The sequence below is a fragment of the Pseudomonas sp. WP18 genome (genome assembly GCF_036689585.1).
GTDB lineage: Bacteria > Pseudomonadota > Gammaproteobacteria > Pseudomonadales > Pseudomonadaceae > Aquipseudomonas > Aquipseudomonas chlororaphis_E.
The window spans coordinates 2,381,116-3,303,861 of record NZ_CP144758.1; the positions used below are offsets into that span (position 1 = coordinate 2,381,116).

Sequence of the window (922,746 nt, forward strand, 5' to 3'; positions counted from 1 at the left end):
CGGTGCGTCCTTGCTCATTTCTTGAGTGGATAATCCTTGCCCCACAACCGCACGGCGGTCATCGCTTCGTTCATGCCTTCGAACACGAACTTCTGCCGCACGGCGGTTTTCGGCGGGATGGTGACTTCGTCCGGGTTGTCCAGGCCAGTGAGTTTGTTGGCGTAACCGGCCTGGTCGATGGCCAGCAGCACACCGGTCTGGCCGAGATTGATCAGGCGCAGCTGGGTGTCGGTGCTGTTCTTGAAACCAAGGGTAATGGTGTAGATGTCTTCGCTGGATTCCAGTTTCAGCACCTCCACCTGGATACGGTCCTTCATCTGCTCGCCAGAGGAAACGATCGCCGCGCCGTCAGTGCCCTGGACCGATTCTCGACCATCGAGCACGCCTTCGCTGACACCGCCCAACAGGTTCTTTCCCGCCGTGATGAACGTCGAGACGGCGGACTTGGTGGAGTCCTTGATGACGCTGTCCGTCGACTCGCCTTCGGCCAGGCACAGCGAGCTGAACAGGAGACTGGAAACGAGGAGGGTGGCGCGTGACGGTGGAAGGGTCATACCTGGGTCCTTGAGGTGGTCTGCAACGCCCGTGAGCAGGGCGAAAGGCATGATAGCCGCGACAGGTGCGGCTAGCGATCCACGTCCTTGAGTTTTTCCGACATTTTGACCAGGGTTGCCAACGAATCCGCATTCATCTTGCGCATCAGGGCGCCACGCCGCACTTTCACGGTCACCTCGCTCACGCCCAGCCGGGCGGCCACCTGCTTGTTCAACAAACCTGATACCACCAACGCCATGACCTCGCGTTCCCCGTCATTCAGGGTGCCATGGCGGCGCCTGAGTTCGTCCAGGGTCGCCGCCGTCTGGCGTCGTTGCTGATCACGGTCCAGCCCCTGGCTGATCGCGTCGAGCAGGTCCTGCTCGCGAAAGGGCTTGGTCAGGAACTCCAGCGCGCCAGCCTTCATGGCTTTGACCGACATCGGGATGTCGCCGTGGGCGGTGATGAATATCACCGGGACCAGGATGTTCAAACGGGCCATGTCCTGCTGGAAATCCAGCCCGCTCACGCCCGGCATGCGCACGTCGAGGACCAGGCAGGCCGGTGCGTCCGGCAACCGGGCTTGCATGAACTCGCGGGCCGAACCAAAGGCCATGCTTGCCAGGCCCACCGAGGCCAGCAGATCTTGCAGCGAGGCACGCACCGAACTGTCGTCGTCGACGATGTAGATCATCGGTTCGGCGGTGTCGTGGACGTCAGTTCTGCTCATCGGGCTCCCGTGTCACGGCAGGCAAGGTGAAATGAAAGGTCGCGCCCGATTGCGGGTTGCTGGCGACCCAGATCCGTCCGTCATGGGCCTCGATGATGGAGCGACTGATGGCCAGGCCCATCCCCATGCCGTCCGGCTTGGTGCTGTAGAAAGCGTCGAACACCCGTTCGTGGTCGTTGCCGACGAGGCCCTTGCCCTGGTCGGACACGGAAAAATGCAGTTGACCCGCTTCCAGCCCGGCACGGACATCGAGGGTCCGGCGATCGTCGTCATCGACCTGGCGCAGGGCGTCGATGGCGTTCATTGCCAGGTTCAGGAGCACTTGCTGGATCTGCACCTCGTCCACCAGCATCGGCGGCAGTCCTTCCTGGATCTGCACGCGCAAATGGATGTTCTGCTCATTCAACTCGCCGGCCAACAGCCGCAGCGCGGCGTTCACCGTGTCGGCCACGTTCAACCACTGCTTGGTCGGCGCCTGGTGACGGGCCATGCCGCGCAACCGGGCAATGATGTCACTGGCCCGATGGGTGTCGGCGAGGATGCGTTCCACGGCTTGTCGGGCCTTGGGCAGGTTGGGCGGGTCATTGGCCATCCAGCGCAGGCACGCGCTGCTGCTGTTGGCGACGGCGGCCAGTGGCTGGTTCACTTCGTGGGCGATGGAGGCCGCCAGTTCGCCGAGCATGTTCACGCGGGCAATGTGCGCCAGGTGCGCTCGGGTCCGATGCACGGTGCCGATGGCGGCCGACAGGCGCAGCGCCAGGTAGGTCGTGCCGGCGATGGCCGCGAGGCTGATCAGCACGTTGATCAGGCCGGCTTCCGAGTCACCGAAGCGGGTGTACCGGTAGCTTAAGATCGTCAGCACCATGCAGGCGACCGACACGCCTGCCACCGCTCGCGCCGGCAGGAGCCTCACGGCGATCAGCACCACCACGATCTGGAACACGCCCACCGCGATTTCCAGGTCGGTGACGGTGTCTATCGCGGCGATGCCGAGCGCCAGGCCCAGCAACAGCAGCAAGCGAAGCGTCAGCTGGGTTCTTCTCATTAACGGTTCATCCCACGGTTGTGTCGGCTGCCAAGGCTTCAGTGACGCAGTGTATACCGCCCAAAACGCTTCAGGAGGGGTTGTCCAGGCTGAACTGGTCGGCCACTTCATCGTAGGCGAACAGCTCGGCGTAGCGTCCCCATTGGGTGACACAGTCCAGGGTATGGACGGCGTCGTGCTCGGACATGAAGTCCTCCAACTGGTCACGGAAGCGCCGGGCCGGTGCGGTACGGGTGGGCCGGTCATCCAGCACCCGGCGCACGTGCCCCGCCAGCGGCACATACCGGAGCAGGTGCTGGGCGAACAATTGCTTGCGCTCATCGACGGTCGAGTCTGCATAGCGGTGCCCGGCCGGCAGCAGGGTGATGTGGCCGTCGTGCATGTTGGCGAAGCGCATCAGTTGCAGCACCTCGGCCACCGGGAAAAGATCGCTGGCGTTGTAGCGCAACGCCTTGGCCAGTTCACGCAAATCCGCCTGGCCGTCGTAAGGGTGATCCTGGACCGCCTCCATCAACCCGGCCAACGCGTTGGTGGAAATCGACGGCAGGACCATGCCCACGCCGCTGCCCGCAAACACGTCCCGGCGCGCGGAACCTGTCGCGCCGCCGCCGGCCATTTGCACGTAGATGTGCTCGACCAGCGCCTGGAAGGCCGGGTCGCTGCGGTTGCGTGGTTGGCTGAGGTCCACGTTGATGTGCGTCATCACCCGCCCCGGGTTGGAGGAAAAGATCAGGATCCGATCACACATCAGCACCGCTTCTTCGATGTTGTGGGTGACCATCAGTATCGATTTGATCGGCATGCGCTTTTCTCGCCACAGGTCCAGGAGGTCGGTGCGCAGGGTCTCGGCCGTCAGCACGTCCAGGGCGGAAAACGGCTCGTCCATCAACAGCACATCCGGCGCCACCACCAATGCACGCGCCAGGCCGACGCGCTGGCGCATGCCGCCTGACAGCTCCTTCGGGAAAGCGCTTTCGAACCCGTCGAGGCCAATCAGGTCGATGGCGGCCAGGGCCCGGCGCCGTCGCTCAGGGGCCGCCACGTGCAAGGCTTCGAGGCCGATCTCGACGTTTTGCAACACCGTCAGCCAGGGGAACAGGGCAAAGCTTTGGAACACCATGCGCACCGAACTCGCATCCCCTTGTGCATCCGCCGGGAAGTCGACCACGCCCGCGGTGGGGGCAATCAACCCGGCGATGGCGCGCAGCAAGGTCGACTTCCCGGACCCCGAGCGCCCCAGCAGGCCGACGATCTCCCCTTCGTCCAGGCGCAGGCAGACGTCGTCCAGCACCAGTCGCTCGGCACTGCCTGCCGTACCGTATACGTGCCCCAGTTGCCGCACATCGACGAGGCAACGTTTGTCGATCACATGCATCGCTCTCTCCTCAATCAATTCGAAGCCGGCGTTCGGCGTAGCCGTACAAGGGACGCCACAGCAGCCGGTTGAAGCCCACCACGAACATCGCCATGACCGACACCCCCAGGGCCACGCGCTGCAAATCCCCCGCCGAGGTGGCCAGGGCGATGAACGACCCCAGGCCCGAGGCATACAGGTGCTCATGACCCCAGGACACAGCTTCGGCGACGATGCTGGCGTTCCAGGATCCGCCTGCCGCCGTCAAGGCGCCGGTGACGTAGTAGGGGAATACCCCCGGCAGCGCGACCTGGCGCCACCACTGCCAACCGCGCACCTGGAAGCTGCGCGCCGCTTCCCGCAGGTCGGTCGGCAAGGCGCTGGCGCCGGCGATCACGTTGAACAGGATGTACCACTGCGTGCCCAGGACCATCAGCGGCGACAGCCAGACATTGGGGTTGAGCTTCAGGGCAACAATGGCGACCACCGCGAACGGGAACAGCACGTTGGCCGGGAACGCCGCCAGCAACTGTGCGATGGGTTGCAAGCGCTCGGCCCAGCGCGGGTTCAGGCCGATCCAGACGCCGATGGGCACCCAGACCACGCTGGCAAGCACGATGAGTACGGCGACGCGCAACAGGGTCGCCAGGCCCAGGCCGAAGACCTCGATCACGTCGCCCAGGCCCAGGGTGCTGCCAATGAAGCGCGACAGTTGCACCGCGCCGACCAGGCAAGCGACCGCCACCAGGCTCTTCCAGGCCAGGTCGACCAGGCGGTTGAAGCGGGCGCCGGGGTGGAAGCGGAGGCGGCGGGCAAACCGTGCAAGCCTGTCCAGCGGCAACGCGGCCATGAGGTCTTCCAGCACGAGCAACACCCATGGCACCAGTCGGGTCGCGCGCAGCAGGTCGTAGACCCTGGAGCGTGGGCGTTTTTGCGAGGCGGTCTGTTCGAAGCGAAAGCGGTCCGCCCAGGCGACGATGGGGCGGAAGAACAGCAGGTCATAGAGGATGATCACCACGGCCATGGCGAATACCGCCCAGGCGATCGCCACGGTGTTTTTCTGCGCGATCGCCAAGGCCAGCCATGAGCCGATACCCGGCAAGCTGACGGTGGTGTCGCCGACGGTGATGGCTTCGGACGCGACCACGAAAAACCAGCCGCCGGACATGGACATCATCATGTTCCACACCAGGCCAGGCGTGGCGAAAGGCAACTCGAGCCTGACAAAGCGTTGCCAGGGTGAAAGCGCGAACTGCCGGCTGACTTCCTGGAGGTCGTGGGGCACGGTTCTCAGCGACTGATAGACGCTGAACGTCATGTTCCAGACCTGGCTGGTGAAGATGGCAAAGATCGCCGCGCATTCCACGCCTGTTTCCTTGCCCGGAAACAGGCCCATGAAGAACACCACGGTAAAGGTCAGGAAACCCAGCACCGGCACTGACTGAAGGATGTCCAGCGCCGGCAGGATAACGACGGCCGCCTTGCGGCTCTTGGCGGCCAATGTGGCGACGACCAGGGAAAAGACCAGCGAGGCGAAGAGGGCGATGAACATGCGCAGGGTGGTGCGCAAGGTGTAGGCCGGCAGGTGACTCAGGTCCAGGGACAACGGCGATGAAACCAGGGCGCCGAGAGGCTGGTTCATCTGTTCGACGCCATAGAAAATGAACGCCGCCAGCAAGGCGATGAGGCTGAGCAGGGTGACGTCGGCCCACCAGGATGCGTGCTCGTTGTCGTTCAGGGAGGGCAATGCGGGGGCACGGAATGAAGAGCGCATCGAGCACCTCGTTCAGGGTGTCGGTATTGACGTGCGCTGAGGTTAAGGCGGGGCCCGGGCGATGACCACTGAGATTAAGGGCGCGAAACGATACCTTGGTATAGCCGTGGCGAAGGCCTGCGTTCTGATCCGGTTTTTTTGCCGGCAGGTGGCCCTGTCATGCAACGGCAGGCCCACGCCAGAATAGGGCAGGCACGCGGTGCCCAATTCACACGTTCATTGGTTGCAATTCTTTCAGGAGGGCTCATGGCGAAGATGGCGATGTTCTTGGGTGGTTTTTTGGCACTGACCTTGTTGATCGGTGTGCTTGCGACGATTTCGCCGGTGTGAGCCGGCGAGGGTAAGGGCTGCCGTGGCTAGCGGTGCAGGATCACCTGGGCGATATCCTGCAAGCCGATGATGCGCTGGGCGGCGTTGAGCTTGATGGCTTCCTTGGGCATGCCGAAGACCACGCAACTGGCTTCGTCCTGGGCCACGGTGCTGCTGCCGGCGTCGAGCATTTCCTTCAGGCCGCGGGCGCCGTCGTCGCCCATGCCGGTCATGATCACGCCGGTGGCGTTGCGTCCGGCGAACTTGGCCACGGAGCGAAACAACACGTCCACCGACGGCCGGTGACGGTTGACCAGCGGGCCGTCCACCACCTGCACGTGATAGAACGCGCCGCTGCGGGTCACCATCATGTGTTTGCCGCCCGGAGCGATCAACGCCAGGCCCGGGTGGATGCGGTCGTTGTTGCGCGCCTCGCGCACTTCGATCTGGCACAGGCTGTTGAGCCGGGCGGCGAACGAAGCGGTGAACTTTTCCGGCATGTGCTGGACGATCACGATGCCCGGGCACACGCGAGGCAGGGCGGTGAGCACCGCTTCCAGGGCCTGGGTGCCGCCGGTGGAGGTGCCGAGGGCGACGATGCGCTCGGTGGTCTGCGCCATGGCGTGGCCATTGGCGGCGGGCAGCATGGCGTCGGCCGTGAGTTTGGTGGCGGGCGTTAGTGCGACCGGGGCGGCGCGCTTGCCCAGGTTGCGTACATTGACCTGGGCGGCGGCGCGGATCGCCGCCACCAGTTCCGGTGCCGATTCCAGCAGGAAATTCTTCAGGCCGGTGGTGGGCTTGGTGATGATTTCCACTGCCCCGGCGGCCATCGCCTGCAAGGTGGTTTCCGCGCCCCTGGGGGTCAGGGACGAGCAGATCACCACGGGCGTGGGGCGTTCGCTCATGATTTTCTTGAGGAAGGTGATGCCGTCCATGCGTGGCATTTCCACGTCCAGTACGATCACATCGGGCCACTCACGGGCCAGTTTGTCCATGGCAAAAATCGGGTCGGACGCGGCGCCCATGACGTGGATATCCGGGGTGTCGCTGAGGATCGCCAGCAACACCTGGCGGACCACGGCCGAGTCATCCACCAGCAGTACATTGATCTTTTTTGACATGGTTAATGCCGAGTCCTTATCGGTTGGTGCCTGACCCACACATCGCCATTGCACAGGTCGAAGATGATGCTTCGGTAGCCGGTGCTGCCCATGTCCTGGGCAATCAGGTCGAGGCGGTAGAGGGCGGTCATTTCCAGGGCGGCGTTGATGTTCAGCCGTGCCACATCACCGTAGGGAATGTGGCGTTGCAGTTCGGGGAACATCTCGCCGCCGCCGAACAGCTTCAGTTGGTAGTCTTCGGGGTCGGTCCGGTGGGCCCGCGCCTGGCGAATGAACAGCTCGATGGCCTCGTCGGCGTACAGGCCGTTGAGGGCCGTGGAGCAGCGTGAGCGGCTGGGCAACATGAAATGGCACATGGCGCCGATTTTGCGTACGGGGTGCCACAGGGTGATTGCCACGCAGGAACCGAGGATCGTGCGCAGCCGGGTCGGGCAGGTGGCGAAGCGGAATTCCCCCGGCGCCAGGTACACCTCCTGCACTTCCCTCATCAAGGCGCTCATGGCTTGCGATAGATCGAGGGGGCCACCAGTTTCAACGCATCGGACACGCCGTTGAGGCTTTCCGAATGGCTGATGATGAAGTAGCCGCCGGGCTTGAGTCGGGGAATCAGGCGGGCGACGACCTTGCTCTTGGTGGCTTGATCGAAATAGATCATGACGTTGCGCAGGAAGATCACGTCGAACTCTCCCAGGTCGGGCAACGTGTCGTTGAGGTTGACCTGGATAAAGTGGACCCGGCTGCGCAACGTCCTGTCGATGAGGAACGTGCCTTGCTGGCTGCCGGTGCCCTTGAGGCAATATTTCACCAGCAGTGGATGGGGCAGGGTGCGTGCCCGTTCCATCGGGTAATGCCCGGAACGGGCCTTGGCCAGTACTTGGCTGCTGATGTCCGAACCGATGACTTCCCAAGGCGTGGTCCCCAGCCCTTCGGCCAGGGTCATCGCCAGGCTGTAGGGTTCTTCTCCCGACGAACTGGCGGCGCTCCACAGGCGGAACGTCTTGCCCGGCGTGGCGTTGGGCAGCACCTGCTGGCGCAGGAAGTCGAAATGCTTGGGCTCGCGGAAGAAGTAGGTTTCGTTGGTGGTGAGCAGGTCCAGCGCCACCTGCAATTCATCGGTGCGCTGGCCGTTCATGATCAGCTTGAAATAGTCACCGTAGCTGTCCAGCTCATAATGCTTGAGGCGCTTGAACAGGCGCCCGGCGACCAGGGCTTTCTTGGCCTCGGACAGGTTGATGCCGGCGGCCTGGTACAACCAGGACTGGAACTGGCTGAACTCCCGATCGCTGAGGGCCACTGAATTCACGGTGCGTTCCTTGCAACTGTCGACGTTCACGGGGCCTCGACTTCCAGCGCGCTCGGGCTGGCTTCGGCGAGTTGCGACATTTCGTCGATGGACAGCACGCGCCCTACCTCCAGCACGATGACGAACTTGCCATCGACCTTGGCCATGCCGCTGATGAAGTCGGCGCGGATCTTCGCCCCGAAGCTGGGTGGCGGTTCGATCTGCGACGACGGGATTTCCAGGACGGCCGACACCGTGTCCACCAGCAGGCCGATGTCCTGGGCGTGGCCGTCCTCGGTGTTGGCCTCGATGATCACCACGCACGAGCGCCGGGTGATCGTCGAGTTCTGCCGGCTGAACCGCGCCGACAGGTCCACCACCGGCACGACCGCGCCGCGCAGGTTGATCACCCCGCGCACGAAAGCCGGCATCATCGGCACGACCGTGAGGTTGCCGTACTCGATGATTTCCTTGATGCACAGGATGCCGATGGCGAACATCTCCGTGCCGAGCATGAATGTCAGGTACTGCGCTTCTTCCTCGACCGCGGCGGCGGTCTGACGTGTCGTAGCGATGGCGCCCATGCCTGTATCTCCTTTAAGCGAGCTTGTGAAAACCGACCGTCAGAACCGGGTGAATTCGGATTCGTCCGGAGCGCTCGCCATGCTGTAGGCAAAGGCCTTGGGCAGGGCGGGCACGGCGGCGCGCGCCGGTTTGCGGCTGGACGGGCCCGGGGTGTTGTCGACTTTCAGCGGCTGGCTGGCCGACTTGGGCGGCGTGTCCAGGGTGAAGAAGCTCATGGCCTGCTGCAGTTGTTCGGCCTGGCTACTCATCTCCTCGGCGGTGGCGGCCAGCTCTTCGCTGCTGGACGCGTTCTGTTGGGTCACCTGGTTGAGTTGGGTCATGGCGGTGTTGATCTGCGCCACGCCAGCGGCTTGTTCCTCGGAGGCCGCGCTGATTTCCTGCACCAGGTCCGAGGTCTTGTTGATGGACGGGACCATCTCGTTGAGCAAGTGCCCGGCAGTCTCGGCCATGTCGACGCTGCTGGAGGACAGCTCGCCGATTTCCTGGGCCGCCACCTGGCTGCGTTCGGCCAGTTTGCGCACCTCGGCGGCGACGACGGCAAAGCCCTTGCCGTGTTCGCCGGCGCGAGCGGCTTCGATGGCGGCGTTGAGGGCCAGCAGGTTGGTCTGGTAGGCAATGTCGTCGATGATGCTGATGCGCTGGGCGATTTTCTTCATCGCCACCACGGTCTGCTGCACCGAGTCGCCGCCTTCGGTGGCTTCCTTGGCGGCCTTGCTGGCCATGCCATCGGTGACCTTGGCGTTCTCGGTGTTCTGGTTGATGCTGGCGCTCATCTGTTCGATGGACGCGCTGGTTTCCTCGACGCTGGCCGCTTGTTCGCTGGTGGCCTGGCTCATGGATTGGGCCGTGGCACTGACCTCTTCGGAGGCGCTGGCCAGGTTGTCCGCGGCGTTGCGCACTTCACCGATGATATGGGAGAGCTTGCCCACCATGTTCTGCATGGCGTTGAGCACCATGCCGGTTTCGTCCTTGGAGCCGGCTTCGATTTTCGCGTTCAGGTTGCCTTCGGCCAGTTGTTCGGCCACCGATGCGGCTTGCTTCAGGGGGCGGGAAATGATCCGCGAGATGAACAGCGCCAGGCCCAGGCCGGTCAGCAGGGCAGCCGCCAGCACGGCAATGATCGACAGGCGCGATTTCTCGAACAGCGCGGTGCCGCGTTCGCTGGCCGCCCCGGCACCGGTGTCATTGAGGTCCACCAGTTTCTGCAGGTCGGCGGTCACCAAATCGAAGCGACGCTTGGACTCGCCCCGCAGCAGGGCATGGGCTTGGTCCGACAGGTTCTGCCGGGACAGTGCCATCAGGTCCTTGCTGACCGCCAGGTAAGCCACCCAGTCAGAGCGGGTGGTCTCGAACAGCTGGCGGTCTTCGGCGTTGGAGAGCAGTTTTTCGTATGTCGCCAGACGGGTCTCGAAGGCCTTTTTGGATTCTTCGGCTTCCTGTTCGACGGTGTTGCGTTCCTGCTCGGAATCGGCGGTGATGTGACGGTTTTCCTTGAGGCGATAGTTCGCCGCGAAGAACCGCATGCCCGAAGCGGCGCGCATCGACGGCATCCAGTTGTCGCGGATCTCCTGGGTGGTGCCGTTCACCTCGCCCAGCTGGATGATCGAGAACACACCCATGGCAGCGGTCAGGGCCAGCACCATCAGAAATGACGTGATCAGTTTGGTGGCGATTCTAAGATCGTAGAACCATTTCATCGGGAAGTACCTCTCCATGGAATTGCTAAAGCGTCAGCGAGCAGTGGCTTGTTGAAATTGAGTGGTGTAGCGGTTTTCTATCTGGGCGATCTGGGTCAGCAGCGCGGGAATGTCGAGAATCAACGCCACGGCGCCGCTGCCCAGGATGGTCGAGCCGCTGATGCCGCGCAGGGCGCCGAACAGCTTGCCCAAGGGCTTGATGACGGTCTGGAATTCACCCAGCAGGTCATCCACCACCAGCCCGGCCTTGAGTTCGGCGTAGCGCACCACCACCACGTTCTGCCGGCGCGAAGCCGGGCCTTCGTGGTTGAAGTGGTCGCGCAGGTAGACCAGCGGCAGGACTTCACCGCGCAGGTCCAGGTAACCCTGCTCGCGGCTGGCGATCCCGTCGTCCTCGCTCAGTTCGACGCACTCCTGGACCATGTCCAGCGGGATGACGTAGGTGGACTGGTCGATGCCCACCAGAAAGCCGTTGATGATTGCCAGGGTCAGCGGCAGGCGGATGCGCACCACGGTGCCTTGGCCTGGCTGGCTGTCCAGGTCGACGGTGCCGCGCAGCAGGGTGATGTTGCGCTTGACCACATCCATGCCCACGCCCCGTCCCGACAGGCTGGTAACGGCCTGGGCGGTGGAGAAGCCCGGTTCGAAGATCAGGTTGTAGATCTCCTGGTCGGTGGGGTTGGCGCCGGGGGACACCAGCCCGCGTTCCTGGGCTTTTTCCAGGATTCGGTCGCGGTTCAGGCCTGCACCGTCGTCGGCGATTTCCAGCACGATGTTGCCCGAGTCGTGGTAGGCGTTGAGGTGCAAGTGCCCCTTGGCCGGCTTGCCGGCCGCCAACCGCGCCTCGGCGGTTTCGATGCCGTGGTCCATGGCGTTGCGCAACAGGTGCATGAGCGGGTCGCCGATCTTTTCCACCACGGTCTTGTCCAGCTCGGTTTCGGCGCCGTTGATGATCAGGTCGATGTCCTTGCCCAGTTCCTGGCTGACGTCGCGCACCACCCGGCGGAAGCGGTTGAAGGTCTCGCCAATGGGGATCATGCGCAGGCGCAGGGCACCGTCGAGGATCTCCTCCACCAGGGCGGACACGCTGGAGGTGGATTCCTGCAACGGTGCGTTATGGCAGGTGCGCGCCAGCAGGCTTGCGCCGGCGCTGGCGATGACCAGTTCGCCCACCAGGTTGATCAACTCGTCCAGCTTGTCGGCGTTGACCCGCACATAGGCGCCGTCCTTGGCCTTGTTGTCGGTTGTCGTCGGTTGTTTGTCGAGGGCGACCCGGGAGGCCGTCCGCGGGGTCTTGCGCTGGTCCGGCAACAGCTCGCCGGTGGTGACCAGCGCGGTGTTTTCCTCGGGCTGTTCCGGCTGGGTCGTGACCAGGCCGGTATTCGCCGCAGGCGCGGCATCTTCAAGGGCGATGATTTCGATGACGCAATCTTCGCGGACAAAATCGAAGACTTCGTTGATCGCCTGATGGCTGGCCGCCGAGCTGAATTCGATGTCGAAGCCCAGGTAGCAGGATTCGGCGTCCCAGGCTTCGATGGCAGGCAGGGCGTCCGTCAGGGTGCTGATCTCGACGACTTCACCGAGGGTTTGCAGATAACGCAGGAACGACAGCGGGTCCATGCCATTGCGAAATACCTCCTGGCCGAAGCGCAGGGAAATGTGCCAGAGGCGCAGTTCGCCGGAGGCGTGCGCGGCGCTGCTGCTGGCTGCCGTGGGTGTGTCGGTGGAGGGAGGCGCCTGGTATTCCTGCAGCACCTGGCACAGCTCCATCTCGCGTTTCAACGCTGGGGGCGTCAGTGTCCCGCCCTGGTTGGCCACCACGTTGATCAGCTCCAGCATGTGATCGCTGGACTTGAGCAACACGGCGATCAGGCCGGTGTCCACCTCGACGCTGCCATTGCGCAGGCGATCGAGCACGTCTTCGACGATGTGGGTGAAGCTGACGATCGGTTCCAGGCCAAACAGCCCGGCCGAGCCCTTGATGGTGTGGGCTGCGCGAAAGATCGCGCCGATGGCGTCATCGTCGCCCGGGTTGGTTTCCAGTTGCAGCAACGACTCCTCCATCGCCTGCAACTGTTCCCGTGCCTCGACGATGAAGGTCTGTTGTGCCTGATCGAGATTGATGCTCACGCTCATATCCTTTGTCGTGTCGGGCCGCAATGCAGGGGCCTAGGCCGGCAGGTTGCACAGCTCGAGTGTTTCGGTGACGGCTTTGCTGCGACCGGTAACGGTCAGGTGGGTGCCGGCCTTCGGCGCCTCGCGCAGCACCATCAGCAGCAGTTGCAGACCGGCGCCGTCCATTTCAGTGACCTGTGACAGATCCACCTCCATGCGCGGCGTGGCCCCCAGGTGGGGCAGCCACTGTGCGGACAGGTCGGCGGCGGTGTAGATCGTCAGCTCACCGTCAATCTGCACCTGCGCGGTGTCATCGACGGTTTCGTACAACAACGGCATTGCAGCCTCCGGCCCTCAGGGCAGAATCAGTTTGGACACCGCCGCCAGCATCTGCGCCGGTTGGAACGGCTTGACCACCCAGGCCTTGGCCCCGGCCGCCTGGCCTTCCTGCTTCTTCGATTCCTGGGACTCGGTGGTCAGCATGATGATCGGCGTGAACTTGTAGCTGGCCAGCTTCTTGACCTCCTTGACGAAGGTGATGCCGTCCATGTTCGGCATGTTCACGTCGCTGATGATCAGGTGGACTTTCTGACCGGTCAGCTTGCCCAGCGCGTCCTTGCCATCGCTGGCCTCGATCACGTCGTAGCCGGCACTTTTCAACGCGATGCCGACGACTTGCCGAACGCTCGCCGAGTCGTCGACAACCAATACACTTTTAGCCATGAACGGCTCTCCTAGAAGAAGGTTATTTCCTGTGAAGCTTGCTGCACGCTCGAGTCGCCGTGGTGGTTGCGGCGTTGCTCGTCGGTGGCATAAGTGGTTTCCATGCGCGCCAGCCATTGGCGGGCATCGATGGCGACGGCTTGGTCGGGCGACTGGCTGGCCTGCTGCAGGTGCACATGCAGGTCTTCGATGTTGTCGCGCACGTGGCTGAGGATCTGGCTGACCCGATCCTGGAATTGCAGGCTGACCAGCACTTCGGTGAGTTCGTCGCGGATCCCGAAGCTTTCCTGTTGCAGCAGCTCGGCCGAATCGGCCAGACGTCCGGTCACGCTCTTGAAGCGCTCCAGCACGCGCTGGATGCTTTGCTCGGAGGCACTGACCGAATGGCTGTCCTGGTCTGCGCCGCTGGAGGCGGCCTGGACCAGTTGGGTAATGGCGGTGTTGATGATGTCGACCTTGGCCGACATCTGCTGGCCGGTCTCGCTGGACTTGCTCGACAGGCTGCGCACGGCGTCGGCCACCACCGCAAAACCACGCCCGGCTTCACCGGCACGGGCGGCTTCGATGGCGGCGTTGAGGGCCAGCAGGTTGGTCTGGGCGGCAATCGCCGCGACGTCGGCGGCCATGGTCCGCAGCTCGCCAGTGTAGGCGGTCAGGTTGCGCACCTGGGCCAGGGTTTCATCGCGGCTGGTCTGGGCCGTTCTCAAGATGTCGATGAGTTGGACCAGCTCGCTTTCACTTTGGGCGAGCACCTGCACGGCACCGCCGCTGCCACTGCCGGCCAGTTCGCCGGCGGCTTGCTGCGAGGCTTGCACGGTGTCTTCCAGGCGGGAGGAGATACCGGTGAAGCGGCTGGTCAGCGAGACGATCGCGGTTTCGGTCTGCTGCCGGGAGCTCTCCACTTGCTTGGCCCAGATCGGCATGGCGCCCAGGACCACTTCGTTGAGTTGCGTGTTGGAGTGGTGGGAGCGCTGCTCGCTGGCGTGCCGTTCATGCTGGGCAGTGGCCGCGGCGAATGCACGGTCGAACTGCCGGCGCTGCGTCCGCGCGCCCCACACGCCCGCGGCAATACCCAAGGCCAGGATCACCGCGCTCAACGCAATGTTCTGCCCGCTCAGGCCATTGAGCAGCAGCACGCCGATGCTTGCGACGGCGGCCACGAGCACGGGGTTCCAGAGCAGGCGTGGTTGGATAGAGGTAAAGGAATGACCGTGTGAATACGACGTCATGGTTCGGTCCTTGAACAGTGTTGCTACAGGTTATTGGCGAATAACTGGTTATCTGCGACCCCTGGTCAGACTTGAAGACCAGTCGTCCGATTCCGACCGCTGTAGGCAATGACCTACGCAGCGCGTGGCACTGTGCTATCTCAGACTAGACGCTGTCTCCCAATTGTCGAGTCGGACCGACGAAGCCATTTGTGCACGCGATCCCCTGTGGCGAGGGGATTTATCCCCGATGGGCTGCGAAGCGGCCCCACACCTGACGACTCGGTACGAGAGATGTATTGATTTCAGCTTGTCAGGGTCGCTTCGCAACCCAACGGGGATAAATCCCCTCGCCACAAGTGCCGATTGCGCTAAATTACCTGGCATTGGATTTTGAACCTGCCCTCATGAGTTCCCATGCTGCCAACCCCGCCCCTCTGGAAAACCTACCTGCTGTTCCTGGCCCCCATGGTCCTGTCCAACTTCCTGCAATCGATGTCCGGCACGTTCAACAGCATCTACATTGGCCAGATGCTGGGCACCCAGTCCCTGGCGGCGGTGTCGGGGATGTTCCCTATCGTGTTTTTCTTCATTGCGCTGGTGATTGGCCTGGGTGCGGGGGCAGGGGTGCTGATCGGGCAGGCCTATGGCGCCGGCGAAACCGGAACGGTCAAGGCGGTGGCCGGTTCGACGTTGCTGCTGGGGGCGATCATCGGCTTGGCGGCGGCGGTGCTCGGCAGTGTTTTCGCGCGCCAGGCGTTGCAGGGGTTGGGGACCCCGGCGGATGTGCTGGACGAGGCCGTTTCGTATGCCCGAGTGATGATGTGGCTGTTGCCGATGCTGCTGGTGTTCGTGCTGTTCACCCAATTGCTGCGTGGCGTGAGCGATACGCTGTCGCCGCTGTTGGCGTTGCTGGTGTCCACCGGCGTCGGGCTGCTGCTGACCCCGGCATTGATCCGGGGCTGGCTGGGGTTGCCGCAGATGGGCATCCAGAGTGCGGCCCTGGCGGGCCTGGTGGGCACGGCCTCGGCCATGGTTATGCTGGCCTGGCGCCTGAACCGCCGTGAGCACCCTTTGGCGCCGGATCGCGCGTTGTTCGCGGCAATGCGCCTGGACCGCGAGATCCTCGGCAAAGTGTTGGGCATCGGTTTGCCCACCGGGTTGCAGATGGTGGTGATCTCGGTGTCGGAGCTGGTGATCCTGGCGCTGGTCAATCGCCACGGTTCCCAGGCCACGGCGGCGTATGGCGCGGTGACGCAGATCGTCAATTACGTGCAGTTCCCGGCGCTGTCGATCGCCATCACCGCGACGATCCTGGGCGCCCAGGCCATCGGCGCCGGTCGGCTGGAGCGGCTTGGGCCGATCCTGCGCACCGGGCTGCTGGTCAACGTCTGGCTCACCGGCGGGCTGGTGGTGCTGGGGTATCTGTTGTCCCATTGGCTGCTGGGGTTGTTCATCACCGATCCGGCGGCGCGGGTCCAGGCCGAACACCTGTTGCACATCATGCTTTGGAGTTTGCTGGTGTTCGGCTTCCAGGCGGTGGTCGGCGGCATCATGCGCGCCAGCGGCACGGTGCTGGTGCCCGTGGCGATCTCGATCTTCTGCATCGTCGGGGTGGAGGTGCCGGTGGCTTACCTGCTGGACGCACACTTCGGCCTGCAAGGCGTATGGATGGCATTTCCGGTGGCTTACCTGAGCATGCTGTTGCTGCAAACGGTGTACTACAAGCGGGTCTGGCAGCATCAGCGAATCGAGCGGCTGGTATAGCCCAGGCAACCCAAGGCCCCCACAAGGGCGGCGCTTTTTTTTGCAGTTTGATAACCCAAGGATTCCCATGTCTGTACAGCACTCATCCACGGCCTACCGCGCATTCCTTTTCGACATGGATGGCACGCTGCTCAATTCTATTGCCGCCGCCGAGCGGATCTGGACCCGCTGGGCCCAACGTCACGGTGTGGACGTGGCCACGTTCCTGCCGACGATCCATGGGGTGCGCGCCGTCGACACCATCGCCCGCCAGCACCTGCCGGGCGTGGACGCGGCGGCCGAGGCCGAGCAGATCACCCGGGAGGAAATCGAGGACGTCGAGGGCGTGGTGCCCGTGCCCGGTGCGCTGGCGTTCCTGCAAAGCCTGCCGCCGGCGCAATGGGCAATCGTCACTTCGGCGCCCATGGCGTTGGCCTTGCGCCGCATGGAAGCGGCCGGGATACCGCGTCCGGCGGTGATGGTCACCGCCGAAGACGTAAGCGATGGCAAGCCCGACCCCACCTGCTACCGACTGGCCGCAGAACGGCTCCAGGTGAAGCCAGGGGAGTGCCTGGTGTTCGAGGACGCCGAGGCCGGCATTCGCGCGGGCGAGGCGGCGGGAGCGAACGTGATGGTGGTGACGGCGACCCATACGCACCCGATGGACACTGTCCACGGGCAGATCCGCGACTATCGCGGGCTGGGCGTTCTCCTGGAGGACAACGGATCGATGCGCCTGAGCACCACCCCATAACCCACAGAGGCAGGATCATCGTTCCCATTGTTCGAGCAGGATCGAGACGAATTTTTCCGCCGCCGGTGACAGCGATGCTCCCCGTCGATACACCAGCCCCAGCGACCGGTTCACCACCGGTTCGATCAGCGGGACACTGACCAGCGTGGGGTGATCCTCGGCCGGCATCGCCAGGCTCGGCATGGCCGAGACGCCGAGCCCGGCCTCCACCAGGCCCAGCGATGTCGACAGGTGCTGGACCTCATAGAACCACTGCGGGCGCCAGCTCAAGCCCGATAGCGCGTGGTCCAGCAGCATCCGGTTGCCGCTGAGGCGACCGACACCGATAAGGCGGTAATGACTCAGTTCCGACCAGGTCACCGCGCTGCGCTTGGCCAATTCATGATCGCGGCGGCACGCCAGGACAAAGGGCTCGTTGACCAATGGCACGAACTCTATGTCGGGGTGCTGGCCGCTCATCATGTTGATGCCGAAATCGGCTTCGCCCCGCAGGACCGCCTCCAGCCCTTCGTTGGCGCTGAGATCCAGCAGGCGGATGCGGATCTGCGGATAGCGTTCGTTGTAGAGACGGATGACCGAGGGCAGGAAGTAGAAGGCCGCGGTCGGGATGCAGGCGAGGGTAACCCGGCCACTCTGCCGCTCGGCGAGTTCGCGGATGTTGAGGATCGAGTCGTCGAAATCATCCAGCAAGCGCCGGGCCTTGGGCAAAAAGTCCCGGCCCACGCTGGTGAGGCTGACCCGTCTTGTGGTGCGGTCGAGCAGGGCGGTGCCCAATCCTTCCTCGAGTTTTTTCATCCGGCGGCTTAACGCCGGCTGGGACAGGTGCAACGCATCGGCGGCTTCATGAAAGCTTCCCAGTTCGGCGATTTTTACGAAAGAACGAATGTCGTTGAGTTCATATTGCATCGTTTTGTCCCGCTGAAAAGAACTTGTTCGCGCGTGGGAGAATCGCCAGTAGTCATGCATGAAATGAAATAATGGCGCTGATATTTGCATTGGAAACAATTTTTAAAGGCTGCGACTCTTGCAATCAAGACATCAATTGCTCCGATTGATCAACAAGAGTCTGTGTTATGCAACGAATTCCCTGTGTGCTGATGCGCGGTGGTACCTCCAAGGGCCCGGTGTTCCTTGCCTGGGATCTGCCCGTGGCGATCGAAGAACGTGACGAGCTGCTGCTCAATCTGATGGGCTCCGGCCACGAGCTGGAGATCGACGGTATCGGCGGTGGCAGCCCGCAAACCAGCAAGGTCGCCATCGTCAGCCCCTCGCTTCACCCTGACGCCGATGTCGATTACCTGTTCGTCCAGGTGATGGTCTCCCAGCGGCGGGTCGACACGGCGCCCAATTGCGGCAACATGCTGTGCGCCGTCGGCCCGTTTGCTGTGGAGCAGGGGTTGGTGAAGGCGTCTCAGGAGCGTACCCAAGTGCGCATTCGCAACCTCAACACCGGCACGTTCGTGAACGCCGAAGTGCTGACCCCCGGCGGGAAAGTCAGCTACGAAGGCGACACCGCCATCGACGGCGTCCCTGGCACGGCTGCGCCGGTGCAGCTGACGTTCCTCGATGCGGCGGGCAGCAAGACCGGTAAGTTGTTCCCGACCGGAAACAAACAGGACGTGATCGACGGTATCCCCGTGACCTGCATCGACATGGCCATGCCGATGATGATTGTCGAAGCGGGCCAATTGGGTAAGCGCGGCGACGAAAGCCCGGCAGAACTGGATGCCGACAAGGAGTTCCTGCGCCGCCTGGAGTCCCTGCGCCTGCAAGCGGGTCTGGCGATGGGTCTGGGTGATGTCAGTGACAAGGTCATCCCCAAGCCGGTGCTGGTCTCGCCGGCCAAGGCGGGCGGCACCGTCCAGGTGCGCTACTTCATGCCACACAACTGCCATCGGGCGCTGGCGATCACGGGCTCCATTGGCCTGGCCACCGCTTGCGTCACCGAGGGCAGCGTGGTTGCGCAGTTGCTCGGCGAGGCCCGCGAGCCGCGCTTGAAGCACGTGCGCATTGAACACCCCAGTGGCGGTATCGACGTTGTATTGTCCTACACCGGCGCCCGGGGTGAGACGATTCGTGCCTCGGTGGTGCGGACGTCACGCAGGCTGTTTTCCGGTTATGTCTACGCCACGGCGCCTCAACGACTCGTCGGATAGCTTCCCCGATCGTTGCCGTTTCCTGCATCAGCACAATTCTAAAAATGGGTGATGCCATGAAAGTTGTAAAATCGCTCTACTTCCAGATTCTGCTCGCCGTGCTGTTGGGTGTGCTGGTCGGACATTTCTGGTCGCAGCAGGCGATCGCCCTGAAGCCGCTGGGGGATGCCTTCATCAAGTTGATCAAGATGATGATCGCGCCCGTGGTGTTCTGCACGATCGTCACCGGCATCGCCGGCATGAGCGATAAACGCTCCCTGGGTCGCTTGTTGAGCAAGACCATGCTGCTGTTCCTGGGTCTGACCGTGATCAGCCTGATCATCGGCCTGGTGGCGGTGTACCTGTTCAAGCCCGGCGTGGGCATGAACATCGACCCGACCCAACTGAGCACCAAGGGTCTGTCGCAGTACACCGATTCCGCTGCGAAGCTGGGCGTCGTCGAGTTTTTCATGCACATCATTCCCGACACGTTCCTCGGCGCCTTCAACAAGGGTGAAGTGCTGCCGGTGCTGTTCATCGCGGTGCTCTCGGGTTTTGCCTTGTCGGCCATCGGCGAGCGCGGCAAGCCGGTACTGGACGTGCTGGAATCCGCCTCGCACATGGTGTTCAAGATTTTTTCCTACCTGATGCGCTTCGCCCCGATAGGTGCCTTCGGCGCGCTGGCGTTCACCGTTGGCCAATACGGCATCACCTCGCTGGGTTCCCTGGCCAAGCTGATCATGACGCTGTACATCGCCTGTGCGTTCTTCGTCATCGTGGTGCTGGGGGGCATCTGCCGCGCCCACGGGTTCACTCTCTGGAAACTGCTGCGCTACTTGCGCGAAGAATTCCTGGTGGTGCTCGGGACATCTTCCACCGAACCGGTCATGCCGCGGATGCTGGAAAAACTGCAGGCGCTGGGGTGCAAGAAAGGCGTGGTGGGCCTGGTGCTGCCAACCGGGTACTCGTTCAACCTCGACGGCACGGCGATTTACCTGTCCCTGGCGGCGGTGTTCATTGCCCAGGCCTGCAACATCGACCTCACGCTCGGGCAGACCGTGACGATGCTCGCGATCATGCTGTTGTCCTCCAAGGGCGCGGCCGGCGTGACCGGTTCCGGTTTCGTCGCCCTGGCGTCGACCCTGACGGTGATCCACGACATTCCCTTGGCGGGCCTGGCCTTGCTGATCGGCATCGATCGCTTCATGTCGGAAGCCCGGGCTTTGACCAGCCTGGCCAGCAACGCGGTCGCCACGGTGGTCATCTCCATCAGCGAAAACGCCTGCGATCGCGACCGGTTGCTTCGCACGCTGGACGGTAAGCCGGGAGCCTCGGTCGGCCAGGTCCAGGCTCACACCTGGGAACAGCCGAAGGTCACCAAACCCGTCTAGCCGTTTCCGCTAGCCCTTCACCCTGCCTCATAAAACTTCCGCCAGGCGCCGTTCATCGTGCCGCCTGGCGGGTTAGGGGCCGTGCGCCTTGGCGTCGGCCACGCTACTCATAAGAACAAGAGATCAAACCTATGCTCGCATTGCTTGGCTTGGCCATGGTGGTCGTCTTCACCGTTTTGATCATGACCAAACGGCTGTCACCGATTGTCGCCCTGACCGTGGTGCCCATCGTTTTCGCTGTCCTGGGTGGGTTTGGCGGCACCACCGGCAAGATGATGCTCGACGGCCTGAAAATGGTCGCTCCGTCGGCGGCGCTGCTGCTGTTCGCGATTCTGTTCTTCGGCCTGATGATCGACGCCGGACTGTTCGATCCGCTGATCCGCAAGATCCTCAAGCGGGTCAACGGCGACCCGATGAAAATTGCCGTCGGCACTGCGCTGCTGTCGTTGATGGTGGCCCTGGACGGCGATGGCACCACCACCTACATGATCACCTGCGCGGCCATGCTGCCGCTCTACAAGCGCATCGGGATGAACCCGATGATCCTGGCGACCATTGCCATGCTGTCGCTGAGCATCATGAGCGGCATGACGCCCTGGGGTGGGCCTGCCACCCGCGCGATTGCAGCGCTGGGTCTGGATGCCGGCGAATACTTCGTGCCCTTGCTGCCCACCATGATCGGCGGAGCGATGTGGGTGGTCTTCACCGCATTCCTGCTGGGGCGCGCCGAGCGCAAACGCATCGGCAATATCCAGTTGGAGAGCGGCGGCGGTAACTGCTACATCAAGGCGATCCTCGAGGACACTCCTTACAAGCGCCCGAAATTGGCCTACGTCAACCTGCTGCTGGTCATCGCGGTGATGGTGGCGTTGGTGATGGGGATCATGCATTCGGCGATCCTGTTCCTGATCGGCTTCGTGCTGACGCTGATGATCAACTACCCGCAGCTGGATATTCAGAAAGAACGCATCCTGGCCCATTCGGGCAATGCCATGACCGTGGTGCTGCTGGTGTTTGCGGCAGGCATCTTCGCCGGCATCTTCTCCGGCACCAAGATGGTCGATTCCCTGGCACAAACCCTGGTCGACTGGATCCCACCGTCCTGGGGTCACCTGTTCCCGCTGGTGGTGGCGATTACCAGCATGCCGTTGACCTTTGTGCTGTCCAACGACGCCTATTACTTCGGTGTGGTGCCGATCCTGGCCAACGCGGCGGCGGCCTATGGCATCGATCCGGTGGAAATCGCCCGGGCCTCGATCCTCGGCCAACCGGTGCACCTGATGAGCCCGCTGGTGGCGTCGACCCTGTTGTTGGTCGGTATGGTCGACCGCGACATCGGCGACTTCCAGAAAGCCACCGTCAAGTGGGCCGTGCTGACCTCACTGGTCATTACCGCGCTGGCCCTGCTGACCGGAGCGATCAGCCTCTTCACCTGATTCACCCAACCTGCTGTTTTTTCTGCGCGCCTGCCCGGTCAGGCGCGTGCTGTCCTGCACCCCAAATAACAACAATGAGTAGTGAGCCATGAGCACTTTGCATACCCAACGGGCGCTGTTTTCCCTTCTTGGCCTGTTGCCGCTGGCGAGCGCCAGCGCCGAAGGATTGATCGATGACAGCAAGCTCAAGCTGCAACTGCGCAACGTCTATTTCAATGAAAATTTCCGCGACGAACACGGCATGAGCGCGCGCGCGGCGAGGACGGCGAAAAGCGAGCGAACCGAATGGGCCCAGGGGTTTTTGCTGGACTACCAGTCAGGGTTCACCCCCGGCACCCTCGGGGTGGGTGTTGATGCTTTGGGGCTGCTCGGGGTCAAGCTGGATTCCGGTCGCGGCCGCAGCGGCACCGGCTTGTTGCCCGTGCATGACGATGGCCGCGCGGCTGACGAATTCGCCAGCCTCGGCCTGACGGCCAAAGCGCGCCTGGCCAAGACCACGATCAAGTACGGCACGCTGTTGCCGAAGACGCCAGTGCTGATCTACAACGATGCGCGCCTGTTGCCGCAGACCTACCGGGGCACCCAGGTCAGCAGCGTCGACATCCAGGACCTGACGCTCACTGGCGGCTACCTGGATCGATTCAAGTTGCGTGATTCCAGCGACAGCATGCCGATCGTCCCCGACGGCTATAGCGGCGACAAATCGGGCGACTTCAGCTACGCCGGCGCCGAATACAAGCTCGGGAAGAACGTTCGCCTGAGTTACTTCTACGGTGAGCTGGAAAACTTCTACCGACAGCACTTCGCCGGGATCCAGCACGACCTGCCCTTGGGGTGCGGTGTGCTGACCAGCGACCTGCGCTATTTCAACAGTGTCGACAGCGGTTCTGCCTACGGCGGCAAGATCGACAACACGATGCTGAGCGGGCAATTGTCCTATGCGATCGCAGGCCATACCGTGGGCGGCGGCTACCAGGTGCTCAATGGCGATGCCGGCCTGCCGTACATCAGCGGTGCCACGGTCTATTCGTTCAGCAACGCAGGCATCGGGAAGTTCATCGAAGAGGATGAAAAGACCTGGATGCTCAACTACGGCTACAACTTCGCCGCACTCGGCGTCCCTGGCCTGACCTTTTCGACACGCTACCTGAGTGGCAACGACGGCCAGTCCGACACGGCGATCAAAGAGTGGGAACGAGACGCCGAACTGGCTTATGTCGTGCAGCAAGGTACGTTCAAAGGCCTGGGCGTGCGGTTGCGCAATTACGTCTACCACGCCGACTACGCCCGTGGACGAGACAGCAACCGGATCTACTTCACCTACGACATTGCACTCTGGTGAATGCGTTGCGGCCCGCGACGCCGGCGGGCCGTGATTACGCTGTCATTCGGCCTCCCGCAACGCCCCTCGGATAAGCGAAGCGAATGCCTGCGTCACGTCATCCTTGTCATGCCGTCCTCGTACCAGGGCCCCCGCCAGCGCTTCGCCCGCGCCGACCAGCCCGGTGCAGCGACGCTCCAGCTCAACGGCTGACAGCGCGGCGTGGGGCTTGAGCACGCTCGTGAACATCTGCACGCAGTTATCCAGCAGCTCCTGGAAAACCGCTGCCTTTTCGTCGCTGCCTGCCAGCGCCGCGCCCACGGCATAAAATTCGTCAGTGTTGTCAGCCGCGCACTGGATGTAGGCACTGGCCAGCAGTTGGGCAGTGTCTTCCAGCGTCCGGGCGGAACCGGCCATGGCGTCACGGAATGCATTGACCCGTTCGGTATCGATCCATTTATAGAGTTCGATCAGCAGGAGCGAACGGGTACTGAAATGATCGTAGACCACCGGTTTCGACACCCCCGCACGCACCGCCAGATGCCCCAGGGTCAGGCGGTCGGCGCCTTCCTCGCGCACGATCAGTAAGGCGGTATCCAGCAACTGTCGCCGTCGTTCGGCCTTCGAAAGCCGGCGGGTGGAAGACGTGGCCGGGGGCTCGATGTCTGTTTGCACTTCGTCGCTCCAGGTGAAAAAACCTACCAATGGTAGGTGGTGAGGTGTAAGGTCATGGTTGTTCGCCTACCAATGGTAGGTTTGGTTCCCAACGCTAGGAGAACATACCATGTCTATTGATCCTATTCTGTTTATGGGCGGCTCTGGCGCCATCGGCCATCATTCTGCCCAAGCACTGCGCGCGGCCCATCCCGGCGTACCGCTGCTGATCGGAGGGCGCGACCTGGGCAGGGCCCAGCGGGCCGCAGAGCAGATCGGCGGGGCCCAGGGCGTGCTGATCGACGCTGCTGCGGATGACCTGGGACTCGGCGATCGTCCCGTGAGCGCGGTCGTGGTGTTCTACATGGATCATGCCCTTGCGGGGTTGCGCTTCGCCCAGCAACGGGGTGTGCCGCACCTGAGCATATCGTCCGGCATCTTCGAGATCGCCCCGGAAATAGCCACCTACATGCACAGGCCTGATGCCGCGCCCATCGTCCTCGGATACGAGTGGATGGCCGGCGCCACGACAGTGTCGACCTTGAGTGTCGCCAAGGGGTTCAGCCGCGTACGCGACATCAGGATCAGCGCGTTGATCGATGAGCAGGACACTGGCGGCCCGACGGTGGCAACCGACTTCGAACACTTGAACAGGATGCTGCCAGCCGCACTGACACGGCGCGAAGGGGTGTACGTCTGGCGTGAAGGCGAAAAGGCCAAGGCGCGTTTTCAAGCGGTGGACGGCAGGGCGATCGACGGCAGCGGTTTTTCATCCATCGACGTCGTCGGTCTGGCGGCTGCCACGGGCGCAGCCGATGTGCAATTCAACATGGCCATCGGCACGAGTTCGACCCGGCACCAGGGCGGTCCGATGTCGACCGAAATCATCATCGAACTGGCGGGCGAGGATCAGCAGGGCAAGGCGCTGCGTACCCGGCATGCGCTCGTGCACCCGGCGGGCACTGCACCGCTGACTGGCCTCAGCGTGGCCTTGCTCCTGGAACGGCTGTTGGGGCTCGATGGGCAACCACCCACTGCGCCCGGCCTCTATTTCCCTTATCAACTGCTGGACGCCGTGACGTACCGGCAGCGCCTGGAGAAGGAGGGCGCAACGCTGCGAGAGTTGCCCTTGTAACGGCTGTCTGGGGACGGGGCAACCTGGAGACACCTTGAGGCCGCTTGCCGCCCCATGAAGCTGTCAGTGCTGCCTGATAGCGTGGGTTGGCGGCTAACGCTGCCCAGGGGCAATAGTACAGTTGGACTATTGCCGGACTGGGAGTGGTCTGGCCTGATGGAGCGCCCATCTCTCGACCTGAGGTCAGGACAAGGATATGGCAGCACGCCGGACATCGCCGATTTCGGCCAGGTGCCATTCTGGAGCGGCCAGCGCCTGGAACCCGTGCAAGGCTGGGTCTGGTCGCCGCATATCAGCACCGCACCAGACAAGGCATTCTCGGACCTGGAGTTGGCTGCTTGCACGCTGAACCCAACAAGGAAACGTTCTTGAAAAACTCACCTGCCAAACAATCTGATCTGGATGCTGCTCACTCCAAGCGTACCTCGACGGCATTGGTCTGCTTCGCCCTTGCCGTTTGCGGCGCGGGAATCCCTGGCCTCGTCATGGCTGATGCGACAGCGACGTCGACTGATTCATCTTCGGCCGCGTGTGTGAACGAAGCAGACTTTCGTGCCGGTACGGTGGTGGAGTCTGAAAGCCGTGACAACCTGTCGCCCGCGCTCAGCCGCAGCAAGACCGAGACGCTGGGGCCGCAAGCGTTTGCCGGGGTCACGCCGGTGGCTTCCTCACACACGTCATACCTGAACGGCGCGCCGTTCTTCTTGACGACGACATTTGCCGAAGTCAGGGACGGCCAGCTGATTCGCTATGGCGATCGGCATAGCGCGGGCGCCTCGCTGGTGACCACCACCTACCATCCCGCAGCCGCCGTGCCGATTGATCTGCAACCCGGGCAGACGGTCGACGTTCGCTACAAGAGCCAGGCAGTCAGTGCCGGCGCGACGGTTGAGTATGACGTCACGGAGCAACTGACCTACAGCGGCCGTGAGACCCTCACCACGGCACTCGGCACGTTCAACACCTGCAAGTTCACCAATCGGATTTCGGTGGGCTCGGCGGCGGGAGCACAACCCGCGCCGGTCGTCGTCCATAACTGGTTTCCTGCCGAGGGGCCTTATCGAGGACAATCGATCAGGGCTGTCACGCCCGCGGCCAATGGCGTGACGGAGCGGATCACTGAAGTTGTAAAGATGCAGTATCGAGCGCAATGACTTTGGCTTGCCCCAAGGCTGAATTATCTAACGGTCACTTCACTGGATTAACAACGCTATTCGCCTCGACCGGGTGTTGTGAACTGAACAACAACCGGTAAAAGGAATGCCCCCGGTCTGCGCAATGATAGGGCAATAATGCGAGCGGATAATCAATTGCCTGGACGGCATGATGGCACTTTAAGTTCATGTCGTTTCACTAATTGAAAGCCTGACTAGTACAAGTGTGCTAGTTCAGGTGTTCTATATCTTAAGTCACAAGACTCGGACATCATCGGATCGTTTTTCTATTCGAATGGATGTCGTGTGTTGTGTGATATGAATTGCCGAATTATCGTGGCAGATGAGCATCCGCTGTTTCGCGAAGGCCTGATGGTATTGCTTGAACGTTTGATACCCGCTGCAATGATCGAGCAAGCAGGTAATCTGGAAGAAGTACGAACGTTGATCGCGCAAGGGCGTCCCGTCGATACATTAATTCTTGAAATTCGTCTTCCCGGATTAAACGCCATTAGTGAGTTGGCTCAACTGCGTCAGGAGTTGAGACATGTCAAATTAATAGTGGTGTCGACCATTGATGACGGTGATGTCGTTGGCCAAGTCATGGATGCCGGCGTAGATGGGTTTGTTGGCAAGAGCCTCTCTTCGGAAGAGGTGGGCAAGGCCATTGTCGACATCCTGGAAGGCAAAGTGTTGGTCAAGTACGAGTCCTCCAGCCTGCTGCCCCTGGATGTGAACGATGATATGAGCCGACTGACCTCCCGGCAGAGGGAAGTCTGGCGGCTGATCGCCCAAGGCAAGACCAACAAGCAGATCGCCGCGCTGCTTGAAATCTCGCCTTTCACGGTGCGAATCCACGTTTCGTCCCTTATCCGTGCGTTGAACGTTCCCAACCGGGCGGTGGCCGCCGCCCGTTATGCCGGGCGCCAGACGCAGGACGCTTCGCCTTAGCCGAGGGGTAGGCCTTGAGTCGTCTTTGGCGCCCACAAGCCCGGGGCCGCCACCGGCCAGCTGACTAGGGGCGCATCGGACTCCCGTCCTGGCGATCCATGAGCTTGACCAGTTCGAGCAAGACAGCGCGCAGCTCCGGCGGGCGCACGGGCTTGGCCATCACCGAGATGTTCAGGTTGTGCAGCGACTGGCGTATCCGCTCGATCTCATGCCCGGTGATGACCAGCGCCGGGACTTCCCAGCCGCGCTGCTCGCGTATGGCGGCGATGCATTCTGAGCCGGAGATTTTCGTCCCGAGGTCAAAGTCGGCAATGATGATGTCGCAGTCACTGGTCAGCCCCTCGCCATCGCTGTGGCTTTCCACCTGGCAGCCCCATTTCTCCAGCAGCGCCGAGGTCGCCATCAGGACGTTGGCGTCATCCTCCACCAGGCAGACCCGCAATCCATTCAGGCGCTCATGCAATGGGGCCGCCCTGGGTGTGTTCGGGGTCTTGGGCGTGGCGGGCTCCAGGCCGCCGATGGTCACCCTGGTGCCTTGTCCCACGCGGGAACGGATGTGGATGTCGACATCGAGCAATTGGCTGATTCGCTTGACGATGGACAGGCCCAGGCCGAGGCCTTCGACGTCCTTGTCGCGGACATGGCGCACGCGATAGAACTCGTCGAACACGTGGGCCAGGTGCTCGCTGGCGATGCCGCGCCCCTTGTCGTAGATGACCACCGCCAGGCGGCTGGCCTGGCGTCGCACGCCGATCAATACGGGCTGGCCGGGGGCATATTTGAGGGCGTTGGACAAGACGTTCTGGACCATCGTCGTGAGCAGCCCGGGATTCACCGCGACCCAGTAAGGGCAGGGGCGCAACCGCAACTCGACGCCCGCCCAGCGTGCGGCTTCGGTGTTCTGCTTGACGACATCCTGCAACAACGCTCCCAGGTGGACGGTGTCCGCCTGGGGCACCAACTTGCCGTGATCCAGGGTGTAGATGTCCAGGATCGAACGAAACAGCTGCGACACGGTATGCAATGAGCGGTCGATGTTATCGACCAGGCGCAGCTCTTCCAGCCCCAGTTTGGCGTCGCGCAGGCAGGCGGTGAACAGGCCGATCGAGTGGATCGGCTGGCGCAGGTCATGGCTGGCCTGGGCCAGGAATCGGGATTTTTCCTGGTTGGCTGTGATCGCTTCCTCCGAGGCGATGCGCGTGCGCTTGAGCAGGATGTGCGCATAGGCGGGTACCACGATGGTGGTCACGATCAACATCAGGAACATGTACGGCTGGGTGCGCCAGAAGGCGTTGAGCCAGAAAATCAACACCAGGGTCAACAGCGCGATGGCCGTGGCGAGCGCCAGGTAGCGGGAGCCGAAGCGCATGCCGTTGCCCAGGGTCACCCAGAGCAGTGCCGCATAAATAGGCAAGGCGCCTTCGCCGCCCAGCACCATGGCGAAGGCGATGCCGGCGTAATCGTGCAGCATCGTGAAAAGGCGCCGCCAGAAGAAGTGCCCCGGCCAGCGCTTGATGATCATGCGCAGGAAGATCGAGACGACGAAGAACGTCGAGATGTAGATGATGATGGGGATGTAGCGCGCATTCCCTCCGCCATCCAGTCCCTCCAGGACGACGATGTACAACCAGGCGCAGGCACTGACGACCAGGCGGAGCGTGGCTTGGTCGAGTTCGCTGTTTTTTTCCATTGGCCTTGATCCCCTCATGAACATCGACAGGTGCGTTCGGCGATGCTCGGCATTATGGTTTAGCCATGGTCGATGCAGGTAGGCGCACGGGGCCGCGGATGGACAGCCGGCGTCATGACCCGGACTGGTCGGGGGAGGCTGGCCAGTGGTTCGGCTGCCAGATGTGCGGTTGGAGACGGCAGGTTCGCCGTCCCCAACGTTCGATGAGGGTGCTGACGGATACCGGTCGTTCGGGGGCGGGGCCCGAACAGGTCACTCCTTAATAGACCCGGTAGTACTTCACGACATCGTCGATGAAGTAGATGATCAAGGTCGAACCTTGGCTTTGGCTCTGTGGCTTCTTGTTGCCGGTCACGCTGGTGACATCATTGGCCACGCCTTGGGCTTTCGAGAGCTGCGCCGAGGTGTCGTACATTTTCAAGCTGGTTTCGGTGGAAACGTATTTATGGGCCAGCTTCATGTACTTATCCAGACCCTCTTCGCTCTTTTCGTATGTCCAGTTCGACTCGTTGCTGGTACTGGTCGAGTTGAGCTCTTCACTGCTCGGAGCGCCAAACATTTGATTGATCTGATTTTTTGTTGTCTTGCCCGGCGTGATCTTTTGCTTGAGGTAAGCAATGTCATATTTATTAGCGCCCGAGTTCAAGGAGTTCATCGAACTCATCAGGTCACCGGTGTTGGCGCAACCGTGGAGGGCGCCGACCAACACGCACAGGGCTATTCCGTTCTTTAATGTTTTTCCATACGTGAGGGACATAATACTTACCTTAGTGATTGCAGCCTTTCCATTTGAACCGGGTAGGCGTTCAAGTTACGCCAGGCGTGCGAACCTGGCATCGATTGTGATTAATCGAATTTGCCCGACCTAACGTTTTAATCGCGCAGCACCGCGCGCCACGATCATCAGTGCGTTGATTGGTTTTTATACGCGGTTGACTGTTTGGCAGCGCGTTGCGGAGCCTTTACAGCTTAGGGGGGGAGATAGGCCTGGCGCCATAGTACAAGTGTGCTATGGGACGAGGCAGGGGGAGGGAAAACAATATCCTGGCCAGGCGTCTTTCACGCTTGAAGTTGCATGGCCATTAAAGTGCTAGTTATCAGGTTGTTGTGTGAGTAATCCAGTATGCATGGAGCGTGAGTATGCTGGCGATCAAAGACAAAGCGTGTTGGCGTCGCACCGGTATCTTCGTCTTGCCGCGGCGCTGCTGTCCGTGGGACAACCCTCAAGCGAGACGGCCGATGGCGCGCGCCAGATTGGCCCGTGCCTGCTGCTCGAACGCATCGAAGTACGCCGCGTTGGTGTAGATGCGCTCGCGCGCCAGAAACCCTTCCAGGACCTGACGCCGCTTCCGGCGGTATAAAAACGAGGGCACATGGCGGTATTCGCGCCGCACTTGTTGGTCGTATTCCTCGAAGCGCTCGAACGGGGCGCCAAGGATCGCCAGGTCCGTGTCCACCAGCACCGCTTCGTCGACCGTCGCGGGGGCGCCGTCGTGTCGCGTCACCATGATCAGGTCTTGAAGCCTGCGTCGGGTGGCTTCGTCCAGACCGCTATCGCGTGCCACCGTGTCCAGCCATTGCGCGCTGCGCAGTTCGTTGTCGTGGCGAAGAGGGTCGTAGATCGCGTCGTGGAACCACAAGGCGAGGTCAACCTCGGCAGGGGCCTGACAGGCCGCGTCCACGCAATCGCGCACTTGAAGGCATTCCTCCAGATGCTGGCAACTGTGGTACGCGCGGTGCGGTTCGCGGTAGTGGCGAATGAGCGCTTCGTGCGTCTGGCGCGACGCGCATTCGACCCCAAGCTGCGCCCAGACACGGGCCCAGGCGGCAAAACCCAAACGCTCGGACACGTCGGGCTCGGCGCTTGCCTGACCAGAAGTCGATGGCGGCTTCAATCCAGTGTCACCAGGGATTTTACGATGGAGATGATGCCGTCGATCTCAAAAGGCTTGGCGACGACACGGGCAAACAGATCGGCACGCTCCAACCCCAGGTGAGCCTGTGCACCGCTCATCAATATGATCGGTATGGCGGTGAGGTGCGCTCTGTTTTTAACGGACTCGGCAAACTCGATCCCGGTCATGGCCGGCATCATGAAGTCCGTGATGATCAAGTCCGGCCGTTCCCTTTCCAGGATTTCCAGTGCCTTGACCGCGCTACCCGCGGTAATCGCAGCAAACCCTTCGTCCTCAAGGGCAAAGCTGAGGATGTCGGCGATCAAGTACTCATCATCGATAATCAGGATCGTCTTCATTTTTCAACCACGCGCCAAGGCCACCCTCGAAACCTGGAGCGAAACACATGCGTTGATCGCCAGCTCGTTGCCACTCGCATTTTTCAGACCTTTCTGACGACGATTCCGGCATTGCCCATGACCACCTCAAGCAACGAGAGGTCATAGGGGTTATCCCTGATCTTGAGAATCGAGAGTTGCCGTTGAAGTTCAGTACCGTTGCGTCCGAACTGGATGAGTAACAGGTTATCCATCACGCTGGAAAGTTCGGGCACTGCCAGGACGAACTGATCACTGAACATGCGCTGGATTTCCCACGACGCGATGACCGTCACCCCGCGAGAGCGCAATTCGCCCAGCACGGCGGTGAAGACTTCGAGCACGCGTGTTTGATCGACGGCGACCCTGCCCATGGCCACCAGGCTGTCGAGGAACACACGCCTGATTCGCTTCTGCTCGACGAGGGCGAGCAGTTCGTACGCCACGCGGTCGATCAGGCCCGTCGAAGCGGAGTTCCACACCAGGTGCAATGCCCCGGTTTCTTCCATCCCGGCAAAATCGTGGCCGAGCGCCCTGGCCTTCATGCGCATGCGTTGCGGAGATTCGTGGAAGCCAAAATACAGGCCTGGTTCCTGGGGGGTGGAGCCGGCCAGGAATTGCGCGCCGACGGAGGTTTTGCCCGCACCGGACGGGCCCATGATCAGCGTGACCGACGACGTCATCAGCCCACCGCCGATCTGCGTGTCCAGCGATGGAATTCCGCTGCTGATCGTCTCCATGTGGTCGCTGTCCCTGAGGGCGGGGTGGGTCAGGACACTTTCGATGCGAGGGTAGATGGTGATGCCTTTCTCGGTGATCTCGAATTCGTGGGGACCGGTGATCGCGCCGCTGCCACGGGTCTTGCGCAGTTTTATCCGGCGAACGGATTTGCAGTCGATGATCTCTTCGCCCATTTCGATGACACCGTCGACCATGGTGTGTTCGGGGCTGCCGTCGTCGAGCTGGGAACTGGTGAGGAACAGTACGGTGCAGCCGGCAAAGGCTGCATGCCCTTGCAGCTCGGAGATGAACTGCTTGGTGTCCAATGGCGTTTCCGCTTTCGAGCGGGCGTTGAGCAAGCCATCGAGGATCAGCAGGCTGGATTTCTGCCGGCTGATTTCCCGGCGCAACAGCTTGACCACTTCGTCCAGCCCTTCGTTTTCCAGCGTATCGAACGCGCTGACGAACTGGATGTTTTGGTTGACCTCTTCCTTTTTGTAGAAGGTCAGCGTGGACAGGAACTGGAAGAGCCGGTCATGGGGTTCGGCCAGCAACGTGGCGAAAAGCACGCGGCCGCCATGGTCGATATGGTTGAAGCCGATCTGGTTTGCCAGGATGGTCTTGCCCGACCCTGGCCGCCCTTGAATGATGTAGGACGAGCCGGCGATGAGGCCTCCCTTCAACAGCGTATCGAGGCCATCAATCCCGCTCTCAAGGCGTTTAAGCTGTTTCAACTCTGGTCCCTCTGCGCTGATCTTCATCGAGATTCGGATGGTGCGCCGCTCATTCACGGCGCGTCTCGTATGCAAAGGTTGTAGTGTAACCCTGCCACACGGTTTTACGGCTCAATGTTTATGGATATGCATGGAGACTGCCGGGGCTGTGAAGAGTTCGCGGAAAGCGAGGGGAGGTTTCAACGTGCAGGTTCGGAAAAAACCACTCAGTGAGTGGTTTTTTTCAACGCGTGCACCGCTGGGGTAATCGTCGGCATGACCAGTCCGAAGGCCGCCGCTGCACCGACGGCCTGTTGGCGGTTCACCGAGCCGAGCTTGCGTCGGGCGTTGAGCAGGTGGAAGTCGATGGTCCGTTCCGAACACGTCAGGATGTGGCTGATTTCCCAAGTGGTCTTGCCGGCGCTGGCCCAATACAGACAGTCCAGTTCCTTGGGCGTCAGGTCCTGGCGGGGAGGGGCCGGCCCGCGCAACTGATGGCTCATCCCGGCGAGCAGGTAGGGGATGAGCATGAACAGTTGGTAGACGGCGGGGTTGGAAAACGCGTCCGGCTCGGTGATGTCGGTGTCATCGAGGGCCACGCTCAATGTCCCCCTGAGCAGTTCGTAGCGCAGCGGAATGCTCAGGCCGCTGCGCAGGCCATAGAGCTCGCGCTGCTGCCAGAAGTGCCGGGAGCGCCCCCGGGCACGCCGGCGTTCGCGGTCCCAGAAAAACGGCACCAGCTCGCGTCGGCAATGCCTGAGTATCGGGTCGATGTCGATCAGCCCGTCGCCGCGATACTGGTCAAGCCAGCGTTTGGGAAAGGTGGTAATGAGGCCGGCGAGCGGGTCGGTGTCCCTCGGCGTCGCCGGGCCCAGGCTGATGAGGTAGCTGCTGAAGCCGAGTTGGCGCAGCACTTTGTTCAACTGGCGCTCCCAATCGCAACGGTGGGCATCCTTGGCGAGATTCATGAAGGCGGCCAGCGGTGCGGTACGCCCGGCCGGCGGCCGGGGGGCGTTGTGTTTGTCCATAAACGAGTCGCTCTTGTCATAGCGGGAATGAAACGGCTGCGGCACGGGAAGAAGGGGCGCGTGCCCCTTCGAGCGGATCACTGGCGCACGTAACACTTGATGAAGCTGCGGAACAGGTCCAGGCCGTTTTCGGTCAGGATGCTCTCCGGGTGGAACTGCACCCCTTCCACCGGCAGGTGACGATGGCGCACGCCCATGACATAGCCATCGTCCGTGGACCTGGACGTCACTTCCAGGCAATCGGGCAGTTGTTGGTCGCTGATCATCAACGAATGATAACGAGTGGCTTGTATGGCACGTGCGTCGGTGTGGTCATAAACGCCCTTGCCGTCGTTCTCGATCGTGCTCACCTTGCCGTGCATCACGTGCGGGGCCCTGCACACCTGGGCGCCGAAGGCCAGGCCGATGGCCTGGTGGCCCAGGCAGACGCCCAGCAGCGGCAGGCGGCCCTGGAAATGATTGATCACCTCTATGTAGCCGACATCGGCCGGATGCCCAGGGCCAGGGCCCAGCACGCAGAAATCCGGGGAGAACGCCTCGATGCGCTGGAGAAGGTCTGGCACGTCGTGACGCTCGACGCGGGTTTCCAGCCCCAATTGTTCCAGGTATTGGCTGATGATGAAGACGAAGCTGTCATAGGCGTCGATGAGGAATACTTTCACAGTCCGATCTCCTGTCCGGTTACCGCTCGGTACACGGAACCCATTTTGTACAACGTTTCTTTCCATTCCATCTCGGGGACCGAGTCGGCGACCACGCCGGCGGAGGCCCGCAGGTGGTAGGTGCCTTCATCGAAGACCGTCGAGCGGATGCACAAGGCGGTGTTGACGCTGCCGTCGAAACCGACCAGGCCCAGGGCCCCGGCATAGATGCCACGGCGGTTGCTTTCCATGCCCTCGATCAGTTCCATCGCCCGGACCTTGGGCGCGCCGGACATGGTGCCGGCGGGGAACGAAGCCTTGATCACGTCGTAGGCGTCGAGCCCGGGACGCAACAGGCCGCGGACGTTCGAGACCATGTGATAGAGGTGCGAATACTCTTCCACCAGCATGAACTCATCGACCTCCAGCGAGCCGGCCTGGCAGACGCGGCCGATGTCGTTGCGGCACAGGTCGATGAGCATCAGGTGCTCGGCGCGCTCCTTCTCCGAGCGCGTCAGCTCCAGGACCAGTTCGGTGGGGTCCACGCCGGGTTTCTTGCCGACGGTGCCGGCGATCGGGCGCATCTCGATCAGGTCGTCCCTGATCCGGACGAACAGCTCGGGGCTGGCGCCGATCAGGTCGATACCGCCCACGTGGGCCAGGTACATGTAGGGCGACGGGTTGCGAAGCCTCAGGTTCTGGTACACCTCGAACGGCGTGACCTGCGAGCGAATGCGGATCTCATGGCCGAGCTGGATCTGGTAAACGTCACCGGCGCGGATGTGCTCCATCGCCACTTCGACGCGCTGGTGAAACTGCTCCGGGGACACCGTGCGGGTTTCCTCGAAGGTCGCTGGGTACGCCGGCAACTCCGGCGTTTGCGCGGGCTCGGCGGCGCTCAGAAAGGGGTAGTCTTGCACGGTGCGGGCCGCCCACAAGGGGTGGTTGTTGATCAGGGTTTCGACGATGCCGTTGCTGTGCAGATACACCAGGGTCTGGTAGACCGACAGGGCGATGAGCGGGTAGTCGTAGGTTTGCTCGGCCAGGTCGGGAAGCCGCTCGATCAGGCGAACGCAGTCGTAGGAAAAATAGCCGAAGAACGCCAGGCTGGAAGGAGCATTGGCCGCCGGCTGGAACGTCGCCTGGATGGCCCGCAGCAGGTTCCAAGCCGCCTCGCTGTCCGGCAGGTGGATCTTGTGTTCGTGATCGATCTGCACGCCGTCTTGTTGCAGGTGCTCGCGCAGGTGCTCGCAAAGCGCAGGGCAACCGCGCAATTGTGCCTGGCCTTCATCGATGCATACTTCGAAGAGCGGGTCGAGCCCGATGATCGTCGCGCGGCGGTCGCGGCTCGGGCCGGAGAGTGATTCAAGAATAAAGACAGACTCACGACCTCGTTGAGCCGCGGCACTTGCATATATACCCAATGCGTCCATGGGTCGACGTTCTTCACGGCGAGTTACTTTGACGTCAATTAATTTTCTGTTCACGGTTAATACCATTTTCGAGGTGCAGCGATTCAGGCACTCCATTAAAAGAGCGCCACGGAAATATAAAGTGCGTAAACACTTTAAATAGGAATGGACGAATATCCTGAATGTTCGGGACGAACGCTGTTTATGCCGCGCGCAATACCAGGCCGGCCACGGATTGCGGCCAGTCAACGTGCAGGGCACAAGGCGCGAACGCTTTCGAGTTCAAGGATGAAGAGTCAGGATGTTGCTGGCAGGCAGCAGACAGGCGCTGGTCTTCGCTGGATTAGCGACGCCAGATATTGCTTTTGAAGATGGCCAGAATGGCCCGGGAACAGCTGTCGGGGCAGCTGTGGGAGGAACTGATAGCAGAAAGGTGATAGTACATTTTAGACATCCCAGTCTTGGCTAGGCACTGCGGGAAATAAACGGCAGTGCGGCGAAATTACCAGTGCCCCCCTGGGCTGTCAACCGTAAACCGGGACGGATATTCATCTTTCATTCATTGCTTAATGTTGATCAGCGCAAACGCTGTCCCTGTCCATTATGTAAACGCGCGTGCTCATAACAAGAAACGCGTGTGCGCACAACTGTGTAATCGCTCAGCTGGGTATTTGTAACTTCAGTCACTAACGTAGCGGCCGTTGAGTTCCAGTAACCCATCAACCCTGAGCGGCTGACATGAAAGAGCATCTAGAGACATTCAAGAAACGGTACGATCCGATCCACCAGGCCTATTGGACCGACGTCCTCAGCGACGCCGCGCTGGCGGCATGGCACCAGGAACAGTTGCGGGAAGTGATCGGCCATGTGAAGCGTTCCTCGCCGTTTTACTCCAGGCACCTCGCCCAGGTCGACGAGCGTTCGCTGACTCTGGATGACCTTGCCAGCGTGCCTTTCACCACCAAGGATGACCTGCGCGAGGCCGGTTTCGACATCTTGTCCGGCCCCCTCGAAGACAGCATCTTCTACTACGAGACCACGGGCACCACCGGGCCTGCCACGCCATGCCCACGGGACCGCAAGGAAAGCTACGCGAGCAATCGCCAACTGGCCATGGCCTACCAGGCCGTGATCGAAAAGCATTTTCCGGGGGAGAAGACGGTCGTCGGCATCATGGGCCCGACCGAGGTCCATTCCTTCGGTGACACCCTGGGCGATGTCTGCACCCAGCTCGACCTGTGCAATGCCAAGATCTGGCCGCACTCGCCGGTGATCGGCTGGGCCAAGTCCCTGCAGTTGCTCAAGGACCTGCGCATCGGCGTGCTCGCATCTGCGCCGGGGTTGTTGCTGGCCATGGCGAAGGAAGCCGAGCGCCAGGGCTTCAATCCGCGCGAGGATTTCGCCTTGCGTGCCTTCATGATGAGCGGCGAACTGTGCACGCCGGCGTTGAAGAACAACCTCTACAGCCTGTGGGGCGCGCAGGCCTACAACAGCCTGTATGGCTCCCAGGAAGCGATGATCATCGCGGCCTGCAACGCCAACGACCAACTGGTTCCCCATCGCCTCAACTACATCATCGAAGTGCTCGACCCCAAGTCCGGGCAAAGCCTGGGCAGCACCGGCGATGGCGAGCTGTGCGTGACCATGTTGATTCCCGGCAGCAAGCCTTTGGTTCGCTACCGCACCGGTGACCTGGTCTCGATCCAGTCGCGGCCCGGCTACCCGCAATCGATGCGCCAGACCGTCAAGGTGGTCGGCCGGGTGAAGGACGCGGTGCAACTGAATGATCGTGCCTTCTCGGCCGCGCAGATCGAGCAGGCGCTGCTTGAAGGCGTCGAGCAGTGCCTTGGCTACCAGATCGTCCTCAGTCGCGCCAATGATCGCGATACCGTCATCGCCAAGCTGGAAATGTCGCGCTTCTTCGAGGGCGACCGCGGCCGCCTGGTGCTGCTGATCAAGGAACGCCTGCGCGAACGGCTGGGGGTCGAGGCCACGGTCATGGTGGTGAGCGACCTGGCCGATCACGTGAACCTCGGCAGTTGGTTCAGCTGGAAAGAAGCGCGCATCGTCGATCAGCGTCAAGGCCAGTGAGGTCAGCGATGAGCCTGTCTGTTCGCGTGATCGACCACGCCAATGAGCTGTTCGAGTCTGTCCGGCAACTGCGCAACCGTTACCTGGGGACCAACCCGGCCAGGGAGGATGACTTCGAGCGACGAGAGCAGTTGCGCGACGCCTTGTCCTATCACCTGGTCTACCTGGACAACGACGAAGTGGTCGGGACCCTGCGCGTCACGCCCCTGGGCCATGGCCTGAGTTTCGTCGAGCGGGCCGTCAACGTGCACGCCTATTTCCAGCAATCGACCGATGCCTTCGATGCCAATCGCCTGGTGCTGGATGAGCGCTATCGCGGGGGACGGCACCTGCGCCTGTTTCTCTTGCAAGCGGCCATCTGGCTGAGGGCCAACACCCATCTGCGGTTCATCTCGGCACTGTGCCGCGGCCCGTTGGCCGCGCTGTATGTCGGCCTGGGCGGGCGCGTGCTGGTGGATGACGTGACCTGGACCGGAGAGCAGGTCGAGCGGCGCTACAGCCTCGTGTACCTGGAACTCGAAAATGTTTACCACACCGTTAAAGGAGCCATTTGAAATGCATGCATTCTTCAAGGAACTCGACGCCATCGTCGACGCGGGCTGGGCCCAGATCAAGCAGGGCGCCTACTGGAAATTCAGTCAGGAAAACCCGACATCGCCCGCGCTCTATCAGCAGTTGATGCTGCAGGTGTACCACTACACCCGCTACAACTCGGTCAACCAGGCCGCGTGTGCCTTCAGCGCCGATCCGGAAGAAACGACCCTGCTGCGTTTCGTCTACAAGCACGCCCTGGAAGAGCTGGGCCACGAGCGCATGGTGCTGCGCGACCTCGAATCGGTCGGGCTGCTGCCGCAGGAAATGCCGGCGCCCCTGGCGCCGACCCAGGCGCTGATTGCGTTCCTCAACGACGTGGCGATCCGCAAAGGGCCGATTGCGCGGCTGGGCTACAGCTACTGGGCCGAGGACGTCTACGAGCACATCCAGCCGATCCTGGAACGGTTCCGCGCCGACCTGGGCCTGAAGGACGAGCAGATGACCTTCTTCGTCGCTCACTCGACCATTGATGAGAAGCATGCCGAGGAAGTGCGCGTGGCCATGCAACGAGCGGTGAAGACCGAAGAGCATCGCCGCCAGATCAAGGAAGTGGCGCGTGTCACGTTGTGGCTGACCGGGCAACTGATGGAGGAGGCGTTACGCGCTTACCTGGTGAGTGAAGAAGGGCTGCGGGAGGCGTCCTGAATCATGAACCTGACCATCATTGTCGGTTCCAGCCGACCTTGTGGGGTCAGTGCACGGGTGGTGGCGCTGGTGCGCCGCCACCTGGGCGAGGAGGTCGAGGTCGATGCCATCTGGCTCAAGGACTACCGGATCGACTACTGCGACGCCGATAACGCCTGCTCGGAACAGGACTGCGCGGTGCAGGACGACGTCGGGCAGTTGGTGGCGCGGCTGGATCGCGCCGATGCGGTGCTCTACCTCCCCGTCATGCACGCCTACGGTACCAACAGTCGCTTCCAGGCGTTCCTGGAGCGGGTCGGCTACGGCTTCCTGCGGCCGCGCCAGCGGCCCTTGCGCGACAAGCTCGCGGCGATTGCGGTCGTCGGCCGGCGCTATGGGCACACGGCCGTTTTCTCCCAGGTCGCGTTGAACGTGCTGCTCAACAAAATGATCCTGGTGGGCTCGGGCTTTCCACCGTGCTTCCAGACACAACTGGCCCACGACCCCGAAGCGGAGCAGGCCTTGTGCGAGACGCTGGACCGGCTCTGCGAGCACCACCGTCGACTTCACCCCACGGGGCTCGTGCCGGCCAAGCCGGAACGGATCCTGCGCCCCATTCAGTTTCAGAAGGGATAACCGTCATGCCATTGAAAGATTCATTGCTGGCGCTGCTGGTCGCGCTGCTCTGGGGCGCGCAGGTCACCGCCGTGAAGATCGGCGGCGCCGAGTTGCCACCGATCCTCATGGTCGCCATGCGCTACGCGATCATGGCGCTGTTTCTCCTGCCGTTGCTCAAGCGTCTCAAGCGCGAACAATTCGGGACCGTGGCGCTGGTCGCGACGATCACCGGCACCTTGCACTTTGGCTTGCTGTATTGCGGCATCGCCCGGGTAGATGCCTCGACCTCGGCGATCATCTACCAGTTGGCGGCCCCCTTTACCCTGATCCTGGCGTTCGCGTTGTTGGGCGAAGTGCTCAAGGTGCAGGTGCTGGTGGGCATCGTGCTGGCGTTCGCCGGGGTGCTGGTGCTGCTGGCCAAACCGTCGGCGAGCGGGAGTGTCGTGGGCATGCTGCTGGTGGCGCTGGCGGCCCTGGCCTTCGCGCTCGGGTCGGTATTGACCAAGCGCCTCGGGCCGTTGGCCCCGCTGGCGTTGAGTGCCTGGACCGCTGTGATTGCCGCACCGCAACTGCTGCTGTGGTCGTTCATCCAGGAAGGCGGGCAATGGGCAAGTGTCCAGGCGGCCAGCGCCCAGGCCTGGTGGGCGGTCGTGTATACGGCGCTCAGTGGCGGCCTGCTGGGGTTCGGCCTGTGGTTCTGGTTGCTGGGGCGCAATTCGATGCAGCAACTGAGCCCGTACCTGCTCCTGGTGCCGTTGTTCGCGATCGCCGTCAGCCAGATCCTGCTCGCTGAAGGGATCAGCCAGCGCCTGGTGATCGGTGCCGCGTTGACGCTGTCGGGCGTGGCGTTGTGCCAACTGCGCGTGGCGCAACGGCTTTTTTCCAGGCTCGCGGGGCGCAAGCGGCAAGAGGTGGCGGATGAACAGCGTTGATCGGCTGTTGCTCGGCACCTTGCGCCTGGTCCACCGCTGGCAGTTCGGCCTGAAGCTGCGCTGGCACACGAGTGAGCAGGGACGCCTGGCGTACCTGCAAAGCACCGGCGAGCGGACAGGCCCGACCCTGGTCATCCTGCACGGCCTGGGCGCCAGCAAGGATCAGTGGGGGCCTGCGATCCTGGGCATGGCGCGCCGTCACCCGTGTCTCTTCGTCGATCTGCCGGGCCATGGCCAGTCTTTGTACGCGCCGTCCGCGGGTTACGGGCCGCAGGCCTTGCTGGCAGCGCTTGAGGGCCTGTTGGATAAGGTCGTCGAGGGGCCTTTCGTGCTGGTCGGCAGCTCCCTGGGCGGTTGCGTAGCCGGCCTGTACGCCGCCAGGCATCCCCAGCGGGTCAGTCACCTGGTCCTGCTGGCGCCGGCGGGACTGGGCCCGAACGCGCTCGGCCCGGCGTTGCAAGCAGGCCTGCAAGGGCAGGGCAGCGTCTTTGGTTATCGCACGGTCGAGGAAATGCGGCAGTTCTGGCGCTTGTTGTTCCGCCAGCCGCCCCGGGTAGGCGGGCGCCTGGCGCAGGCCATGGCCGCCAGCGGCAGGGCGAGGTTCGCGGCGGTACAGCGAGTGGTCGAGGACTTTCGCCGCGAAGGCTTGGATGTGCTGCTCGATCGGCTTCCGCAAATCGTTTCGAGAACGTTGGTGATCTGGGGGCAGCATGACCAGGTGTTCCTTCCCGCGACACTGGATCACCTGCTCCAGCAATTGCCCGATGCCCGTGGCCAGTTGATCGAAGACTCAGGGCATGTGCCCTACCTTGAGCGGGGCGCCGAGGTCGTCACGGCCATCACCGGCTTCATCTCGGCCCCCGGGCCTGCGCGCTGACCGTGGCGCGCCTGGGCATCAGATCTGCTCCAGCAACCAGCTACGGAACGCCCGCAGCGACGGCAGCATTTCGTTGCGGGGCGGGTAGGTCAGGTAATAGCTGCGGCGGCTGGCGACCGGCAGGTCAAGGCTGATCAGTTCGGCGTTGGCCAGCTCATCGGCCACCAGGATGCGCGGTACCAGGCCGATGCCGATGTCCGCCTTCACCGCCTGGATCAGGTGAGAGGTGAGTTCGAAGCTGGGGCCCAGGCGCATCATGCGGTGGGGCAGGTTGTAATGGCTGAACCAGTCGCCCCAGACGGTGGGGTTGTTCGCCACGTTGAGCAGCATCTGTTCGCTGATCCGCTGTGGGGTCCACGTCTCATGGACCTTGGCCGCTTGCGCGGAAATGACCACGGTCAGTTCTTCGGCGTGCAGGCGATGGCTGATCAGGCCGGGCATGTCGGCATGGCCGACGACGATGGCGGCATCGATGTCGCTGGTGTCGAAGTCGATGGCATCGATCCGGGAGTTGATGTGCACCAGGATGCCGGGGTGGGTCTTGTAGAACGCATGCAGCCGCGGCAGCAGCCACTTCGAACCGAACGTCGGCAATGTCGCCAGGCGCAAGGTGCCACTGCCGGACTGATACGCCATCGCCTGCAACGTCGCGCTACGGATGCGCCCGAGCGCCTCACTCATTTCCCGCTGGTACAGGCGTCCGACGTCGGTCAGCCGGACCTGCCGGCCTTCACGACGAAACAGCGTCAGCCCCAATTGTTCTTCCAGGGCCTGCACCTGCCGGCTGACGGCGCTTTGGGTCAGCGACAGCTCCACGGCGGCGCGGGTATAGCTTTCATGCCGGGCCGCGGCTTCAAATGCCAGCAGCAGCGACATGGACGGTGTGAGGTGGCGATAATTCATTCGTAAAAGTCATCGATAGCGGCAGGATTATCCGTTTGTCTGGCCGCAGAGCCTAAGGGAACATTGGCTAAAATGCCGGTCCGAGCCTGACCGATTCATGCGCCGGCGACAAGTATGACCTGATGAGACCCTTGAGAGGCCATTAAATGATCGCCCAATTGCCGGCCGTTGCCCCTGCGGCCCATTACCCGGAATTTCTCGAGGCCCTGCGCGCCAGCGGCTTTCGTGGCCACTTGAGTGCCGACTACGCCACCCGTACCGTGCTGGCGACCGACAACTCGATCTACCAGCGCCTGCCGCAAGCCGCGGTCTTTCCCCTGGACGCCGATGACGTCGCGCGCATTGCCCGGCTGATGGCCGAACCGCGCTTTCGCCAGATCAAACTGACGCCACGAGGGGGAGGCACTGGCACCAACGGCCAGTCCCTCACCGACGGCCTCGTGGTCGACCTGTCGCGGCACATGAACACCATCCTTGAGATCAACGTGGCCGAGCGCTGGGTGCGGGTGCAGGCGGGCGTGGTCAAGGACCAGCTCAACGCTGCGCTCAAGCCCCATGGGTTGTTCTTCGCCCCGGAGCTGTCCACCTCCAACCGCGCCACCGTGGGCGGCATGATCAACACCGATGCCAGCGGCCAGGGCAGTTGCACCTACGGCAAGACCCGCGATCATGTGCTGGAACTGCACAGCGTGCTGCTCGGCGGTGAGCGCCTGCACAGCCAGCCGCTGTCCGACGCCGAGCTGACGCAGGCCTGCGCCGAGCCCGGGCGCATCGGCGAGGTGTACCGCACCGCGCGGCAGATCCACGACACCCAGGCCGACTTGATCGAGTCGGTGTTCCCCAAGCTCAACCGTTGCCTGACCGGTTACGACCTGGCGCATCTGCGCGATGAGCAGGGGCGTTTCAACCTCAACAGCGTGCTGTGCGGCGCCGAAGGCTCGCTGGGTTTCGTGGTCGAGGCCAAGCTCAACGTGCTGCCGATTCCCCACTATTCGGTGCTGGTGAACGTGCGCTACGGCAGCTTCATGGACGCCCTGCGCGATGCCAATGCGTTGCTGGCCCACGAGCCGCTGTCGATCGAAACCGTGGATTCGCGGGTGCTGATGCTGGCGATGAAGGACATCGTCTGGCACAGCGTCGCCGAATACTTTCCGGCAGACGCCGAGCGCCCGACCCTGGGCATCAACCTGGTGGAATTCAGCGGCGACGACGCCGCCCAGGTGAATGCTCGCGTGGCGGCGTTCGTGGAGCACCTGCAAAGCGACAAGACCATCGAGCGCCTGGGCCATACGCTGGCCGAAGGCGCCGCGGCGGTGAACCGCGTCTATGCCATGCGCAAGCGCTCGGTGGGCTTGCTGGGCAACGTCGAGGGTGAAGTTCGCCCGCAACCGTTCGTGGAGGACACGGCGGTCCCGCCGGAGCGGCTCGCCGACTACATCGCCGAGTTCCGTGCATTGCTTGACAGCCACGGCTTGAGCTACGGCATGTTCGGCCACGTCGACGCCGGGGTGCTGCACGTACGCCCGGCCCTGGACATGAAGGACCCGGCCCAGGCTGCGCTGGTCAAGCCGATTTCCGATGCCGTGGCCGCACTCACCCAACGCTACGGTGGCTTGCTGTGGGGTGAGCATGGCAAGGGCCTGCGCTCGGAATACGTGCCGGCGTTCTTTGGCGAACTGTACCCGGCGTTGCAATCGCTCAAGGGCGCATTCGACCCTCACAACCAGTTCAACCCCGGCAAGATCTGCACGCCGCCGGACGCCAGCGAAGGCCTGCTCAAGGTCAACGAAGTGACCCTGCGCGGTGAACTGGATCGGCAAATCGACGAGCGCGTGTGGCAAAGCTACGGCACCGCCATGCACTGCAATGGCAACGGCGCCTGCTACAACTTCGACCCCGACGACGCCATGTGCCCGTCGTGGAAAGCCACCCGCGAACGCCAGCATTCGCCCAAGGGCCGGGCGTCGTTGATGCGCGAGTGGTTGCGCCTGCAAGGCGCGGCCAATGTCGATGTACTGGAGGCGGCACGTGACGGAGCGTCCTGGCTCAAAGGCTTGCCGACGCGGTTGCGCAACAACCGTGCGCGGTCACAGGGCGAGGCGGATTTCTCCCATGAAGTCTACGACGCCATGGCCGGCTGCCTGGCCTGCAAATCCTGCGCGGGGCAGTGCCCGGTCAAGGTCAACGTGCCGGAGTTCCGCTCGCGTTTCCTGCAGCTCTACCATGGCCGCTACCAACGGCCGCTGCGCGACTACCTCATCGGCTCGCTGGAATTCACCATCCCCTACATGGCCTACGCACCGGGTCTGTACAACGCGGTAATGGGCTCCAAATGGCTGAGCCGGCTGCTCGCGCGCCAGGTCGGCATGGTCGACAGTCCGCTGATCAGTCGCTACAACCTCCAGGCCACCTTGACCCGCTGCAAGGTCGCCGTCGCCAGCGTGCCCGCCCTGCGTGAGTTGAGTGCCGCACAACGTGAGCGCAGCGTGGTGCTGGTGCAGGACGCCTTCACCCGCTACTTCGAAACACCGCTGCTGGCGGCCTTCATCGAGCTGGCTCACCGCTTGGGCTACCGGGTTTTCCTTGCACCCTACAGCGCCAATGGCAAGCCGTTGCACGTGCAGGGTTTCCTCGGTGCCTTCAACCAGGCGGCGATCCGCAACGCCACCCAGCTCCAGGCCCTTGCCGACTGCGCGGTGCCCCTGGTGGGCCTCGACCCGGCCATGACCCTGGTCTATCGCCAGGAATACCAGAAGGTGCCGGGGCTCGACGCGTGCCCGAAGGTCTTGCTGCCCCAGGAGTGGCTCGTCGATGCGGTGGCGCCGCAGACGGCGCCCGTGGCGCGCACGTTCCGCTTGCTCGCACACTGCACGGAAAAGACCAACGCGCCCGCCAGCACGGCCCAATGGCAGACCGTGTTCGCCCAGTTGGGGCTCAAGCTGGTGACCGAGGCGACCGGCTGCTGCGGCATGTCCGGCACCTACGGGCATGAGGTTCGCAACCAGGACAGCTCGCGAACCATTTTCGAGCAGTCCTGGGCCGATAAGCTGGACAAGGAAGACGAAGCCTTGGCCACGGGCTATTCCTGCCGCAGCCAGGTGAAGCGCCTGGCGGACAAGCAGCTGCGTCACCCGCTGGAGGTGGTCTTGGAGCAGGTGTTGGCCGGGCAGGCGCAGAAGGCTGGCTGAGTCCGGTGGGCTCAGCCGGGGATCTATTCTCTGGCTGGGCCTGCGCTTTCGCGAGCAAGCTCCCACACGCGGATTTGCCGGTGTGTGTGAACCTTCCGTGCATGCAACGCTCACTTGTTAAGCCGTCGCGCCGAGTGATCGTGCTGTCTCATCGCCGATAAGGAATTCGCATGCTCCACACCTCGCCACCGAATCCCCTCGACAGCCCTGTGCAACGCGAGCTCAGCCTACGAGCGGTCACGACCGGGATCGTGCTTGGGATCCTGTTGACGCCTTCCAATGTGTACGCCGGGTTGAAGATCGGCTGGTCGTTCAACATGTCGATCATTGCCCTGCTGATCAGCTACGGCATCTGGCAAGGCCTGGCCCGGCGTTCCGGCGCCGGGGTGCCGTGGACGCTGCACGAAAGCAACATCAACCAGACCGTGGCGTCTGCCGCGGCCTCGATCATTTCCGGTGGATTGGTGGCGCCGATTCCGGCGTACACCTTGCTGACCGGGCAGCAATTGGATGCCCTGCCGATGGTGGCCTGGGTGTTCTCGGTGAGTTTTCTCGGGATCTGGATTGCCTGGTACCTGCGACCGTCGTTGCTCAATGACAAGGCGCTGAAGTTTCCCGAGGGGATGGCGACGCTGGAAACCCTGTTGCACATCTACAACCACGGCCATGAGGCAGCAACGCGCCTTAAGGTGTTGCTCGGCGCCGCGTTCGTGTCCGGGCTGGCCAAGTGGATCGACACATTTATGTGGGCCTTGCCACGCTGGGCGCCGACGGGCCAGTTGGAGCGCCTGACCTTCACCGCTGACCCCTCGCTGCTGTTGCTGGGGTTCGGCGGCATTATCGGGATTCGTGTCGGCCTGAGCCTGCTGCTGGGGGCGTTGCTGGCCTGGGGCGGGTTGGCGCCGTGGTTGCTGGGGCAAGGCCTGGTGCAGTTGCCCCCTGGCAGCAGCGGTCCGCAGTTCGCGGCGCTGGTGGAGTGGTTGTTGTGGCCGGGCGTGAGTCTGATGGTCTGCTCGACGCTGGCCTCCCTGGCGATTCGCCTGTGGTCGTTGCACGCGTCCACCCAGGCCGGTGGCGGGGCGCTCTGGCGGGTGCCCAAGGTGGGGCCAGCCGCCGGTTTCGGGCTGGCGATTGTCCTGGTGGTGAGCCTGCAAGCGCTGCTGTTCGGCATCAACCTGTGGATGGCCTTGCTGACCATTCCCCTGGCCATCTGCCTGGCCGCCGTGGCCGCCCGGGTGGTCGGCGCCACGGGTATTCCGCCCATCGGGGCCATCGGGCAACTGTCACAGCTGAGCTTCGGCATCGTGGCACCTGGGCAGGTGCCGATCAACCTGATGAGCGCCAACACCGCCGGCGGCTCGGCCGGACAGTGCACCGACCTGATGAACGATTTCAAGGTGGGCCGGGCGATCGGCGCGACGCCGCGCAAGCAGTTGATCGCCCAGACCCTGGGGATTTTCGTTGGCAGCATCGTCGGGGTACTGGCCTATCTGGCCTTGATCCCGGACCCACAGGCCATGCTGCTCTCCGAAGAATGGCCGGCCCCGGCGGTCGCCACCTGGAAAGCCGTGGCGCAAACCCTGACCCATGGCCTGGATTCCCTGTCGACGAGCATCCGTTGGTCGATTTTCGTCGGCGGCCTGGCCGGCTTGCTGCTGGGCATACTCGACAGCATGTTGCCCGAACGCCATGCCCGGCTGCTGCCCAGCACGGCGGCCCTGGGCCTGGCGTTTGTACTGCCGGCATCGGTGTCGTTGATGATGGCTTTCGGCGCCGTGCTCACCTGGCTGGTGAGCTGCCGCTGGCCGACCGTCACGGAACGGTTCGCCATCACCGCGGCAGCGGGGTTGATTGCCGGGGAAAGTATCACTGGGGTCGGGGCGTCACTGTGGGCGATGCTGGGCAACGGAGGATAGGCCTACCCCACACGGGGGCGCCGTCATCTCTTTGTGGGAGCGGGCTTGCCCGCGAAGGCGGAGGGTCAGTTTGCTCCGGTGCTGGATGGGCCACCGCCTTCGCGAGCAAGCTCGCTCCCACAAGGGGATCTGTGGCGGACACACCTCTCCAGTCCGCCAAATGACTCTGTGGGAGCGGGCTTGCCCGCGAATGCGGTGGGTCAGTCGCTGGGTTGGCTGGATGAAATGACGCCTCGCTCCCGTCGTCTGACGGTTTGACTGAATGAAGAAGGGACCTTAGGGTCGCCTTGCGCTTGCGGCATTTGAGCGTCAGTGCCGCTGTCAATTATCTTCGGGCCAATGCCCTTGCCGAGGCCTACGTGGATCGACACCTGGATCGCCGCAATAACCTGTCCCTGGACAGCCTGAACTTCTTCCTCGCCGACGTCCGCGACGGGCTGGGGCCATACCTGGCCATCTATCTATTGGCCGTGCATCAATGGCAACCCTCCAGCATCGGCATGGTCATGACCCTGGCGGCCGTCGCCGGGCTCATCACCCAGGGCCCCGCCGGCGCGTTGATCGACCGCGTTCGCAGCAAGCGCGCGGTGGTGGCGGTCGCGGCCTTGCTGGTGACGCTGGGGTGCCTGGTGTTGCCATTCACCTCTTCGTTTGGTCTGGTGGCGTTGACCCAGGCCCTCAGTGCCGTGGCGGCGTCGGTGTTCGCCCCGGCCATCGCGGCCATTTCCCTGGGCATCACCGGGGCGAAAGCCTTTACCCGGCGGACCGGGCGCAACGAAACCTTCAATCATGCGGGCAACGCCTGCGCCGCGTTGCTGGCCGGTGGTTTCGCCTGGCTGTTCGGTCCCATCGCGGTGTTCTACCTGATGGCGGCGATGGCCTTGGCCAGCATCATCGCGGTCAGTTGCGTGTCCGCCGAAGCCATCGACCATGATGTGGCCCGCGGCCTGGAGACCGGCCAGACCGTCACCGGCGAGATGCCTTCGGCGTTACGGATCCTGCTGGATAACCGCACGCTGTTGCTCTTCGCCATGTGCTGCGCGCTGTTCCACCTGGCCAATGCGGCGATGCTGCCGCTGGTCAGTCAGAAACTCGCTCAGGCCAACGCGCACCTGGCCACGCCGCTGACCTCGGCGTGCATTGTGGCGGCGCAACTGGTGATGGTGCCGATGGCCTGGCTGGTGGGCCTCAAGGCCGACATCTGGGGGCGAAAGCCACTGCTGCTGGCCGGATTCCTGATCCTGCCGATTCGCGGCGTGCTGTACGTGCTTTCGGACGATCTTTACTGGCTGGTGGCGGTGCAATTGCTCGACGGCATCGGCGCCGGGCTGTTTGGCGCGCTGTTTCCGCTGGTGGTCAAGGACCTGACCCAGGGCACGGGACGGTTCAACGTCAGCCTCGGCGTGCTGTCCACTGTGTTCGGCCTCGGCGCCGCGTTGAGCAACAGCCTGGCGGGCTTCGTAGTCGAAGGGGCGGGCTACAGCGCGGCATTCCTGACACTTGCCGCGATTGCTGCGCTGGCCTTCGGCTTGCTGTTGGCCATGCCGGAGACCTGCCTGTCACGGCGTGCCCCACGGCCCGATGCCGCCGTGGCGGGGGCCATGGAGTGACTTGACGTCAGCCCGCTCCTGCACGGAAGTGCCCGACCAGTTGCTGCTGATGGTTTGCCATGTCGTACAGCGAATGGCTGGCTTGCGAGGCGTCCTGCATGCGGCTGGTCAATGTCTCGCTGATAACTCGGATGTCGCTGACGCGATGGCTGATGTCTTCCACCACGGTGCTTTGCTCCAGGGCCGCGCTGGCGATCTGCTGATTCATGTGTTCGATCACTTCCACGGCGTTGGCGATGTGTTGCAGCGCGCCATGGGTCTGTTCGACATGGATGACGCTGCCCCGGGCCAGTTCGCGGCTCTGTTGCGTGCTCTGCACCACCTCCAGGCTGAGTTGTTGCAGTGCTTCGATGACACTGCGTATCTGCTCGACCGAGGCCTGGGTATTGCTGGCCAGGTGGCGAACTTCGTCCGCCACCACGGCGAAGCCGCGTCCCTGTTCACCCGCCCGGGCGGCTTCGATGGCGGCGTTCAAGGCCAGCAGGTTGGTCTGTTGAGCGATGGCGCAGATCACATCCAGCACCTGGTTGATCTGCTGGCTGTTATCGGCAAGCGCCTTCACTTGCCCGAGCGTCGTCTCCAGGCGCCGGTCGAGGGTCTCGATGCTGCCGGCGGCGTTGGCGAACAGTTCCTGGCCTGATCGGCTGGCGTGATCGGCCGCCGCGGCGGCGTCGGCTGCCTGGTGGGAATGGCGCGCAACTTCCTGGGCGCTGACGCTCATCTGATGCAGCGCGGTGGCGGCCAGTTCCACTTCCTGGTACTGCTGGCGCATGCCGGCGCTGACTTCCTCGGCCACCCTTGCCGAGGTGTCGGCGTTATCTCGCGTGTCTTGGGACGCTTGCTGGATGTTGCGGATAATGGGCTGCAGCGTGTCGAGAAACCGGTTGAAGCCCCGTGCCAGTTGGCCCAGTTCGTCGTGGCGCTCATGGGGCAGGCGCCGGGTCAGGTCGCCGTCGCCCTCGGCAATGGCGTCGAGTAAGCGCACGACGTTGAGCAACGGGCGGGTGACGCCGTAGGCGCTGAGCCAGATCAGCAGCAATCCGCAGCCGCCGGCCAGCAGGCCCAAGCCGAGGTTGAACCAGTTCTCCTGGCGCCGCTTGTCGTCCAGTTGTGCCTGCATTTTCAGCGCGGGTGCTTGCACCTGTTCTTGCGGCACGCGTATCTGCAATTGCCAGGGCGCGTTGCCGGTGACCGTTTGCACGGCTTGGCGGACGTCGATGCTGGCGGCCGACACCGTGCCACCTTGCCCGGCCACCTGGCCGGAGGCGGACAGGATCCTGATTTCACTCTGCCCGGCATACAGGTCCGCGGCGAGATGGGCCGCGAGTTCCTGCAGCGTACTGAGACTGATGTCCATGCCCACGACACCGAGGGTCTTGCCGTCGACGACCAGGGGCACCGAAATGCTGCTCATAAGGGTCTTGTGCCCCTCGACTTCGACGGCGTAGGGCTCCGTGACGCAGACGCGACCTTGCGTCTGCGGACACACGAACCAGGCGTTGGCTGGTTCGCTGCCGGCCGGTGCGGTGTCGGCAAAGATCTGGGCTTCGCTGAGTACTTCCTGCACCAGGCGCCCAGGCTGGCTTTGCGACCAATACAGGGCAAAGCGCCCGATCTCGTTGCCGGCCAGATCACGCCTCCCGGAAAAGCCGGCATCTGCATCGCCCAGTGCGTTGGGGAGCAACACGACATACAAGCCGAGGATCTTCTCGTGTCGCGCGAGCGCCTGGCGCGTCACGCCGAGCAGGTCATGACGCAGTTGCTCGACCGTCAGTCGCCCGTCCCTGGCCTGGGCGTGCAGTTGAAGAATCGTCTGGGCAAGCCCCTCGCCGTACAACGCTGTTTCATTGAAAAAACGCTCGACTCGCTGACCATGGAACGAGGCTTGGGCCTGCAAGCGTTCCAAGGCCGCTTGCCCCAGCAACTCACTGCTCTGGCGTTTCAGCAATGCGGCACTCTGTTGGTTCTGATACAGCGCCGCCGCGGTCAGGGCCCCGACGACGACCAGCAGGACCAGGCCACTCAGGAGGGTGATCCGCCATTGGATGGTGAGGCGATTCATTTCATGTCCCTGGCTTGGACCCACAGCACCGCGTCCTGGGACAGCGGCTTGCCCTTGTGGGTTTTCGTGGTGCCGATGTCGAGGGCGGCAATGCCCCACCAACCGGCCCGGGGTAGGCCGATGGTGATGATGCCCTGGGCATCGGCGTATGTGCTCGTGGCGTTGAAAGAAGCCTGTGGGGCCGTGACGTCGGCATGTTGGCCGAAAGTGTTGTTGTCGATCTCGACGGCGTGGTTGAGGTATTCGACTTCCACCTCGGCGAACGGCACAGGCTTGCCGTCGGCCAGCACGACAGCGCGGAACACGCCGCCCGTCCAGTTTGCATAAGGCTTGCTCAGTGGCTGGATCTCCACCGGCAGGCCCTGTGGCTCAGCCCAGTTGCCGGGCACGCCGCCGATGTTCACGACCAGCTTGGTGAACTGCTGGATGTAGACGTCTTCTTCGGTTTCCAGGTAAGGCTCGGGTTCGAGTACGAAGATATGGTCACCCAGTGATCGCACCACTTCACGGGGAATTGAGGCGCGGTAGGCGGTTGCCCGGTTCTCGCGGCTTTGCCACTGGACAGGCCGCAGGTACTGGCGCAGGTCGATTTTTTCCCCGCCATGGGCGCTGGTGTGACTGAAGGCGCGGGGCGTTTCCATGACCATGGTGGGGCCACCGGCGAACGGGTGCGTGAAGACGACCGCGAACTCCAAGGGTTCGCCGCGTGCCAGGGCGGTGTCCTTGACGTAGAGCATCTGGAAATGCGCCTGCGCGGCGCCGGTCATGCCGATGAGCATCGCCGCGACGAGGCCTTGGAGCAGCGTTCTTGGATGGGGCATGGTCGATTCACTGTGTGATTTCGGAGGACTGGATCGAGACGTCATGGCCGTCTCCGCCAAGGAACGACACCGAGTAGCTGCCGGTGGGGGGCTGGAACCTGTAGGTGTTGTCATGGCCGACACTGCCTTCGAGCAGCACTTTGCCGCTGGCGTCCCGGACGTAGACTTTCCTGCCGGCGGCGGAGCTGCCGTCGGTGAAGCCAGCCTCGCATTTCACCTGGTCATTGGCCTCGATGTAGCAGTCGAAGACCGGCCCATGGGCAAGGACCGCCTGGCAGAACAGCAGGGCACCGGCGATGGCTGGTCGGTGCATCGAACAGGGCATTTTCATAGGGGGCAGTCTCCAGGGGCCGAGTGAGTCATTGGTGTGGGTCGGTGGCGGCGAACGCCGTGAGCAAGGCGTCCAGGTTCACGCGCACGAGTGCGTCATAGGCGACGGTTCCCTTGGCGAGTATTCCTGGGTTGCCCGCGTCCAGTATCAGCAAGCGAGCGCCGCCATCCTCGATGGCCTTGGCGATCCTGGCGTCCGGCGCCCATTTGTGGACCACCACGTGGATGTCTCGCTCGCGCAGGTAGCGGCTCAGCGCGGCGCGGTCGTCGTCGCTCCAGTCGACGTCCTGGCAGACAAACCAGCCGTCGACAAAAATGTCGAACTCGCCGAACAGGTAGATGAACTCATCGGCCAGCGACAACACGCGCAGGTCCGGCCGCTGCGCGAGCCGGTCGCCGTATTCGGCCTTGAGTTGGCGCAAGCCGCCTTCGAGTGTGGCGAGGTTGCGTTGTATTTGCGGGGCGTCGGCGGGGGCCAGGCGTATCAGGTCGGCGGCGATGTTCGCCGACAGGCGCATGGCATTGATGGGACCGAGCCAGGCGTAAGGCGACGGGCCGCCGTTGCCGTTCCGTGCACCGGCCCAGGGCACGTCGTTCGCGGGTGTGCGGGCCACGGCGACGCCGGGCCTGATCGAGTCCCAGGAGCGCGAGGCGTCGATCTCGACGGTGCGCAGATTGTGACGACGGGCCGCGGCAAACAAGGGGTCGGCGCGCCAGAGACTGCCGAGGGTGATCACCGCATCGGCCTGCTGGAACACGCTGGCGTCCAGGCGCGCCAGTGCGTTGGCCTGGCTCTCCATAGGCGTGGCGGCATCCGGCGGCAGACGGACGACTTCGATGCCGGTGTCGGCGCTGAGGGCTGAAGTCAATGCCTGTAACGCCGGCAGCGCGACCAGCACCCGGGGGCCGGCGAAGGCGGCCGGCGGAGTGCCCAGCAGCAGGACCAGCAGCGCGAGCCAGGAGCGAGACGACCGGCCAAGCCTCTTCATAGGCTGGCCCCCCGGAATCGGGCCGCGGTCGCACGCAGCACGGCGGTCACGATGAACACCAGGGCAGCGACGATCACGATCGCACCACCGGTGGGTACGGGAATCTGGAACTGCATGGGTGCCAGGATGCCGACGATGCAGGCAAAGGTGGCAATCAGGACGGCAAGCGTGACCAGCCCCGGGAGCGAGCGGCTGACATTGCGCGCCGCTGCGGCCGGTATCAACAGCAGGGCCTCGACCAGCACGGCGCCGATGATCTTCAGGCAAGCCACCGTCACCAGGGTCACCAGTATGACGAACAGGTACTCGACGCTGCGCACCGGGACGCCCCGGGCGTGTGCCAGGCTCGGATTGAGGCTGCTCAGCAGCATGCCGTTGTACAGCGGCAGCCCGACGAGCGCACAGGTCGCTGTGACGGCGAGCAGCACGTTCATGTCGGTGTGGTCCACCGCCAGAATGGAACCGAACAACACGCTTTCCATCACATGGGTGTTGATTTTTGCCGACACGAACAGCAGCAACGATGCCCCGACCGCCAGCGAGATCGACAGGAACACGCCGATCAGCGTGTCGTTGGACAGTGCCGTGCGATGCTGGGTGTACTTGAGGGTCAGCGCAAACAACACGCAGAAGCCGAACATTGACCAGTAGGGCGAGGTGTAGGACTCGCCGATCAGCACGCCAATGGCAACCCCGGTCATGGCCGCATTGCCGACGGCCTGGCTGAAGAAGGCCATGCGCTTGATCATCACCATCGAGCCCAGCACGCCCAGCAACGGCCCTATGAGCAGTGCGCAGAGCAACGCATTGATCACGAACTCGTATTCGAACGGTTGCGGCAGGAAGTGGTTCGCCGCAAGCGCCTGGAGATGGTCGCGAATGAACGTGTAGAAGGCGCTCATCGGGACATCTCCAACTGGCCGGCGACCTGATGCGGGTCTCCATGGAACATCACCTGCCGGTTGATCCCGGTGACCGACTGGGCAATGCGCCTGACCTGTTCGAGGTCGTGATTGACCCAGAGGATGGTGGTGCCCGTGCGGTGCAGCTCGACCACCAGTGCCTCCACCAGGCGTATGCCGGCTTCGTCGATGCCCGCCGTTGGCTCGTCGAGGATCAACAAGCGGGGCGCCGGGGTGATCGCCTGGGCTAGCAGCACGCGCTGGCGTTCGCCACCGGACAGGCCACCAAAGGGCTTGTCTCCCATACCGGCAACGCCGGTACGCGCGAGGGCCTGGGTCGTCGCCGCACGGTTGGACCGGGTTGCCCCCAGGAACGCCGGCTTGCGCTGGCCGAGCAGGGCCATGACATCGTTGACCGTCATGGGCAGGTTGTGGTCGAAATCCAGCCGCTGCGGGACATAGCCCATGGGCCTGGCGCACTCGCCTTCGAGGCGGATGGTCCCTGAGTGCGGCATCTGGCCGAGCAGGGCGCGCACCAGCGAGGTCTTGCCACCGCCATTGGGCCCCACCAGGCAGTGGAGCGCTCCGGCTTCGACCCGCAAGCTCACCCCGTCCAGTGCTTGCGTGCCTCCCAGTTGCAGCGAGACGTTATCGAACACGACAGCGGGTCCACGCATCAGGTTTTTCTCCTTCATTTTGGCTGGGTGAATTCGACGGCCTCGGCCAGGGTCTCGAGGTTTTCGCTCATCGCCACCTCGAACTCGTCCGCGCTGTAGGCGCCGCCGGTGATGTGGGACAGGGCGAAGACTTTCACCCCGGTCGCAGCCTCGATCGGCTGGGCCAGGTCGATGGAGAAGTACTTTTCGGCGAACAGCACGCGGACATTGGCTTTCTTGATCGCGTCGAGGGTATTGGCCAACTGCCGCGCGGTCGGCGCGACGCCATGGCGCGGCTCGATCACGGCACTGACGAACAGCCCGAACTCCTGCATCAGGTAGTCGTAGCCGGCGTGCGTCGTGGCACAGCGGAACGAAGACAGGTCCAGGTTGGCGAAGCGGTTCATGAAGCGTGCCCGTAGCGCGCGGATGCGCCCGGCGTAGGCCAGGGCATTGCGTCGATAGGCCGGCGCGTTGTCCGGGTCCAGCTCGCCCAACCGGCGGGCGATCTCGAACACCTGCTGTATCGCGGCGGTGGTGGAGACAAAGGTATGCGGGTTGACCACCTTGGCACCGCCCTGGTCGCCGGCGATGGGAATGAGGGCGACCGTGGCATTGGCCTGGATGATGGGCAGGTTCTCGGCGCGGCCGGCGGCCTTGACGATCTCGAAGGCCCATTGGTCGTGGCCGATACCGTTGACGACCAGGGCGTCGAGCGTCATCGCCCGGGTGATGTCGGCGGGCAGCGGCTGGTAGTTGTGCGGGTTCGCCTGCGCCGGAATGAGCGCCACCACCTGCGCCTGGTCACCAACGATGTTGGCCACGAAGCTGTAGTAGGGATGCAGGGTGACACCGATCTTGAGCTTCTTGCCCTGGGCATGGGCCTGGCCGACGAGTGCGATGGCAGGGAGGAGCATCAGCAGCGCGATACACCGGCGCAGCCGGGCGCGGCAGCTTGCAGGGACGATCATGGCAAGGTTCCTTTTACGCGTTCGATTTCGCGGCTGCCGTCATAGGCAATGACCTGGCGCCAGCCTTTGCTGACCAGCGACTCGGGCTTGACGATGCCGGGGTAGCGCGCGTCCGGGTCGCGGTGGACCCAGATCGTGGCCTGGTTGGCCCACATGACGCCGGCATGGGCATGCCCGATCACCAGCAGGTAGGCGCTCTGGCCTGGCGCGCTGCCACCGGCGCCGTAATAGACCGTCGCGCCCTGGCCTTGGGTGGCTTGCGACACGCTGGCAGTGCCCGGGGCCGGCGCAGGAGCATCGGCGTGACCTTCGGTGTGCGTGTCGCCGGCAACGGCATGGGGTTGGTGGGTGCCTGGCAGGATCAATTGCCAGCGCACCTTGCCGTTGGCCTTCCAGAAGGCATCGCGGTAGAACGGCGGCAGCACGAGCTTCTGCGCCTGCTCCAGGGTGATCCAGCCGCCGGTGTCGTTGTTGAACCAGATGATTTCCTCGCCGGCCGGCAGCAGTGCGCCGTGGATCGCCTGGTCGACCGCACCCAGGCCGTCGAAGGAGCGGACCTGCCAGCTCAAGGCGGTGGGCGGGACGGCTTTCTGGGGTCGCAACAGTACATAACCGGCGACGCTGGCGATGACCGCCAGGGTCATCAGCAGCAGGGCCACCGACTCCCATCGGCCCGAGCGCGGGCTCACCAGCCTGGTCGCGGCGCCTGTGGGGCTGCGTGGCAACAGGCGAGCCATCAGAAAAAAGCGATCCAGCGGCCGAGGCACACCACCCCGGCCCACAACACCATCGAGCTGAAGCCGGCGACGCGCGCCTGGCCGGGGGGCGGTAGCGTCGCGTCCCATTCCTCGATCCGGCGAAAGACCCCCAGGTGGAATATGCCCATGTTGATGCCCGCCAGCAGCAACAGCCCCATCTTCCACCAGAAGATCGGGTTCTGCGCATAGGTGGAAGCGTTGGAAGCGAACATGAGCAGGCCGGTGATCACACACGTCGCAAAGGCGACCCAGGTGAATGGCAGCAGCTCCTGGATCAGCCGCAACGCGCTGCGGCGATGGGCAGCGATGCCGAGCAGGCGCAAGTCCACCACGGCGATGGTGCCGAACACCAGGGCGATGCCGATCACGTGCACCGATTCGAGGGTGGGGAAAGCCGAGCCCGATTCCCTGATCCAACTGGCGACAGTGGTGGCTTCGAGGGCTTGCAGGGCGGATTGAATGTCCATGGCGAATACCTGAGAGCTGTGGGTTGGAAGCGTTAGATCGTGTAGGCGATCCAGCGGCCGCAGAAAATCACCACGCACCACAGGGCGATCGACAGCCAGGCAAGTGGCTTGACCAGACGGCTGGCACCCTCCGGGGGTTGCCCAGCAGGGCGCAGCAAGGGGCGTCGGATCCACCAGGCCAGGGTGAACGCGGCCACTACCAGGGCCATCTTCAGCCAGAACGTCGAGTTGACGAGGACACGGTCGGGTTCGCCGATGGACATCACCAGGCCTGTGGCGAGCAGGACGATGAGAGCGTTACGCATCCACGGGTAGTAACGGCGCACGACGCTGCCCAAGGGCTCGTCCGTGGCGAACAGGCCGGCCAGCCGCAGATCGGAGATGAAGGCGCAACCAAAGATCACTGCGATAGCCAGGATATGGATGGACTGGACAGTGGGTACGACCCAGAGCATGTCCCGGATGGCTGTGCTCACCGGTGTCGCGTAGAGCCAGGCAATGATCGGTGCTGATGACATCGGTTTTCTCCCGTGTTGGGTCAGGGGGGTTAGAAGTCTTGGGGGCGCGCCACCGGACGCAGGTCCGGCGCATCTTCCGGCAGCAGATAGCCTTGCTGGATCGCCGTGGCCTTGGCCTCTTCGAACTGCTGTTGGTACTGGCTGAAGCTTCCATAGCGCTTGCCGAGGCGCTCCTTGGAATAAGGCGCCTTGGTGTCGTAGATCAGGCCGCAGCCGGTTTCCTGGTCGGTGAGATAGGTCGCGCTGGGCACCTGGATCCACGGCGGGCGTACGCCGCCTTGGAGGTTGCCGGTCACCGGGTCGCGCGCGGCGGTCTTGCCGGCGCGCAGCACACGTTGGGCCCTGGGCATCGGCTTGCCTTCGCGAACCCATTGGTCCATGCCGTCCAGCAGCGCCGCGACGACCAACTCCGCCGGCTCGTCATACAGCGTTCGGCACTGTGGCTCGTCACCCTTGCCAATGTCGGCGGCGACCTTCTCGGTGTGCTCCGTGCCGAGGTCGGCCAATCGCAGGTGCGGCATGCCGGTCACTTCGTAATAGCGGATCTGCGGGTTGTCGGTGTCCGGTGGCAGGTCGATGCCTTCGATAACGTCGTGCATCAGTTCCGACTGGCTGTAGACGGTCACGAAAGGCACGCCGGCAGGCATCTGGCGCGGCATCCGGATCACGTCGCCGCCCACTTCGCCATAGGCCATGCGGCCAGTCATGTAGGCATCGATCAGGGGCGTTGCGTCGGGCATGCGCCATTGCTGGTGCCGACCCTGGTCGAGGTAGTCCATCCAGACCTGCGCGGTTACCGCCCAACTGTTGACATAGATTCGGCGCACATCGAGGCCGGCCAGCGGACTTTGCGCCGATGGGGTTTTGAGCAGCAACGCCAGTTGCGCCCCGATACCCTGGGATTGCGGCGCGAATGGGTCGGGCGCGTTACCGCGGGTGAAGCGTTCGGGGTCGTAGTAGCTGGCCAACGGTGCGTAGCGTGCATAATCGAAGTGACGCATGAATTCGAAGTTGACGATGCGCCCGTATTGAGCAATCTGCTCGGCCTCGGCGGCCGGGGTGTCCGAGAGGAACTTGGGGTCGACCGGCGGCCGGTTGATGTTCAGCGTGTAGCCGACGTATGCGTAGCCGCGGCGCAGCAGATAGTCGCGAGTGAGGATCCATCCGGCGCCGCGCTCGCCGAACCAACTGAAAGGCTCGATCACTACGGTGCCATTGAAACGCGCCGGGTCCGCTGGTTTACGCACCAGAATGCGTGTGGTGTAGGGCGCATCGAAGAGCTGCTGGCCGTTGGCGGTGATGGCCGGTGCCACGCCTTGCAGGTAGAACTCTTGCTCGACGTAGCGTTGCCCATCCAGGTCGCTGTACTCGGTGCCCGGATAGTTTGCCGAAGAGAGCGGTGGCTTGCCGGACGGTGGCACGGCGATCACCGTGGGCATGCGGGGCACCTCGGCGAAGGCGCTCGACATCAGCAGCAGCGACATGCAGGCGCCCAGTCTCGTCGGTCGCAGGCAATGGGAGGCGATCAGTCGTTCCATCCGGGCACTCTCCAGAAGTTGTGGGCCAAGTGGTGATTGAAGGGCGTCGCGTCAGTCGCGCCGCAGGCTGGTCTTGCCCTCGCTGTCGATCACGATCTGGTTGTTTTCGCAGACGTATTCCTGGATGCGGTAGTCGGACCGCTTGTACTCGAAGGTGAAGCGATAAGGGCGGTTGAGTACTTGGGGGTCTTCGATCAACACCTCATCCACCAGATGGTCCGGTGTCGTCAGCCTGATGCGTTCGGTGATCTTCATGTCCTTGCCGTGGGGAACGTCGTAGAAAGCCACGTCCGTGCGCACCGCGAGTGTTTCCACCACCAGGGTGTCGTCTTCCCAATGGCCCCGCGAGTGGCCCTGGTAGGTGGGGTCCAGTTTCTCCTTCGGCGGCATCGCTTCGTTCAGGAGGATCCGGCGGACTTGCTGGAGGTACTCGCCGAGGACCACCACCTGCTGGTCGTCGTGGATGATCTGGATGGGAAACAGCGCCGCCATCAACACCGGCATGCCCTCTGGCAAGCATCGGGCGCTGGTGGTTGCCAAGGGTGTCCCGGCCTCGTTCGCCGCGGCTTCGCGCTTCTTCAGCGCGGCGTATTCACTGGCATAGGGTTCCTTCAGGTCCATCGGTCCGCCCGGGTGCACCGGGTTGTCCGGGTTCTCGCCGAACCAGTCGTCCGGGGTTCTTTCCCAGGTGCCGCTGATGTCGGGGCGTGTGGCCGTGCCTTGGCTCTTGGGCGTTGCCGCCGCGTTCATCCCGGCGAACGCCATGAGGGCGACGCCGAGCAACATCGTTGCCGGGTTCAAGGTTCGTGTCGGTTTCATTCAAGCGTCTCCACCCTGTTGATCTGTGTGCTGTCGAGTACTCATGAAGCCGGGGCGCGATGGGTTTCAGCCGCCGCCCGTGAGCACGACATCACCGATCTTGATTTCCACCAGCAACCCGCCCGGCTCACCGTTTTTCAGCGGTTTGTAAGTGACCTCGGCGTCCTCGCCGGCCTTGATCGAGTCGGCCGTCCAGCCTGTGCGGCTCAACGCATTGACACTGCCGGTCTCGATCTTGATCTGCTGAGGCGGTGGGCCGGGGGTGTCGAGGTAAATGGCGATATGGGGGTTGGTCCAGGCAAAGCGCTGGACCACGCCCTTGACCGTGATCGTCCGGGTCTGGTCGAAGATCGCGAACGAATGGTGGGCCGTGACCGCGGTGGGCAGTGCGCTGCTGGCAACGAGGGCCAGCAGGCAAAGCCCCTGGCGCAATAACGGGGATGGGGATATGGGAGTCATGGCGGTGCCTCGGTTCTTATACGTTCTTATGGCCCCAGCATAAGGTCGGCGCTGACCGAGGCCGTAACCCAAAACGGCAACCTCTCGGGTCTCGCAAGTGTTTTTGCAGTGCGATGTCCAGCCGTTTCCTGCGACTGCTGCGCGCCCCGGAGCGCAAGAGCGAACCATTGCATTGCACTTGCTGATTTGGGTTACCGCATGGGCAACCCCGGCCGAAACACTCCTGGCTCGCCTCATAAATATAAAAACAGGAGAGACGTCATGCGCACCCCCCCATACGCCCCAATGTTTTCACTGGTCGCCCTCTGCACGTTCGAGCCCCAGGCCCTGGGCTACGAGCTGTACAACGAGAATGAAGGCGCCACCGTCCTGAACGCCGACCTGTGGGCCGGGTTCGGCTGGTTCGGCAGCCAGGAAAACTACCTCGGTGACCCGCAGAAGCAGCCCGGCAGCATGCGCTGGCAGGAAGGTTTCGTGAAATATGGCTTGAGCGGTACGACGGACAAGCTCACGGATGGTTCGGTCTATGGCGGCTTGAGCATGATCAGCTCGGGAACGTGGGGCGATGGGGATCCGGGGTCGAACACGGACGGGAGCGAAAGGGACACCGCGCTGGAAGATGCCTACCTGGGATGGAAATCAGGTGAGTCGGTACCGGCGCTGGGCCAGGATGGAGTCGACTTCTCTTTCGGTCGACAGCTGGTGACGGTAGACGGTTTCCTGATCACCGACGACGGGTTCAACCCCGGTAGGGCCTTCAACCCTATCGAGGGCGTTGTCGATGGCCGATTCGATCGCGGCGGTGCCTTCTACCTGGGCTCGCGTCTGGCGTTTGGCAACACCGCTGTTTTGAAGCTGGGAGGGACGCAGGGGCTTCACGGCAGCCTGATGTGGCTGAAGTCGGATAACCCAGGGCAGTCCAAGACCGAAGTGGCGGCCGCCACCGTCGACTACACAACGTCTGTCGGCTCGATCGGCTCGACCTATATCCGCGGCCTGGATGTTGAGAAACGCTACGCCTTCGCCGACCGGATGGAGCGTAAGGGCATGGACATTTACAGTGTTCGCGGGCAGGGCAACGCCGGGATCGAGAATGCCGATTTCGCCTTCGAGGTGGCGCGTCAGGAAAAGCGCTCGGGGTCGCAACGGGCCATGTTCTTCGATGCCGGCTACACCTTCGCCGATATCAAGTGGCAGCCGACCGTGAGTTATCGATATGCGCGCTATTCCGAAGGCTGGGACTTCCTGTTCCAGGGTGGCTACCGCAAACGCTACCAGGGTGAAGTGGCGGTCAACTACGCCGGTTCGCTGACCTCGAACATGGTCACCAACGACGTGCTCCTCTCGGTCAAGCCGACCGATAAACTGACCCTTAACGCGATGGCCTTCGACTTCCGCCAGCTCTCGGATCGACAGGAGCGCGACTACAGCGCGCGGGAGGTGGACCTGTTCCTGGATTGGATGGTGACGGACACCATCACGCTCTCGCCGCTGCTGGGTTTCTACAAGCCCGACAAGTGGCTCGGCAACGGCGGGCTGCAAAGTGGCAGTGCCGCGACCAACACGTACTTCCAGTTCATCGTCTGGGTAACGTTCTAGGGGGCACGACAAAAAAAGGCGCCACGAATCGTGGCGCCTGCTTGCAAAAGGGGGGAGGAGGTACCGCGCCTGTTCAGAGCATGCGGCGCATCACATCCTTGCGAGGGTCGCGGTCAAGGAAACGGTGCTTGAGAGCACCAACGATGTGCAGCACGATCAAGGCGAGCAGGGTGTAGGCGAGCACCTTGTGCAGCCATTGGAAGACGACGAACCAGTCGTCGTTCTTCGAGAGCAGTTCGGGCAGGTTCACCCCGAAGAAGAACACCCCGTCGCTCATGGTGTAGGTGCTCGACATGGAGTACCCCATCAACGGCACGACGACCAGCAGCCCATACATGGCGCGCTGCACCAGGTTCGACAGGATCTGTTCATGTCGGTCCAGGGTGCTCAATGGCCTGGGCAGGTCGACGGTTCGCGAGCGCAGGACGATCTGGACCAGTACCAGCAGGAACGCCAGCACCCCGAAGGACTTGTGCCAGGGGTAATAGAGTTCGTACTTGCTCGCCACTTCATCAGCCAGGCCGGTCATGTGCCAGCCGGCCCAGAGCAGGCCGGTGACGAGCACGGCGCGCACCCAGTGCAGTAACCGCAAGGACGTCGGATACCGATCAATTGTCGCTTGATTTGTGCTGTTCATCGCAGTCTCTTCATTGATCATCAAGGCATCGGGGCTGCATGTCCGGCCGGCCAGTGTCCAGGCCTTGCGCGGCCTGGACGCTGGTTCGGTCCGGTGCAGTGAGTGTTTTCAGGTCGGCAACAGTACGGTGATGACTTTCTCCTCGGTGTAGGCCAGCGCGCCGGTAATCCCGCCTTCACGGCCAATCCCGCTGGCCTTGACGCCACCCCACGGCAGGTTGGCGTCCAACGGGCTCCAGCAGTTGACGCCCACGGCGCCGGCCTTCACTGCCGCCGCGACGCGATGGGCGCGCACCAGGTCGCTGGTCCACACGGTGGCGGCCAGGCCGTAGCTGGAGTCGTTGGCCAGCGTCACGGCTTCTTCTTCGCTGTCGAACGTTATCACCGTGCCGACCGGGCCGAAGATTTCGTCTCGGGCGATCGCCATGTCATTGCGGGCATTGGCGAAGATCGTCGGCCGGACGAACCAGCCTTTTCCGGGGTTCGACACGCCGCCGGCCAGCAGTGTGGCGCCCTGGTCGATCCCCAGTTGGATGTAACGGTTGACGCGTTCGAACTGGGCTTTCTTGGCGACCGGGCCCATCTGCACATCGGGCAGGCGCGGATCGCCCACCTTGACCGTGCGCGCGGCTTGCGCAAGGGCGGCGGCGAAGCGTTCCGCGAGGCTGCGGTGCACCAGGATGCGTGAGCCGGCCGCACAGACCTGGCCCTGGTTGGCGAACAGGCCGAGTGTGCAGCCACGCAGCGCGTCGTCAAAAGGCGCATCGGCAAAAACGATCTGCGGGCTCTTACCTCCCAGCTCCAGGGCCACGCGCTTGAACAGCACACCGGCGGTGCGCTGGATCTCGCGTCCGGCCTCGGGGCTGCCGGTGAAGCTGATTTTGGCGACATGCGGGTGTTCGCACAGCGCCCGACCCACTTCGGCACCTACGCCGGTGACTACGTTGATCACGCCGTCGGGGAATCCGGCTTCCTGGGCCAGCGCGGCCAGGTGCAAGGCCGACTGTGGCGTTTCTTCCGACGGTTTGATGACCACCGTGCAGCCCGCGGCGAGCAGGGCGGCGAGTTTCCAGACGGTGATCATCAGGGGCGAGTTCCAGGGCACGATGGCGCCCACGACACCCACCGGCTCGCGCACGGTGTACGAGAGGGTGCGGGTGCCGAAGTAGCCGCCGGAGGGGATGGTGCGACCCTCCAGTTGGTTGGCCCAGCCGGCGGCGGTACGCAGGTTGGCGAGCACGTTGGGTATGTCCAGGCGCCGCGGCTCGATGGGCGAGCGGCCGATGGCATTGGCGTCCAGGTCGGCCAGCCGATCGGTGTCGCGCTCCACCAGGTCCGCCAGTTTCAACAGCAGCCGTGCACGCTGGGCGCCGTCGAGCTGGCTCCAGGCGCCGCCTTCCAGTTGGGCGTGGGCCGCTTCCACGGCGCGATCCACGTCCTCGCGGGTGCCACGGGCGCAGCTGCCGTATTGTTGCTCGGTCACAGGGTCGATGAGGGGCAGGCGCCCACCGTCGGAGGCTTCGAAGGTCGCGCCTGCGATGAAGTGATTCAGGTGCTGGGTCATGTTAAAGGCCTTGAATGATAGGGAGTGTTGGGCGAGACAGCCTCAAGCCTCGAGGGAGGCCAGGGCGTCGCCGAAGATGTCCAGTGCCTTGAAGAACAGCGCCCGTGAGATCGTCAGCGAAGGCATGACGCGCATCACGTTGCTGTAGCGACCGCAGGGGATCATCAGCACGCCGTGGTTCAGCAGGTAGCCCATGAGCTGGCCGATCTTCGCGCCTTCCAGCGGCGCCTTGGTGACCGGGTCCGCAACCAGTTCGATACCGATCATCAGGCCGCGTCCGCGGACCTCGCCGACCAGCGGGCTGTTGAAACCGCGGATGCGCGCCTGGGCTTCGAGCCCCAGGGTGTGGGCGCGGTTGAGCAGGTCGAGGTCCGGGTCCTGCAGGATGCTGATGTTGGTCAGGGCCACCGCGGCGGACAGGGAGTTGGCGGCGAAGGTATTGGGCATCGAACCGTCAGGAATGGCGGCCGCCAGGTCCGAGCGCATGATCAGTCCGGCCATCGGCAGGTCGCTGCCGATCCCCTTGCCGAAGGTCAGCATGTCGGGTTTGACGCCGGAGTGCTCCACCGCCCACATCTTGCCGGTGCGCCCGGCGCCGGATTGCACTTCGTCGACGATCAGCAGCGTACCGCTGCGGTCGCAGGCCTTGCGCAACAGTTGCAGGAATTCCGGCGAGGGCGGCACGTAGCCGCCTTCGCCCTGCACCGGCTCCACGATCACCGCGGCCACGTCGTCGGCGGCGGTATAGGGTGTGTTCAGCAGGTAGTCCACGTAATCGCCGGCGATCTGCTCGGCGCTCTTGTGCGTGGTGTCGAATGGGAAGCGGTAGGCATACGGGTAGGGCGCATGGATCACGCCGCCCATCATGGCCCCGTAGCCCTTGCGGTAGGCGGTGCCCGTGGTCAGCGCGCCCGAGGCGTTCCACACGCCGTGGTAGCCGCCGTGGAAGGCGATGATCTGGTGCCGCCCGGTGATACGCTTGGCAAACTTGATCGCCGCTTCCAGTGCATCGCTGCCACTTTGCGTGAAGAAGGTGATGCAGTCGCCGCGCAGGCCTTCGGGAGCGATCTCGGAAAGCTTGGCCGCCAGTTCGGTGCGGCGGGTGCTGTTGACTTCCAGGGCATGCATCAGCACTTCGGACTGGTCGCGAATGGCCTGCACCACTTTCGGGTGGCAACGGCCTACGCTGCTGACGCCTACGCCGGCGGACAGGTCGATGTAGGTGTTGCCGTCCGTGTCCTTGAAGGTTGCGCCAAACGCACGGTCCATGGCCACGGGCATGCGACCGCCGCCGCGCGCCATCGACTCGGTACGCGCCGACAACGCGAGGGCTTCGGCGGCCATCGGGCCGGGCAGGGTGCTGGAAGTGATTCGCGGGGCATCGGCGAAGTGGAGGGATTCAAGCTTGGCTTCACTCATGACGGTCTCTCTGGATGTCGGTTGTAGTATGTCGATCATCCCCAGAGTGCGATCCTGGCCGGTAGCCCGAATCGGCACATGGATACACTGAGCGAATGCCAGTGGCCACGCGTTGAAGTCACGTGATGGAATTTGCAGAATCTGATCTTTGTGAGAATATCGCCCGGGAAGGCAGGATAAAAACAATAATATTGAACGGGGCTTTCGCGAAATATGAGAAACATAAACATAAGTCACTTCAAGGACGTCCATGTCCACGCGGCCACGGTCCAGGAATGGAGCCAGGATTACAACCAGCTCACCGCCGGTTCGGCCGAGAGTTCGCTCATGCAGTTGAGCACCGCCCGTTGTCATGTTTTCTGCGAGCAGATCAACCAGCGTGTCGTGCAGCACGGCGTGGCCCCGGCCGGCAAGATGTGCTTCGCGGTGCCGATCAACGTCCCGGGTTCGATCCGGATGCAGGGGCGTGACGTGGACGACAGCAGCCTGTTCTTCCTCCACGGTGGCGAGGAGTTCATGTTCCATATGCCGATGGGCATGGAGCTGCTGTCCATCACCTTCGAGCGTGAGCTGTTCGAGGAGGCCTTGGTGCAGACCGCGTCGGCGAAGGACATCAGCCAACTGCTCCGACAGCCGGTGATCAGGGTGTCCACCCAGCGCTTCGCGGACGCCCGGCGTCGGTTGCTGGCGGTCTTCTCCCAGGCACTGGTGAGCGAAGAGCTCGACAGCGCCCGCGACCGGGAGCTGGAGCAGGCCATGCTCGGCGAGTTGCTGCAACTGATGACCGATCCGGCCTGCGACAAGCGCCAGCGCAGCCCCAGTTCCACCCGCAGCTTCATCGTCGAGAAATGCCATCGCCTGGCGACCGCCGAGATGAACCACGTGCCCAGCGTGAGTGAGTTGTGCCAACGACTCCAGGTGAGCCGGCGAACCATGCAGAACAGTTTTCGCGCCGTGGCGGAGACGACGCCGCTCAATTACCTGCGCTCCGTACGCCTCAACGGCGTGCGCCGGACCTTGATGTCCACTCCGGCATCCCATCTTTCGATTGGCGATGCCGCCGCCCAGTGGGGCTTCTATCACCTGAGCCACTTTGCGGCGGAGTACCAGGCGCTGTTCGCCGAACTGCCGTCCCATACCGCCCGCGCGACCATCGCCCACTGCGCCCACGCTTGAACGGCGCGGCGGCGCCCCACGAGCGGGGAGCAGCGCCGGACATTGGCGCGAAATAAACCCTTTGCCTGGACGGGATCACTCCCGTGCACCCCGAATCGGCAGGCGCTCGCGGAGCGTCTTGACCTGTTTTGGGGCAAGCCTGCCGATGTTACCAATTTGGGATAGCGAGGCGTTCATGGGCCGGCATAGGATCGAATCCAGCGTGCGACAAGAACGACAAGCTGTTCGGTGCCGGTGAGTGGTTGACCGCGCCGATCCTGCAGCGACTGCCTCATACAATAAGGTCAAGAAAATGAGTGTATCTATCCCGATCAACAGCTCGACAGATCTGAAACGTGGTGCCCTGGGCGTCGGCTTCATCATCTTTTTCGTGGTTTCGGCCGCGAGCCCGCTGAGTGTGATCGCCGGCGGCTTTCCCATTGGCATCATGCTGGGCAACGGCGCCGGCACACCGGCATTGCTGATCCTGGCCTTGATGGTGTTGCTGGCGTTCTCGGTGGGCTATACCACCATGTCCCGCCATGTCACCAACGCCGGTGGCTTCTATGCCTTCACCGCCCGAGGCCTGGGTGGCCTGGCCGGCGGGGCGGCGGGGGTGCTGGCGATGTTCGCCTACAACATCCTCCAGGTCGGCCTCTATGGCATGTTCGGGGGCGTCGTCAGCGGCACCATGGCCAGTGTCTTCGGCCTGGTGCTGCCCTGGTGGTCGTATTCGTTGATGGCGATGATCAGCGTCGCGATCCTGGGGTATCGCAAGATCGATCTCTCGGCCCGGTTGCTCTCGGTGGTGGTCATCGCCGAGTACCTGGCCATCCTGACCCTGGACTTCGCCATCCTCAAGACCGGCGGGGACAGCGGCATCAATCTCGATTCGTTCGATCGCACCCATGTGCTCAGCGGTACGCCGTCCATCGGCCTGCTGTTCTGCTTCGCGGCGTTCATCGGTTTCGAGGCCACGACCATCTACGGTGAAGAAGCCAAGAACCCGCAACGCACGATCCCGATTGCCACTTACTGTTCGGTCCTGCTGATCGGCGGGTTCTACGCCCTGTCGGTCTGGGCGATGGTGGTGGGCGTCGGCGCGGACAAGATCGTCCCGACGCTGCAAGCCTTGCAAGACCCGACCACCTTCATCTATGGCATGTCTGACCACTTTGTCGGCCCGTACCTGACGCAAATCATCCGCGTGCTGTTCATGGTCAGCATCTATGCCGGGCTGCTGGCTTTCCACAACGCCGCGGCGCGCTACTTCTATGCCATTGGGCGTGACGGCCTGCTGCCGCGCCAGTTGGGCACGACCCACCGCGTCCACCAGAGCCCTCATATGGGTTCGGCGTTGCAGAGCCTGATCTCTGCGGTGATCGTGCTGATCTTTGCCGCCATGGACGCCGACCCGATCCTGCAACTCTTTGCCTGGCTGTCCAACCTGGCCACGCTTTGTGTGATCCTGCTGATGGCGATCACGTCGGCGGCGGTGCTGGTCTTCTTCCGGCGCCACCCCGAGCTCAAACTGGGCATCTGGCGCGGGCGGATCTTCCCTGGTTTTTCCTGCCTGGCGCTGCTGGCGGTCCTGGTCCTGGCAGTGGTTCATTTCGATGTCCTGACGGGTGCCAGCGTGGCCTTGTCCTACGGCCTCTGCGCCATCATCCCCGCGGCCCTGCTGGGCGGCGTGCTCCTGGCCGCGCGACTGCGCAAGACCGCGCCGCAGCGATACCAGGCACTGGGTAGCCATAAGCTCTAAGCCCCGCGGCCCCGTTCAACCCCTACGAAAAATACCGACCCGTCCGTGTACCGGACGGCTTGTCGGTGCGCGAAAGGAAAGTGTCATGCACGATTATCAAATGCTCATCAACGGCCAGCCGGTGGACGGCGAGGACGGTCACTTCGAGGTGATCAACCCGGCGACCGGCAGAGCATTCGCCCGCTGCCCCGCCGGCTCGCTGGCCCAGCTGGACCAGGCCGTCGACGCTGCCCAGCGGGCGTTTGGCTCCTGGCGTTGCACCGCCCATGAGGACCGTTGCGAGCGCCTGTTGGCCATTGCCGCGGACATCGAGCGCGACGCCGAAGCACTGGCTCGCCTGATCGTTCTGGAGCAAGGCAAGCCCATGGCGCTGGCGTTCTCCGAAGTCATGGGGGCCGCGGCCTGGACACGCTACGCCGGGCAACAGCAGATCCCGGTAGAACTGGTGGAAGAAACCCCCGCCCAGCGTGTCGAGTTGCACCGCAAGCCCTTGGGCGTGGTGGCGTCGATCACGCCCTGGAACTGGCCTTTCATGATCGCCGTATGGCACATCATGCCGGCCCTGCGCGCCGGCAACTGCGTGATCAGCAAACCCTCGAGCCTGACGCCCCTGAGCACGTTACGACTGGTCGGGATCATCGCCCGGCATGTCCCCCAGGGCGTGATCAACATCGTCACCGGCGAGCAGGGGTTCGGCCGTGCAATCGCTCGGCACCCGGGCATTCACAAAGTGGTCTTCACCGGCTCGACCGACACCGGCATGAGTGTGATGCGCGGTGCGGCTGACAATCTCAAGCGCCTGACGCTGGAGTTGGGTGGCAACGACGCGGCGATCGTGTTGCCGGGCACGCCAGTGGAACAGGTGGTCGAAGACATCTTCCAGGCGGCCTTCCTCAACATGGGGCAGACCTGCGCCGCGCTGAAGCGGCTGTACGTGCACCAATCCCAGTACGTGGCCTTCGCAGAGGCCTTGGCGGCCATCGCCCGGCGTCAGGTGGTCGGCGACGGCCTGGAGCCTGGCGTGAGTTTCGGCCCGGTACAGAACCTTGAGCAACTGGAGCTTGTCGCCGGGCTGGTAAGCGACGCCCAGGCCCAGGGAGCCCGTGTGTTGTGTGGCGGTGCGCGGCTGGACCGCCCGGGCTTTTTCTATCCGCCGACGGTGGTGATGGATGTCACCGACGGCCAGCGCCTGGTCGACGAAGAACAGTTTGGCCCGGTGTTGCCGGTCATCGCCTACCAGGATGTCGAGGACGCCCTGCGCCGCGCCAATGCCAGCGACATGGGCTTGGGCGGGTCGGTCTGGGGTACGGATCTGGCCCAGGCGCAGGCTCTTGCCAGTCGCCTGGAATGCGGTGTGGCCTGGGTCAACTGTCACGCGCAAATTCAACCGAACACGCCTTTCGGTGGCTGCAAGCTGTCCGGCTTTGGCGTCGAGTTCGGGCTGGAAGGGTTGCTGGAATTCACCTCCCAGCAGTTGGTGTACGTACGCAAGCTTGAAACCGAGTGAGGGCAACAGTCATGTACGAGAAATATAAGACAGCACCCAAGAAGTTCTGGCATCCGATGAGTTCATCGGCCCCGGCGAACCGGGCCCGGACCTTGATCATCGCCAGCGGCGACGGCAACTACATCACGGACATCGACGGCCACCGCATGCTCGACGGCGTAGGCGGCTTGTGGAACGTCAATATCGGCCACAACCGCGCCTCGGTGAAGGCCGCCATTGCCGCGCAACTGGATGAGCTGGCGTATTACCAGACGTTCGACGGCATTGCCCATCCACGGGTATTCGACCTGGCCGAGCGCCTGACGTCGATGTTCGCCCAGGAAAAAATGGCGCGGGTGCTGTTCAGTTCCGGCGGTTCCGATGCCGTCGAGACCGCCCTGAAAATGGCCCGCCAGTACTGGATCGCCAGCGGCGAACCGGGCCGCACGCGCTTCCTGTCGCTGCGCAATGGTTATCACGGCGTGCACATGGGCGGCACTTCGGTGGGCGGCAACGGCGTGTACCACTACAACCACGGTCCGTTGCTGGCCGGCTGTCATCTGCTCGACACTCCCTGGCTGTATCGCAATCCCTGGGATTGCCGCGACCCCGAGGCGTTGACGGAGCACTGTATCCGCCAGCTCGAAGACCAGATTGCCTTGTTGGGCGCGCAGACCATTGCTGCAATGGTGGCCGAGCCTGTGCAGGGGGCGGGGGGCGTGATCGTGCCGCCGGCGCACTACTGGAAGCGCCTGCGGGAGGTTTGTGATCGCCACGCGATCCTGTTGATTGCCGATGAAGTGGTCACCGGTTTCGGTCGCTCCGGCTGCATGCTCGGCAGTCGCGGCTGGGGTGTCGCCCCGGACGTCCTGTGCCTGGCCAAAGGCATCACCGCCGGCTACATCCCCATGGGCGCGACGGTCTTCAACCAGCGCATGGCCGATGCGATCGAGAACGGCCCGGGCTTCAGCAACGTCATCATGCACGGCTACACCTACAGCGGCCACCCGACGGCCTGCGCCGCGGCCCTGGCGGTGCTGGATATCGTCGAGGCCGAGGACCTGCCGGGCAATGCGGCCACCGTCGGCGCCCAGTTGCTGGCGCAACTGCAGCCGCTGGTCGAGCGCCACGCAGTGGTCGGCGAGGTGCGCGGCAAGGGCCTGATGATCGCCCTGGACCTGGTGGCCGACAAGGCCACCCGCGAGCCGCTCGATCCGGCGTCCGGCCGTGCCTCGCGCATCGCCGACGAGGCACGACGCGCCGGAGTGCTGGTGCGGCCGATCGGCAACAAGATCGTCCTTTCGCCGCCCCTGACCCTCACGGCCGATGAGGCGGGCCAGATGGTCTCTGCCCTCGACATGGCCCTAACCGACTGCCGCTAGTCGGCGTCCGTTCCACCGACGCAGCCAGGTTGCGTCGGTTCGCGCCTGAGCATCAGGCGCCCCCTCAGGAGCTTCAACCATGCGCTATCCATCGTGGGTTTCACGTACAAGGGACAGTCTCGTCTGCGCCTTGACGCTGTCGGTCATCAGCCAGGCCCAGGCATACGAACTGTACGCCGATGAAAACAGCCACCTCAACGCCGACGCCGTGGCGGTGTTCGGGATGTTCAACAGTCGCAAGAATTACGACGGCACGCCGGGGGGATCGACCTGGCGAGAAGGGTTTATCAAGTACGGTTTGAGTGGCGACCAGGGATTGGCCGGCCATGGCACTGCCTACGGTGCGTTCAACCTGGTCAGCTCCGCCACCTGGGGGGACGGCGACCCGGCCGGCAACTCGGTTGGATCCGAGCGCACCACCAAGATCGAAGAGGCTTATCTGGGCTGGCGCTCCGGCGACCTGTTCCCGGCGTTGGGCCAGGATGGCGTCGATGTCTCTGGCGGCCGCCAGGTGGTCAAGCTGGGGCGAGGCTTCCTCATCAACGACGACGGGCCGAATCTGGGTAAAGGACCGGCCGACGGCCGCCTGAACCGTGGCGGTGCCTATTACATGGCGGCCCGGCATGCCTTCGACCAGACCGCGGTGGTGCGGCTGGGAGGGCAGGACGGGGTGCACGGCAGCGTGGTGTGGCTCAAGTCCGACAACCGTGCCCAGGCCGAGACCGAACTCGCGGCCGGTACGCTGGACTACACCGCCAAGGCCGGCACGCTGGGGCTGACCTGGGTGCACGGTATTGACGTCGATGATCGGTGGGCCAGCGACTTCCAGCGCCAACGCAAGGGGCTGGACGTCTACAGCCTGCGCGGCGAGGGCGACGCTGGCATCGAGAACGCCAGCTTCGCCTTCGAGTACGCCTGGCAGGACAAAGACGCCGGCACCGAGAATGCCTGGTACGCCGAGGCCGGGTATACCTTCGCGGACGTTGCCTGGGCGCCGAAGCTGACGTACCGCTACACCCGCTACTCGTCCCGGTGGGATTCGCTGTTCACCGGCCAGAGCACTGGCTACGGCACTTGGTTCCAGGGCGAGGTGGCCGGTAACTACGCCGGGCCGTTCAACACCAACACGGGTATCCATCATGTCGGCCTGAAGGCCACGCCCTTGGAGAATCTGACCCTCGGTGCGCTGTTCTTCGACTACAACACCGTGCGCAAAGAAAACGCCGTCAACCTCGACGCCCGGGAGCTGGATTTCTATGCCGAGTGGGCTGTCAGCGAGCACCTGATCGTCACCCCGTTGATCGGCCTCTACAAACCGGACCGGGATGCCGCGACAGGGGGTAACCAGGTGGGCGGCAACGGGACCAACCTGTACAGCCAGGTCACCGTCGCCGTTCCATTCTGATCCGGCGCCGCTGCGGGCGGATGGCACCGCAGCGTCTGTCTTGGCGAGGTTGTCTAGCCCTGGCCGGAGACCGGCGGATGCTTCATCCGCTCGGCGATTCGCCGGGTGGTCTCCATCACCATTTCCACCACGGTGTCTTGGCGTAGCAGCTTGAAGCTCTGGGTACTGCCGACCGCCGAGAGGCTGCCGACCACCTCGTCGAGCGCCGGGTTGATGATCGGCGCCGCGATACCGGTCAGGCCTTGGTTGAGCTCGTCGTGGGTCAGGCAATAGCCATCCTTGCGGATCTTCTTCGCCGCCTTGGAAAAACCGGCCCAGTCGTAAGGGCTGTCGGGGTCGTTGGCCATGTGTTCATCGAACAGGCGTTGCAGGCGCCGGCCTTTCTGGAAGGCGATCAGCACCTTGGATTGCGCGCCGCGGAAGAACGGCAGCGGATGACCTCGGCCAAAGGAAAACTGGTAGGTGTCATCGGGTTCGGCAATGTACGTGTTGATGATGTGGCCGTCGTAGAAAACGCTGGCGAAGACCGCCAGTCCGGTTTCCTCGGACAGCGTATGCATCAGTTCGCGACCGGCCACGAGGATCGGGTCGTACTGACGCATCATCCAGTCCAGCTCGATGATCCGTGGCCCCAGGCCATAGCTGCCGGCGTCCACCCGGACCAGCAGGCCGGCGTCACACAGGTCCTTGACGTAGCGGTACACCGTCGCCCGCGACAACCCCATGCGTTCGGCAATGGTGTCGGGGTCGATCTTCAGCTGTTGCGGGCCGAACAGGTCCAGGACGCTCAGCATTTTACTCAGACTGCTCATTTGACTCCTAAGGAGGGAGGGCGCGTGGATGGCCGATGGGTGAGCACTATAGGTAGACGCGCCAGGGATGGAAAGCCTGCCCATGGCAGGGATAACCCGCCATCACGGTACTCCTGTGGCTGAGAAAAACAAGCATATGGATGGCGTTTTTAAGTTTAAAAATACAATAAAATCTCAAAATACGAGTTTTTCGTTAAAAAATAGCTTGTTGATCCAGATTTTCTGTGTGATAAATCTCAGCCACTGCAAACGCTCGATCAAGAGGGCTGGAAATGAATGGTGCGCAACTGATAGTGAAGGCGGCGGTGGCAAGCGGTATCGAGTACTGCTTTGCCAATCCCGGAACGACGGAGATTCCCCTGGTGGCCGCGATGGCCAGTGCGCCGGCCCTCAAACCGGTCCTGTCGCTGTTCGAGGGCGTGTGCACCGGGGCCGCGGACGGCTATGGCCGGATCGCCGGCAAACCGGCCATGACCTTGACGCACCTGGGGCCAGGCTTTGCCAATGGCATCGCCAACCTGCACAACGCCCGGCGGGCCAACACGCCTATCGTCAATGTCATCGGCGATCACGCCTCCTGGCACGTCAACTACGATCCGCCCTTGGCCAGCGATATCCAGGCCCTGGCCGGCAGTGTTTCCGGTTGGGTGCGGACTTCGCGCACGGCGGCCGGCGTCGGGGAAGACCTGCAGGAAGCGGTGCGTGCCGCCTGGCAGGCCAAGGGACAAATCGCCAGCCTGATCCTGCCGATGGATTTACAGGCCAACAGCGTGGCGATTGAACGTCCGTTCAGCGCCTTGCAGGCCCCGGTCCGGCGTATGGCCGGTGATCGGATCGAAGCCGTGGCCCAGGCCCTGCGCGACGGGCGCCGGCTGGTGTTCATCGTCGGTGACGAGGGCTTGTCCGTGGACGGACTCCAGGCGGCGGGGCGCCTGGCCCAACTGCCGGGTGTACGGATGTTCGCCGAGACGTTCCCGCGCCTGAGCTACCGTGGCGGTGGCTTGCCGGACCTGGATCGCCTGCCGTATTTCCCCGAGGTGGCGATCGAGATCCTCGACCAGTACGACGCCGTCGTGTGTGCCGGCGTCCCGGATCCGATCAGTTACTTCGGCTATGAGGGCATCGCCTCGCGTTTGGCCGAGCGTGAACGCCTGCTGTGCCTGGCCGAGGTGGGGGACGATGTCGCCGGCGCGCTCACCGCGCTTGCCGATGCCTTGCAGGCACCGGCCTTCCAGCCGACCCCGATGGGCATCGAGTTGCCGCCGGGCGAAGCCGAGCTGACTCCGCAATCGATCGGTCAGGTCCTGGCTGCCTCACTGCCGGACGACTGCATCGTTTCCGTGGAGGGTGGCACGTGTGGCTACCCGTTCTTCACTGCCTCGGCCCATGCCGCGCGGCACCGGGTACTGACCAATACCGGAGGCGCCATCGGCCAGGGCATTCCGGTGGGGTTTGGCGCGGCCCTGGCCGAGCGTGGCAACCGGGTGTTCTGCCTGCAATCGGACGGCAGCGCCCAGTACACCATCCAGACCTTGTGGAGCATCGCCCGCGAGCAATTGCCGGTGGTGATTCTGATTGCCGCCAACCATCGCTACGCGATCCTGCAGAACGAATTGCGCCGTTTCGGCATGACCGAGCTGGGGCCCGAAGCCCTGAGCCTGACCGTCCTGGACCGCCCACGCGTCGACTGGAAGGCCCTGGCCAAGGGCTACGGCCTGCCGGCCTGCACCGTCTGCACCAACGCCGAACTGCAACGGGCCCTGGCCAATGCCAAGGCTGACGGCGGTCCTTGCCTGATCGAAATGGCCCTGTGAAGGAGGGGATATGAGTCAGATCCAATTACTGCCCGCCGTCGAGCAATTCCTGGCACAACCCGGCCGGCTGTTCATCGGGGGGGCCTGGCAGGACGCAGCCAGTGGCCGTCGGTTTGCCGTGGAAAATCCGGCGGACGAACGCAGCGTGGCGCACGTGGCCGAAGGTGACAAGCGCGATATAGAAGCCGCCGTCGCTGCCGCCCGCGCGGCCTTCACCGGACCCTGGGCCACGCATTCACCGGCCCAGCGTGGCCTGCTGCTGTTGCGCCTGGCGGAACTGCTCGACCAGCACCGTGAAGAATTGGCCCAACTGATCACGCTGGAGAACGGCAAGCCGATCGCAATGGCCCGGGGCGAAGCGGCAAGCGCGGCCAACATCGTGCGCTACTTTGCCGGTTGGCCGACCAAGATCGAAGGCAGCACGCTGCCGGTGTCGCCCGCCAGCGGCGCGCCGATGCTCAACTACACCCTGCGCGAACCGGTGGGTGTCTGCGCCTTGATCGTGCCGTGGAATTTCCCGCTGACCATGTGCGTGTGGAAGCTCGGCCCGGCGCTGGCGACCGGTTGCGTCGCGGTGCTCAAGCCTGCCGAGCAGACGCCCCTGGTTGCGATTCGCCTGGTGCAGTTGATCGAGGCCGCCGGCTTCCCGGCCGGGGTGGTCAACCTGGTCACCGGCCTGGGTGCCGACACCGGTGCGCCGCTGGCCCAGCACCCGGACGTGGACAAGATCGCGTTCACAGGTTCCACCCAGGTGGGCCGGCTGATCGCCCAGGCCGCCACCGGCAACATGAAGAAGGTGTCCCTGGAGCTGGGCGGCAAGTCACCGAACATCATCCTGCCCGACGCCGACATCGTGCGGGCAGCCAAGGGCGCCGCCGACGGCATTTTCTACAACCAGGGCCAGGTTTGCACCGCCGGGTCACGCCTGTATGTACACGCCAGTGTCCTCGACCAGGTGCTCGAAGAGCTCCAGCGCCATGCCGCCGCCCACTCGCTGGGCCCTGGGCTGGACCCGGGCAGCAGCATGGGGCCGCTGGTATCGGCCCGGCAGTTGAACTCGGTGCGTGGCTACCTGCAACGCGGCCAGGAAGAGGGTGCCGAGCTGGTGTGCGGCGGCGCGCGTCCCGAGCACCTGGAGCGCGGCCACTTCATCCAGCCCAGCGTGTTTCTCGACCGCGCCGAACGCGCCTGTGTCGCCCGCGAGGAAATCTTCGGGCCGGTGCTGACGGTCATGAGCTGGACCGAGATCGACGAACTGGTGCTGCGCGCCAACGACTCGCCCTATGGCCTGGCAGCGGGCCTGTGGACCCGGGACCTGCGCTCCGCCCACCGGGTGGCCGCACAGTTGAAAGCCGGATCGGTGTGGATCAACTGCTGGAACGTCGTCGACCCGGCGTCGCCGTTCGGTGGCTACAAACAATCCGGCTGGGGCCGGGAAATGAGCAAGCACGTGATCGATGCCTACACCGAGACCAAGAGTGTCTTTGTCGATCTGGCCTGAACCGAATAAACACAAGAGGAACTGCTATGGATCTGGAATTGCAAGGCCGCGTGGCAATCGTCACCGGCGGTGGGATGGGCATCGGCAAGGAAGTCGCACGTTTTCTTTCCCAGGAAGGCTGCAAGGTGGCGATCTGCGCCCGGCGCATGGAGTTCTTGCAGCAGGCTGCCGAGGAAATCAGCGCCGAGACCGGTAACGAGGTACTGCCGCTGTACTGCGACACCAACCAGATGTCGGCCGTGACGGACATGGTGCAGGCCGCCTACAAGCACTTTGGCCGCATCGACATCCTGGTCAATGGCGCCGCGGCGCCGTCCGGGGTGGTTCGCAATGACATCGAGCACGCCGGCGACGACGAGCTGCTGTCGGACCTCAACACCAAGGTGATCGGTTACTTCCGCTGCGCCAAGGCCGTGACCCCGCACATGAAGGCCGGTGGCTTCGGTCGCATCATCAACATCGGTGGCCTGACCGGGCGTGGCAGCAAGGTGCTCTCGGGCATGCGCAACCTCGCCATTGCCCACATGACCAAGACCCTCTCCGACCAACTGGGCCCGGCCGGTATCACCGTCAACCTGATTCACCCCGGCGTGGTGGACACCCCGCACATCCAGGAGCTGTACGAGCGCGAAGGGATCAAGCAGGGCAAGACCCCTGGGCAGGTGGAGCAGGGCTACATCGACGCGACGCCGATTCGCCGCACCCTGGCGCCCATCGAAATGGGCTGGCTGATCGGTTTCCTGGCGTCCCCCAAGGCCGGCGCCGTAACGGGCGAGTCCATCGGCATCGACGGTGGCCTGACCCGTGGCATCTTCATTTGAGGAGCAACAGCGATGAGTAACGGAACCCTTTTGGTCGCCACCGTGGGGCAGGCGGTCATCCGCAGTGCCGATGACGGGCGCACCTGGCACCGCCTCGGCCTGGGGCAAGACCTTGAGTTCGATGCGATCACCCGATCCTTGAGTGTTCATCCCGAGGCGCCTGAAGTGATCTACGCCGGCACCGATGTCGGCCTGTGCGTCAGCCGCGACACTGGCGGGCACTGGCAGCGGGTGGACTCACCGTTCAACGGGCAGACGGTGTGGAAGGTCGCCGTGGATCCGCAGGATGCCCAGCGCATTTTCGTCGGCACCGGGGCACCGTCCCGTGCCGTCCTGTGGCGCACCCTCGACGGCGGCCAGCACTGGGACCGGGCGCCAGTGGAGATTCCCGAGTTCTGCGAAGGTGTCAGCCGGCCGCGCCTGTTGGCGTTCGCCTATGACCCGACGGACCGCAACCAGCTCTGGTTCGGCCTCGAAGAGGGCGGCCTGTTCCACAGCCGCGATGGCGGCGACAGCTGGACTCGTGTCGACGACCGGCTGTTGTGGGACTACAACTCAGACATCCACAACATCCTGGTACTGCCCAACCACGGCCAGAAAGTCATCGTCGTGGTGTGCGTCAACGCCGTCTACCGCAGCCTCGATGAGGGCCAGACCTGGACCGGCATAGAAGCCCGCGAAACCTTCGGCCTGTACTACGTGCGCGCCATGAATGCGCCGCTGGGCAGCCAGGACACCCTGTACCTGAGCATTTCCGATGGCACGCCGGGTACCACCAGCAAGGTGCTCGTCTCCCGGGACGCGGCCATCAGTTGGGAGGTGCTGCCGCTGTCACAGCAACCCAACTCCTGTGTCTGGGCAATTGCCCTGAACCCGGCCAACCCGCGCCAGATCGTCGCCGGCACCAAGTATGGCCATTTGTTCACCTCCGAGAACGGCGGTGACGGCTGGCAGAAACAGTGGCGCGAGTTCAGTGAAATCGCTGATGTGCTCTGGACGCCAGCCGTGGCGCAGATCAAGTCCGGGCATCAATCCATCATCAAGAAGAACTGAGGTATCGCGCGATGAAAGTCGAGGTCGTTCGTACGCATCTGTCGCTGTTCGTCAAGGACCCGGAAACGTCGGCACGCTGGTACGCCGACGTGCTGGGCATGCACGAAAGTGCCCGGGGTGAAAGCTGGATCATGATGGCCTTCGGTGCCAAGCACCACGACATCGCCCTGATCCGCGCAGAACCGGGTGCCCACCAAGGTGGACTGGGCCTGCAGCACTACGGGCTGGAGATCGCCGGCGACATGACCACCCTGCGCCAGCTCTACGGCATGTTGCTTGGCAAAGGGATCGAGGTGGTGAAGATCACCGATCATGAAATCGGCAACGGCGTGTATTTCAACGACCCCGACGGTAATCGCATGGAGTTTTTCCTCGAGACCGAACACGACGACGAGCGCGGCAAGGAACGTTTCAAGTCGGCCGGCGCGCCCAGTCGTCACTTCGATCTCGACCCACTTTGAACAAGAGGCATGTCTGATGAAAACCGCTAATTTCGCCCGTTATCACATCCGCAAGTGGTACAGCTTCGTCGAGGAAACCCTGGCCAACGAAACCGGCCAGTTGGCCGACGGCGAGCCGTTGTTCAAGTACGCCATTGGCGCCGTGATCGCCAACCCGTATGCCGGTCGCTTCAGCGAGAGCCTGGCCGAGTTGGTCGAACCCTCGCCGTTGCTGGGCCAGGAGTTCGGCCGGCGTATCCAGGCCCTGGCGGGCGGGCGCGAGATCGTCAGCTATGGCAAGGCCTGCCTGGTGGGCAGCGCGGGCGAGTACGAGCACGGCAATGCCTTGCTCACCAACCCGGCGGCGGACCCGATCCGGGTCGCGCTGGGCGGTGGCAAGTCCTGGGTGCCTTCCACCGGCAAGCGTGGCGGGCCGGGTGCGACCATCGACGTGCCGTTGGCCCACAAGGATGCGCTGTATGTGCGTTCGCACTACGACAGCATTTCGCTTTCGTTCAGTGACGGCCCGTCCGCCGATGAACTGGTAATCATCTGGGCGTTTGCCACGCGCGGACGCCTGCATGCGCGACTCGGTGGCCTCCAGGCCGCCGACGTCAAGGGCAACGATGGCCTGTACTGAGGGGCGTTGACCGTGGGAGCCAAACGAATGTCTGCGAACAGCCACTTCTTCACCAATCGATCGTCGATGCACCTGCACTACGTGTCCTGGGGCAACGAGTCGGGCATCCCCGTGCTGCTGCTCCACGGCCTGCGCTCTTATGCCCGGACCTGGGAGTCGCTGGCCAATGCGCTGGGCGACCGGTACTGCTGCCATGCCCTCGACCAACGCGGCCGTGGCTTCAGCGACTGGGCGTCGGCCAGCAGCTACCGGACCGAGGCCTATGTCAGTGACGTCGAGGATTGGGTGGTGCACCTGGGGCTGCGGCAGTTCATCCTGGTGGGGCATTCCCTCGGCGGCACCAACGCACTGGAGTACGCGCGGCTCAATCCCGGACGGCTACAGGCGCTGGTGATCGAGGACATTGGCCCAGGCTCTTCTGTCAGTGGCGACGGAGCCGCGCGTATCCGCCGCGAGATGAGCGAGACGCCGCTGGTGTTTCCCGATTGGCCGAGTGCCGCCCAGTTCTGGCAGCAGTCGCGCCCCGGCCTGTCCCAGGAGGGGCTGGCCTCCCGGCTGATGCATTCGATGAAGGAAACGCTGGCGGGCATCGAGTGGCGTCACGACCAGCAAGGCATCGCCCAGGCACGCCTGACCATCACGCCCACCGACCTGTGGCCGGCGGTACGCAGCCTGGATTGCCCGACGCTGTTCATTCGTGGCGCGCGCTCCGATTTCCTGCCGCTGGCGACCCTTGAGGCAATCAGGCAAGCCAATGCTCGGGTGCAGACGACGGAAGTCGCCGATGCCAGTCATTACGTCCATGATGACCAGAGCGAGATCTTCAACCGTGTCGTCAAGGACTATCTGGACGGCCAGGGCTTGCAACCACAACAAAAACAATGCGGTGAATCGTGATGAAGCAGGACAAGACCCAGGTTGTCATCGTCGGCGGTGGCCCGAACGGGATCACCGCCGCGCATTACATGGGGCTGTACGGGATCGAATGCGTTGTCCTCGAGTTGGCGGACGGCATCCTGCCGTATCCCCGCGCGGTGGGCATGGACGATGAGGCGCTGCGGGTGCTGCAAGGCATCGGCATCGCCGAGCTGGCCGTCCGCGACATGATCTGCGACGTGCCGCTGCGCTACTACAATGCGCGGGGCGTGTGCTTTGCCGAGGTCAAGCCGAGCACCGCCCGCTACGGCTGGCCGATGCGCAATATCTTCATGCAGCAATTGCTCGAAGCGACCCTGCGCGAACAGCTCGGCACGCGCGCCGGCGTCGACCTGCGCCAGGGCCATGAAATGCTCGACCTGGAGCAGGATGACCGCGGCGTGACGTTGCAGGTGCGCGACGCCCAGGGTGAGTTGTATCAATTGCAGGCGCAGTACGTCATCGGGGCGGACGGTGGTCGTTCCGCCGTGCGCAAGAAACTCGGCATCGAGTTGCTGGGCCTGACCCACCCGCGCAAATGGGTGGTAATCGACACCTGTAACGACACCCTCGATGCGCCTTACACGGCCTTGCATGCCGATCCGCAGCGACCCTTCGTCTGCATCTATTTGCCGTACCAGCAACGGCGTTGGGAGTTCATGTTGCTGGAAGGCGAGGACGAGGCGAGGATGTGCGAGGAGGGCACCATCCGGGCGTTGATCCGGGAGCACATTGGTGATGCGGTCGATCAACTGGACATCATCCGTATCCGGGCGTACACCCACAACTCCCGGGTTGCGGCCCGCTTTGTCGAAGGGCGCGTGGCGCTGGTGGGGGATGCGGCGCATATTTCCCCACCCTGGGCCGGCCAGGGCCTGAACTCAGGCCTGCGTGACGTGGCCAACGTCGCCTGGAAGATCGCGGCCATCATCCAGGGGCGGGCATCGGCGTCGATCCTGGCCAGCTACGACCAGGAGCGGCGCGGGCACGCCACCGACCTGATCGCCCTGGCCGACAACATGGGCGCGGTGCTGGGCCTGACCAACCCGTTGATGGCCGGGGTACGGGACTGGTTGTTCCAGGCCGTCAACAGCGTCGACAACCTGCGCTCGCACCTGCTGGAGTTCAAGTTCAAGCCCAAGGCGACCATCACCAAGGGCCTGGTCCATCATGAGCGGGCAGAACTGCATGAGGACGATCTGGTCGGCCAACTGTTCATCCAGCCGGCCATCGAGGATGCTCAGGGGCAGCGGCGTCGTCTTGACGAGGTGTTGGGGCATTCCTACGCGGTGCTGGGGTATAGGGTCAACCCGCGCGAGGCGCTCAGCGAGCAGAGCGCCGCCTATTGGGCGCGTTGGGACACGCGCTTCATCCAGGTCAACCGTTCACGCAGTGGCAAGGCGGCCGGCCAACCGTTGACGGCCAGCGGCGCCATCAGTGTCGAGGACGTCGACAACCGGCTGGGGGAATGGTTTGCCAAGGTGCGCGACTGCATCGTGGTGGTGCGCCCGGACCGCTTCGTTGCCGCGATCACCACGCCGGAACGGCTCGACGGTGTGTTGCGCAAATTGGCGGAGCAGCACTCATGAACCCGCTCGACGATCTGGTGGTTCGACTCCACCACGCCGGGTTGGGCGCCGAGGCCTTGCCACCGTTGCCGCCCCTGGCACTGGATGTGCCCGCCGGTTATGCCTTGCAGCGAGAGGCCCTGCGCCAACGCGAAGTGCGCGGCGAGCAACTGTCCGGCTGGAAAGTCGCGTTTGCCGGCAGCGCGGCCCAGCGCCGGTTCGGCCTCCACGAGCCGGTGCTGGGAGCGCTCACCCAAGCGATGGCCGTCAAGCCGAGTAGTACGGTGGCGTTGGCGCAGTTGATCCAGCCCAAGCTGGAAGTTGAACTGGCGTTCGTGCTGGGACGGACACTGGTGCCGGGTGACTACAGTGACGAAGCCATCCTGGCTGCCGTGTCCATGGTCGCACCGGCCTTCGAGATCGCCGACTGCCGTTGGCTGGGCTGGCAGTTCGGCGTGGGCGCGTTCCTGGCGGACAATGCCGCGGCCGCGCGCTACTGCCTCGGTTCGCCGGTGGTATTCGATCCGGTCTTGCACGCCAGTGTGGCCTATCGCCTCACCTGCGACGGGGTCTCCTGTGGCAGCGGTGACACCCAGGCACGGGAAGACGCGCCGACGAGCAATCTGTGCTGGCTGGTGCGGCGACTGCTGGCCGACGGACAGGCGCTGGAGGCGGGCCAGGTGGTGCTGTCCGGTGCATTACTGGCACCCCTGGCCATCCAGGCCGGCGAGTACCGCTTGCAGATGCTTGGCACGGAACTGGCTTTGGTTTTCCAGGCGGGTACCGACGCCGCGTGAAGCCAGCCACCGTCAGGGAGGACCGGGCAGCCCATGAAGGGCTGGGAATTACAACGGGGCCACCGAGGAACGATGATCATGCTTGCCGAAGTCCGTACCTTCAATGATCCCCAGCAACACGCCGGCTCCATACGGGGCTGGCAACAAGTCTATGATCAACTCGGTCGTGGCAGCCTGAGCAGCGAATTGCGGCAGGTGTATGCCGACCGTTTTCAGATTTTCCAGGAAGTGCTGGACAAGCGCGTGGTGCAGCGCGGCAGCGCGCCAAAAGGCCGCTTATGTATCGCCATGTCGCTGGGCAGCGCACCAGTGGTCCAGGGGCATCGGGTGGACGCCCGCAGCGTGGTGCTGCTGCGCGACAGCGAGGACTTCGTCCTGCATGCCCCGGAAGGCACGCACTTTTTCGCGGTCAACGTCGACACGGTGCGTTTCGCCAAGCTGGCGGCCTGCGAGTTGTCGAACGAACAGCTCAGGCGCCTGAAAAGCGAATCGCAGATCAGCGTGGATGAAGCGGTACTGCTCAGGGTGCAGCAGCGGATCCATCCGCTGTTCCGACACCTCCTGGAGCAGACGGACGCCATCCATCCGGCTGCGGAGAAGATGCTCGAAGACGTGCTGCTCGATGCGTTCCTCGACCTGTTCAGCAATGCCTCGGATGAAGTGCGTGGCCGCCGCGGCAATTGCACCGTCAGCGCCTACCTGGTCAAACGCTGCCAGGAACTGGTCGCCGCCAGCGGTGACACGCCGTTGAGCATTCTCGATTTGTGCGGGCAACTGCGGGTGAGCCGCAAGACCCTGCAGAACAGTTTCCAGGCCGTGACCGGGATGCGTCCGGTCGAGTACCTGCGCAATCTGAGGCTCAACGCCGTGCGGCGACGCCTGATCAGCACTTGTGCGACCACACTGAACGTTGGTGATATCGCCGTCGCCATGGGCTTCTTTCACCTGAGCCACTTCGCCGCGCATTACCGGGCGTTGTTCGGCGAATCACCCTCGGATACCCCACGGGCCGGCTGACCTTGCCAAGCATTCTTCAGGTGCAGCGTCCTCTTGATGTCCATGGAACGTCTGGCCCGGCACAACCTCTGAACCTTAAGCAAGGCGACACGCGCCTTGCCTTTGATCTTCGGAGGAGCGGTTAAGATGAACATTCTAATGGTCCTTACATCTCACGATCAGTTGGGCGATACCGGCAAGAAAACCGGCTTCTGGCTGGAGGAGTTCGCCGCGCCCTACTATGTGTTCGTCGACGCCGGGATGGACGTCACGCTGGCTTCTCCCCAGGGCGGGCAGCCGCCGCTGGACCCCAAGAGCAATGAAGAGGACGCCCAGACCGACGCCACCCGCCGGTTCCGCACGGACACCGAGGCCCAGGCTGCCTTGGCCAGCACGGTGCTGCTGGGCGAAGTGGATCCCTATGACTTCGACGCGGTGTTCTATCCCGGCGGCCATGGCCCGCTCTGGGACCTCGCCGAGGACCGGGACTCGAAGATCCTCATCGAGGCGATGTACGCCGCGAACAAACCCGTCGCCGCCGTTTGCCATGCCCCCGGCGTGTTCAAGAACGTCGTCGCCCCCGATGGCCAGCCGCTGGTCAAGGGTAAGAAAGTCACTGGCTTCACCAATTCCGAGGAAGACGCGGTGGGCCTGACCCAGGTGGTGCCGTTCCTGGTGGAAGACATGCTCAAGGCCAAGGGCGGCGAGTACTCCAAGGCGGCGGACTGGGCGGTCTATGTGGTCGAGGACGGACACCTGATCACCGGCCAGAACCCGGCGTCTTCCGAGGCCGTCGCCGAGGCACTGCTCAAGCGGTTGGAGCAGGAACAGACGGCCTAGCGCGGCCGAGGCCGAACGGCTGGGCAACCGCCTGAGCGCCGGTGGCTGCGTGCACAGGCGGCTTGGCGCCGTGGTCCGGGCCAGGGTCTTTTAATGAACCCGGGCCCGTCCATCAGGTCACTCCTGTGTCAGGAACGACACTACGATGGAGCTGCCTATGCGACCTATGGATTTCACCAGCCTGTCTTTCGCCGCACTGTTGTGCGCCGCTTGTTCGAGTCAACCGCCTGCCACATGGAGCTATGAAGACGCCAAGGAACGTACCCCTCTTGCACCTGACCACGCGTACCCGGAGCTGTTTGAAGCGGTGCAGCGCCAGGGGATCTTCACCGACCAGAAACACTTCGTCGATGCGCTGCCCAAGCGCGATCCCGCGAAGATCCGCGCCGATTATCTTGCCCTTCATGAGCGCGACGGTTTCGACCTGAAGGGCTTCGTCCAAGACAACTTCATCGAATCCGGCGAAGCGCAAAGCCCACCGCCCAAGCCTGGCGCGCCGATCGAGGCGCACATCGATTCGCTCTGGCCGGTATTGAGCCGCACCTACCGCGAGGTGCCACAGTACAGCAGCCTGTTGCCGCTGCCGCAGCCCTACGTGGTGCCGGGCGGACGCTTTCGCGAGATGTACTACTGGGACTCGTATTTCACCATGCTGGGCCTCGAACACAGCGGCGACAAGGATCAGGTCCGGCAGATGACCGACAACTTCGCCTACATGATCGACACCTACGGTCATATCCCCAATGGCAATCGCACGTACTACCTGAGCCGGTCGCAGCCGCCGTTCTTCGCCTACATGGTGGAGCTGCAGGCTCGCATCGAAGGCGACCAGGCCTACGCTCGTTACCTTCCCCAACTGCAACGCGAGTACGCCTATTGGATGGACGGCGCGCAGGCACTCAAGCCCGGCGCAGCCACCCGGCATGTCGTCAAGCTGGCCGACGGCAGCGTGCTCAATCGTTACTGGGACGCCAGCGCGACACCCCGCCAAGAGTCCTGGCTGCAAGACATCAAGACCGCCGCCCAGGCGCCGGACCGGACGCGCCAGGAGGTCTGGCGCGACTTGCGCGCCGGCGCCGAAAGCGGCTGGGATTTCAGTTCGCGCTGGCTGGGTGACGGCAAGCGCCTGGAGACGATACGCACCACCGCCATCGTGCCGGTGGACTTGAACAGCCTCATGTATCACCTGGAGCGCACCATCGCCAAGGGCTGCGAGACCCTCCGCGACGTGTCGTGCGTCCAGGCTTACGGCCAGCGCGCCGACCGGCGTCAGCAGGCCATCGAACGGCACTTGTGGAAGGCCGATGGCGGTTACTACGTCGATTACGATTGGCAGCTCGACCGACAGCGTCCGGACCTGACGGCTGCGGCGCTGTTCCCGCTGTACACCGGGCTGGCGTCCAACGAGCACGCCAGGCGCACGGCCGAGGCAGTGCGCGGCGGCCTGCTGCGTGCTGGCGGGCTTGCCACGACCCAGGTCAGCAATGGCCAGCAATGGGACGAACCCAATGGCTGGGCGCCGTTGCAGTGGGTGGCGGTGGAAGGGCTGGACCGCTACCAGCAAGGCGACCTCGCGGCACAGATTGGCCAGCGCTTTCTCCAGCAGGTCCAAAACCTTTACCGCAAGGAGGACAAACTCGTGGAGAAATACAACGTGTCTGGCCAGGGGCAGGGCGGTGGCGGCGGTGAATACGCGTTGCAGGACGGCTTCGGCTGGACCAACGGCGTGACACTCAAGTTGCTGGAAAAATATGGAGCGAACGCCTCCAAAGCCCGCACAGGTGAATGACAGATTGAGCTGGTCTAATAGCCCCGGACACCTCAATGGGTGAAACTACACTCATTGAGGAATATTCCATGACTAAGAAGTACAGAAAATTCGACGCCGAGTTCAAGCTGAAGGTCTGCAAGATGGTTGTTGATCAAGGTCTGAGCGTGAACTCGGTTTGTACCGATTTAGGCCTGAGCGATACCGCCGTGCGCCGCTGGGTTCAGCAGTATCAAACCGAGCAGTCGGGCGGTACGGGGATTGGCAAACCATTGACCAGCGACCAGCAGCGTATTCGCCAGCTTGAACAGCAAGTCCGCGAACTGAAGACGGATAATGACATATTAAAAAAAGCTACGGCCTTCTTTGCCCGCGAGTTGAAGTGATCCACCAGTTGGTTCACCAAGTCCAATGCAAGGCCTACCCGGTGGCGCGTATCTGCCGGGTGTTGCGGATCAGTCGTTCGGGGTTTTACGAAGCTCGTCAGCGGCGTTTGAAGCCAAAACCTGTGTGCTCGGTTTCCGCTCAGCTCAAGGCTGCCTTCGTGTCCAATGAACACTGTTATGGCAGCCGTCGTTTGGTGAAAGCGCTGCGTGACACTGGCGTCTCCGTTGGACGGAACAAGGTCCGCCGCCTGATGAAACAACAGGATTTGCGTCCGATTTGGAAGCGCAAGTTCGTTCATACCACTGACAGCAATCACAATTTTCCGGTGGCTGAGAACCTGCTCAATCGCCAGTTCAATCCCGAGCGCATCAACCAGTCGTGGGTCGCTGACATCACCTACATCCGTACCCGCAGCGGCTGGCTGTACCTGGCGGCCGTCATGGACCTGTACTCACGCAAAATCGTGGGCTGGGCCATGGCACCCCACATGCGAGCAGAGTTGGTATGCAGTGCGATGCAACTGGCCATCGCGCAGAGACAACCTGAACCGGGCTTGATCGCTCATTCGGATCGAGGCAGCCAGTATGCCGGTACGGATTACCAGAACTTGCTGACGCGACATGGAATGCGTTGCAGCATGAGTCGCAAGGGCAACTGCTGGGACAATGCGGTCATGGAGCGCTTCTTCTTGAATCTGAAGAGGGAGCGTGTTTGGCGCAAGGATTACGCCAACCATGGCGAAGCGATCAAAGACATCACGGACTACATCGTGCGGTTCTATAACGGAAGGCGAATCCATTCATCCTTGGGCTACTTGCCGCCCAATCAGTATGAGCGGCAAGCAGCCTGAAAAACACCGATTGAGGTGTCCGGAAAAAATTGACCACCTCACTGTGGTGGACACACCTCTCCAGTCCGCCAAACAACCCTGTGGGAGCGGGCTTGCCCGCGAATGCGGTGGGTCAGTTTGCCCCGATGCTGGATGGACCATCGTCTTCGCGAGCAAGCTCGCTCCCACAAGGGATCTGTGGTGGACACACCTCTCCAGTCCGCCAAACAACCCTGTGGGAGCGGGCTTGCCCGCGAATGCGGTGGGTCAGTTTGCCCCGATGCTGGATGGACCATCGTCTTCGCGAGCAAGCTCGCTCCCACAAGTGGATCTGTGGTGGACACACCTCTCCAGTCCGCCAAACAACCCTGTGGGAGCGGGCTTGCCCGCGAATGCGGTGGGTCAGTTTGCCCCGATGCTGGATGGACCATCGTCTTCGCGAGCAAGCTCGCTCCCACAAGTGGATCTGTGGTGGACACACCTCTTCAGTCCGCCAAACAACCCTGTGGGAGCGGGCTTGCCCGCGAATGCGGTGGGTCAGTTTGCCCCGATGCTGGATGGACCATCGTCTTCGCGAGCGAGCCCGCTCCCACAAGTGGATCTGTGGTGGACACACCTCTCCAGTCCGCCAAACAACCCTGTGGGAGCGGGCTTGCCAGCGAATGCGGTGGGTCAGTTTGCCCCGATGCTGGATGGACCATCGTCTTCGCGAGCAAGCTCGCTCCCACAAGTGGATCTGTGGTGGACACACCTCTCCAGTCCGCCAAACAACCCTGTGGGAGCGGGCTTGCCCGCGAAGGCGGTGGGTCAGTTTGCCCCGATGCTGGATGGACCATCGTCTTCGCGAGCAAGCTCGCTCCCACAAGGGATCTGTGGTGGGCACACATTTCCAGTCCACCCCATAACACTGTGGGAGGCGGCTTTAGGTCCCCAGCGCCAGGGCCGGGCCGTCGCCCTCTGGCACTGCGATGGCTGAGTCGCCGGGGGTCAGGATGACCTTGCGGCAATCTTCCTGTTTTTTGTCAAAGATCTTGTAGCCCTCGGCCGCCTGCTCCAGGGCCATTCGATGGCTGATGATGACCTCGGGTGCCAGGCGGCCGGTCTCGATGTGTTCGAGCAATTCGGGAAGGTAACGCTGCACGTGGGTCTGGCCCATTTTGAAGGTCAGCCCTTTGTCGAACGCGTCGCCAAACAGAAAACCGTGGATGAACCCGGAATACACCCCTGGCACACTCACGACCCCACCACGGCGTACGGCGGCAATGCACTGGCGCAAGGCCTTGCCACTGCTGCCTTCGAGCTTCAATGTGGCGAGCACGGTTTCGGTGGTGCTGCCCTTGGCTTCGAAGCCGACCGCGTCCACTACACCGTCGACCCCGCGCATGCCTTGGGTCTGGCGAATGATCGTGTCGGCGGGGTCATCGTCTTCATCGAAGTTGATCGGAATCACACCGTAGGTGCGTTGTGCGTAGGCCAGTCGATAGGGGTGATGATCGACCATGAAAATCCGCTCGGCCCCCAACATTCTCGCGCACGCCGCACTCAACAGACCGACCGGCCCGGCACCGTAGATCGCGATGCTCGAACCGTTGCCGATGCCCGTGTTGGTGACGGCTTGAAACGCGGTGGGCAAGATGTCCGAGAGGAACAGCACTTTCTCGTCCGCGAGGGTGCCCGGCACCTTGAACGGGCCGGTGTTGGCCTTTGGCACTCGCACATACTCGGCCTGGCCACCGGGGACGCCGCCGTACAGGTGGCTGAAGCCGAACAGTGCCGCTCCCGGTGGAATGGACTTCTTGTTCAGGATCGCGCCGCGGCCGGTGTTGGTGGTTTCACAGGCGGCAAACAAATCCATCTGGCAGAAAAAGCAGCTGCCGCAGGCGATCACGAATGGGATCACCACGCGGTCGCCGGGTTGTACGGCGGTCACCGCAGAACCCGTTTCTTCGACGATCCCCATGAACTCGTGGCCGAAGATATCGCCATGCTCGACCGTGGGGATCTTGCCGCGATACAGGTGCAGGTCCGAGCCACAGATGGCTGTTGCCGTTACACGCAGGATGATGTCGTCGCTGTCCACCAGAACCGGGTCCGGGACCGTGTCGACCTTGACGCTGTGCGCGCCGTGATAAGTAAGTGCTCTCATGACGTCCTGCCTTTTTAATCGGGTGATGGTAAAGGGCAGAGACGCAAGGTCGGATGGAAGTTCAGAGAGATCTCGTGGGCGCAGGACTGGCGGTTGTTCTGGGCTGGGGGACCTTGTGGTGGGTTGGAGAGGGCTTGCCGGCCTCTTCGCGAGCAAGCCCGCTCCCACAAAGAGATCTATGGCGAAAACACCTCTCCAGTCCGCCAAACAACCCTGTGGGAGCGGGCTTGCCCGCGAAGGCGGTAGCGGGGTCAGCCCAGAGGGATGGCTGCTTGCCGGGCTTTGCGCTGGACCCACTGGGCCTCGTCCTTGAGTTCGAGGACTTGCCAGTGAATCTGTTCCAGCGAGGTGTTGTGCCCGACGCTGATCAGGATCGATTCCGGCAGGGCCTGCTTGAGCAGTTGGTAGCAGCGCTGTTCGTTGGCCGCATCCAGGGCCGAGCTGCTTTCGTCGAGGAACAGCACCGTGGGCCGGGCCAGCAGGGCGCGGACGAAGGCGCAGCGTTGCTGTTCGCCGATGCTGAGGGTCTGGGCCCAGTCCCGTTCCTGGTCCAACTGATCGCCCAGGTGCTGCAGGCCGATGTGCTCCATGGCCTGGCGCAGCGCCGCGTCTTCCTCACGCCTTGGCGGGTTGGGGTACCACAGGGCTTCGCGCAGGCTGCCCAGCGGCAGGTAGGGTTTTTGCGACAGCGTCAGTGCCCGTTCACGGTCATAGTGGCTGCTGCCCGTGGCGTGGGGCCAGAGCCCGGTGATGGTGCGGATCAGCGTCGATTTGCCGTAGCCCGACGGCGCACTGATCATGAGGCTGTCACCGGGCTTGAGAGACAGATTGAAGCCCTTGAACAATTGCCGGCCGTTCGGCAGCCAGACGTCCAGGTCCTTGATGTCGAGGCCGCTGGCCTGCTGTTCGAGGCGCACCGCAGACTTGACCTCGACGTTGTCCAGGCGCTCCTGGAACCCGTTCAAACGATCGATCACCGATTTCCATTCCGACAGCTCCGGAAACACGCTGACCAGATAGGCGATGGCCGCGTGCACTTCGCCGAAGGCTGCGCTGATCTGGGTCAGGCGTCCGAGGGGAAAGGCACCGGCGAAGAATTGCGGCGCCATGATGAACATGGGAATGACCGTGGCGCTGCGCAGGTAGAACGTCGAGTAGCCCATGATCAGCTTTTGCTTCTTGACCAGCGCCCAGAAGTTTTCCAGCGCCGCCTCCAGGCGTCGGTTGAAGCGTTCGTTCTCCACCGCCTCACCGCGGTATTGGGCCACCGAGTCGGCGTTTTCCCGCAGGCGAATCAGCGAGAAACGAAAGTCCGCCTCGCGCCGCTGTTGCATGAAGTTGAGGCTGGGCAGGGCGCGCCCCAGCCAGAACGCCAGGCCTGTGCCCAGCAGCGCGTACACCAGGGCAATCCACACCAGCAGGCCGGGGATGACCACCGACTGGTCGTTGAACGGCACGCTCACCAGGCTGGAGGCCTGCCAGAGAATGTTCAGGAACGAAAACAGCGACACCACCGACGTCAGCAAGCCCAGGCTCAACTTCAGCGACTTGACGATGAACAGGTCGATGTCCTCGGCGATCCGCTGGTCAGGGTTATCGACCTCGGTCTCGGTCAGCTTCAGCTTCTGGTAGCGCTGGCTGCCCAGCCATTGGTCGAGCATGTTGCGCGTGGCCCAGCGCCGCCAGCGTATGGTCAGCTTCTGCTGGAAGTGGAACGCGCCCACGGTAAAGGCGGCCGTGCCGACCTGCAGCAGGATGAATTGCAGGCTGCCAACGAGAAAACCGTGGTAGTCCAGGGCCTGCAAGGCGTTGTAGAAATGCAGGTTCCAGAAATTGTTGAGGATGTTGACGCCCACCAGGCACAGGGTCATCAGCACGGTACCCAGCAGCAGCAACAGGGCCGGGTACTTTTCCTCGGATGCCCAGAAAGGCCGTGCGAGGCGCCAGAAATTGCGAAGTGTGTGCATGAGGTCTTTGGTAAGCCTGGTCGCTGACGACGTTGAGTTTACAGGGGCGGGAGGATAGGATCAGCCAATGCTAATCGTTTGCATTAATTAGGGAAAGTCACGGGAGCCCGTTATCGAATTTCCAGAATGGCTGAACCAGGCCTGGCCGCCGATAAAGCGCGTGATCCGACAGGGGCCTGGCGATCAGCCTTGCATCGCGTTGAACCAACTGGCCAACCCCGAGGTGCTGCAGCCTTTGCTGGCCCGCTTCGCGCTGCGCTACCCCGGCGTGAACCGCGCGGCCGTGGTCTCGCAATGGTCGATGAACTACATGAGCATCGTCCTGCCGGCCACCCTGGCCTGTGTGTTGACCCGTCACTGCGCCATCGACTTCTGGGGCGAGCAAGCACAGTTGCTGCACGATGATGGCCAACCGTCGGCGCTGGGCCTGCCGAGCCGCCTGCCGGCCCTGGGCGCGCAAGAGCGCGCGGCCTACTGGTCGCGGTTGGTCCATGAGCACCTGGCGCCGTTGTTCATCCCCCTGGCGGCTGCCGGTGGCCTGGCACCGAAAATACTCTGGGGCAACATGGTTGCCATCTGGGACGGCGCTTTCGCGAGAATGGACCCCGACCTCTCCCGGGACGGGTTCGCCGAGGCGCACCGTTGGCTGGAGCAAGCTACGGTCAACGACGGGCGCCTGAAGTTGCGGGGCCTGCAACGCATGGTCGAGTCACCCGCGCCGCAGATCTGCCCAACCTTGCCCTTGCGCCGGCATTGCTGCCTGCACTATCAGTTGCACGAGCCCGTCGAAGGCCAGCCACCGGTGCTCTGCGAGTCCTGCCCGAAACTGCATCGCCTGCCCCTGGCGGAGCAGGTGAGCTATCTGCATTACATCTATGGATAGGCGTGAGCCCCGGTAACGGGGCTCGCCAGATTATCCACGGGTCTGTCGACGACCTCAGGACAACACCGCCGAGGCCTTCGCCGCAGCCTGGGGCGCCACTTCGCTGAGCGTGCCGTGCTCGATGCGGATCAGCCGGTCGGCCAGGCCGAAGTAGGCGTCGTCGTGGGAAATGACGATCAGCAATTTGCCCCGCTCGCGCAGGTCCGGCAGGATCCGGGTGTAGAAGAAATGCTTGAACACCGGGTCCTGGTCGGCCGCCCATTCGTCGAACAGGTAGCACGGGCGATCGTCCAGGTAGGCACTGAGCAGCGCCAGGCGCTTGCGTTGCCCGGTGGACAGGGCCAGGGTCGTCAGCTTGCCTTCCTCGATTTGCACCTTGTGATCAAGCTGCAGCTGGATCAGGTAGTCCTGCGCCTGCTTCACCAGGTGCGGATCGTCGCCGTCGAACAGGTTCTCGAACAGGCAGAAGTCGGTGAAGATCGCCGAGAAGTGCTGGCGGTAATGGTGGTTGTCGTGGCTGGAGGAGACTTGCTCGTCGAGTACGATGTCGCCGTTTTCCGGCCGGTAGAGGCCCGTCAGTAACAACGCCAGGGTGGTCTTGCCGCTGCCGTTGCCACCGGTGATGAACACCACTTCGCCGGCATTGAGCGTAAGGTCGATGGGGCCCAGCGTGAAATGGCCGTCCTCGCGCTCGCGGTAGTAGGTATGGCTGACCTGCCGGCACACCAGGCTGCGCACCTGGGTCGGGGTGATCGTCTCGATGGCCCCGTCGGCGGCCTGCATCTCGCCTTCCAGGGCGCGAATCTTGTTCAGCGCGACACTGGCCCGGCCCAGGGTCGGCAGGGCGTGCATCAGCTCCGACAGCGGCGTGATCATGTAGAGGATCGCCAGGATGTAGCCGGTGACCAGGCTGACCTGCAGCTCGATAAAGTGCGGCGCGGCGAACAGCACCACGCCGATCAGCAGGTAGAACACCGCATTGCCCCAGTTCATCACCAGCGCATAGATGCTCATGCCCCGCACGAAATCCCGGCGATATTGCTGGCTCACCGGAATCAGCAACCGAGTGAAGAAGTGTTGCCGGCGCGGGTGGTTGAGTTGCAGTTCCTTGCTGCCGTCGGTGAGCAGGCGGTACTGGTCGAACAACTGGTCCTTGAGCTCACGGGCCCGTGAGATCGAGGTCAGTGCCCGGCGTTGCGGCCAGTTGAAGCTGAGGCTGCCCAGGGCGATCAGCAACAGCGTCAGGCCGAGCAACGGCAGGCTCAGCCAGCCCAGGTAGGCCAGGCAGGCGGCGATGATCCCGGCGTTGACCAGCAGGATCGGCACCAGCTCCACCGCCTGGCTGATGGTTTGCGTATCGTCGGTCAGCATCGCCAGCAGGCGGTGCTTGCCCAGGCGCTGCAACTGCGCGTACGGCGTGTCGATCAGCTTGGCGCTCAGGTGCAGGCGCATGTCATTGACCGCTGCTTGGCCCAGGCGCAGCAGGCTGACGTCGGAGATCACCCGCGACACCGCCACCAGCGCTACCAGGGCGCCGAAGTACACGCCATCCATCGGCCGCAGTTGGTCGAACACCGTCAGGCTGTGGTTGATGTTGGCGATCAGGCCAGCCGCCGCAAGGCCGCAGATCAGGCCCGTCAAGGTCGCCACCAGCAGGGCGCGCCATGAACGTTTGGCCATGAGTAACAACAGATCCATTTCAAACCGCTCCGTGTGTCGCAAGGGCCTCGAGACGCGCCGCCAGTTGCTGCTGGAAGGCGGGCTGTTCGAGGACAGTGAGGTGCTGTGCCGGGATGACGTCGCGGGTCAGCGAACCGCTGCTCAGGCGTTCCCAGTGTGGATCGGCAAAGTCAGCCTGGGCCAGGGTGTCGCTGGCCCACCAGACATGCACCGGGCAGCTCAGCCGGGCCGGCTTGAAGCTGGCCAGCAAGTGCTGGGTATGCTGCTGGTAGCGCAGCCGCGTCTGCAAATGTTCCCAGCTGTCGCCATCGAGTTGCAAGCCTTGCTGGCGCGCCCACTGCACCAGTTCCGGCAGTCTCGCCGCCGGGGGCAGGGCATCCAGTTGCGCGGTCAACGCGCTCATCAGCGGCGCCGGCAATTGGCGCATCAGCGCCTGGCTGTCGGGGGTCAAGGCCTCGACCGCCGATTCCAGCAGCGCTTGGACGCTGTCCTCCGGCGCCTGGTGCTGGTATTGCGAGTCGATGATGCCCAGGAAGGCGACCTGTTCGCCCAGGCTTTCCAGGCGCGCCGCCGCGGCGATCGCCAGCAGTCCACCGAGGGAGAAGCCCAGCAGGTGATAAGGCCCGTGGGGTTGCTGTTGGCGCAGGTGTTCGACGTAGAGCGCGGCGAGGCTCTCGATGTCGCCTCCCAGCGCCGTGCTGTCCTCGGCCAGGTAGGCCGCCTGCAAGCCCCAGAGGTTCCAGGCCTGCAACGGCGTCAACAGCGCGCGGTAGTCCTGCACATGGCCGGTGGACGGGTGGAAGCAGAACAGGTTGGCCGCTTCGACGCCGGGCGGCGACAGCCTGACCAGCGGCGACAGTTTCAACTCGGCCTGCACCAGCGCCGCGAACGCCGAGACGCTGGGCGCGTTGAACACGGCGTTGACGGTCACTGGCGCCGACAGGGCGGTCTGCAAGCGGCTGGCCAGCGTTACCGCCGCCAGGGAATGGCCGCCCAGCTCGAAGAAGTTATCGTCGATGCCCACCCGCTCCAGGCCCAGGACCTGTGCCCAGACCTCGGCGAGCAGGGCCTCCAGCGGTGTGCGCGGCAAGGCACTGCCGACCGTGTCGAGCACTTTGTCGGCCCATTGCTGCAAAGTCTTGCGGTCGAGCTTGCCGTTGCCCATCAGCGGCAACGCTTCGACGATCCGCAGGGTCGGCAGCATGTAGTCCGGCAGGCAATCCTGGGCCTGGCCGTGCAAGCGCGCGACGCTGGTCGAATGCCCGGGTGCCAGGGTCATGAAGGCGAACAATTGCTGGCCGAGTTCGCCACGGGGAATGCACTCCACCGCCGCTTGGGCCACACCGGGCAGGCCGGCCAGTTGGGCCTGTATCTCGTCGAGTTCCACGCGAAAGCCGCGGATCTTCACCTGGCGGTCCGCACGCCCGGCGATCTCCAGGCTGCCGTCGTGGAGGTAGCGCGCCACGTCGCCGGTGCGATACAGGCGCTCGCCGGGCCCTTGCGCCGGCTCGATGAACCGTCCGGCGTCCTGTTGTGCGTCCAGGTAACCCCGCGCCAATTGCGGGCCGGCGATGTACAGCTCGGCACTCTGGCCGGGGGCGACGGGCGCCAGTTGCTCGTCCAGCAGGTGCAGGCGCATGCCGTCGAGACGGTCGCCGAGGGGCAGGCGGCGATAGTCCACGGCCGGTTCGAGCTGGTGCATCACCACCCCGACCGTGGTTTCGGTGGGGCCGTAATGGTTGAAGATCGTCAGGGCCGGCGCGTGTTCGCGAACGCTGCGCAGCAAGCGGGGCGAGCAGTTTTCACCGCCGAGGATCAGTTGCTTGCGCGGCAGCACGGCGGCGCTTTGGGCGTGAATCAGCCAGGCGTCGAGCAACGACGGTACGACCTTCAAGTGATCGACCGGATGCTGCGCCTGCCACGTGGCCCAGGCCTGGGCATCCATGGCGGTTTCCTTGTCCAGCAGGTGCAGTTCACCGCCGCTGAGCAGCGCCGGGAACAGCAAGGTGTAGCCCAGGTCGGCGGCCAGCGAGGTGACCACCGCGCTGCGCTCGCCGGCCGCCAGTGACAGGCGCCGGGAGACACTGGCGACGTAGCTGGCAAGCTGGCGGTGCTCGACGATGACGCCTTTGGGCGTGCCGGTGCTGCCGGAAGTGAACAGCACGTAGGCGGCGTCTGCGGGCTGGACCTCGTGCTCCGGTGCGTGGCTCGGACCTTGCTGCCAGAGCGTTTCCTCGCGCAAATCGAGGCTGGCGACGGCGGGCAGGGCGGGTGCCGGGCCCGCCGCGCCGCTGAGGATGAACGCCGGTCGCGCCTGTTGCAGGATGGCCAGGGAGCGTTGGGCGGGTTGATGCACGTCCAGCGGCACGAACGCGGCACCGCTTTTCAGCACGGCGAGCATCGCCAGCACCATCGGCGCCGAGCGATCCAGGTACAGCGCCACGCGGTCTTCGCGACCGATACCCTGGGCCCGCAGGTAATGCGCCAGCTGGTTGCTGCGTGCGTCCAGCTCGGCGTAGTCCAGATGCCCATGGTGGTCGCGCAGGGCCACGTGAAGAGGGTATTGGCTGGCGCAGGCGCTGAAGCGCGCCGGTACGCTGGCCAACACCGCTGCGCTGTCGAGTGGGCCCTGTAGCGCCGCCAGCGTTGCGGCGAAGCTCGGGGCCTGCAACGACAGCGCCGACAGCGGCGTGGCAGGGTTGGCGAGGGCATCGAGCAGCAGCGACTGCAGCTGTTCCAGCAGCATCGCGGCGGCCTGTTCGCTGTAGCGGTTCGGCAGGTGAGACAGGCTCAGGCGATAACCACTGCCCGTCGTTTCAGCCACCAACAGCAGCTCCATGCCTGTCGGGATGGCGTGGGCGTCCAGTACCGTGAGCGTCGAGGCGCTGCTGCCCAGGACGTCGAGCCGCTCGGGCAGTTGCGCGCCCCACTGGAAGCCGTAGTGCGACGCTTCGACTGCCTGGGCGGTGCTGACGCCGCAGTATTCCTGCCATTCGGTGGCTTGCTCGCAGAGGTTTTGCAGGTGTGCCAGGGCCTGGGCGAACGAGCTCTCGGGGGCCGGTTGCCAGCGCAGGGGCAGGGGCTTGGCGAACAGGCCCCAGCAGTCGGCGAGTTCTTCGTAGTCGTCGCGGCAATCATGGACCCAGTTCAAGGTCAGGGCCGGGCTGTCGCCGCTGCTCAAGCGTTGCAGCAACACGGCCCAGGCGGTCATCAGCACCTGCTCGGCAGATGCATCGTGGCGCTGGCAAAAGCTGTCCAGGGCCGCGTTCAACAGCGGGCTGGCGAGCAGGCGAGTGGTCACCGGGGTGGCGGCGCGGTCGCTGCGCACCTGGCGGTAGAACAGCTCGCCGGTGGCCGCTGGGTCCACCGCCTGGGTGGCCCAGAAACGCCGGCCATGCTCGGCGTCTTCGTCGGCCTGCAATTCGTAGAGCCAGGCGCTGTATTGGGTGTAGGTCATGGCTTCGTCGTCGACCGTCGGCGCCTGCGCGCAAGCCAAGGCCTGGGCCAGGCGCAGCAAGGTCCCGCGGTCCGCGCCCAGGGCTGGCAGTTGCAGGCTGAGCCGATGCCGATCGGCCCCCACCGATTGCACCTCGACACGGATGGCGTCGTGTGCGGTGACGGCCGACTCCACCACCTGCAACGGCAGCAACAGGCCCGGCTCGGGCCGTACCCGCAGGCGTAGCGCTTCGTGGCAGGCGCTCAGCGCGGCGAGCCGTTGCTGCACGCGCTCCAGGGCCAGCGCGCCGCTGATCTCCAGCTCCAGGCGCGCCGACGGCAAACCGCCCAGCCACTGGCTGCGTTGCTGTGGCGAGAGGGCGAACGCTTCTTCACGCTTTTCGTAGGCGCTCATGCCTGCACCTCCGCCGCCGGCTGCGGCGGCACGTCGGGCAAAGCCCCCTTCAATTGGTCACGACGCATCATCTGGCCCATGGCGACACAGATCTTGCGCTCGCCTTCGAACGGGTCGCGGGCGTGGGCCACCAGCATGTTGTCGAGCATCACCATGTCACCTTTTTGCCAGGCGAACCGCACGGCGCAGTCTTCGTACGCCGCACCGATCACGTCCATCACCGCGTCTTCGATCACGCTGCCGTCGCCGTAATAGACGTTGCGCGGCAGGTGTTGCGGGCCGAACAGATTGATCAGGTTGCTGCGCACTTCAGGCTCCAGGCAGGCGGTGTGGTGCAATTGCACCTGGTTGAAGAACGACAGCTCGCCGGTCTCGGGATGCTCGACAATGGCCGGGCAGTGCTGGGCGATGCGCAGGTTATCGGCCCCCAGCCATTCCCAGCGCATGCCCGATGCCTGGCATTGGCGCTCGACTTCCTCGCGCTGTTGGGTCTTGAAGAAGTCCTGCCAGCGCACGTCCAGCTTGTCGGTGAAGTGGCGCACGTAGAGCAGGCCCTGGCTCTTCAAGCGGGCAACGATGTCGTCCGGCAGGCGCGCCAGCACCTGGCGGCAATCGACGATCGGCGTGCAGCCGCCCACCGGCGAAGGTGTTTCGCAATAGAACCACTGCTTGCGCGGCCACTGCGGCAGGTGCGAGCTCTCGTTGTGGAAGAGAATCATGTGTTGTTCCGGGTACGGCGTGGAGTGGTAGATGTTCTTGCCGGAGGTGTTCTTCGGCAGGTCACCGTAGGTCCCGTAGAGGTCCGGTTCGATGGCCTGGGCGAACTGCTCGAAAGCGGCGGCGTCCGGCAGGTTGAAGCCGCGGAACAGCAGCCCGCCGTGGGTGCGCAATTGCTCGTTGATCCATGCCCGGGCTTGCAGCGCCCAGTGCGCCGGGTCGAGGTCGCCCAGCAGCGGTTCGATGACCAGCGGCAGGGGCTGCCCGGCGATCAGCGTGCGGGTGCGCACCTGTTCGTGGGCCAACTGGCTGACGGCGGTGGCCCGGGTCTGCTTGAGCTTGCTCAGCTTGGACAGCTTGCGCGCGCTGCGTGCCGTCGCGTCGTCGGCCGGTGCTTCAGGCTGGGCCGGCGCGCTGCTGTCCTGAGGGTGCGCCAAGCGCCAGGACCAATCGTCCAGTGCTTGCCCGGAAGCCGAGGCGATCCGCTCCACCAGGCTTTCGAAGCCCTGTTCGAGGCGCTTGACGGTCGCTTCCTGCAGCACGCCGGTGCGGTACACCCAACGCACATTCAGGCCTTGGGCTTCGTCTTCCTCGACAAACACGGCGAGGTCGAACTTGCTGCTTTCCTGGCGCGGCGCCAGGTGCTCCACCGCAAGATCGGCCAGGCTGGCATTGCCGGTGGGCGTGTTCTGCATGACGAACAGCACCTGGACCAGCGGGTTCACCCCTGGCGTACGGGGCGGTTGCAGTTCCTCGACCAGTTTGTCGAACGGCACCTGCTGGTGCTGGAAGGCTGACAGGCAGTCTTCACGCAGGCGTTGCAGGCGCTCGTCGAACCCTTCGCCTTCGCTCAGGCGTGCGCGGATTGGCAGCACGTTGACGAAGAAGCCGATGAGGTGTTCCAGCGCCGGGTGTTCGCGGTTGGCCAGGTCGGTGCCGACGATGAAGTCGTTGGCCCCGGTGGCGCGCTGCATCAGGCTGTTGAAGGCGTTCAGCAGGACCATGAACAGCGTCGCTCGCTGCTGTTGCGCATAGGCCTTGAGCACCTGCGCCTGGGCCGGGCTGAACCGTTGCTCCAGGGCCGCGCCCTGGTAGTCGGGACGCGCCGGGCGCGGGTAGTCGAGCGGCAGCGGGATCAGCGTCGGTGCACCGTCCAGTTGGCGGCGCCAGTAGTCGATGGCCCGCGCCAGTTGGCGTTGCTGCGCTTCGCTGCGTTGCCAGTAGGCGTAGTCGGCGTACTGGACCGGCAACACCGGCAACACCGGCAAGTCCGGGGTCGCACCACGGGTGTAGGCCTGGTAGCCGGTGATCAGCTCCTGCACCAGGATGCCCATGGACCAGGCGTCGGTGGCGATGTGGTGCAGCACCAGTTGCAGCACGTGATCGTCCGCGCCCAGGCGCAGCAACCGTGCGCGCAGCATCGGCGCCTGTTGCAGGTCGAATGGGGTGCCGGCCTGCTCGTCGATCAGGCGTTGCAGGGTGTGCGCTTGCTGCTCGCCGTCGAGCGGGGCCAGCTCGGTCGGCGTCAGGTCGACCACGGGGGCCGGGCTGATCACTTGGCAAGGCTGGTCGCCGTTGAGCTGGAAGGCGGTGCGCAGTGATTCATGGCGCTCCAGCACGGTTTGCAACGCCGCTTGCAGCGCCGGGATGTCCAGCGCACCGCGCAGCCGCACCACGCTGCTCATGTTGTAGGCGGCGCTCGGGCCTTCGAAACGATCGAGGAACCACAAGCGTTGCTGGCTGAACGACAACGGCAACGGCTGGTGCCGTGGCGCCAGGGCGATGTCGCTGTCGCCCGCGGACTCGACCGGGGCCTCGCGCTGGCGGTCCACCGCGGCGGCCAACTGCTCCAGGGTGCCGCGCTCGAACAGCGTGCGCAGCGGCAGGTTCACGTTCAGGCGTCGACGAATCCGCGACAGCACCTGGGTCGCCAACAGCGAGTGACCGCCGATGGCGAAGAAGTCGTCGTGCACGCCGACCGTGTCCAGGCCGAGAATCTCCTGCCACAGTTGCGCCAGGACCTGTTCGGTTTCGGTGCGCGGGGCCACGCACAATGCTTCGTTGGTCTCGGCCTGGGGCACACCGCGGGCGGCGAGGGCGCGGCGGTCGACCTTGCCGTTGGCGTTCAGCGGCAATTGTTCCAGCGCCAGCCAGCGCGCCGGCACCATGTAGCTCGCCAGTTGCGCGCCCAGGTAAGCGGCCAGCACCTGTGGCGCGGGCTCGTCGCCCAGGTCGGCGGTGCTGTCCAGCACGTACCAGGCGACCAGTTGCAGGGCTCCCCGGGTGTCGGGCAGCGCCAGGACGGCCGCGCTGTTCACTGCCGGGTGTTGCATCAGGCGGTTTTCGATCTCGCCGAGTTCGATCCGGTGGCCGCGGATCTTCACTTGCTGATCGCGGCGGCCGAGGTATTCGAGCACGCCATCGGCGCGCAGCCGGCCGATGTCACCGCTGCGGTACAGCCGCGCATCCGCCTGGAACGGGTGCGGGACGAAGGCTTCGCGGGTGCGCTGTGGGTCGCGCAGGTAACCGCGCCCCACGCCGACGCCACCGATGCACAATTCACCGGGAACACCGATGGGCACCATGCGCAGTGCTGAATCGAGCACGAACACCTGGTTGTTGGCGGTGGGTTTGCCGATAGGCATGTGCAGGCAGTCGTCGGCCGGGGCTTGGGTGATTGGGTGGAAGGCCACATCGTCCGAGCATTCCGCCGGGCCGTAGGCGTTCATCAGGGCGATGGTCGGGAAGCGTGCGAACCAGTCCCGCGCCAGGGCCGGTGGCAAGGCTTCACCGGTGGGCAGCAACCAGCGCAGGCTTGCCAGGGTATGGTGCGCCTGGCTTTCCTGGAGCATGCCGCGGATCAGCGCCGGCACGGTTTCCAGAAGCGTCAGCCCGTGCGCCTGGACGGCGTCGAGCAGGGCCACCGGGTCATGGGCCTGGGTGTCGGGAAGAATCTGCACGGTGGCGCCGAACAGCGGTGCGGCGAGGAACTGCCACACGCAGATATCGAACGCCGCCGACGCGGTCTGGGCAATCCGGTCGTGCTCGCCCAGGCCCAGGCTCGGGACCTTGCCGAACATGTTGTTGAGCATCCCGCGTTGCTCGACCATGACCCCTTTCGGTGTGCCGGTGGAGCCCGAGGTGAAGATCACGTAGGCCAGTTGGTCGGGGTCGTGGACATAGGTGACCGCCGGTGCCTCGCTGCCTTGCCAGAGCGCCTGGGCGATCAGGCAGGTGGGTTGCCGACGCAGTTGTGGCAGGACGTTGTCCAGGGTCGCGCTGGCGCTGTCGCACACCAGCAGCAGCGGGGCTTCGCCGAGGTCCAGCAGCTCCGCCAGGCGGGCCGGCGGCTGCTGGATGTCGAGGGCCTGGAACGCGGCGCCGGCCTTGAGTGTGGCGATCATCATCGTCAGCAGGGCCAGGCCACGCTCGGCAAACAGCGCCACCAGGGTTTCCGGGCCGGCGCCAGCCTGTTGCAGCGCGTGGGCGATGGCGTTGGTGCGGCGGTCCAGTTCGGCGTAGGTCAGCGATTGGTCCTGGCAGACCGCGGCGATGTGCTGCGGGCGGCGACGGACCTGGTCGGCGAACAGCGAGGCATAGCCACGCTCCAGCGGGAAGTCGACGGTGCTTGGGTTGCACTCGACCTGCAAGTGACGGCGCTCCGCTTCGGGGAGCATCTGCAAGCTGCCCAGCGGTGCCTGTGGCTGGTCGAGCATGCTGGAAAGCAATTGCACCAGATGGCCGAGCATGCGCTGCACGGTGTCGGTGGTGAAGCGCTGGCTGTCATAGGACAGGCGAATGCCCAGGCGATCGCCGGGGTAGAGCACCACGGTCATCGGGAAGTTGGTGTGCACCCGGTCTTCATAGATGTCGATGCTGAAGGCATCCAGTTGCACGCTGCTGATGTCCAGCGGGGCGTTCTCGAACACCACCAGGCTGTCGAACAGTTGCTGGCCGCGGGGTACTTCGCTGCAACGCTGGATGTCCACCAGCGACGCGCTTTCGTGCTCGCGCAATTGCGCGTTGTGCGACAGCAGCGCTTGCAGCCAGTCGGCGACCGGCGCTTGCGGGTCGACGTCCACCCGCAGCGGCAGGCTGTTGATGAACAGCCCGACCATTTCCTCGACGCCGGCAAGGTCGGTGGGACGACCGGCCACGGTGACGCCAAACAGCACGTCGCGGTTGCCGCTGTAGCGCGACAGCAACAGCGCCCAGGCACCCTGGATCCAGGTGTTCGGCGTCAGTTGGTATTGCTGGCACAGCTGCTGCAAACGTTGGGTCTGGGCGATGCTCAGGGTCTGGTCGAAGTCACCCACCTGTTCCGGCGCCTGTTCGGGGCGCGCCACGGGGCTGTCCACGTGCAGTGGCGTCGGTTCGCTGAAACCGGCCATCTGCGCCTGCCAGAAAGCGTGGGCGGCGGCCATGTCATGGCGCTCCAGCCAGCTCATGTAGCCACGGAACGAACGCAGGCGCGGACGGGCTACCGGCTCCTCGCGCACGATGGCTTGGTAGATCGCCAGCAGGTCTTCCATCAGCAGGCCGAAGCACCAGGCGTCGGTGAGGATGTGGTGGAAGCTGCGCACCACGGCGAAGCGACGCTCATCCAGTTGGAATACCCGCAGGTGGGTCAGGGGCGCACACGCCATGTCGAAGCCTTGCAGACGCTGGGTTTCCAGGGCCTGGTCCATCGCCAGGCGTTGCTGCTCGGCATCGAGATGGCGCAGGTCCTGCCAGTCGAACGCCGCATGGGTCTGGCGGTAGACGCATTGCAGCGGTTCGTGGTCGTCCTGCCACCAGAATGCGGTGCGCATCATCGGGTGGCGTTGCAGGAACAGTTGCCAAGCCGCTTCCATCGCCGGGCGTTGCAACACGCCGTCCCAGCTGTAGCGCTGTTGCATCAGGTAGATCCCGCTGTGGGGTTGCAGCAGGGTGTGCAGCAGCATGCCCTGTTGCATCGACGACAGCGGGTAGACGTCTTCGATGTTCAGCCAGTCCAGCGGCTCGGCCGCCAGGGTCGCCGCTTGCTTGTGGCACAGCGGGAAGGCCTGGCTGGCGGGGCGCAGGTCGGCGGCGTTGATCAGCCCGGCCAGTTCGCCCAAGCGTTGCACGAGCTGCGGCGCCCAGGTGGCGGCGAGGGCACCCTGGCAGCGCACGTGCAGGCAACCGTCCTGCCACCAGGCGTCCAGGGTCAGCGGGCAGCTCGTTGCCGGCAATGGGCTCGCAGCCTCGATCTGGGCCAGGATGCCGTGTGCTTCGCGGTGACTGTCGCGGTTGCCCTGCCAGCGAATGGCGACGGCTGCCGGCGGCAGGTCACGCAGGGGTTCTTGCAGGTACGCGTTGTCCGACAGGTAGCGCAGGGCACCGTAGTCGACGCCGTGCTGCGGGTAGGCCCGCCACTGCGCGGCCAGCGCCTGCACGCGTTGCAGCAGGTTGTCGCCTTCGGCCTGGAGGAAGTACGGCACCGCCAGGTCCAACGGGCCGAGGATGCGGGCCGGTTCCAGGTCGGCCACGGCAATCGGCGCATTGACGGGCAAGCGTTCGGCGGCGGGGCGCCCACCCTGTACGCTCAGCGCCAGCAGGCCGGCGCCGCCGTGCTCACGGCACTGTTCGGCCACGGCAGCGGCCAACAGGCTGTTCCAGTCCAGTTGCAGCACTTGGGCCACGCGCTTGAGGTCGCTGGAGAGGCTGGCCGGCAGCGCCTGTTCGACCAGGTCGGCCGATGCCTGGCTAGCAGGCAGTTGCAGGGTATCGGCACCGGCGTATTGCAGCCAGTGCTCCCAGGCCTCGTCCAGGGCATCCCCTTGGGCGTGGTCCTGCTGGTGCCGGGTCCACTGGGTGAAGTCGCCGCCACCATAGGACAGGCGCACCGGCCGTTGATAGCGCAGTTGCGCCAGCGCCAGGTTGAGGTCGCTCAGCAGCAGTGACCAAGAGGCTTCGTCGACGCTCAGTGGGTGAGCGGCCAACAGCAAGAATGGCTTGCCGGCCACGTCCAGCAGTCGGGCATGCAAGGTCTGGCCGGCGTCCAGCTCCAGGGCATCGACACCGGCCTGGGCCAGGCGCTGCAACTGCACCGGCGTGCAGGCGGCCAGGGTTTCGCTGCCGATGACCGACGCCTTGGCCGCGCCCAGCACCCGTTGTTGCCATTGGCCTTCGGGCAGGGCCTTGAGCGCCAGACGCAAAGCCTGGTGGTGTTGCTGCAACGCACTGATCGCCTGGCCCAGCAATTCGCTGTCAAGGGCCTGGGCCAGCGCCACGCAGCGCCAGGTGGCGTCCAGCGGCCCCTGTTCCAGGCGGGCCCGTTGGCCGGCGCCCAGGGGCAGTTCGTAGCCTTCGGCGAGGTTGTCCGTCATTCCCTGGCTGGCGTCGGCACCCAGTACCCGGGCGATGTCAGCGATGGTGCGGTTCTCGAACAGTTGACGCGGGGTGAGTTTCAGCCCTTGTTGGTTGGCGCGGGCGATGATCTGCAGGTTGATGATCGAGTCGCCGCCAAGGGCGAAGAAGTTGTCGTGCACGCTGACCCGTTCCAGCTTCAGGACGTCCTGCCAGATCTCGGCCAGCAGCGCCTCGACGTCGTTGCGCGGGGCCACGTGGCTGGCGCTGTCTTCGGTAGGCTTTTGCGGGGTCGGCAGGCGTTGGACGTCGACCTTGCCGTTGCGGGTGAGGGGCAGTTCATCGAGGGTGATGAAGTGCGCCGGGACCATGTAGTCCGGCACGCGGGCACTGAGGTCGTTGCGCAGCTTAGTGGCGGACAGCGATTGGCTGGCGACCAGCCAGGCCACCAGGCGCAGGGTGCCGTCCAGTTCCACGGCACGCACCAGGGCCTGCTCGATCAGCGGCGACAGGCGCTTGATCTGTGCCTCGACTTCCCCCAGCTCCAGGCGGTTGCCGCGAATCTTCACCTGGCTGTCGACGCGGCCGAGGAACGCCAGTTGGCCGTCCACTTGCCAGCGCACGCGGTCACCGGTGCGATACCAGCGCTGCTGTTGCGCATCCAGGTGGAAACGTTCGGCGGTGAGGTCGTCGCGGTGCAGGTAACCCCGGGCCAGGGCGCCGCTGATCAGCAGCTCACCGCTGACGCCGGTGGCGGTCAGGCGACCGTCGCCATCGACCACTTGCAAGTGGCGGTTGGGCAGCGGTCGGCCGAGGGCAATGCTGCGCAGGCCTGGGGTCAGTTCGGTGGCAATCGCGCCGACCGTCGCTTCGCTCGGGCCGTAGTGGTTGAACACCCTCAGCCCCGGCGCCAGGTGATTCACCTGCTCCAGGAGCGCCGGGCTGAGGGCGTCACCGCCGAAGACCAGCAGCGAGCGCGGCAACAGCCGCGCATCGGGCAGCGCCTGCAACAGGCCGGCGAGGTGGCTTGGGGTGATCTTCAGCACATCCACCGGGTGCCGGTCGAAGAGCTCGGCCAGGGCCAGCGGGCTGAAACCGCTGTCCTCGTCCACCAACAACAGGCTGGCGCCGCTGCACAGGGCACCGAACAGCTGGGTGTGGCCGAGGTCGGCGGCAATGCTCGACAGCAAGCCGTAGGTGGCGGCCGACGGCGGGTTGAGCACGGCGTGCACCGCCGTGAGGTAGTCGACAATGGCGCGGTGCTCGACCACCACGCCTTTCGGCGTGCCGGTGGAACCCGAGGTGTAGATCACGTAGGCCGCATCGGTCGGGCTGTGGGCCACGGCCGGTGGCGTGTCGGGTTGACGGGCGAGGGTGTCGGCCTGTTCCGCCAGCCACAACGCCTGGGTATGTTCGGCCAGTTGCTTGAGCAAGGGCGACGGTGTGGCGCCAAGCAGCAGCGCCGCGCGGCTGTCCACCAGCACGTCGACCAGACGCCCGGCGGGTTGCTTGATATCCAAGGGCAGGTACGCCGCGCCGGCCTTGAGGGTGGCGAGCAGGGCGATCACGAAATCGGCGCTGCGCTCGAAGGCCAGTGCGACCACGCTGCCCTGGTCGATGCCTTGGGCGCGCAGGCAGTGGGCGAGGCGGTTGGCCTGCTGATCGAGTTCACGGTAGGTCAATGCGACCTGGTGATCGCGAACCGCCAGGTGCTCGGGGCAACGGGCAGCCTGCTGTTCGAAGCGCTGGTGCAGGCATTCGAGGGGCACGGGCAGTTGCGCGCCACGGCCTTGCGCCAACAATTGCTGGCGTTCTTCGGCGTCCAGCCATTCCAGGCGGTTGACCTGGCATTGGGCTTGGCTGGTCATCGCCAGCAGGATCGCGCGCAACTGCGTGGACAACACCGCGACTTCGGCGTCGCTGAAGCGGCTGCGGTCGTAGCTGATCAGGTAGTGCAGTTGGGTGTCCGGCATCACGATCAGCGACAACGGGAAGTGGTTGCGGCCCTGGGTGAGGGTGAGGCCGTCGACCTGCTGGTCGTTGGCCGGGGCGCTGAAGCTCAAGCCACCGGTGTCCTGGTTGAGGGCATCGGTCACCGGGAAGTTCTCGAACACCAGGATCGAGTCGAACAACGCCTGCTCGGCGGCAATGCGGGTCATCGCCTTGAGTTTGCCCAACGGCAGGTAGGCGTGGTGGCGCAGGTCGCTGTTGGCGTGCTGCAACTGTTGCAGCCAGTCCACCAGCGTCGGGCTCTCGGCCCACTGCACCCGCAGCGGCAGGGTGTTGATGAACAGCCCGACGGTGCTGTCCACCGCTGCCAGGTTCTCCGGCCGGCCGGCGACCGTGACGCCGTACACCACGTCGTCGCGTCCGGCGTGCTGGCCCAGCAACAACGCCCAGGCGCCTTGGATCAGGGTGTTGATGGTCAGGTCATGGCGCCGGGCGAACTGGGTCAGTTGCTCGGTTTCACCTGAGTCCAGGCGGCTTTCCCACTCGGCGAACGGCGCGCCCGACGGCGCGGCCTGGCGGGTGGCGAAGGACGGCAGTGGGGTCGGTTCGCTCAGGTCCTGCAACTGTTCACGCCAGAACTGTTCGGTGACGGCCATGTCCTGTTCCGCCAGCCAGGCGATGTAGTCGCGGTAAGGGCGGGTGGCTGCCAGGTGGGCCGGGCGGCCGTGGGCTTGTTCGTAGTACAGCGCCAGCCATTCCTGGACCGCGATGCCGACGCTCCAGCCGTCCATGAGGATGTGATGGAAGGTCCAGATCAGGTGCCAGCGCTCGGGCGCCAGGCGCACCAGGCACACGCGCATCAGCGGCGACTCGTTCAGTTCCAGCGGTTGGGCCCGTTGCTCCAGGCCCAGTTGCTCCAGGGCCGCTTGCGTGTCGGCGCGGCCCTGCCAGTCCAGTTCGGTCAGGGGCAGGTCGACGTCCTGCTGCACCACCTGATAGGCATCGTCCAGCTCTTCCCACAGGAACGCACTGCGCAGCACCGCGTGGCGTTGCATCAGCGCCTGCCAGGCCCCGCGAAAGGCGCCCAGTTGCAGCGGGCCGTTCATTTCCAGGGTCAGTTGCTGGTAGTACACCCGCGAGTCCGGTTCAAAGACACTGTGAAACAGCAGGCCGTGCTGGGTCGGCGAAAGGGAGTAGATGTCTTCGATGTTGTTCATGCTTGCTTGGTCCATTTCAAAGGCTTGAAAACAGTGAGCGTCGGTCTGGCGCCCCGCTGGGGTCAGGTGATGACCCCGCGGGCGCTGCGCCACTCACTGGCTTTGGGAGTTCGGTTTGGTCTTGAGCTTGCCCAGCAACTTGTCCAGGGATTTCTGGTTCAGCGCCTTGGCCAGCGGGAAGTCCGAAGGCATCAGTGCGCCGGCTTGCGGGTCGAGGCAGTGTTCGACCAGCGCTTGCAGGTGTTCGAGCAAGCGGGCGGGCAAGCGACTGTCGGTGTCCGGCGTGACGCTGTGCCATTCGACACGCAACACACCGTCCTCCAGCCAGGCCACCACTTCGCGGGCGTGAGTCACCCGGTTCGCCGGCGCCACGTCCGGCGGTGGTGTCAGGCCGCTGGCGCGTAACCAGCCTGCCGGTGCCTGTTCATGCCCAAGGTAGTTGAACAGCACATCGCCGTGACCGGCCGGCAGTTGACCGCGTTGGCGCAACAGGCCGTAGCCAAGCCCCTGGCCCGGTACCGCGCGCAGCGCCTCCTTGGCCTGGCGCACCTGCTCGCCACGGGCGCCGCTGGCGCTGACCCGCAGCGGGAACAGCGTGGTGAACCAACCGACGGTGCGGCCGACGTCAAGGCCGTCGAGGGGCGCATCGCGACCGTGGCGTTCGAGGTCCACGACGATGTCGCTGCGGCCGTCGGCCTCCGCCAGGGTGGCGGCCAGGGCGGCGATCAGCAGCTCTTCCGGTTGCGTGCGGTAGGCCGCCTGGGACTCGGTCAGCCATTGATGGGTGCGGGTCGCTTCCCAGCGGGCCGACAGGGTCTGGCGCTCGGCGACTGTCGCCAGCGGCGCCGGGTTCGTGCCGCCCTGGGTGCTCCAGTAGCGCTGTTCGCCGGTGACCTTGGCGGCGTGGGCGTGCAGTTGCTCGGACCACTGCCGGTAGGCGGTGGTTTTCGCCGGCAACGTCGGCGTCTCGCCGCGTTCCAGGGCTGCGTACAGCTGTTGGAAGTCTTCCAGCAGCGGGGTCCAGGACACGGCATCCACCACCAGGTGATGCGCCACCAGGTACAGGCGTTGCGGCTCACCTTCCAGCAGCGCGGCGGCAAACAACGGGCCGTGTTGCAGGTCCAGGCTTTGCGCGACCGCGGCCAGTTGATCGGCGTGAGTGCAGCAGGTCAGTTGTGCAGGCGCCACGGCGGCGATCTGCGCTTGCCATTGCACCTCGGCTTGCCCGGCGATCTGGCTGAAACGCAGGCGCAAGGCGTCGTGGTGCGCCACCAGCCGATCCAGTGCGGCCTGCACGAGGGCCGGTTCCAGGCGCCGGTCGCTGTCGGCCAGCACCGATTGGTTCCAGTGCGCGGGCTGCGGTTGCTGTTGGTCGAAGAACCACTGGTGCAACGGCATCAGCGGCATCGCGCCGGTGATCTCGCCCTGTTCGGCCTGGCTCAGCAGCGCGGTGGTCACTTGGGCCAGCGCCGCCGGGGTCGGCGAGCGGAACAGGTCGCGTGGGGTGAGCGAGTAGCCCTGCTCCCGCAAGCGGCTGATCAGCTTCAGGCCGAGAATCGAGTCACCGCCCAAGGCGAAGAAACTGTCTGTGGTGCCGACCTCACGGCCGCCGGTCAGGCTTTCCCCGAGCAGTTCGCCGAACAGTTGGCACAACAGGCTTTCCAGGGCGTTGCGCGGTGCGGCGTAGTCCTTTTGGGTTTGCGGCAACGGCAGGGCGGCGAGGGCCTTGCGGTCGATCTTGCCGTTGCTGTTGAGCGGCAGCGCCGGCACCTGGACCCACACCGCCGGCACCATGTAGGCCGGTAGCTCGGCGGCGAGCAGGTTGTCGAGGCCCGATTGCGCGGTGGCGCTGCTGTAGAACGCCACCAGGCGGTTGTCGATCACCAGGGTGCAGGCCGCGGTGATGGCCGGAAGGTTCAACAGCGCCGCGTCGATCTCACCCAGTTCGATACGCTGGCCACGCAGCTTGACCTGATGGTCGAGGCGCCCGAGGTATTCGATGTTGCCGTCGGCGAGGAAGCGGCAACGGTCGCCGGTGCGGTACAGGCGATCACCGTTGATGAACGGGCTGGCCAGGAAACGCTCCTCGGTCAGGTCCGGGCGCTTGAGGTAACCGCGGGCCACGCCGACGCCACCGATGTACAGCTCGCCGATGCTGCCGATCGGCAACGGTTGCAGGGTTTCGTCGAGGATGTACAGGCGCAGGTTGGCAATGGGCTTGCCGATCGGCACGATCGTATCGTCCGCCGAGCAACGCCATACCGAGACGTCGATGGCCGCTTCGGTCGGGCCGTAGAGGTTGACCAGCGCCGCCGGGTGTTGGCCCATGAAACGCCGCACCAGGTCCACCGGCAACGCTTCGCCGCTGGCGAACACCTGGCGCAGGCTGTGGCAGTCGGCCAGGCTCGGCTCCTCGACAAAGGCGCGCAGCATCGACGGCACGAAGTGCAGCGTGGTGACCTGTTCCTGCTGGATCAACCGGCTGAGGTAGGCCGGGTCGCGATGGCCGTCCGGACGGGCGACCACCAGGGTCGCACCGGTGATCAGCGGCCAGAAAAACTCCCACACCGAGACGTCGAAGCTGTACGGGGTTTTCTGCAATACACGGTCGTTCGGGCCAATCGGGAAGGCGTCCTGCATCCAGTACAGGCGGTTCATCAGGGCGCCGTGTTCATTCATCACGCCTTTCGGCTGGCCGGTGGAGCCGGAGGTGTAGAGCACGTAGGCCAGGTCGTTGGCCTGCACGCTGATCGGTTCGAACGCAGGGGCCTCGGGCAGGGCGTCGAGGGTCCAGGCCGAATGCCCGGCCGGCAGTTTCGGCAGCCATTGGGCTTGGGTCAGGGTGACCTTGGCGTCGGCGTCCTCGATCAGGAACGCCAGGCGCGCGGCGGGCAGTTCCGGGTCCAGCGGCAGCCAGGCGGCGCCGGCGTGGACGATGCCGAGCAGGGCGACGACCATGTCCACGGAACGCTCCATGCACACCGGGACGATGGTGTCGGCGCCGACGCCGGCTGCGCGCAGGGCACGGGCAACGGCTTGGGCGCGCAGGTCCAGTTCGGCGTAGCTCAGGCGTTGACCTTCGAACACCAGCGCCGGGGCGTTGGGGCTCAGGGCCGCTTGTTGGCTCAGGGCGGTGTGCAGGTCACGGGGGCCGCTGTAGTGACGCTCGGTGGCGTTCCAGCGGTCCAGTTGCTGCTGGTCCTGCTGCTGCGGGAACAGCTCGATCAGCGTGCGTGTCGGCGCCGCCACCCATGCATCCAGCAGCGCACACCATTGCGCGCTCCAGCGTTGCATCGTCGCTTCGTCGAACAGCGCTGCCTGGTACTCCAGCGCCAGCGTCATGTCGCTGCCGTCGTCCTGGACTTCCCAGCTCTGCTCGAACTTGGCGTCGATCACTGGCAAGGCCTGCTCTTCGACGTTCAGCCCTGGCCACTGGCGGCTGTCCACCCGACCGTAGTTGAGGGAGAACAGCACCTGGAACAGCGGCGTGCGGTTCAGGTCGCGGTGTTGGGCGACCGCGCCAACCAGGGTGGCGAAGGGCAGGTCGGCGTGCGCTTGGGCCGCGCGCAGGTCGGCTTCGAGGTTGGCGAGCAACTGTTCGGCCGGGGCACGCGGATCGACTTCGCTGCGGATCACCAGGGTGTTGACCAGGCAGGCGAGCAGCGCCTGGGATTGCGCCTGTTCACGCTGGTCGGCCGGGGTGCCGAGACGAATCTCGCGCTGGCCGCTATAACGCGCCAGCAGTGCACTCAGGGCCGCGGCCAGGACCACGTACGGGGTCGTGCCGCGCTGGCGGGCGAACTGGCGGATCGCCTCGGCCCGCTGGGCGCCGAGGCTGACGATCAGTTGGCGGGCTCGTCGATCCGCTTCGGCGCCACGAGGATGGTCCACAGGCAGGTCGAGTTGATAGTCGTCCTGGCCCAGGTGGTTTTTCCAGTAGTCCAGGCTGGCATTGCGTCGGGCCTGGGTGTCCGGGTGTTGTTGCCACAGGGCGAAGTCGACGTAGTCGATGTCCAGCGGCGCCCAGGTCGGCGATTGCCCTTCGAGACCGGCAGCGTAGGCCTGGGTCAGTTCATCGATGAGCAATTGCATGGCCCAGCCGTCGGTGGCGCTGTGGTGCAGGCAGACCAGCAGGAGATTCTCGTCGCTGCCCTGGCGTTGCAGCAGGTGCGCCCGCCAAGGCGCGGCGCGGGCCAGGTCGAACGGGCGCATCAACTCGGCCTGGGCCGTGGCGCAGGCGCCGGCCCAGTCTTGGGTGGTGACGGACGTGACCGTGAGCGCCGGCCCATGGTCGTCGATCAGCAGTTGCGGCTCGCCTTCGACCTCGACAATGCGGCTGCGCAGCACCAGGTGACGTTGGCTGACCTGTTCGAACGCTTCGCCCAGGACGCTGACCTGAAGCGCGCCGCGCAAGGTCAGGGCGAACGGCATGTGGTACTCGCGCGAATCCGGCACCAGGCGGCTGAGCAGCCAGAAGCGTTTTTGCGCCAGGCCCAACGGCAGTACGTCCGGACGTGGCTGCGGCGTGATCGACTCGCCTGGCAATGCGGCGCGCAGGTGTTCGGCCAGGGCCGCCACCGTGGGCTGGGCGAACACCAGTGCCAGGGGCAAGGCTACCCCAAGGCGCTCACGTACCCGGCTGACCAGGCGCGTGGCCAGCAGGGAGTGGCCGCCGAGCTGGAAGAAGTGATCGTCGACACTGACGCAGTCGCACGCCAGCACTTCGCTGAACACTTCGCAGAGCACGGCTTCGGTGGCGTTGCGCGGTGCCGTGTGAGGGCGTTCGCGCTGGCTTTGCGGCAACGGCAGGGCGGCCAGGGCCTTGCGGTCGAGTTTGCCGTTGCTGTTGAGCGGCAGGCGTTCGAGCTGAACGAAGAGGCCGGGCAACATGTGCGCGGGCAGGCTGGCGCCCAAGGCGCTGCGCAAGGCGGCTTCATCCGCGTCACCGCACCAGAAGCTCACCAGGCGTTGGTCGAGCAGCACGGTCGCGGCATCGCGAACGCCGTCCTGGGCCAGCAGCACCGAGTCGATCTCACCCAGCTCGATACGCTGGCCACGCAGCTTGACCTGATGGTCGAGGCGCCCGAGGTATTCGACGTTGCCGTCGGCGAGGAAGCGGCAGCGGTCGCCGGTGCGGTACAGGCGATCACCGTCGATGAACGGGCTGGCCAGGAAACGCTCCTTGGTCAGGTCCGGGCGCTTGAGGTAACCGCGGGCCACGCCGACGCCACCGATGTACAGCTCGCCGATGCTGCCGATCGGCAACGGTTGCAGGGTTTCGTCAAGGATGTACAGGCGCAGGTTGGCGATGGGCTTGCCGATCGGCACGATCGTATCGTTCACCGAGCAGCGCCACACCGAGACGTCGATGGCCGCTTCGGTCGGGCCGTAGAGGTTGACCAGCGCGGCCGGATGTTGGCCCATGAAGCGCCGCACCAGGTCCACCGGCAACGCTTCGCCGCTGGCGAACACCTGGCGCAGGCTGTGGCAGTCGGCCAGGCTCGGTTCCTCGACGAAGGCGCGCAGCATCGACGGCACGAAGTGCAGCGTGGTGACCTGTTCCTGCTGGATCAACCGGCTGAGGTAGGCCGGGTCGCGATGGCCGTCCGGACGGGCGACCACCAGGGTCGCGCCGGTGATCAGCGGCCAGAAGAACTCCCATACCGAGACGTCGAAGCTGTACGGGGTTTTCTGCAATACGCGGTCGTTCGGGCCAATCGGGAAGGCGTCCTGCATCCAGTACAGGCGGTTCATCAGGGCGCCGTGTTCGTTCATCACGCCTTTCGGCTGGCCGGTGGAGCCGGAGGTGTAGAGCACGTAGGCCAGGTCGTTGGCCTGCACGCTGATCGGTTCGAACGTAGGGGCCTCGGGCAGGGCATCGAGGGTCCAGGCCGAATGCCCGGCCGGCAGCTTCGGCAACCATTGGGCTTGGGTCAGGGTGACCTTGGCGTCGGCGTCCTCGATCAGGAACGCCAGGCGCGCGGCGGGCAGTTCCGGATCCAGCGGCAGCCAGGCGGCGCCGGCGTGGACGATGCCGAGCAGGGCGACGACCATGTCCACGGAACGCTCCATGCACACCGGCACGATGGTGTCGGCGCCGATGCCGGCTGCGCGCAGGGCACGAGCAACGGCTTGGGCGCGCAGGTCCAGTTCGGCGTAGCTCAGGCGTTGGCCTTCGAACACCAGCGCCGGGGCGTTGGGGCTCAGGGCCGCTTGCTGGCTCAGGGCAGTGTGCAAGTCACGGGGGCCGCTGTAGTGACGCTCGGTGGCGTTCCACTCGACCAGTTGCCGTTGGCGCTCGGCCGTTGGCAGTGGCGACCAGTCGCCAAGACGGGTGCGGGGGGCTTCGAGCAGGGTCTCAAGCAACTGCTGCCACTGTTCCAGCCAGCGCCGGGCAGTGGTTTCGCTGAACAGCGCGGTGCGGTACTCCAGCAACACCGACAGCACTTCACCGTCGTGCACTTCCCAGTTCAGGTCGAACTTGGTCGCCTGGGCGCTCACCGCCCGTTCGCTGACCTGCAGCGGCGACCACGACTGGCTCGACGCCTCGGCGTTCTGCATGGCGAACAGCACTTGGAACAACGGCGTCTGGCCGAGGCTGCGGGCCGGCTTGAGGTGTTCGACGACCTGGTCGAACGGCACGTCCTGATGCTGCTGGGCGTCCAGCACGGTGCCGCGGACCTGATTCAGCAGGCCTTCGAAATCCAGGTTCGGGTCGAGGTCGGCACGCATCACCACGGTGTTGACGAAGCAACCGATCAGCGGTTGCAGCTCGGCGAACGGACGTTGGGCCACCGGGCTGCCGACCCGCACATCGCGCTGGTTGGCGTAGCGGCCCAGAAGCAACTGCGCCGCCGCGAGCATCAGCATGTACAGCGTGGCGCCGCGTTGCTGGGCGAATTGCCGCAGGCGACCGACCAGGGCCGGTGGCAGTTGCCATTGCACGGCGCCGGCCGCTGGGGCGAGTTGGTCGGGACGACCGTGCTCGGTGGGCAGGTCCAGCAGGTAATCACCGTCCTCCAGCTGGTTGCGCCAGTAGTTCAGCTGGCTGCTGAACGCGGCCTGCTGAGCGGGCTCGCGTTGCCAGAGCGCGTAGTCGGGGTATTGCAGCGCCAGGTCCGGCAATGTGGCGCGGGTGCCCTGGCCATGGGCGCTGTAGCAGCGGCCCAGCTCATCCAGCAGGTTCTGGCTGGAGGCATCATCGGTGGCGCAGTGATGCACGCTGAGCAGCAACAACGACTGGGCACGGCGGCTGCGTTGCAGCAGCGTGGCGCGGATCGGTTGTTCGCGGGCGAGGTCGAAACGGCGCCCGGTCTCGGTGTGGACGGCGGCGTCGGTCAACTGCTGCCAGTGAGTGTCGTCGGTCGCGTCCAGGGTGCTGACGCCCAAGGTGAGGTTGGCCTGGGGGTCGATGACCAGTGCCAACTCGCCGTCGTCGGCGCGCACGATGCGGCTGCGCAGGATTTCGTGACGCTGGGCCACTTGCTCAAGGGCTGCTTGCAGGGCGCGCGTGTCGAGTTCGCCGTCCAGTTGCACGGCGCTGACCACGTTGTACTCGCCACCGCCGGCACTCAATTGTTCAAGGAACCACAGGCGCTGTTGTTCGAACGACAGCGGCAGGCGTGCCGGGCGAGGCGCCGGTTGGAATGTCGCGGCGGGTGCTTGCAACGGGTCGTCCAGCAGCGCGGCCAGGGCTTGGAGGGTCGGGTGCTCGAACACCGCGCGCAGCGGCGGCACCGTGGCGAACTGTTGGCGCAGGCGGGCAAACAGCGCCGCCGCCAGCAGCGAATGGCCGCCGAGGTAGAAGAAGTGGCTGTCGCGACCGATCTGGGCCGCCGGCACGTTGAGCAGTTCCGACCACAGCGCGGCGAGTTGCTGTTCGGCGGCGCTGCGGGGCGGATCGAGGGCGTCCGGGGCGGCCTGGATGTCCGGTGCCGGCAAGGCCTTGCGGTTGAGCTTGCCGTTGTCGGTCAGCGGCAGTTCATCCAGCAGCACGAACGCCGAAGGCACCATGTAGTCGGGCAGGGCAGCGCCGAGGGTCTTGCGCCAGGCATGGATGTCGGCCTGTTCGTCACAGGTCACGTAGGCCACCAGGCGCTTGTCGCCGGGCACGTCCTCGCGGGCCAGCACCACGGCCTGGCGCACGCCCGGCTGGGCGCCGATCAGGGTTTCGATTTCCCCCAGTTCGACGCGGAAGCCACGGATCTTGACCTGGTGATCCATGCGTCCCAGGTATTCGAGCTGGCCGTCGGGCAACCAGCGCACCAGGTCGCCGGACTTGTACATCCGGGCGCCTTCGACCGGCGAGAACGGGTCGTCGATGAACACCTTGGCGGTCTGCTCGGCGCGGTTGAGGTAGCCCAGGGTCACGCCGGCGCCGCCGATGTGCAGTTCGCCCGGTACGCCCACCGGCATCGGGTTGAGAAACCCATCGAGGACGTAGGTGCGCACGTTGGCAATCGGCCGGCCAATGATCGGGCGCTGGGGGAAATCATCGACCGCACAACCGGTGGCGTCCACGGTGCATTCGGTCGGGCCGTAGGTGTTGAAGAAGCGGCTGCCGGCAATCGATGGCAGGCGTTGCCACAGTTGCGCGTCCACCGCGTCGCCGCCGAACAGCACGAAGCGCGGCAGGTACACCTCGCCACGGCGCACGCCGTCGCTTTCGAGCAGGGCCTTGAGTTGGGCCGGAGTGCATTCGAAAGCGTCCAGGCGGGTTTCGGCGAAGAACTGCGCCAGCGCCTGTGGGTCGTAGCGCACGTCTTCCGGGGTCAGGTACAGGCTGTGGCCGTCGAGCAGCAGGATGAGCTCGGCCACCGAACTGTCGAAGGCGAACGAGTAGTTGAAGCTGGTGCGCATCGGCTGGTCGGTGTAGCGGCGATACAGGCCATGGATGCGCGCCCAGGCCAGGTTGACCACCGAGCCGTTGGTGACCAGGGTGCCCTTGGGCTTACCGGTCGAGCCAGAGGTGTACATGATGTAGGCCAGGTCGTTCGGCCCGGCGAGCGCCGGCAGGTTGTCGTCCGGCAGGTCGGCCAAGTGTGCCGCGTCGCTGTCCAGGCGCACGCGGGGCAGGTCGGCGCCCAACTGCTCCAACAGCCCTTTTTGGCCGAGGAACAGCGCCGGTTGCGCGTCTTCGAGCATGTACGCCAGGCGATCCACCGGGTAGGTCGGGTCCAGCGGCACGTAGGCGCCGCCGGCCTTGAGGATGCCCAGCAGGCCGACCAACAGGTCCAACGAGCGCTCGACACACAGCGCCACCGGACGATTGGCGACCACGCCACGGCTGCGCAGGTAATGGGCCAACTGGTTGGCTCGACGGTTCAGCTCGTCGTAGCTCAGGCGGCGGCCCTCGAAGCACAGTGCATCGCGCTCCGGGGTCCGCTCGGCCTGTTGTTCGAACAGTTGGGCGAAGGTCAGGTGGCTGGGCACCTGCATCTCGGTCCTGTTCCACTCCACCACGGTGCGTTGCCATTCCGCATCCATCAACAGCGGCAAGGCCGCCACCGGGCGTTGCGGCTCGGCGAGCATGTGTTCGAGCAGGTGCTCAAGGCGGGCGAGGGTCTGGCGGGCGCTGTCGGCGGTGAACAGGTCAAGGGCGAACATCAGCTCCAGCTGGATCGGCGCATTGGCCGGGCACAGCACGTGCAAGTCCAGGTCGCATTCCGAGTGCCGCAGCGGCGTGTCCAGCGCTTCGAATTCCAGCCCGGGGAAGCGCAGCCGCGATTCCATGGCCAACTGTTGCGCCACCATCACCTGGTACAACGGCGCGTGGCTGAGGCTGCGGGGCAGTTGCAGGCTGTCCACCAGTTGCTCGAAAGGCAGGTCCTGGTGTTGCAGGCCACTGCGCAGGCGTTCGGCCACTTGTTTGACCAGGGCGGTGAAGTCTGCCTGGGGGGCAAAGTCGGCCCGGATCGCCAGGTTGTTCAGCAGGATGCCGAGCAGGCCTTCGGTGCCCGGTTGCTCGCGATGGGTCACCGGGGTGCCGACCAGCACCGTGGCATCGCCGCTCAGGCGGTGCATCAGCACGGCGAAACCGGCGAACAGCACCGTGAACGGCGTGGTGCCCAGGCGGCTGGCAAAGGCTTGTACCCGGTCACTGAGGTCGGTGGTCAGTTCACGCTGAACGATCCCGGCGCGGTAGCTTTGCACAGACGGCCGTGGATGGTCGGTCGGCAGCGCCAGCAACGGGCTGCCTTCGCTGTCGCGGCGATCCAGGGCGGTGGTCCAGTAGTCGAGCTGGCGCTTGAGTTCGGCGCCTTGCAGGTGTTCGCGCTGCCAGAGGGCGAAGTCGGCGTATTGCAGCGCCAGGGCTGGCAGTTGGGCGGCGCCGCCGTTGCAGCGGGCTTCATAACCCAGGGCCAGTTCGCGCAGGGCGATGGTGGCCGACCAGGCGTCCGACACCAGGTGGTGCAGGGCGATGCCCAGCACGTGTTCCTGCGGCGCCAGGCGTAGCAGGCGAGCGCGCAGCAGCGGCGGGGTGGCCAGGTCGAACGGCTGCTCGAAGGTGTCTTGCAGGGCCGTGAACTGCGCGCCCTCGCGCGCCGTGGTGGAAAGTCCGGAAAGGTCGTCGAAGGGCAGGGCGATGGTCAGTGATGGGCTGATGCATTGGCTCGGCACGCCGTCGCGGCTGTCGATGCCGGTGCGCAGGATTTCATGGCGCGCCAGCAGGTCATTCAAGCTGGCGTGCAGGGCCTCGACATTGAGCGCGCCCTTGAGGTGCAGGGCGAACGGGATGTTGAACAGCGTCGTGCCCGGGGTCAGTTGCTCGATGAACCACAGGCGTTGCTGCGAGAACGACAGCGGCAGCAAGGCCGGGCGCGGTCGGGCGGTCGGCGCCGCGAGGGCGGTGGCCTGCGGCGCGGCGGCGTCGGCTTGGCGTGCGGCGATGGCGTCGGCCAGCAGGGCCACGGTCGGCTGTTCGAACAGCGTGCGCAGCGGCAGCTCCAGTTTGAAGTGGCTGCGCAGCCGCGCGACGATCTGGGTCGCCAGCAGCGAGTGGCCGCCGAGGGTGAAGAAGTTGTCCTCCACGCCAATGCTGTCGCGCCCCAGGACCTCGGCCCAGATGGCGGCCACGGCGCTTTCCAGCGCGTTGCGCGGGGCGATGCTTTGCCGGGTGTCGACCTGCCAGTCCAGCTCCCGGGCGGCCAGGGCCTTGCGGTCGACCTTGCCGTTGTTGTTCAGCGGCAGGCGCTCCAGGCAGACGAACGCCGCCGGCACCATGTACGGCGGCAACTGCGCCCGCAGGTGGTCGCTCAGCCCATCGCTGCCCAGTGTGTCGTCATGGGCCGACCAGTACGCCACCAGCCAGGCTTCGCCCGCGGTGTTTTCCCGCAGCAGCACGGCGGCTTCGCGCACGTTGGCATGCTGGGCGAGGCGGTGTTCGATTTCGGTCAGTTCGATCCGGTGGCCGCGCAGTTTTACCTGCTGGTCGCGTCGGCCGAGGTATTCGATCACCCCGTCGGCACGCCAGCGTCCCAGGTCACCGGTGCGGTACACGCGAGCGTTGAGTGATGGGTGGTCGATGAAGGCATCGGCGGTGCGCTTAGGGTCGTGCAGGTAGCCGCGGCCGACACCGACGCCACCGACGCAGATCTCCCCGGCCACGCCGACCGGCACCGGGCGCAGGCTTTCGTCCAGCACATACAGGCGGTTGTTGGCGGTCGGCTGGCCGATGGGCATGTGGCTGACGTTGGCATCGGGTGCGGCAAAGATCGGCTGGAACGCCACGTCGTCGGCGCACTCGGCCGGCCCGTAGGCGTTCATCAGGGCAATGTCGGGGAAGCGCGCGAACCAGTCCCGGGCCACGGTGGGCGGCAGGGCTTCACCGGTGGGCAGGACCCAGCGCAGGTCGGGCAGTTGCAGGTCGCACGGGCACAGGGCGAGCAAGGTGCGCATCAGGCTCGGGACGATTTCCAGCACGCTCAGGCGCTCGCTGGCGAGCACGTGCAGCAGGCGCTGCGGGTCGTGGGCGATTTCGTCCGCAAGGATGTGCACGGTGGCACCGAGCACCGGGGCGGCGAGGAACTGCCACACCGAAATGTCGAACGCCACCGAGGCGGTCTGGGGAATCCGGTCCTCGGCACCCAGCCCCAGGGCCGGGACCTTGCCGAAGATGTTGTTGAGCATGCCGCGCTGTTCGATCATCACGCCCTTTGGCGTACCGGTCGAACCCGAGGTGAACAGCACGTAGGCCAGGCTCTGCGGACGACCGAGCAGGGGCAGCGGCGCGTCGTTGCCGGATTTCCAGCAGGCTTCGGCGAACAACGCCGCAGGGGGTTGGTCGAGGCCACTGAGCAAGGGCTCGAGCAAGCCGCCGGCCGCTTCGCTGACCACCAGCAACGGCGCGCGGGCCAGGCCGAGGATTTCCCGCAGGCGCTCGGGCGGGTGGTTGACTTCCAACGGCAGCATGGCGGCGCCGGCCTTGAACACGGCGATCATCATGGTCAGGAGTGCCAGGCCACGGGGAGCGACCAGGGCGACCAGTTGATCTTCTCCGGCACCAGCGTCGCGCAAGGCGTGGGCCAGGCGGGTGGAGCGCCGGTCCAGCTCGGCATAGGTCAGCGACTCGTCGTCACAGCGCGCGACAACCTGATCACCGCGCTGGGCGACCTGGGCGGCGAACAACTGGGCGTAGCTCTGGTCGAGGGGGAAGTCGTGTGGGTTGACCGCCCAATCGCCCAGCAATTGCTGGCGTTCTTCGACGGCGAGCAGTTCAAAGCTGCCCAGGGGCGCGTCCGGCGCCGCCAGCATGCCTTCGACCAGGCTGGCGATATGCCCGAGCAGGCGTTGCACGGTAGACGCTTCGAAGCGTTCGCGGTCATAGGACACGCGGATGCCCAGTTGCTCGCCGGGCAGGATCACCACGGTCAGGCCGTAGTGGGTGTGCACGCTGTGGTCCATGCCTTCAAGGCTGAACTGGAAGCCGCCCTCGAGGATTTGCTCGTCGATGGGCGCGTTTTCAAACACCAGGATGCTGTCGAACAGGGTTTCGCCGCGAGGGAAATCGCTCCAGCCCTGGATGTCGGTCAACGGCGTGTGCTCGAAGTCGCGCATGTCGACGTTGAGCCCCTGCAGGGCACCCAGCCAATCGCCAAGGGTAGCGTTCGGGTCAACCGAGACCCGCAGCGGCAGGGTGTTGATGAACAGGCCGATCATTTCCGCCACGCCGGTCAGGTCCGCCGGACGGCCGGCCACGGTGACGCCGAAGACCACGTCCTGCTGCCCGCTGTAGCGCGACAGCAGCAACGACCAGACGCCCTGGAAGAAGGTGTTCGGGGTGATCCGGCGGCTGCGGCAGAACGCGGCCAGCGCCTGGGTCTGCGTGGCGCTGAGGTGAATCAGTTGATCGTCTACCAGCACCGCGTCGGTGTAGCGGTCGCGGGCCACGCCGTTGTCCACGGTCAATGGCGTGGGCGCATTGAGGCCTTGCAGTTGGCCACGCCAGAACTGTTCGGCCTTGCTCGCGTCCTGGCGTTGCAGCCACTGGATGTAGTCGCGAAACGGCCGTGGGCTTTTCAGCTCGGGAGTGCGGTCGTTGCACAGCGCTTCGTAGACCTTGAGGAAGTCCACCGTCACCAGGGAAATGCACCAGGCATCCATCAGGATGTGGTGGAAGCTGCGAATGAATTCGTACGACTCGTCGGCCAGGCGCACCAGGCGGAAGCGAATCAGCGGCGGCTTCGACAGGTTGAAGCCGACTTTCTGTTCGTCTTCGAGCAGGGTGCGGATGCGTGCCTCCTGTTCGTGAGGGGCAAGGTCGCGCAGATCGAGGGTATCCAGGGGCACCTTGACCTCGCGGTGGATCACCTGCACCGGTTGCTTCTGGCTTTTCCATTGGAAACTGGCGCGCAGGGACGGGTGCAGCGCCACCACCTGGCGCCACGATTCGAGGAACAGCGCTTCGTCGATGGCCCCGCCGATGCGGTAGCGATCCTGCATCAGGTAGACACCGGAGTCTTCGTGGAGCAGGGAATGGAACAGCATCCCCTGTTGCAGCGGCGACAGCGGGTAGATGTCTTCGATCGGGTTGCCGGTGGTCTTTGCGGTGGTCATTGAAAGCGTCCTGCGTAAAAAGGGGCGACGGTGATGGCCTGGCGACGGGTGAAACCGCTCACAGGTCGGCCTCGTTCAGTTCAGCCATCAGCGCTTGCATTTCGTCATCGGACAGGCCCGAGGCGCTGAACTCGGTGCTCTGGGCGAGCGGTTCGGCGGCGGACTCGGCCAGCGGTTGCGCGACGTCGGCCATGGCGGCGATGGTCTGGCGCTCGAAGACCTGCTTGGCCGAGAGCGCGATGCCTTGCTCGTGGGCCTGGGCCACCACTTGCAGGCTCAGGATCGAGTCGCCGCCAATGGCGAAGAAGTTGTCGGTGACACTGACCGACGCCAGTTTCAGCACCTTGGCAACGATGGCTTGCAAGGCGGTTTCCATGGCGTTGCGCGGCGCCACATGAGTGCTTTCGTCGAACTGATCCGGGTCGGGCAGTTGCCGGGCGTCGAGCTTGCCGTTGGGGGTGCGCGGAAAGGTCGCCAGGGTCAGCACCCGGGCCGGCACCATGTACGAGGGCAGGCGTTCGCCCAGGAAACGCTTGAGCGCTTCGGAGTCCGGTGCATAGCCGTGGGCGGCGAGGATGTAGGCCAGCAGGCGCTTGCCGGCGGCGTGTTCCTGCACGATCACCGCGGCTTCGCGCACGTCGCTGTGAAGGCACAGCTGGCGTTCGATTTCACCCAGTTCGATGCGGTAGCCGCGGACTTTCACCTGGTGGTCCTTGCGCCCGAGGAACGCCAGGCGCCCGTCCGCCAGCCAGCAGGCCAGGTCGCCGGTGCGGTAGGCGCGGGTGCCGTCGGCCAGGGTGACGAAAGCCTTGGCGGTTTCGTCGGGTTTGTTGCGGTAGCCGCGGGCCAGGGTCGGGCCGGCGAGGACGATCTCGCCCGGTTCGCCGATGCCGCAGGCCTGGTCGAATTCGTTCAGCAGGCGCAGGTCCATGCCGGCGATGGGGCGGCCGATGCTGACGCTGCGGTTGGGCTCCAGCACGTCGTAGCTGGCCCAGACCGTGGCTTCGGTGGGGCCGTATTCGTTCACCAGGCGCGCCTGGGGCAGGGCCTTGTGGTGCTGGCTGACCAGCGTCGGCGGGCAGGCCTCGCCGGCGACGATCCAGCATTGCAGGCTTTCGCTGCCACCGGCCCGTTGCAACTGCTCCAGCAACGCTTGGTAGAGCGACGGCAGCGACAGGCCGTGACTGACGTGATGCTGGGTTACCAGTTGCGCCAGGCGCGCCATCTCCAGTTCTTCCCCTGGCGCCGGCAGCACCAGTCGCCCGCCTTGGGCCAGGGTCCAGAAAATCCCCGCGACCGAGCTGTCGAAGGCAAACGATGACAGCAGCAGGTAGGCGCGCACTGGCGTTTCATAGGCGGCCATGCGCACCTGGGTCGAGAAACTCAGCGCGCCGTGGCTGATTTCCACGGCCTTCGGAGCGCCGGTGGAACCGGAGGTGTAGATCAGGTAAGCGAGGGCGTCCGGGTCCGGTTGGGGCAGGGGCGGCAGGTCGGCGTGGCCTTGCTCTTGCAAGTCATCGAGGACGAAGCGTTGCAGGCTGGCCGGCACGCTGTCGGCCAGGTCGGCGCTGACGACGATGTGGGCGATGGCGCTGTCGGCGAGCATGTAGGCACGGCGTTCGGCCGGGTACGTCGGGTCGATCGGCACGTAGGCGCCACCGGCCTTCAACACCGCCAGCATGGCGACGATGGCGGCGTTGCCACGGGGGAAGAGGATGCCCACCGGCACGTCGCGACCGATGCCGGCAGCCACCAGTTGATGGGCCAGGCGCGTGGCGCAGGCATCGAGGCGGGCGTAGCTGAGGTCGCCGGCCTGGTCGCTGAGGGCGATGGCGTCCGGTTGCTGGCGAACCTGGCGGGCGATGAGTTCAACCAGCGTCACGGGTTCGATCACCGGCAGGTGGGCGCCGGTATCCAGCAGTTGCGATTGCAGTGGGCCGCCCAAGGGCAATTGCGCCCAGGCTCGCTGCGGTTCGGCCAGGGCGCCCAGCAGCAGTTGCAGCCACTGCTCGCCGAGGCAACGCACGGCTTCGGCGCTCAGCACGTGGCGATCGTACGTCAGGTCTGCCAACAGTTGGCCGGGCAACTGGCGCACGTTCAGACAGGCCTTGAGCGGGTTCATCCGCGCGTCGGCGTAGCGTTCCCGGGCGTCGCCCGAGCGCCATGCGAAGGCGTAGCCGGTGCTGAAGCCCTCGGTGTAATAGTCTTGCCAGCCGGTGCCGTGCTCGACGCTGGCGCGTACCTGCTGGCTCTGCTGGGCCAGGGTGGCCTGGGCATCCAGGTCGATGTTCAGGGGCAGGCCCTGTTCGAACAGGCCGAGGGCGCTTTCCAGCTCGACGCCACGGCTTTCATGGATCAGCGTGACCGGGACCTGTTGCTGGCCCGCCAACCGGCCGAGCACCGCTGCCCAGGCCGCCAATAGCAGGTCTGCGTTCAGGCTCGGGTGACGGCTGAGGTCGTCCGGCAGCGCCAGCGTGTGCCGTGCTGGGGCAAAACCGCTGCCGCAGGGCGCCTCAAGGGACAGCTGCAAGGTGGGCTGCTCGGTCTGGCCCAGGGTTTTCCAGAAGCGCGTGCCCGGGTGGTCCGGTTCGTCTTCAACCAGGCTCCAGCGCCATTCGGCGTAGTCGGCGTACTGCAGGGTCTCGGACAGGTCCGGCGGAGTGTTCTGCAACAGGGCGTTCGCCACCAGCCTGAGGCTGGCGAGGTCGAAATGGCTGCTGGCGCCGGCCAGGTCCAGCACGGCGCGGTCATCGGACAGGTGCACCACGGTCACGGCCAGCGGCGTGGTCCAGTCCCGCGGCTGCGATGCCAGGCGCGCCAGTTCGGCCTCCTGCTCGGCGACAGGACGTTGGCGCAGGTCCACCGACGTCACCGCCAGCGAGCCGCTGTCGTCGATCACTTGCACCGGGTGGCGCAGGCCGGGCACCGGCATCAGGCGCGTGCGCAGGATCTCGCAGTCGGCCAGCAGCGTGCGCAGGCGGTTGTCCAGCGCGTCGACGTCCGTCGGGCCGGACAGCGTCCATTGCAGGTGACAGCCGTAAGGGTGCGCGGCGGCGCCATTGAGGTGTGGGTAGAGGGCTGCCTGTTGCGGCGAGATACGAAAACCTTGAAGTCCGCTCATGTTCAACTCGTCTGGAAAGGGGGCTTGGATCGGGGTGACACCGCGCCCGCCGGGGCTCGCTGACCGAGAGTCGAGCGAGCCGCTGGCAAGCGGTGGGTGGACCCGTTGGAAGTCAAACGGCGACGTCGCTCGACAGCAGGGCTTCGGCCATGCCGGTCATGATTGCGCGCTTGCCGGTAAAGGGTTCGCGACCGTGCACCGCGAGCATGTTGTCGATGAACAACACGTCGCCCGGCTGCCAGCTGAATCGCACCAGCGAGTCGAGGTAGGCCGCTCGCAGCGACTCCAGTACCTGCGGCTCGATCGGTTCGCCGTCGCCGTAGAAGGTGTTGGTGGGCAGGTCCAGGTCGCTGAAGTTGCTTTGCAGCGAATCCCGGATGCGCGGTGGCAAGGTGCTGATGTGAAAGAAGGTCGCGTGGTTGAACCAGACTTCTTCGCCGGTGCGCGGATGACGCACCACGGCCGGCCCGCGCTGACGGGTGCGCAGGCGATTGTTGTCCTTCCATTCCACTTCGATGCCGACGCTGGCGCAGTAGGTTTCCACTTCGCTGCGATCTTCGGACTGGAACACGCTCTGCCAGGGCAGGCCGAAACCGTCGCCATAGTTGCGCACGTACAACACGCCTTTTTCCCGGAAGCGTGCTTCGATTTCCGGGCTGATGCGGGCCTTGACCGCGCGGGTCGAGCCGATCGGCGTTTCGCCACCGGTCTCGGAAGCGAGCTGACAGTAGAAGAACAATCGCAGCGGGAAGCGTGGCGAATAGGAGTGTTCGTTGTGGGGGAAAATCATCTGGTCGGCCGGGTAGTCGGTCGAGGTATAGATGTTGCCGCCGACCCGGGTTCGGGGCGAGGCGCGGAACATGTATTCGAGGGCGCCAGGGGAGAGCGCGGCGATCACCTGGTCGAACTGCTCGACCGACGCCACGTTGAACCCGCGAAACAACAAGGCGCCGTATTGCAGCAGTTTTTGCTCCAGAGACTCGCGTTCGCGGGCGGCCCAGGCGACCAGGTCAACGCCGCTGACCGCCGGTTCGATCACCAGCGGCAGGGCGTGTTCGGGGCTGAGCAGGCGCTCGGTGACCAGTCGCTGTTCCGAGACGTTCATGGCTTTGCGACGCACGGCGCCTAGGGCGCGGGGCGATGGGGGCACGATAGACATAACGGCATCCGACTCGGTTAAAGGGGCATGGAACGACGTTTGGCTTGCAGCATCTGGCTGCGTCCGGTCTGCGCCTGGGCCTGCTGGCGCTCACGCTGGAACGCCTGGTCCCAGGCGTCGACGCGCGCAGCCAGCGCCGGCAGCGGCTCGTCCAGCTGCTGGCGGGTGTCTTCCAGCAGGCGCGTCCACAGGTGTTGCAGGCGCAAGGCACGGTCCTGGTCGAAGTATTCGCCGCGGTACTTGAGGGTCGCTTCCAGGCCATCGGTGCCGTGCACCAGGTCCAGCACCAGGTGAAAATCCCCCGGCGCCTGCGCCACTTCCAGCGTGTCCAACTGCGCACCGGCGATGCTGGCGGGTGTGACGCGGGACGGTTGATAGTTGAGCTTGACCTGGAACAGCGGCGAGTGGCCGGGCAGGCGTTGCGGCGCCAGGGCCGAAACCACCAGGTCGAACGGCAGGCCCTGGTGGGCATACGCCAGACGCGCTTCATCGCGGACCCGCTCAAGAAAACCGGCCAGCGTCGGCTCACCGTGCAGGTCGCAGCGCAGGGTCAGTTGGTTGACGAAGAAACCGATCACGTCGTGGTGCTCCGCCAACGGTCGACCGCTGACGTCGGTGCCGAGCAGGAACCGTTGCTGGCCGCCCAGTTGCTTGAGCACCAGTTGGTAGTGGGCCAGCAACAGCATGAACAGGGTCATGCCGCGCTCGCGGGCCAATGCCGAGAGTTGTTCGCAGGTGGCCTGGGGCACGTTGAAGTGCAGGCTGTGTTCACCCTGGGCCTGGCCGCTGCCGCCCAGTTCGAGGGTCTGCGGCAGGCCGGCCAGGTGGGCGCGCCAGAAGTCCTGCTCGGTGGCGATCCGCTGTTCGCTCCAGTGGGTCGCTTCCCACTGGGCGAAATCGAGGTATTGCACCGGTTGTTGGGCGTTCGCTACACCGGCCAACTCCGCCAGCAGCACTTGCGCCGAACGCCCGTCAAAGGCGATGTGGTGCAGGGTCAGCAGCAGGTCGTGTTGCTGCGCGTCACGGCTCAGCAGTTGGGCGCGCAGCAGCGGCCCCTCGGTGAGATTGACCGGGGTGGCGTGTTCGCGTGCCAGGGCGTCGCGCAGCGCTTGCCGTTGCTGCGCCTCACTCTGCCCTTGCAGGTCGTGCCAGTCCAATGCGACCGGCGTGGCTGGCTGCACCTGTTGCTGCGGGCCGTCGATGCCATCGCGGTAGACCGTGCGCAATACGCTGTGTCGGTTGACCAAGGCGCTCAAGCGCTCGGCCAGCACCTCGATTTCAAGTGGACCTCGCAGGCTCAGGTGCAGCACCAGGTTGTGCCGGGTGTCGTCCGGGTTGAGTTGGCGCAGGAACCACAGGCGGCGCTGGGCGAAGGATTGGCGATGTTCGCTGGCGTTGTCGCGCGCCGTCGAGGGTCGCTCGGCCGCTGGCGGCTCACTGAGGAAATCCAGCAGGGCCTTGGCCCATTGCGCCAGGGTCTGCTCGCCGAACAGGTCCTGGGTGTCGAGGTTCCAACCCAGGTCCCGGTGCAGGCGTGCGGCGAAATCGGCGACGCTGATGGAGTCCAGTCCCTGGCCTACCAGGCTCTGTTGGAAATCCACGGCCAGGTACGGATTGACCTCGTGCAAGGTCTGCGCGAGCCATTGGCGGCAGGCGCCTTGGGCCTCGTGTTTCGACGCCTGGACCAGGGCCTTGAGCTGGCCTGCATCAAGGGTTTCACGCGGGGAAGGCGCCGGCCCGCCGCTCTGGGCGATGATGCTCAACGTGCCCGCCGCCAGTTGCTTGCGTGCGCCCTGGCGGGCGATCTTGCCGCTGGTGGTCATCGGGATGGTGCCGGCTTCCACCAGCACGATCTGGTCGATGCCACAGTCAGCGGCTTCACGCACGGCGTTCTGCATCGACGCGAACAGCGCCGGATGCCGCGCCGGGTCGACGAACTTGCGCTGCGGCTCGGCGACGATCACCAGTTTCTCGCGGCCCAGGACCGGGTCCATTTCCGAGAACGCGGCGATGCGCCCGGTGCGGATGCCGGGCTCGGCATCGGTGATGGCGAACTCGATGTCGTGGGGGTAGAGGTTGCGCCCGTTGAGGATCAACAGGTCCTTGAGCCGTCCGCAGATCACCACCTGGCCTTCGTGCATGAAACCCAGGTCGCCGGAGCGCAGGTAGTGCTCGGAGGAACCGACGATCTGTGCTTCAAAGGCTTCGCGGGTGGCCTCGGGGTTTTTCCAATAGGACTCGGCGTTGCTCGGGCCCTTGAGCCAGACTTCGCCGATGCGATCAGCGGCGCAACGCTCGTGGGTCTGCGGGTCGACGATGGCGATGCTGTGCAAGGCCTGCGGGAAGCCACAGGCGACGAATTCGACGGCGGCGGCATCGGCGTTCGCCAGGGCCGCGCGGCCGGTTTCCAGCACAGCCTTGTCCAGGCGCAACACCACCGGCAGCACATCCGCCGGGGTGGCGCTGACACACAGCGTCGCTTCGGCCTGGCCATAACCGGGGCTGATCGCCAGCGGGTTGAGGCCGCAGGCGGCAAAGCGCTGGGCGAAGGCATCCAGTGTGCCGGGGTGGATCGGCTCGGCGCCGTTGATGGCGTGTTTCCAGGCGCTCAGGTCGAGTTGGGCGATCAGGTTGTCGCTGACCACCCGGTTGCACAGGGCGTAGGCGAAATTGGGGGCGAAACTCACGGTGCCACGGTAGCGACTCAAGGCCTGCAACCAGGTGGACGGTGCGTTGACGAAGGTCTGCGAAGCCATCAGGTAGCAGGGCATGCCACTGTAGAGCGGCGCCAGGAGGCCGCCGATCAGGCCCATGTCGTGGTACAGCGGCAGCCAGTTGACCATGGCGCCGTGCTCATCGAAACCGTAGGCCTGGCGCATCAGCTCGACGTTGGCGATCAGGTTGCGCTGACGCACCTCGACGCCTTTGGGCGAGCCGGTGGAGCCTGAGGTGTATTGCAGGAAGGCCACGGTCGAACCGTCGATGGCCGGGCGTTGCCACTGGCTGGCGGCTGGCGTGCCCAGGTGCTGGACCGTCAGCACGTCGACCCGGCCTTGCACCAGTTCTCGCAAGCCTTCGCAATGCTCCGCCGGGGCCAGGATCAGCGCCGGCTCGGCGTCCACCACCACGTTTCGCACGCGTTCGAGGTGACGCGGTTTACGTGACGGCGGCGGGAACAGCGGCACCGCGATCATGCCTGCGTACAGGCAGGCACAGAATGCGCGGGCGTAGTCGAGGCTGCTGGGCAGCATCAGCAACACCCGGTCACCCGGCGCGTAGCGTGCCTGCAACGCGGCGGCCAGGGACTGGGACTGCTCGTGCAATTGGGAAAAGGTCAGGGTTTCGCCGATCTCTACGCCGTCCGGCAAAAAGTGCAGGGCCGCACGCTCTGGAAAATGCCGGGCGTTGGACTCCAGCACTTCGATCCACTGTTTGAATGAAAACATCTGCAATTCACGCCATGGCCACGATGACCTTGCGGTCACCGGTATAAGGATTGCGACCGTGTGCCACCAGTCGGTTATCGAGCATCAGAACGTCGCCGGGCTGCCAGGGGAAGCTGATGGCGGTCTGGCGATAGACTTCGCGCACGGTGTCGAGCATGGCGTCGGGGATGGCCGAGCCATCGCCGAAATAGACATGGCGCGGCAGGTTCTCTTCACCCACCGCCGCCAGCAGGCTGGCGCGCACGCTCGGCTCGATGGCCGACACATGGAACAGGTGCGCCTGGTTGAACCAGACCCATTCGCCGGTATCGGGGTGCTGTTGCACCGCCGCGCAGCGCTGGCGGGTGCGCAGGTCGCCGTCGGCTTTCCATTCCCACTCGATGTCGTTGTCCTGGCAGTAACGCTCGACCTGGGCCCGATCCTGGGTGTTGAAGACCTTCTCCCAGGGCAGGTCCAGGGCGCCGCTGTAGTTGCGCACGTAAAGCAGCTCGCGGCGGGCGAACAGCTCACGGATTCCGTCGGGTATGCGCTGGTAGATCAGGCGACTGTCGGCGATCGGCGTTTCGCCGCCGGTCTCGCTGGCCTTGATGCAGTGGAACCAGATGCGCGAAGGCCAGGGCCGGGTGTAGGCCTGTTCGTTGTGCAGGGGGATGAACTGGTGGGCCGGGTATTCAGTGGAGCTGTAGACCCCGGCAAAGACTTTACTGCGGGGCGTGGAGCCGAATTCGTAGCTGGCCAGCGGCGCGCCGAAGCTGGCGGCGAAGCGCTTGAAGTCGATCGGGGTGGGCACGCCGAATCCGCGAAACAGGACACCGCCAACGGTCGCCAGCAGGTGGGGCAGGCGTTCGCGAATCGAAGCTTCCAGGTCGTGGATCGACTGCCCTGGTGTGGCCTGTACCAGCACGGGTAACGCCGTTGCGCTGCCATCCGTGCAAGCCAATGGAACAGGCTCGGAACGCCCGTTCAGGTGTTCGATTGAGGTCATCCTTGCGCATCCTCTTATAACTTTTTCGACCCGTCACGACCGGAACAGCAAGGCAGTGGTCGCAGATGTAGGACGGGTCTGTAAATGTATGCAAAACAATACAGGACGGCATATTAGGTACAAATGAGAGAGATTATCAATACTATTTATTTAAATAATTTTTTGGATTAGACTCCGCTCCGCTGGCACCGAACAGCCTTCAGCCAGCTCGAAGAAAACCAAAAATATCTGTCGCAGGGGAGCGGGGCGTGAATTTCAAAAAGACTACAATTGCGTTGGCTGTGGGGTCGGCGTTGGGCCTGAGCAGCGGTGCGTGGGCGGCTGAAGAGGCCGGCAAGATGGAGATCGCTCCGATCACCGTCACCGGTGAAAAAATTGACCGTACCCTGGACCAGACCCAGTCCAGCGTGGTGGTCATGACTGACAAGAGCCTGCGTGAACACGCCGACAAAGACCTGGTGGATGTGTTTGCCCGCACGCCAGGCGTCTACAGCCAGGCTGGCAACGAAAACTGGGGCATTCGTGGCGTGCCGGTATCCGGTTTCGATGACCAGGGCCCGGCGGCCCTGAACGGTGCGGTGTCGGTGTATGTCGACGGTGCCGTACAGCCGAACCGCGCGCTGACCTTGAGCCCGGTTCCGCTGTGGGACGCCGAGCAGGTCGAAGTCTTCCTCGGCCCGCAATCCACCACCCAGGGCCGCAACTCCCTGGCCGGTGCGGTGGTAATCCGCACCAAGAATCCAACCTTCGAACCAAGCTTCTCGGCGCAAACCAACGTTGGTAACTACGGTGAGCATGGGGCCGCGGTTGCCGGTGGCGGCGCCATCGTCGACGACAAGATCGCCGGTCGTATCGCCGTGGACTATTCCGACGGTGACGGCTACATCCGCAACACCACGCTCGACAAGGATGCCAACCCGCACCGCACCAGCAACGCCCGCGGCAAATTGCTGATCCTGCCCAATGACGACACCGACGTCCTGCTGACCTACGCCCACAACGAACACCGCCAGGGTGATCGCTCGACCATGCGTGGTTCCGACGGCAAGCCCAGCTATTACGACATTTCATCCAACACCGAAGCCTTCGACAACCTCAAGCAGGACACCGTCAGCGCCAAGGTGGATCATCGTCTGAACGATGCCTGGTCGTTGACGAGCATGACCGCCAACACCAGCTCGGACTACAGCAACCGCCTGGACTTCGATCAGAATGCCGTGGACAACGAGGTCGTTCTGCGTAAACAGGACGGTAACCTGTTCAGCCAGGAGTTGCGTCTGAATTACGACTCGGACACGGTGAAGAGTTTCATCGGTGCCTATTACGGCCACAACACCAACAAGTTCCATGACCGGCTGTTGTTCGACAACGTGCTGGCTCGCACGGTCAAGGGTGATACCAAGATTGAAAACAAGGCGGTGTTCGGTGAAGTCAACTGGACGTTCGCGCCGCGCTGGACATTGATCACCGGCCTGCGTTACGACCACGAGACGAACGATACCGACATCGAGGCAGACGGCCGTTTCGTTCCCGAGAAAATCAAAAAGTCGTTTGATGCCGTGTTGCCGAAACTCGGTATCGACTACGAGCTGGCAACGGATCAGTACCTTGGCTTCATGGTGCAGAAGGGTTATCGCGGCGGCGGTGTCAACCTGCGCTCCGGTAGCGGTCACCAAGCCTACGACCCGGAATACACCACCAACTACGAGCTGTCCTATCGCGGTTCGTTCTTCGACAAGAGCCTGCGTGCCCGCGCCAACCTGTACTACACCGACTGGAAAGATCAGCAGGTCAGCGTTCGGCAGCCCGGCAGCACCGTCATTGATATCTACAACGCCGGTCGCAGTGACATCAAGGGGCTGGAAGTCTTCGTCGAGAAAGACATCACCGAGCAGCTGACCCTGAATTTCGGCGGCGCCGTTACCGATAGCAAATACAAGGACTTCGTTGCTGACAATGGCCAGGACAGGAGCGGCGAGTCGTTCCTCTATTCGCCGAAATACAAGGCGTCGGTGGGCGGTGTCTATCGCTTCGATGATCGCCTGATGTTCGGCACGGACATTGTCTATCAGAGCACTGCGCCCTCGGAGTACGAGTTCGACTCCAACGGCAAGGTCAGTGGGGAGCGTAAGAGCGACGCTTATGTGCTGGTCAACTTCAATACCGAGTACAAAGTCACCAAGAATGTCGCTGTGTCTGCCTACGTCAAGAATGCGTTCGACAAGGAATACATCACCAACAACCGCGACGACACCATCATCGACGTCGGCGCACCGCGCACGGTGGGGATGATCCTGCGCTACGACATGTAAAACCGAAGGCGCGGGGAGGCAATCTCCCCGCGCTCGAGGGTGCAGGTCAGCGATGTGTTTCCAGGCTGCAGTTCCCTTCCAAACCCAGCCTCCATGGAGGAAATCATGAGTGCTTTTTCGAATGTCACAGCGGGTGGCGCGCAACAGCTACGCCTGTTGCATACCGGTCTGTCGAGCCCTTACTGCCTCGATCCGACGCCGCTGCTGGAACGCCAGCAACAACAGGAATCCAACGCCCGCAGTTACCCGCGGCGCATTCCGCTGGTGCTCGAAAGGGCCCATGGCATTTATGTCCAGGACAGCCGCGGGCAAGTGTTCGTCGACTGCCTGGCAGGGGCTGGCACCCTGGCCCTGGGGCACAATCATCCGGTGATCATCGAAGCCATCACCCAGGTCATGGCCGCGGGCGTGCCGATGCACACCCTGGACCTCATGACGCCGGTCAAGGACGCGTTCGTCCAGGAAATTTTCGGTTGCTTGCCTGCCGAGTTCGCTCGCAACGCACGCATCCAGTTTTGCGGCCCAAGCGGGGCCGATGCGGTGGAGGCGGCCCTCAAGCTGACCCGCACCGCGACTGGCCGGCACTCGGTGCTGGCATTCGAAGGGGCCTACCACGGGATGACCCTGGGCACGCTGGCCATCAGCGGCAACCTGTCGCCGAAGAATGCCCTCGGTGCGTTGATGCCGGGTGTACAGCGCCTGCCGTTCCCCCACGACTACCGTTGCCCGTTCGGTGTGGCCGGCGACCAGGCGGTCACCTTGAACGTGCGTTACCTCGAACACTTGCTCAACGACCCGGAGAGCGGCGTGACCGCGCCGGCGGCGATGATCCTGGAACCGATCCAGGGCGAGGGCGGGGTGATTGCCGCGCCGGATCGCTGGTTGCAGGAACTGCGCCGACTGACCCACGCCCATGGCATCCCGTTGATCGTCGACGAGATCCAGTGCGGCATCGCCCGTAGCGGCCGGATGTTCGGTTTCGAGCAGTCGGGCATCACCCCGGATGTCATCACGTTGTCCAAGGCCATTGGCGGTGGCTTGCCGTTGTCGGTCATGGTCTACAACGATTCGCTGGACGTCTGGCAGCCGGGCGCTCACGCCGGCACCTTCCGCGGCAATCAGCTGGCGATGGCGGCGGGCACCGCGACCTTGCGCTTTATCCGCGATGAAGGCCTGGTCAAGCACGCCGAAACGGTGGGTGCGCAACTGCGCAAACAGCTTGAGGCGTTGCAGAGCGAATTCGCCTGGGTGGGCGATGTTCGCGGCCGTGGCCTGATGCTTGGCATGGAAATCGTCGATCCTCAGGGGGCGCCGGATGCCCAGGGCCATCCACCAGTGGACACGGCCAGGGCCAAGGCCTTCCAGCAGGCTTGCCTGCGACACGGCTTGATCGTCGAACTCGGTGGGCGGCACGGTGCGACAGTGCGCTTGCTGCCGCCGTTGATCATCACCGAGCAGGAGGTCGACTTCGTGGCGAAGATCCTGTTCCAGGCAGCGAGCAGCCTCAACGAGCGTTCAGCGCGTTGATTGAGCGTTTTCGCTGCTTGCTCGCGAAAGCGTTGGGTCAGTTAGAAGTGATGTTGGATGGGATGACGCCTTCGCGAGCGAGCCCGCTCCCACAGGGGTTGGGTGGGGATTGCACGTGATGTGTTCGCCGACATTACCTGTGGGAGCGGGCTTGCCCGCGAAAGCGGTGGGTCAGCTTGAAGTGATGCTGGATGGGATGACGCTTTCGCGAGCGAGCCCATTCCCACGGGGTATTGGGGCCTGTCGATTGCCATCGGCGGGCCTTTTTTCATTGGGCAGGGAGTGACCATGCAGAAGATTTTCGCCGCGATGGCACCCGCCTGGGTGTTGCTGGGCTTGCTGGGTTTAAGCGCGTGCGGCGACGGGCAGACACCGGCCAAACCGGCCGCGGCGGTGCCGCAAGTGAAGACGCTGACGGTGCAGCCTCGGGCGTTCGCCATGACCACGGACTTGCCTGGACGGATCGAGCCGGTGCGCATCGCCGAGGTGCGCGCGCGGGTGGCCGGGGTGGTGCTGACCCGGCATTTCCAGGAAGGCAGCGACGTCAAGGCCGGCCAGTTGTTGTTCAGCATCGACCCGGCGCCGCTCAAGGCTGCGCTGATGCGCACCGAGGGTGCCTTGGCGCGGGCCGAGGCCGATGTCTATCGGGCCAACGCCCAGGTGCAGCGTTTCAAGCAACTGGTGGCGATCAACGCCGTCAGCCCGCAAGCCTTCGACGAAGCCATGTCCGACCTCAAGAGCGCCCAGGCCAATCGCCTGGCGGCCCAGGCCGACGTGGCCAGTGCGCGGCTCAACCTTGGTTACTGCCAGGTGCGTGCGCCGATCAGCGGGCGTATCGGTCGGGCCCTGGTCAGCGAAGGCTCGCTGGTGGGGCAGGACGAGGCGACGCAAATGGCGCGAGTCCAGCAACTGGACCCGATCTACGCTGACTTCACCCAGTCCGCCGACCAGGTGGTGGCCTTGCAGCAGGCACTGGCCAGCGGACGCCTGAGCCTCGATGGCAACGGTACGGCGCAGGTGACGGTGCAAGTGGGCAATCCTCCCCAGTTACGCCGTGGCACCTTGATGTTTTCCGACATCTCCGTGGACCGGAGCACTGGCCAGGTGACCTTGCGCGGTGAGTTTCCCAACCCGGACAACCTCCTGCTGCCCGGCATGTACGTGCGGGTGATCGCGCCGGCCGGTGTCGACCGGCAAGCGTTGTTCGTGCCGCAGCAGGCCGTGCAGCGCGGCGCCGACGGCCAGGCCCGGTTGATGCTGGTGGACGACCGTGGCGTGGTCCGTGAGCGGGTGGTCAGCACCGGCGCCATGCTCGGTTCCGACTGGCAGATCACCCAGGGCCTGGTGGCCGGCGAGCAGGTGGTGATCGAGCGGGCCGACAAGCTCAGCGCGGGGACGCAGGTCCACGTTGTCACTCTGGCCGGGCAGCAAGCTCGCCACTGACCGACCTTGGGAAGCACACCATGCCGGATTTTTTCATCAACCGTCCGAACTTCGCCTGGGTCATCGCACTGCTGATCGCCCTGGCGGGTGCGCTGACCCTGGGGCGTCTGCCGGTCAACCAGTACCCGGACGTGGCGCCGCCGCAAATCAACGTCAGTGTCGATTACCCAGGGGCGTCGGCACAGATCGTCAGCCAGAACGTCACCAGCCTGATCGAAGAAGAGCTCAACGGCCTCAAAGGCCTGCTTTACTACGAGTCCAACAGTGCCAACGGCGGTGCCGAAACCACCATTACCTTCAAGCCGGGCACCGACCCGGACATGGCCCAGGTCGACGTGCAGAATCGCCTGCAACGGGTGGTCGGTCGCTTGCCCCAGGCGGTGATCGAGCAAGGCCTGGAGGTGGAGCAGGCCCGCTCCAATTTCCTGTTGGTGTATGCCTTGTCCTACACCGACGACCAGCAGGACTCCGTCGGGTTGGCGGACTATGCCGCTCGCGCGATCAACAATGAAATCCGTCGGGTGGCCGGGGTCGGGCGGGTGCAGATGTACACCGCCGAGCGGGCGATGCGGATCTGGGTCGATCCGGCGCGCCTGGTGGGTTATGACCTGTCGATGAGCGATGTGGGCAGGGCCATCGCCGGGCAGAACATCCAGGTGCCGGCCGGCAGCATGGGCGAGCGGCCCGGGCCGGCGGACCAGCACATTACCGCCACCGTCATGGTGCAAGGGCAGTTGGACTCGGTGGAGGCTTTCGGCAACATCGTGCTGCGGGCCAATGACGACGGCTCCAGCGTGCGGATTCGCGACGTGGCGCGGGTTGAACTGGGGCGCAAGGACTACCGCTTCGACGCGCGGCTGAACGGCAAGCCGGCGGCGGCCATGTCGGTGCAACTGGCACCGGGCGCCAACGCGCTGGAAACCGCGGAGGCGATCAAGCTGCGGCTGGATCAACTGTCGAGCACCTTGCCGGCGAACATGGCCCTGAGCGTGCCCTACGACACCTCGTATTTTGTCGAGGTGGCGATCAAGCAAGTCCTCTACACGCTGATCGAAGCCATGGTCCTGGTGTTCCTGGTGATGCTGCTGTTCCTGCAGAAACTGCGCTATACGCTGATCCCGGCGGTGGTGGTGCCGGTCTGTCTGTTGGGCACGATGGCGGTCATGGCGCCGCTGGGCTTCTCGATCAATATGATGACGCTGTTCGGCATGGTGCTGGCGATCGGGATCCTGGTGGACGACGCCATTGTCGTGGTGGAAAACGTCGAGCGGCTGATCAGCGAGGAACACCTGTCGCCCAAGGCCGCGACCCGCAAGGCCATGCAGCAGATCAGCGGGGCGATTGTCGGCATCACCCTGGTGCTGTCGGCGGTGTTCCTGCCCCTGGCATTCATGGGCGGTTCGGTGGGGGTGATCTACCAGCAGTTCGCGATGACCCTGTCGGTGTCGATCCTGTTCTCCGGTTTTCTCGCGCTGAGCCTGACGCCGGCCTTGTGCGCGACCCTGCTCAAGCCGGTTGACCCGACGCGCCCGGTGCGCGTGCCGCGTTGGGCCCAGGGCTTCAATCGCCACTTCCAGGCCCTGGCCCGGCGCTATGACCGGCTGGGCGAACGCTGGTTGCGCCGCCGTGCCCGCAGCCTGTGCCTGTACCTGGCGTTGCTGCTGGTGCTGGCCTTCGCCTATGCCCGGTTGCCGTCCTCGTTCCTGCCCGAGGAAGACCAGGGCTACATCGTGACCGATATCCAGCTGCCGCCCGCCGCCTCGGCCTCGCGCTCGGACGTGACGGTCCAGGCGTGGGAAAAATATGCCCTGGCCCAACCGGCCACCGATCAGGTGCTGGCGATCATGGGCTTCAGCTTTTCCGGGGAAGGGGCCAACGCAGCGTTGTCCTACGTCACCCTCAAGGACTGGTCGTTGCGCGGCAGTGGCCAGACCAGCGAAGAGGTGGCCCGGCGGGCGAACGCCGCCTTCGAGGACGTGGCCGATGGCACGCTGTACAGCGTCGTGCCGCCGCCGGTGGACGGCCTCGGCACCTCCAGCGGCTTCGATTTGCGCTTGCAGGACCTCGCAGGGCAGGGGCACGAGGCTCTGCTGGCGGCGCGTCGCCAATTGCTGGAGGCGGCCAAGGCCTCGCCCGTGATCGCACACTTGAGGGAGGATGGCCTGGCTGATGCGCCGCAAATCAAGGTCAGCATCGACCGCGAGAAGGCCGAGGCCCTGGGCGTGGGTTTCGAGGTGATCAGCGCGGCGTTGTCTTCGGCGCTGGGGTCGGAGCAGGTCAACGAATTCGTCAACCAGGGACGCATGCAACGGGTGATCATCCAGGCCGACGGCGCCAGCCGGCAGACCCCGCAAGCGCTGCTGCGCCTGCAGGTGCCCAATCGCCAAGGCCGTCTGGTGCCGCTGGAAGCCTTCAGTCGGTTCGAGTGGCAGGTCGGGCCGTTGCAGATCGGTCGCTACAACGGCTCGGCATCGCTGCGTTTTTCCGGGGATGCCGCGCCGGGCTACAGCACCGGCCAGGCAATGGCCGCGTTGCAGGCGATTGCCCGGCAGTTGCCGGCCGGCTTCAGTCTTGAGTGGGCAGGGCTGTCGTTGCAAGAGCAGCAGGCCAGCGATCAGGTGCCGCTGTTGGTGGGTCTGTCGTTGACGATGGTGTTGCTGGTGTTGGTTGCGCTCTATGAGAGCTGGGCGATCCCGTTCGCGGTGCTGCTGATCGTACCGGTGGGTGTGCTCGGTGCGGTACTGGCGGTGACGGTGATGGGCTTGCCCAACGATGTCTACTTCAAGGTCGGCTTGATCACCATCATCGGCTTGTCCGCGAAGAACGCGATCCTCATCGTCGAGTTCGCCAGGGCGTTGCACGCCGAAGGGGCAAGCCTGGCGCAGGCCGCGGCACAGGCGGCGCGCTTGCGGTTCCGGCCGATTGTCATGACCTCGCTGGCGTTCATCCTGGGCGTGCTGCCCCTGGCGCTTGCCAGCGATGCCGGTGCGGCCAGCCAGCGCGCGATCGGCACCGGGGTGATCGGCGGAATGCTGGCCGCGACCGTGCTCGGGGTGCTGTGGGTGCCGGTGTTCTATGTCGCGGTGCTGTCCCTGGTGGAACGCATGCGGGGCCGGCGCGCGGTGGTGCCTGAATCCGCCTCCGGGGAGGGGGCTTGCACCCGGCACAAGACTCAGGCGTGACGTACCGCCACTCATCAACTAAATGCCAGGTTATTGATCTTGATCAAGGCAAATTCAAATTCTGCACTTGGCGCTTAGATAAACGCTGTACGGTAGGATATTAGGGGTGATGGCCATTTGATATTGGGTTAATATCACCCCACGATCAGCGTGTACAAAATCCCTTCTTACAACAGCGCCGCGCGTCAACTAATCGAGTATGGAATGAGGCTTGAACGAATATGCTCAGGAATGCACCGCTACGTCTGAAACTTTTATTGATTCTTTTACTGCCGTTATTAGGATTCCTGACCCTGGCCGGTATTTTTGTCGGCGATAACTACCGAACGCTGCGCGACATGGACGCGACGGTGACCGCCAGCGCCACCGCCCAGAAACTCAGCCTGCTCATCACCACCCTCCAGCGCGAACGCGGTGTCAGCGGGGTTTTCCTCGGTAGCGGCGGTAAATCCATGGGTGACCGGCTGGCCCAGATGCGCCGGGATGCCGACACATCGGTCGCTGTGATTCGTGAATTGCCGGTGTCGGGGAACAATCAACTCACCAAGGTCATTAGTGCCTTGGATGAGTTGTCCAGTGTGCGTGCACAAGTCGACAAGTTAAATATCAGCAGCACCGAATCCGGTGTTCGCTACACCGACATTATTCAAGTATTGATCGGTTACACCCACTCCCTGGAAGCGACCATCAATAACGCGACCATTGTTCATGCGCTCGGCGCACTCAATCAATTCATCGAAATGAAAGAACGGGCCGGGCGCGAGCGCGTCGTGCTCGGCCTGGTGTTCGCCCAGGACCGCTTCGACGAAGGGCTGTTGTCACGGTTCAGCCGCAACTGGGGTGAATTTACCGCCTACCTGGACGCTTTCCGTCGCAAGGCCCCACCCGTCTTGTTGCAGCAGTTCGATGATCAGATGCGCGAGCCGGCGGCCGTCGATGTTGCCCGGTTGCAGCGCCTGGCATTCGAGGTGCCGCTGGGCCAGTCGCTGGGCATCAAGCCGCAAGACTGGTTTGAAACCGCGACCCAACGGATCGACCTGATGGGCCAGGTGGAAGAAGCCCTCGGTCAGAGTGTCAGCCGCCTGGCCATGCACGAGCGCGATAGCGCCAGCCGTGCCCTGTGGCTGACGCTCGGTGCCGTGGTCGTTGCGTTGTTGGCGGTGGCGGTGCTGTCGTACCTGATCATCCGCATGATCGACCTGGCGGTGCGCGACGTGAATCAGGTCCTCAATGACCTGGCGGAGCGTGATCTCACTGCCCGGGCAAGTCACGAAGGCAAGGACGAGTTCGGCCAGATCTCCCGCAACCTCAACCGCATGGCCCAGGAGATCAGCGGGGTGGTGCAGGAAATCGGCAACGCCACGGCACAAGTGGCGACGGCGGCGGAAGAGTCTTCCACGGTGACGATCCAGACCAGCCAGAGTGTCGAGCAACAACGCCAGGGCACTGAACTGGTCGCCACGGCGATCAACCAGATGAGCGCAACGGTGCGAGAGGTGGCGCAAAGCACCAACGATGCGGCGCACATGTCGCAGCAGGTCAATATCAGCACCGCTCAGGGCCGGGTCGAGATTGAAAGCACCATCGGGCTGATCCGCCAGTTGTCCGGCCAGGCCGAGGAGACTGCAGCGATCATCGGGGACCTCAAAGAGGAAAGCGATGCCATTTCCTCGGTACTGGATGTGATTCGTGGCATTGCCGAGCAGACCAACCTGTTGGCCCTCAATGCGGCGATCGAGGCTGCGCGTGCCGGCGATCACGGTCGCGGGTTCGCGGTGGTGGCCTCGGAAGTGCGTACCCTGGCGCAAAAGACGCAAGAGTCCACGGGCAGCATCCAGCAGATGATCAGCAACTTGCAGGCCGGTTCGGACCGCGCGGCGCTGTCCATGCAGCAGACCCTGGGCAAGGCTCAGGACGGCGCGAGCAAAGTCGAGCGGGCGGGTGAGTTGCTGGTGGAAATTGCCGAGGGCGTGGCGACCATCAGCGACCGTAACATCCAGATCGCTTCGGCGGCGGAAGAACAGAGTGCGGTGTCCGAAGACATCAATCGCAATGTCAACGAGATCAATGACCTGGTGATCCAGGTCAGCGCCGGGGCCGAGCAGACGGCAATCACCAGCCAGGAACTGGCGCGCCTGGCGGAGTACCAGCAGCAGTTGGTCAGTCGTTTCAAGGTGGCCTGAAGGGGGGCGGCTGCGGATCGAACTTCGATCCGCAGCCGCTCGTTCGATTCAGACCTGATTGGTCGGCATCACGAACAACTCGGCAATGTTGACGTTGCGGGGGGCCGAGACCGCGAACAGGACCGTGTCGGCAATGTCTTCCGGCGACAGGAACTGCAACTGCCCCGAGAAGCCGGCAATCATCTGCACATACTCTTCGCTGGTCGTGTGCTGCGTCAATTCCGTGGCCGTCGCACCGGGTTGGATGCTGGTCACGCGGATATTGTGCTTGTGCCCGACCTCCATGCGCAGGCCTTCGGTGAAGGCGCTCACGGCGAACTTGGTGGCTGAGTACACGGCGAAACCCTGGCCGAACACCTTGCGACCGGCGACCGATGACGTGTTGATGATGTGGCCGGAATGCTGCTCGATCATCTGTGGAAGTACCGCCGCCGACACGTTCAATACGCCCTTGATGTTGACGTCCACCATGCGATCCCACTCGTCGGTCTTGAATTCATCGACGCTCGACAACGGCATCAGCCCGGCATTGTTGAAGGCCACGTCGATCCTGCCGTAGGTGTCGAGCAGTTTCCTCACGCCAGCGTCGACGGAGGCCTTGTCGGCGACGTCCATTTCCAGGACCAGGGCCTGGCCACCTTGTTGTTCAATCTCAGCGTGCAACGCGTGAAGGCGATCGGCCCGGCGCGCCGCAAGACCCACCCTCGCGCCCGCGGCGGCGAGTTTCTTCGCGGTGGCTTCGCCAATGCCGCTCGATGCACCGGTAATCAGTACGACTTGTCCAGTCAGTGCGTTCATGACCCATCCTCTTGTGCTCATCGTGAGGATTCACGACGAGATTTACGGTTGAGTCGCCATGGTATACATCGGATACTAGGTTGCAATTACGCACCTTAAGGGTACTAGATATGCTCGACGATACTGCAAAGCCCGAATGCACCCCGCAACGGCTGGAGCAAACGCGCCTGGTCCTGGACCAGATCGCCAACAAATGGTCGATCATGATCATGACCCGGCTGGCCGACGGGCCCGTCCGTTTCAATGAACTGCGCAGACTGCTGGGGAACATCACCCACAAATCGCTGACCGAGGCCCTCAGGCGCCTCGAACGCCACAAGTTGATCCGCCGCGAGGTGATCTGCTCCTCGCCCGTGGCCGTTCAATACGAAGTAACCGACCTTGGCAGAACACTCGAAACCCCCGTGACGGCCCTGGTACGCTGGGCTGAAGACCACGCCGGGGAGATGCTGGATGTGCAGAGCAGTGAGGAGGTTGAGGGCTAGCTGTCCCGAGCGTTCGGTGGTTGGAGTTGTCTGATTCTGGCGCCTGGTTTTCGAAAAACTCCAATGATCTGGCGCAGCATGATCTCACTGCCATAGTCGTCCGCAGCCAGGAGTACCGGCAGCCGTTAGGTCGGTCAGTTCAAGGTGGTTTGGTGGGGAAGCCGGTTTCGGAGAATCAGGAACCAGGCGACAGCATCCGATCCACGATGGTGTAGATCGCTTTTTCCATTGCCTGGTTTTCAAGCATGGTTTCAGCCACTTTTTTCGATATGCTGCCGAATTCAGGGTGCTCCAGAATGCTCTCGCCAAACTCCCAGCGCAGGATTTCCTGCACCGTGATGACCGGCGCAGCTGCGTGAAAGCCTTCAGTGTCTTTAAGGTCCCTAAGGCGATTTTGCAGGTGTGTTCGCAGCACTTCGAGCTCTTTTGCGTCTTTCCTTGATGTGGCGGCAGGAGCGGAATTGGCTGCGTTCGATACCACTCGCTCCTTGGGCTTGGCCAGCGCGGCCAGGACCTGTGACAGCCGAGTCGAATCGATCTTACTCATCGGTAGTCTCGAAACTGTTGCGGTAGGCGCCAAGGAACGCGGCGGGTTCAGTCAGATTGGAGGTGGAGGGCGGAGTGCTTGAGAGGCTTGCCAGTACCCGTTCCATGTCAGCCTTCAGTGCCGGATTGGAGCAATCGATCAGGCCTTGAGCCAATCGCGTGGCGGCGTTCTGCGGGCGCTCATCCAGCAGCTCCAGATAGGCACTGGAAAATTCCCGCAAGCTCATATCTTGCGACATGTCCTGGAGGGTGAGGAACGTACTGCGGGCTTCGTCCAACTTCGCAAGCTGAAGGCCAAGTAAACCCAGTTGGAAGCGAGCGATGTCCATCCCAGGGTCGAGTTCGAGTGCTTCTATCATTTCCGCATATGCACGCTCCATCAGGCCCAGTTCGGCATGTTCGGCGGCGCGAAAATAATGCACGGCGGCATTATTTGGCTCCAGTTCAAGGGCGGTGTTCAGATAACTCAATGCCGCGTGGTGGTCACCGTTCTGGCTGGCGTTGATAGCCAAGTGCAAATATTCCGGCGCGTCCAGCATGTAGAGGCTCCCTGTGAGCGATGACTTAGTGTTGGTCTGGATGACGGTCTGGGATTTTGTTCTGGTGTGTTCTCAACCAGTTTTCCATCAGGACGCGACCGGTGATGTCGCTGTCAGGGCGGGTCCGGTCAAGCACCTGGCCGATCAGTTGAACTGCCTTTTCGGGTTGGCCTGCGTCCTGGAGCAAGAGCGCTTCGGCATACTGCACCGACAGACCCAGCGGATTGAGTTTGAGGGCTCGGCGTATGCTTTTCTGGGCGCGTTCTTTCATTCCATCCAGGATGTCGACGATGGCCAGTCCTCCATGGGTCTCGCCAAAATTGCGGTCCAGCACATAGGAGGCATCAAGCGCCTGGCGAGCTTGAACGCTGTCCCGACGCAGAATGTAGATCCAGGCCAGTAGATGCCAGGTGCCGATATGGTCCGGCATGAAGCGGACAGCCATTTTCAGGTGTTCTTCGGCCTGGTCGAACTCCAGTTCGTTGAACTCCAGTCGTGCCAGGCCGGACCATGCCCGGCCGCATTCCGGATGTTGCTTGATCGTATGAAGCCACGCGTTGCGTGATGCGACGATGTTGTTTTGCTCGAAGTGGACCGAGGCGCAGGCAATCAGTGCATCGAGTTGATCGGGATCTTCGGCCAGCGTTTCGTGCGCCGTGATCAATGCCGGCGAGTAGTTGTCGTTCTCATATTGCAACAGCGCGAGCAGGCCGCGCGTGTTGGTGTTCTCCGGTTCCAGTTGCCGGGCCCTGGTCACCAGACGCTCGGCTTCTTCCGTTTCTTCCAACTGGTGTAGTGCACGTGCATGCATCACCAGCAGATGGGCAGGGCTTTGGGGGTCGTTGCTCAGCCGGGAGAGCAGGGTGTGGGTCGCCCCGTAGTCGCCGCTGTGAAAGTGGCCAAGGGCAGTATTGAAAAGAACGGCCGCGTGATGGATGCCTCCTTCGATTGCCTTGTCGCCGAACGCCGCGGCCGCGGCATATCGTCCTGCCTGCAATGATGCATGCGCTGCCAGTGCGTAAGTATGGGGTTGCTCGATACCCTGCGCTTGCATGTGCGCGATCAGTTGCTGGCCAGCGGCAATGTCGCCCAAGTCAATGGCCAATGACAGCGCATCCGCCAAAAGCGACAAATTACCGGGATCCTGCACCAGGTAAGAGAGCAGGCGCGCCAAGCGATTCTGTTCAGCGGGCGTGTGGTCAGCGGTCATGAATGGGCACTTTGTCGGCGATTGGAAAAGGAGTGAAGCGGTTCCGTCGGCTGATTATTGCCTCGGGAGTTGCGGTCTGTCATGCGTTAACAGCCGATTTACGTCGCTCATAAAATATTTTTCGTTCGCCCTAAACTTTATTAAAAAAACGAGCATAAGCCCTGACAGTAGCGCTGCTTGGCGGTTGGGCCAGCAGCAATGTTTTTAGCCGCGCGGACGGCTCAGCTTCGTCGGGGAGTTCAGGAAATCATGGTCGCCATCGTCGCCGGTAATGGATTAGGGCTGTTCAATGCCTCGTTGAATTCACTCGGAGGCAGCGGTGTTGGTGGCCAGGGCATTCTGGGCCAGGCCGGGGGGCAGGCGCTGGTCAATGTCAGTAATGGCAACCTGGTGTTGCGCTTCACCGACGAGCAGTTGTCCGGCTTGGGTCAGGATTTGCTACATACCCGCACCTATAACACCCAGGGCGGTCTGAGCGACGGTGATGCCGACGGCTGGCGTTGGGATGGCGAGCGCAGACTGTCGTTGAGCGGTTCAGTGAACACCTCAGGCAACCAAGTGACCCGCACGACAGGTGATGGCCATCAGACGGTTTATCAATGGAACGGCACTCGATACCAATCAACCGAAGGTGATGGCGCTCATGACACAGTCAGTTGGGATGCTGGTAACGGCCAGATGGTCTGGACGGATGGTTCGAGGCGTCTTGTCGAGCGCTACGACAGTAATGGCAAGCTGTTGTCGGTTACCGATGCCAACGGCACTCAGATCAGCTATGGCTATGACGCCAACGGGCGCCTGAACTCGGTCAAGGACAGCTCTGGCCAGGAATTGGTACTGATCTACAACGCGTCCGGCAAGCTCGATCGCCTGGATACCCTTAGCGCGTCTGGCGGTGCGCTGACTCGCCAGGTGTACTACGGTTATGACGCCCAGGGTCGGTTGATCAATGTCAGTACTGATCTGAGTCCTGAGGACAACAGCATCGTCGACGGTAACGTCTATCGAACCGACTATACCTATGACGCGGACAGTTTCCGCATTGCCAGTGTCGCGCAAAGCGATGGCACATCGACCAGCTTCACGTATCAGTTGCTCGATGGCGAGTATCGGGTCAAGACCGTATCCGATGGGTCCGGCATTACCACGTTCACCTATGACACCGCTAATAACCGCACTGATGTGGTCAATGGCACGGGCCAGCAGTGGAGCTACTTCTACGATGCCGATGATCGGTTGATCGAAGTGCAAACCCCCGCGGTGGATGGCCAACGGCTGTCCACGCGTTATGCCTATGACTTGGACGGCAATGTCATCAAGGTTACGGATGGGCGTGGCAACGCCATCACCTACCAGTACGACGCGAACGGTAATGCTCTGCTGGAGCGCGATGGGGCGGGTACTACCGTCGTTCGTACTTACAGTGCCGACAACCAGTTGCTCAACGAGATTCGCTACAGCGCCTCGGCAATCCTGAACAGTTCTACCGGGCTCTGGACCGAGCCGCCGGCCAGCACCGCGCAAGTTACTCGATTGGCCTACGACAGTAACAATCGGGTGCGTTTCATGGTCGATGGACGAGGCCAGGTCGTGGAATATCGCTACAACGCCCAGGGGTTGAGAAACCAGGAGATCAGCTACGGTGACGCGCTGTTCTCGTTGAGCGGGCTCTCGCCCCAGGCCGAATTGACAGAATCGCAACTGGTCACCTGGGTCGGGGCGCGTGACCGGACCCGCTCGACCTTGACCGAGCTGAGTTACGATTTGCGCGGTAACTTGAGCCGTCGAGTGACTTACAGCGTGGTCAATGCAGCAGGCGTTGGTACGCAGGAAAGCAGTACCAGCGTCACCGAGTACGTTTACAGCCAGTATGGCCAGCTGTTGCAGACGCTCGTGGCGCGCGGGGCGGACCGCAGTCAGAAAACCATCCTGAGCTCTGTCGTTTACGATGGCCTGGGTCGCGTGGTCAGTCAGACCGATTCGGCCGGAACACGAACAACCGTCTACAACGGCATTAATCGTACGGTGGCGGTCACCAACAGCGCGGGAATGACCGTTGCCCAGGCCTACGACAGCAAGGGGCGGCTGATCAGCCTGACGCAAACAGCAACTGGCCAGGTAGTGCGTACCACTTCGTATGTCTATGATAATGCTGGTCGCCAGGTCATGGTCCAGGATGCGACCGGCGCGCGCAGTTATACGTTCTACGACGAGGCCGGGCGAGTCAGTGCGCTGGTCGATGGTGTCGGAGCGGTGGTGGAGTACAGCTACAATGCTGGCGGCCAGCGCGTCCAGGAAAAACGCTATGCGACCCTTGTCGATACCTCGGGTTGGTACGACGGTACGGCAGTGCTCAAAAAACGGGTGGGCGATGTTCGTCCGGCGAGTACCTCAGCGGATCGCCTGTTGACGTTTTCATACGACACGGCGGGTCGACTGATGACCTCGGCCGACGGGGTGGGAACGCTGACGACGTTCACCTATGACGGTCGTGGGCAGTTGATCAAGCAGCAGACCGGCGATCGAATCACTCGGTTTTTCTATGACGCCACTGGGCACCAGAACGGTCAACTGGACGCTGAAGGCTATCTGCGCGAAAACCGCTACGACGCAGCAGGGCGGTTGACGCAAAGCATTCGCTACGCGAGCGTGGCACCGGCGGCCAGTCGGCTTGGCGGCAGCCTTGACCAGTTGCGTCAGCCATCCGCTGATGATCTGTCGACCTGGTATTACTACGACACGGCCGGCCGCCAGATCGCGAGTGTCGATGAGGAACAGTTCGTCACTGAAACGGTGTACGACGAAGCGAGCAATACACAGAAGACGATTAGTTATGGTACGGCCTTTACCGCGACGATATCGGACGCAACGGTATTCGCAACGATCAAGGCCGTGGTGGCTACGGGGGTAGCACAGACAACGACCACGACCTTTGATGGCCAGGGGCGCGTTGCTCGGCGCGTCGCTACCGATGGTACGGTCACCGCGTATGAGTACGATACGGCCGGGCGATTGGTACGTGAAGTCCAGGCCCAGGGAGCCACCGAGGAGCGTAGCGTCCGTACTCAGTACGATGCCTTCGGACAAACCATTGGCAAGCTATTGGGTGAAGCGTCGGCGCGCATCACCGCGGGCATGAGCGATACCCAGGTCGCTGCGATTTATACGCAGTACGGCCTGACCTACCGCTACGATGCTGCTGGCAGAGTAGCAAGTGCCAGTGACGCATCGGGCAACCGGACCTTGTCCTACTATGATGCGGCAGGACGCCTGACTCACGTGGTCAACGCGATGGGTGAGGTCAGTGAGACGGTGTACAGCGCGTTTGGCGAAGCCCGCGAACGAACGGATTTCACCGCGCGACTGGCGGCTTCGGACGTTGCCGCTCTCTCGGGCGGGGTTCTGGACGCACCCTTGAAAACCCTGGTGCAAGCGATCCGCAACGCGACCAATGACAATCGGCGCGTGTATGAATATGACAACCGAGGCCTGCTGGCTTCCAGCACCGATGCGCTGGGCTATGTCACTTCTTATGGGTACAACGCCTTCGGTAATCAAACCTCCGTGACTCGGTCCCTTTCCGCGAACAACACGGTTATCAGCAACACCACCTATAACAAGCGAGGCGAGCAGACAGGCCGCATCGACGATGTCGGTGGCTTGGCCCGCAGCAGTGCCACGGTCTACGATGCCTTTGGTCGAGTGATCAGCCAGACCGATGGTCGAGGCCAGACCAGCACGACCACCTATGCCAGCAATGGTCGGGTGATTACCCTCAAGAATCCGCTCAATCAAGGGCAAACCAGCGAGTACGACGCCTTTGGTCGAGTGCTCACGCAAACGGATGCCCTGGGCAAGATCACGACTTACGGCTACAACGACAGCGCGCGAAGCTTGACGGTAACCACCCCAGATGGGGTCAGTGTCGTAACTGTAAAGGATCGTCATGGTCAGACATTGACGATCACCGATGGTACCGGAGCGGTGACACGCCATAGCTACAACAAGGACGGTCAGCTTCTTACACGTCAGGATGGCCTGAACCAGGTCACCACCAATGCCTACGATACGGCTGGGCGCCTGCTGACGGTAACGGACGCCCTGGGACGGGTCACCCGCTATGGCTACGATGCGGTCAATCGCGTACTGACCCGAACCGATGCCACCAATGGCGTGACCCGCTATAGCTTCGATGGCCAAGGACGCCAGGTGCGGGTGGTAGACGCGGAAGGAAAGGCCGAGCAGCGTATTACCGATTATGCCTACGACCGTAAAGGTCAGTTGTTGAGGGTGACCCAAGACCCTGGCGGCCTGAATATCACCACCAGCTACAGTTATGACGGCGTTGGCCAGCAAGTTCAGGTCATGCGCGGCACCGGTGCCAGCCCCAACCAACAGGTCACCCTGTATGCATTCGACAAGCTGGGCCGACGCATCAGTGAGCGTCAGGACCCGAGCGGGCTGAACCTGACAACCCAATACCGCTACGACGGTAACGATCAAGTCACACGCAAAATCGATGCGACGGGGAACAGCACCTGGTACGTCTACGATGCCGCCGGCCGCCTGAGCGCCACCGTCGATGCCCTCGGCTACGTCAGCGAGAATAAATACGATGCCAATGGACGGGTGATCGAGACGGTGCGTCGTGCCAGCCCGATACAGATACCTACGATCGGCGGCAACGATGGCCGGACCCTTACTCTGGGCGGTAACACGAGCAGACTGAATTCGGTGGAAAAAATCCCCATCGATCCGGCCAAGACTTACACCGTCCGTGTCAGGCTTCGTCAACTGACAGGGGAGGGCCAAGTTTATGCCGGTGTATTGACTCATGACAGCGCGGGCAAGTGGCTTTCCAGCGCAGCCGGCAGCTCCTATGCCTATAGTGCGGTAGCGGGTGTAAAGCTGACGCCGGAAATGGGTTGGCAGACGTTTGAGGGAACCATCAGCGGCACCAACCCGATCAATGCGAGCGCCAGCCCCAACAAGTTCTTTGAGGGTAGTGTCGGTGCACTGCCCCTGCTGCTGTACAACTACGGTGTCGACACCAGTGGCGAGGGGAGCCGCCTGGTCGAGGTGGATTCGCTGGAGTTGATCGACACCGCGACCGGCCAGGTTCTCAACGCCAATGGAAATGCGAGGGCCGGCCAGACGAACTGGTACTCGGCCGGTCTCGTCGGGGCAAATGGCCCAAGCGATGCCCTCGGCGCCGAGCAGTTGCAAACGCTGCTGCGTCAGGACAGCAACGATCGTCGCACCCAGTTCGTTTACGATGCTATGGGCCGTCAGCGCTATGTGATCGACGCCCAGGGTGCGGTTACCGAAAACAGGTACGACGCCAATGGCCGTCTCACCGAAACCGTGCAATACGCCAAGGGCATACAACTGCCAGCGGACGGCAGCAGCGACGGCCGGACGCTTACCTTGAGCGGTGATACCCGTTCAATGACCGCTATAGGGAAAGTGGCCATCGATCCAGCCAAGACCTACACCGTGCGTATCAAGGTGCGCCAGGTGACGGGGGAAGGGCTTATCTATGCCGGTGTAGTGACTCATGACAGCACCGGCAAAGAGATCTTCAATCCATTCGGTGGCTCCTACGCCTATAACGCCGCGGCAGGGGTGAAACTGACCCCAGAGATGGGTTGGCGTACCTTCGAGGGCACCATCAGCGGCACCAATCCGATCAATGCGAGCGCCAGCCCCAACAAGTTTTTCGAGGGCAGTGTCAGCGCGGTGCCTTTGCTCTTGTACAACTATGGCGCCAACGGCAGCGGTGATCCGAGCCGGCAGATCGAAGTGGATTCACTGGAACTGGTCGACACGGCCACCGGCCAGGTGCTCAATGCCAATTCGAGCGTCGGTGCAGGCCTGGCGAATTGGGCCTCGGCTGGACTTGTCGGCGCAAACAACGCAAGCGATACCCTCAGTGCCGAGCGCCTGCAAACGCTGTTGCGCCCGGACAGCAGCAATGACCGTAGCACCCGGTACACCTACGATGCCGTCGGCCAACGGAAAACCGTTACTGACGCTGCCGGCAAGGTAGAGACGTACACCTATGATGCGGTGGGCAACCGCAAGACGCTGACCAACAAGAACGGCGACGTCTGGACCTACAACTACGACGCGTTCAATCGGCTGGTGGAGGAGATTACCCCGGCGGTCACTGTAGCCAGCATCACCGAGGCCGGCGTGGTCACGGCCGCGTCTCGCTATCTGGTGACCAGCACCACTTACGATGCTTTGGGTAATGTGACCCGTCGTACCGAAGGTCGCCTGCGGGCCGGCGTAACGGCCGACCCGGCATTGGACGAGGTGAGTGACGCACGTACCACGGCCTATGCCTACGATGCCGTTGGACGGCAGATTCGGATCACCAGCCCCGGTTGGTACAACAAGCTCAACGGTCGCTACCAGCAGAGTTCGGACGGTACCGCCAACACATTCCAGATCACCACCGAGGTGACCTACGACTCGGTTGGCAATGCCGTGCGCAACCGCGTTCGAGTGAACAACACGGGTGTTGCAACGACCGATTTTGTCGACACCTATAAGGTTTATGACGTGTTGGGTCGAGTCAGCCATGACGTCGACGCACTCAAGGGCGTCACTTCCTATGACTATGATGCGCTCGGTCAGAACATCCGCACCGTGCGTTACGCGAACGCACTGACGTTGGCTGCGCCAGCCAGGGGTTATTACCTCTGGACTGATATGACCGGCACCAACCTCGTGCCTGATGCGACTCAGGATCGCACCCTGATCACCCGATACGACGCCCTCGGGCGTAAGACGGCGGTGCAGAAGAACCTGGTCGGCCTCTACACCTTCACTGGCAACATCGCTACCTCAACCCAGAATACCCTGGCACCCACCACGCTCTATAGCTACGACGCTTTCGGTCAGTTGGTACGCGAGACCCAGACCGCGCGTAACGCCAGCGGTGCCACCGTGCAAACCGGCGCCAGCAGCATGTATTTCTACAATAAAGGCGGCCAGCGTATCGGCACGGTGGATGCCCTGGGCTACTACAGCCGCATGGAGTATGACGCCCTCGGCCAGTTGACCCGGCAGATCGACTACGCCAACAAACTCACCAGTTGGACCGAGAACGCGCTTCCGGCCGCACCGACGGCCAGCGCCACTGATCGCCGCGTTCGTTTCACTTACGACGCCATGGGGCGCCAGAGCCAGACCACCATTGAGGGCGCGCGTTTCTGGCAACAGAGCATTAACGCCAGCACTGGCGCGGTCAGCGCCACCCTGGTGACTGCCGATCTGCTGCTTGGCCGCAGCACTTATGATGGTGTAGGCAACGTCAAGACTGTTACCGACGCCCAGGGCAACGTGGTCAGCACCGACTACAACACCCTTGGTCAGGTGCTCAAAGTTACCGAGCCCGCACGGGCTACCGCCAAGAACGGCGCTGTCGACCCCTTTGCCAGCGCTACCGTCACAGCGTCGCCAACCACGACCTACCTGCTCAATGCGTTCGGGCAGCAGATCCGTGAGATTCGGGCTGCAGGCACTGATGGCGCAGGTACCGTGCAGGCCGGCCTGGATCAGATTACCCGTACCCGTTACGACGCTGTCGGGCATGAGATCCAGGAAATTGACGCGGCCGGTTCGTCGCAGAATTACAAGGTCGATATCGCCGGCCGACGGGTTGAGGAAAGCCGACAGATTAATGTCACGATGAATGCATGGATGACGGCATTTGGCGTACCGATGCCGATGAATCACACCATTCGCCGTACCTTTGAATACGACATGCTCGGTCAGCAGATCGCCACGGTGGATTGGTATACGGAAGGCCTGAGCACCCAAGCGTCCGCTCGTGAAGGCGCGTTGTATAACCGCTTCGGCGAAGTGACCCGTAAGCAGGTCAACGGCGCCGTCGTGGAAATCTTCAATTATGATCAGGTCGGTCGACTTGAATCCTACGGCAACGCAACCGGCGTGACCGCGTTCCAGTATGACCTTTCCGAAAAAGTCAGCCGAAGCACGGTGTTGGGTGACTGGAGCATCACCACCGATGACCGCATCACCTACATGCGCAACGACTTGCTCGGTCGCACTGTCGAACAACACTTGCCGGCGTTCGAAGCCAATCTGAGGACTGACACCCTCAACAGCCCGACACTGACCTTGAGCACGCCGATCATCCGGCAGACCGTGGACCGTTGGGGCAACGTCCTCAGCCGCACTGACGCCCGCGGCTACGTCACCAGCTATAGCTATAACCACGCCAACCAGGTGCTTACCGAAACGCTGCCGGTGACCGACATCCTGCGTGAGAACGGCACCAGCTACCGGGCCAGCCTGATCCATGAGAAGCGCTACGATGCCCTTGGCCGGCTGATTCAGGAGGCCGACCTGGTCGGGCCATACACCGGCATGGCCAGCAATACCCTATTGCGTACCCGCCAGCACGTCTACAACCAGGTGGGCCAACTGACTCGCGATGTCGACGCGCTGGGCAACTCGCGGCAGTACCGGTACGACATCCATGGCAACCGTGTCGCCACCCAGGATGCCTTGGGTACGGTGTTGGTCGACGGTTACGATGCCATGGATCGGCAGATCAACCACGGCGTTATTCGTAGTGGCGCCCAGGTCACTTTATTGACCAATAAGTACGACCAGGCCGGGCGTCTGTATGCCGAGATCAGTGGCACTGTCGAGACGGCGGAGACGTTAAAGAACGTGGAGGATGGCCGTCAAGGCAATTCCTATATGTCAGGGGTAGCGGGGACAACCCGGTATACCGTTTATAACGAGCGTGGCGATATCACCCACAGCATGAACGAATCCGGGGTGATGTTCAGCTATGCGTACGATGCCCTCAAACGCAAGACGCTCGAACAGGATGAGATGGGAAGCACCAAAACTTGGACATATTCAACTGGGGACGTTTCTCGGCTGGTTGGGTATAAGGATTGGGGCGGACATACCTATACCTATACTTACAATGCTTTTGGTGAGGTGGAGAAAGAGCAGGTTGCTGATGGCCCTGACAAAACTTATCAATACTTTGCCAATGGTCTGACCAAGTTTGTAATCGAGGGTAGTACTGATAACTGGGCGGTCACTGGCTCGGAATATGATTTGGTCGGCAATAAAGTGCGTGAATTCAACTCTACTATCATTACGTCGGGGGCAGCCGCTGGTGGCGCCAGTTTTGAAACGTTCTACAAATACGATGCGCAGGGGCGATTAGCTGGCGTAAGGGCGCCCGCCGGTACTCAGCACATAGGCTTGCGCGATATGATGAGCAATACCGCTCGAATTGACGCTCTTGCTTATAGTTATGATGAGTTAGGTAACCGACGCCGAGTCAACTTGGATACTACCAATCAGTCGGGTGTTCGCACGGTCCTCGATAACTGGTTCAAGTATGACTTGGAAGGGCGAGTACTCGTTGAGGACGGTTTTCTAAATGGCGTCGGTCAAATTGCCGCAGGCGTCATCAGCGGTAGAGGTAAGGGGCTGGTGTATACGTATGATGCACAGGGTAGGCGTACGTCTTCCGAAGAATACGTAAAAACGATTGATTTTTTCGGGTATCCAAGCCATGAATATGTACTGAAAAACTATACATATAACGATCTTGGTGCACTCTTAACCACTACTAGCCGAGCTTCGGTGCGAAATCTGGCGACTAATCCCGACACATCTTATGCTTCGTTGCTGGCGGATGCTGCACAGATATTCAATGCTCAATATGATGTTCGTAATAATAGAATTTCCCAAGAGGATGTCATTGGTGGCGAGCGTACGCGCACCACATATACATATCGCGGAGATGGAAAACTCAATAATCAGTTGGTGACCCGTTGGAATGGTAGTAACTGGATCGCATACCAGTACACCTTTTTCAATGAAACGAGAAAAATCGGTGTTGATGGCATAGAGCGTGATTCTACTGTTGGATATGACGCTGCGGGCCGCTCTAATCACTATCGTTATACAGTCTATGACAAGAACGGTACTGCAGCTATGTGGGGGGAAAATCTCACTACCTTCACGGGTTTTGACTCATGGAAAGAACTCCTCGTCCAGGCAAATATTAATAGCGGAAGTAATGCCCTGACCACTATGCTCTATAGCGCTCGTGGTGAGCTGATAGTGTCGTTTGCGACAGGAAAAACACCTTTCACTCGCCGTTTTGCCTCAGACCGTAGTGGCCAGCTAACTGTGCGTTCGGAGGGTGTTAATAACAATTTTACTCAATGCTACATTTTCCATGACGGTAATATGTTGGTCAGTACCGGAAACAATAGTGCACCGGAAATCTACGACACCATTGCGTCAAACTCATCCGATGAAATAGCGCGTACACCGAGCAATTACGTGATCGTCGATGGCGATACGCTGCGAGGCATTGCTCAAAAAACCTGGGGCGACTCGAGCATGTGGTATCTCATCGCCGATGCTAATGGGTTAAGCGGTGATGACTCCTTGATACGCGGTACAAGCTTAGTCATTCCAAACGTGTCCGGCAGCAACGCTAATAACGCTGATACTTTCAAGGCTTATGATCAAAGCGAAGTGACCGGCGACCTCAACCCTGTGCCGATCTATAAACCACCAAAGCCTAAGAAAAAGAAAAGCAAAGGGCTGGCCAGCGTCGTAATGGTGGTGGTGGCTGTGGTCGCGACGATATTTACGGCAGGCGCAGCGTTGGTGGCCGTGGGGGCTGCTGGAGGTGCGACTATTGCTGGGGCCGGGGTCGCCGCGCTCAGCGGTGCGGCAGGGTGGGCTGGTTTTGGAGCTGCGATAGTAGGTGGCATGGCCGGTAGCGCTGCCGCCCAACTCGCTGGTAATGCCATGGGCGTGACCGACGGTTTTTCCTGGGGACAAGTCGCCATGGGGGGACTCGCCGCAGGTATTGGCGCTGGAGTTGGTAATCTGGTCTCGGGCGGGCAGACCGTCCAGGAACTGGCAAAGGTGGGTAGCTATGGCAAAATCGCTACTGCCGCTGTACTGAACTCTTTTGGCAACTACGGAGCCAGTAAAATTGTCGGCCTGGACACCAGCTTCAGCTGGCGTTCAATCGCTACGTCAGCGTTGGCTTCCGTAGCCACCGCTCGGATCAGCAAAGGGTTGGGCCTGACTACCGATAACTTCAAATCCAACTTCATGAACGGGATCATTGGTGCTCAGGTCGGTTCCAGTGTTCAGGCCTTGATTGGAAAAGGCGGCAAGCTGGATTATGTAGACGTAGCGGCAGATGCCTTTGGTAACGCGATAGGGAATGGTTTGATTGAAGCGTCGTTGGGGGGCGATTTCTTTGGCCCTGAGTCGGGCGCGATGAGTAAGCGGCAGGGAATCGTCGCTGATGCTTTTGAGCGAGCGGCTCGGATTAGCTATGCAGAAAAGTATGATGCTGCGTTGAAGGAAGTGGCTGATGAGAATTCTCGTGTAGAGCGAGCCTCTAAAGATCTCGCTGATCCCGCCAAACTGGAGGAGTTGAAGAAGAATGGACTGGATGCATCGGCACTCCGGAAAGCATACATATCGGATCTGATGGCTGATGACGTTTATCTAGACTATGATTCTGATGATCCGATTAATAAACTTAGAGTCGAGAGTATGCGAAAGAATCTAAGCAGGTTTGGAATACATCGTCTTGATGCTAATGAGGTTCGAGTTGTTGGGCTGAGTCCAGATGACTTTGTAAATAAAAAATCAGATTTTTTTGCTGCTCTTTACAAAGATGAGAGTGAGGGGGGTTATTATCTTGCCAATCGAGGCACAGAAAGTGGTGCAGACGCCTGGACTGACGCGGTTAATAACTTTGGGTATGTAGATGGGCAGTTCGAAACTGCGGTATCGTTGGCGGTAGGTGTTTACGAGGCGCTTGAAGGAAATGTGACATTTGTCGGACATTCACTTGGTGGTGGATTGGCCTCAGTACAAGCTACCTCGGTTGGAGGACGAGCAATTACGTTCAATGCGGCGGGTGTGCATCCCCGTGTTGCAACAATGCTTAAGCTAGATATTTTGCCTGCAAAAGCTAATGTGATGGCATATCATGTTGCGGGGGATCTGGTTTCCATTGCACAAGACAGTTTAGGGTATGACGTAGCGGCCGCTCTGCTGGGTACACTACCCGTCGCTGGCATAGAGGCAGGACGGCTGCTCTCAGGTAATAAATTCGCTTCGAATATCGGCTTTGCCTACGCTCCGGAAGCTTTAGGTCGACGAATTGAGCTACCTTCTGTACAGAGCGGAAGGCCTATGTCGCGTTCGGAGCGGCTCAATCCATTAAATCAGTTGCAGCAACATAAAAATGGATCTGTACTACGGTCTTTGGAATATTTGATTGGTGCTTCAGCGCGATGAGTATTTCGAGAGTGAAATCAAGAATTATTCTATTAGTGTGGTTTGTTTTTATGAATATAGGAGTTGCTCAGGCTTCCTTACGGCTTGGTGGCAATACGACGTCTCAGGTTTTCGGGGATGCTGCGGTTGTCGCTCTGATTGACGCCGCAATGGAGGGTCGTGTCGGTGATGTGAATCGACTGGCTGCCCAAGGAGTCAACGTAGATGAAGTGGGGAGTGATGGAACGACTCCACTCATCTGGGCACTTAACGCTCGTAACGCTAAAGGTGTCGAAGCATTATTGAAAGCTGGGGCAAATCCCAACCTAGTGTCTGAAAAGCTCGGTGGTCTCTCGGCCATGGCCCTTCTTGCGGGGGGAAATAGTTTGGAGCTATTGGAACTAATACTTCGTTACGGAGGTGATGCTAAAGGGACTGGGCTCAAAAGGAGCATGAAACCTTTGGATCGCGCTGCGCGAGAAGGACGATTGCAGAACGTCATGCTAATCGTCGCCGCCGGAGCAGACGTTAATGACCATGATGAATATGGTAAGTCGGCGGCCATTGCTGCTGCTGCGTTGGCAAATTTTGAGGTGATCGCTTGGCTGTTGGAGCATGGCTACACCTATGACCTGCGCAAGTTGGCAATAAGTGTTGAAGTACGTCAGGTACCACCAGACTCCGAAGCACAGCGTTGGAAAAATACTGTCATAGATATGCTGAAGGTGAGGGGAGTTAAATTTCCTGCCTTTATCAAAAAAACATCCTGAGGATATAGGGGCCAGACCTTAAGGGAGCCCCACAAATCTGCTCCAACGATTGGTGCCTGTTTGATGGATCCCCTCTCGGAAGGCAGACGTTCCCCGTTTCGTTCCCCCCATCCCTTTTGGCAAGAAACGAGAGTTAGCGCAGGCGGAAGAAGGCTCGCGGGCGCGTACCTTATAGGAAGTGCGCGAAGTCCTTTGAATTAGTGCTGACCCTCCGGTAAGCCAAGCAACCCTACCATTTGTCCCCGCCTCGTAACATCCTGTTGCATCCACTGACACTAAATCGCTACCATGGCGAAATCATGGCGATCTGCCATTCAGGCTATGGCGCGCCCAGAGCGCACCTTGGATCAAGCTCAGTTGGGGTTATGGATGACGCAGGATTTCATGCTCTACGCGCTCAAGGAAGCGCTTCTGACCTCCGCAATGGTGGCTGCTCCGCTACTCCTGGCCATCCTGATCGTCGGCCTTCTGGTCAGCATTCTGCAAGTCGCGACCCAGATCCAGGAAATGACCCTGACCTTCATCCCCAAGCTGATCGTGACGGTCGTCATGTTGCTGGTCTTCGGTGGCTGGATGCTGACGGTCCTCAAACAATTCGCACTCATTGCATTAACTCAGGCCGCTAGCTTCTAGCAGCGTTTTTGGTGTGAGTTTGTGCTGACATCCTTCTTCCTCAATGCGCTTCTCGTATCGGTCAGGTTGATTCCGCTCGTGGTGGTTTCGCCGATCCTGTTTTTTTCGCGCATTCCATTGACTGTCCGGTTGATCCTGGCACTGGCGTTGTCCGCCGTGTTGGTCGGCAGCATGACGCTCACTCAGGCGCCTGTTTTCACGCTGCCCGTGGTGTTGGGCGAGTTGCTGCTGGGTGTGTTGATGGCCTTCGGTTTTCATGCCGCTCATGCCGGTGTCGATATGGCTGGCAAGTTGATTGACACTCAAATCGGTTTGAATGCGGCCGGGGTATTTGATCCGGGTACCTCGAACATGGCGGGCTTGTTGGCCGAGCTGTTGGGCTGGTCGTTGGCTGCGTTGTTTGTCGTGCTCAATCTGCATCACGATTTGCTCCGGGTGTTCGCTCAGTTGCTGGTGGCCGTTCCGCCCGGCAGTGTGTCGTTGACCACGTTGTCCTTGTCTCTGGCGACGGTCATGACGCAGCAGTTCTTGCTGGCGTTCATGATTGTCGTGCCGGTGATTCTCGGGCTGTGGCTGATCGATGTGGCGTTTGCGTTTCTGTCCCGTTCCATGCCCCAGGCCAATGTCTATTTCCTGTCCTTGCCCCTCAAGTTGGGCGTGGGCATGTTCATTTTTATCCTGACCTTGCCGATGATCGTCCAGCGTTTGCCGCTGCTGATTGAAAGCGCCTTGCGGTTTGCCCTGTCGCCGGCGGGTGTGCAATGAGCGATCAACAGGACAAGAGCGAAGAGGCAACACCCTACAAGCTCGAAGAGGCGCGCAAGAAAGGGCAGGTGCCCCGCAGCCCCGATCTGTTGTCCTTCATCATGTTGTTGACCTTCCTGATGGCCTTTTCGGCCATCGCCTACCCGTTGGCGAGTGTCATTGCTGCTCACACCCATTGGTGGCTGGGTAACGCCGGGCAACTGGGGCAAGGCTTTGGTTACCTGGGCGAGCAGGGCGGCTATAGCCTGCGACAGGTGGTGTACGGGTTGTTGCCGTTGATTGGTGCGCTGGTGCTGATGGCGATCCTGACGAACCTGTTGTTCAGCGGCCCGGTATTTTCAATGACGGCGTTGAAACCCGATTTCAAACGACTCCATCCGATCCAGGGCCTCAAGAAACTCTTTTCGCGACGCATGTTCGTCGAGCTGATCAAGGTGCTGGTCAAGGGCGCGCTGTTCTCGCTGGTCTTGTATTACCTGTTCCAAAGCGTGCTGCCGCAATTGTTGGGCATGGCGACGATATCGCCCCTGGCGTTGCCCCAGGCCGGCAAGCAATTGCTGATGCAATTGGGGTTTACGGTATTGGCGGTGATGGCGGCAGCGGCGCTGTTTGATATCTGGTATTCGCGACGCGAGTTCGGGCGGCAGATGCGTATGAGTCGTCGGGAAACGAAGGACGAACATCGCCGCCGCGAAGGCGATCCTGAAGTGCGTGCCAAGCGCAAAGGCATCCAGCAGGCGCTGCTGAAAAAAGCCGCTGCGCTGGGTCAGGTCAAGGATGCCGACGTCATCATCACCAACCCGACCCATTACGCGGTGGCTTTGCAATACCGACCGTCCAGCATGCTAGCACCCAAGGTGCTGGCCATGGGGCGCGGCCTGCATGCCCGACGTATCTGCCATGTTGCCAGGAAACACCAGGTACCGATTTTGCGTCGTCCCCCTTTGGCGCGGGCGCTGCATGCCCTGGCACGGGTCGATTCGGCGATTCCGGATTCGACGCAGGCCGACGTGGCGCGGATTTATCGCTGGGTCATCGCACTGCCAGGCAATAAGGTGCTTTCGCCATGAAACCACTCTTGTCACGCCTGCTTTCCGAGGGCAGCGATCTGCTGCTGGCTGTGGCGGTTATCGGCATTTTGCTGGTGTTGTTCACGCCGATCCCCACCTGGCTATTGGACTTGCTGCTGCTGACCAACTTTGCCGTTGCGTTGATGGTGTTGCTGGTGACCTTCGACATCGATAAGCCGTTGAGCTTCTCGACCTTTCCGTCGCTGTTGCTGATGACCACCTTGTTTCGCCTGGCCCTGAATATCTCCGCGACGCGGCTGATCCTCACCGATGGTGATGCGGGGCTGGTCATCGCCGCTGTGGGCACCCATGTCGTGGGCGGCAACTACGTGATTGGCTTCGTGGTTTTCCTGATTCTGGTGGTGGTGCAGTACGTCGTGGTCACCAGTGGTGCCCAGCGTGTGGCCGAAGTAGCTGCCCGGTTTACCCTGGACTCCTTGCCGGGTAAGCAGATGAGCATCGACGCCGACTTGAACATGGGCATCATCGACCAGGAAGAGGCCAAGCGCCGACGTAGCCAGTTGGAGCGCGAATCGAACTTCTATGGCGCCATGGATGGCGCATCCAAGTTCGTCAAGGGCGATGCGATTGCGGGCATTGTGATCATCGCGATCAACATCATTGGCGGCCTGTCGGTCGGCATCCTGCAAAAAGGGCAGAGCTGGGGTGATGCGCTGCACCACTACACCTTGTTGACCGTGGGCGACGGCATCGTCACGCAGATCCCTTCACTGATCATTGCGGTGGCAGCTGGCATCATTATTACCCGGGCCGCCACCGATGCACGGCTGGGACCCGAGCTGGGACGGCAAGTGTCGGCTTATCCAAAGACTTTGGCGGTGGTGGCGCTGGTAACGCTGTTCCTGGCGATGATGCCGGGGTTGCCGCTGATTCCGCTGTTGATGCTGTTTTTTGCTTTTTTCGCGGCGGCTTGGTTTTCCTACCGAAAGTTGCGACGCAAGGCCAACAAAGATGATGACTCGCAAAAATCGGATCTGCTGACGGGGCAAGACAACGAGTCCAATGACGTCTACGCGTTGATGAGTACCGATCCGTTCGAGTTGCGTTTAAGTGCGGACCTGGCCGTGCATGTCCTTGCCGCCACCAGCACGCTGAGCCTGCGCATCGACAACCTGCGTAAGCAATTTGCCAGGGATTACGGTTTCGCATTACCGCAGCTCAATGTGCATGCCGACAAGAAGCTGGCCACTGGTACCTATCAGGTTTGTGTACAGGGCGCGGCGATTGCCGCCGGGGAGCTGGAGTTCGACAAGTTGCTGGCGATCAATCCGGGCGGTGTGACGCTGGCGCTGGAAGGACGAGCCACCAAGGAACCTACCTACGGGCTCAAGGCGCTATGGATTGAAGTCGCGCAACGGGGCCAGGCGCGAACGGCAGGCTACACCCTGGTTGAGCCTGACACGGTGTTGCTGACTCATCTGTCCGAGCTGGCGCGCCGTTATGCGCCGGAGTTCCTGACGCGCGCCGAGACCGAGCGATTGATCGAGAAAAAGCGCGCGAGCCTGGGCAGCCTGGTGGATGAGCTGGTGCCCCAGGTCCTCAGTTATTCGGATATCCAGCGGGTCCTGCAGTTTCTGCTGCGTGAGCAAGTGTCCATCCGCAATCTTGAAACCATTCTCGAAGTGCTGGTGGATGCAGGGCGCACCAACAAGAACGCCGAAGATCTCGTGGAGCGAGTCCGCGAGCGCCTGGGCGCGGCGCTGTATGAGCGTCTGGTCGATAAGAACGGCGAGCTCAACGTCTTCACGATTGCACCGCAGTTGGAGGGTTACATGCTCGCCGCTGCCCGCCCACGCGAAGGCTTGCAGGCGGCGTTGTTGCCGGCTCAGGAGCTGGAGCGGTTTGTCACCACTCTGGCGAGAGAGGCCGAACGGCAACTCAGTGGCAACAAGCAGCCGGTGCTGTTGTGTGCGGCACCGTTACGCCGGCTCCTGCGTGCGTTCATGTCGCGAGCCGTGCCGCACATGGCGGTGTTGTCGGTCACTGAAGTCGGGCAGCACGCCCGCGTTACCTCGGCAGGCATGATTGATTTGCCCGGTTTCCCCAGCCTGGAGTCCCAATGAGTGATCTGATCATGCAACTGGCTGGCGTCATTCAGCGTGATGTCGACAGTCTCAAAGGCGTGTCGCAGAACGTCGCCAACGCCAACACCTATGGCTACAAGGCCGAGCGCACGTTCAACGTCATGGGCACGGATGCGACTGGCATTGGCGTGCAGGGTGGGCTCGATGACATCCAGGCACAGACTTCGATCAATGCCGATGGCGGTGCGCTGCAATTTACGGGACGGGTGACCGACTTGTCGCTTTCGGGGGATGCCTGGTTTGCCATGAAGACACCGGACGGGGTCGTGCTCAGCCGAGATGGACGCTTTCAGGTCGACAACGCCGGCTATCTGGTCAGCAAGGCGGGTTATCCGGTCCTGGCCGAGGGTGGGCCATTGCAGGTGTCGGGCGGGGTGTTGAAGGTCGACGCTGGCGGCCAGGTCAGTGTTGATGATCGGCCGATAGGACGCCTGGATATTGTGCGCGTCGATCAACCCCGGCAGCTGCTTCCCATCGGTGCAGGGCTCTATGTGGCTACATCAAAAGTGATTCCCGCCAGGGATTACGTGGTGCATCAAGGATTGCTGGAGCGTTCGAATGCAGCCATGAGCACCGACATGGTGAAAATGATGGAAGTGTCACGGCATGTCGAAACCATGCAGCGAGCGTTATCGGCCTACGACGGCATGCTCAATAGCGGTATTAACCAAATCGGCAAGAACTGATCAGGGAATGTTGTTGTGATTGACTCATTAAGCATCGCCAGCTCTGGCCTGGCAGCGAACCAGGCGTGGATCGACAGCATTTCCAACAATGTCGCCAACATGCAGACCATTGGCTACAAACGTAGTCAGGTGGATTTCCATGACATGGTTCGTGAAGTCGGCACGCGCGATGACGGTGGAGGCATGACCGAGAGCTTGCTGACCGGCGCGGGTATCCAGGCTTCGCAGCCGAGCCAGGTCTTCAGCCCGGGGACCGTAAGGGAAAGCGGCAATGCATTGGACCTGGCCATTCAGGGCGATGGCTTTTTCGAGGTGGCGTTGCCTACCGGCGAACTGGCCTATACCCGTGCCGGACGTTTTCATCTGGACAGCGAAGGTCAATTGGCAATGCCGGACGGGCAGACGCTGACTGCTGATCTGCGCGTACCGCCGGATGCGCGCAACTTGGTGATCAAACAGAACGGCGAGGTTCAGGCGACGATCACCGAAACGGGAGAGGTCATCAATGTCGGACAGGTGCAGTTGGCCAAATTCGCCAGCGCCGAAGCATTGAGCAAACTCAGCGACGGCCTCTATCGACCGACCCAGGCCAGCGGTGAAGCCATCTATGCAGAGCCGGGACGGGACGGGCAGGGGGTGCTGCTGCAGGGTTATGTCGAAATGTCGAACGTCAACCTGATCGACGAAATGAGCGGTTTGGTGCTGGCTCAACGGGCTTACCAGATGAATGCGTGATTGCTGCAGGCCAGTGATCAGATTCTGGAAACCATCAATAACCTGCGCCGTTGATCATGATGATTATTCGTTGCCTGGCCGGGCTCGGGCTGTGGGTCGCAAGTGGTTGCTATGCCTATTCGGCGTCGGGCACGGGTTGTGACGTGGCTGCAGGCCATGCAATGACGGCGGCTCTGCAGGTGCTCCAGGCTCAACTGGCGGCGCCCGATACCGAACTTCAGTTCACACCCATGGGGGAGCTGCCGGCAATGGAACATCCACAGGTCAGGCTGTCGAGCCAAGGGATTCGCAGCCGGGTCCCGGTTTCATTTTCAGGCACCGTCTGCGGCCATGATCGACCTAGTGTGATGACCGTGTGGTTCAAGGTTCAGGCCTGGAGGCAAGCGTGGGTCTATGGCCGCAATGGACGTGCCGAACAGGCCGTCGCCGATGTCCAGCCGCGTCTTGAGCGAGTGGACCTGGCGGCGGCGCAACTTGCTCCGGGCGACCTGCCCACTGATGTGGCAGGGCAGTGGCTGAATCAGTCGGTCAATGCCGGCATGCCTGTGCTCAAGCGTCATCTGAAGGCTGAGCCGCTGGTGTATCGCGACGCTCCGGTGACCGTGGTGGTCTACGGGCCGGGATTGATGTTGCGTACCGAAGGCAGGGCGCTGCGTCCTGGCGTCCTGGGAGAACGTGTCCCGGTGATTCTGGACGGTGCCGAGTCGAGCCTGCTGGCGGTGGTCGCCGGCAAAGGAGAGGTTCATGTGGATAGATGACATCCGCGGCGCGTTGCTGGCAATGCTGCTGTTACCCGGGGTGGTTGGTGCCCAGAGCCTGATCGATCCCGATGGCTATAGGTCCCTGACTGGTGACCGTCGTGGCTACCATCTGGGCGATACCCTGACGGTCCTGGTGGTGGAGTCCACCTCGGCCCAGAGTGCGGCCGGTACAGGAGCCGACAGCAACACCGACATATCCGCGCGCACGGGCCTGGACAGCAATACCCATCAGGCCAGCCTGGGTCTGAAAGGCGACACCAATGGCTCGGGGCAAACCAATCGCAGCGGACAGATCCGCACCAATGTCTCGGTACGGATCATTGAACAACTGCCCGAAGGCCTGCTGCGTGTCAGTGGAGAGCAGCGGGTGACGGTCAATGACGAGAAACAACAGGTGAGAATCACCGGGCTGGTCAGGCCAGATGACATCGCTTACAACAACACGGTGCTCTCCTATCGCCTGGCGGACGCACAGATCGACATCGTCGGGGATGGTGTAGTGACCGATGCGCAGAAGCAGAACATCGTTTTCCGGGTGCTCAAGTGGATGCGTATCTTATGAAAACCGTTGCTCGACTGCTGTCGGGGCTGTTGCTTGCCCTATGGCTGCAACCTGCATGGTCGGATGTCCGGATCAAGGAACTGACCCGCATCCAGGGTGTTCGCGACTACTCCATCATTGGCTATGGCCTGGTGGTGGGCCTGGCCGGGACAGGTGATACCGACCGTAACCGGGCCACGCGACAGTCGTTGGTCAACACGTTGAAGAACTTCAGCGTGAACGTCGCCGATGGAGATCTCAATACCCGCAACACCGCGGCTGTAATGGTCACGGGCAGCCTGCGTTCGTTCAGCGAATCGGGGGACAAACTGGACGTCGAGGTCTCTTCGCTGGGTGACGCTCGCAGTCTGCTTGGGGGCACCTTGTTGATGACACCTCTGTACGGTCCTGACGAGAAGTTGTATGCCCTTGCCCAAGGGCCAATGTCGGTGGGTGGGTACGTCTTTGAAGCCAATGCCAACTCCGTCCAGAAGAATCATCCAACGGTGGGCCGCGTCCCACGGGGCGCCAGTGTCGAGCGCTCGGCTTTTGCAGACAACGGTGAGGTTTCGAAAAGCCTCGTGTTGATTCTCAATGAACCGGACTACACCACTGCCCAGCGCATCGCCGATGCCTTGACTCGGGAGTTGGGCGTGCCCGGTGTGCGAGTGGTGCACGCAGCCAAGGTCGAGGTGCCTGTTGCAGCGGGGATGAGCATGCCTCGACTGATCGCACGGGTGCAGGACATTGCCGTCGCACCGGATTATGCCGCTCGCGTCGTCGTCAACGAGCGCACCGGTACGGTGGTGGCGGGTGCCAACGTTCAATTGGGAGAGGTGAGTATTTCCCAGGGCTCGTTGAGTGTTGTGATCAGCACCAAGTACCAGGTTTCGCAGCCGTCCTGGGTCGCACGTACTGGGCCGGGCGTGGGTACCGTGGTCGTGCCTGACACCGAACTGACCGTAAATGAAGAAGAGCATGGCCCCGTGAAGTTAGCCGAAGGGGCGACGGTGGGCGATCTGGTGAAAGCGCTCAATCAGGTTCGATTGAGTACACGAGAAGTGATCACTGTGTTGCAAGCCATTAAACAGGCGGGCGCTTTGCACGCCGAACTTATCGTTCAATAAGGAAGATTGATGTCAGCTGATATGAGTCTTGCAATAGAAACGGTGCGCTTTGCCATGGACCTGGAGCAAATGCAGGCCAAGGTGGCGGCCCACAATATTGCCATGGCCAACGTTCCGGGAAGCAAGGCCATGCGCCTCAACCGTTTCGAGCCGATGGCTGCCTTGCATGGCTTGCGCAACGATCCGGAGCTGCTTGGCCAGGCGTTGCGTGCGATGCAAGACAGTGAATTAACGCCGTACCTACAAAGCTATACGCCGCTGTCGCCTCTGGCCCTGGACGGCGAAGTTGCACAGATGTCCGCCGCGAGCGGCCGCTATCAGGCCCTGGCTGACGGCGTCTCTCGGCAGTTCGCACTGATGCAGTTGGCGATCAAGGGAGGCCGCTGAGAGTGCCTCTGGACAACATCAGCGAAACCGTTCGCGCAAGCATGGCTTATGAGCGTTCCAGGGTGGAGGTCGCCAGTTACAACCTGGCGATCGCCAACGTGGCGATCGCTCCAGGCCAGCGCTCTCCGTTGCTCGGCGTATCGCCTCCGGCCAGCTTTGCCAGCCAGATGGGTTTGCCACAACCAATGGTTCACGCTCAGGCACGCAGCGACACCCGGCTGGTTCACGACCCTGCCCACCCGCTGGCTGACCATAACGGCATGGTGCACTACCCGAACATCGAGGCCGCCAGGGAGATGGCCACCCTGGTATCGGCAACCCGCGCCTATGAAGCCAACATTCGTGCTTACAACAGCTTGCGTGAAATGACGCTCAAAGCCTTTGAGATTGGAAAGTGACATGACCGCCGCCATCGCGCCTATTGCATTAACCAAGGATCTTTCGCCGACCGCCGCTTTGACGGACGGCCCGATGGGTCCCCAGGCTACTGATTTCGCAGGTTTGTTGGAAACTGGCGCAACTCGATTGAACGAGCAGACCGGACAAGCCGGCGAGTTGCTCTCGGCATATGCCTTGGGCGAAAACATTGCGCCCCATGACCTGGTCATGGCGATGGAGCAAGCGAAATTGTCGCTTCAGTTGGCCGTAGAAGTGCGCAATCGCCTGGTAGATGCCTACCAGGAACTCTCTCGGTTGCAGATCTAAGTTATGGAGAATCAACCGGTGTCCTCGTTCCTTGCTGGTCGTACCCGCGTCTTTCTCGCCGGTGCTTTGTTGGTCATCGGCTTGCTGGCCGTGTCGGCGTGGTGGGTAATCCGACCGCAGTACGTGGCGTTGTACAGGAATGCCGATGAAGCTTCCCAGGCGCAGATCCTGGCCACATTGAGCCAGCGTCATGTGCCTTATCGGATCAATACACAGCAAGGCGCGATTGAAGTGCTGGCCGATCATGCAGCGTCTGCCCGAATGTACCTGGCGGAGGCGGGGATTCCGACCCGTGGCGGTACCGGGTTCGAACTGTTCGATAAAGCTGACTACGGCATGTCGGAGTTCAGTCAGAAAATCAATTACCAGCGGGCCATGGAAGGCGAACTGGCTCGCACGATCATGAGCCTCTCGGAAGTCGATTATGCGCGTGTTCATCTGACGTTCAAGAAAACCAGCCTCTACCAACAGGCAGAGGAGCCTCCAAAGGCCTCGGTGATCGTGCGCGTGCGTTCTGCGGGAACATTGATGCCGCAACGCGTCAGGGGCATCCAACAGTTGGTGTCGTCGGCGGTGGAGGGCATGACGCTCGAACGTGTGTCGGTGCTCAACGAAGATGGCCAGGTACTCAGTGCCTCCGATGGCGCTGCGGCCGCACCCGAACATCTGCAGTTGACCTCTCAGGTCGAGCAGGCTCTTAAATTGAAGGCTGAGGAACTGCTCGCGCGCCCGCTCGGTCATCGGGGTGTCGATGTGTCTGTGCGCGTGCTGATGAACTTCGATCGGGTCAAGTCAGTCAGTGAGCAACCGCTCACCAATAAGATACGCCGCGAAAAACGCACGGAGTCCACTGAGAACTCCAGTGGTGAGTCGACGAGCAAGCGCCTGCAGAATAATCGGGAAATCGATTACGAGGTGGGCAAGGCGCGTGCAGAGACGGAGCATGCGACAGGCACGATCGAGCGTATCACCGTCGGCGTGGTGCTCAGTACGCCGGTAACGGATACCCAGATGAAGGATATCCAGGCCTTGCTAGAGGCCGCGTTGGGGCTGGACCTAAAACGCGGTGATCGCCTGGTCATGGTGTATATCCCCGATATGCCTGTGCCACAGACCACTTCGGTGGCGCCGATTGCCGCACAACCGATGCCGGCCAGCCGTGCCGAGGTGCCTGCGCCGGTCAACGAAAGCGGGGCGCTGCCATGGCCTCGCTGGTTTGCCGGCGCGCTGATGGCCGTTCTGGCGATCGCTCTGTTGTTGCTCTGGGCAAAAGGGCGTCGCAAGGTCGTGGTTGCCCCGATGACGGTGCCTAGACTGACATCGGTAGAGCGCGAGCAATTGCTGGTCGACTTGCGCCGCTGGCTGCTGGAGGGGCGTTAACGTGGAGTTTTCTGCGCTTCGCAAAGCGGCTATCCGCTTGGCCTGCTCCCATGCCGAGGACCGTGACTGGATTCTTGCGCGGCTGGAAACTGACGAGCGTCGACAGGTTGAGGTGCTACTGGAGGAGATCAATCTGCTGGGCCTGGCCAACGATCCCGCGATTGTTGCTGCCCTGATGGATGAGATGGCAGCAACGCCGTCCGCTGCGCGCACGATGCCCGACCATTCGCGTCTCAAGGCGTGCCTCTCGAGAGCAACGCATCCGTTCTGGAGCGCACTGGTACTTCAGCTGGAAACGCCGGCGGTGCGTCGTGAAGTGCTGGGCAGCCAGGCCAATAGTGCCGATATCCGTCGATGGGATGGCAAGTTCGCCCGGCAGGTCCTGCCGGTTGAGTTGATGAAAAGCTTGAAAGCCCGGATGGACGCGCAGGAGGCTGGCCATGAGTAACTCTAAGCCGCCGGTGTCATCCACGGTGTTGCGTCAACCTTTCCAGAATCAGGGAGCACGGCGCCTGCCGGGGCTCGGCGGGGATGTTCAACCTGCGAGGCTCGCCAGTGAGGCCCGCCAACCCGATGTAAAAGCGATGCTGCGCGAAACCTTCGCGCAGGAGCTCGCAGAGATGGAGCGGGAACGTCGCGAAGAAGGAGCACTGGAAGCCAGCAAACAGGCTCGTGCGCAATTGACTGAAGCGTTGGCCCGACAAGAACAGCAATGGCTGAAGACAGAGGCCTCCCTGCGCACCGCGCTCGAAGCGGAACGCCTGCAGATCGCGCGACTGGTTGAAGCGCTGGAAGCGCAACAAGAACAGTTGTTGTCGTCCATGGAGCCCTTGGTTGGACGTTTCGCGCTCGCCGTGGTTGAGCGCCTGTTGGGCACGCATGCCGAGACACGTCCATTGATTGCCGATCTGGCGAAGCAGGCAATCGAAACCTACCAACTGACAGCGCCACTGCGCATTCGCGTGGCTCGCGCGGACTACGAGACCTTGCTTCGACTGGCTCCGGACGACCCGCTGATAAGGTCGTTCCTGGTCGATCCTCAGGCGTCGGCGGGCAGCTGTCTGATCGATTTTGAGGGGGGGCAACTGGACGCCGCTGTGCAGACACAATTGGCGAATGTCGCATCGGTGTTGACCGCGAAAGGAGATGGCCGTGTGGCAGGGGCTTGAGCACCGACTGCTGACGCGGCTTGATCAGGCTCGGCTGTGTCGACGGATGGGACGTTTGAGCTCGATTCAGGGGCTGGTGCTTCACGCCACTGGACTGGACGTGCGACTGGGCGAGTTGGTGGACATTCACCCGGCTCGTGGAGGCGAAGTTGTCGTCGCGGAGGTGGTCGGCTTACGCAGTGACTCCACCCTGTTGATGCCTTACGGTCCGGTGGATGGGTTGTGCCTTGCCAGTGGAGTCCACGCACGTGGAGCCCCTTATACGGTTCCTGTCGGAGAGAGTCTGTTGGGGCGTGTACTCGACGCGACTTGCGAGCCGTTGGATGACATGCCAGCCCCCGAAGGTCTCAAGCGCATGCCCCGGTTCGTGGCGCCGATCAATCCTTTGCATCGTTCGCCGATCAACACCACGTTAGTCACAGGGGTGAAGGCAGTCGATGTTTTCACACCGTTGGGACGTGGCCAACGAATCGGGATTTTTGCCGGCAGCGGCGTGGGGAAAAGCACGTTGCTCGGGATGATGAGCCAATACGCAGAGGCTGATGTGATCGTGATCGCGTTGATTGGCGAGCGCGGCCGCGAAGTCGGGGATTTCATTCGCGACAGCCTGGGGCCGACAGGTTTGCAGAAGGCCGTGGTAATCGCGGCTGCGGCCGAGCAACCTGCGGTGCTGCGACGTCAGGCGGCTTATACAGCAACAACCATCGCCGAATGGTTTCGTGCTCAAGGCAAGCACGTGCTGCTGATCATGGACTCGATCACCCGCTTTGCCCTTGCGCAACGTGAGATCGGTCTCTCAACGGGTGAGCCCATGGGGAGCCGAGGCTATACGCCTTCGGTATTTGGCCTGCTGCCTCCTCTGATGGAACGTGCCGGAGCGCTGAGCGGGCAAGGCTCCATCACCGGGGTGTATACCGTACTGGTCGAAGGCGACGATATGAATGAGCCAGTGGCTGATCACATGCGCGCCATTCTCGATGGGCATATTGTTTTGAGTCGCAATGTCGCTGCCCGCGGTCATTGGCCGGCCATTGATGTTTTGCACAGTATCAGTCGGCTGACCGGCGCGTTGCATAGCCAGGAACAGAAAGGCCAGGTCGAGCGTCTTCGCTCGGCACTGGGCTGCTACCAGAACAGCGTGGACCTGATTGAATTGGGCGCGTATGAAAAGGGTTCACAGCCTCTGCTGGATACCATGATTGAGTTGAAACCTGCGTTCGATGGACTGTTGCAGCAAACCCCTCAGGAACATTTTCCGGCATCACACACCTGGCAAGCGATTGCCCAGTTGGTCCAGCGCCTGGACAAGGGGGTAGGTTATGCACGATGAATGGCGCAAGTCCCGGCAGTTGGACGCGGCGTCTCGTTTGCGTGTCATGCAGCGGGAAAAGGCGGAACTGGTCTACAACCGCAGTCGCCATGATCTGGTGAAAGCCCAGCGTCTATTAGGTGAGGAACAGCTTCGCTACGACGCGCTGCAGGCTGGCTTTGAGGCATTGGGGCGCATAGGAACTCCGCTTGATCCTTCCCAGCACGAACAACGGTTACTGGCGCACACCGCGGCGTTCCAGCGACTTGCGGCTGCGTATCAGCCTGTCGTTGAAGCGCGGCAGACCTCGCGCTCAGCCATGGCGCAACTGCTCAAATGCAAAGTGAACGAAGACTTGATCGCCAAGGCAAAGGAACGGCTCGAGGTGCTGTTGGACAAGGCTGTACTCGAATACGAAAGCGTTGACATTTTTGATGCACAACAAGCGCTGGGAGCGGGCCATGGCCGTTAAGGTAGAAGCATCGTTGTGGACCATGACGGCTGACCATCGTGCTCCCGTACGCGAAACAAAGGCCAGGGACTTCGAGCGCAAACTTGGCTTGAGTGATCATGCATCCACGCCAAACGACAGCACAGGGTGGCAGCGTGATGTACAGGCATCCCCGCAGCAGCACCCGCACTCTGTCGTGCCCGATGCGGACCTGACCCGCATTCTGCGCCCCCGCCCAGCCGATGCATCAGACCCCAGGAGCGCTTGCGCGCTTGAGTTGTATGCATTGGGGGCTCGGGCCGGACACCATCTTTCATACCGGCCCGATGCATTCCTGGCTGGTCCGGACATTCGGAGTGTTGCAACGGTTGACGCGATGCAAGGCTATTCGGTGCCTTTGAGTGCCGTACCGTTCCCGTCGACGACTTCACTCATGTCCATAGCGGTGGCAACGGCAGGCCCCGTTGCCCTTTGGGACGTTGCCGTTGGATCGCAGCAGCAGGGCCTTGAAGGGACTAGCCAGGTGCAGTTCTTGAGTTATCTGACCCGGAAATGGCCGGACCGGCACTTTCAGTTCCTGCCCCGGGATAAGGGCATTGAGTTGGTAGTTCGGGACTACCGGCTCACATCGCTAGAGCACGACGAATTGGTTGAAGAGTTATCACGGCGGGCGGCATCGATGTCGGAGCGCCCGCAGCAGATCTGGCTCAATGGCCGGGAAGTCTGGCGGGCAGCGAGTCTTTCAAACGAAGGTGAACACCATGGCCGTTGAAGCGATTGGTAATGAGCTTAGTACCACCACTTCCGAGTTGGCCCAGAGCCGATTGGGGCAGGAAGATTTCATCAAGCTGTTTTTGACCGAGCTGACATTCCAAGACCCGCTGGAGCCGATCAACAACCGTGAGTTCCTGGCACAGATGGCACAGTTCGCCAACCTTGAACAGACCCGGATTACCAACGAAAACACTGAAAACCTCGTGTCCATGAATGCCACTTCACAGTCCCTGGGCCTGTTGGGGCGCCAGGTTGAGGTCAGTATCACCAGTGGTGGGTCGGTGATCGGCTCGGTGACGGCGATTGCATTTTCATCGACGGGGCCGGTGCTTTCCGTCAAACGAACCGACGGTACGGTCCTCACGGACGTGCGGTTGTCACAAATCAAACTGGTCAGGCAGGGGGCGTGATGCTGCAAGCTTTCTTTAACGGAATGAGTGGCCTGTTTTCCTTCTCCAAGGGCTTGGATAACGTTTCCAACAACGTGTCGAACATGAACACGCCTGGCTACAGAGGCAGCGATACCTTTTATCGCGCCGTCAATGGACAGGATGGTCAGAGTTTCGGTTCGGGGATTGCGGGTACCGAGGTTCGTATCAAGCCGGGCGAGAACCGTCAGACCGGCAATAACACCAATGTGGCGATCAACGGTGCGGGCTATTTCGTTCTACGCGATGAGCAGGGGGCATTGTCGTATACCCGCGCCGGGCAATTCGAGGTCGACAAGGATGGCTATCTGGTCGACACCATCAGTCAGCGTCGTGTCGCGGGTATAGATTCGGCAGGAAACCTGCTGGATATCAATATCCAAGGCCAGCGCACGCTGCCGCCAAAGGCGACCACCCGGGTCGAAATGGTCGGTGCATTGGCGCGTAGCGGCCCTACGGAGGCGTCCCACCAGATCAGTTCGATACAAGTGTTCGATGCGACGGGCGCCAGTCATGCCTTGACTGTCAAATTCGTGCCGCAAGTGACACCGGTCAATAGCTGGAGTGCCACGGTATCGGATGCGAGCGGTGCCCAATTGGTGACCGGCACTATCGCCTTTGGAACCGACGGTAGCCCCGTTGCAGGTTTCAACAGCTTGTCTGTTCCCCTGTCTGTCAATGGCGTGGTTCAAAACATCCTGCTGGATTTCGGAACGCCGGGCAGCTTTAACCTGGCGACCCAGGTCGCCAGCGGCCCGAGTCATACACTGGGCGCGCGGGTGGTCGACGGGAGTGCGGTCGCTGGCCTTAATACGTTCACCTTTGATGAGCGGGGCATTCTCAACTTCAGCTACGCCAATGGCGAAAAACGCAGCGCAAATCAACTGGCGTTGGCGGATTTTGCGGATGAAAGTGCCCTTATTGCAGGTGCCAATTCGCTTTACCACACGCCGTCCTCCATGCAGGCAGAGTTTGGTCGGGCAGGGGAGAAGCAGTTCGGTCGTATCCAGGGGGGCTACCTGGAACTGTCGAACGTCGATCTTGCTCAGGAGTTCGGGGACATCCTGATCATTCAACGAGGGTATCAGGCCAGTTCGAGAGTGATGACCGTCTCCAATGAGATGCTTGAGCAGTTGTACAACGGAACGCGGGGAGGCTGAACGATGAGGATGTTGGGATGGGTCGGCGTCACTCGGCTGCGGATGGCCTGCGACCGTTTACCGCCTGTGGCCAGGCACTGGTACGAGCAGTGGTGTATTCGTGACGAGCGCCAGGCGTGCGAAGTGAGTTGCTCGACCTTGAGCGACTCAAGCGGGTTGACACCCGCGTTGGTCTGGCAGCGTGCCAGATCAACGAATGGCTCGATCAGCCTGGCGGGAGATTGGCGCTCGATCATATTCGGTTCTTTCAACCAGGAAACGCCCGACGATGAAATGTCCAGGTATTTGCTGGGCGAAGCGCAGTTGGCGTTGGTCAACCATGTGCTTGAGACTATTGGGCAACCTCCCGTCACCCTCTTGACCGACGAACCGTCCTGTCCCTTTTCCACTGTGCTCAATGCTCAGGTTCTGTTGCAACTGCGCATGGGCTCATCGACGCTTTATCTGTCGCTGGATGCAGCGCTGTTCAATGCCGCCCTTGAGCCGTCGGCTCCCCGCAAGCCTTTGATCGAACGCAAGCAAGCGTTGGGCAGCGCCCGAGTGAAGCTGTCCGTGCGCCTTCCCTTGGCCAGTCTCTCCATTGGGGAGATGAGAGACCTGCGCCCGGGAGATACCTTGCGCGCTGGCGCATTGTTAGCCGATCCGGTTTCGTTACAACTGGCCGAAGGCCCCGTAGTGGCCGGCGGATACCTGGCCAGGCAGCACGATCATCTGGCCGTGCAGTTGATTTCCCATGAATAAGTCAGGAGTTTTGGTGTGACCGCAACAGTAGATGCAATTGAATTGGAAGAGGCCGCGGCCGTGGTCAATGCCGGACAGTCGCCGTTGATCAAACGGGACATGAATCTGATCAAGCACGTGGTTGTAGAACTGGTGGTTCAGATCGGCAACGCGTCGATGAGTGTAGATGAATTGTTCGCGCTCAAGGCCGGTGATGTCGTCAGGTTGTTGGAGCAGGTTCACGAGCCTGCGTCGCTGTGCCTCGATGGCAAACCTGTTGCGCGAGGCAACCTGGTGGCGGTGGATGATAATTTTGGCATTCAGTTGACGGAAATATTGTGACACCTGAAACCGTAGCCCAACCTATGGGATTGCCGTTGCGGCAGGACGATCCACTGTCGTTCATTCTGATGATCAAGGTGATGTTGATCACGGCATTGTTACTGGCAGTAGTTTACCTCGTCATGCGCTGGTACGCGCGACGTCATGTGACCCCTCTAGGCACTTCACTCAGTCCGGTCGACTTGCAATGCGTACGTGCGTTGCGATTGTCAACCAAGACCAAGGTGTACCTGCTCAAGACAGAAACCTCGCAGGTTCTGGTCACTGAGTCCTCCAACGGCGCCACAGTGACCATCCTGTCGCCACATTCCCCAACTTCCCCGTTGGATGCTCGCTCTTGAAGTATTCGTCATGACTCGCCGGTTGCTGTTTATCGTGCTCAGTTGCTTTTCCTGTGTCGCGACCGCGGCAGATGATTTCTCTGAATGGGGAAGCTTGCACATCAACCAGATCCAATCACCGGTCAGCGTCGTGGCGTTGCTGACGGCGCTGTCGTTCCTGCCCTTCCTGATCATCGCCCTGACCACATTTACCCGCAACATCGTGGTGTTGTCGCTAACCCGGCAAGCATTGGGATTGCAGCAGACGCCACCGAATATCGTCTTGATCGTGCTGTCGATGTTCCTGACGCTGTTTGCCATGGCGCCAACCCTGGAAAAAGCCTATGACGCAGGCATCAAACCGTTCCTGGCGAACAAGGTGGGCCTCGATGGCGCAGCGCTGCAAGGCTGGACGCCGATACGTGATTTCATGATCAGGCAAACCCATGAAGAAGACCTGCGGCTGATCTATGAATTGGCCAAGGCTCCGCTGCCACAGGAGCCAGAGGGGTTGTCCCCGGTAAAGCTGGTGCCGGCCTTCATGCTGAGTGAGCTGAAGCTGGCCTTTCAGATCGGCTTCATGATTTTCCTGCCATTCCTGATCATCGATCTGGTCGTAGCGTCCATCCTGATGTCCCTGGGGATGATCATGGTGCCGCCCATTACCATCTCCTTGCCTTTGAAAATCATGCTGTTTCTGTTGATCGACGGCTGGGGCCTGATTGCCCAGACGTTGATGCGCAATCTCGGGTAGGCCACGGGTGGAACCTGTCGTGGCCAGGGATGGCATCAACAGTGACGGCGATCATGAGCAAGTCTTGTGGCGCGATTGGCTGGACAGCAAGGCAGAAGTAGCCAGGAGCCGGCTGTTCTTTTTCTACGGCCAATGGCTGCGGATGGTTGTCGGACTTTTGTATTCCCGTTATCCGCACCCCCTGGCGGAGTGGGGGGATTATGTGAATCTGGCTTCGATTGGCTTGCTGCAAGCTATTGATCGGTTCAATCCCGACCTCGGTACCCGCTTCCAGTCTTATGCCGAGCCCTATGTGAAGGGCAACGTGCTCAAGGGGCTGTCTTGTTATGTGAGCGATCAGCGTCGTTACTACCGAGAACGGCTGGAGAGTATTTCAGGGGCGCAGGAAGAGGGGCGTATTGAGTCCGATCTGGAGCAGGTGGCGAACGTCGCTATCGGCTTGGCGTTCGGGTTGTTCCTGGAGTCCGGGATCGTTGACCAGGAGCCGGGGAACAACAATCCGCTCAGCCTTTACGAAGCGGAGCGTGAGAGCGATGCGCTGAACGAGTGCGTGAAGCTGCTTTCGGCGAATGAACGGCAAGTCATCCAGGGGCATTACCACCAGCATCTGAGTTTCACGCAAATCAGTGAACTCATGGGCATCTCGAAATCGCGCATTTCACAATTACACGCTCAGGCACTGAGAAACATTCGGTTGAACCATGAACGGTTGATGGCGGGAGGCAACTGGTAATGTCGATGGAGCGAAAAGTGTTCTCGAAAAGAACTTCAGGCGCCTTGGCTACCTTGCATTGACCGCTACCGCCATTGCCTAATACACCTCGGTCAACGGCGTGGGAGCATCGCCGGAGATTGTGAAACAACCACTACAAAAAGAGCAATCAATTGACGTTACAGCACAGAACACCGCCTCTCGAACCTGCTGAGTTATCGATCTCGAGCTCATCGCAATCGTTCGACACCGTAACAGGGGCGATGAAAAAAACTCAGGCGTACGGGCTCGTTAATCTGCTGCCATTGCTGATTGGCGCGTTGGCTTTCTTCCTGATCATCGGTCCGCGTGTGCTGGACCCGCAGAACATCGCCTGGTTGGGGGACGGTGATCCGGCAACTCACTATCTGGGCTGGTTGTTTTTCAGGCACTCGCCCTGGTCGTTCCCCATTGGCCTGAATCCAGCCTATGGGCTCGAACTGAGCAACAGCATTATCTTTTCGGATTCCAATCCGCTTTTCGCTTTCCTGTTCAAGCCGTTTTCGTCGATTCTTCCCGAGACTTTTCAGTATTTTGGTCTCTGGCTGCTGACTTGTTTCTTGCTACAGGCCTGGTTTGCCTGGCAACTGGTGGGCCTGGTCACGCCCAATATTGCTATCCGTGCCCTCGGTGCGGCGCTGTTCGTTGTGGTCCCGCCCATGATCATGCGTATGACCGTACACCTGTCTCTGGGTGGGCATTTTCTGGTCCTTGCGGCGCTGTACCTGAATCTCCATCCGGCATTGCCCAGGAGACGCCTGGCCTGGGGCATGTTGTTGGCGGCGGCTGCGCTGGTCCATGCGTATATCCTGGCAATGATTGCGGTCATCTGGCTGGCCGACCTGGCCGCCAAATGCTTTAAGCGCAGCCTGACCATCGGTATGGCGATCGTCGAGCTGGGTGTGCTGTTTTGCGTAGTGACCCTGTGTTGCTGGCAGGCCGGGTATTTCACAGTGGAGCGTGCCGGGATCATTTCCGGCGGGTTTGGTCTGTTCCGTGCAAACATCCTGACCTTGGTCAATCCGCAGAACTGGTCCCATGCCTTGAAAAATCTTCCGGCGGCGTTGGGCGACAGCGATGGTTTCGCGTTTCTCGGGTTGGGCCTGATGATGCTGGCGATCTGTGCCTTCGCTGGATGGTTACGCGGCAGCACAGGCCTGGGAGCTGCGCTGCGTAAGCGGCCCTTGCTCGGACTGGCGCTGTTCGGGCTGGCCTTGTTTTCATTTTCAAATCACATCGCGATCGGCTCGTTCGAGCTTGTGTACCCGCTGCCCCCGGAAGTGATTTCCATTGCAAACATCTTCCGTGCATCGGGACGAATGTTCTGGCCGGTTTATTACGCAGTGATCTTTGCCATTGTTTTCTTGGTCATTCGCGCCAATACACCCGGCGTCGCAATAGCCTTGCTAGGAACGGCGTTGCTGATTCAGGTTGTCGACACCCATGGTGGTTGGTCGGACGCCAGGAAGAAGTTTATGGCCAAGCCGTCATCTGAATGGGCGACGCCCTTTGTCGATCCGTTCTGGAAAAACGCTGCATCCCATTACCAAAAGGTGCGGTGGATTGTGCCGCAGAACCTTTCTCTACATTGGATTTCGGTTTCTGCCTATGCCGGGCTCCATCACCTGTCAACGGATGCTGTTTATCTGGGACGAATGAGTACGGAGCAGTGGCGACTGTCTGATGCAAAGGCGTCCCTGGCCCTGGCTTCGGGCAAGTACGACCCCGACTCGCTGTATCTGATGGATCAGCGAGCAATGTTGCGCGCTGTGGGGAACGTTGACACATCGTCCGATCTTTTCGCCCGGATTGACGGTTTTACCGTGCTCGCGCCGGGCTGGAAACAGTGTGGCAGTTGCCCCCAGTTGGCCAACGAGCAGACGCCGATAAATGCTGTTCCCTCCCTGGAGCCCGGACAGACCGTGTCATTTAACCTAGGTGATTCCGGTGCAGCTTATATGGCTAAAGGCTGGGCTGATCCGGAGCAGTGGGGGACCTGGTCCGAGGGGAGCGAGGCGCAAATGGTATTTCGAGCATCGGCATCCGTGCGCTCCATCCGTCTGGGCGTCTCGGCGTTTCTTGCGTCCGGTCATGCACAGCAGAAAGTTACGATCCTTATCAATGGCATAGAGGCTTCCACCTACACCCTTGAAAAAGCGGACGGCAATGTACTCGATATACCGGTGACATCCCTGATGCACCAGCGCGCCGCAGAACAAGGATTCTCAAGAATGCAGCTGTTGCTTGCCGATGCGATCAGCCCACAGCAACTTGGCTTGAATGATGATGCCCGGGTGTTGGCGATAGGCTTGAGGTCCTTGAGCGTCGAGTAGTGTGGAGTGGCGGCTATCCTGGTCCGGCCCGGGCCCTGGAAAAATCAGCTCGCCGACGCCTGGACGCCCCAGCGGCACCCGCTATGCTTCGGCGATGGCCTCTGGCCATTTACCCTGAATACTCCATCGATTTCATGGCGACAGACGAGACGTCAGCTTGTCATCGCCTTTGCTGAGACAACCCATGAATAAATACAAGAAAGTGGCGGCAATTGCCTGGGGCGTTTGGTTGGGTTGCGTTGGGCAGGCCGGGGCGTTTCAGCTCTCGCCGAGCGGTACCGAGGCCGAGCGGGAGATGGCCAAGAAGTATGGGGTTTCCTATAAGGCGTCGGTGCCTCTCATGAGTTTCGCGCTGCACAGCTTCGGCGATTCCGCCCATGAGGCCTTGACGCAGAAAATCTATGGGTGTGACGGGGATTGGCAGTATTGCAACAACCCCAACCTCGAAGATGCCGGTGCGTATGTCATTGCCGGTGTTCGCTGGAACGACGATCCAGTGTTCATGCCCAGCGCCGAAGATGCCAAGACCAAGGGGTGCGATGGTCGTTATTCGGTGGGGTTCATTTCCCAGACCCGGTGTTGGGTGAACCTTTTCGAAGAGGCAGAGGACAAGAGCGCCGTGGACCCGATGGCCTTCATGGGCACGGGAAACTACATCGCACGTTCGCATTTCGGCGACCTGCAGTTTCTGCATGCAATGGCCTCCCAGGAGGGCGATCCCGCGGAGAAGACCAAACGGGAGATCATGATGTGGGCGGAGTTCGCCTGGGGTGTTGCGGATGGTACTTACCCCATCAATACCTACTTGAAGGACATCAGGATCGACGGCTGGGACCAGCATTTCAATAATGGGCAGACCGTGCAGGACCTGTTTGCCGTCGGCCGCCCCTGGCTGCGTACCAACGTGGACAAGGTGGCCTTGGGCAGCCTGTTGCACCTGGTGGAGGACAGTTTTGCCGGCGGCCACGTCCAGCGCCGGGAGGAAATTCTCGGCGACAAGTGCATGGACGGTACCCAAGCGGTCCTGGCTCGCATCGAGGAGTTCCATTCCTACGCCAGGCAGAACCACACCAAGCACAAGGACGCCGACGCCAGTGCGGTGGCCAGGCTCATGCTGATGAAACATGAGCCTGACGTGGTGGACGCCGGCAAGAAGCTGCGAGGGTTTGCCGTCGATGGCAAGAAATGGGCGGACGTCAGGCCCTATCTGGATGAGTGTGTGTTTGCCCTGGCGAAGCAGACCAGTCCGGCGTCGGCGGGGGATCAGTACAAGTAGACCCTCGCACCTTCAGTCCAGGTCTTCAGCCCGATGCCGCTCCGGCACCTGGCTGGCCTCATCACCCCAGGTCCGGTTGACACGTTGTCCTCGCAGGACGGCGGGGCGGTTGGCGATGGCTTCGGCCCAGCGTTGCACGTGGGTGTAGCGCTGGGCGTCGAGGAATTCGGCGGCCGAATAGACGTTGTTGCGCACCAGTTGGCCGTACCACGGCCAGACCGCGATGTCGGCGATGGTGTAGTGGTCGCCGGCCAGGTACGGGCTTTCGCCCAGGCGGCGGTCGAGGACGTCGAGTTGGCGCTTGGTTTCCATGGTGAAGCGATTGATCGGGTACTCGAGTTTTTCCGGTGCGTAGGCGTAGAAGTGCCCGAAGCCGCCACCCAGGTAAGGTGCCGAACCCATCTGCCAGAACAGCCAGTTCAGCGTCTCGGTGCGCCCGGTCGGGTCGGTGGGCAGGAAGGCGCCGAATTTTTCCGCCAGGTACAACAGGATCGAGCCTGATTCGAACACGCGGATCGGCGGTTCCACGCTGCGGTCGAGCAGGGCCGGGATCTTCGAATTGGGGTTGATCTCGACGAAGCCGCTGGAGAACTGATCGCCTTCGCTGATGCGGATCAGCCAGGCGTCGTACTCGGCGCCCGTGTGCCCCAGGGCCAGCAGTTCCTCGAGCAGGATGGTGACCTTGACCCCATTGGGCGTGGCCAGGGAGTAGAGCTGCAGTGGCTGCTTGCCCGTCGGCAGGGTTTTTTCGTGGGTCGGCCCGGCGACCGGGCGGTTGATGCTGGCGAACTGGCCGCCAGACGGGGCTTCATGAGTCCAGACTTTAGGCGGAACATAGGACGCTTTGCTCATAGGGACTGACCTCCTGGGTGGTTGGCACGCGGGCGTGCCGATTCCCAGAGCTTACCGCTTTTCGCCCATGATTCGCGCCACTTCGCCAGATGCCTTGAGTTGTTCGAAGGCGCGCTGGGCCTTGGCGACGATGTCGTCCGGTGTGCTCAGGCTGAAGGCCAGGTAGACCCGATGGGGTTGTTCGTCGAGGGAATAGACCTCTTCCAGGCTGTTGAAGTCCACGTGGGTGTCCTGGCTCATCAGGCGCGCGGCGTTCTCCGGCATCGGCAACAACTGGATCTGATGGTTCAGCAGTTTCTGGAAGTTATCGTGATTGTCAGCCGACACCACCAGGCGGGTGAAGCCGCGCTGTTGCAGGTAGATCTGCTTGGCGTCGTTGCGTACCACCCCGATGCTGTACTGCTTGGCATCGTCGAGGACCTTGACGGCGATGCTGTCATCGCCGCGAAGCTTGTAGAGCTTGCTCGGCACCCGGAGGATCTCGCCCACCCATTTGAACGACTGCTCGCGAGCCGGCGTGCGGTCCAGGGGGAAAATCAGCACGTTGGGTTCGTGCAGCGCCTTTTCGTAGGCCCGGGCCCAGGGATAGAGCAGCACGCTGTAGTCGTTGAGGGCCGCGGCCTTGAGGGTTTCTTCGGCGATCTGCGTGCCGGGCCCGGCCACCTTGTCTTCACGCAGGTAGGCGTACAGGGAGTCTTCGGTCACGACTTCGATGGCCCCGGCCTGGCTTTTCAGGCTGAAGAGGGCGAGGAGCAGGCATAAGCAGAGTGTCAGGCGATTAGGCATACAGACCTCGTTGGCCGCGTGGTGTTAAAGAGCGACGCAATCGCGCCCCTGGTGTTTGGCCCGGTACAGCGCCTGGTCGGCGCGCTGCAACAGTTGATCGAAGTGGTCCATGCTCTCGGGGTCCAACTCGGCGATGCCGATGCTCAGCGTGACGAAGCGCGAGACGCTGGAGCCGCTATGGGGCAGCTCACGCTCGGCCAGGCTGGCGCGCAGCCGATGGGCGGCTTCGCTGGCCTGCCGGGCGTCGACGTTGGGCAGCACCACGACGAATTCCTCGCCGCCCAGGCGAGCGGCCAGTTCACCCGAGCGGCCGAAGACGCTGCGCAGGGTTTCGGCGATCTGCTTCAAGCACTGGTCGCCTTGCATGTGCCCGTAGGTGTCGTTGTAGATCTTGAAGAAGTCGACGTCGCACATCAGCACCGCCAGCGGTGTCTTGTGGCGGATGGCCCGGCGGAATTCGACCTCCTTGAGTTCGTCGAAATAGCGCCGGTTGGCCAGGCCCGTCAGGGCATCGTGACGCGACAGGGCTTCGAGCGCCTGGTTGGCGGCCTTGAGTTCGGCGGTCCGTGCCTCCACCAGTTGGGCCAATTGGTCGCGGCTGGCGGCGAGGGCCAGTTCATCGGAACGCTGGCGTTCCAGGTGGGCGTGGAGGTTGTCCTGGAGTTCGTTGACCTGGCATTCGAGCAGGCTCAGCTCGTCCTGGCGGTGCACCGCCCGTTGCAATCGCAGGTGGCGCTTGAGGGTCTGTGGCGCGACTTCGCCCAGGTGACGGGCGATATGGACCACATGCACGGTCACCAGGCGGTTGAACATGGTCATGACCAACCCGGCCAGCAGCAACGACTGGATGACCTGGGTGATGACGATGCTGCGGGCTTCGTCCCAGAGGCGTTCCCACAGCAGGCGGTTATCGCCTTCGATGGTCAACTCGCCGACCTTTTCGTGCGCTCCGGCGTAGGGCTGTGCAACGAGTTGACGATGCAGCACCGGCGCGGTACCGGAAGACTCGACGGTGTATCGGTTGAGTTCGATGATTTCCGGCGGTTGGCCCGGCCGCACGATGTTCAGTACCACGCGCCCCACTGGCGCGGCTGTCGCGACGCTGGCGATCTGCTGGTCAAGGGATTCACGGTCCATTTCCCAGATGGCGTGGGCCAGGGTGTTCTGGAACACCTGGTCGATCAGCACCAGCTCCGAGTTCATCTCCGCCAGGTTGTTCTCCCAGGCCAACCAGGTGCGCCAGGTGACCATCGCCAGGGTGAAGACCAGACTGAACAACAGGGTCGCGAGCACCAGGCGGCGGCCGAGGGAACTGAATGCCCCGGTACGCGGTTGCGCGCTGGACACGGCCCTGAAGTTGCCGGTCATGTCATAGCCATTTGCGAACGATGGCATCGTAAACACCGTTGCGGCGGATCGCTTCCAGGCCGGCCCGGAACTTCTCGACCGTCTCGACCGGCGTGTTGCGGCTGAACGCCATGTTGAGGCCTTCGCTGCTCAAGTCGGGTAGCGCCAATGAGCGGATCAGCACTTTGTCCGGGTCTTCGCCGTTCTGGCGGGTCAGGTACAGGGCGTTGAGTTCGTTGGAAATCCACAGCTCCACGTGGTCGACCTTGAGCTTGCGGTAGTTGTGCTCGTATTTGGTGCTCGACTGCAGCTCCTCGCCGATGCGAAAACCTTTCGACACCAGGTATTGCTCGCCGACGTCCTGGTTGACCGTGGCGATCTGGTGACCATGGGCGTCGGCCAGCGAGTTGAGTTTCACCGGGCGGTCGGCCAGCGAGTAGATGTACCACTTGGTCGGCGCAATCGCGCCGACCCACTGGAACAGTGATTCACGCGTGGGCGTGCGCACGATGGAATAGATCAGTACGTTGCTTTCATTGAGCGCCAGCTCATACGCGCGGGCCCAGGGCATGGGATGGATCGGTGCGTCCATGCCGACTTCCTTGAGCACCGCCTCGACCACTTCGGTGCTCATGCCCGTCACCCGGCCATTTTCCGTCATGTTGTAGGGCGGCAGTTCCTCGGTGACGATGCGCAACGGGGCCTCGGCCGCGCAAGCGTTCGCAGCCAGGGCCAGCAGGACACCACACAACAGGCGGTTAAGCGCAGAATGCATCGATCATTACCCTAAGTAACCCGCAAGGCCTGGTCAGGCCCAAGCGTTATCACTTAACGCTCATCAGGCTATCGGCGGGTTTGGCAGCGGCTTGAGCGTAACGGGCCGCTGCCTGGGGCCTGCGCCTGACGATGGGCTCAACCGTCGAGCAGCGTCATGGTCGCGGCTGCATAGCGGTCGCCCGCCACCGCGCCCTCGGCGGTGAAGATCCCGTCCAGCCGTGCCAGCTCGTCAGCGCTCAAGGCAATCGAGCTCGCCGCCACGTTGCTTTCCAGGTACTTGCGTTGCTTGGTCCCCGGGATCGGGATCAGGTATTCGCCCTGAGCCAGGACCCAGGCCAGGGCCAATTGGGCGGCGCTGATGCCCTTGTCCGCGGCCAATGCCTTGACCCGTTCCACCAGGGCCAGGTTGTGGTTGAAGTTGTCTGCCTGGAAGCGTGGATTGGTGCGGCGATAGTCATCGGCGGCAAAATCCTGCGCGGACGTCTGGGTGCCGGTCAAAAAGCCTCGGCCCAGCGGGCTGTACGCGACGAAGGCGATGCCCAGGCGCTGGCAGGTCTGGAGCACGCCATTGCGCTCCGGTTCCCGTGACCACAACGAGTACTCGCTTTGCACGGCCGCCAGCGGATGCACGGCATGGGCGCGCTGGATGGTGTCGGCGCTGGCTTCCGACAGGCCGATGTGGCGGACCTTGCCGGCCTTGACCAGCTCGGCCATGGCGCCGACGGATTCTTCCACCGGCACCTGCGGATCGATGCGGTGCTGGTAGTAGAGGTCCAGGTAATCCGTTTGCAGGCGCTGGAGGCTGCCGTCGATCGATTGCCTGATGTACTCGGGGCGGCCATTGACGCCACGGGCATGGGGATCGCTGCTGCGCACCAGGCCGAATTTGCTCGCCAGGTAAAGACCCTCGCGCTTGCCCCGCAGCACACGCCCCAGCAGCGCTTCGTTGGTGTGCGGCCCATACATGTCGGCGGTGTCGAACAAAGTCACGCCCAGCTCAACGGCGCGGTGGAGGGTGGCGATGGCTTCCTGCTCATCCACGCCCGTGGTGTAGAAATCGGACATGCCCATGCAGCCCAGGCCGATGGAGGAAACGTGGGGGCCGTGATGGCCGAGTTGACGGGTGTTCATGGTGAGGTTTCCCTGGTGTTGAATGACGAGTTCAGTGTCCAGTAAACGGTTGGGTGGATAAATCCGTGATTATTGGTTTAACTATTCGTCATTTCTAAACAGTGAGCCCGATGATGGATCGACTACAGGCCATGCAGGTGTTCCGGCGTATCGTCGAGCTGGGCGGCTTTGGCAAGGCGGCCGACGACCTCAAGCTGCCGCGCGCCACCGTCAGCCTGTTGATCCAGCAACTGGAAGCGCACCTCGGGGTGCAGTTGTTGCACCGCACCACCCGGCAGGTGCGCGCAACGCTCGACGGCGAGGCCTATTACCAGCGCAGCGGCCAGTTGCTGGACGACCTCGACGACCTGGAAAGTTCGTTGTCGGTGCAGCGCAGCCAACCCCATGGCACGTTGCGCGTGGACATGCCCATTGCCTTTGGCTGCGCCTGGATCGTGCCTCGGTTGCCGACGTTCTATGCGCGCTACCCGGCGTTGCAACTGGACATCGGTTTCCATGACTGGCAGGTCCACCTGCAACGCGAAGGCGTGGATTGTGCAATCCGCGCCGGCAACATCGTCGACCAGGGCTTGGTGGCGCGGCCCATCGTGCGCCTGCCACAACTGACCTGTGCCAGCCCCGGCTACCTTGCCCGCGCGGGCACGCCCCAGGTGCCGGAGGATCTGGCGTCACACCGGGTCATCCGGTTCGCGTCCGGCAATGGGCGGTTCTTTCCGTTCGAATTCGAAGTGGCGGGGCAGGTGCACGAGAGGCAATTGCCTGGTGAGCTGACCGTCAACAATGCCGACGCCTATGTCGCGGCCTGCGAAGCTGGCTTCGGCTTGATCCAGGTGCCGCGCTACCACGTTCAGCGGCAGTTGGCCGAGGGCACGCTGGTCCAGGTGTTGGGTGAGTACCCGGTGCCGCTGTGGCCGATCTCTGCGGTGTACCCGCCCCATCGACAGCTGTCGCCACGGGTGCGGGTGTTTATCGACTGGGTGGTGGAGCTGTTGCAGGGTGTCGCCGATGAACAGGGTGCGGTGATGGAGAGGATCTAGTCGACGTCACGGCCGCGGCCAGGCATGAACATCGCCTGGCCACGCCGGCCATCAGACGATGTCGTCGATGAGGATGTGTCGCTCGCCACGGCTGCACTGCTCGATCCGTGCCTGCACCTTGTAGACCTGGCGCAGCATCGACTCGGTGATCACCTCATGGCTCGGGCCGCTGCCCTGGGTGGTGCCGTCGGCAATGACCAGCACCTGGTCGGCAAAGCGCAGTGCCTGGTTGAGGTCATGGATGGCAATGAACACGATGACCTTGCGCTCGCGGGCCAGGGCGCGCATGAACTTCAGGACCTGGACTTGCCGGTGCATGTCCAGGGCGCTGGTCGGCTCATCCATCAGCAGGATTTCCGGTTCACGCACCAGGGTTTGTGCAATCGACACCAATTGCTGCTGCCCGCCGCTGAGCTCGCCGAGGTTGCGAAAGGACAACCCGGTGATGCCGAGCGCGGCGAGGATGTCGTCCACCCGTCGCAGTTCATCGTCGTGGACGACCCAGCCTTGGGTCAGTTGTTTACGCGCCAGCAGCACCGACTCGTACACCGTCAAGCGAGCGCTGGCATTCAAGCCCTGGGGCATGTAGCTGATGCCTTGCGGCCCTTTTTCCGAATCCTGCAGCACCACCTGGCCGGGGCCGTCGATCAGGCCGGCCATCCGTTTGAACAAGGTGGATTTGCCCGCCGCGTTCGGGCCGACCACCGCCACGACCTGGCCGCCGACAAAGGCCGCGGTGGTGACGCCCTCGATGACGGTGCGCTGGCCGTAGCGGGCCCCCAGGTTGTCCAGTTGGAGCTTCACCATGTGTTTTTCTTCCCGCCCAGGATCAGTGATATGAAGAACGGCACGCCGATCAACGACGTGACCACGCCGATGGGAAAGATCGCGCCGGGAATCAGCGTCTTGCTGACTACCGAGCTGGCGGACAGGATCAATGCGCCGGTGAGCAGGGACGCCGGCAGGAAGAACCGTTGGTCTTCACCGATCAGCATCCGCGCGATGTGCGGCCCGACCAGGCCGATGAAGCCGATGGTGCCGACGAAGGCCACGGGGAACGAGGCGAGCAGGCTGACCATGATCAGCGTTTGAAAGCGCAGGCTGCGCACATTGACGCCGAAGCTTGCCGCCTTGTCGTCGCCCAGTCGCAACGCCGTCAGGGCCCAAGCGCGCCTGGCGAAGATCGGCAGGGTGACGAGGATCACCAGGCAAATGACCCCCAGTTTTGGCCAGGTGGCCTTGGTCAGGCTGCCCATCGTCCAGAACACCACGGCCGCCACCGCTTGCTCGGTGGCGAAAAACTGCACCAGCGCCAGCAGGGCATTGAAGGTGAAGACCAGGGCAATGCCCAGCAGCACGATGGTTTCGGCGGTGACGCCGCGGCGCATGCTCAAAAAGTGGATCAACAGGGCCGATAGCATCGCCATGATGAAGGCGTTCAGCGGCACCATGTACTGCGCCGCCAGGGGAAACAACGCGACGCCGAACGCCAGTCCCAACGCGGCGCCGAAACCGGCGGCCGCGGAAATGCCCAGGGTGAACGGACTGGCGAGGGGGTTGTTGAGGATCGTCTGCATCTGTGCGCCAGCCAGGGACAATGCCGCGCCAACCGCGACAGCCATCAAGGCCACCGGCAGGCGGATGTCCCACATCACCACCCGAACTTGCGGGGACGCGCTGTCCGGCGACAGCAGGGCGCCGAGCACTTCTTCGAGGCTGTAGCGCGCCGGCCCGAGGGCCAGGTCCAGCAGCACGCTGCCCATCAGCAACACCACCAGCGCGCCGAGGATCAAGCGTTTGCGCAGCACCAGGCGTCGATAGGTTTCCCGCTGGACCTCCAGGGTCTCGTTCATCGAGCTCATGGCTGGGCCTGCGGGGCGTGCAGGCTGACGAAATAGCCCGGTTCGTACGGCACCGGCAGGAATCGCTCATGCAACTCGCGGAAGGCGGCATCCGGGTCAAGGTCGGCAAACAAGTCCGGGTGAAACCACTTGGCCAGTTGCTGGATCGCCACGAACTGATAGGGGCTGTTGTAGAACTGATGCCAGATGGCGTGGAACGCTTGGTTGTCCTGGGCCTTGATGCCCGCATAGGCCGGGCGTTGGGTATACCACGCCAGTTTGCGCCGCGCCTGGGCCATGTCCGCGCCGGGGCCGACGCCGACCCAATGGCCGCCAGGGGCGAAGGCTTCCCAGTTGGCGCTGGTGACCACCACCTGATCGGGGTTGGCGACAATCACCTGCTCGGCGTTCAACTGGCCGAACGTGGTGGGGATGATGCCTTTGGCAATGTTGTTGCCACCGGCCAGCTCGACGAACAGCCCGAAGTTCTCGTTGCCGAAGCTCAGGCAGCAGTCATCGGTGTAGCCGCCGATGCGCTCGATGAACACATTGGGACGGGCAGGGTGGCGGGCTTCAATCACATCGGTCACGCGCCGGATCTGTTGGTTGCGAAAATCGATGAGCGCCTCGGCCTGCGCTTGCTTGCCAAACAATTGGCCGAACAGGCGCATGGTGGGCTCGGTGTTCTGCATCGGGTTATTGCGGAAGTCGACGTAGACCACGGGAATGCCCAGCGCGTCGAGTTTCTCGATGTAGCGGGCGTCCTCGGTGGCGTGTTGGGCTTCGATGTTGAGGATGATCACGTCCGGGCGTTGGGAGATGGCCTGCTCGATGTCGAAGGTGCCGTCCTCGAAGCCGCCAAAGGTCGGGATCCTGGCGATGGCGGGAAACTTGCGCAGGTAGGCGCCGTAGGTGTCCGGGTCGGACTGGATCAGGTCCTTGCGCCATCCGACGATGCGTTCGAGGGGGTTCTGGGTGTCCAGCGCCGCGACCAGGTACAACTGCCGCCCTTCGCCCAGGATCACCCGCCGGACCGGAAGGTGGACCTTGACCTTGCGCCCGAGCAGGTCGGTCACGGTGCTCAAGGCGGGCGCCGGGTCGGCGGCCAGGGCTTCGCGCGGTGCCAGTGAGCCTAGCGAGAGGCCCAGCAGACCTGTGAACAGCAACGCGGCGAGCGTTCGGGTGCGGCGAAAAACGGTAACCATGGTTTATGCCTTTACAGAAGCCAGGCCGGACAACGACGCCTGTCGTTGCGACGGACCGGACGTTTCAGAAATCAACGGTGGCAGACAGCAGCAGGGTGCGCGGCGCCCCCTGGGAAAACGCGCCGTAGGAGGCGACTCCCGACCAGTACTCGCGGTCGAACACGTTCTGCACGGTGGCGCGCAGGGTGGTCGGTCGTTGCGCGATGCGCGTGGTGTAGCGGGCACCGACGTCGAAGCGGGTCCAGGCATCCAGCGCCTGGGTGTTGGCCTGGTCGACGTACTGGCGACTGGTGTAGATCGCGCCGCTGGTCAGCGTCAGGCCTTCGATGCCGGGTGTGTCCCACTCCGCCCAGAGGTTGGCCTGGACTCGCGGAACACCCACCGGTGTGTTGCCACGGTTGGCGGCGACGCGGCTTTTGGTCAGTTGGCCATCCAGCAGGGTCGTGCCGGCCAGCAGGCGCGTGCCCCGGGCGATCTCGCCGGCCAGGTTCAGCTCGACGCCCCGGTTGCGTTGTTCGCCCTGGACCGAGAACACCCCGGAGGCCAGTTCTCCGTTGGGCTTCTTGATCTGGAACAGCGCCAGCGTGGCCATGAAGCTGTCGTAGTCGAGCTTGAGCCCGACTTCCTGCTGCCGGGAAACGTAGGGCGAAAAAACCTCGCCTGCGTTCGAGGCGGCGGACGGCGCGATGTCGCCCTTGCTCAAGCCTTCGACGTAGTTGTAGTAGAGCGAGACATGCTCCCAGGGCTTGGCGACGACGCCGAAAAGCGGCGTGTTCTTGCCTTGGTCGTACTCGGCGGTGACCGCTCCCGTGGCGTTGTAGTTGTGCGACTCGATGGTTTGTCGGCGCAGGCCGGCGGTCACCTGCAGGCGCCCGTCGAGCACGGACAGGGTATCGGCGAGGGCGATGCCGGACAGTTCGCTCGCGGAAACCTTCGGCGTGCTCGGCTCGGCGATCGAAGGCTTGGGCCGGTCGATCGGGTGGTAGATGTTCGACAGCAGCGGCGCGCCGGAATTGATGCCCCGGGACAGCTCATCGCGGTAACGGCTCGCTTGCAGCACCGTGCTGTGGCTGACCGGCCCGGTATCGAAGCCCAGTCGCGCGCCGATGTCGACGGTGTAGCGCTGGACTTCGAATTTGTAATAGCCGGGAATCGAGGAGGTATCGCCAGCGGCATTGATGAGGGTTGGGGTCTGGTCCGACAGACGTTCGACCGCCGATTGGCCGCCGCCGGCGTGGGCGAACACCGTCAACGCATCGCTGAGGTCATACTCGCCGCTCAGCAGCGCGGACCGGTCCCGGGTCTTGGACCGGCCCCAGTCCTGGCTGACACTGGTGCGTCCGTTGGCGGCGGACGGAATCTGCACGCCCGGCGCGATCAGGAAGGGTCGGGACGCGGCGTCGAGCTCCTCTTGCTGGTCGATCAGGTCCAGCGTGGTCCGCAGGCGTTCTCCCTGGTAGTCCAGGGAGAGGGCGCCGATCCCCAGGTCCCGGGATTGCTGGTCGATGGCCGTGTCCCCTTGCTGGAGGCTGCCGTTGAGCCTGACGCCGAACCGGCGTTCCTCGCCGAACCGGCGGCTGACGTCGAGGTGGCCCCCCAGTTGCGAGTTCATCGCGTAGCGGCTCGTGAAGCGGGTCAGGTCCTCGTCGAGCGGCCGCTTGGGCACCACGTTGATCACGCCACCGACGGCGCTGTTGGGCGACATGCCGTAGAGCAGGGCGCCCGGACCCTTGACCAGTTCGATGCGCTCGGCGTAGTCGGCGAACACCCGGTAGTTGGACGCCACGCCGTAGACACCGTCGAATGCCAGTTCGCCGAGATTGCCTTCCCCTACCGGAAAACCACGGATGAAGAACGAGTCGACGATTCCGCCTGCCTGCCCGGTGGAGCGCACCGAAGAATCACGTTCGAGCACATCGCCGACGGTGACCGCCTGCTGGTCCTTGACCAGGGTCGAGGTGTAGCTGCTGATGCTGAAGGGGGCGTCCATCGCATCCTTGTTGCCCAACAGGCCGAGACGCGCACCGCGAGCGACCTGGCCGCCGGGGTAGGTTGGCGGCAGGCTGTCGACGGGCTTGCCCAGGGTCTCGATGTTGATGGGCGGCAGCGCTACTCGACGCAGCACCAGGGTATAGCTGCCATCGTCGCGCCTGATCATGTCCACGCCACTGTCGGCCAGCAGACGGCCCAGGGCTTGCTGGGTCGTATACGTGCCGGACAGCCCGGGGCTGAGCAAGCCTTCGGTGATTGCCGGCTGGAACGACAGGGCCAGACCGGCTTGCGCGGCAAAACTCGACAAGGCGGGGCCGAGCGGGCCGGGCGCGATGTTGTAGGCGCGGACTGCGACCGTATCGAGTCGAGTCGGCGGGGCGGCCAAGGCCAGCGACCCGCTGTCCGCGCCCAGGACCAGGCCGAGCAACACACTGCGAAAGACGGGCTTGGTCAGACGATCCGGACGCCGGGGCCGCGCAACAAGCATGGATGGATGACCCTATGGACGAGGAAAAATGGTTATTCCTTTCTTTGCCAGCCGAGGCGAAAAAAAGTATCACCCTCGCGATGATTTTTTTCGTCGGGTCAGGCGGGGGAAAGGGTCACCCAGTAGCCGCTCAGGTGGCCGCTGACCAGGATCGGGTAGGTTTGCACCAGCATGTTCAACGTGCGTTGCGTGTCACTGACCGGGAAGGCGCCGGAAATGCGTAGCCCGGCGATGGCCGGGTCGCAGCGCAGGAAGCCGCGGCGATAGCGCGCCAGCTCGCTGACGAAATCCGCCAGGCGCATCTTGTCGACCACCAGCATGCCTTGGGTCCAGGCGCTGGCGTTGCGATCGGTCGGGGTCAATTGGCCAATGTCATGGCTGGAAAAATCGGTGCGCTGCCCGGCCGCGACGATCAACGGCGCCTGCTGGGTGCTTTGCGCCAACTCGACCCGCACGGCGCCGTCGAGCACCGCCAGGTGAGTGCGCGCCTGAAGCTCGCGGACGATGAACTGCGTGCCCAGGGCCTGCATCCGACCCTGGCCGGTGTCGACCCGGAACGGGCGGGCCAGGACGGCGGTGTCCGGGGCGGTCTGCACCAGGATTTCCCCTTCGCGCAGCCTGACAAGGCGTTGCCGGGTGTCGAACAGCACGTCGATGGCCGAGTCGGTATTGAGGGTGATCCGGGAACCGTCCGCCAGGCTCAATTCGCGGCGCTCGCCGACGGCGGTGCGGTAGTCGGCGGACCATTGCTGCTGTTGCGCGAGTTTCCAGGTGCCCCACCCGGTGGGCACTGCCGCCAGCAGCAAGGCCAGCTTGCCGAGCGCCCGGCGACGGTCGGGGTGGCTGGGACGGTCCAGCGTCGACATCGCCAGCGTCGCCGGTAACCCGCCGAGCTTGCTTTGCAGCAATTGCGCGCGGTTCCAGGCCCGATCCCGCTCGGGGCTGCTGACTTTCCAGCACTCCCATTCGGCGCGCTCGGTGTCGCTGAGCTCGCTTTCGCTCAAGCGCATCAGCCACTCGGCCGCCTCCTCGAGGACCTTGGGGTCCAGGGGAGGCTCATGGCGATGGGTCAGCATTCATTCCACCAGCATCAGGCACTGGATGAAGGCTTGCTTCATGTAGCGCTTGACGGTGATGAGCGAGACGTTCAACTGTTCGGCGATATCGTCGTACTTCAGGCCGCCGATCTGCGACAGCAGGAATGCCCGGCGGACCAGCGGGGCCAGGCTGTCGAGCATGGCGTCGATTTCGTGCAGGGTTTCGAGCACCATCCAGCGCAACTCGGGCGATGGGACGTCCTGGACGGGCAGGTGCGCGAGGGCTTCCAGGTAGGCGCGTTCGAGGGCCTTGCGCTGGTACCAGTTGATCAGGATGCCCTTGGCCACGCAGCTCAGGTAGGCCCGTGGCTGTTCGATGGTGGTGACCTGGGACGCGAGGATGCGGGTAAAGGTGTCCTGGGCCAGGTCCGCTGCATCCATGGCGTTGCCGAGCTTTTTCTTCAGCGTGGCGTACAGCCAGCCGTGATGACCGGCATACAGCGCCTCGATCACGCGCAGATGGTTGTCGTTGTTCGCGGGCAGGGATTGGCTCATGGCTGCAGTTTTTTGCAATTGAGAAGTATTCCCAATGCTAATTGACAACCCGCCTGCGACGCAAGCGTGATTCCACCTGCGCCTTTCAGCGGCCGGGCAGGCGCCTGAGGGCGTGTACCAGGGCGTCGATTTCAGCGTGGGTGTTGTACGCGTGGACGGACGCGCGACTGACTTCTGGCAGGCCGCGCTGCTGCATGTCCAGCAACGTCGAGCCGGCCCGGGAGGTGCTGACGTTGATGCGTCTGGCTTGCTGCGCCAACCACTGCTGGAGCTGGGTCGCGTCGCTCTGGTGATGGGTGAACGTCACGATGCCTGACTTGAGCGCGCCCAGGTCCTGGACGGTTACCCCGGGAACCGTCGCCAATTGTGTGCGCAAGTGGCTGGCCAGTTGCTGGATGCGTTGCCACATCGGTTCGATACCCTGGGCGAGGGCGTACTCCACGGCGGCACCGAGGCCCAGCTTCGCCGCCACGTTGCATTCCCAGTTTTCGAAGCGTCTGGCGTCGTCGCGGATGGCGAAGGTTTCGGGTGTCAGCAGCGACGCGGCGTGAAGGTCGAGGAACGTCGGCTCAAGGGTCTGGCACAACGCGTGTTCGACGTACAGAAAGCCCATGCCCCGGGGGCCCCGCAGATACTTGCGGCTGGTGGCGGCGAGCATGTGGCAGCCGATCTTCTTCACGTCGATGGGCATCTGCCCGACGCCCTGGCAGGCGTCCAGCAGGAACAGCTTGCCGGCTGCCCGCGTCAATGCGCCGATCTGTTCGATGGGTTGGACCGGGCCGCCGTTGGTGGCGATCACCGGAAGCGACACCAGCGCCACGCGTTCATCGTCCAGAAGGGTCTTGAGCGCCGACAGGCAGACCTGGCCGTGCTCATCGTTGGGCAGGACCCGAAGCTCGATCCCGCGCTGGCGTTGCAGTTGCAGGTAGGGAATGTAGTTGCCGGCGTATTCGGTGGTGGACGTCAGCACCACGTCGCCCGGCCTCAATGGCAAGGAGTAGAAGGCCATGTCCCAGGCGCGGGTGGCGTTTTCGATCACGGCGATTTCATCGGCCCGGGCGTTGATCAGACGGCCAATGGCGCCATAGACGTTCTCCAGTGCCTGCGCCTGTTCTGCGGCGGCTTCGTAGCCTCCCAGGCAGGCCTCGCGCTGCAAGTGGCCGGTGATGGCGTCGAGCACCGGCTGGGGCATCAGCGCTGCGCCGGCATTGTTGAAGTGGATCAGCTCCGCGGCACCGGGCGTGTCGGCGCGCAGTTGTTCAATGTCCAAAGCGAAACTCCTTGATCATTCCCCCGGCGGTGCGGGGCTGGCTTGCAGGCTGGCGGGCCAGTAGCGCAACGCGACGACCGGGATCAGCGCCAGTGCATACGCCAGGCAGACGAACAGATAGGTGTACTGCAAACCATAGACCTGGCTGAGCAGGCCGCCCACGCAGATCCCCGCGATCGATGCAAACTGCGTGCTGCCCTGGGCGATCCCGAGCACATGGCCTTGCTGGCTGCTGTCGGCCGCTTTCGAAATCAGCGCCATCAGCACCGGTGTGGTGGCACCGAGCAGCACGCCCCAGATGAAATAGGCCACCACGAACACCAGGGCGTTGCGCGTGACGCCCGCCACGGCGGTCAGCGCGATACAACCCAGCACGACGTAGGTGATGCGTTGCAGGGTGTCCTGCTGGGAGCGGTGTTCGAAGTAGCGTGACCAGGCCGTGGCCGACAGGATGAAACCCAGGGCCAACAGGCCGTAACACAAGCCGACGACGGCGTTGCTGACCTCGAATACCGTGCTCACGTACAGGGAAAATGAGGTCTGCGGCAGCATCCGCGCCAGCAGCAGGATGCCCATCACGCACAGCAACGACAACAGCGGCGATCCCTGCCAGGGGCTGCTGCCGCGTCCGGTGGCCGCACTGGCGGTCTGAGCGGTTGGCTTTTTCACCGGCGGCACGTCCGGCAGGGTCACGGCAGCCACCACCGTGCAGACTGCGCACAGTACCGCCGCGATCATGTTGATCCAGAAGAACGTGGCGTAATCGAGGATCAGGCCGCCGACCACCGCGCCGAGCAACGACCCCACGTTGGTCGATATCTGCAGGATCGCGAACAGCCGCGCCCGGCGCGAAGGGGCTTCGATGCTGACGCCGTAGGCCTGCGCCGGGGCAATGTAGCCGGCGAAGGCGCCTTGCAGGAAGCGCAACACCAGGATCACCCAGATGTCCCCGGCCAGCGCCAGGCCCAGTTGGGTCAAGGACAGCCCGGCAAGGGCGCGGATCATCATCAACTTGTGGCCATAGCGGTCGCCGATACGGCCCCAGAAGGCACTGGTCAGGATGATGCCCAGCATCGGCCCGACGTACACGGCGATGCTGGCGAAGCTGAAAACCGACTCCGAGGACGTCAGCCCACGCAGGTGGACCGGCCAGAACGGCCCGCTCATTTCCATCGCGCCCATGGAGACGAGCTGGATCGCGAACAGAAGATAAATCAGGATTCTTACGTTCAAACCCTGGGTGACACCTGCGTGGGACATGACTCAGCCTCGGTGGTTAGGCGCTGGCAAGCGGGTTGGTCAGCGTGTGCTGCAAACGATAGTTGGAATACTGCAGCAAATGCATGCGCAGCAGCGATCGTGTTGGCCACGGGTCTTCAAGGAAGGCCTGGCGTTCGACTTCCCACAGCGGCGCCGCGACACGGTCGCGCACGGCCTCGAAGGCACTTTCGGTTTCCTCCCGCAGCACGGTCCACAGCCGGGTGTCGTCCAGCGCATATTCCGTGCTCAGCCACAGCGCGACTTCGTGCAGGTGGGTCAGGAACGCGGCGTCCAGCACAAACATGCGCACCGGCTCGATATCCTCCACGAACACCGTCGGCAAGATGCCGGGCTGGACATGGGGCTGCAAGGTATAGCCACGCGCTTCCAGCAGCGGCGCGTAGGTACGGCCGTCGCCAAAATCGCGGATCAGCAGACTACGCGCTTTGCCATCGGGGGAAAACAGCACCATGGTGTTTTGCTGGTGGGCCTCCAGCCCGATACCGTACATCAGGTAGATCGCCACCACCGGGTGCGTGACCACCCTGGCGTACTGGCGGAACCAGTCCTCCACATTGCGGGCGCTGGCGCGCAAGCCGTCGCGTTCGATCAGGTCGGTGAACAACGGACGAGCACTGCCGGGCAGGCGCGTGAACAACGACGCGACGGTGATGGGCAGGCAGTCGTCGTTGCGCTGGAAGGCCTGCCTGCTGGCGCGATAGACCACCGACAGGTGCCGACCGGGGGCATCGTCCTGGGTGATCGCGTTGCGGTAGCGCACGCCGATCTCCTCCGGGAAGATTTCCAGGCGCTGGCCAAAGCCGTTTTCGGCGGCAAGGATCTGCGTGATCACCGTGCTGATGCGCGGGCCCATGTGGATCGACTTGGCTTGCAGGCTGCGCAGCTCACTGGTCATCCACACCGCGATGGGCAGTTTGATCAGCGGCGCGGCTTCTTGCTGCGCGGGCATCATGGTCCGATAGGACATGGTGGGCAGGGTGAGGATGTCCGGGCCGTCAGTGATCAGGATGCCTTGTTCAATTTCCGCGGCGAAATGCTTCAGCACATAAGCCTGCAAATGCCAGGCGTGGATCGGCAGCGGCAGCCACTGTTTTTCATCCAGGCCTCTGTCGTTGAGCGCGGTTTTCCATTGCTCCCAGTGCGCCGGGAAGTTCGCCGCGAACCAGCCCAGGTAATCGGTGACGTGGGGCATGCTCTCGCTGATGGCCATGTCGGCGCGCAATGCCGCGATACGCAGGGGCACCTGGGCATTGAACTCGGGCGACAGTTGCTCGACTTCTGCATCGCTGAGGCCCGGGCGGGATTTCCACGTGGGGTAATACGGGTGGCCTTCCAGTGAACCCCATTGGTCCAGCAGGATCGCCGCGTCCTGGGTGCTGGCGTGTTGGCGCAGATAGTCGGTCAGGCTGGCGAGGCCTCGACCCTGGCTGGCCTCGGCCAGCCGGGCGTTCCATTGCTGGCGATGCCGGCGGGCGTGGGCATCGTTCATCAGGCTGTTCTCCATGTCGGCCTTGAGCCCGGCCACGCCTTCGTCGGTGGGCGCGAAATCGAAGCTGTCCCGCAGCACATCCAGCAGGTCCTGGTGGCTGTCGACCACCTGGCGCACACCTTCGTCGGTGACCAGCACCACTTCACCGTCGTGGATCAGGGTATCGGCCGGGGCCAGGGTGATGTGCGAAAAAAACAGATGTCCCCGGGCGTTCTTGAGCGGGTAGGTGGCCTGCGTGCCGTCGGCGCAAAACACCAGGGCGCGGCGATCCAGGATGTTCTCGGCAAACAGGCAACGCACCAGGCGGCGCATGGCGTTTTTGCGGGAGTAAGCGATCAGTGTCTTGAAGTCATCCATATCGGCTGTCTGCTCGTCGATGAGTAAAGAGGAGGTTGGGCTCATGCCGCGTGGGGCCAGTGGCGGGGGAAGTAGTCCAGCGCCGAGTCGCGCAAGCCCTGCATGTAGGCCACGCTCCACTGCAATACTTCCTCGATGTAGGGCACCTTCAGGTCGAAGCGCCTGGCCATTTCCACCAGCAACACCAGGCCGTAGGCGACGTCTTCGTTGAAGGCGCGGCTCTGGCGCTCGATCACGTAGCCGGCGCGGTTGTTATCGGCGGGCACCATCGGCGCGAGGATGTCGTTGTAGGCCTGGTTGGTGCGCAGGATCGACAACATGCTGCTGCGGTCACGGATCTGCTCGCCGTAGGCGTCGACGATTTCCTGTTTCAAGGACTTGACCGAAGACAGGTCCACGCCCAGGCGTTCGCTGATGACGGCGCAGAGCCGTTGGCTTTCCTCGTCCATGCGCTCCAGGAAGTAGGCCCCCAGTTCCGGGCACTCCGTCCACCAGCACAGCGGCTGCGGGAAGATCTTGCGATGCCACTGGCCGTAGGGCCCGATCAGCCCGTAGATCACCGAGCTGTGCATGATCGGATTGCCGGGCGTCAGGGTGATTTCCAGGTAGTTGTCGAGCAACGTCACGCATGGGCCGTACAAGCGGCTGAGCAGTTCGCCGAGCTGTTGGCGAGAGGCCTGCGATTCACGGGCGTGGGTCGCGACGTACAGCTGGCTTTTGCCGCCGCCCATGCGGATCGACCGCCCGGGCTTGAGATCGAACGCCGTGTGCGGGACATCCTTCATGCCCCAGATCACCAGGTTGGGTCGCTGCGCCAGCGCGGCTTCGGCCAGCCAATCGAACCCGCAGAAGCCCGGGATGGCACCGATGTACACCGGTTTGTCCGTGCTCAGGTGCGCGGCGATGCTTTGCAGGGTTTGCGGGCGGACGTGGGCCGGCACCGTGATGATCACGATGTCGGCGTCCTCGACCGCGGCCTTGGCGTCCGTGGTCACTCGGTCCAGTTGCGCGCTCAGCGTCGAGCCGTCCGGCATCAGTGCCTGTATCGGCGTCCGACGGAGGTGTTGCTCGACGACCTGCGCATTGCGGGTGAGCAGCGAGACCTGGACATCGGGCAGTTGCTTGAACAGGACTGCGTTCAGGTGGCCGGTCCTGCCACCGCCACAGATGGCGACTTTCAGCACATTCATTCAGAGGCGTTCCTGTGTGGGGTGAAGGTTACGCAACGCTCAGTTGCAGGGGCGCCGAGCTGGACTCCAGCCATTGGGTCTTGCCCAGCCAGGTGTCCAACTGCGCGCCAACGTTCGGGTCGAGCAAGCCACGCTCTTGCAGCCATTGTTCGTTGAAGACGGTGTGCAGGTACTTTTCGCCGCCATCTGCGATCGGCACCACGACGTTGCCGGTCAGCACGCCGGCGTGGATCAGCTCCAGGGCCTTGAAAATCGCACCACCGGTCGAACCGCCCACCAGCAGCGCCAGGTTGCGGGCGATGTAGCGTGCGGTTTCGAAGGCCTGGCTGTCGGTGACCTGCACGCCCAGGTCGATGCAGCTGTAGTCGAGCACCAGGCCGACCGTGTCGCCGGCCGGGGTGCCCGTGCCGGACTGGTAGTACGGATAACCGGGATGGCCGAACACAATCGAACCGGCGGGCTCGACCCCGACGGTCACCGTCTCGGGGTCATGCACTTTCAGGCCGCGGGCGATGCCGGTCATCGAGCCACCGGTGCCGACACAGCCGACATAGGCACCGATCGTGCCGTGCGCCTGGGCGATGGTTTCGCGCACGAAGTCGCTGTAGCCACCGGCGTTGGCGGCGTTGTCCGACTGGTTCATGAACACGGCACCGGGAATCTGCGTCGCCAGTTCGGCGGCCATCCGCTGGCGCTCGACCACGGCGACTTCATCTTCGCGGTAGTTGCCGGCGACGAATCGAACATCGGCGCCCAAAGCTTTCATGACCGCGATCTTGTCTTGTGCCGCGTGATGATCGACCACCGCAATGAACTGCAGGCCGAACTCCACGGCCGCCATGGCCAGGCCGATGCCCGTGTTGCCGGAAGACGACTCCACGACCACGCCACCGGGCTTCAAGCGTCCTGACTTGAGGGCCGCCAGCACCATGTTCCTGGCCATGCGGTCTTTTATGCTGCCACCGGGGTTGTTCTTTTCGATCTTCAGCAGCAGCCGTGCATTGGTATCAGGCACATCGATGCCCAACATGGGCGTGTTGCCAATCAGTTCTGAAACTTTGCCAAGTATCATGAGTAAGACTCCCTTTTTAGCAGTCAGGTAAAAATGTGTAGTGGCCTTGCGTACAACAAGTGGCGGTAATACGCCGGGGCAGGGGATGGCGATGGAATTCATTTTCCAGCAGGTCCATCTGATAACCGGCGGTGTTGGCGTAGATCAATAAGTCACCGGCCTGGGGTGAGGTTTCAAAGTTGATCAGGCGATAAGTAATGACGTCATCGTCCAGGCAACTATGTCCGGCGATATAGGCGTGTGTCGGGGTGTGCGGTGGCGCGCTTGCACTGATCAGGATCGGGTCCACCAGGTATTCGGATGAAAACCATGTTTCACAGGCACTGAAACTGCTGCCCTCGACGAAAATAACGGTTTTGTCATTGGCCAGTTTTTTACAGCGAGTCACCCGGAACACTGAAATGGCGGCCTGGTCGACCAAACTTCGGCCGGGTTCCAGGGCCAAGGTCATGTTTTGCGATTGCAGATAATGGGCAATCGTTTGGCCGGGTAAACAATCGGACTCCAGGAACAATGCCAACCATTGGCTGGCGGTGAGTTGACTGCCGTAGGGGTAAAAAGCCTCGGGCACTGTGTGGTTGTAATAATGGCTGGGGTTATTGTCGTTGCGCAGGAAACTGTCATAGCGCTGCGGGTCGACATATCGGATGGGCAGGCCTCCACCGATGTCGATCATGACGGGGGCCAGCCCCATTTCCCGGGCGGCGTCGACATACGCCACCACTTCGCCAAACGCCTGGACGCGCGATTCATGACCGTAGCCGCCGAGGTGGAAATGAAAACCTTCGAAGTGAAAATGCTGTCGTTCCTGCGCCAACTGTTGCAGGCACCCGAGCACATCGTCGGCGCCCATGCCAAAGCGGCTCGTCGGGCAGCTTTTTGGCCGGTAACGCAACAGGATTCTGGCTTTTCTTGACGCTGTTCTGGACGCCAGCAGCGTTGCCAGGTGGCCGATTTCTTCCCGTGAGTCCACACAGATGAGGGCGCCGACGTCCACCAGGGCTTGATGGAATACTGTCGTTTTCGCCGGTCCCGTTGCGCATAAATGCTGTCCTGGAATACCGGCCCGTAACGCGGCGTGCAACTCGTGAAGGCTCGAAACATCGACACCAATGCCCATCGCCGCTGCCGCCGCCAGCAGGCTCTGGGACTTGTTGGCCTTGGCGCCGTAAAACAGCGTGTGGGCGACGTTGTAGTGTTTCAGCACGCCCTGAAGCGCCGCCGCGTTGAGCTTGAATGCGTGGGGCCATACCAGGTTCAGCGGCGATCCATAGTGGTCGACCAGTGCTGAAAGTTTGCCTGGACAGTGCTGGATGAACTGCGCGATTAGCGGGTCGAGCAATGGCGCCAACAGGGTCGGTTGATGCACTTCAGTTACATTGTTAAATGTTGGCGTCATTACATTAGGCATAGTTAACCCCTGGCGTATAAATCAACACCCATCAAGTTTTCGATAACTTGGTGTTATCGAAGAATATGAATTTGCCGTTTTTCAGGCATGAACGATTTAAACGCCTGGCGGTGCGTGCCAAACGAAACCCGGCCTCACTATCGTGACGTCAGGTTTTATCAATACTTCACAAAGATATTGCATAGAAATCCATTCCATGAGGTTTTGCCTGGGCGTGAAGAGGCCGTTATCGAGTCTGCGGCTTATTCTCGAACAGGGTCATTAGCTGACATTCAAATGACATCACTGCACTGCACTTCCTTGGGGAGTACGAAAACTTCCTTTGTTGTGTGAGAGATATCTTCGATGGCGAGAACCATATTGCTAACGCGAACGATTATCAAGTAAGGTTTTCAAATATTTTGAATATTTACTCGTTGGCTGAACGTGTGCAAACGCTTGTTTGCTCACGTTTGCAGGTGCCCATCCGTACTTGGAAGAGCGCCTTAATACCTTGATCAACAAGGAATTAACCGACGTTGTAAGGGGCTGTTGCAGGACCGCGATGGCCCCGCCCGAAATCGATGAAATTTCGCTTGAACCACGACAGTTGCATGCCTAGGAGAGCTTTATGACCACTGAACGTCCCGGTACCACCCCCACGCTTCCCATCAGCTACCTGTTCGTCCCGGGGAACCGCCCCGAGCGTTTCGCCAAGGCCGTCGCGGCGGCTCCGGATGCGATCATCCTCGACCTCGAGGACGCGGTTCATCCCGACAGCAAAGCCGCGGCCCGCGCCGCGATCTGGGCCTGGCAGGAGAGTTCGCCCAACGTTTCCTGCCAGCGCTACATCCGCCTGAACAGCGTTGGCAGTGAGTTCTTCCGCCAGGACCTCAAGTGGCTCGAAGACATGCGCTACCCGCAGCGCTGCTCGGGAATCTTCCTGCCCAAGGCGCAGTATGGCGAGGGGTTATCCGAGGTGGTCGAGCGCTTGCTGGCGTGGAGGCCCGGGCTCAAGGTTGTCGCCATCATCGAGACCGCCAGGGGCTTGCATGAGGTCGAGTCGATCGCCGGCATCGCCGGGCTCTCGCGGCTGGCGTTCGGCTCCCTGGATTTTTCCCTGGACATCAACTGCAGCCAGGTGCCCGAGGCGTTTCTCTTCGCCCGCAATCGCATCGTGCTGGCGTCGCGAACCGCCGGCTTGCCGGCACCGGTCGACGGCGTGACCCCGGCGATCAGCGACCTGGCGGCGGTCAAGCACGAGGCGCACTACGCCAGGTCCCTGGGCTTTGGCGCCAAGCTCTGCATCCACCCCGGCCAGTTGCGTACGGTCCAGCAGGCCTTCCTGCCCGATGCCCACCAGTTGGCGTGGGCGGACCGGGTGATGCAGGCCGTGGCCAGTGGCAGCCATGCCGTGCAGGTGGACGGCGAGATGGTGGATCTGCCCCTCATCGAGCATGCGCAACGGCTGCTGGACGTGGCCAGTCTCTACGGGGAACCCGCCAAGGCGGATGCCTGCTGAACCGGCCATCAATCAGGGGAAATGCCATGGAACAGGGTTATCAGATTTCGCTCCGACCGTTGTGCGAGGTGCTGCAATCGGAGCACGTCGATCCGGCCAACGTGGAGTCGGTCCGGCAGTCGATCGTCCGGGCCGGCCATTGGCTGGAACCGATCATTGTCGAGCGCTCCCGAGGCATCGTGATGGACGGCAACCACCGGCTGAACGCGGCGCTGCAGTTGGGGTTGAAGCGAGTGCCGTGCATCCAGCTCGACTATGCCGATCCTCGGGTGCGCGTGCGCCACTGGCAGACCGGTCAGGCGTTCGAGGTGGCGCGGATTTTCACCACCATCGAGCGCGGCGAACTGTTCCCGTACAAGACTACGCGGCACGCGTTCGACCCGGCCCTGCCGGTCATCGCGATCCCGCTGGAGCGCCTGTATGGGTAGGCGGCTCGCCAGGGCGGGCAGGGTGCGGAAAAAAATAACGCCCGTGGGGTGATACTTTTCCGCAGGTCGGCTGGCAATAGGAGTGATTACCATTTTCTCTTGCTGAAAAGGATCCTTACGTCATGTCTGTTGCACGTCGACCTTGCGGTGAATCCGCGCTTTCATTCGCGATTCGTTGCGCCACGCTGGGCATTGTTCTGGTCGCAGGGAGCGCCAACAGCTGGGCTGCAACCTCCACGTCGCCGGCCAGTGCCGACGCGAACGCCGACGCTTCGGCGCCGGCGGATACCCAGGGCCTGACCCTCGATGAGATCAACATCACCGGTGCCTACAACGGCGCGACCGCGCTGCCGCCGGCGCTCGCGGGCGGGCAGGTGGCCCGTGGGGCGCGTCTGGGCATGATGGGCAACAAGGACGTGATGGACACCCCCTTCAACGTGACCAGCTACACCGCCAAGACGTTGGCCGATCTGCAGACCGTGACCGTGGCCGACGCCTTGCAGAGGGATCCCTCGGTGCGCTCGACGGGGCAGACGGGCGGCATCGTCGATTCGTTCTTCATCCGTGGCTTTCCGATCGGCGAGGGCAACATCGGCGAGCTGGCCTACGACGGCGTCTACGGCGTGGCACCCAACTATCGGGTGTTTACCGAGTACGCCGAACGGGTTGAAGTCCTCAAGGGGCCGGGCGCCCTGATGTACGGGATTTCACCGAACAGTGGCATCGGCGGGGTGATCAATATCGTCCCCAAGCGCCCGCTGGACGAAGACCTAACGCGCTTGACCACCACCTACGAATCCGATTCCCAGGTAGGCGGTCATCTTGATCTCAGTCGCCGCTTCGGTTCCGAGAACCAGTTTGGCGTGCGCTTCAATGGCAGCCTGCGGGGCGGCGATACTGTCGTGGACGATCAGGAGCGTGAGCTGAACATCGGCGCCATTGCCCTCGATTACCGAGGCGAGCGGTTGCGCTTGAACCTCGATTTCATCAGCCAGAAAGAAAGCTTCGAAGGTGCCTCGCGGCCCTTCACGATCGCACCGGGCGTGGAGGTGCCGTCCGCGCCCAACGGCCGGACCAACCTGCCGCAGAAGTGGGGCTGGTCGGACACCCGTGAACAGTCGGCCCTGCTGGGCGGCGAGTATGACCTGAACGATTCGCTCACTGTGTTCGCTCATGCCGGCGGTGGCCGCTCGGACGTCGATCGGATGTCCGACCAGGTGCCCAGGATCCTCAACAGTGCCGGGGATACCAGCAACGTGCCGGGGCACTATAAGTTCAACGTCGATCGTTCGACCGCCGACGTCGGCTTGCGCGGCGTGTTCGCCACCGGCCCCGTCACCCACACCACCACGGTGATGGCGACCACCTATCAGGATGAATTGTCCCGGGGGATCACCAACGGTACGGCGATTACCTCGAACATCTACCACCCCGTGGATGCCCCCAAGCAGTACCTGCGTTCGCCCAAGGTCCAACGGGTGTCCGAATCGGAGCTGTCCGGCGTCGCCGTGACCGACACGCTGTCGGTGCTCGACGACCGGTTGCAACTGACCCTGGGCCTGCGCCGGCAAAACGTGGAGTCGCGCAATTACAGCAACGGCGCGGTCAGCTCCCGCTATGACGACAGCGCGACCAACCCGATGGTGGGCGTGGTGGTCAAGCCCTGGGACGACGTGTCCTTCTACTACAACTATGTCGAGGGCCTGAGCAAAGGCGATACCGCGCCGAGTGGGGCAAGCAACAGCGGCATGACGTTCGCCCCCTACGAGTCCAAGCAGCACGAGCTCGGCGTCAAGTATGAGCATGGCACCTTCATGACCACCCTGGCGTTGTTCCAGATCGAGAAGCCGGGTGGCGAGCTGGGCGCGGATGGCGTGTTCTCGGTGCAGGCCGAGCAACGCAACCGCGGTGTCGAGCTGAGCATGTTCGGCGAAGTTGCCCCCGGCACCCGGCTGATGGGCGGCGTGACGCTGCTCGATGGCGAGTTGACGGAGTCGGCCACCGCCGCCAACCGGGGCAACAAACCCGTAGGCGTGCCGGACGTCCAGGCCAACCTCTGGGCCGAATGGGACACCCCATGGGTGCAAGGCTTTACCCTCACCGGCGGGGCGATCTATACCGACAAGCAGTACGTCAACCAGGCCAACACCCAGTCGCTGGATGCCTGGACCCGCTTCGATGCAGGAGCCCGCTACGCCACCAAAATCGAAGGCCGGCCGACGACGTTCCGGGCCACGGTGCAAAACGTGTTCGATCGCGAGTACTGGTCGGGCGTCGCCTCGTATGGTGCGTTTTCCGCCGGTTCGCCACGCACGTTGCAGTTGTCGGCCACGGTCGATTTCTAGACTGTGTACGAAATAGTTTGAAACGCAGGTTAGGCAAGGCAAAAACCGGCGAGGAAGCGCAGTTGACTGGTTGTCAATGAGCATTCCGAGCCGGTTTTTAACGCCGCATAACCAAGTTTCAGGCTATTTCGTACATAGCCTAGACGCACAACAACGGGTGGCCGCCGTACCGGGCCACCCCCGTTCGATCACCCTCTGAAAAGGACTTTTCATATGCAAGGCAATCCAGGCATGACGCCCTCCAATGCGCGCGCGCCATTGCGCCCGGCGGCAGAGCCGCAGGCCCACGATCCCGACCGGTGCGCCAACGAACCGATTCGCGACCTGCTGCGTTGTTATGGACTGCGCACCAGCCTGATCCGCTTCAAGGTGATCAACGCGTTGCTGGCGGCCGCCCAGGACGGCCGCACGATGGGCGTGCGCGGCGTGCATGCTTATTTGGCGAAAACGTCTGCCGACCTGTCGTTCGTCAGTGTGCGCGAAGTGCTCAGGCGACTTTGCGAAGAGGGACTCATCCTGTTCCAGGCAGACAAGACCTACTGCTTCACCGCCGAGGCTTGGGCGATGCTCGAACAGCACCTCGATGACGGACGGTGACCCGCAAGGGCAAGGATTCAAAAAAGGGGGTAGGTGCGCGGCAGTTGCGAACCGCGCACCGGACGATCAACGCAAGGTGTAGCCGTTGTCCACGATCCAGTCCTGGCCATACACGCCGCGTGCACCCCGGCTCAACTGGAAGAGAATGACGTCGGCCACGGCTTGCGGCTCAAGAAACTGGCCCGTCAATAACCGCTGGTTGACCGTGTTGGCCACGGAGCCCAAGGCCTGTTCATCAAGGCCCAGGGTGCCCCAGATCGGCGTGGCGGTTGGCCCCGGTGAGACCATGTTGAGGCGCACGCCGTGGGGCGCCAGTTCTACCGCCAGGGTGCGCATCTGCGCGCGCAATGCGGCCTTGGAGGCAATGTACGCGGCCAACCCGGCAAAGGTGGCCTGTTCCAGGAAGGTCCCGATGAAGACCACCGATGCCTCAGGGGCCAGATGCTCGCGCAGGCTGCTCAAGGTGTTGAGCGCGCCCGCGCCATTGACTGCCCATTGACGGTCGAAGGCCGCCAGGTCCAGGCCATCGGCCAGTTGTGCGATGCCGGCGTTGGGCACCAGGCAATCCACCTGGCCCAGGGTGCCGACCCGTTGCGCCAGCCTGGCCTGGTCCGCGACCTGCGTGACGTCGCCAGGCAACCAGGACAGCATGTCGCCGAAGCGCTCGACCAGTTCGCCGAGGCCGCCGATCTGGCGCGACATCGCCACCACCTTCGAACCGCTTTCCAGCAGGCGCCGGGTGACGGCCAGGCCGATGCCCGAACTGGCACCGGTGACTACGCTGAGGTTGGGCTTGAATTCATTGCGCATGGGGCTTCTTCCTAGGTTCGCCAAAAGGGGCGAGTGACCTGATCAGAAACCGTGCCAATCGGTAACACTATATAAATCAATGACTTGAAACTGATCGTGTCAATTTGACTCGCGCTGGCCAGGGTCAAAACAACCTTCACGTTGGTCGTTATGACTCGTATGGCGTGCCCTATCCTGCTGCTGCGCAGATCGTCGCTCAAGGTCCCATCCGTGGGGCCTTGGCGCTAAAGGCATCAGAACAGCCGGGTGAACAACCAGTACAGGCTCCCGGACAACAGGATCGCGGCAGGCAGCGTCAGGACCCAGGCCATTACCAGGTTGCGGATCGTGCGCATTTGCAAGCCGGCCCCGTTGGCCACCATGGTCCCGGCCACGCCCGACGACAGGACGTGGGTGGTGGACACCGGCAGGCCGAACATGTCGGCGGCGCCGATGGTCAGCATCGCGACGGTTTCGGCCGAGGCGCCCTGGGCGTAGGTCAGGTGGCTCTTGCCGATTTTTTCACCCACCGTCACCACAATGCGTTTCCAGCCGACCATGGTGCCCAGGCCGAGGGCGATGGCCACGGCGATCTTCACCCACAGCGGGATGAAGCGTGTGGAATTGTCGATCTGCTGCTTGAACAGTTGCAGCTTGGCGCTGGTGTCGGCGTCGAAGTGGCCGACCTTGTTCTTGTCCATCAGACGGATGGTTTCGCTGGTCAGGTACATGTCGTTGCGCACGTTGCCCACGGCCTCGGCTGGCACCCTGGCCAGCGAGCCGTAGCCCTTGACCTCGGCGCCGATACTGCCGGTCAGGGCAGCGAGGGCCGGAACCAGTTGCGGCGTCGCCTCCTTGGTGCCGACGTAGGTGGTCAGGATCGCGCGTGGATCTGCCGGTGCCGGCAGCGGCGAGTTCTTCACCAGGGCCTGTTGAGTGACTTCGGCCACGGCGGCGAATTGCAGCGCCTGGTCGGCGGGCATGGCGCGGTTCAGCGCGTAAGCCATGGGCAGGGTGCCGACCAGGATCAACATGATCAGGCCCATGCCTTTCTGCCCGTCGTTGGAACCGTGGGCGAAGGACACGCCAGTGCAGGTCAGGATCAGCATGCCGCGAATCCACCACGGCGGCGGCGTGTTGCCTTCGGGTGCCTTGTACAGCGCGCGATTCTTGACGAAGGCGCGCAGCGCCAGGAGCAGCAACGCGGCGCAGCCGAAACCCACCAGTGGCGACAGCAGCAACGCGTAGCCGATCTTGGTGGCCTGGGCCCAGTCCACGCCGCTGGTGCCGTCGCGGCCATGCATCAGCGCGTTGGCGACCCCGACACCAATGATCGAGCCAATCAGGGTGTGGGACGAGGAGGCCGGCAAGCCCAGCCACCAAGTGCCCAGGTTCCACAGGATGGCGGCGATCAACAGGGCGAAGATCATGGCGAAACCGGCGGAAGAGCCGACCTGCAGGATCAGTTCCACCGGCAGCAGCGCAATGATGCCGAAGGCCACCGCGCCGCTGGACAGCAGCACCCCGAGGAAGTTGAAGAAGCCCGACCAGGCCACGGCGAAATTCGGTGCCATGGAGTTGGTGTAGATGACCGTGGCGACGGCATTGGCGGTGTCATGGAAGCCGTTGACGAACTCGAAGCCCAGGGCGATCAGCAGGGCTACGCCCAACAGCAGAAATGGCGTCCAGGTGGTCACCACCGTGCCCAGTTCGTTCATGTCGTGCATCAGGCTGTAGGCGGTGAACAGCAGCCCGCTGCCCAGCACGGCGAAAAACACCACCAGGGTGATCACGCTCGGCTTGCGGTTGAGTTGCGGTCTTGAGCTGTGGGCGACTGAACTCGGTGAGTCCATGGCCAGGGTCGGGTTCGTCATGATGAAATCCGCTTCTAATAATAAGCTGTTGAGGGAAGGCTCGAGGTCGGGTGCCCGATCAGGTCCGGATCAATAGACCTGCGGCACGATGAGCTCCGGTGGCGTCGGGCTGCGGGTGTAATCTTCCTGTCGCACCCGTTGTGGCAACTCGATTGCCGGCACTTCCACCTCTTCGTAGGGCATCTGCCCCAGCAGGTGATGAATGCAATTGAGTCGGGCCTTTTTCTTGTCGTCGGCTTGCACCACCCACCACGGGGCCTCGGCGATGTGGGTGCGTTCGAGCATGATTTCCTTGGCCTTGGTATAGGCTTCCCAGCGCCGGCGGGACTCCAGGTCCATGGGGCTGAGCTTCCATTGCTTGAGCGGGTCGTGGAGGCGACTGAGAAAACGCAGGTGCTGTTCCTGGTCGGAAATCGAGAACCAGTACTTGATCAGCTGGATGCCCGAGCGGGCGAGCATCCGCTCGAATTCCGGCACGGTCCGAAAGAACTCTTCGTACTGGTCGGCGGTGCAGAACCCCATGACCTGCTCGACCCCGGCGCGGTTGTACCAACTGCGGTCGAACAGCACGATTTCGCCTGCTGCCGGCAGATGGGAGACGTAGCGCTGGAAGTACCATTGCGTCCGTTCACGGTCGTTGGGCGCGGGCAGGGCGGCGACCCGGCAGACCCGTGGGTTGAGTCGCTGGGTGATGCGCTTGATGACGCCACCCTTGCCGGCGGCATCGCGGCCTTCGAACAGGATCACCACCTTGTGCCCGGTCTTGACCACCCAGCTCTGCAGCTTCACCAGTTCGCCTTGCAAGCGAAACAGCTCGCTGAAGTAACGCCGGCGACTGTCCTTTTCGCTGCCCGGCGGCGTGTGCTCGTCGAAGAAGGTGTCCATGTCATGCCCGTCTTCGGATAACTCCAGTTCCAGCTCTTCGTCGGTGTGATCGAGCAGCTCGCGGTGGATGCGCTGGATCAAGATGTCCTGGCTAAGCATGGGGGGGAACTCGCGTCGTGGAGAGGCGAATTCGACGCTAGTCGCAATTTGTTACATGTGCGTGACGGTCATCTGCGCTTCACGCGATCGCCATGGGCTAAACCGTTTATCTACGCTCGATGCCCGCACGTTCCACTGGAGATCGAAGAACACGCCGCGCTGTCATCCAGGTGTCATCGACCCTGTGGCAAGCTTTTTGGCAAACCCGCACCGGGTGATCCGACCCGTTGGCAGATGAATGTGCAAGGAACACCGCGATGAAAGGCGACGCCCCCCTGTTTGCGGCCATTGACCTGGGTTCCAACGCGTTTCGCTTGATGATTGGCCAGACGGTCAAGCGCAACCGGCGCCTGGTGATCCAGGAAGTGAAGACCCTGCGTGAACCGGTCCGCCTGGCCGAAGGCTTGCAGGCCGGGGCGCTGGATGAGTTGGCACTGGATCGGGGATGGCAGGCGCTGGCACGGTTTGGCAAGAAACTGCGAGGTTTTGAAGCCGGCCGGGTGCGGGCGGTGGCGACCAGCGCGGTGCGTGAAGCGGCTAACGCTCAACTGTTCCTAGATAGCGCCCAGCGCCACCTGGGCTTTCGGATCGACGTGCTGTCGGGGCAGGAAGAAGCCCGTCTCGTCTACGCCGGGGTCGCTCATACGGTGCCGGGTGTCGAGGACACGCGGCTGGTGGTGGACATCGGCGGCGGCTCATCCGAGCTGATCCTGGGGCGGGGCGACCAGCCACTGTTGACCGAGAGCCTTGCCATAGGCAGCGGTACCTTTGGCACGCGCTATTTCCGTGACGGACACATCACGGCCCCGGCGTTGCTGGAGGCCGAGCGCGTGGCCAGCCTGGCCTTTGAAAAAGTCGCGATGGGTTTTCGTGCCCAGGGTTGGCAACTGGCGATCGGTTCGTCCGGCACGGCGCGGATGCTGGCCAAGGTGCTCAAGGCCAATGGCCTGAACGACCTGGGACAAAGCGGCATCACTTACACCGGGTTGTTGCGCCTGTCGTTGCGCCTGCTGGAAGTCCGGCATGTCGAACAACTACGCCTGGCCGGCCTGCAAGCCCATCGCCTGGGCAGCTTGCCCGGCGGCCTGGCGATCATGCTGGCGGCCTTCAAGGCTTTCGGGATCACCCAGATGATCGCTTCCGAACCGGGTTTGCGCTTTGGCGTTCTCCATGACCTGATCCACAAGCGCTGATCCGGCGCTGTCACGCCCGTCTTCCCATACTGGCAGCGGCTCTATCCAGAGCGCTCGCCACCGTTGTTCCATCCAACCGCGAATGCACTGGGCTGTCGCCAGCGACGGCCTGGGCCCGAGTGATTGCGCGAACGGGGCTTTTCGCTCTTTCGATATGCATTCAGTGAAGGCACAATGCGCATCCTTTTTTGGCTCGCCTTGCCGGAGGCCGCGAAAATGATCAAGACGCCGTACTACCTCATCGACAAACAAAAGCTGCTGGCGAACATGCAGAAGATCGCCTACGTGCGCGAGCAGTCCGGGGCCAAGGCCTTGCTGGCACTCAAGTGCTTCGCCACCTGGTCGGTGTTCGACCTGATGCAGCAGTACATGGACGGCACCACGTCGTCGTCGCTCTACGAGCTCAAGCTCGGCCGCCAGAAGTTCGCGGGCGAGACCCACGCCTACAGCGTTGCCTGGGCCGACGACGAAATCGAAGAGATGCTCGCCAACTGCGACAAGATCATCTTCAACTCCATCGGCCAGTTGCAGCGCTACACCCAAGCCTCGGCCGGCAAGGTCCGTGGCCTGCGGGTCAATCCGCAAGTGAGCAGCTCGGACTACCTGCTGGCCGATCCGGCGCGACCGTTCAGCCGCCTGGGCGAATGGGATCCGGAGAAGATCGAGCAGGTCATCGAGCAGATCTCTGGCTTCATGTTCCACAACAACTGCGAGAACGGCGATTTCGGTCTATTCGACCAGATGCTCGGCACTATCGAGGAACGCTTCGGTCATCTGCTGCATAAGGTCGAGTGGGTCAGCCTCGGCGGCGGCATCCATTTCACCGGCGAGGGCTATGCCCTTGATGCCTTCTGCGCGCGGCTCAAAGCCTTCTCGCAGAAGTATGGCGTGCAGGTCTACCTGGAGCCGGGCGAAGCGGCGATCACCCAGAGCGCTTCTTTGGAAGTCACCGTGCTCGACACACTCTACAACGGCAAGCACCTGGCTGTGGTGGACAGCTCCATCGAGGCGCACATGCTCGACCTGCTGATCTATCGCCTGAACGCCAAGCTGGCACCGAGCGAGGGCGAACACACCTACATGGTGTGCGGCAAGTCCTGCCTGGCCGGAGACATCTTCGGCGAGTATCAATTCGATCGTCCGCTGTCCATCGGCGATCGGCTGTCGTTCATCGACGCAGCGGGCTACACCATGGTCAAGAAGAACTGGTTCAACGGCCTGAAAATGCCGTCCATCGTAGTGAAACAACTCGACGGTAGTGTCGAGCTGGTTCGCGAATTTGTTTACGACGACTACCTGTCCAGCCTCTCTTGAGCGGACAGAAGGAGACTTGAAGAAATTGAAGAAGAACGTACTTATCATTGGTGCAGGAGGTGTCGCCAAGGTGGTGGCCCACAAGTGCGCGCAGCACAACGACGAACTCGGTCGTATTGCTATCGCGTCGCGCAACATCTCCAAATGCCAGGCCATCATCGACAGCGTCAAGGCCAAGGGTAGCCTCAAGCAACCCGCCGACATCAAGGCCTTTGCACTGAACGCCCTGGACGTCGAAGCGACCAAGGCGCTGATTCGCGAAACCGAGTCGCAGATCGTGATCAACGTCGGCTCCGCTTTTCTCAACATGTCGGTGCTGCGTGCCTGCATCGATACCGGCGTGGCCTATCTGGACACCGCCATCCACGAAGAACCGGGCAAGGTCTGCGAGACGCCGCCCTGGTATGGCAACTACGAGTGGAAGCATCTGCAAGAGTGCCAAGAGAAGAACATCACCGCCATTCTCGGCGTCGGCTTCGACCCGGGTGTGGTCAATGCCTATGCGGCCCTGGCGCAACAACAGTATTTCGACCGCATTGATTCGATCGACATCCTCGACGTCAATGCCGGCTCCCACGGCAAATATTTCGCCACCAATTTCGATCCGGAAATCAATTTCCGTGAGTTCACCGGACAGGTGTGGAGCTGGCAGGACAGCCAGTGGACCAGCAACACCATGTTCGAGGTCAAGCGCACCGACGACCTGCCGGTCGTAGGCTCGCAGAACCTGTACCTGACCGGCCACGACGAAGTGCACTCGCTGTCGAAGAACCTCGACGTGCCCAACGTGCGCTTCTGGATGAGCTTCGGCGAACACTACATCAACGTGTTCACGGTACTGCGTAACCTGGGCCTGCTCTCCGAGCAACCGGTCAAGACCGCCGAGGGCCTGGAAGTGGTGCCGCTGAAAGTGGTCAAGGCCGTGCTGCCTGACCCGAGTTCGCTGGCGCCTGGCTACACCGGCAAGACCTGCATCGGCGACCTGGTCAAGGGCGTCAAGGACGGCCAGCCACGCGAAGTGTTCATCTATAACGTGGCCGACCACGAAGATGCCTTCGCGGAAACCGACAGCCAGGGCATCTCCTACACCGCCGGCGTGCCACCCGTGGCTGCCGCGCTGCTGGTCGCCCGTGGCCAGTGGGACGTGCAGCGCATGGTCAACGTCGAGGAGTTGCCGGCCGAGGCGTTCCTCGAAGCGTTGGACGTGATGGGCCTGCCGACGCGCATCAAGGATGAGCAGGGAGACCGTCCCTGGAACCAACAGGCCTGAACGGCTTGGGTAACCGGTAGGTAGCGTTTCGCGTTCCAGAAAAAATGCCCCGTGTCGCAAGATGCGGGGCATTTTTCGTTTTGCAGGGTCGGCGAGGGGTCGCGGTCATTCTGGCTCCTGGCCGCCAAACTCGGATACTCTCTCAGGCGCCGGGGGAATGAGCCCGGCGCCAAACATGCGTTTTCCCGCCAGCCGCCACAGGACATCCAGCGCTCACGTATGGTCAAGCACATCGATCCCGATCTGACGTTGCTGAAAATGCCGTCGCTCAAGGCCGTCAAGTCATTCGTGGCGGCCGCCAAATACCAAAGCTTCACTCGGGCGGCGGAGGCATTGTGCGTCACCCAGGCGGCCATCAGCCGACAGATCCGCGAGCTTGAGGCCTACCTTGAGGTCGATCTGTTCAAAAGGGTGGGGCGGGCGGTCGAGCTGACGGAAGCCGGGGTGATTTTCTTCGACGCGGCGCAGATGTCGTTCGTCAATATCTCCCAGGCGGCCGAGCGCATTCGTACCCACAATGCCGGCAAACGCGTCCTGACACTGTGCTGTTCCCCGGCGTTTTCCGCACTATGGCTGTCGGCGAGGCTGCCGACGTTTTTCAGCCAGAACCCGGACATCGACCTGAACCTGATCACCACGCAGAACTTCCTGTCCATGGAGCCCGGCATTCGCCCGGACATCTTCATTACCAAGATGGCCAAGATCCAGGATGGCTACCAGTGCTACCCACTGTTCCATGACGTGATCTATCCGGTCTGCACGCCCCAGTACAAGGCCGCGCACCCCGAGCTTTCAAGCCTGGAGGGGTTGCGCGACGGCGTCCTGCTGAACCTGAGCCCCTATGGGCGCTCTCAGGTCGCGGAGCACGTGGACTGGGGTGTCTGGCTGGCCTTCAACGACATCGACATCAACGACCGCCCGTTCGACAGCCCTCATGTGCTCAATGCCAATGACTACAACCTCATCATCACCATGGTGCTGACACACCAGGGGGTGGCGCTGGGGTGGAATCATCTGGTGGAGAAGTTGGTGGAGGACGGCACGTTGATTCGTCCGGTGAGTGAGGAGGTGGTGCTCAGGGAGAGTTTGCATTATCTGACCTTTCGCCAGGATCGGCAGAATGATGAGGCGTGTTGTCGGCTGCGCGATTGGATGCTTGCGCAGTTGGCTTGAGTCTCCCTGTGGCGTGGCGCTCGCGGCCATATCTCAATCCCCTGTGGGAGCGGGCTTGCTGGTGCATGCAAAGGCTTCGTACACCCCAAATCCCTTGTGGGAGCGGGCTTGCCCGCGAAAGCGGTGTGTCTGTCATGAAAATGTTGGATGTGCCGCCGTCTTCGCGAGCAAGCCCGCTCCCACAGGTCTTGCTGGTGCATGCAAAGGCGGCATACACCCCAAAATCTCGTGTGGGGTCAGGGCACACCCAAACCCGCATTTTGCCCCCTTTTTTCCAAGCTCAACCCCCTAAAACCGACTGATTGATAACACTAGGTTATGCATTGCTCGGAATAAATGTTTCTTGTTGAGAAATGATTTTGACACGTACTCTTCACCCAAGCCGTAAGCGTTTATGAAGACGGTATGTTGAACAAGCGGGCCCTCGAACAGCTGTAACTAAGGGGCGTTGTTTTGTCAGGTAAGTTTCTAAAAATAAGATCGTGGTACGTCGTTTGGTGCCTGCCAAACGATTAGACATTGTTTCAGTGGATGCTTTTTCGCGTTGTATTCGTGCCGTGTCTGTATGAGCGAGTGCAGGGCGAAGAAGGGCTTTCGCAGATAACTGAAAGATGTGCGCTGGTCAGTTTAGGTTTTTATTTTCATTAATCGGTCCCGTTCACACGGGGAATTTATATCGTGCGCCGCCGGACTTGGCTCGAGGCGCTTGTTGATACTTCCGGCCATTTGAAATCGGAGAAACCGTCTTGAGATTCGAAGGTATTTATACACCGGCGGTGACGCCGCATACGCCCGATGGCGATATCGACTGGAATGTGTTCGATGACGTTCTGGAGTCGCTGGTCGAGGCGAAAGTACACGGCATTATTATTGGCGGCTCGACCGGCGAATATTATGCGCAGACCGCTGAAGAGCGTCTGGAACTGGCCGCCCGGGCCAAGGATGTCATCGGTTCGCGGGTTCAACTGATCATCGGCACCGGCGCCATCCGTACCGAAGACGCGGTGTTGTTCGCCAAGGATGCCAAGGCCATCAAGGCTGACGCGATCCTGGTCACCACGCCGCCCTATGCGCTGCCGACCGACCAGGAGAACGCGATCCACGCGTTGACCATCGACCGTGCGGCAAACCTGCCGATCATGCTTTACAACTACCCAGGCCGCATGTGCGTGCAAATGAACGAGGATTATCTCGCTCGCGTGGGTAAGTCGAAGAATGTCGTCGCCATCAAGGAAAGTTCCGGTGACATGGGCCGGGTTCACTTGTTGGCGCGGGAGTTTCCGCATATCGCGTTGTCGTGTGGCTGGGACGATCAGGCCCTGGAGTTCTTTGCCTGGGGTGCGCGCAGTTGGGTGTGTGCCGGTTCCAACTTCCTGCCCAGGGAACATGTCGCGTTGTATGAAGCCTGTGTGCTGGAAAAGAACTTTGATAAAGGCCGCCAGATCATGTCGGCAATGATGCCGCTGATGAATGCACTGGACGGTGGAAAGTTCGTGCAGTCGATCAAGTTCGGCTGCGAATTGAATGGATTGAAAGTAGGTGATGTGCGTGCGCCACTGCGTCCGTTGAATGCGGGTGATAAACGAAGTCTGCAAACCGTTATCGCCAACGTGAAACGCACCGTCGCACACATTACCTCGGGAGCCAACCATGCGTGATCTGCTTACTGCGGCTGAATATGCCGCTATCGCCAAATCCATTTCATTTGCGTCCAATGCGTTTATCGACGGGGCTTTCAAACCGGCGATTGACGGCAAGACATTTGCCACCCATAACCCCGCCACCGGCGCATTCCTCGCGGACATCGCCGCCTGCACCGTCGAGGATGTCGACTACGCGGTGAGCAAGGCCCGGGAAGCGTTCGAGGACGGGCGCTGGAGGCTGTTGGCGCCGGGCGAACGCAAGGCCGTGCTGTTGAAGTTCGCCAAGTTGCTGGAGGACAACCGTCACGAATTGGCGGTGCTGGAAAGCCTGGACAGCGGCAAGCCTGTGCGCGAGTGCCAATGCGTGGATGTGCCGGACACGATTCACACCCTGCGCTGGCACGCTGAAGTCATCGACAAGCTTTACGACCATACCGCCCCGGTGGGCAATGATGCCCTGACCATGGTCGTGCGCGAGCCGATCGGGGTGGTGGGGTGTGTGCTGCCCTGGAACTTCCCGCTGCTGATGCTCGCCTGGAAAATCGGCCCGGCGCTGGCCGCCGGCTGCTCGGTGATTGTCAAGCCGGCCGAGCAGACCACACTCACCACGTTGCGCGTCGCCGAGTTGGCGTTTGAAGCGGGCGTTCCAGCCGGTGTGCTGAACATCGTGACGGGCACCGGCAAGGACGTTGGCGAACCCATCGGCCTGCACAAAGACGTCGATATGGTCAGTTTCACCGGTTCCACCGCCACCGGCCGCCGCTTCCTGCATTACGCCGCCGACTCCAACCTCAAGCGCGTGGTGCTGGAATGCGGCGGCAAGAACCCCGCCGTGGTGATGGATGACGCCGAGGACCTGGACCTGGTGGCCGAACAAGTGGTCAACGGCGCCTTCTGGAACATGGGCGAGAACTGCTCGGCAACGTCGCGCCTGCTGGTGCACGCATCGGTCAAGGATGAACTGTTCCAACGCATGGGCGCCTACCTCAATGAGTGGAAGATGGGCGATCCCCTCGACCCGCACAACCGCGTGGGGGCCTTGGTCAGCACTGATCATTTCGAGAAAGTGAAGTCGTACCTCGACTACGCGAACGGCGACAAGCTCGCCGTCGTGTACGGCGGCGACACCCAGGATGGCGCCTTCGTGCAGCCGACCGTGATCGACGGCGTCGACCGTGACAGCCGCTTGTTCCAGGAAGAAATTTTCGGCCCGGTGTTGTCCGTGACCTCGTTCACGTCGATCTGCGAAGCCATCGCCCTGGCCAACGACACGGCCTACGGCCTGGCGGCGTCGGTGTACACCGGCAGCCTGCGCAAGGCGATCAAGCTGTCACGGGAGATTCGCGCCGGCATCGTCACCGTCAATTGCTTCGGTGAAGGTGACGCCTCGACGCCGTTCGGCGGGTACAAGGAGTCGGGGTTCGGTGGTCGGGACAAATCGGTCTTCGCCCATGACCAGTACACCGAGATCAAGACCATCTGGATCGATGTGTCCGATCGGTCGGTTGACGAGACCGTAAGATGAGCGCCCATACCATCAAGCGTCTACCGGTAGACACCGGCGTTTCGGGTTGGGAGGCCATTTCGACGCGCTCGACGCCCGTGCGCATGCTTGATGGGCAGGTGACCGCCGATTGGGTGATCATCGGCGCCGGTTTTGCCGGCCTTTCCGCCGCGCGCAGGCTGTCGCAGCTGCGCCCGGGCGAGCGCATCGTGGTGCTGGATGCGCACGAAGTGGCGAAGGGGCCCGCCGGCCGGAACTCAGGCTTCATGATCGACGTGCCGCATAACCTGTCGTCGGGCGAGTACTCCGTGGCTGGTGAGTCGGCCACCGCCCTGGAGATTGCGCAAAATCGGTTTGCGATCGATTTTGCCTCCCAGGCCGCGCATGAATACGGCATGAGTGCGCACACGTTCGATCCTTCCGGCAAGATCAACGCGGCGGCCACCGAGCGCGGGCTCAAGCTCAATGACAACTACGCCAAGTCGCTGCATGGTATTGGCGAGCGGTATGAGTTGTTCGATGCCGCGCAGATGCGCGAAATCACTGGTTCGACTTACTACCACGGCGGGTTGTACACCCCCGGCGCGGTCATGATCCAGCCGGCGCAATACATCCGCGACCTGGCGGCCGGGCTGGCGGACAAGGTGACGCTGCTGGAGCGCTCGCCAGTCATCGAGTTGTCCAGGACCGGCGGCGACTGGGTCGCTCGCTCGCATCGCGGTACCGTCACTGCGCCCAAGGTGATTCTGGCGGTCAACGGCCATATCGAGGATTTCGGCCACTTCAAGGGCCGCCTGTTGCACGTGTTCACCTACGCGTCGATGACGGCCGGCTACCGGGATGAGCAGTTCGACAAGACGTTGCCCGGCAGGGACCGGTGGGCGTTGCTGCCGGCCGATCCCATGGGCGCCACGCTGCGCAAGATAACCTCGGACGGTTTGTCGCGAATCGTCATCCGGACCAAATTCACCTACGACCCTAGCATCCAGGTAACCCCCAAGCGGGTCGCGGCCGTTGCGCAAGAGCAGCGGCACTCGCTGGACCTGCGCTTCCCTGAATTGAAGGACACGCCGTTCGAATTCAGTTGGGCGGGGCGGCTCTGCCTGAGTCGCAACAGCGCACCGGCGTTTGGCGAAATTGAACCGAACCTCTACAGCGCTTGCTGTGAGAACGGCCTGGGCACCGTCAAGAGCACCCTGGCCGGGGTCATGGCCGCTGAGTTGGCCACGGGCACCGACTCGAAGTTCCTTGAGAGTTTCAGTCATGCCCCGGGGCCGAGCAGGCTGCCGCCCAGGTTGTTGACGCAATGGGGGGTGCGCTCGGTCATTCGTTGGCAGGCATTCAAAGCGGGAAAAGAAGGTTGAAGCAGTTGTAAAAAAAGAAGCGGCTTTCAAAAGCCGGAGCCAGTTCCATAAACGTAGAACGGGGAAACGCCATGAACAAGATCTGGAAGACAGTCTGCGCCGTCGCCATCGCCGGCATGATGAGTCTGCAAGCTCACGCTGAAGAAAAGACCATCACCATGGGGACGATGAACTGGGAGGACCTGACGCCCATCACCGGTATCACCAAGAAGGTGCTCGAAGACTCCGGCTACACCGTGAAAGTCGTCGAGTTTTCCGAGTGGGGCATTGCCTACGCGGCGTTGACCAAGGGTGACGTCCAGGTGCTGGCGTCCCAGACCGACTATGCAGCCTCCGACTACTGGAACAAGAACAAGAACAAGCTCGAAAAACTGTCGCCGGTGTCCTTCGGCCTGTACCAGGGGCTGGCCGTACCGAGCTACGTCGACATCGATTCGATCGACCAGTTGAACGCCAACGCGGACAAGTTCGGCGGCAAGATCATCGGCATCGAACCCGGTTCGGGCCTGATGAGCGACGCCACCAACGTGGTCAAGGCCTACGACCTCAAGCTCAAGTTGATCGAGGGCAGCACCTCGGCCATGACCGCCGCACTGAAGTCGGCTGTCGACCGCAAGGAATGGGTTGCAGTGACCGTCTGGGATCCGTCCTGGATGACCAAGAAATTCGACCTGAAATTCCTCAAGGATCCAAAAGCGATCTTCCCACCGCTGCAAGGCTACTACTGGATTGGCCACAAAGGCTTTGCCGAAGCCAACCCTCGTGCGCGTGAACTGATGGCCAGTGTCTATGTGCCGATTGCCGACATCACCTCGATGAACGCCGAGGTCAAGGACGGCAAGACCATGGAGCAGGCCGTGAAGGGTTGGACCGACAGCCACAGCGATCTGTTGAAGCGCTGGGGAAACATCAAGAACTGATACGCCTTGCGTGCTTGCCACTGCCGCCCTTTGATTAATGAGAGAAGCCGGTACGAACCGGCTCGATGGGTTACGAAATGACAACGGCCAAAATAGACACTCACGAAGTGCTGGTGGATTGCCAGTCGGTCTGGAAAATCTTCGGTAAGAGCGCGCCCGCGGCGATCGATGCGGTCGCCCAGCGCGGACTCACCAAGACCCAGATACTGCAAGAATACAGCTGCGTAGTCGGCGTCTCGGATGTCAATCTCCAGGTTCGGCGTGGAGAGATCTTCTGCATCATGGGGTTGTCTGGCAGTGGTAAATCCACGCTGATCAGGCTGCTCAACAAACTCATCACCCCCAGCGCGGGCAAGGTCCTGGTCAAGGGCAAGGACCTGTCTGCGTTGTCACCCAAGGCGTTGCGCGAGGTGAGGGCGCGGCACATCGGCATGGTCTTCCAGAGCGTGGCCCTGTTGCCGAACCGCACCGTGCTGGAAAACACCGCCTTTGGCCTGGAGGTCCAGGGCGTCGGCAAGGCCGAGCGCTACAAGGTGGCCGAGCGGGCGCTGGCGAAGGTGGGGTTGAGTGAGTGGGCTTCGCGCTATCCGACCGAACTGTCCGGCGGGATGCAGCAGCGGGTCGGCCTGGCCCGGGCGATCACCGCCGACCCGGAAGTGATCCTCATGGACGAGCCGTTCAGCGCGCTCGACCCGCTGATTCGCCGCCAGTTGCAGGACGAGTTCCGCCAACTGACCAAGGACCTGGGCAAGTCGGCGGTCTTCATCACCCACGACCTGGACGAGGCGATACGCATCGGCGACCGCATCGCGATCATGAAGGACGGTGTGATCATCCAGGTCGGCACGGCCGAAGAGATTGTCTTGAACCCGGCCGATGACTACGTGGCCGAGTTTGTCGCCGGCATTTCCCGGCTGCACCTGGTCAAGGCGCATTCGGTGATGACGCCGGTGGAGCCGTTCAAGGCGGCCAATCCCGGTTGTGATATCGCCAAGCTGGCCAAGACCACGCCGGACGCGGACATCGATGAGTTGATCGGCCTGACCATGAAGTCCGAGCGCGATGCCCTGGCGGTGGTCGATAACGGCGTGGTGGTTGGCGTCATTACACCCCGTGACTTGCTGCGTGGCGTGCAGGGTACTGCTAGCGAGTTCATTGCACCGTCGGCCGTCGATGCGCTGGAGGCGGCGACATGAGTACACCTGATTTCTCCGGCCAGTTCGACGCGGCCATCGACGCCACCCTGGAGTGGTTGTCGGAGCATGGCGAGTTTCTTTTCGACGCTGCCAACGGGGCACTGACCAGTGTCTACAAAGGTGTGCTGTGGTGCATCGCGTACCCGCCGTCCTGGGTTGTCGCGCTGATCGTGGCCCTGGTCGGCTGGCGAATGATCGGTGCGCGTTTTGCGCTGCTGGCAGGCCTGGCGCTGATGTTCTGCGCCTTGATCGGCCTGTGGCCGGAAACGGTCAGCACCCTGGCCCTGGTGCTCACCGCGACGGTGCTGGCCTTGCTGGTGGCCATCCCCCTTGGGGTTGTCGCCGGCCTGACCCCGGCGTTCGATCGCGTGGTGGACCCTTGCCTTGACCTGGTGCAGACCATGCCGCCGTACATCTACCTGTTGCCGGCGATTGCGCTGCTCGGCTACGGGCCGGCCACGGCGCTGCTGGCGACGTTCATCGTCGCGGTGCCGCCGGCCATGCGGTTGACCTCGCTGGGCATCCGCATGACGCCCAACGAGTTCATCGAACTGGGCAATGCCAGCGGCGTCACCGGCCTGCAGATGTTCTTCAAGATCCGCTTGCCGTTCGCCATGCCCAGCATCATGGCCGGGGTCAACCAGAGCCTGATGATGGCGTTCGGCATGGTGGTCATCGCCGGCATCGTCGGTTCGGGCGGGTTGGGCGAAGCCATCTACGGCGCGGTGCGCACGTTGGACATCGCCAAATCCATCAACGCCGCCATCGCCATCGTGATCCTCACCATGATTCTCGATCGTCTCGCGCAGGCCGCCGCCCGTACGCGAGTGGGAGACAGCCAATGAGTATGTCGGACATGCGTTTTTCACCGGGCCAATTCCTTGCGCCCGGCGTGGATTGGCTGAACGCCAACCTGCACGGTCTGTTTGTCGCCATCAGCCAGGTCGTCGAAGCGGTACTGGGCTTTGTCGAGCATGCGCTGCTGGCACCGCACCCCTATGTGCTCATCGGCATCGTCGTGGCCGCAGCGTTCTTTTTCGCCAATCGGCGGGTGGCGCTGTTTGCCGCGTTGATGTTGGCGTTCTGCCTGTTTTCCGGCCTGTGGGTGGCGTCCATGCAAACCATCGCGCTGGTCTCGGTGGCGGTGCTGATCTCGGTGTCGGTGGCGTTCCCGTTGGGCGTCCTGGCCGCTCGGGTGAAGAAAGTCGAGGACGCTTTCCTGCCGATCCTGAACATCATGCAGACCGTGCCGCCCTGGGTGTACCTGATCCCGGCGGTGATGCTGTTCAGCCTCGGGCGTGTACCGGCGATCATCGCGACGATTGTCTACGGCATCCCGCCGATGCTCAGGCTCACCACCCTGGCCTTCAAGCAACTGCCCAAGGACCTGCTCGAACTGGGCCAGGCATCGGGGGCTTCGCCTCGGGACATCCTGTTCAAGATCGAACTGCCCACGGCGGCGCCAACCCTGTTGGTTGGCCTGAACCAATGCATCCTCATGTCCCTGGCCATGGTGGTCCTGGCGGGGTTGGTGGGGGCCGGTGGCCTGGGGGCCGAAGTGACCCGGGGCCTGTCCCGGATGGAGATGGGCCTGGGGCTGCGGGCTGGCCTGGCCATCGTCGCGGTCGCCTTGCTGATGGACCGACTGTCACGTGGGGCGTTGCAGCGTCACGCGCCGGCCAAACTGGTTTAGGAGGAGCCTGCATGAGACGCAGTTTTTTCTGTATCGATTCCCACGCCTGCGGCAACCCCGTGCGCGTGGTGGCCGGAGGCGGGCCGCTGTTGCCCGCCGTTTCCATGGCCGAGCGCCGGGAGATATTTGTCCGCGACCACGATTGGGTGCGCACGGCGTTGATGTTCGAGCCCCGGGGCCACGACATCATGTCCGGCGTGATCATCTATCCCTCAGTGCGGGACGATTGCGACTTCGGCGCGCTGTTCATCGAAGTCAGCGGCTGCCTGCCGATGTGCGGTGCCGGCACCATTGGGCTGTCGACGGTGGTCATCGAAGAGGGTCTGATCGTTCCTCGCGTACCGGGCACCCTGGCCATCGAAACGCCGGCGGGCCGGGTCGATGTGGCGTATACGCTGGAGGGCGAGACGGTCGATGCGATTCGGTTGTTCAACGTCGCCAGTTACCTGCACAGCGCTGATGTATCGGTCGAGGTCCCCGGTGTCGGCGTGCTCACGGTGGACATCGCCTATGGCGGCAACTTCTACGCGGTGGTCGAACCCCAGGCGAACTGGGCAGGCTTCGACGGGTTGAATGCCGCGGATATCGTCGGCCTGAGCCAGAAACTTCGCGATGCCCTGGCGGACATCTGCGACCCCGTCCACCCCGAGAACAGCCGGATCCGCGGCGTCCACCACATCATCTGGTGCGATGCGCCGCACAACGCCACAGCCGATGGTCGCTGCGCGGTGTTCTACGGCGATAAAGCCATCGACCGCTCGCCCGGCGGCACCGGCACTTCGGCCAGGATGGCTCAGCTGTTCGGCAAGGGCCGCTTGAAGGTCGGCGACACGTTCCGCAACGAAAGCCTGATCGGCACGGTATTCGAAGGGAAGGTCGAAGCCGCCGTCGCTGTCGGCGCCTTCGCCGGCATCCGGCCGAGCATCAGTGGCTGGGCACAGATCATTGGCCACAACACGATCTTCGTCGACGACAAGGATCCGCTGGCCCATGGGTTTCAGTTGGCCTGAGGACGAAAAGGCCGAGGTTGGGTGTCGGTTTGTGCTTTCGATGCCCAGCCGTTAGACGCCGTTTTTTTCTTGCTTGTGCAGCATCTCCAGTGTTCGCACATCGACACTCACCGTGCTGTCCAGCGCCCGCGCATACACGGAGCCCGCTTCGGCAGCGGCGCGGAACAGCGTCATGCACGACGCGAACTTCATGGCATCGAGCTCCCCCAGCAGTCGCTGGACCGGCACTGACGAGTCCAGCACGGTGCGAGTCGCCCGTTCCAGACGTGGTCCCAGCAGGGGGTGCTGCAGGTAATCGCGCGCTTCTTCAATGTCCCGCAGCCCATAGTAGGCGGCGTTTTCACTGCGACCCAGGCCGCGCAGTTGGGGAAAGATGAACCATATCCAGTGGCTTTGCTTGCGCCCGCGCTCAAGCTCAGCCATGGCGGTTTCAAAGGTGGAGGTTTGGGCCTGGACGAAACGTTCCAGTGATTCAGTCATGGGATGCCCCCCGCAGGCAAGTTAATCCCGGTCAGTTAAGCGGATCCCTGAAGAACACACAAACCGTGGCGAGGGAGCTTGCTCCCGCTGGGCTGCGAAGCGGCCCTCCTATCTACTCTGACACCTCGCGATATCAATCGTGTCCAACAGGGGCCGCTTCGCGTCCCAGCGGGAGCCAGCTCCCTCGCCACCAGGCATTGCTCGGCCGTGCAGGCCTTGGTTACAGCCGCTCAGCCTCGAGGCCCGTCAGCGCAGCTCCAACGCCTCATGAAACTTCGCCTGGGACTTGCCCGCACGCTTGGCCCGATAAAGGGCTTCATCAGCCTGGGCCAGGGCTTCGCTGAACGCGCCGCCGGTCCATAGGGCGCCGCCGATGCTGCAGCCGATCTGGAGCGTTTCTCCGGCCAGCAGCATCGGTTCGGCCAGTTTGGCAACGATGCGCTGGGCGGCGCCCTGGATGTTGGTCAGGGTTTCTCCCGAGCGCAGGCGCAGCAGGAGGACGAACTCATCGCCGCCATGGCGCACGGCGATGTCGCCGTCGCGCACCGTTGTGAGGAGGCGATTGCCGACTTCCTGCAGCAGCGCGTCGCCCATGGCATGGCCGAAGCGATCGTTGACGGGCTTGAACCCGTCGAGGTCCAGGCATAGCACGCCGAAATCAGGCCGCTCGCCGCTTTCGCTGGCCACTGCCTCGACGTATTTGTCCAGCGCCGCCCGGTTGGGCAAGCCGGTGACGGTATCGCGGTAGGCCATGCCTTCGGCCACGGCCAGTTGGCTTCTTTTTCGGGTCAGGCTGTCGACGAGGTGGCGGATCGCGAGGCTCAACGTCTCGACCTCACGGCTGCCCTTGAGCAGCGGGATGCGCACATCAGCGCCTTGGGACAGGCGCGCGGCCGCGTCGGCGATCTGGTTCACCGGCCCGGTGATGATGCCTGCCACGAACCAGCCAACCAACGCGAATACCACCGAAAGCACGATGCCCCAGATCAGGATCTCATCGCGCAACTGATGCGCTTCGGCAAAGGCTGCGTCGGCCGGCTGTCGGGTAATGACCGTCCAGCCCAGGCCACGGTAGTCGTCAACGCCGGTGCTCTGGGCGAAACCGGCCAGGTAGAGGTTGCCGTCCTGCCAGCGCGCCACCGACCAGTTTTGTCCGCTGCCGTCGTCGAGCTGGATGCCCAGGGGCTTGCCGATCATCGCCTTGGGACCCAGCAGCACGGTGCCGTCCTTGCTGACCACCAGGAACTCCAGGCCAGGTAAGCGCTTCTGCAACGGCTCGAACAGGGATCGGCCAACCTCGGCGGCCCACTTCCAGGACAGGTGGGTCGCCAGCACGCCCATGAACTGGCCGGCGTTGTCACGGACCGGCATGCTGATGTCGACGAACTTCATCGCTTCGCCGGAAGGGTTGGGCAGCAGCTTGGCCAGCATGACCGCGTCGTGGACGTCGCCGATGAAGGTTGTGTCCTTGCCTTGGAGGAAGACCGGGCGCGCCGAAATGTCCGCGCCTTCCAGCAGTTTGTCGGTGGAGGCCACCACCGTGCCGTGCGCGTCGGTCAGGCCGATCCACGAGTAGCTGGGAAACTGGTCGCTGAGGTGGTTGAGCAGCGACCGGGCCTCGCCGGTGTTCGCCGGGTCGCGCAGGGCTTGCAGCTGGCTCAGGACCGTGAGCGACTTGGAGCGACTGCTCATGTCGCGGTCCAGGCGATCGATCATCGAGTAGGCGTACTCGCTCAACTGCAGCCCGTTGTGCTCCTTGAGCCTGGAGATGGAGGACTCGCCGATAGCGGCCCCGAACAGGCAACTGAGGACCAGCACAACCGAGGCCACTGCGATGGCGAAGCGCGCCCGGAGGCTGTTGAAAGGAAGGAAATGCATCGTTTGTCGCCATGGATTGAGTCGCAAAGCCAGGGTCCTTGGCGTTTTATTTCGCTTATCGTCGCAGAATTCCTTGATCTAGGGTACTGGGTGGTCGGTTGTAGACCTTTGAGGGCCGCTACCAGCCTTTCACGCCGCTCATGTCCGGCAGTTTGTGGGCGATGCCTTTGTGGCAGTCGATGCAGGTGGCTTCGCCATTGGCCAGTGACGTCGAGTGCATGGCGGCGGCTCGCTTGCCCTGGCGGGTGAAATCCATGAATTCGAAGTTGTGGCAGTTGCGGCACTCACGTGAATCGTTGGCCTTGAGCCTGTCCCATTCGTGTTCGGCCAGCTCGCGGCGCATGGCGAGGAATTTGTCGCGGGTGTCGATGGTGCCGAAGAGCTTGCCCCAGACCTCTTTGGACGCCTGCATCTTGCGTGCGATCTTGTGCGTCCATTCGTGGGGAACGTGGCAATCCGGGCAACTGGCGCGTACGCCTGAGCGATTGGTGTAGTGGATCGTGTCCTTGAGTTCGACGAACACGTTGTCGCGCATTTCATGGCAGGAGACGCAGAACGTCTCGGTGTTGGTGGCCTCCAGCGCGGTGTTGAAACCGCCCCAGAAGATGATCCCGGCGACAAACCCTCCCAGCGTCAGGAAACCCAGGCTGTAGTACAGGCTGGGGCGACGCAGGACACCCCAGTAATCCTTGAGCAGGGCGAACAGTGCTTTCATGTTGCCTCCTCAGGGCTTGCGGGTGGCCGCGTTGGCGTCGTCTTGCAGGATCTTGTCGATGGTCTCGAACGTGTTGCCCACCAGCGGCTTGGCATCGGTCTGCGGCACGTGGCACTGGTTGCAGAAGTACCGGCGCGGTGAAACGGCCGCCAGGGCCTGGCCGTCGCGGTCCATGTAGTGGGTGATGCTGATCATGGTTGCCTGGGTCCGTGCGCTGTTGGCGCGGCTGTGGCAGGTCAGGCATTTGTTGCCGTTCTTGTCGATCTGGTAACCGCGAATGGTGTGGGGGATGGTCGGCGGTTGGTCGGGGTAATTGCGTTCGCGCTTGAGGTCTTTGTTTTCTTCCTCGGCGATGGGAGGCGCCGGCAGGCTTTGGGAGAGGGTGCCACCGGGACGGCGGCCGTCCATCGCGGGTGCGTCCAAGGGGTAATCGACGTCGGCGGCGATCGCGATCCCCATGATCGCGAGCAGGAGCAACGGCAGGGTGCGAAAAAGCATGACGGTTCTCCTCAGGCCACGCTGATCAACTCGATGCGTATCGCGCATTTTTTATAGTCGGTCTGCTTGGAGATCGGGTCGGTGGCATCGAGCGTGACTTTGTTGATCAGCTTGTTGGCATCGAAAAACGGCACGAAGACCAACCCCTGGGGCGGTTTGTTGCGACCGCGGGTTTCGATGCGGGCGCGGATCTCGCCGCGACGGCTGACCAGCTTCACTTCGCTGCCGCGACGCGCCTTCAGAGCCTTGGCGTCGTCGGGGTGCATGTAGACCAATGCATCCGGCACGGCCTTGTGCAGCTCTTCGACACGCTGGGTCATGCTGCCGGTGTGCCAATGTTCAAGGACGCGGCCGGTGGACAGCCAGAACGGGTAGTCGGCGTCCGGGGCTTCGGCGGGCGGCTCGTAGGGCAGGGCGAAGATGATCGCTTTCTTGTCCGGGTAGCCGTAGAACTGCACCCCACTGCCTTTCTCCACATAAGGGTCGAGCCCTTCGCGGTAGCGCCAGCGGGTTTCCTTGCCCTCGACCACCGGCCAGCGCAGCCCACGTTCGCTGTGGTAGCGGTCGAAGGTCGCCAGGTCATGCCCGTGGCCGCGACCGAACTGGGCGTACTCCTCGAACAGCCCTTTCTGCGGGTAGAAACCAAAGGCCTTGGCTTCATCGTTCTTGTAGCCGGCCTCCATCTGTTCGACGGGAAACTGGTCGACCTGGCCATTCCTGAACAGCACTTCGAAGAGGGTCTTGCCCTTGAGTTCGGGGGCCTGGGCCAGTAGTTCGGCGGGCCAGGTTTCATCGGTGGTGAAGCGCTTGGAAAATTCCATCAGTTGCCACAGGTCCGAGCGGGCATCGCCCGGCGCGCTTACCAACTGGTGCCAGAACTGGGTGCGCCGTTCGGCGTTGCCGAAGGCACCTTCCTTTTCCACCCACATGGCGCTGGGCAGGATCAGGTCGGCGGCCTGGGCGGAAACGGTCGGGTAGACGTCGGAAACGATCATGAAATTGTCCGGGTTGCGCCATCCCGGCAGGACTTCCTGCATGATGTTCGGCCCGGCCTGCATGTTGTTGCTGGCCTGGGTCCAGCAGACATTGAGCACACTGTCCTTGAGCATGCGGCTTTGTTCCACCGCGTGGAAACCGGGCTTTTCCTGGAGGGTGCCGGCGGGCAGCTTCCAGATTCTTTCGGCGGTGGCGCGGTGCTTGGGGTTGGTCACCACCAGGTCGGCAGGCAAGCGATGGGAGAATGTACCCACCTCCCGTGCCGTACCGCAGGCCGATGGCTGGCCCGTCAGCGAGAAGGGACTGTTGCCCGGTTCGCTGATCTTGCCGGTGAGCAAATGGATGTTGTAGATCAGGTTGTTGGCCCACACCCCGCGCGTGTGCTGGTTGAAGCCCATGGTCCAGAACGATACGACCTTGCGCTTGGGGTCGGCATACAGCTCGGCAAGGCTTTTCAGGCGCTCGGCGGGAACCCCGGTTTCCCTGGCGGTGCGCTCCAGCGTGTAGGGCTTGACGAAGGCGGCGTACTGCTCGAAGGAGATGTCCGTCCAGGTGTTGGCCTTGGTGGCGTTGGCGGCTTTCTGCTCCCTTGGATCGTCGGGGCGCAGGCCGTAGCCGATGTCATCCGCGCCCTTGGCGAAGCGGGTGTGCTTGCTGATGAAATCCTGATTGACGGCGCCGCTTTCGATGATGTGATTGGCGATGTAGTTGAGGATCATCAGGTCGGTTTGCGGCTTGAACACCATGGGAATATCGGCGAGTTCGAAGCTGCGGTGCTCGAAGGTGGACAGCACCGCGACTTTCACGGTCGGCTGGCTGAGGCGCCGGTCGGTGACCCGACTCCAGAGTATCGGGTGCATCTCGGCCATGTTCGAGCCCCAGAGCACGAAGGCGTCGGTGGCTTCGATGTCGTCGTAGCACCCCATCGGCTCGTCCGCGCCAAACGTACGCATGAAGCCCATCACCGCCGAGGCCATGCAGTGACGGGCGTTGGGGTCGATGTTGTTGGAGCGCAAGCCTGCCTTCATCAGCTTGTTGGCGGCGTAGCCTTCCCATACCGTCCATTGCCCGGAACCGAACATGCCGACCGAGCCGGGACCTTTGTCTTTCAGGGCCTGCTTGAATTTCAACGCCATGATGTCGAAGGCCTTCTCCCAACTGATCGGTTGGAATTCGCCTTGTTTGTCGTACTGGCCGTTCTTCATGCGCAGCAGCGGCTGGGTCAGGCGGTCGGAGCCATACATGATTTTCGACAGGAAATAGCCCTTCACACAGTTCAGCCCGCGATTGACCTCGGCCTTGATGTCGCCGTGGGTGGCGACCACCCGGTTGTCCCGGGTCGCGACCATGACGCTGCAACCGGTGCCGCAGAACCGGCAGGGTGCCTTGTTCCAGTCCAGGGTGACCATGTCGGCTTCGGTCACCAGGTTGCTGGCCGACGTCATGATCGGAAGACCGGCAGCGGCGGCGGCAATGGCGGCGGCCTGGGACTTGACGAACGCTCGGCGGGTCAGGCTCATTCGGGGTCACCTTCGGGTTCGAGGAGCTCGTGATAGATCAGCGCGGCATTGAGAACGCCTGGCAGGCTGTTGATCTGTTGAATGCGCTGCAGAATCTGGTCTTCATCCACGGCCTCCAGCACCACCACCAGTTTTCCGGCAGCACTTTGCTGATGAATTTCCAGGCCTTCGAGCAAGCACAGGTTCGCCTTGACCGCTTCGAACAACGAGGGCCGGGCGAGTACGACAAGACTGGCAATGTGCAGGGCTTCGTCCATGAACGGGCTCCAGCGCGTTGAGCAAAAGTCATCCGTCAGTTAGGCGGACCGGGCGGGCCGTAGAGCATCTGGAAAAACCAGACGAGAAACCCGTAGCCGCCGACGATGGCGACCGATAACAACGGAAAGAGACAGACAACAAGGAACAGGAACAGCCGAGTTTCCTTGCGGCGTTCGGGTTTGCGATCTTCAGCCAATGACATGGGCAATCTCCAGCCGACCTGGATTGATACTAGCCCATGATGTTTGTGTGGTTTATTGGGTCGGTATTATCCGACCAGCGGTCAAGAGGCTGTGGAGCCGGCCGCAATTTCGATACCTGGCCCAAAAAACTGTGGGAGTAAACCTGCTCGCGAAAGCGGTCGATCAGCCAGCAAACCAGCCAGCTGAACCAACGCCTTCGCGAGCAGGCTCACGCCCACCAAGGGGACTTTGGTGTTCGGTGTCGGCTTACAACCAGTAACGCAGGCCGAGCATCAGGGACTGGGCCTTGTACTCGGTTTTCACATCACCCTGGGGCAGGTTCTGGATGTCGCCGAAATGGGCTTCACGCGTCTTGAAGTAGCGGTAGTCCAGGGACATGGACCAGTGCTCGGCGAGTTCGAAACCGACCCCGGCACCGAGCTGGTAGGCCGGGACCGTGTCGCGGTGGCTGTTGCCGAACTGGACGCCACCGGCTTCCAGGCCGCTGATGGTCAACACCGCATAGCCCAGGCCGCCGCCGACGTAAGGCGTGACCCGGTTCAACGGCGCTGGCAGGTTCGAGACGTCGTACCAGAGGTTGGCCATCAGGCTGCTGGCTTCCTCTTTCCCTTCGCCGTCGATGCTGCCGCCGCCTTCATAGACCCGGTGATTGAACTGGGTCAGGGTGTTCTTGCGGTAGCTCAGTTCCAGTTCGGGTCGCAGCCCGATCGGCAAGCCCCAGCCCAGCGCCAACCCGGTGGCGTAGCCGGAATGCAGCGGTTGGTTGTATTGCATCTCGACGAAATCGAGGTCGTTCTGGTTGAGGTCCTGGTCGGCGACCCAGTTCAGGCCACCCATGGCACTGACATAAGGGCCAAGCGTGTCAGCGAAACTGGACGCGGGGGCGATCAGGCCCAGGCCGATGATGCCCATGACGAAAGAGTGAGTGGTTTGCTTTAGGTTCATGCTCGATCCGAAGTGTTCTGTGATTGAAAAGTCAACGAAGCGTGTCCGGGGACCGGCGCACGGCCCCCGGCGTACTCATACGAGGTGCAGGTGCGCTGCGATTTTCTCGGCTGGGCTTCGGGAGGCGTTCGTCCGCTGCTCAGCCAGGGAGCAGAGGTTGTCCAGCGCCTTGGTCATCGCCGCCGTCAGTGCTTTGCGCAGCAGCCCCCGGTAGAGAAAGCTCAATGGACCGGAGATCCTCGCGCTATGGATGACATGGGTCTCTTCGGATGAAAGCCTGCGCATCCGATGATCGAACTCAAGGTCGATCCACAGCAGCTTCGCGGTGTTGCGGTAGCTCTCGTGCAGGCTCACGGCCTCCAGTTTCAGGGGCATGTTCAACCCGTTCTTGAGAACACATTTGCCGTGCGTCCCGGCCTGGAATGGACCCTCGAGTTCGCAGTGGCGAACGTCGGTGTCCCACAGCGGCGCTTGGGAGAAATCGCTCCAGATCTTCCAGATCTCGGAAGGCGGCGATTTGACTACGATTTGCACGTTTACATCGTTCACGGCGTCACCTTGGTTGGGGGCTCGATGAGGTTCAGGGAAGCGGTCATTCAACATTCTCAGGCGGCGGGCGCGGACTGGCTCAGCACCTGGGCGGTGATGCTGGCCTGACCGATTTTTTCGCCACGGTTGAACAGGTCGATGTAGATGCGGTTGGTCTTGAACGACCGCAACTGCGCATCGAACCCGGGTTGTGGCGCCAGCGACAGCGGACTGTTGCGCGCAATGGGCCGCTCCAGGGTGAAGCTCAAAGCCAGCAGGTTCATGGGGGTCTTGAGCGGGATATGCAGGTGACTGTGGGCAATCTGCATGTAGCACTGGCGGGCCACTTCGAGGAAATACACCATCGAATGGTGGTGCGGATCGCCCTCATGGAAGAAGTGCCGGTCCGGCAGTTCCACCGTGTCCACGCTCAAGCCCTGGGCGATCCCGCTCATCTCACTGACGATGACGTTTTCTGCGCGAGCCTTGTGCAGCAGCGCCTTGTCGCGGCAGGGCGCGGCGGTGAACGCCACGGCCGGCGAGGTCTCGAACGCCGAGCTGTGGGCCATTTCGAGCACGCAGGTGCACATCAACTGGCCGCCCTGCATGACTTTGGCGGTGAACGCCTGCGCATCCTGGCCCTGTTCCAGGTGCAATTGAATCGGCGTTTCTTTTTGCACGTACTGCTGGAACTTGATGCTCAGGCGTTTGATGTAGGCGGCGCGGCCACCCGGCGGCGTGGCGAGTTCGAGCAATTGCAGCACGCCTTCGATCAACAGGATGCCGGGGACGTGGTCCAGCGGGTGATCGAAGAAGTAAGGGTGGGCCTCGTTGACCACCAGCTGCGCCTGCAAGGCATGCGGACCTCGCCGGACGTCGGCGATCACGATATTTTCCTCGCGACGCGGCCGCAGCGCCGGACGCTGGGCGTCAGCCCCCCGGTGCAGGGCGAAGAGGCCTTCCATGGCGCGGACCCGGACCCGTAGCCCGGTCAGCAGCGTGCTGGTGAGCATGTCGCTGAGCTGCAACACATCGACACCGTCGTGCTGCGGCTCGCGCACCAGGTTGACCGGCCGCACGGGTGGGATGAGTTGCTGCAGTTCGTGGGACGCTGAATGGGCGAACCGCAGCATGAACGGCAATTTGATGGGGGCGGTCGTGGCGTCTGCGCCCTGGTGCCATTCGCGAAGTTTTTCGGTGAACAACCACATCACTGTCTTGCCGGCGTCGCGCACCTCGATCACGGTGTGGCTCGCCTTGCGCAACATCACCGCCAACAGGGTTTCGATGCCCGTGGCTTCAGCCAGGAAACCGGTCATGTCCCGCAGCGAATCCTGTGCAGGCGCTGGATCGGGTTGCAGTTCGCAGACCTCGACATGGGGGTATTGATCGCGCGGCTTGCCGGCCAGGCGGCAGGCTTCGTCCAGCGAACGGGCAGCGTGGGCCAGCACGGCCGCGCGAATCACCAGCAAGGGTTTTTCGCGGGCGCCTGCCTGATGACGGCGCAGGGCAAATACACCCAGCCCTTCACCTTGCAAGACCGGGGAGCGCTGGGCCCGTTCGACCTCGATCTCGCCGCTGATAAAGCGTCCGGCCCCGAGCAGCAGCGTGGTGATGCCGTCGTTGAACCATTGCGGGGAAGCCAGCAGGGTTTGCCAGAACAGGCCCGTGGTGCCCACCAGGGTCTGATGGAAACCCCTGAAGTCAAAGATCTGCGCCGGGTACCCGGACAGCATGTTCGGCAGCATGGTTGCCACGTCCGTGACCTCGACACCCGGTGGCGTCCCTTCGGCATGGCCGTAGAAATGATGGGCGCTGCTGTACGCGTTGCTGAAACGCTCGCCGCCCATGTTGCAGCACATGACCATCGCCGTGTCGGGCGAGCCGGCGACACCTGGCAGGCGGCGCAGCAGGTGATTGACGCGGTCGGTGATCAACAACTTGAACGGATCGACATGGGCCAATGGCTTGGGGCCCATGCCGAAACCGTCGATGTCGATGAGCTGGTCTCGGGCAAGGAATTTCCCCTGCAGCAACGGTTGCTCGGGCGTCACGGTGTAATCCACGAAACGCCCGTAGGGGAACACCACCGAAGGGGCCGCCGGCTGGTCGAACTGTTGCTGGAAGGCGTGCAAGGAACTGTGGCTGCCCAGCGCGGCTTCGGCTTCGACAATCGCAAGGTCCAGCATCAGCACGCCGGGAGCAACCCGAGGGGCGGCGAGCGCGTGGCCGGGCACGTACTCATCCACCACCAGGTGAGCGTTGGCCCCGCCAAAGCCGAAGCTGGAAATGCCGACGCGGATCGCCGAGGAGCGCTCCGCCAGCGGCTGCACCTGCCCGGTGGCAAGCCGCAGGCACGTCTCGTCGACCTTGGCACTGGGGCGGTAGCCAGGTTGGGGAGGAATGCCTTTGTGGCGCAGGATCATCAAGGCCTTGGCCAGCGAAGGACCCCCGGCGGCCGCCAGCGGGTGGCCAATGACCGACTTGATCGAGCCGATGGTGATTTTCCGGTCGTCGGGGCGGTGGCCTGCGAAGAAACTGTTCAGCGAAGCCAGCTCGGTGGCATCACCCAGCGGGGTGCCGGTGCCGTGGGTTTCGATGTAGTCGACGTCGCTCGGGTCGAGGTCCGCGTAGGCGCGCTGGTAAGCGGTGAACTGCGCCTGTTTTCCGGGCGCGAACACTGAGCCTTCGGCGCCGTCGGCGGACAATCCCAGGGCCCGCAGGACCCCCAACGGTTGGCGCTGGGCAAGCAAGGCCTGGGCGACGGGCTCGACCAGAAAGGCTACCGCGCACTCGCCCGGCACGATGCCGTCGGCATCCTGGCCGAAGGCTTCCATTTGGGCGCGGGCAGAGAAGGCCGTCAGTTGAGAGAAGCCGAGGAACAATGCCGGCGGCAATACCGTGTTGAGTGCCATGACGATGGCGTTGTCGGCCTGTCCACTGTTGACCAGCGCCTGGGCCATGTCGATGGCGTAGGGAAACGAACTGCAAGCGGTGTCGACTGACAGCGCCGGGCCGCCCAGGCCAACCGCCGCGGCGAGTTCCGCCACCTGTTCGCCCGGCGTATAGCCTTGCTCTGCAGCGGCTTTGGCGGCTATGCCGCTGACGAAGAAGCTCTCGTCGCTCCAAGACGTCGCCACCACCAGGGCCGTGCGCTCGCAGGTCAGGGCCGAACCTTGAGCGGCGAGTTGGCCGAGCAGTGTCTGGAGGACTTTCTGGCCGATAGCGACTTGTCGCCCTTCATGTCGCGAAGGGGTTTCGGGGGCATCGGTCAGGCAAAAGGCGCTGTCCAGGTAGACGCGATTGCGTTCCCCCGGTTTTGCCGAATAGATCGACGCCTTGTCCAGTTCCCAACGGGCCGGCATCGATTCGATGGGCGCTATCTGCCCCTGGGACAGCAGGTGCCAGAGCGCGTCGATGGACGACGCCCCAGGAAATTCACCGGCCATCGCACTGAAGCAGAAATCGCCTGCTGTGGTCACTGCGCCACTCATACCTTGTCTCCTGATCGCCAAAATGCTGGGTGATCGGCTCGATCACCCGGATTCCATTCCTGTATTGCGCAGCGTGTTTCAGCCCAGCCTTGCCAGCAGTGACAGGGCGTCCTGGGGCGTGCGACGGGACATCAGCGCTTCGCCGGCAAACTCACTGGCCGAGCAGTGTTGGGCCATGGATTGGCAGAGCGTTTCGCGGCTGAAGCCATTGAGGCCCAATTGGGCGAAAGGTGTCTGGACATCGATCGACTGCGCGGTGTCCGCGACCAGCGGCGACAGTGTGTCGAGCAGCAGGTTGTGGGCCGGCGCCGGCGTCTCGGCCGTGACCGCCGCCGGGGCGGGTTCGCAGGCCTCGGGCCCTGGGCCGGCAAGGGCGGCATCGATCAGGGCGATGGTCGCCTGCGGGTACTTGGCGTTGGCCAACTCGGAGCTGTTGGCCTTGAGCTGTGGCCACGTGGCGACCACGGATTCGAGGAAGTCCAGTTGCACCAGCGAGTCGAGGCCCAGGCCTTCGTAGGTTTGGTTCAGGTCGATCTGCTCGGCCGAAAAACCGGTGATGGTCGCCAGTTGCGCCAGTACCCAGGCTTGCACATCCACCGCGGGCGCTTGTGGGTCGGCTTCAAGGCGAGCCAGCAGGGCCGTCGGGGTGGGCGCATCGAACAGCTGCGAGGTTTGCGCCTGCTTTTCCGGGAAGTGCTGGGCGAGGGATTCGAAGATGTCCACCAGCCCCAGGGAGTCGATGCCCAGGCTCTCGAAACTTTGATCGAAGTCGATCTGCTCCTGCTTGAAGCCGGTGGCCGAGGCGATCTCGGCGCGCAACCATTGGGCGTAGTCGAGTGCCGCAGGTGCTTCGACGACGGGCGCCGCGGCCAAGATCGGCGCCGTGGCGTGGACCGTTTCGAGCACCGCAACCGGCTTGTTCACCGGGGCATCGATGCCTTGGGCATAGACCCCTTCGATGACTTGCTTGTGCGCGCTGAAGTAATGCGCGGTGACGGACTCGGCCTGCTCCAGCAGGCGCATCAGGATCGATTCCTTGGCGACATTGGATTCGCACAGTGAATCGATGATCTTTTCCGAAAGGGAAAAATAGCTGTGGGCTATTTTTCCATTGGACACGATGAATTCCTGCACAACATCGTTAAGTTGCAAGCGCATGAGGTTCTCCTAACCGAAGTCGGTAGACGTTTCTGTCAATAAGAAAAATCAAAAAGTCATGGCCCAGGGCCGGGCCTTGGGTGAATCCACCCATCAAACGGGCAGTAGTCGACAGGGCGACTTAAAGTTGGAGTTCTACTGCGTCAACCTCGGACGGTGTTGTTCTTGTGGCACCCTTGAGTAACCCGGACCTCAGGTTCAGATACGCCACCAGGGTCATGGCGTCGGCGCCCTGGAAGGCAATGTAGCCATCAGGACGAATCAGCATCAGCGTGCCCTCGCTGGCGTGGTAGCGCTTGTGCAGCCGCCAGTCAGGGTCGAGCAACGTCGAATGCCAGGCGGGCAATCCGGCGCTGCTGAGGGCGTCGATCACGCAATAGGCCTTGATGCCCGGGTAGTCTTTTTCCACGGTCTGGGCCAGGGTGTAATAGCCCGGCAGCAGCGGTGAAAACTGATCGGCCCCGGTGAACACCAGCAGCGTGAAAGTGCCGTGGAACAGGTCGATCAAGCGTTTTGCCGGCAGCCCTTGCAGTTGCCACAGCTCGACATCCGGCGCCAATTGCCCCGCGCGCGGCGCCGCGCTCTGGAACTCGGGCTTCTGGCCTTTGCGGTACCAGTTCTTGCGCTGTTTTTTCGTCAGCGACTCCTGGATGTAATCGCTTTTAGCGTAGTGGTATTGGTGACCGGAAATCATCGACGGCAGCTTGCGCTGGACCTTCTTGCGGTTGCTCAACAGCGGCAGGACATTGTCCCGCAGCCAGACCAGGGCGCGTTGGCGGACGGTGATCAGGCCGGTCAGGCGGTGGGCGGTGTTCTCGACTTCGAGGGCGACCGGGTAGCGCTCGTCGTTATAGCTGTCGAGCAGGGAGGGCTCCGCCAGGCCCTGCTCGACGTAGGCCATCTTCCACGCCAGGTTGTAGGCCTCGGAAACCCCCAGGTTCATCCATTGCCCGCCGATCGGGCTGCCGATGTGCGCGGAGTCGCCCACCAGGAATACCGAACCCTGCTGCATGGTCTGCACGCGGCGATGCTGGAACGAGGCGATAGTGGTCGACGAGATGTTGGACAGCGTCATCTTCTGCCCGCGTCCTTCGCACAACCGCTGGAAGTTTTCCAGGCTCAGGGAAGGGCGCTCGCCTTCCGGCGGCAGGTTGTAAGGCATCTCGATGAACAGGCGATAGCGGGATTGGGCGCTGATCGGCGCGACCGCCACGTAACCGTCCTGCGCGCCGAGGAAGAAGGCGCCTTCGTCCTTGCTGCCGGACCACTCGATGTCGGCGTCGGCCAGCATGAAGAAGCGGTCGTAGGACGAACCTTCGAACGTCATGTCCAGGCGTTTGCGGATGTTGCTGCGCGCGCCGTCGCAGGCGGCCACCCAGCGGGTGGTCAGCGTTTCTTCGTGGCCGTCGGCGTGCCGCAGGGTCATGTTCACGGCGTCGGGCTGGTTTTGCAGGTCCACCAGCTCGGTGTTCCACTCGACCTGCGCGCCCAGTTCATTGAGCCGCTCCAGCAGCAGTTTCTCGGTCTGCGGCTGCGGCAGGCTCAGCAGCAACGGGTACGTCGCATCCAGGTAGGAGAAGTTGTAGTTCAACACCCGCTTGGCGTTCGACTGCACCGAAAACTGGTTGATGGTGAACCCATCCCTGACGGCTTGATCGGCGATGCCCAGGTCGCGGAAGATTTCCAGGGTGCGCGAATGGATCGCCATGGCCTTGGTCGCGGTGGAAGGGCCGGCGTTCTTTTCGATGATGCGAAAGCCAACCCCCCACTTTTTCAGCATGATCGCCAGAGACAGGCCAATCGGGCCGGCGCCTGCGATCATGACGGTGGGGGCGCTGCCAGGGCGCTTGAAATACGTGGGGGCCAACGTGCTCAGAGTGTTCATCGGTCAGTACCAATTTCTGTAGAAGGGAGAGTGAGCGATGCCGAGCAGGGCATCGTCGCCAGATGAGTCGCCGTAGGCATAAATGTAGAAGTCATCGAGGTTGCTCAAGCAGCCCTTGAGCCGTGTGACTTTCTCTCTCTCAACGCAATTGGTGCCGCAAATGCCGCCCGTCAGTTTGTTTTTCGCTGTGGCCAGGCGAGTGCCGCAGACGTAGTCGAAACCCACCGCCTGGCCCCAGGGGATCAGGTAATTCTCGGGCGAGTTACTGACCAGCGCGGTGACGTGGCCCATGGACTGGTGCCATTGCAACCGGCGCAGGGCCTCGGGGCGCAGCCACAGTGGCAACAGTTCGGTGATGAAGTACTTGGCGTGCTCGCGCTCATCGTCCACGGACAGGCCGCCCAGATAACAGGCGATGAAGGCCAGCCGGGCTTGCATCAATGGGGTGATCCCGACGACCACGCTGAGCATTTTCGGCAACAGGGGAATGATCCTGAGCCAGAACGACCGGGTGCCGGCGATGTAGCGCATGTAGCGCCAGAACGTGTGCCGGTCGGTCAACGTGCCGTCGAAATCGAAGACGGCCAGTACCGGTTGGGTGTTGTCAGCTTGCATGAGCCACTTCCTTGAGCGCGATGATTTCGATGGTCCTGGGCAGCTTGAAGCCCGACAGGTAGCGCGAAAGCATGGTGGCGATCGCGTTCTGGGTCAGGTCGGCACTGCCTTCCACGCACAGATGCAAGACGTTCACTTCCTTGTTGTCCGGGACGATGTAGGCCTTGGCGCGCGTTACGCCAGGGTGTTTCAGGGCGATGGATTCGATTTCCGTCAGGTCGACCATTTGCGCCTTGATCTTCGAGATCCGCAGGCGCTGGCAATAAAAGAACACATGGCCGTCTTCGTTCTGCCACACCAGGTCTCCGGTGTGGAACCAGCCATCACGCCAGAACCGGGCGTTGGCGTCATCGGCATCCAGGTAACCGTCGATCACCATCGAACCGCGGATCAGCAGTTCCCCGATGCGTCCGCGGGCAACGTCACGGCCCTCGGCGTCGACGACTCGCAGGTCCACACCGCTGATCGCGCGTCCCATGGCACCGCGGTGGACTTGGCCAATCGAGCTCTGGACGATCACCGGCATGCTTTCGGTCAAGCCATAGCCTTGCAGCACTGCGTTGCAGCCGAGCAACTTGCCCAGCTTCTCGGCTTCGTCGGCCGGCAGGTGGCTGCCGCCGGAATAGACCATCAATTTCGGGTGCATCGGCAACAGCGCGCCCTTGCGCTTGGCCAGGCGCGTGTTGAAGTAGCGGATGACGTCGGGCACCAGGCAGGCGAAGCTGACCTGATGTTCGGACAGGACTTCAGCCAGGTCGCGGTTAAGCAGCGTGTTGGTCATCAGCAGGGTGGCGCCGATGCTCAACGGAAACACCATCATCACGGACAACCCGAAAATGGCGTAGAGCGGCAGCGTCACCAGATGGACCGACCCGACGCCTTGCAGATGGAATTGCTCGTGCAGCCCGTCGCTCGATTGCGTCAGGTCGAGATAGCGGTGGGCCACGGCCAGGGGCTTGCCCAGGCCCCGATAAGTGAACTGCACCGAGACCACCGGGTTGTCCTCGGGCAACATCAGGGGTTCGGCCTCGTGCGGCACCTGAGCGACGGCAGTCGCATGGGCTGGCAGCGCCGCCGCCGGCTCGTCCCCCACCTCCAGCACCAAGGTATGGCGGATGCCGGAGTCCGGGTGGAACAGCTCGCTGTGCTGCACCGCCAGCGCGGCAGTCGTGACCACCAGCGTTGGCCCGGCCAGGCCGATGACGTTGGACATCTCGAACGGCGTCAGCTTGTGGTTGAGGATGACCGGCACCGCGCCGCGACCGATGATCGCCAGGTAATAAGCGATGAACGCCACGCTATTGGGCAGCACTAACGCAACGTTATCGCCGGGGACAACATCGAGCGCTTTAAGCACACCATTACAGCCCTGTGCCATGTTTCGCAATTGACGGTAAGTGACGGTCTGTTCTTCCGCGTCCAGATACTTGATGGCTATCTGATCGGGGAAAGATTCCGAAAAACCGACAAAACGATGCAGAAAACCTTCTTTACTGGAAAGGCTTTTCATATACCAACCTCTTTCAATCCTTGGATGTATGGCGTGTCTGAAAAGTGCTACAGAGGCAGGCTATAGTTGTTTTATGTCAATCAAGCATCTAGGTAGTTATTGTTTCGATACCAGTTCAGCGTATCGGTCAGGGTTTCACTGACAGGGCGGAACTTGCAGTCCAGCTCCCTTGAACTCTTTTGATGGCTGAAGTGTGTGCGGCCTTGCTCTTGTTCCATGAGTTTGACCGTGGAAGTGCTGATCAACACCGGTTTCTTGGTAAGACGGTAATAACCTTCGTAGACCAGGGCGATGATGCGCAACATGAGCAAAGGTACTTTGCGTTCCGGTGCCTTGATTCCACTGACACTGGCGAGCGCCTGGAAAATACTCTTCATGTCCATGTGGTTGCCGGCGGCCAGATAACGTTCGCCGGAACGACCGCGGGTGATGGCTGCGATCTGATGCTCAGCCACGTCACGGGCGTCGACCACGGAAAAACTTCCAGGAAGAACACCAGGGAGTTTTTGTCCTACAAAATCGAGCAGGAACTGTCCCGAGGAGGTCGGGCCAATATCACCGGGACCAAACATCCAGCCCGGCAATACCATGGCGATGAACATGTCGGGGTGCTGCATTAGAAACGCTTGGACCTTCTGCTCGGACAATATCTTGCTCAAGTAGTAATCGTCCGCTTCCTGCTCACTGCGAGACATGGTTTCGTCGATGACTTGATCCCGGTTGCCCTTGAGCACGGCAATGGAAGAGGTATGCACGGCACGACGGATGCCGGCGGCATAAGCGACTTGCAGCAGACGTTCGGTGCCGGTGACGTTGGTGTCGTAGAGTTTTTGCCAGTGCTTTCCGCCTTTGTAGCTGTCGCGGAAATAGGCGGCCGTATGGAACAGGGCGTCGCAACCTTGCAGGGCATGGCTGAAAGCGTCGACATCGAGCATGTCGCCTTCCACCAGTTCAACGGGCAGGTCGCCGAACTGCTTGCGCCCCTTTTCAAGGGAGCGAACCAGCGCTTTCACCTTGATTTTGCGCTGTAGCAGCGCATGGACGACGTTGTTCCCAAGCAGGCCCGTAGCGCCTGTAACGAAGGCATATTCCATTAAGATCCAGCTCCTTTGGGGTGACCCTGGCGTTGCATCGGGATGGCTGTCGCTGACGCGATGCGCGGACCAGGCGTTGGGCTTCACCAACGGCGCAAGTAAAAACCATTCGGTATCTGAAAATCAAGCGGTATTTATGTGAAGCTTTTGTGGTCCACCGCAAAAGCGCCCGCGGGGCTGAGAAAAACCGGGCTTTACCCAAGGTTCCATCGGTGGCCGCACGTGATCGCGGGGCATTCTCCAATGGGCGTCGAGGCCAGGCGACGCTGTTCTAATGGCACAGTAAGTCGCTGCCGGCGACTCATCTTGCATTCGTCTTCGGCTGCCCCAATACATGGCGATTACATGGCACCTGCTTAAAAGTTTAGATGCGGGTGATTAATACGAGCGTGTATAAGATATGATGGCCGTCACGGGTTTTTTTGCCGGCAGGAGCCAATGCTTGCATTCAGTTACAAATAGATATTTTCGTTGGCTAAAGGAGCCGAGGGCGTGATTAAAAAGAGACTAGGTCGAGAGGAAAGCCAGCAAGTAACCAGAGACAGATTATTCGATACGGCCATTGATCTGATGATCAAGAAAGGCTTTCACGCGGCCAGCGTGAACACCATTTCCGAGGAGGCTGGTTATTCGAAAGGGGCATTTTTCTCCAACTTTTCAAGTAAGGCCGACCTGTTGTTGCAATTGGCGCAGCGGTTCAAGCGGGTGGAAATCGATCGGTTGGGCTCGACCCTGGCGGCCGGCTATTCGTCCGAGCAGTTGACGCAGGGCCTGAATGCCTACATCGACACCCTGAAAGATAACGCCAATTGCGCGATCCTTGACGTCGAGTTGCAATTGATTGCATTGCGCGATGCCGAGTTTTCACCGCTCTACAATGACCTGCATGAAGAAAACAGCATTGCCTTGGGCAAGCTGATTACCATCATCTTCAATCATGCGGGCAAGAAACCGCCGATGGAAAATGCCACGCTTGCAAAGACCTTCACTGCCTTGTCGGAAGGTTTGATATTGCAAGGGCATAAAGATCCGGCAGCGGAAATCAAGTTGGTGTTGAATTCGCTGATTCAAACAGCCGAACCGCTCTAGGCGCTCATTCGCCGAGTATCTTCCGGATCATCCGGATCAGGTTTTCACCGACCTGCTCGACACTTTTGTTCTGCGAGACAACTTGCGCGCCCTCCATCAGGTAGGTGAGCGCCATGGCCGTTTCATTCGGTTCAGCTAGACCGGCTTCTTCACACAGGGCGACCAGGCGCTGGAACTGGCGCTTCTTGTGCGCCTCGATGAGCTGGCGGGCAGGGTTTTGCGGGTCCGGGAGCTCCGCCAGCGAGTGGGTGAAGGGGCAGCCCCGGTAAGACGCCGTGGACAGATCCTGCGCGATGAATTCGGCGAAACCGAGGATCTGCGCCTTGGGATCGTCGGCGTGCCGCGCCGCCAACCCTTCGAAGACCTCGGCGTACTGGTCGACGAGCAAGCGAATCCACGCCAGCACCAGCGCGTCTTTCGACTCGAAATGCCGGTAGACCGTCATCTTGGTCGATTTGGCCTTGGCCGCGATGGCATCCACCGTTACCCGACTGATCCCTTCGGTGAAGAACAGAGCTTCGGCGGCATCCAGGATCCGTTCCCGGGGCGCTAGTTGTGGAACTCGTTCGGGGCGCATGGCGTTCTCCGCTTGACAGCGATACTGTTTGGTATCTAACTATACCGAACAGTATCGCTCGATACTGGTAAGTACAAATCATAGCGTCTTTACCAGGAAGAATGTGATGAAACCCTCTGAATATGCAGGATATGACGCCCTTGGCCTGGCCGATCTGATTGCCAACGGCCAAGTCACCCAGACCGAGGTAAGAGAGGCGGCATTGGGCGCCATCGAACAGCTCAACCCCAGGATCAACGCGGTGGTCGAGGTGTGGAAGGATGAACCCCTGGCCACCGCAGGCCCGTTCAAGGGCGTGCCGTTCTTGGTAAAGGACTTGGGCCTGACCGCCCAAGGTCGCCTGAACGAGTTGGGCAGTCGCCTGGCCGCCGGATGCGTCGCCGCTGAAGACTCCAACCTGATGATTCGCCTGCGCCAGGCCGGCCTGGTGACCCTGGGCCGCACCAGCACGCCGGAGTTGGCGGCCAGCACCACCACCGAAGCCGCGTATTCGGGCCCAACCCGCAACCCTTGGGATTTGAGCCGCAGCGCCGGAGGCTCCAGTGGGGGTTCGGCCGCTGCCGTTGCCGCCGGCATGGTGCCCGCTGCCCATGCCACCGATGGCGGTGGCTCGATTCGCGTTCCGGCCGCCGCCACCGGGTTGTTCGGACTCAAGCCCAGCCGAGGCCGAATCTCCATGGGCCCGGCAGTGGACGAGGTATGGGCCGGGCTTGCCGTCCATGGTGTTGTCAGTCGAACCGTGCGCGACAGCGCCGCCTTGCTGGATGCCATGGAAGGGGCGGCCGTGGGGGATCCGTTCGAGATCGCTCGGCCAGCGCATTCCTGGCTTTCACAAACGACGCGCGAACCGGGGGCGCTGCGCATCGGCTTGTTGCTGCACCCACTCAACGGAACCCGTTGCGTCGAGCCGGTCGCCCAGGCCACGCGGGAGGTGGCGGTGCAACTGGAGGGCATGGGGCACCGTGTCGAGGAAGTCGATCTCGACATCGGCCTGGGTTGGGAAGGGTTCGTGGAACTGAACGCGCGCTTCTGGTCCGCCAATACCGCCGCCTGGGTCAACGCCCTCGCGGCGGCCACCGGGCGTCCGGTCGATGCCAGCACACTGGAGCCGTCCACGCTGGCGTTGCACCGGCTGGGCAGCCAACTCACCGCCCTGGATCTGATCGAGGCCATGCACCTGCGCAACCTCGTGACCCGTCACATGGGGCACTTCTTTAGCCAGTACGACATCCTGCTGAACCCGACCCTACCAGCGCTGCCCCCGTTGATAGGTCACTACAACGAAGGCCAGGCGCTGCTGGACGGGCGGGGCTGGATGGATCGAGTCTTCAGCCATTCGCCCTTTACCGCCTTGGCGAATGTGACCGGTTCGCCCTCGATGTCCATGCCGCTGGCGGTCGATCGGCACAGCGGCCTGCCGATCGGCTTGCAGTTTAGCGCGGGGTTCGGTCGTGAGGCCCCGTTGCTGCGCCTGGCAGCGCAGTTGGAACGAGCGTTGCCCTGGGCGGGTCGCACACCCGGGGCCTGGGTTGCCTCGTCAACTTCTGGCGTGCCCGCGTAGCTGTGCCGGGCTGACGCCCAGGCGCTGCCTGAAGAGCGTCGTCATGTGCGCCTGGGAATTGAAGCCGCAGGCGAGGGCGATCTCGGTCAGCCTGGCGCTTGTGTCGCACATCAAGGTCCGGGCCTTGGCCAGGCGTCGGTCGATCAGGTAGCTGTGGGGGCTTTTTCCCGTCGCGAGCTTGAATGCCCGGATGAAATAGCCTTCGGACAACCCCAGCAGCGCTGCCATCGCCGGTACGCCGAGTGGGCCGGCGAGCCCTGCGTCAATGAACTCGTCGAGCAGGCGCATGCGTCGGCCGGTGATCGAGCCGGGAGGGGGCGCCGGCAACCGTTCGTGGCCCGTCACCCGTTCAGCCAGCCCCAACGCCCAGGATTCCCAGTCGTCCTGCGCCGATGCCTGCAACAGCGCGTTGCGCATGCGGTGGGCGAGGGCAATGGCCGGCGGGTCGATGCGATTGTTGAAGGCCCGCTCACCCTCCAGCGCAACGCCGTCGGTGCGCTGGATGCGCAGGTATTCACCGCCCTGGGGCGATTCGGAGAACACATCACACCCCACTGGGACGAAGGCCAGGCCGTTGGGCATGGCCTCGAACGGATGCACCCAGTCGCTGCCGATGGCGTGCAGGCCGCACTGGCTGTCGAAGGCGAAGCCGATCGAGGCTTGGGTTGCGACATAGCGGGTCGCGTAGGCGCAGCCCGGCAGCAATTCAATCGCCCAGGGGCCTGCCTCGATACGCCTGATCGGTTCGGGTTGGGGCGGCGGCAGGCGGTTGCGGCGGTTCATGAGCGACATAGTAGTGAAGAAAAGGGCTGAAAGTCAGGTCAGTTTTCTGGAAGCCCGCCGGTGGCGCCCATGACTAGACTGGGCAAAACCTGGAGGCGACCCTATGCACAAACTGACGCTCGACGATATCGAACAAGCGGCGCGCAACATATACCCAACCATGCCGGCCACGGCCCAGTATGCTTGGCCCTTGCTGGCTGAACGGCTGGGTTGCACGGTGTGGGTCAAGCACGAGAACCACACGCCCACCGGGGCATTCAAGGTCCGCGGTGGTCTGACGTTCATGCACTGGCTCAGGCGCGAGCACCCCGAGGTGAAGGGCGTGGTCACGGCGACCCGTGGCAATCATGGTCAGAGCCTGGCATTGGCGGCAACAGCGTTGGGCTTGCGGGCGTTGATCGTCGTGCCACAGGGCAATTCGCTGGAGAAGAACCAAGCCATGCGCGGCTTTGGTGGCGAGGTGGTGGAGTTCGGTCGCGATTTCGATGAGGCCCGCGAGGAGGCCGCACGCTTGGCGCAGCGGCAGGGCTTGTTTCTGGTGCCACCGTTTCACGCCGAGCTGGTCAAGGGCGTGGCGACCTATGGGTGGGAGTTGTTCAAGGCGGTGCCGGACCTGGACACGGTCTACGTGCCGATCGGCTGCGGGTCGGGGATCTGCGCCGTCATCGCCGCCCGTGATGCCTTGGGCTTGAACACCGAAGTGGTCGGTGTGGTGTCCACTGAGGCTGCGGCGGCGAAGCAGTCGTTCGAGACCGGGACCCTGTGCGAGACCCCTTCGGCGAACACCTTCGCCGACGGCCTCGCCGTGCGCAAGCCCATACCCGAGGCGTTCGCCCTCTATGGGGCCGCGGCGGCACGGATCGTGGCGGTCGACGATCGTGAAATTGCCGAGGCCATGCGGGTCTACTACACCGACACACACAACCTCGCCGAAGGTGCCGGCGCCGCGGCGTTGGCGGCGCTCATGCAGGAGCGTGACGCGATGGCGGGGAAACGTGTGGGGGTGATTCTGTCGGGCGGCAACGTTGACCGGCCAGTGTATGCGAGGGTTCTGGGGGAGCAGGCTCAAAGTTAACGGTGAACATCTTCGCGTATGCGCTCTGTCAGTGCCAATGAAGTCGACTGACCCACCGCCTTCGCGGGCAAGCCCGCTCCCACAGCGTTATTGGGTGGGCACAAGATGTGTGTCGGCCACAGATCCCCTGTGTGGGAGCGGGCTTGCTCGCGAATGCAGTGAATCAGTTGATGAAGAGGTTGGCTGACCCACCGCCTTCGCGGGCAAGCCCGCTCCCACAGCGTTATTGGGTGGGCACAAGATGTGTGTCGACCACGGATTCCCTGTGTGGGAGCGGGCTTGCTCGCGAAAAGGCTTTCAGCCTGGTTTCAAGCGCCATCCCCGGAACATTTCTGAACTTTCCCCTGGCCGATATTTCCATTGCTTAAGCACCACGATGCAGCCGCCTGGCGCATGCCAGCAGGCTTCGAACGATCGCCAGAGCCGAGAGTGAATGTGACCTCCAAACCCTCCAGAACCCCATTGCGGCGAGCCGTGACCGGACCTTTGTTGTTTCTCTTCATCCTTGGCGATGTGCTGGGTGCCGGTGTCTACGCGCTGGCCGGGACCATCGCTGGACAGGTGGGGGGAGCGATCTGGGTGCCTTTATTGGTGGCGCTGTTCTTCGCCATGCTCACTGCCGGCTCGTATGCGGAACTGGTTACGAAGTACCCGCAGGCCGGCGCGGCGTCGGTGTTCGCCGAAAAGGCGTTCCGCTCGCCGTTTCTTTCCTTTCTGGTCGGCTTTTGCATGCTGGCCGCGGCGGTGACCAGTGCAGCCGGCCTTTCGTTGGCGTTCGCGGGCGATTACCTGGCGACCTTCATTCACGTCCCGCCCCACATCGCTGCCCTGGTGTTCCTGGTGATGATCGCCTTGTTGAATGCCCGGGGAATCAAGGAGTCCCTGGGGGCAAACCTGGTCATGACCCTCATCGAGCTGTCGGGCCTGATACTGGTCATCGTCGCCGCGGCCTGGTTTTTCCGTTCCGGCGATGCCCATCTGCACAGTGCGCTGCAATTCAAACCGGGCGTCAGCCCATGGCTGGCGGTGTTGAGCGCGGCATTACTGGCGTTTTATTCGTTCGTCGGATTCGAAACCTCGGCCAATCTCGCCGAAGAAATACGCGACGTGCGTAAGGTCTATCCGCGCGCTTTGTTTGCCGCGTTGCTCACCGCCGGCGTGGTTTACATGGCCGTGGGCGTCGCGGCTGCCTCGGTGCTGCCCATGGAAGAATTGGTCGCTACTTCGGCGCCTTTGCTGGAAGTCGTCCGCGCCTCGGGGTTGAGCGTTTCGCCGCGGGTCTTTGCCTTCATCGCCCTGGTCGCCGTGGCCAATGGCGCGCTGCTGACCATGATCATGGCCAGCCGACTGGCCTATGGGATGGCCTGCCAGGGCTTACTGCCGGGGGGCTTGGCGCGAGTCCTGCACAAAAGGCGCACACCGTGGGTCGCGATCATTGCCACCACCCTGGTCTCCATCGCGTTGACGCTGACAGGCTCTCTCGCCACATTGGCCGAGACCGTCGTGCTCTTGCTGCTTTTTGTTTTCCTCAGCACCAACCTGGCGGTGTTGGTGCTGCGCCGCGATCCGGTGGCGCAAGCGCATTTTCGGGTGCCCACTTGGGTGCCCCTCCTTGCGATCGTCTCGTGCCTGGTCTTGCTCAGCCAGCAAAGCCTGGAAACCTGGTTGCGCGGCGGCGCCCTGGTCGGTGTGGGAGGTCTGCTGTATCTGTGCACGCGAATGGCAATGCCTGTGGCCGTAAAACCCGGCTAGGTGTTTGGTTGCAAACCGATGCCGGTGATCGACGGCGCTCCAGAAAGCCAGGCCTTTGCCGATTCAGGGAGGGCTGACTAGAGTCTTTGCACCGGCAGGGACGTACCGTCAACGCAACGGAATATCGATCATGACCGAACACTCCCCCCGTCAAACCTTCAAGTCCCTTGGCTGTGCCGAGTGCCGCGACCATGAGGCGCTCGGGTTCGATTTCACCATGGCGTTCCAGCCGATCTTCAATCTGCGAACCGGCGCTGCGTTTGCCTATGAAGCACTGGTCAGAGGGATCAACGGTGAATCGGCGAGCGACATCCTGGGGCAGGTGAATGACGGCAACCGCTACCGGTTCGACCAGGCATGTCGCGTGAAGGCGATCGAAGAGGCTACCCGGTTGGGCCTTCTGGACCTCCCTCGATGCCTGCTGAGCATCAACTTCCTGCCCAACGCCGTGTATCGGGCCGAGACCTGCATCCGGGCTACGCTGGAGGCGGCGCGCCTGGCCAATTTTCCATTGGATCGGTTGATGTTCGAAGTCACCGAGGGCGAGAAAGTCGACGACCCTGACCACCTCAAGTCGATCTTCACCGAATACGAGCGCCAGGGGTTCACTACCGCGATCGATGATTTCGGCTCCGGCTATTCGGGTCTCAACCTGTTGGCGATGTTCCAGCCGCAGGTGCTGAAGATCGATATGGCGTTGACCCGTGGTATCGACCAGGATCCGGTGAAACAGGCCATTGTCGAAGGGATTCTCCTGGTGGCCAGGCGCCTGGGGATCCTGGTCATTGCCGAAGGGGTCGAGACCCCAGGGGAAAGCGCCGCGCTGGTGGGGCTGGGCATCGAGCTGATGCAAGGCTACCTGTACGCGCGGCCGGAAATAGGGCGCCTGCCCACCTGCCGTTTCGATGTGACGTAGGTCAGGCTGCTTCGGCGGTCATGGCCGCCTGGACGCAGGGGCGTGCTTCGATACGCTCCATGAACGCCATCAGCGCCGGCCAGTTGCTGATCTCGATGCCGAGCCGTGGCAACCATTTGAGTACGCTGAACAGATAGCTGTCGGCCAAGCCGAAGCGGCCCATCAGGTACGCCTGTTGTTCGAGAGCCCGGTTCAGGTAGTCGAAACGCCTGGACAGTTTTTCCCGGAAGATGACCTTGGCCGAGGCGGCCATGCCGGCGTTGAACAGTGGCGCGCAACCGCTGTGGATCTCGGTGGCAATGAAATTCAGCCACTCCTGCAAGCGCACCCGTTCCCAGGTGCCATTGGCCGGCGCAAGGGAGTTGCCCGGGACTTGGTCGGCCAGGTACTGGACGATGGCCGGTCCTTCGGTCAACACGTTGCCGTCATCCAGCGCCAGGGCCGCGACATAGCCCTTGGGATTGATGCTCAGGAAGTCCAGCCCGTCGGCGGTGCGCTTGGTCTGGTTGTCGACCCGGACCAACTCGAATGGCAGGCCCAGTTCCCGCAGGACGATGTGCGGGGACAATGAACAGGTCATGGGGGCAAAGTACAGTTTCATGGTGTTCCTAAGGGACGGTGGAGGTTCGCTGGGGCGATTGCCTTGGCGTGCGTCCCTAGAATCCCTGGCAACGGCAACATGTTCAAAGGACATTTGCGGTGCTAGCGTATGACAAAATCTCATGAGCATCGTGTCGCCCCATGATCAGCAGAATTCCCTCCCTCAATGGCCTGAAGGCGTTCGAATCGGCCGCCAGGCACATGAGCTTTACCAAGGCTGCCGAAGAGCTGAACGTGACACAGACCGCCGTCAGCCATCAGATCCGGCGGCTCGAAGAGGAGTTGGGCGTGCGTTTGTTCCTGCGGCTCAAGGACGGGCTGGCCCTGAGCCGTGAGGGCCAGGCTTACTTTCCCGGCATTCGTTCGGCGTTCCACGAGCTGCGCCATTGCACCGAGGCCCTGCTGGAGACGCGCAATCACAGCGTGCTGACGATCAGCACCCTGGTTTCATTTGCTTCCAAGTGGCTGTTGCCGCGATTGGCGTCGTTCCAGCAGGCGTTTCCCGGCATCGATGTGCGTATCACTGCGTCCACCGAGTTGGTGGACTTTCGCAAAACGGGCATTGATGCTGCTATCCGCTATGGGGCCGGTGACTGGCAGGGACTGCGGGCCGACTGGCTGATGTGCGACGAGATCTTCCCGGTGTGCAGCCCGCGGTTGCTGGAGGGCTCCGGCGCCTTGCGCAACCCGGGCGATCTGGCCAGCCATACCTTGTTGCAGGTCAGTGGGCAGACCCAGGGCGACTGGAACGCCTGGCTGGAGGCCGCCGCCCAGCCGGCGCGGCTTGCCGAGGGCTCACGCCTGACATTCGACCTGGCGATGATGGCGGTGCAAGCTGCGGTGGATGGCTTGGGGGTGTGCATCGGGCGCTCGACGTACGTCGAGGACGACCTCAAGGCCGGGCGCTTGGTAGTGCCCTTTGACCTGAAGTTAAAATCCGATTTCGGTTTCTATCTCGTGAGCCCCCATGAAACGGCCGGGACCCAAACGGTGCAGGCGTTTAGGACCTGGCTGCTGGAGCAGGTCAGAGGCCCCGACAGACCTGCATTCAGTGATTTGGGCGGGTGACACGGCCAGTGTTTTTCTGACGTCAAAACATAATTGTGTTGCGGTGTATAAAGCCCCTGATCCGCGAGTCGATAGCCCTTTTGAAGTCCAATAAAATTTTCGGGTTCGCAGAGGGTATGCCATGTTTAACACAGCACTGAAAAGTGAACTGTCGGCCAGGACGGCCGAACTGGCAACATACAAGGGATTAGTCGGCGCGCTTGAACGGTCGATGGCCGTGATCGAGTTCAGTCCCGATGGCAAAGTCCTTCGTGCGAACGAGAATTTCCTGAAGACGATGGGCTACCGTGCCGACCAACTGGCAGGGCTCTCGCACCGCGATTTCTGTACCCCGGCGCTGGCCGGTAGTGCCGAGTACCGCGAATTCTGGAACCAGCTGCGCTCTGGTCAGTTTGTTTCCGGTACGTTCCAACGTCGCGGTGGGCAGGGCCAGAACATCTGGCTGGAAGCCAGCTACAACCCGGTCGTCGACGAACAGGGCCGCGTCGTCAAAGTGGTCAAGTATGCACTCGATGTCACGGCCAAGGTCGCGAGCGAGGCGGAAACCCGTGGCCGGCTGGCCGCGCTCGACCGAGCCATGGCGGTGATCGAGTTCGACCTGGGCGGCAATATCCTGACCGCCAACGACAATTTTTTGCACGTCATGAATTACTCACTGGGCGAGCTGAAAGGTAAGCACCATCGGATGTTTTGCGACTCGGACCTGGTCAACAGCGCCGAATACAGTGATTTCTGGCGACGCCTGAACGCCGGTGAATTCTTCAGCGGCCAGTTCAAGCGCCTGGGCAAGCACGGCAAGGTGGTCTGGCTGGAAGCCAGCTATAACCCGGTGTATGACGCCGAAGGCAAGTTGAGCAAGATCGTCAAGTTCGCCAGCAATATCAGCGAGCGGGTGGAGAAGTTCGAAGAGGACTCGCGCGGCGCCTCCCGTGCCTATCACATCTCTGCCGAGACCGAGCGCGTCGCGGAGCAGGGGGCCCAGGTCATCCATCAGACAGCCAAGGAAATGCGCGAGATCGCCGACAACATCGGCGCTTCCGCGCGCCTGGTCGGTCAATTGGGCGCGCGTTCGGAAGAAATCACGGCGATCGTCAACACCATCCGCGGCATTGCCGACCAGACCAACCTGCTGGCCCTCAATGCCGCCATCGAGGCTGCACGGGCCGGTGACCAGGGTCGGGGGTTCGCGGTGGTGGCCGACGAAGTCCGGCAACTGGCCGGGCGTACCAGCCGCTCGACGTCGGAGATCGCCGAGATGATCGGCAAGATACTGTCCGAAACCCGTGACGCGGTGACCAGCATGAACGAGACCCACGAGGGGGCCTTGCGCGGGGTTACGCTGGCGGACCAGGCCGGCTCGGTCATCGTCCAGATCCGGGCCGGCACCACCGATGCGCTTGAGGCGGTGAGCATGTTCGCCTCCAAGCTCGACGAGTCCGAGGTCATTCCCAAGACGGCCATCGGCTGGGTGGGTTGAGCCACACAGGCCACTAGCCCATCTGTGCTATTCAGAATGAACCCCCGAGCCTGGATACTTTGGCGCTTGTGACCATCCAGGATCTCGGGAGAGTACATGAACGGAATCGTTCGTTTTTGCAGTGTGATCAGTGCCACGCTGCTGTGTGTTTCAGTGGCCCATGCCGGTAGCCAGGCCTGCACGATGGAAGGTGAGATGACGGTCATGGGCCAGCATATCGAGGCCAAGGACTGCGTGCAGGCCAGTGATGAGCAGCCGGTGGCCAAGTTCCGTTCAAGCTGTGAAGCCTATGCCAACATGCCGGTCGCCCTGGGTGGAGAGGCGGGCCGGATTACCTATTCGCAAACCTGCCCGCCAAACCCCCAGGCCACCTGCCTGAACGTCAACGGACAGGGGGTGGATTTCTATTACTACAAGCGCACGGCTGACCTGCTGGAGAGCACCCGCAAGGGGTGCACCGTGAGTGGCGGTACCTGGAAGGAGTGAGCGAGGCCGGCTATTGGAGCGCCCTCGGTTGAGGCGATGCCCGGCGTTCGGACAGGCCATTGGATGTCTCTGTTCGATACGATCCATGCACCCTGGTGTTTCGGCGCGCAGTCGGGAGTGTTGGTGGTTGCAGACTTGGCTGTTCCAGCCACCTTTCAGGGGCGCTCACAGCTTAGGAGGGGAGGGTAGGACGCGGCTATAGTACAAGTGTTCTATGGCATGGCGCGCTGGCAGGGAGGATAAATCCCACCGTCGGTCTACCGGTGTCGGGTTCAACTCTGTGAGTTGACTGGCCATCCGCCGTTGACGGGGAAACTGGAGAATTGTGCCGCTGCCGCCGCACGGGTAGGCACGCCCAGGGATTTGAGCAGGCTGGAGACATGGATGCGTACAGTGAAGGGCGAGATGCCCAGGTCTCGGGCGATTTCCTTGTTGGTCTTGCCGGCCGCGATCAAGCCAAGCACTTCCCGCTGGCGTGCGGTCAGTTGGGCCAGTGCATCGTCCAGCACCGAGTTTTCAGCCTGGTATTTCACCACCACTTCGCCTTCGCGGATGGCCATGATGGCGTCGGCGATGCCGGCGGGGTCGATGTTCTTGCCGATGAAACCGTCAGCCCCCAGCGACATGACCTGGGTAATGACATCCACGTCATCCACCATTGAAACCACAATGATCGAGGTGCGCTTGAATTCACTGCGCAATTGGCCGATGACTTGCAGCGACGTGATACCGGGAAAGCGCAGGTCGAGTATCAGGGTGTCCACTTCCAGCCCGGCGCGCGCCAGGGCCAATACTTCGTCCAGATTGCCGGCCTGTTCGATGGTGGCCGTCGGTATCAATCGTTCGACGGTCCGCAGCATGCCCTCGCGAAACAAAGGATGGTCATCGGCCACAATTACTCTGCACGTCATGCTCCAGATCCTCCTGACCTTCAAGTCAGCGCATCGTAACCTAAACGGCCCCCTTGGGTTTCAAGTTTGAAACAACCTTTCATGTTGGGAAAATCCTGTGACCATGACAGAAAAGAATAGCGAGCTGGACCAGGCCACTTTGAGGTTGACGGTCAGCACCTGCGCTTCGCTCTACATCATCGTGGTGGCGTGCCTGCCTTCCAGTGACTTTGCCACGTATATCCCGATCATGTGGTACATGGCCTTTTTCATCAGCGTCGCAGTCCCGTTGCGCATGGCCATAAAGCGTTGGCCGGGGCATTTTTTCCTGCGTCGGCTCTTTGCCATGGCACACGACTACTCGGGTATCTCGTTTGCCATGATCGTCGGGGGCGAAGGCGCGCTGCCGGTGTATGCGGCATTACTCTGGGTCACCCTGGGCAATGGCATGCGCTTCGGTTCGCGTTATCTGGCGGCCGCCACACTGATTGCCCTCGGGATGCTGGTCATGATCTTCCTGCTCACGCCGTTCTGGCGGGGCCAGCCCTACATGTTCCTGATGCTGATCGTCACCACCGTCGTCGTGCCGGCCTATGCGCACATCCTGTTGACCCGGACCCGCATTGCCTCGGAAGAAGCGATTGCCGCGAACCAGGAAAAGTCGCGCTTCCTGGCCCAGGCCAGCCATGACCTGCGCCAGCCGATTCACTCCATCGGGTTGTTCACCGCATGCCTGCGCGATGCCCGGCTGGGCCAGGAAGAACTGCGGCTGGTCGATAACATCGACCGCTCATTGCACATCGTGTCGCAACTGTTTCGCTCGATCCTGGACATCTACACCCTCGACAACGGGCAACTGGAGCCGCAATCGGAGCCCGTGCACCTGGGCGCGCTGCTGCAGGATGTGGTCAAGCAGAACACCGAGGCGGCGCGCTGGGCCGGTGTCGAGTTGCGCCTGCGGCCCTGCCACCAGTGGGTCAACGTCAATGCCGGCCTGTTGGCGACCATGGTGCAGAACCTGATTTCCAATACGCTGAAGTACGCCCCCGGCAAACCGGTGCTGATTGGCGTGCGGCCCAGGGGCAATGGCCTGGCCATCGTCATCTACGACAAGGGGCGCGGCATTGCCGCCGAACATCTGCCCGAAGTGTTCAAGGAGTTCTACCGGGTGCGTCACGTCCGCGACAAGGACGTCGAGGGGCTGGGCCTGGGGTTGTCGATCGTCAAGCGCATCAGCCATCTGATCAACCTGCAGATCCGGCTCGATTCCAGGGTCGGCAGGGGAACCTGCGCCGCCATCGAAGGCCTGGAAAAGGTCGCGCCCCGGGCGGCGCTTGCGCGTACGCCGCCCACGCAGAGCCGCTTGCAGGGCTTGCGGGTGTGCCTGGTGGAGGATGACGCCAACGTGCTGATGGCGACCTCGGCGCTGCTGGAAAAGTGGGGTTGCGAAGTCGAGACCCACAGCGACGGGGTGGGCGTGACCAGCGACTGCGACATCATCATTGCCGACTTCGACCTCGGGACGAAGGTCTCGGGTTCCGAGTGCATCGCGGCGATCCGCGAGCAACGTGGCTGGGAGGTCCCGGCGATGATCATGACCGGCCACGACATCGAACGGATCCGCCATGCGTTGCACCACATGAACATCTCGATCCTGGCCAAGCCCGTGCGCCCCCCGGAGCTGCGGGCGACCTTGATGGAGCTGACCAAGCATTTCGCCAGCCTCAGGGTATGACGCCGTGGACCGGCACGGCCCCATCACCCTTGCACTGTGTGAAAGAGTGGATTGCAGCGTGTGCGTATTCCTGTACCGGCGCTTTGGGCAGAAGATGACGCCACTGACCTGCACGCCTGGCCACAGGTGTGGCGGAGTATCCCTGACCAAGGCGCCATGGCGCGGCTTTACGCTGCGGGCGCGAGGAGCTGATGATGGACGAAGCCACGACCGTACAACCCTCGCCCTGGCACGAAGGAGAGCTGACTTTGCAGCGCTCGGTGGGCGCGGTGGACATGATGGCCGGTGTTGGCCAGCGTCAGTTGGCGCGGACCTGGATGCCGGATCAGCATCGTGAGTTCTACGCCCAGTTGCCGTTCGTGGTGCTCGGAGCGGTGGATCGCCAGGGCGATGTCTGGGCGACCCTGCGTGCGGGGCGGCCCGGTTTCATGAACTCGCCCGATCCGCAAACCCTGCACATCAATGTCCAACCGCAAGCCGATGACCCGGCCCAGGAAGGCCTGGGCGAAGGGGACGCCATCGGCATGCTGGGCATCGAATTGCACACCCGGCGGCGTAACCGCATGAATGGGGTCGTGCGGCGCCAGCTTGAGCAGGGGCTCGAAATTTCGGTGCGCCAGGCCTATGGCAACTGCCCGCGTTACATCAACCTGCGCGAGTATGCCTTTGTCGAGGAGCAGGCCGGCGCACCCCGCGAGTTGACCGTGGCGGACCCCCTGGTGCGGCGCCTGGTGACGACCGCCGATTCGTTCTACATCGCCTCCTACGTGGTGCGCGATGGCGAGCGGCAGGTCGATGCCTCCCACCGCGGCGGTAAACCGGGGTTCGTGCGCATGGATGAGGACGGGACACTGACGGTGCCTGACTTTTCCGGAAACCTGTTCTTCAATACCTTGGGCAATATCCTGCTCAACCCTCGGGCCGGGCTGGTGTTCGTCGATGTCCAGACGGGCGACCTGCTGCAGATGAGCGGCACGGCGCAGGTGGTGCTGGACGATCCCGAGATCGCCGCGTTCCAGGGCGCCGAGCGCTTGTTGCGCTTTACGCCCCAGCGCATCGTCCACCGGCCGGCCGCACTCCCATTGCGCTGGAAAGATAAAGCCGAAGGGGAATCGCCCAATTCGCGGATGACCGGCAGTTGGGAGCATGCCACCGAGCGTTTGCAGGCCGAGGCCTTGCGGACTCACTGGCGTTCGCTGCAGGTCACGCGGGTGGTGGAGGAGAGCCCCGGCATTCGCTCGTTCTACCTGCAAGCGAGCGACGGGGTCGGTATGCCGCGGTTCGAAGCCGGGCAACATCTGCCGGTGCGGGTCTCGTTGCCTGGGCACAAAGCCCCGTCGATTCGAACCTACAGCGTGTCCAGTGCGCCGTCGGATGATTTTCTGCGCATCAGCGTCAAGCGCGATGGCTCGGTGTCGTCCCACCTGCATGATCAGGTCCTGCCACTGCACACGATCGAGGCGCGCGCCCCCCAGGGGCATTTCACTGTGCAACCGACCGAACGGCGCCCCATGGTGTTGCTGGCGGCCGGCGTTGGCATCACGCCGCTGTTGTCGATGTTGCGCGAAGTGGTTTACCAAGGGCTGCGCATCAACCGCCTGCGCCCGGTCTGGTTGGTGCAAAGCGCGCGGACGGTGGCTGAACTGGCGTTTCGTGATGAGATCGATGCACTGGTGGCGCGTGCCGGCGACAAGGTGCAAGTGCTGCGCATGGTCAGCCAGCCGCCTGTGGAGGCGGGCGCGAACGAAGCCTACGACCTGCCGGGTCGGATCGATATCGAGCTGCTCAAGAAGTGGCTGCCGTTGAATGACTACGACTACTACCTGTGCGGGCCAGGCAGCTTTACCCAGGCGCTGTACGATGGCCTGCGCGGCCTGCGCATTCCGGACGATCGCATCCATGCCGAAACCTTCGGCCCGTCCACCCTGGTGCGGGACGTCGAGGTCCGTCTCCCGGCGGCGCAGCAAGTGCCGGCGGCGACCGAGCCGGTGAAGATCCTGTTCGCCGGTTCGGCCAAGGAAGGGCGTTGGGAACCGGGCAGCGGGACCTTGCTCGAACTGGCCGAGGCGCGAGGACTGGAGCCGGAATTCAGCTGCCGTGGCGGTTCCTGTGGCACCTGCAAGACTCGCCTGAGCCAGGGCCAGGTGCACTACCTGACTCCGCCGGCCGAACCGGTTGGCGAAGGCGAAGTGCTGATCTGTTGCGCGGTGCCGGCCCAAGGCAGTGAACCCCTGGTGCTGGAGATCTGAACCGGCGCCCGCTCAGCTAGAGCCCGCGTCGCACTTTGCCGGGGGCTTGGCCATGGAGCTCCTTGAATTTCTTGCTGAACGCGGCCTGGGATTGGTAGCCGACCTGTAACGCGATGTCACTCAACCCCAGGTGTGACTGGTGCAGGAGATTGAACGCCTGCTCCATGCGCATGTGCGTCAGCAGCACCCAGGGCGAGACGCCGGCGACTCTGACGAACGCGCGCATGAAGTTCGCCCGGGACATGTTCGCGATCTGCGCCAGGCTTTCGATGGTCCACGGGTGCGCGAGATCATCCAGCATCGCCTGCCAGGCCCGGCCCAGACGCTTGTCGCCCAGCAAGGCCAACGAGCCGCTGTCCTGCCCCTGGCTGGCCAGGTGTGCTCGAAGGATCAGGGTGAACAGCGCCTGGGACAGGGCGTCGAGCAGAAACCCCGCGCCGACCTGGTTGCCGTCCGCTTCCCCTCGCATCACTTCGACCAGCGCCGGCAGCGGGCCGCCGGCGGGCAGTGCGCCGCTGGGAATCACCAGGTAGTCGGGCAAGGCGGCGAACAGCAGCGAGGCGCGGTTGAAGTGGAAGTCGCCGCAGAGCATGTCCAGCTCAACGCTGGCACCGCCGATGCGATGAATCGGCAAGGTGCCGCCCATCACTTGAGTGGGCGTGACCGGCGCCACGGTTTTACCGGGGCTGTGCATGACGTGCCGGGCACCGCGCGGCAGCAGCAGGATATCGCCGGCGCGCATGGGCAAGCGCTGCCCATCCGGAAACTCCACCCGACATTCACCGGCCAGCACGATGTGATAGGGCGCCTTGCCCAACGCTTGCTGCGCGTGATCCAGGGCCCAGTCACCGTCGAACTGGCAGCGCAGGTCCAGGCTGCCGCGTACGTTGGCCAGGCTGATGAGTTTATCGATGGCATGCATTTGAGATTTTCGCGAAAAACGCTGAGAGCATTGGACAAACCCGACCGGCGCAGGGATGGAAAACTGAAGGCGTTGAAACAGTACACCCAACCCACTCAGGAGTTAATGCCATGTTCCATAACTGGTCCGAATTATTGCCCACCCTTCAAAAAGCCTTCGGCGCGCTGGGCCGCAGCAACCCGAAAATGGTCAAGGCCTACATGGCCTTGGGGGAGGCCGCCAGTGAAAACAACGTACTCGATGCCAAGACCCGCGAGCTGATCGCCATCGCGGTCGCCGTCACCACCCGTTGCGACGGATGTATCGCCGCCCACACCGACGCGGCGATCAAGGCCGGCGCAAACCGCGAAGAGGTCAGCGCAGCCCTGGCCACGGCGATCTCGTTGAACGCCGGCGCTGCGTACATCTATTCGCTGCGCACGCTGGAAGCCTACGACACGCTCAAAGCCCCGGCGTGATCACTGGTCCCACCTTCACCGTGGCGAAGGCCACGCAGTCCAGCGAGCGCCGGCGCCCTCGCCACGGTGAAACGATCAAGAAACCTTTGCCGGAACGGCGGACCTAATGCGAATACCAGGATCAGCGTCGGGTTTTCACTGATGGAGCATTCAAGCATCTACACGATCGGTCATTCCACCCGGACCTTCGACCAGTTCGTGGACATCGTCAAAGGGTTTGCAATCGAGACCGTGGTCGACGTCAGGACGGTTCCACGCTCACGCACCAACCCGCAATACAACCTGGATACTTTTCCCCAACGGCTGACCGAAGTGGGTCTGCGTCACGAGCAGATCGAGCAGTTGGGTGGCTTGCGCAAGAAGTCCAGGACCGTTGCCGATGAGGTCAATGGGTTCTGGGACAATCGCAGCTTCCACAACTATGCCGATTACGCGCTCTCGGACGAGTTCGAGCGCGGGCTGGTTCGCCTCCTGGACCTGAGCCAGCACCAACGCTGCGTCATCATGTGCGCGGAGGCTGTCTGGTGGCGCTGCCATCGGCGGATCATCGCGGATTATCTGCTGCTGCGCGGAGTTGAAGTCATCCATATCCTGGACAAGGACAAGGCAAACAAAGCCGTCTTGAACCCAGCCGCGAAGGTCTGCGGCACGACACTGCATTACCCTGCGGTGACAACTTCGGGCGCCTGAGAGCGGTCGCTATCGGCGCCGGGCCTGCCGCGCTTCCGTGCGCACCACCAGCCAGAGTCCCAAGGCGGACACAGCCAGGCCAGACACCATTTGCCAGGAAAGCGGCTCGCCGAACATGGCCCAGGCCCACAGCAGGGTGATGGGTGGGCTGAGGTAAAGCACGCTGGCGACCCGAGTGGCGGTCGCGCGGCGCAGGCACAGCCAATACAACCCATAGCCGCCCAGGGTGGACAACCCGGCGGTCCACAGCACGCTCATGGCAAACCCTGCGCTGGGAATCGGGGCCAGGCTGCCCTGGGCGCCCGCAAGGCCGGCGAAGGCCACGCCTGAGACGCAACATTGCAGCCACAGGTTAGGCAGCAGGCCCAGTGAATCGGACGCGGGAAGGCGCTTCTGCCACAGGGTGGCGACGGCCAGCGACAACATGCCCAGCAGCGGCAGGCTATAGGCCCACCACGGCGCGTTGCCCCACGCCAGCGCGCCGTGGGTGACCACGGACACGCCTAGCAGCCCGATGACCAGGCCTGCCCAGACTGGCCAGGCCAGTCGTTGCCCCAACACGCCGGCCGCCAGCAGGGCCATGCCGATGGGCAACAGGTCGGCCACCAGGGCGGCCAGGCCTGCGGGTACACCCAGGGCAATGCCTTGGACGATACCGGCCAGGTAGCCGGCCATGGCCAGGAGGCCGATGCCGGCATTTTTCAGAAGCACGCCGGGGGAGGCGCGCCGCAACTGACTGATGACGAACGGAAACAGAATGACAGTGACCACCACGCAGCGCCAGAACACCACCAGCAACGCCGGTGCGTAGTCGAGGGAGAACCGTGCGCCGATGAAGCCGGAACTCCAGGTCAGCAGCAACGCCGCCTCCAGTAGGGGCAATGGAATGGCCTGGCACCAGTCGGGCCGTGAGAGAGAAGGGCAGGACATCGATTTTGGCAAGTTCATGGCCCCAGGCTACGAAACCGGCGTAATCTAATAAATCAAAATATCGTGCATCAGTTGTTCAAAAGGGTTGAACTATGACAGCCACACTCGATATCGACTTGGTCCGCACGTTCCATGCGGTGGCGCGGATCGGCAAGTTCAACGCAGCGGCGCAACTGCTTCACAAGAGCCCGGCAGCGGTGAGCGTGCACATCCAACGGCTGGAGGCGGTTGCCGGTGGCCGTTTATTCAATCGTGACAATCAGGCCGTTTCCCTGACGACGCTGGGCAAGCGGCTGCTGCTGGCGACGACGGAGCTGCTGCGCACCCATGATCGAGTGCTGGCCGACCTGCAGGGGACGCGACTGGCGGGACGCATTACCTTGGGGGTGCCGGACGAATACGCCGACCATCTGATTCGCGACATCCTCCCGACCTTCGCCTCGGCCTGGCCCAATGTAGTGCTGGAGCTCAAGACCGCGCCCAGCTATGCACTGCGCGACCTGGTGCAGCGCGGCAAGCTTCAGGCCGCGGTCGTGACCCAGCCGAAGGGCGAGCCGGATGCCCAGGCGCAGGTGCTGGTGTCCACCACGCCGGTCTGGGTGGGTCCGGCCCAGACGGCGATCGCCTCGATGGAGCCGTTGCCGCTGGCCGTGCATGCGGCGCAATGCCCTTATCGCCAGGCGATGATCGAGTCCCTCAGGCAAAGCGGCCGCAAGACGCGCATCGTCCTCGAAAGCCCCTCCAACCAGGCCGTCAAGGCGTGTGTGGAAGCGGGCCTGGCGATCAGCCTGATAGACCGCGCGCGGGTGACGCCGAGCATGCGAATCCTCGACGACCTGCCTGCCATTGCCGACTATGAGGTGGTGTTCGTCAGGTCCCAGGCCTCATACGCCGACGAAGCGGTTGACCTGCTCGGCCGGGCCCTGCAGCAGCATTTCCGGCTGTGAACCCGGCGCGGTGGTTCAAAACGGCCCCAGCTTGAGCGGGTACTGGATGACGACATACAGCCTGTCGATGTCATCCCCGGCCTGGGCGCTGTTGGCGCGGTGGGTGACATGGGACAGTTGCAGTGACAGGTCTTTCGCCGGGCCTGATTGCACGGTGTAGTGCAGGTCCAGGTCGCGCTCCCAGTGGCGTCCGCCATCGCCTTGTTGTGGACGGTAGGTGCCGCTGTCCGCATCGAACGGGTTGTAGGCACCGCCTTGCGGCGCGTGGCTGCCGTCTATCCCGCGTCCTGTCACAGAACGGGCCATGAAGCTGGCTCGCCTCCTGGAACTGAGCCAGCACCAACGCTGCGTCATCATGTGCGCGGAGGCCGTCTGGTGGCGCTGTCATCGGCGGATCATCGCGGATTATCTGCTGCTGCTCGGTGTTGAAGTCATCCATATCCTGGGCAAGGACAAGGCGAGCAAAGCCGTCTTGAACCCTGCCGCGAAGGTCTGCGGGGTGAAGTTGACTTATCTTGCAACATGACTCCTTACCCTGCATCAGGTTCCCAAATAGGAGACAAGTACTATCCTGCCTAAAGGCAACGCCTTGACAGAAGTTACTCCGACAACCAGAGGAACACCTCTAATGGCCAATGACAATATCGTTATTGATAGAGCCAATGAAGCCGACCTGGACGGCATTCTGGCGCTCCAGGCCGCCAATCAGATGGACCGCGGCGGTTCACTTTCCGCGAGTCTGCCTCGGTCCCGCGTGGCGGCGATGATGCGGGAAATGCCTCTGATTGTCGCGCGCCGGGGCGGTCGCATTACCGGTTTCCTGATGACCACCCCGCGTGCGATGAATGCTGATCTGCCAATTGTCCAGGCAATGTTTACCGCCTACCCTGGAACCCCGGATGCTTATGTCTATGGCCCGATCTGTGTCGGGGAACAGGAGCGTGGCAAAGGCCTGGCCCAAAAGATGTTCGCTGAACTGCAACGGCTGGAGCCGGGGCGCGAGGGTGTCCTTTTCATACGCAAGGACAATGAAGCGTCGTTGCGTGCGCACTTGAAAATGGGCATGAAAGAGGTGGAGTCCTTCCAGTTCAATGGCTCCGTATTCGCTGTGTTTTCTTACATCGGCTAGACAATCGGACTGTGGAGGAGCCGCTGGTCAAAACGGCCCCAGCTTGAGCGGGTACTGGATGACGACATACAGCCTGTCGATGTCATCCCCGGCCTGGGCGCTGTTGGCGCGGTGGGTGACATGGGACAGTTGCAGTGACAGGTCTTTCGCCGGGCCTGATTGCACGGTGTAGTGCAGGTCCAGGTCGCGCTCCCAGTGGCGTCCGCCATCGCCTTGTTGTGGACGGTAGGTGCCGCTGTCCGCATCGAACGGGTTGTAGGCACCGCCTTGCGGCGCGTGGCTGCCGTCTATCCCGCTTCCGGTTACATAGCGGGCCATGAAGCTCAGGCCGGGAATGCCCAGGGCGCCGAGATCGAGGTCGTACCGTGCTTGCCAGGAGCGTTCCCCCGGGCCGTTGAAGTCGGCGTACTTGATCGAGTTGGCCAGGTAGATCGAATCGCCGCCGACGAAATCGAAGGGCGTGTCGCCATTGATCTTCTGATAGGCCAGGGTGAAGGCCTGGGCGTTGAGTCGAAACCGACCGGACAGGCTATAGGCCGTGGTGTCGATCTCGCCGGCGGCAGCCCGGCCTTCATCGCGGGTGTGGTACAGGTTGCCGTCGACAAACAGCGCGCCGAAGGTGGTGTGCAGGTTGGCGTAGTACTGGCGCCAGGTATCGCTCAGCTCGGACGCATAGAGGGCGCCGCCCAGGGGCTGTCCGGCCAGCAGGTCGGCGCCGATGAAGTCGATGGTGCTGTGACGGGTCGTGGCGCCGTAACCGGAAAAGTCGCCCCTGCCGGTGGAGGCGTCCTGGTTCTTGAATGCGCTGAAATGGCCCGCTTGCAGGTCAATGCCGTCGAGCTCGTGGCTGGTGAGTAGCGTGCCTGTGGCGTATTCCGGTTGCAGGCGTTTGTCTGCGGTGTCGAATACCGGGGTTTCCACGGTCATTTCACCCACTGCCAGGGTGGTACGTGAGGTTTTGAACTTCAGCGCGCCGCCGGCGCTGGAATACTGGTCCTCGCTACGGCCGTCATCATCCAGCGGCAGCAATCCCGTGCCGGAGTGCCCCTTGCCGCCGTCCAGCTTCAGACCCAGGAAACCGTGGGCATCGAGGCCCACGCCGACCGTGCCGGCGGTGAAACCGGACTCGAAAGACGTGATGAATCCCTGGGCCCATTCCGCCTTGTAGCTTTTGCCTGAGGGGCTGGCGGAGCGATAGTCGTTATTGAGGTAGAAGTTGCGGCTGAGCACGTCCAGCTTGGCGCCGTCGAGAACGCCAGCTGACTCTTGCCCCGACCCCGCCGCCATCACCGGCGCAGCCCCGCCGGCCAACCAGGCCAGGAGCCAGACCGGCTTGAGCCCGGTGATATTTTTTGATGCAAGCAACATGGGTGATGCCCCGCGTGAAAAATGACTTGCCTCGGCTTGGCTGATTCCGGTGGGAAGGCCGGGCCGAACGGCGGGAGTCATTCTTCGTGGCGAGGCGGGGAGGGGCGAGTTAAACGTTGTTAATTAGGAGACGGTTGAGGATTGAATCGAGGTTGGCCGTGCCGACGCCTTCGCGAGCAAGCTCGCTCCCACAGGATTTGGTGCGTGCGCAAATGCAATGAACAACCGCAGATCCTTGTGGGAGCGAGCTTGCTCGCGAAAGCGACCCAACAGCTTGCCAAGATGTCGGCTGTGCAGATGCGATCGCGAGCAAGCTCCCACAGCCTCAGGCGTTTGTCGACAACGGCGGTGTGCGCGGCGGAATCAGGCGTTTGGACTCGATCGATTCAAACGCCGAAGCCAGTTGCAGCAGCTTCGAATCGTCATAGGCTCGACCGGCAAACGTCAGCCCGACCGGCATGCCGATGTCCGCCATGACGCCCATCGGCACGGTGACGGTGGGCACACCCAGGTGGCGGATGGCAAGGTTGCCGTTGGCAACCCAGACGCCGTTGCTCCAGGCAATGTCGGCAGATACCGGATTGATATCCGCATCCGCCGGCCCAACGTCGGCAACGGTGGGGAAGGTCACCGCGTCCAGGCCCAGCCGGTCCATCCAGTCTTCGAGGTCGATCCGGCGCGTTTCTTCGAGGCCGCGCAGGCCGTCGGGCAGGGTCGGGATCTGGTCCCAGGGGGTGATGCCGCGCTCGGCCATTTTCACGTACTCGTCCATCCCGGCGGCAAGATCATCCTCGCGGTTGGGCAAGGTGCCCGGGTCGTGAGGGAAGATCTTCGGCCCGTCGACGTCGGCCAGACGGTTGAGTGTCGGATCCCCGTTGGCCCGCAGGAAATCATCGAAGGCCCAGGCCGACAAGTCCCACAGCTCATGGTGCAGGAACGCCTTGGACACCAGGCCCCGGGTGAACACGGTCGGTGCGCCGGGGCGATCGCCCTCGCAGTTGGACACCAATGGGAAATCCACCTCGATCACTTCGCCGCCATGGGCCTGGATGGCCTTGCGCGCCGCTTCCCAGAGCTCGATCACCGAGGCGCGGGTGTGGATGCGCTGGCCCGTCGGGCCGCCAATACCCGGTGCATCCGCCGTACCCGCTTCGGGATCGGCATTGATGTACATGCGCGGTACGCCGAAACGCTTGCCGGCGAGTGCGCCCGGTTGGCTGGCCAGGCTTGGGTAAGAGGCGGGGCGAACCGCCTCGACACTCGGAATCGGCACCCAGGGTTGCAGGCGCCACAGGTCGCCACGGGTATCCGGATCGCTTGCCACCACGACGTCCAGCACTTCCAGCAAGTCGGCCATCGTGCGGGCGAAGGGCACGACCACGTCCATGGTCGGCGTCAGCGGCCAGTTGCCGCGAACCGAGATCACCCCACGCGAGGGCGTGTAGGCGCACAGGCCGTTGTTCGACGCCGGGCCGCGGCCGCTGGACCAGGTTTCCTCCGCCAGGCCGAAGGCCGCGAAGCTGGCCGCAGTGGCCGTGCCGGCGCCGTTGGAGGAGCCCGAGGCAAAAGGCGCGGTGAGGTAGTCGCCGTTGTAGGGGCTTTCTGCCCGACCATACACGCCACGCTGCATGCCGCCATTCGCCATGGGGGGCATGTTGGTCTTGCCCAGGCAGATGGCACCGGCGGCGCGCAGCCGTTCGATGGTGAACGCATCGCGATAGGCCACCAGGTCCTTGAAGGCCGGGCTGCCGGACGCTGCCGTGAGCCCCTTGACCAGGTAACTGTCCTTGGCCGTATAAGGGATGCCATCGAGCGGGCCCAGGGTCTGGCCGCTGGCCCGGCGCGCATCGGACGCCTGCGCTTCCTTGAGGGCCTCGGGGTTGCGCACCACCACCGCGTTGAGGGCCGTGGACGTGTGCGGACCATCATAGGCATCGATCCTGGCCAGGTAGGCCTGCACCAACTCGACCGCCGTCGTCTGGCCGGATTCAAGCGCGGCGCGCAGTTGGGCAATGGAGACTTCGGTGATTTCGATCATGGGGTGCTCACCCCAACTGACCGGGCGAGGCCGGTCGCGTCACGTTGGAATCGGGTCACTTCAGTCTCCTCAAGATGGATATTTATCGGTTTTCACGCACTGTACTACGTGGCGTTCGGCGGGTCTATTGAGCGGGCTTGTCGTTATGCACGGATTGGCTCGCCATTCGTCCGTCTCACTGGCGAGTCTGGCTTGACAGCCGGACGGGCAAGGGAAATACTCGCCGCAATATTCATATATATGACTAGATAACAAGGTGAATAAGGTCAATGAACCCTCTTTCCAGTGATGTGCGCCTGCCGCTCTATCAACGCCTGCGCGACCAGTTGGCCGAGCAGATTGCCAACAACCGCTGGCGCCCGGGGGAGGCGATCCCCACGGAGGCCGCGCTCTCGGCGGAGTATCAACTGTCCACCGGCACCGTGCGCAAAGCCATCGATGCCCTGGTCAGCGAGGGCATCCTGGAGCGCCAGCAGGGGCGAGGCACCTTCATTCGCCGGCCACAGTTTCAATCTTCCTTGTTTCGTTTCTTCCGTTTCCAGAGCGCCTCGGGCGAACGTCGGATTCCCGAGAGCCGCATCCTGTCCATCGAGCCGGTGGCCGCGCCATCGGCGGTGGCCCAGGCGCTGGGGCTGCCCGCCGATGCCCCGGTGATTCGCATCGTCCGCCTGCGTCTGCTCGATATCGAGCCGGTGCTCGCCGAAGAAATCTGGTTGCCGCGCGACCGGTTCCAATCGTTGCTCGAAATCGACCTGAGTCAGAAGGGCCCGTTGCTGTACCCCATCTACGAAGAAACCTGCGGCCAGGTGGTTGCCTACGCCCAGGAAACCCTCACCGCCGAGTCGGTGAACGACGTGCACGCGCGATTGCTGCAAGTGCCGGTCAACAGCCCGGTGGTGGTGATCGAGCGGCTGGCGCGTGACTACGCCGGCACGCCGCTGGAATGGCGGCGCTCGCGCGGGCATGCCGAGCATTTCCGCTACAGCGTGGACATTCGCTGACCCATGACGGGTTGATACAGCCCGGCGGCGAGCTCCGCGCCGGTTCCGTTTTTTTGCCATCACTGGCCCTGCAGCGGCGCGGTTCGCTCTCGGCTGCCTTTGATTCGACTATAAGGATAAAAAACATGTTCAGTTGGTATCGCCAAGTCACTGCGCGGGAGCGCAAAACGTTCTGGGCCTGCTTCGGCGGCTGGTCGCTCGACGCGCTGGAAGTGCAAATGTTTGGCCTGGCGATACCGGCGCTGATCGCCGCGTTTGCCTTGTCCAAGGGAGATGCGGGGCTGATCAGCGGCGTGACCCTGGTCACCTCGGCGCTCGGCGGCTGGGTCGGCGGCACGCTGTCGGACCGCTACGGCCGGGTGCGAACGCTGCAATGGATGATCCTGTGGTTCTCCTTCTTTACGTTCCTGTCGGCGTTCGTGACCGGCTTCCATCAACTGCTGGTGGTCAAGGCGCTGCAAGGTTTCGGCATTGGTGGCGAATGGGCCGCCGGTGCGGTGCTGATGGCCGAGACCATCAACCCCAAGTATCGCGGCAAGGTCATGGGCACGGTACAGAGTGCCTGGGCAGTGGGTTGGGGCCTGGCCGTCGGGGTCTTCACGCTGATCTACTCGTTCGTGCCCCAGGACATGGCCTGGCGAGTGATGTTCATCGTTGGCCTGCTGCCGTCGTTCCTGATCATCTGGGTGCGGCGCAACGTCGAGGAACCCGACAGCTTCCAGCGCCTGCAAAAGGAAAAAGCCATCCCGCAGAGTTTCTTCAAGTCCCTGGGCGGCATCTTCCGGCCGGAGCTGATCCGCGTGACATTGTTTGGCGGCCTGCTGGGCCTGGGTGCCCACGGCGGCTATCACGCGGTGATGACCTGGTTGCCGACCTTCCTCAAGACCGAGCGCAACCTGTCGGTACTCAACTCCGGCGGCTACCTGGCGGTGATCATCTTCGCTTTCTGGTGCGGTTGCGTGGTCAGCGGCCTGTTGATCGATCGCATCGGCCGCCGCAAGAACATCGTGCTGTTCGCGCTGTGTTGCGTGGTCACCGTACAGTGTTACGTATTCTTGCCGCTGACCAACACCCAAATGCTGTTCCTGGGCTTCCCCCTGGGCTTCTTCGCGGCCGGCATCCCGGCGAGCCTCGGGGCGCTGTTCAACGAGCTGTACCCGGCGGATGTGCGGGGCGCCGGCGTCGGCTTCTGCTACAACTTCGGCCGCGTGCTGTCGGCGGTGTTCCCGTTCCTGGTCGGGCACATGAGTGATTCGATGTCGCTGGGATCGGCCATTGGCATCGACGCCGGCATCGCCTATGGCGTAGCGGTGATCGCGGCGCTGTGCCTGCCGGAGACCCGTGGCCGTAGCCTGGAAGCGTCGAAGCAACCAGAACATCCCGTTACCCCCAGCGAGAGCGCCCATGCCTGATACGCGTTCGCCGATCACCGGCATCGACTCCCACGCGCATGTGTTCAGCCGCGAGCTGGCGCTGGTTGCCGCGCGGCGCTACACACCCGACTATGATGCGACGCTGGCGCAGTACCTCGACCACCTGCACGCTCATGGCCTGAGCCATGGCGTCCTGGTGCAGCCGAGCTTTCTCGGCACCGACAACCGCTACCTGCTGGCCGCGTTGCGCCAGGCGCCGGAGCAATTGCGCGGGGTGGTGGTGCTGGAGCGGGGCGTGAGTCGCGCCGAGTTGCAAGACATGGCCCGGGCAGGCGTGGTCGGCGTGCGCCTGAACCTGATGGGCCAGGCCTTGCCGGATTTTCGCGAGGCTGCCTGGAAGGCCTTTTTCGCTCACATCGCCGAGCTGGACTGGCATGTCGAGTTGCACCGCCATGTCGAAGACCTGCCGGAATTGATTCGCCAATTGTTGCCCCTCGGCATCCGGCTGGTGGTCGATCATTTCGGCCGTCCGGATGCGCGCCAGGGCCTTGGTCAACCGGGCTTCACTGAGCTGATGGCGCTGGGTGCGAGCGGGCAGGTGTGGATGAAGGTGTCCGGCATTTATCGATTGGCTGGAACGGATCGCCAGAACCTCGAGTTCGCCCAGGCGGCATTGGCTGTCCTTGAGCAGCGTTTCGGTCCCCAACGACTGGTGTGGGGCAGTGACTGGCCGCACACGCAGCATGAAGAACATGTCGGCTTCGAGACGGTCATCGCACAGTTGCGTGGGTTGGAATGTTCGGCGTCGTTGATGCAGGCGTTGATGGTCCAGGCGCCCCAGGCGCTCTTCAAGTTTTGAGGCGGCCGGCGTGTAGCGTGTAGGAGGTGCTCAAATAGAGTTGGCTGCCGTAGGAAAGGTTGCGTCTCTCACGGCAGCAGCAACGCCTTGAAACGCAGATGACGGCAGCGGTCCCGTGCGTCGAAATCGATCTGCCTGGCCAGCATGGCGACTAACCATCGTTCCGCTCGTCAGCGCTGTCATATCTGACAGTAGAGTGGCTACTGGGCTTGTCATAGGCTGCTTACCAAAGTGCAGGGCGTGTCATGACTGTTCAAGACTGATCGCGTTATATGGCTTAGATGGAGCTGTTGCCTGATGTCGGGGCTGATAAGCAGGGGTTGAGTCATTGAATTTCGTACCGTTTATGAGGCGCTTGGTTTGCAAGGTGGTGAGCACTTCACCGTTGAGTCATTAACGAGGCCCGCTTATGAAAACGATACTTTGTTTTTCCGGACTTGGCTTGCTCGCTGTTTGTTATCAGGTGAATGCGCAATGGGTTGCGGGTAATACGGGCAACTCCTGGGTCGAGGGGCAGGCGACATTGGCTGCCATTCGTAATCAATACGCTAATGCGGCTGAGAATTGTGGCACAAATAATCGCCCGGCATTTCTCTGCAGTGACGTTGTCTTGAGGGTGACCAAAAAGTCTAATAACTACAGGGTTTGGGATCCCAGTCCTGCTTCGCAACAAAGAGGAGGGGTGGCGTTTTCCTATTTGAGAGCGGATGCCAAGTTTCAGACGTTTGCCTGGGGGTTCAATAACGGCTATGTTCTTTATCCCAAGTTTCTGGCACCGGCCAATAAGCTTTCGCTTGGCGTTGTTTGCTCATTCCCGATGGATTCGTGGGATTGGCATCGCGATTCCTTGTGCGGACGAATAACGTTAGAGGGAAACAAATACTACGAAGTCAGTCGACCCTGCCAATCGCAAGGCATCACCAATTCAGATCAGTGGGCCAATCACTGGAACCAATCGGTGAGCGGCAATCCCCACTTGGAACAGTGTGGCTTCGATGTCGCGAGCGGTACGGCTAACGGCGCAGTTTTTTTCTATGAGTCAGTCAAAGCCAAGCAGAAAGTCAATGGCTTTTATGAGTGGAACGAATTACAGATCACTACCTGGCCCCAGGGCAGCGCTCGCACGCTACCCATCCAAGCCTTCTTTTATTCGGATCCTGCCGGCCTGGCGGATGCGCGAACCAATCAAAAAGAATTCTATAGCGATAGCGGAGGCATCGTTGTTCCTATCATAAGCGTCCGTTTACCCATGACGGCGGATCAGGACGTGCTTTTCAATTTCGCTCCTAATGATCAGGAAGTGATGGCAGGAGAAGGGACAACACCGTCCTATTCGGAGCAGCCCTGGATAGTGAGCCCGATGGAGGGAGCTACCGTAACGCCACCCTTCAGAATTTCCGGTAAAAGTGCACCTGGCGCAACCGTCGACGTATGTTTGGAGGGCGGTGGGTATTGTTTTGGCGCTCCCGTGGTCGCTGACGCAAATGGTTATTGGTTTATCGACGGCGCGCAATTAAGCCCTGGGGACTATAGGTTTACGGCAAGACAGACAGCGAATGGTCAGGTGTCGGCGTGGGCAAATAACCGAACGATAAAGGTCCCCTGATTAGTTTAAAAAATTGGAAATTTGTTCTGCCGGATGTCGATGAAAAAAGAAGAGCACTCAGCGGATAAGCAGGGGCGCGGCGATGAAAGTTAATGTGCTTTTATTATTGTTAGTTGTCCAGGTCGCTTATGGTGCTGATCAAGGAGCGGGCGGCGCGTGTGCACAATACATTGAGTCAGCGGCCTGGTCAGAGCGTTACGATCCGGGAACGCAAAGAAACGAATGGAGTTTGTCTGTGATACCCACCGAATGTGGCCGGGCGATACAGTCCAACCAGACCAATGCGGAGTACGCCGAGTTGGTTCAAAAATTCGGTAACGATTGGCAGTGGAAATATCACGATGGGGGAGGCATGCGTCGTCAGTTGGTGTGTCACTTGGCGATTGCTCGAAGTAAAACACCGTGGAATCTGGAACCCTATAGGCCCGATGTGTCACATGAGGTTTCAATCCAAAATGGCTGTAATAATGGTGTGGGCACTGGGAGCGGAGCGATACCGGTGTACCCAGCGCCCCCACTGATTTTGAGCCCGACGCAGACCAGTCACGTAACTCCACCCTTTACCATTTCGGGAAAAAGCGCTGCGGGCGCGATGGTGGATGTGTGCCTTGAGGGGGCGGGCTACTGTTTTGGCAAACCAATCGCCGATGGGCGCGGAGACTGGATCATTGAAGGGGCCGGGTTGGCGCCGGGATCTTACAGGATGACAGCAAGGCAGACATCGGGTGGGCAGGTGTCAGATTGGGCTGAGTACCGAACGTTCACCATCCCCTAGGGCGCAAACGCCAACACACTGGCCGGCGAGCCAGACCCGGCCTCCAGGCGCAGCACGCCAATCACCAGCGTGCAGCCGGTGGCCGGTAGCTGGTCGAGCTGGGCGAGGCATTCGAGGATGATGCCGCCGCGTTGCAGCACCCCTCGGTTGCTGGTGAACGTGGTTTCCTGGCCTGGGTCCACCCCATGGGTGTCGATGCCGATGCCGGCGATGGCGCGTTGCTCCAGTAGGAATCGGCTGGTGGCGGCGCCGACGCCCGGGAAGTGCGGGCCGTGCGCATCAACCTGGATGAAGCGTTGCGGATCCGCCCAGCGCGACTGCCAACCGGTGTGGAACAGCACCACGCAACCCTCCGGGATCCGGCCATGTGCCTGCTCCCAGCGCTCGATGTCCTGAATGCCGATGATGTAGTCGGATTCATCCCCCACACGGCTCGCCAGGTCCACCACCACGGCGGGCCGTACCAGGGATTCGGCGGTGTAGCCGTCGATGCCCATGGCGCCGGCGTCGAAACTGTTCGGCGCATTCATGTGGGTGGCGCTGTGCTCGCCCATGCTGAAACTGCGCAGGTGGTAACCGTCCTTTTCCAGCGAAGCCTCGGTCTTGAACACCACCGGTGGGTCATTGGGCCACAGCGCGATGTCGGGATGGATCGGGTGGCTGAGGTTGACGATTCGGTTGAAATGAATGCTGGGCATGGCGGGCGTCCTGTCTGGCGATTGCTGGCGATATTGTTGCAGCCAAACCTGTGTTGTCACCTCGATCCAGACGGGGATGGCATGGTGTTGTGGTGGTTGAATATCGCTACGACGCTTGTCGCTCATTTGTAACCTGATGTTGGGGTGCTGCGGCGCGCCTGTTTTCCCTGCCATCCCGGCGGACGACCGTCAGCCCGTCAGTCCAACCCTTCGCTGGTATTCGCCTACACTGAAAGGGTTATCTGACTTTCCTGTAGGCACAGGACGACTTCCCAGCCCAAGTCGCTTTCAGAACACGTTTAGTCGCCTGTGTGCTACCGCCCAGCGGCGGGAATGGCAAGCTGTGATGATGCCCCGGACCGAGTGCGCCAAAGACACTTGGCCGGTGAGCGAGAATGGCGACCGGATTTGCCACGCTACCGTGACGTGGGCCGGACGCCGCAGCCAAGACTCCGGACAGCTGCCGCCCGGCGGCAGTGTCGTTCGAGATGCCGAGGTACGTTTATGCCTGATGAGACGCTTCACCTGCCTTTGATTCAGAGTGTGTTGGCGCTTGAAAAGGACACCCCCGGTGCCTTGCTGCCCATCCTGCACGCCATCCAGGAAGGCTGCGGGTATGTGCCCGACGTCGCCGTCCCCGAAATCGCCCATGCCCTCAACCTCAGCCAGGCTGAAGTGCGTGGGGTGATCAGCTTCTACCACGATTTTCGTACCACGCCACCGGCCCGCCATACCTTGCGCCTGTGCCGCGCGGAGTCCTGCAAGAGCATGGGCGCCGAGGGCCTGGCCGCGCAATTGCGCGAACACCTGTCCCTGGACGACCACGGCACCAGTGCCGATGGCCGCATCAGCCTGCGGCCGGTCTATTGCCTGGGCGCCTGCGTCTGTTCGCCGGCCCTGGAACTGGACGGTGAGCTGCATGCACGCCTGACCCCGGAACGCCTGCGCCAACTGGTCAATGGTTGCCTGGAGGATGGCGCATGCTGACGCTCTGCATTGCTCGTGACTCGGTAGCCCGTGCCGTGGGCGCGGACAAGGTGGCCACAGCGCTGGCGGCGGAGGCCGAGCGCCGACAACAGCCGCTGGCGTTGCGACGTACCAGTTCCCGTGGCCTCTATTGGCTGGAACCGCTGGTGGAGCTGGAACGCGATGGCGTCCGGCTGGGCTTCGGCCCGGTCACGCCGCAGGACGTGCCGAGCCTGCTGGATGCGCTGGCCGGCGACCCGAGCAGCCACCCGCTGGCCCTGGGGCCGGTGGAAGACATACCTTATCTCAAGAGCCAGCAGCGCCTGCTGTTCGCCCGTGCCGGCATCACCCAGCCCTTGTCCCTGGACGATTACCGTGCCCAGGGCGGCTTCCTCGGGCTGGCCCGCGCCGTCCAGATGGATGGCGGGGACGTGGTCGCCAGTGTCCTCGATTCCGGCTTGCGCGGTCGGGGCGGGGCGGCGTTCCCGGCGGGCATCAAGTGGCGCACCGTGCGCGAGGCCGTGGGGCCGCAGAAATACGTGGTGTGCAACGCCGACGAAGGCGACTCCGGAACGTTTGCCGACCGCATGTTGATGGAGGGCGATCCGTTCCTGCTGATCGAAGGCATGATCATTGCCGGCATCTCTGTCGGCGCCACCCTGGGCTACATCTATGTGCGTTCGGAATACCCGGACGCGGTCAGTACGCTGAACGACGCCCTGGGCATCGCTCGCGCCGCTGGCTACCTGGGCAAGGACGTGGCCGGCAGCCGTCGCACCTTCGAACTGGAAGTCCGGGTGGGGGCAGGGGCCTACATCTGCGGTGAAGAAACGTCGCTGCTGCAGTCGCTCGAAGGCAAGCGCGGCGAAGTGCGAGCGAAACCGCCGTTGCCCGCGCTGCAAGGCCTCTTCGGCCTGCCGACGCTGGTCCACAACGTGGTGACCCTGGCCTCGATACCGGTGATCCTGGAGAAGGGTGCGCAGTTCTATCGCGATTTTGGCATGGGCCGTTCCCTGGGCACGATGCCGTTCCAACTGGCCGGCAACGTCCGCCAGGGTGGTTTGGTCGAGCGCGCGTTCGGCCTGACCCTGCGGGAATTGGTGGAAGGCTACGGTGGCGGGACTGCCAGCGGTCGACCGTTGAAAGCCGCCCAGGTGGGCGGACCACTGGGGGCTTGGGTGCCACCTTCGCAATTCGATACCCCGCTGGACTACGAAGCCTTCGCCGCCATGGGCGCGATGCTTGGCCACGGCGGCGTGGTGGTGGCTGACGACAGCCTCGACATGGCCCAGATGGCCCGGTTCGCCCTGCAATTCTGTGCCGAAGAGTCCTGCGGTAAATGCACGCCTTGCCGGATCGGCTCCACCCGTGGGGTGGAGGTGGTCGATCGCTTGATCGCCAGTACCGATACCGCTGTTCGCCAGGAACAGGTGCTGTTGCTGCAAGACCTCTGCGACACCCTGCAATACGGCTCGCTCTGCGCCCTTGGCGGGATGACGTCCTACCCCGTGGCCAGCGCCCTCAAGTACTTCCCCGCCGACTTCGGTCTGGCGACCACGGAGGCCGACCAATGATCAACATCTTCGATCCCAGCAGCGATATCGACCTGGGTACCCCGGCGCGCGAAAGCGAGGTGCAGGTCAGCCTGACCATCGACGGACGTGAAATCAGCGTACCTTCCGGTACGTCGGTGATGCGCGCGGCGGCCTTGCTCGGCACCACCATTCCCAAACTCTGTGCCACCGACAGCCTGGAAGCCTTTGGCTCCTGCCGCATGTGCCTGGTGGAGATCGAGGGCATGCGCGGCTATCCGGCGTCCTGTACCACGCCGGTGACCGAGGGCATGGTGGTCAGCACCCAGACGTCCAAGCTCGCCACGTTGCGCCGCAACGTCATGGAACTGTACATCTCCGACCACCCGCTGGACTGCCTGACATGTCCGGCCAATGGCAATTGCGAGTTGCAGACGGTGGCGGGGCAGGTGGGCCTGCGCGAAGTGCGCTATGGCTACGAGGGCGCCAACCATCTGAGCGATGCCAAGGATGTTTCCAACCCCTATTTCGACTACGACCCGAGCAAATGCATCGTGTGCAGCCGCTGCGTTCGGGCTTGCGAAGAGATCCAGGGCACTTTCGCGCTGACGATCAGCGGGCGTGGTTTCGACTCCCGGGTCGAAGCGGCCGGCGGTGAGAATTTCCTCGATTCCGAATGCGTGTCGTGCGGTGCGTGCGTGCAGGCCTGCCCGACAGCCACCCTGATCGACAAGAGCGTGGTGGAGATCGGCCAGCCGGAGCGCAGCGTCATCACCACCTGCGCCTATTGTGGCGTAGGCTGTTCCTTCCGTGCCGAGATGAAAGGCGAGCAACTGGTGCGCATGGTCCCGGACAAGAACGGCCAGGCCAACCACGGCCACTCCTGCGTCAAGGGCCGTTTCGCCTGGGGCTACGCGACTCACCCGGACCGCATCACCAAGCCGATGATCCGCAAGCACATCAACGACCCGTGGCAGGAAGTCAGCTGGGACGAGGCGGTGACGTATGCCGCCAGCGAATTGCGCCGTATCCAGCTCAAGTACGGGCGTGACTCCATCGGTGGCATCACCTCCAGCCGTTGCACCAACGAAGAAACCTACCTGGTGCAGAAGCTGGTGCGTACCGCATTCGGCAACAACAACGTCGACACCTGCGCCCGTGTTTGCCATTCGCCCACCGGTTATGGCCTCAAGCAAACCCTGGGCGAATCGGCCGGCACGCAGAATTTCGACTCGGTGATGAAGGCTGACGTCATCCTGGTGATGGGCGCCAACCCCACCGATGCGCACCCGGTCTTCGGTTCCCAGCTCAAGCGTCGTCTGCGCCAGGGCGCTCGGCTGATCGTCATCGACCCACGTCGCATCGACCTGGTGGATTCGCCCCACGCCCGTGCCGAGCTGCACCTGCAACTGCGTCCAGGGACCAACGTGGCCATGCTCAACGCGCTGGCCCATGTGATCGTCACTGAAGGTCTGGTTGACCAGCCGTTTGTCGCACAGCGCTGCGAGGCGGCCGATTTTGCCCGCTGGAGCGATTTCGTCAGCCTGCCAGAGAACGCGCCCGAGGTCTTGGAAGCGGTCTGCGGCGTCCCGGCCGAACAGATCCGCGCCGCCGCACGGCTCTACGCCACCGGTGGCAACGCTGCCATCTACTATGGCCTCGGCGTGACCGAGCACAGCCAGGGCAGCACCTCGGTGATGGGCATCGCCAACCTGGCCATGGCCACCGGCAACATCGGCCGCGAGGGCGTCGGGGTGAACCCGCTGCGTGGGCAGAACAACGTCCAGGGTTCCTGCGACATGGGCTCGTTCCCCCACGAGTTGCCGGGCTATCGGCACATTTCCAACGAAACGGTCCGCGCCGAGTTCGAGCAGGCCTGGAACGTGACCCTGCAACCCGATCCGGGCCTGCGCATCCCGAACATGTTCGAGGCCGCGTTGGATGGCACCTTCAAGGCGCTTTACTGCCAGGGCGAGGACATTGCCCAGAGCGACCCCAACACCCAGCACGTGACCGCGGCGCTGAGTGCCCTGGAATGCGTGATCGTCCAGGATATCTTCCTCAACGAAACGGCCAAGTTCGCCCACGTGTTCCTGCCGGGCAGTTCGTTCCTCGAGAAGGACGGTACCTTCACCAACGCCGAGCGACGCATCTCCCGGGTGCGCAAGGTCATGGACCCGCTGGCCGGCAAGGCTGACTGGGAGGCCACGATCGCCCTGGCCAATGCCTTGGGCTACAAGATGGACTACAGCCATCCTTCGCAGATCATGGATGAAATCGCCCGCCTGACACCGACCTTCACCCGCGTCAGCTACGCCGAGCTGGATCGTCACGGCAGCCTGCAATGGCCGTGCAACGATGCCGCGCCGGACGGGACGCCGACCATGCACATCGAGCAATTCGTGCGCGGCAAGGGTCGGTTCATGCTCACCGGGTATGTGCCCACCGAGGAAAAGGTCAACAATCGCTATCCATTGCTGCTGACCACCGGCCGTATCCTCAGCCAGTACAACGTCGGTGCCCAGACCCGGCGCACCGAGAACGTCGCCTGGCACGAGGAGGACCGCCTCGAAATCCACCCGACCGACGCTGAGAACCGTGGCATCGTCGATGGCGATTGGGTCGGCATCGGCAGCCGTGCCGGGCAGACCGTGCTGCGGGCGAAGGTGACCGAGCGCGTGGCGCCGGGCGTGGTTTACACCACGTTCCATTTCCCGGAATCGGGCGCTAACGTGATCACCACCGACAACTCCGACTGGGCCACCAACTGCCCGGAATACAAAGTGACGGCGGTCGAGATCGTGCGGGTCAGCCAGCCTTCGGAATGGCAGAAACGCTACCAGGCGTTCAGTGATGAACAAGGCCGCCTGCTGAGGGAACGCCGTCATGCCGAGAAAGCCGAGGTGCGCCGATGAGTTCTGACAACTTGATCAAGATGGCCAACCAGATTGGTCAGTACTTCGCCAGTGAACCGGACCCTGCGGTGGCGGTGCGTGGCGTGTACCAACACATCAAGAGCTTCTGGACGCCAGCCATGTGTCGCGACTTGACGGCCTGGCAAACGAAACATCCCGAGGCGGTCCTGCATCCGTTGGTATTGGCGGCATTGATGGAGTTTGAAAAAGCGGCCTAGGAAGCCAGCCCCGTCAGTCCGCAAAGCCCCGTGAGAGCACAGCTGACTGTGCACCCACGGGGCTTTTGCCTTTCGGTTATTGGTTATTGACGGTGACGTAGGGGTCCCACGTGTTGGTCGGGCCAATCTGGTTCAGGTTGCGGTCCAGCAGCACGAAGTAGATTTGGTACCAGAGCTTTCCCGGGCTCAATGCAGTGGACTGCCAGAAGGTATAGGTCACATCGGTCTTGGAGATACCACCAGGGGCACCGTTGTCCAGATAAGGCACGGGGATGCCGGGGATATTGAAGGGTGTCGGTTTCGAAATCGTGCCCTTGTAATCACCGCCCTGGTGCGGGTTGCCGATCTCGACGTCCTTGATCAACGCGATGCGGTCGAAATTGCGCGACAGCGTGGTGGCTCGCCAGCGAATGATGTCACCGGGATTTACATCGAACCACAACTCGTTACCGCCTTCGCCTTCGCCGCTGGTGATGTTGGCATGGCTGTCGACGGCACTGCGGGTTACCAGCATGGCAATTGCGCCGCCTACGTCGCCGGGGTGGGCGAGCAGGTAATCGGCATCAACGTTGACGAGCACATCAATGGTTTGGGTTGCTCCAGACATGTTTATCGCTCCTTGATCGAACAGCATTGACGACCTCACCCTCAAAGGGCGTCCGGGCCACCCGGTCCCTGGGTGTGGTCTCGGGGAGGAACGATAGGTGATGGCCTTATAGAGTCAAACTTCGTTTTTTTGACGTTAGCGAAACGCAGCGGAACGCGACTAGGGTACTTTTCTGATCTGGTTGGGTTATTGGCAATTTCCTATGAGTTGCTGGGTATTTATCTGGCGGGAGCAGTAGGAAAAGGCGGACAGCGGGTACTGGCAGAGGCTGGCGCATTGGGGTGTTTTCTGGAGGCCCGTTGACAGTGCCACCGCCTTCGCGGGCAAGCCCGCTCCCACAGGTCTTGCTGGTGCATGCAAAGGCTGCGTACACCCTCAATCCTGGGTGGGAGCGGGCTTGCCCGCGAAAGCGGAGTGTCTGCCATGAAGATGCTGAATGAGCCACCATCTTCGCGGGCAAGCCCGCTCCCACAGGTCTTGCTGGTGTATGCAAAGGCTGCGTACACCCCCAATCCTGGGTGGGAGCGGGCTTGCCCGCGAAAGCGGAGTGTCTGTCATGAAGATGCTGAATGTGCCGCCGTCTTCGCGGGCAAGCCCGCTCCCACAGGTCTTGCTGGTGCATGCAAAGGCTGCGTACACCCTCAATCCTGGGTGGGAGCGGGCTTGCCCGCGAAAGCGGAGTGCCTGCCATGAAGATGCTGAATGTGCCGCCGTCTTCGCGGGCAAGCCCGCTCCCACAGGTCTTGCTGGTGCATGCAAAGGCTGCGCACACCCTCAATCCTGGGTGGGAGCGGGCTTGCCCGCGAAAGCGGAGTGTCTGTCATGAAGATGCTGAATGTGCCGCCGTCTTCGCGGGCAAGCCCGCTCCCACAGGTCTTGGTGGTGTATGCGAAGGCGGCGTACACACCCAATCCTCTGTGGGAGCGGGCAGGGTGGGTTTCGGCGAGATTTTCGGAAGCGTTTCGTTCGCTCATTCGCTGTTGAGCACCCGACGCCCGCACCGGTTTTGTGATCTATAGTTTCTCCAGTCAATCGTTTTGCCCGAACGCCGCAAGGAACACGCCGGTTCAACGCAGGGAGCGCATCATGTCGTTTCAACGGCCAGATGGACTGAGGTTGGCCTCCGGTATCGCCAGGTCCGCGGAGACGGTCTCCCAGGCCATGGGCCGCGTCTTGCGGCGTGGGCTCGGTCATGCCAAGGAGGCGTATGTCCTGTTTCCGCTGCTGGCGGTTTTCCTGTTGTTGGCCATCTGGCTGACGACGCTGTACCTCATCACCAGCGAACTGACCCGGGCGCGGCATAACGCGGCGGCAGTCAGCCTGGAAGTCAGCGCGACCTATGAAGCCCAGATGCTGCGGGCGGTCCATGAAATCGACCAGACCCTCAAGCTCGTCAAGTACACCTACGAGGCCGAAGGCCAGCGCAACCCGCTGCCCAGGCTGAAGGAGCGGGCATTGTTGCCGCCGTCGCTGTTGTTTGACGTGAGCGTGATCGACGCCGATGCCAGGTTGGTGGCCAGCACCCGGGCCAACGAAACGGAAGTGGTCGACGACGCGGACGACCTGCGCACGTTGCGGCGCGACGACACGCTATTGATCAGCCGCCCCTGGAGAAACCCGCTCAACGGCGAATGGCGGTTGCGCTTCAGCCGGCGCCTCAGTTCGGCCGATGGCGGGTTCGCGGGGGTCGCCAGGGTCGAGGTTGACGCGAACTATTTCGTCAGCAGCTACGATGCCTCGAAGCTCGGCGAGCAGGGCGTCTTCGGGTTGCTGGGCACCGACGGCGTGTTCCGGGTGCGGCGCACCGGGGAGACGGTGCAGGCCGGTGACACGGTGGATTACGCGGCGCTGGTGCCGGACACCGAGGACACCCAGGCGCTGCTGCTGACCAACGATTGGGACGGCGTACGCCGCTACACCAGCGCTCGGCAGCTCTATGACCTGCCGCTGGCGGTGATCGTCGGGTTGTCCGAGCAGGAGCAACTGGCGGCCGTCACCCAGCAAGCCCAAACCTATGTGTGGCGGGCCGCGGCCGGCAGTCTGGTGTTGATGTTCCTGGTGGTGTTGCTGAGCCGCATGAGCTGGCAGCTGGCACAGAGTCGCCTGCGCACCGCTGAAGCCCAGACCCAGTTGGTGGCCGTCGCCCGCCAGGCCGGCATGGCCGAGATCGCCACCAACGTGCTGCACAACGTGGGCAACGTCCTCAACAGCGTCAACGTTTGCGCCGAGGTGCTGACGCAAAAACTGCGCACCAGTAAAGCCTTGGGCCTGGGCAAGGCGATGCAGTTGATGAACCAGCACACCGAGGACCTCGGCCACTTCATCTCGCAGGACGAGAAAGGCAGGTTGCTGCCCGGCTACCTGAACCAGGTGGTGGAGGCCTTGGCGGTCGAGCAGAAGAGCATGGCCGAAGAGCTTGAGCAGTTGACCAAGAGCATCGATCACATCAAGGAAGTCGTGGCGGCCCAACAATCGTATTCAGGCGCTTCCAGCCTGCGCGAGACCGTGCAGGTCCAGCAACTGATCGAGGATGCGTTACGCATGAACGCCGGCGTGCTCACGACCCGCCACGTCACGGTGCAGAAGGCGTTCACAGGCTTGCCGGCGGTTGAGTTGGACAAGCACCGGGTGCTGATGATCCTGGTCAACCTGATCAAGAACGCCGGCAACGCGATGGTCGACATGGCGGATCGGCCCCCGGTGATCACCTTGCAGGGCGAGCTGAACACGGAACAGACCTTGATCATCCGGGTGATCGACAATGGCGAGGGGATCGCCGAGGGCAACCTGACGCGCATCTTTGCCCACGGCTTCACCACCCGCAAGGATGGCCACGGTTTCGGCCTGCACAGTTGTGTGCTGGCCGCCATGGAGATGGGCGGGGCATTGAAGGTCCAGAGTGCCGGGCCGGGGCAGGGCGCCACCTTCACCCTGGAACTGCCCACCCGGCCTTCGGGCCCGACCGGCCGGGCATGAGCCGGGCGGGTGGCGGTTTGTCGACTACAATGTCGTTCGTGGCATCACCGAATGCCTACTGAGCCAACGTTACAAGGATTAGAACGCATGGTGGCAGTCTCCCCGGGCAATTGCGCAATCAATGTCGTTACACGTTCCAGGGCGCCAGCGAGCCTGGCTGAAATCTCCCTTGCCATAGGGCTGCACTGACCCATGACGCCACGACTCAACCCCCTGGCGTTGGCCGTGCTGGCTCTGTACGCCTGCACCGCGCACGCCGCCGACGCCCAGGGCCCGACGTTTTCAGTGAGCAGCTTCGGCACGGTGGGGATGGTTCACTCCAACGAGAAAAACGCCGACTACACCTCCAGCATCTACAAGCCCAATGGTGCCGGGCACACCCGCGACTGGAGCGCCGATGTCGACAGCCTGATCGGGGCCCAGCTGACCGCCCGTTTCAACCCGCAGCTTTCTGCGGTGGTGCAGGTCATTTCGGAACAACGTTACGACAACAGTTACCGGCCCTCCCTGGAGTGGGCGAACTTCAAGTACCAGGTCACGCCGGATTTCAGCCTGCGCATCGGTCGCACGGTGCAGCCGGCCTTCCTGTTTTCCGACACTCGCAAGGTCGGCTACACGCTCCCCTGGGTACGGCCGCCGGGCGAGGTGTACAGCATGATCCCTGTGACCAGCACCGACGGCATGGATCTCAGCTACCGGCTGCACGTGGGCGATGTTGCCAACACGGTGCAGGGCAACGTGGGCCAGAGCACGGTGAAGATGCCCCATGGCACGGGTGAAACCCGCGCCCGGGAATCGTGGGGCGTTTCCAACCTGACCGAATACGGCGCCTTGACCACGCGCATCACCTTCCAGCAGACGCATTTGACCTACGAGCCCTTCAACCCGCTGTTCGATGATTTCCGGCAGTTCGGCGCGCAGGGCAACGACATTGCCGACCGCTATGACACCAAGGGCAAGCATTTCAACTTCGTCGGCGTGGGCGCCATCTACGATCCAGGCGACTGGTTCGTCATGGGCGAATGGGGGCATTTCAAAAGCCACGCGGCGTTTGGCGAGATGAGCGCCTGGTACGTCAGCAGCGGCTACAGGATCAATGCGTTCACACCCTATATCACCTATGCACGTTCCAAGACCCTGAGCGAAACGTCCACCGAGGGGCTGGACACCTCGAACCTGCCGCCTGAACTCGTGGGGCCGGCGGGTGAGCTCAACGGCGCGCTCAACGGCATCCTCGGCTCAGGCAGCCGCCAGCAGACCCTGTCCCTGGGCGTGCGCTGGGATTTCACCAAGAACATGGACGCCAAGCTGCAGTACGACCACACGCGCCTTGGCAGCACCGCCACTGGACCGTTGACCAATTTCCAGCCGGACTTCGAGCCCGGTGGCTCGTTCAGCCTGCTCAGCGTCGCCGTGGATTTCGTGTTCTGATGGGCCCGATCATGCGCTTTCTCAAGCACACGGGGTGTGCGGTGGCAGGCGTCGTATTGTCCGCTGGCAGCACGCTGGCGATGGCCGAGGTGGTGGTGGTCGTTGCCAGTGCCAGCCCGGTGAAGACGCTGGCGGGCAGCCAGGTGGCGAATATCTTCCTGGGCAAGACCAATCGTTTTCCCGATGGCGGGCAGGCCGTTCCCATTGATTTGCCCGAGGGCTCGGCGATTCGCGACGAGTTTTACACCCGCTTCACCGGCAAGTCCGCCGCCCAGCTCAAGGCGCACTGGTCGAAGATCATTTTTACCGGCCGGGGCCAACCGCCGGAAACCCTTGGCAGCAGCGCGGAGGTGAAGAAGTACCTGGCCGGCCACCCCGACAGTGTCGGCTACATCGATGCGCGAGACGTGGACGACAGTGTCCGGGTGCTGCCGGCGGATCCGCCGTGAGGACTAGGGGTGAGGCGCTTGCGCTTGCAGCAAGGCCTGGAACTGGTCGGCGGGCATCGGCTTGTTGAAGTAGAACCCCTGGAATTCATCGCAAGCGTTGTCCCGTAGGAAGTCGGCTTGCTCCTTGGTTTCCACGCCCTGGGCCACCACCGTCAGGCTGAGGCTGCGGCCCATGGTGATGATGGCCTCGGTCAAGGCCCGGTCCTCCGACACCCGGGCCACGTCCCGAATGAACGAGCGGTCGATCTTGATGGCGTCGAGCGGGAACTGCTGCAGGGCCGAGAGCGATGAGTAGCCGACGCCGAAATCGTCGATGGCGATGCGCACGTTCAGTTGCTTGAGCCCGGTCAGGACCTGGAGGGCAGCCTTGACGTCCTGCATCAGCAGGCTCTCGGCGATCTCCAGTTCCAGCAGGTTGGCGTCCATGCCGGTCTCGGCCAGGACAGTGGCAAGGTCGCTCAGCAGCGCGTCGTCGAAGAACTGCCGGGCCGTCAGGTTCACGGCCACGCACAACCGCGCCAGTCCCTGTTGTTGCCAGGCGACGTTTTGCAGGCAAGCCGTCCGCAGCACCCATTGGCCGATGGACACGATCAGGCCCGTCTCTTCGGCCACCGGAATGAACTGCATGGGCGCCACCAGGCCAAGGTCGGGGTGTTCCCAGCGCAACAGCGCTTCCATGCCGGTGATCTGCCCGCTGCGGATGTCGCGCTTGGCCTGGTAGTGAAGCCTGAACTCATCCCGTTCCAAGGCATGGCGCAAGCCCAGTTCGAGGGTTTGCCGCTCCAGTGATTCGGCGTTCAAGCGCTCGGAGTAGAACTGGAAGGTGTTCTTGCCCTGCTGCTTGGCCTGGTACATGGCGATGTCGGCGTTTTTCTTCAGGGTCTGTTCGTCCTGGCCGTCGCGGTCGTACAGGCTGATGCCAATGCTGGCGGTCACGCGAAACTCTTGCCCTTGCAGGTTGAAGGGCCTGGCAATCGCCCCGAGGATTTTCTGGGCGGTGGCCCCTACGTACTGTTCATCCGACAGCTGCGGCAGCAGAATCACGAATTCGTCGCCGCCCAGGCGGGCGACGATGTCGCTTTCGCGCAGACAGGTCTTGAGACGGTGGGCGACTTCTTGCAGCAACTGGTCGCCGGCATCGTGGCCGAGGGTGTCGTTGATCAGTTTGAAGCGGTCGAGGTCGAGGAACAGTACGGCCATCTGGCGTCGATAACGGCTGGCTTCGCGAATGTTCTGCACCAGCAGTTTGCTGAACAGGCTGCGGTTCGGCAGCGCGGTGAGGCCGTCGTGGTAGGCCAGGTATTCGACGCGTTCGGCGTAGGCGACCTTGGCTTCGGCAGCCTGCAGACGGCTTTGCGCCAATTGCCAGCTCATCCGGCTGAGCAGGCCCGCCAGGCAGATCAGCAGCAGGCTGGCTGCGGTGGCTCGATGCAAATAGACCTGGGCCTGGCGGGTCACGGCAAGCAGTTGTTCCTCTTCGGACAGCCCGACGATCACCGCCAGGGGAACGTCGTAGAGCTGGCGGGCACTGGTGTAGCGGCGCACGCCGTCCCAATGGTTGACCAGCAGCAGCGCCTGGGTGTCCTCGGTGTCTGGCACCAGGGCTGCGTAGTCGACCGTATCGCCCGCCAGCAGGGTATCGCCGGTGCGCCGGATCCGGAACACCCCGTCGGTGCCCAGCAGCCCGAGTACCCCTTGGACGCCAAGTTTCGAGGGGTCATAGCTGCTGACGAAGTAGGCCGCATCCACCTCGACGCGGGCCATCCCCGAGAGCGTGCCCTGCGGCCCATCGAGGCGCCGGCTGAAGCGCAATCGCCATTCTCCGGTGCGCGGGTCTTTCCAGGGACGGCTGACCAGCAGCGTGTCGTTGTGCCGTAGCGTGCGCAGTTCTTGCGGGTCATTGCCATGGCTGGTGTCGTTGGCGCGGGTGCTGGCGACCAGTTGGGCGTCGGCGTCGACCACGCTCACGTCGAACAACAGGGCCGGCGGCAACAGCGCTCGCTCCCTGAGCCCGGTGAGTGGGTTGTGCTCGCCTTGCGCCTCGTAGGCGTACTTGACGAGCTTGAGGGTCTGGTCGATTTCACGCACCGCGCGCAGCATCTGGGCCTCATAGGTGGCGCTGATTTCCAGGCTCAATGTCGCGGCGTTGCGCTGGGCGCGGGTTTGTTCGACCTGGATGAGATAGAGGGTGGCGGACCAGAGGGCGATCAGCAGGAGCAGCGCCAGCAGCGGCAGCAGGACGTAGGCTTCCCTTATGCGGTCGAGGCCATGTCGAAAGAGCCGGGCTGGGGGACGGGGCGATGCATCGGTGGCGACACCGCGAGCCTGCCTCAGTCCACTCGTCCGTTGGATCGACATGATGTGCTCCGTGCGTTGTACCGGCATTCCAGGTTAGCGGACATCCGCCGGGGAAGAGACGGATGGCCGAAGCTCCCGATTGCGTCCATGCGAAAAGGTGTATCAACGGGTTCGCTGGAAACTATAGACCAAAAAATGCCCTTGGCCTGTGCCGTGCCACGTGGTGGCGACGGCGTCGGGGCCATCGCCAGTCCCGGCTCAGCGTCGTCCGGTGCGGGTGCTCACGTCGACCCACACCGCCAGCACCAGGATGCTGCCCTTGACGATCATCTGCCAGTAACTGTCGACGTCGAGCATCGACATGCCGTTGTCCAGGCTGGTGATGACCAGCGCGCCGAGGAGGGCGCCGTAGACCGTGCCGGAGCCGCCGCGCATCGAAGTGCCACCGATGAAGCAGGCGGCGATGGCATCGAGCTCGCCCATGTTGCCGGCCGAGGGCGAACCCGCTGCCAGGCGCGCGGTGTTGACCACGCCGGCCAGGGCGCACATCACCCCCATGATGCCGAAGATCCACAGTTTCACCGCTTGCACGTTGATACCCGACAGGCGCGTGGCTTCCATGTTGCTGCCCACCGAATACACCCGCCGGCCAAACACGGTCTGGCTGGTGACGTAGCTGAACACGCCGAGCAGCACCAGCAAAAGCAGCACCGGAACCGGGATGCCGTCGTAGCTGTTGAGGGTGTAGACGAAGCCGGCCAGCACCGCGCCGATCAGCACCACCCGCAGCACGTCGCGTACCAACGAGTGCGCCGCCAGGCCATGCAAAGCTCGATTGCGCCGCTGTTTCCAGGTCAGGAACAGGGTCAGGGCGAACAGCACCACGCCCAGCCCGGTGCCCACGGCGTGCGGCAGATAGCCCTGGCCGACGTAGACCAGCTCCGGCGACACCGGGGCGATGGTGGTCCCGCCGGTGACCCCCAGCAGGATCCCGCGAAAGGCAAGCATGCCGCCCAGGCCGACGATGAACGAGGGGATGCGCAGGTAGGCGGTCATGTAGCCGTTGCCCAGGCCGATCACCAGGCCACACAGGGCGACCAGGCTCAGGTTCGCCAGCAGCGGGATGTGATAGACCACATCAAGGATCGCCGCGAGCCCTCCCAGCAGCCCCAGCAAGGACCCCACCGACAGGTCGATCTCGCCGCTGATGATCACCAGCACCATGCCGCAGGCCAGGATCCCGGTGATGGACATTTGCCGCAGCAGGTTGGAAAGGTTGCGCGGGGTCAGGAAGCCGCCCTCGGTCTGCCAGCTGAAGAACAGCCAGATCATCGCCACGGCGATCACCAGCGCGAGCATTTTGTAGCGGGAGAACAGTTGTTTGACCTGATTCATCTACGCGGACTTCCGATCATTATTGTGATGGCCATCGGGGTGGCTGAGCGCGGCGGCGAGCACCTGTTCCTGGGTCAGTTCGTGGTTGATGAAGTCGCCGCGCAACTGGCCTTCGCCGATCACCAGCACCCGGTCGGACACCCCCAGCACCTCGGCCAGTTCCGAGGAGACCATGATGATCGACACGCCGTCGGCCGCCAGCGCGCCCATCAGCTTGTAGATCTCATACTTGGCGCCGACGTCCACCCCGCGGGTCGGTTCATCGAGGATCAACACCCGGGGCTGGGCCAGGAGCATTTTCGCCAGCACGGCTTTTTGCTGGTTGCCGCCCGACAGGCTGGTGATTGGCAGGAACGGGCTCGCGGTCTTGAGGTGCATGCGCGCGATTTCCTTGTCGATGCTGCCCAGCTCGGCCTCTGCATCGATGCGGGTCAGGCGTGAATAAGTGTCCAGCACGGCCAGGGTGATGTTCTGGCCCACGCCCAGGTCCGGGATGATGCCCTGGCGCTTGCGGTCTTCGGGGACCATGCACAGGCCGGCGCGGATCGCCTTGAGCGGGGTGCGCGTATCGATCGGCTGGCCGTCGAGCCAGACTTCGCCTTCGTGGCGGCCGGGGTAGGCGCCGAACAGCGCCGACACCAGCTCCGTGCGGCCGGCGCCGACCAGCCCGGCGATGCCAAGGATTTCCCCACGCTTGAGCACGAACGAGATGTCGTCGACCCGTTTGCGCCTGGGGTTGTCGATGTCGTAGCAGGTGATGTGGCGCGCCTCGAAGATCACCTCGCCCACCTCATGGGGTTCGGTGGGGTAGAGGTTGCTCATTTCTCGCCCGACCATCTGGGTGATGATCTTCGGGATGTCCATGTCGGCCATGGCGGTCGTGGCGATGTGCTTGCCGTCGCGGATCACCGAAATCGTGTCGCACACGGCGGCCACTTCGTCGAGCTTGTGGGAGATGTACACGCAGGCGACGCCCTTGGCCTTGAGGTCGCGGATGATGTCCAGCAGCACCTCGATTTCCGAGCGGGTCAGGGCCGAGGAGGGCTCGTCGAGGATCAGCAGGCGCGCCTGCTTGTTCAGTGCCTTGGCGATTTCCACCAGTTGCTGGTAGCCGCCGCCGTACTGGGACACCGGCAGCGAGACGTTCATGTCCGGCACCTTGAGCTCCCGCATCAGGGCTTCGGCGCGATGGATCATGGCCGGGTAATTCATGCGCCCGCCGGGCAGGGTCAGCTCGTGGCCCATGAAGATGTTTTCGGCCACCGACAGGTCGGGGACCAGGGTCAGCTCCTGGTGGATGATGACGATCCCGGCGGCTTCGGTGTCGCTGATCGATTGCGCCTTGAGCGGCTGGCCGTCCCAGAGGATTTCGCCCTCCCAGGTGCCATGGGGGTAGACCGCCGACAGGACTTTCATCAGCGTGGATTTGCCCGCGCCGTTCTCGCCGCACAGGCCGACGCACTCACCGGGCCGGACCTTGATATCGATGCCGTTCAGGGCCTTGACACCGTCAAAGGTCTTGACGATGCCGTTCATTTGCAGCAGGTAATCGGACATGGCAAGGACTCACACATAATCAGTGGCTAGGCACTGCCCTGATGTCAGCCAGTTTCCTGTGGGAGCGAGCTTGCTCGCGATAGCGGCAGCAGATCCGAAAGGGATGCCAGCTGAACCACCGCCATCGCGAGCAAGCTCGCTCCCACAGTGACTGATAACCTCGGGCTTGGCTTCAGGTCATTGCCCGGCGATCTGCGCCTTGGTGTAGAAGCCGTCCTTTTCCAGCAGGTCGATGTTGTCCTTGGTCAGCGGGGTCGGGGTGAGCAGGATGGTGTCGACCTTCTTGCTGCCGTTGTCGTACTGCGAGCTGTAGGTGGGTTTCTCGTTGCGTGCCAGTTGCACCGAGAGCTTGGCGGCTTCGGTGGCGATCAGCTTGAGTGGCTTGTAGACGGTCATGGTCTGGGTGCCGTCGATCACCCGCTTGACCGCCGCCAGGTCGGCGTCCTGGCCCGAGATCGGCACCTTGCCGGCCATTTTCTGGGCCGCGAGGGCCTGGATCGCACCGCCTGCGGTGGCGTCGTTGGAGGCGACGATGGCGTCGATCTTGTTGCTGTTGCGGGTCAGGGCGTTCTCGACGATGCTCAGGGCTTCGGTGGGGTTCCATTCCTTCACCCATTGCTGGCCGACGATCTTGATGTCGCCCTTGTCGATGGCCGGTTGCAGCACTTTCATCTGGCCTTCACGCAGCACCTTGGCGTTGTTGTCCGTCGGGGCGCCGCCGAGCAGGAAGTAATTACCCTTGGGCGCCGCTTGCAACACGCCGCTGGCCTGCATTTCGCCGACCTTTTCGTTATCGAAGGAAATGTAGGCGTCGATGTCGGCGTTGAGGATCAGCCGGTCGTAGGACACCACCTTGATTCCGGCCTTCTTGGCTTCGGCGACGGCGTTGGTCAGCACGGTGGCGTTAAATGGCACGATGACAATCACGTCGACGCCCCGGGAGATGAGGTTCTCGATCTGCGAGATCTGCTTCTGCTCGTTGGCGTCGGCCGACTGGACGAAGACCTTGGCCTCGAGTTTTTCCGCTGCCGCGACGAAGTAGTCGCGGTCCCGCGACCAGCGTTCCAGGCGCAGGTCATCGATGGAGAAGCCAATTTTCGGGTGCGCGGCGTCGGCCATGACCGGGAGCGAGAGCAGGGCGAGGGCGCCGGCGAGCAACGTGCGTTTGAATGTTTTCATGGTAGTGCGTCCTTTTATTGTTGTTTGAAAGACACGTCCTGACGATGAGCGGGATGCCGGTAAGACTGTAGAGCGTTGCACGGCGGTGTGGGCACAGATTTGTCGCGCGAATGTCACAGGCTCGCAGGCTCCCGGTGCAGTCCTGGGTCAGGGGTAGATGAACCGGTTGACCACGTTCTCGAGCATCTCCTGTCGGCCACTGACCGCTTGGGGGTTCAACGCGTTGTCGAAGGCATGTTCAGCCAGCGCCGCGAGGCTGTAGTCGCCCGCCAGCACTGCCTGGCCGAACGGCTGCTGCCAGCCGGCGTAGCGTTGGTCCTTGAACCGTTGCAACTGATCGTCCTGGACCATGGCGGCCGCGCGCTCCAGGGCCAGGGCCAGGACATCCATGGCGGCGACATGGCCGTGGAACAGATCGACATCGTCGACGCTCTGGCGACGAACCTTGGAGTCGAAGTTGAATCCACCGTGGGTGAACCCTCCGGCCTTGAGGATTTCATAAGTGGCCAGGGTCATTTCCTCGACGCTGTTGGGGAACTGGTCGGTGTCCCAGCCGTTTTGCGGATCGCCCCGGTTGGCGTCGATGCTGCCGAAGATCCCCAGCGACGTCGCGGTGGCGATCTCGTGGTGGAAGCTGTGCCCGGCCAGGGTCGCGTGGTTGGCCTCGATGTTGACCTTGATCTCGCGCTCCAGGCCGAACTGCTGGAGGAAGCCGAACACTGTGGCGGTGTCGTAATCGTATTGGTGCTTGGTCGGCTCCTGGGGCTTGGGTTCGATGAGCAGGTCGCCCTTGAAGCCGATCTTGTGCTTGTGCTCGACCACCATGCGCATGAACCGGCCCAGTTGCTCGCGCTCGCGCTTGAGGTCGGTATTGAGCAGGGTTTCGTAGCCCTCGCGGCCACCCCACAACACGTAGTTGGCGCCTTTGAGCCGCAGGGTCGCGTTCATGGCACTGAACACCTGGGCGGCGGCGCAGGCGAAGACTTCCGGGTCCGGGTTGCTTGCCGCGCCGGCGGCAAAGCGCGGGTTGCTGAAGCAGTTGGCGGTGCCCCACAGCAATCGGATGCCGGTCTGTTCCTGATGGCGTTCCAGGTGATCGACCATCTGCGCGAAATGGTTGCGATACTCGCGCAGCGAGCTGCCCTCGGGGGCGACATCGGTGTCGTGGAAGCAGTAGTAATCGATGCCCAGTTTGCTGAAGAACTCGAAGGCCGCTTCAGCCTTGCCGATGGCCAGTTCCATGGGGTCGCCGGCGTGCTGCCAGGGGCGCTTGAACGTGCCGGCACCGAACACGTCGGACCCCGGCCAGACGAACGAATGCCAGTAGCAGACCGCCATGCGCAGGTGTTCGCGCATGGGCTTGCCGAGGATGAGCTTGTCGGCGTCGTAGTGGCGGAAGGCGAGGGGTGCGCCGCTGGCGGCACCCTCGAAGCGAATCTTGTCGACACCGGGGAAGTACGGCATGGCTGTGTCCTTTTTATTCTTGGCGGTGTCTCGATACTAGCGCCGGACCTGAGGCTGCTGATTATGAAAATCACCAACGGGCCGTTCGATTTTGTATTGAGCTTGAGCGCGAGCAAGCCTAGTCTCTGTTTGAAAAGTCTTGAGACGAAGGTCAGGCAAGGCGAAAACCGGCGAGGAACGGTCGGGGTCGCGCTCGACTTTACTGGAGTAAATGAGCATTCCGAGCCGGTTTTCAACGCAGCATGAACGAGTATCAAGGCTTTTCAGACAGAGACTGGTCTGTGTCCATCGGCCAAGGGTTCAAACAATGAAAACTGTCCCGCCCGTTCACCGCATCGCCCTGTTGTTCAACGGCAGCAAGATCTACGACCGTGGGATCATCAGCGGCATCGGCAATTACCTGAGCAGCACCCGCGCTTCGTGGGACCTGTTCCTCGAAGAGGATTTCCTCTGTCGCCTCAAGGGCATCGAGCGCTGGCAGGGCGACGGCATCATTGCCGATTTCGACGACCCGCTGATCGGCGAGGCGCTGGCGGGGATCAAGCTGCCCGTGGTGGCAGTGGGCGGTTCCTACCAGGATGCGCGGGCCTACCCGAAGGGCATCCCTTACGTCGCCACCGACAACGACGCGTTGATGACGCTGGCCTATGAGCACTTGATCGAGGCCGGCCTGACGCGCTTCGCCTGTTTCAGCCTGCCCGAGGCACAGGCCAATCGTTGGGCCCAGGAGCGGGAAAAAGCCTTTCGCCGCCTGGTGCAGCGCGACGGCCTGCCCGCCGAGATCTACCGCGGCATGGGCACCAGCGCGCCGCTCTGGGACAGCGCCGTCGAACAGCAGATCGCCTGGCTGCAAAGCCTGCCCAAACCCATCGGCATCATTGCCGTCAGCGATGCCCGCGCCCGCCAACTGTTGCAAGCCTGCCTGACCGCCGGGATCGCCGTCCCGGAGCAGGTGGCGTTGATCGGCATCGACAACGATCCGCTGACCCGCAGCCTGACGCGGGTGCCACTGAGTTCGGTGATCCAGGGCACCGAAACCATGGGCCGGACCGCGGCGCGCCTGCTGCACCAGATGCTCCACGGCATGCCGTCCACGGGCACGCAGATCCTGGTTCCGCCGGATGCGATCAATGTGCAGGTTTCCAGCCTGCACCAGCCGCTGGGCAATCCCTACGTCATGCAGGCGCTGCTGTTCATCCGCCAATACGCCTGCCAGGGCATCAAGACCGCCCAGGTGGCGGCGTATGTCGGTGTGTCGCGTTCATCCCTGGAGTCGCACTTTCGCAAGGTGCGCGGGTGCAGCGTTCACGACGAGATCCTGCGCTTCAAGCTGGCCGCTGCCGCCAGCGGGCTCGGCAACTCCGACTCGCCGATTGCCGACATCGCCCAGCGTTGCGGCTTCAAATCGGCGCAGTACCTGCACACCGTGTTCCGGCGTGAGTTCGGCTGTACGCCTCGGGAGTATCAGCAGGCACAAGCGGTGGAGTGACTGTAGCGCCGCCTTCTCGCCACCTCTGTATCCCTGTGTATCCAGCCCCCACTGCGATACGGACTGTTGCTTTAGCGTCCGTTGGTGACACATCCGCGATACCCATGGGGCCTTAAATGGCCTGCGTCGGGACGGCCGTTGCCGTCCCTCTGGGCATCAAAAGGAGATTCACCATGCTTGCAGCCCCGCTCGTTTTTACCTGGCAGCGTTACCTGGTTTCAGCCGGCGCGGCCAGTGCGCTCGGTCTTGCCGTGCTCGCCGCCAGCGCCGAGGCCTCGGCCGCACAGGACCCCACCGCCAGCGCCGCGCAGGCCGGGTCGCAAGCCATTCGCCCGTACCGCATTCACGTCGATGACGCCAAGTTGGCCGAGCTGCGCCAGCGCATCGCCGCCACGCGCTGGCCGGACAAGGAAACCGTCAGCGACACCTCCCAGGGTGTGCAGCTGGCCCAGGTGCAGGCGTTGGTCAAGTATTGGGGCGACGGCTACGACTGGCGCAAGGCAGAGGCCCGACTCAACGCCTTGCCGGAGTTCGTCACCACCATCGATGGTGTCGACATTCAGTTCATCCACGTGCGTTCGCGCCACCCCAACGCGATGCCGCTGATCCTCACCCACGGCTGGCCGGGTTCGCAATTCGAATTCCTCAAGACGATCGGCCCGTTGACCGACCCGACTGCCTACGGTGGTCGCGCCGAGGATGCCTTCGACGTGGTGATCCCTTCGATTCCCGGCCATGGTTTTTCCGGCAAGCCGACCGAACTGGGCTGGGGCCCCGACCGAGTGGCGAAAGCCTGGGACGTGTTGATGAAGCGGTTGGGCTACAGCCATTACGTGTCCCAGGGCGGCGATCACGGTTCTGTGATCTCCGATGCCCTGGGGCGCCTGGCGCCACCCGGACTGCTGGGGATCCACTTGAACATGCCAGCGACCGTGCCGCCGGAGCTGGTGAAACCGATCAACAGCGGCGATCCGGCCCCGGCCGGGCTCACCGAACCGGAACGCACGGCCTACCGCTCGCTGAGCACGTTCTTCGGCCGCAATGCCGCCTACGGCGCAATGATGGTAACCCGGCCGCAGACTATCGGTTACCTGCTGGCCGATTCGCCCACCGGTACGGCGGCCTGGATGTACGAGAAATTCGCGGCCTGGACCGACAGCGACGGCCAGCCTGAGCGCGTACTCAGCCGCGATGAAATGCTCGACGACATCAGCTTGTACTGGCTGACCGACTCCGGTGCCTCGTCCTCCCGTTTCTATTGGGAGAACAACAACAATAACTTCAGCGCCGCCGCGCAGAAAACCACGAACATCAAGGTCCCGGTGGCGATCAGCGTGTTCCCGCAGGAGATCTACCGCGCGCCGAAGACCTGGGCCCAGCGTGCCTATCCATCGCTGTCCTACTTCAGCGAGGTCGGCAAGGGGGGGCACTTCGCTGCCTGGGAGCAGCCGCAATTGTTCAGCGAAGAGTTGCGCGAAGCGTTCCGGCCGTTACGTGCCGCGACGAAGTAACCGTTCGGCACACAGGAGAGCAACGATGAAACTCAAGCATCTGGCGATGTCCGCCGCCGTGGCCGCCGCGACATGGGGCACGGCTGGCCTGGTCCTGGGCGATGACGGGGGCGGCGAGGTTTCGCCGATCTATGGGGTGAAACTTCCCGAGGGCTATCGCCAATGGGCCCTGATCGCCCCGGCCCAGGAAGCCACGCCGCTGAACGAACTTCGAGCCGTGGTGGGCAATGGTCTGGCGATGAAGGCCTATCAGGATTCAACCCTGCCGTTCCCCGACGGCACGGTGCTGGTGAAGCTGGCCTGGAAGCACGTCCAGTCGCCGGAGTTCGAGCCGGCCTCGATCCCCGGTGCGGCCACTACCGTCCAGGTGATGGTCAAGGACTCGCAGAGATACGCGTCGACCGGCGGCTGGGGATTCGGTCGCTTTATCAACGGCAAGCCCGCCGATGAGGCACAGCACCAGACCTGCTTCGCCTGCCACCAGGCCCGGGTCCAGAACCATGATTGGGTCTTCACGCGATTCGCGCCCTAAGTGATAGTGCAATGCCGCCCAACACAACGATGGAGACCGTCAACAAGCGGATCGACATGGGTTCATCCAGCAGCCATACGCCGCCCAGCGAGGCGAGGATGGGCACGCCGAGCTGCAGCGTTGCGGCGTGTTGTGCGCTGATTTTCTTGACCGTGCCATACCAGAGCGCGTAGCCGCAGCCAGAGGCCAGGATGCCGGAAGCCAGCGCATAAAGCACGCCGGGCACGCTCAGGCGCGGGTGGCTGCCAAGGAGCATGATCGGGCCGAGCACACACAGCATTGCCAGGGTTCTGGCAAAGTTGCCGGCGGTGTCTGCGAGTGGGTTGGCGCAGCCTTTGCCGAGCAGTGAGTAGGCTCCCCAGGCCATTCCCGAGACCGCCATGAGCAGGGCGCTGCCCATGGGTGGGGTGTCGGCGCCCGGTAGTAAAAGGACCAGCAGGCCGCAGAAGGCCAAGGACATGCCGATCAGCGCTTTTTTCTGAACCGGCTCGCCCTGTTTCCAGGCGCAGGCGAACATCGTCACCTGCACGGCTCCGAACAGGATCAAGGCGCCTACGCCCGCACCGAGTCGGACGTAGGCAATGGAGAATAAGTAAGCATAGAGAAACAGCGCCAGACCGGCCCGCCAACTGCCGCCCATGGCAGGCCGAGGCTGGCGCGACCGAATCAGGCACAGCAGGAACACAGCACCGCTGAGCAGGCGGATCGCGGTGAATGACGCAGGGTCGATTTGATCCTGCATCAGCGCTTGCCGGCAAAAAATGGAATTGGCCGCAAAGGCCACCAGGCACACCATCGCTTGGAAGACCCAGCCGGGAAAACGACGTTCGCGTCGGCCGATGGGGGTGATCGTGGTCATCGGCAGAAGGCTCCGTTTGATAGAAAAACTTTCGCATTGCCGCCGAGATGGCTTTGATGGCCGGCTCTTTGGTCGCTGATGGCCACATGTTTTTCCTTGTAGTGGAATGCTCGCAACAAAGATTTTCTACGGCGCATGCATAGATTTAATCAGTCGTCCCATGGCCCGGCTTTGTTCCATCCTGCGAACTTGCGAGCCGATGCACTCCACGTTCCCGACCACCCGGCTCGCTGCAGGAGTGTCCTATGCTCACCGGAAAAATAGCCCTGATCACGGGCGGCAATTCAGGCATCGGCCTGGCAACGGCGCAGAAGTTGCTGGAGCAGGGCGCGCGCGTGGCGATCACCGGCCGCGATGCGGAGAAATTGGAACAGGCGCGCAGAGCGCTGGGTCCCGGCGTCATCACGGTGGTGGCGGATGTGCGATCACGCGAGCAACTGCGGCAGATGGCAGCGACCGTCGAGCAAGCGTTCGGCGGCCTGGACATCTTTTTCGCCAATGCCGGGGTGGCCTTTGGCACACCGTTGTCGAGCACCACCGAGGAGCGCTACGACGAACTCATGGACATCAATGTGAAAGGGGTCTTTTTCTCGGTGCAGGCCGTTGAGCCGATCATGCGTCCGGGGGGGGCGATCATCCTGTCTACGTCCTGGCTGAACCAGGTCGGTGCGCCAGGCCGGGCGTTGTTGTCTGCCTCCAAGGCTGCCGTGCGCAGCTTCGCGCGCACGCTTTCGGCCGAGTTGCTGGAACGACGCATCCGCGTCAACGCCGTCAGCCCTGGCGCCATTGAGACCCCCATTCATCATCAGCCCAATCAAAGCGTCGAAGCGTATCGCGCCTATGCCGAGCGTGTCGGTGCGCAAGCGCCCATCGGTCGCATGGGGCGGGCCGAGGAGATTGCCGCGGCAGTGCTGTTCCTGGCCAGTGATGCGTCCAGCTACATGCTGGGTGCCGAGATGGTCGTCGACGGGGGGCGGGCGCAATTGTGATGAAGCCGTTGATCAACGCAGACCACTCTCTCAGGTCCATCGTGCAGGGTGCCACGCAGCCGTGGGTCCGCAGTCCACTGGCAGGGGTGTACCGGCGGCCGCTGTATCGGGTCGGTGGTGAACAGGCAAGGGCCACCTCCTTGGTGCGGTATGCACCCGGCAGTGCATTCAGTGCGCACACCCATTGCGGCGGGGAAGAGTTCCTGGTGCTGGAGGGCGTCTTCGAGGATGAGCATGGTCGATACCCGGCGGGCACGTACGTGCGCAACCCTCCAGGTAGCCGGCATGCTCCCGGAGCAAGCGCTGGCTGCATGATCTTCGTGCGCTTGCGCCAGTTTCATCGCCAGGACCGGCAGCCACTTGTTGTGCTGCTTGATGCACGCGACGATCAACTGCTGTTCGAGAGCGAGTACGAACGTGTTTGCGCGCAACGCTATCCGGCAGACAGCCTTCATGTGCACGCCAACCCGCGGGGCTTGGAACTCCTGGTGCTGGAAGGCGAACTGCAGGGCGAGGACTTCACTTTGCAGCCCCTGGGCTGGATGCGCTTGCCGCCGGGCGAGCCTCTCGAAGCCAGGGCGGGCGCGCAAGGTGCCCGGGTCTGGCTCAAGGACGCTTCGCCTGATCTAGGCCTCTGAGGCCGCGCGCCCGGCCTCGGCGAGCAGCCAGTCCCTGAAGGCCTGGACCTTGGGCAGTTCACTGCATTCGGGACGGTACACCGCGTAGTAAGCCTGGGTCAGCGGGCAGTCGAGGCCCTTGTCCGCAAACGGCCGGATCAGCCGACCCGCCGCCAGGTCGTCGCGCACCATGACGCTGCGAGCGAGTGCCAGGCCCTGGCCGTCGATGGCCGCTTGCAGTACCGAAGCCGAATTGTTGATCCGCAGGCCGTGGTCGGACTTGATCTGGTTGAAACCGGAAGCGTCCAGCCACATGCGCCAGGTGGGATAGTCACGGTCGTTGGCCATGGACAGGTCGTGGATCAGCGTGCACTGCGCCAAGGCATCGGCTGCAAGACGGCCACCCTCAAGCAACGGGAAATCCGGCGAGCAGACCGGGAAGATCACTTCGTCCATCAAGTGCACGGCGGTGAGCCCCGGCCATTTCCCCGCGCCGTAGCGAACCCCCACGTCAATCTGCTCGACCTGGAAATCCACGGACCGGGCGTTCGTATCCAGCAGCACGTCCAGCGTCGGGTAGGCGTGTTGAAAGCGCTCGATCCGCGGCAGTAGCCATTTCGAGGCGAAGGCCGGGCTTACGGTGACGGTCAGCCCGGCATGCACGCTGGCGTCCTTCAACCGCGCAAGGCCTATGGACAAACGATCGAACCCTTCCCTGATATCCGGCAGGGCCGCGCGAGCGGCGTCAGTGAGCATCAGGCGCGCCGAGCCGCTGCTCGAACGCACGAACAGGGCGATGCCCAGCCACGACTCGAGATTACGCACCTGTTGCCCAACGGCTGCGGGAGTGACATTGAGCTCGGCCGCGGCGGCCGAGAAACTCTGGTGTCGCGCTGCGGCCTCGAATGCACGGAGCGCGTTAAGGTAAGCGGGGCTGGTCATTGATAGTTTTTCTATTCCGGAAAACAAAATCTTCTGCGTTGTGACGTTGCGGGCTTTGGCGAAGAATGCACACCAAGTCCTCAGATAGATCCCTGAAATATAGCAGAAACGGGGATTGATCCAAGGTCTTCGATATTTTTATCCCTTGCGTCCAGTCAATGAGGAAATCCAGGCATGAAAAGTTTTTCTAACAAGGTCGCGATTGTGACCGGTGGTGGTTCGGGCATTGGCAAGGAGGTCGCCCAGCGTCTGGTCGAGGCCGGTGCCCGTGTGGTGATCGGTGGTCGTGACGCCGCCAAGCTCGCCCGGGTTGCCCGGGACATCGATGCGACCGGCCAGAATGTGCGCACCCTCGCGGGCGATATCGCCCAGCCGGCCACGGGCCAGGCGCTGGTGGATCTCGCGGTGAATGAGTTCGGCGGGGTGGATATTCTGATCAACAACGCCGGCATCTTCAGCCCCAAGCCCTTCCTTGAAGTGGAACCCCACGAGTACGACGCCTTCCTGGACATCATCCTCAAGGGCAAATTTTTCATGGCCCAGGCGGCCGCCAGGGCCATGCTCAAGCGCGGTGGCGGGGCGATTGTCCAGACCGGCTCGCTGTGGGCCATCCAGGCCATCGGGGCTACCCCGTCGGCGGCCTATTCCGCCGCTAACGCGGGTGTCCACGCGCTGACTCGCAACCTGGCCCTGGAACTGGCGAGCGCCAACATCCGCATCAATACCGTGGCCCCCGCAGTGGTCGAGACGCCGGTCTACGGCACCTTCATGGACGCTGATCAGGTCAAGGCGGTACTGCCGACCTTCAATGCTTTCCATCCGCTGGGCCGTAATGGCCAGCCAGCCGATGTGGCCGAGGCGATCCTGTTCCTCGCCTCGCAGGAGGCTTCGTGGATTACCGGCACCGTGCTGCCGGTCGATGGCGGCGTGACTGCCGGCCGCAACTGAAACAGGAGTCGTTAGGTATGATGAACTGGAACGAGTATTTCGCCGGGTTGATGAACAACGTCGGTGAGTTTGCCAGGCTTGCCCCGGAAACCATGCGGGGCATGAGCGCACTGGGCAGTGCACCGGCCCGACACCTGGACCCGAAGATCCACGAGTTGATCGCGCTGTCGGTGGCGATCACTACCCGCTGCGACGGTTGCATCGCCTCTCACGTGCAAGCAGCACTCAAGCATGGGGCAACCCGTGAAGAAATTGCCGAGGCCTTGGGCGTTGCCATCTCGCTCAACGCCGGCGCGGCACTGACCTACACCGCACGGGTGTTCGACGCGGTGTCGGCGTTCGAGAAACACTGAAGCGGCGATGGGCGCCAATGGCGCCCTTCATCGCATTCCGAGGATCACCCATGACGACACAAAAGATTGCCATCGTTGGCGCCGGTCTGGCGGGTGTCTACGCCGCCTACCGTCTGCATGGCCTTGGCCTGGAATTCGAGCTGTTCGAAGCCCGCGATCGGCTGGGCGGAAGAATTCTCTCGACCGCCACTGGCGGCTTCGACCTCGGTCCGACCTGGTTCTGGCCGGACTGCCAGCCGCGCATGCACGCCCTGGTGGCCGAGCTGGGATTGCCCGTGTTCCAGCAATACGAGCAAGGCGATGCATTGATAGAGCGCTGGGCCACCGAGCGAGTCCGCCGCGAAGGCTACCGCTCAGGCAACGTGTCCATGCGCATCCAGGGCGGAACGGCTCGCCTGGTGCAGGCGCTTGCCGCTTCATTGCCCAAGACACGCGTCCATCTGGCGGCTGTGGTGACGGGTGTAGCAAGGGTTGATGAACGCGTGCACCTGTCATTCTCCGACAAGCGTATCCATACCGCCGATTACACCCATCTCTGGCTGGCGCTGCCGCCTCGCCTGGGAAAAACCTGCGCATGGTGCCCGCCCTGTCCGGGCAGGAAATGCAGCAGATGGCCAATGTCCCGACCTGGATGGCTTCCCACGCCAAGTACGTTGCGCGCTACGCCAAACCGTTTTGGCGGGAGCAAGGGCTGTCCGGTGATGCATTCAGCGGGGTGGGGCCGCTGGCTGAAATCCACGATGCCGGCACCGACCAGGGCGCTGCGCTGTTCGGTTTTTTGGGCATGGACGCAGCGCGGCGTAACGGTGTGGGCGCGTCGGCATTGAAAGCGCTATGCCGAGAGCAACTGGTACGCCTGTTTGGCGAAGAGGCGGCCGACCCGCTCGAGGACTTCTTCCATGACTGGGCAGCCGATCCATTCACCGCCACGCCGGACGATCAGGTTTCGCCGGGCTGGCACGGTCGACACGAGCTGCAATGTGCCCCCGACGCACCGTGGAGCGAGGCTCTGCGCTGGATCGGCAGCGAGGCCGGTGGCGAGCAGGGCGGCTACATGGAGGGTGCGCTGGCGGCCGTCGACAAGGCATTGGATGAGGTGACGGGAGAGACAGGTGTCCGGCGACTTGGATCGCCTCACTGTTGATCCTGCGTCTCGCCGTGGCGAGGGCGCTTGCTCGCGCCGGGTTGTGAAGCCACCCTGAAAGCCATCCGCCAGATCCCGCGACGTGATAGGGTGCGCGGCTGTACACCCGGCGAGAGCAAGCGCCTTCGCCATGAGGATCGGCCCGTCAGTTGGCTGGCGATTATTTCCCGGAGCGCGACCTGGTCCATGGCGGATAACCCTTACACCCTGTACAAACGCTTCCAGACCCCCGATCCGGCGCTTGGCCCACGGGAGCAGGCGCCGATGCTTGCCCAGGAGCAGGCGTGGTCGCGTGTGCATGCCTCTGGGCATCGCTTCAGCTGGATCGAGGTGTTGATGGCGCCGTTGTGCCTGGGGCCGTTTGTGGCGGGGTTGGGGGTGTTGCTCGGGCTGTGGCTCTATCAGTCACTGCTGGCGCCTGAACTGGATATCGACCGGGCCATCGGTGACTGGCATGGCTGGCTTGCGCTCGCAGCAGGACTGTTCATGGCTGCCTGGGTATTGCACAACTTTTGGCGCGACAGCCGCGATCCCACGCGGCGCTACTGGCAGACCATGCCGGATCGAGGCGTGGTCGAGCTTGAGCACCACACGCTGGTTTCTGGCATCAGCCTGTGGTCCAACGACTATGATCCCGACTGCAACACGCTGATGCAATGGACCCACGGCAAGCTCGAATGCGTGCACGACAGCGGCGTCGTGCAATGGGTCGTGGCCCGGACCGAGGCCGGTCACTGGCTGGTTCTCAAGGAGCAGTACCCGGGCAACTTCAGCTATGCAAGGGTCGGCACAAAACCGGCGCCTGACCGGCAGATGCGCCCTTGCCAGCAAGTAGCGATCGCTTTTGCGCCCCGCACCCAGCTGTGCCTGGGGCGACGATTCAGTGGCGCGCCGCTGCCGTTGCTGGACACGGCGTATTGGCTGTCTGCCGATGAGCTCAAGCGCCTGGCTGACGCCGCCCATCATTGGCTTTTTTTCCCGCCGAACCGCTACGGCGTGGTCGATGCCGAGGAGGCCGGGTGGGTGCAGCGTCTGGTGAAGAAAGCGCAGGACAGTGTTGCCGCGACGCCGTCTTCGGTTCCTGGCGAAACCTGAACACCGGCGGCGGGCGCTATAACCACGTGTTCACCACCCGCCGATCCAGCTCCTCCCAATCGGCCATGCCCAACACCCGCGTGGTGTTCAAGCCGCGCAGATAACCGCGCAACTGATGGGCGGTGGCGCGCACCAGCTCCGGGTCGGCCGGCTCTTTGTCCAGCAGGATCGTTTCGTACTGGACCAGGTAGTCGCTCACCCGGTCACGGAAATCCGGCAGTACAGCATCGCGGATCAGGTCAAACGTTCTCATGGACGGCCCTCATCGGTTTTTTTTCAGTGTTATTCGGTGCGCAGGGCACAGTGCGTTGCGCAACTATTGTTAGAAGTAATAGTGACCATCATCAAACGCAAGTTCTGCTTTGACGGCAATCATTGGAAAATCAGCGCCATCGAACACGCCGTCCACTTTTATTTTCAGGATTACACCGATGCGCCGTTTATTTTTACTGTCCATGGCGTTCGCCGCGTCGTTGCTCGCCGGGTGCGCCTCCGCCCCGAATGACCCGACCCTGACCCTGCAAACCAGCAAGACGCCAGCCCAATACGCCGAATGCGTCGTGCCCAAATTGCAGGACAGCGCGTTGAATCCACTGGTGTCGCAGACCCAGCGCAGCTACCGGATCGTGGTGCCGAGCAAAGTGTCGGCCGACAACGTGCTGGAAGCCTACAAGGCTGGAAACGGCGGCAAGGTGTTCATCTACGAGCGCCACTTGTTGGCCTCGAACCTGCTGCCGTCGAGTTTTGAACGCGCCGCGCAGGATTGCATCTGAGTCACAGAATCGCTCCACCGTGCTCCTTTGGTTGGCCGCAACCAACCAATTCCCTTGCCCCGCACCCTATTGGGCTGCGGGGCTTTTTTTTGTGCCGACTCCGAGAGGATTTGACGACTGGCGCTGTAACCGGCATATTTTTGCTCGTTTGTGATTATTGTTGCTCGTTTATGCAGGTTTATTGCCATGACATCCACCCACGAAGCGTTTCCCGGTGAGCGCCAGCAACTGATCAGTGAACGCCTGGCCCGGTATGGCCGGGTGATCGCGGCTGACCTGGCCAGTGAATTCAATGTTTCCGAACACTCCATACGCCGCGACCTTGGCGCATTGGCAGCGGCGGGGGTGTGCAAGCGTGTCTACGGTGGCGCCATATTGCTGCCCGCCGCCGAACGACCGATGGACGTGCGCGTGCGGCAGGACCCGGCGCGCAAGGGCAGTCTCGGCCAGGCCGCGGCGTCGTTACTGCGCGCGGGCCAGCATGTGTTCATCGACGCCGGCTCGACCAACCTGGCCATTGCCTGCGCCATCGATCCAGGGTTGCGGTTGACCGTCGCCACCAACTCGCCGTTGATTGCGGTGCAGTTGATGAAGCTGCCCTGTGCCGAGGTGATTCTGTTGGGCGGACGGGTGAACCCGGTGGCCGGTGGCGTGATCGGGGTGACGGCGGTGCAGCAGTTGCGCCAGTTCAGTTTCGACCTGTGCTTTCTCGGTGCCTGCGCCATTGACCCGGACAACGGGGTCACGGCGTTCGGCCTGGACGACGCTGAGTTCAAGCGCGCGGTGGCGGCGGCCAGCGGCCAGTTGGTGACCGCCGTCACCAATGAAAAACTCTCCAGTGTCGCCCATTACCAGGTGGCTTCGTGCGAAGAGGTGACCGCCCTGGTGGTGGAGCATGATGCTCCGCGCGAGCGACTGGAACCGTTCTTTGGCAGGGTCTCCAATGTGGTGACGGCGATGGGTGCCCAGCGCTGAATGATTTGTCAAAGCGCTGGCGGCCCCATTGTCCAGCGCGGCAATTAGGGCTAGTTTGCTGCCCCTGGCACAAGTACAAAAAAATCAGGAGTCATTGATGCAACCGATTCGTCTCGCTCTGGTGGGCTACGGCAAGATTGCCCAGGATCAACATGTTCCAGCCATCCTCGCCAATCCCGCTTTCCAGCTGGTGTCCGTCGCCACGCAGGGGCAGCCTTGCGCCGGGGTCGAGAATTTCCGCTCCCTGGGTGACTTGCTCGCGAAGGGCCCGCAGGTCGATGCGATTGCCTTCTGCACGCCGCCCCAGGGGCGCTTCGCCCTGGTGCAAGAGGCCCTGGCGGCCGGCAAACATGTCCTGGTGGAAAAGCCACCTTGCGCCACGCTGGGCGAAGCCATGGCGCTGGTGGATCAAGCCCGCGAGCAAGGCGTCAGCGGCCTGTTCGCCTGGCACTCGCGTTACGCCCCCGGTATCGAGGTCGCCCGTGAATGGCTGGCCACCCGCACCCTGCAAAGCGTGCAGATCGACTGGAAGGAAGACGTGCGCAAATGGCACCCCGGCCAGGCCTGGATCTGGCAACCCGGTGGCTTGGGGGTCTTCGATCCGGGTATCAATGCCTTGTCCATTGCGACTCATCTGCTGGCGCTGCCGTTGTTCGTCGAATCTGCCGAGTTGCGCGTCCCGGACAACTGCCAGTCGCCCATCGCCGCCAGCCTCAGGATGTCCGATGCGCGGCGCCTGGATATCCGCGCGGAGTTCGACTTCGACCATGGCCATGATGAACTCTGGAGCATCGAGATTCGCTGCACCGAAGGCACTTTGCGCCTGGATAACGGGGGGGCTGTGCTGAGTCTCGACGGCGTGCGCCAGGCGGTGGCCGATGAAGGGGAATATGCGGCGGTGTACCGGCATTTCCAGCAACTGATCGCGGACAAGGCCAGCGACATGGACCTGCAACCGCTGCGGTTGGTGGCAGACAGTTTCTTTGTCGGCAGCCGGACGCTGGTGGCGCCGTTCTACGATTGACAATGGCGCGTGGCGAGCGCGCTGCGTGGCCGCTCCCTTTTTTGTGAGTGCGGCGCACTCCAACGGGAGCCAGCGCCCTCGCCACAGATTCAGTGACGTTTCGTCAATGGCCTGCCAGCGGATAATGCTTGATACGGCACGGATGCTGGTTGCCATCGCCTTTGCAGATGCCATCGAGGTAGCGGTAGTCGACCCGCATCGACTGGCCCTTGGCAGGCCACTGGCGGCGGGGCAGTGTGCTCTGGTAGTCGGGGGTTTCAGGGATGAACCTGATCGTCGACCCTTGCGGCGGGCACTCCACCGTGGCTGACGCCGGGCTGGCCCTGGCGACCCTTGCTTCCAGCTGCGGATACGGCTTTTTCACCACCTCGACAATGTGCAGCTCCAGGCGGCAGATCTGCCAGGTGCCGGCGTGTGCCGGTGCGCACAGGGTCGAGAGCGCGGTCAGTGCCAGGGCACAGGCGGCTGTTTGTCTGCTCATGCTTGCCTTGCCTTCGATGTGAGGTCCAGGTCGTTCATGATCCTGGAGTGGGCGGCAAGGGTTCGATCAAAATCACCAATACCGGGAAACGCGTGGGATATCATGGCGGCTACCACTGTGGCTGTAGGGAAGGAAAATGACACTCAGGGTGATGGTAATCGGTGGTTATGGAAACTTCGGCAGTATCGTTTGCCGGCATCTGATCGTGACGCCGGGCATCGAGGTGGTGATCTCCGGGCGTGACCCGGACAAGTTACTGCGTAAGGCCGATGAGTTGAAAGCACAATCGGGCAACGTCTGTGAGCGTTGGTGTGGCGACGCCATGGGAGAAGGGTTCAGCACGGTCCTGGGAGAAATGAACATTGACCTGGTCATCCACACCGGCGGCCCCTTCCAAGGCCAATCCTATCGGATTGCCCAGAGTTGTATCGAGGCCGGCGTCCACTACTGCGACCTCTCGGACTGCCGCACCTTCGTCAACGGCATTGGCGTGCTCGACGCACAGGCCCGGCAAGCCGGCGTCGCGATCCTCAGTGGTTGCAGTTCGGTGCCGTCGCTGTCGGCTGCGTTGATCGATGAGCATCGGCATCGTTTCCAACGTATCGACTCGATCGAGCATGGCATTTCCTCGTCGGCCAAGATGCCGGGGCTGTCGACCATCGAGGGCGTCCTGGCCTACGCAGGCAAACCCATCAAGCAACTCAGGGATGGCCAGGTCCATGAGGTGTTGGGCTGGCAAGACCTGACGCTGCGCAGGATGCAGTCACTGGGCACACGGCTGCTGTCGAACGTCGACGTGCCGGACATGGACATTTTCGCCCATCGCTATGGCGCCCGGACCCTGAGTTTCAAGGCCGGTGCCGGGCTGAAGCTGGGCGGTGTCGCCAACGGCCTGCTGGCCCAGGCGATGAAAATGGGCTGGGTTCGCGACCATCGCCCCTGGGCCGCCCGGTTGCATCGTTGGGGCACCTGGTTCGAACGCTTCGGCGACGGCAAGAGTGCCATGTACCTGGATGTCCGGGGTGTGGGTGTCGATGGGCGACCGTTGTCCCTGACCGTGCAACTGACGGCCTTGAACGACAAGGGGCCGGAGATCCCGAGTTGTGCCGCCGTGGCCCTGGCGACCAAGATCGCCCAGGGCTACAGGCCCGAACCCGGCGCCCGGGCGTGTGTCGGCGAGATCACGGTGGACGAGTACATGGCCGCCATCAACGACCCGGTCAACTTGTCGATCTCGGTGCACGTCGCCGATGGGCAGCGCTGAGCCATGCTCTATTTGGGCCTGAAGTACCTCCATGTCATCGCTGCCATTTTTCTGTTCGGGTTCGGCATGGGTTCCTACCTGTACCTGATTGCCGCCAGCCGCACGGCCAATCCGCAGGTCATCGCCCACGTGGCCCGGACGGTGGTGCGGTACGACGCCTGGATCACCACGCCGGCCGGCTTCATCCAGATTGCCACGGGGTATTGGCTGGTGAGCCTGGCTGGGCTTTCCCTGACCACGGGCTGGGTGCTCATCTCGCTGATCATCTTCCTTTGCGTGGGGATGCTCTGGCTGCCGGTATTGGTGCTGCAGAAGCGCCTGCAACACATGGCGTCGAGCGCAGCGGAGCGTGGGGAAGGGCTGGCGCAGGCCTACCGCCGGGTGTACCGGCAGTGGTTCTGGATGGGGGTTGCCGGGTTTTCCGGGATGTTCGTGATCGTGTCGATGATGGTGACCAAGATGACGCCGGGCGAGTGGGTCGGATTGTTTCTGCGCTAGCGCAAAAGCCTGAATAGGCCGACGGACTTGTGGCAGGTGTGCTGAAGGGTCACCGCTGAACCTGTGGGAGCGGGCTTGCCCGCGAAGGCGGCGGTTCATTCAGCATCTCAGTTGCATATACACCGCTTTCGCGAGCAAGCTCGCTCCCACAGAAGGCGTCGTGGTGTGTCCAAAATAGAAGGGGAAACCGCTGAACCTGTGGGAGCGGGCTTGCCCGCGAAGGCGGCGGTCCATTCAGCCTCTCAGTTGCATATACACCGCTTTCGCGAGCAAGCTCGCTCTGAGCTGGTCTAATAGCCCCGGACACCTCAATGGGTGAAACTACACTCATTGAGGAATATTCCATGACTAAGAAGTACAGAAAATTCGACGCCGAGTTCAAGCTGAAGGTCTGCAAGATGGTTGTTGATCAAGGTCTGAGCGTGAACTCGGTTTGTACCGATTTAGGCCTGAGCGATACCGCCGTGCGCCGCTGGGTTCAGCAGTATCAAACCGAGCAGTCGGGCGGTACGGGGATTGGCAAACCATTGACCAGCGACCAGCAGCGTATTCGCCAGCTTGAACAGCAAGTCCGCGAACTGAAGACGGATAATGACATATTAAAAAAAGCTACGGCCTTCTTTGCCCGCGAGTTGAAGTGATCCACCAGTTGGTTCACCAAGTCCAATGCAAGGCCTACCCGGTGGCGCGTATCTGCCGGGTGTTGCGGATCAGTCGTTCGGGGTTTTACGAAGCTCGTCAGCGGCGTTTGAAGCCAAAACCTGTGTGCTCGGTTTCCGCTCAGCTCAAGGCTGCCTTCGTGTCCAATGAACACTGTTATGGCAGCCGTCGTTTGGTGAAAGCGCTGCGTGACACTGGCGTCTCCGTTGGACGGAACAAGGTCCGCCGCCTGATGAAACAACAGGATTTGCGTCCGATTTGGAAGCGCAAGTTCGTTCATACCACTGACAGCAATCACAATTTTCCGGTGGCTGAGAACCTGCTCAATCGCCAGTTCAATCCCGAGCGCATCAACCAGTCGTGGGTCGCTGACATCACCTACATCCGTACCCGCAGCGGCTGGCTGTACCTGGCGGCCGTCATGGACCTGTACTCACGCAAAATCGTGGGCTGGGCCATGGCACCCCACATGCGAGCAGAGTTGGTATGCAGTGCGATGCAACTGGCCATCGCGCAGAGACAACCTGAACCGGGCTTGATCGCTCATTCGGATCGAGGCAGCCAGTATGCCGGTACGGATTACCAGAACTTGCTGACGCGACATGGAATGCGTTGCAGCATGAGTCGCAAGGGCAACTGCTGGGACAATGCGGTCATGGAGCGCTTCTTCTTGAATCTGAAGATGGAGCGTGTTTGGCGCAAGGATTACGCCAACCATGGCGAAGCGATCAAAGACATCACGGACTACATCGTGCGGTTCTATAACGGAAGGCGAATCCATTCATCCTTGGGCTATTTGCCGCCCAATCAGTATGAGCGGCAAGCAGCCTGAAAAACACCGATTGAGGTGTCCGGAAAAAATTGACCACCTCACTCCCACAGAATGTGTTGTGGTGTCTCCACAATAGAAGGGACACCGCTGGACTTGTGGGAGCGGGCTTGCCCGCGAAGGCGGCGGTCCATTCAGCCTCTCAGTGGCAGATACACCGCTTTCGCGAGCAAGCCCGCTCCCACAGAATGTGTTGTGGTGTCTCCACAATAGAAGGGACACCGCTGGACTTGTGGGAGCGGGCTTGCCCGCGAAGGCGGCGGTCCATTCGACATCCCTGTGTCAGATACACCGCTTCGCGAGCAAGCTCCAACAGGGGGATTTCTGGGGCTTCAGCTTTGCTTGGAGCCTGCGCCAATCTGCCAGACATACGGCGGCTCGGTGCCGTTGATTTCCCAGTCGCCGAGGATGCGTTCCTTGTAGATCAGCGGGTTGTGCGAGGCGGCGGTGCGTGCGTTGCGCCAATGGCGGTCGAGGGCCTTGGTGGTGCTGGTGGCGGAGGCGCCAAGGGCGTTGAACAGGTCGCTGGTGGCGCGCAGGATCAGGTCGGCGATGACCACCTGGGCCTGGGCCGACTCCAGTTCGGCGGCGATGTTGGCGGTGTGTTCAGCCTCGGCGTCCTGGCTGAACCGGCTCTCGTAGGCCCGCTGAGCGGCGCTCGCCGCTCGCAGCGCGGTGGCTTCGGCGGCATAGACCTGGGCCGAGGCCTTGCCGATCACTTGTTGCACCTGGACGTCCTGGCTCACTGTGCTGGCGTTGCCGGTACTGAAAATTCGCGTGCGTGCGCGTACGTTTTCGGTGAAGTCATGGACCGCGGCACGGCCGGCACCGGCCTGCACCGCCAGCAGGACCAACTGGTAGAACGCGGTCTGGTACTTGAAGCGGGTGGAGAAGTCGATGATGTGTTCAGCCTCGACCCAGGCCTGCTCGAAGACCGTGGTGCCGCTGCCGGTGGTGCGTTGGCCGAAGCCGTCCCAGTCGTCGCTCAGCTTGACGCCCGGTTGGTGCACTTGGACGGCGGCGATCACGTCGGAGCCGTCGTCATCGCGCTGGGCGTACACGTCGATCCAGTCGGCAAAGATGCTGCCGGTGCTGTAGTACTTGGTGCCGTTGACCTGCCATCGATCGCCATGACGGGACACCCGGGTGATGACGTCGCCGATCTTCACCGCGCCGATTTCAGTCCAGGCGTTGCCCACCAGGTCACCCTCGACGAAGCGCTTGAACCAGGTGTCTTGTGGCTCGGTTGCATGGGCATTGAGGCGATCCTCGACAAAAGCGAAATGTCCGCGCAAGGCCTGTGGCAGGTTGGAATCGGCTTCGGCCAGTTCGATCAGCAACTGCAACAGCTGCGGCAACGAGGCCCCGGCACCGCCATATTCGACCGGCACGCGCACGGCGCCAAAACCGGCCTCCTTCAGCCATTGCACCTGCTCAAAGGGCAGGCTGCGGGTTTGCTCACGCGCCAGCGCGCCGGCCTGGATGCGCACGAAGATCGGCCGGAATCGCTCGGCCAGGGCTTCATAGTCGGTACCGCTGGAAAGGGTCGGGGGCAGGTGTTGTTGCTGTGCAGTCATGGTGGTGTTCCTTCGATGGCGAGTAGGCGAGTGCCGGCCAACGGGGTGAGCGAGGCGCTCACTCACTGACGGGCCGTGCTTGTCAGTGGCCATTGCACAGTCCATGCCCGTCGACCAACCCCCCATAAATGCGGGCCCCATTCGCGGTCGAGGGCAACGCGACTGTCCTCCCGCGAACAATCTGTTGCGCCACTGTGCGCCGGGCAACAGCCATCGCCCAGGCCTGTCGAGCGCCGGGTGTTCGTGGGGCAACAGTGGATCAACAGCTTGTCTGTCGAGCGACAGCGAGGTGATTCGTCTGGATGTGTTAACTGGCTGAATATAAAGAAAATATTCAACTGGCACGGTTGCTGCTCTACACCTTGTGCAGACGCTGAAGGGGCGTCTACCGGCAAGGGATAACGGATGAGCAAGCAATTTAACGTGGTGGCGGTGTCCGGCAGTGTGCAGCAACCCTCGCGCACCCTGGCACTGGTCAAGGCACTGGTGGAAAGCCTGGGTCGGCAACGGCCGATCGAGGTACGCCTGATCGAGTTGGCGAAGGTCGGTCCGCAGTTCGCCGGGGTGTTGCGGCGCGAGGCCTTGCCCGCTGCCGTGCAGGCGGACCTGCAAGCCATTGAAAGCGCCGATCTGCTGATCGCCGCGAGCCCTGTCTACCGGGCTTCCTACACCGGGCTGTTCAAGCACCTGTTCGACTTCGTGCATCACGAAGCCTTGAAGAACGTGCCGGTGCTGGTGGCCGCCACGGGAGGCTCCGAGCGCCATGCCTTGGTCATCGATCACCAGTTGCGGCCATTGTTTGGGTTCTTCCAGGCCCTGACCTTACCGGTGGGGGTCTATGCCTCTGAAACGGATTTCAGCCATTACCGAATCGCCAGCGCACAACTGCTGGAACGCATCGAGCGCGCGGCCGAGGCCGCGTCCCTCAGCCTTGCCGTGGATGTGCGGCGCAACGCCAGCGCCGCCTGACAACCGCTTTCTTTCTATGAGCCGTGGAGTACATGCAATGAGCCAGGACACAATCAAGTTCGCCTACTGGGTGCCCAACGTCAGCGGTGGGCTGGTGGTCAGCAAGATCGAACAACGCACCGATTGGGGTATCGACTACAACCGCAAGCTGGCCCAGATCGCCGAAGCGGCGGGGTTCGACTACGCGTTGTCCCAGGTCCGTTTCACCGCCGGCTACGGGGCCGAATACCAGCATGAGTCCGTGGCGTTCAGTCACGCCCTGCTGGCCGCCACCACACGCCTGAAAGTCATCGCCGCGGTGCTACCGGGGCCATGGACGCCGTCGGTGCTGGCCAAGCAGATTGCGACCATCGACCACCTGACCGGCGGCCGCGTGGCGATCAACGTGGTGTCCGGCTGGTTCAAGGGGGAGTTCACCGCCATCGGCGAGCCGTGGCTGGAGCATGACGAGCGCTACCGGCGTTCCGAAGAATTCATCACCGCCCTCAAGGGCATCTGGACCACTGACAACTTCACCTTTCGCGGTGACTTCTACCGCTTCCACGACTACACCCTCAAGCCGAAACCGTTGCAACAGCACCCGGAAATTTTCCAGGGCGGCAGCTCTCGCGCCGCGCGAGACATGGCCGCGCGCGTGTCCGACTGGTACTTCACCAATGGCAATACCGTGGAAGGCGTCAAGGCCCAGATCGATGACCTGCGGGCCAAAGCCGCCGCCAACCAGCACACGGTCAAGGTCGGGGTGAACGCATTCGTCATCGCCCGCGACACCGAGGAGGAAGCCCGTGCGGTACTCGCGCAGATCATCGAGCAGGCTGACCCGGAGGCAGTGAACGCCTTTGGCGACGCGGCCAAGCAGGCCGGCAAGTCGAGCCCGGAAGGCGAGGGCAACTGGGCCAAGTCCAGTTTCGAGGACCTGGTGCAGTACAACGATGGCTTCAAGACCAACCTGATCGGCACGCCACAGCAGATCGCCGAACGCATCGTCGCGCTCAAGGCCGTGGGGGTCGACCTGGTGCTCGCCGGCTTCCTGCACTTCCAGGAAGAGGTCGAATATTTCGGGCGCAAGGTCTTGCCGCTGGTGCGTGAACTGGAACAACGCAAGGCCGCCACCCGAACGGCGGCGGTGGCGTAGGCGCGGAGGCGAACATGGGGACGCTCACCGATACACACGACGACTCGCCGTCCAGTTTGCACCAGTGGTTGCAGCGCCAGGCGCGGCGGCATGGTGCCGACGTCGCCCTGCGCCACAAGCACCTGGGCATCTGGCAGGTGCGGACTTGGGGCCAATTGGCCGACGAGGTGCAGCGCCTGGCCGCTGCCTTGCAGGCTCGGGGGTTCTCGGTGGGCGCGACGCTGACGATCATCAGCCGGCCCCGCCCGCAAGCGCTGCTCGCGGCCTTGGCTGCGCAATGGCTGGGTGGCGTGGCGAGCCTGTTCGATCCACTGGAACCGGCGCCTGAGCAGACGCAGTTGCTCGGCGCCCTGCAACCGGATTTCGTCCTGGTGGAGGGCGCCGAGGAAATCCTGCGCCTGCAAGCGGCATCGGTAACGGCGCAGGTATTGGTGTACCTCGATCCGCGCGGGCTGCCCCAGGCCCTGCCAGCGGTGCAGGCGTTGGATTACGCGACGCTGGTGGCCCACCAGTCGACTGCCAGTCAGGCGCCGCCCACGCACGCTCAGCCAACGGCCTTCGTGTTCTTTCGCCAAGGTGCGCAGGGCCCTGAGCAGCAATGTCTCAGCCACGCCGAACTGTTGCAGGACGGCGAACGCCTGGTGACGCGTGAAGCCCTCGGGCGGCAGGACGAAGCGCTGGCTGCCCGTGCGTTTGCCTCGGGCGGACAAGCCCGCTACTTGTTGGCGCCTTGGCTGGTGGCGGGTTTTTGCCTGAATTTTCCTGAGAGCCTGGCCACCCGTGATCGTGACCGGCGCGAGCTGGGCCCGACGCTGGTGGCCGGTACGCGGGACACCTACGAGCGCTTGCACGGGTACGTGCTGGAGCGCTTGCCCAAGCCTGGTGGCTGGGCGCGCAGGCTGGTGGATTGGGCGTTGGCGCCAGCGCCAGGCGTGTTGCAACGGCAGTTGGGAGGCTGGTTGGTCCGCCGGCCATTGCGCGACGTGCTCGGGTTTACCCGTACCCGCATTCCGTTGGTCGTGGGGGAAGCCTTGCGGCCCGAGACCCAGGCGTTTTTCCAGCGCTTGGGGATCCAGGTTCGCCACTGGGGTGATGTCTCTCATTGGCAAGCACCGCCAACCCCTGTGGAACTGACTCCCGATGATTGGCGCGAGCGCCAGTCGCAACTGGCTTGAGGGGCCGCGCCGATGACAAACCCTGTCGCCACGCATGTGCTGGAACTGGAACATATTTCGTTGTCATTCAAGGGCGTCAAAGCCGTCACCGACATCAGTTTCCGAGTAGCCACGGGTGAAATCTGCGCCCTGATCGGGCCCAACGGCGCCGGCAAGAGTTCGTTGTTGAACGTCATCAGTGGCGTCTACCAGGCCCAGGCCGGGTGCATCCGCTTCGACCACCAGGAGCGGCGCAGCATGCGTGCTCGCGACGTGGCGGTACGCGGCATTGCCCGGACGTTCCAGAACATTGCGCTGTTCAAGGGCATGAGCGTGCTCGACAACGTGCTCACCGGGCGTCACCTCAAGCGTCGCAGCAGCTGGATCGAACAAGCCCTGCGCATCGGCCGGGCGCGGGACGAGGACGATCGGCAGCGCGAAGCGGCAGAGCGGGTGATCGAGTTCCTTCACTTGCAGCCGTGGCGCGACGTGCTGGTCGGCACCTTGCCCTACGGCTTGCAGAAGCGGGTGGAACTGGCTCGCGCCCTGGCGGCGGAGCCTCGGCTGTTGCTGCTGGATGAACCCATGGCCGGGATGAATGCCGACGAGAAGCAGCAGATGAGCCGGTTCATTGTCGACATCAACCGTGAGCTGGGCACCACCGTGGTGTTGATCGAGCACGACATCGGCGTCGTCATGGACATCAGCCACCACGTGGTGGTGCTGGACTACGGTCGCAAGGTCGGTGACGGCACGCCCGACGCGGTACGGCAGAACCCCGAGGTCATTTCGGCCTACCTGGGCACTCGCCACTGACATTCACTATTGGAGGCTTTCCCGACCGGGAAGGCAGGCAAGTTGTGCCCGCAGAACAGGAACAGGCATGGAATTTTTCTTTGAAGTATTGATTGGCGGGTTGCTGGCAGGGGTGATGTACGCCCTGGTCGCCATCGGCTTCGTGCTGATCTACAAGGCCTCCGGGGTGTTCAATTTTGCCCAGGGCGCCATGGTGCTGTTTTCCGCGCTGACCTTCGTCAGCCTCCTGGAGCGCGGCGTGCCTTTCTGGCTGGCGTTCCTCATCAGCCTGGCGGCGATGGTGATCATCGCCGTGGCGGTGGAGCGCGTGGTGCTGCGCCCGCTGGTCAACCGTTCGCCCATCACGCTGTTCATGGCCACCCTCGGGCTGTCCTACGTCATCGAAGGCTTCGCCCAGGCGCTGTGGGGCGCGCAGGTGCATGGCCTGGAACTGGGCATCAGCGACGAGCCGCTGGAACTGGGAGGGCTGTTGCTGTCGCAGTTCGACCTGTTCGCCGCACTGACGGCGGCGTCGCTGGTGCTGGTGCTGTCGTGGCTGTTCAACCGCACCCGGCTGGGCCTGGCGCTGCGAGCGGTGGCCGATGATCCGCTGGCGGCCCTGGCCGTGGGGATCCGCTTGCAGCGCGTGTGGGTGGTGGTGTGGTCGGTGGCGGGGTTTGTCGGGCTGGTCGCCGGCCTGCTCTGGGGCGCTCGCCTGGGGGTTCAGTTTTCGCTGTCGCTGGTGGTGCTCAAGGCGTTGCCGGTGCTGATCATCGGCGGCTTCACGTCCATCAGCGGCGCGATTGTCGGCGGGCTGATCATCGGTGCCTCGGAAAAACTGGCGGAGGTGTACCTCGGACCGGTGATCGGCAGCGGCATCGAAAACTGGTTCCCCTACGTGCTGGCGCTGTTGTTCCTGTTGGTGCGTCCGGCGGGGTTGTTTGGCGAACGTGCCATCGAGCGAGTCTAGAAGGGGAAAGCAGCATGTTCTATCGAGAAGCCGGCCAGTTCACGACGCACTATGCTGAAGGCCGCCGTGTCTTCGCCCTGCGCCAGGATCGCCACGGGCTCGTCGCCTTGCTGCTGGTGGCTTTCATCGGCGTGCCCTGGCTCGGCAACGACTATTGGCTCAGCGCGATCCTGATTCCGTTCCTGGTGCTGTCCCTGGCCGGCCTGGGGCTGAACCTGCTGACCGGTTACGCCGGGCAGTTGTCGCTCGGTTCCGCGGCGTTTATGGCGGTGGGGGCCTTTGCCACCTACAACCTGGAAATACGCGTCAGCGCCTTGCCATTGCTGGTCAGTATCGCCCTGGGTGGCTTGACGGCGGCACTGGTGGCGGTGGTGTTCGGCTTGCCCAGCCTGCGCATCAAGGGCTTCTATCTGCTGGTCTCGACCCTGGCGGCGCAGTTTTTCGTGACCTGGGCGCTGACCCGCTATAGCTGGTTTTCCAACAACAGCGCCTCGGGCGTCATCAGCGCGCCGCCGCTGAGCGTGTTCGGCTGGAACCTGGACGCCCCGGCCGGGCGCTACCTGCTCACCCTGAGTGTGGTGGTGGCGTTGTTCTGGCTGGGCAAGAACCTGGTGCGCAGCGAACTGGGGCGCAGTTGGATGGCGGTGCGCGACATGGACGCCGCTGCTGCGGTCATCGGGATTCCATTGGCGAAGACCAAATTGCTGGCCTTCGCCATCAGCGGATTTTTCCTCGGGGTGGCCGGTGCGCTCTGGGCCTTCGCGTACCTGGGTACGGTGGAGCCCCATGGGTTCGATCTCAATCGTTCGTTCCAGATCCTGTTCATCATCATTATCGGCGGCCTCGGCAGCTTGCTGGGCAACTTCCTCGGCGCCGCGTTCATCGTCCTGTTTCCCATCCTGCTCTCGAACCTGGCGGCGCTGCTGCCCGGCGGGCTGATCGACGCCGGCCAGGTGGAGAACCTGCAGAAGATGATCTTCGGTGCCCTGATCATCCTGTTCCTGATCAAGGAACCAGAAGGCCTGGCGCGCCTCTGGCGGCGCTTGCGCGAACGCGCGCGGCGATGGCCGCTGCGCTACTGAAGGACGTGCACCTACCCATTTTCGCAGTGACTGATACCTACAAGGAAAACCCGATGTTCAAACGATCACTCGCCAGCCAACTGGCATTGGCGCTCAGCTTCACCGTCGCGGCCTTCACTGTCCAGGCGGACAACGAGCAGTACTTCCCGCTGCAAAGCTATCGCGTCGGCCCTTACGCGGCCGGTGGGAGCGGGTTTTTCGGCGGCTTTATCGACTACCTCAAGTACGTCAATGCCAACGGCGGCGTGAACGGCGTCAAGCTGACCTGGAGCGAATGCGAAACCGAGTACGTGGTGGAAAAAGGCGTCGAATGCTACGAGCGCCTGAAGAAAGGCTTGAACGGCGCGCCGGCAGCGGCGACCAACCCGCTGTCGGTGGGCATCGCCTACGCCACGCTGGAACGTTCGACAGCCGACAAACTGCCGCTGATCACCATCAACCACGGGCGCACGGATTCCACCGACGGCAGCGTGTTCCCGTACGTTTTCCCGTTGCAGTTGAACCCGTATTCCGAGGTGTCGGCGATCATCAACTACATCGGTCAGCGGGCCGGTGGGCTGGATAAGCTCAAGGGTTTGAAGATCGTCACCCTGTACCACGGCTCGCCCTACGGCAAGGAAACCAACGAGGTCTTGCAGACCCTGGCCGACAAGTACGGCTTTGCGTTGACCCTGCTGGAAGTGCCGCACCCGGGCAACGAACAGCAATCGCAATGGTTGAACATCCGCCGGGAAAAACCCGATTGGGTGATCCTGCGCGGCTGGGGCGTGATGAACCCGGTGGCGTTGAAGACCGCGCAGAAAGTCGGTTTCCCGGCCGATCACATCATCGGCAATATCTGGAGCAACTCCGAGGATGACGCCGCGCCAGCCGGTGCCGCCGCCAAAGGCTTCATCGCCATCACCACGCACCCTTCGGGCACCGACTTCCCGGTCCTGCAGGGCATCAAGCAGCAAGTGGTCGACGCAGGTCACGGCGACCTGGCCGACCCCAAGCGGTTCGGCACCGTGTATTACAACCTGGGCGTGGTCAACGGCATCCTCAACGTCGAAGCCGTGCGCATCGCCCAGCAGAAGTTCGGCAAGCAGCCGTTGACCGGCGAGCAGGTGCGCTGGGGCTTCGAGCACCTCAAGCTCGACGACGCCCGGCTCAAGGAATTGGGAGCGCTAGGGCTGGTGCAGCCGTTGCAATTGTCGTGCTCGGACCATGAAGGCGGTGGCGCGGTGCGCTTCCAGCAATGGGACGGCAGCCAATGGAAGCTGATCAGTGACTGGGTGCAGGCCGACCGCGCCTTGCTGCGGCCGATCATCGAAGCATCGTCCCATCAGTACGCCCGGGAAAAGGGCCTGACCCCGCGTGATTGCAGCAAGGAATCCTGAGGCATCAAGGCGATCAGCGCATGTGCGTCCGGTCGCCCCTGGACGAGGTGAAACCCCATGACGATCAACACGCCGATCCTGCAGATCGATGACATTGAAGTGCTCTACGAACAGACCATCCTGGCGGTGCGCAACGTCTCGCTGACGGTGCCGACCGGGCAGGTGGTGGTGCTGTTGGGGGCCAATGGCGCAGGCAAGAGCACCACGTTGAAGGCGGCGTCCAACCTAGTACGCGCCGAAAAGGGCGAAGTGGTGCGCGGACGGATCGTTTATCAGGGCGCGGAGGTGACCCACAGTGCCCCTCACACCCTGGCGGCGAACGGCCTGGTGCAGGTGCTGGAGGGCCGGCATTGCTTTGCCCAACTGACCGTGGAGGAAAACCTTTTGGCCGGTGCCCTGGCGCGCCAGGCTCCGCGGCGCCAGTTGCTGGCCGACCTGGAGTGGGTCTATGGTCATTTCCCGCGTTTGAAGCTGCGGCGCAACAGCCTGGCCGGTTACACCTCCGGCGGCGAGCAACAGATGATCGCCATCGGCCGCGCGTTGATGGCCAAGCCGCGATTGGTCTTGCTGGACGAACCGTCGATGGGGCTAGCCCCGCAGGTCGTCGAGGAGATCTTCGCCATCATTCACCAGCTCAACCGGCATGACGGCGTCAGCTTCCTGGTCGCCGAGCAAAACATCAACGTTGCCCTGCGTCACGCGCACTACGGCTATGTGCTGGAAAGCGGTCGCGTGGTGAGCGAAGGCAGCGCCGGGCAACTGGCGGCCCGCAGCGATCTCCAGGATTTCTACCTGGGCGCGCGGACCGGTGGCGCGGGGCGCCAGGCTGTGAGTGCCGGTGCGGTTTCAGGTTGACAGGTTGATCACCTGGCCGTCCCGGGTGTCGAGTGGGGAGCGACGTCGGTTGACCACCAGTTCGCCGATCTTGATCAGCAGGCTGCGGGTGACATTGCGGCTGAGCCCCAACAGTTGCGCGGTATGGACCTGGTTGCAGTTGGCGTAACGGTAGGCGGCGCGCAACAGCTCGGCTTCGACCTTTTCATGCAAGTCGCCCTGTTCCTGTTCGAGCAGTTTTTCCAGGGCTCTTTGCAACAGCGCCTCGGGGTCTTGCGGCAGGCACGCCTGGGTGGTGTCCTGGCGTTCGATGCGCAGGTTCGACAAATGCAGGTCCTGCACGCCGATCACCCGGTGACGGCAGATCAGCAAGGTGTGATGGATGACATTTTCCAGCTCACGGATGTTGCCTGGCCAGGAATAGTCGAGCAGTTTGCGCTGCGCCTGGACGTCCAGGGTCACGTCGCCGAGGCCGAGCTTGCGGCTGTACTCGGCGATGAAATGGCGGATCAGCGGCAGGATGTCGCCGGGCCGCTCGCGCAGCGGCTTGAGCACCAGGGTGACCACGTTGAGGCGGTAGTAGAGGTCTTCGCGAAAATGGCCGGCGTTGATGGCTTTTTCCAGCTGCACGTTGGTGGCCGCGAGCACCCGCACGTTGATCCTGATGCTCTTGCGCGAACCCAGGCGTACCACCTCGCGCTCTTGCAGCACACGGAGCAACTTGACCTGGATGGGCAGCGGCAGGTCACCGATTTCATCGAGGAACAGCGTGCCGCCATCGGCTTCCTCGAACCAGCCGGCCTTGGCGGTCAGCGCGCCGGTGAAGGCACCTTTCTCGTGCCCGAACAGCTCGGCTTCGACCAGCGTTTCGGAAAAGGCCCCGCAGTTGACCGCAATGAACGGCTTGTCGCGGCGGGCGCTGAGGTTGTGCACGTGGCGGGCCACCAACTCTTTGCCGGTGCCGGTCTGGCCGATGATCAGCACGCTGGCGTCACTGGGGGCGACTTGTTGCAAATGAGCCAGCAAGGCACGAGAGCTGGGGTCCTCGAAGACCTGGGCCGTTGCGCGGATCGACGTGGCCAGGCTGGGGGAGGGGGGGAGCGTGAGGAGTTGCATGGCGATGGCACCCGTTGATGAGATTGAGGTCGGGTGAGGACCAACACTCCTTGATGGCAGCACCCCGCGAGCCATTCGGCTTAAGATTTAATCTAAATGATCTAAGAAATTGTTAATAAATAACCTTTAGTTATTTGCTTAAAGCCATCGCCACGCGGCGACGCGGTGTCGGTCAGATCGTTGCAAAGGAGACTGTCTGTAAAAACATTTATTGACTAAAAGAAATTATCGGATAATTATTTCCCTGCATCTGCTTTCACGCAGAGTCACTGTTCAGGGGCAACCCCGATGAGTCAGAACACCCTGCCAGCCTTGGCAAGCCTTTACGTCGAGGCCAACGAATCTTCCTTGCACGCCGCCCGCCACGGGCCATTGCTCATGCAGGGCTTTCCCGCCGAACCCCACCACCGCGTCACCTGGAACAACTGGATGCGGCCCCCGTTCAACCAATGGGGGTTTCGCAACCTGGCACGCCTGCGTCCCACCATCGACGTGCAGGCGGGCAGCGGGCCGCTCAGTGAGTTCAAGCAGGCGCCACAGCCCTTGGACAAGCTGCACTTCGACAGCGAATGCGGCTTGAGCATCAGCGTGATCGACCACCTGGTCGCCAGCCAGACCGACGCCTTCCTGGTGCTGCAGGGCGACACGGTGCTGTATGAGCGCTACTTCAACGGGCAGCGTCCCGAGGACCGGCACGTCATGTTTTCGGTGACCAAGTCGCTGGTCGGCACCTTGGGCGAGCAACTGGTGTGCGACGGTGTGCTGGACCCGACATTACCCGCTGCCTTCTACGTGCCGGAGCTGGCGGGCAGCGCGTTCGGCGATGCCACCGTGCGCCAGTTGTTCGACATGGCGGTGGGTATCGACTACAGCGAAGTCTACGAAGACCCGGATTCCGAGAGCTCCCAGTACGGCTATGCCTGCGGGTTCCAGCCGGCGCCGGCGCAATACGCGCAGTTCGAGTCGCTGTATCAGTTCCTGCCGTCCCTGAAAAAGCGCGGCCAGCACGGCGGCTTCTTCAGCTACGTGACGGCGACCACCGAAGCCTTGGCCTGGGTCATGGAGCGGGCCAGTGGCAAGGCCTGTCACCAGTTGCTGCAAACCGTATGGCGCCAGTTGGGCTGCGAGCGCGACGGCTACTTCATGGCCGATCCGTGGGGCCGCAGCGTGGCCGGCGCCGGTTTCAGCGCGACGTTGCGGGACATGGCGCGTTTCGGACGCCTGCTGGCCAACGACGGCCGCCAGGGCGAACGACAACTGCTCTCGGCCGAGACGGTGGCCCGCATCGCCGCCGGTGCCGACCCGGCGGTCTATGCGACGTCAGCCGACTTCCACGCCTGGACCCCCGGCGCGTCCTACCGCAGCCAGTGGTACGTCTTCAACGACCACAGCCAGGCGATCATGGCCGGTGGCATTCATGGCCAATACCTGTTTGTCGACAAACCTTCCGGCGTGGTGATCGTCAAGCAGTCTTCGCTGGATGACGCCATCGGCCCGTTCGACACCGACAGCGTACGCATGCTGCGAGCCATCGCCGCGCAACTGCGCGACTGACCCGCGCCCGACGATAAGAAACCTGCGTTCCATTCACCTGGCCTGGCCAGGTGTTGGGCGACGCTTTGCGCCGCCATTCACTGCCCTGTAACAACAATAATCACACAGGAGCTCCAAATGGTTTCCATGATGCGTTTGTCCCGAACGTTGCTGGCGTTCGGGTTACCCCTGACCACCCAAGCGGTCCTGGCGGGCTACACGTTCGAGGACGGCAACCTCAAGGGCGAGGCCAACCTGACGGCGGGCGGCGCCATCCTCTCGACCCGCCAGGTCAATTTCGGCGCGGGCCGGATCGATCTGCGCAGCCGCCGCAACGACGGCACGAAAATCGATTGGCAAGAGTTCTACCTCAAGCCCGGCGTCAAGCTCGAATATGCCTTGCAGCCCGACTTCAGCCTGTTGGCCGGGGGCTCGCTGGTGGCGGCGACGACCCTGGGCGACGGCGACGCCGGTGGCTTCACACGGCGTTCCGACGGCGAGGTCTCCACTGAAGAGTTCTATGGCGGTTTTCGCGCCGGGGAGTGGACCTTCACGGCCGGGCGCCAAAACTACATGATCGGCACCGGTTTCATTGTCATGGACGGCGACCTCGACCAGTTCAAGGACGGCGCCTATTGGCTCGCGCCAAGAACCGCCTTCAAGGAATCGGCGCTGTTGGCCTGGGACCATGGCGCATTGAAGACCCAAGCTTTCTCCTTGCGCACTGACGGCGACCTGGGCGACTTCCGCATGACCGGCGCCAACCTCGACTACAACCTCGCCGACCAGGTGACGCTCGGGGCCATGGCCATGAAGGTCAATGCCCTGGGCCCCAAGGGCGCGACGCCGCTGCGCCGCGACGGCATGCAGGTGTACAACGTCCGGGCGCTCAACGCCAAGGTGCCGGGCGTGCCGGCGCTGACGCTCAACGCTGAATATGCCGTAGAGCGCGGGCACGGCGAAGGCGTCGACTATGACGCCGAGGCCTGGTACGCCCAGGCCGACTATGCCTTCGAAAACGTGCCGCTGACCCCGATCATCGGCTATCGCTACACCCACTTTTCCGGGGACGACAACCTCGCCGACAACCGTCAGGCGTCCTGGGACCCGCTCAGCAAGGGTTATGTCGACTGGGGCACCTGGCTGGTGGGCGATGTGGTCGGCAACTACCTGCTGTTCAACAGCAATGAAAATGTCCAGCAGTTCTCCCTCAAGACGCACCTCAACGAAACGCTGACCTTGGGAACGATCCACTACCAGTTTTGGCTGGACGAAAAAAACTACATGGGGGCCGCCGTCAATGACCGGCGTTTTGCCGACGAGAGCGTCGTCTTCCTTGATTGGGCGCCGTCCAGGGCGCTGGTGACGTCGCTGTCCTATAACTGGGTCAAGCCCATGGCCGCGGCCAAGCAGGTGTTTGGCGATGACCAGACATTCAGCGCACTGGAAATGTCCTTTACCTACCGCTATTAAGTGTCGCGAGCCTTCGCAGCCGCGCTGGAGTTTTTCCCATGTACAAGTCGTTGCGTAACACCTTGCTGGGCGGTTTGATTTCATTGTTGGTCAGCGGCGCGGGGATGGCCGACGAACGCACGGTGCGGATCTACAACTGGATCGAGTACCTGCCGCCGGAAATCCTCAAGAGCTTCCAGGAAGAAACCGGTATTCGCCCGATCTACGACGTATTCGACAGTGTCGAGACCCTGGAGTCCAAGCTGTTGACCGGCAACTCCGGGTATGACGTGGTCTACCCGAGCAGCTCCAACGTCAGCCACCTGATCGCCGCCGGTGCCGTCCAGCCACTGGACCGCAGCCAATTGCCCAACTGGCAGCACCTGGACCCGGAGTTCATGAAGTCCCTCGAAGCGGTGGGCGACACCGGTAACCGCTACGCCGTGCCGTACCTCTGGGGCACCACGTTGATCGGCTACAACGTCGACAAGGTGCGCAAGGCGCTGGGCGCCGATGTGCAGATGAACAGCTGGGACATCATCTTCAAGGAACAGAATCTATCCCGGCTGGCCAGCTGTGGCGTGGGCTTTCTCGATGCCGCCAACGAAATCATCCCGATCGCCTTGCACTACGAAGGCCTCGATCCCAATAGCCTGAAGCGCGAGGACTACCCGAAGGCCCAGGCCGCGATGCTGAAGATTCGCCCCTACATCAACTATTTCAGCTCATCGCGCTACGGCATGGACCTGGCCAACGGTGATGTGTGCGTCGCCGTGGGCTGGTCCGGCGGCGTGGCCCTGGCCAAGCAACTGGCCGATGCCGCGGGGAAGGGCGTCAAGGTCGAGATGGCCTTGCCGAAGGAGGGCGCGCCGGTGTGGTCGGACGTGATGATGGTGCCGACCAATGCCCCTCACACCCAAGAGGCCTACGCCTTCATCAACTACATCCTGCGCCCGGACGTGATTGCCCGGATCAGCAACAAGATCGGCTACCCCAACCCCAACAAGGATGCCACCGCGCTGGTGAATGCCGAGATCCGCAACAACCCCGCCATGTACGTGCCGGACGAAGCCCGCAAGACGCTGTTTGCCCTGGAGCCGGTGCCGGCCGCCGTCGAGCGGATCCGCACGCGCACCTGGACCACCATCAAGAGCAATCGCTGAGCAGGCTGGCCCGGCGTCGTGGCGCCGGGCCTTTCCCATGGCTTAATCAGGCCCGCATGCCATGGAACAGCAGTTCGGTGATCCGCCGGACCTGGCTGGAGTGAGCCTCGACATCCGGCTGTTGCTGGTTGACCAGCCGATACAGTTGTAGGTGTGAATAGTCATTGAGCAGGAAGGCGGCCAGTTCCACGTCGAGGTCGGCGCGCAGCTTGCCGGCCGCTTGCAACTCCCTGAGCAGGCCGCTGATTTCGGCTCGCAGCGCATCGTTCATGGCGCGATAGCCTTCGGGCAAATCGTTGTCGCCCCCGAACAGGATCAGCGGCAGCAGTTCGCGCCACAGGCTCGGGTGCATGACCTCCAAGGCGTACCCGGTCAGTAATCGCTCCAGGTAACACATTGCCTCGACCGGGTCTTCAATCCCGGGGATCTGGCTGCGGGTGTCCTTGAGCGCGCGCTGGTCGGCTTCGTGGAGAATTTCCAGGATGATTTCCTGCTTGTTGCCGAAGTACTTGAACACGGTGGGCGCCGAGACGCCGGCCTGGCTGGCGATCTGTTCGATGGTGGTGTCCTGGTAGCCCTGGCGCTCGAACAGTTCGATGGCCGCTTTGCTGATGGCTTGCCGTCGTTCGGCTTTCTGGCGTTCACGCAGTCCGCTCACGGGAGGTCCTTGTCTGGGAGAGAAGAGGCGGCCGCCGCACTCCACCGTCCCTCTGCCGCAAAGGTGGGGGCGAGCGGGCTTCCGCATACCTGTGCAAAATACTTAACTGGATAAAATATTTGAAGCACTCATTTCAAATACTGGCCTTTTGGCTCGGCTCTGGAGGGGGGCCGGCAGTGGCGAGATCAGGCACTGAGGCGGCGCGCTCAGGTAATTTGCCCCGTTGGCAAGGCAGGTAACGTGACGCGTCATTCCATCCGGTTACACAGATACGTAAAGGGGGGACCAGGAAAAACCGGAAGTTAGCGCTTCAAGAGGGGCAGTCACCCACTGATCCCTGTCTACGCCTCAATGCCGATCAAAAGAGAATAAGAAAATGACCAGCCCCAGCTTCAAGGATTCGAACGGCCATCTGGCGCAGGGCTTCAAGCCTCGTCACGTCACCATGCTGTCCATCGCCGGGATCATCGGCGCGGGCCTGTTCGTCGGCTCCGGACACGCTATCGCCGCCGCCGGCCCGGCCGTCTTGCTGGCTTATCTGTTTTCCGGGCTGTTGGTGGTCCTTGTCATGCGCATGCTGGGTGAAATGGCGGTGGCCAACCCGGACACCGGATCCTTTTCCACCTACGCCGACCAGGCCATCGGCCGTTGGGCGGGCTTCACCATCGGCTGGCTCTACTGGTGGTTCTGGGTGCTGGTGATACCGATCGAGGCGCTGGCTGCCGGGCATGTCCTGAACCAGTGGTTTCCGGCCGTGGACGCCTGGGTGTTTGCCTCGGCGTCCATTGTCCTGTTGGCCGTGACCAACCTGTTCAGCGTGGCCAAGTACGGGGAGTTCGAGTTCTGGTTCGCGATGGCCAAGGTGGTGGCGATCATCGGTTTCATTTCCCTGGGAGGTGCCGTGTTGATGGGCTGGATCCCCGAGCGGGAAGCCAGCGGCCTGAGCCGCTTGATGGAAGAACACGGCGGGTTCGCGCCCAACGGCCTGTCGGCGGTGGTTGGTGCTTTCATCACCATCATGTTCAGCTTCATCGGCACCGAGGCGGTGACCATCGCGGCGGCCGAGTCCAACGATCCGGCCCAGAACATCGCCAAGGCGACCCGGTCGGTGATCTGGCGAATCGGGGTGTTCTACCTGCTGTCGATCTTCGTGGTCATTTCCGTGGTGCCTTGGAACGATCCGCTGCTGGCGTCCGTGGGCTCCTACCAGCGTGCGCTGGAACTGATGAACATTCCCCACGCCAAGCTCATGGTTGATGCGGTGGTGCTGATTGCCGTGGCCAGTTGCATGAACTCCTCGATCTACATCGCCTCACGCATGCTGTATTCCCTGGGGCGCCGCGGTGATGCGCCGAAGGCGCTGAAAGTGACGTCCGCGGCCGGTGTCCCGCGCTCGGCGGTGATCGCCAGCACTGTGCTGGGGGCAGGGGTCACCTTGTTCAGCTACTTCATGCCGGCGGGGCTGTTCCAGTTCCTGCTCGCCAGCTCCGGCGCCATCGCATTGCTGGTGTACCTGGTAATTGCCATTTCCCAGCTGCGCATGCGCAGGATGCTGCATCGGCAGAACGTCGAGCTGGCTTTTCACATGTGGCTGTTCCCGTGGCTGACCTGGCTGGTGATCGTGTTCATCTCGGCGGCGCTGGCGGTGATGATGGTGACGCCCGAACACCGCAGTGAAGTGAGCACCACCCTGGGGCTGGCGCTGGTGATTTCGTTCATCGGGCTGGTGACTTCCCGGCAGCATGCGCAGCCCGAACGGGCCGCTTCCCTCGGATAGTCCGGCGGCGTTTTTCGCCCGCTTGGCGCCACGTTGCTGGCGCCAAGAAATCCACACCCGGGGCCCGTTCGAGGCCCCGAAAACCCTGGCTTGCAGCACAACCCTCCCGCTGGTCACCCACTGTAAAAACCCAGCCTGTCGAACCGGCACTAACCGGTAGCGGCGTTGTCAGTTATTGGCGCCTGTAGCGACGAGGATCGTCACTGAAAGCGACGTGAGTGTTTTCTCCAATGCCTCCGGGCAGAAAGCGCGCGATGGATTGCGTCTTGGACCGACTCTTTCTTTTGCGGGCGACATTCTATGGGTTTGCTTCTCGATCCGCGTCATGACATTGATGCCGCTTTACTGAGCTATCGCCGGGTTTTCTGGTCGCTTGCGCTGTTCAGCGGGGTGATCAACCTGCTGGTGCTGGTGCCGTCCCTGTACATGATGCAGGTGTACGACCGCGTGCTCACCAGTCGCAACGAAACCACGCTGTTCATGCTCACCTTGATCGCCCTGGGCCTGTTCCTGTTCAGTGCGTTGATCGAGTGGGTGCGCGGGGAGGTGATGATCCGCATGAGCGCCGGGCTCGACGATGCCCTCGGCGAGCGGATCTTCGACGCGGCCTTCGCCCGCAGCCTGCGCGAGCACAACGCCAACCCGGCCCAGGTGCTCACCGACCTGGCCACGCTGCGGCAACTGATCACCGGCCAGGGCCTGATCGCGTTGCTCGATGCGCCATGGCTGCCGATCTTCCTGTTGGTGGCGTTCATCTTTCATCCCTGGTTCGGCGTGTTGACGTTGATCCTCGCCCTGGTGCTGGTCGGCCTGGCGCTGTGGGGGGAACTGGCGACGCGCACGCGCCTGGGGGAAGCCAATCGGTTGGGGGTGCAATCGGCGGTTTACGTCAACAGCACCTTGCACAACGCCGAAGTGATCCAGGCCCTGGGCATGCTCGGGCCGTTGCGCCAACGCTGGAGCCTGTTGCAGCAGCGCATCATTGCGGCCCAGGCCCACGCCAGCGATCGCGGTGCGCGCATCACCTCGGCGACGCGTTTCGTGCGCATCTCGGGCCAGTCGTTGTCATTGGGGCTGGGCGCGCTGCTGGTGCTGGAAGGGCAGTTGTCGGCAGGCATGATGATCGCGATGTCGCTGTTGCTGGGACGGGCCCTGGCGCCGGTGGAAATCGCCATCGGTTCGTGGAAGCAATTCAACGCCGGGCGCCAGAGCTACCAGCGCTTGAGCCAGTTGTTGGCCCAGCATCCGCGCGAACGCCTGCGCATGCCGTTGCCGCCCCCCAGCGGCGCGGTGCGCCTTGAGCAACTGTACGTCGGTACGCCGGGTGCCACGCAGCCGATTCTGCGGGGCATCCAGTTCAGCCTGGCCAAAGGGGACGTGCTGGCCGTTGTCGGGCCCAGCGCCAGCGGTAAATCGACCCTCGCCAGGGCACTGGTTGGCGTCTGGCCGGCCATGGGCGGCTCGGTGCGCCTGGACGACGCCGAGATCAGCCAGTGGACCCACGACGCCCTGGGCCCGCACCTGGGCTACCTGCCCCAGGACATCGAACTGTTCGACGGCAGCGTGGCCGACAACATCGCTCGCTTCGGCGAACAGGACGCGGACAAGATCATCGCCGCCGGACGCCTGGCCGGGATCCACGAGATGATCCTGCGTTTTCCCAAGGGCTACGACACGCCGCTGGGCCCTGGTGGGCTGGGCTTGTCCGGCGGGCAGAAACAGCGTCTCGGGCTGGCTCGCGCGCTCTACGGGCGGCCGGCGCTGATCGTGCTCGATGAACCCAACTCCAACCTCGATGAAGCCGGCGAACTGGCGCTGGTGCAGGCCATCAACGCGCTCAAGGCGGCGGGCAGCACGGTGGTGCTGATCACCCACCGGCCGAACGTGCTGGCGGTGGTCGATCACATCCTGGTGCTCAAGGACGGCACGCAACAGGCGTTCGGCCCCCGGGACCGGGTTCTCAAGGCGTTGATGCCGGGGCCGAGGCCGGCCGCGGTGAGGGAGGCAGGCAAAGATGCGTGATCTGACGCCGGGAGCGCACACCTACAGCGAGCACGGGGTGAGTGTTCGCAGCAGCTCGACCCTGCCCACCGCCAGCACCGATGCCCGTGGCGCGGCGCGCTATGGTGTCGGTTTCCTGGTGCTCGCCCTGGGCGGCTTCCTGCTCTGGGCCTGCCTGGCGCCGCTCGATCAGGGTGTGGTGGGCAGCGGCACCGTGGTGGTGGCGGGCGAGCGCAAGGCGGTGCAGTCGCTGGTCGGCGGGGTGGTGGAAAAACTGTTGGTCAGCGACGGCGATCGCGTCACCCAAGGGCAGTTGCTGGTGCAGCTCAACACCGTGCAGGCACAGTCGCAACTGGACGTAACCCTGGGCAAGTTGCTCAACGACCGCAGCATCGAGGCACGGCTGATTGCCGAGCGCCTGGGCAATGCCGAGATCCAATGGCCGCCGGAGCTGCTGGCGCGTGCCGACGAGCCGCGGGTCAAGGCGTCCATGGCGTTGCAGAGCCAACTGTTCCTGACCCGGCGCGCCGAGCTGGGCAGCCGCTTGCAGATCATCGAGCACGAGGCCGCGGCGTTGCAGCAGCAGTTGCTGGGCTACGAAGGCGTGAAGCGCAACTACGACGCGCAGATGCGTTTCCAGCAGCAGGAGCTCGAAGGGCTGCGTGACCTGGCGCGGGAGGGCTACGTGCCGCGCAACAAACTCTTCGAGGCTGAGCGCAACGCGGCGCAACTGGCCGGGCAGATCGCCTCGGGCGTCGGCGACGTCGGCAGGACGCGCCAGGCCATCAACGAAAGCCGGCTCAAGGCCTTGCAGGCGCAGCAGGAGTTTCGTCGGGACGCCGAAACCCAGCTCAGCGAAGTCTCGGCCGAAGCCGCAGGCTATGCCGATCAGATTCGCGCCTTGCAGTTCGAAGTCGACAACGGGGCGATCCGCGCGCCGGTGTCCGGGCAAGTCATGGACGTGAACATTCATACCGTCGGCGGCGTGGCGCAAGCGGGGCAGACCTTGATGCAGGTGGTTCCACTGGACGCACCCATGGCGATCACTGCGCGTTTCGAACCGTTGATGGCCAACAAGCTGCGGCCCGGGCTGCCGGTGCATGTGCACTTCACCGCGCTGCAACGGGTCGACACGCCGACGGTCACCGGCACGGTGACGACGGTTTCGGCGGATCAGTTGATCAACGAACAGACCCACCAGCCGTATTTTTCCGCCAAGGTCGAGATCCCCGCCGAGACCGTCGCAGCGTTGCAGGGTGCCGGGCTGTTGGTCCGCCCGGGCATGCTCGCCGACGTGACGGTGGTGACGGGGGAACGCACCTTGATGAACTACCTGATGAAGCCTTTGCGCGAACGCTTGCTGGCGGCCTTCAAGGAGGAATGAGCATGACCGACCGTCACCGTTACCGCGCCCGGATGTTGCTGGGGCTGTGCACCAGTTGGGCGGTGATCGGCCCCGCCTGGGCGGCCGAAGGGGGCCTGAGCCTGACCGCTGCGTACGACGCCTCGCGGCTCAACGACCCGACCGTGCAATCGGCCGCCCATGCTTTCGATGCTTCCCGGAACGAAGAGGCGATCGGCCGGGGCGGGCTCTATCCGCAGGTGTCGTTGAGTTCACGTTATGGCTACGGCGGCCGTACCGATGGCGGCGATGACCGCAGCTATGTCAACAGTAACGACTACCAAGCGAACAGTGTCACCCTGGCGGCGCAGCAGCCGCTCTATGACAAGGGGCGCTGGGCGGCGTACCAGGAGGGCAAGGCGCGGGGGCAATTGGGCGTACAGGTGTTCGACGTTGCCGGCCAGACTTTGTATGACCGGGTCGCCAAGGGCTACTTCGACGTGGCTCGGGCCGAAAACGAAATCAAGTTGATCGCCCAGCAGAAGGCAGCGATCAACGGCCTGGTCATTCAGAGCAAGAAACTCTATCAGGGCGGCCAGGGCGCGATCACCGATATCGATGAGGCCCAGGCGCGGCTCGACCTGGTCGATGCCCAGGAGGCCGAAGCCCAGGCGCGCCGGGTGGCGGCGCTGCGGGCATTGTCCGGGCGCGCCAGTGTACCGATCGAGGACATCCAGCCCATGCGCGAGGAACTGGCCACCGCCAACCCGATTCCACCGGAGCAGGACTTGCCCTACTGGACCGCGATCGCCCGCGACGCCAGCCCCGAGTTGGCCGCGCGGCTGGCGGCGGTCAAGGTCGCCGAGGCCCAGGCCGACAGCCAGCGCGCCGGGCACTACCCGACCTTGTCCCTGACCACTCAACTGACCCGCCGGGAAACCCGCCAATACCAGGAGCTCGACCCGCGCCAGGACACTTATTACGTCGGCGTGCAACTGGACATCCCGTTGTACCGTGGCGGCGCGGTGCGTGCGTCGGTGGCCAAGGCCGAGGCGCAACTGGCCGGGGCCCAGTCCGACTACGACGTGCAACGCCAGCAACTGGCCGAGGACATCGAGACCGACTACCTGGGCGTCGTGGCGGGGTTTGCCAAGAGCAAGGCGATGCAGCGGGCGGTGGAGTCCAATCAGCGTGCGCTGACCTCGACGGAAAAAGGCTTCCAGGGCGGCGTGCGTTCCACCGTGGACATCCTCGACGCCCAGCAACGGGTGTTCCAGGCCCGTCGAGACCTGCTCAATACCAAGCTCGACATGCTGCAAAGCTACGTCAGCCTGCACACCCACACCGGCCAGATGAACCGCGCCGTGCTGGAACAGGTGCAGAACCTGTTCTAAACATCGCGGGAACCCCAGCTCTGTGTGGGAGCGGGCTTGCTCGCGAAAGCGGTGGGTCAATGATGGTGAACTTGGATGTGCCGCCGTCTTCGCGAGCAAGCCCGCTCCCACAAAAGCGCCGGGGGGATGCCCGGTATGTGCGTGAAATCCACTATCCCTGTGGGAGCGAGCTTGCTCGCGAAAGCGGTGGGTCTGTGACGGTGAGATTGGATGTGCCGCCGTCTTCGCGAGCAAGCCCGCTCCCACAAAAGCGCCGGGGGGATGCCCCCGGTCGTCAATGGCTGGAGGGCAGGAATTCGAACAAGGTCTTGCAGACGCCGGCGATGTGTTCGTCCAGGAGTTTCACCGCCCGTTCGACATCGCCGGCGCGGCAGGCGTCGAGGATTTCCCGATGCTCGTGGTCGGCGCGGTCCTTGCCGGCCGACAGGCTCATCTGCATGCGCAGGTAGCGCTCCAGTTTGTCGTGGACCGAACGGATCAGCCCCACCAGGAACGGCCGTTGTGCCGGTTCGTAGAGACAGGCATGCAATTGCCAGTTCAGCTCGGCCCAGCGGCCCACATCGTCCTCGCCGATGAACTCCCGGCAAATACTTTCCGCGCGGGCGAAGGTGTCTTCGGTCATGTTCGGGATCGCCAGGCGCAGCACCTTGTCCTCCAGCAACATGCGCACCTCGAACATCTGCGCCAGCTCCGCCTCGGAGATGCGCGTGACCATCGCCCCGCGATTGCGCTGGAACATCACCAGGCCCTCGGCCTCCAGGCGCTTGAGGGCTTCGCGTACGGGGATCTTGCTGACGTTGAACTGCCGGGCGATGTCGTCCTGGCGAATCGGCTCGTCTTCGGCAAAATGCCCGGCCACGATGGCATCGCGCAGGTGACGGGTGATGATTTCCGAAGTGGTGGGGGTGTTGCCCAGATCAGGCAGGTTGAACTTGGATAAGGTCACGGCGGCAGGTCGGCTGGTGGAGTTGGGGATATGGTATACGACTTTGCCGAAGCCAGTGTCGAGCCTTGCTGCGAGCTTTATCCCGTGGCGAGGGAGCTTGCTCCCGCTGGGCTGCGCAGCAGCCCATTTCAGTGATTGTCACTCAATTGAGCGGGAGCAAGCGCCCTCGCCACAGGTTCCACCTTGCGAACAACCACCCACCCGGTGACTAGCGATCCGACCATCAACGCCACCCCGAACAGGATCAACGCCATATCGGCGCCGAACGCGTCGGCCACCACGCCGGTGACCACCACCGGAAGACTGAAACCGATATACGCGAACAGGAAAAAACCGGCGCTGACCCGGGCCTTTTCCAGGCCGGCCATGGCCGTGATCGCCGATAACCCACCCAGGTACAGAAAACCGTAGCACGCGCTGCTGGCCCCCAGGGCGCCCAACAGCACCGCGAGCAGCGAACCGTTGCTGGCGCCCCACGCCAGTAGCGCATAGCTTATGGGCAGCACCAGCAAGCCGATGCCGGTGGCCCGGGCCGGTGGCAGGCGGCGGGCCCAGGGCTGGAAGAGCAAACCGCAACTGATCACGGTAAAGGTCGACAGGCCCGACCACTGCTGCAAGGCGTGGGCGGCCAGTACCGATGGCAATATCGCAATGACCAACCCCGAGGTGGCCCAGGCCAGCAGCATCGAAAAGCTGTAGGGCAGGCTGCCAGCGGGAAACAGCGGCAGGCGCAGCAGCGGTGCATGGCTGTTGCGCGTGGCAGGGTCCGGCAACCGGACGACCACGCCCATCGCCAGGGCCGCGAGAGTCAGTTGCAGCCAGAAACTGCCGGGAACGACGCTGTGCTGGACGATCAGGAACAGGCTGGTCAATGCCGCGCCGAGGCCGAAGCCCAGCGAGGTACTGGCGGTGACCCGGTTGGCCGCCGCGCGGGTGTCGCCGCCGGTCATCAGTTCGGTCATGTAGGCCGTCGCGGTCGCCGAAGCGAGCCCCGTGCCCACGCCCATCATCAGCCGCGCCAGGCCCAGCGCGATCAGGTTCGGCCAGATCGAGGTGACCACCGTCGCCAGCATCGACAGGCCCAGCGCCAACAGGATCAAAGGCCGGCGGCCCACTCGGTCGGCGATCCCGCCGAAGGCCAACAACACCGGCAGTACCCCCAGCACATAACAGGAGAAGGCCACCGCCGTGGCGCCGGCCCCATGACCGGAAGCCTGCGCATAGGCGGTGTACAACGGTGCCTGCAGGTTCACGGCCAGGGTGATCAGGCACAGGCCGAAAGCCAGCCCCCATGAGTGTCGATACTGTGCGTTCAAGCGCGTTCCTCAGGAAATCGTAAGTCCTGAGGACTATCACCGCCGACTCCCCCAGGAACAAGAAACAGCCCGGGGCGTTTTGTGTTTAACTGTTCGCCAAAAAACAGCGAACACTTAGAAGGCGTGCCATGGACCTGAACATCGATCGCAACGCCACCGAGCCGATGGTCCGGCAACTGGTGGCGCAGTTGCTGGGCTGGATAAAGCGCCAGCGCATCCGCCCCGGTGCCCGGATGCCCTCGATCCGGCAACTGGCCCAGGAAAACGGCGTGAGCCTGGCGTGTGTGATCAAGGCCTACGACCAACTGGTTGCCAGTGGGGTGTTGGAGTCCCGGCATGGGTCGGGTTTTTTCGTCGCGCCCCAGGTGTCGCGCCCGAAGGAACCGGCGGCGGGCGAAGAGGAGGGCGCATGGGCCTTGTTCGAGCCGCAGTCTTCGCGGCTCAAGCTCGGCTGCGGCTGGCTGCCCGACGCCTGGCGGGACGACACCGACCTGGGCCAGGCCATCCGCCAGGTGGTGCGCAGCGACAACCACGCCCTGTTCAACTACAGCACGCCGCTGGGGTCGGTCGAGCTGCGCCAGCACATTCAGAAACGCCTGGACCTGATCGACATCCACGTCGACCTGCCGCAGATCCTCACGACCCAGGGGGCCAGCCAGGGCCTTGACCTGCTGGTGCGCACGCTGCTCAAACCCGGTGACCTGGTGCTGGTGGAGAGCCCCGGCTACTACAACCTGTTCAACCTGCTGAGGCTGCACGGGGTCAGGACCCTGGCGGTGGCGCGAGGCACCCAGGGCCCGGCAATCGAGGACCTGGAGCGCTTGCTGGAGCAGCACAAACCCGCCTATTTCTTCCTCAACAGCATGTACCAGAACCCCACCGGCACCAGCCTGGCACCGAGCGTGGCGTACCGCTTGCTGCAACTGGCCAACCAGCATGACTTCAAGCTGATCGAGGACGACATCTACGCCGACTTCCAGAACGGCGTGACGTCCCGGCTGGCGACCCTGGACGGGCTGGACCGGGTGATCTACCTCGCGAGTTTTTCCAAGACCTTGTCCAGCTCCTTGCGTGTCGGTTACGTGGTGGCCCAGCCCGACATCATCAACCGGCTGGCCGAGGTCAAGATGGTGACCGGCATCGGCTGCACGCTGCTGGCGGAGAACGTCGTGGCGGCGTTGCTCGCCAACGGCGCGTATCGCAAGTTGATCCAGCGCCTGCGCCAACGGCTGAACAAGCAGATGGCAAGCACCCTTCGCCAACTCGACCAGGCGTATTGGGAGGTTTTTGCCGAACCCACCGGCGGCCTGTTCGTGTGGGCCCGGCCGCGGCACCTGGCTGCCGACCGGGTGCAGCAGATTGCCCAGGAAACGCAGGTGCAACTCTCCCAGGGTTCCAGTTTCATGCCGGCGGGTGAGGCGTGTGACTGGTTGCGGCTGAACGTGGCCTTTGTCCAGGACATTCGCGCGCAACGGTTTTTCCAGCGAATCGAGCAAGAGTCACTCAGCCACCGCGATAACTGAATATGCGCATGGAAATGCAGGGCGTTAATGGGAATGCATATCAAACAGGAATGAGTTGCTGTATCTTTCGCGACACATTCTTGCCGGCCCCAGCGGGTTGGCGTTTTTCCCTTAGGATTGTGCATCGATGCGTCGGATTCTCGTTTCACTGTGTGTGCTGCAGGCTTATTCCGTATCCACCTGGGCAGATGAGCCCCTTGTCGCCCCGGCGTCCATGGAGCTGCAAGCCACCGACATCGTCGGCGCTGGCGACTATGAAAATCCCCAGGGACCGGTCAAGGGCTATCACGCCACCCGTTCGGCCAGCGCCACCCGCACCGACACCGCGATCCATGAAACCCCGCAATCGATCTCCGTGGTGTCGCGCGACGCCGTCGAAGACCTCGGCGCCACACGCCTGCAAGATGCCCTCGACTACGCCGGCGGCGTGGGCCGGGCTAACAATTTCGGCGGCCAGGGCCTGACCACCTTCACCGTGCGCGGCTTCACCACGGGGGAGTTTTACCGCAACGGCTTCCCGATCAACCGGGGTTACCCGAACATGCCCGACGCCAACACCATCGAGCGCCTGGAAGTGCTGCGCGGCCCGGCGACCATGCTGTACGGGCGTGGCGACCCCGGCGGTACCTTCAACGTGGTGTCCAAGCAGCCGTTGGCCGAGCGCACGGTGACCCTCGGCAGCCAGCTCAATGACCAAGGCATGCGTCGCGGCACGCTGGACGCGTCCGGCCCGTTGGACGAAGCGGGCACGCTGGCCTATCGCTTGAACGTGATCGGCGAGGGTGGCGATACCTTCCGCGACCACGTCGAGACCGAGCGCTACGGCGTCGCCCCGGTGGTGACCTGGCAACTCAACGACACCACGCGCCTGACGTTCGAAGGCGACTTCATGCGCAACAACCATCCGCTGGACCGGGGTGTGACGCACTATCCTGGCCAGCGTGGCACGGCATCGCGCGAGACCTTCTTCGGCGAAAAGGACGCCGGCAAACTGCACAACGACAACAACATGCTGCAAGTGCGTTTCGAGCACATGCTCAACGACGACTGGACCCTGGCCGGTGGCACCCAATGGCTGGACGGCACGTTGCAGGGCAATGCCATCGAAGGCAACGGCATCGCCGCCGACGGCCGTACCCTGGGGCGCAATTTCAACTACCGCAAGCTGGAATGGACAGACCGCGACACGCAACTGAACCTCACCGGGCATTTCGCCACGGGCGGCTTGGAGCACACGCTGTTGACCGGGATCGAGTACGAAGACTACGACTACCAGTCCATCATTCAGCGCTCCGCGGCCGGGACCGGGGCCTACCCCATTGATATCTTCGATCCGGTGTACGGCCAGCCCCGCCCGGCGCTGACCCGCACCCCCACCGACGACCAGGAAAACCTCAAGACCCTTGGCCTGTTCGTCCAGGACCAGGTGGCGCTGACCGAGCGCTTGAAAGTGCTGGCGGGGGCGCGATTCGAGCGCTTCGAGCATGAGTACGAGACGTTTGTGCCCAATGGCAGGAGCTGGAGCAAAGACGACAGCGCGGTCACCCCGCGGCTGGGCGTGATCTACGACCTGACCGACACCGTGGCGGTCTACGCCAACACGGCCCGCTCGTTCAAGCCCAACACCGGTGCCAGCCGCCAGGGTGGCGGCTTCAAGCCGGAAGAGGGCAAGTCCTACGAGATGGGTGTGAAATGGGAAGCGCTGGATCGCCAGTTGAGCGTCGACGCGGCGGTCTATCAGATCGAGAAGCGTAACGTGCTCACCACTGACCCGCTGGACTCCACCTTCAGCGTGGCCGCCGGCGAAGTGCGCAGCCGTGGCTTCGACCTGAACGTGGCCGGTAACCTGACACCGGCGTGGCGGGTGATCGGTGGCTATGCCTACGTCGATGCCGAGGTGACCAAGGACACCAGCATCCCAAGCGGGACCCGCCTGCTCAACGTGCCCAAGAACACCTTCAGCCTGTTGAACGTCTACGAATTCCAGGACGGCGGCCTCAAGGGCCTGGGGCTGGGCGCCGGTGCCCGGTACGTTGACGAACGCGCCGGCCAGACGGCGGCGAATGCCTTCTCGATGGACAGCTACACGGTGGTGGACCTGCTGGGCTACTACAAGGTCAACGAGCGGATCCGCCTGAACCTGGACGTGAAGAACCTCTTCGACGCCGATTATGAAGAGGGTGCGTTCGGTAACGTCTACGCTTATCCAGGCGCACCGCGCACTGTGCAGGCTGGCATCTCCTACACCCTCTGATCCCTGTGGGAGCGAGCAGGCCCGCTCCCACACAGCGGGGCAGTTGATGCTCACCACTTGCCCGTGCTCATCCCGCCATCCACCGGCAATACCACGCCGGTGGTGAAATCGGCCCCTGCCAGATAAAGCACGGCCTCGGCAATTTCCTCGACCGTCCCCACACGACCTGCCGGCGCCAGGTTATCGAGAAACGCACGGTGCGCCGGGTCATGCATCGGCGTGTCGATGATCCCGGGCGCGACGGCGTTGACCTTGATGTGATGGGGCGACAACTCCAGGGCCAGGGCGCGGGTCATCTGGTTGACCCCGCCCTTGATCAACACCGGCAGCGCGGCCGGCACCTGGATATTGGGTTGCAGCGCCACCGAGGCGGAGATGTTGACGATAAAGCCCTGGCGACGGCCGATCATGTGCGCGGCCGCTGCCTGGCTGGCATACACGAGGCCCTTGAGGTTGGTGTCCAGCAGCGCTTCCAGGTCCTGGGGGCTGTACTCGATGAATGGCTTGGGTAGAAAGAAACCCGCATTGTTCACCAACCCGTCCACACCGCCGAAGGCCTCGACGGCTTTGGCAACGACACGGGTAGAGGTGGCCGGGTCGGCAATATCACCGGCCACGCCAATGAACCGGTCGGCATGGTTGAACTGGGCCGCAGCGGCGTCCAGCCCGGATTGAGAACGGGCATTGCCCACCACGTTATAGCCCCGATCCAGGAATGCCTTGACCAAGCCCAAGCCGATACCGCTGGAAGCGCCGGTGATGATGACGGTTTTGTTGATACTCATGAAATCGACTCCTGATCACATTGATTGAACCGCTGCGCCGGGAGCGGCGCGGGTTGTGCTCAGGGTATTGATGCGCTCAGGTTTGATAAATCAGGGTTCTGGTACTTGAGTTGATACCTCATGTAATCAATCCCAAACATCCACACAACCGAACTGTGGCGAAGGTGGGAGCGGTTGAATCAGTGCTGGGTGTGCCACTGTCTTCGCGAGCAGGCTTGTTCTCACACTAGGACTTGCGCTGCGGTTGGAAGATATGGGTTGGCTGTCAGGTCGTCTTCGCGGGCAAGCCCGCTCCCACAGGGGCCCTGCGCAGGCACGAACGAGCCAGGTCGGCTTTAAGGCCGCCTCGGGCACGCCGAGTCTGGGCGAGGCACCAGGGGGTGGGGCAAACGCTCTTGGTTTCTTTTGGCTGGTCTGGCTCTCGGTGTCTCAAAAAGCGGCCGTTATCGCAGCAATGGGTAGGTACTCAATTAGACCGCCATCACGAGCAGACTCACTCCTTTGGAAGACTTCGAAACTGCGTCGTCGTCATACCCGCGTATCCCCAGTTATCCGTATCCACCTCCTCGATCACGATATGGGTCAAGTGCGGGTCCTTGCCCAACACACGTTGAAGGGTCTCGGTGATTTCAGCGATCACCTGGGCCTTCTGCTCACGTGTCACGCCATCACGGGTAATTCGTACATTGACAAAGGGCATGTTGCACTCCTGCTGATGAACACGGGCGCAGGACCATTCCCGCGCCACCGGGGCCACTGTATTTATACGCGCCAGCCTGATAAACAGGCCTCTGGAATCTTCAGTTGATACGCGGTGTAACGAATCATGAAGCGGCATTTCGAAGACCTGCAACTGGGCAGCATAGAACTGTTTTGCCTGGCGGCCGAGGCGGGCAGTTTCACGGCGGCGGCGCAGGTGGCGGGCGTCACTCCGGCGGCGGTGAGCCGTTCGATCTTTCGCCTGGAAGAACGCCTGGGCTCGCGCCTTTTCGTGCGTACCACTCGTAGCATCCGCCTGACGGAGGCCGGCAAGACCTATTTCGAACAATGCCGGCAGGCGCTGACGCAACTGATCGAGGCGCAACAGGCAATGATGGGGGCGCAAGCGGTGCCCGCCGGGCCATTGCGCATCAGCCTGCCCACCACCTACGGTCACCACCGGATCCTGCCGTTGCTGCCGGCGTTCCGGGCGCTGTACCCGCAAGTCAGCGTGGACGTGCACCTGAGCAATCGCAACATCGATTTCGTTGCCGAAGGGTATGACCTGGCGATCCGCGTGCGGGCCCAGCCGGACTCCTCGATGATCGCCCGGCAGTTGGAAGACGCGAGGCTGGTGGTGGTCGCGGCGCCGGATTACCTGCGCAGGGCCGGCACGCCACAGACCCTCGAAGACCTGAATGAGCACGAGTGCATCCAGTTCGAATTGCCCAGCAGCGGTCGACGGATTTCCTGGCTGTTCAAGGTCGATGGCAAGGACCGGGAGGTCTTTGCCCAAGGCCACTACGGTTGTTCGGACGATGTACTGGGCGGTGTGACGCTGGCCAAGCACGGTGCGGGCCTGTTCCAGACCTACCGCTTCATCGTCGAACAGGAACTGGCGGACGGGCGCCTGGTGGAAGTGCTGCAGCCATTGGGTGGCCGCTCACGGCCCTTCACATTGCTCTATCCCCACGGCCGACACATGCCCCAGCGCGTGCGCGCGTTCATCGACTTCCTGTTGCAGTACCGCGAGCAGTGGGCCAAAACCTGAGGCGCTGTGGGAGCGAGCAGGCTCGCTCCCACTTCATGCATGCACCTGGCCAATCATCAGAACTTGAACGCCTGCCGACCGATCAGCAGCCACTTGCCGTCCTTCTGTTTCTGCCAGATCTGGAAGTTCTCGATTTCGGTCGGCACGATGTCGCTGCCCTTGATCGCCTGGGCCGAGAAATGATTACGCACCAGAGCGGTGTCGCCTGAGAGGGTGATCTTCTGGTTTTTCATCTCCAGGGTCTTGAACGCGCTCTTGCCGGTCTCGATGTCGGCGATGAAGGCTTTCTTGTCCTGGATGTTCCCGCTGGAATGCCCGTAGGTGAGGTTTTCGGCGGCCAATGCCTGGAGCTGGGGGATGTCCTTGTGCAGCATGGCCTGGGTCAGGTGGTCGACGGCCTGGGCCACATCCTGCTCGGCCGACGCCGCAGCAGTGGCCGCATAACCGCTGAACAGGCACAGGAAGCTGATGACCAATGTCGCTTTCTTCATGGATGTTTCCTTGTTTTTGTAGGTATGAGGAACGTCACGAGCGTTTTTGACTACGCTCGTCGGTCATCGTACAACTACTTTCGGTGTCAGGATAGCCAAGAGACCGGCAATGGAAAAATGAACGAATGATTCACGGCCCCAACGTGGCGAGGGAGCTTGCTCCCGCTGGGCTGCGAAGCAGCCCCAAAAGCGACACCGACGCACGGGTCATTCTGGCGTGCGCTCAGGGGCCGCTACGCGGCCAGCGGGAGCAAGCTCCCTCGCCACGGGCCGCTGCCTGGCAGTGAGCTTACAACCCCTCGCGAACCGCCCCCCGAATCCCTTCCAGCAACATGGCAAACGCCGGGTTGTCGTTGTCTTCCCGCCAAATCAGATGCAGTTCGCTTTGCACCCCTTCGCCCAGGTCGATCTCGCGGAACACCACCTGCTTGAACACCACGCTGGTGGCGCACCGGGGCACCAGGGCCAGGCCCATGCCGGCGTTGACCAGCGCCAGGATGGTCAGCGAGGAGCCGAGCCATTGCACGTATTGCGGCGCCACCCGGGCCGAGCGGAGCGTGCCGGTGAGCAATTCGTTGAACGGCGGGTAGGCGGAATGGGAGTACATCAGGAACGGTTGCGCGTCGAGGTCCTGCACACTCACGGTTTCGGCCTGGGCCAGCGGGTGCCCGGCCGGGACCGCCAGCACGAAGGGTTCGCGCACCAGGCATTCGGTGGCGTAGCCGGTTTCCAGTAGCGGCGAGCGGACGATGCCCAGGTCGATCCGCCGGGCGCGCAGGGCCTCATGCTGCTGGTAGGTATTCATCTCCGACAGGACGATTTTGACCTGGGGCTGTTTCAGCCGCGCTTCGGCGATCACCTTGGGCAAAAATTCATACACCGCGCTGCCGACGAAGCTGATGGTGACCGAGCCGATGTCACCCTGGGCGAAGCGCCGGGCCGCCACGGCCGCTTGTTGGGCTTGTTCCAGCAGGTTCTGGGCTTCAAGGAAAAACGCCCGGCCGGCGGCGGTGAGCGCCACGCTGCGGGTGCTGCGGGTGAACAGTTCGACTCCCAGGTGATGTTCCAGCAACTGGATCTGCCGGCTCAACGGTGGCTGGGTCATGTTCAGGCGTTCGGCGGCTCGACGGAAGTTGAGTTCGGTCGCCACGGTGGTAAAGCAGCGCAGTTGGGCCAGTTCAAACATTGATTCAATCCAGGTATCAATCAAGTGCCAAGTTAGATTAGACGGAAACAATCCCCGGCGTCCATCATCGTCCCGTTCCCCACAAAAACAATGATCGGGAGGCACCCTTGAACAACGTACCGGACTCCACGTCGGCGAGCACCCTGGCGCTTGCGGCGGCCAAGGTCAAACGTCACGTACTGCCGCTGGTGGTGGTGATGTTCATCGTCAACTACATCGATCGGGTCAACATCGGCTTCGTGCGCAGCCACCTGGAAACCGACCTGGGCATCGGCGCAGCGGCCTATGGCCTGGGCGCCGGGCTGTTCTTCGTCGGCTACGCGCTGTTCGAAGTCCCCTCCAACATGCTGCTGCAGCGCTACGGCGCGCGGGCCTGGCTGACCCGCATCATGTTCACCTGGGGCGCGGCGGCGATGGCGATGGCCTTCGTGCGCGGCGAGACCAGCTTTTACGTGCTGCGCTTTATCCTCGGCGCGGCGGAGGCGGGGTTCTTCCCCGGCATCATCTATTACTTCACCCAGTGGCTGCCGGCCAACGAGCGCGGCAAGGCGATGGCGATTTTCCTCAGTGGCTCGGCCATCGCTTCGGTGATTTCCGGGCCGGTGTCGGGTGCGCTGCTGCACGTCAGCGGGCTGGGCCTGCACGGCTGGCAGTGGATGTTCCTGATCGAAGGTTTCGCCTCCATTGTGTTGTGCGGGTTCGTCTGGTTCTGGCTGCAATCGCACCCAAGCCAGGCCAAATGGCTGACCGCTGAAGAGAAAGCCGTACTGACCGCCGCCATTGCCGAGGAACAACGGGCCCGGGAAGCGACCCAGGTGATCAAGCCGTCGGTGTTCAAGCTGTTGGCCGACCGGCAGATCCTGCTGTTCTGCTTCATCTACTTCTCCATTGCCCTGACGATCTACGGCGCCACGTTCTGGTTGCCGAGTATGATCAAGAAGATGGGCAGCCTCGGGGACTTCCAGGTCGGCTTGCTCAATTCCATCCCGTGGATCATCTCCATCGTCGCGATGTACGGCTTCGCCGCCCTGGCCGGGCGCTGGAAGTTCCAGCAGGCCTGGGTCGCGGTCACGCTGGTGATTGCCGCGTTCGGCATGTTCATGTCCACCACGGGCGGGCCGGTCTTCGCCTTCGTCGCGATCTGTTTTGCCGCGATCGGTTTCAAGGCCGCCTCGGCGCTGTTCTGGCCGATTCCCCAGGGCTATCTGGACGCTCGCATCGCGGCCGCGGTGATCGCGCTGATCAACTCCATCGGTAACCTGGGCGGCTTCGTCGCGCCTACGGCCTTCGGTTTCCTGGAACAGACCACCGGTTCCATCGAAGGCGGCCTGTATGGCCTGGCGATCACTTCGCTGATCGCCGCCGTGGTGATCTTTTTCGCCCGCACTTCACCGGGGCGCGACACACCCAACTCATTGTCCGGTCGGCCCGAACCCATCGCCGACGCCGATCAGCCGGAAAAACGCCAAGCCTTGAACCCAGGCCCATCGGGAGCCGCTGTATGAAGATCAAACGCGTCACGGTCACACCCATTGCTTTTCGCGATCCACCGTTGCTCAACGCCAGCGGCATCCATGAACCGTTCGCGCTGCGCTCGATCATCGAGATTGAAAGCGACAACGGTTACATCGGCCTGGGCGAGAGCTACGGCGATGCGCCCGCCCTGGCGATCCAGATGCAACTCCAGGACCTGTTGATCGGCCTCGACCCGTTCAACCTCAACCGCTTGCGGGCCATCGTCGAGGCGACCGTCGCCGCGCAACGGCCGGCCAGTGTCGCCGGTGCCGAACTGGCGCCGGGCTCCCATGCGAGCAAAGCGGTCAGCAATGCCTACTCGGCCTTTGAAGTGGCCTGCCTGGACCTCCAGGCCCATTACCTGAACGTGCCGCTGGTGGATCTTCTCGGCGGTGCGATCCGTGATGAAGTCCCGTTCAGCGCGTACCTGTTTTTCAAGTACGCCGAGCACATCGATTCGCCATACCCGCCAGACAGCTGGGGCGAGGCCTTGAATGAGCAGCAGATCGTCGCCCAGGCCCGGCGCATGATCCAGGCGTATGGTTTCAAGAGCATCAAGCTCAAGGCCGGCGCCCTGGAGCCTGAGCACGAAGTCGCCTGCATCAAGGCGCTTAAGCAGGCGTTTCCCGGCTACCCGCTGCGCATCGACCCGAACGCCAACTGGTCGCTGGAGACCTCCATTCGCATGGCCGAGTTGCTCGGCGATGACCTGCAGTATTACGAAGACCCGACGCCGGGGCTGGAGGGCATGTCCGAACTGCACAAACGCACCGGCCTGCCGTTGGCGACCAACATGGTGGTCACCGATTTCGACGAGTTCCGACGCAGCGTGGCGCTGGACAGCGTGCAGATTGTGCTCGCGGATCACCATTACTGGGGTGGCCTGCGGGATACCCAGGCACTGGCGAAAATGTGCAGCACCTTCGGCCTGGGTGTGTCGATGCATTCCAATTCGCACCTGGGCATCAGCCTCATGGCCATGGCCCACGTCGCGGCAGCGGTGCCGAACCTGGACTACGCCTGCGACACGCATTACCCCTGGCAGGAACCGGATGAAGAAGTGATCAAGGGCGGCAAGCTGCCGATCGTCGACGGTTGCGTGAAGATCACCCGGGCTCCGGGCCTCGGGCTGGAGCTGGACCGCGATCAACTGGGCAAGCTGCATGACCAGTTCCTCGGTTGCGGCATCCGCCAGCGTGATGACGTGCGGCAGATGCAGCGCTACCGGCCGGACTGGAAGACCGTCAAGCCGAGGTTCTGAGTCCAAGAAGGCGGCCTGCTGCGCAGGCCAGCGGGAGCAAGCTCCCTCGCCACAAAAGCTGGATTTGACTTCAATTTTGAGTGTGGGGGCGACCCCTGTGGCGAGGGAGCTTGCTCCCGCTGGGCTGCGCAGCAGCCCCAAACCAAACGGCTCGCGATGACTGACCAATGAGTTGATCCTCCCAGCCCATCCAGCGGGCCACACCCAAAGTATCGCGCCCGTCGGCAAGGCAGTCTTACGCCCAAGCTGTCGCACCCCTCGACCTCGCCGTCTTACACCCAAACTGCCGCTTCAAACCCGCGCCACCAAAGCACTCGTCAATTGCCTCCAAGGCAGCGTATGGCGCCGCCCACAGCCTTTCGATAATCGCCTCCGACATCCCGTCCCACGTCGCGGAGCGCGCCATGCACAACAATAAAAATACCCGCCACCGTTTTTTGCCTGCGGTCATCGCCAGTCTTTCGACATTCGGCCTGGCGCCCTGGGCCCAAGCCGAAATCATGCTGTACGACAAAGACCAGACCACCTTTTCCACTGACGGCTACATCAACGCCTTCTACGTCAACAGCGACGTGGACCGGGCAGGGGAGCAGTATGACCGGCGCCAGGCGCGGGTGAAGATGGGCTTCTTGCCCAACTACCTGGGCTTCAACATGGGCAAGCAGGTCGATGACCTCAAACTGGGCGCTCGCGCGTCGTTCTGGGTGACCATCAACGACAGCGAGACCAACGGCACCGATACCGCCATCGACGTGCGGCAGTTCTACGGCACCGTCGCCAACCCGGAGTGGGGCGAAGTGCTGATCGGCAAGGACTTCGGCCTGTTTGCCCGCTCCAACATCCTGCTGGACGAACTGCTGGCCGGTTATGGCCAGGTCAGCGATACGCTGGGGCTGGTGGACGGCGGCGGGGTCTCGTTCGGCAACATCGGCAGCGGTTACCCGTATCCGTTCCCGACCTCGCAGATCACCTACCGCACGCCGGTGATGGAGGGGCTGCGGGTGGCGGTGGGGATCATGGACCCGGTAGACACCAACGACAACAGCGCCACCGGCAAGGCCTACCAGGAAAACCCGCGCACCGAGAGCGAGATCACCTACCAGTTCGACCTGGGCGGGGCGAAGATCTACAGCTGGCTCAACGGCAGCTACCAGACGTCGGACAATACCGATTCCAACGTCGAGTCGGTGACCTCCAAGGGCCTGGGCTACGGCGTGCAGGCCAAGATGGGGGGCTTGTCGCTGACCGGCTCGGGGTTCCAGGCCAAGGGCATCAACCCGTTCTTCACCAACAATGCCGGCGAAGCCACGTTGCGCAATGTCGACAGCAAGGGCTACCTGTTGCAGGGCTCGTATAAGCTGGGCAAGAACCGCCTGGCGTTGTCCTACGGCAAGACCGATGACGACGGCAACGGGGTGGTGGGCAGCGGCGCCGATTATGAAACCCGTGGCATTGCGTTGTTCCATGACGTCAACGACAACCTCAAGCTCGTGGCCGAGTACAACCAGTTCGAAATCAACGGCCACGACACCAGTGCCCAGAATGAAGACACCGATACGTTTGCGGTGGGTGCGGTGCTCACCTGGTAAGGGTAACGCCCTTCAACTGAGGCGTACCAGGTCGGTTTTTGGGACTGCTGCGCAGCCCAGCGGGAGCAAGCTCCCTCGCCACAAAAGCAGCGTTCGACTGCATTTTTGAATACGGATGCAATCCTGTGGCGAGGGAGCTTGCTCCCGCCGGGGCGCGAAGCGGCCCTGAGCCTGATTGATATTGGGGGCTGCGCATCAGCCCCCTTTTTTCAGTGAGACGTCCCCTCGGCAAACTCGATCTTGTTCCCCACGTTGTACTTGCCTGAAGGCTTGTTCATGGGCAGGCGCTTGATCTCCTGGAGGGTGTTGCTGTCGTAGACGATCAGCGCCCCATCGGTGGCCCAGATGCTCAGCAGCAGGTAGCGTCCGTCGCGGGTGAATTCGACGTGGGCGGCGGTCTTGCCGGGCACGGGGCGCAGGGTGTGGGCGATTTCCAGGGTCTGTTTGTCGATCAGGTGGATGGCATCGTTGTCGGGGCCGAAGAACACATCGGTCCAGGCGTAGCGCGAATTGGCGTGGCTGCGCAGGAAGAAGCCCGGCCCCAGGGTCGGGATCTGCTTGATGACTTTCCAGGTGTCGAGGTCGATCACCGAAATCAGCCCTTTGCTGATGTTCGGCGTTGCGAGTACCCAGTGGCCGTCACGCCGCCAATAGGTGCCCGAGCCCAGGTGCGGCATGCCCGGCAGGGCGATGTCGGTGATCACCCGGCCATTGTCGAGGTCAATCACCTGGCCGCCCTGGGCCTTGCGCGAGGTGGCGAGCAACTGCCGGTAATCCGGCGAGAAGGAAAAGTCATCCAGGTAATCCTCGGCGTCGATGCGCCTCGGCACGAAATCCGTGTTCGGACCGGTGGGCAGTTCCCAGACCTCCTTCACATCCTTCAAGGCGACGATGAAGCTGTTGCGGGGCGGGGCGGTGTACACCGCGCTCACCCGTGACGCCTGTCCGTCGCGGCCCACGGTGGCGATGGTCTTGACCAGCGACAGGTCCCGGGCGTCCAGCACTGCCAGGCTGCCGGGCAGGTAGTTGCCCACCAGCACCCAACGCCCGTCCTTGCTCACCGCCAGGTTGCGGGTATTGAGGCCGGCCCGCACTTCGGCGATCAACTTGAGGTTGTGCAGGTCGTACAGGCTGATCCAGCCGTCCCGGGAGGCGAGGTAGACGAAGCGCCCGTCGGGAGAAAATTTCGGCCCACCGTGTACCGCGAAGTGCGAAGCGAAGCGGGCCAGCACCTCGAAACGGTCACCGTCGACGACATCGACGTGATGGTCACCCGCTTCCACCACCACGAACAGGTTCAGCGGGTCGGCCTTGTGCTGGGGGGTGGTCGGCAGGCTGGCGAGGTCTTCGAGCACCCGATGGCTGCGGCGAATGTCATCCTCGTCCCAGCGCGGCTCGACCGCGGGGGGACGCTGGAGGTACTGCACCAGGCCCTCGATCTGCGCGGCGTCGAGCACGCCGCCGAACGCCGCCATCTGGCTGGCCGGACGCCCCTGTGTGATGACCTCGCGGATTTCGTCAGGCTTGATCCGGCTCAGGCTCTGGGGCAACAGCGCCGGTCCGGCGCCACCGATGCGGTTTACACCGTGGCACTGCTGGCAGTGCTGTTGGTAGTTACGTTCGGCCTGGTCCAGGTCGGGTGCCGTGGCGACGGCGCCCTGGGCCGCGCCGATCCACAGCCAGGGCAACCACCACCAGCGCTTCACAGCGCCACCTTCGCGGCAGCGGTCCTGGCCTGTGCCACGGGGTGAAGGTGCGCCGGATGGTGCAGCGGCTGATGGGCGAACAAGTCGACCACCTTGCCGATCACGGTCAGGGTCGGCAGGCCTTCGGCGCAGGCCTGGGCCATGCTCGGCAGTTGCTCGACGGTGCCGCGCAGCACTTGCTGGTCGGGGCGCGTGCCATTGCAGATCAATGCCGCCGGGGTCCGGGCGGCGAGGCCGGCCTCGATCAGCCGCGTGGCGATGGTGCCCAGGTTCGACAGGCCCATGTAGAACACCAGGGTCTGGCTGTCATCCGCCAGGCTTTGCCAGGGCAGGTCCAGGTCGCCTTCGCGTTGCAGGTGGCCGGTGATGAACCGGCAGGAATTGACGAAATCCCGGTGGGTCAGGGGGATGCCGGCGTAGGCCGTGCAACCGGCCGCGGCGGTGATGCCGGGCACCACCTGGCAATCGATGCCCCGGGCCAGCAGGTATTCCAGTTCTTCGGCGCCACGGCCGAAGATGAACGGGTCGCCGCCCTTGAGCCGGACCACGCGTTGGCCCTGATCGGCCAGGTCGGCCAGCAGTTCGTTGATCTGCGCCTGGGGCAGGCTGTGGCAGCCGGCGGCCTTGCCCACGTAGTGCCGGGCGCAGGTCAGGGGAATCAGGCCCAGCAGTTGCGGGCTGATCAGCCGGTCATAGACCACGGCATCGGCCTGCATCAACAGGCTCCAGGCACGCAACGTGAGCAGGCCCGGGTCACCGGGGCCGGCACCGACCAGGGCGACTTCCCCCGGTCTGAATGGCGATTGCAGGACAACGGGTAGAACGATGGGGGCAGGCATGGGACTTCCTTGGTTCGGTAGCATGTTCGCCGTTGGCTCAGCGAGCGACAGGCAGGGCAACGCTGGGAATGGCGTGCAGGCCGATTTCGTCGTCACTGAGGTGGCAACCGGGGTCCTGGCCCCACAGGTCGCCGTCGGCCCAGGCGCGGGTGCGGGTATTGCCGTTGCAGATGGCCAGCCAGCGGCATTGCCCACAGCGGCCGCCTACGGCCCGAGGATGTTCACGCAGCTTGTGCAGCAATGCGTCGGGGCGGTCGAGCCAGAGCGTCTTGAACGGGGTCTGGCGGACATTGCCCACCGAGTGCTGCCACCAGTAGGTGTCGGGGTGGACCTCGCCAGTGTTGTCGATATTGGCAATGCCGCTGCCCGACGCGTTGCCGCCCCAGGCCCGCAGCATCTGCTCCAGCGCGGCGTAGTGCTGGGGCAACCGGCGGCCGACCCATTGCAGCAGCAGGATGGCATCGGCGTCGTTGTTGCCGCTGACGAAGTCGCTGTCGCGCCCCTGCTCGATGTCGCGCCAGGCTCGCTCGAAGATCAGGGTCATGGCCTCGCGGCTCATCTGTTGGTGGGCGTCGAGTTTGCGGCTGCGCTTGCCCCGGCCGCTGTAGTTGAGGTGCGACAGGTAGAATTTCTGCACGTCGTATTCGTTCATCAGGTCCAGCAACCGGGGCAACTGGGCGTGGTTCTGCTGGGTGAGGGTGGTGCGCAGGCCGACCCGGATCCCTTGCTCGCGGCACAGCCGGATGGCCGCCATGGAACGGGCGAAACTGCCCTTGAGCTGGCGGAAGGCATCGTGGGTGGCCTCCAGGCCATCGATGCTGATGCCGACGTAGTCGAACTGCGCCGCGCCGATCTGCTGGATGTTGTCGGCGTCGATCAGCGTGCCGTTGCTGGACAGGGCGAGAAAGAAACCCTTGGCGCTGGCGTAGGCGCAGAGCTGGAACAGATCATCGCGCAGCAACGGTTCGCCGCCCGAAAGGATCAGCACACGCACGCCGGCGTCATGCAGGTCGTCGATGACCTGAAGCGCCGCCGGGGTGTCCAGCTCATCGCGAAACACACTGTCGGCGGACGTGGCGTAGCAGTGCTTGCAGGTCAGGTTGCAGCGCCTGAGCAGGTTCCAGATCACCACGGGCGGCCTCAGGCTGCCCGGTGGCGCGGTGCGCGGGGCCGGGCAATGGCCGGCCAGGGCGCGCAGGTAGTGGCTGATCCTCAACATAAAGCGCTCCTTGAGTCGACGCGGGCTCAGCGTGTGCCGGGCGACAGGCGCAGGCCGGTTTTTTTCAGGATCCGGCTGCTCACCAGCATGTCATCGGCGCGGCAGGCGTCCCCCAGCAGGTAGCGCAGGTGATCGCGGTAGCTGTCGATTTCCTCGCGGCTGCGGCCGTGGACCATGGCGAACAGGTTGTAGCGCCAGCCAGGCCGGCGCGGGCGCCGATAGCAGTGGCTGACGAAGGGCTGGGCGCCCAGCAGCGCACCGAGGCGCGGCATGTCGGCGTCGGCCACGTCCCAGACCGTCATGCCGTTGTGGCGGTAGCCCAGGCGGTAGTGATTGGGCACGGCGGCAATACGCCGGATCGCGCCTTCGGCCTGCAAGCGCTTTAGCAGGTCGAGGGTCGACTCCACGCTCAGGCCCAGCTGCTCGGCCAGCCAGCTCCACGGGTCTTCGAGCAATGGCAGGCCTTCCTGGGTCAGCTCCACCAGGCGCAGCGCCAGGGAGGTTTCAGCCTGGTCAGGTGGTGCGTCCAGGTGCGACTCAGAGGGGGAAATACAGGCCGACATGGTAGGTCTCCTCTTTGGGCAGGTTCAGCGGCACCAGGCCGGTCAGGCGCTCGATCCGCAGCAGGCTGTCGTGGATCGCCTGTTCACTGGGGCAGGCCAGCACGAACCACATGTTCCAGCTGTGTTCGCGCCGGTAGTTGTGGGCCACCTCGGGCATGTCCGCGAGCAGCTCGGCGATGGCGTCGAAGCGGGCTTCGGGCACCGCCAGCGCTGCCAGGGTGAAGGCGCCGCCCAGGCGATCGATGTCGAACATCGGGCCGAAGCGCGTGAGAACGCCGTCGTTGAGCAGTTCGTGCAAGCGGTCGAGCAGTTCGGTTGCGCTGCTGCCCAGTTCGCAGGCCAGTACCTGCCAGGGATGGCGCACCAGCGGCAGGCCCAGTTGCAGGCGGTTGATCAGGCGTCGATCCAGGTCATCCATCGATCCGGGCTCCCACGGGTGGAGCGAAGCGCCCACCGCATTGTTTGAACAGGTGCGTGCTGAACAGCAGTTGATGAGGCAGGTCGTCCAGCAGATGTTCGGCCAGCAGCGCCTGGACCTGGGCCTCGACACGGTCACGCTGGCGCCCGTGGATCATGCAGAACAGGTTGTACTGCCATTGGGGCAGGCGCCGCGGGCGTTGGTAGCACAGGCTGATGCCTGCGGCCTGGCCCAGGCGCCGACCGACCTCGTCGACCAGGGCGTCCGGCACGTCCAGCACCAGCATGGCATTGGCGGTGAACCCCAGGGCGCGGTGATTGACCACCAGCCCGACGCGCCGGAACAGCCCCTGTTCGTGCCAATGCTGCACCTGGTCGAGCACCTGCTGCTCGCTGGCCTCGATCTGTTCGGCCAGGGCCTGGAACGGACGCGGTGTCAGCGGCAGTCCGGTTTCCAGCGCCCGGCGCAGCGCCAGCGACTGTTGCTCACTCAAGGGGTTTTGCATGGGAGGTCTCCAGGGCAAAGCCCAGGTCGATGCGGTAGGCGGTCAGCATGGGCAGGTCCAGGGGCGTCAGGCCGGTGTCGTGCTCCAGCTCCTGGAGAATGGTGTCCAGGTGGGCGCGGTTCGGACCGGTCAGCACGAACCACAGGTTGTAGCGGTGTTCGCGTGCGTAGTTGTGATTGACTTCCGGGTACTGGCTGATACGCGATGCGACCTGGTGCAGGCGGTCTTCGGGCACCGCCAGGGCGGCGAGGGTGCTGGCTCCGGCGCGGGTGTGTTCGAACACCGGGCCGATCCGCGACAACGCGCCGGCCTGGTGCAGTGACTGCAAGCAATCGAGCACTTGGGCCTGGGTGCAGCCCAAGACCTCGGCCATGGCCCGGTAAGGTTCGGCGCACAACGGCAGGCCATGCTGGAAGCGATCGATCAGGCGCCGGGCCAAGGGGTTCGCAGTCATGCTCAATACCCCGGTTTGTGCGCGCGGCTGCTGAAGAAAATGCCGCTGGGGCTCAGGGCGGGCAGGCGGCCCAGGCGTTCAAGCCGATAGGGGTCCCAGACCTGCACGTCGCCACCGTCCCGGGCCGACAGCCACAGTTGGTCACCCCGGGCGGTGAACTCCATGTGCAGCACCGCAGGGCCTGGTCGCAGGTCCGCGACAATGGCGTGGGTCTGGGTGTCGATGACCTGGACGCGGTCGTTGTCCGGGTAGGCGAAGTTGACCCACAGCTGCCGGCCGTCCGGACGCGCAGTGACGAACACCGGTTGTCCGCCCACCGCGATGGCGTCGGTCTGTCGCCAGTCGCGGGCATCCATCACCAGCACCTGGTGATGGCCGACGGCGGGCACGAAGGCTTGCTGGTCGGCGATGGCCCAGCCTTCCAGGTGAGGCATCTTGTACACCGGCAGCCGGGCCTGGCCGCGTCCGTAGTGCCCCAGTACGCGTTTTACGCCGCGCTCCGGATGCCACAGGTCGAGTTGGGCCATGCCGTCTTCGCCGAACAACCCGGCCATGTAGTAGCGCCCGTCCGGGGAGATCAGTGCGTCGTAGGGTTGCTGGCCGATGCCGGTGAAACGCTCGGTGCGCGGGTTGAGGCCCTGGCTGAAGTCGGCCGTCCAGATTTCGCCGGTGTCGAACAGGCTGAACACGAAGCGCTGCCCCGGCGCATCCACCAAGCCGACCACGCGCGAGCGCTTGTCCCCGCCAGGCAATGGTGTGGCAGGAATGTCGGCGACCTGGTCCAGGGTGGCGGCATCGAACACCTTGACACCGCCAGGCTCGTAGTTGGAGACGGCGATCAGCTTGCCGTCCTGGCTGATCGCGCCGCCGATGCTGTTGCCGCCCTGGACGATGCGTCGCTCGATGCGCGCGGTCAGCAGGTCGACCTTGCTCAAGCCGCCGTCCCGCCCGAACACGTAGGCATAGCGTTGGTCGCGGGAGAACACCACCGAGGCGTGGGACAGGTCGCCCAGGCCTTCGACGCGGGCGAGGGCGGTGCGGGTATCGCTTTCGATGATTTGCAGGCTGCCCGTGGCGCGTTCGACCACCACGCCCAGGTCGCCGGTGCCGCGAAGCGGTGCCTGGGTGCAGGCACAGAGCAGCAGGGCGAGGGCCGATGAAGTCAGCAATGAACGGATCATGAGGCAGGTTTTCCTTGAAGAAGCCGGTCCACCAGCCAGCGGATGTCGTCGGGGCCGAGCAGGGGTGCCCAGCCAGGCATGGCGCTGCCGGGGCGACCCAGGGTGACGGTGGCAATGAGGCTGTCGCGGGACTTTCCGGCCAGCGCGGCGTGGGTCAGCGGTGGACCGAGGCCGCCGGTCAGGTACAGGCCGTGGCAGGCGCCACAGTCCTGGTCCAGCAGGTGTTGCAGTTGGGCTTGGCGCTGCGGGTCGGGAGTGGCCAGCGCGCCGGCCGAAAAACTGAGGAACAGGGCGGTCATCAGGGTTGTTGAGCTGTGTCGTTCCATGACGCCTCCTGGTCAAATGCTAAGTGATCCCTGTGGCGAGGGGATTTATCCCCGCTGGGCTGCACAGCAGCCCCAAGACCTGATACCGCGGTGTGTCAGGCTGACGGGGTTGCTTTCTGGGGGGCTGCTTCGCAGCCCAGCGGGGATAAATCCCCTCGCCACAGAGGTTTCTCTCACTGAGGGTTATTTGAGGGTCAAGACCCACGCAGCCAGGGTGTTGGCTTCTTCTTCAGTCACCGGGTTGGCCGGCATCGGCATGGGTCCCCAGTTGCCTTGCGTACCTTCCTTGATGTGCTTGGCAAGCACGTCCTGGGCCCCGGGCACGTTGGCGTTCTTCGCCGCGACGTCCTTGAGGGCCGGGCCCACTACCTTGGTGTCGATGGAGTGACAGGCCGCGCAGGGCTTGCTCTTGAACAGCGTCGGACCGTCTTCGGCCAGGGCCGGTTGCAGGCTGGCGGCCGCTGTCAGGGCCAGTGCGATCAGAATAGGCTTCATGGTTTTTCCTCTTATTGATGGAGCTCAATAGATGTCGTGTTGGGTGTTGTAGACGTTGAATTTGCCGGTGGGCGTGATCAGGCGCTTGTCCTTGATCACGTTCTTGACCTTGAGGGTCTTGTCGTCGATCACCACCAGGGCCGACTCGTCGTCCTGGCCGCTCCAGACCGAGAACCAGACCTCATCGCCGGCCTTGTTGTATTCCGGTTGCACCACGCGCAGGGCGCCTTTCTTGATGCCGGCGTATTCGGCAATCGGCAGCACGGTGTAGCCGGCATCGAGCTTGTCGATGTTGAACACGGCCACCGACTGGCTGAGCTTGGCGTCGGGGCTCAAGGTGGTGTCGACGTACAGGTGCCGGGACTCGGGGTGGGTCTTGATGAACAGCGAACCGCCGCCCTGGCCTTGCAGCGAACCGACCTGTTTCCAGGCGTATTGCGGGTGATTGACCGGGTCGGTGCCGATCAGCGAGACGCCGGCATCGCCCAGGTGACTGGTGGCCCACACCGGCCCATAGAGTGGGTGGTTGAAGTTGGCGCCGCGTCCCGGGTGCGGGGTCTTGCCGACGTCCACCAGGGCGGTGAGCTTGCGCTCCTTGGAGTCGATCACCGCGACCTTGTTGGAGTTGTTGGCGGCCGTCATGAAGTAGCGATGGCTGCTGTCCCAACCGCCGTCATGAAGGAACGGCGCAGCGTCGATGCTGGTGATGGTGAGGTTCTTGATGTCCTGGTAATTGACCAGCATCACCTTGCCGGTTTCCTTGACGTTGACGATGAACTCCGGCCATTCGTGAGAGGCGATGATGGCCGCCACGCGTGGTTCGGGGTGGTACTGCTGGGTGTCGACGGTCATGCCGCGGGTCGAGACGATCTGCTTCGGCTCCAGGGTCTCGCCGTCCATGATGGTGAACTGCGGCGGCCAGTAGGAACCGGCGATGGTGTACTTGTCTTCGTAGCCCTTGAACTTGGAGGTTTCCACCGAACGGGCTTCGATGCCCACTTTGATTTCCGCGACCTTGGTCGGCTCTTTCGGCCACAGGTCGATCATGTCGATCTTGGCGTCCCGGCCGATCACCAGCAGGTAACGCCCGGACGCCGAGATACGCGAGATGTGCACCGCATAACCGGTGTCGATCAGCTTGACGATCTTCTTGCTGTCGCCGTCCACCAGGGCGATCTTGCCATCGTCACGCAGGGTCACCGAGAACAGGTTCTGCAGGTTGAGGGTATTGAGTTGCCGGGTCGGGCGGTCTTCAGGCTTGACCAGCACTTTCCAGGTCTTGAGGGTCTCGGCCATGCCCCATTCCGGTGGTGTCGGCGGGGTGTGCTGGATGAACTTGGCCATCGTCGTGATCTGTTCTTTGGTCAGCGCATTGGAGGTACCCCAGTTCGGCATGCCGGCGGCCGAGCCGTAGGTGATCAGCGCCTCCAGGTAGGCCTGGCCACGGGCCTGGGTGATGTCCGGTGTCAGGGGCTTGCCGGTGGCGCCTTTGCGCAGCACGCCGTGGCAGCCGGCGCAGCGCTGGAAGTAGATTTCCTTGGCCGCGTCGAAGTCGGCCTGGCTCATGTCCGGCGCCCCTTCGGTCTTGACCAGGCGCGGCTGGTCCGGCGCGGGGTCGTTGGCAAAGGCGTGGGCGGCGACCAGGGCCGTACATAACGCCCCGACCCTCAAGACCCACGATTTTTTGTGGCTGATCAGCATTCCATTTCTCCTCAGGCATGACCTGCATGGTGTGCCGTAACAGGCGTTCGGCGCGCAGGTTCTGGGTGCCCTGCAAGGCTATGCCCAGGCCGGTGGTTGATCGCTTGACGGCGATCAAGTTTGCCCGCCGCAGCCCTTGCCAGGTTGTCGCAGGGCCCCGTAGCGTGGGCGGCAATCGAGTTGCCTGATCAGGTCCAGTCATGAACGCCATCCACTCTTTGCAACAGCCGGACGAACCTTTCTACCAACCCCAGGACAACGAGCAGGCGCTGTTCGAGCAGGCCTGGCAGCACCGTATGCCGGTGTTGATCAAAGGGCCTACCGGTTGTGGCAAGACCCGCTTCGTCCAGCACATGGCCCATCGCTTGAAACTGCCGCTGTACACGGTGGCCTGCCACGACGACCTGAGCGCCGCCGACCTGGTGGGCCGTCACCTGATCGGCGCCCAGGGCACGTGGTGGCAGGACGGTCCCCTGACCCGCGCCGTGCGCGAAGGCGGCATCTGCTACCTCGACGAGGTGGTCGAAGCGCGGCAGGACACGGCGGTGGTGCTGCACCCGCTGGCCGATGATCGTCGGCAGTTGTACCTGGAACGCACCGGGGAAGTGCTCCAGGCGCCGCCAGCGTTCATGCTGGTGGTGTCGTACAACCCCGGTTACCAGAACCTGCTCAAAGGCATGAAGCCCAGCACCCGCCAGCGTTTCGTGGCGATGCGCTTTGGTTATCCGGCGGTCGCCGATGAAGAACGCATCGTCGCTCGCGAGGCCGGCGTGCAGTTGCCGCTGGCGGCCCAGGTGGTGCGCTTGGGGCAGGCGCTGCGCCGACTCGACCAGCACGACCTGGAGGAGGTGGCTTCCACGCGCCTGCTGATTTTTGCCGCGCGCATGATTGGTGCCGGGATGGACCCGCGCCAGGCCTGCCTGGCTTGCCTCGCCGAGCCCTTGAGCGACGACCCGCAGACGGTTGCCGCGCTGATGGAAGTGGTCGATGTCCACTTCGGCTGAAACCCCGGCCACGCCCCGGCGTTTGCCGGGGGACCTGGCGATGTGGTTTTTCATCCTTGCCGAACTGTCGGTGTTCGCGCTGCTGATCCTGGCGTTCACCGTCGCCCAGGCGCTGGACCCACAGACGTTCAGCGAAGGCCGTCATCTGCTGGATCGCTCCACGGGCCTGGCGATGACCCTCAGCCTGCTCACCGCCGGGCTGTTCGCCGCGCTGGCCCAGGAGCAGGTCAGGCGCGACCGGCCGCGTCACGCCGCACGGTTATTGTGTGTGGCGTTGCTGCTCGCCTGCGGCTATGTGGGGATCAAACTCACGGAGTACGCCCATCTGTTGGCGAACGGCCTGGGGATGGAGCACAACACATTCTTCACGTTGTACTGGATCCTCACCGCGTTTCATTTTCTCCATGTGTTGCTGGGCATGGTGATCCTCGCCTGGCTGGCCGAGGGGTGCCGGCGACGTCGCTATCGGGCGCAGCGCAACAGTGGGCTGGAATCCGGCGTGCTGTATTGGCACATGGTCGATCTGGTCTGGGTGCTGCTGTTTCCGGTTGTCTACATCCTTGATTGAGCGGAGGTGCGCATGTCGGCTTCCCGTGTCCTGATCGCCTGCTGGCTGACGCTGGCGGTGTTGAGCACCGGCACCGTTGCCCTGGGCCAGATCGCGGCTACCGGGCTGGTGTCCATCGCCATCCTGGTGGTCGCGGTGACCAAGGCCTGGCTGATCGCCGACGGCTTCATGGAGCTGCGCCACGCGCCGCGATTGTGGCGGCGGCTGGTGTTGAGCTGGGCTGCGTTGCTGGCGGTTGTGATCGGGATGGTCATCTCGTTCACGATCTGAACTTGCACAAAATACCCTGTGGCGAGGGGATTTATCCCCGTTGGGTTGCGAAGCAACCCCAAAGCATTCGACTCAAATTTTTCTGATACACCGAGTTGTCTGGCTTTAGGGCTGCTTCACAGCCCAGCGGGGATAAATTCCCTCGCCACAAAAGCTTGCCTGTCTTTCGGACTGTGCTGAAACAACCCACCAAAACCATCGGAGATTCTTGATCGCCATCAAGCGGTTTCGAGGGGCTCGCTTCCTAGAATGAACACGCCAAGCAATGAGGAAGTGACCATGTCAGATACCTTCACCAAAGGCATGGCCAGGAATATTTACTTCGGGGGAAGCGTGTTCTTTTTCCTGATATTCCTGGCCCTGACCTACCACACGGAACAGACCTTTCCAGAACGCAGCAACCAGGCGCAGTTGACCGAATCGGTGATTCGCGGCAAGGGCGTCTGGGAGCGCAACAACTGCATCGGCTGCCATACGCTGCTGGGCGAGGGCGCGTACTTCGCGCCGGAGCTGGGCAATGTGGTCAACCGCCGCGGCGGCGATGAGGCGTTCAAGCCGTTCCTGCACGCGTGGATGAAAATGCAGCCGCTGGGCGTGCCCGGTCGCCGGGCCATGCCGCAATTCAACTTGAGCGAACAGGAGGTCGACGACATCGCCGAGTTCCTCAAGTGGAGTTCGAAAATCAACACCAATGGCTGGCCGCCAAACAAGGAGGGCTGAGAGATGAGCATGGCTAATCCGCATCTGAAATTCGCCTCGCAGGCCGTTGCCAAACCCTATTTCGTGTTTGCCCTGATGCTGTTCCTGGGGCAGGTCCTGTTTGGTTTGATCATGGGCTTGCAATACGTGGTCGGCGACTTCCTGTTCCCGCTGATCCCCTTCAACGTGGCCCGCATGGTCCACACCAACCTGCTGATCGTCTGGCTGCTGTTCGGCTTCATGGGCGCGGCGTACTACCTGATACCGGAGGAGGCCGACCGCGAACTGCACAGCCCGAAACTGGCGCTGGTGCTGTTCTGGGTGTTTGCCGCCGCCGGGGTGATGACGATCCTGGGCTACCTGTCGGTGCCGTATGCGACCCTGGCGAAAATCACTGGCAATGACCTGTTGCCGACCATGGGCCGTGAGTTCCTCGAACAACCCACCATCACCAAGATGGGCATCGTGGTGGTTTGCCTGGGGTTCCTCTACAACATCGGCATGACCCTGCTCAAGGGCCGCAAGACCACCGTCAGCATGGTCATGATGACGGGCTTGATCGGCCTCGCGGTGTTCTTCCTGTTCTCCTTCTACAACCCGGGAAACCTCGCCCGCGACAAATACTACTGGTGGTGGGTGGTGCATCTCTGGGTCGAGGGCGTCTGGGAACTGATCATGGGGTCGATGCTCGCCTTCGTGTTGATCAAGATCACCGGCGTGGACCGCGAAGTGGTGGAGAAATGGCTCTACGTGATCATCGCCATGGCGTTGATCACCGGGATCATCGGCACCGGCCACCATTTCTTCTGGATCGGCGCGCCGCAGGTCTGGTTGTGGGTCGGTTCGATCTTCTCGGCGATGGAACCGCTGCCGTTCCTGGCCATGGTGATCTTCGCCTTCAGCATGGTGCGCAACCGTCGTCGTCATCACCCCAATCGTGCCGCCACGCTGTGGGCCAAGGGCACCACGGTCACCGCGTTCTTCGGTGCCGGCGTCTGGGGCTTCCTGCACACCCTGGCGCCCGTGAACTTCTACACCCACGGTTCGCAACTGACCGCGGCACACGGCCACCTGGCTTTCTACGGGGCCTACGCGATGATCGTGATGACCTTGATCAGCTACGCCATGCCACGCTTGCGCGGGTTGGGGGAAGCGGCCGACGAGCGTTCGCAGAAATTGGAAATCTGGGGCTTCTGGCTGATGACCCTGTCGATGGTGATGATCACCTTGTTCCTCACCGCCGCCGGTGTCGTGCAAGTGTGGTTGCAACGCTGGGCGGTGGACGGCAGTGCCTTGCCCTTCATGGCGACGATGGATCACCTGCGGCCGTTGTTCTGGGCGCGTCTGATCAGTGGCGTCGGTTTCCTGCTGGGGCTGCTGTGCTACCTGCTCAGCTTCCGTCAGCGTGGTCGTGCCGCCCTGCGTGCACCGGCCGCCGTGGTGCCGTCATGAGTCGCCACAACGACTAAGCCGAACGCATGTGTGGTGAGGGAATAACCCCCCTCGCCACAATGGATTCGGCTTGAAAGGAGGACAATCATGGCCTTTACCCTTGAGCTGGAAGAATGGGTCGGCAGTGTCTGGCACCGGTTCATCACCCGCCGCGCCAGTGTCGATTTTCCCGAGGCACAGGTGGCGTTGATGCCTCGGCAACGCGCGCTACATGTGCTGCTTCGCGCCACGGGCGGGGCTCGTCACCTGGGGGTGCAAGCCGTCAGTGAACGTGACCTGCTGCTGCGACGCAGCCTGCTGCAACAGATTGCCGGTACCTGCAAGCAGGTGCCTTTGGCCTGGTGCGATGGCGACAATCTACGGTTGCCGGCCAGCCTGGCGACCTTTCCCGACGCCGCACTGAATGAAGAGCTGTACCGCTGGCTTGCGCTGCTGGCGGCCCAGGCGGGAGAGATGCGGCATTGGGGGCGAGACAATCAGCGCTGGACCCAGGCCGTGCTGCGGCGCTACCCGGCCATGGCCGTGCGGTACCGGCGGCTGGTGGACGCACACCTGTCCCTGCGGCCTGACCCTGCCACGCTCAACAGTGCCGAGGCCGCCCTGGAGCGCGCGGTCTGCCAGGCGTTGCGCGACCCCGGCAGTGTCGAGCATTTTCCGCGCAGTGAACGGGCGGTCTGGCCGTTGCCGCTGTGGCTGTACCCACCCCAGTCGCTGGCCGATCCCCAGGCGGCCAATCTCGAAGAGTCCGAACAGTACCTGGCGACGCCACCCGGGGAGCAGCAGGGCGGTCGCAAGCGTGCCGAACGAATCGACGACAGCAGCCGCGACGGCGGGCTGTTGATCGTTCGCCTGGAAAACCTGTTCAGCTGGACCGAACACGTGGACCTGGATCGCTGGGCGGATGACCGCGAAGACCCGGACGCTGCCCGCGTGGCCGAAGACCTGGATCACCTGACCTTGTCGCGCACCCGGGTGCGCAAGGGCGGTGGCCTGAAACTGCACCTGGACCTGCCGCCCGCCGATGTGGATGACCTTCCCCTCGGTGAAGGCATCCTGTTGCCGGAGTGGGATTACCGCAAACAGCACCTGCAAGCCGATTTCGTCAGCGTGCAGACCTTTGTGCCCCGCGACTGCAACGCCCAGCCGTTGCCGGCACGCTTGCGGCCTTCAGCCCAGCGACTGCGGCGCCAGTTCGAACACCTGCGCAACGACCGGCAATGGCTGCGCCAGCAGACCCAGGGTTCGGAGCTGGACCTGCAGGCCTGGCTGGATTTTCATGTCGAGCGCCAGCATGGCCAGTGCAGCGAGCGCGGCCTGTTCCTGGAACAGCGCCAGACCCGCCGCGACCTGGCCTGCCTGCTGCTGGCCGACCTGTCGATGTCCACCGACGCTCACCTCAACGACGAGCACCGGGTGATCGAGGTGATTCGCGACAGCCTGTTGCTGTTCGGTGAAACCCTTGCGGTGCTGGGGGACGACTTTGCCTTGTACGGGTTTTCCTCGCTGCGCCGCCAGCAAGTGCGCCTGCATGAGCTCAAGGCGTTCGGCCAGCGCTACGACGACCAGACCCGAGGCCGGATCCTGGGGCTCAAGCCCGGTTACTACACGCGCATGGGCGCGGCGATCCGCCAGGCCACCCAGCGGCTGGCGGGCTGCAAGCGGCGACGCAGATTGTTGTTGCTGCTCAGCGATGGCAAGCCTAATGACCTGGACCTCTACGAGGGACGCTACGGTGTGGAAGATACCCGCCAGGCCGTGCTGGAGGCACGGCGCCAGGGGCTGACGCCGTTCTGCATCACCATCGATCGTGAAGCGGGGGATTACCTGCCGTACATGTTCGGCGCCAACGGCTACACCCTGATTCGCCAGCCCGAGCAGTTGCCCCTGCGCCTGCCGCAGTTGTACCGGCAATTGACGCAGGATTGAGGGTCAGACGATGTCGCGGGGCAGCCAGAAAAACATGACGGTGCAAAACACCGTCAAGCCGACGCAAAACCAGGTGAAGCGCCGCAGCCGGCGTTCGCCGGCCAACGCAGCCTCGGCCGGCAGGGGCATGCCGCACTGGCGACATTCGGTTTCTGGCGCGGGGTTGGCCTGCTGGCAATACAGGCAGGTGATATGCGGGCTCATTCGAACTGCTCCAGGCGCAGGCGATCAAGAATGGCGATCTGGCGACCGTCCTGGGTAATGATCTTTTCATCGATCAGGCGCCGGATGATCCGCGAGAAGGTTTCCGGCTGGATCGACAGGTGCCCGGCAATCAATTGCTTGGCCATCGGCAGTTCGAACTGGCTATCGACGGTTTGCAGGCGCACCAGTTGCGTCAGCAGGTAGCGCACCACGCGGTGGGTGGCGTTTTTCAGCGACAGCGTTTCAATCTCGTTGACCCGCTGGTGCAGGCGTACGCAGAGCTTGGCCAGCAGGGCGAACGTTAATCGGCCATTGCTCTGCAACAGCCGCATGTAAGTGGCGTTGGACAGGCGATACAGCTGGGTCGGCCCGACAGCCTCGGCCGATGCGACGTAGTTGGGAGTGTCCATCAGCATCATGGCTTCGGCGAAGGTCTGGCGCTCACCGATCACCTCGAAGACCTTTTCCTGGCCGTCCGGGGTCAGCCGATAGATTTTCACCGCCCCGGAAATCACGAAATAGAACGCCTGGGCCGGTTCGCCCTGGCGGAACAGCGGGTCGCCCTTGTCGATGTTCAGCAGTTGGCTGGAGCTCATCAGTTCGTCGAGCTGCTCTTCGTTCAGAGGCTCGAACAGGTGGTGGCTGCGCAGAATCTGGTGATGGACACGGTGGAGCACCATGGCGTGGATCCTTGTAATGAGAAAGAAATGCTTGGGTTTCAGACCAGGCTCAGGGACAGGCCACTGGCAAGCGCCAGGACGCAGGAAAGCAGGACGAACCAGGTGAGCGAGAGAGCGACAGGTTTCATGGGCGGTTTCCGGCAAGAGGTCTATGCCGTCCCTGAGCAAGAGCCGGGCCATGCTTGCAGGCCTTGTCCGTGGGCGGTTGACGGCGAGCAGGGTAAAAATGACCCTCTCACAAAAGGGTAAAAATCACCGTCATCAGGTAAAAATCACCCTAATCTCCTATGAGAGCGCGCTTGCTCGCGAAGGCGGTGTGCCAGGTAAGCCGATGCACTCGCAGGACCGCCTTCGCGAGCAGGCTCGCTCCCACAGCGGTGGGCGGGGTTTTCTCAAGGTGAACGGCCGCTTCCGGCAAGGCCCTTGCAAGTGCCGTTGCGAGACCGGCGATCGCCAGTGAGCGGGCTTGATCTGAGACAAGTCCCGTCAGCGGCGATCACCGATCATTCGAACCCTGTTTGTCGACCCTTGCCAGCGGGCAGTCCGTGGGTGAGGTAAGGAGTGAGGTATGCAAGTGCTCGACCGTCGCAAGGCCATGGCCATCCTGCCGGTATGGCGCCTGGCGTTCCGGCCGTTTTTCCTGGCCGGGTGTGTGCTGGCGCTGCTGGCGGTGCCCTTGTGGCTGGCCGCCTTCAGTGGGCGCCTGGCGGGCTGGCAGCCGGCTGGCGGCTGGTTGGCCTGGCACCGTCATGAGCTGCTGTTCGGTTTCGGCCTGGCGATCATTGCCGGCTTCCTGCTGACGGCGGTCCAGACCTGGACGGGCACCCCGGGGCTCAGTGGCAAGCGCTTGGCGGCGCTGGCGCTGGTCTGGCTGGGGGCGCGACTGGCCTGGCTGGCCGATGCCCCCTGGCCGGTGCTGGCGCTGCTGGAGCTGGGTTTCGCCCTGGCCGTGGCGGCCTGGATGGGCATCACCTTGTGGCGCGTGCGGCAAAAGCGTAACTACCCGATCGTGCTGGTGTTGCTGCTGTTGGCCGCTGCCGATGGGCTGTCCGTGTACGGCCTGGTCCGGCACGACGAGGGGTTGCAACGCCAAAGCGTGCTCACCGGCCTGTGGCTGGTGGCGGCCATGATGGGCCTGATCGGCGGGCGGGTGATTCCATTTTTCACCCAACGTGGCCTCGGCCGGGTCGAAGGCGTCGCCCCCTGGCCGTGGCTCGATCGCCTGTTGCTGGGCGGATCGGCCCTGGTGGCGTTGCTGTACGCCTTCGGACCGGCGTTGTCGGCCAACGGCGCGGTCGGCCTGTTATTCGGTGCGTTAGCGCTGGGCCATGGGATCCGGCTGGTGCGCTGGCATGATCGTGATCTGTGGCGTGTGCCGTTGCTGTGGTCGTTGCACCTGGCCTACGCCTGGTTGGCGCTGGCCTGCCTGGGCATGGCGCTGTGGCACTTCGGCGCGCCGGTGACGCCGAGCCTGGCCGTGCACAGCCTGACCATCGGTGCCATGGCCGGGTTGATCCTGGCGATGATTGCCCGGGTCAGCCTGGGCCACACCGGGCGTGCCCTTGAACCGCCCAAAGGGATGACGCTGGCGTTCGTGCTGCTGAACCTGGCGTGCCTGAGTCGCGTGGTGCTGGTGCTGGTCTTGCCCTTCGCCGCGCTGTGGGTGGCCGGGTTGTGCTGGGCCCTGGCGTTCGGGCTCTACGCTTGGCGCTACGGTCCGATGTTGTTGCAGGCCCGCGTGGATGGACACCCGGGATGAGTCCCTTGGGCGGAGTGAATCGATGATGTATGGGGTCTTGCTGGTCACGCACCTGTTGGCGGCCATCGCGTTCATAGGCACTGTGTTTTTCGACGTCTGCATCTGGCACGCCGCGCGCCGGCCGTTGGCCGAGACGGCCAGGGCCGCCGCCGACCAGGCGATCGCCCAGCGTTCACGGCACGTGCTGCACGGTGTGGTGCTGCTGCTCTACGGCGCCGGCATTGGCCTGGCCTGGCAGCATCGCGGGGCGTTGAGTCATCCGCTGGACAGCAGCTTCGGCCTGCTGCTGAGCCTGAAGATCCTGCTGGCAACGAGCATCATCGGGCATTACCTGTTGCTGGCGTTCTGGCTTACGCGGGGCCGATTGAGCCCGGCCCGTGCCTGCTGGCTGCGGCGCAGCATCCTGGGGCACATGCTACTGATCGTGCTGTTGGCAAAGGGGATGTTCTATTGGCAGTTTTGAGCCCCCAGCCTTGGGAGTGATTGCAGGATAGGAGCGCACCAATGGTCTTTGTGGGAGCGAGCTTGCTCGCGATAGCGGTGTGTCAGTCGAGATCAGCATTAACTGACCCGACGCCATCGCGAGCAAGCTCGCTCCCACAAGGGGTATGTGTTGTTTGAGGTTAGTGAGCAGGCTTCATCGCGTTGACGAACAGCACGTTGTTCTCCAGGTGGATGTGTTGCATCAGGTCGTCGCGAAACTCCACCAGCCCGCGGTACAGGGCGCGCCAGGTGTTGCAGGCGTCGGAGGGCGGGGTGATCTGGTCGGTCAGGGTGAGCATGGTTTCCAGGGCTTCACCGTGCTGGTCGTGTTCGTAGCGCAGTACCTGGATCGGTGCCGAGGCGCGTTCGCCCAGGCCGTGTTGCAGCATCGGGAACAGCACCTGTTCTTCCTTGAGCATGTGGCCTTCGAGTTCCTGGTACATGTCCTCCAGGTGGTCGGCCAGGCCATTGGGGCAACTGGCGCGGTTGCCGTGCACCAGTTCCACGCGACGGGCCAGGCGGATCAGTTCCGGCAGTTGTTCGCGATGGCGGGCGTGGTAGCGTTCCAGGATATGGGTGATCAGCAGCGCCTGGGGTTCGTCGCGCCAGTCGTGGCCCAGTTCGCCGGCAGCTTGCAGCGTCTTGAGGGCGTCGGCGATCAGCAGCGGGTTCAGGCCCTTGCCCAGCGCTGCCTCGCGCAAGGATTTTTGCCCGCCGCAACAGAAGTCGAGGTTGTAGTGATGAAAGGTACGCGTGGCACCGGGAATGTCGCAGGCCAGTTGGCCCAGGCTTTGTTCCAGCAGGTCGAGGCTCATCATGTTTCCTTGGGTTGAATCCCGGAGCGGGACAGATGAGCAGACTTAGCAGGCCGCATGCCAAGTGCAATGCATTGAAAATCAACCATAATTTTTTGGCCAGGGTCAATCTGACCCTGGCGGTACGGGGTCAATCGGACCCTGGAGGGTAATCACTACCATGCTGCGTGAAAGCCTGGCCGCCGACCTGATCGTCGAGCTGCCCAATGCCGTGCGGTTGCAGCGTCTGGTGCAGACCCTGCGCGAATACTTCAATTGCGGCGCCGTGGGCCTGCTGCGCCTGGACGATGACAGCCTGCGGCCCGTGGCGACCGTGGGCCTGGTCCATGAAGCGCTGGGCCGGCGTTTCGTGATTGCCCAGCACCCACGCCTGGCGGCGATCATGGCCTCGCGCGAACCGACCTGGTTCGAGCCGGACAGCCGCCTGCCGGACCCCTATGACGGCCTGCTCGACCCCCACGTCGGTGAACCGCTGCCGGTGCATGACTGCATGGGCGTGAGTCTTTACGTGGAAGGCCGGCTGTGGGGCGCGATCACCCTCGATGCACTGCACGCCGGGACCTTCGACAGCCGCGCCCATGAAGAGCTCAAACGCTGCACGTTGCAGATCGAGGCGGCGGTGCGGGTCACCCGCCTGGAGCAGGAGAATCGCAGCCTGCGGGCATCGCGCAGTGACCCGGCGGACCTGCGGCTGCCGGCGGAAGAGGGCGAGATCCTGGGACGCAGCGAAGGCTTGCAGCAATTGCTCAACGAGCTGGATGTCCTGGCCGACTCGGAACTGCCGGTGCTGTTGCTGGGGGAAACCGGCGTGGGCAAGGAGTTGTTCGCCCGGCGCCTGCATCGCCTGTCCCGGCGCGGCCATAAGCCGCTGGTCCAGGTCAACTGCGCGGCGCTGCCGGAGTCCCTGGCCGAAAGCGAGTTGTTCGGGCACGTCAAAGGCGCGTTTTCCGGGGCGACGACCGACCGGGCCGGGCGTTTCGATGCGGCCAATGGCGGCACGCTGTTTCTCGATGAAGTGGGCGAATTGCCGTTGAGCGTGCAGGCCAAGCTGCTGCGCACCTTGCAGAACGGCGAGATCCAGCGACTGGGCGCGGACAAGCCGCTGCACGTCGATGTGCGAATCATCGCCGCCACCAACCGGCACCTGCCCGACAGCATTCGCGACGGGCTGTTTCGTGCCGACCTGTATCACCGGCTCTCGGTCTATCCGGTGCCGATCCCACCCCTGCGCGAGCGTGGGCATGACGTGTTGATGCTGGCCGGACATTTCCTCGAACTGAATCGAACCCGCCTGGGCTTGCGCGGGTTGCGCTTGTCACCGGCCGCCGAGCAGGCCTTGCTGGCCTACAGCTGGCCGGGCAACGTGCGGGAACTGGAGCACGTGATCAGCCGCGCTGCGTTGAAGCAACTGAGTCATGGCGCCAGTCGAAGCCTGATCATGACCCTGGAGCCCCAAGTGCTCGACCTTGACGTCAACGCCGGTGCCGGCGGCGCGCAGGCCTTGCTCGAACAGCCCCATGAATCCCCCGATGCGCCGCTCCCACCGCTGGGCGAGGCCGTCGATGCCTGCCAGCGCCAGGCGATTCTCAAGGCCCTGGACCGTTGCGGCCAGAACTGGGCCGGCGCAGCGCGGCTGCTGGAGGTCGACCCGAGCAACCTGCATAAGCTGGCGCGGCGGCTTGGGCTCAAGTAGGGCTTGGCGAGCAGGGTTTTGTGAGCGCCGGTCCAATGTGGGAGCGAGCCTGCTCGCGAAGTGGCCATCCTGAGCAGCACAAGAACCGGCATTGACAATAATCAAGGCCCGCCCATGCAGGGGACTCCACACTGGCCCAAACCACAGTGGAGATCCCCCATGCCCCTTTCCCTGGCAAACATGCGCCGCCAGTACACCCGCGAAGGCCTCGACGAGGCCCGGGCCCCGGACGATCCGCTGGTGCTGTTCGGCCTGTGGATGCAACAGGCCCGCGACACTGAACGTGCGCCGGTGGAGGCCAACAGCATGGTCCTGGCGACCGTGGACGCACAGGGTCGGCCCCATTGCCGGGTGCTGTTGCTCAAGGGCTTCGACGAAACGGGCTTCACCTTCTTCGGCCACTACGACAGCGCCAAGGGTCGCGATCTGGCGCTCAATCCCTGGGCCGCCATGACGTTCTTCTGGCCGGGCCTGGAGCGCCAGGTGCGTATCGAAGGGCCGGTCCAGCGGCTCGATCCGGCGGTGTCGGATGCCTATTTCCAGTCTCGGCCGTTGGCCAGCCGGCTCGGCGCGTGGGCGTCGCCGCAGAGCCGGGCGCTGGCCAATCGCGCCGACCTCGACGCCCGGCTGGCGGACACCCAACGGCGTTTCGCCGAACAACCGGTGCCGCGCCCCGAACAGTGGGGCGGCTACTGCTTGCGCCCCGAGCGGCTGGAGTTCTGGCAGGGGCGCGCCGATCGCCTGCATGATCGCCTCGACTACCGCTGCCAAGAGGACGGGTGGCAGCGCAGCCGCCTGGCCCCTTGACCGCCGAGGGAGGTACCTCCAAGGAGGAATAGGCCCGGTCACGATTGCGGTTCAGGCTGGGCCATCTTTTTCTGACAGGACGGCTCGCCATGGCCCATCTGACGCAACGCCAATTTCAACCGTTGAACATCGCGGTACTCACCATCAGCGATACCCGCAGTTTCGAGACCGACACCTCTGGCCAGACCCTGGCTGATCTGCTGCAAACCGCCGGGCATGTGCTCATCGACCGCGGGTTGGTGAAGGATGATATCTACCAGATCCGCGCCAAGGTCTCGCAGTGGATCGCCGACCCCAGCGTGCAAGTGGTGCTGATGACCGGCGGCACCGGCTTCACCGCGCGCGACAACACGCCTCAAGCCGTCGCGCCATTGCTGGACAAGCACGTCGACGGCTTCGGTGAGTTGTTCCGCCAGGTCTCGCTGGCGGAGATCGGCATGTCCAGCCTGCAATCGCGCGCGCTGGCGGGCATGAGCAACGGCGTGCTGGTGTGCTGCCTGCCGGGTTCGCCAGGCGCCTGCCGTACCGGTTGGGAGCAGATCCTGGCCGGGCAACTGGACAGCCGCACCGGGCCGTGCAATTTCACTGTGCACCTCAAGCCGCAGGACGGCGTCGCTCCGGTGGCGTGCGAGACGCGCTCGTGAGCGCCCTGATGCACGCGCCCCTCTGCGGCTCGGTGTGTGACAGCGGAGCGCTGGTGCCGGTAGACGAGGCCATTCGGCACCTGCTCGACCAGGCGCCGCCGCCCCCGCCCGTGCAGCGGATCGCCCTGGACCTGGCCCTGGCCCGCGTGCTGGCCAGCGACGTGCTTTGCCCGATGAACCTGCCGGCCTGGGACAACAGCGCCATGGACGGTTATGCCGTGCGCGCCGCCGATGTGCCGGCCGCTGGCGGCGCCCTGGCGTTGAGCGGGCGCATTGCCGCCGGTGATGGGCCGGGCGAGCCGCTGCAAACGGGTCAGGCCGTGCGGATCTTCACCGGGGCGCCGCTGCCACCCGGCGCCGACACGGTGGTGCCGCAGGAAAGCTGTCGGGTCGAAGGCGGGCGGGTCTGGCTGCCGGCGGTCAATCGCGGTGATCACGTACGCAAGGAAGGCGAGGAACGTCGGCAGGGGGACTGCCTGCTCAAGGCCGGTATGCGCCTGCGGGCCCAGGAGTTGGGCCTGCTGGCCGGTGCCGGGGTCGCCAAGGTCGAGGTGTTTCGTCCGCTGCAGGTGGGTTTGCTCAGCAGCGGCGATGAGCTGCGCGAGCCGGGCGAGACGCTGGCGCCGGGGCAGATCTACAACAGCAATAGGCACACGCTGGCCGCGTTGTTGCGCGGCTGGGGGTTCGAGGTGCATGACTTCGGTGTCATGCCCGATCAACTCCAGGCCAGCCGGCAGGCGTTGCGCCTGGCCGCCGCCGAGTGCGACGTGTTGCTGACCTCCGGCGGTGTGTCGGTGGGCGAGGAAGACCACCTCAAACAGGCCATCGCGGCCCTGGGCAATATCGACCTCTGGCGCCTGGCAATCCAGCCGGGCAAGCCGCTGGCCTTCGGCGATGTGGAGGGCAAGCCCTGGATCGGCCTGCCGGGCAATCCGTCGGCGGCGTTGATCACCGCGTTGATTGTCGTGCGCCCGTTCCTGTTCCGCGCTCAGGGCGTCGGCGATGTGCAGCCGGTGCCGTTGCGGGTGCCGGCGGGGTTCGACTGGCTCAAGCGCAATCGGCGCCGGCAATACCTGCGTGCCCGCTTGATGACGGATGTCACAGGCCACCTGTGCGTGGAACTGCACCCCCAACAAAGCTCGGCGATGCTGACGGCCGCCTGCTGGGCCGACGGCCTGGCAGTGGTGGAGTGCGAAGCCCAGGTCCACAAACATGAACCGGTGATGTACCTGCCGTTCGCCGGATTGATGCATTGACGGCAATTGATTGCCGTCAAGGTGGCCGGCCGCGGGCTGGCTAGACTGGCGGCCATCTTGGTTCGCTCACGAGGATGCCCCATGCAACTGGTTTGCCCGGCAGGGAATCTGCCTGCGCTCAAAGCGGCGGTGCGCCAAGGCGCCGATGCCGTCTATGTCGGTTTTCGCGATGACACCAACGCCCGGCATTTCGCCGGGCTGAACATGGACGACAAGCAGTTCGACGCCGCTGTCGCCCACATCCGCCAGCATCAGCGCAAGCTCTATGTGGCGGTCAACACCTACCCGCAACCCAAGGGTTGGGAACGTTGGCAGCGCGCCGTGGATCGCGCCGCCGACTTCGGCGTGGACGCGCTGATCGCCGCCGATCCGGGTGTGCTCGGCTACGCGCGCCAGCGTCATCCACACCTGGCGCTGCACCTGTCCGTGCAGGGTTCGGCGACCCATGCCGCCGCGTTGGCGTTCTACGCTGAGCGCTATGACATCCGCCGCGCCGTGCTGCCGCGGGTGCTCTCCCTGGCCCAGGTGCGCCAAGTGGCGGCTGCCAGCCCGGTGCCGATCGAAGTCTTCGGTTTCGGCAGCTTGTGCATCATGGCCGAAGGTCGCTGCCACCTGTCTTCCTACATCACCGGCGAGTCGCCGAACCTGTGTGGCGTCTGCTCGCCCGCCAAGGCGGTGCGTTGGAGCGAAGACGCCCAAGGCCTCAGCGCACGCCTGAGCGAGGTGCTGATCGACCGCTACACCCCCGAGGAGCCGGCCGGCTACCCGACCCTGTGCAAGGGCCGTTTCCTGGTGGGCGGCAAGCGTTTCCATGCGCTGGAGGAACCCACCAGCCTCGACACCCTGGACCTGCTGCCGGAACTCACCGCCATCGGCGTCGAGGCGGTGAAGATCGAAGGGCGCCAGCGCAGCCCGGCCTACGTCGAGCAGGTGACCCGGGTCTGGCGCGCCGCGCTGGATGCCCACCGCGCCGCGCCGCAACGGTTCCGGGTCCAAGAAGAATGGCGCCAGGTCCTGGCCGGGCTGTCCGAAGGCAGCCAGACCACCCTGGGCGCCTACCATCGATCATGGCAATGAGGAAGGAACCCATGAAACTCAGCCTCGGACCGGTCCTGTTTTACTGGGACAAAACCCAACTGGGAAATTTCTATGCCCAAATGTCGGCATTGCCGCTGGACGTGATCTACCTGGGGGAAACCGTGTGCTCGAAGCGCCGGGCATTCTCCCTGGATCAATGGCTCGGCCTGGGCCGCGAGCTGCAAGCGTGCAGCCAGGCGCAGATCGTGTTGTCGAGCCTGACGCTGATCGAGGCCGCCTCGGAACTGTCCTCGTTGCGGCGGCTGTGCGACAACGGCCAATTGCTGGTGGAAGCCAACGACATGGGCGCGGTGCAGTTCCTGGCCGAGCGCAAACTGCCCTTCGTGGGCGGGCCGGCACTGAACCTGTACAACGGCCATTCTCTGGCCCAACTGCTCGACAGCGGCATGGTCCGCTGGGTGCCGCCGGTGGAGTGTTCGGCGGCGCTGATCAGCGACGTGCTGGAGCAAGTGCGGGAAATGGATCGCGCAGTGCCCGAAGTGGAGATCTTCGCCTACGGTCATCTACCGCTGGCGTATTCGGCGCGCTGCTTCACCGCGCGGGCCGAAAACCGGCCCAAGGACGACTGTCAGTTCTGTTGTATCAACTACCCCGACGGCCTGGCGTTGAGCAGCCAGGAGGGCCAGCCGTTGTTCACCCTCAACGGCATCCAGACGATGTCGGGCGAGGTCAGCAATCTGCTGGCCGACTACAACGCCCTGGTGGCCTGCGGGGCCCAGGTACTGCGCTTGAGCCCGCGGGCCCAGGGCATGGACGAGGTGGTCAATGCGTTCGATCGGGTTCGCCGCGGCGAGGCGCCACCGGTGTTCGTGGAGGGCTGCAACGGCTATTGGCACGGCCATGCCGGCATGTTGAAAGTAGAGGAGGCGGGCCTGTGCTGAGTCCAAAGCGATGGTTGCTCAAGGGCGCCGACAGGGTGCTGCCCCTGGTGGGCAAGGTGCCGTTCGTGGTCCAGCGCCTGGCCTTGCAGCAGGCACTGAACCGCTGCCTGGCCGAACCGCTGCGCGATGGCGGCTTCGACCTGTTGCGCGGTCGCTGGTTGTGCCTGCGGGTGCCGGACCTGAAGTTGTGCTGGTACCTGACCCTGGCGCGGGACGGCTTGCGCATCGCCGAGCGGGCCGAAGCCCAGGTCACCATTCGTGGCAACTGGCGCGAGTTCCTGCTGTTGGCCAGCCGCCAGGAAGACCCGGACACCTTGTTCTTCCGGCGGCGACTGGTGATCGAGGGGGACACGGAACTGGGGTTGGCCCTGAAGAACCTGATCGACAGCCTTGACCCCGAGGTCTTGCCGCCGTGGTTGTGGCGCAACCTGGAACGGGCGGGCAAGGGGCTGGCGACCGTGTGATGAAGACGCCGAACGCATTGCCCCTGGTGTATTCCTGCTCCGGTTGCTCCAACGTCGCGCAATTGGCCAACAACGTCGCCTTGCGCCTGGACCGTGCCGGCCTGGCCGAGATGTCCTGCATCGTCGGGGTCGGCGGGCATGTGGCGCCGCTGGTCAACAAGGCCCGCTCGGGGCGGCGGATCATTGCGCTGGATGGGTGTCCTTTGCAATGCGTCCAGGCGTGTTTACAGCAGCATGACCTGCGAGCGGATGTGCATGTGATTTTGAGTCAGTTGGGCTGGCGCAAGCGCTTCGGGGTCGACTGCACGCAAGAGGAGGGGGAGGCGTTGTTCGAGCGGTTGATAGCGTTGATGGGGGTTGATGAGATGGATCGGCCGGGCGGTGAGTAAAGGAGTCACACACCCTGTGGCGAGGGGATTTATCCCCGCTGGGCTGCGAAGCAGCCCCAAAGCCTGAGCCCACGGTGTATCAGGCAGTTGAAGGGGGGCGCTGCGCGCCCCATCGGGGATAAATCCCCTCGCCACAGGGTATGGGGTGATCGCCATAGAGGGTTCACAGCTATTGCTGGTAAGCCTCCAGCGCTTCCTCAGCCAGGATGCGGATGTTGCGCCGCTCCATGGCGATCAGGCCGCCGTCCACCAATCGATGAAGAATGCGTGAGAACGTTTCCGGCTGGATCCCCAGCTTGGACGCCACCAGGCGCTTGGACACCTGGAGCACCACCTGGCCGTCCCGTGGGTCGCGTTCCTGCAACAGAAAGTTGATGACCCGCCGGCTGGCGCTGGCCAGGGTCAGGTTGTCGATGTCCTTGAGGCGCTGGTGCAGGTGGATGCTCATGCTCGCCAGGATCGCCAGGCAGACCTTGGGCTGGTCTTCCAGGGCCTTGCGGTAATGGGTGCCTTCGATGCTCACCAGCACGCTGTCCTTGATCGCCGACGCGCTCACCGGGTAGCAGCGGGCCTGGCTGAACAACAGGGCTTCGGCGAAGGTCTGCCCTGGCTGGATGATTTCCACCAGGTTTTCCTGGCCTTCACCCGTGACCCGAAACAGCTTGACCTGGCCGCTGACCAACAGGAAAAACCGCTTGGCCGGGTCGCCCTGGTGCATGAGCGTGCCGTTGCATTCCAGGCGCTTGAGGACAGCGAGGTTGCAGACGTCTTCGAAGACCCGCTCCGGCAATTGGCTGAACAGGTGATGACGGCGCAACAGTAGAACGATGGAAGGGTGAGTCAGCATGGCATACCTCCGGGTACGAACATGGTAGGGCGCCAGGCACCGCCGGCCTATGCCTCGGCAGGCCTACCTCGGAAGAGGGATGGAGACCGTCAGGTCAGTTCTGCACAACACCTTGTGGCGAGGGAACTTGCTCCCGCTGACGGTGGGTCAGCTTGCATCTGTGCTGAATGTGCCGCCGTCTTCGCGGGCAAGCCCGCTCCCACAGGAGGAATGTGTTGGCCATCTAACCGGCCCCGCGCAGATGCTCCATCGCCCACACCGCGGCTTCGACCCGCGAGCGCAGGCCGAGCTTGTGCAGCAGGTTCTTCACGTGGACCTTGACCGTGCCCTCGGTGATGCCCAGCTTGTGGCCGATCACCTTGTTGCTGTAGCCGGCGGCGATGGTCTTGAGGACCTGGCGTTCGCGGTCGGTCAGTTCCACCTCGGCCTGGCGCGGTGGGGAACGCAGGGCCTGGGCCATGACCCGGGTCAGGCCGGGGCTGATCACCAGCGCGCCGGCGAGGGCATCGCGGATGTACTGGATCAGCAGCTCGGGCTCCATGTCCTTGAGCAGGTAGCCGTTGGCGTCCAGGCGCAGGGCGTCGCGGATGTCGTCCTCGGCGTCGGAGACGGTGAACAGCAGCACCTTGCCGCTGTAGTGCATGGCCCGCAGCCGCCGCAGGGTCTCGATGCCGTTCATCTGCGGCATGTTGTTGTCCAGCAGCACCAGGTCGGGCTTGAGGGGGTCGATCAGTGTCAGCGCTTCCTCGCCGTGGCTGGCTTCGCCGACGATCTGTAGATCGTCTTCGAGCTCGAGCATCTGGCGGATCCCGCGACGCATCATCGGATGATCGTCGACCAAAAGGAGGGTATGGCGCAGAGGGGCGTTCATGTGGCGATGCCTTCGGTGGGTTGACCCAGGAATTCCGGCTGGAAATGCACCTGGATGCAGGTGCCCTGGGGTGTACGGGAGAAAATCCGGAGTTGGCCACGCAGGCTGCGGGCGCGTTCGTTCATGATGTTCAGGCCATGGTGTTCGCGCTGATCCACCTCGCCACTGAACCCCCGGCCATCGTCTTCGATGGACAGCCGGACGGTCTCGCCTTCCTGGCGCAGTTCGAGCCAGGCGTTCTCGGCGTGGGCGTGGCGCAGGCAGTTCGACAAGGCTTCGCGGGTGATCTGCAGGATGTGGATCTGCTCGCTGGCCGACAGCTCGAAGGCCAGGGGGTCGATGCGCAGGTGCACCTGGAAGTCCCCGCGGTGGGAGAACTCCTCGGCGGTGTCCTTGAGCTCTTCCACCAGGCCGTCGTCGTGAATCTGCAGGCGGAAGGTGGTCAGCAACTCGCGCAACTGGCGATAGGCGTTGTTGAGGCCCTCGCGCAGCTCGGCGGTGACGGTTTCGAGGGTCTGCACCGGTTCGCCCCGACGCAACAGGGTCTGCATGCGGCTGACTTGCAGCTTCATGTACGAGAGGGCCTGGGCGAGGGAGTCGTGCAGTTCGCGAGCGATGATGGTGCGCTCGTCCAGCAGCAGGAGGCGATGGTCCTGTTCACGCTGGCGCTTGAGCGACAGGGTGGTGCCGATCAGGTTCGCCAAGGCCTGGATCAGGGCGCTCTCCCAGGGTTGCGCCGCGTGGCCGTCGACGAAATGGGCCTTGAGTTCGCCCAGGTCGTTGCCCTGGTTGCTGATGCTGAAGGTCAGCGGCCGGCCGCTCTGGTGTTGTTCGCACGTGGCGCAGTCACTGCTGGCACAGACCTGGCGACCGTTGGCGCCGTGCAGGGCCAGCAACTGGCGGGCCGGTGCCTGCAATTGCCCTTGCAGGCACAGCGACAGACGCAGCCCCGGCAGCCGTTGCTGGAAGCGCCGGATCAACTCATCGAGCCCTTCTGCGTTGGCCTGCCGCGTGGCGAGGCTGCGGCTGCTCTGGTACAGCAGCTCCAGGGCGGCGTTGGCCTGTTGCAGGTTGAGGGTCTTCTGTTGGACCTGGTTTTCCAGGGTGCGGTGCGATTGCTCGATGGTCTCGGCCATGGTGTTGAAACTGGTCGCCAACTGGCCCAGCTCATCCTCGGACTGATGGTTGACCCGCACCTGGAACTCGCCCCGGCGAAAACGCTGGGTGGCGTCCACCAGTTCCTGCAACGGCGTGACCACGCCGTACTGCAACTCATACAGGCCGATCAACAGGATGATCATGGTGCTGAACAGCGCCACGCCCTGGATCGTCTGCTGCCAACCCTGCTTGTGTTCGCTCTGGCGTTGCAGCAGCGTGACGAACTGGTCCAGTTGTTCGACGAAGGAGCTGGCGCTGGCCTGGAAGAACGCCGCGTCGCCGCGCTCGATGGCGGGGCGCAGGGTCTGGTTCCAGCGTTGTTGCAGGTCGCGATAACTGCGATGCAGGGACGTGGCTGGTCCGTCTTCCAGCACGACGCGCAGGGCAGGGCTGTCCAGGCGCTGTTGCAGGCTGTCGACGATGGCCGGAATGTCCTCGCTGGCACCGGCCGCCAGCTTCCAGCTCAGGTGGTAGGTCTCCATGCGCACGGAGCCGGCGGTGTTGATGGCGGCAGCATCGCCCTGGCTGAACCAGGCGATCAACCCGGCGCTCAGGGAACTGGCCAGGGCGAGGACAGCGATCAGGATCACGGCGAGCCCGGCGCGAGCGGGCAGGGAACTGCGCAGCCAGCGCATCATGACCGCTGGCCTTGCAGGAAAAACTGAAACCCGGACATGGGAAGGCGCCTGGACCTTGGGGTATGGCAGCCGATCCTGGGTGCACTACCTCTAAAGAGTTGTCGGCCGCTGCGCTTCCATAAAAATCCCGGCCAATCTGTTCAAGATATTGATAAACAAAGGGTTCCAGCAATATCCAGGTCTACCTCCTTGGAGGTAGGCCGGCCAAGGATAGGCCAGTACCCCCAGGAAGCTCTTTGATCCACGTCAAGTTTTTACCGGGTTCGCATCACTAGGCTGCGCTCAACGAAATGACGGGAGTGCATCGCGATGCGAGCGCAAGTGCAACAAGGGCTGGTACTAGGGATGAGTACCTTGGCCTTCACCGTGTGCTTCATGGTCTGGATGATGTTTGCCGTGCTGGGCGTTCCGATCAAGGAAATGCTCACCCTCAACGAGACCCAATTCGGCCTGCTGGCCGCCACGCCGGTGTTGACCGGTTCCCTGGTGCGGTTGCCCTTGGGGCTGCTGACCGACCGTTTCGGCGGACGCATCGTGTTCTTCTTGTTGATGCTGTCCTGCGTGCTGCCGCTGTACCTGATCACTCTGGCGACCCAGTTCTGGCAATTCCTGGTACTGGGCCTGTTCGTCGGCCTGGCCGGCGGTTCGTTTTCGGTCGGCATCGCCTACGTCGCCAAATGGTTCGACAAACAGAACCAAGGTTTCGCCATGGGCGTGTTCGGTGCCGGCAACGCCGGGTCCGCGCTCACCAAGTTCCTGGCCCCGGCGCTGATCGCCCTGGGCACCTGGCACCTGGTGCCCAAGGTGTTCAGCGCCATCCTGTTCATCACCGCGCTGCTGTTCTGGTTCCTCACCGCCGAGAAAAAGGAGCACCGCAGCGTCAGTAGCACAAGCCTGCGCGAGCAACTCAAGGCATTGAAAGAGCCCGCCGTGTGGCGCTACTGCCAGTACTACTCAATCGTGTTCGGCGGCTACGTGGCCCTGGCCCTGTGGATGACCAAGTACTACGTGCAGGAGTACGGCTTCAGCCTGCAAAGCGCGGCACTGCTGGCGGCCTGCTTCTCCCTGCCCGGCGGCGTGCTGCGGGCCGTCGGCGGCTGGATGTCGGACCGCTGGGGCGCCCAGAGCGTGACCTGGTGGGTGCTGTGGGTCAGCTGGATCTGCCTGTTCCTGCTGTCGTACCCGCAGACACAACTGCAAGTACAGACCGTCAACGGCATCGTCGATTTCCACATCGGCCTCAACGCCACGCTGTTCACCGTGCTGCTGTTCGTGATGGGCATCGCCTTCGCGTTCGGCAAGGCCTCGGTCTTCAAGTACATCGCCAACGACTACCCGACCAACATGGGCGCGGTGTCCGGCATCGTCGGCCTGGCCGGCGGCCTGGGCGGGTTCGTGCTGCCGATCCTGTTTGGTGCCCTGGTGGACCTCACCGGCGTGCGCTCGTCCTGCTTCATGTTGCTGTACGGCGTGGTCTGGGTCTCGCTGATCTGGATGTACGTCTGCGAAATCCGCAAGCGCCCGCTGCTGGGCAAGTCGCCCGCCGCCAGCCAACCCCCGTTTTCCAGCATTGCCCAAGGAGAAGAACATGTCCGTTCTGCAAACGCCTGACAAAGGCCCGGTCATTCATGACTGGCGCCCGGAAGACCCTGCATTCTGGGGGCGCAGCGGCAAACAGACCGCTCGGCGCAACCTGTGGATCTCGATCCCGGCGCTGTTGCTCGCCTTCGCGGTGTGGATGGTCTGGAGCACGGTGATCGTGCGCCTGAACGCCATCGGCTTCAGCTTCAGCACCGACCAGTTGTTCTGGCTGGCCGCCTTGCCGGGGCTGTCGGGGGCAACCTTGCGGGTGTTCTACTCGTTCATGGTGCCGATCTTCGGCGGTCGCCGCTGGACCGCGCTGAGCACGGCCTCGCTGCTGGTGCCCGCGCTGTGGATGGGCTTCGCCGTGCAGGATCCGAGCACACCCTACAACGTGTTCGTGCTGATCGCCTTGCTCTGCGGTTTCGGCGGCGGCAACTTCGCCTCGAGCATGTCCAACATCAGCTTCTTCTACCCCAAGTCCCAGCAGGGCACTGCCCTGGGCCTGAACGCCGGGTTGGGCAACCTGGGTGTGTCGGTGATGCAGTTCAGCGTGCCGCTGGTGATTTCCTTCGGCGTGTTCGGCTTCCTCGGCGGCCAGCCGCAGGTGCTGGCCGATGGCAGCTCGCTGTGGTTGCAGAACGCCGGTTTCATCTGGGTGCCGTTCATCCTCGCCGTGACCGTGATCGCCTGGTTCGGCATGAACGACCTGTCCAGCGCCCGTGCCTCGTTCAGCGAGCAGGCGGTGATCTTCAAGCGCAAGCACAACTGGCTGATGTGCTGGCTGTACCTGGCCACCTTCGGTTCGTTCATCGGTTTCTCCGCCGCGTTCCCACTGCTGATCAAGACCTCGTTCCCGGACGTCATCGCCCTGAAGTTCGCTTTCCTGGGCCCATTGGTGGGCGCGCTGGTGCGGCCGCTGGGTGGCTGGCTGGCCGACAAACTCGGGGGCGCGAAGGTGACCCTGTGGAACTTCGTGCTGATGATCGTGATGGTGTTCGGCGTCATGCACTTCCTGCCACAAGGCGGCCAGGGCGGCAGCTTCTACGGCTTCCTGGGGATGTTCATGCTGCTGTTCATCACCACCGGCGTGGGCAACGGCTCCACCTTCCGCATGATCCCGGTGATCTTCCGCACCCTGCACGAAAAGGCCGCCCTGGGCAAAAAGCCCGAGCTGCGTGAGCAGGCGCTCAAGGACGCTGGCAAGGAGTCGGCAGCGGTGCTCGGTTTCAGCTCGGCCATGGGCGCCTTCGGTGCGTTCTTCATTCCCAAGTCCTTCGGCACTTCGATGGCCCTGACCGGCGGCCCGGAGATGGCCTTCTACATGTTCGTCGGCTTCTACCTGAGCTGCATCGTGGTGACCTGGTGGTGGTACGCGCGCAAGGGTGCCGCGACCCCCTGCTAAGACGAATTCAACTGTTGCGTGGGCGGGGCGCAGACCCCGCGGAGCAAGCCTGAGAGGAAAGACACTGTGAGTCATTTACTGGATCAACTGCGGTTCTTCAACCGCAAGCAAGGCGAGTTTTCCGAGGGGCACGGCGAGACCCGCAAGGAGTCTCGGGACTGGGAGAACGTCTACCGTTCCCGCTGGCAGTACGACAAGATCGTGCGTTCTACCCACGGGGTGAACTGCACCGGTTCGTGCTCGTGGAAAATCTACGTCAAGAACGGCCTGATCACCTGGGAAACCCAGCAGACCGACTACCCGCGCACCCGCAACGACCTGCCCAACCATGAGCCGCGCGGCTGCCCGCGTGGGGCGAGCTACAGCTGGTACATCTACAGCGCCAACCGCCTCAAGTACCCGAAGATCCGCAAGCCGCTGCTCAAGCTGTGGCGCCAGGCTCGGCAGACCCTGCCGCCGGTGGAAGCCTGGGCCAGCATCGTCGAGAACAAGGCCAAGGCCGACTCCTACAAGAGCAAGCGCGGCATGGGGGGCTTCATCCGTTCCAACTGGGAGGAAGTCAACGAGATCATCGCCGCCGCTAACGTCTACACCATCAAGCAACATGGCCCGGACCGGGTCGTGGGCTTCTCGCCGATCCCGGCGATGTCGATGGTCAGCTACGCCGCCGGCTCGCGTTACCTGTCGCTGATCGGTGGCGTGTGCCTGAGCTTCTATGACTGGTACTGCGACTTGCCGCCTGCCTCGCCGATGGTCTGGGGCGAGCAGACCGACGTGCCGGAATCGGCCGACTGGTACAACTCCAACTACATCATTGCCTGGGGCTCCAACGTCCCGCAGACCCGCACCCCCGACGCACACTTCTTTACCGAGGTGCGCTACAAGGGCACCAAGACCGTGGCGATCACCCCGGACTATTCGGAAGTCGCCAAGCTCACCGACCTGTGGCTCAACCCCAAGCAGGGCACCGACGCCGCGCTGGCCCAAGCCTTTAACCATGTGATCTTCAAAGAGTTTCACCTGGACAAGCCGAGCGCCTATTTCACCGACTACGCCAAGCGCTACACCGACTTGCCGGTGCTGGTGATGCTCAAGCCGATGCTCGGCGCCGCTCCGGGATCGGGTTACCAGCCCGATCGCTTCCTGCGCGCCAGCGACCTGACCGACAACCTCGGCCAGGACAACAACCCCGAGTGGAAAACCATCGCCCTGGATGCGGCCGGCGAGCTGGTGTCGCCCCAAGGCGCCATCGGCTATCGCTGGGGCGAGAAGGGCAAGTGGAACATCCTGCCGCGCGAAGGCGGCCAAGGGCGTGAGATCGACCTCAAGTTGAGCCTGATCGGCGGCGACGTCGCCGAAGTGGCGTTCCCGTACTTTGCCGGTGAAACCCAGGAGCACTTCCAGCACGTGGCCGGTGACGCGGTGCAGTTCCGCCGGGTGCCGGTGCACAGCGTGGTGCTGGCCGACGGCAGTGTGGCGAAAGTGGCCACCGTGTTCGACCTGTCGGCGGCCAACCTGGCCATCGACCGTGGCCTGGGCGGCGCCAACGTTGCCAAGGACTACGACGACGCCTCGGTGCCCGGCACCCCGGCCTGGCAGGAGCAGATCACTGGCGTGAGCCGCGAGAAGGCGATCCAGATCGCCCGCGAGTTCGCCGACAACGCCGACAAGACCCGTGGACGCTCGATGATCATCGTCGGGGCGGCGATGAACCACTGGTACCACATGGACATGAACTACCGCGGGCTGATCAACATGCTCATGCTCTGCGGTTGCATCGGCCAGACCGGCGGTGGCTGGGCCCACTACGTTGGCCAGGAAAAACTCCGTCCGCAGTGCGGCTGGCTGCCCCTGGCTTTCGGCCTGGACTGGAACCGTCCTTCGCGGCAGATGAACGGCACCAGCTTCTTCTACGGCCACAGCTCCCAATGGCGCCACGAGAAAATGAGCATGCACGATGTGCTCTCGCCATTGGCCGACAAGTCGCAGTTCCCCGAACACGCCCTGGATTACAACATCCGCGCCGAACGGGCCGGGTGGCTGCCCAGCGCGCCACAACTCAACACCAACCCGCTGCACATCTGCCGCGATGCCGCGGCCGCGGGCCTGGAACCCAAGGACTACGTGGTCAAGTCCTGGCAGGACGGTTCGCTGCGCTTCGCCTGCGAGCAACCCGACAACCCGGTGAACTTCCCGCGCAACATGTTCATCTGGCGCTCCAACCTGCTGGGCTCCTCGGGCAAGGGCCATGAGTACATGCTCAAGTACCTGCTGGGTACCAAGAACGGCGTGATGAACGAAGACATCGGCCAGGTCGGTGACTGCAAGCCGACCGAGGCCGAATGGGTCGACGAAGGCGCCATCGGCAAGCTCGACCTGGTGACCACCCTGGACTTCCGCATGTCCTCGACCTGCGTGTATTCGGACATCGTCTTGCCGACCGCCACCTGGTACGAAAAAGACGACATGAACACCTCCGACATGCACCCGTTCATCCACCCACTGTCGGCGGCCATCGATCCTGCGTGGGAATCGCGTTCGGACTGGGAAATCTACAAGGGCATCGCCAAGGCGTTCTCGGCCATGGCGGTCGGCCACCTGGGCGTGGAAAAAGACCTGGTCACCGTACCGCTGATGCACGACAGCGTCGGCGAACTGGCCCAGCCGTTTGGCGGCACCGACTGGAAAACCGCCGGCGAGGCGCCACAACCGGGCAAGAACGCACCGAACCTGCAAGTGGTGGAGCGCGACTACCCCAACATCTACAAGCAGTTCACTTCCCTGGGCCCGATGCTCGAGAAGCTCGGCAACGGCGGCAAGGGCATCAACTGGAACACCGAGGCCGAGGTGAAATTCCTTGGCGAACTGAACCACCACGAGGTCGAAGCTGGCATCAGCCAGGGCCGGCCAAAAATCGACAGCGCGATTGACGCCGCCGAAGTGATCCTGTCCCTGGCCCCGGAAACCAATGGCCACGTGGCGGTCAAGGCCTGGGCGGCCTTGTCGGAGTTCACCGGCATCGACCACAGCCACCTGGCCGTGCCCAAGGAACACGAGGCCATTCGCTTCCGTGACATCCAGGCCCAGCCGCGCAAGATCATTTCAAGCCCGACCTGGTCCGGCCTGGAAGACGATCACGTCAGCTACAACGCCGGCTACACCAACGTCCATGAGTCGATCCCATGGCGCACCATCACCGGCCGCCAGCAGTTCTACCAGGATCACCCTTGGATGCAGGCGTTCGGCGAGCAACTGATGAGCTACCGGCCACCGGTCAACACCCGCACCATCGACGTGGTCAAGGGCAAGCGCAGCAACGGCGAGACCGAGATCGTCCTGAACTGGATCACCCCGCACCAGAAATGGGGCATCCACAGCACCTACACCGACAACCTGCTGATGCTCACCTTGAGCCGTGGCGGCCCGATCATCTGGCTCTCCGAGATCGACGCCCGGCGCGCCGGCATCGAGGACAACGACTGGGTCGAGTGCTTCAACGCCAACGGCGCGCTGACCGCCCGCGCGGTGGTCAGCCAGCGGGTCAAGGAGGGCATGGTGATGATGTACCACGCCCAGGAACGGATCGTGAACGTGCCCGGCTCGGAAACCACCAAGACCCGCGGCGGCCACCACAACTCGGTGACCCGCGTGGTGCTCAAGCCCACCCACATGATCGGTGGCTACGCCCAGCAGGCCTACGGCTTCAACTATTACGGCACGGTCGGTTGCAACCGCGATGAATTCGTCGTGGTGCGCAAGATGGCCAAGGTCGACTGGCTCGACGGTTCCAGCGGCGATGACCTGCCGCGTCCCCTGCCGACTGAGCTGGATTGAGGAGATTGAAATGAAAATTCGTTCACAGATCGGCATGGTCCTGAACCTGGACAAGTGCATCGGTTGCCACACCTGTTCGATCACCTGCAAGAACGTCTGGACCAGCCGCGAAGGCATGGAATACGCCTGGTTCAACAACGTCGAGACCAAACCCGGGATCGGCTACCCCAAGGAATGGGAAAACCAGGACAAGTGGAAGGGCGGCTGGATCCGTAACGCCGACGGCTCGATCAACCCACGCATCGGCGGCAAGTTCCGCGTGTTGGCGAACATCTTCGCCAACCCGGACCTGCCGAGCCTGGACGACTACTACGAACCGTTCGACTTCGACTACCAGCACCTGCACACCGCTCCGCTGGGCGAGCACCAGCCTGTTGCGCGGCCGCGTTCGGTGGTGTCCGGCAAACGCATGGAGAAGATCGAGTGGGGCCCGAACTGGGAAGAAATTCTCGGTACCGAATTCGCCAAGCGGCGCAAGGACAAGAACTTCGACAAGATCCAGGCGGACATCTACGGCGAGTACGAAAACACCTTCATGATGTACCTGCCGCGCCTGTGCGAGCACTGCCTGAACCCGGCGTGCGCGGCGTCCTGCCCGAGCGGGGCGATCTACAAGCGCGAAGAGGACGGCATCGTCCTGATCGACCAGGAGAAATGCCGCGGCTGGCGCATGTGCATCAGCGGCTGCCCGTACAAGAAGATTTACTTCAACTGGAAGAGCGGCAAGTCGGAAAAATGCATTTTCTGCTACCCGCGCATCGAAGCCGGCATGCCGACTGTCTGCGCTGAAACCTGCGTGGGACGGATCCGCTACCTGGGCGTGCTGCTGTATGACGCCGACCGCATCAGCGAAGTGGCCAGCACCGCCAACGAGCAGGACCTGTACGAGAAACAGCTGGAAATTTTCCTCGACCCGAACGACCCGGCGGTGATCCGCCAGGCCCTGGCCGATGGCGTGCCACAGTCGGTGATCGACTCGGCGCAACGTTCGCCGGTGTACAAGATGGCCGTGGACTGGAAACTCGCGCTGCCGTTGCACCCTGAATACCGCACCCTGCCAATGGTCTGGTACGTGCCGCCGCTGTCGCCGATCCAGAACGCCGCCGCGGCCGGTACCGTCGGCATGAACGGGGTGATCCCGGACGTCGACAGCCTACGCATCCCGCTGCGTTACCTGGCCAACCTGCTGACCGCTGGCGATGAGAAGCCGGTCAAGCTGGCCCTCAAGCGTCTGTTGGCGATGCGTGCCTACAAGCGTTCCGAGCAGGTGGACGGCGTGAAAGACCTGAAAGTGCTGGCCGATGTCGATTTGAGCGTGAACCAGGTGGAAGAGATGTACCGCTACCTGGCCATCGCCAACTACGAAGACCGTTTCGTCGTGCCAAGTGCCCACCGTGAAGACGCGATGAGCGACGCGTTCGCCGAACGCTCCGGTTGCGGTTTCAGTTTCGGCAGCGGTTGCAGCGGCAGTTCCGACACCAACATGTTCGGCGGCAAGAAGGCCAACCGTCGCGACGTGATCAAGACCGTGCAGTTGTGGGAGGACTGACCATGCGCATTCTCAAGGTGATTTCGTTGTTGCTCGACTACCCGACCGAGACCCTGGTGGCCGGTCGCGACGAGCTGGAGGAAGCAATTCTCCAGGCGCGGGAAATCAGTCCCAACCAGCGCGCCGGTCTGTTCGAGCTGCTGGAAGTGATCTGCGCCAAGGACCTGATGGACGGCCAGGAGCACTACGGCGCGCTGTTCGGCCGCGGTCGGTCGCTGTCGTTGCTGCTGTTCGAGCATGTCCATGGCGAGTCCCGCGACCGGGGCCAGGCCATGGTGGACATGATGGCCCAGTACGAAGAGGCCGGTTTCGCCATCGGCGTCAAGGAGCTGCCGGATTATATCCCGCTGTACCTGGAATACCTCTCCACCCGCGAGGACCTCGAGGCCCGCGAGGGGCTGGCCGATGTCGCGCACTTGCTGGCCTTGCTCGCGGCGCGCCTGGAGGAGCGTGAAAGCGCCTATGCCAGTTGCTTCCGGGCCTTGTTGCAAATCGCCGGGGCCGAGCCCCAGGGCGCGGTGGCCGAACTGCGTGAGCAGGTCAAGGCCGAGCCGAGGGATGACTCCCTCGAAGCCCTGGACCGGATCTGGGAGGAAGAGGCGGTGGACTTCCTGAAGGCCGAGCAGCAGGACCGTTGCGGTTCGCTGCCCAGCGCGCCGGGCAAGGCCAGAGAAGAAAGTGCGGTGCCGTTGCACTGGGTGGATTTTCAGCATGAAGGGCAGGCCGTTGCGCCGGCCGGGGAGGTGGGCAATGTCTAAATGGGATCTGTTGTTGTTCGGGGTCTATCCGTATGTCGCCTTGGCGATCTGCCTGATCGGTAGCTGGGCACGGTTCGACCTGTCCCAGTACACCTGGAAGGCCGGTTCCAGCCAGATGCTGAACAAGAGCGGCATGCGCGTGGCCAGCAACCTGTTCCACGTCGGCGTGCTGTTCGTGCTGGCCGGGCATTTCGTCGGCCTGCTGACGCCGGCCGCGATCTACCACCATGTGCTGAGCACCGAGCACAAGCAGTTGCTGGCGATGGTTTCCGGTGGCTTCTTCGGCGTGCTGGGCCTGATCGGCTTGCTGATGCTGCTCAACCGCCGCCTGACCGATCCACGGGTGCGTGCCACGTCCAACACCTCGGACATCCTGGTGTTGGTGGTACTGCTGGTGCAACTGGTGCTGGGCTTGCTGACCATCGTCGCTTCCACCGGCCATATGGACGGTTCGGTAATGGTGATGCTGGCGGACTGGGCACAGAACACCGTGCTGTTGCGTCCGGTGGAAGCCGCGACCTCCATCGCGCCGGTGAGCCTGGTCTACAAGCTCCATGTGGTGCTGGGCCTGACCCTGTTCGTGCTGTTCCCGTTCACCCGTCTGGTGCACATCATCAGTGCGCCGGTCTGGTACCTGGGACGTCGTTATCAAATCGTTCGGCAGAAGTTCTGAGGAGGCGATCATGGCCAGTGGATGCGGATGTGGTGGCGGTAACGGCGGCAGCGGCGGCTGCGGTTCTTCGGCAAAGGCCGCGCCGATGACGGCCTCGGTGGCCGAGGTCGAACCGGTGCAGTACGCACCGGCCCAGGCGGCGCCGGTGGCGGTGGACGAGGCTCCGGCCGAGTTGATCGCCAGCAGTGAACAGGAATGGCCGATCATCAGCGTCAACGGGGTGTCGATCACCCCGCAGGCGATGGCCCAGGAGCTGCAGTATCACCCGGCGGACAGCCGCGAAGAGGCGCTCTACCAGGCGGCGCGGGCCTTGGTGATCCGTGAGTTGCTGCAGCAGCGCATCGCCGAGCTGGGCCTGTCCCTGCAGGTTGGTGCCGGTGAAAACGAAGAGGAAGCGGCGACGCGGCTGTTGCTCGAACAGGAGGTGCAGGTGCCGCATTGTGACGAGGCCACCTGCCTGCGCTATTACGACAGCAATCGGGCGCGCTTTCATAGCGCCCCGTTGCTGGCGGTGCGGCACATCCTGCTCGAATGCGCGCCGGACGATGCCGAGGCTCGCAGCCTCGCCCACGTCCAGGCCGAGCTGCTGCTGGAACGCTTGGATCAGTTCCCAGGCAGCTTTGCCGAGCTGGCCCAGAAGTACTCGGCCTGTCCGTCCAAGGAGCAGGGTGGGTCGCTGGGGCAGACCAGCAAGGGCCAGACGGTGCCTGAGCTGGAGCGCCAGCTGTTTGCCTTGCCGGCGGGGCTGTGTAGCAAGCCGCTGGAAAGTCGCTATGGCTGGCACGTGATCAGTGTCGACCAGCGCATCGACGGCCAGCCGCTGCCGTACGAGGCGGTGGCGACGGCGATCCGTACCCAGTTGCAGCAAGGCGTCTGGCAAAAAGCGCTGGTGCAATACCTGCAGACCCTGATCGGTGCGGCGGACATCCGCGGTATTCGTCTGCAGGGTGCCGATTCGCCGCTGGTGCAGTAGCACCGGGTCAACCAGGGGATAACCATGAACGCCGTGTTGCAGGACGGGTTTGGACGCCAGATCGATTATCTGCGGATGTCGGTGACCGATCGTTGTGATTTTCGCTGTGTGTATTGCATGGCGAAAAACATGACGTTCCTGCCCCGTCAGCAGGTGTTGACCCTGGAGGAGTTGCAGCGCTTGGCGCGGCTGTTCGTGGGGCTGGGGGTGAAGAAGATTCGCCTGACTGGTGGCGAGCCGCTGATCCGTCCGGGAATCGTCGGGCTGTGCCGCGATATCGCGGCCTTGCCCGGCCTGCGTGAGCTGGTGATGACCAGCAACGGCTCGCAGCTGGGGCGACTGGCCCGGCCGTTGGTCGATGCTGGCGTCAAGCGCATGAATATCAGCCTCGACAGCCTGGACGGGGAGCGGTTTCGGGCGATCACCCGCAACGGCAACCTCGACCAGGTGCTGGCCGGGATTGAAGCGGCGAAATCGGCGGGCTTCGAGCGGGTCAAGCTCAACTGCGTGGTGATGAAGGGGCGCAATTTCGACGAGGTGCCTGCGTTGGTGCAGTACGCCATCGACCAACGCATCGACATCAGCTTCATCGAGGAAATGCCGTTGGGGGAGGTGGGGCGTTCCCGGGGCGAGTCGTTCTGTTCCAGCGACGAGGTGCGGGCCGCGATCGCCAGCCGGCATCGCTTGCTCGACAGCGCCGAAAGCAGCGGCGGGCCGGCGCGTTATGTGCGCCTGGAGCGGCATCCGGACACCCGGATCGGCTTCATCTCGCCAAACACCCATAACTTCTGCGCCAGTTGCAACCGCGTGCGCCTGACGGTCGAAGGGCGCTTGCTGCTGTGCCTGGGGCAGGAGGACTCCCTTGACCTGCGCGGCCTGCTACGACGCTATCCGCTGCAAGACCTGCCGCTGATCCAGGCGGTGCAACACGCCTTGCGCGGCAAACCCCAGCGCCACGACTTCAACCCCGGTGGCGAGGTGCAGGTCGTGCGGTTCATGAACATGAGTGGGGGGTGAGGATACTCGTCGCTTGTGCCATCGCCTTCGCGGGCGAGCCCGCTCCCACACGGGATCTTCAGTGAAGTACCTGTGGGAGCGGGCTTGCCCGCGAAGGGGCCGGTACATCCACTGCCTCGCACACTGATTCACCCTCATCGCAAGGCCCCAAAATTGTTCTTCAGGCCTTCTCCCGATTCTTGACATCAATCAATTGCAAACCCACCTTTCACCCGTACCCTTCACTGCATATTGTGGTTTATGAATTAAAAAAGCCTATATGTAGTGTCTGGAGCCCAAATGCAAAGCACATTGATCTCAGTAGGGTGCAACCGCCTGCACAAGCGCGACGGCAGCGTGGTGGCCTTTGACGCGGACAAGATCCGCCAGGCCTTGATCGCCGCCGGCAAGGCCACCGGCGAGTACGCCGAGGCGCAAGCCGAAGGGTTGCTGGAGGCGGTGCTGGCGCGTCTGGAAGGGCAAACGCGACTGAGTGTCGAGCAGATCCAGGACCGGGTCGAGCGGGTGCTCATGGACGCCGGGTTCTTCCTCTCCATGCGCGCCTACATCGTCTATCGCGAGCAGCATGGTCGCCTGCGCCGGGATCGCCGCACGCTGGTGGAAGTCGCCACGTCGATGAACGAATACCTCGACCGCGAAGACTGGCGCGTGCAGGCCAACGCCAACCAGGGCTATTCCCTCGGCGGGCTGATCCTCAATGTGTCGGGCAAGGTCACCGCCAACTACTGGCTCGACGAGGTCTACAGACAAGCCATCGGCCAGGCGCACCGCGAGGCCGACCTGCACATCCACGACCTGGACATGCTCGCCGGCTACTGTGCCGGATGGTCCTTGCGCACGCTGCTGCACGATGGCCTCAACGGCGTGCCGGGGCGGGTCGAGGCCGGGCCGCCCAAGCACCTGAGCAGCGCCCTGGGGCAGATGGTGAATTTCCTCGGCACCTTGCAGAACGAATGGGCCGGCGCCCAGGCGTTCAGCTCGTTCGACACCTACCTGGCACCCTACGTGCGCAAGGACAACCTCAGCTACGATGAGGTCCGCCAGTCGTTGCAGGAATTCATCTACAACCTTAACGTGCCGTCGCGCTGGGGCACGCAGACGCCGTTCACCAACCTGACCTTCGACTGGGTCTGCCCACAAGATCTGCGCGAGCAGATCCCGATCATCGGCGGTGAAGAGATGCCGTTCGCCTATGGCGACCTGCAAGCGGAGATGGAGTTGCTCAACCGCGCCTACATCGAAGTGATGCAGGCCGGCGACGCGAAAGGGCGGGTGTTCACGTTCCCGATCCCGACCTACAACATCACCCATGACTTCCCGTGGGACAGCGAAAACGCCGACCGCCTGTTCGAGATGACCGCACGCTACGGCTTGCCGTACTTCCAGAACTTCCTCAACTCGGACATGCAACCCAACCAGGTGCGGTCGATGTGCTGCCGCTTGCAACTGGACGTGCGCGAGCTGCTCAAGCGCGGTGGCGGCCTGTTCGGTTCGGCGGAGCAGACCGGCTCGCTTGGGGTGGTGACGATCAACTGCGCCCGCCTGGGCTACCTGTACAAGGGCGACACCAGTGCCTTGCTGCAACGCCTCGATGCCCTGATGGAGCTGGCGAAGGAAAGCCTGGAGGTCAAGCGCAAGGTCATCCAGCACCACATGGACGCCGGCCTGTACCCCTACACCAAGCGTTACCTGGGCACCTTGCGCAACCACTTCTCCACCATCGGCGTGAACGGCCTGCACGAAATGCTGCGCAACTTCACCGATGACCAGCAGGGCCTGCACACCGAACAGGGCCGGGCCTTCGCCCTGAGGCTGCTGGACCACGTGCGTGCGACGCTGCTGCGCTTCCAGGAGGAAACCGGCCACCTCTACAACCTGGAGGCCACGCCTGCCGAAGGCACCACGTACCGTTTCGCCAAGGAAGACCTCAAGCGCTACCCCGACATCCTGCAGGCCGGCAGCCCGGTGGCGCCGTACTACACCAACTCTTCGCAACTGCCGGTGGGGTTCACCGACGACCCGTTCGAGGCCCTCGAACTGCAAGACGAACTGCAGTGCAAATACACCGGCGGCACCGTGTTGCACCTGTACATGGCCGAGCAGATCTCCTCCACGCAGGCCTGCAAGCAACTGGTGCGCAAGGCGCTCGGGCGCTTCCGCCTGCCGTACCTGACCATCACGCCGACCTTTTCCATCTGCCCGGTCCACGGTTACCTGGCCGGCGAACACGAGTTCTGTCCCAAATGCGACGAGGCCTTGCTGCTGCAACAGCAACAGGCCGGCAGCGTCCACTGATCCGATCCATCGACCGCAAGGAGCTTTACCATGAATGCATCGAGCACGGCCCCACAGACCCCTGTCGCGCAAGCGCAACGTCAACGTTGTGAAGTCTGGACCCGAGTGATGGGCTATCACCGTCCGGTGGCGGCGTTCAACCCCGGCAAGCAGTCCGAGCATCGCGAGCGGGTGCACTTCACCGAACGCGCGGCCGGGCGTCCATGAGTCGAGTGCTGCGGGTCGGGGGCATGGTGCCCCTGACCACCCTCGATTACCCGGGCCAACTGGCGTGCGTGCTGTTCTGCCAGGGCTGCGCCTGGCGTTGTCGTTATTGCCATAACCCGCAACTGATCCCGCCTCGTGGCAGCGAGGAAGTGGATTGGTGCCGCGTGCTGGCGTTCCTGCAACGCCGCCAGGACCTGCTCGACGCCGTGGTGTTCAGCGGCGGCGAACCGACCTTGCAGGACGGCCTCGCCTCGGCCATGGACGAAGTTCGGCAGATGGGGTTTCGCATCGGCTTGCACAGTGCCGGCATCAAGCCGGCGGCCTTTGCCAAGGTGGTCGGGCAAGCCGACTGGGTGGGGTTCGACATCAAGGCCCTGCCCGAGGATGCCCTGGACGTGACCCGGGTGGAAGGCAGCGGCAGCGCCAACTGGCGCAGCCTCGACCACTTGCTCGAAAGCGGCGTGGATTACGAATGTCGCACCACGGTGCATTGGCACCTGTTCGATCCCGAGCGGCTGCTGACCCTGGCCCGGCGCCTGAGCGAACGTGGCGTCAGGCGCTTTGCCGTGCAGCTGGTACGCACTGCGCGGATGCTCGACCCTCATCTTTCCAGCGTCTCGGCACAAGGCTTGCAACCCGACCTGTGGGCCGCCATGCGCGAATTGTTCCCCTCGTTCGTGTTGCGCAGTTGACCGACCGCTGCAGGGCACGATTCACCGCGGCCCGGAACCACCGGGCCATTCCTTTTTTTGGTTTTCAAATGCGCTGCCAGCCGGCAGGTAGTTGAACAGGGAGCATTTGACATGACCAGACTCACCACCGCCCAACGCATCGTGATCGGCTTTGCCATCGCGCCATTGGCCTTGATCGCCCTGGCGCTGTACGCCTTGAACGACCTGGCGATGCTGCGCGACCAGTCCGAGCAGATCGTGCGACAGGATTGGCCGAAGATCGACCCGATCATGGTCATCGCCACCGGTGTGCGCGATAACGCCAGGAACACCCGTGACTTGTTGATCGACAAGGACAATGGGCAAGTCCAGCAGTCCATCGACGCCACCCGGCAACGCATCACCCAGGCCTTTGCCACCCTCGAACCGTTGTTCGACCAGCCCGAAGGCCAGGCGGCATACGCGCAGTTGAAGAAGCGCCGCGAGGCCTACGTCGCCGCATTCGTCCAGGTGCAGGCGTTGATCCGCCAGGGCGCGACGGATGAGGCGATGAAGCAACTCAAGCAAGGCGTGATCCCGGCGGAGCAGGAGGTGTACAAGAGCCTCGAAGGGATCATGGCGATGCAGGGCAAGGTCTTTGTCGAGCGCGAACGCCAGGCCCAGGCGCGCTACAGCGACGCGCGGCGCAACATGCTGGCGTTGGTTCTGGCGTGTTTGGCGGTGGTCGCCAGTGTCGCGATCCTGGTGACCCGCAGCGTGACGCGGCCCTTGGGCGGGGAGCCCGACGATGCGGCGCGGGTGCTGAGCCACATCGCCCAGGGCGACCTGACGATCCGGGTGCCGGTGGGCGTCGGCGCCAACGACAGCGTGATGAACCACATGCACGACATGCAACAGAGCCTCAACAGCATGGTCCGGCACATCGCGGCGTCGGTGGACCGGGTGGCCAGTTCCTCGGAAGAGTTGAGTGCCGTGAGCAGCCAGACCAACAGCACCTTGCAGTTGCAGGGCCAGGAAATCGAACAGGCCGCGGCGGCGGTGAACCAGATGACCGCCGCCGTGGACGAGGTGGCGCGCAACGCGGTGAGCACCAGCGAAGCTTCGCGGGTGTCGGAGCGCACCGCCCAGCGCGGCCGCGAGCAAGTCCAGGAAACGGTCGCCTCCATCACTGCGCTGGCGGACGGCGTGACGGACACCTCCGGGCGGATCCAGCAACTGGCCGGGCGGGTCCAGGACATCAGTTCGGTGCTGGACGTGATCCGCAACGTGGCCGAGCAGACCAACCTGCTGGCACTGAACGCCGCCATTGAAGCGGCTCGGGCCGGGGATGCCGGCCGCGGCTTTGCCGTGGTGGCCGACGAGGTCCGGGCGCTGGCCCATCGTACCCAGGATTCAACCCGGGAAATCGAGGACATGATCGGCAATATCCGCGAGGACAGCGGGCACGCGGTGACGGCCATGCAACACAACAGCGAGCTGGTGCAGACCACGCTGCAAGTGGCCCAACGTTCCGGCGAGGCCCTGGATGAAATCGCTCGCTCGATCTCGCAGATCAACGAGCGCAACCTGATGATCGCCAGCGCCACGGAACAGCAGGCCCTGGTGGCCCGCGAGGTGGACCGCAACCTGGTGGGCATCCGCAACCTGTCCGAGCAGGTGCTGCTCGGCGCCCGGCACACCGACAGCGCAGGCCAGGACCTGGCCCAGATGGCCGGCTCACTGCATCAGACGGTGGCGCGCTTCAAGGTGTAGCAGGGTGGGGCATTACGGCCCCTCGGTGGGAGCATGCTTTCAGTGACCTATGCATCACCGACACACTGCGGACACCCTGTGGGAGCGGGCTTGCCCGCGAAAGCGGTCTCTCAGTTGCCTATGCACCACTGACACACTGCATTCGCGAGCAAGCCCGCTCCCACAGGGTTTGTATCACCACCCCCAAAACTGCAACCACCAGCCATAGCCCACCAACCCGCTGGCCAATGCCAGGCAGGTCATGGCGGGCCATCGTCGAGGTGAGGGCGTCGATTCCAGGCGTTTGCAACCCAGCCACAGGCTCCAGGCGATCGCCGCCAGTAAAAGCGCGGCCCGCGCCGGCTGCACCCATTCGAGCAACAGCCCTTCATAGCGCAGCAGCTTCACCGTGGTGGCCGACAGACCGAGGAACAGGCCTGCACCACCGAGAGGCGTCAGGGTGATGGCCAGGGGCCAATATTGTGCGGAATCCCCCGAGAACCACGCGGCCAGGCGCATCAACAGCGTCAGCGACGTGCCGATCACCAGCGCACTCATGCCCAGGTACGCGACGATGCAGAAGCCGTCGAGCCAACTGAAGCTGTCGTTGAGTTGAGGGTAGTGGGTCAGCAGCCACCAGGGCGCGTTGTCCCGCAGTGGCCAGGTCAGATCATGGCTGACCAGCCATTCGGCCAAGTGTTGCTTGAGGGCTATGAACCAGGGACTGACGGTCCACTGGAAGGCGCCCATCGCCAGGCCGATGACGCCGAACAACAACAGGCGTGGTTCCCATGGCGAGAGCGTGTCGGCCGTTGAGTGGAGGATTTCCTCGTTGCTGGAGCGGGCAATCAGGCGCACCGCGTCGCGTTGGCCGCTGCAACGCCCACAGGCATGGCAATCGGCGGCGCCGCGCAGGCGGCGGATGTCCAGCAGTGGTGCGCAATTGGGCGGCGGACGGCGCGGCGCTGGGTTCTCCAGCCAGCGTTGCTCGTTCACCTGGAAATGCAGCGGTGCCAGGCGCGCGAGCAGGGCGAAGACGCCACTGACCGGGCACAGATAGCGGCACCACACGCGCTTGCTTCGGGCAAACAGCAGCCCGACGATCACCGCCGCGACGGTCGAGCCGCCGAGAATCAACAGCGCCGCCTGGGCGTAATCATAGACGCTGATCAGTTGCCCGTAGACCGTGGTCAGGCAGAACGCCAGGGTCGGCCAGCCGGCCCAGCGCAACGCCCGTGGCGTGCCCAGGCCCTTGCCGTACTGACTGGCCCATTCGCTCAAGGCTCCCTCGGGGCACAGCACGCCGCACCAGAGCCGGCCGAACAGCACGATCGACAACAACACAAACGGCCACCACAGCCCCCAGAACAGGAACTGCGCCACCAGCGTGAGGTTATCGAACAGGCGCGCCTGGCTGCCGGGCAAGGGCGAGAAGGCGGGCACCACCAGCAACACCGCGTAGAACAGCACCACTGCCCATTGCACTGCGCGAATCGTTGCCCCATGGCGCCGCATGCCGTCGCCGAGGCGCTGGAGCCAGGGGTTTACGTCGGGCATGGAAGGCCGTCCGCTTTGCGTGGCCGCAACCAACCGGCGACGAGGCCCCAGTAACCCAGCCACGCCAACAAGGTCAGCGCGCTGGGGCTGGCCCGGTAGCCGGTAAAATCAGCGAGGAAGCCACCCAGGCCGTGCCCGTCGTCCAGCAGCGCACTGCTGTCCCAGAGCGCGTCGCCAATGCCGCGATACACCGCCTCGGGCCAGTCCATTGCGAGCAATTGCCCGCCCACGCGCTCGATGCCGCTGACCAGCAGCGCCGCGCCCAGCAGCAACAGAATCGCTTCGCTGATGGCAAAGAACCTCGACCATGAAATGAACCGGCGGCTGCCGTGCAACAACGAGACGGTCAGCAGCGCCAGCGCCAGGCCCGCCACTGCGCCAACGGCGAACAGGCCCAGCGACGGCCCTTGCAGGCGGGCGCCGGCGCCATACAGGAACACCACCGTTTCGCTGCCCTCGCGGCTGACCGCCAGCAACGCCAGCATCAGCAACCCCAGCCCACCCTGGCGCCCCAGGCGTTGGTCGGCGTGGCGCGTGAGGTCACGCTTGAGCATCGGCCCATGGCGATGCATCCAACCGACCATCTGCACGATCAGCCCGCTGGCGAGCAACGCCAGGGCCGCCTGGAACCATTCGTTGGCCGCGCCGCTCATGGCTTCGCCCGCCAGCATGATCAGCCCGGCCAGCACACCGGACAGCAGCAGGCCCAGCCCGGCGCCGCCCCACACGTAGCGCAGTAACGACCTGGCCTGGCGTTGCTGGCTGACCCAGGCCTGGAGAATGCCGATCACCAGCAACGCCTCGACGCTTTCGCGCCAGACAATAAACATCGATTGAGTCATGCACGTGTCTCCTGCGGGCGACTACTGGGCGAGAATCCCGCCCTCGGGCAGTTGCGGATTGAACTCGTCGAAAAACGGATAGTGCCCCGGCCGCAGGGGATGGATCACCACGAAGGTAGTGACGCCCGGCGACAGCACTTTTTCCACCCGCAGCGGCGTGCTCTCGAATTCCGCCGGGCCCTGGCCCACGTTCTTCAACACGATCTTGAAGCGCTGTCCGGCCGGCACTTGCAGCACTGGCGGGGTGAAATGGCCGTCACGCATGCTCAGCTCGTAGGTGGGCAACTCGGCATGGGCGATCGACGGCAGCATCAGGCCCGCCAGCAGCCACCCGGCCAAATGTCGACGGCGGGTGAGTAGCCGTCCGCGGCATGGACGATCCATCTTCAGTACCCGCCTTTTTTACCGATCCCGGCGTAGACGAATTCGTAGTGCAATTCACAGCGCTCGAACCACGGGGCGACACCGGTTTCCTTGTCGGTGTGGCGGCCGAGGGACCCATGGCCGCCCGGCGGCAGGACGGTGAAAGTCAGCTGGTACTTGCCGGGGCCGAGCAGCTTGACGTTGTCGCCATAGTGCGGCCCGTCATTGGCGACCATGGCATGGAAATCACCCTTGAGTTCGGTGTCGTTGCCTTGTTTCTTCAACTGGAACGATACGTTGAGGTAGGGCACGAAACTGCCTTCCTGGAAGCCTTGGTGATTGTCCGCCGTGGCGCGGATGTCGGCCTCCAGGTGGACGTCGGAATCGACGGTCGCGCGCATCATCCCGGCGGGGGCCATTTCAATCGGTTGCAGGTAGACCGCACCGACTTCCAGCCCCGGACACAGTTGCGGTTCGCCGATGGGGTATTCCTTGGCCTGGGCCAACGGTGCGAGAAACAGCAAGGCGAGGGACAGCGGGGCGAGGGTACGCATAGTGACTTCCTGGACGGCGTAAGAGATGAGCGAGTCTAGGAAGCTTTGCTGCGAATAATAATGATTATTGTCAATTTTCAGCGTGATTGTGCGAAGCGGATGCCCGGGCGCTTATTGATCGAAATCAAGGTCGGTCCGGGCCCGAGGCGCTAGGGTGCAGGTACACCCATCTGTCCGCGGGGTCCCCATGGCCAAGCCCTTTCCCCTCAGTCCCAAGCACCCGGAGCGCATCTGCTGGGGCTGCGACCGTTACTGCGCGGCAACGGCCCTGGCCTGTGGCAACGGCGCCGACCGCACCATGCACCCGGCCGAGATGATCGGCGAGGATTGGTACCTGCATGGGGATTGGGGGGTGGAACTGACTGACATCACCGACAAAACCGTGGATGAGTTTGCAAAGCACCCGGAGAAATGAGCTGGCCCCTTGTGGCGAGGGGATAAATCCCCTCGCCACAAGGCCCGCAGGCCTGACTTCCGGTTATAGCTTCGGCAGCTGGCCAACCCGGCCCATCATCTCGGTCACGATCTGCAAATCCAGCAGGAATTGCTCGACCGTCTTGAACTCGTTGTCGTTGTGACCGGTGTACTTGACGTCCGGCATCGCCAGCCCGAATTGCACGCCGTTGGGCAGGTCATGGACCGAGGTGGCGCCGGCGGACGTGCCGTACTTGTGTTCCATGCCAAGGTTTTCACTGGCCACCGCCAGCAACGCCTTGACCCATTCGCCTTCAGGGTTGCGGTACATCGGCTCGTCGATGGAATAGTCGAAGGCCACCGCGACATGGGTCCGCTTGCTCCAGTCGGTCAGCTTGCCGGCGATCTCGCTCTTGAGCGCCTCGGTGGATTTGCCCACCGGCACCCGCAGGTTGACCGCCAGCTTGAAGGTCTTGTCGTCCATCCCGACATAGGTCAGCGACGCCGTCAGCGGGCCCATGAACGCGTCGGAGAAACCGATGCCCAGTTGCTTGCCCAGGTAGTCCAGGCCCCAGTTGTCGGCGGCGTAGCGGGCCGCATCGGTGATGTGGTTGTGCTTGAGCGCGACCTTGCCGTCTAGGCTGTTGATGAAGCCCAGCATCCGCGCGACCGGGTTGACGCCTGATTCGGGCTCGGAGGAATGCGCGGAAACGCCGGTGAAGGTCAACTGCACATCCTTGCCGACGACCTGGCTGGTCACCTCGAAGTTGCCACCATTGCCCTTGGCGTACTCGGTGCCGGCCTTGAGCAGGCTGGCTGCCAATTCGGCGGGTTGGTCGGTGACGAAGGTGGCCACCGACGTCGACGGGATCTGGTTGGTCGCCAGGCCGCCGGTCAATGCGGTGATCTGCGCGCCCTTGCCCTGAGCCTCGCGTCGGGCGAAGTTTGCCATGACGGTGCCGTAGCCTTTCTCGGCAATCACCACGGGGTAGCCGCCATCCAGCGCCAGGTTGTAGTTGGGCGTTGGGTTGTGCTCGAAGTAATAAGGAATTGCGTCGCCGGTGGTTTCCTCGGTGGTGTCCACCAGCAGCTTGAAATGGCGCGCCAGCGGCAGGTTTTCTTCCTTGATGACTTTCATCGCATACAGCGCCACCACGATGCCGTTCTTGTCGTCTTCGGTGCCGCGACCGTACATGCGGTCGCCCACCAGGGTCACCTTGAACGGATCGAGCCGGGTGCCATCTTTCAACACCCAGTTTTCCGGCGTCACCGGCACGACGTCAGCATGGGCGTGGATGCCCACGACCTCGTCGCCGCTGCCTTCGAGGGAAATCTCGTAGACGCGATTGTCGACGTTGCGAAAGTTCAGGTTGAAGGACTGGGCAAGGCTTTTGATCTTCTCGGCGATCTTGAGGAACTCGGGGTTCTCGTGCTGGGCCACGCCTTCCTTGCGGTAGGTCGGGATCGCCACCAGCTCTTTCAGGGTTTCGGTGGCCGCGGCGCCATATTTCACCCGCGCGTAGATACCCAGCAGGCGATGGATTTCGTTCTGTTGTTCGGCTGTCAGGGTTTTGTTGCCGAGGAAGCCGTCGATGGCCGGGGCGAGGCCGGCGGTTTTTGCCGCGTCGCTCTTGCCGACGGTTGCCAGGAATTGACGGAAGTCGGTGACCGAGCTGTCGGAGAAGGTCTTGACGATGGCAGCGCTCTGTTGCGCAGTGATATTGGCGAAGGCAGGGGTGGTGATCGCGGCGAGGCTGGACAGCATCAGGGTGGTCACGGCCAGGTGCTTGAACGAAAAGTCCATTGCTGGGGGCATTCCTTTGCAGGGAGTTGAAGGAAGATGTTTCATTGGCGAAACAACTACGCAACGTAACACTGCAGGTCAGCGGGCGGGGAGTCTATGAGGTGGGATTTGTCGCACACTCAGGCAAAAACGGCGCAGAAATGAAAAACAAGGGTAGGCAGCCCATGTGGGAGCGGGCTTACCCGCGAAGGCGGCGGCACATTCGACATCTGTGTGACAGAGACACCGCTTTCGCGAGCAAGCCCGCTCCCACAGGCCATTGCGGCATTACTTAATGCGGGGCGCGAGGAATGGTCTTGAGCAAATCCTCAGGGCTGATGTAGCCGACCACTGGCTCTGCGGTGCTGCCTGGCAATGGCAGGTCAAGGATGTGGCCCTTGATCTTGCCCACCACGTGCATTTCGCAGGGCTTGCAGTCGAACTTCAAGGTCAGCACTTCATCCCCGTGGATCAGTTGCATCGGAGCCACCTTGGTGCGCACGCCGGTGACGCCCTTGGCTTGCTTGGGGCACAGGTTGAACGAGAAGCGCAGGCAGTGCTTGGTGATCATCACCGGCACTTCACCGGTTTCTTCGTGAGCCTCGAAGGCCGCGTCGATCAGTTTGACGCCGTGGCGGTGATAGAAGTCGCGGGCCTTCTGGTTATAGACGTTGGCCAGGAACGACAGGTGCGATTCCGGGTACACCGGCGGTGGGTTGGTCTCGGCCTTGCGGCCGCCACGGGGGTGAGCCGCGACGCGGGCAGCGGTCAACGCCTCGATGGCTTCACGGCGCAATGCCTTGAGCTGCGAGTTGGGAATGAAGAACGCTTGGGGCGCGTCCAGCTTGATCGACGTGGCGTGGTAGTCGGTGGTTCCCAACTGGCCAAGCAGGTCGTGCAGTTGCTCCAGGGCCTGCTCCGGCTTGTTGGCCACGCCGAACGGTCCGTCCAGGGCCACCTGGGTGCTGATGCCTTCCTCGCTGGTGGCGGTCAGCTCTAGGCCCTCTTCGCGCAGGCGGGCGACCCAGGCCAGGCCGATCCGGCGCTCGGAGGAGGTCTTGAGCAGCGCTTGCTGCCAGTTGTGGTCCAGGTTACGGCTCAACGGATGGTTGGGGCGCAGTTGATACAGGCCCGCTGGCATTTCGTTGGGCTCGACACGGTAGCGGTAGCGCTTCTGGCCGTCCTCTTCGAACTCACCCTTGGGCTCGGCGATGTTGGCCCGAAAGCCCACGACTTCACGCTTGACCAGCACGTTGAGACCATCGCCGTTGGACAGTGGGTCGAAGGTCACGACCTGCATGTCGCGCTTGCCGACTTTTTCCACCACGCCCACCGGCACGCCGGTGAAGGTCGGCGAGTCGAAGGCGCCGATGTCGATCTTGCGCTCGCTGACGAAATAGTCGGTGCTGCCCCGGTGGAAGGTCTTTTCCGGGTCGGGCACGAAGAAGTGCGCGGTGCGGCCGCTGGAGGCGCGGGCCAGGTCGGGGCGGTCTTCGAGGACGTCGTCCAGGCGCTGGCGATAGTAGGCGGTGATGTTTTTCACATAGCCGGCATCCTTGTAGCGCCCTTCGATCTTGAACGAGCGCACGCCGGCTTCCACCAGCGCGCGAATGTTGGCGCTCTGGTTGTTGTCCTTCATCGACAGCAGGTGTTTTTCGTAGGCGACCACCCGGCCCTGGTCATCCTTGAGGGTGTAGGGCAGGCGGCAGGCCTGGGAGCAGTCGCCGCGGTTGGCGCTGCGACCGTTCTGGGCGTGAGAAATGTTGCACTGGCCGGAAAAGGCCACGCACAGGGCGCCGTGGATGAAAAATTCGATGGCCGCGTCGGTCTCGTCGGCGATGGCGCGGATTTCCTGCAAGTTCAGCTCACGGGCCAACACCAGCTGCGAGAAACCGGCCTGGTCGAGGAACTTCGCCCGTGCCAGGGTACGAATGTCGGTCTGGGTGCTGGCGTGCAGCTCGATCGGCGGGATGTCCAGCTCCATCACCCCCAGGTCCTGGACGATCAGCGCATCGACACCGGCGTCGTACAGTTGGTGGATCAACTGGCGGGCCGGCTCCAGCTCGTTGTCGTGCAAGATGGTGTTGATCGTGGTGAACACCCGGGCGTGGTAGCGATGGGCGAACTCCACCAGCCGGGCGATATCGCTCACTTCGTTGCAGGCGTTGTGTCGGGCGCCGAAGCTCGGGCCACCGATGTACACGGCGTCGGCGCCATGCAGGATGGCCTCGCGGGCGATGGTCACGTCGCGGGCGGGGCTGAGCAATTCCAGATGATGTTTGGGCAAGGACATGGGTTTTATAGTCAGGCTGGTCACGGTCGAAGCGAGCATTGTAGCCGCCAGGCGCCTTGCCGGCACCTGCGGACTTCGGATTGCCGCGCGCGGACCGATGCACGGCGCGGCGCGGGCGATCAGGCGGGTACCGTGGCCGCACTGCACCAGCGGTTGCGGCCGGTGTTCTTGGCCAGGTACAGGAAGGCGTCGGCGGCCTTGATCAGCATCGCCGGCGTGACGTCCTCGATGGCTGGCTGGCAGGTGGCCACACCCGCGCTGGCGGTGACCAGCCCCAGTGGATGGTCGCCGTGTTCGATGCCCAGCGCCCGGATGCCCTCCAGGATGGCCTGGGCGACCTGGGCCGCCCCGGCGTTGTCGGTGTTGGGCAACAGGACGGTCAACTCTTCGCCACCGTACCGCACGGCCAGGTCCCCCGGGCGCTTGATGGTTTTCTGGACCGCCACGGCAATCGCACGCAGGCAATCGTCCCCGGCGGCGTGGCCGTACTTGTCGTTGAAACGCTTGAAGTAGTCGACATCGAGCATGATCATCGCCAACGACGAGCCCTGGCGCTTGGCCAGGCGAAGCGCCTCGGCCAGGGCGCTGTCCAGGCGCCGGCGGTTGCCCAGGCCGGTCAGGCTGTCGGTCAGCGCCATGTCGCGCATGGTCTGGTGAGCGCTGCGGATCTGCTTCTCCATGCTCATCCGATAGCGCAACTGGCTCAGCACGATGAGCCCGAAGCCGACGAGTATCGCGATCAGGAAAATCAGCACGAGGCCGGTCTTGAACAGGTCGCGACGCCACGGCGCGATGATCGACTCCCGGGACAGGCCGGCCTCCACCACCAGCGGATAGGTGGTCAGGGCCCGGTAGCCGTATAGCCGCTCGGTGTCATCGATCACGGCCCTGGCCTCGGCCACGCCCTGGTTCGAGGTGGGCAGGAAGTTCTTGAAGATCACACTGTTGACCAGGCTCTTGCCGACCACCGAGGCGAAGAAGGGCCGGCGTACCAGGATGGTCCCGCTGCGTGTGGCCAGGACGAGCGCGCCCTTGTCGTCGATCTTGAAATCGCCGTAGTAGTCGACGAAGTAGCTGACCTTGACGGTGCCCAGCAGCACGCCGGCGAAGGAGCCGTCGGGGTTGTTCAGGCGTCGGGAGATGGGGATGATCAGGTCGTTGGTGGAGCGGCTCCTGATCACCTCGCCGATTCTCACGTTGCGGTCTTCGTGGGTGCGGTGGTACTGGAAGTAGTCCCGGTCGGCGTTGTTCGGCATTTCCGGGATCACTTCCTTGTCCGTCACCAGCCATTGGCCATCGGGGCCGTAGATGAACAGCCCGTGCAACTGCGGCATGATGGCGGATTGCTGGACCAGCAGCTTGTGGATGCGCGGGATGTCGATGTTCTGCAGCCCGTCACCTTCGACCCGCTCACTCAGCGCGGCGGTCACCACATCCACTTGTCGGATGGTGTCTTCGGCATGCTGCGCCGTAGCCCGTGCCAGGTTCGTCACCGAGTCGTGGGCGGCGGCAAAGGCGGCGCGATAATCACGCCACGTCCGCCAGCCTTCAACGGCCAGGAACGCCACGACCACCACCAGCATGAAACTCACGGTGAGCCGCAGCGCGGCTCCAGCCCGTGCAGCCTGGGGCGAGAAGGCTTCGTCAGAGTTGTCTACCTCTGGCTCTGGCCGTTTGCGTCCGAGCATCAACATTTTCCTTTTTACGACGGGCTGCGCATTTATTATTGGAAGCCTATCTTATTCGAATTCGGAACAATAATCGTTGTAAGGGAGCCAGGATGAAAGTTGGCGTCATCTCCGATACCCATGGGCTGCTCCGCCCCGAGGCGATAGCCGCGTTGCAGGGCTGCGAACGGATCATCCACGCCGGCGACATCGGCAGCCCGCACATTCTGGACCAACTGGCGGCCATTGCGCCGTTGCAGGTGGTGCGGGGGAATAACGACCTGGCGGCCGATTGGGCCGCTCATCTGGCTGATTGCCTGCAATTGGATCTGGAGGTTTGGGCGGGGCTGTTGGTTCACGATATTGCCGATGTGCCGACGCCCCTCGACCCGAGCGTGAAGCTGGTGATCACCGGCCACTCCCACCAGCCGGGCATCGACTGGCACGGCGAACGGCTGTATCTGAACCCCGGCAGTGCCGGCCGACGGCGTTTCAAGCTGCCGGTGACATTGGCGTTGCTGGAGGTCTGCGCCAGCGGGATCGAGCCGCGGATTGTTCCGCTGCTGGAATAGCGCGGTATCGGCAGAGGCTTGATGGCGGCCCATGGATCCAGGTTATGCCGAAGCGCGGGAGCTTGCCCGGCAATGCGCCGTCCACGCCCATGTGCAGCCAAGGATGCCTGGAACCTGTTGCCGCAAGCGACCAAGCTCGCGCAAATCCATGCCCGGTAACCCAGGGCTGCGAACGCTTTGACTTCAGCAAAAAAACGCCCGCCAAAGCAACGTGGGCGGGCGTCTGGGAAGACCAGCGCACAAAGGAGCGCTGGCCGGTGTTGGCAGGGCGGATTACGCCACTGGAATCGACGGGTCTGCCGCGGCCAGGGCAGCGGCGCGATCAGCGGCCGGCGGGTAGATCCAGACGCTGTTGATCTGGGTCTTGAGGTCCTTGGCTTCCTGACCGACCAACTTGAGCTGGCGATCCCAGCCTTCGGTGTACACCGCGCCCCAGGCGCCGAGGTCCAGGCAGGTCACGTACTTGGGCTGGCTGTAGGGCATCGGCGCGACGCCGAGCAGGTCGGCCGCGACGTTGTGGCCGGCGTAACGGCCCAGGGCGATGGCGTGCTGGCAGGACATCACCGCGTGGTTGCCCAACGTGTCGGTGGCGGCGTAGGCCACGTCACCGGCGGCGAAAACATGGGCCTGACCCAGCACTTTCAGCTGGCTGTCGACGTGCAGGCGGCCCTGGGGATCCCGGGTGCCAGCGATATGCTGGGTCAGTGGGCTGGCGCGAAAGCCCACGGTCCAGATCACGGTGCGCGATTCGATGCGCTGGCCGTTCGACAGGGTCACCCCGGCGGCGTCCACCGACTCCACCGAAGCGTTGAGGATCCACTCGATGCCCAAGTGCGCCGAGGCTTCGATGATGGATGGACGGATACCGTCGCCCATCGAGGCCGCAATCTGCGGGCCGCGGTCCACCACGATGACCCGGATGGGCGCGTCCTCGCCGAGCACGGCGCGTAGGCGCGCGGGCAGTTCGGTGGCCGTTTCGATCCCGGTGAACCCGCCGCCGGCGACCACGACGGTGTTGCGGGCAGGGCTGTCCGGCAGGTGGGCGAGGGCCTTGATGTGGTCTTCCAGTTGAGTGGCCTGTTCGATCTGGTCGACGTCGAAGGCGTGCTCGACCACCCCGGCCAGGTCAGGGCGAATCAGCTGACTGCCGGCCGCAAGCACCAGGCGATCATAGGCCAGCGTGCCCTGGGCGCCGGAGGCATCGTGGTAGCTCACATGCTTGAGCGTGTCATCGACACTGTCGGCAAACCCTTGTACGAAGTGCACGCCCACCGCGTCGAACAGGCCACCCAGCGGGGCCAGCATGGTGTGCACGTTCGGCTCATAGAACCGCGGGCGGATGCGCAGTTCCGCCTGGGGCGCCAGGACCGTGATCTGCACGTCGTTGCGATCGTGCAGGTCCAGCAGGCGTGCCGCGCTCAAGGCGCTCCAGACCCCGCCGAAGCCTGCGCCGACAATCAGAATATGCTGTTTCATGAGTTGCTCCCGAAGACTGGATCGATACGTCGAGTTATTTAGGTTTTCAGCGTGACAGTGATGACCAGGCGTGATTGAAAACAGCTTGGCTGGCATCAACAGCAAGGTGATGTACAGCAATGCGGGGATCCGGTCGGAATGGGTTTCGGAATCGAGCATGACGATTCTGCACGCCACCACTCGCCCGACCGCTCAGCCCAGGGCATTGCCTGGGTATCTTAGAAGCGCGGCATTTCCATCCGGTAGGACATAAAACCCTGAAATCCGGCCAAGCCTGCCCACGAGGCCGGCTCGGAGCCGCCCCTGCTTATGCGATCAGCGGGAAAAGCGGTTGCGATAGTCCCGTGGGGAAATCGAGAGATGGCGCTGGAAGGTATTGCGCATGCGGTCCTCGTCGCCGAAACCGCATGAACGGGCGATCTGGTCGATGTTGCGCGGGGAGTCTTCCAGTTGCCGTCGCGCGGCTTCGAGGCGGAACAGTTCGACGGCTTTGGCCGGGGTGCGGCCGGTCTGGCGCTTGTAGACCCGGGCGAAATTGCGTGGGCTCATGCCGGCCTGTTGGGCCAGTCGGTCGATGGTCAGGTGGGTGTCGTCCAGGTGTTCGGCGATCCAGACGTGCAGTTCATCGAATCCGGCGCTGTCCTGCATCTGCAATTGCAACATCTGGCTGAACTGTGCCTGGCCGCCGGGGCGCTTGAGAAAGACCACCAGTTCCCGGGCCACCTGCAGGGCCACGTCGCGACCGCAATCGGCCTCGACCAGCGCCAGGGCCATGTCGATCCCTGCACTGACACCCGCCGAGGTCCACACGGCGTCCTGTTGGACGAAGATCGCATCGAGGTCCACCTCGACCAACGGAAATCGGCTCCTGAGCAGGTCGCACATGGCCCAGTGGGTGGCGGCCCGGCGTCCATCCAGCAGACCGGCCTGGGCCATGAGGAATGTCCCGCTGCACACCGAGGCGGTGCGCCGGGCCTTGAGCGAGGCAGCCCGCAGCCACGCCACGAGGTCGACGCAGTCGATCATCGCCTGGCGTATGTCCGGCGCGCCGGGCACGATCAGCGTGTCGATGCCGGCGCCGTCCAGCCGGTCCAGGGCACAGGTGTCCACGACCAGCCCTTCGGCGGTGCGCATCAGCCCACCCGCCAGGCTTGCGGTGTGCATTGCATAGCCGGGCAATCCGCGCTCGGCCATGGCCTTGGTGGCGGCCCAGAACACGGTCTGGGCGCCGGTCAGGTCCAGCAGGCCCATCTGCGGGTAGGCCAGGAAGACCAGCGTGCGCGGGCGGGACATCGATTCGGTAGCAACGCCTACGTCCTGGATCATTTCGTTCATGGTGGTTTTCGCGGTGGGTGATCGTCGATGGCGGGGGTATCCAAGTGCCGCCCGGCGCCGGGTATGCGGACCTGGTCGATTATCCGTTTTCAGCACAATTGCACAATCGTTTGCCTGGACGGAACAGAATTTGCGTGGCCTTCGGCTGGTAAGTCCTGCAATCACCAAGGGTCAGGTCAATGAGCAATCCCACTATGGCGCACCGACCGCAGCCGGTGCCGTTGCCACCGATCAATCGGTTTCGCACGGCAGACATCGACGAGCATGCCCGCAACATGGGCGGCTGGCAGGTCAGTTACAACCAGTTGACGCCCGGACGCTTCGAAGGCGAGCTGATCGAGTTCCGCTCGGACTGGATGCAATTGGTGCGCGACCGCTCTAATCAGGCCATGACCAAGCACGGGACGGCCTGGGACGGCGCCATTACCTTCAGCGTGCCGTTGAGCGCGGACGGCCCGGTCTTTTGCTCCGGACACCCGATCCTTGAGCCCAGCCTGCTGGTCGCCCGGGGTCACAATCTGCCGGAATTGCGCACGCCTCAGCACCTCGACCTGCTCGGTGTCGCCGTTGATGAGCGGGCGCTCGAACATGTGCTGGAGCGCCAAGGCAGCCGTTTTCGAATTACCGATCTTCCCAAGTGTTACCGCCTCGGTGACTCAACGTTGCCGGTCGAACTCGCCGCGCTGTTCGATGAGCTGGAAGGGGGCGAGCAGGGCCGCGAGTCGCTGCTGGGGTACGAGTCGATCCGCCGGGGCCTGCGCGACACCGTGATGTTGCAGGTGCTGGAGCTGGTGGCGCCGGACCAGGCGGCGCCTCCTCTCAGTCCCACCGCGCGCAAGCGCATGGTCGACCGCGCCCGGGAGTACGCCATGACCCATGTCGACGAGCCGTTGTCGATCCTGGACCTGTGCAACCACATCGGCGCCAGCCGGCGCAAGTTGCAGTACTGCTTCCAGGAAACCCTGGGCATCAACCCGGTGGCCTATTTGCGGGCATTGCGCCTCAATGCCGTGCGTCGCGAGTTGCGCAATGGCGAGCAGGCCCATGGTGTCCAGGAAGTGGCTGCGCGCTGGGGATTCTGGCATTTGAGCCGGTTTTCCAGCGACTACCGGGTCCTTTTCGGCGAAACGCCGTCGCAAACCCTGCGTCGCACGCATCTGTGCTGAAAACGGATAACCGCCCGCGCGCCGGCTGCCTAGGATGACCCCACCACCACTTGGTCGGAAGGGGCATTCAATGAGTCAGAATAAGAAAACCAACCGCTTGCGTTGCATGTGCTTCACCTTGGGAATGTTGGGTCTGTGTGCCGCTGTCCAGGCGACAGAAAACGGTGCACCGACCACGGCAGTCGGAGTCTACGATTTTGGCGCGGGCATGATGCCCCCGGCCACGCCCTACGGGACGGTCGGCCTGCGTACGGCGTTCTATTCGGCCAACGTGCAGAAGGACCGCCACGGCAAGGCACTGGACAACAATTTCTCCCTGGACGTGCTCTCCATCGGCCTGGCCTACATGCGCATGACCGATTACACCGTGCTGGGGGCCAAGTACGGTTTCGGCACCGTGGTGCCGTTCTTCAAAATGGACGCCTCGGTGCGGGTGCAGACACCGGTCGGTCCGCTGGATCTGGAAGCCGATCCGTTTCGTCTCGCCGACATCCAGGTGTTGCCGGTGATCCTGCAATGGACGCTGTCGCCGAACCTGTTCGTCAATGCCCAGTTCCAGGTCCAGGCGCCCACGGGCGATTACGACAAGGATCGCCTGATTTCCCCTGGGCTCAATCACTGGACATTCTCCCCAATCCTCAACGCCACTTACATTTCCGACAGCGGCTTCGAGGTGTCTTCCAGTTTTGAAGCCGACATCAACACCCGCAACGAAGACACCGACTACAAGAACGGCGTCGAGTACCGGCATGAGTTCGCCGTGGGCCAGCACGTCGGGCCCTGGACCGTGGGCGTGGGCGGGTATTACTACCGCCAGTTCACCGACGACGATGCGCCGGGGCTGGAGTCCGGTAACCGCGCCCGGGTCATGGCCGTCGGGCCGGCGGTCAGCTACTTCAAGCCCGGCATGCCGCCGGTGTGGCTGCACGTCTACAAGGAGCTTGACGCGCGCAACCGCGCCGAGGGCTACACCGCGGCGTTGCGTATTTCCCAGAGTTTCTGAAGGGGCTCGTCATGAACCAATCAAATTCCGTATCAACGGCCCCGGTGCGTCAGGCCGGTGGGCGTGAAGGGCTGGTGCTGATGCTCGGCAGCAGCCTGACCATCATGGGCTCGGTGATGGTCGCGCCGATCCTGCCCCGGCTGGGCGCCGAGTTCGGCCCCGTGGAGCCCCGTGCCGATCTGCTGGTGCCGTTGGCGGTCACCGGTCCGGCCCTGGCGATTGCCTTGTTCGCGCCTCTGGCCGGATGGCTGGCCGACCGGGTCGGGCGCAAGGCCTTGCTGGTGATTGCCACCTTGCTCTACGCCGTGCTTGGCGCACTGCCGGCGCTGCTCGACAGCCTGCCGTCGATCGTCGGCGCGAGGCTGTTGTTTGGCTGCACCGAAGCGGCGGTGATGACGTGCTGCGCCACACTGATCGCCGACTACTGGCAGGGCGAAGAGCGGCTGCGCTACGTCAATCGCCAGGTGGTGACCATCGGCCTGGTGGGGGCGCTGTTTTTCGTGGTGGGGGGCGCGCTCGGCGAGCACTCGTGGCGTTCGCCGTTCCTGTTGTACCTGCTGCCGCTGCTGCTGGTGCCGGCGATGATGAAGGTGTTGTGGGAGCCGCCGGTGACCCGGCGCCACAGCGTCGAGCAACCGCTCGCCGATTCGGGCCCGAGCAAGGTGGCGGTGCTGCAACTGGTGGTCGGCTACCTGATGGTCATGGGCGGCATGGTCCTGACCTTCGTCGTACCGATCCAGGCACCGATGCTGCTGGTCAGCCTCGGCATCACCTCCAGCACGATGATCGGGATGGCCGCCGGGCTGAGCCTGTTGGCGACCCTGGGCGGCTCGTTGATGTGGCCGCTGTTGCGCCGGCGCTTCGGGGTTGCCGGTTGCAACGCGCTGTTGCTGGGCCTGATCGGACTGGGGCTGTGGCTGCTGATGCGTGCCCAGAGCTACAACGCCGTGCTGGTGGCGGTGGTCATCCAGGGCCTGGGTTCGGGGCTGTTGGTGCCTAACGTGATGGCGCCGGTGATGAACGCATTGACCGCCACCACCCGCGGTCGAGGCTTGGGCGGTTTCACGTCCTGCCTGTACATCGGCCAGTTCGTCAGCCCGCTGGTGGTGGCCTTCGTGGGCAGCTTCGCCGGGGACCTGCGCCAGTCCATCCAATGGCTGGCCTTCGCCGGATTTATCGCGGCACTGCTCTGGGTGGCCGTGGGCCTGCGCACACGCGGCCAGGGCCAGTCGACTTCCATCGGTACACGTCAATCGTCATGAAACAAGGAATCTGAACATGGGTATGCAAGACATTCACCATTTGATGGACCGTGAAGACGGCACGGCGCTGGCCGAGTGGGTCAGGCGCGGCGAGGTTGGCCCTGGCGAGTTGCTGGAAACCGCCATCGAGCGCCTGGAGCAAGTCGAGCCGCACATCAACGCCGTGGCCGAGCGGTTGTACGAGTCGGCGCGGGAGGTCGCCCGCACGGCCGCGGTTGGCCAGGGCCTGCTTGCCGGCGTGCCGACCTTGATCAAGGACTTGTTTTCCCCGGTCGCCGGTGCGGCGATGACCAACGGTTCTCGCTCCCTGGGGGATTTTCGGGCGGACTTCGAATCGGAAGTGGTGACGCGTCTACGGCGCGCGGGTTGCCAGGTGATGGGCACCAGCACGTCGCCGGAGTTCGGCACGTCCTACTCCACTGAATCCACGCGCTTCGGCGCTACGCGCAATCCGTGGAGCACCGGGCACAGCGCGGGCGGTTCCAGCGGCGGCGCGGCGGCACTGGTGGCGGCCCGCGTGGTGCCCTTCGCCCATGGCAACGACGGCGGTGGCTCATTGCGCGTGCCGGCGTCCTGCTGTGGTGTGTTCGGTTTCAAACCCAGTCGTGGCTTGTTGCCGTCGGGGCCGATGGTCGGCGAGGGCTGGGCCGGGATGGGCACCGCCCATGCGATCACTTTGTCGGTACGTGACAGTGCCGCGCTGTTGGACGCCACTGCCGGCATCGACCTGGGCGCGCCCTATGCCGCGCCGGTCCAGGCGCTGCCGTATGTGACGGCGGTGCAATGTGACCCACGACCGTTGCGCATTGCCCTGGTCGAACAACTTGCGCCCTGGCCGACATCGTCCCAGAGCCTCCAGGCCTTGAACGAGGCCGCGCGGTTGTGCGAATCCCTGGGGCACCGTGTCGAGCCGGTCAGCCTGCCGGTGGTGTTGCCGGAGTTTCTCAACCAGGTGTTCACCATCATTGGCGCCAGTACCCGGCACTATGTCGACTTGCTGGGCGAGATGCGGGGCGCGCAGGTGCATGCGGAGGAGTTGGAGGTGCGCACCCGGATCATCCTGCGGGACAAGGGGCATGTCACCGGTGCCCAGTACGCCGGGGCGGTCGAATGGATTCATGCGTTGGGGCGGCAGTTGGCGACGTTCATGCAGGATTACGATGTGATCCTGACCCCGGTGCTGACCCGTGAGCCGGCACCCATTGGTGAGCTTGACCTCCAGGGCGTGTGCATGAGCCTTGAGCAACTGATCGAGCGCTATCACAGTTACTCGCCGTTTACCGCGCTGTTCAATGCCAGCGGCCAGCCGGCCATGTCGGTGCCGTTGTCCTGGAGTGCCAACGGCTTGCCGATAGGCGCGCACTTTGCCGGTCGCTTTGGCGAGGAAAGCACCTTGCTGGCCCTGGCCGCGCAACTGGAACGCGCCCAACCCTGGCGCGGCCGCGTGCCGCCGGTCAATGCCTGCCGGGGTTGAGCATGGGCGGTGGAGACACCGCCAATCCAGGTTGTTGCAAGAGGGCCGCTTTCGCGAGCGGCTCGCTCCCACGGAAGGTGGGAGTGAGCCTGCTCGCGAAGGCGATTTCTGCTTTGGATTATTTCCAGCTGATTCACCGCTTTCGCGAGCAAGCTCGCTCCCACAGGCGGTGGGGGGTGTTTTCTAGACCCGGTGGGCGCTGAGTGTCCGCCCACCGGAGCAAGGTTCAGTAGCGGATCATTACCGATTTCAACTCGGTGTAGTCATCGATGAACGCGCTGCCGAATTCCCGGCCGATCCCTGAAGACTTGCTGCCGCCAAAAGGTACGGCGGGGTCGAGCAGGGTGTGCATGTTGACCCACACGGTGCCGGCTTCGATGGCCGGGACCATGCGCAGGGCTTTGCTCAGGTCTTGGGTCCAGAGGCTGGCGCTGAGGCCGTAGGGCGTGTCGTTCATCAGTTCCAGCAGTTCTTCTTCCGTGTCGTAGGGGAAGAACGTCGCGATCGGGCCGAAGGTTTCTTCGTTGAGCAGGGCGTCGTCGCGGCGGTTGGCGAGGATGATCGTTGGCTCGACGTAGCAGCCCGGTCCTTCGATCAGCTTGCCGCCATGGACGATGGTGTTGTTCTGCGCCCGGGCCTTGGCGAAGAACTCGCCGAGCTTGCGCTGATGCGAGTGGTTGGTGACCGGGCCAAACTCGGTGCGTTCGTCCAGGGGCGAGCCGATGGTGAGTCGGGCCAGGCGCTGGGCGAGTTTTTCCATGATCGGCTCGATCTGTGAACGATGGACAAAGAACCGTTCCGCCGCCGCGCAGATTTGCCCCGAGTGCAGGAAGCCGGCTTCGATGATGCCGTTGACCGCCACCTCTTGATCGACATCGCGCAGAAAGCCCGCGGCATTTTTCCCACCCAGTTCCAGGGTCGACCGGGTCAGTCCGGCGCCCATGGCTGCCTGGCCCACGGCGAGGCCGGTGGGTACCGAACCGGTGAACGAAACTTTGTTAGTGCCTGGGTGCTCGATCAACCCTTTGCCCACCTGGCCGCCACCGGTGACCACGTTCAGGGCGCCCGCCGGCAGGCCGGCTTCGATGGCTAGTTCGGCTATGCGCAGGATGGTCAGCGGCGTGAACTCGCTGGGCTTGATGATGATGCTGCAGCCGGTCACCAAGGCTGACGCCAGTTTCCAGATGGCGATCATGGTGGAGAAGTTCCACGGCACGATGCCCACCACCACCCCGACCGGTTCGCGCAGGGTGAACGCGGTGTAGCGTTCTCCGGCGAAGGAGGGCAGTGACGGGGTGATCGTCTCGCCGCCGATCTTGGTGGCCCAGCCGGCGTAGTAACGCAGGAAGTGCGCCGCCTGGTCGACCTCGAAAGCGCGGGAAATGTGGATGATTTTTCCCGACTGGCAGGTTTCGATCTGGGCCAACTCTTCGCGGTGCTGCTCCAGCAGGTCCGCGAGCTTGAGCAGCACCTGGCCACGAACCGCCGGTGCGGCCTGGGACCACTGCCTGAAGCCGCGTCGAGACGATTCCACCGCGTGATCGATATCGGCCGTACTGGCGTCGCTGACCTGGGCGATGACGTGGCCGGTGGCCGGGTTGATGACGTCCAGCGTCTGGCTGCCTTGGCTTTCGACGTAGCGACCATCGATGAACAGTGCGTGACGCCGGCCGAGAAAGGCTTCGACCTGAGGCAGTAGGGCAATATCGCTCATGGGTGTTTCCTATCGCGAAGGGAAAGCCCCGAGGTTAATCGCTGCGCGGCGGCCCGGCTTGACTGTGCCTGCCGCGCGGCATGTGCGTGCCTGCCAGGACGTGGCCCTGGCAGCCAGGAGCAAGGCCTTCAGCAGCCAGGTACAAGCCAGCGGCGCGTGTTTGCGGTCAGATCAGTGTTTCGACTCGATGGCAAAGGAGCGGGCGATGTTTCTCCAGACCAACCGACACAAACTGGCGTTGAGCGCCCAGGTGCAGCGAGCGCTGGCCGGCGACACCGAGGACACGCCGATGCTCGACGCGTACCCGCCGTTGCGGGCATGCCTGGCCCAACACGCCCGGCAAATGGCGAGCAGCGCCGAGCGTTGCCTTCAGGTCGAGGCCCAACTGGCCGAGCAGGCCGCGCGGTGGCAGCAGGGCGAGCGCGAACGGGAGATGTTGCGCCAACAACTGGAACAGGCCCAAGGCCGCGAACAGTTGTTGGAGCGCCAACGGGACGAATACCGTCAGCAAGTGCAGCAACATCACCAGGAAGCGCAGATCTGGGCGTTGTTGCAATCGACGCTGACCGAGGGCTGCTGGGACATCACGGTGGTCAACGGCGACCTGCAGCACCCGGCCAGCAGCATGCGTTTTTCCAGCCAGTTTCGCGCGTTGCTGGGCTATGGGGTGGACGAACTGCCCGATGGCTGGGATGCCCAGGTCGGCATCACGCACCCGGATGACCTGCCGAAGATCATGGCGATTTTCGACCGCGAGATTCTCGGCACCCAGGGCAGTGGCGAATACGTCTTCGAGTACCGCATGCGCCACAAGAGCCGCGACTACATCTGGTGCCGCGAACGCGGACGGGCGGTGCGCGATGCCCAGGGACGGCTGGTCCGGGTGATCGGTGCGGTGCGCGACATCAGCGACGAGCGCTCGGCCCAATCCACCCACCACCGCATGCTGGAGCAGAACCAGGTGACCTACGCCCAGATCGCCACGGTGGTCGGGGTGATCAAGGGCATTGCCGACCAGACCAACCTGCTGGCCTTGAATGCCGCGATCGAAGCCGCCAGGGCCGGTGAGGTCGGGCGGGGGTTCTCGGTGGTCGCCGACGAGGTGCGCAAACTGGCCGAAAGCACGCGCCAGGCCACGCATCAGATCCAGACGATGTTGCACCAGCACAAGCAATAGACGCACGGGGAGCTGCCGCCGCCGGCAGCCCCCACGCCTTCAGAACGGCACCGCCACCACCAACTGGCTGTAGACGTTGGTGCCGTTGCCGCCGACCTGGTTGCCGCCGCTGTTGTCATCCTTCTCCGGCTTGTACAGCCCCAGCAGCGGCGTGACGATCAGGTGTTCGCTCACGGCCCATTCGACATACAGGTCCAGCTCGCGCCCATCGAGGTTCAACGCCTGGCGGTCGTGCAGGGTCTGGTAGTCGAAGAACAGCGCGCCGACGGTCACGGTGTCCGTCGGCTTGAGCTTGAGGCCGACGTGCTGGATGGCCGTGTTGCTGTTGAACGGCCCGGAATAGTTGCCGGCCACCTCGCCCTGGAACCAGGTGCCGTAGCCTCGGCTCAGGCCGTTGAACATCGAGTCCCAGTTCTGTGAGTAGCGGCTGTAGCGATAGGTCAGGTCCGGTGTCCAGGGCAGGTCGGCGAAGGTGTAGCCGGCCTCGGTATACCAGGCTTTTTCCGGGCCGGCGTCCTTGTCCTGCCAGGCGTATTCGAAAGCGAAGTGGGCGTTTTCGATGCCGGCGTTGCCGCTGCCCCGCAGGCTGTAGATGTTCATGCCTTCGCGCTGTTTCTGGAAGTCGCTGGCGTAGTGGTCATCGACGTCGATGCCATGGATGTAGGTCAGGCCCAGGGTGCCGGGCGCGGTGGTGTATTCCAGGGTGCCGGCGGCCATTTCGGTGTTGGCCTGGGCGCGGTTGTCGGACTTGATCCACATCAGGCTGCCATGCACGCCGTCCTTCGCTCCCAGGCGCAGCACGGCGGTCTTGTCGAAGGCGTGGCGGGCGGCCAGGTAATAGGCGCCGCCGCGATTGAGGTCGCCGTCCGCCGGGCCCTTGCCCAGGTTCAAGCCGTCGTCGTTGATGATGAAACCGTCACCGAGGGTGATCACCTGGCGACCGTAGGAGAGGTCGACGCCGTCCTTGCCCAATACCGGGAACAGGTCCCCTGAGCGCCAGCCGGCGAAGGCCTCATCGAATTTCGTGGTGCGCTCCGAGCCGTCGCTCAGGCCGGCCGGGTCACCGTCGCCCCAGGTGCCGGAGCTGACCAGGTTAGCGGTGCCGTAGACACTGCCCATGCCGGCCAATGCCTGGTCGATACTCAGGCCATACTTGATGAAGCCTTCGCGCCAGCTGGAGCCGCCACCGGTGCCGTCGTAGTTCTTGCGGCTGTTGAACATTCCGTAGACCGCGAGGACGTTCCCGGTGATGGTGGTGTCCTGGTCGGCGTAGAGCTCAAGGGCCTGGGCCGATGAGTCGGCAACCAGCAGGGCGATGCCCAGGCCGATGGCGTTGCGCAGTAGCGGTGTGTGGCGTGTGTGCTCCATGGTGTTTTTCCCCAGTGTAATAGGACGGCAGAGCGCGCATTAAGGGGAGCTGCGCGGGGGGAAGTCTTTCACCTGGCTGCCAGGGAATTGATCCAGCCCGCCAGGCCGCGGGGGCTGGCAGGCAGCAACAAGAGTGGCGGCAGACATGGGCAAGACGCCTGTGGCGCGGCGGCGCAAAGTGAAGCTGCACGCAACGCCGTTTCGATCAGGGACTGGCTGGGGGGCTTGAATGCCGGCTCCTGGACGGCTGTGGCACCTCTACTAAAAAATCCGCTTCTCGAGGATCTGCACCATGTCGATCAATGACCGACTCACCGCGCACTTGAACCGGGGCACGGTGGGATTTCCCACCGCCCTGGCCAGCACCATCGGCCTGATCATGGCCAGCCCGGTGATTCTCACCGCAACCATGGGCTTCGGTATCGGTGGCAGCGCCTTCGCCGTGGCGATGCTGATTGCCGTGGTGATGATGCTGGCCCAGGCGACCACGTTCGCCGAGGCCGCGTCGATCCTGCCCACCACCGGCTCGGTCTATGACTACATCAACTGTGGCATGGGGCGTTTCTTCGCGATCACCGGCACGCTGTCGGCCTACCTGATCGTGCACGTGTTCGCCGGCACCGCCGAGACCATCCTGTCCGGGGTCATGGCGCTGGTGAACTTCGAGCACCTGAACACCCTGGCCGAGTCTGCCGGCGGTTCCTGGTTGCTCGGGGTCGGGTTCGTCATTGTGTTCGGGGTGCTCAACGCGTTCGGCGTCAGTGCGTTCGGCCGAGCCGAGATCATCCTGACCTTCGGCATGTGGACCACGTTGATGGTATTTGGCGTGCTCGGCTTGATCGCGGCGCCAGCGGTGCAACTGGAAGGCTGGTTCGGGGTTTCGCTGGTGGGCACCGACCTGATCACCATCCTCTCGCTGGTGGGCATGGCCATGTTCATGTTCGTGGGCTGCGAGTTCGTCACGCCTCTGGCGCCGGACCTGCGCCACTCGGCCAAGGTCATGCCCAGGGCGATGATCCTCGGCTTGCTGAGCGTCGCCTCGTGCATGTTCATCTACGGCGCGGCGATGAAACGCCAGGTGGAGAACGTGCTGCTCGATGCCGCCAGCGGCGTGCACCTGCTGGACACGCCCATGGCGATTCCGCGCTTCGCCGAGCAGGTCATGGGGGATATCGGCCCGCTGTGGCTGGGGATCGGCTTCCTGTTTGCCGGCGCGGCGACCATCAACACCCTGATGGCCGGCGTGCCGCGGATTCTCTACGGGATGGCGGTGGACGGCGCATTGCCCAAGGTCTTCACTTACCTGCACCCGCGTTTCAAGACACCCTTGCTGTGCATCCTGGTGGCGGCGTTGATTCCTTGCCTGCATGCGCTGTGGCTCGGTGGCAACACCGACAACATCATGCACCTGGTACTAGCGGCGGTGTGTGCCTGGAGCTTTGCCTACCTGCTGGTGACGGTGTCGGTGGTGAGCCTGCGCATTCGTCGGCCAGACCTGCCGCGGGCCTATCGCTCGCCGTTCTTTCCGCTGCCACAGATCCTGTCCAGTGTCGGCATCCTCCTGGGCATGTGGTTCATCACGCCGCCCGGCATGAACCCAGCCGACATCTACATCCCGTTCGCGGTGATGCTCGGTGGCACCGCGGCCTACGCCTTGTTCTGGACCCTGGTGGTGCAGAAGGTCAATCCATTCATGCCAGCGTCGGTGGAAGACGTGCTGGCCAAGGAGTTTTCCCATGAGCCAGGGCAACCTGCCGGCGAGTTTATCGACCGTGCTGCAAAGACTGTCTGAGCGCTTGCGCGCCCATCGCCACCCGGCCGGCTATCGGCCTGGGGTGACCCTGGAACACGTGCGGCGCAACCTCGGGCTGGCGCACTTCGTGTGGTCAGGGCCGACGACGGCTACTGTGGCCAGCGACGACGGCCGGCTGCAACTGGAGATTGTCGAGCGCACCGAATCACAGTGGCTGATGCACCTGGTGATGACCGAATTCGTGTTGCGCGTGCCTGCGTCGATGGAGGGCACGGCGCGCCTGGAGCTGCACCACGGCGGGGCTATTCGCCGCAAGGGTCTGCGCTGTCGCCAGCGGGGTGCCGACCAGGCGCTGGCGGCCCGGTTGCAGGCGGCGGTAACGCACGATCAGGGGTTGTACCAGGCGCTCATGCCGCTGGATTTCAAGCGCCTGCGCATCGACCTGCACGAGCGCCAGTGGTGCGTGCGCCTGGAACACATGGGCGGCAGCGAGGTGGTCAACCGCATGCCGGCCTTTCGGCGCTACATCGCGCTCGGAGGCGAACAACGCGCAGCCTTGCTGGCATCCCTGAGCGGCCTGCAACGGGTATTGGCAAGCCTCTGACCCTGTAGTGCCGCCCTGGCATCAATCCTGCTTCTGCTCTGGCGATCAGGTATTTGTTGCGTGCATATAGATAACATGTTAACTATTGCCGCACAAAAACAATAAGCCACTGCGGAGAACGCCATGAGCATGCAACAGGTTGGGCAAGACGGGCTGGAGACCTGGAACCGGGACCTGCGCGCCACGTGTGGGTATTTCGAGACGGAGCTGGCTTTCAATCGTGCCTTGTTTATCGGCCAGGTCTCGAACTTCTGCCGCGGCGGTCTTTCCCTGTCGAACCTGCGCACCAACGCCGGTTCCATCAAGCGCCACTCGCCCAATCCCGACCACGACGACGATCAGGATTGCCTGCTGGTCAGCCAGCGCAGTGGCTATTGCCGCATCACCCAGAACGGCCTGAGCATCCAACTGGCCCCCGGCGAGTTGTTACTGATGGATTCGGCGGGCGCACTGGAGATCAGCCCGTTCGGCCTGATCGAGCATGCCGTGCTGTCCTTGTCTCGGCAGCAGGTGTCGCGGCAGTTGGGTGGGGACACCAGGACCTTCGGCAAGATCTCGTCGAGCAAGGCCTGCGGGCGGATGTTGCACGTGCTGATGGACCAGTTGTGCAAGGACACGCCGGACGGCGAAGGCGCGGCGGGCGAGGGCGAGGCCCTGCAGAGTGCGTTCGTGTCCTTGCTGGGCTCGGCGCTGGAGCACACGAGCGATGCCCGTGACGATGGCGCGGCGCTGCAGGGCAGTCATCTGCGCAGCTACGTGCAGAAGGTCATCGACGAATCCCTCAACCAGCCCGGCCTCAGCCCGGTGGGCCTGGCCAACCGCCTGAACATCTCGGTGCGCCATCTGTACCGGTTGTTCGAAGAACAGGACGACAGCGTCTGCCGTTACATCCAGCGAGCCCGGCTCAAGCGCAGCGCCGATGACCTGACCAACCCGTTCCTGCGAGACGAGTCCATCACCTCGATTGCCTACAAATGGGGCTTCACCGACTCGGCCCACTTCAGCCGCTCGTTCAAGAAGCAGTTCGAACTCTCGCCCAAGGACTTTCGCGCAAGCCATCTGCAACAGGCGCAGGGAGTGGCCTGAGACGCAGGAACGGTGCCCGCCGAACCGCCGCCATCGCGAGCAAGCCCGCTCCCACAGTGGCGCTGTGGTGTGTGCGAAATAGGAAGGGATGCTGCTGGACTTGTGGGAGCGGGCTTGCCCGCGAAGGCGGTGGTGCTGTCGTCACCACCGCGCGCTGGATCGCCTCAGACTTCCGGCAATGTCGAACCGCCGTCGACCACCAGGGTCTGGCCCGTCACATAGGCGGCCAGGTCAGAGGCCAGGTACAGCATGGCGCCGGCAATGTCCCCCGGATGACCCAATCGCCCCAGTGGCACGCGCCGAGCGATGTCCTGGTTGAGGTCATCGTCACCGAGGTTGGCCATGGCCGGGGTCGCGATCATGCCCGGTTCGACACCGTTGACCCGCACCTGCTCGGGCGCCAGCTCCAGTGCCGCGTTGCGTATGAAACCATTGACCCCGGCCTTGGACGCGGCGTAATGGCTAAGCCCCGGGTACGCCACGCGCGGGCCGGTGACCGAGGACGTCACCAGCACACAGCCCTGGCCCTGGCGGCGGAACATCGGCAGCGCCGCCTGGGTCAGCCAGAACAGCGCCGACAGGTTCACCGCCAGGGTGCGTTCCAGCACCGCCGGGGTAATCTGCGCAAAAGGCGTCAACGGGAAGTAACCGGCGTTGTGCACCAACACATCCAGGCGTCCCAGACGCTCCTGCAGCCCGCCCATCATGGCCGATATCGCCGTGGCGTCCGCGAGGTCCACGCCCACCGCTTGCGCCTGGTAGCCGCCGGCCGTCAGCTCGCTGGCGAGCGCCTCGGCCCGCGCCAGGCCGAGGTCGGCGATCACCACCTGAGCCCCACGCCAGGCGAAGGCTTCGACAATGGCCCGACCAATGCCTTGGGCACCGCCAGTCACCAACACCGTCTTGCCGCTGAAATCCAGGTCATTGGCCATGGGTCACCTCCATGTGGCTGAACGCCAGGGTCGGCACGTCGACGATGCTCGAACCACCGTCGGCCACCAGCGCCACGCCGGTGATGATCGAGGCGTCCCGGGACGCCAGGAAACGACAGGCGAGGGCGATCTCCTCGGCGCTGGCGGGGCGGCGCAACGGCACGTCGGCGCAGACTCGGTCGTAGGCCTGTTGCAGCGTTTCACCGTGGAACTGCATCAGCACCTGCATTTCCTCATCGGCCATCGGCGTGCGGACCCAGCCCGGACAGACCGCGTTGACCCGCACGCCTTGGGGCCCGTAGTCCCGCGCCAGGGAGCGGTTCAGGCCCAGCAGCGCGTGTTTGGCGGTGGTGTAGCCGCACACTTGCGGCCCGGCCGCCAACGACGCGATGGACCCGATCAACACCACGTTGCCGGCGCTTTCCTGCAGCAAGGGCAGGCAGGCCCGCGCGCTGTAGAACGCGCTGTCGAGGTTGCTGCGCATGGCTGCGTCCCAGGCTTGCGGGCTGGTTTGGGTGGCGCTGCCCTGACCCATGCCGCCGGCACAGGCCAACAGCACATCGAGTCGAGCGAAATGCTGGCGGATCTGCGCGATGAAGCCGTCCCAGGTCGTCGGGCACGCGGCATCGCCCACCAACACCAGGCCGCCGACTTCCCTGGCAAGGTCTTCCAGGGGCTCGCGGCGTCGGCCGATCAAGACCAGGTTGGCGCCTTCGGCGGCATACAACCGGGCGCAGGCGGCACCGATGCCGGTGCCCGCGCCGGTAATCACCACGGTGCGTGATTCAGGCATCGGGATACTCCGTCTGGTTGAGGACCTGGCAGTAGGAGCTGACCGGGAAATTGGAGTACTCATCGAAGGACGCACCGGCGTAGCCGAAAATCTTGCCGTCGCTGCGGTGTTGTTGCAGGTCGATCAGCACCAGGCCGAGGGTTGGGATGATTTTTTCCCGCCAGACGAACAGATACAGCTGGTCGGCGACCTTGTAGGTGTCGCACCGGTCGGTGTCGCACAGGCCTTGTTCCACGCCCTTGAGGCACTGCCAGGCGTAGAACCGGTCATTGAGGTAGATGTGTTCGTAGACTTCGCTTGGGCTGTAGCGATACAGGTTGCGCAGCCCCACCAGCTCGTTGCTCGGTGCGTGCGGGCAGAGGCCCTCTTGCCAGGGCCGGTCGAGGCTGCCGTGGAGGAAGTCGACGCCGACGCTCGTCAGGGGCTTGCCCGCCAGGGCGCGGCCGTAGAGCCCTTCACGGGTTTGCTCTGGCTCGGGCATGCGCCCGATCACGGCGGTGAACGCAGCGTTGGCGGTGTCGAGCACCAGGCTGACCGACAGGGTCTGGCGGCCCTCGCCCTTGAGAAAGTCCACCAGGTACAGGCCCGGGCGAACCGATGTGGCGCGGTAGGGCGCGGTGCCGCTGGAGTGCCCGTCGGCGGCGTGCCAGGACAACGTGTCCTGCTCGAACCGATGCTCGATCTGCCAGCCATTGGCGAAGTTCAGGGTAAAGGTCTTGCCGCTCAGGTCTGCCAGGTTCGGCAGGATGAAGGCGTCGGGGGCAAAGCCATCGGCCAGGGCGCCGACGGTGATCCAGTCTGTAGATGTGCTCATTGCAAGGCTCCGGTTGGGTGTAGTCACCCGCCGGATCATGGGCTCTGGGGCATCTGTGCACTATCAACCGGATGGTTGAATCGTTCAGAGAAACAGCGCGCTGACCAACTCGGTGCGACTGCTGACGCCGACTTTGCGGAACAGGTTGATCAGGTGAGTCTTGATGGTCGGCAAGCCGACGTTCAACTCCCGGGCCAGGTGCTTGTTGCTGACGCCCTCGCGCAGCAGCAGGGCGATCTGGCGCTCCTTGGGCGTCAAGCCGTCCAGGGCATCCGCCTGGGCAGGCAGGTGCGCCACCGCCAGTTGCAACAGGGTTTGCAGAGCGCCGAGCTGGGACAACTGCTGAGGCGTGAAGGCGCCTTGTTCGGCGGTGCGCAATAACGAAATGGCGGCTTGCGGCTGGCCGTCCCGACGGGCGAAGACTTCCACCACATCCACTACGCCGTAGCGTTGCAGGAAGCTGCGGTAGCGCTGGCTGTCGCGCACCGGCTGGCGGGTCATCGCCAGGCCCAGCGGCACCACGGCCTGTTCATCGCAGACACAGTTGCGCGGTTGCAGCGGATCGAACTGGCGGTAGTTGTCCAGGTAGTCGCGGTGCATCTCGCCACTCATGCCGTGCAGGCTGAAGTCATGGGCTTGCAAGTGGCGGTCGACGCAGTAGAAGGCCGCCCGGCTGGCGGGAATCAGCTGGGTGAACGCGTGCAGGCAGTGGCCGGCGATGTCCTGGGTGGGAATGAGGTTCATGGGCGCAACCTTCGCAAGCACATTGCGGTTGAGGGAAGAACGTGAACCCCTAGGGCCAGGGCGTTTTTGTGGCGAGGGAGTTTGCTCCCGAATCGCATAAAAGCTGGGCTACTTCGCAGCCCAGCGGGAGCAAGCTCCCTCGCCACGGTCACGGTGCTCAGACTACCGCGAAGTAGTGCTTGACGAAACTCTCGCTGACCACTTCCCACAGTACCGGCGTGCCCTTGGTCACGAACCAGCTGTCGCCAGCCTTGTAGCGGGTGCTCTGGCCGGTGACTTCGTCGGTGAGCACCACTTCGCCGGTGACCACGGTGGCTTGCTCGGCAAACGGATACACCATCCGGAACTTGCCCTGTGTGGTGCCGAAGTAGGCGCTGCTGACGGGATCGGTCGGGGCGCCGAAGGTCATCTTGCCGAAGGCCTTGACTTCGCCTTCGAGGATTTGCGAACCCAGGTCGGCGACGGTACCCCAGGCGTCCAGTTCGGACAGCTGGATGTCTTTCTTGAGGGTGATAAGGGGCATGGCAGTGACTCCTGATGATTGAAATAGAAAGCGGTGTGGTTGTCAGCGACGGCCGTTCCAGTAGCCCGACAGCTGGTGCCAGGACTTGCCGGCAGTCAGCAACAGCGGACGGATGGCGTCCTTGCCGATGATGGTCGGGCGCCTGACGGAACTGACCAGGTCATAACGCGCCGAACCTTCGCTCATGCCTTCGGCCAGGACCTTGCAGATGATGTGGCTCGGCGTGACGCCAAACCCGGAGTAGCCCTGGACGAAGAACGCATTGCGGCGGCCGGGCAGAGTACCGATCTGGGGGAACAGATTCGGGCTGCACGCCATCGGACCGCCCCAGGCGAGGTCGATCTTCACGTCCTTGAGGTACGGGAAAATCTTCAGCATCAGATTCCGGTTCCAGGCCTTGAGGTCCTGGGGAATGTGCTCCACCAGCGGCGTCGCGGCACCGAACAGCAGGCGGTTTTCGTTGGTAACGCGGTAATAGTCGATGACCGGGCGGATATCGCTGTAGGCACCGCGAATCGGGCTGATGCGTTGGATCAGCTCGTCCGACAGTGGCTCGGTCATCATCTGGAAGGCGTAGGTGTTGATCGTCGAGCGATGCAGTTCCGGCTCCAGTTTGTTGAGGAAACTGTCGCAGGCCCACAACAGCTTGCTGGCCTTGACCGAGCCGCGCCCGGTGCGCACGGTGATGCGCTCGCCATAACGGACTTCCAGGGCGGGGCTGTTCTCGTAGATCTGCACGCCGTGGCCGGCCAGTGCCTTGGCTTCGCCCAGCAGCAGGTTCAACGAATGCACATGCCCACCGCCCATGTGCAGCAATGCGCTGCCGTAGGCTTTGGAGCCGATGATCTGCTGGACGTCGGAGCCGCCGAGAAAGCGGATCTCGTGCTTGCTGTTGATCGACTTGAAGTCTTTTTCCCAGGCCCGCAGGGTTTTTTCCTGGCGGGCGTTGAAACCCATGTAGCCGTAGCCATGGCAGAAGTCGGCATCGATGGCGTACTTGGCGATGCGGTCCTTGATGATGTCCGCCCCCAGGTCGCTGATCTCGAAGACCTGGCGCAGACCGTCTTCGCCGACGTCCTTCTTGATCTTTTCCAGGTCATGACCGATGCCGGCCATGATCTGTCCGCCGTTGCGCCCGGTGCCGCCGAAACCCAGGTAGCGCGCCTCGAGCACCACGATGTTGGTGATGCCTTTTTCAGCAAGCTCCAGCGCGGTATTGATGCCGGAGAAACCGCCGCCAATCACCACGACATCGGCTTCCACATCCTGTTCCAGGGTGGGGAAGCTGAGGTTGTACTTCTTGGTGGCTGTGTAATAGGTGGGCGTTTCGATATTGATCATGACGCAACCTGACAAAGTGAAAGGAGACTCCGTGCAAAGCGCTGCACGCGATGCCCCTATTAAGGGCCCAGGCGAGGGTGTTTGTCTTGATCATCCGTGCCGGGGCACTTGACCGAGCGCGCCATCGGCCTGGATCGGCACCATGAAAAGTACAATCTTGGATCTGGAAGGTGCATTTTTCGACGTCTTGCCAATGCCCATACTGGACCGGCCTCAATCATTTGATCCCGCTGTTTTCTGCACCACGAGCCTGCCGTGAGGTGCAAGGCCAGGCGGGATCGGCAGACGCCAATAATAAAAGAGTCCGTCCATGAAAAAGCCAAACCCGTTGCTCGAAGACCTCAAGCCCCTCCTGCCGATCATTGCCGCCAATGCCTTCCAGGCGGAGCAGGACCGTAGCGTTCCTGCCGAGAACATCGCCTTGCTCAAGGGCATCGGCCTGCATCGGGCTTTCCAGCCTAGGGCGTATGGCGGCCTGGAGATTTCCCTGCCGCAGTTTGCCGATTGCATCGCGCTGCTGGCCGGCGCCTGTGCCAGCACGGCCTGGGCCATGAGCCTGTTGTGCACCCACAGCCATCAGTTGGCGATGTTCCCGGCCAAGACCCAGGAAGAAATCTGGGGTGCCGATCCCGATGCCACCGCCAGCAGCAGCATCGCGCCGTTTGGCCGCACCGAGGAAGTCGAGGGCGGCGTGATGTTCAGCGGCGAAATGGGCTGGAGCAGCGGCTGTGACCATGCCGAGTGGGCCATTGTCGGATTTCGCCGCAAGAACGCCGAAGGCACCCAGGACTATTGCTTCGCCGTGTTGCCTCGCCGCGACTATGAGATTCGTGACGACTGGTTCGCCGTGGGCATGCGCGGCAGTGGCAGCAAGACCCTGATCATCACCAACGTGTTCGTGCCGGAGCATCGGATCCAGAAGGCCAAGGACATGATGGAAGGCAAGTCCGGCGGCTTCGGCCTGTACCCCGACAGCAAGATTTTCTACTCGCCGTACCGGCCCTATTTTGCCAGCGGTTTCTCCACGGTCAGCCTGGGCGTGGCCGAGCGCATGCTCGAAGTGTTTCGCGAGAAAACCCGCAACCGTGTGCGGGCCTACACCGGTGCGGCCGTGGGCGCTGCCACCCCGGCGCTGATGCGCCTGGCCGAGTCCACTCACCAGGTGGCGGCGGCGCGGGCTTTTCTCGAAAAAACCTGGCAGGACCACGCCGAGCATGGAGAACGCCACGAGTACCCGAGCCGGGAAACCCTGGCGTTCTGGCGGACCAACCAGGGCTATGCCACCAAGATGTGCATCCAGGCAGTGGACCGGCTGATGGAAGCGGCCGGCGGCGGCGCCTGGTTCGAGTCCAACGAGCTGCAACGGCTGTTTCGCGATGCGCACCTCACCGGTGCCCATGCCTACACCGACTACGACGTCTGCGCGCAGATCCTCGGGCGTGAGCTGATGGGCCTGGAACCCGATCCCAGCATGGTCTGAGTACCTGCCCCAGCGCCGCCCCATAACAACAAATCGAGGCCGTCGCATGAGGCGGCCGGGAGTCTTGCATGTCCAATGATTGCGATACCGCGTTCGATACCCGCGCATTCCGCCGCGCCCTGGGCAATTTTGCCACCGGTGTGACCGTGATCACCGCCGCGACGGAAGATGGCCGAAAGGTCGGCGTGACGGCCAACAGCTTCAATTCGGTGTCCCTGGATCCGCCGCTGATTCTCTGGAGTATCGACAAGCGCTCCAGCAGCCACGGCGTGTTCGAAGCCGCCAGCCACTTTGCGGTGAACGTATTGGCCGCCGACCAGATCGACCTGTCGAACAACTTCGCCCGGCCCAGGGAGGATCGCTTCGCCGAGATCGAATTCGACAACGGCGAGGGCGGGGCGCCGGTGTTTGCCGATTGCGCCGCGCGGTTTCACTGTGAAAAATTCCAGCAGGTGGACGGTGGCGATCACTGGATCATGCTGGGCAAGGTCGTGGCCTTCGACGATTTCGGACGTTCGCCGTTGCTTTATCACCAGGGTGCCTACTCGATGGTCCTGCCCCACACGCGCATGACGCGGCGCGAAGAGGGGCAGGCGCCCAGCAGCCACTTCCAGGGCCGTTTGAGTCACAACCTCTACTACCTGATGACCCAGGCACTGCGGGCCTACCAGGCCAGTTACCAGCCCCGCCAATTGTCCACGGGGCTGCGCACCAGCGAAGCGCGAATGCTGATGGTGCTGGAAAATGACGCCGGGCTGAACCTGGCCGACCTGCAGCGAGAAGTGGCGATGCCGGTGCGCGAGATCGAAGAAGCCGTGGCCAACCTCAAGCGCAAGGGCCTGGTGAGCGATGATGGCGACCGGGTCCGCCTGACCGTCAAGGGCATCGATGAGACCGAAGGGCTCTGGGCCATTGCCAGGGAACAGCAGGACAAGGTGTTCGGCCAGTTCGGCGAGGCCCAGGTGGAGCATTTCAAGGCGGTGCTCAAAGGGGTGATCAAGGGCGCTTGATGCCAGAGCACAGAAAATAGCTACGCCCCTGTGGGAGCGGGCTTGCCTGCGATGGTGGTCATTCAGCTTGCGATGATGCTGGCTGTGCCGTCGCCTTCGCGGGCAAGCCCGCTCCCACAAGGTACTTGGGTGTTCAATTGCCCTTGGCACGGACAGCGGGACAGTGGTGATGCTAAGATTTAGTTAACTCATTAACTAAATACCCTGGCGAACACTCTCCATGCCCAAGCTGCGCCAATCCTTGACCCTGACCCTGCTACAGGCCCGTGAAGCGGCCATGGGTTTTTTCCGTCCTTCCCTCAATCAACACGGCCTGACCGAACAGCAATGGCGGGTCATCCGCATCCTCAGCCAGCACGCGGAGCTGGAGATCAATCGCCTGGCCGAACTGGCCTGCATCCTCAAGCCCAGCATGACCGGCGTGCTGGTGCGCATGGAGGCTGCGGGCATGGTTGTTCGGCGCAAGGCCGAGCAGGATCAGCGGCGCGTACTGGTGCGCCTGGCACCACAAGGGCAGGCGTGCTTCGACTCGATGAGCCACAGCATGGAGGCCAACTACCAGCGCTTGCAGGAGAAACTGGGGGAGGAGAAGTTGCAGACGTTATTGGTGTTGCTGAATGAGTTGAAGGCGGTCAGGCGTTGATAGTTGATAGTTGATAGCTGATAGCTGATAGCTGATAGCTGAGCGAAGTGCTGAAGCCTTTGTGGCGAGGGGATTTATCCCCGCTGGGCTGCGCAGCAGCCCCAAGAGAGTCCAACTCAATCTGCCTGATACATCGGGTGTCAGGCTTTAGGGCTGCTGCGCAGCCCAGCGGGGATAAATCCCCTCGCCACAGGCAGGCTCGACTTAGGTCAGTACACCCCACCCGCCGCAGGCTTTGGCACACCCTTGAACGCCGACGCCAGGCTTTGAAGGCCGCGCATCAGCACGGTCGTGTCCACCCCCACGGCCACGAACGCTGCCCCCAGCTCGATGTAGCGCCGGGCCAGTTTTTCGTCGGCACTGAGGATTCCGGCGGCCTTGCCGGCCTTGCGAATGCGGGCGATGGCGTCTTCGATGGCTGCTTGCACGTCCGGATGCCCCGGATTGCCGCGAAAACCCATGGACGCACTCAGGTCCGCCGGGCCGATGAACACCCCGTCCACGCCGTCCACCGAGGCAATCGCGTCGAGGTTGGCCAGGCCCTCGCGGCTTTCGATCTGCACCAGCAGGCACATCTGTTCATCGGCCTTGTCCAGGTAACCGGGGATGCTGTTCCAGCGCGACGCGCGGGCCAGCGCGCTGCCGACACCACGCACCCCGCTGGGCGGGTAATGGATGGCGCGCACCAGCTCGCGGGCCTGCGCGGCGCTTTCCACCATCGGCACCAGCAGGGTCTGTACGCCGAGGTCGAGCACTTGTTTGATCAGCGCCGTGTCACCCAGCACCGGGCGAATCACCGGTTGGCTGGCGTAGGGCGCCACGGCCTGGAGCTGGCCGAGCAGGGTGCGCACGTCGTTGGGCGCGTGTTCACCGTCGATCAGCAGCCAGTCGAAACCGGCATTGGCAGCCAGCTCGGCGCAGTAGGCGTCGGCCAGTCCGAGCCAGAGGCCAATCTGCGCCTCGCCGCTTTTCAGCCGTTGTTTGAACGTGTTGATCGGCATGTCCATGAAGCAGTCCTCGAGCAGTCAGACGAAACGGCAAGCGATGGAGCCAAGCATGTCGTAGTCGACATGGAAGGTATCGCCCGGGTTGACCGCCACCGGGCGGGTGAAGGAGCCGCCGAGGATGATCTGCCCCGGTTGCAGGGTGACGTCATAGGCCGCCAGCTTGTTCGCCAGCCAGGCCACGCCCTTGGCCGGGTGATTGAGCACCGCCGCCGAGACGCCGGACTCTTCGATCACGCCGTTGCGGTAGAGCACCGCCGGCACCTTGCGCAGGTCGATCTCGGTGGGGCGCACCGCACGTCCGCCCATGACCACGCCGGCGTTGGCCGCGTTGTCGGAAATGGTGTCGAAGACTTTGCGGGTGGCCTGGGTCTGCGGGTCGATCTGCTGGATGCGTGCGTCGATGATTTCCAGTGCCGGGATCACCCATTCAGTGGCATCCAGTACGTCGAACACCGTGACGTTCGGGCCTTTCAACGGTTTGCCGAGGATGAACGCCAGTTCGACTTCCACTCGCGGCACGATGAAGCGCGCGAAGGGAATGTCGGTGCCTTCGTCGAAGAACATGTCGTCCAGCAGCGCGCCGTAGTCCGGCTCGGTGATGTTCGAGGACACTTGCATGGCCCGGGAGGTCAGGCCGATCTTGTGGCCGACCAGCTTGCGCCCGTCGTTGATTTTCTGCGCCACCCAGGCGCGCTGGATGGCGTAGGCGTCATCGAGGGTGATGGCCGGGTGATCGAGGGAAAACTGGCGCACCTGCTCCCGGGAACGCTCGGCGTGGTCGAGGCGGGCAGCGGCTTGCTGGATGAGGCTTTGATCGAGCATGACAAGGTCTCTATTGAGGATTGACGACGGCGGCCCGGGTGCGCAGCACCAGCAGGCCACCCAGGGTGATGAACAGCGCCAGGACATACAGGGCCAGGCTGGCGCTCTGCGTGGTGTCCCGCATCCAGCCGATGAGGTACGGCGCGAAGAATGAGGCGATGCTGCCAAAGGAGCTGATCAGGGCGATTCCGGCGGCCTGGGTGTTGTTGGAGAGAAACGCCGGCGGCAGTTGCCAGAACATCGGCAACGCCGCACTGGCGCCCATGCCGGCGACAATCAGGCCGCCGAGCACCAGGGTCGGATTGCCGGGAGAGAGCCCGGCGATGGCGATACCGGCTGCCGCCATCAACAACGGTACGCAGAGGTGCCAGCGACGTTCGCGGTGGCGGTCGGAGGAGCGGCCACAACCGATCATGAAGAAGCAACCGGCCAGGTAAGGCACCGCGCTGAGCAAGCCGACCTGGCCTTCGCTGCCGATGCCGGCGCCGTGGATCAGGGTGGGCATCCAGAAAGCCAGGGTGTTCACCGCCAGCATCACGGCGAAGTACACCGCCACCAGCAACCAGACCTGGGGGTTAGCGAGGATCGCCGAAAACGAGGTGATGGATTTTCGCTGTTCCTCCACGCTCAGTTGTTCGCGCAGGTGCTGCTTGGCGTGGGGTGAGAGCCAGCTGACGCTTTGGTAACTGTCGGGCAGGCACTTGAGTACGACCAGGCCCAGGAGGATCACCGGCAGCCCCTCGATGACGAACATCCATTGCCAGCCACGCAGGCCGCCGACATCGTGGAAATGTTCGAGGATCGCCCCCGACAGCGGCCCGCCGATCACGCCCGCCATCGGCACGGCGATGGCGAACAGCGCGGTCACCTGGGCGCGCCGGCGTGCCGGGTACCAGCGGTTGAGGAACACCAGGATCCCCGGGAAGAACCCGGCTTCGGCCACCCCCAGCAGAAAACGCAGCAGGTAGAAACCGGCGGCGCTTTCAATCAGGAACATGCCGGTGGACAAGGCTCCCCAGACCACCATCAGCGTGGCGATCCAGCGGCGCGGGCCGACCCGGTCCAGGGCCATGTTGCTCGGCACGCCGAACAGCGCATAGGCGATGAAGAACAGGCCGGCGCCGAAGCCGTAGACCGTGTCGCTGAACTGCAGGTCGGCGCTCATCTGCATCTTGGCAAAGCCGATGTTGATCCGGTCCAGATGGGCGAACAGGTAGCAGACCAGCAACAACGGCATCAGCCGCCAGGTGATCGTGGCATGGGTGCGGTCGTGCACGACGGAGCCGGCAGTGCCAGCGGGATTGGCTGTGCTCATGATCTTGTACTTTTTGTCCGAGAGGCCGATAGGGGCAAGCGATCGGGCGTGGCTATCCCGCCTGGGCCTTGAGGAAGGCATGGACGTTGTTGGCCTTGAAGTTGAGGTGCTCGTGCAACTCGATCATCTCGAACGACAGGGCCAGCAGACGCTGGGCCTGCAAGTCGGCGAAGTGCGCAGTGATCACCTCGAAGAGTTTCTGCGCGACCTTCTCGCGGGTGGCGAGGTCGCGGCCATGGCCGACTTTCAACGTCATGTGCACGAAGGCGTAGTCGTGCTTGGCGTCGGCCATGCGCCAGGTGTCCAGGCGCACACCCCGGCTGCGGATGCCGCCGAGGGGGAACACGCCGCTGTCGCCGAGCAGGGCGTGGACCTTTTCAAACAGGCCGGGCAAATCGGCCTGGTGTTCGATGTTGTCGGTGTATTCAGCGATGAAGTGCGGCATGGTCGGTGCTCCTGCGCAGGCGTTTCAAACCGGGAAAATGGCGTTGATCTGGCCGGTGCCCGAGCTGCCGAACGGTTCGGTGATGATTTCGGCCGGCTTGTCGTAGTCCGCTCCGCCGAGCAACCCCAGGAGCATGGCGGTGTCATGCATCTTGCCTTCGCCGAAGCAGTGTTCGGCGTAGTCCGGGAGCATGGCGCAGAACTCCTTCCAGCGGCCTTCGCGCCACATCTGCACCACGTGCAGGTCCACCTGCTTGTCGAACTCACGGGTCCAGTTGTGGATGTTGGCTTCGGCGTTGCGATCATCGGAAAACCGGTGGGACAGCGAACCGGAGGCGAGCACCAGGACCTTGCGGTCGCTCTTCTCGATGGCCCGGCGCACGGCGGCGCCAAAGGTGAAGCTGTCTTGCAGGCGATGCCAGGCGCACCAGGCGGCAATCGACACCACATTGAGTTTCTGCGCCGGCGGGACGTCCATGTGCATGTAGCGCATGGGCACCAGCGTGCCGTACTCCAGCTCCAGGCTGGGGATGTTGTGGGCCAGGGTGCGAACGTCGGCGGCGTTGGCTTCGGCGGCGATCAACTCGCCCAGTTCCGGGGCGCCCGCGTATTCGTACTCCATGTTCTTGATGAAATGCGGCAGCTCGTTACTGGTGTAGATGCCCTTGAAATGCTCGCCGCTGTTGACGTGGTAGGCGCTGTTGACCAGCCAGTGCACGTCGAACACCACGGCCGTGTCGGCGCCCAGCTCGCGGGCGCGACGGCCGATTTCCTTGTGGCCGGCGATCGCGGCCTCGCGGCAACCGTGGTGTTTACCGGGCAGCTCCGACAGGTACATCGAGGGAACGTGGCAGATCTTCGCAGCCAGGACGACTTCGCCCATGATGATTCTCCTGAAAAAGTTGTTCTTGTTGAGTCTTGGGTAATCGGTGAATCACAGCTTGTTCAACTGGACCGCAGCTCTTGTGGCGAGGGGATTTATCCCCGCTGGGCTGCACAGCAGACCTCAAATCAAACACCTCGGTGTGTCAGGTTGATCGAGGTTGACTGATTCAGGGCCGCTTCGCGCCCCAGCGGGGATAAATCCCCTCGCCACAGAGTTAGCCCCCAGCCATGGATTACACGCCCCACCGTGGAATGTGATGACCGCCCATGGAAATACAAACGTTCTTGATCTCGGCAAACACTTCAAAGCTGTACTGTCCACCTTCGCGCCCGGTTCCGGAACCCTTCACGCCGCCGAAAGGCTGGCGCAGGTCGCGCACGTTCTGGCTGTTGATGAACACCATGCCGGCCTCGATGCCATGGGCCAGGCGATGGGCCTTGCCGATGTCCTGGGTCCAGATGTACGACGCCAGGCCGTACTCGGTGTCGTTTGCCAGTTGCAACGCCTGGGCTTCGTCCTTGAACGGGATCAGGCAGACCACCGGGCCGAAGATCTCTTCCTGGGCGATGCGCATTTTGTTGTTCACGTCGGCGAACACCGTCGGCTGGATGAACTGGCCGCGACTCAAGTGTGCAGGCAGGTTGGCCGGGCGTTCCAGGCCACCGGCCAGCAGGGTGGCGCCTTCTTCGAGGCCGATCCTGATGTAACCGGTGACCTTGTCGTAGTGGGCCTGGGTGATCATCGAGCCGACCTGGGTCTTGGGGTCTTGGGGGTCGCCCACGATCAAGCGTTTGGCACGGGCGGCGAATTCGGCGACGAACTGCGGGTAGACGCTTTCCTGGATGAAGATCCGACTGCCAGCGGTGCAACGTTCGCCGTTGAGCGAGAAAATCGTGAACAGCGCCGCATCAAGGGCCCGCTCCAGGTCCGCGTCTTCGAAAATCAGCACCGGCGATTTGCCGCCCAGCTCCATGGAGTACTTCTTCAGCCCGGCGGTCTGCATGATTTTCTTGCCGGTGGCGGTGCCGCCGGTAAAGGAGATTGCCCGCACATCCGGGTGACGCACCAATGCATCGCCCGCCGTGACGCCGTAGCCCTGGATCACGTTGAGCACACCGTTGGGGATCCCGGCCTCGACGGCCAGTCGCCCCAGTTCATTGGCGGTCAACGGCGACAGCTCGGACATCTTCAGCACAGCGGTGTTGCCCAAGGCCAGGCACGGCGCGGTCTTCCAGGTCGCGGTCATGAACGGCACGTTCCACGGCGACACCAGGCCGCAGACCCCCACCGGCTGGTACAGGGTGTAGTTGAGCATCTGGTCGTCGACCGGGTAGGTGTGGCCGTCCATCCGGGTGCACACTTCGGCGAAGAAATCGAAGTTGTGGGACGCCCGCGGGATCAGCACGTTGCGGGTCTGGTGGATCGGCAAGCCGGTGTCGAGGGTTTCCAGTTCGGCCAGTTTCGGCACGTTCTGCTCGATCAGCTCTCCGAGCTTGCGCATCAACCGGGCGCGTTCCTTGGCGGGCGTGTTGGCCCACTTCGGGAAGGCATCCTTGGCGGCGGCTACGGCCTGGGCGACTTCCTCGGCGCCGCCGCTGGCGACTTCGCCAATGGCTTCGCCGGTGGCCGGGTTGTAGTTGACGAAGACGTCTTTGCTTTCGACCTCACGGCCGTTGATCCAGTGTTTGATCATCGTGCTCAAGCCTCTTTACGGGATGCGAAGAACGCGGCTTCGCTGACAATTCGGTTGACCAGGCGGCCGACGCCTTCCACTTCCACCACCACTTCATCACCGGGCACCACGTCGGCCAGGCCTTCGGGCGTGCCGGTGGCGATCATGTCGCCGGGTTGCAGGGTCATGAAGCTGGACAGGTATTCGATCAGGTACGGGATGTCGAAGATCATGTCCTTGGTGCTGCCTTCCTGGCGCAGCTCACCGTTGATCCAGGTGCGCAGTTTCAGGTCGCTCGGGTCCGGCACGTCGGCGACGTCGACGATCCATGGCCCGACAGGGGTGGTGGCGTCGCGGTTCTTCACCCGCAGGTTGGGGCGGTAGTAGTTTTCCAGGTAGTCGCGGATCGCGTAGTCGTTGCACACGGTGTAGCCGGCCAGGTAGTCCAGCGCATTTTCGCGCTTGACGTTACGGGCGGTTTTGCCGATGACCGCCACGAGTTCGCACTCGTAATGCATGTAGGCGACGTTGTCCGGGCGCCAGGTCTTTTGGTTGTGGCCGGTGTAGGTGCCCGGCGACTTGATGAACGCCAGGGGCTCGGTCGGCGGCTTGAAGGCCAGTTCGGCGGCGTGGTCGGCGTAGTTCAGGCCCAGGGCGAACATGTTGCCGGTGGCCGGCGGCAGCCACTCGACCTGGTCTTCGCCCAGCAGGCGACCGTCGAGCAAGCGCACGGCATTGCCGGCTTCAACGGTGACGGCGTGGACCTGGCCTTCAAAACGAATGCGCGCGTGTTTCATGAAACGGCTCCTGGCTGCTCGGCTACGACGGTATTGACGAGACGGCCCACGCCGTTGATGTGCACTTCGACGCGGTCGCCAGGCACCACGTCGACCCGGCCCTCGGGCGTGCCGGTGATCAACACGTCGCCGGCGTGCAGGGTCATGAACTCGCTGATCTCGGCAATCAGTTGGGGGATGTTGCGAACGAAGTTGGCCGTGCTGTTTTGCTGGCGTGCCTCGCCGTTGACGTACAGCGTGATCGCCAGGCTGTGGGGATCGGCGAGGTTGGCGGTCGGCACCAGCTCCGGCCCGATGGCGCACGAGCCATCCCGGCACTTGGCCTTGACGGCGGGGCGGTAGTAGCTGTCTTCCGGCAGGCTGAATTCGTTGACGACGGTGTAGCCGGCCACGTAGCCCAGCGCCTCGGCGGCGCTGACGCGGCTGGCCGACTTGCCCATCACCACGCCCAGGGCCGGCCCTGGTTGCAGCCGCTCGCCGTGGCCGGGATGGACCACGTCGGCGTCGTGTCGATTACGGGTGTTGGGCGTCTTGATGAACAGCACCGGCTTGACCGGCGGTTTCTGGTAGGGCGGCTGCTCGAACTCGGCGAGGTGCTGTTTCAGCAGCCCCTGGTAGTTCAGCGCGACCCCGAACAGGGTGCCGTTAGCGACGTCATGCAGGGCACGGCTCATGCTTGTCTCCTGGCGGTGCAGAGGGATGAGGGCTCTGCGTTATTGTTAATGTGTTAACAGTTATAATTAAGATGTTAACTATCGTCAAGCGTGGCAGAATGACCGGGCGCTGGATGACCTTCCGGATTCGTTGCAGGATGGGGCTCGGCGACGCTTGAATCAGAATAAAAACGAGTACTGCGTGATGACCGATCGTCAACCGATCCCCAACATCAACATCGGCCAGGTGTACGACCAGCGCTACAGCGATGCCGAGGTGCATTACGACCGGCTCGCCAACCTCGCGGATTTTTTCGGTCGCAACATGCCGGTGCACCGCCACGATCGCTTCTTCCAGGTGCACTACGTCAAGAGCGGCACCGTGCGGGTGTATCTCGACGACCAGCAATACGTCGAATCGGGCCCGATGTTCTTTCTCACGCCGCCCACCATCGCGCATGCCTTCGTGACCGAGGCCGACAGTGACGGGCATGTGTTGACGGTGCGCCAGCAGTTGGTGTGGCAGTTGATCGACGCCGATCCGAGCCTGGCGCCGGCCGGTGTGCAACTGCCGGCGGCCTGCGTGGCGCTGGCGCAACTGGGGCCGGAGTTGGCGGGGGAGGTGGGACGGCTGGAGTACCTGTTCGAGCAACTGAGCGAGGAGGTGGCGGCCGCGCGGCCAGGGCGCAACGTGGCCCTGGACGGATTGACACGGCTGATCATGATCAGCCTGCTGCGCTTGTGTACCAACTCCCTGGAAGCCCGGCCGGCGCGGCATGAAGACCTGAAGATCTTCCACCGCTTCAACGAGCTGATCGAAGCCCACTACCTGCAGCATTGGCCGCTGTCGCGCTATGCCGAGGGCATCGGGGTGACCGAGGCGCGCCTCAACGACGTGTGCCGGCGCATCGCCGACCTGCCTTCCAAGCGGTTGATCATGGAGCGCTTGATGCAGGAGGCCAAGCGTCTGCTGCTGTTTACCGGCAGTTCGGCCAATGAAATCTGCTACCAGCTTGGTTTCAAGGATCCGGCCTATTTCAGCCGGTTTTTCCAGCGCTATGCCCAGCTCACGCCGGGCGAGTATCGCCAACGGCAGTCGGGGTTGCGCTGAACTTCCCTGCGATTGAACACGTGCTTATGTGGCGAGGGAGCTTGCTTGCGCTGGGGTGAGCAATAGCCCGAGGCTTTTGACGATTGCTGCGCAATCGAGCGCGAGCAAGCTTCCTCGCCACAGGTGTCTTGCAGCGCCTTGCCTGCGCCACTAAGCTGCCCGTTCGCCCACCCAAGCAGTTCGAACATGGCCAACCCCAGACCCTCCCTGACGCTGACCCTGTTGCAAGCCCGTGAAGCCGCCATGGCTTTTTTCCGTCCCGCGTTGAACCAGCATGACCTCACCGAGCAGCAATGGCGGGTGATCCGCATCCTGCACCAGCAAGGCGAACTGGAAAGCCACCAGCTTGCCCAGCAGGCCTGCATCCTCAAGCCGAGCATGACCGGTGTGCTCAGCCGCCTGGAGCGCGATGGCCTGGTGCGCCGGCAGAAATCCAGCCAGGATCAGCGTCGGGTGTTCGTGGCGTTGACCGAACGCGGCGAGCAGTGCTTCGAGTCGATGAGCGAAGGCATGGAAGGCAACTACCGACGGATCGAAGCGCAGTTCGGCGAGCAAAAGATGCAGCAACTGCTGGGGCTGCTCAATGAATTGAAGAACATCAAGCCGTAGGCCGCCCCACAACCCTCCATGGCAAAGGGGGGCCAAACCCTGTGGGAGCGAGCTTGCTCGCGAAGGCGGTGGACCCGTCTGCAACTTTGCCGGGCGGGCTGGCGTCTTCGCGAGCTCGCTCCCACAGGGTTTCAATGCGGCGTCGCCGTCACTGAGCGGCGGGAACCGCCAGCCACTGGCCAATCACTTTCTGATAGCTGCCGTTCGCCTTGCTCAGGTGCAGCCACTGGTCGACGTACATCTTCCAGGTGCTGTCGTCGCGCGGCAGCAGGTAGGCCTTCTCGCCATACTGCAGGTAGTGGGTCGGGTTGACGGCACACAGGCCAGGCTTGAGTTTCTGCTGGTAGAGCGCCTCCGAGGCGTCGGTGATCATCACGTCGGCGCGCTTGTCCAGCAGTTCCTGGAAGATGGTCAAGTTGTCGTGGAAGGCGAGCTGGCCCTTGGGTACGAAGGCGCGGACGAAGGCTTCGTTGGTGCCACCGGCCGGCTCCACCAGGCGTACCGAGGGTTGGTTGATCTGTTCGAGAGTCTGGTAGCGCGACTGGTCTTCGCAGCGCACCAGCGGGATCTTGCCATCCACGTCCAGGGTGTTACTGAAGTAGGCTTTCTTCTGGCGCTCCAGGGTCACCGAGATCCCGCCCATGCCAATGTCGCACTTGCCCGCCAGCATGTCCGGCATCAGGGTTTTCCAGGTGGTCTGGACCCATTGCACCTTGACGCCCAGGCTCGCGGCCAGCGAACGCGCCATGTCGATGTCGATCCCTTCGTAGTCGCCGCTTTCAGCCTTGTAGGTGTAGGGCTTGTAGTCGCCGGTGGTGCACACCTTGAGTTCGCCGCGTTGCAGGACCTCGTCCAGGTGAGAGGCGCCAGGCTCGGCCAGGGCATTGCCACACAAGGCCAGCAGGCCGCAGAACGTCATCGTGCTTGTTATGGTTTTCATGGGGATGGGACGTCTCGCAAGGGAAGGGGACAAGACGGGCCAGTGTAGTAAAAGTGTCTGTGGGTTGTCTCTGTGTGGCGGCCTTTGTCAGCGTGAAACGATCCCGTGGTCGATCGCGTACTTCACCAATGCCGCGGGTTTATCGATGTTGAGCTTGCGGCGGATGCTCAGGCGATGGGTCTCGACGGTACGCACGCTGATGTCCAGCTCGCGGGCCATTTCCTTGTTGTTCAACCCCTCGACCATCTTGCGCAGCACCTGGCTTTCCCGTGGGGTCAGTTCGTTATCGGTGTTCGGGTCGGTGGCCAGGCGCTGGGCGATTTCGGCGCTGTAGAAGGTGCCGCCGCCGATGATCGCCTCGATCGCCGCGACGATCTCCCGCGAGGGCGCGTTCTTGAGCACGTAGCCGCTGGCACCGCAGCGCACCGACTCGCTCACGTATTCATGGTTGTCGTACATGCTGAGGATGAGGATCTTCAGGCTCGAGTATTGCTTGCCCAGCAGCCGGGTCAGCTCAAGGCCGTTCATGTCCTTGAGGCTGATGTCCATCAGCAGCAGGTCCGGTGTGCAGCAGCCGACCATTTCGATCGCCTGTGCGCCGTTCTCGGCTTCGCCGACCACGTTCAGCCGTGGCATGACGGACAGCAGCGCCCGGATGCCATCGCGCACCAGTGAGTGATCATCGACCAGCGCGACGCGGATCGCAGGCGGCAGGTTCATCGACAAGGGGAGCTTGGGATCAGGGGTCATCAGCTTTACGTGGCCGCCATGTTCATGGGCAAAAGGATGTCCAGCTCGCTGCGCCCCGGTTCTGAGGTGACTTCCAGGCGTCCACCGAAGTGTTCGACCCGTTCGCGGATATTGCGCAGGCCGATGCCGGCGTGCCCCCGCTCGACCTGTGGCACGTTGAAGCCCATGCCATCATCCACCACCGTCAGGCGCAAGGACTCGGCGGAGCCGAACAGGCTGATGCCGACGCTTTTCGCCCCGGCGTGACGCTCGATGTTGGTGAGCGCTTCCTGGGCAATGCGGAACAGCGAGACCGGTGCGCCGTTTTCCAGCCGGCAATCGAACTCATTGGTGCGGTAGGACACCTCCAGCCCGCTGCGCTGCTGGAACTCGGAGGCGAGTTGGCCGATGGCGGCGGGCAGGCCCAGGGTATCGAGCAGGGAAGAGCGCAGGTCATGGGAGATGCTGCGGATCTCGCCGATGGCTTCGCCCAAGCGGTCTGTCGCATTCTTGAGAATGCCCAGGCCGTTTTCCTGGCCGTTTTCCAGCACATGGCTGGCCAGTTCGAACTGGAACTTGATCGACACCAGCAGTTGGCTGATGCCGTCGTGCAACTCACGGGACACTCGCGAGCGTTCCTCTTCCTGCAGGCTGACGATGCGCTGGTTCAGGCGCTGCAGTTTCTTGTCGGCCAGGCGGTGCTCGCTGACGTTGAGGGTCATGCCACCGGCGAACACCAGCAACACGGCCACCAGGGCGATGGCGGCGATGGCCTGCATGGTGGTGTGGATGCCTTGGGCGACTTCGGCGCGAGCCTGCTGGGTGGCGCGCTCGACGTCTTCGAGGTAGATCCCGGTGCCGAGCATCCATCCCCAGCGGTCCAGCATGACCACGTAGGCCAGTTTTTCAGTGACCTGGCCGGAGGAGGGCTTGTTCCAGGCATAACGCTGGAAGCCCTCGCCGGACTGGGCGCTCTTGAGCAGCGCCTGGATCACCGGCAGGCCATGAGGGTCCTTCATGTCCCACAGGTCTCGCCCCACTAACTCCGACTGGCGCGCGTGCATGAGGCTGCGGCCCTGGCGGTCGTACACGAAGAAATAACCGTTGATGCCGAAGCTCAGCTTGCGCAGTTCTTCCAGCACTTGCTGCTGTGCACGTTCGTCGCCCTGGCCGTCGTTGTACAACGGGGCGATCAGGCTTTGCGCCATTTCCACGTAGTTTTTCAGCTCGGCGCGCTTGCTGGCCAGGATGCTGTCTTCGATGAGCTGTGCTTGTTGGTCGCCCAACTGGCGGTTGAGCGAGATCACCAGGGCGCAGATAACAGCGATCGCCAGGACCAGCGGCAAGATTCCGAGGGCGACGATTTTGTGTTTGAGCAGCATCTGGACTCCTGTCAGGGCCTGACGAGGGGAGGTGGATGCTCGGCATCATATGCCAAACCTTCCCCCGAATAGGAGAGGTAACCTGCGCTGGACATCGAATCCGTAGGCACTCAGCGACATTGTGGGAGCGGGCTTGCTCGCGAATGCGGTGGATCAGTGACATCTGCTTTAACTGACACACCGCCTTCGCGAGCAAGCCCGCTCCCACAGGGGCGGTCTACGTAGTACTACGGATTTATTTATTGACGGCCTACGGGGATATTGGGCCGGCTCCGAATAGCGGGGCACATTATAAAAACAATCGCCGCAGTCCACTGGACCTCGGCAGGAGACACGCAATGACAACCCGTCTGGTTAAACACCTCGCCTGGTTTGCCGTGGCTGTTCTGGGAGCCTGTGCGTTGAGTGTCGTGGCCTTGCGCCGCGGCGAAGCCATCAACGCCCTCTGGATCGTCGTCGCAGCCGTGGCCATCTACCTGGTCGCCTACCGCTACTACAGCCTCTTCATCGCCAACAACGTGATGCAACTCGATGCGCGCCGGGCCACGCCTGCCGTGCTCAACAACGATGGCCTGGACTTCGTCCCGACCAACAAGCACATCCTCTTCGGTCACCACTTCGCCGCCATTGCCGGCGCGGGGCCGCTGGTCGGGCCGGTGCTGGCCGCGCAGATGGGCTACCTGCCCGGCACGCTCTGGCTGATCGCCGGCGTGGTGCTGGCCGGGGCCGTGCAGGACTTCATGGTCCTGTTCCTGTCCACCCGCCGCAACGGGCGCTCCCTGGGGGACATGGTCCGCGAGGAAATGGGCCGCATTCCCGGCACCATCGCGCTGTTCGGCTGCTTCCTGATCATGATCATCATCCTCGCGGTGCTGGCGCTGATCGTGGTCAAGGCCCTGGCCGAGAGCCCGTGGGGGATCTTCACGGTGATGGCGACCATCCCGATCGCGATGTTCATGGGCCTTTACATGCGCTACATCCGCCCGGGCCGCATCGGGGAAATCTCGCTGATCGGCGTGCTGTTGCTGCTGGGGTCGATCTGGCTCGGTGGGCAGATCGCCGCCGACCCGGTCTGGGCCAAGGCCTTCACCTTCACCGGGATCCAGATCACCTGGATGCTGATCGGCTACGGCTTTGTCGCCGCCGTGCTGCCGGTGTGGCTGATCCTGGCACCGCGGGACTACCTGTCGACCTTCCTCAAGATCGGCACCATCGTCGCCCTGGCGATCGGCATCCTGGTCACCATGCCCGAGCTGAAAATGCCGGCGCTGACCCAGTTCACCAATGGCCTGGGCCCGGTGTGGAAGGGCGGTCTGTTCCCGTTCCTGTTCATCACCATCGCCTGTGGCGCGGTCTCGGGTTTCCACGCGCTGATTTCCTCGGGCACCACGCCCAAGCTGCTGGATAACGAAACCAACGCCCGCTACATCGGCTACGGCGGCATGCTCATGGAGTCCTTCGTGGCGATCATGGCGATGGTTGCTGCGTCGGTGATCGAGCCGGGCGTGTACTTTGCCATGAACAGCCCGGCGGCCATCGTCGGCGGCGACGTGGTGGCCGTGGCGCAGACCGTCAGCAGTTGGGGCTTCGCCATCACTCCGGACGCCCTGCAGGCCGTGGCCAAGGACATCGGCGAGACCACCATCCTGGCCCGTGCCGGCGGCGCGCCGACCCTGGCGGTGGGCATCGCGCAGATCCTGCACTCGGTGCTGCCGGGTGAGAACACCATGGCGTTCTGGTACCACTTCGCGATTCTGTTCGAAGCGCTGTTCATCCTCACCGCGGTGGACGCCGGCACCCGTGCCGGGCGCTTCATGCTGCAGGACCTGCTGGGCTCGTTCGTGCCGGCCCTCAAGCGCACCGAATCCTGGACCGCCAACCTGATCGCCACCGCCGGTTGCGTGGCGCTGTGGGGTTACCTGCTGTATCAGGGCGTGATCGATCCGCTGGGCGGCATCAACACCTTGTGGCCGCTGTTCGGCATCTCCAACCAGATGCTGGCCGGTATCGCGCTGATGCTCGCCACCGTGGTGCTGATCAAGATGAAGCGCCAGCGCTACGTCTGGGTCACGCTGCTGCCGGCGACCTGGCTGCTGATCTGCACCACCACCGCGGGCCTGATCAAGCTGTTCGACGCCAACCCGGCGATCGGCTTCCTGGCCCTGGCGCGCAAATACAACGAGGCGCTGGCCGCCGGGCAAGTCCTGGCCCCGGCCAAGAGCATCGAGCAGATGCAGCACGTGGTGTTCAATGCCTACACCAACGCGACGTTGACGGCACTGTTCCTGTTCGTGGTCTTCAGCATCCTGTTCTACGCGCTCAAGGTCGGCATCGCCGCCTGGGGCACGAAGGAACGCACGGACAAGGAAGCGCCTTTCCAACCGCTGCCGGACGCCTGAAACGAGGATTGCAACGATGTTCAATGACTTGAGTCGCCTGGGTAAATACCTCGGTCAGGCCGCCCGCCTGATGGTCGGCATGCCCGACTACGACAACTACGTCGAGCACATGCAGACCCAGCATCCGGACAAGCCGCTGATGGACTACGAGACGTTCTTCCGCGAACGCCAGGAAGCCCGTTACGGCGGCAAGGCCGGGCCCAAGTGCTGCTGACCCGGCAGCCCTGAGGTACCCCCTGTGGGAGCGGGCTTGCTCGCGAATGCAGTGGGTCAGTCGATGAAGAGGTTGGCTGACCCACCGCTTTCGCGGGCAAGCCCGTTCCCACAGAGTTATTTGGTGGGGCACAAGATGTGTGTCCGTCACAGATTCCCTGTGTGGGAGCGGGCTTGCTCGCGAATGCAGTGGGTCAGTCGATGAGAGGTTGACTGAGCCACCGCCTTCGCGGGCAAGCCCGCTCCCACAGTGTTTTTTGGTGGACTCAAGAGGTGGGTGCGCCACAGATCTCTTGTGTGGGAGCGGGCTTGCCCGCGAAGACGGCCGCTCAGCGATGAAGTGGCTGCGGCCTTACTCCTGTCGCAGGGCGATCACTCTCACTCCGCCAACAACACCGCTGCATCGAACCCTACCCGCAGGTTGCCCCAATGGCGGCCGCCGAAGAAGAAGGGGACGTCGATCTCGGTCATGATTTCACCGGTATCGCGCAGGTAGGTCTGGAGCAGGAAACGCTGGACGTTGCCCGCCGCGCGCAGGCCGATCGGGTCGTTGAAGATGCGCTTGTTGCGGCACACGGGCAGGTCCACGGCACGGTCACCGGTGGGGGGCTTGGAGACCCAGCTGTTGTTCACCGGGCAATACCCCTTGGTGTCGACGATGAAGGACACCTTGCCCCCCGGCGTGCTACGGGTGAGCTTGTCGCATTCCTCCTGGCAGACCTGGGCGAAGCGCTCGGTGTAGCAGGTCATGTATTGCTTGGGATCGGTGCCGGGGACCAATTGGTAACTCTGGTCGAACAGGTTCAGGCCCTCGCGATGCAGCGCCTCCAGGCGTACCTGGAGCGTATCGCGGCATTCGCTGGCGCGGGTGATGGCGGCGTCCAGCTTGCCGTGGCCCAGCACGAACCGGCCCAGCAGCGCCTGGACCTTTTCGGCAACGCCGGACAGGTCGCGGGTGGCCGTCGCCGACTGCTGCATGCGCTGGTCGATCGACTGGCTGTCGGCATGGATCTGGGTCACCCGGTCGTTGATGCCGGTGTTGCTGTCGGCGAACTGCTGGATATGCTCGGCAATGTCAGCCAGCTTGCCATTGGTGGATTCGAAGTCGCCGATCATGCTTTCGAAGTGGCCGGAGGCCCGTTCCACCACCTTCTGGGTTTCCCGGGCGCTGTGGCTGATCTGGGTGGTCTGCTCGTGGGTGGAGCTGACTTCCTCCAGCATCGCGTCGATGTTGCGCGAGATGTCGTCGGTGGCCCGGCTGACATTCTGTGCCAAGGTGCGCACTTCATCGGCCACCACCGCAAAGCCCCGACCACTTTCGCCGGCCCGGGCGGCTTCGATGGCGGCGTTGAGGGCCAGCAGGTTGGTCTGGGCCGAGATCTGCTGGATCAACCCGACGATGGACTTGATGCTCGAAGAGCGTTGGTTCAACGCGCTCACCAACGTGGCGAACTCGCCGAGGCTGGCCGAGATCTCACTGATGTTGCCGGTCACTTCCAGCAGCTCGGCGTAGGAGTCACGGGCCATGCTCAGGTTCTGCGCGGTGGTGCTGGAAATGCCCTGGGTCTGGCGCGACACCTCTTCGATGCGGCCCACGGCGGTGTTGCTCTGGTCCATCACTTCCTTGGCGAACCGGGCCTGGTGAGTGGCGCTGTCGCTGGAGTCGCTGATGTTCTTCAACGAGCGCGCCGATTCCACGGCAATGTGCACGGTCAGCGCCTGGACGTTGCTGATGATCTCCCGCTGCTTGGCCAGGAAACGGTTGCAGGTGCCGGCCAGCACGCGGATCTCGTCGTGGGTCACCAGGGGCAGGTCCTTGGAGAGGTCGCCTTCACCGTTGGCGATTTCCTCCAGGGCCTTGGTCATGGCGGTGACGGGGCGCACGATCAGGTGACGAAAGTACCAGACCATGAAACTGATCATGCCCAGGGTCAGGACGGCGCCGAAGAGCAGGGCATGGCTGAGGCTGTCGAGCCGGCCTTCAATCTGCCCCAGCAACGCCGGGTCCAGTTGAGCATTGCGCAATTGCAGCAGGATGTCGGCACGGGCGCTCAAGGCCACCCAGTACAGCAGCGCACTGACCATCACCAGCAGGAAAAGGCTCGACAATTTTTTCGTGAGCGTATCGAAAAACTGCATCTCGATAGACTCGTACAAGGCCTTTAACGTCTGCATGCCGCTGCTCCTGGGCAAAAAAATCTCTCAATGGAATACATTCGACCGCAAGGGCCAAAGCTTTAGCGGATTAGGGCGTTTTGATATCACGGCAAGCCCGTCCGTCAAACCACTGTGGGAGCGAGCCTGCTCGCGAAGACGTTCACTCACCCGTGTTCCAGGGTTTCAAGCCCGGGCTTTCCCACGCAAACTGACTCCTATTTGTATTTACTGGGAATGATTCTCAAAGTATAGTCGCTCTCATTAACATTCCTCCCGTGAGTGCAGCGCTTTGAATCGTTCCACCCCTTCCGCGAAACGCAACGTCTTCATCCATTGTGTACTACCCGCCGTATCCTGCTGCTTCATCGCCACCCCACTGTGGGCGCAGGACGCGCTCGAACTGCCGGCCACGGCCATCCAGGGCAGTCGTATCCTCCAGGACGAAGGCTACACGGCGTCGCAAGCCAGCACGGCCAGCAAGAGCGACGTACCGATCAAGGAAGAAGCGCAGTCGATCAACGTGGTGACCCAGCAGACGCTGGACGATTACCAGGTGCGTTCGCTGGGCGATGCGATGAAGTTCGTCAGCGGCGTCAGCCAGGGCAATACCCTGGGCGGCTCGCGGGACTCGCTGGTCAAGCGCGGTTTCGGCACCAACGACGACGGCTCGATCCTGCGCGACGGCGTGCGTTCGAACCTGGGGCACAACTTCAGCGCCACCACCGAACGGGTCGAAGTGCTCAAGGGCCCGGCCTCGATGTTGTACGGTGCGTTGGAGCCCGGTGGGCTGATCAATGTCATCAGCAAGCAACCCGAGTACACCCAGAGCACCACCCTGAGCGGCTCTGCCTACAGCGAAGGCGGCGGCACCATGGGCCTGGACACCACCGGGCCCGTGGGCGATACCGGGTTGGCGTATCGGCTGATTGCCGAGCGTGGTCATGAAGATTACTGGCGCAACTACGGTGTGAATGAAAGCACGCTGGTCGCGCCCTCCCTGGCCTGGACCGGTGAACGGGCTTCGTTGAACCTGAGCTATGAGTACAACGAATATTCCAACCCGTTTGACCGTGGGACGATGTTTCGCAACGGGCACCCGGTCGACATCGACTACGACAAGCGCCTCGACGAGCGCTGGGCCAAGAGCGTGGGGATTCGCGAAACGGCGACGGCCCGTTTCGAGTATGAACTGAGCGAGGCGTGGAAGACTCGCGTGACCTACGGTTGGAACAATGATCGATACAGTCTTTCGATTGCGCAGCCCAACTCACTGACGGGCAATACGTTGCGCCGGGCAGCAAACGGTGCCCACTACGACGATGAAACCCGTTACGCGAGCTGGGATTTCATCGGCAACCAGGAACTGTTCGGTCAGGCGCATGACTTGCTGGTCGGTGTCGATAACCAGGTCTCCAACCAGTTTCGCGGCAAGACCTATCGCAATGCGGTCCGCGCCGGTTTCGACATCACCGCTCCGGTCTATGGCAATTTGCCGGAGCCTAGCCTGGTCAGCGCCGCCCAGAGCGATCTGAGCAACGAGCTGACCTCCAGTTCCGTGTACTTGAAGGACAACTGGCACCTCGATGACCGCTGGATCCTGGTCCTGGGGGGACGCTACCAGCACTACGACCAGTACGGTGACCAAGGGCGCGGCAGTAGCTACAAAGTGAACCGCGACGACAACGGCGATGCCTTCGTACCGTTCCTGGGCCTGGTCTACAAAGCCACCGACGCGTTGTCGCTGTACGGTAACTACAGCCGCTCGTTCAAGCCGAATGACACCGTGGACGACGCCGGCAACACCTTCGATCCGGAGGAGGGCCGCAGCTACGAAGTGGGGGCCAAGTACGATCCGTTGCCTGGCTTGAACATCAACCTGGCGCTGTTCGACATCGTCAAGAAGAACGTCGTGACGTCTTCCACGGTCAATGGGGTGACCCTGGCGGAAGCCGCCGGTAAAGTCGGTTCCCAAGGCCTGGAGCTGGACATTACCGGACGCCTGTCCGAGCGCTGGGACCTGATCGGCACCTACGCCTATACCCACACGGAAATCCTCGATGACCCGGACGACGAAGGCCATCGCCTGGCCGACGCACCGAAACACACCGCCAGCCTGTACCTGACCCATCACCTGAACGTTCCCGCCGAGTTCGGTGCCTGGCACGCCGGTGGCGGTGCTCGCTACGTGGGTGAGCGTGCGGCCAACAATGCCAACGACTTCTGGCTGAGCAGCTACACCGTGGCCGATGCCTTCGTGCGTTGGGAGGCGCCGGTGCTGGGTTACAAAACCTCGCTGCAACTGAACGTCGACAACCTGTTCGACAAGCAGTACTACCCGTCTTCCACGGGCAGCCAGTTGCAAGTGAATGTCGGTGAGCCGCGCACCGCACGCTTGAGCGCCAGCGTGACGTTCTGATCTTCGGTTAAAGCCCCCTCCGTGGCCAGGGCGCCGGCTCCCTCGCCGCGGTGATAACCGTTGTAGTGGCTACGTCACCGAGCTGCCAGTCGGCGCTGGCACGGTTTCACGCCGCACGCCGGTCCGCAAGGCATGGCGCAGCCTCAGTGCCGGCCGCTCGACCCAGTAATACGACACGCCGCTCAAGGCGAACGACAGCACCAGCACCGCCGTGACAATCAGCTCGCTGTATGCCACCGGCCAGAACGCGCGCAGTACATACATCACCACAAAGTGATTGAGAAACACCCCATAGCTGATGTTTCCCAACAGTTCATCCAACCGGTGGTACCTCAAGCGGCTCAGCAGGAACACGGCGGGCAGGCCCACGGCAATGCCGAGGGTGACTTCGGCGTTGAACGGGCGCCGGGCAATGACGCCCAGGACAATGGCCGCGAACAGCAAGGTGGCGATGATCGTGGTGATGGCCGCGATCCACAGCCCCTTTGCCCGAGCGCGGTACAAATAGCTGCCGCACAGGAAAATGAACAGCACTCCAGGCAGCAGGCGATAGCCATAGAGGTCGGTGTTGATGTAGCCCAGCGCTGCTACCAGGAAGACCGTGACCGATACCGCGAAGGCAATCCCCCGGCTCTTGTAGAGGATCAGGAAGGGGATCAGCAGGTAGAAGCACATTTCCAGCCCGAGGGACCAGGCTGGCGGCAGGATCTCGGGCACGGTGATGCCGAACATGTAGAAACCCAGCGGCAGGATCGGCAGGCTGGTGGCTATGTTTTCCAGGGTCAGGGCCTCTGCCTGGGGCGTTCCGGGCAAAAGGAAGTGGATCACCAGGCAGGACAGGACGAAGTACAGCAGGAACTGCGGGTACAACCTCAGCACTCGATCTAGGTAGAACAGGCCGACGTGCCTGGCTGTGCCGTAATTGCGCTCGATCAGCGAAGTCATCACGAAGCCGCTGATGATCAGGAAAGACACGACGGCAACGACGCCAGGGTTGAACCCCATGAACGTCACGCCCATGTGCGAAATGGCCACGAGCAAGGCCAGCAGCAGACGATAAACCCCCACGCGCATCATCCTTAATCAGAGTTGATCCGTTGTGGCAGACGTTATTGGGGTTTTCCGGCGCTGAACAGCGGCGCGACCGGCGACGGCAGTGGAGTGGGGAAGATTGTCACATTTGGCATCATCTGTTCGCCGCGGCGTGTGCTTCGCCAGCGGGCTTGCTCCCACGTGCCCAACGGGGACACGTGTGGGAGCGGGCTTGCCCGCGAAAGCGGTGTGTCTGTTATGCAGATGTTGGATGTGCCGCCGTCTTCGCGGGCAAGCCCGCTCCCACAGGTCTTGCTGGTTTTATGCAATGGCTGCGTATACCCCAAATCCCGTGTGGGAGCGGGCTTGCTCGCGAAAGCGGTATGTCTGCTATGAAGATATTGAATGTGCCGCCATCTTCGCGGGCAAGCCCGCTCCCACAGGGTCAGGTGGTGCATGCAAAGGCTGCGTACACCCAAATCCCGTGTGGGAGCTTGCTCGCCAACGCTGGCGGCTCATTGGGACTCAGCGAAACGCTGGCACTACGTGCTTGATGAACAGCTCCAGGGATTTTTTCTTCTCGGCGTGAGGCAAGCTGTTGTCGCACCAGAAGCTGAACTCATCGACCCCCAGTTCCTGGTAGTGCTTGATGCGCGGAATGATTTCTTCCGGTGTGCCGATCATGGCGGTCTTGTGCAGGCTCTCCAGTTCGAACTCTGGGCGACCGGCGAACTTTTCCTCGGGGCTGGGCGCCAGGAAGCCGTTGACCGGGGTTTGCTTGTTGCCGAACCAAGCGTCGAAGGTGCGGTAGAACTTGGCGATCGCCTGGGCGCCGACTTTCCAGCCCTCGGGGTTGTCCGCCGCGTGCACGTGGGTGTGACGCAGCACCATCAGTTGCGGGCGCGGAACGTCGGGGTTGTTGTCCAGGGCCGCCTGGAACTTGTTCTTCAGGTCCAGGACTTCTTCGTCGCCCTTCATCAGCGGCGTGACCATGACGTTGCAGCCATTGGCGACCGCGAAGTTGTGAGAGTCCGGGTCGCGGGCGGCGATCCACATCGGTGGGTGCGGCTTGCGGATCGGCTTGGGCACGCTGGTGGAGGTCGGGAATTTCCAGATCTCGCCGTCATGGGCATAGTCGCCTTGCCACAGGGCGCGGACCACCGGAACCATTTCCCGCAGGGCCTGGCCACCGGACGAAGCCGGCATGCCGCCGGCCATGCGGTCGAACTCGACCTGGTAGGCGCCCCGCGCCAGGCCGACTTCCATCCGGCCATTGCTGATCACGTCCAGCAATGCGCATTCACCGGCTACCCGCAATGGGTGCCAGAACGGTGCGATGATGGTGCCGGCGCCCAGGTGAATGGTGGTGGTCTTGCCGGCGAGGTAAGCCAGCAGCGGCATCGGGCTGGGCGAGATGGTGTATTCCATGGCGTGGTGTTCGCCGATCCACACGGTACTGAAACCGCCGGCTTCGGCCAGCAGGGTCAGTTCGGTCAGGTCTTCGAACAACTGGCGGTGGCTGACGCTTTCGTCCCAACGTTCCATGTGTATGAACAGCGAGAATTTCATGACGCTTACCTCGGATCTTTTTGTTGGCGGCCTGTCGTTTGCGGGCCTGTTGCCTGGGACGAGCGCGGGGCTCCCGGGTGTTCTCGCAAGGCCGCGCGGGGTAGGGGTCGACGGCGGCCTGGCTGACTGATTATTGGTATACCATAATACGGAATATCTACAAAATATTTCTACCAGCCGTTAAGCCGGAACGGGCAGGGCACCCATTTTGCCGTTGCAGTAAACCAGGGGGCTGGTGCGCTGCTCAGGCACGATCAGGTTTTTCACGGCACCCACCATGATCGCGTGGTCACCCCCTTCGTATTCGCGCCACAGTTCGCACTCGATCACCGCCGTGGCGTTCGCCAGGATTGGGTTGCCCAGGGCGCTCAATGTCCACTCGATACCTTGGGCCTTGTCCTTGCCCTTGCGGGCAAAAGCATAGGCCTCGCTTTGTTGACCGCCCGACAATACATGGATGGCGAAGCGTTTGTTCTTGATCAGGACCGGGTAGGAGTCGGAGCTGTAGTTCGGGCAGAACAGCACCAGGGCCGGGTCCATGGACAGTGAGCTGAAGGCGCTGGCGGTCAGGCCGACGACCTGGCCATCCTCGTCCAGCGTGGTGATCACCGTCACACCGGAGGGAAACGAACCCAGGACTTGTTTATAGATGGCGGCGTCGATCATTGCGCGGTCCTCGTGTGAAGCGGTTTTTATAGGTTTGTAGGTCTGATGGTATACCGTAATACATTCATTGCAAGGTCTTTTTCGGTGAATCGATGAACGTTATTCGTAGCGTTTTGAGTCAATGATTACGGGGGTTTCACTTAGGGCGGCCAGGCGGGGTGGCAGATCAGTTGGGCGCCGAAAGAGCGGATCAGTCTTGTGAAAGTGTTGGAATACCATAATATGGTGTTCATCTGAGAGGCGCCCAGAGTGCCTCCGGTTTGGCTTCATACAACGATAAGAACAGACAAACTCGAGTTCATGCCTATGTCCCAGATGTCCCGGCAAGACCCGTTGATCGAGAACCATACGGTCGACTACGTTCCTCTCGCAGAGCGCCACGGAAAGGCCCGCGACTTGTTCACCCTGTGGTTCAGCACCAACATTGCGCCGCTGCCCATCGTCACCGGCGCCATGGTGGTCCAGGTGTTCCATCTCGATCTGTTCTGGGGGTTGCTGGCGATTGCGCTGGGACACCTGCTCGGCGGCTCGGTGATTGCCCTCGCGTCAGCCCAGGGACCGCGCATGGGGATCCCACAGATGGTCCAGAGTCGCGGCCAGTTCGGTCGCTATGGCGCGCTGTTGATCGTGTTCTTCGCCGCGCTGATCTACGTCGGGTTCTTCATTTCCAACATCGTCCTGGCGGGCAAATCCATCGTTGGCATCGTGCCGTCGGTGCCGGTCCCGGCCAGCATCCTGATGGGTGCCCTCGGTGCCACGGCCATCGGTGTGATCGGCTATCGCTTCATCCATACCTTGAACCGCATCGGCACCTGGGTGATGGGCGGTGCGTTGTTCGCCGGTTTCTTCTACATCTTCGTCCATGACCTGCCAGCGGACTTTTTCAGCCGCGGTGGCTTCAACCTGTCCGGCTGGCTGGCCACGGTGTCGCTGGGGATCATCTGGCAGATCAGCTTCTCGCCCTATGTCTCGGACTACTCACGCTACCTGCCGGCGGATATCGGCATCGCCCGGCCGTTCCTGGCCACCTACCTGGGGGCGACGCTGGGCACCATCCTGTCATTTGCCTTCGGCGCGGTGGCCGTACTGGCAACCCCCGAGGGCACTGAAGCGATGGCGGCGGTCAAACAGTCCACCGGTTGGCTGGGGCCGATTCTGATGGTGCTGTTTCTGCTCAACATCATCAGTCACAACGCCTTGAATCTGTATGGCGCGGTATTGTCGATCATCACCTCGATCCAGACCTTCGCCAGCCAGTGGACGCCGAGCGTCAAAGTGCGAGTGGTGTTGTCCGGCGTCGTGCTGGCAGGCTGCTGCGTGGTGGCGCTGGGGGCTTCGGCGGATTTCATTTCGCAGTTCATCGGCTTGATCCTGGCCTTGCTGCTGGTGCTGGTGCCATGGGCGTCGATCAACCTGATCGACTTCTATGTGATCAAGCGCGGCCACTACGACATCGCCTCGATCTTCCGGGCCGACGGCGGGATTTACGGGCGTTTCAACCTGCATGCGATCGTGGCTTACTTCATCGGGATCATCGTGCAGTTGCCGTTTGCCAACACGTCGCTGTATGTCGGGCCCTACGCCAACCTGGTGGACGGTGCCGACCTGTCGTGGCTGGTGGGCTTGCTGGTGACCTGCCCGCTGTATTACTGCCTGGCGACCCGCGGCCAGGCCCAGCGGCGTGCGGCGGCGCGACTGGGTTACACCGACTGATTCAAGCACCGTTTGATCGAATGCCCGGCTATTTGCCGGGCATTCTTGTTTGGGTGTGTGTCCACAAGCTTCAGATACACCCTAGAACCCTGTGGGAGGAGCTCCACAGGTTTCAGATACACCCTAGAACCCTGTGGGAGCGGGCTTGCCCGCGAAGGCGTCGGCACATTCAGTATCAATGCAAATGGGCCCACCGCTTTCGCGAGCAACCTCAGCTCTTGCCCCCTCACCAAACAAAAAAGGCCGCCGCAACCCGACGTTGCGGCGACCTTGAGGGTGACATCTTTGAGACGGCCCACCGAAGTGGGCCAGTAGGGGATCAGTGCGCCCCGGCGGCCTTGTTCAGGTCACTTTCGGCCCATTGGGTGTAGACGCAGGCGTCGGCGGTGGCCCAGCGCACGCGCACCGGGTCGCCGGCCTTGAGCGGCATGCCCGCGGCGGACAGCGCCTTGACGGTCATGGCGGTGCCGCCGGACGTCACCACGCTGCAGGTCTGGCTTTCGCCGAGAAACAGCACTTCCACGACCTTGGCCGACACCTCATTCCAGCCTGCCGCAAGCGGTTGTTGCGCGGCCTGCTCGGTGCTCAGCGCCAGGGCTTTTTCCGGGCGGACCATCAGCAGCACATCCTGCTCGGTTTGCAGGCCGGCAGTCAGGCGAATCGACAGCGACTGGCCTTCGAAGCTCGCCACGGCGTTGCCCTGGGCCTTGAGCTTGAGGAAGTTCGAGTTGCCGAGGAACGACGCGACGAAAGCATTCGGCGGATTCTGGTAGAGGTCGTAGCCGCTGCCCAGGCCGACGATCTTGCCGTGGCTGAAAATGGCGATGCGTTGGGACAGGCGCATGGCTTCTTCCTGGTCGTGCGTCACGTAGACGATGGTGATGCCCAGGCGGCGGTGCAACTGACGCAGTTCATCCTGCAGGTCTTCGCGCAGTTTTTTGTCCAGGGCGCCGAGGGGTTCGTCCATCAACAGGATGCGAGGCTCGTAGACCAGCGCCCGGGCAATCGCCACGCGCTGTTGCTGGCCGCCGGAGAGTTGCGAAGGGCGGCGATGAGCAAATTGTTCCAATTGCACCAGCTTGAGCATCGCGTCGACCCGGCGGTCGCGTTCGGCCGGGGCGAGTTTGCGGATCGCCAGCGGGAACGCGATGTTGTCCCGTACCGACAGGTGCGGGAACAGCGAGTAACGTTGGAACACCATGCCGATGTCGCGCTTGTGCGGCGGCACGTTGACCAGGGATTTGCCGTCCACCAGGATCTCGCCGCTGCTGGGGGTTTCAAACCCGGCCAGCATCGACAGCGTGGTGCTCTTGCCCGAGCCGCTGGAGCCGAGGAAGGTCAGGAACTCACCGTCCTGGATCTCCAGTGAGATATCGTCCACGGCGGCGAAGTCGCCGTAGTGTTTGTTCAGGTTGCGCAGACTGACCAGGGTCTTGTTGTTCTGTTGTGCAGGGTCTTTGACAGCACTCATCGTGTTCTCCTAGGCGCTCAGGCGCTGATTTCATTGCGCCGGCGCAGGGCGGCGGCGATCACCATCACCAATACCGAGAGGCCGATCAGCAGCGTCGAAGCGACGGCGATCACAGGCGTCAGGTCCTGGCGCAGGGTGGTCCACATCTTGACGGGCAAGGTTTGCAGGGTGGGGCTGGCCATCATCACGCTCAGCACCACTTCGTCCCACGACACCAGGAACGCGAACAGCGCACCGGCGACCATGCCCGGGCGAATCGCCGGAAATGTCACCTTGAACACCGCTTGCAGGCGCGAGGCACCGCAGATCACCGCCGCGTCCTCGATGGACTGGTCGAACAGCTTGAGCGAGTTGATGATCGAAATGATGGTGAACGGCAGCGCGACGATGACGTGGCTGACCACGAACGCGAACATCGTCCCGGTGTAGCCGAGCTTGAGAAACAGCGCATACACCGCCACGGCGATGATCACCAGCGGCACGATCATCGGCAGGGTGAACAGGCCATAGAGCATTTCCCGTCCGGGGAATCGTCCGCGCACCAGGGCAAAAGCCGTCGGCAAGCCCAGCGCCACCGCGCAGACCGTGGTCAGCAGGGCGACCTTGAGGCTGGTCAGCGCGGCGTTCATCCAGTCCGGGTTGGAGAAGAACTGGCCGTACCATTTGAATGTCCAGCCCGGTGGCGGGAACACCAGCCACTGGGAGGAGCCGAACGACAGCAACACGATGAACACGATCGGCAACAGCAGGAACAGTCCGATCAGGCCGGTGGTGGCGTACAGACCGAAGCGCATGCGCCGGCTCATGGCATTGGGAGTCAGGAGCATGACGGTTTACCTCGCGTGACTGGCGCCGACCGGGGATTCCGGCTGGAGCTTCAGGTAGAAGTAGAACAGCACCAGGGTGATGACGATCAGCAACGCGGCACCGGCGCTCGCCAGGCCCCAGTTGAGGAACGATTGCACCTGCTGAATGATGAACTCGGGCAGCATCATGTTCTGCGCGCCGCCCAGCAGGGCCGGCGTCACGTAGTACCCCAGGGACATCACGAACACCATCAACCCGCCGGAGAACAGCCCCGGCCGGCACAGCGGCAGGAACACCCGGAAGAAGTTGGTCCACGGGCTGGCGCCGCAGATGGAGCCCGCCTGCAGGATCATCGGGTCGATGGCCTGCATGGTCGCTTGCAAGGGCAGGACGATGAACGGAATCATGATGTAGCTCATGCCGATCACCACGCCGGTGAGGTTATGCACCATCTCCAGCGGCTGATCGATGATGCCCAGCGCCATCAACGCCTTGTTGATCACCCCGGAGGCCTGCAACAGCACCAGCCAGGAGTAGGTGCGGGCCAGCAGGCTGGTCCACATCGACAACAGCACGATGTTGAGCATCCAGCGGCCCCAGCCACGGGGCACCAGGGTGATGGCCCAGGCCAGGGGGAACCCCAGCAGCAGGCTGAACAGCGTCACCAGCCCGGCCACCGAAAAGGTGTTGAACAACACCCGGGCATAGGCCGAGTTGGCGAACAGTTGTTCATAGTTGCCGAGCCCGGGCACCGGCTCCAGCACGCCGCGCAGCAGCAGGCCGATCAGCGGCGCCAGGAAGAACAGACCAAGAAACAGCAGGGCCGGGGCGAGGTTGCCGACCCCGCGCCAGCGCTGGGCCAGCGACGGGGCCTGTGCAGCGGCGGCCCGGGTGATTGGCACGCCGGCGGCGCCCGCAGCGCCCCCGGAGTGTTGGGTTGCCGTTGCCGACATTTTTATTTGACCAGCCATTCGTTCCACCGTGTCGCGATGTCCTGACCGTTCTTGGCCCAGTACGCGAAATCAAGCGTGATCTGATCCTTGGCGTAGGCGGTCGGCAGGTTGGGAGCGAGCACCGAGTCCAGGCGTGCGACGCTGTCGACGTTGACCGGCGCGTAGGCGGTCAGGTTGGAGAAATCGGCCTGACCTTTGGCGCTGCTGGCGTTGGCCAAAAACTTCATGGCGGCGGCCTTGTTTTTCGACCCCTTCGGAATCACCAGGATGTCGGCCATGACCAGGTTCTGCTTCCAGCTCACGCCAACGGGAGCGCCGTCCTGCTGCAGGGCATAGACGCGGCCATTCCAGAACTGGCCCAGGCTGGCTTCGCCGGACGCGAGCAGTTGCTGGGACTGCGCGCCGCCGCCCCACCAGACGATGTCTTTCTTGATGGTGTCGAGTTTCTTGAAGGCGCGATCCAGGTCCAGAGGGTAGAGCTTGTCTTGCGGTACGCCGTCGGCCAGCAGGGCCAGCTCCAGCACGCCAGGGCTCGGCCATTTGTACAGGGCGCGCTTGCCGGGGTAGGTCTTGGTGTCGAACAGTGCGGACCAGTCCTGCGGCTTGCCGGAACCGAGCTTGCCTTCGTTGTAGCCGAGGACGAAAGAGAAGTAGAACGAACCGACACCGTGATCGGAAACGAAGCGCGGGTCGATCTTGTCCCGTTGGATGACCGAGAAGTCCAGGGGTTCGAGCAAGCCTTCAGACGCTGCACGCAAGGCGAAGTCCGCTTCCACATCGACCACGTCCCATTGCACGTTGCCGCTTTCGACCATGGCTTTGAGCTTGCCGTAGTCGGTGGGGCCGTCCTGGACCACGGTGATGCCGCTGGCCTTGCTGAACGGGTCGGCCCAGGCCTGCTTCTGCGCGTCCTGGGTACTGCCGCCCCAACTGACGAAGTTGACGCTTTCAGCGGCCATCGACGCCTGGCTGGCGACGCTCAGCAGGCTCGCAAAAAGAACGGCGACTGCACTTTTCTTCAACACCATTTTCACGCCCTCATTGTTGTGTTTATTGAGCGGGCTTGTGTGTGCCCGCTTATCGGGAGCTTAGGTCCATCGGGTTTTGCGGCTGACCGTGCCAAGGGCGGGTTGAATGCGCGTTCCCTGCCGGGTGCGCTTGGCTGGAGCGTTCGGTCTATGGAATATCATATTATGGTATTCCAAACTTTCTGCAAGCACTTTGCCTTACCGGTTATCTGCCTGAGGACAGATTTTTTCTATCTTCCTGTGAATGAATACTCAGCCCCGGCGGTGATCCCCGTGTGGGAGCGGGCTTGCTCGCGAAGGCGGTAGACCTGCAAATGGCTGTCCCTCGAAGGCCGCCTTCGCGAGCAAGCCCGCTCCCACAGTGATCCGCGTTAGCTTCGGCTCATCCGGTAAACGGAATGCTCTCCACCACCTCCAGGTCATACCCCGTCAACCCCGCATACTTGAGCGGTGGTCCCAGGTGTCGCAACTTGCCGACGCCCAGGTCCTGGAGAATCTGCGCGCCGGTGCCTACTTCAGAATAGATGCGCGATTGGGATCGGCTGAACTGCCTGGGAGGCTGGGTGAGCTGTGGAACGCGTTCGAGCAGCGCCTGGGACGATTCGTGGTTGGCCAGCACGACCACCACGCCACTACCTTCCTCGGCGACCCGTTGCAGGGCGGCCCACAGCGTCCAGTTGGACGGGCCGTTGTATTCGGCGCCCACCAGGTCCCGCAGCGGGTCGATCACGTGCACCCGCACCAGGGTCGGTTCGTCTCGACGAATGTCGCCCATGACCATCGCCATGTGCACGCCACCCTCGATGCGATCCTCAAAGGTGAACAGGCGGAAGGTGCCATGCACTGTCGGCAACTCACGCTCACCGATGCGCACCACGGTGTGCTCGGTGCTCAGGCGGTAGTGGATCAGGTCGGCGATGGTGCCGATCTTGATGCCGTGTTTGCGGGCGAAGATTTCCAGGTCCGGACGGCGGGCCATGGTGCCGTCATCGTTCATCACTTCGACGATCACCGAAGCGGGCGTGAAACCCGCCAGGCGCGCCAGGTCGCAACCGGCTTCGGTGTGCCCGGCGCGGGTCAGCACGCCACCTTCCTTGGCGCGCAGCGGAAAGATATGCCCCGGTTGCACGATATCGGCAGGGCCGGCATCAGCCGCCACGGCGGCCGCGACGGTGCGAGCCCGGTCAGCGGCGGAAATACCGGTGGTCACGCCCGTGGCGGCTTCGATGGACACCGTGAACGCGGTGCTGAACACACTGCCGTTGCTCGGCACCATCTGTTCGAGGCCCAGGCGCTGGCAATGCTCGTCGGTCAGGGTCAGGCAGATCAGCCCACGGGCTTCCCGGGCCATGAAGCTGATGGCCTGGGCGTTGCAGCAGTCGGCGGCGAGCAGCAGGTCGCCTTCGTTTTCGCGGTCTTCGTCATCCACCAGCAACACCATCTTGCCCAGGCGGTAGTCTTCGATGATTTCCTGAATGCTGTTAAAGGCCATGTCGGGCTCTCTTGTGCTTTATGGAGTGCTTGATGAAAACAACTTGTGGTATACCATAATACAAAATAAACCGAGAGGTCACTATGAAGGCGTACTGGATTGCTCATGTGGATGTCACCGACCCCGATCAATACAGCCAATACACCCAGCGGGCGCCCGCGGCGTTCGCGCTGTACGGCGCGCGCATGCTGGCCCGGGGCGGGCGCAGCGAGGCAATGGAAGGCAGGGCGACGCCGCAGCGCAGCGTGGTGATCGAGTTCGACTCGTACGAACAGGCGGTGGCGTGCTATCACTCGCCGCAGTATCAGGAGGCCAAGCGCCACCGCAAGGACGTGGCGCAGGCCGAAGTGATCATTGTCGAGGGCGTGGCGCCTGTGTAGACGTGGATGCCAGATCATTCACTGTGGGAGCGAGCTTGCTCGCGATGGCGGTGGGTCAGAAAAAAATCATCTACTGACTCACCGCCATCGCGAGCAAGCTCGCTCCCACAGAGGATTTCACAGGCTGGGCTCCACAAGGGTGATCAACGAATGAAGTGGATCTTGCCGCTGTCGTCGTTGCCGATGTAGATGCCATAGACGCCGGCCTGGCGTTCCTCGATGTAGCGTTCGAGGATCTGCCGGATGGCCGGGTAATAGATGCTGTCCCAAGGGATGTCCTGCGGGGCGAAGAATTGGCAGGCGAGGGTTTCGGGGCCGAACTGGCCGGTGATCTCCAACGCGACGGCGCGGAAGATGATGTAGACCTCACTGATCTTCGGCACGCTGAAGATCGAGTAGGGCGAGACGATGTCGGCGCGCACGCCGGTTTCTTCCCAGACTTCGCGCAGCGCCGCCTGCTCGGTGGTCTCGTTGCCTTCCATGAACCCGGCCGGCAGGGTCCAGGTGCCGGGACGTGGTGGAATGGCGCGCTGGCACAACAGGTACTTGCCGTCCTGCTCGATGATGCAGCCGGCGATGATCTTCGGATTGACGTAGTGGATGTAGCCACAGCCGTCGCACATCAGCCGTTCATGGGTATCGCCCGCTGGCAGGCGGTGATTCAGGTCACTGCCGCCACACTTTGGACAAAAGCTCGGGCTGAACATGTCAGTGGCCTATGCGAGGTTCTTTCAGGGCGATGGGCGCGGTGATCTCGGGGATGTCGCCGGTTTCTTCCTGCTTGCGCTTGAGGTACTCCAGCGCCACCTTGGCTGCCGCGCGCACGTGGTCCACCGAGGCCTGGTGGGCGGCCAGCGGATCGCCGCTCTTGATCGCCTCGACCATGCGTTCCATTTCCTGGTTGCTCGCGCCGCGGCGGTTTTGCTGGGACACGGACGTCGCCCGCAGGTAGCTGATGCGTGCCTGCAACTGCCGTAGCTGGGTGGCCGCCACATGGTTGCCGGAGCCTTCGAGCAGCACGTCGTAGAAGCCCTGCACCGAATCGATCACCTGTTGCAGCTCGCCCTCCTTGAGGGCCTGGCGGTTTTCCTCGAGGGCGCGCTCGAGGGCCTTGATGTCCTTGGCCTTGGCCCGCAGGGTGAACAACTGGACGATCAGGCCTTCCAGCACGCAGCGCAGCTCATAGATGTCGACGGCGTCGGCCAGGGTGATGATCGCGACCCGCGGCCCCTTGGCGTCGGCGAATTCCACCAGGCCTTCGGATTCGAGATGGCGCAGGGCTTCGCGCACCGACGTGCGGCTCACGCCCAGGCGATCGCACAGGTCACGCTCGACCAGGCGATCTCCCGGCAAAAGCTGGAAGTTCATGATGGCGCTTCGCAATTTATCCAGCACGATTTCGCGCAGGGTAACGGGGTTGCGATTGACCTTGAAGCTGTCGTCGAGTGGCAGGCGTTTCATGGGGTCCGCTCTGTAGTAAGGCTGTCCATGCCCAACGGGCAACATCTGCACGGTCAGGTCAAACAGCCGAAGGTTGACTGGAGGCCTCGGCGTCGGCTTCGGCAAAGGCTTCACGGGCAAGTCGGAAACTGTCTACCGCTGCGGGAACGCCGCAATAGATACCGACCTGAAGCAAAATTTCGCGTATTTGCTCACGACTCAGGCCGTTACGCAAGGCGCCACGCACATGCAGCTTGAGTTCGTGCGGGCGATTGAGCGCCGAGATCATCGCCAGGTTGATCATGCTGCGTTCCTTGAGGGACAAGCCCTCGCGCCCCCATACATGGCCCCAGCAGTATTCGGTGACCATTTCCTGCAACGGTCGGGTGAAGTCGTCGGCGTTCTCGATGGAGCGCTTGACGTAGGCCTCGCCGAGCACCTGGGTGCGGATCCTGAGGCCCTGTTCGTACTTGTCGTTGCTCATCGCGCCATGCTCCCACTGTCTTGGAGTCCACCCATGAGGGTGTATTTGAGTTCCAGGTAATCGTCGATGCCATATCGGGAGCCTTCGCGGCCCAGGCCCGAGGTCTTGATCCCGCCGAACGGGGCGACCTCGGTGGAGATCAGGCCCTCATTGATGCCCACCATGCCGTACTCCAGCGCCTCGCTCATGCGCCAGGCGCGGCCCAGGTCGCGGGTGTAGCAATAGGCGGCGAGGCCGGAGTCGGTGTCGTTGGCCATCTGCACGGCTTGCGCTTCGGTGGCGAAACGAAAAACCGCCGCCAGGGGCCCGAAGGTTTCGTCCCGGGCGACTTTCATTTGCGGGGTCACGCCGGCCAGAACCGTCGGCTGGAAGAACCCATGGCCCAGGGCATGCCGTTCGCCACCGCAAAGCAGCCGGGCGCCGTGGGCGAGGGCGTCCTGCACGTGCTCCTCGACCTTGGCGACGGCCCGTTCGTTGATCAACGGGCCCTGGGTCACGCCTGCCTCGAAGCCGCTGCCGACGGTCAGTTGGGCCACCCGCTCGGACAAGCGTGCGACGAAGGCATCGTGGATGCCGTCCTGGACCAGGAAGCGATTGACACAAACGCAGGTCTGCCCGGCATTGCGGAACTTGGCGACCAATGCACCGTCCACGGCCCGTTCCAGGTCGGCGTCGTCAAACACGATGAAGGGGGCGTTACCGCCCAACTCCAGCGAGACCTTTTTCAGGGTCGGTGCACACTGGGCCATGAGCAACTTGCCGATGGCCGTGGAGCCGGTGAACGAGAGCTTGCGCACCTGCGGGCTGCTGGTCAGCTCGCCGCCGATGGCCACGGCGTCGCCGGTGATCACGTTGAAAATACCGGCCGGGATCCCGGCCTGTTCCGCCAGGACCGCCATCGCCAGGGCCGAGAACGGCGTCTCCGGCGCGGGCTTGACGATGCACGGGCAGCCCGCGGCAAGGGCCGGGCCGGCCTTGCGGGTGATCATCGCGGCAGGGAAGTTCCAGGGCGTGATGGCGGCCACCACGCCGATGGGCTCCTTGCTCACCACAATGCGCGCATCGTCCTTGTGGCTGGGGATGGTGTCGCCGTAGATGCGCTTGGCTTCTTCGGCAAACCATTCGATGAAGCTGGCGGCGTAGAGAATCTCGCCCTTGGCTTCGGCCAACGGCTTGCCTTGTTCGAGGGTGAGGATTTCTGCCAGCGCGTCGGCGTGTACAAGCATCAGCCCGTGCCAGCGCTTGAGGGCCTGGCTGCGGGCCTTGGCGGTCAGCCCGCGCCAGGCTGGCCAGGCCTTGTTGGCCGCGGCGATGGCCTGGCGAGCATGGGCGGCGCCCAGGTTCGGCACCCGGCCGATCAACTCGCCATTGGCCGGGTTGAAAATGTCCTGGCAAGCGCCATCGGGCGCCTCGAGCCATTGGCCGTCGATATAGGCCTGCTGGCGGAACAGTTGCAAGGCTGCTGGGCTCATGCCGGCTCCTGAAATAAAGATAGAAAAGTCACTTCTGGCTCCCTGTGGCGAGGGGATTTATCCCCGTTGGGCTGCGTAGCAGCCCCAAAACCTGCCTGCTCAGTTGACCTGACGCACCGGGGCAGCAGCTTCAGGGCCGCTTCGCGCCCCAGCGGGGATAAATCCCCTCGCCACAACAAGGTTCGGCTCAGGACCCTCTTGGCCTGTTCAACCCAGCGCGGGCAGGGCGCCGAGCTTGCCCTTGTGGTAAATCATAGGCGTGACCGCCTGCTCGGGCAGGATCAGGTGCTTCACGGCGCCAACGATGATGGCGTGGTCGCCGCCATCGTATTCGCGCCACAGCTCGCATTCGATGATCGCCGTGGCCTTGGCCAGGATCGGGTTCCCGAGGTCGCTCAGGTGCCAATCGATGCCGTTGGCCTTGTCCTTGCCCTTGCCGGCGAACGCGTAGGCTTCGGCGGTCTGGTCGGCGGACAGCAGGTGGATGGCGAACTGCTTGCTGTCGCGCAGGATCGGGTAGGTGTCGGAGGCATAGTTGGGGCAGAACAGCACCAGCGCCGGATCGATCGACAGGGCGCTGAACGCACTGGCGGTGATGCCGACGATGTTCCCGTCCGGGTCCAGGGTCGTGACCACGGTGACGCCGGATGGGAAGGAGCCCATGACTTCTTTGTAAATGCCGGGTTCGATCATTTCTCAGGACTCCTAGCGCATCACGAACGGGTCAGGCATGGGAGCCTGGGAAAGGTTGATCCACACCGTTTTCAGCTCGGTGTAGGCCAGCACCGAATCGATGCCGCTTTCGCGTCCATAGCCGCTGTTCTTGAAGCCGCCGATCGGCGCCATGGCCGAGACCGCGCGGTAGGTGTTGACCCAGATGATCCCGGAGCGCACGTCACGGGCCAGGCGATGGGCACGGCCCAGGTCGCGGGTCCAGATGCCGGCGGCGAGGCCGAACTGCGAGTCGTTGGCAATCGCCAGGGCCTCGGCTTCGTCCTTGAACCGGATGACCGAGGCCACCGGGCCGAAGACTTCTTCCTGCATGATCTTCATGGAATTGCGGTCGCATTCGAACAGGGTTGGCTCATAGAACCAGCCGTCACCCAGCTGCTGCGCACGCTTGCCACCGAAGCGCAGGCGCGCGCCTTCGGCGATGGCATCGGCCACCAGGCCTTCGACCACGGCCAGTTGCTGCGCGGTGGCCATCGGGCCCATTTCACTGTCGTCGTCCTGCGGATTGCCGAGGCGGATGCGCTTGGCGCGTTCCTCCAGCCGCGAGACGAACTCGTCGTAGATCTCGTCCTGCACCAGCAGCCGCGAGCCGGACACGCAGCTTTGCCCCGAGGCCGCGTAGATACCCGCGATTGCCCCGTTGATAGCGCTGTCGAGGTCGGCGTCGGCGAAGATGATATTCGGCGACTTGCCCCCCAGTTCCAGGGACAGCTTGGCGAAGTTCTCGGCGCTGCTGCGCACCACGTGACGGGCCGTGGCCGCGCCACCGGTGAAGGCGATCTTGCGCACCAGCGGGTGACGGGTCAGTGCCGCGCCGGTGCTCGGGCCGTAGCCGGTCACGACGTTGACCACGCCAGGCGGGATCCCGGCTTCCAGGGCCAGGCGGGCCAGTTCCAGGATCGTCGCCGAGGCGTGTTCGGAAGGCTTGATCACGATGGTGTTGCCGGCGGCCAGCGCCGGGGCCAGCTTGATCGCGGTCAGGTACAGCGGGCTGTTCCAGGGGATGATCGCTGCGACCACGCCCATGGCTTCGTGCACGGTGTAGGCAAACAGGTCCGGTTTGTCGAGGGGCAGGGTGCCGCCTTCGAGCTTGTCGGCCAGGCCCGCGGTGTAGTGGAAGAACTCCGGCAGGTAACCGACCTGGCCACGGGTTTCGCGGATCAACTTACCGTTGTCGCGGCTTTCCAGCTGGGCCAGTTGTTCTTTGTTCTCGGCGATCAGGTCGCCCAGGCGCCGCAGCAACTTGCCGCGAGCGGTGGCGGTCAGGCCGCGCCATGCCGGGCTGTCGAAGGCGGTCTGCGCCGCCTGCACGGCACGCTCGACATCGGCTTCGCCAGCGTCGGGCAGTTCGGCCCAGGCTTGCGCGAGCGCCGGGTTCAGGCTTTCGAAAGTCTTGCCGGACAAGGCATCGACCCATTCACCGCCGATGCACATCGAAAAGCGTGCGAGAGTCATGCAACGATCCCCTTGATTGGATTGGGTCGGGCGTACGCCTTGTCGAGAAATTGCAGCAGCAACTGATTGACCAGGCGCGGCGATTCTACCGGCATCATATGCCGTTGCTCGGGGAGCACGGCAACGTCGGCACCGGGAATGCGCGCGGCCAGTTGCTCGGCCATTTCCGGGGTCGAGCCCGGGTCCAGTTCGCCAGTGGCAATCAACGTCGGCACCTGGATGCTGCCCAGGTCGTCGGCGCGGTACATGTCCTGGGTGGCGAACAATTCGTAGGTGGTCAGGTAGCCTTGCGGGTCGTTCTGCGCCAGGGTCTGGCGCAGCGCGGCGATCTGCGCCGGGTTGGCTGCCTGGTATTCGCGACTGAACCAGCGCGACAAGGCGGCCTCGGCGTTGGCGTCCGGGCCGTGCTCCGCGGCCTGGGCGGTGCGGGCGATGACCCCGGCGCGCTGCTCGGCACTGCGGTTGAACACGCTGTTGAGCACCACCAGGCCTTGCAGGCGTTGCGGATAATGCAAGGCAAACGCACGGGCCACCAGGCCACCCATGGAAAAGCCGATGACCGTGGCCTGGGGCAGTTGCAGGTGATCGAGCAGCTCCAGCAACTGATCGGCGTAGCCCAGCAACGACGTGCCGTTCTGCGGACGCGGGCTGGCGCCATGGCCGAGCATGTCATAGGCGATGACACGGTACTTCGTGGCCAGGCCGACGACTTGGCCGCCCCACATTTCTTTGTTCAGGCCCACGCCGTGGATCAGTACCACGGGCTGGCCTTGGCCGGTCGCCAGGTAACTGGTGCCGGCCGGGGTGAGTTCAGCGGTGAGCCGAATCATGGAGCGCTCCTGCATGCCTTTTTTATTGTGGTTGCCCAGGCTGGATTACTGCGCATTCTCGGCGGCCAGTTCTTCCAGGTCGATGTAGCGGTTACCGATACGCGGATGCAGGCGACCGCCATCGGCGCAGCCCAGGACCACGACGATTTCGTCGGCGCGCGGGGCGTCTTCGATCTGCATTTCCAGGGTGATGTAGTGCGAGCGCAGGCCTTCGTCGTCCTTGTGCATCATCGGAATCTGGATCGAAGTGCCCGGGCCGCCGCGCTTGTTGGTGAAGCTCAGGTAGCTCTTGGCCTTGACCGCTTCACGGTAGTGATTGCCGAAGCGCAGGGTGTGGATGACGGCGGACGCGTGTTCGATTTCACCGTCGGCACCGACCACGGCGGCCTTGCCGTAGGCTTCGATCTTTTGCGCACCACCGATGATGCCCACCAGACGCTCGACCATCAGCGCGCCGAGGTCGGAGCAGTTGGCACGGATCTCCGGCTTCAGGTCTTCGACAAAACCACGGCCCAGCCACGGGTTCTTCATGACCACCGCCAACCCGACCATGGTCACCGGCTTATCCGTGGCCTTGCCGCCTTCGATGAAGGTTTCTTCGACATAGCTGACGATCTTGCGAATTTCGAAACTCATGAGCTGCTCCATAGGAGGGTGAAGGAAGTCTGTGCGTATGATGGTATACCATAATACTGTAAGCGCAAGAGGTGGCTTTCAGAATGTTTCCAAGGAGCGACAAAAGGAGAGATCGGGGAGGGTGCACGGTGAGGGGCAATCTGTAACAACAGGCTTCGCGGCCACAAAAAGGCCAAAGGCCGACTATCCTCTGGAAATAATGTCCCTCTTTCGGTGCAACGAGCGCTGGTTACCCGTCGTATTGCACCTATTCGACCCGTTCCAGGCGACACACCGACGGCAGGAGCTGAACGTTTCATCCCCGCAGGCCGGATTTCGACCCGCACCACGCAAGTCACCTTCGCATTAGCGGACATTCGCCCAGGTTTTCCCCGCCAAAACCGGTTAGGCACAGCGATTGCTAAGGTTCATCCAGCAACCACCGCAAGAGGACTAAACCCCAAGGAGCCCATTACCGCGCAGATTCAACCAGGGGGCGCTCGTCATCCAGACGCAAAGGCCAGTTCAGAGACCGCTGCAATTAGAGGGGCTCGCAGAAACAGGGGCTGATTAAAACCAGGCAAGGCCGAACCATTGGAATGACGCAGTGATAAGAAATGCCGTGTAGAACGCGGCTGGGAGTTGGCTATGCCCCACGCTTTTTTTGATGAAATGTATGACGCCAAGGGTGACTGCCGCCCGCATTACCAGGCCTTCTCACGCTGGCTGGCGGACACGCCCCACGAATTGCTCGAACAACGCCGGCGCGAAGCCGACCTGTTGTTTCACCGCGCCGGTATCACCTTCACCCTCTACGGCGATGAGCAGGGCACCGAACGGCTGATCCCCTTCGACATCATCCCCCGCAGCATCAAGGCCAGCGAATGGCGGACTGTCGAACGCGGCTGCATTCAGCGGGTCCAGGCCCTGAACATGTTCCTGGCCGACATCTATCACGGCCAACGCATCCTCAAGGAAGGCATCATCCCGCCCGAGCAGGTGCTCGCCAACGAGGGCTACCAGATCGCGATGCAGGGCCTGAACCTGCACCGGGGCATCTACGCCCACATCGCCGGGGTCGACCTGGTGCGCGACGGTGACGGCAGTTACTACGTGCTGGAAGACAACCTGCGCACGCCCAGCGGCGTGAGCTACATGCTCGAAGACCGCAAAATGATGATGCGCCTGTTCCCCGAGCTGTTCGCCGCCCAGCGCGTGGCCCCCATCGATCATTACCCGAACCTGTTGCTCGATACCCTCAAGCGCTCCAGCCCCCTGGACAACCCCACTGCCGTGGTGCTGACCCCGGGCCGCTTCAACAGCGCCTATTTCGAACACGCGTTCCTGGCCCGGGAAATGGGCGTGGAACTGGTGGAAGGCGCCGACCTGTTCGTGCGCGACGACCACGTGTACATGCGCACCACGGCAGGCCCCCAGCAGGTGGATGTGATCTATCGCCGTCTCGACGATGCCTTCCTCGACCCGCTGTCGTTCAACCCCGACTCGATGCTGGGGGTGCCAGGGCTGATCGCCGTCTACCGTGCCGGCAATGTGGTGTTGGCGAATGCGGTCGGCACCGGCGTCGCCGACGACAAGTCGATCTACCCCTATGTCGACGAGATGATCCGCTTCTACCTCACCGAAGAGCCGATCCTGAAGAACGTGCCGACCTGGCAATGCCGCAAGCCCCAGGACCTGTCCCATGTACTGGCCAACCTGCCGGACCTGGTGGTCAAGGAAACCCAGGGTTCCGGCGGCTACGGCATGTTGGTGGGGCCGGCCGCCACGGCAGCGGAGATCGAGGACTTCCGCGCTCGCCTCAAGGCTCGACCCGAAGCCTACATCGCCCAACCGACCCTGAGCCTGTCCACGTGCCCGACCTTTGTCGAGAGCGGGATCGCGCCGCGGCACATCGACTTGCGTCCGTTCGTGCTGTCGGGCAAGGAAACCCGCCTGGTGCCCGGCGGCCTGACCCGCGTGGCACTGCGCGAAGGCTCGCTGGTGGTGAATTCGTCCCAGGGCGGCGGCACCAAAGACACCTGGGTCGTGGAGGACTAAGACATGCTTTCAAGAACCGCTTCGGACCTCTACTGGATGTCCCGTTACCTGGAGCGCGCCGAGAACCTGGCGCGCATGCTCGAAGTCAGTTATTCGCTGTCGCTGATGCCTCAGGCCGGGCGCGGCGACGGGCACGCCGAGCTGGCCATGTCGTTGTTGGCCGCCGGCACCCTGGACGATTACAACGCGCGCTATGACGCCCTCAACAGCGAGCACATGCTGCATTTCTTCGCCCTGGACGAAACCAACCCCGGCAGCATCTACAGTTGCCTGCGGGCCGCAAGGACCAATGCCCACGCGGTGCGCGGACGAATCACCGCCGACATGTGGGAGAACATCAACGCCACCTGGCTGGAAATGCGCAACATCGCCAGCAACGGCCTGGGCCGCTACGGCATCAGCCATTTCTGCGAGTGGGTCAAGGAGCGCTCGCACCTGTTCCGCGGCGCGACGTCGGGCACCATCATGCGCAACGACGCCTACAGCTTCATTCGTCTCGGCACCTTTATCGAGCGGGCGGACAACACCTTGCGCCTGCTGGATGCACGCTACGAAATGTTCGGCGAGGAGTCGGAGGAGGTCAGCGACAATTCGGCCCGTGGTTACTACCAGTGGAGCGCCTTGCTGCGGGCGTTGTCGTCGTTCGAGGCGTTCAACGAGATCTACCGTAATGCGCCCAATGCCGAGCAGGTATCGGAGATGTTGCTGCTGCGTGCCGATGTCCCGCGTTCGTTGCTGGCCTGCATCGAGGAACTGGACCAGATCCTCGCCAGCCTGCCGGGCCACAACGGCCGGCCAGCCCAGCGCCTGGCGGCGGAGTTGCATGCGCGCCTGCGCTATTCGGGAATCGACGAGATCCTCGCATCGGGCCTGCATCAATGGCTGACCGACCTTATTGGCCAGGTGCGCCACCTGGGCCAGACCGTTCATGAGTCTTACCTGGAGGTCGTATGAAACTGTCCATACGCCACGACACCACTTACCGTTATGCCGATGAAGTCTGCACCAGCATCCAGTTCCTGCGCCTGACGCCCCGGGACACCCCGCGCCAGCGCATCCTGGAGTGGCACCTGGAACTGCCGCGCCTGGTGCGCAGCCAGCTCGACCCGTACGGCAACATCCTGCACGTGATGACCATGGACGAACCCCACGGCGCGCTGGTGCTGAGCGCTTATGGCGAGGTGGAAATCGATCAGTCGGTGGAAAAGGAACCCGATGACCAGTCACCGCTGCCGTACCTGCGTACCAGCCGGCTGACGCTCGCCGACGAGGCCCTCAGTGCGTTCGCCCTTGAGCAATGTGCCGGGCGCCGCGACCGTGCGGCGCTGGCCGACTTGATGGACGGGCTGGTCACGCGAATGCCCTACAGCCTCGGCACCACGGCGGTGAACAGTACGGCGGCGGAAGCCTTCGCCGGTGGCGCGGGGGTGTGCCAGGACCATACCCATGCATTCCTGGCCTGCGCCCGCAGCCTGGGAATTCCGGCGCGCTATGTCTCGGGCTACCTGTGCACCGACGATGAACATCACCTGGCCAGCCATGCCTGGGCCGAGGCCTGGCTGGACGATGGCTGGTACAGCTTCGACATCACCAACCGCCTGACCCGCCCCGACCGTCACCTGAAACTGGCCGTCGGCCTGGACTACCTCGACGCCTGCCCTGTACGCGGCATGCGTCGCGGTGGCGGGGCGGAACACATGCAGGCCCGAGTGCAGGTGAACTCGATGGTGCAAGTCCAACATCAATAGACGAGGGATCCACTGAATCGCGAGCAGGGCGTTCACAAAACCTGCGCCAGTCAAAGCCCCTGTGGGAGCGGGCTTGCCCGCGAAGACGCCGTCCCAGCCAACATCATCGGCCCAGACAAACCGCCTTCGCGAGCAAGCCCGCTCCCACAATTAAATGGGGCATGTCCACAAAACCTGCGCCAGCCAAAGATCCCCTGTGGGAGCGGGCTTGCCCGCGAAGAGGCCGTCCCAGCCAGCATCACCGGCCCAGACAAACCGCCTTCGCGAGCAAGCCCGCTCCCACAATTAAATGGGGGATGTCCACAAAACCTGCGCCAGTCAAAGATCCCCCTGTGGGAGCGGGCTTGCCCGCGAAGAGGTCGTCCCAGCCAGCATCACCGGCCCAGACAAACCGCCTTCGCGAGCAAGCCCGCTCCCACAATTAAATTGGGACATGTCCACAAAACCTGCGCCAGTCAAAGATCCCCCTGTGGGAGCGGGTGAGGTGGTCAATTTTTTCCGGACACCTCAATCGGTGTTTTTCAGGCTGCTTGCCGCTCATACTGATTGGGCGGCAAATAGCCCAAGGATGAATGGATTCGCCTTCCGTTATAGAACCGCACGATGTAGTCCGTGATGTCTTTGATCGCTTCGCCATGGTTGGCGTAATCCTTGCGCCAAACACGCTCCATCTTCAGATTCAAGAAGAAGCGCTCCATGACCGCATTGTCCCAGCAGTTGCCCTTGCGACTCATGCTGCAACGCATTCCATGTCGCGTCAGCAAGTTCTGGTAATCCGTACCGGCATACTGGCTGCCTCGATCCGAATGAGCGATCAAGCCCGGTTCAGGTTGTCTCTGCGCGATGGCCAGTTGCATCGCACTGCATACCAACTCTGCTCGCATGTGGGGTGCCATGGCCCAGCCCACGATTTTGCGTGAGTACAGGTCCATGACGGCCGCCAGGTACAGCCAGCCGCTGCGGGTACGGATGTAGGTGATGTCAGCGACCCACGACTGGTTGATGCGCTCGGGATTGAACTGGCGATTGAGCAGGTTCTCAGCCACCGGAAAATTGTGATTGCTGTCAGTGGTATGAACGAACTTGCGCTTCCAAATCGGACGCAAATCCTGTTGTTTCATCAGGCGGCGGACCTTGTTCCGTCCAACGGAGACGCCAGTGTCACGCAGCGCTTTCACCAAACGACGGCTGCCATAACAGTGTTCATTGGACACGAAGGCAGCCTTGAGCTGAGCGGAAACCGAGCACACAGGTTTTGGCTTCAAACGCCGCTGACGAGCTTCGTAAAACCCCGAACGACTGATCCGCAACACCCGGCAGATACGCGCCACCGGGTAGGCCTTGCATTGGACTTGGTGAACCAACTGGTGGATCACTTCAACTCGCGGGCAAAGAAGGCCGTAGCTTTTTTTAATATGTCATTATCCGTCTTCAGTTCGCGGACTTGCTGTTCAAGCTGGCGAATACGCTGCTGGTCGCTGGTCAATGGTTTGCCAATCCCCGTACCGCCCGACTGCTCGGTTTGATACTGCTGAACCCAGCGGCGCACGGCGGTATCGCTCAGGCCTAAATCGGTACAAACCGAGTTCACGCTCAGACCTTGATCAACAACCATCTTGCAGACCTTCAGCTTGAACTCGGCGTCGAATTTTCTGTACTTCTTAGTCATGGAATATTCCTCAATGAGTGTAGTTTCACCCATTGAGGTGTCCGGGGCTATTAGACCAGCTCAGGGCTTGCCCGCGAAGACGCCGTCCCAGCCAACATCGTCGGCCCAGACAAACCGCCTTCGCGAGTAAGCCCGCTCCCACAATTAAATGGGGCATGTCCACAAAACCTGCGCCAGCCAAAGATCCCCTGTGGGAGCGGGCTTGCCCGCGAAGGGGCCAGCCCAGCCAGCATCACCGGCCCAGACAGACCGCTTTCGCGGGCAAGCCCGCTCCCACAAATAAGTAGGGGATGCTCACAAAACCTGCGCCTGGCGTTGCTTAGGTGTGAGCACCCGAGAACCGCTTTCAAGCACCTGCTCAGTCACCCACCACACCCCCTCCATTTGCCAAAGAATGAAGCTTTCATGACAAAAGTTCGGTAGCACATCGCCACTCCCGTCATGCCTGTGTGACGTGTTCGAGGGGCCCCTCTGGGGTCGTTTGGAGCCGGGGCGCGAAGCCGGGAGTGAGGGCGATGGGACTATGGAACGTTATTCGAAAGTGGGCATGCAGGAGCTTGACCAGCGGCTGTCGAAAATCGTCGAGGCGGCGCGCAAGCAGCCGGTTTCGGTGTACCGCTACGGCGCGCCGTGGGTCTGGATCGTTTCCCAGGATGACTGGCAGGGCGCGCTCAAGGAAGTGTCCAGCTACATTCCGCAGGGCCATTCGCTGGTCCTGCTGCGTCCGCAGATCGACGACCTGCTCGACGACCATCGCGACGTGTTGCAGGGCCTCAACGCCGATGCCGAGATGCTCATCGCGCCGCAGACCGCCATGCACATCCTCTTGCTGCAACTGCTCTATTCGGTGCCCAGCGAGCAGCAACTCTACGAACAACTCAATTACAACCTGCTGTTCCGCTGGTTCGTCGGCCTCGACCTGAACCAGAAGGTCTGGAGTTTCAACGTCTTGAGCAAAGACCTCGCCACGCTGCTGGGCGATGCGCGGGCGGTGAGGCTCATCGAGAAAATCATCGGTGAAGTGTTCTGTGGCGCCTTGCTGCAAATGCCCGAGTTCTCCTTGAACTTTGCGCTGCTGCACACCTGGCTGGCCCGGCACGCCACGACATCGACTGCCAGCAATTGAGCCGTATCTTGAATTCAGGGGGTGGTGTGGAGCATTTTTTCAAAGCGCGGCCGGCGGTGTGGGGCTGGTTGCTACTGGCGGTCGGCGGGCCGTCGGCATTCGCGGCCGAAGGCGGGCAGGAGGCCGAGGCGGCTGCTGCGCGGCGGGTGGACGTGAACGAATACTTCGTGCGCGGCAACACCGTGCTCGATGCCCGGGCTATCGAGGAAGCGGTGTACCCTTTCCTCGGCCCGCAAAAGGCCTTGAGCGACATCGAAGGGGCTCGCGACGCCTTGCAAAAGGTCTATCAGGCGCGCGGCTATCAATCGGTGTTCGTCGAACTGCCCGAGCAGAAGGTCGAAGACGGCATCGTCTATCTGCAAGTCAGCGAAACCAAGGTCGGTCGCGTGCGAGTGGTGGGGGCCAAGCATTATTCGCCGGTGGAAATCCGTGACGACGTGCCGGCCCTGAAGGAGGGCGAGGTGCCCGATTTCGCCCAGGTCCAGGCAGAACTGGCGCGCTTGAACAAGATTCCGGGGCGTCAGGTGATGCCGCTGGTGCGCGAAGGCCAGCGGCCCGGCACCATGGACGTGGACTTGCAGGTCGAAGACCAGAACCCTTGGCAAGCCAGCCTCGGGCTGAACAACGATTACAGCGCCGACACGGAAAAACTGCGCACCGTCGCCAGCCTCGGCTACAACAACCTCTGGCAACTGGGCCACAGCGTTTCGCTGACCTTCTTCACCGCCCCTCAGGACACCGCAAACGCCAAGGTCTGGTCGGGCTCCTACACGGCGCCGTTGGACGATCGCTGGAGCGTGCAGTTCTCTGGCTACCAGTCCGACAGCAACGTGGCGACCGTCGGCGGCAGCAACGTGCTGGGCAAGGGCCACTCCTATGGCGTTTCGGCGATCTACAGCCTCCCGTCGAGTCCAACCTGGGCCAACACGTTCTCCGTTGGCGTGGATTTCAAGGACTTCGATGAAGAGCTGAGCCTGGGTGGCTCCAGCGACAAGGCACCGCTCAAGTACGCGCCTTTTACCTTCGCCTATAACGGCCTGCGCTACACCGAAAGCAGCCAGTTGGGCCTGGGCCTGAGCCTGGTGGCGGGTACGCGCAGCTTGCTGGGCTACGGCAGTTCCGACGAAGACTTCGACTACAAGCGCTACCGCGCCAGCCCCAGCTTTGCCGTGCTCAAGGGCGACGGCAACTACACCTTCACCTTCGGCAACGACTGGCAGAGCGCATCCAAAGCGGCATTCCAATTGGCTTCCGGGCCGCTGGTCTCCAACGAGCAATTCTCTGCCGGCGGCGCCACATCCATACGCGGTTACCTGGCGGCCGAACGCACCGGCGACGATGGCTACCTGTTGTCCCAGGAGCTGCGCACACCGTCCCTGGCCAAGTTCCTCGGCAGCTATGTCCAGGAGTGGCGCTTCTACGCCTTCGCCGAGGGCGCGCAGTTGTACCTGCGTGACGAGCTGCCCGACCAGGACGCCGACTACGCCCTTGCCAGCGTTGGCCTCGGCACTCGGGCGAGCCTGAGCAAATGGCTGTCCGGCAGCCTCGATTGGGGCTTTCCGCTGCTCGACGGGCCGAACACCTCGAAACAGGAATCGCGCCTGCATTTCAACCTGCAAGCGACGTTTTGAACCCAGGAGTCATGTCCATGCAACGCTTATTGTTATCCGTGTTTATCTGCCTGGGGCTGGTGCTTCCGGCGACCGCCAATGCCTGGTGGCAGGACGATTGGCACTACCGCAAACAGATTTCCGTGGACACCACGCCCCAGGGCGCCGCCATCGCCCAGGCCCTGGGTCGCACGGCGCTGCTGGTGCGCCTGCACACCGGCAACTTCACCTTCGACGGCGTCAAGGACGATGGCTCGGACCTGCGTTTCGTCAGTGCCGACGACAAGACCGTGCTCAACCACCAGATCGAAAGCTTCGACCCGTTGATGGGCATGGCGCTGATCTGGGTCGATGTGCCGAGCGTGGAGGGCGGTCAACGCCAGGACCTGTGGATGTACTACGGCAACCAGAAAGCGCCGGCCACCGGCAGCGGCCAGTTGACGTTCGACCCGGACTACACCGCGCTGTACCACTTCGACGGCGCCACCGGCGTGCCGCCCCGTGACACCACCGCCTACGGCAACAATGCCCAGGGCGCAACGGGCACCAGCATCGATGGCGTGATCGGTCGTGCCTTGCAGTTCAGCGGCCAGCCGCTGCTGCTGCCCGCCAGCCCCTCGCTGCAACACAATGCCGGCGCGGCATTCACGTTCAGCACCTGGCTGCGCCAGGACCAGGCCGGCGGCGAGCAGATCGTCCTGGCCCGCCATGAAGGCGCCGCCAGCCTGCTGGTGGGGGTGAACCAGGGCGTGCCGTTCGTGGCGATCGATGGCCAGCGGGCGGTCTCGACCCAGCCGCTGAACCCCGGCCAATGGCAACACCTGGCCTTGACTGCCTCGGGTGACCGGGTGGTGCTGTACGTCAACGGCCGCGAGAGCGCGAGCCTCGCCGTGGCGATGCCGGCATTCAATTCGCCGATTGCGCTGGGCGCCGACGTCACGGCCGGTGCGTTCGCACCGTTCAGCGGCGCCATGGACGAAGCACGCCTTTCCAAGGTCGCTCGTCCGGCACCGCTGCTGCTGGCCGATGCGAACGCCCAGGGCGCCGAATCGAAACTGGTGGCCTACGGCGTCGATGAAGAGCAGTCCGGTTTCGGTTTCGGCAGCCTGGGGTTCCTGTTGAACGCCGTGCCGCTGGACGCCTGGGTGATCATCGCGGTGCTGGTGCTGATGATGTTCCAGTCGTGGATCATCATGATCCGCAAAAACCGCATGGTCAGCCGTCTCAGCGCGGCCAACCAGGCCTTTCGCGAGCAGTTCGCCAGGATCGGCACGCGCCTGGAAATGTTCGCCGACGACCAGGACCTCGCCCAGCGCCTGCAGCATTCCTCGCTGTGGCGCCTGTACCTGGTGGCCGTCAAGGAGATCCGCACCCGGCGCGAGCAGGGCGCCGATACCTCGTCGGTGTCGGCCGCCACCATCGAGGCGATCCGTTGCTCCATGGACGGCGTGCGGACCCGGGAAAACCAACTGCTGAGTTCGAAGCTCTCGACCCTGTCCAACGCCATCGCCGGCGGCCCCTACATCGGCCTGCTCGGCACCGTGCTGGGGATCATGGTGGTGTTCCTCGGCACGGCGATGGCCGGTGACGTGAACATCAACGCCATCGCCCCGGGCATGGCCGCCGCGTTGCTCGCCACCGCCATGGGCCTGTTCGTCGCGATCCCCGCGCTGTTTGGCTACAACCGCCTGATCACCCGCAACAAGGAAGTCAGCGCCGACATGCGGGTGTTCGTCGACGAGTTCATCACCCGCCTGGCGGAAATGCATGGTGAAGGCCAGGCCGGTGAGTCGGCCCATCGCCGCGACCATCACGCCCAATCGTTCGTACCGGCCTGAGGGGATCGAGATGGCTAGCGTAAATGCTTCACACGATGACGACGATGACGCGGCAGTGGACAGCATCAACATCACGCCGCTGGTGGACGTGCTCATGGTGGTGCTGGTGATGTTCATCCTGACCGCCACGGCGCAGGTGTCGGGCATCCAGATCAACCTGCCGAAGGCCAGCGCCTCGGTGTCGTTGTCCGAGGCCAAGACCAAGGCGATTTCGGTGAATGACGGCGGCCAGGTGTTCCTCGACGCCTACCCGGTGACGCTGGCCGAGCTGGAAGAGCGCTTGCGCATCGAGAAGGCCCAGAACCCGGACTTTCCGATCATCGTGCGCGGTGACGCCACGGTGCAGTACCAGAAAGTCATCGAAGTGCTCGACCTGTTGCGGCGGCTGGAACTGTCCCAGGTCGGCCTCGTGACCGGCAAACCGAACCAGGGCTGACCATGACCGCGAAACTTCCCATCAACCCGCCCCCGGTGAAGCGCTCGCCGCTGCGCCTGCTCAAGTGGGCCGCGGGCCTGCTGCTGGCTGGCGTGGCCGCCTGGCTGCTGTGGCAGTGGGCCAACGACATGAGCGGTGTGCGCCGTGAAGCACCAAAGGTGCCGACCATCATCCCGCTGCCACCACCGCCGCCACCCCCTCCGGAAAAACCCAAGGAACCGGAGCCCAAGGTCGAGGAAAAGGTGGTCGAGCCCGAACCGACCCCGGAACCCGAAGAGGTCAAGCCCGAGGAAGAAGCGCCGCCCTCGCCAGTGGATGACCTGACGAACCCGATGCAGATGGACGGCGACGCCCAGTCCGGCAACGACGCCTTCAACATCGGCGCGGGCAAGGGGGGCGGCATGGCAGGCGCGGGCGGTGGCCGGCTGGGCAATGGCACCTACAGCCAGTTCCTGGCCTTCACCTTCCAGCGCTTGCTGCGGGAGAACCCCGAGCTGCGCAGCCTGGCGTTCTCGCTGCAGGCCGACGTCTGGCTCAGCGCCGTGGGCGAGATCACCCGGGTCGAACTGGTCAAGTCCAGCGGCAATGCGCAAGTGGACAACCAGGTGATCTCTGCGCTGCGGGCCGCCCCGCATTTGAGTGAGCGGCCGCCGGCTTCCCTGACGTTGCCGGTACGCCTGTCCCTGCAGGGACGGCGTCCGGGTTAATCGACTATTTCAAAGTTCGCCAACAGGAGTTGTGTGCAGATGATTTCCAATGTGAATCGATTGTCGTGGGCGGTTGGGCTGGTGGTCTTGAGCCTGGCCGGGCACGGGGTCTGCGCCCCGGCGCCCTCGGAGAATGCCACGATCAATCTGATCCGCCTGCTCGTGCAGCAAGGCGTGTTGAAGCAGGACCAGGCCGACGGCCTGATCGCCCAGGCCGAGCGCGAAGCGGTGCAGGCGCGCCAGGCCGCCACGGCGGTGGCTGCGGCGCCGGCCGGTGCGCCGGGGGACGTACGGGTGCAGTACGTGCCGAACATCGTGCGTGATCAGATCCGCGACCAGGTCAAGGCTGAAGTCATGGCCACCGCCAAACAGGAAAACTGGGCCCAGCCCAACACCTTTCCGGACTGGGTTTCGCGGATCAGTTTCGATGGCGACATTCGCCTGCGGGATGAGTCGCGCTACTACTCAGGCACCAACAGCAACCAGATCGTCGACTTCGCCCGGCTCAACGACAGGGGGCCGTACGACGTCAACCCCAACAGCAGCACGGGTCTGCCGCCGCTGCTCAACACCCGCGAAGACCGGGAAAACCTGTTCCGCCTGCGGGCGCGCCTGGGCATGAAGGCGGTGATCGCCCCGGAGTGGACCGCTGGCATCCGCATCGGCACCGGTTCGGACAACAACCCGGTGTCCACCACCCAGACCCTGGGCGGTGGTTTCGGCAAGAAAGACATCTGGCTCGACCAGGGCTACCTGACCTGGAAGCCCTCGGATGAGCTGACCGTGACCGGCGGGCGTTTCGCCAACCCGTTTTTCTCCACCGACCTGCTGTACTCCGGCGACCTGAACTTCGATGGCGTGGCGGCGATTTTCAATCGCAAGCTCAACCAGGATTGGGGGCTGTTCGGCACCGTCGGCGCGTTCCCGGTGGAGTACACCAACGACACCAGTACCAGCAACGGTTCCGACAAGGAGGAGAGCGACAACAAGTGGCTGTACGGTGCGCAACTGGGGGCCAACTGGGCCATCAACGACAGCAACCGGATCAAGGCCGCCATGGCCTACTACCGCTTCGACGACATCGAAGGCCAGCGCTCCTCGCCTTGCCAGCCGTGGGCCGGCGACCCTGGCTGCGACAGCGACGGCTCGCGCGTGGCGTTCATGCAGAAGGGCAACACCGTGTTCCTGCTGCGGGACATCACGCCCAACCCCCTCAACCCGGCCACCACGCCACAACCGCAGTTCGTCGGCCTGGCCTCGGAATTCAACCTGCTGGACCTGAATTTCGCCTGGGACGCCGACCTGCCCGCCGACCTGAAGCTGCGCAGCCAGGCCCACTACGTCCACAACCTGGGCTACGACGAAGGCGAGATGCGCAAACGCTCGGCAGGGCAGTTCGCCAACAACCTGGACAGCGACGGCGAAGTGCAGAGCGGCGCCAACGCCTGGATGCTGCAGTTCACCCTGGGCAATTCGCTGGAGCTCAAGCGCCAGGGCGATTGGAACCTGTTCGCCGGCTACAAGTACATCCAGCCGGATGCCTTGCCGGACGGCTTCAACGATTCGTCGTTCCACTTGGGCGGCACCAACGCCAAGGGTTATTTCCTGGGCGGCAACTACGGCCTGGCGAGCAACGTCTTCGCCACGGGCCGCTGGTTGAGTTCCGAAGCGGTGTACGGCGCGCCGTACGACATCGATGTCTTGCAGCTTGAAATCAACACGCGCTTCTAAGCGCAGGGAGGCCTCATGAAAAGGCGAGCCATGAACCATGTGCCGGTGACGTTGCTGCTGGCGGGCCTGCTGCTCAACGGCAGTGCCCACGGCGAAGGCCTGGAGGAACGCTTGCGCGCGCAACTGCGCAGCACCACGGCGCAATTGCAGGCCCTGCAAAGCGAACAGGCCCAGGCCAGCGCCGCGCGCCAGGCCGCCGAGACCCAAGCCCGGGACGCGCAGGCGCAAATCAAGCAACTGACCGCGCAACTGAGCAAGGCCCAGGCCCTGAACGAGCAACTGGCCGGGCACCAGCAGAGCCTGCAAAGCCAGGCGCAGGCCCAGGTCGCGGCCAGCAACGAGCAGATCGGCAAGTTCAAGAAAGCCTACGACGAGCTGTTGACCCTGGCCCGTGGCAAGGAAGCCGAGCGCGCGCGCCTGGAGGCGCAATTGACCGAACGTGACACACAAGTGCAGCAATGTTCGGTCAAGAATCAACAGATGTACGACGTGGCCAAGACGCTGCTCCACGCCTACGAAACCATCGACGTGGCCGACGTGATGAAGATCCGCCAGCCATTCGCCGCCAAGACCCGGGTGCGTTTCGAGGAACTGGCCCAGGGCTTTGGCGATGATCTCTACAAGAACCGTTTCGATGCGCCTCAGGCCTCGATCACCCACTGACACAGAACAAGGAAGAACCGACCATGAGCGCAATGATTGAACAGGTTTCTGTCAAATCCCTGACCGAGCTGTTGCAAGCGGCAGGTTACCGGGTCAACGAAACCGAGCAGAACGGCATCGTGCAACTGCTCAGCGCCAGCCAGGGCATCGGTTACGCCGTGCGTTTTGGTAACCCTACACCGAGCGCTGGCGAGTACCTGGATTTCACCTTCAGTTGTGCCTTGCGTGTGCAGGGTGAGTTGCCGGCCGGGCTGGCGGAGTTGTGGAACGCCTCGCGCCGCTTTGCCCGGTTGTCGGTGCAGGGCGAGTTCCTGGTGATGGAAATGGACGTGGTGGTGGCGGCCGGCGTGAGCGTCGATCACCTGCGCAGCCAGCTTGAACTGTGGGACCGCCTGCTACAGGAGTTCATTGTCTACCTGCGCGAATACAGCCAGAACGCCGAGCGGCTGCAAGACCAGGCGTCGCCGGCCGAGGCTGCGCTGCAAGAGGCTGTCGCATCGTGAACAAGCCGACCTTTGTCGTCAGCGCCGCAACCCTGGGCCTGGTTGCCGTGGCGGTAGTGCTGGGCATGCGGCCGGGCAGCGATCCGGTGGCCGCGGTGCAGGCCGTCAGCGTGGTTTCGTCCGAATCGCCGAGCCTGGCCCGGCTGGGCAACCAGCAGGTCAGCCCGGACGAACTCAAGTCGCTGCTGGCAGCGCTGACCCCCGAGGTGCGTCAGCAGATGCGCGGCAATCGGACCGCGCTCGAAGGCTGGATCCGCGCGCGCCTGGCAGAAAAAGCCGTGCTGGAGCAGGCCGACGCGCAAGGCTGGCGACAGCGTCCGGACGTGGAGCGCCAGACCCGGGCGGCGACCGAGCAGATCGTGTTTCGCGACTACTTGCAATCGGTCAGCCAGGTGCCCGCCGGGTACCCCAGCGAAGACGAGCTGAAGCAGGCCTACGATGCCGGCAAAGCCAACTGGACCGCGCCGGCGCTGTACCGCGTCAGTCAGATATTCCTCGCCGCCACCGAGCCGCAAACGGTGGAGGCGGTGCGCCGACAAGCGCTGGAGTTGAGCAAGAAGGCCCAGGCGTCGCCGGCCGAGTTTGCCGCCCTGGCCAGCCGCTATTCCCAGGAGCGCGGTGGCGACAGTGGCTACCAGCCGTTGCAGCAATTCGTGCCACCGGTTCGCGAGACGGTGGCGCGGATGAAGGTCGGCGCCGTTTCCGACCCGGTGCAGAGTGCGGCGGGGTTCCATGTGATCAAGCTCACCGAGCAGCAGCCGGCCCGGGACGCGACCCTGGAGGAAGTCCGCGAACGGTTGACCCAGGCCCTGCGCGCCCAGCGCCAGGAACAGATCGCCAAGGCCTACCTGGAGGGCATGCTCGACACCGCGACCTTGAGCATTGACGGGGCGCAGTTGAGCAAGGTCCTGGAGGAGGTCCGCTAGCCTTGGACTCGAAGGGTGTTACCTCTTGCCAGAGGCGCGTTCAACCAGAAATGAATGATTGTGTAGCACCTGCTTATCCGTACAACCGACAGGGAGTCACCCATGACCTTCACCGAGCCAGCAGGACGCCAGGCTGTCATCCACCCTTATCGCACCCCGTTGCGTGCCCCTGACCCCTGGCTTGCCTTGGCCGGGAACATCGAGCCCCAGGTGGTGCAATGTTTTTTGGTCAGTGCGCGATGTGGCTGCTTCATGCAAGCGGCGCGCAGCCTCAACGTCAAGGCCACTTGGTTGCGCAAGCAACTGGCGCACCTGGAAGGGCGCCTGCAACGCTCGCTGTTCAGTTACCAGGGCAGCACCCTGACCCTCAGCCGCGAAGGCCGGCAATTGCAGGCACGCTTGATTGCCCTGGCTCAGGAAGGGACGCCGCCGCTGAACGACCAGCCGCTGATTCGCCTGGCGGTGGCCGAACCGATCCTGCACGACATCCTCGGGCGCGACCTGATCTCGCTGTTGCGACGCAATGCCAGCGTCCGCTTGCAGATCATCACCCTGGACAGCGACCTGGCGCTGCAAGCCGTCAGTGCTGACCTGGTGCTGTGGCTCAGTGATACCCAGGCGACGATGCCGGGGCCCAGCTTCGCTACGTTGCCGGCGCAGCGCCTGGCGCGGCTGGACTATGTGCCACACATGGCCAAGCGCTATTCGCGGCCGGCGACGCGTCCGCAGCGCCTGGAGGATCTGAACGACTACATGCTGGTGCAATGGCTGGCGGACCGGCAGGTGGACAGCTTCACGCCCTGGAACAGCCTGATGGAGCAGCGCCGGGCCGGCGTGGTGCAGGTGCAATCCTATGAATTGATGCTGGAGATGATCCGATGCAGCGCCTGCATTGGCCTGGTGCCGCAGTACATGAGCCGCTTCGACCGCGGCCTGGTGGCCTTGCCGGGCATCTTCGGCTCGCCGATGCAGCGCGAAGTATGGATGGCCATCAACGCCGACGCCCAAGCCTCGGCAGAGATACAAATGCTCGTCGAGCTGATCCGCCATACCCTGGATGAGCGTCGGGACTGGTTTCAGACATAAGCCCTGGCCCCATCGGCATCTACCTCAAATGCCTGTAGGAGTGAGCTTGCCCGCGAAGGCGTCGGCACGGTCCACGGGTATGCCGGCTGACCGAGCGCGTCGCGGGCAGGTTTGCTCCCATCGTCGGGCGCCTTCGATAAAACAGGCAAAACCCCAGGCATTGTCTATACCTTTAACTCAAACCCGGTCCCGGGTGGATGACAGGAGTGGCCGCATGAAACTCGCGTCAATGATTGGCAGCGTCTGCATCGCCTCGCTCGCCTTGTTGGGTTGCTCCACTCAAGTCACCCAGCCGGACGAGTACTCCGGTTTCCTGGGCGATTACAGCCGGCTCAAGCAGGACAAGTCGCCGTCGGGCGCCGAGGTGATGCGCTGGATTGATCCCACGATCGACCCGAGCAAATACACCAGCATCTATATCGAGCCGACGCAGCTTTATCCCAAGCCCCAGCCGACCGTCAGGATTCCTCAGGCCACCTTGTCCGGCATCACGGCTTACTACGACCAGGCGCTCATGCGTGAAGCGGGAAGATCCCTGCCGTTGGCCAAGAGCCCGGGCCCTGGGGTGTTGGTGATGCGCGCGGCCATTACTGCCGTGGGCAGCAAGACCCAAGGCCTGAAGCCTTATGAAGTGGTGCCGATTGCCCTGGTGGCGGCGGCGGTCAGCACGGCCAGTGGTATTCGTGACCAGGAAACCACTCTGGGCACCGAAGCGGTGTTTCTCGACGGCGGCAGCAATGCCGTGATCGCCCAGGTGGTGCGCAAAGGCACGGGCAAGCCGTTGGCCAACGACGCCCAGGTGATGAAAGTCGATGATGTCAAACCGGTCATCGATGGCTGGGCGAATGACATGCACCAGTCATTCCTGAAACTCAAGGCCAAGTAGCGGCGCCCGAAGCATGACTTTTTCTGTCCGGGCATAGGTCATGGCGGCATTTCATGGTTAACTCCGGCCTCGACCTTTCAAACCTGTCAGAAGGAATCCGTTCATGGCTCAAGTCACGCTCAAAGGCAACCCGGTTCAAGTCAACGGCCAATTGCCCCAAGCCGGCTCCAAGGCGCCAGCCTTTTCCCTGGTGGCCGGCAATCTGTCCGACGTTACCCTGGCGAGCTTCGCCGGCAAGCGCAAGGTGCTGAATATTTTCCCAAGCGTCGACACGCCGACCTGCGCCACCTCTGTGCGCAAGTTCAATGCCCAGGCCAACGAGCTGGATAACACCGTGGTGCTGTGCATCTCCGCCGACCTGCCGTTCGCCCAGGCACGTTTCTGCGGCGCCGAAGGCCTGGACAACGTCCAGAGCCTGTCGACCCTGCGCGGTGCCGAGTTCATCCAGAACTATGGCGTGGCCATTGCCGATGGTCCGCTCAAGGGCCTGACCGCCCGTGCCGTCGTCGTGCTGGACGAGAACGACACCGTGCTGCACAGCGAGCTGGTCAAGGAAATCGCCGAAGAGCCTAACTACGACGCGGCGCTCAGCGCGCTGAAGTGATGCCGTGAAACCAGGCATCCTGAAATAAGTGTTCTGAAACAGATCATTTATTACAATTTCGACGGCCAGGGTCCAACCCAGGCCGTTTTTATTTGTACTTCAAGGCTTTAGCCGATTTGACGAAAGGTAAGCCCAAGGTAAATTGCCGGTAAAGCCGCTTTGCTAAATACCGCCCAGTGCTTATCGTTCAGCCTCCCGTAGAAGAAGCCCACGCGCCCAATGGTTGATCACTCCATGCAATCCTCTGTTTCCCGTCATCCCCGCCGCTGGCTATTCGGCTTGCTTATCCTCCTGGTCGTCGCGCTGCTGGCCTGGAAGTTCTGGCCCTCCAGCACGACCCAGAAGCCTGGGGCAGGGCAGAAGGCCGCAGCCGGGCACATGGGACGCTCGGGCGGCATGCGGCCTGGATTCGGCGGCGCCTCGGGGCCGATCCCGGTCCGCGTGGCGCCGGCGGTCACCGGTGATTTCCCGCTGTACTACAAGGCGCTGGGCACGGTCACGGCGCTCAACACCATCAATGTGCGCAGCCGGGTGGGCGGGGAACTGGTCAAGATTGCCTTTGAAGAAGGGCAGATGGTCAAGGCCGGCGACCTGCTGGCCGAGATCGACCCGCGTCCATACCAGAACGCGTTGCTCCAGGCCGAAGGCACGCTGTTGCAGAACCAGGCGCAATTGAAGAATGCCCAAGTGGACCTGGAGCGTTATCGCGGGCTGTATGCCGAAGACAGCATCGCCAAGCAGACCCTCGATACGGCCGCCGCGCTGGTAGGCCAGTACCAGGGCACGGTGAAGACCAACCAGGCGGCGGTCAACGACGCCAGGCTCAACCTTGAATTCACCAAGATCCGTGCGCCGATCTCCGGGCGCGTCGGCTTGCGCCAATTGGATGTCGGCAACCTGGTGGCGGCGAACGACACCACGGCCCTGGCGGTCATCACCCAGACCCAACCAATCAGCGTCGTGTTCACCCTTCCGGAAAACAGCCTCGAAACCGTGCTGGCCCGTTACCACAGTGGCGCGAAGCTGCCGGTCGAAGCCTGGGACCGGGGTGACGAAAAACTCCAGGCCAAGGGTGTCCTGCAGAGCCTGGACAACCAGATCGACGTGACCACCGGCACCCTGAAGTTCAAGGCTCGCTACGATAACCGCGACCAGTCGCTGTTTCCCAACCAGTTCGTCAACGTGCGCCTGCTGGCCGACACCCTCAAGGGCGTGATCCTGGCACCGACGGCCGCCATCCAGTTCGGCACCAATGGCACCTTTGTCTATGCCCTGGAGGGCGACAAGAAAGTCACCCTCAAGAAACTCAAGATCGGCGCCAGCGACGGCGAGAACACCGTGGTCACCGAAGGCCTGGCCGCCGGCGATCGGGTGGTGCTGGAAGGCACCGACCGCCTGAAGGAAGGCAGCGAAGTGGAAGTGGTCAACGACAGCCAGGACGTGCCCACTTCACCCACCGAACACTTGCAGGGCAAGACCGCGGCGGCGCCGGCTGAATCGGCAGCGGCCGACAAGGCGAAAAAGGGCGGCGCATGAATCTCTCGCGGCTGTTCATCCTGCGTCCGGTCGCCACGACCCTGAGCATGCTGGCCATCGTCCTGGCCGGCCTGATCGCCTATCGGCTGTTGCCGGTGTCGGCGTTGCCCCAGGTCGATTACCCGACCATCCGCGTGATGACCCTGTACCCCGGCGCCAGCCCCGATGTGATGACCAGTGCGGTGACCGCGCCCCTGGAGCGCCAGTTCGGGCAGATGCCGGGCCTGACGCAGATGGCCTCCACCAGTTCCGGTGGCGCGTCGGTGATCACCCTGCGCTTCAATCTCGAAATCAACATGGACGTCGCCGAGCAACAGGTGCAGGCGGCGATCAACGCCGCCACCAACCTGCTGCCCAACGACCTGCCGGCGCCGCCGGTGTACAACAAGGTCAACCCGGCGGACACCCCGGTGCTGACCCTGGCGATTACTTCCAAGACCATGCTGCTGCCCAAGCTCAATGACCTGGTGGACACCCGCATGGCGCAGAAGATCGCGCAGATCAGCGGGGTCGGCATGGTGACCATTGCCGGTGGCCAGCGCCAGGCGGTGCGGATCAAGGTCAACCCCGAGGCGCTGGCGGCCAACGGCCTGAACCTGGCGGATGTACGCACGCTGATCGGTGCGTCCAACGTCAACCAGCCCAAGGGCAACTTCGACGGCCCGACCCGGGTCTCGATGCTCGACGCCAACGACCAGTTGACCTCGCCCAAGGATTACGCCGAGCTGATCCTGGCCTATGCCAACGGCGCGCCATTGCGGCTCAAGGATGTGGCGCAGATCGTCGATGGTGCCGAGAATGAGCGCCTTGCCGCCTGGGCCAACGAAAACCAGGCCGTGCTGCTGAACATCCAGCGCCAGCCGGGGGCCAACGTCATCGAGGTGGTGGATCGGATCAAGGCCCTGCTGCCCAGCATCACTGACAACCTGCCAGCCGGCCTCGACGTCACCGTGCTCACCGACCGTACCCAGACCATCCGCGCCTCGGTCACCGATGTGCAACACGAACTGCTGATCGCCATTGCCCTGGTGGTCATGGTGACGTTCCTGTTCCTGCGCCGTGTCAGCGCCACCATCATCCCGTCCGTGGCGGTGCCGCTGTCGTTGATCGGGACATTCGGCGTGATGTACCTGGCGGGCTTCTCCATCAACAACCTGACGCTGATGGCCCTGACCATCGCCACCGGGTTCGTGGTGGACGACGCCATCGTCATGCTGGAAAACATCGCCCGCTATATCGAAGAAGGCGACAGTCCGTTGCAGGCCGCGCTCAAGGGGGCCAAGCAGATCGGCTTCACCCTGGTATCCCTGACGCTGTCGCTGATCGCCGTGCTGATCCCGCTGCTGTTCATGGCGGACGTGGTAGGGCGGCTGTTCCGTGAGTTCGCCATCACCCTGGCGGTGGCGATCCTGATTTCCCTGGTGGTGTCCCTGACGCTGACGCCGATGATGTGCGCGCGCCTGCTCAAGCGCGAACCCGAGGCACACGAGCAAGGCCGTTTCTACCGCGCCAGCGGGGCCTGGATCGATTGGTTGATCGCCGGCTACGGGCGCCGGTTGCAGTGGGTGCTCAAGCACCAGCCGCTGACCCTGCTGGTGGCGGTGGGCAGCCTGGTGCTGACGGTGGTGCTGTACCTGGCCGTGCCCAAGGGGTTTTTCCCGGTGCAGGACACCGGCGTGATCCAAGGCATTTCCGAAGCGCCGCAATCGATTTCGTTTGCCGCCATGAGTGAACGCCAGCAGCAACTGGCCAAGGTGATCCTCGCCGATCCAGCGGTGGACAGCCTGTCGTCCTACATCGGCGTGGACGGCGACAACGCCACGCTCAACAGCGGCCGCCTGTTGATCAACCTCAAGCCCCACGGCGAACGAGATGACAGCGCCACCGAGATCATTGCCCGGTTGCAGCCGCAATTGGATCGACTGGTAGGCATCCGCCTGTTCATGCAGCCGGTGCAGGACCTGACCATCGAGGACCGGGTCAGCCGCACCCAGTACCAGTTCAGCCTGTCGTCGCCGGACGCCGAGTTGCTCAGCCTCTGGAGCGGTCGGCTGGTCGAAGCCCTGGCCAGCCAGCCGGAACTGACCGACGTCGCCAGCGACTTGCAGGACAAGGGCCTCCAGGTCTATCTGGTGATCGACCGCGATGCCGCGTCACGCCTGGGCGTGTCGGTGTCGAACATCACCGATGCCTTGTATGACGCCTTCGGCCAGCGGCAGATTTCCACCATCTACACCCAGGCCAGCCAGTACCGCGTGGTGCTGCAGGCCCAGGCCGGGGAGCGCATCGGGCCCCAGGCGCTGGACCAGATTCACGTCAACACCACCGACGGCGGGCAAGTGCGGCTGTCGAGCCTGGCCCGGGTCGAGGAACGCCAGGCGCAATTGGCGATTGCCCACATCGGCCAGTTCCCGGCGGTGATGATGTCGTTCAACCTCGCCCCCGGCGTGGCCCTCGGGCACGCGGTGGAGGTGATCGAAAAGGTCCAGCACGACATCGGCATGCCGCTGGGGGTACAGACCGAGTTCCAGGGTGCGGCCCAGGCGTTCCAGGCCTCGCTGTCGAGTACCTTGCTACTGATCCTGGCGGCCGTGGTGACCATGTACATCGTCCTCGGCGTGCTGTACGAAAGCTACATCCACCCGATCACGATCCTGTCCACGCTGCCCTCGGCGGCCATCGGCGCCTTGCTGGCCCTGATCCTCACCGGCAACGACCTGGGGATGATCGCGATCATCGGCATCATCCTGCTGATCGGTATCGTCAAGAAGAACGCGATCATGATGATCGACTTCGCCCTCGACGCCGAACGTAACCAGGGCGTGGACCCGCAGACGGCGATCTACCAGGCCGCGCTGCTACGCTTTCGGCCGATCCTGATGACCACCCTGGCCGCCTTGTTCGGGGCGGTGCCGCTGATGCTGGCCACCGGCTCCGGCGCCGAACTGCGCCAACCCCTGGGGTTGGTGATGGTGGGTGGGCTGCTGGTGAGCCAGGTGCTGACGCTGTTCACCACGCCGGTGATCTACCTGTATTTCGACCGCCTGGGCCGCCGGTTTGCCAAGCCGGATGGGAAAGAGGTGCAGGCATGAAGGGCAGCAGATTGACTACCGGTGTGCGACCGGAGCAGAGCTGCCTTTTGTGGCGAGGGGATTTATCCCCGTCAGGCTGCGTAGCAGGCTGTGTTGTGAGCGCTGCGCACTCAAGCGGGGATAAATCCCCTCGCCACAAGAGCGGAGCGCGGTTGTCGTTTGATGCTCAGGGCCAAGCCCAATGAACCTCTCCGGCCCCTTCATCCGCCGTCCCGTGGCTACCATGCTCCTGAGTTTCGCCATCACGCTGCTCGGCGGGGTGTGCTTCGGCCTGTTGCCGGTGTCGCCGCTGCCGCAGATGGATTTCCCGGTGATTGTCGTCCAGGCCAGTCTGCCGGGCGCCAGCCCGGAAGTGATGGCGTCGACGGTGGCAACGCCCCTGGAACGCTCCTTCGGCGCCATCGCCGGGGTCAACACCATGAGCAGCCGTTCCAGCCAGGGCTCCACCCGCGTCATTTTGCAATTCGACCTGGACCGCGACATCAACGGCGCGGCGCGGGAGGTGCAGGCGGCGATCAATGCTTCGCGCAACCTGTTGCCCAGTGGCATGCGCAGCATGCCCACCTACAAGAAGGTCAACCCGTCCCAGGCACCGATCATGGTGCTGTCGCTGACCTCGGACGTGCTGGAGAAAGGCCAGCTCTACGACCTGGCCTCGACAATCCTGTCCCAGAGCCTGTCCCAGGTCTCGGGCGTCGGTGAAGTGCAGATCGGCGGCAGCTCTCTGCCGGCGGTGCGCATCGAATTGGAGCCCAAGTCGCTGGACCAGTACGGCGTGGCCCTGGATGACGTGCGCACCGCGATTGCCAACAGCAACGTGCGCCGGCCCAAGGGTTCGGTGGAGGACGACCGGCGCATGTGGCAGGTCCAGGCCAATGACCAGCTGGAAAAGGCCAAGGACTACGAAACGCTGATCATCCGTTACCAGGACGGCTCGGTACTGCGGCTCAAGGACGTGGCAAAAGTCACCGACAGCGTCGAGGACCGCTACAACAGCGGTTTCTTCAATGACGATGCCGCGGTGTTGCTGGTGATCAACCGGCAGGCCGGGGCCAACATCATCGAGACCGTCAACGAGATCAAGGCCCAGTTGCCGGCGTTGCAGGCGGTGCTGCCGGCCAGCGTCAAGCTGAACCTGGCGATGGACCGCTCGCCGGTGATCAAGGCGACCTTGCATGAAGCGGAAATGACCCTGCTGATCGCCGTGGCCCTGGTGGTGCTGGTGGTGTTCCTGTTCCTCGGCAACTTCCGTGCTTCGCTGATCCCGACCCTGGCGGTACCGGTGTCGCTGGTGGGCACGTTCGCGGTGATGTACCTGTACGGCTTTTCGTTGAACAACTTGTCGCTGATGGCGCTGATCCTTGCCACCGGGCTGGTGGTGGACGATGCCATCGTGGTGCTGGAGAACATTTCCCGGCACATCGACGAGGGCGTGGCGCCGATGAAGGCGGCCTACCTGGGGGCGAGTGAAGTCGGGTTTACCCTGCTGTCGATGAACGTCTCCCTGGTGGCGGTGTTCCTGTCGATCCTATTCATGGGCGGGATCATCGAGAGCTTGTTCCGCGAGTTCTCCATCACCCTGGCCGCGTCCATCGTGGTCTCGCTGGTGGTTTCGCTGACGCTCACGCCAATGCTCTGCGCCCGCTGGCTCAAGCCGCACGTGCCGGGCCAGGAAAATCGCTTGCAACGCTGGAGCCAGCGGCTCAACGAGCGCATGGTGCGTGGCTACGCCACCAGCCTGGACTGGGTCCTGCGCCATCGCCGCCTGACCTTGCTCAGCCTGTTGGTGACCATCGGGGTGAACGTGGCGTTGTACGTGGTGGTGCCGAAGACCTTCATGCCGCAGCAGGACACCGGCCAGTTGATCGGTTTCGTACGCGGCGATGACGGGCTGTCGTTCAACGTGATGCAACCGAAGATGGAAATCTTCCGGCGTGCGGTGCTCAAGGATGATGCGGTGCAGAGCGTCGCCGGCTTCATTGGCGGCAACAACGGCACCAACAATGCCTTCATGCTGGTGCGCCTCAAGCCGATCAAGGACCGGGAGATTTCCGCGCAGAAAGTCATCGAGCGCCTGCGCAAGGAAATGCCCAAGGTTCCTGGTGCCCAGCTCATGTTGATGGCCGACCAGGACCTGCAGTTCGGCGGCGGGCGCGAGCAGACCACCTCGCAGTATTCCTACATCCTGCAAAGTGCCGACCTGGCGTCCCTGCGCGAGTGGTACCCCAAGGTCACGGCGGCGTTCCGTGCCTTGCCGGAGCTGACCGCCATCGACGCGCGCGACGGTGGCGGGGCGCAGCAAGTGACACTGGTGGTGGACCGCGACCAGGCCAAGCGCCTGGGCATCGACATGAACATGGTCACGGCGGTGCTTAACAACGCCTACAGCCAACGGCAGATCTCCACCATCTACGACAGCCTCAACCAGTACCAGGTGGTGATGGAGGTCAATCCCAAGTACGCCCAGGACCCGAGCACCCTGGAGCAAGTCCAGGTGATCACGGCCGACGGCGCGCGCGTGCCACTGTCGACCATTGCCCATTACGAGAACAGCCTGGAGGACGACCGGGTCAGCCATGAAGGCCAGTTCGCCTCCGAGAGCATTTCGTTCGACATGGCCGAGGGCGTGACGGTGGAGCAGGGCAGCGCCGCCATCGAGCGCGCCATTGCCAAGCTCGGCATGCCCGAAGACGTCATCGTGAAAATGGCCGGCACCGCCGACGCATTCGCGGCGACCCAGAAGAGCCAGCCGTTCATGATTCTCGGGGCATTGTTGGCGGTCTACCTGGTGTTGGGCGTGCTGTACGAGAGCTACATCCACCCGCTGACCATCCTCTCGACGCTGCCATCGGCCGGGGTCGGCGCGTTGCTGTCGATCTATGCGCTGGGCAGCGAGTTCAGCCTGATTTCACTGCTGGGGCTGTTCCTGCTGATCGGTGTGGTGAAGAAAAACGCGATCCTGATGATCGACCTGGCGCTGCAACTGGAGCGAGGCGGCCAATCGCCGCTTGAATCGATCCGCAGTGCCTGCCTGCTGCGCTTGCGGCCGATCCTGATGACCACCCTGGCGGCGATCCTGGGGGCCTTGCCGCTGTTGCTCGGCAATGCCGAAGGCGCGGAAATGCGCCAGCCGCTGGGCCTGACCATCATTGGCGGGCTGGTGTTCAGCCAGGTCCTGACCCTCTACACCACGCCGGTGGTGTACCTCTATCTTGATAAGTTGCGCCATCGCTTCAACCGCTGGCGCGGCGTGCGCACTGATGCTGCCCTGGAAACTCCGCTATGACCGATCGTTCGCCTTTCCATCTTGCCACCGTGTTGGCGACCGCCCGTGGGTCACGGGGACTGAGCCTGGCGCTGTGCGTGGCGATGCTCAGTGCCTGCGCCATCGGCCCGGACTACCAGCGCCCGTCGGCCGCCGCGCCAGCGCAGTACAAACAGGCCCAGGGCTGGCGCCAGGCCAATCCCAGCGACGCCTTGGCCCGAGGCGCCTGGTGGGAGTTGTACGGCGATACGCAGCTCAACGGCCTGGTGGAAACGCTCAATACCTCCAACCAGACCGTGGCCCAGGCCGAGGCGCAATACCGCCAGGCCCGGGCTTTGGTGCGCAGTGCCCGGGGCGCGTTTTTTCCGAGCATGGACCTGACTGTGGGCAAGACCCGCTCCAGCCAGGGCACCGGCAGCAGCAGTTCGAGCCTGAGCAGTTCCTCCAGTGGCATCCGCGACACCTACAACGCCCAGGCGGGCGTCAGTTGGGAGGCGGACGTCTGGGGCAAGCTGCGGCGTACCCTCGAAGCCGACGAGACGAGCGCCCAGGCCAGCTTTGCCGACCTCGCCGCCATGCGCCTGAGCCAGCAGTCGGAGCTGGTGCAGAATTACCTGCAACTGCGGGTTCTCGATCAACAGAAGCGTTTGCTGCAAAGCACCGTCGACAACTATCAGCGCTCGCTGAAAATGACCGAGAACCAATACCGCGCCGGCGTTTCCGGCAGGGACGCGGTAGCCCAGGCCCAGAACCAGCTCAAGACCACCCAGGGCGACCTGATCGACCTGATCTGGCAGCGGGCCCAGTTCGAAAACGCCATCGCCGTGTTGATGGGCCTGCCGCCGGCCGAGTTCAACCTGGCCGAGACCCAGGAGGTCCCGGCGCTGCCGCAAATCCCGGTGGCGCTGCCCTCGCAACTGCTCGAGCGCCGGCCGGACATCGCCTCGGCCGAGCGCTCGGTGATGGCCGCCAACGCCAATATCGGCGTGGCCAAGGCGGCTTATTACCCGGACCTGACCTTGAGCCTCAGCGGTGGCTACAGCAGCAGTACCTATGACAACTGGGTCAGCGTGCCGAACCGTTTCTGGTCGGTTGGGCCGCAACTGGCCATGACCCTGTTCGACGGCGGCCAGCGCTCGGCGGAAGTCGACCGCAGCGTCGCCGCCTACGACCAGACCGTCGCCACTTATCGCCAGACCGTGCTCGACGGCTTTCGTGAGGTGGAGAACTACATGATCCAGCTCAAGGTGCTGGAAGATGAGGCGCGTGTGCGCCAGGAGGCCCTCGACGCCGCCCGCGAGTCCTTGCGCCTGACCCAGAACCAGTACAAGGCCGGGTTGATCGCGTACCTGGATGTGGTGACTGTCCAGGCCACCGCCTTGAGCAATGAGCGTAGCGTGCTGAGCCTGCAGCAGAGCCGCCTGATCGCCAGCGTGCAGTTGATTGCCGCGCTGGGTGGAGGGTGGGACGGGCGGCTGGAGGCGACTGACAAGGTTGATTAATTAGCCTGTGGCGAGGGAGCTTGCTCATGCCTGAGTGCGAAGCACTCAAAAAATGGGGCCGCTGCGCAGCCCAGCGGGAGCAAGCTCCCTCGCCACAGGTTGATCCTCATGATAACCGGCAAGTCCCGCTTTTGGCCGATGCACTGCCTACGTCCCGTCGCGTTGGCTTGTTATAGTTCAGGCCTCTTTTTCAGCCGGTAAAGGATCACTGCCATGTCGCAATACCAAGCGTTCAGCGTCGAACTTGCAGACAACATCGCCCACGTGCAGATCAACCGGCCGGAAAAGATCAATTCGATGAACGCCGCGTTCTGGAGCGAGATCATCGAGATCTTCCAATGGATCGATGACACCGACGAGGCACGGGTGGTGGTGCTGAGCGGGGCCGGCAAACATTTTTCATCGGGGATAGACCTGATGATGCTGGCTGGCGTAGCCAACGAAATGGGCAAGGACGTGGGCCGCAATGCGCGCCTGTTGCGACGTAAGATCCTGCAACTGCAAGCCTCGTTCAACGCCGTCGACAACTGCCGCAAACCTGTGCTGGCGGCGATCCAGGGCTATTGCCTGGGCGGTGCCATCGACCTGATCGCGGCCTGCGACATGCGCTACGCAGCCGAGGACGCCCAGTTCTCGATCAAGGAAATCGATATCGGCATGGCCGCCGATGTTGGCACGTTGCAACGCTTGCCCCGGATCATCGGGGACGGCATGCTGCGTGAACTCGCTTATACGGGGCGTACCTTCGGGGCCGACGAAGCGCGCAGCATTGGCCTGGTCAACCGTGTCTACAGCGACGCGGCCGGCTTGCTCGACGGCGTGATGGGCATTGCCCGGGAGATCGCCGCCAAGTCGCCGATCGCCGTGACCGGCACCAAGGAAATGATCAGCTACATGCGCGACCACCGCATCGACGACGGGCTGGAGTATGTCGCCACGTGGAACGCCGCCATGTTGCAATCGACCGACCTGCGCGTGGCCATGGCCGCCCATATGAGCAAACAGAAACCCGAATTTCTGGATTGACTGACCATGATTTCACGCTGGACCACCGCAGTAATCGACACCGAACTTCCTGGCGGCTGGGCTGTGGCCCGAAGCCCGGAAGGCTTTCTGTTCGATGACAACGGCGCACTGTTTCCCCGCGAATGGCTCAAGCGCCAGGGCCTGTCGATCCTTGCCGAACACGGTATCGGTCACCTGGATGGCGAGCCGGTGTACTTGCTGGAGTTGCAGAGCACGCAGGAGATAGCAGGGTGCAACTGGAAGGGCCTGCGGGCGTTCATGCTCGAGGATGACCACACGCTCTACAAGGTGTTGGGCTATGCGGCGCAGATCGGCACCTGGGCCCGCGAGCATCGATTCTGTGGCAGTTGCGGCAAGCGCATGAGCCAGGTCCCACGGGAACGCGCCATGTACTGTGATGCCTGCGACTTGCGCCACTACCCGCGGATTTCGCCGAGCATGATCGTGTTGATCACTCGCGGCGATGAGGTCCTGCTCGCGCGTTCGCCGCGTTTCGTCAGCGGTGTCTACAGCACCCTGGCGGGGTTCGCCGAGCCTGGTGAGTCCGCCGAGGACTGCCTGGTGCGCGAAGTGCGCGAAGAAGTCAGCGTCGAGGTGAAGAACATCCAGTACGTGGGCAGCCAGTGCTGGCCGTTCCCCCATTCGATGATGCTGGGTTTCCACGCCGAGTACGCCAGTGGCGACATCGTGCCCCAGGAGGACGAAATCGAGGACGCCCAGTGGTTCAACGTGCACAACCTGCCACCGCTACCGGCCTCGCGCTCCATCGCGCGCTACCTGATCGACCTCTACGTGGCTCGTCGTCTAGGCCATGCTGAACCAGTGCTGCCAGGCTAGACGCACCGTCAGGCCCAACACCACGGTGATGAACACCGGCCGGATGAACTTCGCGCCGCCACTGATGGCGGTGCGAGCCCCGAAGAACGCCCCGGTCATCACCGACAGACCCATGCTCAGGCCGATGACCCAGTCCACTTGCCCGGAAAAGATGAACACCGACAGCGCAGCGATGTTGCTGACGAAGTTCATGCTGCGCGCCACGCCGCTGGCCTTGACCAGGTCGATGGGGTAGAGCAGCAGGCTGCTGACCGTCCAGAACGCGCCCGTACCGGGACCGGCGACACCGTCGTAGAAACCCAGGCTGAAGCCTTGGGGTGCTTGCCAGGTCTTCTTGATCGGGGCGTCGCTGTCCAGCGGGGCCTTGGGCGTGCCGCCAAACAACAGGTACAGGCCACAGGCGAAGACGATCACCGGCAGCATCTTGTTCAGCCATTCGGCGGGCAGGTAATGGGCGACGACCGCCCCAACTAAGGCCCCGATCAGCGTGCCGACCAGGGCGTGGGTCCATTGCCGGGGATGAAACAGCTTGCGCCGGTAGAAGGTGAAACTGGCCGTGGCCGAGCCGAAGGTCGAACTCAGCTTGTTGGTGCCCAGGACCAGGTGCGGCGGCAGGCCCGCCGTCAGCAGCGCCGGGGTGGTCAACAGGCCACCACCGCCGGCAATGGCATCAATGAAACCGGCAAGGAACGCGACAAAAATCAGGATAGCGAGGGTAGTGAGGTCAACGCTGAGTTCAAAAGGCATGGAATCGGCTTATTCGGCGAGTGGCCGAAGGGTTGCGGGGGAGGCCGGTATGTTACCGGCAATGACCCTGGGCCGCGACTGTCAGTGACGGATCGGTGGCGTGGGAGCTTGCTCCCGCTTGAGTGCGCAACGCTCATAAACAGGTCTGCTGCGCAGCCCAGCGGGAGCAAGCTCCCTCGCCACGGACATCAACCGCCGAGTGAATCATCAGGCACGGAAATCAGCTCGACGCCAATTTTTTTTTGAAATCAAGGGGTTGTCAGCTTTGGGAAATGAGTACATAATTGCGCCCATCGAACGCACTGGGACGTAAAAAATCTCAATGTTTTCAAGGAGATAGCGCTTTTAAAAAGCCTGTTTTCCTGATCAGGTTTGTACGCGGTTGATGTGGCTGTATTGCATCGAACGTTTTGAGGCCGAATAGCAAAATGGTTATGCAGTGGATTGCAAATCCACCTACGCCGGTTCGATTCCGACTTCGGCCTCCACTTTTAAAAAGCTCTGTAGATCCATGATCTACAGAGCTTTTTTGTTTACGGAGCAGGGAAAGGTTTTGTCTTGAAAAGGACATGAGCAACCTTGCTTCGCCGGGGAGGGATGTATATATTCCCCCTCTTGTTGCACCCGCCTCGATCCTGGCAGATCCCCATCTTGCCAGCCTTTCAAGGCTACACCGCGCTACCGCCCGAATGGCGAAACTGGTAGACGCATGGGACTTAAAATCCCCCGCTCGTAAGGGCGTGCCGGTTCGATTCCGGCTTCGGGCACCATATAAAACAAGGGTTTGCAGGCGAAAGCTAATGCAAACCCTTGTTCATTTCCGGTCCGTAATAATGGGCGCTGGCGGCGGACACTGTCCCCCTTGAGCCATACAGCAAAGATTCGGAAAGACTGAAAAAACAAAGGGTTGCATGAACTACTTCATGCAACCCTTTTTGTTTGCGCCTCATGCGTGCAACCGCTCGCTACAACCGCCGCCGAAACGCCTCGAGGATCTCCCGGGTGCCCTTTTTCATCTGCAAGTGAGCCACCGCGTCCAAAGGCTGCCAGAGGCAGTCGCTGATTTCATTCTGTGGCCGGGCGGCGCGCAGGTCGGCCACCGAGGCTTCAAACACGTGGTGTACGGTGTCGCCATCGCTGAGGCGCATCAGGTAGAGCAGGTTCTCGGCGTCCAGCCCGGTTTCTTCGGCAAGTTCCCGGATGGCGGCGCTGGCGTGGGTTTCACCGCGCTCGACCGTGCCGCCCGGTAGGGCCCATCGACTGTTGGGTTTACGCACCAACAAAACGTGGCGGTCTTCCTCGCAGATGACGGTCGCTCGTATCTTCATGGCCTGCTCAATCAGTGACTGTCATTAAACTGAAATATAACTGAAATATTTGAATCTGACATCGCGTAGTGGCCTTTTGGGGGCTGTTCAGTTGACCGCGGCCAGGCGGGAAACGTTTAACTTCAATTTCTCCGCCGAGGCCCTTATCTGCCTATCGACCGGTCATCGCCTAAAATGAATCAGATTGAAAAAAAGGCATCCATGTTGTGGATACCGACCCCACGCACAGGGGAGAGAGAAGAGATGACCACTGTCGAAGACTTTAAAGTCAGGTCCCAAGAACTGCTGGTAGAACTCGACACGGCCACATCTGAAATGATGTCGCTCATTGGTGCCCATCAGATGGCTGGATCGGCCTGGGACGCAGCAGTCCAGCGCCAGCATGAAGCCTATGAGCGCTGGGTGGCCTATCTGAACGAGCGTCTGTAGGAATGGCCCGGCAGATTGTTTGAACGGACCCTGTGCCGTTGTGCCTAATCCCTTACACGGACATCACGAGGATTGGGCCATGTCTGAATTAGCCAGTTATTTCTGGATTGCCGTCGCGGTGCTGTTGCTGCTCGTGGACCTGTGGGCCATCGTCAGCGTGTTTCGCAGCGACAAGTCGGCGGGCACCAAGGCCGGCTGGGCGCTGCTGCTGATCATCCTGCCAGTGCTGGGCCTGGTTATTTGGGGTGTGGCCGGGCCACGGGGGATCAAGGAAGGCCCGTCGTCGCCGGAGCACAGCAAAGGGTAGCGTACGGCACGCCCAGTCACGGCAATGTCGGCGGCCTCGGGTGGGTCACCGTCCCATGGCGCGTTGCAAGAAAAGCCTCTCAGCGAAATTTCGGCAATGGCCGTTCGACGGGCTTGAGGGACGTCAGCGCGCTCTGGATCGACGGGGCGTCCTTGTCGATCTCGTTGAGCCGGTCGCGGATCCGCACGGCGGCGGGATGCCCGCCCTGGTGGTCGACCCAGTCGGCGATTTCCTTGCAGGCCGCCGTCAGGCGTGCCTGGCGAGATTCGAGCAGGGTGAGCAGGGTGGTGATGGACTCTTTTTCCGACATGTCACACCTCCATACAAAGTGGATGGGCAGCAGCAAACCCGCCAGGGAGGCGGGTCGTACCGTTCATTGAGCGTAGTCGAGTTATTGCGGATCTGTCGAAATCCGGCGCCCGGCTGGACAGTCGGTGCGCCGGTGTACAGGTTCATTGAATCAGCCGGACTCCTTGACCCAAGTGGGCGCGACGCTTGCGCGCCAGTGTACGTCAGTGATGCCGTACTTTTCCGCCATGGGTTTTGACACCCGCTTGACCTTTTCCCGTCCAAACTTGGGTATACGCCCGACACCCGCATCGCAACTGGCCCAATGCCAAGCTTCGGAGTTATTCATCACCTCGGCGCGGATGATGAATGACTTAGGCTCGCCATGGAGCATGTAGTCGATGATGTAAAGCGATGGCCCGCCCATAAATCCTCCCTAATTAGTCCTATACGGATGGATACGGCGTCGCGCGGAAAATTCCATCGGATTTCCAGACGGTCAAATTGGGACCGGCCAGCCGCGCATGCCACCCAAGCAACCAGGGGCAAGCGCACAGTACTCGCGGCCTGGAACCAAACCCGGTTAACCTTCTCCAAGGTGAGCTTCGTCACCGTGGGCCAGGGATTCAAGGCAGGGCAGTGCGGTATTACTCTTTAAGGCAAAACATGAACATCATCGCCAGGGCGCTGGTCATTGCAGGCCTCGCCGTCGGTGTGTCGGGATGCATCGGCCCGCCCATCGAACTGACCCCGCAAACCGAGCAGCGCTTGCGTGAACAGCCACCGATCCGCTTCCTCCTGACCTTTGATGATGGCCCCAGTGCTTCGTCGTTCTGGAACCCCAGCCAGGAGGTGCTCGACGCCCTGGCTCAGAACCCCGTGCAACCCGGGATCAAGGCGGTGTTTTTCCTGCAGACCCGGGCGGCACGGGCGGGCAACAGTCATATCGGGCGCTCGGTGATGCACCGTGAACAGCGCGAAGGCCACGTGTTGGCCTTCCACACGGCGACGCACTGGCACACCAATCACCGCTTCCTGAGCCCTGATGAGTTGGAGCAGTCGCTCGTCGACGGCGGCAACGATATTGCCGGCATCAGCGGTGCGACACCGAGCCTGGTGAGGCCACCGTTCTGGAGCTACGACCGGCGAACCTTTGCCGCCTACCAGCGCCATGGCATGCACGTGCTGTTGACCGACCTGAGCGCCAACGATGGCAAGGTCTGGGGCATCACGGCCAGCCCGCGACGGCGTATAAACCTGGTCCGCCAGCTCTCCGAAGTGCGCGAGCGCATCGCCGCCGGGCAGTTGCCGGCGGTGGACGGGGTGATTCCGGTGGTGGTGACGTTTCACGACATCAACCGCTATACCGCCCGCCATGCCCGCGAGTACCTGCAAATCCTGCTCGACAGTGCCAGGGAAACCGGTGTGAGGACCGACGCCAAGCCTTTCTATGATGACCACCAGGCGCTGGAGCGAGCAGCGTTGGCGCGTACGGTGCGCAACAGCGGCCAGCCGGTGCACCTGCCCGGTTTGTGGGACTGGCTGTGGGATTCGGATGCCCATTGACGGGGCATAGAGGGCTGCTGCGCAGTCCGGCGGGAGCAAGCTCGACACAGATCAGTGCGGCGGCAGTTCCAGGGGAATCTCCAGGGTGAACAAGGCACCCTGGCCCGGCCCGTCACTGTGGACATGCAGGCGCCCATTCATTTCCACCGCCGCCAGCGCGCAACTGTGCAAGCCGAACCCGTGGCCATCCTTGCGGGTAGTGAACCCGTGGTTGAAGATGCGCGCCAGATTCTCGGGGGCAATGCCCTCGCCGCAATCCTTGACACTGAAGCTCAGGGTGCCGGGGGCCAGGATGCGGAGGCCCAGGGTCATTTCCCGTGGCTCGGAAATGTGCGACATGGCGAACTTGGCGTTGCTGATGAGGTTGATCAGGATCAGCAACAGCCGGTGCTTGTCCCCCAGGATCGTGGGCGTGTCCTGGTAGTCCTTGATCACCGTGACGTGGTGCCGGCTCAGGGCGCCCGAGTTCATGCGCAAGGCGTCCTCGAACAAGTCGGTGACGTGGAGGGGTTCGACCAGCCTGGCCGCTCCGGCGTAGGTTTGTTGAGTGGTGACGATTTCCTTGATGTGATCGATGCTCTTGGTCAACTGCGCCAGCTCGTCGACCAGCAACGCCTGCTCGTTCCCGATGGACTCGACCAGCTCATTGAAGTAACGCGGCAGCAATTTGCCCTTTTCATCTTCGGTGATGAAACGGCCAAGGTCGTCGGTGTGTTCATTCATCATCTTGACCGCCTTGCCCAACCCCAATGTCTTGCTGTTCTTCAACTTGCGGGTCACCAGTTCCGCCGAAATATTCACGCTATTGAGCACGTTCCCGACATTGTGCAGGACGTTCGTCGCGATCTCGGCCATACCCGCCATCCGCGCGGCGTCCATCAACTCGCGCTCGGCTTCTTTCAGCTCGCGAGTGCGTTCCTGCACCCGTTCTTCCAGGCGTTCGTTGGACGTTTGCAGGGCCTGGTTGATCTGGTTGATCACGGCGGCGCTGCGTACCAGGCGCACGGCCAGGTAGATCATCAGGATCGCCATCAGGCTGGCGCACATGGCGAGGTAGATATGGTATTGGCGGTCCGTCGCGGCTGTCCGGCGTTGTGTCTCGTTGAGCAGCTCATTGATGTTGTCCAGCTCCTGCGCTACCGGGATGACGCTGATGCGGTCGAGCAGGTCATTGACGATCGGTTGTTCCTGGACGATGGCATTGACGTGCCCTGTCAACGTGATGAAGGCCGATCGATGTTGCAAAGGCAGTCGGTCGATGTAGGTGTCCAGTGCTGTGAGTTGGCTCTGCAGCTCGTTGGCTTTGTCCGCGGTGACGTAAAGCGCGTACTCCAAGGTCGTCAGGGTCAGCTCCAGGATGTTGGACGCGGCGGTCAGGCGTTCCGTCGGGCTCTCGATGTTCATATCCTTGAGCAGGGCCTGGATATCGTCCTCGGCTGTCGGCAATGCATCGAGGGCGTTGCGCAGTTGGGCGTTGTGTTGCTGGAATTGCTCCACCAGCAGGGTCTTGTTCCTGACGGCATCCACGTAGCCCTGGCGTCTGGATGCCCAGAGATTCGCCAGCGGGCCGGTGCTGTTGAGGCGCTCCAACTGCTCCCAGCGGCTGTTCGCTTCAGGCGGTGGAGTCAGCGACAGGTTGTTGTTGACGCCGATTTTCTTCCTCAGGATTTTGCTGTTCCAGTTGGCATCGGCCTGTTTGAGCTGGCGAATGAAGTCACGGGACTCGAAGTAGGTCGATGAGTCGTAGGTGTAGGACTTGATCAGAAAGAATATCAGGGCAGAAAAAACAAACAGCGCCAGGGCCAGCAACGCCGGCCATTTATATTTCGCGATAAAGGTGGTCACGCTGCTCTCCTGTTCAGGGCGCTTGTCGAAGGCGTCGGGGAGTGGCCGAGGCGTGAAGAGGGTTCGCGAGGCCAGTCGGCGCGGTGGGCAGTGGGGCGGGAGGACGGCTGGAGGGATAAGCTGTGTTTGCCTGGATACACGTTGAGCTCCCTGCTAACGGTGAACAGTGTGGGTGAGTGTAGCGTTAATCAGGGGGGGGTTGTGGGCGACGGGTACGCAGCGGGAGGGAGCAGGCGCGGCCAGGACAGACCGCGCCGCAGGCGTTACTTGATGTCGATGAAGGGCAGGGCGCCGTTGGGCACCACGGTGGTTGGCAGGACGCCATTCCAGCGTTCGGCCTTGGTCAGCTCCACCAGGTTCTGGTTGCTGGCAAGCGCTTGCGCCCGAGCCTTGATGGCCTCGGCTTCGGCCTTACCGCGCAGTTCGGTGGCAAGTGCATCCGCCTTGGCCTGGGCGACTTGCGAATCGGCTTCTGCCTGGGCCTGGGTCACGCGAATCTGCGCCTGGACCTGTTCGGTGGCGAGTTGCTGTTCGCGGGTCTTGACCTGGACTTCCGCCGCCATGCGCGCTTCGATGGCCTTTTCGTAGGCATCGCTGAAGTCGATGTTCTCGACCTGGACGCTGTCGATGATCACTGGTCCGGTGATGGTCGACTTGATCGCCGTGGAAATGTCGTTGACCAACTGGACACGGTTCTGCACGGCGGCCACGGCGTTGAACTTGCCGAACACGTTTTCTACCTGGGTCGGCACCTGGCGACTGATCATGCGGTCGCGGATGCCTTCGAGGTCCTTGAACTGGGTGTAGACCTTGGCCACATCGGAGGGCGCGATGTGCCAGGAGACCGATACCTTCAATTGCGCGGACTGCTGGTCCTTGCTGTAGGCCTGGAGGTCTTCATAAGCGGTGACCTGGCTCTGTACGCTGATCAGGCGCACCGATTCGATGAAGGGGGTCTTGAACGACAGCCCCGGTTCCACCACGCCGACCAGCGCACCGTTGCGCAGCAGCACGCCGCGTTCGGTTTCGTCGACCGTGTACCAACTGCCAAAGAAGACGCATAACAGGACGACGCCGATGAGGGCGGCAACAAGAGAACCGATGGTTTTGCTGGTCACTTTTCTTTCCTTGATCACGTGGGTGGGCGATAGCGCATAAGTGGGGGCCGGCGTCCTGTTTGTCGGCGGTTTACCCAGAACGCCAGGCACAAAAAAGCCCTGAATGATCAGGGCTCTTTCGTACATGAAATGGCGGAGGCGATGGGATTCGAACTCATGGACCTGTTACAGTCGACGGTTTTCAAGACCGTTGCCTTAAACCACTCGGCCACACCTCCGTACTGCGTTGCGGGCGCCATAATACCCGAATGAAACACACTGTCAAACTCTCTACGTAGCTTGTTACAGAGCGTCTGTTATTATCCTTGCCACTGAATGTTTCAGAACCGGAGGAGTGTCGCCATGCGCGAACAGGATTACGCAGTGAACAACAGCGTGCAGGCTGAGCAGCTAGAAGTTAGCCGCGTCCTGCGCAACACATATGGCCTGCTGGCACTCACACTCGCCTTCAGCGGTGTGATGGCCTACGTCGCCCAGCAGATGCGGGTGGGTTACCCGAACATCTTCGTGGTGCTGATCGGTTTCTACGGCCTTTTCTTCCTCACCAACAAGCTCCGTGATTCGGCCTGGGGCCTGGTGTCGGCGTTTGTCCTGACCGGCTTCATGGGCTTCCTGCTCGGCCCGATCCTCAACCGCTACCTGCAGATGCAGGGCGGCGCCGAGGTGGTCAGCTCGGCCTTCGCAATGACCGCGCTGGTGTTCGGCGGCCTGTCGGCCTACGTGCTGATCTCCCGCAAGGATATGAGCTTCCTGAGCGGCTTCATCACCGCCGGTTTCTTCGTCTTGCTGGGTGCGGTCGTGGCCAGCTTCTTCTTCCAGATCAGCGGCCTGCAACTGGCGATCAGCGCCGGCTTCGTACTGTTCTCGTCGGTCTGCATCCTGTATCAGACCAGCGCGATCATCCACGGCGGCGAGCGTAACTACATCATGGCGACCATCAGCCTGTATGTATCGATCTACAACCTGTTCGTCAGCCTGCTCCAGCTGTTCGGCCTGATGGGCCGCGACGACTGATCCAATGCCGCTCGATGAGTGAGAAAAAGCCCGCTTCGGCGGGCTTTTTCTTGCCCGCAGATTGACATGCCTGTCCTGGCTCCAGCCCCGGCTTCTTGTGGAGGTAACTCGTGAGAGCGGTGCATCGCTTCCAGTAGTCCCTATATTGGGCCATGTCTGTAGGTGTTTTACCTTCTACCGGTAGGCCTATTCCTTTTGCGCTGAAAGACACGTTTCCATGCCTACCCAGCCCACCCCCAATACCTGATTCTGCCGCGCTCATCGAATGGCAAGGAGGCGAGCCTGACAAATGACCAGCGCTCGGCGTGCGAAGTCGTGCAGACAATCACCCTCAACCCGGCGTGCGGGCGGACAACGCTTGAGAGCTACGCTCGAAGACTACGCCATCTCCAGCGCGGGTTTCGCCGAGGTGCTTGAGGTCAGCCCCCAATGCCTGGCGAACTGGTGCGCCCGGGGTGTACCTCAGGCGAGGCTCTCCCATTTGGCGCGCTTGTTGAGTGTCAGTGAGCGATGGCTGGCGACGGGTGAGGGCGCGCGAGCGATGGTTTATCCCTGCGGCAGCTGTGCCGTTGACGAGGCCGCACCAGGCACGTGAGTACCCTTCCAAAAAACGCCTCGGTGGTTTTCTCGCCTACGATGCATCCCATCATGGCCAATTGCCGTAAAAAAGCGCCACCATGATGGCGACTTTGGATAAATGATCTACACCTATGGACATGGAAGCGTAGTGCCATGGGAGGCAAGAAGTGGATCGCCGAGTGACCTGCCTGACATTTTCCCCATCACGTATCTGGCCATCGAGCGCGGTCTGCTCGTGGCTGTCTGTTGGGGCAGGGAGGCTTATCACGTCGACTCCGTAGGACCGTGAACAGGTTTTCGGCATCGTGCTGCAGCCTGATAACAGAAGGAAGCCCTGCACATCGGCCAGGAATCCGATGCGGCAGCAGGCGTTTCCCTATAAGGAGATATTGATGAACCAGCCTCAAGGAAAGATCGTTGCGTTGCTGGCCCTGACGGGTGCACTGTTCACCGCCAGCGTCCACGCCGGAGTCTTCCCCGATTTCGGCTACGCCCCGCCCAAGAGCGAATATTCCGGACCGCCGTTCCAGCTCAGTCAGGATTACCCGAAGGCGCCGCCAGGTGCTTCCTCGATGCCGGCATTCTTCCAGCATTTGCCCAAGACATTCTCCAATGACTTCGAAACCTGGCGTCCCTACATGGAGGAGGTGAAAAAGTACTGCCTGGAAGGCAATACCGAAATCGGCTGGAAGGTGCAAAAAAACAAGATTCGCCGCTGGTATCACATGCCTTGGCAGCATTACGGCCCCAATGGTCGTGAAGGCATCAGCGGGCTGACCAAGGAGGCACCGATCCAGCCCGGGCAGCTGGCAAGTACCCAGACCGACAGCGGGCAAACCTACGCGGTGGGGATCTATAACGACATAGGCGCCTACACCATCGGCCAGGTCTGGAAGGACCCCGACAACCCGGATCCGAGCTACACCTCCAAACCCAAGAGCTTCCCCAACGGCACGGTGGTGTGCAAGGCGCTGTTCGCTGACATAGACGTCAAGACGGTGCCGTTCCTGGCGAACCCACTGCTGTGGAAAGCCTACACCACTGAAACCTTCACCTCGACCGACCGGTCCGTCACCCAGGTCGCGCTGATCCAGATGGACATCGCCGTGCGTGATACCCGCGTCAGCGACACCGGCTGGCTGTTCGGCACCTTCCAATACAACGGCGCCGTGACCGGCAAGGCGAACTGGAACAACCTGGTGCCGGTGGGGATCATGTGGGGCAATGATCCCAAGGAGACCGGCAACGACTTCACCAATCCCAAACCGGTGGAGACCAAGATCAACCCGGCCTTGAAGCAGACTGCGATCAATGCCAACACCCAGGAACTGCCACCGACCCACCTGGGTTGGAACGGACGGCTCAACGGGCCGGTGGACAATCCGCAGGCGTCTTGCCTGAGTTGCCACATGACGGCCGAGTACCAGCAACTGGCGCTCATGAACCCTACGTTCCAGGCCAACCCGCCCCCGGTGGGCGGTGACGAGTGGATGAAGTGGTTCCAGAACATCCCGGCCGGCCAGCCGTTCAGTCCAGGCACGCAAAGCACCGACTACAGCCTGCAACTGTCCGGGGCCCTGGCCAACTTCTATGACTGGAAGTGCAACCACAGCGGCGTCTATGCCGATGGCGTCAATGCCTGCACCAAGCTCCAGACGCTCAAGCTGATCAAGGCGAGCAATGCGCCTGAGGACGAAGTGCACAAAGTGCAACGCAGTCCCGAACTGGAAGAGCTCGAGTAACGCCCCTTACCGGCCTCGGACCACCCGAGGCCGGCTTTTTTCGTTCACGCCATCGGCGGCAACCGCCGCTTGACCGGCGTCTTCTTGACGATGGCCGTATTGGTCTCGGCGTGAACATTGAGCTTGTCCAGCAAGGTGTCGAGCTGTTCCATCGAGCGCACATGGAGGCGGGCGATGAAGCAGTCGTCGCCGGTCACCTTGTCGCATTCGGTGAACTCGGCGATGGCCTGGATCTGACGCTCCACCTCCTGCAACTGCCCCGGCAGCGGGCGAATACGCACGATGGCCTGTAGCTGATAGCCAAAGCTCTTCGGGTCCACCTCGACGGTGTAGCCCCTGAGCACGCCGCGTTCCTCCAGGCGCCGAAGCCGCTCGGCGACGCTGGGGGAGGACAGCCCGCTCAGGTTCGCCAGGGCCTTGAGGGAGCGCCGTGAGTCTTCCATCAGGGCGCCGATGAGGATCTGGTCGATGTCGTCAGTCATTTCAGCTCCGTTAGGCAAATCCGCCAGGTTGCCTTGATAAAAAAGGTCGAAAGGCAGTTTAGCCTTTTTCATGCCATGGAGAAGCGGTCAGTGGCCTCGGCATACTGTGCTCACTTGCTGAAGGAGCCTGAAGATGGACAAGACCTTACGTCGCGGTTCGCTGGAAATGACCGCCGCCATGCTGATTTCCGGGACCATCGGATGGTTCGTGCTGGTTTCCGGCTTGCCGGTGCTGGATGTGGTGTTCTGGCGCTGCGTGTTTGGCGCCGTCACCTTGCTGCTGATCTGCGCCGGCTTCGGCTTCCTGCGTCGCGGCATCCTCAGCCGCGCCACTTTTGGGCTGGCGGTGATCAGTGGGGTGGCGATCGTCGGCAACTGGGTGCTGTTGTTCGCTTCTTACTCTCGGGCGTCGATTGCTATCGGCACGGCGGTGTACAACATTCAGCCGTTCATGCTGGTGGGGTTGGCGGCGCTGTTTCTCGGGGAAAAGATCACTGTGCAGAAACTGGCCTGGCTGGCCTTGTCGTTCCTCGGCATGCTGGCGATCGTCAGTGCCCACGGCACTCAGGAACAAGGGGGCGATGAATACTTGCTGGGCATTGCGCTGGCGTTGGGGGCGGCACTGCTGTACGCCATCGCGGCGTTGATCATCAAGCGCCTGACCGGTACTCCACCGCACCTGATCGCGCTGATCCAGGTCAGCACCGGCGTGTTGCTGCTGGCGCCCTGGGCCAACTTCGCGGCCTTGCCTCAACAGGGCGAAGCCTGGGCCAGCCTGGTGACCCTGGGCATGGTGCACACCGGCGTGATGTACGTGTTGCTGTACAGCGCCATCCAGCGCCTGCCCACAGCGGTGACCGGGGCGCTGTCGTTCATTTACCCGATCGCGGCGATCTTCGTCGACTGGTTCGCCTTCGGTCACCGTCTGGAGCCTTTGCAATGGCTGGGTGTGGCGGCGATCCTGCTGGCGGCGGCCGGCATGCAACAGGGCTGGGGCAGCAGGCTGCGCCGTCCGGCCCTGTCGTGATGCGCCGCTGTCGGGCTAGAAGATGTAGTCGGTGGTCAGGAAGTTCGAATCGCGCGCTCGGATGATGTCGCTGATCAGTGCCTTGTTGCTCTCCTGGAATTTGGTCGCCACCAGGGTGCGTATGGAAAAGGTTCGCAGCGCATCGTGCACCGACAGCGTGCCTTCGGCGGAGTTTTTCCGGCCGTTGAACGGAAAGGTGTCCGGCCCGCGTTGGCACTGGGCATTGATGTTGATGCGCCCGACCTGGTTGGCGAAGGTGTCCACCAGCTTGCCGACTTCCGCCGGGTTGGTGCCGAAAATGCTCAGTTGCTGGCCGAAGTCGGATTCCAGGACGTAGTCGATGACGGTATTGAGATCGCGGTACGGCACGATGGGCACGACCGGGCCGAACTGTTCTTCGTGGTAGACCCGCATCGCTGTGTTCACCGGGTAGAGCACCGCCGGGTAGAAGAATGAGCTGCGGGCCTCGCCGCCGTGGGCATTGGTCACCTGCGCGCCCTTGGCGAGCGCATCGGCGACCAACGAGTGCAAGTAGTCGACCTTGCCCGATTCGGGCAGCGGCGTCAGCGCTACGCCGTCCTCCCACGGCATGCCGGGTTTCAGGGCCGCCAGGCGGGCGTTGAATTTTTCGATGAACGCCGGCGCCACATCCTCATGGACGAAGAGGATCTTCAACGCCGTGCAGCGCTGGCCGTTGAACGACAGCGAACCGGTCAGGGCCTCGCTGACGGCGTTGTCCAGGTCGACCTCGGGCAGCACCAGTCCGGGGTTTTTCGCATCCAGGCCCAGGGCCGCGCGCAGACGATGGGGGCGCGGGTGAAGTTTCTTCAGGTCGCTGGCGGCCTTGTTGGTGCCGATGAAGGCGAAGATGTCGACCTTGCCGCTGGCCATCAGTGCGCTGACGGTTTCGCGCCCACTGCCGTAGATCACGTTGATCACGCCTGCCGGGAAGCTGTCGCGGAACGCTTCGAGCAGCGGTCGTATCAGCAGCACGCCGAGCTTGGCCGGCTTGAACACGACGGTGTTGCCCATGATCAGCGCCGGAATCAGCGTGGTGAAGGTCTCATTCAGCGGATAGTTGTAGGGGCCCATGCACAAGGCGACGCCCAGGGGCACGCGGCGGATCTGCCCGAGGGTGTCCTGTTCCAGTTCGAAGCGGCTGGAGCGGCGGTCCAGTTCCTTGAGGGCATTGATGGTGTCGACGATGTAATCGCAGGTGCGGTCGAATTCTTTCTGGGAGTCCTTCAGGTTCTTGCCGATTTCCCACATCAGCAGCTTGACCACCGCTTCGCGCTGCTCGCGCATGCGCGCCAGGAAGGTTTCCACATGGCGGATGCGCTCGGCCACGCGCATCGTCGGCCATTGGCCCTGGCCGCGGTCATAAGCGCGGACGGCGGCGTCCAGGGCGGTGAGGGCGGTCTCGGCATCCAGCAGCGGCGTGCTGCCCAGGATCACTTGCTCATCGCCTTGGGCTCCGGCCAGGTAAACCGGGCTACGAACGACGGCGAGGGGGCCTTGCCAGGTCTTCAAGACCCCCTCGACCAGGTATTCGCGTTGTTCGATCTGGCCTTCGAGGCGGTAGGCCTCCGGAATCCGGTCGGCGCTGGGGAACAGGTTGGCGAGCAGGGGGGCGGTGGTCATGTCGTTACTCCATCAATGAAATGAGCCGGGGGCTTGCAGGCGTCAATCGCTTTTAGGGTTATACCCTTTAATGGAGGTGTTTTTTAAGTGAAGGATGAAACGGTGGCGGGGGAATGATCCCCTCGCCACCCAGGGGCGGGCTGTGGCGGCAGGCTTTCGGGAGAGAGGTGGCGGGTCTACCAACTGATTCTCACGCCAAGATTACCTGCCACGCTGCGTTGCGGGTTGCTGTCGAGGTTGTTGCTGTAGTCGGCAGCGGCGTACACGCTGACCGCAGGCGCCAAGGTGACGATGACGCCCACGCCCAGGTCGCCGGTGGAGGCCCGCTGCTGGGTCTCGACCCGGTCGCTGTCATCGAAGGTCACGGCGTCGGTGCCGGAGAACGTGTGCCAGAGGTTGGCGCGCAGGTAGGGTTCCACGGGCATGCCACTGACCTGGTAGCGGCCCTTGAGCCGAGCCCCGACCCGACCGGTCCAGGCCCCGTCGGAATCGAATTCGACCTTGGAGACCCCATCGTTCTGGGTGTCCAGGGAGACCTTCTGATGGATGACCTGGACCTGGGGTTCGAGGACCCAGTCGGCGCTCACCGCGAACGGGTAGCCGGCCTCGGCCGAGAGCGTCAGCGCATGGCCGCGGTTATCGATCTTCACGCCGCGTTCGGAGCGGTTGTCGCCGTCCAGGCGCGTGCCCATCACGACGGCGTCGACGTAGCCGCCGGAGGAATCGGTCAGCGTCCAGTACAACCCGTAACTGTCGCCGTCGAGCTCGATCTTGCCAGCGCGACGACCCTGGAAGCCCAGGTTGAAGCCATCGACGTGGCCGTTCAATTCGGTATGGCCGACGAAGAAGCCGATTCGCTGGGTCTGGCCGCCGGACATTGGCGCGCTGTACAGGTCATTTCCGACCTGGAAGCCCTTGATGGACCCATCGAGGCGTGGTGTCACGGTGCCGGCCCACGTCTGGTCCAGGTCCTTGCCATAGACCCGGCCCCAACCCGCGCCGAAGGCCCCGTTCTCCGTCAGCAGGCGTTGGTCGCCCTGGCGGTCGTGGAAGGTGCCCAGGGCCATCAGCGTCAGTTGCGCCGCGGCGGGCGGCAACACCGACCAGGTGGGCACTTCCGGACGATACAACGGGATCGGCGCGGCGCCCGGCACGGCCACCGGCAACGGCGGCAAGGGTGGCGGGGTAGGTGCGTTTGGCTGTGGCGGCGGGGGAGACGCGGCCACCGGTCCGGCGACCACGGTCGAGCGTAGGTACCAGTTGTTTGCGTTGCCCGTTACGCCTCCCTTGAACAGGCGATAGTCGAACGCACCGGCCGAGACCGATTGCGCCAGGGAGAAGGCGCCGCTGTCGCTGACCGCGCCACCCTGGGCCTGGACCAGTTCGATCCCGTCCTGGGTCGTCAAGCCGCCCGCACCCCCGACATTCGTGACGGCAATGGCGGTGTAGCCGGTGAGCGTGCCGCCGTTGACCACCAGCTTGTCGCTGGGGGAACCGTCGGCGCCGAGCACCGTTTGCAGGCGCAGTTGGCCGTTGTTGCCGACATAGTTGCCCTGCACGGTGAGGCTGTCGTTGGTGCGCGTGTTGTTTCGCGTAAGGTCAATCGTCCCGCTGTTGTTGAGGGTGACCGATTGGCCAGCGGTAAACGGATTCACGCTGCCTTGGGTTGACGTCAATACGCTGCTGCTGTCGATGTTCAGCACTCCGGTGGCCGTGGCGGAGTCGCCCAGCACCAGCGTGTCGTTGAGGTCCAGGCGTGAGCCCTGGGCCAGATTGACGGTCTCCCAATTGACATAGCGGGCACCGGTGCTGGAGGTCGTGGCCTCGAACGTCAGGCTGTCCTGGCCCAACCCGCCGTCCAGGCTGGGGGTGCTGGCGAGCCGGGTTTCATCCAGGGTTTGCAGTAGCGCCGTGTCGGTGCCGTCGCCCATCAGGATGGCTGAACGAATGACGCCGCCGCTCCACTGGAACCGGTCGTTGCCGAAGCTGGTGCGCACCTCGCCATCGATTTCCCCGCCGCTGACGGTGACGCTGTCGTCACCGCCGCTGACACTCACGTTGCCACCGATGCGTCCTGCGGAGAGGATGATGGTGTCCTGGCCAAAGCCGGTCACCAGGTTGCCGAGGATCTGCCCACCCGACATGTCGAACAGGTTGTCATCAAGCTTCATGTCGACTCGGCCGATGGTGCCGCCGGTCATGCGGGCGATGTCGCCATCCTCGAAGGCCTCGACGATGGTGCCACCGGTCATCAGGAAGGTGTCGAGGCCATCGCCCTGGGCCAGGGACTGGATACTGCCACCGTGCATGACGAAGTCATCGATGCCCGAGCCCTGCTGGACATCGCCGCCGATGGTGCCGTTGGCATTGATCTCGATGTAGTCGGTGCCGGCGCCGAAAGTGACGTCGCCGGTGATGGCGCCGCTGCCATTGGCCGGCATCGTCAGGCGGTTGTTGCCGGCCAGGTCAGTCAACCCCGGGGTGCTGCCACTGTCGCAGACGTAGGCATCGTCGCCTGCGGTCGGCGTCAAGGTGCAAGCCGCCAGGGCCGGCGGGGTGTTGAGCAGGAACAGGCTTGAAACCGATAAGGCGTTGAACAGCCGATTGAATCCACGATCGCGCGAGCACATGTGCTTTCCCTCTGCAGCAGCATCCTGGAATGCCGGTTTCAGCATCGGTTGCACGACTACTGGCACACAGGACCTGGCAACGCTCGCTGTATGGGATGGGACCCTAACAACGAATAGCGAGCGTCGCTACTGTCAGAACTTACAGGTGCTTGCGCTGCGCGCGGCGCAAAATCGGGGCTACAAATGCACTTCCACCGATAACGGCAGGTGGTCGCTCAGATGGGTCCACGGCTTGGTGCCGAGTATCTGTGGCGCGTGGCTGCTGGCATTGCGCAGGTAGACGCGGTCCAGGCGCAGCAGCGGGAAACGCGCCGGATACGTCCGGGCGGGGCGGCCGTGATGGTGCTCGAAGGCCTCGTGCAGGTAGCCACGGCGGGCGAGGGTGGTGTTGCCGTGCAACTGCCAGTCGTTGAAGTCGCCGGCAATGATCACCGGGGCGTCTTCGGGCAATGAATCGAGCAGTTGGCAAAGCAGCTTGAGTTGCAGTTGGCGATGGCTTTCCAACAGGCTCAGGTGTACGCAGATCCCGTGGACTTCGGCGTGGCCCGGGACCTCCAGCACGCAGTGCAGCAAGCCGCGGCGTTCCGGGCCGGTGATGGACACGTCGAGGTTGCGGAACTGGCGGATAGGGTATTTGGACAGCAGGGCGTTGCCGTGATGACCATCGGGGTACACCGCGTTGCGGCCGTAGGCGAAGTCATTCCACATGCTGTCGGCGAGAAATTCGTATTGGGAGGTCTGCGGCCAGTTGTCGTAGCGCGACGCATGGCGGTCATGTTCGCCCAGCACTTCCTGCAGGAACACCAGGTCGGCGCCCGTGCTGCGCACCGCTTCGCGCAACTCGGGCAGGATGAAACGGCGGTTGAGGGCGGTGAAACCCTTGTGCGTATTGACCGTCAGGACTCGTAGCCGATGAACCGCCGCAGGCGTGTCCAATGGCATGGTTTCGACGGCTCGCCAATCGGGATCTCGAGTCACGTTCACTCCTGAATCAGACGTACCTGTTCATGCGACTGATGGGAGGCTTTGGCAGTTCCGGATTTTTCCTGGGGCATTGTTGTTGCCAGGGCCGCCGCCTTCGCGAGCAAGCCCGCTCCCACACCTGATTTGCTTTGTACCCGAGCCTCAGGCCATGCAAAGCCCGATGTGGGAGCGGGCTTGCCCGCGAAGGCGGCCTCGCATCCAACAGAGAAGCCGGCGGACCCACCGCTTTCGCGAGCAAGCCCGCTCCCACACCTGATTTGCTTTGAGGTGGTCAATTTTTTCCGGACACCTCAATCGGTGTTTTTCAGGCTGCTTGCCGCTCATACTGATTGGGCGGCAAATAGCCCAAGGATGAATGGATTCGCCTTCCGTTATAGAACCGCACGATGTAGTCCGTGATGTCTTTGATCGCTTCGCCATGGTTGGCGTAATCCTTGCGCCAAACACGCTCCATCTTCAGATTCAAGAAGAAGCGCTCCATGACCGCATTGTCCCAGCAGTTGCCCTTGCGACTCATGCTGCAACGCATTCCATGTCGCGTCAGCAAGTTCTGGTAATCCGTACCGGCATACTGGCTGCCTCGATCCGAATGAGCGATCAAGCCCGGTTCAGGTTGTCTCTGCGCGATGGCCAGTTGCATCGCACTGCATACCAACTCTGCTCGCATGTGGGGTGCCATGGCCCAGCCCACGATTTTGCGTGAGTACAGGTCCATGACGGCCGCCAGGTACAGCCAGCCGCTGCGGGTACGGATGTAGGTGATGTCAGCGACCCACGACTGGTTGATGCGCTCGGGATTGAACTGGCGATTGAGCAGGTTCTCAGCCACCGGAAAATTGTGATTGCTGTCAGTGGTATGAACGAACTTGCGCTTCCAAATCGGACGCAAATCCTGTTGTTTCATCAGGCGGCGGACCTTGTTCCGTCCAACGGAGACGCCAGTGTCACGCAGCGCTTTCACCAAACGACGGCTGCCATAACAGTGTTCATTGGACACGAAGGCAGCCTTGAGCTGAGCGGAAACCGAGCACACAGGTTTTGGCTTCAAACGCCGCTGACGAGCTTCGTAAAACCCCGAACGACTGATCCGCAACACCCGGCAGATACGCGCCACCGGGTAGGCCTTGCATTGGACTTGGTGAACCAACTGGTGGATCACTTCAACTCGCGGGCAAAGAAGGCCGTAGCTTTTTTTAATATGTCATTATCCGTCTTCAGTTCGCGGACTTGCTGTTCAAGCTGGCGAATACGCTGCTGGTCGCTGGTCAATGGTTTGCCAATCCCCGTACCGCCCGACTGCTCGGTTTGATACTGCTGAACCCAGCGGCGCACGGCGGTATCGCTCAGGCCTAAATCGGTACAAACCGAGTTCACGCTCAGACCTTGATCAACAACCATCTTGCAGACCTTCAGCTTGAACTCGGCGTCGAATTTTCTGTACTTCTTAGTCATGGAATATTCCTCAATGAGTGTAGTTTCACCCATTGAGGTGTCCGGGGCTATTAGACCAGCTCACTTTGTACCCGAGCCTCAGGCCATGCAAAGCCCTATGTGGGAGCGGGCTTGCCCGCGAAGGCGGCCTCGCATCCAACAGAGAAACCGGCGGGCCCACCGCTTTCGCGAGCAAGCTCGCCCACAGGAACTGAGATTTCAGATGAAGACAATCTCGTACGGCATGCCCATGCGATCGAGGATCACCCGTGGTACCAAGGGTGCGATGCCGCTGGCCGGTTCGCCGTTGAGTTGGCTGGTGTAGGCGTACATGGCGTGACGCTTGCGGGCGGTGGTCCAGACGTCCAGGCGCAGTTTGCGGGCCCGATGCCAGGGGATTTTCTTTTGCTCGCGCACCGGCCAGTGCCAGGCCCACACGGGCAGTTCGTTGAACAGCGCGCCGACGGCCTCGGCGGCCTGGGCACCGGCTCGGCCCACCGTGTCATGGTCGCTGTCACCGTCCAGGCGCCAGGTGCTGAAGACCACGTCGCCGGGTCGCAGATGTTGGCTTATGAACGCCGTCAGCTCGGCTTCGTGTTCGGCGAGGGCCTTTTCCGGAAAACCGCCGCGCACCCATTGCAGGCCATGGGCGGGAATGCCCAGGCGATGCAAGGCGTCGACGCTTTCCTGGGGATGGGGGCGGTGCATGCGCAAGCGTTCATCGTTCCACAACGGTGAGCCCGGATGGCCGATGTCGCCATCGGAAACCGAGATCAACAACATGGGATGGGCCAGGTTGCTCAGCAACTGGAGCAAGCCGCCACAGGCTCCGACCTCATCGCCCGGATGCGGGGCGAGGATCACGGCGCGGGCGCCGGCAGGCACCAGGGTCTGGGTACTGATAATGGGAATGTCGGCCAGTTGCGGCGCACTGTTCCATATTTGCGGGTGCTGCCGACTGTTAAGGCGAGAGGCGGGTTTCATGGGGAAGACGTCCTTGTGGTATTCAATCCTGCGGCCTTGCACCGAGCATACCGCCCGATGTGGCGCATCAAGTCACGATTGCCATTGGCGGCGCTCCTGATCCTGGAGTCTACCGCAAGCGAAGTATTGACCATGCCGGTCGATTCGTCGCGTGGCATCGGTGTCTGAACCGTACTTTTTTCTTCCAACTGGGCCTATAAAAACGAGGGCCACATCTGTGTGGCCCTAGTTTTTCAATGGCTTAACTCCAATAGTTAATCTTCTTCCTCACGTTGCAGCTCGAACAACAGCAGCGAGCGCCCAGTCACCGAGTATTCGGACTCGAACTCGAACCGTTCCTGGCCACGCACGGTGGGCTGGTTGGTGTCGACCAGGCACGTCCAGAAACTGCCTTCAGGCACTTCAGGCAGGCGGAAGTTGACGATGTCGTGGTGTGCATTGACCACCAACAGCAACGTCGCATCGCCGCCTTTGCGCCGGATCCCGGTTTCCTGGGCGCGACCGTCCATCAACATGCCCAGGCACCGACCGTGGCTGTCCTGCCATTGCTCGACGGTCATTTCGTTGCCATCGGGTGCCAGCCAGGTCACGTCCTTGACGCCGATGTCCTCGTTGTAATTGCCCACCAGGAACCGTCCGCGCCGCAGGATCGGGTAGGCCAGACGCAACTTGATCAAGCGCTTGACGAACTTGAGCAGCGCCGCGCCGTCCTCGCTCAGATCCCAGTTGACCCAACCGATCTCGCTGTCCTGGCAGTAAGCATTGTTATTGCCGTGCTGGGTGCGGGCGAACTCGTCCCCGGCGACGATCATCGGCGTGCCCTGGGCAAACAGCAGCGTGGCGAAGAAGTTGCGCATCTGCCGATGGCGCAGCGCGTTGATCTGCGGATCGTCCGTCGGCCCTTCGACGCCATGGTTCCAGGACAGGTTGTTGTTGCTGCCGTCCTGGTTGTTCTCGTCGTTGGCCTCGTTGTGCTTGTCGTTGTACGACACCAGGTCATTGAGGGTAAAACCGTCGTGGGCAGTGACGAAGTTCACCGAGGCGTAAGGGCGTCGGCCCCGCTGGTTGAACATCTCGCCGGACGCGGTCATGCGGCTGGCAAAGTCGGCCAGTTGGCCGTCGTCGCCTTTCCAGAAGGCGCGCACGGTGTCGCGGAACTTGTCGTTCCACTCCATCCAACCGGGCGGGAACCCCCCGACCTGATAGCCACCGGGGCCGCAGTCCCAGGGCTCGGCGATCATCTTCACCTGGCGCAGCACCGGGTCCTGTCGGCAGGCGACGAGGAAGCTGTGACGCTCATCGAAGCCATCGTGGTAGCGGCCGAGAATGGTGGCCAGGTCGAAGCGGAAGCCATCGACGTGCATTTCCGTGGCCCAGTAGCGCAGGGAGTCGGTGACCATCTGCAAGACGCACGGATGGCTCAGGTCCAGGGTGTTACCGGTGCCGGAGTCGTTGATGTAGTAGCGCTTGTCGTCAGGCATCAACCGGTAGTACGAGGCGTTGTCGATGCCGCGCATGGACAGGGTCGGGCCTAGTTCGTTGCCTTCGGCAGTGTGGTTGTAGACCACGTCGAGGATGACTTCGAGGTTGGCTTCATGCAGGTGCGCGACCATCTCCTTGAACTCGGCGATCTTGCCGCTGGCCAGGTAGCGCGGGTCCGGGGCGAAGAAGGCGATGCTGTTATAGCCCCAGTAGTTGGTCATGCCCTTGTGCAGCAGGTGCTGGTCGTTGACGAAACCGTGGATCGGCAACAGTTCGACCGACGACACGCCGAGCTTGCGGATGTGTTCGAGCACGTCGTCGACCATCAACCCGGCGAAGGTGCCGCGCAGGTTCTCCGGCACCGAGGGATGGCGCATGCTGATGCCGCGCACGTGGGTCTCGTACAGGATGGTCTTGTCCCATGGCACGCTGACGCGGTGGTCGTGGCCCCAGGTGTGCGCCGGGTCGATGACCTTGCACTTGGGCACGAAGGGCGCGCTGTCGCGCTCATCGAAGCTGAGGTCGCCGTCAGGGTGGCCGATGGTGTAGCCGAACAGTGCCTCGGACCACTTCAGCTCACCCACCAACTGCTTGGCGTACGGGTCGATCAGCAGCTTGTTGGGGTTGAAACGATGGCCGTTCTCCGGGTCGTACGGGCCATAGACCCGATAGCCGTAGATCAGGCCAGGGTGGGCATCGGGCAGATAGCCGTGGTAAATCTCGTCGGTGTACTCCGGCAGCTCGATACGTTCGAGTTCGACTTCGCCGGCATCGTCGAAAATGCACAGCTCGACTTTGGTGGCGTTGGCCGAAAACAGCGCGAAATTGACCCCGAGGCCATCCCAGGTCGCACCAAGCGGAAAAGGCAGCCCTTCACGAATCCGCGAAGCCTCGATAACAGGCGGCGGCGTGGTTTTTTTTGGACGGGTCATAGTTGCTCCTGCAAAAGACAGACAGTTACGGCAAAGCGATCGGTTCAAGGTCCGTTGATTCAAGGGTCGTCCCGGGCGCACGACCCCTGGGGCGAGGAAGATTCATCCCCGCCGAGGCGCAACGCGGCCCGGGCCTGGGCTGCTGAGCAGCCCAGCGAGAGCAGGCTCCCTCGCCACAGTGGTACATCAACAGGCGCACTGCGTGAGCGTTGTGATTACACCGCCGGAGGCTTACGGGCCGCCCGTGGTTTTTTCTCGGCCGGTTTTTCAATCGCCGAGTTGGCTGCCGCAGGTTTGGCGGCGGGCTTGGCCTTGGGGGCAGCGGCCTTCGGTGCCGGCTTGGCCGCGGGTTTGGCGGCAGGCTTGGCGCCGTCGGCCTTGGCAGCAGGAGCCTTGCCTGCGGCCTTGGGCGGTTTGCTCGGGGCCAGGGCTTCGGCTTCCGCCAGTTTGCGCGCCATCTCCCAGTGGCGTTTTTCGTGCCCGGTAGGCTTACCTTCGGACTCCCAGATCTGGTAGGCGAATTCGCGAATACGTTTATCGTCGGTACTCATCGCAGTGCTCCTGACAACTCAAGATTGGATAAAGACATTGACCGGGAAATCCCCCAGCGCGGCGCTGACCATCAGCTCCCCTTGGGGTGTGACTGCTGTGCTTGAAAAAAGTCCCTTCAGTTTTCCCTCCTGGGTGGCGAACGGTAATGACACACGGGTATCGCCCCAGTCCGAGGCGGCCACCTGCGGCTGCGCACTGTTTTCCAGCAAGCGGGCAGCATGGATCGGCACCACGACGACCGCCCGTTGCTGCCCGTGCTCGCGCATGAACGCCAGCACCCGGCGGGCTTGCTCGCCAACCACTTCCAGCGGTTGGTAGCGGCCTTGCTGGAACAACTGCGGGCATTGGGCGCGCAGGGCCAGCGTCCTGGCGATGAGCGCCTGTTTGACCCGGCCATTGCGCCAGTCGCGCAGCAACCCCGCCGGCGTGCTGTCGGCCTGTAGTCCTTCGCGACGCGCCTGGAAGTCCACCGGGCGCCGGTTGTCCGGGTCCACCAGGCTGAAATCCCAGAACTCGTTGCCTTGGTACAAGTCCGGCACGCCGGGCACGGTCATGCGCAGCAAGGTTTGCGCCAGGCTGTTCAGCGCCCCCGCTGGCGCAATGGCCTGGACTGCCTCGGCGATGGCACTGCGCAGCGGCAGCCCTTCATCGCCCAGCAACAGGCGTTCGAGAAACATCTGGGTCGCTTGTTCATAGGCGTCGTTGACCGCCGCCCAACTGCTTTGCAGCTTGGCTTCGCGCAGGGCCTTGCGCTGCCACTGCCAGAGGCGTTCGTTGTACTCGGCCAGGGCCTTGTGGTCCTGGATGTCCAGGTCCAGCGGCCAGCTCCCCAACAGCGCCTGGTACAGGATCAGTTCATCACCAGCCGAAGGCGCCGCCGGGTCGCTGTGCAGCGAAGGCGCGAGGATGCGCCATTGCTCCACGCTGGCGGTGTACCAGTCGGCGCGTTCACTGAGCACGGCCAGCCTGGCGCGGGTGTCTTCGCCACGCTTGTGGTCGTGGGTCGCGGTGGTCATCAGGTTGTCGGGGAAATGTTCGAGCCGCTCAAGGCAAGCGTCGTGGAATGCCTGGGGCGGGGCGCTGAACAGTTCGGTGTTGTAGCCCACATCGTTACGCGACAACAGCACGGCCGAGCGATACAGCGCGGTGTCTTCCACGGCTTTGGCGGCGGCCGGCGAGGTCAGTTGCTGGAAGCGGACACAGGCATGGCGCAGGCGCTTGCGCTGGGGACCGCGGGGGCGTTGGCGCCAGGGCATGCCACCGAGCCAGCCGGCCAGGCAATCGAGCACTGGCCAATCGGCTTCGCTGAGGGTTTGCCGGGCGCCTTCCAGGGCCTGGTTGAAAAACGCCTCGTCTTCGGCCGAGCGTCCCAAAGGGCTGATGTAGGTGCGGTACACCGGGAAATGCACGATCAGTTCCTGCAACGCCCGGCGAATCGCGCCCAGGGTCAGGTCGCGGGTCATCACGTCGTCCCGCGCCACTTGCAGCAGGGCCTGGGCGACGCTTTCGAAGTCCCCGGCGAGGGAGCCGTTGAGGATCTGCTGGCGGGCCAGCCGGGCTTCCTCGATGAAGTGCGCCGGTCGCTCGCTCTGGCGGCTCCAGAACTCGGCAAGCGGTTCGGCACCGGCGGGGTCGTGTTGCAGCAACGAGATCTGGTTCATGAACTCGTAGCCGGTGCTGCCGTCGACGTTCCAGTCCCGACGCAAGGTCTCGCCGTCGCCAAGGATCTTCTCGATGAAGATGGGCAGGTGCCGCGACGGGGACAGGGCATCGAGTCGCCGGCGCAGCTTGCGGCTGTAGCCCCGTGGATCGGCCAGCCCATCGATGTGGTCGATGCGCAGCCCATCCACCAGGCCTTCGCTAATCAGCTGGAAGATCTTCGCATGGGTGGCTTCGAACACGGCCGGGCGCTCGACCCGCAACCCACCCAGTTCGTTGACATCGAAAAACCGTCGCCAGTTGATGTCATCCGCGGCCGTGCGCCAGCTGGCGAGCCGGTAGCTCTGGCGTTCCAGCAGTTGGTGCAGGCGCTCGAAGCCTTCCGGTTGGGTGCAATCGTAGTTGCGCAGGTTGTCCTCGATGGCGGCGAGGATATCCGGAGCTGTCGCCAGTTCGCGCAATTGCACCTGTAGCGGGCGGGCGAGGGTGTGGGCGTCGGTCTGGTAGTTCAGCGTGGTGAAGCGTTCGGCCAGCGCCTTGAGGGCTTCGGCCCGTTCGCCAGGCAGGTCGTCGGTGGGCTTGAGCAACTCGCCATAGTGCATCGGGCAGATGGGGAAATGGTGCTCGTAGTGTTCGACATAGAAGCTGCCTTGCGCGGCATTGAAGCGCAGTTGCAGGGTGCCTTCCTGCAAGGCAACGCCATAGTCGCTGCCCAGGAACGGCAACAGCAACTGGCCTTCCAGCAATGGGTCGGGAGAGTGCCACTGGATGTCGAAGAATTCGCCATACGGGCTCAGGCGCCCCCATTCCAGCAGGTCCAGCCACCAGGGGTTGTCGTTGCCACCGACCGCCATGTGGTTGGAGACGATGTCGAGGATCAGCCCCATCCGGTGCTCGCGAAGGGTCGCCACCAGACGTCGCAAGGCGTCCTCGCCGCCCAGTTCCGGGTTTACCAGGGTCGGGTCGACCACGTCGTAGCCGTGCATGGAGCCGGCACGGGCCTTGAGTAGCGGGGAGGCATAGATATGGCTGATGCCCAGCGCGGCGAAGTACGGCACCTGCGCGACGGCATCGTCCAGGGTGAAGCCTTTATGAAATTGCAGGCGAATGGTCGCCCGCAGTGGTTGGATCGTAGGCAGATTCATCGGTCACGCTCGTTCGCCTGGAGTCGCGCACAGGCAAGTATTTCCAGGCGCCGGGCGGCGTCCGGGTGATCCAGCAACGCCTGGCTGTCGTGGGCCAGGCGGCGGCGCCAATTGGGATGGGTATCGATGGTGCCGGGCAGGTTGGCCTGCTCTTCGATACCCAGGGCATCTTCGAGTGGCAACAGCACCAGCGGCGCACGGGTGTGGCCGAGAAAGCGCACGCTGGCGTCCAGCACCTGGTCGGTCTCGCGGTGTTCTTCGCGAAAGTTCTGTGGGTCCTGGTTCAGCACGCTGCGCAGGCCTTCGCGTTCACGTTCACGGTGCTTGCGCCAGTCTATTTCCGTGTGGGAGTCGATCAGGTCCAGCCGCGCATTCCAATCGATGTCGTGCCCGTGCCACCAACCATTGAGGGTCGGCAGGTCATGGGTGCTGGTGGTCGCCAGCGCGTTGTCCGGCCAGTCGAGGATCGGCTTGAAGTGGGTGTTGTCCTGTTCGAACAACAGCACGCGCATGCCCAGGATCGACCGGGCGCTGAGTTTTTCCCGCAGGCCGTCCGGCACGGTGCCGAGGTCTTCGCCGAGCACGATGGCCTGGTGACGGTGGGATTCGAGTGCCAGCAGGCGCAGCAGGTCGTCCACCGGGTAATACAGATAGGCGCCGTCCGAAGGCGGGGCGTCATTGGGGATCACCCACAGGCGTTGCAGGCCCATGACGTGGTCGATGCGCAAGCCACCGGCGTGGGCGAAGTTGGCCCGCAGCATCTCGATGAATGCGCGAAAACCGTTGCGTACCAGTCCTTCGGGGGAGAACGCCGAGATTCCCCAGCCCTGGCCGGAGCGGTTGAGAATGTCGGGGGGGGCGCCCACGGTCAGCGAGGCGAGCAGTTCATCCTGACGGCTCCAGGCCTGGCTGCCGGCTCCGTCGGCCCCCACCGCGAGGTCGGCGATCAGGCCAATGCCCATGCCACTGGATTTGGCGGCGCTCTGGGCGCGCTCCAGGCAGCGGGCGATCAGCCATTGGCAAAAGGCATAGAAACCGATTTCATCGGCGTTTTCTTCGGCGAAATGCGCCAGCACGGCGCTGCGCGGGTTGCGCCATTCCTCCGGCCACTGCCGCCAGTCGAGGCTTTCGCCGCGGGCGGCGCGCTCGGCCTGCAAGGCTTCGAAGCGACAGTGGTTTTCCAGGGCCTCGCCGCTGGCGTGGCGGAAACTGCTGAAGTCTTCGTGCAAGGGGTGTTCGCCCTGGCTGAAACCGTCGTACAGCGCCCGCAGGACCTTCTGCTTGGCCTCGGCCGCCACCGGCCAGTCGACCAGGGGTTGGTCTTCCAGCTTTTGCAGTTGGTTGGCAAGGCCCGTTGCATCGATGGCGGTGCGCAGGGCGCGCTCGCCCAGGATGGTGCCTGGCGCCGCGTACAAACTGTTGAGAAACAACCGGCTGGACGGCGAATAAGGGCTGTAGCGACCCGTGTCGCTGCTGAACATCGCGTGCATCGGACTGATGGCGATGGCCTCGGCACCGCGCTCGCCGGCCACCCGTGCCAGGTCTTCCAGGGCCTGGGTGTCACCGAAACCGCCGTCACCGGGGCGCCGTAGCGCATACAGTTGGGCACTCAGGCCCCAGGTCCGTGGCGTTGGATCGTTTACCGCATCGGCGACGCTGTAGCAGCGCGCCGGCGCGACCGCCAGGGTGAAGTGCTGCCCGTCGATGCTGACGTGCTGGTAACCCACCGGCAGCATGCCCGGCAGCCTGGCGTCGGCGTCGAGCTTGAGGTTCAGCGTGGCGCCATCCTCCTGGCGGATCTCGCAGGGGGTGCCGGCCTCGAAGTAACGACTCAAGTCGACACTGACCCCGACATCGGCCGTGAGCAGCGGTGGCAATTGATGGTTCTGTTGTTCCTGCTGCAATTGCAGCAGGCTGGCGTCGATTTCCTGGGCACTGCCGGCAGGGTGGCCGAGGCCCGTCAGGACCGAGCGCAAGACGGCGGGCGAGACTTTCTGGGCCCGGCCGTTGGCATCGATCCAATCCACCGCGAGGCCCGCCCGGCCGGCGAGGATTTCCAGTTGCGCATCGCTCATGGGCGCTCTCCAGTGATGGTGGGCAACGGGGCCGCCTGTGTCAGGCTGACCAGCGCGCTGTAGGGCGCAAGGTGGCCCTGTTGCAACAGACCCATGGCGTGGGGCGGATGTTCGAAAAGAATGCGTGGGTCCTCGGCGGCGGTATGCGCCACCGGCTCGGCGCTGAGGTTGAGGTCGATGCGCAGCACACTGCCGTCGCCCAACTGCCAGCGGGCACTGACGGCGCCCGGGCCGAGCACGTCCGTTTCCAGCGCGTGGGCGCCGGGCAGGCGTGGGACGATTTCTTCGCGCCGGATCTTCAGCAGGCTGCGATACAGCGTCTCGCGGGCCAGTTGTTCCGGTTCATGGGCCTCCAGGTTCGGGCGCGAGGCTTCGAAGGTGGTGGCCGCGTTGGGATCGGGAATCCGCTCGCGCTGTTGCGGGTCGGCGAAGGCGCTGAAGGCCTTGAACTCATTGCGTCGGCCTTCACGCACCAATTGCGCCAGTTCGCCGTGATGACTGGTGAAGAACAGGAAGGGCTGTGGTGCAATCACTTCATCGCCCATGAACAGCAGCGGAATCATCGGCGAGAGCAGCAACAGGACCGTCGCAGCTTGCAAGGCCTGGGGCGGGGCCAGTTGATGCAGGCGCTCACCGAGGGCGCGGTTGCCGATCTGGTCGTGGTTCTGCAGGAACAGCACGAACGCGCTGGGCGGCAGGTGCCCGCTGGGTTCGCCTCGTGGCTCACCGTGGCGGTTGATGTGGCCCTGGAAGACGAAACCCTGGCTCAGGCAGCGTGCCAATTGTTCGGTGGGCTGCTCGGCGTAGTCGGCGTAATAGGCGTCGGTCTCGCCGGTCAGTAACACGTGCAAGGCATTGTGGCCGTCGTCGTTCCACTGGGCATCGTAGCCTTGCTCCAGCAGGCTGGCCTGGTTGTGCTCGTTTTCCACGGTCAGCCAGACGTGCCGGGTCGGGTCCACTTGTTCGCGCACCCGCGCCGCGAGCTCCTGGAGAAAATCCGGGTCTTCGATGGCGTGCACGGCGTCGAGGCGCAGGCCGTCAAAACGGTATTCCAGCAACCACATGAGCGCGTTGTCGATGAAGAAGTCCCGGACTTCGCGGCGGCGAAAATCGATCGCCGCGCCCCAAGGCGTGTGTTTGTCTTCGCGAAAGAACCCCTTGGCATAGCGGTGCAGGTAATTGCCGTCGGGACCGAAGTGGTTGTAGACCACGTCGAGGATCACCGCCAGACCGTGGCCATGGGCGCTGTCGATCAGGTGCTTGAGCTGCTCCGGCGTGCCGTAGGAGGCTTGTGGCGCGTAGGGCAGGACGCCGTCGTAGCCCCAGTTGCGGTCGCCGGGAAACTGCGCCAGCGGCATCAGTTCGATGGCGGTGACCCCGAGCCCGGCCAGGCGCGCCAGGTGCTGCTCGACCCCTTCGAAACCACCGAGGGCGCCAACGTGCAGTTCGTAGATGACGGCGTCGTACCAGGGCCGGCCGGACCAGTGGGTGTGGCGCCATTGGTAGGCATGGGGGTCGACCACCACGCTGTGGCGGTCGATATCGCCGGCCTGGGCGCGGGAGGCCGGGTCCGGCACCTCCAGCTCGCCGTCGATGTTGAAGCGGTAGCGGGTGCCGGCGGGGCAACGGGTCTGGATCATGAACCAGCCGTCGGCCTGGGGCAGCAGGGGGATTGAGTCTCCAGAGTCGAATTCGACACTGACAAAAAAAGCATCCGGTGCCCAGAGGGCGAAGCGGGTGTGCTCGTTATCGAGCATCACCGCGCCGTGGGTCCATGTATCAGGCGTCCTTGACGACATCGTTACCTCATTGTCTGGCCGATTTGCCCAGTGATTTAGCCACCAGCTGTTCGTAGAGTTCGGCGTAGGGCTCCACCGCCTTGCTCCAGTTGAAAGGTGCCGACATGGCCCGGCAACGCATGGCATTGAGCAGATCAGGGAATTCGAAGACCTTGAAGGCCCGGCTCAGGGCCTCCTTGTAGCTGTCGACGGTGGACTCGTCGAACAGGAAACCGGTGACGCCGTCCTCGATGGTGTCCGCCAGCCCGCCGGTGTTGCGTGCCACCGGCAGCGAGCCGAAGCGCTGCGCGTACATCTGGCTCAGGCCGCAAGGCTCGTAGCGCGACGGCATCAGCAAAAAGTCGCTGCCGGCGAACATCCGCCGCGCATCGGTTTCGTTGAAGCCGATGCGCACGCCGATCCGGCCGGGGAAACGCAGCGCCAGTTCGCGCATGGCTTGTTCTTCCTCCGGCTCGCCACGGCCGATGATCGCGATCTGGCCGCCCGACTCGACGATAAACTCGGCGACCGCCTCGGTCAGGTCCAGGCCTTTCTGGTACACCAGGCGCGAGACCACGGCGAACAGCGGCCCGGTGCAATCGTCCAGGCCGAACAGCTCGCGTACATGGGCGGCGTTGACGGCCTTGCCTTCCCAGTCGCCGATGGCGAACTGGCGGAACAGGTGCGAGTCGGTCGCCGCGTCCCAGCTTTCGTCAATGCCGTTGGGGATGCCGCTGAGCAGGCCCTGCTGGGTCTTGGCCGCCAGGAAGCCATCGAGCCCGCAACCGAAGGTGGGGGTGGTGATTTCCTGGGCATAGGTGGCGCTGACGGTGGTGATGTGGCTGGAGTAGGCCATGCCCGCCTTGAGGAACGACAGCTTGCCGTAGAACTCCATGCCTTCCTGTTGCAAGGCGTGTTCGGGAATGCCCAGCTCCGGGCAGCACGCCAGGCTCACCACGCCCTGGTAGGCCAGGTTGTGAATGGTGAACAGGGTGGGGGTCCGTTGGCCGCGCCAGTGCATGTAGGCCGGCGCCAGTCCAGCCGGCCAATCGTGGGCATGGACCAGGTCGGGGCACCAGTGGATCTGGGCGAGGTTGGCGGCGATGTCGGCGGCCGCCAGGCCCAGGCGGGCGAAGCGAATGTGGTTGTCCGGCCAGTCGCGACCGTTGTTGGCGCCATAGGGCGAGCCTTCGCGGGCATACAGCTCGGGGCAAATCAGGACGTAGATCACCAAGCCGTCGGCCATGTCCATGCGGCCGATCTTGCACGGCGGCAGCGCGGCGTGGCCGCCCAGTTCGCCGATGATGTGGATCGGATTGCCGCTGTTCATCACCTGCGGATAGCCGGGAATCAGTACCCGCACATCATGCAGGCCAGCCATGGCCCGGGGCAGCGCCGAAGACACGTCGCCCAACCCGCCGGTTTTCACCAGGTCGGCGATTTCCGACGTGACGAACAAGACCTTCTTGCGATTGGGGTTGTGGCGAACGACGGGGAGCAGTGCCTTGCCGCCGGTGGCGAGCACCGGAGCCGTCGGCGAATCGGCCGCCGGCGGTAATTGAGAACGGACCTGTTGTGGTTCCAAGGCAGCACTGATCATAAATCTCTCCTGTTTTCTCGATCTGTTTCCGGCATGCGCCAGAGCTGTTGTTACATTGGCCGAATCCTGCGGCCAGGCGCACAAGCGCTACGCAAGGTAAGCAAAGCGCTGCCCAATGCGGCGAAGCGAATCAGGTGGGAGGGCCGTTGCAAGGACTGCACCAGCCGCTGTTACCCTTCCATTACCCTGACCTGTAGCCGTTGCGAAAAGTTTCGACTTTTTTTCGTCTGGATGACCGGTCGGTATTACCCCCGGTTCGCGAGTCTAGGTCAGAAGCTAGAGCGCTGCGGTGCGCTTCGTCGAATTGTCCGACAATCACGTTTTTTGTCGGCAATGTCTTACACGACAGCGCGAAAGACGCGCCGACGAAGTGCATGTTTCTGAAATCAAAACCGTGTACAGGGCATGCCGTGTTTTATAGCGGCGCGCGATGGGATGGCGTCGCGCACCATTAAGGGGCGTGAGCGATGGAAGCTTTTTGATGGCTCGTGCGCTGTCGAAAAACTACTGGTGAACGACAGGCTGGGGCGGTGATGTTGGCTGGGACGGCGTCTTCGCGGGCAAGCCCGCTCCCACAGAGGGCTTTGCCAGGCGCGGGTTTTGTGAACATGCCCGATTGAATTGTGGGCGGGCTTGCCCGCGAAAGCGGTCTGTCTGGGGCGGTGATGTTGACTGGGATGGCGTCTTCGCGGGCAAGCCCGCTCCCACAGGGATCCTTGCCCAGGCGTGGGTTTTATGGACATGCCCCATTCAATTGTGGGAGGGCGGGTTCAGGGGGGGGCGGTCAGTAGGCGGATGGGTTGGCCGGCGGCCCAGGCCAGGAGGTCTTCGATCATCAGGGAATAGAAAAGCTGGTAGTTCTGTTGCGTGACGTAGCCCACATGCGGGGTGGCCAGTACGTTGTCCAGGGTTCGGAACGGGTGGTCGGCGGGCAGGGGTTCCTGGGCGAAGACGTCGAGGGCGGCGCCGGCCAGGCGTTTGTGCCGGAGGGCATCGATCAGCGCGGCTTCATCGACGATCGGCCCGCGGGCGGTGTTGACCAGCAAGGCAGAGGGTTTCATCCAGCCCAAGGCCTGGGCATCCACCAGGCCGCGACTGCGTTCGCCGAGCACCAGGTGGACCGACAGAATATCGGCCTGCTCGAACAGCGCTTGCTTGCTCACATAGGTCACGCCTGCTTCGGCGGCGCGTTCGGCCGTGAGATTCTGGCTCCAGGCGATCACCCGCATGCCGAACACCTGGCCGAACTGCGCCACCCGCGTGCCGATGCTGCCCAGGCCGAGGATCCCCAGGGTCTTGCCGTGCAGGTCGCCACCCAGGCCTTGCTGCCACAAACCGGCGCGCAGGGCATTGGCTTCCTGCACCAGGTTCCGGGTCAGGGCCATGATCAACGTCCAGGTCAGTTCGGGCGCGGCGTGCTTGTAGCTTTGCGTGCCACACACCTGGATGCCCAGCCTGGCGGCGGCTTCAAGGTCGAGGGCGGCGTTGCGCATGCCGCCGGTGAGCAACAGCTTGAGACGGGGCAGGCGCTGCAACAGGTCTTCATCGAAGGTGGTGCGCTCGCGCATCACGCAGATCACTTCGAAGCACTGCAAACGCTCGACAAGGGTGTCGCGGTCAGCGGGGTAGTCATGGACAAAGGTCACGTGGCCCACGGCGTCCAACGGCGACCAGTCGACCACGTCCCGCGCCACGTCTTGCCAATCGTCGATGACTGCTATTTGCACCGCCATGGAACACCTCGTCAGGGAATGGGTTTGTCCAGCCAGCCGAGCAAGGCCTTGTGGAAGCGCTCCGGCTCTTCCATTTGCGGCGCGTGCCCCAGGTTGGGGAACTCCACCAGGGTCGACTGGGGGATCAACTGTGCAACCTGTTTGCCCAGTACCTCATAGCGGCCCAACCTGGCCTTCACGGCGGGTGGCGCGATGTCGCTGCCGATGGCCGTGGTGTCGGCGGTGCCGATCAGCAGCAGGGTGGGGACGCGCAGGTCCTTGAACTCGTAGTAGACCGGCTGGGTGAAGATCATGTCGTAGATCAGCGCCGAGTTCCACGCCACTTGCGTATGCCCCGGCCCTTTGTTCAAGCCGGCGAGCATGTCCACCCAGCGATCGAACTCAGGCTTCCAGCGCCCTGCGTAATAGGTCTTGCGTTCGTAATCGCGGATGCCGTCGGCACTGAGCTTGAGCTCGCGCTGGTACCACTGGTCGACGCTACGGTAGGGCACGCCGAGGGCTTTCCAGTCCTCCAGGCCAATGGGGTTGACCAGCGCCAGGCGCTCGACCTGATCGGGAAACTGCAAGGCATAGCGGGTGGCGAGCATGCCGCCGGTGGAGTGGCCCAGCACCGTGGCTTTCTGTACGCCGAGGGTCTTGAGCAGGGCCTGGGTGTTGCTCGCCAACTGTTGGAAACTGTACTGGTAATGGTCGGGTTTGCTCGAGGTGCAGAAACCGATCTGGTCCGGCGCGATCACCCGGTAGCCTTGCTCGCTGAGGGTCTTGATCGAGTCGCCCCAGGTGGCGGCGCAGAAGTTCTTGCCATGCATCAGCACCACCGTGTGGCCATTGACCTTGCCCTGGGCCGGTACGTCCATGTAGCCCATCTGCAAGGCTTTGCCCTGGGACTGGAAGGCGAAGTGCTTGAGTGTGTAGGGGTAGTCGAAGCCTTCCAGTTGCGCGCCGTAGGCCGGGCCTTGCGACAGGTTGGCGGCCTGGGCGAACCAGGGCAGCGAGGCAGTCAGGAACAGGCTCGGCAGCCAGCGGGCGGTGGAACGCGACATGGTCAATCTCCTTGGGGACCGCCGCCGATCCTGGGGCGGTCCGATTATGGCGACATTAACCACAGGCAACCAAACCGCTCGAACGTTCCACCGCGCGCCGTCAATGGGCAGGGTAATCCGCCACCACGGTTTGCGTGCCGTCCTTCTTCAGGCCGATCACTTGGTAGGCGTCGCTCATGCCGTCCATTTCCATGCCGGGCGAACCCATGGGCATGCCGGGCGCGGCGACACCGAGCAAGTCATCGCGCTTGCTCAACGCCAGTACCTGCTCGGCAGGGACATGACCCTCGACGAATTTGCCGTTGATCTCGGCGGTGTGGCAAGAGCGCAGGTTGGGCGCCACGCCCAGGCGTTGCTTGACCGAAGCCATGTCGGCTTCGACATGGTCATTGACCTTGAAACCGTTGTCTTGCAGGTGCGAAATCCACTTCTTGCAGCAGCCGCAGTTGGCATCGCGGTGCACGTCGATGGTGACCGGTTCGGCGGCCTGGGCCAGGGTGGTCAGGAACAAGGCGCTCAGGGCGAGCAGGTGCAGGGGCTTGGCCATGGAGGGGCTCTCATGTCGAACGATTGGGCGGCAGGATAGCAGAGTAGCGAGGCAGAGCTGACAGGGGGCTGAGGCGCAGATGACAGAATTGTCAGGTGGGACTGAGGATGGGGGCGTCAGCCATACCCTGTGGGAGCCGAGCTTGCTCGCGATAACGGCAGGCCAGCCAACATGATTGTCGACTGACATACCGCTATCGCGAAAGCTCGGCTCCCACGGAGGTTATGGCCGTAGCCGTTAGCGCACCTTGAATCGACCCATGATCGCATTCACCCGGCTGTTGGCGTCCAGCAGTTGTCGGGTGTTGTTTTCACTGGCCAGGCCGCTTTCCACCAGTTCCTCCACCATGTGGCGGATCTGCACCATGCTGCGGTTGATCTCCTCAGTCACCGCGCTTTGCTGTTCGGCGGCGGTGGCGATCTGGGTGCTCAGGCTGTTGATCTGGCTGACGGAACCGGCCATTTCGTCCAGGCCCGAGTTAACTCGGGAAGTCGCATCGGCGGCCGACTGACAACTGGCCTGGGTGTTTTCCATCGCCTGCACCGAAGAGCTTACGCCCTGGGTCAGCCGAGTCAGCATTTCGTTGATCTCCGAGGTGCTGGCCTGGGTACGGGCGGCGAGGGCGCGGACCTCGTCGGCCACCACGGCAAAGCCGCGACCCTGCTCGCCGGCCCGTGCGGCCTCGATGGCGGCGTTGAGGGCCAGCAGGTTGGTCTGCCCGGCAATGGCGCCGATCACGCCGAGGATCTCGGTGATGCGCTGGGCATCCTGCTGCATGCTTTCGACCTTGCGGGTCGCGCTGGACACTTCGTCGATCAGCGCCACGACGCTGTTGGACGCCTCACCGACCACCACGCGAGAGCGATCGGCGTGCTCGTTGGCGCGCTGGGTGAACGCGGCGGTCTCGGCGGCGTTCTGCGCCACGCTTTCGGCCGTGGAGCTCATCTCGGTAATGGCGGTCACGGTCTGGTCGGTTTCCGAGGCATGGCGCATCAGGATCTCGCTGGTGTGGGCCGAGGTCCGTTGCAGGTTCTCAAGGCTGGAGGCCATGGCGCCGGTGGCCTGGGTGACTTCGCCAATCATGTTCTGCAGGTAGGCGATGAAGCCGTTGACCGAATGCCCGATAGCGCCCAGTTCATCTTCGGCGCGAATGGTGATGCGTCGGGTCAGGTCGGCATCGCCCGTGGACAAGGCGTCGATGTTGCCCTTGAGGATCTTCATGCGGTTGGTCAGTTGACGGATCGCGTACAACTGCATCAGCACCAGCAGGATCACCATCGGGATTTGCAGCAGGCTCAGCGTGTTCAACACATCGTCGCGCTGAGCGGTGATCAGGCGGGTCGGCAATGCGGTCGCCAGGAACCACGGCGAGCCTTCGATGGGGCGCATGAAAAAGGTGCTGGCCACGCCGTTGTTGTCGAACTCGATCCGTTGCAGCGGCTGGTCACGGTGGGCCAGGCCGGCCTGGACCTGGGCGGCGAAGGGCGAGCTGGCGGCCAGTTCGCTGATGTTCTTCAGGACGATCGGCCCGTTGATGCGCGAACTGTTGCTGATGATTTTGCCGTCGCCTTCGACGATCAGCATCTCGGCGCTCAGGTCGGCTTCCTTGCGCGCCACCAGCTCGTTGAAGAAGCCCAGGGTCACGTCGATGGTCGACACGCCATAGGGCACGCCGTTTTTCTGGATGGCCATGGCGCAGTTGGTGCGTGGCTCGGCGCTGGCGTCGTCCTTGTAGGCCGCGGCCCAGGCGCACTTGCCCGCCGGGGTGGCCATACCGCCCTTGTGCCAGGGTTGCTCGTAGTAGTTCGGCGCGGCGTCACTGTTCCAGAAGGTATTGACCACCAGCTTGCCGGAGGCATCGCGGTGCCAGAACGTACTGAACTTGCTGCGCCCCTCGGCGCGCTGGTTCGGCAGCGGCCAGATCCCGCCGCCAAACACTTTCAGCTCGCCGTACTGGTCCACCAGCCCTGGCAGCACTTTGTCGATGGCGTCGCTGTCGAGCAGTGGAATGGTCTGGGTGATGCTGCGCTGCTGGGCCTGCACCTTGTTCAATTCGCCCTGGATCTGCTGGGCGACTTCGCCAATCCGGTTGAGGACCACCTGTTCTTCGGTATGGCGCAGTTTGGGCGCGACCAGGTAACTGATGCCCACGACCGTCAGGATCGACAGCACCAGGATGAATAGAACCAGGAACAGCGTGTAGCGAGCCTGAATCGTTCGGAATGCGGGCATGGGGGTGGTTCCTTGCACGGAGGCGTCTTTCAAGAACAGTTGGGATGAACGTACCAACTTGTATCGGCGCGCCTCGCCCAAGCTTGAATGCCGCGCATCGGCGGTGTCGTGGGCCCTGGCAGCAAGTGATCGCCCGTAGGCGAACAGGCGGGTTGGCCTGTACCATGGGCCGCCCGTGCGCTGCCCGTCATCGCTCGATCCGGTGTCACCCCGGCAGGCCCCGGGCTACAGAACGGCAACATTCAGGAAATTGGCAATGACTCATTCACAACGCTTGAAGTACTCGATTCTGATCGTCCTCGTGGTCCTGGCGATCATGCTGGGCCTGTCCTGGATGCAGGGCAAAGGCATGATCAGCGAGCAGCTGTTTCAATACATCGCCATTGCCGTGGCGGTCATCGTGGTGGTGATCAACGGTGTGATGCGGCGCAAGGTCAAGCCCTGACCCCAGGCGTCACTCACCGGCCTCGATCACGGCCATGGCCTTGGGGTGCAGGCAGTAGCTCTTGTCGGGGTTGAGGACGATGACCCCCTCGCTGCACAGGCGCTTCAACACCTCGCGAACACTGAGAAAGGACAACGGAATGTCCAGCCCCAGCAACTGGCTGTGTACACCCCGCACGCCCAGGCCGTGATTGTCCTCGGCCGCCTTGAGCAGCGCGTCGATGACCTTGAGGCGAATCAGGCTGGTCCTCAGTCCGAAGCTCTTGAGCAGGCGCCGGATGTGTTCATTGCCGCCGCGCTCGGCGGGCCTGGCGAAGACGGTGTGGGGGACGGCCAGCGAAACGCCGGTCGGTCGTGGCTTGCCCTCCATGGGCAGTTGCGCGTTACGCATGCAGAAACTCCTTACCAGCCTGTTCAGAAAAGGTCACGGATACTCTCCTGTAATAGGACGAACGAGGGCGGGCAATCATGAAGGGCGGTATGTGAAAAATTTGCCCTTGCTTCGTCAAACCCCGTGATAGAACGCCCTCCAGGCGATTAATTTTTTTTCATCCGGTTCGTTTCCAGGGGAGGCACATTCCGTTCGAACGGGCGGTGTGTGGATGTTCCAGGGCGAACCGCAGCCGGTTGTCACGAGCGTCGGTAGCCGTCCTGGTTTTCTGAAGTCTTCATCTGGAGTGAACGTGAGAATGTCCGGGCAGTTATCGAGGATGGCCCTCGCGGGCGCTTTTATGGGCGTAGCCCTGGGGCTTAGCCCCGTGGTCGTGGCGCAAGACGACCTGGCGCAGGCCAGCGCCGAGATCCGCCGCACCCGTTTTGGCGTGCCGCATATTCGTGCCCAGGATGAGCGCGGCCTGGGTTACGGCATCGGCTATGCGTACGCCCAGGACAATCTCTGCCTGTTGGCGAACGAGATCGTCACGGTCAATGGCCAGCGCTCGCGCTACTTCGGGCCCGAGCAACTGACGGTGGAGCAGCGGGAAAACCGTGTCAGCGATGTGTTTTTCAACTGGCTCAACACGCCGCAGGCGGTGTCCGGCTTCTGGCAGGCCCAGACACCACCGCTCCAGCAACGGATCGAAGGCTACGTGGCGGGTTACAACCGGGCGCTGGCCGAGCGCAAGGCCAAAGGCCTGCCCGTGGAGTGCGCCAGCGAATGGGTTCGGCCGATCACGGCGCTGGACCTGGTCAAGCTGACTCGGCGCCTGTTGGTGGAAGGCGGCGTTGGCCAGTTCGCCGAAGCCCTGGCCGGAGCGCAGCCACCCCAGGCGAGCGCACTCAATGGCGCTGTCGCCAACGATTTTGCAGACGCCGCGACCCGGCAGCAACGGTTCGCCCTGGAGCGCGGCAGCAATGCGCTGGCCATCGGCAGCGAGCGTTCGTTCAACGGTCGCGGGATGTTGCTGGCCAACCCGCACTTTCCCTGGGTGGGCGGCATGCGCTTCTACCAGATGCACCTGACCATTCCCGGCAAGCTGGATGTCATGGGCGCGGCCCTGCCGGGTCTGCCAGTGATCAACATCGGGTTCAGCCAGCACCTGGCCTGGACCCACACTGTCGACACCTCCAAGCATTTCACTCTGTACCGCCTGCAACTCGACCCGAAGGACCCGACCCGCTACCTGATCGACGGCCAGTCGGTGCCAATGAGCCAACAAGCGGTCACGGTGGACGTCAAGCAACCTGACGGGCAGGTCAAAGCGGTGTCCCGCGTAGTCTATGGCTCGCAGTTCGGGCCAATCGTCCAGTGGCCAGGCAAGCTCGACTGGGATAACCGCTTCGCTTTCAGCCTGCGGGACGCGAACCTGGACAACGACCGAGTGCTGGAGCAGTGGCACGCCATGAACCAGGCGGTCTCGCTCAAGGACTTGCAGGGCTCCGTGCATCGCATCCAGGGTATCCCTTGGGTCAACACCCTGGCGGTGGACGACCAGGGGCAGAGCCTCTACATGAACCTGTCGGTGGTGCCGAACGTCAACGCTGCCAAGCTGGCACGCTGCAGCGACCCCCGGGCCGGGCTGCAACTGATCGTGCTGGACGGTTCGCGCAGTGAATGTGCCTGGGATGTGGATCCCAACGCCGCGCAACAGGGCATCTATGCCGCCGACCAGTTGCCGCAGTTGCTGCGACGCGACTACGTGCAGAACTCCAACGATTCGGCCTGGATGGTCAATCCGGCGCAGCCACTGACCGGCTATTCGCCGCTGATCAGCCAGCACGGCCAGCCGCTGGGCTTGCGTTCACGGTTTGCCCTGGATCGGCTGGGCTCGCTCGCCAAGGACGGAGCGGTGAAGGTGGAAGATCTGCAACGCATGGTCATGGACGATCGGGTCTACCTGGCTGACCAGGTCGTGCCGGACTTGCTTGGCGCATGCGCCGCCGAGGCCGGCAAAGACGCCGCGGCAATCGCCGAGGCCTGTGCCAGCCTCAAGGCCTGGGATCGCACGGCGGGCCTGCACAGTGGGCTGGGTTTCGTGCACTTCCAGCACATCATGGAACGCGTGCAGGCGCTGCCTGAATCGTGGCGGGTCGCGTTCGATCCAAAAGACCCGCAACACACCCCGCGCGGCCTGGCGATCGAGCGACCGGCGGTGCTCAAGGCGGTGCGCGAGGCCATGCTGGCCTCGGTGGCGGCCGTGGAGGCTGCGCAATGGTCTAAGGACCGTCAATGGCAAGACATTCAAGTCGCCAGCAGCGGTGACCGGCAGACGCCGATCCACGGCGGGCCAGGGGAACTGGGGATCTACAACGCCATCCAGAGCGTACCGGCGGCGAACGGCAAGCGCGAAGTGGTCGGCGGCACCAGCTACCTGCAAGTGGTGACCTTCGACGACAAGGGGCCACAGGCCCAGGGGTTGTTGGCGTTCTCGTTGTCCAGCGACCCGGCGTCGCCTTACTCAACCGACCAGACCCGGGCGTTTTCGCAGAAGCAATGGAGTGTGTTGCCGTTCACCGAAGAGCAAATCAAGGCCGACCCGGATTACCAGGCCGTGATCATTCGTGAGCGCGATGAAAGAGGCCGGCTGGCAACGCACTAGGCCTCAGTCCTACAGGAGAGATGGGGCCGGCCGGGACCCCCTGTGGGAGCGAGCTTGCTCGCGAAAGCGGCAGTCCAGGCGACATTGATGTTGGCTGGGCTCAACTCTTCGCGAGCAGGCTCACTCCCGCCGGGGAATCATTCAGTGTGGAGCTGGCCGTTGCCCTATGGCGTTGAGGACCGGGTTGCCATCCTTGTTCTGGGTCAGGTAGACCGGCAGGACCTTGGGCAGGGAAGGCACCAGGTTCTGCACTTCATTGAGGCTGTAGATCCCGCCGATACGCAGGGAGCCGGTGCTGTTGTCGGCCAACATGACCGGGCGGGCGAGATAGCGATTGATCAGCGGCAGTGCCTCGCTGAGGGCGAGGTTGTCCAGCACCAGCTTGCCGTTGCGCCACGCCAGTGAGCTGTCATCGGCGCCAATGTCACGCACCTGCGGCTGGTAGTCGCCGGCCTTGTAGCTGGCCTGCATGCCTGGGGTCAGCTGCGAACCGGTGCTGGCGAGCGCCTGGTTGCTGGTCACCCACACGGAACCTTCCACCAGCGTGACCCGCACCTGATCCTGGTACATCCAGACATTGAAGCGAGTGCCTGTCACGCGCACCTGGCCCTGGCCTGCGCGGACGACAAAGGGGTGCTGCTTGTCATGGCTGACATCGAAAAATGCCTCGCCCTTTTCCAGCGTCACCCGACGCTCATGCTTGTAATTGGCAAATATCAGCTCGCTGCCCAGGTTGAGCTCCACCTGGCTGCCGTCGCTCAAGGTGATATGGCGCACGCTTGCGCCGGCCTCGAAGTGTTCATAGGAATTGGCGACCCAGCCGAGGTGCCAACCCGTGAACGCCGCCAGGGGCAAGCCGACGGCCAGCACTGCCGCCGCAACGGCCAGCCGGCTCCAGCGGGACCGAGGCCGGGGCGCCGGGGATGCGAGGGTGGCGGGCGGCTCGACGCGGGGCAGGTGATCGGCCGTTGCCCAGATCTCCAGCATGGCCTCATATTCGAACGCATGCAGGGGATCGGCATCGTGCCATTGCTTGAAGGCCCGTCGCTCGGCATCGGTGCAGTCGCTGGCATGCAAGCGCATGCACCAATGGGCGGCTGCATCGGTAATGGCGTCGTATTCGGCTTCCGAGAGTGTAGGTTCGGTCATTGACTCTTCCTGGTTTGCCGCATTCTAACCTTCGGCAGGCGCTGCCGAGAACTGCCGTCATGGCGTTTGAACATCAAATGAGCCGGTTTTTACCCAAAGACGCGAACAAAGGCCTACCTTCGCACACGCGTCGTGAAAAAAAGATCAACGCCGCTCGCCAACGCCTTTGTCAATCATGCCGCATCGAGCTGCCTGCCCAGCTCGCAGACCAGCAACGTCATGGAGTCGGCGTTGCGCAGGATGACGTCGATGCGTTTTTTCGGCAGATGCGGGTCCAGGAAGGCATCACGGGCTTGATCCAGGCTCGCTGCCCCGGTCATTTCCAGGATGGCCTTGACCGTATCCTGGTGGCGAGGAAAGAACTCCAGGCTCCTGAGCTCCTTGGCGGCGCTGTCCCATTCCCGGAACAGCTTGCTGCGTGGCGTGCTCAGCGAAAGTCCGTGGCGCTGCAGTTCTTCCTGCTGGTTATAGGCCATCCGTCCCAGGTGCGTGCTCCTGGATATCAGGTCGAGGAAGGGCAGTGGCGCGTCCAGGTAGATGATGTCGAGCGTGTCGTGCAGTTGATGGGAAATTTCGTGGATGAGTGTGGCCGCCTGGGCATGGGCGTCGACATTGAACGTCTGCGGGACGAGTGCTTTGTAGCCATCGAGCCCCGGGTCGAAGAACAACTGGGTGAGGTAGATCCGACCTTTCTCCTCAGGTTCGAGCACGAACGCCGTGGCGCCGTCGGCAGGGTCCTTGAGGCTGCCGATGACGATGCGCTGGCCGTTCTGCCATTCCCAGGCCGGGTTCGCCAGCGCCTGGCACAGCGGAGAGATCGCGGCGTGGACCTTCTTGATCAGCGCGACATCGACGGTGTAGACGCCAAAGAAGGCCTTGAAGAACGTGTCCAGCCGAGAGCCCGCAGACACCCCTTGCTTGATGCGATCAAGATTGTCGAGGGCGTTGGCGCAGTAGTACCGCGCCGTTTCCAGGGCCTGCACGATGACGGTGGCCTGGCGCGGATACTTGCGTCGGATCTTGTCCATGCCCCGGGCTTCGATGTTCAGGGTTTCGCCTGCCTTATGGTCGCTGTAGGCGTTGGCCAGGGTGGACATCACCTTGCCGTAGCGGATGGTTTGCCGTTGTGGGTCGATCAGCCACTTTCTGCGGTCGTGGGAAAGCGTGAGCAACGGGCCTTCGCCATTTTCATGGACCACCCGCCAGGTGCGGTTGGCCTTGGCCACTTCGAACACCTGGCCGGCCACGCTGGTGTAGAACCGGCCGGACGCCTGGGCCCGGTAAATGCCATCGGTGGCGCTTTGCTGGAGATCGGCGAGGCTCACACCCAAGGCCTGGAAGACCCGCAGGTTAGTGCGGGTTGGAGCCGTGGAGGCGATGTCCTGCCAGCGCGGCGGTGTCAGCGCACGGATATCCTGCGCCACGGGTTCTACGGGAGCGAGCAGGCCGAAGGTGTCGTCGCGGTTCATCCATCCCAATGACACCATCTCGGAGGCGCCGGCGATAAAATTGTGCAGCCCGGCTTTCCAATCGTGTTGCTGTAACGCTTCGGCCGAGGCTTTGAAGTCTTGGTAGCTTTCCCAGAGCGTTTCGATGAAGGCCAGTTTGCCCTGCAATTGCCGACCGACGAACTTGACCCCGGCGCTGAACAGATGCAGGACCGTCTCCCAATCGAACTGACGGTGCCGGTCGGTTTGCGTGTCGAGCATCTGAGACAACAGTTGCCGGTTGTCATTGAATAGGGTGTCGAGCAGGTTGGTCTGGATCGGGTTGGCGGCCAGGGTGATTTCCGACAGGTGCCCAACCGTGCTGGCGAACAGGTTTTTGAACGTGGCTTGCTGGTGCTCCGGCAGGCGGCGAAGCAGCAGGTCCTGAAGCGCCCCTGGGGTGTTGAAAGTGCTGACGACGCTGGCTTCGTCCTTGAACTCGGTAAAGCTGTGGCCCGTGTGGTAGGGGGCATACAGAATCTGCGGTCCGGTGCCGTTGGCGCCTCGGCCGATCAGGTACAGGCCCAACGCCTTGACCGCCGTGGCGCCCGCGGTCTTGATCAGCTCCAACGGCCGAATCACGGCATCGGCGCCTTCCACGGCCTGGCGCGCCAGGCCGTCGGGGATGTCCAGTACCTGGCGGATCAGGTCGAAGGCGGTGGGCGAGAGGTGCTGTTGCAGGTGGCGCGCATGCGCGTGTTGCAGAAGTTGCCAAGGGACCTGCCGACGGAACCTGCGCTTGCGGTCTTCGACACCCGCGCCGGTGTCCGACAAGTGTTCCAGCACCTGGTTTTTGTAAGTGCCAGAGATGTCCAGCGACAACAGGATTTGCCGGATCGCGGTTTCGTTCAAGTTGTCCGGCAGCTTTTGTCCGGTGCTGGACGACACCTTGAATCCGGGCAGGGCAGTGATGTTGAGGTGGCTCAGGGCAAACTCTGTCAGCGACCTGGCAGGCCCAGCCAGTGCCAGCTTTGGTGTGACCAGCAACGTGGCGGGGTCCAGTTTGTTATTGGCGAAGCGTGCGGTCAGCAGGGTCTTGAGCCGCGCGTTCACATAGACGGCCAGTGGCTCGACGCCGTCGAGGTAATCCTTGCCGTCGCTGACGCTGCCCTTGTATTGCTCCAGCAGATCGATGTGCAGGCGTTGGTCTTCGAGGGCGGCGGTGCCGAGCCAGGCGGGTAGCTTCTGTTGCCAGCGGTCGGCCTCGGCGATTTGCGCTGCGCGCATCAGGTTGGTGGGTGCGCCTTTCCTGACCAGGGCGCGCAGACTGTCTACCAGCGCGGGGCCGGCCAGGCGCCAGTCACCGGCCTTCAATTGCCTCAGGTAACCATGCTCGGCCTCGAAATAACCGATGAACGAATTCATCCGGTTCACCAGCACGTTGTCCTCGATCAGCTCGAACGACGCCAGGCGATAGAGGCCGTGAGGCTTGCGTTGCGCCGGCGGCAGGTTGGCGAGCAGGCCGAAGCGCCTTTGCGAGTCCAGCAGGTATCGGTTCAATTGCTGCTCGGCCAATTCAACGGAGGAAAAGGCCCGCAAGCCATCGGCGGGTGACCAGAAAATCCCCAGGCCGGAGTAGGGCGTGTCCAGCCCGCCACGTTCGGTCAACAGAAAACAGTTGGGCAGTGGCAGGGAGACAGTCGAGCCGTCCAGGGTGCAGCTCAGTCGCAACGAATAGACGTCAGGCCGGAAACCCTTGACTCCCGGGCGCTGGGTGCGGTCCGGGTTTTCGGCGTCGAAGGCGAAGACGGTGCGGATGAGATCGTGCGCGGCGGGCGGTAGGGTGCCGTTGAGCTCCCGCAGTTCGGCCTCTGCGCGCACGCCTTGGGAGAACACATGGGTCAGTTCGGGCAGCAGCGCCCGAAGTTCGTCGTCCAGTGCCACATCGGTGGATTGCGGCAACTGGCTGAACAGGCCGTTGAAGGCCTGCTCGACCGATTGATAGCTGTTGCCCTGGCGTTCCAGTCGGTCGGCCATGAAGTTGGACAGGCGCAGTTCGCCATAGAACGACGGTTGGGTGCCCCAGTGTCCGTGTGCCTGGTGTTCCAGCAACTTGCCGTTGATCAGGCTGCGGATGTCCAGCGCCTTGTCGACCAGTGCGTGGACGTCCATGTCGCCCTGGCGCGACATTTCCAGCGCGTAGTGCAGGTTGTTCATCTGCTTGTCGATGATGGCCTCGGCCAGGGACTCGAACACCGGATATGAGAGGGTCTTGCCTGACACGTGCGGCTCGTCGAGACGCAGGAAACGGTTGCGCTCTTGCAGGCTCAGCAGGCTGTAGAGCGCGTCCTTGCGGGCAACCGAGGTGGGCGCACCGAGCAGCGCGGCCTTGAACCCCAGGTGGCCGTCGACGCTCGACAGGCCGTGGTGAGGGGTATACAGGTAATGCTCTTTGCCGCTGATCATCAATGAGCCCGCCAATTCCACGTAAAGCGGCGCGTACTCCCAGAGGCGAACCGACTCTACGAACAACAGCGGTTCCTGCGGGCCGGAGGAGCGGTACAGGCGCAGCAGTTCCTGGCTCTGCGCTTCGGTCAGTTGCCGCTTCTCCCGCTGGATGAACACGGCGGCGCGAAAGCCGTCGCTGATGACCTGCGCGAGAAAGTCCCGGCGCGGGGCATGGAACGGCGCGATGGCATCCCAATAGGCGTCGAGGCGCGCGGCCAGCTTGGGGAGCAGGTTCCGGGCCGTATCCCGCAGGATGGCTTGCCACTGCTGGCGGTTGGACGGCGTCGTGGTGATGCCTGGATGGATAAAGTCGACGTCATGCCCGGCGGGCCGACCCTGATGGTGAAAGTACACCAGGACGGCCTCGGCCAGTGACAGGTTGCGGGCGACCCGGCCCGCGCCCATCGTGCCCGGACCGGCGTCTGCGCTGAGCGCGACGCGGGCCTGTTTGTGATCGAAATTCGACAGCACCTCGTCCAAGACCTGGTCGAGCATGACGGCCAGCGACGGCAGCTTGACCAACTCGCCCACCATCGCCTGGGCGTTGAGGCCCTGGGCCTGTTCGACGGACTCGATCAAGGTGGCGAAAACGTCACCGCGGATGGTTTGCCTGGACGAGGTGATGACGGATGCACCGTTGAGTTCACTGCGCTGGGGAATCGAGAGCAACCTAAGTAGTTCGTCACGTTGGGCCTTGTCCTTGAGCAGGTTTTCGAGGTGGCTATCCAACGCTTCGGGGCTGTCGAATTTCTGGATCCCGCCGTAGGGCGTGTAAAGAAAGGCCGGTTTGACGGCCGCTGGGTTTTTATCGGTCAAGGCCTTGAGGGTGAGGCAGCCGGCCAGGGGCACCGAGGGTTTATCCTCGGCCTGCAGGTGGATGGTCTGCGCCTCCATCGTTGGTGTCTGCGCCTGGCGCAGGGTGTGGCTGGGGAGTGCGGCATGGTGCAGCCATTCCAGATCGGCCTGAGTCAAGCCGTGGCTGTCGTCCAGTTGGTCCAGGCGATTGGCGTCCAACACGTGGGGAAACAGCAGGGGCGTGGGGGCAGTCGTCATCGTTGCTTCTCGATCTTGGCGCCGTGGGGCGGCGCGTCCATGGGAAGCGGCCAGCGTGGGCAAGAACGACGACCGTGAGGCGGTACATAGTTATCGCGTGAACAGTTGACAGTGCGCGCGCGAAGCGGTGTTTAATCATGGGCTGGTCCGACTTACGCTGTTGCTACCTCCAACAATCACTCTGGAGCTTCAGATGTCTGCGCAATCCGAACACGCTGGTTCTCGCCCCCTGTCCCTCGATGCCCTGGTGAGTTTGCTGGAGAAAATCTTCCTGCGGCACGGCACTTCTGCCGAGGTCGCCCGGGTCCTGGCCGAAAACTGCGCTGGCGCCGAGCGCGACGGCGCCCATAGCCATGGGGTGTTTCGCATCCCCGGTTATGTCTCGACACTCAAGAGCGGCTGGGTGAACGGGCGGGCAGTGCCGGTGGTCGAGGACGTGGCGTCAGGCTTCGTGCGGGTCGACGCCGCCAACGGCTTTGCCCAGCCAGCCCTGGCCGCAGCGCGCCCGTTGCTGGTGGAAAAGGCCCGCAGCGCCGGCATTGCGGTGCTGGCGATCCGTAACTCCCATCACTTCGCCGCGCTCTGGCCGGACGTCGAGCCGTTTGCCTACGAAGGACTGGTGGCGCTGAGCGTGGTCAACAGCATGACCTGCGTCGTGCCCCATGGCGCGGATCGCCCGCTGTTCGGCACCAACCCGATCGCCTTCGCCGCGCCACGGGCCGATGGCGAGCCGATTGTCTTCGACCTGGCCACCAGCGCAATCGCCCACGGTGATGTGCAGATCGCCGCGCGCAAGGGCGAGTTGCTGCCGCCCGGCATGGGCGTGGACAGCCTCGGTCAGCCGACGCGTGACCCCAAGGCCATCCTGGAAGGCGGCGCACTGTTGCCGTTTGGCGGGCACAAGGGCTCGGCGTTGTCGATGATGGTCGAGCTGCTGGCCGCGGCGCTGACTGGCGGGCACTTTTCGTTTGAGTTCGACTGGAGCAACCACCCGGGGGCCAAGACGCCGTGGACCGGCCAGTTGCTGATCGTCATCGACCCGAGCAAGGCCGCCGGCCAGGACTTCGCCGAGCGCAGCCAGGAACTGGTCAGGCAGATGCACGGTGTCGGCCTGCGACGGCTTCCGGGGGATCGCCGGCATCGCGAACGGGCCAAATCCGCCGAGCAGGGCATCCCGCTGGATGAGCAGACGTTGGCGCAATTGCAGGCGCTGGCCTAGGTCGGCTCGGGGTGGCCACCGTGACACGTCACCGCCAGCCTTCTACTATGACGGCTGTTTCTTGGGGAAATCGCCTGGATGAGTAAGCCCGGTCAAACGGTGCTGGTTGCGCTGCGTAAAATGATCGCCTCGGGGGAGTTGGCCGCCGGTGAGCGCCTGATGGAAATTCCCACGGCCGAATTGTTCGGCGTGTCACGCATGCCGGTGCGCATGGCCTTTCGCACGCTGGAGCAGGAAGGCCTGCTGGTGCGCTTTGGCGGGCGAGGCTTCCAGGTGCGTTCGGTCAGCCCCGAGGAGATCGCCGGGGCCGTGGAGGTGCGAGGTGTGCTGGAGGGCCTGGCCGCCCGGCAGGCGGCCGAGCGCGGCTTGTCCGACGAGGCCCGGGCGACCCTCGAACGGTGCCTGGTGCAGGGCGATGCGCTGTTCGCCAAAGGCTTCGTGACCGAGGATGACCTGGAGGTCTACCACGACCTCAACATGCGTTTTCACCAGGTAATCGTCGAAGGCAGCCACAACCCGGCGATTGCCGTGGCCCTGGCCCGCAACGACCACCTGCCCTTCGCCTCCGTCACGGCCCTGGCGGTGGATCGCCAGAACATGGCCGGCGAGTTTCGCCGCTTCAACTACGCCCACATGCAGCACCACTCGGTGTTCGACGCCCTGATCAACCGCCAGGGCAGCCGCGCCGAGGCAATCATGCGCGAGCACGCCAATGCCACCTTGCGCTACGCCGAAGTGTTCGGCTCGACCCTGGCGGATGAGCGGATGACGGTGATTCTTCGTTCCGAGTGATGATTTCGGGGAGCGGCCTGGCCTGTTGCTCAATGCGGTGGGGCGGTTGTTTGTTACCGGGCTGGAAGACCGCCTTCGCCAGCGGGCTGGCGAAGGGGATCTTTGCTCAGAGGTCCAGCACCAGCAACGGTGTCCTGGACCTGGAGCAGCAGGGGGTGAACTGGTCGTTGCCGGCTTGTTCGGCCTCGGTCAGGAACAGGTCCCGATGCTCCGGCACCCCTTCCAGGACGCGGGTCAGGCAGGTGCCACAGACGCCTTGCTCGCAAGAGATCGGGATCTCGATGCCATGGCTCTCCAGCACTTGCACCACGCTGCGGTCCGCTGGGATCTCGAACACCTGGCCGCTGCTGGCGAGCTTCACCGAGAAAGCGCCATCGGCGCCGGTGTCGACGGGCGCGGCGGCGAAGTATTCGCGGTGCAGTTGGGTGTCCTGCCAGCCCTGGGCCTTGGCGGTGTCGAGCACGTGCTGCATGAATCCGCCAGGGCCGCACACATACAGGTGCACATCGTCAGCGGGCGCGGCCAGCAGTCGGGCGGTGTCCAGCCGCGTCTCGGGTTCTTCGTCGAAATGCAGGAACACCCGGTCGGCGTAGGGCGCCAGGCGCAGGCGCTCGATAAAGGCGGCACGTTCCCGTGAGCGGGCACAGTAATGCAGTTCGAACGTCGCACCGGCCTGGGCCAGGTGCTCGGCCATGCACAGGATCGGAGTGATGCCGATGCCACCGGCAAACAACAGGCTGCGCCGGGCCTGCGTGGCGAGGGGAAACAGATTGCGTGGCTCACTGATGAGCAACCGCGCGCCGGTCTGGATCTGTTCATGCAGGCTGCGCGAGCCGCCGCGCGACGCCGGGTCATGAAGCACGCCGATCACGTAGCGATGGCGCTCCTCGGGGTGATTGCACAAGGAGTATTGGCGGATCAAGCCGCCGGGCAGGTGCACATCGATGTGGGCGCCGGCGGTGAAGGCGGGCAACGGCTGTCCATCGACCCGGGTCAGTTCATAGCTGCAGATGTCCAGCGCTTCGCTGTGCCGCGCCGTGACCTGGACTTCGATCATGGCCGCTGCTCCGCGTGGTGGGGCGGCTGGGTACTGGCGATCAGCGCCGCCTGCGCCTCTTGTTCCCGGGCAATCCAGCGTTCCAGCACGCGGCGCGACTGTACGCCACCGGCATCGATGTTGAGCTTGAGCAGGTTGCGTTGCGGATGGTCCAGCAGGTTGCGCTGCTGGCGTTCGAGCATTTCCAGGTCTTCACTGAAGATCTTGCCCTGGCCTTCGCGGATGCTTGCGGTCAGGGCCTCGTCCTGCGGCTGGAAGTGCCGGGCCATGCCCCAGAAATACCAGATGGAGGTTTCGGTTTCCGGGGTGATGAAATCCACCACGATGCTCGACGCCTTGAACTGCGGCGCGGCGTGATAGCCGCCCTTGCCGGCATGGGCTACGCCGACCTCGATCATGACGTGGCTGGGCGGGGTGAAGCGGCAAATCTGCCAGCGGTCCACCGGCACGTCGTCGGCCAGGTTGTTGCCGCGCAGGGCCATGCGCCAGAAAGGCGGGGCCATGATGTTCTCCATGTGCCGCGCGGTGATCACTTCGTCGCCTTCGACGGTGGTCTGCGGCGGAGCCTCGTCGATTTCCTTCTGGCCGATGCTGGAGGCGTGCACATAGGTTTCGTGGGTCAGGTCCATCAGGTTGTCGATCATCAGGCGGTAGTCGCAATGGATATGGAACAGCCCGCCGCCGTAGGCCCATTCATCGCTTTGCGCCCATTCCAGGTGATGGATCAACGCCGGATCGGCCTGCGCCTGGTCACCCGGCCAGACCCAGATGAACCCATGGCGCTCCTGCACCGCGAACGTCTTGTTGCAAGGAAAGCCGCGGACCCGTTGCCCGGGCATCTCGACGGTTTTGCCATCGCAGCCCATGACCAGGCCGTGGTAGCCGCACACCAGGTTGCCGTTCTCGACGTAGCCCAGGGAGAGCGGGGCGCCGCGATGGGGGCAGAAATCTTCCACGGCGGCAACCTTGCCCTCGTGGCCGCGGTAGAAAACGATCTTCTCGCCGCAGATCTGGCGCCCCAAGGGCTTGTCGGCGATTTCATCGGGGGTGCAGGCAACGTACCAGGCATTCTTGGGGTACATGACGGATCTCCAGGCGGATGTTGTTCTTGTCTATGGATCCATTAACACTCTTAACTAATTTTCTTGTCAACGATTTTCAGGGTTTTATCGACGATATGCAGCTTTCAATGGATCCATTGATGGTTGAGTACCTTAACCTGTTTGAATTTTGCCGGCTCACCGCGGATCGAAGCACAATACTCGGCACGCCTTTCCTGCATGGCATGGAGTGATTGATGAAAACCAAAGCCGTACTCACCGAACAAGACGTTGCACAATTGCTGGTCGCGGCCAAGGAGCTGGCTCATCAACGGCAATGGGCCGTGTCGGTCTGCGTGGTGGACGACGGCGGCCATCCCTTGGGCCTGTTGCGCCTGGACGATGCCTCGCCGCTGTCGGCCTACATCGCCACTGAAAAAGCCCGTACCGCCGCCATGGGCCGACGGGACAGCAAATTTTTCGAGGACATGATCAACGGCGGCCGCTACGCGTTTCTCAGCGCACCGCAGTTGCAAGGCATGCTCGAAGGTGGCGTGCCCATCCGCCACGACGGCCTGTGCATCGGCGCCATCGGCGTGTCCGGGGTCAAGTCCGAGCAGGACGCCGAACTGGCCCGGCTGGCGCTGGAGACGGTGCTGCCGGTGATCACGCCGGATGCCTGAACCCTTTGGAATCATCCTGGTGGGAGCGTTCGATTGCACAAATCTTCCAGACAGCCATCGGCCTGAGCGGTTAATCTGCCAGGGCACCTACAACGAGCAGGACGAGGCATGACGGCGCACAATTGGATCGATCTCAAGCAGGACGCCACGTCCGGTATCGAGACCGTGCGCGCGCATTTTGAAGGGCACGCCTACGACCCCCATTGGCACGACGCTTATCTGGTGGGCGTGACCGAGCAGGGCCTGCAGCAGTTTCATTGCCGCCGCCAGCAACACAACAGCACGCCCGGCAAGGTCTTTCTGCTGGAGCCCGGCGAGCTCCACGACGGCAATGCACCCCAGGCCGGAGGCTTTACCTACCGCACCCTGTACCTCGACCCTCTCTGGCTGGAGCGTGAGTTGCGCTCGTTGTTCGACGTCGCGCCGGACCATGGGCAACTGGGATTCGCCGCCACCCTGGCCGACGATGCGCGCTTGGCCAGCGCAACGGCGATGGCGTTCCAGAGTCTGCACGACCAGGAAATCCGCATCGTCCGGCAAACGGCGCTCGACACCTTGCTGGCCAACCTGACCCAGCATTTGCACTGGCGGGCGCGGATCAATCCCGATCCCCGCTTGCCGCTGGTGGCGCAGCAGGCCCGCGACTACCTGCACAGTCACCTGCACGAAGACATCGGCCTGGACGACCTGGCACAGGTCACCGGCGTCGATCGTTTTCGCCTGACCCGTGCGTTCAAGGCCGCGTTCGGCCTGGCGCCCCACGCTTACCTGATCCAGCTGCGCCTGGCTCGCGCCCGGCGCTTGCTGGCCCGTGGCGAAAGCGCCGTCGCGGTGGCGGCATTGCTCGGGTTCGCCGACCAGAGTCACCTGGGGCGCTGGTTCCAGCGTGCCTATCGGCTGAGCCCGGCGGACTACCGCAAACGCTGCTCAATTGTTCCAGACTGAGCACTTGCGGATCGGGATGATCGACACACGATCACCCACCGAGATGTTGCTCCATGGACCAGTTACTGCCGTTTGCCTTGTTCGCCTTTGTCGCCTCCATCACCCCCGGCCCCACCAACATCCTGGTACTGAGCCACAGTACCCGCTTCGGCCTGGCGACCACCTTGCCAATCATTCTGGGAGCCTGCGCCGCGGCGGCGTTGCTGGTGCTGTTGGTGGGGACCGGGTTGGGGGATGTGCTGGCGCGCCATGCGACCCTGCAAACGCTGCTGTCCTGGGCCGGCATCGCCTGGTTGAGCTGGATGGCCTGGCAGATTTTCCGTACCCCGGCCGAGGCCATCGACCCGGCCAAGCCAGTGGAAGGCCCGCGCCTGGGCCTGGCGGGCGCGGCCGCGTTGCAACTGGTGAACCCCAAGACCTGGATGATGGCGCTGGCGGTGGTCAGCGTGTTTGCCGGCACCGACGCCGACCGCACGGTACGGGTGCTCTGGCTGTCCCTGGCATTTTTCGCGATTTCCATTCCGTGTTTGACCGTCTGGGCCTGCCTGGGCCTTGGCGCCGCGAAGTTCTGCCGGTCCGCCGTGGCGATGGGGCGATTCAATCGGGCCATGGCGGTGCTGCTGTTGCTGTCGGCGTGGCTGACGCTGTTGGTTTAGACGCTCGGCGCCGGCAACCCCTTGCAACGGTTGGAGAGTTTTAAACAGCGGCCTTTTCTTGGAGCATCGCGTTCGCGCCGGCTTGGCCGGCGCTACCCGTCGAACGACGCATTGCCCCCAAGGATGGAGGTCCACCATGTCTACCCTCGATACCCATGTCGAGTTCATCGAAGCCAGGCTGCCCGTTTGGCTGAAGCAGGCCACACGGCCCCGGCAGGAACGTTTCAAGGCGCTTACCCGGCAGTTGCAGCGCGACAGCGACGCCTTGAACGCGTTGCTGGGCGACCTGCCTTCGCCTTACGTCTTCACCCTCGACCGGCTCAAGGTGCAGCCGCAGGTGCAAGGCTGGCACCTGGTCAATGGCGGCGGCAGCGTCACCGACGCGTTGCGCCGGGCACGGGTGCGACGGGGGCCATCCGTGACCGATCCGTCGATGTCGGTAATCGAGGCGGCCATGGCCAACTATTCGCCCGACGACGCGATTGTCGGCGGGGATTTCGACCAGAAAGGCGAGCTGTTCATCCAGGGCCGGCGAGGGGAGTTCGGCCACGGCGATGCCCCATCGGACAGCGCGCCCCTGGGCATGAGCCCAGCCAGCTTCGCCAACCTTTGCCGGCAGATGGACGTCGGCGGGGCCTACCGGCACAAGCTCGAACAGCGCCTGCCTCGTATCGTCGACGAGGTTCCCTTGGTGGCGGCCACCTACATCGCCTACGCCCACAGCCTGTTGGTGCATGACGCCTACGAGGCGAAGCTGGCGGGGCGCCTGGACGACATCGGCGAGCGGTTGCTGGCCCACGCTGGCGTCCAGTTGGAGGCTCAACCGGTGGCGCCCTTGGCCTGCGAGGTCAAAGCACTGGCATTGCTGTCTGCGCCGCTGTTCGGTGCCCGAGTGTATTGGGGGCTGGCGGGCGATGCGAACGGGGTTCGGCCGATCGTCCTGCATATCCCCCACGATGCCGTGGCACCGCTCAAGCAGTTCGCCAGTTTGCAGGCGCTGTCGGCAGAACTGACCGAACGGGTGCGCAAGCGCCGTTATCGCGAGGGTCTGGTGAAGTATTTCCCTCAGCGCCTGCAAGCCAGCCTGGGCCCGGCCCTGCATGACCAAGTGGAATGGACGATCACGGACAACCCCAATCTCTTCCAGGAAATCCACGCGCGCATCACCGGTTGGCGCGAGGGGGAACGGGGCGAGGACGACAACCCCCGACGCATCCGCATTCCCGTGCCCAAGGTGGCCTGGAGCCTGAATGAGATGCGCGAGGATCATTGGCACGCCGCCTACCATGAATGGCGTGGCCATGCGCTGGGTAACGCCGCGGCGCTGATGGTGCCGACCCGAGATCAGGATTGGCGGGCGTGGCTGGCGAAGTTCGCGTATTGGGAAAGCCTGGTGGAGCACTCATTGATGCTCGCCGCGACCTTTTTCCCGTTTTGCGCGCCCATTGGCATGGCGGCGGCGGTGGTCGGCGGGGTGCGCCTGGTGTACGAAATCTTTGAAGGTATCCAGGCGTTCAACGAAGGCCACGCGCAAGAAGGGATCGATCATCTCTTCAACGTTCTGTTCGGGGTTGCCCAAGGTGCCTATCTGGGTTTTGTGGGCGCAGCCATCGAGCCGATGCCCGTGGCCGATGGCAGTGTCCGGCTGTGGAACGGTGACGTCCGAGCGTTCGAGGCGCGCCGCCTGCCGCCGCTGGAGGCCGAGCAGGACGCCTGGGGTGTCTGGCGCACGCCCGACGATGCCTGGGTACAGATCGAGGGCCGTTACTTTGAAGTGCAGGGCACGCAGGGCGAATTGAGTCTGCGTCTGCCCTCCGGGCACCGGGGCGTCAATCCGCCGTTGGAATGGAGCCGCGCCCGCGGCTGGCAATGGGCGCATCGCAACCCGTTGCAGCGCAGCAATCCGCACCTGTTGCGCATGTTTGCCCAGACGCCGGCTGAACTCGACACCCCCACGATCCTCGCGGTGCAGCGCCAGGTTGGGGTCAGCGAAGCGCATTTGCGCTACCTGCAAGTCGAGGCGCAGCCGATGCCGGCCATCCTGGCCGATGCCCTGGATGAAGCGCGCAACTGGCAATGGGTGCGGCACACAGTCGAGCGCCTGCGCCGTGGCGAAGCGCCCCAGGGCATGCATTTTCGTATCGTCCAGACCCTGGCGGAGTTGCCGGGTTGGCCCGAGGACATGACGTTGCGCTATTACGATGGCGTAAGGTTGTACCCCGTGGGCGACCTGGCCGATACGCGGTTTACCTTATTGACTCGGGCTGACCTTGCCGACGACGCCTGGGCGGCGCGGGTTCTGGACGGACTGCGGGTGGACGAACAGAGCGCGCTGCTGGGGCAGAACAGCCTCGGTTTGCGCCCGCTGGAGCGCAGTCGCCTGTTGGCCGGGCGTTGGGCCGAGCGGTTGGAGCGCGACGCCCTGCGGCTGACCCGGGCCATGGCCCGCGCCACCGGGCTTGACCCACTGGCCGTGCCCTTGAGCCGGGCCTTCCCGGGCCTGCCTGACACCCTCGCCAACGAGCTGGTTCGCGGTGTATCAGGTCTCGATCGACAGCGCCTGCTTGAAGGCCGGGTGAGCGCAGACCTTGGCAGACAGGGTGCCGAGGCCCTGCGTGAACTGCGCCTGAGCCGGGCCGTGCGTGCCTTGGCGCGGGGCGAGAGTACGGTCGATCGAGACCGCATCGTCATCCATCTGCTGGCCGATACCCCGTCACTGCGCGGCCGCCTGCACCTGCGCCTGTGGTTGCGCGAGCTGCCGGACCCGATCGAAGTGGGGCAGGGTGACGCGTTCAAAGTCATCCGTCAGGAAGGCGACCGGTATCGGCCCTTCGACGAAACCGGCGAGGAGCTGGCGAGCGCCATGGGACTCGAAGATGCGCTGCTCAGGGCCATGCCGGACGATGCCCGTCAGGCGCTGGGGGTGAACATCTGGGAGGCGGACAAGCTTCGCAGCCAGCTATTGGCCCAAGCCCTGGACGACCGCCCAGCCTTGCGTCCCTACCTGGCGATGCGCAGCCTGGACAGCCTCGGCTCGACGCCGCAGTGGTTGAACGGACACCTGGCCTATCCACTCAGCGGCCGTGGCCGGCTGCCGCTGTCGGAGTGGAACGCCAGCTTGAACCGGCGGCTTGAACAGCTGTTTCCCGCCCACGCGGGGGACGCCCTTGCACGCCTGCGATCGGGCCTGACAGGTGAGGCACAACGCGATGGCATTCGTTTCAACGATCTGGTCAGCCGCCTGGAAAACGAATGGACGGCCTTGGACCAAGGGTTGCGCCAGTGGGAGGAGCACGAGGGCTTTCATCATCCCGTCGAGCAGGCGCTGGACCGTGAAGCGCTGCTGGCGCAACGCCGCGGCGTCGCCCGGGTCATTCGTCGTGCCTGGCAGCGAGCCCCCGATCCGGGCAGCGAGGGCAGTGAGTTGGTCGTGCGGATCGAAAACATTCCTATTGGCCGGCTGCCTCCGGTCGCCGTTCGTTTGGAGCACATCGAAACGATGATCCTGGCCAACCTGGGGCTGGTGGAAGACCCTTCGGATTTCCTGCGGATGTTCCCTGGCCTCGACTCACTGGACCTGCGGGACAATCATCTCACCCGCGTCCCCGCCGCCGTGGCGCAGTTGCCGGCATTGGTGGAACTGTCGATGAGCCGCAACCCGCTGCACCTGGACGCGAATGTGTTCACGCCGTTGCTGGGCAGCGACCCCTATATCCCTCTCTGGAGCCTGGACCTTTCCGGCATCGGCAGCGCCCAGGCCGGGACCGATGCCGAGGTGATCGCCGCCATCAGTAGCTTGGCCGCACAGCGGTCCCTGCGCGAGATCATCTGGACCGACAACCTGGGGTTCACGCCTGAACAGTTGCAGACCTTGACCACTTCGTTGCCGGACCTGCTCTCGCTGAACCTGGGGCGCTGTGGCCTGCGCCTGGATGAGCAGGGCAGCGCCTTCCTGCGATTCGCCACGGCACTGCGGGAACTGCGCCTGAACGAAAATAACTGTCGCGACCTGCCCGAGCTGCCGGAATTGGTCAACCTGATGACGCTGGAGCTGGGCCGCAGTGGGCTCGAACGAGTGCCCCAACTGGCCTTGACCGTGCTGTCCAGGCACACCGAGGTGTCCATCTTCGACACGTTCGTCGTCGACCTGAGTGGCAATCGCATCACCCGCATCGACGCGGACCTGCTGCCGTCGCTTGCGCCCTTGGCCGATAATGATTCGCTAGGGGTGTGGCTCGATGACAACCCGCTGCCCAGCGCCCAGGTCAATGCCCTGCGAAGGATTTTCCCTGAGTCTTTCCGCTATACCGTCGATGATTGGCTGTACATTTCGCCCTCGCTCCAGAGGGCGCTGGAGGTCGCCCGTGACGATCCGGGAATGCGCAGCTTCATCGACTGGTTCTCGACGCTCGTGCGCGACGCCGATAACGGCACGATGGCCGGACTGGCCTTCAGCGTCCGCCAGCGGGCTGCCGCGGTCTTGCAGCATTTCATGGGCTATCCAGGCGCCTACGACCGCCTCCCGACGTTGATCGGCGACTTCGACCAGCAATTGCGGCAACTGCGTTCGCGCTTGCAGGCCCGTACCCTGGACCGGGAGCAACCGGACCTTCCCGAGCTGGAGCTGCACTTTCGGATGTTCCAGTCGGTCATGCGTGCGCGCCTGTCCCGCCACGGCGCGCCGTTCGCCAGCTTCCTGGCTGAGCACCACGCCAATTGGGAATACGCGCTGATGTCGCGCTTCCCCGATGCTGCGCAACTGGAGGCGCAGATGACCCGGGACGCGTTCATCGACTGGCTCAGCGGCGCCCAGGACACCTTCAATAGCAACGATCAAGCCCCGAGCGTGGGCGAGATGCTGTGGCGGCCCTACCTGGGCTTGATGTCGCCCCAATGGGCGGAAGGGCTGGCGATCTGGGAAACCCTCGATGACGACCTGGTGAATGCCTTCAGCGGGCCGGTGAACCCAGCTCGATGGCCCCAGGCGATGCTGGACAACCTGGTGCACCCGGACCCGGAGCTGCCCAGCCCTCTGGAACCGGTCACGGAGGGCGAGCGAACCGTCTGGCGCCGCACGGGGCTGGAAGCGGTCGCAGATGTGGACTGGGCCGCCGGCCGACCAGTGACCCTCACCGAGGACCAGCTGCGTCGCACCATGGCCATCTACCGTTCGGTCAAGAGTCGCGAGGTCGAGGCGTTGGTGCGCCGGGTCACCATGGGCCTGGTCAATGCCTGGTGGCCGGTGCTGCCGCTTTGAAGACCAGCGCCTTCAGGCCGCACTGAGGGTCGATGTCGGGAAACTCCGGCGGGTTGGCCAGGCGTTCGCTGAAGGCCAGCCCGGGGGCTTCGCGGGTGACGCCGTCGATCAGAAACTCTGTGCCGGTGGCCGGGTCATTGCTGCACGCCAGGACGGTGCCGTCGGCAGTCAACAGTTCCGGCAGCCGGCGCAGCACCCGTTGGTAATCCTTGGTCAGCAGAAAACTGCCTTTCTGGAAGGTCGGTGGGTCGATGATCACCAGGTCGTAGGGGCCGCTGTTGATCACCTTGCCCCAGGACTTGAACAGGTCGTGGCCGAGGAAACTCACCTGGCCCAGGTCATGACCGTTCAGGCGATGATTGTCGCGACCACGGCTCAAGGCCGCGCGGGACATGTCCAGGTTGACCACGTGCTGTGCGCCGCCGGCGATGGCCGCCACCGAAAAACCACAGGTATAGGCGAACAGGTTCAGCACGCGTTTGCCCGCGGCGTGGGTCCGCACCCAGTCGCGGCCGTAGCGCATGTCGAGGAACAGGCCGTTGTTCTGCTTCTTGCCCAGGTCGATCCGGTAACGCAGGCCACCTTCGGTCAGGGTCCACTCGTCGATGGGCTCGCCCTCCAGCCACTGGGTGAGGCTCTGCGGCAGGTAACGGTGTTGCACCGCCAGGGTATGGGCCTGGCTCTGTTGCCAGGCCGGCGTAGTCGTGAGGGCGAGCAGGGTCGACAACAGGTCCTGCAACTGCGCCGGTTCCGGCTCCTTGAACACCGAGACCAACACCACGCCCTGGAGCCAATCGACGGTGAGCTGTTCCAGCCCTGGCCAGCAACGTCCGCGGCCATGGAACAGGCGGCGGGTTTCTTCCGGCACGCAGGCCAGGGCGGTCAGCAAATGGGTCTGCAGGGTGTGAAGGGCTTCAGGGTTCATCAGGCAACGCCGGCGAGTCGAAAGGCCGGCATTTTAGCGATAGCCCGGTCAGGTGCAATCCTTGTGGCGAGGGGATTTACCCGCGGGGTTCAACCGCCACGGGTCGCCAGGATGCTCGCCACCTGTTGTGGTCGGCAGTTCAGGTAGGCGGAACGCTTGAGCCAGCTTGGGTCCGGGTACCAGGAAAACATGAATTGCCCGTCCTTGAGCTTGTCGATGACCTGGCGTGCCACTTTGGGACGCACGGCGGGGCATCCCTGGCTTCGGCCGATACGGCCCTGGCGCACGCTCCACAGCGGGTTCACGTAGTCGGCGGCGTGGATCACGATCGCCCGGTCGCGGGCCTGGTCGTTGAAGCCCGGTTCCAGGCCGTCCATGCGCAGCGAGTAGCCGTGGGTGCCCTGGTAGCTTTCCTGGGTACGAAACAGGCCCAGGCTGGACTGGTAGCTGCCCAGTTGATTGGAAAATTGCGTGGCGAAATTTTCCCCGGATTTCTGTCCGTGGGCCACCAGGTCGCGCAGCACCAGTTTTTTCTGGCGCAGGTCGAAGATCCACAGGCGGCGCGCCGTGGACGGTTGCGAATAGTCGATCACCGCCAGGTGGCGGGCCTGGGTGGCACCGTTGGCGACGGCGCATTGCATGGCACTCAAGGCACTTTTCAACGCCTGGGGATTGAGTTCCGGCGCCGCGTGGGCGAGGCTGTTGTAAAGGAGTTGGGAATTCGGCTGGCCAGCCAGCGCCGGGCTGCACGTGATGCCCAATGCGGTCATGACCAGGCCGAGTCGGCGCACCAGGCCCGACACGATTGAAAAATTCCCACGGCGGTGTGTGTGTGCGGCATCCCGTCCGGTCTTGTTCGTTTGCATAATGGCGGGTCGTACCTGTCGCAATGTTTGACCGTCAACGAGACGGCCATGGAGTGGAGTAAAGCAGTTGTTCAAAAAAACCGCATGTTACCTGAGCCTTTTGTTGCTCACCGCGCCATTGGTCGCAACAGCCGAGGACGGCGACCCGGCGCTGGTGCAGACCACACTGGCGCAACTGTCGGTCACATGCCCGGAAGTCGCGGCCAGCGTCGACTTTTCGACGATGATCAACTTGCAGGCGTTCTATCAGCAAAACGCAGGCCAGGAGGTCTGGTCGACCGACGAGCGACTGGAGGCGTTGCACCAGCAGTTGCAGCAACTGGCCGATGACGGGCTGGATCCGGCGCGCTACGGCTTGCCCGCCGCCGGCTCGCTGCAGGGCGCCCATTGCGTCGACATCGCCATCACTCAGCGCTACCTGCAAGCCTTGTACGAGCTGCGCTTCGGCTATTTGCCCCAGGACCGGCTGGAGCCGGTGTGGAAAGCCGACCCGCAGGCCGTCGACCGTCCGGCCCTGGTGCTGGCCATTGCCGTGTCCGGTGTGCAGGACCTGCCCAAGGCGTTCGAGCAGGCGCGGCCGAACCTGGAGCTGTATCGCAACCTGCGCAGCCTCTATGCACGATTGCGCCAACAGCCGTTGTCCGATTGGCAACCGGTGCCCGGGGGGCCGTTGCTGCAACCGGACAAGCAGGATGCCCGCATCCCGGCCCTGGCCCAACGGTTGTACAACGAAGGCTACCTGAGCGCGCCGCCGACCGTGGATGACGAGCACTACAGCCCCACGTTGGTGGACGCGATGAAGCGCTTCCAGCTCCAGCATTCGCTGCAAGCCGATGGGGTGGTAGGGCCGTGGACGGTCACCGAGTTGAACATCAGCCCGGCGATGCGCCGCGAGCAGCTGCGCATCAACCTCGAACGCATGCGCTGGCTGGCCCAGGACCTTGAACCCGACAGCGTCCTGGTCAACGTCGCGGCCGCCCAGTTGACGGTCTACCAGGGCGGCGCGCCGGTCTGGCAGACGCGTACCCAGGTGGGGCGCGCCCAACGGCAGACCCCGCTGCTCAAGTCCCGGGTCACCCGCCTGACGCTCAACCCGACCTGGACCATCCCGCCGACCATCATGCGCGAGGACAAGCTGCCCGAGATTCGTCGCGACCCGGAGTTCCTCAACCGGCACAACCTGAAGATCCTCGACCGTGATGGCCTGCCGTTGACCGCCGAGCAGATCGACTGGGAGCATCCGGGCAACCTCATGCTGCGTCAGGATCCTGGCCCGAAGAACCCACTGGGAAAAATGGCGGTTCGCTTTCCCAATCCGTTCTCGGTGTACTTGCATGACACCCCCAGCCAGGCCTTGTTCAGCAAAGGGCCACGGGCGTTCAGTTCGGGCTGTGTGCGCATCGAGCAAGTGCTGCACTTGCGGGATCTGCTGGTGACCCCGGCCGAGCGCGCCCGCACCGACACCCTGCTGGCCACCGAACTGACCCACGAGTTCAGGTTGGCCAAGCCGATGCCGATCCTGCTGGGTTACTGGACGGTGCAGGCAGACAACCAAGGCCAGGCGGTGTACATCCCCGATGTCTATGGGCGCGATGCTCCGCTGTCGGCGGCCCGGGGGCGGGCACTCTGAGGTCGTCTCGGGCCGTATAGCCGCTGTTTGTGAAAGAACCCAAACAGCGCCAGCCCCTGTGGGAGCGGGCTTGCCCGCGAATGCGGTGTGTCTGTCATGAAGAGGCTGAATGTGCCGCCGTCTTCGCGGGCAAGCCCGCTCCCACAGGATTGGGCGGTATGCAAAGGCTGCGTATATCCCAAATCCCTTGTGGGAGCGGGCTTGCCCGCGAATAGCGGCTGCCTCTTCAAAGGATGAGGTCTGCCGTGCACCGGCAGGCTGCACTTTTATGAAGCCAACTGCACCGGCTCGCACCATGGGAATGCAATCGTTGGCCTGAGGCCTGAATGCTTGCAGCCCCGGCGCCGGTGCCCGTAAACCCATGCCCGCAAGGGCTGCAACGGCGTGCAGCGTTGCGATGCGTGGGTTGGCACGCTCGCTGCAAGAGCCTGTCCAGGCCCACCGCGAACACACTCGAGTGGGCAGCCCCGTCGGTCAACGAAGATCGAGCGCCAGCAGGCCGGGGGATATCGGTAGATCGGGGCGCAGTCGCCGGGTCGATACCGCACAGAACAGGCAAAGACGCCTGGAACCGCAAGGTTTCAGGCGTCTTTTTTTTGCTTTCAAAATCGTGATGGGCTTTTGTCGGGTGCTTTTATGAATTCCAACGTTGCGTCTCTGAACAAGCTGCAAACGCTGATCGTGATCGGCAATGGCATGGTCGGCCATCATTGCGTCGAGCAACTGGTGGAACGCGGTGCCCTCAATCATTACCGCCTGCATGTGTTCAGCGAAGAGCCGATGCGCGCCTATGACCGCGTGCACCTGTCCGAGTATTTCGCCGGTCGCGACGCCGAATCCCTGGCCCTGGGCGAAGCCGCGCTGTACAAGACGCCTGGCGTCACGCTGCACTTGGGCGTGCCGGTGTTGGAGATCGACCGCCAGGCCCGTCAGGTCGTCATCGCCGGCGAGCGCATCAGCTACGACAAACTGGTGCTTGCCACCGGTTCCTACCCGTTCGTGCCGCCGATCGACGGCGCCGAAGGGGATGCCTGTCTGGTCTACCGCACCCTGGAAGACCTGGATGCCATCCGGGCCGCCGCCAACAATGCCCGGCGTGGCGTGGTGGTCGGTGGCGGGCTGTTGGGGCTGGAAGCGGCCAATGCCCTCAAGAGTCTCGGCCTCGAAGCCCATGTGGTGGAATTCGCCCCGCGCCTGATGCCGGTGCAGTTGGACCCGCAAGGTGGCCTGGCCCTCAAGGCCCGCATCGAGTCCCTGGGCGTCGGCGTGCACCTGTCCAAGGGCACCCAGTCCATCAGCGCCGGCGAACAGTACCGCTATCGGATGAATTTCGGCAGCGACGACTTCCTGGAAACCGACCTCATCGTGTTTTCCGCCGGGATTCGCGCCCAGGACGCCCTGGCGCGCCAAAGCGACCTGCACATCGGTCCGCGCGGCGGCGTGGTGATCGACGATCAATGCCTGAGCAGCGACCCGAACATCTACGCCATCGGCGAATGCGCGGCCTGGAACGGCAGCATTTTCGGCCTGGTCGCTCCGGGTTACCAGATGGCCCGCAGCGTCGCCGCGCAACTGTGCGGTGAGCACGGCGAAGCCTTCACCGGCGCCGATATGTCCACCAAGCTCAAGTTGCTTGGGGTCGACGTTGGCTCCATTGGCGACGCCCAAGGCAATACGCCGGGTTCGCGCAGCTACCAGTTCATCGACGAAACCAGCGCCAGCTACCGGCGCCTGGTGGTGGACGCCGACGGCAAGCGCGTGATCGGCGCGGTGCTGGTGGGTGACAACAGTTACTACGACACCTTGCTGCAATACATGCAGAACGGCATCGCGTTGCCCAAGGACGCGGCCAGCCTGATCCTGCCGTCCTCCGAAGGCGCGCCGACCCTGGGCCCAGCCGCATTGCCCGCCGCGGCAACCATTTGTTCGTGCCACAACGTCACTAAGGGTTCGATCTGCTCGGCCATTGACAGTGGCTGTACAGACCTTGGCCAACTCAAGTGCGACACCAAGGCCGGCACCGGTTGCGGGGGCTGCGCTGCGCTGGTCAAGCAGGTGTTCGAGCACGAGCTGGTCGCCCGTGGCGTCAGCGTCGACAAGAGCCTGTGCGAACACTTCGCCTACACCCGCCAGGAGCTGTACGCCCTGGTGCGGGTGGAAGGCATCATCAGTTTCGATGAACTGTTGGCCAAGCACGGTCGCGGCCACACTGGTTGCGACCTGTGCAAACCGGCGGTGGGTTCGATCCTGGCGTCGTGCTGGAACCAGCCGATCATGGACCCGTCCCTGGTGCCATTGCAGGACACCAATGACACGTTCATGGCGAACATGCAGAAGAACGGCACCTATTCGGTGGTACCGCGCATTGCCGGCGGCGAGATCACGGCCGACAAACTGATCGCCATCGGCGTGGTGGCGAAGAAATACGACCTCTATACCAAGATCACCGGCGGCCAACGCATCGACCTGTTCGGCGCCCAGTTGCACCAGTTGCCGGACATCTGGGCCGAGCTGATCGAAGCCGGCTTCGAGACCGGTCATGCCTACGGCAAATCCACTCGTACGGTGAAGTCCTGCGTGGGCAGCACCTGGTGCCGCTACGGCGTGCAGGACAGCGTGCAGATGGCCCTGACCCTGGAGGACCGCTACAAAGGCCTGCGTTCGCCGCACAAGCTCAAGTTCGCCGTTTCCGGGTGCACCCGCGAATGCGCCGAAGCACAGAGCAAGGACGTTGGCGTGATCGCCACGGAGAAGGGCTGGAACCTCTACGTGGCGGGCAATGGCGGCATGCGTCCGCGCCACGCCGAACTGTTCGCCACGGACCTGGATGACGCCACGCTGATCCGCTACATCGACCGCTTCCTGATGTTCTACATCCGCACCGCCGACAAGCTGCAACGGACCTCGGTCTGGCGCGAGAGCCTGGAAGGCGGCCTGGACTACCTCAAGGACGTGATCATCGACGACAGCCTGGGCCTGGGCGCCGAGCTCGAAGCCCAGATGCAGTTGGTGGTCGACCGCTACGAATGCGAATGGGCCAACGCCCTCAAGGATCCGGACAAACTCAAGCGTTTCCGGACCTTCGTCAACGATGGCCGCGGCGATCCGGACGTTCATTTCGTCAGGGAACGCGGCCAGCGCCGGCCGGTTCACGCCGGCGAACTTCACCTGATTCCCGTCACCGAGGAGGTGCTCTGATGAGCCAGTCAAACGTCGTTCGTCTTTCCACTCGCGAAGTCGCCCAGGCCCCTGTGCAATGGCGTGCCCTGTGCAGCCGCGAGGATCTGGTGGCCAACTCCGGCGTGGTCGCCTGGCACGAGGGCAGCCAGGTGGCGTTGCTGTACCTGCCCGAGCAGCAGGACAAGCCGCTGTACGCCCTCGACAACCGCGACCCCAAGTCCGGGGCGAACGTCATCGGCCGTGGCTTGCTGGGCAGTATCAAGGGCGAACTGGTGATTGCCTCGCCGATGTACAAGCAGCATTTTCGCCTGGAAGACGGCCATTGCCTGGAATACCCGGAGCAGCGCCTGCGGGTATGGCCGGTGCGCTTGAACGGTGATGTGGTGGAGATTGGTGAAAGCTGACCTGCGAACACGGGGTGGCAAGGGCGCAAGTGCCCTTGCCACCCAAGGGTTTACAAGCACGCCATTATTTCAAACCGGGGATTTGCCATGAAAACCGCCGCTCAACTGGTGAAACTCAAAAGTGTGTTGCACCAGCAGGTCCACAGCATCGCGCCGGAACAAACCGTGCTCGAAGCGTTGCAGATCATGGCCGAGAAGAATGTCGGGGCCTTGCCGGTGATCGAAGACGGGCAGGTGGTGGGGGTGTTCAGCGAGCGTGACTACGCACGCAAAATGGTCCTGCACGGGCGTTCGTCCGTGGGCACCCCGGTGCGCACCATCATGAGCACGCCGGTGATCACCGCCGACAGCCAGCAGAGCATTGAGCGCTGCATGGAAGTCATGACCGACAGCCACCTGCGGCACCTGCCGGTGCTGGATAACGGCCAGTTGATCGGCTTGTTGTCGATTGGTGACCTGGTCAAGCAAGCCATTGTTGAACAGGCAGACCTGATTCGGCAGTTGGAGCATTACATTCGCGGGCATTGAGCGCGCGGTCTTTTCCTGGTCTGCCGCTCTGCTGGCGGGGGGCGCTTGCTACCGCGAGGCGGTGCAGTGGTTGCTCGGCTTGGCGGTCGCTGCGCAACCGAGCGGGAGCAAGCTCCCTCGCCACAGGACCGGACTCTTCATGAACGGCCTTCGCGCTAGCGAGACTCGGCAGTGGGCCGGTGCTGGCGCAGCAGCTCGATCTGCTGGGACGGTATCAATTCGCGCAAGGCCTTGTAGAGCGCCCGGGTTTCCAGCAGGTTCCAGATGCGCAGCATGGTTTCCAGTGCGTCCAGGGGCTTGCTGATGAAGTCTCGGGCGCCGAGGGCGAGGGCGCGCAGGCGGGTGTCGCGGGTGGCGTCGGCGGTCAATACCAGGATCGGCAGGTAGTCGTTGGCCGGAATGCGCCGGTTGAGCTGTTCCAGCACGGCAAAGCCATCGAACGCCGGCATGTGCAGATCAAGGATGACCAGGTCCGGCTCAAAGCTGTTGAACAGGTCGAGGGTGCGCAACGGCTCGGTGCTGCTGAGCACGTTGTGCAAGCCTTCGCGGGCCAGCAGTTGTTCCATCAAGTCCAGGTTGGGGCGTTGATCGTCGACGATCAGGATGCGCAAGTCGCGATTCATGCGGGCTCCGGTAAATACTGTGCGAGGTGGCCCAGAAAGGCCTGGATATGAATAGGTTTGGTCAGGATCGCCGTGGCGCCGGCCTCGTGCAGGGCGCGCCGGGTCAGGTCGCTAGCGTCGGCGGTGATCATCAGCACCGGCGTGGACGCGGTGGCCGCTGACTGGCGCAGCCGACGCAAGACTTCCAGGCCTTCCAGGTCCGGCAGGGTGACGTCCAGCAGGATCAACTGCGGGGCGTGCTGGCGAGCCAGGTCCAGACCCAGTTGGCCCTGCATGCTCGACAACAGCTGGATGCCGGGGCGACGCTGCATCAGGGTCTCGATCAGTGCCAGGCTCGACAGGTTGTCCTCGATACACAGCACCTTGCCCTGGTATTCGACCGGCGCGTGGGGCACTGCCAGGGTGGCGATGGGCGGCAGGCGGGCGCCGGCCACCTGGGTGGCGGGCAATTGCAGGGTGAAGCAGCAACCGTGGCCCGGCTCGCTGTGGACCTGGAGCTGGCCCTGCATCATTTCCAGCAGGCTTTTGCTCAAGGACAATCCCAGGCCGGTGCCTTCGACCTTGGGATCGGCCCCCAGGCGCTCGAAAGGCTTGAACAACTGGTCCATCAGGGCCGGGTCGATGCCCTGGCCGGTGTCGATGACGGCGATGCTCACCTGTCGCTGCCGCACGCTCACTTCAATGCGCACCTCACCGCCGGGGCGGTTGTACTTGATGGCGTTGGACAGCAGGTTGAGCAGCACCTGCACCAGGCGCTGGCGGTCGGCGAGCACGCCGCTGTCGTCAGCCAGGGGCGGCAACTCGACCAGGCGAATGCCGGCATCGGCCGCCATGGGAGAGACCAGCGTCAGGGCTTCGTGCAACACCGTCGCCAGGGCGATCGGCTCGATGTTCAACGGCAGGCGTCCGGCTTCGATCCGAGCGATGTCCAGCACTTCATTGATCAACGCCAACAGATGCTGGCCGGCACGCAGGATGTGGCTGACCTGGGGGCGCTGGCCGGCGCTGGAGTCCATGTCCAGCAACTGGGCGAAACCGAGGATCGCGTTCAGCGGCGTGCGCAGTTCGTGGCTCATGCGAGAAAGAAACTCGCTCTTGGCCCGGCTGGCGCTTTCCGCTTCTTCGCGCGCCGTGCGCAGCGCGATCTCGGCGGCGCGGCGGTCGGTGATGTCGCGGGTGATCTTGGAAAAACCGCGCAGCGCGCCGGTGCTGTCGTACTGGGCGGTGATGACCACGCTGGCCCAGAAACGGCTGCCGTCCTTGCGACAGCGCCAGCCTTCCTCCATGTAGTGCCCGTCGCGGGTGGCCTCGCGCAAGGCCATGTCTGGGTGCTCCGGGCACTCCTCGGCCAGGTAGAACAAGGAAAAGTGCCGGCCGAGGATCTCCTGCTCGGTGTAGCCCTTGATCCGCTCGGCCCCGACGTTCCAGGTGGTGACGTGGCCCTGGGCATCGAGGGCGAAGATTCCGTAGTCCTTCACGCCATCGATGATCAGGCGCAGGCGTTCCTCGTTGTCGCGCAGCGCCCGTTCGCGTTCGGCCAGCAACTGCCCGGCCTCGATCAGGCGCGTGCCGAGCTGGCCGATCTCATCCTGCTCCGGCGGCTGTGGCAACAAGGGTTGGCCCAGCGCCAGGCGTTGGGCGTTGCCTTGCACTTGCTGCACCCGGGCGACAATGCCCTTGGACAGGAACAGCACCGCGACAATCGCCCCCAGCAGGCCGCACACGGCGGCCAGCAAGGTGGCGAACAACAGGCGCATGCGCGTGGCCGAGGCGGCGGCGCTGCGGTCGGCGAGCAGGGCGTCTTCGCGTATGCGCATGGCGCTGATCTGCTCGCGCAAAACGTCCAGCACTTGCTTGTTCTCGATCAGGATGGCGGTGATGGCCTCGGGGTCGTCGCCGTGGTTGGCGCGCAACGCAACCAGTCCGGCGAGTTTGTCGGCGATCAGCGGGGTGATGGTCTGCAGGTGCTCGCGCATCCGGGCATCGCGGATGTTGTGGTCCAGGCGCTGCAACGCCGCCTGGATCAGCGGCGTGGCCTGCTCGTAGCTGGGCAGGAAGTCCTCGCGGCGGGTCAGCAGGTAGCCGCGCACGCTGGCCGCCGCTTCGGCCAGCAGGGTGTGCACGGTCTGGATATCGCCCTGCACGAGCAACACCCGGCGCACGTCCTCCTCGGCGCGCGCGGTCTGGCGTTCGGTGATGTAGATCAGCACCAGCGACAGCAACAGGACCACCAGCGGCAGCGAGATCACCACCAGGGCCTTGCCGCGCAATGGCAGGTCGGCCCAACGGCGGGCGGCGAGGAACCTCATGGCCACTGCCCCGAAGGCTGCGCCACCAGCCCCAGCGCCACGCCGCGCACGGCGGCCTGGGTCCGGTCGGCGGCGCCGAGCTTGCCGATGACGCGCTCCACGTGGGCCTTGGCGGTGCCGGAGGCGATGCCGAGTTTTTCGCCGATCTCCCGATTGCTGAAACCGGCTGCCACCAGGCCCAGCACCTGGCGTTCCCGGGCGGTCAGAGCCTGGACAGGCGCCGCGCCCGTGGCGCCGCGCTCGGCCATGCGTCGCAGCAGGCGGGCGCTGACTGAGCTGTTCAGGGCCTCTTCGCCCGCGGCGACCCGCGTGAGGGCGTGGAGGACTTCATCGCGGCTGGCGTCCTTGAGCAGGTAACCGACCGCGCCAGCGCCGATTGCAGCTTCCAGGTGATCGGGGCTGTCGTCCATGGTGAAGATCACCACCTTGATGCCCGGCTGGCGCTGCTGCAGGATGCGCGCCGCCCCCAGGCCGTTGAGGACCGGCATGCGGATGTCGAGGATCGCGATGTCCGGTTGCAGCCGTTCGCACAGGTCGAGGGCTTCCTGGCCATCGCGGGCCTGGCCGACGACCTCGAACCCCGGGCTGCCGGCCAACATGCTGATAAACCCGGTGCGAGTGACTTCGTGATCGTCGGCCAGCAACAGGCGCAGGGGGCGGTTCATGGCTGTACTCCCTGGGCCGGCAGTGGCACGCGGGCCAACAGCCGGGTGCCTGCGTCGGGCTGGCTGATGCACGACAGCTGGCCACCCAGCAGGCTGGCCCGTTCCTGCATGGCCGCCAGCCCCAGGTGACAGGCCTCGATGGGTTGTTCCAGGGCAAAGCCGCGACCGTCATCTTCCACCCGTAGCGTCGCGTAATCATCGCCCACTGCCAGCGCCAGGCTCACGTGCCGGGCCTGGGCGTGCTTGAGGATGTTATTGATGCCTTCCTGGGCGATGCGGAACAGGGCGATCTCGGCGTGGCCGGGCAGGCGAGCGGTGCTGTGTTCGGCCCAGGTCACCGCCAGGCCGGCTTCTCGCAGGCGATCGGCTTCCTTGTCGACGGCCTTGTACAGGCCGAAGTCATCGAGCACGTGGGGACGCAGGCCGCCGATCAGTTGCCGACCTTCGCCGACGCAGCCCTGGGCCAGGTCGAGAATCGTGCGCAACTCGCTGGTCAGCGCCGGTGGCAGGGTCGGGCAGCGACCGGCGAACCCTTGCAGGCGCTGATGCAACCCGGCCAGGTTCTGCGCCAGGCCGTCATGCAGGTCGTAGGCGACGCGCTTGCGCTCGGCCTCCTGGGCGCTGAACAGGCGATGGACCAGCTCCGACATGGTGCGCTCGCGGGCCTGGAGCGCTTCGAGCAGCCGGCTGTTTTCCAGGTGCGCCGCCAGCAGGGTCGCCAGCAGTTGCAGCGACTCGATGTCCTCGTTGTCCGGCGCCCCGAGGGCCACGCTGTTGCCCAGCATCAACGCGCCGAACACCGCGCCGTCGGAGGCGCGCAGCGGCACCCGCAAGACCTGGGGCAGGGCGCTGCCAGGGTGCTCCTGCCATTGCGGGCCGGGCGACGGCGGCTGGGCGAAGCTGGCCAGCAGTTCCAGGCGCTCGCCGCTGCCGTGGCTGGCAATGGCGCGCACCGGCGCCTCCGGTGTCCATTCCAGCAGCAGGCCGTGGTCCATGGCCATGAACGCGCAGGCCCGCTGCACCGCCCGTTGGCGCATCTGTGCCAGGGGCAACTGGGTCAGTTCATGCCCGGTGCCCAGCAACAGGCCCAGGCGCGCCGCGCGGCTCTGGGATTGCCGGTACTGGCTACGGATGGCCAGGGCGCTGCCGGGGTCATGGGGCGGGCTTTGCATGGGGGGCTCCAGCGTGAAAGGGACTGCAAGGGTTCGCGGTGACGTCATTAAAACGTGTCGACGGCACCGGGCCTATCTGCCGAATGGCATAGGCGAGCGGCACCGGTTGGCCGATGGCGGCGCCAGCGCGGGCCGGCAAAGTGGGGCCATTGAAACCCAAAGGAACCCTGCGATGAAAATGAAAACCTTCACCCTGGCCGCTTTTTTCCTGCTGACCACGCCGTTTGTCCACGCCGTGGATGCCACGCCCTACGTGTACCGCACCGTGGCCGAACAGCCCAAGAACGTGAATGACCAGGAAATTGCCGCGCTGTTCGACCGCTGGAACACCACGCTGAAGTCTGGCAGCGCCAGCGCGATGACCGGCCTCTACGCGCCGGATGCGGTCCTGCAACCGACCCTGTCCAACAAGGTGCGCACCACGCCGGCGCAGATCCAGGATTACTTCGACCATTTCCTGGTCGGCAAGCCGGTGGGGCAGATCAACTACCGGGAAATTCGCCACATGGGCCCCGATGCGGCCATGGACAGTGGGGTCTACACCTTCACCCTGACCAATGCCGACGGCTCCAAGCGCGACGTCCAGGCTCGCTACACCTTCCTTTACGAGCGCCTCGACGGGCAGTGGAAGATCATCAACCATCACTCTTCGGCCATGCCGGAAGTGCCCAAGGCGCTGCACGCCAGTCACTGATCCCTGGGGCAGCCCATCTTCAAGCACTGCGCAACGGCGGGGCCTCGGCTCCCGCCGTTTTTTTTGCTGGCGTGCAGGGCATCAGTCAAAGAGCCTGGATTCGTTCATGAACATTAATTAGAATCAGTCTCATTTAAGACCTTGCACAGGCTTCTTGACATGGGTGATGCAGCTTCGCCGACGGAACACTCCCTCCACGCGTTGTACCGTGACCACGGCAGCTGGCTGGAAAACTGGTTGCGACGGCGCCTGGGCAATGCCTGGGATGCGGCGGACCTGCGCCAGGATACCTTCCTGCGCGTGCTCGCCAGCTCCCAGGCTTTGGCCGAGCTGCAGGAGCCTCGGGCCTACCTGCTGACGGTCGGCAAGCGACTGTTGAGCAACTTCTACACCCGGCGCAACCTGGAGCAGGCGTATCTCGACGCGTTGGCGAGCCTGCCCGAAGCCTGCGTACCGTCCCCCGAACAGCGTTGGTTGCTGTTGGAGACCCTTCACGCCCTGGACGAACTGCTCGACGGCCTGCCGCCCCTGGTGCGGCGGGCCTTTCTCTGGAGCCAGCTCGAAGGCCTGGGCTACCGGGAGATTGCCGAGCGTTTGCAGGTGTCCGAGCGGACGGTCAAGCGCTACATGGCCCAGGCCTACGAACACTGCCTGCTGGTGGACTTTTGAACCGCCCAGGCCCAACACCTGAAGCCCGCGATGCCGCCCGGGCGGCGGCCCATTGGCTGACACTGCTGGAGTCGGCCGACGCGGCATTCGACACCGCCGCGTTGCAACGCTGGCGCGACAGCAGTCTTCATCACGAGGCGGCCTGGCAAAAGGCCCTGCGCTTGCGCCAGCGCTTCGCCGCGGTCCCGGCTTCCGTGGGCATGGCCACCCTCGATCGCCCGGCCATGGCCCGCCGTGCGGTGCTCAAGCGGGCGTTGGGTGTCGCGGCGCTGGTGCCCACTGCCTGGTTGCTGGGGCGAGAGCTGCCACTGGATGTCTGGCGTGCCGACCTGCACACCGCCACCGGTGAGCAGCGACGTTGGTCGCTGGCCGATGGCAGCGCCTTGCAACTGAACACCGACAGCGCCGTGAACCTGGACCTCGCCACGCGGCGTCTGGTGCTGCTGCGCGGCGAAATGGCCCTCAAGGTGGTGGGGGACGCGCCGCTGTCGATCCAGTCGCCCTATGGGTTGATCAGCGTCAGTCGGGGGGAAGCGTGCCTGCGCTTGAGCGAGCACGAATGCCGGGTGTCGGTGCTCAGCGGTGCGGCGCAGGTGCAACCGCTGCGCGGGCCGCTGTTGGGGCTGGAGCCGGGCCAGCAGGTCGACTTCCAGGCCACGGGCGCAGGTTCGGTGCGCCGCTTTGATATGTTGCAGTTGGGTTGGCGCGACGGCGTGCTGACGGCGCAGGACCAGCCACTGGGCGATTTCCTGCGGGACCTGGCCCGCTATCGCCCGGGTGTATTGCGCTGGGACGAAGCCTTGGAGTCGCTTCGCGTCACCGGCAGTTTCCGCCTGGAGAACACCGATCGGATCCTGGCGCTGCTCTCGGCCAGCCTGCCGATGGACGTGCACCTGCGCACCCGTTACTGGGTGACCCTGACGCTTCGAAAAAATAGTGCCTGAAGCCTGTCCCGTTTTTTTGTCTCGCTTGTCATTCAAGGCAATCGAACAAAATGAGAGCGCCTCCCCATGTCCGCAGTTGTACCGTTGCGTTTGCGCCCGGCCTTCGCCGGCTGGCGCCCGCTGTTGAACCTCAGCCTCCTGCTGAGCCTGAGCGCCAGCCCTTTCTTCATCGCTTCAAGCCAGGCCGAGGAGGCCGCTCGGCGCAGCTACCAGGTGCCTGCCGGCAGCCTGGGCACGGCGCTGACCCGGTTTGCCGGGCTGGCGGGCGTCAACCTGTCGGTGGACCCGGCGTTGGTGAGCGGGCGCAACAGCGCCGGGCTCTCGGGCGAGTACGGGGTCGAAGAAGGCTTCGCCCGGTTGCTGCAAGGGTCCGGCCTGCAATTGCAACCGGTGGGTGAGCAGGCCTACATCCTGATGCCCGCGCCGCAGGGCGGCAGCCTGCAACTGGCGCCGACCTCGATCCTTGGGGCCAACGGTGCGACGGACGCCCCCGTGTACGCCGGCGGCCAGGTCGCACGGCGCGGTTCCCAAGGCCTGCTGGGGTCGCGGGACTTCATGGAAACGCCGTTCAGCATGACCACCTACACCAGCGAAGCGGTCAAGAACCAGCAGGCCCGTACCCTCGGTGACTTGATCGCCAGCGACCCATCGGTGCGCGCCACCAACCCGGCGGGCGGACGCTACGAACAGTTCACCATTCGCGGGCTCAGCCTGTTCAACAGCGATGTCGCCTACAACGGCCTTTACGGAGTCCTGCCGACCTACACCATCGACATGGAGATGGCCGATCGCGTCGATATCCTCAAGGGGCCGACCCAGCTCATCAACGGTATCTCGCCGAGGGGAAGCGTCGGTGGCGGGATCAACGTGGTGCCCAAGCGGGCCACCGACACCCCCATCAACTCGTTCACCGGCAGCTATGCCTCCAACAATCAACTGGGCGGCGCGGTGGATGTTGGCCGGCGTTTCGGTGAGGAGAACCAGTTCGGCCTGCGTTTCAATGGCGTGAAGCAGTCCGGCGACACCGAATGGGACCACCAGAGCGTCGACCGTGAGATGGCGGTGCTGGGCCTGGATTTTCGCGGTGAACGCCTGCGGCTCTCGACGGACATCGGCCACACCGAGCGCGACACCGACGCCCCCCAGGAGCGTGTGCAGGTCGGCGCCAACGCCCAGGTGCCACACGCCAGCGATGTGCGCAGCAACTATGCCCAGGCCTGGAGCAAGGCGCGCACCACCGACACGTTCGGCGCGGTGAACGCCGAATTCGACGTCAACGATGCCGTCATGCTGTATGGCGGCGTGGGCGCACGCAAAAGCAACCACGACTTTCTCCGCCACGCCGTTTCAGTCACCAACGACGCCGGTGACTTCACCGTTTCGCCCCGGGACTTTACCCGCGACGAAAACGTCCGGACGGCCACCGCCGGCGTGCGCAACTGGTTCCACACCGGCCCTGTGAGCCATGAGGTCAACCTCGCGGCCAGTTACTTCTACATGGACTTCACCAACGGCGGCGCCCGCTATGCCAACGGTCGCAGCAACCTGTACGACCCGGTGGACACGCCAGCGCCAGGCACGCCGACGCGCCAGGACGACAAGGTCTACACCGAGAACCGCTTCAGCGGCGTGGCGTTGTCCGACACCCTGGGCTTCTTCGATGACCGGCTGCTGTTGACCCTCGGTGCGCGCTGGCAGCGGGTCAAGGTCGATGACTGGTCGAACGACGTCAAGGGCGTGACCGCCTACGATGAAGAGAAGGTCTCGCCGTCCGGCGGTATTCTGTTCAAGGCGACCGACAAGCTGTCGCTGTATGCCAACTACATGGAGGGCCTCAGCCAGGGCAAGATCGCGCCCTCGACCTCGGTGAACGAGGATGAGATTTTCCCGCCGTTCATCAGCCGTCAGGTGGAAGTCGGCGCCAAGTACGATACCGGCCCGTTCGCCATGACCGCCGCCGTGTTCCGCATCAAGCAGCCGGCTTATGCCACCGACGCGACGACACGGGTCTTCGGCCCGAACGGCAAGCGCGAGAACACCGGAGTGGAACTGAGCGTGTTCGGCGAGCCGCTCAAAGGCACCCGCTTGCTCGGCGGGGTGATGTTCATCGACAGCGAATTGACCAATACCACGGGCGGGACCTTCGACGGCAACCGCGCGCCGGCGACGCCCAAGTACAACGTCAACCTGGGCGCCGAATGGGATGTGCCGACGGTGCAGGGCCTGACCTTGACCAGTCGCGGCATCTACTCCAGCTCGCAGTACCTGGACCCGTCCAACGACAAGGAAATCGATTCCTGGGTTCGTTTCGATGTCGGTGCACGCTATGGCTTCAAGGTCGACGACAAGCGTGTGACCCTGCGGGCCAACGTCGAGAACGTGGCCGACAAGCGCTATTGGAGTTCGGCCGGGGCCTCGGATGACAGCGAGCCGGGCTTGACGCTGTCGACGCCGCGCACCTACCTGCTGTCGGCGACGGTCGACTTCTAGGCTCTGTTTGAAAAGTCTTGAGACGAAGGTCAGGCAAGGCGAAAACCGGCGAGGAACGGCCGGGGTCGCGCTCGACTTTACTGGAGTAAATGAGCATTCCGATCGGACTCGCGCACGAGCCGGTTTTCAACGCAGCATGAACGAGTATCAAGGCTTTTCAGACGGAGCCTAGGCGTCGCGAAACAGGTCGTGGGCATCGAGCAGGCGCCAGGCGATTTCCGGGCGCTTTTCCAGCCCGCGGCGGATGGCGCTGGGGATCGACTGGCGAATTTTGCGGCACAGGCCAGCTTGCGCCTGGAACTCGATGGCGATACCGCGCATGGTGCGCACTTCGTTGTAGCCGGGCTCGATGCTCAGGCGGATGCCGAGGTTCTCGTACAAGCGCTGTTGCAAGTGCTGGAGTTCGTCAAGGCTCTGGATGTTCTCCAGGCGTTCGAGCAAGCGCTTTTCTTCCTGGCGGTTGAGGCAAAGGATGCGCAAGTCACTGCCGGGCGTTTGCAGCAGCTCATCGCGTTGGCAATCACAGACGCCAGGCGGGCAGGGGGGACGGATCGGGATCGACGCGGTCATGGGCTCCACACAGTCGGCAACACAGCGAAACGCTCTCCGAGGGGCAATGTGATGGCTGGCGCCACGGTGGTCAACCCCGGCGAGCGTCCGGCTGTCTGCCTGCCTCTCTTCGAGCTTAAGGCCGTTCGTCCGGTTAAAGGGTGATTCAGTCAAATTTTCCCCCTAAGGGCGGCCTCAAGAAGACAAGCGGCGTCAACCGCGCGGAAAAGGAGAGCGTTCACCCATGCACGTCAACCCCTCTACATTGCCCCTGTTGGAAGAATTGCTGATGGCCCGTGGTCCGGGCGGCCAGGAAGACGAAGTGCGCAGCCTATGCTTGCGAGAGCTGGAGCCCCACTGCGATAAAACCTGGACCGATCCGGCCGGTAACGTTATCGGGCTGATCAAGGGCATCGGTGCGGCCGGCGACAGTCCCGCACCGGTGCGGATCATGGCGCACTTGGACGAAATCGCCATGCTGGTCAAGGGCGTCGAACCCGACGGAACCCTGCGGGTGCTGGCCTTGGGCGGTGCCAACCCGGTGAACTTCGGCGTCTGCCCGGTGGACATCCTCGGCGACCGCGGTTTCATCCCTGGTGTGTTGTCGTTCGGCTCAATGCACTGCACGGGCGAAACCCACCAGGGCGCGGACGTGCTGTCGGGGAATGTGCATTGGGACGATGTCCATGTGATTACCCGCTGCTCGGTCGAGCAGTTGCAGAAGCATGGTGTGCGACCGGGAACTCGGGTGGTCCTGAGCCAGCACTGGCGCCGCCCGTTTCGAGTCAACGATGCCATAGCTGCGCACTTTCTCGACGACCGCGCGCCCATGGTCGCGACGTTGCAGACTGCTGCTTTACTGGCCCTGCGCCGGGGTGAGGTGGCTGATGATGTGTACTTTGTCTTCACCACCCAGGAGGAAGAGTCCAACTCTGGCGCGCTGTATGCGGCGAGTCATTTACCGGGGGAAGTCAGCGTGGCGGTCGAGGTTGGGCCGGTGGCGGCAGAATACGGTACGCAACTGAGCGTCAACCCGATCATCAATACCGGCGATGAGAAAGGCTGTTATAGCCGCGACATCGTCGACCGGTTGTATCGTGCCGGCGAGCACTGCGGGCTAGAGCCGCAGTTTGCGTTGCTGGTGGATTTCGCCAGCGACGCCAGCGCGATTATGGGCAGCGGGATCTCGGCCAAGGGCGGTTGCATCGCGATCCCCACGGAGAATACCCATGGGTATGAGTTGATCCTGGAGGGAAGCATCGAAGCTTGTGCGGCGACGTTATTGGCTTTTTTGCTGGGCCGTTGACAGGCGGGGTTGACGAAGAGGCTTGGCTGCTGGCGTATAGGTGTATCTGTGTACATATCCATTGCTGCCGTAATGGCCGCTTAGGGTTGCGGTCTTACAGCGGTCACTCTTGGAAAAGCCGGGAGCCGGACCTGCCAATAGCAACCCAAGCCCCACCACTCGGCACCTCGCTCAGGCTCGGTGTGCCCGAACGCAGACCTGGCTCCGTGGGCCGCGAAGGGCCCTTCATGGCTCAGCACCCGGCATCCATGCCGGGTTTTCCACTGCGCAACACTTACGTTCGGCCCTCGTGGTTAACGGGGCGCCCCAGATCAAAAGCTTGCCGAGGCGGCTTCAAAACCGACCTGGCTCTTGCGGCTGTACCTGATCCCTGTGGGAGCGGGCTTGCCCGCGAAAACGGCCTGGCAGCCAACCTGTTCGTTGCGGCTGCCGTCGATCCAGCCCTTACAACCCCAAGTCGGACAACCCCGGGTGATCGTCCGGGCGGCGGCCCAGGGGCCAGTGGAATTTGCGCTCGCTTTCCTTGATCGGCATGTCGTTGATGCAGGCAAAGCGGTTGGCCATCAACCCGTGCTCGTCGAATTCCCAGTTCTCATTGCCGTAGGAGCGGAACCAGTTGCCCGAGTCGTCGTGCCATTCGTAGGCGTAGCGCACGGCGATGCGGTTGTCGGTGAACGCCCAGAGTTCCTTGATCAGTCGGTAGTCCAGTTCCTTGGCCCACTTGCGGGTCAGGAAGGCCTTGGCTTCCTCGCGGTTATGGGCGAACTCGGCGCGGTTGCGCCATTGGGTGTCCAGCGTATAGGCCAGGGACACCCGCTGCGGATCGCGGGAATTCCAGCCGTCTTCGGCCAGGCGGACTTTCTCGATGGCCGATTCACGGGTGAAGGGCGGCAAAGGCGGGCGAACGTCGGAAGAGGCAGACATGGTAGATCTCCAATGGATAAATGAAGGGCACAGCGGTTTAACGGGTCATACGTTTGATTCGTCCAGATTCAGCAAGCTGCCCAGCATGTCCCGGGCCTGGTCGGCCGCGCCGTGATCGCCCATCACCAGCGCCACGGTGATGGCGCCGTCGATCAGGATCAGCAGTTGGCGAGCCAGCGCATCGGGGTTTTCGACACCCTGGTCGACACACAGGCGGGTGACGTAGTCGAGCAACTTCTGTTTGTGCAACTTCGCCAACTGGCGGACCGGATCCTCGGGATCGCCGGTCTCACCGCTGGTGTTGATGAACGCACAACCGCGAAAGCCCTCGCTGTCGAACCAGCCCTTGAGAACGGTGAACAGGTTGAGCAGGCGCGCGGCGGGGGTCGGTGCCTTGTCGACCTCGCTGCTGAACCAGCGCATCCAGCGTTCATCGCGGCGCTTGAGGGCGGCCACGATCAGGTCGTCCTTGTTGGCGAAGTAACGGTAGATACTTTTTCTCGAGACGCCGGCGGTTTTCACCAGAAGGTCCATGCCGGTGGCCGCGATGCCACTTTTATAGATCAACTTTTCGGCGACATCGAGAATGATGTCTCGTGTTTCACTGCTAGTAATTTCATTCATGTAATAGACAGTAGAACGATCGTTCTCCTTGGTCAAATGTTTTTTTCATGACGACGGGAAGACCCGAGCCGATCCATGGTGTAAGCTCATCCGTTCTTCGGAATCGACCTTTTGCGAGCCCTATGCCGTCGCTTTTCAAACGCTCCCTGCTGCCCAAGCTGCGCAGCTTTGCACTGACCGCCGAGGCGGTGACCATCCTCGATGGCGCTGCCCAGTTCCGCCGTTGCCTGCTGGAGAAAATCGCCCAGGCTACCCAGCGCATTTATATCGTCGCCCTGTACCTGCAACAGGACGAAGCTGGCCAGGAAATCCTCGATGCCCTGCATGCCGCCAAGGCGGCCCGTCCGGAACTGGACGTGGTCGTGGTGGTGGACTGGCTGCGGGCCCAGCGGGGCCTGATCGGCGCCAAGAAGCAGCCGGGCAACTCGGCGTGGTACCAGGAACAAACCCGCCTGCACCACAGCGAAGTGCCGATCTACGGCGTACCGGTGCAGACCCGCGAGCTGTTCGGCGTGCTGCACTTGAAGGGCTTCGTGATCGACGACTGCGTGCTCTACAGCGGGGCCAGCCTGAACAACGTCTACTTGCACAAGTTCGACAAGTACCGTTACGACCGCTACCACCTGCTGCACAACACCGCGCTGGCCGATTCCATGCATCACCTGGTGCAACATGGCCTGGTCACATCCAGGGCGGTGCATCGCCTGGATTTGCCGAACCTGCCGAGCACCCGAAGCCTGCGCAAGGACATCGGCGACTTGCGCAGCCGCTTGAAATACGCGGCCTATGACACCACCGCCGGCAGCCTCGACAAGAGTGGCCTGTCGGTCAGTCCGTTGCTGGGCGTGGGCAAGAACAACCCGCTGAGCCGGGTCATCGGCGAGTTGATCGCCAGCAGCCGCCAGCAACTGACCATCTGCACGCCATACTTCAACCTGCCGCTGGCCGTGACCCGCGAGCTCAATCGCGCCCTGGCCCGCGGGGTCAAGATCGATATCATCGTCGGTGACAAGACCGCCAACGATTTCTATATCCCGCCCAGCGAACCGTTCAAGATCATCGCGGCGTTGCCCTACCTGTATGAAATCAGCTTGCGGCGCTTCGCCAAGCGCCATCAGCGCTACATCGACAGCGGCCAGTTGAACCTGCACCTGTGGCGCGATGGCGACAACACCTATCACCTCAAGGGCATGTGGGTCGACGAGCGCTACACCTTGTTGACCGGCAACAACCTCAACCCGCGCGCCTTTCGCCTGGACCTGGAAAACGCCCTGTTGTTGGACGATCCCAAGGGTGAGCTGCTGGAACCTCGTCGGGCCGAGCTTGAGCAGATCTACCGCCACACGCGTCGGATCGAGCGCTTCCTGGACCTTGAAAGCCTGCCGGATTACCCGGCTGCCGTTGCCAAGTTCCTGAAACGGGTCAGCCGGGTGCGGATAGAACGGCTGCTTTACCGGATCCTGTGAACAGCCGCGCCGTGTCTGAAAAAGACACCATCTCCATTCAACTGGTCCGCGAGGCGCTGCTGCAAAGCTGCGCCCCCGGTGCGGCCAGCGCCGAGGTGCTGAGCAAGGTCGGCATCGACCCGGCGCTGCTGGACGATCCTCAGGCGCGAGTGCCGGCCCATGCTTATGCGCGGCTCTGGCGCTTGCTGGCGCGGCGCCTGGATGACGAATTTTTCGGCATGGACCCGCGCAAGCTCAGGTCCGGCAGCCTGGCGTTTCTCTGCCAGTGCGCCATGGCCCAGCCGACGCTGGCGGCGGGGTTGACGGCCGGGCTGGGCTTTCTTTCGCTGATGCTCGAACACCTGCCGGCGCAGTGGGTGCGCCAGCAAAGCCTGGCGGAAATCGTCCTTTGCGAAGACGACCAGGCGCCGCAGCGGGCCTTTACCTATTTCACCTATTGGATGATCGTCCATGGCGTGGCCTGCTGGTTGGCGGGGCGACGCATTCCGATTCTTTCCGTCGAACTGCGCTGCCCGGCGCCGGACTTCTGCGACGACTACCGGGTGATGTTTTCCCAGAACCTGCGCTTCGACCGGCCGCGCACGCGAATGATCTTCGCCGCCGAGTGCCTGGACTTGCCCATCCGACGCAGCCCCGAGGAACTCAAGCGGTTCCTGGCCCACGCCCCGGCCAATATCCTGGTCAAGTACCGCGACCCGCAGAGCCTGGCCAGCCGCATCCGCCACGACCTGCGGCAACTGCCCGCCGAACAGTGGCCGGAAACCGAAACCCTGGCCCAGCAGTTGTGCGTCTCGGCGTCCACCCTGCGTCGCCGCCTGGCAGAGGAGGGCCAGACGTATCAAGGCCTCAAGGACAGCGTGCGTCGAGAGTTGGCAATCGCCTGGCTGGCCGAGCCCGCCATCAGCTTCGTCGAGATCGCCACGCGCCTGGGCTTTGCCGACGCCAGTTCCTTCTACAAGGCGTTTCGCAAGTGGTCCGGGTCCAACCCTGGGCATTACCGGAGCCTGATCCTCAACGACGCCCACTGACCCGACCGGGTCGGCGCTCATAAATCTGTCACGTCTGCTTGCTATAAGCCTCGGTATAGAAAAAACAGGCCATCGAGCAGAGTAGTGAATGGAAATGACCGTTGTGGGTAACGATTGTGTCGGTTTGCGGGAACATGCATTGGCCGGGATCGCGTTAAGGCGCGCCCGATGAAAATCCTGGTCACCGGTGTCGCCGGTTTCATCGGGTTCCATACCGCCAGGCGGCTATGCCGCGATGGCCATCAAGTCATTGGCATCGACAACCTCAACAGCTACTACAGCGTCGAGCTGAAACACGCCCGGCTCGCGCAGTTGGCCACGTGCAGTCAATTCCAGTTCCAGCGGATGGACGTGGCGGACAAGCCGGCGTTGCTGGATCTGTTCGCCCGGCATGCATTCGACCATGTCGTCCACCTGGCCGCCCAGGCGGGGGTGCGCTATTCCATCGACCATCCCGACGTCTACGCGCAAAGCAACCTGGTGGGTTTCCTCAATGTGTTGGAAGCCTGTCGGGCCCATAGGCCGGCGCACCTGGTGTTCGCTTCGAGCAGCTCGGTCTATGGCTTGAATGATCGCCTGCCTTACAGCACGGATGACCCCGTCGACCAGCCGGTGTCCTTTTACGCGGCCACCAAGCGCGCCAACGAACTGATGGCCCACGCGTACTCGCACCTGTACGGCATTCCCACCACCGGCCTGCGCTTCTTTACCGTGTACGGGCCATGGGGACGCCCCGACATGGCGCCGTTCAAATTCACCGAGGCGATCCTGGGTGGCCGGCCTCTGGAGGTCTACAACGACGGCGCCATGTCGCGGGATTTCACCTACATCGACGACATCGTGGAGGCCCTTGTGCGGCTGTTGCCGTTGCCACCGGCCGAGGCGGGCACGGTGCGCAACAAGGTCTACAACATCGGGTTTGGCGCGCCGGTCCAGTTGCTGCAGTTCATCGAATGCCTGGAAGAGTCCCTGGGCATTCGTGCGATCAAGCATGGCATGCCGTTGCAGGCAGGCGACGTGGTCAACACCTGGGCGGACACCCGCGAGCTGGAAGCGCGCGTGGGCTTCCGGCCGCAGGTTGCGGTGCCTGTGGGCGTGCAGGCGTTCGTTGACTGGTACCGCGGCTATTACGGCGTCTAACCCCTTCCTTTTCCATCCTCTAGCGGGAGCGTCATGCAGCAAGATCCCTATGTGTCGGTCCTGATTCCGGCGAAGAACGAAGCAGGCAACCTCATTCCGTTGCTCGAAGAGGTGCGTGCCGCATTAGCCGATGAAGCCTTCGAGGTCATCGTGGTGGACGACGGCAGCACCGACGCCACCGCCGCGCAATTGCGCACGCTGCACAACAGCGGCGACTACCCGCAATTGCGCGTGCTCACCCATGCCCGTTCCCTGGGGCAAAGCACGTCGATCCATCACGCTGCTGAGGTGGCGCGTGGGCATTGGTTGGCTACCCTCGACGGTGATGGCCAGAACGATCCGGCGGACCTGCCCGGGATGATTGAGCTGGTGCGCGGCTCCGAAGGCCAGCCAGGCGGCGTCAAGCTGGTGGCCGGGCACCGGGTCAACCGCCGCGACACGGCGAGCAAGCGCTGGGCGTCGCGATTTGCCAACAAGTTGCGCGCCGGCCTGCTGAAGGACCAGACGCCCGACACCGGTTGCGGCATCAAGTTGATCGAGCGCCAGGCGTTTCTGCGCCTGCCGTACTTCGACCACATGCACCGTTTCATTCCTGCGCTGATCCGCCGCCACAACGGCCGAATGCTGGTGCAGCCGGTCAACCACCGTGAGCGCGGGGCCGGGGTTTCCAACTACGGCAACCTCGACCGCGCCCTGGTGGGCATCCTCGATCTGTTTGGGGTGTGGTGGCTGATAAAGCGCACGCGGCTGGACGTCAACGCACACGAAACCGAGGTCTGAAATGGGCAGAGAATCGATATGGCTGGCGGTTGGCTTCGGCGGCCAGTTGGCCTTCACCGGGCGTTTCGTCCTGCAGTGGCTTTACAGCGAGTACAAGAAGCGCAGCCTGATCCCCGTAGGGTTCTGGTACCTGAGCATCGTCGGCAGCGCGTTGTTGTTGGCCTATGCCATCTACCGCCAGGATCCGGTCTTCATCGTCGGCCAGTCGTTCGGCTTCGTGGTGTACCTGCGCAATTTGCAGTTGATCGCCAAGCAGGCCGAGCAGGCCAGCCATGAACTGGATCAAAAGGGCTGACCGGTGCGGATACGCTTGGCTTCTTCGCGGTGGGAGCTGCTGGCCCTGGTGTTGCTGGCACTGGTGATGGTGGGCGCCGGTCTCGGTTGGCGCCAACCGATGAACGTCGACGAGGAGCGTTTCCTCGGCGTGGCCCTGGAAATGCTGCAGAACGGATCGTGGTTCATTCCCCACCGCGCCGGTGAGATCTACGCAGACAAACCGCCGCTGTTCATGTGGACGGTGGCGCTCTTCGTGCAGCTCACCCATCTGCCGAAAGTCGCGCTGTACCTGCCGGCGCTGGTGGCGAGCGCCGTGACCACGGCGTGCCTGTATGACCTGGGTCGCCGGCTGTGGGGGCGGCGTATCGGGGTGATCGCCGCGCTGTTGTTCCTGGCGACCTACCAGACCTACAGCATTTTGCGAACCGGGCAAATCGACGGCTTCCTCGCGCTCTGGACCATCCTCGGGATCTATGGCCTGTGCCGGCACCTGTTGCTGGGTCCCGCCTGGCGCTGGTATTACGTGGCCTGCGCGGCGATGGGGCTGGGCATCATCAGCAAGGGCGTGGGCTTTCTGCCGGCGTTGATGCTGCTTCCCTATGCTTATGCGGTGCGTAAAGGTTGGAAAGGCGTGGTGCCGATGCCCGGCAAGGCCGGGGCATGGTGGTTGGGCTTGCTGGTGGCGCTGGCCGCCATTGCGCTGTGGCTGGGGCCGTTGCTGCTGATCGTGGGGCAGGGCGGCGCCGACAGCCTGGCGTACATTCAGGAAATCCTGTTCAAGCAGACGGCCGGCCGTTACGCCAACGCCTGGGAGCATCGCGAACCCTTTTGGTATTTCTTCGTCCACGTGATTCCGAAGTACTGGCTGCCGCTAGTCTTCATGCTGCCCTGGCTGGTGCCGGCCTGGCGCAAACAGTTGCGCAAGCACGATGGGCGGGTGTTGGTGCTGCTGGGCTGGGTGCTGCTAGTGTTGCTGTTTTTCAGCCTGAGCAGCGGCAAGCGCAAGCTGTACATCTTCCCGGCGTTGCCGGCCCTGGTGTTGATCGCCGCGCCGTTGGTCCCATGGATGCTGCGCCGTTGGTTCCGCCAGCGCCCCAGGGGCCGGTGGGTCTTCACGGCATTGACGGTGTTCTGGCTGTGCGCCTGGTTTGCCCGTGGTTTCATCGAGCCCCACAAAGAAGGCCTCAACCCTCACGAAACCCTCATGCGCGATGTGGCGCAACTGACCGGCGGCGCCGAGCTGGCCCTGGTCGGTTGGCGCGAGGGGCATTGGTTGTTCGCCCGGCAGCCGGTGGTGCATTTCGGTTTCTACAACCGTCATTCGCTGGAACATTCCGCCCAGTGGCTGCGCAGCCACCCGCAGGCTTTCGTCCTGGTGCCTGGCAAGGAAATGGCCCGCTGCTACGACCCGCAGAAAGCCCGTCGCGTGGGCGGTACCTCCAGGGCCGAATGGTTCCTGGTGGGGGCCGAGGCCGACAACCACCACTGCCAGGTGGCCGAATTGGACAAGGTGTATGCCTTTGCGTGGGAGCGGCCTCTGTCCCCACCCTGAACCATGGCCAAAGCAGTCAAGCAACTTGATGGCTTTGACCATTGCCGCCTCCGCCCATCGGCGCGAGTATTTCCCTGCTGTCTACGGCTCCCCAACCAATAAAAAGTACAGAGGGATTCTGCTCATGCGCGATTACTCGTCGGCCATTTCCCAATTCGACTACCCAGGCACCGTCAACGCCGCCCTGCATGGCTCGCTCGAGGCACTCAACGCCTGTGTCGAATGTTGCGACCGGCATGCGTTGCCGGGGCACATCGCCTTGTTCTGGGAGGGGCGTGATGGCCGCGAGGCGACCTGGACGTTCCGCGACTTGCAGGACCAGGCCGCACGCTTCGCCAATTTCCTGCTGGCCCAAGGGGTAGGTAAGGGCGACAAAGTGGCCGGCCTGTTGCCGCGCACCGCCGAGTTGCTGATCGTGGTGCTCGCCACCTGGCGCATCGGGGCGGTGTACCAGCCGTTGTTCACCGCGTTCGGGCCCAAGGCCATCGAGCATCGCCTCGGCAGTTCCGGCGCGCGCCTGGTGGTCACCGACGCGGTCAACCGACCGAAACTCGCCGAAGTCGCCGGTTGCCCCACCGTGGTCACGGTCGGCGGTGAACAGGGCCGAGGCATCGTGCGCGGCGACTACAGTTTCTGGGCCGAAGTGACGAACCATTCCAACCAGTGCGAACCGGTGATGCTCACCGGCGAAGATCCGTTCCTGCTGATGTTCACCTCCGGCACCACCGGGCCTGCGAAGGCGCTGTCGGTGCCGCTCAAGGCCATCGTGGCGTTCCAGAGCTACACCCGTGACGCGGTGGACCTGCGCCCCGAAGACGCCTTCTGGAACCTAGCCGACCCGGGCTGGGCCTACGGCATCTACTTTGGCGTGACCGGTCCCCTGGCGATGGGGCACCCGATCACCTTCTACGATGGCCCGTTCACCCTGGAAAGCACCTGCCGGGTGATCAACAAGTACGGCATCACCAACCTCACGGGGTCACCCACGGCCTATCGCATGCTGATCGCCGGGGGTGAGCAGTTCGCCCGGTCGATCAAGGGCAAGCTGCGCATTGTCAGTAGCGCCGGCGAGCCGTTGAACCCGGAAGTGATCCGCTGGTTCGCCGATCACCTGGGCGTGGTCATCCACGACCATTACGGCCAGACCGAACTGGGCATGGTGCTGTGCAACCACCACGGGCTCGAACATCCGGTGCACCTGGGGGCCGCGGGCTTCGCCTCGCCGGGCCACCGGATCGTGGTGCTGGATGACCAGCATCAGGAGCTGGGCGTCGGCCAGCCGGGGATCCTCGCCGTGGATCGCAGCCAGTCGCCCATGTGCTGGTTCGCCGGTTACCAGGGCGGGCCGACCAAGGCGTTCGTGGGTGATTATTACCTGAGCGGCGATACCGTCGAGCTGAACCCGGACGGCAGCATCAGTTTCGTCGGGCGCAGCGATGACGTGATCACCACCTCTGGCTACCGCGTCGGCCCGTTCGATGTGGAAAGCGCCCTGATCGAACACCCGGCGGTGGTCGAGGCCGCAGTGGTCGGCAAGCCTGACCTGGAGCGTACCGAGTTGGTGAAGGCGTTCGTCGTGCTCAATGCCCAATACCGCGCCGCCCCGGCGTTGGCCGAGGAACTGCGCCAACACGTGCGCAAGCGCCTGGCTGCCCATGCGTATCCCCGTGAAATCGAATTTGTCAGTGACTTGCCGAAAACCCCAAGCGGCAAGTTGCAGCGCTTTATCTTGCGCAACCAGGAAATCGCCAAGGCCCAAGAAGCCGCGGCGCAGAACGTTTCAGCTTGAACCCAAGGAAACCATGATGCAGATCGACAGCAAGATTTTCCTCGTCAGCGGCGGTGCGTCCGGCCTCGGTGCGGCCACTGGCGAGATGCTGGTCAAGGCCGGCGCCCAGGTGATGCTGGTGGACCTCAACGCCGACGCCGTGGCGGCCCAGGCGCAGAAACTGGGTTGCCACAGCGTGGTGGCGGACATCAGCGACGAAGCGGCGGCGCAAGCCGCGGTCAAGGCCACGGTCGATGCCTTTGGTGGCCTCAATGGCCTGGTGAATTGCGCGGGCATCGTGCGCGGCGAGAAGATCCTGGGCAAGCACGGCCCCCACGGGTTGGCCAGCTTCAGCCAGGTGATCAACGTCAACCTGATCGGCAGCTTCAACCTGTTGCGACTGGCGGCCGCGGCCATCGCCGAAACCGAGGCAAACGCCGACGGTGAACGCGGGGTGATCATCAACACGGCGTCGGTGGCGGCGTTCGACGGCCAGATCGGCCAGGCGGCCTATGCGGCGTCCAAGGGCGCCATCGCCAGCCTGACCCTGCCGGCCGCCCGGGAGCTGGCGCGCTTCGGCATCCGGGTGATGACCATCGCCCCGGGCATTTTCGAAACCCCGATGATGGCCGGCATGACCCCTGAGGTGCGCGACTCGCTGGCCGCCGGCGTGCCATTCCCGCCACGCCTGGGCAAACCGGACGAGTACGCGGCGCTGGTGCGGCATATCATTGAAAACAGCATGCTCAACGGCGAGGTGATCCGTCTCGACGGTGCCTTGCGCATGGCCGCCAAATAAGGAGCACTTGTCATGTCCAACGATCCGATTGTCATCGTCAGCGCCGTCCGTACCCCCATGGGCGGTTTCCAGGGCGAACTCAAGAGCCTCAGCGCCCCGCAATTGGGCGCGGCGGCCATCAAGGCCGCGGTGGAGCGCGCCGGTATTGCGGCCGACAGCGTGGAAGAAGTGCTGTTCGGCTGCGTGCTGGCGGCCGGCCTCGGCCAGGCCCCGGCGCGCCAGGCCGCGCTGGGGGCCGGGCTCGACAAATCGACCCGTTGCACCACCCTGAACAAGATGTGCGGCTCGGGCATGGAAGCGACGATCCTGGCCCACGACATGCTCGTTGCCGGCAGCGCCGACGTGGTCGTGGCCGGCGGCATGGAAAGCATGTCCAACGCGCCTTACCTGCTCGACCGTGCCCGCAGCGGGTATCGGATGGGCCACGGCAAGGTGCTCGACCACATGTTCCTCGACGGCCTGGAAGACGCCTACGACAAGGGCCGCCTGATGGGCACCTTCGCCGAGGATTGCGCCGAAGCCAACGGTTTCAGCCGCGAAGCCCAGGACGCCTTCGCCATTGCCTCCACCACCCGGGCCCAGCAGGCGATCAAGGACGGCCGCTTCGATGCCGAGATCGTGCCGCTGCAGGTCATGGTCGGCAAGGAGCAGGTGACGGTGCGCCACGACGAGCAACCACCCAAGGCGCGAATCGACAAGATCGCCTCGCTCAAGCCGGCGTTCCGTGACGGCGGTACGGTGACGGCGGCCAATGCCAGTTCGATTTCCGACGGGGCCGCCGCCCTGGTGCTGATGCGCCAGAGCCAGGCGACCCAGCGTGGCTTGAAGCCCCTGGCGGTGATTCACGGCCATGCGGCGTTCGCCGACACCCCGAGCCTGTTCCCGACCGCTCCCGTTGGCGCGGTGAAGAAACTGCTGAAGAAGACCGGCTGGTCCGTGGCTGACATCGACCTGTTCGAGGTCAACGAAGCCTTCGCCGTGGTGGGCCTGGTGACCATGGGCAAGCTGGAAATCCCCCATGACAAGGTCAACGTCCATGGCGGTGCCTGTGCGTTGGGTCACCCCATTGGTGCGTCCGGGGCGCGAATCCTGGTTACTCTGCTGTCGGCCTTGCGCCAGAAGGGCCTCAAGCGCGGCGTCGCGGCAATTTGCATCGGCGGCGGCGAAGCCACGGCCATGGCTGTCGAATGCCTGTATTGAGGAACCACCATGCTCCCGACTGAAGAACAGACACACATCAGCAATGCCGCCCGGCAATTTGCCCAGGAGCGTTTGAAACCGTTCGCGGCCGAGTGGGACCGCGAGCACCGCTTTCCCAAGGAAGCCATCGGTGAAATGGCCGAGCTGGGCTTCTTCGGCATGCTCGTGCCGGAGCAGTGGGGCGGTTGCGACACCGGCTACCTGGCCTACGCCATGGCCTTGGAAGAAATCGCCGCCGGTGACGGGGCGTGCTCGACGATCATGAGCGTGCACAACTCGGTGGGCTGCGTGCCGATCCTGACCTTCGGCAACGACGAGCAGAAGGCCCGGTTCCTCACGCCGCTGGCCAGCGGCGCGATGCTGGGCGCGTTCGCCCTGACCGAACCCCAGGCCGGTTCGGACGCCAGCAGCCTGAAGACCCGAGCGCGACTGGACGGGGATCATTACGTACTCAATGGCTGCAAGCAGTTCATCACTTCCGGGCAGAACGCCGGGGTGGTGATCGTGTTTGCGGTGACGGATCCGGCGGCTGGCAAACGCGGCATCAGTGCGTTCATCGTGCCCACCGATTCGCCGGGCTACACCGTGGCGCGGGTCGAGGACAAGCTCGGCCAGCACGCCTCGGACACCTGCCAGATCCTCTTCGAGGACGTGAAGGTGCCGGTGGCCAATCGGCTGGGTGAGGAGGGCGAGGGCTACAGGATTGCCCTGGCGAACCTGGAAGGTGGCCGGGTCGGCATCGCGGCGCAATCGGTGGGCATGGCCCGCGCCGCGTTCGAGGCGGCCCGGGACTATGCCCGGGAGCGGGAAAGCTTCGGCAAGGCCCTCATCGAGCATCAGGCCGTGGCGTTCCGCCTGGCCGACATGGCGACCCAGATCGCCGTGGCCCGGCAGATGGTGCACTACGCCGCCGCGCTGCGGGACAACGGCCAGCCGGCGCTGGTGGAGGCCTCCATGGCGAAGCTGTTCGCCTCGGAAATGGCCGAAAAAGTCTGCTCGATGGCATTGCAAACCCTGGGCGGTTACGGTTACCTCAACGACTTCCCGCTGGAACGCATCTACCGCGACGTGCGCGTCTGCCAGATCTACGAAGGCACCAGCGACATCCAGCGCATGGTCATTTCGCGCAATCTTTGAACAGGAGTGCTGCATGAGCTACGAAACGATTCTATTGGAGATCAAGGACCGCGTCGGCCTGATCACCCTCAACCGTCCCCAGGCATTGAACGCCCTGAACGCCCAGATCGTCAGCGAATTGAACCAGGCACTGGACAGCCTGGAGGCCGATCCGAAGATTGGTTGCATCGTGCTGACCGGCTCGAAGAAGGCCTTTGCCGCCGGTGCTGACATCAAGGAAATGGCTGAGCTGACCTATCCGCAGATCTACCTGGATGATTTGTTCAGCGACAGCGATCGGGTGGCCAACCGGCGCAAGCCGATCATTGCGGCGGTGAACGGCTTTGCCTTGGGCGGTGGTTGCGAACTGGCGTTGATGTGCGACTTCATCCTGGCCGGTGACAACGCCAAGTTCGGCCAGCCGGAAATCAACCTCGGCGTGCTCCCGGGCATGGGCGGCACCCAGCGCCTGACCCGTGCGGTGGGCAAGGCCAAGGCCATGGAAATGTGCCTGACCGGGCGCTTTATCGACGCGGTGGAAGCCGAGCGTTGCGGCATCGTGGCGCGGATCGTACCGGCCGATGAGCTGCTGGATGATGCGCTGAAGACGGCGGCGTTGATTGCGTCCAAGTCGGTGCCGATCAGCATGATGGTCAAGGAAAGCGTCAACCGCGCCTTCGAAGTCAGTCTGTCCGAGGGTGTGCGCTTCGAGCGCCGGGTGTTCCACGCCGCATTCGCGACGCAGGATCAGAAGGAAGGCATGGCGGCATTCGTGGCGAAACGGGCGGCGGAGTTCCAGAACAAGTAACCTGACGCCGTCACTGGCGCCATCGCGAGCAAGCTCGCTCCCACAGGGGATTTGGGGTGTATGCAACCTTTGTGTACGCCACCGGACCCTGTGGGAGCGGGCTTGCCCGCGAAGACGCCGGCACACCCAGCATAGAAGTGACTGACCTAACGCTTTCGCGAGCAAGCCCGCTCCCACACTGGATCTCAGGTGTACGCAGCCTTTGTGTACGCCACTGGACCCTGTGGGAGCGGGCTTGCCCGCGAAGACACCGGTACACCCAGCATAGAAGTGACTGACCTAACGCTTTCGCGAGCAAGCCCGCTCCCACACTGGATCTCAGGTGTACGCAGCCTTTGTGTACGCCCTCGGACTCTGTGGGAGCGAGCTTGCTCGCGATGCTTTTTAAGCGATCACACCAGGTAGTGCTTCAGCTCCCGGGCAATCACCATCCGCTGTATCTCGCTCGACCCTTCATAGATCTGGGTGATTCGCGCATCGCGGTAGTAGCGCTCCACCGGGTAATCCTCCAGATAACCGTACCCGCCATGGATCTGGATGGCCGAGGAGCAGACTTTCTCGGCGATTTCGGAGGCGAACAGCTTGGCCTGGGAGGCTTCCGACAGGCAGGGTTTGCCAGCGCTGCGCAGGCGGGCGGCATGGAGGATGAGCAGGCGGGCGGCGTTCAGGCGGGTGTGCATGTCGGCCAGCAGGTTGGCGACGCTCTGGTGTTCGCCGATCGGCTTGTCGAATTGTACCCGGTCACGCGAGTAGGCCAGCGCCGCTTCGAATGCGGCGCGGGCGATGCCCAGGGCCTGCGCGGCAATGCCGATGCGGCCGCCTTCGAGGTTGGAGAGGGCGATGGCCAGGCCTTTGCCACGTGCGCCCAACAGGTTCGCCTCAGGGATCGCGCAGTTGCTCAAGGTCACCGCGCAGGTGTCCGAGGCACGGATGCCCATCTTGTGCTCGGTGCGGTCGACGATGAACCCCGGGGTATCGGTGGGCACCAGGAACGCCGAGATGCCTTTCTTGCCCAGGTCCGGGTCGGTCACGGCGAAGACGATCGCCAGTTTTGCCCGCTTGCCATTGCTGACGAATTGCTTGGCGCCGTTGATGATCCACTGGCCGTCGCGCAGTTCGGCGCGGGTGCGCAGGTTGTGGGCTTCGGAGCCGGCCTGGGGTTCGGTCAGGCAGAAGCAGCCAATGGCCTGGCCGCTGGCAAGGTCGGCCAGCCACGTCTGTTTCTGGGCCTCGGTGCCGAAGTTCAGGACCGGGCCGCAGCCCACCGAGTTATGGATGCCCATCAGTGCGCCGGTGGCGCCATCGCCGGCGGAGATCTCTTCCACCGCCAGGGCATAGGCCACGTAGTCGACATAAGTGCCGCCCCATTCTTCCGGCACCACCATGCCAAGCAGGCCCAGTTCGCCCATCTTCGCCACCAGGGCGTCGTCGATCCATCCGGCCTTTTCCCAGGCCTGGGCATGGGGGGCGATTTCGCCACGGGCGAAGTCCCGGGCCATGTCGCGGATCATCACTTGTTCTTCGGTCAGTTCGAGGTCGTGCATGTTCAGTTCCCGTGGTCGTCGAAGCCGTCGAAGAAACTGGCCACGTGCCCGGCGTCCAGCGCTTGCAACGTGGGTGGGTTCCAGCGCGGGTTCTTGTCTTTGTCGATCAGCAAGGCGCGCACGCCTTCAATCAGGTCGCCGCGTTCGAACCATTGACGGTCCAGGTGCAGCTCCAGGGCAAAACAGTTTTCCAGGCTCAGGTGCCGCCCGCGCCGGAGCATTTCCAGGGTCACGGCCATGGCCAGGGGGGAACGGGTTTCCAGCAGTTCGGCGGTCTTGAGCGCCCATTCGTGGCTGTTGGCGACCGTGACCTGACGCAATTGCTCGACCATGCTCGGCACATCGGGCAGGCCGAAGAAATGATCGATGACCGCACGCAAGTCAGCCAAGGGGGGCGCCGGGAGCTGCTGCACACCCAGCTTGGCCAGCAGGCTTTGCAGGTCTTTGAGCGGCGTGTCATGCCACTCCAGTCGATCGAGGCGTTCGTCGAGCTGGGCGAGTTTTCGGCTGTCCAGGTACCAGTCGGCCAACCCGCAATACAAGGCGTCGGCGGCGCGGATCTGGGTGCCACTGACCCCCAGGTAGATGCCCAGCTCACCCGGAATGCGCGGCAGGAAATAACTGCCGCCTACGTCTGGGAAGTAACCGATGCCGACCTCTGGCATGCCCAGGCGGCTGCGCTCGGTCACTACCCGCAGGTCGGCGCCTTGCACCAGGCCCATGCCGCCGCCCAGGACGAAACCGTCCATGAGGGCGAGGACCGGCTTGCGGTAATGGTGAATCGTCAGGTCGAGGGCGTATTCCTCGACGAAGAAGTCTTCATGCAGGGTGTCGCCCTGCTTGTGGCTGTCGTACAGCGAACGGATATCGCCGCCGGCGCAAAACGCCTTATCGCCGGCACCGCGCAGGACCACGGCGTGAATCTGCGGGTCGAGGGCCCAGCGATCGAGCTGTTGCTGCAAGCTGCGCACCATGCCCAGGGTGAGCGCATTGAGGCCGGCAGGGCGGTTCAGGGTCAAGTGGCCAATGTGGTTACGGACCTCCACCAGCACGTCGTAAACCTGGGCGGCGACCGTTCCGCTGGCCTGTGATGAAACCTGAGCTGTCATCGCTAACTCCCTGCTTTTATTGTCTTTTGCAATTTTTTAGGCGCGTATGCGAACGGGATCGTAACAGTGCAAATTTGCACAGCACAACCAGCATACGTGCAGGTCCTGTCTGCATATTTATAGCAGCCACAGGATCATCCGCGACCCGACAGCACCTCCGTGATGCTGCGACGCTTGGCATGACGCTCGCTGGCATGGACCAATTGCTCAAGATCTTCGGGGGTGACGTCGAAGAAGGCTTCCATTTCCGCCAGCGCCAATTTCAGGTCTTGGGCGGTGATGGCCTGCCGGTCGACGGGCGGGTGGTCGGCCGGAATGACCGCCACCGGCTCGCTGGCGCGCTTGGGGTAGCGCACGCGGGTCAGGTTGTTGTAGGCCAGCGCAAACGCCAGCAGGCCACTGCCGGCCAGCATCGTCACACCGACGGCCTGCCAGCCCAGGGCCGCGATGGACGGGTCCGCCAACACCAGCGTCGCCGCCACGGCGCCCGCCGGTGGGTGCAGGCAGCGCAACCAGCACATCAGCACCAGCGCCATGCCGGCCGCCAGGCAGGCGCTGCCCAGGGTGCGGCCCAGCACGTGGGCCACCAGCACCGCCACCACCGAGGCGCACAGGTAGCCGCCCACGATCGACCACGGCTGGGCCAGGGCACCGGACGACACGGCAAACAGCAGCACCGCCGAAGCCCCCAGCGGGCCGATGATGTGCTGTGCCACCTCCAAGCCGTACACCTGGCCACAGAGCCAGATACTGAACATCGTTCCCAAGGCCATGCCCAAGGCGGCGCGGCTCCATTCGGTGGGACGGGTATTGATAGCAGCGGGGAACCAGCGAGAGAGCATTAAGCACCGATCCAAAAAACGAGCAAAAAAAGGGGCTTACGGGGGAATCCCTGAAAGCCCTTTAAGTGTTCCAACAGTTGGGGGAGGAACGGCGTTCAGTGTGCCGTTCGTCACTCGCGCTTACAAATTCATATTAATGCTGGTTGAGTTCATTAATTTTGAGGTTAAGGGCTTCAAGCACGCTTGGACGCTTGAAACCAGGACTGCTCGGCGATGGGCAGGTCGCGCGATTGCCCGCGGCCCATGGGGAAGTAGGTGAAGCCTTTGTCTTGCATGCGCTCCGGGTCGTAGAGGTTGCGCCCGTCGAAAATCACCGGGGCCTTGAGCCGCTGCTGGATCAGGTTGAAGTCCGGCGCCTTGAAGGCCTGCCACTCGGTGCAAATGACCAGTGCATCGGCCCCCGGCAGCACCGACTCCGGCGTGCCCATCAACATGAGCTTCGTTTCGTTGGGGTAGAGCAGTTGGGTTTGCTGCATGGCCTCGGGGTCGAACGCACGGACACTGGCACCCGCCGCCCAGAGGGATTCGAGCAGGGTACGGCTCGGCGCGTCGCGCATGTCGTCGGTGTTGGGCTTGAAGGCCAGGCCCCACAGCGCAAAGGTCTTGCCGCGCAGGTCGCCCTTGTAGAAAGCATGGATGCGTTCGAACAGTTTGTGTTTCTGCCGGCGGTTGACCGATTCCACCGCTTGCAGCAGGTCGCTGGAACAATGGGCCTGCTCAGCGCTGTGGATCAGCGCGCGCATGTCCTTGGGGAAGCACGAGCCGCCATAGCCGCAGCCTGGGTAGATGAAGTGATAGCCGATGCGCGAGTCGGCCCCGATGCCCAGGCGCACCGATTCGATGTCGGCCCCCAGGTGCTCGGCCAGTTCCGCGATCTGGTTGATGAAGCTGATCTTGGTCGCCAGCATGCCGTTGGCGGCGTATTTGGTCAGCTCGGCGCTGCGCACGTCCATGAACAGTACCCGGTCGTGGTTGCGATTGAACGGAGCGTACAGGTCGCGCATGGTTGCGCGCACTTCATCGCGTTCGCAGCCGATCACGATGCGATCCGGGCGTCGGCAATCGGCGACTGCCGAGCCTTCCTTGAGGAATTCCGGGTTGGACACGATATCGAACTGCAACAAGCGTCCGGTCTTGAGCAGGCATTTGTCGATGTGAGCCCGCAGGAGATCACCGGTGCCCACTGGCACGGTGGACTTTTCCACCACGATGAGCGGCAACTCCCGGTAGCGGGCGACCGCCTCACCGACGGCCATGACCTGGCTCAGGTCGGCCGAGCCATCGTCTCGCGAAGGCGTGCCCACGGCGATGAACAGCACCTGGCCGTGCTGCACGGCCAGTGACTCATCACTGGTGAAATGCAAGCGCCCGGCCTCCAGCCCCTCCCGCACCAGCGCCGCCAACCCTGGCTCGAAGATGCTCACCTGGCCCTGGCGCAGTTGCTCGACCTTCTGCTCGTCAACGTCCATGCACACCACGTCATGGCCGACCTCGGCCAACACGGCGGCTTGCACCAAGCCTACGTAACCACTTCCCAATACACTGATTTTCATGGCGGACTCCCTGGACCATTGCGAGCGGGCAGACAGGCACATCCAGCGGGTCGCCGCCGTGCGCTCGATCCAGATTAAGTCGGGGATGTTGCAATTCACTGACAGGCCGCTTGATGAGGCCCAGAGGCTTCGCGGGCAAGCCCACAAGAGGATCTGTGGCGGACACACATCTAGAATCCACCCAATAACATTGTGGGGGCGGGCTTGCCCGCGAAAGCGGTGTGTCAGTCAACGGAAGTGTCGGATGTGCAGCCGTCTTCGCGGGCAAGCCCGCTCCCACAATGAATGGGCGTCGGACACGCCATCCGGACCCGCCGAAGAACCTGTGGGAGCGGGCTTGCCCGCGAAAGCGGTGTGTCAGTCAACGGAAGTGTCGGATGTGCAGCCGCCTTCGCGGGCGAGCCCGCTCCCACAATGAATGGGCGTCGGACATGCCATCCGGACCCGCCGAAGAACCTGTGGGAGCGGGCTTGCCCGCGAAAGCGGTGTGTCAGTCAACGGAAGTGTCGGACGTGCAGCCGCCTTCGCGGGCAAGCCCGCTCCCACAATGAATGGGTTAGTCGGCGGCCAGTTGGTATTCCGCGGGCAGTTCGGCGACGAATTCCGCCACCACGTCCCGGGTCAGGCTGATGACTTCTTCCACCCGCTCCATGCCCGCGCCGGTTCGCCAACTGGCAACGATGTCCATCACCGAAGGCAACGGCACGCCATCGACCCGTTTCAGCGTGCCCTGGGCCAGCTCACCCAGGACCAGCGCCGCCGGCATGGCGCCGATGCCGAAGCCGTCGCGAACCAGGCGGGTGATGGCCGACACCGAGTTCACGCAGTTGATGCGCGGCGAGACGATATTGGCCGAGTGCAGCAGGTTGAGGATGTCCTGGTGAGGCCGGGAATTGCGCGAAAAGGTCACGATGCGTTCCTGGGACAGGTCTTCCAGCGACGCGTAGTGACGGTCATAGGCCGAGCCGCTCCGCACCAGCCAGTGCATCGGATAACGGGCCAGCCGTGCATTGCGTACGCTGTCCAGGCGCAGGATGTCGGTCTGGAAAATGATGTCCTGGTAACCCTTTTCCAGTTGCGAGCACAGGTTGCTCGCGGTGTCGGCCGACAGCTCGATCTCCAGCGCCGGGTAGTAGTCCATCAGGCGTGTCACCAGAGGGCTGAGCCAGGTGTGGATGACCGTGTCCATGGCACCAATGCGAATTCGCCCGCGCACCTGGCGCGGGTCCTTGATCACGGCCTTCATGCTTTGCAGGGTGTCCATGATGCGTTCGGCATATTCCAGCACCCGCTGGCCCTCGGATGTCAGCGACACACCCTTGGCGTCACGCACGAACAGGCGCACACCCATCTCGTCCTCCAGGGCCGCGATGCGACTGGAGACGGAAGCCTGGGTGGTGAACAGTTTCTCCGCCGTCAGGCGAAAACTCTTCAGGCGTGCGACCCAGACGAAGGTTTCAAGAAACTTGATGTTCACGCGAGGCGGCTCCTTGGGTGGGTCACGGCCGTTGCGCCGCGCGTAGGTGTTCCCGGTTGGCCAGGTACTCGATCACGTCCCCAAGCTCGCCCAGGTTGGGGACGTCGCCCAGGGCGGCTTCGACGCTGCACCATGGGTAGTCCAGTCGCGAAACCCAGGCCATGATCGCCGGCAGGTTGTCCGGCGGCAGGGTTTTCATGTGTTCGAGGGTAATGGTCAATCGCTCGACCCGCTTGGACACCGGATCGAATTGCCAGTCATAGGTGCCACAGCCGACGCGCGCCTCGCCGCCGTCCTTGCCAGACATCGCCACCAGCCACGGGCATTGGAACTGGTCGAGGTTCGCTGCCGGTGGCGACCCCAGGCAAAAGGTGTAGACGTTTTCGAAGGTCTGGCCGAAACGACTGACCAGCACCTCGCCGATGGCCGTGCGGCCTTCGACGTGATCAGGAAACGAGATGGCGCCGGTGCGCACGATCATGTCGAGGATCGCCTGCGCCTCGAACGCTTGCTCCAGCAGGTGAGGGCGGTTGCCATCCTTGGCCTTGATGTACGCTTGAATCGATTGCTGGACGGTGTTCATCGTCTGTTCCTGTCAGGTGAGTGCGGCCTTCTAGACGCTTACAAGTCGCGGTTCCACAAATCGGTCACCAGCATGCAGCCAGGCGCATGGGTGATGCACAACGGTGGGCGCGACGCCTGGACCACCGACTGGGGTGTCACGCCACAGGCCCAGAACACCGGGATCTCGTCCGCTTCGACCGGCACGGCATCGCCATAGTCCGGTGCGTCGAGGGCGTGGATGCCGATCAGCGACGGGTCGCCGATGTGCACCGGGGCACCGTGGACATTGGGCATGCGCCCGGTGATCTGGATCGCCTGGATCGCCGCGGCAGCTTTCATCGGGCGCATGGTCACGACCATTTTGCCAGAGAGGCGGGCGGTGGGGCGGGTGTCGATGTTGGTGCGGAACATCGCGATGTTGCGCCCCAGGTCAATGTGCCTGAGGTAGATGCCGGCTTCGAGCAACGGTTGTTCGAACGAGAACGAGCAGCCCAGGGCGAAGGCGACAAGGTCATCCTGCCAAACGTGTTCGATGTCCAGCGGCTCTTCGCTCAGTTCGCCGTGGCGATAGACCCGGTAGCGGGGCACCTCATGGCGGATATCGATGGCGGCGCCGAGGTTGCGAAAGAACGGATCACCCGGCTCTGTCACGTCGAGCACCGGGCAGGCCTGTCGATTGAGGGTGCAGTAGCGCAGGAACTCGGTGGCCCAATCACCGGGCAGTATCACGATGTTGGCTTGTACCCGACCCTGGCCCAGGCCACTGGTATGGCCTTGGTATTGGCCGGCGGCAATGCTCTGGCGCAGGGCGAGCGGGTCGTACTGGCGCAGTTGTTCGAAGGACGGGGCGGGTTGACTCATCGCGGTATCTCCAAGGGATGGGTGGCCCATTTTTTAGAGGGGCCGGGCGATGACGTCCAACAAGGAATAGTGGTACCCACAGACAACTAAACGTTATGACCGGCCAGGCCCGGTGCCGCGACCATGCGTTGCGGGCCGACATCGATAGCGTACTGACTGACAACCTGGCGACTCATCTGGACGATATTCTCGATCAGTTCCAACCCCACCCCGGCGCGCCAGGACGCCACCACGTCAAGCTGGGGCAGAGCCGTGCCGGGTTCCAGGGTGATCAATTCACCGCTGGCCAGCGGCTTGGCCACCAGGGCCGCGGGCAAGGCACCGATGCCGAAGCCGTCGCGAATCAGCCGGGTCATGGCCGACACCGAGTTGACGCAACTGACCCGCGGCGCGCCAACGCCATGGGCATACAACAGGTTGAGCACATCCTGGTGCGGCCGCGACTGCTTGACGAACGTGATGATGCGTTCGCTGGCCATCTCCAATAGCGAGGCATAGGGCCGAGCGTAGATCGAGTGGCTGGCGGCCACCCAGTGCATGGGGTAGTGCGCGAGTTCGAGGTTGCGCACGCTTTCGTGGCGGACCAGGTCGGTCTGGAACACGATGTCCAGGTAACCCTTTTGCAGTTGCTCGCAGAGGTTGCGCGCGGCATCGGCGGTTATTTCGATTTCGACGGCGGGAAAGGCCTGCATCAGCATCGACATCAACGGACTGAGCCAGGTATGGATCACTGTGTCCATCACGCCGATGCGCACCAGGCCTTGCTGAGGGCTGCGGGTGTCCAGCGATTGCTTCAAAGCGCGCTGGACCTCCAGCATCTGCTCGGCGTAGTCGAGTACCTTCAAGCCTTCGGGCGTCAGCGACACCCCTCGCGAGTCACGCACGAACAGGCGCAGCCCCAGCTCTTCTTCCAATGAGGCGATCCGGCTGGAGATCGCCGCCTGGGTGCTGAACATTTTCTCGGCGGTGAGGCTGAAGCTTTGCAGCCGGGCGACCCAGACGAAGGTTTCGAGGAATTTGAGGTTCATGAAGGCTCTCTTGGTACTTGTCGTTCTTATGGTTGCAATTGTTACTCCAGAACCGCTTGATCAGGGCATCAAATTTTCTTATGTCCGATGCGGCTTTTTTCCCGTTTGACGCTCCCAGAGCGCGGCGCAAAGAATCCGCTCCACGACGCAGGCTACTGCGTCCGTTTCCCAGCACAGCGCCTTCACAATAAAAACATCGGACGCAAACGACGCCCCGAGCGGGTTCGTTCGTGCCCGCAAAAGGAGCACCCATGCGACAGTTCACCTCCCTCACGTGGATCTATAAGCCCGTCGGTACACTGCTGGGCTTGAGCCTGGCCGGAGCGCCAAGCGCCCACGCGGATTTCATCGCCGACAGCAAAGGCAGCCTGGAAGCGCGCAACTATTACTTCAACCGCGACTTCCGCCAGACAGGGGCGCGGGACAAGGCCGAAGAATGGGCGCAGGGCTTCTTGCTGCGCCTGGAGTCGGGCTACACCGCAGGTACCGTGGGGTTTGGCCTGGACGCCCTGGGCATGGCGGGTTTCAAACTGGACTCCGGCGGCGGCACGGCGGGCACCAATCTGTTGCCTGCGGATTTGTCCGGCGGTTCTCAAGACCGTTATGGCGAACTGGGCCTGACTGCCAAGGTGCGCGTGTCCAACAGCACCCTGAAGGTGGGGACCTTGCAGATCAAGGACCCGGTGGTGAGCTCCAACGACACGCGCCTGCTGCCAGCAACCTTCAAGGGGGGACTGGCCAGCGTGCAGGAAATCGACCGGTTGAAGCTGACGGGCGGGCAGTTTACGCAGATCAATGTCGTCGACTCCACCGATTACCAGGACATGAGTGCCAACCGCATCGGCGGCAACAGCGACAAATTCCAGTTTGCCGGGGCGGATTATCAATTCTTGCCGAACCTGACGGCGCAGTACCGCTATGGCAAATTGCAGGACATCTACCAGCAAAACTACCTGGGGTTCGTGCATACCCTGGACCTGGGGGCGGGCCAGTCGCTCAAGAGTGATGTGCGTTACTCGCGCAGTACCGAAGATGGCAACTTCCGCAACCTCGACAACCAGGCCTTTGGCGCGCTGTTCACCTATGGCTTCGCCGGGCATGCACTGGGCCTGGGCTACCAGCGCATGAGCGGCGACGACCCGTTCCCCTACATCAGTCGCAGTGACCCGTACCTGGTCAACTTCGTGCAGATCGGCGACTTCGCCAACATCGACGAGCGTTCGTGGCAGGCCCGCTATGACTACAACTTTGCGTCGCTGGGCGTACCGGGCCTGACCTTCATGACCCGCTACATTTCCGGCGACAACGTACAGCGCGCCGCACCCGGCGAAGGCAAGGAGTGGGAGCGCAACACCGACATTGCCTATGTCGTGCAAGACGGGACGTTGAAGGGGCTGGGGTTCAAATGGCGCAACGCATCGGTGCGCTCGAACTTCGGCAACGACCTGGATGAAAACCGCCTGATCGTCAGCTACACGATGACGCTCTGGTAAGTCGGGTCGCTCGTTGCGTGGTGAGGACGCCGGTGCCTCGCCACGTTGGCTGTCGCCCTAGGCAATCCACGCCATTAAGCGTTCGCTTTTTTCGGGAGGTGCTACTTTTAACTCGATGCCAGCATTTGCTGGCACATCAGGATGATCCCATCCATTGCCAGGAGGCCTGCCAACATGTCGGTACAACCCCTCACACACGTGCTCGTCGATACTGATGTCGACTTCGACGACTACCTGGCCATCGGCTATTTGCTCAAGCACCACGCGGTCAAGGTCGAAGGCATCACCGTCACCGGCGTGGGTGCCGTGCACCTGAGCCATGGCGTGGCGAACATCAGCCACTTCCTCACGCTGTTCGAAGACCCTGAAGTCGAGCGGATCCCCGTGGTCGCCGGCTTCCAGCGGCCCATGGTCTACAGCAACACCTTTCCATTCGAAACCCGCCAGGCGGCGGACCAGCATTACGACGCACGGTTTCCCCGGGCGAACCCCAACCCCACGAGAACGGATGCGGTGGCCTTTCTCAGGGAAACCCTGGAGAACGCCAAGCAACCCTTTACCGTGCTGATGATCGGCGGCGGCACGACCTGGGGGCATTTGTTTTTGCAGGCCAGGACAGACAGGACGCTGCTAGACCTGCTGACCAGCAAGGTCGAGCGCATCGTCATGATGGGTGGCAACCTGCTGCCGGAGTACGTCCAGCCCGGTGCCGGAGGGAACATCATCGATACCCTGGGCGACACGCCGTACTACACCAACAAAGTCGCCGAGTGGAACATTTTCGTTGACCCACTCGGCGCGCAATACGTCTTTGGCGGCGGGAACCGGGTGCAATTGGTTGCGCTGAACGCCTGCAACCAGATCCCCATCAGCCAGGATTTCGTCGCCCAGCTTTCGCGCATCCAAAACCCGGTCGCGCAGTTCCTCACCCAGGTCCTGCAAAGCTCGACCATCGCCCCCGGCATCGGCAAGTACCTGTACTTTTGGGATCCGCTGGCGGCCGTCGCGGTCACCGATCCGCGGTTCGTGCAGTTCAAGCGGTATGGGCTGAAGGTGGAGCAGGAACTGAACGAGGAGCAGGACACGAGCGGCAAGTTGATCCCCGACAGCGTCAGCCCGCCCGTCGACGTCGCCTTGGCGACAGCGCCCGGGTTCGTGCTTGCGTTGTACCTGCAGACGCTTGCGGGGCGGTCGTTGGAAGCCACGGCTGAGCAGCAGGACCAGGCGCCGGTGTTTCCCTCGCAGCAGTAGTGGGCTGCCATCCCGGCGAGGCCTCGTTGGCTTCGCTGGGTCATCATCTATGATTAATGTAATTAATCATTTATCAAGAGCTTGCGTATTGCGCCGCTGTCCGAAAACCCTTCTGATGGCTTCTTGGTCGCTGCGGCCACTGAACCGCGCGGCTATCCCTTCCAGCCATTAGCCTTGGTTTTATGGGGTTCAAGGTCTCTTGTCGTTTTTTTAAAGTTAGGAAACTTAATGGTTTCCTTTGTCTGGTTTTTTGTCATACTCGCCCGGCGAGGCAGCAGAGGTGGCTGTCTTGCCGGGCAATTAGTACTGACTCATAACAATTAACCAGCAGGAAGATACGCCATGAGCATCCTCGGTCACCACGATACGGCCGTCAGCGCCGAACAACTCGCTGCGGCGCTCGCCCGAATGAAACGTGCCCATCTGGATGAGGGGCCGCCCAGCCTGGCGCTGCGCCGTGATCGACTTGACCGGGCGATCGCCTTGTTGCTGGACAACCGCGAAGCCATCGTCGCGGCGGTGTCGGCGGACTTTGGCCACCGCAGTCGCGAACAGACGCTGCTGACCGATATCGCAGGCTCCGTGGCAAGCCTCAAGCATTGCCGGGAGCACCTGGCCGAGTGGGCGCAATCCGAACCCCATCCGGCGCCGTTCCCGGGTTGCGAGGCACGGGTCGAGTATCAGCCGCTGGGCGTGGTGGGGGTGATCAGCCCGTGGAATTTCCCTGTCGTGTTGGCGTTCGGCCCGCTGGCCAGCATCTTCGCCGCCGGTAACCGGGCCATGCTCAAGCCGTCCGAGCTGACGCCGCGCACCTCGGCGCTGTTGGCCGAGCTGATCGCCCGATACTTCGACGAACACGAGCTGACCACGGTGCTGGGTGGGGCCGAGGTCGGCGCATTGTTCAGTGCGCAGCCGTTCGATCACTTGATTTTTACCGGCGGCACGTCGGTGGCGCGGCACATCATGCGCGCCGCCTCGGACAATCTGGTGCCGGTGACCCTGGAGTTGGGCGGCAAGTCGCCGGTGTTGGTCTCGCGCAGTGCCGACCTGGCGACCGTGGTCCAGCGGGTGATGACGGTGAAAACCCTGAACGCCGGCCAGATCTGCCTGGCGCCAGACTACGTGCTGCTGCCGCAAGAGTGGCTGGAAGACTTCACCGTCGAGGCCATCCGCTTCGTCGCCCAGATGTACCCGACGCTGCGCGACAACCCGGACTACACCTCCATCATCAACCCGCGCAATTTCGGCCGCCTGCAAGGCTACCTGGTCGATGCCCATGCCAAGGGCGCGCGGCTGATCGAGATCAATCCGGAGCAGGAAGACCTGAACGATCGCGAGATCCGCAAGATCGCCCCGACCCTGGTGCTCAACCCCAACGAGCACATGCAGGTGATGCGCGAGGAGATTTTCGGCCCGCTGTTGCCGATCAAGACCTACCAGGATTTCGCCACGGCGATCGACTACGTCAACGGGCAACCCCGGCCCCTGGCGGCCTATTACTTTGGCGAGGACGCCAGCGAGCGCCAGCAGGTGCTGCAACGCACGACCTCCGGTGGCGTGGTGATCAACGACGTCATGAGCCATGTGCTGTTCGAGGCGTTGCCGTTCGGCGGCGTGGGGCACGCCGGCATGGGGGCTTATCACGGTGCCCATGGTTTCCGCACGTTCAGCCATGCCAAGGCAGTGGTGGTGCAAAGCCCGGTGGGTGAATCCAACCTGGCGATGCGCGCGCCGTATGGGCCGATGGTCCACGGCCTGCTGGATCAATTATTGACGGCCCACTGAGCCGCCGGGAGCCTGATCATGACGTTGCCTCAAACCCTCAAGGCCAAGCTGTTGCGCGCCTTTGCCAAGCGCATGAAAGGCAAGTTCGTCTACGACTCGGCGCAGTACCCGCTGCGTGCGGTCGAGGCGCGGTTCATCCCGACGTCCTGGGGACCGGCGCGGGCGTTGTTCTACTGGCCGGCGACTTCGGACGGGGCGCGCTTGCCGGTGTACCTGAACCTGCACGGCGGCGGTTTCGTCGCTGGCGTGCCGGAGCATGACGACAGCTATTGTCGGCGTCTGGCGCACAATCTGGATTGCCTGGTGGTCAACCTGGACTACGTCCTGGCGCCCGAGCATCCATTTCCCGCGGGCTTGCGACAGAGCTTCGCGGTGCTTGAATGGTTGGCCGGGCAATCGGCAAGCCTGGGCATCGACCCCCAACGCATGGCCGTCGGTGGGCACAGCGCCGGCGGCAACCTGGCCACCGGGGTGGCCAACCTGGCACGGGGGCATCAGCGGCTGCGGGTGGTGCACCAGGTGATTGACTATGCGGTCCTGGACCTGCTCCAGGACCCCGGCCTGAAGCGTTCGAGCCTCGACAAACCATTGCTCGGGGCCGGGCTGGTGCGCTTTTTCAATGGCTGTTACCTGAGCGATCCCGATCACGCTCGCGATCCGTTGGTGTCGCCGTTGCTGGCGAGCGTCGAGGCATTGCGGGGTATGCCCGCGACCACGCTGATTACGGCCGAACATGACATCCTGCGCGCCGAAGGCGAGGCCTATGCCGAGAAATTGCGCCAGGCCGGTGTGGCAGTCAACGCGCGGATGTTCGCAGGCTGCGATCACATGTTCACCCACCTCGGCCCGGAGGCTTCAGCGCAGGAGGCCTGGGGGGTTATCGAAACTGCGCTGGGCGAGGCGTTTCGCGCAGCGGCGATGGCGCGGGAGGGTAGCGCTGGCGAGGGGGCCGTTGTTTGAGGGAGGGGCGCGAGCACGCGCCCTCGCCACAGGTTAGGTGCCCGATTTAACCTGTGGCAGACTCACCCGCTGCCACTCACCAGGACCCACCATGCCCGCAACCCCCTCGCAACCCGTCAAGCCCGTTCGCGGTCGTCCGCCGGTCCGCAGCCGTGAAGAGCAGATGAGCCTGTTGCTGGACGCCGCGGCGCAGATACTCGGCAGCGGTCATTTTGCCAACGTCACCATGGACGCCATTGCCCGTGCTGCCGGCATTTCGAAGAAAACCCTGTACCAACTGGTGGCGAGCAAGGAGCAACTGCTCTCGAAGTTGGTTGCGCGGGACCTGTCGACCCTTGAACTGCTGCTGGAAAGTGGCATCGACAGCGCCGAGGATCTGCTCAGCGAGCTGCGCATGTACCTGACGTTATGGGCACGGTTGACGCTGTCGCCGCTGGCGCTGGGGCTTTACCTGATGGCCGCCCAGGGGCGCGAGCATGCGCCGGGGATTGCGCAAATCTGGTACCAGGAAGGGGCCGAGCGTTGCCTGGGCCTGTTGCGGGGTTGGCTGGGCAAGGCTGCGGGCAAGGGCTTGCTGGCGCAGCAGGATGTCGAGCCGGCCATCGAGTTGATCGACGCACTGCTGATTTCGCAGCCGCTCAAGCTGTTCACCCTGGGCGTGCAACAAAGCTGGTCCGACGAGCAGATCGACCAACGGGTCGACGTGGCGCTTGGCATGTTCGGGCGTTGCTTCATCCCGCAATAAAGGGCCCTCGCCACGTTTAGTCACTGGCTGGGCGCCGCGACAAGCGATAGGACAACTGTGCCCGAGTCAGGCCCAGGCGGCGGGCCGCTTCGGAGACGTTGCCTTTCACTTCGCTCAGGCAACGGTCGATCATCGCGTCCTCGACTTCCTGCAGCGACAGCCGGCTCAAATCCTTGCCGCCGAACAGTTGCTGGAGGGCTTCATCGTCGCTCCGGATCGGTGCGGCGGGAGCCTGAGGCGGCGCCGCTTGAGCGTTCGGCGCAGCCGCGAGTTGGCCGCGGGTGCCGATGGAGAACATCGGCAGAGCCAGGCGTTCGCCGCTGGTGAACAGGTGCGACAGGTCGATGGCGCCGCCGTCCGGGGCGCTGATCACGCCGCGCTCCACCAGGTTCTGCAATTCGCGGATGTTGCCCGGAAAATCGTAGGCCAGCAGGGTGTCTGCCGTGCGCGGGGTGAAGCCGCTGATCTGACGGCCATGGCGCTGGGTGAAGCGATGCAGGAAATGGGTCATCAGCAGCGGGATGTCCTCCTTGCGCTCGCGAAGCGGCGGCAGGTGGATGGGGAACACGTTCAGGCGAAAGAACAAGTCTTCGCGGAACTCGCCACGCTGTGCCGCGGCGCGCAGGTCGACATTGGTCGCGGCAACCACCCGCACATCGACCTTGAGGGTGCGACTGCCGCCCACCCGTTCGACTTCACCTTCCTGCAAGGCGCGCAGCAGTTTGCCCTGGGCCACCAAACTGAGGGTGGCGATCTCGTCCAGGAACAGCGTGCCGCCATTGGCGCGCTCGAAGCGGCCGGCGCGCGATTGGGTGGCGCCGGTGTAGGCGCCGCGCTCGACGCCGAACAGCTCCGACTCCATCAGGTTTTCTGGAATGGCCGCACAGTTGATGGCCACGAAGGGCTCGTCGTGGCGCGGACTGATGCGGTGCAGCATCCGCGCGAACATTTCCTTGCCGACGCCGGACTCACCGGTGAACAGCACCGTCGCCTGGGTCGGCGCCACCCGACGCAGCATGTGGCAGGCCGCGTTGAAGGCTGAGGAAATACCGACCATGTCGCTGTCCTGGGCCGGTGTCGGGTCCGCCAGCAGGCGAGCGGGCAGGGCACCTTTATCGCCCCGGCCCTGGGGCGCCGCGCTGCGTCCGCCGGTGCTGACGAAGGGTTCGGCGTTCAGGTCGGCCAGGTCCTCTTCGGCGTCGTCCCATTCTTCGGCGGGCTTGCCCACCAGCCGGCAGATGCTCGATCCGGTGGAACGGCATTCGACCTCCCGATAGAGAATCAGCCGTCCAACCATCGCCGATGTATAGCCGATGGCGTAGCCGGTCTGCATCCAACAGGCCGGTTCGGTGCCGATGCCGTATTGGGCGATGTGTTCGTCGTCTTCGCTGGAGTGATGCCAGAGGAACTCGCCGTAGTAGGTGCCCAGGTTCATGTCGAATTCGAAATGCACCGGCTCGACCTTCACCGCGCCCTCGATGGCATGGATGATCGGGCCAGCGGCGAACAGCGCCAGGATGTCTGCTTCGGGGAAGCGCTCCTTGATCAGCGCCGCGTCCCGGGCACCGCAATGGTAGCCGGTACGCAGCATGATGCCCCGGGCGCGGGCCAGGCCCATGCTTTCGATCAGTTCGCGGCGCAAGGCGCCCACGCCACTGTTGTGCATCAGCAGCATCCGCGCGCCGTTCAGCCAGATGCGTCCGTCGCCGGGGCTGAACATCAGGCATTCGGTCAGGTCCTGCAGCGTCGGCGCGGCGCCGGGCGGCAACTGTTCACTGGCGCCGCGCGCTGGTTGCTTTTGCGTGCCCCGGGACAGTTCGGCCAGGGAGATCAGCTTATCTGCCATCGCAATTCCCTAATTCGATTAATCATATTGCGCATAGTGCAGCACGAAATTGCTGAAATCATCACTTTTCTAACGCCCTCATTGCTGCTCACCTGAGCCTTGATCCTTCTGAACTGCCTGGATGCCGCGTACTTGAGCGGTCGGCGGTCGTTTGTCAGGGGATGGCATATCGCTTGCTACAACTAGTTACCGAGATTAACTAATTCGGCACAATAACAACATGGCTTGGCTGCCTCCGCCCGTACGGGCAGCACAAGCACGAATCGGGAACCTGCTATGAAGTTGACCAACAAGACGATCGTGGTGACCGGCGTTTCCTCGGGCATCGGCGCTGAAACGGCGCGAACCCTGCGTGCTCACGGAGCGAGCGTCATCGGCATGGATCGCAATGCGCCCAACCTGAGCTTGGACCAGTTCATCCAGGCCGATCTCAGCCACCCGGATGCCATCGACGCCGCCGTGCAGTCACTGCCGGCGTCCCTCGATGGGCTCTGCAACATCGCCGGGGTCCCGGGCACCGCCGACCCGCAGTTGGTCGCCCAGGTCAATTACCTCGGGGTGCGGCACCTGTGCGCCGCGCTGCTGCCGCGCATTCGGGCCGGCGGCAGCATCGTCAACGTCGCATCGATCCTGGGGGCGCAATGGCCGCAGCGGCTGGCGCTGCACAAGACCCTGGCCGCCATCGATGGCTTTGCCCAGGCCCAGGCCTGGCTGGACCAGCATCCGGTGCCGCAAGACAGTTGCTACCAGTATTTCAAAGAGGCGCTGATCGTCTGGAGCTATCAGCAGGCCCAGCCGTGGTTCTTGCAAACCTCGGTGCGCATGAACTGCGTGGCGCCGGGCCCGGTGTTCACGCCCATCCTCGGCGACTTCGTCAGCATGCTCGGCCAAGCGCGGGTAGAGGCTGACGCCCATCGCATGAAGCGGCCGGCCTACGCCGATGAGGTGGCGGCTGCCATCGCGTTTCTCTGTGCCGATGAGTCTCGCTGGATCAACGGCATCAACCTGCCGGTCGATGGTGGCCTGGCGTCCACTTACATCTGAGGGAGAACGCTACCCCGCGCATTTTCGTGCAACCCGCTGCCGCTCGTGTCCCGGGCGACCCGCGTACAGAACAGGCTTCCCACAACAAGAACAATGAGGAACACCATGCACAATTCTCGATGCTATCCGGGCTTTACACGCAACGCTCTGGCCCTGTCGGTGTGTCTGGCCGGTTGGGCCACTCAGTCCCAGGCTGCGCAAATCGACCTCGGTGACAGTGACTGGCGCCTGCGCTGGGACAACACCATCAAGTACAGCCAGGCCTGGCGCTTGCAAGGTGCCGACGACCACCTGACCAATGCGTCGACGGCAGGCGGCCTGTACCCCTCGATCCAGGGCCAGGGCGACAGGAATTTCAGCCGGGGCCTGGTTTCCAACCGCCTGGACCTGTTCAGTGAAATGGACCTGAGCCGGCAGAACTACGGCCTGCGCATCAGCGGCGCGGCCTGGTACGACGATGTCTACAACAAGGACACCGACGACAGCGCCAATCCGCATTTCCTCGACGACACCCGTGAGCTGCACGGGCGTGACGCCGAACTGCTGGACGCCTTCGTGTTTCTGCGCGGCGACGTGGGAGACACCAGCCAGGGCACGGTGCGCCTGGGCCGGCACAGCCTGATCTACGGCGAGAGCCTGTTCTACGGCAGCAACGGTATCGCCGCGGCCCAAGGGCCCACCGACGTGGTCAAGTTGCTCAGCGTGCCGGGGACGCAGTTCAAGGAAATCCTGCGCCCGGTCAATCAAGTGTCCGGGCAATTGCAGATCAACCCACAATTGTCCGTCGGCGCCTACTACCAGTTCGAGTGGGAACGCTCCAACGTCCCGGGTGCGGGCAGTTACCTGAGCGACAACGATGGCATCGGCAAGGGCGCGGGTGACTGGACCGAGGTGTTCGGCAACACCACCGTGCACGCTTCGGACATCGAGGCCAGGAACTCGGGGCAGGGCGGCATGCAACTGCGCTTCAAGCCTGAAGGCACCGAGCTGGAACTGGGCTTCTACGCCGCCAAGTACCACGACAAGACGCCGAGTGCGCTGTATGCCTACCTCGACGGCGCCGCGGCGGCGGCCACCGGATTGCCGATCCTCAATGCCTATCGCCAGGTCTACGCCGAAGACATCAAGACCGTCGGCGCCAGTTTCTCCACGGCCTATGGCCCGTTCAACTTCGCCGGTGAAACGTCGGTGCGCTGGGACGCGCCGCTGGTCAGCAACCTGCAGGTGGTGACCCCGGGCACCGCGGCGGACAACAGCGGTGACGCGCTCTACGCCAAGGGCAAGACCGCCCACGTCAACCTGTCGACGATCTACCTGCTGTCGCCCGGCACGTTCTGGGACGGCGGCTCGGTGCTCGCCGAACTGGCCTGGAACCGCACCCTCAGCGTGACGGACAACCGCGCTGCCCTGGACCCCAACACCACCCGCGACGCCACCGCGCTGCGAGTGCTGGCCGAGCCGGCGTACTTCCAGGTGGCCGACGGCCTCGATTTGAGCGTGCCGGTGGGGTTTGGCGTCGGGCTGGACGGGCGTTCGTCGGCCGTCAGCAAAGGCGGTTTCGGCAACTCCCATGCCGGTGACTGGAGTGTCGGCGTCAAGGCCACGTACCTGCAGCGCTGGGACTTTGGCATCAACTACGTGAACTTCTTCGGCAAGGCCGCGGCGGGTCTGCGCGAAGACGGCAACTTCAGCTATGCGCAATCGCTGGCGGACCGCGACTTCGTTTCCATGTACGTGAAAACCACATTCTAATAAGAGGTTTCATCCGCTATGCAAAGCAAAATTTCCTTGCGTATTTCGGCCCTGGCCATTGCCTTGCTCAGTGCCGGCCTGGTGCAGGCGGCGGTGTCCCCCGAGCAGGCCGCGCGGCTCAACAGTGACCTCACGCCCATGGGCGCCGAGCGTGCAGGCAACAAGGACGGCAGCATTCCGGCGTGGACCGGGGGCTACACCACCGTGCCGGCAGGCTACAAGAACGGCGACAAGCGTGCCGACCCCTTCGCCGCCGACAAGCCACTGTTCTCGGTCACCGCCGCCAACATGGCGCAGTACGCCGACCAGTTGGCCGATGGCACGAAAGCCTTGCTGCAGAAGTATCCGGGCTACCGGCTCGATGTCTATCCGACCCACCGCAGTGCCGCCGCGCCGCAGTGGGTGTACGACAACACGCTGAAGAACGCGACCCGTGCCAGCCTTGAAGTGGAGACCGAAAAAGTCAGCGGCGCCTATGGCGGGATTCCTTTCCCATTGCCGCAGAACGGCGCCGAGGTGCTGTGGAACTACCGCCTGTCCTGGCAGGGCGCCGACACGTTCTACTCGCCGTTCGACACCTGGCTGATGACCGCGGGCGGGAAGAAGATCCAGGCCACCCGGGCGCGGTTCTGGTACCAGAATCCCTACTATTTCAAGGAAGGCAGCCTGGAGACCTTCGGGAGCAAGTTCCTGATCGGCAAACTGGCGACGGAACTGCCGTCCTCCAAGGCCGGCGAAGGCCTGATGACCCATTGGGACATGGACCCGGGCAAGCGTGCCGCCTGGCAGTACCTGGTTGGCCAGCGTCGGGTACGGCGGGCGCCGAACATCGCTTACGACACCCCGGACTTCGTCACCTCGGGCGTCGGTTTCTTCGATGAGGCGTTCATGGTCTTCGGCCCTACCGACCGACACGACCTGAAGCTGGTGGGCAAGAAAGAGCTGCTGGTGCCCTACAACAACAACCGTGCGGCGGCGGCGAAAAGCGACGACCTGGTCAAGCCGAACTTCCTCAACCCGGACCTGGTGCGCTGGGAGAAACACCGGGTCTGGGTGGTGAGTGCCACGCTCAAGGACGGCAAGCGCCACGTGGTGCCCAAGCGCACCTACTACGTGGATGAGGATTCCTGGCAGGTGCTGCTGGTCGACGGTTACGACGCCCAGGGCAAATTGGGCCGCCACAACTACTCGCTGACCTTGCTGGCACCGGAAATGCCGGCGCTGACGGCCCAGATGTCGTGGGGCAGCTACAACCTGGAAACCGGGGCCTACTTCCTCAACTCGTCGGCCAACGACCTGAACGTGCAGTACCAGAGCTATCCGCGTCCACCAGCGGCGTTCTTCACCCCGGACGCCATGGCCAACGACAGCAGCCGCTGAGCCTTGGGGCAGGGCGCCGAGGCTGCGGCTTCGGCGCTCGCGGGCGGGCAGTTGGATCACTCTTCTTGGGCGGTTGGAGCGGACAATGATCGGTAAATTTTCACTCACGCGCACGCTGCCGGCGGCCCTGCTGCTGGCGGTCATGCTGATGCCGGGCTGGGCGATGGCGACCCCACGGGTTGCGTTGCTCGACCAGGCGGCGCTGCAAAGTGCCAAGGCAGCCCATTCGGTGTTGCTGGCGGTGACTCGGGCCGGTGAACGGTTGGTGGCGGTCGGCGAGCGCGGCATCGTGTTGCTGTCGGATGACTCCGGCGTGAGCTGGCGCCAGGCAAAGGTGCCGGTCAGCGTCAGTCTTACGGCGGTGCAGTTCGTGGATGCGCAGGAAGGTTGGGCCGTGGGCCACATGGGTGTGATCCTGCACAGCACCGACGGCGGCGAATCCTGGACCAAGCAACTGGACGGCGTTACCGCCGCCCAGTTGGCCCTGGGCCAGGCTCGCGAAGGGGATGATCCCAAGGCGTTGAAGGATGCCGAGCGGCTGGTGGCCGACGGGCCGGACAAGCCTTTTCTCGACCTGTACTTCAGTGACCGGCGCACCGGCTACGCGGTCGGTGCCTATGGCCTGATCCTGCACACCCGTGACGGCGGCAGTCACTGGCAGCCGTGGATGCGGCAGCTGGAAAACCCCGAGGACCTCAACCTGTACGGCATTCGTGCGGCGGGGAGTGCGCTGTTCATCGTCGGCGAGCGCGGGTTGCTGCTGCGTTCACAGGACAACGGGCACAGCTTTCAGGCACTGGAATCACCCTATGAGGGCAGCTTCTTCGGCCTGCAAGGCAGTTCGACGGGAGAGGTGGTGGCCTTCGGTTTGCGTGGCAACGCCTATTGGTCGGGGGACCAGGGCGGCCGCTGGCAACCGATCGACACCGACCTGGAAGTGGCCCTGTCCGCCGCCACCCGATTGGCGGATGGCACTTGGGTCCTGGCCAGCCAGGCCGGCGACGTGCTGCTCAGTCTTGACCCGGGACGTCACTTTCGACGTTCACCGGCCCCGGCCGCGACCTCCATCGCTGGCGTGGTGGCGGCACCGGACGGCAGCCTGGTATGCGTCGGCCTGAACGGTCCGACCCGCCTCGACCATGTCCTTTTTTCTTCGGCGCAACGTTGAGCAACTCGCCAGCGCGCACTGTACCCGCGCCCCCTGTGGCCGTATTCGGAGTCCGATGTGAACGAGCATAATCCTGCCCTCGAACAGCAAGTGGTGATCGCCCGCCTGGAGGATTTCGATCCGCGTTCCGGCAACCTGGGCGAGCGGGCGATCTTCAATCACCGTCCCTGGGTGATCCTGCTCTGCCTGCTGGCGACCCTGGTGCTGGGCTACCAGGCCAGCAAGATCGGCCTCAATGCCAGTTTTGAAAAGACCATCCCGACCTCCCATCCCTACGTCGCCAACTTCCTGGAACAGCGCAGCGAACTGAGTGGCCTCGGCAACTCGGTCCGCATCGCCGTGGCGGTCACCGAGGGCAGCATCTTCGACAAGGACTACCTGGACACCCTGGCCAGGCTCAACGACGAAATCTACCTGCTGCCCGGCGTCGACAAGCCCTACATGAAGTCGCTGTGGACGCCGACCACGCGCTGGACCTCAGTGACCGAAGAAGGGCTGGATGGCGGCACGGTCATCCCCGACACCTACGACGGTTCGCCGGCCAGCCTGGAACAGGTGCGCACTAACGTGGCCCGCTCCGGCGAGATCGGCCAACTGGTGGCCGGCAACTTCCAGTCCAGCGTGATCTTCGTGCCGTTGCTGGAAATCAACCCGGAGACTGGCAAGGCCCTGGACGCAGGCGCGTTCTCGCGGCAACTGGAGGCCTTGCGCGACAAGTACCAGAACGAGCGCATCCAGATCCACATCACTGGCTTCACCAAGATCATCGGTGACCTGGTCGCCGGGTTGCTGCAGGTCATGCTGTTCTTCGTGGTCGCGGTGCTGGTGACCGTGGCCGTGCTCTACTGGTACACCCGTTGCGCCCGCAGCACCGCGCTGGTGGTGCTGTGCTCGCTGGTGGCGGTGCTCTGGCAGATGGGTTTGCTGGCCACGCTCGGTTATGACCTGGACCCTTATTCGGCGCTGGTGCCGTTCCTGGTGTTCGCCATCGGCATGAGCCACGGTGCGCAGAAGATGAACGGCATCATGCAGGACATTGGTCGCGGCACGCACCGGGTGGTCGCTGCGCGCTATACCTTCCGCCGCCTGTTCGCCGCCGGCATGACCGCGCTGCTGTGTGACGCGGTCGGGTTCGCCGTGCTGATGGTGATCAAGATCCGGGTCATCCAGGACCTGGCGATCACCGCCAGCATTGGTGTGGCGGTGCTGATCTTCACCAACCTGATCCTGCTGCCCATCCTGCTCAGCTACATCGGCGTTGGCAGCCAGGCGGCGGCGCGCAGCCTGCGGGCGGAAACCGCCGAGGTGCAGGCGAACGTCAAGCACCCGTTGTGGCGCTTCCTCGACCTGTTCACCCAACGGCCCTGGGCTTATGTAGCCTGCCTGGTAGGCCTGCTGCTGGCGGTCGGCGGGTTCGCGATCAGCCTGCACTTGAAGATCGGCGACCTCGACCCGGGTGCCCCGGAGTTACGTCCCGACTCACGCTACAACCGCGACGCGGCCTTCATGACGCAAAACTACGCGGCCAGTTCAGACATCTTCGTGGTTATGGTCAAAACCCCAGAAGACCAGTGCACCCGCTATTCGACCCTGGCCGCCGTGGACGCCCTGGCCTGGCAACTGGAGCAACTGCCGGGCGTCGAGTCGACCAACTCCATGGCCGCCCTGAGCAAGATCGCCGCCGCCGGCTACAACGAAGGCAACTTCAAGTGGTACGAACTGATCCCCAACGACGGTGCCCTGGGCGCGGTGCAGACGCGGGCGCCACGGGAGCTGTTCAACCAGGGCTGTTCGCTGCTTTCGCTGTACGTCTACCTCGCCGACCACAAGGCCGACACCCTGGAGCGGGTGGTGCAGACCAGCGAGGCCTTCATTGCACGACAGCAACTGCCGCAGGTGAAGTTCATGCTCGCCGCGGGCAGCGCCGGGATCGAGGCCGCGACCAATATCGTGGTCAAGAAAGCCATGCGCGAAATGCTGTTCTGGGTCTATGGCGCGGTCATCCTGCTCTGCTGGGTGACGTTCCGCTCCTGGCGCGCGGTGCTCGCCGCCGTGCTGCCGCTGATGCTCACCTCGATCCTCTGCGAGGCCTTGATGGTGGGCCTGGGCATGGGCGTCAAGGTGGCCACGCTGCCGGTGATCGCCCTGGGGGTGGGCATCGGCGTCGACTACGCCCTCTACGTGCTGAGCGTGATCCTCACGCACATGCGTGCCGGCGCCTCGCTGTCCGAGGCGTATTACCGGGCGCTGCTGTTCACCGGCAAGGTGGTCCTGCTGACGGGCATTACCCTGGCGATCGCCGTGGCGACCTGGGCGTTCTCGCCGATCAAGTTCCAGGCCGACATGGGTATCCTGCTGGCGTTCATGTTCCTGGTGAACATGCTCGGCGCGCTGATCCTGCTGCCGGCGTTGGCGTACTTCCTGTTGCCACAGAGGTTGTTCGCAAAAAAGCCTGAAGCCAGTGGCGCGTTGCAAACGGTGGTGCAGCGGTGAGCCTACGCCTGCATGCCTAGGCTTTAGAAAAACGCCTTGGCCATCGCGATGAATTGCTCGGCGGCCGGCGACAGCGCCTGGCCGGTGCGGGTGATCAGGCCAAGCTGGCGGGTGACGTCCGGGTGATCCACGGGGATCTTGACCAGTCCCGCCCGGTCATCGTCCGCCGATTCCGGCAGCAGGCTCACCCCCAGGCCCTGGCGCACCAACGCCAGGACCGTCGACATGTAGTTGGCCTCCAGTCCCGGCATGAGTGTCAGGTTGGCGTCGGCGAACAGTTGTTCCACCAACTCGCGCACGCTGCTGTCGCGTCCGGTGAGGATGATCGGTTGGGTCGTCAATTCGCTTGGCTTGATCGTGCGTCGCCGGGCCAACCGATGACCGATCGGAAGAAACAGGCAAAGGCGATCTTCCAACACCGTTTCAAACGCCAACCCATGGTTCGTCCGCGCACGCACGCCGAGGCCGAAGTCCACTTCGCCGTCGCGCACCAGGGTGTCGATCCGGCGTGCCACGACATCCCGCAAGCGCACCTCGATTCCCGGAAACTGCTCACGAAACTGTTTCAACAACGGCGGCAGCGCCCCGGCACACAGCGAGGGCAGGGCGGCGAGGGTGACGACGCCTCGGCGCAGCGCCGCCAGGTCCCGGGAGGCGTTGACGATGTTGTCCAGGTCCAGCAGCAGTTTCTCCATCGGCAGCAGGTTGTTCTGCCCGGCACTGGTCAGGGCCAGGTGACGCGGGCTGCGTTCGAGCAAGGCGACGCCGAGCCAGTCTTCCAATTGTTGGATCTGCACGGTCAGCGCTGAAGGCGAGAGGTTCAGGGCCGCCGCGGCCTTGGCGAAACTGCCGGTTTGCGCCACGGCAAGGAAGGCGCGGATGTGCTGGATCGAGTTCTTCATTTTGTTTTTCCGAATACAGGTCACCGAACATTTCAATTTACAAAGAATACCGGCAATTCCAATACTCGGGGAAAACAACAACAGCGCATCTCATCGCCACCGCGAACAGAGATGCCGAACAGGACCTCCCCATGCTCGCCATACTCGGTGTCGTCACCATCCTCTGTCTGCTCGCCTGTGTGATGAGCAAACGCCTGTCCCCCCTGGTTGCTCTGATCGCACTGCCGATCATCGCCGCGCTGATCGGCGGTTTCGGCCTGCAAACCAGCGCATTCATCATCACCGGCATCAAGAACGTCGCCCCGGTGGTCGGGATGTTCGTGTTCGCGATTCTGTTCTTCGGCGTCATGACCGACGCCGGCATGCTCGACCCGATCATCGACCGTATCCTCAAGCGTGTCGGCACCCGGCCGACGCGTATCGTCATGGGCACCGCGTTGTTGGCGCTGCTGGTGCACCTGGACGGTTCCGGCGCGGTGACCTTCCTGGTGACCATTCCGGCCATGCTGCCGCTGTATACCCGCCTGGGCATGGACAAGCGCATCCTGGCCTGCGTCACCGCCATGGCCGCCGGGGTCAACTTCCTGCCCTGGACCGGCCCGGTCTTGCGCTCCTCGGCGGCCTTGCATGTGCCGGTGGCCGATCTGTTCCAGCCGCTGATTCCCGTGCAACTCGTCGGTCTGGTCTTCGTCTTTGCCTGCGCCTGGTACCTGGGGCGTCGCGAAGAAAAGCGCCTGGGGCTGGGCGCCGGGGCAACCGTCGAGGTGGTCGCGCAGCGGGTGCTCAGCGAGGCGGAAGTCGCCTTGCGCAAGCCACGCCTGTTCTGGCTCAACCTGGTCCTGACCGTGGTGGTGATGGGCGTGATGATTGCCGGCGTGGTGGATCCGGTGGTGATGTTCATGCTCGGCACGGTCCTGGCGTTGTGCATCAACTACCCGAACGTCGATGCCCAACGCGCCCGCATCGACGCCCATGCGAAAACCGCCCTGACGATGGCGAGCATTCTGCTGGCTGCCGGGGTCTTCACCGGCATCATGCAGGGCAGCGGTATGCTCAAGGCCATGGCTGAGGTGGCGGTGGCGCAGATTCCCGCCGGGCACGGCAAATTGATCCCGATGGTCGTGGGGTTCATCTCCATGCCCCTGAGCCTGCTGTTCGACCCCGATTCCTTCTATTTCGGCGTGATGCCGGTGGTGGCCGAAGTCGGGCGCGCCCTGGGCGTCGATCCATTGCAAGTGGCCCAGGCGTCACTGCTGGGCGTGCACACCACCGGTTTCCCGGTCAGTCCGCTGACCCCGGCGACGTTCCTGCTGGTGGGGCTGTGCAAGATCGAATTGGCCGATCACCAACGCTTCACCATTCCCTTCCTGTTCGCCGCCTCGGTGCTGATGACCGTGACGGCGCTGCTCATTGGAGTCTTTTGAATGAAAACCTTACGCATCGGCTCCGGTGCCGGTTATTCGGGCGATCGTATCGAGCCGGCGATCGAGCTGGCCGAGCACGGCGAGCTGGATTACCTGGTGTTCGAATGCCTGGCCGAGCGCACGATTGCCCTGGCCCAACAAGCGCGGCTTGCTGATCCGCAGGCCGGCTACGATCCGTTGCTCAGTGAGCGGATGCTCCGGGTGCTGCCCTTTGTCGGCCGTGGCACCGAGGGTCGTCGCCGATTGCGGGTGATCACCAACATGGGCGCGGCCAATCCCTTGGACGCGGCCCGGGAAGTACGGCGCATCGCCCGGCAGTTGGGCTTGTCGGGGCTGAAGGTGGTCGCGGTGACCGGCGACGATGTGCTGGCCACCGTGCTGGAAGATTCGAGGCAGACCCTGGATAACGGCCAGACCTTGGCGTCATTGGGCAAGCGCCTGATATCGGCCAACGCGTACCTGGGGGTGGACGGCATCATCGAGGCATTGCAGGCCGACGCCGACGTGGTGATTACCGGTCGGGTGGCCGATCCGTCGTTGTTTCTCGCGCCGCAGGTGTTCGAGTTCGGCTGGGCGGCGGACGATTGGACCCGGTTGGGTCGCGGCACCCTGGTGGGGCATCTGCTCGAATGCGCGGGGCAGCTCAGCGGAGGCTACTTTGCCGATCCGGGGTTCAAGGACGTGCCTAACCTGGCGCGCCTGGGCTTTCCCTTGGCTGAAGTGGACGCGACGGGCCATGCAGTGATCAGCAAGGTCGCAGGTTCAGGTGGGCGCATCGACCCGGCGACCTGCACCGAACAGATGATTTATGAAGTGCACGACCCCGCCGCGTACCTCACCCCCGATGTCAGTGCCGATTTTTCCGGTGTCTCGTTCACGGCGCCCGGGCCGGACCAGGTCGCCGTCCAGGGGGCCGGTGGCCAGGCGCGACCCGCCGACCTCAAAGTGTCGGTGGGTTACCTCGATGGCTGGATCGGCGAGGGCCAGATCTCCTATGGCGGGCCGGGGGCCCTGGCGCGCGGCCGTTTGGCCCGGGAGGTGGTGCTGGAGCGCTTGAAACTGACCGGCGTGGTCTATGAAGAGATCCGCGCCGAGCTGATCGGGGTCGACGCGCTGCACGGCACCGAGCTGGGCGCTCGCTCGGACAGCGAGCCTTGGGAAGTGCGTTTGCGGGTCGCGGCCCGTTGCGCTGACCGCGCCGCGGCCGTGCGCATCGGCAACGAAGTGGAAACCCTCTACACCAATGGGCCTTACGGCGGTGGCGGGGCGAGCAAATCGGTGCGTCAGGTGGTGGCGGTGGCTTCGTTGTTACTGCCGCGCGACGCGATCAGCGTGAAGATTCATTCGGAGGACCTGCAATGAGTCGCCTCAAACTGCGAGACCTGGCCCATTCCCGCACAGGGGACAAGGGCGATACCTCCAATATCTCCGTGATTGCGTTCAACGCCGAAGATTATCCGCGCCTCTGTGAGTGGCTCACGGTGGAGCGCGTCGCCGAGCATTTTGCCGGGCTGCTGGACCCGCAAGGGCCGATGATCCGTCGCTATGAACTGCCCAATGTGCGGGCGCTCAACTTTGTCCTGCCTGGCATCTTGCGGGGTGGGGTTACCCGTTCGCTGGCGCTCGATGCGCATGGGAAGGCACTGGGGGCGGCGTTGCTGGACCTGGAGATGCCGGGCTCCTGAGGAACGATCACGGGTGCGCCTTGACGTCGGTCGAGACGACACGCTCCTGGCCGCTCGCGCCCGACGCAGTGCTCGGCACCCACGACCGCTCGCTGCGGCATTTGAACTTCACGCCTTTGCGCGCCGCCATGTGCCTGGCCGATTCCACGCACATCGCTTTAGTGGCGTAGGTGGGCTCGTGCTTGCGTTCTTCCACGCAGCCTTCGCCGCCGGTGCAGATGGTCATAACCATAACGTAGACGGTCATCATCCTGATATTGCTCCCATCGAAACGATGCGATTGATGCACCTTGCATTGGCCCCGAAAGGCCCAGGCGAGAAGCAATGACAAGCGGATGATGAGCCTTCCCTCAAACCTCCAGCAATGGCACGGCGATGCCTTCCGTCGGAAAAATGTCACTTATTGTCTGCGTTGATGATTTGGTCAAAATCGACGCCATTATGTTGGCGTTTCTGCAAGGCGGAGCGATTAAATGCTATTGAGAAAATCGGGCACGGCTGGTGCTACGCCTATTCGTGACAGTTGAGGTGAAATGGGCGAGCGCCTACCGCATAATTGGCCGCCATACGCAGCATTGAATGCCTTTTGCGCGGAGGGAATCGTATCGTTCAATCAAAAGGGAATTTCACTCGTGTCAGAACCACGCATTCGCCCCCTCGCTCTGTGTATCTTCCATCACCAGGGAAAGATACTGGTCAACCAGTTCTACGACGCCGTTGCACAGCAGACGCTCTTTCGCCCTGTTGGCGGCGGCATTGAGTTCGGTGAAAGAGGGATCGAAGCCATTGCCCGAGAAGTACAGGAAGAGCTGGCGCTTTCGATCAGTGATGTTCGATTGATCGGCACGTTGGAAAGTATCTTCACCTACGCAGGCAAACCAGGGCATGAGATCGTCCAGGTCTTCGATGCAAGGTTCGATGATAAAAGCGTCTATGAATGTCCTTGGCTGGATGGCCATGAAAGCAATGGTGCTCCGTTCAGAGCCAAATGGTGCCTGGGCTCCAGTTTTACCGCGACATCCCCACTGGTACCTGAGGGGCTTTTCGAGTTGCTCAAACAGGCTTCGCTGTTGGATTGAATGACTGATGTGAGGGGGCAAACGTCCTCACAACGTTGCCCTGGCGACTCGAAATTCTGAGTGATCACGCTTTCTGCCTGTCACGCTGGAGGCGGAGCGGCTCAGCTACAATGCTGTAGGCCGCGCCCAGCCCCCATATACAGCGGTTTGAATGTGCAAGCGGACCAGTTGGTGAACGGTTTCGATTCGATATGAGGCGCGGTGCTACGCGTCTACAAAATCGAACGGGAACCGACTCCGGATGTCATGGCTTACATTGCCTCAATGAACCACATTTATTTCAGCCAGTCCGGGAAGAGAACACTTGGCCGGCATTTGGAGACCCAGTTTGTCTACTGTACCGGTTGATTTGGAAGGCGAGGATCGCCTGTTTCATGTGCTCGATGCCAGTGAGCGATTGGCTGCCGCTGGATCGGTAGAGGACGTGGTTGCAGTGCTCCGCGACACCGCACGTGCCGCCGTCGGGGCTGAGGGCATCGCGGTCGTCATTGAGCATGACGGGCGTTGTCATTATGTCGCGGAGGATGCGGTCTCTGCGCTTTGGCAGGGCCAGAGCTTTGCCGCCGACCAGTGTGTTTCAGGGTGGGCGATGCACCATCGCGAGACGGTCGTCATCCGTGACGTACTACTGGATCCGCGCGTTCCCAAGGACGCTTACGCCGCGACGTTCGTCCGTAGCCTCATCATGGTGCCCATTGGCCGGCCCGTTGCGGTTGCAGCGCTGGGCGCGTACTGGTCGCAGGTTCACACCCCCGATCGCGATACGATCAAGCGGCTGGAAAGCCTGGCGAGCCTGGCGACGATTGCGCTCGAGAACGCGCGCCTCACCCAGGCACGCAATCGTGCGGCGGCGCTTGGGGAGGCACAGAACCGCATTTTGAAACTGTCTGTTGAAGATACCCCCCTCGACGTCGCGCTGGATGCGATCGTTCGCGAGGTCGAGGCGTTGTCCATGTCCCGATTTCTGGGAAGCATCGTGGTTCTCAACGACGATGACCCGAATCTGCGGTATTGCGCAGGTCCCAGTCTTCCCCGCGCCTACAATGACGAGGTAAAAAAACTGATCGCGGGCTTGAGCGGTGGCGCCACCCGTATCTCGCCGTTGCCGAGCGATATCGGCCTTTTACCTGGGGCACTCAACGATCTGCTTTCGGCCAAGTTACAGGCGCTGGCTACCGCTTATGGCCTGCACACGTGCTCCTCATTCCCGATTCTTTCAGCCCAAGGCGCTGTGCTGGGTGTTTTCATGTTGTATCACCCTGAACCACATGAGCCTTTATCGACGGATGTCGAGATCCTCGGCTTCATTGTCCAGACAGTCGGGCTGGTCCTGGACCGTGAGCAAACAAAAGCCAAGATGCGCATTAGCGAGGCGCGCTATCGCCAGATCGTCGAGGGCGCGGAAGACTTCGCAATTATCACGTTCGATGCGCAAGGCACGGTCACGAGCTGGAGCACCGGTGCACAGCGCATCGTCGGCTACGTCGCCGAGGAGGTAGTGGGGCGTAAGGGTGACCTCTTCTATACCGCCCTGGACCAGGCCGAGCGGGTGTTTTACGGCGAACTCCACATCGCCCAGGATCACGGCCGGGCTGTCAACGAGCGCTGGCACGTGCGCAAGGACGGTACGCGTTTCTGGGGTTCGGGGCTGATGATGCCATTGGCCCTGGATCACGGCGGTTTTGTAAAGATCTTCCGCGACCGTACGGTCGAGCATCAAGCGGAAGCGGCGCTGGAGAAGAGCGCGTCGCGACTGCGCTTTTTCGATGAACTCGATGGCCGTCTCTTTCACGTCCACCAGGCCGAAGACGCGATGATCGCCGCGACCGGCTTGCTGGGCGAGAAGCTCAACGTATCGCGCTGCGCTTATGCAGATGTCGATGGCGATCATGACCGTTTCTGGATTCGCAGTGACTACAGCGCGCCCGGCATCGAGAGCTCGGTCGGGACGTACAGCCTCGATGTTTTCGGACCACGGGCTGCTGCCGACATGCGCGCCGGGCGGACCTTGATCATACGTGACGTCGCCGCGGAGCTGACCCACGGCGAAGGGCTGGAGACCTTTCTGTCCATTGGCATTCACGCGATTATTTGCTGCCCGTTGGTCAAGGACGGTCGTCTGACCGCGATGATGGCCGTTCATCAAAATTCGCCCAGGGATTGGTCACAGTCCGAAATATCGTGGGTGAGGGAGGTGGCCGAACGTTGCTGGGCGCACGTGGAGCGGGTAGGCGCCGAAATGCGCTTGCGTGAGAGCGAGGAGCGACTGCGACTGGCCGTCGAGAACGCCGATATCGGCTTCTGGGACGTGGATATCGTTCACAACACGCTGATCTGGCCCGCTCAAACCAAAGCGATGTTCGGCATCTCTGCTGATGTGCCAGTCACGTTGCAGGATTTCTATGACGGTTTGCACCCGGCGGACCGAGAGGCAACGATCGAAGCATTCGCGGCGGCCATCGACCCTCAACGGCGTGCACTCTATGAAGTCGACTACCGCACGATTGGTCGCGAGGATGGCATCGTTCGCTGGGTGGCGGCCAAGGGCCGAGCCGTGTTCGGTGCGTTCGGCCGCTGCTTGCGCTTCACCGGTACGGCGGTGGATGTAACCCCTCGCAAGGTGGCCGAAGAAGAACTGCGCGAGCTCAACGCCACGCTTGAATTGAGGGTGGCCCATGCCATCGCCGAGCGGGAAGAGGTCCAACAGGCATTGCGTCAAAGTCAGAAAATGGAAGCGATGGGGCAGCTCACCGGCGGTGTGGCCCACGACTTTAACAATCTGCTGACCCCGATCGTTGGCACGCTCGACATGCTCCAGCGCAGAGGTGTGGGCGGGGATCGGGAACAGAGGCTGATTGGCGGCGCGCTGCAATCGGCTGATCGGGCAAAAACGCTGGTGCAGAGATTGCTCGCCTTTGCCCGCCGCCAACCGCTCCAAGCCGTTCCCGTGGACGTGGCAAAGCTGGTTGGCGAAATGGGTGACCTGGTGGCCAGCACGACCGGGCCACAGATCAAGGTGGTCGTCGAAGCGCCAATGGAACTGCCGGCGGCAATGGCGGACCCGAACCAGCTCGAAATGGCGATTCTCAATCTCTCCGTGAATGCGCGCGATGCGATGCCGGAAGGTGGAACGATGAGGATATCGGCGAGCACCGAGGTGGTGGGTAATGGCCACCGTTCGCATCTTCCTGCAGGTCACTACGTCTGCCTTTCGGTGGCGGACACGGGCATTGGCATGGACGCGACCACACTGGCCCGGGCGGTGGAGCCGTTCTTTTCGACCAAGGGGATCGGAAAGGGCACGGGGCTCGGCCTCTCGATGGTCCATGGCCTGGCATCCCAGCTGAACGGCGCGCTCACGATTCAGAGTTCACCCGGCTTAGGGACAAACGTCGAGCTTTGGCTCCAGCGCAGCATGACCCTGCCGACAGCGGCCTTGCCTTATACCGAGGCCCTGGATCGACAATCGGTGCGAGGCACTGCGCTGCTAGTCGACGATGAGGAACTGGTACGCGCAACGACCTCGTACATGCTGGCAGACCTTGGTTACCACGTCATCGAGGCCGCATCAGGCGAAGAGGCTCTGCAATTGCTGGAGGCGGGGCAACAATTCGACCTCATTGTCACCGACCACCTGATGCCTGGTATCAGCGGCACTGAACTGGCCCGGGCGGTCCGCGTTTCGCGGCCCGGTACTCCGATCTTGCTCGTTTCTGGTTACGCCGAACGCAGAGGACTTGACCCGGATATCCCGCGCCTTAACAAGCCGTTTCGCAAGGATGAGCTGGCGGCAAGCCTGTCCAGGTTGGGTGGCTTGTTCTAGAAGGGCCGTCATATTCGGTACGCCTCGCCAGGATGGAGCAGGGAGGGGCGTTTTTTGCGACGGGATCAATGATGTCGTTGTGCCTGCTTTCCATTCATCAAACGTGCTAGATTTCACTCGGCGGTGCGAGCCAGAGCTCGCGGTCCAGAGCGATTTTCAGCGTTGGCTGGATGGCTGATGGATCTTTATGCCTTCTAAAGTTAAAAGGAACTGACTTTGAGATTTGTATGGCGGGATCCCAGCAGTACACCTGTTTCGCTCACAGCCGAGGCGTTGGTCGATGAAATGGCGCTCCTGCGGGAGCACTTTGATATGGCAACTGCCTCCCGGTTGACCCGACGCCCAAAGTTGAACCGACGAAAATGGAGTTCCCGGGAAGTAAAGTCAGCGCTGGTCGCGGCCTTCCAGGAGAAGTGCGGTTACTGCGAGAAAGATACCGGCCCCTTCGATTTCGAAGTCCATCACCACCGTCCAATGCTCAACGCCAAGAATCGGTTGGGTTATTCGGCCACTCCGAGCCCTGACCATTACGCCTGGTATGCCTATGAATGGGCCAACCTGGTATTGGCCTGTTCCGTGTGTGCGCGCTACAAGAGTTCACAGTTCCCCACGCAACACGAGCGTGTCGCGCCCTTTACCCCGCTGGCGCTGGCCGATCAAGAACGCCCCGTCCTGATTGACCCCTCGAACGACCAGCCTTTTGAGCACCTGGCATTCACCGTCGAAGGGATCTGCCTGGGCAAAAACGACCGCGGCAAGGAAACGATCGACGTCTTGAAGCTCAATCGAAGCGAACTGGTCGGTCGACGTGCCGCCATTTTTTCTGAATGGGTGGTCTTCTTCGAAAAGCTGCGCGGCAAGGACTATGCACTAATCCTCAGCGAGATCGAGAACCGGCTGGATGATCGCCGTGCTCATGTCGGGGCGGTCAGGATTTGGATCAGTGACTCGTTGCTGGCGACCTCAGAGAGGAGCACACCGCCACGCGAGGCTGAGTTTTTCAGTGAGCTGGCAGGTTTCATCAGCCTCTGCAATCCGCCGATGTGGCGCCGGTTCATCGATCACCTCAAGGGTGAACACGTGCCCCGGCGCATGCTGCGGTCGGATCTCGTCGACGCGGTGGGCGAGGTGCAGACGACCAAGTTCGCCCGTATCCGCTCGATCGATGTCAAACACTTCAAAGGGTTCAAACGCTTTACCCTGGATTTTTCCAGTCGGTCCGTGGCCGAGCAGGGCATCGCGCCGGCGGTGGTGCTGCTAGGGGAGAATTCGGTGGGCAAAAGCTCTCTGCTCCAGGCCATTGCCTTGGGCACAATGGGTCGGCATTTGCGCAGCCAGGTCAAGACAGACTTCGATGCCTTTCTTCGGAAGCCGCAAGGCCGCGCAGACCAGGTTTGGCAACAGCTCTCCGGCAACAAAGGCGCGACTCAGGCCAGTATTCGGATCGAATTTGACGACGGCAGCTTCAATGAAGTGCACATCCTGCGGGGTGGCGAGATCCATGACGTGTCTTTCGAGAGTGCGCTGGTGCTTGGTTATGGGGCCCATCGACAGTTCAGCGAACAACCGACGAACTACAAGAACATCAAGCCAGTCTCGAGCATCGTTTCGTTATTCAACAAACAACGCGTGCTACCACATTCGGCCGATTGGCTCGAATCACTTGACGAGAAAATCTTTCCAACGGTGGCCCGAGCACTTCGGGAAATCCTCAACTTGACGGACGAGGACGAGATCATCCGCACGGAGCGCTCCGGGCTGATGATCAGCAAGCACGGCGAAGACATACCACTGTCGAGGTTGAGCGATGGCTACCGATCGTTATTCGCCATGGCGCTGGACATCATCCGCAACATGGTGAAGCGATGGGGTGACCTGGAGAACTCACGGGGCATCGTGTTGATCGACGAAATCGAAATCCATCTGCACCCACGCTGGAAAATGCAGGTAGTCGGCGCCTTGCGTCGTGCGTTGCCGCAGGTCCAGTTCATCTTCACCACCCACGATCCGCTTTGTTTGAGGGGGATGCTCGATGGTGAAGTGCATGTACTGGTCCGCGATGAGGACCGGGCCGTCGTTGAAATGACCGGGTTGCCCGATGTCAGTGCCATGCGGGCCGAGCAACTGTTGACGTCCGAATACTTCGGCCTCGCCAGTACCGCCGAGCCCGAGACTCTTCGGCGTATCGATCGGTTGCTGCTTTCCGAATCCCGTAGCCTTGAGCCACAAGAGCAGTTTTCCGAGCGGCTGGACGCGTTCTCGATGATTGGCGACACCCCGGAACGCCAGGTCGTGAATGAAGCGTTGCGCCGGCACATCGTCGAACAGTTTCACTCCAATCGGCTTGACCGGGCAGAAGTGCGTGAGGAATCGGTCCGCCTGATCCTGGAGACGCTTCGCGAAGCTGGCGAGGCCGGACAATGATTTATGTTAAGCGCGAGGATGTCGACGAGCCCTTATCGCTTGCCGAATTGAACAGCCCGGCGGCCAAGGAGCGTACCCGAGCGGCCGCTTTTTATGCGGCCCGAGCCACTCAGCCGGCGCCTCCGAAAACAAATGCCAAAGCCAAGGGGAAGACAGCCAAACAAGCTAAAAAAACCAAGAAATTCAACTTCAAGGCCTATGGGGCAAAAGACGTAAGGCAGGCGTTGAATAAGCTGTTCCATAAAAAATGTGCCTATTGCGAATCCAGTTACAAAGCGGTGGGCCCTGTCCAGGTTGAACACTTTCGGCCCAAGAACCGGGTCATCGACCATCCTGGCCATACGGGCTACTGGTGGCTGGCGTCCGATTGGACCAATCTGCTGCCCAGCTGTATCCACTGCAATAGTTCTGAATACCATGAAGTTCAAACCTTCACGGCTGAACAGCCCTACACGCAAAAAATGCAGGGGAGCGCCTATAAGCTCGGCAAATATGATGCCTTCCCGATTCGTGGGCGGCGTGCCATGGCTAAAGGCGATGATCTGAAGGCCGAGGATGCCTGTCTCATCGACCCCACTCAACGCAATCCGGATAAGCACCTGCAATGGATCGTCGAACGGGGCCTGAGTCTGATTGCTCCGCTGAAAGTGGGGAATGACTGGGACCCTTACGGACTTGCCACCTATCAAATATTTGGCTTGAACCGAGTGTACCTGGTGGAGGCGCGCACCGAGCTGATGCTGGAGGTTCAGAACCAGTTGATGAAGGCGGAAAACGCGCTCAAGAAAGCCGCCCCGATGGATCACAGGGAACCATTCTTCCAACACCTGCACAATGAAGCCAAGACCATTTTCGCTGAACTGCAAGCCCGGGCTGCACCCTCGAAACCCTACTCGGCCATGGTCAAGAAGCTGGTCGCTGATAATCGGGACCGGATGATCGCCGAGTTCGAAGCCGCGGTGCTTAGGGCATCTCGCAGCTCCCATCCCCCAGGGAAATCGACTCACTTTTGGGATAGCTGAGGGCCGTAGGAGCTTCACCAATAACGATCGGGGGGGCGCCGGCCGTTGCACAACACTAGGCGCCTCCAGCTTGATGTCGTTTTCTTCAGCGGTGGATTCGCTTCGAGGTTGGGCAATCTTCAGGCCATGATCGGTAATTCAATGAGGTTCGGGACGCCTGAACGAATGCCTTCTTCCACCGCGCCGGCAATATCGCTGGCGCGCTCGATCCTGCGCGAAGCGATCCCCAGGGAAGAGGCGAGGGCCAGGAAATCGATCGCCGGATCGCGCAGGTCCATGCCGATGAACTGGTCAGTGCTCGCATTCAGGTAGTGCGCCTGGCCGCGAGCGTAGTTCTTCAAAATGTTGTATTCGCCGTTGTTCATCACAACGAACGTGACCGGCAGCCGTTCATGCGCCGCCGTCCAGAGTGCTTGCGGTGAGTACATGGCCGAGCCATCACCGACCAGACAGACGACCGGGCTGCGGTCCAGGCCAAGCGATGTTCCGACAGCCGCCGGCATGCCCCAGCCGAGGATGGCGCTGCGGGTAAAAAGATATTGGCGGGCCGAATGGGAATCCAGGCAGGCGCGGACATGGGGAATCGTGGCGGGTGCTTCGTCGACAATCCAGACGTCTGGCCCGATGGCCCGGACGGCCTCGTGGGCAGCCACGAAAGGTGTTGTCACCGGCGCGCTGAATTCGCGACTGAAGCGAGCCGCGACGTCGGCGCGACGTGCATCGCGTGCTTGGCTCGCGACGTATCGCAGCGTCGCGATGGTCTCCCGGTGTGGGGCCAATCGCTTGTCCAGTATCGGCAACAGCGTTTGCAAGGAAAGTCTTACATCGCCGATCAGCCCTAGCGCAGTCTCGTGGACTCTGCCCAGTTGGTGTCCATCGCTGGTCAATTGGATAAGGCGACAGTGAGAAGGGATAGCGGGGCCCTGGGAATATTGATAGCTGATCAACGAATGGCCGCCGAGCAGGAAGACCGCGTCGAAGTCGGAGAACGTCTCCCTGATATCGGAAGCTTTTGCAGGCAGCGTTCCCCGCCACTGCGGATGGGCCGTCGGGAACGGAATATGCCCGGGCCAGGAAGGCCCGTAGACCGGAGCGCCGAGTGCCTCGGCAAGCCTCACGGCTTCAACTTCCGCGCGCGACTGGATCACTTCTTCTCCCACGAGAATCGCCAGGCGACCGGGGGTGATGTTCGCCAGGGCAGCGGCCAATTCCTCAATCGCCCCGGTCACGGCACCGCGCTCGATTCGCGATGGCGGGCCGACCGTGACATCCGTGTGTTGCTCCATCACGTCAATCGGCAGGGAAAGGAAAACCGGGCCGGCCGGCCCCGTGCGACAGTCCTGAAACGCACGGCGCAGCAGCATCGGAATATGTTCGGGATGATGAATTTCCTCCGCCCATTTGACGCTCGGTCGGGCGAGAGCGACGAGGTCTCCGTGGAGCAGCGGGTCGGTCACGCCATGTCGCGTGTCTTGTTGACCGGCGGTGATGACAAGCGGCGTGTTCGCCATCCTGGCGTTGAGCATGGCGCCCATGGCATTGCCCAGTCCACCGGCCGTATGGAGGTTGACGAAGGCGGGGCGACCGGATGCCTGCGCATAACCGTCGGCCATCGCGACGACTGAGGCCTCCTGCAGGCCGAGGATGTATTGGAGGTCCGGGGCGCCTGAGAGGGCGTCGAGCAAAGCCAGCTCGGTTGTTCCCGGATTGCCGAAGACGTAGCGCACACCTTCGCTGCGAAGCACTTCTACGAACAGGTCTGCACCGCGTTGCCCGCGGCGGTTGAGAAAGACATCGGACTCTAAAGGCATGACGCAGAACCTCATCAGGTCTGGAGGCGCTAATTTAGCGGGTTCCTGTGGCGACTGTCGTGGGGCGATCGGATTTTAACCACATTCCTATTAATAAAACCCAAGTGTGCCAAGGGTGGGACAGATGCCCCATGGGTGCGACACCTGTCGCAGGTTGACGCAGTCAGCGATCCGGCTTGCAAGCCTTGTATGACGTGGCTTGCAGGTCTTTGGCGAAGGCTGGCACAGGGGTTGCTCTTGTCCCCCTGCGCAGCGCAATGGCTTCGCTACTAATAAGAATCAGGAGTTCCCCATGACACAGTTTGGTCTCGCCGTGCCTCCCGCCCCCCGAACCGCGCCCATCGGCGCTCCGCTCAAGAGCCTGTTCGTCGCGTTAGCTCTGAACCTGAGCGTCATGCCGGCCTGGGCGCAGGACATGCCGGCCAATGTCGATGGCAAGCGGATCATTGCCGCCAACCAGGAACCCGGTAACTGGATGAGCACCGGTCGTACCTACGATGAGCAACGCTACAGCCCGCTCAACAAGATCAGCGACCAGAACGTCAGCCAGCTCGGCCTGGCGTGGAGCTACAAGTTGGATCTTGACCGTGGTGTCGAAGCCACGCCCATCGTGGTCGACGGCGTGATGTACACCACCGGGCCGTTTTCGGTGGTGTACGCCCTGGATGCACGCAATGGCAAGCTGATCTGGAAGTATGACCCACAGTCCGACCGCAACCGCGCCGGTGAGGCTTGCTGTGATGCGGTCAACCGCGGTGTTGCGGTGTGGAAGGGCAAGGTCTACGTGGGCGTGCTCGATGGGCGCCTGGAAGCCATTGATGCGAGGACCGGCCAGCGCGCCTGGTCGGTGGACACCCGGGCCGATCACGCGCGCAGCTACACCATCACGGGTGCCCCTCGGGTGGTCAACGGCAAGGTGGTGATTGGCAACGGCGGCGCTGAATTCGGCGTGCGTGGCTACGTCACCGCCTACGATGCAGAAACCGGCAAGCAGGCCTGGCGCTTCTATACCGTACCGGGCGACCCCAAGCTGCCGCCGGAAGACAAGGCCATGGCCATCGCCGCCAAGACCTGGCACGGCGACGCGTTCCTCGAGCAGGGTGGCGGCGGCACCGCCTGGGACTCTTTTGCCTTCGATCCTGAGCTGAACCTGTTGTACATCGGCGTGGGCAATGGTTCGTTGTGGGACCCGAAATGGCGCAGCCAGGCCAAGGGCGACAACCTGTTTCTGTCCTCGATCGTCGCGGTCAACGCCGATACCGGAGAGTACGTCTGGCACTACCAGACCACGCCGGGAGATGCCTGGGACTACACCGCCACCCAGCACATGATCCTGGCGGAACTGCCGATCAATGGAAAACCGCGCAAGGTGTTGATGCAAGCGCCCAAGAACGGCTTCTTCTATGTGATCGACCGCGCCACGGGGGAGCTGTTGTCGGCCAAGGGCATCGTGCCGCAGAGCTGGACCAAGGGCATGGACATGAAGACGGGCCGGCCCATCGTCGATGACGAGAACGCCGCCTACTGGAAGGACGGCAAGCGCAAACTGGTGACGCCTGCGTTTTGGGGCGCCCATGACTGGCAGCCGATGTCGTTCAACCCGAACACGGGGCTGGTGTACATCCCGGCGCACATCATGTCCGCCTATTACGAGCACATCCCCGAGGCGCCGAAGCGCAACCCATTCAAGAGCATGTACCAGTTGGGCCTGCGCACCGGGATGATGCCGGAGAACGCTGACGGGCTGCTGGAAATGGCCAAGGGCTGGTCTGGCAAGCTGATCGCCTGGGACCCGGTCAAGCAGCAGCCGGCCTGGGAAGTGCCCTATGTGACGATCTTCAACGGCGGCACCTTGAGCACGGCCGGCAACCTGGTGTTCGAGGGCAGCGCCGATGGCCGGGTAATAGCCTATGCCGCCGATACCGGCAAGAAACTGTGGGAACAACCGGCGGCCAGCGGCGTCATGGCCGCGCCGATTACCTACAGTGTCGACGGTGAGCAATACGTCACCTTCATGGCCGGCTGGGGCGGAGCCTTCTCGACCTTTGCCGGTGCCTTGTCCCTGCGCGCCGGGGTCCGTCCGTTTTCCCAGGTATTGACCTACAAACTGGGTGGCACCGCGAAACTCAACGAACCGGCACCGCTTGCCGAGACCCCTAAGCCGCCGCCGTTGACCGGTGACACCGTCGCGGTGGACGCGGGTGGCAAGCTCTATGACGGCTACTGCTCGCAGTGCCATGGCATTCATGCGGTCAGCGGTGGCGTGCTGCCGGACCTGCGCAAGCTGACGCCGGAAAAACACCAGATGTTCCTCGGCATTCTCTACGGCGGCCGGGTGCCTGACGGCATGCCGTCCTTTGCCGACGCCTTCACGCCGGAGCAGGTGGAGCAGATCCACCAATACCTGATCAAGCGCGCCCACGACCTGCAGCAGGAAGGCGGCGTCTGGAAGACCTTCAGCGCCCAATGAATACCCGTGATGCAGGGGCGGGGCGCCCCTGCATCGTTTTCGACACTGTCCGCGAGAGCAAGCACATGACCGAAATCATCCATTACCAGAACTTCATCGCCAATGCCTTCGTTCCCAGCGACCCCAGCATCGAAGTGCGCAACCCGGCCAACAATCAACTGTTGGCACGCGTGCCCGAAGCCAGCGGCGAGCAGGTTGAAGCGGCCATTGCCGCGGCGCGCCACGCGCAGAAAAACTGGGCGGCCCGTCCGGCCATCGAGCGCGCAGGTTACCTGCGCAAGATCGCCAGCAAAGTGCGCGACAACGCCGAACGACTTGCCCACCTCATCACTGCCGAACAAGGCAAAGTGCTGGGACTGGCGCGGGTGGAGGTGAACTTCACCGCCGATTACCTGGATTACATGGCCGAATGGGCACGGCGTCTTGAAGGGGAGGTGCTGACCAGCGACCGTGTCGGCGAAAACATCTTCCTGCTGCGCAAGCCCTTGGGCGTAGTGGCCGGCATTCTGCCGTGGAATTTCCCGTTCTTCCTGATCGCTCGCAAGATGGCGCCCGCGCTGGTGACCGGCAACACCATCGTGATCAAACCCAGCGAAGAAACCCCCATCAACTGCTTCGAGTTTGCCCGCCTGGTGGCCGAGACCGACCTGCCGCCCGGGGTATTCAATGTGGTCAGCGGTACGGGAGCGACTGTGGGGCAACGCCTGACCCGTCACGCCGGCGTCGACCTGATCAGCTTCACCGGCAGCGTCGATACGGGCTCGCGGATCATGGCCGCGGCGGCGCCGAACATCACCAAGCTCAACCTGGAGCTGGGCGGCAAGGCGCCAGCCATCGTGCTCGCGGACGCCGACTTGGAGCTGGCGGTCAAGGCCGTCACTGCGTCGCGGGTGATCAACACCGGACAAGTGTGCAATTGCGCCGAGCGGGTGTACGTCGAACGCAAGGTCGCCGATCAGTTCATCGAGCAGATGGCCGCGTCGATGGCCGCGACCCGGTACGGCGACCCGCTGGCTGAAGACGACCTGGACATGGGGCCGCTGATCAACCAGGCCGCGCTGGACAAAGTCGCGCAGATGGTCAGGACCGCCACAGGGCAGGGCGCTGAAGTGGTCACGGGCGGGGCGGTGGCGGACAAGGGCGCGGGCTTTCATTATCAGCCAACGGTGTTGGCTGGCTGTGGCAGCGACATGGCGATCATGCGCCAGGAAATCTTCGGCCCGGTGTTGCCGATCCAGATCGTGGAGGACCTGGACGAAGCCATCGCCCTGGCCAATGACAGCGAGTACGGCCTGACATCCTCGGTCTACACCCGTAGCCTGAGCGCGGCCATGCGCGCCAGCAATGAGTTGGATTTCGGCGAGACCTACATCAATCGCGAGAACTTTGAAGCGATGCAGGGCTTCCATGCGGGGGCGCGCAAATCCGGCATTGGCGGCGCGGACGGCAAACACGGCTTGTATGAGTACACCCACACCCACGTGGTCTACATTCAGATCTGATCCATAGCCTGCCCCTGGAAAATGCCGACGCCTGCAACGGGCGCCGGCATTTTCATTGGCCGCGGGACCCGCTGTCAGGGCAGGTCGTTGGGCGCGACAAGACCGTGCTTTTTCATCTTGCGATACAGCGTCGAGCGCGAGATGCCCAGGTCCGTCGCGGCGGCGCTGATGTTCCAGCGATGCCGGCGCAGAGTACCGAGCAAGTGGCGGGACTCCTCACCGTCCAGTTGCGCTTCCAGATGGCTGGCCTGCGCCACGGCGCTGATTGACGGCGACGGCTTTTGCGGCGCCAGCAATTCACAGGGCAAGCACTCCCGATCAATCACGCCGCCTTCGGCCAGGGCTACTGCGTAGCGCAGGCTATTGAGCAACTGACGAATGTTGCCGGGCCAGGCGTAATCAAGCAGGCATTGGCGGGCATCGGCGTCAAGCTGTAACCCTTGGGCGCCGGGCTGGGCCGCGAGCAGCGTATCGATCAGTTCGGCTCGGTCACTGCGCTCGCGCAGGGCCGGCAGCGCCAGGTTCATGCCGGCCAGGCGGTAGAACAGGTCTTCGCGAAAGTGTTTGTCGCGGATCATGGCATGCAGATCCTGGTGAGTGGCCGAGATCACCTGAACATCCAGCGTCACCGGCGCCTCGGCCCCCAGCGGCGAAATTTCTCGCTCCGCCAGCACCCGCAGCAAACGGGTTTGCAAATGGGCAGGCATGTCGCCGATCTCATCGAGAAACAACGTCCCGCCGTTGGCTTGTTCCAGCTTGCCTTTCATGCCTTTTCGGTTAGCGCCCGTGAAGCTGCCGGCGCGATAGCCGAACAGCTCGCTCTCGATCAGCGTCTCGGGGATCGCCGCGCAGTTCAACGCCACGAAAGGCCCGGCGCGGCGATGGCTTGCATGGTGGATCGCACGGGCAAACGCCTCCTTGCCGGTGCCGGTTTCACCGGTGATCAGGATCGGTATGCCCTTGTCGATCACCTTGCGCACGCGCTGGGTGTTTTGCTGCAGCCGGGCATCCAGGCCGGCGAGTTGCTGAAGATCCGGGTGGGCCCGAAGAGCGGGGCGGGCGACGGGGAGCGGGCGGTGCCGTTCAGAGGGGATACGCAGGCCGACGTCCAGCAAGGATTCGTGCCGAGGGCCCCGCAGACGCACGCCTCGGGCGCCGCCGTTGGTGAGCTGGAGCAGCTCATCCACGGTGATCGAGAGCAGGCGCTCGATGGAGGCACCGATCAATGTTGGTGTGTCGGTCGCGTCCAGGGCGATAAACGCGGCCCGGTTGGCCCCAATGACGCGCCCGCTTTCATCCAGGGCGAGCAATTGTTCATTGCCCAGGTCGGCGATCTCATCGATGGGTACGAGAGACAGGGTCAAACGGTCGCGGTAGCTCTGGCGAAAGTGTGCATTCTCGATCATGCGCGCGTACATGATCACCAGTTGCAAGGTGAGGTATTGGCTTTCCCGAGGACCGTCGCTGTTCATGCAGGTCGCATTCAGGCAACCGCGCAACAGGCCCTGGGCATCAAAGATGGGCGCTACCGAGCAGCTCAGGCGGGAATTGGCCGCCAGGAAATGCTCGTCACGGTGGATGATCAATGGCTGCGTCGCTGCCAGCGTGGTACCGATGCCGTTGGTGCCCACCACTGATTCGTCCCATCTCGCGCCCACCACCAAGCCTGATTGGGTGTAGGCATCGTGCTGGCTAGGCAACCGAGAATCCAGGGTAATGCCGTATTCGTCGCTCAACAGCACCGCAAAGCCGGCCGGCACCACACGCCGCGCCAGTCCGCTGACGCCCTGGCTGGCGATGGCCAGGTATTGCTGATGGTGTTGCTGATGGCGACGGATGTCTTCGGCGCTGAGGATGTTCTTGCGGCTCGCCGCGCCAGGGTCGAGGCGGTGCTCAACGACGCTGCGGTACCAGGACTGGGCGATGACGCCGTCCGGCCGGATCCCGCGCCCCGAAAAGTGGTCGTTGACGAACGCTGCAAGTTCGCTGGGAGTTGCCTGCGTGCTATGCGGGGTCATGAAATGCTCCAGTCAGGCGTGAAGTCCGCAAAGTGCCACCACTGCGACGCGCCATTCAGACGCTGAACGCAGCTGCAACTGTCTACCATAGACGTTGGCACGAGAATTTTCAGCCTAAGTGCAATAAGCTTCGCCCATCGCGGCAGGTAAAGGGCGAGGCGCGAACATCGCAGCAATTGCAAATCATTATCATTTTATATAACCTCGCGGCTCTTTCCCGTTCGAGTCGCTTGCGTGTCCCGGCCCTCCGATCCTCATTCTGCCGACGGCCAGTTCGAAAACCATTCGAGCGAACTGCTGCGCTTCCTTACGCGACAGGTGAAGTGCGAAGAGCTGGCGGCCGACCTGCGCCAGGAGACCTGGTTGCGCTTCCGCCGGCGAGCGTCCGGCGAGGAGATCGGCAATCTTCGCGCCTTCCTCTATCGCATCGCACGCAACCTGATCATTGACTACCGCCGTCAGCAGAAAGCGCGCCCCATCGAGGAGGAGATATCCATCGAATTGGTCAGTGCCCAGCCGGGTCCGGAGCGAGCGGTAAGCGACGCCCAGCGCCTGGAGCGACTGCAGCGCGTCGTTCAGGATTTGCCGCCGCACCTGCGCCAGGCGTTGTTGTGGAATCGCCTGGATGGGCTGACCCAGCGTGAGATCGGTGAACGCCTGGGGGTCTCGGAAAGCATGGCCGGACGCTATATCTTGAAGGCCCTTGAACACTGCCAGCAGCAAATGGACCCGCAGCCGTGACTCATCCTTCACTACTCGATCAGGCCCGGCAATGGCAGGTGCTGCTGCATTCCGGCCGTGCCACCGCTGCCGATCGCAATGCCGCGCAAGCCTGGCGCGAGGCGGCGCCCGAGCACGAGCAGGCGGCGCGTGAGGTGGAAGAGCTGTGGTCGTTGCTCGGCCAGATAGAACGTCCGGCGGAGCAACCTCAGGCACGCGTGGTACGTCGCCATCGACGCTGGGCGGCGCCGCTGGCCTGCGCCGCGATGCTGTTGCTCGCGTTGTGGTTACCGCGCGGTACCTGGATCGGGCTGTATGCCGATATCAGCACCCGACCGGGCGAGGTGCGCGAGTTACGCCTGGCCGATGGTTCGCTGTTGACCCTCAACGGCGATTCGGCACTGGACTGGCAGTTTGTCGACGGTCGCCGCGAGGTCAGGCTGTACCGCGGCGAGGCGGACTTCCAGGTCGCCCATGACCCGGCCCGGCCGTTCATTGTCAGGGCCGGCGAGGCGCGTATACGCGTCACCGGCACGCGCTTTGATGTGCGGCTGGAGGAGGGCGGTGTCGACCTCGTGGTCAGCGAGGGCCGAGTGCTGGCCTCCAGCGACGGGCGCGAGCCGCTGGCGGTGGTCGGCGGGCAGCAGGTGCAGTGGCGCGGCGCGGAGTTGCAGGCGCCGCAGGCACTGGACGCGCGCCAGCGCTTGGGCTGGCAGCGCGGCAAGCTGGTATTGCGCGACCGCCCCCTGGAGCAAGTGTTCGCTGAGCTTGAGCGCAGCCAATCTGCACGGGTGCTGTTTGTCGACGAAGCCGCTCGCACACTCCAGGTGACCGGTGTATTCGCCCTGGACGATCCACAGGCCGTATTGAGTGCCGTGGAGAGCACCTTGCCTGTGCGCCTGGTGCGCTTGCCGGGGTTGATTCTGGTCGCCTCACGCCACTGAGACCCGCGTCGCACCTGGCCCTTAAAGAAAAAAAGCAAATATTTAGGCGGCGATGGTTCAGAAATCATCGCCGCCTTCGTCTTCCGTTCCTGCAAATGCGACTTCTTCGTATTGATAGCCAAGGACATCAGCATGCGGTCGACTTCCTTCCTCGCGGCGCTAGCCGTTCTACCCCTGGCCATGGCTGCTGCAAAGGCGCACGCCGTCGCGCTCGACGTGCCTGCCCAGCGGCTCGACGCGGCGCTCACCGATTTTGCCGAGCAGGCCGACGTGCGTCTGCTCTATGACGCCGGCCTGACCCGTGGCAGCGGTGTGGTGCCGGCGCTCAAGGGCGATTATTCGGTGATCGACGGCCTGCAGCGGTTGTTGGCGGGCAGCGGCCTGACCTTCCAGACCGGCGATGACGGCACCTTCACGCTGGTGCCGCTGCCGGAGCAGGGCGCGTTGGAGCTGGGATCGATCACTATCAGTGGGACCACCGAAGGCCGTGTCGACCTGCCGGCCGAGTACGCCGGCGGGGAAGCGGCGCGGGGCGCGCGCATCGGCGTGCTGGGCAACCAGGACATGCAGGATGTGCCTTTCGCTTTCTCCAGCTACACCTCCGAGCTGATCGAGAAGCGCCAGGCGCAGACCCTGGCCGATGTGCTGGCCAGCGATCCAGGCGTGCGGCAGTCGTTCGGCTTTGGCAACTTCTCCCAGGTGTTCGTCGTGCGCGGGTTTCAACTGTTCAGCGACGATATTGCCTTCAACGGACTGTACGGCATTTTGCCGCGCCAGATCATTTCCACCGAGTCGGTCGAGCGGGTCGAAGTGTTCAAGGGCGCCAACGCCTTCGTCAATGGTGTATCTCCGTCGGGCAGCGGTGTCGGCGGGGCGATCAACGTGGTGTCCAAGCGTGCCGAGGACACTCCTACCCGCAGCGCCACCCTGGACTATGTCAGCGACAGCCGAGTGGGCGGGCACCTCGACCTGGGCCAGCGCTTCGGCGAGGACAACCGCTTTGGCGTAAGGGTGAACCTGGCCCAGCGTGAGGGCGAGACAGCGGTGGACGATGAACACTCGCGCTTCAGCCTGGCCACCCTCGGCCTGGACTATCGCGGTGACGATCTACGTTTGTCTGCCGATGTCGGGTACCAGAAGCAACGGGTCAATGAGGGGCGTTCGGTGGTCTATCTGACCACGACGGGGCCTACCAGCACGCTCAACGGCAAGACGCCGTCGGCACCGGACTCAGACCACAACTACGCGCAGCCCTGGAGCTGGTCGCAGTTGGAAGACACCTATGGCATGTTCAGCGCCGAATACGACCTGTCGCCCAGTTGGACCGCCTACTTGAGCGCAGGCGGCAAATACACGCGGGAGAACGGGGTCTACGCCTCCAACTACGTCTACGGTAAAAATGGCGACGCACGTATCGGCCGCCTCTATTCGCCGCTGGACCAAGAGACCCTGAGCGCCGTCACAGGACTGCGCGGCGAACTCATGAGCGGGCCGGTCAGCCATCGCATCAACCTGGCCGCCAACGGCATCTGGCAGGAGAAGCGTAACGCGTTCGAGTCCACCGCGGCGGGCAGTCGTGGCTTCGGCAATCTGTATGCGGGCCAGCCCGTCGCCGAGCCGCCGGCCACCAGCATTTCCGGCGACATCCACGACCCGGACACCGTCGCCAAAGTACAGAACCGCAGCCTGGCGGTGTCCGACACCCTGGGCTTCCTCGACGACCGCGTACTGCTGACCCTGGGCCTGCGCCGCCAATCCATCGGCGCTGATGCGTGGAGCGCGGCCAGCGGTGCCCGCACCGCCAGCTACCAGGAAAGCATCACCACGCCGGCCTATGGCCTGGTGATCAAGCCCACCGAGTACCTGTCGCTCTATGCCAACCGCGTCGAGTCTCTGCAACAGGGGCCGACCGCGCCGGTCGCCGCGCTCAACAACGGCGAGATGTTCGCGCCCTATCGCTCCAAGCAGACGGAGGTGGGCGCCAAGCTGGATTGGGGCACCTTCGGCGGTAGTCTTAGCCTGTTCCGCATCGAGCAGCCCCAGGGCGTGCTCGGCGGCGACGGCTACTACCGGGTGGATGCCGAGCAGCGCAATCGCGGCGTGGAACTGAGCATGTTCGGCGAGCCGCTGGACGGCCTGCGCCTGCTGAGCGGCGCCACCTGGACCAAAGCCGAGCTGCGCGGCACCGCTGGCGGTCGCGACGATGGCAACCAGGCGGTGGGTGTGCCGCTGTTCCAGTTCAATCTGGGCGCCGACTGGGATGTGCCCGGTTTGCCCGGGGTGAGCCTGAACGGCCTGCTACTGCGCACGGGCGGCCAATTCGTGGACAGCGCCAACGAATACAGCATCCCCGCCTGGACCCGCGTCGACCTGGGCGCCCGCTACCGGACCCACCTGGATGGCCGCGCCCTGACCTTGAACGCAATGTTGGAGAACGTCGCCGACGAAAATTACTGGGCCTCGGCCAACGGTGGTTATCTGACTCAAGGTGCGCCGCGCACGCTGAAGGTATCGGCCACTGTTGATTTCTGATGTGGCTGCATGGAAGGCAGGAGAGGGGGCCCACTTAAATCAGGCGGGCTTCACCGCTCTTTCGCGTAGAGGCCAGGCATCTGCAATCCAGCCGTGGGATATGCTCCAATGACGCCCCTCATTTGCTTATCGGAGCCTTATCATGGCCGACGCCACCGACCACGCCTTCTACGACCGCGCAGACGCCCATATTGAGCTGTCCAACGAACAGCTGAAAACCTATGGAAACCTCGGCGAGATCAGCGCGTCAATGCTGTTTGGCACATCGCGTTTCAACGCCTGGGCCAGCGCGCAGAACTTCAAATCTGCTGCGGAAATGGCCGATGCGAGGGAGGCATTGCTGAAGTATTTCTGTGATCAGTACCGGATGATGCTTGAGGATAACCTGGATGATCACATCAATAATTTCGGTCAGTACGTGCTGGGCAAGTAGGGCGCCGAGATGGAAAGGGATAACCGCTGGCATCTTTCGGCTACGCTGGTCCGGTCACTCATTCGCGTAGTATCAGCTTAGGCGATGGTCTCTGGGCCGTGTGAGCGGTGACGCTGATCCTGACTCACTCGCGAGGAGTACAAGCTCGGGTTCCAGGACTGACGGCTGCAGGTAGCGATGATGTTCATGACAAGCCCTCCACGTGTGGAAAGAAAAGGATGGCTAATCAGAGCGACGGTCGCTAACCGGCCAAAAGCGGACGTATGGATGCGCAGGGCGACAGAGCAAGTGTCGCCGACCTCAGACTTCAGCCCCTGGCGGATGGCCGAAATACGCCTTGTAGGCATGGTTGAAATTGGCAGGATTGGAGTAGCCCAGGCGGTGGGAAATCTGCGCCACGTGCCATTTGCGCTGGCGCAACAGAGTGCGCGCCAGTTCCAGGCGCTGTTGGCGCACGTAATCGAGCATCGACTGGCCGTACACCCGGCTAAAGGCACGTCTCAGGGTGGTTTCACCCACGCCCAGTTCCCGTGCCAGCGCCGGAGTGCCAGGTGGGTTCATCAGGTTGGCGTCGAGCTTGAAGCGTGCTTCGTGTGCCAGGTCCGAATGGCTGCGCGACGTGGCCACCTGCTCAGCTGGCTGTGGCGCCAGGTGCATCGCCAGCTCGACCAGCACGGCCAGGCTCAGGCTCTCCTGATTCAGCCGTTCCAAGGCGCCCTGGTAGGGTGAGTGATAAAGGCGCTCGAACAAACTCCCGATGGCGCGACAGCCGCGCAGTTCGGAAAAGTGCATGCCATCGTCGAGCAGCCTGGCCAGCGATTGCAGTGACGGGTCTTCTTCAGCCAATTCGCGTAGATAGTCGCCGCCGATGCGCAGCCCGGCCATGCGCGCACGGCTGCCGGCAGGCATCTGGTCCATGGCTTCCATACTTTCACTCAATCCCAGCACATGCGGCGCGCCGGGCGTGTATTCATTTAGCCGACCGTCAACCCGATGCTGCCATTGCCCACCCAGTACCTGCACGATGCACACGCTGTCGGGCAGCACCTTGTGGATGCGCAACGGTTCGGGGAATTGCAGATCGCAGTCGAAATACTGCAGCTGCGACCGCAGCGTCTGCGCGCGGTAATGGCCGATCGCGCTGCCCATGACCTGCCGCGCGCTGTCATCGAATACACCGGCCTGGTTCAGGGCCTCTGGGTGATCGAAGCAGAAGTGCGTGTCCAGATAGGGGTTGCGGCGGTCCATTGGCAAAGTGTCCGTCAGGGCTGGTGGGCAGCGTTGCATGATATCGACATTGGGCAGCCCGATCATTTGTTGTGCGTCACGGCCTTATTGTTGTGCGCCACGGCCACGCCGCTTGGCAGGCGCCTGAGCGTTGATTTCAATGGTGGCCTTTGAACTGCCGAGGAAACCCTAAATGTTGATGTATCGCAAGTGGGCAGCGCTGCTGTGCCTGGCTCTGGCCGTGATCGCGGGTGGCGCCCAGGCTGAAAACCGCCCGGAAGTCGCAGAAAAAGTGCTGGCCTATGCCGGCGAAGGCGGCGTGAAAGTCTGGACTCTGCGCATCGGTGCGCGCAATGACAATCAGGCGCTGGTGCAGCTGGAGGGTGTCGACCACGACTGGAACATGAAGATCCAGAAGATGACCGTAGAAAAGACCAGTAAGGACACCCGCTATTCCACCACCGTGGACGGCCAGAAATTCGTGGTACTGGTGCTGCAACAAGGCTGGGGCGAGCTGTACCTGCCTGGCGAATCGCAGGCGCTGAATGTCGGCTATGACGAGTTCCTGTCCAGCCAAGGCAATGCACAGGCGTTTTTGACCGATTATTTGCAGGCCAATTGAGCCATGAGCCGGTTCGCGCGGTGGTCGTGGCCGCTGACGATATTGCTGCTGCCGGTGGTGCTCATGACCTGGGCCAGTGTGCAAAGCGGACGCGTCGATGACGTGCTGCGCGAAGCACAGAATATCGGCGGCTACTACGCCTGGCTCCGCGTGCGTCAGGTGTTGGCAGGGTTGGCCTACTGGCTGGCCCTCGCCGCGTTGGTGGCCGGGCCTGCGACGTGGCTCAAGCTGAGGCTGGATGCCTGGCGTGCGCTGAAGTCCAGGGATTTTCTCTACGACCGCCTGTTCCTCTGCTGGCGTGCCTTGGGGCATTGGCTGGCGGCTTACGCCGGGCTGTTGATGGGCGCGTTGGCCCTGAGTCTGTTGTATGAGCTGAGCTGGGGCTGGAGCCATTTGAAAGCCGGTGGCTGGCTCATACTGCTGGTGGCGGTGCCGCTGATTGCCGTGCTATGGGCGGGCTGCCTGTTGATCGGGCGTCTGCGCCAGCAATGGCACGCGCTGGATAGCCCGTCCTCGGCGTTCCTGGGGCACCGGATGGGGCGTGACAAAGCCCCGGCCTTGTGGGCATGGATTGAGCAACTGGCCACAGCCACCGGTGCGCCGGTGCCCGACCATATAGTGGTGGGCATCGACCAATCGTTTTTCGTCACCAGCGTTGATGTGGCCCTGCAACCGGCCGGCGACTTGCTCCGCGGGCGCACCCTTTACCTGCCGCTGACCTACCTCTCGACCCTGAGCCAGGCCGAGGCCGCGTCGATCATCGGTCATGAGCTGGGCCATTTCTGTAGCCGTGACACCGAGCGGGGCAGCGAGATCGGTGCGCATTTCAGCCTGATGTGCCTGCACTTTGCGTTTATCCGTGCCGAGGATGCCGACCCGGCCTGGATCGAGCGCCCGGCGATCTGGATGACGCAACGTTTCCTGCATTACTTTCAACTGGCGGTGCATCACTGGGGCCGCGCTCAGGAATTGGCGGCGGATCGGGTGGGCGGCAACATCGGCGGTGAGCGCCTGTTCTGCCAGGCGCTGTTGCGGGTGATCGCGCTGGACGCTGAAATCAACACGCTGCTCGCCGAGCGCCACTCCAACCTGATCCAGGCCCTGGCCGACCACCTGCGACACACGCCACTGCGCCTGAACGACGCGGCGCTGAACCACACCATCGCGCACCCGTTCGATACACACCCGCCGACGGCACTCCGCCTCCAGCAACTGGGCGTAACCCTGGATGACGCGCTGCTGGCCGAGGCCACCCGCGTACCCACCGAACACGACCGACACTGGTTCAGCCAACTCACCCATACGGCGTCGTCGGCTGCCACGCAGCCCGTATCACCGCCGATACCAACTGTCCAAGGAGAATGATCCATGACCCAACCTTCGGATCCGCTGTCGGATCTCGCCAGCGCACTCAGCCAGGAATACGCCGACTCCCGCGACGCCCAGCGCGAGCGTGCGATCGCCGAACTCGAGCAGGTTATCCAGCGCGTACCCGAGCAGACCGAATTCACTAACTCGCGCCGCTACAAGGTGCGCAGCCCGCTGTTTTTGCTGGTTGCCCTGGGCTTGCTGGGGTACGCCCTGAATAGCGGGGCCACCAGCCTGGCCGTGTGTGCTGCGGTGATGGCGGTGGTGTTTGCATTGATCACCTGGCAGCACCGCAACGCCGGGCAACACGTGTTTATGCGCTTGACCCGCCGCCAGCTGTTTGCGGACACGCTGAGCGCACCGGTGGATCTGCTGGACATTGTCGACGTCTCCATCAATGACGAAGGCTGGCTGACGGAGCAGAAACTGATGTTGCGTGCCGATGCGCCCCTGCCTGTTCATCGCTCCGCGCGACAGATATTCGGCAACCAGGCCATGGCCCTCAAAAAGCCCCAGCCGCAGATCCGCATCCTGTCTGCCGGCCTGGTGCATGAAGGCATCACCCTGGATTGCGACCAGATTGCAGATATCCTCAACGCCTACTGCCAGGCTGCCCATGCACAGCAACAGCTTGATGCGCTGCGCCAAGAGGCTCAGCGCGATTCCTGAGTGGTTTTAGGGTAGGGCCGGTTTGTGGTGTTGAAATACGTCACTGAAGAGTGGGGGGGCGCTCGAGATTTTGCCTGGGTGCTATTCGTGACCGATATGAATTGGTCGTTTTGGGCGGATAAATATTGGCAGAAATCGGCCAGAAGCGGGCAGTCCTCCCGATTAATAAATCCGTCCCCCTTTTGTCTTCTGATGTTCCAAGACGCGGAGATTGAGCAGCTCTCTCCAGGCAAGCGAGGAGCTTTGCTCCTGATCTTCTATCTGCTGGTAGACAAAGGACGCACCCCAATTATCCTCGACCAACCGGAAGAAAATCTCGACAACGAAACTGTGGTGAGCCTTTTGGTGCCGGTGCTCACGGAGGCCAAGAAGCGTCGGCAGATCATCATGGTCACCCATAACTCGAATCTTGCCGTGGTCTGTGATGGAGAGCAGATCATCTGGCCCCATTTCGACTGGGCGAATGGCCAGAAAATCTCATACACAGCAGGTGCCATTGAAAGCCCCGTCATCAACGGCCACGTGGTCAAGGTTCTGGAAGGGACGAAGCCTGCATTTGATAACCGTAGGTTCAAATACCACTAATGAACGCCTGACGGTCCATGCGCGATTGGGACTGATTGTCTCCACCGGCATAGGTATAGGTAGGTGAGTTAGCTGCGGTGGCGTCCCTTTCACGCCAGTAGATTGAGTCTTTCTGCATCCCTGGGAAGGCTTGAACATGCCCTGTTTACTGCGCGCCAACTGGAACTGGCCGCTTCTGGCCGATTTTGTTGAAAAAGTAGCTCCCCTGTATGGCCTGCGGCAAAATCTCTGCATTGGCCAGCAGGGAAGCACACAGCATGATGGGACAGTTATCGAGTGGGCAGGATCGACTGTTTTACTCGTTCAACCTTGAAGATCACATCCCAGCCAATCACCTTCTGCGCAGCATTGATCAGTGTCTCGATCTGAACGACCTGCGCCATTACCTCGCCGATTTTTATAGCCCGATCGGGCGTCCGTCGATTGATCCTGAACTGATGATCCGCATGCTGATCGTGGGCTATTGCTACGGCATTCGCTCCGAACGGCGGTTGTGCGAAGAGGCCCATTTGAACCTGGCGTATCGCTGGTTCTGCCGGTTGAGCCTTGAAGATGAAGTCCCCAATCACTCGACCTTTTCCAAAAATCGACACGGCCGTTTTCGGGACAGCGATCTGTTTCGCTGGTTGTTCAACGAGGTGCTGCGTCGTTGCATGGATGCTGGCCTGGTCAAAGGCGAAGGATTTGCTGTGGACGCCAGCATCATCAAAGCGGATGCGAGTCGGCAGCGCGGCGTACCGGGTGATGAACAGGTCAACTGGAGCGATCCGGCCCTGAGCACCCGCGCCGTGCGTGAGTACCTTGAAGCCCTCGATGAAGAGGCTTTGGCCGAAACGCTACCGAAGCGTTTATCACTGACTGATCCACAGGCTCGCTGGACCGCTGCTCCAGGCGGCCCCGCGTTCTACGCTTACTCGACGAATTATCTGATCGATACCGAACACGGCGTCATCGTGGATGTGGAGCCTACACCCGCTCATCGAACGGCCGAAGTCGAGAGCACCAAGACGATGATCGATCGCGTTGAAGCGCAGTTCGACATCAAGCCGGAACGCCTCATCGGCGATACCGCGTACGGTACAGCGCCGATGTTGGCCTGGATGGTGGAGGAAAAAGACATCGAACCTCACGTGCCGGTGTGGGACAAAACCGAGCGCAAGAACGACAGTTTTTCGAGCAACGATTTCCACTGGAATGAAGAGATTGAGGAATACCGCTGCCCGGCCGGCAAGGCATTGCGCAGTGAATGGCGAGCCTTCAAGAACGAGCGTTCACACGTCACCAAGGCCAACACCATCATCTTCCGATCCCGGCAGACCGACTGCGCAACGTGTCCGATGAAAGCCAAGTGCTGCCCGAACACTGCGTTCCGCAAGATCGCTCGCAGCGTCCATGAGGCCGCTCGTGATGTGGCGCGGCGCATTGCAGCAACGCCGGCATATCAGCGCTCTCGCCACGAACGTAAAAAGGTCGAAATGTTGTTTGCCCACCTCAAGCGAATCCTGAAACTGGACCGCTTGCGACTACGTGGCATGAGCGGCGCGACCGATGAGTTCACGCTGGCCGCTGCGGTGCAGAACCTGCGCCGGCTGGCCAAATTTACCTCTCAAGGTCCACCGGTCACGGGATAGGTGCGCCTGCACTAAGCAAAAAACCTCAAACTAACCCACTAACTGAGCGGCAACGGTCAACGAAGGGCCGAAAAACCACTCAATGTGGTGAGTAGGTTCTCCAGTGGTAGTCGTGCCTGAGTTCAGGCGATCTGAAAAACCGACTTTTTCAACAGAATCGGCCGAAAGCTGCCTGATCAGACGTTGACCAGATCCATGATGTGGGTGGCATGGATATCTTCTATTCGGATGAAGCCGCAGCGCAAGTAAAACGCGTCGCCTCCCGAGGTATCGGTGCAAAGACGCACCTGCTGAAAGTGAAGAGCTGCGTGCAACCAATACTTTTACCAGCGCCTGACCGACGTATTGATTCCTTGCCGCAGGTGACACGTACACTCGCCGTAGCCTTGCGATACCGGGCTTGATATAGGGATCAACTGATAGGCCTCCAATTCCCATCAGCTGCTGTTCCGAATACGCTGCCATGAGGCATTCACCGGGCGCATCGAAGCGATTCGTTCCAGATTGCCATTCCGAAATCAGGCGCGTCAGAAACCTGAAATCTTCTGCAACCGCCTCTTTCTCCAAGATAAGAACTTCTTCCGGTAGGTGCGTAATCTGTTGAATCTCGATCAGTTTCATTCATCGTCCCTGATTCGGGAGCGCAGAGTCGCAATGACGTGATCAATGGTTGGGCCTTCAATCATAGGTGGATCAGGACGCTCACAAAACTCTCGCCAAACATAGAACGTCAGTTCCGCGCCGTCGGTCTGGGGCGCGCTACTGTCGAGTGAGCCAAAACTTTGCAGCACTCTGTACCTGTCATCGCTCCAGAATAATGCCTCGACCCAGTGGTAAATCGGGATGAAATGGAAGTGGATGGAGTGGCCCGCGTCATGACCGAAACGGCCGATGTATAGCCGTTTTGGTTGCAGGTGCGCTTCGATGGATGCCTGGATTCTCGCCTGCAACTCCCCCAACTCCGCCAGTGCTTCGGTCGGTAGCGCCGCCAGTGAGTTCGTCATTTCTTTCGCGCTGAGTATCAGGTAGCCAGGCAGCGAACTGTCGATGCGGTGGTTAATAACCCAATAGGGGGATTCATGAATGATAAAGCGAGGCGATATGTCCATATTTTGGTCTTAAGTAAAGTCCGGTGGAGGGTAGCACTTCAGGCCAAATGGAATGTTGGCTATTGGCCGATAGCCGCCATTGCCAAAGGCCGCTTCTGGCCAAAAAACGGACGATTTCAGACGCCTGCTTTCGACTCGTAGCTGCGGTCAGCACCTCACACCGTAGCCGTTGCATAACTAAAGGTGGGTGCTGATGGCCGGCTGTGAGGGAAGTGCTAGCTCAAGTAGTCAACAGTGGCGTGCCCAATGAGCCCGATCTCTGTCGTATCGGCAACCACCAGGTCGGCATTGGTGATCAAGTGCGTGTAATCGAATCCGGCTAGCGTGACCTGAAAGGCGTGCCCATCGGCACCTGGCTCGCTACTACGCAGGTAAGTGCGTTCGTTGATTTCATCGTAGGTCATGCGCAAGGTGCCGTTACGGCCGTCGCCCAAACCGGTTACGCCGAGCGCGGAGACGTCGAGCTTGTCTTCGCCCCAGATGAAGTCAGTGATCAGGTCGCTGCTGCCTGCATAACTGTCGCCGCTGCTGGTGAACACGAAACGGTCGTTGCCTGTGCCGCCGGTGAGCTTGTCCGCGCCCAACCCACCGGTCAGCACGTCGTTGCCAGCGTTACCCTCAAGGGTGTCGTTTCCGGCACCGCCGGCCAGAGTATCGTCGCCCCAGTAGCCATACAGGGTATTGGCCTTATCGTCGCCGGCCAGATTCACCGGTGTGATCGGCTGCGGGGTGGTCACAGTTGTCGCATTACTGGGCGGGGCGAACAGCACGCTGCTGGCATTAAGTTCACTGACGTGGTTCCCACTGAGCAGGATTTCGAAGCGGTTACCGTTGGCATCGGCCTCCAGTGATTTAAGCGCGGTGGTGTCGCCCGCCAGGTTGAGGACCACCTTCAGCGTGCCGTTGTAGCCGTTACCCAACCCGGTGAAGGCCAGCGCGGACACGTCGATCATGTCATGGTCGTTGCCATTGAAATCGGTGATCAGGTCGCGGCGGCTGTAGTTGCCACTGGCATCGTTGCGGTAGCTGTCGCTGAGCTGGTTATACACAAAGGTATCGGCACCCGCGCCGCCGCTCAGTGTGTCGCCGCCGGCGCCTCCAAATAGCCGGTCATTGCCTGCACCCGCTTCGATAGTGTCGCGGCCAGCGCCGGCCTTGATGGATTCGCCAGCGTCGGTTCCCACCAGCAGGTCGTCGTGCGAGGTACCGTTGATCAGCGGTTGCAAGTTGGCATCGGTAATCAGGCCGCTGTTGGACAGGAACTGCACGGCAAAATGCCGGCCATTATGGTCTTGCTCGTAGTTTTCCAAAATGTAGATGCCGCGCAGGGGCTCGCTACGTATGTGCAGGGTATCGCCGTAGCCATTGCCCAGATGGCTAAAGCCCAGAGCTGACAGGTCGAGGACATCGTGGGCGGGATCAAAATAGCTGATGGCATCGGTGAACTCGCTTCCGGCCTTGATATAGCTGTCGCCGAGGCGGTCGAAGCGAAATACATCGCTGCCGGCGCCACCGTACAAGGTGTCGAATCCGGCACCGGGGACCATCACGTCATTGCCACCCCCGCTGACTATCTGGTCGTTGCCGGCCCCGCCCATCAGCAGCTCGTTGGCCAGCCCACCGCGCAGGTAATCACTGCCAGGGGTACCCTGCACGATGAGTTCGATCGGGTTCTTGCTGACCCGGCTACTGGCGCTCGTGACCTGCAAATCGTCAGGCACGGAGTGCTTGGTGAGATCGCTGATGTTGAAAGCTTGGGTCATGCGTGCTCCTTACCTGCGGTTGGTCCACTGCTTGTGGTTTAACGCCAATAACGCTGTTTCGTTGATAGCAGTGGGCCGCGTTTGATGAACGGTTATAAGCGCCGTCCCGGGGGAGTCGCTCGCTGAGTGGTCAGATTTGCGCCTGGCCGCCGTCGACAAACAGTTCGATACCGTTGACGAAGCTGGCGTCATCCGAGGCCAGGAACAACGCTGCGCTGGCGATTTCTTCGGCTTCGCCGACACGTCCCATTGGGATCAGCGATGCCAAGTAGTCGAGTAAGCCTTGTTGCTGAGCGGCATCGGGGCCGGCCAATTCAACCAGGCCAGGCGTGCGCGTGGCGCCGGGGCTGATCGTGTTGATGCGTACCTGGCGGTCTTTCAAATCCAGAATCCAGTTGCGTGCAAATGCGCGCACGGCGGCCTTGGACGCGGCGTACACACTAAAGGCGGCGGTGCCCGAGCTGCCTGCCGTGGAGCCGGTGAGAATCACCGAGGCTTTGGGGGCCAGCAGCGGCAGCGCCTTTTGCACCGTGAACAGCACGCCTTTTACGTTGCGATTGAAGGTGTCGTCGTACTGCTGTTCCGTGATCTCGCCCAGTGGCAGCATGGACCCGCCGCCGGCATTGGCGAACAGCACATCAATACGGCCGTGGGCCGCGCCAATCTGGCGGTACAACGCGTCCAACTGGTCGAGGTTGGAGGAATCCACCTGCACGCCGGTGGCGTTGCCGACAGCGGCGACGGCAGCGTCCAGTTCGGCTTGGCGACGGCCCGTGATATAGACGTGGGCGCCTTCTTGAGCGAAGCGTTTTGCAGTGGCCAAGCCGATGCCGGTAGTGCCGCCGGTCACCAATGCAATTTTGCCTTCGAGTTTGTTCGTCATGGTGTTTCTCCCGTATTTCGATTGAGTGACTTGTGGTGTAGGAGAAGCTTATCGACGAGGTAAGAGTTTCAAAATAGAATTGTCTGAAACCTATCGTTGCAGAAATGAAATGAGCAAGCTTCCAGATTTCGAAGGGTTGGCGATGTTTGCCAAGGTGGCCGAAGAGGGCTCGTTCGCCGGCGCGGCGCGTGTCATGAGCGTGTCGGTGCCTACGGTATCGCGTGCGGTCGCGCGGCTGGAGGAGCGCCTGGGTGGACGCTTGTTCAACCGCACCTCGCGGCAACTGGCCCTCACTGAATTCGGCGCAAGCATGGCAGTCAGGGCAGGGGAGATCTATCGGCAGGCTGAAGCGGTGGAAAGCGAGGCTCAGGCGTTATCGATCCAGCCCCGCGGCCAGGTGCGCCTGGCCATCCCCATGTCGTTTGGACTGCGTTGGGTGGCACCGCTGATGCCGCAATTGATCCGGCTGTATCCTGAGCTTTCGATTGACCTGCACCTTTCAGACGCCTCGGTAGACCTGATCGCCGAGGGCTTCGATGCGGCACTGCGCATTGCCGTACTGCCGGACTCATCGCTGGTTGCGCGGCATCTGTGCGCGGTCACCCAATACCTGGTTGCCTCACCGGCGTATCTAGCTGCCCACGGCCACCCCAGCCATCCCCGCGAACTGGCGACCCGTACATGCCTGAGCTATGCCTATCGAGCTCGCAGCCAAGTGTGGCGGTTCACCCACAAAGACGGCACCGAAGAAGACGTGGTGCCCAGCGGCCCGTTAAGAGTGACCAACTCGGATGCGTTATTGCCAGTGTTGCTTGAGGGACAGGCCATTGCCGAACTGCCTGAATTCATAGCCAGCGAATACCTGGCCGATGGGCGCTTGGTCGTGGTGCTGCCGGAATGGAGCATGACACGTGGCGGCTTGTATTTCGTCACCCCCTCGGCGCGCACCCGGCCGGTAAAAATCAAGGCGCTGTCGGACTTTTTTGCCGAGCGTTTAAGTGAGCCTGTGTGGCGGTGGGTGTAGTGATTGATGATCCACGGCATGTCTTTGTCGTGAGCAACTGTGCGCCGCTCATGACTTCCGAGAAGAGCGGATAGTTTTTTCGTCTGAATAAAATAAATGCAAATGAAGATATTACCTGTTGTTCTGCTTGGCTTTTTATCTGCTTTTCAGCCGTCGTTATCCTATGCGGATAATGCCAATGGAAAGAATCTCTATACACAGCGATGCGCCGTGTGCCATGGCGCCGACGTCAAAGGAACAGGGCCGTTGGCGAAAAAGAGCAATCCGCCGACGCCTGACCTGACCACGTCCGCCTTCAAGAAGCGACTCAATGATTATCCCGGCGTGATTGTTTCATCGGTCATTCTTCGCCCGAGTGGAAGCCTGATTCCAAAAACCTTGCGAGAAAACAACGTGAAGATTGCTCCGCACGCCTGGAGCATCAACGATCTGCGTGACTTGAATCAGTACATGAGTGAACTCATTACCCGGAAAAGATGAGCAGAGCGGACAAAGGTTGCAACCGTAGGAGCAGGCCCGGCCGGTCGCGTAACGCCGGCAGGTGACAAACCGATATAAACGCACGCACACACGACGTTTAACATAATATACATTATGCGTAACAAGATATTACACCTACCACGCCACACCCCCACAGAAATTCAACCAGCTGCGACCATAAAACCCTCCACCTCCAGACCACCTCTATACAAAACAACCCCTGTCAAAGCAGATTCTGCTCAATCCACCGCACCACATTGGTCGTCTCGATTTGCCGCTCGCCGTTGTACGTCCGCGCTTTATCCCACGCAACGCCTCTGCCTTGAGCGAACACCGCACGGTACTTGCGCAGTTGATCGTCAGGTTCGGCACGCAGGTCTGCCTCCAACGCAGGCACTGTCCATTCGACACGTTCAAGTGCTCTGTCCAGCAATCGCTCCACGGTGTCGGCCAATTGCCCATACGTGAGCGTGTCACCTGCGATATAGACCACCTGGTTACGCAAGGTTGAATCGAACAGGATCGTCGCTGTCAGCCGGCCGATATCCTGCGCGGTGGTTACCGTCACGGCCGTGTCCCAACTGCCCAATGCACGTACGGTGTTGTTGTCCAGATCGACCACGCCAAAGCCCGGCTCGAACAGAAAACTGGTGAACATGCCAGTCGAGATGATCAGCCATTGCACCCGGGATTGAGCGCGGAGCAAATCGCGTACGTCCAGTTGCTCGTCGAACAGATCCTGCGGGCTGCCTCGGCCGATCGCATCGTAGTCGACGCCGAATTGCCATGGCACGTAACGCTTGATATCGGACTGTAAAGCGGCACGGGTGAGTTTTCGTTGCGTGCCGGGGCCGGCGACAAAACCCAGGCAACTGACTAGCGTATCGAAGGCACTGAAGCTTGCCGCGAGTTGCTCTTCGCTGTCATTGACGGCATCCCCCGCCAGTACCTCGACACCCAAGCTTTCCAGCTCGTGCAGCGCCTGGTGTCTCTCGCTGGATATCGCCTCTGGTGCGACCGGACGCAGCATCACCGCCACCTCCGCCGCTGGATTGAGCACCAGCGCGCGAACCACCGCCAGGCCCAATTCGCCAGCGCCTAAGACGAGAATCTTCTGGTTTTTTGCAGGATTGTGCGGTTGCATCTGTAGCTCCCAAACGATGATCGACAGTGAATGTCCGCATCCTGCCAGCCCTGGTTAACGCACTGAAGAAGGGCACACCCGTGATACCGCACGACGAAATGAGTGAAGATGAAGTCATCCGCCAATCCCAGGCCGTGTGCGACGCCCTTGGTGCCGAGGACGGTGAACTCAAGCGCGAGGTGCTGACCCACGCGGGCAATCGCTGGTCGTTGGGTATCGTGCATGTGTTGGGCGTGGCAGGCACGCTGCGTCACGCCGAAATTGGTCGACGCCTGCCGGGTGTCACCCAGCGGATGCTGACCCGTAGCTTGCGACAACTGCAGCGTGACGGTCTGATTGCTCGCTTCGACCACGGCGAAACGCCGCCCCGGGTCGATTACGAGCTGACCTCGCTGGGGCGCAGTTTTCTGGTCCGAATGGTGCCGCTATGGACTTGGCTGCTGGAAAACGCGGAGTGTTTTCGCCGTGCGAGGATGATCTTTGATGCCGCGGACCGGCCGGGTGTGCCGCAGGCCCGGCCTGAAACAGGTGCTATCACAGCCTTCGACAGGCCTGACTGATGTGCCTGCAATACGCGTATTGACATATCGAAAAATCTCGATATCCTGGGCGCATGGAACTACTCGACATATTCAAAGCCCTCTCGAACCCTACTCGCCTGCAAATCCTGAAAGGCTTGAAGGACCCCGTAAAGAACTTCCCTCCACAGGATGAAGGTGACGTTCACACGGTGGGTGTCTGTGTCAGCAGTATCCAGGAAGGCATCGGCCTGTCTCAGTCCACGGTGTCTGGTTATCTTGCAACGCTGCAACGGGTGGGTCTGGTCGAGGTCAGGCGCATCGGTCAGTGGACCTATTACAAGCGCAACGAAGCCACTATCAGCGCCCTCTCCGAGCTGATTGGGAAAGAGTTGTAGGTTTTTTTTATTACAGGATATCGAAATATCTCGATATCTAATTTTATCGATTAGAGGATTTTGCAATGAAAGCGATGATGCTCACCTCATTTGGCGGCCCGGAATCGTTCGAACTTCGCGAGTTGCCCAAGCCAGTGCCGGGGCCCGGACACGTCCTGGTCCGGGTGCATGCGACCTCCATCAATCCGTTGGATTACCAGGTCCGGCGCGGCGACTACCCCGACCTGGTGGCGCTGCCGACCATCACCGGCCACGACATCTCTGGCGTCGTTGAAAGCGTCGGGCCTGGCGTCACGTCTTTCGTGCCGGGGGATGAAGTCTGGTACACCCCGCAGATATTCGACGGTTCCGGCAGCTATGCCGAGTACCACGTCGCCGCCGAAAGCATCATCGGCAAGAAGCCCGCTGCGTTGAACCACCTTGAGGCGGCGAGCCTGAGCCTGGTTGGCGGGACGGCGTGGGAGGCCCTGGTCGTCCGCGCAGGCCTGAGAGTGGGTGAAAGCATCCTCATCCATGGCGGTGCGGGAGGCGTTGGCCATGTAGCGATCCAGTTGGCAAAGGCCATCGGCGCGAGGGTGTTCACCACCGTGCGCGAAGCTAACGCCGAGTTCGCCCGTGCCATGGGAGCCGATGTGGTCATCGACTACGAAAAAGAGGATTACGTCGAGGTCATCAACCGCGAAACGACCGGCCAAGGCGTCGATGTGGTGTTTGACACCATCGGCGGCAACACGCTGTCGGGCAGCCCCGACGTGCTGGCTCAACTGGGCCGCGTGGTCTCGATCGTAGACATTGCCCAGCCACAGAGCCTCATCCAGGCCTGGGGCAAGAACGCCAGCTACCACTTCGTTTTCACCCGACAAAACCGTGGCAAGCTCGATGAGTTGAGTGCCTTGATCAACCGCGGTCAGCTACGGCCACACGTGGGAGCGGTTTATTCACTTGAAGACATCCCCCTTGCTCATGCCCGGCTGGAAAGCCCGAACAACGGCCTCCAAGGGAAAATTGCGATTGCCGTCGAGCCATCGCTGATCGCCTGAATGGCTGTCGCTAACCGTTCAAATCACATTGGATGAACATCATGATTTATGAGATCGCCCTGCTCCCCGTACACCAGGACCGCATCGAAACGTTCAGGCGCGCCTTTGCCGATGTCACGCCTTTACTGTCTCGTGCAAAAGGCTACGGCGGCCACCTGCTCGCGCAAGGTATCGAGAACCCCGGCCAATTCAACCTCATCGTGCGTTGGGCTTCACTTGAGGATCACACGCCGGGGTTCGAAGCGAGTGAAGACCATCGGCTATTCATGAGGGGGCTGGAGCCGTATTTTTCTGAAGAGCCCACCGTCTACCACATCGAGGGCGCCGCGTTTACGGCCGTAGAACAGGAGGATTTTTTCTTCAACGCTGACGCACACTGATCGATGATGGCTTTGGAAACAGGCGATTGCGCGACGGTTCAAGCCTTGGATCTCGCGCAAAAGCCCTTACAATCACCCTCCCCCTCATTCGGACCCTCTTCATGCAGCGTCTTTTGCCCCTGGTTCTACTGCTCCTGACCGGCCAGGCCCTGGCGTACCCAGCCCTCCCGGACACCGAGCTCTACACTCAGAAGACCCACGATTGCCAGGATGTCGACCTCGCCACCTGGCAACACCCTGCCCGCACCGTGCTGGAGAAAAGCGGCATCAAGCTGGAGCGGGTACAGCTGTGCAACGGCGGGCGTTATCCGATCTTTATCGGTGAGGTCCCCTACGACCCACAGGGTCAGACCAAAGACTTCTTCCTGCCTTTGTATGAGGACCTGCGAAAGGCCAACGGCAAATGGCCCTACGTGCTGGTCGCCAGCAACTATGGCGAGATGGTGTATGTCAGCTATCCCAGAAGCGATTCGATTTCCCTGGGCTATGAGAATTTCGAGGTGCCGTAAATATGGCCGCCTCAATAGAAACGGCAACGAGCGCCCCCCGTTGGATCAGTTGGAAGCGCCCCCGGCAAAATGGGGAGATGTGCCGAAATGCTCGATTAGAAGCTCGGTGAGGACGCGGATTTTTCGCGCCGGATGCGCACCTGGTGGACGCACCAGATACGCTCCGGCTGGAGGCGGAGGATAAGCTGTCATGATTGGCACCAACGCCTCGGACATGATGTTTTCATGGGTGAGACAATCCGGCAGGTAAGCTACACCGAGCCCTGCTACTGCGGCGGCGACGAGCGCAACGCCGTTGTCGGCTTTGAATTGCCCTTGGGGGCGAACCGAAACGACCCTGTCGCCATCCACAAATTGCCAGGCCTCCGTGCTCTGCATCAATGCTTGATGCGAGGCCAGGTCCTCCGGCCGTTGTGGCGACCCATGTTCCTTGATGTAGGACGGGCTTGCGACCAGTTTCACGCCGATCGGGCCGATACGCCTGCCAATGAGGTTGGAGTCAGGCAGGTAGCCAACCCGGATGCCACAGTCGTACCCCTCGGCAATGAGATCGACAAAGCGATCGCTGTAGCAGGTTTGAATCTGCAACTGTGGATGGCGGCGGGCCATTTGCGAAATGACAGGGGCGAAATGTGTCGGGCCGAAAGACAGTGGTGCGGCCACTCGCAGGCGACCACGCAAGGGGCCAGCAGGCAGAATGGCCTCTCTGGCCATTTCCATTTCGGCACATACCTTGGCCGCGTGGTCGCGGAACGTAGCTCCGGCCTCTGTCAATGCTGCGCCGCGGGTGGTGCGTGTAAGCAACTGCACCCCAAGCTCCGTTTCCAGGCGTATCAACCTGCGACTAATGATTGATTTTGATACCCCCAGCCTCAGTGCAGCAGGCGAAACGCCTCCGGCATCAGCAACCTGGACAAACGTCTCGAGCGCTTCGATATCCAACTTGGCGTTCCCCTTTGTGCGACACAGTTAACCGAACGATGCCACTACCTAAGGGGGTTAGGGAACAACAGAATGCTGATCACAGGCAGCGACGCCACGGATGTATTGCCGGTTGACGGCTCATGCTCCATTCGCCACAGCCAGTTCGCGATCGTTGCCTGATGCGTGCGATATCCAGCCCAAGCGAGCGCTTGGACCACCGTCATAATGAGGACCTGCCATGACGAGCGAAACGATCCGTAACCCCCACACCGACGCACTCCTGACGCCTGAGAACTCGGCGTTTATCCTTATCGACTACCAGCCGATTCAAGTGTCTTCGATCCGTTCCATGCCTCGCGACGAACTGGTGTTCAACATAACCAGCGTGGCCAAGGCGGCCGTTAACTTCAACCTCCCTATCATCCACTCCACGGTCAATGTCGGCACCGGTCGCAACCAGCCGCCTATTGAGCAGTTGCAAGACGTGCTCGGTCACTTGCCGACCTACGACCGCACCTCGATCAACAGCTGGGAAGACACCGAATTCAAGCAAGCGGTGAAAGCCTGTGGGCGTCGCAAATTGATCATGACTGCACTGTGGACTGAAGCCTGCCTGACCTTTCCGGTTCTCGACGCGATCCAGGAAGGTTTTGAGGTTTATGTCCCGATTGATGCGGTTGGGGGAACTTCCACGGCCGCGCATGAAGCCGCATTGCGTCGAATGGAACAGGCGGGCGCAAAAATGATCAGCCGCGTGCAGATGTACTGCGAACTGCAGCGCGACTGGGCGCGGGAGGCGACCGTTGCGGGCTTCATGGGCGTCTTTGATAACTTCGACGGCTTCAACGCAGAAAAAGGAACCGTCTAGACCGTGGCAGCCCCCGGCCTGCTGATGAATGAAGGTGGCACTCGGTGAGCGCGTCACCTTCATTCCCTGGCGTTGCCTCGTCGTGCGGTACACATCAACCAGGCCGCTAGCCTTGCGCAAACCATTCCCCTCTCAATTGCCCAGCGCCTCCCCCGTAAGAAGCGCGTAAAAATGTCGTCTTAGCCCATGCGCCTCATCGCGTTCGCAACAACACCGCGGCACGTACACGTTGGCGGCCAAAGGCACTCATGCGCTGGAACTCGGTGTGGCTCACCGGCATGTGCTGGCAGTCCAGGCTGCCGCGTTGGCGGCTGTGGTCGACATCAGGGTCGTGCAGATAGACGAAGTCATCGTCGCAGCCGGTGATCACGATCCAGTGAGGAGCCTTCAGGCGTGTGAAGCGATAGCTACTGATGAGCACCAACGGCTTGTAACCCTCCAGCAAGGCTGCACGCACGTCCAGGCTGACTGCGGTGATTTGCTCCACGCCCGTGTCGGCCAATGCTTCGGCGAAGCCCTCTTCTACCAACTGCATCACAGCTTTCTTTTCTGCACTGCGCACGCCGTCCAGAAACAGCGAGCCTGACTGGCTCAGGACCAAGCGAACGGCAAAGCCACGTCGCCAAGCCGCGAGCGCCAAGCCTTGAGGGCTGCAGCCACCGTGGCCGGCGGTCATGAAGATGGTGGTTGCTTCGCGCCAGAGTTGAATCTCTTCTTTGCGCTCAAGTGCACGTTGGTTGTCCAATGCCGCCATGGCCATCAACAGGCAGGCGGCGCCGCAGGTGAACTCTGTGGTTTGCGGGTAATACGGGACCCGTCGTGCGGGCGGTGGCGCGTCGCGCAGGATGCGCTTTTCATAGCGCAGTGCCTGGGCGTGATCCTCGTAGTAGTCCTCGACCAGCGCGAAGCGCCGGTAACCGTTGGCCTCATACAAGCGGATGGCGGCCGGATTATCAGGGCGTACTTCCAGGCGCAGCCAGGCGCAATTGCGCGCCAGTGCGCCGGCCTGGGCCTGCTCCAGCAATTGTTGCCCCAGCCCATGGCCCCGCCATGCAGGGCTGACCGCGATGGAGTAAAGACGCCCGAGCGATGTGCCGCGATGAAATAACAGTAGCGCATAACCGGCCAACTGCCCTCCCTGCTCGGCCAGGATCAGGCTGGCGTTGGCCCGATTGATCATCCAATGAAAATTGCGCGGGCTCAGGCGATCGAGCGCGAAGCACTGCTGCTCCAGAGCGGCCAGCGCATCGATATCGGGCATCGATGCAAAGCGAAAATCAAAAGGCATGGCAACACCGTAATGTTTGAGTAACGAACCGGGACAGGGCGAAAAACCCGTGATTTATTGAAGCGGCGTATTCTTCAACAGGGATCAATTACTCATGTCAGCGGTGCAAGCCAACAGGGCCGAAGTATTGGCCAAATCCGAACGTTGCACAATCACCCTCGACGATCAACCTCCCGGCAAGCAGCGTGGCGGCAGCCGACTGCTGATCGTGGTCGAGCGCAAGGAAGACTGGGCCAGCTACCTGCCCAGCGAGAGCCTGATGCTGGCCCAGGACTACCTGGAGCGCACCGATGAGGTCGCTGGCCGCACCCAGGTGATCAATCTGTGTCGCAGCTATAAATACCTGGGCCAAGGTTATTACTGCTCGCTGCTGGCCGAGGCCCGCGGGCACAAGGTCATACCGTCGGTACGCACGATCAGCGAGCTGTCGCGCAAGGCACTTTACGGCGTTGGGCTGGACGACCTGGAGCGCCCCCTTGAACGGGCCTTGGCTAACCATCCGTACGGCAGCACCGAAGCCTTCACGCTGAATCTTTACTTCGGCAAAACGCCCATCGAGCCCTTGCAAACCCTGGGACGGCAGCTTTTCGAGGCCTTCCCCTGCCCTGTTCTTCTGGTCGAGTTTCGCCGGGCCGAGACTTGGCAGATCGCCGGGATAAGGGCTGGCGCGCTGCATAAACTGCGTGACGAGCAGCAACATGTGTTCGCCGACGCCCTGGATGCATTCAATCGCCGCACCTGGCGTCAGCCAGATTCCAAGCGCGTGGCACGCTTTGACCTGGCTATCCTCCACGATCCCGCTGAAACGCTGCCGCCCTCCAATGCCGAAGCATTGAGTCGTTTCGTCGAAAACGGTAAAGCGCTGGGGATCGATGTGGAACTCATCGAAAAGAAGGACTATGCCCGCCTTGCCGAATTCGACGCGTTGTTCATCCGAGAGACTACTCGCGTGGATGACCATACGTACCGTTTCGCCAAAAAAGCAGAAGGCGAAGGCCTCGTGGTCATTGATGATCCTTCGTCCATCTTGCGCTGCACCAACAAGGTCTACCTGGCCGACCTGCTCAAGCGCCGCAAGCTGGGCATGCCGGCCACGGAAATCCTCTACAAGGATCGCCCTCAAGAGCTCGATCAGGTTGGGCTGCGGCTGGGTTTTCCGCTGGTTCTGAAAATTCCTGACGGCTGCTTTTCACGGGGCGTGATCAAGGTGGCCGATGCCAAGGCCCTAACCGCTGCGGCCCAGGAGCTGTTCGAGCATTCCGTCCTGCTGCTCGCTCAGGAGTACTGCTACACCGAATACGACTGGCGTATCGGCGTACTCAACGGTGAGGCGTTGTACGCCTGCCAATACTTCATGTCCAAAGGGCACTGGCAAATCTACAACCACAAGGCCGACGCCGGCGAAATCAACGGCAAGTGCCGCGCGGTGCCTGTACAGCAAGTGCCCGAAGCCGTGGTGAAGCTTGCGGTGGACACCGCCCGACTGATCGGCAACGGGCTCTACGGTGTCGACCTCAAGCAGGTCGGCGAGCGGGTGATGGTCATTGAAGTCAATGATAACCCCAACCTGGATGCCGGCACCGAGGACGCGGTGCTGGGCGATGAGTTGTACCGGCGGGTGCTGCTGGCTTTCGTCCAGCGCCTTGAGCTCAAGTATCGCGGCCAGGCGAACTGAACGATGATCGAAGGCTACCGCATCGAACAAGGCACCTTGTGCCAGGCCTCTGTCGATCGTGGGACGGTGTGGCTCAGCATCGCCCCGGACGACGGTGAACGCGCGTTCCTCCAGCAACGCCTGGGCATCAGTGCCCAGACGCTGGAATCGTCGCTCGACCCCGACGAAGTGGCGCGTATCGAAATCAAGCCCGACCACCTGTTTCTCATCTGGAAGCGCCCTGAAAGCTTCGATGGTCGGGTGTTCAACGTGTCGTCGTTCGGCGTGGTGCTCAGCGAGCAGCGGCTGGCGGTGATCTGCGCCAGCAACTCGCTGCTCAGTGGCCTCGACCAGGTCACTGAAATGAGCAGCCCGCTGGACGTACTCATGGCCTTGCTGGCCGAAAGCGTGCACCACTACCTCGGCCATTTGCGTGTGGTCAAGCAGGTCGCCCGGGAGCTGCAGCAACGGTTCACACGGCCCCTGGACAACGAGCATCTGATGCAGATGTACAGCCTGAGCGAGAGTCTGGTCTATTACGTCAACGCCATCCACAGCAACGGCGCCGTGCTCGGCCTGCTACGCAGCCATGGCCAGAAGCATGGCTTTGGCCCCGACCAGTTGGGGTCGCTGAATGACCTGATCATCGAGAACGAGCAAAGTTACCAGCAGGCCAGAATCCACGCCCAGGTGTTCGCCAACCTGATTGAAGCGCGCGGTAACCTGGCCAACAACGGCATGAACCTCGCCTTGCGCAACCTGACCTTGATCAATGTGGTGTTTCTGCCGCTGAATCTGATCGCCAGCGTTGGAGGCATGTCCGAGTTCAGCATGATGACCGCCGGCACGCCCTGGTGGCTGTCCTTCCCCGCGTTGCTGGTGGGAATGGCCGTGCTCGGTATCGGCATGGCGATAGCGCTGCGGCGCATGGCCTGAATCTGGCGAGCACAGAGGGGTAGGACGGATGCACTGCGATAGCAGAGATGATACGCAAAGCCTCATTTACCCTATGATTGGCTCAGTCCAACCTCTACTAAGGTGCGTCTCGTTTGGCAACCCAACCTCTAACCGCCCGTGAGGCTTACCAAGTGTTGCGCGACATCGCTTTGGGCGTTCGCATCCTGCGCCGCTTGGATGAACAATCCTGGATGGACATTCACAGCGGTCCAATGACCGTTGAAGCAGATGGATGGGTCATCAGGTTCTACAACGATTGCGGGGCGCTTGACTATTGCGACAGCTGTTACAGCCCGGACGGTCGGGCGTACGTCTTCGACGCTCACCAGCAATTCGGCACCGACCCCGTAGAGCTCTTGAGCACCTGGGAGTACGCCCAACTACAGAAACTTTTGACTGCCGCCTGAACAATAATCGTGGGTTCCCCCTCCTACCCTGCCCCTCCTCTTTGAACAGCTATCCAGCACACGTTCTCCCCAGCAAAAACCGACTCAGCACGTTCCGGGTGATCATGACGGTATACACATCACCCAGCACCAGCCCCTGCACCCATTCGCACGTCGCGGCGGTGAAAACTTCACCGTTGCCTTTTTGGAAATGCACCACCATGCCGGCCCCCCGGCTATGCTCGCCAACGCTAGCATCGCTGGGGTCGGGCGCCAGCAACGCAGCACGAAACCGAGCGTCGCCATCCCCCAGCATGAACGAATACGCATCCTGGGGGCGGCCCTGCTCGGCGACGCTGGCCCAGCCCATGGCGAGGATCTGCAACCCTGGCGGAGCACCGTCGGTGCCAAGGGGTTCCGGCAGGCCTTTGACGAAGGTGTACTCAAGCCCGTCCACTTCGTAGCCAAAGAGGTTGGCCTCATCACCGAACATGTCCGCGTAACCCAGCCCCGTGCCGGCGAACGCCCAGTGCTGCGGCCTGAACACTGTGAAACCGCGCGGGCTGCGCCGGGCCATGCCGCCAAATGCGCCGTATATCCCTCGCAACGCGTTCACGCCGAACGTCTTGGCACCGGGACGACCCACCCGCGGATCTTCCCAGGCACCGGTTAGCCTGCCGGGATCGATGGCCGCCAAAGGGTCGAGTTCGGCGGCGTCATACTTGTAGGCCACTTGACGCAGCCCTCCGTTCTCCAGGCGAATCTGCCACATGAAATTGCCTGCAAAGCGGGCCACGTTGCCGCCACCCTCGACAAAGGCGTCGACGTGGTCGCGCATCTCTTGCGTCCAATATTCGTCGTGCCCCACGAAGACAGCGCAGCCGTAGCCTTCCAGCGCGTGCGGGTCGTGATGCAAGTCATCCTGGGTCAGGATGTCCACCGTATAGCCCTGTTGCTCGGCCCACACCATGAAAAGCCGCTCGTAAGAGGCCCAGCCCGCCAACGCGTAATACTTGCTGAAGCCATTCAAGGCGGCCCACTCGATGAACTCATAACGCGCAGGGCCTGGCTTGCGAGGGCGAGAGGCATTGATCGAACGCGGCGCGTCCTCTGGCAGCCAGACCTGCCCACGCGCCCAGGGTCGTTGTGCCGACAACAGCGGTGAGCGCCCGCGCGGTGTGTCGGGGTGGATACCGAAGTAATGGTTGGCGCCTCCCCAGTCGTTGTAGGCGGCCCAAGTAGAGGTCGCCGCCACCAGCACCAGCGCGTCAGCGCGTTTGTGCGCCGCCTTGACGATGAACAAGTGATGCCCAAGCACGTGACCGGCGCCATCGTGCACCTCCACCACGTAGCCACCGGGCTCGGCGTCCGCTGGGATTGCCCAGTGCGCAAACACCGGCCATTGACACCCCTGCTCGTAGACACGTTCGGGCAGCGGATGGAAACCGGCAGCGAGAGCGCTGGTGTTGTGCACGGTGTGGGCAAGCGGCCCGTCCCGATAGATCCTCAGCGCTACTTGAGGGCTGTTTGAAGACAAGTGCAGATGCACCGTTTCACCCGGGCTGTAGGAGCGTCGGTCGGAGTAGCACCAGGCAGCCAGCGGTCCCGCCTCGGCAGGGACTTCGACCCAGATCTCCCTGGCGCCCTGGCGTGGGCCGGAAGTCTGGAGGGGGGTTACGCCGGCGCCGGGCCGTTCGCCGCGGGCGGCCGTGTGCTTCGATTCGGGTGGATTCATGGGGTTATCGCCTGTATTCAATGGTCTTTGCGGATCGACACGCGTGGCATTCATGGCTGGGACGCGACCGACCTTCCCGTGCTCGTGGTCATCCGGGCACCCGGCGCCTGGATATCGGCGAGATCGATACCCACCGTTTCCTCGATGAAGTAACCGGCCACCACCGTGAGCAGGCCCAGCCCCATCACGTAACCGATGTACAGGTAGCCAAGGTCGGCGCCGTTGAGATAGCTGTGCAGATAAGGGGCAGTGCCGCCAAAAACGGCCACCGAGACGGACGAGACGAAGCCGACACCCTGGGCACGCGCCTGGGTCGGCACCTGCTCCGACAAAACCGCCGGAAAGATCGCCGCAATCAGGGCCCAGGCGCTCAGCCCCAGCAGTTGGGCCAGGAACAGCGTATAGGGCTCGGTGGTGACCATGATCGACAGCGGGTAGGTCAGCAGCATCACGCAAATGCCCCAGGCAATGACCATGGGTTTGCGCCCTACCCGGTCAGACAATCTTCCGCATACCGGCAACCAGCACACGCAAATGATCTGCGCGAGCAGGCTCGCTACGTATGCGCCCGTCGCATCCATGCCTCGGGCAATGGCCGACGCGGCACCGAAGGTGACCCAGGCGTAATAGGTGACATTCGCGGCCGCCGCGAGCATCACGATGTTACGAGCAATGCGTAGCACCTCGCCCCTGGACAGCGTTCGCGACGCATGAGTCTGCCCTTGCTGTTGCTCGAACACATGGGATTCCTGCGCACTGCGGCGCAGGAACAATGCGTAGATGCCGAGCACCCCACCGATGGCGAATCCGATGCGCCAGCCATAGTCATTCATGGCTTCGGGCCCCAGCAGCCAGGTCAGGGCCGCCGCCACTGCGGTTGCTGCCATGACCCCCAACGTCACCCCGACATACACCGAACTGGACCATAATCCGCGGTGCTGGCTGGGCGCGATCTCGGCGACGTACGTATACGACACACCCGTTTCGCCGCCATGGGCGAGGCCTTGCATCAACCGAAAAAACAGCAAGCCTGCGGAGGCGTACAAGCCGACGTTTGAGTAAGCCGGGATGATCGCGATACCCAGGCTGCTGACCGCCAGGAGCAACATCGTGATCACCATGATGGTCCGGCGTCCGAGGCGGTCGCTCAGACGACCGAACAGCAGTCCGCCGATAGGCCGGGCGACGAAGCCGACCGCAAACACGGCAAGGGTCGCGAGCATCGCCGAGCGCGGATCCGTCTGGTCGAACAGATTGCGCGACAGGTAGACCGAGAACGTCGCGTACAACGTCCAGTCGAACCACTCGAGTGCATTGCCTATACCGGCCGCGCGCAACGAAGCGAGGCGTCCTTGATGGGACGTCGAATTATTCATGTCACTTCTCCAGATCATGGGTTCAGCAAGGGAGACGGGGGGATGCCCCGAAGGGGCTGGCTCAGAGGTGTAAAGCAGCCCCAGCCGCGGCACCTGGCGCGGGTGCCTCCACGCGCACACGCAGGGCGATCAGCAGCGCCGCCAGAAACATCAGCACCGCGGCCGCGATGAACACACCGTCGATGCCGCTGAAACTGAACATCACACCACCTCCGGCAGCGCCAGCGGCGATGGCGGACTGCACCGAAGCGACGACCATCCCGCCGGCACTTTCCGCCTGGTCCGGCACCGCGCGGGCAACCCAGTTCGACCACGCGACCGGCACACCGCCGAAGGCCATGCCCCAGACAGCCAACAACACCGCCTGCCCTGGCACAGACGCTGGCAAGATGACCAGGGCCAGGGCCGCGAGCCCTACCAGCATCGGCATCAGGACCAAAACGCCACGTGGATTGCGCTCAAGCAGCCAACCGGCCAGCAAGGTGCCGATGAAGTTCGCCACACCGAAACCGAGCAGCATCAGGGACAAGCCCAGCGGCCCTACTCCCGTGGTGCTTTCCAGGAACGGCCGGATATAGGTGAACAGGGCAAAGTGGCCGCTGTGCACCAATATGCAACCCAGCATGCCCAAGGCAATGCCCGGGCGCAGCAAGACCTCGAGTACGGTGCGCAGACGTGCAGGCCGTCGCGGTGCCAGAGGCGGCAAGGTGAGTGATTGGAAGACCAGCGTCACCGTGCCCACCGCCGCTGCCGCGATGAATGCGCTGCGCCAGCCGTATAGCTCGCCCAGGTAGCTACCCAAGGGAACCGCGACCACTGTTCCTACCGCGATGCCACTGAAGATGATGGACAGTGCACGAGGCAACAGCGCCGCCGGCACCAAGCGCATCGCCACGGCCGCCGCCATGCTCCAGAAACCACCCAAGGCGATACCCAGCAAGACCCGCATCACCAGCAGGACGGCCAGGCTTGAGGAAAAAGCGACCAACAGGTTGGACGCGATCATCAACGTGGAAAACCCCAGCAGCACCCAGCGCCGGTCGATGGCGCGGGTCAGGCCCGGCACCAGCAAGCCGGCGAACAACGCCACCACCGCCGTCACGGTCACCGCCTGCCCGGCGAGGGCTTCTGAAACCCCCAACTGAGTCGCCATCGGCGTCAGCAGGCTGGCCGGTAGGTATTCGGCGGTCAGCAATCCGAATACCCCCATGGCCAGCGAAAACACGGCCATCCACGCCGGTGACGTCGGCGCCTCGTCTACCACCGCGTGACGGCTGTCGAACACGGCGTCACATACACATTTAGTCATTGCAGATCTCCACATTTCATCGCGACCCGCAGTCTAGGCGCGTGAAAATGGATGATCTATGATGCAGCGTCTCTATCTTTTGACCGAAACTCCGGAATGCCCATGTCCGATCCCGTTCCCCTTTCTTCCGATCTCATTGACGAGTTGCTGCGTGGCATGCGTCTGCGCGGCGTCCAGTACCGCCGCATCCAGACCGGACCTGATTTCGGCCTGGGTTTCGCGGCCCAACCTGGCCATGCCTGGTTCCATTTCGTTGCAGTCGGCAACGCCGTGCTTCGGATGGAGGATGGAACCTGCTTCGCGTTGTCTGCAGGGAACGCCGTGTTCATCTCCCATGGCGCCGCCCATCAGTTGCTCTCCGACGTTGACGTGCCCGTCCAGGACATCGACAGCCTGGACGCCGCGTCGCTTGGGGACACCGTCTGCGCGGTGGATGTCGGCGGCGAGTCCGACACCGCCTCTCCCACGATCATTTTCAACAGCTGCATGGCGTTCGAGCTGGGCAGCATTCACGGTCTTGGCAAACTGATGCCGGGCTTGATGGTGATCGACGCCGGGGGCCAGCGTTATCCGGGGCTGATGCCGATCCTGGCAACCATGGAGCGCGAGGTCAGCGCCGCCCGCATCGGTTTTGCCGGCATCCTCGCGCGGCTGGCCGATGTGGTGACCGCCATGATCGTTCGCGGATGGGTGGAGTGCGCCTGTGGCAACGCCTCGGGATTGGTCGCGGCCCTGCGCGATCCGCGCCTGGCCCGGGCACTGCTGGCCTTGCACCAGGACCCGGGGCGCGATTGGACCGTCGCGCAACTGGCGCAGCAATGCAACACCTCGCGCTCGGCATTCGCCGAGCGCTTCCACGCCACGCTTGGCATTGCGCCCTTGCGATATGCCACAGAATTGCGGATGAGGCTGGCAAGCCAGTGGCTGACGCTTGAGCGGCTCCCGATAGAAGAAGTAGCCCAGCGGCTGGGGTACACGTCGCAGGCGGCATTCAGTCGCGCGTTCAAGCGCGTCACCGGGCAGCCGCCCGGGATGAGTCGTCAAGGGAGGCGGCTTGCGGGGGCTTGAAATGTTGGGTGATCGATATAGCCCATTGACTGTTTGCCTGAGGGCTCAGGTTGAGTCAGTGGGCGTTGTTCAGTTAATGCCCAAGTAATGAAGGGCCCCAGTGTTTCCTAATCCTGACCCCCACAGCCCGCAATTCCCTTTTACTTCGTAGTAATCAATTACATTGCTGTCGTTCTTAGCCCAGAATGCGACCGTGCAGCGTTCCTGGACGTTTCTCGTTTCGATCTGCTGCACATTCACCAGTTGCCCAGAAGAAGTGTCCATGTATGAATCGACAACCGTTTGCTGGTTGTAATTGACCCCGTTTTTATCGAATACATAAACTTTCTGCCCATACAGCTCGTGACCTGGCTTGACTGAATGCTCTGTCAGAATCAGCGAAGGATTGCCGAATTTCTTATAGGCTTCCTGGATATTTTTCCCCATGAGCTCGTTGGCAGCGGAGCGCTCAGGGGCGATGGTAGAACACCCTGTTAACAACAATGAGGTCAGCGAGAGTGCTGTGAGTAATTGTTTTTTTTGTAAAGACATTCAATAGCTCCCTGAAAAAATCAGATCAGTCCAAATGTTACAAGAACGACAATTTGCTGCTCTCGAATACAGGTGTGGTCAGAATTTGCAGGTAATGAACGCTATATTCCTGGCAGCGAGTTCGCGACGTTCGCCGTTCTCGAAGTCTAGAATGCCTATCTGGAACGAGGCTATAGCACAAACGTGCTAAGGGGCGTTTGAAAGGATGCAGCGATCACCAGACTTATCCAGCAGATCGACTATTTGAAGAAACAGGCGAATCACCCGACAAAACAAAACCTTTTGTAACCATACAAACAAGGAGGGCCCACACTTATGCCGGCCCGGCTTGCCGTTGCGGCAAGCCGATCACTTCTATGCGCCGGCCAGGTCCAGACGGCCCCCCTCTGGCTCAACCTCTCCTGCGGCCCTGAGGATTTCATCGCGACAAGCCGCGAGGATTTCATCGGCCAGCGGCGAATCGTCGGGACAGGCACGCGACAGGATAATTGCGCCCAACGAGTGAGCCATGATGGCAAGGTACTTTGCACGGGCATCGGCTAAGCCGGGCTCGTCCAGTTCCCCTGCTCCGTTGAGCAACACCGCCAACTGGGTCTCGATGCCTGCGGCAAAGGCGGCCTTGACTTCATCCTCTTTTCGAGCGGCATCAGCGCACAGGGCAGCCAAGGTGCATCCGGTCGCCCGGTCATCACGGTGCTCGCGAGACAAGTACGCGTTCACAAATTCGGGTACCGACGCCCCGGCCGTCAGCGCCGCGGATTGCGCTATACCGGAAGACGACGACTCCGCCATCAAATCGGCCTTGGATTTGAAGTGTTTGTAGAACCCGCCTTGGGTAAACCCGGCGGCAGCCATCAGTTCGGCAATACCGATGCCGTCGTAGCCGCGTTCTCGAAAAAGCGCGGAGGCGGTCTCGACGATGTGCGCCCGATTCGCCTGCGCCTGCTGCTTAGTGACTTTCATCGTTCATCCAACATGGCTTACACATGGCTGCAATATACATTGATGTCGACCGACATCAAAGTGTTGACATTTTAGAGTTCGACCATAATCATTGGAAGCACCTCCCCACCAGAAGCTGAAAGAAATGACCTCAAAAACGCTTTTCGAGCCCTATGCCCTGGGCGATCTGACGCTGGCTAACCGCATAGTGATGGCGCCGCTGACTCGCAACCGTGCCGGTGCCGGTCTGGTTCCCAACGAGCTGACAGCGACCTATTACGCGCAACGCGCCGCCGCAGGCCTGATCATTACCGAGGCCACGCAGATTTCCGCGCAGGCCCAGGGCTACCAGGACACCCCTGGGCTCTACACGGCTGAACAAATCGAGGGATGGCGCAAGGTCACGGAGGCCGTGCATGCACAAGGTGGTCGCATCTTCGTTCAACTTTGGCATGTGGGGCGTGTCTCCCACGTTGACCTGCAACCGGGCGGCGCAGCACCCGTCGCCCCTTCTGCGGTGCGCGCTCAGACCAAAACCTTTGTCAACAATGGCTTCGTCGACGTTTCAGAGCCTCGCGCTCTTGATTTGAGTGAGCTACCCGGCATCGTGAATGACTTCCGTCAGGCCGCGGCGAATGCGGTGCTCGCAGGTTTCGATGGTGTAGAGATTCACGGAGCCAACGGCTACCTGCTTGATCAGTTCATCAAAGACAGCGCCAACCAACGCACCGATGCGTACGGTGGAACAGTCGAAAACCGTGCGCGCCTTTTAATCGAAGTCGTTACCGCGGTAGCCGATGAGATCGGTGCAGGTCGCACTGGGGTGAGAGTTTCACCGGTATCGCCAGCCAACGACGTCGCCAGCAGCGATCCCCAAGCGCAATACGATTACATCGCTGACCAGCTCAGTGCCCTGGGTATTGCCTATCTGCACGTGGTCGAAGGTGCGACGGGTGGGCCGCGTGATATTGCCCCCTTCGACTACGCCTCATTGCGCCGCAGGTTCAAGCAAACCTACCTGGCCAATAACGGTTACGACCTGGAGTTCGCCAGCGCCACCCTCAACGAGGCCAAAGCGGACCTCTTTGCCTTCGGCCGGCCCTTTATCAGTAACCCGGATCTGGTTGAGCGGTTGAAAACCGGCGCGCCTCTGGCACCGTTAAACCCGGCAACACTCTACGGCGGCGGTGCACAAGGCTACACCGACTACCCGACATTCGCCGGTTGAAGCTTCGTCCTTTCTCTCTCTTGCCAGAATCTTTTAATCAGGAAATGCAAATGAACACACTTGCGACTGTCCTTATTACCGGCGCTTCAACAGGCATCGGCGCCACTTATGCCAAACGTTTTGCTCGTCGCGGGCATGACCTCGTACTGGTGGCCCGCGACAAAGTCCGCCTCGATGCCTTGGCCGCTCAGTTGCGTGGAGAGTACGGCGTTGCTGTCGAGGTGCATCAAGCCGACCTGACCGACACGGCAGACCTGGCGGCGATTGAAGCTCGTCTGCGCGAGGACGAACGTATTGGCGTGTTGATCAACAATGCGGGCGTGGCCCAATCCGGTGGGTTCGTTCAGCAGAGCGCCGAAAGTATCGAAAAGCTTATCTCACTCAATATTGTCGCCCTTACCCGCCTGGCCGCGGCGGCGGCCCCCCGTTTCGCGCAGTCAGGTGAAGGGGCGATCGTCAACCTCGGCTCGGTGGTAGGTTTGGCGCCCGAGTTCGGCATGACGGTATACGGGGCGACTAAAGCGTTTGTGCTGTTTCTCTCCCAGGGCCTGAATCTGGAGTTGTCGCCTAAGGGCGTATACGTCCAGGCCGTATTACCGGCTGCCACTCGTACAGAAATCTGGGAGCGTGCCGGGATCGATCTCAATGCAATCCCGGAAATGATGGATGTCGAGGAGTTGGTCGATGCTGCCTTGTTGGGCTTTGATCGTCGGGAACTGGTCACTATCCCGCCGCTGCATGCAGAAGCCCGATGGGAGATTCTGGACCAGGCCCGGCTAGGGTTGATATCCGATATTCGTCAAGCTAACGCCGCCGAGCGCTATCAAACCAAGGCCTGACCGGTGTCTTAGTGGCGTTCTCTTTGAGCAAATGCTCCCAACGGCTGTTGCCGTAGGGAGCATTGAGCAAACACGTACCAACCCCTGACATTCCTCAAATATCTCGGAACCAGATCAATATGAAAGCGCTGACCTTCAAACGTTATGGCAAGTCGCCTGATGTCGGGTTCACGCAGGTCACTCGCCCCACAATCAAACCCGATGAATTATTGGTTGAAGTTCACGCGGCAGGTTTGAACCCGATTGACAACATGATCCCCACAGGAACATTCAAGCCCGTCCTGAAATTCGACTTGCCCGCCACTTTGGGCAGTGACCTTGCCGGCATCGTGATAGAGGTCGGCAGCGCGGTGACTCGCTTCAAGGTGGGTGATGCCATCTTTGCCAGCCTATTTGACCTCGGAAGAGGTTCGATTGCCGAGTTTGCAGCCGTGCCGGAAAGTGCTGCAGCGGCAAAACCCGAAAATTTGGATTTTGTCCAGGCAGCCGCCCTCCCCATGGTCGGCCTGACCGCCTGGCAGGCCCTGAAAGAGCGCGCCAACCTTAAAACCGGGCAGAAAGTGTTCATACCCGCCGGCTCAGGAGGAATCGGTACCTTCGCGATTCAGCTGGCCAAACATTTCGGGGCCGAGGTAGGTACGTCTACCAGCACTGGAAATGTCCAGATGGTTCGCCGTTTGGGTGCAGATGAAGTGATCGATTATAAAAAACAGGCATTTGAACAGGTGTTGAGTTCATATGACCTGGTCCTAGGCACCATCAGAGGCGATGCCGTTGAAAAGTCGGTGGGTATACTCAAGCCAGGCGGCCAGATCATTTCCCTCATCGGTCCACTGGACAAAGCCTTCGCAAAAGCGCGTTGCATGAATGTCTTCTTCACCCTTGTGTTCAGCTTGATGAGTCGCAAGATCATGCAGTTGGCGAGAAAACACAATGTGAACTATTCGTTCCTGTTCGTCCGACCGGATGGGGCTCAACTCGATGAGATTGGCAACCTGATCAAAAATCGGCGCGTCCAGCCCGTCATTGACAAGGTCTTCCCTTTCGAACAAGCCCAGCAGGGCCTTGAGTACCTGGCTCAAGGGCACGCGAGGGGCAAGGTCGTCGTAAAGGTCAAATGATGGTGCGAGTGAGAGAGTCGAGGCTCATCTGAATGCCCCCCTCTCTCCAGTTGTCCCATCGTTCTCAAAAAAACCACATACAGCTCACAGAATTTTCATCCGCTTTGGCCAACTCTGTAATGGCTGGCAAAGGGCCAGCTCCGCAAGGCGTTACGTAACGCGCCACTGGAGCCAAACATGAATCTGAGATCCCTCAATATCGCGCGCAGAGCTGCATTCTGCTTCGGTGCAATCACGTTGCTGCTGATCGGGCTGGGAGCATTCTCCTACGTTCAAATCGACCACCTGCGCGCCGCCGAACAGAACATCGAAAAAAATTCGCTGCCGAGCATTCAGGTGGTCGATGACATTCAAATTGCGCTTCTACACGCACGCCTCGAAAGCATCCGGATGCTCGCCAGCACAGATCCCTCAGTCAAAAGCGCGTCGCAAGCCAAAGTGCGACAAGCCATGGATACGTTGCAGTCGCGCAGTGAGTTCTATCGGCAGAACCTGATCTCCGACGAAAAGGACCGCGCCAAGTTCGATGACGCTCACAGCGCGATGAACACCTACATCGAGGGGTTGAAGCAAGTCATTGAAATGGACACCGCTGACCATGACAAAGCGGTTGCTTTCGCCAACTCGGAGCAGGCCAATCGCGCCAGCGCTTATCAGGAAAAGCTGACGCTGATGCGTGAGCTCAATACCAAAGCGGCGGAACAGTCGGGCGCCATGGCGACGGCCGTGTACAACCATAGCGTCAACGTCCTGCTGATCGTCGTGGTCGTCGCGCTGGTACTGACGGTAATCCTCGCTATCGCCTTGACCCGCAGCATTGTCGAGCCGATCAACACATCGCTGAAACTGGCTGAAGACATTGCCGAAGGCGACCTCACCCGGCAGCTTGAAGTCACCGGGAAGGATGAAGCGTCCCGCTTGATGCAGGCGCTGAACGTCATGTCGCAGAGGCTGCGGCGAACGGTCCTGGAAATCGCCGGTGCGTCTACGCAACTGAGCACCGCTGCCGTCGAAATGACGTCCATCACTGAAGACGCTGACCGAACCTTGCAACAACAGAACAGCGAGATCGAACAAGCCGCCACGGCCGTCAACGAGATGAGCGCGGCGGTTGAAGAAGTGGCCCGCAACGCGACGTCCACCTCCCAGGCCGCGCAACAATCGAGTCTGTCGGCAGACCTGGGCAACGAACGTGTCACTGAAACCCTGGCGGCCATGCGCAGCCTGACGAGCCTGGTGGAAGGTTCATCCGCGCAGGTGCTGGCCCTGGCCGGCCAGGCCCAGGACATCAGCAAAGTGCTGAGCGTGATCAGGGGCATCGCCGAGCAGACCAATCTTCTGGCCCTCAACGCCGCCATCGAAGCGGCGCGAGCCGGCGAACAAGGTCGAGGCTTCGCAGTGGTGGCCGACGAAGTGCGGGCCTTGGCACACCGTACGCAAACCTCCACCCAGGAAATCGAACAGATGATCTCGGCGATACAGGCCGGCTCTTCTGCCACCGTGGAGTCGATGCAAAAGAGCACGCAGGAGGTGCACAGCACCCGGAAAACGGCGGAAGACGCCGGGCAATCCTTGCAACAGATCACCCATGCGGTACTGGAAATCAATGAACGCAACCTGCAAATCGCCACGGCGTCCGAGCAACAGGCGCATGTGGCACGGGATGTGGATCGAAGCCTGGTGAGCATTCGCGATCTGGCAGCGCAAAGCAGCGAGGGCACCCGTCAAACGCTCATCGCCAGCAACGAGCTGTCGCACCTCGCTGTGAACCTGAACAATCTGGTGCTGCGTTTCAAGACCTGACTGTCCTAGCGTGGTGACGTTCAGCGTCCGAACACTTAAGCTGTCTGGCAGACAACGTTCAAGGAATGCACATGTCAGTTGATTTCCACCACCTGCTGCTCGTCTTCACTGCCTACATTGTCGGTGCGGCCAGCCCCGGTCCGAGCAATATGCGGATCATGGGGGTGGCCATGCATCAGGGCCGGCAGCCGGCGCTGATGCTCGCCGCCGGGGTCATCAGTGGTTCTTTTTTCTGGGGATCGATGGCCGCTACCGGCGTGTCGGCCATCCTGACCCAGTTCGCGCAGGCACTCTTCGCGCTCAAGCTGATCGGTGGGCTTTACCTGCTGTTTCTTGCCGTCAAGGCTGGGCGCTCTGCCCTGACGCCCGATGAGCGGCTGGAAAAGGAATTGGCGGCCGCACCAGCGGTGTCGGGTTTCGATCTCTATCGGCGCGGCTTGCTGATGCACCTGACCAACCCGAAGGCCTTGCTGGGTTGGATGGCGACAATGACGCTGGGACTGGGGCCGCAGTCCACGCCTGAAACGGTGGTGATCATCCTGGCGGGCTGTGCCGTGCTGAGCATCACCATTTTCTGTGGCTATGCGGTCGTTTTCTCCACGGCACCGATGATTCGGGGCTATCGCCGGGCACGTCGCTGGATCGAAGGCACGCTTGGACTGGTGTTTGGCGCGGCAGGCCTGAAATTGTTGTTTTCTCGCCCGTGACTCAAGGCCAGCCCTCGCGGCTGGCCATGGTTTTGACCTACGTTCGAAAGCCGTCCACCCACTGCTTGAGCCGCGTGGCTTGTCGCTCAAGGTCGTCACACGCCTGCAGCGTGGCCTGGAGGTTTTGCACGCCTTCCTCGTTGAGGGTCTTGATCTGGGTGATGTCCACGTTCAACGAATCAATGACCGACGTCTGTTCCTCCGTTGCAGCCGCCACCGACTGATTGATCCCGTCGATTTGGCCAATGCCATCCGTCACGCTGCTCAACCGCTCGCCAGCCTGGTAGGCGATCATCACGCCATCCTTACTGTAGCGCTCGCTTTCGCTCAGGGTCTGAACCGCTGCACGTGCGCCTACCTGAAGCTCTTCGATCATCGTATGGATTTCCTGGGCTGACGTCTGGGTGCGATAGGCCAGGCTGCGCACTTCGTCCGCTACCACGGCAAAACCACGCCCCGCCTCGCCCGCCCGCGCCGCCTCAATCGCGGCATTGAGCGCCAGCAGGTTGGTCTGTTCGGAAATGCCTTTGATGACTTCAAGGATCCGTCCGATGTTCTCCGTCTTGCCATTCAGCGCTTCTATATTGCTGCACGACAGGCGGATCTTTCCGGACAACTCGTCCATGGCATGGATCGTCCGGGTCACGATCTGTCGCCCGCCTTCAGCCTGAACACGGGCATCCGACGCCTGGTGAGACGCAATCCCCGCATTGCGTGCAATTTCCTGGGCGGCCGCCCCCAGCTCGTTTATCGCCGCCGCGATGCTGTGGGTGCGATTGGCCTGTTCGTCCGAGTTCGCCATGGAAGCGCTGGAGGTCTGCATCACGCGCCTGGCCACCTCATTGACATGTGTGGTGGCAGAAGAGACTTCTCGTATCGAGTGCTGGATACGCTCCACGAATAGATTGAAGTCGCCGGCCAGGGTTCCGAACTCATCCTTGGAGTGCACATCCAGTCGACGGGTAAGGTCGCCCTCCCCCTGGGCGATATCCCGCATGGCTTTGCCCATCAGCCTCAAGGGCTGCATCAGCACGCGAATCAGGATGCCCAGCAGGAGCAGCGTGAGTGCCACGGCGATGACCATGGCCAGAATCGCCGAGGCGCGAAAATCGCCCAGCGCCTCATAGGCTTTGTCCTTGTCGATGGACAAGCCGACGTACCAGTTCACCGAAGGCAACCCCTTGATCGCCGAAAACATCAGGATCCGAGGTTTTCCTTCCTGTTCTGTCTCACTGATGTGCGTACTGAGTGTCGGCGTCTTCTGGGGATAGATATCGCTCAGCTGTTTCATCACCTGACCCTTGTCCGGGTGAACCAATACCTTGCCATCAGCGTTGACCAGGAAGGCATAGCCGATGCCGCCTAGATCGAGTGAGCTGACGATGTTGGCCATGGTTTCGAGCGTCAGGTCGCCGCCTACCACCCCAAGCGCCTGACCGCCATGGCTGACCGGCGTGGCGATGGTCATCATCAGTTGCCCCGTCGTTACATCCAGGTAGGGCTCGGTCAAGGTGGTTCCCCCGGCAGCCATCGCGTCGATGTACCAGGGACGCGTGCGCGGGTCGTAGTCAGCGGGCAAATCGTCCTTGGGGCGAATGGCGAAACCGCCGTCGCGACGGCCCAGATAAGTGAAGGTGAATGTCGACAGCAATGATTTCTGCTCCAGCAGCCGTGTGACGCTCTCCGGTGCGGGATCGTTGGCTAGCGTCTGGGCAACATGATCAACCAGCAGTAGGCGCCCCGAAAGCCAGGCCTGCACGCTAGCGGCGGTGATCTGGCTCATTTCTTCCAAGTGGTTTTCCAGGTTCGTGCGGATGGTTCTGCGCTGGATCGAGTCGTTGTACAGCGTAAAGAGGGAAAATGCCGCGACCACCACGAGCGATGCCGCAAGCAAGACCTTATGACTGAACTTCAGGTTGGCAATCATCATGTTGTATCCGAAGGCCGAGAGTGTTGTCGTTGTTATTCGGTGCCCAAGATGCGTCGATGAGTGCTTGATGACGGCCACACCGTGGTAGGCCGTCAGCCTCTCGAATGCCCGCAGACTCGTATGCCTAAGGTTTTTAGCGTTTCACTTCAACCCATTGGACAAGAATTGCTGCAGGCGCTCGCTTCGAGGGTTATCCAGGATTTCAGGCCCGCCCTGCTCTTCCACGAGCCCCTGGTGGAGAAACAGCAACTGGTTGGAGACCTTTCGCGCAAAGCCCATTTCATGGGTCACCATGATCATCGTCCGGCCCTCTTCAGCCAGCCCCTGGATGACTTTCAACACCTCGCCCACGACCTCGGGGTCGAGTGCCGATGTGGGCTCGTCGAACAACATGACCTCAGGTTCCATGGCGAGGGCCCGGGCGATCGCCACCCGTTGTTGCTGCCCTCCGGAAAGAAATGCCGGGAACTGATCGGCGACCCGGGCCGGCAGTCCGACTTTCTCCAGGTACCGGCGGGCCCGCTCTTGCGCGTCTTTCTTGCTGACCCCCAGCACCCGCCGCGGGGCAATGGTGATGTTGTCCAGCACGGTCATGTGCCCCCACAGGTTGAAATGCTGGAACACCATGGCCAGGCGCGTGCGCAGTTGTTGCAGTTCGCGATCGTCCTGCACCTGCAAGCCCGCCGGGCCCTTGATCATGCGGATCGGCTTGCCGTCCAGGCTCATGGTTCCGTCATTGGGGGTTTCGAGAAAGTTGATACAGCGCAGGAACGTGCTCTTTCCCGAACCACTGGCGCCGATCAAGCTGATGACATCACCCGTCTTGGCTTGCAGGGAAACGCCCTTGAGCACTTCATGGTTACCGTAGTGTTTGTACAGACCTTCAACCGTCAATTTGTACATGTTCGCAATCATCCTCTAACGCGGATTGGGATTGGCCCTATCGGGCTCAGTGAGTCGGCCCTAAAAAAGCCAGCCAATGACGTTCGGCCATTCTGAACACGCCAACCAATGCAAAAGTCACCGCCAGGTAAATCGCTGCAGCCATCCCAAACGATTGAAAGGTCAGGAAAGTCGCCGAGTTTGCATCACGGGCGACTTTGAGAATGTCTGGCACCGTTGCGGTGAAGGCCACGGTTGTCGAATGAAGCATCAGGATCACTTCGTTGCTGTAGTACGGCAGTGAACGACGCAAGGCGCACGGCATGATCACGAATGCATAGAGTTTCCAACCTGAGAGGCCATACGCTTTTGCCGCTTCAATTTCTCCATGGGGGATGTTGCGAATGGCGCCGGCGAATATCTCCGTGGTGTAGGCGCAGGTGTTAAGGGCGAAGGCCAGAATGGTGCAGTTCATCGCGTCACGGAAAAACGCGTCCAGCAGTGGCTGGGACCGTATGGCCGCCAGGCTATAGACCCCGGTGTAGCAGATCAGCAGTTGGATATAGAGCGGCGTACCCCTGAACAGGTAGGTGTAGAACTGCACCGGCCAACGTACGTAGAACCTGGGCGATACACGAGCGATGGACAGAGGGATCGAGGCGATAAAGCCAATGAGCAATGAAGCGCTGAGCAGCCACAATGTCATGGCCAGGCCGGTCACCTGCTGGCCATCGCTGTAGACGAAAGGCTTCCAGTACTCTTGCAGTAACTCGATCATCGTACCGCCTCCCGTGAACCCGCCGCGTAGTGCCTTTCGAGAATGCGCAGGATGACATTGGAAACGCTGGTGATGACCAGGTACGTGAGGGCGGCCAGCACCAGGAAAAAGAACAGCTGATAAGTACTCTTTCCCGCATCCTGGGCCGCTTTCACCAAGTCAGCCAGGCCGATGATCGAGACCAGTGCTGTGGCTTTAAGGATCACCATCCAGTTATTGCCAAGTCCCGGTAGGGCGAACCGCATCATTTGCGGGAACACTACGAAGCGAAAGCGCTGCGCACGACTCAAGCCATAGGCTGTCGCCGCTTCGACCTGCCCACGGGGTACCGCCAGCATGGCACCGCGAAAAGTTTCGGTGAAATAAGCGCCGTAGATAAACCCGAGGGTGATGATCCCGGCGACGAAGGGATTGATTTCGATGTACTCCCAATCCAGCGCCCCTGTGATGACGGTCAGCCAGGTTTGCAGGCTGTAGAAAATCAGCAGCATCAGGACCAGGTCCGGGACCCCACGGATCAGTGTGGTGTAGAGCTGCGCCGGCAAACGCAGCAGCTTGAGGCCGGAAAGCTTGGCGCCGGCCCCCATCAGCCCGAGCAATACGCTGAGCGCCAAGGAAGACAGGGACAACTTGACGGTCATCCAGGCGCCGTCCAGCAGCAAGGGGCCGAACCCCTGCAAACTGAATGCGGAGAGCCCGAGTGCGCCTAACAGTGTTTCGAACATGATCAACAACCTATCGCGAGGAACGCCCATCCGGCGGACGGGCGCCGGGTGGTTATTTGCCGCTGTAAAGATTCAGGTCGCCAAAATGCTGCTTTTGGATCGAATCGTAGGTGCCGTCTTCATGCAGGGCCTGGATCGCCTTGTCCAGCATGGCCTTGAGTGCTGAGTTGCCTTTGACGATGCCGATAGCCGTCTTGGATGGCAGGTAAGGGCTCTCCACGGGCGGGCTCATTTCGTAATCGGCGCCCTGGGGCGAGTTGATAAAGCCCAACTGTGCTTGCAGCGAATCCTGCAGGGAGGCGTCCAGCCGTCCTGCTACCAGGTCGTAATACACCTGGTCCTGATTTTGATAGGACTGGATTTTTACGCCTGCCTTGTCCAGCACAGCCTTGGCGTAGGCTTCCTGGATGCTGCCTTGAAAGTAGCCCACCCGCTTGCCTTTGAGTGACGCGACGTCCGCGCTCAGCCCTGAACCTTTCTTGAACACATAGGACGTGAACCCGGAGAACAGTTCGCTGGAAAAATCGATGGCTTTTTCCCGGGTGGGTGTCACGGTCATGGAAGACAGGATGCCGTCGAACTTGCCGGCCCTGAGACCTGGAATCAAACCATCAAAATCGCTTTCCACCCAGATGCACTTGACTGAGAGCTTTGCGCAGATCGCGTTACCCAAGTCAATATCGAAGCCTTTAAGGCTGCCATCAGCAGCCTTGGACTCAAACGGCGCGTAGTTGGCATCCACGCCGAAACGCAGGGTGGAGTATTCTTTGGCCGAAGCGCTGCCTGCACACACAGCCAGGCATATCAACAAAGAAAGTTTCTTTAGCGAGATCATACGTAATTCCCTAGATATTGTAGTTGGATTAAGGGCAGTGAACAGCGGACAACCTGACAGCGAGCAGCACATTGTTAGTAGGGCACTTCAGTGCTTCAATTCAAACGTTACCTGACTGCGACGACTTTACGAATATGGCAAAGTGAACGTAATTACGAGCAAAATGCTCGCGTTTCAGGCAGACACCAGTTTCATCAACAACAGCCCGCCGACGATCAGGACTGCCGCCAGGATCCGTAGCAGCGTGACGGGCTCCCCCATGAAAAAGATGCCCGCAGCGAAGGCGCCGACCGCACCGATACCGGTCCAGATCATGTAAGCGGTGCCCAGCGGCAAGCTCTTCATCGAAAACGACAGCAGCGCGAAACTGGTGATGACCGTGATGAATGTGATGACCGAGGGAACTAACCGCGTAAACCCCTCGGATTGTTTCATCGAAAAAGCCCAGACCACTTCCAATAAACCGGCAATGAACAAACTGACCCAAGCCATGAATAATTCCCAAGCCAATGGCAAACCCCGTCGTTCGCTTGAGCGACAACTACTAGGCTGACCTTGTTAAAAAGACCCCCGCGAGCACGGGGGTAAAAGACGGGTTGACCAAACCCTGTTACATGCCAACAGTCGTTACATCACTTGAACGTTGCGTCCAACGCGAATGTGATGTCCTTGATCAAGTCTTCTGGATCTTCCAGGCCCACCGAAAAACGCAAGTGACCATACTTGCGAAACTCCTCGGGATACTTGTCAAAGCCGCCCCGCCCTTCTGCCCCCACATGCACGATCAGCGATTCGTCATGTCCCAGTGAAACGGCCGAGGTGATAATGCGCAGGTTCGAAACAAAGCGGTTCTGGGTGTCAGGGTCGCCCTCTACCGCAAAAGCCATTACCGCCCCATAGCCCTTGCCCTCGAATTGCCGGCGTGCCAACTCGTGTTGCGGGTGGGACGGCAAGCCTGGGTAGTAGACGTAGGCAATCCGATCATCGTTGTCCAGGAATTGAGCCAGCTTTTCGGCGGTGCTCAACAGTTGCTTGAGGCGCAATGGCAACGTGACGGAGCCGCGCATGATCATCCAGGCATTGAACGGCGAAATAGTCGCGCCCAGGTCAACCAACGCATCATTCTTAATCTTGTTGATCAACTGATGGGAGCCGATCACTACCCCACCCATGGCATCGCCATGGCCGTTGATGTACTTGGTCAATGAATGAACGACGAAGTCGACACCGTGCTCGCTCGCCCGAAAAAATGGCGGAGGCGTGAACGTGGCGTCCACCGAGATGAGTGCGCCGTGCGCATGGGCAATGTCGGCCAATGCCGCAATGTCCGCCACCTTGGTGGTGGGATTGGCGATGGTTTCAGTATGGATCAACCGGGTGTTGGGCCGAATGGCCCCACGAACCGATTCCAGGTCACCGACATCCACGAACGTTGCTTCAATGCCGTAGCGCTCAGGCAGAAGCTCGGCGAAAAGCTTCCAGACCGCCTGGTAGGTAATGTCACTGACAATCACATGATCGCCACTTTTCAAGAACGAGAAAAACACCGAGTGCAACGCCGCGACACCGGTGGCGAACACCACGGCGTTTTCACAGCCCTCAAGGGCGGCCAGTTTTTTCTCCAGGCAGACCTGGTTGTGGCCTTGGTTGCGGGTGTACACGAGACCATCGGGGCTCGACCAGTCCATGGTCGCCGGGTCCTCCGGCAACAGGTAGGAGTTGGCCATGACCAATGGCGTGCGGACCGCGCCGCTGGTGGCATCGGCGACATTCCCGCCGTGAACGGCCAATGTCGCTGCAGACAGGGTCGAGAGATTGTGCTTGTCGGGGCGCATGTCGATTCCTTTATTGTTGTGTGTCGTGCTCAAGCCGAAGAGCGGCCTAGCGGCCACCGGCATCGTTGATGCAAACCACCTTGGGCTGCGTCATGTCTTCATAGGCGAAACGTACGCCCTCACGGCCCATGCTGCCGTACTTGAACCCTCCAAACGGCATTGCATCGAAGCGATAGTCGGAAGAGTCATTAATCATCACGCCACCGGCTTCAAGTCGCTTGGCAGCGGTCATCGCCACATTCAGATTGCTGGTGAAAATCCCGGCATGCAGGCTGTACTCGGGTTCGTTGGCCAGCGCCAACGCCTCATCCAAAGACGCGACGCGCTGCAGGATGACCACCGGGCTGAATACCTCTTCGCACCACAACCGGCATTGGCGGTCGACGCCCTCCAGCACCGTGGGCGAGTAAAGTGAGGCCCTGCGCGTGTTGCCGAACAACAGGGTGGCACCTTGGGCAATGGCGTCATTGACCACCTCTTCGGTGCGCTTGGCAGATGCCTCGGTGATCATCGGCCCGACATCGGTTTGCTCATCGGCCGGGTTGCCCACGATCAGCTCTCGGGTCTTTTCGACGAAGCGTGTTTTGAAAGCTTCATAGAGTGGGGCCTCGATGAGGATTCGCTGGGTCCCTATGCAGTTTTGACCGGCGGCCCAGAAAGCCCCCGATACGCAAGCATCGACCGTCTCAGTCAGTGCACAATCGGCCATTACGATGACCGGTGCGTTGCCCCCGAGGTCCATGGCCAGTTTCTTCAGGCCGGCGGTACGCGAGATCTGCTCACCGGTGACAAAGCCCCCCGTGAACGACACCATGCGCACGGCGCGATGGGCGACCAAGGCCTTGGCCAGCGCGGCGCCACCGGTAGCGACCGTCACCACGACCCGCGGCAGGCCCGCGTCGACAAGGCATTCCACCAGCTTGATCGCCGATAACGGCGTGAGCTCCGACGGCTTGAGAACAACTGCATTGCCACCGGCAATGGCGGGCCCCAGTTTATGTGCGACCAGGTTCAGCGGGTCGTTGTAGGGCGTGATTGCAAGAATTACCCCCAGTGGTTCGCGAGTGAACCAGCCCTGGCGCGATTCGGAGCCGACATAAGCGTCGAAAGGTACGACTTCACCGGCATTGCGCTTGGCTTCTTCGGCTGACAGCTTCAACGTGTTGACGCAGCGCAGCACTTCTTTTCGTGCCTGTTTCAGGGTCTTGCCTGACTCCGCGACGATGAGTTGGGCAAAAGCGTCCTTGTCACGCTCGACCGCATGCGCGGCCTTTTCCAGGATGCTCGCGCGTTCATGGCGGGCAAGGTTTTTGGCCACTGAAGCACCCAGGAGAGCCGTGTCGACAATCGTAGTGGCCGAGGAGGCAGGCATGTCCGTCACTTCTCCCACGGTGCTGCCGTCGAACGGGTTGAACACCGTTATGGCCTTGTAATCAGCAGCGAGCGAAAGACTCAAGCTATTCATGATGACTTACCTGACGCTGTCTTGTGGTTGTGGATGCTCACGATATCGGCGAGCAAGGCGAAGGCGGTTTCAACACGACCGGCCCCCGCCCCCACCACCGTGACGGGACCCAGAAGGGTCGTGGCGAAGGTGATTGCGTTGGTGGCGCCACTGACTGCACTGAGCGCATCATCGGCGGGCAGTAACTGGGGGCTCACGGAAGCTGAAATCGAGCCGTCGGCCTGTTTTTCCGCGCTGCCGATCAATTTCCAACGGGCATTCACCTTGGCCGCCTCAGCGATGTTCCCGGCGGTGATCTGCGAGATGCCTTTGCACACAACATCGTTAGGCTTGAGCTGGGCGCCCAACAGTTCGTTGGCCAGGATGGCAACCTTCAGGCGCACATCGTGCCCTTCCACATCGGCTGTTGGGTCGGCTTCGGCATAACCCAGCGCCTGGGCCTGAGCGACCGCACCGCAAAAGTCCAACCCGTTTTCCATGCTGGAGAGCACGAAGTTGGACGTACCGTTGAGGATCCCCTTGAACCCAGTGATTTGCGAGCCGGCGAGTAACTCCTTGGCCAATCGGATGACCGGGGTTCCGCTCATGACAGCCCCTTCGAACTCGAACCGGGCACCGGTACTTTGAGCCAATGCTTTCAAGCTTTGCGCATGAAGCGCCACGGGGCCTTTATTCGTGGTCACGACGCTGACGCCTTTTTCCAGGGACCAGCGGCAGAACGTGGTGGCAGGCTCCCCGTCCACAGGATTGGTGAAGGTTGCCTCAGCGACAATGTCCGCACCCGAAAAGCGGATCACGGTTTCGTTTGCCGGTTCGGCGTTACCACCTGGCAACGTGGCGAAACTGCCTTTGACAGCCGGCACGGCAGCCAACGCCTGTGCATCCAGGCCGTCTTTGTCGATGATCGAACCCAGGTAAAGGTCGCTGACACCGACAACCTTCAACGTGAAGCCCAGTTCATCTGCCCAACGTGAGTTCCTATCGGCAATAAGTTGAGTCAAGGCGCGATTAACGCCACCAAAGCCAAGCAAGGCTACTTTATATTCAGTCACGACAGGGTTCTCATTGTTATGATGTGGTGCTGAAATGGTAATCCAGTGATTTAACTTTACGAATATGGCAAATAGAACGTTGTCGCGAGCAAATTGCTCGCATCACCGTGCAACTTGCTATTTGGCGCTGGACAAGACGAAAGAGGTGACGGTGTTCAAGACGCCAGGAAGTGCCGATATCTCTGCCCATACTTTGTGAATGCGATCGGCGTTGATTGCTTCGACGGTTAATACCAAGTCCCAATCACCACTCATGACATTGCAGGAAATAACTTCCGGCATGGACACTACACAGCGAACCACTTCAGCATCACGCATGCGTTCTTTACGGTAGACGAAGATGAGTGCCTTGATAGGCCCGGTATCGTTAGAAGGCATGCCTTTGACGATGGTGTACCCTCTGACATAACCATCGCGCTCCAGGCGTTCTATTCGCAACCTGACGGCGTTTCTGGATAAGTTGACCTTCATGGCAATGTCGTTATGAGACAGTCGTGCATTACGGGTCAATGCTTCCAGGATTTTTTCATCCACCTTATCTAAAACACGTTTCATCTCTGGCTCCGACGTTATAACAAGTGAGACTCCGTGTCTTTGGATAAGACCCCGACCCACTCAGCCAGCGCCCTACTGTCATTAGCGATGCAAAGGCAGTCTGGTTCAGGTGCCGACGAGCCTGCTGCATCCTCCTGGCGGCCGTGGTCCGAGGGATGGGTCGTTGCCAGGCAGATCATGGGGATGAGCAGGCTGCGCCTGCTCACCCGGGCGGCGTGCAAGCCGACAGCGGTATTGGCGCTGATCCGATACCCGTTCTGCGCAAACAACTCATGAATGCAAGTCAATGCATCGGCGTCGTCCACGGCCAGCGAATCGAACAACTTTCGTGCGCCCAACCATTCATCCTGTTCCAACTGGACCGCGCCGCTGCCCTCCAACAATTCCATGTTCCGAACGACTTTTTCTGTGCATCGATTGAGCATGCTCCATTGCAAGCGCTCAAAGTTCGAAGCCAGTGAAACATTCATGCTGGGTGTGTTGGTGGTGCGGATTTCACTGCGGCTGTAGAGGTTTGACTGCAGGAAGTGGTGCAGGCCGGCGTTGGCGTTAGTGGCAACAACCAACTGCCGTATGGGCAGCCCCATTTCCTTGGCCATATAACCGGCGTATAGCGCGCCAGAATTTGCCGTGGGTACACTGAATGCGACTTCTCGCTTAGGCGCACCGAGTTGTAGCGCGGAATAAAAATAGAACGACAGATGCGCCAGTACGCGAACCCAGTTCACAGAGTTGAACGAAATGATCGGCCGCTTTGAATCGTGACGTTGGCGGAAGAATTGTTCGCACAAGCGATGACAATCGGAGTAGTCCCCGTCAACCGCTATATTGACCACATTTTCCGCACTCGCACTCAGTAACCGACGACGATGGGCTGGGGTTATTCCTTTCAAGGGGTGCAGCACCAAGAGAGTGACACCCTTGATGCCCGAAAAAGCTTTTATAGCCGAAGCGCCCGTGTCCCCGCCTGTACAACCTAGAACCAACGCCTCCCTTGAACTCTTCAGTAACTCGTGCTGAACAAAACGCGACATTAACTGGAGCCCAAGGTCTTGATAGACACCGGCAGGGCCATGGAACAATTCCAGTACCCACTCGTTGCTTGCTGTCTGGTGCAGCGGTGCAACGGCGTTGCTTTTAAAGCCGCCAAACGTCTCTTCAAGCAGATGAGACAGTTGTCCTTGCTCAATCCAGTCCCCGACAAAGGGCGCAATCACGTGTCGAGCCAACTCATGAAAGGGCAACCATTCTAGCCGGGTGAGCGCTTCCTTTTTGAAGCGGGGTACCTTGCGCGGCACGTACAAGCCACCGTCCGGTGCGTACGAGCCCATCAGCACTTCGCTGAATTCGAATGTTCTTCCAGGCGTCCGCGTGCTGACGTATTTCATGATCCAAGACACCCTCAAGCCATCTGTGAGCTACCAGCCCGCAAGGGGGCGGCGCTCGGCTGGAATTCATTGCGGCGGTTTCTACGCCTCCTGTCCAGCTTCAGTCTACCGACTATAAAAGTCAATATACTGACCTGACAATATTCCAAGTGGTTGGGACTGCTGGCATAAGCGCTGCTGCCTCCCACCGCGAGAAGGAGGCAGGAGAACAGTGCGATGTTCAGCTCAATTCAAGCGCGTCGATCACGGCGGCAATTTGATCGCGCCCTTCCCCGGTAACAGTCCGTAGTGGCAGCGGGACACTCGGAAAGCAGGTAAGGCCGCGAAGCTCCGCCGCTGTCGCAATCACGCGAAAGCTGCCGCCAAATTGGCGGAACAACGCCCAAAGCGGCTTCAAGGCGTCAGAAAGGCGTGTAGCTTCATCGGCGTCACCTGACAACGCCGCTCGCGTGATTGCCAACGCCGTATGGGGAAACAGACCTCCCATAACGGAGTACCAGGCATCGCAGCCAGCATTCATGCCCACGGCGGCGAACACATCACCGCTGACTCCGATCGTCACATGACTTGGAATCAGCTCACGCAGGCGCTCAACGCGCGCGCAGGCCAGGTCGGGCGACTCGGGAACGCCCGGGATTTTGATCGACCCGACATTTGGCAGCGCTGCGATGCGTCCATGCAGCTCGTCGGTAAATTCGAAATGGGTGGTCCCCGGATTATCATAGACACACAGCGGGACCGAGATATTGGCCGTGACCGTTTCGTATAGCGAGAACACGTCGTCCTGAGACAGTTTCTGGTAAGAAACAGGGGGCAGCAGCAAGGCTTTGACGCCCACCTTCTGTGCCTCTTCTGCCAGCGCCAGAACCTCGCGTGTGCGCAGCGCCCCGATGCTCACCATGACCGGCACATCCTCGGCCGCCTCCACTGCCAGATGCGCAATGCGAGTGCGTTCGGCTCGAGAAAGATACGCGTAGCCTCCCGTGGATCCGAGGGCTGCGATGGTGTCGACTTTCGCCCGCGCCAGTTGTTGCACGAGCCCCATGAACGCTTTTTCGTCCACGCCCTGCTCATTCATGGGGGTCAAGGGAAACGCACCAAGGCCAGTAAACATCTTCGTCATCCTCGATTATCTGGCCCCAGGACCAATCAATGAGCTTTCGATCAGGACGCCTGGCATCATTTGCTCCAGGCCTTCGATCAACTTGTCGCCCGCTTGCGTCAAGGCTTCGAGCGGCATCGCCGGCAAACTCTCCAGAATGAACCACATGGACGTGGCGTCCGCGCCCAGACGCGTCCTGACACCTTGCCGCCAGTTCCAGCGACGGCAGGTGACGCCTTTGTCATCGCACCAGACAACCTCGCCTGCGTCTGGATACTCGAAGGCCGGTGCGCCCTCTTTCATCGTGTCGAAGGGCTCGCTGCCATCGGCGATCACCAGCCGTGGAGCGCCAACATAGGCCTCTATGTTTTCCCCGCCCACAGGGATGGCGTATTCGATACTGATGGCGTTGTAGAGATCGACGATAGGGTCCAGGCTCGGCAAGCTACCGTCGCGTAGAACCCGCTTGCGCAATGCTTCGGCGGAACACGGCGTGCGCTGCGGCTTGGCACCGAACTTTCGGAATGTGTCGGCCCAAGCATTCAGGTGGGCTTCTCCCCAGCCGGGTCCACCTGCCAGCACTGCCTTGCAGGCACGTTCCAGGGCTGCCCGGGCAACCTCGGGATGAGTCAGAGGCGCAGCTTGCACGACGATGCTCAGCGCCCTGAATTGCGGAGCCAGTTCTGCAACGGCTTGATCGATTAACGGCAGTACAGACAGCATCAAAACCTCCAGCACCTTAAATGTCAGTTCATGCTAGTCAGCGACGACCGTCAAAGTCAATATAATGACCAATATCATCCACTATAAAGGGCGGGCTGATTGACGGCACCGTTGGTAAGGGCTGAGAATTCCAGCTCATTTTTCTCATGACGCTCATCAATGACCACCAATACCAGCCTGTCGACTACCCCGGGTGCTGATGCTCAAGCCGTCAGCCTGGCCGTCGCCCGCACACTCAAGCAAGCACGCAAGGCGCAAAGGATCACGCTGGATGAGCTTTCACGGCGCTCAGGCGTGAGCAAAGGCATGGTCGTCGAAATAGAGAAATGCACGGCGAACCCCAGTATCGGGATCCTCTGCAAAATCGCAGCCGCGCTGGGGCTGTCCGTAGCCGATATCGTCAATGTGACCGAAGCCCCCTCTGCCCATGTCATCGACAGCCAGGACATCCCCACCCTCTGGACCGGCGAGTTGGGTGGCACGGCGCGGCTGCTGGCGGGCACTTCCGGCCCCAACATGATCGAGCTGTGGCGCTGGGAAATGCACCCAGGCGAATCCTTCACCTCACCTGGGCACCCCCAGGGCACACTTGAGCTGTTTCATGTGGAGAAGGGAACGCTGAAATGCGTGATCGGAGAAACAGAACTCATCATCCCGGCGGGGAGTTCGGCGGTGGCTAAAACCGACGTCCCTCATGCCTACTCCAACGCAGGCAAATCCAGGCTGGTGTTCACCATGTCCGTGGCGGAGATACACCAGTAGCTTGAAGAGCGCTGCACCGAGCAGGCTGGATGTCGTCCCCTTTCCCGGCTAGGGTCCGCTGGCGATGTACACTCCCGCCCCCCCTGTCTCCACGCTGGCGACTGGGCCTCGGGTTCCTTTTGACCGACGAATTTTTACCGATCAAAGCCACCTGACCCGGCAATTCAAGCAGGCGTTCGGGATCGGCCCTGGTGCCTATCGGTCCGCCCTGTTGCGCTGATACCCCGGCCCGCTCTCCGTTAAAAAAGACTAGTTCTGACAGTTCCTGTCCTGTCCTTCGCAATCGCGTAATCGCCGCCGCCCCCATGCGGCAGCGTTGCCTGGGGATTCTTGTACAAGAAGCTCATTTTTGTAAAACCGACCAGCGGTCTTGTCAAAAAGACCCTATCTAGAGCGCCCAGTAAAAACAACGGCACCGATGGCAGCACCAGCGATATGGTTTTCCAGGGCGAGGCCAGCACCCTGTGGCAAGCCCGATACAGCGCCGAGCCGTTCAACGGTTTTACCTTCGAAGAAGTCTCCTCGCTGGACGAGTTGATTGCCGGTGCCGGCGTCGTCGAAGGTGCGACGCCGGTCTGGGCTTTTGCTGGTCTCGGCTTGCTCGGGGTGGGCGGTACCGCGGCCGCGGCCGGCGCGGTCGCCAGTGGCGGTGGTGGCGGCAACGGCGCGACGGTCGATACGACGGCGCCTGACGCACCCACAGGGCTGGCACTGAGCAGTGACGGGTTGACGCTGAGCGGCCTGGGGGAAGCCGGGAGCCTGCTCACCATACGTGATGCACTGGGCAACCTACTGGGCACCGGGACGGTTGGCACTGATGGCCGGTTCGAGGTGGTACTGAGCAGCCCGCAGACCAATGGCCAGACCCTTGAGGTCGTCTTGACCGATGCGGCCGGCAACGTTTCGGCTCCCGGCACAGTGACCGCCAGCGACAACGCTCATCCAAAATTAATTTGCAAAAACTATGATTGGATCCAAAGTGAACAGACAGATGGCGAGCGGCAATGCCAAGGCAACGCCGCTCAAGACCTGACGGGGCTAGTTCTCCACCGCCCGGTACTCCACCGTAAGATGAGTCACTTCATGTACCGCGCTCAACGCCGCCCGTACATCCTCCGCGGAAAACGCTCGCGGGCCCTGCACGCTGACGATGGCTGCACGCGCTTGCGGCCCCACCTGCCACACGTGCAGGTCGGTGATCTGGAGCCGGCCGGCTTGATCAAGCAGCGCGCGGATTTCTTCGGCGACGTGCTCATCCGTCTTGTCCAGCAACACCGCCGCAGTGTCTTTCATCAGCGACCACGCCCAGCGGGCAATGACCAGTGCCCCGACAATGCCCATGAGCGGGTCGAGCCATACCCAGCCCAGAAACCGGCCGGCCAGCAGCGCCACGATGGCCATGACCGACGTGACCGCGTCGGCGAGCACGTGGACATAGGCGGAGCGCAGGTTGTTGTCCTGGCCATGGCCATGGGCGTGTCCGTGTCCGTGTCCGTGTCCGTGATGAGCATGAGCATGGGCATGGGCATGATCATGGGAATGACCGTGGTCATGCCCGCCTCCACCCAGCAGCAAGGCGCTGACGATGTTCACGATCAGCCCGATGACCGCGACCAGGATCGCCATCGTGAACTGCACCTGGGACGGCTCGAAAAGCCGAATCACCGATTCGACCCCGATGCCCAACGAGATCAAGCCGAGGATCAACGCCGAGGCGAATCCTCCCAGGTCACCCACCTTGCCCGTGCCGAAACTGTAGGCGGGGCTCTGCGAATGCTTGCGGGCGTACGCGTACGCGGCCGCCGCGATGCCCAGCGCGCCGGCATGGGTGGCCATGTGGAAACCGTCGGCCAGGAGCGCCATCGAGCCGGTGATGTATCCGGCGGCAATCTCCCCTACCATCATCACCACCGTGAGTGTCACCACCCACAATGTGCGCTTGGCATTGGCGTCGTGGGCGGCGCCCAGGAAGTTGTGGCTATGAACGGAATGAGTGCTCAATGCAGTCCTCACTTTGAATACCGATGGATGGCTTCGAGCAGTTCCTCTACGCCCTGTGCCCGCTCCTGATCGGTCAGGCCAGGCTTGGCGACATGCTCCCGGGCATGGTCCTCGATGATTTCGTCGAGCAAACCGTTCATCGCGCCACGCGTCGCCGCCACCAGATGCAATGTCTTGGCGCAGTCGGCGCCACCCTCCAGTGCACGCTCGATCGCCTGCACCTGCCCGGCGATGCGCTTCACACGCTTGAGCAGCTGTTCTTTGCCTGCTTGTGTATGCGCCATAGCATACCCCCCTACCCTATATTGGCGGCAAGCATATCACAGCAGCACGTCCCAACGACAAGGGCCCTTAGGGGCCCTGTCTACTTGAACTCGGATGGCTCTGGTCTATTGCCGTGGGCCCGGGTCTACAACCCCGCCGCCTGGGCAATCTGCAACCGCCAGTTTTCCGCTTCCTGCCAGTCGTTGCCGAATGACCAGGTGGTCCAGCACGGCGTGCCGGCACCGATCTGGAACTGAATCTGCAGGGTAAAGGTGTGGTGGGTCGTGCTGGAGGTGTAGGTGGTGGAGTCTGACGTGCCCCTGCCGATCTCGCCGCCAAAGTGCGTGCTGCTGACCCGACGCTCGCTGTGGGTGGTATGGGTGTTGGAGGTGTGGACGGTCTGGACTTTCTCATCGACCCGCACTTGGCGAACCACTTGCGGCGCATCGATCAGCGCATGTTGGTAGCCGGACTCCTCTGCATAGAGATAGAGCACGCCGGTTTCCGGAAACAACCCGAGCATGTTTTCCCCGCGGGAGATCCAGCGATACGGCCCCAGTGCCTGTTCGGCGAGGAAGTCCGTGCAGGTCTTGTGCAGGACGACGCCGACATTGTCTTGAACGCGTTTGAGTTCGCGGCTTTCCTGGCGCCAGAACAGCGCCAGCGGCAGGCTGAAGACCCAGGTCACGCACCAGAGCAGCCCCGCGAGAATCGGACCGCCGATGTAGTGCCCCTGCCCCACCCATTTGATCAGGAAGTACCCGCAGACCAGCCCCTGAACGATCATGAACGGCTTGAGCACCACGCGCTTGCGCTGCGCCAGGCGTGCTTCGGCGGGTGGTATCAGTTGGCGGGCCTGTTCAACGCTTGCCGAAAGTGGGACGTGGGTGATTTCAGGGCGGGTAGCGATTTCGCCATGGGACATGTGGAAGGTTCCTGTGACTGCCGTGTCAGCGCCGGAGTGGCGTAAAACGCGCACTATAGCGGCTACCGGGCAGGCTGCCCATGCAGACGGCAATCAAAATATCGAACAGGCCCTCGCCTGCTGATGTCATGGCGCCGGTTCATCACTTTTCGATGACGTCGCCGCGCATCGGTGCCAGGCGCTTGATCAGGCGATTCTGCACGGGCACCGGTATGCGTTGCTCATCCATCGCAGCGATCAGGTCCTCGACCAGGGCATTGAAGTCACTGCGACTGACCTTTTGTCCCTTATGACTTTCGGCCATGGTGTCGCCGGTATAGGTGCAGGGGCCGCCCGCCTCCACGCAAAACTGTTCGATCAGTTTGTCGCGCAACCGCTGGATATCGATTCTGCGAAAGCGCTCCACGATACGGTCATCACGGGCGATGTTCAGCAACATGCCCTCGACGATCGCGGTAATTCCCGGCTGGCCGCCGAGGTTTTGATAGAGGCTGTCGTCCTTGGGCAAGGGTTGTGTGCACGCACCCAGCAGCACGATGATCATCAGCAGGACCCCACGCATCAGAAGCCCCCCTGAATGGACAAGTACAAGCCGTTCTGGCGATCGAGCGTCGCGATTTCACCCAGTCGCGCGTAGGCCAGTACCATTGATACGTGTTTGTTGGGGAAGTACCCCACAAATAGATCAGACCAGTCACTCTCCCCGCTGAAGGACAGGTTGTCCGGTTTCTGGCGATACTCGATACCCAAGGCCCAGCGCGGATTGAGCAACACGGCCAGCGAGCCTTCCTTCAGCACGCTGCGGGTATCGCGACGATCGCCGCCGAACCCCAATAGCCCCAGTTCGTTGGCGCGGCTGTAGCGCAGGCTGCCGTTGACCAGCAGGTTGTAGCCAAACGCCGCGCCCATGAATAGCCGACTCGCAGCCAGGTAGCCCTCGGTGTCGCTGTCGCGCCGGGCGCCCACCAGGCTGGGGATGAGAAAATCGTTCTGGTGCTTGTATTGCAGGCCGACGGAGACCTGCGGCAAGGTGTCATAGATCACGTCACCGAACAGGCGCACCTTGATGGCGTAGATGTCCTGGTCGAGATGGTCGTCCGGTAGGTTCAGCTTGTTCACCAGCGACCCCAGGTCGAAACGTTGCCGGGCAAAGGACAGCTCCACCCGGTTGTCATAGGCCACGGCCAACCCCGCCACATCCAGCCGATAATCCGGCAGGTTGACAGAGGTCGCGAACGCGGTCGCGCCCCACTCGTTCTGTTCACCGTACCCGGCCAGCATCGCCCAGGGCGTGATCCCGCCGCCCGCGGCACCTTCCAGGCTGCTGGCGCCGCCTGTCGCGATCAAGCGCCCGCCATCGGCGCAAACGTGTTGGAAGGCCAAGGCCATGCAGCAGCCGATCGACAGGAAAAAACGTGAAGCCATCATGTTCAATGAACCAGCGCTGTACGGATATTCAAAGGCAACGCCACCCAGGCCGCGAAGGCTGCGGCGCTGAGCGGCGGGCTGATCAGGTAACCCTGCGCTGTATCGCAATGCCAGCGCTCGAGTAACCGAAGGCTGTGGGCATATTCGACGCCCTCAGCCACCACCTTGAGCCCCAGGTTGTGGCTCATCTCGATCGTCGAGCGCACGATCACCGCATCTTCACTGGCCTCGTCCAGGTCGCGGACAAAAGACTGGTCGATCTTGAGCTCTTGCACCGGCAATCGCTTGAGGTGCGCCAAGGACGAATAGCCAGTGCCGAAATCATCCACCGACAGGCTGATGCCGCAATCGCGCAGCAGATGAAGGTTCTTCAAGGCCCGCTCGGGTTCGCGCATGACCGCGCTTTCCGTGACTTCGAACACCAGCTGTTCGGCTGGCAACCGGTGAGTGCGTAACAACACCGCGACCCGGTTGGGCAACTCATCGCTGATCAGGTCCTCGGCGCAGATGTTCAACGACAGTTCCAGGCACAGGCCCCGTTCATTCCACTCGGCCAGTTGACGCATGCCCTCGTTGATCACCCAATAGGTCAGGGCCTGGATACTGCCGGTGCGCTCTGCCAACGGGATGAACTCGCCAGGCGAGATCGAGCCCAGTTGGGGATGGTGCCAGCGCAGCAAGGCTTCGGCCTGGCGCACGTGATGTTTGAGGATGTCCAGCTTGGGCTGGTAATGCAGGACCAGCTCACCGTTGTTCGCCGCATGGCGCAGGTCACGAATCAACGTGATTTGACGACGGTGCGCCAGGTCGCGCCCGTGCTGGTAAACCTGCAGATGCCCTGGCATCTGAGCCGCATCCTTCATCGCGATCGATGCGCGCTCCAGCAGGCTTTGGGCGTTTTCGCCATCCACCGGGTACGCCGCGATCCCGAGGCGGCAATCCAAGGCCAAATGATGGCCGTTGATTTGCTGGGGCTTGAGCAGCAACTGCTGCAGTTGGTCGGCGATAGCCACCGCCGCGTCGCTGTCCATCCCGTCGAGCAGGATCAGAAATTCCTCGGCGATCAGGTGCGCCACGGTGTCGCCAGGTTGCAACAGGGCCTGGATGCGCTGCCGGTTTGACGAAGCAACCGGTCAACCGTCTCGGGGTCCACTGTTTCGTTGATGCCGCGCAGGTTCTCGATGCCCAGGAAGATCAATGCCATCGGCCGTTTTGCGCTGATCGCACTGCCCAGGCGCTCCATGGCCAGTGCCCGGTTGGGCAAGTCGGTGACCGGGTCATGCAACGCATTGTGGGCCAGTTGTTGCTCACGCTCGGCAATGCCTCTTTGCATGGCGTTGACGGCGCTGGCCAACAAGCCGAGTTCATCGGCGCGCGGCAATACCACGGGGGTCTGGTAATCGCCCTGCCCGATGCGCTCCGCCGCCAAGGCCAGCGACTTGACCGGCCGCGACACCCCCCGGGCCAACAGCAAGGCACCGACCAGCGAGGCGATCAGCGCCATCAGGCTAATCACCAGGATTTTTTCATCCAGCGGCGCGAAGGCCTGCATGGCTGCGTCAAGCGGGCTTTGCAGCAAGGCGATCACTTGCCCATCGTACTCACCCGAACCGTCGGCCAGCGTCAGTAACTGGCTGAGGTAGTTGTGATTCAGGTGTTCCGTCGGCATGGCCCCGCTGCGGATGGACGAGCCGAGCATCAAGCGGGATATTGGCCCGTGCAATACCTCTGGCTGAGTGCTGACCAGCCCCCCTGGTTGTTGCCGATCGACGGCAAGAAACGACACTTGCAGGTTGGTGAGTGAGCGCAGTTCACGGGCAAAGGCCTCGTCCATGCTGAACCCCATCACCACCCTGGCCACCGGCAGAGGCGCGAGCACGGGCGTTTCCACCAACAAATGCGGCTTGCCCTGCAACGGCACGATCACCATGGCCTGGCGCGTACGTTGTGCCAGGCGCAGCGCGCCGTCGTACTGGAACAGCGATCCATCGGGCGTATGGTCAAGGGTACTGGCGAGTATCGTGCCATCCATGCTCAGCAGGATCATGTCGCTGGCATTGATCCGCTTGCCATGGTTGATCAGCACTGAACGGATGGTTGCCGCGTCCCGGCTGGCCACCGCTTCGCGAAAGCCGAAGTCGGCCGCCAACAGCTGCACGCCATCGGCTAGGCGCCGCCCCTGGACTTCCATCAGCCGTTCGAAGATGCGCGTGCCGACGTCCAGTTGTGCGTCGGCCTGCCCTCGCACGGCCGTGCGGGTCGCCGCATTGACGCTGAAATACAACAAGCCGATCACCAGCAGCGACAGCAAGATCATCACTGCCGCGACTTGCGCCTGAAAACTATTGCGCAGTTTCACGAGTGGCTCGCTTGAAGGCATCACCGAAGGCACTGGTCGCGGGCGCCATCTGTTCAGGTAACGGTTCGAGTGTCAGCGTGTAGTGCTGCTGGAGTCCGCTGGCAGGAAGTTTCAGCGTGCCGGCATCGATCGGCTGCATCCCTTTGAGCTGCGGGTGCCAGAGGGTCACGTGGTATTCACCGACCGCGAGCTTGTCCAGCGTCACGTTGCCTTGAGCATCGCTGACGGCAAAGAACGGATCGTCGGTGACGAAGACGTAGCCCAGCATGCGGTCGTGGATGTTGCAGCCCAGGACCACCACGCCAGGCTTGTCGAACAGGACCGGCTCGGAGGGCGTGCCCTCGTACAGACGCAGCTCGAAACGCTTGGCGGGTGAAAACGAGTAGACCTGGTGGCGGATGTTGTCGCTGTTGGGAAACTTGATCAGGGAGCCGGTGTGCACTGCCAGTACGTGAGGCGCAAACTGTTGGTTGCGCTGGTCCATGCTGGCGGCCAAGTCAGTTGAGGGCCTATCGATAGGGCCTTTGAGGGTAATGACCGCATCGGGTAACCGCTTGCCCGTGCCCTCGAGAATCTCGACATCAAGCTTCGCCACACCCGCCCACCCGACCGGGGCAGCAAGCAGCAATAGCAAGGCGAAAAGGGAGATTTTTTTGGCCATGCCAATTCCACTGAAAACGATGGGTGAAGGATCTGGGTGACACACCCCTCACGGCGGCACCGGCAATCACGCACTTGGGCGTCTATCAGGGTATCGACCGTCTGGCGCAAACCTGAACAGGCTGGCCTGAAATTCCTTGGCGCCATGGCATGCCCAGGCCACGCCACACCTGGAGGCTCGCTCCTGTAGGCACAATTGAATGCCTGGTCTACCGGGACCCCGCCGATGTCGGGGGGTTACTGAGCATCCAGCGTGAGGCGAACTTTTTCCAGCAACTCGCTGATCTGGAAGGGCTTGACCAGCATTTCCATGCCGCTGCCCAGGAACACCTGGCGGTTGAGCGCGGTTTCGGCGTAGCCCGTCATGAACAGGATGGGCAAACCTTCACGCCAGCCTCGCGCCACATCGGCCAGTTCCCGGCCGCTCATGCGTGGCAGGCCGACGTCGGTCAGCAGCAGGTTAATGGTCGGATCATTCTGCAAGCGCTCCAACGCGGTTTCGATATCCGGTGCCTGGGTGCAGCGATAGCCCGCATCCTCCAGCACTTCGGTCACGAACAGGCGCACCGAAGGCATGTCCTCGACAATCAGCACATGCTCGCCAGAAGCCTGCGGATCGACAATGAGCGGGGCGACGTAAGCCTGTGTCGAGTCGCTGGTGGCCGGCAGCATGATCGTCACTTCAGTGCCGCACCGCGCCACGCTGCGGATGTGCGCATCGCCGCCAGACTGACGGGCGAAGCCGTAGATCATCGACAGCCCCAACCCGGTGCCCTGCCCCAGCGGCTTGGTGGTGAAGAAGGGCTCGAATACCTTGTCGATCACACTGTGATCGATGCCGGTGCCGTCGTCGCGCACCGACAACGCGACATACGCGCCATCGGCCAGGTTGGGGGCGCCATGGGAATGCGCCGCATAGGTGTTGAGCCAAATGTTACCGCCCTTGGGCAGTGCATCCCGGGCGTTGATCACCAGGTTCAGTACCGCGCTTTCCAGTTGCACCGGGTCGACCAGCGCAATCGCCGGTTTGGTAGTCAACTCGAGCTTGAGGTTGATGCGTTCGCCAATGGTGCGCATCAGCAGCTCTTCCAGCGAGCGCACTTGCTCGTTGATGTCCACCGGACGGGTGTCGAGGGGCTGCTGGCGAGCGAAGGCCAGCAGTCGATGCGTGAGGGAGGCCGCGCTCATTGCCGAATTCAGTGCCGCCTCGGCGTAAAACTGAACCTTGTCCGGACGCGCATCGGCCATGCGTTTCTGGATCAGTTCCAGGCTGGTGATGATGCCGGTCAACAGGTTGTTGAAGTCATGGGCGATGCCGCCGGTGAGCTTGCCCAGTGCGTCCATTTTCTGCACTTGCAGCAATTGTGATTCGGCGCGCGCCCGCTCGGCGACTTCCTTGGCCAGTTGCGTGGTGGTGTCGTCCAGCCGTGCCAGGTGAGAACGCTCACGGTGGCGGTGTTCGGTGACGTCCTCGATGAACACCAGGCTCAGTTGCGGCGTGCGGTACGGTGATATCTGCCACTCGGTCTCACGAATCTCACCCTGCACGCGCATGTTCAACGTGCCCTTCCAGCGTTCGCCATCGGCCAGGCGTTGGCGCAACTCGTCGAGAACCGCGCCCTGGTCCTCGTCGAAGCATTCGCTGAGGGTTTCCGGGGCATGGTTGTCCTGGATCATCTGCGCGAAAGCATGGTTGCACTCGTGCACTTTCAGATGAGCATCAAGCACCGCAATTGGCGCCGAGACGTTGACGAAAATCTCGCGAAAGCGCGCCTCGCTCTCGCGCAGCGCGTTTTCGGTGTCGCGCACCCGCAGCAAGGTGCGCAGGGTCGCCAGCAGCACGTCCGGGTCCACCGGGTGAATCAGGTAGGCATCGGCACCGGCGTTGAGGCCGGTGATGATGTCGCCGGTCTGGATCGACGCGGCCGATACGTGGATCACCGGCAGCAACGCGGTGCGTGCATCGGCGCGCAAGGTACGTACGATGTCGAAGCCGCTCATGTCCGGCAGGTTGACGTCCAGGATCAGTGCGTCGATGGGCTCGCCGGCGATCCGCGCCAGACCCTCGCTGCCGGTACCGGCCTCCAGCACCACGTAGCCGTGGCTCTCCAGTCGCCGGCGCAAGGCATAGCGGGTGGCGATGTTGTCGTCGACGATCAACAGACGAATGTCACGATTCATCGGCGTTCTCCAAGGCGAGCGCCAATGGAATGGTCACGAAGAAGTTCGAGCCGACCCCCGGTGTACTGTCCATCCCGACCTCGCCCCCCAGCAACGCCGCGAAGCGTTTGCACAACGACAGGCCCAGGCCGGTTCCGCGCAGGCGTTTCTGCAAGGGCGAGTCGACCTGGATGAAGTCCTCGAACAATGCACCGTGCAGTTCCGGCGCGATGCCTATTCCGGTGTCGCTGACAGCGAAGCGCACCCGGTCCGGTCCTTCCAGGCGGGCCGAGATCCGCACTTCGCCGCGGGTGGTGAACTTCAATGAGTTGGAAATGAAGTTGCGCAGAATCTGCGCGAGTTTCTTGTCATCGGTGTACAGGCGCGGAAGGCCGACGGGTTCTTCGAAGATCAGGTCCACCGCGGACGCATCGACGATCGGTCGGAACATCCCGCGCAGGGCCGAGAACAGGTCGAACATGTCGAACCATGCCGGGGAAATGGAGATCCGTCCGGCTTCGATTTTCGCCAGGTCGAGCAAGTCATCGACCATGTCGCTGAGTTCGCGGGCAGCGCTGCTGACGAACGCCACCTGCTTGTGCTGCTCGGGGCTGAGCGGGCCGTCGAGTTCATCGGCGAGCAGGCTGTTGATGCTCAGGATCGAACCCAGCGGCGTGCGGAACTCATGGCTCATGTACGACAGGAAGCGGCTCTTGAGGTCCGAGGCCTGGCGCAGTTGCTCAGCCTGGGTGTCGAGTTCGGCATAGAGCGCCAGCACGCCCTGGTTGGTTTCATCGAGTTCGTCGCGCAGGGCGGCGTTCTCGCCCTGCAACTGGGCGATCAACGCGGCTTGCTCGGCAGGGTTCAGGGTAGACGGCTCAGCCATGGGCGGCCTCCAAGGCAACGACCAGCACGGTCACATCATCGCGTCCACGGCAAAAGTCGCGATGCAGGACAGTGGCGACCACAGCGGGATGACGGTGCACCAGGCCGGGGTAGTCTTGAAGATTCCAACGGGACTGCAAGCCATCGCTGTACATGATCAATAAATGTCCGTTCACGTGAGCATAGTCAAAGGGCTGGGCTCTGCGGTATTGGCTGCCGACGATGCCCGGGCTCGACACCAGGCCCCGCGACTTGTCCGCGCTGATAAGGGTGGCGCCGATGTTGCCAACACCGGTAAACGTCAGGCCATCGCGCGCGGCATTGAACTGGGCGAAAGCGGCTGCGCCGCCACGCGTGCCAATCATGTCGCGGTGCATGTCCTCCATCAACAGCACCGCACTGGCGAACGGGGTCTGGGCGAACGCCCGCTCCCCCGCCTTGGCCGCGCGCTCGGCATCCTCACCGTGGCCGAGGCCGTCGATCACCAGAGCACTGATGTTGGCGCCGTTGTACGCCAGGTGCCAGGTGTCGCCACACGCCGGATCGGCGTTCAGCGAATGCTGGCTGACGCCGTAACGCAAGTCCGGCTGGCGATTGCCGCGCGGATACAGCCGCGCCAGCAACACCGCACCACGGGCATCGGCGTACACATCGAACACTTCGGTCTGGCGCGCCACGGCCCCAAGGCCGATGCCCTGGGTGCCTCCGGTGGAATACCCATCCGTCAGGCAGGCGTCCAGATTGAAGCCCTGGGCGCGATCGACCGCGAGCATCTCGATGCCAAACCCGTCGGGACAAGGTAACAGGCGCAGGTGTAGCTCGCCGCGGCTGGCGTGCTTGAGCACATTGCTGGCCAGTTCGGTGGCGACCAGGGCCACGCGTCCGGCATCGGTGGCATCAAAGCCGTGTTGCTCGGCGAGCCTTTGCGCGGTACGCCGGGCATGGCCGACCTGGCTGCTGTCTTCGATCAGCAGCACCTGGGTCAGTGACCCAGCGATCGTCATGTCCATCGGGTAATCGTGATTCGCGTGCCCTTGCCGGGCTCGGTGTCGAGCTCGAATTCATCGACCAGTCGCTTGGCACCGGTCAGCCCAAGCCCCAGGCCACCGCCGGAGGTCCAACCGTCGGTCATCGCCAGCTTGATGTCGGCGATGCCCGGCCCTTCGTCGCGAAAGACCAGGCGCAGGCCGACCCTGTCGCCCTCGTCGAGGATCTGCCAATCCATGTTGCCGCCACCGCCATAGACCATGGTGTTACGCGCCAGCTCGCTGACGGCGGTCACCAGTTTGGTCAGGTCGATCAGGCGCATGCCGCATTCGGTGGCCAGTTTGCGTGCCGTTTGCCGGGCGAGCACCACGTCCTGTTCGATGTTGATCGGTTGAGTGCCGCTGCTGCGCACGGTCATGAATGGCGTACTCGTTCCTGCAGCAGTTTCATTCCGCGCTCGACGTTCAGCGCGGTGCTGACGCCGGGCAGCGTCAGGCCGAGTTCAACCAGGGTGATCGCCACGGCCGGTTGCATGCCCACCAGCATGGTTTCGGCGTCCATGATTTTCGACAGGCCGGAAATGGTCGCGATCATCCGGCCGATGAACGAATCGACCATGTCCAGTGCGGAAATGTCGATCAACACCCCGCGGGCCGACGTCTTGCTGATGCGCTCGGACAGATCGTCCTGCAGGGTCAGGGCCAGTTGGTCATGCATGTCGACCTGGATCGTGACCAGCAGAAAGTCGCCCATCTGTAGAATCGGGATACGCTCCATCGGCTCAGACCGTCTTGCCAAGGCTGACGCCCAAGCGGGTCAAGGCCAGTTTCAGTGCGTCGGCCAGGTTGGCCTTGGTGACCACGCCTTGCAGGTCGAGGCCCAGGTGCACGATGGTCTGGGCGATTTGCGGACGCACGCCGCTGATGATGCAGTCGGCGCCCATCAGGCGAATGGCGGTCACGGTCTTGAGCAGGTGCTGGGCGACCAGCGTATCAACGGTCGGCACACCGGTGATGTCGATGATGGCGATTTCCGAACCGGTGTCGACGATACGCTGCAACAGCGACTCCATCACCACCTGGGTGCGTTGCGAATCGAGGGTGCCGATCATCGGCAGCGCCAGTACGCCGTCCCACAGCTTGACGACCGGGGTGGACAGCTCCAGCAGTTCCTCCTGCTGACGCTTGATCACCGCCTCGCGGGATTTCTGGAAGGTGCGGATGGTGTGCATCCCGAACGCATCGAACAGTTCGGAGATTTCCCACAGTTGCTCGGCCAGCAGCGCCGGTTGCTCACGGTAATGAGCTTGCAGCAAGGCAAACAGCGGCCCCTTGAGGGCGAAAATGAAACTGGCGGTCTGTTGCGAATCCTGCCCGAGTTGGGCACGACTTTGGGAGAGCTTTTCGAGGAACTGGCGCGTGGACTCCCAGCCCGGGGTATTGATGTTGGTGCCGTTGTTGTTTTGCAGGCCATTGATCACCAGTTGCAGGAACTCACTGGTTTGTTGCTGCAGGTCCTGGCTTTTGAGGTTGCGGGTCGCGCCACTGGTTTCCAGTCCGTTGATCCATTCGCCCAGCACCTGCGCCTGTTTGTCTTTCATCGCCTCGAACGTGGTGTTCTGCAGTGCTGCCATGTGTGAGTTGCTCCTGAACGTAGGGGAAACCGGTGACTGAGAACGACCGGCGCGAATGAATGACCTTGGCCATCAGAAATAGTTTGGGTAGTTGTTTCGGGAATTTACAGGGGCTTAGTCCTTGATGCTCGTAATTTTTTTAACTTTGCCTGGATGTCACTTATAGCCGTGCAGATTGCGTGAATGAGTGTTGCTTTTTCGCCCGAACCGGCAGGTGTCGGCGCCGTCCACGTTAGCCCGGCCGACAAGCTAGGCCTGCGCAGGGGCGCCCAGGGTCTTGATCAGAAAGCTGCGCAGTCCATCCACCGCGATCGATCCTTGCGAGGCCCGGCTGCGATAGACCGCCACGCTCATGGATTCCAGCGCGCCCAGGCCATGTTCCTGGCCCAGCACCTGAAGGTTGGCCGGGGTGCAGCAGCGGGTCAGCACCGCCACCGCGACCCCGCTTTCCACCGCGGCGATCTGCCCGGCCAGGCTCGAACTGTTGTAGACGACCTTATAGCGGCGCCCATGGCGGACCAGGGTTTCCACAGCGGTGCGGCGGGCCAGGCTTTCTTCGTCGTAGACCGCGATCGGCAGCGGATCCCGACGCCAGAGCTCGAACTGCGGCGAGCCGACCCAGACCATGGGTTCATGGAACAGAAAGGCGCCGCGACGCGGACTGTCGCGCGAGACCAGGGCCAGGTCCAGTTCACCGCTGGCCACCCGGGGAATCAGTGCGGTGGATTGCTCACAGGTCAACTCGATGTCGACGCTGGCGTAGCGCGCCGAGAACCGTTTCAACACCGGCGTGAGGTAAGGCGCGGCGTAATCCTCCGCTACGCCGAGGCGGATCCGTCCGCTCAGCTGTTCGCCCCAGAAGGCCCCCAGCGTTTCTGCGTGCAAGGCCAGCATGCGCCGGGCGTAGCCGAGCAGTGCTTCGCCGTCACTGGTGAGCTGGAAGTGTCGCGGGCCGCGGCTCAGGACCTGGCGGCCCAAGGCCGACTCGAGTTTCTTGAGCTGCATGCTGACGGCCGACTGCGACTTGTTGATCTCAAGGGCGGCGCTCGACAGCGAGCCGGTATCGACGGCGGCGACGAAGCACTTGAGCCAATCGATCTGAAGATCCCTGGGTGTCATGGTGGAAAACCCTGCATTCGATAATCGAATACCTGAGTGCCACAATATGCGCTTTTCGTCCAGGCCTTCTCGCGTCAACATCGGCGCCTGTCATCGTGCACCGGAGCCCCCATGTCCCTCGACGCCTGGCTGTTCTACCTGCTGACCTGCTGTGGCATCGCCCTGGTGCCCGGCCCCAATGCCCTGTTGGTGCTGACCCACGGGGCGATCCATGGCCACCGCAAGACACTGTTCACCATCACCGGCGGCGTCCTCGGTTTCGTCATCGTGATCGCCTTGTGCGTCCTCGGCCTGGGCGCCTTGTTGCAAGCGTCGCTGCATTGGTTGACCGCGCTGAAGATCATCGGAGGGCTCTACCTGATCTGGCTGGGGCTGAGCCTGTGGCGTTCGGAGGCGATGACCCTGGCGGTCAACGACGTGAGCGGCTCGGCCGACTGGTCGCTGTTTCGCCAGGGGCTGCTGTCGGCGATTTCCAACCCCAAGGCCTTGCTGTTGTTCACCGCATTCATCACGCCGTTCATCGACGCCCAGCGCAATCTGATCCTGCAGGCGACGATCATGGCGCTGACCTACGCATTCGTCGAATTCGCCGTGGAGTTCGGCGTGGCGAGCGCGGCGAACCGGGTCCGGCCGTGGCTGGCGCGGATGGGCCGGCGTTTCAACCGCATCTGTGGCGGTTTTTTCGTGGCGTTTGGGGCGTTGTTGCCGATCCGCTAGGCAGGTGCCTTCGTGGGGGGCGGCGTGAGCGACGGACACCTGCCGCAGCCGCCATTGTGCAACGCAATGGCGGCGCATGTTCCGTGGCTGGCTCCCCCACGAGGCTCAAGCTTGGGCCTTGCATGCCGATCAACTTCCCAGTTCGCCCTCGCCTTCAGGCAAGATAGGCCCTTTCAGCTTCAGGGAAGATCCCCATGTCCGCTTCACTCGACCTCGCCGCCACCCAGATCCGTCAGGCCGTACGCGCCGCCACCGAAGGCCTGGTCGGCCGTGAGCAACTGGCCGAGTTGATCGTGCTGGCGGCGGTTGCCCAGGAGCACATCCTGGTCGTGGGGCCGCCCGGCACGGCGAAAAGCGCGGTGGTGCGTCGGGTCGCCCAGTCCATGGGCGGGCGTTATTTCGAATACCTGCTGGGACGCTTCACCGAGCCTTCGGAGCTGTTTGGCACGGTGGACCTGAAGAAACTGCGCGAAGGCACGGTGGAAACCGACACCAGCGGCATGCTGCCCGAAGCCGACATCGTGTTCCTGGATGAAGTGTTCCTGGGCTCGACGGCCATTCTCAACACCCTGCTCGGCGTGCTCAATGAGCGACGGTTCCGCCGTGGCCACACCCAGGTCCAGTGCCCCTTGCGCGTCTGCGTCGCTGCGGCGAACGGCCTGCCCGACGACGAATCGCTGGCGGCCTTCGGCGACCGATTCCTGCTGCACCTGTTCGTGGATGCCGTCCCCGACAACCAGCTCGAAGCGATGCTGGCCGGCGGCTGGCAGTCCGAACAACGCCCGGTCCCGCAACTGCTGGGGCTGACGCCGCTCGACACGCTGGGCCAGGCGCTCAAGGACGTCGACCTGTCCCGGGTGCGCCCAGCGCTGGCCCAGGCCATTCGCCGGTTGCGCGAGGCCGGAATCCAACTGTCCGACCGCCGTATCGTCAAATCCCAGCGCCTGATCGCCGCCGCCGCGTTGCTGCGTGGCCACCGCGAAGCCAGCGAAGCCGACCTCTGGCCGCTGCTCTACGTACTGCCGACCCGCGAGACCCAGCAGCACGGTCGCGAGGTGCTGAAAGACCTTTTGGCCCAGTGCAACAACAGCCATCTGTTCAGTGCCGTCGAAGAAGCGACGCTGCAACCGATGGCTCGCCTGCATCGCCTGCTGGAAACGGCCGAGGATTACCTGGGGCGCAGCGAGCCGCCGGCCAGCCCCTTGCTGGAAGCGCTGCTGCGTGAGATCGACGCCAACTTCAACAGCCAGACCATCCCCCAGCGGCTGCATGAGGTGCGCGGAAAAGTGGCTCACCTGCTGAGCGCCCAGGCATGACGAACAGGGTCACACCGGCCCTCGACTGGCATTGGCGAGCGCGGCATGAGGCCGGTCAACCCCAGGCGGCCGTGGCCTGGGGTGATGTCGCAGCGCGTCTGCACGCACGCCTGCTGCGCATGCCCGAGGATCAAACCGCTCGCCTGCAAGCCACGGCCAACCGGGACGTGCTGATCGTCACCGGCCATGTGGATGACCTGCCGTGGGTCGAGGGTGTCGACTACGCCTGTAGCGAGCCCGCCGCTCCCGGCCTCTGGCTGCCCACCAGTTGGGAACCCGATATGCCGGTGGACCTGATGGGCCAGGCGCTGCTCGACAGGTTCGCCCGCGCGCCGTTGCTGTTGTGGCACGCGCCCAGGGCGGTGCTGCCCCTGGACCGCTGCCTGCCCGTCACGGCCCGGCATCTGCAACGTATTCAGGATGAGTGGGCAGGTCACTGATGCAATTACCCAAATCCCTGCAACCCTGGCGGGACTGGCTGCAATGGTTTGCCCCCGAACAACTGCCGGTGCTGACCGACCTGTTCACCCGTCTCAACCCGTTGCTGGGTCCGTTACGCGGCATGCAGCCGGGCGGCGACCCCGAACCCGACGGCCTGGGCGACCTGCAACGCCGCGGCCCCTATGAACGACTGCTGACCAGCGAATGGTTGCTGGCCGATGAGTTGCCCGACGAGTTTCTACGCAGGGCGGTGGTGGGCGAGCATCTGTTTTTGGCGCCGCGCTACCGCACGCATCACGCCAACCGCATGATTGTCGTGCTCTTTGACGCCGGCCCCTTGCAACTGGGCGGCCCGCGACTAGTGCACCTGGCCCTGATGATCCTGCTTGCCCGCCGTGCCAGCGAAGCCGGGGCCGAATTGCGCTGGGGCATTTTGCAGGAAGCGCCTCGACTGAACGAGTTCAAGGGCGCCGCGCATTTGAAGCAGTTACTCAGCGCCCGTACCTATCAGACCGTCAGTGACGAGCACTGGCGCACCTGGTGCGCCTGGCTGTCGGAACAGGCGTACGACAGCGGCGAACGCTGGCTCGTCGGTCAGCGCCTGCCGCCCACCGATAGCCGTTCGTGCACCCACCGGGTGCAGATTCAAGACAGCCTCGATGGCCGCAGCCTGATGTTCTCGCTGCAGGCCGCAACCACCCGGCAAATCGCCCTGCCCTTTCCCGACAAACGCCAGGCCCTGCAACTGATCAAAGGCGAGTTCGACACCGCTCGACAGTTGGCGCGCACGCCGGTCAAGACCCCCATTGCCCGGGTGGTCCTGACCCTGGCGCCGATCATCGCCAGCAGCGGCTCCCATGTCGCCCTGAAAATGCTCGACGAGCCCGGGCTCGTGGTGATCAAGCTCCCGGCGCCACGGCAGAAAAAACCGCTCGAGGTTCGCAAGACTCTCTGGAACAGCCGTGGCACGCCGCTGGCGATCACATTCCCAGGGCGCATGCCCGGTGCGATCCTGAGCTTCGACGAGCAGTTGGTCTTCTGGAACATGGACTTCGTCAAGGCGGCCGCCCGGCCTGAACGTAATCAACTGCAGATCCCCGTGGGCACGGCCACGCTGCTGCCCATGGTCTGGTTGCACAACGGTACCCACGGCGCAGTTTTCCTGCTCGACAACAAGGGACACCTGGCCTTCTGGGTGACCGACAACGGCAAGCTGCCGCCGCAGCGCGCGTCGGGGATGACGCATTCGATGGCCGATAACGTGGTGGGCATGGCGCAGGTCAGTCGCGACATGCTGGTCTATCTGCGCCAGGAAGCCGGTCGGCTGTATGTCCATCGGCTCAATGCCTGGCTCAGCCAGCCCGCGAGCGATCTGGTGGGCACGGCGAACGACGTCGCTCAGGTATTGTTCCCGGCCAGTGCATGCTGGAACCGGGCCTTTCACGGCTGTGCCTGGATGCGCCTGGTCGACGGCCACCAGCAGTGGCAGCTGGTCGCCCCCAACCTTCAGGCCGAGCAGGTCGACCTGGCGCCTGGCTGGAAAGGCCTGGGATTGCTGATCGGTGACGACGAAGTCTTTTCCATGGTCCTGCTCAGCCCTCACCAGCAGACGGTCGCTCTGTACTGCCAGGGTGAGCAGCAGGCGCTGTTCACCACCCAGGACCCCATTGCCAGGATTACCTTCTGCCCGATGAGCGGGCTGGTCGCTGCACTGACCAAGGCTCGCGAGTTGGTGGTGTATGCGGTCCGAGAGGAACGCAGGGTCCTGCAGGTCATGTGCAATCCGCCGCAGCCATATTCGGAGCTAAGCACCTATGTCCGGTCCTGATATCGTCATGATCCGCCGGCCGGTGCTGAGCGGCTATCAACCGATCGAGGCATTGTGGTTTCCCGCCGAGCGCTTCAGTGAGCATGAACGGGCTCGGCTGATCCTCTCCCACTGGCAAACCGACGCCAAGGCCTATCGCTTTGCCGACGGCGACCTGCTGCGTTTTCCCAAGGCTTGTGCACGGCTGTGCGAGGGGCTGGCCGGCTGGCCGTTGATTCGCCAGGGGCGAACGCTGTGCTCGGCGCGGCTTAGCAACGAGGAAATGCAGCACCTGGCACCCGCCGATGTCTGGCTGGTACGCGGCACCCAGGTCAGTGCGCTGCACCTGCGCGACGCCACGGCATTGGCCGCCGGCCAATGGATCGACGTCAGTCAGTACGCCCTGCTCGCCACTTATGACTGCCGCGATGCATTGCCAGAACCCCACGCCGAGCCGCTGGTTGTGCAAACCGATATCCGGGAGATCCTCGGCGATTCACTGGCGCCGGTCAGCCCCGAGCGCGAGGGGGTGATGCGGGCCCTGTTGGAGCGCCAGCGTCAGGCTGCCGTCGACAAGGCAACGGCAGCCCACCGCCCGCCCGCCTCCGCGTCTCACTCGCAGGGCCGAGGCCCGTTGAAAGATGGCCTGCCAGGCTTCATTGGGGTGGCCGTGGGCACCGGTATCTTCGCCATCAATGCCCTCAACGGTACGCGGTCCCCGACCACCGCGCCGCCTGCTGAAACCGTCAAGCCGCCGCGAACGGTGGATCCTTCCGGGTTCGACCTGGACAATGCCCTGGCGTGGGCGCTGATCGGGACTGTGTTTTTCGTACTCTTCATGTTGGCATTGATGGCCGGGCGTGCCTGGGTGCGGCGCGACGGCGTGAGGACGACGACTGGAAAAGCCACCCATGTTGCCGATGCCGCCCGCCCCGTGCAGCCGAGCGTGCCACCGCGGGCCTCGGGCCGGCCGCGAGGCCCGGCCAGGTGGCGACGCTGGTTGACCCAACTGACTCGTCACTCGCGACTGTCAGCGCTGTACGGCAAACGACAGGCCGCCTACATGCAACGCATGCTGGACATGTTCGAGAACGGCAACCTGGAAGAAGCCTTGCGCCATGCCATTCCGCTGGGCGGCGGCCAGGGCGATGCCGGCCAGGCATTCGGCACCCCCACCCGGCGCCAGGACCTGACGCTCAGCCAGCACTCAGTGCCCGGCACCCGCTTGCTGTTCGAGGCCGATCTGGAAAGCCACCTCAAGCAGGTCTACCGGCAGTCCTTCGAGCGACTGGATCGCGAGGGGCGGATCGAGGAAGCCGTGTTCGTGCTGGCCGAACTGTTGAGGGCGCGACAGGAAGCGCTCGATTACCTGGAAAAGCACCAACGCCATCAACAGGCCGCCGACCTGGCCCTGGCCTGGGACATGTCCGCCTCGACCATCGTGCGCCTGCTATGCCTGGCCGGGGATTGGCAGCGAGCGCTACAAGTCGCCCGGCGCGACAATGCGTTCGCCGATGCCGTTATCCTGCTCGAAAAGAAATGGCCCGAAGCCGCTGCGCGCCTGCGCCTGGAATGGGCGCTGGCCCTGACTGAAAAAGGCCTGTGGCTGCAGGCGGTGGACGTCATCTGGAGCCTGCCGGCAGAGCGCGAACGCGCCGCACAATGGTTGCTCGCCGCCGAGGCCGCAGGCGGCAGCCTGGCAATCGGCGCCTTGGTCAAACGCGCCATCCTGCTCCCCGACACGCTCACGGCCTATGAAACCTGGGTCGAGAAACTGCGCAGCGACCCAGAGCGGGTCATGGACCGCGCCACCCTCGCCCAGGCGCTGCTGGCGCACAAGGCCTACAGTCCAGCGCTGGCCTGGCTGGCAGCCGCGACCGTGCGGGCAATCATTTGTGACCAGGCCGGGCCACAGGCCCACCTGACCCAGAACCAGCTCCAGGCGCTGGTTAAAATGAGCAAGGACAAATTGCTCCAGGCAGACCTGCCCGGCAACGGCCTGCCTCGAAACAAACGCCTCAACCAAGGCCTTGAGCGGGTCAGCGACCCGTTGTCATTCACCGCGCCAGACAGGGGCGTTCGGGCGATCTGCGATGCCGTGCCGTTGACGGATGGACGCTACCTGCTGGCGCTGGGCGAAGCCGGTGCGTCGGTCGTCGAAGCCAACGGCAAGTGCGCCTTCCACTTCCCGGTGCCGACCCAGGTCATTGTGCTGGGCCACAGCCGCCAGGTCGCCCTGGCGCTGGCACGGCGCGGCGACGTCTGGCGCATCTGCAAGCTGGACCTGGTCAATCGCAGCGCCAGCGACTTGGGCGTGCTGATGCTGGACGCCTTCGCCAGGACGTTCGACGGCACGGCCTGGACCGTTGGCCGCGGCACGCAGTTGCGCGTCGTGGACGTGGGTCGCCGACTCGAAACCCTGTGGCACGTCGGTGACCTGCCTGGCCAGATCACGTCGATTCGGGATGACGAGCACAATGAATCGGTCTTCCTGCAGACCCCGCAGCAAGCGCTGCTCTGGCACTACCGCTTGCCCGAGCGCCGATTGCTGCGCCGTGAACCGCTGCCCGTCCGGCGTCAGGCGCACAGCTGGCAAGTGTTCGACGCGGTGGGCCGAACCGTCGAATTGTGGATCGAAGACGGCGTCGACGACGATCCCGCGCTGATGGTGTACGAGGGCGTCACGAGCAAGCGCTATCGCCTGCCCGGCTTCAATACGGAGTCCGCCGACCCGTTGCACGTCTACCCCTTCGCGCAGTGGCTGGTGATAGGTTTCAGGGTCGGCGAGGATGAGGCCCGCTGGCACTTCATACACCGCAGCAGCGACCGGCTCTGCGCCGTCATGGACTGGCCGCTGGAGCATGCGCAACTGCGTTTCGTGGGCAGCGAATGCGTGCTGTTCGATCATCAGGGGCGGTTATGGCAAATCGACGTCGCCCGCTCCACGACCGCGGCCCTGTCGGTGCAGTGACCTGCCGGGCGCGTGCCCTCTATTTCGCGAAGATCTGGCTCATGTCCTTGAATGCCTTGAATTCAAGGGCGTTGCCGCATGGGTCGAACAGGAACATGGTGGCTTGCTCGCCGACCTGGCCCTTGAAGCGAACGTAGGGTTCGATCACGAAGGAGACGCCAAACGACTTCAAGCGCTCGGCCAACGCCTCCCATTGCTCCCACCCCAGGATGATGCCGAAGTGTGGAACAGGCACATCGTGACCATCGACCGGGTTGCTGTGAACACTGTCCTGGGCGGCGGTCTTCGGCTGCTGGTGAATCACCAGCTGGTGACCATAGAAATTGAAATCGACCCACTGGCTGCTGGAACGTCCTTCTTCAAGACCAAAGACTTCTCCATAGAAACGTCGCGCGCCGGGCAAGTCGTAAACAGGGATGGCGAGGTGAAAGGGCGAGAGGCTCATCAGGGCTCCAATACTGTTGTTGTGATGGGCGAACACCGCCATCGTCATGGCGCCTGGCAGCGGTTGTCGGGGGAACAAACGCATCGTAGCGGGTAAAGCCAACTAGAAAAATCAATATATATTTCTTAGAAGCACAATTAATATTTGTGAATGATCAAAGAACTCAAGACGCTCATTGCGGTGGCGCGCGAAGGCACCTTTGCCGCTGCCGGGAACAGAATCGGCCTCACGCAGGCCGCTGTCAGCGCGCAGGTCCAGCGCCTGGAGGCCGAGCTCGGCTTCGAGCTGTTCGACAGAAAAGGCCGCACGGCCCATCTCAACCCCATGGGCCAGCAGGTACTCCTGCAGGCTCAGGAATTGCTCAAGCTCTACGACAACCTGGGCTCCGCGGCGGTGGGGCAACCAGCGAGCGTGCGGGTGAACATCGGTGCGATCGCGTCCGTGCAGCGCTCCTACCTGCCGGTTGCCCTGGCCCGGTTTCACCAGCAAAGCCCACTGTGCCGCACGCGTGTCATCCCGGGACTGTCGATGGAACTGGTAAACCTGGTCGACGCTGGCGAGATCGACCTGGCCGTGATCATTCGACCGCCCTTTTCGCTGCACAGCGATCTGCGCTGGACGACCCTGGCGCTTGAGCCCTACCGCCTGATCGTGCCGCGCCAGGTGCCAGGGGACGATTGGGCGGCGCTGCTTTCCACCCACCCTTTCATTCGCTACGACCGATCCTCCTTCGGTGGCAGGCAGGTCGATCGCTTCCTGCGCCAGATGCACGTCACTCCGCACGAAGTCTTCGAACTGGATGAGCTGGAGGCCATCGTCAAACTGGTCGAAAACGGCGTCGGGGTTGCGCTGGTACCGCAAACGACGCAGAACCCGCCCTGGCCGGCGGGCGTGCGAGCACTGGACCTCGGCGTGCACACCTTTCACCGTGATATCGGGTTGATCCATCGTTCTGGCCAGGGTTTGACCGAACCGGCACGGCTACTGGCCGAGCTCATTCGTGAGCACCTCCAGGGCGAGCGCCTCTAACGGCACCCAGACTACAGGGCCGGCACCGGACGCCCGTCCAACTCATCCGAGCGCAACGTCAGCACCGACACCCCAGATGAAGTCACCGCCACGGTGTGTTCGAACTGCGCGGAGAGTGCGCCGTCCCGGGTCACCACCGTCCAGCCATCGGCCAGGGTCCTGACGTGGCTGCTGCCCTGATTGAGCATGGGCTCGATGGTGAACACCATCCCCTCGCGCAGCACCAGGCCGGTGCCTGGCTTGCCGAAGTGCAACACCTGGGGTTCTTCGTGCATTTGCTGGCCGATGCCATGGCCGCAGTATTCACGCACCACCGAGTAACCATTGCGCCTGGCGTGTTGCTCGATCGCCGCGCCAATGTCACCCAGCCGCCCGCCTGGGCGTACCGCGCGGATGCCGAGCCACATCGCCTCGTACGTGACCTGGACCAGTTGCCGCGCAGCGGCGCTGACATTGCCGATCAGGTAGGTCTTGCTGGAGTCGGCGATATAGCCGTTCTTTTCCAGGGTGATGTCGAGATTGACGATATCGCCATCGCGCAGAATCCTGGAGGGCGATGGCACGCCGTGGCAAACCTGCTCGTTGACCGAGCAATTGAGCACGAACCCAAAGCCATACTGGCCCTTGCTCGCCGGTCGGGCCTTGAGATCGTCGACGATGAACCGTTCCACCATGGCATCGACCTGGAGGGTCGACATTCCTGCGAGCGGGGTTTGGTCCAGCCGCTCGAACACCAACGCCAGCAGTCGCCCTGACTCCGCCATCAGCGCGATCTGCTGCGGATTCTTGATCATGCTCAACTCATCACCAGTGGCTGGGCCCGCACGCCGGCGCTGCCGAGCTCACGGCGCATGACCTCGTTGAAGCTCAGATCGGGGTTCATTTCGCATAGCAGTCCGACCTTGATCCAGAAAGCCGCCTGCGCATTGATGGAACGGCAAGACACTTTGGTAGCGCGGCGCAGTTGATCATGCAGTTCGTCGTCGATGTTCACGATGCCCATTGGTTTCACTCCATACGTTTCGTATATGAAGAGCATATGCTTTGTATGTATTAAAACCAAGGGCAATGGTCGGGCGCCCGCGTTGGCAATCCTGATTCATCAGGGCCGGCGTTGTGATCAGCTCGCCAAGGACGGTTTCTGTTTCTGTGCCTTGGGCGCTCGGGCCGTTGAGTCCTCGTTGCCCGCCGGGCGCGTCTGCTCTTGCTTGAGGGCCTGCTGGCGACGCTCCAGCGCATCAGCGCCGTCCGAAGCCTGGACGCTCCATGGAACAGACATGATCAAACCGAATAGGATTGGAACAAGAAGTGGCTTCATTTCATTTCACCTGGGTTGTGTTAACGAAAGCGTTTGCGCTTATCCGCGCTGACAAGGTGTGCGTACGTTTCGAGCAGCCTCGCCAGCTCCCGATAATCGGCAGCCAGGTCGTGGGCGCCGAGGCGGGTCAGTGAGCTTGCGGTTCGACGGGCCTGGGCCGCGCTGATCGCCGGGTCGGAGGCAGAGGTCGAAATCCGTCGATCGCCCCGTCGCGCGCATTGACCAGTCGATGACTCGGGAGCCAGGTCGCGGGTTTTGCGTTGCAGCCGAATCAGTTGCCGGCTCAGTTGCAGGGCCGTGGCGTCGGCCTGGGCAGTCTGCGATTCATCGGCCGCTGCCAACGCCTGCAAGGTCACCCATCGGTGTTGCTGCCTGGCCTGCCACTTGAACAGGTCAATCCGGTGCCCATGACGAAGCAGTCGGTGGGTGTCCTGGTGAATCGCCTTCCTCAACACGTGTGGGTGGCGGTGGGGTTTTCCCGGCACCAGTTGGAAGGCCAGCACGCATAGGGCAAGCGCCACGAGCCACGCGAGCGCCTGGTTGGCAAAGTCGGCAAAATCGTACTGGGCAGCCAGGCCTGTGCTGACGAGCGTGTTGAAGCCAATCAGGTAGGCGATGCCTTGCAGGGCGTGACGCGGGCGGGTCGTGGCTTGAATGCCCACGGCCCAGAACGCGATCATCACCACCGTGAGCAGCGCCAGGCCGCTGAGGTGTGGCAGCACCAGGAATTTGCACGCCGCTGCCGCCAATATTCCGTAGACAGTGCCCTCGAAGAAGCGCGCCAGGCCTTGGGTGGGCGCCGGGCTGGTGGCCAGTAACGTGCAGCACGGCCCTAACACCGCCAACAGCGTCGGCCCTTGGTCCCAGGCAGACAGGTACCAGAACGCTGCGGTTGCCAACGTCGCCAGCAGCGCTCGCAAGCCGTTACGCAACGCGTCTGCATAGTGACGATGGAAACCCACCGCGCGAGCAGGCGCCTGGGGCGCATGCTCAAGGCTGGCGAAGCTCACCAAGGCGCTGGACAGGTCAGCCAGTTGGTCCTCCAAGCGCTGCTGGCTCGTCGTGTGGTCAGGTGCTTGCGCCAGGCGAGTTTGCAGCGCCCGGACACGATCGGCCGCTGCGCGAAAGCCGGGTAGCGCGTCGGCCAGTTGTTGCAACGCCATGCCCGTTTGGGTGAAGGCAGGTGAGACACACCGATCGGTCGTGCATTCGTCCAGGACCACGGCGTGCAGGTACGCCAGCCCCGCCTGCAGGTTCGCCTGCCTGGCGCGAATCACAAAGGACTCGCCGCGACCGACCCCGAGCAGCTCATCCACCTTGTTGATGTCGAGGGCGAGCTGGCGTTGCGTAATCGCCGGGTGCGCACCCTGCTCCGCCTTGAGCTGCATGGCCAGCCACTGCAGCGTGCGGGAACAGATGTCCTGGAGGGCCAGGCGCAGTTTCGGCTCGACGGTCTTGCGGCTGAACAAGGTGGCCACCAGGCTCAGGCTCAACACCCCCACTACGACCGCCGTGCACCGCGCCACGATATGATCGAAACCCAACTGCGGCGCGACGATGGCCGGCCCCAGGGCAAGGCAGACGGTGTAGCCGGCAACCACGGCTGCCGTGGCCTGGTAGTGCCGCAGCAGGGTCATTGCGCCGACGCAGAGCCCCAGCCATACCCCGATCCCGAGGATGAACAGCAGCATTTTCTGGGCGAACAGACCGGTCAGGAGCAACGCGACAACGAGTCCCACCACGGTTCCCAGCACCCGATTGAAGCCTTTGCCGACCACCGCGCCCTGGAGCGGATGGATCAGCAAAAACACCGTCGAAGCCGCCGAGAACGGCGCCTCCAGGTGCAGTTGGAAGCCCAGCCATAGCGCCAGAGTGGCCGCCGCGAGGCTGCGCAGCAGGTAGCCCGAAGGCTGGAGGTTCCATGCGCCGAGCCGTGCCCCGAGCATTTGCAACCCGCGGGCCATCACAGGAAAGCCTGAAGCCACTGCGTCAGCCTCCAACGTGGCGCGGCCCCTGCCTCGGCGACCTCGATGCTGGCAGTCATCCCGGCGGCCAATTCCACATCCGCCGGCACCTTGTCCAGTTCAATCCGCACCGGCACCCGTTGGGCCAGGCGTATCCAGCTGAACGTTGGCGCCACTTGAGGCAAGCCGTTGCTGCTGCGCAGCTCATTGCCGTCGGCGATGCCCCTGCCCATGCTCGCCACATGCCCTTCAAGCGGCGTCGCAAACCCCATGAGCTTGATCGATGCCGTGGCGCCGACCCGAATCCCCGACAACTTGGTTTCCTCGAAGTACCCGGTGACCCAGAAGCTATGGCTATCGACCACAAAGATGTTGGTCTGGCCCGCCGACGCGTAGTCACCGGGCTGGAGCCGCAGTTGGGTCACGTAGCCGTCCACCGGCGAGCGAATGGTCGTGCGGTCCAGGTCAAGGCGCGCCTGGGCCAACTGGCTTTGGGCCGCGTCCAGGCGCGACTTGGCCACTGCCAGGTCACGGGCGGCGTTGTCGATCTCCTCCTGCGCGATGGCATCGCCCAACTGATGACGACGCTTGAACTGCGTGCTGCGCTGTTCGAAGACACTGCGCGCCTCGCCCAACTCGGCCGTGCGCTGTTGCTCGGCGAGCAAATAGGCGCTGCGGTCGATCTGATACAGCAGATCACCCTTGGCCACCCATTGGTTGTCGCCCACCCGCAGCCGCTCCACCTGGCCGGACACCTCAGGGGCGATACGGATGACGTGTGCGCTGACCCGCCCGTCCCGCGTCCAGGGCGCCAACTCATAGGCACGCCACAACTGCGAGCAAAACAGCAGGGCAATCAGCCCGAGTCCAAGGGTGACGAGCACCTTGAGCACTTGTTTGATGATCATTGCGCCGCCCTCACCCCTTCAAGACCAGCAGCGAGAGGACGATCAGCGACACGAAAAAGCGCGCCATCTCCGGGTGCCAGGTCCAGTCCAGCCAGCGCCGCATGATTCGTTCCAGCGCCCCGTACACCAGGGCTGCAACCCCCACGTACAGCAAGAAGGGAGGCAGGTAGAGGTGGGCAATTGTGATTTCACTCAGCATCGGTTGCGTCTCGCAGTCGGCAATCACCTTGATGGCCTTGGTGACGATGCTAAGCACTGCAGGGACGTGCCGATATTGAGTATGCTGCCAACCTATAATCAAATTCAGACAACTTGAGTGAGACGGCATGGACCAGACGCATCTCTCGGCGATGGAACAATTTGAACTGGACAGCTTCGAACAGCCCGCCGTCGCGCTGATGCTGGGGAGCCAGCGACACGACACCGAATTCCCCGTGCATACGCACCGCAAAGGCCAGTTGGTGGTGGCTTATCGCGGGGGCATCGTGTGTACCGTGGAGGATGGGGTCTGGATGGTGCCGTCGGGGTTCGGCGTGTGGATTGCGGGTGGTATCGCCCACAGCAACCGGGTGACCGCCAACGGCAAGATCGGCTACCTGTTCGTGGAACCCGGTGCCGCCGCGCTACCGCAAAAATGCTGCACGCTGGTGCTTTCCCCGCTGATCCTGGAGTTGATCCTGCACCTGAGCGCCCAGCCCCAGGACTATCCGCCGGCCAGTACCCAGGCGCGGTTGGCCAGCGTCCTCCTCGAACAATTGGAACTGGCGCCCACCGAACAGCTGTACCTGCCGCTTCCCGCCTCGACGCAACTGCGTTTCATCGCCCGTAGCCTGGCGCAAGACCCGTCGAATCGCTGCACCATGGCCCAGTGGGCCCATCAGGTCGCCATGAGCGAACGGTCCCTGGCGCGCCTGATCAAGCGCGAAACCGGGCTGACATTCGGCCAATGGCGCAAGCAATGGCAAATCATCGTGGCCCTGCAGAACCTGGCCGAGGGCGAGTCGGTACAACGCACCGCCGAGGCGCTCGGCTACGAGTCAGTGAGTTCGTTCATCAGCATGTTTCGCAAGACGCTGGGCTCGTCGCCGGCGCGGTATATCCGCAATACCGTGACGCGCTAGTCGAAGGCACAGACTACGAGGTGACATGCTTACTTGACGAACTTGAGGCAGGCGAACCCGGTCTTGATCTTCAGTTGTTGAATGGGTTCTACGCTCTCTTGATCGCCGACTTTTTTGATGACGCCTACCCCGCAGAAATGCTCGTCGCGGTTGAAGATAGGAAGAATGCCTGCCTTAGGTTCGCTCCAGGAGCCCTGGACCAGGGTGTAGGTGGCTCCATCCTGTGGCGTGAAGGAGAACGGGATCTTACAAGCGCTGCTTCCTGTGATTTTCCAGTAGGTCAGGATCAGCTCCTTGTTCGCAGCCACCCGGGATTCGATGTGGTCGCCGTTTGAAGGCAGGGTCGTGTAACCGGCATAGCAACCGTTGTCGCTAAACGTCATGGCATCGAGCCTCGCACCACCGCCTGTTTTGAGGCGAACGGTTGCGGCGGGGTCATCGGCCCCGGGAACGATGTATTGCTTGCCCTGCAAAAACGAAGTGCAACCGCTCACCACCAACACGCAGGCCAGCAAGATAAACCTGCCGGATTTTTGATTGACGTACATCCATCTCTCCCTGATTCCATTGCCCCCAGCCATTTCAGCGACTTGGGATTGCCGAAAAGCGGCCTGATGGTAATGGATTCAAGGTTGTTCTAACCAGTTCCCAGGGAATACGCCTGGGTTCGCCTTCCTCCATGACCCTATCTGGCCCAACGCCCAAGCCCCATCATTGACAGCACCAGCCTTCAAGACTACTAATGACTCAAAGGTCATTAATAGTCGTGAGGCCAGTTCATGCCACAGACAGATGTGCTCATTGTGGGAGCCGGCCCCACTGGATTGACGCTTGCGCTCTGGCTCCATCGGCAAGGCGTTGCCGTCCGGATAGTGGACAAGAGCAGCGCCCCGGGTGAAACGTCTCGCGCCATGGCGGTGCAGGCACGCACCCTGGAGTTATATCGCCAGCTCGACATGGCCGATGCAGTGGTGGATGCCGGTTACAAGACACCCGCCATGAACATGTGGGCCCGTGGTGATCGCAAAGCACGCTTGCCACTGATCGATGCGGGCGCACGGATCTCGCCCTACCCGTTTGTCCTGATTTACCCGCAGGATCGTCACGAGCGCCTGCTGATCGAACAGCTCCAGGGCGTTGGTATCGACGTCGAACGCCAGACCGAACTGTTGTCTTTCGAGGAAGAGCCAGGCCAGGTCACGGCCCTCCTGCGACATGCCGACGGGCACGAGGTAACGTTCACGGCGTCTTACCTGGCCGGCTGCGACGGCGCCCGTTCCCTCGTTCGTCATGCGACCGGCAGCGGTTTCGATGGCGGCACCTACAAGCAGCTTTTTTACGTCGCCGATGTCACCGCCAGCGGCGTTGAGCCTGCCGGGGAAGCCCATGTGGCTTTCAACCAGTCCGAGTTCGTGCTGGTCCTGTCTTACGGTGAAGCGGATCGTTATCGCCTGATTGGCACCGCCCGGGACGAACGTGCCGAGCCTCCGCAAGCACTGACATTTGCAGATGTCAGCCACGACGCGATCGATGGCCTGAACATCCAGATCAGCGCCGTGAATTGGTTTTCCACCTATCGCGTCCACCATCGCGTCACGGATCGGTTCCGCCATGGCAGAGCGTTTCTGCTGGGCGACGCCGCCCACGTCCACAGCCCAGCAGGTGGCCAAGGCATGAACACGGGGATTCTCGATGCGATCAATCTGGCGTGGAAACTGGCCGCGGTGTTGAACGGCAAGGCTGGCGAGACCTTGCTCGACAGTTATCAGACCGAGCGCCAGGCCTTTGCCCACAAGCTCGTCGAGACCACCGACAAAGTGTTCACGTTCGCAACCGCCCAAGGCGGGTTCGCCGACTTCGTGCGCACCCGCATAGTCCCCGTGTTCGCGAGTGTCGCGTACAAGCGCGAAAACGTGCGTGAGTACCTGTTTCGTGTCATTTCGCAAACCACCCTCAACTACCACGAGAGTCCGTTGAGCCAGGGGCAGGCAGGTGACGTCCAGGGCGGTGATCGGCTGCCGTGGGTGCCCACGCCCGGTGCGGACAATTACGAGTCCCTGCGTGCCATTGGCTGGCAGGTGCATGTCTACGGTGAGGCCAGGCCCGACCTGGTGCAATGGTGCCAGGCCTGCGGCATGGCGCTGCACGTCTTCGCCTGGCAGCCTGAGCACCAAAAGGCCGGGATGGCGCGAGACGCCGTGTATCTGTTGCGTCCGGACACCTACGTGGCACTGGCTGACCCCAATGCGGACATCGCCGCGTTAAACCGCTATTTCAGTGAGCGCGGCTTTATACTGCCGGTTTGAAGCACTCAGGCCAGGCGATGGACGTTACGGATACCAAACCCAAATGGAACCGGCGCAAGGACGCACGCCCCGCCGAGATCATCGACGCGGCGCTGGATGTGTTTGCCGAATGTGGTTTCGCCGCGGCCAAGCTGGGCGACGTGGCGAAGCGCGCCGGCGTGGTCAAAGGCACGCTCTATCGCTACTTCGACACCAAGCAAGACCTGTTTCGTGCCGTTGTGCAGCACGCCGTTTCGATCAACCTGCAAGACATCGAGCAGGTGTCGACAGGCTATCGAGGACCACTGCGCGACCTGGTGCCCCTGATACTCAGCGGCGCGGCCGGACGCCTGGGTGACAGCCGCGTTCCTGCCCTGGCCCGGCTGGTGATCGCTGAAAGCAGAACGTTCCCTGACCTGGCGACGATCTGGCACGACAACGTCGTGGCCCACCTGCTGAAACTGATGACGGGGATCATTGGCGAGGCGCAACAACGCGGTGAAGTTCGTCCTGGCGACCCGACTCTTTATGCGTTTTCCGTGCTAGGCCCGATGATCGCGGGGGCCTTGTTCAAAGAGATATTCGGCCTGTTCAGTCCCTACGCGCCCGACCTTCAAGCGCTTGCCCGGCAGCATGCCGAGACGGTGATTAGGGGGATGACGGTTCACGGGCGCCCATAGTTGGTCTTGCGTCAAAGCATCTTCAACTAGAGATCATCCGGCCAGTTCTGCCATTTAACCCCATTGATAAGATGCCCCCTGCGAATGAACAAACCACTGTTGAAAGCCCTGAGCAGCCGGTTGTCACCAGGCTCGACGAACTGGCGCTCGTAGGCGTTCGCAACTTTTTTGACATTCCGATCGGAAACCTTGGAAGACACATACTCGATCCCCGCACGTTGGTGGGTACGTTTGTCAAATCGGTAGTTCAAACACCAATTCAAGAGCGGATACGTCCCGCGCTGCGCATCGTCCATTAGAAACCTGTTCAAGTTGCTGGGCGCACGGAAGTCGAGCTTGTCCGTGCATCTGAACGCAACCGATGCGGCATTCGACGGGTCTCCCTCTCTGTCGAACAAATACTCCCAGAGGTATCGCCTGACAGTGTTGGATTGGTCGATGGACGTGATGGGCTGGCGGCTGATCCAGCGTTTGACATTCCTGAACATGGCGCCAGCCTTGGGGCCGAGTTTCAGCCCGATGCCGATCAGGTACCACTGGATTCTGTGGGTATGTTCGCCGTGCTGTGGGCCGGCGCCGAGGTCCTTGAAGGGGCGTCCCGATGCCAGTTGATCGTTGAACAGCGACAGCACGTTGCCCACCAGCAAGTCCGCCGGCAAATGCTTGCTGGAAAAGAATTCCTTGTCGACAGCGAAGCCGTTATCGGCTTCCCAGCGCGATAACACGGTGGTCAGCAGCTTGCTGGTGGTTTTCTTCGCGATCTCGGCCAGTTCATTAAACTCAGCGGGTGTTCCCCTGTTCCATTGTTTCCTCATGCCGCTCAAATGATTGAACAGGTCCAGCAAGGTGTCCGGCGTAATGTCGATGTTCTTGGCGCGTAACGCCCCCTGGGCAGCCATTACGCGCTCTGAGAACAGGATAAATAACTGTTGTTCCAGATACGCCAGCGGGCCCCGACAATTTTCTTCCGCTGACAGAAGCGCTCCTACATCGCAGAAGTCCTGGTAATAGTCGCTGTTTTGAAACGCCAGAGAAAAGTGTTGGGTGAAATCCAACGCTACACTGGCTTCGTTCTGAGCGGGCATCGCGTCATCCTCCATGAGTGGCCTCTTGAGCTTAGCCCGCGGCCACAAAGGTGCACGGTATGCGCCAATCACGTCGTCCCCCCCGGCTGGAGCATTTGAAATAACCCCTATAGCTAACGAGCCTAACCAACCCTGTCGTGTCACCTATCTTGAAACACAGTTCAGCGCTGTCTCGGGTCAATGACGAGGCGATATGGAGATCACGCAAAACAACCGCCTGGTGCAAGTCGACAGTCCACTCGGCGGCAATGTCCTGGTGTTGCAGGGTATGGAAGGCAGTGAAGAGCTGGGGCGGTGTTTTCACTATGAGCTGGACCTGACGTCCGAAAACCGCGCGATCACGTTCGATCAGTTGCTGGGCAAGCCGATGGGCCTGGCGCTGGAGCTGCACGACGGAGGCAAGCGGCACTTCCATGGCGTCGTCTGCGGCTGCCGCCAGTTGACCGGCCACGGCCAGTTCGCCGGTTACCGTGTCAGCCTGCGGCCCTGGTTCTGGTTGCTCACACGTACGTCCGACTGCCGGATTTTCCAGAACAAGACCGTCCCGGACATCATCAAGCAGGTGTTTCGCGACCTTGGGTTTTCCGATTTCGAAGACAGCCTGAGCGCCAGCTACCGCGAGTGGGAATACTGCGTGCAGTACCGCGAAACCAGCTTCGACTTCGTCAGTCGACTGATGGAGCAGGAAGGCATCTACTATTACTTCCGACACGAACAGGCGCGCCATGTGCTGGTGCTGGCCGATGCCTACGGCGCCCATTCCACGGTGCCGGACTACGCCTCGGTGCCCTTCTATCCACCCGACCGGCAAATGCGCGAGCGCGATCACTTCTACGACTGGCAACTGGCGCGGGAAGTGCAGCCGGGTTCGCTGGCGTTGAACGACTACGACTTCCAGCGTCCCCGCGCCAGCCTCGAGGTACGCTCAAGTGTCGGCCGCAGCCACAGCAACGGCGACTATCCGCTCTACGACTACCCCGGTGAATACCTGCAAAGCAACGACGGTGAGCACTACGCCCGTACGCGTATCGAAGCCATTCACAGCCAGTTCGAGCGGGTGCAGTTGCGCGGTCTCGCCCGTGGGTTGGGTGCCGGCCATTTGTTCAAGCTGACGGGGTACGACCGGGCGGACCAGAATCGCGAGTACCTGGTGGTGGTCGCACGCTACCAGATCCGCCAGGACCCCTACGAGAGCGGGCAATCGGACCTGGCCGAACAGTTCGTCAGCGAGCTGGATTGCATGGACGCCCACCAGGCCTTCCGCCCGCTCCCGCTGACCCCCATGCCTATTGTTCGCGGGCCGCAGACTGCCGTGGTGGTAGGCCCCAGCGGCGAGGAGATCTGGACCGACCAATACGGCCGGGTCAAGGTGCACTTCCATTGGGACCGTCACGACCAGTCCAACGAGAACAGCTCCTGCTGGATTCGCGTGTCCCAGGCCTGGGCCGGCAAAAACTGGGGCGCCATGCACCTGCCACGGATCGGCCAGGAAGTGATCGTCAGTTTCCTGGAAGGTGACCCCGACCGGCCGATTATCACCGGCCGTGTCTACAACGCCGAACAGACCGTGCCCTATGCCCTCCCCGCCAATGCCACCCAGAGCGGTGTGAAAAGCCGTTCCAGCAAGGGCGGCTCGCCGGCCAACTTCAATGAAATCCGCATGGAGGACAAGAAAGGCTCGGAACAGTTGTTCATCCACGCCGAGAAGAACCAGGACATCGAGGTCGAGAACGACGAAACCCACTGGGTCGGTCATGACCGCCGCAAGACCATCGACAACGACGAGACCGTGCACGTCAAGCACGACCGCACGGAAACGGTGGACAACAACGAGACCATCACCATCGGTGTGAACCGCACCGAGGAGGTCGGCAACCATGAAAAAATCACCATCGGGGTCAATCGTACCGAGAAAGTCGGCAGCAACGAGCACATCACCATCGGAGCGAACCGCACGGAAAAAGTCGGCGCCAACGAGGCCATCACGATTGTGGGCAATCGCACCGAGGATGTCGGTGGCAATGAAACGATCGGGATTGCGGGCAACCGCAACGAAACGGTCAAGGGCAATGAAGGCATCGAGATAAGCGGCAACCAGAGCACCGACATCACCGGCAACCACAGCACCCACGTCGGCCAGAACGAATCCCGCGATGTCGACCAGAGCCGTACCACCAACATCAAGCAGAACGACAGCCTGGACGTCGGCAAGCACTTTTCGCTCACCGCCGGTGACTCGATCACCCTGACCACCGGGGCGGCCAGCATCACTCTGAAGAAGGACGGCACCATCATGATCAGCGGCAAGAACATTACTGTCGACGGTTCCGGTGCCATCAAGATCAAGGCCGACAGGAACGTGGTCGTCAAAGGCCAGAAAGTCCTGCAGAACTAACTGGAGCGTGCGCCATGACCGTTTCACAGCCTCTTCCCGCCTGCAAGGACACGCGCCTGGACGGTGTCGTCATCGGTGTGCTGCTGGACGTGCCCAGCGCCGACGCCCCGGTGGTGGGCTTTCCCGGTTGCCCCAATGACACAGGCCTCGCCGCGCGCAGCACCACACCGCTGTGCCGCGAAGACATTGGCGTACAGCTCGCACTGATGTTCGAGGCGGGCGACCCGGCGCGGCCACTGGTGATCGGTCGCATCCAGCGTTCGCCGCCAACCAGCGTGCCGCCGGTGGCCCAACTGGACGGCGAGCGCATGGAGTTCATCGCCGAACGGGAAATCGTCCTGCGCTGTGGCAAGGCCAGCATCACCCTCACCCGCGAAGGCAAGGTGCTGATCCGAGGAGCCTACCTGTCCAGCCGCTCCACCGGTGTGAACCGTATCAAGGGCGGTTCCGTCCAGATCAACTGAGACCGTCATGCCATGGAATGGATAAACAAGACCCGCCTGGCCAGCGGCTACACGAGCGCAACCGACAAGACCGGCCGCGAGTGGCTAGTCATGGTCGCGAAAGGCACCTATGGCATCCCCGGGCACCCCGTGCACGAGCCCCGGCTGCTGGACGACCAGGTGCCGCTGGTCACGGCCGATGTGTTCCCCGGCGACCCCGGGGAATCAGCGGCGTCTTACGAAAATGACTTTGCCCTTTACAAGCCACGCTGCGATGTCTTGCTCAATGGGCATTGCCACGCCCCTGATGGCGTGCCGGCCACCGATGTCAACGTTGCCATGAAGATCGGCTCGCTGGTCAAGGCCTTCAAAGTGGTCGGGCCACGCATTTATGAAGCGGGCGCCTTCTCCTACGCGGTCGGCAGGCCGCTTCCATTCACCAGGATGCCGATCACCTATGCCCAGGCCTTTGGCGGCGTGGACCGGACGGCCGCAGACGCGACGAAGCATCCGTGGTACCCGTGGAACCCGGTGGGGGTCGGCTACCACCCCGGCGCCGATCCCACGCAGCTCAATGGCCTGCCGCTGCCCACTACCGAAGAGCTGGACCAGCCCGTGACTGCGCCCGACGGTCATTACAAACCGATGGCGTTGGGTCCCGTGGGACGGGCCTGGCGGCAGCGGGTCCAATGGGCCGGCACGTACGATCAGAAATGGCTCGATCAGCAGTTTCCGTTTCTGCCGGAGGATTTTGACGTGCGCTACTTCCAGAGTGCGCCGCAGGACCAGCAAATGGACTACCCGCAAGGGGGTGAGCAGGTGGCGCTGCTCAACCTTGACGACAAGGGCCGCTCGGCATTCAGGCTTCCGGCCCATTTGAAACTGCCGATGCTGATCATCCTGCACGATGGCAGCACCCGGGAAAGCGCAGCCGTCGTCGACACAGTCATTCTCGAACCTGACGCCAGGCGATTCACCCTGACGTGGCGAGCGTCATCGCCGCTTGGGCGCAACATCAGGGAGGTCGCCCGCGTCATCGTCGGGCAGACAGCCCGTCAGTTCGAACAGGCCAAGGCCTACGAAGAACGCATGCGGGGCAAGCAACACTTCGAGTCACTGGATCAGCTCATTGCGTGGACGAAAGAAGCCTATCCGCCTTCGGAACACACCCTATGACGCCGCCCCTGTTCATCACCGGCACGGGCATGGTCAGCCCGGTGGGCCTGTGCGTTGCCAGTGCCTGTGCCGCCAGGCGCGCAGGCCTTTCAGCGCTTTCGGAACTGCCGTTCCTGGACAACGACGGCGAACCCATCATCGGCGCGGCGGTGCCCACCCTGGACCTGGATTTGCCGGCCTCGCCGCGCCTGTCCAAACTCTTTATGCAGGCGCTCGCCGAACTGATACAGAACGCGCCAACACAGGACTTCAAGGAGGTGCCCTTGCTCCTGTGCCTGGCTGAACCCGAACGTCCGGGTGTCGATATCAGGGCATTGGCCCAGACCATTCTTCAGGATCTCGCCACGCGGCTGGGCATACAGTTCCACCCCGGCCTGTCGAAAGTCATCCCGTGCGGCCATGTGGCCGGCCTGCGCGCCCTGCATGAAGCCAGTCGCTTGATCTTCGAAGCGGGCGTCCCCGCTTGCGTGGTGGGCGGAGTCGACTCGCTGCTCAACGCATCGACACTACAGTGGCTGGACCAACATCGCCGGTTGAAGACCAGCACTCACGTGGACGGCCTGTTTCCAGGCGAAGCCGCCGCGGCCGTGCTGGTCCAGGCCCGCCGGCAAGCGGACACCTGCCTGCAAATCTGTGGCCTGGGATTTGGCCAGGAACAGGCACCTTTGCTGTCGTGCAAGCCCTTTCGGGCAGAGGGCCTGGCCGAGGCCGCGCGGGCTGCGCTGGCACAGTCGAACCTGGGGCTGCACCAGATTGACCTGCGCCTGTCCGATGCCACGGGGGAGCAATACGGGTTCAAGGAAATCCCCCTGATGGAAGCCCGGCTGTGGCGCACGGTGAGAAAAGAGGACCAGCCTCTCTGGCACTGGGCGCAGGCCATGGGCGACACCGGAGCGGTGGCCGGCATCGCCCAGTTGATCCTCGCCGACCAGGCGTTGCGCAAGGGCTATGCACCAGGCAGCACCGCGATCTGCTTGACCAGCGCCTTGCAAGGCGCACGGGCCGTTGCAGTGGTGCGTGACCCGCGTCAATCCGGGGGTGCCCCATGAGCTGCGAGGTCTACGCAAACGGCGATGAGATTGCCTGCAAGGCAGGCGGTGGCAAAGTCATCGCGGCATTTCCGGATGTCTGCCTGACCCCTCCGCCGCCGCCGGCAGGCCCCATTCCGGTCCCCTACCCGGACACTTCATTTTCCAAGGACATGAAGAAAGGCAGCCGCACGGTCAAGATCAAGAACAAGGAGGTGATGCTGAAAAACCTTTCGTTCTACAAAACTTCACCGCTGGGTGACGAACCGGCGACAAGAAGCCAGGGCGCCGGTGTCATCACCCACGTCATCACCGGCAAGACCTACTTTATTTCATGGTCGATGGACGTGCTGTTCGAAGGCCAGAACGTCGACCGGCACACCGACCTCACCACCTCGAACCACGCCAGCCCGGCGGCCAATGCGGCAGTGCCGATGGTCAATACCGCCAAGTACGCCCCGGTCCAGCAAGACGCCAAGGTGGCGGGCAAACACAAATGTGAATGCTGCGGCGGCACGGCGCATTCCAAGGCCCAGGCGAACGGTGAATTCATGTCGGAGGAACAATTCTATGGCACGGCCCAGAACCCCGGGAACGCCGCCCTCCTCGCCAAGGTCCGGGCCAATCCCCAGTGCCGGCACCTGCTGCCTCCTGCCGGAAAAAAACCCAGTGGATGCAACAAGTACTACGTCACCAGCAAGCGGGAGAAAAGTAACATCGAGACGGACTGGACGATAAATCGGCCAGCCTACATGGAGTGGAAAGGCGTGGGCCAGGGAGAACCCGTGGCGCACAGGGTTCCCAAGGCCGCCGGGGGGTGTCCGGCGGGGCAAGGAAATCTTGCGCCCACGGGCAAGAAGTGCGAGAAACTCGAAGGCGAGTTGAGTACGCTCCAAGAGGCGCGCATCAACAGTTTCCCAAGGCCCGCATGATGAATACCAGCATCTACACGTACACCCAGAGACCGGACTTCCTTCAGGACTGCTTCTATTGGAAGGGGCGCGGATACCACTACGCCGGCCCCGTCCCGGCGCAAGTATTGTCACCTGAGGGATGGCGCAGCGATGACCCGTGGCTGGCGCTGGCTTCGATCCTGGAGAGTGCCAAGCGTGGCGATTACAGCCATGTGTCACACCTGCGCCAATGGATCCTGGACAAGGATTGCGCGCCAACACTGGTCTCGGCCTGCCTTGGCCTGACCGCCGATGCCGGCCTGGACAGCGACCTGGAGTTCCTCGCCGAACTCATGCTCGAAGCCCCGCCGTACCTTCGCATCGAGGCGTGCCTGGCGGCCCAGTGGTCGGGAGTGCTGTGGCTGATCCCGTTCATGGTCGAGGCGTGGCGAACGCTGACGCGGCGGGCCGACCGGGCGGCCGTGGAGGCCAACCTGACCAACCTGCTGGACCCTGTCGAGAACGAACCCGAATTCTTTGACAGCGGCTTGAGCGACAGCCAATACAAAGATGCGGTCGACGCACGCCTGCGCGAACTGCAGAACGCTTATGGCAGCGACCGGTGTTCGATTTCCGGCGGCGAGCCCATCGACCTGAACAAACAAGCCTGGCTGATGCGAAAGGCGCTGATGCCTGGTGACACCGAGACGTGGATCGACTGGAGCAACTTCCTCGTCTGGAGACGCAAGTTCGAAGTGTACAGCGGTGTCGACTGCTCCAGCTTCTACGCCAGGAACGGCGACTTTCAGCCGCTCAATGCCGCGGCCATCCTGGATCGCTACCTGGCATCGCCCCAGCCCTTTGAGGTGGGTAAGCGCTATTTCTTTGGCCACCCGCTGCCCTAACAGACTCCCAAGCGGCTGGCTGACGTCTACGCTGGAAGCAGACACGCGCAAGACAGAGACGTCATGGCCTCCATCTCAACAATAATCGAACAACACGCCGAAGAGGCCTGCTTTCTCATTCTCCTGCACGACTACGCCGTGCGTGCGCCCCACTACGATCTCGATGACCTCGGCAACCTGGACGAACGGATCGACGCCCATCTCGATGGGCTGCGCATCGCCGGTCCGGAGGGACTGGAGGTGTTGCTGGCCCAGTTGGGTCCACACTCGGTCGGTGAACTGTTCGCCTGTGTGGTGCTGGCCTTCCAGTCGGCCAATGCGAAGGTGTTGTCACGACTCAGCGAGCACGTGCGAGGCGCGGCGGAAACGGAGCGTGGCTACCTGATGGCGTTGGGCTGGTTGGACTGGGTGTGTGTCTCGCCCTGGATCGACCGCATGCTCGCCTCCTCCGAACCGTTGTTCCGACGCCTCGGCCTGGCTGCCTGCGGGATGCATCGTCGCGACCCTGGCCAGGCCCTGCCAAGCGAGCTGGCCCAGGCTGAACCCAGTGTCCTGGCGCGTGCCGCTCGAACGGCCGGCGAGTTGCGTCGGCGTAACCTGTTGCCAATGCTTCAGGCCCATCGCCTGCATCCGGATGCAGGCGTGCGTTTCTGGAGCCAGTGGGCCTGCGCGCAGATGGGCGATGAACAAGCCTTGGAAAGTCTGCGCCCGTTCGCCGAGCAACCGGGGGAGTTCCAGTACCGCGCACTCTGCGTGTTGTTGGCCTGGCAGCCGCGCGACCTCAGCATTGCCTGGATCCGCCAGGTGCTGCAGAACCCTGCACAACAGCGCATCGGCATCCAGGCCCTGGGCTTGCTGGGTGACCCGGTCAGCGTGCCGTGGCTGATCCAGCAAATGAGCGAGCCGCCCTACGCCCGCTTGGCTGGCGAGGCTTTCAGCCTGATCACCGGCGCTGACCTGGGGCTGCTCGATCTGGAGCGGCGGGACCCGCCGGATTTCGACGCAGGCCCCAACGACGACCCGGCAGACCCACAGGTCGCCATGGACCCCGACGAAGACTTGCCGTGGCCCGATCCGCCGTCAGTCGCCGCCTGGTGGCAGGCCCATGAAAGCGAGTTCCAACCGGGCATCGGCTACACGCTGGGCTTGCCCCAGAGCGAAAACAGTTACCGCAAAGCCCTTGTCCACGGCCAGCAACGCCAGCGCCTGGCGGCGGCCTGTGGCATTGCCCGCTATCGGCCGACCGAGGTGTTGTTCCCCACCAGCGCACCGGCCCGACGACAACGGCAGTTATTGCGCTAGCGCCCCAAGACAGCCCAGCGCGAGCCGTTTTCACGCCGCCGCCAGAATCTGCTGGAGAAACTCGATGAACACGTTGATGCGGCTCGAACCTCGATGATTGGGCAGGTACAACGCGTTGATGCAGGTGCTGGCACTGCCCGGATTGACCTCGTATTGCTCCAGCAGCCGGATCAATCGGCCTTGGGCGACATCCTCGCGCACCAGCCAGTCGGCCAGCAGCGTCACGCCGCCGCCGGCAATAGCGGCCTCGCGCAGGATATCGGCGTTGTTGCTGTGCAAGCGTCCCCGCACATTCAGCGAGAGGGTTTCACCGCTGGCCCGGAACGTCCATTGCGGGTGGGTGCCGCCATAATCGAAGCGCAGGCATTGATGTTCAAGCAAGTCGCGGGGATGAGCGGGTACGCCATGGCGCTGCAGGTAACTGGGGCTTGCCAGCACCCAGCGTTGGAAGCCGCCGAGCCGTTTGCTGACGATCTCTTCGCTGACAACCGTCGACCCCAAGCGCACCGAAACGTCGATCTGCTCGCTCAACAGATCGCCCACCTGGTCGTTCAGCGACACGCTGATCTCCAACCCCGGATGACGCTCCAGCAAACGGTTCAAGTGCGGCGCGATGATGCGGCGACCGAACTCCACCGGCACGCTGACTCGCAACGCCCCCTTGGCCTCGTTTCCCCGGTCGGCGACGAAGGCATCGGCTTCATCCATGGCTTCCAGAATCGCCACGGCTTTTTCGAAATAGGCCTGCCCGGCAGTCGTGACGCTGATGTGGCGGGTCGTCCGGTTGAGCAGGCTGGCCCCCAGCGCCTGTTCCAACCCCGCGACCTGGCGGGTGACCGACGAAGTGGCGATGCCGAGTTTGCGCGCCGCCGAGGAGTAACCGCCGCAGCGCACGGTCTCGACAAACATCTTCAGGGCCAGCAATTTGTCCATGAATGGCTTCCGATCAAGAACGAACGGTGCCGATTGTGCATCACCGTTGGCCCGCCGTCTTGCCGCACGGTGCGTCACCACACTATTGGCCGCGGGCCACTGGCGCCGCGCGGACCCCGCGCGCCAAGAACAGCACCAGCGCCAGAGCTGGAATCACGGCCACCGCGAGGGCCGAGACGGTCCAGCCAAATTGCTCGTAGAGTGGACTGGCGACCAGCGAGCCCAAGGCACCCCCCACGAAGATGCTGGTCATGTACACCGCATTGAGCCGCGCCCGGCTGTGGGGGTCGAGGGCGTATACCTCGCGTTGCCCCAGTACCATGCTCAGTTGCACGGCGAAATCCAGCAGCACGGCGCACGCCACCAAGCCAACATAGCCGTGGCCGGGCAATGCCGCGATCAGCAAGGAAATCGGTGCCAGTAACAGCGCCACCCGCGTGCCCTTGCGACCGTGGCCGGCATCGGCCAGGCGCCCGGCGATGGGCGCTGCGATCGCGCCCACTGCGCCCACCAGGGCAAACAGCGCGACCTGGGTCTGGTTGAAGCCGTGGTTGCGCATCAATTCGATGGGGGCGATGGTCCAGAACAGGCTGAAGCTGGCGAACAACAACCCTTGGTACAGCGAGCGCTCACGCAAGACCGCATGCCGCCGCGCCAAAGCCAGTACCGAACCGATCAACGCCGCATAACTGGCCCGATGAGTGGGTTCCCGGCGGGGCAAAGCCACGGCCGTGACCGATGCGATAAGCGCCATCAAGGCCGCCGCGCTGAAAAATACCCCACGCCAGCCGAACGCTTCGACCAGCAGGCTCGACAGCGGCCGCGACAGGAGGATCCCCAGCAGCAGGCCGCTCATGATGTTGCCCACCACGCGACCACGGCTGGCCTCCGGCGCCAGATGCGCCGCCAATGGCACGAGGATCTGCACGGCCACCGAGGTCAGGCCGATCAACAGCGAAAAAACCAGGAACATCGAGGGCGTCTGGGACAGCCCTGCCAACAACAGGCTGACGCCCGCCGCCAGCGTAAGCCCTACCACCAGACGCCGGTTTTCCAGAAGGTCGGCCAGCGGCACCAGGAACAACAACCCCAGGGCGTAGCCGAACTGCGTGAGCGACACGATCAGGCTCGCCTTGGCACTGGACAGGCCGATCTGCGGCGCGATCAGTTCGACGATCGGCTGCGCATAGTAAAGATTGGCCACGACCGCGCCGCAGCAGAATGCCAGGAACGCGACCATCAGGCCGGACAGTGAAGCACTCGTTTTGGCAAAGGCCGTAGCCGCTGGATTGCCCGTGAGCATGATGACACCTCGTCAAGATAAGGAAGTGTCATCCAGGCTAAAGATCGGCGTGCATCAGGAGAATCCGTGCTTCGGGCAACACAGTGATGCGCCGCGCGCAACGACGGGCTTGTGGTGGCGGGCAGGTGAAAGGGGTTGGATCAGGGGCCGCTTTCGCGAGCAAGCTCGCTCCCACAAAGAGGAGTGGTGTCCTGTGGGAGCGAGCTTGCTCGCGAAGGCGCCATCGAGGCCACGCACACATCCGACAGCGAGTGAATCCTCACCCCCGCTCAGAACACAAAGCCATGTCCCAGCTCACTCTCCATCCACTCCAGGAAGCGCCTGACGCTGAGAAACCCTGGACCTGGAAATCAACAGAGTGCTCATCATGGACCACAGTGCCGACGGCTCACCCTACGCCCCTGTTGCCAACTCAATGTGTACCCCGGCGTGCCGCATATGTTCGATCAACACCCTGGTGCGCTCAGCGAGCGGTGCCACAGGGATGTTGCGTGGGCAATCGAGAAGTTCTGCCGCTGACCGCGCCAAGGAACGTTACGGTGAATCCGGCAGTCGGAGCAATCAGGCCCCTTCCCAAGGAAAATCACCCCATGCCCCTGCGTTCCGCCGCCCTCGCGGCCTTGTTTGTCCTGGCGAGCCACTGCGCGAGCGCGGCACAGGAGCCGCTGCGCCTGGAGGGCCTCAAGCGCTGCGGCGACCTGCTGGACGATCGGCGCCAGGATTGGTGCCTGACCGTGCGAGGGCTGGGCAAAGCCGTTCCGACACTGCATCTGGGGGCAAAGGCACTCCCTACGGACGTGGTCCGGCGTGAGGGCAACGCCCTGCGGCTAAGCTTGGCCAGCCGCGGATACCAGAGCGGCCCGCTGTGGCTGGAAGACGGTTCGCGCCGCAGCAACGCCGCCTGGCTGAGCCTGCGCGACAGCCATGTGCTGGCCGCCGGACCGGGTGAAGTGGCGAAGAATATGGATGGCTTGACCACCTACGTCGACCTGGTCAGCGTGCTGATCGAAGAAGATCACGATGGCCGCCAGGAAGCCGAGCGCCTGGCCCGCAAGTACGGGGCGACGGTGGTCGGGCGCATCGCCCCACTGAACCTGTACCAGCTTCGCCTGCCGGCCAAGGACCTGGTCCAGCGTGATGCCCTGGTGCTGCGCCTGGGCGGCGAGACCAGTGTCGATGCGGTGGTCGTCGAGGAGTCCGCCGCCGAAGAGGCCGAGCAGGCACCGGCTCGCCCCGAGGAACCCGACAAGCCCTCGCCGGACTCCGATGAATGGGCCGCCAATCGCTTCCTCGACGCGGTGAACTACTACCTGCGACGCATCCCCGGGCGCCAGGCTCCCATCCCGGTGCAACCGGTGCGCATTGGCCTGATCGAGCGCGACGTCGACTTCGACACCGCCGATTTCGCCGACTACGTCGGGCCGTGCACGCTGCCGCGCACCTGCGTCTACGCGCGTGACGCAGACAAGCCGGACAACCATGGCACCACCGTCGCCGGCATCCTCGCGGCGCGCTGGAACGACGGCGGCAACAGCGGTTTCCTGCGCGGCCTGGACAAGGCCAGTGGGGGCTTCGAGGTCATCGTCGAGCGCAACTCCGATGCCGGGATCACCGCCAACATCGCCGCCTCGGTCAACCTGGTGGAAGACGGCGTGCGCGTGCTCAACTGGAGCTGGGGCATCCACCGCGTCGGCGCCAAGGACGTCAAGGGCGATGACGTGGATTCCCTGCTGCGCTCGGGCATTGCCATGGGCGGCTACGAGGAACTGTTGGAAGAGTTCTTCCTGTGGCTGCGCAAGGAACACCCCGACGTGGTGGTGGTGAACTCCGCCGGCAACGGCTCGTCGTTCTCGGGCACCGATGAATATCGCCTGCCCTCCTCCTTCATCACCGAACAACTGCTGGTGGTCGGCGGGCATCAACGCAGCGAGCGCGAGGACGTGGCCGTGGACGACCCCGGCTACGCGGTCAAGCGCAGCTCTTCGAACATCGACATGCGCGTCGACATCACCGCGGCCGCCTGCGCCCACGCCTCGACCACCCGCGCTGGCGAGGAAGGCGCCGTGCATTGCGGCACCTCCTACGCCACGCCGATGGTCGCCGGACTGCTGGCGGCGATGCTGTCCATCAATCCGCAGTTGCAGCCCGAGCAATTGCGCATGCTGCTGCGCCGCAGCGCCATGACCATCGGTGACAATCACGACTTCGAAAGGATGGACGCGGAAGACCTCACCGCCCCCATCCTGCCTTCGGAGCGCCGCTACCAGCTCAACGACCGGGACGTCGGCCGTTCAGCGCGGCTGGACATGCAGAAGGCGCTGGACCTGGCGGTGCAAAGCCGCGAGCGGGTGCGCTGAAGCGGCCGTCATCACCAGACCGCAATATGCGAATCCGCCCGAGGCTCGGTCCCGCCACACAACACGCCACTGACCGGGTCGCGAAGGATGATCTGGCCGCGCCCATGGTGGGTCAGGTCGCTGCTGACCTGCACCTGATGACCCCGCCGGGCCAGGGCGTTGACCAGATCCGCTGACGCGCCGTGCTCGATGCCCACGTTCATCCCGCCCAGCCATTGCCAGCGTGGCGCGTCCAGGGCCGCCTGCGGGTTCAAGCCGAAATCCACCAGGTTCATGACCATCTGCACATGCCCCTGGGGTTGCATGTAGCCGCCCATGACGCCAAAGGGGCCAAGGGCCTGGCCATTGTGGGTGAGGAAGCCGGGGATGATGGTATGGAAGGTTTTCTTGCCTGGGGCCAGGCAGTTGGCATGCGCCGGATCGAGGCTGAATTCCTGCCCGCGATTCTGCAGGGCAATGCCACTGTCAGGCAGGACCACCCCGGAGCCGAAGCCGTGGTAGTTGCTCTGGATGAACGAGACCATGTTGCCTTCGGCATCGGCGGTTGCCAGGTACACCGTGCCGCTGGCGTGGGGATCGCCCGGCGTGGGTGGCTGCGCCTGTTCGCCGATCTGCGCGCGGCGCCGGTCGCTGTAGTCGTCGCTGAGCAGGTCCGCCACGGCCACGCGCATGTGCGCAGGGTCAGTGATGTAGTGCAAACCATCGCTGTAGGCCAACTTCATCGCTTCGAGCTGGCGGTGCCAGGTCTGTTGGCTGTCACGGTGATCGAAACGGAACCCTTCGAGCAACTTCAGCGCCATCAAGGCCACCAGGCCCTGCCCGCTCGGTGGGATTTCCCAGACATCGACGCCTCGATAATTGACGTGGATCGGCTCGACCCACTGGGCGCGATAGTCCTTGAGGTCCGCGCTGCGCAAGTAGCCACCGCTGGCACGGGAATGGGCATCCAGGCGCTCGGCCAGGGCACCGCGATAGAGGCTTTCGCAGCGGGTGGCGGCGAGTTCTTCAAGGGTCCGGGCCTGGGCCGGGTTGCAGAACACCTCCCCGGCCCGCGGCGCGCGGCCGTCGATCAGGAACGTTTCGAACCATGCCTGCAGCACCGGGTCGCGATGGGGCGTGAACTCGTCCAGAGCCGCCTGCCATTGATGGGCAACCACCGGCGACAGCGCAAAGCCGCCTCGCGCCAAGCTGATCGCCGGTTGTAGCAACTCGGCAAAAGGCAATTTGCCGAAACGCTGCGACAGCTCGGCCCAGGCCGATGGGCATCCCGGCACGGTCACGGGCGTCCAGCCATAGAGCGGCATCTGCCCATGGCCGGCGGCCTTGACCGCTTCGATGCTCAGGGCCGCCGGCGCGTGGCCGTTGCCATTGAGGCCGTGCAGTTGGCCCTGGCTCCAGACCAGGGCGAAGGCGTCGCCGCCGATTCCGCAGCCGGTGGGTTCGACCACCGTCAGCGCCGCCGCCGTGGCGATGGCGGCATCGATGGCATTGCCGCCTTTTTGCATGATCTCGATACCCGCTTGTGCGGCCAGGGGCTGGGAAGCCGCCACCATGCCGCGACGGGCAAAGACACTCTGGCGTTGCGAGGGATACGGGTACTCGTGAGCCGAAAATTTCAACATGACAAAGTCTCTTCACCGACGAAATGAATCAAAGCACGCGACTGAGAAAAGCCCGGGTACGCGGATGGCTGGGATGACTGAAGATCTGCTCCGGCGGACCTTGCTCGATGAGCTCGCCCTGGTCCAGCACCACCACGCGGTCCGCCACTTCGCGGGCGAAGCCCATTTCGTGGGTGACCACCACCATGGTCATGCCGTCCTCCGCCAATTCCTTCATCACCTGCAAGACCTCCCCGACGGTTTCCGGATCGAGGGCGCTGGTGGGTTCGTCGAACAGCATCGCCTGGGGCTTCATCGCCAAGGCGCGGGCAATCGCCACGCGCTGCTGCTGGCCGCCGGAAAGCATCGAGGGGTAATGGTCGGCCTTGTCCGCCAGGCCAACCCGTTCCAGCAGACTGCGGGCCTGCTCCAGAGCAGCGCCGCGCGGCGTCCCAAGCACCTGGATCGGCGCTTCGATGATGTTTTCCAGGGCCGTCATGTGGGGGAACAGGTTGAAGCGTTGGAACACCATGCCGATGTCCCGGCGCTGGCGGGCGATGTTGCGCTCCGAATCACGCACCAGGCTGCCATCGGCGCGCTCGCGGTAACCCATGGCCCGGCCGTTGACACGAATGCGCCCGGCCTGGATGTCCTCCAGCAAGTTGATGCAGCGGATGAACGTGGTCTTGCCGGAGCCGGACGCGCCGATCAGCACCACCACCTCGCCACGGCGCACCTGTAGGGAAATGCCCTTGAGGATCTGCAAGTCGCCAAAGGACTTGTGCACGTCCAGCGCCTCGATGATCAGTTCTTCGCTCTTGTGCGCCATGGTCAACGCTCCCTCAACAGTTTAAGGCTGCTGCGCCCGAACATCCGGGTAGCGGCCGGCGGCGACGATGGTCGGTCCGATTGCCCGAAACGGGCTTCCAGCCAGCGCTGGAAAAAGCCCCAGAGGGTGGTCAGCAACAGGAAATAGATCGCCACCACCAGGTACAACTCGAACACCCGGAACGTCGCGGACGTGACCATTTGCGTGCTGAGCAGCAACTCCTGCACACCGATCACACTGACCAGCGTGGTGTTCTTGAGCATGACGTTGAACTCGTTGCCCAGCGGCGGCACGATGACCCGAAAGGCCTGGGGCAGGATGATCCGGCGCATCAGCTTGGCGAAGGTCATGCCCAGGGAGCGCCCGGCTTCATACTGGCCCTTGTCGACCGCGCCGATGCCGGCCCGGATGATCTCGGCCATGTAGGCGCCTTCGTTGAGACCCAGGGCAATGATCGCCGCCTGGATATTGCCGGGGATCACCAGGCCGAATAGCTCGATGTCCTCGAAGCGGAACACCCCTCCGGCCGCCAGCGCGGTGTAGAGGAAGACAATCTGCACCAGCAATGGCGTGCCGCGCATCAACCACACGTAAAAGCGCACGGGCATGTGCAGCAATGGGTTCTTCGACAACCGTAGCAAGGCTGCGGCCAACCCGAGCACACAGCCCAGCAGCATCGCCAGCACGCTGATCACGCAGGTCAGCCACAGGCCGGTGAGGTAGACCCCACTGGGCTGCAGCAGGTACTGCCAAAACACATCCCAATTGAAATTCATCGACGCCTTCCCTCAATCGAGCGTGTCGCTGGCGACGTGCCAGTTGCTGAGCAATTGGCGGTAGCTGCCGTCGCTGCGCATGTCGTTGATGATTTGCTGCACCGCAGCGCTGAGTTGCGGATCGTCCTTGCGAATGCCGATGCCGGTGAGGATTCGGCTGAAGGCCGGTACGCCTTCCTCGAACAGATCGGGGGCCATGGCGGCGTAGTAGCCGGCGGTTTCCACGGTGGTGCCGTAGGCATCGACCTGGCTGATGCGCAGTGCCTGGAACGCATCGGTGTCGGTGTTGTAGACCACCAGTTTCATCGGCGGCTTGCCGGCCTTGGCCAGCGTGTCATTCTCGGCGTCGAGCAGGGTCTTGATGGTGGAACCGTTGAGCACCGCGACCTTGCGGGTGGACAAGTCTGCCAGTGTCTTGATGCCCTTCGGATTGCCCTTGGGCACCACCACCGCCTGGCTGGAATACATGTAGTTGACGATGTCGATGACTTCGCGGCGCTCGGGCTTGTCGAACAGTTGGTCGACGATCATGTCGCACTGCTTGGCCAACAGCGCCGGGACCAGACCGGAGAACGGAATGACCCGCCATTGCACCTTCTTGTCCCCCAGGCGCTTGGCGATCTCCAGGCCCAGGTCGACCGTCAGCCCCTTGGGCTTCTGCGCCTCATCGAAGGCCACCAGCGGCGGCGAGTCCATGCCGGAGCAGTAGACCAGTGTGTCGACCTTGAGCAAACGCTCCGGTACGACGGGGGCGGCCTGCGCCCACTGAGTACACAATCCCAAGGTTATTGCAGCGATCAACAAGCGAGGCTTATGCATGACCAGACACTCCAGTTCGGTGGGTAACGGGCAGTACTCAGCGTCAAAACAAGGCAGGCTCGTGCCTGCTCTGGCTATTTTTTCGATTGCAGGAAACGGATCAGTTCAGGGACGGTGCCTTCGATATGGGAGCGTATGACCGCCTCGGCCTTCTCGGCATCGCCGGCCCGGATCGCCTCGAGGATCACCGCATGCTCCTGGCGTGCGCTCAACGGCTTGTCGACATGCTGCAACCACAGGCGCATAGGCGCTTCCACCAGCGCGTAGAGGGCGCTGATCTGCTTGAGCAATCGCGGGCGACCGCTGAGGCTGCACAAGTATTCATGAAAGGCCCGATGCCGGCTGACCCACTCGGCGCTTTCGTCGCGGTAGTCGTCCATCTCATCCAGCAGGCGTTCAAGCGCCGCCAGTTGCCGGGCGCCGATGCGCCCCACCGCGACGCGCATCGCCAGGCCTTCGAGGGCGCTGCGCATTTCGAAGACTTCCTGCAATTCATCGATGTCCAGGCCACTGACCACCGCCCCGCGATTGGGCCGCAACGTCACCAGACCCTGGGCGTCCAGGCGGCGAAACGCCTCGCGCACCGGCATCCGGCTCATGCCGATCTCACTGGCGATGTCCTCGGCGATCAGCCGGTCGCCCTTGTGAAATCGTCCGCCACAAATAGCCTCCAGCAGGAAGTTGTAGGCCTCTTCCTCGGCCGTCATCGGAGGGCGTTCAGCAAACGTAGGAGCGAATTGCATGGCAGCACCTTCTGCATTTTTGTATCCAATTATCCATAGATTCAAAAGAGCAGGATGCATGCCAGCTTCGAGCATGACCGGACAAGTAACTGATTTATTGAAAAATATCTTCGGTAGGAGCCATTTCGTACGGTGATGGTGGTCAGTAAGTGTGCTACCGAACGGCTCACCGGCGCCCCTTGAATGTGCAAGACGGTACCCGGTAACACCGGCATCGTATCTGGCGTCGGCAGCACGACGATGCACTGTCCATTCTCCACTACACTGGGTGAATTCGAGCTGCTCACCCCCTGAGGATACTCAGATGCCCTCTGTGCCAGTTTCCCAAACCCCGTGGTCCCGCAGCATGCTCGATGTTTTGATTCGCGCCGGCCTGCTTGCCGTCATGGTGTTCTTCTGTTACCGGATCTTCAGCCCCTTTCTCGATTTGATGCTGTGGGCGGTGATCCTGGCGATCACCCTCTATCCCGTGCAAATAAAGCTGAAAGACAGGCTGGGTTTGAGCGACGGGTACACCGCGACGCTGCTGGTATTGATCACATTGGGTATCCTGGCGATTCCGACCCTGTTGCTGGGCAACTCGCTGGTGACCTCGATCCAGGGCGTGATGACCGACATCAAGGGCGACAATCTCCAGGTTCCGCTACCGCCCGATACCGTCGCTAACTGGCCGCTGGTGGGCAAACCACTGCAACAGCTGTGGATGCGCGCCGCCACCGACCTCCCGGCTCTGGTGCAGAGCTACATTCCCCAGATCAAGCACTTCAGTCTTTCCCTGTTGAGCAAAGTCGCCGGTTTTGGCTTGGGCTTCCTCATCTTCGTCGGTTCGCTGATTGTTGCGGGTTGCTTCATGGCCTATGGTGAACGTGGACACGCCAGCGCCATCCAGATTGTCTCGCGTATCTGCGGCGCGACCAAAGCCCACAGGATCACCCAACTGTGCACCTCGACCATTCGCGCGGTAGCGCTGGGGGTGATTGGCATCGCCTTTATCCAGATGCTGCTGGTGGGCCTGGGCTTCGTGTTCATGGGAGTGCCCGGCGCTGGTCTGCTGGCGCTCGCCGTCCTGCTGATCGGCATTATGCAATTGCCGGCGACGCTGATTACCCTCCCAGTCATCATCTTCGTGTTTTCCACCGAGGGCGCGAGCACCACGACCATCGTCTTCGCCGTGTATGTGTTTGTCGCCGGCCTGGTGGACAACGTGCTCAAGCCGCTGTTGCTCGGCCGTGGGGTCAACGTGCCGATGCCGGTGATCCTGATCGGCGCCCTGGGCGGCATGGTCACCGGTGGCGTAATCGGCCTGTTCGTCGGCCCGGTGGTGCTTGCCGTCGGCTATCAGTTGTTCTGGCAATGGGTTGCCGCCCGGCCGCCGGAAGTCGCCGTCGAGGATGAGCTTCCGCCCGGCGCGCAGTAGCCCGGCCATGCGCGCCTCTCTGCATGGCGTCGCGCTTTGGCTGGCTGTCTTGTTCCTCGTCGCCTGCACCCGCCTGGGCCCGGACTTCCAATCGCCCGGCGAACCCTGGACAAAGACCTGGAACAGCCCAGCCATCGAGCACGCCAGCCATCGCCAGCACAGCCCGGACCTGCGCCAGTGGTGGCAGGTGTTCAGCGACCCGACGCTCGAACGCCTGATCGCTGAATCCGACGCCCATAACTCAAGCCTGAAGATTGCCGGCCTAAGGGTGATGGAAGCGCGAGCACAGTTGGGCATCGCGCAAAGCCAACGCTATCCGCAACTGCAACAAGCCAGCGCCGACACGCTGTACGCCAAGCGGTATCAGTCCGGGGGCAGTAACCCTCGGGACAGTCGATTCTGGCAGTACAGCGCCGGTTACGACATCGGCTGGGAGCTGGATTTCTGGGGCCGTTTTGCCCGCGCCATCGAGTCCGCGGACGCCGCTTACTTTGCGGCCCAGGCCAACTATGAAGACGCATTGGTGCTGCTGCGCGCCCAGGTCGCCATGACTTACTTCGCCTTGCGCACTACTGAAGCTAGACTGCGGGTGGCCCGGGAAAACGCGGCTCAACAACTGCGCAACCTTGAGATCACGGAAAAGCTCTACGCCAGCGGCCAGATCGCCGAACTCGACGTGCAACAGGCCAAGACTCAGTACCTGGGCACCTCCAGCAGCATTCCGAGCCTGGAAGACCAGGCCGCTCGCACGCGCAACGCATTGGCAGGGCTGATCGGTCAACCGCCAGGGGCCCTGTCGCTGCGGGATGAAAGCACTGGCTTGATCCCACTGGTGGACCGGGCCGTGTTGCAGGACGTGCCGGCCGAGCTGTTGCTGCGACGCCCGGATGTGCGAGCCGCTGAGCTCAATGTCGCCGCACAATCGGCCTTGATTGGCGTGGCCGAGTCCGAGCTTTATCCATCGCTGACGCTGCTGGGCAGCATCGTCTGGTCCACCGACTCGCTGAGTGGCACCTCCAACAACCTGGACCTGGTGGGCGGCCCCAGCTTGCGCTGGAACCTGTTCGACCATGGCCGGATCCGCAATAACGTGCGCGTCCAGGACGCCCGCCTGCAACACCTGATCGAGGCCTATCGCGAACAGGTCCGTCAGGCGGCGCGCGAAGCCGACGACGCCGCCACTGGACTGATCAAGGCGCTCGAACGCGAGCGCATTCTGCGCCAAGCCGCGCAGGCGGCCCAACGTTCGCTGGTGTTGGCCAACACCTGGTATCGCGAGGGCTACTCGGATTTCCAGCGGGTCCTGGACGCCCAGAGCGCGCTGTTGCAACAGCAGGACAACTACCTGATCAGCCGCAGCGACGCCGTAAACAACCTGGTCGCACTGTACAAGGCGCTGGGCGGAGGCTGGCAGAGTGACCAGCCTCTCGTGGACCCGCAGACCCGGCAATCTATGGAGCAACGCTCTGACTGGGGCAACCTGCTCACCCCTCCGACCGCCGCGCCGCCATCCGCCGCGGCAGCGCTCAAGGTGACCGACCATGACTGAAGCGCCGTCCCCCGCTCCGGCTCCAGTGCCCGAGGCCGACCCGGTGAACAGAGGCATCAAGTGGGTACTGCTGCTGATCGTGCTGAGCCTGGTCTGGTATTTATTGTCAGACCGCTTTACACCCTATACGCAGCAGGCGCGTGTCGGGGCCTTCGTCATTCCGGTGGCGTCCGAGGTCGCCGGTCGGGTAACCCGGGTCAACGTGCGCAACAACCAGGACATCGACGCCGGTGAGCTGCTCTTCGAGGTGGACCCATTGCCGTACCGGATTGCTGTCGACCGGGCCCGCGCCGAATTGGAAGCCACCCGTCGCCAGATCGGCGCCAACACCGCCGGCATCGCTTCGGCGCAGGCTTCGTTGCGTGCAGCACAAGCCAACGAGCTCAAGGCACGCCAGGACAATCAGCGCCTGGAGGGGTTGTACCGGGCCGATCCGGGAACCATTTCCGTGCGCGTGCTTGAGATCTCCCGCGCGACTCGCGAGCAGGCAACCAGCCAGGTCGCCGCCGCGCGCGCCGAGGTGCAACGGGCGCGCGAGCAGGAAGGCGGCAGCGACGAAGCCAACGCTTTGCTGCGCAGTGCCACCAGTGCCGTGCAGAAGGCTGAACTGGACTTGGCCAACAGCCAGGTACGCGCGCGCTCAGCCGGCCTGGTCACCGACCTGCGCACAGATGTCGGCCACTTTGCGGCGGCGGGCACGCCGGTGATGACCCTGATCGCCATCCACGATGTCTGGATCAGCGCGGACATGACCGAGAACAACCTTGGGTTGATAACCGTCGGTACACCGGTCGCCATTGTGCTCGATGCGTTGCCCGGCGAGGTATTGCAAGGGCGCGTGCGCAGTATCGGCTACGGCGTTGAAGTGAGCCAGGGCACCGCGCCCGGCACCCTGCCCACGGTGCGCAACAGCCGTGACTGGCTGCGTCCCGCGCAACGCTTCCCGGTGACGATCGAATTTTCTGCCGACGCCCGGGAGCGCCTGCGCACCCTGGGCGCGGTGCGGGCCGGTGGGCAAGCCGAGATAATGGCGTTTCCCTCGGAGAACAACCTGTTGAACCCGCTGGGCCGTGTGTTTCTGTGGTTGATGAGTTGGCTGTCCTATGCCTATTGAGCGAAGCGTGCGTGCCCAACGAGCGTTGCGACTGGCGAGCGGCACGGCGTCGAGTCTGGCGATCGGTTTCGGCCTGGACCTGCCGATTCCATTCCTTGCCCCTGTTCTTGCCATGATCCTGGCAATGACTCACCGGCCATTGTCCGCCGAGGACTGCCTGAAGCTGATGCTGGCGGCAATACTGACCACAGGTTGCGGACTGTTACTGATCCCTGTCCTGCGCTATTACCCGTTGTGCGGCGTCCTGCTGGTGGGGCTCGGTCTGTTCGTGGCATTCCGCTACGGCTTGTCGGGTGGCAATGTCCTGGTGATGACGTTCCTGGTCATCGGCCTGACCATGATCCCGGCTGCCGGTACCGCTGACTTCGGCGCTTCGGTCATGGTCATAGCGGCGCTGGTCCAGGGATTGCTCCTGGCGGTCGTCGCGCTGTTCTTCAGTCATTGTCTGTTTCCCGAGCCCAGCCAGGCGCCGACGCCGCCCATGCCGACAAGCCCATCCCCCAGCGACACGGGCCGACTGGCGCTGCGGGCCACCTTGATCGTGCTCCCCACGTTCCTGCTCGCCTTGATCGAACCCACCAAGTACCTGCCCATCATCCTCAAGGCCGTCGGCCTGGGCCAGCAAAGCTCCAGCACTGCCGCCAGCCAGGCCGGACGCGAGCTGCTAGGCTCGACGTTGCTGGGCGGATGGCTGGCGGTCGCGTTCTGGTGCGTCCTGAGCCTGTTCGTGCACCTCTGGATGTTTTTCCTGTGGACACTGCTGGTTGCCTTGTTGCTGGGCCGTAAGTTGTATGGCCTGGACCACACGCGGCTAAGCCCCGGTTTCTGGCTCAACACACTGATGACGATGATCATTCTGCTCGGCCAGTCAGTCCAGGACAGCGCAGCGGGCAAGGATGTCTACACCGCGTTCGCCGTACGCATGAGCCTATTCATTGCCGTCACGCTGTACGCGTGGCTGATCGTTCACTGGCTTGACCGTCATCGATCAAACCTGCCTGCCCCGGGGTAAAACGCGTAGCAACGCGAGCAGGTTTGCTCCACAGGAACAGCGCCGCTGATAGGAGAACATCCAATGCTTCATGACGGAAGCCTGCTCAAAGCCACGGTGATGTTCCTGCTGGCGGTGGTCCTGCTGGTGCCACTTGCCCAGCGTCTGCGGCTCGGCGCTGTGCCTGGCTATCTATTGGCCGGAGTACTCATCGGACCTTCGGTACTGGGCCTGGTGAACAATGCCCAGAACGTCAGCCGGCTCTCGGAAATCGGCGTGGTCATGCTGCTGTTCATCATCGGCCTGGAGTTGTCGCCGCGACGCCTCTGGATGATGCGCCGAGCGCTGTTCGGCGTCGGGTTGCTGCAGGTATTGCTCAGCGGCGTGGCCATCGGCGGGGCGGCGCTGCTGCTTGGGCAGGGCCATCAGGTGTCGGTGGTGATCGGGTTGGGCCTGGCACTGTCCTCCACCGCCTTTGGCCTGCAGATGCTGGCCGAACGCAAGGAACTGGGGAGCCCCCATGGCCGCCTGGCGGTAGCCATCCTGTTGTTCCAGGACATTGCCGCCATCCCACTGATTGCCTTGGTGCCTTTGCTCGGTACCCTGGACAGCGGCGCAGCCGCCGAAACCGGGCTCAGGCCAGTGCTGGCGGTGATCGTTGGGATCGGCGTGATCATCGTTGGCGGGCGCTTGCTGCTGCGACCGGCTTTTGCCTGGGCAGTGGGTTCGAGACTGCGGGAAGTCTCCACTGCCACCGCGTTGCTGCTGGTGCTGGGCACCGCCTGGATCATGGAGCACGTCGGGGTATCGATGGCATTGGGGGCCTTCCTGGCCGGCATGTTGATGGCCGAATCCGAGTACCGGCACGAAATGGAGACCCAGATCGAGCCGTTCAAAGGTTTGTTGCTCGGTTTGTTTTTCGTCGGCGTGGGCATGTCCATGGACTTGCGCTTGTTGAGTGCCGAACCTTGGGTGGTGCTCGGGCTGACGCTACTGCTGGTTGGCCTGAAGCTACCGATCCTGATGGGCCTTGGGCGCTGGGCCGGTGGCCTCGATCGGGCCGGGGCGATAGGGCTTGGGGTGGTCCTGGCCTCAGGTGGCGAGTTCGCCTTCGTGGTGTTCAAGCTGGCACTTGAGCAGCACCTGGTCGATCAGCGCCTGCACGATCTGCTGGTGTTGGCCATCGCGCTATCGATGGCTCTGGTACCGCTGTTGATGCTGGGCCTGGCACGCCGGCTGCCGGCGCGCGCAACTGATAGCCTTCCCTCCCAGGACCAAGACCAGCAATGAGGTGTCGTCTGTGCACTGCAAACCCATGGCCCGAGGTGGACAATGGCGTGCACATCTGCAATTCATGACGTGTTTTGATCCGTATGACTGCTGGGAAGCGAGCGTAAACAATTGGGGTGAGTAAGCGCCGAACTTAACGGGGTTTCAAGATAGCTACCGGGATAAGTGGCTGGCTGAAGGGATTCGTCACTTTGTTATTGGCACGAGCATAGAGGTTAATCGCCAACATCAGAAACTACAGCCTCTGTCACACGTTCAATGGAGTTTGGAAGGTCGAATGCGCTGTGGGATTCGCCGCCAATACTTGAACTTTCAGATCAAGGCGCCACTTCTTGCTCGCTGAGCGGGCTGTCTGTTCAGGCTTGCAACGGCCATGGGCTTCATATTGATTTGGTATAGACGCGATTACGAACCGCGTTATAACGCCAATCGCCGAAGATCATCGGCCGCCCGTTAAAGGTGGAGCGAGCGCCCACCAGGGGAAATATAAGCCTGTCGAACTATAAAAAATCAACGGCGCATTAGCGTGAACTTTCTTGCAGCTTTCCAATACTTAGCTATAGCTAGTTTTCCTTCCCCCGCATGAAGTGAGGCACGGAATGACCGCCGCGAAGAAAATGACGGTAGTGCAGTTGACCATGTTGACTGCCGTCAACATGCTGGGCTCAGGCATCGTTTTATTGCCGAGCAAACTGGCCGAGGTGGGCGCTATTTCCATCCTGTCATGGCTGGTCACTGCCACCGGCTCCCTGGCACTGGCCTATGCGTTCGCCCGCTGCGGAATGCTCAGTCGCAAGACCGGCGGCATGGGTGGCTATGCCGAATACACCTTTGGCAAGGCCGGCAACTACATCACCAACTACACCTACGGCCTGTCGCTGTTGATTGCCAACGTAGCGATCAGCATCACCGCCGTCGGCTACATCCAGGAACTGTTCCAGCTCAAGCTCGATTCATTGCAAGTGGGGCTGGCAACCATCGCTTTGTTATGGATCACCACCTTCGCCAACTTCGGCGGTGCGCGGATCACCGGCCGGATCGGTGCGGTCACTGTGTGGGGTGTCATTGCGCCAGTGGTGCTGGTGTCGACCCTGGGTTGGTTCTGGTTCGACAGCAGTGTCTACGCGGCGGGTTGGAACCCCCACGACAAGAGCTGGTATGAAGCGGCCGGTGCTTCGGTGGCAATCACCTTGTGGGCGTTCCTGGGGCTGGAGTCCGCTTGCGCCAACACCGATGCGGTGGAAAATCCCGAGAAGAATGTACCGATCGCCGTACTGGGCGGAACCCTCGGTGCGGCCGTGCTCTACATCGTGTCAACGAACGTCATCGCTGGCATCGTCGACAACGCCGAGCTGGCAGCCTCCACGGCGCCGTTCGGGTTGGCATTCGCCAAGATGTTCAGCCCGGCGGTGGGCGACCTGGTGATGGGGCTGATGGTGCTGGCGTGCATCGGCTCGCTGCTCGGTTGGCAGTTCACCATTGCCCAGGTCTACAAGAGTTCGGCGGACACCGGCTACTTCCTGGCGATCTTCGCCAAGGCCAACAAGGCTGGCACGCCAATCATCGGCATGCTGGTATTGCTGGCGGCACAGACGGCATTGGGCCTGCTCACCATCAGCCCGGACCTGAGCAAGCAATTCGATACCCTCGTCAACCTGGCGGTTGTCACCAACCTGGTGCCCTACATTCTCTCGATGGCCGCCCTGATGACCCTGCAGAAAGTCTCCAACGTGCCCGCCAGCAAGGCCCTGGTCACCAACATCATCGCCTGGGTGGCGGCCGCCTACAGCTACCTGGCGCTGTACAGCTCCGGCGAGCAGGCGCTGATGCTCGGCGGCGTGGCGACGATCTTCGGCTACACCTTGTTCGGCTTCGTCAACAACCGGCTGATTCGCCTTGAAGCACTGAACAACAGCGTACCGACGCAAACCGTCAGCGCGCAGCACCTGACGGGTGACCCCGTACCGGTGAACCACTTGAACAAAGGCAGCCTGGAGGCTCAATCATGACGGAAAATACCCAGACGCTCGGGATGCTCACCCTGCTGGTCAGCAGCCCGCCCGACAAGCGCACGGTGTTTGGCCGCGCCCTGAATCAACTGATCAGCGACGTCGAGCAACGCGCCATCAGCGTGCTGGTGTCCGAATCCCTCGGCGACGCAACGTCGATCCTCAATTCCGACCCGGCCATCCAATGCGTCCTGCTCAGTTGGGAAATGGACGCCAGCGAAGGCCACGAAGAATGCATCAAGCTGCTGGCCAACCTGCGCGAGCGCAACACCCGGGTGCCGGTGTTCCTGATCAGTGATCGCAGCACCGCCTCCAGCATCCCGCTGGTGGTGATGCAACACGCCGACGACTTCATCTGGTTGCCGGAGGACACCAGTCGGTTCCTCAGCGGCCGGATCCTGGCGGCCATCGAGCGCTATCGCAAGGCGGCCTTGCCGCCGATGTTCGGTGCGCTGGTCAAGTTTGCCCGCTCTTATGAATACTCCTGGCACACGCCTGGCCATGCCGGCGGTACGGCCTTCCTGAAAAGCACTGCTGGTCGGGCGTTCTACGAGTTTTTCGGGGAAAACCTCTTGCGCTCGGACCTGTCCATTTCCGTCGGCGAGCTGGGCTCGCTGTTGGACCACAGCGGGCCCATTGGCCAGGGTGAACGCTACGCGGCCAAGGTATTCGGAGCCCATCGCACCTACTACGTCACCAACGGTTCGTCGATGTCCAACCGCGTGATCCTGATGGCCAGCGTCACGCGCAACCAGATTGCCCTGTGCGATCGCAACTGTCACAAATCCGCCGAGCATGCGATGACCCTCTCCGGCGCCCTGCCCACCTACCTGGTGCCGACCCGCAACCGCTACGGCATCATCGGACCGATCCTGCCGCAGACGCTGAGCGCCGAAGGGGTGAAGGCGGCCATCGCGAACAACCCGATGGTCAAGGCCGGCATCGACCCGACACCGGTGCACGCGATCATCACCAACTCCACCTACGACGGCCTGACCTACAACGTCACCCGCGTCGAGGAACTGTTGGGGCAAAGCGTCGATCGCCTGCACTTCGACGAAGCCTGGTACGGCTATGCACGGTTCAACCCGCTGTATCGCGAGCGCTTCGCCATGCACGGCAGCCCTGACGATCACGATGATTCCAAGCCCACCGTGTTCGCCACCCAATCGACCCACAAGTTGCTGGCCGCGCTGTCCCAGGCTTCGATGATTCATGTGCGTAATGGCCGCAACCCGATCGAGCATGGGCGCTTCAACGAGTCGTTCATGATGCACGCCTCCACCTCGCCCAACTACGCGATCATGGCGTCCTGCGATGTCAGCTCGGCCATGATGGAGGCGCCGAACGGGCAGATCCTGACCAGTGAATCCATCGAGGAAGCCGTCGCCTTCCGCCAGGTCCTCTCGCGCATGCACAACGAGATGCAAGGCAAGGACGAGTGGTTCTTCACCTGCTGGCAGCCGCCGTCGGTGCAGGTTGACGGCGCCCCGATGCCCTTCCACGCCGCCGACCCGGTGATGCTGCGCACGGAGCCGAACTGTTGGGTGCTGCATCCGAACGAAACATGGCACGGCTTCGGTGACATCGAAGACGGCTACTGCATGCTCGACCCGATCAAGGTCTCGGTGCTGAGCCCGGGCATGGGTGACGATGGCCACCTGCAGGACTTCGGCATCCCTGCCTGTGTTGTCACCGCTTACCTGGAGCACCAGGGCATCGTGGTGGAGAAAACCACCGACTTCACGATCCTGTTCCTGTTCTCCATCGGCATCACCAAAGGCAAATGGGGCACGCTGGTCAACGCCCTGCTCGACTTCAAGCGTGACTATGACGAAAACCTCGAACTGGAGCTGTGCCTGCCGGACCTGCTGACCGCCAATCAGCAGCGCTACGCCGGCATGGGCCTCAAGGACCTGGCCGAAGACATCTTCGCCGCCATGAAACAGCACAAGACCACCGCGTCCATGGCCCAGGCGTTCGGCATGCTGCCGCAAGCGGTGTACAGCCCGGTGGAAGCCTACGAAAAACTGGTGCGCAACCACATCGAGAAGGTCACGCTGGACAACGCCGCCGGACGCATCGCGGCCACCGGCATCGTGCCCTACCCACCAGGGATTCCCCTACTCATGCCTGGCGAAAATGCCGGCCCCGCGGATGGCCCGCTGCTGGCTTACCTGAGGGCGCTGGAAGCCTTCGACAGATCCTTCCCAGGCTTCACCCATGACACCCATGGAATCGAGGTCGAGGACGGCGTCTATCACCTGTTGGTACTGAAGGCCGCTGGCGGGGTTGCGGATTGACCAAGGCCTGGGCAGTCTAATCTCTGCGGTCTCTGCGGTCTCTGCGGTCTCTGCGGTCTCTGCGGTCTCTGCGGTCTCTGCGGTCTCTGTGGCTTCAGTGGCTTCAGTGGCTTCTGCGGTCTCTGTGGCGAGGGAGCTTGCTCCCGCTGGGGCGCGAAGCGGCCCCTTTTTGCCCGACCCGAGCGCCTGCGGCGGGAGCGGACTCTCTCACCACGCGAGCCCTGTGTTCGCGGTGTTCGCGCCTGGCATTTGAATTTTGCTGAATTCGTGAACATCGGCGCGGTCGGAACAAATAAGCCTGTGGCATGATGCCCATCGGATTTTCCCTGATATCCAACCCTCGGCGAGCGTCTTCTGTGTCAGTGATTCCCCTAGTGGTATGCGATGACTCCAACATGGCCCGTAAACAGGTATTACGGGCGCTGCCGGCGGACTGGCCGGTTTCGATCACCGAAGCCACCAATGGCCGCCAGGCCATGGATGCCATACGCCAGGGCCTGGGACAGGTGGTGCTGCTGGACCTGACCATGCCGGAAATGGACGGTTACCAGGTCTTGAGCGCCTTGCGCGCCGAAGGACTGACGGCCCAGGTCATTGTGATCTCCGGCGACGTTCAGGAAGAAGCGGTGCGCCGTGTGCACGAACTGGGCGCGCTGGCCTTCCTGAAAAAACCGTTCGACGAAGCCGAGTTGCGCCAGACCCTCGGCAAGCTGGGGTTGCTGGCACACCCCGGACAAACCCCACAACCACGCGCGGTACAAAACACCGCGATCAGTTTCCACGACGCTTTCCGCGAGACCGTCAACGTCGCCATCGGCCGCGCCGCTGCCTTGATCGCCAAGGTGCTTGGGGTGTTCGTGCAGTTGCCCGTGCCGAACGTGAACATCCTCGAAGTCGGCGAACTGCACATGGCCCTGGCCGATGCCAGCAATTCCCAGCAACTGACCGCGATCTGCCAGGGTTTCATCGGCGGGGGCATTGCCGGCGAAGCGCTGCTGATGTTCCACGATTCGGAAATCACCGACATCGCCCTCCTGATGCAGCGTGAAAGCGCCGATTATTCCGACCTCGAAATGTTGCTGGACCTCTCCAGCGTGCTGATCGGCGCCTGCCTGAGCAGCATCGCCGAGCAGGTCGACGTGGGGTTTTCCCAGGGCCATCCGCAGATTCTGGGCCAGCACGCGGCCATCGACGAGCTGATCCGGGTCAACCGCAAGCGCTGGAAAAAGACCCTGGCCGTGGAAATCAGCTATAGCCTGGAGGGCCAGGACATCAGTTTCGACCTGTTGTTGCTGTTCACCGAGGACTCCATTCCCCGCCTGACCCACAAACTCGCCTACTTGATGAACTGAGCCATGAACGATTCTATCGACCTGAACGAATTCCACTGGTTGCTGGCCGTGGTTCAGAGCATCGACGTCGGGGTGGTGGTGCTCGACCGCGACTACCGCGTGCAAGTCTGGAACACCTTCATGGAGAACCGCTCCGGCATACAGCCCAAGGATGCCCAGAACCAGCACTTCTTCAGCCTGTTTCCGGAAATCGACCGCCAATGGTTCAGCCGCAAGGTGGAAAGCGTCGCCACCCTGGGCACGCCGGCGTTCACCATCTGGGAGCAGCGCCCGTACCTGGTGCGGTTCATGAACTACCAGCCGATCACCGGCGAAGAAGAGTTCATGTACCAGAACACCACGCTGCTGCCGCTGCACTCCCCCGACAGCAAGATCAACCATATCTGCCTGGTGATCTACGACGTCACCGACGTCGCCACCAACCGTCATCAGTTGCAGGCCGCCAATGCGCAGTTGCAACAGTTGTCGAGCATCGACCGGCTGACCGGCCTGTACAACCGCGGTCACTGGGAAGAAAACCTCAAGGCCGCCTACGCCCGGCACCTGCGCTATGGCAATGAGCTGAGCCTGGTGATGTTCGACATCGATCACTTCAAGCGGGTCAACGACACCTACGGGCACCAGGCCGGCGACAAGGTGATCGAGCAGGTGGCGCGGGTCCTGCGCGAGCATGTGCGCGACTCCGATGCCGCCGGGCGCTACGGCGGCGAAGAGTTCGGCGTAGTGCTCTCCGACACCGACAAGGAAGGCGCCCAAGTATTTGCCGAACGCCTGCGCAAGGCCATCGAAGGCCTGGAAGTGATGCATGGCGACCAGCGCATCCGCTTCACCATCAGCCTGGGCGTCGCCGACCTGAGCCAGCCCGCCAACAGCCATGCGGACCTGATCGCCTGGTCGGACCACGCCCTGTACACCTCCAAGGAATCTGGGCGTAATCGGGTGACGGTGTATGGGTAAATAGCACGTCAGCCCAGCTCAGTTGATTGCGAGATACCTCAACTGAACTGGGCCTTTGTGGCCTTATCAGGTTTCAGACTTCACCCAGGGCGAACTCGAACCGCACCGCTTGCACGATCCCGCCGATGACATCGCCCACCAGCCATTGGCCCTTTTGCGCACTGGCACCCAACGCCGATGAGAGCACGCCACTGGCGGGCACCCATTCGGTGCGCGTGGGGTACAGGTCGTAGACCGGGAATTCGGCCGGGCCATGGGCGGGAATCCGGTCAAGCGCCACTAATTGCGGGTGATAGTGCAGCATCATCGAGGTTTCGATGACCGCCGCATGTTCCAGGGCGATACCGGGGAAACCGTCGGGGAAAATCCGCTCGATCGTCTGGGGCTGCAAGAACTCCCAATGTTCCAGGCGCATGACCTGCAGGCCAGCGTCCGGGCCGATGTCGCGCAGGGCCAGGTCGATGCCCTCGGTCACGAACCATTGGTTCTCGTAATGCCCAATCACCAGGACCAGGCGCTTGACCCCATGGCGATGAAACTCGCGCACGGCATCGCGGACCATCGCGATCAGCGTCGCGCCGTCCACGCTGGTGGTGCCGCAAAAGTGCTGCCCTCCTCCGCACTTGGGCTGGGATTTGTACCCATAGGCCAGCGCCGGCGCGACGATGCCGTGGATTTCCCGGGCGACGTCTTCGCTGATGGCGCTGGCCAGCAAGGCGTCGGTGCCCAGGGGCAAGTGCGGTCCATGCTGTTCGGTCGCACCGATCGGCAGAAACACCACGGCACCGGATTGCACGCGGCGCTCGTATTCGACCCAACTGAGGTTGTCCATCCGGACGTTGTTCATGGCTGTCTTCCCATCGTCGGTTGTGAGGCAAAAGTCCCGCCGCCAGGGGCGCCGGGAGCCGCGTCGTGCCTACGGGCGCGCCGGGTACCAGGATTCGGGTTCCGGATAATCCCAGTCCCCAGGGAACGCATAGGTCTCAAACACGGTGGTGGTGTCGGCCTCGGTGCCGAAGAACGCAAAATGGTTCACCCCCATCCAGGAGCCCGACTGCACGCACTTGAAGCCACGGCGTTGCAACTCGGCGATGCGTTCTTCGAAGGGAATGTTGTTGCAGTCATAAGCCACGTGCTGGATGCCTTCGCCGTGCTTCTCCAGGAAGTCGGCGAAGATCGTCGGGCCGGACACCGGCTCCATCAGTTCCCAGACCATGTTCCCAGACTGGGCGAAACAGACCTTCAGGACGAATTCGGCCGGCTCTCCGTGGTAGGTCTGGTTCTCGGTGTTGTCCGGGCTGAAGGTGTACACCCGCCATGGGCCAATCCCCAGCTTGAGCAAGCCATCCATGGTGCGCTGGTGGTCCCGGGTCACGATCGCGATTTCCACGACGTTGCCCAGGAAGGCATCGACCTCGGCCCCGGCACTCAATGCCGACAGCACGTTAGTTTGTTCAAGATGAGACATATGCATTGACCTCTTTCATCGTTAATAGGTGTTTTACAGACAACTTCTTATTCAGCGACTGCCGGGGTGTGAACCGTTGCCACTCGCCGGGAAAGATGCAGTAAGTAATAACTGCCGCCGCCCACGCTTAATCCTGCCAACCAAGACAAATCGATTCCGCCCAAGGCCATTGCAATCGGCCCTTGTAATGACGCGACGGTGCCAACTTGAAATAACCAGGCCGCCAGTACACCCACGGCAAGTGCCAATACGCCTTTCCAGTTCACGTCGGTGCAGGCACTTTGCGAGTGGTGGCAGTACAACGAATCGAGATCCACCCGGCCGCGGCGGATCAGGAAAAAGTCCACCAGGGTGATACCCGCCCAAGGGCTGATCCACACCACAAAGAACACCATCAGGTTTTCAAAGGCATGGACGAACTCACCCGATTGCAGGAACAGATAAAGAATGAACAGTGCCACCACCCCCGAGACCAGCGACACCGCCCAGCGCGCAATGCGCAGGTCCAGCGACAGGGTCGCCAATGCCGCCGAGTAGATGACCACGATGTTGGTGGCCACCGGGCCGTGCAACAGCACCAGCAGCACCGGCAGCGCCATCGTGCCGAACACTGCGATGATCAGTTGCGCCGGGTCCGAACCGCCACCCGCCGAAGCAATCGCGGCGCCGAGGAAGGCGAGCCAGACGGTGGGCAGGAACATGCCCAGGAACGTCGAGCGAAATACCTGGCCGTCGGACAGTTTGGTCTGGGTGAACCGGGTGTAGTCCGAGGCGTAGACCAGCCATGAGATGCCCCAGCCGATCCCGATGGCCGTCATCAGGCTGCTCATGGCCGAGAGCTTGCCGATGCCCTGGATGGTGGACGTTTGCCACTGGATGTCCACGTGCGTGAACGCCAGCACGGTCATCACCATCATGATCACCAGAATCACCGGCATGGTGTAGCGCTCGAAGCACTTGATCGCGTTGAACCCCCAGGCCGCGATGACCACCTGCAGGACCATGACCGCCACGGCGATCAGGTACTTGAGTTCCATGCCGCCACTGACACCGACTTTCTCCAAGGCCGCCACCGACAGGTCGAGGACGATCCAGGTGTTGGTCGCCACCCACCCCATGGGCATCAGCACTTGCATGAGGGTGGGCAGGTAGGCGCCGCGCCGACCGAAGGCGAGCCGCGACAGCACCATCTGCGGCACCCCGGTCCGGTGGCCCATGATGCAGATGCCGCCGAACAGGGCCGCACCCAGCAGGTTGCCGATGACAATCACCAGGAGCGTTTCCATAAGGCTAAGCCCCAACTGGATGCCGATGGCACCGAGCACCCAGTTGATCGGTGCCACGTTGGCGCCGGCCCAGATCCAGAACTGGTCCAGGGGTGTGGACGTACGATGGCTGTCGGGCATGGGTTCAATGCCCAGCACATCGTGATTGACTTGACTGACTTCGGAGTTTCGACGCGTTGACATTATTATTTTCCTCGCTGATCGGCGACCACGTGAATCGCTGCGAATCATTAAATCGAGGTGCGAAGATTTAAGTAATTGATTAAACCTAAAAGGCCGTTTAGAAATATTCGCGGCTTTAGTTTTATTCAATTGCGCGCGACAACCAGAAGTGCAATTGGCACTTCAACGCGCCACAACCGCTCAAAAGAAGATGACCAGGTTAAATAAAATTAACGGGTTGAGTTTTATTGGCCAAACGCACAATAAATATCAATAGCCGAGCCGACGACCGTCGTGGCCCACTGGATCTGCTGCCGAGACATTTCGCCTCGGCATTTGAGGGAGTTATTCATGACCACGTTACTTCATATTGATGCCAGTGCACGCTCCGATCGCTCCTTGAGCCGTAAACTGTCCAAGGCGTTCGTCGACACCTGGCTTGAACGCGACAAACTGGCGCGGGTCATTACCCGTGACGTCGGGCACAACCCGCCTCCGTTCGTGACCGAGGCCTGGATTGCGGCGGTATTCACGCCCGAGGCACAGATGACCGCTGAAAAGCGCGAGCAAATCCGCCTTTCGGATGAGTTGATCGATGAAATCGACCGTGCCGACGTCATCGTCATCGGTACGCCGATGTACAACTATGGGATGCCCGCCGCGCTGAAATCCTGGTTCGACAAGGTGATCCGCATCGGCAAGACCTTCACCTTCGACCTGGGCCGGGGCGACTACCCGCTGGAACCGATCATGAGCGGCAAGAAACTGATCATCCTGTCTTCCCGAGGGGAATTCGGCTTTGGCCCCGGTGGTGTACGCGAAACCATGAACCACCTCGAAACCCATATCCAGACCTGCGCGCATTACCTGGGCGTGAACGAAACCCACGTCATCGCCATCGATTACCAGGAGTTCGGCGACGCTCGCCACGAAGCCTCCATCGCCGACGCCTTCGATGCGGTGCCGGTACTGGTCGGGCAACTGATCGGAGAACGACACAACCTGCGTGCGCCGGCTTGAGCAGCCGGCTTAACCCGACGAAGGGAGACGACATGACCACCCTGTTGCACACCGCCGAGCGACTGAAGCAAGGCCTGACGACCCCTGACGAACTGGTCGCGGCGGCCTTGGTCGCCGCCCGCCATGGCGCTCATGTGTTCATTGAGCTGTTTGAACAACGGGCCATCGAGGCGGCGCGGGCCTCGACCCAGCGCTGGCGGGACGGAACCCCGTTGAGCCCGTTCGACGGCATACCCTATGCGGTCAAGGACCTGCTGGACGTCGCCGGCACCCGGACCACCGCGGGCTCCATCACTCGCCTGGACGCGCCGATGGCGGACGCCGACGCCCAGGTCATCGCTGCGCTCAACGCGCGGGGGATGATCGCCCTGGGCAAAACCAATCTCTCGGAGTTCGCCTACTCGGGCCTTGGCCTGAATCCACATTTCGGTACGCCGAAGGGCGACATGGCCGTGGGCGAACGCCGCGTACCCGGTGGTTCGTCGTCCGGCTCAGCCATCGCGGTGCAACGAGGCATCGTCAGCTGTGCCCTAGGCACCGACACCGCCGGATCGATTCGCGTCCCGGCGGCGTTCAATGGCGTGGTCGGGTACAAGGCCAGCACCGGTCGCTACAGTATGCACGGCGTCCACCCGCTCGCCGTCACCCTGGACAGCCTGGGGCCGTTCGCCCGGACCGTCGCCGATTGCGTCGCCCTGGATGCGGCCATGCGCGGTGCTGCCTGCCCGGCCATCGACCCCGGCGCGCTTTCCCGCCTGCGCCTGGTGGTCGACGATGCGGTGCTGGCCGATGACGCGTTGCAGCCAGCCGTCCGCCACAACCTGTTGGCCATGATGGAATGTCTTCGTGGCGCTGGCGTACAGGTTGAACACCGTGCTGTGCGCGCCGTGGCCAACACCCGGGCGCTGATCGCCCGGGATGGCTGGCTGGGGGCGATAGAAGCCTGGCGGCTGTTGGAGGCGATCGTCGAGGGGCCGGACGGCGCGCGTATGGACCGACGGGTCCGGGCGCGCCTGCGTTCGGCCAAGGCCATCGGCCCTGGGGTCGAAGCCAGGATTCGCCAGGCCCGCGACGAGTTGATGGCGGCCATCGAACGTGAGCTCGACGGTGCTCTGCTGGTCATGCCGACGGTCAAGCATGTCGCGCCGGCGATGGCGCCCCTGGAACAGGACGACGCGCTGTTCGCCGCAGTCAATCTGCAAACCCTGTCGCTGACCATGATCGGCAGCCTGCTGGATATGCCGGGGGTGGCCGTGCCGTCTGGCACGGACCCCGCCGGGCTACCGACCTCGGTATTGTTCTCGGCCCCGCAAGGCCACGATGACGCACTGCTCGGCGCGTGCCTGGCGATGGAAAGCACCCTTCACGCGGCGAAAGTCAGGGGGTAGGCAACGGCTGGCCGGCCAGGTCATCCAGGGTGTTTTCCCGGAATGACCTGGCTTCGCCGAGCAACCAGTCGCGAAACACGCCCAGGCTACGGCGCGAGGCACCCGGGTTGTTCTCTATCAGGTGGTACGTGAAACCTGGCAAGGTCGGGCCTTCGACCCGGCGCATCCGGCCAGAACGCAACGCTTCGTCCATCAGCACCGTGCTGCACAACAACGGCCCGAGCCCGCGCTCCACCGCGTGCAGCGCCAGGGTTTCCTCGCTGTACCAGGAAATGCGCAATTCCCGCGACGGATCATGCGCGACCCTGGCGAGCCAGGCTGACCAGGAAGGCGCTTCGAGGGCCTGGTTCTTCCACTTGAATGCCAGCAATGCGCGCTGGTGAAAATCATCGATGGTGGGCGCCCGTCCGTCGGGACAGATGCGGGCGTCCGCCACCGCCATGTAACGGTCCTCGAACAGCACCGGCGCGCGGGCATTGGCGGTGAGCGGGCCATAACGAATCGCCAGGTCGACAGTTTCGGTGCGCAGGTCCACGACTTTCTCCGAGGCATGAATCGAGACCACAATGTCCGGGTAAATGGCGTTGAAGGCCGCCAGCCGCGGCATCAGCCACCGTTCGGCGAACGCCCGCGTGGTGGACACCTGGATGGCATCCGCGGCCTTTGGTGCGTCGATCAGGGCGAACGCCTGGGCGATCTGGTCGAAGCCGTCGCGCAACAACGGATAGATCGCCTGGCCGGCCGCGGTGAGCGTGACCGTCCGGCCCCGCTCCAGGAGTTTTTGCCCCAAGCCGTCTTCCAATTGTCGGACCTGATGGCTGACCGCAGCGACCGTGACGGAAAGCTCGTTCGCCGCCGCTGAAAAGCTCTGGTGCCGTGCGACGGCTTCAAACGCCCGAACGGAGTTCAGGGGAGGTATTTTGCGCATGGTTGTGCAGCCTCTTATCGGTGTGGCTTACCACGGACCCAGTATCCTGCTGACCGGTCGCGGCCGCCAGCAGGCTTTACCGGACGCTCAGATCACGCAGTAGTGAATATCCTGGGGCTGCATGCCATTGACGGCCGTGATGTCCTGGGGGCAGGCCGAGAGCACGACCACGGCGTCCATCGCCGCTTGCAGGCAGACGTAGTGCCCTGGTTCGCTGACCGGCGCCGCGAACTCGATGCGCCCGTCCCGATGAACCGGCACGTTCATGAACAGATTCAACGGGCTCGGAGTATCTGGCGCCGTCAGGCCCAGGGTCTGCAAGGCCAGGAACAGGTTCTCGTTGCAACTGGCATGATGGCCGACCACCCCCAGTTGCACGTAGCGGGTCGGATCGCAGGCGGCCACCAGGGAGTCATGGACACCAGGCGAGGTGTCTTCGATGAGCGTCAGGATGATGCGGCGCTGGTTGGTCAACAAGCCGTCTCCCTTGCACGGGTTGAGCTTCAGCCAGAAAGGACGGCTGTGCTCCATCGACATCGACTCTGTCAGGTCATCCGGGTTGAACGCCCAGGTGTCCACGACTTGCTTGCCGTGGGTGTTGACCACCTTCAGGGTCTGCCCCTTGCTCAGGCGGATCGCCACGCCGTGCCGGGCCGGGAGGCGGAGGTGTTCACCGGGATGGATCGAAGTCACTGCGTTCATGTGTTTGCCCCTTCTGGACAGATGGATTGGCCCGTGTACTGGACCCCTGCCCAAAGCAAAACATACGACCCGTGTACAAACCAATAATATAAAGTGGCCTCGGTATAAGTTGGATTTATAGGAAAAACCATGCGAATCCGTCAGCTCGAATGCTTCAGGACGTTGATGATCCACGGCACCATGACCCGGGCGGCAGAGTTGCTGAACATTTCCCAGCCCGCCATCAGCAGCACCATTGCCAACCTGGAGCACGACACCGGCCTGACCCTTTTCGTGCGCAAGGGCGGGCGCCTGCAACCGACGCCCGAGGCGCGGCTGTTTTTCGTCGAAGCGCAACGGGCGCTGGAGGCCGTGGAGAAAACACAGCGCATCGCCAGGGAAATTCGCACCGGCAAGCGCGGACATCTGGCCATTGCGGCCTACGCCAGCCTGTCGATCGCGCTGTTGCCTCGGTTGATGGCCGAGTTCGCCAGGGAACGGCCAGGGCTCGAACTCAAGCTCATTACCCGCAACTCACAATCGGTCCGTGAGCTGATGACCACCCAGCAATTCGACCTGGCCGTCGCCGAGTTGCCCCTCGACTACCCCGCCGCCCACATGGACGTCATCCGCTATGAGTGCCAATGCATGCTGCCGCCGGGCCATCCCTTGGCCGATAGGGACGTGATCACCCCGGCGGACCTGGACGGCGTGCCGTTCGTTTCGCTGTTCAAGGGCGACCCCATCTATCAGCAACTGGCCACGGCCTTCTCAGCCTATGGCGCCGCCTGGAACGTGGTGGCGGAAACAGAGTTCTTTTCCAGCGCTTGCGAACTGGTGCGCTGCGGCCTGGGGGTGGGCCTCGTCGACCCGGTGGTCAGTCGGCCCTTCACCGAACACCTGCTGCTCAAGCCGTTTTCGCCCCCGATCCAGTATGAAATTGCCCTTCTGCTGCCCACCCAGGAAGAACCGTCGCAACTGGCGCGCGCGTTTGCAACGTTCCTCAAGCAGCAGTTGTGAGCACAGGCTCAGCCCAGGTCGCCCCCACCCACCGGCAAGGTCACACCGGTGATGTATGACGCGTCGTCGGACGCCAGGAACAGGATCGCGGCGGCTTGTTCGTCCAAGGTGCCGTAGCGTTTCATCAGGCTGCTGTCCAGGGTCTGGTCGACGATTTGCTGGTACCAGGTTTTTTCCTGCGGGCTTTGCTCGGCGCTGTTTCGCGGGATCAACCGGGGCGGTGCCTCGGTGCCGCCGGGTGCCGTCGCGTTGACCCGCACCCCGCGACCGGCGGTTTCGAAAGCCAGGCACGCGGTCAATGCGTTGACCCCACCCTTCGCGGCGCCGTAGGGCACCCGATTGATGCTGCGCGTGGCGATGGAGGACACGTTGACGATCGCGCCGCTGCCCTGCTCAAGCATCAATGGCAACGCCGCGTGGCAGCACCACAGTGTCGGAAACAGCGAGCGGCGCACTTCGGCCTCGATCTGCGGGGCTTCGTAATGTTCGAAAGGCTTGGCCCAGATCGTGCCGCCGACGTTGTTGACCAGCACGTCCAGGCGGCCGAAATGCGCCACGGCGAGGGTCATCACGCGGCGGCACTCGTCGTACTGTTCCAGGTCCGCCGTCAAGGCAAGCACCGGGTGGGCCGATGCCAGTTCCTCCTGCAACGCCAGCACTCGCTCAGAACGGTCCACCAGGATCAACCGCGCACCTTCGGCCGCCATGCGTTGCGCCACCCGCAGCCCGATGCCCTGGGCGGCGCCGGTGATCAACGCGACTTTTTCGTTGAATCGGCTCATGGACACCTCAAGCCGCGCTGGCGGCGAATTTTTCGTAGTAGAAGTTCGCCGGGGCAATGCCCTGCTCGCCCATGAACTGGCTGACCGCCTCGACCATGGGCGGCGGACCGCACAGGTAAACGTCGACGTCACCCTCGTTCAGATGCCCAGGCTCGATGTGCTCGGTCACATAACCCTTGAGCGGATGCTGGCTGGCCGGGTTGGCCACGCAGGCAGCGAAGCTGAAACGGGGGATTCGGGCGGCGAAGGCTTGCAGCCGCTCCAGCTCCACCAGATCGACATCGTTGCTCACGCCATAGATCAGGTGGACCGGGTGCCCACTGCCCTGTTCGGCGATTTTTTCCAGCATCGCGGTAAACGGGGCCAGGCCAGTGCCACCGGCCAGCAGCAACAGCGGCCGCCGTATGTCACGCAGGTAGAAACTGCCCAGCGGCCCGGCCAGCCGCAGCGTGTCACCGGCCTTGGCCTGGCCGGTGAGGAAGCTGCTCATCAGGCCGCCCGGCACGTTGCGAATCAGGAAGCTGACTTCGCCGTCGCGCGGCAGCGTGCTGAACGAGTAGGCGCGGGTCTGGTCGCTGCCGGGCACACCGAGGTTCACGTACTGGCCCGGCAGAAACGCCAGCGAGCTCAAGGCCTCGCCTCTGATCGACAAGGCGATGGTGCTCTGCGACAACTGGCGCACCGCACTGATGGTCGCCTCGAAACGGGCCTGTTGCGTGCGGCAGACGTCCGAGGATACGGGCACCTTCACCACGCAATCGCTCTGGGCGCGCATCTGGCAGGTCAACACAAAGCCCTGCTGCGCTTCGTCGGCGGTGAGCGCATCGTCGATGTACTCCTCGCCCAAGTCATAGCGCCCGGCCTCGGCAAAGCACTTGCAGGTGCCGCACGCGCCGTCGCGGCAGTCCAGGGGAATGTTGATGCCCTGGCGATAGGCGGCATCAGCCACAGTCTCGCCAGCCTCGGCCGCGATGAACCGGGTGACGCCGTCTTCGAAGTTCAATGCAATGGAATGAGTCATGACGGCAGTCTCACAGGTGATAGACATCGATGACCTGGCGAACGTAATCGTTCTTCAGGACCACTTTCTTGGCCTTGATCAGCGGGTTTTCACCGCGCATATCCAGGGTGTAGAAGCTGCTGCCGAAGTAGCTGTCGACGGTCTTGTAGCGAAAGCTCAGGGTGTGCCAGTTGAAGCGCACCTGGCACAGGCCGTCGCGTTGTTCGAGCAGCTCGATGTTGCTGAGGTTGTGGGAGGTGCGGGTGTCTGGCACGGTGGCGCTGGAACGCTCGGTCTTGATCCGAAAGACCCGGTCTTCCAGGCCGGTGCGGTTGCCGTACCAGATCAGGGAGATTTCCCGCTGCGGGTCTTCGGTCAACTCGTCGTTGTCGTCCCAGGCGGGCATCCAGAACGTCGCATCCGGGGCGTACAGCTCCAGCCAGGCGTCCCATTGGCGGTCGTCGAGATAGCGGGCTTCGCGGTAGAGAAAGTCGCGCACGGCGTCATGGGTAATGGTCATTGCACGGCCTCCACGGCGATCCGTTCCGACTGCTCGGCCGCCAGGGCCTTGAGCAGGGTTTGCTGCCAATACTTGTGCTGCAACACGAACAAGCCTTCGTCCTCGGTGCGCACACCGCTGAGCAACGGCTGCAGGTCGATCTCCCTCGCGGCCTCATCGGCGCCCTCGACCCAGTGCTCGGCGCCCCGAGACATGTCGTTCCAGGCGGTCGCACTGCCCTGGTAGCCGGTCTGGCAAGAGCGGAACTCTTCCAGGTCATCGGGCGTGGCCATGCCACTGACGTTGAAGAAATCCTCGTATTGCCGGATCCGGCTCGAACGGGCCTGGTCGCTCTCGCCCTTGGGCGCGATGCAGTAGATGGTGATTTCCGTGCGGTTGACCGAGATCGGCCGGGCGATGCGGATCTGCGAGCTGAACTGGTCCATCAGGTAGACGTTGGGGTACAGGCACAGGTTGCGCGAGTGCTCGATCATCCAGTCGGCGCGGGCCTTGCCGAAGCCCTGGGCGAGCTCATCGCGGCGCTCGTACAGCGGCCGGTCCTCGGGGTTCGCCCATCGGGTCCAGAGCAGCATGTGGCCGCGGTCGAAGGAATAGAAACCGCCGCCTTGCCGGGCCCAACTGCCGGCGCTCATGGTCGGGTTGCAATCGCCGGCCTCGCGCTGCTTGCGCTGGTTCTGGGTGGCCGCGTAGTTCCAGTGCACGGAACTGACGTGGTAGCCGTCCGCGCCGTTTTCGGCCGTGAGTTTCCAGTTGCCTTCGTAGATGTAGCTCGACGAGCCCCGCAGCACTTCCAGGCCGTCGGCGGACTGGTCGACGATCATGTCGATGATCTTGGCCGACTCGCCCAGGTGCTCGACCAAGGGCACGACATCGGGGTTGAGGCTGCCGAACAGGAAGCCACGATACGACTCGAAACGCGCGACCCGGGTCAGGTCGTGGGAGCCTTCGCAGTTGAAACTCGACGGATAGCCCGCCGCCGCAGGGTCCTTGACCTTGAGCAACTTGCCGGAGTTGTTGAACGTCCAGCCGTGGAAGGGACAGGTGTAGGAGCTCTTGTTGCCGGATTTGTGTCGGCAGAGCATCGCGCCACGGTGGCTGCAGGCATTGAGGAAGGCGTTGAGCTCACCGTCCTTGTTGCGCGCGATGAAGATCGCCTGGCGCCCCATGGTGGTGGTGTAGAAGTCGTTTTTCTCGGGAATCTGGCTTTCGTGCGCCAGGTACAGCCAGTTGCCCTCGAAGATGTGCTTCATCTCCAGGTCGAACAGCCGTGGGTCAGTGAACATCTCGCGCTTGCAGCGATAGATGCCGTGTTCCTTGTCGTCTTCAAGCAGGGAGTGAAGGTATTCGGGTCGCAGGGACATGGCCGCCGCCTCCATTGTTTTTGTTCAGGCAGGGCCATGCTAGGACGGGGGAACGAGGCGCACTATCCGAAGGTTGCAGACCTTTATCCGTTTTGCGCAGGGGGAATCGACTGGCGAATTGAGTTGGATGCGATGCCGTATTCGCGGGCAAGCCCGCTCCCACAGCGTTATTGGGTGGCTCAAGAGGTGTGTCCGCCCCAGACGCCCTTGTGGGAGCGAGCAAGCCCAGCGCATCAGTGGCGGCGTTTCAAGGTCTCGGAAGGCAGTTCGCCGAATTGCTTGCGGTAGCTGTCGGAGAAGCGCCCAAGGTGCAGGAAGCCATAGTCCAGGGCCACTTCGGTGACGTTGCGAACGTTGCAACCCGGGTCGCTCAGGCAAGCCTTGATACGCTCCAGGCGTTGCTGCCGGATGTAGTTCTTCGGTGTGGTGCCGGCATGGCGCTCGAACAACCCGTACAGCGACCGCAGGCTCATCCGCGCCTGGCGGGCCAGCGCCTCGCTGTCGATGTCCTGTTTGAGGTGGCGGGCGATGTAATCGGCGAGCCCCTCGAACGTGGCCGCCTGCGAGCCGAGGCAGGTACGGCTGACATTGGTTTTCATCAGGCCAAGCATCTTGCTGGCGATGATCTGTGCGTAGTGTTCCTGCACCCTGGGCACCGGCTCGCTGGCTTCGGCTTCCTGGCAGATCATGGCCAGCAGGCCGACAAACCCTTCCAGTTCATCGAGCCGATAACGGTTCTCCAGGAACCGCACGCCCTGCCCCGGATACCGCCAGCGTTGCTCGTCACAAAGCGACTCAAGCAGCTGGACCGGCAGCTTGATGATGAATTTCTCGCAGTCGGCCGAATAGGTCAGGTCCACCGGTTCGTCGGGGTTGATCAGCAACAGTTCGCCCGGCGTGAAGGCGTGTTCCAGCCCACGACCGCGCCACAGGCAATGGCCGTGCAACAACACTTGCAGGTGATAGACGTTCTCCAGCGCCCCGGACGTGACGCGCACGCTGCCGCCGTAGCTGATGCGACACAGGTCGAGGCTGGCGAACTTGCGGTGGTTGAGGCTGGCCAGCGGCCGCCCGGAACGGGGCATGCCGATGCGATGGGTACCGACATGCTGGTTGATGTAGCCAGAGACTGCATGAGGGTCGGCGTGATCGAACACGGTACTGCGCTGACTCAAGAGTTGCGCGTGCATCATCGGGTCACTCCCGTTCTTGTTATGGGGCCCAGGCCCTAAGCGGCGCTGCGGCCCAAACGCCGACGGCACGGGAAAAGTCCCGTGCCGCAGGTCACCGTCGTAGGGTTCAGGCTTCGAGTGCGCGAACACGCTCGTGGCGCTGCTGCTCTTCGGGCTGGGCGGACGGCTGCAAGGTAAAGTCAAAATCGATCTCGGCAAACCGGCCACTGACACCCCGGGCGCTGGCGCGCGCCGGATCGTCGCTGAAGGTGATCCTGGCGATCAGTTCGTCGCGGGTCGCGTAAGCGAAATCGTCATGCAGGTACTGGTCGCCATCCAGGTTGATCTGGGTGGTGAGGTGCCGATGGTCCGGTGCCGAGATAAAGAAGTGGATGTGCGCCGGACGCTGGCCATGGCGACCCAATTGATCGAGCAATTGCTGGGTCGGACCGTCCGGCGGGCAGCCATAACCCGACGGCACGATGCTGCGAAAGCGATAGCGGCCCTCGGCGTCGGTGACGATGCGCCGGCGCAGGTTGAACGCCGATTGCGTGGTGTCGAAGTACGAGTAGGTGCCACCTGTGTTGGCGTGCCAGACGTCCACGACAGCGCCGGCCAAAGGCTCGCCAGCGGTGTTCAGGACTCGGCCCTGCATGAACAGGGTCACGCCCGGGTCGGCGCCGTCATCCAGGCGTGCTTCGCCTTGGGACAACGGCGCGCCGGCCACATACAACGGGCCTTCGATGGTACGCGGCGTCCCGCCGGACTTGCCGGCCTGCTCGTCTTCGGCATCCATCAGCAGGTCGAGGTAATGCTCAAGGCCCAGGCCGGCCACCAGCAGCCCGGCTTCCTGGCGCGCGCCAAGGACGTTGAGGTAATTGACGGCCTTCCAGAATTCCTCCGGGGTCACGCCAAGGTCTTCGATGATGTTCACCGAATCACGCAGGATCCGGTAAACCAGAGCCTTGGTGCGCGGGTTCCCTTCGTCGTTGAACAGGCCGCTGGCTTGCTCGAGAAACTGCTGGACGCCGGCCGTGTGGGAAATCTTGATGTTCATTTCGGTAGTTCCTCATCTTGTAATTATGAGTGTAGCGAGGCGGCCCCAACGGGCTCAGCGATCATCCTCGTGAATCGAGGACGGGTGGCGGCACATCGCAGTGACTTCGATCGCCATGTACGGGTACAGCGGCAGTTGCATCAGCAGGTCATGCAGTTGCTGGACGCTGTCGACGTCGAACACGCTGTAGTTGGCGTAGAGCCCGGCGATGCGCCACAAATGACGCCACGTGCCCTGCGCTTGCAGGCGCTGGGCCAGGGCTTTCTCGTCGGCCTTGAGCCGCGCGGCCCGTTCGGGGTTCATGTCGACCGGCAGGTTCACGGTCATCTTTACGTGGAACAGCATGGGGCTCTCCTCAGGCGCTTTGGACGTGGGTGGCGGTCTTGTCACGGCGCAAGAACGCCAGGCGCTCTTCATCCAGGCTCACCCCCAAGCCGGGGGCCTTCGGCACGTGCAGTTCGAAATCGCGGTAGACCAGGGGGGCATTGAGAATGTCTTCGGTCAGCAACAGCGGGCCGAACAATTCGGTGTCCCAGGCGAGTCGGTCCAGGGTCACGAACGCGTGGGCCGACGCCAGGGTGCCCAGGCCGCCTTCCAGCATTGTCCCGCCGTACAGCGCGATACCGGCCGCTTCGGCAATGGCCGCGGTGCGCAATACAGCGCGCGGGCCGCCGTTCTTGGCGATTTTCAGGGCGAACACCGAAGCCGCGCCTTCGCGGGCGAGATTGAATGCATCCTCTACGCTTTCGATGGATTCGTCGGCCATGATCGGTGCCGGGCTGATGGCGTTCAGGCGTGCCATGCCGGCGCGGTTGTTGCGCGAAATCGGTTGTTCGATCAAGTCGATGCCGTTGCTGCCCAAAACCCGGCAAGCCCGCAGCGCCACCGCTTCGTCCCACGCCTGATTGACGTCGACCCGTACGCTGGCACGTTCGCCCAACGCTTTCTTGATCGCAATGGCGTGCGCCAGGTCACGGTTGACTTCACCGGCGCCGATTTTGAGCTTGAAGATCCGGTGGCGGCGCAGATCGAGCATTTTTTCCGCTTCGGCGATGTCCCTGTCGGTATCACCACTGGCGAGGGTCCAGGCCACCGGCAGTGAATCACGGACCCGTCCGCCCAGCAGTTCACTGACCGGCAGGCCGAGGCGTTTGCCCTGAGCATCGAGCAAAGCGGTTTCGACGCCGGACTTGGCAAAGGTGTTGCCACGGATACAACGCTCCAGGCGCAGCATCGCGGCGTTGACGTTACGGCTGTCCTGGCCGAGCAGCAGCGGTGCGAAGTGCCGGTCGAGGTTGGTCTTGATGCTTTCGGGGCTTTCGTTGCCATACGCCAGGCCACCGATGGTGGTGGATTCACCAATGCCCTCGATGCCATCGGCGCAGCGCACGCGGATGATCACCAGGGTCTGGTGCTGCAGGGTGTGCATGGCCAGCTTGTGCGGGCGGATGGTTGGCAGATCGACGATGATCGTCTCGATCGACTCAATGGCGGTTTCCAGCATCTCGATACCCATCAGGTTCTTAAAATTCTGGAACCGATTCTGGTACGGCTTTTTTCGGGAAGCCAATATAGAATTGGTCTGGATCGATACCTTGAAGGTATTAACCATTCACTCATGGGAGGCCCCATGGAACTGCGCCACCTGCGGTATTTTCAGGTCCTGGGGCAAACCCTCAATTTCACCCGCGCCGCTGAGCGCCTGCACATCGCCCAGCCACCCCTGAGCCGGCAGATCCAGCAGTTGGAAGACGAATTGGGGGTCATGCTGCTGGAGCGTGGGCGTCCACTGAAACTCACCGACGCCGGACGTTTTTTCTTCGAGCAGACCACCACCCTGCTGGAACAGTTGGAAAAGGTCTGCGGCAATACCCGGCGCATCGGCGAGGGCGCAAAGCGTTGGTTGGGGATCGGTTTCGCGCCGTCAACCTTGTACGGCGTGCTGCCGGAACTGATTCGCCGCCTGCGTAGCCACGAGGCGATGGCGCTGGAACTCGGGCTCTCGGAAATGACCACGCTGCAACAGGTCGAGGCGCTCAAGGCCGGGCGTATCGACATTGGCTTCGGGCGCATCCACATCGACGACCCGGCGATTGTCCAGCGAGTGCTGACGGAGGATCGCCTGGTGGTCGCCCTGCCCGCCGGGCATCCGCTGATCGGTCAGCCGGTGGCGCTGGATCAACTGGTCGCCGAGCCTTTCGTGCTCTATCCCGGCAACCCACGCCCGAGCTATGCCGACCATGTCATGGGCCTCTTCAAGGCGCGAGGCCTGAGCATCAATGTTGCCCAGTGGACCAACGAACTGCAGACCGCCATCGGCCTGGTGGGCGCCGGCATGGGCATCACCCTGGTGCCGGCCTCGGTGCAGGTGTTGCACCGCGACGACATCGGTTTCTGCACGCTGCTGGAGGACGACGCGACCTCGCCGATCATCCAGAGCCGACGGGCCAACGACGCGTCGCCGGCGATGGTCCATTGCCTGGCCCTGATCGACGCGCTGAGGGAGGAACTCGGACGGCAATGACGCCTTCTTGCTGCCGGCAGGAAAATTAACGAAACGAGCGGCATCACGGGCGGTCTAGAAAAATAAGCCCATCTGATGAGAGCGTTCTTATGTTGAAATTCCTTGGCGGCACCGTTGGCATCATTTTCCTGATCGGCCTGATCGTGGTCATTGCGCTGTTCAAGTTCATCTTCTGATGACAAGGACGGCTTGATGGTCATGCCAGCAGCGCGGTAATCCACTTCACCTCGCGGGCAACGGCCTGCACCTTCGCCTCGGGCACGGCCTGCCGCGCCTGGGCGAAGCTGGCCAGGGTCTTGTGCTTCTGGCGCAGCAGGCGCTGCCACTTGGCCAGGAAGGCCGGGCTGCGTGACTGCAACTGCAAGGGGCCGAAGTACAGCTCCTGGGCGGTATACGTCACCGGGCCCGTGCGCTCGGCAACGATGATTTCATAGTCAAAGCGGTTCTCCCGCAGCACCTCTTCGCAGAGAATCCGATAGTCGTTCTCCATCAACCACTGGCGCAACGGCTGCTCACCGCCGTTGGGTTGCAGGATCAGGCGTTCTTGTCCGCTCAGGCGCGCTTTTGCGCTGTCGAGGATGTCGCGGATTGTCTCCCCGCCCATACCGCAAAGGCTGATCGCCGTGATCCCATCACTTGGCTCGATCGCTTCCAGCCCGTTGGCCAGGCGCACCGTGACCTGGCGCTCCAACTCGCTTTCACGCACGGTTCGCTCGGCGGCCGCGAACGGCGTCAATGCCACCTCACCGGCCACTGCGGCTGTAATAGCGCCACGGCGCACCAACGCCACCGGCAGATAAGCGTGATCCGAACCGATGTCGGCCAATCGCGCGCCCATTGGCACGTGCGCCGCCACGCGTTCCAGACGCATGGACAATGTCTGATCGTTCAACTGCCGCCCCTTTGACCCTCAACGTCCGGCACCTTTTGCCCGGATCGGGCGCGATTCTGGCGAGCCACGTCGTGTAATTCAAATTTATGCGACAAGTCTCCCTCCAGCGCCGGCCGATCACGACGGGGGAATGGAGATCTGGCCCTCCTGGCCCGCCTCCCGGTACCTCGCCCGCAGCACCTCGGCCAGGCGCTGCTTGGCCTGGTCCTCGCCGTGGATCAGGCGGATTTCCCCGGGCCAGGCCTTCATTCCGGTGACAAAGCCCACCAGGTCAGCCTGGTCCGCATGGGCCGAGTAGCCGCTGACGCTGTCGACACCGGCACGGATGTCGACGCGAGCGCCCTCCAGCACCACGAATCCGCCCTCCGGCCCGTGGGTCAAAATGTCCCGCCCAGGCGTGCCCTTGCCCTGATAGCCGACGAACACCACGTTATGCCTCGGATCGCCCAACATGGCTTTGAGGTAGTTGACGATTCGCCCGCCGGAACACATGCCATTGCCGGCGATGACGATCGCCGGGCGAGCGGTTTCGGTAAGGTGCTCGACGATGCGTCGGTGTTCATCATGGCTATCGACCGTGATCAGTTGCTTGAAGGACAGCGGCTTGCGGCCTTGTTCCAGGCGTTGCCGGGCGTCGTCATCCCAGAAGCCCTGCAGCTCCTTGTAGGTGCGGGTGAATTGGCTGGCGAGCGGTGAGTCGAGAATGATCGGAATCTGCGGCCAGTCGATATCGGCAGCGCCGTTCCTGGCGTTGGCCTGGGGCTCACAGGCCGGGCTGGACAGGCCTTTTTCGTGAAGGATCTCTTCCAGTTCATACAGCAGGTCCTGGGTCCGGCCGATGCTGAATGAGGGGATCAGCACCGTGCCCTGGTCCGCCAACGCCCGCTCGATGGCGGCCAACAGGCGCTCGCGGCGATGGGCCCGGTCTTCGTGGCGGCGGTCACCGTAGGTGCTTTCCATGATCAGCAGGTCGGCGCGCTCAGGTGGCACCAGGTCAGGCAGGATTGGCGAATGTGGCGCCCCCAGGTCACCGCTGAACACCACGCGCCTGCCCGCCGATTCCTCGCCCAGTTGCAATTCGACATACGCCGAACCCAGTACATGCCCGGCCGGTTGCAGGCGCACCTGGCAACGGGTCTGATCGGTTTCGTGCAGGGTGAACCAGTTGCCATAGGGCAAGGCAATGATCCGTTGCTCGACGACCTTGAGGTAGCGCTCCAGTTGCTCCTGATCGCGACTGATCGACAGGCGAAACGCATCCTCAAGCACGATCGGCAACAGCCGCGCCGAGGGCTCGCTGCACAGGATCGGACCCTCGAAGCCCGCCGCCAGCAGGTTGGGAATCCGCCCGACATGGTCGATGTGCACGTGCGTGACGATCAGGGCCTTGATGCCTTCGATGGAAAAATCCAGGCCCAGCGCATCGTCCCCGCCCTGCCCCTCGTCCTCTCCCTGGAACTGGCCGCAGTCGATCAGCAGGCTGTAGGTCTCGTCCATCCAGACCTGATGACACGAGCCGGTCACACCTTCGTGCGCACCGTGGTGAATGACTTTCGGGTTGTTCATCAGGTTTCCTTGGCGGACGCTGGCTTGACGTCCTTTCGGCAACGCGCCGAGCGAGATAGTTTCCGCCGGTTAATGCCCTTCGCCACGCTCGATCACGGGCTGAGCGGGAATCGACGCCTTGAGCAAGCACGGCTAGGTATCTCTACCGGCTATCGTTGATGCTATTGCCGACCGTACTTCCAGGAAGGTTATTCCAGTGCCTGACATGCCGAACCACCACGCGTACCTGAAACGCTTCAACGCGGTACTCGCCTACATCGAGGCCAATCTCGAAGCAGACTTATCGGTGAATGCGCTGAGCCAGGTGGCGAACTTTTCGGCGTTTCATTTCCATCGACAGTTCACGGCGTTCGTCGGGGTGTCCGTTTCACGCTATGTGCAACTGATGAGGCTGCGACAGGCGGCACACCGGCTCACCGCCCAGGCAGACTGTTCGGTGCTGGATGCCGCCCTCAGTGCTGGCTTCGAAAGTCCCGAAGCCTTCAGCAGAGCGTTCAGACGAGCATTCGGCCGGTCGCCGAGCGTTTTCCGCAAGGCGCCAAACTGGCAGGTCTGGAATGCGGTATTCGCCATCCCTCACTTTTCCAGGACCATCATCATGCAAGTCAAAATCGTGCAACGTGCCGAAGTCAGAGTCGCCGCGCTTGAACACTGCGGCCCTTCCGAACGCGTCGACGAGAGTGTGCGCACATTCGTCGAGTGGCGCAGGCAGAGCGGGCAATCGCCGGTGGCGTCCAGTCGGACGTTCGGCATTCCCTACAGCAACCCCGACACGACCCCGGCGCACGCGTTCCGCTTCGCCATTTGCGGTGAAATTCACGAGGCCGTGGCGCCCAATGAATTCGGCATTCGCGAACACGTCATTGCCGGGGGACGCTACGTGGTGGTGCGCCATTCGGGGTCGCCGGATCACATCGGCGAAACGATCTATCCGATCTATCGCGACTGGCTTCCCAACAGTGGCGAAGAACTGCGCAATGAGCCGCTGTTCTTCGAATACCTGAGTGTCTATCCCGAAACGCCGAAGAGCCAATGGCAGACGGATGTGTATGTGCCGCTGCAGTAGCTGCGCGACGCGTTACTTGACCTCGACCAGTCGCTGGGCGTTCGAGCCTTCCAGGGACAGGTGGATGACGCCGGTCTTGCTGGGGAAGTTCGGCGCGTCGTCGTCGGTGTTTTCCATCACGGGGATGTCGATCAGGGTTTGCTCGCCCGCCGGGTCGCTGACCAGCTTGGCATTGAGCTTGTCGATCGAACGCCAGCTGTCACCGCCAACGCGGATGACGTCCAGCAGGCTGTAATGCAGCATGCCTTCTTCGTTTTCTTCAGGCGTGAAAGCGGCCAGGTATTGGCTGTAGTTGTTGCCGCCGCCGAAGCCTTCGATGGTGAACACGGCGAGCGTCACCTGGCTTTCCTCGCCGGTGTTCAAGGTCTGGGCCGTGGTCGCCTCGGGGTAGCCGGTGGCGTAGCTGTCCTGGAGCAGTGCCACCAGGTGTCCGACCTGCTCTTGCAGGGCTTTGGGCACACTGGCCGGCTCGGCGGCGTGGGTCAGGGAAGAAAACAGGAACAGGCTGGCGGCAAGCAGACGCAATGTCATGGTGAGAGATCCTTTCATGATGAGCGATCCAAGGTGTTGGAGATGATCGCGGATGTTAGCGCGTGGATGGGAATTTGCTATCGAATTTCGGGCAGGCAAGCTCCCCCCCGATAACCTAAGGGAGCAAGCCTGCCCGCCAAGGCAATGGCTCAGCCGCCCTGAAATCAAGGCTGACGCCTCAGGTACATCCCCGGCAGATCCTCCGGGGACTCGAACACTTCGTTGTGGCTGATGACCGCGAAGTGGGGTAACAGTTGTATGTGATAAGGCCCGCCGTCGCCCAACGCCTGTGGCCCGCGCACGATGATCAGGTTGTCGGCGTCCATTGGCACCACTTGGTGCTCCCGCAAGACTTCCCGGGCCGTCGCGGCGTCCCTCACGGTCACGGTGAACTCTGCGACTTCCCTGCCCTCGGCATCCCGCTCGGGCAGGATCTGCAAGTCCAGGTCGGCGTCGTGCCCCTGGGCGTCCTTACGCATCTGGTAATGGCCGCTGCGCTGGGCGGAACCGACTTTACCGCTCGCTTCGACATCCGGTTCGCCCGCATCACCGTGCAGCATGACCGCCATTTGCCGGTCATTGCCCTTGACGCCACTGATCCAGGTGCCGGTGAAGTCGTAGGGCTCGGCCTGTCCCTGAGTGATCCGCCAGATACCTGTCTGGCGGCCATCGTCGGCAAATTCCTGGAGGACCGCGTAGCTGTCATCGCCGTCGTTGTTCATAAAGCCGGCCAGCTTGATCGGTTTACCGTTGCCGCCCTTGGTATAGCGCACTTCACCGATCATCAGCGCGCCCTGTTGCTGGTACCAGAGGTCCACCGGGACTTTGCCGCCGACGGTGCCCTTGAGCATGATCGGGTCCTCGTAGTCCGGCCCGCTTAGGCTGGTCTGCTCGTGCCACTGGCCGTCCTTCAACTCACCGTAGGTCTGGCGTTTATAGCCGCTGGGCATGCTGGAGCTGTCGCCAAGCTCGCTCGGCTCGACCTCATCCTCGCTGGAAGAGCGAAGCCGGACCAACGCGTCACCCTGCATTTGCCACTGGGTGGTACGGGTCGAGCAGCAGCCGCGGTCGGTCTGGGTGAACAGGATATGGTCCAGGGCAATCACCGAGAACATCCCGCTGCTGGCTTGCTTCGCCAGGTCCGTCAGGGCGGCGTTGAGTACCCATTGGGGTTTGTTCGGGTCTTGCAGGTAGACGTCGAACATCGGCTTGTAGCGCGACTCAGGGTCCGTGCCGTTGCGAATCGCCAGGTCCTGGCGACCGTCGAAGTTGAAGTCGGCGAAATACAACAGGCTGAAGGGACCCAGCAGCCAGGGGTTCACCTTGCCGTCGCGATCGACCGGCACATTGCCGGCCGGCGTCTGCAACTGCTGCAAGACTGCCTGCGTGTTGTTGTCGCGCACGGTGATGAACGCTTGCGCCAGTTGCTCGGGGTCTTCGGGCGGGTCCGGGAACAGGACGTCGACCCGGTATTGGCCGTCGCGGTCATTGACCGAAAAAGAGCGCGGTTCAGCCATCACCGGCGCCACCAGGGCCGCGGAAAGAAGCACACCACTGACAAGCGAACGCATCCATCGCTTCCTTGCTGAAAATCGGGGAGGCGCAGTGTAACGACAAGCTCGCCCCCATCGCGACAGCGGGCCGGACCTTTCAATGCAGTTGTAAGAACTGCATCACAGGACGACACTTGGATTTTCGCCGCGCCAGGCTCGGTGCGACGGCCAACCCTGCAACAGTGACCCCATCATGACAATCGACTGGCTCAACTTCACTCCGTGGTCCTCCCTCGCCGGCGGCGTATTGATCGGCCTCGCCGCCGCCCTGTTTGTCATCGCCAACGGTCGCATCGCCGGCATCAGCGGGCTGATCGGCAGCCTTTTGCAACGTGGCAGCGAAGGCGTCGATGAGAAGGCGTTGTTTCTGCTGGGCTTGCTGGTCGCGCCGCTGTTATGGGGTGTGTTTGCCGTGGCGCCGCGAATCGAATTCCAGGGCGGCTGGCTTGGCCTTGCGGTCGCCGGCCTGTTGGTGGGCCTCGGCACCCGCTACGGCTCGGGCTGTACGAGCGGCCATGGCGTGTGTGGCCTTTCCCGCCTTTCACCGCGTTCGATGGTGGCCACGGCCTGCTTCATGTTCAGCGGTTTCGCCACCGTGTTCATCCTGCGCCATGTGCTGGGGGCCTGACATGGTCAAGTTGACGGCTTTTATCGCGGGTGTACTGTTTGGCTTCGGGCTGCTGCTATCGGGCATGACCAACCCGGCAAAAGTACTGGCGTTCCTGGACTTGGGCGGCGCCTGGGACCCTTCCCTGGGCCTGGTGATGGCCGGTGCGATAGGCGCGGCGATTGGCCCGCTGACCTGGGCCCGCCGCCGTTCACGCTCATTACTGGGCAACCCGATGCAATGGCCGGTCAAGCGCGAGCTGGACCGGCGCCTGATCGGTGGCAGCCTGGTGTTTGGCATCGGCTGGGGCATCGCCGGTATTTGCCCCGGCCCCGCGGTTGCCCTGCTGCTGACAGGGCATTGGCAAGTCATCCTGTTCAGCGTGGCGATGCTGGTGGGCATGCTGTTGTTCAGCGCCCTTGAGCGCCGAAACCTGCGTTGATGAACAGTCCAATGCCCGGCGGCACAAGCCAGTCCCTTCGCCACCGGGCAGCCGTGCAGCTGCTTTGCACCGTCAGTCGGCGGTGCCGCTGGTGACCACGGTGAATTTGCGGCTGAACTCGAACACCTCGCAGATCCCCGTGTGCCCGGCCGGAATCGACACGCCGTCGCCCGCCCCCATTTCAAAGCGTTCGCCGGTGTCCATCGTGATCGCGATACGCCCTTCAATCAGCACGAAGGCTTCATCGTTGTCAAAACGCCAGTGAAACTTCGCCGGTTGCGAGGTAAAGAACGCGACGGACTTGTGCGGGGTTTTCACTCCGACGGTTCGCAGCAGTTTCATGCGGGTGTCCGGCTGGCCCTCGATGATATCGTCACCCAACGGATAGGCCAGCCAGCCATCTGGCGTGTTCAATGAAGCAAGCGCTACGGAGTCGATGGGGTTGGGCAGTCGGGGACGCGCAGTCATGTCTTCAATACCTCGTGCAGGAATGTATGGATGCGACTTATGACAAATGGCATAGTCGGAGCTGAGCCTACACCCAAATATGACGATTGGCATAATTTTATGAAAATTTCGACTCGGGACCGGATGATCGCCGGCGCGGCGGACTTGCTGCGGCGAAAAGGCATGACCGCCACCAGCATGCGGGAAATCGTGCGTCACTCGAACACGCCACGCGGTTCCATCGCCCACCATTTCCCCGGCGGCAAACGTCAACTGCTCGAAGCGGCCGTGGACCATGCGGGACGGGAAGTGAGCGAGCCGCTGGCCCTACTGCTGAGCAGCAAAGGCCCGGTCGAAGGCCTGGAGCGGTTTGTCGACAGGTGGCGCCAGGCCCTCGAAGACACAGCGTTCCAAGCCGGCTGCGCGGTGTTGGCCGTGGCGGTCGAACATTACGTGTCCGACCAGCGCGGCGAGTCCGAGAGTGAGCTGGAAAGGCAAGTCCAGCGGCAGTTGCTGGATCAAGCCCACGGGATATTCACTCAATGGCAGGCGATCATCGTCCGGGCCTTGACGGACGCAGGTGTAGCGCCCACGCGGGCCCACAGCCTGGCGCTGTTGACGATCGCCGCCATCGAAGGCTCGGTCGCGCTATGCCGGGCCGCCCGCAGCACGGCACCGCTGGACGTCATCTGGCAGGAACTCAAGCAAACCCTGGAGCAGGCGCTGGCGGTCTAACCGGCGATCTCGGCCGCTTCCAACTGATGCACGCCGCGCGCGATTACGCCGTCCAGGTAGCCCGCGTCGCCGTAGATGCGCGTCAACAGGATCGCACCCTCGAAATCAGCCACCAGTTGCCGGGCGAGCGCGGTGGCCTGCTCCTGGTCGTAGCGCCCGATGAAGAGCCTGGAAAACGCGGCGGTCCAGTCGTCCAGGAAGGCGCGGATCGGTTCCATCAGTTCGGTCTTGCCATACGTGGCGTCGATGGCAACCACCCCCATCAGGCAGCCGATCGAATCCTGCTGGAACAACTTCCTGGCCTTGCGCCCCATCGCCACGAACCGTTCCTGGGGCGAGCGGCTTTCATCGTAGGCAATGGCGAACAAGGTTTGCTTGAGGCCGGCATGGGTCCACTCCAGCACATCGCGCAGCAACGACTCCTTGTTGGAGTAATGGTGATAGAACGAAGCCTTGGTCAACCCGCACGCCGACGACAGCGCGTCCATGGTCGTGCCATGGTAACCAAGGCGCTTGAACGTGTTTGCGCAGCGCTGGAGCAGCTCATCACGGGGAATTTTCAACGGTCGCACGGTCAGTCCTGCTCTCGATCAGTGGGATTGATTCTATGACATAAGCCTGGGCGTCTCAATTTGACGGTTACCGAATGTTTGTTTAGTTTCTGCAAACCAAACGTACGTTAAGTAACTGAACAATGTCCAGGAGCCCTACATGAGCGAAGTAAACAGCGGTGCGGGTCGCGTCACCCGCGAGCAACGTGGCCATCTTTTCCTGATCGGCCTTGATCGGGCGGGCAAACGTAACGCCTTCGACAGTGCCATGCTCACCGACCTGGCCCTGGCCTTCGGTGAGTTCGAGCGCGACGAGCAATCGCGTTGTGCGGTGCTGTTCGCCCACGGCGAACACTTCACCGCCGGCCTCGACCTGATGGAACTGGCGCCGAAGCTGGCCTCGGGTGGTTTCCAGTACCCGGACGAAGGCATTGACCCCTGGGGCGTGTCGAAACCGCGTCGGACCAAGCCCGTGGTCGTCGCCGTCCAAGGCACCTGCTGGACCGCCGGCATCGAACTGGTGCTCAACGCCGACATTGCCATCGCCGCGAGCAACACACGCTTCGCCCACCTGGAAGTGCTGCGGGGCATTCCACCCTCTGGCGGCTCGACCGTTCGCTTCACCCAGGCCGCCGGCTGGACCAACGCCATGCGCTACATGCTGACCGGTGAAGCCTTCGACGCCGACCAGGCATTGGTCATGCGCCTGCTGACCGAAGTGGTCGAGCCCGGCCAGGAGTTGACCCGAGCCCTCGAATACGCCGAGCGCATCGCCAAGGCTGCCCCCTTGGCCATCAAGGCCACCTTGCAATCGGCTTTCCAGGCTCGGGATGAAGGCGACGACGCCGCGCTCTCGAACCTCAATGCCCTGCTGTTCTCGCTGATCAAGAGCGAAGACGTGCGCGAAGGCGTGATGGCGATGATGCAAAAACGTGAGCCGGTGTTCAAAGGTCGCTGACCCTCGGACGCCGCCCGGACGTCCCGATCGCAACGGGTTCGGCAGCACTGGCCGAGCCACTGATCGGGGCGTCCGGATAACTTCATTCTTGGCAAAGAGCTGATCGCCGCCGCACGAACGGAACAACCCTCATGAGCAAACCTGTAACGTCCAAGGCCTTCTCAGTCATCGATCAGGTGAGCCTGACAACAAGCGATGGTTTTCGTCTCGCCGCCACCCGCTACTGCGCCCAAGGCACGCCGAAGGGCAACCTGATCATGGCGGGCGCGACGGGCGTGCAACAACGCTTCTACCGGCGCTTTGCCCAACACGCCAGCGCGCGTGGGTTCAACGTGCTGACCATCGATTACCGGGGCGTCGGCGAGTCTCGGCCAAAGACGCTCAAAGGCTTCGAGATGTCTTATCTGGACTGGGGGTACCAAGACCTGGCCGCAGCCGTCGAGTTCATGGACGACGGTCACACCCCGCTATTTTGGGTGGGCCACTCCTTTGGCGGGCACGCACTGGGCCTGCTACCCAACCACGATCGGATCACCGCGGCCTATTGCTTTGGGACCGGCGCCGGCTGGGCCGGATGGATGCCCCGGCGAGAGGCCTTCAAGGTTCGCCTGCTGTGGACATGGGTGCTGCCGGTGATTGTCGCCTGCAAGGGCTACATGGCGTGGAGCATCCTGGGCATGGGCGACGACTTACCGCTGGGTGTCTACAAGGATTGGAAACGCTGGTGCGCCCATCCCCATTATTTTTTCGACGACCCGGCCATGGCGCACGTCGCCGATCTGTACGCCGAGGTACGCCTGCCGGTGGTGTTCGCCAACGCGATGGACGATCCCTGGGCGCCACCCGTGTCACGGGATGCCTTCATCAAGGGGTATCGGAATGCATCGGTGCTGACCCGCGACCTTGCGCCCGACTCACCCCGGCAAGCCATCGGGCACATGGGCTATTTCCGCGCGTCGGCCACCCTGGTCTGGGATGAAATGCTCGACTGGTTCAGCGCTTCACTTGAATCGGCGGCGCCACGGCATCGCAACGGGCCGGGGGATTACCGATGAACGCTCCGGCGCCCTTTGCTTTATCATGGCCCCATCCCAATTCCCAGACTGATGGAACGACCATGACTTTCGATTTCGACACGGTGTTCGAGCGCCACGGCACCGGCAGCACCAAATGGAGTCGCTACCCGGCCGACGTGCTGCCGATGTGGGTGGCGGACATGGACTTCCCTGCCCCGCCCGTGGTCATCGAGGCGCTGCACAAGCGCCTCGAACACCCGATGCTGGGCTACAGCGTGGCCCAGGACAACCTTCGCGCAGCGGTCGTGGCCGACCTGTGGAACAAGTACGCCTGGCGGGTCGAGCCGCAGCAGATCGTGTTTTTGCCGGGGGTCGAGCCGGGCTTCAACATGGCCCTGCACGCCCTGGTCGCGCCCGACCAGAATGTCGTGGTGCAGGTGCCCAACTACCCGCCGCTGCGCAACGCCCCGGGGCATTGGCAACTGAACAAGGTCGAACTGGGTTTCAATGCGCTCAATGGCGAGTTCCATACGCCCCTCGGCCCGCTGCGTGACGCCCTGCAAGGGGGCGGTGCGTTGTTGTTGAGTAACCCCCACAACCCGCTGGGCAAGGTGTTCGGGCGCGAAGAGTTGCAGGCAGTGGCTGATATCTGCCTGGCACAGGGTGCCTGGATCATCTCCGACGAGATCCATGCCGACCTGTGCTTCGACGGGCGCGTGCACATTCCGACCGCCTCCCTCAGCCCGGAAATTGCCGCACGCACCATCACCCTGATGTCCGCCAGCAAGGCCTATAACATCGCCGGGTTGAAGACCTCGTTCGCCATCATCCAGGACGCCAGGTTGCGCGAGCGGGTCAACGCTGCCCGCGCCGGCATGGTCGACAGCGTCAATGCCCTGGGGCTGGAAGCGACCTGCGCGGCCTACAGCGAAGCAGGCCCGTGGCTCGAAGCTTTGAAGACCTACTTGCAAGCCAACCGCGACTACCTGGTGGAAGCGGTCAAGACGCGCCTGCCCGGTATCACCATGACGGTCCCTCAGGGCACCTACCTGGCCTGGCTGGATTGCTCGGCGCTGGGGCTGGAGGATCCGCAGGGGTTCTTCCTCCAGAACGCCAAGGTCGGCCTGAGCGCCGGCCTGGATTTCGGCGATGACGCCGGCCAGTTCGTGCGCCTGAACTTCGGCTGCCCGCGGACGCTGCTGGAGGAAGGCATTGCGCGGATGGAACGCAGCCTCAAGGCCAGGGTGTGTACGAAATAGTTTGAAACGCAGGTTAGGCAAGGCAAAAACCGGCGAGGAAGCGCAGTTGACTGGTTGTCAATGAGCATTCCGAGCCGGTTTTTAACGCCGCATAACCAAGTTTCAAGCTATTTCGTACATAGCCTAGGGGCTGAAGGCGGTGGCGAGGGGCTGCTCCCTCGCCATCCAAGGGGCTGAAAATTGCGCTCACACCCGTAGGTCCGGCGCATGCACGAAGCACAGCTTGTTGCCTTCCGGATCCCGACAATACGCCCCAAAGTATCCGGGCGAATAATGCGCGCGCAGGCCTGGCGCGCCTTCGTCGCAGCCGCCCATGGCGAGCGCCTGTTCCCACGCGGCGCGCACGGTTTGCGGTGAGTCGGCGGCGAAACTGACCTGCATGCCATTGCCCCAGGTGGCGGGCAGCCCGTTGAACGGCTCCTGCACGAACACCAGCGGCCATGGCCTGCCAGGTTGCTGCCAGCCCTCGCCGGGCGGGCCCGTGTCGTTTTCACTGGGCATGCGCACCAGGCCCAGGGTACCGAGCACCGCATCGTAAAAGGCGACCATTTTCGCCAAGTCGCGTGCGCCGATCATCACATGACTGAACATGCCTACCTCCTCTTCGATTTCATCCACCGTGCAGCTCATCGACCCGTCTGACAATCCAACCGAACTCTGCCCGAGGCCCAACGTCCACCCTCCATTGCAACCACATCCCGCATGGAGAACGATCATGGTCGACTACCCTACCCCACCTTTTCCGAAACAAAGCCAGCCTGTGCCCGGCTCCCAACGAAAAATGGACCCTTACCCCGACTGTGGCGAGCAGAGCTACCGCGGCTCCGGACGCCTGGCGAACAAGATAGCCCTGATTACCGGGGCCGACAGCGGCATCGGTCGCGCCGTGGCGATTGCGTTTGCCCGGGAAGGCGCCGACGTGGCGATTTCCTACCTGGATGAACACGAGGACGCCCAGGAAACGGCGCGCTGGGTCGAACAGGCAGGCCGCCAATGCCTGCTGCTGCCGGGCGACCTGGCAGACAAGGCTCAATGCCGCCGCGTGGTCGACGAGACCGTCGCGCGGTTCGGCCGCATCGACGTCCTGGTCAACAACGCGGCGTTCCAGATGACCCACGAAAACCTTGAGGACATCCCCGACGAGGAATGGGTGCGCACCTTCGATATCAACATCACTTCGATGTTCAGGATCTGCCAGGCGGCCCTGCCCCACCTGAAGGCCGGGGCGTCGATCATCAACACCAGCTCAGTCAACTCCGACATGCCCAAGCCGACACTGCTGGCCTACGCCACCACCAAGGGCGCCATCGCCAACTTCACCGGTGGCCTGGCCCAGATGCTGGGGCCCAAGGGCATACGGGTGAACAGCGTGGCGCCGGGGCCGATCTGGACCCCGCTGATCGTGGCGACCATGCCCGAGGAAGAGGTGCAGAACTTCGGCTCCCAGACCCCGCTGGGCCGGCCGGGGCAACCGGTGGAAGTGGCGCCGATCTATGTACTGCTGGCCTCGGATGAGTCCAGCTACATTTCCGGTTCGCGCTATGGCATTACGGGCGGCAAGCCGATTCTCTGATCGGTAACCCGTGGCGAGGGGGACTCCCTCGCCACACAGCTCGCTCGTCAGGCTAGGGGTCGCGCTCAGGCTGACTCCCTGGCAATCACCGAGATCTTCCCGTTGCGCTCGATAATCGCAAACTTGATCTGCTCCAGGGTCTCGATGCCCTGGCTCGCGCGCGCCGCCTCCATGATGTCTTCCTCCACCAACCGTGCATGGCGCAGGCGACCATGCAGTATCCGACCGTCCTCGACAATTATGGTCGGCCCGCCGTCGATCAATTGCGATACCCACTTGGAGCGCAGCTTGAGCAGCGACAAGCCGACATCGATGGCAATCAACGTGACGATCACCATCAGCGAGTTGGTCAGCGAGAAATCGTCGCCCAACAGCGCTTGCTGCGTCGCCTCGCCAATGATCATCAGCAGCACGAAATCGAAGGTGGTGATTTCCGCCAGCGAGCGGCGGCCGGCAATCTTGAACAGGACCAGCAATGCCACATAGATCGCGGCGGCGCGCAACACGGAATCCATAGGTCACCTAAGGGAAAACGAACTGTTCGAAACTGACTGAGCGGCCACCGGGGATGGCGATGCGGCTGTGGTAGGTTCCCAGGCCATCGCTGAGGACGGACAGATAAAGGGTAGCCTGGCCCTGGGCGTCGGCCTGCACCCAGAACTTCATACCTTTACCCGCGGCCGCCGAACGCAAGGGTTGGGGCTGCAAGGCCTCGACGTCAAAGCCTTCTAGCCAATCGCCACCCAACTCCACTTCGAGCACTGCGTTGGGCGCGCCCTTGAGGTGAGCAGTCAGCGGGTTGGTGGAACCGTTACGGTGGAACCTTTCATACTCGACGGTGAGCCCGCCATCGTCGCTTCGCACCTCGCGAGAGCTCAACGGCCCACGGGAAAACAGGCCGAGCAACGTCAGGATCACCAGCAGCACCAGTCCATACCAACCGACCCGCTCGAACCGCCAGACTTTGAGTTGATAGGCCATGTCTTCGCGCACCGGAAACGTGCGGCTGTGAAAATCCTCTGGCTCGCTGTGCCGGGGCATGGCGTCCACCTATCTCGATTCACCCGCCAGGGCGCGTTGATGGAAATGCCGCAGTTGCAGCAGCGCATGCTCGGCGGCGCACAACTGCACCTGGTTGCGACTGCCGAAGAAGCGTTCCCGGCGGCTGAACAATGCTCGCCTGCCGTGCACTTCGAAGGCCCAGGCGAAACAGACGGTGCCGGCCGGAATGCCGTCCATGTCGTCCGGCCCAAGGATGCCGGTGGTGGCCACGGCCACGTTGGCGTCGGCATCGTGCAGCGCGCCGAGGGCCATTTCCTCGGCCACTTCACAACTGGTGAGATTGAAGGTGTCGATGGTCCGCGGGCTGACGCCCAGCAGTCGCTGCTTCGCCTCGGGGGAATACACCACATAGCCGCTCTCGATCAGCGACCCACTGCCCGGTATTTCGGCCAGTATCGTGACGATCAGGCCGGCGGTGCAGGACTCGGCCGTGGTCAGGCGCAAGTCGTGCTCACGCAAGTAATCAACCATCCTCCGGGCAACTGTCATGGCACACGATCCTCCAAGGGTGCTGATGGGTTGACCCCATGGCCACCAATTCATTCCGTCTGATCGGAGGTCGCCTGCGCGGGCCAAATAAATGAAACCTCGGGCGCGCGGTGCACCTCAAAATTTCAGGGCCTCACGCTGAGGCTGTCACGATCAGGAGGTCGTCATGTCTGCACTTTTCGTCAAACTGTTCACCCACCCTGAGTTTGCCTGGAAGGACATTCGCCAAGAAGAGCAAGCTCACCCGCGTCATTACCTGGCGCACTTGCTGTTGCTGGCCTTGATTCCGGCCGCCTGCCTGTTCATCGGTATCACCTGGACCGGCTGGGGCCTGGCGGAAAACGAAACCGTACGGCTGACCCAGGCTAGCGCCCTGCAACTGTGCGTATTGCTGTACCTGACCATCGTCGCCGGCGTGGCGCTGATGGGGGTGTTCATTCGCTGGATGTCCCGTACCTTTGACGCGCGCCCGTCCCTCAACCAGTGCATCGGTTTTGCCGCCTACACCGCCACGCCGTATTTCCTGGCCGGCATTTCCGGGCTCTATCCGAGCCGTTGGCTGGCGGTGGCCGTGTTGCTGGCCGCGTCGGCCTACTCGACGTTCCTGCTCTTCGTCGGCCTGCCGCGGTTCATGAACCTCAGGAAGGAACAAGGGCTGCTCTACTCGGCCTGTGTGTGGGGCGTCGGCTTGCTGGTGCTGGTGACCATCCTGGTGGAAATGATCCTGCTCTGGTTCAACGTGTTGCAGCCGGAGTACCTGCGGGTGCCGGTGGGTTGATCACAGAGGGGCTGCTTATGTGGCGAGTGTGGCGAGGGAGCTTGCTCCCGCTGGGCTGCGCAGCGGCCCCATGAGGGCATAAAACTATCAGAGGGGCCGCTGTGGTCCCCCAGCGGGAGCAAGCTCCCTCCCACATAAGCCATCCCCGCAGGAAGCCTGGCCCTACTTGGCCGTTTTCTTCATGCCTATCCGTCGGCGCATGTCCGCCGTGATGCTCTGGCGGGTTTTCTTCAGGTCGGCCCAGGGCTCATGCCCGACCTCCGCCAGCCGCTCATGGACGTTGTGCACGTTCCACAGGTTCGCCCCTTTGAGTTGCGCCACCTCGTCGCGGTAGATCGGCACCGACACCGGCAGCCCGTCGCGGGTACGCACGGCGTAGGCGCAGATCGTCGTGGCGCCGAGGCCGTTGCGCAGGTAATCGATGAAGATCCGCCCGACCCGGTTCTTCGGACCCGAGACGGCCGAGAACCTGTCTGGCAGCAGCTTGGCGATGTGGCTGACAATGGCGTGGCTGAAATCCTTGACCTCGTCCCATCCGGCTTTTCGAGTCAGCGGGACGACAATGTGAATGCCCTTGCCACCACTGGTCTTGAGAAACGCCTTGAGACCCAACTCATCGAGCACCGACAGGGTCAGTTGCGTCGCTTCCACCATGCGCTTCCATGGCAGCGCCGGGTCCGGGTCGAGGTCGAGGACAAAGCGGTCGGGCTTGTCCAGGTCCACCGTCGTCGCGTTCCAGGTGTGCAGTTCCACGGTGCTCATCTGCACCGCGCCAATCAGCGCTTGCGCATTGTTGATGATCATCACCGGCTGCCCGGTGACGTCCTTGTCCAGGGTGGTGATGCCGGGAATCGCCAGGCGCTCGGCGTTTTTCTGGAAGAACAGCTCGCCGGCAATGCCGTCCGGTGCACGCACCAGTGCGACTGGGCGCTCGGCCAGTTCCGGCAGGATGAACTCGGCGACACTGGCGTAATACTCGGCCAACTGCCGCTTGGTGGTGCCGGTGGTCGCATCGATGACGCGATCGGGGTGGGTGATCCGTACCTTGCCGTCCAAGGCCGACGTGTCGCCGGCCTTGTCCTTGGCTTTTGCCTTGGGTTTGGCTGCGGCAGGCTTCGCGTCGCCCTTGGATGGGCGCTTGGCGGTAGTTTTTTGGGCGGAGGTCTTGTCCACGGGTTTCGCTAGCTCCTGGGTGATGGCCTTGGCCGGTTTATCGTCGCGCAAGCCATGGAACACCGCGTGGCGTACCGAGCCTTCCTTCGTCATCTCGGCGAACGCGACTTCGGCCAGCAAGGTCGGCTCCAACCAATGCACGCCCTTGGCTTCGTAACCGGTCGGCGGGTTGATGACAGCGGGCTTCTTACGCTCCAGGGGCAGCAGTTGCTGGTGGATGCTCTTGAGGGTCGCTTCGTTGAACCCGGTGCCAACCTTGCCGGCGTAGCGCAACTGGCCGCTGTCGGCGTCGTGCAGCCCCAACAGCAAAGCGCCGAAGGCACTGCGGGCGCCCTTCGGCTCGCTGAATCCGATCACCACGAACTCCTGGCGATTCTTGCATTTGAGCTTGATCCAGTCACTGCTGCGGCGGGAGGTATAGACGCTGCCGATGCGCTTGCCGATCAGCCCTTCCATCTGCATCTGGCAGGCGCTGTTGAGCAGCGCTTCAGGGGTTTGCTCAAACGCATCGGAAAAACGCAGCAAGGGGCTGTCATTGGCCTGTAGCACGGCTTGCAGCGCCGTGCGGCGGTCTTGCACCGGGACGTTGCGCAAATCCATGCCGTTGAGATAAGGCAGGTCGAACAGGTAGTAGGCGATCTGGCCGCTGCTGCCCGCGTCGAAGGCATTCTGCAGGGCCTGGAAATCCGGCACACCGTGCTCATTGGCGACCACCATCTCGCCGTCGAGCCAGGCCGACTCCAGCCCCAGCGCCGCCAGGGCCTCGGCCTGTGTGGGCAATTTGTGGGTCCAGTCATGGCCGTTGCGAGTGATCAGGCGCACTCCACCGTGGTCGATCCGCGCCATGATCCGATAACCGTCGAACTTGATTTCATAGAGCCACTCGCCGTCGGGGGCGCTTTCGACCAGCGTCGCCAGTTCCGGCTTGAGGGTTTCGGGGAGGGGGCCGGCCACTGCACCGTCAAGGGTGGTCTTGCCGCGCTTTTTCAGCGGTTTTGCCTGGGCTTTCTCGGGTTGCTTGATCGCTTTCGCCGCGGCGGCCTTGCCCCGCCGCCTGGGCACCAGGGTGCGCTCGCTGAGCACGCTGTCCGGTTCGGCCTGGACCACGTCGTATTCAGTTTCGGGGCGCGCGGCGTCGTCCTGGTGCTTGATCAGGAACCACTGCTCCTGCTTGCCGGGCATGTGGGTGCGCACCAGGTTCCACAGGCCGGCGAGCTTTTCGCCTTGCAGTTCGAACTTGAGCCGGCCCTTCTCATACGCTTCATGGGGATCGCCCTGGGGAATCCATACGCCCCGGTCCCAGACGATGACATCCCCCGCGCCGTAATGTCCTTCGGGAATGTTGCCTTCGAAAGTCGCGTAGTCCAGCGGGTGGTCTTCGACGTGAACCGCCAGGCGCTTGGACTTGGGGTCCAGCGACGGCCCCTTGGGCACGGCCCAGCTCTTGAGCGCGCCATCCAGTTCCAGGCGGAAGTCGTAATGCAGTCGCGAGGCGTCGTGCTTCTGAATGCAGAACTGCAAGGCGTGGGTGGTTTTCGCTGACTTGCGCGGACGCCGCTTCGCCGCCGGTTCCGAGGTGGCGCCGAAATCTCGCATGCGGTTGTAGTCGTCAAGGGTCTTGGCGCTCATGGTCCACCTGCGACGTGTTGCAGCGTCGGGTCGGCCACCGGCAGCCCGGCGCTCTCCGACACCAATTGATCGACCACCCGGCTCAAGGCCTGCTCCACGGAGTCGCCCAGCAACAGGCCTTGTTCGTAGAGCACGATCTGACGGTCGGCGCTGGTGCCTTCCTGGACGATGCGCCGTGCCTGCTTGAATACCTCCTGGCAGCCCAGCTCGGCGGCGGTTTCACCGAAGGTCTGCTCGGCCACGGTCAGCCATTCGCCAATGAGCATGGGCTGCTCCTGCCCTTCGGCAATGAACTCGGCGAGGATGCCGTGACGCTTGGCCCTCCAGCGGTTTTCCTTGAGGGTCCAGTGTGAGGTCAGGCTGTACCCGGCGCCCGGCTGGGGCTGGTCGATGGCGTGGGCCACCATCACCCGGAACAACGAGACCAGGCACAACACGTCCTCGACCCGCGGGCAGGCATCGCAGATGCGCAACTCCAGCGTGGGGTAGCGCGATGACGGTCGCAGGATCCACCAGCAATCGCTGGGCTGATGAATCGAGCCGGTGCGCATGAGCAGGTTGACGTACCCGGCAAACGCCAATTCGTCCTGGAAATATTCCGGCACGCCCATGCGTGGCCATTCATCGCAGGCCACCTGGCGGTAACTGCTGAAGCCTGTGTAGGCGCCGTTCCAGAACGGTGAGGAAGCGCTCAACGCGAGAAACATCGGCAACCACGGCAGGATCTCGTTCATCACCCGCACCCGGTCACGGTCCACCGGCACCTCGACATGCACATGCAGGCCCGACAGCACGCTGCGCCGTGCCACCCGTTGGTAATCATCGAACAGTTGCTGGAAATGCAGCTCATCCGTGGGCTGCAAGCCCTGAGTGACCATCGGATGGGAGCCGGCGCTGAGCAGGCCCAGGCCGAACGGCGCCAGGCGCTGGGTCAGGCCGCTGCGCACCTGGGTCAGGTAGTCGGCGGCCGCGTCCAGGCTGAGGAAGATGGGCGACGCCATCTCGACCTGGCTGAGGAACATCTCATGGGCGAAATGCTCGCCCAGCTCGGCCCGGCATGCCGCCACTGCCTCGGCAGGCGGCTGGGTGGGCATGCACCGGGTTTGCAGGTCGGTGACGAAGTACTCCTCTTCAATGCCGAACTTCAGACGCCTGTTCATCGATAATCCCTCCGATACCCGCGCCAATGCGGGTCACGACCAACGCCACCACGGCGATCCTTTCCACCTCCTGGTAACCCGGCGTCAGCAGTTCCTCGCCAAACACGTCCGGGTCCAGTTCCTTGTAGGTCCAGCCAAATTCCGCCGAGTCGCGCCAAGGCTCCAGCGCTTCCAGGAACGGGTCACGGCCATCGACCATCGCCACGCCGGTGTAGAGCACCAGCGAGCCGCCGGGGGTCAGCCGGGGCAAGGCCTGCTCGACGATGCGCAGCGACAGCCCGGCGCCCAGCACACCGCCGCCATGGCGATAGGCGCGTTCCGACGGGTCAGCCATATACGGTGGATTGGCGACGATCAGGTCAAAATCGCCCTCGACATCCTGGAGGACGTCGCTGCGGGCAATCTCGACATTGGCCACCTCGCCCAGGGCGGCATTCACCGCTGTCAGGCGCAAGGCCAGGGGGTTGATGTCCAGCGCCAGCACCTGGGCCTCGCGCCGGGCCCGGGCGATCACGATGGCGCCGACACCGGCGCCACAGCCGATGTCCACGGCCCGATGCACCGCCGTGAAACTCTGTTGCAGGTGGGCATGGATCAGTTGGGCGAACCGGTAGCTGTCCGGGCCGAAGAACACCGCGTCGCTGGCCTGGGTGGGAAATTGCGAATGGGCGAACAACAAGCCGTCCAGGCTCGACCAGCGCACTCGGCTGCGCAGCAACCCATCGCGTTCCTCCAGCACCTCGGCTTCTTGCAATTGTCGCTGCTCATCGGCCGAAATCAGCCCGGGAGCAAACGGCCGCGACCAGCCGAACACATCCCGCAGGGTCTTGGAGTGCTCGTTGCCGGGCCGTTGGTTGACCCGTTCATGGGTCAACGGCGTCGGGGTGATGAAGCGGTAACCGTCGGCTTGCAGGCGCCGCCCCAGTTGCAACAGCGCCAGGTCGGAGGTGGACAGGCGATCTTCCTGATTCATGCAGGGCTCCCTAGCGAATGGCGGACTTGAGTTCGATGAAACGACGCGTGGCCAGCAGCCCGGCCGGATGGCTGTGACAGCGTGCCGAGAGCCAGGGCATCAAGGTCTGCATCTGCTCATCGGGGGACTGGCTGCGCAGCGTCTGTTGCAGGCTTTGCACATCGGGGTCGTCGATTGGCGTCTGCGGTTCGCTGGTGGTGCCGAAGCTGCGGCGCGGACGGTTGCGCTCGCTCTTGTGCAACCAGTCACCGGCGATCCAGTCGTGCAGCAATTGCTTCTCATAGGGGCTGAACACACCGAACATCGCCGCCCCTGCGCCTTCGATCAGCATCCAGAAGCGGCTGTCTTGCGGATCCTGGTGGCGCTTGATCCAGCCCTTGTTCTGCATCGCCTCAAGGAAGCCTTCCAATTGGCCGGGGGCCGCCAGCCACTGGTTGACGGTCTTGCCTTCGAACTTGCAGTAATCGGAATGCATGTGCTGGCCGAACGGGCGCTTGCGTTCGAGCATGTCCAGCACTTCACGGCCGAGGTCGAACGATTCGATGATCGCCCGGCTGCCTTGGCCCAGGTCATTGAGCCGGTACCCCAGGGTCACCCGCTGCCAGAACGCCTCGCGATCCGCCGCCATCGGCATCAATTGCATCAGTGCCTGCACAGCCTTCTGGGCATGGCCGGTGCTGGCGTTGTCGATGGTCACGTGGAGGGTGAAGTAGTACGGGTCGATGTCCAGTTCGCTCAGCTCGTAGGCGCTGATCAACAGGTGCAGGGGCAACTGCTCGTAACCCAGGTTGTAGCCAATCACTTCCGGCAGGTACTCATCGCCGGCGTAGCCCAGCGCCAGTTGCACAGCCCCTTGCAGGTAGCGCTCATCGTCGATGTCCGGGGCATCGACCAAACCGTGTTCGGCGAGCAGCTTACGGTAGATCACCACATGGTTCTGCGCCGGATGGCCGTCGCCCAGCTCCTCCAGATACGTGCACAGCAGGCCGTCGAACCGGTGGTCTTGCCAATGTTTCAATACGCCGTACAGCCAGGCACCGTCCACCAATTTGGTCGGCGCCACGGCTTGCAGGAAATACAGCGCGTGGGCCTTGCCGCTGAAGTACTCCCGCGGGCCGCCGTTTTTGCGCCGCTCCAGGTAATCGGCGTATTGCCGGGCTACACCGGCACTGTGGGCTTCGACCCAGGCTTGCAGGGCCTGCGGCTCGTCGGGGGTTTCCTGGGGCAAGGCCCGGGCCTGTTCGAGGCACGACTGGATGAAGGCCTGTGCGACGGCGTGTTTGTCCGCATCGTCGGGGCCCTGGAGCAGCCGTTCATAGCATTGGCGCACCTGCCCGGCATCCCTGACGGGATGGAGGGTGGCTGGCCGGGATTGGAGGGGTGTCAGCGCAGTCATAAGGGCCTCATTGGTTCACGGCAGGACGCTGATTCAGCACGTCTCTTAAGGTGCAGAGCCCCGCGTGCGACGAAAAATTCCCTCCGATGAACAGGCCGCCGGATAAACGGGGCGGTTCCGTTTTAGTGGGAACCCTCGCTTCGCTCCAGGCCTCGAAAGAATAACGGAACCTGTGGCGAGGGGATTTATCCCCGCTGGGCTGCAAAGCGGCCCCAAGGCATCCGGGTATACAGAGCTGCAAGATCTTAGGGTCGCTTCGCAACCCGACGGGGATAAATCCCCTCGCCACAATTTCTGCCAGCTTGAATGAACATCGCGGCTGACCTGTCCGACACCCAAGGAGCAACCATGATCTTCACAGTGTGGGTAGCGGTGCTCGGTGCCGTGTTGTTGACCTTGGCTCTCACTTCCTCCTACCTGCGCTGGATGCCGGTCACCACGTCAGCCATGTGCCTGGTGCTGGGCGTTGCCATCGGGCCGGCGGGGTTGGGTTTGCTGAAGCTGGACATCACCGACTCGTCCGTCTGGATGGAGCATCTCACGGAGATCGCGGTGGTGTTCTCGCTGTTCGTCAGCGGCCTCAAGCTGCGCCTGCCCTTCAAGAACCGGACCTGGCGCGTTGCCTATGGGTTGGCGGGCCCGGTGATGATCCTTTCCATTGCGGGCCTGTGCCTGACCCTGCACTACCTGTTCGGCCTTAGCTGGGGTGTGTCGATGTTGATCGGCGCGATGTTGGCGCCCACTGACCCGGTGCTGGCGGCCCTGGTGCAGGTCAACGATGCGCGGGATGACGACCGGGTGCGTTTCGGCCTCTCCGGTGAAGCCGGCCTGAACGACGGCTCGGCCTTCCCATTCGTGATCCTTGGGCTGTTGATGCTGCGTGAAGACGGTGGCTTTGTCGGCGAGTGGGCCTTGCGCAATGTCCTGTGGGCGGTGCCGGCGGGCCTGCTGATCGGCTATTGGATGGGACGCGGGATCGGCAAGCTGACCCTATCGATGCGCATCAAGAACGCCGACAGCACGCTGTCACCCAACGATTACCTGGCCTTGGCGCTGATTGCCCTGGCCTATGTCGCCGCCGAGTCCGTGCATGCCTATGGCTTTCTCTCGGTGTTTGCCGCCGGTCTCGGGCTGCGCCAGGCCGAGGTGCAATCCACCGATGAAGAAGATGCCCCGCCAGCGGAGCACCTGGTGCAACCGGTGGTGGGCCATGAGGCCGTCGATCCGCGCGAGGCGGTGCTCGGCGATACCCAGTCCCTGGGCGACGGCCAGGTGGCTGCCGGGGTGATGATGAGTGACATGCTGGCTTTCGGCAGCCTGGTGGAGCGGGCGATGGAGGTGTTCCTGGTGACGCTGCTCGGGGTGGTGCTCGCCACCCATTGGGACTGGCGCGCCCTGGCCATCGGCGCCCTGCTCTTCGCCGTCATTCGCCCGTTGAGCGTGTTACTCATGCCTTGGGGCCGCTTGCTGGACGCACCGCAACGGCTGTTGATCGGCTGGTTCGGCATTCGCGGCATCGGTAGCCTGTTCTACCTGTTCTTCGCCTTGAACCATGACCTGGCGCCACAAGCGGCGCAGCTGTGCATCAACCTCACGTTGTCGGTGGTGGCCTTGAGCATCCTGGTTCATGGGGTCAGTACCCAGCCCACCCTGGCGTGGTACGAACGGCAGAAAACCGGCTGACCCTCAGCCGATCGGATCCGTCACCTGGATCAGCACCGCATACACCCCCAGCAGCACCCAGAACGTGGCGAAGATCCACGGTGTGCGCACAGAAAACAGCAGCGACTTGCGATACCCCTTGTGGGTCGATTCCCGCTCGCTGAACAACGGCGACTCGTCGTAGACCAAACCCATGACCGGCTCGGCGCGCAGCAGTTCGCTCTGCTTGAAGTGCCAGTGGTCGATGATCTCGTAGGCCGCTCGAATCCCCGGCCAGGCATTGAGTGAACTCAGGAACCCCAGCAGCGCCAGGAACGGCGGCACGATCAGGGTGAACAACTTGCCCCACTCCGGGTTCAGGTTGGCCATGCACGAGGCAAAGGCAATCACCAGGAAGGATTGGGCGGCCAGGTAGGCATCGGTCCGATTGGCGAGGATGCTGGTTTCGTACTGGATTTCACGCCGATAGAAATCCAGTCGTTCCTTGGGCGAGCCGAACAGCTTGGCATTGTGTTCGCTCAATTCTTCTTCCGGCGTCTGGCCGGTCAATATTCTGGGCATTGCGTGAAGGGTCGCTGGTGGCAAATGAGGTTCGTTGGAAACCCGCGCCGCCGGGCAAGTTCAAGGCAATGGACCAGAGGCAGTGCACGCTTGCCAAAAGGGCCTGGCCAAGCCTCCGCCTAATTCATTGCCTGCCCGATGACCTGCACCAGGTCGATCTGCTTGAACGGCTTGGTCAGGCGCGGCAATTGGCTGGCGAAGCCTTCCAGGCGTTCGGCGTAGCCGGTGGCGAGGATGATGGGCAGGTCCGGCTGCCGGTCGCGCAGTAACTTCGCCAGTTGGGCGCCGTCCATCTGCGGCATGGCCATGTCGGTGATCACCAGGTCGATGTCCGGGTTGCGCTCATGCAGTTCCAGCGCCTGCGACCCTGAATGCGCGCACAAGACCCGGTGCCCGAGGTCTTCGATCAACAGGCGGGTACTGGTCAGCACCAGGCTGTCGTCATCGACCACCAGCACCAGCAACTCAGGAGGGGTAGGCGCTGCCTGCGCCTCGACCACGGCCTTCTCCGACGCTGCGCTATCGGCCAGTGGCAACCACAACTGCGCGCTGGTGCCCACGCCCTTCTGGCTTTCGAGGATCAGGCGGCCACCCAACTGCTCGGCCAGGCCGTGCACCATGGACAATCCCAGGCCCGTGCCCTTGCCGACCCCTTTGGTGGTGAAGAATGGCTCCACGGCCGAGGCCAGCGTGGCCTCATCCATGCCCTCGCCTTCATCGGTAATCGACAGGCAGACGTAGCGCCCCGGCTTCAACGACGCCTGCGCCCCGGCCTCGGTGGCCAGGCGCTCGTCGGCGGCGATCAGGATGCTACCGCCATGGGGCATCGCGTCCCGGGCATTGGTCGCCAGATTGAGGATCGCCAACTCCAACTGGTTGACATCGGCCAGCACCGGCGACAGCGCCTCGGTGAAGCGAGTCTGGATGTGGATCGAAGGGCCCATGGAGCTTTGCAGCAAGCCGCTGATGCCCTGCACCAGCACCGGCAACTCGACCGACTCGGCACTCAGCTTCTGCCGCCGGGCGAACGCCAGCATCCGCTGGGTCAGCGATACGCCGCGCAACGCGCCCTGGGTCGCGTTGTCGAGCAATTGAGCCAGTTTCGGATCGTCCGGCATGCGCTTGCGCACGATTTCCAGGTTGCCGAGGATGACCGTCAGCAGGTTGTTGAAGTCGTGGGCGATGCCGCCGGTAAGCTGGCCGATGGCTTGCAGTTTCTGCGACTGGAACAGCGCCTCGCGGGCCTGTTCGAGGGCCTGCTGCGCCTGGGTGGCATCGGTGATGTCGCGGGTGATCTTGGCAAACCCCAGCAGGGTCCCGGTGTCGCTGCGGATCGCATCGATGACCACGTGGGCAAGGAAACGCGTACCGTCCTTGCGCACGCGCCAGCCCTTCTTTTCGAAACGCCCCTCGCTGGCGGCGATGCTCAGCGCCCGCTGCGGTTCACCGGCGGCGCGGTCCTCGGGGGTATAGAACATCGAAAAATGCTGGCCGATGGCTTCGGCCGGCAGATAGCCCTTGATGCGTTGCGCGCCCTGGTTCCAGTTGGTGACCTGGCCATCAGGACCGAGCATGTAGATGGCGTAGTCGGTGACGCTTTGCACCAGCAGGCGGAACTGCTGCTCGCTCTGCTTGAGGGTTTCCTCGGCCATCTTGCGGTCGGTGAGGTCGCGGGTGATCTTGGCGAACCCGAGCAGTTCACCGCTCTGGTTGTCGATGATCGGGTCGATCACCACATGGGACCAGAACAGCGTGCCGTCCTTACGCACCCGCCAGCCCTCACCCTCGAAACGCCCCTCGCGCACGGCCGTCTCCAGCGCCCGCTGCGGCAGGCCGGCGGCGCGATCCTGATCCGTGTAGAAACGCGAAAAATGCTCACCCAGGATCTCCGCTTCCTCATACCCCTTGAAACGCCGGGCACCGGAGTTCCAGCTGGTGATGATGCCCGAGGGGTCGGTCATGTAGATCGCGTAGTCGACCACAGCGTCGATGAGCAGGCGAAAGCGCTGCTCCTGGTTTATGCGCGGCGACTGGGGGGTATTCTCAAGCATGTGGGCCGAGGCATCCGTGTGGATTTTTTCGAAGTATGGGGCAAGTCGCGCGCCATGAAAAACTATTGCCTCCCACACAGGATTCCCGCTGGCCGGCAGGCTTCAGTTTCCTGCACCTATCCGCCGGGTGCCGGATTGCTCCGGGTTCACCGACCACCAACGTGGCAGCAACTGCTGCACGCGCGCCTCGCCGAACCGGTCGTCGATGAGCATCACCACGCCGCGGTCCTGCTGGGTGCGGATGACGCGCCCGGCGGCCTGCACGACTTTTTGCAGGCCAGGGTACAGGTAAGTGTAGTCATAGCCATCGCCGAAGATCGCCGCCATGCGCTGCTTGATCTGCTCATTGACCGGGTTGAGCTGCGCCAGCCCCAGGGTGGCGATGAATGCACCGATCAGGCGCGAGCCGGGCAAGTCGATGCCCTCGCCGAACGCCCCGCCAAGCACCGCGAAACCGATGCCCTGGCTGTGCTCCATGAACCGGTCGAGGAAGGCCTGCCGCGGGGCTTCACCCATGCCGCGCGATTGTGCCCACGTGACGATCTCCGGGTGCCGCTCGGCAAACAGCCCGGCGACTTGCTGGAGGTAATCGAAACTGCTGAAAAACGCCAGGTAATTGCCCGGACGCGCGCTGAATTGGCGAGCCATCAACGCGACAATCGGCTCCAGAGACGCCTGGCGGTGGGCGAAGCGCGTGGAAATCCGGCTGACGACCTGAACGTCCAACTGATCGGCCTGGAACGGTGATTCAACGTCGATCCACACCGTCTCGGCCGGTGTGCCCAACAGGTCGGCGTAATAGTGCCGCGGACTCAAGGTCGCGGAAAACAGCACGCTGCTGCGGGCCGCGGTGAGCCTTGGCCGCAGGAACCCGGCCGGCACCACGTTGCGCAGGCACAGGGTCGAGCCGCTGCGCTGGCGGCCGAACTCGCGCTTATGGATGTCGAACAGAAACTGCTCGTCGAACGACTCGGCCACCCGGCCAAACTGCAGGGCATCGAAATAGAACGCCTGCAAGTCACCGTCCAGCCCTTGGGGGTGCTCGTTGAGGTAATCGCCAATGGCCGTGGTGCAGGTGGCCAGGGCTTGCAGGAATTTCTCCGGCAGTCGTTCATACGCCTGGTACGCCGCCACTTGTGGTGCATGCAAGGCGTTCCACTGGCGATTGACCCGTTCCAGCGGCTTCTTCAGGGCCTCGGGCGCGGTTTTGCGCACCGTGGCCAAGGTCGCTTGATCCAGGATCGCGCTGTACATCTGCCGGCCGCGCTCGACCAGGTTGTGGGCTTCGTCCACCAAGGTCGCGACCGTCCAGCCATTGGCCTGGGCCAAGCCGAAAAGCAAGGCACTGAAGTCGAAATAGTAGTTGTAGTCGGCCACCACCACGTCGGCCCAGCGGGCCATCTCCTGGCTGAGGTAGTACGGGCAGATCCCGTGGGCCAGCGCGACTTCGCGCAACGCCGCCTGATCAAGCAGGCTCACCTGGCTCGCGGCCACCCGCGCCGCCGGCAGACGGTCGTAGAAGCCCTGGGCCAACGGGCAGGATTCACCATGGCAGGCTTTGTCCGGATGCTCGCAGGCCTTGTCCCGGGCAACCATCTCCAGCACCCGCAGCGGCATTGACGGGGCACTTCGGGTGATGACCTGGGCGGCGTCCAGCGCCAGTTTGCGCCCTGGGGTTTTCGCCGTGAGGAAGAACACCTTGTCCAACTGCTGCGGCGCCAGGGCCTTGAGCATCGGGAACAGCGTGCCGACGGTCTTGCCGATGCCGGTGGGCGCCTGGGCCATCAGGCAACGCCCGGTGCTCACGGCCTTGAACACCGACTCGGCCAGGTGCCGTTGCCCGGGCCGAAAGCCGGCATGGGGAAAGGCCAGGGACTGCGCCCCCAGGTTGCGGGCGTGCCGATGGGCCATTTCCTGCTCGGCCCAGGCCAGGAACAGCGCACATTGCGCTTCGAAGAACGCCAGAAGCTCGCCGGCCTCGAACCCCTGCGTGAGGCAGGTTTCCTTTTCGCTGACGACGTCGAAGTACACCAGTGCCACGTCGATGCGCGAAAGCTGCAACCTCTGGCACATCAACCAGCCGTAGATCTTCGCCTGGGCCCAGTGCAACTGCCGGTGGTTGGCCGGTTGCCTGGCCAGGTCGCCGCGATAGGTCTTCACTTCTTCAAGGCAGTTGCGCGCCGGATCGTAGCCATCGGCGCGGCCTTTGACGTTCAGCGTCTGGTAGCGCCCTTCCAGGCTAACCTCGGCCTGATAGACCTCGCTGCGCCGCGACGCCACGGTGCGATGGCCGGCGATGCCTTCCAGGGCCGTGGGCGACGGCGTGAAGCGCAGGTCGAGATCACCCACCTTGGCGGTGAACTCACACAAGGCCCGCACCGCAATGCTGTAGCTTGGCGCGGGGTTCATGCGCCCTGCTCCGCACCTTCTGGCAGCCACTGCACATAGCACACTGCGACGGGCATGCGGTGCTCATGGCAGAACTCCAGCCAGCGCAATTGATTGTCTTGCAGCCGATCCCCCGGCCCTTTGACCTCGATCATGCGGTAGGTCTTGTGCTGCGGCCAGAACTGGATCAGGTCCGGCATGCCGGCGCGGTTGGCCTTGATGTCCAGCAGCAACCGGCTGAACCAGTGCTTGAGGTGCTCGGCCGGCAAGCAGTCGAGGGCCTGTTCCAGCAATGTCTCGGACAATGCGCCCCAGAACACGAACGGCGACTGTACGCCCCACTTCTCGGCAAAACGACCCAGGATGGTGTGCCGATAGCGGCCATCGTCCAGCTCGGCAAAACACGCCGCGAACAGCTCGGCCCGACGGGCATGGAAGTCTTCATTGAGCAGGTCAACCGGTCCACGCTGGAACGGGTGGAAAAATGCCCCCGGCAGCGGCGCGAAAATCGCCGGCCAGCACAGCAGGCCGAACAGCGAGTTGATCAGGCTGTTCTCGACGTAATGCACAGGGGCGGCGTCATCGTGCAGGTGAGCCTGGACGTGATACTCCACCGACAGGGTCGGGTCGACCCTGGGCAGTTGCAACTCCAGCCGCTGCACTTCACGGGCCAGGGCGCGCGGCACCGGCGGCCCGCCAAGCTTGCGGCGCAGCCGCGGCACGATCCTGAGCAGGGCCTGGGTTTCGGCGGCGCTTTGCGGCGCCTGTGCCGCCGCCTCGCCCAGTTCCAGGGCCAGGGCATATTCGCCGATGCGCTCCAGCACGCGGATCATCCGCAACCGTGCGCCGGGGTAGGTGCATTCACGGTAGATACACAAGGCCAAGGCAAAATCGCCCATGCGTTCGCCCTGCTCGCCGAACTGGTACAGCAATTTGCCGCGCCGGCGCTCCAGCCACGGATTGTCCAAGGTCAGGGCATTGACCTGGGCGACGATCGCTTCCAGCGGCTCACCGGCTTCGAAGCGTTGCTGGCATTCATGGAGGAACACACAGGCGTCGACGTCCTGGCGGTTGCGCAGTCCGCGGGACTCGGCGCTGAATTCGACGCTTTCATAGGTGAAGATGCCCAGGTCCGCCAGCACGAATTCCGACCAGTCCTGGTAGAGGTTGCCGAAGAACATCAGCCGCAAGCGGTCACACAGCGGCATGATCGTCAGGCTGTAGAGCCGATCGTCAAGCTGCGGACACCAGGCGTGGAACGCCTGCGGCGGGTCGGCTCGCTCGGCGACGGCCAGGAGCCATTCGGTCTTTTTCGCCCTGGGCTGCTCGATCAGGTGCCCCAGGCACTGCAGGATCTCCGCCTTCAGCAACACGTCGAACAGCTCGACAATCCCCAACTCGGCCTGGTCCTCGACCCAACCCAGGGCCAGTAACGGCTGCACGGCCAGGCCAATCTCACCGATTTCCGGGTAGTTGAGCTTGCTGTGGCGAAACCGCACCCCCTTGCGCATGACCATCCGCACCAGCAAGCCTTGGGACGCCCGGGGCATTGCGGCAAAATCGTCGACGAAGCGCTGCTCTTCGAAGCTGAGCACGTCGGCATACCGCTGCGTCAGCCAGCCCAGCACTTGCTGAAAGTTGTTCAGGTAATAAAAGGGATCGTCGAGGGAACTGGCTGTCACGGGAAGAAGCGCCACGGATGCTGGAATACTGGTTATGCATACAGATAGCAGCTACTAACACCCCAGGCAACTGCAAAAGATGAACGGTCCCCTATATTTAGAGATGAAATCCTTCGCTAAGTGATGAACTTTCCTACAGAGAGCAGGACCAATGGCGGTTAGCTACGTGATGGCGCAGTCGAATCAGCTGGGCCGTGGTTCTTTTGATCGAGAGGTTTGGATATGAACATCAGGTTTCTGAGCCTGCCCCTGGCCGCCGTGGCCTTCCTGACATTGGCCGGTTGCGCGTCGCCCACCGTGGTGACCTTGCAGAACGGTACCCAGTACCTGACCAAGGACACCCCCAATACCCGTACCTCCGATGGGTTCTACGAGTTCGAAGACATCGCCGGCAAGAAAATCCGCGTGCGCGCCGACGACGTGGCAACGATCCGCAAGGAAGATTGATCACCGTGGCGAAGGCGCTTGCTCGCGCTTGAGTGTGAGCAAGCGCCTCGTCGCAGGTTACTCAGTCACCGTCCATGCCTGGTCATCAGGCGAACACGATACCCTCACCGCCCACCTGCCCAACCCCGACACCCACCAGGGTCACCGAGCTGTCCCCCACTTGCAGCAGCGTGTCGCTGCCGACCTGGGACAGGTGCTGTCGATAGTCATACCCTTCCCCGGCCCCCTGCACACCGATGAACACCAGTTTGTCGCCCGCGTCGAAACTGCTGATGCGATCCTGACCGAATGCACCGTTGAAAATGAACGTGTCACGTCCACCGCCCGATTGCATGACGTCGTTCCCGGTGCCCCCCACAAACGTGTCGTCGCCCGCGCCGCCCAGCAGCCGGTCGTTGCCGGCGTGACCGAACAGCCAGTCGCCCGTCGCGTGGGCCACGAGACTGTCATCGCCCGCAGTGCCCTTGACCGCTGACGCGTACGCCGTCAGGTTGCCGCCGGCCAACAGGCCATTGGCGGTGACGCTGTGGCTGACCTCGTCCTTGAGCATGCCCCACAACGATCCAGGTTCCTGGCTCACCAGCGTGCCGATGTCGCGGGTGATGCTGATCCCGCCGTGGGCATCGCGCACGTACAACGTTCCGGCACCATCGCTGGCAAAGGTGAAGTCGTGCACCGACTGCTGCAGATGCAGGCTGTTGTGGCCCTGCCCGCCCAGTATCACGTTGTAGCCTCCGCCGTCGCGGAAGGTGTCATTGCCGGCACGGCCTTCCAGGTAGTCGTTGCCCTGGCCGCCCTGGATCAGGTCGTCCTTGTCGGTGCCGAGGATGAACGTGCTGCCAGTGTGGGCCTCGGCGTTGCGGTTGAGGTCTTGCACCCAGGTGTTGCTGCGGGCCGGGTCCGACAGGTTGGCGACGACGATGGTCGAGTCTTTTTGCGTAAGGTCGTAGAACGCCGAGCTGATGATCCGGCCCATGCCATCGGCGTAACCGGTGGGCAGGTGGGAGATCCAGGTGGGGATGTTGAGGATGGAAAACGGCAGCACGTTCCACGCGGTCGAGGCGTAGTGATCATTGAAGCTGACGATGTTGTTGGTCGCCGAGGCCTGCTGCACGTCGTGCACGCCCACCGACGCCAGGTTGAACGTCGAGCCGTCCAGCGCCCGGAACACCGGGTCGTTTTCGTAACCGATGTTCAGCACCTTGTCGGTGCTACTCTGGGTCGGCGACGCGTAGGCGATGTAGTTGGCGTTGTTGTAGAACCCGGACCACTGGCTGGTGCTCAGGTCGGCCAGGCTGTTGACCGCCAACCCGCCGAGGCTATGCCCGCTGACCAGGATGTTTTCGCCGCCAAGGCCATGAGCCTGGGCAAACCGGGCGACGTCGCCGAGTAGCGTGCCGAAGGCTTCGCCGGCGTAGTGCTTGGCATAGTCCTTGGGCCCCAGCGCGGCCATCACGTCATTGATCACGTCGCCAATGGAGTCGCCGATCAGGTTCTCCCGTGGGCCGCTGGTCCCGCGAAACGACACGCCGATCTCGGTCAACTGCCCGGCGGCGTCGTACTTACCCAGGATTTCTACCTGGGCGGTGGTGTAGCCGGCCTTTTCGCCGAAGAACGTACCGCGCCCGTCGACCTTGCCGGTGTAGCCCAGTTGCGACGCGCTGATGGGCGTCCAGCCGGCCTTGTGCAATGCGTCCAGGGCCAGTTTTTCCGAATCGGGGTTCCACGGCACGCCGGGAATCACCCCTTGCGAGTCGGTGCCGCCGAGCAGCGCGGTGACCAGGGTCGCCGGCAGGCCGGTGCCGAAGCCGTATTGCTGGTAACCGGCGGCGAACCCGTTGTCGAGGTTGTGGTAGGAGTACAACATGATCGCCATCGCATCGCCGACCAGGGCTTTGGACGCCTCGGTGCCGAAGGTCTTGTAGTCATAGATACCCATGTCCTGCTGCCTCTTTTTTGTTGTTGGAATGCGGAAAAACGTAGGAAATCGTTGTGGCGAGGGGATTTATCCCCGTTCGACTGCGAAGCAGTCGCCTGTGGTTGGGGCTGCTGCGCAGCCAGCGGGGATAAATCCCCTCGCCACAGGGACTGCCTTACCTGATCAGAACTGCCAATCCAGCGTCAGCCCCATGCCATGGCTTTTGTCCCGGGATCCGAGCAGGCCGTTGTAGTCCAGGTTGACCCGCACATCCTTGGCCACCGCCAGCCCGGCACGGGCACCGATCACGGCGGCGTTGCGGTCCATGGACACGCTCTGCACCGCAAAGGTGTTGCTGCTGCCGGCGAAGGCCAGGTCCTGTTCCGAACGGGTATTGCTCAAGTTGTGCTGCCAGCCGAGGGAGCCGGAGAGCTCCAGCTGCTGTTTCTCCGAGAGCGCCAGGCTGCGGCTGGCTCGCACACCCAGGGTCGAAAGCAGCGCATCGCGACGGTCGTCGTTACCTCGCAGCGCGGCGTTGTCGCCTTTTTCATGGAAGCTGTCGCTGTCCAGATGCACATAGGCCAGGTTGGCAAACGGCTCCAAGGCCAGCGGCTGCACGTCGAGGCGGTAGGCGGCTTCGGTGAAGAGCTGGGCGGTCTGGGCGTCGCGCTTGGTTTTCTCCCGGCCGCTGACATCACCCCATTGCACGTCCCGTTTGACGTCGATGCGATGCCAGCTGTAGGCACCGCCGACGGTAAGGCGCACGGCGTCGATTTCATGCCCCAGGTAGGCGCCCAGGTGATAGCTGTCGGCCTTGGCGGACGAGTGCGTGCCATCGCCCATGCTCAATGAACTGTCGCTGTAGCCGGTGACGACACCCAGGCGAGTCTGCTCGCCGATCAACCCATCGGCCCCCACCAGCAGCCCGCCAATGGAGCTGTTGGCGCTGGCATTGTCATTGCCGCCATCGCTCTTGCCCCAGGCCCCGAGCACCTTGACCCAGACGTTGCTGTCGGCAGTGCTTGGGGTATTCGCGTCATACAAGTCGTCCTGGCGCAAACGATCGCCGACGGCTTCACGCAAGTGGCGGCTGTCGTTGATCAGCAACGTGCCGACGGCCGGGTGGATTTCGCCAGAGAGTTGCTGGAAGGCTTGCTGCGCCGCGGCGGCACTGGGCGACAACAGCAAGGCTTCGTAAAGGCCGTTGCCAGCGCCCAGTTGCTCGGCGGCGGTCGCTACGGAGCGCTGGTTGGGCGTCAGGCCAAGGCTGGCGAACGACACGGCGTTGCGCTCGACCGCCAGTTGAATGCCATTGGCGCTGTAGGCCAGGTCGCCGCCGAGAAACGCGTAGTTGGGCAAGACCTGGCCAAAACGGCCGTCGATACCGCCGGCGGCCTGCAGGATGTTGAACTGCGTACCCAGCAGGCTCTTCACCTCACGGGCCGTGAGCAGCGTCGGGCTGTTTTCCAATGACAGCGACACCGTAGCGCCGTCGATGGAAGCCTTGCCGCCCGCCACGATCAAATCACTGGAGGTCGGCGAGACCTCCACTGCGTAGGTCGAACCCGGTTCGAAGGTCACGTCTCCTGCCACCTGCAGTGTGCCGATGGAGTTGCCCGGTGCCACGCTGCCGCCGCGATTGGCGGTCAGGCCGGCAACGCGCCCGTTGCCGCCGAGGACGCCGCCGTCATTGACGGTCACCGTCGAGGCCAGTGAACCGTTGACGGCCAGTCGGCCTTCATTGACCAGGGTCGGCCCGCTGTAGCGGTTGTCGCCGGTCAGCACCAGGGTGCCGAGACCTTCCTTGGTCAGCCCGCCGTGGCCGGCGATGTCGTTGCGCCAGACATCCAGGCCACACTGGATCCCGCTGCACACGCGCTCGGTGGGCTTGCCGGCGTCGATGGTCGCGCCAATGCCCGGCAGGTCGACCACGAACTGGCCATCGCCGTAGGCCCCGTCGATCCGGAACGCTTCGGGAATGTCGGCCTCGGTCACCAACATCGACGGACCGTCGATGGCCTTGCCCAGGTTGATCATGCCCCAGCCGTACAGCGCATCGACGCCCGGCGCGCCCATGTCGGTGGCCGTGGTGCGCAGCACGCTGGCAACCTGAGCACCGGTCATGTACGGGAAGCGCTCCATCAACACGGCGACGCTGCCGGCCACATGGGGGGCGGCCATGGAGGTGCCGCTCTTGTTGCCGTAGCCCACGGTCAGGTCATCGGCGCTGGTACCGCCGATCACCGCACTGTAGACCCGCGTGCCCGGCGCCGAGACGCAGAAACTGGCGGTGTAGCCGCAGCGCGAGGAGAAGGTACTGATGGTGTAGGGATCGGGGCTGGCGGTATCCGGGTTGACTTGCAGCGCCGCGACGGTCAGCCAGTTGGGGGCGATGTCCGGCACGAAATACGCCAGGCCGGCGATGGCGTCGGGGTTGTTGAGGTTGTAGTCGTTGCCGGCGGCGAAAATCGTCACGATGCCGCTGCGGGCCGCCGCGATGGCGCCCTCGTAGGCGCCGCCCGGCTTGGTCCCCAGCAGCGGGCGGATCTGGTCGAATTGCAACTGCGCGTCCTGCACGGTGAAGTGCGGGAACGCCGGGTCGCGCCCGCCCTGGTCGAAGCGGTCGGTGATGCCGATGCCCCAGCTGTTGTTGATGATCCGTGCGCCGCTGGCGATCAGCGCGTCCCAACCGGCCTTGTACACCGCGCCGTCGTTGCCCAGGATGATGCCGTCCTCGGGGCCGGGGTCGCCGTTGTCGGCGCTGATGATCTGTGCGTTGAACGCCACGCCGTGCATTGGCCCACCGTCGCGGCTGCCGGCGGCGATCCCGCCGACGTGGGTGCCGTGGGAGCCCAGCTTGCCGTCGGAACCGACCGTGGGCGAACCGTCGTAGCGAAACGGATCACCGGCCTTCACCGGAATGTACGGGTCGGTGTACTCGCGGATGCCGCTGGTGACCAGGGTCACGACTTTATCGCTGCCGGAGAACTCCGGGTGGGCGGCATACACCGGCTGGTCGAAGATCCCCAGTTTCACGCCCTTGCCGGTGTAGCCGGCGGCATAGGCCTGCTGGGCGTTGATCGCGCCCAGGCCCCATTCGGCGTTGAATTCGCTGCTGCGCCAACTGTCCGGATCGCCTGCCTTGCCCGCCTCGACATACGGCGCCGCCTGCGCCGTGCCCAGGCTTGCCAGTGCACAGAGCATGGCGTGGTTGAGGGCCTTGGGCACAAACACGCGACGGGTTCTTGCGGGTTGTTTTTTGTTATCAGTCTTCATCAACGAACCTTCCTTAGTGGCTGCAAAAATCCTGTGCTGACCTATGCCGGTCCCCGTGGCGAGGGAGTTTGCTCCCGCTGGGCTGTGCAACAGCCCCTGCTTGTGAGCGCTTCGCACTCAAGCGGGAGCAAGCTCCCTCGCCACAAAGGCCGGACAGCCATCCCTAGTCAATGGCTGACGAACGCCTCATCCACCTTCGCCAGGTCCTGCGCCCCCAGCGTGCCGGCGTAGTAATGCAATTTGGTCCAGGCCATGAGGTAGTCGTAGCGGGCCTGGGCCAGGTCGCGGCGAGTGGTGTAGAGCTGTTGCTCGGCATTGAGCGCGTCGAGGTTGACCCGCTCGCCGCCGAGGATGCTTTGCCGGGTCGAGACCACCAGCGCTTCGGCCGAACCCAGGGCTTTCTGGTAGGCGCGCAATTTGTTCACCCCCGAGACGCAGGCGCTGAACTGGCGGCGCAATTCGATCAGCGTCTCGCGGGTCTTGGCGTCCAGCTCGTATTCGGCCTGCTCCATGTTGCGGCTGGCCTGGCGGGTGGACGCCGAGACCCCGCCGCCGGCGTACAGCGGCACGCTGATCTCGACGCCAATGGTGTTGGTGTCGTAGCGCTGGTTGTAGGTGTTGCCGCTTTCCGACTCGTTCTGGCGCATGGTCGCGTAGGCACTGACTTTCGGTAGATGCCCGGCGCGGTTGCGCTCGACCTCGAAACGCGCGACATCCACGGCCTGGCGCTGGGAGGCCAGGTTCGGGTTGTTGCTCACCGCCAGCTCATGCCAGCTGTCGAAGTTGGCCGGTTGCAGGCTGAAGGTCTGGAACGTGTCGTTCAGCGGTGCCAGATCGCCGATGTCCAGGGCCGGCACGCCGATCAACGCCCCCAGTTCGCGCAGGGACGCATCCTGCTCGTTGCGAGCCTCGATCTCTTCCGCCGTGGCCAGTTCGTAGCGCGATTCGGCTTCAAGGATGTCCGTACGCGTGCCTTCGCCCTGGCGAAACAGCTCCTCGTTCTGGTGGAACTGCTGCTCGAAGGCCTTTTTCTTCGCCAGGGCAATGTCGATCTGGTCCTGGGCGAACAACGCCTGGGTGTAATAACTGAGCACCCGCACCAACAATTCCTGGCTCTTGCCGCGAAAGTTCTCGTCGGCGAACAGCGCCTGGGCGACGCCCTTGCGGTACGCCGCGTAAGCCTCGTAGTCCAGCAAGGGTTGTTGCAGGGTCAGGCTGGAGCCGTAGCTGCTGTAGTTGCGATCATCATGCTGGCTGGCGCCACGGTCATTGAGGTAGGTGACTTTCGATTGGTTGCGGCCCTTGTTGTAGCTGTAGCCCAGGTGCGGCAGCAGCCCGGCACGACCAATGGCGCGGTTCTCCAGGCCCGCATCGCGTTCCTTGATCGCCCCCAGGTAGACCGGGTCGTTGCGCAGGGCCTGCTCATAGAGTTCAAACGGGCCCATGGCCCAGGCGTGGTCGCACGCGCAAATGGCCAACAGGGCCAACCGGAAAAAACGCTTCATACCACAGCACACCTTATTCTTCGGTCAACGCAGAGCCAGCTCGGTCGAGCAGCGGTTTGAACAGGTAATTCAGGAGCGAGCGCTCGCCGGTGCGCACGAACATCTCCGCCGGCATGCCGGGCTTGATCACCAGGCCATTGAGCTTCTCCAGCGCACGGTCGCTGACGCTGCTGCGCAGGACGTAGTAAGGCGCACCAGTCTTCTCATCGATCATCTGGTCGGCGGACACCAGGCTGACTTCCCCCGGCACCCTCGGCGTGCGGTTCTGGTTGAAGGCGGTGAACAGGATGTCCACCGGCAAGTGCGTACCGACCTTGTCGACCAGGTTCACCGGCAAGTGCCCTTCCACCTCCAGGCGCGTGCCTTGGGGCACGATCTCCAGCAAGGTGTCGCCTTGGCGCACCACCGCGCCTTCGGTGTGCACACCGAGGTTGACGGCGATGCCGTCGGCGGTGGCGAGGATCTCACTGTGTTGCAGCTCGAACCCGGCGGACTTCAACTGCTGCTGCAAGGTTTCGCTCTTGAGCTGGGCGTCGGCCAGTTGGCTGCGGACTTCTTTTTGGTATTCCTCGCCGTGCTGCTGCAGTTTGAGCCGCGACTCGACAATCCCCTGCTCCACCCGGCCGCTTTCGCCGCTGTTCTGCGCCAGTTCCTGCTGCACCTGTGACAATTGCCGCTGATAGTCCAGCAGTCGGTTGCGCGGGATGTAGCCGTTGTCCGCCAAGGGTTGCAGGTTGCCCAATTGCAATCGCAGTGATTCGGCCTGGGCCGTCAGGTCACTGCGGGCCCGGCGCATGCCCGCCAGTTGAGCGGTGGCGCCGTCGATACTGGCGCGCAATGCCGCCTGCTCGCGGGCGAAGGCTTCGCGGCGGCTGCTGAACAGTTGCCGCTGGCCTTCGAGCACCAGGGCCAGGCGCGGGTCCGGGTCGTGGCTCAACTCGGCCGGGAAGCTCACACGGGCCAGGTTATCGCGCTCGCTCTGCCAGCGTGCCAGGCTGGCCCAGGCCATGCGGTACTGGGCTTGCAGCGATTGGACGTCGGCGTCGGCCTGGGTCTGGTCCAGGCGAAACAGCGGTTGGCCCTGCCTCACCGCCTCGCCTTCGCGCACCAGGATCCGGCTGACCACGCCGCTGCTCATCGACTGCACCGCCTTGCGCTTGCCAGACACCACCACGGTGCCCTGGACCGGGATGCCCTGGTCCAACGGCGCCAGGCTGGCCCAGGTGAAGAAACTGCCGGCGCCAATGAGCGCCAGTGCCCAGCCGATGCGGGTGAAAAACCGCGCATCGCGCTCGGGGCTTTCGAAGATCCGGGTGTGTTCGAGGTTCATGTCGCGATCCTGGCTCATGCGCCGCTCGGCTTGTTGGCTGTCGGGTAGTGGCGGCTCATGCTCAGGCCGGTGGGGGCGGCCTGGGGTTTGTCCCGGGCCGACTCCGCCTGGCCGGACAACGCCCGCAGCACGTCCTGGCTGGGGCCGAAGGCCTGCAAGCGGCCTTCGTTGAGCACCAGCAGCTTGTCGGCCTGGGCCAATGCCGAGGAACGATGCGTCACCAGCACCACGCTGGTGCCCTGGGCTTTCATCTGCGCGATGGCACTGGCCAATGCCGCTTCGCCCACCGTGTCCAGGTTGGAATTGGGCTCATCGAGCACCACCAGGCTCGGCCGGTCATACATCGCCCGGGCCAGCGCCACCCGTTGCTTCTGCCCGCCCGAAAGACCGCTGCCGTCTTCCCCCAGCACCGTGTCGTAGCCCTGGGGCATGCGCAGGATCAGTTCATGAACGCCGGCCTGTTGCGCCGCGGCAACGACCTTCTGCGGGTCGGCCTCGCGAAAGCGAGCGATGTTCTCGGCAATGCTGCCGCTGAACAGCTCGATGTCCTGGGGCAGATAGCCGATGTAGGGACCCAGTTGGTCGCGGTTCCAACGATGGATGTCGGCCCCATCGAGACGCACGGTGCCACCCAGGGTTGGCCAGACGCCCACCAGCACCCGGGCCAGGGTCGACTTGCCGGACCCCGATGCGCCTAATACGCCGAGCACTTCCCCCGCCGCCAGGCTGAAACTGACCTGTTGCAGCGTCGCGTTGCGTTGCCCCGGCGGGCCGGCACTGACCTGTTCAAAGCTGACCTGGCCCTTGGGCGCCGGCAGCGCCATGCCTTCGTCTCGGGGAACAAACGCCTGCAACAGCGCATCGAGGCGGCGATAGGCCAACTTGGCGCCGCTCCACTGCTTCCACACGGCGATCAACTGGTCGATGGGGCTCAGCACCCGCCCCATCAGGATCGAGCCGGCGATCATCATCCCGGCGGTCATCTGGCCCTTGATCACCAGCAGCGCGCCTAAACCCAAGACCAGGGATTGCAGGCACAGGCGCAAGGTCTTGCTCACGGAACTGATCACCGCGCCGGTGTCGCTGGCCCGGTTCTGCAGGCCGAGGAACCGCGAATGCACGGCGAACCAGCGGCTGCGCAGCGCGTCGAGCATGCCCATGGCCTGGATGGTCTCGGCGTTGTGCAAATGGCTGGTCGCCAATTGGCTGGACTGCTGCGAATAGACACTGGCCTGCCCCAGCGGCTTGCGGGTCATGACCTCGTTCAGGCAGGCCAGGCCGATCAACAACGCCGTGCCGACACTGGCGAACACCCCGAGCCAGACATTGAACAGGTAGATCACCAGCAGGTAGACGGGAAACCACGGCGCATCGAAGAACGCGAACAGCGCCGGCCCGGTGACGAATTGGCGCAGTTGGGTCAGGTCGCCCAAGGACTGCCCGGCGTTGCCCTCGCCCTGGCGCAGGTTGCGCTCGAACGCAGCTTTGTATACCTGGAGGTTGAAACGTCGCTCCAACTGGCTGCCGATGCGGATGACGACGAAACTGCGCACCATCTCCAGCAACCCGATGAACACAAAGAAGCCGACAACCATCAGCGACAACATCAACAAGGTCGTTTCGTTTTGCGAGGACAGCCCACGGTCATAGACCTGGAGCATGTAGATCGACGGCGCAAGCATCAGCACATTGATCAATGCGGTAAAACATCCGACGCTGATCAAAATACTTTTATATTCGCCCAGGGCTTTAAACAGCGGCACCGCCCCGGCACTCCTTGCCTTATTCATGCATCTTCCTTGCGTGTTGGCTGTATCAGGCCGCCTGGCCGTTAATCAACTTACTGATTCTTAGCGCCACTGTGGCTAGTGCGTGACTTGCGACTTATTACGTTCAAGCCTAACTACCAAACCGGACTTCAACGTCACTTGATAACGGTCTTGCCGGCGCAGCCCCAGATGAACCCGGGTGTTGTGCTGGCCGATCAACGAAAGACCGTCGGGTTCGGTAAACCACTGCACCGGTTCCTCTCCCAACCAATGCCCCAGGCATTCGGTTTGCCCGCCCAGGGTCTGGTCCGCCTTGAGTTCCACCAGGCAGGTGTTGGAAGGTTTGTCCTGCAATGCCTGGCTCTGGGCGTCATCCTGTGGGCCCGACAGCACGGCCAGCCATTGACCGGCCAACTGCGAGGGTTCTATCAACAACAGGCTGCGGGCCATGGTGGCGTCTCCGAAAAGCAGCATCAGCGTAGCGAGTGTCCAGGCGGTTGCCGAAAGCCTGCAAGGCATGGTGTGTTCTCGCGTTCAAAAGGTCTGGATTGTGTGGCGAGGGGCGTTACCCCTCGCCACGTTACTCAAGCTGACATCACGCCACGATATCCGTGACCGCCGCCTGGCCGACGGTGCTGACCAAGAAGTCCGCCACGCCATGCCCGGAGAAGTCCACCGACAGCAGGCTGTTGCCACCCGATGTCGACAGCACGGCGTCGCCCGCGGCACCGGTGAACGCGTTCACGAAATGCAGGCCCGCGCCCTTGGTGATGCCGGTCAGGTCGATCTTGTCCAGGCCGCTGACAAAGTCGAGGATCTGGTCCGCCGCACCGGGCCGCGAGTCGCTGCTGGCCGCGAACACGAAAGTGTCCGACCCCGAGCCGCCCCACAGCTTGTCGGCTCCACCCGCCCCCCAGAGGATGTCGTTGCCATCACCGCCCTTGAGTTCGTTGGCGACCGCGTTGCCGACCAGCAGATCGCTGCCCGAACCGCCGATGGCGTTCTCGACGATCGCGCCCTTGGCGATGGACACGTTGCCCACCAGGCCACCCACGTCAGAGAACGAGGCATCGTTGAGGTTGATCTTCTGGTTCTGGGTGAAGCCGGAGAAGTCCAGGGTGTCGCGACCGCCCGCGTCCCAGACCGAGAACACGACTTTGTCCGAGGAGGACGTGGCGCTGAGGAAATCCCGGCCGGCGTTGGAGTTGAAACCGTAGGTGGTATCGCCCGTGCGGATGTTGGTGTTGGCGCCGTAGAGTTTTTGGATGGCCGCAATGTCATCCATCAGCGGGCCGGAGGAATAGGCTTCGACGCCGCCCTTGCTGAAGTTCTGGTTGGTGTTGCTCTCACTCCAGTAACTCATGACGCTGTAGCCACGGGTGTCCTGGCCATAGGTGGCGTCATCGTAGGTCGGTGCGCCTTCGCCGGCGTTGTAGTCACCGGGGTGCGCCAGGCCCAGTGTGTGACCGATCTCGTGGGTCAGGGTCTGGCGACCGTAGTTGTTCAGGTCAGGGTTCTTGTTCTGGGTGTAACCGCTGTTGATCAGGTACCACGAGGTGCCGTCGTAACCGGCACCGGTGCCCGGCAGGTAGGCGAATGCCGCCGCGCCATCCTGGCCGCTGCTGTAGTTGCCGAAGGTCATGTGGCCGTCGCCGCCGCTGGCCTTCTCGGTGAACGTGACGTTGGCCACGTCTGCCCAGGACTGCATCGCCAGGGCTGCCTGGGCTTTCTGCTGGGCGCTGAACTGGCTGAAGCCGCTGATGCCATGCTTGTTCATGGTGCTCGAAGAAGCGGACGTCAGGAACGTGTAGGTCAGCTCGATCTTGCCGCTGCCATCGCGGTCCTGGTACGCCGCGCCGTCACGCAGCAACTGCGTGGCCGCCTGGTCGACGGAATAGGACGGCTTGCCGTTGACGGTCAGGTTGCCGCCACGATCGTATTGGTGGCTGAAACTATTGATCTGGTTGAACGCACTGCTGGCGGCCGCCAATGATTGCGGGGCCCAGAGCAGTTGTTCGGCAGAATCAATAGCGCTGTTTTTGACTTTCGACATAAACACACTTCCTTGTTTGCAAATGGAACATTTTTCAGACGACAGGCGATCTCTGGCGAGATCGTCCTATCACTCGCCCAATGAGGGACGTAAGAAACCTGACACAATTGGAAATCAAACGTCTAGCAGTTTTTTCGAGGTCAATTTCTGTTCCCAGCTTTCATGCCCACAAACAACAGGTTTCGCCCGTTACGTACTCACTAGTTAAAAATTCGAATGCCGATTGTCGGACAAAACTCTATTTAAATATTAAATAGCGACAACTAACCATTTGCCCAAAAGCCGCACTTACGTCAACTAAGTGCCAGCGAAGTGCTATTAATCAATATCTACTAAATCGCCATGGGTTTGCGCGCACACACTTCTCGCAGGCAGCCCCGAAGCCAGCGATGCACCGGGTCGGCATCCATACGCGGGTGCCACAGCATGGCAATGGTGAACTCAGGCACCGGAAACGGCAGCGCGAAGCTGTGCATGCCCATGCGCAGGCTGGCGGTGTAGCGCGCCGGCACGCTGGCAACCAGGTCGCTGGAGCGGGCCAGCCCCAACGCCGACGAAAAGCCTGGCACGGTGGTGACAATGTCCCGCGACAGGCCCAATGGCTCGAGGATCCGGTCGATGGGTCCTTGATCGAGAAAACGCATCGAAACCCCGATATGCCGACACGCCGCATAGCCCTCGGCGGTGATGGCGGCCTGGCTCAGCGGGTGTCCGGCGCGCACCACCCCGATCAAGCGATCACCAAACAGTGCCTGGGTCCGCAGTTCCGGGCTGGTGTCCTTGTCGACGACCGCGGTTTCCAGGTCCACGGTACCCTCGCGCAACGCCGTGCTGTCGCGGTTGGCCTTCTCCACGAAACGCAGGCGTACGCCGGGCGCCTGCTCGTTGATGCGGGCAATCAGGTCGATGGCGAAGTTCTCGACGAAGCCCTCGCGGGTGCGCAAGGTGAAGGTTCTGTTCAACTGGCCCAGGTCCGGCGTCGCGACCGGCCGCAGCACCGCCTGGGCCTCTTGAACCAAATCGCTGACCTGTTCGCGCAGCGCCAGGGCACGGGGCGTTGGCACCAGCCCTCGCCCGGCCCTGACCAGAAGCGGATCCCCCGTGGTTTCGCGCAACCGAGCCAGCGCCCGACTCATCGCCGACGGGCTCAACCGCAGTCTTCGCGCCGCACGGGCCACGCTACCTTCGGACAGCAGCACATCCAGGGTGACGAGCAAATTGAGGTCGGGAACGGACATGGCGGGGCCCTAGCGTAAATAGATGGCGTTGGGTGCAGCTATAACGTGCAAACGCTGCGTCTTCCGCCATGTTATGCCCAGGCGTAACGTTCTGACAGCGCCACGTTCAAGGCCGCAGACACAGGTGACCCAATGAAAACCCATGTTCCGCCGACAACCACCCACCCCCTTCCCTCTGCCTCGCGCGGGGCCTTGGCCAGCTTGGCGCTTTCGACGCTGCTGGCGTCCCTGGGCGCGAGTGTCGCCACGGTGGGCTTGCCGACCTTGGCCCAGGCATTCGAGGCATCCTTCCAGCAAGTCCAGTGGGTGGTGCTGGCGTACCTGCTGGTGATAACCACGCTGATTGTCAGCGTCGGGCGCCTGGGGGACCTGATGGGTCGGCGCAGACTGTTATTGATCGGCATCGCGCTGTTCACGGCCGCCTCGGCAGGCTGCGGCGCGGCGCCTTCGCTCGGCTGGCTGCTCACCGGTCGGGCCCTGCAAGGCCTGGGTGCCGCCATCATGATGACGCTGACTCTGGCCCTGGCCAGTGACACCGTCAGCCAGGGCAAGACCGGCAGCGCCATGGGCTTGCTGGCAACGTTGTCGGCGGTGGGCACCGCACTCGGACCGAGCCTGGGGGGAGCACTGATCAGCGGCTTTGGCTGGCAGGCGCTGTTTCTGATCAATGTGCCCCTCGGCGTGCTTACGCTGGTACTGGCCTGGCGCTCGCTGCCGATGCGACCACCCCAGGCGACTGGCGCGCGCTTCGATGTCTACGGCACGTTGGTGCTGGCAGCCACCCTCGGCGCCTACGCCCTGGCCATGACCTCCGGGCGTGGCGACTTTGGCGGGCGGAATGTGGTGCTGTTGCTGATTGCGGCCCTGGGCATCGGGCTGTTTGTGTGGGTCCAATCCCGGGCCGTCTCGCCGCTGATCCCGTTGACCGCATTCCGGGACCGCCTGTTGGTGTCCGGGTTGGCAACGAGTGCCGTGGTCGCCACGGTGATGATGGCGACGTTGCTGGTCGGCCCCTTCTACTTGTCGATCGCCCTTGGCTTGCCGGCGGCACTCGTCGGCCTGGTGCTGGCGGTGGGTCCCTGCGTGGCCGCGCTGGCCGGCGTCCCGGCCGGGCGCCTGACCGACCGCATTGGTGTGCGCCCCATGCGCCTGGCGGGACTGGCCACCATGGTCCTTGGCAGCCTGATGCTGTCGCTGGTTTCACCGGCGCTCGGCATCGGCGGCTACCTTGGCGCCATCGTGGTGACGACCCTCGGCTACGCTTTCTTCCAGACGGCCAACACCACCGCCGTGATGGCCAATGTGGCCGCCCACCGGCGAGGCGTGATTGCCGGCCTGCTCAACCTGTCGCGTAACCTGGGCTTTTTCACGGGGGCATCGGTGCTGGGAGCGGTATTCGCCCATGCGTCGGCGACGCCTGATATCGGCAATGCCAGCCCCGAGGCGATCGCAAGCGGCCTGCACACCACCTTCGCCGTCGCGCTGGCCCTGGTCGTCCTGGCCCTGCTCATCGCCTTCAAATACCGCGCGCCAGAGCCCTTGCGCGAGGTTCAGGATGGCCTGCCCGAAGCATGATGGCAAAACAGAATCTACCGTTTAGGCCTTGATGCAGATCAAAAGAATTGAACCAATCGCTAAACGGACTGAAAAAAGCCACATGACATTCATTTTCAGGTGCTATTTTTAGTTCTCACTGGTAGGGCCAAGATGGCTCTTCCTTCCTGACATGAGCAAAAGGAAGCGCTCGATTGAAGAAGGTGGGCAACACATGAATAAAGGATCTTTCAGCAAGGTTACCTTCCCCAACGCCTGCCAGCTGATGCGCTGGCACTTTCATCCAATGGGCTTTGAAGCCAGCATGGACGCACCCGGCAGCATGGTCGCCCGATTGTTTGACCGTGCCAGTGGCGAGACCATGATCGCCATCGCCGGCATCCCCTGCGCAACCGTGATGAACGCCCCGGATGTGGAGCGCATCATTGAAGCAGTGGAAGCCGAGCTGGAAGCCTTCGTGCCACCGGTTGGCTTGCGCAGGTTTGCTTCCTGACCGATCAACTCACCCGCTCCACCAGTTGGAGCGGGTCGCGTCACAGCCATCGCGTTCCCCTAACCCCCCTGTGGGAGCGAGCTTGCTCGCGAAGGGGTCAGCTTGGCCGCCCTCTTACTGTCTGATCTACCGCTTTCGCGAGCAAGCCCGCTCCCACAGGGGCCGAGCCGATTGCAGTTGCTCCTCACCGCCCACTTGGCCTGCCTCAACCATTGCGGGCCCGCCGATGGTCCGCAAAGAACGGTTTGCCCGTGCCGATACGATCCGAAGCCTTGGGGGCGTTCGCCGCCTGGCCATCCGGGGCATCGACATACCAGTAGCAGTGCTGCACCGCGCGGGTGATGCCCACATACGCCAGGCGCAGGATCTCGTCCTTTTGCGCAGTGTCGTAGGGTTCGGTATCGCCGTCGTGGCCCAGCCCGGCCATTCGGTAGACTTGGTTCTTGTAGGGCGACCGGGTCAGGTGCTGGCAATCGCCTAGCAGGAACACCGCATCAGCCTGTAACCCCTTGGCGCTGTGATAGGTCATTTGCCTGAGCCGTCGTGTTTCGTACGGCAAGCTAGAATCCACATTAACAGTTGGCGAAATATACTTTTCAATCAATGACTTATCGCTGCTTTTTCGATACAACATCAAGATTGAATCGCCCTTTTGATAGTGTTCTTCAAGCCGCCGAGCCAGGCCTTCGTCATCCCGATCCAACACGTTGACCGGGCTCAACGATCGAGGCTGGCCGCTCGCCTTGGCCTTTTTCCCGGGGATCGCGGCGGCCGCTCGCACGATGTGCTCGGCGGCATCGATGATGTGCTGATGACTGCGGTAGTTATCGGTCAGCATCACCCGCGTGGTCGCCGGCGACGGGAACTGCTTGTTGAACGCCATGAAAAAGCTTGGCGAACTGCCGCGCCAGCCATAAATCGATTGCCAATCATCACCGACGCACAGCAACGAAGAACGCTGGGCGCCGCGCCCCACGTGCATCGCCGGGCCTCGGCTGCGCACTTCGCGAAGGCTGGCGCGCAACCAGGAGACGATTTGCGGCGAAACGTCCTGGAACTCGTCGATCATCAAGTGCGACAGGGGCCTGAGCATGCTGTCGCTCAATAGCTTGAAGTTTTCCGGCGTCTGCTCGCTGAACAACGCGAACATCCGGTTGTAGGTCATGATCGGTGGCGACTGGTCCAGCAGGTGATCCTCGAAAGCCCGCCAGTAGCGGCTCAATGCCTCGAAGAAGTAACGGTCAGGGTCATCCTGGGCAAACGACATCCGCCCCACGGCATCCGGTACATCCAGGCCAAGGTTCTCGATAAAACCTGCGGCGGCGACAAAACAGTCCAGCAACGGCGCCGAGGCCAGTTCGCCCTTGACCTTGTAATCGAAGCCGGGACCGGCGCTGGCATCCCCCGCCAGCGAAGCCAGAACACGCTTGGATGACTCATAGCTTTCAATCCAAATCAAAGGCTTACGACAGAAAGCTTGAAATAAGGTGCGCTTTACCGCCCACTCGGCGCGCACACTCAGCTTGGCCCCCGGACGGCTCAGGCGAGCATCTTCCCGCGGATCGAAACCCAGCACGACCCAAGCATCCAAGGACGGGATGTAGCCGTGGCAGCGAAAGGTCGAGCCGTTGATTTCAAAGGCTTGCCGCTTCGACTCGACGCCTTTGATAGGCCAGGCGCCGGCGCGCACCCACAAGTCTTCGATCGCGTCACACAACGCCTCATCGCGCTGGGCCGCCAACTCGGTCACGGCCACACGTTTTTGCACGTCCGGGTGATCGCGCTCCAGTTCCTTGAGTTGCAGCGCATGCCGGGACAGCGGCTTGATCAGCTCACGAAATCGCTCGTCCCGTTGGTAAAGCCGGTGGTAGCAGGCATTGAGATGCTGGCGCTGGACATCATTGATGCGCAAATCAAAGGGGTTGCCCTGCCCATCGTCGTCATTCACCTCGCGGTGACTGAGGGCCTCGAACGCTTGAAGGCGCTCGAACCCGGGCAGGCTGCGGACCATCGGCAAGATCCGCGAGTGGAAGGTGCGCACGAGGTCACGCGCCTGCTTGAGGCTGATCGCACGCCCCCAGAGGCCAAATACGTCGATCAGCTTCTGGATGAAGTCCTTGCGCGACTCCCGGGTAAACGTCACCACGGTCATCGAGTCCAATTCGAAACCCAGGTAATGCACCAGCAACAGGATGCGCAGCACCAGCGTCGTGGATTTGCCCGCGCCCGCCCCGGCGACCACCGAGGTCGAGGGGGTGTCACTGAAAATCATTTTCCATTGCGCGGCGCTGGGTTGCCCATGGGCCGGCAGCAACCGGGCGACATCGGCCTTGATACGCTTCTTCAATTCGGCGTTCAACGGCAGGCGCCAGTCATCGAACAGCGAGTCATCGACCTGCGGGGCCGGGTGCTCCGTGCTGCGGGAATCACGGATCAACAGGACCTGGCGTCCATCTTCCAGCCTTTCTTTATAGCCATAGTCAAAACCGGCGGTATGGCCGCTGCGAAACCCGTCGGCCTGGCCGTGCAGCCAGGAACTGCGGTGCTGGGCTCGAAGCCGTGTCAGGCCATGACCAAAAAACCGCGCCGCCAGGCGTTTAAGCCACGGCATCTGCGCAAGAGGCAAGAGATCGGGAGGAAGATCGGGAGTGTGTTGCGACACGCGTAGGAACTCCGGTGTTCTGAAACATGGCAGACATGGTGTCTGCATTTGCCGTCAGGTTCCACCAGAAATCTTATTTGTCATGGGGTTAGGCGATGAAGTGAAAGGTATCTGGAGCTTTAAAGGCTTGTGTAGGGACGAGCCTGCTTGCGAAGGCGGTGCTTCAGTCGACATCTCTGTTGAATGTACTACCGCCTTCGCGAGCAAGCTCACTCCCACAGGAGGCGGATTGGCGTCATGCCTGGGGAAGTCATCTTCCACAGGCATGAACGCCCCACTCACTGCCCGGAGATCGCCCCGTCCACCAGGGTTTGCGCTTCGGCCACCAGTTGTTTGAGGTGATCTTCACCAATGAAGCTCTCGGCGTAGATCTTGTAGATATCCTCGGTGCCCGACGGACGAGCCGCAAACCAGCCGTTTTCGGTCATGACCTTCAACCCACCGATGGCCTGGTCGTTGCCCGGCGCGTGGCTGAGGATGTTCTGGATCTTCTCGCCGGCCAGTTCGGTGGACGCCACCTGCTCCGGCGACAATTTGCTCAACAATGCCTTCTGCTGCGGGCTGGCCTTGGCGTCGACGCGCACCGAGAACGGCTCGCCCAACTCTTCGGTCAGGGCGCGGTAAGCCTGGCTGGGGTCACGACCGGTGCGAGCGGTCATTTCGGCCGCCAGCAGCGCCGGGATCAGGCCGTCCTTGTCGGTACTCCAGACGCCACCGTCCTTGCGCAGGAACGACGCGCCGGCGCTTTCTTCACCGCCGAAGCCCAGGGAGCCGTCAAACAGGCCATCGGCAAACCACTTGAAGCCCACCGGCACTTCATAGAGGCGCCGCCCCAGGCGCTTGGCCACGCGATCGATCAGGCCGCTGCTGACCACGGTCTTGCCCACGGCCGCATCGGCGCGCCATTGCGGCCGGTTCTGGAACAGGTAGTCGATGGACACCGCCAGGTAGTTGTTGGGAGCCAGCAGGCCACCGGACGGCGTGACGATGCCATGGCGGTCATGGTCCGGGTCACAGGCGAAGGCCACGTCGAAACGTTCCTTCAAGCCGATCAACCCTTGCATGGCGTGGCTGGAGGATGGATCCATGCGGATTTGCCCGTCCCAGTCGACGGTCATGAAGCGGAAAGTCGAGTCGACCTGGGTGTTCACCACGTCCAGGTCCAGGCGATAGTGCTCGGCAATCGCCGGCCAGTAGCGCACCCCGGCACCGCCCAGCGGGTCGACGCCCAGGCGCAGACCCGCCGCGCGGATGGCATCGAAATCGATGACGTTGACCAGGTCAGCCACGTAACTGTTGACGTAGTCGTGACGGTGGGTCGTGCTCGCCTTCAGGGCTTGTTCATAGCTGATGCGCTTGACCCCGGCCAACTCATTGGCCAGCAGCTCGTTGGCCTTGGCCTCGATCCATTTGGTGATGTGGGTGTCGGCCGGGCCGCCGTTGGTGGGGTTGTATTTGTAGCCACCGCTTTGAGGCGGGTTGTGGGACGGCGTGATGACAATACCGTCCGCCAGCCCCGTGGTGCGGCCACGGTTGTAGCAAAGAATGGCGTGGGAAACCGCCGGTGTCGGGGTGTATTCGTCGCCCTCGGCGATCATCACGGTCACGCCGTTGGCGGCGAACACTTCCAGCGCGCTTGCGCCTGCCGGTGTCGACAGCGCGTGGGTATCGATGCCAATGAACAGCGGCCCAGTGATGCCCTGGGCTTCGCGGTACAGGCAGATCGCCTGACTGATGGCCAGCACGTGCCACTCGTTGAACCCCAGGTCGAAGGAACTGCCACGGTGGCCGGAGGTGCCGAACGCCACGCGCTGGGTGGCAACCGATGCGTCGGGGCGGCCGGTGTAATAGGCCGTCACCAGTCGCGGGATATCGATCAACAACTCTGCCGGTGCCGGCTTGCCCGCAAATGGACTGACTGTCATGCAAAACCTCTGGATAGAGTGGCTCGGGAAATGGGATGCAGTTTACTGACAGTTCGACCATGGCGCGATGGGTTCGATCCATCACCCGCCATTACGCGGGTTCGAGCCGCAGGGCATCGGCCAGTGCGCAGAGTGCCGCGTCCAGGTCCTGCGTGCCATTCAGGGCATGCGTCAGGCGCAGATGTTGTCCATACAGCCCCTGGAGGCTGAACAGTTCGCCAGGCGCGATGACGATGCGCTGGGCCAGCAGCCGCTGGAACACCCGCCGCAGGTCGACCTGCCGTGTCGACTGCAACCAGATCGTCGCCCCGCCCTGGGGCTCAGGCCAATGCAGGCTGTCCCCCAGCCGCTCACGCAACAGCTGGTTCGCCGACACGGCGCTGTCGCGCAACAGGCGCCGCAACACCAGCAAGTGCTGGTCGACCCTGCCATTGCTGTACAAACGGGCGATGGCTTTCTGGCGAATGGGTGAAAGGCGAAAAGCCCGCAACAGGAAATGGCGCTGCAGATGCAGGGTCAACTGGCGCGACAGCACGTAGCCATACGGTGCTTCCGGGCCGATGGTTTTCTCGAAAGTGGAGTAGACGATCAGCCGATCGGGGTCGAGCAGGTCGCGAAACGGCACGGTGTCGGCTTCGAACGCCAGGTCGGTATAGCTGTCGTTCTCCAACACCCAGGTCCCGTGCCGCTCCAGCAGCCGGGCGACGGCACGGCGGTTCTCGTCAGGCACGAGGGTCCCCCTGGGCATGTTCAGGATCGAAGACAGCATCACCAGGCACACCGTTTCGTTCACCAGCAAGTGTTCGAGCTGTTCAAGATCGAAACCCCCGGCGGCCTGCAGCGGCAGTTCGATGACGTTGACCCCGGCCGCCTGCAGCAGGCGCAGGACCGTCCAGTCGCAGGGTGATTCGATCAATACAGTGGCGTCCCGGAGCGCCAGCGCAGCGATCAGGATCTCCAGGACGCCCCGCAGGTCAGCGCCCAGATAGACGTCGTCGGCATTCCAGCATCGGGCCGGCGAAGAGGTGTAGCGGGCCGCCAGCGCCGTGCGTAACTCCAGCTCACCCCAGGGCTGCGAGGGCATTTGCGGGGAACGCGGGTACTGGCGCAGCAACTCGCGTTCGAGCAGCAACAGCGGACTGTCCAGCGGTTGCATGGACGCCGGCTCATCGGCACTGAGCACCCGCATGCCCGGCCGTCGCACATTGACGTACAGGCGCTCCAGCAGGTCGTCACCGCCCTCGAGGCTTGCGACGCAAGGCACCGGCAACGCGTAATAGCCGGATTTGGCGATCGAGTAGACCCGGCCCTCCTTCTCCAGCAATGAATACGCGTACTGGATGGTGGAAATCGACACGTTCAGGCGCTCGGACAATTGCCGCAATGACGGCAGACGCACCCGGGCATCGACCCCCATCTCGTTGATCAGCGTGGTCAGGTACCGATAAACCGCCTGGTAGGCGAAGTCTGTCTCCCGGCAGCCCTTCATGGCATCAGGCCCAGGCGGCGAGCCCTGCCCAGCCGTGCCGCAGCGCCCGGCGGCATGACGGGAAGCAGGGTGCAGGAAACCATCAAGCCTCGCTCCTCAATGCCGGGCCGAGCGTTCGCACAGGTCATCATCGCCCTGCTCGGCTTGTGCCGCGTCGGCACCGTCCAAGGCCTGTTGCAGGTCATGTTCGGGCTGGTTTTCCAGCCGTTCCGAGCGCGTGACGCTCGACCGATACAACGTACCGAGCACGTCCATGGGCAAACCGCTGACATCGACCATCCAATGTGCCACCTGGTCGGCAATGGTCGCACCCTGCATCGCCTTGTGCAGGTCCGGCATCGCCACCAGCATGCCCGGGTGGCAGCAGCGCAGGAAATGCTCCAGGCCCGCCCCCTCTTCCACGAACGGCGCGAACAGCATGCACACCAGCTGCGTTTCGCTGAGCCCCATGATTTTCTGCGCCTCCTGGGCGGCCTGGACACGGCGCTGCGGGATTTGCAGGGGCGAACCGAACATCGCCTGCGCCTGCTCGCAGGCGTATTCCGGCAGTTGCTTGCGGTGCATGATCATCACCGCGCGCTGCGCGTAGTCCCCATACCCGGCTTCATAGCTGCGCCCATGCAGGTAGCAGGCCTGCAAGCCATGCAAGTGCGCCGACAGCAGCGGGCTGAGGTATTCGTTCTCGGACGTCGACGGAATGAGGTTCTCGGTCTGCACCCGCAGGAATTCATTGAACAAAGGCCAATTGGTGCCTTCCAGACGATCGACGGTCAAGTCATCGATACCGATGTGCCCCACCCGCCGACAGGCCTCGAAGTGACCTTCCGGCTGCCACGGGACCAAGTGCTCGGGACCGTAGACCTGCCCATAGAGCTCGCTGCCAAGGGTATCCAACTGGGCAAAGAGGCTGTCGAAACCGTTGCCGCTGTCGGCCACCAGGCCGATCTTGCCGGCCGCGCGCCGAAGCCCCGACATGAAGTTTTTCTGCTGGCGCGGCGTATCACTGCTGACCAGTGAATCCACCCCCGCTTCCCAGCGCGCCATGTGCCGATAGAACTCCGCCATGGCCAGGTAACCCTCGTCCCCGACCTCCAGGGGGCTGTCCACCGAACGCAGGTGCCCCAGCACCAGCATGTCCATGCGATTGGCTTCGTGTCCCGCCACCGACAGCGGCTGCGTGTGATTGAACGGCACCACCTCGCGATTATCGGCCATCAGCAGCTCGACCCGAGGGTCGTCATAGACGAACAGCGCGCTGTAGCAGCGATGGATGTTTTCCAGGGTGGCCTGGGTGGTCTGGCTCAGGCGAGGCGTGGCCACGCGCAAGGCGAAGGTCGCTGGATGCCGGCCTGCGATGCTCAACTGTGCGGCTCGCAGTGCCGTCAGCACATAGAAGCCATCCCGGCTGCCGTTCTGCACTGTCAACACGCGATAATCACCCATCCGATCGATGCCTCCGGCGGCGACAATTAAACGCTGGATCAACAACTGCAATGCGGTTCGTTCTGCCCGGGAATAAAAACCCAACAGTCGCTGCAATACTTGTTGATACACGTGAGTCATTGCTTGCTCATGGATTGCACTCATAGCCATTTACCTGGAAATTCAACGGTCGGCGTCGCCTTCGCACCCACGGGCCGAGCGACGTATTGATCTGGATAGATTGTTCTAGTGCTGCAAAGAGTATTAGCAGTACATTCAAGCCTTGCTTGCTGTCATTATTTGATACATACGTTTGCGGATTCGCTCGCCGCCTTCAACCCGCCCCTGAAAGCCGCATGGGCACTGGACGTGGTTGATCCCCTAGCACGTCCTAGGAGATTTCCGACAACGTCCCACAGACAATGAGCACATGAAATAAGGAACTTGCCGAACTTGAATCGACGCCCCACTACAACCGGCACGATTGACGATCGGTAGATAGGCTTACACCAAGTAAGGCTCAATGCACCTTGATTATAATTTGAAGGGCAACCCCCTTCGGAAAAGTTATACCACGCCACGACTTCTTCCTTGAGACGAAAACAAGCGTTCAATTATCAGGACTTAAACAATGATTGGAAGATACAGATTAAGGACAAAAACCAGTTCAGATGCGGGCGGGCAAACAGATCAGAAAGAGACGGCCCCAGCCAGGGCACTTGGGCAGGCAGGTACCCGGCAACGAGACCGGCAGCACAGGAAGGAAAGGCAGGCGCTCAGGCCGTAGGCAGCGCAAGAGCCGGGACACTGACTCTTGCGCGAGGCGTCGATCAGGCAGGATCGACGACTTGGAGGGCAACACGTTCGCGGCAAGGACATTCGTCCATGTAGCGATGGGCTTCGACAAACTCGGTGAATGGGAAGATCCGGGTCTTGAGGGGCACCACCACGCGGTCTGCTGTCAGTTGGTTGATGTCGCGCAGGGCCCGTTGCAAAGCCACTTGGTCCTGGACGATGCCCAGTTCCGGCTTGCCGGTAAAGTTGCCGATGCAATGCACGAAGAACTGGATGTTCTTCTGGAACGCCGCACACGCCGGGAACGGCGTCTGGTTGCCGCCCTGCAGGCCATACAGCACCAGGCTGCCACGCGGTGCCAGCACATCGCCGAGCAGCGACATCTGCGGCCCGCCGAGGCCGTCGAAGACCACGTCGACGCCACGGTTGTCGGTCAGCTTGTTGATTTGCATCAGCAAGTCCTGCTCCTCGGTGACGATGACCTTCTCGGCCCCCAGGGACAACAGGTATTCACGCTCGTCGGCCGTCTTGGTCGCCGCGATCACCCGCACGCCCAGGGCCTTGCCCAGTTGCACGAAGGACGGGCCGGCGCAGTGGCTGGCATCGGTGACCAGGGCGAACTGCCCCGGCTTGACCCGCGCCAGGTCGACGTAAGCGAAATAGGCGATCAGCAACGGCGTGTAGTGCACGGCCGCCTCGATCGGGCTGAGCACATCAGGGTAACGGGTCAGCGCGGTGCGCGGCAGCACGATGACTTCACCGTACACCGGATAATCGTTAGGGCTCTCGGCCGGGAAGCTGGCGACCTTGTCACCCACGACCAGGTCGTCGACACCCTCGCCCACGGCCGTGACCACACCGGCCATCTCATGGCCCAACCCGGAAGGCAGGCGGGCCTGGGACGAAGCCAGGTTCTGGCGCCACAAGGTGTCGTACCAACTGATGCCGATCGCTTCGACACGGACCTGCACTTCTCCTGGCGCAGGAAGAGCCGCCGCATGCTCTTCGCATTTGAGCACCTCGGCACCACCAAACTTGTGAAAACGGATCGTGCGGGACATCGCAAACCTCGTCAAAGTAACCTCTAATGCCATGAACTCTATCCGGGCTTTGTACCCAAGACCATCAGTGGCTATTAATAGTCGACATGCCTGTCATTGATTCCGCAGCAAGAAAATGAACCGTTCCTGTCGGCTTTATCCCTGGGAAACCCGAATTAGCCAGTGCAGAGTACCAGCCTTTCCCCGTAAGATTCATGCCGGCCATTGTTGCCATATGGCCGCCCACGTCAAGCTTACCGAATCAGCCAGGACCCCAGATGAATCGTAATGACCTGCGGCGTGTCGACTTGAACCTGTTGATCGTGTTCGAAACACTGATGCATGAGCGCAGTGTGACCCGTGCGGCCGAGAAATTGTTCCTCGGCCAGCCGGCCATCAGCGCCGCGCTGTCACGCCTGCGCAGCCTGTTCGATGACCCCCTGTTCGTGCGCACCGGCCGCAGCATGGAGCCTTCGGCCCGGGCGGTGGAGATATTCGCTCTGCTCTCCCCAGCCCTGGATTCGATTTCCACGGCGGTCAGCCGCGCCGCGGAATTCGACCCGGCCACCAGCACCTCGGTGTTTCGGATCGGCCTGTCGGACGACGCCGAATTCGCCCTGCTGCCGATGCTGCTCAAGCGCCTGCGGGCCGAAGCCCCCGGCATCGTGCTGGTGGTACGCCGCGTCAACTACATCCTGATGCCCGGACTGCTGGCCTCCGGGGAAATCTCCATCGGCGTCAGCTACACCGACGACCTGCCGGCCAACGCCAAGCGCAAGGTCTTGCGGCGCAGCATGCCCAAGGTCCTGCGGGCCGACACCGCGCCGGGACGCCTGACCCTGGACGAGTTCTGCGCCCGCCCCCATGCGCTGGTGTCCTTCGCCGGCGACCTCAGCGGCTTTATCGACGAAGAACTGGAAAAGCTCGAGCGCAAGCGCCACGTGGTATTGGCCGTACCGCAGTTCAACGGCTTGAGCACCTTGCTGGCAGGCACCGACATCATCGCCACCGTGCCCGACTACACCGCCGACGCCCTCACCGCCGCCGGCGGCGTGCGCGCCGAAGACCCACCAATACCGGTGCGCAGCTTCGAACTGCACATGGCCTGGCGCGGCTCCCAGGACAACGACCCAGGGGAGCGTTGGTTGCGGTCGCGGATTCAGATGTTCTTCGGCGACCCTGAGAGTCTCTAGGCGTCGTCGGGCAGGCTGTTCAGCTGATCATTTCTGCCTTTTCACAGACCATCGAGATCCATCCACTTCCAGAGGATGAGGCTCCCGGGGGCATATCTGAGGGCATGCTATGGATGGTTTGAAAAGGATGCCCCCAGCCTAACGCCCAACAGTTCCCTTCTCGAAAAGTCACCCTTTGCTGTTCCCAACCACCGTCGAGCGCTATTCGATCACCTCAGTTAATGGCTGACCCTCCGTACGAGAACAAGTGGGGATAGTCGAGTGATCGCCAATGATGGTAGCGTGGAGCCATCAATGGATGTGTCCGTAAGCTTGCGCTTGCTCTTCACAAGCCCGGCCGCCAACCTTCTTCATCGATACAAGGACGTCATGGTGAGTATTCCAAGCCCATCAAATAAAGGTGGGCCAGCAGCTCGACAAGGTTTCAAATACCAGGATCACGTCGCCGTTGCGTTTATTTTGAAGATGCTGCGTGACAGTACCTATCTCCAAGTGGAATGCGAAACTGCTGATGACATCGTCGCGGTTTCTGAGAATGCTGGGGAAACTGTCAATGAGTACATTCAAGTCAAGACCACCGAAAGTGATAAGAAGTGGAACCTGACCGAGTGCACCGCCCTGGAGAAGCAGAAAGCTGACTCCTCCCTGTTTCAGAAATCATTAAAATGCGATGTGCGACCGGGCATAGCCTGCTTCAGGATCGTGTCCAAACGCGATATCGCAAAGGCGCTGGAGTATTTCGCCAAGGAACTGGACAGACGGGTTACCCCCGACCTAGCCACCCAGCGAGGGCGGACGCTGGCCAAGCAGCTCAAGACCGTGTCTGTCAGAGGGCGGGACTTTTCCTATTGGGCAGACAACTTCGTCTGGCAAGTTTGCGGTGATGCTTCGTCGCTGGAGGCAACGAATCTACGTGTCCTTGCTGAGGTTATCGATCTGTATGGGGAGACCCCTTCTCATCGCCAGCAGAAAGAGATCTACGATGCCTTCCTGGCTTGGGCCGACGACGCTGCAACTGCTGATGTCAAAACCTTGCCCGAGAAGAAAATAATCCGCCGTGAGGCAGCCCTCGCGCGACTGAAAGCGCTACTTGGTGCAGCTGCTAAGCACTCTGCCGCCTTTGCCAAACCATACAAGACCAAGCCCGATCCGTTCCTGGTGGAGTTCCATACGACCACAGAGGATGGTTTGCTGCGTACCCTGTCTGGGTTTGACGTCGAGTACGATTTCGAGGAATGGCGAGCCCAACAACTAGCGGAGCACTTGCTGCAGTGGCTGCCTGAATTCTGTCTACGTGCGAGCGAAATCGCCAATTTCCAGATACACCACACGCCAACGGCATTGGCGCGATCCATCAACACGTTGACCCAAGCCGCCGTACCTCGGGATCGATTGATTGCAGAGTTGATATTGCATGCCATCCTGCGAAGTCGGGAACACAGCGAGCCAATCGCATGTAAGGTTTTCTATGCGGTCAACGGCAAGCTTTCCGAGTTCGGCAATGCGCACATCGTCCAGAAACCGGGTGAAGCAGACCAGCTATGGCTTGGTTTGTCGCGGATGATTTCCACCGGAACGATGGATCAGACACTGAAAGAAATTTGCGATGTGCTCGATGCCACCATCTCCAGAGCAGCGCTAACTGAGGAGCGAGAGATCATCATCACGCTCCGCGAGCCTCATCACCACCTACCCACGGCCGAAGCCTTCAACAAGGCCTTGCACCGCAATGCTCCTGCGCAGGAAATGCTAAGTGTGTTGTGCTTCCCGATCCTGCTCGCCTACGACAGCGACGCGTTGTCCGAGGGGTACCTGTCTGATTATCTGGCCAACCTCAAGACAGAGGTTACCCAGCACTACAATGCGCTGGCCAATACATTACCGTCAAAGATCAAACAAGTCCGGGTAGTGGTCTTCTTGGTGCCGATCGAGAGCATCCACCAGCTCGTTCAGAAATTTAATGCGCTCTGCAAGGCTGCTAGCTGATATGAAATACGATCTCATCAAACAACAGCTAGAGAACCTTTACGATCTCAAAAGTGACAAATCCGGCCTGCTCATGGGGATGAGCTCTATCGTGAACAAGGGTCATCCCGAATGGGAGGGCCGTGACCTGGTCATTCGGGCGCTTGACAAGTTCGAGCTGTTCGATGAAGTCGAACAGTCGTTGCTGCTCAGCCTAGTTCGTACCGTTGGACTGTTCCCCTACATCACCCCACATGTGGAGAGCGTTTCGTTCCCCGACCGGTTGGCCTATGAGGTTCATCGAGTGGAAGGGATTGAGAAAGGCATGGTTTTTCATCGCCTGCAGGCACATGTTTTCCATTTGTTGATGCAAGGCAGAAACGTCGTACTAAGTGCCTCGACCAGCGTCGGTAAGAGCCTGGTGATTGATGCTGTCCTCGCACAGGGCAAGTTCCGAAAGGTTGTAGTGATCGTGCCTACGATCGCGCTCATTGATGAAACTCGCCGGCGGCTGGTCAGGCGCTTTCGTCAGCAGTGCAACATCATCACGCACCCTAGCCAAGCGGCAACAGACGCCCCTATTAATGTGTACTTGCTGACCCAGGAGAGGGTGCTCCAGCGTGATGACCTGGGTGATGTTGATTTCTTCGTCATTGACGAATTCTACAAGCTCGACCTTGCCAGCGATTCTGACGAAAAGAATCGATCTATTGATCTCAGCCTTGCTTTTCACAAGCTTGCGAAGCTGAATGCTCAGTTCTATCTACTCGGCCCACACATTCAGAACATCCAAGGCCTGGATGGGTATGAGTACAATTTCATTCCCTCGAACTTCTCGACCGTGGCAGTCGACGTGACACACTACAACCTGCGAACGCGCGGCGACACGCGAAAGGATAAGCTTCTTGAGCTGTGCTCGCAGATCACCTCCCCTACCCTGATCTACTGCCAGTCACCGGCAAGCGCAAATCGGGTCGCGCAATATTTAATCGATGAGGGGGACTTCTCTGCGCTTGATGGCACCCGTGAAATTTCAGAATGGATCGCGGATAACTATCATCCTGCTTGGAACGTAGCGAAGGCGATTTCGCTAGGCATCGGCATTCACCACGGCGGTGTACCAAGGGCCATCCAGCAATATTTTGTGAAGTTGTTCAACGAGCGAACCATTCGCTACATCATTTGTACGTCCACCATGATCGAGGGGGTGAACACGTCGGCAGAGAACGTCATCATCTATGACCGAAGAATCAACAACAGTCCCTTTGATTTTTTCACATTCAAGAATATTTCCGGGCGCGCCGGGCGAATGAATCAATACTTCATCGGTAAGGTTCATATGCTGGAGGAGCCACCAGAGGAGAAGAGCCTCATAGTCGAGTACCCAATCGGCTTGCAAGACGGGGCGTCCCCTATGGGACTGCTCATGAAACTCGAACCCGAATACCTCACCGACCAATCGCGGCAGCGTCTTGAGGCTGCCTATGCGACTCCTCAGCTGTCCGTCGCGACGCTGATCGAAAACAGGCACATTCCAGTCGAACGTCAGGTCGAATTGGCCGACCGCATTCTGCGAGAGCTCGCGCTGGGTCGCGTATGGCTCACGTGGAAAGGTAACCCAGAGCAAAAGCAACTTGAGTATCTCTGTACTCTGATCTATGAGCACCTTCCTCATCGGCTGCCGGAGTATGGTATCCATTCAGGGCTGCAACTCGCTTGGCATATCAATGCCCTCAGAGCCCAGAAAGACTTCAAGGCCTATCTCCAGCAGGCGATTGATGAGGATGGCTCCGACCGGACTCCCAGCGAGTCGATAGGGCAACGGCTCAAGCTCATACGCAACGTCATTTCATACCGCCTTCCCCGAGACATCATGGCGCTGAGCAAGATCCAAGCGGACGTTTTGACCCGCAGGGGCATCGAGCCAGGGGACTTTGGCTTTTTCGCCGAACAGCTTGAAAACCTGTTCCATGATCCGCTGCTCACCGCGTTGGATGAGTACGGTGTGCCGACGCAGATCTCCTCGAAATTCAAAGGGGCGATCTTACCTTCAGAAAACCTTACCCAACTACTCGACAAGTTACGCGCATGGGCACCTAGAATCGAATCAGCACCGTTGACACACTTCGAAAAAAGCATCGTACGGTGGGCTGTAGACGAAATCTAACAGGGAGTATTGCGGCCATTCACCAGCACCCTAACGCCCTCTACAGTCGTAGAAAGCACTCATGCTCGGTGGTATGTGTAAGCAGTCAACGGCAACCGGGCAGTATGTCAGCGGAGACGACGAATGAAGTACCCAGGCCACCCCACTGATGAGACTCCGCCTTCGTGGTACCACGACCGGGGGCAGTCCTACATCGAGCAGGAGTTCCACAACGCGATTGAGGATCTCGCGAGTGCCATCGAGAGCGAACACTGGTTCGGAGACACCGTAAAACATCATCGATACTAGGGTCGACTTCATTCTCAAAGATGCACGGCTGATTGTCGAGCTGGATGGGCACGCATATCACTCGACAAAGGAACAGCTCGAAAAGGATGCGATCCGGCAGCGGTATCTTACCCGCGCTGGTTACTCAGTGATCCGCTTCACTGGACGTGAGATCAACCGTGATGTGCGGCAATGCGTTGCGGATGTTAGGCAAATCTACCTTGAGCGCATGCAGCGGGCTCCAGCGAAATATCGTGTCATGTACGTCGATTACACATTCGTAATGAAGCAGATGCACTTGGCACTGAGTTTTTATCGGGACATTCATCCTGACAAAACTCTGGAACCCCAATCGATCGAGAGCATCATTCCACATGCGATTTCTTGGCTTCACGAAAGGTCGTTCATCACCGTGTTCGTCTTTTGCCCAACGGAAGACCGAAACGAAATCGATCACCTGAATAGCTTGGTGATGGAATACGAAACTGGAGAGGTCAGGTTCAATACCCTGACAAGCGACTGGTACACCCTTGATCTAGGTGAGCACATGGAAGCCTATGCTCACCTGTTCGATGAGTTCATGCTGGTCGCGGATGACCCGGTCTACGCGGCCCCGTTTCGAGCTGTCCTACCTCAACAACTCAGTGATCGACAGATGGGTTTGTCCACCAATAAGTACTTGGCCAATGGCAAGCTCCTGCGCTTGGGAAACCAGGAAACTCATTTCGTCGGAACCGACCTGGTGCAAGTTCAATGGCAAAACGTCTGGTATGCCATAGGGTCATCATTTGGGCTCCATCCCTATGAGCTATAGCTACGGTGTCGCCATTAAAACTCAGTGACTGCACTCCGACCCAATGCGCTAAAGTTTAGTACCTGCTTACTTCAGCCTGCCTGCAGCGGATAATACGTTATGACATCAGACCTCTTCCCGCTGCTGACGCCTTCAATGCGGTGGATGCGCCTTACCCTCTCTGCCCCCACTCAATCAAGATTTTGGACATGCACTGAAAGCCCCCCCTACCACCTTGGAAGTTGTAGTCTTCAACGGCCGCTTACAACACTCACAGACCGGCTGCACGCATTCGTTGCTCCAGCTCATCCAAGAATGGCGAGCGCCCCAGGCGCATCGGGCCATAGCGGCCGTCAACGAAACCAGAGTACAGCATATGGACCTCATCACGCGCACGTGTAAGCCCAACATAGAAAAGCCGGCGACTTTCGCGCAACTTCTCGGGGCTCTCATTTCGCCATGGCAAATTTCCGAGATCGAGACCGACCATGATTACCACGTCATACTCACACCCCTTCGCTGAGTGCAGTGTCAGTAAATTGAGGTGGTCCGGCGAACCATCACGTCCGCCCAAGCTCGTGATGTCCAGCGTAGCCAACGCACCGCCCTCGGCGAGAGCTGTCGTCATACGATCTAACTGCTCTTTCTGATCAGCGAGCGCCAACTCATCATGAACTAGGCGATCCACGATCCCGTTACGTAACGAAGCAACAAAGTTACGTGCGGGCTGCTGGTCAGCACGCAATTGCCACAGTAAAGCGGTGAGCTCATGCCCTTTGCGTCGAGCGTGCACATCGTCTAAGCCCGACCTGTGGAAGGCGAAATAGCGGTCAATTAGCCCGCGCAGTTGCGGATGTCCGACACGCCAGCCACCCGCACACCAAGCAGCGCAATCCTCCACCCAACTCGTCAACGCAACCTTACGATAAGGCGCAGCGGTGTCCACCCGGATGTAATCGAAGCCGCCCGTTGTCACCGCCTCAGCGACCACATCGCCTGCACGATAATCTTTATAAAGAATTGCGATATCGCCCAACGTTCGCCCCGGCTTAGACGCTAAGGCCGTGGGAATGATCTGAGCGACGGCATGTGCGGCCTGATCCGACAGCCCATTGGGGCAAAGGACGAACTCGATGGTCGTCTGACGGGCTGGGTCATTCGCCCTATAGCCTCGAGCTTCACCCAAAGCCATTTCCGAAGCACTGACAATTCCGGCGCCTGAGCGATAGTTCAGCTGAAGTCTGACTGGTTCGATGTCTTCGCGCGCGGCGAGCTCCATGAGCAACGCGCCATCGGCACCAGTGAAACCGTAGATTGATTGGTCGGCGTCGCCGACCGCGAACAGGCGCACACCACCATCGAAAGCCAGGCGCGTAACTATTCGATGGAGTGCGACCCCCAGATCCTGATATTCATCGACTGCCAGCACTGGAAATTTTGCCTGCACCAGCGGTAGCACCCAATCATGATCGGAGATCAACTGCTGGCCAAAGACAACCATGTCGTCATAGTCGATTAGCCCATCCTGACGCAATGCAGCTTCGTAAGCGTCAGCCCAAGCGGCGAGTTCCTCTTCGCTACTCCAAGCAATGCTATTTCGGTTCAGTACGGAGCGGCGATGCCGTCCAAGATCGATCGCTTTGTAAGGGTGATTAGGTCCGAAGAGCCGGTCTCCAGATTGCTTGAGCAAACGCTCACCCACTCGCTGAGATGCCACTGAGAGAGGGAATTCTATCGGCAGATCAGCTAAGCGCCCGTATGGCATCAACAGATGGCGCAGACAGAACCCATGGACAGTGCCAATGAATAGGTTCGGCGCCTCTCGCAACCCCAACACCTCAAGCCGGCGAGTCAACTCACGCGCACACTCTTGGCTGTAAGTGATGCATGCAGCACCACGGGGGGGCTGAACGTCCTCAGCGAGGATACGGGCCAGCTTCAATGCGAGCGTCTTGGTTTTTCCGCTTCCAGGGCCAGCGAGTACTACGCAATGCCCCTGAGAGTTATATGCTGCCAACTGACCTGGGTTTCCTGCCAACTCGGCTGCCTGTGCCAAGTAGGCTGTACTGACACTACGCGACGGCATTGCGGATGTGCTCCAGCGCGGCCCGAATATAGCCCGGACAAACGTGCTCCGAAACAGATGGAGCTAGAGCCTGCGCAAATCGCCCCTTCCCGATCCTATCGATCAACTTCAGCAAGCGGTCTTCATCGACCTGCCCCGGATCGTCGACCCACTGTTGTAGGGCGCTCAAAGTAACCCGCCTTAGAGAGAGTTCCTCTAAAATGACCTCCTGCATCGCTTCCGCGAGCCCGCCCGCGAAAAGCTCAGTTTCCAAGGTGTTTTCGTTGACGAAGTATCCGTACTCTTCGCCTAGCTCAATCACCTCATCCGCATCCAGGTCCTCATGGTCTACGTCGCTTTGAACCACATTAAGAACGTTGATCAGTCGTCTGCGGACCAACGGATGATTGCCGTTGACGGGATCAAGATCCGTGAGAATCACATGGGGGATGTCTAGGCCCTCGGGGCCCAGAAGTTTTACGTAGGGTGTAAAGTTGGTTCCCCCAACCGAACACACGGTAATTCCAAGCATGTCGAGCGGGATTTCTAGAGCCTCGGCGAATGCGGGAACGAGGAAGCGCTCCGCGTCTCCCTCAACTAAAATCACACCTCGAGCGAAGAAAATCTCGCCTCTAGTAACATCGATGTAACGCTGAAGGTCCTCCTCGTCACGCTGAGTAAAAGGCGCGTTCGCTGTGGAAACAGCGACAGTCTCACCTAACACCGCGTCATGCCGCAGTAGAACGATTGATCTGATCGGAGCTACGCTCGCGATATGTGGCGAATGTGTAGTGAGGATTGTTGTCAGCGGGGGGGAATCCTCGCCATCCTCAGTTTCTCTTCCGAGAAAATAGCGATAGACGAGGCGCTGCACATGTGGATGCAGATGCGCTTCAGGCTCCTCGACTACAAAGAAGGTATGGTCACGCTCCCCGTCGGTGACGAGCCGATCAAGCTCGAGGCTTTTTAACGCCAAAAAAATCAGGTTTGCGGTTCCCAGGCTGGCTTCACCGACGCTGCGTACGCCATTGTCGATCAGTAACCGCAAGCTACGCAGTAACGCGTCCACTCGAGTGGGAGCGAGTCCGAGCGATACAGGAACCGCATGCTGACCACCAGCGATAGCGATTAGCCGATCGCTGATGCGGTTTGCCGCAGCCACCACTTCATCGTGGCCGGCCAGTTCGCGCTGTGCTTCATCGATCTGGTTCTGAATCTCTTCACGGGCATCGTCGTCCAAAGACGCGGCAAGATCCTCGATGAGCGGCCTCAATGGCGAATTGCGCCAACTTGCGAGATCCTTCTCGGCGTCACGCAACGCTCCCTGTACATCCATTGGCAACATGCGTCGAAGGCCGCCTCCGACATGCATTTCGGGATCGTGACCACCAAAGACTACGTACTCATAGTCAGTTAGTGATTCTGCTGCATTTCGAAGCGCGGCTTTAGGCTGGTAACGATAAGTAAGTCGAGCCACCATAGGAGGGCCTGGATCGATCACGCAATCGTTGAGGTGGGCCATCAACCGAGGGTCGCCGGTGAAGTCCGTCAGATCCACGGAAATTTCAATGCTCTCGCCAATCTTATTGGCGCCTAGTCCATCCCAAAAATGCTCAAGGCCCAGCTGCCTATCCCGCTCAGACAACCTCGGATCAAGAATCAGCTGCAGCCCGCGAATGAAGTTGCTTTTACCAACCTTGTTTTCTCCAACAATGACTATGCTGTCACCGGTCTCGACGTCAACATCCGAGAAATTAGCGAAATTGATTAGCCTGACACGAGAAATCCGCATTTCCATCCCCATCCTTTGGCTTGTCACAAATAGTAGTATTTCAATGCCATGATTCCATTCATTCCCCCTCCGGAGGCTATGTTGAGCAGGCCCACGTACCCAGACAGATACGCGGAGCCCTTGACGAACCATAGAAGTCCAGAACGTTGGAATTTCACATGTCAGGCCCAAACGCACAGTTGAGCGTAGACCGGATTCTTACTCTTGATGACGATCTTCGCTAAATCGTAGGTCTCGTAAGGTGCAGGTGTGATGATCTCATTAAGCACTGACGGTGAAGTTCAGTCGTGACCGGCAAGCCTCGCTTTGAGCATATCGAGTAAGCGGGCTCTTTTTTCAGCATCCTCCACCAGACGCTGACGTGCTGCGGACAAGGTGTATCTTAGGAACTCCTTGGCACGAGCCTTTATCAGCGCTGCGACGTCATCATCGCCGAACAACACCGCAAGGTATTCGAGTTTGCACACGAAGCGTTGGGTCTCCTTTGCGTCGACATCAGCTTGTGTGAGTTGCTTATCCAGTTGGCTCCAGAACTCCTCAGTGTTGATCCATGCGCCCAACTCCCTGCATTCGGATTCAAGCCGAACGTGATGCTGTTCGATTCCCATGGTGAAGATCTTCTTGACCTTCTTTACTGTCGGCTGCCGAAGCACATCCAGGAGACCGTTCAACGGAAGTTCACTGTGCTTGGCGAGCACCAGAAGGAGATCGAGATCTAGCATGAAGCTCACTGCGACCTCCCGGAAGCTGGCGTAGAGATCCCGACCGTGAGCGATGCGATTGCGACGAATCGGCATGATGAAGAGGAGGTACTCCATGCCGATTACATCGGTGTGCTTCTGGATCGTCTCGAGCAGGTGATTAAGAGCAGCTCTCTCACTCATCGACTCCTTCAGGCCAAGCGTCTGGCAGATGTTGTGAATGGTCCCTTCGATGAACGGCGGGAGGATGAACGACAACGAAATGTAATCGCGTTGTTTGAAACGCTCGACGATGTGCTCTACGAGATCGCCCTTGCCAGCAACATGAATGTCGTTACGACCGGCCTCCAAAAACCTCGGAATGATGTTCTCCTCGATGTAACACTCAGCTACCTGGTAGTAGTCATCGGTTACCTCCCGACGCTTGTAGTACGCCCGAATCTCGTCGATATTCTCGCGGTACACAGATACAGGCAGTGACAGGAAGCGAAAATCAATTTCCTCCAGGAGATCGGGATTGAAGTTTCGGGTTCGCCGATTACGGAACCGATAGCTATAAGTGAGGGCGTCAAAGAGGCACGGTGGACTGAAGCCCAGAAGTGACCCGGAGCCAAACGCCCTCTTCATCTCAGGGCTGCATTGAAACGCAATAGTGAGCGAAGCGTTGTCGAGTTGAACCTTGATGTACTCTTCTATTTCGGCCGCAGCAGCCTCGTTCTTCTGGAGAAAGTACTCTAGCGCACGCTTGCGATATCGCTGTTCTTGAGTACGGCTTTCGTCGTCATCAGGAACTGTCGGAGCGTCTAGCTCTGTCTTGATCCGGCTAATCTGCTCGTTGATAGCACTACGATCCTTCTCTATTTCTACGAGCAGTTTCGCTTTTACCTCGGCGGCTTCATCTTGCATTTCAATGTCCTTGTGCAACGCATTCTAAATGGTTGCCGACGACTTACCGGCAGCCATGGGGGCCGAGCAGTATAAGGAAGTTCAAGTCGCCTCACCTTCAATGTGCGCTCCACAGCTGACTCAGGCATCTCGTAAACTCCGGTTGATCAAATCGGCTCAGCAGGTGCAATTGCAGAGCGGACCGTGCCTTTCTCCGAAAGTGCATTGATGCAATCCATCGCCTGCATCACCTCACCGCTACGCTCGTGCTGGGTCACCTCGACTAGCCCCCCTGAGAGCTCGCCGGGCTGACGTAAATCGAGCAGCATGAGCTCAACCTTGCTGAACGCCAGTCCCGACTGGGAAACCGACTCCAGCCCTTCGCTTGCTGCCTTGATGATCAAGCGCGTATAGCTAGGGTGCGGCAATTCCACACCCACTCCTTTGGCGATAGCTCTTGCCAAGCAGACGAACGACATTGTTTTTAGATTCGCAGAGCGGTGGGTCATGCGCGGTTAGGCCCCACGTAAGATCTGCTCAAGTAAGCGCAAGTCCAAAGACGTGGTCGCCCACCCTTTCCGCAGGCCGTGCACGAACACGCTTGCGAAGGTCTTGCTGTTGGCGCTGGCGTCAAATTGACCCATTGGCCAATGCCATGATGTTCCAACAGCAACCGCATAAAACCAGCACTGGTAACGGTTCATAAGGTAGAAGCTTGGATCAGTAAGGTTTCAGCAACAGGGTCAATGCTGTGCTGGCGATAACAGTCACGCCACCTCCTATGCAATTTGCGCCGACAGTTCCGCAAATATGTCGTCCGCCGCTGACTCAACGCCCTAATAGAATCACAGCAGGTGCAGGCGCAAGCATCATCCCTACCGCTCGGCTAGATGTAGGCATTAAAGAAGAGCTAGGTGCTTAGCCCGGGAACACGCAGAAAAGCCTTCACCGGGAAGCTATGTTGCCATGCGACCACACTGGCGTCGCTTTTGAAGGAGACCGCAGCGTAGTAAATGCCAAGACCTGACTGCTTACCTGGCCAATTGGCGCGCTGGCCTGCCGAATGTCCAGGCTGCGGCAATATCCCTATCAAGGTCGTGATGCAGAAGTTCATACCTCAGACCATCGTCGTCGGCAATTACCACGCCGGGTGACAAAGCAGTCTTCTGCAGCAGCCAATCCTGTCCGGTAGAGCCATGCCGGCAGCGACGCTGTTTGCATGGCCTTTCTAGCTCCCAAAAGTTCCAGTCTATTCGTCTGCCGGGTGAATCCAGCACCCGGGACTCTCACTATCGAAGAAATCTACTTCTACCTCGCCGAGGTCATCCTGGATGATCTGATGGGCCGTATTGCAGTAAGCCTGGCTGCCCCGAAATACTGAAACGGCCACACGCTGGATGCCACTGCCTCGCATTCGCTTGAGCAGGTGCCTGTCATGCTCCCCCAGTCCCCAGCCGAACAGGGTCAGCGATCTGCGTGGCGATGTGAGGACCTCCCGATAGACCGTGGACAGGTAATAGCTGCTACGGATTGAGTTGATTTTTTGCCCGGCGGTGCCCTCACTGACGAACAGAGGCACAACTCGTTCGCTACGCCACTGCCGCAGGATCGCTTCCAGCAGCCCATGGCCTGCAGCATGGATTTTGAACTCTTCCTCCACGTTATTACGGCTCAGAGCCAAGCTACCGTGGGGGTAGAAGACCAAGGTATTTTCGCGCTCGCCGTAAAGCGAACGGAATCGCCGCCAATCGTCGTCAAAACTGCCGTCGCGGAAGCAGTCCTTGAACTTGTGACCATCGTCGACGTTAAAGCCGTGCGCCATGGTCCAGTAGACCAGCAAGTCGTAGTTCAGCGAGAGCACCGTGTCGAACCCTTTAAGGTACTGGTACATGTTGGGCAGATGTTGTGTGACCTGCTCGTACTCAGGGTGTACGCTGCGGACCGCTTGTATTAAGGAGTCTCGAACTCGCACATACGCCTGGTGCGTTCGCTCGTCAGGAATTTCAAGTGACCGGTTCACGTTGCTGGCCTGCCAGACCAGCCGCAGGACAAGCTCAAAATCGCTGGTTTCGAAGAAGTCGAACAGGCGCTGCACATCGCCGTCGAGCAACTCATTCTCGCGAGCGTGCGTCAGCAGAGAGCCATACGCGAAGGTCGGCGCAATCGCGATGCTCGCACCGTTGCCGAGCAAGATAGTGCCGCGACGGTAGTTGTTAGAAATTTCTGCCCACGGCAGGATGGGGAATGGCATACCGGCTCCGCTCTGGATGTTGTCGCGCGATGATAGCCGTACCCGGTGAACGTTTATCAGTGACCGCGTCAATAAAAGACGTGATCACCGAACCGCGGCAAGAATTGAATGAGTGCACGGAAGGAAACTGTATGAGTGGGGAGTAGCTGTCGACCTGATTGCCGGATGCTGCTTTCCGCCACCGCATGTTGTAGGTCGAAGGCGGCCGGCTGGGAGTAACGGCTATTGCTTGAAACAAGCCATTCCTGTAGCCGTGGACACTAGGTATGCCCCAATGACTCGTGACAGCCTTCGCGGACCATCACAGACTTTTCGATAGTGGCCCCATGCTATATCGTGCACCCTGTGTTTGGCGATGATCTGTGGCGGTTTGTTTCGCCGTGTCAGGGAAGATGAGCAATGCAACGATTTTTACGCAACAAAGTACCTCCCTCCATTTTCCGCGAAAAGCAATTCAGGAAGTCCAGAGAGCAACTGCTGGAGTTCTTCAGTCTGGACACTCAGGAGCGTTCTCAAACCCGTGTGCCCATGGAAGACCTGGAACTGAATCTGAACCAGGTCAGCCCTGTTTATGACGCGCTGGGACAAATGTTTCGATGGAAATGCGCATTTTGCGAAAGCAAGGATCATCCACTTCCCTACCGATTCCGACCAACGTCGTCTGCAACCTCTACGATGGGAGGGATTGACTCGCATCTCTACTATGTCTGGCTCGCCAATGCCTGGGAAAATATCTATCCCATCTGTCTGAAGTGTATTCCGCGTCAGCCTTCGTTCTTTCCGGTCAAGGGCAAACGTGCTCCGATTCCGAACCTTGAGCAATTGCGCCAGTATGCCGATGACAATCTCGGTTCATGGCGCTTCTCCACATACCGCGAGACAGCCGTTTTGCTTGATCCGTGCGTTGATCAGCGTTTTGAAAAGCACTTTTTCCCCTCCGTTAATGGCGAGCTGCTGCCACTGTCTGAAGAGGGCGATATCACAATCGCTAATTTTCGCCTGGACCGTCCAGAATTGAATGAACTGCGGGAAGCCAGACTTCGGCAGTACCGTGAAGAACTATTGGCGTCTGGTGAACACCTGCCGCGATTACGCCAGGCTACCTTTCAGACCTATTTTGACTTCGCCGAACTTGAGTTCGGTGGCCTGTGGTACCTGCAATGCCGGCGAATTGCGCTGTACTTGTCACAAAGAGCTGGCCTGACAATGCCTACCGGCCGCTCCGGGGTGGCAAAGACACTGAAAACCCTGCTTTCAGTCGGGGACTATCAGCAGACGCGTGAACAATTGCAGGGGTGGATTGAAGAAACTGACTTCGGCCGTAAAACCTTGAACATACCGCCAACGGACTATGGCGTTCTGGGCACTGAGCCAGACCAGCAGAAGACACCTGTGCCGCTGGTTTACCCGTCCTTGCATTCCATCGAACTTCAGCATTTCAAGGCGATCGAGCACCTCGAATTGAATCTCGGCACACTCAGCGCCGAATCGCAGTTGAGCAATGAAACTCTACAGCCAGCACTGCTGATACTGGGTGAAAACGCCACCGGAAAAAGCTCGATTCTCGAAGCGATTGCGCTTGCGCTGAGCCATCCAGATACACCTGCCACCTTGAACCTGACACCTGCCTCCTTCGTACTTTCTCCAGCCCAACTGGGCTCGGATGACGTGGCCTCTAAAACCCTGGCACAGGTACGTTTGAGTTTCGACGAGGGGCAAGCCAAAGTCTTGAGGATTGATGACAACGTCTTTCGACCGGATGGACTGGATGATGTACCGCCGGTGTTCGCTTATGGCGCCTTTCGCCAATACCAGAAAAGATCTCCTCAGGCTCATGAAGCCAATCACGCGATCATCAACCTGTTCGAAACGGATCGCCTGCTGGCCAATCCGGAGCAATGGCTGCTCGGGCTGGAAGGCGAAGACTTCAATGACGTAGCCCGTGCATTGAAAATCATCATGTCTGTGGACGGCGACATAAAAGTCATCGAAAAAGCGCCCGACGGTAAATCCTGCCTGATCGTGACGGTCCCCGCCGGTGTAGTGACCAGGACACCGCTCAATGATGTGTCCTCAGGCTACAGAACCATCCTGGCAATGGTGTGCGACATCATGCAACGGCTCATGGACCGTCGCGTCCATCCCCGTTTTCAAGGACTTGAGCATGCCCAGGCTGTGGTGTTAATCGACGAAGTCGAAGCGCACCTGCACCCGCGCTGGAAAATTCAGATCATGCATGTGTTGCGCAAGGCCTTGCCCAAGGTCACGTTCATCGCCACCAGCCATGACCCCCTGTGTCTGCGCGGCATGCAGAAAGGAGAAGTCGTGGTCGTTCAACGTCGGTCCAAGGCTGGCGGGGCAAAAACTCAGTACGCCACGTGCATTGAGCAATTGAGTGATCTACCGGACTCCTCCCGGTTGACGATCGAGCAGTTGCTGACGTCCGATTTTTTCAATTTGATGTCAACTGATCAGCCGGAAATGGAGAAACAACTGGCCAGCGTGGCCGATCTATTGAGCAAGCGCAAAAACAGAGAGGTGTTGACCGCCCAAGAACAGCGGGTCATGGCCTATTTCGAAGATGAGGTCAACGACGCGCTTCCCGTTGGCACCAGTGAGGCCCAGCGTGTCGTTCAGGAGGCTGTCGCCGAATTTCTTCAGCGGCGAAAGAAGGAACCTTCCAGTGAGTGGGAAACGATACGTGTGGAAACCAAGACCAAAATACTGAATATCCTCAAGGATTTTTGAACCGTGCGCTTCGTTAACCGATCCCTCGTGAAAAAGCCCCTGGCGATGTTGCCGAGAAAGACCACAGTCAGTGCCGCGGATCAGGAACTCACTGATTTAACCGCCTATTTCAAAGAAAAAACGGCTGCACTTGAGACCTTGGCGCGCGCCAGAGCCACGCTGGCGGCCGATGATCCGGTTGTGATTGAAGCCGCAAAGGCAGTGGACTCCTTGAAAAAACCCCTTTTCAAGACCTATCGCAAAAATTCGGTCAAAACCCAGTTGTTAGCGCTGTTTCATGGCAAGTGCGCGTATTGCGAAACGTTCTACCCTGCCGTGGCCCCGGTTGACGTAGAGCATTACAGGCCGAAGGGGGGCGTAAATGATACTGACCATACGGGGTATTGGTGGCTGGCGATGGATTGGGAAAACCTGCTTCCCAGCTGTATCCATTGCAACCGACTGAACGAACACATCACACCGGTGCTCTCGACCCAATTGGTTGAACTGCGCAGTGACCACTTAGGCTTCAGCAAGCAACGCAGGGTCACTACAGGCAAAGGCAACCATTTTCCAATCCTGGGGCCGCGCGCGACACAGGACTCGAGGGACTGTTCAACGGAATACGCGTTGTTACTCAATCCCTGCCGGGATGATCCACAAGAGCATTTAGCCTTCCATGTCGACTGCGAAAAGCTCATTGGGTTGGTGTTACCAAAACCACACGATGGCGCGGGGCTACCTGAAGTCATTCCAACCCAAGATCTACTCCCGGAATTCAAAGGTGAAATTGATAAGGCGCTTGAAGACAAGCTCAGTCTTCGTGGCGCGGTATCGATCCATACCTACGGACTGAACCGTTTGGGGTTGGTCCAGGATCGCACGCGAGTACTGCGCCAACTCGCCTTTATGGAGGAGTCAGTAAAGGATCTTTGCGCGATGATTCTGAAACTCGAAGTGTGCAGGAATGCTCCGTGCGCGGATGAAAACAAGCGCATCATAAAACGAATGGAGGCATTGATAGACCGTACGGTGCGACATATGAAAGAGATGGCCAAGCCTCAAGCACCCTACTCGACGATGGTTCGCGAATATCTGGCTGGTTTCGAGAAGCGCCTCGTCTGATCAAAGCTTACCTGGCAGGCCGTCCATTCGCTTTCAACGCAGGTGTTCGATCCTTGCTGGCAACCCAACACAGTTTTGTCATCAAACCAATTGATAGCACCCTAACGAAAGGTGCATGCTAGGCTCTGTACGAAAAGAGATGCCGCAAACACCGCATGGAAAAAGCCAGTGAGACCATGGCCGGATAGCTTTTCGCGAGCTTGTCGAAGCGTGTCACGATCCTGCGGTTCTCTTTCAGCCAGCCAAACATGCGCTCGATGATGTCGAATTGACCCGGTGGGTGACGGCACGCTGAAGCCCTTGTGGTACTCAGCGCAGTGACTCGGTACTTTCAGGGCATCGCCCACCACGGCATTTTTCATGATGATCTCGAGGGCATGTGCGACAGACTCGTGCAGCCTCTTGGGGTTAAGTTAATCGTGCAATCGAAAGGATCGTTGAAGCTGGCAGAGCTGGACTGAATCGTCCCTGGTTTCGTAGAAACCTCCAAGACCAGCAAACCAATTACGCGGATGCAAATATTGAGTCGAACACAGCCGATCGGAGTTGCTGCTCTCGAGCGAGAGCGGATTAGCGTGTCCTTGATGAGCCCTGCAACCTACCTCCAGATCCAATGAGGAGTTACACCGAAAGCCAGTCACTGCCATACTGGAGTCCGTGAGAAATCGCCGCTCGCGAGCGCTCTCGCACCCTGTGTAACTGGGGGCAAAACTGGGGGCATCATTAGTTTTTTATGACCTGAAACTACCGTCCTAGAGCCTAGTCAAAATGTTTTTTGGCGACCCCGATAGCTTGTAAATGGAGTTCCAGTGAATTCCATAAAAACATAGCTGGCCACTGACGTAGACCACCCCGCGGTGCACCACGTCGGGTACAGAGTCGCCGCGCGGCGCGAGCGGTTCGGGGAGCGCGACACCGATTTGGGCAAGCTTTGCGCACGAGATCATGTGGGTTCCTGGTGATAGACAGACCGTCGGGAGCCGATAGCCTACTATCCGGAAACCTGCGGTTTACTTGCCCAGAATGTTCTTCAACACAGCGGTATGGCCGGCCGGGTCGTTTTCGCTGGACATCACTTCGATGATGGTGATCTTCTGATCGCTCATCGTCATCAGCGAGGCCATCAGCAGTTTCAGGCCGTTGAAATCGTCGGTGCCGTCCAGGCGGTACATCCTCAAGCCGTTCACCTGGATGGTCTTCTCGCCAGTCATGCGAAAGTTGGGTGAGGCGGCCTGCTGCTTATCCTTCAAGGTATCCACGGCAATGCGAAACGCAGCGTCCGGGGTGGTACCCGCAGTCGGCGCCGGACCTTCGGTAACGATGATGGCCCGCTCGCTTTTCGGATCGAAGTACATCGTGCCGCCGTTCTCGCTGTTCAAGATACGGGCCTCGACGCCTTCCAGCACGAAGTTCAGCTTGCCGCCTGCCAGGGACACCGATTGCGTGTCCGATACCGCCGTAGCGTTAGGCGAGGCAGCAACTGCCATGGTGGCCGAGCCGCTCAAGGCAGTAAGCACGCACAAGGAAAGGGTCCAGCCCAACAGCAAATGCTTCGACATTGATAGCGCCTTATTTTTCAGGCCATCGAATACCGATGACCTGTCGCGCGAACAGCCTAGCTTACTTGCGTGCCCACTTGTCCAGTGATGTTGTTCACAGCCGCAGCGTGTCGCTTTTATTTGCGGTCAACTTGGGGTTGATACCCTTCGCGAGGAGCGCCCGTAGTTCTCAACCCTCGACGTATTGAGTGCGTTTTCACGCAGCCTGGGCCGAAAGCTGCCATTCGCGGGAGCAGGTGTATTAAGCCAGGGATCACGTAATGTGGAGCTTTTATCTGACGCTCAGCTTGCGCTTCGTCTCAGCTAACTCGCGCATATGGAAGCGCTTTCAGCAGATGCTTATGACGACGGACGTGGCGGTAAGGTTTTAGAGCCTTGTTCAGCCCAGAACGTCCGATCTTCAATCCTTGCTCAATTTGGGTATGGCCATACGGCTACCCGCTTTGATTTCGCGCAAAGCCAGACTCGACTGAATAGACGCGATGCCGACCTGGCGCCTCAGCACTTGCTCGATAAAGTCGCTATAGCTATCAAGATCCTCGGCCAACACTTGAAGTACGTAGTCGGCATCTCCGGTGATCTTGTGGCAAGCCAATACCTCTGGCAATTGCGCAATCACTGCCTCGAAGGCGTCCGGAGCGTGATCGGCATGGGTGGAAAAGCGAATGTGCACGAATGCCATGATATCCAGCCCGAGCATTCGCCGATCAAGGTTGGCTTGATAGCCCTTGATGACGCCCGCCTCTTCCATTCGCTTGCGCCGCCGCCAGCACGGAGTAAGGCTCAACGACAGCCGTTCACTGAGTTCGGCATTGGAAATGTTCGCGTCCTCCTGCAACAACTCAAGAATAGCCAGATCGGTTTCATCGAGACTGATGCGCTTGGATATTTTTTTCTGCATGAAACCACTCCCGAGTAAAAACTTCCGAATAATCCACCAAATCATGGAAAGAAAGCAAAGAAAGCGCAGCCATGCCGGAACAGAATATTTGCACTGGCTCACATTAACGGATGCGCAGAATGTTTACAGTTTTCAGTGATTCCCACCGGTTGCACCACGGCACCGAATTGAAAGACGGCGCGCTCAAACCGTCTTTCGAACAGCCGAGTCGGGCCGACACGGTGCACAACCGCGTCAAACAGGTTGGACTTGGTCAGATCATCGAACCGCGCGCTTTTGATCGCTCGTGCTACGTCAACGCGCACAGCGAGCGCTACGTCAGTTTTCTGGAAAATGCCTGGAGCGAATGGTGCGCAACCGGTCGCACTCACGATGCCTTGCCGCTGGTATGGCCGGTGCGCGATCTGGCCGGCGAAGAGGTGCCAACGTTCATCGATGGCAAGCTTGGCTTTTATGCCATGGACGCTGGCTCACCCATTACCGCAACGACCTGGCAAGCCGTGAAAACCAGCGCCGATATCGCCCTCACCGGCCTGGCCCTGCTCGATGAAGGCCACGACAGTACCTTCGCCCTATGCCGTCCACCTGGTCATCACGCCGCACGCGAATACATGGGCGGTTATTGCTACCTCAACAACGCCGCCATTGCCGCGCAGCAGGCCATCACCCAAGGCGCCAAACGTGTCGCGGTGCTGGACGTCGACTTCCATCACGGCAACGGCACGCAGAACATTTTTTATCAGCGCAGCGACGTCATGTTCGTGTCGCTGCACGGCGAACCGGCGGTGTCCTACCCGTATTTCTCGGGTTACGGCCACGAAGTCGGCGCAGGTGCCGGCGAGGGTTACAACGTCAACTATCCCCTGCCGAAAAACACCACCTGGGAGAGCTATCGCAACGCCCTGCTCCATGCCTGCAAAAAACTCCAGCAGTTCTCGCCGCAAGTGCTGGTGATTTCCTTGGGAGTCGACACGTTCAAGGACGATCCCATCAGTCACTTCCTACTGGAAAGTGAAGACTTCATTGGCATCGGTGAACTGATCGCGAGCGTCGGCTGCCCGACCCTGTTCGTGATGGAGGGCGGCTACATGGTCGATGAGATCGGCATCAATGCCGTCAACGTACTGCACGGTTTCGAGAGCAAACGCAGCTGAGCCCCCCACGCTCTACAACCTTTCAATGCCTGGATCGGAGAATAAGAACATGACGCTTTTTATAGATGTCGATGATGCTGCACGCTTGTTCACCCAAGTCGGTATCCGCCGCGCCATCCGCGAAATGGCGGGCTACATCGAAGCCGACTACGCACGCTGGGCGCAGTTTGATAAATCACCGCGCACGGCCAACCACTCAACAGACGGCGTGATCGAGTTGATGCCGACCGACGATGGCCAGCAGTACTCGTTCAAATACGTCAACGGCCACCCCAACAACGGCCAGCAGAATTTACTGACGGTCATGGCCTTCGGACTTTTGGCGGATGTGCAGAGTGGCTATCCTACCCTGCTCAGCGAACTCACCCTGACCACCGCCGTGCGCACAGCAGCCACCTCCGCGTTGGTCGCGCAATCGCTGGCTCGCCCCGGTGCGACCTCGATGGCCCTGATCGGCAACGGTGCCCAAAGTGAATTTCAGGCGCTGGCCTTTCATGAAATGTTGGGCGTCAACGAAATCCGTATTTTCGATATCGATCAAGAAGCGTCCCTCAAACTGAAGCACAACCTCGCGGCGTTCCCGGACATCGAAGTGATTCTGGCCAGCTCGGTGAAGGACGCGGTCAAGGGCGCGGACATCGTCACCACAGTCACCGCCGACAAAGCCTACGCAACCATTCTGACGCCCGAGATGATCGAGCCCGGCATGCACATCAATGCGGTCGGTGGTGACTGCCCTGGTAAAACCGAACTGCACGCCGACATCCTGCGCAACGCCCGGGTCATCGTCGAGTTCGAACCGCAAACTCGCATTGAGGGCGACATCCAGCAACTGGAAGCCGACTCCCCGGTGATAGAGTTTTTCCAGATTGTTCAGGGCGAAGTGGCCGGACGCGAAAACGATATGCAAGTGACAGTGTTTGATTCGGTGGGCTTTGCCTTGGAAGACTTTTCGTCACTGCGCTATCTCAACGACCTGGCTCAGGCACAGCAAATCGGCCAGCGTGTCCACCTGGTCCCGACGCCGGCCAACATCAAAAATCTATTCCAACTGCTGGATCCACCACCGGCCAAAGCCTCGCGTCTACGCACCGTCAGTTGATCGGTGATGACCGCCCTTCGCCACTTGGCGAGGGGCCATTCACCCTCCAAGCATCGTCTTGATTAGCCGCTGCTTCTCTAACAAAAACGCTCGACATCCACTTTCTGCCAAAACTCAAAAACATAAAATCAAGAGGTTTTGCAATGAAATCGAACCCTTCCGGGCTGCTTGAACAGCCCGCGTTGCAGCGCACGCTCAGCAATCGTCACATCCAGTTGATGGCCATGGGCGGTGCCATCGGGACCGGCCTGTTCATGGGCTCCGGGAAAATTATCGCCCTCTCCGGGACGTCGATCATCCTCATCTACATGATCATCGGTCTGTTCGTGTTTTTCGTCATGCGCGCCATGGGCGAAATGCTCCTGTCCAACCTCAACTTCAAAACCTTTGCTGACTTCGCCGGCGCCTACCTCGGCCCGCGCGCAGCGTTCTTTCTCGGCTGGTCGTACTGGCTGAGCTGGAGCGTAGCGGTGATCGGCGACGCCGTCGTGGTCGGCGGATTCTTCCAGTACTGGTTTCCGGATATGCCGGCGTGGATACCCGCCGTCGGCATGCTGGCGACACTGTTCGCGTTGAATGTGCTCACGGTCAGACTGTTCGGTGAGGTGGAGTTCTGGTTCGCGATCATCAAGATCATTGCCGTCGTGACCCTGATCGGCGTCAGCACCGTGTTGATTGCCAGCTCCTTCGTCTCCCCCAGTGGTGTCACCGCATCCCTGAGCCACCTGGTGGACAAACAGGCGGCTTTCCCTAACGGATTGCTTGGCTTCTTCGCCGGATTTCAAATGGCGATCTTCTCCTTCGCCGGCACCGAGCTGATCGGCACCGCCGCCGCTGAAACCCGCTCGCCGGAGAAGACCCTGCCCAAAGCCATCAACTCTATTCCGCTGCGGATCATCCTGTTCTACGTCCTCGCGCTGAGCTGCATTATTGCCGTGACATCGTGGCAACAGGTTTCCCCCGTCAAAAGCCCTTTTGTCGAACTGTTCCTCGTCGCCGGGTTCCCCGCAGCGGCCGGTATCGTCAACTTCGTGGTCCTGACCTCGGCGGCCTCATCGGCCAACAGCGGTGTATTTTCATCGAGCCGCATGCTGTTCGGGTTGGCGAATCAAGACAACGCTCCGGGTATTTTTCGGCGTCTATCAGGCAACAGCGTGCCTTTGCTGAGCCTGGCCTTCACAACACTATTGATGCTGCTGGGTGTGCTCGTGCTGTTCATCGTTCCGGAAGTCATGACGGCATTCACCATCGTTTCCACCGTGTCTGCGATCCTGGTGATCTTCACTTGGTCAACCATTCTCGCATCTTACATTGCCTACCGCAAAAAGCGTCCCGAGCTTCATGCCAAATCTGCTTACAAGATGCCCGGCGGCGTTCCAATGGCATGGTTCTCAATGGCTTTTCTGGGCTTCGTTCTCTGCCTGCTGGCATTAAGACCTGACACCCGCGTTGCCCTGTTGGTCATGCCGGGGTGGTTCATATGGCTGGCAATTGCTTATCAGTTAACACGTAGGTGGAAGCCTGAAACCGCAGTTGAATCGGCAAACCAATTCGGTTGAGCTGCTCTAACGAACCCTCTGCGCTGGAGGGCTGTAACAAAGAGACAGCCCTCTATTTGAATCGCTGAGAAGTCGTCCTAGAGCCGAGTCAAAATGTTCTTCGGCGACCCCGACAGCCTGTAATCGAGCGTCACCAACCGAACCCAGCAAACACGCTGACGGCGAAGTCCCTGATCTCTGCGTGGAAGTCAGGGCATCGAGCAAGGTCGGCAAATCCCCCTCCAAGATTGGCGATTGAAGCATCCATTTTACGGCCACGTGTATTTGAGCATGGGGCGGCGTCGCACGCCGTGCTGATGGTGTTCGCCCAGAGCATGATGGGAACCGCTCAAACCGCCTACCCTGCCACCCCTGTTAAAGGCGTAATCCTTAAAAACTAACCACCCGATCCCATGGAAGCACCCTACATGCCTATCGACTTCAGACCCGCTCAAGCCTCGGACGCGCACGATATTGCGCGCTTCTTTCAACTGACATCGGAGGGCATGGCCGATTACATATGGAGCAAGCTTGCCGCACCGGGAGAAGCGTTGCTGAGTGTCGGTGCGTCTCGCTATTCCAGGGAACACGGCGACTTTTCCTACAAGAACTGCCTGATGGCCACTTTCGAAGGGCGTGTCATCGGCATGATGCATAGCTATGCCTTGCGCGCGGCCCCTGACGGGCCTGTCGAGACCGACCCGGTCCTCGCGCCTTATTCCGACATGGAAATACCCGATACCTTGTACATATCCAGCCTGGCTCTGGACGAGGCCTGGCGCAACCAGGGGCTGGGCGTCAAGTTTCTTCGCCACGCCCAGCAGCGCGCCGAAGACTCTGGGCTGGAGGGGCTATGCCTGATCGATTATGCAGAAAACCACGGTGCCCGCCGATTCTACGAACGGCATGGTTTTCAAATTGTTAAAACCTGCCAGATCGTTCCGCACCCGATGCTGGGCGTAACCGGTGAAGCCTACTTGATGTATCGCCCTACCCAAAACGTGCTCGAGAAAAAACCATGAACAAGAAACTGACCGTATTCCGCGAACTGGATATCCAACCGGTGCGCGACCTTCCCTTTTTTGAAGAAGTCCTGGAAGGCACCCCTCACACGCTGACGTCCAAGTACTATCACGATGAACAGCAAGGTCGCATTTCCGGAGAATGGGAAGCCAGCACCGGAGCGTGGCGCATCGACTACAAGGTTTGGGAGTTCTGCCATGTCCTGAGTGGACGCTGCGTCATCGAGCTTGAAGGTTGCGCCCCGCTCACACTGGCCGCTGGCGACACGTTCATTATCGAACCGGGCGCCAAGGGGACATGGACCGTGCTGGAAGACATGAAAAAGAACTTCGTGATCCTCTTGCCCGCGCAATAGAGCCCTGTGTTCACGGTCGTATCGGAAACCACCGATACGACTGGCCAGCACATCCCTTCTTCCTGGGCGTCCACGACCCCACCCGTCATTAACCCTTCTTCACCTTCAGACTTCGTTAAGAAACGGCACGGATACTTCGCTCAAATCCATTGAGGGAGGCGTTCTGCCCATGCCCGAGTCCGATTGGAACATCCCCCTGCCCCTGCACTTTGGCCAGGCTGAAACACCCCTGATGAGCCTGTCCGGTGCAGAGCACGGTGACGCTCAGCGAGCCGTATTCGAAGCGTTTATCCAACAGCGTTTTCGCAAGGCCCACGGTGCCGACATTCGTCAGTTCATGCCCCAGTTGTTGGGCGTGCACAACGGCACTGGCGAGCTCTGCGCGGTGGCCGGCCTGCGCCGCGCGCACCTTGAGCCGCTGTTTCTCGAACGTTACCTGCAAGCGCCGATCGAGCTGCTGGTCAGCGCAGCCGCCGACCGTACGGTGGACCGTCGCGTGATCGTCGAGGTCGGCAATCTCGCGGCCAGTGACACCGGCAGCGCCCGTCTGTGCATCATCGCCATTACCTACCTGCTGGCCATGGGTGGGCTGGAGTGGGTGACTTTCACCGGCAACATCGGCCTGGTCAACAGCTTCCACCGCCTGGGCCTCAAGCCGGTGACGCTGTGCGCCGCCGACCCCGAACGCCTGGGCGAGGAGCGCCATCACTGGGGCAGCTATTACGAAAGCAAGCCCTGGGTGCACGTGGGGAACATCCGTGCCGGGTTCATTCATTTACGCAACATCGGCTTGTTCACTCGCCTCGGTTTGCCCACGTCGATTGAAGGTGCCTGCCATGTCGCTTGAACTGCAGCGTTTCCAGGAAACCTTGCGCAGCCATGCCGGACGAAACGACGGCACCGTGGCGCTGTGGGGCGACACCCAGAAGATCGACTACGTGACCCTGTACGCCCAGGTGCTGTATCGCCAGGAGCGCTTGCGCGAAGAACAGGCGCACGTCATCGCCCTGGCGCTGGACAATGGCATCGAGGCGATGCTGTGGGACCTGGCCGCGCTGTGGGAAGGCGTGGCCTGCGTGACGCTACCGCCGTTTTTCAGCCCGGCCCAGCGGGCCCATTGCTTGATGCAGAGCCAGGCGACACGGGTCGTTGCCGAGCCGGAGCTTGCGGACGAATTAATCGCCGCTGGCTACACCCGGCGCGGTGAATTCTGGTGTCGCACCTTCGAGGGTGGGCAGCGCCTGCCGGCCGGCACCGCCAAGTTGACCTTTACATCCGGCACCACCGGCACGCCCAAAGGCGTCTGCCTGAGCGCCGACAGCCTGCTACGGGTGGCCAGGGAACTGGAGCAGGCCAGCCTGCCCAGCGCGCCGCAGCACCATGTGGCACTGCTGCCGCTGGCGATCCTGCTGGAGAATCTCGGCTGCTACGCCGCCCTCTACGCCGGAGCCACGTTGAGCCTGCCAAGCCAGAAAACCCTGGGCATCCAGGGCGCCAGCGGCGTGGACGTGCCGCGCCTGCTGAGCAACCTCGCCGACCGCAAGGCGCAGAGCCTGATCCTGGTGCCCCAGTTGCTGTTGATGCTGGTCAGCGCCGCCGAACAACAGGCGTTCGACCCGCGTCACCTGCGCTTTGTCGCGGTGGGCGGGGCTCGGGTGGCGCAAGACCTGCTGCACCGCGCGCAGCGGCTCGGCCTGCCGGTCTACGAAGGCTACGGCTTGTCCGAATGCGCTTCGGTGGTGTGCCTCAACCGCCCCGGCGCTCACCGGCCTGGCAGCGTTGGCAAACCCCTGCCCCATGTTGAAGTACGCCTGGCCGAGGACGGTGAAGTGCTGATCAAGGGCTCGACCCTATTGGGTTACCTGGGCGAACCGCTGCACACCGAACAATGGTGGCCGAGCGGCGACCTGGGTGAATTCGACGCCGAAGGGTTTCTTTACCTCAAGGGTCGCAAAAAGCATCAGTTCGTCACCAGCTTCGGGCGCAACGTCAATCCAGAGTGGATCGAGTCCGAACTGACCCAGCGCCGCCACATCGCCCAAGCCTTCGTGTACGGCGAGGCCCAACCACTCAACCATGCCTTGCTCTGGCCCCATCGCCCTGATTGCAGCGACGAGCAACTGGCCGCCGCCGTCGCCGAAGCCAACCAGGCACTTCCCGGCTATGCCCAGGTGCACCGCTGGACCCGCCTGCCCCAGCCCTTCAGCGCCGCCAACGGTTTGCTCACCGCCAATGGGCGTCCCCGTCGTGACGCCATCGTCGCTTTGTATCGCAACCAACTGACTGAATCCGCCCTTTCCGAGGAGCCTGCATCATGAGTTTTTTCGACACCCTGCAAGAAGCCACGCAACAGGAACGCCACGAGTTGTTCAACCTGCCGATCATCGTCGATGCGTTGCAAGGCCGGGTCAGCCTGGACAGTTATCGCGCGTTCCTGGCCCAGGCCTACTACCACGTGCGCCACACGGTGCCGCTGATGATGGCGTGCGGCGCGCGCCTGCCAACACGCCTGGAATGGCTGCGCAAGGCGGTGTGCGAGTACATCGAGGATGAATATGGCCACGAACAGTGGGTGCTCAACGATATCGCCGCATGTGGCGGGGACCGTGACGCCGTTCGAGACGGCCAGCCTTCGCTGTCGATCGAACTGATGACCAGCTTCCTCTATGACACCATCGCCCGAGGCAACCCGGTAGGATTGTTCGGCATGGTCAATGTGCTCGAAGGCACCAGCATCGCCCTGGCCACCCACGCCGCCGGCAGCATCCGCGAACGCCTGGCCTTGCCGGAAACCGCTTTCAGCTACCTCAGCTCCCACGGCTCGCTCGACATCGAGCACATGCAGACCTACCGCCGACTGATGAACAAGCTTGAAGACCCGGAAGATCAGGCCGCGGTGATGCATGCCTCGAAGGTTGTCTATCGACTCTACACCGACATGTTCCGGGGCCTGCCCCGTGAAGCGCAGGCACACCATGCAGCTGCATGAGGCGCGAGTCGTGCTGACCGGCGCCAGCGGCGGCATCGGCCTGGCGATCACCGAGACCTTGTGCGCGGCCGGTGCGCGGGTACTGGCGGTGGCGCGGCATCAAGACGCGCTGCTGGCCTTGCTCAAGCGCTATCCGCAGAACCTCAGTTGGGTGGCCGCCGACCTGACGTTGGCGGCCGACCAGGGCAAGGTGCTGGCTGCCGCCGAGAGCGTGGGCGGCATCAACCTGCTGATCAATGCGGCCGGGGTCAACCACTTCGCCATGCTCGAACAGCTCGACGACAGTGACATCCAGGGGATGCTGGCGGTGAACGTCGGCGCACCGATCTGCCTGACCAAACGGCTGCTGCCCATGCTCAAGCAGGCGGACAGCGCAATGGTGGTCAATGTCGGCTCCACTTACGGCTCGATCGGCTACCCCGGTTATGCCAGCTACTGCGCGACCAAGTTTGCCCTGCGCGGTTTTTCCGAAGCCTTGCGCCGGGAACTGGCGGATACCCGGGTCAGTGTCCTGTACGTCGCGCCCCGCGCCACCCGCACCTCGATGAACAGCGCCGCCGCGCAAGCCTTGAACGATGCGCTCAAGGCCAGCGTCGACGACCCACAAGCCGTGGCGTCGGCGGTGGCCCATGCCATCGCCGGGGAGCGCCGCGATGTGTACCTGGGCTGGCCGGAGCGCTTCTTCGTGCGCCTCAACAGTCTGCTGCCAAACCTGGTGGACCGCGGCCTGCGCAAGCAACTGCCGCTGATCCGCCGCCTCAGTGAAAAAACCGAGAACGAGCCACCAAAACCATGAAAAACATCCTCGCATGCCTGTTGCTAGGCGCCCTCAGCCAAGGCGCCTGGGCAATGGACACCGCCGATCAGCAACGCCTCGATGGCATCCAGCAGAGCTGGGCGCACATCCAATACGAAATGCCGGAAAAACAGCGCGCCGCCGCGTTCGAGCAGTTGGCGGCGCAAGCCACACGCTTCACTGCCGAACGTCCGGCGGTCGCTGAGGCCTGGATCTGGAAAGGCATCGTCACCAGCAGTTGGGCCGGCGCCGAGGGCGGCCTCGGAGCGTTGGGCAAGGCCAAGGACGCCAGAGCCGACCTGGAAAAATCCCTGAGCCTGGACCCCAAGGCCCTGCAAGGCTCAGCCTACACCAGCCTCGCAGCGCTGTATGACCGGGTCCCAGGCTGGCCGATCGGCTTTGGCGACAGCGACAAGGCCGAGCAACTGCTCAAGCAATCGCTGCAACTGAACCCCGATGGAATCGACAGCCTGTACTTCTGGGGCGATCACCTTTACCGTCAAAAGCACTACGCTGAAGCCAGGGCGGCGCTGCAAAAAGCCCTGCAAGCCGCGCCCCGTCCGGGCCGGGAAAGCGCCGATGCCGGGCGGCGCAAAGAGATTGCCGCGCTGATGGTGGACGTGGACAAAAAACTCGACTGATGGGAGTCCAGGTGCGTTTATTACTGATAGAGGATGACGTGGCCCTCGGCGAGGGCATTCAGCAGGCACTGGGGCGCGAGGGCTACACCGTGGACTGGCTCAAGGATGGCGGTAGCGCCCTGCACTCATTGCTCAGCGAAACCTTCGACCTGGCCGTGCTCGACCTCGGGTTGCCGCGCATGGACGGCCTCGACGTGTTGCGCCGCTTGCGCAATACCGGCTCGAACCTGCCGGTGTTGATCCTCACCGCTCGCGACGCCACCGAGGATCGCATCGCCGGGCTGGATGCCGGCGCGGACGATTACCTGGTCAAACCTTTCGACCTCAACGAACTCAAGGCCCGCTTGCGGGCCTTGTTGCGACGCAGTGCCGGGCGGGCCCAGGCGTTGATCGAGCACGCCGGCATCAGCCTCAACCCCAGTACGCAGCAAGCCAGCTACCACGGCCAGCCCGTCGCCCTGACCCCCAAGGAATACCAGCTCCTGCACGAATTGCTGTCACCGCCGGGCCGGGTCATCACCCGGGACCAACTGATGCAACTGCTCTACGGCTGGAGTGAAGAAGCCGAAAGCAACACGCTGGAGGTGCACATCCATCACCTGCGCAAGAAATTCTCGGCCGATCTGATCCGCACCATCCGTGGCGTGGGCTACCTGGTGGAAGAACGCCGATGACGTCGATCCGCCGCCGCACCCTCACCTTGATCATCGGCCTGCTGCTCGCAGGGCTCGCGGTACTCAGCGCGTTCAACCTGCACGACAGCAACCACGAAATCGCGGAAGTCTATGACGCGCAGTTGGCGCAAAACGCGCGGCTGCTGCAAGGGGTGATGCGCATGCCGTTGGCGGCGCAGCAGCATGCCGACCTGTACCGGGCGTTCAACGACGCATTGGCCGACGCGCCGTTGCGCGGCGACGGCCATCCCTACGAGCGCAAGATCGCCTTCCAGGTATGGAACCGTGCAGGCGACGTCCTGGTGCACACCGCCAGCGCGCCCTCCTTCCGCTCGCCGCCGACCCAGCCTGGGTTCAGCGACGTGGTGGACCTGAACAGCCGTCACTGGCGCGCCTTCATCCTCGAAGACCCACAGAACGGCCTGCGCATCTGGGTCGGCGAACGGGGTGACGTGCGCGCGGATCTGGTCGACCGGATCGTGCGTCACACGCTGTGGCCGAACGCGATCGGTAGCCTGCTGCTCGCAGCGATGGTCTGGCTCGCCATCGGCTGGGGCCTCAAGCCGCTGGCGAACATGGCGGCGACCCTGCGCGCACGCCACAGCGGCTCCCTCGAACCCCTGCAACTGACGCCGCTGCCCAGCGAGCTCGAACCCATGCAGGCGGCGCTCAACCGCATGCTCGCGCAGATACAGGAAGTGCTCGGGCGCGAGCGGCGCTTTATCGCCGACGCCGCCCACGAGATGCGCACCCCGCTGGCGGTGCTCCGGGTGCACGCGCAAAACCTGCAGGAGGCCGGCACCGAACAGGAGCGACGGGAGTCCCTGGCGTTCCTCATCGCCGGGGTCGATCGCACCAGTCGCCTGGTCAGCCAGTTGTTGACCATGGCCCGCCTCGAACCCAAGGCCGGCGCACCCGTGCTGGAGCACATCGACCTCAGCGAGACCGTGCGCAACAGCCTGGTGCAGCTCACCCCGTGGCTGTTGAGCAAGCACCTGGAACTGGCCTTCGACGTCAGCGACCAACCGTTCCATGTCCTGGCCGACGCGGCCACTGTCGACATCGCCCTCAACAACCTGATCACCAACGCCGCCAATTTCTCCCCGGAACACGGCGTGATCACCGTACAACTGACCCGGGTCGACAACTTCTACCAACTGAACGTCGACGACCAGGGACCGGGCATCGACGAGGCGGATCGAGCACGATTGTTCGAGCGGTTCTACAGCCGCGGCAGTCCACAAGGCGCGGGCCTTGGCCTGACCATCGTCGCCACCATCGCAACGCGTTTGGGCGGACGGATCGAACTGCTCAACCGGCCAGAGGGCGGCCTTCGGGCTACGTTGTCGATCCCTGTCAGAGAATAATCGTGCAAGCGCGCCTGACTTCCTCGCGATGCTGTTGTCAGAGATGACTTGCAGGGGGCGTTCAAGCGGCTGGACATGGGCGCGGCCTGCCCGGCTCACAGAACATCGGGCCGTACGCCCCTCAAGGCAGACGTAACATGGGACAATCACCCCCGACTTGATCCTTTCGGAGGCCACAATGCTTCGTGTGTTCGAACGAAGACTCGACCCTTTCCCACCTGATGAAGCGCCCCCGCCCCCGGTCGGCCTGACCCGTTTCCTGTGGGCCTGCACGCGGGGTGCCCGCGGTTACATCCTTGTGTTCGCGCTGTTGAGCGCCGGCGTGTCGATTTACGAAGCCTGGCTGTTCTCGTTTCTCGGGCAGGTCGTGGACCTGCTTTCGACCTGGCAGGCCGGCGGCGATGCACAGGGCCAGGAGAGCCGTGTGCTATGGGGGATCGGCATCGTACTGGTCACCAGCATCGGGCTGGTGGCGTTGCGGACCATGGTCCAGCACCAGGTGCTGGCGATCAATCTGCCGCTGCGGTTGCGCTGGGACTTTCACCGGCTGATGCTGCGGCAAAGCCTTTCGTTCTTTTCCGATGAGTTCTCCGGCCGGGTCACGACCAAGGTGATGCAGACAGCGCTGGCGGTGCGCGAAGTGTTGTTCACCGTCATCGAGATCGCCCCCGGGATTGGCGTGTACTTCATTGCGATCATTGCCCTGGCCGGCGGTTTCGCCCTGAAACTGATGCTGCCGTTCATTGCCTGGATCGTGCTGTTCGGGCTCGCCATGCTGTATTTCGTGCCGCGCCTGGGACAGGTCGGCCAGGAACAGGCTCACGCACGTTCGTCGATGACCGGGCGCATCTCGGACGCCTACACCAACATCACCACCGTGAAGCTGTTCTCCCACTCCAAGCGTGAGGCGCACTTCGCGCGGGCGGCGATGGAAGATTTCAAGCAGACGGGCTTTCGCCAGATGCGCCTGGTCAGCCAGTTCGAGATCGTCAACCAGGCCCTGGTGGTGGCGCTGATCATCGGCGCGGGCGGCTATGCCTTGTGGCTGTGGCACCAAGGTGAAGTCGGCACCGGCGCGGTGGCGGCGATCACGGCCATGGCACTGCGGATCAATGGCATGTCGCATTGGATCATGTGGCAGATGACCTCTCTGTTCGAAAGCATCGGCACCGTGCAGGACGGCATGGAAACCCTCACCCGGGGGCCCAAGGTCCAGGACGCGCCTGACGCCAGCGTGCTGGTCCCTGCTGGCGGCGCGGTCACGTTCGACAACGTGAGCTTCAACTACAGCGGCGAGCGTCAGGTGCTCGATGGCTTGAGTCTGAGTATCCGCCCGGGCGAGAAGATCGGTCTGGTGGGCCGCTCCGGTGCCGGCAAGTCGACGCTGATCAACCTGCTGCTGCGCTTCTACGACGTGGACAGCGGCGAGATTCGCATCGACGAGCAAAACATCGCCAAGGTGACCCAGGACAGCCTGCGCAGCGCCATCGGCATGGTCACCCAGGACACGTCCCTGCTGCACCGCTCCATCCGTGACAACATCGCCTATGGCCGCCCGGACGCGACCGACGAACAGATCCACCAGGCCGCGGTGAACGCCCAGGCCGACGGGTTCATCCAACAACTGAGCGACCGCCAGGGCCACACCGGCTACGACACCTTGGTGGGCGAACGTGGCATCAAGCTTTCCGGTGGCCAGCGCCAACGCATTGCCATCGCCCGGGTGATGCTCAAGAACGCGCCGATCCTGTTGCTGGACGAAGCCACCAGCGCCCTCGACTCGGAAGTCGAAGTCGCCATCCAGGAAAGTCTCGATGAAATGATGGAAGGCAAGACCGTCATCGCCATCGCTCACCGCCTCTCGACAATCGCGGCCATGGACCGCCTCATCGTCATGGATGACGGACGCATCATCGAGCAAGGCACCCATGCCGAACTGCTCGCCAGGAACGGCACCTACGCCCGGCTGTGGCAGCACCAGAGTGGCGGGTTCCTCGGTGAAGACCAGGGGCTGACCGAGGCCGAGGCGATGTAATCACGGGCCGGGCGCCCTTCACGGCGCCCGGCCCTATAGCCAGGGATGCTATTCGCCCGCCCCTCGCGCAAACGCCGCCAGCGCCTGCCGCGCCTCCCGGTTGAGCGGGCAAGCCGCCTCGATCGCCTGGCCGACCGCCAGGAGCTCTTCGCGCAAGGCCTCGCCGGCATCGGTCAGCGCAATCAGCACTCGACGCTCATCGTCCTTGTCCCGCGTGCGTGTCACCCTGCCCGACGTCTCCAAGCGCTTGAGCAAGGGGGTGATGGTTCCGGTGTCCATGCCGAGCCTGGCGCCGAGGTCGCCCACGGTCCTGGGGGCGTCATTGAACAGCTCCAGCATCGCCAGGTACTGCGGGAACGTCAGGCCCAAGGGATCCAGCAAGGGCTTGTGAAGGCGCATCATCCGATTCGAAGCGCTGTACAAGGCGAACGACAGATGGGCGTCGAGTCCGGTTGCTGACGCCTGTCGCTCAACATTATCTAGCTTGCTAGATATTGTTGCGACAGGTTGCTTGTAAGCATCACTGCTTTCCTCGACTGGCGCCGATGTTGTGGGCTCCTGCGCCTGCCGATCAGCGGCGAGCAGTTCTTCATGGGTCGCCCGCAGGATGCGTGCGGAAAATGCCTGATCGTCGACCGCTCGGGCCAGCACCATCGCCCCCACTATCGAGGCGACAAAGCTGGTGGCCTGGTCTTCCCGGGAGCGGCCAGGCCGCCATGGCAGGCCGGACTTCAACGTCTCGACCATGCGCGCCACCCGCTGAGTAAAGGAGCGGCGCATGCCGGGCTCACGCGCCACGTCAATCGCCAGCGCGGGCATGGCGCAGCCGGTTTCCGGGTGGTCCCGGTGCGACTCGGCAAGGTACATGGCCAGGAACGCTTGCTTGGGCACGTCACTGTTCGACAAGGTCTCGCGCAGCTTCTGCGCCAACTGATCCATCGCCCGTTCGAGGCTGGCGCACGCCAACACTTCCTTCGAGTCGAAGTGCGCATAAAACGCACCATGGGTCAGCCCTGACGCCTTCATCACCTCGGCAATGCTCGCCCCGGCAACACCCTTGGCACGAAACAGCCGAGACGCTTCTTCAACAATGCTCTCGTAGCGCTCTGCTGTCTGGTCCGAGGAATACCTCATGGAAACCTCCGTTTTTGTGCTTGACGGATTGCATGATGATCATCATGCTTGCCGCTAAATATGATGATCATCATACATAACAACGACCTTGTTGGCTGATTTTTGTCTCCTGGTCGCTCACCACAACCGCTTCGATCAACAGGCTTAAAGGGATGACGACTTCCGTAAGCGACTCCACCCAGGCACTTCAACCCCTGACCGGGCGGACCGTGGCGCTGCTGGCAGGCCTGGCCGCCATCGGCATGCTCTCCACCAACATCATTCTGCCGGCATTTCCAGCCATCGGCGACGAACTCGGGGTGACCACCCGCGAGCTGGGGCTGACCCTCTCCAGCTTCTTCATCACGTTCGCGCTCGGCCAGTTGATCGTCGGCCCGCTCGCCGACCGTTACGGGCGCCAGAAGCTGGTGTTGGGCGGGCTGTGCGTCTTTGTCGTCGGCACCGTCATCGCAGGTTTCGCGCCGACCCTGGAGGTCATGATCGCCGGGCGCGTGGTCCAGGCGCTGGGCGTGTGCGCCACCTCGGTCCTGTCCAGGGCGATTGCACGCGACCTGTTCGAGGGCGAGACCCTCGCCCGCGCGCTGTCGTTGACCATGGTCGCCACGGCTGCCGCACCGGGGTTTTCGCCGCTGGCAGGCAGTGTGCTGACCGACACCCTCGGCTGGCGTGCCATTTTCATCCTGGTGGGGCTGGCAGGCATCGCCCTCGCCCTCTTCTATGTCCGCGGCCTTGGCGAAACCCACCCCGCTGACCGGCGGGCACCGCATTCGGCCAGGAGCGTGCTGCTCGCCTATCGGCGCCTGGCCCTGGACAAGCGCTTCATCCTGCCGGCCGTTTCCATGAGCCTTTTGATGAGCGGCCTGTTCGCCTCGTTCGCCGCGGCCCCGGCCATCCTGATGAAAGGCCTGGGCCTGACGTCGCTGCAGACCGGCCTGTACTTCGCCTCCACGGTGTTCGTGGTGTTCGCGGCGGGCATGGCAGCGCCGCGCCTGGCTCACCGCCATGGCGCGGCGATCATCGCATTGCTGGGAATCATCTGCGCCATGGCTGGCGGGGCCTTGCTGCTGGTGGGCCCGGCCAATCCAAGCCTGGGTGGCTACGCCCTGTCCATGATCACCTTTCTTTGGGGCATGGGGCTGGCCAATCCGCTGGGCACGGCCATCGCCATGGGGCCTTTCGGCAAGGAGGCCGGAATGGCGTCGGCACTGCTGGGCTTTGTCTCCATGGCCGCCGCCGCACTGACCACCTGGCTGGCCTCGGCCCTGCCTTTTGCGCCGGTCACGGCACTGGGAGGCATTCAGGTCACGGCGTGCCTGATTGCCCTGGTCCTGTTCGTCCTGCGAGGCAGCCTCGTCAAACAACCCCTGCGGGGCTGATGCCTCGCTTTCTCTTTCGTCAACACCTGGAGATTCAACATGCAAATCAAAGGCAGTGTGGCCCTGGTCACCGGCGCCAATCGTGGCTTGGGCAAGGCGTTCGTGCAGGCCCTTCTCGCAGCAGGCGCCACCAAGGTGTATGCCGCGGTCCGCGACCCCGCCACCGTCGAAGCCCAACCGAACGTGGTGCCACTGAAACTCGACGTCACGCGCCCTGAAGACATCGCCGCGGCGGTCGAGAGCGTGCAAGACCTGACGCTGCTGATCAACAACGCTGGCATCCACGGCAACCAATCGAAAGCTAACATCAGCCTGGAGAACCTTCGCCAGGAGTTCGAGACCAACGCCGTCGCGCCGCTGGCCACCAGCCTGGCCTTCGCACCGATCCTGGCCGCGAACGGTGGCGGTGCGATCGTCAACATGCATTCGGCCCTGAGCTGGGTCAACCTGCCCAACACGGTCACGTATTCGGCGAGCAAGGCCGCCGTGTGGTCATTGACCAACGGCTTGCGTTTGCAACTGGCGAGCCAGGGCACCCTGGTGGTCGGCGTGCATGTCGCGTTCGTCGACACCGACATGACACGAGGCCTCGAAGGCGTGCCAAAGGCCTCGCCCCACGACGTCGTCCAGCGTGTGCTGGAGGGCGTCATCAATGATCAGCCAGAGGTATTGGCCGATGAGACGAGCAACCAACTCAAGCAGAACCTGAGCAACGGCGTCTACCTTAGGCCGATTGCTTAAGGGCGCGAATGCGGGCTGCCGGGGGGAGCCCACCTCCCCCTGGTAAACACTCTATCAGTCTGGCTTTTTGAGGAAATCGAAAGCCTCCCCGGGGATGGAACAAATCGCGAATCACCATCTGACTACCTGCAAAGCGCGAATACCTCGTATGAGAACTGGTCCAACAATCGACCAAACACGGCGGATTGGCCAGCGCATTTATCAGCCATGACGGCAGAAACCGGTCAGAGACAAACGTTTATGAACGACCGCCTGCAACCCAAGCGGCCTTTTAAACTTAATCATCTGGGCCTGATTTTATGAGCAATAACTCGTAGGTCAGATCTGCTTCATGAAAGGTGGCGCACCACTCTTGAAAGCCCGATCGAGGCTCGCATGATAGGCGGACGATGATTCCGGAGTCCGTGTTAAATGTTTCTTTGACGACTGCAATATCTCCTGGCACTGCATCACGAACATTTATCCAATCGACGTACAAAGCCTTTGTAGAATCGACGTGAGTCAACTTTATAAAATTCCCTTTCACAAGTGTCATAACCTCGGTCGATACCTCTTACAGATCAGAGAGAGAGTTGTTCGAATGACTGCCTGGCGAGCGCTATCAGTCAAGGCAGGCTGAAAACGGCCGCCCGATCCGCACCTGCTTCCAGCCAAAGAGCGAAAACTCTCAATTTGTGAGAGCTAGCCTCTAAGGGCACGTAATATTTCTCGGACCAACGGCTTCGTGTTTTTCTCACTGGGGTCAGTCTCAGGCGGGTCGCTACTACGGATCCACTCGCCTTGATCGAACGCTTGATAAAGCGAGAAAGCAGGCTGAGGCATTTCGTTGGTCATACCCACCTCAACCACGGCATTCACGATCCCGTTCATGACGTCATCGCAAAAATCGTAGATCAAAGATCCCTGTAGATAACCTTCTGCAACCGCAACGGACAGCTCGTTCAGCACATCTTGCGGTGTGACATCAAATTCCTCACAAGTGGCGGCAATATCACTCAGGGTTAAACCCTCTGCGCCAGCTTTCATCGAAAGTTTCTCGAGTTCATTCTTCGGTAACATCCTGATCATGAGCTTCTTCCGGTTAGGTACGAAGGTATGCTTGCAACACTCATAAGCTCTCTATCCAACAGAGTGGCCGCACAGCGGCCACATGTTCAATGCCATGCTGCAATACGGTTTCATTGACGGTCAACTTCAAATCCAGGCAATGTCCGTTTCGGGTTAGCAGCCGTCATTCCTTGCACCAACCAAACCGGCTGGGTACGCTCTGAAATCGCTTATAGCCACGGGAGGTGCATATGGAAAGCCATGCAGCATTGGAAATCGAAAAAGCTGCTTACGATGAGTTTCTGATCCAATGGAATCAAGACGCCTTCCAACAACAGAGGCTCGGTCAAGCCTTCTACAATTTTTTTCAACCTTCATAAGCTCACGGATCAGAGATTGCTGACTGGTCTATATGACGCTGGCGGTCAAAAAGCTACAGCCTTGATCTCCCGAATGTTCAACATCAGGCAGTAGCCGACGACCGGCCAAGAACAACCGGTGGGATTGGATTGCACCGAGTTCTACTAGAGATTATTAACATGCTGGTCGAACGCCAAAGATGCCACCAAGGATACATACGAGCAATGCTTATCCGCTCTAGAAAAATCTCACTTTGGGTGTGCGAAGAATGTGAGGCGACGTGGAAGAGTCAGGTTGAAGTAAACGTCAGCAAGTTTGAAGACTACGGAACGTTGATGGCCGGTATCAGACGCAGTCCTTTATGGTCAGAGCTGGAACCACAGTAGTGGATGCCGGCCTGACCACCCCAGGAAAAGCTGTAAGCGCACTTAGGCTTCAGTGAGCCTTTTCCGAAGAAAGCTCAAAGCATCCCTGAAAACCTGATGCCAACTCTCAGAGGGCTCGCTCACGAGAGGATGCCAAAAGAATCTGAATTCATGGCCTCCATCATCTTCTGCAAAATGCACCCAAGTATCTGGAAGGTCTTGGGCAACATGACATTCATGAAATGCCCATGTTTGTCCAGTTACGATGGAGCGCCGCTCCCCCAAATGTCGCCCAACTGTCGAATGAATCCCTGCTTCTTCTTTCAGCTCTCGAACCGCAGCCAGGTCGGCTGACTCACCTGGCTCGACACTGCCTTTGACCAGCTGAAAGCCTGCTAATGGATGCTCGAACGCTAAGATTTCAAGCGTTTCGCGGACTCGCAGAACTACAGGACAAGATTTATCTGCTTCCATGCCGTCACACCTACCCCAATCCTTACGCGTGAGCCGGGAAGCATAAGCGAAGCAAGCTGTCATCGAAACCGGAGAGGACGAAAGATTCGCAAGGTGTGTTTACCGTCCGCTTACCAACAATTTTCATAACGTGGCTATTCCTGTTTATCCGCGAGTCAAGATGGCAGGTGCATTAGGTTAGGGACTTCACTGTTCGCTTCTGGCCGAAAGCTGACGACCTCAAAACCCCTGAATCGGCTAGGCGAACGATAGGTTAGGATATGGAGTCCCCTCACGTAGGTCTTCATTACATGCATTTGATCTGCGAAGTTGAAGAAATCTTCGAAGTCAATGGTATCGGTTGCGTGATTTGCCCTGGCATCCCTCATGACTTTCCGCACCCGGTACGTTCAAGCGTGGCACTTGTTATTGAAACACCAATGGGGGCCAGAATCGAAACCACCCTACAAAATCTGATGTGGGTTCGTGGGGGCAAGCAACGTCTTCACGACCCGTTTAGCATAGCGGGTGACATTCAGAAGACAGATATACCGTTGGGTAGCCGTGTTTTTCTTCTTCACGGCTCCAAAACCTAAGAAGCAAAACAGAGGGACAGATTCATATTGTCCGCTGCCTCGGTAAATAAATCCGTCCCTTTACCGCTGGTGGTCGGCGTGCATGTCGCCTTCGTGGACACGGACATGACACGAGGCCTCGGCCCACGATGTCGTCCAGCGCGTGCTGGAGGGCGTCATCAATGATCAGCCAGAGGTATTGGCCGATGAGACGAGCAACCAACTCAAGCAGAACCTGAGCAACGGCGTCTACCTTAGGCCGATTGCTTAAGGGCGCGAATGCGGGCTGCCGGGGGGGGAAAGTCCACTTTCCCCCCGGCAAACGTTCCCACGCTAACAGCTCACTGGAACATCAAGCATCCCAGCGCCGCAGCAACAAGCTGGCGTTGACGCCGCCAAAGCCGAAGCCGTTGGACAGCGCATGAGTGATCGGCATTTTTCGCGCGCTCAGGCCGACCAGGTCCAGCCCCTCGGCCGCTTCGTCGGGGTGATGCAGGTTCAGCGTGGGCGGCACGATCTGGTCGCGCAGGGCCAGCACCGTGAAAACCGCTTCGATCCCCCCGGCCGCGCCCAGCAAATGCCCGGTCGCGGATTTGGTGGAGGTGATCGCCACGCCGCGATCGCGCCCGAACACCGCGCTAATCGCCGCGAGTTCGCCGCTGTCGCCGACTTGAGTGGACGTGGCGTGGGCGTTGATGTGCTGCACGTCCGCAGGGCTGACAGCCGCCTGACGCAGCGCCTGTTCCATGGCGCGCCGGGCGCCGTTGCCGTCTTCCGGGCCGGCCGTCAGGTGGTAGGCATCGGCGCTGGTGCCATAGCCGACCAGTTCCGCCAACGGCGTGGCCCCACGGGCCAGGGCATGCTCCAGGGATTCGATCACCAGCACCCCGGCCCCTTCGGCCATGACGAACCCATCCCGATCCCGATCAAAGGGCCGCGACGCTTGCTGCGGATGCTCGGCGAAGCCGGTGGACAGCGCCCGGGCCGCCGCAAAGCACCCCAGGGTCACACGATCGATCGCCGCCTCGGTGCCGCCGCACAGGGCGACGTCCGCCTCACCGCTGCGGATCAGCCGCGCCGCGTCACCGATCGCCTGCACGCCGGCGGCACACGCCGTGACAGGTGCACCGAGCGGACCTTTGAAACCGTGCCGGATGGACACGTGTCCGGCGGCCATGTTGGCCAGGAACGCCGGCGCGGTGAACGGTGACAAGCGACGCGGCCCGCGGGCATCCGTGGTGCGGACGGCGTCGGCAATGGCGCCGAAGCCACCCACACCCGACGCGATGATCGTCGCGGTGCGCTCCTGCTGCTCGCTGCTAGTCGGGTGCCAGCCCGCTTGCGCCAGCGCTTCATCGGCGGCCACCAGGGCGAACTCGATGAAGCGGTCCATCTTCTTGCGATCCTTGGCCGAAATCACTCGTTCCGGGGCATAGCCGGCGACGGCATCATCTTCCAGCGACGGCACTTGGCCGCCCACGGCAACTCCCGTGCCTTCGGTGATGGCGTCAGCCAGCCGACGGATGCCGGACTGGCCGGCCAACAACCGTCGCCAGGCCTCCTCCACCCCACAACCCAATGGGCTGACGAGGCCGACACCGGTGACGACGATTCGCTTCTGACCTGTGGGACTCAACATAAGCACCTCTTCGTTTTTCAATCGACCCGCCCTTCACCAGCCTGACGCACACTGGCCGCAGCCTGCTTCATTGCGCCGGATGACCGGGACGGATCTTGAACCAGATGGAATACATCGCCGGCAGGAACACCAGCGTCATGATGGTGCCGACGAACGTACCGCCGATCAGCGTGTAGGCCAGCGTGCCCCAGAAGACCGAGTGCGTCAGCGGAATGAACGCCAGGATCGCCGCCAGGGCCGTCAACAACACCGGGCGTGCACGCTGGACCGTGGCCTCGATGACGGCGTTGAACGGATCCAGCCCTTCCTGCGCGTTGTGGTGGATCTGCCCGATCAGGATCAGCGTGTTGCGCATCAGGATGCCCGACAGCGCGATCAGCCCGACCAGCGCGTTGATGCCGAACGGCTGATGGAAAATCAGCAAGGTCGGCACCACGCCAATCAACCCCAGGGGCGCTGTGAAAAACACCATGATCATCGCCGAGATCGAACGCACCTGGATGATGATGATCAGCAGCGTCAGGGCAATCATGATCGGCACCAGCGGCACGATCGCCTTGCCGGCCTTGCCCGATTCCTCGATGGCCCCGGCCTGCTCGATCCGGTAACCCTGGGGCAGCGTGTCGATGATCGGCTGCAATTGCTTGATGATCGCGCTCGACACGTCCGGCGGCTGCAAGCCTTCGGCGATGTCGCCGCGCACGGTGATGGTGGGCGTGCGGTCACGCCGTCGCAGGATCGGGTCTTCCATGCGTACATCGACCTCGCCGACCTGGGACAGGGGAATGCGTTGGCCCGTGGCCCCTACCAGGGTAAAGCCTTCGATCCTGGCCGGATCGAGACGGATGTCCCCCGCGGCCCGACCGACCACCTGCACCGAGCGGATGTCCTCGCGCACCTCCGTGATCGGCACACCCGCCAGCAGGAATTGCAGTTGCTGGGCAACGGCGCTGGATGTCAGCCCGACCGCCTGCAAGCGATCCTGGTCCAGGTTGAAGTGCAGCGTCGGCGTCAGCGGTCCCCAGTCGGTGTTGACGGTCCTCATCAGCGGGCTGGTTTGCATGACGTCCTGGACGCGACTGGCGATCTCCCGCAGTTTCGACGGGTCAGGCCCCATCACCCGGTACGCCACCGGGAACGGTGAGTACGGACCGAATACGATCTGCGTGGCCCTGACCCGAGCCTCTGGAGCGAGCCCTTCGGCCACCGCTTCGCGCAGCCGGAACTTGAGGGTTTCCCGGGCTTGCTGATCGTCTGTCAGCACCACGATCTTGGCGAACGATGGATCCGGCAGCTCCGGCGCGATCGCCAGGAAGAAACGCGGCGCCCCCTGCCCGACGTAAGCGGTGATGATCTTGGCTTCCGCCTGCTTCTGCAGCCACGCTTCGACCTTGGCGGTGGTGGCGCTGGTCTGCTCGATGGAAGTGCCATAGGGCATCTGCACTTCGATCATCACCTCGGGGCGGTCGGAGGTCGGGAAGAACTGTTTCTTCACCTGGCCCATGCCCAGGATGGACACGGCAAACAGGGTGATGACCGTGCCGGCCACCAGCCATTTACGCGCGATCACCCGCGCCAGGATGCGACGAAAGCGGTTGTAGCGTGGCGTGTCGTAGATGGCTGCGTGCCCGCCTTCGACCTTTTTGATGTCCGGCAACATTTTCACCCCCAGGTAAGGAGTGAACGCCACCGCGACGACCCAGGAGGCGATCAGCGCGATGCCGACGATCCAGAACATGTTGCTGGTGTATTCGCCGGCAGTGGACTGGGCAAAGCCGTTGGGCATGAAGCCGATCGCCGTCACCAGCGTACCGGAGAGCATCGGCGCGGCCGTGTGGCTCCAGGCATACGCGGAGGCCTTGATCCGGTCGTAGCCCTCCTCCATTTTCACCACCATCATTTCGATGGCGATGATGGCGTCGTCCACCAGCAACCCGAGGGCCAGGATCAGCGAGCCAAGGGTGATCCGGTCGAAGTTCTTGCCGGTGGCCGCCATCACCACAAACACGATGGCCAGGGTCAGGGGCACGGCCGCCGCGACCACGATCCCGACGTGCCAACCCATGCTGATAAAGCACACGACCATCACCACCAGCAAGGCGACGAAGAACTTGACCATGAACTCGTCGACCGCCGAGCTGATGTTGACCGCCTGGTCGGTGACCTTGGTCAGCGTCATGCCCAGCGGCATACCTTCATTGATCTTGCTGGTCTCGGCGTCGAGCGCCTTGCCCAGGTCCAGGCCGTTCCAGCCTTCGCGCATGATCACGCCCAGCAACAACGCTTCTTCGCCATTGTTGCGCACCAGGAAGGTCGCCGGATCTTCATAACCGCGTTCCACCGTCGCCACGTCCGAGAGTTTCAAGGTCCGGCCCTGGATAGCCAACGGCGTGTCGCGGATTTTTTCCAACTTGTCGAAGGCGCCATCCACCCGCAAAAAGACCTGTGGCCCATGGGTTTCGATGGAACCGGCGGGGGTCAGCACGTTCTGGCTGTTCAGGGCGGCGAAGATATCCTGGGGAGACACACCCAGGGTCGCCAGCCGATCGTGAGAAAAGGAAACGAAAATACGCTCGGCCTGCTCGCCGATAATGTTGACCTTCTTCACCCCTGCCACGTGCAACAGGCGCTGGCGCAGAACCTCGGCATCACGCGCCAGCAGGCGCTGCGGCTCGCCCTTGGCCTTGAGGGCGAACAACGCAAACGTCACGTCCGAGTACTCGTCGTTGACTAACGGCCCGATCACCCCCGTCGGTAACTTGGAGGCTTCGTCGTCGAGTTTCTTGCGCGCCTGATAAAACTCCTCCTGCACCTGTGAAGGCGGCGTGCGGTCCAGCAGCGACACCATGGTGAACGCCAGGCCGGGACGGGTGTACGTTTCCGAGCGGTCGTACCATTTCAATTCCTGCAGGCGTTTTTCCAGGGGCTCGGCCACCTGGTCCTGCATCTCCTGCGCCGTCGCGCCCGGCCAAGCCGTGATCACGGTCAGTTGCTTGACGGTAAAGGGCGGATCCTCCGCGCGGCCCAGCGTGAAGAAGGCCAGGGTTCCGGCGACAGCAATCAGAAAAATCAGAAAGACCGTGATGGAGCGCTCGCGCACCGCGAGAGCCGAAAGGTTGAGGCTCATTGGTGGCTCCCGGCGACCTTCACATCGGTTTGTGGCAGCAGCCTGACGGACTCACCCTCACGCAACAGATGGGCGCCCAGGCCGATGATCTGCTCGCCGACATTGAGACGGCCGGTGACGCGTGCCGCATCATCGCTCAAGCCCAGGACCTGCACCGCTCGCCAGGTGACTTTGGCCGGCTCACCGTCGATGGCCCACACGCCTACGCCATTGCCCAGGTCGTACAACGCCGCGATCGGCACTTGCATCACCGGCCCCTGGGCCGCGCCTTCGGCGATGCGCAGCGTCACCGTCGAACCCAGCGGTGCGTTGGCCAGTGCGCCTTCGAGCACATAGCGCGCTTCGAAGGTGCGGGTCACTCGGTCTGCCGAATCGGACAGCAACCTGAGTTTCGCGGTGACAGCTGCGCTGGAGCGGCCATAAAGCGTCGCTTGCGCACTCGAGCCGACGGCGGGCCGCAGGGTTTCCGGCAACTGCACGACGGCTTCGCGTTGCCCGGCTCGCGCCAGCCGGACCACCGGTTGCCCAGGGCTGACGACCTGCCCCGGCTCGGCCAGCGTTTCCATCACCACACCGTCGGCGTCGGCGACGAGCACCGCGTAGCCGGAAGCATTGCGGGCCACGTCGGCCTGCGCCTCGGCAGCGCTGAGCTGGGCCTTGGCGGTGTCGGCGGCGGCTTTGATCTGGTCGTAGCCCGACGCCGAAATCGCGCCGGCGGCCACCAACTCACGATACCGCGCTTCATCATCCGCGGTTTGCTTGGCCCGAGCGCGTGCGGCCGTGACCGCTTCTTGCTGGGCCCGCGCCTGCAAGCCCAAGTCGATCGGGTCCAGGCGCATCAAAGGTTGACCCTTTTTAACGGTCTGGCCCGCATCCACCAATCGCTCCAGCACCTTACCGGAAACACGAAAGCCCAGGTCACTCTGAACCCGGGCGGCCACGACGCCGGTGAAAGAACGCGCACTGGTAGAGGCCCCCTGCACTTGCACCACCCTCACCAGAGGAGCAAGCGTGCGGGGATCGGTGGCAGTGGATGAATCGCCACACGCCGTGAGGACGAGAGGCAATACGCAAGCGGCCAGGGTGACAGGTCGGAGCCGGAGCATAGGTTCCCTTTATTGAGCAGAGGACGGGGAGCTCATTCTTGCTCTCGTGACCAATTCTGTCAATGGTCACCATTTCAGGTTTTATTTTCAGTTCACCTCACATCTAGGTAATCCTAAGTAAACAGGGAGTCTTGGATCCGTTCGAGCGCGTTGCTCATCCATTGACAGCCTGTGACCACTCTATAATATGGTCACAAATATTGATCCTAAGGATACTTCAATGCCTCCCTTCCGCCCCCTTGCTCTGTTGGTAGGCGCCAGCCTGATGGCCGGCTGCGCGGTCGGTCCGGATTACCAGCGTCCGGACACTGCGCTCTCGGATCGCTTCCTGGGCCAGTCCTCTGTCGAACAAAGGCGCGGTGCAGCGCCCACCAGCCTCACCACATGGTGGGAGGGATTTGGCGACCCGGTACTGAGTGATTTCACCGCCAAAGCGCTGGAGCAGAACCTTGACCTTGCCCAGGCATCGGCGCGCGTTGCCCAGGCGCGTGCCGGCCTTGGCGCCGCCAATGCCGCCCTGCTGCCCTCGGGAAACATCAGCGGCCAGGCCGCACGCGCCTATCAATCGGTCGAGACCCCGTTGGGCCGGGTGCTCGATTCGACGCCTGGCTTTGACCGGTACGGCAATGCCTATGAGCTGGACCTGAGCGCGAGCTGGGAGCTGGATCTCTTTGGTGGCCTGCGACGCGGACGCGAAGCCGCATTGGCCGACTACCAGGCCTCCGAGGTCGGTGTCGCCGCCACAAGACTTGCCGTCGCCGCGCAGACCGCTGACATCTACATCACCCTGCGCGGCCTGCAAGCGCGACTCGACATCGCGAACCGCCAAGTCAAGACCCAGCAGGACTTACTCGAGAAAGTCCAACTGCTCTACAGCAAAGGCCTCGCCGCCCACTATCAGATCCGCCAGACCGAGGGCGCGCTCGCTCAAGTGCAGGCCACGGTGCCTGTGCTGCAGACTGGCCTGGATGCCGCGCTGAATGCACTGGATGTCATGCTCGGCACACCGCCAGGCACCCATCGCCAGCAATTGGCCGAGAGGGGCAGCATTCCCCTGCCCCCTCAAATCAACGAAATGGGGACGCCGGCTGATCTGCTGCGCCGGCGGCCGGACCTCATCGTCGCCGAGCGCCGGCTCGCCGCTTCCAATGCCCGCATCGGGGAAGCCATCGCCGAGTACTACCCGAAATTTTCCCTCAGTGCGTTGCTCGGCAGTGCCACCAGCGTGTCGGCCGGGCACCTGTTCTCCGGCGGCGCCAGCCAGGCTTCTGGCGCACTGGGACTGCGCTGGCGGCTGTTCGACTTTGGCCGGATCAACGCGCAGATCGACCAGGCCAAGGGGCAGGAAGCTGAAGAACTGGCGGCCTACCGCCAATCCGCGCTTCGGGCCACGGAGGATGTCGAGAACGCGCTCTCCGCCCTGGTGAACCGAGAGTCCCAGGCGACCACCCTCATTTCAGGCGAAGCGTCACTGAGCGAGGCTCGCCAGTCGTCCTTTATTGCCTATCAGAAAGGTGCGGCCAGCCTGATCGACGTCCTCAACGCCGACCAGACGCTGCTCCAGGCATCCGATGCACGGGCACAGGCACGAACCGAGGCGGCGCGCGCGGCAGTCGCGGCGTTCAAGGCCCTCGGTGGCGGCTGGCAAGCGCCTCAGCCGCAGCCCGTGGCGAGTCGATGATCTGACATGTTGTTTTCAATCTTTCTTTACCACCGGAGTCCAGCCACATGAAAAGCAACGACAATTCCTGGGTGCTCATCACGGGTGCTTCCAGCGGCTTCGGCGAGGAGTTCGCCCGGCAATACGCAGCCCAGGGAAAATCCCTGGTTCTGGTAGCCCGCAGGCTGGACAAGCTTGAAGCGCTGTCGGCCCAGTTGCGCGAGCGCTTCGGCATCGAGATCCTCGTCGAGCAGGTCGACCTGTCTTCGGTCCCGGCGATCATCGAGCTGCACAAGCGGCTGGGTCAACAGGGTATTGTGGTCGATGTACTCATCAACAACGCCGGCCATGGATTGCAGGGCCCCTTTCTGGACCACTCCGTCGACCAGTCCCAGGCGATGATCAACCTCGACATCGCCAGCCTGACCCTGCTGACTCGGCTCTTTGCCGCGGACATGCGCGCCCGGCGTCGCGGGCACATTCTGCATATCGCCAGCCTGCTGTCCTACCAGGGGGTGAAAAACTTTGCGGTCTATTCAGCGGCAAAGGCCTACGTACTCCGCTTCTCCGAGGCGCTGCACCAGGAGCTCAAGGCCGATGGTGTGGTCGTGACCGCACTGTGCCCGGGCATGTCCGATACCGGGTTTGCCCAAAGCGCCAGCCAGAAACTCACGCCGGTGCTGAGGAAGGTGATGATGCAACCTCAACCGGTGGTTCGCGCCGGCATCCGCGCGCTGCAAGCCGGGCGCATGAGTGTCGTACCCGGTTTCGGCAACAAGGCGCTCACGGTGTTGACCTGGGCCACGCCGCGCTGGCTCCACCAGCGTCTGATGGCCAATGTCATGGGTGTATGAAGGTCGCCGTGTGCCGGGCGCCGCGCAGGCGCCCGGCACACGGCATGTCGCGTCAGAAGCGATAGCTGATCGAAGTACCGAAACCGCTGGCGCTGTTGCGGTATTTGGCACTGTACGCACCACGGCTCGCCGAGGTTTCGCTGACCCGCACGCTCTCTTCCTGAAGATAGGAATAAGCCAGGTCGATCGTCACATCCTGCACCGGCGTCCAGCCGGCACCGAAGCTGAGTACGGTGCGATCACCGGTAGGAATCCGCGGCCCACGGTTGGTGTTGTTGGCCGGCGACTGATCCACCGACACGCCAGCGCGCAGTACCCACTGGTCGTTGAACCGGTACGCCGCGCCGATTGCATGGGCCCAGGTGTCATGCCAGTTCTGCTCTTCGCTGACAGTCCCCAGCGCACCGCTCAACAGCGCAGGCAAGCCTGAGTTCTCGATAGTCAGTTCCTTGAAGCGACTCCAGCGCGTCCAGGTGCTTCCCAGATAAAGGGTCCAGTCATCATTGAGCTGATGAGTGAGGGAGAGATCGACCGACTCCGGGAGGTCCACATCCAGTGACGCGTCATAACTACGCCCGCTGACCCCGACGAGGCTGAAAATCCCGCCGGTGAGCTTGGACTTCGCGTCCAGGTGATAACTGACCTTGGAGTGATACGTCAGCCCCAGGCGGGTCCGGTCGGTGGCCTGCACCAGGAGACCGGCATTGAAGCCGAGTGCGGTATCGTCGCCGTTGCTTTTCAGCTTCCCATCGTTGCTGCCGGGGCTCAGAGGATTGGGGACCATTCCGGAGATCTCACCGCTGATCCGGTTGATGGTCGGCCCGAACCCGATCGACACCTTGTCGTTGAAGGCATAGCTGACAGTGGGCTGGAAGGTCAGCGTCGTCACTTCGCTTTTGTTGGCGTAGTAACGCCCGGCAAAGTCGCTGCCGTAATCGGTGATCAAGCCAAACGGCACGTAGAAACCCACGCCGACGGCCCAGTGCTCGTCCAGCGGCTTGACGTAGTAACCCATCGGCACCGTGGTGGTTGGCACCATGTCACCGTCTTGCTGGCCGCCGAATGTGCCGCGGGTCTGGCTGATATCGCTCTTGGCAAACAGCGTCGCTGCGCCGAGGCTGACCTGCTCGTGCTTCAAGCGCGACATGCCCGCCGGGTTACCGAAGACCGTGCTGGCATCTTCCGCTGAAGAAGAACGCCCGGCGAATCCCGTCCCCATCCCGCTGATACTCTGTTCGTTAAGGGCGAAGCCGCTTGCAAACACCTGGGAAGTGGCAAGGGTGACGGCGAGCCCCAAGGGGGCCTTGAGCAAGTTATTTTTCATTATTAGAACTCTAGGAACGCTGACTGAGGGGTGGAGCGATTGGTTGTTCTGTTAGGCTCTGTCTGAAAAGCCTTGATACTCGTTCATGCTGCGTTGAAAACCGGCTCGGAATGCTCATTTACTCCAGTAAAGTCGAGCGCGACCCCGGCCGTTCCTCGCCGGTTTTCGCCTTGCCTGATCTTCGTCTCAAGACTTTTCAAACAGAGCCTAGGTAAAAATGGCCACGGTTTGACGCGCCCAAAGCACTCGGCGCCCGCTTTCGTCCCAGATCTCCATGTCCTGTAACGAGTAGCCTTCGAAGGCCTGCTGACTGAAGGAGCTGATAAGAAACCATTCGCCGGCCACGGCGGGCTGCGGCAGATCGATTGTCCAGGACGCCGAGCTGATGGCGGCCGGCTCGGTGAAACAGGTCATGGCGGCTGGCGGCAAACTGTCCGCGAGGGCGATCAGGGCCACCGCCGGGTCCACTCCTCGGGCATCCAGATGACGGACCCACATCAATAACTCAGGATGTTTTGCACCGGACACCGGCAGCGAGCCGCCTGCCGGTCGCATCTCGAAGTTGAAGGCGCAGGCCGGCGCAATGGTCCGATCCAGCTCCAGCGTGGCGTACCGCGACGGGCCTTCCACCAAGGGGCAACCCCACGCCTCATGGGTAATCCGGCTGGCCCGTGGCTGCGCAAACAGCAAGGTCGTGCGCAACGCCAGCTCATCACCGGACGTGCAGTCGACCGACACTGAAGTCACGGATCGCCCTTCGCGCAACACGCTTGTGTGGAATGTCTGGGGTTGCGTGACGGGCCCAATGAATGACACCTGCGCAGACTTGAACGGCGGGAAGCCTTCAGGCCGCTCGCGCAAAACCGTCTCCAACGACAATGCCGCCGACAAGCCACCGAAGATCGTTCGACCTTGCTGCCAATTGGCCGGAGCCACAAATGGCACGCCCGGATCAAATTGCGCCAAAACCTCAGCGAAGCGGGTCATATCGACGTTCTCCTACGGAGCTGAACGAGAACCCGCACGAGCGTCGCAAACACATGCCGAAGCTGTATCGAGGGGATCTCTGGATCGTTGAAGCCATACTTATTCAAGTGACTAATTGTGTCAATAGTCACCATGCAGACAAAAAGCGACTTCTCGGTCAGGCACCTACCGAAAGCGAGGAACGTGGTGTGGTTTGGGACGGCTGCGCGCGGCAGCCCTCCGTTCAGGGCATCAGGCTGCGCAGGATGAGGTTCGCGGTCAGCGTCGGCGCAACCTCGACGTGGTCGAGGCTGTACTGCAGCAACAGAGGATTGACGAAAGGTCGGAGGGTCAGGTGGATCGCTTCAACGGTTTCGTCCAGGGGAGTCTTGCGCTCGAACTCACCGCTTTCACGCCCTTCGCGCACCACCTGCACCACGAATTGCTTGATCCGTGCGTCATACACCTGGGAGCTGGGCCAGCGCTCCGACGCGGAGAATGCGGCAATGTCGTAGAGCTTGCGATCATTGAAGAACAGGTCGATTCCGGTGGTGATCAAGGTCTTGACCAGACGGCGAAAGCGCTCTGTCGAAGAGAGCCCTTGCTCGTTGATGGCCTCCTCCACGGCCTCGACGATCTTCGCAAGACAACTGGAGCAAATGGCCTCGCCAATCGCCTGCTTAGAATCGAAGAACTTATAGATGTACGCCTTGGAAAAGCCGATGGCCTTGGCCAAGTCGGACACAGTGGTCTTGGCGTAACCGTATTGACTGAAATGCTCGTTGGCCGCCGCGACAATCTGGTCGCGAATGTCATGATCGGCAGGGCCGCGAGTGCTGGGCGAAGGTGCTGGAGACTGGTTCATAGAAAGCAGCTTACGCATCCCAGCGAGCGATGACAACTTGTGACCACTTACGAATACCGTCACAAGGTAACCATTCGTCAGTTGCATAAGGGATGCGGTGAGTGGTTGCCCTGCGCTCGACCGCACACCCTGCTGTTAAGTCTGCCCGGCCACCTAGCGACCCAACTAAGTCTGCGGCCGTCGATCGGATCGAGATTGGCGCAAATAAAAATTAATTCGCAATAAGCCGCATCAATTTAAAGCGTAGCTCGCAATTGATTCTTTCCAGACAATTGACTAAATATTACACACGCAACACATTAGACGCCGCTGGGACACCACTTCGCGCGCTACGGCAATATATGGTAAGGAATACCAAATACTTGAAGTCAATGACGACTTCCTCTCAGGGAAAGAGCCTGTAACACCTAGCCTTCGCGGCTCCTCCAGCCCGCCCTGCTTTAGGCCTCCTCTACGATTTTTACTACAAAAATCTGAAGCTTTCCGATTAAGCCACGGCATCAATTTGAAATTTTGTTTCTCACTTTTTTTGAGGTCAGCTGCTGCGCAGCAGATTTCACGGTAGAGCGCCTCATATCCATATGAAAGGCGTATGGGCTGGCTTACCGATCGGACTGATCAAACAGATGTCGCCATTTTATCGATCTCAATCAGTCGCCCAATTCATGCTGGAAAGCGGTCGAGTAAAGGGGTAGCGGCTGTAACGCATTTATTGTTTCACTAGCCTATGACAGTGCAGTTCCATATAAGGACATTGCACTCTATGGAATAGCTCATGGTTCTCTACGATTTTCCGTATCGCCCCAACGTGCCCTGAATCCCAGCTTCCGGGAGGAAACGTTAAGAGGCCGAACCCAAACGGCCCACCTCAACATCATCGCAGGTATGTTGACGCTGATATTGGGGCAGACGCCATCAGGGAATCGATACTCATCCTTCGAGTCGCTGACGTCAGTGATCGACGCCCTAGTCGCTTTCCACGGTCATCGTCCTGGCATAAGCGAAGAAACCCTGCTCGCTACGTTTGCGATGGACAAAAAAACTGCCCCCGCCAACGTGCCTGCGCGGGGGCAGCTTATTTAGATACCGCTCAATGTGAAAGGAACGTTTACGGCAACTTACTTCCAGTTTGCTGCCAGTACCGAGTCAAGCTGAGCTCGCTGATCCGTGGTAATGGTCGTTTCAGCACCTGGAGCCACACCAAACGAAGCCATCGTGTCGACCAGACTCTGACTTGACTATCAAGCAACGTCTTTCCGTCAGACAATTTCATGGCCTCAATGTGATAAACACCCCCTTGATACCAGTTACTGACTGTCAGCTTCTCGTCTCCGCCAACGACGCTTATTTCCAAATCAGACCCACTCCTGCGGAACCAAAGGTCTTGAGGGCTAAGATCCGTCCCAAGCGCTAAGGTATCGCTCATTCCATAGCCTGGATCATACTCATTGACAGTGTCCTGGCCATCGCCGCGGTTAAACAGATAGGTATCCGCGAAGTATCCGCCGGTCAATGTGTCGTCCCCTGCCCCTCCCGACAACGTGTTGTCTCTTGAGTTGCTAGACACCTGAATCACGTCGTTCCCAGCCTCACCGAATAACCGGTTAGTACCGGCTCCGCCGTCAAGCACGTCGTTACCAGCACCGCCATAGATATTGTCATTGCCGTTGGAGCCCGACAGGCTATCGGCTCCTGCTGTGCCTACCTGCCGCAGGCCCTTAGCTGCGATATCCGCCAGAGCCCATGACGTACCGTCGGCGAACTCGACACGCTCAAGCACGCTCTGTGTCACCACAGAAGCACTCGACGTCGCCCCGTCAAACCAGCCTTTAACTTTGACCTGGTCTATACCGTTGCTGTGCATGAACACGACGTCCGCCCCTGACTTGTAAGCTTGGATGTCGCTAGCCAGGATCCCTGTCCCAAACCTCAAGGTATCGATGCCACCATAACCAGGGTCGTACTCGGAGATCGTGTCCTGACCGTCTCCCAGGTTGAACACATAAGTGTCTGAGAAGTAGCCGCCCGTCAGAGTATCGTTACCAGTGCCGCCAACCAGGAGGTTGTCCCTTGAGTTCGTAGCAACCTGGATCAAATCGTTGCCAGCATCACCGAACAGTTGGTTAGTTCCGCCTGCCGCGTCTAGTGTGTCGTCTCCACTTCCGCCGTAGATAATATCGTTACCATTCCAACCGAGCATGGTGTCGGCATTGTCCGTGCCCGTTTGATTCAATCCTGTTGCAACCATGTCGGACCAAGTCCAATACGTGCCATCGGCAAACTCGACACGTTCGATGACGCTTTGACTTACAGAGCTTGTATTCGAGGTCACGCCATCGAACAAGCCTTTGACTGTTATCTGATCAGTCCCGTTTCGATGAAGAAAGGTCAAGTCGAAACCGGTTCTGCGCATGAGGATATCGCTGGCTTGGACTCCGGAACCAAACCGCAAGGTGTCGAGGCCGCCGTAACCCGGATCGTATTCGGAGATCGTGTCCTGGCCATCACCCAAGTTGAACAGATAGGTGTCTGAGAAATAACCACCGGACAACGTATCGTTACCGGTCCCACCGGCCAAGGTGTTATCCCTCGAGTTATAGGCGACTTGGATTACATCATCGCCGGCATCCCCGAACAGTTGGTTGGTACCGGCTCCGCCATCCAAGGTATCGTTTCCACTTCCTCCATGGATGATGTCGTTGCCATTAAAACCAACCAGGTTGTCCGCCCCCGCGTTCCCCGTCTGGCTCAGACCCGCTGCAACCATATCCGACCATGTCCAGAATGTGCCGTCTGCGAATTCAACGCGCTCAATGAGGGTCGAGGTGACGGCGCTCGCATCGCTACCATTGCGGTCGAACACCCCCTTAACCATTAGCTGGTCCGAGCCGTTACGGTGCAGAAACATTAAGTCAGCACCAGTCCGACGTATCACAATGTCGCTGGCGACAATATCGCTGCCAAAACGTAGAGTATCCGTCGCTACGTTACCGCCGTCATACTCGCTGATAGTGTCCTGACCATCACCTAGGTTGAACACGTATGTGTCCGAGAAATAACCACCAGTCAAGACATCGTTACCCGAGCCGCCGGCCAGTGTGTTGTTCCTTGAATTGTAAGCGACTTGAATAACATCATTGCCTGCATCACCGAATAGCTGATTCGTACCGGATCCGCCATCCAGTAGGTCATCACCGTCTCCACCATTGATGCTGTCGTTACCGCTCGACCCCGATAGGCTATCGTTCCCGGCTGTACCGACTTGGCGAAAGCCCTTAGTTGCGATATCAGCCAGAGACCATGAGGTTCCATCAGCGAACTCTACACGTTCGAGTACACTCTGAGTCACGGCAGCCGCACTGGAGCTCGTTCCATCAAACCAGCCTTTGATTCTGACTTGGTCGGTGCCATTGTTGTGCATGAAAACGACGTCAGCGCCTGACTTGTAGGCTTGAATGTCGCTAGCCAGAATCCCCGCCCCGAACCGCAAGGTATCGATGCCACTAAAACCAGCGTCGTATTCCGAGATCGTGTCCTGCCCATCTCCCAAGTTGAACAGATAGGTGTCTGAGAAGTAACCTCCGGTCAACGTATCGTTACCGGTCCCACCGGCCAATATGTTGTCCCTTGAGTTATAGGCGACCTGGATTACATCATCTCCGGCATCTCCAAACAGCTGGTTGGTACCGGTCCCGGCATCCAAGGTATCGTTTCCAGCGCCAGCGTGAATGTTGTCGTTGCCATTGAAACCGACCAAGGCATCGGCGCCCGCCGTGCCCGTCTGGTTCAGACCCGCCGCAACCATGTCCGACCATGTCCAGAACGTGCCGTCGGCGAACTCAACACGCTCAATGAGGGTCGAGGTGATAGCGCTCGCATCGCTACCATTGCGGTCAAACACCCCCTTAACCGTCACTTGGTCCGAGCCATTACGGTGCAGGAACATTAAGTCAGAACCAGTCCGACGCATCACAATGTCGCTGGCGAGAATACCGCTGCCAAAACGCAGGGTGTCCATCGCCGAGTGGCCGGCGTCGTACTCCGTGATAGTGTCCTGGCCATCACCCAGGTTGAATACGTAAGTGTCCGAAAAGTAGCCACCGGTCAATGTGTCGTTACCGGTCCCACCGGCCAATGTGTTATCCCTCGAGTTATAGGCGACTTGGATTACATCATCGCCGGCATCCCCGAACAGTTGGTTGGTACCGGCTCCGCCATCCAAGGTATCGTTTCCACTTCCTCCATGGATGATGTCGTTGCCATTGAAACCAACCAAGTTGTCCGCCCCCGCGGTCCCCGTCTGGCTCAGACCCGCTGCAACCATATCCGACCATGTCCAGGTTGTGCCATCTGCAAACTCAATACGCTCAATAAGGGCCGAAGCAAGAGCGCTACTATCAGAAGTATTTCGATCGAACACTGCTTTTAGGGTTACCTGATCGATACCATTACGATGCATGAACACCAAATCGGAACCAGTCCTACGCATCAAGATATCGCTGGCGAGTATGTCTTCGCCGAAACGAAGAACATCCGTAGCGCTATAACCGGGATCATATTCCGAGATTGTGTCCTGACCGTCACCTAAATTAAACAAATAAGTGTCTGAAAAGTAGCTGCCGGTCAACGTATCGTTACCGGTTCCTCCGGCTAAAGTATTGTCCGTTGAGTTGTAGGCGACCTGGATTACATCTTCGCCCGCCTCACCAAAAAGCTGATTCTTACCAGTTCCACCATCAAGAATATCGTTTCCACTACCACCATGGATGATGTCGTCACCGCCGCCACCATAGAGAGTGTCGCTGCCGTCGTCCCCTCTCAAGCTATCGTTACTACCTTGGCCGTGCAAAGTGTCATTACCCAATCCCCCTACCAACGAGTCAGCAGCATCGGTTCCTGGCAGAAGGTCGTCCCCCTCAAATCCATTCTGGGCCATGGTGCTAATGAAATCTGACGTCCACACAGTTCCATCAGCGAAGTTAACTTGCTGAACTCGGTAAGAGAGACCACCCGACGGTTCAAAATAATATTTTATCGTCAGACGATCTGTTGTGCCCCTCAAGGAAATGACTAAGTCTGTGCCAGATTGGCTGAGTATAACATCCTCAGAAGTAATACCATCGGCAAATGTAATGGCATCGAATTCGGCGACGCCTAATTGAGGATTATTAATTGTATCCTGCCCCCAACCCTTGCCGAATTGATAAGTATCTGAACCTTCGCCACCCTCTAGGAAATCGTTCCCAAATCCGCCTATCAAGACGTCATTGCCAGTGCTTCCGTAGAGGCTATCATCACCCTCGCCACCTGCAAGCACATCATTTCCATCACCACCGTTGACTAAATCTTTCCCCTCATCCCCATCAAGAAGGTCATCATTAGCAAGACCATATAACTTATCATCGCCCAAGCCCCCCTTGAGGGTATTGATAGAGGCATCACCCCAAATGACATCATTCCCGTCGGTTGGACGTTGTACGACCATCTTTATTTGGTCAATTGTCCAAAAGCTGCCGTCATCAAATACGACGTGATCGACCGCGTAACCATGATTAGCAACAGTATCCTCGTCAAAATAACTCTGTATCGTAACTGAATCCGACGTACCCTTTATTTCCAAAATCAGATCATAGTAGTTGCGTCGAACTATAATATCCGCTGCGGTTATGCTTGGACCAAATAGCAGCTTGTCAATTTTAGAACCACTTACGTCTTGATCGGCATTAAAAATGGTATCCTTTCCATCGCCCCTACCGAATTCGTAGACATCAGCACCATCTCCACCGGCAAGATAATCTTCCCCCACACCGCCCGACAACAGATCATCGCCTAGACCTCCGTATATACGATCATTGCCACTGAATCCATACAAAGAGTCATCCAGGCCCGTACCATTGAGGACATCGTTCCCAAACCCACCAAAAGAACTATCTTTTCCGATATTCTTTAACAAGCTATCGAAAAGTCCGTCTTCGGTCGCAGGGGCAAGCTGGAGCCGTTCGATCAAACCACGCCCGAAATCTCCAAGCTCAGAAAGACTCCTTCCAAACTCAGTTATAGACACACCTCCAGCTTCATGATCATTGTCGAACTGCACCTTCAGCTTAGAAATTATAGAGGACACATTCCAAACGCTGCCAGTTTCGGTCAATTCAATTTCCACACCATCAAACATTGATGAGAAATGAGTTTGCAGCATTAGCTTGCCGTAAACGGCCGCCATAAGATTATCAAAAGACTGGAGCAAGATTGCTGCCGCCGGGCCATGGGGATTGGGATCACGAGTTCCCCAACACCAAGTCCCCAAGTAATTCTCACCCAGAAACGCTTCTAATACCGCAAGTTTCCTCGCATCCCCGATTACGTTTCCATAGATCTGAGTTGCTGCACGGCTTTCAGGATCGATATCTTCGACCCCGGCCCAATGATATAGGATGTCAATGACCAAGTTTTGGCGCGTAGTTGAATCATTGGCATTGACAAACTGTTCAAGAAGCGACTTCAACTCCCCCGAAGCATCAAGCGCCATTGCGGTATGCAAATTATGTACATTCCCAAATCCATCCAAATTAGGGAGTATACTGATAGCGCTAGGTATAGTCGTTTCAGCTAGGTCAATCGTGTCCGCACCGTCCGCTATGAACCAGACGTCTTCCGCAATACCAATACTTCCGTCCGTGCGCAAAAAAGTTCCCACCTGACGATGTTGATTGCCACTAGCATCTATAACCGACGCTGAAACATCACCATTAGCATCAACAGCGCCAGGTTCTTCGTACCCGGTATTGATAGCGGCGACTCCCACACTTTCAAGAGAATAAAGCTCACCAGACTGGCTGACACCATCAGAATTATCATCTACCCAGACCCGCACTTGCGAAAAAGCGGAATCGCGCACATCAAATACGCCATCTCCATTTTCATCAAGCGCGCTTAATGATAGAAAACCATTTGCAGCCTTATTTCCGTTTGCTCCCATCGAGTTATTACCAAACAACTCGCTGCCGGCATCAATCGTACCGTTTCCGTTTCTGTCGAGAACCAATAACCCGTCATCTGGAGCCACCCAGCCTGACGCTTCGGAAAACTGATTACCATCGTGATCAAAATGGATGCCAGCAGATAGGCCAAGTGTTTCGACACCATCTCCATCTAGATCCAAAATGATCGGACTTCTCGTTATCTCTGCAGTACCGAATGCCCGTTTCATATCCAAGATCAACTTATTATTAAGTTCTTGAGTCCACGGCATAATAAGATGCGCCCTTAATGCCTCAATATTACTTGTCGGCCAGATTGCACCCTCGTACCCTTCAGAGTTAAGATCCACAAGACTTAGTGCTTTCCACACAAAATCAATGCAACTATTATTGATCCCTGAATACTGTAGACTGAAATTATATGCCTCTGGACTCTGCGCAAAATCGAGCAGGGTTTGATATTGATAGTCAGTTATATTTATCTGTTGACTATATTCAGTTCCTAAGTAATGTTCATCGTCATGACGCTTAACTTCGCCAGGCCCGTAGGGACTTCCGTCTTCGATGGGAGCAAAACCGAAGCTTAGAGCGCTTCCATCATCTGAAACCAACTCAAACCATAGATGCCCAGTTTGAGACGCACCTCCATCCGATAAAGGGGTGCCACGACTAGCGACGTTGACCATTAACTTAGGCATAAATTCCTCTATTTACCGTAAAACGCTTTGATAAAAGTAACTGTGGCGCTATTTGGCCTTATGCTTTCCGCGGAGCCATCGCGCCGAACAATCAAACGATAACGTCCCGACTTAAGAAATAAATCAGCAACTTCAGCATGCAAAACACCCTCACCCCAAGAGGATAACTTTGGATTTTTTTTGGTTGCTTTATATACTTGGCGACCAGATGATTCCTCTATAAGCTGAACTTGCACATCAAAAGGAGCTCCCGACTCAACGGCCTTACCAGGCGCCTCCATATGCAAGCCCCCCACCGCCCTCCACAAATCTGCCCGACTAGCCAGATTGTGCGCATCATAATAATAATCCACGCGAATTGAATAACGACTGTCTCGCGGCACATCGACTAGCTTCTCCGAAACACTGCTAGAGCCCTCAAGTCTGAGTTCAACGCGCTGCCCTTCCGCCCGTATATTTACCGTGGCAAAAAGAAATAGAATTGAAACAATCGACAGGACAACCAGCTTGTAATATTTTCTTATTTGCATCTTTGCCCACCCCTAATCCATACATCACTAGAACTCATAAGAACAACCCCACCTGGAACGACGTGACGACCACCCCCCAACCTAATTTGCGGAATAAACACATAGTTTTTAGCAACCATGCTCCTCCCACTATCGCTCTCGCAAACTTTCATTAACTGCAATTTGCAACGGACTTAGAAAGTACTCGATTATCCTACGCTGATCCGTTTTGACTTCCGCGGTGACCGCCATGCCAGGCAACAACCTTATATTTTGTCCTTTCACCGTTAAATGATCCGACTCAAGCCGTATCTTACCGCTGTAAATCAAACCACGTTTCTCGTCCTCAACGGCGTCATCAGAAATACTTATAACTTCACCGCCAACCGCTCCGTATTTGGTAAATGTAAATGTTTCGACTTTTACAGTGACGGCCTGCCCCGGATGCACAAACCCAACATCTTTATTTTCAAACACAGCTTCAACCTCAACCGGCTGCCCGGTGGGTACGATCGTCAACAGCGGCAGTGCCGGCGTCACCACCCCTCCCACCGTATGTACATTCACCTGCTGCACCGTCCCATCCACTGGTGCCTCCAGTGTCGTCAACCCATCCTGATATTCAGCTTTGGCAAAATCCTGCTTCAAGGACGCCACCTTCTGATCTGCCTGCTGTAACAAATCCAGCATAGACCGTCGGGTTTGGGCCACCACGCCAGCTCTTCTGCGTTCAGCCTCCTGCCGCGCCGCTGAGGACTGCAACAAACTGGCTTGTTGCACGCTCAACTGCCGTTCAATGTCCAACCGAGCCTGTTCTTTTTCCAGGTAGGCATGGCGAGCGATGTACTGCTTCTCCAAAAGATGCCGGTAGTCATCCGCGAGCTTCGCGACGATAGGTAGGGTCTTCTGCAAACTGGCGACCTGGCCCCGGGCCGACTGTATGTCGGCTTGGCGCTGAGCGATCTCGGCCTCAGCGGTCTCCAAGCCGCTGCGGTACTCTTGGTACTGGCCTTGCAGCCAACGCTCCGCAGCCAACACATGCTCGGGATCGGCGCCCGGAATCGCGCCATTCAGAGTTTTGGGCGCTCGCTGTTGATCAATGGCATCAAGCATGGCACTTGCCCGAGCGCTGTCGATTCGAGCGGCTAACAGGTCGCTTTGCACGCGGCCCACGTCAGCCTCTGCGGCAGTAGAGTCCAGCTCCAACAACAACTCACCGGCTTTTACAGTCTGACCATCGTGGACATGAATGGCTTTGACCACTGCCGTTTCACTGGATTGAATAACCTTGCTCTTGCCACTGGGGATGATCTTGCCGGTGGCGGTCGCCACGACATCGATCTTGCCAATACACGCCCAGGCCAAGGCTAATGCCGCGAAACTCATGATCGCCCACATGAACACCCGAGGTGCCGGATGTGTCGGACGCTCCTGTAGTTCAAGAGAAGCTGGCAAAAACTGTATTTCATGCGCCAGGCGCTTCGGCGCATCCATGCTTCGGCGGGCTCTCCAGGATTCGCGCAAGACGTGCCGGTACCGTCGCAGTAAGCCTGTCGTTTCAGCGTTAGACATTGCTGGCTCCTTGCTGCAAACGATACAAACGTGAGTAATGCCCAGCCTGATGGTTCAAGAGTTCGGCATGACTGCCCTGCTCCACAATCTGGCCGCGGTCTACCACCACAATACGATTGGCATCGCGCACGGCTGAGAGCCGGTGGGCAATGATGATGACCGTGCGCCCCTTGCAGATGTCCTTCATGTTCTGCTGCACAACGCGCTCCGACTCATAGTCGAGTGCGCTGGTAGCTTCATCAAAGATCAGGATCCTGGGGTTACCCATCAGTGCGCGAGCAATAGCGACCCGCTGCCGCTGACCACCGGACAGCGAGGCACCATGCTCACCCACTACGGTGTCATAGCCTTCTGGAAGCTCCAGAATGAACTCGTGGGCGCCTGCGAGCTTGGCTACCTGAATAACCTTCTCCAGCGGTACGCCGGGATCGGCAAGCGCGATGTTTTCGCGGATGCTGCGAGCGAACAGCATGTTGTCCTGCAGCACTACACCAATCTGTCGGCGCAACGAAGAGACGTCTGCCAGCGCAAGATCCATTCCGTCCACCAATACCCGCCCTCGCTCCGGGACGTGCAACCTCTGAAGCAAGCGGGTCAAAGTGCTCTTGCCAGAGCCTGAGCGTCCGACAACGCCGATTACCTGTCCCGCTTCAATGCGAAGGCTTACCCCCCGCAGGATCTCCGCCCCATCAGGGCGATAGCGGAAGTGCACCTGATCGAACTCGACATGTCCGCGAATCGGCGGCAGCGAACTGCGCGTCGCCTGAGCCATCTCGGTGCGCGTATTGAGGATGTCACCCAGGCGCTGCACGGAGACGCCGGTCTGTTGGAAGTTGGTCCATAGCTGCGCAAGGCGCATGATCGGTTGCGCTACACGACCGGCCAGCATGTTAAAGGCAATCAGTTGACCTACAGACAACTGCCCATCGATGACCAAACGAGCCCCCACCCATAGGGTCGCCGCCGTGACCAATTTGCCAATCAGTGACACGCTTTCGTTAGCGATGGTAGACAGCGTCTGGGTTTTGAAACCGGCCGCCACGTAACCGGCCAGTTGGTTGTCCCATTTACGGATGGCCTGGGGCTCGACGGCCATCGATTTGAGGGTGTCGATACCATTAACGGTCTCGACCAGAAACGCCTGGTTCTCAGCGCCTCTGGCGAAGCTGTCGTTCAACCGTGAGCGCAGTACGGGTGTAATCAGCACCGACACCAGAATATAAAGCGGCAACGACGCCAGGACGATGAGGGTCAACCAACCGCTGTAGTAGAACATCACCGCCAGGAACACGACCGAGAACAGTACGTCGAGGACCAAGGTGATCGCGTTACCGGTGAGGAAGCTGCGGATGTTTTCCAACTCCCTGACCCGCGCTACGGAGTCACCAACACGCCGGGCCTGGAAATAGGCCAGCGGCAACGTGATCAAGTGCCGGAACAGCTTGGAGCCCAACTCCACATCAATGCGACTGGCCGTATGGGCAAATACATAGCTGCGCAGTCCCGTCAGACCCGATTCGAACAGCATCACCACGGCCAACCCCACCGCAATGACGTCAAGGGTAGTCAGACCGTGGTGCACCAACACCTTGTCCATCACCACTTGAAAGAAGAGCGGGGTCACCAGCGAGAATATCTGCAACACGAACGAAACCAGCATGATTTCGCCCAGCAGCTTTCTGTATTTGACGATGGCGGGAATAAACCAGGTGAAGTCGAATCGAGATGATTCACCAGACGTATTTGCCTCCGAGCGAATCAGTAGCACCTGGCCCGTCCAGCGAGACTCAAGCGCCTCAAAAGTAATCACTTCGGGCCGCTGCACGGCTGGGTTGTGGATCAGCACCTTGCCTTGGTCCAGGCGCGCGATGATGAAGAATGCGCCATTCACATCCGTAGCGATGGCTGGCAACGGTGTGCGATGAAGTCGGTCGATGGTCGTGCTCGCGGCCTTAGCTTTGAGACCAAGCTTACGTGCCGCTAACAGCATGTCCGCCTGACAAAAGGGGCGGTCGACACTGCCGAACTCATGAGCGAGTTGCTCAGCGGAAGCCGCAACTTGATGAAACCGAGCGAGCATCACAAGAGAAGCTAATCCGGTGTCAAATAGGGGCGCATTTTCAGGCGTCGATTCGCCCGCTTCGCTTTCGATCATTGCGGTTACAGATTCCTTGCGCAGGCGACAGCCCGAGCCTCTGGCACGATAAAAATCACGATTAAGAAAACTTTGATGCCTGGGGAAGCATCAAACAAAATCCATTCAAACTCCCGGAGGAAGGAAATCTCGCTCCGGCACGTAATCCTGCTTCAAATAGACAGATAAGGATTTGAGGTCATCAACACTTAAAGTCCCTGCGGCCTGCTTCAGCTTCAGGTTGTCGATAATGTAGTCATAGCGTGCGTTGTTATAGTCGCGAACCACTGCATACAGTTGCCTTTGCGCAGTCAGTACATCCGCGATATTTCGCGAGCCGATATCAACTCCGACCTGATTGGCCTCGACGGATTTTCTGGCAGAGACAATGCCTTGGCGGCGGGAAGCAATTTGCGCGATATCAGTATTGACACTTCTGAACGCATTTCGAGTGTTCAGCACAATCTCACGACGTCGATCTTCCTTTTGGTCCTGACTTTCCAAAAGCCGCTCGGCTGACTCTTTAACTTTGGAGCGGGTCATTCCGCCTGAATAGATTGGAATATTCAGCTCAATGCCGATGCTGCTCTGCGAAACATCGTCACGATAGCCGTTGCGGCCAAAGTCGGTAGGGTTGCTGTAACCGAAACTATCGTTGTCACCCTTACGGTAAGAGGCTACCGCATCGATCGTGGGTAAATGGCCAGCCTTATGCTGCTTGAGGGTTTGGGCAGCAGCTTGCTCGGCTTGCTCACTGGCTTGGAACTGCAGGTTCTGACGAACCGCTGTGTCGACCCAGGACTGTGCCTCGTTAGGGATCGGGGATTCGACGGGGAGCTGATGTCCGATTCCAGAAATGGTGCTGTAGGATCGGTTGGTCAAACGACCCAATGCTTCATACGCATCGTCAACCTTTCGCTGCACCACTTGCCGATTCGCTTGCACGTTGTCATAGGCCGCTTGAGCGTCGTACACGTCAGTGATGCTCGATGCTCCGTCTTCCAACCTGCCTTGCGCCTGATCGCGCTGATGGAGCAAAGCGGCTTCTTCAGCCTGGACCGCTGCCAGAGCATCAAGCTGACGCAACGTCTCAAAGTATGCCTCAGCGGCAGTCAACGCCAACGATTGCACCTTAACCGAAAGCTCCAACTCCGCTTGAGCGACACTCGACTCTGCCGCCTTCAATTGAAACCATCGGTCGACGCGAAAAAGGGGCTGACTGAGATTGGCTCGAAACGTGGTCCCGCTGCGCTCTCGACTGAGCGAGGGTTCGTCGCGCTCCAAACGAACTGTTTCTGAGGTTGCACCAGCCGTCAAATTGGGCAGCAGACCGGAGCGAGCTTGGGGTACCGCTTCGCGCTGAGCCAGATAGGCGTGGCGAGCCGCAGCCAGTTGTGCATCGTTTTTAAATGCAGACTGGTACACACCAATAAGATCGGCGTGATCTGAAGACGAACGATCAAAAGAAAAAGCTAAAGGGCTCGATGCGCAGCCCGCAATAAGTACACATCGGCAAACCGAGTCAATGAGATTCATTACTGCTTATCCAGGAAGCGATCACTTAAAAATCCATTCCATTAGCTCGGCTCAACGCCTAAAAACTTTACTCCTTCCTACCTGTAGAAAAGATTTTTCGTTCCAGGATGTGCCCAATACCAAAGAGTCTAATTTTTTTCGGCAGCATTAAACGCTTATAAATGCTATAAAAATCACACACACTCGACTTTCGCTATATACCAAATAACAAATAATTCTAAATACCTTCGACCTGCCATACCAAACTCCCGCCAAAACGCAACGCCCATTCGTCAGATTGATTGGATTCTCGAAAACTATATATAGCACCACGCCTTATAACCAAACACGGCACAGCGCTTATCCGAATTTACGAATATGTGTTTATGGTTGGTATGGCAGCTTTTCTTGAAAGATATCAAAAAGCCATCACCCAATCCATGTGCTTCCTAATTGTGAGCTTCCAATGCAAATCGACTTTCAGGTCAGGTCAGCCAGTTGCACTCACATCTTTTTTATAAGTCATTGATTGTAATGATCTTTAGTAAGGATAAGCTGAGCTCGCTTCCTGCTTCTATTCCCATGAGACGGCATGTAAGGCTAATCGATTTTCGACCAACGGCAGGGTTTGGGTCTAAACGATGAAATTCCGAACAGTGTTAAATGGGCACGCAAGGAGTGGCCAGAACTACCATCACTCGCATGTCCTAGATAGTCAGGCGGAATGCTGAGGAATGGGCTATTGGCCTGCTCCTCCTAATGACTACTCAGCAAGCCGTAAGAAAGATGATGGGTGAACGATTCCGGGCACCGCCCGCATGTACGACCGATATCGACAGCCAGCGCAAGCAGCTCGCGACGTTCGTTCAGTAGATACAAACGCAAAAAAATAACTCCAGCGCCTGCGCTCCAAGCTATTCGAAAGCTCCGAAGCTGACCACGAACACCCGTTATACTTGGCGACATGGCCATGGTGTTGACTCTGTTCGCTATACATCAAATATCGAGCCCCTTCCGTCGTGATAGGCGAAACAACGAATCATGAAGACTCATTACTCCATTCAATCACGCCGCAGGGTTCCCTACCGACTTTCTATAGCATCGCTGAACATCTATGGGGGCGAGGATGTGATGTCGATACAGACGGTGATTGCGCTGGCCCAGATGATCATCAATGGACAGAACTGACTTTGTCGCTTCGCGGTTCATCGGGACAGCGCTTGGACATTGATCCCGTCTCACTCATGCCACTGAGGTTGGTAATCCGCTCATCGCACCCAAGGCTCTGCCAAAGAGCAGCCGAGTATCTCCTGTCTGTCTCGGGAAGCTCTGTCGCTCAGGAAGAGATGATCATCGAGTGACAAGGCTCGCCTTCCCTCCCCCGTTGCCAGCCACTCTTCACTCACGCTGAGCAAACGCGCCAACTGCTCTATACGCATTTAGCGAGCCAATTCGTCAGACACTGCGGGCTGATGCTAAGCAGCTCCGAAGAACTAGCGAAAGAGATGTAGTGCTCTCCTAGCGTGGCCCTCAAACGTTGCCCACTGGCCCGTCGGGAGCGTGAAAGCGAATGTCTACGCTGGTCGTTCTTACCGCTGGTCATTAACAATGCTCTGCCTACTGCAACTGCGAATAACCGGACCCAATGTAGGGGTCAAAATGCAGGATGGGATAGGGTGAGCGCGCCTCGATTCGCATAAAGGGAATCGCCCCACAAAAGACGGTTAAAAAGACCTACAGACCGAACCTAAGCGAGGGATGCGCTGACGTATCAGGCGGCAGCAGACATGTCAGGAGAAGCTGATAATAAGTCCATCACCACGAGCAGGCACACCGACGTGGGCCCCAGACGAAGCCTGAATCGATGCAATCTGCCAAAACTCTTGTGAGAGCGAGTTCGAGACTCATCGACGGCGGGCTGTTACGACGTGATCTTGTACCGGCTATCCATCGAGCCGCTGCTCATCCAAATCCGAGGCTTGCGCCAAGTAAATGATCTATACCTTCAGAAACACGCAATCAGGCCAAGGTGGCACTACGGACGTGACCGGATGGAACGATCGTGGCGTATCCGAATCTCTGCCTCCTATAAAGAAGCCGGCCTGTAGACGTTGTAACCGGCGCCCCGCACGCCTGGATTGGCGCACCACTTTCAATGCCTGAAGTATCGTCCATGAGTCCGACCCAACGCGTTTTGAATGCCCCCAGCAAAGCGCTGTACCGAGTTTGCCTATTGCTGGCGCTGCTGGCTGCCCGCGCGGCGAGCGCTGAGCCTCCCGTCATTGAACTGCACATCCTCGATGCACCGCCGCTGACGTTCGTCGACGATCCCAGGGGCTACGGAATCGTCGGCGATGTCGCCGTGGCGGCCATGGCCAAGGCCGGCTATCCGGTGAAAATCCACGTGCTGCCCTGGGCCAGGGCGCAGAAACACGTGAGCGAGGAACACGATCACCTGATCACCCCACTGTCGCGCATACCCGGCCGCGAGAACCGCTTCACCTGGATCGCGTCGATCATGCCCATGGAGCGGGCATTCTTCAGCCTGGAACAGCGGGTCGACAGCTTCGCCCAGGCGCGGGACACTTTCCACAAGATCGGCGTCGGCCTGGGCAGCGCGCAAGAAGAGATCCTGCGCACCGAAGGCTTTCGCGATGACCAGATCTACCCCTTGGCCATTGGCGAGAACCCGGCTCAACTGCTGCTGATGGGGCGCATCGATGCCTGGTTCAACGGCGTGCCCGAGAGCCGCTACATATGGCCCAAGGTGTCCAAGCGCAAATTGCTCATGAGCCCGGTGGGCAGCAATGCCGATCTCTACCTGGCCTGCTCGAAGCAATGTTCCCCGAAGATGGTCGACGACCTGCGCAAAGCCGTGGACGCCCTTCGCGCGGAGGGCGCGATCAAGCGAATCCATGACGTCTACCTGCCGAGGTAGACAGCTGGCGAGGTCGCCCCTCGTCAGCCAGCCATCATTAGTTTTATTGATAGCAGCCTAACGAAAGCCCCGGACTAGAGGCGTTATCGATGGCTTATATCATTCCGAATGATAGTTACCTTTATTTCATTCGATTCGTTCCCTTGACGCACGCCACGCATCATCCGCCCATTCTCAATACATTGGCGGATGCTATCCATGGAACATTCACTTTCAAAACTGCGTTTTCCCCTCGCCCTGCTGGCGGTGCTGGTGATGAGCGCCTGCGGCAAGACCCCGGACACGGCGGCCTCCATGCCACCGGCCAAAGTCAGCGTCGCCAAGGTCCTGGAACAACCCGTCAACGAATGGGATGAATTCACCGGGCGCCTCGAAGCACCGGAAACCGTCGAGATCCGTCCACGGGTCTCGGGGCAGATCGACGACGTAGCCTTCACCGAAGGTGCGCTGGTCAAGAAGGGCGACCTGCTGTTCCAGATCGACCCACGCCCGTTCCAGGCTGAGGTCCGTCGGCTCGAAGCCCAACTGGCCCAGGCCCGCGCCACGGCGACCCGTAGCGAGAACGAAGCCCAGCGCGGCGACCGCCTGCGCCAGAGCAACGCCATCTCCGCCGAACTGGCAGACTCGCGCACCACCGCCGCCCAGGAAGCCCGTGCCGTCGTCGCGGCCATCCAGGCACAACTGGACCTGGCCAAGCTGAACTTGAGCTTCACCCGCGTCACCTCGCCCATCAGCGGACGCGTCAGCCGCGCGCAGATCACCGCCGGCAACCTGGTGACCGCCGACGTCACGCCGCTCACCAGCGTGGTGTCCACCGACAAGGTCTACGCTTACTTCGACGCGGACGAGCGGGTCTTCCTCAAGTACACCCAGCTCGCCCGCCAGGGCCAGCGCGGCCAGGCTACGCCGGTCTACATGGGCCTGTCCAACGAGGACGGCAACCCGCACCTGGGCCAGATGAACTTCGTCGACAACCAGGTCAACCCGCAGACCGGCACCATCCGCGGTCGCGCCGTGTTCGACAACAAGGACGGCGAGTACACCCCAGGGCTGTATGCCCGCCTGAAACTGGTGGGCAGCGGCACCTACTCCGCCGTGCTGATCAACGACGAAGCCGTCGGCACCGACCTGGGCAAGAAATTCGTGCTGGTAATGGACGCCGACAACAAGCCGGCCTACCGCGCCGTCGAGCTGGGGCCGAAGATCGAAGGCCTGCGCATCGTGCGCAACGGCCTGAGCAAGAACGACACCATCATCGTCAAGGGGCTGCAACGGGCACGTCCGGGTTCGCCGGTTACGCCTGAAACAGTACCGATGGCCAGCGACGACACCCTCGCGGCCCTGGCACAACAACGTAAAGCGCTCGAAGCCAGCAACCTGCCTCAAGTCGCGCCTTCCAAGGCAGCGTCCGGAGCGGCGGGCAAACTGGCCGCGACGACCCCACGCGGTTAAGGGACCGAATCCAGATGAAATTTTCCCAGTTCTTCATTTCGCGGCCGATCTTCGCAGCGGTGCTCTCGCTGCTGATCCTGATCGCCGGCGCCATCTCGCTGTTCCAATTGCCGATCAGCGAATACCCCGAAGTGGTGCCGCCGACCGTCGTGGTCCGCGCCAACTTCCCCGGCGCCAACCCCAAGGTCATCGGCGAAACCGTGGCCGCGCCCCTGGAACAAGCCATCACCGGTGTCGAGAACATGCTGTACATGTCCTCGCAGTCGACCGCTGACGGCAAGATCACCCTGACCATCACCTTCGCCCTGGGCACCGACCTGGACAACGCCCAGGTGCAGGTGCAGAACCGCGTCACCCGGACCGAGCCCAAGCTGCCGGAAGAAGTGACCCGGATCGGCATCACGGTGGACAAGGCCTCGCCCGACCTGACCATGGTCGTGCACTTGACCTCGCCGGACAAACGCTACGACATGCTCTACCTGTCCAACTACGCCCTGCTCAACATCAAGGACGAGCTGGCGCGCCTGGGTGGCGTGGGTGATGTGCAGTTGTTCGGCATGGGCGACTACTCCCTGCGGGTCTGGCTGGACCCGAACAAGACCGCCTCGCGCAACCTGACCGCCACCGACGTGGTCACCGCGATCCGTGAACAGAACCGCCAGGTCGCCGCCGGTGCCCTGGGTGCGCCACCGGCGCCGAATGCCCAGGCCTTCCAGCTCTCGATCAACACCCAGGGTCGCCTGGTAAGCGAGGAAGAGTTCGAGAACATCATCATTCGTTCCGGCGCCAACGGCGAGATCACGCGCCTGAAGGACATCGCCCGGGTCGAGTTGGGCTCCAGCCAATACGCCCTGCGTTCGCTGCTGGACAACCAGCCGGCGGTGGCGATTCCGATCTTCCAACGTCCCGGTTCCAACGCCATCCAGATCTCCAACGACGTTCGCGCCAAGATGGACGAACTGAAGAAGGGCTTCCCGGCCGGCATGGACTACAGCATCGTCTATGACCCGACGATCTTCGTGCGCGGCTCCATCGAAGCGGTGGTCCACACCCTGTTCGAAGCACTGATTCTCGTAGTGCTGGTGGTGATCCTGTTCCTGCAGACCTGGCGCGCCTCGATCATTCCGTTGGTGGCGGTGCCGGTCTCGCTGATCGGTACGTTCGCCGTGATGCATCTATTCGGCTTCTCGCTGAACGCCCTCTCGCTGTTCGGTCTGGTATTGGCCATCGGTATCGTGGTGGACGACGCCATCGTGGTGGTGGAGAACGTCGAGCGGAACATCGAGTTGGGCCTGGCCCCTGTAGAAGCGACCAAAAAGGCGATGGGCGAAGTGACCGGGCCAATCATCGCCACGGCCCTGGTGCTGTGCGCGGTATTCGTACCGGCGGCATTCATCAGTGGCTTGACCGGGCAGTTCTATAAGCAGTTTGCGTTGACCATCGCGATTTCCACGGTGATCTCGGCGATCAACTCCCTGACCCTGTCCCCTGCCCTGGCCGCTGTGTTGCTCAAAGGCCACGACGCGCCCAAGGACCGTTTCTCGCGGTTCCTGGACAAGCTTTTCGGTGGCTGGCTGTTCCGACCGTTCAACCGCTTCTTCGAGCGTGCCAGCCACGGTTACGTGGGCACCGTCGCCCGTGTGATCCGCAGCAGTGGCATCGCCCTTCTGCTCTACGCCGGCCTGATGGTGCTGACCTTCTTCGGCTTCTCCAACACGCCGACCGGCTTCGTGCCCGGCCAGGACAAGCAATACCTGGTGGCCTTTGCCCAATTACCTGACGCCGCGAGCCTGGACCGGACCGAAGACGTGATCAAGCGCATGTCCGACCTGGCCCTCAAGCAACCGGGCGTGGAAAGCGCGGTGGCCTTCCCTGGCCTGTCGATCAACGGCTTCACCAACAGCCCGAACGCCGGCATCGTGTTCGTGACCCTCAAGCCCTTCGACGAGCGCAAGGACCCGAGCCAATCGGCCGGTGCCATTGCCGGGGCCTTGAACGGCCAGTTCGCCGGGATCCAGGAAGCCTACATGGCGATCTTCCCGCCGCCACCGGTACAAGGCCTGGGGACGATCGGTGGTTTCCGCCTGCAAATCGAAGACCGGGGCAACCTGGGCTACGACGAGCTGTACAAAGAGACCATGAACATCATCACCAAGAGCCGCAGCGTGCCGGAACTGGCCGGTCTGTTCACCAGCTACACGGTGAACGTGCCCCAGGTCGATGCCGCCATCGACCGTGAAAAGGCCAAGACCCACGGCGTGGCCGTCAGCGACATCTTCGACACCCTGCAGATCTACCTGGGTTCGCTGTATGCCAACGACTTCAACCGCTTCGGCCGCACCTACCAGGTCAACGTCCAGGCCGAGCAGCAGTTCCGCCTCGAAGCCGACCAGATCGGCCAGCTCAAGGTGCGCAACAACCGTGGCGAGATGATCCCGCTGGCGACCTTCATCAAGGTCAGCGACACCTCGGGCCCTGACCGTGTGATGCACTACAACGGCTTCATCACCGCTGAAATCAACGGTGCCGCCGCCCCGGGCTACAGCTCCGGCCAGGCCGAGAAAGCCATCGAGAAGCTGCTCAAGGACGAACTGCCCAACGGCATGACCTACGAGTGGACCGACCTGACGTACCAGCAGATCCTCTCGGGCAACACCGCGCTGTTCGTGTTCCCGCTCTGCGTACTGCTGGCGTTCCTGGTGCTCGCGGCGCAGTACGAAAGCTGGAGCCTGCCGCTGGCGGTGATCCTGATCGTACCGATGACCCTGCTGTCGGCCATCACCGGGGTGATCGTCTCCGGCGGCGACAACAACATCTTTACCCAGATCGGCTTGATCGTACTGGTGGGGCTTGCCTGCAAGAACGCGATCCTGATCGTCGAGTTCGCCAAGGATAAACAGCTCGAAGGCATGAACCCGCTGGCAGCGGTCCTGGAAGCGTGCCGCCTGCGTCTGCGGCCGATCCTGATGACCTCCTTCGCCTTCGTCATGGGCGTGGTGCCCCTGGTGTTCTCCAGCGGCGCCGGTGCGGAAATGCGCCATGCCATGGGTGTCGCGGTGTTCTCGGGGATGCTCGGCGTGACCTTCTTCGGCCTGCTGCTGACCCCAGTGTTCTATGTACTGATCCGTAACTTCGTCGAGCGCAGCGAGGCCCGCAAGGCCGCCCGGGCCTTGAAACTGGAGGCGCAACAATGAGTTTGAAAGCATTCGTGCCGAGCTTGCTGGTCCTGGCACTCAGTGCCTGTGCCGTGGGCCCGGACTACCAGGCCCCGCACACGGAGGCGGCAAACATCACCACCGCCACCGACGGTGCCGCCGGCCAGAAAAACTTCGACCGCGCCCGTTTCGAAGGCGTCTGGTGGCAGCAGTTCGAAGACCCGACGCTCAATGCGCTGGTCACTCGTTCGCTGGAAGGCAACCGCGAGTTGCGCGTGGCCTTCGCCCGTCTGCGGGCCGCGCGGGCGATCCGCGACGACGCCAGCAATGACGCCATGCCGACCATCACCAGTCGCGCCAGCAGCGACCTGGGCAAGGGCCAGATTCCCGGACAGACCACCGACCGGGTCAACACCGAGCGCTACGACCTGGGCCTGGACATGGCCTGGGAACTGGACCTGTTCGGGCGCATCCAGCGCAACCTGGAAGCCACCGACGCCGACCAGCAGGCGGCCGAGGCTGACCTCTACCAATTGCAGGTGACGATGATCGCCGAGCTGGTGGACGCCTACGGTCAACTGCGGGGTGCGCAACTGCGGGAAAAAATCGCCCTGGCGAACCTGAAGAACCAGCAGGACTCGCGCAAGATCACTGAAAGCCTGCGCGATGCCGGCGTCGGCGACCAACTGGATGTGGTGCGCGCCGATGCGCGCCTGGCCTCGGTGGAAGCCAGCGTGCCCCAACTGCAGGCCGAACAGGTGCGCCAGCGCAACCGCATCGCCACGTTGCTGGGCGAGCGCCCGGACAGGCTGAGCGTGGACCTGAGTCCCAAGCAGTTGCCGGCGATTGCCAAGGCACTGCCGATCGGCGATCCGGGTGAGCTGCTGCAACGACGTCCGGACATTCTCAGTGCCGAACGCCAGTTGGCCGCTGCCACGGCGCGCATCGGGGTGGCCAAGGCCGACTTGTTCCCACGGGTCAGCCTGAGCGGCTTCCTCGGCTTTACCGCCGGGCGCGGCTCGCAGATCGGCTCCTCGGCCGCCAACGCTTGGGCACTGGGCCCGAGCATTACCTGGGCAGCCTTCGACCTGGGCAGCGTACGGGCACGCCTGCGCGGTGCCAACGCCGAAGCTGACGGCGCCCTGGCGACCTACGAGCAGCAAGTGCTGCTGGCCCTGGAAGAATCGGAAAACGCCTTCAGCGACTACGGCAAGCGCCAGCAACGGCTGATCTCGCTGATCCGCCAGAGTGAATCGAGCCGTGCCGCCGCCGACCTGGCCGAAATCCGCTACCGCGAAGGCACCGTGGACTTCCTCGTGCTGCTCGACGCCCAGCGCGAACGCCTGGCCGCCGAAGACACCCAGGCCCAGGCCGAAGTCGACCTGTACCGCGGCATCGTCGCGATCTACAAGGCCCTCGGTGGTGGCTGGCAACCGGAGACCGTCGCCAGCAACTGAGCCCCTTTGTAACCGAGCTCCTTTGGTTGGCCGCAACCAACCAATTGCCTTGCCCCGCCTCTCATTCGGACGCGGGGCTTTTTTTGCCCGGGGATTGGAGAGGCCGCCTTCGCAAGCAAGGCTTCCCTACAGAAACCATTACAAGGTTTGACTCAAAGCCCGGCCTGACCGAAGCTTGCGACATTTCATGTTTCACGGTTATGGATTACCTGCATGTCCCCGTCTCGCCGCTATTGGCTTCTGAGCCTGTCCGCCCTGCTCGTGATCGGTCTGGTCGCGATCTGGCTCCGTAGCACCACCCCCCAGATTCCCGAAGCCGTCAAGCGCGGTTACAGCGAAGCCCTGGAACAGGCGCGCAACGGGCAACCGGGGGCGGCGCGGATGCTTTACCAGCAACTGGGCCGCCCGGACCTTTCGCCCAAGCGTCGGGTCTGGCTGCACGCCGAGCTGCCGAACTACCCCAGCCCCCAAGCCCTGAAGCTCGCCGATGCAGACCTGCACAGCGAATCGCCGCCAGTGCGCCGCGCCGCCATCGGCAGCATCGTCGGCCTGGTGCCGACCGGCCAACGCAGCCTGCTGCTGGGCCCCCTGCTCGATGACAACGACCAGCAAGTGCGCTTTGCCGCCGTGAACGCCCTCCTGGGCTTGTCGCCCGACGAGCTGGGCTTGTACTTCGGCGCCATGCAACTGGCGATCGACACCTGGGAACAGGTGCTCGAAGACGGCCCGCCAAGCGCCGAATCCCACTACCAGCTCGCCCGACTGCACCTGCACAACGCCGAGTTGAAAAAGGCCCAGCAAGCGCTGGAACAGGCGTTAAAGCTGCAACCGGACAATTTGCCGGCGCTGGTCATGCAGATCGAAGTGCTGGACAAGCAAGGCCAGGGCGAAGCGGCGCGACAACTGCTGGCTCGCCAGTTGCAAACCCAGCCGGACTCGGCTTATCTGCAACATGCCTTGGGCCTGTGGCTGTTGCATCACGGCCAAAGCGAATACGCGGTGCTCGGCCTCTCGAAAGCCGTGGAGCTTGAGCCTGACAACAGCACTTACCGTTATGACCTGGCGACCACGTTGCATGCCGAGCAGGAACTGGAGGCCGCGCAGAAACAGCTCCAGGAGATCGTCCAGCGCCACCCGGCCAATCGCAAGGCGCGGGTATTGCTGATCAATTACTGGAAGGAGAGCGGACAACTGCAGAACGTGCAGATCCTGCTGGCCAAACTCGAACAGCTCAACCCGGACGACCCGGCCTTGCAGCAAGGGCTCTAGCCATCGCAACGGCGGTGCGGACGTTACCTGCGAAGTTGTGCAGCAACGCTCGTTTTGTCAAAGGAAGCGGAACCGCCATCACCCCCCAAGGTCAAGTATTCAGGCAGCTCATTTTCAGGCCCCGCGAGGCCTGCTGCCACATCCCTAGTCATGAGAGGGCATTTTTTGTCTACATCCAACGAGTTGATCAGTGCCAAAGCCGCCACCGGTATCGAAGGGCTGGACGACATCCTTTCCGGTGGCTTGTCCCGCAGTCACGTGTTCCTGCTGGAGGGGGAACCGGGAACCGGCAAGACCACGGTCGCGTTGCAATTTTTGCTGGCTGGCGCCCAAGCCGGCGAGCGCTCGCTGTACATCACGCTGTCGGAAACCGAGCGTGAATTGCGCCAAGGCGCGGCGTCCCACGGGTGGACGATCGATGAAAACGTGCACATCTTCGAGCTGACGCCCCCTGAAAGCCTGCTTAACGCCGAGCACCAGCAAAGCCTGCTGTATTCCTCTGACCTCGAACTGGGGGAAGCGACCCGGCAAATCTTCGAAGTGGTCGAGCGGGTCAAACCCAGCCGCGTGGTGCTCGACAGCCTGTCGGAGATCCGCTTGCTGGCGCAGAGTTCGCTGCGTTATCGCCGCCAGATCCTGGCCATCAAGCATTATTTCGTGCGCTACGACGCCACCGTGCTATTGCTCGACGACCTCACCACCGAATCGCTGGACAAGACCGTGCACAGCGTCGCCCATGGGGTGATCCGCCTGGAAGAACTGACGCCCACCTACGGCGCCGAACGTCGACGCATCCGGATCGTGAAGTATCGTGGGCAGAAGTACCGCGGCGGGTTCCACGACTTCACCATCATGGGCGATGGCGTGCATGTGTTCCCGCGCCTGGTGGCCGCCGAGCACCGGGGTACCTACCAGCGCCTGCAGTTGTCCAGCGGCATCGCCGAAATGGACGCACTGCTGGGCGGAGGCATCGAAACCGGTTCGAGCACGCTGATACTGGGCCCTGCCGGTACGGGCAAGTCGTTGATCGCGCTGATCTTCGCCGCCGCGGCCGTACAACGAGGGGAAAAGGCTGCGCTGTTCATTTTCGACGAAGAACTCGGCCTGTTGTTCGAGCGCATGAGAAACCTTGGCATTGATCTGCAGGCCCTTCAGGACACTGGCAACCTGCTGATCGAGCAGGTAGACGCCGCCGAACTGTCTCCCGGCGAGTTCTCCCACCGGGTACGACGTTGCGTCGATGCCGGCGACATCAAGACCGTGGTCATCGACAGCATCAACGGCTACCAGGCCGCGATGCCGGAAGAGAACGCCCTGGTGCTGCACATGCACGAGCTGTTGCTCTACCTCAACCGCAAGGGCGCCGCTACATTCATGACCGTGGCCCAACATGGCCTGGTCGGTGACATGCAGGCCCCGGTGGACATCACTTACCTGGCCGACACGGTGATTCTGTTGCGTTATTTCGAAGCCCTGGGCAAGGTCCGCCGGGCCATTTCCATCATCAAGAAACGCACCGGCACCCATGAATCGACCATCCGAGAATACCGCATCAGCAGCAGGGGCATGACCATCGGCGAGCCGCTGGAAGCGTTCCAGGGCGTATTGCGTGGGGTACCGACCTACATGGGAGCGGATAATCCGTTGCTCAAGGATGAATCACAGTGACGTCAGTCGAGCCCGTGTCGGAGCGGGCGTTGATTCTCGCTCCGCTGGGACGGGACAGCCAGATCGCCCTGATGATTCTCAATGAAGCCGGTTTTGGCGGCCTCATCTGTCGGCACCTGGGCCACCTGTGCGAAGAACTGGCGCATGGCGCCGGGCTGCTGGTGATTTCCTCGGAAGCCCTGATGGGGCCTGACCTGGAGGCATTGTTCCTGCACATCGAGCAGCAACCGGCCTGGTCCGACCTGCCCATCGTCCTGCTGACCCATCACGGAGGCCCCGAACAGAACCCGGCGGCGCGCATTGGCGCGCAACTGGGCAACGTGACCTTCCTCGAACGGCCGTTCCATCCGGTGACCCTGGTCAGCCTGGTGACCACGGCCCTGCGCGGCCGCCGAAGGCAATATGACGCCCGGGACCGCCTGATCGACCTGAGCAACAGCGAACAGCGGCTCCAGACCACCCTCGAAACCCTCGAACAACAGGTGGAAGAACGTACCGCGCAGCTTCGCCACAATGAAGAGGCCTTGCGCCAATCCCAGAAAATGGAGGCCGTCGGCCAGTTGACGGGGGGCATCGCCCACGACTTCAACAACATGCTGACCGGGATCATCGGCAGCCTGGAACTGTTGCGCCGACGCCTGGCCCGGGGGCGCACCGAAGACCTGGACAGCCTGATCGACCTGGGGGTGACATCGGCCAACCGCGCCGCCGGCCTGACCCACCGACTGCTGGCCTTCTCACGCCGCCAGTCGCTGGACTCCAAGGCCGTGCAGATGAACACCCTGGTGCTGTCCATGGGGGAGCTGCTGCAACGTAGCCTCAACGAGAGCATTCGCCTGGACATGCAACTGGACGACCAGCTCTGGGTCGCCGAGGCGGACCCCAACCAACTGGAAAGCGCCCTGCTCAACCTCGTGCTCAACGCCCGGGACGCAATGCCGGATGGCGGCAACCTGGTGGTGCGGACCTCCAATCAGCACCTGGACACGACCTTTACCGACGCCTACAGCAACCTCAAACCTGGCGACTACGTGGTGCTGAGTGTGCAGGACACCGGCTGCGGCATGCCTGAAGCAGTGATGAACCGCGCGTTCGATCCGTTCTTCACCACCAAGCCGATCGGCCAGGGCACCGGGCTCGGGCTGTCGATGATCTATGGCTTCAGCAAGCAGTCGCGCGGTCACGTGGCCATCGACAGCACGGTGGGCGAAGGCACCACCGTGACCCTGTACCTGCCGCGTTTTGTCGGCGAAGAAATCCACGAACCCCAGGTCGCCGCCCAGCATCCGCCGTACGCACAGGATGGCGAAACCGTACTGATCGTCGAGGACGATTCCGCGGTGCGGGTGCTGGTCAGTACCGTGCTCAGCGAACTGGGCTATGCCTTCGTCGAAGCGGCAGACGCCAATGAGGCGGTGCCGATCCTGCAGTCAGGCCAGCGCATCGACCTGCTGATCAGCGACGTCGGCCTGCCCGGCATGAACGGCCGGCAACTTGCGGAAATCGGCCGGCAGATCCGCCCCGACCTGCGCGTGCTGTTCATCACCGGCTACGCCGAACACGCAGCGGTACGGGGCGGCTTCCTCGACCCCGGCATGCAGATGATCACCAAGCCGTTCACATTCGACCTGTTGACGGCAAAGGTGCAGGAAATGATCGGAGGCTGAGCCTAACGGCTTCGTGGCGACTCGTGGCGAGGGAGCTTGCTCCCGCTGGGCTGCGCTTGCGAGACCGCAAAGGCAGCCCATCCTTCCCGGATGGGCTTACGGTCAACCGCCCTGCCCCCGGTTTCTCAGGACAGCATCGACTGCATCATGTCTTGCAACACGTCCAGGTCGAAGGGTTTTTCCAGGATCGGTGCCTTGCGGGTGATGGGGCTGTCGGTGTCGCGTACTTCCTGGGCGTAGCCGCTGATGAAAATGACCTTCAGTTCCGGGCGCAGCTTGACGGCCGGCTCGGCAATCTGCACCCCGGAGATCCCGCCCGGCAGGCGGAAATCGGTGATCATCATGTCCAGGTGCGGCTTGCTCGCCAGGATCTCGAACGCCCGCGCACCGTCCTCGGCCTCCAGCACGCGGTATCCCTCGCCCGACAGGTAAGCCGACAGCACCATCAGGATCGACGGGTCGTCTTCGACGATCAGTACAACATCTTGCGCATCTTCACTCATGAGAAGCCTTTGTTCGATCAATAGCTGCTGATACGACCCTGGGGTCACTCAGAGGTTGCGTTTGTCCGACAACTTTCTGAAGAGGCAGGGAAACACGAAACAACGCCCCTTCATTGAGGCGACTATTGACCGTAATGGTACCCCCATGGGCCGTCACAATCTGCTCGGAAATGAACAGCCCCAGTCCCAGGCCGGCGGTGACCGCCTTCGAAGAGACCCGCTCGAATTGCTGGAAGATGCGCCGCTGGTTTTCCTCGCTGATGCCAATGCCATGGTCCTGGACCTCGACACACGCGTGCTCGGGGGTCTGGTAGACCCGCACTTCGATCGGGCCCTTGCCGCCGTAGCGCAGCGCATTGGTCAGCAGGTTCGACACCACCTGCTCGATCCGGAACTCATCCCAGAACCCTTCCACCGCCGGGTCAGCCGTGCAAATCAGCGAGCACTCGGCAATCGCGATCTGCGGCTGGAAGTTGCGCACCAGGTTTTCCACCAGCGCCGTGAGGTTCATGCGCGAAGGTCGGATCGACAACTTGCCGGTGCGAATCCGTGACACGTCCAGCATGTCTTCGATCAACCGGATCAGGCTCTTGATCTGGCGCTCGTCGCGCTCGACCATGGCGCGCACCTTGTCCAGGGTGAAGGCTGCGGCATTGTCCCGGGCCAGGTGCATCTTGCGCAGTTGGGTCTCCAGGATCAGCCCATTGAGGGGCGTGCGAACCTCGTGGGCAACGATGGACATGAAATCGTCACGCATGCGCACCGCCTGCTCCAGCTCGCCGCGGGTGACCTGCAGCTGCTGCAGCAACGCCTCCTGCTCCCGGCGGCTCTGCTCAAGGGCGATCACCTGCTCCTTCATGGCCTTGCGCTGGCGGTAGAGCTCGACGAACACACTGACCTTGCTTTTGACGGCATGGGTGTCCAGCGGCTTGTGCAGGAAGTCGACGGCACCGTTCTCGTAGCCGGTGAACGCATAGTTGCGTTCACGACCGGCGGCGCTGACGAAGATGATCGGGATGCTGCGGGTCTTTTCCGTGCCGCGCATCAGCTCGGCCAGTTCGAAACCGTTCATGTCCGGCATTTGTACGTCGATGATGGCCAGGGCAAAGTCATGCTGCAGCAGCAGGGACAGCGCGCCGTCCGCCGAGAGAGCCTTGAAGACCTCGCGGTCGTCGCCCTTGATCAACGCTTCCAGGGCCAACAGATTCTCCGGCAGATCGTCGACGATCAGCAGTTTGGCTTGAATATCTCTTGGCATGTGGTTCATTCCAGCCCGGCCAGCAACTGGCCGATGGCTTGCAAAGTAAGAATATGATCGGGCTCGTGCAGGGCCAGCGCCGCTTCGGGCATGGTCGCGACCTGGGCTTCGCGGGGATCCTGCACCACCGTGTAGCCTCCCAGCTCGCGAACCTTCGCCAGGCCCTTGGCGCCGTCGCTGTTGGCACCGGTCAGGACCACCGCCAGCAGATGCCGGCCGTAGACATCGGCGGCCGACTCGAACAACACGTCAATGGACGGTCGGGAATGGTGCACCGGCGCTTCGAGGCTCAACGACAGGCTGCGGTCGGCCTCGACCGACAAGTGATAACCGGGCGTGGCGACATAGAGGGTGCCGGGCACGATGTCCTGCTTGTCCCGGGCCTCCTCGACCGGAACCGCGAGACGGTGGCCGAATACCTGGGCCAACTGGCTGTCGCGCTCATCGGGCAAATGCAGCACCACCAGGATCGGCAAGCCGAAGCCCTTGCGCAGGTGTCCGAACACCTTGAGCAACGCTTCGACACCACCGGCGGAGGCGCCAACGACAATCGCCTCGATGGGAAACTTGGGTCTGTCCATCGTCTCGTTCATAACTTGCGATAGATCCGTTCCGGTTTGACCAACGGCTCGAATGCGTTGCCGTAGGTCGAGAAATCCAGCGTTTCCTTACTGCCCAAGACCAGGAAACCACGGTGGCACAGGGATTCGTGAAACAGTCCAAATGCGCGATCTTGCAATTTTTTATTGAAATATATCAATACGTTACGACAAGAAATTAATTGAGTTTCTGAAAAGACACTGTCGGTCGCCAGGCTGTGATCGGCAAAGGTCACGTTCTGGCACAGGGTCTTGTCGAACATCGCGTAATCGTAGGCCGCGGTGTAGTAATCGGCAAACGAGCAGCGTCCCCCGGCCCGCTGGTAATTCTGGGTATAGCTGCGCACGTTTTCCAATGAAAAGATGCCCTGCTTGGCCTTTTCCAGCGAACGCGGGTTGATGTCGGTGGCGTAGATGAGCGTGCGATCCAGCAGGCCTTCCTCGCGCAGCAGGATCGCCATGGAATAGACCTCCTCCCCCGTGCTGCACCCGGCGATCCAGATCTTGATCGAGGGGTACGTCCGAAGCAGGGGCACGACTTCCTCGCGGATCGCCAGGAAATGCGTCGGGTCGCGAAACATCTCGCTGACAGGGATCGTCAGCAGCTGCAGCAACTGCATGAACGCCCCCGGGTCGTGCAGCACGCGCTCCTGCAACGCCGAGATGGTCTTGCATTCGAATTGGGTCAGCGCGTGGAGGACCCGGCGCTTGATGGAAGCGCCGGAATAATCGCGGAAATCGTAGCTGTACTTGAAGTAGATCGCGTCGATCAACAAGCGCAATTCAATGTCTGAGTCTCGTTCCACTAAATTCTTTCCATATTCGGCAACCACACGCGAATCAGCGAGAACAGACGATCCAGATCGATCGGTTTGGCCAGGTAATCGTTGGAGCCCGCCGCCAGGCAGCGCTCCTGATCATCCTTCATGGCCTTGGCCGTCACGGCAATGATCGGCAACTTGCGCCAGCGGGGGTCCTTGCGGATCAGCGCGGTGGCTTCGAATCCGTCCATTTCCGGCATCATCACGTCCATCAACACCAGGTCGATGTCGTCGACTTCGTTCAGTCGCTCGATCGCCTCAAGACCGTTGCGGCCGATGACCACGATCGCTCCCTTGGCCTCCAGGGCGCTGGTCAGGGCGAAAATGTTGCGCACATCGTCGTCCACCAGCAGCACCTTGCGGCCCTCGAATACCTTGTCACGGCTGCGGGCGGTCTGGAGCATCCGCTGCCGTTCATGGGACAACCGGGATTCGACTTTGTGCAGAAAAAGTGTGACCTCATCCAGCAGCCGCTCCGGCGAACGGGCGCCCTTGATGATGATCGAGCGCGAATACTTGCGCAGCTCGGCCTCTTCGTCGCGGGTCAGGTTGCGACCGGTGTAGACGATCACTGGCGGGAATGAACAGATGTCCTCGGTGGACATGCGCTTGAGCAGGTCGTTGCCGAGCATGTCCGGCAACTTGAGGTCGATGATCATGCAGTCATAGACGTTGTCGCGCAGCAGGTCCAGGGCTTGCTGGGCCAGGCCAACGGCGGTGATCTCAATGTCATCGTCGCCGATCAGGCGGGTAATGCTGTCGCGTTGCAGGTCGTCGTCTTCCACCAGCAAGACCCGCTTGACCTTCTGCGTGAGCTTGGCTTCCAGGCGGGCGAACACGTCCTTGAGCTCTTCGCGCGTGGTCGGCTTGACCGCATAGCCGATGGCGCCCATGTGCATCGCGGCCTCGACGCGGTCCTCGACGGAAATCACGTGCACCGGGATGTGCCGGGTGCCGGCCTGTTCCTTGAGGCGCTGCAACACCGTCAACCCCGAGTGATCCGGCAGACGCATGTCCAGCAGGATCGCGTCGGGGCTCAGCCGTGACGCCAGGTCGAACCCTTCGTCGGCACCGTGGGCCACCAGGCACTGATAACCGAGTTCGTGGGCGAGGTCGAACAGGATCCGGGCGAACTTGGGCTCGTCCTCGATCACCAGGATGCAACGGCTGTCGAACGGCGCATTGTCCCGATCATCGGCGAACTGGGCAATGGGCGTCTCCACGTCGGCAATCAGCGCAGCCGGCGTCGGCTTGGGCACCACGGGTGCCGTGGTCGTCGGGGTGAATGTGCGCGGCGCGACCGGTTGCTCGCCAGCCTCGACATAGCGCTCCGGCAGCACCAGGGTAAACACGCTGCCCTGCCCCGGCTCGCTGGAAACCGAAATCGAACCGCCCAGCATGGCCGCCAGGTCCCGGGAAATCGACAAGCCCAGGCCGGTGCCGCCATAGCGCCGATTGGTGGTGCCGTCCGCCTGGCGGAAGGCCTCGAAGATGATCTGCTGCTGGTCAGCCGCAATGCCGATGCCGGAATCGCGCACGATGAAGGCAATGCCGGAGCCCGGTTGACCGGCCACAGTGAGCGAGACTTCGCCGTGCTCGGTGAATTTCACCGCGTTGGACAACAGGTTCTTGATCACTTGCTCCAGGCGCTGGCGGTCGGTGTACAGCATCGGCGGTGCGTCCGGCAGCAACTGCACCTCGAACGCCAGGCCCTTGTCCGCCGCCAGGGGCTTGAACATTTCCCGCAGCCCTTCGACCAGGCGCGGCACGCTGGTGTTTTCCGGACGCACTTCGAGCTTGCCGGCCTCGACCTTGGAGATGTCGAGAATGTCGTTGATCAGGTTCAGCAGATCATTGCCGGCGGAATAGATCGACTCGGCGAACTTGACCTGTTCCTCGGTGAGGTTGTGCTGCGGGTTTTCCGCCAGCAGCTTGGACAGAATCAGCGAGCTGTTGAGCGGCGTGCGCAGCTCGTGGGACATGTTGGCAAGGAACTCGGACTTGTACTTGCTCGAACGCTGCAACTCTTCGGCGCGCTCCTGCAACTGGACCTGGGCCTGGTTCAGCTCGTTGTTCTTCTGGTCCATGGCGTCGCGTTGCTCGGCCAACTGCTCGTTGGTCTGCTCCAGCTCCTGTTGCTGGGCCTCCAGATGCGCCTGGGATTCCTTGAGGATGCGCGACTGCTCCTCCAGTTCTTCGTTGGCGGTCTTGAGTTCTTCCTGCTGGACTTGCAACTCTTCGTTCAACTGTTGGGTTTCGGCCAGCACTTCCTGCAAGCGCTGGCGATAACGCGCGGCCTCGATGGACGTGCCGACATTGCCGGCCACTCGCTCCAGCAACTCGATGTCGCGTTCGCCGAGCGGGCGCAGGAAGCCCAGCTCGATGACGCCGTTGATCCGTCCATCGTCGCTGGTCGGGACCACCAGCACACTGTTGGGCAACCCCTGGCCCAAGCCGGAGCTGACCTTCAGGTAGTCATCGGGCACTTCATCCAGGCGGATCAGGCGTCCTTGCTGCACCGCCTGGCCGGCGATGCCTTCACCGGCCTCGATGACCTGGCGCTGCTGTTCTTCATCCTGGGACATGCCATAGGTCGAGACGCGCCTCAGGAGGCCGCTTTCTTCGCGCACGTAGATCGCCGCCACGGCCGTGTCCAGGTACTGGGCAAAGAACTGCAGGATGTTGCGCCCCAGCAGGTTGAGCGTCAGTTGTCCCAGGACCTGCTCGGCCAACCGAGTCTGGCCGTTGCGCAGCCAGGCGAGTTTTTCCAGGTGCGCGGCGCTTTGTTGCTGGACTTTCAGGCTGGCACTGTAGCTGTTGGACAGCCCCAGCAGGTCCCGACGGCCGATGTACGCCAGCAGACCGCTGACCAGCGCGACGAACACCAGGTACAGGGCGATGCTCCAGACGGTGGTGGCCCGTACCCGCTCGTTGCGTTCGGCGCGCAACTGCTGTTCGGTCTCGACGATGTCCTCGAAGGTCTTGCGGATTTCGTCCGTCAAGCGCTTGCCGCGCCCGGCCTTGACTGCGCCGCGGTAATCGCCGCTGCTGCGTTGCAGGTCGATCATGCTCTGGGCATAGCCGGCCCATTCCGTCTGGAGCGCCTGGACCCGGTGCAGGCGGTCAGTCTGGATCGGGTTATCGGCTGTCAATTCCAGCAATGTATCGAGTGCCGCTGAAATCTGTGGCTTGGCCACTTCATAGGGGTCGAGGAAATGCTCGTCGCCGCTCAACAGGTAACCGCGCATGCCGGTTTCCAGGTCCACGCTCAGTTTGATGGCTTCGTTGGCATTGTTGATCACCCGGTCAGTGTGGCCGACCCACTGGATCACCGACAGCAGGTAGGTGATCAGCACGACGAAAAACACCGCGCTGAGGGCGCCGATGCCCAGTGGCAGGCTGATGTTGCGGCTCAGGAGTTTACGAAAACTCTGCTCGTCGACCGAAGACGGAAGGGTCATGGAATAGGCCTTGGTGGACAGTTGAAAAGCGTGGAGTTTGCCCGAAAAATACCGGCTGATTCCACATTTTCCGACAAGTCAAAGGCGCAATTCCCACAGGCAGTCTGCCTTGCAGCGAAGAAGCGACTATCCTTGTCAGCTCTTGTACTATAGATCCTTTCTTGTACAACTCCGGGAACTTGTGCCACCTCGCCACTTACTGATGCATGAGGCGAATCATATTGATGCCCCACCCGTCCCTTTTTTCGAGAATGCCGATATGTCCACCCCTGTTCCCGCCACCCCACCCACCATTCTGGTCGTCGAGGACGATGACATTGTACGGATGCTGATCGTCGATGTGCTGGAAGAGCTGGAGTACCGGGTGCTGGAGGCAGATGGCTGTGACCAGGCGCTGGAATTTTTGCGCAACGAGCAGCAGCCCATCGCGCTGATGATGACCGACGTGGGCCTGCCGGTGATGGACGGCCGGGAACTGGCCAAGCAGGCCAGGCTGGTGCGCCCCGGGCTGGCGATCCTGTTTGCCAGCGGCTATGCCGAGAGCATCGACGTACCCGAGGGCATGGCGGTGATCGGCAAGCCGTTTTCCATCGATCAGTTGCGCGACAAGGTCCAAGGCATTCTTTCTTGAGCCCGGGCGTAATCTTGGTCACTATCGGCGCCCCGCGCGCCGACGGCGCCTGATTCGATCCAAGGAAGCGCCCGCCCATGCGTCACCCCACCGCCACCAAAGTCCTGGTTATCGGCTATGTCTGGCCAGAGCCACGCTCATCGGCTGCCAGCGGGCACGTCATGCAGATCCTGGAAACCTTCCTCGGCCAGGGCTGGGACATCACCTTCAGCAGCCCCGCCGGTTTTGGCGAACACCGCGCCGACCTCGCCGCCCTGGGCATCCGCGAGGAGCCGATCGAACTCAATAGCAGCAGTTTCGATACCTTCATCCGCGAACTGGCGCCCGATATCGTCCTGTTCGACCAGTTCCTGATGGAAGAGCAGTTCGGCTGGCGGGTGGAGAAGCACTGCCCCACCGCCGTACGCGTGCTGGAGACGTCCGATCTGCAAAGCCTGCGCCACGCCCGTCATCAACGCCTCAAGGATCGCCTGAAAGTCGACGACACCGCCCAGGACTTCAGCGATCTGTTCGCCCCGGCCCTGCGTGAGGAGTTCGAACGGATGGCCGACACCGACCTGGCCAAGCGAGAAATCGCCGCCCTGTACCGCTGTGACCTCAACCTGATGGTGTCCGAGGTCGAAATCGAACTGTTGGTGGAACACTTCAAGCTGCCTCGCAGCCTGCTGCATTGGTGCCCGCTGATGCTCGACCTGTCCAGTGAGGTGCCCGTGCCGTTCGAAGACCGGGCGCACTTTCTCAGCATCGGCAACTTCCGCCATGCGCCGAACTGGGATGCGGTGCTGTGGATGAAAAACGCCATCTGGCCGTTGATCCGCCAACAACTGCCGACGGCGCAACTGCACTTGTACGGTGCCTACACCCCGCCCAAGGCCGCCGCGCTGCACAACCCGGCGCAAGGCTTTCACATCATGAACTGGGCCGAAGATGCCTTGCAGGTCATGTCTGCCGCCCGCATCTGCCTAGCCCCCCTGCGCTTCGGCGCGGGCATCAAGGGCAAATTGATCGACGCCATGCTCTGCGGCACGCCGAATGTCACCACCCCCATCGGCGCCGAGGCCATGCAGGGCGAGAACCCCTGGCCCGGCGTGATCGCCCACAGCGCCGAGGCCATCGCCAATGCGGCGGTGCAGTTGTACCGCGACCAGGCACGCTGGACCCAGGCCCGGGACGCCGGCTTCGCCCTGTTGCAGGACCGCTACCGCAAACAGGTGCACGGCCCGGCGCTGATCGAAAGCATCGAGGCCTGCCGAGCGCAGTTGGCGCAACGACGCCGCGACAATTTTACCGGCAGCATGCTGCGCCATCACCAGCACAAGAGCACTCAGTACATGGCCCAGTGGATCGAGGAAAAAAATCGCAACGGCTGAGGCGCAACATCGGCTCCGGGCTGGCACCCGCCGTACGAAGGGGGCATTATCCAGCGGCGATAACAACAAAAGCGCCAGGCCCATGACCCGAACAGCGAGAGTCACCGACCCTTCCTATGAGTTGATGGATGACCATAACGGGCTGTCCATCATCTACCGCCAGCACGGTTTCCCGTGCCCGCTGGTGCGCTGGCATTTCCACAAGGAATACGAGCTGCACCTGATCGTCGCCAGTTCCGGCAAGGTGTTCATCGGCGACTACATCGGCAACTTCTACCCGCAGTCGCTGTTTCTCACCGGCCCTAACCTGCCCCACAACTGGATCAGCCAGGTGGCCGAGGACGAAGTGGTGCCCAAGCGCGACATGCTGGTGAATTTCACCGACGAGCTGTTCGAAAGCGGCCACCAGGTCTTTGCCGAGCTCAAGACCGTCGCGCCGCTGTTGGAGCGAGCCCAGTACGGCATCGAGTTCCGCTGCAAGCGCACCATTCGCCAGGCCATGATCCTGATGCAGCGCATCGCCGACGCCCAGGGCATGAGCCGCCTGGGGCATTTCTTCATCCTGATGGAGCTGCTGGCAGGCACCGACGACTACCAGTTGCTTTCCGGCTCCACCGCCTCGCAACCGGCAGACGAGCACAGCATCGACCGCACCAACCGCGCGGTCGACTACATCTTTGCCCACTACGCCCGGGAACTGTCCCTGGAAGAAGTCGCCGAGCACCTGGGCATGAAGCCGACTTACTTCAGTCGCGTGTTCAAGCAGGCTACGGGCCGGTGTTTCATCGAATTCGTCAATCGCCTGCGCATCAGTAAATCCTGTGAACTACTGGCCGACGGCGACAAACCGGTCACAGACGTATGCTTTGAATCGGGCTTCAACAACATTTCCAACTTCAACCGGCGCTTCCAGCAGCTCAAGGGCATGACCCCGTCCCATTACCGGCGCCTGGCGGTGCAACGTTTGACCGAGCAGAACCTGGGCTGAGACTTTTTTTGCATCGCCCCCTTCCTTCTGTGGCGAGGGGATTTATCCCCGCTGGGCTGCGAAGCGGCCCTCTCTCATTCCAACTGATACGCCGCAACGGCAAACACCCTGGGGCCGCTGCGCGACCCAACGGGGATAAATCCCCTCGCCACAGGTAAACCTTCTCACTTGGCTTTTTCTTTACAGTGCAAAAAAGTATCAGCACAAGTGCGACGGATGATTTGTCACGCCGTGCAGGGCGGGCTGTAATCAGCGCACATTCTTCCCTTCATCCGGAAGACACAAAAACAATAACTGTCCTTCTGCAGCCCCTGGCGCGGAAAAGGAGTGCGCGATGAAACCTTCGGTAAAAGCTCTGCTTGTCTCCACCTGCATGACCCTCAGCAGCGTCAGTTTCGGCGCACAGACCCTCACCATTGCCACCGTCAACAACAGCGACATGATCCGCATGCAGAAGCTCTCGAAGACCTTCGAGGCCGAGCACCCGGATATCCAGTTGAATTGGGTGGTGCTCGAAGAAAACGTCCTGCGCCAGCGCCTGACCACCGACATCGCCACCCAGGGCGGCCAGTTCGACGTGCTGACCATCGGCATGTACGAAGCCGCACTCTGGGGCGCCAAGGGCTGGCTGGAGCCGATGAAGGACCTGCCGGCATCCTACGATCTGGACGACGTCTTCCCTTCCGTGCGTGACGGTTTGTCCGTCAAAGGCTCGCTGTACGCCCTGCCGTTCTATGCCGAGAGCTCGATCACCTATTACCGCACCGACCTGTTCAAGGACGCCGGGCTGACCATGCCCGAACACCCGACCTGGACCCAGATCGGTGAATTCGCCGAAAAGCTCACTGACAAATCCAAGGAACAGTACGGCCTGTGCCTACGGGGCAAAGCCGGTTGGGGCGAGAACATGGCCCTGATCACCACCCTGGCCAATGGTTTCGGCGCGCGCTGGTTCGACGAAAAGTGGCAACCTGAATTCAATGGCCCCGAATGGAAGGATGCGCTGAACTTCTACGTCAGCAACATGAAGAAATCCGGCCCGCCGGGCGCGTCCAGCAACGGTTTCAACGAAAACCTGGCGCTGTTCAACAGCGGCAAGTGCGCGATCTGGGTCGACGCCAGCGTCGCCGGCTCGTTCGTGACCGACAAGACCCAGAGCAAGGTCGCCGATCACGTCGGCTTCACCTTCGCTCCCCACGAAAAAACCGACAAGGGCACCTCGTGGATGTACTCCTGGTCGCTGGCGATCCCCACCAGTTCCAAGGCCAAGGACGCGGCCAAGGTCTTCACCACCTGGGCAACTTCCAAGCAATACAGCCAACTCGTCGCCAAGACCGACGGCATCGCCAACGTTCCGCCAGGCACTCGTACTTCGACCTACAGCGACGAGTACATGAAGGCGGCGCCGTTTGCCAAGGTAACGCTGGAATCGCTGAAAGTCGCCGACCCGAAAGCGCCAACTCTCAAACCGGTGCCTTACATCGGCATCCAGTTGGTGACCATTCCTGAGTTCCAGGCGATCGGCACCCAGGTGGGCAAATTCTTCTCTGGCGCGCTGACCGGCCAGCAGAGCGTGGACCAGGCGCTGACCGCCGCGCAATCGACCACCGAACGCGAGATGAAACGCGCCGGTTATCCCAAGTAACCACGCTGCTTTCATTGTTTTGTAGGAGTTCCCGTGTGGGAGCGAGCTTGCTCGCGATGGCGGTGTGACAGCCACCTTGATATCGACTGTCAGGACGCTATCGCGAGCAAGCTCGCTCCCACACGGGACCGCCCCCACATTCAGGGATATTCATTCGCCTGCACACATCGGTCCAATGCCATGAATACTTCGACGACAACCACCAAGGCGCCCATCGGGGTTGCCCCGCCGGCGCGCAAGATCCGCCTGGCGAACCCTGGCTGGTTCCTGGTCAGCCCATCGGTGGCCCTGTTGCTGCTGTGGATGATCGTGCCGCTGGGTATGACCGTCTACTTCTCGATGATCCGCTACAACCTGCTCTATCCCGGCGAGAACGAGTTCGTCGGGCTGGAGAACTTCACTTACTTCCTGACCGACTCGGGGTTCATGCCCGGCGCCACCAATACCCTGTTGCTGGTGGGCAGCGTGCTGCTGATCAGTATCGTGCTCGGGGTATTGATCAGCGCGTTGCTGGAGGCCAGCGAGTTTTTCGGTCGCGGCATCGTGCGCGTGCTGCTGATCTCACCATTCTTCATCATGCCCACCGTCGGCGCGCTGATCTGGAAGAACCTGATTTTCCACCCGGTTTCGGGAATTCTCGCCGCCGTGTGGAAACTGTTCGGCGCACAACCGGTGGACTGGCTCGCCCACTACCCGTTGTTGTCGATCATCATCATTGTGAGCTGGCAATGGCTGCCCTTCGCGATCCTGATCCTGATGACCGCCATGCAGTCCCTCGACCAGGAACAGAAAGAAGCTGCACGGCTGGACGGTGCCGGCCCGATCGCGATTTTCTGGCACCTGACCCTGCCGCACCTGGCCCGGCCGATCGCCGTGGTGCTGATGATCGAGACGATTTTCCTGCTGTCGGTGTTCGCCGAGATCTTCACCACCACCAACGGTGGCCCGGGCTACGCCTCCACCAACCTCGCCTACCTGATCTACAACCAGGCGCTGGTGCAATTCGACGTCGGCATGGCGTCGGCCGGTGGCCTGATCGCCGTGGTCATCGCCAACATCGCCGCCATCATCCTGGTGCGGATGATTGGCAAAAACCTCACCGACAAGCATTGAGGCCGCCGCCATGACACTTCAACAATCGCGTCGCCTGCAAAGCCTGCTGCTGGGTACGCTGGCGTGGGCCATCGCCATCGTGATCTTCTTTCCGATCTTCTGGATGGTGCTGACCAGCTTCAAGACCGAAATCGATGCGTTCGCCACGCCGCCGCAGTTCATCTTTACGCCGACGCTGGAAAACTACCTGCACATCAACGAACGCAGCAACTACATCAGCTTCGCCTGGAACTCGGTGGTCATTTCCTTCAGCGCCACCGCTCTGTGCCTGCTGATTGCGGTGCCGGCGGCCTACTCCATGGCCTTCTACGAAACCCAACGCACCAAAGGCACGTTGCTGTGGATGCTCTCCACCAAGATGCTGCCACCGGTGGGCGTGCTGATGCCCATCTACCTGCTGGCCAAGAGCTTTGGCCTGCTGGACACGCGGATCGCGCTGATCGCCATCTACACGCTGATCAACCTGCCAATCGTGGTCTGGATGATCTACACCTACTTCAAGGACATTCCCCGCGACATCCTCGAAGCCGCCCGCCTGGACGGGGCCACGCTGTGGCAGGAGATGGTGCGCGTGCTGTTGCCGATCGCCAAGGGGGGCCTGGCGTCCACCGTGCTGCTGTCGCTGATCCTGTGCTGGAACGAGGCGTTCTGGTCACTGAACCTGACATCGTCCAAAGCCGCGCCGCTGACGGCGCTGATCGCCTCGTACTCCAGTCCCGAAGGGCTGTTCTGGGCCAAATTGTCCGCCGTCTCGACCCTCGCCTGCGCGCCGATCCTGATTTTCGGCTGGATCAGCCAGAAACAGCTGGTGCGCGGTTTGTCTTTCGGCGCCGTGAAATAACGCGCCCTACACCCTTATAAGAAGTGGAGGCCCATCCTCATGGCCAACCTGAAAATCAAGAATCTGCAAAAAGGCTTCGAAGGCTTTTCCATCATCAAGGGCATCGACCTTGAAGTGAACGACCGCGAGTTCGTGGTGTTCGTCGGCCCCTCGGGCTGCGGCAAGTCCACGCTGCTGCGGCTGATTGCCGGACTGGAGGAAGTCAGCGACGGCACCATCGAACTGGACGGGCGGGACATCACCGAAGTCAGCCCGGCCAAGCGCGACCTGGCGATGGTCTTCCAGACCTATGCCCTGTACCCGCACATGAGCGTACGCAAGAACATGTCCTTCGCCCTGGACCTGGCCGGCGTGCCCAAGGCCGAGGTCGAGAAAAAGGTCAACGAAGCCGCGCGCATCCTCGAACTGGGGCCAATGCTCGAACGCAAGCCCAAGCAGCTGTCCGGCGGCCAGCGCCAGCGCGTGGCCATCGGCCGGGCCATCGTGCGCAACCCGAAGATTTTCCTCTTCGACGAGCCCTTGTCCAACCTCGACGCCGCACTGCGGGTGCAGATGCGCCTGGAGCTGGCGCGGCTGCACAAGGAACTGCAAGCGACCATGATCTACGTGACCCACGACCAGGTCGAGGCCATGACCCTGGCCGACAAGGTGGTGGTACTCAACGGCGGGCGCATCGAACAGGTCGGCTCGCCGCTGGAGCTGTATCACCAGCCGGCCAACCTGTTTGTCGCCGGGTTCCTCGGCACGCCCAAGATGGGTTTTCTCAAGGGCAAGGTCAGTGGGCTCGACAGCCAGGGCTGTGAAGTGCTGCTGGACGCCGGCACCCGGATCCACCTGCCCTTGAGCGGCGCCCGCCTGAGCGTCGGCGCAGAGGTCACCCTGGGGATTCGCCCGGAACATCTGAACCTGGCCCAAGCGGGCGATTGCACGCTGGCGGTCACCGCCGACGTCAGCGAGCGACTGGGCAGCGACACGTTCTGCCACGTCGTCACGGCCTCGGGCGAGGCCCTGACCATGCGAGTGCGCGGCGACCTGGCCAGCCGCTTTGGCGAGCAACTGAACCTGCACCTGGACGCTGAACACTGCCACCTATTCGATGCCGATGGCGTAGCGGTCCCCCGTGCGCTGCGCGCCGCCGCCTGATTGCCGAGAACCGCCATGAAACTCAACCGACAGAACCTGCACAACCTCAACCCGGCGGTCGCCCTGCCCGCCTACTCTTTGAGCGACGTCCGCCAAGGCATCGCCCACATCGGCGTCGGCGGCTTTCACCGGGCCCACCAGGCGTACTACACCGACGCCCTGATGAACACTGGCACCGACCTGGACTGGGCCATCTGTGGCGTCGGCCTGCGGGCCGAGGATCGCCGCGCCCGGGACGACCTGGCCGGCCAGGACTACCTGTTCACCCTGTACGAGCTGGGTGACACCGACGACACCGAAGTCCGGGTGATCGGCGCCATCAACGCCATGCTGCTGGCCGAGGACGGCACCCAGGCGTTGATCGACAAGCTCGCCGACCCGCAGATCCGCATCGTCTCGCTGACCATCACCGAAGGCGGCTACTGCATCGACGACAGCAATGGCGAGTTCATGGCCCACCTGCCACAGATCCAGCACGACCTGGCCCATCCCGACGCGCCGAAGACCGTGTTTGGTTTCCTCTGCGCCGCGCTCGCCAAGCGTCGCGCCGCCGGCACCCCGGCGTTTACCCTGATGTCCTGCGATAACCTGCCCCACAACGGCGCCGTGACCCGCAAGGCGCTGCTGGCCTTCGCCGCGCTGCGGGACGCCGAGCTGGGCCAGTGGATCGACCGGAACGTCAGCTTCCCCAACGCCATGGTCGACCGCATCACACCCATGACCAGCGTCGCCCACCGCCTGCAACTGCACGACGAACACGGCATCGACGACGCCTGGCCGGTGGTCTGCGAGCCGTTCGTGCAATGGGTATTGGAAGACAAGTTCGTCAACGGTCGTCCGGCCTGGGAAAAGGTCGGCGTGCAGTTCACCGACGACGTCACCCCCTATGAAGAAATGAAGATCAAGCTGCTCAACGGCAGCCACCTGGCGTTGACCTACCTGGGCTTTCTCAAGGGCTATCGCTTTGTCCACGAGACCATGAACGACCCGCTGTTCGTGCGCTACATGCGCGCCTACATGGACCTGGACGTCACGCCGCAACTGGCGCCGGTGCCGGGCATCGACCTGGCCGACTACAAGGACACCCTGGTGGAGCGCTTTTCCAACCAGGCGATTGCCGACCAGCTGGAGCGGGTGTGCTCGGACGGCTCGTCGAAGTTTCCCAAGTTCACCGTACCGACGATCAATCGCCTGATCGCCGACGGGCGCGAGACACGTCGTGCGGCCCTGGTGGTGGCAGCGTGGGCCGTGTACCTCAAGGGCGTGGACGAAAATGGCCTGGCCTATACGATTCCAGACCCACGGGCAGCGTTCTGCCAGGCGCTGGTGGCCGACGATCCGCTGGTGACCCAGCGATTGCTGGAGGTGGAAGAGATCTTTGGCACGGCCATCCCCCGCTCGCCGGAGTTCGTGGCAGCCTTCGAATGGTGCTGCAACAGCTTGCGCGAACACGGGGTAACGCGAACACTTGAGCGAGTATTGGCTGACACGGAATAAACCTGCGGATCCGGCCGCTTTTTGTGGCGAGGGGATAAATCCCCCCGCCACAGGTTCCACCATGTCCCGGTCCAAACAGTTCTGTGCTGACGGTTCATTGATATCAAGGATTTCTATGGCAAACCAACAACTGTTCCTGGGCATCGACTGCGGCACCCAAGGCACCAAGGCGCTGGTGCTGGACGCCACCAGTGGCCAGGTCCTGGGCCTCGGTGCGGCGGCCCACTCCATGATCAGCGGCCCCAACGGCTGCCGTGAACAAGACACCGGGGAATGGCTCGAAGCCTTCACCCAAGCGACCCGGCAAGCGCTGGCCAACGCCGGTGTGGATGGCCAGGCCATTCTCGGCATCGGTGTGTCTGGCCAGCAACACGGACTGGTGCTACTCGACGAGCAAGACCAGGTGCTGCGCCCGGCCAAGCTCTGGTGCGACACCGAAACCACGCCGGAAAACGACCGGTTGCTGGCCCACCTAGGCGGCGAAAGCGGCTCCCTGGCGCGCCTCGGCGTGGTCATCGCCCCCGGCTACACCGTGTCGAAACTGCTGTGGACCCGGGAACAGCATCCGCAGGTGTTCAACCGCATCGCCCGCATCCTGTTGCCCCACGACTTTCTCAACCACTGGCTCACCGGCCGCCACTGCACCGAATATGGCGACGCCTCGGGCACCGGCTATTTCAATGTCCGCACCCGTCAATGGGATGAGCCATTGCTGCACCACATCGATCCCAGCGGACGCCTGCAATCGGCGCTGCCGGAACTGATCGAGGCGCACCAACCGGTCGGGCGCATCCTGCCGGCCATCGCCGCGCACCTGGGCATCAACCCTGACGCCGTGGTGGCCAGCGGTGGCGGCGACAACATGATGGGCGCCATCGGCACCGGCAATATCCAGCCCGGCGTGATCACCATGAGCCTCGGTTCCTCCGGCACGGTATACGCCTATGCCGCTCAGCCAGTGGTCAGCCCGCAACCGTCGGTGGCGACGTTCTGTTCCTCCAGCGGTGGCTGGCTGCCGTTGATCTGCACCATGAACCTGACCAACGCCACCGGGGCCGTCCGTGAGCTTTTGGCGCTGGACATCGACGCCTTCAACACCCTGGTGACCGAAGCCCCGATCGGCGCCGAGGGCGTGTGCATGCTGCCGTTCCTCAACGGCGAGCGGGTCCCGGCCCTGCCCCACGCCACTGGCAGCCTGCTGGGCCTGACCACCACCAACCTGACCCGGGCCAACCTGTGCCGCGCCGTGGTCGAAGGCACCACCTTCGGCTTGCGCTATGGCCTGGACCTGCTGCGGGCCAACGGGCTCCAGGCCCAGAGCATCCGGCTGATCGGCGGCGGCTCGAAAAGCCCGGTGTGGCGGCAGATCGTCGCCGATATCATGGACACCACGGTCATCTGCACCGAACAGAGCGAAGCGGCCGCCCTCGGTGCGGCCATCCAGGCTGCCTGGTGCCAGTCAGGTGCGCAACATGGCCTGGCCGAGCTGTGCGAGCGTTGCGTCAAGCTCGACCCGGCCAGCGAAACCCAGCCTGTCGCCGCGCATGTCGCGGCGTCGCAACAAGCTTATGAACGATACCGACAACACGTCGCAACCCTTTGAGAGCGGGCAACTATGTATCTGGTGTGTGGTGAAGCACTGTTTGATTTTTTCAGCGGGACCGAGGCGCAGACCCCTGCCTCGCAGGTGAACTTCAAGGCCCTGGCCGGTGGCTCGCCGTTCAACGTGGCCGTGGGGCTGCGCCGCCTGGGGATCGAGGCCGCGCTGTTCACCGGCCTGTCCACCGACTACCTCGGTCGACGCTTGCACCAGGTCCTGGTGGATGAAGGCGTCTGCACCCATTACCTGCGGGAGGTCGATGCGCCGACGACCCTGGCGATGGTCGCCGTGGGCGCCAATGGCTCCCCCCATTACAGCTTTCGAGGGGAAGGCTGTGCCGACCGCCAGTTGCACCTGGAGCACCTGCCGGCGCTGGGCCCCGAAGTACGTGGCTTGCACGTGGGCTCGTTTTCCCTGGTGGTCCAGCCGGTGGGCGATACGCTCCTGGCCCTGGTGCTGCGCGAAAGCGGCCGGCGCCTGATCACCCTGGACCCCAACGTACGACTCAACCCGCAACCGGACATCGAACTGTGGCGCTCACGGATGGCGATGCTGGTGGAGTACGCCGACCTCATCAAGGTCAGCGACGAAGACTTGAGCCTGCTCTACCCCGAACTCGATCCCCAAGCGGTCATCGAAGGGTGGCTGCAACACCGTTGCCAGTTGGTCTTCCTGACCCGTGGCGGCCAGGGCGCCACGGTGTTCAGCCGGCAGTATGGCGCCTGGTCAATGCCCGCCTTCCCAGTGAAGATGGCAGACACCGTCGGGGCCGGCGACACGTTCCAGGCGGCGTTGATTGCCTGGCTGACGGAACAGCGACTGGATTCGATCGAAGGGCTGCACAGCCTGAGCCGCGAACAGATTGGCGCCATGCTCGAGTTCGCCATGCGTGCCGCCGCCCTGACCTGCGGCAAGACCGGGCCGGACCTGCCCTACCGGCACCAGTTGAACTGATCCCCCAGCAACTGCCGCCCGCTCGGGCCTGGCAGTTGCCTGGGTGCCCCGCAGCCAAGCGCAGCGCTTAACCGCCTTTTAATCCCGCGATCCGACACTGACCCGGACCGCGCCCTCCTCACCCCAAGGCCCTGCGCGGCAGACCTCGGTGCCCAGGCACCCGGTCGTCCTCTCTCTGCTGCGGAGTTCTGATCATGAATATTCGTGCGTTAATCGCCGTTGTGTCGTTGCTCAGCCTGGCCGGCTTCACCGGTCTGGCCCAGGCCGACGACCTACAGCCCACGCCCTATCGCTATGGCATGCCGTTGGAAATCAAGAAGGTGCTGTCATTGACGGAGCCGTCCACACCTTATTGCGAAGTGGTCACTGCCCAGATGGTGTACATCGACAAAGCGGGGCAAACCCGAGATATCTCGTACAACAAGCTGTCGCAGGCTTGCACGAGCGCGGACTGAACGCCAACGCCCTGAAAAAACTGGACGCCGGGTTCGGACGTTGACCGGACCCAGGCGTCAGGCTTACCGGGAAAAGGCCGCCGTTAGCGCCCGGTCATTCGGTGCTGCTGATGAACATGGCTGCCCATGTGGTGGCCGTGATCGAGTTCAGTACGCAACTCGGCAATCAGGTCGTTGATCGCCCGGCAACCGGTGAGCTTCTTGGCATCGATATCGGATTTGATCAACGCCACGCGATCGGTCTCATGATCGTCATAAATCTTGACCGTCATTGTCAGATCGGGTGACAAGCTGCATTGGGAGCGCTTGGGCAACAAGCTGCTTTCAATGATGTTTCGCATTTCGAGGGCAGATAAAAACATGGCGACTCTCTCCTGTTGAGGCGGCCAACTTATGTATACGACGGCGGTATTTTCGTCCGTTTCTTCCCTGCGGACTGGGACTACGAATGCCGAGCCGTTCGTTCGTCTTTTGGCGTTGTGATTCAATGAGTCCAACCAGCGGACTCCTGAACACTCTCGCTCCTGAACACTCTCGCAAAAAATATGCCTGCAATGCCGAAAACAGAGATTGATATCAATCAATGACTTAGCGACGTTGCCTGGCGCACCGCCCGTGCAGAATGCAAGGAAACGGCGCTTTCTTCATGCAAACTGCAATTGCATTCATCCTGTCGAAGCCAGAGTAGCCCCAATTTGGCTCGCGCAAGTGGGCGTCCGTCGCCTCGTTCAAAAAAAGTGTGACGTGGCGTAAAAATTCAAACGGCGTCTACCGCCGCGCGCTCCGCCACATGGCGCAAGCTGTCGAAATTGATGTTGGCCCCCGAGTTGATCGCCACCCAGGTCTGGTCTCGCAGACCGGTGCGGGCGGCGTACTGCTTGATGCCCGCCACCGCCAGCGCACCCGAGGGCTCGGTGATAGAACGGGTGTCGTCATAGATGTCCTTGATCGCCGCGCACAGTTGGTCGTTACTCACGGTGATCACTTCATCGACGCAGAACCGGCAAACCTCGAAGCTGTGGACGCCTATCTGCGCCACGGCGACGCCGTCGGCGAAAGTGCCCACTTCGGCCAGGATGACTCGCTCTGCTGCGCTCAACGCGGCGGCAAGGCACGCAGAATGCTCAGACTCGACCCCGATGATCCGCACGTCTGGCCGCAGGTACTTGATGTAGGCAGCGATCCCGGCGATCAATCCGCCACCGCCCACCGGAACAAAGACCGCATCCAGTTGGCCAGGGTGCTGGCGCAGGATTTCCATGGCGACGGTGCCCTGCCCGGCAATCACTTGCGGGTCATCGAACGGCGACACGAACTCGCGCCCCGTCTGCCGGGCCAGTTCCAGCGCATAGGCCAGGGCGAATGGAAAGCTCTCGCCGTGCAACAACGCCTCGGCGCCGCGGTTGCGCACGCCCAGCACTTTCAGCTCCGGGGTCGTGAGGGGCATCACGATGCTGGCCGAAATCCCCAGCTCCCGGGCCGCCAGTGCCACGCCCTGGGCATGGTTGCCCGCCGAGGCGGTGATGACACCCCGGGCGCGCTGCTCCGGGGTCAGTTGCACGAGTTTGTTGTAGGCACCGCGGATCTTGAAAGAAAACGTCGGTTGCAAGTCCTCGCGCTTGAGCAGGATCCGGTTGCCCAAGGTTTCAGACAATGCCGGGGCCGCTTGCAGCGGCGTGCGCACTGCCAGCTCGTACACCGGCGCGGCGAGGATCTTCTTGACGTAGTGCTCCAGCGGGGTTTGCTCGGCGGGGGTAGCGGTCATGGCGGTCTCCTGGTTTGGACAGAACCCGGGAGACAGAAAGAAAAAACCCGCCTCCAGGGCGGGTTGGGTGCAGCCGACAGCTAACCCGCCAAATAAGGAATGGCGGTAATAATGCTTGGCTGGCTGCGCAGTACGGTGAAAGTCATGCCTGGAAACTAGCCGGGCGTTGGAGGCAAGTCAATTGCAATTTGCGCCCATGAGGTCTGCTTGTGGGAGCCTGGCCACGGCAACCCGACTCCCAACAGCCTCGTGGGCGCGACCTTATCTATTTCAGCCCGACCTTATACAACGCCCCGCTGGCCTCATCCGTCAGCACATACAGGTAGCCATCCGGCCCCTGGCGCACGTCGCGCACGCGCTCGCCGAGTTCACCCAGCAGGCGTTCCTCATGAACCACCTTGTCGCCTTCGAATTCCAGGCGGATCAGCTCCTTGGACGCCAACGCCCCGATGAACACGTTGCGCTGCCAGGCCTTGAAGCGGTCATTGTCGTAGAACGCCATGCCGCTGAGCCCTGGCGACACTTGCCAGACATGCAGCGGGCCAAGGGTGCCTTCGACGGTCTTGCCCTGGGCTTCGGGAATCGGGGCACCCGAATAGTTGATGCCGTGGGTCGCCAGCGGCCAGCCATAATTCTGGCCTCGCTCGATGACGTTCAGCTCATCGCCGCCCTTGGGCCCATGTTCGTTCTCCCACAAGGTGCCATTCCAGGGGTTCAGGGCTGCGCCCTGGGGATTGCGCATGCCATAGGACCAGATCTCGGGACGGACGTTTTTCTGCCCGACAAAAGGGTTGTCGTCCGGGACCTTGCCGTCCGGGTAGATACGTACGACCTTGCCCTGCAGCTTGTCCAGGTCCTGGGCGGTAGGCCGGTCATTGTTCTCCCCCAAGGTAATGAACAGGTAGCCGTCCCGGTCGAACACCAGCCGTGAGCCGAAGTGATTGCCCGTCGACAGCTTGGGTTGCTGGCGGAAGATTACATTGAAATTTTCCAGGCGCTTGCGGTCTTCGGACAGTTGTCCCCGGCCCACGGCAGTGCCCGCCTTGCCATCGGCTCCCGCTTCGGCATAAGACAGATAGACGGTGCGATCCTGCAGGAAGTCCGGTGACAGTACGACGTCGAGCAAGCCGCCCTGCCCCTCGGCCCACACCTCGGGCACGCCGCTCAATGGCGCAGAGAGCTGGCCATCAGGGCTTACCACGCGCAGATTGCCCGTGCGCTCGGTGACCAGCATGCCCTGCTGGCCGGGCAGGAACGCCACAGACCAGGGATGTTGCAGCCCCTTGGTCAACGTGGTCACCTCCAGGGTGCCTTCCTCGCTCTTGAACTGTTGGGTCTGCGCGGCTGAAACCGGCGTGACCAGGGTGAGAACCGCGCTGGCGCAAAAGATCGCCAGGAGTGTTTTAGGCAACATGCACACGTCCTTCTGTAATGGAAATAAGTCAGCCAGGCTCCACGCCTAGCGATGGCTGTCCTGGGTTCCTCTGGGGGGTGTCGGGGATTCGATGGTGGGCCGTGGCGAGCCCGTTGGCGGGCCGGAGCGTGGGTAGCCGTTGCCGATCCCGCCATTGTCCAGGGTGGGTGGCCGAGGCACCGGCACCGTCGGGTTGTTCTGGATCGTCGGCACATTCGACCGGGTGCCCTGCATGCTATTGGGATTGGCCCGCCGTGTCGGGCTGTTATAGGGGTTGCTGTTGCCCGGCAGGTTCTGGGCGACGACGAACGCCGGGCTGGGCGATGGCGCGGCGGCCTGGGCCAGCGGGGCCATGAGTAGCGCCATGAGGGCGAGCATCAGCCGGTTCATTTCGGACACCTCCTGGATTCAGCCATATCGAAAGCACGCTACGCCGCAGGTTCGCCGTTGTTAAGCGAAATATCCCCGCGAAGATGTAACCAGGCATCTCTAAGACGGCCCCTGCGTCGCACTGACGACGCTTGCCAGCCAGCGCACGGTGGAAACTTTTCCAAAGGCCCGACGGTCACCAGAGAGACATCCATCGACAAGGACATCACCACCATGGCCAGGGCAATCTGGAAAGGCGCAATCAGTTTCGGACTGGTCCACATTCCTGTCGCGCTGGTGTCGGCGACCTCGTCCCAAGGCGTCGATTTCGATTGGCTGGACAAGCGCAGCATGGACCCGGTGGGCTACAAACGGGTCAACAAGGTCACGGGCAAGGAAGTGACCAAGGAGAACATCGTCAAAGGCGTCCAATACCAGAAAGGCCAGTATGTCCTGCTCGACGAAGAGGAAATCCGCTCGGCGCACCCCAAATCCACCCAGACCATCGACATTTTTTCCTTTGTCGACAGCGAGAAGATCCCGCTGCAAAACATCGACACCCCGTATTTCCTGGCACCCGACAAGCGCGGCGGCAAAGTCTATGCGCTGCTGCGCGAAACCCTGGTCAAGACCCACAAAGTGGCCCTGGCCCATGTCGTGCTGCACACACGCCAGCACTTGGCCGCGCTGATGCCGCTGGAGTCGGCGCTGGTGCTGGTGATGCTGCGTTGGCCGGCGGAGGTGCGCGAGCTGGACATTCTCGAACTGGGTGATGAGGTCACCAAGCCCCAGCTGGTCAAGGGTGAACTGGACATGGCCAGGCGCCTGGTGGAAGACATGAGCGCCGACTGGACGCCGGAAGAGTACCGCGACAGCTTCCAGGACAGGATCATGGAACTGGTCGAGAAGAAAGCCAACGAGGGCCGGCTCGAAGCGGTAGAGACCGACCCGGGCGAAGAACAACGCAAGAGCGCCGACGTCATCGACCTTACCGAACTGCTCAAGCGCAGCCTGGGCAGCAAAGGCAAGGCGCCGGACAAACCGACAAAAACCGCGGCAAAACCCTCTGCAAAAACAGCGAAAACCAGCAAGTCCGCCCCCGCAAAAAAAGCCACCAAGGCCTCCCGGGGCTAAGCCCCGGCTGCCAGCTATACAAGGGAACCTGTCATGGCCAAGGCCAAGCGCGAATCTGCCCGTGTGTCCGCTACCCATCGGGACAAAACCACCCGCCCCAACCGCCACCCGCTGCCCGAACGGCTGTTACCACAATTGGCAACACCCGTGGAACAGCCGCCCTCGGGCGAATGGCGCTATGAAGTCAAATTCGATGGCTACCGGCTGATGACCCGCATCGAGAACGGCAACATTCGCCTGCTCAGCGGCAATCATGAGGACTGGACCGCGCGGCTCAAGTTGCACGTCGACGCCCTGGCCGAATTGAACCTGGGGGACAGCTGGCTGGACGGTGACCTGATCCTGCTGGACGACGACGGTCAATCGGACCTCGCCGCCCTGCGCAACGCCCTCGATATTGGCCGCACCGTGGACCTGGTGTACGTGCTGTTCGACGCGCCCTTCCTCAATGGCGAGGATCTGCGGCAAACGCCGGTGGAAGAGCGCCGCGCCGCGCTGAAGCAGGTCCTGAGGGGCCACGCCGGCAAGCGCTTGCGGTTTTCCGAGGCTTTTTCCGCCAGCGAGGACGAAATACTCGAAAGCGCGAGCGCCCTGTCACTGGACCGAGTGGTCGGCAAACGCCTGGGCAGCCCCTATGTGTCGCGGCGCAGCAGCGATTGGGTCAACCTCAAATGCCGATTGCGCCAAGCCTTCGTGATTGTCGGCTTCACCCGCCCCCAAGACCGGCCCGACGGCTTCGGCGCGCTGCTGCTTGCGGTCAACAACGGTGCCGGACTGGTGTATGCCGGGCGAGTTGCCACGGGGTTTACCCGGGCGCAGAGGGAGCAACTGCAAGCGGCCTTGTCCGCGCGGGAACGCGACACTTCGCCCTTGGCCAAACCGGTCAGCCCCGTGCAGGCGCGTGGTGTGCAGTGGGTCGAACCCGATTCGGTGGGTGAAGTCGAATTCACCGAGTGGACCGCCAATGGCCTGGTGCACCGTCCGGCCTTCGTCGAACTGCTGGCCGACATGCCGGCGGGCAAGATCGTCCGCGAGCACCCGTTGCCGCTCAAGCACCAAGCCTCCCCCCCGCAACGCGGCCGCAAGCAGCGTACGGTGGAGGTGGCGGGTGTGAGCATCACCCACCCGGACCGGGTCATCGACAGCCTCAGCGGCGTGCAGAAAACCGAGCTGGCCCAGTACTACGCCGACATCGCCCCGTGGATCCTGCCGCACTTGAAACAACGGCCCGTCGCGTTGCTGCGCGCGCCCGACGGGATCGGCGAGGAACAGTTCTTCCAGAAGCATGCCGATCGCCTGGAGATCCCCCACATCAGGCAACTGGACCAGGCGCTGGACCCGGGCCACGCGGCCCTGATGGAAATCGACAGCGTCCAGTCGCTGGTCAGCGCCGCACAGATGGGCACCGTGGAATTGCACACCTGGACCGCCACCCACGAGCGGATCGAAACGCCTGACCTGTTTGTCCTGGACCTGGACCCCGATCCGTCCCTGCCCTGGAGCGCCATGCTGGAAACCACCCGTCTGACCTTGTCGGTGCTCGATGAGCTGGGCTTGCAGGCGTTCCTCAAGACCAGTGGCGGCAAGGGCATGCACGTCATCGTGCCGTTGGCGCGCAGCGAAGGGTGGGACACCACCAAGGCATTCGCCAAGGCAATCTCCCAGTTCCTGGCGCGGGAGGTGCCGCAAAAGATCACCGCCACCCTGGGCCCGAAGAATCGGGTCGGCAAGGTATTCATCGATTACCTGCGCAACGCCCGCGGCGCCAGCACAGTGAGCGCCTACTCGGTTCGGGCGCGGCCGGGGTTGCCGGTCTCGGTGCCGATTGCCCGCGCCGAGCTGGATGGCCTGCGCAACGCCCAGCAATGGGACATCAACACCGCACTGGAACGGGCCCGGGGCCTGGGGGCCGATCCGTGGGAAGGCTATGCCCATCGCCAACGGATCGGCGCCAGGATGTGGGAGCAATTGGGCGCGCAGAAGCCCGTGCAATGATCACCTAAGCCAGGCGCGCCTTCAGATCCAGACGAAGATCGCCAGCAGAGCGCCGAAGAAGGTCCATTTCTGCAAGTAATACAGCTTGCGGTTGCGCTTCTTCAGCGCCTTGCCTTGCAGTCGGATCTTGTACAGCCTGGAAAACGCCCGGTTCAAGCCGCCGGTCTTGTCACCGGCGTCGTTGGGGGCACCGGCGGCGGCCATCACGGTGCGGCTGAACCAGCGGTTGAACGCCGTGGCCCAGCGAAACTTCATCGGCCGTTCCACGTCGCAGAACAAGATGATGCGGTTATGGGGCGTGGTGTTTTCGGCGTAATGGATGAACGTCTCGTCGAACACCACCGCCTCGCCATCGCGCCAATGGTAGGGCTCGCCATCGACATTGATGTAGCAACCGGCATCATTCGGCGTTTCCAGGCCCAGGTGATACCGATAGGAGCCGGCATACGGGTCGCGGTGGCGAACCAGCTTGGAGCCCGGCGGCAGCTCGGCGAACATCGCCGCCTTGATCGAGCCGATGCCTTGCACCAGTTCGGTTGTGCGCGGGCACAGCTTCATGGCCGACGGGTGGCTGTCGCCGTACCACTTGAGGTAGAAGCGCTTCCAACCGGTCTTGAAGAACGAGTTGAAGCCTACGTCATCGTACTGATTGGAACGTTTGATCTCCCCGGCCTGCAGCAGGCTCAGGCCTTCGGCGCGGATCTCTTGCCAATGGGTCTGCAACGGGCTCAGGTCTGGAAAGTCGGCGGGGCTCAGGTACGGCCGGTTGGGCAGCTTCGAGCACAGATAAAGCAGGCAATTGATAGGCGCGAGGAAAGACGAATGGTCGCTCAATTGCCGTCCGAACTTGTGCCGCACGCGCCCCCGCAGGTGTACGTAGCCGATGGACAGGATGTAGATCGCAGCGAGAATGAGTTTCACGAAGTCCGTCGCAATACTGGAGTGAACAGGCTGCTTATCCCGCTCGATCAGACGACACGGGAGGTGGCATGAGTGAGATGGCATTCTAGCCAGAGTTTGTAACTGAAAGTTATCCTCATTTGTGAAAAACTGTCTTGCCCGAGCAATACCCTATCGTTAATGCGGCCAGACCAGTACAATCGCCGCCAAACTTCAGCGCCCCCTTTTTTGGCCGATACCGCGACCCCGGCTTCGGCGCACGTCGACCGGGCCAGGCGCTCCGTATGCTGCTGTCCTCTTATGCCGGATGGACCCTTGCGCTCGCCGCGACGCCTTTAGTGCGCTCCCGATCGGCGCAAACAGGTACTGAACAGGTACTGCCGCACCCTTAGCTACTCTGAATGTTCCGCAGGATAAACCTTTGATCTCTACAGCTAACATCACGATGCAGTTCGGCGCCAAGCCGCTGTTCGAAAACGTCTCTGTCAAATTCGGCGCGGGCAACCGCTACGGCCTGATCGGTGCCAACGGTTGCGGCAAGTCGACTTTCATGAAAATCCTCGGTGGCGACCTCGAGCCGTCCGGCGGCCAGGTCATGCTCGAGCCGAACGTGCGCCTGGGTAAACTGCGCCAGGACCAGTTCGCCTACGAACAATTCACCGTGATCGATACCGTGATCATGGGTCACGA

At 62.5% G+C, this 922,746-nt stretch carries 751 protein-coding genes, 3 tRNA genes and 8 pseudogenes (1 of these 762 only partly in view); 396 read left to right on the forward strand and 366 right to left on the reverse strand.

Annotated features, from left to right (window positions below):
* Window positions 1-14: 14 nt before the first annotated feature.
* The 5 genes from V5F23_RS10785 to V5F23_RS10805 all read right to left on the reverse strand — a co-directional run bounded on the left by V5F23_RS10785 (window position 15) and on the right by V5F23_RS10805 (window position 5,437).
* Window positions 15-554 carry a hypothetical protein gene (locus tag V5F23_RS10785; protein ID WP_123578822.1) on the reverse strand — a complete coding sequence of 180 codons (540 nt, stop codon included), beginning with the start codon at window positions 552-554 and terminating at the stop codon, window positions 15-17.
* A 71-nt stretch (window positions 555-625) separates the two neighbouring features.
* Window positions 626-1,264 (reverse strand): response regulator, encoded by a 639-nt coding sequence (locus V5F23_RS10790; protein WP_042730617.1) that lies wholly within the window; start codon window positions 1,262-1,264, stop codon window positions 626-628.
* Window positions 1,251-2,309, reverse strand: coding sequence for a HAMP domain-containing sensor histidine kinase (locus V5F23_RS10795; RefSeq protein ID WP_042730618.1), 1,059 nt, complete (start codon window positions 2,307-2,309; stop codon window positions 1,251-1,253). The genes V5F23_RS10790 and V5F23_RS10795 overlap by 14 nt, the downstream gene beginning before the upstream one ends.
* A 70-nt stretch (window positions 2,310-2,379) precedes the next feature.
* Entirely contained in the window at window positions 2,380-3,684 is a 1,305-nt protein-coding gene (locus V5F23_RS10800; protein ID WP_042730619.1) for a nitrate/sulfonate/bicarbonate ABC transporter ATP-binding protein, read from the reverse strand.
* A gap of 10 nt (window positions 3,685-3,694) precedes the next feature.
* Window positions 3,695-5,437: an ABC transporter permease subunit gene (locus tag V5F23_RS10805; protein WP_042730620.1), complete on the reverse strand. Its 1,743-nt coding sequence runs from the start codon at window positions 5,435-5,437 to the stop codon at window positions 3,695-3,697.
* A gap of 159 nt (window positions 5,438-5,596) precedes the next feature.
* Here V5F23_RS10805 and V5F23_RS10810 point away from each other — a divergent pair, with 159 nt between their 5' ends.
* On the forward strand, window positions 5,597-5,767 hold the full coding sequence (locus V5F23_RS10810; protein ID WP_160310715.1) for a hypothetical protein: 171 nt from the start codon (window positions 5,597-5,599) through the stop codon (window positions 5,765-5,767).
* Between the two features lie 26 nt (window positions 5,768-5,793).
* Here V5F23_RS10810 and V5F23_RS10815 read toward each other — a convergent pair whose 3' ends face one another.
* Genes V5F23_RS10815 through V5F23_RS10855 form a run of 9 tightly spaced genes read right to left on the reverse strand, consistent with a single transcriptional unit; the run spans window position 5,794 to window position 14,498 of the window.
* A complete protein-coding gene (locus V5F23_RS10815; RefSeq protein ID WP_042730621.1) occupies window positions 5,794-6,867 on the reverse strand; it encodes a chemotaxis response regulator protein-glutamate methylesterase in 1,074 nt (357 codons plus the stop codon).
* A gap of 2 nt (window positions 6,868-6,869) precedes the next feature.
* A complete protein-coding gene (gene cheD / locus V5F23_RS10820) occupies window positions 6,870-7,367 on the reverse strand; it encodes a chemoreceptor glutamine deamidase CheD (protein WP_080922096.1) in 498 nt (165 codons plus the stop codon).
* A complete protein-coding gene (locus V5F23_RS10825; protein WP_042730623.1) occupies window positions 7,364-8,200 on the reverse strand; it encodes a protein-glutamate O-methyltransferase CheR in 837 nt (278 codons plus the stop codon). The genes cheD and V5F23_RS10825 overlap by 4 nt, the downstream gene beginning before the upstream one ends.
* Entirely contained in the window at window positions 8,197-8,733 is a 537-nt protein-coding gene (locus tag V5F23_RS10830; RefSeq protein WP_042730624.1) for a chemotaxis protein CheW, read from the reverse strand. Before V5F23_RS10830 ends, V5F23_RS10825 begins: the two co-directional genes overlap by 4 nt.
* 39 nt (window positions 8,734-8,772) lie before the next feature.
* Window positions 8,773-10,431 carry a methyl-accepting chemotaxis protein gene (locus V5F23_RS10835; RefSeq protein WP_042730625.1) on the reverse strand — a complete coding sequence of 553 codons (1,659 nt, stop codon included), beginning with the start codon at window positions 10,429-10,431 and terminating at the stop codon, window positions 8,773-8,775.
* 33 nt (window positions 10,432-10,464) lie between these two features.
* Window positions 10,465-12,561, reverse strand: a complete 2,097-nt coding sequence (locus V5F23_RS10840) for a chemotaxis protein CheA (RefSeq protein ID WP_338498358.1) — start codon at window positions 12,559-12,561, stop codon at window positions 10,465-10,467.
* 39 nt (window positions 12,562-12,600) lie between these two features.
* Window positions 12,601-12,885 (reverse strand): STAS domain-containing protein, encoded by a 285-nt coding sequence (locus tag V5F23_RS10845; RefSeq protein ID WP_047735595.1) that lies wholly within the window; start codon window positions 12,883-12,885, stop codon window positions 12,601-12,603.
* A 15-nt stretch (window positions 12,886-12,900) separates the two neighbouring features.
* On the reverse strand, window positions 12,901-13,269 hold the full coding sequence (locus V5F23_RS10850) for a response regulator (protein ID WP_042730627.1): 369 nt from the start codon (window positions 13,267-13,269) through the stop codon (window positions 12,901-12,903).
* A gap of 11 nt (window positions 13,270-13,280) precedes the next feature.
* Window positions 13,281-14,498: a methyl-accepting chemotaxis protein gene (locus V5F23_RS10855; RefSeq protein ID WP_042730628.1), complete on the reverse strand. Its 1,218-nt coding sequence runs from the start codon at window positions 14,496-14,498 to the stop codon at window positions 13,281-13,283.
* Between the two features lie 396 nt (window positions 14,499-14,894).
* On the opposite strand from V5F23_RS10855, the gene V5F23_RS10860 reads away from it, so the two are divergent.
* Together V5F23_RS10860 and V5F23_RS10865 are read left to right on the forward strand one after the other, a co-directional pair.
* Complete coding sequence (locus V5F23_RS10860) at window positions 14,895-16,244, forward strand: MATE family efflux transporter (protein ID WP_338498360.1); 1,350 nt, start codon at window positions 14,895-14,897, stop codon at window positions 16,242-16,244.
* Window positions 16,245-16,311: 67 nt separating this feature from the next.
* Window positions 16,312-16,977: an HAD family hydrolase gene (locus V5F23_RS10865; protein WP_042732876.1), complete on the forward strand. Its 666-nt coding sequence runs from the start codon at window positions 16,312-16,314 to the stop codon at window positions 16,975-16,977.
* A 15-nt stretch (window positions 16,978-16,992) separates the two neighbouring features.
* On the opposite strand, the gene V5F23_RS10870 is transcribed toward V5F23_RS10865, so the two are convergent.
* The gene (locus V5F23_RS10870) at window positions 16,993-17,883 is read right to left on the reverse strand and encodes a LysR family transcriptional regulator (RefSeq protein WP_042732875.1); all 891 of its coding nucleotides are present in this window, start codon (window positions 17,881-17,883) and stop codon (window positions 16,993-16,995) included.
* Between the two features lie 167 nt (window positions 17,884-18,050).
* Here V5F23_RS10870 and V5F23_RS10875 point away from each other — a divergent pair, with 167 nt between their 5' ends.
* The 4 genes from V5F23_RS10875 to V5F23_RS10890 all read left to right on the forward strand — a co-directional run bounded on the left by V5F23_RS10875 (window position 18,051) and on the right by V5F23_RS10890 (window position 23,281).
* Window positions 18,051-19,133 (forward strand): 4-oxalomesaconate tautomerase, encoded by a 1,083-nt coding sequence (locus tag V5F23_RS10875; RefSeq protein ID WP_123578827.1) that lies wholly within the window; start codon window positions 18,051-18,053, stop codon window positions 19,131-19,133.
* Between the two features lie 44 nt (window positions 19,134-19,177).
* The gene (dctA, locus tag V5F23_RS10880; protein WP_212803659.1) at window positions 19,178-20,503 is read left to right on the forward strand and encodes a C4-dicarboxylate transporter DctA; all 1,326 of its coding nucleotides are present in this window, start codon (window positions 19,178-19,180) and stop codon (window positions 20,501-20,503) included.
* Window positions 20,504-20,634: 131 nt separating this feature from the next.
* Window positions 20,635-21,939, forward strand: coding sequence for a citrate:proton symporter (locus tag V5F23_RS10885; protein WP_047735584.1), 1,305 nt, complete (start codon window positions 20,635-20,637; stop codon window positions 21,937-21,939).
* Window positions 21,940-22,027: 88 nt separating this feature from the next.
* A complete protein-coding gene (locus tag V5F23_RS10890) occupies window positions 22,028-23,281 on the forward strand; it encodes an OprD family porin (protein WP_042728866.1) in 1,254 nt (417 codons plus the stop codon).
* 42 nt (window positions 23,282-23,323) lie between these two features.
* Here the strand turns inward: V5F23_RS10890 and V5F23_RS10895 are convergent, their stop codons facing one another.
* Window positions 23,324-23,935, reverse strand: coding sequence for a TetR/AcrR family transcriptional regulator (locus tag V5F23_RS10895; RefSeq protein ID WP_234407960.1), 612 nt, complete (start codon window positions 23,933-23,935; stop codon window positions 23,324-23,326).
* Window positions 23,936-24,044: 109 nt separating this feature from the next.
* Between V5F23_RS10895 and V5F23_RS10900 the strand changes: the two genes are divergently transcribed.
* From V5F23_RS10900 to V5F23_RS10915, 4 genes are all read left to right on the forward strand, one after another.
* Entirely contained in the window at window positions 24,045-25,049 is a 1,005-nt protein-coding gene (locus tag V5F23_RS10900; protein WP_042728865.1) for a hypothetical protein, read from the forward strand.
* 156 nt (window positions 25,050-25,205) lie between these two features.
* Window positions 25,206-25,421, forward strand: coding sequence for a hypothetical protein (locus V5F23_RS10905; RefSeq protein WP_202595564.1), 216 nt, complete (start codon window positions 25,206-25,208; stop codon window positions 25,419-25,421).
* Entirely contained in the window at window positions 25,388-26,203 is an 816-nt protein-coding gene (locus tag V5F23_RS10910; RefSeq protein WP_338498368.1) for a hypothetical protein, read from the forward strand. Before V5F23_RS10905 ends, V5F23_RS10910 begins: the two co-directional genes overlap by 34 nt.
* 318 nt (window positions 26,204-26,521) lie before the next feature.
* The gene (locus V5F23_RS10915) at window positions 26,522-27,154 is read left to right on the forward strand and encodes a response regulator transcription factor (protein ID WP_042728864.1); all 633 of its coding nucleotides are present in this window, start codon (window positions 26,522-26,524) and stop codon (window positions 27,152-27,154) included.
* A 64-nt stretch (window positions 27,155-27,218) separates the two neighbouring features.
* Here the strand turns inward: V5F23_RS10915 and V5F23_RS10920 are convergent, their stop codons facing one another.
* The 8 genes from V5F23_RS10920 to V5F23_RS10955 all read right to left on the reverse strand — a co-directional run bounded on the left by V5F23_RS10920 (window position 27,219) and on the right by V5F23_RS10955 (window position 35,651).
* Window positions 27,219-28,844: a hybrid sensor histidine kinase/response regulator gene (locus tag V5F23_RS10920; protein WP_338498370.1), complete on the reverse strand. Its 1,626-nt coding sequence runs from the start codon at window positions 28,842-28,844 to the stop codon at window positions 27,219-27,221.
* A gap of 259 nt (window positions 28,845-29,103) precedes the next feature.
* On the reverse strand, window positions 29,104-29,601 hold the full coding sequence (locus V5F23_RS10925; RefSeq protein ID WP_080922032.1) for a hypothetical protein: 498 nt from the start codon (window positions 29,599-29,601) through the stop codon (window positions 29,104-29,106).
* Between the two features lie 466 nt (window positions 29,602-30,067).
* Entirely contained in the window at window positions 30,068-30,739 is a 672-nt protein-coding gene (locus tag V5F23_RS10930) for a hypothetical protein (protein ID WP_144419369.1), read from the reverse strand.
* Window positions 30,736-31,098 (reverse strand): response regulator, encoded by a 363-nt coding sequence (locus V5F23_RS10935; RefSeq protein ID WP_047735571.1) that lies wholly within the window; start codon window positions 31,096-31,098, stop codon window positions 30,736-30,738. Before V5F23_RS10935 ends, V5F23_RS10930 begins: the two co-directional genes overlap by 4 nt.
* A gap of 83 nt (window positions 31,099-31,181) precedes the next feature.
* The gene (locus V5F23_RS10940) at window positions 31,182-32,597 is read right to left on the reverse strand and encodes an ATPase domain-containing protein (protein WP_042728860.1); all 1,416 of its coding nucleotides are present in this window, start codon (window positions 32,595-32,597) and stop codon (window positions 31,182-31,184) included.
* A 179-nt stretch (window positions 32,598-32,776) separates the two neighbouring features.
* On the reverse strand, window positions 32,777-33,577 hold the full coding sequence (locus V5F23_RS10945) for a LuxR family transcriptional regulator (RefSeq protein ID WP_338498374.1): 801 nt from the start codon (window positions 33,575-33,577) through the stop codon (window positions 32,777-32,779).
* A 77-nt stretch (window positions 33,578-33,654) separates the two neighbouring features.
* The gene (locus V5F23_RS10950) at window positions 33,655-34,239 is read right to left on the reverse strand and encodes an aminodeoxychorismate/anthranilate synthase component II (protein ID WP_042728858.1); all 585 of its coding nucleotides are present in this window, start codon (window positions 34,237-34,239) and stop codon (window positions 33,655-33,657) included.
* The gene (locus V5F23_RS10955; protein ID WP_244868269.1) at window positions 34,236-35,651 is read right to left on the reverse strand and encodes an anthranilate synthase component I family protein; all 1,416 of its coding nucleotides are present in this window, start codon (window positions 35,649-35,651) and stop codon (window positions 34,236-34,238) included. Before V5F23_RS10955 ends, V5F23_RS10950 begins: the two co-directional genes overlap by 4 nt.
* Window positions 35,652-36,368: 717 nt before the next feature.
* Here V5F23_RS10955 and V5F23_RS10960 point away from each other — a divergent pair.
* From V5F23_RS10960 to V5F23_RS10985, 6 genes are read left to right on the forward strand one after another with little or no spacing between them, the layout of a single operon-like run.
* Window positions 36,369-37,721, forward strand: coding sequence for a phenylacetate--CoA ligase family protein (locus V5F23_RS10960; RefSeq protein WP_123578834.1), 1,353 nt, complete (start codon window positions 36,369-36,371; stop codon window positions 37,719-37,721).
* An 8-nt stretch (window positions 37,722-37,729) separates the two neighbouring features.
* Window positions 37,730-38,275, forward strand: coding sequence for a hypothetical protein (locus tag V5F23_RS10965; RefSeq protein WP_042728855.1), 546 nt, complete (start codon window positions 37,730-37,732; stop codon window positions 38,273-38,275).
* 1 nt (window position 38,276) lies between these two features.
* Window positions 38,277-38,960 (forward strand): iron-containing redox enzyme family protein, encoded by a 684-nt coding sequence (locus V5F23_RS10970; protein WP_042728854.1) that lies wholly within the window; start codon window positions 38,277-38,279, stop codon window positions 38,958-38,960.
* Window positions 38,961-38,963: 3 nt separating this feature from the next.
* Window positions 38,964-39,575 carry a flavodoxin family protein gene (locus V5F23_RS10975; RefSeq protein ID WP_042728853.1) on the forward strand — a complete coding sequence of 204 codons (612 nt, stop codon included), beginning with the start codon at window positions 38,964-38,966 and terminating at the stop codon, window positions 39,573-39,575.
* Window positions 39,576-39,580: 5 nt separating this feature from the next.
* A complete protein-coding gene (locus V5F23_RS10980) occupies window positions 39,581-40,489 on the forward strand; it encodes a DMT family transporter (RefSeq protein ID WP_042728852.1) in 909 nt (302 codons plus the stop codon).
* Window positions 40,476-41,366, forward strand: a complete 891-nt coding sequence (locus V5F23_RS10985; protein WP_042728851.1) for an alpha/beta fold hydrolase — start codon at window positions 40,476-40,478, stop codon at window positions 41,364-41,366. Before V5F23_RS10980 ends, V5F23_RS10985 begins: the two co-directional genes overlap by 14 nt.
* An 18-nt stretch (window positions 41,367-41,384) precedes the next feature.
* On the opposite strand, the gene V5F23_RS10990 is transcribed toward V5F23_RS10985, so the two are convergent.
* Window positions 41,385-42,269 carry a LysR substrate-binding domain-containing protein gene (locus tag V5F23_RS10990; RefSeq protein WP_042728850.1) on the reverse strand — a complete coding sequence of 295 codons (885 nt, stop codon included), beginning with the start codon at window positions 42,267-42,269 and terminating at the stop codon, window positions 41,385-41,387.
* 146 nt (window positions 42,270-42,415) lie between these two features.
* On the opposite strand from V5F23_RS10990, the gene V5F23_RS10995 reads away from it, so the two are divergent.
* The 3 genes from V5F23_RS10995 to V5F23_RS11005 all read left to right on the forward strand — a co-directional run bounded on the left by V5F23_RS10995 (window position 42,416) and on the right by V5F23_RS11005 (window position 48,983).
* The gene (locus V5F23_RS10995; RefSeq protein ID WP_338474578.1) at window positions 42,416-45,457 is read left to right on the forward strand and encodes an FAD-binding and (Fe-S)-binding domain-containing protein; all 3,042 of its coding nucleotides are present in this window, start codon (window positions 42,416-42,418) and stop codon (window positions 45,455-45,457) included.
* Window positions 45,458-45,627: 170 nt separating this feature from the next.
* On the forward strand, window positions 45,628-47,373 hold the full coding sequence (locus V5F23_RS11000; RefSeq protein WP_212803663.1) for an OPT family oligopeptide transporter: 1,746 nt from the start codon (window positions 45,628-45,630) through the stop codon (window positions 47,371-47,373).
* Window positions 47,374-47,732: 359 nt separating this feature from the next.
* Entirely contained in the window at window positions 47,733-48,983 is a 1,251-nt protein-coding gene (locus V5F23_RS11005; protein ID WP_212803869.1) for an MFS transporter, read from the forward strand.
* Between the two features lie 7 nt (window positions 48,984-48,990).
* Here the strand turns inward: V5F23_RS11005 and V5F23_RS11010 are convergent, their stop codons facing one another.
* The 13 genes from V5F23_RS11010 to V5F23_RS11070 form a co-directional block, all read right to left on the reverse strand.
* Complete coding sequence (locus V5F23_RS11010; RefSeq protein WP_338498379.1) at window positions 48,991-51,045, reverse strand: methyl-accepting chemotaxis protein; 2,055 nt, start codon at window positions 51,043-51,045, stop codon at window positions 48,991-48,993.
* Complete coding sequence (locus V5F23_RS11015; RefSeq protein WP_338498382.1) at window positions 51,042-51,866, reverse strand: DUF4198 domain-containing protein; 825 nt, start codon at window positions 51,864-51,866, stop codon at window positions 51,042-51,044. The genes V5F23_RS11010 and V5F23_RS11015 overlap by 4 nt, the downstream gene beginning before the upstream one ends.
* A 7-nt stretch (window positions 51,867-51,873) precedes the next feature.
* Complete coding sequence (locus tag V5F23_RS11020; RefSeq protein ID WP_338498384.1) at window positions 51,874-52,197, reverse strand: hypothetical protein; 324 nt, start codon at window positions 52,195-52,197, stop codon at window positions 51,874-51,876.
* A 28-nt stretch (window positions 52,198-52,225) separates the two neighbouring features.
* Window positions 52,226-53,185 (reverse strand): zinc ABC transporter substrate-binding protein, encoded by a 960-nt coding sequence (locus V5F23_RS11025; RefSeq protein WP_338498385.1) that lies wholly within the window; start codon window positions 53,183-53,185, stop codon window positions 52,226-52,228.
* Window positions 53,182-54,087, reverse strand: a complete 906-nt coding sequence (locus V5F23_RS11030) for a metal ABC transporter permease (RefSeq protein WP_042729199.1) — start codon at window positions 54,085-54,087, stop codon at window positions 53,182-53,184. The genes V5F23_RS11025 and V5F23_RS11030 overlap by 4 nt, the downstream gene beginning before the upstream one ends.
* Complete coding sequence (locus V5F23_RS11035; protein ID WP_338498386.1) at window positions 54,084-54,764, reverse strand: metal ABC transporter ATP-binding protein; 681 nt, start codon at window positions 54,762-54,764, stop codon at window positions 54,084-54,086. Before V5F23_RS11035 ends, V5F23_RS11030 begins: the two co-directional genes overlap by 4 nt.
* Before the next feature lie 14 nt (window positions 54,765-54,778).
* A complete protein-coding gene (locus tag V5F23_RS11040; protein ID WP_123578845.1) occupies window positions 54,779-55,714 on the reverse strand; it encodes a zinc ABC transporter substrate-binding protein in 936 nt (311 codons plus the stop codon).
* Window positions 55,711-56,451 (reverse strand): hypothetical protein, encoded by a 741-nt coding sequence (locus V5F23_RS11045; protein WP_123578846.1) that lies wholly within the window; start codon window positions 56,449-56,451, stop codon window positions 55,711-55,713. Before V5F23_RS11045 ends, V5F23_RS11040 begins: the two co-directional genes overlap by 4 nt.
* Window positions 56,451-56,939: a DUF6644 family protein gene (locus V5F23_RS11050; protein ID WP_042729195.1), complete on the reverse strand. Its 489-nt coding sequence runs from the start codon at window positions 56,937-56,939 to the stop codon at window positions 56,451-56,453. Before V5F23_RS11050 ends, V5F23_RS11045 begins: the two co-directional genes overlap by 1 nt.
* Window positions 56,940-56,971: 32 nt before the next feature.
* A complete protein-coding gene (locus V5F23_RS11055; protein WP_042729194.1) occupies window positions 56,972-57,457 on the reverse strand; it encodes a DUF6644 family protein in 486 nt (161 codons plus the stop codon).
* Window positions 57,458-57,486: 29 nt separating this feature from the next.
* Window positions 57,487-58,995: an alpha/beta hydrolase domain-containing protein gene (locus V5F23_RS11060; RefSeq protein WP_338498387.1), complete on the reverse strand. Its 1,509-nt coding sequence runs from the start codon at window positions 58,993-58,995 to the stop codon at window positions 57,487-57,489.
* A gap of 51 nt (window positions 58,996-59,046) precedes the next feature.
* Entirely contained in the window at window positions 59,047-59,814 is a 768-nt protein-coding gene (locus V5F23_RS11065; RefSeq protein WP_338498389.1) for a hypothetical protein, read from the reverse strand.
* Window positions 59,815-59,880: 66 nt separating this feature from the next.
* Entirely contained in the window at window positions 59,881-60,273 is a 393-nt protein-coding gene (locus tag V5F23_RS11070; protein WP_042729192.1) for a DUF6152 family protein, read from the reverse strand.
* 261 nt (window positions 60,274-60,534) lie between these two features.
* Here V5F23_RS11070 and V5F23_RS11075 point away from each other — a divergent pair, with 261 nt between their 5' ends.
* Window positions 60,535-61,872 (forward strand): hypothetical protein, encoded by a 1,338-nt coding sequence (locus V5F23_RS11075; RefSeq protein WP_042729191.1) that lies wholly within the window; start codon window positions 60,535-60,537, stop codon window positions 61,870-61,872.
* A gap of 73 nt (window positions 61,873-61,945) precedes the next feature.
* Here the strand turns inward: V5F23_RS11075 and V5F23_RS11080 are convergent, their stop codons facing one another.
* From V5F23_RS11080 to V5F23_RS11090, 3 genes are all read right to left on the reverse strand, one after another.
* A complete protein-coding gene (locus tag V5F23_RS11080; RefSeq protein WP_042729190.1) occupies window positions 61,946-62,509 on the reverse strand; it encodes a cytochrome b/b6 domain-containing protein in 564 nt (187 codons plus the stop codon).
* A gap of 108 nt (window positions 62,510-62,617) precedes the next feature.
* Window positions 62,618-64,072, reverse strand: coding sequence for an aldehyde dehydrogenase family protein (locus V5F23_RS11085; RefSeq protein ID WP_338498392.1), 1,455 nt, complete (start codon window positions 64,070-64,072; stop codon window positions 62,618-62,620).
* Between the two features lie 42 nt (window positions 64,073-64,114).
* Window positions 64,115-65,491, reverse strand: a complete 1,377-nt coding sequence (locus V5F23_RS11090; RefSeq protein WP_123578850.1) for an aspartate aminotransferase family protein — start codon at window positions 65,489-65,491, stop codon at window positions 64,115-64,117.
* 213 nt (window positions 65,492-65,704) lie between these two features.
* Here V5F23_RS11090 and V5F23_RS11095 point away from each other — a divergent pair, with 213 nt between their 5' ends.
* From V5F23_RS11095 to V5F23_RS11115, 5 genes are all read left to right on the forward strand, one after another.
* Entirely contained in the window at window positions 65,705-66,667 is a 963-nt protein-coding gene (locus V5F23_RS11095; RefSeq protein ID WP_042731995.1) for a helix-turn-helix domain-containing protein, read from the forward strand.
* A gap of 292 nt (window positions 66,668-66,959) precedes the next feature.
* Complete coding sequence (locus V5F23_RS11100; RefSeq protein WP_123578852.1) at window positions 66,960-68,408, forward strand: APC family permease; 1,449 nt, start codon at window positions 66,960-66,962, stop codon at window positions 68,406-68,408.
* A gap of 85 nt (window positions 68,409-68,493) precedes the next feature.
* Window positions 68,494-69,915 carry an aldehyde dehydrogenase family protein gene (locus V5F23_RS11105; protein ID WP_123578853.1) on the forward strand — a complete coding sequence of 474 codons (1,422 nt, stop codon included), beginning with the start codon at window positions 68,494-68,496 and terminating at the stop codon, window positions 69,913-69,915.
* Between the two features lie 11 nt (window positions 69,916-69,926).
* A complete protein-coding gene (locus tag V5F23_RS11110; RefSeq protein WP_042731992.1) occupies window positions 69,927-71,276 on the forward strand; it encodes an aminotransferase class III-fold pyridoxal phosphate-dependent enzyme in 1,350 nt (449 codons plus the stop codon).
* Window positions 71,277-71,355: 79 nt separating this feature from the next.
* Window positions 71,356-72,681, forward strand: a complete 1,326-nt coding sequence (locus tag V5F23_RS11115) for a hypothetical protein (protein ID WP_338474594.1) — start codon at window positions 71,356-71,358, stop codon at window positions 72,679-72,681.
* Between the two features lie 53 nt (window positions 72,682-72,734).
* Here V5F23_RS11115 and V5F23_RS11120 read toward each other — a convergent pair whose 3' ends face one another.
* Window positions 72,735-73,493 carry an IclR family transcriptional regulator gene (locus V5F23_RS11120; protein ID WP_123578855.1) on the reverse strand — a complete coding sequence of 253 codons (759 nt, stop codon included), beginning with the start codon at window positions 73,491-73,493 and terminating at the stop codon, window positions 72,735-72,737.
* A 272-nt stretch (window positions 73,494-73,765) separates the two neighbouring features.
* On the opposite strand from V5F23_RS11120, the gene V5F23_RS11125 reads away from it, so the two are divergent.
* From V5F23_RS11125 to V5F23_RS11185, 13 genes are all read left to right on the forward strand, one after another.
* On the forward strand, window positions 73,766-75,307 hold the full coding sequence (locus V5F23_RS11125; RefSeq protein ID WP_123578856.1) for an acetolactate synthase large subunit: 1,542 nt from the start codon (window positions 73,766-73,768) through the stop codon (window positions 75,305-75,307).
* A 10-nt stretch (window positions 75,308-75,317) separates the two neighbouring features.
* Entirely contained in the window at window positions 75,318-76,808 is a 1,491-nt protein-coding gene (locus V5F23_RS11130; protein WP_338474595.1) for an aldehyde dehydrogenase family protein, read from the forward strand.
* A gap of 26 nt (window positions 76,809-76,834) precedes the next feature.
* Window positions 76,835-77,629, forward strand: a complete 795-nt coding sequence (locus tag V5F23_RS11135; protein ID WP_042731326.1) for an SDR family oxidoreductase — start codon at window positions 76,835-76,837, stop codon at window positions 77,627-77,629.
* 12 nt (window positions 77,630-77,641) lie between these two features.
* Window positions 77,642-78,682: a YCF48-related protein gene (locus V5F23_RS11140; RefSeq protein WP_042731325.1), complete on the forward strand. Its 1,041-nt coding sequence runs from the start codon at window positions 77,642-77,644 to the stop codon at window positions 78,680-78,682.
* A gap of 11 nt (window positions 78,683-78,693) precedes the next feature.
* On the forward strand, window positions 78,694-79,143 hold the full coding sequence (locus V5F23_RS11145; protein WP_042731324.1) for a VOC family protein: 450 nt from the start codon (window positions 78,694-78,696) through the stop codon (window positions 79,141-79,143).
* 16 nt (window positions 79,144-79,159) lie between these two features.
* Window positions 79,160-79,762, forward strand: a complete 603-nt coding sequence (locus V5F23_RS11150; protein ID WP_042731323.1) for an amino acid synthesis family protein — start codon at window positions 79,160-79,162, stop codon at window positions 79,760-79,762.
* A gap of 27 nt (window positions 79,763-79,789) precedes the next feature.
* Window positions 79,790-80,659 (forward strand): alpha/beta hydrolase, encoded by an 870-nt coding sequence (locus V5F23_RS11155; protein ID WP_212803665.1) that lies wholly within the window; start codon window positions 79,790-79,792, stop codon window positions 80,657-80,659.
* Entirely contained in the window at window positions 80,659-82,266 is a 1,608-nt protein-coding gene (locus V5F23_RS11160; protein ID WP_042731321.1) for a bifunctional 3-(3-hydroxy-phenyl)propionate/3-hydroxycinnamic acid hydroxylase, read from the forward strand. Before V5F23_RS11155 ends, V5F23_RS11160 begins: the two co-directional genes overlap by 1 nt.
* Window positions 82,263-83,042 (forward strand): fumarylacetoacetate hydrolase family protein, encoded by a 780-nt coding sequence (locus V5F23_RS11165; RefSeq protein ID WP_212803666.1) that lies wholly within the window; start codon window positions 82,263-82,265, stop codon window positions 83,040-83,042. Before V5F23_RS11160 ends, V5F23_RS11165 begins: the two co-directional genes overlap by 4 nt.
* A gap of 78 nt (window positions 83,043-83,120) precedes the next feature.
* The gene (locus V5F23_RS11170; protein WP_042731329.1) at window positions 83,121-84,059 is read left to right on the forward strand and encodes a helix-turn-helix domain-containing protein; all 939 of its coding nucleotides are present in this window, start codon (window positions 83,121-83,123) and stop codon (window positions 84,057-84,059) included.
* Window positions 84,060-84,185: 126 nt separating this feature from the next.
* Entirely contained in the window at window positions 84,186-84,878 is a 693-nt protein-coding gene (locus V5F23_RS11175; RefSeq protein ID WP_047735549.1) for a type 1 glutamine amidotransferase domain-containing protein, read from the forward strand.
* Between the two features lie 157 nt (window positions 84,879-85,035).
* Window positions 85,036-86,667, forward strand: coding sequence for an alpha,alpha-trehalase TreA (gene treA / locus V5F23_RS11180; RefSeq protein ID WP_338498397.1), 1,632 nt, complete (start codon window positions 85,036-85,038; stop codon window positions 86,665-86,667).
* 68 nt (window positions 86,668-86,735) lie between these two features.
* A protein-coding gene (locus tag V5F23_RS11185; protein ID WP_338498399.1) for an IS3 family transposase occupies window positions 86,736-87,883 on the forward strand; the annotation gives its coding sequence in 2 pieces (ribosomal slippage) (window positions 86,736-86,991 and window positions 86,991-87,883; 1,149 coding nt in all).
* 901 nt (window positions 87,884-88,784) lie between these two features.
* Here the strand turns inward: V5F23_RS11185 and V5F23_RS11190 are convergent.
* Together V5F23_RS11190 and V5F23_RS11195 are read right to left on the reverse strand one after the other, a co-directional pair.
* Entirely contained in the window at window positions 88,785-90,008 is a 1,224-nt protein-coding gene (locus V5F23_RS11190) for a zinc-dependent alcohol dehydrogenase (protein ID WP_047735546.1), read from the reverse strand.
* Window positions 90,009-90,259: 251 nt separating this feature from the next.
* Window positions 90,260-91,975, reverse strand: coding sequence for an ABC transporter ATP-binding protein/permease (locus tag V5F23_RS11195; protein WP_042729813.1), 1,716 nt, complete (start codon window positions 91,973-91,975; stop codon window positions 90,260-90,262).
* A 199-nt stretch (window positions 91,976-92,174) separates the two neighbouring features.
* Here V5F23_RS11195 and fhuF point away from each other — a divergent pair, with 199 nt between their 5' ends.
* Window positions 92,175-92,858 carry a siderophore-iron reductase FhuF gene (gene fhuF / locus V5F23_RS11200; protein ID WP_338498899.1) on the forward strand — a complete coding sequence of 228 codons (684 nt, stop codon included), beginning with the start codon at window positions 92,175-92,177 and terminating at the stop codon, window positions 92,856-92,858.
* Window positions 92,859-92,912: 54 nt separating this feature from the next.
* On the opposite strand, the gene V5F23_RS11205 is transcribed toward fhuF, so the two are convergent.
* From V5F23_RS11205 to V5F23_RS11240, 8 genes are all read right to left on the reverse strand, one after another.
* A complete protein-coding gene (locus V5F23_RS11205; protein WP_042729812.1) occupies window positions 92,913-94,556 on the reverse strand; it encodes a cyclic peptide export ABC transporter in 1,644 nt (547 codons plus the stop codon).
* Between the two features lies 1 nt (window position 94,557).
* On the reverse strand, window positions 94,558-98,388 hold the full coding sequence (locus V5F23_RS11210) for a non-ribosomal peptide synthetase (RefSeq protein ID WP_042729811.1): 3,831 nt from the start codon (window positions 98,386-98,388) through the stop codon (window positions 94,558-94,560).
* Window positions 98,385-108,602, reverse strand: coding sequence for an amino acid adenylation domain-containing protein (locus V5F23_RS11215; protein ID WP_338498406.1), 10,218 nt, complete (start codon window positions 108,600-108,602; stop codon window positions 98,385-98,387). The genes V5F23_RS11210 and V5F23_RS11215 overlap by 4 nt, the downstream gene beginning before the upstream one ends.
* Before the next feature lie 93 nt (window positions 108,603-108,695).
* On the reverse strand, window positions 108,696-122,657 hold the full coding sequence (locus tag V5F23_RS11220) for a non-ribosomal peptide synthase/polyketide synthase (protein ID WP_338498408.1): 13,962 nt from the start codon (window positions 122,655-122,657) through the stop codon (window positions 108,696-108,698).
* Between the two features lie 58 nt (window positions 122,658-122,715).
* Window positions 122,716-125,778, reverse strand: a complete 3,063-nt coding sequence (locus V5F23_RS11225) for an amino acid adenylation domain-containing protein (RefSeq protein ID WP_338498410.1) — start codon at window positions 125,776-125,778, stop codon at window positions 122,716-122,718.
* A gap of 112 nt (window positions 125,779-125,890) precedes the next feature.
* A complete protein-coding gene (locus V5F23_RS11230; protein WP_042731828.1) occupies window positions 125,891-126,937 on the reverse strand; it encodes a TauD/TfdA family dioxygenase in 1,047 nt (348 codons plus the stop codon).
* Between the two features lie 17 nt (window positions 126,938-126,954).
* Complete coding sequence (locus tag V5F23_RS11235; protein WP_338498412.1) at window positions 126,955-130,383, reverse strand: condensation domain-containing protein; 3,429 nt, start codon at window positions 130,381-130,383, stop codon at window positions 126,955-126,957.
* A gap of 7 nt (window positions 130,384-130,390) precedes the next feature.
* The gene (locus tag V5F23_RS11240; protein ID WP_338474606.1) at window positions 130,391-131,368 is read right to left on the reverse strand and encodes a TauD/TfdA family dioxygenase; all 978 of its coding nucleotides are present in this window, start codon (window positions 131,366-131,368) and stop codon (window positions 130,391-130,393) included.
* 248 nt (window positions 131,369-131,616) lie between these two features.
* On the opposite strand from V5F23_RS11240, the gene V5F23_RS11245 reads away from it, so the two are divergent.
* The 5 genes from V5F23_RS11245 (at window position 131,617) to V5F23_RS11265 (ending at window position 142,015) form a co-directional block, all read left to right on the forward strand.
* The gene (locus V5F23_RS11245; protein WP_338474607.1) at window positions 131,617-133,680 is read left to right on the forward strand and encodes a TonB-dependent receptor; all 2,064 of its coding nucleotides are present in this window, start codon (window positions 131,617-131,619) and stop codon (window positions 133,678-133,680) included.
* A gap of 105 nt (window positions 133,681-133,785) precedes the next feature.
* On the forward strand, window positions 133,786-135,207 hold the full coding sequence (locus tag V5F23_RS11250; protein ID WP_338498414.1) for a diaminobutyrate--2-oxoglutarate transaminase: 1,422 nt from the start codon (window positions 133,786-133,788) through the stop codon (window positions 135,205-135,207).
* Window positions 135,208-135,495: 288 nt separating this feature from the next.
* Window positions 135,496-136,650, forward strand: a complete 1,155-nt coding sequence (locus V5F23_RS11255; protein ID WP_338498416.1) for an efflux RND transporter periplasmic adaptor subunit — start codon at window positions 135,496-135,498, stop codon at window positions 136,648-136,650.
* 20 nt (window positions 136,651-136,670) lie between these two features.
* Window positions 136,671-139,832 (forward strand): multidrug efflux RND transporter permease subunit, encoded by a 3,162-nt coding sequence (locus V5F23_RS11260; protein ID WP_338498419.1) that lies wholly within the window; start codon window positions 136,671-136,673, stop codon window positions 139,830-139,832.
* 221 nt (window positions 139,833-140,053) lie between these two features.
* The gene (locus V5F23_RS11265) at window positions 140,054-142,015 is read left to right on the forward strand and encodes a methyl-accepting chemotaxis protein (protein ID WP_338474611.1); all 1,962 of its coding nucleotides are present in this window, start codon (window positions 140,054-140,056) and stop codon (window positions 142,013-142,015) included.
* 48 nt (window positions 142,016-142,063) lie between these two features.
* On the opposite strand, the gene V5F23_RS11270 is transcribed toward V5F23_RS11265, so the two are convergent.
* Window positions 142,064-142,813: an SDR family oxidoreductase gene (locus V5F23_RS11270; RefSeq protein ID WP_123578033.1), complete on the reverse strand. Its 750-nt coding sequence runs from the start codon at window positions 142,811-142,813 to the stop codon at window positions 142,064-142,066.
* Window positions 142,814-142,923: 110 nt separating this feature from the next.
* On the opposite strand from V5F23_RS11270, the gene V5F23_RS11275 reads away from it, so the two are divergent.
* Window positions 142,924-143,298 (forward strand): helix-turn-helix domain-containing protein, encoded by a 375-nt coding sequence (locus tag V5F23_RS11275; RefSeq protein WP_047735523.1) that lies wholly within the window; start codon window positions 142,924-142,926, stop codon window positions 143,296-143,298.
* Between the two features lie 175 nt (window positions 143,299-143,473).
* Here V5F23_RS11275 and V5F23_RS11280 read toward each other — a convergent pair whose 3' ends face one another.
* From V5F23_RS11280 to V5F23_RS11290, 3 genes are read right to left on the reverse strand one after another with little or no spacing between them, the layout of a single operon-like run.
* Entirely contained in the window at window positions 143,474-143,845 is a 372-nt protein-coding gene (locus V5F23_RS11280) for a hypothetical protein (protein WP_338474612.1), read from the reverse strand.
* The gene (locus V5F23_RS11285; RefSeq protein ID WP_338474613.1) at window positions 143,838-144,383 is read right to left on the reverse strand and encodes a tetratricopeptide repeat protein; all 546 of its coding nucleotides are present in this window, start codon (window positions 144,381-144,383) and stop codon (window positions 143,838-143,840) included. The genes V5F23_RS11280 and V5F23_RS11285 overlap by 8 nt, the downstream gene beginning before the upstream one ends.
* Before the next feature lie 25 nt (window positions 144,384-144,408).
* Window positions 144,409-145,593: a tetratricopeptide repeat protein gene (locus V5F23_RS11290; RefSeq protein WP_338474614.1), complete on the reverse strand. Its 1,185-nt coding sequence runs from the start codon at window positions 145,591-145,593 to the stop codon at window positions 144,409-144,411.
* Between the two features lie 249 nt (window positions 145,594-145,842).
* On the opposite strand from V5F23_RS11290, the gene V5F23_RS11295 reads away from it, so the two are divergent.
* The 29 genes from V5F23_RS11295 (at window position 145,843) to V5F23_RS11435 (ending at window position 181,375) form a co-directional block, all read left to right on the forward strand.
* Entirely contained in the window at window positions 145,843-157,944 is a 12,102-nt protein-coding gene (locus V5F23_RS11295; protein WP_338498421.1) for a hypothetical protein, read from the forward strand.
* A gap of 11 nt (window positions 157,945-157,955) precedes the next feature.
* Window positions 157,956-158,693, forward strand: coding sequence for an ankyrin repeat domain-containing protein (locus V5F23_RS11300; protein ID WP_338498424.1), 738 nt, complete (start codon window positions 157,956-157,958; stop codon window positions 158,691-158,693).
* 369 nt (window positions 158,694-159,062) lie between these two features.
* On the forward strand, window positions 159,063-159,326 hold the full coding sequence (locus V5F23_RS11305; protein WP_338474616.1) for a flagellar biosynthetic protein FliQ: 264 nt from the start codon (window positions 159,063-159,065) through the stop codon (window positions 159,324-159,326).
* 21 nt (window positions 159,327-159,347) lie between these two features.
* A complete protein-coding gene (locus V5F23_RS11310) occupies window positions 159,348-160,091 on the forward strand; it encodes a flagellar biosynthetic protein FliR (protein WP_338474617.1) in 744 nt (247 codons plus the stop codon).
* The gene (locus V5F23_RS11315; protein WP_338474618.1) at window positions 160,088-161,161 is read left to right on the forward strand and encodes an EscU/YscU/HrcU family type III secretion system export apparatus switch protein; all 1,074 of its coding nucleotides are present in this window, start codon (window positions 160,088-160,090) and stop codon (window positions 161,159-161,161) included. Before V5F23_RS11310 ends, V5F23_RS11315 begins: the two co-directional genes overlap by 4 nt.
* A complete protein-coding gene (locus V5F23_RS11320; protein WP_338474619.1) occupies window positions 161,158-163,245 on the forward strand; it encodes a flagellar biosynthesis protein FlhA in 2,088 nt (695 codons plus the stop codon). The genes V5F23_RS11315 and V5F23_RS11320 overlap by 4 nt, the downstream gene beginning before the upstream one ends.
* Window positions 163,242-163,952, forward strand: a complete 711-nt coding sequence (locus V5F23_RS11325) for a flagellar hook basal-body protein (protein WP_042727966.1) — start codon at window positions 163,242-163,244, stop codon at window positions 163,950-163,952. Before V5F23_RS11320 ends, V5F23_RS11325 begins: the two co-directional genes overlap by 4 nt.
* 15 nt (window positions 163,953-163,967) lie before the next feature.
* Entirely contained in the window at window positions 163,968-164,687 is a 720-nt protein-coding gene (locus V5F23_RS11330; RefSeq protein WP_338498425.1) for a flagellar hook basal-body protein, read from the forward strand.
* A 56-nt stretch (window positions 164,688-164,743) separates the two neighbouring features.
* Entirely contained in the window at window positions 164,744-165,445 is a 702-nt protein-coding gene (gene flgA / locus V5F23_RS11335; RefSeq protein ID WP_338474620.1) for a flagellar basal body P-ring formation chaperone FlgA, read from the forward strand.
* A complete protein-coding gene (locus V5F23_RS11340; protein ID WP_338474621.1) occupies window positions 165,432-166,010 on the forward strand; it encodes a flagellar basal body L-ring protein FlgH in 579 nt (192 codons plus the stop codon). The genes flgA and V5F23_RS11340 overlap by 14 nt, the downstream gene beginning before the upstream one ends.
* On the forward strand, window positions 166,007-167,116 hold the full coding sequence (locus V5F23_RS11345; RefSeq protein WP_338474622.1) for a flagellar basal body P-ring protein FlgI: 1,110 nt from the start codon (window positions 166,007-166,009) through the stop codon (window positions 167,114-167,116). The genes V5F23_RS11340 and V5F23_RS11345 overlap by 4 nt, the downstream gene beginning before the upstream one ends.
* Before the next feature lie 9 nt (window positions 167,117-167,125).
* Window positions 167,126-167,503, forward strand: a complete 378-nt coding sequence (locus V5F23_RS11350; protein WP_042727963.1) for a flagellar biosynthesis protein FlgB — start codon at window positions 167,126-167,128, stop codon at window positions 167,501-167,503.
* Window positions 167,504-167,505: 2 nt separating this feature from the next.
* Complete coding sequence (locus V5F23_RS11355) at window positions 167,506-167,901, forward strand: flagellar basal body rod C-terminal domain-containing protein (protein ID WP_042727962.1); 396 nt, start codon at window positions 167,506-167,508, stop codon at window positions 167,899-167,901.
* 1 nt (window position 167,902) lies between these two features.
* On the forward strand, window positions 167,903-168,208 hold the full coding sequence (gene fliE, locus V5F23_RS11360) for a flagellar hook-basal body complex protein FliE (RefSeq protein ID WP_338498427.1): 306 nt from the start codon (window positions 167,903-167,905) through the stop codon (window positions 168,206-168,208).
* Between the two features lie 18 nt (window positions 168,209-168,226).
* Complete coding sequence (fliF, locus tag V5F23_RS11365) at window positions 168,227-169,588, forward strand: flagellar basal-body MS-ring/collar protein FliF (protein ID WP_237614116.1); 1,362 nt, start codon at window positions 168,227-168,229, stop codon at window positions 169,586-169,588.
* Window position 169,589: 1 nt separating this feature from the next.
* Entirely contained in the window at window positions 169,590-170,036 is a 447-nt protein-coding gene (locus V5F23_RS11370) for a hypothetical protein (protein WP_042727959.1), read from the forward strand.
* Window positions 170,029-170,757, forward strand: coding sequence for a FliH/SctL family protein (locus tag V5F23_RS11375; RefSeq protein WP_042727958.1), 729 nt, complete (start codon window positions 170,029-170,031; stop codon window positions 170,755-170,757). The genes V5F23_RS11370 and V5F23_RS11375 overlap by 8 nt, the downstream gene beginning before the upstream one ends.
* Before the next feature lie 46 nt (window positions 170,758-170,803).
* A complete protein-coding gene (locus V5F23_RS11380) occupies window positions 170,804-172,087 on the forward strand; it encodes a FliI/YscN family ATPase (RefSeq protein ID WP_234408036.1) in 1,284 nt (427 codons plus the stop codon).
* The gene (locus V5F23_RS11385; protein ID WP_042727956.1) at window positions 172,077-172,538 is read left to right on the forward strand and encodes a hypothetical protein; all 462 of its coding nucleotides are present in this window, start codon (window positions 172,077-172,079) and stop codon (window positions 172,536-172,538) included. The genes V5F23_RS11380 and V5F23_RS11385 overlap by 11 nt, the downstream gene beginning before the upstream one ends.
* Window positions 172,528-173,289, forward strand: coding sequence for a hypothetical protein (locus V5F23_RS11390; RefSeq protein ID WP_042727955.1), 762 nt, complete (start codon window positions 172,528-172,530; stop codon window positions 173,287-173,289). Before V5F23_RS11385 ends, V5F23_RS11390 begins: the two co-directional genes overlap by 11 nt.
* Window positions 173,279-173,701 (forward strand): flagellar hook capping FlgD N-terminal domain-containing protein, encoded by a 423-nt coding sequence (locus tag V5F23_RS11395; RefSeq protein WP_042727954.1) that lies wholly within the window; start codon window positions 173,279-173,281, stop codon window positions 173,699-173,701. The genes V5F23_RS11390 and V5F23_RS11395 overlap by 11 nt, the downstream gene beginning before the upstream one ends.
* Entirely contained in the window at window positions 173,701-174,879 is a 1,179-nt protein-coding gene (gene flgF, locus V5F23_RS11400; protein WP_042727953.1) for a flagellar basal-body rod protein FlgF, read from the forward strand. Before V5F23_RS11395 ends, flgF begins: the two co-directional genes overlap by 1 nt.
* A gap of 3 nt (window positions 174,880-174,882) precedes the next feature.
* Window positions 174,883-175,620 (forward strand): FliM/FliN family flagellar motor C-terminal domain-containing protein, encoded by a 738-nt coding sequence (locus V5F23_RS11405; RefSeq protein WP_338498431.1) that lies wholly within the window; start codon window positions 174,883-174,885, stop codon window positions 175,618-175,620.
* 15 nt (window positions 175,621-175,635) lie between these two features.
* Window positions 175,636-175,941: a FliM/FliN family flagellar motor switch protein gene (locus tag V5F23_RS11410; RefSeq protein ID WP_052497344.1), complete on the forward strand. Its 306-nt coding sequence runs from the start codon at window positions 175,636-175,638 to the stop codon at window positions 175,939-175,941.
* Window positions 175,938-176,282: a hypothetical protein gene (locus V5F23_RS11415; RefSeq protein WP_042727951.1), complete on the forward strand. Its 345-nt coding sequence runs from the start codon at window positions 175,938-175,940 to the stop codon at window positions 176,280-176,282. Before V5F23_RS11410 ends, V5F23_RS11415 begins: the two co-directional genes overlap by 4 nt.
* 10 nt (window positions 176,283-176,292) lie before the next feature.
* Complete coding sequence (gene fliP / locus V5F23_RS11420) at window positions 176,293-177,015, forward strand: flagellar type III secretion system pore protein FliP (protein WP_042727950.1); 723 nt, start codon at window positions 176,293-176,295, stop codon at window positions 177,013-177,015.
* Window positions 177,016-177,034: 19 nt separating this feature from the next.
* Window positions 177,035-177,748, forward strand: coding sequence for a sigma-70 family RNA polymerase sigma factor (locus V5F23_RS11425; RefSeq protein ID WP_338474630.1), 714 nt, complete (start codon window positions 177,035-177,037; stop codon window positions 177,746-177,748).
* Between the two features lie 242 nt (window positions 177,749-177,990).
* Window positions 177,991-180,099 (forward strand): DUF6311 domain-containing protein, encoded by a 2,109-nt coding sequence (locus V5F23_RS11430; RefSeq protein ID WP_042727948.1) that lies wholly within the window; start codon window positions 177,991-177,993, stop codon window positions 180,097-180,099.
* 184 nt (window positions 180,100-180,283) lie between these two features.
* A complete protein-coding gene (locus tag V5F23_RS11435; RefSeq protein WP_042727947.1) occupies window positions 180,284-181,375 on the forward strand; it encodes a hypothetical protein in 1,092 nt (363 codons plus the stop codon).
* A gap of 12 nt (window positions 181,376-181,387) precedes the next feature.
* Here the strand turns inward: V5F23_RS11435 and yghU are convergent, their stop codons facing one another.
* The 5 genes from yghU to V5F23_RS11460 form a co-directional block, all read right to left on the reverse strand.
* Entirely contained in the window at window positions 181,388-182,227 is an 840-nt protein-coding gene (yghU, locus tag V5F23_RS11440) for a glutathione-dependent disulfide-bond oxidoreductase (protein ID WP_338474631.1), read from the reverse strand.
* Window positions 182,228-182,278: 51 nt separating this feature from the next.
* Window positions 182,279-183,013 (reverse strand): ABC transporter substrate-binding protein, encoded by a 735-nt coding sequence (locus V5F23_RS11445; RefSeq protein ID WP_338474632.1) that lies wholly within the window; start codon window positions 183,011-183,013, stop codon window positions 182,279-182,281.
* 24 nt (window positions 183,014-183,037) lie between these two features.
* Window positions 183,038-184,381, reverse strand: a complete 1,344-nt coding sequence (locus tag V5F23_RS11450) for a diguanylate cyclase (RefSeq protein ID WP_338474781.1) — start codon at window positions 184,379-184,381, stop codon at window positions 183,038-183,040.
* 1 nt (window position 184,382) lies between these two features.
* Window positions 184,383-185,135, reverse strand: a complete 753-nt coding sequence (locus V5F23_RS11455) for a transporter substrate-binding domain-containing protein (RefSeq protein ID WP_123578037.1) — start codon at window positions 185,133-185,135, stop codon at window positions 184,383-184,385.
* A 137-nt stretch (window positions 185,136-185,272) separates the two neighbouring features.
* Window positions 185,273-186,268, reverse strand: coding sequence for an aldo/keto reductase (locus V5F23_RS11460; protein ID WP_042732496.1), 996 nt, complete (start codon window positions 186,266-186,268; stop codon window positions 185,273-185,275).
* Between the two features lie 113 nt (window positions 186,269-186,381).
* Between V5F23_RS11460 and V5F23_RS11465 the strand changes: the two genes are divergently transcribed.
* Window positions 186,382-187,305 carry a LysR family transcriptional regulator gene (locus tag V5F23_RS11465; protein ID WP_338498434.1) on the forward strand — a complete coding sequence of 308 codons (924 nt, stop codon included), beginning with the start codon at window positions 186,382-186,384 and terminating at the stop codon, window positions 187,303-187,305.
* Between the two features lie 51 nt (window positions 187,306-187,356).
* On the opposite strand, the gene V5F23_RS11470 is transcribed toward V5F23_RS11465, so the two are convergent.
* The 12 genes from V5F23_RS11470 to V5F23_RS11525 form a co-directional block, all read right to left on the reverse strand.
* Window positions 187,357-188,112: an ABC transporter ATP-binding protein gene (locus V5F23_RS11470; protein WP_042732498.1), complete on the reverse strand. Its 756-nt coding sequence runs from the start codon at window positions 188,110-188,112 to the stop codon at window positions 187,357-187,359.
* Window positions 188,106-189,167 carry an iron ABC transporter permease gene (locus tag V5F23_RS11475; RefSeq protein ID WP_042732499.1) on the reverse strand — a complete coding sequence of 354 codons (1,062 nt, stop codon included), beginning with the start codon at window positions 189,165-189,167 and terminating at the stop codon, window positions 188,106-188,108. The genes V5F23_RS11470 and V5F23_RS11475 overlap by 7 nt, the downstream gene beginning before the upstream one ends.
* Window positions 189,164-190,351, reverse strand: a complete 1,188-nt coding sequence (locus V5F23_RS11480) for an ABC transporter substrate-binding protein (protein WP_338498437.1) — start codon at window positions 190,349-190,351, stop codon at window positions 189,164-189,166. The genes V5F23_RS11475 and V5F23_RS11480 overlap by 4 nt, the downstream gene beginning before the upstream one ends.
* Window positions 190,352-190,415: 64 nt before the next feature.
* Complete coding sequence (locus V5F23_RS11485; protein ID WP_338498439.1) at window positions 190,416-192,830, reverse strand: TonB-dependent receptor; 2,415 nt, start codon at window positions 192,828-192,830, stop codon at window positions 190,416-190,418.
* Window positions 192,831-192,928: 98 nt separating this feature from the next.
* A complete protein-coding gene (locus V5F23_RS11490; RefSeq protein WP_042729710.1) occupies window positions 192,929-193,906 on the reverse strand; it encodes a FecR family protein in 978 nt (325 codons plus the stop codon).
* The gene (locus tag V5F23_RS11495) at window positions 193,907-194,422 is read right to left on the reverse strand and encodes a sigma-70 family RNA polymerase sigma factor (RefSeq protein ID WP_042729711.1); all 516 of its coding nucleotides are present in this window, start codon (window positions 194,420-194,422) and stop codon (window positions 193,907-193,909) included.
* 85 nt (window positions 194,423-194,507) lie between these two features.
* Window positions 194,508-195,692, reverse strand: coding sequence for an aminotransferase class V-fold PLP-dependent enzyme (locus V5F23_RS11500; RefSeq protein WP_042729712.1), 1,185 nt, complete (start codon window positions 195,690-195,692; stop codon window positions 194,508-194,510).
* A gap of 15 nt (window positions 195,693-195,707) precedes the next feature.
* Window positions 195,708-196,952, reverse strand: a complete 1,245-nt coding sequence (locus tag V5F23_RS11505) for an MFS transporter (RefSeq protein WP_338498442.1) — start codon at window positions 196,950-196,952, stop codon at window positions 195,708-195,710.
* Window positions 196,953-196,968: 16 nt separating this feature from the next.
* Window positions 196,969-198,864 (reverse strand): IucA/IucC family protein, encoded by a 1,896-nt coding sequence (locus V5F23_RS11510; protein ID WP_338498445.1) that lies wholly within the window; start codon window positions 198,862-198,864, stop codon window positions 196,969-196,971.
* The gene (locus tag V5F23_RS11515; protein ID WP_338498447.1) at window positions 198,861-200,009 is read right to left on the reverse strand and encodes an NAD/NADP octopine/nopaline dehydrogenase family protein; all 1,149 of its coding nucleotides are present in this window, start codon (window positions 200,007-200,009) and stop codon (window positions 198,861-198,863) included. The genes V5F23_RS11510 and V5F23_RS11515 overlap by 4 nt, the downstream gene beginning before the upstream one ends.
* A 28-nt stretch (window positions 200,010-200,037) precedes the next feature.
* On the reverse strand, window positions 200,038-201,081 hold the full coding sequence (locus V5F23_RS11520; protein WP_212803680.1) for a cysteine synthase family protein: 1,044 nt from the start codon (window positions 201,079-201,081) through the stop codon (window positions 200,038-200,040).
* Between the two features lie 16 nt (window positions 201,082-201,097).
* The gene (locus V5F23_RS11525; protein WP_338498453.1) at window positions 201,098-202,492 is read right to left on the reverse strand and encodes a Y4yA family PLP-dependent enzyme; all 1,395 of its coding nucleotides are present in this window, start codon (window positions 202,490-202,492) and stop codon (window positions 201,098-201,100) included.
* 610 nt (window positions 202,493-203,102) lie between these two features.
* Between V5F23_RS11525 and V5F23_RS11530 the strand changes: the two genes are divergently transcribed.
* The 4 genes from V5F23_RS11530 (at window position 203,103) to V5F23_RS11545 (ending at window position 207,363) form a co-directional block, all read left to right on the forward strand.
* Window positions 203,103-203,993 (forward strand): CoA ester lyase, encoded by an 891-nt coding sequence (locus V5F23_RS11530; RefSeq protein ID WP_042729718.1) that lies wholly within the window; start codon window positions 203,103-203,105, stop codon window positions 203,991-203,993.
* Between the two features lie 26 nt (window positions 203,994-204,019).
* A complete protein-coding gene (locus V5F23_RS11535; protein WP_212803682.1) occupies window positions 204,020-204,421 on the forward strand; it encodes a ParB N-terminal domain-containing protein in 402 nt (133 codons plus the stop codon).
* A gap of 122 nt (window positions 204,422-204,543) precedes the next feature.
* The gene (locus V5F23_RS11540) at window positions 204,544-206,766 is read left to right on the forward strand and encodes a TonB-dependent siderophore receptor (protein ID WP_338498456.1); all 2,223 of its coding nucleotides are present in this window, start codon (window positions 204,544-204,546) and stop codon (window positions 206,764-206,766) included.
* A 231-nt stretch (window positions 206,767-206,997) separates the two neighbouring features.
* The gene (locus V5F23_RS11545) at window positions 206,998-207,363 is read left to right on the forward strand and encodes a fe2+ zn2+ uptake regulation protein (RefSeq protein ID WP_234408035.1); all 366 of its coding nucleotides are present in this window, start codon (window positions 206,998-207,000) and stop codon (window positions 207,361-207,363) included.
* Between the two features lie 66 nt (window positions 207,364-207,429).
* On the opposite strand, the gene V5F23_RS11550 is transcribed toward V5F23_RS11545, so the two are convergent.
* The 3 genes from V5F23_RS11550 to ppk2 form a co-directional block, all read right to left on the reverse strand.
* Window positions 207,430-208,173, reverse strand: a complete 744-nt coding sequence (locus V5F23_RS11550; RefSeq protein WP_042729722.1) for an SDR family oxidoreductase — start codon at window positions 208,171-208,173, stop codon at window positions 207,430-207,432.
* Between the two features lie 233 nt (window positions 208,174-208,406).
* On the reverse strand, window positions 208,407-210,026 hold the full coding sequence (locus V5F23_RS11555; RefSeq protein ID WP_042729723.1) for an inorganic phosphate transporter: 1,620 nt from the start codon (window positions 210,024-210,026) through the stop codon (window positions 208,407-208,409).
* A gap of 69 nt (window positions 210,027-210,095) precedes the next feature.
* Window positions 210,096-211,010, reverse strand: a complete 915-nt coding sequence (gene ppk2 / locus V5F23_RS11560; protein ID WP_042729724.1) for a polyphosphate kinase 2 — start codon at window positions 211,008-211,010, stop codon at window positions 210,096-210,098.
* A 257-nt stretch (window positions 211,011-211,267) separates the two neighbouring features.
* Here ppk2 and V5F23_RS11565 point away from each other — a divergent pair, with 257 nt between their 5' ends.
* The 12 genes from V5F23_RS11565 to V5F23_RS11620 all read left to right on the forward strand — a co-directional run bounded on the left by V5F23_RS11565 (window position 211,268) and on the right by V5F23_RS11620 (window position 225,290).
* Window positions 211,268-212,203, forward strand: a complete 936-nt coding sequence (locus V5F23_RS11565; RefSeq protein WP_338498459.1) for a Ppx/GppA family phosphatase — start codon at window positions 211,268-211,270, stop codon at window positions 212,201-212,203.
* A gap of 216 nt (window positions 212,204-212,419) precedes the next feature.
* Complete coding sequence (nspC, locus tag V5F23_RS11570; RefSeq protein WP_042728662.1) at window positions 212,420-213,517, forward strand: carboxynorspermidine decarboxylase; 1,098 nt, start codon at window positions 212,420-212,422, stop codon at window positions 213,515-213,517.
* A gap of 25 nt (window positions 213,518-213,542) precedes the next feature.
* A complete protein-coding gene (locus V5F23_RS11575) occupies window positions 213,543-214,787 on the forward strand; it encodes a saccharopine dehydrogenase family protein (protein WP_042728661.1) in 1,245 nt (414 codons plus the stop codon).
* 219 nt (window positions 214,788-215,006) lie between these two features.
* Window positions 215,007-215,960, forward strand: a complete 954-nt coding sequence (locus V5F23_RS11580) for a LysR family transcriptional regulator (RefSeq protein WP_042728657.1) — start codon at window positions 215,007-215,009, stop codon at window positions 215,958-215,960.
* Window positions 215,961-216,706: 746 nt separating this feature from the next.
* Window positions 216,707-217,618 (forward strand): dihydrodipicolinate synthase family protein, encoded by a 912-nt coding sequence (locus tag V5F23_RS11585; protein ID WP_042728656.1) that lies wholly within the window; start codon window positions 216,707-216,709, stop codon window positions 217,616-217,618.
* Window positions 217,611-219,128 (forward strand): aldehyde dehydrogenase, encoded by a 1,518-nt coding sequence (locus V5F23_RS11590; protein WP_338498461.1) that lies wholly within the window; start codon window positions 217,611-217,613, stop codon window positions 219,126-219,128. Before V5F23_RS11585 ends, V5F23_RS11590 begins: the two co-directional genes overlap by 8 nt.
* On the forward strand, window positions 219,125-220,471 hold the full coding sequence (locus V5F23_RS11595; protein WP_047735495.1) for an FAD-binding oxidoreductase: 1,347 nt from the start codon (window positions 219,125-219,127) through the stop codon (window positions 220,469-220,471). The genes V5F23_RS11590 and V5F23_RS11595 overlap by 4 nt, the downstream gene beginning before the upstream one ends.
* Window positions 220,472-220,542: 71 nt before the next feature.
* Complete coding sequence (locus V5F23_RS11600) at window positions 220,543-221,391, forward strand: glycine betaine ABC transporter substrate-binding protein (protein ID WP_042728653.1); 849 nt, start codon at window positions 220,543-220,545, stop codon at window positions 221,389-221,391.
* A 77-nt stretch (window positions 221,392-221,468) separates the two neighbouring features.
* Window positions 221,469-222,587, forward strand: a complete 1,119-nt coding sequence (locus V5F23_RS11605) for a glycine betaine/L-proline ABC transporter ATP-binding protein (RefSeq protein WP_338498464.1) — start codon at window positions 221,469-221,471, stop codon at window positions 222,585-222,587.
* Window positions 222,584-223,432, forward strand: a complete 849-nt coding sequence (locus tag V5F23_RS11610; protein ID WP_212803687.1) for an ABC transporter permease subunit — start codon at window positions 222,584-222,586, stop codon at window positions 223,430-223,432. Before V5F23_RS11605 ends, V5F23_RS11610 begins: the two co-directional genes overlap by 4 nt.
* The gene (locus V5F23_RS11615) at window positions 223,429-224,280 is read left to right on the forward strand and encodes an ABC transporter permease subunit (protein WP_042728651.1); all 852 of its coding nucleotides are present in this window, start codon (window positions 223,429-223,431) and stop codon (window positions 224,278-224,280) included. The genes V5F23_RS11610 and V5F23_RS11615 overlap by 4 nt, the downstream gene beginning before the upstream one ends.
* Window positions 224,281-224,291: 11 nt before the next feature.
* Window positions 224,292-225,290 (forward strand): 4-hydroxyproline epimerase, encoded by a 999-nt coding sequence (locus tag V5F23_RS11620; RefSeq protein WP_212803688.1) that lies wholly within the window; start codon window positions 224,292-224,294, stop codon window positions 225,288-225,290.
* Window positions 225,291-225,341: 51 nt separating this feature from the next.
* Here the strand turns inward: V5F23_RS11620 and V5F23_RS11625 are convergent, their stop codons facing one another.
* From V5F23_RS11625 to V5F23_RS11695, 15 genes are all read right to left on the reverse strand, one after another.
* Window positions 225,342-225,770: a DUF1810 domain-containing protein gene (locus V5F23_RS11625; protein ID WP_212803689.1), complete on the reverse strand. Its 429-nt coding sequence runs from the start codon at window positions 225,768-225,770 to the stop codon at window positions 225,342-225,344.
* A 246-nt stretch (window positions 225,771-226,016) separates the two neighbouring features.
* Window positions 226,017-227,648 carry a diguanylate cyclase gene (locus V5F23_RS11630; RefSeq protein WP_042728648.1) on the reverse strand — a complete coding sequence of 544 codons (1,632 nt, stop codon included), beginning with the start codon at window positions 227,646-227,648 and terminating at the stop codon, window positions 226,017-226,019.
* Window positions 227,649-227,766: 118 nt separating this feature from the next.
* Window positions 227,767-228,363, reverse strand: a complete 597-nt coding sequence (locus V5F23_RS11635) for a cytochrome c3 family protein (protein ID WP_042728647.1) — start codon at window positions 228,361-228,363, stop codon at window positions 227,767-227,769.
* A 9-nt stretch (window positions 228,364-228,372) separates the two neighbouring features.
* Complete coding sequence (locus V5F23_RS11640) at window positions 228,373-228,861, reverse strand: nitrate reductase cytochrome c-type subunit (protein ID WP_042728646.1); 489 nt, start codon at window positions 228,859-228,861, stop codon at window positions 228,373-228,375.
* Between the two features lie 11 nt (window positions 228,862-228,872).
* Complete coding sequence (gene napA / locus V5F23_RS11645) at window positions 228,873-231,377, reverse strand: nitrate reductase catalytic subunit NapA (protein ID WP_042728645.1); 2,505 nt, start codon at window positions 231,375-231,377, stop codon at window positions 228,873-228,875.
* Window positions 231,374-231,634 (reverse strand): chaperone NapD, encoded by a 261-nt coding sequence (locus tag V5F23_RS11650; protein ID WP_042728644.1) that lies wholly within the window; start codon window positions 231,632-231,634, stop codon window positions 231,374-231,376. The genes napA and V5F23_RS11650 overlap by 4 nt, the downstream gene beginning before the upstream one ends.
* A 35-nt stretch (window positions 231,635-231,669) precedes the next feature.
* The gene (napE, locus tag V5F23_RS11655; RefSeq protein ID WP_042728643.1) at window positions 231,670-231,837 is read right to left on the reverse strand and encodes a periplasmic nitrate reductase, NapE protein; all 168 of its coding nucleotides are present in this window, start codon (window positions 231,835-231,837) and stop codon (window positions 231,670-231,672) included.
* A 247-nt stretch (window positions 231,838-232,084) separates the two neighbouring features.
* Window positions 232,085-232,783, reverse strand: a complete 699-nt coding sequence (locus tag V5F23_RS11660) for an outer membrane beta-barrel protein (protein ID WP_042728642.1) — start codon at window positions 232,781-232,783, stop codon at window positions 232,085-232,087.
* A 75-nt stretch (window positions 232,784-232,858) separates the two neighbouring features.
* The gene (locus V5F23_RS11665; RefSeq protein ID WP_123578149.1) at window positions 232,859-233,332 is read right to left on the reverse strand and encodes an SRPBCC family protein; all 474 of its coding nucleotides are present in this window, start codon (window positions 233,330-233,332) and stop codon (window positions 232,859-232,861) included.
* 56 nt (window positions 233,333-233,388) lie between these two features.
* A complete protein-coding gene (locus V5F23_RS11670; RefSeq protein WP_123578055.1) occupies window positions 233,389-236,805 on the reverse strand; it encodes a beta-ketoacyl synthase N-terminal-like domain-containing protein in 3,417 nt (1,138 codons plus the stop codon).
* 78 nt (window positions 236,806-236,883) lie between these two features.
* Window positions 236,884-237,963, reverse strand: a complete 1,080-nt coding sequence (locus V5F23_RS11675) for an acyl carrier protein (protein ID WP_053145014.1) — start codon at window positions 237,961-237,963, stop codon at window positions 236,884-236,886.
* A 121-nt stretch (window positions 237,964-238,084) separates the two neighbouring features.
* Window positions 238,085-239,848, reverse strand: coding sequence for an FAD-dependent monooxygenase (locus V5F23_RS11680; protein WP_338498468.1), 1,764 nt, complete (start codon window positions 239,846-239,848; stop codon window positions 238,085-238,087).
* Between the two features lie 3 nt (window positions 239,849-239,851).
* Complete coding sequence (locus V5F23_RS11685) at window positions 239,852-240,463, reverse strand: HAD-IB family hydrolase (RefSeq protein WP_042728637.1); 612 nt, start codon at window positions 240,461-240,463, stop codon at window positions 239,852-239,854.
* Window positions 240,453-241,973, reverse strand: a complete 1,521-nt coding sequence (locus V5F23_RS11690) for a class I adenylate-forming enzyme family protein (RefSeq protein WP_338498470.1) — start codon at window positions 241,971-241,973, stop codon at window positions 240,453-240,455. Before V5F23_RS11690 ends, V5F23_RS11685 begins: the two co-directional genes overlap by 11 nt.
* 80 nt (window positions 241,974-242,053) lie before the next feature.
* Window positions 242,054-243,067 carry an SDR family oxidoreductase gene (locus tag V5F23_RS11695; protein WP_047735478.1) on the reverse strand — a complete coding sequence of 338 codons (1,014 nt, stop codon included), beginning with the start codon at window positions 243,065-243,067 and terminating at the stop codon, window positions 242,054-242,056.
* A 492-nt stretch (window positions 243,068-243,559) separates the two neighbouring features.
* On the opposite strand from V5F23_RS11695, the gene V5F23_RS11700 reads away from it, so the two are divergent.
* Window positions 243,560-244,156 carry a TetR/AcrR family transcriptional regulator gene (locus V5F23_RS11700; protein WP_047735477.1) on the forward strand — a complete coding sequence of 199 codons (597 nt, stop codon included), beginning with the start codon at window positions 243,560-243,562 and terminating at the stop codon, window positions 244,154-244,156.
* A 4-nt stretch (window positions 244,157-244,160) separates the two neighbouring features.
* Here V5F23_RS11700 and V5F23_RS11705 read toward each other — a convergent pair whose 3' ends face one another.
* Entirely contained in the window at window positions 244,161-244,733 is a 573-nt protein-coding gene (locus tag V5F23_RS11705) for a TetR/AcrR family transcriptional regulator (RefSeq protein ID WP_042732857.1), read from the reverse strand.
* A gap of 106 nt (window positions 244,734-244,839) precedes the next feature.
* Here V5F23_RS11705 and V5F23_RS11710 point away from each other — a divergent pair, with 106 nt between their 5' ends.
* Window positions 244,840-246,294 carry an amidase family protein gene (locus V5F23_RS11710; RefSeq protein ID WP_338498473.1) on the forward strand — a complete coding sequence of 485 codons (1,455 nt, stop codon included), beginning with the start codon at window positions 244,840-244,842 and terminating at the stop codon, window positions 246,292-246,294.
* Here the strand turns inward: V5F23_RS11710 and V5F23_RS11715 are convergent.
* Window positions 246,271-247,086 carry an AraC family transcriptional regulator gene (locus tag V5F23_RS11715; protein WP_338498474.1) on the reverse strand — a complete coding sequence of 272 codons (816 nt, stop codon included), beginning with the start codon at window positions 247,084-247,086 and terminating at the stop codon, window positions 246,271-246,273. The two genes, V5F23_RS11710 and V5F23_RS11715, sit on opposite strands and share 24 nt — an antisense overlap.
* 94 nt (window positions 247,087-247,180) lie before the next feature.
* On the opposite strand from V5F23_RS11715, the gene V5F23_RS11720 reads away from it, so the two are divergent.
* The 3 genes from V5F23_RS11720 to V5F23_RS11730 all read left to right on the forward strand — a co-directional run bounded on the left by V5F23_RS11720 (window position 247,181) and on the right by V5F23_RS11730 (window position 250,820).
* A complete protein-coding gene (locus V5F23_RS11720) occupies window positions 247,181-248,152 on the forward strand; it encodes a threonine dehydratase (protein WP_338498476.1) in 972 nt (323 codons plus the stop codon).
* 435 nt (window positions 248,153-248,587) lie between these two features.
* On the forward strand, window positions 248,588-249,904 hold the full coding sequence (locus V5F23_RS11725; protein WP_338498478.1) for an APC family permease: 1,317 nt from the start codon (window positions 248,588-248,590) through the stop codon (window positions 249,902-249,904).
* Window positions 249,905-250,034: 130 nt separating this feature from the next.
* The gene (locus V5F23_RS11730; protein ID WP_047735471.1) at window positions 250,035-250,820 is read left to right on the forward strand and encodes an EAL domain-containing protein; all 786 of its coding nucleotides are present in this window, start codon (window positions 250,035-250,037) and stop codon (window positions 250,818-250,820) included.
* 1 nt (window position 250,821) lies between these two features.
* On the opposite strand, the gene gstA is transcribed toward V5F23_RS11730, so the two are convergent.
* Window positions 250,822-251,421 carry a glutathione transferase GstA gene (gene gstA, locus V5F23_RS11735; RefSeq protein ID WP_338498480.1) on the reverse strand — a complete coding sequence of 200 codons (600 nt, stop codon included), beginning with the start codon at window positions 251,419-251,421 and terminating at the stop codon, window positions 250,822-250,824.
* A gap of 140 nt (window positions 251,422-251,561) precedes the next feature.
* On the opposite strand from gstA, the gene V5F23_RS11740 reads away from it, so the two are divergent.
* The 3 genes from V5F23_RS11740 (at window position 251,562) to V5F23_RS11750 (ending at window position 254,451) form a co-directional block, all read left to right on the forward strand.
* Complete coding sequence (locus V5F23_RS11740) at window positions 251,562-252,488, forward strand: transcriptional regulator GcvA (protein WP_042730690.1); 927 nt, start codon at window positions 251,562-251,564, stop codon at window positions 252,486-252,488.
* Between the two features lie 121 nt (window positions 252,489-252,609).
* The gene (locus V5F23_RS11745; protein ID WP_053144990.1) at window positions 252,610-253,965 is read left to right on the forward strand and encodes a PAS domain-containing methyl-accepting chemotaxis protein; all 1,356 of its coding nucleotides are present in this window, start codon (window positions 252,610-252,612) and stop codon (window positions 253,963-253,965) included.
* A gap of 96 nt (window positions 253,966-254,061) precedes the next feature.
* Entirely contained in the window at window positions 254,062-254,451 is a 390-nt protein-coding gene (locus V5F23_RS11750) for a hypothetical protein (protein ID WP_338474650.1), read from the forward strand.
* A 272-nt stretch (window positions 254,452-254,723) separates the two neighbouring features.
* Here V5F23_RS11750 and V5F23_RS11755 read toward each other — a convergent pair whose 3' ends face one another.
* Complete coding sequence (locus tag V5F23_RS11755; protein WP_053144985.1) at window positions 254,724-255,362, reverse strand: response regulator transcription factor; 639 nt, start codon at window positions 255,360-255,362, stop codon at window positions 254,724-254,726.
* 103 nt (window positions 255,363-255,465) lie between these two features.
* Here V5F23_RS11755 and V5F23_RS11760 point away from each other — a divergent pair, with 103 nt between their 5' ends.
* Together V5F23_RS11760 and V5F23_RS11765 are read left to right on the forward strand one after the other, a co-directional pair.
* Window positions 255,466-257,076, forward strand: coding sequence for a hybrid sensor histidine kinase/response regulator (locus V5F23_RS11760; RefSeq protein WP_338498488.1), 1,611 nt, complete (start codon window positions 255,466-255,468; stop codon window positions 257,074-257,076).
* A gap of 194 nt (window positions 257,077-257,270) precedes the next feature.
* On the forward strand, window positions 257,271-259,325 hold the full coding sequence (locus V5F23_RS11765; protein WP_212803697.1) for a pyridoxamine 5'-phosphate oxidase family protein: 2,055 nt from the start codon (window positions 257,271-257,273) through the stop codon (window positions 259,323-259,325).
* A gap of 16 nt (window positions 259,326-259,341) precedes the next feature.
* Here the strand turns inward: V5F23_RS11765 and V5F23_RS11770 are convergent, their stop codons facing one another.
* Window positions 259,342-260,247 carry an AraC family transcriptional regulator gene (locus V5F23_RS11770; protein ID WP_042730695.1) on the reverse strand — a complete coding sequence of 302 codons (906 nt, stop codon included), beginning with the start codon at window positions 260,245-260,247 and terminating at the stop codon, window positions 259,342-259,344.
* Between the two features lie 110 nt (window positions 260,248-260,357).
* On the opposite strand from V5F23_RS11770, the gene V5F23_RS11775 reads away from it, so the two are divergent.
* Together V5F23_RS11775 and V5F23_RS11780 are read left to right on the forward strand one after the other, a co-directional pair.
* The gene (locus V5F23_RS11775) at window positions 260,358-260,705 is read left to right on the forward strand and encodes a carboxymuconolactone decarboxylase family protein (protein ID WP_042730696.1); all 348 of its coding nucleotides are present in this window, start codon (window positions 260,358-260,360) and stop codon (window positions 260,703-260,705) included.
* Window positions 260,706-260,846: 141 nt separating this feature from the next.
* Window positions 260,847-261,395 carry a DUF488 domain-containing protein gene (locus V5F23_RS11780; protein ID WP_123578067.1) on the forward strand — a complete coding sequence of 183 codons (549 nt, stop codon included), beginning with the start codon at window positions 260,847-260,849 and terminating at the stop codon, window positions 261,393-261,395.
* Between the two features lie 9 nt (window positions 261,396-261,404).
* Here the strand turns inward: V5F23_RS11780 and V5F23_RS11785 are convergent, their stop codons facing one another.
* Window positions 261,405-262,343, reverse strand: coding sequence for a DMT family transporter (locus tag V5F23_RS11785; protein ID WP_080964263.1), 939 nt, complete (start codon window positions 262,341-262,343; stop codon window positions 261,405-261,407).
* 74 nt (window positions 262,344-262,417) lie between these two features.
* Here V5F23_RS11785 and V5F23_RS11790 point away from each other — a divergent pair, with 74 nt between their 5' ends.
* A complete protein-coding gene (locus tag V5F23_RS11790; RefSeq protein WP_338498493.1) occupies window positions 262,418-263,272 on the forward strand; it encodes a LysR substrate-binding domain-containing protein in 855 nt (284 codons plus the stop codon).
* A 15-nt stretch (window positions 263,273-263,287) separates the two neighbouring features.
* On the opposite strand, the pseudogene V5F23_RS11795 reads toward V5F23_RS11790, so the two are convergent.
* Window positions 263,288-263,601 (reverse strand): annotated as a pseudogene (locus V5F23_RS11795) (OprD family outer membrane porin); the annotation flags it as partial.
* 23 nt (window positions 263,602-263,624) lie between these two features.
* Here V5F23_RS11795 and V5F23_RS11800 point away from each other — a divergent pair.
* Entirely contained in the window at window positions 263,625-263,798 is a 174-nt protein-coding gene (locus V5F23_RS11800) for a DUF488 family protein (protein WP_338498901.1), read from the forward strand.
* Between the two features lie 102 nt (window positions 263,799-263,900).
* On the forward strand, window positions 263,901-264,401 hold the full coding sequence (locus V5F23_RS11805; RefSeq protein WP_202595577.1) for a GNAT family N-acetyltransferase: 501 nt from the start codon (window positions 263,901-263,903) through the stop codon (window positions 264,399-264,401).
* A gap of 27 nt (window positions 264,402-264,428) precedes the next feature.
* Here V5F23_RS11805 and V5F23_RS11810 read toward each other — a convergent pair whose 3' ends face one another.
* Both V5F23_RS11810 and V5F23_RS11815 read right to left on the reverse strand, forming a co-directional pair.
* A complete protein-coding gene (locus V5F23_RS11810) occupies window positions 264,429-265,769 on the reverse strand; it encodes an OprD family porin (protein ID WP_338498498.1) in 1,341 nt (446 codons plus the stop codon).
* 325 nt (window positions 265,770-266,094) lie between these two features.
* Window positions 266,095-267,807: an amidase gene (locus tag V5F23_RS11815; RefSeq protein WP_338498500.1), complete on the reverse strand. Its 1,713-nt coding sequence runs from the start codon at window positions 267,805-267,807 to the stop codon at window positions 266,095-266,097.
* A 269-nt stretch (window positions 267,808-268,076) separates the two neighbouring features.
* On the opposite strand from V5F23_RS11815, the gene V5F23_RS11820 reads away from it, so the two are divergent.
* From V5F23_RS11820 to V5F23_RS11840, 5 genes are all read left to right on the forward strand, one after another.
* Complete coding sequence (locus V5F23_RS11820; RefSeq protein WP_042730907.1) at window positions 268,077-268,808, forward strand: GntR family transcriptional regulator; 732 nt, start codon at window positions 268,077-268,079, stop codon at window positions 268,806-268,808.
* A gap of 125 nt (window positions 268,809-268,933) precedes the next feature.
* Window positions 268,934-270,220, forward strand: a complete 1,287-nt coding sequence (locus tag V5F23_RS11825; protein ID WP_042730906.1) for an MFS transporter — start codon at window positions 268,934-268,936, stop codon at window positions 270,218-270,220.
* Window positions 270,213-271,040 (forward strand): amidohydrolase family protein, encoded by an 828-nt coding sequence (locus V5F23_RS11830; protein WP_042730905.1) that lies wholly within the window; start codon window positions 270,213-270,215, stop codon window positions 271,038-271,040. Before V5F23_RS11825 ends, V5F23_RS11830 begins: the two co-directional genes overlap by 8 nt.
* Before the next feature lie 409 nt (window positions 271,041-271,449).
* Window positions 271,450-272,646 (forward strand): halovibrin HvnC, encoded by a 1,197-nt coding sequence (locus tag V5F23_RS11835; protein ID WP_338498504.1) that lies wholly within the window; start codon window positions 271,450-271,452, stop codon window positions 272,644-272,646.
* Between the two features lie 82 nt (window positions 272,647-272,728).
* Window positions 272,729-273,421 carry a DUF2599 domain-containing protein gene (locus tag V5F23_RS11840; RefSeq protein WP_080922105.1) on the forward strand — a complete coding sequence of 231 codons (693 nt, stop codon included), beginning with the start codon at window positions 272,729-272,731 and terminating at the stop codon, window positions 273,419-273,421.
* Here the strand turns inward: V5F23_RS11840 and V5F23_RS11845 are convergent.
* Window positions 273,418-274,119, reverse strand: coding sequence for a cyclase family protein (locus V5F23_RS11845; protein ID WP_042730904.1), 702 nt, complete (start codon window positions 274,117-274,119; stop codon window positions 273,418-273,420). The two genes, V5F23_RS11840 and V5F23_RS11845, sit on opposite strands and share 4 nt — an antisense overlap.
* Before the next feature lie 504 nt (window positions 274,120-274,623).
* On the opposite strand from V5F23_RS11845, the gene V5F23_RS11850 reads away from it, so the two are divergent.
* The 4 genes from V5F23_RS11850 to V5F23_RS11865 are packed head-to-tail and all read left to right on the forward strand — an operon-like array spanning window position 274,624 to window position 279,750.
* The gene (locus V5F23_RS11850) at window positions 274,624-275,106 is read left to right on the forward strand and encodes a formate dehydrogenase subunit gamma (protein WP_047735444.1); all 483 of its coding nucleotides are present in this window, start codon (window positions 274,624-274,626) and stop codon (window positions 275,104-275,106) included.
* Window positions 275,100-276,659, forward strand: a complete 1,560-nt coding sequence (locus V5F23_RS11855) for an NADH-ubiquinone oxidoreductase-F iron-sulfur binding region domain-containing protein (protein WP_338498506.1) — start codon at window positions 275,100-275,102, stop codon at window positions 276,657-276,659. The genes V5F23_RS11850 and V5F23_RS11855 overlap by 7 nt, the downstream gene beginning before the upstream one ends.
* Complete coding sequence (gene fdhF, locus V5F23_RS11860) at window positions 276,656-279,532, forward strand: formate dehydrogenase subunit alpha (protein ID WP_042731833.1); 2,877 nt, start codon at window positions 276,656-276,658, stop codon at window positions 279,530-279,532. Before V5F23_RS11855 ends, fdhF begins: the two co-directional genes overlap by 4 nt.
* Entirely contained in the window at window positions 279,529-279,750 is a 222-nt protein-coding gene (locus tag V5F23_RS11865; protein ID WP_042731834.1) for a formate dehydrogenase subunit delta, read from the forward strand. The genes fdhF and V5F23_RS11865 overlap by 4 nt, the downstream gene beginning before the upstream one ends.
* A gap of 76 nt (window positions 279,751-279,826) precedes the next feature.
* Here the strand turns inward: V5F23_RS11865 and V5F23_RS11870 are convergent, their stop codons facing one another.
* Entirely contained in the window at window positions 279,827-280,357 is a 531-nt protein-coding gene (locus tag V5F23_RS11870) for an AidA/PixA family protein (RefSeq protein ID WP_042731835.1), read from the reverse strand.
* 1,086 nt (window positions 280,358-281,443) lie between these two features.
* On the opposite strand from V5F23_RS11870, the gene V5F23_RS11875 reads away from it, so the two are divergent.
* The 3 genes from V5F23_RS11875 (at window position 281,444) to V5F23_RS11885 (ending at window position 285,213) form a co-directional block, all read left to right on the forward strand.
* Window positions 281,444-283,333 (forward strand): ATP-binding protein, encoded by a 1,890-nt coding sequence (locus V5F23_RS11875; RefSeq protein WP_047735436.1) that lies wholly within the window; start codon window positions 281,444-281,446, stop codon window positions 283,331-283,333.
* Between the two features lie 192 nt (window positions 283,334-283,525).
* A complete protein-coding gene (locus V5F23_RS11880) occupies window positions 283,526-284,764 on the forward strand; it encodes a porin (RefSeq protein ID WP_338498508.1) in 1,239 nt (412 codons plus the stop codon).
* Complete coding sequence (locus V5F23_RS11885; RefSeq protein WP_338498510.1) at window positions 284,764-285,213, forward strand: phosphate ABC transporter substrate-binding protein; 450 nt, start codon at window positions 284,764-284,766, stop codon at window positions 285,211-285,213. Before V5F23_RS11880 ends, V5F23_RS11885 begins: the two co-directional genes overlap by 1 nt.
* Window positions 285,214-285,216: 3 nt before the next feature.
* Here V5F23_RS11885 and V5F23_RS11890 read toward each other — a convergent pair whose 3' ends face one another.
* From V5F23_RS11890 to xylA, 5 genes are all read right to left on the reverse strand, one after another.
* On the reverse strand, window positions 285,217-287,571 hold the full coding sequence (locus V5F23_RS11890) for an EAL domain-containing protein (protein WP_338498512.1): 2,355 nt from the start codon (window positions 287,569-287,571) through the stop codon (window positions 285,217-285,219).
* A gap of 198 nt (window positions 287,572-287,769) precedes the next feature.
* Window positions 287,770-288,906, reverse strand: coding sequence for a sugar ABC transporter permease (locus V5F23_RS11895; protein WP_042730150.1), 1,137 nt, complete (start codon window positions 288,904-288,906; stop codon window positions 287,770-287,772).
* Window positions 288,907-290,463, reverse strand: coding sequence for a D-xylose ABC transporter ATP-binding protein (gene xylG / locus V5F23_RS11900; RefSeq protein ID WP_042730151.1), 1,557 nt, complete (start codon window positions 290,461-290,463; stop codon window positions 288,907-288,909).
* 177 nt (window positions 290,464-290,640) lie between these two features.
* The gene (xylF, locus tag V5F23_RS11905; protein WP_042730152.1) at window positions 290,641-291,642 is read right to left on the reverse strand and encodes a D-xylose ABC transporter substrate-binding protein; all 1,002 of its coding nucleotides are present in this window, start codon (window positions 291,640-291,642) and stop codon (window positions 290,641-290,643) included.
* A gap of 147 nt (window positions 291,643-291,789) precedes the next feature.
* The gene (xylA, locus tag V5F23_RS11910) at window positions 291,790-293,106 is read right to left on the reverse strand and encodes a xylose isomerase (protein ID WP_042730153.1); all 1,317 of its coding nucleotides are present in this window, start codon (window positions 293,104-293,106) and stop codon (window positions 291,790-291,792) included.
* A 63-nt stretch (window positions 293,107-293,169) separates the two neighbouring features.
* Here xylA and V5F23_RS11915 point away from each other — a divergent pair, with 63 nt between their 5' ends.
* From V5F23_RS11915 to V5F23_RS11930, 4 genes are all read left to right on the forward strand, one after another.
* On the forward strand, window positions 293,170-293,352 hold the full coding sequence (locus tag V5F23_RS11915) for a hypothetical protein (RefSeq protein ID WP_212803706.1): 183 nt from the start codon (window positions 293,170-293,172) through the stop codon (window positions 293,350-293,352).
* 61 nt (window positions 293,353-293,413) lie between these two features.
* Window positions 293,414-294,595, forward strand: coding sequence for a DNA-binding transcriptional regulator (locus V5F23_RS11920; RefSeq protein ID WP_123578080.1), 1,182 nt, complete (start codon window positions 293,414-293,416; stop codon window positions 294,593-294,595).
* A 173-nt stretch (window positions 294,596-294,768) separates the two neighbouring features.
* A complete protein-coding gene (locus V5F23_RS11925; RefSeq protein ID WP_338498516.1) occupies window positions 294,769-296,106 on the forward strand; it encodes an epoxide hydrolase family protein in 1,338 nt (445 codons plus the stop codon).
* A gap of 25 nt (window positions 296,107-296,131) precedes the next feature.
* The gene (locus V5F23_RS11930) at window positions 296,132-296,638 is read left to right on the forward strand and encodes a cytochrome P460 family protein (protein WP_047735427.1); all 507 of its coding nucleotides are present in this window, start codon (window positions 296,132-296,134) and stop codon (window positions 296,636-296,638) included.
* Here V5F23_RS11930 and V5F23_RS11935 read toward each other — a convergent pair.
* Window positions 296,619-297,497, reverse strand: coding sequence for a DMT family transporter (locus V5F23_RS11935; protein WP_042730157.1), 879 nt, complete (start codon window positions 297,495-297,497; stop codon window positions 296,619-296,621). The genes V5F23_RS11930 and V5F23_RS11935 overlap by 20 nt on opposite strands.
* A 245-nt stretch (window positions 297,498-297,742) precedes the next feature.
* Between V5F23_RS11935 and V5F23_RS11940 the strand changes: the two genes are divergently transcribed.
* Both V5F23_RS11940 and V5F23_RS11945 read left to right on the forward strand, forming a co-directional pair.
* Complete coding sequence (locus V5F23_RS11940) at window positions 297,743-298,486, forward strand: SDR family oxidoreductase (protein ID WP_042730158.1); 744 nt, start codon at window positions 297,743-297,745, stop codon at window positions 298,484-298,486.
* A complete protein-coding gene (locus V5F23_RS11945) occupies window positions 298,486-299,124 on the forward strand; it encodes a cupin domain-containing protein (RefSeq protein WP_052497376.1) in 639 nt (212 codons plus the stop codon). The genes V5F23_RS11940 and V5F23_RS11945 overlap by 1 nt, the downstream gene beginning before the upstream one ends.
* Here the strand turns inward: V5F23_RS11945 and gcvA are convergent.
* Entirely contained in the window at window positions 299,113-300,045 is a 933-nt protein-coding gene (gcvA, locus tag V5F23_RS11950) for a transcriptional regulator GcvA (RefSeq protein WP_338498519.1), read from the reverse strand. The two genes, V5F23_RS11945 and gcvA, sit on opposite strands and share 12 nt — an antisense overlap.
* A gap of 174 nt (window positions 300,046-300,219) precedes the next feature.
* Here gcvA and V5F23_RS11955 point away from each other — a divergent pair, with 174 nt between their 5' ends.
* Together V5F23_RS11955 and V5F23_RS11960 are read left to right on the forward strand one after the other, a co-directional pair.
* A complete protein-coding gene (locus tag V5F23_RS11955; RefSeq protein ID WP_047735423.1) occupies window positions 300,220-300,993 on the forward strand; it encodes an SDR family NAD(P)-dependent oxidoreductase in 774 nt (257 codons plus the stop codon).
* Between the two features lie 17 nt (window positions 300,994-301,010).
* Entirely contained in the window at window positions 301,011-301,346 is a 336-nt protein-coding gene (locus V5F23_RS11960) for a carboxymuconolactone decarboxylase family protein (protein WP_042730161.1), read from the forward strand.
* A gap of 44 nt (window positions 301,347-301,390) precedes the next feature.
* On the opposite strand, the gene V5F23_RS11965 is transcribed toward V5F23_RS11960, so the two are convergent.
* Entirely contained in the window at window positions 301,391-301,642 is a 252-nt protein-coding gene (locus tag V5F23_RS11965) for a hypothetical protein (RefSeq protein WP_338498522.1), read from the reverse strand.
* Between the two features lie 278 nt (window positions 301,643-301,920).
* Between V5F23_RS11965 and V5F23_RS11970 the strand changes: the two genes are divergently transcribed.
* Window positions 301,921-302,490: an FAD-dependent oxidoreductase gene (locus tag V5F23_RS11970; protein ID WP_338498524.1), complete on the forward strand. Its 570-nt coding sequence runs from the start codon at window positions 301,921-301,923 to the stop codon at window positions 302,488-302,490.
* Window positions 302,491-302,676: 186 nt separating this feature from the next.
* Complete coding sequence (locus V5F23_RS11975; RefSeq protein ID WP_338498525.1) at window positions 302,677-303,585, forward strand: hypothetical protein; 909 nt, start codon at window positions 302,677-302,679, stop codon at window positions 303,583-303,585.
* A gap of 16 nt (window positions 303,586-303,601) precedes the next feature.
* Here the strand turns inward: V5F23_RS11975 and V5F23_RS11980 are convergent, their stop codons facing one another.
* Window positions 303,602-303,838 (reverse strand): hypothetical protein, encoded by a 237-nt coding sequence (locus V5F23_RS11980; protein WP_042732773.1) that lies wholly within the window; start codon window positions 303,836-303,838, stop codon window positions 303,602-303,604.
* A 178-nt stretch (window positions 303,839-304,016) separates the two neighbouring features.
* Between V5F23_RS11980 and V5F23_RS11985 the strand changes: the two genes are divergently transcribed.
* The 3 genes from V5F23_RS11985 to V5F23_RS11995 all read left to right on the forward strand — a co-directional run bounded on the left by V5F23_RS11985 (window position 304,017) and on the right by V5F23_RS11995 (window position 306,357).
* Window positions 304,017-304,358, forward strand: a complete 342-nt coding sequence (locus V5F23_RS11985; protein WP_042732772.1) for a lipoprotein — start codon at window positions 304,017-304,019, stop codon at window positions 304,356-304,358.
* Window positions 304,359-304,544: 186 nt separating this feature from the next.
* Window positions 304,545-305,333, forward strand: coding sequence for a DeoR/GlpR family DNA-binding transcription regulator (locus tag V5F23_RS11990; protein ID WP_123578083.1), 789 nt, complete (start codon window positions 304,545-304,547; stop codon window positions 305,331-305,333).
* A gap of 97 nt (window positions 305,334-305,430) precedes the next feature.
* Window positions 305,431-306,357 (forward strand): Gfo/Idh/MocA family oxidoreductase, encoded by a 927-nt coding sequence (locus tag V5F23_RS11995; protein WP_042732770.1) that lies wholly within the window; start codon window positions 305,431-305,433, stop codon window positions 306,355-306,357.
* Between the two features lie 103 nt (window positions 306,358-306,460).
* On the opposite strand, the gene V5F23_RS12000 is transcribed toward V5F23_RS11995, so the two are convergent.
* Window positions 306,461-306,838, reverse strand: coding sequence for a hypothetical protein (locus V5F23_RS12000; protein ID WP_053144914.1), 378 nt, complete (start codon window positions 306,836-306,838; stop codon window positions 306,461-306,463).
* A 136-nt stretch (window positions 306,839-306,974) separates the two neighbouring features.
* Here V5F23_RS12000 and V5F23_RS12005 point away from each other — a divergent pair, with 136 nt between their 5' ends.
* The 3 genes from V5F23_RS12005 (at window position 306,975) to V5F23_RS12015 (ending at window position 310,092) form a co-directional block, all read left to right on the forward strand.
* Window positions 306,975-308,102, forward strand: a complete 1,128-nt coding sequence (locus V5F23_RS12005) for a saccharopine dehydrogenase NADP-binding domain-containing protein (protein WP_123578085.1) — start codon at window positions 306,975-306,977, stop codon at window positions 308,100-308,102.
* Window positions 308,103-308,105: 3 nt separating this feature from the next.
* Window positions 308,106-308,600 carry a DUF2269 domain-containing protein gene (locus V5F23_RS12010; RefSeq protein ID WP_123578086.1) on the forward strand — a complete coding sequence of 165 codons (495 nt, stop codon included), beginning with the start codon at window positions 308,106-308,108 and terminating at the stop codon, window positions 308,598-308,600.
* 344 nt (window positions 308,601-308,944) lie between these two features.
* Window positions 308,945-310,092 (forward strand): IS3 family transposase gene (locus V5F23_RS12015; RefSeq protein ID WP_144419424.1). Its coding sequence is split into 2 segments (ribosomal slippage): window positions 308,945-309,200 and window positions 309,200-310,092, totalling 1,149 coding nucleotides; the frame shifts between segments, so codons are not numbered across the junction.
* A 329-nt stretch (window positions 310,093-310,421) separates the two neighbouring features.
* On the opposite strand, the gene V5F23_RS12020 is transcribed toward V5F23_RS12015, so the two are convergent.
* Window positions 310,422-311,666 carry an acyl-CoA dehydrogenase family protein gene (locus V5F23_RS12020; RefSeq protein WP_338498529.1) on the reverse strand — a complete coding sequence of 415 codons (1,245 nt, stop codon included), beginning with the start codon at window positions 311,664-311,666 and terminating at the stop codon, window positions 310,422-310,424.
* Window positions 311,667-312,071: 405 nt separating this feature from the next.
* Here V5F23_RS12020 and msuE point away from each other — a divergent pair, with 405 nt between their 5' ends.
* From msuE to V5F23_RS12060, 8 genes are all read left to right on the forward strand, one after another.
* Entirely contained in the window at window positions 312,072-312,635 is a 564-nt protein-coding gene (gene msuE / locus V5F23_RS12025; protein WP_042732303.1) for an FMN reductase, read from the forward strand.
* Between the two features lie 37 nt (window positions 312,636-312,672).
* Window positions 312,673-313,770, forward strand: coding sequence for a dimethylsulfone monooxygenase SfnG (sfnG, locus tag V5F23_RS12030; RefSeq protein ID WP_042732304.1), 1,098 nt, complete (start codon window positions 312,673-312,675; stop codon window positions 313,768-313,770).
* Window positions 313,771-313,784: 14 nt separating this feature from the next.
* The gene (locus tag V5F23_RS12035; protein WP_338498534.1) at window positions 313,785-314,945 is read left to right on the forward strand and encodes an AMP-binding protein; all 1,161 of its coding nucleotides are present in this window, start codon (window positions 313,785-313,787) and stop codon (window positions 314,943-314,945) included.
* A 12-nt stretch (window positions 314,946-314,957) separates the two neighbouring features.
* Window positions 314,958-315,740 (forward strand): ABC transporter ATP-binding protein, encoded by a 783-nt coding sequence (locus V5F23_RS12040; RefSeq protein ID WP_042730248.1) that lies wholly within the window; start codon window positions 314,958-314,960, stop codon window positions 315,738-315,740.
* Between the two features lie 67 nt (window positions 315,741-315,807).
* Window positions 315,808-316,689, forward strand: coding sequence for a branched-chain amino acid ABC transporter permease (locus V5F23_RS12045; RefSeq protein ID WP_042730249.1), 882 nt, complete (start codon window positions 315,808-315,810; stop codon window positions 316,687-316,689).
* A gap of 14 nt (window positions 316,690-316,703) precedes the next feature.
* A complete protein-coding gene (locus tag V5F23_RS12050) occupies window positions 316,704-317,771 on the forward strand; it encodes a branched-chain amino acid ABC transporter permease (protein ID WP_042730250.1) in 1,068 nt (355 codons plus the stop codon).
* A 53-nt stretch (window positions 317,772-317,824) separates the two neighbouring features.
* Window positions 317,825-319,150 carry an ABC transporter substrate-binding protein gene (locus tag V5F23_RS12055; RefSeq protein ID WP_338498535.1) on the forward strand — a complete coding sequence of 442 codons (1,326 nt, stop codon included), beginning with the start codon at window positions 317,825-317,827 and terminating at the stop codon, window positions 319,148-319,150.
* Window positions 319,151-319,207: 57 nt separating this feature from the next.
* Window positions 319,208-320,005 (forward strand): ABC transporter ATP-binding protein, encoded by a 798-nt coding sequence (locus V5F23_RS12060; RefSeq protein ID WP_123578091.1) that lies wholly within the window; start codon window positions 319,208-319,210, stop codon window positions 320,003-320,005.
* On the opposite strand, the gene V5F23_RS12065 is transcribed toward V5F23_RS12060, so the two are convergent.
* Window positions 319,997-321,100 carry a sigma-54 dependent transcriptional regulator gene (locus V5F23_RS12065; RefSeq protein WP_338498538.1) on the reverse strand — a complete coding sequence of 368 codons (1,104 nt, stop codon included), beginning with the start codon at window positions 321,098-321,100 and terminating at the stop codon, window positions 319,997-319,999. The two genes, V5F23_RS12060 and V5F23_RS12065, sit on opposite strands and share 9 nt — an antisense overlap.
* 288 nt (window positions 321,101-321,388) lie before the next feature.
* Between V5F23_RS12065 and V5F23_RS12070 the strand changes: the two genes are divergently transcribed.
* The 3 genes from V5F23_RS12070 (at window position 321,389) to V5F23_RS12080 (ending at window position 325,248) form a co-directional block, all read left to right on the forward strand.
* Window positions 321,389-322,654: a serine hydrolase domain-containing protein gene (locus V5F23_RS12070; protein ID WP_042730254.1), complete on the forward strand. Its 1,266-nt coding sequence runs from the start codon at window positions 321,389-321,391 to the stop codon at window positions 322,652-322,654.
* Between the two features lie 117 nt (window positions 322,655-322,771).
* Window positions 322,772-324,106 carry an alginate export family protein gene (locus V5F23_RS12075; RefSeq protein ID WP_047737961.1) on the forward strand — a complete coding sequence of 445 codons (1,335 nt, stop codon included), beginning with the start codon at window positions 322,772-322,774 and terminating at the stop codon, window positions 324,104-324,106.
* Between the two features lie 38 nt (window positions 324,107-324,144).
* A complete protein-coding gene (locus V5F23_RS12080; protein WP_042730256.1) occupies window positions 324,145-325,248 on the forward strand; it encodes a polyamine ABC transporter substrate-binding protein in 1,104 nt (367 codons plus the stop codon).
* A gap of 46 nt (window positions 325,249-325,294) precedes the next feature.
* Here V5F23_RS12080 and V5F23_RS12085 read toward each other — a convergent pair whose 3' ends face one another.
* The gene (locus tag V5F23_RS12085) at window positions 325,295-325,906 is read right to left on the reverse strand and encodes a TetR/AcrR family transcriptional regulator (RefSeq protein WP_042730257.1); all 612 of its coding nucleotides are present in this window, start codon (window positions 325,904-325,906) and stop codon (window positions 325,295-325,297) included.
* Window positions 325,907-326,282: 376 nt separating this feature from the next.
* On the opposite strand from V5F23_RS12085, the gene V5F23_RS12090 reads away from it, so the two are divergent.
* The 4 genes from V5F23_RS12090 (at window position 326,283) to V5F23_RS12105 (ending at window position 332,420) form a co-directional block, all read left to right on the forward strand.
* Complete coding sequence (locus V5F23_RS12090) at window positions 326,283-327,683, forward strand: amino acid permease (protein WP_042730258.1); 1,401 nt, start codon at window positions 326,283-326,285, stop codon at window positions 327,681-327,683.
* Window positions 327,684-327,983: 300 nt separating this feature from the next.
* Window positions 327,984-329,705: a type I secretion system permease/ATPase gene (locus V5F23_RS12095; RefSeq protein WP_042730259.1), complete on the forward strand. Its 1,722-nt coding sequence runs from the start codon at window positions 327,984-327,986 to the stop codon at window positions 329,703-329,705.
* Window positions 329,698-331,068, forward strand: coding sequence for an HlyD family type I secretion periplasmic adaptor subunit (locus tag V5F23_RS12100; protein WP_042730260.1), 1,371 nt, complete (start codon window positions 329,698-329,700; stop codon window positions 331,066-331,068). Before V5F23_RS12095 ends, V5F23_RS12100 begins: the two co-directional genes overlap by 8 nt.
* Window positions 331,069-331,070: 2 nt before the next feature.
* A complete protein-coding gene (locus V5F23_RS12105; RefSeq protein WP_123578098.1) occupies window positions 331,071-332,420 on the forward strand; it encodes a TolC family outer membrane protein in 1,350 nt (449 codons plus the stop codon).
* A 274-nt stretch (window positions 332,421-332,694) separates the two neighbouring features.
* Here V5F23_RS12105 and V5F23_RS12110 read toward each other — a convergent pair whose 3' ends face one another.
* A complete protein-coding gene (locus tag V5F23_RS12110; protein WP_338498545.1) occupies window positions 332,695-333,366 on the reverse strand; it encodes a GntR family transcriptional regulator in 672 nt (223 codons plus the stop codon).
* 128 nt (window positions 333,367-333,494) lie between these two features.
* Window positions 333,495-334,682: an MFS transporter gene (locus V5F23_RS12115; protein ID WP_338498547.1), complete on the reverse strand. Its 1,188-nt coding sequence runs from the start codon at window positions 334,680-334,682 to the stop codon at window positions 333,495-333,497.
* 128 nt (window positions 334,683-334,810) lie between these two features.
* On the opposite strand from V5F23_RS12115, the gene V5F23_RS12120 reads away from it, so the two are divergent.
* Together V5F23_RS12120 and V5F23_RS12125 are read left to right on the forward strand one after the other, a co-directional pair.
* Window positions 334,811-336,205, forward strand: a complete 1,395-nt coding sequence (locus V5F23_RS12120; RefSeq protein ID WP_338498548.1) for a PLP-dependent aminotransferase family protein — start codon at window positions 334,811-334,813, stop codon at window positions 336,203-336,205.
* A gap of 127 nt (window positions 336,206-336,332) precedes the next feature.
* On the forward strand, window positions 336,333-338,459 hold the full coding sequence (locus V5F23_RS12125; RefSeq protein WP_338474682.1) for a TonB-dependent siderophore receptor: 2,127 nt from the start codon (window positions 336,333-336,335) through the stop codon (window positions 338,457-338,459).
* Between the two features lie 50 nt (window positions 338,460-338,509).
* Here the strand turns inward: V5F23_RS12125 and V5F23_RS12130 are convergent, their stop codons facing one another.
* Both V5F23_RS12130 and V5F23_RS12135 read right to left on the reverse strand, forming a co-directional pair.
* Window positions 338,510-339,244 carry an SDR family NAD(P)-dependent oxidoreductase gene (locus V5F23_RS12130; protein WP_042732735.1) on the reverse strand — a complete coding sequence of 245 codons (735 nt, stop codon included), beginning with the start codon at window positions 339,242-339,244 and terminating at the stop codon, window positions 338,510-338,512.
* Window positions 339,245-339,737: 493 nt separating this feature from the next.
* Window positions 339,738-339,944: a 4-oxalocrotonate tautomerase family protein gene (locus V5F23_RS12135; protein WP_047737977.1), complete on the reverse strand. Its 207-nt coding sequence runs from the start codon at window positions 339,942-339,944 to the stop codon at window positions 339,738-339,740.
* 126 nt (window positions 339,945-340,070) lie between these two features.
* Here V5F23_RS12135 and V5F23_RS12140 point away from each other — a divergent pair, with 126 nt between their 5' ends.
* On the forward strand, window positions 340,071-340,994 hold the full coding sequence (locus V5F23_RS12140; protein ID WP_123578102.1) for a LysR family transcriptional regulator: 924 nt from the start codon (window positions 340,071-340,073) through the stop codon (window positions 340,992-340,994).
* Between the two features lie 56 nt (window positions 340,995-341,050).
* Here V5F23_RS12140 and V5F23_RS12145 read toward each other — a convergent pair whose 3' ends face one another.
* Both V5F23_RS12145 and V5F23_RS12150 read right to left on the reverse strand, forming a co-directional pair.
* The gene (locus tag V5F23_RS12145; protein WP_047737980.1) at window positions 341,051-341,485 is read right to left on the reverse strand and encodes a nuclear transport factor 2 family protein; all 435 of its coding nucleotides are present in this window, start codon (window positions 341,483-341,485) and stop codon (window positions 341,051-341,053) included.
* Window positions 341,486-341,774: 289 nt separating this feature from the next.
* On the reverse strand, window positions 341,775-342,671 hold the full coding sequence (locus tag V5F23_RS12150) for a LysR substrate-binding domain-containing protein (protein ID WP_042731728.1): 897 nt from the start codon (window positions 342,669-342,671) through the stop codon (window positions 341,775-341,777).
* 107 nt (window positions 342,672-342,778) lie between these two features.
* Between V5F23_RS12150 and V5F23_RS12155 the strand changes: the two genes are divergently transcribed.
* The 3 genes from V5F23_RS12155 (at window position 342,779) to V5F23_RS12165 (ending at window position 347,036) form a co-directional block, all read left to right on the forward strand.
* Entirely contained in the window at window positions 342,779-344,176 is a 1,398-nt protein-coding gene (locus V5F23_RS12155; RefSeq protein WP_042731727.1) for an MFS transporter, read from the forward strand.
* A complete protein-coding gene (locus V5F23_RS12160; RefSeq protein ID WP_042731726.1) occupies window positions 344,173-345,447 on the forward strand; it encodes a glucarate dehydratase family protein in 1,275 nt (424 codons plus the stop codon). Before V5F23_RS12155 ends, V5F23_RS12160 begins: the two co-directional genes overlap by 4 nt.
* Window positions 345,448-345,851: 404 nt before the next feature.
* Window positions 345,852-347,036, forward strand: coding sequence for a porin (locus tag V5F23_RS12165; protein ID WP_047737987.1), 1,185 nt, complete (start codon window positions 345,852-345,854; stop codon window positions 347,034-347,036).
* A gap of 209 nt (window positions 347,037-347,245) precedes the next feature.
* Here the strand turns inward: V5F23_RS12165 and V5F23_RS12170 are convergent, their stop codons facing one another.
* The 11 genes from V5F23_RS12170 to nirS all read right to left on the reverse strand — a co-directional run bounded on the left by V5F23_RS12170 (window position 347,246) and on the right by nirS (window position 356,308).
* Window positions 347,246-348,742, reverse strand: a complete 1,497-nt coding sequence (locus V5F23_RS12170) for a cytochrome D1 domain-containing protein (RefSeq protein WP_338498552.1) — start codon at window positions 348,740-348,742, stop codon at window positions 347,246-347,248.
* Window positions 348,739-349,581, reverse strand: coding sequence for a uroporphyrinogen-III C-methyltransferase (gene cobA, locus V5F23_RS12175; protein ID WP_042731723.1), 843 nt, complete (start codon window positions 349,579-349,581; stop codon window positions 348,739-348,741). Before cobA ends, V5F23_RS12170 begins: the two co-directional genes overlap by 4 nt.
* Window positions 349,582-349,618: 37 nt before the next feature.
* Entirely contained in the window at window positions 349,619-350,800 is a 1,182-nt protein-coding gene (gene nirJ / locus V5F23_RS12180) for a heme d1 biosynthesis radical SAM protein NirJ (RefSeq protein WP_042731722.1), read from the reverse strand.
* A 26-nt stretch (window positions 350,801-350,826) separates the two neighbouring features.
* Entirely contained in the window at window positions 350,827-351,363 is a 537-nt protein-coding gene (locus tag V5F23_RS12185; protein WP_047737996.1) for an Lrp/AsnC family transcriptional regulator, read from the reverse strand.
* On the reverse strand, window positions 351,338-351,781 hold the full coding sequence (locus V5F23_RS12190; RefSeq protein ID WP_042732837.1) for an AsnC family transcriptional regulator: 444 nt from the start codon (window positions 351,779-351,781) through the stop codon (window positions 351,338-351,340). The genes V5F23_RS12185 and V5F23_RS12190 overlap by 26 nt, the downstream gene beginning before the upstream one ends.
* A complete protein-coding gene (locus V5F23_RS12195; protein ID WP_042732838.1) occupies window positions 351,774-352,286 on the reverse strand; it encodes an Lrp/AsnC family transcriptional regulator in 513 nt (170 codons plus the stop codon). Before V5F23_RS12195 ends, V5F23_RS12190 begins: the two co-directional genes overlap by 8 nt.
* Window positions 352,267-352,740, reverse strand: coding sequence for an Lrp/AsnC family transcriptional regulator (locus tag V5F23_RS12200; RefSeq protein WP_042732839.1), 474 nt, complete (start codon window positions 352,738-352,740; stop codon window positions 352,267-352,269). Before V5F23_RS12200 ends, V5F23_RS12195 begins: the two co-directional genes overlap by 20 nt.
* Before the next feature lie 2 nt (window positions 352,741-352,742).
* The gene (locus V5F23_RS12205) at window positions 352,743-353,921 is read right to left on the reverse strand and encodes a cytochrome D1 domain-containing protein (RefSeq protein WP_042732840.1); all 1,179 of its coding nucleotides are present in this window, start codon (window positions 353,919-353,921) and stop codon (window positions 352,743-352,745) included.
* On the reverse strand, window positions 353,918-354,247 hold the full coding sequence (locus tag V5F23_RS12210; RefSeq protein WP_042732841.1) for a cytochrome c: 330 nt from the start codon (window positions 354,245-354,247) through the stop codon (window positions 353,918-353,920). Before V5F23_RS12210 ends, V5F23_RS12205 begins: the two co-directional genes overlap by 4 nt.
* Before the next feature lie 183 nt (window positions 354,248-354,430).
* Window positions 354,431-354,742, reverse strand: a complete 312-nt coding sequence (locus V5F23_RS12215; protein WP_338498554.1) for a c-type cytochrome — start codon at window positions 354,740-354,742, stop codon at window positions 354,431-354,433.
* A gap of 24 nt (window positions 354,743-354,766) precedes the next feature.
* Window positions 354,767-356,308, reverse strand: a complete 1,542-nt coding sequence (gene nirS / locus V5F23_RS12220) for a nitrite reductase (RefSeq protein ID WP_338474782.1) — start codon at window positions 356,306-356,308, stop codon at window positions 354,767-354,769.
* 335 nt (window positions 356,309-356,643) lie between these two features.
* On the opposite strand from nirS, the gene V5F23_RS12225 reads away from it, so the two are divergent.
* From V5F23_RS12225 to V5F23_RS12250, 6 genes are all read left to right on the forward strand, one after another.
* The gene (locus V5F23_RS12225; protein ID WP_212803729.1) at window positions 356,644-357,447 is read left to right on the forward strand and encodes an AAA family ATPase; all 804 of its coding nucleotides are present in this window, start codon (window positions 356,644-356,646) and stop codon (window positions 357,445-357,447) included.
* Window positions 357,431-358,015: a cytochrome c oxidase subunit 3 gene (locus V5F23_RS12230; RefSeq protein ID WP_053144849.1), complete on the forward strand. Its 585-nt coding sequence runs from the start codon at window positions 357,431-357,433 to the stop codon at window positions 358,013-358,015. Before V5F23_RS12225 ends, V5F23_RS12230 begins: the two co-directional genes overlap by 17 nt.
* Window positions 358,016-358,027: 12 nt before the next feature.
* Window positions 358,028-358,285, forward strand: coding sequence for a cytochrome C oxidase subunit IV family protein (locus V5F23_RS12235; protein WP_338498561.1), 258 nt, complete (start codon window positions 358,028-358,030; stop codon window positions 358,283-358,285).
* A gap of 279 nt (window positions 358,286-358,564) precedes the next feature.
* Entirely contained in the window at window positions 358,565-359,005 is a 441-nt protein-coding gene (locus V5F23_RS12240) for a cytochrome c (protein ID WP_042732967.1), read from the forward strand.
* 3 nt (window positions 359,006-359,008) lie between these two features.
* Window positions 359,009-360,436, forward strand: a complete 1,428-nt coding sequence (locus V5F23_RS12245; protein WP_338498564.1) for a cbb3-type cytochrome c oxidase subunit I — start codon at window positions 359,009-359,011, stop codon at window positions 360,434-360,436.
* Between the two features lie 87 nt (window positions 360,437-360,523).
* Window positions 360,524-362,362, forward strand: coding sequence for a nitric oxide reductase activation protein NorD (locus V5F23_RS12250; RefSeq protein ID WP_047738007.1), 1,839 nt, complete (start codon window positions 360,524-360,526; stop codon window positions 362,360-362,362).
* 3 nt (window positions 362,363-362,365) lie between these two features.
* Here the strand turns inward: V5F23_RS12250 and V5F23_RS12255 are convergent, their stop codons facing one another.
* Window positions 362,366-362,566, reverse strand: a complete 201-nt coding sequence (locus V5F23_RS12255; protein WP_042729964.1) for a hypothetical protein — start codon at window positions 362,564-362,566, stop codon at window positions 362,366-362,368.
* Complete coding sequence (locus V5F23_RS12260; protein ID WP_042729963.1) at window positions 362,563-363,246, reverse strand: Crp/Fnr family transcriptional regulator; 684 nt, start codon at window positions 363,244-363,246, stop codon at window positions 362,563-362,565. Before V5F23_RS12260 ends, V5F23_RS12255 begins: the two co-directional genes overlap by 4 nt.
* 568 nt (window positions 363,247-363,814) lie before the next feature.
* Between V5F23_RS12260 and V5F23_RS12265 the strand changes: the two genes are divergently transcribed.
* The gene (locus tag V5F23_RS12265) at window positions 363,815-365,005 is read left to right on the forward strand and encodes an NnrS family protein (protein WP_042729961.1); all 1,191 of its coding nucleotides are present in this window, start codon (window positions 363,815-363,817) and stop codon (window positions 365,003-365,005) included.
* Window positions 365,006-365,027: 22 nt separating this feature from the next.
* Entirely contained in the window at window positions 365,028-365,468 is a 441-nt protein-coding gene (locus tag V5F23_RS12270) for a membrane protein (RefSeq protein WP_042729960.1), read from the forward strand.
* A gap of 160 nt (window positions 365,469-365,628) precedes the next feature.
* Here V5F23_RS12270 and ytfE read toward each other — a convergent pair whose 3' ends face one another.
* Entirely contained in the window at window positions 365,629-366,303 is a 675-nt protein-coding gene (gene ytfE, locus V5F23_RS12275) for an iron-sulfur cluster repair protein YtfE (protein ID WP_042729959.1), read from the reverse strand.
* A gap of 160 nt (window positions 366,304-366,463) precedes the next feature.
* On the opposite strand from ytfE, the gene norR reads away from it, so the two are divergent.
* The 8 genes from norR (at window position 366,464) to V5F23_RS12315 (ending at window position 373,535) form a co-directional block, all read left to right on the forward strand.
* Window positions 366,464-367,996: a nitric oxide reductase transcriptional regulator NorR gene (norR, locus tag V5F23_RS12280; protein WP_042729958.1), complete on the forward strand. Its 1,533-nt coding sequence runs from the start codon at window positions 366,464-366,466 to the stop codon at window positions 367,994-367,996.
* 159 nt (window positions 367,997-368,155) lie between these two features.
* Window positions 368,156-368,803 (forward strand): pyridoxamine 5'-phosphate oxidase, encoded by a 648-nt coding sequence (gene pdxH, locus V5F23_RS12285; RefSeq protein WP_042729957.1) that lies wholly within the window; start codon window positions 368,156-368,158, stop codon window positions 368,801-368,803.
* Between the two features lie 89 nt (window positions 368,804-368,892).
* On the forward strand, window positions 368,893-369,447 hold the full coding sequence (gene moaB / locus V5F23_RS12290; RefSeq protein WP_042729956.1) for a molybdenum cofactor biosynthesis protein B: 555 nt from the start codon (window positions 368,893-368,895) through the stop codon (window positions 369,445-369,447).
* 8 nt (window positions 369,448-369,455) lie between these two features.
* A complete protein-coding gene (gene glp / locus V5F23_RS12295) occupies window positions 369,456-370,703 on the forward strand; it encodes a gephyrin-like molybdotransferase Glp (RefSeq protein ID WP_042729966.1) in 1,248 nt (415 codons plus the stop codon).
* An 81-nt stretch (window positions 370,704-370,784) separates the two neighbouring features.
* Window positions 370,785-371,780 carry a peptidase U32 family protein gene (locus V5F23_RS12300; RefSeq protein WP_042729955.1) on the forward strand — a complete coding sequence of 332 codons (996 nt, stop codon included), beginning with the start codon at window positions 370,785-370,787 and terminating at the stop codon, window positions 371,778-371,780.
* Window positions 371,781-371,791: 11 nt separating this feature from the next.
* Window positions 371,792-372,682, forward strand: coding sequence for a U32 family peptidase (locus V5F23_RS12305; protein WP_042729954.1), 891 nt, complete (start codon window positions 371,792-371,794; stop codon window positions 372,680-372,682).
* On the forward strand, window positions 372,676-373,146 hold the full coding sequence (locus V5F23_RS12310; RefSeq protein WP_042729953.1) for an SCP2 sterol-binding domain-containing protein: 471 nt from the start codon (window positions 372,676-372,678) through the stop codon (window positions 373,144-373,146). Before V5F23_RS12305 ends, V5F23_RS12310 begins: the two co-directional genes overlap by 7 nt.
* The gene (locus tag V5F23_RS12315; RefSeq protein WP_123578116.1) at window positions 373,146-373,535 is read left to right on the forward strand and encodes a putative zinc-binding protein; all 390 of its coding nucleotides are present in this window, start codon (window positions 373,146-373,148) and stop codon (window positions 373,533-373,535) included. Before V5F23_RS12310 ends, V5F23_RS12315 begins: the two co-directional genes overlap by 1 nt.
* 169 nt (window positions 373,536-373,704) lie before the next feature.
* Here V5F23_RS12315 and V5F23_RS12320 read toward each other — a convergent pair whose 3' ends face one another.
* The 3 genes from V5F23_RS12320 to V5F23_RS12330 form a co-directional block, all read right to left on the reverse strand.
* Window positions 373,705-374,382: a Crp/Fnr family transcriptional regulator gene (locus V5F23_RS12320; RefSeq protein WP_042729951.1), complete on the reverse strand. Its 678-nt coding sequence runs from the start codon at window positions 374,380-374,382 to the stop codon at window positions 373,705-373,707.
* 223 nt (window positions 374,383-374,605) lie between these two features.
* Window positions 374,606-375,253, reverse strand: coding sequence for a two-component system response regulator NarL (narL, locus tag V5F23_RS12325; protein ID WP_047738021.1), 648 nt, complete (start codon window positions 375,251-375,253; stop codon window positions 374,606-374,608).
* Window positions 375,250-377,049, reverse strand: a complete 1,800-nt coding sequence (locus V5F23_RS12330) for a HAMP domain-containing protein (protein WP_042729949.1) — start codon at window positions 377,047-377,049, stop codon at window positions 375,250-375,252. Before V5F23_RS12330 ends, narL begins: the two co-directional genes overlap by 4 nt.
* Before the next feature lie 309 nt (window positions 377,050-377,358).
* Between V5F23_RS12330 and V5F23_RS12335 the strand changes: the two genes are divergently transcribed.
* The 11 genes and pseudogenes from V5F23_RS12335 (at window position 377,359) to V5F23_RS12385 (ending at window position 393,764) form a co-directional block, all read left to right on the forward strand.
* Window positions 377,359-378,660 carry a nitrate/nitrite transporter gene (locus V5F23_RS12335; RefSeq protein ID WP_047738023.1) on the forward strand — a complete coding sequence of 434 codons (1,302 nt, stop codon included), beginning with the start codon at window positions 377,359-377,361 and terminating at the stop codon, window positions 378,658-378,660.
* Window positions 378,638-380,035, forward strand: a complete 1,398-nt coding sequence (locus V5F23_RS12340) for a NarK family nitrate/nitrite MFS transporter (protein WP_042729947.1) — start codon at window positions 378,638-378,640, stop codon at window positions 380,033-380,035. The genes V5F23_RS12335 and V5F23_RS12340 overlap by 23 nt, the downstream gene beginning before the upstream one ends.
* Before the next feature lie 66 nt (window positions 380,036-380,101).
* On the forward strand, window positions 380,102-383,869 hold the full coding sequence (locus V5F23_RS12345; RefSeq protein ID WP_047738026.1) for a nitrate reductase subunit alpha: 3,768 nt from the start codon (window positions 380,102-380,104) through the stop codon (window positions 383,867-383,869).
* A 10-nt stretch (window positions 383,870-383,879) separates the two neighbouring features.
* Complete coding sequence (gene narH, locus V5F23_RS12350; protein ID WP_042732204.1) at window positions 383,880-385,418, forward strand: nitrate reductase subunit beta; 1,539 nt, start codon at window positions 383,880-383,882, stop codon at window positions 385,416-385,418.
* A gap of 2 nt (window positions 385,419-385,420) precedes the next feature.
* Window positions 385,421-386,176, forward strand: a complete 756-nt coding sequence (gene narJ / locus V5F23_RS12355; protein ID WP_047738027.1) for a nitrate reductase molybdenum cofactor assembly chaperone — start codon at window positions 385,421-385,423, stop codon at window positions 386,174-386,176.
* Window positions 386,169-386,849 carry a respiratory nitrate reductase subunit gamma gene (narI, locus tag V5F23_RS12360; protein WP_042732202.1) on the forward strand — a complete coding sequence of 227 codons (681 nt, stop codon included), beginning with the start codon at window positions 386,169-386,171 and terminating at the stop codon, window positions 386,847-386,849. Before narJ ends, narI begins: the two co-directional genes overlap by 8 nt.
* A gap of 10 nt (window positions 386,850-386,859) precedes the next feature.
* The gene (locus V5F23_RS12365; RefSeq protein ID WP_338498576.1) at window positions 386,860-387,822 is read left to right on the forward strand and encodes a peptidylprolyl isomerase; all 963 of its coding nucleotides are present in this window, start codon (window positions 386,860-386,862) and stop codon (window positions 387,820-387,822) included.
* Between the two features lie 24 nt (window positions 387,823-387,846).
* A complete protein-coding gene (gene moaA / locus V5F23_RS12370) occupies window positions 387,847-388,839 on the forward strand; it encodes a GTP 3',8-cyclase MoaA (RefSeq protein WP_042728369.1) in 993 nt (330 codons plus the stop codon).
* Window positions 388,840-389,118: 279 nt separating this feature from the next.
* A pseudogene (locus tag V5F23_RS12375) lies at window positions 389,119-391,341 on the forward strand (ribonucleoside triphosphate reductase).
* Window positions 391,338-392,033, forward strand: coding sequence for an anaerobic ribonucleoside-triphosphate reductase activating protein (locus V5F23_RS12380; protein ID WP_042728372.1), 696 nt, complete (start codon window positions 391,338-391,340; stop codon window positions 392,031-392,033). The pseudogene V5F23_RS12375 and the gene V5F23_RS12380 overlap by 4 nt, the downstream one beginning before the upstream one ends.
* 111 nt (window positions 392,034-392,144) lie before the next feature.
* Complete coding sequence (locus V5F23_RS12385; protein WP_042728373.1) at window positions 392,145-393,764, forward strand: methyl-accepting chemotaxis protein; 1,620 nt, start codon at window positions 392,145-392,147, stop codon at window positions 393,762-393,764.
* 174 nt (window positions 393,765-393,938) lie between these two features.
* Here V5F23_RS12385 and V5F23_RS12390 read toward each other — a convergent pair whose 3' ends face one another.
* Genes V5F23_RS12390 through V5F23_RS12405 form a run of 4 tightly spaced genes read right to left on the reverse strand, consistent with a single transcriptional unit; the run spans window position 393,939 to window position 397,059 of the window.
* Window positions 393,939-395,300 carry a 4Fe-4S binding protein gene (locus V5F23_RS12390; protein ID WP_042728374.1) on the reverse strand — a complete coding sequence of 454 codons (1,362 nt, stop codon included), beginning with the start codon at window positions 395,298-395,300 and terminating at the stop codon, window positions 393,939-393,941.
* Window positions 395,288-396,142 carry an FTR1 family protein gene (locus V5F23_RS12395; protein ID WP_338498581.1) on the reverse strand — a complete coding sequence of 285 codons (855 nt, stop codon included), beginning with the start codon at window positions 396,140-396,142 and terminating at the stop codon, window positions 395,288-395,290. Before V5F23_RS12395 ends, V5F23_RS12390 begins: the two co-directional genes overlap by 13 nt.
* 21 nt (window positions 396,143-396,163) lie before the next feature.
* Complete coding sequence (locus V5F23_RS12400; RefSeq protein WP_042728376.1) at window positions 396,164-396,526, reverse strand: cupredoxin domain-containing protein; 363 nt, start codon at window positions 396,524-396,526, stop codon at window positions 396,164-396,166.
* A gap of 2 nt (window positions 396,527-396,528) precedes the next feature.
* On the reverse strand, window positions 396,529-397,059 hold the full coding sequence (locus V5F23_RS12405) for an iron transporter (protein ID WP_212803735.1): 531 nt from the start codon (window positions 397,057-397,059) through the stop codon (window positions 396,529-396,531).
* Between the two features lie 187 nt (window positions 397,060-397,246).
* Here V5F23_RS12405 and V5F23_RS12410 point away from each other — a divergent pair, with 187 nt between their 5' ends.
* Complete coding sequence (locus V5F23_RS12410) at window positions 397,247-397,474, forward strand: DUF3079 domain-containing protein (protein ID WP_212803736.1); 228 nt, start codon at window positions 397,247-397,249, stop codon at window positions 397,472-397,474.
* Between the two features lie 63 nt (window positions 397,475-397,537).
* Here V5F23_RS12410 and V5F23_RS12415 read toward each other — a convergent pair whose 3' ends face one another.
* From V5F23_RS12415 to V5F23_RS12425, 3 genes are all read right to left on the reverse strand, one after another.
* Window positions 397,538-399,277, reverse strand: coding sequence for a dipeptidase (locus V5F23_RS12415; protein WP_212803737.1), 1,740 nt, complete (start codon window positions 399,275-399,277; stop codon window positions 397,538-397,540).
* A 271-nt stretch (window positions 399,278-399,548) separates the two neighbouring features.
* Window positions 399,549-401,549 (reverse strand): U32 family peptidase, encoded by a 2,001-nt coding sequence (locus V5F23_RS12420; RefSeq protein WP_212803738.1) that lies wholly within the window; start codon window positions 401,547-401,549, stop codon window positions 399,549-399,551.
* A gap of 119 nt (window positions 401,550-401,668) precedes the next feature.
* The gene (locus V5F23_RS12425) at window positions 401,669-403,237 is read right to left on the reverse strand and encodes a sensor domain-containing diguanylate cyclase (RefSeq protein ID WP_047738044.1); all 1,569 of its coding nucleotides are present in this window, start codon (window positions 403,235-403,237) and stop codon (window positions 401,669-401,671) included.
* A 92-nt stretch (window positions 403,238-403,329) separates the two neighbouring features.
* Here V5F23_RS12425 and V5F23_RS12430 point away from each other — a divergent pair, with 92 nt between their 5' ends.
* Window positions 403,330-403,788, forward strand: coding sequence for a metallophosphoesterase family protein (locus V5F23_RS12430; RefSeq protein WP_212803739.1), 459 nt, complete (start codon window positions 403,330-403,332; stop codon window positions 403,786-403,788).
* Between the two features lie 273 nt (window positions 403,789-404,061).
* Here the strand turns inward: V5F23_RS12430 and V5F23_RS12435 are convergent, their stop codons facing one another.
* Entirely contained in the window at window positions 404,062-405,264 is a 1,203-nt protein-coding gene (locus tag V5F23_RS12435) for an FAD-dependent oxidoreductase (protein WP_338498586.1), read from the reverse strand.
* A gap of 315 nt (window positions 405,265-405,579) precedes the next feature.
* A complete protein-coding gene (locus V5F23_RS12440; protein ID WP_053144781.1) occupies window positions 405,580-406,599 on the reverse strand; it encodes a helix-turn-helix domain-containing protein in 1,020 nt (339 codons plus the stop codon).
* 179 nt (window positions 406,600-406,778) lie between these two features.
* On the opposite strand from V5F23_RS12440, the gene V5F23_RS12445 reads away from it, so the two are divergent.
* The 4 genes from V5F23_RS12445 (at window position 406,779) to V5F23_RS12460 (ending at window position 411,504) form a co-directional block, all read left to right on the forward strand.
* Window positions 406,779-407,765, forward strand: coding sequence for a helix-turn-helix domain-containing protein (locus V5F23_RS12445; RefSeq protein ID WP_338498589.1), 987 nt, complete (start codon window positions 406,779-406,781; stop codon window positions 407,763-407,765).
* Between the two features lie 70 nt (window positions 407,766-407,835).
* Complete coding sequence (locus tag V5F23_RS12450; RefSeq protein WP_047738082.1) at window positions 407,836-408,768, forward strand: transporter; 933 nt, start codon at window positions 407,836-407,838, stop codon at window positions 408,766-408,768.
* An 11-nt stretch (window positions 408,769-408,779) separates the two neighbouring features.
* Window positions 408,780-410,030 carry an MFS transporter gene (locus V5F23_RS12455; protein WP_053144777.1) on the forward strand — a complete coding sequence of 417 codons (1,251 nt, stop codon included), beginning with the start codon at window positions 408,780-408,782 and terminating at the stop codon, window positions 410,028-410,030.
* Between the two features lie 16 nt (window positions 410,031-410,046).
* Window positions 410,047-411,504 (forward strand): amidase family protein, encoded by a 1,458-nt coding sequence (locus V5F23_RS12460; RefSeq protein WP_338498592.1) that lies wholly within the window; start codon window positions 410,047-410,049, stop codon window positions 411,502-411,504.
* Window positions 411,505-411,730: 226 nt separating this feature from the next.
* Here V5F23_RS12460 and V5F23_RS12465 read toward each other — a convergent pair whose 3' ends face one another.
* Window positions 411,731-413,218: an aldehyde dehydrogenase family protein gene (locus V5F23_RS12465; protein WP_042728387.1), complete on the reverse strand. Its 1,488-nt coding sequence runs from the start codon at window positions 413,216-413,218 to the stop codon at window positions 411,731-411,733.
* A gap of 205 nt (window positions 413,219-413,423) precedes the next feature.
* On the opposite strand from V5F23_RS12465, the gene V5F23_RS12470 reads away from it, so the two are divergent.
* On the forward strand, window positions 413,424-414,395 hold the full coding sequence (locus tag V5F23_RS12470; RefSeq protein ID WP_047738085.1) for a methyl-accepting chemotaxis protein: 972 nt from the start codon (window positions 413,424-413,426) through the stop codon (window positions 414,393-414,395).
* 39 nt (window positions 414,396-414,434) lie between these two features.
* Here the strand turns inward: V5F23_RS12470 and V5F23_RS12475 are convergent, their stop codons facing one another.
* On the reverse strand, window positions 414,435-415,763 hold the full coding sequence (locus tag V5F23_RS12475) for a hypothetical protein (RefSeq protein ID WP_047738087.1): 1,329 nt from the start codon (window positions 415,761-415,763) through the stop codon (window positions 414,435-414,437).
* 292 nt (window positions 415,764-416,055) lie between these two features.
* On the opposite strand from V5F23_RS12475, the gene V5F23_RS12480 reads away from it, so the two are divergent.
* From V5F23_RS12480 to feaR, 3 genes are all read left to right on the forward strand, one after another.
* Entirely contained in the window at window positions 416,056-417,555 is a 1,500-nt protein-coding gene (locus tag V5F23_RS12480) for an APC family permease (protein ID WP_042728390.1), read from the forward strand.
* Window positions 417,500-418,120, forward strand: a complete 621-nt coding sequence (locus V5F23_RS12485) for a DUF3156 family protein (protein ID WP_080922012.1) — start codon at window positions 417,500-417,502, stop codon at window positions 418,118-418,120. The genes V5F23_RS12480 and V5F23_RS12485 overlap by 56 nt, the downstream gene beginning before the upstream one ends.
* Before the next feature lie 123 nt (window positions 418,121-418,243).
* Window positions 418,244-419,206: a transcriptional regulator FeaR gene (feaR, locus tag V5F23_RS12490; protein WP_042728391.1), complete on the forward strand. Its 963-nt coding sequence runs from the start codon at window positions 418,244-418,246 to the stop codon at window positions 419,204-419,206.
* A gap of 164 nt (window positions 419,207-419,370) precedes the next feature.
* Here the strand turns inward: feaR and V5F23_RS12495 are convergent, their stop codons facing one another.
* The 6 genes from V5F23_RS12495 to V5F23_RS12520 form a co-directional block, all read right to left on the reverse strand.
* Window positions 419,371-420,138: an SDR family oxidoreductase gene (locus tag V5F23_RS12495; RefSeq protein ID WP_042728392.1), complete on the reverse strand. Its 768-nt coding sequence runs from the start codon at window positions 420,136-420,138 to the stop codon at window positions 419,371-419,373.
* Window positions 420,128-420,931, reverse strand: coding sequence for an SDR family oxidoreductase (locus V5F23_RS12500; protein ID WP_338498597.1), 804 nt, complete (start codon window positions 420,929-420,931; stop codon window positions 420,128-420,130). The genes V5F23_RS12495 and V5F23_RS12500 overlap by 11 nt, the downstream gene beginning before the upstream one ends.
* Complete coding sequence (locus V5F23_RS12505; protein ID WP_212803744.1) at window positions 420,924-421,745, reverse strand: molybdenum cofactor biosynthesis F family protein; 822 nt, start codon at window positions 421,743-421,745, stop codon at window positions 420,924-420,926. The genes V5F23_RS12500 and V5F23_RS12505 overlap by 8 nt, the downstream gene beginning before the upstream one ends.
* 84 nt (window positions 421,746-421,829) lie before the next feature.
* Window positions 421,830-422,489: a LuxR C-terminal-related transcriptional regulator gene (locus V5F23_RS12510; RefSeq protein WP_047738092.1), complete on the reverse strand. Its 660-nt coding sequence runs from the start codon at window positions 422,487-422,489 to the stop codon at window positions 421,830-421,832.
* 157 nt (window positions 422,490-422,646) lie between these two features.
* Window positions 422,647-423,012, reverse strand: a complete 366-nt coding sequence (locus V5F23_RS12515) for a cupin domain-containing protein (protein WP_042732510.1) — start codon at window positions 423,010-423,012, stop codon at window positions 422,647-422,649.
* A gap of 42 nt (window positions 423,013-423,054) precedes the next feature.
* On the reverse strand, window positions 423,055-424,353 hold the full coding sequence (locus V5F23_RS12520; protein WP_042732511.1) for an FAD-binding oxidoreductase: 1,299 nt from the start codon (window positions 424,351-424,353) through the stop codon (window positions 423,055-423,057).
* Window positions 424,354-424,663: 310 nt separating this feature from the next.
* Here V5F23_RS12520 and V5F23_RS12525 point away from each other — a divergent pair, with 310 nt between their 5' ends.
* The 3 genes from V5F23_RS12525 to hpaR (V5F23_RS12535) all read left to right on the forward strand — a co-directional run bounded on the left by V5F23_RS12525 (window position 424,664) and on the right by hpaR (V5F23_RS12535) (window position 427,486).
* On the forward strand, window positions 424,664-425,833 hold the full coding sequence (locus V5F23_RS12525) for a flavin-dependent monooxygenase (RefSeq protein ID WP_047738095.1): 1,170 nt from the start codon (window positions 424,664-424,666) through the stop codon (window positions 425,831-425,833).
* 68 nt (window positions 425,834-425,901) lie between these two features.
* Window positions 425,902-426,843, forward strand: coding sequence for a flavin reductase (locus V5F23_RS12530; protein WP_042732513.1), 942 nt, complete (start codon window positions 425,902-425,904; stop codon window positions 426,841-426,843).
* Between the two features lie 220 nt (window positions 426,844-427,063).
* Window positions 427,064-427,486 (forward strand): homoprotocatechuate degradation operon regulator HpaR, encoded by a 423-nt coding sequence (gene hpaR, locus V5F23_RS12535; protein WP_047738099.1) that lies wholly within the window; start codon window positions 427,064-427,066, stop codon window positions 427,484-427,486.
* A gap of 209 nt (window positions 427,487-427,695) precedes the next feature.
* Here hpaR (V5F23_RS12535) and hpaI read toward each other — a convergent pair whose 3' ends face one another.
* From hpaI to V5F23_RS12575, 8 genes are all read right to left on the reverse strand, one after another.
* Window positions 427,696-428,493 carry a 4-hydroxy-2-oxoheptanedioate aldolase gene (gene hpaI / locus V5F23_RS12540; protein WP_338498608.1) on the reverse strand — a complete coding sequence of 266 codons (798 nt, stop codon included), beginning with the start codon at window positions 428,491-428,493 and terminating at the stop codon, window positions 427,696-427,698.
* Between the two features lie 18 nt (window positions 428,494-428,511).
* The gene (gene hpaH, locus V5F23_RS12545; RefSeq protein WP_338498611.1) at window positions 428,512-429,315 is read right to left on the reverse strand and encodes a 2-oxo-hept-4-ene-1,7-dioate hydratase; all 804 of its coding nucleotides are present in this window, start codon (window positions 429,313-429,315) and stop codon (window positions 428,512-428,514) included.
* Between the two features lie 10 nt (window positions 429,316-429,325).
* Entirely contained in the window at window positions 429,326-430,630 is a 1,305-nt protein-coding gene (locus V5F23_RS12550; protein WP_047738101.1) for an MFS transporter, read from the reverse strand.
* Between the two features lie 52 nt (window positions 430,631-430,682).
* Window positions 430,683-431,075 carry a 5-carboxymethyl-2-hydroxymuconate isomerase gene (locus tag V5F23_RS12555; RefSeq protein ID WP_047738104.1) on the reverse strand — a complete coding sequence of 131 codons (393 nt, stop codon included), beginning with the start codon at window positions 431,073-431,075 and terminating at the stop codon, window positions 430,683-430,685.
* A 24-nt stretch (window positions 431,076-431,099) separates the two neighbouring features.
* Entirely contained in the window at window positions 431,100-431,957 is an 858-nt protein-coding gene (gene hpaD, locus V5F23_RS12560) for a 3,4-dihydroxyphenylacetate 2,3-dioxygenase (RefSeq protein WP_042732639.1), read from the reverse strand.
* Between the two features lie 235 nt (window positions 431,958-432,192).
* Entirely contained in the window at window positions 432,193-433,653 is a 1,461-nt protein-coding gene (gene hpaE / locus V5F23_RS12565; protein ID WP_042731936.1) for a 5-carboxymethyl-2-hydroxymuconate semialdehyde dehydrogenase, read from the reverse strand.
* A gap of 5 nt (window positions 433,654-433,658) precedes the next feature.
* The gene (locus V5F23_RS12570; protein WP_042731935.1) at window positions 433,659-434,429 is read right to left on the reverse strand and encodes a fumarylacetoacetate hydrolase family protein; all 771 of its coding nucleotides are present in this window, start codon (window positions 434,427-434,429) and stop codon (window positions 433,659-433,661) included.
* Window positions 434,426-435,103 carry a fumarylacetoacetate hydrolase family protein gene (locus V5F23_RS12575; protein ID WP_042731934.1) on the reverse strand — a complete coding sequence of 226 codons (678 nt, stop codon included), beginning with the start codon at window positions 435,101-435,103 and terminating at the stop codon, window positions 434,426-434,428. Before V5F23_RS12575 ends, V5F23_RS12570 begins: the two co-directional genes overlap by 4 nt.
* A 184-nt stretch (window positions 435,104-435,287) precedes the next feature.
* Here V5F23_RS12575 and hpaA point away from each other — a divergent pair, with 184 nt between their 5' ends.
* Together hpaA and hpaR (V5F23_RS12585) are read left to right on the forward strand one after the other, a co-directional pair.
* On the forward strand, window positions 435,288-436,193 hold the full coding sequence (hpaA, locus tag V5F23_RS12580) for a 4-hydroxyphenylacetate catabolism regulatory protein HpaA (protein ID WP_042731933.1): 906 nt from the start codon (window positions 435,288-435,290) through the stop codon (window positions 436,191-436,193).
* A gap of 186 nt (window positions 436,194-436,379) precedes the next feature.
* Window positions 436,380-436,802: a homoprotocatechuate degradation operon regulator HpaR gene (hpaR, locus tag V5F23_RS12585; RefSeq protein ID WP_042731932.1), complete on the forward strand. Its 423-nt coding sequence runs from the start codon at window positions 436,380-436,382 to the stop codon at window positions 436,800-436,802.
* 148 nt (window positions 436,803-436,950) lie between these two features.
* On the opposite strand, the gene V5F23_RS12590 is transcribed toward hpaR (V5F23_RS12585), so the two are convergent.
* From V5F23_RS12590 to V5F23_RS12600, 3 genes are all read right to left on the reverse strand, one after another.
* On the reverse strand, window positions 436,951-437,742 hold the full coding sequence (locus V5F23_RS12590; protein WP_338498614.1) for a transporter substrate-binding domain-containing protein: 792 nt from the start codon (window positions 437,740-437,742) through the stop codon (window positions 436,951-436,953).
* Window positions 437,743-437,829: 87 nt separating this feature from the next.
* Window positions 437,830-438,462 (reverse strand): response regulator transcription factor, encoded by a 633-nt coding sequence (locus tag V5F23_RS12595; protein ID WP_338498904.1) that lies wholly within the window; start codon window positions 438,460-438,462, stop codon window positions 437,830-437,832.
* 35 nt (window positions 438,463-438,497) lie between these two features.
* Entirely contained in the window at window positions 438,498-439,853 is a 1,356-nt protein-coding gene (locus V5F23_RS12600) for a cache domain-containing protein (protein WP_042731930.1), read from the reverse strand.
* Between the two features lie 338 nt (window positions 439,854-440,191).
* Here V5F23_RS12600 and V5F23_RS12605 point away from each other — a divergent pair, with 338 nt between their 5' ends.
* Window positions 440,192-442,252 carry a carbon starvation CstA family protein gene (locus V5F23_RS12605; protein WP_212803749.1) on the forward strand — a complete coding sequence of 687 codons (2,061 nt, stop codon included), beginning with the start codon at window positions 440,192-440,194 and terminating at the stop codon, window positions 442,250-442,252.
* 16 nt (window positions 442,253-442,268) lie between these two features.
* On the forward strand, window positions 442,269-442,466 hold the full coding sequence (locus V5F23_RS12610) for a YbdD/YjiX family protein (protein WP_042730733.1): 198 nt from the start codon (window positions 442,269-442,271) through the stop codon (window positions 442,464-442,466).
* Window positions 442,467-442,843: 377 nt separating this feature from the next.
* On the opposite strand, the gene V5F23_RS12615 is transcribed toward V5F23_RS12610, so the two are convergent.
* A complete protein-coding gene (locus V5F23_RS12615) occupies window positions 442,844-444,640 on the reverse strand; it encodes a methyl-accepting chemotaxis protein (protein WP_047738109.1) in 1,797 nt (598 codons plus the stop codon).
* A 271-nt stretch (window positions 444,641-444,911) separates the two neighbouring features.
* On the opposite strand from V5F23_RS12615, the gene V5F23_RS12620 reads away from it, so the two are divergent.
* Entirely contained in the window at window positions 444,912-447,038 is a 2,127-nt protein-coding gene (locus tag V5F23_RS12620; RefSeq protein ID WP_212803750.1) for a TonB-dependent siderophore receptor, read from the forward strand.
* Window positions 447,039-447,107: 69 nt separating this feature from the next.
* Here the strand turns inward: V5F23_RS12620 and V5F23_RS12625 are convergent, their stop codons facing one another.
* The 3 genes from V5F23_RS12625 to V5F23_RS12635 form a co-directional block, all read right to left on the reverse strand.
* Window positions 447,108-448,106, reverse strand: a complete 999-nt coding sequence (locus tag V5F23_RS12625; protein ID WP_338498621.1) for an acyltransferase — start codon at window positions 448,104-448,106, stop codon at window positions 447,108-447,110.
* A 489-nt stretch (window positions 448,107-448,595) separates the two neighbouring features.
* Window positions 448,596-449,639, reverse strand: a complete 1,044-nt coding sequence (locus tag V5F23_RS12630; protein WP_042728203.1) for an LLM class flavin-dependent oxidoreductase — start codon at window positions 449,637-449,639, stop codon at window positions 448,596-448,598.
* A 180-nt stretch (window positions 449,640-449,819) separates the two neighbouring features.
* Entirely contained in the window at window positions 449,820-450,305 is a 486-nt protein-coding gene (locus V5F23_RS12635) for a flavin reductase family protein (protein ID WP_042728204.1), read from the reverse strand.
* A gap of 306 nt (window positions 450,306-450,611) precedes the next feature.
* Here V5F23_RS12635 and V5F23_RS12640 point away from each other — a divergent pair, with 306 nt between their 5' ends.
* Entirely contained in the window at window positions 450,612-452,018 is a 1,407-nt protein-coding gene (locus tag V5F23_RS12640) for a cytosine permease (protein WP_042728205.1), read from the forward strand.
* Window positions 452,019-452,337: 319 nt separating this feature from the next.
* Here V5F23_RS12640 and V5F23_RS12645 read toward each other — a convergent pair whose 3' ends face one another.
* From V5F23_RS12645 to ribBA, 5 genes are all read right to left on the reverse strand, one after another.
* On the reverse strand, window positions 452,338-453,489 hold the full coding sequence (locus V5F23_RS12645) for an ABC transporter ATP-binding protein (RefSeq protein WP_047738112.1): 1,152 nt from the start codon (window positions 453,487-453,489) through the stop codon (window positions 452,338-452,340).
* Window positions 453,490-453,506: 17 nt separating this feature from the next.
* Window positions 453,507-454,316 (reverse strand): ABC transporter permease, encoded by an 810-nt coding sequence (locus V5F23_RS12650; protein WP_042728207.1) that lies wholly within the window; start codon window positions 454,314-454,316, stop codon window positions 453,507-453,509.
* A 6-nt stretch (window positions 454,317-454,322) separates the two neighbouring features.
* Window positions 454,323-455,267, reverse strand: coding sequence for an ABC transporter permease (locus V5F23_RS12655; RefSeq protein ID WP_199925066.1), 945 nt, complete (start codon window positions 455,265-455,267; stop codon window positions 454,323-454,325).
* A complete protein-coding gene (locus V5F23_RS12660) occupies window positions 455,252-456,277 on the reverse strand; it encodes an ABC transporter substrate-binding protein (protein ID WP_042728208.1) in 1,026 nt (341 codons plus the stop codon). Before V5F23_RS12660 ends, V5F23_RS12655 begins: the two co-directional genes overlap by 16 nt.
* Window positions 456,278-456,659: 382 nt before the next feature.
* Window positions 456,660-457,769 (reverse strand): bifunctional 3,4-dihydroxy-2-butanone-4-phosphate synthase/GTP cyclohydrolase II, encoded by a 1,110-nt coding sequence (gene ribBA / locus V5F23_RS12665; RefSeq protein ID WP_042728209.1) that lies wholly within the window; start codon window positions 457,767-457,769, stop codon window positions 456,660-456,662.
* An 83-nt stretch (window positions 457,770-457,852) separates the two neighbouring features.
* On the opposite strand from ribBA, the gene V5F23_RS12670 reads away from it, so the two are divergent.
* Window positions 457,853-458,149, forward strand: a complete 297-nt coding sequence (locus V5F23_RS12670) for a DUF1330 domain-containing protein (protein ID WP_042728210.1) — start codon at window positions 457,853-457,855, stop codon at window positions 458,147-458,149.
* A gap of 143 nt (window positions 458,150-458,292) precedes the next feature.
* On the opposite strand, the gene V5F23_RS12675 is transcribed toward V5F23_RS12670, so the two are convergent.
* The 8 genes from V5F23_RS12675 to V5F23_RS12710 form a co-directional block, all read right to left on the reverse strand.
* A complete protein-coding gene (locus V5F23_RS12675) occupies window positions 458,293-458,856 on the reverse strand; it encodes an NUDIX hydrolase (RefSeq protein ID WP_042728211.1) in 564 nt (187 codons plus the stop codon).
* Window position 458,857: 1 nt separating this feature from the next.
* Window positions 458,858-459,610, reverse strand: a complete 753-nt coding sequence (locus tag V5F23_RS12680; RefSeq protein ID WP_042728212.1) for a GntR family transcriptional regulator — start codon at window positions 459,608-459,610, stop codon at window positions 458,858-458,860.
* Between the two features lie 58 nt (window positions 459,611-459,668).
* Window positions 459,669-460,073, reverse strand: coding sequence for a carboxymuconolactone decarboxylase family protein (locus V5F23_RS12685; RefSeq protein ID WP_042728213.1), 405 nt, complete (start codon window positions 460,071-460,073; stop codon window positions 459,669-459,671).
* Entirely contained in the window at window positions 460,070-461,545 is a 1,476-nt protein-coding gene (locus V5F23_RS12690; RefSeq protein WP_047738116.1) for an NAD-dependent succinate-semialdehyde dehydrogenase, read from the reverse strand. The genes V5F23_RS12685 and V5F23_RS12690 overlap by 4 nt, the downstream gene beginning before the upstream one ends.
* 207 nt (window positions 461,546-461,752) lie before the next feature.
* On the reverse strand, window positions 461,753-462,238 hold the full coding sequence (locus V5F23_RS12695) for a flavin reductase family protein (protein ID WP_042728215.1): 486 nt from the start codon (window positions 462,236-462,238) through the stop codon (window positions 461,753-461,755).
* Window positions 462,239-462,250: 12 nt separating this feature from the next.
* Window positions 462,251-463,732, reverse strand: coding sequence for an aldehyde dehydrogenase (locus V5F23_RS12700; RefSeq protein WP_042728216.1), 1,482 nt, complete (start codon window positions 463,730-463,732; stop codon window positions 462,251-462,253).
* A complete protein-coding gene (locus V5F23_RS12705; RefSeq protein WP_042728217.1) occupies window positions 463,729-464,562 on the reverse strand; it encodes an alpha/beta fold hydrolase in 834 nt (277 codons plus the stop codon). Before V5F23_RS12705 ends, V5F23_RS12700 begins: the two co-directional genes overlap by 4 nt.
* A 45-nt stretch (window positions 464,563-464,607) precedes the next feature.
* Window positions 464,608-465,198: an amino acid synthesis family protein gene (locus V5F23_RS12710; RefSeq protein ID WP_042728218.1), complete on the reverse strand. Its 591-nt coding sequence runs from the start codon at window positions 465,196-465,198 to the stop codon at window positions 464,608-464,610.
* Between the two features lie 627 nt (window positions 465,199-465,825).
* Here V5F23_RS12710 and V5F23_RS12715 point away from each other — a divergent pair.
* From V5F23_RS12715 to V5F23_RS12725, 3 genes are read left to right on the forward strand one after another with little or no spacing between them, the layout of a single operon-like run.
* Window positions 465,826-467,235, forward strand: a complete 1,410-nt coding sequence (locus V5F23_RS12715) for a circularly permuted type 2 ATP-grasp protein (protein WP_042728219.1) — start codon at window positions 465,826-465,828, stop codon at window positions 467,233-467,235.
* A 3-nt stretch (window positions 467,236-467,238) separates the two neighbouring features.
* A complete protein-coding gene (locus V5F23_RS12720) occupies window positions 467,239-468,189 on the forward strand; it encodes an alpha-E domain-containing protein (RefSeq protein WP_042728220.1) in 951 nt (316 codons plus the stop codon).
* Window positions 468,186-468,983 (forward strand): transglutaminase family protein, encoded by a 798-nt coding sequence (locus V5F23_RS12725; RefSeq protein ID WP_042728221.1) that lies wholly within the window; start codon window positions 468,186-468,188, stop codon window positions 468,981-468,983. Before V5F23_RS12720 ends, V5F23_RS12725 begins: the two co-directional genes overlap by 4 nt.
* A gap of 521 nt (window positions 468,984-469,504) precedes the next feature.
* On the opposite strand, the gene V5F23_RS12730 is transcribed toward V5F23_RS12725, so the two are convergent.
* Window positions 469,505-470,652, reverse strand: a protein-coding gene (locus V5F23_RS12730; RefSeq protein WP_144419424.1) for an IS3 family transposase whose coding sequence is annotated in 2 segments (ribosomal slippage) — window positions 469,505-470,397 and window positions 470,397-470,652 — 1,149 coding nt in all. Because the reading frame shifts where the segments join, the coding sequence is not laid out codon by codon here.
* An 823-nt stretch (window positions 470,653-471,475) separates the two neighbouring features.
* On the opposite strand from V5F23_RS12730, the pseudogene V5F23_RS12735 reads away from it, so the two are divergent.
* From V5F23_RS12735 to nudC, 18 genes and pseudogenes are all read left to right on the forward strand, one after another.
* Window positions 471,476-471,613 (forward strand): annotated as a pseudogene (locus V5F23_RS12735) (transposase); the annotation flags it as partial.
* 191 nt (window positions 471,614-471,804) lie between these two features.
* Entirely contained in the window at window positions 471,805-473,409 is a 1,605-nt protein-coding gene (locus tag V5F23_RS12740) for a ShlB/FhaC/HecB family hemolysin secretion/activation protein (protein WP_338498628.1), read from the forward strand.
* Between the two features lie 17 nt (window positions 473,410-473,426).
* Window positions 473,427-475,226: a MotA/TolQ/ExbB proton channel family protein gene (locus tag V5F23_RS12745; RefSeq protein ID WP_047738120.1), complete on the forward strand. Its 1,800-nt coding sequence runs from the start codon at window positions 473,427-473,429 to the stop codon at window positions 475,224-475,226.
* Window positions 475,227-475,236: 10 nt separating this feature from the next.
* A complete protein-coding gene (locus V5F23_RS12750; RefSeq protein ID WP_042728225.1) occupies window positions 475,237-475,662 on the forward strand; it encodes a biopolymer transporter ExbD in 426 nt (141 codons plus the stop codon).
* A 2-nt stretch (window positions 475,663-475,664) separates the two neighbouring features.
* Complete coding sequence (locus V5F23_RS12755) at window positions 475,665-476,369, forward strand: energy transducer TonB (RefSeq protein WP_042728226.1); 705 nt, start codon at window positions 475,665-475,667, stop codon at window positions 476,367-476,369.
* Window positions 476,370-476,408: 39 nt separating this feature from the next.
* A complete protein-coding gene (locus V5F23_RS12760; protein WP_042728227.1) occupies window positions 476,409-478,100 on the forward strand; it encodes a putative porin in 1,692 nt (563 codons plus the stop codon).
* A 15-nt stretch (window positions 478,101-478,115) separates the two neighbouring features.
* Window positions 478,116-478,763, forward strand: a complete 648-nt coding sequence (locus V5F23_RS12765) for a hypothetical protein (protein WP_053144307.1) — start codon at window positions 478,116-478,118, stop codon at window positions 478,761-478,763.
* A gap of 23 nt (window positions 478,764-478,786) precedes the next feature.
* Window positions 478,787-479,266 carry a YbjN domain-containing protein gene (locus V5F23_RS12770; protein ID WP_212803755.1) on the forward strand — a complete coding sequence of 160 codons (480 nt, stop codon included), beginning with the start codon at window positions 478,787-478,789 and terminating at the stop codon, window positions 479,264-479,266.
* A complete protein-coding gene (locus tag V5F23_RS12775; protein ID WP_042728230.1) occupies window positions 479,263-480,192 on the forward strand; it encodes a peptidylprolyl isomerase in 930 nt (309 codons plus the stop codon). Before V5F23_RS12770 ends, V5F23_RS12775 begins: the two co-directional genes overlap by 4 nt.
* 102 nt (window positions 480,193-480,294) lie before the next feature.
* On the forward strand, window positions 480,295-481,278 hold the full coding sequence (locus V5F23_RS12780; protein WP_042728231.1) for a LysR family transcriptional regulator: 984 nt from the start codon (window positions 480,295-480,297) through the stop codon (window positions 481,276-481,278).
* Window positions 481,279-481,492: 214 nt separating this feature from the next.
* Window positions 481,493-482,164, forward strand: coding sequence for a DUF3313 domain-containing protein (locus V5F23_RS12785; protein WP_042728232.1), 672 nt, complete (start codon window positions 481,493-481,495; stop codon window positions 482,162-482,164).
* Window positions 482,165-482,267: 103 nt separating this feature from the next.
* Window positions 482,268-482,768 (forward strand): thiol peroxidase, encoded by a 501-nt coding sequence (tpx, locus tag V5F23_RS12790; RefSeq protein ID WP_047738127.1) that lies wholly within the window; start codon window positions 482,268-482,270, stop codon window positions 482,766-482,768.
* 219 nt (window positions 482,769-482,987) lie between these two features.
* On the forward strand, window positions 482,988-484,304 hold the full coding sequence (locus V5F23_RS12795; RefSeq protein ID WP_047738128.1) for an MdtA/MuxA family multidrug efflux RND transporter periplasmic adaptor subunit: 1,317 nt from the start codon (window positions 482,988-482,990) through the stop codon (window positions 484,302-484,304).
* Window positions 484,301-487,396, forward strand: a complete 3,096-nt coding sequence (locus V5F23_RS12800; RefSeq protein WP_338498630.1) for an MdtB/MuxB family multidrug efflux RND transporter permease subunit — start codon at window positions 484,301-484,303, stop codon at window positions 487,394-487,396. Before V5F23_RS12795 ends, V5F23_RS12800 begins: the two co-directional genes overlap by 4 nt.
* Window positions 487,397-487,577: 181 nt before the next feature.
* Window positions 487,578-490,682, forward strand: coding sequence for an efflux RND transporter permease subunit (locus tag V5F23_RS12805; protein WP_338498633.1), 3,105 nt, complete (start codon window positions 487,578-487,580; stop codon window positions 490,680-490,682).
* Complete coding sequence (locus V5F23_RS12810) at window positions 490,679-492,163, forward strand: efflux transporter outer membrane subunit (protein ID WP_338498636.1); 1,485 nt, start codon at window positions 490,679-490,681, stop codon at window positions 492,161-492,163. Before V5F23_RS12805 ends, V5F23_RS12810 begins: the two co-directional genes overlap by 4 nt.
* Before the next feature lie 213 nt (window positions 492,164-492,376).
* Complete coding sequence (locus V5F23_RS12815) at window positions 492,377-493,189, forward strand: crotonase/enoyl-CoA hydratase family protein (RefSeq protein WP_042731999.1); 813 nt, start codon at window positions 492,377-492,379, stop codon at window positions 493,187-493,189.
* A gap of 6 nt (window positions 493,190-493,195) precedes the next feature.
* Window positions 493,196-494,026 (forward strand): NAD(+) diphosphatase, encoded by an 831-nt coding sequence (nudC, locus tag V5F23_RS12820; RefSeq protein WP_338498638.1) that lies wholly within the window; start codon window positions 493,196-493,198, stop codon window positions 494,024-494,026.
* Here nudC and V5F23_RS12825 read toward each other — a convergent pair.
* Complete coding sequence (locus V5F23_RS12825) at window positions 493,994-494,773, reverse strand: TSUP family transporter (RefSeq protein ID WP_053144330.1); 780 nt, start codon at window positions 494,771-494,773, stop codon at window positions 493,994-493,996. The genes nudC and V5F23_RS12825 overlap by 33 nt on opposite strands.
* A 414-nt stretch (window positions 494,774-495,187) precedes the next feature.
* On the opposite strand from V5F23_RS12825, the gene V5F23_RS12830 reads away from it, so the two are divergent.
* Both V5F23_RS12830 and V5F23_RS12835 read left to right on the forward strand, forming a co-directional pair.
* Window positions 495,188-495,261, forward strand: a tRNA-Cys gene (locus V5F23_RS12830).
* A 195-nt stretch (window positions 495,262-495,456) separates the two neighbouring features.
* Window positions 495,457-495,543 (forward strand) — tRNA-Leu (locus V5F23_RS12835).
* A 195-nt stretch (window positions 495,544-495,738) separates the two neighbouring features.
* Here V5F23_RS12835 and V5F23_RS12840 read toward each other — a convergent pair.
* On the reverse strand, window positions 495,739-496,101 hold the full coding sequence (locus tag V5F23_RS12840) for an NUDIX domain-containing protein (RefSeq protein ID WP_042731643.1): 363 nt from the start codon (window positions 496,099-496,101) through the stop codon (window positions 495,739-495,741).
* Window positions 496,102-496,344: 243 nt separating this feature from the next.
* Here V5F23_RS12840 and V5F23_RS12845 point away from each other — a divergent pair, with 243 nt between their 5' ends.
* Both V5F23_RS12845 and V5F23_RS12850 read left to right on the forward strand, forming a co-directional pair.
* A complete protein-coding gene (locus V5F23_RS12845) occupies window positions 496,345-496,530 on the forward strand; it encodes a hypothetical protein (protein WP_042731644.1) in 186 nt (61 codons plus the stop codon).
* Window positions 496,531-496,609: 79 nt separating this feature from the next.
* Window positions 496,610-496,837, forward strand: coding sequence for a PLD nuclease N-terminal domain-containing protein (locus V5F23_RS12850; protein WP_042731642.1), 228 nt, complete (start codon window positions 496,610-496,612; stop codon window positions 496,835-496,837).
* Between the two features lie 79 nt (window positions 496,838-496,916).
* Here V5F23_RS12850 and V5F23_RS12855 read toward each other — a convergent pair whose 3' ends face one another.
* On the reverse strand, window positions 496,917-497,147 hold the full coding sequence (locus V5F23_RS12855; protein WP_042731641.1) for a hypothetical protein: 231 nt from the start codon (window positions 497,145-497,147) through the stop codon (window positions 496,917-496,919).
* Window positions 497,148-497,297: 150 nt separating this feature from the next.
* The gene (locus V5F23_RS12860) at window positions 497,298-497,552 is read right to left on the reverse strand and encodes a DUF6555 family protein (protein ID WP_042731640.1); all 255 of its coding nucleotides are present in this window, start codon (window positions 497,550-497,552) and stop codon (window positions 497,298-497,300) included.
* Window positions 497,553-497,791: 239 nt separating this feature from the next.
* On the opposite strand from V5F23_RS12860, the gene V5F23_RS12865 reads away from it, so the two are divergent.
* Window positions 497,792-498,691 (forward strand): polysaccharide deacetylase family protein, encoded by a 900-nt coding sequence (locus tag V5F23_RS12865; protein WP_053144335.1) that lies wholly within the window; start codon window positions 497,792-497,794, stop codon window positions 498,689-498,691.
* Window positions 498,692-498,742: 51 nt separating this feature from the next.
* On the opposite strand, the gene V5F23_RS12870 is transcribed toward V5F23_RS12865, so the two are convergent.
* The 3 genes from V5F23_RS12870 to V5F23_RS12880 form a co-directional block, all read right to left on the reverse strand.
* Window positions 498,743-500,536, reverse strand: a complete 1,794-nt coding sequence (locus tag V5F23_RS12870) for a DAHL domain-containing protein (RefSeq protein ID WP_338498644.1) — start codon at window positions 500,534-500,536, stop codon at window positions 498,743-498,745.
* Between the two features lie 263 nt (window positions 500,537-500,799).
* Window positions 500,800-501,654, reverse strand: coding sequence for a prohibitin family protein (locus V5F23_RS12875; RefSeq protein ID WP_042731637.1), 855 nt, complete (start codon window positions 501,652-501,654; stop codon window positions 500,800-500,802).
* A gap of 130 nt (window positions 501,655-501,784) precedes the next feature.
* Window positions 501,785-501,872: transfer RNA gene (locus V5F23_RS12880), tRNA-Ser, on the reverse strand.
* Window positions 501,873-501,996: 124 nt separating this feature from the next.
* On the opposite strand from V5F23_RS12880, the gene V5F23_RS12885 reads away from it, so the two are divergent.
* Window positions 501,997-502,668 (forward strand): Bax inhibitor-1/YccA family protein, encoded by a 672-nt coding sequence (locus tag V5F23_RS12885; RefSeq protein WP_338498647.1) that lies wholly within the window; start codon window positions 501,997-501,999, stop codon window positions 502,666-502,668.
* A 971-nt stretch (window positions 502,669-503,639) separates the two neighbouring features.
* Window positions 503,640-504,989, forward strand: coding sequence for a hypothetical protein (locus V5F23_RS12890; protein WP_042731636.1), 1,350 nt, complete (start codon window positions 503,640-503,642; stop codon window positions 504,987-504,989).
* Window positions 504,990-505,033: 44 nt separating this feature from the next.
* Here V5F23_RS12890 and V5F23_RS12895 read toward each other — a convergent pair whose 3' ends face one another.
* On the reverse strand, window positions 505,034-505,471 hold the full coding sequence (locus V5F23_RS12895) for an Lrp/AsnC family transcriptional regulator (RefSeq protein WP_042732546.1): 438 nt from the start codon (window positions 505,469-505,471) through the stop codon (window positions 505,034-505,036).
* Window positions 505,472-505,604: 133 nt separating this feature from the next.
* Here V5F23_RS12895 and V5F23_RS12900 point away from each other — a divergent pair, with 133 nt between their 5' ends.
* Window positions 505,605-506,498, forward strand: coding sequence for a DMT family transporter (locus V5F23_RS12900; RefSeq protein ID WP_042732545.1), 894 nt, complete (start codon window positions 505,605-505,607; stop codon window positions 506,496-506,498).
* A gap of 15 nt (window positions 506,499-506,513) precedes the next feature.
* Here V5F23_RS12900 and V5F23_RS12905 read toward each other — a convergent pair whose 3' ends face one another.
* The 15 genes from V5F23_RS12905 to V5F23_RS12975 all read right to left on the reverse strand — a co-directional run bounded on the left by V5F23_RS12905 (window position 506,514) and on the right by V5F23_RS12975 (window position 530,946).
* Window positions 506,514-508,139, reverse strand: a complete 1,626-nt coding sequence (locus V5F23_RS12905) for an NADP-dependent glyceraldehyde-3-phosphate dehydrogenase (RefSeq protein WP_047738156.1) — start codon at window positions 508,137-508,139, stop codon at window positions 506,514-506,516.
* A gap of 176 nt (window positions 508,140-508,315) precedes the next feature.
* Window positions 508,316-510,769, reverse strand: coding sequence for an autotransporter outer membrane beta-barrel domain-containing protein (locus V5F23_RS12910; protein WP_338498648.1), 2,454 nt, complete (start codon window positions 510,767-510,769; stop codon window positions 508,316-508,318).
* Between the two features lie 177 nt (window positions 510,770-510,946).
* Window positions 510,947-511,747 carry an endonuclease/exonuclease/phosphatase family protein gene (locus V5F23_RS12915; protein WP_042730655.1) on the reverse strand — a complete coding sequence of 267 codons (801 nt, stop codon included), beginning with the start codon at window positions 511,745-511,747 and terminating at the stop codon, window positions 510,947-510,949.
* A 310-nt stretch (window positions 511,748-512,057) separates the two neighbouring features.
* A protein-coding gene (locus tag V5F23_RS12920; RefSeq protein WP_144419424.1) for an IS3 family transposase occupies window positions 512,058-513,205 on the reverse strand; the annotation gives its coding sequence in 2 pieces (ribosomal slippage) (window positions 512,058-512,950 and window positions 512,950-513,205; 1,149 coding nt in all).
* A 198-nt stretch (window positions 513,206-513,403) separates the two neighbouring features.
* A complete protein-coding gene (locus V5F23_RS12925; RefSeq protein ID WP_042730656.1) occupies window positions 513,404-514,168 on the reverse strand; it encodes a PIG-L family deacetylase in 765 nt (254 codons plus the stop codon).
* A gap of 254 nt (window positions 514,169-514,422) precedes the next feature.
* Window positions 514,423-516,582: a glycogen debranching protein GlgX gene (gene glgX, locus V5F23_RS12930; protein ID WP_338498650.1), complete on the reverse strand. Its 2,160-nt coding sequence runs from the start codon at window positions 516,580-516,582 to the stop codon at window positions 514,423-514,425.
* Window positions 516,583-516,797: 215 nt separating this feature from the next.
* Window positions 516,798-517,133, reverse strand: coding sequence for a DUF2934 domain-containing protein (locus tag V5F23_RS12935; RefSeq protein WP_042730658.1), 336 nt, complete (start codon window positions 517,131-517,133; stop codon window positions 516,798-516,800).
* 18 nt (window positions 517,134-517,151) lie between these two features.
* Window positions 517,152-519,938 (reverse strand): malto-oligosyltrehalose synthase, encoded by a 2,787-nt coding sequence (locus tag V5F23_RS12940; RefSeq protein ID WP_042730659.1) that lies wholly within the window; start codon window positions 519,936-519,938, stop codon window positions 517,152-517,154.
* The gene (gene malQ / locus V5F23_RS12945; RefSeq protein ID WP_042730660.1) at window positions 519,935-522,013 is read right to left on the reverse strand and encodes a 4-alpha-glucanotransferase; all 2,079 of its coding nucleotides are present in this window, start codon (window positions 522,011-522,013) and stop codon (window positions 519,935-519,937) included. The genes V5F23_RS12940 and malQ overlap by 4 nt, the downstream gene beginning before the upstream one ends.
* Window positions 522,010-523,812, reverse strand: a complete 1,803-nt coding sequence (gene treZ / locus V5F23_RS12950; RefSeq protein ID WP_042730661.1) for a malto-oligosyltrehalose trehalohydrolase — start codon at window positions 523,810-523,812, stop codon at window positions 522,010-522,012. Before treZ ends, malQ begins: the two co-directional genes overlap by 4 nt.
* A gap of 7 nt (window positions 523,813-523,819) precedes the next feature.
* Window positions 523,820-525,391: a glycogen synthase GlgA gene (gene glgA / locus V5F23_RS12955; RefSeq protein ID WP_042730662.1), complete on the reverse strand. Its 1,572-nt coding sequence runs from the start codon at window positions 525,389-525,391 to the stop codon at window positions 523,820-523,822.
* 770 nt (window positions 525,392-526,161) lie between these two features.
* On the reverse strand, window positions 526,162-527,124 hold the full coding sequence (locus V5F23_RS12960) for a D-2-hydroxyacid dehydrogenase family protein (RefSeq protein WP_338498656.1): 963 nt from the start codon (window positions 527,122-527,124) through the stop codon (window positions 526,162-526,164).
* A gap of 11 nt (window positions 527,125-527,135) precedes the next feature.
* Complete coding sequence (locus V5F23_RS12965) at window positions 527,136-528,167, reverse strand: alpha/beta hydrolase (protein WP_042731967.1); 1,032 nt, start codon at window positions 528,165-528,167, stop codon at window positions 527,136-527,138.
* 100 nt (window positions 528,168-528,267) lie between these two features.
* Window positions 528,268-528,714, reverse strand: coding sequence for a DUF411 domain-containing protein (locus tag V5F23_RS12970; RefSeq protein ID WP_042731966.1), 447 nt, complete (start codon window positions 528,712-528,714; stop codon window positions 528,268-528,270).
* A gap of 237 nt (window positions 528,715-528,951) precedes the next feature.
* Window positions 528,952-530,946 carry a methyl-accepting chemotaxis protein gene (locus V5F23_RS12975; RefSeq protein ID WP_047738169.1) on the reverse strand — a complete coding sequence of 665 codons (1,995 nt, stop codon included), beginning with the start codon at window positions 530,944-530,946 and terminating at the stop codon, window positions 528,952-528,954.
* A gap of 256 nt (window positions 530,947-531,202) precedes the next feature.
* On the opposite strand from V5F23_RS12975, the gene V5F23_RS12980 reads away from it, so the two are divergent.
* Window positions 531,203-531,391, forward strand: coding sequence for a hypothetical protein (locus V5F23_RS12980; RefSeq protein ID WP_042731964.1), 189 nt, complete (start codon window positions 531,203-531,205; stop codon window positions 531,389-531,391).
* A gap of 9 nt (window positions 531,392-531,400) precedes the next feature.
* On the opposite strand, the gene V5F23_RS12985 is transcribed toward V5F23_RS12980, so the two are convergent.
* Window positions 531,401-531,781, reverse strand: a complete 381-nt coding sequence (locus tag V5F23_RS12985) for a fe2+ zn2+ uptake regulation protein (protein WP_042731963.1) — start codon at window positions 531,779-531,781, stop codon at window positions 531,401-531,403.
* 298 nt (window positions 531,782-532,079) lie between these two features.
* Here V5F23_RS12985 and V5F23_RS12990 point away from each other — a divergent pair, with 298 nt between their 5' ends.
* Window positions 532,080-534,428, forward strand: coding sequence for an acylase (locus V5F23_RS12990; RefSeq protein WP_338498660.1), 2,349 nt, complete (start codon window positions 532,080-532,082; stop codon window positions 534,426-534,428).
* Window positions 534,429-534,569: 141 nt separating this feature from the next.
* Here the strand turns inward: V5F23_RS12990 and V5F23_RS12995 are convergent, their stop codons facing one another.
* Both V5F23_RS12995 and V5F23_RS13000 read right to left on the reverse strand, forming a co-directional pair.
* Window positions 534,570-535,577, reverse strand: a complete 1,008-nt coding sequence (locus V5F23_RS12995) for a FecR family protein (protein WP_338498663.1) — start codon at window positions 535,575-535,577, stop codon at window positions 534,570-534,572.
* A 173-nt stretch (window positions 535,578-535,750) separates the two neighbouring features.
* Window positions 535,751-540,565, reverse strand: coding sequence for a DUF6543 domain-containing protein (locus V5F23_RS13000; RefSeq protein WP_338498665.1), 4,815 nt, complete (start codon window positions 540,563-540,565; stop codon window positions 535,751-535,753).
* Between the two features lie 193 nt (window positions 540,566-540,758).
* Here V5F23_RS13000 and V5F23_RS13005 point away from each other — a divergent pair, with 193 nt between their 5' ends.
* Window positions 540,759-541,784, forward strand: a complete 1,026-nt coding sequence (locus tag V5F23_RS13005; protein WP_338498667.1) for an Ldh family oxidoreductase — start codon at window positions 540,759-540,761, stop codon at window positions 541,782-541,784.
* Between the two features lie 78 nt (window positions 541,785-541,862).
* Window positions 541,863-542,576, forward strand: coding sequence for a GntR family transcriptional regulator (locus tag V5F23_RS13010; protein ID WP_053144376.1), 714 nt, complete (start codon window positions 541,863-541,865; stop codon window positions 542,574-542,576).
* A gap of 106 nt (window positions 542,577-542,682) precedes the next feature.
* Here V5F23_RS13010 and V5F23_RS13015 read toward each other — a convergent pair whose 3' ends face one another.
* Window positions 542,683-543,633: a PDR/VanB family oxidoreductase gene (locus tag V5F23_RS13015; protein ID WP_212803763.1), complete on the reverse strand. Its 951-nt coding sequence runs from the start codon at window positions 543,631-543,633 to the stop codon at window positions 542,683-542,685.
* Entirely contained in the window at window positions 543,630-544,715 is a 1,086-nt protein-coding gene (locus V5F23_RS13020) for an aromatic ring-hydroxylating dioxygenase subunit alpha (protein ID WP_042731823.1), read from the reverse strand. The genes V5F23_RS13015 and V5F23_RS13020 overlap by 4 nt, the downstream gene beginning before the upstream one ends.
* Before the next feature lie 215 nt (window positions 544,716-544,930).
* Here V5F23_RS13020 and V5F23_RS13025 point away from each other — a divergent pair, with 215 nt between their 5' ends.
* The 4 genes from V5F23_RS13025 to V5F23_RS13040 all read left to right on the forward strand — a co-directional run bounded on the left by V5F23_RS13025 (window position 544,931) and on the right by V5F23_RS13040 (window position 552,214).
* Complete coding sequence (locus V5F23_RS13025; RefSeq protein WP_042731821.1) at window positions 544,931-545,356, forward strand: heme-binding protein; 426 nt, start codon at window positions 544,931-544,933, stop codon at window positions 545,354-545,356.
* Between the two features lie 108 nt (window positions 545,357-545,464).
* Window positions 545,465-546,301, forward strand: coding sequence for an AraC family transcriptional regulator (locus tag V5F23_RS13030; RefSeq protein ID WP_042731820.1), 837 nt, complete (start codon window positions 545,465-545,467; stop codon window positions 546,299-546,301).
* A gap of 53 nt (window positions 546,302-546,354) precedes the next feature.
* On the forward strand, window positions 546,355-546,957 hold the full coding sequence (locus tag V5F23_RS13035; RefSeq protein ID WP_042731819.1) for a LysE family translocator: 603 nt from the start codon (window positions 546,355-546,357) through the stop codon (window positions 546,955-546,957).
* Between the two features lie 136 nt (window positions 546,958-547,093).
* Window positions 547,094-552,214: a DUF6543 domain-containing protein gene (locus V5F23_RS13040; RefSeq protein ID WP_338498671.1), complete on the forward strand. Its 5,121-nt coding sequence runs from the start codon at window positions 547,094-547,096 to the stop codon at window positions 552,212-552,214.
* Here V5F23_RS13040 and V5F23_RS13045 read toward each other — a convergent pair.
* Both V5F23_RS13045 and V5F23_RS13050 read right to left on the reverse strand, forming a co-directional pair.
* The gene (locus tag V5F23_RS13045) at window positions 552,183-553,139 is read right to left on the reverse strand and encodes a class I SAM-dependent methyltransferase (protein WP_123579970.1); all 957 of its coding nucleotides are present in this window, start codon (window positions 553,137-553,139) and stop codon (window positions 552,183-552,185) included. The two genes, V5F23_RS13040 and V5F23_RS13045, sit on opposite strands and share 32 nt — an antisense overlap.
* 89 nt (window positions 553,140-553,228) lie before the next feature.
* The gene (locus V5F23_RS13050) at window positions 553,229-553,909 is read right to left on the reverse strand and encodes a murein L,D-transpeptidase catalytic domain family protein (RefSeq protein ID WP_042728123.1); all 681 of its coding nucleotides are present in this window, start codon (window positions 553,907-553,909) and stop codon (window positions 553,229-553,231) included.
* Window positions 553,910-554,072: 163 nt separating this feature from the next.
* Between V5F23_RS13050 and V5F23_RS13055 the strand changes: the two genes are divergently transcribed.
* The 4 genes from V5F23_RS13055 (at window position 554,073) to V5F23_RS13070 (ending at window position 559,747) form a co-directional block, all read left to right on the forward strand.
* Window positions 554,073-555,635: a L,D-transpeptidase family protein gene (locus V5F23_RS13055; protein ID WP_338498674.1), complete on the forward strand. Its 1,563-nt coding sequence runs from the start codon at window positions 554,073-554,075 to the stop codon at window positions 555,633-555,635.
* Window positions 555,636-556,271: 636 nt separating this feature from the next.
* A complete protein-coding gene (gene nirB / locus V5F23_RS13060; RefSeq protein ID WP_047738185.1) occupies window positions 556,272-558,833 on the forward strand; it encodes a nitrite reductase large subunit NirB in 2,562 nt (853 codons plus the stop codon).
* Window positions 558,833-559,219, forward strand: coding sequence for a nitrite reductase small subunit NirD (gene nirD / locus V5F23_RS13065; protein ID WP_042728116.1), 387 nt, complete (start codon window positions 558,833-558,835; stop codon window positions 559,217-559,219). Before nirB ends, nirD begins: the two co-directional genes overlap by 1 nt.
* Before the next feature lie 87 nt (window positions 559,220-559,306).
* The gene (locus tag V5F23_RS13070; RefSeq protein WP_042728115.1) at window positions 559,307-559,747 is read left to right on the forward strand and encodes a CBS domain-containing protein; all 441 of its coding nucleotides are present in this window, start codon (window positions 559,307-559,309) and stop codon (window positions 559,745-559,747) included.
* A gap of 155 nt (window positions 559,748-559,902) precedes the next feature.
* On the opposite strand, the gene V5F23_RS13075 is transcribed toward V5F23_RS13070, so the two are convergent.
* From V5F23_RS13075 to V5F23_RS13090, 4 genes are read right to left on the reverse strand one after another with little or no spacing between them, the layout of a single operon-like run.
* The gene (locus V5F23_RS13075) at window positions 559,903-560,370 is read right to left on the reverse strand and encodes a response regulator (RefSeq protein ID WP_042728114.1); all 468 of its coding nucleotides are present in this window, start codon (window positions 560,368-560,370) and stop codon (window positions 559,903-559,905) included.
* Window positions 560,367-562,679: an ATP-binding protein gene (locus V5F23_RS13080; RefSeq protein WP_042728113.1), complete on the reverse strand. Its 2,313-nt coding sequence runs from the start codon at window positions 562,677-562,679 to the stop codon at window positions 560,367-560,369. Before V5F23_RS13080 ends, V5F23_RS13075 begins: the two co-directional genes overlap by 4 nt.
* Complete coding sequence (locus V5F23_RS13085) at window positions 562,676-563,344, reverse strand: response regulator transcription factor (protein WP_042728112.1); 669 nt, start codon at window positions 563,342-563,344, stop codon at window positions 562,676-562,678. The genes V5F23_RS13080 and V5F23_RS13085 overlap by 4 nt, the downstream gene beginning before the upstream one ends.
* Window positions 563,341-564,516: a sensor histidine kinase gene (locus V5F23_RS13090; RefSeq protein ID WP_123579972.1), complete on the reverse strand. Its 1,176-nt coding sequence runs from the start codon at window positions 564,514-564,516 to the stop codon at window positions 563,341-563,343. Before V5F23_RS13090 ends, V5F23_RS13085 begins: the two co-directional genes overlap by 4 nt.
* A 172-nt stretch (window positions 564,517-564,688) precedes the next feature.
* Between V5F23_RS13090 and V5F23_RS13095 the strand changes: the two genes are divergently transcribed.
* The 4 genes from V5F23_RS13095 to V5F23_RS13110 all read left to right on the forward strand — a co-directional run bounded on the left by V5F23_RS13095 (window position 564,689) and on the right by V5F23_RS13110 (window position 569,313).
* Window positions 564,689-565,210: an SgcJ/EcaC family oxidoreductase gene (locus V5F23_RS13095; RefSeq protein WP_047738189.1), complete on the forward strand. Its 522-nt coding sequence runs from the start codon at window positions 564,689-564,691 to the stop codon at window positions 565,208-565,210.
* A 159-nt stretch (window positions 565,211-565,369) separates the two neighbouring features.
* Window positions 565,370-565,879, forward strand: coding sequence for a sigma-70 family RNA polymerase sigma factor (locus tag V5F23_RS13100; protein ID WP_042728109.1), 510 nt, complete (start codon window positions 565,370-565,372; stop codon window positions 565,877-565,879).
* A complete protein-coding gene (locus V5F23_RS13105) occupies window positions 565,876-566,823 on the forward strand; it encodes a FecR domain-containing protein (protein ID WP_042728108.1) in 948 nt (315 codons plus the stop codon). Before V5F23_RS13100 ends, V5F23_RS13105 begins: the two co-directional genes overlap by 4 nt.
* A 66-nt stretch (window positions 566,824-566,889) precedes the next feature.
* Window positions 566,890-569,313: a TonB-dependent receptor gene (locus V5F23_RS13110; RefSeq protein WP_338498682.1), complete on the forward strand. Its 2,424-nt coding sequence runs from the start codon at window positions 566,890-566,892 to the stop codon at window positions 569,311-569,313.
* Window positions 569,314-569,481: 168 nt separating this feature from the next.
* Here the strand turns inward: V5F23_RS13110 and V5F23_RS13115 are convergent, their stop codons facing one another.
* The gene (locus V5F23_RS13115) at window positions 569,482-569,883 is read right to left on the reverse strand and encodes a hypothetical protein (RefSeq protein WP_042728106.1); all 402 of its coding nucleotides are present in this window, start codon (window positions 569,881-569,883) and stop codon (window positions 569,482-569,484) included.
* A 223-nt stretch (window positions 569,884-570,106) separates the two neighbouring features.
* On the opposite strand from V5F23_RS13115, the gene V5F23_RS13120 reads away from it, so the two are divergent.
* Window positions 570,107-571,168, forward strand: a complete 1,062-nt coding sequence (locus tag V5F23_RS13120) for a M42 family peptidase (protein WP_212803771.1) — start codon at window positions 570,107-570,109, stop codon at window positions 571,166-571,168.
* A 444-nt stretch (window positions 571,169-571,612) separates the two neighbouring features.
* Here the strand turns inward: V5F23_RS13120 and V5F23_RS13125 are convergent, their stop codons facing one another.
* Both V5F23_RS13125 and V5F23_RS13130 read right to left on the reverse strand, forming a co-directional pair.
* Window positions 571,613-572,092, reverse strand: a complete 480-nt coding sequence (locus tag V5F23_RS13125) for a nuclear transport factor 2 family protein (protein WP_042728105.1) — start codon at window positions 572,090-572,092, stop codon at window positions 571,613-571,615.
* A 45-nt stretch (window positions 572,093-572,137) separates the two neighbouring features.
* On the reverse strand, window positions 572,138-572,716 hold the full coding sequence (locus tag V5F23_RS13130) for a TetR/AcrR family transcriptional regulator (protein ID WP_338498686.1): 579 nt from the start codon (window positions 572,714-572,716) through the stop codon (window positions 572,138-572,140).
* Window positions 572,717-572,838: 122 nt separating this feature from the next.
* On the opposite strand from V5F23_RS13130, the gene pssA reads away from it, so the two are divergent.
* From pssA to V5F23_RS13185, 11 genes are all read left to right on the forward strand, one after another.
* Complete coding sequence (gene pssA / locus V5F23_RS13135) at window positions 572,839-574,182, forward strand: CDP-diacylglycerol--serine O-phosphatidyltransferase (RefSeq protein WP_338498688.1); 1,344 nt, start codon at window positions 572,839-572,841, stop codon at window positions 574,180-574,182.
* Window positions 574,183-574,193: 11 nt separating this feature from the next.
* Window positions 574,194-575,210, forward strand: a complete 1,017-nt coding sequence (locus V5F23_RS13140) for an AraC family transcriptional regulator (RefSeq protein WP_042728122.1) — start codon at window positions 574,194-574,196, stop codon at window positions 575,208-575,210.
* 168 nt (window positions 575,211-575,378) lie between these two features.
* Complete coding sequence (locus V5F23_RS13145) at window positions 575,379-576,350, forward strand: NAD-dependent epimerase/dehydratase family protein (RefSeq protein WP_042728102.1); 972 nt, start codon at window positions 575,379-575,381, stop codon at window positions 576,348-576,350.
* A gap of 33 nt (window positions 576,351-576,383) precedes the next feature.
* The gene (locus V5F23_RS13150; RefSeq protein WP_338474720.1) at window positions 576,384-577,130 is read left to right on the forward strand and encodes a glycosyltransferase family 2 protein; all 747 of its coding nucleotides are present in this window, start codon (window positions 576,384-576,386) and stop codon (window positions 577,128-577,130) included.
* 1 nt (window position 577,131) lies between these two features.
* Complete coding sequence (locus tag V5F23_RS13155) at window positions 577,132-577,425, forward strand: lipid-A-disaccharide synthase N-terminal domain-containing protein (protein ID WP_338474721.1); 294 nt, start codon at window positions 577,132-577,134, stop codon at window positions 577,423-577,425.
* 66 nt (window positions 577,426-577,491) lie between these two features.
* The gene (locus V5F23_RS13160; protein ID WP_338498908.1) at window positions 577,492-578,958 is read left to right on the forward strand and encodes a glycosyltransferase family 39 protein; all 1,467 of its coding nucleotides are present in this window, start codon (window positions 577,492-577,494) and stop codon (window positions 578,956-578,958) included.
* Between the two features lie 124 nt (window positions 578,959-579,082).
* A complete protein-coding gene (locus tag V5F23_RS13165; RefSeq protein WP_047738202.1) occupies window positions 579,083-580,747 on the forward strand; it encodes an AMP-binding protein in 1,665 nt (554 codons plus the stop codon).
* Window positions 580,748-580,763: 16 nt separating this feature from the next.
* On the forward strand, window positions 580,764-581,525 hold the full coding sequence (locus V5F23_RS13170; protein ID WP_042728098.1) for an SDR family NAD(P)-dependent oxidoreductase: 762 nt from the start codon (window positions 580,764-580,766) through the stop codon (window positions 581,523-581,525).
* Window positions 581,526-581,537: 12 nt separating this feature from the next.
* A complete protein-coding gene (locus V5F23_RS13175) occupies window positions 581,538-582,725 on the forward strand; it encodes an acetyl-CoA C-acyltransferase (RefSeq protein WP_123579976.1) in 1,188 nt (395 codons plus the stop codon).
* Window positions 582,726-582,734: 9 nt separating this feature from the next.
* A complete protein-coding gene (locus tag V5F23_RS13180; RefSeq protein ID WP_047738207.1) occupies window positions 582,735-583,862 on the forward strand; it encodes an acyl-CoA dehydrogenase in 1,128 nt (375 codons plus the stop codon).
* Window positions 583,863-583,875: 13 nt separating this feature from the next.
* Complete coding sequence (locus tag V5F23_RS13185; RefSeq protein WP_042728095.1) at window positions 583,876-584,649, forward strand: enoyl-CoA hydratase; 774 nt, start codon at window positions 583,876-583,878, stop codon at window positions 584,647-584,649.
* 392 nt (window positions 584,650-585,041) lie between these two features.
* On the opposite strand, the gene V5F23_RS13190 is transcribed toward V5F23_RS13185, so the two are convergent.
* The 8 genes from V5F23_RS13190 to V5F23_RS13225 all read right to left on the reverse strand — a co-directional run bounded on the left by V5F23_RS13190 (window position 585,042) and on the right by V5F23_RS13225 (window position 593,627).
* Window positions 585,042-586,193, reverse strand: a complete 1,152-nt coding sequence (locus tag V5F23_RS13190) for an acyl-CoA dehydrogenase family protein (RefSeq protein WP_338498694.1) — start codon at window positions 586,191-586,193, stop codon at window positions 585,042-585,044.
* 2 nt (window positions 586,194-586,195) lie between these two features.
* A complete protein-coding gene (locus V5F23_RS13195; protein WP_042728093.1) occupies window positions 586,196-587,302 on the reverse strand; it encodes an enoyl-CoA hydratase/isomerase family protein in 1,107 nt (368 codons plus the stop codon).
* A gap of 134 nt (window positions 587,303-587,436) precedes the next feature.
* A complete protein-coding gene (locus V5F23_RS13200; RefSeq protein ID WP_042728092.1) occupies window positions 587,437-588,144 on the reverse strand; it encodes an HPP family protein in 708 nt (235 codons plus the stop codon).
* Between the two features lie 173 nt (window positions 588,145-588,317).
* Window positions 588,318-589,697, reverse strand: a complete 1,380-nt coding sequence (locus tag V5F23_RS13205) for a UDP-glucose/GDP-mannose dehydrogenase family protein (RefSeq protein WP_338498697.1) — start codon at window positions 589,695-589,697, stop codon at window positions 588,318-588,320.
* 556 nt (window positions 589,698-590,253) lie between these two features.
* The gene (locus V5F23_RS13210) at window positions 590,254-591,174 is read right to left on the reverse strand and encodes a LysR family transcriptional regulator (protein WP_123578996.1); all 921 of its coding nucleotides are present in this window, start codon (window positions 591,172-591,174) and stop codon (window positions 590,254-590,256) included.
* Window positions 591,175-591,196: 22 nt separating this feature from the next.
* Window positions 591,197-591,757, reverse strand: coding sequence for a hypothetical protein (locus V5F23_RS13215; RefSeq protein ID WP_212803776.1), 561 nt, complete (start codon window positions 591,755-591,757; stop codon window positions 591,197-591,199).
* A gap of 38 nt (window positions 591,758-591,795) precedes the next feature.
* Window positions 591,796-592,599, reverse strand: a complete 804-nt coding sequence (locus V5F23_RS13220; RefSeq protein ID WP_047739309.1) for a putative hydro-lyase — start codon at window positions 592,597-592,599, stop codon at window positions 591,796-591,798.
* 86 nt (window positions 592,600-592,685) lie between these two features.
* Entirely contained in the window at window positions 592,686-593,627 is a 942-nt protein-coding gene (locus V5F23_RS13225; RefSeq protein ID WP_047739308.1) for a LysR family transcriptional regulator, read from the reverse strand.
* A gap of 251 nt (window positions 593,628-593,878) precedes the next feature.
* On the opposite strand from V5F23_RS13225, the gene V5F23_RS13230 reads away from it, so the two are divergent.
* The 5 genes from V5F23_RS13230 to V5F23_RS13250 all read left to right on the forward strand — a co-directional run bounded on the left by V5F23_RS13230 (window position 593,879) and on the right by V5F23_RS13250 (window position 599,861).
* Complete coding sequence (locus V5F23_RS13230) at window positions 593,879-595,120, forward strand: OprD family porin (protein ID WP_047739307.1); 1,242 nt, start codon at window positions 593,879-593,881, stop codon at window positions 595,118-595,120.
* A 174-nt stretch (window positions 595,121-595,294) separates the two neighbouring features.
* Complete coding sequence (locus V5F23_RS13235) at window positions 595,295-596,371, forward strand: nucleoside hydrolase (protein ID WP_338498700.1); 1,077 nt, start codon at window positions 595,295-595,297, stop codon at window positions 596,369-596,371.
* Window positions 596,372-596,713: 342 nt separating this feature from the next.
* Window positions 596,714-598,156 (forward strand): coniferyl aldehyde dehydrogenase, encoded by a 1,443-nt coding sequence (locus tag V5F23_RS13240; protein ID WP_123578999.1) that lies wholly within the window; start codon window positions 596,714-596,716, stop codon window positions 598,154-598,156.
* An 18-nt stretch (window positions 598,157-598,174) separates the two neighbouring features.
* Complete coding sequence (locus tag V5F23_RS13245) at window positions 598,175-599,116, forward strand: alpha/beta hydrolase (RefSeq protein WP_052497389.1); 942 nt, start codon at window positions 598,175-598,177, stop codon at window positions 599,114-599,116.
* A gap of 91 nt (window positions 599,117-599,207) precedes the next feature.
* Window positions 599,208-599,861: a TetR/AcrR family transcriptional regulator gene (locus V5F23_RS13250; protein WP_080922114.1), complete on the forward strand. Its 654-nt coding sequence runs from the start codon at window positions 599,208-599,210 to the stop codon at window positions 599,859-599,861.
* Between the two features lie 16 nt (window positions 599,862-599,877).
* Here V5F23_RS13250 and V5F23_RS13255 read toward each other — a convergent pair whose 3' ends face one another.
* On the reverse strand, window positions 599,878-601,707 hold the full coding sequence (locus tag V5F23_RS13255; RefSeq protein ID WP_338474728.1) for a sigma 54-interacting transcriptional regulator: 1,830 nt from the start codon (window positions 601,705-601,707) through the stop codon (window positions 599,878-599,880).
* A 276-nt stretch (window positions 601,708-601,983) separates the two neighbouring features.
* Here V5F23_RS13255 and V5F23_RS13260 point away from each other — a divergent pair, with 276 nt between their 5' ends.
* The 5 genes from V5F23_RS13260 to V5F23_RS13280 all read left to right on the forward strand — a co-directional run bounded on the left by V5F23_RS13260 (window position 601,984) and on the right by V5F23_RS13280 (window position 609,544).
* Window positions 601,984-602,751, forward strand: a complete 768-nt coding sequence (locus tag V5F23_RS13260) for a coniferyl-alcohol dehydrogenase (protein ID WP_042730978.1) — start codon at window positions 601,984-601,986, stop codon at window positions 602,749-602,751.
* A gap of 105 nt (window positions 602,752-602,856) precedes the next feature.
* A complete protein-coding gene (locus V5F23_RS13265; protein ID WP_042730977.1) occupies window positions 602,857-604,503 on the forward strand; it encodes a DUF1302 domain-containing protein in 1,647 nt (548 codons plus the stop codon).
* 18 nt (window positions 604,504-604,521) lie between these two features.
* On the forward strand, window positions 604,522-605,883 hold the full coding sequence (locus V5F23_RS13270; protein ID WP_042730976.1) for a DUF1329 domain-containing protein: 1,362 nt from the start codon (window positions 604,522-604,524) through the stop codon (window positions 605,881-605,883).
* 85 nt (window positions 605,884-605,968) lie between these two features.
* Window positions 605,969-607,051: a YCF48-related protein gene (locus V5F23_RS13275; protein WP_338498703.1), complete on the forward strand. Its 1,083-nt coding sequence runs from the start codon at window positions 605,969-605,971 to the stop codon at window positions 607,049-607,051.
* Window positions 607,052-607,108: 57 nt separating this feature from the next.
* Window positions 607,109-609,544: an MMPL family transporter gene (locus V5F23_RS13280; protein WP_338498705.1), complete on the forward strand. Its 2,436-nt coding sequence runs from the start codon at window positions 607,109-607,111 to the stop codon at window positions 609,542-609,544.
* 23 nt (window positions 609,545-609,567) lie between these two features.
* Here V5F23_RS13280 and V5F23_RS13285 read toward each other — a convergent pair whose 3' ends face one another.
* Window positions 609,568-610,446, reverse strand: a complete 879-nt coding sequence (locus V5F23_RS13285; RefSeq protein WP_042731504.1) for a LysR family transcriptional regulator — start codon at window positions 610,444-610,446, stop codon at window positions 609,568-609,570.
* 131 nt (window positions 610,447-610,577) lie between these two features.
* Between V5F23_RS13285 and V5F23_RS13290 the strand changes: the two genes are divergently transcribed.
* Genes V5F23_RS13290 through V5F23_RS13300 form a run of 3 tightly spaced genes read left to right on the forward strand, consistent with a single transcriptional unit; the run spans window position 610,578 to window position 613,555 of the window.
* Window positions 610,578-611,870 carry a citrate:proton symporter gene (locus V5F23_RS13290; protein WP_042731505.1) on the forward strand — a complete coding sequence of 431 codons (1,293 nt, stop codon included), beginning with the start codon at window positions 610,578-610,580 and terminating at the stop codon, window positions 611,868-611,870.
* Window positions 611,871-613,232 carry an acyclic terpene utilization AtuA family protein gene (locus V5F23_RS13295; protein WP_338498707.1) on the forward strand — a complete coding sequence of 454 codons (1,362 nt, stop codon included), beginning with the start codon at window positions 611,871-611,873 and terminating at the stop codon, window positions 613,230-613,232.
* Window positions 613,229-613,555, forward strand: coding sequence for a hypothetical protein (locus V5F23_RS13300; protein WP_047739300.1), 327 nt, complete (start codon window positions 613,229-613,231; stop codon window positions 613,553-613,555). Before V5F23_RS13295 ends, V5F23_RS13300 begins: the two co-directional genes overlap by 4 nt.
* A gap of 7 nt (window positions 613,556-613,562) precedes the next feature.
* Here the strand turns inward: V5F23_RS13300 and V5F23_RS13305 are convergent, their stop codons facing one another.
* Window positions 613,563-613,805: a hypothetical protein gene (locus tag V5F23_RS13305; RefSeq protein WP_144419483.1), complete on the reverse strand. Its 243-nt coding sequence runs from the start codon at window positions 613,803-613,805 to the stop codon at window positions 613,563-613,565.
* A 382-nt stretch (window positions 613,806-614,187) separates the two neighbouring features.
* On the opposite strand from V5F23_RS13305, the gene V5F23_RS13310 reads away from it, so the two are divergent.
* From V5F23_RS13310 to V5F23_RS13325, 4 genes are all read left to right on the forward strand, one after another.
* Window positions 614,188-614,634: an NUDIX hydrolase gene (locus V5F23_RS13310; protein ID WP_080922131.1), complete on the forward strand. Its 447-nt coding sequence runs from the start codon at window positions 614,188-614,190 to the stop codon at window positions 614,632-614,634.
* A gap of 328 nt (window positions 614,635-614,962) precedes the next feature.
* Entirely contained in the window at window positions 614,963-618,457 is a 3,495-nt protein-coding gene (locus V5F23_RS13315) for a GAF domain-containing protein (protein WP_212803784.1), read from the forward strand.
* Between the two features lie 312 nt (window positions 618,458-618,769).
* The gene (locus V5F23_RS13320) at window positions 618,770-620,881 is read left to right on the forward strand and encodes an AAA family ATPase (RefSeq protein WP_160310735.1); all 2,112 of its coding nucleotides are present in this window, start codon (window positions 618,770-618,772) and stop codon (window positions 620,879-620,881) included.
* Window positions 620,878-621,903 (forward strand): hypothetical protein, encoded by a 1,026-nt coding sequence (locus V5F23_RS13325; RefSeq protein WP_212803785.1) that lies wholly within the window; start codon window positions 620,878-620,880, stop codon window positions 621,901-621,903. The genes V5F23_RS13320 and V5F23_RS13325 overlap by 4 nt, the downstream gene beginning before the upstream one ends.
* A 119-nt stretch (window positions 621,904-622,022) precedes the next feature.
* Here the strand turns inward: V5F23_RS13325 and V5F23_RS13330 are convergent, their stop codons facing one another.
* Window positions 622,023-623,714 carry a thiamine pyrophosphate-binding protein gene (locus V5F23_RS13330; protein ID WP_123579145.1) on the reverse strand — a complete coding sequence of 564 codons (1,692 nt, stop codon included), beginning with the start codon at window positions 623,712-623,714 and terminating at the stop codon, window positions 622,023-622,025.
* A 292-nt stretch (window positions 623,715-624,006) separates the two neighbouring features.
* On the opposite strand from V5F23_RS13330, the gene V5F23_RS13335 reads away from it, so the two are divergent.
* Window positions 624,007-626,184 (forward strand): PQQ-dependent dehydrogenase, methanol/ethanol family, encoded by a 2,178-nt coding sequence (locus V5F23_RS13335; RefSeq protein ID WP_338498714.1) that lies wholly within the window; start codon window positions 624,007-624,009, stop codon window positions 626,182-626,184.
* 65 nt (window positions 626,185-626,249) lie between these two features.
* Window positions 626,250-627,686 carry an aldehyde dehydrogenase gene (aldA, locus tag V5F23_RS13340; protein WP_047739653.1) on the forward strand — a complete coding sequence of 479 codons (1,437 nt, stop codon included), beginning with the start codon at window positions 626,250-626,252 and terminating at the stop codon, window positions 627,684-627,686.
* 74 nt (window positions 627,687-627,760) lie between these two features.
* Here the strand turns inward: aldA and V5F23_RS13345 are convergent, their stop codons facing one another.
* The gene (locus V5F23_RS13345; protein WP_212803788.1) at window positions 627,761-629,704 is read right to left on the reverse strand and encodes a sigma-54-dependent Fis family transcriptional regulator; all 1,944 of its coding nucleotides are present in this window, start codon (window positions 629,702-629,704) and stop codon (window positions 627,761-627,763) included.
* 234 nt (window positions 629,705-629,938) lie between these two features.
* Here V5F23_RS13345 and V5F23_RS13350 point away from each other — a divergent pair, with 234 nt between their 5' ends.
* From V5F23_RS13350 to V5F23_RS13365, 4 genes are all read left to right on the forward strand, one after another.
* Entirely contained in the window at window positions 629,939-630,445 is a 507-nt protein-coding gene (locus V5F23_RS13350; RefSeq protein WP_042731766.1) for a sigma-70 family RNA polymerase sigma factor, read from the forward strand.
* Entirely contained in the window at window positions 630,442-631,368 is a 927-nt protein-coding gene (locus V5F23_RS13355; RefSeq protein WP_338498717.1) for a FecR family protein, read from the forward strand. The genes V5F23_RS13350 and V5F23_RS13355 overlap by 4 nt, the downstream gene beginning before the upstream one ends.
* 132 nt (window positions 631,369-631,500) lie before the next feature.
* Window positions 631,501-633,900: a TonB-dependent receptor gene (locus tag V5F23_RS13360; RefSeq protein WP_338498718.1), complete on the forward strand. Its 2,400-nt coding sequence runs from the start codon at window positions 631,501-631,503 to the stop codon at window positions 633,898-633,900.
* 142 nt (window positions 633,901-634,042) lie between these two features.
* Entirely contained in the window at window positions 634,043-634,333 is a 291-nt protein-coding gene (locus V5F23_RS13365) for a DUF3144 domain-containing protein (protein ID WP_047739296.1), read from the forward strand.
* Between the two features lie 300 nt (window positions 634,334-634,633).
* Here V5F23_RS13365 and V5F23_RS13370 read toward each other — a convergent pair whose 3' ends face one another.
* A complete protein-coding gene (locus V5F23_RS13370) occupies window positions 634,634-635,581 on the reverse strand; it encodes an AraC family transcriptional regulator (protein WP_042731772.1) in 948 nt (315 codons plus the stop codon).
* Between the two features lie 172 nt (window positions 635,582-635,753).
* Between V5F23_RS13370 and V5F23_RS13375 the strand changes: the two genes are divergently transcribed.
* From V5F23_RS13375 to V5F23_RS13395, 5 genes are all read left to right on the forward strand, one after another.
* Complete coding sequence (locus V5F23_RS13375) at window positions 635,754-636,182, forward strand: hypothetical protein (RefSeq protein WP_053144490.1); 429 nt, start codon at window positions 635,754-635,756, stop codon at window positions 636,180-636,182.
* A 3-nt stretch (window positions 636,183-636,185) separates the two neighbouring features.
* The gene (locus V5F23_RS13380; RefSeq protein WP_338498722.1) at window positions 636,186-637,547 is read left to right on the forward strand and encodes a M48 family metallopeptidase; all 1,362 of its coding nucleotides are present in this window, start codon (window positions 636,186-636,188) and stop codon (window positions 637,545-637,547) included.
* A 3-nt stretch (window positions 637,548-637,550) separates the two neighbouring features.
* Window positions 637,551-638,219, forward strand: coding sequence for a hypothetical protein (locus tag V5F23_RS13385; RefSeq protein WP_047739295.1), 669 nt, complete (start codon window positions 637,551-637,553; stop codon window positions 638,217-638,219).
* Window positions 638,220-638,306: 87 nt separating this feature from the next.
* On the forward strand, window positions 638,307-638,804 hold the full coding sequence (locus tag V5F23_RS13390) for an ATP-binding protein (RefSeq protein ID WP_212803790.1): 498 nt from the start codon (window positions 638,307-638,309) through the stop codon (window positions 638,802-638,804).
* A gap of 257 nt (window positions 638,805-639,061) precedes the next feature.
* Window positions 639,062-640,435, forward strand: a complete 1,374-nt coding sequence (locus tag V5F23_RS13395; protein WP_123578534.1) for a transposase — start codon at window positions 639,062-639,064, stop codon at window positions 640,433-640,435.
* Between the two features lie 176 nt (window positions 640,436-640,611).
* On the opposite strand, the pseudogene V5F23_RS13400 reads toward V5F23_RS13395, so the two are convergent.
* The 4 genes and pseudogenes from V5F23_RS13400 to V5F23_RS13415 form a co-directional block, all read right to left on the reverse strand.
* A pseudogene (locus V5F23_RS13400) lies at window positions 640,612-641,056 on the reverse strand (GNAT family N-acetyltransferase).
* Window positions 641,053-641,544 carry a hydrolase gene (locus V5F23_RS13405; protein ID WP_042728554.1) on the reverse strand — a complete coding sequence of 164 codons (492 nt, stop codon included), beginning with the start codon at window positions 641,542-641,544 and terminating at the stop codon, window positions 641,053-641,055. The pseudogene V5F23_RS13400 and the gene V5F23_RS13405 overlap by 4 nt, the downstream one beginning before the upstream one ends.
* Before the next feature lie 215 nt (window positions 641,545-641,759).
* Window positions 641,760-643,307 (reverse strand): M10 family metallopeptidase C-terminal domain-containing protein, encoded by a 1,548-nt coding sequence (locus V5F23_RS13410; RefSeq protein ID WP_338498728.1) that lies wholly within the window; start codon window positions 643,305-643,307, stop codon window positions 641,760-641,762.
* Window positions 643,308-643,437: 130 nt separating this feature from the next.
* Entirely contained in the window at window positions 643,438-644,190 is a 753-nt protein-coding gene (locus V5F23_RS13415; protein WP_212803792.1) for an SDR family oxidoreductase, read from the reverse strand.
* Window positions 644,191-644,299: 109 nt separating this feature from the next.
* Between V5F23_RS13415 and V5F23_RS13420 the strand changes: the two genes are divergently transcribed.
* Both V5F23_RS13420 and V5F23_RS13425 read left to right on the forward strand, forming a co-directional pair.
* Window positions 644,300-645,214: a LysR family transcriptional regulator gene (locus V5F23_RS13420; RefSeq protein ID WP_212803793.1), complete on the forward strand. Its 915-nt coding sequence runs from the start codon at window positions 644,300-644,302 to the stop codon at window positions 645,212-645,214.
* A 102-nt stretch (window positions 645,215-645,316) separates the two neighbouring features.
* Window positions 645,317-645,694, forward strand: a complete 378-nt coding sequence (locus V5F23_RS13425) for a c-type cytochrome (protein ID WP_080922022.1) — start codon at window positions 645,317-645,319, stop codon at window positions 645,692-645,694.
* Window positions 645,695-645,917: 223 nt separating this feature from the next.
* On the opposite strand, the gene V5F23_RS13430 is transcribed toward V5F23_RS13425, so the two are convergent.
* Window positions 645,918-646,838, reverse strand: coding sequence for an aromatic alcohol reductase (locus V5F23_RS13430; protein WP_338498732.1), 921 nt, complete (start codon window positions 646,836-646,838; stop codon window positions 645,918-645,920).
* 98 nt (window positions 646,839-646,936) lie between these two features.
* Here V5F23_RS13430 and V5F23_RS13435 point away from each other — a divergent pair, with 98 nt between their 5' ends.
* The 5 genes from V5F23_RS13435 to V5F23_RS13455 all read left to right on the forward strand — a co-directional run bounded on the left by V5F23_RS13435 (window position 646,937) and on the right by V5F23_RS13455 (window position 649,683).
* Window positions 646,937-647,398, forward strand: a complete 462-nt coding sequence (locus V5F23_RS13435; protein ID WP_080922021.1) for a helix-turn-helix domain-containing protein — start codon at window positions 646,937-646,939, stop codon at window positions 647,396-647,398.
* Window positions 647,399-647,451: 53 nt separating this feature from the next.
* Window positions 647,452-647,754, forward strand: a complete 303-nt coding sequence (locus V5F23_RS13440; RefSeq protein WP_042728573.1) for a metalloregulator ArsR/SmtB family transcription factor — start codon at window positions 647,452-647,454, stop codon at window positions 647,752-647,754.
* A 65-nt stretch (window positions 647,755-647,819) separates the two neighbouring features.
* Window positions 647,820-648,794 carry a zinc-dependent alcohol dehydrogenase family protein gene (locus V5F23_RS13445; RefSeq protein WP_338498735.1) on the forward strand — a complete coding sequence of 325 codons (975 nt, stop codon included), beginning with the start codon at window positions 647,820-647,822 and terminating at the stop codon, window positions 648,792-648,794.
* Between the two features lie 41 nt (window positions 648,795-648,835).
* Window positions 648,836-649,174, forward strand: coding sequence for an antibiotic biosynthesis monooxygenase (locus tag V5F23_RS13450; RefSeq protein ID WP_212803796.1), 339 nt, complete (start codon window positions 648,836-648,838; stop codon window positions 649,172-649,174).
* Window positions 649,175-649,275: 101 nt separating this feature from the next.
* Window positions 649,276-649,683: a hypothetical protein gene (locus tag V5F23_RS13455; protein ID WP_123579021.1), complete on the forward strand. Its 408-nt coding sequence runs from the start codon at window positions 649,276-649,278 to the stop codon at window positions 649,681-649,683.
* A gap of 45 nt (window positions 649,684-649,728) precedes the next feature.
* Here V5F23_RS13455 and V5F23_RS13460 read toward each other — a convergent pair whose 3' ends face one another.
* A complete protein-coding gene (locus V5F23_RS13460; RefSeq protein ID WP_042729670.1) occupies window positions 649,729-650,625 on the reverse strand; it encodes a LysR family transcriptional regulator in 897 nt (298 codons plus the stop codon).
* A 220-nt stretch (window positions 650,626-650,845) separates the two neighbouring features.
* Here V5F23_RS13460 and V5F23_RS13465 point away from each other — a divergent pair, with 220 nt between their 5' ends.
* Window positions 650,846-651,475, forward strand: coding sequence for a hydrolase (locus V5F23_RS13465; protein ID WP_042729671.1), 630 nt, complete (start codon window positions 650,846-650,848; stop codon window positions 651,473-651,475).
* A gap of 193 nt (window positions 651,476-651,668) precedes the next feature.
* Here V5F23_RS13465 and V5F23_RS13470 read toward each other — a convergent pair whose 3' ends face one another.
* Window positions 651,669-652,763 (reverse strand): GNAT family N-acetyltransferase/peptidase C39 family protein, encoded by a 1,095-nt coding sequence (locus V5F23_RS13470; protein ID WP_338498741.1) that lies wholly within the window; start codon window positions 652,761-652,763, stop codon window positions 651,669-651,671.
* A gap of 94 nt (window positions 652,764-652,857) precedes the next feature.
* Between V5F23_RS13470 and V5F23_RS13475 the strand changes: the two genes are divergently transcribed.
* From V5F23_RS13475 to V5F23_RS13485, 3 genes are all read left to right on the forward strand, one after another.
* Window positions 652,858-654,438, forward strand: coding sequence for a RimK family protein (locus V5F23_RS13475; RefSeq protein WP_042729672.1), 1,581 nt, complete (start codon window positions 652,858-652,860; stop codon window positions 654,436-654,438).
* 3 nt (window positions 654,439-654,441) lie between these two features.
* Complete coding sequence (locus V5F23_RS13480; RefSeq protein WP_212803800.1) at window positions 654,442-655,353, forward strand: magnesium transporter CorA family protein; 912 nt, start codon at window positions 654,442-654,444, stop codon at window positions 655,351-655,353.
* Between the two features lie 113 nt (window positions 655,354-655,466).
* The gene (locus tag V5F23_RS13485; protein ID WP_042729674.1) at window positions 655,467-655,781 is read left to right on the forward strand and encodes a hypothetical protein; all 315 of its coding nucleotides are present in this window, start codon (window positions 655,467-655,469) and stop codon (window positions 655,779-655,781) included.
* Between the two features lie 49 nt (window positions 655,782-655,830).
* On the opposite strand, the gene V5F23_RS13490 is transcribed toward V5F23_RS13485, so the two are convergent.
* The 3 genes from V5F23_RS13490 to V5F23_RS13500 form a co-directional block, all read right to left on the reverse strand.
* Window positions 655,831-657,495 carry a N,N-dimethylformamidase beta subunit family domain-containing protein gene (locus tag V5F23_RS13490; RefSeq protein WP_338498746.1) on the reverse strand — a complete coding sequence of 555 codons (1,665 nt, stop codon included), beginning with the start codon at window positions 657,493-657,495 and terminating at the stop codon, window positions 655,831-655,833.
* 50 nt (window positions 657,496-657,545) lie between these two features.
* The gene (locus V5F23_RS13495) at window positions 657,546-658,871 is read right to left on the reverse strand and encodes an MFS transporter (RefSeq protein WP_042729676.1); all 1,326 of its coding nucleotides are present in this window, start codon (window positions 658,869-658,871) and stop codon (window positions 657,546-657,548) included.
* Window positions 658,872-658,932: 61 nt separating this feature from the next.
* The gene (locus tag V5F23_RS13500; protein ID WP_042729677.1) at window positions 658,933-660,180 is read right to left on the reverse strand and encodes an MFS transporter; all 1,248 of its coding nucleotides are present in this window, start codon (window positions 660,178-660,180) and stop codon (window positions 658,933-658,935) included.
* A 96-nt stretch (window positions 660,181-660,276) separates the two neighbouring features.
* Here V5F23_RS13500 and V5F23_RS13505 point away from each other — a divergent pair, with 96 nt between their 5' ends.
* Window positions 660,277-661,248 (forward strand): AraC family transcriptional regulator, encoded by a 972-nt coding sequence (locus V5F23_RS13505; RefSeq protein ID WP_338498749.1) that lies wholly within the window; start codon window positions 660,277-660,279, stop codon window positions 661,246-661,248.
* 69 nt (window positions 661,249-661,317) lie between these two features.
* Here V5F23_RS13505 and V5F23_RS13510 read toward each other — a convergent pair whose 3' ends face one another.
* The gene (locus V5F23_RS13510) at window positions 661,318-661,779 is read right to left on the reverse strand and encodes a hypothetical protein (RefSeq protein ID WP_212803803.1); all 462 of its coding nucleotides are present in this window, start codon (window positions 661,777-661,779) and stop codon (window positions 661,318-661,320) included.
* Between the two features lie 354 nt (window positions 661,780-662,133).
* Window positions 662,134-662,742 (reverse strand): TetR family transcriptional regulator, encoded by a 609-nt coding sequence (locus V5F23_RS13515; protein WP_042729679.1) that lies wholly within the window; start codon window positions 662,740-662,742, stop codon window positions 662,134-662,136.
* 124 nt (window positions 662,743-662,866) lie between these two features.
* On the opposite strand from V5F23_RS13515, the gene V5F23_RS13520 reads away from it, so the two are divergent.
* The 5 genes from V5F23_RS13520 (at window position 662,867) to V5F23_RS13540 (ending at window position 668,419) form a co-directional block, all read left to right on the forward strand.
* Complete coding sequence (locus tag V5F23_RS13520) at window positions 662,867-663,949, forward strand: alkene reductase (protein WP_047738537.1); 1,083 nt, start codon at window positions 662,867-662,869, stop codon at window positions 663,947-663,949.
* Window positions 663,950-663,999: 50 nt separating this feature from the next.
* Window positions 664,000-664,788, forward strand: a complete 789-nt coding sequence (locus V5F23_RS13525; protein WP_042729681.1) for an SDR family oxidoreductase — start codon at window positions 664,000-664,002, stop codon at window positions 664,786-664,788.
* 119 nt (window positions 664,789-664,907) lie between these two features.
* A complete protein-coding gene (locus V5F23_RS13530) occupies window positions 664,908-665,909 on the forward strand; it encodes an NADP-dependent oxidoreductase (protein ID WP_338498751.1) in 1,002 nt (333 codons plus the stop codon).
* A gap of 177 nt (window positions 665,910-666,086) precedes the next feature.
* Entirely contained in the window at window positions 666,087-667,712 is a 1,626-nt protein-coding gene (locus V5F23_RS13535; protein WP_338498752.1) for a methyl-accepting chemotaxis protein, read from the forward strand.
* A 71-nt stretch (window positions 667,713-667,783) separates the two neighbouring features.
* On the forward strand, window positions 667,784-668,419 hold the full coding sequence (locus V5F23_RS13540) for a LysE family translocator (RefSeq protein WP_047738541.1): 636 nt from the start codon (window positions 667,784-667,786) through the stop codon (window positions 668,417-668,419).
* A gap of 37 nt (window positions 668,420-668,456) precedes the next feature.
* Here the strand turns inward: V5F23_RS13540 and V5F23_RS13545 are convergent, their stop codons facing one another.
* The 13 genes from V5F23_RS13545 to V5F23_RS13605 all read right to left on the reverse strand — a co-directional run bounded on the left by V5F23_RS13545 (window position 668,457) and on the right by V5F23_RS13605 (window position 681,689).
* Window positions 668,457-670,346 (reverse strand): methyl-accepting chemotaxis protein, encoded by a 1,890-nt coding sequence (locus V5F23_RS13545; RefSeq protein WP_338498914.1) that lies wholly within the window; start codon window positions 670,344-670,346, stop codon window positions 668,457-668,459.
* Between the two features lie 144 nt (window positions 670,347-670,490).
* Entirely contained in the window at window positions 670,491-671,252 is a 762-nt protein-coding gene (locus V5F23_RS13550; protein WP_047738544.1) for an ATP-binding cassette domain-containing protein, read from the reverse strand.
* Between the two features lie 46 nt (window positions 671,253-671,298).
* Window positions 671,299-672,009: an ABC transporter permease gene (locus tag V5F23_RS13555; protein WP_042731168.1), complete on the reverse strand. Its 711-nt coding sequence runs from the start codon at window positions 672,007-672,009 to the stop codon at window positions 671,299-671,301.
* A complete protein-coding gene (locus tag V5F23_RS13560) occupies window positions 672,006-672,734 on the reverse strand; it encodes an ABC transporter permease (protein ID WP_042731169.1) in 729 nt (242 codons plus the stop codon). Before V5F23_RS13560 ends, V5F23_RS13555 begins: the two co-directional genes overlap by 4 nt.
* Before the next feature lie 52 nt (window positions 672,735-672,786).
* Window positions 672,787-673,569 carry a transporter substrate-binding domain-containing protein gene (locus V5F23_RS13565; protein ID WP_338498754.1) on the reverse strand — a complete coding sequence of 261 codons (783 nt, stop codon included), beginning with the start codon at window positions 673,567-673,569 and terminating at the stop codon, window positions 672,787-672,789.
* A 174-nt stretch (window positions 673,570-673,743) separates the two neighbouring features.
* A complete protein-coding gene (locus V5F23_RS13570) occupies window positions 673,744-674,061 on the reverse strand; it encodes a multidrug efflux SMR transporter (protein WP_042731166.1) in 318 nt (105 codons plus the stop codon).
* 140 nt (window positions 674,062-674,201) lie between these two features.
* Complete coding sequence (locus V5F23_RS13575) at window positions 674,202-675,404, reverse strand: aminotransferase class I/II-fold pyridoxal phosphate-dependent enzyme (RefSeq protein ID WP_047738546.1); 1,203 nt, start codon at window positions 675,402-675,404, stop codon at window positions 674,202-674,204.
* Between the two features lie 46 nt (window positions 675,405-675,450).
* A complete protein-coding gene (locus V5F23_RS13580; protein WP_042731164.1) occupies window positions 675,451-676,869 on the reverse strand; it encodes an aldehyde dehydrogenase family protein in 1,419 nt (472 codons plus the stop codon).
* Entirely contained in the window at window positions 676,866-677,921 is a 1,056-nt protein-coding gene (locus tag V5F23_RS13585; protein ID WP_042731163.1) for a homoserine dehydrogenase, read from the reverse strand. The genes V5F23_RS13580 and V5F23_RS13585 overlap by 4 nt, the downstream gene beginning before the upstream one ends.
* 117 nt (window positions 677,922-678,038) lie before the next feature.
* Entirely contained in the window at window positions 678,039-678,476 is a 438-nt protein-coding gene (locus V5F23_RS13590) for an Lrp/AsnC family transcriptional regulator (RefSeq protein WP_042731162.1), read from the reverse strand.
* Between the two features lie 14 nt (window positions 678,477-678,490).
* Window positions 678,491-679,864 (reverse strand): pyridoxal-phosphate dependent enzyme, encoded by a 1,374-nt coding sequence (locus tag V5F23_RS13595; protein ID WP_042731161.1) that lies wholly within the window; start codon window positions 679,862-679,864, stop codon window positions 678,491-678,493.
* A gap of 220 nt (window positions 679,865-680,084) precedes the next feature.
* A complete protein-coding gene (locus V5F23_RS13600) occupies window positions 680,085-680,978 on the reverse strand; it encodes a dihydrodipicolinate synthase family protein (RefSeq protein ID WP_042731160.1) in 894 nt (297 codons plus the stop codon).
* A 15-nt stretch (window positions 680,979-680,993) separates the two neighbouring features.
* The gene (locus V5F23_RS13605; protein WP_042731159.1) at window positions 680,994-681,689 is read right to left on the reverse strand and encodes a B3/4 domain-containing protein; all 696 of its coding nucleotides are present in this window, start codon (window positions 681,687-681,689) and stop codon (window positions 680,994-680,996) included.
* Window positions 681,690-681,848: 159 nt separating this feature from the next.
* Here V5F23_RS13605 and V5F23_RS13610 point away from each other — a divergent pair, with 159 nt between their 5' ends.
* Both V5F23_RS13610 and V5F23_RS13615 read left to right on the forward strand, forming a co-directional pair.
* Window positions 681,849-682,451, forward strand: coding sequence for a helix-turn-helix domain-containing protein (locus V5F23_RS13610; protein ID WP_042731158.1), 603 nt, complete (start codon window positions 681,849-681,851; stop codon window positions 682,449-682,451).
* A gap of 133 nt (window positions 682,452-682,584) precedes the next feature.
* Window positions 682,585-682,671, forward strand: a pseudogene (locus tag V5F23_RS13615) (AraC family transcriptional regulator); the annotation flags it as partial.
* 818 nt (window positions 682,672-683,489) lie between these two features.
* On the opposite strand, the gene dmeF reads toward V5F23_RS13615, so the two are convergent.
* The 14 genes and pseudogenes from dmeF to V5F23_RS13685 form a co-directional block, all read right to left on the reverse strand.
* A complete protein-coding gene (gene dmeF, locus V5F23_RS13620) occupies window positions 683,490-684,452 on the reverse strand; it encodes a CDF family Co(II)/Ni(II) efflux transporter DmeF (protein ID WP_338498755.1) in 963 nt (320 codons plus the stop codon).
* Between the two features lie 8 nt (window positions 684,453-684,460).
* Window positions 684,461-684,736 carry a metal/formaldehyde-sensitive transcriptional repressor gene (locus V5F23_RS13625; protein ID WP_053144531.1) on the reverse strand — a complete coding sequence of 92 codons (276 nt, stop codon included), beginning with the start codon at window positions 684,734-684,736 and terminating at the stop codon, window positions 684,461-684,463.
* 125 nt (window positions 684,737-684,861) lie between these two features.
* A complete protein-coding gene (locus V5F23_RS13630; RefSeq protein WP_338498759.1) occupies window positions 684,862-685,641 on the reverse strand; it encodes a hypothetical protein in 780 nt (259 codons plus the stop codon).
* 142 nt (window positions 685,642-685,783) lie between these two features.
* The gene (locus V5F23_RS13635) at window positions 685,784-686,203 is read right to left on the reverse strand and encodes a group 1 truncated hemoglobin (RefSeq protein WP_212803810.1); all 420 of its coding nucleotides are present in this window, start codon (window positions 686,201-686,203) and stop codon (window positions 685,784-685,786) included.
* A complete protein-coding gene (locus V5F23_RS13640; RefSeq protein ID WP_042732176.1) occupies window positions 686,203-687,066 on the reverse strand; it encodes a DUF3034 family protein in 864 nt (287 codons plus the stop codon). Before V5F23_RS13640 ends, V5F23_RS13635 begins: the two co-directional genes overlap by 1 nt.
* 5 nt (window positions 687,067-687,071) lie before the next feature.
* Window positions 687,072-689,428, reverse strand: a pseudogene (locus V5F23_RS13645) (EAL domain-containing protein).
* Window positions 689,412-690,089 carry a methylamine utilization protein gene (locus tag V5F23_RS13650; protein WP_052497402.1) on the reverse strand — a complete coding sequence of 226 codons (678 nt, stop codon included), beginning with the start codon at window positions 690,087-690,089 and terminating at the stop codon, window positions 689,412-689,414. Before V5F23_RS13650 ends, V5F23_RS13645 begins: the two are co-directional and overlap by 17 nt.
* Before the next feature lie 236 nt (window positions 690,090-690,325).
* Window positions 690,326-692,269: a response regulator gene (locus V5F23_RS13655; protein WP_212803811.1), complete on the reverse strand. Its 1,944-nt coding sequence runs from the start codon at window positions 692,267-692,269 to the stop codon at window positions 690,326-690,328.
* Window positions 692,259-693,134 (reverse strand): ATP-binding protein, encoded by an 876-nt coding sequence (locus V5F23_RS13660; RefSeq protein ID WP_042732014.1) that lies wholly within the window; start codon window positions 693,132-693,134, stop codon window positions 692,259-692,261. The genes V5F23_RS13655 and V5F23_RS13660 overlap by 11 nt, the downstream gene beginning before the upstream one ends.
* Entirely contained in the window at window positions 693,127-694,137 is a 1,011-nt protein-coding gene (locus tag V5F23_RS13665) for an ATP-binding protein (RefSeq protein ID WP_212803875.1), read from the reverse strand. Before V5F23_RS13665 ends, V5F23_RS13660 begins: the two co-directional genes overlap by 8 nt.
* Entirely contained in the window at window positions 694,134-694,538 is a 405-nt protein-coding gene (locus V5F23_RS13670) for an anti-sigma regulatory factor (protein WP_212803812.1), read from the reverse strand. Before V5F23_RS13670 ends, V5F23_RS13665 begins: the two co-directional genes overlap by 4 nt.
* Window positions 694,535-694,897: an STAS domain-containing protein gene (locus V5F23_RS13675; protein ID WP_042732012.1), complete on the reverse strand. Its 363-nt coding sequence runs from the start codon at window positions 694,895-694,897 to the stop codon at window positions 694,535-694,537. The genes V5F23_RS13670 and V5F23_RS13675 overlap by 4 nt, the downstream gene beginning before the upstream one ends.
* Before the next feature lie 4 nt (window positions 694,898-694,901).
* Window positions 694,902-695,753, reverse strand: a complete 852-nt coding sequence (locus V5F23_RS13680; protein WP_042732011.1) for an STAS domain-containing protein — start codon at window positions 695,751-695,753, stop codon at window positions 694,902-694,904.
* A gap of 249 nt (window positions 695,754-696,002) precedes the next feature.
* Window positions 696,003-696,872, reverse strand: a complete 870-nt coding sequence (locus tag V5F23_RS13685; protein ID WP_042732010.1) for a LysR family transcriptional regulator — start codon at window positions 696,870-696,872, stop codon at window positions 696,003-696,005.
* Window positions 696,873-696,983: 111 nt separating this feature from the next.
* On the opposite strand from V5F23_RS13685, the gene V5F23_RS13690 reads away from it, so the two are divergent.
* The 5 genes from V5F23_RS13690 (at window position 696,984) to V5F23_RS13710 (ending at window position 704,124) form a co-directional block, all read left to right on the forward strand.
* Window positions 696,984-697,589, forward strand: a complete 606-nt coding sequence (locus V5F23_RS13690; protein WP_212803813.1) for a LysE family translocator — start codon at window positions 696,984-696,986, stop codon at window positions 697,587-697,589.
* 194 nt (window positions 697,590-697,783) lie between these two features.
* Window positions 697,784-698,905: an AAA family ATPase gene (locus V5F23_RS13695; RefSeq protein WP_047738561.1), complete on the forward strand. Its 1,122-nt coding sequence runs from the start codon at window positions 697,784-697,786 to the stop codon at window positions 698,903-698,905.
* On the forward strand, window positions 698,902-699,345 hold the full coding sequence (locus V5F23_RS13700; RefSeq protein WP_052497357.1) for a hypothetical protein: 444 nt from the start codon (window positions 698,902-698,904) through the stop codon (window positions 699,343-699,345). Before V5F23_RS13695 ends, V5F23_RS13700 begins: the two co-directional genes overlap by 4 nt.
* Window positions 699,345-701,174 carry a hypothetical protein gene (locus tag V5F23_RS13705; protein ID WP_042728605.1) on the forward strand — a complete coding sequence of 610 codons (1,830 nt, stop codon included), beginning with the start codon at window positions 699,345-699,347 and terminating at the stop codon, window positions 701,172-701,174. Before V5F23_RS13700 ends, V5F23_RS13705 begins: the two co-directional genes overlap by 1 nt.
* Window positions 701,161-704,124: a bpX6 domain-containing protein gene (locus V5F23_RS13710; RefSeq protein WP_338498767.1), complete on the forward strand. Its 2,964-nt coding sequence runs from the start codon at window positions 701,161-701,163 to the stop codon at window positions 704,122-704,124. The genes V5F23_RS13705 and V5F23_RS13710 overlap by 14 nt, the downstream gene beginning before the upstream one ends.
* 19 nt (window positions 704,125-704,143) lie before the next feature.
* Here V5F23_RS13710 and V5F23_RS13715 read toward each other — a convergent pair whose 3' ends face one another.
* Window positions 704,144-704,569, reverse strand: a complete 426-nt coding sequence (locus tag V5F23_RS13715; RefSeq protein WP_047738567.1) for a VOC family protein — start codon at window positions 704,567-704,569, stop codon at window positions 704,144-704,146.
* Window positions 704,570-704,719: 150 nt separating this feature from the next.
* Here V5F23_RS13715 and V5F23_RS13720 point away from each other — a divergent pair, with 150 nt between their 5' ends.
* The gene (locus tag V5F23_RS13720) at window positions 704,720-705,598 is read left to right on the forward strand and encodes a LysR family transcriptional regulator (protein WP_338498770.1); all 879 of its coding nucleotides are present in this window, start codon (window positions 704,720-704,722) and stop codon (window positions 705,596-705,598) included.
* A gap of 11 nt (window positions 705,599-705,609) precedes the next feature.
* Here V5F23_RS13720 and map read toward each other — a convergent pair whose 3' ends face one another.
* From map to V5F23_RS13750, 6 genes are all read right to left on the reverse strand, one after another.
* Entirely contained in the window at window positions 705,610-706,392 is a 783-nt protein-coding gene (gene map, locus V5F23_RS13725; RefSeq protein WP_042728601.1) for a type I methionyl aminopeptidase, read from the reverse strand.
* Window positions 706,393-706,394: 2 nt separating this feature from the next.
* Window positions 706,395-706,601: a ParD-like family protein gene (locus V5F23_RS13730; protein ID WP_042728600.1), complete on the reverse strand. Its 207-nt coding sequence runs from the start codon at window positions 706,599-706,601 to the stop codon at window positions 706,395-706,397.
* Window positions 706,602-706,718: 117 nt separating this feature from the next.
* A complete protein-coding gene (locus tag V5F23_RS13735; RefSeq protein ID WP_185057671.1) occupies window positions 706,719-706,877 on the reverse strand; it encodes a hypothetical protein in 159 nt (52 codons plus the stop codon).
* 59 nt (window positions 706,878-706,936) lie between these two features.
* On the reverse strand, window positions 706,937-708,880 hold the full coding sequence (locus V5F23_RS13740; RefSeq protein ID WP_338498772.1) for an FUSC family protein: 1,944 nt from the start codon (window positions 708,878-708,880) through the stop codon (window positions 706,937-706,939).
* Entirely contained in the window at window positions 708,880-709,788 is a 909-nt protein-coding gene (locus V5F23_RS13745) for an HlyD family secretion protein (RefSeq protein ID WP_212803816.1), read from the reverse strand. The genes V5F23_RS13740 and V5F23_RS13745 overlap by 1 nt, the downstream gene beginning before the upstream one ends.
* A 10-nt stretch (window positions 709,789-709,798) precedes the next feature.
* Entirely contained in the window at window positions 709,799-709,987 is a 189-nt protein-coding gene (locus tag V5F23_RS13750; protein ID WP_047739556.1) for a DUF1656 domain-containing protein, read from the reverse strand.
* A 127-nt stretch (window positions 709,988-710,114) separates the two neighbouring features.
* On the opposite strand from V5F23_RS13750, the gene V5F23_RS13755 reads away from it, so the two are divergent.
* Window positions 710,115-710,909 carry a helix-turn-helix transcriptional regulator gene (locus tag V5F23_RS13755; protein ID WP_042728597.1) on the forward strand — a complete coding sequence of 265 codons (795 nt, stop codon included), beginning with the start codon at window positions 710,115-710,117 and terminating at the stop codon, window positions 710,907-710,909.
* 29 nt (window positions 710,910-710,938) lie between these two features.
* Here the strand turns inward: V5F23_RS13755 and V5F23_RS13760 are convergent, their stop codons facing one another.
* Complete coding sequence (locus V5F23_RS13760) at window positions 710,939-711,457, reverse strand: hypothetical protein (RefSeq protein ID WP_047738574.1); 519 nt, start codon at window positions 711,455-711,457, stop codon at window positions 710,939-710,941.
* A 231-nt stretch (window positions 711,458-711,688) separates the two neighbouring features.
* Here V5F23_RS13760 and V5F23_RS13765 point away from each other — a divergent pair, with 231 nt between their 5' ends.
* The gene (locus V5F23_RS13765; protein ID WP_338498776.1) at window positions 711,689-713,215 is read left to right on the forward strand and encodes an FAD-dependent oxidoreductase; all 1,527 of its coding nucleotides are present in this window, start codon (window positions 711,689-711,691) and stop codon (window positions 713,213-713,215) included.
* A gap of 17 nt (window positions 713,216-713,232) precedes the next feature.
* Window positions 713,233-713,874: a TetR/AcrR family transcriptional regulator gene (locus tag V5F23_RS13770; protein ID WP_338498778.1), complete on the forward strand. Its 642-nt coding sequence runs from the start codon at window positions 713,233-713,235 to the stop codon at window positions 713,872-713,874.
* Between the two features lie 26 nt (window positions 713,875-713,900).
* Here the strand turns inward: V5F23_RS13770 and V5F23_RS13775 are convergent, their stop codons facing one another.
* On the reverse strand, window positions 713,901-714,974 hold the full coding sequence (locus V5F23_RS13775) for a LirA/MavJ family T4SS effector (RefSeq protein WP_123579046.1): 1,074 nt from the start codon (window positions 714,972-714,974) through the stop codon (window positions 713,901-713,903).
* 178 nt (window positions 714,975-715,152) lie between these two features.
* On the opposite strand from V5F23_RS13775, the gene tssI reads away from it, so the two are divergent.
* The 7 genes from tssI to V5F23_RS13810 all read left to right on the forward strand — a co-directional run bounded on the left by tssI (window position 715,153) and on the right by V5F23_RS13810 (window position 723,101).
* On the forward strand, window positions 715,153-717,354 hold the full coding sequence (gene tssI, locus V5F23_RS13780) for a type VI secretion system tip protein TssI/VgrG (RefSeq protein ID WP_338474761.1): 2,202 nt from the start codon (window positions 715,153-715,155) through the stop codon (window positions 717,352-717,354).
* Window positions 717,355-717,368: 14 nt separating this feature from the next.
* Entirely contained in the window at window positions 717,369-717,818 is a 450-nt protein-coding gene (locus V5F23_RS13785) for a DUF6484 domain-containing protein (RefSeq protein WP_047738580.1), read from the forward strand.
* 12 nt (window positions 717,819-717,830) lie between these two features.
* Window positions 717,831-718,973, forward strand: coding sequence for a DUF2169 domain-containing protein (locus V5F23_RS13790; RefSeq protein ID WP_338498781.1), 1,143 nt, complete (start codon window positions 717,831-717,833; stop codon window positions 718,971-718,973).
* Window positions 718,970-720,022 carry a 3-oxoacyl-ACP synthase gene (locus V5F23_RS13795; RefSeq protein ID WP_042728587.1) on the forward strand — a complete coding sequence of 351 codons (1,053 nt, stop codon included), beginning with the start codon at window positions 718,970-718,972 and terminating at the stop codon, window positions 720,020-720,022. The genes V5F23_RS13790 and V5F23_RS13795 overlap by 4 nt, the downstream gene beginning before the upstream one ends.
* Window positions 720,019-720,933: a DUF4150 domain-containing protein gene (locus V5F23_RS13800; protein ID WP_042728586.1), complete on the forward strand. Its 915-nt coding sequence runs from the start codon at window positions 720,019-720,021 to the stop codon at window positions 720,931-720,933. The genes V5F23_RS13795 and V5F23_RS13800 overlap by 4 nt, the downstream gene beginning before the upstream one ends.
* Window positions 720,933-721,799: a hypothetical protein gene (locus V5F23_RS13805; protein ID WP_212803820.1), complete on the forward strand. Its 867-nt coding sequence runs from the start codon at window positions 720,933-720,935 to the stop codon at window positions 721,797-721,799. The genes V5F23_RS13800 and V5F23_RS13805 overlap by 1 nt, the downstream gene beginning before the upstream one ends.
* A gap of 63 nt (window positions 721,800-721,862) precedes the next feature.
* Window positions 721,863-723,101, forward strand: coding sequence for a TIGR02270 family protein (locus tag V5F23_RS13810; protein ID WP_338498786.1), 1,239 nt, complete (start codon window positions 721,863-721,865; stop codon window positions 723,099-723,101).
* A 30-nt stretch (window positions 723,102-723,131) separates the two neighbouring features.
* Here the strand turns inward: V5F23_RS13810 and V5F23_RS13815 are convergent, their stop codons facing one another.
* Together V5F23_RS13815 and V5F23_RS13820 are read right to left on the reverse strand one after the other, a co-directional pair.
* Entirely contained in the window at window positions 723,132-724,034 is a 903-nt protein-coding gene (locus V5F23_RS13815; protein WP_338498787.1) for a LysR family transcriptional regulator, read from the reverse strand.
* Between the two features lie 82 nt (window positions 724,035-724,116).
* Window positions 724,117-725,337, reverse strand: a complete 1,221-nt coding sequence (locus tag V5F23_RS13820; protein WP_338498790.1) for an MFS transporter — start codon at window positions 725,335-725,337, stop codon at window positions 724,117-724,119.
* Window positions 725,338-725,927: 590 nt separating this feature from the next.
* On the opposite strand from V5F23_RS13820, the gene V5F23_RS13825 reads away from it, so the two are divergent.
* Window positions 725,928-727,694, forward strand: a complete 1,767-nt coding sequence (locus V5F23_RS13825) for a S8/S53 family peptidase (RefSeq protein WP_338498791.1) — start codon at window positions 725,928-725,930, stop codon at window positions 727,692-727,694.
* A gap of 11 nt (window positions 727,695-727,705) precedes the next feature.
* Here the strand turns inward: V5F23_RS13825 and V5F23_RS13830 are convergent, their stop codons facing one another.
* From V5F23_RS13830 to V5F23_RS13850, 5 genes are all read right to left on the reverse strand, one after another.
* Entirely contained in the window at window positions 727,706-729,316 is a 1,611-nt protein-coding gene (locus tag V5F23_RS13830) for a gamma-glutamyltransferase family protein (protein ID WP_338498793.1), read from the reverse strand.
* A 28-nt stretch (window positions 729,317-729,344) separates the two neighbouring features.
* Window positions 729,345-730,124, reverse strand: a complete 780-nt coding sequence (locus V5F23_RS13835) for an amino acid ABC transporter ATP-binding protein (RefSeq protein ID WP_042731709.1) — start codon at window positions 730,122-730,124, stop codon at window positions 729,345-729,347.
* 2 nt (window positions 730,125-730,126) lie between these two features.
* The gene (locus tag V5F23_RS13840; protein ID WP_042731708.1) at window positions 730,127-730,900 is read right to left on the reverse strand and encodes an amino acid ABC transporter permease; all 774 of its coding nucleotides are present in this window, start codon (window positions 730,898-730,900) and stop codon (window positions 730,127-730,129) included.
* Window positions 730,901-730,912: 12 nt separating this feature from the next.
* A complete protein-coding gene (locus tag V5F23_RS13845) occupies window positions 730,913-731,719 on the reverse strand; it encodes an ABC transporter substrate-binding protein (RefSeq protein WP_042731707.1) in 807 nt (268 codons plus the stop codon).
* Between the two features lie 74 nt (window positions 731,720-731,793).
* Window positions 731,794-732,462, reverse strand: coding sequence for a GntR family transcriptional regulator (locus V5F23_RS13850; RefSeq protein ID WP_042731706.1), 669 nt, complete (start codon window positions 732,460-732,462; stop codon window positions 731,794-731,796).
* A 304-nt stretch (window positions 732,463-732,766) separates the two neighbouring features.
* On the opposite strand from V5F23_RS13850, the gene V5F23_RS13855 reads away from it, so the two are divergent.
* The 9 genes from V5F23_RS13855 to V5F23_RS13895 all read left to right on the forward strand — a co-directional run bounded on the left by V5F23_RS13855 (window position 732,767) and on the right by V5F23_RS13895 (window position 745,444).
* A complete protein-coding gene (locus V5F23_RS13855; RefSeq protein WP_047738606.1) occupies window positions 732,767-733,879 on the forward strand; it encodes an AI-2E family transporter in 1,113 nt (370 codons plus the stop codon).
* Window positions 733,880-733,886: 7 nt separating this feature from the next.
* Complete coding sequence (locus V5F23_RS13860; RefSeq protein WP_338498796.1) at window positions 733,887-735,428, forward strand: TolC family protein; 1,542 nt, start codon at window positions 733,887-733,889, stop codon at window positions 735,426-735,428.
* Window positions 735,421-736,542: an HlyD family secretion protein gene (locus V5F23_RS13865; protein WP_123579057.1), complete on the forward strand. Its 1,122-nt coding sequence runs from the start codon at window positions 735,421-735,423 to the stop codon at window positions 736,540-736,542. Before V5F23_RS13860 ends, V5F23_RS13865 begins: the two co-directional genes overlap by 8 nt.
* Window positions 736,532-737,554: a DUF2955 domain-containing protein gene (locus V5F23_RS13870; protein ID WP_042731703.1), complete on the forward strand. Its 1,023-nt coding sequence runs from the start codon at window positions 736,532-736,534 to the stop codon at window positions 737,552-737,554. The genes V5F23_RS13865 and V5F23_RS13870 overlap by 11 nt, the downstream gene beginning before the upstream one ends.
* Before the next feature lie 63 nt (window positions 737,555-737,617).
* Window positions 737,618-738,823: a monovalent cation:proton antiporter-2 (CPA2) family protein gene (locus tag V5F23_RS13875; RefSeq protein WP_338498799.1), complete on the forward strand. Its 1,206-nt coding sequence runs from the start codon at window positions 737,618-737,620 to the stop codon at window positions 738,821-738,823.
* Between the two features lie 599 nt (window positions 738,824-739,422).
* On the forward strand, window positions 739,423-740,832 hold the full coding sequence (potE, locus tag V5F23_RS13880; RefSeq protein ID WP_047738610.1) for a putrescine-ornithine antiporter: 1,410 nt from the start codon (window positions 739,423-739,425) through the stop codon (window positions 740,830-740,832).
* A complete protein-coding gene (locus V5F23_RS13885; RefSeq protein WP_338498804.1) occupies window positions 740,829-743,135 on the forward strand; it encodes an Orn/Lys/Arg decarboxylase N-terminal domain-containing protein in 2,307 nt (768 codons plus the stop codon). Before potE ends, V5F23_RS13885 begins: the two co-directional genes overlap by 4 nt.
* 395 nt (window positions 743,136-743,530) lie before the next feature.
* Entirely contained in the window at window positions 743,531-744,487 is a 957-nt protein-coding gene (locus V5F23_RS13890) for a response regulator (protein ID WP_244868277.1), read from the forward strand.
* A gap of 3 nt (window positions 744,488-744,490) precedes the next feature.
* Complete coding sequence (locus V5F23_RS13895; protein WP_047738615.1) at window positions 744,491-745,444, forward strand: sensor domain-containing diguanylate cyclase; 954 nt, start codon at window positions 744,491-744,493, stop codon at window positions 745,442-745,444.
* 73 nt (window positions 745,445-745,517) lie between these two features.
* Here the strand turns inward: V5F23_RS13895 and V5F23_RS13900 are convergent, their stop codons facing one another.
* From V5F23_RS13900 to V5F23_RS13910, 3 genes are all read right to left on the reverse strand, one after another.
* Window positions 745,518-746,291 carry a creatininase gene (locus V5F23_RS13900; protein ID WP_047738617.1) on the reverse strand — a complete coding sequence of 258 codons (774 nt, stop codon included), beginning with the start codon at window positions 746,289-746,291 and terminating at the stop codon, window positions 745,518-745,520.
* Window positions 746,292-746,360: 69 nt separating this feature from the next.
* Window positions 746,361-746,912, reverse strand: a complete 552-nt coding sequence (locus V5F23_RS13905) for a VOC family protein (RefSeq protein WP_042729138.1) — start codon at window positions 746,910-746,912, stop codon at window positions 746,361-746,363.
* 47 nt (window positions 746,913-746,959) lie between these two features.
* On the reverse strand, window positions 746,960-748,381 hold the full coding sequence (locus V5F23_RS13910; protein ID WP_042729139.1) for a cytosine permease: 1,422 nt from the start codon (window positions 748,379-748,381) through the stop codon (window positions 746,960-746,962).
* Between the two features lie 330 nt (window positions 748,382-748,711).
* On the opposite strand from V5F23_RS13910, the gene V5F23_RS13915 reads away from it, so the two are divergent.
* Together V5F23_RS13915 and V5F23_RS13920 are read left to right on the forward strand one after the other, a co-directional pair.
* Window positions 748,712-749,380: an NAD(P)H-dependent oxidoreductase gene (locus V5F23_RS13915; protein WP_042729140.1), complete on the forward strand. Its 669-nt coding sequence runs from the start codon at window positions 748,712-748,714 to the stop codon at window positions 749,378-749,380.
* 32 nt (window positions 749,381-749,412) lie between these two features.
* Window positions 749,413-750,768: an amidase gene (locus tag V5F23_RS13920; protein ID WP_042729141.1), complete on the forward strand. Its 1,356-nt coding sequence runs from the start codon at window positions 749,413-749,415 to the stop codon at window positions 750,766-750,768.
* On the opposite strand, the gene V5F23_RS13925 is transcribed toward V5F23_RS13920, so the two are convergent.
* Both V5F23_RS13925 and V5F23_RS13930 read right to left on the reverse strand, forming a co-directional pair.
* The gene (locus V5F23_RS13925) at window positions 750,758-751,696 is read right to left on the reverse strand and encodes a LysR substrate-binding domain-containing protein (RefSeq protein WP_042729142.1); all 939 of its coding nucleotides are present in this window, start codon (window positions 751,694-751,696) and stop codon (window positions 750,758-750,760) included. The genes V5F23_RS13920 and V5F23_RS13925 overlap by 11 nt on opposite strands.
* A gap of 87 nt (window positions 751,697-751,783) precedes the next feature.
* A complete protein-coding gene (locus V5F23_RS13930; RefSeq protein ID WP_042729143.1) occupies window positions 751,784-752,398 on the reverse strand; it encodes an urea carboxylase-associated family protein in 615 nt (204 codons plus the stop codon).
* A 129-nt stretch (window positions 752,399-752,527) separates the two neighbouring features.
* Here V5F23_RS13930 and V5F23_RS13935 point away from each other — a divergent pair, with 129 nt between their 5' ends.
* Entirely contained in the window at window positions 752,528-753,397 is an 870-nt protein-coding gene (locus V5F23_RS13935) for a LysR substrate-binding domain-containing protein (protein WP_042729144.1), read from the forward strand.
* A gap of 8 nt (window positions 753,398-753,405) precedes the next feature.
* On the opposite strand, the gene V5F23_RS13940 is transcribed toward V5F23_RS13935, so the two are convergent.
* The 8 genes from V5F23_RS13940 to V5F23_RS13975 all read right to left on the reverse strand — a co-directional run bounded on the left by V5F23_RS13940 (window position 753,406) and on the right by V5F23_RS13975 (window position 760,793).
* Window positions 753,406-754,179: a 1,6-dihydroxycyclohexa-2,4-diene-1-carboxylate dehydrogenase gene (locus V5F23_RS13940; protein WP_042729145.1), complete on the reverse strand. Its 774-nt coding sequence runs from the start codon at window positions 754,177-754,179 to the stop codon at window positions 753,406-753,408.
* A 7-nt stretch (window positions 754,180-754,186) separates the two neighbouring features.
* Complete coding sequence (gene benC, locus V5F23_RS13945; RefSeq protein ID WP_042729146.1) at window positions 754,187-755,200, reverse strand: benzoate 1,2-dioxygenase electron transfer component BenC; 1,014 nt, start codon at window positions 755,198-755,200, stop codon at window positions 754,187-754,189.
* Window positions 755,201-755,210: 10 nt separating this feature from the next.
* On the reverse strand, window positions 755,211-755,699 hold the full coding sequence (gene benB, locus V5F23_RS13950) for a benzoate 1,2-dioxygenase small subunit (RefSeq protein ID WP_042729147.1): 489 nt from the start codon (window positions 755,697-755,699) through the stop codon (window positions 755,211-755,213).
* The gene (gene benA, locus V5F23_RS13955; protein WP_042729165.1) at window positions 755,696-757,060 is read right to left on the reverse strand and encodes a benzoate 1,2-dioxygenase large subunit; all 1,365 of its coding nucleotides are present in this window, start codon (window positions 757,058-757,060) and stop codon (window positions 755,696-755,698) included. Before benA ends, benB begins: the two co-directional genes overlap by 4 nt.
* A 233-nt stretch (window positions 757,061-757,293) precedes the next feature.
* Window positions 757,294-758,253, reverse strand: coding sequence for an AraC family transcriptional regulator (locus V5F23_RS13960; RefSeq protein ID WP_338498809.1), 960 nt, complete (start codon window positions 758,251-758,253; stop codon window positions 757,294-757,296).
* Between the two features lie 106 nt (window positions 758,254-758,359).
* Complete coding sequence (gene catA, locus V5F23_RS13965) at window positions 758,360-759,289, reverse strand: catechol 1,2-dioxygenase (protein WP_123579061.1); 930 nt, start codon at window positions 759,287-759,289, stop codon at window positions 758,360-758,362.
* A gap of 54 nt (window positions 759,290-759,343) precedes the next feature.
* Complete coding sequence (catC, locus tag V5F23_RS13970; RefSeq protein ID WP_338498812.1) at window positions 759,344-759,634, reverse strand: muconolactone Delta-isomerase; 291 nt, start codon at window positions 759,632-759,634, stop codon at window positions 759,344-759,346.
* 10 nt (window positions 759,635-759,644) lie between these two features.
* The gene (locus tag V5F23_RS13975; RefSeq protein ID WP_161796104.1) at window positions 759,645-760,793 is read right to left on the reverse strand and encodes a muconate cycloisomerase family protein; all 1,149 of its coding nucleotides are present in this window, start codon (window positions 760,791-760,793) and stop codon (window positions 759,645-759,647) included.
* Between the two features lie 126 nt (window positions 760,794-760,919).
* Between V5F23_RS13975 and V5F23_RS13980 the strand changes: the two genes are divergently transcribed.
* On the forward strand, window positions 760,920-761,813 hold the full coding sequence (locus tag V5F23_RS13980) for a LysR family transcriptional regulator (protein ID WP_338498814.1): 894 nt from the start codon (window positions 760,920-760,922) through the stop codon (window positions 761,811-761,813).
* Window positions 761,814-762,009: 196 nt separating this feature from the next.
* Here V5F23_RS13980 and V5F23_RS13985 read toward each other — a convergent pair whose 3' ends face one another.
* Window positions 762,010-762,705, reverse strand: coding sequence for a tRNA (adenine(22)-N(1))-methyltransferase TrmK (locus V5F23_RS13985; RefSeq protein ID WP_338498816.1), 696 nt, complete (start codon window positions 762,703-762,705; stop codon window positions 762,010-762,012).
* A 117-nt stretch (window positions 762,706-762,822) separates the two neighbouring features.
* Window positions 762,823-764,271 (reverse strand): MBL fold metallo-hydrolase, encoded by a 1,449-nt coding sequence (locus tag V5F23_RS13990; protein WP_338498817.1) that lies wholly within the window; start codon window positions 764,269-764,271, stop codon window positions 762,823-762,825.
* A 196-nt stretch (window positions 764,272-764,467) separates the two neighbouring features.
* Here V5F23_RS13990 and V5F23_RS13995 point away from each other — a divergent pair, with 196 nt between their 5' ends.
* A complete protein-coding gene (locus V5F23_RS13995; RefSeq protein WP_338498819.1) occupies window positions 764,468-765,337 on the forward strand; it encodes an AraC family transcriptional regulator in 870 nt (289 codons plus the stop codon).
* Between the two features lie 12 nt (window positions 765,338-765,349).
* Here V5F23_RS13995 and V5F23_RS14000 read toward each other — a convergent pair whose 3' ends face one another.
* Window positions 765,350-765,868, reverse strand: coding sequence for a hypothetical protein (locus V5F23_RS14000; RefSeq protein ID WP_338498820.1), 519 nt, complete (start codon window positions 765,866-765,868; stop codon window positions 765,350-765,352).
* A gap of 164 nt (window positions 765,869-766,032) precedes the next feature.
* A complete protein-coding gene (locus V5F23_RS14005; RefSeq protein WP_338498821.1) occupies window positions 766,033-767,439 on the reverse strand; it encodes a hypothetical protein in 1,407 nt (468 codons plus the stop codon).
* A gap of 175 nt (window positions 767,440-767,614) precedes the next feature.
* On the opposite strand from V5F23_RS14005, the gene V5F23_RS14010 reads away from it, so the two are divergent.
* Window positions 767,615-768,049 carry a YeeE/YedE family protein gene (locus V5F23_RS14010; RefSeq protein ID WP_047738635.1) on the forward strand — a complete coding sequence of 145 codons (435 nt, stop codon included), beginning with the start codon at window positions 767,615-767,617 and terminating at the stop codon, window positions 768,047-768,049.
* A gap of 1 nt (window position 768,050) precedes the next feature.
* Entirely contained in the window at window positions 768,051-768,470 is a 420-nt protein-coding gene (locus V5F23_RS14015) for a YeeE/YedE family protein (RefSeq protein WP_338498823.1), read from the forward strand.
* Between the two features lie 72 nt (window positions 768,471-768,542).
* Here the strand turns inward: V5F23_RS14015 and V5F23_RS14020 are convergent, their stop codons facing one another.
* Entirely contained in the window at window positions 768,543-768,938 is a 396-nt protein-coding gene (locus V5F23_RS14020; protein ID WP_338498826.1) for a cupin domain-containing protein, read from the reverse strand.
* A 99-nt stretch (window positions 768,939-769,037) separates the two neighbouring features.
* Between V5F23_RS14020 and V5F23_RS14025 the strand changes: the two genes are divergently transcribed.
* Window positions 769,038-769,652: a TetR/AcrR family transcriptional regulator gene (locus V5F23_RS14025; protein WP_244868278.1), complete on the forward strand. Its 615-nt coding sequence runs from the start codon at window positions 769,038-769,040 to the stop codon at window positions 769,650-769,652.
* On the opposite strand, the gene V5F23_RS14030 is transcribed toward V5F23_RS14025, so the two are convergent.
* Window positions 769,649-770,224, reverse strand: coding sequence for a TetR/AcrR family transcriptional regulator (locus tag V5F23_RS14030; protein WP_047738638.1), 576 nt, complete (start codon window positions 770,222-770,224; stop codon window positions 769,649-769,651). The two genes, V5F23_RS14025 and V5F23_RS14030, sit on opposite strands and share 4 nt — an antisense overlap.
* Before the next feature lie 139 nt (window positions 770,225-770,363).
* Here V5F23_RS14030 and V5F23_RS14035 point away from each other — a divergent pair, with 139 nt between their 5' ends.
* The 3 genes from V5F23_RS14035 (at window position 770,364) to V5F23_RS14045 (ending at window position 773,436) form a co-directional block, all read left to right on the forward strand.
* Complete coding sequence (locus V5F23_RS14035) at window positions 770,364-771,161, forward strand: crotonase/enoyl-CoA hydratase family protein (RefSeq protein WP_338498831.1); 798 nt, start codon at window positions 770,364-770,366, stop codon at window positions 771,159-771,161.
* Between the two features lie 131 nt (window positions 771,162-771,292).
* Window positions 771,293-772,216: an alpha/beta fold hydrolase gene (locus tag V5F23_RS14040; RefSeq protein WP_338498833.1), complete on the forward strand. Its 924-nt coding sequence runs from the start codon at window positions 771,293-771,295 to the stop codon at window positions 772,214-772,216.
* A 62-nt stretch (window positions 772,217-772,278) separates the two neighbouring features.
* Window positions 772,279-773,436, forward strand: coding sequence for a PatB family C-S lyase (locus tag V5F23_RS14045; protein WP_042732053.1), 1,158 nt, complete (start codon window positions 772,279-772,281; stop codon window positions 773,434-773,436).
* Between the two features lie 186 nt (window positions 773,437-773,622).
* On the opposite strand, the gene V5F23_RS14050 is transcribed toward V5F23_RS14045, so the two are convergent.
* Entirely contained in the window at window positions 773,623-774,027 is a 405-nt protein-coding gene (locus V5F23_RS14050; protein ID WP_047739559.1) for a VOC family protein, read from the reverse strand.
* 124 nt (window positions 774,028-774,151) lie between these two features.
* Here V5F23_RS14050 and V5F23_RS14055 point away from each other — a divergent pair, with 124 nt between their 5' ends.
* A complete protein-coding gene (locus V5F23_RS14055) occupies window positions 774,152-775,009 on the forward strand; it encodes an SDR family oxidoreductase (protein ID WP_338498836.1) in 858 nt (285 codons plus the stop codon).
* A 65-nt stretch (window positions 775,010-775,074) separates the two neighbouring features.
* Here the strand turns inward: V5F23_RS14055 and V5F23_RS14060 are convergent, their stop codons facing one another.
* Genes V5F23_RS14060 through V5F23_RS14070 form a run of 3 tightly spaced genes read right to left on the reverse strand, consistent with a single transcriptional unit; the run spans window position 775,075 to window position 776,560 of the window.
* Window positions 775,075-775,524, reverse strand: a complete 450-nt coding sequence (locus V5F23_RS14060) for a YetF domain-containing protein (protein WP_047738647.1) — start codon at window positions 775,522-775,524, stop codon at window positions 775,075-775,077.
* A 7-nt stretch (window positions 775,525-775,531) separates the two neighbouring features.
* Window positions 775,532-776,050, reverse strand: a complete 519-nt coding sequence (locus V5F23_RS14065) for a hypothetical protein (protein WP_042732059.1) — start codon at window positions 776,048-776,050, stop codon at window positions 775,532-775,534.
* A gap of 9 nt (window positions 776,051-776,059) precedes the next feature.
* On the reverse strand, window positions 776,060-776,560 hold the full coding sequence (locus tag V5F23_RS14070; protein ID WP_212803836.1) for a CinA family protein: 501 nt from the start codon (window positions 776,558-776,560) through the stop codon (window positions 776,060-776,062).
* 166 nt (window positions 776,561-776,726) lie between these two features.
* Here V5F23_RS14070 and V5F23_RS14075 point away from each other — a divergent pair, with 166 nt between their 5' ends.
* Window positions 776,727-777,338, forward strand: a complete 612-nt coding sequence (locus V5F23_RS14075) for a Yip1 family protein (protein WP_212803837.1) — start codon at window positions 776,727-776,729, stop codon at window positions 777,336-777,338.
* Window positions 777,339-777,500: 162 nt separating this feature from the next.
* Here V5F23_RS14075 and ligD (V5F23_RS14080) read toward each other — a convergent pair whose 3' ends face one another.
* The 4 genes from ligD (V5F23_RS14080) to V5F23_RS14095 are packed head-to-tail and all read right to left on the reverse strand — an operon-like array spanning window position 777,501 to window position 783,669.
* Window positions 777,501-780,140 carry a DNA ligase D gene (gene ligD, locus V5F23_RS14080; RefSeq protein ID WP_338498839.1) on the reverse strand — a complete coding sequence of 880 codons (2,640 nt, stop codon included), beginning with the start codon at window positions 780,138-780,140 and terminating at the stop codon, window positions 777,501-777,503.
* On the reverse strand, window positions 780,137-781,300 hold the full coding sequence (locus V5F23_RS14085) for a carboxylate-amine ligase (RefSeq protein ID WP_042728829.1): 1,164 nt from the start codon (window positions 781,298-781,300) through the stop codon (window positions 780,137-780,139). The genes ligD (V5F23_RS14080) and V5F23_RS14085 overlap by 4 nt, the downstream gene beginning before the upstream one ends.
* Window positions 781,272-782,273: a class I SAM-dependent methyltransferase gene (locus V5F23_RS14090; protein WP_042728830.1), complete on the reverse strand. Its 1,002-nt coding sequence runs from the start codon at window positions 782,271-782,273 to the stop codon at window positions 781,272-781,274. Before V5F23_RS14090 ends, V5F23_RS14085 begins: the two co-directional genes overlap by 29 nt.
* Window positions 782,274-782,283: 10 nt before the next feature.
* Window positions 782,284-783,669, reverse strand: coding sequence for an iron-containing redox enzyme family protein (locus V5F23_RS14095; RefSeq protein ID WP_042728831.1), 1,386 nt, complete (start codon window positions 783,667-783,669; stop codon window positions 782,284-782,286).
* Between the two features lie 348 nt (window positions 783,670-784,017).
* Here V5F23_RS14095 and V5F23_RS14100 point away from each other — a divergent pair, with 348 nt between their 5' ends.
* Window positions 784,018-785,352: a cation:proton antiporter gene (locus tag V5F23_RS14100; RefSeq protein WP_042728832.1), complete on the forward strand. Its 1,335-nt coding sequence runs from the start codon at window positions 784,018-784,020 to the stop codon at window positions 785,350-785,352.
* A gap of 3 nt (window positions 785,353-785,355) precedes the next feature.
* On the opposite strand, the gene V5F23_RS14105 is transcribed toward V5F23_RS14100, so the two are convergent.
* The 4 genes from V5F23_RS14105 to V5F23_RS14120 all read right to left on the reverse strand — a co-directional run bounded on the left by V5F23_RS14105 (window position 785,356) and on the right by V5F23_RS14120 (window position 792,013).
* Window positions 785,356-785,892 carry a hypothetical protein gene (locus V5F23_RS14105; RefSeq protein WP_042728833.1) on the reverse strand — a complete coding sequence of 179 codons (537 nt, stop codon included), beginning with the start codon at window positions 785,890-785,892 and terminating at the stop codon, window positions 785,356-785,358.
* A gap of 119 nt (window positions 785,893-786,011) precedes the next feature.
* Entirely contained in the window at window positions 786,012-787,943 is a 1,932-nt protein-coding gene (locus V5F23_RS14110; RefSeq protein ID WP_042728834.1) for a PAS domain-containing sensor histidine kinase, read from the reverse strand.
* Window positions 787,944-788,045: 102 nt separating this feature from the next.
* A complete protein-coding gene (locus tag V5F23_RS14115) occupies window positions 788,046-790,352 on the reverse strand; it encodes an ATP-dependent DNA helicase (RefSeq protein WP_338495387.1) in 2,307 nt (768 codons plus the stop codon).
* Window positions 790,349-792,013 (reverse strand): VRR-NUC domain-containing protein, encoded by a 1,665-nt coding sequence (locus V5F23_RS14120; RefSeq protein WP_042728836.1) that lies wholly within the window; start codon window positions 792,011-792,013, stop codon window positions 790,349-790,351. Before V5F23_RS14120 ends, V5F23_RS14115 begins: the two co-directional genes overlap by 4 nt.
* Window positions 792,014-792,235: 222 nt before the next feature.
* On the opposite strand from V5F23_RS14120, the gene V5F23_RS14125 reads away from it, so the two are divergent.
* Window positions 792,236-792,460 (forward strand): YgdI/YgdR family lipoprotein, encoded by a 225-nt coding sequence (locus V5F23_RS14125; protein ID WP_042728837.1) that lies wholly within the window; start codon window positions 792,236-792,238, stop codon window positions 792,458-792,460.
* Window positions 792,461-792,545: 85 nt separating this feature from the next.
* Here the strand turns inward: V5F23_RS14125 and V5F23_RS14130 are convergent, their stop codons facing one another.
* The 8 genes from V5F23_RS14130 to V5F23_RS14165 form a co-directional block, all read right to left on the reverse strand.
* Window positions 792,546-794,399 (reverse strand): polyurethanase, encoded by a 1,854-nt coding sequence (locus tag V5F23_RS14130; protein WP_042728838.1) that lies wholly within the window; start codon window positions 794,397-794,399, stop codon window positions 792,546-792,548.
* Window positions 794,400-794,561: 162 nt separating this feature from the next.
* On the reverse strand, window positions 794,562-797,582 hold the full coding sequence (locus tag V5F23_RS14135) for an autotransporter domain-containing protein (protein ID WP_338498917.1): 3,021 nt from the start codon (window positions 797,580-797,582) through the stop codon (window positions 794,562-794,564).
* A 239-nt stretch (window positions 797,583-797,821) separates the two neighbouring features.
* A complete protein-coding gene (locus tag V5F23_RS14140) occupies window positions 797,822-799,159 on the reverse strand; it encodes a TolC family outer membrane protein (protein WP_042728840.1) in 1,338 nt (445 codons plus the stop codon).
* Window positions 799,160-799,172: 13 nt separating this feature from the next.
* Window positions 799,173-800,507: an HlyD family type I secretion periplasmic adaptor subunit gene (locus tag V5F23_RS14145; RefSeq protein WP_042728841.1), complete on the reverse strand. Its 1,335-nt coding sequence runs from the start codon at window positions 800,505-800,507 to the stop codon at window positions 799,173-799,175.
* Entirely contained in the window at window positions 800,504-802,279 is a 1,776-nt protein-coding gene (locus V5F23_RS14150) for a type I secretion system permease/ATPase (protein WP_042728842.1), read from the reverse strand. The genes V5F23_RS14145 and V5F23_RS14150 overlap by 4 nt, the downstream gene beginning before the upstream one ends.
* A gap of 75 nt (window positions 802,280-802,354) precedes the next feature.
* Window positions 802,355-802,777, reverse strand: a complete 423-nt coding sequence (locus V5F23_RS14155; protein WP_338495388.1) for an AprI/Inh family metalloprotease inhibitor — start codon at window positions 802,775-802,777, stop codon at window positions 802,355-802,357.
* A 76-nt stretch (window positions 802,778-802,853) separates the two neighbouring features.
* A complete protein-coding gene (locus V5F23_RS14160) occupies window positions 802,854-804,311 on the reverse strand; it encodes a serralysin family metalloprotease (RefSeq protein WP_338495389.1) in 1,458 nt (485 codons plus the stop codon).
* 332 nt (window positions 804,312-804,643) lie between these two features.
* Window positions 804,644-805,549 (reverse strand): LysR family transcriptional regulator, encoded by a 906-nt coding sequence (locus V5F23_RS14165; protein ID WP_042728844.1) that lies wholly within the window; start codon window positions 805,547-805,549, stop codon window positions 804,644-804,646.
* Window positions 805,550-805,681: 132 nt separating this feature from the next.
* On the opposite strand from V5F23_RS14165, the gene V5F23_RS14170 reads away from it, so the two are divergent.
* The gene (locus V5F23_RS14170; RefSeq protein ID WP_338495390.1) at window positions 805,682-807,124 is read left to right on the forward strand and encodes an MFS transporter; all 1,443 of its coding nucleotides are present in this window, start codon (window positions 805,682-805,684) and stop codon (window positions 807,122-807,124) included.
* 193 nt (window positions 807,125-807,317) lie between these two features.
* Complete coding sequence (locus V5F23_RS14175; RefSeq protein ID WP_003201764.1) at window positions 807,318-807,596, forward strand: DUF1652 domain-containing protein; 279 nt, start codon at window positions 807,318-807,320, stop codon at window positions 807,594-807,596.
* 205 nt (window positions 807,597-807,801) lie between these two features.
* On the opposite strand, the gene V5F23_RS14180 is transcribed toward V5F23_RS14175, so the two are convergent.
* The 5 genes from V5F23_RS14180 to V5F23_RS14200 form a co-directional block, all read right to left on the reverse strand.
* Window positions 807,802-810,258, reverse strand: coding sequence for a UvrD-helicase domain-containing protein (locus V5F23_RS14180; RefSeq protein ID WP_338495391.1), 2,457 nt, complete (start codon window positions 810,256-810,258; stop codon window positions 807,802-807,804).
* Window positions 810,259-810,536: 278 nt separating this feature from the next.
* On the reverse strand, window positions 810,537-812,183 hold the full coding sequence (gene pgm, locus V5F23_RS14185; protein ID WP_053144664.1) for a phosphoglucomutase (alpha-D-glucose-1,6-bisphosphate-dependent): 1,647 nt from the start codon (window positions 812,181-812,183) through the stop codon (window positions 810,537-810,539).
* A gap of 91 nt (window positions 812,184-812,274) precedes the next feature.
* Complete coding sequence (locus tag V5F23_RS14190) at window positions 812,275-813,672, reverse strand: PLP-dependent aminotransferase family protein (protein WP_053144665.1); 1,398 nt, start codon at window positions 813,670-813,672, stop codon at window positions 812,275-812,277.
* A gap of 96 nt (window positions 813,673-813,768) precedes the next feature.
* The gene (locus tag V5F23_RS14195; protein WP_338495393.1) at window positions 813,769-815,259 is read right to left on the reverse strand and encodes a hypothetical protein; all 1,491 of its coding nucleotides are present in this window, start codon (window positions 815,257-815,259) and stop codon (window positions 813,769-813,771) included.
* Window positions 815,260-815,924: 665 nt separating this feature from the next.
* The gene (locus V5F23_RS14200; protein WP_042730643.1) at window positions 815,925-816,950 is read right to left on the reverse strand and encodes a zinc-dependent alcohol dehydrogenase family protein; all 1,026 of its coding nucleotides are present in this window, start codon (window positions 816,948-816,950) and stop codon (window positions 815,925-815,927) included.
* A 257-nt stretch (window positions 816,951-817,207) separates the two neighbouring features.
* Here V5F23_RS14200 and V5F23_RS14205 point away from each other — a divergent pair, with 257 nt between their 5' ends.
* The 4 genes from V5F23_RS14205 to V5F23_RS14220 all read left to right on the forward strand — a co-directional run bounded on the left by V5F23_RS14205 (window position 817,208) and on the right by V5F23_RS14220 (window position 823,335).
* The gene (locus V5F23_RS14205) at window positions 817,208-818,122 is read left to right on the forward strand and encodes a LysR family transcriptional regulator (RefSeq protein ID WP_338495394.1); all 915 of its coding nucleotides are present in this window, start codon (window positions 817,208-817,210) and stop codon (window positions 818,120-818,122) included.
* Window positions 818,123-818,383: 261 nt separating this feature from the next.
* Entirely contained in the window at window positions 818,384-820,108 is a 1,725-nt protein-coding gene (locus V5F23_RS14210; RefSeq protein WP_338495395.1) for a dsDNA nuclease domain-containing protein, read from the forward strand.
* 1 nt (window position 820,109) lies between these two features.
* On the forward strand, window positions 820,110-822,254 hold the full coding sequence (locus V5F23_RS14215; protein WP_043196458.1) for a DEAD/DEAH box helicase: 2,145 nt from the start codon (window positions 820,110-820,112) through the stop codon (window positions 822,252-822,254).
* Window positions 822,255-822,582: 328 nt separating this feature from the next.
* Complete coding sequence (locus V5F23_RS14220; protein WP_338498920.1) at window positions 822,583-823,335, forward strand: DUF559 domain-containing protein; 753 nt, start codon at window positions 822,583-822,585, stop codon at window positions 823,333-823,335.
* Window positions 823,336-823,585: 250 nt separating this feature from the next.
* Here V5F23_RS14220 and V5F23_RS14225 read toward each other — a convergent pair whose 3' ends face one another.
* The 5 genes from V5F23_RS14225 to V5F23_RS14245 form a co-directional block, all read right to left on the reverse strand.
* A complete protein-coding gene (locus V5F23_RS14225; RefSeq protein ID WP_338495396.1) occupies window positions 823,586-825,400 on the reverse strand; it encodes an ATP-dependent helicase in 1,815 nt (604 codons plus the stop codon).
* Window positions 825,387-827,177 (reverse strand): AAA family ATPase, encoded by a 1,791-nt coding sequence (locus tag V5F23_RS14230; RefSeq protein WP_338495397.1) that lies wholly within the window; start codon window positions 827,175-827,177, stop codon window positions 825,387-825,389. The genes V5F23_RS14225 and V5F23_RS14230 overlap by 14 nt, the downstream gene beginning before the upstream one ends.
* Before the next feature lie 275 nt (window positions 827,178-827,452).
* The gene (locus tag V5F23_RS14235; RefSeq protein WP_338495399.1) at window positions 827,453-828,778 is read right to left on the reverse strand and encodes a hypothetical protein; all 1,326 of its coding nucleotides are present in this window, start codon (window positions 828,776-828,778) and stop codon (window positions 827,453-827,455) included.
* 146 nt (window positions 828,779-828,924) lie between these two features.
* Window positions 828,925-829,191, reverse strand: coding sequence for a hypothetical protein (locus tag V5F23_RS14240; RefSeq protein ID WP_043196463.1), 267 nt, complete (start codon window positions 829,189-829,191; stop codon window positions 828,925-828,927).
* An 815-nt stretch (window positions 829,192-830,006) separates the two neighbouring features.
* Complete coding sequence (locus V5F23_RS14245; protein ID WP_043196465.1) at window positions 830,007-831,008, reverse strand: DUF4917 family protein; 1,002 nt, start codon at window positions 831,006-831,008, stop codon at window positions 830,007-830,009.
* A gap of 399 nt (window positions 831,009-831,407) precedes the next feature.
* Here V5F23_RS14245 and V5F23_RS14250 point away from each other — a divergent pair, with 399 nt between their 5' ends.
* Window positions 831,408-833,756 (forward strand): AAA family ATPase, encoded by a 2,349-nt coding sequence (locus V5F23_RS14250; RefSeq protein ID WP_043196466.1) that lies wholly within the window; start codon window positions 831,408-831,410, stop codon window positions 833,754-833,756.
* A 3-nt stretch (window positions 833,757-833,759) separates the two neighbouring features.
* Window positions 833,760-834,860 carry an endonuclease gene (locus V5F23_RS14255; protein WP_338495402.1) on the forward strand — a complete coding sequence of 367 codons (1,101 nt, stop codon included), beginning with the start codon at window positions 833,760-833,762 and terminating at the stop codon, window positions 834,858-834,860.
* Window positions 834,861-834,978: 118 nt separating this feature from the next.
* Here V5F23_RS14255 and V5F23_RS14260 read toward each other — a convergent pair.
* From V5F23_RS14260 to V5F23_RS14270, 3 genes and pseudogenes are all read right to left on the reverse strand, one after another.
* Window positions 834,979-835,131 (reverse strand): annotated as a pseudogene (locus V5F23_RS14260) (transposase); the annotation flags it as partial.
* A 739-nt stretch (window positions 835,132-835,870) separates the two neighbouring features.
* A complete protein-coding gene (locus V5F23_RS14265) occupies window positions 835,871-836,419 on the reverse strand; it encodes a hypothetical protein (RefSeq protein ID WP_338495403.1) in 549 nt (182 codons plus the stop codon).
* 400 nt (window positions 836,420-836,819) lie between these two features.
* Entirely contained in the window at window positions 836,820-837,320 is a 501-nt protein-coding gene (locus V5F23_RS14270; RefSeq protein WP_024778535.1) for an Lrp/AsnC family transcriptional regulator, read from the reverse strand.
* 119 nt (window positions 837,321-837,439) lie between these two features.
* Here V5F23_RS14270 and V5F23_RS14275 point away from each other — a divergent pair, with 119 nt between their 5' ends.
* From V5F23_RS14275 to V5F23_RS14335, 13 genes are all read left to right on the forward strand, one after another.
* Window positions 837,440-838,474, forward strand: a complete 1,035-nt coding sequence (locus V5F23_RS14275) for a histone deacetylase family protein (RefSeq protein ID WP_042730647.1) — start codon at window positions 837,440-837,442, stop codon at window positions 838,472-838,474.
* Window positions 838,475-838,523: 49 nt separating this feature from the next.
* On the forward strand, window positions 838,524-839,576 hold the full coding sequence (locus V5F23_RS14280) for an ornithine cyclodeaminase (protein ID WP_042730648.1): 1,053 nt from the start codon (window positions 838,524-838,526) through the stop codon (window positions 839,574-839,576).
* Between the two features lie 143 nt (window positions 839,577-839,719).
* Complete coding sequence (locus V5F23_RS14285; protein ID WP_047738685.1) at window positions 839,720-841,135, forward strand: amino acid permease; 1,416 nt, start codon at window positions 839,720-839,722, stop codon at window positions 841,133-841,135.
* A gap of 407 nt (window positions 841,136-841,542) precedes the next feature.
* On the forward strand, window positions 841,543-842,136 hold the full coding sequence (locus V5F23_RS14290) for a GNAT family N-acetyltransferase (protein ID WP_199925069.1): 594 nt from the start codon (window positions 841,543-841,545) through the stop codon (window positions 842,134-842,136).
* Window positions 842,133-842,492, forward strand: coding sequence for a cupin domain-containing protein (locus V5F23_RS14295; protein ID WP_042730651.1), 360 nt, complete (start codon window positions 842,133-842,135; stop codon window positions 842,490-842,492). The genes V5F23_RS14290 and V5F23_RS14295 overlap by 4 nt, the downstream gene beginning before the upstream one ends.
* 169 nt (window positions 842,493-842,661) lie before the next feature.
* Window positions 842,662-843,339, forward strand: a complete 678-nt coding sequence (locus tag V5F23_RS14300) for a thermostable hemolysin (protein WP_047738686.1) — start codon at window positions 842,662-842,664, stop codon at window positions 843,337-843,339.
* Window positions 843,329-844,810, forward strand: a complete 1,482-nt coding sequence (locus tag V5F23_RS14305; RefSeq protein ID WP_047738688.1) for an AMP-binding protein — start codon at window positions 843,329-843,331, stop codon at window positions 844,808-844,810. Before V5F23_RS14300 ends, V5F23_RS14305 begins: the two co-directional genes overlap by 11 nt.
* Window positions 844,807-845,481: an iron-containing redox enzyme family protein gene (locus V5F23_RS14310; protein WP_047738690.1), complete on the forward strand. Its 675-nt coding sequence runs from the start codon at window positions 844,807-844,809 to the stop codon at window positions 845,479-845,481. Before V5F23_RS14305 ends, V5F23_RS14310 begins: the two co-directional genes overlap by 4 nt.
* Window positions 845,468-846,277 carry an SDR family oxidoreductase gene (locus tag V5F23_RS14315; RefSeq protein ID WP_047738691.1) on the forward strand — a complete coding sequence of 270 codons (810 nt, stop codon included), beginning with the start codon at window positions 845,468-845,470 and terminating at the stop codon, window positions 846,275-846,277. The genes V5F23_RS14310 and V5F23_RS14315 overlap by 14 nt, the downstream gene beginning before the upstream one ends.
* Window positions 846,274-846,918, forward strand: a complete 645-nt coding sequence (locus V5F23_RS14320) for a tetratricopeptide repeat protein (protein WP_053144681.1) — start codon at window positions 846,274-846,276, stop codon at window positions 846,916-846,918. Before V5F23_RS14315 ends, V5F23_RS14320 begins: the two co-directional genes overlap by 4 nt.
* Before the next feature lie 11 nt (window positions 846,919-846,929).
* A complete protein-coding gene (locus V5F23_RS14325) occupies window positions 846,930-847,592 on the forward strand; it encodes a response regulator (RefSeq protein WP_042732275.1) in 663 nt (220 codons plus the stop codon).
* Entirely contained in the window at window positions 847,589-848,959 is a 1,371-nt protein-coding gene (locus tag V5F23_RS14330) for an ATP-binding protein (protein ID WP_047738695.1), read from the forward strand. Before V5F23_RS14325 ends, V5F23_RS14330 begins: the two co-directional genes overlap by 4 nt.
* 178 nt (window positions 848,960-849,137) lie before the next feature.
* The gene (locus tag V5F23_RS14335) at window positions 849,138-850,994 is read left to right on the forward strand and encodes an ABC transporter ATP-binding protein (protein ID WP_047738696.1); all 1,857 of its coding nucleotides are present in this window, start codon (window positions 849,138-849,140) and stop codon (window positions 850,992-850,994) included.
* 48 nt (window positions 850,995-851,042) lie between these two features.
* On the opposite strand, the gene V5F23_RS14340 is transcribed toward V5F23_RS14335, so the two are convergent.
* Entirely contained in the window at window positions 851,043-852,128 is a 1,086-nt protein-coding gene (locus tag V5F23_RS14340; protein WP_080964348.1) for a MarR family transcriptional regulator, read from the reverse strand.
* 152 nt (window positions 852,129-852,280) lie between these two features.
* Here V5F23_RS14340 and V5F23_RS14345 point away from each other — a divergent pair, with 152 nt between their 5' ends.
* Both V5F23_RS14345 and V5F23_RS14350 read left to right on the forward strand, forming a co-directional pair.
* Window positions 852,281-853,504: a multidrug effflux MFS transporter gene (locus V5F23_RS14345; protein WP_338495414.1), complete on the forward strand. Its 1,224-nt coding sequence runs from the start codon at window positions 852,281-852,283 to the stop codon at window positions 853,502-853,504.
* Window positions 853,505-853,543: 39 nt separating this feature from the next.
* Window positions 853,544-854,245, forward strand: coding sequence for an SDR family oxidoreductase (locus V5F23_RS14350; RefSeq protein ID WP_042730447.1), 702 nt, complete (start codon window positions 853,544-853,546; stop codon window positions 854,243-854,245).
* 681 nt (window positions 854,246-854,926) lie between these two features.
* Here V5F23_RS14350 and V5F23_RS14355 read toward each other — a convergent pair.
* Complete coding sequence (locus V5F23_RS14355; protein WP_083454132.1) at window positions 854,927-855,313, reverse strand: hypothetical protein; 387 nt, start codon at window positions 855,311-855,313, stop codon at window positions 854,927-854,929.
* A gap of 230 nt (window positions 855,314-855,543) precedes the next feature.
* Here V5F23_RS14355 and V5F23_RS14360 point away from each other — a divergent pair.
* Window positions 855,544-855,766 (forward strand): annotated as a pseudogene (locus tag V5F23_RS14360) (hypothetical protein).
* 314 nt (window positions 855,767-856,080) lie between these two features.
* Here V5F23_RS14360 and V5F23_RS14365 read toward each other — a convergent pair.
* Window positions 856,081-856,491, reverse strand: coding sequence for an NUDIX domain-containing protein (locus tag V5F23_RS14365; RefSeq protein WP_123579082.1), 411 nt, complete (start codon window positions 856,489-856,491; stop codon window positions 856,081-856,083).
* 290 nt (window positions 856,492-856,781) lie between these two features.
* Here V5F23_RS14365 and V5F23_RS14370 point away from each other — a divergent pair, with 290 nt between their 5' ends.
* Entirely contained in the window at window positions 856,782-857,066 is a 285-nt protein-coding gene (locus tag V5F23_RS14370; RefSeq protein WP_148049554.1) for a hypothetical protein, read from the forward strand.
* Window positions 857,067-857,397: 331 nt separating this feature from the next.
* On the opposite strand, the gene fabF is transcribed toward V5F23_RS14370, so the two are convergent.
* The 3 genes from fabF to V5F23_RS14385 form a co-directional block, all read right to left on the reverse strand.
* Entirely contained in the window at window positions 857,398-858,684 is a 1,287-nt protein-coding gene (gene fabF, locus V5F23_RS14375) for a beta-ketoacyl-ACP synthase II (RefSeq protein WP_042730448.1), read from the reverse strand.
* Window positions 858,685-858,751: 67 nt separating this feature from the next.
* Window positions 858,752-861,811: an efflux RND transporter permease subunit gene (locus tag V5F23_RS14380; RefSeq protein ID WP_338495418.1), complete on the reverse strand. Its 3,060-nt coding sequence runs from the start codon at window positions 861,809-861,811 to the stop codon at window positions 858,752-858,754.
* Entirely contained in the window at window positions 861,808-862,917 is a 1,110-nt protein-coding gene (locus tag V5F23_RS14385; protein WP_042730450.1) for an efflux RND transporter periplasmic adaptor subunit, read from the reverse strand. Before V5F23_RS14385 ends, V5F23_RS14380 begins: the two co-directional genes overlap by 4 nt.
* Window positions 862,918-863,137: 220 nt before the next feature.
* Between V5F23_RS14385 and V5F23_RS14390 the strand changes: the two genes are divergently transcribed.
* Window positions 863,138-864,598: an efflux transporter outer membrane subunit gene (locus V5F23_RS14390; RefSeq protein ID WP_053144688.1), complete on the forward strand. Its 1,461-nt coding sequence runs from the start codon at window positions 863,138-863,140 to the stop codon at window positions 864,596-864,598.
* Window positions 864,599-864,645: 47 nt separating this feature from the next.
* On the forward strand, window positions 864,646-865,431 hold the full coding sequence (locus V5F23_RS14395; RefSeq protein WP_123579083.1) for an SDR family oxidoreductase: 786 nt from the start codon (window positions 864,646-864,648) through the stop codon (window positions 865,429-865,431).
* A 52-nt stretch (window positions 865,432-865,483) separates the two neighbouring features.
* Here V5F23_RS14395 and V5F23_RS14400 read toward each other — a convergent pair whose 3' ends face one another.
* The 8 genes from V5F23_RS14400 to V5F23_RS14435 form a co-directional block, all read right to left on the reverse strand.
* The gene (locus V5F23_RS14400; protein ID WP_053144692.1) at window positions 865,484-866,755 is read right to left on the reverse strand and encodes an outer membrane protein transport protein; all 1,272 of its coding nucleotides are present in this window, start codon (window positions 866,753-866,755) and stop codon (window positions 865,484-865,486) included.
* Between the two features lie 207 nt (window positions 866,756-866,962).
* Window positions 866,963-867,742, reverse strand: a complete 780-nt coding sequence (locus V5F23_RS14405) for a thioesterase family protein (RefSeq protein WP_053144694.1) — start codon at window positions 867,740-867,742, stop codon at window positions 866,963-866,965.
* A gap of 223 nt (window positions 867,743-867,965) precedes the next feature.
* Window positions 867,966-868,586: a TetR/AcrR family transcriptional regulator gene (locus tag V5F23_RS14410; RefSeq protein WP_042730455.1), complete on the reverse strand. Its 621-nt coding sequence runs from the start codon at window positions 868,584-868,586 to the stop codon at window positions 867,966-867,968.
* Between the two features lie 1,108 nt (window positions 868,587-869,694).
* On the reverse strand, window positions 869,695-876,264 hold the full coding sequence (locus V5F23_RS14415) for a calcium-binding protein (protein ID WP_338495423.1): 6,570 nt from the start codon (window positions 876,262-876,264) through the stop codon (window positions 869,695-869,697).
* 8 nt (window positions 876,265-876,272) lie between these two features.
* A complete protein-coding gene (locus V5F23_RS14420; protein ID WP_152622921.1) occupies window positions 876,273-876,794 on the reverse strand; it encodes a hypothetical protein in 522 nt (173 codons plus the stop codon).
* A gap of 129 nt (window positions 876,795-876,923) precedes the next feature.
* Window positions 876,924-878,345 carry an HlyD family type I secretion periplasmic adaptor subunit gene (locus tag V5F23_RS14425; protein ID WP_042730124.1) on the reverse strand — a complete coding sequence of 474 codons (1,422 nt, stop codon included), beginning with the start codon at window positions 878,343-878,345 and terminating at the stop codon, window positions 876,924-876,926.
* Entirely contained in the window at window positions 878,338-880,500 is a 2,163-nt protein-coding gene (locus V5F23_RS14430; protein ID WP_338495425.1) for a type I secretion system permease/ATPase, read from the reverse strand. Before V5F23_RS14430 ends, V5F23_RS14425 begins: the two co-directional genes overlap by 8 nt.
* A gap of 105 nt (window positions 880,501-880,605) precedes the next feature.
* Window positions 880,606-882,015 carry a TolC family outer membrane protein gene (locus V5F23_RS14435; RefSeq protein WP_042730126.1) on the reverse strand — a complete coding sequence of 470 codons (1,410 nt, stop codon included), beginning with the start codon at window positions 882,013-882,015 and terminating at the stop codon, window positions 880,606-880,608.
* A 2,152-nt stretch (window positions 882,016-884,167) separates the two neighbouring features.
* Between V5F23_RS14435 and V5F23_RS14440 the strand changes: the two genes are divergently transcribed.
* From V5F23_RS14440 to V5F23_RS14470, 7 genes are all read left to right on the forward strand, one after another.
* The gene (locus tag V5F23_RS14440; protein ID WP_042730127.1) at window positions 884,168-884,932 is read left to right on the forward strand and encodes a transporter substrate-binding domain-containing protein; all 765 of its coding nucleotides are present in this window, start codon (window positions 884,168-884,170) and stop codon (window positions 884,930-884,932) included.
* Window positions 884,933-885,130: 198 nt separating this feature from the next.
* Window positions 885,131-886,384 carry an efflux RND transporter periplasmic adaptor subunit gene (locus tag V5F23_RS14445; protein WP_042730128.1) on the forward strand — a complete coding sequence of 418 codons (1,254 nt, stop codon included), beginning with the start codon at window positions 885,131-885,133 and terminating at the stop codon, window positions 886,382-886,384.
* Window positions 886,385-886,398: 14 nt separating this feature from the next.
* Complete coding sequence (locus V5F23_RS14450; protein WP_047738711.1) at window positions 886,399-889,578, forward strand: efflux RND transporter permease subunit; 3,180 nt, start codon at window positions 886,399-886,401, stop codon at window positions 889,576-889,578.
* Complete coding sequence (locus tag V5F23_RS14455; protein ID WP_042730130.1) at window positions 889,575-890,996, forward strand: TolC family protein; 1,422 nt, start codon at window positions 889,575-889,577, stop codon at window positions 890,994-890,996. Before V5F23_RS14450 ends, V5F23_RS14455 begins: the two co-directional genes overlap by 4 nt.
* A 213-nt stretch (window positions 890,997-891,209) precedes the next feature.
* On the forward strand, window positions 891,210-892,265 hold the full coding sequence (locus tag V5F23_RS14460; protein WP_042730893.1) for a tetratricopeptide repeat protein: 1,056 nt from the start codon (window positions 891,210-891,212) through the stop codon (window positions 892,263-892,265).
* Between the two features lie 165 nt (window positions 892,266-892,430).
* A complete protein-coding gene (locus V5F23_RS14465) occupies window positions 892,431-893,933 on the forward strand; it encodes an ATPase domain-containing protein (protein WP_047738712.1) in 1,503 nt (500 codons plus the stop codon).
* Entirely contained in the window at window positions 893,930-895,600 is a 1,671-nt protein-coding gene (locus V5F23_RS14470) for an ATP-binding protein (protein WP_042730895.1), read from the forward strand. Before V5F23_RS14465 ends, V5F23_RS14470 begins: the two co-directional genes overlap by 4 nt.
* 125 nt (window positions 895,601-895,725) lie before the next feature.
* Here the strand turns inward: V5F23_RS14470 and V5F23_RS14475 are convergent, their stop codons facing one another.
* The 5 genes from V5F23_RS14475 to V5F23_RS14495 are packed head-to-tail and all read right to left on the reverse strand — an operon-like array spanning window position 895,726 to window position 902,242.
* Window positions 895,726-896,103, reverse strand: a complete 378-nt coding sequence (locus tag V5F23_RS14475; protein WP_042730896.1) for a response regulator — start codon at window positions 896,101-896,103, stop codon at window positions 895,726-895,728.
* Entirely contained in the window at window positions 896,096-897,361 is a 1,266-nt protein-coding gene (locus tag V5F23_RS14480) for a hybrid sensor histidine kinase/response regulator (RefSeq protein WP_047738714.1), read from the reverse strand. Before V5F23_RS14480 ends, V5F23_RS14475 begins: the two co-directional genes overlap by 8 nt.
* Before the next feature lie 5 nt (window positions 897,362-897,366).
* Window positions 897,367-897,954 carry a chemotaxis protein CheB gene (locus V5F23_RS14485; RefSeq protein ID WP_042730898.1) on the reverse strand — a complete coding sequence of 196 codons (588 nt, stop codon included), beginning with the start codon at window positions 897,952-897,954 and terminating at the stop codon, window positions 897,367-897,369.
* Window positions 897,951-898,766 carry a protein-glutamate O-methyltransferase CheR gene (locus V5F23_RS14490; protein ID WP_042730899.1) on the reverse strand — a complete coding sequence of 272 codons (816 nt, stop codon included), beginning with the start codon at window positions 898,764-898,766 and terminating at the stop codon, window positions 897,951-897,953. Before V5F23_RS14490 ends, V5F23_RS14485 begins: the two co-directional genes overlap by 4 nt.
* Window positions 898,766-902,242: a response regulator gene (locus V5F23_RS14495; protein WP_338495428.1), complete on the reverse strand. Its 3,477-nt coding sequence runs from the start codon at window positions 902,240-902,242 to the stop codon at window positions 898,766-898,768. Before V5F23_RS14495 ends, V5F23_RS14490 begins: the two co-directional genes overlap by 1 nt.
* A 259-nt stretch (window positions 902,243-902,501) precedes the next feature.
* Here V5F23_RS14495 and V5F23_RS14500 point away from each other — a divergent pair, with 259 nt between their 5' ends.
* The 11 genes from V5F23_RS14500 to V5F23_RS14550 all read left to right on the forward strand — a co-directional run bounded on the left by V5F23_RS14500 (window position 902,502) and on the right by V5F23_RS14550 (window position 914,479).
* Window positions 902,502-902,873, forward strand: a complete 372-nt coding sequence (locus tag V5F23_RS14500; protein ID WP_042730901.1) for a response regulator — start codon at window positions 902,502-902,504, stop codon at window positions 902,871-902,873.
* A gap of 77 nt (window positions 902,874-902,950) precedes the next feature.
* Window positions 902,951-904,243, forward strand: coding sequence for a glycosyltransferase (locus V5F23_RS14505; protein WP_053145062.1), 1,293 nt, complete (start codon window positions 902,951-902,953; stop codon window positions 904,241-904,243).
* Between the two features lie 82 nt (window positions 904,244-904,325).
* Window positions 904,326-905,231 carry an AraC family transcriptional regulator gene (locus V5F23_RS14510; RefSeq protein ID WP_047738721.1) on the forward strand — a complete coding sequence of 302 codons (906 nt, stop codon included), beginning with the start codon at window positions 904,326-904,328 and terminating at the stop codon, window positions 905,229-905,231.
* Window positions 905,232-905,565: 334 nt separating this feature from the next.
* A complete protein-coding gene (locus tag V5F23_RS14515; RefSeq protein ID WP_042732676.1) occupies window positions 905,566-906,876 on the forward strand; it encodes a sugar ABC transporter substrate-binding protein in 1,311 nt (436 codons plus the stop codon).
* 180 nt (window positions 906,877-907,056) lie between these two features.
* Complete coding sequence (locus V5F23_RS14520) at window positions 907,057-907,989, forward strand: sugar ABC transporter permease (protein ID WP_042732677.1); 933 nt, start codon at window positions 907,057-907,059, stop codon at window positions 907,987-907,989.
* A 10-nt stretch (window positions 907,990-907,999) separates the two neighbouring features.
* The gene (locus V5F23_RS14525) at window positions 908,000-908,830 is read left to right on the forward strand and encodes a carbohydrate ABC transporter permease (protein WP_042732678.1); all 831 of its coding nucleotides are present in this window, start codon (window positions 908,000-908,002) and stop codon (window positions 908,828-908,830) included.
* Between the two features lie 39 nt (window positions 908,831-908,869).
* Entirely contained in the window at window positions 908,870-909,973 is a 1,104-nt protein-coding gene (ugpC, locus tag V5F23_RS14530) for a sn-glycerol-3-phosphate ABC transporter ATP-binding protein UgpC (RefSeq protein WP_123579088.1), read from the forward strand.
* Window positions 909,974-909,988: 15 nt separating this feature from the next.
* Entirely contained in the window at window positions 909,989-911,470 is a 1,482-nt protein-coding gene (locus V5F23_RS14535; protein ID WP_338495430.1) for a mannitol dehydrogenase family protein, read from the forward strand.
* Window positions 911,471-911,585: 115 nt separating this feature from the next.
* On the forward strand, window positions 911,586-913,073 hold the full coding sequence (gene xylB, locus V5F23_RS14540) for a xylulokinase (protein WP_338495432.1): 1,488 nt from the start codon (window positions 911,586-911,588) through the stop codon (window positions 913,071-913,073).
* Window positions 913,074-913,085: 12 nt separating this feature from the next.
* Window positions 913,086-914,024, forward strand: a complete 939-nt coding sequence (locus V5F23_RS14545; RefSeq protein WP_338473499.1) for a carbohydrate kinase — start codon at window positions 913,086-913,088, stop codon at window positions 914,022-914,024.
* A 194-nt stretch (window positions 914,025-914,218) separates the two neighbouring features.
* Window positions 914,219-914,479: a DUF2790 domain-containing protein gene (locus V5F23_RS14550; protein ID WP_338495433.1), complete on the forward strand. Its 261-nt coding sequence runs from the start codon at window positions 914,219-914,221 to the stop codon at window positions 914,477-914,479.
* An 83-nt stretch (window positions 914,480-914,562) separates the two neighbouring features.
* Here the strand turns inward: V5F23_RS14550 and V5F23_RS14555 are convergent, their stop codons facing one another.
* The 4 genes from V5F23_RS14555 to V5F23_RS14570 form a co-directional block, all read right to left on the reverse strand.
* Window positions 914,563-914,841, reverse strand: coding sequence for a DUF1652 domain-containing protein (locus V5F23_RS14555; protein WP_042732138.1), 279 nt, complete (start codon window positions 914,839-914,841; stop codon window positions 914,563-914,565).
* Between the two features lie 395 nt (window positions 914,842-915,236).
* Entirely contained in the window at window positions 915,237-916,244 is a 1,008-nt protein-coding gene (gene ilvA / locus V5F23_RS14560) for a threonine ammonia-lyase, biosynthetic (protein WP_338495435.1), read from the reverse strand.
* Between the two features lie 265 nt (window positions 916,245-916,509).
* Entirely contained in the window at window positions 916,510-917,658 is a 1,149-nt protein-coding gene (locus V5F23_RS14565; RefSeq protein ID WP_042731143.1) for a PQQ-dependent sugar dehydrogenase, read from the reverse strand.
* A gap of 45 nt (window positions 917,659-917,703) precedes the next feature.
* On the reverse strand, window positions 917,704-918,048 hold the full coding sequence (locus V5F23_RS14570; protein ID WP_042731142.1) for a hypothetical protein: 345 nt from the start codon (window positions 918,046-918,048) through the stop codon (window positions 917,704-917,706).
* 213 nt (window positions 918,049-918,261) lie between these two features.
* Here V5F23_RS14570 and V5F23_RS14575 point away from each other — a divergent pair, with 213 nt between their 5' ends.
* Window positions 918,262-919,161: a Ku protein gene (locus tag V5F23_RS14575; RefSeq protein WP_042731141.1), complete on the forward strand. Its 900-nt coding sequence runs from the start codon at window positions 918,262-918,264 to the stop codon at window positions 919,159-919,161.
* 33 nt (window positions 919,162-919,194) lie between these two features.
* Window positions 919,195-921,156 carry a DNA ligase D gene (gene ligD / locus V5F23_RS14580; RefSeq protein ID WP_338495439.1) on the forward strand — a complete coding sequence of 654 codons (1,962 nt, stop codon included), beginning with the start codon at window positions 919,195-919,197 and terminating at the stop codon, window positions 921,154-921,156.
* 21 nt (window positions 921,157-921,177) lie between these two features.
* On the opposite strand, the gene lpxO is transcribed toward ligD (V5F23_RS14580), so the two are convergent.
* Entirely contained in the window at window positions 921,178-922,077 is a 900-nt protein-coding gene (gene lpxO / locus V5F23_RS14585) for a lipid A hydroxylase LpxO (protein WP_338495440.1), read from the reverse strand.
* Between the two features lie 400 nt (window positions 922,078-922,477).
* Here lpxO and V5F23_RS14590 point away from each other — a divergent pair, with 400 nt between their 5' ends.
* Window positions 922,478-922,746 carry the beginning of an ABC-F family ATPase gene (locus tag V5F23_RS14590; RefSeq protein ID WP_080922119.1) on the forward strand. It continues 1,318 nt past the right edge of the window, so 269 of the gene's 1,587 nt are visible here — the first part of the coding sequence; it begins with the start codon at window positions 922,478-922,480; its stop codon lies off the right edge, out of view.

Coding starts and splice junctions, on each gene's coding strand:
- V5F23_RS13225 (WP_047739308.1), bottom strand. CDS start 593,627: ATGAACCTCAAATTCCTCGAAACCTTCGTCTGGGTCGCCCGGCTGCAA.
- V5F23_RS14500 (WP_042730901.1), top strand. CDS start 902,502: ATGTCCACCCCTGTTCCCGCCACCCCACCCACCATTCTGGTCGTCGAG.
- V5F23_RS12080 (WP_042730256.1), top strand. CDS start 324,145: ATGTACAAGTCGTTGCGTAACACCTTGCTGGGCGGTTTGATTTCATTG.
- V5F23_RS13750 (WP_047739556.1), bottom strand. CDS start 709,987: ATGCTGAGTGAAATCACAATTGCCCACCTCTACCTGCCTCCCTTCTTG.
- V5F23_RS14295 (WP_042730651.1), top strand. CDS start 842,133: ATGAACAAGAAACTGACCGTATTCCGCGAACTGGATATCCAACCGGTG.
- V5F23_RS14165 (WP_042728844.1), bottom strand. CDS start 805,549: ATGTCCGTTCCCGACCTCAATTTGCTCGTCACCCTGGATGTGCTGCTG.
- V5F23_RS13550 (WP_047738544.1), bottom strand. CDS start 671,252: ATGTACAAATTGACGGTTGAAGGTCTGTACAAACACTACGGTAACCAT.
- V5F23_RS11685 (WP_042728637.1), bottom strand. CDS start 240,463: ATGCAAGCTGACAACACCCAACCGGTACTGGCCGTCTTCGATTTCGAC.
- V5F23_RS12045 (WP_042730249.1), top strand. CDS start 315,808: ATGGAATTTTTCTTTGAAGTATTGATTGGCGGGTTGCTGGCAGGGGTG.
- V5F23_RS13930 (WP_042729143.1), bottom strand. CDS start 752,398: ATGAACGCAGTGACTTCGATCCATCCCGGTGAACACCTCCGCCTCCCG.
- V5F23_RS14275 (WP_042730647.1), top strand. CDS start 837,440: ATGTTTACAGTTTTCAGTGATTCCCACCGGTTGCACCACGGCACCGAA.
- V5F23_RS10940 (WP_042728860.1), bottom strand. CDS start 32,597: ATGAAGATCAGCGCAGAGGGACCAGAGTTGAAACAGCTTAAACGCCTT.
- V5F23_RS12340 (WP_042729947.1), top strand. CDS start 378,638: ATGTCCGTTCTGCAAACGCCTGACAAAGGCCCGGTCATTCATGACTGG.
- V5F23_RS12185 (WP_047737996.1), bottom strand. CDS start 351,363: ATGTCGGCCTGTATTTCCCCCTCTGAGTCGCACCTGGACGCACCACCT.
- V5F23_RS10885 (WP_047735584.1), top strand. CDS start 20,635: ATGCTCGCATTGCTTGGCTTGGCCATGGTGGTCGTCTTCACCGTTTTG.
- V5F23_RS12935 (WP_042730658.1), bottom strand. CDS start 517,133: ATGAGTACCGACGATAAACGTATTCGCGAATTCGCCTACCAGATCTGG.
- V5F23_RS12140 (WP_123578102.1), top strand. CDS start 340,071: ATGAAGCGGCATTTCGAAGACCTGCAACTGGGCAGCATAGAACTGTTT.
- V5F23_RS13095 (WP_047738189.1), top strand. CDS start 564,689: ATGAAAATGAAAACCTTCACCCTGGCCGCTTTTTTCCTGCTGACCACG.
- V5F23_RS13910 (WP_042729139.1), bottom strand. CDS start 748,381: ATGTCAACGCGTCGAAACTCCGAAGTCAGTCAAGTCAATCACGATGTG.
- fabF (WP_042730448.1), bottom strand. CDS start 858,684: ATGTTGAGTCCCACAGGTCAGAAGCGAATCGTCGTCACCGGTGTCGGC.
- V5F23_RS13810 (WP_338498786.1), top strand. CDS start 721,863: ATGGCCTCCATCTCAACAATAATCGAACAACACGCCGAAGAGGCCTGC.
- V5F23_RS11045 (WP_123578846.1), bottom strand. CDS start 56,451: ATGGCTCGCCTGTTGCCACGCAGCCCCACAGGCGCCGCGACCAGGCTG.
- V5F23_RS14570 (WP_042731142.1), bottom strand. CDS start 918,048: ATGAACCGGCTGATGCTCGCCCTCATGGCGCTACTCATGGCCCCGCTG.
- V5F23_RS11670 (WP_123578055.1), bottom strand. CDS start 236,805: ATGAGTGGCGCAGTGACCACAGCAGGCGATTTCTGCTTCAGTGCGATG.
- V5F23_RS13685 (WP_042732010.1), bottom strand. CDS start 696,872: ATGACACCCAGGGATCTTCAGATCGATTGGCTCAAGTGCTTCGTCGCC.
- V5F23_RS13445 (WP_338498735.1), top strand. CDS start 647,820: ATGAAAGCGATGATGCTCACCTCATTTGGCGGCCCGGAATCGTTCGAA.
- V5F23_RS11305 (WP_338474616.1), top strand. CDS start 159,063: ATGACGCAGGATTTCATGCTCTACGCGCTCAAGGAAGCGCTTCTGACC.
- V5F23_RS13735 (WP_185057671.1), bottom strand. CDS start 706,877: ATGTCTGTTCCATGGAGCGTCCAGGCTTCGGACGGCGCTGATGCGCTG.
- V5F23_RS12635 (WP_042728204.1), bottom strand. CDS start 450,305: ATGATCGACGCCGCCATCTATAAACAAGTCCTGGGTTCGTTTCCCTCC.
- V5F23_RS11545 (WP_234408035.1), top strand. CDS start 206,998: ATGACGCCCTCCAATGCGCGCGCGCCATTGCGCCCGGCGGCAGAGCCG.
- V5F23_RS13245 (WP_052497389.1), top strand. CDS start 598,175: ATGACGTTGCCTCAAACCCTCAAGGCCAAGCTGTTGCGCGCCTTTGCC.
- V5F23_RS11705 (WP_042732857.1), bottom strand. CDS start 244,733: ATGCGCCCCGAACGAGTTCCACAACTAGCGCCCCGGGAACGGATCCTG.
- V5F23_RS12510 (WP_047738092.1), bottom strand. CDS start 422,489: ATGAACCTCATTCCCACCCAGGACATCGCCGGCCACTGCCTGCACGCG.
- V5F23_RS13515 (WP_042729679.1), bottom strand. CDS start 662,742: ATGAAAGTCACTAAGCAGCAGGCGCAGGCGAATCGGGCGCACATCGTC.
- V5F23_RS12420 (WP_212803738.1), bottom strand. CDS start 401,549: ATGTCCTTGCCCAAACATCATCTGGAATTGCTCAGCCCCGCCCGCGAC.
- V5F23_RS11990 (WP_123578083.1), top strand. CDS start 304,545: ATGACATCCACCCACGAAGCGTTTCCCGGTGAGCGCCAGCAACTGATC.
- V5F23_RS11540 (WP_338498456.1), top strand. CDS start 204,544: ATGTCTGTTGCACGTCGACCTTGCGGTGAATCCGCGCTTTCATTCGCG.
- V5F23_RS12600 (WP_042731930.1), bottom strand. CDS start 439,853: ATGCTGCTCAAACACAAAATCGTCGCCCTCGGAATCTTGCCGCTGGTC.
- V5F23_RS11385 (WP_042727956.1), top strand. CDS start 172,077: ATGCACGATGAATGGCGCAAGTCCCGGCAGTTGGACGCGGCGTCTCGT.
- V5F23_RS13085 (WP_042728112.1), bottom strand. CDS start 563,344: ATGAACCGCCCCCTGCGCCTGTTGCTGGCCGACGATCACGAAGTCACT.
- V5F23_RS10870 (WP_042732875.1), bottom strand. CDS start 17,883: ATGCAATATGAACTCAACGACATTCGTTCTTTCGTAAAAATCGCCGAA.
- V5F23_RS13155 (WP_338474721.1), top strand. CDS start 577,132: ATGGGCAGAGAATCGATATGGCTGGCGGTTGGCTTCGGCGGCCAGTTG.
- V5F23_RS10865 (WP_042732876.1), top strand. CDS start 16,312: ATGTCTGTACAGCACTCATCCACGGCCTACCGCGCATTCCTTTTCGAC.
- V5F23_RS10815 (WP_042730621.1), bottom strand. CDS start 6,867: ATGTCAAAAAAGATCAATGTACTGCTGGTGGATGACTCGGCCGTGGTC.
- V5F23_RS12415 (WP_212803737.1), bottom strand. CDS start 399,277: ATGGACTTTTCGTTCAAGCACCTGGCCGTGACCACCCTGATGCTGTCC.
- V5F23_RS13745 (WP_212803816.1), bottom strand. CDS start 709,788: ATGATCATCAAACAAGTGCTCAAGGTGCTCGTCACCCTTGGACTCGGG.
- V5F23_RS14405 (WP_053144694.1), bottom strand. CDS start 867,742: ATGACCCGCTTCGCTGAGGTTTTGGCGCAATTTGATCCGGGCGTGCCA.
- V5F23_RS11035 (WP_338498386.1), bottom strand. CDS start 54,764: ATGCGTGGACCCGCTGTCGTGTTCGATAACGTCTCGCTGCAACTGGGA.
- V5F23_RS13860 (WP_338498796.1), top strand. CDS start 733,887: ATGCGCGCCTCTCTGCATGGCGTCGCGCTTTGGCTGGCTGTCTTGTTC.
- V5F23_RS13275 (WP_338498703.1), top strand. CDS start 605,969: ATGATCGGTAAATTTTCACTCACGCGCACGCTGCCGGCGGCCCTGCTG.
- narL (WP_047738021.1), bottom strand. CDS start 375,253: ATGAACGCCCCTCTGCGCCATACCCTCCTTTTGGTCGACGATCATCCG.
- V5F23_RS11050 (WP_042729195.1), bottom strand. CDS start 56,939: ATGGACATTCAATCCGCCCTGCAAGCCCTCGAAGCCACCACTGTCGCC.
- ribBA (WP_042728209.1), bottom strand. CDS start 457,769: ATGGCCTTTAACAGCATTCAGGAAATCATCGAAGACTACCGCCTGGGC.
- V5F23_RS12910 (WP_338498648.1), bottom strand. CDS start 510,769: ATGTGCTCGCGCGATCGTGGATTCAATCGGCTGTTCAACGCCTTATCG.
- V5F23_RS12195 (WP_042732838.1), bottom strand. CDS start 352,286: ATGCAAAACCCCTTGAGTGAGCAACAGTCGCTGGCGCTGCGCCGGGCG.
- V5F23_RS11075 (WP_042729191.1), top strand. CDS start 60,535: ATGCGCACCCCCCCATACGCCCCAATGTTTTCACTGGTCGCCCTCTGC.
- V5F23_RS12470 (WP_047738085.1), top strand. CDS start 413,424: ATGTTTCTCCAGACCAACCGACACAAACTGGCGTTGAGCGCCCAGGTG.
- V5F23_RS14415 (WP_338495423.1), bottom strand. CDS start 876,264: ATGCCTAAGTTAATGGTCAACGTCGCTAGTCGTGGCACCCCTTTATCG.
- V5F23_RS13845 (WP_042731707.1), bottom strand. CDS start 731,719: ATGCATAAGCCTCGCTTGTTGATCGCTGCAATAACCTTGGGATTGTGT.
- V5F23_RS10960 (WP_123578834.1), top strand. CDS start 36,369: ATGAAAGAGCATCTAGAGACATTCAAGAAACGGTACGATCCGATCCAC.
- V5F23_RS13630 (WP_338498759.1), bottom strand. CDS start 685,641: ATGTCCCATGGCGAAATCGCTACCCGCCCTGAAATCACCCACGTCCCA.
- V5F23_RS14440 (WP_042730127.1), top strand. CDS start 884,168: ATGAGTCCGACCCAACGCGTTTTGAATGCCCCCAGCAAAGCGCTGTAC.
- V5F23_RS13070 (WP_042728115.1), top strand. CDS start 559,307: ATGAAAACCGCCGCTCAACTGGTGAAACTCAAAAGTGTGTTGCACCAG.
- V5F23_RS14115 (WP_338495387.1), bottom strand. CDS start 790,352: ATGAACCCCGCGCCAAGCTACAGCATTGCGGTGCGGGCCTTGTGTGAG.
- V5F23_RS14085 (WP_042728829.1), bottom strand. CDS start 781,300: ATGAACAGGCGTCTGAAGTTCGGCATTGAAGAGGAGTACTTCGTCACC.
- V5F23_RS14280 (WP_042730648.1), top strand. CDS start 838,524: ATGACGCTTTTTATAGATGTCGATGATGCTGCACGCTTGTTCACCCAA.
- V5F23_RS12610 (WP_042730733.1), top strand. CDS start 442,269: ATGTTCAATGACTTGAGTCGCCTGGGTAAATACCTCGGTCAGGCCGCC.
- V5F23_RS13220 (WP_047739309.1), bottom strand. CDS start 592,599: ATGAGTCAACCCGCCCCGTCCTTCGAACAACTGCGCCAGTACGACCCG.
- V5F23_RS13805 (WP_212803820.1), top strand. CDS start 720,933: ATGAATACCAGCATCTACACGTACACCCAGAGACCGGACTTCCTTCAG.
- cobA (WP_042731723.1), bottom strand. CDS start 349,581: ATGCCTGCCCCCATCGTTCTACCCGTTGTCCTGCAATCGCCATTCAGA.
- V5F23_RS13260 (WP_042730978.1), top strand. CDS start 601,984: ATGAAGTTGACCAACAAGACGATCGTGGTGACCGGCGTTTCCTCGGGC.
- V5F23_RS13010 (WP_053144376.1), top strand. CDS start 541,863: ATGAGTAAGCCCGGTCAAACGGTGCTGGTTGCGCTGCGTAAAATGATC.
- V5F23_RS14110 (WP_042728834.1), bottom strand. CDS start 787,943: ATGCTTGAGAATACCCCCCAGTCGCCGCGCATAAACCAGGAGCAGCGC.
- V5F23_RS13795 (WP_042728587.1), top strand. CDS start 718,970: ATGACGCCGCCCCTGTTCATCACCGGCACGGGCATGGTCAGCCCGGTG.
- V5F23_RS13125 (WP_042728105.1), bottom strand. CDS start 572,092: ATGTCTGCCTCTTCCGACGTTCGCCCGCCTTTGCCGCCCTTCACCCGT.
- V5F23_RS12840 (WP_042731643.1), bottom strand. CDS start 496,101: ATGAAGATACGAGCGACCGTCATCTGCGAGGAAGACCGCCACGTTTTG.
- V5F23_RS12315 (WP_123578116.1), top strand. CDS start 373,146: ATGAAGACGCCGAACGCATTGCCCCTGGTGTATTCCTGCTCCGGTTGC.
- V5F23_RS11855 (WP_338498506.1), top strand. CDS start 275,100: ATGCTGACGCTCTGCATTGCTCGTGACTCGGTAGCCCGTGCCGTGGGC.
- V5F23_RS12965 (WP_042731967.1), bottom strand. CDS start 528,167: ATGTCGCGTTCCACCGCCCGCTGGCTGCCGAGCCTGTTCCTGACTGCC.
- V5F23_RS11265 (WP_338474611.1), top strand. CDS start 140,054: ATGCTCAGGAATGCACCGCTACGTCTGAAACTTTTATTGATTCTTTTA.
- V5F23_RS12330 (WP_042729949.1), bottom strand. CDS start 377,049: ATGATGCGCTGGCTGCGCAGTTCCCTGCCCGCTCGCGCCGGGCTCGCC.
- V5F23_RS13740 (WP_338498772.1), bottom strand. CDS start 708,880: ATGGCCCGCGGGTTGCAAATGCTCGGGGCACGGCTCGGCGCATGGAAC.
- V5F23_RS13335 (WP_338498714.1), top strand. CDS start 624,007: ATGACACAGTTTGGTCTCGCCGTGCCTCCCGCCCCCCGAACCGCGCCC.
- V5F23_RS11675 (WP_053145014.1), bottom strand. CDS start 237,963: ATGCGCTTGCAACTTAACGATGTTGTGCAGGAATTCATCGTGTCCAAT.
- V5F23_RS13385 (WP_047739295.1), top strand. CDS start 637,551: ATGACCCAACCTTCGGATCCGCTGTCGGATCTCGCCAGCGCACTCAGC.
- V5F23_RS13300 (WP_047739300.1), top strand. CDS start 613,229: ATGAGTCGCCTCAAACTGCGAGACCTGGCCCATTCCCGCACAGGGGAC.
- V5F23_RS10875 (WP_123578827.1), top strand. CDS start 18,051: ATGCAACGAATTCCCTGTGTGCTGATGCGCGGTGGTACCTCCAAGGGC.
- V5F23_RS12685 (WP_042728213.1), bottom strand. CDS start 460,073: ATGAGCAACGACAAGTACGAACAGGGCCTCAGGATCCGCACCCAGGTG.
- xylB (WP_338495432.1), top strand. CDS start 911,586: ATGGCAAACCAACAACTGTTCCTGGGCATCGACTGCGGCACCCAAGGC.
- V5F23_RS12970 (WP_042731966.1), bottom strand. CDS start 528,714: ATGGCCAAGCCCCTGCACCTGCTCGCCCTGAGCGCCTTGTTCCTGACC.
- V5F23_RS10945 (WP_338498374.1), bottom strand. CDS start 33,577: ATGGACAAACACAACGCCCCCCGGCCGCCGGCCGGGCGTACCGCACCG.
- V5F23_RS11600 (WP_042728653.1), top strand. CDS start 220,543: ATGAACAAGATCTGGAAGACAGTCTGCGCCGTCGCCATCGCCGGCATG.
- V5F23_RS14020 (WP_338498826.1), bottom strand. CDS start 768,938: ATGACTGCGCGTCCCCGACTGCCCAACCCCATCGACTCCGTAGCGCTT.
- moaB (WP_042729956.1), top strand. CDS start 368,893: ATGGCCCATCTGACGCAACGCCAATTTCAACCGTTGAACATCGCGGTA.
- sfnG (WP_042732304.1), top strand. CDS start 312,673: ATGAGCCAGGACACAATCAAGTTCGCCTACTGGGTGCCCAACGTCAGC.
- V5F23_RS11130 (WP_338474595.1), top strand. CDS start 75,318: ATGAGTCAGATCCAATTACTGCCCGCCGTCGAGCAATTCCTGGCACAA.
- V5F23_RS12765 (WP_053144307.1), top strand. CDS start 478,116: ATGAAAAGGCGAGCCATGAACCATGTGCCGGTGACGTTGCTGCTGGCG.
- ppk2 (WP_042729724.1), bottom strand. CDS start 211,010: ATGCTTAGCCAGGACATCTTGATCCAGCGCATCCACCGCGAGCTGCTC.
- V5F23_RS13695 (WP_047738561.1), top strand. CDS start 697,784: ATGTCCGCTTCACTCGACCTCGCCGCCACCCAGATCCGTCAGGCCGTA.
- V5F23_RS14370 (WP_148049554.1), top strand. CDS start 856,782: ATGCATTTGATCTGCGAAGTTGAAGAAATCTTCGAAGTCAATGGTATC.
- V5F23_RS12225 (WP_212803729.1), top strand. CDS start 356,644: ATGAACGCCATCCACTCTTTGCAACAGCCGGACGAACCTTTCTACCAA.
- V5F23_RS11450 (WP_338474781.1), bottom strand. CDS start 184,381: ATGACCGGCAACTTCAGGGCCGTGTCCAGCGCGCAACCGCGTACCGGG.
- V5F23_RS11875 (WP_047735436.1), top strand. CDS start 281,444: ATGTCGTTTCAACGGCCAGATGGACTGAGGTTGGCCTCCGGTATCGCC.
- V5F23_RS12590 (WP_338498614.1), bottom strand. CDS start 437,742: ATGAAAACCATAACAAGCACGATGACGTTCTGCGGCCTGCTGGCCTTG.
- V5F23_RS11920 (WP_123578080.1), top strand. CDS start 293,414: ATGAAAACTGTCCCGCCCGTTCACCGCATCGCCCTGTTGTTCAACGGC.
- V5F23_RS11070 (WP_042729192.1), bottom strand. CDS start 60,273: ATGACTCCCATATCCCCATCCCCGTTATTGCGCCAGGGGCTTTGCCTG.
- V5F23_RS13160 (WP_338498908.1), top strand. CDS start 577,492: ATGGTGGGCGCCGGTCTCGGTTGGCGCCAACCGATGAACGTCGACGAG.
- V5F23_RS13870 (WP_042731703.1), top strand. CDS start 736,532: ATGCCTATTGAGCGAAGCGTGCGTGCCCAACGAGCGTTGCGACTGGCG.
- V5F23_RS10855 (WP_042730628.1), bottom strand. CDS start 14,498: ATGACGTCGTATTCACACGGTCATTCCTTTACCTCTATCCAACCACGC.
- V5F23_RS13535 (WP_338498752.1), top strand. CDS start 666,087: ATGAATCTGAGATCCCTCAATATCGCGCGCAGAGCTGCATTCTGCTTC.
- V5F23_RS12890 (WP_042731636.1), top strand. CDS start 503,640: ATGAACCAGCCTCAAGGAAAGATCGTTGCGTTGCTGGCCCTGACGGGT.
- V5F23_RS10905 (WP_202595564.1), top strand. CDS start 25,206: ATGGAGCGCCCATCTCTCGACCTGAGGTCAGGACAAGGATATGGCAGC.
- V5F23_RS12575 (WP_042731934.1), bottom strand. CDS start 435,103: ATGAGCCGTGCCCTGCATGACGTCGCTAACGGCACCCTGTTCGGGGTC.
- V5F23_RS14495 (WP_338495428.1), bottom strand. CDS start 902,242: ATGACCCTTCCGTCTTCGGTCGACGAGCAGAGTTTTCGTAAACTCCTG.
- V5F23_RS14455 (WP_042730130.1), top strand. CDS start 889,575: ATGAGTTTGAAAGCATTCGTGCCGAGCTTGCTGGTCCTGGCACTCAGT.
- V5F23_RS13785 (WP_047738580.1), top strand. CDS start 717,369: ATGACCGTTTCACAGCCTCTTCCCGCCTGCAAGGACACGCGCCTGGAC.
- V5F23_RS14015 (WP_338498823.1), top strand. CDS start 768,051: ATGGTCAAGTTGACGGCTTTTATCGCGGGTGTACTGTTTGGCTTCGGG.
- V5F23_RS13195 (WP_042728093.1), bottom strand. CDS start 587,302: ATGACAGCTCAGGTTTCATCACAGGCCAGCGGAACGGTCGCCGCCCAG.
- V5F23_RS12230 (WP_053144849.1), top strand. CDS start 357,431: ATGTCCACTTCGGCTGAAACCCCGGCCACGCCCCGGCGTTTGCCGGGG.
- V5F23_RS11260 (WP_338498419.1), top strand. CDS start 136,671: ATGCCGGATTTTTTCATCAACCGTCCGAACTTCGCCTGGGTCATCGCA.
- V5F23_RS11890 (WP_338498512.1), bottom strand. CDS start 287,571: ATGTCGATCCAACGGACGAGTGGACTGAGGCAGGCTCGCGGTGTCGCC.
- V5F23_RS13700 (WP_052497357.1), top strand. CDS start 698,902: ATGACGAACAGGGTCACACCGGCCCTCGACTGGCATTGGCGAGCGCGG.
- V5F23_RS11580 (WP_042728657.1), top strand. CDS start 215,007: ATGGTCAAGCACATCGATCCCGATCTGACGTTGCTGAAAATGCCGTCG.
- flgA (WP_338474620.1), top strand. CDS start 164,744: ATGATGATTATTCGTTGCCTGGCCGGGCTCGGGCTGTGGGTCGCAAGT.
- V5F23_RS10790 (WP_042730617.1), bottom strand. CDS start 1,264: ATGAGCAGAACTGACGTCCACGACACCGCCGAACCGATGATCTACATC.
- V5F23_RS13555 (WP_042731168.1), bottom strand. CDS start 672,009: ATGATCGAGTTACTGCAAGAGTACTGGAAGCCTTTCGTCTACAGCGAT.
- V5F23_RS11595 (WP_047735495.1), top strand. CDS start 219,125: ATGAGCGCCCATACCATCAAGCGTCTACCGGTAGACACCGGCGTTTCG.
- V5F23_RS11805 (WP_202595577.1), top strand. CDS start 263,901: ATGGCCAATGACAATATCGTTATTGATAGAGCCAATGAAGCCGACCTG.
- V5F23_RS12720 (WP_042728220.1), top strand. CDS start 467,239: ATGCTTTCAAGAACCGCTTCGGACCTCTACTGGATGTCCCGTTACCTG.
- V5F23_RS12390 (WP_042728374.1), bottom strand. CDS start 395,300: ATGCCCGACGTAAACCCCTGGCTCCAGCGCCTCGGCGACGGCATGCGG.
- treZ (WP_042730661.1), bottom strand. CDS start 523,812: ATGTCGTCAAGGACGCCTGATACATGGACCCACGGCGCGGTGATGCTC.
- V5F23_RS11125 (WP_123578856.1), top strand. CDS start 73,766: ATGAATGGTGCGCAACTGATAGTGAAGGCGGCGGTGGCAAGCGGTATC.
- V5F23_RS11460 (WP_042732496.1), bottom strand. CDS start 186,268: ATGAACACCCGTCAACTCGGCCATCACGGCCCCCACGTTTCCTCCATC.
- V5F23_RS11190 (WP_047735546.1), bottom strand. CDS start 90,008: ATGAGAGCACTTACTTATCACGGCGCGCACAGCGTCAAGGTCGACACG.
- V5F23_RS13775 (WP_123579046.1), bottom strand. CDS start 714,974: ATGGAGGATGACGCGATGCCCGCTCAGAACGAAGCCAGTGTAGCGTTG.
- V5F23_RS11120 (WP_123578855.1), bottom strand. CDS start 73,493: ATGAGCAGTCTGAGTAAAATGCTGAGCGTCCTGGACCTGTTCGGCCCG.
- V5F23_RS14200 (WP_042730643.1), bottom strand. CDS start 816,950: ATGTCCCGCACGATCCGTTTTCACAAGTTTGGTGGTGCCGAGGTGCTC.
- V5F23_RS13430 (WP_338498732.1), bottom strand. CDS start 646,838: ATGCAACCGCACAATCCTGCAAAAAACCAGAAGATTCTCGTCTTAGGC.
- V5F23_RS12530 (WP_042732513.1), top strand. CDS start 425,902: ATGTCCAATGATTGCGATACCGCGTTCGATACCCGCGCATTCCGCCGC.
- V5F23_RS12405 (WP_212803735.1), bottom strand. CDS start 397,059: ATGCGTACCCTCGCCCCGCTGTCCCTCGCCTTGCTGTTTCTCGCACCG.
- V5F23_RS11235 (WP_338498412.1), bottom strand. CDS start 130,383: ATGTTTTCATTCAAACAGTGGATCGAAGTGCTGGAGTCCAACGCCCGG.
- xylG (WP_042730151.1), bottom strand. CDS start 290,463: ATGTCCGATTACCTGCTGCAAATGAACGGCATCGTCAAGACCTTTGAC.
- ytfE (WP_042729959.1), bottom strand. CDS start 366,303: ATGAGCCTCGACCTGCTGGAACAAAGCCTGGGCCAACTGGCCTGCGAC.
- V5F23_RS10970 (WP_042728854.1), top strand. CDS start 38,277: ATGCATGCATTCTTCAAGGAACTCGACGCCATCGTCGACGCGGGCTGG.
- xylF (WP_042730152.1), bottom strand. CDS start 291,642: ATGAAAACATTCAAACGCACGTTGCTCGCCGGCGCCCTCGCCCTGCTC.
- ligD (WP_338498839.1), bottom strand. CDS start 780,140: ATGAGCGCCAAGACCCTTGACGACTACAACCGCATGCGAGATTTCGGC.
- V5F23_RS12670 (WP_042728210.1), top strand. CDS start 457,853: ATGAAGGCGTACTGGATTGCTCATGTGGATGTCACCGACCCCGATCAA.
- V5F23_RS11270 (WP_123578033.1), bottom strand. CDS start 142,813: ATGAACGCACTGACTGGACAAGTCGTACTGATTACCGGTGCATCGAGC.
- V5F23_RS12135 (WP_047737977.1), bottom strand. CDS start 339,944: ATGCCCTTTGTCAATGTACGAATTACCCGTGATGGCGTGACACGTGAG.
- V5F23_RS13290 (WP_042731505.1), top strand. CDS start 610,578: ATGCTCGCCATACTCGGTGTCGTCACCATCCTCTGTCTGCTCGCCTGT.
- V5F23_RS13380 (WP_338498722.1), top strand. CDS start 636,186: ATGAGCCGGTTCGCGCGGTGGTCGTGGCCGCTGACGATATTGCTGCTG.
- V5F23_RS14150 (WP_042728842.1), bottom strand. CDS start 802,279: ATGAATAAGGCAAGGAGTGCCGGGGCGGTGCCGCTGTTTAAAGCCCTG.
- V5F23_RS12980 (WP_042731964.1), top strand. CDS start 531,203: ATGACTCATTCACAACGCTTGAAGTACTCGATTCTGATCGTCCTCGTG.
- V5F23_RS13850 (WP_042731706.1), bottom strand. CDS start 732,462: ATGCAATTCGCTCCTACGTTTGCTGAACGCCCTCCGATGACGGCCGAG.
- V5F23_RS13570 (WP_042731166.1), bottom strand. CDS start 674,061: ATGGCTTGGGTCAGTTTGTTCATTGCCGGTTTATTGGAAGTGGTCTGG.
- V5F23_RS13575 (WP_047738546.1), bottom strand. CDS start 675,404: ATGCGCCCCGACAAGCACAATCTCTCGACCCTGTCTGCAGCGACATTG.
- V5F23_RS11405 (WP_338498431.1), top strand. CDS start 174,883: ATGAGGATGTTGGGATGGGTCGGCGTCACTCGGCTGCGGATGGCCTGC.
- V5F23_RS11780 (WP_123578067.1), top strand. CDS start 260,847: ATGGAGCATTCAAGCATCTACACGATCGGTCATTCCACCCGGACCTTC.
- V5F23_RS11390 (WP_042727955.1), top strand. CDS start 172,528: ATGGCCGTTAAGGTAGAAGCATCGTTGTGGACCATGACGGCTGACCAT.
- V5F23_RS12480 (WP_042728390.1), top strand. CDS start 416,056: ATGTCGATCAATGACCGACTCACCGCGCACTTGAACCGGGGCACGGTG.
- V5F23_RS13410 (WP_338498728.1), bottom strand. CDS start 643,307: ATGACCCAAGCTTTCAACATCAGCGATCTCACCAAGCACTCCGTGCCT.
- V5F23_RS13440 (WP_042728573.1), top strand. CDS start 647,452: ATGGAACTACTCGACATATTCAAAGCCCTCTCGAACCCTACTCGCCTG.
- dctA (WP_212803659.1), top strand. CDS start 19,178: ATGGGTGATGCCATGAAAGTTGTAAAATCGCTCTACTTCCAGATTCTG.
- V5F23_RS11915 (WP_212803706.1), top strand. CDS start 293,170: ATGAAAATCACCAACGGGCCGTTCGATTTTGTATTGAGCTTGAGCGCG.
- V5F23_RS11100 (WP_123578852.1), top strand. CDS start 66,960: ATGAGTGTATCTATCCCGATCAACAGCTCGACAGATCTGAAACGTGGT.
- hpaI (WP_338498608.1), bottom strand. CDS start 428,493: ATGGACATGCCGATCAACACGTTCAAACAACGGCTGAAAAGCGGCGAG.
- V5F23_RS14340 (WP_080964348.1), bottom strand. CDS start 852,128: ATGAGGTATTCCTCGGACCAGACAGCAGAGCGCTACGAGAGCATTGTT.
- V5F23_RS13450 (WP_212803796.1), top strand. CDS start 648,836: ATGATTTATGAGATCGCCCTGCTCCCCGTACACCAGGACCGCATCGAA.
- V5F23_RS11455 (WP_123578037.1), bottom strand. CDS start 185,135: ATGCATTCTGCGCTTAACCGCCTGTTGTGTGGTGTCCTGCTGGCCCTG.
- V5F23_RS13000 (WP_338498665.1), bottom strand. CDS start 540,565: ATGACGACTGCCCCCACGCCCCTGCTGTTTCCCCACGTGTTGGACGCC.
- hpaE (WP_042731936.1), bottom strand. CDS start 433,653: ATGATCAAACACTGGATCAACGGCCGTGAGGTCGAAAGCAAAGACGTC.
- V5F23_RS10805 (WP_042730620.1), bottom strand. CDS start 5,437: ATGCGCTCTTCATTCCGTGCCCCCGCATTGCCCTCCCTGAACGACAAC.
- V5F23_RS12815 (WP_042731999.1), top strand. CDS start 492,377: ATGTCGCAATACCAAGCGTTCAGCGTCGAACTTGCAGACAACATCGCC.
- V5F23_RS13475 (WP_042729672.1), top strand. CDS start 652,858: ATGTCAGCGGTGCAAGCCAACAGGGCCGAAGTATTGGCCAAATCCGAA.
- V5F23_RS11160 (WP_042731321.1), top strand. CDS start 80,659: ATGAAGCAGGACAAGACCCAGGTTGTCATCGTCGGCGGTGGCCCGAAC.
- catA (WP_123579061.1), bottom strand. CDS start 759,289: ATGAACATCAAGATTTCCCACACGGCCGGCGTCCAGCAGTTTCTCGAG.
- glgX (WP_338498650.1), bottom strand. CDS start 516,582: ATGACCCGTCCAAAAAAAACCACGCCGCCGCCTGTTATCGAGGCTTCG.
- V5F23_RS11240 (WP_338474606.1), bottom strand. CDS start 131,368: ATGACCTCAATCGAACACCTGAACGGGCGTTCCGAGCCTGTTCCATTG.
- V5F23_RS12200 (WP_042732839.1), bottom strand. CDS start 352,740: ATGACTGCGAACCCCTTGGCCCGGCGCCTGATCGATCGCTTCCAGCAT.
- V5F23_RS14105 (WP_042728833.1), bottom strand. CDS start 785,892: ATGCCCAGAATATTGACCGGCCAGACGCCGGAAGAAGAATTGAGCGAA.
- V5F23_RS14145 (WP_042728841.1), bottom strand. CDS start 800,507: ATGAGCCAGGATCGCGACATGAACCTCGAACACACCCGGATCTTCGAA.
- benB (WP_042729147.1), bottom strand. CDS start 755,699: ATGACCATTACCCATGACGCCGTGCGCGACTTTCTCTACCGCGAAGCC.
- V5F23_RS11020 (WP_338498384.1), bottom strand. CDS start 52,197: ATGAAAATGCCCTGTTCGATGCACCGACCAGCCATCGCCGGTGCCCTG.
- V5F23_RS12060 (WP_123578091.1), top strand. CDS start 319,208: ATGACGATCAACACGCCGATCCTGCAGATCGATGACATTGAAGTGCTC.
- V5F23_RS14430 (WP_338495425.1), bottom strand. CDS start 880,500: ATGATCGAAAGCGAAGCGGGCGAATCGACGCCTGAAAATGCGCCCCTA.
- V5F23_RS11830 (WP_042730905.1), top strand. CDS start 270,213: ATGCCTGATACGCGTTCGCCGATCACCGGCATCGACTCCCACGCGCAT.
- V5F23_RS11380 (WP_234408036.1), top strand. CDS start 170,804: ATGGGACGTTTGAGCTCGATTCAGGGGCTGGTGCTTCACGCCACTGGA.
- V5F23_RS11530 (WP_042729718.1), top strand. CDS start 203,103: ATGACCACTGAACGTCCCGGTACCACCCCCACGCTTCCCATCAGCTAC.
- gstA (WP_338498480.1), bottom strand. CDS start 251,421: ATGAAACTGTACTTTGCCCCCATGACCTGTTCATTGTCCCCGCACATC.
- V5F23_RS11835 (WP_338498504.1), top strand. CDS start 271,450: ATGAAAACGATACTTTGTTTTTCCGGACTTGGCTTGCTCGCTGTTTGT.
- V5F23_RS13925 (WP_042729142.1), bottom strand. CDS start 751,696: ATGCGCAAAATACCTCCCCTGAACTCCGTTCGGGCGTTTGAAGCCGTC.
- V5F23_RS11215 (WP_338498406.1), bottom strand. CDS start 108,602: ATGAACAACATCGAAGACATCTACTCCCTTTCGCCGACCCAGCACGGC.
- V5F23_RS11255 (WP_338498416.1), top strand. CDS start 135,496: ATGCAGAAGATTTTCGCCGCGATGGCACCCGCCTGGGTGTTGCTGGGC.
- V5F23_RS11715 (WP_338498474.1), bottom strand. CDS start 247,086: ATGTCGCTCATGAACCGCCGCAACCGCCTGCCGCCGCCCCAACCCGAA.
- V5F23_RS11555 (WP_042729723.1), bottom strand. CDS start 210,026: ATGACGAACCCGACCCTGGCCATGGACTCACCGAGTTCAGTCGCCCAC.
- V5F23_RS13770 (WP_338498778.1), top strand. CDS start 713,233: ATGGACGTTACGGATACCAAACCCAAATGGAACCGGCGCAAGGACGCA.
- V5F23_RS13240 (WP_123578999.1), top strand. CDS start 596,714: ATGAGCATCCTCGGTCACCACGATACGGCCGTCAGCGCCGAACAACTC.
- V5F23_RS12435 (WP_338498586.1), bottom strand. CDS start 405,264: ATGAAACAGCATATTCTGATTGTCGGCGCAGGCTTCGGCGGGGTCTGG.
- V5F23_RS10810 (WP_160310715.1), top strand. CDS start 5,597: ATGCAACGGCAGGCCCACGCCAGAATAGGGCAGGCACGCGGTGCCCAA.
- V5F23_RS11760 (WP_338498488.1), top strand. CDS start 255,466: ATGACAGAAAAGAATAGCGAGCTGGACCAGGCCACTTTGAGGTTGACG.
- V5F23_RS13730 (WP_042728600.1), bottom strand. CDS start 706,601: ATGGGCATCGTGAACATCGACGACGAACTGCATGATCAACTGCGCCGC.
- V5F23_RS11395 (WP_042727954.1), top strand. CDS start 173,279: ATGGCCGTTGAAGCGATTGGTAATGAGCTTAGTACCACCACTTCCGAG.
- V5F23_RS11510 (WP_338498445.1), bottom strand. CDS start 198,864: ATGAGCCCAACCTCCTCTTTACTCATCGACGAGCAGACAGCCGATATG.
- V5F23_RS11720 (WP_338498476.1), top strand. CDS start 247,181: ATGCACAAACTGACGCTCGACGATATCGAACAAGCGGCGCGCAACATA.
- V5F23_RS13670 (WP_212803812.1), bottom strand. CDS start 694,538: ATGACCGTGCGCAGCAGCGGCACTCAACCGATCAACATCGAACAGGAC.
- V5F23_RS12760 (WP_042728227.1), top strand. CDS start 476,409: ATGATTTCCAATGTGAATCGATTGTCGTGGGCGGTTGGGCTGGTGGTC.
- V5F23_RS12925 (WP_042730656.1), bottom strand. CDS start 514,168: ATGAAACCCGCCTCTCGCCTTAACAGTCGGCAGCACCCGCAAATATGG.
- V5F23_RS12695 (WP_042728215.1), bottom strand. CDS start 462,238: ATGATCGAACCCGGCATTTACAAAGAAGTCATGGGCTCCTTCCCATCC.
- V5F23_RS11615 (WP_042728651.1), top strand. CDS start 223,429: ATGAGTATGTCGGACATGCGTTTTTCACCGGGCCAATTCCTTGCGCCC.
- V5F23_RS13405 (WP_042728554.1), bottom strand. CDS start 641,544: ATGGACATATCGCCTCGCTTTATCATTCATGAATCCCCCTATTGGGTT.
- treA (WP_338498397.1), top strand. CDS start 85,036: ATGCGACCTATGGATTTCACCAGCCTGTCTTTCGCCGCACTGTTGTGC.
- V5F23_RS11815 (WP_338498500.1), bottom strand. CDS start 267,807: ATGATCGAAATCACCGAAGTCTCCATTGCCCAACTGCGCGCCGCGCTT.
- V5F23_RS14320 (WP_053144681.1), top strand. CDS start 846,274: ATGAAAAACATCCTCGCATGCCTGTTGCTAGGCGCCCTCAGCCAAGGC.
- V5F23_RS10980 (WP_042728852.1), top strand. CDS start 39,581: ATGCCATTGAAAGATTCATTGCTGGCGCTGCTGGTCGCGCTGCTCTGG.
- V5F23_RS13435 (WP_080922021.1), top strand. CDS start 646,937: ATGAGTGAAGATGAAGTCATCCGCCAATCCCAGGCCGTGTGCGACGCC.
- V5F23_RS14130 (WP_042728838.1), bottom strand. CDS start 794,399: ATGGGTATCTATGACTACAAGACCTTCGGCACCGAGGCGTCCAAAGCC.
- V5F23_RS12780 (WP_042728231.1), top strand. CDS start 480,295: ATGACCTTCACCGAGCCAGCAGGACGCCAGGCTGTCATCCACCCTTAT.
- V5F23_RS11925 (WP_338498516.1), top strand. CDS start 294,769: ATGCTTGCAGCCCCGCTCGTTTTTACCTGGCAGCGTTACCTGGTTTCA.
- V5F23_RS13180 (WP_047738207.1), top strand. CDS start 582,735: ATGCTCCCGACTGAAGAACAGACACACATCAGCAATGCCGCCCGGCAA.
- V5F23_RS11115 (WP_338474594.1), top strand. CDS start 71,356: ATGCGCTATCCATCGTGGGTTTCACGTACAAGGGACAGTCTCGTCTGC.
- V5F23_RS14100 (WP_042728832.1), top strand. CDS start 784,018: ATGATCTTCACAGTGTGGGTAGCGGTGCTCGGTGCCGTGTTGTTGACC.
- V5F23_RS12055 (WP_338498535.1), top strand. CDS start 317,825: ATGTTCAAACGATCACTCGCCAGCCAACTGGCATTGGCGCTCAGCTTC.
- V5F23_RS14485 (WP_042730898.1), bottom strand. CDS start 897,954: ATGAACGAGACGATGGACAGACCCAAGTTTCCCATCGAGGCGATTGTC.
- V5F23_RS11085 (WP_338498392.1), bottom strand. CDS start 64,072: ATGACCCAGCACCTGAATCACTTCATCGCAGGCGCGACCTTCGAAGCC.
- V5F23_RS11105 (WP_123578853.1), top strand. CDS start 68,494: ATGCACGATTATCAAATGCTCATCAACGGCCAGCCGGTGGACGGCGAG.
- V5F23_RS12395 (WP_338498581.1), bottom strand. CDS start 396,142: ATGACTCAATCGATGTTTATTGTCTGGCGCGAAAGCGTCGAGGCGTTG.
- V5F23_RS13900 (WP_047738617.1), bottom strand. CDS start 746,291: ATGAACAACGTCCGGATGGACAACCTCAGTTGGGTCGAATACGAGCGC.
- V5F23_RS14380 (WP_338495418.1), bottom strand. CDS start 861,811: ATGAGCCTCAACCTTTCGGCTCTCGCGGTGCGCGAGCGCTCCATCACG.
- V5F23_RS12255 (WP_042729964.1), bottom strand. CDS start 362,566: ATGAGCCCGCATATCACCTGCCTGTATTGCCAGCAGGCCAACCCCGCG.
- V5F23_RS13345 (WP_212803788.1), bottom strand. CDS start 629,704: ATGACCCCGCATAGCACGCAGGCAACTCCCAGCGAACTTGCAGCGTTC.
- V5F23_RS12130 (WP_042732735.1), bottom strand. CDS start 339,244: ATGAGTATCAACAAAACCGTCATCATCACCGGCGCTTCCAGCGGTATC.
- V5F23_RS12165 (WP_047737987.1), top strand. CDS start 345,852: ATGCACAACAATAAAAATACCCGCCACCGTTTTTTGCCTGCGGTCATC.
- V5F23_RS11220 (WP_338498408.1), bottom strand. CDS start 122,657: ATGACCACCGCAAAGACCACCGGCAACCCGATCGAAGACATCTACCCG.
- V5F23_RS12660 (WP_042728208.1), bottom strand. CDS start 456,277: ATGGTGTTGAAGAAAAGTGCAGTCGCCGTTCTTTTTGCGAGCCTGCTG.
- norR (WP_042729958.1), top strand. CDS start 366,464: ATGCTGCGTGAAAGCCTGGCCGCCGACCTGATCGTCGAGCTGCCCAAT.
- V5F23_RS11135 (WP_042731326.1), top strand. CDS start 76,835: ATGGATCTGGAATTGCAAGGCCGCGTGGCAATCGTCACCGGCGGTGGG.
- V5F23_RS13120 (WP_212803771.1), top strand. CDS start 570,107: ATGCACGTCAACCCCTCTACATTGCCCCTGTTGGAAGAATTGCTGATG.
- V5F23_RS11165 (WP_212803666.1), top strand. CDS start 82,263: ATGAACCCGCTCGACGATCTGGTGGTTCGACTCCACCACGCCGGGTTG.
- V5F23_RS11995 (WP_042732770.1), top strand. CDS start 305,431: ATGCAACCGATTCGTCTCGCTCTGGTGGGCTACGGCAAGATTGCCCAG.
- V5F23_RS11865 (WP_042731834.1), top strand. CDS start 279,529: ATGAGTTCTGACAACTTGATCAAGATGGCCAACCAGATTGGTCAGTAC.
- moaA (WP_042728369.1), top strand. CDS start 387,847: ATGAACGCCGTGTTGCAGGACGGGTTTGGACGCCAGATCGATTATCTG.
- cheD (WP_080922096.1), bottom strand. CDS start 7,367: ATGAGCGCCTTGATGAGGGAAGTGCAGGAGGTGTACCTGGCGCCGGGG.
- V5F23_RS13890 (WP_244868277.1), top strand. CDS start 743,531: ATGGCCCGTAAACAGGTATTACGGGCGCTGCCGGCGGACTGGCCGGTT.
- V5F23_RS11710 (WP_338498473.1), top strand. CDS start 244,840: ATGAAACCCTCTGAATATGCAGGATATGACGCCCTTGGCCTGGCCGAT.
- V5F23_RS13295 (WP_338498707.1), top strand. CDS start 611,871: ATGAAAACCTTACGCATCGGCTCCGGTGCCGGTTATTCGGGCGATCGT.
- V5F23_RS13625 (WP_053144531.1), bottom strand. CDS start 684,736: ATGGCGCATACACAAGCAGGCAAAGAACAGCTGCTCAAGCGTGTGAAG.
- V5F23_RS11550 (WP_042729722.1), bottom strand. CDS start 208,173: ATGCGCAATGAATTCAAGCCCAACCTCAGCGTAGTCACCGGTGCCAGT.
- V5F23_RS11350 (WP_042727963.1), top strand. CDS start 167,126: ATGTCAGCTGATATGAGTCTTGCAATAGAAACGGTGCGCTTTGCCATG.
- V5F23_RS14385 (WP_042730450.1), bottom strand. CDS start 862,917: ATGCTCCGGCTCCGACCTGTCACCCTGGCCGCTTGCGTATTGCCTCTC.
- V5F23_RS13580 (WP_042731164.1), bottom strand. CDS start 676,869: ATGAATAGCTTGAGTCTTTCGCTCGCTGCTGATTACAAGGCCATAACG.
- V5F23_RS11640 (WP_042728646.1), bottom strand. CDS start 228,861: ATGCTTTTTCGCACCCTGCCGTTGCTCCTGCTCGCGATCATGGGGATC.
- V5F23_RS12335 (WP_047738023.1), top strand. CDS start 377,359: ATGCGAGCGCAAGTGCAACAAGGGCTGGTACTAGGGATGAGTACCTTG.
- V5F23_RS13425 (WP_080922022.1), top strand. CDS start 645,317: ATGAAGATATTACCTGTTGTTCTGCTTGGCTTTTTATCTGCTTTTCAG.
- V5F23_RS12400 (WP_042728376.1), bottom strand. CDS start 396,526: ATGGATCGTCCATGCCGCGGACGGCTACTCACCCGCCGTCGACATTTG.
- V5F23_RS14225 (WP_338495396.1), bottom strand. CDS start 825,400: ATGCCGTCGCGTAGTGTCAGTACAGCCTACTTGGCACAGGCAGCCGAG.
- V5F23_RS13975 (WP_161796104.1), bottom strand. CDS start 760,793: ATGCTGGAAACCGCCATTGAGTCGATCGAGACGATCATCGTCGATCTG.
- V5F23_RS11885 (WP_338498510.1), top strand. CDS start 284,764: ATGGGCCCGATCATGCGCTTTCTCAAGCACACGGGGTGTGCGGTGGCA.
- V5F23_RS12425 (WP_047738044.1), bottom strand. CDS start 403,237: ATGCTCGGACGCAAACGGCCAGAGCCAGAGGTAGACAACTCTGACGAA.
- gcvA (WP_338498519.1), bottom strand. CDS start 300,045: ATGACCAGCCCCGCTTACCTTAACGCGCTCCGTGCATTCGAGGCCGCA.
- V5F23_RS13865 (WP_123579057.1), top strand. CDS start 735,421: ATGACTGAAGCGCCGTCCCCCGCTCCGGCTCCAGTGCCCGAGGCCGAC.
- V5F23_RS12640 (WP_042728205.1), top strand. CDS start 450,612: ATGTCCCAGATGTCCCGGCAAGACCCGTTGATCGAGAACCATACGGTC.
- V5F23_RS11150 (WP_042731323.1), top strand. CDS start 79,160: ATGAAAACCGCTAATTTCGCCCGTTATCACATCCGCAAGTGGTACAGC.
- V5F23_RS14070 (WP_212803836.1), bottom strand. CDS start 776,560: ATGACAGTTGCCCGGAGGATGGTTGATTACTTGCGTGAGCACGACTTG.
- V5F23_RS14525 (WP_042732678.1), top strand. CDS start 908,000: ATGACACTTCAACAATCGCGTCGCCTGCAAAGCCTGCTGCTGGGTACG.
- V5F23_RS11935 (WP_042730157.1), bottom strand. CDS start 297,497: ATGACCACGATCACCCCCATCGGCCGACGCGAACGTCGTTTTCCCGGC.
- V5F23_RS14265 (WP_338495403.1), bottom strand. CDS start 836,419: ATGTCGAAGCATTTGCTGTTGGGCTGGACCCTTTCCTTGTGCGTGCTT.
- xylA (WP_042730153.1), bottom strand. CDS start 293,106: ATGCCGTACTTCCCCGGTGTCGACAAGATTCGCTTCGAGGGTGCCGCC.
- V5F23_RS13905 (WP_042729138.1), bottom strand. CDS start 746,912: ATGTCTCATCTTGAACAAACTAACGTGCTGTCGGCATTGAGTGCCGGG.
- V5F23_RS11225 (WP_338498410.1), bottom strand. CDS start 125,778: ATGAGCGGACTTCAAGGTTTTCGTATCTCGCCGCAACAGGCAGCCCTC.
- V5F23_RS11325 (WP_042727966.1), top strand. CDS start 163,242: ATGAGTGATCTGATCATGCAACTGGCTGGCGTCATTCAGCGTGATGTC.
- flgF (WP_042727953.1), top strand. CDS start 173,701: ATGCTGCAAGCTTTCTTTAACGGAATGAGTGGCCTGTTTTCCTTCTCC.
- V5F23_RS10955 (WP_244868269.1), bottom strand. CDS start 35,651: ATGGACGCATTGGGTATATATGCAAGTGCCGCGGCTCAACGAGGTCGT.
- V5F23_RS12020 (WP_338498529.1), bottom strand. CDS start 311,666: ATGACTGCACAGCAACAACACCTGCCCCCGACCCTTTCCAGCGGTACC.
- V5F23_RS12940 (WP_042730659.1), bottom strand. CDS start 519,938: ATGAATCTGCCTACGATCCAACCACTGCGGGCGACCATTCGCCTGCAA.
- V5F23_RS11475 (WP_042732499.1), bottom strand. CDS start 189,167: ATGAGCTCGATGAACGAGACCCTGGAGGTCCAGCGGGAAACCTATCGA.
- V5F23_RS12385 (WP_042728373.1), top strand. CDS start 392,145: ATGACCAGACTCACCACCGCCCAACGCATCGTGATCGGCTTTGCCATC.
- V5F23_RS11010 (WP_338498379.1), bottom strand. CDS start 51,045: ATGAATCGCCTCACCATCCAATGGCGGATCACCCTCCTGAGTGGCCTG.
- V5F23_RS13470 (WP_338498741.1), bottom strand. CDS start 652,763: ATGCCTTTTGATTTTCGCTTTGCATCGATGCCCGATATCGATGCGCTG.
- V5F23_RS10835 (WP_042730625.1), bottom strand. CDS start 10,431: ATGAAATGGTTCTACGATCTTAGAATCGCCACCAAACTGATCACGTCA.
- V5F23_RS12785 (WP_042728232.1), top strand. CDS start 481,493: ATGAAACTCGCGTCAATGATTGGCAGCGTCTGCATCGCCTCGCTCGCC.
- V5F23_RS14350 (WP_042730447.1), top strand. CDS start 853,544: ATGCAAATCAAAGGCAGTGTGGCCCTGGTCACCGGCGCCAATCGTGGC.
- V5F23_RS13835 (WP_042731709.1), bottom strand. CDS start 730,124: ATGGCGCACAAGAGCGAAGAACTGATCATCGAGGCGCTGGACGTGCAC.
- V5F23_RS12300 (WP_042729955.1), top strand. CDS start 370,785: ATGCAACTGGTTTGCCCGGCAGGGAATCTGCCTGCGCTCAAAGCGGCG.
- V5F23_RS12630 (WP_042728203.1), bottom strand. CDS start 449,639: ATGAAATTCTCGCTGTTCATACACATGGAACGTTGGGACGAAAGCGTC.
- V5F23_RS13855 (WP_047738606.1), top strand. CDS start 732,767: ATGCCCTCTGTGCCAGTTTCCCAAACCCCGTGGTCCCGCAGCATGCTC.
- tpx (WP_047738127.1), top strand. CDS start 482,268: ATGGCTCAAGTCACGCTCAAAGGCAACCCGGTTCAAGTCAACGGCCAA.
- V5F23_RS14000 (WP_338498820.1), bottom strand. CDS start 765,868: ATGACATTGCGTCTGCTTGCCGCCAGCCTGTTCCTGTTTTCTTCCCTG.
- V5F23_RS12450 (WP_047738082.1), top strand. CDS start 407,836: ATGAGTCAGAATAAGAAAACCAACCGCTTGCGTTGCATGTGCTTCACC.
- nudC (WP_338498638.1), top strand. CDS start 493,196: ATGATTTCACGCTGGACCACCGCAGTAATCGACACCGAACTTCCTGGC.
- V5F23_RS12705 (WP_042728217.1), bottom strand. CDS start 464,562: ATGATTCGGCTCACCGCTGAACTCACCCCGGCCGGCACCAGTTACCTG.
- V5F23_RS13600 (WP_042731160.1), bottom strand. CDS start 680,978: ATGTTTACTGGCCTTGGTGCGTTTCCCTTGACCCCCATGAATGAGCAG.
- V5F23_RS13920 (WP_042729141.1), top strand. CDS start 749,413: ATGACCACCCTGTTGCACACCGCCGAGCGACTGAAGCAAGGCCTGACG.
- V5F23_RS11210 (WP_042729811.1), bottom strand. CDS start 98,388: ATGAGCGCCTACGAAAAGCGTGAAGAAGCGTTCGCCCTCTCGCCACAG.
- V5F23_RS12210 (WP_042732841.1), bottom strand. CDS start 354,247: ATGGAACGACACAGCTCAACAACCCTGATGACCGCCCTGTTCCTCAGT.
- V5F23_RS14010 (WP_047738635.1), top strand. CDS start 767,615: ATGACAATCGACTGGCTCAACTTCACTCCGTGGTCCTCCCTCGCCGGC.
- V5F23_RS14335 (WP_047738696.1), top strand. CDS start 849,138: ATGCTTCGTGTGTTCGAACGAAGACTCGACCCTTTCCCACCTGATGAA.
- pdxH (WP_042729957.1), top strand. CDS start 368,156: ATGCCCCTTTCCCTGGCAAACATGCGCCGCCAGTACACCCGCGAAGGC.
- msuE (WP_042732303.1), top strand. CDS start 312,072: ATGAGCAAGCAATTTAACGTGGTGGCGGTGTCCGGCAGTGTGCAGCAA.
- ilvA (WP_338495435.1), bottom strand. CDS start 916,244: ATGACCGCTACCCCCGCCGAGCAAACCCCGCTGGAGCACTACGTCAAG.
- V5F23_RS13500 (WP_042729677.1), bottom strand. CDS start 660,180: ATGACTAAATGTGTATGTGACGCCGTGTTCGACAGCCGTCACGCGGTG.
- V5F23_RS14550 (WP_338495433.1), top strand. CDS start 914,219: ATGAATATTCGTGCGTTAATCGCCGTTGTGTCGTTGCTCAGCCTGGCC.
- V5F23_RS13035 (WP_042731819.1), top strand. CDS start 546,355: ATGGACCAGTTACTGCCGTTTGCCTTGTTCGCCTTTGTCGCCTCCATC.
- V5F23_RS13520 (WP_047738537.1), top strand. CDS start 662,867: ATGACCTCAAAAACGCTTTTCGAGCCCTATGCCCTGGGCGATCTGACG.
- V5F23_RS10850 (WP_042730627.1), bottom strand. CDS start 13,269: ATGGCTAAAAGTGTATTGGTTGTCGACGACTCGGCGAGCGTTCGGCAA.
- V5F23_RS11730 (WP_047735471.1), top strand. CDS start 250,035: ATGACCGAACACTCCCCCCGTCAAACCTTCAAGTCCCTTGGCTGTGCC.
- V5F23_RS12755 (WP_042728226.1), top strand. CDS start 475,665: ATGACCGCGAAACTTCCCATCAACCCGCCCCCGGTGAAGCGCTCGCCG.
- V5F23_RS12520 (WP_042732511.1), bottom strand. CDS start 424,353: ATGATCAATATCGAAACGCCCACCTATTACACAGCCACCAAGAAGTAC.
- V5F23_RS11480 (WP_338498437.1), bottom strand. CDS start 190,351: ATGGTTACCGTTTTTCGCCGCACCCGAACGCTCGCCGCGTTGCTGTTC.
- V5F23_RS13760 (WP_047738574.1), bottom strand. CDS start 711,457: ATGTACGTCAATCAAAAATCCGGCAGGTTTATCTTGCTGGCCTGCGTG.
- V5F23_RS12905 (WP_047738156.1), bottom strand. CDS start 508,139: ATGACCACCGCCCCCCTGCTCGCCAACCTGTTCCCCAGCGCCGACCGG.
- narI (WP_042732202.1), top strand. CDS start 386,169: ATGTCTAAATGGGATCTGTTGTTGTTCGGGGTCTATCCGTATGTCGCC.
- V5F23_RS13215 (WP_212803776.1), bottom strand. CDS start 591,757: ATGAACACCGTCCAGCAATCGATTCAAGCGTACATCAAGGCCAAGGAT.
- V5F23_RS14505 (WP_053145062.1), top strand. CDS start 902,951: ATGCGTCACCCCACCGCCACCAAAGTCCTGGTTATCGGCTATGTCTGG.
- V5F23_RS13560 (WP_042731169.1), bottom strand. CDS start 672,734: ATGTTCGAAACACTGTTAGGCGCACTCGGGCTCTCCGCATTCAGTTTG.
- V5F23_RS10935 (WP_047735571.1), bottom strand. CDS start 31,098: ATGAAGACGATCCTGATTATCGATGATGAGTACTTGATCGCCGACATC.
- V5F23_RS14410 (WP_042730455.1), bottom strand. CDS start 868,586: ATGAACCAGTCTCCAGCACCTTCGCCCAGCACTCGCGGCCCTGCCGAT.
- V5F23_RS13875 (WP_338498799.1), top strand. CDS start 737,618: ATGCTTCATGACGGAAGCCTGCTCAAAGCCACGGTGATGTTCCTGCTG.
- V5F23_RS12555 (WP_047738104.1), bottom strand. CDS start 431,075: ATGCCGCACTTCATCGCTGAATACACCGACAACATCGAACACCAGGCC.
- narJ (WP_047738027.1), top strand. CDS start 385,421: ATGCGCATTCTCAAGGTGATTTCGTTGTTGCTCGACTACCCGACCGAG.
- V5F23_RS11280 (WP_338474612.1), bottom strand. CDS start 143,845: ATGAGTAAGATCGATTCGACTCGGCTGTCACAGGTCCTGGCCGCGCTG.
- V5F23_RS12235 (WP_338498561.1), top strand. CDS start 358,028: ATGTCGGCTTCCCGTGTCCTGATCGCCTGCTGGCTGACGCTGGCGGTG.
- V5F23_RS13800 (WP_042728586.1), top strand. CDS start 720,019: ATGAGCTGCGAGGTCTACGCAAACGGCGATGAGATTGCCTGCAAGGCA.
- V5F23_RS13030 (WP_042731820.1), top strand. CDS start 545,465: ATGACGGCGCACAATTGGATCGATCTCAAGCAGGACGCCACGTCCGGT.
- V5F23_RS14025 (WP_244868278.1), top strand. CDS start 769,038: ATGAAAATTTCGACTCGGGACCGGATGATCGCCGGCGCGGCGGACTTG.
- V5F23_RS13480 (WP_212803800.1), top strand. CDS start 654,442: ATGATCGAAGGCTACCGCATCGAACAAGGCACCTTGTGCCAGGCCTCT.
- V5F23_RS14245 (WP_043196465.1), bottom strand. CDS start 831,008: ATGCCATTCCCCATCCTGCCGTGGGCAGAAATTTCTAACAACTACCGT.
- V5F23_RS11785 (WP_080964263.1), bottom strand. CDS start 262,343: ATGAACTTGCCAAAATCGATGTCCTGCCCTTCTCTCTCACGGCCCGAC.
- V5F23_RS10830 (WP_042730624.1), bottom strand. CDS start 8,733: ATGGGCGCCATCGCTACGACACGTCAGACCGCCGCCGCGGTCGAGGAA.
- V5F23_RS14160 (WP_338495389.1), bottom strand. CDS start 804,311: ATGTCGAAAGTCAAAAACAGCGCTATTGATTCTGCCGAACAACTGCTC.
- fliP (WP_042727950.1), top strand. CDS start 176,293: ATGACTCGCCGGTTGCTGTTTATCGTGCTCAGTTGCTTTTCCTGTGTC.
- V5F23_RS14190 (WP_053144665.1), bottom strand. CDS start 813,672: ATGAAGGGCTGCCGGGAGACAGACTTCGCCTACCAGGCGGTTTATCGG.
- V5F23_RS13825 (WP_338498791.1), top strand. CDS start 725,928: ATGCCCCTGCGTTCCGCCGCCCTCGCGGCCTTGTTTGTCCTGGCGAGC.
- V5F23_RS14545 (WP_338473499.1), top strand. CDS start 913,086: ATGTATCTGGTGTGTGGTGAAGCACTGTTTGATTTTTTCAGCGGGACC.
- V5F23_RS13020 (WP_042731823.1), bottom strand. CDS start 544,715: ATGTACCCCAAGAATGCCTGGTACGTTGCCTGCACCCCCGATGAAATC.
- V5F23_RS13830 (WP_338498793.1), bottom strand. CDS start 729,316: ATGTTGAAATTTTCGGCTCACGAGTACCCGTATCCCTCGCAACGCCAG.
- hpaR (WP_047738099.1), top strand. CDS start 427,064: ATGCCCAAGCTGCGCCAATCCTTGACCCTGACCCTGCTACAGGCCCGT.
- V5F23_RS11110 (WP_042731992.1), top strand. CDS start 69,927: ATGTACGAGAAATATAAGACAGCACCCAAGAAGTTCTGGCATCCGATG.
- V5F23_RS13980 (WP_338498814.1), top strand. CDS start 760,920: ATGGAACTGCGCCACCTGCGGTATTTTCAGGTCCTGGGGCAAACCCTC.
- V5F23_RS11880 (WP_338498508.1), top strand. CDS start 283,526: ATGACGCCACGACTCAACCCCCTGGCGTTGGCCGTGCTGGCTCTGTAC.
- V5F23_RS14170 (WP_338495390.1), top strand. CDS start 805,682: ATGAAAACCCATGTTCCGCCGACAACCACCCACCCCCTTCCCTCTGCC.
- V5F23_RS12440 (WP_053144781.1), bottom strand. CDS start 406,599: ATGAACGAAATGATCCAGGACGTAGGCGTTGCTACCGAATCGATGTCC.
- V5F23_RS11755 (WP_053144985.1), bottom strand. CDS start 255,362: ATGACGTGCAGAGTAATTGTGGCCGATGACCATCCTTTGTTTCGCGAG.
- V5F23_RS13415 (WP_212803792.1), bottom strand. CDS start 644,190: ATGACGAACAAACTCGAAGGCAAAATTGCATTGGTGACCGGCGGCACT.
- V5F23_RS14400 (WP_053144692.1), bottom strand. CDS start 866,755: ATGAAAAATAACTTGCTCAAGGCCCCCTTGGGGCTCGCCGTCACCCTT.
- V5F23_RS13935 (WP_042729144.1), top strand. CDS start 752,528: ATGCGAATCCGTCAGCTCGAATGCTTCAGGACGTTGATGATCCACGGC.
- V5F23_RS13465 (WP_042729671.1), top strand. CDS start 650,846: ATGACGAGCGAAACGATCCGTAACCCCCACACCGACGCACTCCTGACG.
- V5F23_RS14195 (WP_338495393.1), bottom strand. CDS start 815,259: ATGAGTGCAATCCATGAGCAAGCAATGACTCACGTGTATCAACAAGTA.
- V5F23_RS10915 (WP_042728864.1), top strand. CDS start 26,522: ATGAATTGCCGAATTATCGTGGCAGATGAGCATCCGCTGTTTCGCGAA.
- V5F23_RS12810 (WP_338498636.1), top strand. CDS start 490,679: ATGACCGATCGTTCGCCTTTCCATCTTGCCACCGTGTTGGCGACCGCC.
- V5F23_RS12550 (WP_047738101.1), bottom strand. CDS start 430,630: ATGAGCACAGCCAATCCCGCTGGCACTGCCGGCTCCGTCGTGCACGAC.
- V5F23_RS13360 (WP_338498718.1), top strand. CDS start 631,501: ATGCGGTCGACTTCCTTCCTCGCGGCGCTAGCCGTTCTACCCCTGGCC.
- V5F23_RS14355 (WP_083454132.1), bottom strand. CDS start 855,313: ATGATCAGGATGTTACCGAAGAATGAACTCGAGAAACTTTCGATGAAA.
- V5F23_RS13495 (WP_042729676.1), bottom strand. CDS start 658,871: ATGAATAATTCGACGTCCCATCAAGGACGCCTCGCTTCGTTGCGCGCG.
- fliE (WP_338498427.1), top strand. CDS start 167,903: ATGACCGCCGCCATCGCGCCTATTGCATTAACCAAGGATCTTTCGCCG.
- ligD (WP_338495439.1), top strand. CDS start 919,195: ATGGCCAAGGCCAAGCGCGAATCTGCCCGTGTGTCCGCTACCCATCGG.
- V5F23_RS13595 (WP_042731161.1), bottom strand. CDS start 679,864: ATGAAATACGTCAGCACGCGGACGCCTGGAAGAACATTCGAATTCAGC.
- V5F23_RS13705 (WP_042728605.1), top strand. CDS start 699,345: ATGCAATTACCCAAATCCCTGCAACCCTGGCGGGACTGGCTGCAATGG.
- benC (WP_042729146.1), bottom strand. CDS start 755,200: ATGACTCATTCCATTGCATTGAACTTCGAAGACGGCGTCACCCGGTTC.
- V5F23_RS14575 (WP_042731141.1), top strand. CDS start 918,262: ATGGCCAGGGCAATCTGGAAAGGCGCAATCAGTTTCGGACTGGTCCAC.
- V5F23_RS12505 (WP_212803744.1), bottom strand. CDS start 421,745: ATGAGCACATCTACAGACTGGATCACCGTCGGCGCCCTGGCCGATGGC.
- V5F23_RS14055 (WP_338498836.1), top strand. CDS start 774,152: ATGGTCGACTACCCTACCCCACCTTTTCCGAAACAAAGCCAGCCTGTG.
- V5F23_RS10845 (WP_047735595.1), bottom strand. CDS start 12,885: ATGCCGTTGTTGTACGAAACCGTCGATGACACCGCGCAGGTGCAGATT.
- V5F23_RS13490 (WP_338498746.1), bottom strand. CDS start 657,495: ATGAATCCACCCGAATCGAAGCACACGGCCGCCCGCGGCGAACGGCCC.
- V5F23_RS10990 (WP_042728850.1), bottom strand. CDS start 42,269: ATGAATTATCGCCACCTCACACCGTCCATGTCGCTGCTGCTGGCATTT.
- V5F23_RS12095 (WP_042730259.1), top strand. CDS start 327,984: ATGGGTTTGCTTCTCGATCCGCGTCATGACATTGATGCCGCTTTACTG.
- V5F23_RS12960 (WP_338498656.1), bottom strand. CDS start 527,124: ATGGCGGTGCAAATAGCAGTCATCGACGATTGGCAAGACGTGGCGCGG.
- V5F23_RS12065 (WP_338498538.1), bottom strand. CDS start 321,100: ATGCAACTCCTCACGCTCCCCCCCTCCCCCAGCCTGGCCACGTCGATC.
- V5F23_RS11820 (WP_042730907.1), top strand. CDS start 268,077: ATGAACCCTCTTTCCAGTGATGTGCGCCTGCCGCTCTATCAACGCCTG.
- potE (WP_047738610.1), top strand. CDS start 739,423: ATGACCGCCGCGAAGAAAATGACGGTAGTGCAGTTGACCATGTTGACT.
- V5F23_RS11765 (WP_212803697.1), top strand. CDS start 257,271: ATGGACGAAGCCACGACCGTACAACCCTCGCCCTGGCACGAAGGAGAG.
- V5F23_RS11430 (WP_042727948.1), top strand. CDS start 177,991: ATGAAAAAAACTCAGGCGTACGGGCTCGTTAATCTGCTGCCATTGCTG.
- V5F23_RS12380 (WP_042728372.1), top strand. CDS start 391,338: ATGAGTCGAGTGCTGCGGGTCGGGGGCATGGTGCCCCTGACCACCCTC.
- V5F23_RS12245 (WP_338498564.1), top strand. CDS start 359,009: ATGAGCATGGCTAATCCGCATCTGAAATTCGCCTCGCAGGCCGTTGCC.
- V5F23_RS11140 (WP_042731325.1), top strand. CDS start 77,642: ATGAGTAACGGAACCCTTTTGGTCGCCACCGTGGGGCAGGCGGTCATC.
- V5F23_RS13640 (WP_042732176.1), bottom strand. CDS start 687,066: ATGGCTTCACGTTTTTTCCTGTCGATCGGCTGCTGCATGGCCTTGGCC.
- ugpC (WP_123579088.1), top strand. CDS start 908,870: ATGGCCAACCTGAAAATCAAGAATCTGCAAAAAGGCTTCGAAGGCTTT.
- V5F23_RS12990 (WP_338498660.1), top strand. CDS start 532,080: ATGTCCGGGCAGTTATCGAGGATGGCCCTCGCGGGCGCTTTTATGGGC.
- V5F23_RS12145 (WP_047737980.1), bottom strand. CDS start 341,485: ATGAAGAAAGCGACATTGGTCATCAGCTTCCTGTGCCTGTTCAGCGGT.
- V5F23_RS12260 (WP_042729963.1), bottom strand. CDS start 363,246: ATGGTGCTCCACCGTGTCCATCACCAGATTCTGCGCAGCCACCACCTG.
- V5F23_RS12800 (WP_338498630.1), top strand. CDS start 484,301: ATGAATCTCTCGCGGCTGTTCATCCTGCGTCCGGTCGCCACGACCCTG.
- V5F23_RS11490 (WP_042729710.1), bottom strand. CDS start 193,906: ATGCTGACCCATCGCCATGAGCCTCCCCTGGACCCCAAGGTCCTCGAG.
- V5F23_RS13895 (WP_047738615.1), top strand. CDS start 744,491: ATGAACGATTCTATCGACCTGAACGAATTCCACTGGTTGCTGGCCGTG.
- V5F23_RS12090 (WP_042730258.1), top strand. CDS start 326,283: ATGACCAGCCCCAGCTTCAAGGATTCGAACGGCCATCTGGCGCAGGGC.
- V5F23_RS11250 (WP_338498414.1), top strand. CDS start 133,786: ATGAGTGCTTTTTCGAATGTCACAGCGGGTGGCGCGCAACAGCTACGC.
- V5F23_RS10785 (WP_123578822.1), bottom strand. CDS start 554: ATGACCCTTCCACCGTCACGCGCCACCCTCCTCGTTTCCAGTCTCCTG.
- V5F23_RS12615 (WP_047738109.1), bottom strand. CDS start 444,640: ATGCAGACGTTAAAGGCCTTGTACGAGTCTATCGAGATGCAGTTTTTC.
- V5F23_RS13505 (WP_338498749.1), top strand. CDS start 660,277: ATGCCCATGTCCGATCCCGTTCCCCTTTCTTCCGATCTCATTGACGAG.
- V5F23_RS13025 (WP_042731821.1), top strand. CDS start 544,931: ATGAAAACCAAAGCCGTACTCACCGAACAAGACGTTGCACAATTGCTG.
- V5F23_RS11975 (WP_338498525.1), top strand. CDS start 302,677: ATGGCGGATAACCCTTACACCCTGTACAAACGCTTCCAGACCCCCGAT.
- V5F23_RS13175 (WP_123579976.1), top strand. CDS start 581,538: ATGTCCAACGATCCGATTGTCATCGTCAGCGCCGTCCGTACCCCCATG.
- napA (WP_042728645.1), bottom strand. CDS start 231,377: ATGAGCCTGACCCGCCGAGCGTTCGTCAAGTCCCAGGCCGCCGCCATT.
- V5F23_RS12605 (WP_212803749.1), top strand. CDS start 440,192: ATGACAACCCGTCTGGTTAAACACCTCGCCTGGTTTGCCGTGGCTGTT.
- V5F23_RS13255 (WP_338474728.1), bottom strand. CDS start 601,707: ATGGCAGATAAGCTGATCTCCCTGGCCGAACTGTCCCGGGGCACGCAA.
- V5F23_RS12495 (WP_042728392.1), bottom strand. CDS start 420,138: ATGGCCAATGACCTGGATTTCAGCGGCAAGACGGTGTTGGTGACTGGC.
- V5F23_RS11445 (WP_338474632.1), bottom strand. CDS start 183,013: ATGCCTAATCGCCTGACACTCTGCTTATGCCTGCTCCTCGCCCTCTTC.
- V5F23_RS11605 (WP_338498464.1), top strand. CDS start 221,469: ATGACAACGGCCAAAATAGACACTCACGAAGTGCTGGTGGATTGCCAG.
- V5F23_RS14425 (WP_042730124.1), bottom strand. CDS start 878,345: ATGTCTAACGCTGAAACGACAGGCTTACTGCGACGGTACCGGCACGTC.
- V5F23_RS11850 (WP_047735444.1), top strand. CDS start 274,624: ATGCCTGATGAGACGCTTCACCTGCCTTTGATTCAGAGTGTGTTGGCG.
- V5F23_RS13110 (WP_338498682.1), top strand. CDS start 566,890: ATGTCCGCAGTTGTACCGTTGCGTTTGCGCCCGGCCTTCGCCGGCTGG.
- V5F23_RS10920 (WP_338498370.1), bottom strand. CDS start 28,844: ATGGAAAAAAACAGCGAACTCGACCAAGCCACGCTCCGCCTGGTCGTC.
- V5F23_RS13610 (WP_042731158.1), top strand. CDS start 681,849: ATGACCACCAATACCAGCCTGTCGACTACCCCGGGTGCTGATGCTCAA.
- V5F23_RS14480 (WP_047738714.1), bottom strand. CDS start 897,361: ATGCCAAGAGATATTCAAGCCAAACTGCTGATCGTCGACGATCTGCCG.
- V5F23_RS11295 (WP_338498421.1), top strand. CDS start 145,843: ATGGTCGCCATCGTCGCCGGTAATGGATTAGGGCTGTTCAATGCCTCG.
- V5F23_RS12460 (WP_338498592.1), top strand. CDS start 410,047: ATGGGTATGCAAGACATTCACCATTTGATGGACCGTGAAGACGGCACG.
- V5F23_RS11745 (WP_053144990.1), top strand. CDS start 252,610: ATGTTTAACACAGCACTGAAAAGTGAACTGTCGGCCAGGACGGCCGAA.
- V5F23_RS11485 (WP_338498439.1), bottom strand. CDS start 192,830: ATGCTTGTTGCGCGGCCCCGGCGTCCGGATCGTCTGACCAAGCCCGTC.
- V5F23_RS13455 (WP_123579021.1), top strand. CDS start 649,276: ATGCAGCGTCTTTTGCCCCTGGTTCTACTGCTCCTGACCGGCCAGGCC.
- V5F23_RS11620 (WP_212803688.1), top strand. CDS start 224,292: ATGAGACGCAGTTTTTTCTGTATCGATTCCCACGCCTGCGGCAACCCC.
- V5F23_RS13375 (WP_053144490.1), top strand. CDS start 635,754: ATGTTGATGTATCGCAAGTGGGCAGCGCTGCTGTGCCTGGCTCTGGCC.
- V5F23_RS11030 (WP_042729199.1), bottom strand. CDS start 54,087: ATGAGCGCCTTCTACACGTTCATTCGCGACCATCTCCAGGCGCTTGCG.
- V5F23_RS14305 (WP_047738688.1), top strand. CDS start 843,329: ATGTCGCTTGAACTGCAGCGTTTCCAGGAAACCTTGCGCAGCCATGCC.
- V5F23_RS11680 (WP_338498468.1), bottom strand. CDS start 239,848: ATGAACACTCTGAGCACGTTGGCCCCCACGTATTTCAAGCGCCCTGGC.
- V5F23_RS12805 (WP_338498633.1), top strand. CDS start 487,578: ATGAACCTCTCCGGCCCCTTCATCCGCCGTCCCGTGGCTACCATGCTC.
- V5F23_RS11505 (WP_338498442.1), bottom strand. CDS start 196,952: ATGTCCCACGCAGGTGTCACCCAGGGTTTGAACGTAAGAATCCTGATT.
- V5F23_RS12410 (WP_212803736.1), top strand. CDS start 397,247: ATGGCCAAGCCCTTTCCCCTCAGTCCCAAGCACCCGGAGCGCATCTGC.
- V5F23_RS13005 (WP_338498667.1), top strand. CDS start 540,759: ATGTCTGCGCAATCCGAACACGCTGGTTCTCGCCCCCTGTCCCTCGAT.
- V5F23_RS12320 (WP_042729951.1), bottom strand. CDS start 374,382: ATGCTGACTCACCCTTCCATCGTTCTACTGTTGCGCCGTCATCACCTG.
- V5F23_RS12305 (WP_042729954.1), top strand. CDS start 371,792: ATGAAACTCAGCCTCGGACCGGTCCTGTTTTACTGGGACAAAACCCAA.
- V5F23_RS11960 (WP_042730161.1), top strand. CDS start 301,011: ATGATGAACTGGAACGAGTATTTCGCCGGGTTGATGAACAACGTCGGT.
- V5F23_RS11750 (WP_338474650.1), top strand. CDS start 254,062: ATGAACGGAATCGTTCGTTTTTGCAGTGTGATCAGTGCCACGCTGCTG.
- V5F23_RS12160 (WP_042731726.1), top strand. CDS start 344,173: ATGAAGATCAAACGCGTCACGGTCACACCCATTGCTTTTCGCGATCCA.
- V5F23_RS11275 (WP_047735523.1), top strand. CDS start 142,924: ATGCTCGACGATACTGCAAAGCCCGAATGCACCCCGCAACGGCTGGAG.
- V5F23_RS11285 (WP_338474613.1), bottom strand. CDS start 144,383: ATGCTGGACGCGCCGGAATATTTGCACTTGGCTATCAACGCCAGCCAG.
- V5F23_RS14270 (WP_024778535.1), bottom strand. CDS start 837,320: ATGCAGAAAAAAATATCCAAGCGCATCAGTCTCGATGAAACCGATCTG.
- V5F23_RS12000 (WP_053144914.1), bottom strand. CDS start 306,838: ATGAGCAGACAAACAGCCGCCTGTGCCCTGGCACTGACCGCGCTCTCG.
- V5F23_RS13200 (WP_042728092.1), bottom strand. CDS start 588,144: ATGCTCTCTCGCTGGTTCCCCGCTGCTATCAATACCCGTCCCACCGAA.
- V5F23_RS14285 (WP_047738685.1), top strand. CDS start 839,720: ATGAAATCGAACCCTTCCGGGCTGCTTGAACAGCCCGCGTTGCAGCGC.
- V5F23_RS13265 (WP_042730977.1), top strand. CDS start 602,857: ATGCACAATTCTCGATGCTATCCGGGCTTTACACGCAACGCTCTGGCC.
- V5F23_RS13565 (WP_338498754.1), bottom strand. CDS start 673,569: ATGATCTCGCTAAAGAAACTTTCTTTGTTGATATGCCTGGCTGTGTGT.
- V5F23_RS12465 (WP_042728387.1), bottom strand. CDS start 413,218: ATGAGCGATATTGCCCTACTGCCTCAGGTCGAAGCCTTTCTCGGCCGG.
- V5F23_RS13715 (WP_047738567.1), bottom strand. CDS start 704,569: ATGAGCCTCTCGCCCTTTCACCTCGCCATCCCTGTTTACGACTTGCCC.
- V5F23_RS12645 (WP_047738112.1), bottom strand. CDS start 453,489: ATGAGTGCTGTCAAAGACCCTGCACAACAGAACAACAAGACCCTGGTC.
- V5F23_RS13145 (WP_042728102.1), top strand. CDS start 575,379: ATGAAAATCCTGGTCACCGGTGTCGCCGGTTTCATCGGGTTCCATACC.
- V5F23_RS12485 (WP_080922012.1), top strand. CDS start 417,500: ATGAGCCAGGGCAACCTGCCGGCGAGTTTATCGACCGTGCTGCAAAGA.
- V5F23_RS12725 (WP_042728221.1), top strand. CDS start 468,186: ATGAAACTGTCCATACGCCACGACACCACTTACCGTTATGCCGATGAA.
- V5F23_RS12750 (WP_042728225.1), top strand. CDS start 475,237: ATGGCTAGCGTAAATGCTTCACACGATGACGACGATGACGCGGCAGTG.
- V5F23_RS14365 (WP_123579082.1), bottom strand. CDS start 856,491: ATGGAAGCAGATAAATCTTGTCCTGTAGTTCTGCGAGTCCGCGAAACG.
- V5F23_RS11290 (WP_338474614.1), bottom strand. CDS start 145,593: ATGACCGCTGACCACACGCCCGCTGAACAGAATCGCTTGGCGCGCCTG.
- V5F23_RS13765 (WP_338498776.1), top strand. CDS start 711,689: ATGCCACAGACAGATGTGCTCATTGTGGGAGCCGGCCCCACTGGATTG.
- V5F23_RS11740 (WP_042730690.1), top strand. CDS start 251,562: ATGATCAGCAGAATTCCCTCCCTCAATGGCCTGAAGGCGTTCGAATCG.
- V5F23_RS14420 (WP_152622921.1), bottom strand. CDS start 876,794: ATGCAAATAAGAAAATATTACAAGCTGGTTGTCCTGTCGATTGTTTCA.
- V5F23_RS12430 (WP_212803739.1), top strand. CDS start 403,330: ATGAAAGTTGGCGTCATCTCCGATACCCATGGGCTGCTCCGCCCCGAG.
- V5F23_RS12005 (WP_123578085.1), top strand. CDS start 306,975: ATGACACTCAGGGTGATGGTAATCGGTGGTTATGGAAACTTCGGCAGT.
- V5F23_RS11635 (WP_042728647.1), bottom strand. CDS start 228,363: ATGAAAGCACTGTTCGCCCTGCTCAAGGATTACTGGGGTGTCCTGCGT.
- V5F23_RS11000 (WP_212803663.1), top strand. CDS start 45,628: ATGCTCCACACCTCGCCACCGAATCCCCTCGACAGCCCTGTGCAACGC.
- V5F23_RS14310 (WP_047738690.1), top strand. CDS start 844,807: ATGAGTTTTTTCGACACCCTGCAAGAAGCCACGCAACAGGAACGCCAC.
- V5F23_RS12125 (WP_338474682.1), top strand. CDS start 336,333: ATGCGTCGGATTCTCGTTTCACTGTGTGTGCTGCAGGCTTATTCCGTA.
- V5F23_RS14040 (WP_338498833.1), top strand. CDS start 771,293: ATGAGCAAACCTGTAACGTCCAAGGCCTTCTCAGTCATCGATCAGGTG.
- V5F23_RS12265 (WP_042729961.1), top strand. CDS start 363,815: ATGCAAGTGCTCGACCGTCGCAAGGCCATGGCCATCCTGCCGGTATGG.
- V5F23_RS12150 (WP_042731728.1), bottom strand. CDS start 342,671: ATGTTTGAACTGGCCCAACTGCGCTGCTTTACCACCGTGGCGACCGAA.
- V5F23_RS13720 (WP_338498770.1), top strand. CDS start 704,720: ATGATCAAAGAACTCAAGACGCTCATTGCGGTGGCGCGCGAAGGCACC.
- V5F23_RS12035 (WP_338498534.1), top strand. CDS start 313,785: ATGGGGACGCTCACCGATACACACGACGACTCGCCGTCCAGTTTGCAC.
- V5F23_RS11690 (WP_338498470.1), bottom strand. CDS start 241,973: ATGAAAAGCCTTTCCAGTAAAGAAGGTTTTCTGCATCGTTTTGTCGGT.
- V5F23_RS11055 (WP_042729194.1), bottom strand. CDS start 57,457: ATGTCATCAGCACCGATCATTGCCTGGCTCTACGCGACACCGGTGAGC.
- V5F23_RS11155 (WP_212803665.1), top strand. CDS start 79,790: ATGTCTGCGAACAGCCACTTCTTCACCAATCGATCGTCGATGCACCTG.
- V5F23_RS10995 (WP_338474578.1), top strand. CDS start 42,416: ATGATCGCCCAATTGCCGGCCGTTGCCCCTGCGGCCCATTACCCGGAA.
- aldA (WP_047739653.1), top strand. CDS start 626,250: ATGACCGAAATCATCCATTACCAGAACTTCATCGCCAATGCCTTCGTT.
- V5F23_RS12475 (WP_047738087.1), bottom strand. CDS start 415,763: ATGGAGCACACACGCCACACACCGCTACTGCGCAACGCCATCGGCCTG.
- V5F23_RS11465 (WP_338498434.1), top strand. CDS start 186,382: ATGGATCGACTACAGGCCATGCAGGTGTTCCGGCGTATCGTCGAGCTG.
- V5F23_RS10975 (WP_042728853.1), top strand. CDS start 38,964: ATGAACCTGACCATCATTGTCGGTTCCAGCCGACCTTGTGGGGTCAGT.
- V5F23_RS12075 (WP_047737961.1), top strand. CDS start 322,772: ATGGTTTCCATGATGCGTTTGTCCCGAACGTTGCTGGCGTTCGGGTTA.
- V5F23_RS13075 (WP_042728114.1), bottom strand. CDS start 560,370: ATGAATCGCGACTTGCGCATCCTGATCGTCGACGATCAACGCCCCAAC.
- V5F23_RS12770 (WP_212803755.1), top strand. CDS start 478,787: ATGAGCGCAATGATTGAACAGGTTTCTGTCAAATCCCTGACCGAGCTG.
- V5F23_RS11970 (WP_338498524.1), top strand. CDS start 301,921: ATGGTGCCCGCCCTGTCCGGGCAGGAAATGCAGCAGATGGCCAATGTC.
- V5F23_RS14450 (WP_047738711.1), top strand. CDS start 886,399: ATGAAATTTTCCCAGTTCTTCATTTCGCGGCCGATCTTCGCAGCGGTG.
- V5F23_RS12985 (WP_042731963.1), bottom strand. CDS start 531,781: ATGCGTAACGCGCAACTGCCCATGGAGGGCAAGCCACGACCGACCGGC.
- V5F23_RS11790 (WP_338498493.1), top strand. CDS start 262,418: ATGACAGCCACACTCGATATCGACTTGGTCCGCACGTTCCATGCGGTG.
- V5F23_RS14300 (WP_047738686.1), top strand. CDS start 842,662: ATGCCCGAGTCCGATTGGAACATCCCCCTGCCCCTGCACTTTGGCCAG.
- V5F23_RS13320 (WP_160310735.1), top strand. CDS start 618,770: ATGGCAACTGCCTCCCGGTTGACCCGACGCCCAAAGTTGAACCGACGA.
- V5F23_RS12860 (WP_042731640.1), bottom strand. CDS start 497,552: ATGGGCGGGCCATCGCTTTACATCATCGACTACATGCTCCATGGCGAG.
- V5F23_RS13660 (WP_042732014.1), bottom strand. CDS start 693,134: ATGGCTGAGCCGTCTACCCTGAACCCTGCCGAGCAAGCCGCGTTGATC.
- V5F23_RS14565 (WP_042731143.1), bottom strand. CDS start 917,658: ATGTTGCCTAAAACACTCCTGGCGATCTTTTGCGCCAGCGCGGTTCTC.
- V5F23_RS12445 (WP_338498589.1), top strand. CDS start 406,779: ATGAGCAATCCCACTATGGCGCACCGACCGCAGCCGGTGCCGTTGCCA.
- V5F23_RS12270 (WP_042729960.1), top strand. CDS start 365,028: ATGATGTATGGGGTCTTGCTGGTCACGCACCTGTTGGCGGCCATCGCG.
- V5F23_RS11230 (WP_042731828.1), bottom strand. CDS start 126,937: ATGTCTATCGTGCCCCCATCGCCCCGCGCCCTAGGCGCCGTGCGTCGC.
- V5F23_RS11955 (WP_047735423.1), top strand. CDS start 300,220: ATGAAAAGTTTTTCTAACAAGGTCGCGATTGTGACCGGTGGTGGTTCG.
- V5F23_RS13545 (WP_338498914.1), bottom strand. CDS start 670,346: ATGATTGCCAACCTGAAGTTCAGTCATAAGGTCTTGCTTGCGGCATCG.
- V5F23_RS12885 (WP_338498647.1), top strand. CDS start 501,997: ATGCGCGAACAGGATTACGCAGTGAACAACAGCGTGCAGGCTGAGCAG.
- V5F23_RS14520 (WP_042732677.1), top strand. CDS start 907,057: ATGAATACTTCGACGACAACCACCAAGGCGCCCATCGGGGTTGCCCCG.
- V5F23_RS13270 (WP_042730976.1), top strand. CDS start 604,522: ATGCAAAGCAAAATTTCCTTGCGTATTTCGGCCCTGGCCATTGCCTTG.
- V5F23_RS11565 (WP_338498459.1), top strand. CDS start 211,268: ATGAAAGGCGACGCCCCCCTGTTTGCGGCCATTGACCTGGGTTCCAAC.
- V5F23_RS11170 (WP_042731329.1), top strand. CDS start 83,121: ATGCTTGCCGAAGTCCGTACCTTCAATGATCCCCAGCAACACGCCGGC.
- V5F23_RS14395 (WP_123579083.1), top strand. CDS start 864,646: ATGAAAAGCAACGACAATTCCTGGGTGCTCATCACGGGTGCTTCCAGC.
- V5F23_RS13365 (WP_047739296.1), top strand. CDS start 634,043: ATGGCCGACGCCACCGACCACGCCTTCTACGACCGCGCAGACGCCCAT.
- napE (WP_042728643.1), bottom strand. CDS start 231,837: ATGTCATTGGCTGAAGATCGCAAACCCGAACGCCGCAAGGAAACTCGG.
- V5F23_RS12975 (WP_047738169.1), bottom strand. CDS start 530,946: ATGCCCGCATTCCGAACGATTCAGGCTCGCTACACGCTGTTCCTGGTT.
- V5F23_RS12845 (WP_042731644.1), top strand. CDS start 496,345: ATGACCACTGTCGAAGACTTTAAAGTCAGGTCCCAAGAACTGCTGGTA.
- glp (WP_042729966.1), top strand. CDS start 369,456: ATGCACGCGCCCCTCTGCGGCTCGGTGTGTGACAGCGGAGCGCTGGTG.
- V5F23_RS14460 (WP_042730893.1), top strand. CDS start 891,210: ATGTCCCCGTCTCGCCGCTATTGGCTTCTGAGCCTGTCCGCCCTGCTC.
- V5F23_RS12500 (WP_338498597.1), bottom strand. CDS start 420,931: ATGCCTGAATCACGCACCGTGGTGATTACCGGCGCGGGCACCGGCATC.
- hpaA (WP_042731933.1), top strand. CDS start 435,288: ATGACCGATCGTCAACCGATCCCCAACATCAACATCGGCCAGGTGTAC.
- V5F23_RS11145 (WP_042731324.1), top strand. CDS start 78,694: ATGAAAGTCGAGGTCGTTCGTACGCATCTGTCGCTGTTCGTCAAGGAC.
- V5F23_RS13420 (WP_212803793.1), top strand. CDS start 644,300: ATGAGCAAGCTTCCAGATTTCGAAGGGTTGGCGATGTTTGCCAAGGTG.
- V5F23_RS11205 (WP_042729812.1), bottom strand. CDS start 94,556: ATGGATCTGTTGTTACTCATGGCCAAACGTTCATGGCGCGCCCTGCTG.
- V5F23_RS11660 (WP_042728642.1), bottom strand. CDS start 232,783: ATGAACCTAAAGCAAACCACTCACTCTTTCGTCATGGGCATCATCGGC.
- glgA (WP_042730662.1), bottom strand. CDS start 525,391: ATGATCAGTGCTGCCTTGGAACCACAACAGGTCCGTTCTCAATTACCG.
- V5F23_RS13960 (WP_338498809.1), bottom strand. CDS start 758,253: ATGATGCACGCGCAACTCTTGAGTCAGCGCAGTACCGTGTTCGATCAC.
- V5F23_RS13525 (WP_042729681.1), top strand. CDS start 664,000: ATGAACACACTTGCGACTGTCCTTATTACCGGCGCTTCAACAGGCATC.
- V5F23_RS12745 (WP_047738120.1), top strand. CDS start 473,427: ATGCAACGCTTATTGTTATCCGTGTTTATCTGCCTGGGGCTGGTGCTT.
- V5F23_RS14050 (WP_047739559.1), bottom strand. CDS start 774,027: ATGTTCAGTCATGTGATGATCGGCGCACGCGACTTGGCGAAAATGGTC.
- V5F23_RS11945 (WP_052497376.1), top strand. CDS start 298,486: ATGAAGCCGTTGATCAACGCAGACCACTCTCTCAGGTCCATCGTGCAG.
- V5F23_RS13150 (WP_338474720.1), top strand. CDS start 576,384: ATGCAGCAAGATCCCTATGTGTCGGTCCTGATTCCGGCGAAGAACGAA.
- V5F23_RS13820 (WP_338498790.1), bottom strand. CDS start 725,337: ATGCTCACGGGCAATCCAGCGGCTACGGCCTTTGCCAAAACGAGTGCT.
- V5F23_RS14315 (WP_047738691.1), top strand. CDS start 845,468: ATGCAGCTGCATGAGGCGCGAGTCGTGCTGACCGGCGCCAGCGGCGGC.
- V5F23_RS13590 (WP_042731162.1), bottom strand. CDS start 678,476: ATGAAACGTGTTTTAGATAAGGTGGATGAAAAAATCCTGGAAGCATTG.
- V5F23_RS11940 (WP_042730158.1), top strand. CDS start 297,743: ATGCTCACCGGAAAAATAGCCCTGATCACGGGCGGCAATTCAGGCATC.
- V5F23_RS10890 (WP_042728866.1), top strand. CDS start 22,028: ATGAGCACTTTGCATACCCAACGGGCGCTGTTTTCCCTTCTTGGCCTG.
- pssA (WP_338498688.1), top strand. CDS start 572,839: ATGCCGTCGCTTTTCAAACGCTCCCTGCTGCCCAAGCTGCGCAGCTTT.
- fdhF (WP_042731833.1), top strand. CDS start 276,656: ATGATCAACATCTTCGATCCCAGCAGCGATATCGACCTGGGTACCCCG.
- V5F23_RS14095 (WP_042728831.1), bottom strand. CDS start 783,669: ATGACTGCGCTGACACCCCTCCAATCCCGGCCAGCCACCCTCCATCCC.
- V5F23_RS11435 (WP_042727947.1), top strand. CDS start 180,284: ATGAATAAATACAAGAAAGTGGCGGCAATTGCCTGGGGCGTTTGGTTG.
- V5F23_RS12675 (WP_042728211.1), bottom strand. CDS start 458,856: ATGTTCAGCCCGAGCTTTTGTCCAAAGTGTGGCGGCAGTGACCTGAAT.
- V5F23_RS11930 (WP_047735427.1), top strand. CDS start 296,132: ATGAAACTCAAGCATCTGGCGATGTCCGCCGCCGTGGCCGCCGCGACA.
- V5F23_RS11985 (WP_042732772.1), top strand. CDS start 304,017: ATGCGCCGTTTATTTTTACTGTCCATGGCGTTCGCCGCGTCGTTGCTC.
- V5F23_RS14035 (WP_338498831.1), top strand. CDS start 770,364: ATGAGCGAAGTAAACAGCGGTGCGGGTCGCGTCACCCGCGAGCAACGT.
- V5F23_RS12455 (WP_053144777.1), top strand. CDS start 408,780: ATGAACCAATCAAATTCCGTATCAACGGCCCCGGTGCGTCAGGCCGGT.
- benA (WP_042729165.1), bottom strand. CDS start 757,060: ATGTCCCTGCGACCCGAATACCTTCACTCCCTGCTTGAAGACGACAAG.
- V5F23_RS11495 (WP_042729711.1), bottom strand. CDS start 194,422: ATGAGCCAATCCCTGCCCGCGAACAACGACAACCATCTGCGCGTGATC.
- V5F23_RS13510 (WP_212803803.1), bottom strand. CDS start 661,779: ATGTCTTTACAAAAAAAACAATTACTCACAGCACTCTCGCTGACCTCA.
- V5F23_RS11060 (WP_338498387.1), bottom strand. CDS start 58,995: ATGGAACGACTGATCGCCTCCCATTGCCTGCGACCGACGAGACTGGGC.
- V5F23_RS12105 (WP_123578098.1), top strand. CDS start 331,071: ATGACCGACCGTCACCGTTACCGCGCCCGGATGTTGCTGGGGCTGTGC.
- V5F23_RS14175 (WP_003201764.1), top strand. CDS start 807,318: ATGAATAAAGGATCTTTCAGCAAGGTTACCTTCCCCAACGCCTGCCAG.
- V5F23_RS12010 (WP_123578086.1), top strand. CDS start 308,106: ATGCTCTATTTGGGCCTGAAGTACCTCCATGTCATCGCTGCCATTTTT.
- V5F23_RS14045 (WP_042732053.1), top strand. CDS start 772,279: ATGACTTTCGATTTCGACACGGTGTTCGAGCGCCACGGCACCGGCAGC.
- V5F23_RS14155 (WP_338495388.1), bottom strand. CDS start 802,777: ATGCCTTGCAGGCTTTCGGCAACCGCCTGGACACTCGCTACGCTGATG.
- pgm (WP_053144664.1), bottom strand. CDS start 812,183: ATGACAGTCAGTCCATTTGCGGGCAAGCCGGCACCGGCAGAGTTGTTG.
- V5F23_RS14555 (WP_042732138.1), bottom strand. CDS start 914,841: ATGTTTTTATCTGCCCTCGAAATGCGAAACATCATTGAAAGCAGCTTG.
- V5F23_RS11080 (WP_042729190.1), bottom strand. CDS start 62,509: ATGAACAGCACAAATCAAGCGACAATTGATCGGTATCCGACGTCCTTG.
- nirJ (WP_042731722.1), bottom strand. CDS start 350,800: ATGTTGAGGATCAGCCACTACCTGCGCGCCCTGGCCGGCCATTGCCCG.
- V5F23_RS13045 (WP_123579970.1), bottom strand. CDS start 553,139: ATGAACCCTGAAGCCCTTCACACCCTGCAGACCCATTTGCTGACCGCC.
- hpaD (WP_042732639.1), bottom strand. CDS start 431,957: ATGGGCGAAGTCGTCCTGGCTGCGAAGATCTGCCACGTTCCCTCGATG.
- V5F23_RS12240 (WP_042732967.1), top strand. CDS start 358,565: ATGTCAGATACCTTCACCAAAGGCATGGCCAGGAATATTTACTTCGGG.
- V5F23_RS14235 (WP_338495399.1), bottom strand. CDS start 828,778: ATGCAAGATGAAGCCGCCGAGGTAAAAGCGAAACTGCTCGTAGAAATA.
- V5F23_RS12900 (WP_042732545.1), top strand. CDS start 505,605: ATGGACAAGACCTTACGTCGCGGTTCGCTGGAAATGACCGCCGCCATG.
- V5F23_RS13100 (WP_042728109.1), top strand. CDS start 565,370: ATGGGTGATGCAGCTTCGCCGACGGAACACTCCCTCCACGCGTTGTAC.
- V5F23_RS13395 (WP_123578534.1), top strand. CDS start 639,062: ATGATGGGACAGTTATCGAGTGGGCAGGATCGACTGTTTTACTCGTTC.
- V5F23_RS11695 (WP_047735478.1), bottom strand. CDS start 243,067: ATGGAATATGCCTTCGTTACAGGCGCTACGGGCCTGCTTGGGAACAAC.
- V5F23_RS13325 (WP_212803785.1), top strand. CDS start 620,878: ATGATTTATGTTAAGCGCGAGGATGTCGACGAGCCCTTATCGCTTGCC.
- V5F23_RS12515 (WP_042732510.1), bottom strand. CDS start 423,012: ATGCCCCTTATCACCCTCAAGAAAGACATCCAGCTGTCCGAACTGGAC.
- V5F23_RS12855 (WP_042731641.1), bottom strand. CDS start 497,147: ATGTCGGAAAAAGAGTCCATCACCACCCTGCTCACCCTGCTCGAATCT.
- V5F23_RS14060 (WP_047738647.1), bottom strand. CDS start 775,524: ATGGATTCCGTGTTGCGCGCCGCCGCGATCTATGTGGCATTGCTGGTC.
- V5F23_RS13680 (WP_042732011.1), bottom strand. CDS start 695,753: ATGGCAGCACTGCAGAACACCACGTTCGAGGCGATGAAAGACAAACAG.
- V5F23_RS11535 (WP_212803682.1), top strand. CDS start 204,020: ATGGAACAGGGTTATCAGATTTCGCTCCGACCGTTGTGCGAGGTGCTG.
- V5F23_RS11590 (WP_338498461.1), top strand. CDS start 217,611: ATGCGTGATCTGCTTACTGCGGCTGAATATGCCGCTATCGCCAAATCC.
- V5F23_RS12250 (WP_047738007.1), top strand. CDS start 360,524: ATGGCCTTTACCCTTGAGCTGGAAGAATGGGTCGGCAGTGTCTGGCAC.
- V5F23_RS13090 (WP_123579972.1), bottom strand. CDS start 564,516: ATGCAAAGCCCGCCCCATGACCCCGGCAGCGCCCTGGCCATCCGTAGC.
- V5F23_RS11895 (WP_042730150.1), bottom strand. CDS start 288,906: ATGAATCAGGTCAAACAACTGTTCTCCCGCTACAAAATGCTCGCGCTG.
- V5F23_RS13655 (WP_212803811.1), bottom strand. CDS start 692,269: ATGAATCGTGACATTCGTCTGTTGATCGTCGACGACAACATCGCCACC.
- V5F23_RS11525 (WP_338498453.1), bottom strand. CDS start 202,492: ATGCCTAATGTAATGACGCCAACATTTAACAATGTAACTGAAGTGCAT.
- V5F23_RS13235 (WP_338498700.1), top strand. CDS start 595,295: ATGTCGGTACAACCCCTCACACACGTGCTCGTCGATACTGATGTCGAC.
- V5F23_RS13790 (WP_338498781.1), top strand. CDS start 717,831: ATGGAATGGATAAACAAGACCCGCCTGGCCAGCGGCTACACGAGCGCA.
- V5F23_RS13080 (WP_042728113.1), bottom strand. CDS start 562,679: ATGAGGTTCCTCGCCGCCCGCCGTTGGGCCGACCTGCCATTGCGCGGC.
- V5F23_RS12070 (WP_042730254.1), top strand. CDS start 321,389: ATGAGTCAGAACACCCTGCCAGCCTTGGCAAGCCTTTACGTCGAGGCC.
- V5F23_RS13665 (WP_212803875.1), bottom strand. CDS start 694,137: ATGACGATCGCTGGGTCACTGACCCAGGTGCTGCTGATCGAAGACAGC.
- V5F23_RS13130 (WP_338498686.1), bottom strand. CDS start 572,716: ATGAATGAAATTACTAGCAGTGAAACACGAGACATCATTCTCGATGTC.
- V5F23_RS14125 (WP_042728837.1), top strand. CDS start 792,236: ATGAACATCAGGTTTCTGAGCCTGCCCCTGGCCGCCGTGGCCTTCCTG.
- V5F23_RS11315 (WP_338474618.1), top strand. CDS start 160,088: ATGAGCGATCAACAGGACAAGAGCGAAGAGGCAACACCCTACAAGCTC.
- V5F23_RS11515 (WP_338498447.1), bottom strand. CDS start 200,009: ATGAATGTGCTGAAAGTCGCCATCTGTGGCGGTGGCAGGACCGGCCAC.
- hpaR (WP_042731932.1), top strand. CDS start 436,380: ATGGCCAACCCCAGACCCTCCCTGACGCTGACCCTGTTGCAAGCCCGT.
- V5F23_RS11825 (WP_042730906.1), top strand. CDS start 268,934: ATGTTCAGTTGGTATCGCCAAGTCACTGCGCGGGAGCGCAAAACGTTC.
- V5F23_RS10925 (WP_080922032.1), bottom strand. CDS start 29,601: ATGTCCCTCACGTATGGAAAAACATTAAAGAACGGAATAGCCCTGTGC.
- V5F23_RS11840 (WP_080922105.1), top strand. CDS start 272,729: ATGAAAGTTAATGTGCTTTTATTATTGTTAGTTGTCCAGGTCGCTTAT.
- V5F23_RS14075 (WP_212803837.1), top strand. CDS start 776,727: ATGTCTGCACTTTTCGTCAAACTGTTCACCCACCCTGAGTTTGCCTGG.
- V5F23_RS11015 (WP_338498382.1), bottom strand. CDS start 51,866: ATGCCCCATCCAAGAACGCTGCTCCAAGGCCTCGTCGCGGCGATGCTC.
- V5F23_RS12710 (WP_042728218.1), bottom strand. CDS start 465,198: ATGAGTTTCGAAATTCGCAAGATCGTCAGCTATGTCGAAGAAACCTTC.
- V5F23_RS12525 (WP_047738095.1), top strand. CDS start 424,664: ATGAAAAAGCCAAACCCGTTGCTCGAAGACCTCAAGCCCCTCCTGCCG.
- V5F23_RS11870 (WP_042731835.1), bottom strand. CDS start 280,357: ATGTCTGGAGCAACCCAAACCATTGATGTGCTCGTCAACGTTGATGCC.
- feaR (WP_042728391.1), top strand. CDS start 418,244: ATGAGCATGCAACAGGTTGGGCAAGACGGGCTGGAGACCTGGAACCGG.
- V5F23_RS10795 (WP_042730618.1), bottom strand. CDS start 2,309: ATGAGAAGAACCCAGCTGACGCTTCGCTTGCTGCTGTTGCTGGGCCTG.
- V5F23_RS13815 (WP_338498787.1), bottom strand. CDS start 724,034: ATGGACAAATTGCTGGCCCTGAAGATGTTTGTCGAGACCGTGCGCTGC.
- V5F23_RS11175 (WP_047735549.1), top strand. CDS start 84,186: ATGAACATTCTAATGGTCCTTACATCTCACGATCAGTTGGGCGATACC.
- V5F23_RS12850 (WP_042731642.1), top strand. CDS start 496,610: ATGTCTGAATTAGCCAGTTATTTCTGGATTGCCGTCGCGGTGCTGTTG.
- V5F23_RS11650 (WP_042728644.1), bottom strand. CDS start 231,634: ATGGACGAAGCCCTGCACATTGCCAGTCTTGTCGTACTCGCCCGGCCC.
- V5F23_RS10900 (WP_042728865.1), top strand. CDS start 24,045: ATGTCTATTGATCCTATTCTGTTTATGGGCGGCTCTGGCGCCATCGGC.
- V5F23_RS14515 (WP_042732676.1), top strand. CDS start 905,566: ATGAAACCTTCGGTAAAAGCTCTGCTTGTCTCCACCTGCATGACCCTC.
- V5F23_RS12655 (WP_199925066.1), bottom strand. CDS start 455,267: ATGGCTGGTCAAATAAAAATGTCGGCAACGGCAACCCAACACTCCGGG.
- V5F23_RS11845 (WP_042730904.1), bottom strand. CDS start 274,119: ATGCCCAGCATTCATTTCAACCGAATCGTCAACCTCAGCCACCCGATC.
- V5F23_RS14390 (WP_053144688.1), top strand. CDS start 863,138: ATGCCTCCCTTCCGCCCCCTTGCTCTGTTGGTAGGCGCCAGCCTGATG.
- V5F23_RS11625 (WP_212803689.1), bottom strand. CDS start 225,770: ATGACTGAATCACTGGAACGTTTCGTCCAGGCCCAAACCTCCACCTTT.
- nirD (WP_042728116.1), top strand. CDS start 558,833: ATGAGCCAGTCAAACGTCGTTCGTCTTTCCACTCGCGAAGTCGCCCAG.
- V5F23_RS13650 (WP_052497402.1), bottom strand. CDS start 690,089: ATGGCCAAAAAAATCTCCCTTTTCGCCTTGCTATTGCTGCTTGCTGCC.
- V5F23_RS14330 (WP_047738695.1), top strand. CDS start 847,589: ATGACGTCGATCCGCCGCCGCACCCTCACCTTGATCATCGGCCTGCTG.
- V5F23_RS13205 (WP_338498697.1), bottom strand. CDS start 589,697: ATGAAAATCAGTGTATTGGGAAGTGGTTACGTAGGCTTGGTGCAAGCC.
- V5F23_RS14435 (WP_042730126.1), bottom strand. CDS start 882,015: ATGAATCTCATTGACTCGGTTTGCCGATGTGTACTTATTGCGGGCTGC.
- V5F23_RS13305 (WP_144419483.1), bottom strand. CDS start 613,805: ATGATGACCGTCTACGTTATGGTTATGACCATCTGCACCGGCGGCGAA.
- malQ (WP_042730660.1), bottom strand. CDS start 522,013: ATGAGCGATGCGCAACTGGAAATCCTCGCCGGCCGGGCGGGCCTCGCG.
- V5F23_RS14510 (WP_047738721.1), top strand. CDS start 904,326: ATGACCCGAACAGCGAGAGTCACCGACCCTTCCTATGAGTTGATGGAT.
- V5F23_RS11195 (WP_042729813.1), bottom strand. CDS start 91,975: ATGCACACACTTCGCAATTTCTGGCGCCTCGCACGGCCTTTCTGGGCA.
- tssI (WP_338474761.1), top strand. CDS start 715,153: ATGGAGATCACGCAAAACAACCGCCTGGTGCAAGTCGACAGTCCACTC.
- nspC (WP_042728662.1), top strand. CDS start 212,420: ATGATCAAGACGCCGTACTACCTCATCGACAAACAAAAGCTGCTGGCG.
- V5F23_RS14230 (WP_338495397.1), bottom strand. CDS start 827,177: ATGGAAATGCGGATTTCTCGTGTCAGGCTAATCAATTTCGCTAATTTC.
- V5F23_RS13940 (WP_042729145.1), bottom strand. CDS start 754,179: ATGAGCCGATTCAACGAAAAAGTCGCGTTGATCACCGGCGCCGCCCAG.
- V5F23_RS13185 (WP_042728095.1), top strand. CDS start 583,876: ATGAGCTACGAAACGATTCTATTGGAGATCAAGGACCGCGTCGGCCTG.
- V5F23_RS10860 (WP_338498360.1), top strand. CDS start 14,895: ATGCTGCCAACCCCGCCCCTCTGGAAAACCTACCTGCTGTTCCTGGCC.
- V5F23_RS11345 (WP_338474622.1), top strand. CDS start 166,007: ATGAAAACCGTTGCTCGACTGCTGTCGGGGCTGTTGCTTGCCCTATGG.
- V5F23_RS14065 (WP_042732059.1), bottom strand. CDS start 776,050: ATGCCCCGGCACAGCGAGCCAGAGGATTTTCACAGCCGCACGTTTCCG.
- nirS (WP_338474782.1), bottom strand. CDS start 356,308: ATGAGCCAGGCCGACTTCGACGCGGCCAAGGAAATCTACTTCCAGCGC.
- V5F23_RS11810 (WP_338498498.1), bottom strand. CDS start 265,769: ATGTTGCTTGCATCAAAAAATATCACCGGGCTCAAGCCGGTCTGGCTC.
- V5F23_RS13285 (WP_042731504.1), bottom strand. CDS start 610,446: ATGAAGAACTCGATCCAGCACATCCGCGCCTTCCTTGCCGTGGCGCAA.
- V5F23_RS11630 (WP_042728648.1), bottom strand. CDS start 227,648: ATGCATTTCCTTCCTTTCAACAGCCTCCGGGCGCGCTTCGCCATCGCA.
- V5F23_RS13605 (WP_042731159.1), bottom strand. CDS start 681,689: ATGCTGTCTGTACTGCCGTTAATCGATCAAGCCGTTGCAGAACTGGCT.
- V5F23_RS14445 (WP_042730128.1), top strand. CDS start 885,131: ATGGAACATTCACTTTCAAAACTGCGTTTTCCCCTCGCCCTGCTGGCG.
- V5F23_RS14140 (WP_042728840.1), bottom strand. CDS start 799,159: ATGAAGCGTTTTTTCCGGTTGGCCCTGTTGGCCATTTGCGCGTGCGAC.
- V5F23_RS11340 (WP_338474621.1), top strand. CDS start 165,432: ATGTGGATAGATGACATCCGCGGCGCGTTGCTGGCAATGCTGCTGTTA.
- V5F23_RS13165 (WP_047738202.1), top strand. CDS start 579,083: ATGCGCGATTACTCGTCGGCCATTTCCCAATTCGACTACCCAGGCACC.
- V5F23_RS13635 (WP_212803810.1), bottom strand. CDS start 686,203: ATGCGTGGGGTCCTGCTGATGATCATCGTGCTGCTGGGTGCGTGCACA.
- V5F23_RS13250 (WP_080922114.1), top strand. CDS start 599,208: ATGCCCGCAACCCCCTCGCAACCCGTCAAGCCCGTTCGCGGTCGTCCG.
- V5F23_RS11040 (WP_123578845.1), bottom strand. CDS start 55,714: ATGATCGTCCCTGCAAGCTGCCGCGCCCGGCTGCGCCGGTGTATCGCG.
- map (WP_042728601.1), bottom strand. CDS start 706,392: ATGATCAAGAATCCGCAGCAGATCGCGCTGATGGCGGAGTCAGGGCGA.
- V5F23_RS10800 (WP_042730619.1), bottom strand. CDS start 3,684: ATGCATGTGATCGACAAACGTTGCCTCGTCGATGTGCGGCAACTGGGG.
- V5F23_RS11775 (WP_042730696.1), top strand. CDS start 260,358: ATGTTCCATAACTGGTCCGAATTATTGCCCACCCTTCAAAAAGCCTTC.
- V5F23_RS13540 (WP_047738541.1), top strand. CDS start 667,784: ATGTCAGTTGATTTCCACCACCTGCTGCTCGTCTTCACTGCCTACATT.
- V5F23_RS13690 (WP_212803813.1), top strand. CDS start 696,984: ATGTCCCTCGACGCCTGGCTGTTCTACCTGCTGACCTGCTGTGGCATC.
- V5F23_RS11520 (WP_212803680.1), bottom strand. CDS start 201,081: ATGATACTTGGCAAAGTTTCAGAACTGATTGGCAACACGCCCATGTTG.
- V5F23_RS11025 (WP_338498385.1), bottom strand. CDS start 53,185: ATGAAGAGGCTTGGCCGGTCGTCTCGCTCCTGGCTCGCGCTGCTGGTC.
- V5F23_RS13530 (WP_338498751.1), top strand. CDS start 664,908: ATGAAAGCGCTGACCTTCAAACGTTATGGCAAGTCGCCTGATGTCGGG.
- narH (WP_042732204.1), top strand. CDS start 383,880: ATGAAAATTCGTTCACAGATCGGCATGGTCCTGAACCTGGACAAGTGC.
- V5F23_RS14215 (WP_043196458.1), top strand. CDS start 820,110: ATGAAATACGATCTCATCAAACAACAGCTAGAGAACCTTTACGATCTC.
- V5F23_RS14290 (WP_199925069.1), top strand. CDS start 841,543: ATGCCTATCGACTTCAGACCCGCTCAAGCCTCGGACGCGCACGATATT.
- V5F23_RS12895 (WP_042732546.1), bottom strand. CDS start 505,471: ATGACTGACGACATCGACCAGATCCTCATCGGCGCCCTGATGGAAGAC.
- V5F23_RS11320 (WP_338474619.1), top strand. CDS start 161,158: ATGAAACCACTCTTGTCACGCCTGCTTTCCGAGGGCAGCGATCTGCTG.
- hpaH (WP_338498611.1), bottom strand. CDS start 429,315: ATGCTCGATCAAAGCCTCATCCAGCAAGCCGCTGCCCGCCTCGACCAC.
- V5F23_RS11065 (WP_338498389.1), bottom strand. CDS start 59,814: ATGAAACCGACACGAACCTTGAACCCGGCAACGATGTTGCTCGGCGTC.
- V5F23_RS12190 (WP_042732837.1), bottom strand. CDS start 351,781: ATGGATGACCTGGATCGACGCCTGATCAACCGCCTGCAACTGGGCCTG.
- V5F23_RS13755 (WP_042728597.1), top strand. CDS start 710,115: ATGGACCAGACGCATCTCTCGGCGATGGAACAATTTGAACTGGACAGC.
- V5F23_RS13190 (WP_338498694.1), bottom strand. CDS start 586,193: ATGCACGACCTCGAACTGACCGAAGAACAAGTGATGATCCGCGACATG.
- V5F23_RS11980 (WP_042732773.1), bottom strand. CDS start 303,838: ATGAGAACGTTTGACCTGATCCGCGATGCTGTACTGCCGGATTTCCGT.
- V5F23_RS12690 (WP_047738116.1), bottom strand. CDS start 461,545: ATGAGCCCAGCAGCCTTGCAACTGTTCCGCCAGCAGGCCTATATCGAC.
- V5F23_RS12680 (WP_042728212.1), bottom strand. CDS start 459,610: ATGAAACGCCTGCCACTCGACGACAGCTTCAAGGTCAATCGCAACCCC.
- V5F23_RS13015 (WP_212803763.1), bottom strand. CDS start 543,633: ATGATCGAAGTCCAGGTCACGGCGCGGCACAGCGAAGCGCTGGACATC.
- V5F23_RS10965 (WP_042728855.1), top strand. CDS start 37,730: ATGAGCCTGTCTGTTCGCGTGATCGACCACGCCAATGAGCTGTTCGAG.
- V5F23_RS13050 (WP_042728123.1), bottom strand. CDS start 553,909: ATGACCGCATTGGGCATCACGTGCAGCCCGGCGCTGGCTGGCCAGCCG.
- V5F23_RS14005 (WP_338498821.1), bottom strand. CDS start 767,439: ATGCGTTCGCTTGTCAGTGGTGTGCTTCTTTCCGCGGCCCTGGTGGCG.
- V5F23_RS12715 (WP_042728219.1), top strand. CDS start 465,826: ATGCCCCACGCTTTTTTTGATGAAATGTATGACGCCAAGGGTGACTGC.
- V5F23_RS13230 (WP_047739307.1), top strand. CDS start 593,879: ATGCGACAGTTCACCTCCCTCACGTGGATCTATAAGCCCGTCGGTACA.
- V5F23_RS11090 (WP_123578850.1), bottom strand. CDS start 65,491: ATGAGTGAAGCCAAGCTTGAATCCCTCCACTTCGCCGATGCCCCGCGA.
- yghU (WP_338474631.1), bottom strand. CDS start 182,227: ATGAGCAAAGCGTCCTATGTTCCGCCTAAAGTCTGGACTCATGAAGCC.
- V5F23_RS11095 (WP_042731995.1), top strand. CDS start 65,705: ATGAGAAACATAAACATAAGTCACTTCAAGGACGTCCATGTCCACGCG.
- V5F23_RS12825 (WP_053144330.1), bottom strand. CDS start 494,773: ATGCCTTTTGAACTCAGCGTTGACCTCACTACCCTCGCTATCCTGATT.
- V5F23_RS13990 (WP_338498817.1), bottom strand. CDS start 764,271: ATGAACAACCCGAAAGTCATTCACCACGGTGCGCACGAAGGTGTGACC.
- V5F23_RS11470 (WP_042732498.1), bottom strand. CDS start 188,112: ATGGTGAAGCTCCAACTGGACAACCTGGGGGCCCGCTACGGCCAGCGC.
- V5F23_RS13885 (WP_338498804.1), top strand. CDS start 740,829: ATGACGGAAAATACCCAGACGCTCGGGATGCTCACCCTGCTGGTCAGC.
- V5F23_RS12995 (WP_338498663.1), bottom strand. CDS start 535,577: ATGACCGAACCTACACTCTCGGAAGCCGAATACGACGCCATTACCGAT.
- V5F23_RS12205 (WP_042732840.1), bottom strand. CDS start 353,921: ATGATCCGTTCATTGCTGACTTCATCGGCCCTCGCCCTGCTGCTCTGT.
- catC (WP_338498812.1), bottom strand. CDS start 759,634: ATGCTGTTCCACGTAAAGATGACCGTGAACCTGCCGGTCGACATGAAC.
- V5F23_RS12215 (WP_338498554.1), bottom strand. CDS start 354,742: ATGAAGCCTATTCTGATCGCACTGGCCCTGACAGCGGCCGCCAGCCTG.
- V5F23_RS14345 (WP_338495414.1), top strand. CDS start 852,281: ATGACGACTTCCGTAAGCGACTCCACCCAGGCACTTCAACCCCTGACC.
- V5F23_RS12120 (WP_338498548.1), top strand. CDS start 334,811: ATGGACCTGAACATCGATCGCAACGCCACCGAGCCGATGGTCCGGCAA.
- V5F23_RS12595 (WP_338498904.1), bottom strand. CDS start 438,462: ATGAACCTGCCGCCTGCGATCCGCGTCGCGCTGGTCGATGATCACTCA.
- V5F23_RS10985 (WP_042728851.1), top strand. CDS start 40,476: ATGAACAGCGTTGATCGGCTGTTGCTCGGCACCTTGCGCCTGGTCCAC.
- V5F23_RS11770 (WP_042730695.1), bottom strand. CDS start 260,247: ATGCATGCCATCGATAAACTCATCAGCCTGGCCAACGTACGCGGCAGC.
- V5F23_RS12365 (WP_338498576.1), top strand. CDS start 386,860: ATGGCCAGTGGATGCGGATGTGGTGGCGGTAACGGCGGCAGCGGCGGC.
- V5F23_RS14535 (WP_338495430.1), top strand. CDS start 909,989: ATGAAACTCAACCGACAGAACCTGCACAACCTCAACCCGGCGGTCGCC.
- V5F23_RS12570 (WP_042731935.1), bottom strand. CDS start 434,429: ATGAAACACGCGCGCATTCGTTTTGAAGGCCAGGTCCACGCCGTCACC.
- V5F23_RS14090 (WP_042728830.1), bottom strand. CDS start 782,273: ATGAATCAGGAAGATCGCCTGTCCACCTCCGACCTGGCGCTGTTGCAA.
- V5F23_RS11375 (WP_042727958.1), top strand. CDS start 170,029: ATGAGTAACTCTAAGCCGCCGGTGTCATCCACGGTGTTGCGTCAACCT.
- V5F23_RS12050 (WP_042730250.1), top strand. CDS start 316,704: ATGTTCTATCGAGAAGCCGGCCAGTTCACGACGCACTATGCTGAAGGC.
- V5F23_RS14475 (WP_042730896.1), bottom strand. CDS start 896,103: ATGAGTGAAGATGCGCAAGATGTTGTACTGATCGTCGAAGACGACCCG.
- V5F23_RS12795 (WP_047738128.1), top strand. CDS start 482,988: ATGGTTGATCACTCCATGCAATCCTCTGTTTCCCGTCATCCCCGCCGC.
- V5F23_RS12040 (WP_042730248.1), top strand. CDS start 314,958: ATGACAAACCCTGTCGCCACGCATGTGCTGGAACTGGAACATATTTCG.
- V5F23_RS13840 (WP_042731708.1), bottom strand. CDS start 730,900: ATGAATTTCAATTGGGATGTGTTTTGGCAGTACCTGCTGCAGCCCAGT.
- V5F23_RS12700 (WP_042728216.1), bottom strand. CDS start 463,732: ATGACTCTCGCACGCTTTTCGATGTGCATCGGCGGTGAATGGGTCGAT.
- V5F23_RS13710 (WP_338498767.1), top strand. CDS start 701,161: ATGTCCGGTCCTGATATCGTCATGATCCGCCGGCCGGTGCTGAGCGGC.
- V5F23_RS13915 (WP_042729140.1), top strand. CDS start 748,712: ATGACCACGTTACTTCATATTGATGCCAGTGCACGCTCCGATCGCTCC.
- V5F23_RS13170 (WP_042728098.1), top strand. CDS start 580,764: ATGCAGATCGACAGCAAGATTTTCCTCGTCAGCGGCGGTGCGTCCGGC.
- nirB (WP_047738185.1), top strand. CDS start 556,272: ATGAATTCCAACGTTGCGTCTCTGAACAAGCTGCAAACGCTGATCGTG.
- V5F23_RS14250 (WP_043196466.1), top strand. CDS start 831,408: ATGCAACGATTTTTACGCAACAAAGTACCTCCCTCCATTTTCCGCGAA.
- V5F23_RS11610 (WP_212803687.1), top strand. CDS start 222,584: ATGAGTACACCTGATTTCTCCGGCCAGTTCGACGCGGCCATCGACGCC.
- V5F23_RS13675 (WP_042732012.1), bottom strand. CDS start 694,897: ATGGAGCGTATCCCGATTCTACAGATGGGCGACTTTCTGCTGGTCACG.
- V5F23_RS12100 (WP_042730260.1), top strand. CDS start 329,698: ATGCGTGATCTGACGCCGGGAGCGCACACCTACAGCGAGCACGGGGTG.
- V5F23_RS13370 (WP_042731772.1), bottom strand. CDS start 635,581: ATGGACCGCCGCAACCCCTATCTGGACACGCACTTCTGCTTCGATCAC.
- V5F23_RS12650 (WP_042728207.1), bottom strand. CDS start 454,316: ATGCTCCTGACTCCCAATGCCATGAGCCGGCGCATGCGCTTCGGTCTG.
- V5F23_RS13040 (WP_338498671.1), top strand. CDS start 547,094: ATGTCTACCCTCGATACCCATGTCGAGTTCATCGAAGCCAGGCTGCCC.
- V5F23_RS13115 (WP_042728106.1), bottom strand. CDS start 569,883: ATGACCGCGTCGATCCCGATCCGTCCCCCCTGCCCGCCTGGCGTCTGT.
- V5F23_RS12865 (WP_053144335.1), top strand. CDS start 497,792: ATGAACATCATCGCCAGGGCGCTGGTCATTGCAGGCCTCGCCGTCGGT.
- V5F23_RS14205 (WP_338495394.1), top strand. CDS start 817,208: ATGAATCGTAATGACCTGCGGCGTGTCGACTTGAACCTGTTGATCGTG.
- V5F23_RS13330 (WP_123579145.1), bottom strand. CDS start 623,714: ATGCCTTTAGAGTCCGATGTCTTTCTCAACCGCCGCGGGCAACGCGGT.
- V5F23_RS14135 (WP_338498917.1), bottom strand. CDS start 797,582: ATGCTCTGTGCACTGGCAAGCCTGGGCACGGCGCAGGCGGCGCCGTAT.